General features: G+C 67.6%; 778 protein-coding genes, 6 tRNA genes, 31 pseudogenes and 4 riboswitches (2 of these 819 only partly in view). Of the genes and pseudogenes, 384 read left to right on the top strand and 431 right to left on the bottom strand.

The annotated features are described in order from the left end of the window. On the top strand, nucleotides 1-688 hold the 3' portion of the coding sequence (locus GO592_RS22140; protein ID WP_172650164.1) for a benzoate/H(+) symporter BenE family transporter. Its footprint begins 581 nt before the window's first position; the window shows 688 of its 1,269 coding nt (coding positions 582-1,269); the start codon falls outside the window, past its left edge; it ends in the stop codon at nucleotides 686-688. Nucleotides 689-692: 4 nt separating this feature from the next. Here GO592_RS22140 and GO592_RS22145 read toward each other — a convergent pair whose 3' ends face one another. Together GO592_RS22145 and GO592_RS22155 are read right to left on the bottom strand one after the other, a co-directional pair. Next, nucleotides 693-1,187 carry a J-domain-containing protein gene (locus tag GO592_RS22145; RefSeq protein WP_172650163.1) on the bottom strand — a complete coding sequence of 165 codons (495 nt, stop codon included), beginning with the start codon at nucleotides 1,185-1,187 and terminating at the stop codon, nucleotides 693-695. 235 nt (nucleotides 1,188-1,422) lie between these two features. Beyond that, nucleotides 1,423-1,746: pseudogene (locus GO592_RS22155) on the bottom strand (ArsR/SmtB family transcription factor); the annotation flags it as partial. 150 nt (nucleotides 1,747-1,896) lie between these two features. Here GO592_RS22155 and GO592_RS22160 point away from each other — a divergent pair. From GO592_RS22160 to GO592_RS22175, 4 genes are all read left to right on the top strand, one after another. Further along, nucleotides 1,897-3,444: a flavin-containing monooxygenase gene (locus tag GO592_RS22160; RefSeq protein WP_172650162.1), complete on the top strand. Its 1,548-nt coding sequence runs from the start codon at nucleotides 1,897-1,899 to the stop codon at nucleotides 3,442-3,444. Beyond that, a complete protein-coding gene (locus GO592_RS22165) occupies nucleotides 3,441-3,896 on the top strand; it encodes an SRPBCC family protein (RefSeq protein ID WP_172650161.1) in 456 nt (151 codons plus the stop codon). Before GO592_RS22160 ends, GO592_RS22165 begins: the two co-directional genes overlap by 4 nt. Before the next feature lie 91 nt (nucleotides 3,897-3,987). Continuing rightward, the gene (locus GO592_RS22170) at nucleotides 3,988-4,431 is read left to right on the top strand and encodes a MarR family winged helix-turn-helix transcriptional regulator (protein ID WP_172650160.1); all 444 of its coding nucleotides are present in this window, start codon (nucleotides 3,988-3,990) and stop codon (nucleotides 4,429-4,431) included. A 34-nt stretch (nucleotides 4,432-4,465) separates the two neighbouring features. Further along, entirely contained in the window at nucleotides 4,466-5,734 is a 1,269-nt protein-coding gene (locus tag GO592_RS22175; RefSeq protein ID WP_172650159.1) for an MFS transporter, read from the top strand. Nucleotides 5,735-5,792: 58 nt separating this feature from the next. Here GO592_RS22175 and pyrE read toward each other — a convergent pair whose 3' ends face one another. The 6 genes from pyrE to GO592_RS22205 form a co-directional block, all read right to left on the bottom strand. Beyond that, nucleotides 5,793-6,323 carry an orotate phosphoribosyltransferase gene (gene pyrE, locus GO592_RS22180; protein ID WP_005238397.1) on the bottom strand — a complete coding sequence of 177 codons (531 nt, stop codon included), beginning with the start codon at nucleotides 6,321-6,323 and terminating at the stop codon, nucleotides 5,793-5,795. 20 nt (nucleotides 6,324-6,343) lie between these two features. Further along, entirely contained in the window at nucleotides 6,344-7,138 is a 795-nt protein-coding gene (locus tag GO592_RS22185) for an SDR family NAD(P)-dependent oxidoreductase (protein WP_172650158.1), read from the bottom strand. Between the two features lie 67 nt (nucleotides 7,139-7,205). Next, the gene (locus GO592_RS22190) at nucleotides 7,206-8,057 is read right to left on the bottom strand and encodes a hypothetical protein (protein WP_202715217.1); all 852 of its coding nucleotides are present in this window, start codon (nucleotides 8,055-8,057) and stop codon (nucleotides 7,206-7,208) included. Nucleotides 8,058-8,151: 94 nt separating this feature from the next. Beyond that, entirely contained in the window at nucleotides 8,152-9,102 is a 951-nt protein-coding gene (locus tag GO592_RS22195; RefSeq protein ID WP_007299767.1) for a DUF5666 domain-containing protein, read from the bottom strand. A gap of 144 nt (nucleotides 9,103-9,246) precedes the next feature. Further along, nucleotides 9,247-11,799 (bottom strand): ATP-dependent chaperone ClpB, encoded by a 2,553-nt coding sequence (gene clpB, locus GO592_RS22200; protein ID WP_007299768.1) that lies wholly within the window; start codon nucleotides 11,797-11,799, stop codon nucleotides 9,247-9,249. A 168-nt stretch (nucleotides 11,800-11,967) separates the two neighbouring features. Further along, nucleotides 11,968-13,002, bottom strand: a complete 1,035-nt coding sequence (locus GO592_RS22205) for an alpha/beta hydrolase (protein ID WP_039952529.1) — start codon at nucleotides 13,000-13,002, stop codon at nucleotides 11,968-11,970. A gap of 191 nt (nucleotides 13,003-13,193) precedes the next feature. Here GO592_RS22205 and GO592_RS22210 point away from each other — a divergent pair, with 191 nt between their 5' ends. Both GO592_RS22210 and GO592_RS22215 read left to right on the top strand, forming a co-directional pair. Next, entirely contained in the window at nucleotides 13,194-14,414 is a 1,221-nt protein-coding gene (locus GO592_RS22210) for a globin domain-containing protein (protein WP_050998683.1), read from the top strand. 60 nt (nucleotides 14,415-14,474) lie between these two features. After that, nucleotides 14,475-15,227 (top strand): FAD-binding oxidoreductase, encoded by a 753-nt coding sequence (locus GO592_RS22215; protein ID WP_007299771.1) that lies wholly within the window; start codon nucleotides 14,475-14,477, stop codon nucleotides 15,225-15,227. A gap of 10 nt (nucleotides 15,228-15,237) precedes the next feature. Here the strand turns inward: GO592_RS22215 and GO592_RS22220 are convergent, their stop codons facing one another. After that, nucleotides 15,238-16,404, bottom strand: a complete 1,167-nt coding sequence (locus GO592_RS22220) for an FAD-binding oxidoreductase (protein ID WP_007299772.1) — start codon at nucleotides 16,402-16,404, stop codon at nucleotides 15,238-15,240. Nucleotides 16,405-16,515: 111 nt separating this feature from the next. Further along, entirely contained in the window at nucleotides 16,516-18,093 is a 1,578-nt protein-coding gene (locus GO592_RS22225; RefSeq protein ID WP_007299773.1) for an AMP-binding protein, read from the bottom strand. A 174-nt stretch (nucleotides 18,094-18,267) separates the two neighbouring features. On the opposite strand from GO592_RS22225, the gene GO592_RS22230 reads away from it, so the two are divergent. The 5 genes from GO592_RS22230 (at nucleotide 18,268) to GO592_RS22250 (ending at nucleotide 22,516) form a co-directional block, all read left to right on the top strand. Beyond that, nucleotides 18,268-18,762 (top strand): CinA family protein, encoded by a 495-nt coding sequence (locus GO592_RS22230; protein ID WP_005256797.1) that lies wholly within the window; start codon nucleotides 18,268-18,270, stop codon nucleotides 18,760-18,762. Between the two features lie 57 nt (nucleotides 18,763-18,819). After that, complete coding sequence (locus tag GO592_RS22235; protein ID WP_007299774.1) at nucleotides 18,820-19,227, top strand: ChaB family protein; 408 nt, start codon at nucleotides 18,820-18,822, stop codon at nucleotides 19,225-19,227. Next, nucleotides 19,224-20,405 carry a zinc-dependent alcohol dehydrogenase gene (locus GO592_RS22240; protein ID WP_007299775.1) on the top strand — a complete coding sequence of 394 codons (1,182 nt, stop codon included), beginning with the start codon at nucleotides 19,224-19,226 and terminating at the stop codon, nucleotides 20,403-20,405. Before GO592_RS22235 ends, GO592_RS22240 begins: the two co-directional genes overlap by 4 nt. Then, a complete protein-coding gene (locus GO592_RS22245) occupies nucleotides 20,405-21,883 on the top strand; it encodes an FAD-dependent oxidoreductase (protein ID WP_007299776.1) in 1,479 nt (492 codons plus the stop codon). Before GO592_RS22240 ends, GO592_RS22245 begins: the two co-directional genes overlap by 1 nt. Nucleotides 21,884-21,952: 69 nt before the next feature. Further along, nucleotides 21,953-22,516: a type 1 glutamine amidotransferase domain-containing protein gene (locus GO592_RS22250; RefSeq protein WP_007299777.1), complete on the top strand. Its 564-nt coding sequence runs from the start codon at nucleotides 21,953-21,955 to the stop codon at nucleotides 22,514-22,516. On the opposite strand, the gene GO592_RS22255 is transcribed toward GO592_RS22250, so the two are convergent. The 3 genes from GO592_RS22255 to GO592_RS22265 all read right to left on the bottom strand — a co-directional run bounded on the left by GO592_RS22255 (nucleotide 22,517) and on the right by GO592_RS22265 (nucleotide 24,878). After that, the gene (locus GO592_RS22255; protein WP_007299778.1) at nucleotides 22,517-22,993 is read right to left on the bottom strand and encodes a DUF4383 domain-containing protein; all 477 of its coding nucleotides are present in this window, start codon (nucleotides 22,991-22,993) and stop codon (nucleotides 22,517-22,519) included. 72 nt (nucleotides 22,994-23,065) lie between these two features. Next, the gene (locus tag GO592_RS22260; protein WP_007299779.1) at nucleotides 23,066-24,250 is read right to left on the bottom strand and encodes a sensor histidine kinase; all 1,185 of its coding nucleotides are present in this window, start codon (nucleotides 24,248-24,250) and stop codon (nucleotides 23,066-23,068) included. A 1-nt stretch (nucleotide 24,251) separates the two neighbouring features. Continuing rightward, complete coding sequence (locus tag GO592_RS22265) at nucleotides 24,252-24,878, bottom strand: response regulator (protein WP_025432069.1); 627 nt, start codon at nucleotides 24,876-24,878, stop codon at nucleotides 24,252-24,254. A gap of 272 nt (nucleotides 24,879-25,150) precedes the next feature. Between GO592_RS22265 and GO592_RS22270 the strand changes: the two genes are divergently transcribed. Then, complete coding sequence (locus GO592_RS22270) at nucleotides 25,151-25,627, top strand: hypothetical protein (RefSeq protein ID WP_005256788.1); 477 nt, start codon at nucleotides 25,151-25,153, stop codon at nucleotides 25,625-25,627. A gap of 53 nt (nucleotides 25,628-25,680) precedes the next feature. Further along, entirely contained in the window at nucleotides 25,681-25,821 is a 141-nt protein-coding gene (locus GO592_RS22275; RefSeq protein ID WP_162130654.1) for a hypothetical protein, read from the top strand. Nucleotides 25,822-25,907: 86 nt separating this feature from the next. Here GO592_RS22275 and GO592_RS22280 read toward each other — a convergent pair whose 3' ends face one another. Genes GO592_RS22280 through dnaK form a run of 4 tightly spaced genes read right to left on the bottom strand, consistent with a single transcriptional unit; the run spans nucleotide 25,908 to nucleotide 30,013 of the window. Then, nucleotides 25,908-26,315, bottom strand: a complete 408-nt coding sequence (locus tag GO592_RS22280; protein WP_005238357.1) for a heat shock protein transcriptional repressor HspR — start codon at nucleotides 26,313-26,315, stop codon at nucleotides 25,908-25,910. Continuing rightward, a complete protein-coding gene (gene dnaJ, locus GO592_RS22285) occupies nucleotides 26,315-27,499 on the bottom strand; it encodes a molecular chaperone DnaJ (RefSeq protein ID WP_005238348.1) in 1,185 nt (394 codons plus the stop codon). The genes GO592_RS22280 and dnaJ overlap by 1 nt, the downstream gene beginning before the upstream one ends. 22 nt (nucleotides 27,500-27,521) lie before the next feature. Then, on the bottom strand, nucleotides 27,522-28,172 hold the full coding sequence (gene grpE, locus GO592_RS22290; protein WP_007299780.1) for a nucleotide exchange factor GrpE: 651 nt from the start codon (nucleotides 28,170-28,172) through the stop codon (nucleotides 27,522-27,524). After that, nucleotides 28,169-30,013, bottom strand: coding sequence for a molecular chaperone DnaK (gene dnaK, locus GO592_RS22295; protein WP_005238341.1), 1,845 nt, complete (start codon nucleotides 30,011-30,013; stop codon nucleotides 28,169-28,171). Before dnaK ends, grpE begins: the two co-directional genes overlap by 4 nt. Nucleotides 30,014-30,336: 323 nt before the next feature. Between dnaK and GO592_RS22300 the strand changes: the two genes are divergently transcribed. Further along, nucleotides 30,337-30,903 carry a hypothetical protein gene (locus tag GO592_RS22300; RefSeq protein ID WP_007299782.1) on the top strand — a complete coding sequence of 189 codons (567 nt, stop codon included), beginning with the start codon at nucleotides 30,337-30,339 and terminating at the stop codon, nucleotides 30,901-30,903. Between the two features lie 6 nt (nucleotides 30,904-30,909). Here GO592_RS22300 and GO592_RS22305 read toward each other — a convergent pair whose 3' ends face one another. Further along, on the bottom strand, nucleotides 30,910-31,170 hold the full coding sequence (locus GO592_RS22305) for a hypothetical protein (protein WP_005238337.1): 261 nt from the start codon (nucleotides 31,168-31,170) through the stop codon (nucleotides 30,910-30,912). A 70-nt stretch (nucleotides 31,171-31,240) separates the two neighbouring features. After that, entirely contained in the window at nucleotides 31,241-31,561 is a 321-nt protein-coding gene (locus tag GO592_RS22310; RefSeq protein WP_007299783.1) for a hypothetical protein, read from the bottom strand. Between the two features lie 132 nt (nucleotides 31,562-31,693). Here GO592_RS22310 and GO592_RS22315 point away from each other — a divergent pair, with 132 nt between their 5' ends. Beyond that, nucleotides 31,694-32,236 (top strand): DinB family protein, encoded by a 543-nt coding sequence (locus tag GO592_RS22315; protein WP_007299784.1) that lies wholly within the window; start codon nucleotides 31,694-31,696, stop codon nucleotides 32,234-32,236. Between the two features lie 193 nt (nucleotides 32,237-32,429). Here the strand turns inward: GO592_RS22315 and GO592_RS22320 are convergent, their stop codons facing one another. The 4 genes from GO592_RS22320 to GO592_RS22335 are packed head-to-tail and all read right to left on the bottom strand — an operon-like array spanning nucleotide 32,430 to nucleotide 37,855. Then, the gene (locus GO592_RS22320; protein ID WP_007299785.1) at nucleotides 32,430-34,649 is read right to left on the bottom strand and encodes an alpha-galactosidase; all 2,220 of its coding nucleotides are present in this window, start codon (nucleotides 34,647-34,649) and stop codon (nucleotides 32,430-32,432) included. Continuing rightward, on the bottom strand, nucleotides 34,646-35,581 hold the full coding sequence (locus tag GO592_RS22325; protein ID WP_007299786.1) for a carbohydrate ABC transporter permease: 936 nt from the start codon (nucleotides 35,579-35,581) through the stop codon (nucleotides 34,646-34,648). Before GO592_RS22325 ends, GO592_RS22320 begins: the two co-directional genes overlap by 4 nt. Further along, entirely contained in the window at nucleotides 35,581-36,504 is a 924-nt protein-coding gene (locus tag GO592_RS22330; RefSeq protein ID WP_007299787.1) for a carbohydrate ABC transporter permease, read from the bottom strand. The genes GO592_RS22325 and GO592_RS22330 overlap by 1 nt, the downstream gene beginning before the upstream one ends. Nucleotides 36,505-36,559: 55 nt before the next feature. After that, nucleotides 36,560-37,855 (bottom strand): ABC transporter substrate-binding protein, encoded by a 1,296-nt coding sequence (locus GO592_RS22335; protein ID WP_007299788.1) that lies wholly within the window; start codon nucleotides 37,853-37,855, stop codon nucleotides 36,560-36,562. Between the two features lie 231 nt (nucleotides 37,856-38,086). Between GO592_RS22335 and GO592_RS22340 the strand changes: the two genes are divergently transcribed. The 7 genes from GO592_RS22340 to GO592_RS22370 are packed head-to-tail and all read left to right on the top strand — an operon-like array spanning nucleotide 38,087 to nucleotide 46,811. Beyond that, on the top strand, nucleotides 38,087-40,165 hold the full coding sequence (locus tag GO592_RS22340; protein WP_007299789.1) for a beta-galactosidase: 2,079 nt from the start codon (nucleotides 38,087-38,089) through the stop codon (nucleotides 40,163-40,165). After that, a complete protein-coding gene (locus GO592_RS22345) occupies nucleotides 40,162-40,968 on the top strand; it encodes a DeoR/GlpR family DNA-binding transcription regulator (RefSeq protein WP_082325002.1) in 807 nt (268 codons plus the stop codon). Before GO592_RS22340 ends, GO592_RS22345 begins: the two co-directional genes overlap by 4 nt. Next, nucleotides 40,955-42,121 carry a galactose-1-phosphate uridylyltransferase gene (gene galT / locus GO592_RS22350; protein WP_007299791.1) on the top strand — a complete coding sequence of 389 codons (1,167 nt, stop codon included), beginning with the start codon at nucleotides 40,955-40,957 and terminating at the stop codon, nucleotides 42,119-42,121. Before GO592_RS22345 ends, galT begins: the two co-directional genes overlap by 14 nt. Continuing rightward, the gene (gene galK / locus GO592_RS22355; protein WP_005256762.1) at nucleotides 42,118-43,308 is read left to right on the top strand and encodes a galactokinase; all 1,191 of its coding nucleotides are present in this window, start codon (nucleotides 42,118-42,120) and stop codon (nucleotides 43,306-43,308) included. Before galT ends, galK begins: the two co-directional genes overlap by 4 nt. A 27-nt stretch (nucleotides 43,309-43,335) precedes the next feature. Further along, entirely contained in the window at nucleotides 43,336-44,418 is a 1,083-nt protein-coding gene (locus GO592_RS22360) for an ABC transporter ATP-binding protein (protein WP_007299792.1), read from the top strand. Nucleotides 44,419-44,456: 38 nt separating this feature from the next. Beyond that, nucleotides 44,457-45,449, top strand: a complete 993-nt coding sequence (galE, locus tag GO592_RS22365) for a UDP-glucose 4-epimerase GalE (RefSeq protein ID WP_007299793.1) — start codon at nucleotides 44,457-44,459, stop codon at nucleotides 45,447-45,449. 42 nt (nucleotides 45,450-45,491) lie between these two features. Next, on the top strand, nucleotides 45,492-46,811 hold the full coding sequence (locus GO592_RS22370; protein WP_039952543.1) for a DUF2252 domain-containing protein: 1,320 nt from the start codon (nucleotides 45,492-45,494) through the stop codon (nucleotides 46,809-46,811). 5 nt (nucleotides 46,812-46,816) lie between these two features. Here GO592_RS22370 and GO592_RS22375 read toward each other — a convergent pair whose 3' ends face one another. The 3 genes from GO592_RS22375 to GO592_RS22385 all read right to left on the bottom strand — a co-directional run bounded on the left by GO592_RS22375 (nucleotide 46,817) and on the right by GO592_RS22385 (nucleotide 53,667). Then, nucleotides 46,817-48,313 carry a dynamin family protein gene (locus GO592_RS22375; protein ID WP_007299795.1) on the bottom strand — a complete coding sequence of 499 codons (1,497 nt, stop codon included), beginning with the start codon at nucleotides 48,311-48,313 and terminating at the stop codon, nucleotides 46,817-46,819. Further along, on the bottom strand, nucleotides 48,310-50,154 hold the full coding sequence (locus tag GO592_RS22380) for a dynamin family protein (protein WP_007299796.1): 1,845 nt from the start codon (nucleotides 50,152-50,154) through the stop codon (nucleotides 48,310-48,312). Before GO592_RS22380 ends, GO592_RS22375 begins: the two co-directional genes overlap by 4 nt. Nucleotides 50,155-50,325: 171 nt before the next feature. Continuing rightward, nucleotides 50,326-53,667 (bottom strand): IniB N-terminal domain-containing protein, encoded by a 3,342-nt coding sequence (locus GO592_RS22385; RefSeq protein ID WP_007299797.1) that lies wholly within the window; start codon nucleotides 53,665-53,667, stop codon nucleotides 50,326-50,328. A 357-nt stretch (nucleotides 53,668-54,024) separates the two neighbouring features. Between GO592_RS22385 and GO592_RS22390 the strand changes: the two genes are divergently transcribed. The 7 genes and pseudogenes from GO592_RS22390 (at nucleotide 54,025) to GO592_RS45895 (ending at nucleotide 62,414) form a co-directional block, all read left to right on the top strand. Next, on the top strand, nucleotides 54,025-55,839 hold the full coding sequence (locus tag GO592_RS22390) for an Hsp70 family protein (protein ID WP_007299798.1): 1,815 nt from the start codon (nucleotides 54,025-54,027) through the stop codon (nucleotides 55,837-55,839). Between the two features lie 7 nt (nucleotides 55,840-55,846). After that, a complete protein-coding gene (locus tag GO592_RS22395; RefSeq protein WP_007299799.1) occupies nucleotides 55,847-57,790 on the top strand; it encodes a LuxR C-terminal-related transcriptional regulator in 1,944 nt (647 codons plus the stop codon). Nucleotides 57,791-57,943: 153 nt separating this feature from the next. Next, a complete protein-coding gene (locus tag GO592_RS22400) occupies nucleotides 57,944-59,107 on the top strand; it encodes a hypothetical protein (protein ID WP_007299800.1) in 1,164 nt (387 codons plus the stop codon). Between the two features lie 112 nt (nucleotides 59,108-59,219). Further along, entirely contained in the window at nucleotides 59,220-60,539 is a 1,320-nt protein-coding gene (locus GO592_RS22405; protein WP_005238294.1) for a S1 family peptidase, read from the top strand. 240 nt (nucleotides 60,540-60,779) lie between these two features. Continuing rightward, nucleotides 60,780-62,090, top strand: a complete 1,311-nt coding sequence (locus tag GO592_RS22410) for a S1 family peptidase (RefSeq protein WP_007299801.1) — start codon at nucleotides 60,780-60,782, stop codon at nucleotides 62,088-62,090. A 94-nt stretch (nucleotides 62,091-62,184) separates the two neighbouring features. Then, nucleotides 62,185-62,265, top strand: a pseudogene (locus GO592_RS46585) (hypothetical protein); the annotation flags it as partial. 23 nt (nucleotides 62,266-62,288) lie between these two features. Further along, nucleotides 62,289-62,414, top strand: coding sequence for a hypothetical protein (locus tag GO592_RS45895; RefSeq protein ID WP_272943288.1), 126 nt, complete (start codon nucleotides 62,289-62,291; stop codon nucleotides 62,412-62,414). Here GO592_RS45895 and GO592_RS44575 read toward each other — a convergent pair whose 3' ends face one another. The 3 genes from GO592_RS44575 to GO592_RS22430 all read right to left on the bottom strand — a co-directional run bounded on the left by GO592_RS44575 (nucleotide 62,415) and on the right by GO592_RS22430 (nucleotide 64,604). Beyond that, nucleotides 62,415-62,840 carry a hypothetical protein gene (locus tag GO592_RS44575; protein WP_237720565.1) on the bottom strand — a complete coding sequence of 142 codons (426 nt, stop codon included), beginning with the start codon at nucleotides 62,838-62,840 and terminating at the stop codon, nucleotides 62,415-62,417. A 267-nt stretch (nucleotides 62,841-63,107) separates the two neighbouring features. Further along, on the bottom strand, nucleotides 63,108-63,290 hold the full coding sequence (locus GO592_RS44580; protein WP_007299803.1) for a hypothetical protein: 183 nt from the start codon (nucleotides 63,288-63,290) through the stop codon (nucleotides 63,108-63,110). 651 nt (nucleotides 63,291-63,941) lie between these two features. Further along, on the bottom strand, nucleotides 63,942-64,604 hold the full coding sequence (locus GO592_RS22430; RefSeq protein ID WP_007299804.1) for a hypothetical protein: 663 nt from the start codon (nucleotides 64,602-64,604) through the stop codon (nucleotides 63,942-63,944). A gap of 439 nt (nucleotides 64,605-65,043) precedes the next feature. On the opposite strand from GO592_RS22430, the gene GO592_RS22435 reads away from it, so the two are divergent. Then, on the top strand, nucleotides 65,044-68,262 hold the full coding sequence (locus tag GO592_RS22435; protein ID WP_007299805.1) for a (Fe-S)-binding protein: 3,219 nt from the start codon (nucleotides 65,044-65,046) through the stop codon (nucleotides 68,260-68,262). A gap of 94 nt (nucleotides 68,263-68,356) precedes the next feature. After that, complete coding sequence (locus tag GO592_RS22440) at nucleotides 68,357-68,701, top strand: hypothetical protein (RefSeq protein ID WP_063709744.1); 345 nt, start codon at nucleotides 68,357-68,359, stop codon at nucleotides 68,699-68,701. 229 nt (nucleotides 68,702-68,930) lie between these two features. Here the strand turns inward: GO592_RS22440 and GO592_RS22445 are convergent, their stop codons facing one another. Both GO592_RS22445 and GO592_RS22450 read right to left on the bottom strand, forming a co-directional pair. Further along, nucleotides 68,931-70,877 carry a S9 family peptidase gene (locus GO592_RS22445; RefSeq protein WP_007299807.1) on the bottom strand — a complete coding sequence of 649 codons (1,947 nt, stop codon included), beginning with the start codon at nucleotides 70,875-70,877 and terminating at the stop codon, nucleotides 68,931-68,933. A 24-nt stretch (nucleotides 70,878-70,901) separates the two neighbouring features. Continuing rightward, entirely contained in the window at nucleotides 70,902-72,302 is a 1,401-nt protein-coding gene (locus tag GO592_RS22450; protein ID WP_007299808.1) for a carotenoid oxygenase family protein, read from the bottom strand. Between the two features lie 147 nt (nucleotides 72,303-72,449). On the opposite strand from GO592_RS22450, the gene GO592_RS22455 reads away from it, so the two are divergent. The 3 genes from GO592_RS22455 to GO592_RS22465 are packed head-to-tail and all read left to right on the top strand — an operon-like array spanning nucleotide 72,450 to nucleotide 74,925. Continuing rightward, nucleotides 72,450-73,712: a pyridoxal phosphate-dependent aminotransferase gene (locus tag GO592_RS22455; protein WP_011597655.1), complete on the top strand. Its 1,263-nt coding sequence runs from the start codon at nucleotides 72,450-72,452 to the stop codon at nucleotides 73,710-73,712. A gap of 56 nt (nucleotides 73,713-73,768) precedes the next feature. Beyond that, entirely contained in the window at nucleotides 73,769-74,488 is a 720-nt protein-coding gene (locus tag GO592_RS22460) for a helix-turn-helix domain-containing protein (protein WP_005238256.1), read from the top strand. After that, nucleotides 74,485-74,925, top strand: coding sequence for a hypothetical protein (locus GO592_RS22465; RefSeq protein ID WP_007299810.1), 441 nt, complete (start codon nucleotides 74,485-74,487; stop codon nucleotides 74,923-74,925). Before GO592_RS22460 ends, GO592_RS22465 begins: the two co-directional genes overlap by 4 nt. On the opposite strand, the gene GO592_RS22470 is transcribed toward GO592_RS22465, so the two are convergent. Continuing rightward, nucleotides 74,916-76,085: an MAB_1171c family putative transporter gene (locus GO592_RS22470; RefSeq protein ID WP_007299811.1), complete on the bottom strand. Its 1,170-nt coding sequence runs from the start codon at nucleotides 76,083-76,085 to the stop codon at nucleotides 74,916-74,918. The genes GO592_RS22465 and GO592_RS22470 overlap by 10 nt on opposite strands. A 2-nt stretch (nucleotides 76,086-76,087) precedes the next feature. Further along, nucleotides 76,088-76,546 carry an ImmA/IrrE family metallo-endopeptidase gene (locus GO592_RS22475; protein ID WP_237720568.1) on the bottom strand — a complete coding sequence of 153 codons (459 nt, stop codon included), beginning with the start codon at nucleotides 76,544-76,546 and terminating at the stop codon, nucleotides 76,088-76,090. Between the two features lie 559 nt (nucleotides 76,547-77,105). On the opposite strand from GO592_RS22475, the gene GO592_RS22480 reads away from it, so the two are divergent. Beyond that, nucleotides 77,106-78,401, top strand: coding sequence for a YibE/F family protein (locus GO592_RS22480; RefSeq protein WP_237720569.1), 1,296 nt, complete (start codon nucleotides 77,106-77,108; stop codon nucleotides 78,399-78,401). An 11-nt stretch (nucleotides 78,402-78,412) separates the two neighbouring features. Here GO592_RS22480 and GO592_RS22485 read toward each other — a convergent pair whose 3' ends face one another. The 4 genes from GO592_RS22485 to GO592_RS22500 all read right to left on the bottom strand — a co-directional run bounded on the left by GO592_RS22485 (nucleotide 78,413) and on the right by GO592_RS22500 (nucleotide 82,668). Next, the gene (locus tag GO592_RS22485) at nucleotides 78,413-78,637 is read right to left on the bottom strand and encodes a hypothetical protein (RefSeq protein ID WP_005253475.1); all 225 of its coding nucleotides are present in this window, start codon (nucleotides 78,635-78,637) and stop codon (nucleotides 78,413-78,415) included. 77 nt (nucleotides 78,638-78,714) lie between these two features. Continuing rightward, nucleotides 78,715-80,133 (bottom strand): Hsp70 family protein, encoded by a 1,419-nt coding sequence (locus tag GO592_RS22490; RefSeq protein ID WP_193385500.1) that lies wholly within the window; start codon nucleotides 80,131-80,133, stop codon nucleotides 78,715-78,717. Between the two features lie 115 nt (nucleotides 80,134-80,248). Then, nucleotides 80,249-81,214, bottom strand: a complete 966-nt coding sequence (locus GO592_RS22495; RefSeq protein WP_007299815.1) for an esterase/lipase family protein — start codon at nucleotides 81,212-81,214, stop codon at nucleotides 80,249-80,251. Between the two features lie 131 nt (nucleotides 81,215-81,345). Continuing rightward, nucleotides 81,346-82,668 carry a UDP-glucose dehydrogenase family protein gene (locus GO592_RS22500; protein WP_005238244.1) on the bottom strand — a complete coding sequence of 441 codons (1,323 nt, stop codon included), beginning with the start codon at nucleotides 82,666-82,668 and terminating at the stop codon, nucleotides 81,346-81,348. Nucleotides 82,669-82,773: 105 nt separating this feature from the next. On the opposite strand from GO592_RS22500, the gene GO592_RS22505 reads away from it, so the two are divergent. Further along, on the top strand, nucleotides 82,774-83,292 hold the full coding sequence (locus GO592_RS22505) for an arsenate reductase/protein-tyrosine-phosphatase family protein (protein WP_039952538.1): 519 nt from the start codon (nucleotides 82,774-82,776) through the stop codon (nucleotides 83,290-83,292). Nucleotides 83,293-83,298: 6 nt separating this feature from the next. On the opposite strand, the gene GO592_RS22510 is transcribed toward GO592_RS22505, so the two are convergent. From GO592_RS22510 to GO592_RS22520, 3 genes and pseudogenes are all read right to left on the bottom strand, one after another. Then, nucleotides 83,299-83,541, bottom strand: coding sequence for a hypothetical protein (locus tag GO592_RS22510; protein WP_007299817.1), 243 nt, complete (start codon nucleotides 83,539-83,541; stop codon nucleotides 83,299-83,301). A 16-nt stretch (nucleotides 83,542-83,557) separates the two neighbouring features. Continuing rightward, nucleotides 83,558-84,835 (bottom strand): annotated as a pseudogene (locus GO592_RS22515) (S8 family serine peptidase). A 188-nt stretch (nucleotides 84,836-85,023) separates the two neighbouring features. Then, complete coding sequence (locus GO592_RS22520) at nucleotides 85,024-85,464, bottom strand: hypothetical protein (RefSeq protein ID WP_007299818.1); 441 nt, start codon at nucleotides 85,462-85,464, stop codon at nucleotides 85,024-85,026. 288 nt (nucleotides 85,465-85,752) lie between these two features. Between GO592_RS22520 and GO592_RS22525 the strand changes: the two are divergent. Further along, nucleotides 85,753-88,372, top strand: a pseudogene (locus GO592_RS22525) (LuxR C-terminal-related transcriptional regulator). An 81-nt stretch (nucleotides 88,373-88,453) separates the two neighbouring features. Here the strand turns inward: GO592_RS22525 and GO592_RS22530 are convergent. Next, nucleotides 88,454-89,770, bottom strand: coding sequence for an HNH endonuclease signature motif containing protein (locus GO592_RS22530; protein ID WP_202714975.1), 1,317 nt, complete (start codon nucleotides 89,768-89,770; stop codon nucleotides 88,454-88,456). Nucleotides 89,771-89,959: 189 nt separating this feature from the next. On the opposite strand from GO592_RS22530, the gene GO592_RS22535 reads away from it, so the two are divergent. Together GO592_RS22535 and GO592_RS22540 are read left to right on the top strand one after the other, a co-directional pair. Then, a complete protein-coding gene (locus GO592_RS22535) occupies nucleotides 89,960-91,183 on the top strand; it encodes an ISL3 family transposase (RefSeq protein ID WP_172651615.1) in 1,224 nt (407 codons plus the stop codon). 117 nt (nucleotides 91,184-91,300) lie between these two features. Beyond that, a complete protein-coding gene (locus tag GO592_RS22540; RefSeq protein ID WP_005264047.1) occupies nucleotides 91,301-91,804 on the top strand; it encodes a hypothetical protein in 504 nt (167 codons plus the stop codon). On the opposite strand, the gene GO592_RS22545 is transcribed toward GO592_RS22540, so the two are convergent. Then, nucleotides 91,788-92,186, bottom strand: coding sequence for a hypothetical protein (locus GO592_RS22545; protein ID WP_007300758.1), 399 nt, complete (start codon nucleotides 92,184-92,186; stop codon nucleotides 91,788-91,790). The two genes, GO592_RS22540 and GO592_RS22545, sit on opposite strands and share 17 nt — an antisense overlap. Before the next feature lie 305 nt (nucleotides 92,187-92,491). Here GO592_RS22545 and GO592_RS22550 point away from each other — a divergent pair, with 305 nt between their 5' ends. The 9 genes from GO592_RS22550 (at nucleotide 92,492) to GO592_RS22590 (ending at nucleotide 102,813) form a co-directional block, all read left to right on the top strand. Further along, nucleotides 92,492-92,923, top strand: coding sequence for a nitroreductase/quinone reductase family protein (locus GO592_RS22550; protein ID WP_007300759.1), 432 nt, complete (start codon nucleotides 92,492-92,494; stop codon nucleotides 92,921-92,923). 123 nt (nucleotides 92,924-93,046) lie between these two features. Beyond that, entirely contained in the window at nucleotides 93,047-94,486 is a 1,440-nt protein-coding gene (locus tag GO592_RS22555; protein WP_007300760.1) for a family 43 glycosylhydrolase, read from the top strand. Nucleotides 94,487-94,662: 176 nt separating this feature from the next. Further along, the gene (locus GO592_RS22560; RefSeq protein ID WP_007300761.1) at nucleotides 94,663-96,087 is read left to right on the top strand and encodes an NAD(P)/FAD-dependent oxidoreductase; all 1,425 of its coding nucleotides are present in this window, start codon (nucleotides 94,663-94,665) and stop codon (nucleotides 96,085-96,087) included. Continuing rightward, nucleotides 96,084-96,464, top strand: a complete 381-nt coding sequence (locus tag GO592_RS22565; protein WP_007300762.1) for a cupin domain-containing protein — start codon at nucleotides 96,084-96,086, stop codon at nucleotides 96,462-96,464. Before GO592_RS22560 ends, GO592_RS22565 begins: the two co-directional genes overlap by 4 nt. Before the next feature lie 78 nt (nucleotides 96,465-96,542). Beyond that, nucleotides 96,543-98,078 carry an APC family permease gene (locus tag GO592_RS22570; protein ID WP_039952865.1) on the top strand — a complete coding sequence of 512 codons (1,536 nt, stop codon included), beginning with the start codon at nucleotides 96,543-96,545 and terminating at the stop codon, nucleotides 98,076-98,078. A gap of 86 nt (nucleotides 98,079-98,164) precedes the next feature. Further along, complete coding sequence (locus tag GO592_RS22575) at nucleotides 98,165-98,626, top strand: Lrp/AsnC family transcriptional regulator (protein ID WP_005264039.1); 462 nt, start codon at nucleotides 98,165-98,167, stop codon at nucleotides 98,624-98,626. Next, nucleotides 98,623-100,008, top strand: a complete 1,386-nt coding sequence (locus tag GO592_RS22580) for an aspartate aminotransferase family protein (RefSeq protein ID WP_007300764.1) — start codon at nucleotides 98,623-98,625, stop codon at nucleotides 100,006-100,008. The genes GO592_RS22575 and GO592_RS22580 overlap by 4 nt, the downstream gene beginning before the upstream one ends. Then, nucleotides 100,005-101,498 carry a gamma-aminobutyraldehyde dehydrogenase gene (locus tag GO592_RS22585; RefSeq protein WP_007300765.1) on the top strand — a complete coding sequence of 498 codons (1,494 nt, stop codon included), beginning with the start codon at nucleotides 100,005-100,007 and terminating at the stop codon, nucleotides 101,496-101,498. The genes GO592_RS22580 and GO592_RS22585 overlap by 4 nt, the downstream gene beginning before the upstream one ends. A 124-nt stretch (nucleotides 101,499-101,622) precedes the next feature. Beyond that, entirely contained in the window at nucleotides 101,623-102,813 is a 1,191-nt protein-coding gene (locus GO592_RS22590) for a TerC family protein (protein WP_039952866.1), read from the top strand. A gap of 78 nt (nucleotides 102,814-102,891) precedes the next feature. Here the strand turns inward: GO592_RS22590 and GO592_RS22595 are convergent, their stop codons facing one another. After that, nucleotides 102,892-103,335: an SPW repeat protein gene (locus GO592_RS22595; protein WP_011597573.1), complete on the bottom strand. Its 444-nt coding sequence runs from the start codon at nucleotides 103,333-103,335 to the stop codon at nucleotides 102,892-102,894. Nucleotides 103,336-103,698: 363 nt separating this feature from the next. Here GO592_RS22595 and GO592_RS22600 point away from each other — a divergent pair, with 363 nt between their 5' ends. Beyond that, nucleotides 103,699-104,004 carry a hypothetical protein gene (locus GO592_RS22600; RefSeq protein WP_007300767.1) on the top strand — a complete coding sequence of 102 codons (306 nt, stop codon included), beginning with the start codon at nucleotides 103,699-103,701 and terminating at the stop codon, nucleotides 104,002-104,004. Between the two features lie 23 nt (nucleotides 104,005-104,027). Here GO592_RS22600 and GO592_RS22605 read toward each other — a convergent pair whose 3' ends face one another. Together GO592_RS22605 and GO592_RS22610 are read right to left on the bottom strand one after the other, a co-directional pair. Continuing rightward, the gene (locus GO592_RS22605; protein WP_085990401.1) at nucleotides 104,028-114,839 is read right to left on the bottom strand and encodes a non-ribosomal peptide synthetase; all 10,812 of its coding nucleotides are present in this window, start codon (nucleotides 114,837-114,839) and stop codon (nucleotides 104,028-104,030) included. 174 nt (nucleotides 114,840-115,013) lie between these two features. After that, on the bottom strand, nucleotides 115,014-116,048 hold the full coding sequence (locus GO592_RS22610; RefSeq protein WP_007300769.1) for an alpha/beta hydrolase: 1,035 nt from the start codon (nucleotides 116,046-116,048) through the stop codon (nucleotides 115,014-115,016). 184 nt (nucleotides 116,049-116,232) lie between these two features. Between GO592_RS22610 and GO592_RS22615 the strand changes: the two genes are divergently transcribed. Then, nucleotides 116,233-118,065, top strand: coding sequence for a DUF4012 domain-containing protein (locus GO592_RS22615; RefSeq protein ID WP_007300770.1), 1,833 nt, complete (start codon nucleotides 116,233-116,235; stop codon nucleotides 118,063-118,065). A gap of 19 nt (nucleotides 118,066-118,084) precedes the next feature. On the opposite strand, the gene GO592_RS22620 is transcribed toward GO592_RS22615, so the two are convergent. Further along, on the bottom strand, nucleotides 118,085-120,646 hold the full coding sequence (locus GO592_RS22620; RefSeq protein ID WP_007300771.1) for a glycosyltransferase: 2,562 nt from the start codon (nucleotides 120,644-120,646) through the stop codon (nucleotides 118,085-118,087). 469 nt (nucleotides 120,647-121,115) lie between these two features. Continuing rightward, complete coding sequence (locus GO592_RS22625) at nucleotides 121,116-121,262, bottom strand: hypothetical protein (protein WP_202714976.1); 147 nt, start codon at nucleotides 121,260-121,262, stop codon at nucleotides 121,116-121,118. Nucleotides 121,263-121,298: 36 nt separating this feature from the next. On the opposite strand from GO592_RS22625, the gene GO592_RS22630 reads away from it, so the two are divergent. After that, a complete protein-coding gene (locus GO592_RS22630) occupies nucleotides 121,299-122,279 on the top strand; it encodes a hypothetical protein (RefSeq protein WP_007300772.1) in 981 nt (326 codons plus the stop codon). 318 nt (nucleotides 122,280-122,597) lie between these two features. Here GO592_RS22630 and GO592_RS22635 read toward each other — a convergent pair whose 3' ends face one another. The 4 genes from GO592_RS22635 to GO592_RS22650 all read right to left on the bottom strand — a co-directional run bounded on the left by GO592_RS22635 (nucleotide 122,598) and on the right by GO592_RS22650 (nucleotide 127,874). Continuing rightward, the gene (locus GO592_RS22635; protein WP_157234346.1) at nucleotides 122,598-123,563 is read right to left on the bottom strand and encodes an acyltransferase family protein; all 966 of its coding nucleotides are present in this window, start codon (nucleotides 123,561-123,563) and stop codon (nucleotides 122,598-122,600) included. Nucleotides 123,564-124,444: 881 nt separating this feature from the next. Next, nucleotides 124,445-125,830: a glycosyltransferase family 4 protein gene (locus GO592_RS22640; protein WP_007300774.1), complete on the bottom strand. Its 1,386-nt coding sequence runs from the start codon at nucleotides 125,828-125,830 to the stop codon at nucleotides 124,445-124,447. Continuing rightward, nucleotides 125,827-127,044, bottom strand: a complete 1,218-nt coding sequence (locus GO592_RS22645) for an ABC transporter ATP-binding protein (protein WP_039952868.1) — start codon at nucleotides 127,042-127,044, stop codon at nucleotides 125,827-125,829. The genes GO592_RS22640 and GO592_RS22645 overlap by 4 nt, the downstream gene beginning before the upstream one ends. Continuing rightward, nucleotides 127,041-127,874: an ABC transporter permease gene (locus GO592_RS22650; RefSeq protein ID WP_007300776.1), complete on the bottom strand. Its 834-nt coding sequence runs from the start codon at nucleotides 127,872-127,874 to the stop codon at nucleotides 127,041-127,043. Before GO592_RS22650 ends, GO592_RS22645 begins: the two co-directional genes overlap by 4 nt. A gap of 554 nt (nucleotides 127,875-128,428) precedes the next feature. On the opposite strand from GO592_RS22650, the gene GO592_RS22655 reads away from it, so the two are divergent. Beyond that, nucleotides 128,429-130,258: a glycosyltransferase family 2 protein gene (locus GO592_RS22655; protein ID WP_157234348.1), complete on the top strand. Its 1,830-nt coding sequence runs from the start codon at nucleotides 128,429-128,431 to the stop codon at nucleotides 130,256-130,258. Between the two features lie 428 nt (nucleotides 130,259-130,686). Here the strand turns inward: GO592_RS22655 and GO592_RS22660 are convergent, their stop codons facing one another. Continuing rightward, nucleotides 130,687-132,141, bottom strand: coding sequence for a hypothetical protein (locus tag GO592_RS22660; protein ID WP_157234349.1), 1,455 nt, complete (start codon nucleotides 132,139-132,141; stop codon nucleotides 130,687-130,689). 550 nt (nucleotides 132,142-132,691) lie between these two features. On the opposite strand from GO592_RS22660, the gene GO592_RS22665 reads away from it, so the two are divergent. Continuing rightward, entirely contained in the window at nucleotides 132,692-133,813 is a 1,122-nt protein-coding gene (locus tag GO592_RS22665; protein WP_007300779.1) for a glycosyltransferase, read from the top strand. Here GO592_RS22665 and GO592_RS22670 read toward each other — a convergent pair. From GO592_RS22670 to GO592_RS22695, 6 genes are all read right to left on the bottom strand, one after another. Beyond that, nucleotides 133,769-135,547: a glycosyltransferase gene (locus GO592_RS22670; RefSeq protein WP_007300780.1), complete on the bottom strand. Its 1,779-nt coding sequence runs from the start codon at nucleotides 135,545-135,547 to the stop codon at nucleotides 133,769-133,771. The genes GO592_RS22665 and GO592_RS22670 overlap by 45 nt on opposite strands. Nucleotides 135,548-135,556: 9 nt before the next feature. Beyond that, complete coding sequence (locus GO592_RS22675; RefSeq protein ID WP_082325046.1) at nucleotides 135,557-137,119, bottom strand: sugar transferase; 1,563 nt, start codon at nucleotides 137,117-137,119, stop codon at nucleotides 135,557-135,559. 583 nt (nucleotides 137,120-137,702) lie between these two features. Continuing rightward, nucleotides 137,703-138,581: a glucose-1-phosphate thymidylyltransferase RfbA gene (gene rfbA, locus GO592_RS22680; RefSeq protein ID WP_007300782.1), complete on the bottom strand. Its 879-nt coding sequence runs from the start codon at nucleotides 138,579-138,581 to the stop codon at nucleotides 137,703-137,705. Between the two features lie 48 nt (nucleotides 138,582-138,629). Continuing rightward, a complete protein-coding gene (gene rfbC / locus GO592_RS22685) occupies nucleotides 138,630-139,250 on the bottom strand; it encodes a dTDP-4-dehydrorhamnose 3,5-epimerase (protein WP_007300783.1) in 621 nt (206 codons plus the stop codon). Next, nucleotides 139,247-140,242 carry a dTDP-glucose 4,6-dehydratase gene (gene rfbB / locus GO592_RS22690; protein WP_007300784.1) on the bottom strand — a complete coding sequence of 332 codons (996 nt, stop codon included), beginning with the start codon at nucleotides 140,240-140,242 and terminating at the stop codon, nucleotides 139,247-139,249. Before rfbB ends, rfbC begins: the two co-directional genes overlap by 4 nt. Before the next feature lie 169 nt (nucleotides 140,243-140,411). After that, nucleotides 140,412-140,768 carry a hypothetical protein gene (locus tag GO592_RS22695; protein WP_157234350.1) on the bottom strand — a complete coding sequence of 119 codons (357 nt, stop codon included), beginning with the start codon at nucleotides 140,766-140,768 and terminating at the stop codon, nucleotides 140,412-140,414. Between the two features lie 516 nt (nucleotides 140,769-141,284). Between GO592_RS22695 and GO592_RS22700 the strand changes: the two genes are divergently transcribed. Further along, on the top strand, nucleotides 141,285-141,974 hold the full coding sequence (locus tag GO592_RS22700; protein WP_007300786.1) for a PE-PPE domain-containing protein: 690 nt from the start codon (nucleotides 141,285-141,287) through the stop codon (nucleotides 141,972-141,974). Nucleotides 141,975-142,028: 54 nt separating this feature from the next. On the opposite strand, the gene GO592_RS22705 is transcribed toward GO592_RS22700, so the two are convergent. Together GO592_RS22705 and GO592_RS22710 are read right to left on the bottom strand one after the other, a co-directional pair. Beyond that, complete coding sequence (locus tag GO592_RS22705) at nucleotides 142,029-142,457, bottom strand: hypothetical protein (protein ID WP_007300787.1); 429 nt, start codon at nucleotides 142,455-142,457, stop codon at nucleotides 142,029-142,031. Nucleotides 142,458-142,769: 312 nt separating this feature from the next. Continuing rightward, nucleotides 142,770-143,141, bottom strand: a complete 372-nt coding sequence (locus GO592_RS22710) for a hypothetical protein (RefSeq protein WP_007300788.1) — start codon at nucleotides 143,139-143,141, stop codon at nucleotides 142,770-142,772. A gap of 190 nt (nucleotides 143,142-143,331) precedes the next feature. Here GO592_RS22710 and GO592_RS22715 point away from each other — a divergent pair, with 190 nt between their 5' ends. Further along, a complete protein-coding gene (locus GO592_RS22715) occupies nucleotides 143,332-144,078 on the top strand; it encodes an alpha/beta fold hydrolase (RefSeq protein WP_007300789.1) in 747 nt (248 codons plus the stop codon). Between the two features lie 24 nt (nucleotides 144,079-144,102). Here GO592_RS22715 and GO592_RS22720 read toward each other — a convergent pair whose 3' ends face one another. Together GO592_RS22720 and GO592_RS22725 are read right to left on the bottom strand one after the other, a co-directional pair. After that, on the bottom strand, nucleotides 144,103-144,579 hold the full coding sequence (locus GO592_RS22720; RefSeq protein ID WP_039952871.1) for a hypothetical protein: 477 nt from the start codon (nucleotides 144,577-144,579) through the stop codon (nucleotides 144,103-144,105). 110 nt (nucleotides 144,580-144,689) lie between these two features. Continuing rightward, on the bottom strand, nucleotides 144,690-145,226 hold the full coding sequence (locus GO592_RS22725; RefSeq protein WP_007300791.1) for an ester cyclase: 537 nt from the start codon (nucleotides 145,224-145,226) through the stop codon (nucleotides 144,690-144,692). A gap of 146 nt (nucleotides 145,227-145,372) precedes the next feature. On the opposite strand from GO592_RS22725, the gene GO592_RS22730 reads away from it, so the two are divergent. From GO592_RS22730 to GO592_RS22740, 3 genes are all read left to right on the top strand, one after another. After that, entirely contained in the window at nucleotides 145,373-146,098 is a 726-nt protein-coding gene (locus tag GO592_RS22730) for an HAD family hydrolase (protein ID WP_007300792.1), read from the top strand. A gap of 2 nt (nucleotides 146,099-146,100) precedes the next feature. Further along, on the top strand, nucleotides 146,101-148,440 hold the full coding sequence (locus tag GO592_RS22735; RefSeq protein WP_007300793.1) for a glycoside hydrolase family 65 protein: 2,340 nt from the start codon (nucleotides 146,101-146,103) through the stop codon (nucleotides 148,438-148,440). A 90-nt stretch (nucleotides 148,441-148,530) separates the two neighbouring features. Continuing rightward, a complete protein-coding gene (locus GO592_RS22740; RefSeq protein ID WP_007300794.1) occupies nucleotides 148,531-149,364 on the top strand; it encodes a sulfurtransferase in 834 nt (277 codons plus the stop codon). A gap of 7 nt (nucleotides 149,365-149,371) precedes the next feature. Here GO592_RS22740 and GO592_RS22745 read toward each other — a convergent pair whose 3' ends face one another. Together GO592_RS22745 and GO592_RS22750 are read right to left on the bottom strand one after the other, a co-directional pair. Continuing rightward, entirely contained in the window at nucleotides 149,372-150,397 is a 1,026-nt protein-coding gene (locus GO592_RS22745) for a cation diffusion facilitator family transporter (RefSeq protein WP_007300795.1), read from the bottom strand. Next, a complete protein-coding gene (locus GO592_RS22750; protein ID WP_039952872.1) occupies nucleotides 150,394-150,801 on the bottom strand; it encodes an ArsR/SmtB family transcription factor in 408 nt (135 codons plus the stop codon). The genes GO592_RS22745 and GO592_RS22750 overlap by 4 nt, the downstream gene beginning before the upstream one ends. A 117-nt stretch (nucleotides 150,802-150,918) precedes the next feature. Here GO592_RS22750 and GO592_RS22755 point away from each other — a divergent pair, with 117 nt between their 5' ends. From GO592_RS22755 to GO592_RS22765, 3 genes are read left to right on the top strand one after another with little or no spacing between them, the layout of a single operon-like run. Beyond that, complete coding sequence (locus GO592_RS22755) at nucleotides 150,919-151,428, top strand: MarR family winged helix-turn-helix transcriptional regulator (RefSeq protein ID WP_007300796.1); 510 nt, start codon at nucleotides 150,919-150,921, stop codon at nucleotides 151,426-151,428. Beyond that, entirely contained in the window at nucleotides 151,425-153,368 is a 1,944-nt protein-coding gene (locus GO592_RS22760; protein ID WP_039952873.1) for an MDR family MFS transporter, read from the top strand. The genes GO592_RS22755 and GO592_RS22760 overlap by 4 nt, the downstream gene beginning before the upstream one ends. A 5-nt stretch (nucleotides 153,369-153,373) precedes the next feature. Next, on the top strand, nucleotides 153,374-153,829 hold the full coding sequence (locus GO592_RS22765) for a GtrA family protein (protein ID WP_007300798.1): 456 nt from the start codon (nucleotides 153,374-153,376) through the stop codon (nucleotides 153,827-153,829). Between the two features lie 32 nt (nucleotides 153,830-153,861). Here the strand turns inward: GO592_RS22765 and GO592_RS22770 are convergent, their stop codons facing one another. Both GO592_RS22770 and GO592_RS22775 read right to left on the bottom strand, forming a co-directional pair. Continuing rightward, on the bottom strand, nucleotides 153,862-155,271 hold the full coding sequence (locus GO592_RS22770) for an alkaline phosphatase PhoX (RefSeq protein WP_007300799.1): 1,410 nt from the start codon (nucleotides 155,269-155,271) through the stop codon (nucleotides 153,862-153,864). A 226-nt stretch (nucleotides 155,272-155,497) separates the two neighbouring features. Continuing rightward, nucleotides 155,498-157,129 carry a transposase gene (locus GO592_RS22775; RefSeq protein ID WP_172649761.1) on the bottom strand — a complete coding sequence of 544 codons (1,632 nt, stop codon included), beginning with the start codon at nucleotides 157,127-157,129 and terminating at the stop codon, nucleotides 155,498-155,500. A 135-nt stretch (nucleotides 157,130-157,264) separates the two neighbouring features. Between GO592_RS22775 and GO592_RS22780 the strand changes: the two genes are divergently transcribed. The 3 genes from GO592_RS22780 to GO592_RS22790 all read left to right on the top strand — a co-directional run bounded on the left by GO592_RS22780 (nucleotide 157,265) and on the right by GO592_RS22790 (nucleotide 159,124). After that, nucleotides 157,265-157,582, top strand: a complete 318-nt coding sequence (locus GO592_RS22780) for an ArsR/SmtB family transcription factor (RefSeq protein WP_005257340.1) — start codon at nucleotides 157,265-157,267, stop codon at nucleotides 157,580-157,582. Continuing rightward, nucleotides 157,579-158,079, top strand: coding sequence for an SRPBCC family protein (locus GO592_RS22785; RefSeq protein ID WP_007300653.1), 501 nt, complete (start codon nucleotides 157,579-157,581; stop codon nucleotides 158,077-158,079). Before GO592_RS22780 ends, GO592_RS22785 begins: the two co-directional genes overlap by 4 nt. 61 nt (nucleotides 158,080-158,140) lie before the next feature. After that, entirely contained in the window at nucleotides 158,141-159,124 is a 984-nt protein-coding gene (locus GO592_RS22790) for a sigma-70 family RNA polymerase sigma factor (RefSeq protein WP_007300652.1), read from the top strand. 3 nt (nucleotides 159,125-159,127) lie between these two features. Here GO592_RS22790 and GO592_RS22795 read toward each other — a convergent pair whose 3' ends face one another. Then, complete coding sequence (locus GO592_RS22795) at nucleotides 159,128-159,532, bottom strand: VOC family protein (RefSeq protein WP_007300651.1); 405 nt, start codon at nucleotides 159,530-159,532, stop codon at nucleotides 159,128-159,130. Nucleotides 159,533-159,627: 95 nt separating this feature from the next. Beyond that, nucleotides 159,628-160,299, bottom strand: a complete 672-nt coding sequence (locus GO592_RS22800) for a type 1 glutamine amidotransferase (protein WP_007300650.1) — start codon at nucleotides 160,297-160,299, stop codon at nucleotides 159,628-159,630. A gap of 334 nt (nucleotides 160,300-160,633) precedes the next feature. Here GO592_RS22800 and GO592_RS22805 point away from each other — a divergent pair, with 334 nt between their 5' ends. Then, nucleotides 160,634-162,025, top strand: coding sequence for a WS/DGAT/MGAT family O-acyltransferase (locus GO592_RS22805; RefSeq protein ID WP_005257349.1), 1,392 nt, complete (start codon nucleotides 160,634-160,636; stop codon nucleotides 162,023-162,025). 2 nt (nucleotides 162,026-162,027) lie between these two features. Here GO592_RS22805 and GO592_RS22810 read toward each other — a convergent pair whose 3' ends face one another. Then, nucleotides 162,028-162,324: a SelT/SelW/SelH family protein gene (locus tag GO592_RS22810; protein WP_005238102.1), complete on the bottom strand. Its 297-nt coding sequence runs from the start codon at nucleotides 162,322-162,324 to the stop codon at nucleotides 162,028-162,030. Between the two features lie 138 nt (nucleotides 162,325-162,462). Between GO592_RS22810 and GO592_RS45900 the strand changes: the two genes are divergently transcribed. Continuing rightward, nucleotides 162,463-162,588 carry a hypothetical protein gene (locus GO592_RS45900; protein ID WP_005257351.1) on the top strand — a complete coding sequence of 42 codons (126 nt, stop codon included), beginning with the start codon at nucleotides 162,463-162,465 and terminating at the stop codon, nucleotides 162,586-162,588. 39 nt (nucleotides 162,589-162,627) lie between these two features. Here the strand turns inward: GO592_RS45900 and GO592_RS22815 are convergent, their stop codons facing one another. Further along, nucleotides 162,628-163,401: a serine aminopeptidase domain-containing protein gene (locus GO592_RS22815; RefSeq protein WP_039952842.1), complete on the bottom strand. Its 774-nt coding sequence runs from the start codon at nucleotides 163,399-163,401 to the stop codon at nucleotides 162,628-162,630. Between the two features lie 137 nt (nucleotides 163,402-163,538). Between GO592_RS22815 and GO592_RS22820 the strand changes: the two genes are divergently transcribed. From GO592_RS22820 to GO592_RS22840, 5 genes are read left to right on the top strand one after another with little or no spacing between them, the layout of a single operon-like run. Continuing rightward, the gene (locus GO592_RS22820; RefSeq protein ID WP_007300648.1) at nucleotides 163,539-164,516 is read left to right on the top strand and encodes an ABC transporter permease; all 978 of its coding nucleotides are present in this window, start codon (nucleotides 163,539-163,541) and stop codon (nucleotides 164,514-164,516) included. Beyond that, nucleotides 164,513-165,439, top strand: a complete 927-nt coding sequence (locus GO592_RS22825) for an ABC transporter permease (RefSeq protein ID WP_007300647.1) — start codon at nucleotides 164,513-164,515, stop codon at nucleotides 165,437-165,439. Before GO592_RS22820 ends, GO592_RS22825 begins: the two co-directional genes overlap by 4 nt. Then, nucleotides 165,436-167,292 carry a dipeptide ABC transporter ATP-binding protein gene (locus GO592_RS22830; RefSeq protein WP_007300646.1) on the top strand — a complete coding sequence of 619 codons (1,857 nt, stop codon included), beginning with the start codon at nucleotides 165,436-165,438 and terminating at the stop codon, nucleotides 167,290-167,292. The genes GO592_RS22825 and GO592_RS22830 overlap by 4 nt, the downstream gene beginning before the upstream one ends. A gap of 31 nt (nucleotides 167,293-167,323) precedes the next feature. Then, a complete protein-coding gene (locus tag GO592_RS22835; RefSeq protein WP_007300645.1) occupies nucleotides 167,324-169,009 on the top strand; it encodes an ABC transporter family substrate-binding protein in 1,686 nt (561 codons plus the stop codon). A 49-nt stretch (nucleotides 169,010-169,058) separates the two neighbouring features. Then, nucleotides 169,059-169,664 carry a hypothetical protein gene (locus GO592_RS22840; RefSeq protein WP_007300644.1) on the top strand — a complete coding sequence of 202 codons (606 nt, stop codon included), beginning with the start codon at nucleotides 169,059-169,061 and terminating at the stop codon, nucleotides 169,662-169,664. Between the two features lie 4 nt (nucleotides 169,665-169,668). On the opposite strand, the gene GO592_RS22845 is transcribed toward GO592_RS22840, so the two are convergent. From GO592_RS22845 to GO592_RS22860, 4 genes are all read right to left on the bottom strand, one after another. After that, entirely contained in the window at nucleotides 169,669-170,037 is a 369-nt protein-coding gene (locus GO592_RS22845; RefSeq protein WP_039952841.1) for a hypothetical protein, read from the bottom strand. Between the two features lie 203 nt (nucleotides 170,038-170,240). Continuing rightward, nucleotides 170,241-172,046, bottom strand: a complete 1,806-nt coding sequence (locus GO592_RS22850; protein WP_007300642.1) for a zinc ribbon domain-containing protein — start codon at nucleotides 172,044-172,046, stop codon at nucleotides 170,241-170,243. A 754-nt stretch (nucleotides 172,047-172,800) separates the two neighbouring features. After that, nucleotides 172,801-173,370: a dCTP deaminase gene (dcd, locus tag GO592_RS22855; protein ID WP_005238072.1), complete on the bottom strand. Its 570-nt coding sequence runs from the start codon at nucleotides 173,368-173,370 to the stop codon at nucleotides 172,801-172,803. 9 nt (nucleotides 173,371-173,379) lie between these two features. Beyond that, on the bottom strand, nucleotides 173,380-174,048 hold the full coding sequence (locus GO592_RS22860; protein WP_039952840.1) for a TetR/AcrR family transcriptional regulator: 669 nt from the start codon (nucleotides 174,046-174,048) through the stop codon (nucleotides 173,380-173,382). Nucleotides 174,049-174,134: 86 nt separating this feature from the next. On the opposite strand from GO592_RS22860, the gene GO592_RS22865 reads away from it, so the two are divergent. The 3 genes and pseudogenes from GO592_RS22865 (at nucleotide 174,135) to GO592_RS22875 (ending at nucleotide 176,538) form a co-directional block, all read left to right on the top strand. Continuing rightward, nucleotides 174,135-174,959 (top strand): oxygenase MpaB family protein, encoded by an 825-nt coding sequence (locus tag GO592_RS22865; RefSeq protein WP_007300640.1) that lies wholly within the window; start codon nucleotides 174,135-174,137, stop codon nucleotides 174,957-174,959. Between the two features lie 96 nt (nucleotides 174,960-175,055). Continuing rightward, nucleotides 175,056-175,129: transfer RNA gene (locus GO592_RS22870), tRNA-Gly, on the top strand. 142 nt (nucleotides 175,130-175,271) lie between these two features. Further along, a pseudogene (locus tag GO592_RS22875) lies at nucleotides 175,272-176,538 on the top strand (IS256 family transposase). A 180-nt stretch (nucleotides 176,539-176,718) separates the two neighbouring features. On the opposite strand, the gene GO592_RS22880 reads toward GO592_RS22875, so the two are convergent. The 5 genes from GO592_RS22880 to GO592_RS22900 form a co-directional block, all read right to left on the bottom strand. Beyond that, complete coding sequence (locus GO592_RS22880) at nucleotides 176,719-177,321, bottom strand: TetR/AcrR family transcriptional regulator (protein ID WP_039952602.1); 603 nt, start codon at nucleotides 177,319-177,321, stop codon at nucleotides 176,719-176,721. Then, a complete protein-coding gene (locus GO592_RS22885) occupies nucleotides 177,321-178,184 on the bottom strand; it encodes an ABC transporter ATP-binding protein (RefSeq protein WP_007299920.1) in 864 nt (287 codons plus the stop codon). Before GO592_RS22885 ends, GO592_RS22880 begins: the two co-directional genes overlap by 1 nt. 4 nt (nucleotides 178,185-178,188) lie before the next feature. After that, nucleotides 178,189-178,959 carry an ABC transporter ATP-binding protein gene (locus GO592_RS22890; RefSeq protein ID WP_005561000.1) on the bottom strand — a complete coding sequence of 257 codons (771 nt, stop codon included), beginning with the start codon at nucleotides 178,957-178,959 and terminating at the stop codon, nucleotides 178,189-178,191. Between the two features lie 61 nt (nucleotides 178,960-179,020). Further along, nucleotides 179,021-180,067 carry an ABC transporter permease gene (locus GO592_RS22895; protein WP_007299919.1) on the bottom strand — a complete coding sequence of 349 codons (1,047 nt, stop codon included), beginning with the start codon at nucleotides 180,065-180,067 and terminating at the stop codon, nucleotides 179,021-179,023. A gap of 894 nt (nucleotides 180,068-180,961) precedes the next feature. Next, complete coding sequence (locus GO592_RS22900) at nucleotides 180,962-181,624, bottom strand: ArsR/SmtB family transcription factor (protein ID WP_007299918.1); 663 nt, start codon at nucleotides 181,622-181,624, stop codon at nucleotides 180,962-180,964. 89 nt (nucleotides 181,625-181,713) lie between these two features. Between GO592_RS22900 and GO592_RS22905 the strand changes: the two genes are divergently transcribed. From GO592_RS22905 to GO592_RS22915, 3 genes are all read left to right on the top strand, one after another. Next, on the top strand, nucleotides 181,714-183,075 hold the full coding sequence (locus GO592_RS22905) for an MBL fold metallo-hydrolase (protein ID WP_007299917.1): 1,362 nt from the start codon (nucleotides 181,714-181,716) through the stop codon (nucleotides 183,073-183,075). Then, nucleotides 183,072-184,388, top strand: a complete 1,317-nt coding sequence (locus GO592_RS22910) for an MFS transporter (RefSeq protein ID WP_007299916.1) — start codon at nucleotides 183,072-183,074, stop codon at nucleotides 184,386-184,388. The genes GO592_RS22905 and GO592_RS22910 overlap by 4 nt, the downstream gene beginning before the upstream one ends. 437 nt (nucleotides 184,389-184,825) lie before the next feature. After that, a complete protein-coding gene (locus GO592_RS22915) occupies nucleotides 184,826-185,230 on the top strand; it encodes an FHA domain-containing protein (protein WP_156517401.1) in 405 nt (134 codons plus the stop codon). A 255-nt stretch (nucleotides 185,231-185,485) separates the two neighbouring features. On the opposite strand, the gene GO592_RS22920 is transcribed toward GO592_RS22915, so the two are convergent. The 8 genes and pseudogenes from GO592_RS22920 to GO592_RS22955 form a co-directional block, all read right to left on the bottom strand. Continuing rightward, nucleotides 185,486-186,022, bottom strand: coding sequence for a universal stress protein (locus GO592_RS22920; protein WP_007299913.1), 537 nt, complete (start codon nucleotides 186,020-186,022; stop codon nucleotides 185,486-185,488). Nucleotides 186,023-186,035: 13 nt separating this feature from the next. Continuing rightward, nucleotides 186,036-186,366 (bottom strand): annotated as a pseudogene (locus tag GO592_RS46290) (fluoride efflux transporter FluC). Nucleotides 186,367-186,497: 131 nt separating this feature from the next. After that, nucleotides 186,498-186,791: a hypothetical protein gene (locus GO592_RS22930; RefSeq protein ID WP_237720582.1), complete on the bottom strand. Its 294-nt coding sequence runs from the start codon at nucleotides 186,789-186,791 to the stop codon at nucleotides 186,498-186,500. Between the two features lie 275 nt (nucleotides 186,792-187,066). Beyond that, nucleotides 187,067-188,221, bottom strand: coding sequence for an Mrp/NBP35 family ATP-binding protein (locus GO592_RS22935; RefSeq protein WP_007299910.1), 1,155 nt, complete (start codon nucleotides 188,219-188,221; stop codon nucleotides 187,067-187,069). Further along, a complete protein-coding gene (locus GO592_RS22940; RefSeq protein ID WP_007299909.1) occupies nucleotides 188,218-191,085 on the bottom strand; it encodes a molybdopterin-dependent oxidoreductase in 2,868 nt (955 codons plus the stop codon). The genes GO592_RS22935 and GO592_RS22940 overlap by 4 nt, the downstream gene beginning before the upstream one ends. Nucleotides 191,086-191,113: 28 nt before the next feature. Continuing rightward, on the bottom strand, nucleotides 191,114-192,577 hold the full coding sequence (locus GO592_RS22945) for a 4Fe-4S dicluster domain-containing protein (protein ID WP_237720581.1): 1,464 nt from the start codon (nucleotides 192,575-192,577) through the stop codon (nucleotides 191,114-191,116). Nucleotides 192,578-192,639: 62 nt separating this feature from the next. Then, a complete protein-coding gene (locus tag GO592_RS22950; RefSeq protein WP_005257441.1) occupies nucleotides 192,640-192,873 on the bottom strand; it encodes a sulfurtransferase TusA family protein in 234 nt (77 codons plus the stop codon). Between the two features lie 24 nt (nucleotides 192,874-192,897). Continuing rightward, nucleotides 192,898-193,407, bottom strand: a complete 510-nt coding sequence (locus GO592_RS22955) for a DsrE/DsrF/DrsH-like family protein (protein ID WP_005257442.1) — start codon at nucleotides 193,405-193,407, stop codon at nucleotides 192,898-192,900. A gap of 176 nt (nucleotides 193,408-193,583) precedes the next feature. On the opposite strand from GO592_RS22955, the gene GO592_RS22960 reads away from it, so the two are divergent. The 14 genes and pseudogenes from GO592_RS22960 to GO592_RS44595 all read left to right on the top strand — a co-directional run. After that, on the top strand, nucleotides 193,584-194,729 hold the full coding sequence (locus tag GO592_RS22960; RefSeq protein ID WP_007299907.1) for an MBL fold metallo-hydrolase: 1,146 nt from the start codon (nucleotides 193,584-193,586) through the stop codon (nucleotides 194,727-194,729). After that, nucleotides 194,693-195,115 (top strand): YidH family protein, encoded by a 423-nt coding sequence (locus GO592_RS22965; RefSeq protein WP_007299906.1) that lies wholly within the window; start codon nucleotides 194,693-194,695, stop codon nucleotides 195,113-195,115. Before GO592_RS22960 ends, GO592_RS22965 begins: the two co-directional genes overlap by 37 nt. An 11-nt stretch (nucleotides 195,116-195,126) precedes the next feature. After that, nucleotides 195,127-195,486 carry a DUF202 domain-containing protein gene (locus tag GO592_RS22970; protein WP_007299905.1) on the top strand — a complete coding sequence of 120 codons (360 nt, stop codon included), beginning with the start codon at nucleotides 195,127-195,129 and terminating at the stop codon, nucleotides 195,484-195,486. Nucleotides 195,487-195,545: 59 nt separating this feature from the next. Continuing rightward, nucleotides 195,546-195,881, top strand: a complete 336-nt coding sequence (locus GO592_RS22975; protein WP_005257448.1) for an ArsR/SmtB family transcription factor — start codon at nucleotides 195,546-195,548, stop codon at nucleotides 195,879-195,881. Between the two features lie 400 nt (nucleotides 195,882-196,281). Beyond that, nucleotides 196,282-197,661, top strand: coding sequence for an MBL fold metallo-hydrolase (locus GO592_RS22980; protein ID WP_007299904.1), 1,380 nt, complete (start codon nucleotides 196,282-196,284; stop codon nucleotides 197,659-197,661). A 38-nt stretch (nucleotides 197,662-197,699) separates the two neighbouring features. Continuing rightward, nucleotides 197,700-198,077 (top strand): thioredoxin, encoded by a 378-nt coding sequence (trxA, locus tag GO592_RS22985; protein ID WP_007299903.1) that lies wholly within the window; start codon nucleotides 197,700-197,702, stop codon nucleotides 198,075-198,077. 417 nt (nucleotides 198,078-198,494) lie between these two features. Continuing rightward, a complete protein-coding gene (locus GO592_RS22990; protein WP_007299902.1) occupies nucleotides 198,495-198,872 on the top strand; it encodes a carboxymuconolactone decarboxylase family protein in 378 nt (125 codons plus the stop codon). A gap of 249 nt (nucleotides 198,873-199,121) precedes the next feature. Next, complete coding sequence (locus tag GO592_RS22995; RefSeq protein WP_085990396.1) at nucleotides 199,122-199,292, top strand: hypothetical protein; 171 nt, start codon at nucleotides 199,122-199,124, stop codon at nucleotides 199,290-199,292. 420 nt (nucleotides 199,293-199,712) lie between these two features. Continuing rightward, on the top strand, nucleotides 199,713-200,042 hold the full coding sequence (locus GO592_RS44590) for a rhodanese-like domain-containing protein (RefSeq protein ID WP_007299901.1): 330 nt from the start codon (nucleotides 199,713-199,715) through the stop codon (nucleotides 200,040-200,042). Nucleotides 200,043-200,099: 57 nt separating this feature from the next. Further along, entirely contained in the window at nucleotides 200,100-202,256 is a 2,157-nt protein-coding gene (locus tag GO592_RS23005) for an MMPL family transporter (protein ID WP_007299900.1), read from the top strand. Between the two features lie 105 nt (nucleotides 202,257-202,361). Then, nucleotides 202,362-202,631 (top strand): metal-sensitive transcriptional regulator, encoded by a 270-nt coding sequence (locus GO592_RS23010; protein ID WP_041813759.1) that lies wholly within the window; start codon nucleotides 202,362-202,364, stop codon nucleotides 202,629-202,631. Nucleotides 202,632-202,790: 159 nt separating this feature from the next. Next, entirely contained in the window at nucleotides 202,791-203,195 is a 405-nt protein-coding gene (locus GO592_RS23015) for a DUF302 domain-containing protein (protein ID WP_172652213.1), read from the top strand. A gap of 40 nt (nucleotides 203,196-203,235) precedes the next feature. Further along, complete coding sequence (locus GO592_RS23020; protein WP_202714977.1) at nucleotides 203,236-204,009, top strand: sulfite exporter TauE/SafE family protein; 774 nt, start codon at nucleotides 203,236-203,238, stop codon at nucleotides 204,007-204,009. Between the two features lie 86 nt (nucleotides 204,010-204,095). Next, a pseudogene (locus GO592_RS44595) lies at nucleotides 204,096-204,269 on the top strand (MBL fold metallo-hydrolase); the annotation flags it as partial. Between the two features lie 12 nt (nucleotides 204,270-204,281). On the opposite strand, the gene GO592_RS23025 reads toward GO592_RS44595, so the two are convergent. The 5 genes from GO592_RS23025 to GO592_RS23045 all read right to left on the bottom strand — a co-directional run bounded on the left by GO592_RS23025 (nucleotide 204,282) and on the right by GO592_RS23045 (nucleotide 207,577). Further along, nucleotides 204,282-204,515, bottom strand: coding sequence for a ferredoxin (locus GO592_RS23025; RefSeq protein ID WP_007297726.1), 234 nt, complete (start codon nucleotides 204,513-204,515; stop codon nucleotides 204,282-204,284). Next, the gene (locus GO592_RS23030) at nucleotides 204,512-205,780 is read right to left on the bottom strand and encodes an NADH-ubiquinone oxidoreductase-F iron-sulfur binding region domain-containing protein (protein ID WP_007297727.1); all 1,269 of its coding nucleotides are present in this window, start codon (nucleotides 205,778-205,780) and stop codon (nucleotides 204,512-204,514) included. The genes GO592_RS23025 and GO592_RS23030 overlap by 4 nt, the downstream gene beginning before the upstream one ends. After that, nucleotides 205,777-206,334: a ferric reductase-like transmembrane domain-containing protein gene (locus tag GO592_RS23035; protein WP_039951372.1), complete on the bottom strand. Its 558-nt coding sequence runs from the start codon at nucleotides 206,332-206,334 to the stop codon at nucleotides 205,777-205,779. Before GO592_RS23035 ends, GO592_RS23030 begins: the two co-directional genes overlap by 4 nt. Then, nucleotides 206,334-207,218, bottom strand: coding sequence for an FAD:protein FMN transferase (locus GO592_RS23040; protein WP_007297729.1), 885 nt, complete (start codon nucleotides 207,216-207,218; stop codon nucleotides 206,334-206,336). The genes GO592_RS23035 and GO592_RS23040 overlap by 1 nt, the downstream gene beginning before the upstream one ends. Before the next feature lie 62 nt (nucleotides 207,219-207,280). After that, the gene (locus GO592_RS23045; protein ID WP_007297730.1) at nucleotides 207,281-207,577 is read right to left on the bottom strand and encodes a hypothetical protein; all 297 of its coding nucleotides are present in this window, start codon (nucleotides 207,575-207,577) and stop codon (nucleotides 207,281-207,283) included. Nucleotides 207,578-207,707: 130 nt separating this feature from the next. Here GO592_RS23045 and GO592_RS23050 point away from each other — a divergent pair, with 130 nt between their 5' ends. The 8 genes and pseudogenes from GO592_RS23050 (at nucleotide 207,708) to GO592_RS23085 (ending at nucleotide 217,860) form a co-directional block, all read left to right on the top strand. Beyond that, on the top strand, nucleotides 207,708-208,388 hold the full coding sequence (locus GO592_RS23050) for a response regulator transcription factor (RefSeq protein WP_007297731.1): 681 nt from the start codon (nucleotides 207,708-207,710) through the stop codon (nucleotides 208,386-208,388). A gap of 98 nt (nucleotides 208,389-208,486) precedes the next feature. Next, nucleotides 208,487-209,647 (top strand): sensor histidine kinase, encoded by a 1,161-nt coding sequence (locus tag GO592_RS23055; RefSeq protein WP_007297732.1) that lies wholly within the window; start codon nucleotides 208,487-208,489, stop codon nucleotides 209,645-209,647. Nucleotides 209,648-210,121: 474 nt separating this feature from the next. Then, nucleotides 210,122-210,571, top strand: a complete 450-nt coding sequence (locus GO592_RS23060) for a hypothetical protein (protein ID WP_371737049.1) — start codon at nucleotides 210,122-210,124, stop codon at nucleotides 210,569-210,571. Nucleotides 210,572-210,649: 78 nt separating this feature from the next. After that, nucleotides 210,650-210,808, top strand: a pseudogene (locus tag GO592_RS23065) (metallopeptidase family protein); the annotation flags it as partial. A 496-nt stretch (nucleotides 210,809-211,304) separates the two neighbouring features. After that, nucleotides 211,305-211,952, top strand: a complete 648-nt coding sequence (locus tag GO592_RS23070; RefSeq protein ID WP_039951378.1) for a HemK2/MTQ2 family protein methyltransferase — start codon at nucleotides 211,305-211,307, stop codon at nucleotides 211,950-211,952. A 133-nt stretch (nucleotides 211,953-212,085) separates the two neighbouring features. After that, nucleotides 212,086-216,588, top strand: a complete 4,503-nt coding sequence (locus GO592_RS23075; RefSeq protein WP_007297736.1) for a non-ribosomal peptide synthetase — start codon at nucleotides 212,086-212,088, stop codon at nucleotides 216,586-216,588. A 49-nt stretch (nucleotides 216,589-216,637) separates the two neighbouring features. Beyond that, a complete protein-coding gene (locus tag GO592_RS23080; RefSeq protein WP_039951380.1) occupies nucleotides 216,638-217,114 on the top strand; it encodes a DUF2231 domain-containing protein in 477 nt (158 codons plus the stop codon). 44 nt (nucleotides 217,115-217,158) lie between these two features. After that, nucleotides 217,159-217,860, top strand: a complete 702-nt coding sequence (locus tag GO592_RS23085) for a response regulator transcription factor (protein WP_007297738.1) — start codon at nucleotides 217,159-217,161, stop codon at nucleotides 217,858-217,860. On the opposite strand, the gene GO592_RS23090 is transcribed toward GO592_RS23085, so the two are convergent. Continuing rightward, entirely contained in the window at nucleotides 217,817-219,217 is a 1,401-nt protein-coding gene (locus GO592_RS23090) for a sensor histidine kinase (protein WP_007297739.1), read from the bottom strand. The two genes, GO592_RS23085 and GO592_RS23090, sit on opposite strands and share 44 nt — an antisense overlap. Before the next feature lie 194 nt (nucleotides 219,218-219,411). Here GO592_RS23090 and GO592_RS23095 point away from each other — a divergent pair, with 194 nt between their 5' ends. Continuing rightward, on the top strand, nucleotides 219,412-220,245 hold the full coding sequence (locus tag GO592_RS23095) for an SGNH/GDSL hydrolase family protein (RefSeq protein ID WP_007297740.1): 834 nt from the start codon (nucleotides 219,412-219,414) through the stop codon (nucleotides 220,243-220,245). A gap of 226 nt (nucleotides 220,246-220,471) precedes the next feature. Here GO592_RS23095 and GO592_RS23100 read toward each other — a convergent pair. The 4 genes and pseudogenes from GO592_RS23100 to GO592_RS23110 all read right to left on the bottom strand — a co-directional run bounded on the left by GO592_RS23100 (nucleotide 220,472) and on the right by GO592_RS23110 (nucleotide 222,953). Next, nucleotides 220,472-221,227: pseudogene (locus tag GO592_RS23100) on the bottom strand (hypothetical protein). Nucleotides 221,228-221,337: 110 nt separating this feature from the next. Then, nucleotides 221,338-221,502 (bottom strand): hypothetical protein, encoded by a 165-nt coding sequence (locus GO592_RS44600; protein WP_237720429.1) that lies wholly within the window; start codon nucleotides 221,500-221,502, stop codon nucleotides 221,338-221,340. 39 nt (nucleotides 221,503-221,541) lie between these two features. Continuing rightward, the gene (locus GO592_RS23105) at nucleotides 221,542-222,042 is read right to left on the bottom strand and encodes a DedA family protein (RefSeq protein WP_237720430.1); all 501 of its coding nucleotides are present in this window, start codon (nucleotides 222,040-222,042) and stop codon (nucleotides 221,542-221,544) included. Continuing rightward, complete coding sequence (locus GO592_RS23110) at nucleotides 222,039-222,953, bottom strand: phosphatase PAP2 family protein (protein WP_237720431.1); 915 nt, start codon at nucleotides 222,951-222,953, stop codon at nucleotides 222,039-222,041. The genes GO592_RS23105 and GO592_RS23110 overlap by 4 nt, the downstream gene beginning before the upstream one ends. 340 nt (nucleotides 222,954-223,293) lie before the next feature. Here GO592_RS23110 and GO592_RS23115 point away from each other — a divergent pair, with 340 nt between their 5' ends. The 3 genes and pseudogenes from GO592_RS23115 (at nucleotide 223,294) to GO592_RS23125 (ending at nucleotide 225,482) form a co-directional block, all read left to right on the top strand. Further along, on the top strand, nucleotides 223,294-223,671 hold the full coding sequence (locus GO592_RS23115) for a CD225/dispanin family protein (RefSeq protein WP_007297743.1): 378 nt from the start codon (nucleotides 223,294-223,296) through the stop codon (nucleotides 223,669-223,671). A 167-nt stretch (nucleotides 223,672-223,838) separates the two neighbouring features. Continuing rightward, the gene (locus GO592_RS23120; protein ID WP_193385479.1) at nucleotides 223,839-224,588 is read left to right on the top strand and encodes a hypothetical protein; all 750 of its coding nucleotides are present in this window, start codon (nucleotides 223,839-223,841) and stop codon (nucleotides 224,586-224,588) included. Further along, a pseudogene (locus tag GO592_RS23125) lies at nucleotides 224,585-225,482 on the top strand (VWA domain-containing protein). The gene GO592_RS23120 and the pseudogene GO592_RS23125 overlap by 4 nt, the downstream one beginning before the upstream one ends. Before the next feature lie 119 nt (nucleotides 225,483-225,601). On the opposite strand, the gene GO592_RS23130 reads toward GO592_RS23125, so the two are convergent. Both GO592_RS23130 and GO592_RS23135 read right to left on the bottom strand, forming a co-directional pair. Then, on the bottom strand, nucleotides 225,602-226,303 hold the full coding sequence (locus GO592_RS23130) for a rhomboid-like protein (protein ID WP_085990378.1): 702 nt from the start codon (nucleotides 226,301-226,303) through the stop codon (nucleotides 225,602-225,604). A 367-nt stretch (nucleotides 226,304-226,670) separates the two neighbouring features. Continuing rightward, complete coding sequence (locus GO592_RS23135; RefSeq protein ID WP_157234244.1) at nucleotides 226,671-227,093, bottom strand: hypothetical protein; 423 nt, start codon at nucleotides 227,091-227,093, stop codon at nucleotides 226,671-226,673. Nucleotides 227,094-227,405: 312 nt separating this feature from the next. Here GO592_RS23135 and GO592_RS23140 point away from each other — a divergent pair, with 312 nt between their 5' ends. Beyond that, a complete protein-coding gene (locus tag GO592_RS23140; protein ID WP_007297746.1) occupies nucleotides 227,406-228,701 on the top strand; it encodes an alpha/beta hydrolase in 1,296 nt (431 codons plus the stop codon). Between the two features lie 149 nt (nucleotides 228,702-228,850). On the opposite strand, the pseudogene GO592_RS23145 reads toward GO592_RS23140, so the two are convergent. Beyond that, nucleotides 228,851-229,652, bottom strand: a pseudogene (locus tag GO592_RS23145) (polysaccharide deacetylase family protein). A gap of 540 nt (nucleotides 229,653-230,192) precedes the next feature. On the opposite strand from GO592_RS23145, the gene GO592_RS23150 reads away from it, so the two are divergent. The 3 genes from GO592_RS23150 to GO592_RS45905 all read left to right on the top strand — a co-directional run bounded on the left by GO592_RS23150 (nucleotide 230,193) and on the right by GO592_RS45905 (nucleotide 234,565). Continuing rightward, nucleotides 230,193-230,891: an MspA family porin gene (locus GO592_RS23150; protein WP_039951391.1), complete on the top strand. Its 699-nt coding sequence runs from the start codon at nucleotides 230,193-230,195 to the stop codon at nucleotides 230,889-230,891. 2,183 nt (nucleotides 230,892-233,074) lie between these two features. Continuing rightward, a complete protein-coding gene (locus GO592_RS23155; RefSeq protein ID WP_237720434.1) occupies nucleotides 233,075-233,710 on the top strand; it encodes a hypothetical protein in 636 nt (211 codons plus the stop codon). Nucleotides 233,711-234,433: 723 nt separating this feature from the next. Beyond that, nucleotides 234,434-234,565: a hypothetical protein gene (locus tag GO592_RS45905; protein WP_272943274.1), complete on the top strand. Its 132-nt coding sequence runs from the start codon at nucleotides 234,434-234,436 to the stop codon at nucleotides 234,563-234,565. Between the two features lie 506 nt (nucleotides 234,566-235,071). Here GO592_RS45905 and GO592_RS23160 read toward each other — a convergent pair. Further along, nucleotides 235,072-235,230 carry a hypothetical protein gene (locus tag GO592_RS23160; RefSeq protein ID WP_157234245.1) on the bottom strand — a complete coding sequence of 53 codons (159 nt, stop codon included), beginning with the start codon at nucleotides 235,228-235,230 and terminating at the stop codon, nucleotides 235,072-235,074. A gap of 30 nt (nucleotides 235,231-235,260) precedes the next feature. On the opposite strand from GO592_RS23160, the gene GO592_RS23165 reads away from it, so the two are divergent. After that, nucleotides 235,261-235,422, top strand: coding sequence for a hypothetical protein (locus GO592_RS23165; protein ID WP_157234246.1), 162 nt, complete (start codon nucleotides 235,261-235,263; stop codon nucleotides 235,420-235,422). 1,047 nt (nucleotides 235,423-236,469) lie between these two features. Then, nucleotides 236,470-237,178: pseudogene (locus tag GO592_RS23170) on the top strand (IS6 family transposase). Between the two features lie 144 nt (nucleotides 237,179-237,322). Here the strand turns inward: GO592_RS23170 and GO592_RS23175 are convergent. The 8 genes from GO592_RS23175 to GO592_RS23210 form a co-directional block, all read right to left on the bottom strand. Continuing rightward, a complete protein-coding gene (locus tag GO592_RS23175; RefSeq protein WP_202714978.1) occupies nucleotides 237,323-238,843 on the bottom strand; it encodes a GNAT family N-acetyltransferase in 1,521 nt (506 codons plus the stop codon). Nucleotides 238,844-238,947: 104 nt separating this feature from the next. Beyond that, nucleotides 238,948-239,214 carry a cold-shock protein gene (locus tag GO592_RS23180; RefSeq protein WP_443218441.1) on the bottom strand — a complete coding sequence of 89 codons (267 nt, stop codon included), beginning with the start codon at nucleotides 239,212-239,214 and terminating at the stop codon, nucleotides 238,948-238,950. A gap of 8 nt (nucleotides 239,215-239,222) precedes the next feature. Beyond that, nucleotides 239,223-239,618: an SPW repeat protein gene (locus tag GO592_RS23185; RefSeq protein ID WP_237737153.1), complete on the bottom strand. Its 396-nt coding sequence runs from the start codon at nucleotides 239,616-239,618 to the stop codon at nucleotides 239,223-239,225. Nucleotides 239,619-239,805: 187 nt separating this feature from the next. After that, nucleotides 239,806-240,387 (bottom strand): SOUL family heme-binding protein, encoded by a 582-nt coding sequence (locus GO592_RS23190; protein ID WP_007298982.1) that lies wholly within the window; start codon nucleotides 240,385-240,387, stop codon nucleotides 239,806-239,808. 191 nt (nucleotides 240,388-240,578) lie between these two features. Next, complete coding sequence (locus tag GO592_RS23195) at nucleotides 240,579-242,261, bottom strand: long-chain-fatty-acid--CoA ligase (RefSeq protein WP_007298983.1); 1,683 nt, start codon at nucleotides 242,259-242,261, stop codon at nucleotides 240,579-240,581. 244 nt (nucleotides 242,262-242,505) lie between these two features. Beyond that, complete coding sequence (locus tag GO592_RS23200) at nucleotides 242,506-243,108, bottom strand: Rv1733c family protein (protein ID WP_007298984.1); 603 nt, start codon at nucleotides 243,106-243,108, stop codon at nucleotides 242,506-242,508. A 461-nt stretch (nucleotides 243,109-243,569) separates the two neighbouring features. After that, nucleotides 243,570-243,878 (bottom strand): DUF4193 domain-containing protein, encoded by a 309-nt coding sequence (locus GO592_RS23205; RefSeq protein ID WP_005264214.1) that lies wholly within the window; start codon nucleotides 243,876-243,878, stop codon nucleotides 243,570-243,572. A gap of 229 nt (nucleotides 243,879-244,107) precedes the next feature. Further along, nucleotides 244,108-244,335, bottom strand: coding sequence for a hypothetical protein (locus GO592_RS23210; protein WP_172650047.1), 228 nt, complete (start codon nucleotides 244,333-244,335; stop codon nucleotides 244,108-244,110). 68 nt (nucleotides 244,336-244,403) lie between these two features. On the opposite strand from GO592_RS23210, the gene GO592_RS23215 reads away from it, so the two are divergent. From GO592_RS23215 to GO592_RS23225, 3 genes are read left to right on the top strand one after another with little or no spacing between them, the layout of a single operon-like run. Next, nucleotides 244,404-245,510 (top strand): tyrosine-type recombinase/integrase, encoded by a 1,107-nt coding sequence (locus GO592_RS23215; protein WP_172650046.1) that lies wholly within the window; start codon nucleotides 244,404-244,406, stop codon nucleotides 245,508-245,510. Then, complete coding sequence (locus GO592_RS23220; protein ID WP_095870768.1) at nucleotides 245,507-245,842, top strand: helix-turn-helix domain-containing protein; 336 nt, start codon at nucleotides 245,507-245,509, stop codon at nucleotides 245,840-245,842. The genes GO592_RS23215 and GO592_RS23220 overlap by 4 nt, the downstream gene beginning before the upstream one ends. Beyond that, nucleotides 245,832-247,328, top strand: coding sequence for a recombinase XerD (locus GO592_RS23225; protein ID WP_237737154.1), 1,497 nt, complete (start codon nucleotides 245,832-245,834; stop codon nucleotides 247,326-247,328). The genes GO592_RS23220 and GO592_RS23225 overlap by 11 nt, the downstream gene beginning before the upstream one ends. A gap of 66 nt (nucleotides 247,329-247,394) precedes the next feature. Here GO592_RS23225 and GO592_RS23230 read toward each other — a convergent pair whose 3' ends face one another. Then, entirely contained in the window at nucleotides 247,395-247,565 is a 171-nt protein-coding gene (locus tag GO592_RS23230) for a hypothetical protein (RefSeq protein WP_202714980.1), read from the bottom strand. Between the two features lie 54 nt (nucleotides 247,566-247,619). Between GO592_RS23230 and GO592_RS23235 the strand changes: the two genes are divergently transcribed. Further along, nucleotides 247,620-247,862, top strand: a complete 243-nt coding sequence (locus tag GO592_RS23235) for an MFS transporter (protein ID WP_237737155.1) — start codon at nucleotides 247,620-247,622, stop codon at nucleotides 247,860-247,862. A gap of 189 nt (nucleotides 247,863-248,051) precedes the next feature. Here GO592_RS23235 and GO592_RS23245 read toward each other — a convergent pair whose 3' ends face one another. The 4 genes from GO592_RS23245 to GO592_RS23260 all read right to left on the bottom strand — a co-directional run bounded on the left by GO592_RS23245 (nucleotide 248,052) and on the right by GO592_RS23260 (nucleotide 249,649). After that, nucleotides 248,052-248,246, bottom strand: a complete 195-nt coding sequence (locus tag GO592_RS23245; protein ID WP_202714981.1) for a hypothetical protein — start codon at nucleotides 248,244-248,246, stop codon at nucleotides 248,052-248,054. Between the two features lie 140 nt (nucleotides 248,247-248,386). Continuing rightward, a complete protein-coding gene (locus GO592_RS23250; RefSeq protein ID WP_237737156.1) occupies nucleotides 248,387-248,653 on the bottom strand; it encodes a hypothetical protein in 267 nt (88 codons plus the stop codon). 670 nt (nucleotides 248,654-249,323) lie between these two features. Continuing rightward, nucleotides 249,324-249,464: a hypothetical protein gene (locus tag GO592_RS23255; RefSeq protein ID WP_202714982.1), complete on the bottom strand. Its 141-nt coding sequence runs from the start codon at nucleotides 249,462-249,464 to the stop codon at nucleotides 249,324-249,326. Between the two features lie 8 nt (nucleotides 249,465-249,472). Further along, complete coding sequence (locus GO592_RS23260; protein ID WP_202714983.1) at nucleotides 249,473-249,649, bottom strand: hypothetical protein; 177 nt, start codon at nucleotides 249,647-249,649, stop codon at nucleotides 249,473-249,475. Nucleotides 249,650-249,874: 225 nt separating this feature from the next. Here GO592_RS23260 and GO592_RS23265 point away from each other — a divergent pair, with 225 nt between their 5' ends. From GO592_RS23265 to lipA, 5 genes are all read left to right on the top strand, one after another. Beyond that, nucleotides 249,875-250,840: a thiamine pyrophosphate-dependent dehydrogenase E1 component subunit alpha gene (locus GO592_RS23265; RefSeq protein ID WP_172650043.1), complete on the top strand. Its 966-nt coding sequence runs from the start codon at nucleotides 249,875-249,877 to the stop codon at nucleotides 250,838-250,840. Between the two features lie 14 nt (nucleotides 250,841-250,854). Beyond that, nucleotides 250,855-251,886 (top strand): alpha-ketoacid dehydrogenase subunit beta, encoded by a 1,032-nt coding sequence (locus GO592_RS23270; protein WP_005243580.1) that lies wholly within the window; start codon nucleotides 250,855-250,857, stop codon nucleotides 251,884-251,886. 2 nt (nucleotides 251,887-251,888) lie between these two features. Continuing rightward, on the top strand, nucleotides 251,889-253,424 hold the full coding sequence (locus GO592_RS23275; protein WP_202714984.1) for a 2-oxo acid dehydrogenase subunit E2: 1,536 nt from the start codon (nucleotides 251,889-251,891) through the stop codon (nucleotides 253,422-253,424). Between the two features lie 9 nt (nucleotides 253,425-253,433). Continuing rightward, on the top strand, nucleotides 253,434-254,843 hold the full coding sequence (lpdA, locus tag GO592_RS23280; protein ID WP_202714985.1) for a dihydrolipoyl dehydrogenase: 1,410 nt from the start codon (nucleotides 253,434-253,436) through the stop codon (nucleotides 254,841-254,843). A gap of 68 nt (nucleotides 254,844-254,911) precedes the next feature. Beyond that, entirely contained in the window at nucleotides 254,912-255,928 is a 1,017-nt protein-coding gene (gene lipA, locus GO592_RS23285) for a lipoyl synthase (RefSeq protein WP_202714986.1), read from the top strand. 54 nt (nucleotides 255,929-255,982) lie between these two features. Here the strand turns inward: lipA and GO592_RS23290 are convergent, their stop codons facing one another. After that, nucleotides 255,983-257,239, bottom strand: a complete 1,257-nt coding sequence (locus tag GO592_RS23290; protein ID WP_420228111.1) for a GAF domain-containing protein — start codon at nucleotides 257,237-257,239, stop codon at nucleotides 255,983-255,985. A 127-nt stretch (nucleotides 257,240-257,366) separates the two neighbouring features. Here GO592_RS23290 and GO592_RS23295 point away from each other — a divergent pair, with 127 nt between their 5' ends. The 3 genes from GO592_RS23295 to GO592_RS23305 all read left to right on the top strand — a co-directional run bounded on the left by GO592_RS23295 (nucleotide 257,367) and on the right by GO592_RS23305 (nucleotide 259,288). Beyond that, nucleotides 257,367-258,146, top strand: a complete 780-nt coding sequence (locus tag GO592_RS23295) for an acetoin reductase (RefSeq protein WP_007299132.1) — start codon at nucleotides 257,367-257,369, stop codon at nucleotides 258,144-258,146. A gap of 93 nt (nucleotides 258,147-258,239) precedes the next feature. Further along, nucleotides 258,240-258,473 (top strand): hypothetical protein, encoded by a 234-nt coding sequence (locus GO592_RS23300; protein ID WP_005258415.1) that lies wholly within the window; start codon nucleotides 258,240-258,242, stop codon nucleotides 258,471-258,473. Nucleotides 258,474-258,943: 470 nt separating this feature from the next. Beyond that, on the top strand, nucleotides 258,944-259,288 hold the full coding sequence (locus GO592_RS23305; RefSeq protein WP_050998664.1) for a hypothetical protein: 345 nt from the start codon (nucleotides 258,944-258,946) through the stop codon (nucleotides 259,286-259,288). A gap of 94 nt (nucleotides 259,289-259,382) precedes the next feature. On the opposite strand, the gene katG is transcribed toward GO592_RS23305, so the two are convergent. From katG to GO592_RS44610, 3 genes are read right to left on the bottom strand one after another with little or no spacing between them, the layout of a single operon-like run. Beyond that, nucleotides 259,383-261,611 (bottom strand): catalase/peroxidase HPI, encoded by a 2,229-nt coding sequence (katG, locus tag GO592_RS23310; protein WP_039952162.1) that lies wholly within the window; start codon nucleotides 261,609-261,611, stop codon nucleotides 259,383-259,385. A 36-nt stretch (nucleotides 261,612-261,647) separates the two neighbouring features. Continuing rightward, nucleotides 261,648-262,091: a Fur family transcriptional regulator gene (locus tag GO592_RS23315; RefSeq protein ID WP_005243590.1), complete on the bottom strand. Its 444-nt coding sequence runs from the start codon at nucleotides 262,089-262,091 to the stop codon at nucleotides 261,648-261,650. Between the two features lie 14 nt (nucleotides 262,092-262,105). Further along, the gene (locus tag GO592_RS44610) at nucleotides 262,106-263,086 is read right to left on the bottom strand and encodes a hypothetical protein (RefSeq protein ID WP_007299135.1); all 981 of its coding nucleotides are present in this window, start codon (nucleotides 263,084-263,086) and stop codon (nucleotides 262,106-262,108) included. Between the two features lie 181 nt (nucleotides 263,087-263,267). On the opposite strand from GO592_RS44610, the gene GO592_RS23325 reads away from it, so the two are divergent. After that, complete coding sequence (locus GO592_RS23325) at nucleotides 263,268-263,696, top strand: hypothetical protein (protein WP_007299136.1); 429 nt, start codon at nucleotides 263,268-263,270, stop codon at nucleotides 263,694-263,696. Between the two features lie 28 nt (nucleotides 263,697-263,724). On the opposite strand, the gene GO592_RS23330 is transcribed toward GO592_RS23325, so the two are convergent. Together GO592_RS23330 and GO592_RS23335 are read right to left on the bottom strand one after the other, a co-directional pair. Continuing rightward, nucleotides 263,725-264,507 carry a TIM barrel protein gene (locus tag GO592_RS23330; RefSeq protein ID WP_007299137.1) on the bottom strand — a complete coding sequence of 261 codons (783 nt, stop codon included), beginning with the start codon at nucleotides 264,505-264,507 and terminating at the stop codon, nucleotides 263,725-263,727. A gap of 5 nt (nucleotides 264,508-264,512) precedes the next feature. Beyond that, nucleotides 264,513-265,568: a Gfo/Idh/MocA family oxidoreductase gene (locus GO592_RS23335; protein WP_007299138.1), complete on the bottom strand. Its 1,056-nt coding sequence runs from the start codon at nucleotides 265,566-265,568 to the stop codon at nucleotides 264,513-264,515. Nucleotides 265,569-265,709: 141 nt separating this feature from the next. Here GO592_RS23335 and GO592_RS23340 point away from each other — a divergent pair, with 141 nt between their 5' ends. Continuing rightward, a complete protein-coding gene (locus GO592_RS23340) occupies nucleotides 265,710-266,735 on the top strand; it encodes a LacI family DNA-binding transcriptional regulator (protein ID WP_007299139.1) in 1,026 nt (341 codons plus the stop codon). Between the two features lie 46 nt (nucleotides 266,736-266,781). Here the strand turns inward: GO592_RS23340 and GO592_RS23345 are convergent. The 3 genes and pseudogenes from GO592_RS23345 to GO592_RS23355 all read right to left on the bottom strand — a co-directional run bounded on the left by GO592_RS23345 (nucleotide 266,782) and on the right by GO592_RS23355 (nucleotide 268,538). Continuing rightward, a pseudogene (locus GO592_RS23345) lies at nucleotides 266,782-267,161 on the bottom strand (VOC family protein). 81 nt (nucleotides 267,162-267,242) lie between these two features. After that, the gene (locus GO592_RS23350; protein WP_039952164.1) at nucleotides 267,243-267,608 is read right to left on the bottom strand and encodes a VOC family protein; all 366 of its coding nucleotides are present in this window, start codon (nucleotides 267,606-267,608) and stop codon (nucleotides 267,243-267,245) included. 9 nt (nucleotides 267,609-267,617) lie between these two features. Then, a complete protein-coding gene (locus GO592_RS23355; RefSeq protein WP_005258441.1) occupies nucleotides 267,618-268,538 on the bottom strand; it encodes a LysR family transcriptional regulator in 921 nt (306 codons plus the stop codon). 123 nt (nucleotides 268,539-268,661) lie between these two features. Here GO592_RS23355 and GO592_RS23360 point away from each other — a divergent pair, with 123 nt between their 5' ends. The 3 genes from GO592_RS23360 to GO592_RS23370 all read left to right on the top strand — a co-directional run bounded on the left by GO592_RS23360 (nucleotide 268,662) and on the right by GO592_RS23370 (nucleotide 271,730). Next, on the top strand, nucleotides 268,662-269,972 hold the full coding sequence (locus tag GO592_RS23360) for a CitMHS family transporter (RefSeq protein WP_007299142.1): 1,311 nt from the start codon (nucleotides 268,662-268,664) through the stop codon (nucleotides 269,970-269,972). A 67-nt stretch (nucleotides 269,973-270,039) separates the two neighbouring features. Continuing rightward, a complete protein-coding gene (locus GO592_RS23365) occupies nucleotides 270,040-271,413 on the top strand; it encodes an acyclic terpene utilization AtuA family protein (RefSeq protein ID WP_039952166.1) in 1,374 nt (457 codons plus the stop codon). Next, on the top strand, nucleotides 271,410-271,730 hold the full coding sequence (locus GO592_RS23370; protein ID WP_007299144.1) for an AtuA-related protein: 321 nt from the start codon (nucleotides 271,410-271,412) through the stop codon (nucleotides 271,728-271,730). The genes GO592_RS23365 and GO592_RS23370 overlap by 4 nt, the downstream gene beginning before the upstream one ends. Before the next feature lie 4 nt (nucleotides 271,731-271,734). On the opposite strand, the gene GO592_RS23375 is transcribed toward GO592_RS23370, so the two are convergent. The 7 genes from GO592_RS23375 to GO592_RS23405 are packed head-to-tail and all read right to left on the bottom strand — an operon-like array spanning nucleotide 271,735 to nucleotide 278,156. Continuing rightward, a complete protein-coding gene (locus tag GO592_RS23375) occupies nucleotides 271,735-273,129 on the bottom strand; it encodes an AMP-binding protein (RefSeq protein WP_007299145.1) in 1,395 nt (464 codons plus the stop codon). Then, complete coding sequence (locus GO592_RS23380; protein ID WP_007299146.1) at nucleotides 273,122-273,724, bottom strand: energy-coupling factor transporter transmembrane component T family protein; 603 nt, start codon at nucleotides 273,722-273,724, stop codon at nucleotides 273,122-273,124. The genes GO592_RS23375 and GO592_RS23380 overlap by 8 nt, the downstream gene beginning before the upstream one ends. Beyond that, on the bottom strand, nucleotides 273,721-274,401 hold the full coding sequence (locus tag GO592_RS23385; protein ID WP_005258449.1) for an energy-coupling factor ABC transporter ATP-binding protein: 681 nt from the start codon (nucleotides 274,399-274,401) through the stop codon (nucleotides 273,721-273,723). The genes GO592_RS23380 and GO592_RS23385 overlap by 4 nt, the downstream gene beginning before the upstream one ends. Then, the gene (locus tag GO592_RS23390; protein ID WP_039952168.1) at nucleotides 274,398-275,525 is read right to left on the bottom strand and encodes a thiolase family protein; all 1,128 of its coding nucleotides are present in this window, start codon (nucleotides 275,523-275,525) and stop codon (nucleotides 274,398-274,400) included. The genes GO592_RS23385 and GO592_RS23390 overlap by 4 nt, the downstream gene beginning before the upstream one ends. Then, nucleotides 275,522-276,643 carry a class I adenylate-forming enzyme family protein gene (locus GO592_RS23395; protein WP_007299148.1) on the bottom strand — a complete coding sequence of 374 codons (1,122 nt, stop codon included), beginning with the start codon at nucleotides 276,641-276,643 and terminating at the stop codon, nucleotides 275,522-275,524. Before GO592_RS23395 ends, GO592_RS23390 begins: the two co-directional genes overlap by 4 nt. After that, entirely contained in the window at nucleotides 276,640-277,224 is a 585-nt protein-coding gene (locus GO592_RS23400) for a biotin transporter BioY (protein WP_007299149.1), read from the bottom strand. The genes GO592_RS23395 and GO592_RS23400 overlap by 4 nt, the downstream gene beginning before the upstream one ends. Before the next feature lie 41 nt (nucleotides 277,225-277,265). Then, complete coding sequence (locus tag GO592_RS23405) at nucleotides 277,266-278,156, bottom strand: EamA family transporter (RefSeq protein ID WP_007299150.1); 891 nt, start codon at nucleotides 278,154-278,156, stop codon at nucleotides 277,266-277,268. 83 nt (nucleotides 278,157-278,239) lie between these two features. On the opposite strand from GO592_RS23405, the gene GO592_RS23410 reads away from it, so the two are divergent. Next, complete coding sequence (locus GO592_RS23410) at nucleotides 278,240-279,118, top strand: LysR family transcriptional regulator (protein WP_007299151.1); 879 nt, start codon at nucleotides 278,240-278,242, stop codon at nucleotides 279,116-279,118. Here GO592_RS23410 and GO592_RS23415 read toward each other — a convergent pair. After that, on the bottom strand, nucleotides 279,115-280,116 hold the full coding sequence (locus GO592_RS23415) for a sugar phosphate isomerase/epimerase family protein (RefSeq protein ID WP_007299152.1): 1,002 nt from the start codon (nucleotides 280,114-280,116) through the stop codon (nucleotides 279,115-279,117). The two genes, GO592_RS23410 and GO592_RS23415, sit on opposite strands and share 4 nt — an antisense overlap. A 65-nt stretch (nucleotides 280,117-280,181) precedes the next feature. Then, entirely contained in the window at nucleotides 280,182-281,360 is a 1,179-nt protein-coding gene (locus tag GO592_RS23420; RefSeq protein ID WP_007299153.1) for a Gfo/Idh/MocA family protein, read from the bottom strand. An 832-nt stretch (nucleotides 281,361-282,192) separates the two neighbouring features. Between GO592_RS23420 and GO592_RS44615 the strand changes: the two are divergent. Then, nucleotides 282,193-282,339 (top strand): annotated as a pseudogene (locus GO592_RS44615) (FAD-dependent monooxygenase); the annotation flags it as partial. Nucleotides 282,340-282,401: 62 nt separating this feature from the next. On the opposite strand, the gene GO592_RS23430 reads toward GO592_RS44615, so the two are convergent. Both GO592_RS23430 and GO592_RS23435 read right to left on the bottom strand, forming a co-directional pair. After that, on the bottom strand, nucleotides 282,402-283,466 hold the full coding sequence (locus GO592_RS23430; RefSeq protein WP_172650027.1) for a LacI family DNA-binding transcriptional regulator: 1,065 nt from the start codon (nucleotides 283,464-283,466) through the stop codon (nucleotides 282,402-282,404). 141 nt (nucleotides 283,467-283,607) lie between these two features. Continuing rightward, on the bottom strand, nucleotides 283,608-284,306 hold the full coding sequence (locus GO592_RS23435; protein ID WP_005258472.1) for a GntR family transcriptional regulator: 699 nt from the start codon (nucleotides 284,304-284,306) through the stop codon (nucleotides 283,608-283,610). 93 nt (nucleotides 284,307-284,399) lie between these two features. Between GO592_RS23435 and GO592_RS23440 the strand changes: the two genes are divergently transcribed. Next, nucleotides 284,400-285,518: an AbrB family transcriptional regulator gene (locus tag GO592_RS23440; protein WP_007299156.1), complete on the top strand. Its 1,119-nt coding sequence runs from the start codon at nucleotides 284,400-284,402 to the stop codon at nucleotides 285,516-285,518. Between the two features lie 207 nt (nucleotides 285,519-285,725). On the opposite strand, the gene GO592_RS23445 is transcribed toward GO592_RS23440, so the two are convergent. Next, on the bottom strand, nucleotides 285,726-286,214 hold the full coding sequence (locus GO592_RS23445; RefSeq protein WP_005566258.1) for an FBP domain-containing protein: 489 nt from the start codon (nucleotides 286,212-286,214) through the stop codon (nucleotides 285,726-285,728). Between the two features lie 189 nt (nucleotides 286,215-286,403). On the opposite strand from GO592_RS23445, the gene GO592_RS23450 reads away from it, so the two are divergent. The 3 genes from GO592_RS23450 to ligD all read left to right on the top strand — a co-directional run bounded on the left by GO592_RS23450 (nucleotide 286,404) and on the right by ligD (nucleotide 289,577). Further along, entirely contained in the window at nucleotides 286,404-287,999 is a 1,596-nt protein-coding gene (locus GO592_RS23450) for a serine/threonine-protein kinase (protein ID WP_039952171.1), read from the top strand. Between the two features lie 57 nt (nucleotides 288,000-288,056). Next, entirely contained in the window at nucleotides 288,057-288,491 is a 435-nt protein-coding gene (locus GO592_RS23455; protein ID WP_039952173.1) for a PAS domain-containing protein, read from the top strand. Between the two features lie 114 nt (nucleotides 288,492-288,605). After that, a complete protein-coding gene (gene ligD / locus GO592_RS23460; RefSeq protein WP_007299159.1) occupies nucleotides 288,606-289,577 on the top strand; it encodes a non-homologous end-joining DNA ligase in 972 nt (323 codons plus the stop codon). A gap of 420 nt (nucleotides 289,578-289,997) precedes the next feature. Here ligD and GO592_RS23465 read toward each other — a convergent pair whose 3' ends face one another. The 10 genes from GO592_RS23465 to GO592_RS23510 all read right to left on the bottom strand — a co-directional run bounded on the left by GO592_RS23465 (nucleotide 289,998) and on the right by GO592_RS23510 (nucleotide 301,569). Next, entirely contained in the window at nucleotides 289,998-291,215 is a 1,218-nt protein-coding gene (locus GO592_RS23465; RefSeq protein WP_007299160.1) for a vWA domain-containing protein, read from the bottom strand. Then, nucleotides 291,212-291,853, bottom strand: coding sequence for an SRPBCC family protein (locus tag GO592_RS23470; RefSeq protein WP_007299161.1), 642 nt, complete (start codon nucleotides 291,851-291,853; stop codon nucleotides 291,212-291,214). Before GO592_RS23470 ends, GO592_RS23465 begins: the two co-directional genes overlap by 4 nt. Nucleotides 291,854-291,865: 12 nt before the next feature. Then, nucleotides 291,866-292,753, bottom strand: a complete 888-nt coding sequence (locus tag GO592_RS23475; RefSeq protein WP_005258486.1) for an AAA family ATPase — start codon at nucleotides 292,751-292,753, stop codon at nucleotides 291,866-291,868. Further along, nucleotides 292,750-293,643, bottom strand: a complete 894-nt coding sequence (locus tag GO592_RS23480) for an XdhC family protein (protein WP_007299162.1) — start codon at nucleotides 293,641-293,643, stop codon at nucleotides 292,750-292,752. The genes GO592_RS23475 and GO592_RS23480 overlap by 4 nt, the downstream gene beginning before the upstream one ends. Before the next feature lie 29 nt (nucleotides 293,644-293,672). Beyond that, nucleotides 293,673-296,075, bottom strand: a complete 2,403-nt coding sequence (locus GO592_RS23485; protein WP_007299163.1) for an aerobic carbon-monoxide dehydrogenase large subunit — start codon at nucleotides 296,073-296,075, stop codon at nucleotides 293,673-293,675. Continuing rightward, entirely contained in the window at nucleotides 296,072-296,656 is a 585-nt protein-coding gene (locus GO592_RS23490) for a (2Fe-2S)-binding protein (RefSeq protein WP_007299164.1), read from the bottom strand. Before GO592_RS23490 ends, GO592_RS23485 begins: the two co-directional genes overlap by 4 nt. Before the next feature lie 2 nt (nucleotides 296,657-296,658). Continuing rightward, the gene (locus GO592_RS23495) at nucleotides 296,659-297,564 is read right to left on the bottom strand and encodes an FAD binding domain-containing protein (protein WP_005258493.1); all 906 of its coding nucleotides are present in this window, start codon (nucleotides 297,562-297,564) and stop codon (nucleotides 296,659-296,661) included. 76 nt (nucleotides 297,565-297,640) lie between these two features. Beyond that, nucleotides 297,641-298,783 carry an XdhC family protein gene (locus GO592_RS23500; protein WP_039952200.1) on the bottom strand — a complete coding sequence of 381 codons (1,143 nt, stop codon included), beginning with the start codon at nucleotides 298,781-298,783 and terminating at the stop codon, nucleotides 297,641-297,643. A gap of 51 nt (nucleotides 298,784-298,834) precedes the next feature. After that, nucleotides 298,835-300,646: a DUF4873 domain-containing protein gene (locus GO592_RS23505; RefSeq protein WP_007299166.1), complete on the bottom strand. Its 1,812-nt coding sequence runs from the start codon at nucleotides 300,644-300,646 to the stop codon at nucleotides 298,835-298,837. Then, nucleotides 300,643-301,569: an AurF N-oxygenase family protein gene (locus GO592_RS23510; RefSeq protein WP_082324974.1), complete on the bottom strand. Its 927-nt coding sequence runs from the start codon at nucleotides 301,567-301,569 to the stop codon at nucleotides 300,643-300,645. Before GO592_RS23510 ends, GO592_RS23505 begins: the two co-directional genes overlap by 4 nt. A gap of 125 nt (nucleotides 301,570-301,694) precedes the next feature. On the opposite strand from GO592_RS23510, the gene GO592_RS23515 reads away from it, so the two are divergent. The 4 genes from GO592_RS23515 to GO592_RS23530 are packed head-to-tail and all read left to right on the top strand — an operon-like array spanning nucleotide 301,695 to nucleotide 303,613. Next, complete coding sequence (locus GO592_RS23515) at nucleotides 301,695-302,312, top strand: TetR/AcrR family transcriptional regulator (protein ID WP_007299168.1); 618 nt, start codon at nucleotides 301,695-301,697, stop codon at nucleotides 302,310-302,312. Between the two features lie 32 nt (nucleotides 302,313-302,344). Further along, entirely contained in the window at nucleotides 302,345-302,662 is a 318-nt protein-coding gene (locus GO592_RS23520) for an ArsR/SmtB family transcription factor (protein ID WP_005258499.1), read from the top strand. After that, nucleotides 302,659-303,222: an SRPBCC family protein gene (locus GO592_RS23525; protein WP_007299169.1), complete on the top strand. Its 564-nt coding sequence runs from the start codon at nucleotides 302,659-302,661 to the stop codon at nucleotides 303,220-303,222. The genes GO592_RS23520 and GO592_RS23525 overlap by 4 nt, the downstream gene beginning before the upstream one ends. Nucleotides 303,223-303,262: 40 nt before the next feature. Further along, nucleotides 303,263-303,613, top strand: coding sequence for a VOC family protein (locus GO592_RS23530; protein WP_005574977.1), 351 nt, complete (start codon nucleotides 303,263-303,265; stop codon nucleotides 303,611-303,613). Between the two features lie 6 nt (nucleotides 303,614-303,619). On the opposite strand, the gene GO592_RS23535 is transcribed toward GO592_RS23530, so the two are convergent. The 3 genes from GO592_RS23535 to GO592_RS23545 all read right to left on the bottom strand — a co-directional run bounded on the left by GO592_RS23535 (nucleotide 303,620) and on the right by GO592_RS23545 (nucleotide 305,678). Then, nucleotides 303,620-304,102 (bottom strand): sigma factor-like helix-turn-helix DNA-binding protein, encoded by a 483-nt coding sequence (locus GO592_RS23535; RefSeq protein ID WP_007299170.1) that lies wholly within the window; start codon nucleotides 304,100-304,102, stop codon nucleotides 303,620-303,622. 125 nt (nucleotides 304,103-304,227) lie between these two features. Continuing rightward, nucleotides 304,228-304,689 carry an alternative ribosome rescue aminoacyl-tRNA hydrolase ArfB gene (gene arfB, locus GO592_RS23540; protein ID WP_005258505.1) on the bottom strand — a complete coding sequence of 154 codons (462 nt, stop codon included), beginning with the start codon at nucleotides 304,687-304,689 and terminating at the stop codon, nucleotides 304,228-304,230. Then, nucleotides 304,686-305,678 (bottom strand): alpha/beta hydrolase, encoded by a 993-nt coding sequence (locus tag GO592_RS23545; protein ID WP_007299172.1) that lies wholly within the window; start codon nucleotides 305,676-305,678, stop codon nucleotides 304,686-304,688. The genes arfB and GO592_RS23545 overlap by 4 nt, the downstream gene beginning before the upstream one ends. 172 nt (nucleotides 305,679-305,850) lie before the next feature. On the opposite strand from GO592_RS23545, the gene GO592_RS23550 reads away from it, so the two are divergent. Together GO592_RS23550 and GO592_RS23555 are read left to right on the top strand one after the other, a co-directional pair. Next, nucleotides 305,851-306,951 (top strand): GmrSD restriction endonuclease domain-containing protein, encoded by a 1,101-nt coding sequence (locus tag GO592_RS23550; RefSeq protein WP_039952176.1) that lies wholly within the window; start codon nucleotides 305,851-305,853, stop codon nucleotides 306,949-306,951. Between the two features lie 107 nt (nucleotides 306,952-307,058). Further along, complete coding sequence (locus GO592_RS23555; RefSeq protein ID WP_007299174.1) at nucleotides 307,059-307,355, top strand: response regulator transcription factor; 297 nt, start codon at nucleotides 307,059-307,061, stop codon at nucleotides 307,353-307,355. Between the two features lie 4 nt (nucleotides 307,356-307,359). Here the strand turns inward: GO592_RS23555 and GO592_RS23560 are convergent, their stop codons facing one another. Continuing rightward, a complete protein-coding gene (locus tag GO592_RS23560) occupies nucleotides 307,360-308,646 on the bottom strand; it encodes a lactate 2-monooxygenase (protein WP_007299175.1) in 1,287 nt (428 codons plus the stop codon). Between the two features lie 111 nt (nucleotides 308,647-308,757). On the opposite strand from GO592_RS23560, the gene GO592_RS23565 reads away from it, so the two are divergent. Then, the gene (locus GO592_RS23565) at nucleotides 308,758-309,531 is read left to right on the top strand and encodes a VOC family protein (protein ID WP_007299176.1); all 774 of its coding nucleotides are present in this window, start codon (nucleotides 308,758-308,760) and stop codon (nucleotides 309,529-309,531) included. 33 nt (nucleotides 309,532-309,564) lie between these two features. Here GO592_RS23565 and GO592_RS23570 read toward each other — a convergent pair whose 3' ends face one another. Further along, nucleotides 309,565-310,494, bottom strand: a complete 930-nt coding sequence (locus GO592_RS23570) for an alpha/beta fold hydrolase (RefSeq protein WP_005258512.1) — start codon at nucleotides 310,492-310,494, stop codon at nucleotides 309,565-309,567. A 49-nt stretch (nucleotides 310,495-310,543) separates the two neighbouring features. After that, a complete protein-coding gene (locus GO592_RS23575; protein ID WP_007299177.1) occupies nucleotides 310,544-311,161 on the bottom strand; it encodes a TetR/AcrR family transcriptional regulator in 618 nt (205 codons plus the stop codon). 84 nt (nucleotides 311,162-311,245) lie between these two features. On the opposite strand from GO592_RS23575, the gene GO592_RS23580 reads away from it, so the two are divergent. The 3 genes from GO592_RS23580 to GO592_RS23590 all read left to right on the top strand — a co-directional run bounded on the left by GO592_RS23580 (nucleotide 311,246) and on the right by GO592_RS23590 (nucleotide 314,672). Further along, complete coding sequence (locus tag GO592_RS23580) at nucleotides 311,246-312,604, top strand: cytochrome P450 (protein ID WP_007299178.1); 1,359 nt, start codon at nucleotides 311,246-311,248, stop codon at nucleotides 312,602-312,604. A 72-nt stretch (nucleotides 312,605-312,676) separates the two neighbouring features. Continuing rightward, nucleotides 312,677-313,837, top strand: coding sequence for an alkaline phosphatase family protein (locus GO592_RS23585; RefSeq protein WP_007299179.1), 1,161 nt, complete (start codon nucleotides 312,677-312,679; stop codon nucleotides 313,835-313,837). Nucleotides 313,838-313,910: 73 nt separating this feature from the next. Further along, nucleotides 313,911-314,672 (top strand): HNH endonuclease family protein, encoded by a 762-nt coding sequence (locus GO592_RS23590; protein WP_007299180.1) that lies wholly within the window; start codon nucleotides 313,911-313,913, stop codon nucleotides 314,670-314,672. Here GO592_RS23590 and GO592_RS23595 read toward each other — a convergent pair whose 3' ends face one another. Both GO592_RS23595 and GO592_RS23600 read right to left on the bottom strand, forming a co-directional pair. Then, nucleotides 314,673-315,296, bottom strand: coding sequence for a DUF3060 domain-containing protein (locus GO592_RS23595; protein WP_007299181.1), 624 nt, complete (start codon nucleotides 315,294-315,296; stop codon nucleotides 314,673-314,675). Nucleotides 315,297-315,330: 34 nt separating this feature from the next. Then, nucleotides 315,331-316,350 (bottom strand): beta-ketoacyl-ACP synthase III, encoded by a 1,020-nt coding sequence (locus tag GO592_RS23600; RefSeq protein ID WP_005574998.1) that lies wholly within the window; start codon nucleotides 316,348-316,350, stop codon nucleotides 315,331-315,333. Between the two features lie 285 nt (nucleotides 316,351-316,635). Here GO592_RS23600 and GO592_RS23605 point away from each other — a divergent pair, with 285 nt between their 5' ends. From GO592_RS23605 to GO592_RS44620, 4 genes are all read left to right on the top strand, one after another. Beyond that, nucleotides 316,636-317,751: a DUF4185 domain-containing protein gene (locus tag GO592_RS23605; protein WP_025431974.1), complete on the top strand. Its 1,116-nt coding sequence runs from the start codon at nucleotides 316,636-316,638 to the stop codon at nucleotides 317,749-317,751. Nucleotides 317,752-317,772: 21 nt separating this feature from the next. Next, complete coding sequence (locus tag GO592_RS23610; RefSeq protein ID WP_039952179.1) at nucleotides 317,773-318,396, top strand: class I SAM-dependent methyltransferase; 624 nt, start codon at nucleotides 317,773-317,775, stop codon at nucleotides 318,394-318,396. An 82-nt stretch (nucleotides 318,397-318,478) separates the two neighbouring features. Next, nucleotides 318,479-320,314 (top strand): acyl-CoA dehydrogenase, encoded by a 1,836-nt coding sequence (locus GO592_RS23615; protein ID WP_007299184.1) that lies wholly within the window; start codon nucleotides 318,479-318,481, stop codon nucleotides 320,312-320,314. Nucleotides 320,315-320,543: 229 nt separating this feature from the next. Next, nucleotides 320,544-321,752, top strand: coding sequence for a hypothetical protein (locus tag GO592_RS44620; RefSeq protein ID WP_237737157.1), 1,209 nt, complete (start codon nucleotides 320,544-320,546; stop codon nucleotides 321,750-321,752). A gap of 71 nt (nucleotides 321,753-321,823) precedes the next feature. Here GO592_RS44620 and GO592_RS23625 read toward each other — a convergent pair whose 3' ends face one another. Then, nucleotides 321,824-324,115, bottom strand: a complete 2,292-nt coding sequence (locus GO592_RS23625) for a VanW family protein (protein WP_007299186.1) — start codon at nucleotides 324,113-324,115, stop codon at nucleotides 321,824-321,826. Between the two features lie 330 nt (nucleotides 324,116-324,445). Next, a complete protein-coding gene (locus GO592_RS23630) occupies nucleotides 324,446-325,780 on the bottom strand; it encodes an acetyl-CoA C-acetyltransferase (RefSeq protein WP_007299187.1) in 1,335 nt (444 codons plus the stop codon). 130 nt (nucleotides 325,781-325,910) lie between these two features. Here GO592_RS23630 and GO592_RS23635 point away from each other — a divergent pair, with 130 nt between their 5' ends. Both GO592_RS23635 and GO592_RS23640 read left to right on the top strand, forming a co-directional pair. Next, on the top strand, nucleotides 325,911-327,257 hold the full coding sequence (locus tag GO592_RS23635) for a 3-oxoacyl-ACP reductase (protein WP_007299188.1): 1,347 nt from the start codon (nucleotides 325,911-325,913) through the stop codon (nucleotides 327,255-327,257). Next, a complete protein-coding gene (locus GO592_RS23640) occupies nucleotides 327,257-328,120 on the top strand; it encodes a MaoC/PaaZ C-terminal domain-containing protein (RefSeq protein WP_005258534.1) in 864 nt (287 codons plus the stop codon). The genes GO592_RS23635 and GO592_RS23640 overlap by 1 nt, the downstream gene beginning before the upstream one ends. 47 nt (nucleotides 328,121-328,167) lie before the next feature. On the opposite strand, the gene GO592_RS23645 is transcribed toward GO592_RS23640, so the two are convergent. Both GO592_RS23645 and GO592_RS23650 read right to left on the bottom strand, forming a co-directional pair. Then, complete coding sequence (locus GO592_RS23645; protein WP_005258535.1) at nucleotides 328,168-328,767, bottom strand: TetR/AcrR family transcriptional regulator; 600 nt, start codon at nucleotides 328,765-328,767, stop codon at nucleotides 328,168-328,170. Between the two features lie 102 nt (nucleotides 328,768-328,869). Beyond that, nucleotides 328,870-330,045, bottom strand: coding sequence for a glycoside hydrolase family 3 N-terminal domain-containing protein (locus tag GO592_RS23650; protein ID WP_007299189.1), 1,176 nt, complete (start codon nucleotides 330,043-330,045; stop codon nucleotides 328,870-328,872). A 118-nt stretch (nucleotides 330,046-330,163) separates the two neighbouring features. On the opposite strand from GO592_RS23650, the gene GO592_RS23655 reads away from it, so the two are divergent. From GO592_RS23655 to GO592_RS46295, 4 genes are all read left to right on the top strand, one after another. After that, nucleotides 330,164-330,631: a universal stress protein gene (locus GO592_RS23655; RefSeq protein ID WP_007299190.1), complete on the top strand. Its 468-nt coding sequence runs from the start codon at nucleotides 330,164-330,166 to the stop codon at nucleotides 330,629-330,631. 29 nt (nucleotides 330,632-330,660) lie between these two features. Continuing rightward, entirely contained in the window at nucleotides 330,661-331,752 is a 1,092-nt protein-coding gene (locus GO592_RS23660; protein WP_039952204.1) for an isochorismate synthase, read from the top strand. Between the two features lie 127 nt (nucleotides 331,753-331,879). Continuing rightward, nucleotides 331,880-332,053, top strand: a complete 174-nt coding sequence (locus GO592_RS23665) for a DUF2613 domain-containing protein (protein WP_005258546.1) — start codon at nucleotides 331,880-331,882, stop codon at nucleotides 332,051-332,053. Between the two features lie 46 nt (nucleotides 332,054-332,099). Continuing rightward, nucleotides 332,100-336,413, top strand: coding sequence for an alpha-(1->3)-arabinofuranosyltransferase (locus GO592_RS46295; protein ID WP_039952181.1), 4,314 nt, complete (start codon nucleotides 332,100-332,102; stop codon nucleotides 336,411-336,413). A 71-nt stretch (nucleotides 336,414-336,484) separates the two neighbouring features. On the opposite strand, the pseudogene GO592_RS23675 reads toward GO592_RS46295, so the two are convergent. Next, a pseudogene (locus tag GO592_RS23675) lies at nucleotides 336,485-337,480 on the bottom strand (acyltransferase family protein); the annotation flags it as partial. 220 nt (nucleotides 337,481-337,700) lie between these two features. Here GO592_RS23675 and GO592_RS23680 point away from each other — a divergent pair. Beyond that, on the top strand, nucleotides 337,701-338,855 hold the full coding sequence (locus GO592_RS23680) for a DUF3068 domain-containing protein (protein WP_037204336.1): 1,155 nt from the start codon (nucleotides 337,701-337,703) through the stop codon (nucleotides 338,853-338,855). Nucleotides 338,856-338,993: 138 nt separating this feature from the next. On the opposite strand, the gene GO592_RS23685 is transcribed toward GO592_RS23680, so the two are convergent. Further along, nucleotides 338,994-340,193: a hypothetical protein gene (locus GO592_RS23685; RefSeq protein WP_007299195.1), complete on the bottom strand. Its 1,200-nt coding sequence runs from the start codon at nucleotides 340,191-340,193 to the stop codon at nucleotides 338,994-338,996. A 63-nt stretch (nucleotides 340,194-340,256) separates the two neighbouring features. Between GO592_RS23685 and GO592_RS23690 the strand changes: the two genes are divergently transcribed. Beyond that, complete coding sequence (locus GO592_RS23690) at nucleotides 340,257-341,978, top strand: hypothetical protein (protein ID WP_007299196.1); 1,722 nt, start codon at nucleotides 340,257-340,259, stop codon at nucleotides 341,976-341,978. Here the strand turns inward: GO592_RS23690 and GO592_RS23695 are convergent. Continuing rightward, entirely contained in the window at nucleotides 341,919-343,139 is a 1,221-nt protein-coding gene (locus GO592_RS23695) for a glycosyltransferase family 4 protein (RefSeq protein WP_039952205.1), read from the bottom strand. The genes GO592_RS23690 and GO592_RS23695 overlap by 60 nt on opposite strands. A 174-nt stretch (nucleotides 343,140-343,313) precedes the next feature. On the opposite strand from GO592_RS23695, the gene GO592_RS23700 reads away from it, so the two are divergent. From GO592_RS23700 to GO592_RS23725, 6 genes are all read left to right on the top strand, one after another. Continuing rightward, the gene (locus GO592_RS23700) at nucleotides 343,314-344,069 is read left to right on the top strand and encodes a class I SAM-dependent methyltransferase (RefSeq protein WP_005566981.1); all 756 of its coding nucleotides are present in this window, start codon (nucleotides 343,314-343,316) and stop codon (nucleotides 344,067-344,069) included. A gap of 2 nt (nucleotides 344,070-344,071) precedes the next feature. Continuing rightward, nucleotides 344,072-344,959, top strand: coding sequence for an ROK family protein (locus GO592_RS23705; protein ID WP_007299198.1), 888 nt, complete (start codon nucleotides 344,072-344,074; stop codon nucleotides 344,957-344,959). A gap of 80 nt (nucleotides 344,960-345,039) precedes the next feature. Next, nucleotides 345,040-346,209 (top strand): phosphotransferase family protein, encoded by a 1,170-nt coding sequence (locus GO592_RS23710; protein ID WP_007299199.1) that lies wholly within the window; start codon nucleotides 345,040-345,042, stop codon nucleotides 346,207-346,209. Continuing rightward, nucleotides 346,206-347,351 carry a hypothetical protein gene (locus GO592_RS23715; protein WP_007299200.1) on the top strand — a complete coding sequence of 382 codons (1,146 nt, stop codon included), beginning with the start codon at nucleotides 346,206-346,208 and terminating at the stop codon, nucleotides 347,349-347,351. The genes GO592_RS23710 and GO592_RS23715 overlap by 4 nt, the downstream gene beginning before the upstream one ends. Before the next feature lie 28 nt (nucleotides 347,352-347,379). After that, nucleotides 347,380-348,828 carry an aldehyde dehydrogenase gene (locus GO592_RS23720; protein ID WP_007299201.1) on the top strand — a complete coding sequence of 483 codons (1,449 nt, stop codon included), beginning with the start codon at nucleotides 347,380-347,382 and terminating at the stop codon, nucleotides 348,826-348,828. Nucleotides 348,829-348,899: 71 nt separating this feature from the next. Beyond that, nucleotides 348,900-349,859 (top strand): cation diffusion facilitator family transporter, encoded by a 960-nt coding sequence (locus GO592_RS23725; protein ID WP_007299202.1) that lies wholly within the window; start codon nucleotides 348,900-348,902, stop codon nucleotides 349,857-349,859. Between the two features lie 29 nt (nucleotides 349,860-349,888). Here the strand turns inward: GO592_RS23725 and GO592_RS23730 are convergent, their stop codons facing one another. The 5 genes from GO592_RS23730 to GO592_RS23750 form a co-directional block, all read right to left on the bottom strand. After that, nucleotides 349,889-350,389, bottom strand: a complete 501-nt coding sequence (locus GO592_RS23730; RefSeq protein WP_037204339.1) for a hypothetical protein — start codon at nucleotides 350,387-350,389, stop codon at nucleotides 349,889-349,891. 149 nt (nucleotides 350,390-350,538) lie between these two features. After that, nucleotides 350,539-352,368 carry a phosphoenolpyruvate carboxykinase (GTP) gene (locus GO592_RS23735; RefSeq protein WP_005573539.1) on the bottom strand — a complete coding sequence of 610 codons (1,830 nt, stop codon included), beginning with the start codon at nucleotides 352,366-352,368 and terminating at the stop codon, nucleotides 350,539-350,541. Nucleotides 352,369-352,642: 274 nt separating this feature from the next. Further along, nucleotides 352,643-352,954: a DUF6802 family protein gene (locus GO592_RS23740; RefSeq protein ID WP_005258577.1), complete on the bottom strand. Its 312-nt coding sequence runs from the start codon at nucleotides 352,952-352,954 to the stop codon at nucleotides 352,643-352,645. Between the two features lie 105 nt (nucleotides 352,955-353,059). After that, nucleotides 353,060-354,508, bottom strand: a complete 1,449-nt coding sequence (locus tag GO592_RS23745; protein ID WP_007299203.1) for a hypothetical protein — start codon at nucleotides 354,506-354,508, stop codon at nucleotides 353,060-353,062. Continuing rightward, nucleotides 354,505-355,380: a hypothetical protein gene (locus GO592_RS23750; protein WP_007299204.1), complete on the bottom strand. Its 876-nt coding sequence runs from the start codon at nucleotides 355,378-355,380 to the stop codon at nucleotides 354,505-354,507. Before GO592_RS23750 ends, GO592_RS23745 begins: the two co-directional genes overlap by 4 nt. 122 nt (nucleotides 355,381-355,502) lie before the next feature. Here GO592_RS23750 and trmB point away from each other — a divergent pair, with 122 nt between their 5' ends. The 3 genes from trmB to GO592_RS23765 are packed head-to-tail and all read left to right on the top strand — an operon-like array spanning nucleotide 355,503 to nucleotide 359,981. Continuing rightward, the gene (gene trmB, locus GO592_RS23755) at nucleotides 355,503-356,279 is read left to right on the top strand and encodes a tRNA (guanosine(46)-N7)-methyltransferase TrmB (RefSeq protein WP_169692807.1); all 777 of its coding nucleotides are present in this window, start codon (nucleotides 355,503-355,505) and stop codon (nucleotides 356,277-356,279) included. Continuing rightward, nucleotides 356,276-357,007 carry an NYN domain-containing protein gene (locus GO592_RS23760; protein ID WP_005258582.1) on the top strand — a complete coding sequence of 244 codons (732 nt, stop codon included), beginning with the start codon at nucleotides 356,276-356,278 and terminating at the stop codon, nucleotides 357,005-357,007. The genes trmB and GO592_RS23760 overlap by 4 nt, the downstream gene beginning before the upstream one ends. A 10-nt stretch (nucleotides 357,008-357,017) precedes the next feature. Beyond that, the gene (locus GO592_RS23765; RefSeq protein ID WP_007299205.1) at nucleotides 357,018-359,981 is read left to right on the top strand and encodes an MMPL family transporter; all 2,964 of its coding nucleotides are present in this window, start codon (nucleotides 357,018-357,020) and stop codon (nucleotides 359,979-359,981) included. On the opposite strand, the gene GO592_RS23770 is transcribed toward GO592_RS23765, so the two are convergent. From GO592_RS23770 to GO592_RS23790, 5 genes are all read right to left on the bottom strand, one after another. Beyond that, nucleotides 359,956-361,827: a DUF2339 domain-containing protein gene (locus tag GO592_RS23770; protein WP_007299206.1), complete on the bottom strand. Its 1,872-nt coding sequence runs from the start codon at nucleotides 361,825-361,827 to the stop codon at nucleotides 359,956-359,958. The two genes, GO592_RS23765 and GO592_RS23770, sit on opposite strands and share 26 nt — an antisense overlap. A 66-nt stretch (nucleotides 361,828-361,893) precedes the next feature. Then, nucleotides 361,894-362,544 carry a DUF1707 SHOCT-like domain-containing protein gene (locus tag GO592_RS23775; RefSeq protein ID WP_005574336.1) on the bottom strand — a complete coding sequence of 217 codons (651 nt, stop codon included), beginning with the start codon at nucleotides 362,542-362,544 and terminating at the stop codon, nucleotides 361,894-361,896. A gap of 61 nt (nucleotides 362,545-362,605) precedes the next feature. Next, on the bottom strand, nucleotides 362,606-363,274 hold the full coding sequence (locus tag GO592_RS23780) for a response regulator (RefSeq protein ID WP_007299208.1): 669 nt from the start codon (nucleotides 363,272-363,274) through the stop codon (nucleotides 362,606-362,608). Next, a complete protein-coding gene (gene macS, locus GO592_RS23785) occupies nucleotides 363,267-364,469 on the bottom strand; it encodes a MacS family sensor histidine kinase (protein ID WP_007299209.1) in 1,203 nt (400 codons plus the stop codon). Before macS ends, GO592_RS23780 begins: the two co-directional genes overlap by 8 nt. Continuing rightward, a complete protein-coding gene (locus tag GO592_RS23790) occupies nucleotides 364,453-365,718 on the bottom strand; it encodes an AI-2E family transporter (protein ID WP_005573348.1) in 1,266 nt (421 codons plus the stop codon). Before GO592_RS23790 ends, macS begins: the two co-directional genes overlap by 17 nt. Before the next feature lie 188 nt (nucleotides 365,719-365,906). On the opposite strand from GO592_RS23790, the gene GO592_RS23795 reads away from it, so the two are divergent. Continuing rightward, the gene (locus GO592_RS23795; RefSeq protein ID WP_005258596.1) at nucleotides 365,907-367,364 is read left to right on the top strand and encodes an adenylate/guanylate cyclase domain-containing protein; all 1,458 of its coding nucleotides are present in this window, start codon (nucleotides 365,907-365,909) and stop codon (nucleotides 367,362-367,364) included. Between the two features lie 28 nt (nucleotides 367,365-367,392). Beyond that, entirely contained in the window at nucleotides 367,393-368,526 is a 1,134-nt protein-coding gene (locus tag GO592_RS23800) for a lysylphosphatidylglycerol synthase transmembrane domain-containing protein (RefSeq protein ID WP_007299210.1), read from the top strand. Between the two features lie 32 nt (nucleotides 368,527-368,558). Here the strand turns inward: GO592_RS23800 and GO592_RS23805 are convergent, their stop codons facing one another. Beyond that, nucleotides 368,559-369,221: a FadR/GntR family transcriptional regulator gene (locus GO592_RS23805; protein WP_007299211.1), complete on the bottom strand. Its 663-nt coding sequence runs from the start codon at nucleotides 369,219-369,221 to the stop codon at nucleotides 368,559-368,561. Between the two features lie 168 nt (nucleotides 369,222-369,389). Between GO592_RS23805 and GO592_RS23810 the strand changes: the two are divergent. Further along, nucleotides 369,390-371,092: pseudogene (locus GO592_RS23810) on the top strand (2-isopropylmalate synthase). Nucleotides 371,093-371,113: 21 nt separating this feature from the next. Here the strand turns inward: GO592_RS23810 and GO592_RS23815 are convergent. Continuing rightward, the gene (locus tag GO592_RS23815) at nucleotides 371,114-371,953 is read right to left on the bottom strand and encodes an alpha/beta fold hydrolase (protein ID WP_007299212.1); all 840 of its coding nucleotides are present in this window, start codon (nucleotides 371,951-371,953) and stop codon (nucleotides 371,114-371,116) included. 77 nt (nucleotides 371,954-372,030) lie between these two features. On the opposite strand from GO592_RS23815, the gene GO592_RS23820 reads away from it, so the two are divergent. Together GO592_RS23820 and GO592_RS23825 are read left to right on the top strand one after the other, a co-directional pair. Continuing rightward, the gene (locus GO592_RS23820; protein ID WP_007299213.1) at nucleotides 372,031-372,609 is read left to right on the top strand and encodes a TetR/AcrR family transcriptional regulator; all 579 of its coding nucleotides are present in this window, start codon (nucleotides 372,031-372,033) and stop codon (nucleotides 372,607-372,609) included. Between the two features lie 104 nt (nucleotides 372,610-372,713). Continuing rightward, complete coding sequence (locus GO592_RS23825; RefSeq protein WP_202714987.1) at nucleotides 372,714-373,268, top strand: YceI family protein; 555 nt, start codon at nucleotides 372,714-372,716, stop codon at nucleotides 373,266-373,268. 23 nt (nucleotides 373,269-373,291) lie between these two features. Here the strand turns inward: GO592_RS23825 and GO592_RS23830 are convergent, their stop codons facing one another. Genes GO592_RS23830 through GO592_RS44635 form a run of 3 tightly spaced genes read right to left on the bottom strand, consistent with a single transcriptional unit; the run spans nucleotide 373,292 to nucleotide 374,488 of the window. Then, nucleotides 373,292-373,861, bottom strand: a complete 570-nt coding sequence (locus tag GO592_RS23830) for a hypothetical protein (protein ID WP_237720524.1) — start codon at nucleotides 373,859-373,861, stop codon at nucleotides 373,292-373,294. Continuing rightward, a complete protein-coding gene (locus GO592_RS44630) occupies nucleotides 373,848-374,213 on the bottom strand; it encodes a hypothetical protein (protein WP_007299216.1) in 366 nt (121 codons plus the stop codon). The genes GO592_RS23830 and GO592_RS44630 overlap by 14 nt, the downstream gene beginning before the upstream one ends. After that, nucleotides 374,210-374,488: a TetR/AcrR family transcriptional regulator gene (locus GO592_RS44635; RefSeq protein ID WP_007299217.1), complete on the bottom strand. Its 279-nt coding sequence runs from the start codon at nucleotides 374,486-374,488 to the stop codon at nucleotides 374,210-374,212. The genes GO592_RS44630 and GO592_RS44635 overlap by 4 nt, the downstream gene beginning before the upstream one ends. 89 nt (nucleotides 374,489-374,577) lie before the next feature. Between GO592_RS44635 and GO592_RS23840 the strand changes: the two genes are divergently transcribed. After that, nucleotides 374,578-374,958 carry a DUF3054 domain-containing protein gene (locus GO592_RS23840; RefSeq protein WP_007299218.1) on the top strand — a complete coding sequence of 127 codons (381 nt, stop codon included), beginning with the start codon at nucleotides 374,578-374,580 and terminating at the stop codon, nucleotides 374,956-374,958. 56 nt (nucleotides 374,959-375,014) lie between these two features. Continuing rightward, entirely contained in the window at nucleotides 375,015-376,487 is a 1,473-nt protein-coding gene (locus GO592_RS23845) for a peptide MFS transporter (protein ID WP_005263665.1), read from the top strand. A gap of 8 nt (nucleotides 376,488-376,495) precedes the next feature. On the opposite strand, the gene GO592_RS23850 is transcribed toward GO592_RS23845, so the two are convergent. From GO592_RS23850 to GO592_RS23860, 3 genes are all read right to left on the bottom strand, one after another. Continuing rightward, on the bottom strand, nucleotides 376,496-377,233 hold the full coding sequence (locus tag GO592_RS23850) for a sulfite exporter TauE/SafE family protein (RefSeq protein ID WP_007299219.1): 738 nt from the start codon (nucleotides 377,231-377,233) through the stop codon (nucleotides 376,496-376,498). Between the two features lie 214 nt (nucleotides 377,234-377,447). Continuing rightward, nucleotides 377,448-379,127, bottom strand: coding sequence for an NTF2-like N-terminal transpeptidase domain-containing protein (locus GO592_RS23855; protein WP_007299220.1), 1,680 nt, complete (start codon nucleotides 379,125-379,127; stop codon nucleotides 377,448-377,450). 96 nt (nucleotides 379,128-379,223) lie between these two features. Further along, a complete protein-coding gene (locus GO592_RS23860) occupies nucleotides 379,224-381,032 on the bottom strand; it encodes a penicillin-binding transpeptidase domain-containing protein (protein WP_005263661.1) in 1,809 nt (602 codons plus the stop codon). A 95-nt stretch (nucleotides 381,033-381,127) separates the two neighbouring features. Here GO592_RS23860 and GO592_RS23865 point away from each other — a divergent pair, with 95 nt between their 5' ends. Together GO592_RS23865 and GO592_RS23870 are read left to right on the top strand one after the other, a co-directional pair. Next, a complete protein-coding gene (locus GO592_RS23865) occupies nucleotides 381,128-381,694 on the top strand; it encodes a hypothetical protein (protein ID WP_005243791.1) in 567 nt (188 codons plus the stop codon). Nucleotides 381,695-381,835: 141 nt separating this feature from the next. After that, nucleotides 381,836-383,470 carry an ABC-F family ATP-binding cassette domain-containing protein gene (locus GO592_RS23870; RefSeq protein ID WP_007299221.1) on the top strand — a complete coding sequence of 545 codons (1,635 nt, stop codon included), beginning with the start codon at nucleotides 381,836-381,838 and terminating at the stop codon, nucleotides 383,468-383,470. Here the strand turns inward: GO592_RS23870 and GO592_RS23875 are convergent. Then, a complete protein-coding gene (locus tag GO592_RS23875; RefSeq protein WP_007299222.1) occupies nucleotides 383,467-384,423 on the bottom strand; it encodes an isopenicillin N synthase family dioxygenase in 957 nt (318 codons plus the stop codon). The two genes, GO592_RS23870 and GO592_RS23875, sit on opposite strands and share 4 nt — an antisense overlap. After that, nucleotides 384,420-384,899: a nucleoside deaminase gene (locus tag GO592_RS23880; protein ID WP_050998663.1), complete on the bottom strand. Its 480-nt coding sequence runs from the start codon at nucleotides 384,897-384,899 to the stop codon at nucleotides 384,420-384,422. Before GO592_RS23880 ends, GO592_RS23875 begins: the two co-directional genes overlap by 4 nt. Before the next feature lie 104 nt (nucleotides 384,900-385,003). On the opposite strand from GO592_RS23880, the gene GO592_RS23885 reads away from it, so the two are divergent. After that, nucleotides 385,004-386,533, top strand: a complete 1,530-nt coding sequence (locus GO592_RS23885) for a PucR family transcriptional regulator (RefSeq protein WP_007299224.1) — start codon at nucleotides 385,004-385,006, stop codon at nucleotides 386,531-386,533. On the opposite strand, the gene GO592_RS23890 is transcribed toward GO592_RS23885, so the two are convergent. Next, complete coding sequence (locus GO592_RS23890; RefSeq protein WP_007299225.1) at nucleotides 386,498-387,922, bottom strand: purine-cytosine permease family protein; 1,425 nt, start codon at nucleotides 387,920-387,922, stop codon at nucleotides 386,498-386,500. The two genes, GO592_RS23885 and GO592_RS23890, sit on opposite strands and share 36 nt — an antisense overlap. Before the next feature lie 139 nt (nucleotides 387,923-388,061). Between GO592_RS23890 and GO592_RS23895 the strand changes: the two genes are divergently transcribed. Genes GO592_RS23895 through GO592_RS23905 form a run of 3 tightly spaced genes read left to right on the top strand, consistent with a single transcriptional unit; the run spans nucleotide 388,062 to nucleotide 390,310 of the window. Further along, entirely contained in the window at nucleotides 388,062-388,493 is a 432-nt protein-coding gene (locus GO592_RS23895; protein WP_007299226.1) for a MerR family transcriptional regulator, read from the top strand. Further along, a complete protein-coding gene (locus GO592_RS23900) occupies nucleotides 388,490-389,503 on the top strand; it encodes an aldo/keto reductase (protein ID WP_007299227.1) in 1,014 nt (337 codons plus the stop codon). The genes GO592_RS23895 and GO592_RS23900 overlap by 4 nt, the downstream gene beginning before the upstream one ends. Then, complete coding sequence (locus GO592_RS23905; protein ID WP_082324976.1) at nucleotides 389,504-390,310, top strand: alpha/beta fold hydrolase; 807 nt, start codon at nucleotides 389,504-389,506, stop codon at nucleotides 390,308-390,310. Nucleotides 390,311-390,313: 3 nt separating this feature from the next. Here the strand turns inward: GO592_RS23905 and GO592_RS23910 are convergent, their stop codons facing one another. The 5 genes from GO592_RS23910 to GO592_RS23930 all read right to left on the bottom strand — a co-directional run bounded on the left by GO592_RS23910 (nucleotide 390,314) and on the right by GO592_RS23930 (nucleotide 394,522). Continuing rightward, nucleotides 390,314-390,691, bottom strand: a complete 378-nt coding sequence (locus GO592_RS23910; protein WP_005263638.1) for a VOC family protein — start codon at nucleotides 390,689-390,691, stop codon at nucleotides 390,314-390,316. 71 nt (nucleotides 390,692-390,762) lie between these two features. Beyond that, a complete protein-coding gene (locus GO592_RS23915) occupies nucleotides 390,763-392,001 on the bottom strand; it encodes an acyl-CoA dehydrogenase family protein (protein ID WP_007299229.1) in 1,239 nt (412 codons plus the stop codon). 56 nt (nucleotides 392,002-392,057) lie between these two features. Beyond that, complete coding sequence (locus tag GO592_RS23920) at nucleotides 392,058-392,468, bottom strand: hypothetical protein (RefSeq protein WP_007299230.1); 411 nt, start codon at nucleotides 392,466-392,468, stop codon at nucleotides 392,058-392,060. After that, on the bottom strand, nucleotides 392,465-393,190 hold the full coding sequence (locus tag GO592_RS23925; protein ID WP_007299231.1) for an ABC transporter substrate-binding protein: 726 nt from the start codon (nucleotides 393,188-393,190) through the stop codon (nucleotides 392,465-392,467). The genes GO592_RS23920 and GO592_RS23925 overlap by 4 nt, the downstream gene beginning before the upstream one ends. A 27-nt stretch (nucleotides 393,191-393,217) precedes the next feature. Then, a complete protein-coding gene (locus tag GO592_RS23930) occupies nucleotides 393,218-394,522 on the bottom strand; it encodes an alpha/beta hydrolase (protein ID WP_007299232.1) in 1,305 nt (434 codons plus the stop codon). Nucleotides 394,523-394,589: 67 nt separating this feature from the next. Between GO592_RS23930 and GO592_RS23935 the strand changes: the two genes are divergently transcribed. Then, entirely contained in the window at nucleotides 394,590-395,177 is a 588-nt protein-coding gene (locus tag GO592_RS23935; protein ID WP_007299233.1) for a phosphoribosylanthranilate isomerase, read from the top strand. 1 nt (nucleotide 395,178) lies between these two features. On the opposite strand, the gene GO592_RS23940 is transcribed toward GO592_RS23935, so the two are convergent. Genes GO592_RS23940 through GO592_RS45910 form a run of 3 tightly spaced genes read right to left on the bottom strand, consistent with a single transcriptional unit; the run spans nucleotide 395,179 to nucleotide 396,901 of the window. After that, entirely contained in the window at nucleotides 395,179-396,075 is an 897-nt protein-coding gene (locus GO592_RS23940; RefSeq protein WP_007299234.1) for an alpha/beta fold hydrolase, read from the bottom strand. A 41-nt stretch (nucleotides 396,076-396,116) separates the two neighbouring features. After that, nucleotides 396,117-396,746 (bottom strand): alpha/beta hydrolase family protein, encoded by a 630-nt coding sequence (locus GO592_RS23945; protein ID WP_420228112.1) that lies wholly within the window; start codon nucleotides 396,744-396,746, stop codon nucleotides 396,117-396,119. A 26-nt stretch (nucleotides 396,747-396,772) separates the two neighbouring features. Further along, entirely contained in the window at nucleotides 396,773-396,901 is a 129-nt protein-coding gene (locus GO592_RS45910; RefSeq protein ID WP_007299236.1) for a hypothetical protein, read from the bottom strand. 271 nt (nucleotides 396,902-397,172) lie between these two features. On the opposite strand from GO592_RS45910, the gene GO592_RS23955 reads away from it, so the two are divergent. The 7 genes from GO592_RS23955 (at nucleotide 397,173) to GO592_RS23985 (ending at nucleotide 403,128) form a co-directional block, all read left to right on the top strand. Next, nucleotides 397,173-397,709: a hypothetical protein gene (locus tag GO592_RS23955; RefSeq protein ID WP_007299237.1), complete on the top strand. Its 537-nt coding sequence runs from the start codon at nucleotides 397,173-397,175 to the stop codon at nucleotides 397,707-397,709. 57 nt (nucleotides 397,710-397,766) lie between these two features. Then, entirely contained in the window at nucleotides 397,767-397,973 is a 207-nt protein-coding gene (locus GO592_RS23960) for a hypothetical protein (protein ID WP_007299238.1), read from the top strand. A gap of 40 nt (nucleotides 397,974-398,013) precedes the next feature. Further along, on the top strand, nucleotides 398,014-398,169 hold the full coding sequence (locus GO592_RS23965; RefSeq protein ID WP_007299239.1) for a DUF6131 family protein: 156 nt from the start codon (nucleotides 398,014-398,016) through the stop codon (nucleotides 398,167-398,169). Nucleotides 398,170-398,284: 115 nt separating this feature from the next. After that, nucleotides 398,285-399,451, top strand: a complete 1,167-nt coding sequence (gene couH / locus GO592_RS23970; protein ID WP_007299240.1) for a dihydro-p-hydroxycinnamoy-CoA dehydrogenase — start codon at nucleotides 398,285-398,287, stop codon at nucleotides 399,449-399,451. A gap of 127 nt (nucleotides 399,452-399,578) precedes the next feature. Further along, nucleotides 399,579-400,907 carry a p-hydroxycinnamate MFS transporter gene (gene couT / locus GO592_RS23975; RefSeq protein WP_007299241.1) on the top strand — a complete coding sequence of 443 codons (1,329 nt, stop codon included), beginning with the start codon at nucleotides 399,579-399,581 and terminating at the stop codon, nucleotides 400,905-400,907. 55 nt (nucleotides 400,908-400,962) lie between these two features. After that, nucleotides 400,963-402,498 carry a p-hydroxycinnamoyl-CoA synthetase gene (gene couL, locus GO592_RS23980; RefSeq protein WP_007299242.1) on the top strand — a complete coding sequence of 512 codons (1,536 nt, stop codon included), beginning with the start codon at nucleotides 400,963-400,965 and terminating at the stop codon, nucleotides 402,496-402,498. A 45-nt stretch (nucleotides 402,499-402,543) separates the two neighbouring features. Beyond that, a complete protein-coding gene (locus GO592_RS23985; protein WP_005571416.1) occupies nucleotides 402,544-403,128 on the top strand; it encodes a DJ-1/PfpI family protein in 585 nt (194 codons plus the stop codon). A 43-nt stretch (nucleotides 403,129-403,171) separates the two neighbouring features. Here GO592_RS23985 and GO592_RS23990 read toward each other — a convergent pair whose 3' ends face one another. From GO592_RS23990 to couR, 5 genes are all read right to left on the bottom strand, one after another. After that, nucleotides 403,172-404,941, bottom strand: a complete 1,770-nt coding sequence (locus tag GO592_RS23990; RefSeq protein WP_007299243.1) for a CocE/NonD family hydrolase — start codon at nucleotides 404,939-404,941, stop codon at nucleotides 403,172-403,174. Further along, nucleotides 404,938-406,263 carry an MFS transporter gene (locus GO592_RS23995; protein WP_007299244.1) on the bottom strand — a complete coding sequence of 442 codons (1,326 nt, stop codon included), beginning with the start codon at nucleotides 406,261-406,263 and terminating at the stop codon, nucleotides 404,938-404,940. Before GO592_RS23995 ends, GO592_RS23990 begins: the two co-directional genes overlap by 4 nt. A gap of 172 nt (nucleotides 406,264-406,435) precedes the next feature. Continuing rightward, entirely contained in the window at nucleotides 406,436-407,344 is a 909-nt protein-coding gene (locus tag GO592_RS24000; RefSeq protein ID WP_007299245.1) for a LysR family transcriptional regulator, read from the bottom strand. 6 nt (nucleotides 407,345-407,350) lie between these two features. Then, on the bottom strand, nucleotides 407,351-407,827 hold the full coding sequence (locus GO592_RS24005; protein ID WP_007299246.1) for a DUF3237 domain-containing protein: 477 nt from the start codon (nucleotides 407,825-407,827) through the stop codon (nucleotides 407,351-407,353). Nucleotides 407,828-407,833: 6 nt separating this feature from the next. Then, nucleotides 407,834-408,274, bottom strand: a complete 441-nt coding sequence (couR, locus tag GO592_RS24010; protein WP_007299247.1) for a MarR family transcriptional repressor CouR — start codon at nucleotides 408,272-408,274, stop codon at nucleotides 407,834-407,836. Between the two features lie 114 nt (nucleotides 408,275-408,388). On the opposite strand from couR, the gene couN reads away from it, so the two are divergent. The 3 genes from couN to couM are packed head-to-tail and all read left to right on the top strand — an operon-like array spanning nucleotide 408,389 to nucleotide 410,694. Continuing rightward, nucleotides 408,389-409,300 carry a 4-hydroxyphenyl-beta-hydroxyacyl-CoA dehydrogenase gene (gene couN / locus GO592_RS24015; RefSeq protein ID WP_007299248.1) on the top strand — a complete coding sequence of 304 codons (912 nt, stop codon included), beginning with the start codon at nucleotides 408,389-408,391 and terminating at the stop codon, nucleotides 409,298-409,300. Continuing rightward, nucleotides 409,297-410,187, top strand: coding sequence for a 4-hydroxyphenyl-beta-ketoacyl-CoA hydrolase (gene couO / locus GO592_RS24020; RefSeq protein WP_007299249.1), 891 nt, complete (start codon nucleotides 409,297-409,299; stop codon nucleotides 410,185-410,187). Before couN ends, couO begins: the two co-directional genes overlap by 4 nt. A gap of 33 nt (nucleotides 410,188-410,220) precedes the next feature. After that, on the top strand, nucleotides 410,221-410,694 hold the full coding sequence (gene couM / locus GO592_RS24025) for a p-hydroxycinnamoyl-CoA hydratase (protein ID WP_007299250.1): 474 nt from the start codon (nucleotides 410,221-410,223) through the stop codon (nucleotides 410,692-410,694). A 52-nt stretch (nucleotides 410,695-410,746) separates the two neighbouring features. On the opposite strand, the gene GO592_RS24030 is transcribed toward couM, so the two are convergent. After that, a complete protein-coding gene (locus GO592_RS24030; RefSeq protein WP_005253084.1) occupies nucleotides 410,747-410,926 on the bottom strand; it encodes a hypothetical protein in 180 nt (59 codons plus the stop codon). 345 nt (nucleotides 410,927-411,271) lie between these two features. On the opposite strand from GO592_RS24030, the gene GO592_RS24035 reads away from it, so the two are divergent. The 3 genes and pseudogenes from GO592_RS24035 (at nucleotide 411,272) to GO592_RS24045 (ending at nucleotide 414,388) form a co-directional block, all read left to right on the top strand. Next, nucleotides 411,272-412,036 carry a pirin family protein gene (locus tag GO592_RS24035; protein WP_007299251.1) on the top strand — a complete coding sequence of 255 codons (765 nt, stop codon included), beginning with the start codon at nucleotides 411,272-411,274 and terminating at the stop codon, nucleotides 412,034-412,036. A 10-nt stretch (nucleotides 412,037-412,046) separates the two neighbouring features. Beyond that, nucleotides 412,047-412,391, top strand: a pseudogene (locus GO592_RS24040) (protocatechuate dioxygenase); the annotation flags it as partial. A 47-nt stretch (nucleotides 412,392-412,438) separates the two neighbouring features. Then, nucleotides 412,439-414,388, top strand: coding sequence for a M13 family metallopeptidase (locus GO592_RS24045; protein ID WP_007299253.1), 1,950 nt, complete (start codon nucleotides 412,439-412,441; stop codon nucleotides 414,386-414,388). Between the two features lie 3 nt (nucleotides 414,389-414,391). On the opposite strand, the gene GO592_RS24050 is transcribed toward GO592_RS24045, so the two are convergent. From GO592_RS24050 to GO592_RS24100, 11 genes are all read right to left on the bottom strand, one after another. Beyond that, on the bottom strand, nucleotides 414,392-415,456 hold the full coding sequence (locus tag GO592_RS24050; protein WP_005566792.1) for an ABC transporter ATP-binding protein: 1,065 nt from the start codon (nucleotides 415,454-415,456) through the stop codon (nucleotides 414,392-414,394). A 17-nt stretch (nucleotides 415,457-415,473) separates the two neighbouring features. After that, nucleotides 415,474-416,793 carry an ABC transporter substrate-binding protein gene (locus tag GO592_RS24055; RefSeq protein WP_007299254.1) on the bottom strand — a complete coding sequence of 440 codons (1,320 nt, stop codon included), beginning with the start codon at nucleotides 416,791-416,793 and terminating at the stop codon, nucleotides 415,474-415,476. A gap of 18 nt (nucleotides 416,794-416,811) precedes the next feature. Continuing rightward, a complete protein-coding gene (locus GO592_RS24060; protein WP_007299255.1) occupies nucleotides 416,812-417,711 on the bottom strand; it encodes a carbohydrate ABC transporter permease in 900 nt (299 codons plus the stop codon). After that, nucleotides 417,708-418,640: a carbohydrate ABC transporter permease gene (locus GO592_RS24065; protein WP_039952190.1), complete on the bottom strand. Its 933-nt coding sequence runs from the start codon at nucleotides 418,638-418,640 to the stop codon at nucleotides 417,708-417,710. The genes GO592_RS24060 and GO592_RS24065 overlap by 4 nt, the downstream gene beginning before the upstream one ends. 96 nt (nucleotides 418,641-418,736) lie before the next feature. Further along, nucleotides 418,737-419,657 (bottom strand): L,D-transpeptidase, encoded by a 921-nt coding sequence (locus GO592_RS24070; RefSeq protein ID WP_007299256.1) that lies wholly within the window; start codon nucleotides 419,655-419,657, stop codon nucleotides 418,737-418,739. 169 nt (nucleotides 419,658-419,826) lie between these two features. Next, nucleotides 419,827-421,506 carry an FAD-dependent oxidoreductase gene (locus tag GO592_RS24075; protein ID WP_039952192.1) on the bottom strand — a complete coding sequence of 560 codons (1,680 nt, stop codon included), beginning with the start codon at nucleotides 421,504-421,506 and terminating at the stop codon, nucleotides 419,827-419,829. A 93-nt stretch (nucleotides 421,507-421,599) separates the two neighbouring features. Continuing rightward, nucleotides 421,600-421,821, bottom strand: a complete 222-nt coding sequence (locus tag GO592_RS24080; protein ID WP_005253074.1) for a dodecin — start codon at nucleotides 421,819-421,821, stop codon at nucleotides 421,600-421,602. A gap of 17 nt (nucleotides 421,822-421,838) precedes the next feature. Continuing rightward, nucleotides 421,839-423,044 carry a serine hydrolase domain-containing protein gene (locus GO592_RS24085; protein WP_007299258.1) on the bottom strand — a complete coding sequence of 402 codons (1,206 nt, stop codon included), beginning with the start codon at nucleotides 423,042-423,044 and terminating at the stop codon, nucleotides 421,839-421,841. Between the two features lie 93 nt (nucleotides 423,045-423,137). Then, nucleotides 423,138-423,653, bottom strand: coding sequence for a DUF6764 family protein (locus tag GO592_RS24090; RefSeq protein WP_007299259.1), 516 nt, complete (start codon nucleotides 423,651-423,653; stop codon nucleotides 423,138-423,140). A 53-nt stretch (nucleotides 423,654-423,706) separates the two neighbouring features. Beyond that, the gene (locus tag GO592_RS24095) at nucleotides 423,707-424,735 is read right to left on the bottom strand and encodes a DNA polymerase domain-containing protein (protein WP_005561963.1); all 1,029 of its coding nucleotides are present in this window, start codon (nucleotides 424,733-424,735) and stop codon (nucleotides 423,707-423,709) included. Further along, complete coding sequence (locus tag GO592_RS24100) at nucleotides 424,736-425,779, bottom strand: ATP-dependent DNA ligase (protein ID WP_039952193.1); 1,044 nt, start codon at nucleotides 425,777-425,779, stop codon at nucleotides 424,736-424,738. It lies immediately after the preceding gene. 148 nt (nucleotides 425,780-425,927) lie between these two features. Between GO592_RS24100 and lppU the strand changes: the two genes are divergently transcribed. Further along, nucleotides 425,928-426,524, top strand: coding sequence for an LppU family putative lipoprotein (lppU, locus tag GO592_RS24105; RefSeq protein WP_039952211.1), 597 nt, complete (start codon nucleotides 425,928-425,930; stop codon nucleotides 426,522-426,524). A 46-nt stretch (nucleotides 426,525-426,570) separates the two neighbouring features. Here the strand turns inward: lppU and GO592_RS24110 are convergent, their stop codons facing one another. Beyond that, entirely contained in the window at nucleotides 426,571-427,701 is a 1,131-nt protein-coding gene (locus GO592_RS24110; RefSeq protein WP_005253068.1) for a magnesium and cobalt transport protein CorA, read from the bottom strand. Nucleotides 427,702-428,005: 304 nt separating this feature from the next. Between GO592_RS24110 and GO592_RS24115 the strand changes: the two genes are divergently transcribed. Beyond that, nucleotides 428,006-428,701: a 3'-5' exonuclease gene (locus GO592_RS24115; RefSeq protein ID WP_007299262.1), complete on the top strand. Its 696-nt coding sequence runs from the start codon at nucleotides 428,006-428,008 to the stop codon at nucleotides 428,699-428,701. A 6-nt stretch (nucleotides 428,702-428,707) separates the two neighbouring features. Here GO592_RS24115 and GO592_RS24120 read toward each other — a convergent pair whose 3' ends face one another. Then, nucleotides 428,708-455,275: a non-ribosomal peptide synthase/polyketide synthase gene (locus GO592_RS24120; RefSeq protein ID WP_202714988.1), complete on the bottom strand. Its 26,568-nt coding sequence runs from the start codon at nucleotides 455,273-455,275 to the stop codon at nucleotides 428,708-428,710. Between the two features lie 164 nt (nucleotides 455,276-455,439). Next, the gene (locus tag GO592_RS24125) at nucleotides 455,440-482,142 is read right to left on the bottom strand and encodes a non-ribosomal peptide synthase/polyketide synthase (RefSeq protein ID WP_007297908.1); all 26,703 of its coding nucleotides are present in this window, start codon (nucleotides 482,140-482,142) and stop codon (nucleotides 455,440-455,442) included. Nucleotides 482,143-482,260: 118 nt separating this feature from the next. On the opposite strand from GO592_RS24125, the gene GO592_RS24130 reads away from it, so the two are divergent. The 3 genes from GO592_RS24130 to GO592_RS24140 all read left to right on the top strand — a co-directional run bounded on the left by GO592_RS24130 (nucleotide 482,261) and on the right by GO592_RS24140 (nucleotide 485,215). After that, a complete protein-coding gene (locus GO592_RS24130) occupies nucleotides 482,261-482,971 on the top strand; it encodes a TetR family transcriptional regulator (protein WP_007297909.1) in 711 nt (236 codons plus the stop codon). Nucleotides 482,972-483,131: 160 nt separating this feature from the next. Continuing rightward, nucleotides 483,132-484,292 carry an acyl-CoA dehydrogenase gene (locus GO592_RS24135; RefSeq protein ID WP_005255941.1) on the top strand — a complete coding sequence of 387 codons (1,161 nt, stop codon included), beginning with the start codon at nucleotides 483,132-483,134 and terminating at the stop codon, nucleotides 484,290-484,292. 74 nt (nucleotides 484,293-484,366) lie between these two features. Continuing rightward, the gene (locus GO592_RS24140) at nucleotides 484,367-485,215 is read left to right on the top strand and encodes a 3-hydroxybutyryl-CoA dehydrogenase (RefSeq protein WP_005561875.1); all 849 of its coding nucleotides are present in this window, start codon (nucleotides 484,367-484,369) and stop codon (nucleotides 485,213-485,215) included. Here GO592_RS24140 and ubiG read toward each other — a convergent pair. After that, a complete protein-coding gene (ubiG, locus tag GO592_RS24145) occupies nucleotides 485,212-486,045 on the bottom strand; it encodes a bifunctional 2-polyprenyl-6-hydroxyphenol methylase/3-demethylubiquinol 3-O-methyltransferase UbiG (RefSeq protein WP_007297910.1) in 834 nt (277 codons plus the stop codon). The two genes, GO592_RS24140 and ubiG, sit on opposite strands and share 4 nt — an antisense overlap. Nucleotides 486,046-486,136: 91 nt before the next feature. Here ubiG and GO592_RS24150 point away from each other — a divergent pair, with 91 nt between their 5' ends. The 3 genes from GO592_RS24150 (at nucleotide 486,137) to GO592_RS24155 (ending at nucleotide 488,912) form a co-directional block, all read left to right on the top strand. Beyond that, on the top strand, nucleotides 486,137-486,991 hold the full coding sequence (locus GO592_RS24150) for a hypothetical protein (RefSeq protein WP_237720452.1): 855 nt from the start codon (nucleotides 486,137-486,139) through the stop codon (nucleotides 486,989-486,991). Continuing rightward, entirely contained in the window at nucleotides 486,970-487,380 is a 411-nt protein-coding gene (locus GO592_RS44640) for a hypothetical protein (protein WP_237720453.1), read from the top strand. The genes GO592_RS24150 and GO592_RS44640 overlap by 22 nt, the downstream gene beginning before the upstream one ends. Before the next feature lie 86 nt (nucleotides 487,381-487,466). After that, the gene (locus GO592_RS24155) at nucleotides 487,467-488,912 is read left to right on the top strand and encodes an MFS transporter (protein ID WP_007297911.1); all 1,446 of its coding nucleotides are present in this window, start codon (nucleotides 487,467-487,469) and stop codon (nucleotides 488,910-488,912) included. A 14-nt stretch (nucleotides 488,913-488,926) separates the two neighbouring features. On the opposite strand, the gene GO592_RS24160 is transcribed toward GO592_RS24155, so the two are convergent. Together GO592_RS24160 and GO592_RS24165 are read right to left on the bottom strand one after the other, a co-directional pair. Continuing rightward, on the bottom strand, nucleotides 488,927-489,346 hold the full coding sequence (locus tag GO592_RS24160) for a hypothetical protein (RefSeq protein WP_007297912.1): 420 nt from the start codon (nucleotides 489,344-489,346) through the stop codon (nucleotides 488,927-488,929). 53 nt (nucleotides 489,347-489,399) lie between these two features. Further along, nucleotides 489,400-489,927 (bottom strand): GNAT family N-acetyltransferase, encoded by a 528-nt coding sequence (locus GO592_RS24165; protein WP_082324933.1) that lies wholly within the window; start codon nucleotides 489,925-489,927, stop codon nucleotides 489,400-489,402. A 6-nt stretch (nucleotides 489,928-489,933) separates the two neighbouring features. Here GO592_RS24165 and GO592_RS24170 point away from each other — a divergent pair, with 6 nt between their 5' ends. Both GO592_RS24170 and GO592_RS24175 read left to right on the top strand, forming a co-directional pair. After that, entirely contained in the window at nucleotides 489,934-491,424 is a 1,491-nt protein-coding gene (locus GO592_RS24170) for an MFS transporter (RefSeq protein WP_039951534.1), read from the top strand. A gap of 47 nt (nucleotides 491,425-491,471) precedes the next feature. After that, nucleotides 491,472-491,855: an RNA-binding S4 domain-containing protein gene (locus GO592_RS24175; protein ID WP_007297915.1), complete on the top strand. Its 384-nt coding sequence runs from the start codon at nucleotides 491,472-491,474 to the stop codon at nucleotides 491,853-491,855. 4 nt (nucleotides 491,856-491,859) lie between these two features. Here the strand turns inward: GO592_RS24175 and GO592_RS24180 are convergent, their stop codons facing one another. The 4 genes from GO592_RS24180 to GO592_RS24195 form a co-directional block, all read right to left on the bottom strand. After that, on the bottom strand, nucleotides 491,860-492,774 hold the full coding sequence (locus tag GO592_RS24180; RefSeq protein WP_007297916.1) for a diacylglycerol kinase: 915 nt from the start codon (nucleotides 492,772-492,774) through the stop codon (nucleotides 491,860-491,862). Continuing rightward, nucleotides 492,771-494,351 (bottom strand): FAD-binding oxidoreductase, encoded by a 1,581-nt coding sequence (locus tag GO592_RS24185; RefSeq protein WP_007297917.1) that lies wholly within the window; start codon nucleotides 494,349-494,351, stop codon nucleotides 492,771-492,773. The genes GO592_RS24180 and GO592_RS24185 overlap by 4 nt, the downstream gene beginning before the upstream one ends. A gap of 92 nt (nucleotides 494,352-494,443) precedes the next feature. Next, entirely contained in the window at nucleotides 494,444-495,712 is a 1,269-nt protein-coding gene (locus GO592_RS24190) for an MFS transporter (RefSeq protein ID WP_039951531.1), read from the bottom strand. Between the two features lie 45 nt (nucleotides 495,713-495,757). Continuing rightward, a complete protein-coding gene (locus GO592_RS24195; RefSeq protein ID WP_007297918.1) occupies nucleotides 495,758-496,756 on the bottom strand; it encodes an aldo/keto reductase in 999 nt (332 codons plus the stop codon). Between the two features lie 84 nt (nucleotides 496,757-496,840). Here GO592_RS24195 and GO592_RS24200 point away from each other — a divergent pair, with 84 nt between their 5' ends. Beyond that, nucleotides 496,841-497,407, top strand: coding sequence for a TIGR03086 family metal-binding protein (locus tag GO592_RS24200; RefSeq protein WP_007297919.1), 567 nt, complete (start codon nucleotides 496,841-496,843; stop codon nucleotides 497,405-497,407). A gap of 37 nt (nucleotides 497,408-497,444) precedes the next feature. After that, nucleotides 497,445-499,139: a dihydroxy-acid dehydratase gene (ilvD, locus tag GO592_RS24205; RefSeq protein ID WP_005561902.1), complete on the top strand. Its 1,695-nt coding sequence runs from the start codon at nucleotides 497,445-497,447 to the stop codon at nucleotides 499,137-499,139. 66 nt (nucleotides 499,140-499,205) lie between these two features. Here the strand turns inward: ilvD and GO592_RS24210 are convergent, their stop codons facing one another. Both GO592_RS24210 and GO592_RS24215 read right to left on the bottom strand, forming a co-directional pair. Continuing rightward, on the bottom strand, nucleotides 499,206-499,859 hold the full coding sequence (locus tag GO592_RS24210; protein WP_007297920.1) for a S1 family peptidase: 654 nt from the start codon (nucleotides 499,857-499,859) through the stop codon (nucleotides 499,206-499,208). Nucleotides 499,860-499,980: 121 nt separating this feature from the next. After that, entirely contained in the window at nucleotides 499,981-500,724 is a 744-nt protein-coding gene (locus GO592_RS24215) for a DUF6319 family protein (protein ID WP_172649980.1), read from the bottom strand. A gap of 163 nt (nucleotides 500,725-500,887) precedes the next feature. Here GO592_RS24215 and GO592_RS24220 point away from each other — a divergent pair, with 163 nt between their 5' ends. Beyond that, on the top strand, nucleotides 500,888-501,943 hold the full coding sequence (locus tag GO592_RS24220; RefSeq protein WP_202714989.1) for an adenylate/guanylate cyclase domain-containing protein: 1,056 nt from the start codon (nucleotides 500,888-500,890) through the stop codon (nucleotides 501,941-501,943). 204 nt (nucleotides 501,944-502,147) lie between these two features. On the opposite strand, the gene GO592_RS24225 is transcribed toward GO592_RS24220, so the two are convergent. Further along, nucleotides 502,148-502,819, bottom strand: coding sequence for a TetR/AcrR family transcriptional regulator (locus GO592_RS24225; protein WP_043787452.1), 672 nt, complete (start codon nucleotides 502,817-502,819; stop codon nucleotides 502,148-502,150). Nucleotides 502,820-502,909: 90 nt separating this feature from the next. On the opposite strand from GO592_RS24225, the gene GO592_RS24230 reads away from it, so the two are divergent. Together GO592_RS24230 and GO592_RS24235 are read left to right on the top strand one after the other, a co-directional pair. Then, nucleotides 502,910-504,493 (top strand): MFS transporter, encoded by a 1,584-nt coding sequence (locus tag GO592_RS24230; RefSeq protein ID WP_172649978.1) that lies wholly within the window; start codon nucleotides 502,910-502,912, stop codon nucleotides 504,491-504,493. Between the two features lie 99 nt (nucleotides 504,494-504,592). Then, on the top strand, nucleotides 504,593-505,489 hold the full coding sequence (locus tag GO592_RS24235) for an AurF N-oxygenase family protein (protein WP_005255915.1): 897 nt from the start codon (nucleotides 504,593-504,595) through the stop codon (nucleotides 505,487-505,489). 1 nt (nucleotide 505,490) lies between these two features. On the opposite strand, the gene GO592_RS24240 is transcribed toward GO592_RS24235, so the two are convergent. The 4 genes from GO592_RS24240 to GO592_RS24255 form a co-directional block, all read right to left on the bottom strand. Then, nucleotides 505,491-507,770, bottom strand: a complete 2,280-nt coding sequence (locus tag GO592_RS24240) for a SulP family inorganic anion transporter (protein ID WP_172649977.1) — start codon at nucleotides 507,768-507,770, stop codon at nucleotides 505,491-505,493. Nucleotides 507,771-507,990: 220 nt separating this feature from the next. Further along, complete coding sequence (locus tag GO592_RS24245; protein ID WP_172649976.1) at nucleotides 507,991-509,358, bottom strand: SLC13 family permease; 1,368 nt, start codon at nucleotides 509,356-509,358, stop codon at nucleotides 507,991-507,993. Nucleotides 509,359-509,386: 28 nt separating this feature from the next. Next, on the bottom strand, nucleotides 509,387-510,256 hold the full coding sequence (locus GO592_RS24250; RefSeq protein WP_202714990.1) for a hydroxymethylglutaryl-CoA lyase: 870 nt from the start codon (nucleotides 510,254-510,256) through the stop codon (nucleotides 509,387-509,389). A 16-nt stretch (nucleotides 510,257-510,272) separates the two neighbouring features. Further along, a complete protein-coding gene (locus tag GO592_RS24255; RefSeq protein WP_172649974.1) occupies nucleotides 510,273-511,490 on the bottom strand; it encodes a CaiB/BaiF CoA transferase family protein in 1,218 nt (405 codons plus the stop codon). A 212-nt stretch (nucleotides 511,491-511,702) separates the two neighbouring features. Between GO592_RS24255 and GO592_RS24260 the strand changes: the two genes are divergently transcribed. After that, nucleotides 511,703-512,245, top strand: a complete 543-nt coding sequence (locus tag GO592_RS24260; protein ID WP_202714991.1) for a gamma carbonic anhydrase family protein — start codon at nucleotides 511,703-511,705, stop codon at nucleotides 512,243-512,245. Nucleotides 512,246-512,250: 5 nt separating this feature from the next. Here GO592_RS24260 and GO592_RS24265 read toward each other — a convergent pair whose 3' ends face one another. Next, entirely contained in the window at nucleotides 512,251-512,898 is a 648-nt protein-coding gene (locus tag GO592_RS24265) for an IclR family transcriptional regulator (protein ID WP_202714992.1), read from the bottom strand. Between the two features lie 217 nt (nucleotides 512,899-513,115). On the opposite strand from GO592_RS24265, the gene hppD reads away from it, so the two are divergent. Further along, nucleotides 513,116-514,321, top strand: coding sequence for a 4-hydroxyphenylpyruvate dioxygenase (gene hppD, locus GO592_RS24270; RefSeq protein WP_202714993.1), 1,206 nt, complete (start codon nucleotides 513,116-513,118; stop codon nucleotides 514,319-514,321). Nucleotides 514,322-514,369: 48 nt separating this feature from the next. Here hppD and GO592_RS24275 read toward each other — a convergent pair whose 3' ends face one another. Next, complete coding sequence (locus GO592_RS24275; protein ID WP_007298154.1) at nucleotides 514,370-514,828, bottom strand: carboxymuconolactone decarboxylase family protein; 459 nt, start codon at nucleotides 514,826-514,828, stop codon at nucleotides 514,370-514,372. 49 nt (nucleotides 514,829-514,877) lie between these two features. Between GO592_RS24275 and pdxR the strand changes: the two genes are divergently transcribed. From pdxR to GO592_RS24290, 3 genes are all read left to right on the top strand, one after another. Continuing rightward, nucleotides 514,878-516,287 (top strand): MocR-like pyridoxine biosynthesis transcription factor PdxR, encoded by a 1,410-nt coding sequence (gene pdxR / locus GO592_RS24280; protein WP_007298155.1) that lies wholly within the window; start codon nucleotides 514,878-514,880, stop codon nucleotides 516,285-516,287. A gap of 233 nt (nucleotides 516,288-516,520) precedes the next feature. Next, nucleotides 516,521-517,048 carry an OsmC family protein gene (locus GO592_RS24285; RefSeq protein WP_007298156.1) on the top strand — a complete coding sequence of 176 codons (528 nt, stop codon included), beginning with the start codon at nucleotides 516,521-516,523 and terminating at the stop codon, nucleotides 517,046-517,048. 40 nt (nucleotides 517,049-517,088) lie between these two features. Beyond that, nucleotides 517,089-518,390, top strand: a complete 1,302-nt coding sequence (locus GO592_RS24290) for a bifunctional o-acetylhomoserine/o-acetylserine sulfhydrylase (protein ID WP_007298157.1) — start codon at nucleotides 517,089-517,091, stop codon at nucleotides 518,388-518,390. A gap of 45 nt (nucleotides 518,391-518,435) precedes the next feature. Here the strand turns inward: GO592_RS24290 and GO592_RS24295 are convergent, their stop codons facing one another. Next, nucleotides 518,436-519,614: a hydroxylase gene (locus tag GO592_RS24295; RefSeq protein WP_007298158.1), complete on the bottom strand. Its 1,179-nt coding sequence runs from the start codon at nucleotides 519,612-519,614 to the stop codon at nucleotides 518,436-518,438. A 164-nt stretch (nucleotides 519,615-519,778) separates the two neighbouring features. Between GO592_RS24295 and GO592_RS24300 the strand changes: the two genes are divergently transcribed. Beyond that, nucleotides 519,779-521,041, top strand: coding sequence for an Nramp family divalent metal transporter (locus GO592_RS24300; protein ID WP_007298159.1), 1,263 nt, complete (start codon nucleotides 519,779-519,781; stop codon nucleotides 521,039-521,041). A 215-nt stretch (nucleotides 521,042-521,256) separates the two neighbouring features. Here GO592_RS24300 and GO592_RS24305 read toward each other — a convergent pair. Beyond that, a pseudogene (locus GO592_RS24305) lies at nucleotides 521,257-522,602 on the bottom strand (hypothetical protein); the annotation flags it as partial. 77 nt (nucleotides 522,603-522,679) lie between these two features. Continuing rightward, nucleotides 522,680-523,375 carry a TetR/AcrR family transcriptional regulator gene (locus tag GO592_RS24310; protein ID WP_007298161.1) on the bottom strand — a complete coding sequence of 232 codons (696 nt, stop codon included), beginning with the start codon at nucleotides 523,373-523,375 and terminating at the stop codon, nucleotides 522,680-522,682. Nucleotides 523,376-523,478: 103 nt separating this feature from the next. Here GO592_RS24310 and GO592_RS24315 point away from each other — a divergent pair, with 103 nt between their 5' ends. The 6 genes and pseudogenes from GO592_RS24315 to GO592_RS24340 form a co-directional block, all read left to right on the top strand. Next, nucleotides 523,479-524,663, top strand: a complete 1,185-nt coding sequence (locus GO592_RS24315) for a lipid-transfer protein (RefSeq protein WP_007298162.1) — start codon at nucleotides 523,479-523,481, stop codon at nucleotides 524,661-524,663. Between the two features lie 47 nt (nucleotides 524,664-524,710). Then, nucleotides 524,711-525,142 carry a type II toxin-antitoxin system Rv0910 family toxin gene (locus GO592_RS24320; protein WP_007298163.1) on the top strand — a complete coding sequence of 144 codons (432 nt, stop codon included), beginning with the start codon at nucleotides 524,711-524,713 and terminating at the stop codon, nucleotides 525,140-525,142. 5 nt (nucleotides 525,143-525,147) lie between these two features. Then, a complete protein-coding gene (locus GO592_RS24325) occupies nucleotides 525,148-526,023 on the top strand; it encodes a MaoC/PaaZ C-terminal domain-containing protein (protein WP_007298164.1) in 876 nt (291 codons plus the stop codon). Between the two features lie 10 nt (nucleotides 526,024-526,033). Then, entirely contained in the window at nucleotides 526,034-526,903 is an 870-nt protein-coding gene (locus GO592_RS24330) for an SDR family oxidoreductase (RefSeq protein ID WP_005572132.1), read from the top strand. An 11-nt stretch (nucleotides 526,904-526,914) separates the two neighbouring features. After that, nucleotides 526,915-529,128: an acyl-CoA dehydrogenase gene (locus GO592_RS24335; protein WP_007298165.1), complete on the top strand. Its 2,214-nt coding sequence runs from the start codon at nucleotides 526,915-526,917 to the stop codon at nucleotides 529,126-529,128. Beyond that, nucleotides 529,125-529,586: pseudogene (locus GO592_RS24340) on the top strand (CoA transferase); the annotation flags it as partial. The gene GO592_RS24335 and the pseudogene GO592_RS24340, both read left to right, overlap by 4 nt. A 111-nt stretch (nucleotides 529,587-529,697) precedes the next feature. Here the strand turns inward: GO592_RS24340 and GO592_RS24345 are convergent. Next, nucleotides 529,698-530,895 (bottom strand): annotated as a pseudogene (locus GO592_RS24345) (RNA-guided endonuclease InsQ/TnpB family protein). 168 nt (nucleotides 530,896-531,063) lie between these two features. Here GO592_RS24345 and GO592_RS24350 point away from each other — a divergent pair. After that, entirely contained in the window at nucleotides 531,064-531,231 is a 168-nt protein-coding gene (locus GO592_RS24350; protein WP_007298168.1) for a hypothetical protein, read from the top strand. 11 nt (nucleotides 531,232-531,242) lie between these two features. Here the strand turns inward: GO592_RS24350 and GO592_RS24355 are convergent, their stop codons facing one another. Continuing rightward, nucleotides 531,243-531,704: a PPOX class F420-dependent oxidoreductase gene (locus GO592_RS24355; RefSeq protein WP_007298169.1), complete on the bottom strand. Its 462-nt coding sequence runs from the start codon at nucleotides 531,702-531,704 to the stop codon at nucleotides 531,243-531,245. A gap of 94 nt (nucleotides 531,705-531,798) precedes the next feature. Here GO592_RS24355 and GO592_RS24360 point away from each other — a divergent pair, with 94 nt between their 5' ends. The 5 genes from GO592_RS24360 (at nucleotide 531,799) to GO592_RS24380 (ending at nucleotide 534,637) form a co-directional block, all read left to right on the top strand. Continuing rightward, complete coding sequence (locus GO592_RS24360; RefSeq protein WP_005260511.1) at nucleotides 531,799-532,491, top strand: FadR/GntR family transcriptional regulator; 693 nt, start codon at nucleotides 531,799-531,801, stop codon at nucleotides 532,489-532,491. Beyond that, entirely contained in the window at nucleotides 532,488-533,294 is an 807-nt protein-coding gene (locus tag GO592_RS24365; protein ID WP_007298170.1) for an ABC transporter ATP-binding protein, read from the top strand. The genes GO592_RS24360 and GO592_RS24365 overlap by 4 nt, the downstream gene beginning before the upstream one ends. A 27-nt stretch (nucleotides 533,295-533,321) precedes the next feature. Further along, nucleotides 533,322-533,504 (top strand): hypothetical protein, encoded by a 183-nt coding sequence (locus GO592_RS24370; protein WP_005260513.1) that lies wholly within the window; start codon nucleotides 533,322-533,324, stop codon nucleotides 533,502-533,504. A 299-nt stretch (nucleotides 533,505-533,803) separates the two neighbouring features. Beyond that, nucleotides 533,804-534,349 carry a hypothetical protein gene (locus GO592_RS24375; protein ID WP_007298171.1) on the top strand — a complete coding sequence of 182 codons (546 nt, stop codon included), beginning with the start codon at nucleotides 533,804-533,806 and terminating at the stop codon, nucleotides 534,347-534,349. Nucleotides 534,350-534,370: 21 nt separating this feature from the next. Continuing rightward, nucleotides 534,371-534,637, top strand: a complete 267-nt coding sequence (locus GO592_RS24380; RefSeq protein WP_007298172.1) for a hypothetical protein — start codon at nucleotides 534,371-534,373, stop codon at nucleotides 534,635-534,637. Here the strand turns inward: GO592_RS24380 and GO592_RS24385 are convergent. Both GO592_RS24385 and GO592_RS24390 read right to left on the bottom strand, forming a co-directional pair. Beyond that, nucleotides 534,587-535,183: a hypothetical protein gene (locus GO592_RS24385; protein ID WP_005568464.1), complete on the bottom strand. Its 597-nt coding sequence runs from the start codon at nucleotides 535,181-535,183 to the stop codon at nucleotides 534,587-534,589. The two genes, GO592_RS24380 and GO592_RS24385, sit on opposite strands and share 51 nt — an antisense overlap. Continuing rightward, complete coding sequence (locus GO592_RS24390; RefSeq protein WP_442792404.1) at nucleotides 535,183-537,459, bottom strand: ATP-dependent DNA ligase; 2,277 nt, start codon at nucleotides 537,457-537,459, stop codon at nucleotides 535,183-535,185. Before GO592_RS24390 ends, GO592_RS24385 begins: the two co-directional genes overlap by 1 nt. Nucleotides 537,460-537,580: 121 nt before the next feature. Here GO592_RS24390 and GO592_RS24395 point away from each other — a divergent pair, with 121 nt between their 5' ends. Further along, entirely contained in the window at nucleotides 537,581-538,462 is an 882-nt protein-coding gene (locus GO592_RS24395; protein WP_007298174.1) for an ABC transporter substrate-binding protein, read from the top strand. Here GO592_RS24395 and GO592_RS24400 read toward each other — a convergent pair whose 3' ends face one another. The 14 genes from GO592_RS24400 to GO592_RS24465 form a co-directional block, all read right to left on the bottom strand. Beyond that, on the bottom strand, nucleotides 538,463-538,894 hold the full coding sequence (locus tag GO592_RS24400) for a type II toxin-antitoxin system Rv0910 family toxin (RefSeq protein WP_007298175.1): 432 nt from the start codon (nucleotides 538,892-538,894) through the stop codon (nucleotides 538,463-538,465). Between the two features lie 71 nt (nucleotides 538,895-538,965). Continuing rightward, nucleotides 538,966-540,600, bottom strand: coding sequence for a solute symporter family protein (locus GO592_RS24405; RefSeq protein WP_007298176.1), 1,635 nt, complete (start codon nucleotides 540,598-540,600; stop codon nucleotides 538,966-538,968). Then, the gene (locus tag GO592_RS24410; RefSeq protein WP_005243994.1) at nucleotides 540,597-540,959 is read right to left on the bottom strand and encodes a DUF485 domain-containing protein; all 363 of its coding nucleotides are present in this window, start codon (nucleotides 540,957-540,959) and stop codon (nucleotides 540,597-540,599) included. Before GO592_RS24410 ends, GO592_RS24405 begins: the two co-directional genes overlap by 4 nt. 183 nt (nucleotides 540,960-541,142) lie before the next feature. After that, nucleotides 541,143-542,900 carry a sodium/solute symporter gene (locus GO592_RS24415; protein ID WP_007298177.1) on the bottom strand — a complete coding sequence of 586 codons (1,758 nt, stop codon included), beginning with the start codon at nucleotides 542,898-542,900 and terminating at the stop codon, nucleotides 541,143-541,145. Between the two features lie 7 nt (nucleotides 542,901-542,907). Further along, nucleotides 542,908-543,279 (bottom strand): hypothetical protein, encoded by a 372-nt coding sequence (locus GO592_RS24420; protein WP_007298178.1) that lies wholly within the window; start codon nucleotides 543,277-543,279, stop codon nucleotides 542,908-542,910. Beyond that, nucleotides 543,264-544,058, bottom strand: a complete 795-nt coding sequence (locus tag GO592_RS24425; RefSeq protein WP_005568477.1) for a LytR/AlgR family response regulator transcription factor — start codon at nucleotides 544,056-544,058, stop codon at nucleotides 543,264-543,266. The genes GO592_RS24420 and GO592_RS24425 overlap by 16 nt, the downstream gene beginning before the upstream one ends. A 33-nt stretch (nucleotides 544,059-544,091) precedes the next feature. Continuing rightward, on the bottom strand, nucleotides 544,092-545,300 hold the full coding sequence (locus tag GO592_RS24430; RefSeq protein WP_007298179.1) for a histidine kinase: 1,209 nt from the start codon (nucleotides 545,298-545,300) through the stop codon (nucleotides 544,092-544,094). Next, entirely contained in the window at nucleotides 545,297-545,662 is a 366-nt protein-coding gene (locus tag GO592_RS24435; protein ID WP_007298180.1) for an MmcQ/YjbR family DNA-binding protein, read from the bottom strand. The genes GO592_RS24430 and GO592_RS24435 overlap by 4 nt, the downstream gene beginning before the upstream one ends. Beyond that, nucleotides 545,659-546,906: a lipase family protein gene (locus tag GO592_RS24440; protein WP_007298181.1), complete on the bottom strand. Its 1,248-nt coding sequence runs from the start codon at nucleotides 546,904-546,906 to the stop codon at nucleotides 545,659-545,661. Before GO592_RS24440 ends, GO592_RS24435 begins: the two co-directional genes overlap by 4 nt. After that, the gene (locus GO592_RS24445) at nucleotides 546,903-548,519 is read right to left on the bottom strand and encodes a Na+/H+ antiporter (protein ID WP_007298182.1); all 1,617 of its coding nucleotides are present in this window, start codon (nucleotides 548,517-548,519) and stop codon (nucleotides 546,903-546,905) included. Before GO592_RS24445 ends, GO592_RS24440 begins: the two co-directional genes overlap by 4 nt. 106 nt (nucleotides 548,520-548,625) lie before the next feature. Beyond that, on the bottom strand, nucleotides 548,626-548,817 hold the full coding sequence (locus tag GO592_RS24450; RefSeq protein ID WP_005244012.1) for an antitoxin: 192 nt from the start codon (nucleotides 548,815-548,817) through the stop codon (nucleotides 548,626-548,628). Between the two features lie 124 nt (nucleotides 548,818-548,941). After that, entirely contained in the window at nucleotides 548,942-551,392 is a 2,451-nt protein-coding gene (locus GO592_RS24455) for an HAD-IC family P-type ATPase (protein ID WP_007298183.1), read from the bottom strand. Between the two features lie 50 nt (nucleotides 551,393-551,442). Beyond that, nucleotides 551,443-552,558: an MBL fold metallo-hydrolase gene (locus GO592_RS24460; protein WP_172649967.1), complete on the bottom strand. Its 1,116-nt coding sequence runs from the start codon at nucleotides 552,556-552,558 to the stop codon at nucleotides 551,443-551,445. 44 nt (nucleotides 552,559-552,602) lie between these two features. After that, nucleotides 552,603-553,334, bottom strand: a complete 732-nt coding sequence (locus GO592_RS24465) for an enoyl-CoA hydratase (protein ID WP_039951679.1) — start codon at nucleotides 553,332-553,334, stop codon at nucleotides 552,603-552,605. A gap of 143 nt (nucleotides 553,335-553,477) precedes the next feature. On the opposite strand from GO592_RS24465, the gene GO592_RS24470 reads away from it, so the two are divergent. Then, nucleotides 553,478-554,587: an NAD(P)-binding domain-containing protein gene (locus tag GO592_RS24470; protein ID WP_005260531.1), complete on the top strand. Its 1,110-nt coding sequence runs from the start codon at nucleotides 553,478-553,480 to the stop codon at nucleotides 554,585-554,587. On the opposite strand, the gene GO592_RS24475 is transcribed toward GO592_RS24470, so the two are convergent. Next, nucleotides 554,580-555,701 carry a lipase family protein gene (locus GO592_RS24475; protein WP_237720465.1) on the bottom strand — a complete coding sequence of 374 codons (1,122 nt, stop codon included), beginning with the start codon at nucleotides 555,699-555,701 and terminating at the stop codon, nucleotides 554,580-554,582. The genes GO592_RS24470 and GO592_RS24475 overlap by 8 nt on opposite strands. Nucleotides 555,702-555,795: 94 nt before the next feature. Here GO592_RS24475 and GO592_RS24480 point away from each other — a divergent pair, with 94 nt between their 5' ends. Further along, nucleotides 555,796-557,286 carry a phospholipase D-like domain-containing protein gene (locus GO592_RS24480; protein WP_007298187.1) on the top strand — a complete coding sequence of 497 codons (1,491 nt, stop codon included), beginning with the start codon at nucleotides 555,796-555,798 and terminating at the stop codon, nucleotides 557,284-557,286. On the opposite strand, the gene GO592_RS24485 is transcribed toward GO592_RS24480, so the two are convergent. After that, a complete protein-coding gene (locus tag GO592_RS24485) occupies nucleotides 557,259-557,933 on the bottom strand; it encodes a hemerythrin domain-containing protein (RefSeq protein WP_039951661.1) in 675 nt (224 codons plus the stop codon). The genes GO592_RS24480 and GO592_RS24485 overlap by 28 nt on opposite strands. Nucleotides 557,934-558,000: 67 nt before the next feature. Between GO592_RS24485 and GO592_RS24490 the strand changes: the two genes are divergently transcribed. Both GO592_RS24490 and GO592_RS24495 read left to right on the top strand, forming a co-directional pair. Further along, a complete protein-coding gene (locus tag GO592_RS24490) occupies nucleotides 558,001-561,285 on the top strand; it encodes a BTAD domain-containing putative transcriptional regulator (protein WP_007298189.1) in 3,285 nt (1,094 codons plus the stop codon). A gap of 56 nt (nucleotides 561,286-561,341) precedes the next feature. Then, the gene (locus tag GO592_RS24495) at nucleotides 561,342-563,447 is read left to right on the top strand and encodes an MMPL family transporter (protein ID WP_007298190.1); all 2,106 of its coding nucleotides are present in this window, start codon (nucleotides 561,342-561,344) and stop codon (nucleotides 563,445-563,447) included. On the opposite strand, the gene GO592_RS24500 is transcribed toward GO592_RS24495, so the two are convergent. After that, complete coding sequence (locus tag GO592_RS24500) at nucleotides 563,407-563,778, bottom strand: hypothetical protein (RefSeq protein WP_005260537.1); 372 nt, start codon at nucleotides 563,776-563,778, stop codon at nucleotides 563,407-563,409. The genes GO592_RS24495 and GO592_RS24500 overlap by 41 nt on opposite strands. Nucleotides 563,779-563,782: 4 nt before the next feature. Further along, complete coding sequence (locus GO592_RS45915) at nucleotides 563,783-563,911, bottom strand: hypothetical protein (RefSeq protein WP_009478066.1); 129 nt, start codon at nucleotides 563,909-563,911, stop codon at nucleotides 563,783-563,785. Between the two features lie 152 nt (nucleotides 563,912-564,063). Here GO592_RS45915 and GO592_RS24505 point away from each other — a divergent pair, with 152 nt between their 5' ends. Then, complete coding sequence (locus GO592_RS24505; protein ID WP_007298192.1) at nucleotides 564,064-564,504, top strand: cupin domain-containing protein; 441 nt, start codon at nucleotides 564,064-564,066, stop codon at nucleotides 564,502-564,504. Nucleotides 564,505-564,572: 68 nt separating this feature from the next. Here GO592_RS24505 and GO592_RS24510 read toward each other — a convergent pair whose 3' ends face one another. Beyond that, nucleotides 564,573-565,421, bottom strand: coding sequence for an aldo/keto reductase (locus tag GO592_RS24510; protein ID WP_007298193.1), 849 nt, complete (start codon nucleotides 565,419-565,421; stop codon nucleotides 564,573-564,575). 137 nt (nucleotides 565,422-565,558) lie between these two features. Here GO592_RS24510 and GO592_RS24515 point away from each other — a divergent pair, with 137 nt between their 5' ends. Both GO592_RS24515 and GO592_RS24520 read left to right on the top strand, forming a co-directional pair. Beyond that, complete coding sequence (locus GO592_RS24515) at nucleotides 565,559-566,152, top strand: class I SAM-dependent methyltransferase (protein ID WP_005260540.1); 594 nt, start codon at nucleotides 565,559-565,561, stop codon at nucleotides 566,150-566,152. 15 nt (nucleotides 566,153-566,167) lie between these two features. Next, nucleotides 566,168-567,808, top strand: coding sequence for an ABC-F family ATP-binding cassette domain-containing protein (locus GO592_RS24520; protein WP_007298194.1), 1,641 nt, complete (start codon nucleotides 566,168-566,170; stop codon nucleotides 567,806-567,808). On the opposite strand, the gene fdxA is transcribed toward GO592_RS24520, so the two are convergent. After that, nucleotides 567,809-568,135, bottom strand: coding sequence for a ferredoxin (gene fdxA / locus GO592_RS24525; RefSeq protein ID WP_005244047.1), 327 nt, complete (start codon nucleotides 568,133-568,135; stop codon nucleotides 567,809-567,811). It lies immediately after the preceding gene. Nucleotides 568,136-568,279: 144 nt separating this feature from the next. Between fdxA and GO592_RS24530 the strand changes: the two genes are divergently transcribed. The 5 genes from GO592_RS24530 (at nucleotide 568,280) to GO592_RS24550 (ending at nucleotide 574,505) form a co-directional block, all read left to right on the top strand. Continuing rightward, nucleotides 568,280-568,585, top strand: coding sequence for a helix-turn-helix transcriptional regulator (locus tag GO592_RS24530; RefSeq protein ID WP_037196307.1), 306 nt, complete (start codon nucleotides 568,280-568,282; stop codon nucleotides 568,583-568,585). Next, nucleotides 568,578-569,117: a hypothetical protein gene (locus tag GO592_RS24535; protein ID WP_007298196.1), complete on the top strand. Its 540-nt coding sequence runs from the start codon at nucleotides 568,578-568,580 to the stop codon at nucleotides 569,115-569,117. Before GO592_RS24530 ends, GO592_RS24535 begins: the two co-directional genes overlap by 8 nt. A 31-nt stretch (nucleotides 569,118-569,148) precedes the next feature. Continuing rightward, on the top strand, nucleotides 569,149-570,045 hold the full coding sequence (locus tag GO592_RS24540; protein WP_007298197.1) for an ABC transporter ATP-binding protein: 897 nt from the start codon (nucleotides 569,149-569,151) through the stop codon (nucleotides 570,043-570,045). After that, nucleotides 570,042-571,235, top strand: coding sequence for an ABC transporter permease (locus GO592_RS24545; RefSeq protein ID WP_007298198.1), 1,194 nt, complete (start codon nucleotides 570,042-570,044; stop codon nucleotides 571,233-571,235). The genes GO592_RS24540 and GO592_RS24545 overlap by 4 nt, the downstream gene beginning before the upstream one ends. A gap of 90 nt (nucleotides 571,236-571,325) precedes the next feature. Continuing rightward, a complete protein-coding gene (locus GO592_RS24550) occupies nucleotides 571,326-574,505 on the top strand; it encodes a multicopper oxidase family protein (RefSeq protein ID WP_007298199.1) in 3,180 nt (1,059 codons plus the stop codon). Between the two features lie 10 nt (nucleotides 574,506-574,515). Here GO592_RS24550 and GO592_RS24555 read toward each other — a convergent pair whose 3' ends face one another. From GO592_RS24555 to GO592_RS24570, 4 genes are read right to left on the bottom strand one after another with little or no spacing between them, the layout of a single operon-like run. Next, entirely contained in the window at nucleotides 574,516-574,983 is a 468-nt protein-coding gene (locus tag GO592_RS24555) for an SRPBCC family protein (protein ID WP_007298200.1), read from the bottom strand. A 21-nt stretch (nucleotides 574,984-575,004) separates the two neighbouring features. Further along, nucleotides 575,005-575,988 (bottom strand): antibiotic biosynthesis monooxygenase, encoded by a 984-nt coding sequence (locus tag GO592_RS24560; RefSeq protein WP_007298201.1) that lies wholly within the window; start codon nucleotides 575,986-575,988, stop codon nucleotides 575,005-575,007. A 17-nt stretch (nucleotides 575,989-576,005) separates the two neighbouring features. Beyond that, nucleotides 576,006-578,723 (bottom strand): molybdopterin-dependent oxidoreductase, encoded by a 2,718-nt coding sequence (locus GO592_RS24565; RefSeq protein ID WP_007298202.1) that lies wholly within the window; start codon nucleotides 578,721-578,723, stop codon nucleotides 576,006-576,008. Then, a complete protein-coding gene (locus GO592_RS24570) occupies nucleotides 578,720-579,547 on the bottom strand; it encodes an FAD binding domain-containing protein (RefSeq protein ID WP_007298203.1) in 828 nt (275 codons plus the stop codon). Before GO592_RS24570 ends, GO592_RS24565 begins: the two co-directional genes overlap by 4 nt. A 216-nt stretch (nucleotides 579,548-579,763) precedes the next feature. Between GO592_RS24570 and GO592_RS24575 the strand changes: the two genes are divergently transcribed. Then, nucleotides 579,764-581,260, top strand: a complete 1,497-nt coding sequence (locus GO592_RS24575) for an acetyl-coenzyme A carboxylase carboxyl transferase subunits beta/alpha (RefSeq protein ID WP_005568351.1) — start codon at nucleotides 579,764-579,766, stop codon at nucleotides 581,258-581,260. On the opposite strand, the pseudogene asnB reads toward GO592_RS24575, so the two are convergent. The 3 genes and pseudogenes from asnB to GO592_RS24590 all read right to left on the bottom strand — a co-directional run bounded on the left by asnB (nucleotide 581,257) and on the right by GO592_RS24590 (nucleotide 585,514). Further along, nucleotides 581,257-583,098 (bottom strand): annotated as a pseudogene (gene asnB / locus GO592_RS24580) (asparagine synthase (glutamine-hydrolyzing)). The gene GO592_RS24575 and the pseudogene asnB overlap by 4 nt on opposite strands. Before the next feature lie 173 nt (nucleotides 583,099-583,271). Beyond that, nucleotides 583,272-584,672 (bottom strand): HNH endonuclease signature motif containing protein, encoded by a 1,401-nt coding sequence (locus tag GO592_RS24585; RefSeq protein ID WP_007298204.1) that lies wholly within the window; start codon nucleotides 584,670-584,672, stop codon nucleotides 583,272-583,274. A gap of 167 nt (nucleotides 584,673-584,839) precedes the next feature. Further along, the gene (locus GO592_RS24590) at nucleotides 584,840-585,514 is read right to left on the bottom strand and encodes a GOLPH3/VPS74 family protein (RefSeq protein WP_007298205.1); all 675 of its coding nucleotides are present in this window, start codon (nucleotides 585,512-585,514) and stop codon (nucleotides 584,840-584,842) included. Between the two features lie 145 nt (nucleotides 585,515-585,659). On the opposite strand from GO592_RS24590, the gene GO592_RS24595 reads away from it, so the two are divergent. Continuing rightward, nucleotides 585,660-586,697 (top strand): alpha/beta hydrolase, encoded by a 1,038-nt coding sequence (locus GO592_RS24595; RefSeq protein ID WP_007298206.1) that lies wholly within the window; start codon nucleotides 585,660-585,662, stop codon nucleotides 586,695-586,697. Between the two features lie 68 nt (nucleotides 586,698-586,765). Continuing rightward, nucleotides 586,766-588,700 carry a propionyl-CoA synthetase gene (locus GO592_RS24600; protein ID WP_007298207.1) on the top strand — a complete coding sequence of 645 codons (1,935 nt, stop codon included), beginning with the start codon at nucleotides 586,766-586,768 and terminating at the stop codon, nucleotides 588,698-588,700. 4 nt (nucleotides 588,701-588,704) lie between these two features. On the opposite strand, the gene GO592_RS24605 is transcribed toward GO592_RS24600, so the two are convergent. Continuing rightward, entirely contained in the window at nucleotides 588,705-589,280 is a 576-nt protein-coding gene (locus GO592_RS24605; protein WP_005244080.1) for a TetR/AcrR family transcriptional regulator, read from the bottom strand. A gap of 98 nt (nucleotides 589,281-589,378) precedes the next feature. Here GO592_RS24605 and GO592_RS24610 point away from each other — a divergent pair, with 98 nt between their 5' ends. Beyond that, the gene (locus tag GO592_RS24610; RefSeq protein WP_172649956.1) at nucleotides 589,379-590,602 is read left to right on the top strand and encodes an MFS transporter; all 1,224 of its coding nucleotides are present in this window, start codon (nucleotides 589,379-589,381) and stop codon (nucleotides 590,600-590,602) included. A 21-nt stretch (nucleotides 590,603-590,623) separates the two neighbouring features. On the opposite strand, the gene GO592_RS24615 is transcribed toward GO592_RS24610, so the two are convergent. Further along, complete coding sequence (locus tag GO592_RS24615) at nucleotides 590,624-591,964, bottom strand: cryptochrome/photolyase family protein (protein WP_007298209.1); 1,341 nt, start codon at nucleotides 591,962-591,964, stop codon at nucleotides 590,624-590,626. A gap of 30 nt (nucleotides 591,965-591,994) precedes the next feature. Further along, nucleotides 591,995-592,912 carry a mechanosensitive ion channel family protein gene (locus GO592_RS24620; protein ID WP_039951668.1) on the bottom strand — a complete coding sequence of 306 codons (918 nt, stop codon included), beginning with the start codon at nucleotides 592,910-592,912 and terminating at the stop codon, nucleotides 591,995-591,997. A gap of 82 nt (nucleotides 592,913-592,994) precedes the next feature. Here GO592_RS24620 and GO592_RS24625 point away from each other — a divergent pair, with 82 nt between their 5' ends. Further along, on the top strand, nucleotides 592,995-593,711 hold the full coding sequence (locus GO592_RS24625; protein WP_007298211.1) for a response regulator transcription factor: 717 nt from the start codon (nucleotides 592,995-592,997) through the stop codon (nucleotides 593,709-593,711). After that, complete coding sequence (locus GO592_RS24630; protein WP_039951670.1) at nucleotides 593,708-595,072, top strand: sensor histidine kinase; 1,365 nt, start codon at nucleotides 593,708-593,710, stop codon at nucleotides 595,070-595,072. Before GO592_RS24625 ends, GO592_RS24630 begins: the two co-directional genes overlap by 4 nt. Nucleotides 595,073-595,102: 30 nt before the next feature. Here GO592_RS24630 and GO592_RS24635 read toward each other — a convergent pair whose 3' ends face one another. From GO592_RS24635 to pdxH, 5 genes are all read right to left on the bottom strand, one after another. Further along, the gene (locus tag GO592_RS24635; RefSeq protein WP_005244090.1) at nucleotides 595,103-595,465 is read right to left on the bottom strand and encodes an FKBP-type peptidyl-prolyl cis-trans isomerase; all 363 of its coding nucleotides are present in this window, start codon (nucleotides 595,463-595,465) and stop codon (nucleotides 595,103-595,105) included. Nucleotides 595,466-595,512: 47 nt separating this feature from the next. Continuing rightward, on the bottom strand, nucleotides 595,513-596,808 hold the full coding sequence (locus GO592_RS24640; protein ID WP_005263314.1) for a citrate synthase: 1,296 nt from the start codon (nucleotides 596,806-596,808) through the stop codon (nucleotides 595,513-595,515). Between the two features lie 428 nt (nucleotides 596,809-597,236). Next, nucleotides 597,237-598,196 (bottom strand): aldose 1-epimerase family protein, encoded by a 960-nt coding sequence (locus GO592_RS24645; RefSeq protein WP_007298213.1) that lies wholly within the window; start codon nucleotides 598,194-598,196, stop codon nucleotides 597,237-597,239. Between the two features lie 52 nt (nucleotides 598,197-598,248). Next, nucleotides 598,249-599,535, bottom strand: a complete 1,287-nt coding sequence (locus tag GO592_RS24650; RefSeq protein ID WP_007298214.1) for an MFS transporter — start codon at nucleotides 599,533-599,535, stop codon at nucleotides 598,249-598,251. Between the two features lie 42 nt (nucleotides 599,536-599,577). Then, a complete protein-coding gene (pdxH, locus tag GO592_RS24655) occupies nucleotides 599,578-600,249 on the bottom strand; it encodes a pyridoxamine 5'-phosphate oxidase (RefSeq protein ID WP_007298215.1) in 672 nt (223 codons plus the stop codon). Between the two features lie 270 nt (nucleotides 600,250-600,519). Between pdxH and GO592_RS24660 the strand changes: the two genes are divergently transcribed. Together GO592_RS24660 and serC are read left to right on the top strand one after the other, a co-directional pair. Next, nucleotides 600,520-601,650, top strand: coding sequence for a citrate synthase 2 (locus GO592_RS24660; protein WP_144285339.1), 1,131 nt, complete (start codon nucleotides 600,520-600,522; stop codon nucleotides 601,648-601,650). 41 nt (nucleotides 601,651-601,691) lie between these two features. Beyond that, entirely contained in the window at nucleotides 601,692-602,813 is a 1,122-nt protein-coding gene (gene serC / locus GO592_RS24665; protein ID WP_007298216.1) for a phosphoserine transaminase, read from the top strand. A gap of 64 nt (nucleotides 602,814-602,877) precedes the next feature. Here the strand turns inward: serC and GO592_RS24670 are convergent, their stop codons facing one another. From GO592_RS24670 to GO592_RS24695, 6 genes are read right to left on the bottom strand one after another with little or no spacing between them, the layout of a single operon-like run. Continuing rightward, nucleotides 602,878-603,363 carry a nucleoside deaminase gene (locus GO592_RS24670; protein ID WP_005255312.1) on the bottom strand — a complete coding sequence of 162 codons (486 nt, stop codon included), beginning with the start codon at nucleotides 603,361-603,363 and terminating at the stop codon, nucleotides 602,878-602,880. Then, nucleotides 603,360-604,340: an ornithine cyclodeaminase family protein gene (locus GO592_RS24675; protein ID WP_007298217.1), complete on the bottom strand. Its 981-nt coding sequence runs from the start codon at nucleotides 604,338-604,340 to the stop codon at nucleotides 603,360-603,362. Before GO592_RS24675 ends, GO592_RS24670 begins: the two co-directional genes overlap by 4 nt. Nucleotides 604,341-604,363: 23 nt before the next feature. Then, on the bottom strand, nucleotides 604,364-605,287 hold the full coding sequence (locus tag GO592_RS24680) for an ABC transporter permease (RefSeq protein WP_007298218.1): 924 nt from the start codon (nucleotides 605,285-605,287) through the stop codon (nucleotides 604,364-604,366). Further along, nucleotides 605,284-606,396, bottom strand: coding sequence for an ABC transporter permease (locus tag GO592_RS24685; RefSeq protein WP_007298219.1), 1,113 nt, complete (start codon nucleotides 606,394-606,396; stop codon nucleotides 605,284-605,286). Before GO592_RS24685 ends, GO592_RS24680 begins: the two co-directional genes overlap by 4 nt. After that, nucleotides 606,393-607,940: an ABC transporter ATP-binding protein gene (locus tag GO592_RS24690; RefSeq protein ID WP_007298220.1), complete on the bottom strand. Its 1,548-nt coding sequence runs from the start codon at nucleotides 607,938-607,940 to the stop codon at nucleotides 606,393-606,395. Before GO592_RS24690 ends, GO592_RS24685 begins: the two co-directional genes overlap by 4 nt. Nucleotide 607,941: 1 nt before the next feature. Next, nucleotides 607,942-608,958 carry a BMP family protein gene (locus GO592_RS24695; RefSeq protein WP_007298221.1) on the bottom strand — a complete coding sequence of 339 codons (1,017 nt, stop codon included), beginning with the start codon at nucleotides 608,956-608,958 and terminating at the stop codon, nucleotides 607,942-607,944. A gap of 176 nt (nucleotides 608,959-609,134) precedes the next feature. Between GO592_RS24695 and GO592_RS24700 the strand changes: the two genes are divergently transcribed. The 3 genes from GO592_RS24700 (at nucleotide 609,135) to GO592_RS24710 (ending at nucleotide 611,723) form a co-directional block, all read left to right on the top strand. Next, entirely contained in the window at nucleotides 609,135-609,881 is a 747-nt protein-coding gene (locus GO592_RS24700) for a GntR family transcriptional regulator (RefSeq protein ID WP_007298222.1), read from the top strand. A 117-nt stretch (nucleotides 609,882-609,998) separates the two neighbouring features. After that, on the top strand, nucleotides 609,999-610,856 hold the full coding sequence (gene sepH / locus GO592_RS24705) for a septation protein SepH (RefSeq protein WP_039951674.1): 858 nt from the start codon (nucleotides 609,999-610,001) through the stop codon (nucleotides 610,854-610,856). A gap of 72 nt (nucleotides 610,857-610,928) precedes the next feature. After that, on the top strand, nucleotides 610,929-611,723 hold the full coding sequence (locus GO592_RS24710; protein WP_202714994.1) for a DUF6928 family protein: 795 nt from the start codon (nucleotides 610,929-610,931) through the stop codon (nucleotides 611,721-611,723). Between the two features lie 15 nt (nucleotides 611,724-611,738). Here GO592_RS24710 and GO592_RS24715 read toward each other — a convergent pair whose 3' ends face one another. Further along, the gene (locus GO592_RS24715; protein WP_039952940.1) at nucleotides 611,739-612,029 is read right to left on the bottom strand and encodes a DUF2537 domain-containing protein; all 291 of its coding nucleotides are present in this window, start codon (nucleotides 612,027-612,029) and stop codon (nucleotides 611,739-611,741) included. A gap of 2 nt (nucleotides 612,030-612,031) precedes the next feature. Further along, nucleotides 612,032-612,838 (bottom strand): TrmH family RNA methyltransferase, encoded by an 807-nt coding sequence (locus tag GO592_RS24720; protein WP_007301148.1) that lies wholly within the window; start codon nucleotides 612,836-612,838, stop codon nucleotides 612,032-612,034. 70 nt (nucleotides 612,839-612,908) lie between these two features. On the opposite strand from GO592_RS24720, the gene GO592_RS24725 reads away from it, so the two are divergent. The 6 genes from GO592_RS24725 to GO592_RS24750 all read left to right on the top strand — a co-directional run bounded on the left by GO592_RS24725 (nucleotide 612,909) and on the right by GO592_RS24750 (nucleotide 619,674). Continuing rightward, the gene (locus tag GO592_RS24725; protein WP_005255300.1) at nucleotides 612,909-613,748 is read left to right on the top strand and encodes an SDR family NAD(P)-dependent oxidoreductase; all 840 of its coding nucleotides are present in this window, start codon (nucleotides 612,909-612,911) and stop codon (nucleotides 613,746-613,748) included. 61 nt (nucleotides 613,749-613,809) lie between these two features. Beyond that, complete coding sequence (locus GO592_RS24730) at nucleotides 613,810-614,703, top strand: AAA family ATPase (protein WP_007301147.1); 894 nt, start codon at nucleotides 613,810-613,812, stop codon at nucleotides 614,701-614,703. A 5-nt stretch (nucleotides 614,704-614,708) separates the two neighbouring features. Further along, on the top strand, nucleotides 614,709-615,824 hold the full coding sequence (locus GO592_RS24735; RefSeq protein ID WP_007301146.1) for a vWA domain-containing protein: 1,116 nt from the start codon (nucleotides 614,709-614,711) through the stop codon (nucleotides 615,822-615,824). Between the two features lie 96 nt (nucleotides 615,825-615,920). Beyond that, nucleotides 615,921-616,451, top strand: a complete 531-nt coding sequence (locus GO592_RS24740) for a (2Fe-2S)-binding protein (RefSeq protein WP_007301145.1) — start codon at nucleotides 615,921-615,923, stop codon at nucleotides 616,449-616,451. Then, complete coding sequence (locus tag GO592_RS24745) at nucleotides 616,448-618,823, top strand: xanthine dehydrogenase family protein molybdopterin-binding subunit (protein WP_007301144.1); 2,376 nt, start codon at nucleotides 616,448-616,450, stop codon at nucleotides 618,821-618,823. The genes GO592_RS24740 and GO592_RS24745 overlap by 4 nt, the downstream gene beginning before the upstream one ends. Further along, entirely contained in the window at nucleotides 618,820-619,674 is an 855-nt protein-coding gene (locus tag GO592_RS24750; RefSeq protein WP_007301143.1) for an FAD binding domain-containing protein, read from the top strand. Before GO592_RS24745 ends, GO592_RS24750 begins: the two co-directional genes overlap by 4 nt. Before the next feature lie 16 nt (nucleotides 619,675-619,690). Here GO592_RS24750 and GO592_RS24755 read toward each other — a convergent pair whose 3' ends face one another. The 3 genes from GO592_RS24755 to GO592_RS24765 form a co-directional block, all read right to left on the bottom strand. Continuing rightward, nucleotides 619,691-621,022 (bottom strand): MFS transporter, encoded by a 1,332-nt coding sequence (locus GO592_RS24755; protein ID WP_039952965.1) that lies wholly within the window; start codon nucleotides 621,020-621,022, stop codon nucleotides 619,691-619,693. Between the two features lie 219 nt (nucleotides 621,023-621,241). Next, nucleotides 621,242-621,673: a MarR family winged helix-turn-helix transcriptional regulator gene (locus GO592_RS24760; protein ID WP_005244136.1), complete on the bottom strand. Its 432-nt coding sequence runs from the start codon at nucleotides 621,671-621,673 to the stop codon at nucleotides 621,242-621,244. Between the two features lie 33 nt (nucleotides 621,674-621,706). Next, on the bottom strand, nucleotides 621,707-623,161 hold the full coding sequence (locus GO592_RS24765; RefSeq protein ID WP_005255290.1) for an NCS2 family permease: 1,455 nt from the start codon (nucleotides 623,159-623,161) through the stop codon (nucleotides 621,707-621,709). Between the two features lie 76 nt (nucleotides 623,162-623,237). Here GO592_RS24765 and GO592_RS24770 point away from each other — a divergent pair, with 76 nt between their 5' ends. After that, nucleotides 623,238-623,486, top strand: coding sequence for a DUF2530 domain-containing protein (locus GO592_RS24770; RefSeq protein ID WP_005244138.1), 249 nt, complete (start codon nucleotides 623,238-623,240; stop codon nucleotides 623,484-623,486). Between the two features lie 88 nt (nucleotides 623,487-623,574). On the opposite strand, the gene GO592_RS24775 is transcribed toward GO592_RS24770, so the two are convergent. Genes GO592_RS24775 through GO592_RS24785 form a run of 3 tightly spaced genes read right to left on the bottom strand, consistent with a single transcriptional unit; the run spans nucleotide 623,575 to nucleotide 627,732 of the window. Beyond that, nucleotides 623,575-624,129: a phosphatase PAP2 family protein gene (locus GO592_RS24775; protein WP_007301141.1), complete on the bottom strand. Its 555-nt coding sequence runs from the start codon at nucleotides 624,127-624,129 to the stop codon at nucleotides 623,575-623,577. Continuing rightward, nucleotides 624,119-626,839 carry a sacsin N-terminal ATP-binding-like domain-containing protein gene (locus tag GO592_RS24780; RefSeq protein WP_050998712.1) on the bottom strand — a complete coding sequence of 907 codons (2,721 nt, stop codon included), beginning with the start codon at nucleotides 626,837-626,839 and terminating at the stop codon, nucleotides 624,119-624,121. The genes GO592_RS24775 and GO592_RS24780 overlap by 11 nt, the downstream gene beginning before the upstream one ends. A gap of 23 nt (nucleotides 626,840-626,862) precedes the next feature. Further along, nucleotides 626,863-627,732 carry a DUF3027 domain-containing protein gene (locus tag GO592_RS24785; protein WP_039952938.1) on the bottom strand — a complete coding sequence of 290 codons (870 nt, stop codon included), beginning with the start codon at nucleotides 627,730-627,732 and terminating at the stop codon, nucleotides 626,863-626,865. Between the two features lie 38 nt (nucleotides 627,733-627,770). Between GO592_RS24785 and GO592_RS24790 the strand changes: the two genes are divergently transcribed. The 3 genes from GO592_RS24790 to GO592_RS24800 all read left to right on the top strand — a co-directional run bounded on the left by GO592_RS24790 (nucleotide 627,771) and on the right by GO592_RS24800 (nucleotide 630,799). After that, nucleotides 627,771-628,565 carry a glutaminyl-peptide cyclotransferase gene (locus GO592_RS24790; protein ID WP_007301138.1) on the top strand — a complete coding sequence of 265 codons (795 nt, stop codon included), beginning with the start codon at nucleotides 627,771-627,773 and terminating at the stop codon, nucleotides 628,563-628,565. A 71-nt stretch (nucleotides 628,566-628,636) separates the two neighbouring features. Continuing rightward, nucleotides 628,637-630,307 carry an MFS transporter gene (locus tag GO592_RS24795; protein ID WP_039952937.1) on the top strand — a complete coding sequence of 557 codons (1,671 nt, stop codon included), beginning with the start codon at nucleotides 628,637-628,639 and terminating at the stop codon, nucleotides 630,305-630,307. Between the two features lie 6 nt (nucleotides 630,308-630,313). Then, complete coding sequence (locus GO592_RS24800; protein WP_007301136.1) at nucleotides 630,314-630,799, top strand: DUF2771 domain-containing protein; 486 nt, start codon at nucleotides 630,314-630,316, stop codon at nucleotides 630,797-630,799. 66 nt (nucleotides 630,800-630,865) lie between these two features. Here the strand turns inward: GO592_RS24800 and GO592_RS24805 are convergent, their stop codons facing one another. Continuing rightward, complete coding sequence (locus GO592_RS24805; protein ID WP_005255275.1) at nucleotides 630,866-631,276, bottom strand: cold-shock protein; 411 nt, start codon at nucleotides 631,274-631,276, stop codon at nucleotides 630,866-630,868. 153 nt (nucleotides 631,277-631,429) lie between these two features. Between GO592_RS24805 and GO592_RS24810 the strand changes: the two genes are divergently transcribed. The 3 genes from GO592_RS24810 (at nucleotide 631,430) to GO592_RS24820 (ending at nucleotide 633,115) form a co-directional block, all read left to right on the top strand. Further along, a complete protein-coding gene (locus GO592_RS24810; protein ID WP_005255274.1) occupies nucleotides 631,430-631,669 on the top strand; it encodes a hypothetical protein in 240 nt (79 codons plus the stop codon). A gap of 30 nt (nucleotides 631,670-631,699) precedes the next feature. Further along, the gene (locus tag GO592_RS24815) at nucleotides 631,700-632,077 is read left to right on the top strand and encodes a YccF domain-containing protein (RefSeq protein WP_005244158.1); all 378 of its coding nucleotides are present in this window, start codon (nucleotides 631,700-631,702) and stop codon (nucleotides 632,075-632,077) included. 234 nt (nucleotides 632,078-632,311) lie between these two features. After that, nucleotides 632,312-632,525, top strand: a riboswitch (cyclic di-AMP (ydaO/yuaA leader). Nucleotides 632,526-632,533: 8 nt separating this feature from the next. Further along, a complete protein-coding gene (locus GO592_RS24820; RefSeq protein WP_005570332.1) occupies nucleotides 632,534-633,115 on the top strand; it encodes a transglycosylase family protein in 582 nt (193 codons plus the stop codon). 67 nt (nucleotides 633,116-633,182) lie between these two features. Here the strand turns inward: GO592_RS24820 and GO592_RS24825 are convergent, their stop codons facing one another. After that, the gene (locus GO592_RS24825) at nucleotides 633,183-633,371 is read right to left on the bottom strand and encodes a hypothetical protein (RefSeq protein WP_025431899.1); all 189 of its coding nucleotides are present in this window, start codon (nucleotides 633,369-633,371) and stop codon (nucleotides 633,183-633,185) included. A gap of 60 nt (nucleotides 633,372-633,431) precedes the next feature. Between GO592_RS24825 and GO592_RS24830 the strand changes: the two genes are divergently transcribed. Then, nucleotides 633,432-635,750 carry a helicase-associated domain-containing protein gene (locus GO592_RS24830; protein WP_007301135.1) on the top strand — a complete coding sequence of 773 codons (2,319 nt, stop codon included), beginning with the start codon at nucleotides 633,432-633,434 and terminating at the stop codon, nucleotides 635,748-635,750. Between the two features lie 146 nt (nucleotides 635,751-635,896). Beyond that, nucleotides 635,897-636,880: an alpha/beta hydrolase gene (locus GO592_RS24835; protein WP_272943299.1), complete on the top strand. Its 984-nt coding sequence runs from the start codon at nucleotides 635,897-635,899 to the stop codon at nucleotides 636,878-636,880. Nucleotides 636,881-636,922: 42 nt separating this feature from the next. Here GO592_RS24835 and GO592_RS24840 read toward each other — a convergent pair. The 4 genes and pseudogenes from GO592_RS24840 to GO592_RS44655 form a co-directional block, all read right to left on the bottom strand. Continuing rightward, nucleotides 636,923-637,585: pseudogene (locus GO592_RS24840) on the bottom strand (ABC transporter ATP-binding protein); the annotation flags it as partial. A gap of 398 nt (nucleotides 637,586-637,983) precedes the next feature. Next, nucleotides 637,984-638,391 (bottom strand): annotated as a pseudogene (locus GO592_RS44645) (ABC transporter substrate-binding protein); the annotation flags it as partial. 691 nt (nucleotides 638,392-639,082) lie between these two features. Continuing rightward, nucleotides 639,083-639,532: an ROK family protein gene (locus GO592_RS44650; protein WP_007301131.1), complete on the bottom strand. Its 450-nt coding sequence runs from the start codon at nucleotides 639,530-639,532 to the stop codon at nucleotides 639,083-639,085. Then, nucleotides 639,423-639,677, bottom strand: a complete 255-nt coding sequence (locus tag GO592_RS44655; protein ID WP_237720634.1) for a MarR family transcriptional regulator — start codon at nucleotides 639,675-639,677, stop codon at nucleotides 639,423-639,425. Before GO592_RS44655 ends, GO592_RS44650 begins: the two co-directional genes overlap by 110 nt. Between GO592_RS44655 and GO592_RS44660 the strand changes: the two genes are divergently transcribed. Continuing rightward, entirely contained in the window at nucleotides 639,619-639,777 is a 159-nt protein-coding gene (locus tag GO592_RS44660) for a hypothetical protein (RefSeq protein WP_186301249.1), read from the top strand. The genes GO592_RS44655 and GO592_RS44660 overlap by 59 nt on opposite strands. Nucleotides 639,778-639,888: 111 nt before the next feature. Here GO592_RS44660 and GO592_RS24855 read toward each other — a convergent pair whose 3' ends face one another. After that, nucleotides 639,889-640,650, bottom strand: coding sequence for an LppU/SCO3897 family protein (locus tag GO592_RS24855; RefSeq protein WP_007301129.1), 762 nt, complete (start codon nucleotides 640,648-640,650; stop codon nucleotides 639,889-639,891). A 174-nt stretch (nucleotides 640,651-640,824) separates the two neighbouring features. On the opposite strand from GO592_RS24855, the gene GO592_RS24860 reads away from it, so the two are divergent. Next, nucleotides 640,825-642,504 (top strand): DNA repair helicase XPB, encoded by a 1,680-nt coding sequence (locus GO592_RS24860; protein ID WP_007301128.1) that lies wholly within the window; start codon nucleotides 640,825-640,827, stop codon nucleotides 642,502-642,504. A gap of 37 nt (nucleotides 642,505-642,541) precedes the next feature. Further along, nucleotides 642,542-643,210 (top strand): DUF3239 domain-containing protein, encoded by a 669-nt coding sequence (locus GO592_RS24865; protein WP_005255262.1) that lies wholly within the window; start codon nucleotides 642,542-642,544, stop codon nucleotides 643,208-643,210. Nucleotides 643,211-643,217: 7 nt separating this feature from the next. Here the strand turns inward: GO592_RS24865 and GO592_RS24870 are convergent, their stop codons facing one another. The 8 genes from GO592_RS24870 to GO592_RS24905 are packed head-to-tail and all read right to left on the bottom strand — an operon-like array spanning nucleotide 643,218 to nucleotide 651,311. Then, nucleotides 643,218-643,781: a GNAT family N-acetyltransferase gene (locus GO592_RS24870; protein WP_007301127.1), complete on the bottom strand. Its 564-nt coding sequence runs from the start codon at nucleotides 643,779-643,781 to the stop codon at nucleotides 643,218-643,220. Between the two features lie 36 nt (nucleotides 643,782-643,817). Continuing rightward, the gene (locus tag GO592_RS24875; RefSeq protein ID WP_007301126.1) at nucleotides 643,818-644,807 is read right to left on the bottom strand and encodes an LLM class F420-dependent oxidoreductase; all 990 of its coding nucleotides are present in this window, start codon (nucleotides 644,805-644,807) and stop codon (nucleotides 643,818-643,820) included. Nucleotides 644,808-644,820: 13 nt separating this feature from the next. Next, the gene (locus tag GO592_RS24880) at nucleotides 644,821-646,047 is read right to left on the bottom strand and encodes an MFS transporter (protein WP_007301125.1); all 1,227 of its coding nucleotides are present in this window, start codon (nucleotides 646,045-646,047) and stop codon (nucleotides 644,821-644,823) included. Continuing rightward, the gene (locus tag GO592_RS24885) at nucleotides 646,044-647,387 is read right to left on the bottom strand and encodes an LLM class flavin-dependent oxidoreductase (protein ID WP_007301124.1); all 1,344 of its coding nucleotides are present in this window, start codon (nucleotides 647,385-647,387) and stop codon (nucleotides 646,044-646,046) included. Before GO592_RS24885 ends, GO592_RS24880 begins: the two co-directional genes overlap by 4 nt. Nucleotides 647,388-647,412: 25 nt before the next feature. After that, nucleotides 647,413-648,288, bottom strand: a complete 876-nt coding sequence (locus tag GO592_RS24890) for an ABC transporter permease (protein ID WP_007301123.1) — start codon at nucleotides 648,286-648,288, stop codon at nucleotides 647,413-647,415. Beyond that, nucleotides 648,281-649,117, bottom strand: a complete 837-nt coding sequence (locus GO592_RS24895; protein ID WP_005244194.1) for an ABC transporter ATP-binding protein — start codon at nucleotides 649,115-649,117, stop codon at nucleotides 648,281-648,283. The genes GO592_RS24890 and GO592_RS24895 overlap by 8 nt, the downstream gene beginning before the upstream one ends. Continuing rightward, nucleotides 649,114-650,202, bottom strand: coding sequence for an ABC transporter substrate-binding protein (locus GO592_RS24900; protein ID WP_082325063.1), 1,089 nt, complete (start codon nucleotides 650,200-650,202; stop codon nucleotides 649,114-649,116). The genes GO592_RS24895 and GO592_RS24900 overlap by 4 nt, the downstream gene beginning before the upstream one ends. 38 nt (nucleotides 650,203-650,240) lie before the next feature. Continuing rightward, on the bottom strand, nucleotides 650,241-651,311 hold the full coding sequence (locus tag GO592_RS24905; RefSeq protein WP_007301121.1) for an ABC transporter substrate-binding protein: 1,071 nt from the start codon (nucleotides 651,309-651,311) through the stop codon (nucleotides 650,241-650,243). Between the two features lie 279 nt (nucleotides 651,312-651,590). Between GO592_RS24905 and GO592_RS24910 the strand changes: the two genes are divergently transcribed. Continuing rightward, nucleotides 651,591-652,511 (top strand): sigma-70 family RNA polymerase sigma factor, encoded by a 921-nt coding sequence (locus GO592_RS24910; RefSeq protein ID WP_007301120.1) that lies wholly within the window; start codon nucleotides 651,591-651,593, stop codon nucleotides 652,509-652,511. Here GO592_RS24910 and GO592_RS24915 read toward each other — a convergent pair. Beyond that, on the bottom strand, nucleotides 652,486-653,085 hold the full coding sequence (locus GO592_RS24915) for a carboxymuconolactone decarboxylase family protein (protein WP_005244202.1): 600 nt from the start codon (nucleotides 653,083-653,085) through the stop codon (nucleotides 652,486-652,488). The genes GO592_RS24910 and GO592_RS24915 overlap by 26 nt on opposite strands. 120 nt (nucleotides 653,086-653,205) lie before the next feature. Between GO592_RS24915 and GO592_RS24920 the strand changes: the two genes are divergently transcribed. Continuing rightward, nucleotides 653,206-654,393, top strand: coding sequence for a pyridoxal phosphate-dependent aminotransferase (locus tag GO592_RS24920; RefSeq protein ID WP_007301119.1), 1,188 nt, complete (start codon nucleotides 653,206-653,208; stop codon nucleotides 654,391-654,393). Then, nucleotides 654,390-655,427 (top strand): AraC family transcriptional regulator, encoded by a 1,038-nt coding sequence (locus GO592_RS24925; RefSeq protein ID WP_007301118.1) that lies wholly within the window; start codon nucleotides 654,390-654,392, stop codon nucleotides 655,425-655,427. The genes GO592_RS24920 and GO592_RS24925 overlap by 4 nt, the downstream gene beginning before the upstream one ends. A gap of 7 nt (nucleotides 655,428-655,434) precedes the next feature. Here GO592_RS24925 and GO592_RS24930 read toward each other — a convergent pair whose 3' ends face one another. The 3 genes from GO592_RS24930 to GO592_RS24940 form a co-directional block, all read right to left on the bottom strand. Continuing rightward, nucleotides 655,435-655,860 carry a VOC family protein gene (locus GO592_RS24930; RefSeq protein WP_007301117.1) on the bottom strand — a complete coding sequence of 142 codons (426 nt, stop codon included), beginning with the start codon at nucleotides 655,858-655,860 and terminating at the stop codon, nucleotides 655,435-655,437. 61 nt (nucleotides 655,861-655,921) lie between these two features. Next, complete coding sequence (locus GO592_RS24935; protein ID WP_007301116.1) at nucleotides 655,922-656,965, bottom strand: zinc-binding dehydrogenase; 1,044 nt, start codon at nucleotides 656,963-656,965, stop codon at nucleotides 655,922-655,924. A 79-nt stretch (nucleotides 656,966-657,044) separates the two neighbouring features. After that, on the bottom strand, nucleotides 657,045-657,692 hold the full coding sequence (locus GO592_RS24940) for a LysE family translocator (RefSeq protein WP_005255230.1): 648 nt from the start codon (nucleotides 657,690-657,692) through the stop codon (nucleotides 657,045-657,047). Between the two features lie 145 nt (nucleotides 657,693-657,837). Here GO592_RS24940 and thpD point away from each other — a divergent pair, with 145 nt between their 5' ends. From thpD to GO592_RS24960, 4 genes and pseudogenes are all read left to right on the top strand, one after another. Further along, nucleotides 657,838-658,749 carry an ectoine hydroxylase gene (gene thpD / locus GO592_RS24945; protein ID WP_039952933.1) on the top strand — a complete coding sequence of 304 codons (912 nt, stop codon included), beginning with the start codon at nucleotides 657,838-657,840 and terminating at the stop codon, nucleotides 658,747-658,749. Nucleotides 658,750-658,918: 169 nt separating this feature from the next. Beyond that, nucleotides 658,919-661,068, top strand: a pseudogene (locus GO592_RS46300) (MMPL family transporter). A gap of 125 nt (nucleotides 661,069-661,193) precedes the next feature. Continuing rightward, entirely contained in the window at nucleotides 661,194-661,502 is a 309-nt protein-coding gene (locus tag GO592_RS24955) for a hypothetical protein (RefSeq protein WP_007301114.1), read from the top strand. A gap of 9 nt (nucleotides 661,503-661,511) precedes the next feature. Beyond that, nucleotides 661,512-662,159: an alpha-ketoglutarate-dependent dioxygenase AlkB gene (locus GO592_RS24960; RefSeq protein ID WP_007301113.1), complete on the top strand. Its 648-nt coding sequence runs from the start codon at nucleotides 661,512-661,514 to the stop codon at nucleotides 662,157-662,159. On the opposite strand, the gene GO592_RS24965 is transcribed toward GO592_RS24960, so the two are convergent. Continuing rightward, nucleotides 662,160-663,248 carry a 3-deoxy-7-phosphoheptulonate synthase gene (locus GO592_RS24965; protein WP_007301112.1) on the bottom strand — a complete coding sequence of 363 codons (1,089 nt, stop codon included), beginning with the start codon at nucleotides 663,246-663,248 and terminating at the stop codon, nucleotides 662,160-662,162. It lies immediately after the preceding gene. A gap of 282 nt (nucleotides 663,249-663,530) precedes the next feature. Between GO592_RS24965 and GO592_RS24970 the strand changes: the two genes are divergently transcribed. The 5 genes from GO592_RS24970 (at nucleotide 663,531) to metE (ending at nucleotide 669,715) form a co-directional block, all read left to right on the top strand. Then, the gene (locus GO592_RS24970; RefSeq protein ID WP_007301111.1) at nucleotides 663,531-664,478 is read left to right on the top strand and encodes an ABC transporter ATP-binding protein; all 948 of its coding nucleotides are present in this window, start codon (nucleotides 663,531-663,533) and stop codon (nucleotides 664,476-664,478) included. After that, on the top strand, nucleotides 664,478-665,254 hold the full coding sequence (locus GO592_RS24975; protein WP_007301110.1) for an ABC transporter permease: 777 nt from the start codon (nucleotides 664,478-664,480) through the stop codon (nucleotides 665,252-665,254). The genes GO592_RS24970 and GO592_RS24975 overlap by 1 nt, the downstream gene beginning before the upstream one ends. Before the next feature lie 19 nt (nucleotides 665,255-665,273). Continuing rightward, nucleotides 665,274-666,389: a sensor histidine kinase gene (locus GO592_RS24980; RefSeq protein WP_237720627.1), complete on the top strand. Its 1,116-nt coding sequence runs from the start codon at nucleotides 665,274-665,276 to the stop codon at nucleotides 666,387-666,389. Continuing rightward, complete coding sequence (locus GO592_RS24985; protein ID WP_007301108.1) at nucleotides 666,386-666,994, top strand: response regulator transcription factor; 609 nt, start codon at nucleotides 666,386-666,388, stop codon at nucleotides 666,992-666,994. Before GO592_RS24980 ends, GO592_RS24985 begins: the two co-directional genes overlap by 4 nt. 124 nt (nucleotides 666,995-667,118) lie before the next feature. Further along, nucleotides 667,119-667,326, top strand: a riboswitch (cobalamin riboswitch). A gap of 127 nt (nucleotides 667,327-667,453) precedes the next feature. Next, nucleotides 667,454-669,715: a 5-methyltetrahydropteroyltriglutamate--homocysteine S-methyltransferase gene (gene metE / locus GO592_RS24990; RefSeq protein ID WP_007301107.1), complete on the top strand. Its 2,262-nt coding sequence runs from the start codon at nucleotides 667,454-667,456 to the stop codon at nucleotides 669,713-669,715. A 43-nt stretch (nucleotides 669,716-669,758) separates the two neighbouring features. Here metE and GO592_RS24995 read toward each other — a convergent pair whose 3' ends face one another. Then, nucleotides 669,759-670,766 (bottom strand): helix-turn-helix transcriptional regulator, encoded by a 1,008-nt coding sequence (locus GO592_RS24995; protein WP_172649943.1) that lies wholly within the window; start codon nucleotides 670,764-670,766, stop codon nucleotides 669,759-669,761. A gap of 177 nt (nucleotides 670,767-670,943) precedes the next feature. On the opposite strand from GO592_RS24995, the gene GO592_RS25000 reads away from it, so the two are divergent. The 5 genes from GO592_RS25000 to GO592_RS25020 are packed head-to-tail and all read left to right on the top strand — an operon-like array spanning nucleotide 670,944 to nucleotide 676,578. Further along, a complete protein-coding gene (locus GO592_RS25000; protein ID WP_007301105.1) occupies nucleotides 670,944-672,383 on the top strand; it encodes a GntP family permease in 1,440 nt (479 codons plus the stop codon). Between the two features lie 25 nt (nucleotides 672,384-672,408). Then, entirely contained in the window at nucleotides 672,409-673,662 is a 1,254-nt protein-coding gene (locus tag GO592_RS25005; RefSeq protein WP_007301104.1) for a CaiB/BaiF CoA transferase family protein, read from the top strand. Further along, nucleotides 673,659-674,597, top strand: a complete 939-nt coding sequence (locus GO592_RS25010; RefSeq protein ID WP_005255200.1) for a hydroxymethylglutaryl-CoA lyase — start codon at nucleotides 673,659-673,661, stop codon at nucleotides 674,595-674,597. Before GO592_RS25005 ends, GO592_RS25010 begins: the two co-directional genes overlap by 4 nt. After that, complete coding sequence (locus GO592_RS25015) at nucleotides 674,594-675,589, top strand: 2-hydroxyacid dehydrogenase (protein ID WP_007301103.1); 996 nt, start codon at nucleotides 674,594-674,596, stop codon at nucleotides 675,587-675,589. Before GO592_RS25010 ends, GO592_RS25015 begins: the two co-directional genes overlap by 4 nt. Beyond that, nucleotides 675,586-676,578, top strand: a complete 993-nt coding sequence (locus tag GO592_RS25020) for a glycerate kinase (RefSeq protein WP_007301102.1) — start codon at nucleotides 675,586-675,588, stop codon at nucleotides 676,576-676,578. The genes GO592_RS25015 and GO592_RS25020 overlap by 4 nt, the downstream gene beginning before the upstream one ends. On the opposite strand, the gene GO592_RS25025 is transcribed toward GO592_RS25020, so the two are convergent. Continuing rightward, nucleotides 676,544-677,329, bottom strand: coding sequence for an IclR family transcriptional regulator (locus GO592_RS25025; RefSeq protein ID WP_005571793.1), 786 nt, complete (start codon nucleotides 677,327-677,329; stop codon nucleotides 676,544-676,546). The genes GO592_RS25020 and GO592_RS25025 overlap by 35 nt on opposite strands. Nucleotides 677,330-677,652: 323 nt before the next feature. On the opposite strand from GO592_RS25025, the gene GO592_RS25030 reads away from it, so the two are divergent. Then, complete coding sequence (locus GO592_RS25030) at nucleotides 677,653-678,120, top strand: DIP1984 family protein (RefSeq protein ID WP_007301101.1); 468 nt, start codon at nucleotides 677,653-677,655, stop codon at nucleotides 678,118-678,120. Nucleotides 678,121-678,382: 262 nt separating this feature from the next. On the opposite strand, the gene GO592_RS25035 is transcribed toward GO592_RS25030, so the two are convergent. Together GO592_RS25035 and GO592_RS25040 are read right to left on the bottom strand one after the other, a co-directional pair. Continuing rightward, complete coding sequence (locus GO592_RS25035) at nucleotides 678,383-680,809, bottom strand: ATP-dependent Clp protease ATP-binding subunit (protein WP_007301100.1); 2,427 nt, start codon at nucleotides 680,807-680,809, stop codon at nucleotides 678,383-678,385. 63 nt (nucleotides 680,810-680,872) lie between these two features. After that, nucleotides 680,873-681,553: an arginase family protein gene (locus tag GO592_RS25040; RefSeq protein WP_007301099.1), complete on the bottom strand. Its 681-nt coding sequence runs from the start codon at nucleotides 681,551-681,553 to the stop codon at nucleotides 680,873-680,875. Nucleotides 681,554-681,646: 93 nt separating this feature from the next. Between GO592_RS25040 and GO592_RS25045 the strand changes: the two genes are divergently transcribed. Further along, the gene (locus tag GO592_RS25045; RefSeq protein WP_039952932.1) at nucleotides 681,647-683,671 is read left to right on the top strand and encodes an APC family permease; all 2,025 of its coding nucleotides are present in this window, start codon (nucleotides 681,647-681,649) and stop codon (nucleotides 683,669-683,671) included. Here the strand turns inward: GO592_RS25045 and GO592_RS25050 are convergent. Together GO592_RS25050 and GO592_RS25055 are read right to left on the bottom strand one after the other, a co-directional pair. Next, a complete protein-coding gene (locus tag GO592_RS25050; RefSeq protein ID WP_007301097.1) occupies nucleotides 683,640-685,256 on the bottom strand; it encodes an FAD-dependent monooxygenase in 1,617 nt (538 codons plus the stop codon). The genes GO592_RS25045 and GO592_RS25050 overlap by 32 nt on opposite strands. A 97-nt stretch (nucleotides 685,257-685,353) precedes the next feature. After that, nucleotides 685,354-686,112, bottom strand: coding sequence for an ABC transporter permease (locus GO592_RS25055; RefSeq protein ID WP_007301096.1), 759 nt, complete (start codon nucleotides 686,110-686,112; stop codon nucleotides 685,354-685,356). Nucleotides 686,113-686,248: 136 nt separating this feature from the next. Here GO592_RS25055 and GO592_RS25060 point away from each other — a divergent pair, with 136 nt between their 5' ends. Beyond that, nucleotides 686,249-688,570, top strand: coding sequence for an ATP-binding cassette domain-containing protein (locus GO592_RS25060; RefSeq protein WP_007301095.1), 2,322 nt, complete (start codon nucleotides 686,249-686,251; stop codon nucleotides 688,568-688,570). Here the strand turns inward: GO592_RS25060 and GO592_RS25065 are convergent. Beyond that, complete coding sequence (locus tag GO592_RS25065) at nucleotides 688,531-689,175, bottom strand: carboxymuconolactone decarboxylase family protein (RefSeq protein ID WP_007301094.1); 645 nt, start codon at nucleotides 689,173-689,175, stop codon at nucleotides 688,531-688,533. The two genes, GO592_RS25060 and GO592_RS25065, sit on opposite strands and share 40 nt — an antisense overlap. Before the next feature lie 243 nt (nucleotides 689,176-689,418). Between GO592_RS25065 and GO592_RS25070 the strand changes: the two genes are divergently transcribed. Both GO592_RS25070 and GO592_RS25075 read left to right on the top strand, forming a co-directional pair. Further along, on the top strand, nucleotides 689,419-690,354 hold the full coding sequence (locus GO592_RS25070) for an alpha/beta hydrolase (RefSeq protein ID WP_007301093.1): 936 nt from the start codon (nucleotides 689,419-689,421) through the stop codon (nucleotides 690,352-690,354). A 6-nt stretch (nucleotides 690,355-690,360) separates the two neighbouring features. Then, nucleotides 690,361-691,860 (top strand): FAD-dependent oxidoreductase, encoded by a 1,500-nt coding sequence (locus tag GO592_RS25075; RefSeq protein WP_007301092.1) that lies wholly within the window; start codon nucleotides 690,361-690,363, stop codon nucleotides 691,858-691,860. A gap of 21 nt (nucleotides 691,861-691,881) precedes the next feature. Here GO592_RS25075 and GO592_RS25080 read toward each other — a convergent pair whose 3' ends face one another. Then, on the bottom strand, nucleotides 691,882-692,805 hold the full coding sequence (locus GO592_RS25080) for a LysR family transcriptional regulator (protein WP_007301091.1): 924 nt from the start codon (nucleotides 692,803-692,805) through the stop codon (nucleotides 691,882-691,884). 93 nt (nucleotides 692,806-692,898) lie between these two features. On the opposite strand from GO592_RS25080, the gene GO592_RS25085 reads away from it, so the two are divergent. The 4 genes from GO592_RS25085 to GO592_RS25100 all read left to right on the top strand — a co-directional run bounded on the left by GO592_RS25085 (nucleotide 692,899) and on the right by GO592_RS25100 (nucleotide 697,523). Continuing rightward, nucleotides 692,899-694,263: an amidohydrolase family protein gene (locus GO592_RS25085; RefSeq protein WP_007301090.1), complete on the top strand. Its 1,365-nt coding sequence runs from the start codon at nucleotides 692,899-692,901 to the stop codon at nucleotides 694,261-694,263. Nucleotides 694,264-694,407: 144 nt separating this feature from the next. Continuing rightward, nucleotides 694,408-695,664, top strand: coding sequence for an MFS transporter (locus GO592_RS25090; RefSeq protein ID WP_007301089.1), 1,257 nt, complete (start codon nucleotides 694,408-694,410; stop codon nucleotides 695,662-695,664). Between the two features lie 38 nt (nucleotides 695,665-695,702). Beyond that, a complete protein-coding gene (locus GO592_RS25095; RefSeq protein WP_007301088.1) occupies nucleotides 695,703-696,584 on the top strand; it encodes a fumarylacetoacetate hydrolase family protein in 882 nt (293 codons plus the stop codon). A 12-nt stretch (nucleotides 696,585-696,596) separates the two neighbouring features. Continuing rightward, complete coding sequence (locus tag GO592_RS25100) at nucleotides 696,597-697,523, top strand: VOC family protein (RefSeq protein ID WP_007301087.1); 927 nt, start codon at nucleotides 696,597-696,599, stop codon at nucleotides 697,521-697,523. A gap of 27 nt (nucleotides 697,524-697,550) precedes the next feature. Here the strand turns inward: GO592_RS25100 and GO592_RS25105 are convergent, their stop codons facing one another. Then, nucleotides 697,551-697,772, bottom strand: coding sequence for a hypothetical protein (locus tag GO592_RS25105; RefSeq protein ID WP_007301086.1), 222 nt, complete (start codon nucleotides 697,770-697,772; stop codon nucleotides 697,551-697,553). A 281-nt stretch (nucleotides 697,773-698,053) separates the two neighbouring features. Between GO592_RS25105 and GO592_RS25110 the strand changes: the two genes are divergently transcribed. Continuing rightward, nucleotides 698,054-698,458: a C40 family peptidase gene (locus GO592_RS25110; RefSeq protein ID WP_007301085.1), complete on the top strand. Its 405-nt coding sequence runs from the start codon at nucleotides 698,054-698,056 to the stop codon at nucleotides 698,456-698,458. Between the two features lie 35 nt (nucleotides 698,459-698,493). Here GO592_RS25110 and GO592_RS25115 read toward each other — a convergent pair whose 3' ends face one another. After that, entirely contained in the window at nucleotides 698,494-698,835 is a 342-nt protein-coding gene (locus GO592_RS25115; protein ID WP_007301084.1) for a histone-like nucleoid-structuring protein Lsr2, read from the bottom strand. A gap of 140 nt (nucleotides 698,836-698,975) precedes the next feature. Between GO592_RS25115 and GO592_RS25120 the strand changes: the two genes are divergently transcribed. Beyond that, on the top strand, nucleotides 698,976-699,155 hold the full coding sequence (locus tag GO592_RS25120; protein ID WP_005244285.1) for a hypothetical protein: 180 nt from the start codon (nucleotides 698,976-698,978) through the stop codon (nucleotides 699,153-699,155). 1 nt (nucleotide 699,156) lies between these two features. Here the strand turns inward: GO592_RS25120 and GO592_RS25125 are convergent, their stop codons facing one another. The 3 genes from GO592_RS25125 to GO592_RS25135 form a co-directional block, all read right to left on the bottom strand. Further along, nucleotides 699,157-700,578 carry a CitMHS family transporter gene (locus tag GO592_RS25125; RefSeq protein WP_007301083.1) on the bottom strand — a complete coding sequence of 474 codons (1,422 nt, stop codon included), beginning with the start codon at nucleotides 700,576-700,578 and terminating at the stop codon, nucleotides 699,157-699,159. A gap of 120 nt (nucleotides 700,579-700,698) precedes the next feature. After that, on the bottom strand, nucleotides 700,699-701,994 hold the full coding sequence (locus tag GO592_RS25130) for an LLM class flavin-dependent oxidoreductase (protein ID WP_007301082.1): 1,296 nt from the start codon (nucleotides 701,992-701,994) through the stop codon (nucleotides 700,699-700,701). 1 nt (nucleotide 701,995) lies between these two features. Then, complete coding sequence (locus tag GO592_RS25135; RefSeq protein ID WP_005572716.1) at nucleotides 701,996-702,760, bottom strand: 3-oxoacyl-ACP reductase; 765 nt, start codon at nucleotides 702,758-702,760, stop codon at nucleotides 701,996-701,998. A gap of 48 nt (nucleotides 702,761-702,808) precedes the next feature. Further along, a riboswitch (TPP riboswitch) is annotated at nucleotides 702,809-702,913 on the bottom strand. Nucleotides 702,914-702,985: 72 nt separating this feature from the next. On the opposite strand from GO592_RS25135, the gene GO592_RS25140 reads away from it, so the two are divergent. Next, nucleotides 702,986-703,438, top strand: a complete 453-nt coding sequence (locus GO592_RS25140) for a MarR family winged helix-turn-helix transcriptional regulator (protein ID WP_007301081.1) — start codon at nucleotides 702,986-702,988, stop codon at nucleotides 703,436-703,438. 2 nt (nucleotides 703,439-703,440) lie between these two features. Then, complete coding sequence (locus GO592_RS25145) at nucleotides 703,441-703,863, top strand: organic hydroperoxide resistance protein (protein WP_005255157.1); 423 nt, start codon at nucleotides 703,441-703,443, stop codon at nucleotides 703,861-703,863. A gap of 21 nt (nucleotides 703,864-703,884) precedes the next feature. Here GO592_RS25145 and GO592_RS25150 read toward each other — a convergent pair whose 3' ends face one another. Both GO592_RS25150 and GO592_RS25155 read right to left on the bottom strand, forming a co-directional pair. Beyond that, nucleotides 703,885-704,763, bottom strand: coding sequence for an oxidoreductase (locus GO592_RS25150; protein WP_007301080.1), 879 nt, complete (start codon nucleotides 704,761-704,763; stop codon nucleotides 703,885-703,887). 40 nt (nucleotides 704,764-704,803) lie between these two features. After that, on the bottom strand, nucleotides 704,804-706,846 hold the full coding sequence (locus GO592_RS25155; RefSeq protein ID WP_172652198.1) for a CocE/NonD family hydrolase: 2,043 nt from the start codon (nucleotides 706,844-706,846) through the stop codon (nucleotides 704,804-704,806). An 84-nt stretch (nucleotides 706,847-706,930) separates the two neighbouring features. Between GO592_RS25155 and GO592_RS25160 the strand changes: the two genes are divergently transcribed. Genes GO592_RS25160 through GO592_RS25170 form a run of 3 tightly spaced genes read left to right on the top strand, consistent with a single transcriptional unit; the run spans nucleotide 706,931 to nucleotide 710,401 of the window. Further along, nucleotides 706,931-707,887 (top strand): pseudouridine synthase, encoded by a 957-nt coding sequence (locus tag GO592_RS25160; protein ID WP_007301078.1) that lies wholly within the window; start codon nucleotides 706,931-706,933, stop codon nucleotides 707,885-707,887. Nucleotides 707,888-707,932: 45 nt separating this feature from the next. After that, nucleotides 707,933-709,468: a CYTH and CHAD domain-containing protein gene (locus tag GO592_RS25165; RefSeq protein WP_007301077.1), complete on the top strand. Its 1,536-nt coding sequence runs from the start codon at nucleotides 707,933-707,935 to the stop codon at nucleotides 709,466-709,468. 48 nt (nucleotides 709,469-709,516) lie between these two features. After that, nucleotides 709,517-710,401: a universal stress protein gene (locus GO592_RS25170; RefSeq protein WP_007301076.1), complete on the top strand. Its 885-nt coding sequence runs from the start codon at nucleotides 709,517-709,519 to the stop codon at nucleotides 710,399-710,401. Nucleotides 710,402-710,414: 13 nt separating this feature from the next. Here GO592_RS25170 and GO592_RS25175 read toward each other — a convergent pair whose 3' ends face one another. Then, a complete protein-coding gene (locus tag GO592_RS25175; RefSeq protein WP_005255143.1) occupies nucleotides 710,415-711,152 on the bottom strand; it encodes a VIT1/CCC1 transporter family protein in 738 nt (245 codons plus the stop codon). 139 nt (nucleotides 711,153-711,291) lie between these two features. Here GO592_RS25175 and GO592_RS25180 point away from each other — a divergent pair, with 139 nt between their 5' ends. The 3 genes from GO592_RS25180 (at nucleotide 711,292) to GO592_RS25190 (ending at nucleotide 714,052) form a co-directional block, all read left to right on the top strand. Next, nucleotides 711,292-712,074, top strand: a complete 783-nt coding sequence (locus GO592_RS25180; RefSeq protein ID WP_007301075.1) for an SDR family NAD(P)-dependent oxidoreductase — start codon at nucleotides 711,292-711,294, stop codon at nucleotides 712,072-712,074. 26 nt (nucleotides 712,075-712,100) lie between these two features. Beyond that, entirely contained in the window at nucleotides 712,101-713,162 is a 1,062-nt protein-coding gene (locus GO592_RS25185; protein WP_039952931.1) for a lysylphosphatidylglycerol synthase transmembrane domain-containing protein, read from the top strand. Nucleotides 713,163-713,224: 62 nt separating this feature from the next. After that, nucleotides 713,225-714,052, top strand: coding sequence for an SDR family oxidoreductase (locus GO592_RS25190; protein WP_007301073.1), 828 nt, complete (start codon nucleotides 713,225-713,227; stop codon nucleotides 714,050-714,052). A 9-nt stretch (nucleotides 714,053-714,061) separates the two neighbouring features. On the opposite strand, the gene GO592_RS25195 is transcribed toward GO592_RS25190, so the two are convergent. Next, nucleotides 714,062-714,715: a TetR family transcriptional regulator gene (locus GO592_RS25195; RefSeq protein ID WP_128970053.1), complete on the bottom strand. Its 654-nt coding sequence runs from the start codon at nucleotides 714,713-714,715 to the stop codon at nucleotides 714,062-714,064. Between the two features lie 156 nt (nucleotides 714,716-714,871). On the opposite strand from GO592_RS25195, the gene GO592_RS25200 reads away from it, so the two are divergent. Continuing rightward, nucleotides 714,872-715,723: an alpha/beta fold hydrolase gene (locus GO592_RS25200; protein WP_007301071.1), complete on the top strand. Its 852-nt coding sequence runs from the start codon at nucleotides 714,872-714,874 to the stop codon at nucleotides 715,721-715,723. Here the strand turns inward: GO592_RS25200 and GO592_RS25205 are convergent. Then, the gene (locus GO592_RS25205; protein ID WP_237720626.1) at nucleotides 715,720-716,433 is read right to left on the bottom strand and encodes a TetR/AcrR family transcriptional regulator; all 714 of its coding nucleotides are present in this window, start codon (nucleotides 716,431-716,433) and stop codon (nucleotides 715,720-715,722) included. The genes GO592_RS25200 and GO592_RS25205 overlap by 4 nt on opposite strands. Nucleotides 716,434-716,516: 83 nt before the next feature. On the opposite strand from GO592_RS25205, the gene GO592_RS25210 reads away from it, so the two are divergent. Then, entirely contained in the window at nucleotides 716,517-716,852 is a 336-nt protein-coding gene (locus GO592_RS25210) for a nuclear transport factor 2 family protein (protein ID WP_007301069.1), read from the top strand. Nucleotides 716,853-716,916: 64 nt separating this feature from the next. Here the strand turns inward: GO592_RS25210 and GO592_RS25215 are convergent. The 4 genes from GO592_RS25215 to GO592_RS25230 form a co-directional block, all read right to left on the bottom strand. Beyond that, nucleotides 716,917-716,993, bottom strand: a tRNA-Phe gene (locus GO592_RS25215). Between the two features lie 66 nt (nucleotides 716,994-717,059). After that, a tRNA-Asp gene (locus tag GO592_RS25220) sits at nucleotides 717,060-717,133 on the bottom strand. A 96-nt stretch (nucleotides 717,134-717,229) separates the two neighbouring features. After that, nucleotides 717,230-717,302: transfer RNA gene (locus GO592_RS25225), tRNA-Glu, on the bottom strand. Between the two features lie 98 nt (nucleotides 717,303-717,400). Beyond that, a complete protein-coding gene (locus GO592_RS25230; protein ID WP_005254790.1) occupies nucleotides 717,401-718,057 on the bottom strand; it encodes a TetR/AcrR family transcriptional regulator in 657 nt (218 codons plus the stop codon). Between the two features lie 327 nt (nucleotides 718,058-718,384). Between GO592_RS25230 and GO592_RS25235 the strand changes: the two genes are divergently transcribed. Beyond that, nucleotides 718,385-718,457: transfer RNA gene (locus tag GO592_RS25235), tRNA-Lys, on the top strand. A 44-nt stretch (nucleotides 718,458-718,501) separates the two neighbouring features. Here GO592_RS25235 and GO592_RS25240 read toward each other — a convergent pair. Further along, entirely contained in the window at nucleotides 718,502-719,104 is a 603-nt protein-coding gene (locus tag GO592_RS25240; protein ID WP_007301068.1) for a TetR/AcrR family transcriptional regulator, read from the bottom strand. 111 nt (nucleotides 719,105-719,215) lie between these two features. Between GO592_RS25240 and GO592_RS25245 the strand changes: the two genes are divergently transcribed. Both GO592_RS25245 and GO592_RS25250 read left to right on the top strand, forming a co-directional pair. Further along, nucleotides 719,216-719,689 carry a DUF4334 domain-containing protein gene (locus tag GO592_RS25245; protein WP_007301067.1) on the top strand — a complete coding sequence of 158 codons (474 nt, stop codon included), beginning with the start codon at nucleotides 719,216-719,218 and terminating at the stop codon, nucleotides 719,687-719,689. A 6-nt stretch (nucleotides 719,690-719,695) separates the two neighbouring features. After that, nucleotides 719,696-720,784, top strand: a complete 1,089-nt coding sequence (locus GO592_RS25250) for an NAD(P)-dependent alcohol dehydrogenase (protein ID WP_007301066.1) — start codon at nucleotides 719,696-719,698, stop codon at nucleotides 720,782-720,784. A gap of 6 nt (nucleotides 720,785-720,790) precedes the next feature. Here the strand turns inward: GO592_RS25250 and GO592_RS25255 are convergent, their stop codons facing one another. Continuing rightward, a complete protein-coding gene (locus GO592_RS25255; protein WP_007301065.1) occupies nucleotides 720,791-721,393 on the bottom strand; it encodes a hypothetical protein in 603 nt (200 codons plus the stop codon). Then, nucleotides 721,390-721,830, bottom strand: a complete 441-nt coding sequence (locus GO592_RS25260; RefSeq protein WP_082325054.1) for an MmcQ/YjbR family DNA-binding protein — start codon at nucleotides 721,828-721,830, stop codon at nucleotides 721,390-721,392. Before GO592_RS25260 ends, GO592_RS25255 begins: the two co-directional genes overlap by 4 nt. Before the next feature lie 496 nt (nucleotides 721,831-722,326). Here GO592_RS25260 and GO592_RS25265 point away from each other — a divergent pair, with 496 nt between their 5' ends. The 4 genes from GO592_RS25265 (at nucleotide 722,327) to phoU (ending at nucleotide 727,458) form a co-directional block, all read left to right on the top strand. After that, nucleotides 722,327-723,283 carry an acyl-ACP desaturase gene (locus GO592_RS25265; protein ID WP_007301063.1) on the top strand — a complete coding sequence of 319 codons (957 nt, stop codon included), beginning with the start codon at nucleotides 722,327-722,329 and terminating at the stop codon, nucleotides 723,281-723,283. Between the two features lie 80 nt (nucleotides 723,284-723,363). Beyond that, nucleotides 723,364-724,506, top strand: coding sequence for a tRNA dihydrouridine synthase DusB (dusB, locus tag GO592_RS25270; RefSeq protein WP_005244337.1), 1,143 nt, complete (start codon nucleotides 723,364-723,366; stop codon nucleotides 724,504-724,506). A gap of 119 nt (nucleotides 724,507-724,625) precedes the next feature. Next, nucleotides 724,626-726,677, top strand: a complete 2,052-nt coding sequence (locus GO592_RS25275; RefSeq protein ID WP_007301062.1) for an LCP family protein — start codon at nucleotides 724,626-724,628, stop codon at nucleotides 726,675-726,677. An 82-nt stretch (nucleotides 726,678-726,759) separates the two neighbouring features. Beyond that, nucleotides 726,760-727,458, top strand: a complete 699-nt coding sequence (gene phoU, locus GO592_RS25280; RefSeq protein WP_005254798.1) for a phosphate signaling complex protein PhoU — start codon at nucleotides 726,760-726,762, stop codon at nucleotides 727,456-727,458. A 144-nt stretch (nucleotides 727,459-727,602) separates the two neighbouring features. On the opposite strand, the gene pstB is transcribed toward phoU, so the two are convergent. From pstB to GO592_RS25310, 6 genes are all read right to left on the bottom strand, one after another. Beyond that, complete coding sequence (pstB, locus tag GO592_RS25285; protein ID WP_007301060.1) at nucleotides 727,603-728,379, bottom strand: phosphate ABC transporter ATP-binding protein PstB; 777 nt, start codon at nucleotides 728,377-728,379, stop codon at nucleotides 727,603-727,605. Nucleotides 728,380-728,422: 43 nt separating this feature from the next. Next, nucleotides 728,423-729,331, bottom strand: coding sequence for a phosphate ABC transporter permease PstA (pstA, locus tag GO592_RS25290; protein ID WP_007301059.1), 909 nt, complete (start codon nucleotides 729,329-729,331; stop codon nucleotides 728,423-728,425). Between the two features lie 3 nt (nucleotides 729,332-729,334). Further along, nucleotides 729,335-730,408, bottom strand: a complete 1,074-nt coding sequence (gene pstC, locus GO592_RS25295; RefSeq protein WP_007301058.1) for a phosphate ABC transporter permease subunit PstC — start codon at nucleotides 730,406-730,408, stop codon at nucleotides 729,335-729,337. Between the two features lie 67 nt (nucleotides 730,409-730,475). Next, the gene (gene pstS, locus GO592_RS25300) at nucleotides 730,476-731,594 is read right to left on the bottom strand and encodes a phosphate ABC transporter substrate-binding protein PstS (protein WP_007301057.1); all 1,119 of its coding nucleotides are present in this window, start codon (nucleotides 731,592-731,594) and stop codon (nucleotides 730,476-730,478) included. A 214-nt stretch (nucleotides 731,595-731,808) separates the two neighbouring features. Continuing rightward, nucleotides 731,809-732,726 carry a mycothiol synthase gene (gene mshD, locus GO592_RS25305; RefSeq protein ID WP_007301056.1) on the bottom strand — a complete coding sequence of 306 codons (918 nt, stop codon included), beginning with the start codon at nucleotides 732,724-732,726 and terminating at the stop codon, nucleotides 731,809-731,811. Further along, nucleotides 732,723-733,481 (bottom strand): winged helix-turn-helix transcriptional regulator, encoded by a 759-nt coding sequence (locus GO592_RS25310; protein WP_005254803.1) that lies wholly within the window; start codon nucleotides 733,479-733,481, stop codon nucleotides 732,723-732,725. The genes mshD and GO592_RS25310 overlap by 4 nt, the downstream gene beginning before the upstream one ends. A 207-nt stretch (nucleotides 733,482-733,688) precedes the next feature. On the opposite strand from GO592_RS25310, the gene GO592_RS25315 reads away from it, so the two are divergent. The 5 genes from GO592_RS25315 to GO592_RS25335 all read left to right on the top strand — a co-directional run bounded on the left by GO592_RS25315 (nucleotide 733,689) and on the right by GO592_RS25335 (nucleotide 736,844). After that, nucleotides 733,689-734,468, top strand: coding sequence for an LmeA family phospholipid-binding protein (locus GO592_RS25315; RefSeq protein ID WP_005254804.1), 780 nt, complete (start codon nucleotides 733,689-733,691; stop codon nucleotides 734,466-734,468). Continuing rightward, entirely contained in the window at nucleotides 734,465-734,941 is a 477-nt protein-coding gene (locus GO592_RS25320) for a thioredoxin family protein (RefSeq protein ID WP_005254805.1), read from the top strand. Before GO592_RS25315 ends, GO592_RS25320 begins: the two co-directional genes overlap by 4 nt. Nucleotides 734,942-735,178: 237 nt before the next feature. Beyond that, nucleotides 735,179-735,631: a DUF4395 domain-containing protein gene (locus GO592_RS25325; protein WP_005573169.1), complete on the top strand. Its 453-nt coding sequence runs from the start codon at nucleotides 735,179-735,181 to the stop codon at nucleotides 735,629-735,631. A gap of 67 nt (nucleotides 735,632-735,698) precedes the next feature. After that, entirely contained in the window at nucleotides 735,699-736,535 is an 837-nt protein-coding gene (locus GO592_RS25330) for a sulfurtransferase (RefSeq protein ID WP_005254807.1), read from the top strand. A gap of 3 nt (nucleotides 736,536-736,538) precedes the next feature. After that, nucleotides 736,539-736,844 carry a DUF1416 domain-containing protein gene (locus tag GO592_RS25335; RefSeq protein ID WP_005244353.1) on the top strand — a complete coding sequence of 102 codons (306 nt, stop codon included), beginning with the start codon at nucleotides 736,539-736,541 and terminating at the stop codon, nucleotides 736,842-736,844. Between the two features lie 67 nt (nucleotides 736,845-736,911). Here the strand turns inward: GO592_RS25335 and GO592_RS25340 are convergent, their stop codons facing one another. Next, nucleotides 736,912-738,219: a cutinase family protein gene (locus GO592_RS25340; protein ID WP_007301055.1), complete on the bottom strand. Its 1,308-nt coding sequence runs from the start codon at nucleotides 738,217-738,219 to the stop codon at nucleotides 736,912-736,914. 323 nt (nucleotides 738,220-738,542) lie between these two features. Between GO592_RS25340 and GO592_RS25345 the strand changes: the two genes are divergently transcribed. After that, the gene (locus tag GO592_RS25345) at nucleotides 738,543-739,184 is read left to right on the top strand and encodes an FABP family protein (protein ID WP_005254810.1); all 642 of its coding nucleotides are present in this window, start codon (nucleotides 738,543-738,545) and stop codon (nucleotides 739,182-739,184) included. An 86-nt stretch (nucleotides 739,185-739,270) separates the two neighbouring features. Next, nucleotides 739,271-740,380 carry a type IV toxin-antitoxin system AbiEi family antitoxin domain-containing protein gene (locus tag GO592_RS25350; RefSeq protein ID WP_007301054.1) on the top strand — a complete coding sequence of 370 codons (1,110 nt, stop codon included), beginning with the start codon at nucleotides 739,271-739,273 and terminating at the stop codon, nucleotides 740,378-740,380. A 242-nt stretch (nucleotides 740,381-740,622) separates the two neighbouring features. On the opposite strand, the gene cydC is transcribed toward GO592_RS25350, so the two are convergent. The 5 genes from cydC to GO592_RS25375 form a co-directional block, all read right to left on the bottom strand. Continuing rightward, the gene (cydC, locus tag GO592_RS25355) at nucleotides 740,623-742,302 is read right to left on the bottom strand and encodes a thiol reductant ABC exporter subunit CydC (RefSeq protein ID WP_007301053.1); all 1,680 of its coding nucleotides are present in this window, start codon (nucleotides 742,300-742,302) and stop codon (nucleotides 740,623-740,625) included. Beyond that, nucleotides 742,292-743,995, bottom strand: coding sequence for a thiol reductant ABC exporter subunit CydD (cydD, locus tag GO592_RS25360; protein ID WP_007301052.1), 1,704 nt, complete (start codon nucleotides 743,993-743,995; stop codon nucleotides 742,292-742,294). The genes cydC and cydD overlap by 11 nt, the downstream gene beginning before the upstream one ends. Continuing rightward, a complete protein-coding gene (gene cydB, locus GO592_RS25365; RefSeq protein WP_007301051.1) occupies nucleotides 743,992-745,029 on the bottom strand; it encodes a cytochrome d ubiquinol oxidase subunit II in 1,038 nt (345 codons plus the stop codon). The genes cydD and cydB overlap by 4 nt, the downstream gene beginning before the upstream one ends. An 11-nt stretch (nucleotides 745,030-745,040) precedes the next feature. Further along, the gene (locus GO592_RS25370; RefSeq protein ID WP_007301050.1) at nucleotides 745,041-746,537 is read right to left on the bottom strand and encodes a cytochrome ubiquinol oxidase subunit I; all 1,497 of its coding nucleotides are present in this window, start codon (nucleotides 746,535-746,537) and stop codon (nucleotides 745,041-745,043) included. Nucleotides 746,538-746,670: 133 nt separating this feature from the next. Continuing rightward, the gene (locus tag GO592_RS25375) at nucleotides 746,671-747,543 is read right to left on the bottom strand and encodes an aminodeoxychorismate lyase (RefSeq protein WP_007301049.1); all 873 of its coding nucleotides are present in this window, start codon (nucleotides 747,541-747,543) and stop codon (nucleotides 746,671-746,673) included. Between the two features lie 62 nt (nucleotides 747,544-747,605). Here GO592_RS25375 and ygfZ point away from each other — a divergent pair, with 62 nt between their 5' ends. From ygfZ to GO592_RS25395, 4 genes are all read left to right on the top strand, one after another. Then, nucleotides 747,606-748,727 (top strand): CAF17-like 4Fe-4S cluster assembly/insertion protein YgfZ, encoded by a 1,122-nt coding sequence (gene ygfZ / locus GO592_RS25380; protein ID WP_007301048.1) that lies wholly within the window; start codon nucleotides 747,606-747,608, stop codon nucleotides 748,725-748,727. Further along, nucleotides 748,724-749,392 (top strand): MOSC domain-containing protein, encoded by a 669-nt coding sequence (locus GO592_RS25385; protein ID WP_007301047.1) that lies wholly within the window; start codon nucleotides 748,724-748,726, stop codon nucleotides 749,390-749,392. The genes ygfZ and GO592_RS25385 overlap by 4 nt, the downstream gene beginning before the upstream one ends. After that, a complete protein-coding gene (locus tag GO592_RS25390; protein ID WP_005561133.1) occupies nucleotides 749,389-750,342 on the top strand; it encodes an asparaginase in 954 nt (317 codons plus the stop codon). Before GO592_RS25385 ends, GO592_RS25390 begins: the two co-directional genes overlap by 4 nt. Before the next feature lie 181 nt (nucleotides 750,343-750,523). Further along, a complete protein-coding gene (locus GO592_RS25395) occupies nucleotides 750,524-750,724 on the top strand; it encodes a DUF3073 domain-containing protein (RefSeq protein ID WP_005244376.1) in 201 nt (66 codons plus the stop codon). 111 nt (nucleotides 750,725-750,835) lie between these two features. Here GO592_RS25395 and purM read toward each other — a convergent pair whose 3' ends face one another. Beyond that, entirely contained in the window at nucleotides 750,836-751,915 is a 1,080-nt protein-coding gene (gene purM, locus GO592_RS25400) for a phosphoribosylformylglycinamidine cyclo-ligase (protein ID WP_005244377.1), read from the bottom strand. Between the two features lie 120 nt (nucleotides 751,916-752,035). After that, nucleotides 752,036-753,619 (bottom strand): amidophosphoribosyltransferase, encoded by a 1,584-nt coding sequence (gene purF / locus GO592_RS25405; RefSeq protein ID WP_005254820.1) that lies wholly within the window; start codon nucleotides 753,617-753,619, stop codon nucleotides 752,036-752,038. Between the two features lie 173 nt (nucleotides 753,620-753,792). On the opposite strand from purF, the gene GO592_RS25410 reads away from it, so the two are divergent. Further along, nucleotides 753,793-755,112: a class I SAM-dependent methyltransferase gene (locus tag GO592_RS25410; protein WP_007301046.1), complete on the top strand. Its 1,320-nt coding sequence runs from the start codon at nucleotides 753,793-753,795 to the stop codon at nucleotides 755,110-755,112. On the opposite strand, the gene GO592_RS25415 is transcribed toward GO592_RS25410, so the two are convergent. The 7 genes from GO592_RS25415 to GO592_RS25445 form a co-directional block, all read right to left on the bottom strand. Continuing rightward, on the bottom strand, nucleotides 755,113-755,499 hold the full coding sequence (locus GO592_RS25415) for a sterol carrier family protein (protein ID WP_005244380.1): 387 nt from the start codon (nucleotides 755,497-755,499) through the stop codon (nucleotides 755,113-755,115). 4 nt (nucleotides 755,500-755,503) lie between these two features. Next, complete coding sequence (locus GO592_RS25420; RefSeq protein ID WP_007301045.1) at nucleotides 755,504-756,148, bottom strand: CPBP family intramembrane glutamic endopeptidase; 645 nt, start codon at nucleotides 756,146-756,148, stop codon at nucleotides 755,504-755,506. Next, nucleotides 756,145-757,914 carry an alpha/beta hydrolase gene (locus GO592_RS25425; RefSeq protein ID WP_039952927.1) on the bottom strand — a complete coding sequence of 590 codons (1,770 nt, stop codon included), beginning with the start codon at nucleotides 757,912-757,914 and terminating at the stop codon, nucleotides 756,145-756,147. The genes GO592_RS25420 and GO592_RS25425 overlap by 4 nt, the downstream gene beginning before the upstream one ends. Before the next feature lie 3 nt (nucleotides 757,915-757,917). Then, complete coding sequence (gene purL, locus GO592_RS25430) at nucleotides 757,918-760,239, bottom strand: phosphoribosylformylglycinamidine synthase subunit PurL (RefSeq protein ID WP_007301043.1); 2,322 nt, start codon at nucleotides 760,237-760,239, stop codon at nucleotides 757,918-757,920. Between the two features lie 143 nt (nucleotides 760,240-760,382). Further along, nucleotides 760,383-761,666, bottom strand: coding sequence for a M18 family aminopeptidase (locus GO592_RS25435; RefSeq protein ID WP_007301042.1), 1,284 nt, complete (start codon nucleotides 761,664-761,666; stop codon nucleotides 760,383-760,385). Between the two features lie 25 nt (nucleotides 761,667-761,691). After that, nucleotides 761,692-762,045, bottom strand: coding sequence for a VOC family protein (locus GO592_RS25440; protein ID WP_007301041.1), 354 nt, complete (start codon nucleotides 762,043-762,045; stop codon nucleotides 761,692-761,694). 40 nt (nucleotides 762,046-762,085) lie between these two features. Beyond that, on the bottom strand, nucleotides 762,086-763,291 hold the full coding sequence (locus GO592_RS25445; protein ID WP_039952925.1) for a macrolide family glycosyltransferase: 1,206 nt from the start codon (nucleotides 763,289-763,291) through the stop codon (nucleotides 762,086-762,088). A 93-nt stretch (nucleotides 763,292-763,384) separates the two neighbouring features. Here GO592_RS25445 and GO592_RS25450 point away from each other — a divergent pair, with 93 nt between their 5' ends. Next, a complete protein-coding gene (locus GO592_RS25450; RefSeq protein ID WP_005561120.1) occupies nucleotides 763,385-763,975 on the top strand; it encodes a TetR/AcrR family transcriptional regulator in 591 nt (196 codons plus the stop codon). Between the two features lie 9 nt (nucleotides 763,976-763,984). Here GO592_RS25450 and malQ read toward each other — a convergent pair whose 3' ends face one another. Continuing rightward, entirely contained in the window at nucleotides 763,985-766,090 is a 2,106-nt protein-coding gene (malQ, locus tag GO592_RS25455; protein ID WP_007301039.1) for a 4-alpha-glucanotransferase, read from the bottom strand. A gap of 196 nt (nucleotides 766,091-766,286) precedes the next feature. Here malQ and GO592_RS25460 point away from each other — a divergent pair, with 196 nt between their 5' ends. Beyond that, complete coding sequence (locus GO592_RS25460) at nucleotides 766,287-766,934, top strand: HemK2/MTQ2 family protein methyltransferase (protein WP_007301038.1); 648 nt, start codon at nucleotides 766,287-766,289, stop codon at nucleotides 766,932-766,934. Between the two features lie 58 nt (nucleotides 766,935-766,992). Then, nucleotides 766,993-767,286 (top strand): WhiB family transcriptional regulator, encoded by a 294-nt coding sequence (locus GO592_RS25465; protein WP_007301037.1) that lies wholly within the window; start codon nucleotides 766,993-766,995, stop codon nucleotides 767,284-767,286. A gap of 44 nt (nucleotides 767,287-767,330) precedes the next feature. On the opposite strand, the gene purQ is transcribed toward GO592_RS25465, so the two are convergent. Then, nucleotides 767,331-768,008, bottom strand: a complete 678-nt coding sequence (purQ, locus tag GO592_RS25470; RefSeq protein ID WP_005254831.1) for a phosphoribosylformylglycinamidine synthase subunit PurQ — start codon at nucleotides 768,006-768,008, stop codon at nucleotides 767,331-767,333. Continuing rightward, nucleotides 768,005-768,244 (bottom strand): phosphoribosylformylglycinamidine synthase subunit PurS, encoded by a 240-nt coding sequence (purS, locus tag GO592_RS25475; RefSeq protein WP_005244409.1) that lies wholly within the window; start codon nucleotides 768,242-768,244, stop codon nucleotides 768,005-768,007. The genes purQ and purS overlap by 4 nt, the downstream gene beginning before the upstream one ends. A gap of 131 nt (nucleotides 768,245-768,375) precedes the next feature. Between purS and GO592_RS25480 the strand changes: the two genes are divergently transcribed. Further along, the gene (locus GO592_RS25480; protein WP_005244410.1) at nucleotides 768,376-769,023 is read left to right on the top strand and encodes an MBL fold metallo-hydrolase; all 648 of its coding nucleotides are present in this window, start codon (nucleotides 768,376-768,378) and stop codon (nucleotides 769,021-769,023) included. Between the two features lie 50 nt (nucleotides 769,024-769,073). Here GO592_RS25480 and GO592_RS25485 read toward each other — a convergent pair whose 3' ends face one another. The 3 genes from GO592_RS25485 to GO592_RS25495 all read right to left on the bottom strand — a co-directional run bounded on the left by GO592_RS25485 (nucleotide 769,074) and on the right by GO592_RS25495 (nucleotide 771,836). Further along, the gene (locus GO592_RS25485) at nucleotides 769,074-769,778 is read right to left on the bottom strand and encodes a DUF2334 domain-containing protein (protein WP_005254832.1); all 705 of its coding nucleotides are present in this window, start codon (nucleotides 769,776-769,778) and stop codon (nucleotides 769,074-769,076) included. 95 nt (nucleotides 769,779-769,873) lie between these two features. Beyond that, on the bottom strand, nucleotides 769,874-770,368 hold the full coding sequence (locus GO592_RS25490) for a glutathione peroxidase (RefSeq protein WP_005254833.1): 495 nt from the start codon (nucleotides 770,366-770,368) through the stop codon (nucleotides 769,874-769,876). Between the two features lie 82 nt (nucleotides 770,369-770,450). Beyond that, complete coding sequence (locus GO592_RS25495; RefSeq protein WP_005254834.1) at nucleotides 770,451-771,836, bottom strand: C4-dicarboxylate transporter DctA; 1,386 nt, start codon at nucleotides 771,834-771,836, stop codon at nucleotides 770,451-770,453. Between the two features lie 160 nt (nucleotides 771,837-771,996). On the opposite strand from GO592_RS25495, the gene GO592_RS25500 reads away from it, so the two are divergent. From GO592_RS25500 to GO592_RS25515, 4 genes are all read left to right on the top strand, one after another. After that, nucleotides 771,997-773,562, top strand: coding sequence for a sensor histidine kinase (locus tag GO592_RS25500; protein WP_007301036.1), 1,566 nt, complete (start codon nucleotides 771,997-771,999; stop codon nucleotides 773,560-773,562). Continuing rightward, nucleotides 773,559-774,248: a response regulator gene (locus GO592_RS25505; RefSeq protein WP_005254836.1), complete on the top strand. Its 690-nt coding sequence runs from the start codon at nucleotides 773,559-773,561 to the stop codon at nucleotides 774,246-774,248. Before GO592_RS25500 ends, GO592_RS25505 begins: the two co-directional genes overlap by 4 nt. An 82-nt stretch (nucleotides 774,249-774,330) precedes the next feature. After that, on the top strand, nucleotides 774,331-774,882 hold the full coding sequence (locus tag GO592_RS25510; protein WP_007301035.1) for an LppP/LprE family lipoprotein: 552 nt from the start codon (nucleotides 774,331-774,333) through the stop codon (nucleotides 774,880-774,882). Between the two features lie 162 nt (nucleotides 774,883-775,044). Further along, entirely contained in the window at nucleotides 775,045-775,224 is a 180-nt protein-coding gene (locus GO592_RS25515) for a hypothetical protein (protein ID WP_005244417.1), read from the top strand. 103 nt (nucleotides 775,225-775,327) lie between these two features. Here the strand turns inward: GO592_RS25515 and GO592_RS25520 are convergent, their stop codons facing one another. From GO592_RS25520 to GO592_RS46590, 3 genes and pseudogenes are all read right to left on the bottom strand, one after another. Next, a complete protein-coding gene (locus GO592_RS25520) occupies nucleotides 775,328-777,457 on the bottom strand; it encodes a S9 family peptidase (RefSeq protein ID WP_007301034.1) in 2,130 nt (709 codons plus the stop codon). A 3-nt stretch (nucleotides 777,458-777,460) separates the two neighbouring features. Then, nucleotides 777,461-778,345: a phosphoribosylaminoimidazolesuccinocarboxamide synthase gene (locus GO592_RS25525; RefSeq protein WP_007301033.1), complete on the bottom strand. Its 885-nt coding sequence runs from the start codon at nucleotides 778,343-778,345 to the stop codon at nucleotides 777,461-777,463. 11 nt (nucleotides 778,346-778,356) lie between these two features. Next, nucleotides 778,357-778,541 (bottom strand): annotated as a pseudogene (locus GO592_RS46590) (hypothetical protein); the annotation flags it as partial. 193 nt (nucleotides 778,542-778,734) lie between these two features. Here GO592_RS46590 and GO592_RS25530 point away from each other — a divergent pair. From GO592_RS25530 to GO592_RS25545, 4 genes are read left to right on the top strand one after another with little or no spacing between them, the layout of a single operon-like run. Beyond that, on the top strand, nucleotides 778,735-780,183 hold the full coding sequence (locus tag GO592_RS25530; protein WP_007301032.1) for an MDR family MFS transporter: 1,449 nt from the start codon (nucleotides 778,735-778,737) through the stop codon (nucleotides 780,181-780,183). Nucleotides 780,184-780,187: 4 nt separating this feature from the next. After that, nucleotides 780,188-781,228, top strand: a complete 1,041-nt coding sequence (locus GO592_RS25535; protein ID WP_039952922.1) for a D-2-hydroxyacid dehydrogenase — start codon at nucleotides 780,188-780,190, stop codon at nucleotides 781,226-781,228. Between the two features lie 40 nt (nucleotides 781,229-781,268). Next, nucleotides 781,269-782,012: a hypothetical protein gene (locus GO592_RS25540; RefSeq protein WP_007301030.1), complete on the top strand. Its 744-nt coding sequence runs from the start codon at nucleotides 781,269-781,271 to the stop codon at nucleotides 782,010-782,012. A 22-nt stretch (nucleotides 782,013-782,034) separates the two neighbouring features. Then, nucleotides 782,035-782,634, top strand: coding sequence for a hypothetical protein (locus GO592_RS25545; protein ID WP_007301029.1), 600 nt, complete (start codon nucleotides 782,035-782,037; stop codon nucleotides 782,632-782,634). A 63-nt stretch (nucleotides 782,635-782,697) separates the two neighbouring features. On the opposite strand, the gene GO592_RS25550 is transcribed toward GO592_RS25545, so the two are convergent. The 3 genes from GO592_RS25550 to GO592_RS25560 form a co-directional block, all read right to left on the bottom strand. Next, nucleotides 782,698-784,110 (bottom strand): DUF2252 domain-containing protein, encoded by a 1,413-nt coding sequence (locus tag GO592_RS25550; protein WP_007301028.1) that lies wholly within the window; start codon nucleotides 784,108-784,110, stop codon nucleotides 782,698-782,700. Nucleotides 784,111-784,260: 150 nt separating this feature from the next. Continuing rightward, nucleotides 784,261-784,587 carry an amphi-Trp domain-containing protein gene (locus GO592_RS25555; protein ID WP_007301027.1) on the bottom strand — a complete coding sequence of 109 codons (327 nt, stop codon included), beginning with the start codon at nucleotides 784,585-784,587 and terminating at the stop codon, nucleotides 784,261-784,263. 208 nt (nucleotides 784,588-784,795) lie between these two features. After that, nucleotides 784,796-785,728 carry a LysR family transcriptional regulator gene (locus GO592_RS25560; RefSeq protein ID WP_007301026.1) on the bottom strand — a complete coding sequence of 311 codons (933 nt, stop codon included), beginning with the start codon at nucleotides 785,726-785,728 and terminating at the stop codon, nucleotides 784,796-784,798. A gap of 148 nt (nucleotides 785,729-785,876) precedes the next feature. Between GO592_RS25560 and GO592_RS25565 the strand changes: the two are divergent. From GO592_RS25565 to GO592_RS25580, 4 genes and pseudogenes are all read left to right on the top strand, one after another. Next, nucleotides 785,877-786,110: pseudogene (locus tag GO592_RS25565) on the top strand (isocitrate/isopropylmalate family dehydrogenase); the annotation flags it as partial. 130 nt (nucleotides 786,111-786,240) lie between these two features. Then, nucleotides 786,241-787,703, top strand: a pseudogene (dctA, locus tag GO592_RS25570) (C4-dicarboxylate transporter DctA); the annotation flags it as partial. Between the two features lie 37 nt (nucleotides 787,704-787,740). After that, nucleotides 787,741-788,871 carry a glycerate kinase gene (locus GO592_RS25575; protein WP_082325061.1) on the top strand — a complete coding sequence of 377 codons (1,131 nt, stop codon included), beginning with the start codon at nucleotides 787,741-787,743 and terminating at the stop codon, nucleotides 788,869-788,871. A 62-nt stretch (nucleotides 788,872-788,933) separates the two neighbouring features. Then, nucleotides 788,934-789,734, top strand: a pseudogene (locus GO592_RS25580) (pyruvate kinase); the annotation flags it as partial. Here the strand turns inward: GO592_RS25580 and GO592_RS25585 are convergent. The 4 genes from GO592_RS25585 to GO592_RS25600 form a co-directional block, all read right to left on the bottom strand. Then, the gene (locus GO592_RS25585; RefSeq protein ID WP_007301022.1) at nucleotides 789,721-791,157 is read right to left on the bottom strand and encodes an amidase; all 1,437 of its coding nucleotides are present in this window, start codon (nucleotides 791,155-791,157) and stop codon (nucleotides 789,721-789,723) included. The pseudogene GO592_RS25580 and the gene GO592_RS25585 overlap by 14 nt on opposite strands. Then, on the bottom strand, nucleotides 791,154-792,626 hold the full coding sequence (locus GO592_RS25590) for a sodium:solute symporter family protein (protein WP_007301021.1): 1,473 nt from the start codon (nucleotides 792,624-792,626) through the stop codon (nucleotides 791,154-791,156). The genes GO592_RS25585 and GO592_RS25590 overlap by 4 nt, the downstream gene beginning before the upstream one ends. Then, entirely contained in the window at nucleotides 792,623-792,889 is a 267-nt protein-coding gene (locus GO592_RS25595) for a hypothetical protein (protein WP_007301020.1), read from the bottom strand. Before GO592_RS25595 ends, GO592_RS25590 begins: the two co-directional genes overlap by 4 nt. Nucleotides 792,890-793,040: 151 nt before the next feature. After that, a complete protein-coding gene (locus tag GO592_RS25600) occupies nucleotides 793,041-793,991 on the bottom strand; it encodes an Lrp/AsnC family transcriptional regulator (RefSeq protein ID WP_007301019.1) in 951 nt (316 codons plus the stop codon). A 262-nt stretch (nucleotides 793,992-794,253) separates the two neighbouring features. On the opposite strand from GO592_RS25600, the gene GO592_RS25605 reads away from it, so the two are divergent. The 3 genes from GO592_RS25605 to GO592_RS25615 are packed head-to-tail and all read left to right on the top strand — an operon-like array spanning nucleotide 794,254 to nucleotide 797,852. Next, entirely contained in the window at nucleotides 794,254-795,396 is a 1,143-nt protein-coding gene (locus tag GO592_RS25605) for an isochorismate synthase (protein WP_007301018.1), read from the top strand. After that, a complete protein-coding gene (locus tag GO592_RS25610; RefSeq protein ID WP_007301017.1) occupies nucleotides 795,393-796,163 on the top strand; it encodes a 2,3-dihydro-2,3-dihydroxybenzoate dehydrogenase in 771 nt (256 codons plus the stop codon). The genes GO592_RS25605 and GO592_RS25610 overlap by 4 nt, the downstream gene beginning before the upstream one ends. 36 nt (nucleotides 796,164-796,199) lie before the next feature. Further along, nucleotides 796,200-797,852, top strand: a complete 1,653-nt coding sequence (locus GO592_RS25615; protein WP_202714995.1) for a (2,3-dihydroxybenzoyl)adenylate synthase — start codon at nucleotides 796,200-796,202, stop codon at nucleotides 797,850-797,852. A gap of 10 nt (nucleotides 797,853-797,862) precedes the next feature. Here GO592_RS25615 and GO592_RS25620 read toward each other — a convergent pair whose 3' ends face one another. The 3 genes from GO592_RS25620 to GO592_RS25630 are packed head-to-tail and all read right to left on the bottom strand — an operon-like array spanning nucleotide 797,863 to nucleotide 799,962. Beyond that, nucleotides 797,863-798,681: an ABC transporter permease gene (locus tag GO592_RS25620; protein ID WP_007301015.1), complete on the bottom strand. Its 819-nt coding sequence runs from the start codon at nucleotides 798,679-798,681 to the stop codon at nucleotides 797,863-797,865. After that, nucleotides 798,641-799,486: an ABC transporter ATP-binding protein gene (locus GO592_RS25625; RefSeq protein ID WP_007301014.1), complete on the bottom strand. Its 846-nt coding sequence runs from the start codon at nucleotides 799,484-799,486 to the stop codon at nucleotides 798,641-798,643. Before GO592_RS25625 ends, GO592_RS25620 begins: the two co-directional genes overlap by 41 nt. Continuing rightward, nucleotides 799,483-799,962 (bottom strand): MarR family transcriptional regulator, encoded by a 480-nt coding sequence (locus tag GO592_RS25630; RefSeq protein WP_007301013.1) that lies wholly within the window; start codon nucleotides 799,960-799,962, stop codon nucleotides 799,483-799,485. Before GO592_RS25630 ends, GO592_RS25625 begins: the two co-directional genes overlap by 4 nt. 98 nt (nucleotides 799,963-800,060) lie before the next feature. Between GO592_RS25630 and GO592_RS25635 the strand changes: the two genes are divergently transcribed. After that, nucleotides 800,061-800,825, top strand: a complete 765-nt coding sequence (locus GO592_RS25635) for an NRDE family protein (RefSeq protein ID WP_007301012.1) — start codon at nucleotides 800,061-800,063, stop codon at nucleotides 800,823-800,825. Nucleotides 800,826-800,858: 33 nt separating this feature from the next. On the opposite strand, the gene GO592_RS25640 is transcribed toward GO592_RS25635, so the two are convergent. The 3 genes from GO592_RS25640 to GO592_RS25650 form a co-directional block, all read right to left on the bottom strand. Beyond that, nucleotides 800,859-801,272 carry an HIT family protein gene (locus GO592_RS25640; RefSeq protein ID WP_005566400.1) on the bottom strand — a complete coding sequence of 138 codons (414 nt, stop codon included), beginning with the start codon at nucleotides 801,270-801,272 and terminating at the stop codon, nucleotides 800,859-800,861. Nucleotides 801,273-801,347: 75 nt separating this feature from the next. Next, nucleotides 801,348-802,769, bottom strand: a complete 1,422-nt coding sequence (gene purB / locus GO592_RS25645; protein WP_007301011.1) for an adenylosuccinate lyase — start codon at nucleotides 802,767-802,769, stop codon at nucleotides 801,348-801,350. Nucleotides 802,770-802,791: 22 nt separating this feature from the next. Further along, nucleotides 802,792-803,421 carry a TetR/AcrR family transcriptional regulator gene (locus GO592_RS25650; protein ID WP_007301010.1) on the bottom strand — a complete coding sequence of 210 codons (630 nt, stop codon included), beginning with the start codon at nucleotides 803,419-803,421 and terminating at the stop codon, nucleotides 802,792-802,794. Between the two features lie 99 nt (nucleotides 803,422-803,520). On the opposite strand from GO592_RS25650, the gene GO592_RS25655 reads away from it, so the two are divergent. Then, on the top strand, nucleotides 803,521-804,087 hold the full coding sequence (locus GO592_RS25655; RefSeq protein WP_039952920.1) for a hypothetical protein: 567 nt from the start codon (nucleotides 803,521-803,523) through the stop codon (nucleotides 804,085-804,087). Here the strand turns inward: GO592_RS25655 and GO592_RS25660 are convergent. From GO592_RS25660 to GO592_RS25685, 6 genes are all read right to left on the bottom strand, one after another. After that, the gene (locus GO592_RS25660) at nucleotides 804,074-804,754 is read right to left on the bottom strand and encodes a DUF998 domain-containing protein (RefSeq protein ID WP_007301008.1); all 681 of its coding nucleotides are present in this window, start codon (nucleotides 804,752-804,754) and stop codon (nucleotides 804,074-804,076) included. The genes GO592_RS25655 and GO592_RS25660 overlap by 14 nt on opposite strands. Before the next feature lie 92 nt (nucleotides 804,755-804,846). Next, complete coding sequence (locus GO592_RS25665) at nucleotides 804,847-805,437, bottom strand: PepSY domain-containing protein (RefSeq protein WP_039952918.1); 591 nt, start codon at nucleotides 805,435-805,437, stop codon at nucleotides 804,847-804,849. 107 nt (nucleotides 805,438-805,544) lie between these two features. Beyond that, nucleotides 805,545-805,958, bottom strand: a complete 414-nt coding sequence (locus GO592_RS25670) for a DUF1707 SHOCT-like domain-containing protein (RefSeq protein WP_005254895.1) — start codon at nucleotides 805,956-805,958, stop codon at nucleotides 805,545-805,547. Nucleotides 805,959-806,014: 56 nt separating this feature from the next. Continuing rightward, a complete protein-coding gene (locus tag GO592_RS25675) occupies nucleotides 806,015-806,302 on the bottom strand; it encodes a PLDc N-terminal domain-containing protein (RefSeq protein ID WP_005254896.1) in 288 nt (95 codons plus the stop codon). A 101-nt stretch (nucleotides 806,303-806,403) separates the two neighbouring features. After that, complete coding sequence (locus GO592_RS25680; protein ID WP_007301006.1) at nucleotides 806,404-807,570, bottom strand: pyridoxal phosphate-dependent aminotransferase; 1,167 nt, start codon at nucleotides 807,568-807,570, stop codon at nucleotides 806,404-806,406. A 23-nt stretch (nucleotides 807,571-807,593) separates the two neighbouring features. Further along, complete coding sequence (locus GO592_RS25685) at nucleotides 807,594-808,502, bottom strand: LysR family transcriptional regulator (protein ID WP_007301005.1); 909 nt, start codon at nucleotides 808,500-808,502, stop codon at nucleotides 807,594-807,596. Between the two features lie 131 nt (nucleotides 808,503-808,633). On the opposite strand from GO592_RS25685, the gene GO592_RS25690 reads away from it, so the two are divergent. Together GO592_RS25690 and GO592_RS25695 are read left to right on the top strand one after the other, a co-directional pair. After that, nucleotides 808,634-810,022 (top strand): MFS transporter, encoded by a 1,389-nt coding sequence (locus GO592_RS25690; protein WP_007301004.1) that lies wholly within the window; start codon nucleotides 808,634-808,636, stop codon nucleotides 810,020-810,022. Continuing rightward, nucleotides 810,019-810,771, top strand: a complete 753-nt coding sequence (locus GO592_RS25695) for a 3-hydroxybutyrate dehydrogenase (protein WP_005254902.1) — start codon at nucleotides 810,019-810,021, stop codon at nucleotides 810,769-810,771. The genes GO592_RS25690 and GO592_RS25695 overlap by 4 nt, the downstream gene beginning before the upstream one ends. A gap of 80 nt (nucleotides 810,772-810,851) precedes the next feature. On the opposite strand, the gene purD is transcribed toward GO592_RS25695, so the two are convergent. Continuing rightward, nucleotides 810,852-812,105 (bottom strand): phosphoribosylamine--glycine ligase, encoded by a 1,254-nt coding sequence (gene purD, locus GO592_RS25700; protein ID WP_007301003.1) that lies wholly within the window; start codon nucleotides 812,103-812,105, stop codon nucleotides 810,852-810,854. A gap of 138 nt (nucleotides 812,106-812,243) precedes the next feature. Between purD and GO592_RS25705 the strand changes: the two genes are divergently transcribed. After that, nucleotides 812,244-813,188 (top strand): serine hydrolase, encoded by a 945-nt coding sequence (locus GO592_RS25705; protein WP_007301002.1) that lies wholly within the window; start codon nucleotides 812,244-812,246, stop codon nucleotides 813,186-813,188. Nucleotides 813,189-813,198: 10 nt separating this feature from the next. Then, entirely contained in the window at nucleotides 813,199-813,672 is a 474-nt protein-coding gene (locus GO592_RS25710) for an ArsR/SmtB family transcription factor (protein WP_007301001.1), read from the top strand. Between the two features lie 21 nt (nucleotides 813,673-813,693). Here the strand turns inward: GO592_RS25710 and GO592_RS25715 are convergent, their stop codons facing one another. Continuing rightward, entirely contained in the window at nucleotides 813,694-815,037 is a 1,344-nt protein-coding gene (locus tag GO592_RS25715; RefSeq protein ID WP_007301000.1) for an FAD-dependent oxidoreductase, read from the bottom strand. 245 nt (nucleotides 815,038-815,282) lie between these two features. Here GO592_RS25715 and GO592_RS25720 point away from each other — a divergent pair, with 245 nt between their 5' ends. After that, entirely contained in the window at nucleotides 815,283-816,443 is a 1,161-nt protein-coding gene (locus GO592_RS25720; RefSeq protein ID WP_007300999.1) for an ABC transporter substrate-binding protein, read from the top strand. 78 nt (nucleotides 816,444-816,521) lie between these two features. On the opposite strand, the gene GO592_RS25725 is transcribed toward GO592_RS25720, so the two are convergent. The 4 genes from GO592_RS25725 to GO592_RS25740 all read right to left on the bottom strand — a co-directional run bounded on the left by GO592_RS25725 (nucleotide 816,522) and on the right by GO592_RS25740 (nucleotide 822,853). Beyond that, the gene (locus tag GO592_RS25725; RefSeq protein ID WP_039952917.1) at nucleotides 816,522-817,319 is read right to left on the bottom strand and encodes an SDR family NAD(P)-dependent oxidoreductase; all 798 of its coding nucleotides are present in this window, start codon (nucleotides 817,317-817,319) and stop codon (nucleotides 816,522-816,524) included. 46 nt (nucleotides 817,320-817,365) lie between these two features. Further along, on the bottom strand, nucleotides 817,366-819,930 hold the full coding sequence (locus GO592_RS25730; RefSeq protein WP_039952916.1) for an ATP-binding cassette domain-containing protein: 2,565 nt from the start codon (nucleotides 819,928-819,930) through the stop codon (nucleotides 817,366-817,368). A 4-nt stretch (nucleotides 819,931-819,934) separates the two neighbouring features. Beyond that, a complete protein-coding gene (locus tag GO592_RS25735) occupies nucleotides 819,935-820,804 on the bottom strand; it encodes a branched-chain amino acid ABC transporter permease (protein ID WP_007300996.1) in 870 nt (289 codons plus the stop codon). 114 nt (nucleotides 820,805-820,918) lie between these two features. Continuing rightward, complete coding sequence (locus tag GO592_RS25740; protein WP_007300995.1) at nucleotides 820,919-822,853, bottom strand: oxidoreductase; 1,935 nt, start codon at nucleotides 822,851-822,853, stop codon at nucleotides 820,919-820,921. 109 nt (nucleotides 822,854-822,962) lie between these two features. Here GO592_RS25740 and GO592_RS25745 point away from each other — a divergent pair, with 109 nt between their 5' ends. From GO592_RS25745 to GO592_RS25770, 6 genes are all read left to right on the top strand, one after another. Continuing rightward, the gene (locus GO592_RS25745; protein WP_007300994.1) at nucleotides 822,963-823,658 is read left to right on the top strand and encodes an alpha/beta fold hydrolase; all 696 of its coding nucleotides are present in this window, start codon (nucleotides 822,963-822,965) and stop codon (nucleotides 823,656-823,658) included. Between the two features lie 79 nt (nucleotides 823,659-823,737). Further along, the gene (locus GO592_RS25750; RefSeq protein WP_085990402.1) at nucleotides 823,738-824,775 is read left to right on the top strand and encodes an ABC transporter substrate-binding protein; all 1,038 of its coding nucleotides are present in this window, start codon (nucleotides 823,738-823,740) and stop codon (nucleotides 824,773-824,775) included. Beyond that, nucleotides 824,772-825,551 carry an SDR family NAD(P)-dependent oxidoreductase gene (locus GO592_RS25755; protein WP_007300992.1) on the top strand — a complete coding sequence of 260 codons (780 nt, stop codon included), beginning with the start codon at nucleotides 824,772-824,774 and terminating at the stop codon, nucleotides 825,549-825,551. Before GO592_RS25750 ends, GO592_RS25755 begins: the two co-directional genes overlap by 4 nt. A 67-nt stretch (nucleotides 825,552-825,618) precedes the next feature. Next, nucleotides 825,619-826,782 (top strand): ABC transporter ATP-binding protein, encoded by a 1,164-nt coding sequence (locus GO592_RS25760; protein ID WP_007300991.1) that lies wholly within the window; start codon nucleotides 825,619-825,621, stop codon nucleotides 826,780-826,782. Continuing rightward, entirely contained in the window at nucleotides 826,782-828,482 is a 1,701-nt protein-coding gene (locus GO592_RS25765) for an ABC transporter permease (RefSeq protein WP_039952912.1), read from the top strand. The genes GO592_RS25760 and GO592_RS25765 overlap by 1 nt, the downstream gene beginning before the upstream one ends. Before the next feature lie 46 nt (nucleotides 828,483-828,528). Continuing rightward, nucleotides 828,529-829,293: an SDR family NAD(P)-dependent oxidoreductase gene (locus GO592_RS25770; protein ID WP_007300989.1), complete on the top strand. Its 765-nt coding sequence runs from the start codon at nucleotides 828,529-828,531 to the stop codon at nucleotides 829,291-829,293. Nucleotides 829,294-829,360: 67 nt separating this feature from the next. Here the strand turns inward: GO592_RS25770 and GO592_RS25775 are convergent, their stop codons facing one another. The 15 genes from GO592_RS25775 to GO592_RS25845 all read right to left on the bottom strand — a co-directional run bounded on the left by GO592_RS25775 (nucleotide 829,361) and on the right by GO592_RS25845 (nucleotide 843,783). Further along, a complete protein-coding gene (locus tag GO592_RS25775; protein ID WP_007300988.1) occupies nucleotides 829,361-830,392 on the bottom strand; it encodes an NADP-dependent oxidoreductase in 1,032 nt (343 codons plus the stop codon). A 16-nt stretch (nucleotides 830,393-830,408) separates the two neighbouring features. Beyond that, nucleotides 830,409-831,410, bottom strand: coding sequence for an MBL fold metallo-hydrolase (locus tag GO592_RS25780; RefSeq protein WP_039952911.1), 1,002 nt, complete (start codon nucleotides 831,408-831,410; stop codon nucleotides 830,409-830,411). An 11-nt stretch (nucleotides 831,411-831,421) separates the two neighbouring features. Then, nucleotides 831,422-831,757, bottom strand: a complete 336-nt coding sequence (locus tag GO592_RS25785) for an EthD family reductase (RefSeq protein WP_172652195.1) — start codon at nucleotides 831,755-831,757, stop codon at nucleotides 831,422-831,424. Between the two features lie 74 nt (nucleotides 831,758-831,831). Next, nucleotides 831,832-832,440 (bottom strand): TetR/AcrR family transcriptional regulator, encoded by a 609-nt coding sequence (locus GO592_RS25790; protein WP_007300985.1) that lies wholly within the window; start codon nucleotides 832,438-832,440, stop codon nucleotides 831,832-831,834. A gap of 88 nt (nucleotides 832,441-832,528) precedes the next feature. Then, nucleotides 832,529-834,031: a class I adenylate-forming enzyme family protein gene (locus GO592_RS25795; RefSeq protein ID WP_007300984.1), complete on the bottom strand. Its 1,503-nt coding sequence runs from the start codon at nucleotides 834,029-834,031 to the stop codon at nucleotides 832,529-832,531. A 73-nt stretch (nucleotides 834,032-834,104) separates the two neighbouring features. After that, nucleotides 834,105-835,172 (bottom strand): NAD(P)-dependent alcohol dehydrogenase, encoded by a 1,068-nt coding sequence (locus GO592_RS25800; protein WP_039952954.1) that lies wholly within the window; start codon nucleotides 835,170-835,172, stop codon nucleotides 834,105-834,107. 15 nt (nucleotides 835,173-835,187) lie between these two features. Beyond that, nucleotides 835,188-835,949: an SDR family NAD(P)-dependent oxidoreductase gene (locus GO592_RS25805; protein WP_007300982.1), complete on the bottom strand. Its 762-nt coding sequence runs from the start codon at nucleotides 835,947-835,949 to the stop codon at nucleotides 835,188-835,190. A gap of 37 nt (nucleotides 835,950-835,986) precedes the next feature. Continuing rightward, entirely contained in the window at nucleotides 835,987-836,748 is a 762-nt protein-coding gene (locus GO592_RS25810) for an SDR family NAD(P)-dependent oxidoreductase (RefSeq protein WP_007300981.1), read from the bottom strand. After that, nucleotides 836,745-837,947 (bottom strand): acyl-CoA dehydrogenase family protein, encoded by a 1,203-nt coding sequence (locus GO592_RS25815; protein ID WP_007300980.1) that lies wholly within the window; start codon nucleotides 837,945-837,947, stop codon nucleotides 836,745-836,747. Before GO592_RS25815 ends, GO592_RS25810 begins: the two co-directional genes overlap by 4 nt. A 50-nt stretch (nucleotides 837,948-837,997) precedes the next feature. After that, nucleotides 837,998-838,960 (bottom strand): phosphotransferase family protein, encoded by a 963-nt coding sequence (locus GO592_RS25820; RefSeq protein WP_007300979.1) that lies wholly within the window; start codon nucleotides 838,958-838,960, stop codon nucleotides 837,998-838,000. Further along, nucleotides 838,957-840,162: an acyl-CoA dehydrogenase family protein gene (locus GO592_RS25825; RefSeq protein WP_237720625.1), complete on the bottom strand. Its 1,206-nt coding sequence runs from the start codon at nucleotides 840,160-840,162 to the stop codon at nucleotides 838,957-838,959. Before GO592_RS25825 ends, GO592_RS25820 begins: the two co-directional genes overlap by 4 nt. Nucleotides 840,163-840,171: 9 nt before the next feature. Next, nucleotides 840,172-841,320, bottom strand: coding sequence for a thiolase family protein (locus GO592_RS25830; RefSeq protein ID WP_007300977.1), 1,149 nt, complete (start codon nucleotides 841,318-841,320; stop codon nucleotides 840,172-840,174). Beyond that, on the bottom strand, nucleotides 841,320-841,697 hold the full coding sequence (locus GO592_RS25835; protein WP_007300976.1) for a Zn-ribbon domain-containing OB-fold protein: 378 nt from the start codon (nucleotides 841,695-841,697) through the stop codon (nucleotides 841,320-841,322). The genes GO592_RS25830 and GO592_RS25835 overlap by 1 nt, the downstream gene beginning before the upstream one ends. Nucleotides 841,698-841,733: 36 nt before the next feature. Then, nucleotides 841,734-842,522, bottom strand: a complete 789-nt coding sequence (locus GO592_RS25840; RefSeq protein ID WP_007300975.1) for an enoyl-CoA hydratase/isomerase family protein — start codon at nucleotides 842,520-842,522, stop codon at nucleotides 841,734-841,736. A 121-nt stretch (nucleotides 842,523-842,643) separates the two neighbouring features. After that, complete coding sequence (locus GO592_RS25845; RefSeq protein WP_007300974.1) at nucleotides 842,644-843,783, bottom strand: acyl-CoA dehydrogenase family protein; 1,140 nt, start codon at nucleotides 843,781-843,783, stop codon at nucleotides 842,644-842,646. A 100-nt stretch (nucleotides 843,784-843,883) separates the two neighbouring features. Between GO592_RS25845 and GO592_RS25850 the strand changes: the two genes are divergently transcribed. Then, nucleotides 843,884-844,270 (top strand): nuclear transport factor 2 family protein, encoded by a 387-nt coding sequence (locus GO592_RS25850; RefSeq protein ID WP_007300973.1) that lies wholly within the window; start codon nucleotides 843,884-843,886, stop codon nucleotides 844,268-844,270. Continuing rightward, nucleotides 844,254-844,652: a hypothetical protein gene (locus GO592_RS25855; protein WP_007300972.1), complete on the top strand. Its 399-nt coding sequence runs from the start codon at nucleotides 844,254-844,256 to the stop codon at nucleotides 844,650-844,652. The genes GO592_RS25850 and GO592_RS25855 overlap by 17 nt, the downstream gene beginning before the upstream one ends. A gap of 59 nt (nucleotides 844,653-844,711) precedes the next feature. Here GO592_RS25855 and GO592_RS25860 read toward each other — a convergent pair whose 3' ends face one another. Together GO592_RS25860 and GO592_RS25865 are read right to left on the bottom strand one after the other, a co-directional pair. Next, entirely contained in the window at nucleotides 844,712-846,805 is a 2,094-nt protein-coding gene (locus GO592_RS25860; protein WP_007300971.1) for an ArnT family glycosyltransferase, read from the bottom strand. After that, nucleotides 846,802-848,055 (bottom strand): bifunctional glycosyltransferase family 2/GtrA family protein, encoded by a 1,254-nt coding sequence (locus GO592_RS25865; RefSeq protein WP_007300970.1) that lies wholly within the window; start codon nucleotides 848,053-848,055, stop codon nucleotides 846,802-846,804. Before GO592_RS25865 ends, GO592_RS25860 begins: the two co-directional genes overlap by 4 nt. Before the next feature lie 140 nt (nucleotides 848,056-848,195). Here GO592_RS25865 and GO592_RS25870 point away from each other — a divergent pair, with 140 nt between their 5' ends. Continuing rightward, nucleotides 848,196-848,621: an HIT family protein gene (locus tag GO592_RS25870; protein ID WP_169693431.1), complete on the top strand. Its 426-nt coding sequence runs from the start codon at nucleotides 848,196-848,198 to the stop codon at nucleotides 848,619-848,621. A 3-nt stretch (nucleotides 848,622-848,624) separates the two neighbouring features. Here GO592_RS25870 and GO592_RS25875 read toward each other — a convergent pair whose 3' ends face one another. After that, entirely contained in the window at nucleotides 848,625-850,007 is a 1,383-nt protein-coding gene (locus GO592_RS25875) for a sensor histidine kinase (protein WP_007300968.1), read from the bottom strand. A gap of 80 nt (nucleotides 850,008-850,087) precedes the next feature. Further along, nucleotides 850,088-850,804, bottom strand: coding sequence for a response regulator transcription factor (locus GO592_RS25880; protein ID WP_007300967.1), 717 nt, complete (start codon nucleotides 850,802-850,804; stop codon nucleotides 850,088-850,090). Nucleotides 850,805-851,577: 773 nt separating this feature from the next. Then, nucleotides 851,578-851,639, top strand: a riboswitch (guanidine-III (ykkC-III) riboswitch). A 10-nt stretch (nucleotides 851,640-851,649) separates the two neighbouring features. On the opposite strand from GO592_RS25880, the gene GO592_RS25885 reads away from it, so the two are divergent. From GO592_RS25885 to GO592_RS25905, 5 genes and pseudogenes are all read left to right on the top strand, one after another. Continuing rightward, the gene (locus tag GO592_RS25885) at nucleotides 851,650-851,964 is read left to right on the top strand and encodes a DMT family transporter (RefSeq protein WP_005262845.1); all 315 of its coding nucleotides are present in this window, start codon (nucleotides 851,650-851,652) and stop codon (nucleotides 851,962-851,964) included. A 48-nt stretch (nucleotides 851,965-852,012) separates the two neighbouring features. Next, nucleotides 852,013-852,816: a hypothetical protein gene (locus GO592_RS25890; protein WP_005244499.1), complete on the top strand. Its 804-nt coding sequence runs from the start codon at nucleotides 852,013-852,015 to the stop codon at nucleotides 852,814-852,816. Nucleotides 852,817-852,857: 41 nt separating this feature from the next. Continuing rightward, a complete protein-coding gene (locus GO592_RS25895) occupies nucleotides 852,858-853,685 on the top strand; it encodes an LLM class F420-dependent oxidoreductase (protein WP_007300966.1) in 828 nt (275 codons plus the stop codon). A gap of 49 nt (nucleotides 853,686-853,734) precedes the next feature. Next, a complete protein-coding gene (locus GO592_RS25900; RefSeq protein WP_007300965.1) occupies nucleotides 853,735-854,085 on the top strand; it encodes a hypothetical protein in 351 nt (116 codons plus the stop codon). Between the two features lie 76 nt (nucleotides 854,086-854,161). Continuing rightward, nucleotides 854,162-855,301: pseudogene (locus tag GO592_RS25905) on the top strand (epoxide hydrolase family protein). A 64-nt stretch (nucleotides 855,302-855,365) separates the two neighbouring features. Here the strand turns inward: GO592_RS25905 and GO592_RS25910 are convergent. From GO592_RS25910 to GO592_RS25920, 3 genes are all read right to left on the bottom strand, one after another. Beyond that, the gene (locus GO592_RS25910) at nucleotides 855,366-856,322 is read right to left on the bottom strand and encodes a hypothetical protein (RefSeq protein ID WP_007300962.1); all 957 of its coding nucleotides are present in this window, start codon (nucleotides 856,320-856,322) and stop codon (nucleotides 855,366-855,368) included. A gap of 28 nt (nucleotides 856,323-856,350) precedes the next feature. Beyond that, a complete protein-coding gene (locus GO592_RS25915) occupies nucleotides 856,351-856,578 on the bottom strand; it encodes a hypothetical protein (protein ID WP_007300961.1) in 228 nt (75 codons plus the stop codon). A 448-nt stretch (nucleotides 856,579-857,026) separates the two neighbouring features. After that, a complete protein-coding gene (locus GO592_RS25920; protein WP_007300960.1) occupies nucleotides 857,027-857,335 on the bottom strand; it encodes a MerR family transcriptional regulator in 309 nt (102 codons plus the stop codon). Between the two features lie 240 nt (nucleotides 857,336-857,575). On the opposite strand from GO592_RS25920, the gene GO592_RS25925 reads away from it, so the two are divergent. After that, nucleotides 857,576-857,959 carry a hypothetical protein gene (locus GO592_RS25925; protein WP_007300959.1) on the top strand — a complete coding sequence of 128 codons (384 nt, stop codon included), beginning with the start codon at nucleotides 857,576-857,578 and terminating at the stop codon, nucleotides 857,957-857,959. Between the two features lie 15 nt (nucleotides 857,960-857,974). Here GO592_RS25925 and GO592_RS25930 read toward each other — a convergent pair whose 3' ends face one another. Further along, nucleotides 857,975-858,301, bottom strand: coding sequence for a MerR family transcriptional regulator (locus GO592_RS25930; protein ID WP_039952951.1), 327 nt, complete (start codon nucleotides 858,299-858,301; stop codon nucleotides 857,975-857,977). Between the two features lie 314 nt (nucleotides 858,302-858,615). Here GO592_RS25930 and GO592_RS25935 point away from each other — a divergent pair, with 314 nt between their 5' ends. The 3 genes from GO592_RS25935 to GO592_RS25945 all read left to right on the top strand — a co-directional run bounded on the left by GO592_RS25935 (nucleotide 858,616) and on the right by GO592_RS25945 (nucleotide 859,929). Further along, complete coding sequence (locus GO592_RS25935; RefSeq protein WP_037206481.1) at nucleotides 858,616-858,759, top strand: hypothetical protein; 144 nt, start codon at nucleotides 858,616-858,618, stop codon at nucleotides 858,757-858,759. A 65-nt stretch (nucleotides 858,760-858,824) separates the two neighbouring features. Beyond that, nucleotides 858,825-858,971, top strand: coding sequence for a hypothetical protein (locus tag GO592_RS25940; protein WP_164709551.1), 147 nt, complete (start codon nucleotides 858,825-858,827; stop codon nucleotides 858,969-858,971). Nucleotides 858,972-859,014: 43 nt separating this feature from the next. Next, nucleotides 859,015-859,929: a SigB/SigF/SigG family RNA polymerase sigma factor gene (locus GO592_RS25945; protein ID WP_007300957.1), complete on the top strand. Its 915-nt coding sequence runs from the start codon at nucleotides 859,015-859,017 to the stop codon at nucleotides 859,927-859,929. Here the strand turns inward: GO592_RS25945 and GO592_RS25950 are convergent. After that, nucleotides 859,914-860,678, bottom strand: coding sequence for an SDR family oxidoreductase (locus GO592_RS25950; protein ID WP_007300956.1), 765 nt, complete (start codon nucleotides 860,676-860,678; stop codon nucleotides 859,914-859,916). The genes GO592_RS25945 and GO592_RS25950 overlap by 16 nt on opposite strands. 105 nt (nucleotides 860,679-860,783) lie before the next feature. Here GO592_RS25950 and GO592_RS25955 point away from each other — a divergent pair, with 105 nt between their 5' ends. The 4 genes and pseudogenes from GO592_RS25955 (at nucleotide 860,784) to GO592_RS25970 (ending at nucleotide 865,855) form a co-directional block, all read left to right on the top strand. Beyond that, nucleotides 860,784-861,671, top strand: coding sequence for a sigma-70 family RNA polymerase sigma factor (locus GO592_RS25955; protein WP_007300955.1), 888 nt, complete (start codon nucleotides 860,784-860,786; stop codon nucleotides 861,669-861,671). Between the two features lie 92 nt (nucleotides 861,672-861,763). Next, nucleotides 861,764-863,662, top strand: a pseudogene (locus GO592_RS46595) (glycoside hydrolase family 15 protein). 42 nt (nucleotides 863,663-863,704) lie between these two features. After that, nucleotides 863,705-864,340: a TetR/AcrR family transcriptional regulator gene (locus GO592_RS25965; RefSeq protein ID WP_007300954.1), complete on the top strand. Its 636-nt coding sequence runs from the start codon at nucleotides 863,705-863,707 to the stop codon at nucleotides 864,338-864,340. 102 nt (nucleotides 864,341-864,442) lie between these two features. Further along, nucleotides 864,443-865,855 (top strand): annotated as a pseudogene (locus tag GO592_RS25970) (lipase family protein). 14 nt (nucleotides 865,856-865,869) lie between these two features. Here the strand turns inward: GO592_RS25970 and GO592_RS25975 are convergent. Both GO592_RS25975 and GO592_RS25980 read right to left on the bottom strand, forming a co-directional pair. Beyond that, nucleotides 865,870-866,073 (bottom strand): RNA polymerase sigma factor, encoded by a 204-nt coding sequence (locus GO592_RS25975; protein ID WP_007300952.1) that lies wholly within the window; start codon nucleotides 866,071-866,073, stop codon nucleotides 865,870-865,872. Between the two features lie 143 nt (nucleotides 866,074-866,216). Beyond that, a tRNA-Thr gene (locus tag GO592_RS25980) sits at nucleotides 866,217-866,291 on the bottom strand. Nucleotides 866,292-866,363: 72 nt separating this feature from the next. On the opposite strand from GO592_RS25980, the gene GO592_RS25985 reads away from it, so the two are divergent. Beyond that, nucleotides 866,364-866,744, top strand: a complete 381-nt coding sequence (locus GO592_RS25985; RefSeq protein WP_005262863.1) for a nuclear transport factor 2 family protein — start codon at nucleotides 866,364-866,366, stop codon at nucleotides 866,742-866,744. Between the two features lies 1 nt (nucleotide 866,745). Further along, nucleotides 866,746-868,185, top strand: a complete 1,440-nt coding sequence (locus GO592_RS25990) for a threonine/serine ThrE exporter family protein (protein ID WP_007300951.1) — start codon at nucleotides 866,746-866,748, stop codon at nucleotides 868,183-868,185. 106 nt (nucleotides 868,186-868,291) lie between these two features. Here the strand turns inward: GO592_RS25990 and GO592_RS25995 are convergent, their stop codons facing one another. The 5 genes from GO592_RS25995 to GO592_RS26015 all read right to left on the bottom strand — a co-directional run bounded on the left by GO592_RS25995 (nucleotide 868,292) and on the right by GO592_RS26015 (nucleotide 889,146). Then, nucleotides 868,292-868,543 carry an MbtH family protein gene (locus GO592_RS25995; RefSeq protein WP_005244517.1) on the bottom strand — a complete coding sequence of 84 codons (252 nt, stop codon included), beginning with the start codon at nucleotides 868,541-868,543 and terminating at the stop codon, nucleotides 868,292-868,294. Next, nucleotides 868,540-869,886: a lysine N(6)-hydroxylase/L-ornithine N(5)-oxygenase family protein gene (locus tag GO592_RS26000; RefSeq protein ID WP_007300950.1), complete on the bottom strand. Its 1,347-nt coding sequence runs from the start codon at nucleotides 869,884-869,886 to the stop codon at nucleotides 868,540-868,542. Before GO592_RS26000 ends, GO592_RS25995 begins: the two co-directional genes overlap by 4 nt. Before the next feature lie 162 nt (nucleotides 869,887-870,048). Beyond that, nucleotides 870,049-886,806: a non-ribosomal peptide synthetase gene (locus tag GO592_RS26005; protein WP_039952906.1), complete on the bottom strand. Its 16,758-nt coding sequence runs from the start codon at nucleotides 886,804-886,806 to the stop codon at nucleotides 870,049-870,051. Nucleotides 886,807-887,096: 290 nt separating this feature from the next. After that, nucleotides 887,097-888,296, bottom strand: a complete 1,200-nt coding sequence (locus GO592_RS26010) for a sensor domain-containing diguanylate cyclase (protein ID WP_007300948.1) — start codon at nucleotides 888,294-888,296, stop codon at nucleotides 887,097-887,099. A gap of 46 nt (nucleotides 888,297-888,342) precedes the next feature. Then, nucleotides 888,343-889,146: an alpha/beta fold hydrolase gene (locus GO592_RS26015; RefSeq protein WP_007300947.1), complete on the bottom strand. Its 804-nt coding sequence runs from the start codon at nucleotides 889,144-889,146 to the stop codon at nucleotides 888,343-888,345. A 109-nt stretch (nucleotides 889,147-889,255) separates the two neighbouring features. Between GO592_RS26015 and GO592_RS26020 the strand changes: the two genes are divergently transcribed. Then, nucleotides 889,256-890,191 (top strand): methionyl-tRNA formyltransferase, encoded by a 936-nt coding sequence (locus tag GO592_RS26020; RefSeq protein WP_007300946.1) that lies wholly within the window; start codon nucleotides 889,256-889,258, stop codon nucleotides 890,189-890,191. A gap of 58 nt (nucleotides 890,192-890,249) precedes the next feature. Here GO592_RS26020 and GO592_RS26025 read toward each other — a convergent pair whose 3' ends face one another. Next, on the bottom strand, nucleotides 890,250-891,998 hold the full coding sequence (locus GO592_RS26025; protein WP_007300945.1) for an ABC transporter ATP-binding protein: 1,749 nt from the start codon (nucleotides 891,996-891,998) through the stop codon (nucleotides 890,250-890,252). Further along, nucleotides 891,995-893,698, bottom strand: a complete 1,704-nt coding sequence (locus tag GO592_RS26030) for an ABC transporter ATP-binding protein (protein ID WP_007300944.1) — start codon at nucleotides 893,696-893,698, stop codon at nucleotides 891,995-891,997. Before GO592_RS26030 ends, GO592_RS26025 begins: the two co-directional genes overlap by 4 nt. A 171-nt stretch (nucleotides 893,699-893,869) precedes the next feature. Between GO592_RS26030 and GO592_RS26035 the strand changes: the two genes are divergently transcribed. Next, entirely contained in the window at nucleotides 893,870-894,043 is a 174-nt protein-coding gene (locus tag GO592_RS26035) for a hypothetical protein (RefSeq protein ID WP_005262874.1), read from the top strand. A 33-nt stretch (nucleotides 894,044-894,076) separates the two neighbouring features. Continuing rightward, entirely contained in the window at nucleotides 894,077-895,624 is a 1,548-nt protein-coding gene (locus GO592_RS26040) for an alpha,alpha-trehalose-phosphate synthase (UDP-forming) (protein WP_039952904.1), read from the top strand. On the opposite strand, the gene GO592_RS26045 is transcribed toward GO592_RS26040, so the two are convergent. The 14 genes from GO592_RS26045 to GO592_RS26110 form a co-directional block, all read right to left on the bottom strand. Further along, nucleotides 895,594-896,604: an NAD-dependent epimerase/dehydratase family protein gene (locus GO592_RS26045; protein WP_007300942.1), complete on the bottom strand. Its 1,011-nt coding sequence runs from the start codon at nucleotides 896,602-896,604 to the stop codon at nucleotides 895,594-895,596. The genes GO592_RS26040 and GO592_RS26045 overlap by 31 nt on opposite strands. An 88-nt stretch (nucleotides 896,605-896,692) precedes the next feature. Next, on the bottom strand, nucleotides 896,693-897,517 hold the full coding sequence (locus tag GO592_RS26050; protein WP_007300941.1) for a nuclear transport factor 2 family protein: 825 nt from the start codon (nucleotides 897,515-897,517) through the stop codon (nucleotides 896,693-896,695). A 2-nt stretch (nucleotides 897,518-897,519) separates the two neighbouring features. Next, nucleotides 897,520-898,038, bottom strand: a complete 519-nt coding sequence (locus tag GO592_RS26055) for a hypothetical protein (RefSeq protein ID WP_007300940.1) — start codon at nucleotides 898,036-898,038, stop codon at nucleotides 897,520-897,522. Next, entirely contained in the window at nucleotides 898,035-898,778 is a 744-nt protein-coding gene (locus GO592_RS26060; protein WP_007300939.1) for a hypothetical protein, read from the bottom strand. The genes GO592_RS26055 and GO592_RS26060 overlap by 4 nt, the downstream gene beginning before the upstream one ends. Next, nucleotides 898,775-900,190 carry an MCE family protein gene (locus GO592_RS26065; RefSeq protein ID WP_039952902.1) on the bottom strand — a complete coding sequence of 472 codons (1,416 nt, stop codon included), beginning with the start codon at nucleotides 900,188-900,190 and terminating at the stop codon, nucleotides 898,775-898,777. The genes GO592_RS26060 and GO592_RS26065 overlap by 4 nt, the downstream gene beginning before the upstream one ends. Then, entirely contained in the window at nucleotides 900,187-901,416 is a 1,230-nt protein-coding gene (locus GO592_RS26070; protein ID WP_007300937.1) for an MCE family protein, read from the bottom strand. The genes GO592_RS26065 and GO592_RS26070 overlap by 4 nt, the downstream gene beginning before the upstream one ends. Further along, on the bottom strand, nucleotides 901,413-902,705 hold the full coding sequence (locus GO592_RS26075) for an MCE family protein (protein ID WP_005262885.1): 1,293 nt from the start codon (nucleotides 902,703-902,705) through the stop codon (nucleotides 901,413-901,415). Before GO592_RS26075 ends, GO592_RS26070 begins: the two co-directional genes overlap by 4 nt. Then, complete coding sequence (locus GO592_RS26080; protein ID WP_007300936.1) at nucleotides 902,702-903,757, bottom strand: MCE family protein; 1,056 nt, start codon at nucleotides 903,755-903,757, stop codon at nucleotides 902,702-902,704. Before GO592_RS26080 ends, GO592_RS26075 begins: the two co-directional genes overlap by 4 nt. 2 nt (nucleotides 903,758-903,759) lie before the next feature. Further along, nucleotides 903,760-904,782, bottom strand: a complete 1,023-nt coding sequence (locus tag GO592_RS26085) for an MCE family protein (protein WP_005562660.1) — start codon at nucleotides 904,780-904,782, stop codon at nucleotides 903,760-903,762. Then, nucleotides 904,779-905,954 (bottom strand): MCE family protein, encoded by a 1,176-nt coding sequence (locus tag GO592_RS26090; RefSeq protein ID WP_007300935.1) that lies wholly within the window; start codon nucleotides 905,952-905,954, stop codon nucleotides 904,779-904,781. Before GO592_RS26090 ends, GO592_RS26085 begins: the two co-directional genes overlap by 4 nt. A 12-nt stretch (nucleotides 905,955-905,966) precedes the next feature. After that, nucleotides 905,967-906,818 carry an MlaE family ABC transporter permease gene (locus GO592_RS26095; RefSeq protein WP_005262888.1) on the bottom strand — a complete coding sequence of 284 codons (852 nt, stop codon included), beginning with the start codon at nucleotides 906,816-906,818 and terminating at the stop codon, nucleotides 905,967-905,969. A 20-nt stretch (nucleotides 906,819-906,838) separates the two neighbouring features. Next, nucleotides 906,839-907,603: an MlaE family ABC transporter permease gene (locus GO592_RS26100; RefSeq protein WP_005262890.1), complete on the bottom strand. Its 765-nt coding sequence runs from the start codon at nucleotides 907,601-907,603 to the stop codon at nucleotides 906,839-906,841. 578 nt (nucleotides 907,604-908,181) lie between these two features. After that, nucleotides 908,182-909,099 carry a 3-oxoacyl-ACP reductase gene (locus tag GO592_RS26105; protein WP_039952949.1) on the bottom strand — a complete coding sequence of 306 codons (918 nt, stop codon included), beginning with the start codon at nucleotides 909,097-909,099 and terminating at the stop codon, nucleotides 908,182-908,184. Nucleotides 909,100-909,203: 104 nt separating this feature from the next. Continuing rightward, on the bottom strand, nucleotides 909,204-909,395 hold the full coding sequence (locus tag GO592_RS26110) for a ferredoxin (RefSeq protein WP_005262894.1): 192 nt from the start codon (nucleotides 909,393-909,395) through the stop codon (nucleotides 909,204-909,206). A gap of 247 nt (nucleotides 909,396-909,642) precedes the next feature. On the opposite strand from GO592_RS26110, the gene GO592_RS26115 reads away from it, so the two are divergent. The 3 genes from GO592_RS26115 to GO592_RS26125 are packed head-to-tail and all read left to right on the top strand — an operon-like array spanning nucleotide 909,643 to nucleotide 913,521. After that, nucleotides 909,643-910,824, top strand: a complete 1,182-nt coding sequence (locus GO592_RS26115; RefSeq protein ID WP_007300933.1) for an acyl-CoA dehydrogenase family protein — start codon at nucleotides 909,643-909,645, stop codon at nucleotides 910,822-910,824. Nucleotides 910,825-910,834: 10 nt separating this feature from the next. After that, nucleotides 910,835-911,956 carry an acyl-CoA dehydrogenase family protein gene (locus GO592_RS26120; RefSeq protein WP_007300932.1) on the top strand — a complete coding sequence of 374 codons (1,122 nt, stop codon included), beginning with the start codon at nucleotides 910,835-910,837 and terminating at the stop codon, nucleotides 911,954-911,956. Next, nucleotides 911,953-913,521: a long-chain-fatty-acid--CoA ligase gene (locus tag GO592_RS26125; RefSeq protein WP_007300931.1), complete on the top strand. Its 1,569-nt coding sequence runs from the start codon at nucleotides 911,953-911,955 to the stop codon at nucleotides 913,519-913,521. The genes GO592_RS26120 and GO592_RS26125 overlap by 4 nt, the downstream gene beginning before the upstream one ends. A 41-nt stretch (nucleotides 913,522-913,562) precedes the next feature. Here the strand turns inward: GO592_RS26125 and GO592_RS26130 are convergent, their stop codons facing one another. Continuing rightward, on the bottom strand, nucleotides 913,563-914,678 hold the full coding sequence (locus tag GO592_RS26130) for an NAD(P)H-dependent flavin oxidoreductase (RefSeq protein ID WP_005262901.1): 1,116 nt from the start codon (nucleotides 914,676-914,678) through the stop codon (nucleotides 913,563-913,565). Next, on the bottom strand, nucleotides 914,679-916,331 hold the full coding sequence (locus tag GO592_RS26135) for an acyl-CoA synthetase (protein WP_007300930.1): 1,653 nt from the start codon (nucleotides 916,329-916,331) through the stop codon (nucleotides 914,679-914,681). A gap of 79 nt (nucleotides 916,332-916,410) precedes the next feature. Here GO592_RS26135 and GO592_RS26140 point away from each other — a divergent pair, with 79 nt between their 5' ends. Then, nucleotides 916,411-917,265, top strand: coding sequence for a crotonase/enoyl-CoA hydratase family protein (locus GO592_RS26140; protein ID WP_007300929.1), 855 nt, complete (start codon nucleotides 916,411-916,413; stop codon nucleotides 917,263-917,265). Between the two features lie 173 nt (nucleotides 917,266-917,438). Next, nucleotides 917,439-918,398 carry a hypothetical protein gene (locus tag GO592_RS26145; protein ID WP_039952900.1) on the top strand — a complete coding sequence of 320 codons (960 nt, stop codon included), beginning with the start codon at nucleotides 917,439-917,441 and terminating at the stop codon, nucleotides 918,396-918,398. Between the two features lie 91 nt (nucleotides 918,399-918,489). Here GO592_RS26145 and GO592_RS26150 read toward each other — a convergent pair whose 3' ends face one another. Beyond that, nucleotides 918,490-919,527 carry an LLM class F420-dependent oxidoreductase gene (locus GO592_RS26150; RefSeq protein ID WP_007300927.1) on the bottom strand — a complete coding sequence of 346 codons (1,038 nt, stop codon included), beginning with the start codon at nucleotides 919,525-919,527 and terminating at the stop codon, nucleotides 918,490-918,492. 79 nt (nucleotides 919,528-919,606) lie between these two features. On the opposite strand from GO592_RS26150, the gene GO592_RS26155 reads away from it, so the two are divergent. The 3 genes in view from GO592_RS26155 to GO592_RS26165 are tightly spaced (at most 12 nt apart) and all read left to right on the top strand, a layout consistent with a single transcriptional unit that may run on beyond the window. Beyond that, nucleotides 919,607-920,587 carry a Zn-ribbon domain-containing OB-fold protein gene (locus tag GO592_RS26155; RefSeq protein WP_039952899.1) on the top strand — a complete coding sequence of 327 codons (981 nt, stop codon included), beginning with the start codon at nucleotides 919,607-919,609 and terminating at the stop codon, nucleotides 920,585-920,587. 12 nt (nucleotides 920,588-920,599) lie between these two features. Beyond that, the gene (locus GO592_RS26160; protein WP_007300925.1) at nucleotides 920,600-921,664 is read left to right on the top strand and encodes a thiolase domain-containing protein; all 1,065 of its coding nucleotides are present in this window, start codon (nucleotides 920,600-920,602) and stop codon (nucleotides 921,662-921,664) included. After that, on the top strand, nucleotides 921,664-922,746 hold the 5' portion of the coding sequence (locus tag GO592_RS26165) for a thiolase domain-containing protein (protein ID WP_007300924.1). The gene runs 93 nt beyond the window's last position; 1,083 of the gene's 1,176 nt are visible here — the first part of the coding sequence; the start codon lies at nucleotides 921,664-921,666; its stop codon lies off the right edge, out of view. Before GO592_RS26160 ends, GO592_RS26165 begins: the two co-directional genes overlap by 1 nt.

Consider the following 922,746-nt stretch of genomic DNA (forward strand, 5'->3'; position numbering starts at 1 on the left):
CCGCGCCGCGTTCGGCCGGTGGATGCCGCCGATCCTCGGCGCACTGCTCGTCGGGGCGGCCGCGGTCGCGGTCACCGGCCGCTTCCACCCGACCGGTTCGAGTACACCGTGGATCGCGGCACCGATGTTCCAGGCGCCGCAGTTCACCTGGCAGGCGATCACCGAACTGGTCGTGCCGTTGGCGATTACGGTCATCGTCGTGCAGAACGGTCAGGGCGCGGCCGTGCTGACGTCCACCGGCCACAAGCCGCCGATGAACGTCGGCACCGTGCTGTGCGGGGCCTGGTCCCTCGCCACCTCCGTCGTCGGAGCCGTCTCGACGTGCCTGACGGGCCCGACCAACGCCCTGCTGGTGGCGTCGGGGCAGCGCACCAGGCAGTACACGGCGGCCGTCGTCTGCGGGCTGCTCGCCATGGTCGTCGGCCTGTTCGCGCCGCTGTTCGTTCAGCTGATGCTGGCCACCCCGGTCGCGTTCGTCGCGACGCTCGGCGGACTCGCGATGCTCCGCGCGCTGCAGGGTTCGTTCGTCGCCGCGTTCAGCTCCCGGCACACACTCGGCGCGCTCGTGACCTTCCTCGTGACCGTGTCGAACGTGCAGTTCCTCAACGTCGGGGCTGCGTTCTGGGGGCTGCTCGCCGGACTGCTCGTGTCCCGGGTGATGGAATCGGGTGACTTCCGGAAGGGATGATCCGTCACCGTTTCCGTCGCCACCACCGTCTGCCGGCCGGGGGCGGATCGTCGGGTTCCGGGGTCGCCGTCACCGGCGGCTTCCGCGCCGGCCGGTTCTGCTGCCGCCAGGTCGCGACGACCTCGTTCGCGTCGACCGGACTGACCGGGATCCGTGGGCCGGAGGGTGCCCGCAACCAGGCGACGATCTGCAGGTTGAGCTGGGCCACCACGTCCCGCACCGACTGCTCCGACGGCAGCCCACGGATCGTGTCGGGCAACCGCTCGATCTCCTTCCGCAGCTGCAGCGGCGTCGGGAGCAGCGAATCGGTGGGCAGATTCTCGCGCCGGAGATAGTTCTTCACCCACCACAGTTCGTCGTCGACATCGCCCGCCGGAATCGGTTTACCCGAGCCGGGGAGATCGTCGAAGTCGCCGCGCTCCTGAGCCAGCCGGATCTGTTTGTCGATCCAGCTCTCGAAGCTCACCCCGGGAGGTTTGCGCTCTGTCACGGACGCCATTCTTCCAGGACCCGGTTCAGCCCGCCCCGGTGTCGGCTCCCGTGTAGAACGCGGTCGTGCGAACGCCGGCCGCGGTCGCGGCACCCTCCGGCGTCCCGAACGCGATGCTTGCGTCTCGCCATTTCTCACTGCTCGCCGTGATGAACTCCTTGCCCTCGCCGGTTATCGACCAGGCCTCGCTCGCCTTCGGGTCCATCGACTCCCCGGCCGGATCTCGTCCGTCCTCGCCGGACAGTCGTTTCTCGCGTCGCCCGCGCGCGATCTCGGTGGCCAGCGCGTCGAGCCGCGGCGTCCAGAAACGCCGGAACTGGCCGAGCCATGCGTCGATGTCACGGAGCGGTTCCGCCTTCACCGCGTACAGCCTGCGCGGACCGTCAGTCCGAACGGTGGCGAATCCGTTCTCCCGCAACACCTTCAGGTGCTGAGACACGGCGGGCTGGGAGATGCCGAACTCGGCACGGATGACGTCACTGACGGCGCCGGACGTCTTCTCGTCGGCCGCGATCAGTTCGAGGATCCGACGACGGACCGGATCGCCGAGAACGTCGAAGGCGTGCATGCCGCCACTATTTCAGCGACGGCTTATATAAGTCAAGACGCAAATAAAACGCAATCGCTTGCCAATGTGCATTCTTCGTTTTACTGTGACACTGCGTCTCAGTTAAATGGACCGGCGACGACGGTTCCCCATCCGCGCAGGGAAGAAGCCATGACAGCGACAACCACTCAGCACGCCGCCGCACCCGACGGCAGCGGAGAGGAGCGGCACCTGCGCGTCGTCGTGGTCGGCGCCGGACTGTCCGGGATTGCCGCAGCAGTCAAGCTCGAACGCGCGGGCATCACGGACTTCGTCGTGCTGGAGAAGTCCGATCGCGTGGGGGGCGTGTGGCGCGAGAACACGTACCCCGGGTGCGGCGTCGACATCCCCGCCCCCGTGTACTCGTTCTCCTTCCACCCCAATCCGCGGTGGCGCAGCAACTTCGCCCTGCAACCGGAACTGCTGTCCTACATCGAGGACACCGTCGACACGTTCGGTCTGCAGTCCAGGATCTCGATGCAGACCGAACTCCGCGAAGGCGCCTGGTCCGACGAGCGCCGACGCTGGATCCTCGACACCAGCCGCGGCACGATCGTCGCCCAGCACGTGATCTTCGCGGCGGGCCCTATCACCGAACCAAGCACTCCTGCCGTACCCGGAATCGACGGCTTCGACGGCGACATCTTCCACTCGGCCCGCTGGAACCACGACGTCGACCTCACCGGGAAGAGGGTCGCCGTCGTGGGCACCGGCGCGTCCGCGGTGCAGTTCATCCCCGAGATCCAACCGGACGTCGAGGAGTTGTACGTCTTCCAGCGCACCCCGGCCTGGGTGGTGCCACGCCTGGACTTTCCGTTCCCCCGCATCGCCCAGTGGGTGTTCGCGCGGGTGCCCGCGGTGCAGCGCGCGTTCCGGCGGCTCCTCGACGTCATCCTGCGGACGCTCACTTCGGTGATGCGCCGCGAACGGACCGCCCGGCTCCTCAACCCCATCGGCACCCGTTGGCTGGCCAGGCAGGTACCGGACCCGGCACTTCGCGCGGCCCTGACACCGAACTTCACGCTGGGATGCAAACGCCTCCTGCTGTCCAACACCTATCTCCCGGCGCTGACGAAGAGCAACGTCGAGTTGATTCCGCACGCCCTCGCCGAGGTCGACGGACGCGTGGTCGTCGGAGCCGACGGCACCCGCCGCGAGGTCGACGTCATCATCTTCGGCACCGGCTTCGACGTGAGTCATCCACCGATCGCGAACCGGATCCGCGGACGCGACGGAACACTGCTGTCGGAGAAGTGGTCGAAGAGCCCCGAGGCCTACCTGGCCACCACGACGCCCGGCGCACCGAACGCGTACATCATGCTCGGCCCGAACATCCTGGTGTACAACTCGTTTCTCGGACTGGCCGAGACACAGCTCGACTACGTGATCGACGGACTCACCAAGGCGGAGCGGCAGGGCATCGAAGTGCTCGAGGTACGCGATCAGCCGTTCCGCCGGTTCAACGACGCGGTGCAGAAGGGTCTGGAGCCGACCGTCTTCAACAATGGCGGATGCAGTAGCTACTACCTCGACGCCGACGGCAGGAACTTTGCCGCGTGGCCCTGGTCCACCGGCTCCCTGCGCCGTCGCCTCGCCCGGTTCGACCTCGAGAACTACGCCATCCGGCCGTACCGGACAGCGCAGTCCCCTGCCCTCCACCCCTCAGGAAAGTCACGATGATCGAGATCCATCACACCGCCCTCGCCTGCGCACCGGTCGCGGCTGCGTTCGACTACGTGGACGACTACCGCCACGTCCCGTCCTGGATGTTCGGGATCACGAAGTTCGATCCGATCGGCGACCAGGACCGTGGCCTCGGCGCGGTCTACGACGCCGCGATGAAGGTCGGCCCCAAGACCCTCGACTCCGTGGTGAAGGTCACCGGGTGGGAACGCAATTCGGTGATCGAGCTGGAATCGATCGACGGCTCGTACACCCATTCGCGGTGGCAGTTCGAGGCGGCCGGCGAAACCGAGACCCGCATGACGGTCGACTTCCGCTACGACCTGCCCGGCGGCCTCGCAGGTAAGGCGCTCGGCAAGATCATCGAGCCGTTCGTCGCGCAGGCGATCCGCCACACCGACGCCACCCTGCGGCGCCAGGTCGAGCAGAGCGCGAAGCACTCGTCCTGATCTTCGCGGCCCGCGCCCGTCGGGGCGGATACGGGCCGCGAAGCACTTCGTCGGGTTTACATAGTTAGTTAGCCTATATAATATGTTTGGCATGGACGACGACACGCGGCTCCAGAGCCTGCTCGTCGACTTGGTCACGAATTCTCACCGATTCACCAGGCTCGCGAGCTCCTTCGGATCCGAGGACCACCCCCGGCCGTGGACACGTGCCCTCGCCCTGCTCGACGACCACGGCGAGCTACGCATCAGCGAGTTCGCCCGCATCGACCGCTGCTCCCAACCGTCCGCGACCGCCCTGCTCCAGAAGCTGGCCGATCGCGGATACGTTTCCCGCCGACCCGATCCGGAAGACGCCCGGGCCGTCCGGGTGTCCATCACGGACCTGGGCCGCGAATGGCTGACCGTGTCCCGCAACGAGATCGCGGGTGCACTCGCCCCGCACTTCGCGAACCTCGAGCCCGAGCAACTCGAACGACTGACGCAGGGCCTGTCGGAACTGCGTTCGATCGTCAAGTCGTCGGCCCGCTCATCCTGACAACCCATCCACACCCCGACGTACATCGAAGGAGGTGGCCGTGAGCACCACGACCGCAACCGTCACGAACAGCACATCCAGCGAGGCGCCACCGAGCCTCCTCCACCAGCCGAAATCGGTGTGGGCCGTCGCCTTCGCCAGCGTCATCGCGTTCATGGGCATCGGGCTCGTCGACCCCATCCTCAAGCCGATCGGCGAACAACTGGACGCGACGCCGTCCCAGGTGTCGCTGCTGTTCACCAGCTACATGCTGGTCACCGGTGTCGCGATGCTCATTACCGGCGTGGTGTCGAGCCGGATCGGCGCCAAGAAGACCCTCCTCACCGGCCTCGCCGTCATCGTCGTGTTCGCGGCGCTGGCAGGCAGCTCCGGCACCATCGGCCAGATCGTCGGCTTCCGTGCCGGCTGGGGACTGGGCAACGCCCTGTTCATCGCCACCGCGCTCGCCGCCATCGTCGGCGCGGCCAGCGGCGGCGTCGCGCGGGCCATCATCCTCTACGAGGCCGCGCTGGGCATCGGCATCGCCGTCGGCCCGCTGGTCGGTGGTGTCCTCGGCAACATCAGCTGGCGCGCACCGTTCTTCGGCGTCGCAGCCCTGATGGCCGTCGCGTTCATCCTCATCGTCGTGATGCTGCCGGCCGCACCCAAACCGGAGCACCGCACATCGATCGCCGCGCCGTTCCTCGCGCTGCGCCACCGCGGCCTGCTCACCGTCGCGATCACCGCACTTCTCTACAACTACGGCTTCTTCACCCTGCTCGCGTACACGCCGTTCCCGCTAGACATGGGCACGTACTCGATCGGATTCATCTTCTTCGGATGGGGCCTGGCGCTGGCCGTCGCGTCGGTGTTCCTCGCCCCGCGGCTGCAGCGGCGCTTCGGCACGCTGCCGATGATGATGCTGGCCCTCGCGCTGTTCGCCCTCGACCTCGCCATGATGGCCGCGTTCACCGACAACAAGACCGTGCTCGTCGTCGGTGTCGTGCTCGCCGGACTCTTCCTCGGTGTCAACAACACGCTCATCACCGAGACCGTGATGATCTCCGCGCCCGTCGAGCGATCGACGGCGTCCGCGGCGTACAGCTTCGTCCGCTTCGTCGGCGGCGCCGCCGCACCGTGGGTCGCGGGCAAGCTCGGTGAGAGCAACATCCACATGCCGTTCTGGGTCGGTGCCGTATGCACCGCCGCCGCGATCATCGTGCTCGCGACCGGGCGGAAGGTCCTCGCCCACGTCGACGAGCACGATCCCGAACCGCACAGCGTCGAGGAGGCATTGGCCGTCACGGCCGCCGACGCCGACTGACCACCCCCATGTGAGTGGCGAAGTGTGCCTCCGCACACTTCGCCACTCACATGTGCGGTCAGAGGTTCAGGTCGGGGAGGCCGAGGAGCGAACGGTACTCGAGACCTTCGGCCGCGATCACCTCGTCGGCACCGGTCGCGCGGTCGACGACGGTCGCGACACCGACGACGATCGCCCCGACGTCGCGCAACGCCTTCACCGCGGTGAGCGGAGAGTTGCCCGTGGTGGTGGTGTCCTCGACGACGAGGACACGCTTGCCGACGACGTCCGGTCCCTCGATCTGCCGCTGCATGCCGTGCGCCTTCGCGGCCTTGCGCACCACGAACGAATCGATCGGCCTGCCCGGGGCGTGCATCACGGCCATCGCCACCGGGTCGGCGCCCATCGTCAGTCCGCCGACGGCGTCGAAATCCCAGTCCGCCACCAGCTCACGCAGCAACTTCCCGATGAGCGGGCCCGCCTCGTGATGCAGCGTGGCGCGGCGAAGGTCCACGTAGTAGTCGGCTTCCTTGCCCGAAGACAACGTCACCTTGCCGTGCACAACTGCCAGCTCACGCACCAACGCGGCCAGATCCTCGCGATCGCTCATGCCCGAAACCCTACCCACCTCTACGTGCGGGCACGCCCCCGGCCGAACACGTTGGTCAGCCGCCGGACCAGACTCTTCGGGACGAGGCGACCGGCCGTGGTCAGCACCTTGTACTGAAGGCCGGGAATGCTCACGACCTTGCCGTCCTCGAGATCGGACAGCGACGCCGCGACCACCTGGTCGACGCTCAACCACATCGGCTTCGGAATCGAACTCATCTCGATGCCCGCGCGCTCGTGGAACTCGGTGCGGATGAAGCCCGGGCACAGCGCCTGGATCCGCACACCCGTGCCACCCAGTCCGTTCGCCAGTCCCTCGGAGAACGAGATCACATACGCCTTGCTCGCCGAATAGGTCGATCCGCGCCCGGACAGCAGGCCGGCGACGCTCGCCACGTTGATGACGGTGCCGTTCGCCGACGCGATCATGGTGGGCAACGCCGCGCGGGTCAGCTGCATGACGGCGGTGACGTTCACGTCCAGCTGGGACTGCAACAGCTCCGGCGTCGCCGTCCAGAATTCGCCCGAAGTGCCGAATCCGGCGTTGTTGACCAGCACCTCGACACCCTTCCCGAGGCGCTGCGCCACTTCCTCGCGCCCGGATGCTGTGGCCAGATCGGCCTGCAGGATCTCGGACTCGGTGTCGAACAACGCCTTCATCTCGTCGGCGAGGGCCCGCAAGCGGGTTTCGTCACGCGCGACGAGCACGAGGTCGTAACCGAGAGACGCGAACTTCCTCGCGAAACCGGCACCGAGCCCCGACGTCGGGCCGGTGACGAGGGCAACGGGTCGGGCGGAACTGGAGGGCGTCGACATACCGGTGACGGTAGCAAGGCGCTGCGCGCCTGTGCGCGGTTAGCGAGTCCCAGGACTCGTCACGCACTCACGGGCGCGGAGCGCCGGGGGCCGGCGGGCGCGGAGCGCCGGGGGCCGGCGGGCGCGGAGCGCCGGGGGCCGGCGGGCGCGGAGCGCCGGGGGCCGGCGGGCGCGGAGCGCCGGAGGTCTGCTGCCGGGGAGCGCCGGGAGCCGGCGGTCGGGGAGACGTCGGACGCTCGGGACGCGCCTCGGCGGGAGCGCCTTCGCGTAGTCGCGGGCGGCTCGGGTCGTGGTGGCCGCGGTCGAGTCCGCGCGGTTCCGTGACCGGGGGCAGGACGTGCAGGATGCCGGACAGCCGGGCGACGGCCTCGATGGCCGAATCCCATTCACGGCCGCTGCTGCCGATGGGCAGCGAACCGAGGGTCCACTCGCCCTCGCTCCACAGCATGTTCACATGCGGCGGCACCGACTCGGTGAACGCCACCATGCGCTGATCGCAGACCCTGCGGGCGATTTCGAGGTCGGTGGCGAACACGACTCGCGGCCCGATGGCACCGAGGAGTTCGAGATCCGAATCCTTCGGCGGCGGGGTCGACTTGAGGCGCAGGTCGATGTCGACGTCCGAGCCCACCCGGCGGCGCACGGCGACGATGGTCGCGGTCTCCTCGAGGTCGAAGAGAATGAACGACTCGCCCCGGCGTTCGCCCTTCACCACATCGATGGCGCTGAGGTACTCCTGCTTGGCCAGCGCGGCCCGATGGAACTGGCCGGGCAGCTTCTCTTCGACGTTGTCGTACGTGTAGCCCTGGGCCTTGGCCCAGATCTGCCGCACACGACCCGTCTGATCACGACGCGAGCGATCGAAATAGAGCAGCGCGCACGCGCCTGCGAGTGCGATCAACGCCAGTACGAACCACATTCCCGTCATCGGTGATCAGCCTAGCGAGTCGACGCCGTTACGAGGCGAAGCGGTACCCGGACACCCCGTGTCGGTTTTGCCCGGACCCATCGTCTCAGTTACCGCCGAGCTTCGGCAGCTCGGTGCTGATGATCGTCTCGGCCGTCATCGTGCCGTTCTCGACCTTCGTTCCCTGCACCATCACGGTGAACCCGGGCTTCAGATCGGCGACCGTGGTGCCGTCGAGTGCGATCACATTGGTCTGCGCGTTGGTCTGGACTGTCAACTGGGAACCGCCGAGGGCGTCGAGGGTCAACGTGGAGCCGTCGTTGGCGCTGATCGTTCCGAACGCGGCGCCGGCAGCGCCGATGGCCTCGCCGATTCCGCCGGGGAGTTGATCGAGCGGCGACTCCGACGTGGTGGACGGCGGCGGGGTCGTCGTCTTCGGCGGCGCGGCGGCGGGCGGACGGGACGTGGTGGGGCCCGCCGCCGTGGTGCTCGAGGAATTGTTCGGCGCGGATGTGAAGAGGGCGACACCGAAGCCGATGACGGCGATCAGCAGCAGCGCGGCCGCGGCGGCGGCGATCCACGTGCCGATCCGGCGGGGCTTCTTCTCCTCGGGGCTCTCGGCGACCGGCGCCTGGTACTGCGAGCCCGGGTACTGACCCGGCGGGTACTGGGCGTTCGGGTACTGCCCCGTCGGATACCCGCCCTGGTACTGCTGGGCGTCGTACGTCGGATACGCCTGCGTGGCGTTCGGCGGCGGAGCCTGCGGGTCGTACCGCGGATCGTAGGTCGGGTAGGCCTGCGTCGGATTGGGCTGGTTCCGCCCGTACGCCGCGGTCGGATCGGACGTGTAGAACTGCTCGGTCGGTGTGCCTGCGGGGCCCATGTGCTCGGTGCGCTGCTCGGGCGATCCGAGATGCTCGGTCGGCTGGTCCCGCCGCGACCACGCCTGGGTGGGGTCCTCGTCACCAGCCCTCGACGCGGAATCGTCGGTGGTCCACGACTCCGTTCCGTCGTACGCGCGTTCCTGCGGGGTGCGCGGGTCGTCGGGGTTCGTCATGATCGGCCCCTCCCTCGGGTTCGTCCGGCCGGTGTCCTGCGGCTACGGACGGTCCAGGGTAACGACGAAACTTAAGACGTCGCTGTGAAAACACAGGTGAGTGGCACGGCGTGCGGGAGCACACCGCGCCACTCACCCGAGGGGTCAGCCGAGGACGAGCGCGTCCCCGGTCTCGGACACCTTCACGGGGACGGTGTCACCGTCCTTGACGTCACCGGCGAGGAGCAGCTTCGCGAGCTGGTCGCCGATGGCCTGCTGGATCAGCCGGCGCAGCGGCCTGGCCCCGTACATGGGGTCGTAGCCGCGGACGGCCAGCCAGAAGCGGGCCGACTCGGACACGTCCAGCGTCAGTCGCCGCGCCGCGAGCCGGCGGGACAACTGGGCGAGCTGGATGTCGACGATGGACTCGAGCTGCTCTTCCGTGAGCGACTCGAAGATCACGACGTCGTCGAGCCGGTTGATGAACTCCGGCTTGAACGCGTGCCGGACCGCGTCCATCACCTGCTCCCGTGATCCACCCGCACCGAGATTGGACGTGAGGATCAGGATGGTGTTGCGGAAGTCGACCGTGCGTCCCTGACCGTCCGTCAACCGACCTTCGTCGAGGACGGCGAGCAGGATGTCGAACACGTCGGGGTGCGCCTTCTCCACCTCGTCGAACAGCACGACCGTGTACGGACGCCGCCGCACGGCCTCGGTGAGCTGGCCGCCCGCCTCGTACCCGACGTATCCGGGCGGGGCGCCGACGAGCCGGGCCACCGAATGCTTCTCGCTGTACTCGGACATGTCGATGCGGACCATGGCGCGCTCGTCGTCGAACAGGAAGTCCGCGAGGGACTTCGCGAGCTCCGTCTTACCGACGCCGGTCGGTCCGAGGAACAGGAACGACCCGGTGGGCCGGTTGGGGTCGGCGACTCCGGCGCGGGCGCGGCGAACCGCATCCGAGACGGCGACGACGGCCTCTTCCTGGCCGACGACCCGCTTGCCGAGTTCGGACTCCATCCGCAGCAGCTTGGCGGTCTCGCCCTCCAACATGCGGCCGGCGGGGATGCCGGTCCATGCTGCGACCACGTCTGCGACGTCGTCGGGACCCACTTCCTCCTTGAGCATGACGTCGCCGTCGGCGGCGGCACCGGACTCGCGGGCCGCCTGCTCGAGTTCCTTCTCGAGCTGCGGGATGCGGCCGTACCGCAGCTCCGCCGCCCGGCCGAGGTCGCCGTCGCGTTCGGCGCGTTCCTCCTCGCCGCGCAACGTCTCGAGCTGCTCCTTGACCCCGCGCACGGAGTCGATGGCCTGCTTCTCGTTCTGCCAGCGGGTGGTCAGCTGATTGAGCTTCTCCCGTTCGTCCGCCAGTTCCTGACGCAGCTTCTCGAGCCGGTCCTTCGACGCCGCGTCGGATTCCTTCTGCAGCGCCATCTCCTCGATCTCGAGGCGGCGGACGATGCGTTCGACGGAGTCGATCTCCTCGGGTCGCGAGTCGATCTCCATACGCAGCCGGGACGCGGCCTCGTCCACGAGGTCGATCGCCTTGTCCGGGAGGAACCGGGACGTGATGTACCGGTCGCTGAGCGTGGCGGCGGCGACGAGCGCGGAGTCGGTGATGCGCACGCCATGGTGCACCTCGTACCGCTCCTTGAGCCCGCGCAGGATGCCGACGGTGTCCTCGACGGACGGTTCACCCACCAGCACCTGCTGGAAGCGGCGTTCGAGGGCCGCGTCCTTCTCGATGTACTTGCGGTACTCGTCGAGCGTGGTCGCGCCGACGAGCCGCAGCTCGCCGCGGGCGAGCATCGGCTTGATCATGTTGCCCGCGTCCATCGCGGACTCACCGGTGGCACCCGCACCGACGATGGTGTGGAGCTCGTCGATGAACGTGATGACCTGACCGGCCGAGTTCTTGATGTCGTCGAGGACGGCCTTGAGTCGCTCCTCGAACTCGCCGCGGTACTTGGCGCCCGCGACCATCGATCCGAGGTCCAGGGAGATCACGGACTTGCCGCGCAGCGATTCGGGAACGTCGCCTGCGACGATGCGCTGAGCGAGCCCCTCGACGATGGCGGTCTTGCCGACGCCGGGCTCACCGATCAGCACCGGGTTGTTCTTGGTCCGGCGGCTGAGTACCTGCACGACGCGGCGGATCTCGTTGTCGCGGCCGATCACCGGGTCGAGCTTGCCGTTGCGGGCCGCCGCGGTGAGATCGGTGGAGTACTTCTCGAGCGCCTGGTACGTCCCTTCCGGGTCCGGGCTGGTGACGCGCGCACTGCCGCGGACGGTGGTGAACGCGTCACGCAGCGCCTCGGGGGTGGCGCCGTGCCGCTTCAGCAGTCCGGTCACGTCCGACTCACCCGAGGCGAGTCCGACCATCAGGTGTTCCGTCGACACGTACTCGTCGTCGAGTTCGGTGGCGAGGTGCTGTGCTGCGGTGAGTGCGGCGAGGGCCTCGCGGCCGAGCTGCGGTGTGGTCGTGGCGCCCGTCGTCTTGGGGAGCCGGTCGACGAGATCCTGCGCTTCACGATGGACCACGGTGGGATCGACGCCGATCGCCTTGAGCAGCGGGGCGGCGATGCCGTCGGTCTGGTCGAGCAGGGCCACGAGCAGATGCGCGGGCCTGATGTCGGGATTACCGGCCGACGACGCCGACTGGAGCGCAGCGGTCATCGCGGCCTGGGTCTTGGTGGTCGGATTGAACGAGTCCACTGTTCACCTCTTCTGGCGTTGTAGAGCGGTCCGCCGCCCGGGGCCGAGTGGCACGTGGCGACGCTGTCATCTTCTTAACGCGCGAAGGGTTGAGTCTGTTCCGCTCAACTTTGGAAATTTTCCGCTACACCCATTCTCTCGCCCCGCGACGGTTCGCGGGGCGAGATGTCAGGCCCCGATCGCGGCCGCCATCGTCGGCCAGGATGCGGACAGGTCGTCGCGCCAGTACCCCCACGAGTGTGTGCCGACCGGCCGGAGATCGACCGTGGCCGGAATGTCCAGGGCGCGGAGTTTCTCCGCCAGCCGTATCGTGCAGTCGTTGGTGACGGCCTCGATGACACCACCCACCACGACCTGCGTCGCGAGGTTGCGACGGTCGCCGCCGACGGTCCGGGCGTCGAGGGTGTCGTACGGTCCCGGCAGCCCGCTGCCATTGGAGATGTAGAGGGTGGTCCCCCGGAGCTTCTCCGCGTTGACGTACGGATCGTTCGCGGCCCACAGCGGATCGTTGGCCGCACCCCACATGTTCTCGGGGTTGCCGCCGAAGTCCGACACCGTGATCTCGACGAACCGCCGCGCCACCGGGTCGCTCGTCATCGCGCACCCGCTGTACGCCCCGACGCTCTGATACAGCCCCGGCTTGGAGATCGCGAGGTTGAGGACGCTGGTGGCCGACATGGACAGCCCGGCGATGGCGTTCTTCCCGGTCGTCTCGAGCGCGGAATCGACGATGGGTGACAGTTCCTTCGTCAGGAACGTCTGCCACTTGTTCCGCCCGAGCTCGGGGTCGTCCTGCTTCCAGTCCGCGTAGTAACTGGACTGGCCACCGAACGGGATGACCACGTTGACGTCCTTGTCGGAGAAGAACTTCTCGACGTCCGCCTTCTGCTCCCAGCCGAACTGCTCGGAGTTCCCCTCGACGCCGCCGAGCATGTAGACGGTGGGACGCTTCTCCGACGCGGCCCGGATGACCCGGACGGTGATGTCCTTGTCCATGGCGGTCGAGTGGACGGTGAAGTTCATCTGCGATTCGCCCACCGTGGTGACCTCGACCAACCGCGAACCGTCGGGCGCCTCGTCGGCCGAGACCGACTCGATCGTCGTCCGGGGTTCGGCGGAGACGACGCCTCCGCCGCCGATCGCCGTCAGCGTCACGGCCGCCACGACAGCGGCGGCTCGGCGAACCCGGGCCGAACTGGGCATCCCCGGACGAAACCGACCCCGATCCCGCGCACCGCCAACTCTCATGGGCCCCCCTCGGTAACACTGCCTGTCAACTGGATGCATCGTGCCTTGCCGGTGGTCACAGCTCAATAGCGACCCACCGAAATACCGGGGGCACACGCCGAACCGGCCGTTGCTGTAACCCGGGGTCCGCCCGCGGGACGGCTAGAATGCGGGTGTTCGAATCAGCAGGCACGGAGGCAGGGGACGGCTTGACACGAGATTGCCTCGATCCGCTCGTGATTTCGCGTCTGCGCGCCAGCTTTTCGTCGATCGTGTCCACCGAACACGGACGCAACCGGCTCACCACCACGTTCTACGCCACCCTGTTCGCCGAACACCCCGAATTCCGCGCGCTCTTCCCGCCTGCGCTGGATCAGCAGGGTCACCGCCTGTTCCAGGCACTGCAGTTCGTCATCGACAACCTCGACGACGAGGGCCGGGTCCTCGGTTTCCTCAGCCAGCTCGGCCGCGACCACCGCAAGTACGGCGTCGAGGGCAGGCACTACTTCGCGTCGGGCAATGCGCTGCTGGTCGCCGTGCAGAGTTCCTTCACCCAGGCCATCTGGACGCCCTCGCTGACCGCGGCCTGGACGGAACTGCTCGACCTCCTCCTCCACACGATGGCCGACGCCGCGGACACCGACGACCTGCCCGCCGCGTGGGGCGCCACCGTGGTCGATCACGAACGCCGCCTCGACGACCTCGCGATCGTCCGTCTCGAGACCGACTCCCCCATCCCCTACGGTGCGGGCCAGTACCTCAGCGTCCAGATCCCGCAGCGACCCCGGATGTGGCGGTACCTGTCGGCTGCCATCCCCGCCAACCCGTACGGCCAGCTCGAGTTCCACGTCCGCCGCGTGTCGGGTGGGTGGGTGAGCCCCGCCATCGTGAACGAGACGCAAGTGGGCGACCGCTGGCTGCTCAGCTCCCCGCTGGGCGGTCTCGAGGTCGACCGCGACAGCGGGCAGGACGTCCTGATGATCGGTTCGGGGACCGGCATCGCGCCGCTGCGCGCCCAGGTGATGGAAATGGCGATGCGGTCGAACAATCCGCGGGTCCACATGTTCGTGGGCGGCAAGTATCCGTGCGATCTGTACGACATCGAGACCCTGTGGCACCTGTCGCTGAGCAATCCGTGGCTGACCGTGGTTCCCGTGTCCGAGGAGGACGAGGACCCGTGGTGGCACACGATTCCCGCCCCGGAGGCGCCACCGGGATTGCATCAACGACTCCAGGGGCAGCTCGGCCGCGTCGTCGCCCGGTTCGGGTCGTGGGCGGACCGGCAGATCCAGATCTCCGGTTCTCCGGCGATGATCAAGACCACCGTGTACGCGTTGCAGCGCGGCGGTACACCGCCCGAACTGATCCGGCACGACCCCCTGATCTAGTCGCGCAGCCCGTCCCTGCCCATCCGCTATCCGGTTCGACCGTCGGGAGAGCATCACGCCATGCAAGCCACGCAGACCACCTGGACCAGCACTGTCGTCGAACATCACCGCCTGCGGCACGACCTCGCCGTGGTCCGCCTCGTCGGTGACTACGTCCCGTTCGCGCCGGGGCAATACGTGGACGTGAGCGTGCCCCAGAACCCGCGGCTGCTGCGCAGACTCTCCCCCGCCCTGCCGCCGTCACTGGACGGCAAGCTTGAATTCCACGTCCGGACGGTGCCCGGTGGCTGGGTCAGCGGTGACATCGTCACGGGGACCTCGCCCGGCGACCAGTGGCAGATTCTCGAACCGCGCGGCACGATGTCCGTCGACGAGGACGGGCCGGATGTCATCATGGTCGCCGGCGGCACCGGCCTGGCCCCGTTCCGGTCGATCCTGCTGGACCTGTCGCGCAAGCCGAATCCGCCGCGGGTGTTCCTGTTCACGGGCGATCGGACTCCGCGCGATCTGTATGCGTCCGACATGCTCTACCTGCTGCTGCAGGATCTGCCGTGGCTCACCGTCATTCCGGTGGTGGAGAACGTCGTGAATCCGGACTGGACCGACGAATGGTACGAGCGCACCAGAGTGGACGTGGGGTTCACCGAGGACGACCTCATCGAGGGCTCGCTACCCGACGTCGTGACGTCCTACGGCGCGTTCACCGAGCACCAGGTGCTGGTGTGCGGTTCGGCGGCGATGGTCCGCGCCACCCTCGACCGTCTCCGGGACACCGGGACCCCCACGGAGAACATTCAGTTCGACCCGTACTGAGCCGTTCCGATCAGTAGGACGGGTCGTGCCGGATGTTCTCCGGCGGAGTGCCCGCCGCGTGCAGCCGGAACTTGGTGGTGTTGATCATCGCCTCGGAGCCGACGAGCTGGATGTCGCGCTCGGCCCACGTCCCGAAGTCGGCGACGACCTGCCCGACCTTGCCGGTCAACCGGCGGTGCATGCCGGGCAACGCGGCGCTGCTCGGGCCGGTGTACCACCACGGGTCCTCGTCCTCCTCGGTGACCGGGACGACGGTCAGCCACGGATTCTGCTCCGCGAGTGCCCACAGGGTGCCCAGGTCGTAGAGGTCGCAGGGGTACCGCCCGGCGAAGAAGACGTGGACGCGGCGGTCCTGGCCGCGCTGCGACATCTGCAGGATCTGCGCGCGGAGCGGCGCGATTCCCGTCCCCGATCCGATCATGAGGATGTCGCGACCGTTGTCGTAGCGGACTCCCAGGTCGCCGAGCGGGGACCCGATCACCCACCGCTCGCCCACGAGTGTCTGGCTGACGATGGCGGGGCTGACCCAGCCGCCCGACACCCGTCGGACATGGAACTCGATGATGCCCTGGTCGTTGACGGGGTTCGCCGGCGACAGGTACCGCCACATCCGGGGACGCGACGGCACCTGCACGCTCACGTACTGACCGGCGGTGTAGGTCATCGGCTCGTCGAGTTGCAGGCGGACGATCGACACGTCCTTGCGGACCTGGAGGTGCTCGATCACGGTCGCGCCCCACGCCGGCGGGCCGCTCTCGGCGTTGGCCGCATCCATCATGGTGGCGGCGACGACCGAGAGGACGTCGCGCCACGCCTGCTCGAGTTCGTCGGTCCACGGCTCGGTCGAGGGGAACTGCTCCACCGCGGCGATCAGGGAGTTGCCGACGGCGACGTAGTGCGCGTCCTCGATTCCGTACTTACGGTGGTCGCGGCCGAGCTGGGCGAGGTAGGCGAGGATCTGCCCGGATTCCTCCTCGAGCCGTTCGATCACGTACTGGACGGCGGAGATCAACCGGTCGCGTTGCACGTCCATGGCCGCGGGGAAGAAGTCCCGGGCGTCGGGATACCGCGCGAACAGCAGGGCATAGAAGGACCGCGACAGAGTCTGGGGCCCGTCCGGCACCGCCGCGATAGCCTTGAAACTCGACCGGACCAGCGATATTGCCTGTGAATCCACCGCGCATCCTCGTCACCGACTGAACGCGGCCTCGCCGCGAAGTACTTGGGCAGACTATAGGCGCGGGCGCCACGCCGCAGACCAGGTCCCTTGTTTTCCGCCCTGGTCGTGCTATCCGACCGCTCGGTCTGCACTTTCCCAGTACCGGGAGCGCAGCGCCTTCTTGTCCAGTTTGCCGAGCGGGGTGAGCGGCAGCGTGTCGACGAAGTCGATCGATTTGGGGGCGTGCACCGATCCCTTCGCGGCCCGCACCCGTTCGACGAGTTCGGCGGCGTCGACTGTCTGCCCGGCCCGCAATACCACGCACGCCTTCACGGCCTCGCCCCACTTCTCGTCCGGAACGCCGACTACCGCGACCGAGCCGACGGCCGGATGCGCCGAGATGACGTCCTCGATCTCCCGGGGGAACACGTTGAATCCGCCGGTGACGATCATGTCCTTCTTTCGGTCGACGATCGTCATGAATCCGTCTTTGTCCTTGCGTGCGACGTCGCCTGTGTGCAGCCATCCGCCGCGGAAGGCCTCGGCGGTCTCGGCGGGCTTCTTCCAGTACCCCTTCATGACCAGCGGGCCGCGGACGCAGATCTCACCGAGCTCACCCTGGGGGACCTCGTTCAGGTCGTCGTCGAGCAGGGCGACGTTCAGCCAGGGCACGGGACGCCCGCACGTCGCGAGCCGGCTGGGATCGTCCGCCAGGTGCTCTTCCTTCCGCAGCACCGCGATGGTCATTCCGCATTCGGTCTGGCCGTAGAACTGGAAGAAGATCTGGCCGAACTTCTCGATGCCCTCCTTCAACCGGGCCGGCGACATCGCCGAGGCGCCGTAGAAGAGGGTCTGCAGGCTGGACACGTCCCGCTTCGGCAGATCGGGGTGATCCATCAGCAGGTAGATCATGGTGGGGACGAGCATCGTGGCCGAGATCTTGTGCTTCTCGATCGCCTCGAGGACGGCACCGGGCTCGAACGCGGGCAACACGATCAGCGCGCCGCCACGCAGCAGGGTCGGGATGAAGAAGGCGGCGCCGGCGTGCGACAGCGGCGTGCAGATGAGGAAACGCGGTTCGTCGGGCCACTGCCACTCGGCCATCTGGATCTGGTTGAGTGTCGCGCCGGACTGGTAGGAGCCGACGACACCCTTCGGCTTGCCGGTGGTGCCGCCGGTGTAGACCATGCTGCTGTTGTCGTCGGCGGCCACGTCCGCCGCCCGCAGGCGTTGCGGGGTGAACGTCTCGGCGAGGGCGAGAATGTCGGTACCCACTTCGGACGGCCCCAACGACAACACGTTCTCGATCGACGGCGACTGCGCCACCAGTTCGGCGGCGCGCTCCTCGAAGGCGGTGGGATCGAAGATCAACGTCTGAATCTCGGCGTCGCCGACGATGTACAGATGGTCGTCGAGCGAGCCCATCGGGTTCAGCGCGCTGGCGCGGCATCCGGAGATCATGGTGGCGCCCATGCTGATGAGCACTTCGGGCCTGTTCTTGGACAGCATGGCGGTGCTCGTGCCTTTACCGATTCCGAGTGAAGCCAGTGCCTGCGCAAAGCAACTGATCTGATCGCGCATCTCACCGCCGGTGAGGACGACGTCGCCGAGGTAGAGCGCCGGCTTGTCGGAGTTGCGTTCCAGTGCAGTGATGAGGAGGTCTGCAGCGAAGGCGGGTCGATGCAGATCTGCGAACTCGTCGGTCATCTGTGATCCTTCTACTCCCGCGACGCCGAGGCGCATGGTCCGGCGGCCTGGATTTTCTGTGTCCTGGGTCACCGACACCCTAACCGGAAACCGGAAAAACTGAAACCTGTTCCACCTGGCTCGCGGGTGGCGACGGCAACTCCGGGCCGGAACACGTCCGATATCGTGAGGTCCATGAGTCCGCAGGACCGAATCGCAGAACGGATCTCGACCGCGGCGCAGAGCGCGCACGTCTTCCTCGCCACGGCGGAATCCCTCACCGGCGGGCAGATCTCATGCATTCTCGGCGCCGCGCCCGCGTCCTCCGACTGGTACCGGGGCAGCGTGGTCGCGTATTCCAGCGAAGTGAAACACCGGGTGCTGAAGGTGCCGGACGGTCCCGTCGTCAGTGAGGCCAGTGCCCGCGCGATGGCAAGTGCGGTCGCGGAACTGCTCGGAGCCGACATCGCCGTCGCAGTGACCGGTGCGGGCGGCCCCGACCCCCAGGACGGGCAACCGCCGGGGACCGTCTGGTTCGGACTCTTCACCCACGGCCGCATCGACACCGAGATGCACCGATTCGACGGTGAACCGCAGGACGTCGTGACCGCAACGACCGACCGTGCCCTGGAACTGCTCGAGCAGGCGCTGACCTCCGCGCCCGGTCGAGTTCCTCCCCCGCTCGCATAGATCTCCGAGAGTCGGGTAATCGTCCGTGCGGGCACCTCTACACCGAGGAGGATTTCCGTGCCGAAGACCACCGACAGCGGCAAGCCGAAGAAGCGCGAGCTCCCCGGGACGCTGAAGAAGTCGTCCGAGAAGGCGCAGCGCACGTTCGCCAAGGTGTACGACTCCGCAATGGACCAGTACGGGGACGAGGAACGGGCGCATCGCGTCGCGTACGACACCCTCAAACACAGCTACGAGAAGGTCGGGGACCACTGGGAGGCCAAGGACGAGAAGGGCCCCTCGGACGAGCGCGCGAAGAGCGGCGGCCCGAACGCGTCCGGTGAGACGGCAGAGGGCGTCGACGCCAACGCGAGCAAGGACCACCTCATGCACATCGCGCAGCGACTCGACATACACGGCCGGTCCACCATGACCAAGGACGGACTCGTCGACGCGATCGAGAAGGCGAACCGGAGAGCCCGATGAGAGCCGTGACGTGGCAGGGCAAACGGAAGGTCAGCGTCGACACCGTTCCCGACCCGGTGATCGAACAGAAGACCGACGCTGTCGTCGAGATCACCACCACCAACATCTGCGGCTCCGACCTGCACCTGTACGAACTGCTCGGTGCGTTCATGAACGAGGGCGACATCCTCGGCCACGAACCGATGGGCATCGTCCGCGAGGTGGGGTCCGAGGTGACCGACGTGAAGGTCGGCGACCGGCTGGTCATCCCGTTCCAGATATCCTGCGGCAGCTGCCACATGTGCGATCGGAAGCTGTTCACCCAGTGCGAGATCACCCAGATCCGGGACGAGGGCATGGGCGCAGCGCTGTTCGGCTATTCGAAACTGTACGGGAGCGTTCCCGGCGGCCAGGCCGAGTATCTTCGGGTGCCGCACGTGAAGAACACCCACATCACGGTTCCGGAGGGTCCACCGGATTCGCGCTTCGTGTATCTGTCCGACGTGCTGCCGACGGCATGGCAGGCCGTCGAGTACGCGGAGATACCCGACGGCGGTTCCGTCGTCGTTCTCGGGCTCGGACCGATCGGCGACATGGCGGCACGCATCGCCACGCACAAGGGTTTTCGGGTCATCGGCGTCGATCTCGTGCCCGAGCGGCTCGCCCGAGCGCGGGCGCGGCAGATCGAGACGGTCGACCTGAACAACGCCGAGAGCGAACTCGGCGACGTGATCCGGGAGATGACCGACGGCCGCGGACCCGATTCCGTCATCGACGCCGTCGGCATGGAAGCGCACGGCTCCCCCGGCGCGAAACTCCTGCAGCAGGTCACGTCGTACCTGCCCGATGCCATCGCGGCCCCGTTGATGTCTACGGCGGGAATCGACCGGCTGCACGCGCTGTACTCGGCCATCGACATCGTGCGGCGCGGCGGCACCCTCTCGCTCATCGGGGTGTACGGAGGAATGGCGGACCCGATACCGATGCTCACCCTGTTCGACAAGCAGATTCAGCTGCGGATGGGGCAAGCCAACGTGAAGCGGTGGGTCCCGGACATCCTGCCGTTGCTCACCGACGCCGACCCCCTGGGTGTCGACACGTTCGCCACTCACGAACTGCCACTGGACCACGCGCCGCACGCGTACGAGATCTTCCAGAAGAAGGAAGACGGCGCTGTGAAGATTCTCCTGAAGCCGTGATGTCTTCCCTCTGGCTCGATCACGTCGCCGGTCACCGCGGCGCGGTAACGGGGCGATCGTGGGACGAACGCGGACGGTACGACACCGTGGTGGTGGGCGCGGGGGTGACCGGGCTGATCACCGGGTTACTGCTCGCCCGTGCGGGACAGCACGTCGCCGTCGTCGAAGCGCGAACCATCGGGGCCGTCACGACAGGGAACACCACGGGCAAGGTCAGTGTGCTCCAAGGTACCCGGCTTGCCGAGATCGGCCGACGCCACGCGTCGCACATCCTGCGCTCGTATGTCGAGGGAAACCTGGAAGGCCAGCAGTGGCTGCTCCGGTACTGCCACGACCGCGAGATTCCCGTCGGCACGGCACCGGATTTTACGTTCGCGCAGACCGAGTCCGGCGTCGACGCGGTGCGCGCCCAGTACACGGCCGCGCGATCGGCGGGCCTGCCTGTGCGACTCGTGCCCGAACTCGAGATCCCGGTGCCCCACGTCGACGCCGTCACACTCGACGACCAGGCGTTCCTGGACCCGATGCCCGTTCTCCATGCGGTGGCCCGCGACCTGATCACGCACGGCGGCGACGTGTTCGAGCACCGTCGTGTGACGTCGGTCCGGACGCTGGTGCGATTCCACGTCCTGTCGACGCCGGACGGCGACATCGAAGCCCGCCGCGTGGTTCTCGCGACGGGAACTCCGATCCTCGATCGCGGAGGATTCTTCGCCCGGCTGAAGGCGGAACGATCGTATGCTGCGGCGTTCCGGGTGCCGGGCGGTGCACCCGGGGGCATGTACCTGACCGCCGATCAGCCCACCCGGTCGCTGCGCCCAGCCGAGGCCGGTCGTGTTCTGGTCGTCGGCGGCAACGGTCACGATGTCGGGCGAAGCACGTCGCCGCAGGCCGCGGTCGACGATCTACTGGCCTGGACCGGCCGTCATTTTCCCGGGGCGACGCCGACCCACCGCTGGTCGGCGCAGGACTACTCCTCGCTGAACGCGCTCCCCTACGTCGGCCCACTGGTTCCCGGCAGTGACGGCATTCTCATCGCCACGGGCTACGGCAAGTGGGGTCTCTCGAACGGCGTCGCCGCCGGTCTCGTGCTCGCCGGACGCATTCTGGGTGGCCACATGCGGTGGGGCGAGGCATTCCAGAGCTATTCGCCGACGCAGCTTTTCGACCTTCCGGCGGCGGTGAAGGCGAACGGCGAGGTGGCGGTGGAGATGGTCGCGGGCTGGGGTGACGCGCTCGTGGGGCGGCAACGGGGGCAGGGCCGGGCCCGCATCGTGCGAGAGGGACTGCTGCCCGTCGGCGAATACACCTCGGACGGTCACACCGAGCGTGTCTGCGCCGTCTGCCCGCACCTCGGTGGCGTGCTCCGCTGGAACGATGCGGAGGCTTCGTGGGACTGCCCGCTGCACGGGTCCCGATTCACTGCCGGCGGAACACTTCTCGAGGGCCCCGCAACCACCGATCTCCGAAGACTCTGATTCCCACCCGATTGGCTTCGGGCCGACCGGGTACCCGTCGCTTGTGTTCACCAGAGGAAGGAAGTGCCCATGACATCGGCAGACACACTGCGCGGCCGGAAGGTCGCGATCCTGGCCACCGACGGGGTCGAGGAAGTCGAACTCGTCGAACCACGAAAGGCCGTGGAGGACGCCGGCGCGGAGGTTCGGCTGATCTCGTTGTCCCCCGGCAAGATCCAGGCCATGAACTCGGACGTGAACGCGGCAGGCACCTACGCCGTCGACGCCGTGGTCGGCGACGTGTCGGTCGCCGACTTCGACGCACTGATCCTGCCCGGCGGCACCACGAACCCCGACCACCTTCGGATGGACGAGTCGGCCGTCGCCTTCGTCCGCGACTTCGTCGCTTCGGGCAAACCGGTGGGCGTGATCTGCCACGGACCGTGGACGTTGGTCGAGGCCGACGTCGTCCGCGGCCGCACTCTCACGTCGTATCCGAGCGTGCGCACCGACATCCGCAACGCCGGCGGAACCGTGGTCGACGAGGAAGTGGTGGTCGACAACGGATTGGTGTCGAGCCGCAACCCCGACGACCTGCCCGCGTTCTGCGCGAAGATCGTCGAGGAGTTCGCCGAGGGCCGTCACCCGCAGTGACTAGTCCATCGGCGAGTGTGGTCGGGTCGGGTCCGTTGCGGGCGACGACCCGACCCGCGCCGTGAAGAATCCGAGCGCGACCATTCCGGCGCCGAGTGCGAAGTGCAGCCAATTGTCTGCCGTGTTGACCGGCACGAAGTTCGCCGCACTGGCCTGGTCGATCACCAGTCCGTAGATCCACAGAACGAGATAGACCACACCGCCGACGATCAGGTACAGGCGCGCAGTCCGTACGGTCCTGGCGAATGCGATGCCGGCGACGCCGAAAATCAGGTGAACGAGGTTGTGCAGCACCGAAACCTGGAATATTCCCAGCAGTTTCGCGCCCGAATGGTGCCCGGCGCCGCCGAGCAGGTCGTAGTCGGTCGTGATGCCGGGAACGAAGCCCAGGATCCCGACCAGGAGGAATACCACACCCACGACGAGCGCGGCGATCTGAACCGGCGACTTCGTCCGGGATGACTCGCGCGTACCCATTGCTCTGCCCTTCCTTCGCGATCGACTGTTCCCCGATTACCCGTCAGCGAACACGTCAACCGCCCAGCGCGGTCAGCGCGAGTCCGGCACCGTCACCACCACGCGGGTGCCCGATCCGGGTGAGGACGTGACGTCGAAGGTACCGCCGAGGCTTTCGACCCGCACGATGTGCGACGCCAGCCCGATGTGCCCCTGCGCCACCCGTTCCGGGACGACGGCCGGATCGAAACCGGCGCCGTCGTCGGCGACCGTCAGAGTGGTCCGCCCGTCGGCACGGGTGAGTGCGAATTCGATCGTCGTGGCGCGGGCATGTCTGGTCACGTTGGTGAGCAGTTCCCGCGCCACCCGGTAGAGCAGCTCCTGGCAGTCGGGGTGACCGACGTCGTCGAGGCTCACCGACATCTCGAACCCCCGCCGGGCGTAGAGATCGGTGAGTTCGCGCAGCGCCGCGGTGAGGCCCAGCTGCGCGAGGACCTGCGGATGCAGTGTGGTGACCGTGGACCGCAGTTGCGCCGCGGTCTCGCGGAGGGCGGACTCGGCGGCGACCAGCATGTCGTCCGGGTTTCGCTCCAAGGCCTCCTCCACGTCCAGCCGGGCGGCCAGGACATTCTGCAGGGGCCCGTCGTGAAGGTCTTCGGCCAGTTGCCGTCGCTCGCGTTCCTCGGCGCCCATCGATTCGGCGATCAGCTGCCTGCGCACATCCATCAGCGAGATCACCGTCGCAGAGCGCCGGACCAGCACGTACGACAACGCCGTCGTCGCGGCCGCGAGCCACAACAGGAAGCCGAAGTAGAGGTACACCTCGTCGGGGAAGCCGACTGCGTCGTCGCGCTTGGAGTAGACGATCCACACCACCTGGTACCCGAGGGCGGTACAAACCCCGACGATCGCCGTCAGACGCGGCCGGTACTGGAACGCCACCGAGATCGGCAGCAGGAAGAACACCGGCAGCAGCACCGACGTCGCGCCGCCCGAGGCGATACACAACGCCACCACCGCGGTGACGTCCGCCGCGGTGGACACCCAGCCCGCCCACGGTCCGACGTCCCGCACCAGAACGAAGATCAGCCAGCCGAGCGCCAGAGCCGCATACCCGATCAGCAGCCCGGCGAAGACGTCGGGTTTCCAGTGCACCACGCGGATCACCGGCCCGAGCAGCGCCATCAGCCCGATCAGCGGTAACCGGAGAATGGCGGTCACCCGGACGGCCTCGGTGCTGTAGCGACGGACTACGCGACTCTGGGACGGAAGCGGCACGTCACTCCAGCAAGCCGCGTCGCATCGCCTCGGCCACCGCGGCCGCGCGGTCGCTCACCCCGAGCTTCTCGTACAGGCGCTGGACATGAGTCTTGACCGTCGACGGCGCCAGATACAGCTCTCCGGCGATCGTGGGAATGCTCTGGCCGCGCGCAATGAGCGCCAGCACTTCCTTCTCCCGGCCGCTCAGCGCCGGCCCGACCGGTTCACTGCGACGACGCACCTCGCCGGCCAGTCCGACGGCGAGGGAGGCGGGGAGGACGTCGCGGCCCTGAGCGCAGTCCAGGACGGCTTTCACGATCTCCGCCCGAGTGGACTCCTTGGGCAGGAACCCCGCCGCCCCCTCCTGCAGCGCGTGGTAGACGATCGCGGACTCGTCGTGCGCCGACAGCAGCAGCACCCGCGTGGCCAGTTCGGCTCGCCGGACGGCCGCCGCCACCTGGGAACCGTCCAGCTCCGGCATCCGATAGTCGAGCAGTGCGACGTCGGGGGCGAGTTCGCGGATCAGGGCGAGCGCCGCCGCACCGTCGTCCGCCTCGCCGACCACCTCGATGTCGCCACTCGCCAGGAGCGCACGGACGACACCGTCCCGAAAGATCGGGTGGTCGTCGCCCACCACCACACGCACGGCACTCACGGCGCGGTCCGATGCGAAGCGACTCCGGCGAAGTCCATTGCTCACTTTCTCACGAGAGCAGGCCCGCGCGGAGCACTTCGCGGCGCCGGTGTCCCCCGATCGGTGGACACCGAATTCATCCCGCCCTCGGTCCTGTCGGTGGACAGACGACGGCGCATATTCGCGACATAGTTGGTGCACACCGGAAAACGGGAGATCGGAAACCGAAACCCCCACGGCCCCAGACGTTCCCCCCGAAGTGTCACAACTCAGGAGAAGCCATCATGCGCACCACCGCCCGCCGCCGCGTCGCACTCTTCATCGCACTGCCCGCCACCGCAGTGGCCGTCACCGGATTCGCCATCGCCGCAGCAGGTGTTGCCACCGCGGGCACGATGCCGACATCGGGACCCACGATCGCGATGACGATCAGCAACGACACCGACCTGCCGATGGTCCTCGCGGGCTCGTCGAACCCCTACGGGCAGTGGATTCAGGCGCCGTCGGACTACCTCGCCCCGCACAGCAGCCAGATCGTGAAGGCATTCTCCACCGATCCGAACGGCGTCGAGGTGGACGCCACCTACGCGCTCCCCGGTGGTGCCCAAGCCGTGTTCCGCGCCGACAACTACAGCAACACCACCGACGTGGACGGCACCCGCGTCGACGCCGACTACGGCCACGCCTACGGCATCAGCAGCTGGATCGACTCGGGCTACCCGAACATGAACGCCGGCTACCACCTGTACGGACACCCCTGACAGACGATCCCGACCATCCACCGAACACTCGAAGAAAGCCGGAGAACATGATCATGCACGTCACCGAGACCCCCACCCCCACCGTCTCCCGCACGATGTGGACCACCGAGGAGATCAAGGCACGTCTCGAGGAGATGAACATTCCGCGATCACGCACCCGCCGCGGGCCCCGCTGGGGCAACCGCGACCGATGAGCCGGGGGTTGGGGCCCGATGTCGCACTGGTTCACTCCGACAGGACCAGTGCGACATCGGTTCGGTTCACCCGAGAGATCGCCGGGTCAGCGCTGGTGTCGCGGCTTCCACACGACGAGCGCATTGCTCCGCGGGATCGGCACCAGGTCGCGCCGGTAGCCGGCGTGAATCTTGGCGATCTCCTCGGCCAGCTCGCGAACCCGGTGCTGTAGAGCCTCCACCTGGTTGGTGAGTTCGATGATCCGCTTGATCCCGGCGAGGTTGACACCCTCGTCCTGCGAGAGGCGCTGCACCTCACGGAGCAGCGCCACATCCCGCGGCGAGTACCGTCGCCCGCCACCGGACGTGCGGTGCGGGGTGACGAGACCGAGCCGGTCGTAGTTGCGCAACGTCTGGGCATGCATGCCGGCGAGTTCCGCGGCCACCGAGATCACGAAGATCTGGGCGTCCGGATCAACGGCGGTCTCGCGTGGATCCTGGGTCGTATCGCTCATCAGGCACCTGCCCACCCGGCCCTGGGATCGAATCCGCTGGCCTTCTCTGCTTCCAGATAGGTCTTCAGTGCTTCGGTGGCGGGGTCGTCGAGCTTCTGCGGAACGGCGACCTTGACCGTGACCAGCAGGTCACCGGCGCCACCCGCGCGCTTGGGAACGCCTCGGCCGCGTACCCGCAGAACCCGGCCGTCGGCTGTGCCCGCCGGAATCTTCACACCCACGCGCCCCTCCAACGTGGGGACGGAGACCGTGGTTCCGAGCACGAGCTCACCGTAGCTGACGGGGACGACGAGGGTGAGGTCGTCGCCGTTGCGGCCGAACACCTTGTCGGGACGCACCCGGACCGTGACGAACAGGTCGCCGGACGGCGCGCCGCGCAGGCCCGCCTCCCCCTGGCCTGCCAGCCGGATCTTCTGTCCGTCGCTGACACCCGCGGGAACGCGGACGGTGATGGTGCGGGTCCGGTTTGTGACGCCGTTGCCGTGGCACACCTCGCACGGCGAGTCGATGATCGAGCCGGTACCGCGGCAGTCGTCGCACGGCTCACTGAACCCGAACGCGCCCTGGTTTCGGCTGACGATTCCGGTCCCGTTGCAGCGCGGGCAGACTCGCGGGCTGGTTCCCGGCTTGGCACCGCTGCCGTGGCAGGTGGTGCACGGCGACGGGCTGGTCAGTCGCAGCGGAACCGTGACGCCCAGCGTGGCTTCACGGAATTCGAGGGTCGTCTCCGTCTCGACGTCGCTGCCACGACGGGGACGGTTGGTCGTGCGGGTCGCGCCGCCACCACCGGCGCCGCGATTGAACAGGCCACCGAAGATGTCGCCGAGGCCGCCGTCACCGGCCGCCGCGCCGCCGCCACCGAACAGGTCGTTGATGTCGAATCCGCCCTGGCCGAAACCGCCGGCTCCGGGGTTGAATCCGCCGCCGCCCTGACCGAAACCGCCGCTCGCGAACAGTCGCCGGGCCTCATCGTATTCCTTGCGCTTGGCAGGGTCCGAGAGCACGGCGTGTGCTTCGCTGACGGACTTGAAACGCTCCTCGGCCTTCGTGTCGCCGGGGTTCGCGTCGGGATGAAGGTCGCGGGCGAGTTTGCGGTACGCCTTCTTGATCTCGTCCGCGGATGCGTGGGACGAGACGCCCAGCTCCTTGTAGAAGTCCTTTTCGATCCACTCCCGTTGGCTCACTGGGCGTCTCCTCCTCTCGCTCTTACTCTTGTTCCGACTCGGCGGGCTTCGCCGCCTCGTCGGAGGTGTTCGCGCCGGAATCGCCGGCGCGATCAATCACAGCTACCATCGCATGCCGCAGGACGCGATCACCGAATTTGTAGCCCTTTCGCATCACGGTGCCGAGAACGGGGTCGTGACCCTCGCCCTCGTGCTGCACTGCCTCGTGCAGCGCCGGATCGAATGCGTCGCCCTCGGCACCGAACTCGCTCAGCCCGAGCGAGGTGAGGGTGCCGGTGAGCTTGTCTGCCACACCCTTCAGCGGCCCCGAGTCGAGGTCGCCGTGGCTGCGTGCACGGTCGAGGTCGTCCAGCACCGCGATGAGTTCACCGACGACGGACGCCTTGGCGTTCGCGATGTCGGCCTGCTTGTCGCGCTGGACGCGGCGGCGGTAATTGGCGTACTCCGCCTGCAGTCGCTGCAGGTCAGCGGTGCGCTCCGCCAACTCGTCCGTCTCCGGAGCTGCCGTGTCCGGCAGGTCCCCTTCGTCCACCGAGCCGGGCTGCGGGGCGGCAGCGGTGCCCGCGAGGGGCTCCACTACCGGCTCCGCGTCCCGTGTCCGACCGGTCTCGGGGTCGATCTTCCGCTTGTCCACGAAAGTGACCGGTTCCTGCTCGGTGTTGTCGGACGTCACTTCTTCTCCGACTCGGACGGCTCGTCCACGACCTCGGCATCGACGACGTCGTCGGCACCACTCGCGCCGGAACCGTCGGTGTTGGCGGCTTCCTCGGCGGCACTGGCCTCGTAGATCGCCTGGCCGAGGGCCTGCGACTCGGTGGCCAGCTTCTCGACCGCGGCCTTGACGGCCGCGATGTCGGTGCCTGCGAGAGCGTCGTTGGCTTCCTTGATGGCAGCCTCGACCTTCTCCTTGACGTCGGCGGGCACCTTGTCCTCGTTGTCCTTGATGAACTTCTCGGTCTGGTGCACGAGCGACTCGGCCTGGTTGCGCACCTCGGCCTCCTCGCGGCGGGCCTTGTCTTCCTCGGCGTGCGCCTCGGCGTCCTTGACCATCCGCTCGATCTCTTCCTTGGACAGACCGGAGCCGTCCTGGATCTTGATCGTGTTCTCCTTGCCCGTGCCCTTGTCCTTGGCGGTCACGTGCACGATGCCGTTGGCGTCGATGTCGAAGGTGACCTCGATCTGCGGCACGCCACGCGGGGCGGGCGGCAGGTCGGCCAGCTCGAACGAGCCGAGCAGCTTGTTGTGCGAGGCGATTTCGCGCTCACCCTGGAACACCTGGATCTGCACCGAGGGCTGGTTGTCGTCAGCGGTGGTGAAGGTCTCGGAACGCTTGGTCGGGATGGTGGTGTTGCGCTCGATGAGCTTGGTCATCACGCCACCCTTGGTCTCGATGCCGAGGGACAGCGGGGTGACGTCGAGGAGCAGCACGTCCTTGACCTCGCCCTTGAGGACGCCGGCCTGCAGGGCGGCGCCGACGGCGACGACCTCGTCCGGGTTGACGCCCTTGTTGGGCTCACGGCCACCGGTCAGCTCGCGCACCAGATCGGAGACGGCGGGCATACGGGTGGAACCACCGACGAGCACGACGTGGTCGATGTCCTTGACGGCGATGCCGCTGTCCTTGATCACGGCCTGGAACGGCGCGCGGGTGCGGTCGAGGAGATCGGACGTGATCTTCTGGAACTCGCTGCGGGACAGCTGCTCGTCGAGGAACAGCGGGTTCTTGTCCGCGTCGACGGTGATGTAGGGCAGGTTGATCGACGTGCTCTGCGAGGAGCTCAGTTCGATCTTGGCCTTCTCGGCGGCCTCGCGGAGACGCTGCAGAGCCATCTTGTCCTTGGTCAGATCGATGCCGTTCTGAGCCTTGAACTTGTCGACGAGCCACGTGACGATGCGCTCGTCCCAGTCGTCACCACCGAGGTGGTTGTCGCCGGACGTGGCGCGAACCTCGACGACGCCGTCGCCGATTTCGAGCAGCGAGACGTCGAAGGTGCCGCCACCGAGGTCGAAGACCAGGATGGTCTGTTCCTTGTCGCCCTTGTCCAGGCCGTAGGCCAGGGCGGCCGCGGTGGGCTCGTTGACGATGCGCAGGACGTTGAGACCGGCGATCTGGCCGGCTTCCTTCGTGGCCTGACGCTGGGCGTCCTCGAAGTACGCGGGGACGGTGATCACCGCGTCGGTGATGTCCTCACCCAGGTACGCCTCGGCGTCGCGCTTCAGCTTCATGAGCGTGCGCGCGCTGATCTCCTGGGGCGTGTACTTCTTGCCGTCGATCTCCACGTTCCAGTCGGTGCCGATGTGGCGCTTGACGGAGCGGATGGTGCGGTCGACGTTGGTGACGGCCTGGTTCTTGGCGGGCTGGCCGACCAGCACCTCACCGTTCTTGGCGAAGGCGACGATCGACGGGGTGGTGCGTGAACCTTCGGCGTTGGCGACCACTACGGGCTCGCCGCCTTCCAGCACAGACACGACCGAGTTCGTTGTACCGAGGTCGATACCGACGGCACGAGCCATAGTGTTCCTCACTTTCGTTTTGCAGTCCTGTGGGCAGGTTTTTCATTACTGAACTGCGATGTTGGCGCTTAGTGAGCGCCCTCCGCTCAAGTTTGCACTCCGACACCGTCGAGAGTCAATTCGAACTTGAGTCTTGCACGCTCATGTTGTCGTAAGGCTCAACGGAGGGGTGCGGAGATTTGTTCCCGGGCGCCCACATCTTGTTCGGGCGCCGTGCTTCGGCGCCGTGCTTCGGGGCCGTGTTTCGGGGCCGTGTTTCGGGGCCGCCGACACGGACCCGCGCGTCGGCCCGCCACGGTACGGCAGGTCGATAGGATCGCAGCGTGACGACACCCGAACAGCCGCCACGCCGGCCGGAACCGCCGCGACCCGTACCGCCGCGTCCGGAGTTCGCGGTCACCCCGCTGCGCGCCACCCCCACCGATGCCACCCCGAAGGCGGTCGCGGTGTCGCTGTCCGCCTGGGTGGGATCGTTCGTCGTTCTCGCCGGAATCGCCGGCGCCATCGTGCTCGACCTCGGCGCGGTCCGCGACGCCCTCGAGGCCTCGGTCGCCGCGGACAATCCCGGGGACTCCGCGACAGACATCACCGACACGGTGAACCTGACGCTGATCGGCAGCGGCGCCATCGCCGTCGTCCTGATCCTCCTCGGACTGCTGGGGATACAACTCCTGCGCGCCCGGAAACCGGCGGGCCAGATCACCCTCGCCGTCGTCGGCGTCCTCAGCGCCGCCGGCGGAGTGGGCCTGTGGACCCTGCTGTCCGACGCCGGTGACGCGACCGCCGGTGTGCTGCAATGGGCGCCGCTCGCCTACAGCGCCCTCGTCGCGGTGGGAGTGCTCGCCCTGTTCGCCCCCGGTGTGTCTCAGTGGCTGCGCCGGAACCGCTGACCGGACTCACACCTGGCACGGATCGGTGCTGCCGTGGAACTCCGGGTCGGGGTCGTATTCGCGGTTGGACGTGCCCGAATACTCGGGATCGGGGTCGTACTCGTCGTTGGTCGTCCCTGTGAAGTCGGGGTCCGGGTCGTACTCGTCGTTCGTCGTGCCCTCGTAGGAGGAGTTGCAGGCCGGGTGGGCGGCAGCGGTCTGGGTCACGGACGCGGCGCCGAACACGAGAGCCACGGCTGCCAGTGCGGTCATCGTCGTGCGGATCATGATGATTCCTTTCATCGGTGGGCTGATCATCTGTGGGCTGGGCGGACCCAGAAGAGAGAACCGAGCGGGGTCACCCGTGCGCGGGCTGGTCGGGCATCGCGGGTTCGCCCGCGCCGTTCCGGCTCGACCCGGCGACATCGGGATGGCGCGTCACCGTGGGGGTACCCACATCGGGGCGCGCGGCACCCGGCGCGAGCGGCGGAATCGTCAGGGCTCGCCGGAATTCCATCTGCCCGCCGGTGTCGCTGTCGGCGGCGGTCGAGGCGTACGCGAACGTGCCGACTCCCACCGTGACGGCGACGAGGACGGGCGACACCATGCCCCCGAGAACGCGAAGCCATACGCGTCGGCGGGCGGGCCGGGGTGCCGGTCCCGGAGAGTCGAAGTTCATACCGAGAATCCTTCGCGGCGCGCGCTTTCCACACATCCAGGAAGGCACCCAACTTGGACCCCGAGAAAAACCCTGAGAAAGCCTTCCTAATGAGGACCGTTTCTGACCTCAATCGCTTCTACTCTTTTTCTCATGACCACTTCGCAGAAGTCCCCCGCAACCGGTGAGCGCGCCGACCTCCTCCAGATCCTGCAGGAGCAGCGAGCCACCCTGTTGATCACGGTCCGCGGCATCGACGACGAACAGGCACGACAGCGCTCGACCGTCAGCGACCTGACGCTCGGCGGACTGATCAAGCACGTCTCCCACACGGAAAAGCACTGGGTCGAAACCATTCTCGAACCCGACGAGAACGCGGAGTTCGACATGGAGTGGGCGATGGAGAAGTACTACATGCGGGACGACGAAACCCTCGAGGGACTGCTCGCCGAGTACGCCGAGGTGGCCCGCGCGACGGAGGCCGCCGTGTCCGGCCTCGACGACCTGGACGTGCTCGTCCCACTGCCCACCGCACCCTGGGCACCCGAGCGGCAGTGGTGGACGATCCGCCGCACCCTGCTCCACATCATCCGGGAGACCGGCCACCATTCCGGTCACGCCGACATCATCCGGGAATCCCTCGACGGCGGAAACACCACCATGCAGATGGGCGCCGACGCGGGCATGGAGTTCTGACCCGCCCGGCGGAACAGACGAAAACACCTCACCGGGTTCGGGTTCCGGTGAGGTGTTCTCTTCATGTGGCGTCTTCGAGTGTTGACTTACCTCCTGCGGTTCAACTTTTGCCGACTGGTGAAGACCATGGTGCCGCGCTGCGGGGGCACCGGCTACCTACCCCAGGGTGAATGTTGCCCACCTGGTGCTGCGGCTACGCCTCGGCGGTGACGGAGAGCACGACCACGTCGTCGGGGAAGGACGCGGGTGTCTGCAGACCCACGACCGCGAGGGCCCGGCCCGTCATCGAGACGCCGAGTACCTCGCTCCCCGCGGACAGTTCGTCGGCTCGTCCACCCGGTGGCTGTACGTCGAACCACGCGGGCGGTTTCAGGCCCTCGTCCGGTGCACCGGCGAAGACGGGACGCACCCGATAGCGCCGGTCGGGGTCGAGCCCGGGCAGCGTGAACCTGCCCCGCGGTGACACCTCGGAGCGCCCCACGTACGCGAGGAAGAACAGCGCCTCCGCCCGGTCCGCCGCGACCGCACCGTAGACGAGCAGGGTCGGGTCGATCTCGTCGGCCCGCACCATCGTTCCGGTGTGCAGGAGTTCCCGGTGCCGCTTGTACAGGTCGATCCACACCGCGAGCTGTGCGTTCTCGTCGTCGGTGGCGGTCGCGAGATCCCACTCGATCCCGAGGTGCCCGTACAGCGCCGTCCCCGCCCGGAACGACAGGCGGTGGTACCGGCCCGTCGTATGGGAGATTCCGGACGCGATGTGCGAGCCCAGCAGTTCGGGGGGAAGCAGCTGCATCGTCCACCGGTTCATCTGCTGACGCTCGAGCGGATCGATGCAGTCCGAGACCCAGACGCGGTCGGTGCGCTCGAGGATGCCGAGGTCCACCCGCGCTCCGCCCGACGAGCAGGATTCGATCTCCAGTCCGGGGAAGCGGCGCTTCAGTTCGTCCATCAGCCGGTAGGTCGCGAGGGTCTGGTCGTGGACGCCGGCGCGGCCGTGCGGTGCGGTGCCGGCGTCGATCAGGTCGCGGTTGTGGTCCCACTTGATGTAGGCGATGTCGTACTCGGCGAGAATCGCGGACATTCGCTCGAGGATGTGGTCGTACGCCTCGGGGATCCCCAGATTGAGCACCTGCTGGTTCCGCGACGGCACGGGCGTGCGCCCGCCGGTCGCCATCACCCACTCGGGATGCTCCCGCGCGAGGTCGGAATCGAGGTTGATCATCTCCGGTTCGAACCACAGGCCGAATTCCATGCCGAGGGAACGCACGTGATCGACGAGCGGATGCAGACCGTTCGGCCACACCGTTTCGTCGACGTGCCAGTCCCCGAGGCCCGCCAGATCGTTGCGCCGGTACCTGAACCAGCCGTCGTCGAGCACATAACGCTCGACGCCGAGCTTCGCCGCGCGACCCGCCAGGTCCGTCAACCGGGCCAGGTCGTGGTCGAAGTAGACGGCCTCCCACACGTTGATCGTGACCGGGCGCGCGCGCCGCGGGTGCGTGGGGCGGGACCGGAGGTAGTCGTGGAAGCGATGTGCCTGGTCGTCGAGGCCGTCGCCGTAGGCGCCGTAGACCCAGGGCGTTTCGTAGCTCTCACCGTCCGCGAGCCGTACCTCGCCCGGCAGGAGTAGTTCTCCGCCACCGACCACCTGGAAACCGGTGAAGAGACGTTCGGCGTAGTGCCGGTGGTTGCCGCTGAACGCGACGTGGGTGCCCCACACTTCGCCGCGACCGAACCCGAATCCGGGCACGCCGACGGAGAGCACCGTCGCGGCGTCCGGGCCGGTGCGTCCCTTCCGTCCTTCGCGTTCGTGGATGCCGACGGTGAGTTCACGGCGCTGCGGGATCCGTTCCTTCCCCCATCGGCCGGCGAAGTCGAGGATCTCACGGGCCTGCGGCGGGACCGGGAACGCGAGCTGGAGGTCGTCGAGGACGTAGAAGGAGTCGCCCACGTTCGTGACCTCGGCGCGCGTCCTCAGGAGGCCGCTCGGTAGCAGTTCGATGTCGAGGACCAGACCGAGATCGGCGACCGTGTCGTGTGCGGCGACGCGGACGGCGCCGGCACCGACCGCGACGAGTCCCGACCGGTGCTCGGTTCCGTCGACCGTGAGCGTGGTGGTCGTGAACAGCGGCGACCAGTCGCCGCCGTCCCGGTGCCCCGCGATCCCGGGCTTACCTACCCACCCGGTGTGATGTTCGGGGAGTATCGACAGCCGCACCGGGAGATCGACCACGTTGCCCGCCGGGGGCTCGATGTTCGCCTGCGCCAGGGCTTCGACGTCGGCGAGGGCGAGGTCGCCGAGCGCCGCACCCCAGTGCACGATCGCCGGCAACCGTCCCCCGGTGACGTCCAGCACGACGGACACGCCGCCTGCGGTGAGGTGGACGTACGCGTGCGGTGGAGTTGCACTCACTTGCTGGCTCCCATCGTCAGTCCGGAAACGAAATGCCGCTGCAGCGCCACGAATACGAGCACCGTCGGCAATGCGACGAGCACCGATCCGGCGGCGAGCAGGTTGGTGTCGGTGAAGAAGCTGCCCTGCAGATTCTGCAGCGCGGTGGTGACCGGCAGCTTGTCGCCGCTGACCATCAGCGCCAGTGCCCAGAAGAAGTCGTTGTAGATCCAGGTGATCATGAGCGTCGCGAGCGCGGCCAGGGCCGGACGGCACAGTGGGAGCACCACCTGCCAGTACTGACGGAACAGCCCGGCCCCGTCCACCGTCGCCGCCTCGAGCAGTTCCGGCGGAACCGTCTTCATGTAGTTGCTCAGCACGAACACGCAGAACCCGGTCTGGAACGCGACGTGCACCAGGATCAGTCCCCAGTAGCTGTCGTAGAGCGAGCCCGACGAACTCATCCAGTACGGCAGCGGAATCGCGTTGTACAGACGGAACAACGGGGTCAGCAGTGTCTGCTGCGGCAGCAGATTGCCCGCGATGAACACCGCCAGCATGATCACGTTGAACTTCCACGGGAACCGGGCGAGCACGAATGCCGCCATCGACCCGATGAACAGGATCAGCAGCACCGCCGGGATGGTGATGAGCATCGAGTTGAGGAAGTAGTGCGGGATTCCGCCGACCTCCCACGACTCGGTGTAATTGCTGAGCGTGAATCCGCCGACCGACAGGTAGCCGTGGGTGAGGACGTAGTCGTAGTCGCGGAACGAGTTGTAGAGGGCCCACAGCAACGGGAAGATCCACAGCAACGCCAGGGCGGTGAGAAGGAGGTATATCGCCGCGTGCGCGGTACTCAGCCGGCGCCGGTTGGCCACCGCGGCCGTGTTGCGGGGCCCGGTCCGGTCGACGGGCGCACTGTGGTCGGCGAGGGGTGTCGTCATGGTCATCAGTCGTCGCTCCGCATCACGATCCAGAGATAGAGGGCTATGAACACCAGCGAGATCACGAGCATGATCGTCGCCAGGGCAGAACCGAATCCGACCCGGCCCGCTTCGCCCACGACGTTGGCGGTGACGAGGGCGGAGATGAGTTCGAGTCCGTTGCGGCCCTTGTTGATCACCCACACGAGGTCGAAGGCGCGCAGGGCCTCGATGACGGTGATGACGATGATCAGCAGGTTGGTCGGCTTCATCAGGGGGAACACGATCCGGAAGAACGTGCGGATCGGGCCGGCGCCGTCCATGAGGGCCGCTTCGCGTACCGACGGGTCGATGGCCTTGAGACCGGCCAAGTACAGCAACATGATGTAGCCGGTGTGCCGCCAGCTCGCGGCGACCATGACGGCCCAGATGTTGACGTCGGGGTTGCCGAGCCAGTCGACGTCCGTACCCAGGATGGTGTTCAGCACGCCGCCGTCGGTGGAGTAGATCAGCTGCCACACGAATCCGACCAGTGCCATCGACAACACCACGGGGATGTAGAAGATGCTCTGGTACAGCCGGCTTCCCTTCAGGCCCCGGTCGAGCAGGACGGCGAGGAAGATGCCGAGGATCGTCGGGAAGACGAACAGGAACGCCAGCCAGAGGACGTTGTTGTGGAGGGCCTGCTGGAACGGTGGGTACGCCTGGACGGCGTCGACGTAGTTCTGCGGGCCGATCCACTCGATGGTGGACGTGCCGCCGATGCCGTCCCAGCGTGCGAACGACAGGATCACCGTGAACACGGTGGGAATCCACACCAGCCCGATCACGATCGCGGCGGGCAGCCCGAGCATGACGGCGATGGTCCACCGGTCACCCCGGCTGCGCCGGACCTTCGGCGCCGGGATCCTGGGTTCGGTTCCGGTCTGGGGAGGAACTGTGCTGGTCATGAATTCACCTGACCTGTCGGGACCGTGATGGTGGTCGTTGTCTTCTCGTGCGCTCTCATTGCCCGAACACCGCCGCCTTCTGACGCTCGATGCTGCGGACCAGGCCGTCGACGTCGTTCGGGTTGCCCAGGAACTGCTGCATCGCCGGAATCATCACGACGGACGCGAAGTCGGGGCGGGTGTCCCGGTCGAGGAACTGGGTGATGGACCCCGCACCCTGGACGAGGGCGGCCGACTTCTGCACGAGCGGAGGGAAACTCGACAGATCGGCGTCACGGTGCGCGGGTATCGCCTGAGGGTCCTGCTTCGCGTACGCGACCGCGGCGTCGGCGCTGGTGAGGAAGGAGAGGAACTGCTGCGCGCCACCGAGGTTGCGCGGGTCCTTGCGCATCATGAATCCGTCCATGGGAGCCTCCACCGCCGAAGTGCCGACGGCGGAGTCGAGTTCGGGGAACGCGAAGAAGTCCAGATCCTCGCGGTCTGGCCCCGCGGGGAAGCTCTGTGCGACGAACATGCCGGCCACCAGCATGCCGACCTCCTTGTTGAGGAGTGCCTGCTGCGCCTCGGACATCTTGCGGCCCAGCGGTTGCGGCTGGTGGAACGGCAGGATCTCGCGCCACGTGTCGAACACCGACCGGACGCGGTTGTCGGTCCAGCTCACGTCGCCCGCGAGGAGGGAGCGGTGGAAGTCGACACCGTTGAGGCGCAGGTCGAGGTAGTCGAACGTGCCGAACGGCGGCCAGCCGTCGCGGACGCCGAATCCGATCGGGGTGAGTCCGTCGGCCTGCATGCGCTTGGACAGGGTCACCCATTCGTCGAACGTCTTCGGCGGCGCGTAGCCGCGCTGCTGCCAGAGGCTGGGACGGTAGAACACGGCCCACGGGTAGTAGAAGAACGGGATCAGGTACTGCTGGCCGTCGGTTCCGGTGGACGCCTCGCGGAAACTGTCGCTGAAGCCGCTGCCGTGCGCTTGCCACACCGAGCTGACGCCGTCGACGAGGCCCTTGTCGGCGAAGTACTTCATGCGGTACCCCGACATCCAGGTGAATACGTCGTCCGGGGTGCCCTGCAGGTAGTTGTTGACGTTCTCCTGGAACGAGGTGGAGTCGACGGAGTTGATCCGCACGGCGCCGCCGGTCTGCTGCTGGAACATCCCGACGACGTCCTGGACGCCGAGTTTGGCGTTCTTGTCCGACAGCCGCGATCCGAGGGTGATCACGTGGGGGTCGACACCGCTCGTGCACCCGGACAGCAGGCCCGCCGTCGACAGGGCGCCCGCGGCGCCGAGCGCGGCCTTGAGAAAGGTGCGCCGGGAGGGTTGCCACGGGTGCGGCAGCTCGTTTCGGTTCATGGTGCCCTTTTCGATTGAGTACCGGGGTGGTCGGAGTCGCTCACCACCTGATCGAAAATCGAACAACTTCGATCACTTTCGGGTGCCGTCGCCTCACGTCCTTACGTGATGCAGGTTACAAAATCACGCCGCACCGCGCATTGTCAACCAACCAGAAGTGCTTTCACCTGCGTAAGTGCAGAAATGTTCATTCGTGTTGACTTTTGAACAGGGATCGGACAGATTGTGAGCATGCACACAGCGAGCGATTCCGGCGGGCGGCACCTGCGGTGGCCGCCCCGGGGCATTTCCTTCGGCGGTGACTACAACCCCGAGCAGTGGCCGGAAGAGGTCTGGCAACGCGACGTCGAACTCATGCGCGAGGCTTGTGTCGACTTCGCCACCGTCGGCGTCTTCTCCTGGGCCCGGCTCCAGCCCACTCCGGACACGTGGGATTTCGGCTGGCTCGACCGCGTCCTCGACCTCCTGCACGACGGCGGCGTCCGCGTCGACCTGGCCACCGCGACCGCGTCCCCACCGCCGTGGCTCACGACCGCGCATCCCGAGGTCCGGCCCGTGGACGAGCGTGGCTACCGGTACGAGATCGGCAGCAGGCAGACGTGGAGCCCGAGTTCCCCGATCTACCGCGACCACTCCCTCGTCCTCGTCGAGAAGATGGCCACCCGATACGGCGGCCACCCCGCACTCGCGCTCTGGCACGTGTCGAACGAACTCGGCTGCCACAACTCACGCTGCTACTCCCCCGACAGCGCGCGGGCGTTCCGGCGGTGGCTGCAACGTCGCTACGGCGACCTCACCGAACTCAACCGGGCGTGGGGCACGACGTTCTGGAGCCAGCACTACAGCGACTGGAACGAAGTGGTGCCGCCCGCCGCGAGCACGACGTTCGGCAATCCCACGCATCTGCTGGACTGGCGCCGGTTCTGCTCGGACGCCCTCCTCGACCAGTACCTCGCCGAGCGGGAGGTGCTGCGGCGCATCACCCCCGACATCCCGGTCACCACCAACTTCATGGTGGGCATGGGCTCACCGCAGTCGCTCGCCGGCGACATGAACTACGCGCAGTGGGCACCCGAACAGGACCTGGTGTCCACCGACCACTACCTGGTGGGGCCGGCGACCGGCGACGGCGCCGCCCACCACCGGCTGTCGTTCTCGGCCGACCTGACGCGCGGTATCGCCGGCTCACGGGCGTGGCTGCTGATGGAACATTCGACGAGCGCCGTCAACTGGCAGCCGGTCAACCGGGCGAAGACACCCGGAGAGATGCTGCGCAACTCTCTCGCCCACGTCGCCCGCGGAGCGGACGGCATCGCCTTCTTCCAGTTCCGCGCATCCGACGCAGGTGCGGAGAAGTTCCATTCCGCCCTGGTTCCGCACGCGGGCACCGACTCCGCGCGATGGCGGGAAGTCGTCCAGCTCGGCGCCGTGCTGCGCCGCCTCGAACCGGTGGCCGGCAGCCGCGTCGAGGCCCCGGTGGGTGTGTTGTTCGACTGGGAGTCGCAGTGGGCGTGCGAGCAGGACGGGCACCCGTCCCGGTTGATGCAGCCCATGGCGATCGCCGAACGCGCCCACCACGCCTTCTCCGGCGTGACGTGTGACGTGATCCCCGCGGACGCCGACCTGAGCCGGTACGCCGTGGTGGTCGTTCCGGCCGTGTACCTGTGCAGCGACGACGACGCCGCGCGCATCGAGGCCGCGGCCCGCGCCGGCGCCCAGGTGCTGGTCACCGCATTCTCCGGGATCGCGGACCGTGACGATCACGTCCGGCTCGGCGGCTACCCCGGGGCGTTCCGCGACCTGCTGGGTGTCCGCACCGAGGAGTTCTTCCCGCTCGGCGCGGACGAGACCGTCGCCCTCGACGACGGCACTGCGGCCCGCATCTGGACCGAGTATCTGACGGTGTCCGAGGACGTGGAGGTACTCGCCCGCCACACCGAGGGGCACCTCCAGGGTGTGCCCGCCCTCACCCGGCGTCCGGTCGGCGACGGCGCCGCCTGGTATCTCGCCACCGTCCCCGACACGCAGGGCTGGACGAGGATCGCCGAAGCGATCTGCGCCGCAGCCGGTCTCGACCTCCACGCTGGGCAGCACGCCGACGTGGAGATCGTGCGCAGGCGGGGCGAGAACGGGTCGTGGCTGTTCGTCCTCAACCACACGACCGAGAAGGTGACCGTCGAGGCGTCCGGCACCGACCTCGTCACCGAACGGGTGGTCGACGGACCGCTCACGCTGGAACCCGGCAGCTGTGCTGTGATTCGCGAAGACAGCGCCGACACCGGCGCCCGGACCCGAAAGGCGGACGCATGATGCTCGCTCGTCAGCGCCAGCAGGTGATCCTCGACGAGGTCACCGCGCACGGTGCGGTAAAGGTCGTCGACCTCGGCGCGACACTCGGGGTCTCCGACATGACCATCCGGCGCGACATCAACGAACTCGTCGAGCAGGGTCTCGTCGAGCGGGTGCACGGCGGGGTCACCCTGCCGCGGTCGGCGAGTGTGCACGAACCGGGGTTCTCGGCGAAGTCCGAACTCGACCGCGAGGCCAAGCAGGCCATCGCCCGCGCCGCCGCCCGGCTGGTGCGCCCGGGCACGTCGGTGGGCATCTCCGGCGGCACCACCACGCACGCCCTCGCCCGCGAACTCCTCGACGTCCCCGACATCACCGTCGTCACCAATTCGCTGCCCGTCGCCGACGCGTTCCACGAGGGTGGCCGCGACGACCAGACCATCCTCCTGACCGGTGGTCAGCGCACCCCGTCATTCGCTCTGGTCGGGCCGCTCACGGTCGCCGCGCTGCGCGGTATCCACGTGGACATGCTGTTCCTGGGGACGCACGGGATGGGGATCGACTCGGGACTCACCTGCCCCAATTTGATGGAAGCACAGACCAATCAGGCGCTCGTCGCGTCGTCGCGGCGGGTCGTGGTGCTCGCCGACCACACGAAGTGGGGTGTGACCGCGTTGGCGAACACGATCCAGCTGTCCGACGTCGACATCCTCATCACCGACGCCGGGCTCGAGCGCGCCGCCCAGGAAGCTCTTGCCGACCACGTCGGCGATCTCGTGGTGACACGGGAGAACCGGGAAGGACTCGTCGATGACCGTGCGTGACGAACAGGAGGCGCGGGAGACCGGCACACGGCTCCGGATGCGCAAGACCCGGACGACCCTCGCGGACGGCCGCGAACTGATCTACTTCGACGACTCCGAGCCGTATGTGTCGGGCGGCGCCACCCGCGAACTGGTGGATTCACGGCCGCTGCCGCCGGCGGTGTCGCAGTCGCAGATGCGCTTCGACGTGCTCACCGGGGAGTGGGTGGTCATCGCCGCCCAGCGGATGGACCGCACGTTCCTGCCGCCGCCGGACGCGTCGCCGCTCGCCCCGAGCATGCCGGGCAAGGCGCCCACGGAGATTCCGGCCGACGACTACGACGTGGTGGTGTTCGAGAACCGCTTCCCGTCGCTGGCGACGGGCGCCGCCGAGCAGGACCTTCCGGACTGCGTCGACGGAGAAGCGTTGTGGCCGTTGACACCGGGGGCGGGCAGGTGCGAGGTCGTGTGCTTCACCAGCAACCCGGATGCCGCGTTCTCCACCCTGAGCGTCGACCGGGTCCGCACCGTCGTCGACGTCTGGGCCGACCGCACCGCCGACCTGTCGGCGCTGCCGGGGGTCCGGCAGGTGTTCTGCTTCGAGAACCGGGGCAAGGAAATCGGCGTCACCCTGACCCATCCGCACGGGCAGATCTACGCCTACCCGTACCTGCCGCCCCGCACGGACGCGCTGATCCGGCGCTCCCGCGAGCACTTCGAGAGCACCGGGCGACTACTGCTCGCCGATGTCCTCGACGCCGAAACACGATCCGGCAGGCGCGTGGTCCTGGCCGCCGAGCACTGGACCGCGTACGTTCCCGCCGCCTCGCGCTGGCCGCTGGAGGTGCATCTCGCACCGCACCGCGACGTCCGTGACCTCACCGAACTGTCCGACGACGAGCGCGACGAACTCGCCCACGTCTATCTCGAACTGCTGCGCCGGGTCGACCGGTTCTTCGACGGCGTCGACGCCGTGCCCTACATCGCCGCGTGGCACCAGGCGCCCGTCGGAGAGGACCGTCCGCTCGGACGCCTGCACCTGCAACTGTTCTCGATGATGCGCTCCCCCGGCCGGATGAAGTACCTGGCGGGATCCGAGTCCGGGATGGGGGCGTGGGTCAACGACACCACCCCCGAGCGCATCGCCGACCGGCTGCGGGAGGTGGCGTCGTGAGTGCGCCGCAGTGGGTCACCCCCGTCGACCCCGACGCGGTCGCAGGTACCGCCGAGGCGTTGTTCCGCAGCACGTTCGGCGGCGCCGCGGACGGCGTCTGGACTGCACCAGGCCGGGTCAACCTCATCGGTGAGCACGTCGACTACGCCGGCGGACTGGTACTGCCGTTCGCCCTCCCCTACGTGACCGTCGTCGCCGTCCGAGTGCGCGACGACGGTATCCTGCACGCCGTGTCCACGCACACCGGCGAGTCCTGGCACGGTCCGCTCGACGACGTCGCCCCGGGCCACCCGGCCGGCTGGGCCGCGTACGTCGCCGGGGTGGTGTGGGCACTACGCCGATCCGGACACCTCACGGCGGGAACCGGTTTCGACGTGGCGGTGCATTCGACGGTCCCCGTCGGCTCCGGGCTGTCGAGTTCGGCCGCGCTCGAGTGCGCGTTCGCGCTCGCCGTCGCCGACCTCGCCGGCCTGCCCACGGACGACTCCGGCCGCCGACAACTGATCACCGCGTCCATCCTCGCGGAGAACGAGATCGCCGGCGCGTCCACCGGCGGCATGGACCAGTCGGTCGCGATGCTCGCCCGCCCCGGCCACGCCCTGCTCCTCGACTGCCGCGGCGGCGCGACCCGGCACGTTCCACTCGACTTCGACGCCGCAGGCGCCCGACTGGTCGTCATCGACACCAACGCGCCGCACCGGCTGGTCGACGGCCAGTACGGCAACCGGCGCGCCACCGTCGAGAAGGCCTGCGCCGACCTCGGCGTCGCCACCCTGCGCGACGTCGCCGACGTCGACGCGGCCGTCGCGGCGCTGAGTTCCCCGGCAGCGCAGCGGGTCCGGCACGTGCTCGGCGAGATCCGTCGCGTCCGGGAGGTCGCCGACCTGCTCGACCGCGGCCGGATCACCGACATCGGCGACGCCCTGAACCGCTCGCACGCCTCGTTGCGCGACGACTACGAGGTCAGCTCCGTCGAACTCGACTCCGCCGTCGAGGCCGCCCTCGAGGCCGGCGCCTGGGGTGCGCGGATGACCGGTGGCGGCTTCGGCGGCTCCGCGATCGCCCTCGTTCCGGCCGACCGGATCGACGCCGTCGTCGAGAACGTCGCCCGACGCGCCGACACCGCCGGCCTGCCGGTCCCCCAGTTCCTGCACGCCGAGCCGTCGGGCTCGGCACACCGACTCTGAGATCCCTTCCACGACCAGGAGAACGCCATGGCACGAGTCACGTACGACGCAGCCACCAAGATGTACCCCGGCTCCGATGTGCCGGCCGTCGATTCGCTGAACCTCGACATCGAGGACGGCGAATTCCTCGTACTCGTCGGCCCCTCCGGGTGCGGCAAGTCGACGTCGCTGCGGATGCTGGCCGGTCTCGAGGACGTCGACTACGGTGCCATCCGCATCGGCGAACGCGACGTCACCGCCCTCGCACCGAAGGAACGGGACATCGCGATGGTGTTCCAGAACTACGCGCTGTACCCCCACATGACGGTCGCGAAGAACATGGGCTTCGCCCTCGAGATCGCCGGCATGGACAAGAGCGAGATCGGCCGCCGCGTCGAGGAGGCCGCGAAGATCCTCGATCTCGGCGACTACCTGAACCGCAAGCCGAAGGCACTCTCCGGTGGGCAGCGCCAGCGTGTCGCGATGGGCCGGGCGATCGTCCGCGACCCGCAGGTGTTCCTCATGGACGAACCGCTGTCGAACCTCGACGCGAAACTGCGGGTGCAGACCCGCACCCAGATCTCGCTGTTGCAGCGCCGGCTGGCCACCACCACCGTGTACGTCACCCACGACCAGGTGGAGGCCATGACCATGGGCGACCGTGTGGCCGTCATGAAAGCCGGCATCCTGCAGCAGTGCGCGAGCCCCAAGACGCTGTACGAGAAGCCGGTCAACAGCTTCGTCGCCGGGTTCATCGGGTCACCGGCCATGAACCTGTTCGAGGTCGACGTCGTGAACAGCGCCGCCCGGATCGGTTCGCTGTCGACGCCGATCGAGCGGTCGGTGCTGGGCGCCCTGGACACCGGCCGGGTCGTCGTCGGTGTCCGCCCGGAGGCGTGGACCTTGTCCGACCAGGGCACCACGGTGAAGGTCGATGTGGTCGAGGAACTCGGCGCGGACGCCTACATCTACGGGCGCATCGTCCGCGACGGCGAACTCGGCGGACACGACATCGTCGCGCGCGTCGGCGACTCCGTCTCCCCGGCCAAGGGCGAGGTGATCCGGCTGGCACCGGACCCGGCTCGCCTGCACTACTTCTCGCCGACGACAGGTGCGCGACTCGGCGACTGAGCGAACCGAGCCCCCACCGCCGAACCGAAGGAACAACAGTGAAACTTCTCGTCACCGGCGGCGCCGGTTACGTCGGCAGCGTCTGCGCCCAGCGGCTGCTCGAGTGCGGCCACACGGTCGTGATCGTCGACGACCTGTCGACCGGCAACGCCGACGCGGTGCCGGCAGGAGCGGAGTTCGTCGAGGAGGACGTCGCGAGCGCAGCCGAACGGGTTCTCGGCGGCGCGGAGTTCGATGGCGTGCTGCATTTCGCCGCCCGCTCCCTCGTCGGCGAGTCGGTGGTGACGCCGGAGACGTACTGGAACGCCAACGTCGTCAAGACCCTGACCCTGCTCGAGGCGATGCGCTCGTCCGGTACCGGCCGGCTGGTGTTCTCCTCCACCGCAGCGACGTACGGCTCTCCGGAGTCCGTGCCGATCACCGAGGAGGCACCGACCCGGCCGACCAACCCGTACGGTGCCACCAAACTGGCGATCGACCACGCGATCACGTCGTACGCGGTCGCGCACGGGCTGGCGGCGTGCAGCCTGCGCTACTTCAACGTCGCGGGCGCGTACGCCGGGCTCGGCGAGAACCGTCTCGTGGAAACACACCTGATCCCGCTGGTGCTGCAGGTCGCTGCCGGGCGACGGGACGAGATCTCGGTGTTCGGCACCGACTGGCCCACCCCGGACGGCACCGCCGTCCGCGACTACATCCACATCCGCGACCTGGCAGAGGCGCATATCCTCGCGCTCGAATCGACCCGGCCCGGAACGCACCGCGTGTACAACCTCGGCACCGGCACCGGGTTCAGTGTGCGGGAGGTGATCTCGTCCTGCGAACGCGTGACGGGCCGAACCATCGCCACCCGGGACGCCCCGCGGCGCGCCGGCGATCCGGCGGTGCTCGTCGCGTCCGGCGCACGTGTGCAGGCCGAACTGGGCTGGCGGCCGAGACACCCGGACCTCGATGAGATCGTGGCCGATGCGTGGACGTATCTGCAGTCGCTGGGCGCGCGGGAACGTTACCGTGGTGCAGTGCGGTCGTGACGAGGCGTGTGGCGCCCCGTGGACCGCGAGAAGGAGGCTGGTGTGGACGTCGCCGATTCCACGAGGCAGGGTCGGATCGTGGAGGTCCTCGTCGAGGCCTTCGCTGATCTGATGGAGGCGGACCCGAGCGCGTTTCGCACGAAGTTCCGGAAGATGGCCGCCGATCCGTTCGCCTTCTACCGGGGCAGCGCGTGCCTCTTCTATGACGATCTGCGTGACTTCGACGATCCGTGGGCGGACGAGCGCACCGGCCGGGTGTGGATTCACGGCGATCTGCATCTGGAGAATTTCGGCACGTACATGAATGCGGAGGGCACCCTCGTCTTCGACGTCAACGATTTCGACGAGGCGTACGTGGGGCCGTTCAGCTGGGATCTTCGTCGGTTCGTCGCGAGTCTCGCACTGATGGGCTGGCAGAAGGCCCTCCCCGAGAGCGATGTCCGGGCACTCGCCGACACGTACCTGCGCAGCTATGTCGAGCACGTCCTGCACTACGTGCAGCGGGAAGCGGACGAGGCGTACGCGCTGCGCCTGGACAATTCGCGCGGCGCCATCCAGGACCTGCTGCTGAGCGCGCGCCTCGCCACCCGGGTGGACCTGCTCGAGTCCGTCACGGTGATCGAGGACTACGACCGGCGTTTCCGGCGGGGCCGCGGTGTCCGCGAACTCGACGAGAAGGAACGCACGACCGTGTGCGAGGCGCTGGACACGTACATCGAGAGGGTGCCCCGCAGCAAGCGATCCGCGCGACCGGTGTTCTACCGGATCAAGGACGTGGTCGGGCGGAAGGGTTTCGGGATCGGCAGCGCCGGCCTCCCGGCGTACAACGTGCTCATCGAAGGGGCGACCCAGGCGCTCGAGAACGACATCGTGCTCTCCCTCAAGCAGGGCAATGTCGCCGCACCGAGCCGCATCGTCGACGAACCCCGGGTCCGCGACTACTTCGAGCACGAAGGCCACCGCACAGTGGTGAGTCAGCGCGCGTTACAGGTCCACACTGATCCGCTGCTCGGCTACACGGAGATCGGCGACACCGGTTTCGTGGTCGCCGAACTCTCCCCGTACGAACTGGACCTCGACTGGTCGGATCTCACCGAACCGGAGGAAATCGCGCCGGTGCTCGAGGACCTCGGCCGGGCGACGGCGAAGGTGCATTGCGTCTCCGACGAGGACAGCGACCAGACCCTGGTCACGTTCCAGACCGAGGACGCCATCCAGAACGTCGTCGACGGCAGGCTGGACGAGTTCGTCGGCGAGATCATCGACTTCGGCATCGCGTACGCCGAGGTGAGCCGCAAGGATCACCAGCTGTTCGTGAACGCCTTCCGGGAGGGCGAGATCGCGGGCGTCTCCGCGACGTAGCCGAACTACAGACGGACGGTGTTCAGTTCCTCCAGAACACCTTCCGCGCTGCGGGCCGCGACGGTGCAGGCCCTCGCGGTGAACTGGTCGAGCAACGGGTGGCGCGCCCGTTCGCGCCACTTCCGGACCGCGGCGAGGGCCCGCATCCGCTGCAACTCCACGGAGTCGTCGCCGTCGGTGCCCAATCGTTCGGCGATCTGGATCCCGAATCCGCCGATCAGGCGTTGCAACTCGGCCACGTCGTCGGCGGGCAACCCCACGTCGGTGGACCGCAGCCGCCCGAGCAGCCGCAGTTCCTGGAAACCGTGCACGTCGGAGAGCAGCCGTTCGGCCGACATCAGGATCTCACCCGCACCCGGCACCGGATGCGCCGTGAGCACCCGCTTGAGTGCCACGAGTGCCGAATGGGTCTTCAACTGATCGGCCCGCTGCCCGAACTGGATGTCGATCACCTGACGCAATTCGTCGAGGCCGCTGCGTTCCACCAGTTCCGCCGCCAGCGTCGGCGAGTCCTTGGTGCCCAACCGGATCAGGGTCACCGCCATCCGGATCCCGAAGAGCCCGAAGCGGTCTGCCAACTGAGCCCGCATCCGGGCGTCCACGGGAAGCGGACTGTCCTCACGCGCGAACCGGTCGGCCGACAGCATCGCCAGGTTCAGATCGTCCACCGGAACCTCGGCCAGATGCTGGAACGCGGTGAACTCCGCCTGACGCATCGTGCGCGCGCCGAGCGCCAGCAGACCCGCGACGGGGACGACGGCCTGACACAGCCCGGTGCGCTCGAGCTCGCCCGCGAACCGGGACGCCACCTCCTTCGCGGACATCATGGCGTCCAGGCGTCCCGCCCCCACCTCGTCGGCCCGCGACACGACACCGACCACCCCGAGCGGTCCCGATTCGTCGCCCACGTGGTCGCCAATCTGACCGAGGAACTGGACGTCGGTCGCGTTGAGCGTGCGCAGCAGGTAGACCACGGCGTCGGCGCCGGACGCCTCGTTGTCGGGTGTGAGCATCTCGAGGGTGCGGGCCGAGACGTCACGCGACAGCGAGGACGTGCCCGGGGTGTCGATGATCGTCGTGTGAGCCAGGGCGGACGACGGCCACTCCACGTCGAGGCGGTCCACCCGGTCGGCGGTGAGGTGGCCGAGGTCGAACGTGAGATGTCCGTCCCGGCGCAGCACCGGGACGTTGGCGGAACGCTGGGCGCCGCTACCGTTGTCCGGCTGGTACCAGGCCGTCACGGTGGGCGTCGACCCGCTCCGATACCAGGTGACGACGCGGGTGCACTCGGTCGCGTCGGTGGGCGCGATATCCTGCCCCACCAGGGAATTGAGCAGAGTGGACTTGCCTGCCTTCAGCGAACCGGCCAGGGCCACGCGTAGCGGTTGTTCCAGTCGCCGGGCACATTCGGTCAGCTGATCCCGAATCTCGGGTCTGCCCGCGTACAGCTGCCGGGCGGACGCGATGAGTGCCCGGGCTTCGTGAAGTGGAGCGGCCGTCATGCCGTGACCGCTCCCGCGTCGCCTGCGACGAGTTGCGCGGCTTGCTGTTTCAGTTCGGATGCGACGTGGAGATCCTTTTCGAGCTGCGCGATCCGGCGGGTCCGTTCGGTGGACTCGAGGTTCGCCGCCTCCTGCGCGCCGCGCAGCGAGTCGTTGATCGACCGCAGCGCCTGCTCGGCGATCGCGCTGAAATGATCGCGCAGCAACCGCTGGATCGACCGGAGCCGATCCTTCGACTCCTTGCCCACCTGGAAGCTGGCGTCGTCGGCGAACCGGCGGATCGCGGCCTTCGCCTCCGCACGCCGCTTCAGGATCCGGCTCTCCTTGTCTTCCCGGTACGCCTTCGTGCCGAGGAGGACTCCGGCGCCGATCGAGATCGGATTGACCAGGGCCATCCCCATCATCGTGGTGATCAGACCGAACATGAGGACGCCGCCGTACGATCCGCGCATCCCGACGAGAACCTTCTGCGTGATGCCGATGCGTCCGGCCTCGAGGTCCGCGAGCGAGGCCACCGGTTCGAGAACACCGTCGACGTTCGCGACGTCCAGGTGCGGCAGTTCGACGGCACCCGTCTCGGCGAAGTGCTGCGCCACCACCTCGGCCAGCCACAGCGCGCGGTCGTGGGCCCAGACGAAGTTGTCGCCGATCGCGGTGGCGAATTCCTGCTCGAGCCACTGACCCAGCGCGTCCCAGTCCTTGCCGGGGTCGCCCTCGTCTACGGTCTCCTCTGCCTCGCGGGTGACGCGGCGCAACCGGTCCCGGAGGTCGTGGTCGATGTCCGCGGCCAGGTCGGCTATACCGTCGCCGAGCGTCTGCTGCCACAGCGACGTCTTCTTGTGCAGCTCCTCGGCGGCGGCCTTCGCCTTCTGCAGTTCGGCGACCGCGGCCACGCCCTTCGCCGGATCACGCAGGGCGGCAAGCTCACTGCCGATCCCCAGGGTGAGATGCTCGGCCGCGGAGGACACGTCCAGCGACACGGCCCGCCGTGTGTTCGCCTCCGCCCGCGCCACCACCCGTTCGCGCAGGAACGCGTACAGGTCGACGAAACCGGATTCGGTGTTGAGTTCCTCGTCCTGCAGTCGCAGCGCGTGCGACCGCAGCACCGAGGAGATCGGGATCAGGGGAACGTCGAGACCGGCGCGCGCGAGGTGCCCGCGGTCGGCCTCGACGATCTCGCGCCAGTGCCGGTACAGGTCCGTCTTGCTGATCAGGCACGCCACCGACGGGCACAGGCTCGTGACCTGACGGATGAAACCGAGCTCCGGTTCGGTGAATTCCTGGCTGGCGTCGGAGAGAACGAACACGGCGTCCGACGCCGGAATCAGCCCGAGTGTGCTCGCGGCGTGCGGGTTGCCGGCGCCGCCCACGCCGGGTGTGTCGACCAGGACCAGACCGTCCGCGAGCAGCGGACTCGGGACGTTGACCTCCACCCGCAGCACCTCCCGGCCTTCGGCGCGGGGCGAGGCCGGCGTGATGCCGTTCAGCTCGTCGAGCGGAAGAGGAACCCGGATCGGGTCGGCGCCCGGATCGGCGAGGAGCAGTTCCGCCGACGCCGTCTCGGCGTTCTGGACGACGGTCGGGATCGCGGTGGTCTCGTCGTCACCCACCGAGCACACGGTGAGGTTGAGAAGGGAGTTCACGAACTGGCTCTTGCCCTGCTTGAGCGGTCCGACCACCACGATCCGCATCCGCGGGTCCTGCACCCGGGTCCGGGCCGAGTCCAGGCGCTGCGCCAGATCGCCGCGACCGAACCTCTTCGCCACGTCCAGGGCCTGCTCGAGCAACGCCGTCATCGACTGGGACCCGGCTGGACTCTTCTTGGCGGCTGCACTGTCCATGAGCTTCGTTGACCCGCAATTCTTCCGACCTCTGCGCGGACACCTGTTCGGTGCGCCGACACCCGACTGTGTGAAACAGCCCCGCACGCATAACGCGTCCGGGGCTGATTTCGTTACATCGTACGGCGGTTCCGGCCGCCCCGTCTGGGGGATGCCGGAACCGCCGTCTCATCACGGCTCGAGGTGATCGACCACGTCCGTGACGTCGTGCGTCGTGGCCACCGAGGAGTCGGTGTCGCCGAACAGCGAGCCGTCGGTGTCCGCGTGCAGGCCCGAGTCGGCGCCGAACGCGTTGTCCGCGTCGATCGACGACCAGGTGTCGGCTCCGGTGTCGACGGCACCGCCCAGGGTGGATCCGAGGCCGCCTGCGATCGAACCGGTGGTGTCGGCCACGACCCCGCCGACCGCACCGAGGTCGGCCGAACCGTCCGTGGTCGCGTCCGCGTCGGCGGAACCGCCTGCCGACGCTCCACCCTCGACCGAACCGCCGGCGGACGCTCCACCGTCGACCGCTCCGCCCACTGCGGCTCCACCGTCGACCGCTCCGCCGACCGCACCGTCGAGTGCGCCTCCGACCGAGGTGCCGAGCGATCCGAGGCCACCGACGCCACCGGACAATCCGGCGCCGAGACCGGCGACCGCGTCGGTGGTGGCGTCCAGGCCACCGGTCAGACCGGCAGTGGCGTCGACCGCGCTGTCCAGGCCGCCTTCGACTCCACCGGCCACGTCGCCGCCGATTCCGGCCGCGGCATCCACGGTGCCGCCGAGGCTTCCGCCGACATTCGCAGCCGTGTCCAGAGCGCCACCGACGGTGCCGCCCAGGTTGGCCGCCGTGTCCAGGACGCCACCGAGATTCGCGTCCACGTTCGCACCGGCGTCGGCGACCGCGCCGACCGAGGCGCCGGCCTCACCCACCGCGTCGACGGCACCGCCGACGCTGCCGGTCAGTGCCGAGCCGAGGCCCGCACCGGTTTCGAAGATTCCACCCAGACCACCGGTGAGGCCGCTGGTCAGACCGGCGCCCAGGCCACCCGCCGTGTCCAGTCCGCCGACCAGGTTGGTTCCGAGGCTGCCGCCCAGGTCCGCTCCGGCGTCGGCAACCGCACCGACACCCGCCGCGACACCGGCACCGATGCCGGCCGCGGCGTCCGCGCCGCCCGCGACGCCGCCACCGACCGCGCCGCCCACGTTGCCCGTGACGTCACTGCCCACGTCGAGCAGTCCGCCGAGTGCGCCGTCGATGCCGCCCGTCAGGCCACCCGCGAGATCGGTGCCCGCGTCGAGCGCACCGTCCAGGGCGCCGCCCACGCCGGCTGCGGCGCCGAGTCCGAGGTCGGCGTCCAGAGCGGAGTCGAGATCGAGTCCGCCACCGGCCTCCAGCACCGTCTCCAGTGCGGAACCGAGGGTCGCGCTGAGGTCACCGTCGGCTCCGAGGACGCCGCCGAGAGCGGTGCCCAGCGTGCTGCCGATGCTTCCCTCCGCGCCGAGAACGCTGTCGAGGTCGAGGGCGCCGCCGGTCTCCAGCGCACCGCCGAGCACTCCGCCCAGGGCCGCGCCGAGGTCTGCGCCCGCACCGCCACCGACGCCGAACGCACCGCCGAGCAGCCCGCCCAGGTCGGTCACGCCGCCGAGGTCGACTCCGCCGTCCGCGCCGAGCACGGCATCCAGCGCCGCACCGAGACCGGCGGTGGCGTCACCGTCGACTCCGAGCACCCCGCCGAGCGCGCCGCTGATGGTGGTGCCCAGGTCGGCGCCGGTGTCGAGGACACCGCCCAGCCCGAGGCCGCTCTCCAGGGCGCCGCCCAGGACCGTGCCCAGATTCGCGCCTGCCTCGCCGCCCAGCCCGAGGGCTCCGCTCAGCGCCGTCGTCAGCTCCGACGTCAGTTCTCCGCCGAGACCGAGGTCGGCGCCCAGTCCGCCGTCCAGCAGACCGCCCAGGTCGATGTCCGTCACGCCGCCTGCGCCGAGCACGGCGTCGAGGGTGCTGCCCAGTTCCGCGGCCAGGCCGCCGTCCAGGCCGAGGGCTCCGCCCAGGACCGTGCCGAGTGCGGCGTCCAATCCCAGTCCGCTGTCGAGTGCGCCGGACAGGGCGCCGCCGAGGCCACCCTCCAGATCGAGGGCGCCGCCGAGCAGACCACCCAGGGCTCCACCGAGATCGCCGCTGACGTCACCGCCCGCGCCGAGGACGCCACCGAGGATGCCGCTCAGCGCGCCACCGAGGTCGCCGTCGGCACCGAGAACGGCGCCGAGGTCGAGGCCGCCACCGGCACCGAGAACGGCGTCCAGCGCGGTACCCAGACCGGCCGTGAGGTCGCCGCCTACTCCGAGTTCACCGCCGAGCAGTCCGCTCAGCGCACCGCCGAGGCTGCCGCCCGCACCGAGGATCGCGTCGAGGTCCAGTCCGCCGCCCAGGTCCGCGATCGAACCGAGGGTCGCGCCGAGTGCGCCACCGAGGTCTGCGCTGAGGTCACCGCCCGCACCGAGGACGCCACCGAGAGCGCCACCGAGGATTCCGCCGAGGTCGGTGCCGAGGACTCCGCCGAGCGAGCCGGCAACGTCACCGAGCAGTTCACCGCCGAGCAAGCCTTCGAGGGCGGCGCCCAGTCCGCCACCGGCGCCGATCGCCGCGTCGAGGGCACCGCCCAGCGCGCCGCCGAGACCGGCGTCGACTCCGAGCACGCCGCCGAGGGTCGTTCCGAGCACGCCACCGAGGTCGAGGCCGCCACCGAGTCCGGCGAGGATGTCACCGTCCAGGCTGCCGCCGAGGTCGACGACGCTTCCGAGGGCGGCACCGAGAGCCGCACCCAGCTCGGCGCCCAGGTCGCCGCCGATCGACAGTGCGGGGGCGAGGATCCCGGTGAGACCACCGGCCACGTCGACCACCGGCAGGGCCGTGATCGCCGCGGTGAGGGTGGTGGCAAGCTGTGCGGTCAGGTCGGCGCCCAGTCCGAGGGCACCTCCGAGGGCTCCGCTGATCGCGGCGCCGATGTCGAGGGCACTACCGAGGTCGAGACCACCGGTGAGGGAGAGTGCTGCGTCGAGGGCCGCACCCAGCGCGGCGCCGAGCTGCGCACCGATCTCGCCGCCGATCTCCAGGGCCGCGCCGAGTGCTGCGCTCAGGCCGGCGGCCAGTTCCGCGGCGAAGTCGAAGTCGCCGCCCAGGCCGGCACCGAGACCGAGGCCTGCGCCGGCACCGAGACCGACCGCACCGCCGAGACCGCCGCCGAGACCGAGGCCGGCGCCCAGGCCGCCACCGACACCTGCGCCGATACCGCCCGCGACGTCACCGGCGACGTCGGCACCGGCGTTGACGATCGCGGCCAGGTCGGCCCCGCCGCCTGCGAACAGTCCCGACTCCGCGACCAGGGGAGCGACGGACACGATGTCCGCGTGGCTCACGCCCTGCAGGCCGGCGGCGCACAGCGCCTCGGTCGGGTTTGCGCAGTAGGCAGCCGCAGCCTGCTCGTCGCGAAGAAGGCCGAGGATGAAGTCGAGGACGGCGTTGGTAGCCATGGCAGCTCTCCTGTAGTCGAGGTTCGGGGAGTTCGGGTGGCCACCACAACTGCTGTGACGGCGAGTGAAATACACGTTATGGATCGGCGGGCCCCTTCCCAACGGGGCGGCGCCCCCTACTCGGGGACCCCGGTATCGGGGATCTCCCATCGGGGGCCGGGTCCTCCCCGTTAGGGGATAGGGGGCCATTAGGGGATCGGCCCCGTAACTGCCGTCGACCAGCGGCGTCGCGTAACGAAACGGCCGCCATCCGCGACAATTCGAGTGACCACGACGGCATCGGCCGTTACATACGACGGCGGCACCGTCCGCCTGACGCAGGCGGCGTGACGCCCGCCCGGACCACAGGAGTGGAACATGGCTGCAGCGCTCGGCATCGGTGTCGGATCGGTCAATACGGTGGCCGCCGTCGACACGGACGGGGCGAGCGTGACGGATGCCGCCGACCTCACCGTCCTGTCCCGCGCAAGTGTTCTCCACCTCTCCCCCGACCGCGCACCCGTCCTCGGCGACGACACGAGCGAACCGGACGCGGTAACGGTGTCCGACTTCGCGAACCGGGTGGGCGACCCGGTCGGGATCCTCACCGACGACGGTTCGACCTACTCCGGTGAAGACCTGGTGGCTACCGCCGTGAGCTGCATCGTGCACCAGGCCGCGTCGGGTCGGCACGGCCTCCCGACCACCGTCGTCGCCCACCCGACCGTCTGGCCGCCGTACACCGTCGGTGTCCTCGCCGACGCGCTCGAGCAGGCCGGCGTCACGGGTGCCACCCTGGTGTCGGAGGCGCAGGCGGTGATGACGTGGCTCGAACGGACCCGCGGCACCCTCGGCGACGCGTTGACCGTCATCTACGACCTCGGCGGCACCTCGCTCGACATCACCCTCTTCCGTTCGGACGCACACGGCACGGAGACCGGCGTCCTCGGCAAGCCGGTGCGGTCCGAGGACTTCGGTGGCGCCCACTTCGACCACGCCACCATGCAGTACGTCCTCGGCAACGTCGCCGAGGAGTTCGGCGACATCGACCCGTTCGCCCCCGACACGGTCGCCGCCCTGACCCGGCTGCGGACCCGCTGCACCGCGGCGAAGGAGGCCCTGTCGTCCGACACCGAGGCCACCATCGGCATCGAGCTGCCCGGCATCTCCACCGACGTGCGACTCGTCCGCTCGGAACTCGAAGACCTCATCCGCGAGTCCCTGCAGGAATCGGTGACGCTGGTGCGCGAGAGCATCCACGCCGCCGGCCTCGAATCCAGCGACGTCACCCAGGTGATGCTCACCGGCGGCAGCGCCGCGATCCCGCTGGTCGCCGAACTGCTGTCGGCGGAACTGCGTGTTCCCGTCGTCGCGGCCGAACGTCCGGGCCATACCGCGGCCCTGGGCGCCGCCCTGCTCGCCGCCGACGACGATGCGGGACGCGCCGCCGCCCCGACCGTCGCGCGGATGCCGGTCGTCGTGCCCACCGCGGCACCGGTGACGGCAGCGCCCGCCGCCGCGCCGACCGTCGAGCCGGACGCCGAGACCGTCGTCCTCGCCGCCCGCACCCCCGCACCGACCCTCACCGAGCCCGCCGCCACCGGCATGTCGCGGAAGAAGAAGGCCGGGATCATCACCGCCTCCGCCGCGGCCATCGCCCTGCTCGCCGCGGGTGGGCTGTCGCTCGGCACCGCCCTCGACATCGCACCGTCGTCCGGCTCGGGTTCCACCACCTCGCAGTCGTCGAGCACGTCGGCGGGCGCGGCATCCACGTCCGGTGTTCCTGCCGAGGCCGCCGCGACGGGCGCCACCACTCCCGGCACCGAGGCGGCGGGCATCGCCGCCGCGACCGGTGTCCCCGGCACCGCCGCCGGCGTCGCCACCCCGGTCGCCGCACCCGGCACCGTCCCACCCGGCACCGTGGCACCGGCCGCGGCCGCACCGGTTGCCGCAGCTCCCGGTACTGCACCGGCTCCCGCGGCCGAAGCACCCGCACCTGCCCCTGCTCCCGCCCCGGCCCCCGCTCCGGCCCCGAGCGTTCCCCAGACCGACGGCGGCGCCGCGATCGCCAACACCATCGTCGGCGGAGCCGGCGCGGTGGGTGACACCGTCAACGGAGTGGGCGACACGGTCGGCGGCGTCGTCGGCGGAGTCACCGGCCTGGTGCCCGGCGTCCTCGGCAACGGCGGATAGGGCGCCGGTGTCCACGCTGCCCTCACCGCTTCCTCCCACGGAACTCGCGGAGCTCGACGGCCCCCAACTGTCCGCTCTCGCACTGGTTCTGCTCGGCAGCGACCTCGACGAGATCGTGGTCGCCCGAGTACTCGACATCGAACCCGCTAGTGCCCGTGCCGCCGTGGACGCGCTCCGCGCGGACGGCTGGGTCGACGAACGGGACACGCTGGTTCACGCGGACCGCACGCATCTCACGACGACGCTCGGCGAGAACCGGCTGAACACGCTCGCTCGCCGCCTGCTCACCCATCACGTCGACAGCGGAACGCTCACGCTGCCCGTCGCCCGCGCAGTCGCCGCGACCGGCATACCGAGTGACGAACTGAGCCGATTCCTCTGCGCCCAGGCCGAACTCGCCGAGCCGGCCACCGCCGTCGCACTGTATGCCGAAGCCGGCCGGGCCGGCAGGCTCGGCGACACCGCCGTCGTCGCATACGCCGAGGCCTGCGCCCTGAACGGCGACCTCGACACCGCGGTCGGGCTGGCCGATTCGGTCCTCGAACGGTCCGGCACCGTCGACGATGCGGAACTCGCTGCGGCGGTCAGGATTTCGGCCGCCGGCGCCGCGTTCTGCGGCATGATCGATCGCAGCGCCGAACTGTACGCCTGGCTCGGCGCGGACCGGGCCGGCGCCGACGCCTCCCTCGCCGCCTCCGTCCTGGTGGTCGCGGGGCGACTCGACGACGCCGAAGCCCTCCTCTCGACGAGCGCGGGCGCACCCCCCACCGCCGCCACCGCCGGCGCCGCACTCGTCGCGACCGGACTCGTCCAGTCGGTGACCGCGTCCGCAAACGCGGCACTGAACTCGCTGACGCGTGCGCTGTCCCTGCCCGGTCGCGCGTCCCGGCCACGGGTGCTGCCCGACTCCCCCGCCGCGATCACCGCCCTCGCCGCGCTCCACTGCGGCGAACTCGCCCACGCGGACGCCGTCCTCGCCCGGGCACGGGAAGCCGAACAGCCCGGCAGTGTCACCGCGAACCGGCATCAGCTGCTCACCGCCTGGACGTCCATGGTCCGCGGCGACCTCGCCGCGGCGCAGTCCCGGCTCGACGGCCTCGACGCCGCGTCGATGCGGCAACGTGACCTGCTGTTCGTCCACGGTCTGCGGGTCGGGCTGGCCCGGCGCACCGGCGACAATGCGGCACTGCTCCAGGCCTGGGCGGGCGCGCAGGGGGTGCTCGCCGAGTACTCGGTGGACCTGCTGAGCCTGCTGCCGCTCGGCGAACTGTGGCTGACGTCGATCCGGGTCGGCGAACCCGCGCGGATCACCCACCTCGTCGAGGACGCGCAGTCGTTGCTGCGGACGCTCGGCGAGCCGGCGATGTGGGGATCGGCGCTGCACTGGTACGGCGTGCAGGCCTCGATCCTCGCCGAATGCCCCGCAGACCTGATGCCCCACGCCCGCGCGCTCGGCGAGGCCGCCAAGGTCAGCACGTACGCGTCCGGGCTCGCCACCGCCGGTCGCGCCTGGCTGCGTGTGCTGCAGGGCGACATCGACGCCGCATCCGTCGAGGACGCGGCCCGCACCCTCGACCGGATCGGCCTGCCGTGGGACGGTGCGCGCCTCGCGGGTGAAGCCGCGCTGCGTGCGTCCGACACGCGGGTCGCGACCACTCTGCTCCAGGTCGCGAGGGCCCTGCGACAGCCGACGTCCGCGGGCAACGGCACCGACTCCGCGGTCGTGTCGAGTCCGAGCACGCCGGGATCGCTCACCGACCGTGAGGCCGAGGTGGCCGAATTGCTCGTCCAGGGGCTGACGTACCGGGAGATCGGATCACGCCTCTACATCTCCGCCAAGACGATCGAGCACCATGTGGCCCGGATCCGGCGGCGGCTGGGCGCCGGGTCGCGGTCGGAGCTGCTGTCGATGCTGCGTGCGATGGGCCACGGGTATTCCGCCGACTCCTGACCCGTGAGTACTTATTAACCGCGGGTGGTTGATAAGTACTCACGGGCGCCGAAGGCGCAGCAGCGCCCCGTGTAACCATTCGACTGCGACAGGCGACACACTGTGCATGGTGCGATGACGCACTCCCTCGAACCGTGCCAGTAAGGATCTTTCATGACCACCGGAGTCGGACTCACCGTCGGCGATTCGGATTCCACAGCGGTGGTGACCGCTTCCGGAACCGATGTGAGGACGATCGAACACCCGTCCGTCCTGTTCACGGCCCCGGACGGCACGGTTCAGCTCGGCGACCCCGGCACGGAATCGACCGGCGCCGTCCGCGACTTCCTCGCCCGCGTCGGTGAGCCCGCGGGAATCGAGTACGCGGGTTCGCTGACCCGCGCCGAGGACCTCGTCGCGACGGCGATGTTCTGCCTGTTCCGGGAGGCCGCAGACGGACTGTCGGGGACGGTGAAGGTCACCGCGACCCATCCGTCGGACTGGGCACCGGAGATCGTCACGAAGCTGCGCGAATCCCTCGACTACATGGGTCTGGGCGAGGCGACTCTCATCCCGGAGTCGGTGGCGCTCGCCGCTTCACCGGAATCCCCGGCCCACGGCGCGGCACTGCTGGCGGCCGGGCTGGCACTGACCGACGAGGACACGAGCGCCGACACCGAGTCGATTCCGGTCGTCGAGGCCCCGATGCACACCGCGTACTCCGCCGTGACGGCGGTGCCCGCAGCCGCGGCCACTGCCGCCGACGCGTATCCGCCCGCCGAGACCGAGGCGTCCGCTCCCGCGAGTACACCGACGCCACCCGCCAAGCGCACGAACCGTCGGCCCCTGATCATCGCCGGTGTCGCCGCGGCAGCACTGGTGGTGGCAGGTGGCGCGCTCGCGTTCGCGCTCACCGGCAACGGCAGCACCGCGGTCCCGACGATCCAGGACGCCCAGACCGCGTCGGTGACGACGTCCAGCGCACGACCCACGCAGGCTCCACCCGCGGTCTTCCCGACGGCGAGCACGCAGGAGGTGGCCGTGACGACGGAGGTTGAAGCCTCGGTCCCGGTCGCTCCCCCGCCTGCACCGGTGGAGACGACACCCGTGTTCGTGCCGCCGCTTCCGCCCTCGACGACGCCGGTCATCACCCTCCCCTCGATCACCACGGTCCCGCAGACCACTACGACCACGACCGCCGCGACGACCACGACGACGCCGCCGGAGACGACCACCACCACGACAACAACAACCACGACGACGATGAAGGAACCCGCGGCCGCGATCACCACCACGACCACGCCTGCGAAGCCCGCTGCGAAAAGTCCAGGTCAGTGAGGCTTCGGTCACACCTCCCCGACGGGCCGACCCGTCCGTAGCTTAAGGTGGGGCGCTGATACCCACCCCAGAAGGAATCCTCAGTGAACGGATTCCGTGCAGAAGGGATTTCATGCGTAACGTGCTGGCGCACCGCGCCGCTGTTGTAGGCGCCTCGGCAATGCTTCTTCTCTTTCCGTTTTCCACTGCCGCCCAGGCCGACCCTGTTACGCAGCCCGACACCACTCAGCTGAGCGCCGACAAGTTGCCGGCCGAACTCGTCGAGGCCATCACCCGCGACCTGAAGATCAGCCCGCAGGAGTACCTCGACCGCGCCGCCAAGGCACAGGAGCTGGGCAGTTACGCCGAGGACTTCCGGGAGCAGCATCCCGACGACTTCGCCGGGGCCTGGATCGGCCTCGACGGTCAGCCCGTCGTCGCGGTCACCACGGACGAGGCCGCCGACGCCGCAGCCAAGGCCGGGTACGACACCCGCATTGCGCCCGTGTCCGCGAACGGCCTGGAGAAGACCCTCTCCGACGTGAACGGCTGGATCGCGGGACTGCCGAAGGACGTGGCTTCCCAGGTCAACTCCGCGTCGATCGACGTCCTCGAGAACCGCGTCGTCATCGACGTCGTCAACAGCCCCATCGGCCAGGCGCTGAACCTGCCGACGCTGCTCGCCAACGTCAAGGTCATGCTGAGCCCCGGCGGCGGCGGTCCGGTGGAGCGGGGCCCCCTCGCCGGTGACACCTACATCACCACCGCGGGTGAGCTGCCGAAGACGCCGATCTCGGAGATCTCCGTCTGCTCGCTGGGCTTCAACGCCGTGGACGACAGCGGCCAGGCCGTGAACATCAGCGCCGGACACTGCAACCCCGCCGAGGGTCAGCCGTCGCCGGTGTTCCTCCCCAACCACCAGAACGTCGACGACAGCCAGCAGATCGGCGCGTTCTCGAAGTCGTCGGTGGGCAACCCGGCCGACAAGCTGGACTACTCGGTGATCAAGCTCAACGAGGCAGGCGTCAAGGCCGGTCTGGACCGTCCCGCGGTTCGCGGCGCGAACGGCACCACGCTGGAGATCACCGGCACCGCCCGGCCCGTCGTCGGCGCCCCGATCTGCAAGTCGGGTCAGACGTCGTCGTTCACGTGTGGCGTGGTGGCGGCCGATCACGTCGAGACGCAGCTGTTCGTCGCCGACGGTTCGAGCCGCGTGGTCAACGGTTTCGCCGGCACGGCCTGCACCCTCGCGGGTGACAGCGGCGGCGCCATCGTCACCGGAACCCTCGCGCTGGGTATCACCAGTGGTTCCAACGCCAGTGGCGCCCCCAACTGCACGGAGGCGAACCTGGTGCTGGCACCGGAGGGTGGCACCGCCAGCCTGGGCATCCCGGTCGCGGACATCGTGGACACGATCGGATCCGGGATGCGCGTGCGCACCATCTCCGACTAGTTCTCCACCGCTCCACCCGGTGCCCGGTGTCCGTTGCTCTCGGACACCGGGCACCGGGTGCATTCAGGGGTGGTGTCCGCTTTGTCCTGCTGCGCCGTCCACCGAGAGTGTTACAGGTGGGAATAGACGGGGCGAACCCATATAGTCGACTCCGACTGTGTACGGCCTTACCTGTCGGGGGGTCGTATTCGTATGCGCCCGCGAGGCAACTGCGAACAAACAAACATCAGAAAGGCCCCCATGCGAAGCTCCATCGCACGTCGTGCCGCCGTGTTCGGCTCCGCCGCGCTGCTGCTCCTCGGTCCGGTCGCCGCCTCCGCTCAGGCCGATCCGGTCGAGCCCGGAGTGTCCGACCAGGCCGCCAAGCTTCCCGCGGAACTGATCGACGCTATCCAGCGTGATCTGTCGCTGAGCCCGGACCAGTACCTGGAGCACTCCGAGCTGGGCCAGAAGCTGGCCGAGTTCGCGAAGATCGCCCGCATCCAGTTCCCGGATGCGTTCGCCGGAACGTGGCTCGACAATGCCGGCACCCCGATCGTCGGGCTCGCCGACGGTGCGGACAAGGACGCCGCCGTCGCCGCGGCCGAGAAGGCCGGCTTCCAGGTGAAGAATGTGGCCCAGAGCGAGAGCAGCCTGCAGGCTCAGGTGAAGTCGCTCGACGGGTGGCTGGACACCCAGCCGCCTGCCGTCGCGGATCTCGTTCGCGGCGTGGCAATCGACATCGTGAACAACGATCTCGTGCTCCGTGCGGACAACGTGGGCGGGTTGCAGCTTCCGGACTTCCTGAAGGGCGCACGCGTCGTGCAGTCGCCTGCCACGGCCGCTCCGCTGCCGTCCACCGACCTCACCCCCATCGCCGAACCGCTCCCCGCCGACGCCCTGCTGGGCGGCGACGCGTACGGCTCGCTCGGCGGCGGAGTCGGACTGCGCTGCTCGCTCGGTTTCAACGGCACCGACAGCTCGGGCGGTCCGGTGAACATCACGGCAGGACACTGCGACCCCAACCGGGACGCTGCCGGCACCTCGGAGGCATCGGAGGCGTTCGCCCTGGTCCCGGGTGGCACCGGTCCGAGGATCGGCACCTTCGCCAAGACCAGCCTGGACATCCACGACTACTCGATCATCCGGGCCGACGACAGCGCCGCACACCGGTTCGAGAACAACGGCGTCCGGGTTCCCGGCGCAGCGCCGGTCGCCATCACGGGTACAGCCGACCCGATTGTCGGCGCCCCGGTGTGCAAGTCGGGTCTGACCACCGGTTTCACGTGCGGTGTCGTCACGTCCGTCGCGCAGACCGTCTCGGTCGGTGAACGCACGCTGGCCGACAGCTTCTCGACGAGCATGTGCGCCCTGCAGGGCGACAGCGGCGGCACGATCGTGACCGGCACGCTGGCACTCGGAATTTCGAGCGCCTCCAATGTCGGGCAGTACCCGATCTGCCAGGTCGCGGACGTCGTCACGTTCGTCCTCGGCGAGAGCCCCGAGTTGTTCGCCACCCCGATCAACGAGGTGCTGGCCGAGAACCCGGGTCTGCGCGTGCGCACCTCGTAAGCGCACTCCGCCGACGACCTGTGGCCCGCCTCCGTCGAGAAGGAGGCGGGCCGTTGTCGTCGGTTACGAAGTCAGCCCGCGTAGGGCCGGACCGCGGCGTGTGCAGCGCGTACTGGCGGATGCGTTCGCGCGACTGGACACCGCCGGACTTCTCCGCATCGACGACCCACGCAGGGCCGCATTCCATTCGCCCTCCTGGTGGAGGCGGAAATCTCCGAGCGCACCTTTCACAGGGCGGTTGCCCTCGGCGACGACGAGGTGTCGGCGATCGTCACCGACGGGGTCGAAGCCTGCCTCGACGGCTACCGGTCGCGCGGGACCTGATCAGGACGTCGGGTCAGGTGCGGGCGGCACGAAGGGCGTGTTGATGGTGAGTAGGTACTGGATTCCGAGAATCACCAGTGCGGCGCCGCCCACGAAGATGGTCCCGGCCAGTCCGCCGGCGGCGAATCCCGCCATCAGACCACCGAGGCACCCGACCGGGGTGCCGATCACGATCACGGCGAGCAGCCCGCAGCCGACCGCGAGACCCACGACTCCGAAGATCACACCGAAGATCAGGCCGCCGATCAGTGTCGCGTAGCCGAGATAGCTGTTGAAGTCGGCCAGCGCGACGTCGTCCCGCTCGTCCTGGGTGTCGAACCCCTCCTGCGCCACCGACTTCAGTGACGATGCGACGTCCGCGGGTACGTGCGGGGTGAGCGTCACCGTGCGTCCCGGCGAGGTCGGCGTCGATCGGATGGACGGCATCCCCCAGCCGGATCGTGAGAGGAAGTGCGGCAACCACCTTGCCGCCGTCGTCCACCACCTCGATCGCGTCGCGGGTGTCGGTGATCCGGAAGGCACCGGCGTCGATCGACGTGACCACCGAATCGCCCTCGGCGTGCGCCTCGTAGCCGATCTCGGGCCCACCCTGCGTCACCGGCGCTGTGTGCGCGGTGCCGGCATTGATTCCGAGGGCGACGACGAGGAACGCCGCGCCGGTGAGGGCTCGGAGGTTCCGTGCGTACCGGCCGCTCATGCCGCGGGTGCCGGTGCGACGAACGGGCTGTTGATCGTGTTGAAGTACTGGATGCCCAGAACCACGAGGGCGCCGCCGCCGACCACGATGGTTCCCGCGAGCGCGGCGACGGGGGCGACGATCAGTGCGCCCCCGATGCACCCCGCCACCGGCCCGGCGAGGCCGAGGAACGGAATCACCAGTGCCGCCCGTGTCGGGGATGACGCCGACCGCGCAGCCGATCGCCCCACCGATGATGGCTGCGACGATCGCGGTGATCGCAGTGGTGATTCCCAGTTGCTGCTGGAAGTCGTCGAGTGCGCGATCGTCGCGTACCTCCTTGTCCACCGGTGCGGCGACGTCGTTGAGGGTCAGCCGTTCCGACACGGAGACGGGGGTCGCCGCCGCCGGATCCATCTTCGGGACGAGTCGCAGGACGCGCGCGGATGCGTCGACCGCCACGGCGAAGGGGTGCTGCAGGTCGTCGATCCGGAAGAAGGTGGGGATGGATGCCGGCTCGGCTCCATTTCAGGAGGCAAACCGTCGTCGGTTGACGGTCGGGCAACGTACGGCTGATTCGCTGCGCGTCCTCGCCGATCACGGCCACGCCGTGGATGCGTCCAGCATCGCGGCAACTACCACGCACGAAGTCCCCCACCTCCCAGGAGAACAACGTGAACCAGGGTGACATCGGCATTTCACGACTGTGGTCAATGGCGTTGAGACACACACATCCTCGGCGCGCACCACCCAGTCACAAGGTTTCTGATCCCACTCGGCCCACGACGCGACCCACGCTCCCTCCAGGGAGCGCGGGCCGCGTCGTCGGTTTCAGCGAAGCAAAATGCGAGTTACTTCTTCGCCCACATGGTGGTGCCGGGCGCCGCATTGAGCGTGTTCAGGAAATCGACGCCGGCAACGACCAAGGTCGGGCCGCCGACAACGATGGTACCGAGGATGGCACCGATAGCTGCACCGGTGGGCACCGAGACAAGACCGACCGGTCCTCCGAGAAACCCGAAACCGCCGGCGGCTGCGCCGATGATAGTGCCCGCCAGCCCACCGACCGCCGTCGCCAACCCGAGCTGGGTCGCAAAGTTCGACTGCGCGGCAGAGTTTTCTTCGATCGACGCGACGTCCTGCAAGACCAGGCCGGTGGCCGCGATGGGGGTGGCTTTTGCCGGATCGGTAACCGGCGTGAGAGTGAGTGACTTACCGTCCTCACTGACCTTCTTGTCGAACGGGAACTGAAGATCGCCAAGCTGATAGGCGAGCGGAAGACTTACAACGGCTTCCCCCTTGGCGTCCTGCAACTCAACCGTCTTACCGTCGCCCGAAACCTTGAAGGCGCCAACGTCGATAGTCGTAACGACGGACTTGTCTTCGAGTTTCGCTTCGTAGTTGATGGAGTTCTCAGCAGGCAAGGGCGCGGGTCCCGCGTATGCAGTACCTGCGGATACGCCCAGGGCGCCGATAACCACCGTCGCCAGAGCGGCAAGTTTCCTGAACTTCATGGGTGCGATGTTTCCATTCCGTGATGGGGCGCTAGCTCCCGAAACAACGCGCCCCGAGCTGGCCCTTACGTCCGGAACACCGGCCGGTGTTGATACCCCGCTGATGTGCCGGTTGCGAAAGCATAACGCACGGTTCGGGTGGTACCACGTCGATGTAACGCTTTCGGAGATCCTAATCGCCTCGCGCTGCCGTGGATCGAAGTTAGGGCGACCTTGGGCGAACGCCGGAATTCCGACCCTTTAACGTGACGAACAGAAAGTCCGATTGTGGCATGCACCACATGCCCTATCGGCGCCCGAGCTGCAGAGATCCCGCCGAACACCGGTATGTTACCCACAGGTAGACTAATTGAGTTACTAGCGGGTAACTTAGCAAGCGTTAGGATCACGAGCAGTCCCGAGGTGGCCGCCCTGCCGCCCTGAAACGAAAGGCCGCGACATGAATGCCCTGACGATCACGTTGGGCACCATCGGCGTGCTGCTGAGCCTCGTATGTTGGTTCTCCTTCATCACTGGCGCATTGAAGATGGTCAACGTCGTCCGGATCGGCCAGTCGGCCCCGGACCGATGGCGCCCCTTCTTCCCGCGCTTCAAGCAGATGTGCGTCGAGTTCATCGCGCACACCCGCATGAGCAAGTTCCGCACCGTCGGCTGGGCTCACTGGCTGGTCATGGTCGGCTTCATGCTCGGAGCCATCGTGTGGTTCGAGGCGTACGGGCAGACGTTCGACCCGGCGTTCCACTGGCCGCTGGTCGGCAACACCGCCGTCTACCACTTCATCGACGAGATCCTGGGTCTCGGCACGGTCATCGGTATCACCACACTGATCGTGATCCGCCAGCTCAACCACCCCCGAGTGCCCGCCCGGCTGTCCCGTTTCAGTGGTTCCGACTTCAGGGCCGCGTACTTCGTCGAGGCCGTCGTCCTCATCGAGGGCCTGGGCATGATCTTCGTGAAGGCCGGGAAGATCGCCACCTACGGCCACGCCAACCCGTGGACCGACTTCTTCACGATGAACCTCGCGAAACTGCTGCCCGCGAGCCCGAACATGGTCGCGTTCTTCGCCTTCGTCAAGCTGATGTCGGGCATGATCTGGCTCTACGTCGTCGGCCGCAACATCACCTGGGGTGTCGCCTGGCACCGCTTCGCGGCGTTCGCGAACATCTACTTCAAGCGTGAGGACGACGGCGACGTCGCCCTCGGTGCGGCCAAGCCCATGATGTCGGGTGGCAAGCCCATCAATATGGAGGACGCCGATCCGGATACCGACACGTTCGGCGCCGGCAACATCGAGGACTTCTCCTGGAAGGGCTGGCTGGACTTCACCACCTGCACCGAGTGCGGGCGCTGCCAGTCGCAGTGTCCCGCCTGGAACACCGGCAAGCCGCTGTCGCCGAAGCTGCTGATCACGTCGCTGCGCGACCACGGTTATGCGAAGGCCCCGTATCTGCTGGCCGGTGGCCGCAAGGACATGGGCGGCGACGAGTTAGGGCTGGTGAACGGTGACGGCGCCGTGGACGAGGCCAAGCTGGCCGCGATCCCCGAGGCGGCACGCCGGGAGGCCGAGCGCAAGCTGGTCGGCGAAACCGTCGAAGGCGAAGTGGCTCCGGTCATCGACGCCGAGACGCTGTGGAGCTGCACCAACTGTGGCGCGTGTGTCGAGCAGTGCCCCGTCGACATCGAGCACGTCGACCACATCATCGACATGCGCCGCTACCAGGTGCTGATCGAGTCGGAGTTCCCGTCCGAGCTGGCCGGCCTGTTCAAGAACCTCGAGAACAAGGGCAACCCCTGGGGTCAGAATTCCAAGGACCGTCTCAATTGGATCAAGGAGATGGACTTCGAGATCCCGGTGTTCGGCCAGGATGCAGACAGCTTCGAGGACTACGAGTACCTCTTCTGGGTCGGCTGCGCCGGCGCCTACGAGGACCGCGCCAAGAAGACCACCAAGGCCGTCGCCGAGCTGCTCGCCACCGCCGGCGTGAAGTTCATGGTGCTCGGCGCCGACGAGACGTGCACCGGTGACTCCGCTCGCCGCGCAGGTAACGAATTCCTGTTCCAGCAGCTCGCCATGCAGAACATCGAGTTGCTGAACTCGGTCTTCGACGGTGTCGAGCAGCGCAAGCGCAAGATCGTCGTCACCTGCGCCCACTGCTTCAACGCGCTCGGCAACGAGTACCCGGAGGTCGGCGGCGAGTACGAGGTCGTTCACCACACTCAGCTGCTCAACCGCCTGGTCCGCCAGAAGAAGCTGATTCCGGTCGCGTCCGTCGGTGAGGACGTCACCTACCACGACCCCTGCTTCCTCGGCCGCCACAACAAGGTCTACGACGCACCCCGCGAGCTGATGGAAGCCTCCGGCGTCAAGCTGAAGGAAATGCCCCGTCACGGCGAACGGTCCATGTGCTGTGGTGCCGGTGGTGCCCGCATGTGGATGGAAGAGAACATCGGCAAGCGCATCAACATCGACCGGGTCGACGAGGCGCTGGGCACGGATCCGAAGAAGATCGCGACCGGCTGCCCGTTCTGCCGCGTCATGCTCACCGACGGTGTCACCGCTCGCCAGGAGTCCGGCCAGGGCGAGGGCGTCGAGGTCGTCGACGTCGCCCAGCTGATGCTCTCGTCCATCACGCGTCTCGAGCCCGAGAAGCTGAGCGAGAACATCAAGGTCATCCCCCGCGAGAAGCCGGCCGAGCCGGCAGGATCGCCGGCAGCAGCCGAGGCCACGGCCGAGGTGGTGGAGAAGGAGCGCGTCGAGGAGGTCGAGGAGGCCGCTGCAACGCCGGCCGCCACGGAAGCTCCGGCGGGCAAGGGCCTGGCGATGAAGGGCCTGGCCAAGGCACCCGGCGCCAAGGCACCCGGCAAGGGGCTCGGCATGGCAGGCGGGGCGAAGGCACCCGGCGCCAAGAAGGCTGCTCCTGCTACGGCCGAGGCTGCCGGTACGGAGGCGCCCGCAGCGGAGGCACCCAAGCCCAAGGGTCTCGGACTCGCCGGCGGCGCGAAGGCACCGGGTGGCAAGGGTCTGCAGATGAAGGGTGCCGCCAAGGCTCCCGGCGCGAAGGCCGCCGCTCCGGCTGCCGAAGCACCGGCGACAGAGGCTCCCGCAGCGGAAACCCCTGCTCAGGACGCCCCCGCGGCGAAGCCGAAGGGACTCGGACTCGCGTCCAGCGCCAAGGCACCGGGCAAGGGTCTGCAGATGAAGGGCAAGGCGAAGGCTCCCGGCGCGAAGGCCGCTCCCGCGGACGCTCCCGCCGAGCCGGCAATCGCCGAACCCCAGGCTGCCGAGCCCCAGGCTTCCGAACCGCAGGTCGCCGACACGTCCTCCGCTTCGGAGGCCCCCGCTGCCGAGGCGCCGAAGGCTCCCCCGGTGGCGAAGGCCGGTGGGCTCGGTTTCAAGAGCGGCGCCAAGGCTCCCGGAGCTCGCAAGGCCGCGGCCCCCAAGGCCGCAGCTCCGAAGGCCGAAGCACCCGCGGCCGAGGCTCCCGCAGCTGAAGCACCGAAGGCCGAGGCAACCGAGACCGCGGCTCCGAAGGTCGAGGAGTCGAACGGTGACGGTTCCAACGGCAAGGCATCGGAAACGGTGAAGGCTCCGCCGCCGGCCAAGCCTGGCGGACTCGGTTTCAAGGCAGGTGCGAAGGCACCTGGCCGGAAGAGCTAGCCGACAGCAGTGAACAGCAGCGCCCCCACCGATCACGGTGGGGGCGCTGCTGTTTTCCGTGACGGCCCGCGTTGCGCACGGCGTAACCTCCGACATGATGACTTCGGGCGCCGATCTCACTTTTCGCCGCGCCGCCACGTACACGGTGGCGGTCATGGGCGGTGCAGTGGTCGTTGCGCTCCTCTCGGTCGCGTGGATGTCGATCGGGTCCGGTGACTGCGCCGAGTCGATGATGGAGTGTGCCGGCGGAGAGAAGTACGTCCTCGTCTTCGGCCCACCCGCGTTGCTGCTCCTGGGCGGGGTCGGAGCTTTCGTCCAGACCTACCGGGTGTGGCGGGCCGGTGGCCGGTGGTCGATCTGGCAGGGTGCGGGCTGGATGTTGTTCGTGTTCATGCTCATCTACGCCTCACTGTCGGCCGGCACACTCACCGAGGTCTGACCTCGGCCTCTTCGGTATCCGGTTCGCGGTCAGGTTGATTCGCGCGGGCGCGACCGACGCGCCGGCACTCGCCCGCGAGCTGACGGCGCACCAGCGGTCTTGGCGGTCCCAGGCGGGACGCCCGGCCATCGACACCTCGACAGTTCAGGCGTGCGCGTGCGCGGCGCGTTCCTGCGAGGCTCGGCTCGCGCGATGACGAGGTGCGGCGTTCACCGGGGAGTGGCCGCCGCTATCCCTCGGGTCGCCAGAGTTCGAGTCGCGGAATGTCCGGTGGCTCGAATCCCAATACCTGACCGTAGAAGGACAGTTCGGCGTTGCGGGAACTGATCAGGGTGGCCAGCTTCCGGAATCCGTGCGACTCCCCCTCGTACTCGAGGTAGGCGTGCGGGATGCCCTTCTCCACGAGCGCATCCCGGAACCGTTCCGCCTGCGACGGCGGCACGATCGCATCGTCGAGACCCTGCAGGAGCAGGACCGGGCAGTTCAGTCCGCCAACGTTGTTCAGCGGTGCACGTTCGGCGTAGAGGTCGGCCGCCTCGGGCAGCGGGCCGATCAGGCCGTCGATGTACCGGGACTCGAAGTCGTGCGTCTCCTTCACGAACCCGTCGAGTTCGGCCACCCCGAAGTAGGACGCACCGCACGCGAACACGTCCGACGTGGTCAGCGCCGCGAGCACGGTCCACCCGCCGGCGGATCCGCCCTCGATCGCCAGCCGGCCGGGGTCCGCCATGCCGGCCTCGGCGAGGCCGGTCACCGCCGTCACCACGTCCTCGACGTCGACGACCCCCCACTGTCCCCGCAGCCGGTTGCGATACTCGCGACCGTATCCCGTGGACCCGCCGTAGTTCACGTCGACGACGCCGATTCCGCGGCTGGTGAAGAACGCGAACACGGGATTCAGCGAAGGCGCGACCCGCGACGTCGGTCCGCCGTGCACGAACGCCACATACGGCGGCAACTCCCCGTCCTCGCCCCGATATCGCGGGTGACGCGGCGGGTAGGCGATCACGTGGACTTCGCGTTCGGCGCCCTGGAACGTCAGCTGCCGGGCCTCGGGGAGATATGCCGCCTCGGGAAGTTCCGTCACGGACAGCCGGACGGTGCGGAGCGCACCGGTGTCGAGGTCGAGTTCGCGCAGGCCCGACGGGGTCTGGGCGCCGCCGGTGAGCAGCAGGATACGGTTGCCGTTGCGGTCCCCGAGGCCGATGCTGGTGAGCCCGTCCAGCGGGATGTCCACGAGCGAACCGGTCGCGGGATCGAGGACGGCGAGGGTGTCGGTTCCGAATGTCCGCACGGTCAGGAGCGTGCCATCGTCGCGGCGGGTGTGCCAGCGGCCGCCGAGCATCCACAGCGCGCCGCCGAAGTCGGCGTCCATCGGGCACAACGCGACCGGATCGGGATCGTCGATGCCGACGCGGTAGAGATTCCACCAGCCGCTGCGGTCGCTGATCGTGTACAGGTCGGCGGGACCGTCCCATTCCGGTTGCAGCACCGATTCCTCGGGACCGCCGAGAAGTGTCCGCACTTTCCCGGTCACGCGGCCGCCTTCGACCGCCACGACTCTGAGCTCAGTGCCGTCCCATGGCATCTGCGGGTGGTCCCACGCGATCCAGGCGAGGTGCCTTCGATCCGGGGACAGCCGCGGATTGGCCAGGAAGTCGGAGCCGGCGACGACGGACCGCACCCGGTGCGGGTCGTTCGCCGCCGACCCGTCCAGCGGAATCACGCAGATGTCGCGGGAGACGCCACCGTCGGTGTCGTGCATCTCGCGCACGGCCCACACCTCGCCGTCGATCACCGACAGGTCGCCGTACCGCAGTGAGCAGGGCTGCGGCGGCTCCGGCGTCAGCGGCACCGGTGTCCCGCCTTCGAGCAAATACAGGCGCTGATCGCTGAACTCGGCGAACACCAGGCGACCGGCGTCGGTGACGGTCCAGGCGCCGCCGCCGTACTCGTGGACGCGGGTGCGGGCGTTCCATGGTGCGGGCAGGACGTCTTCCGGTTCGTCGTCCAGACCGAGGCGCCGCACCGCGACCCGCCCGCCTTCGCTGGGCCGCAGTTCCGACCACCACACGTCGTCGCCCACGTACCGGCCGCCCTCGACGGGGTGGCCGCTGGAGGCGAGATCCGCCGCCGCGATCGGAGAGGGCCAGGAACCGTAAGGCGCAGAGGTCATCCGCCGAGGATATTCCGCCGTCCGCTACTCCGCAGGCAGCCACGCGCCGTGCAGGCCCGCCGGAACCCGGATCGGCAGCCGCACCCTCCCGATCGGCCCCGACCCGGGGTCGTCGGCGGGCAGCACGAAGAACCAGGACGACATGTCGCCCCGGTCGGTCCCGATCATTCCCCAGTACTCGTGCTCGGCGCCCGGCATGAAAATCGGCTCACCCACCGACACGCTCCCCGGATCCCAGTGCGCCTCGGTGCCGCGGGCAGTGTCGAAGAACCACAGCGAATCCTGCCGTCCCTGGCTGCGGTCGAGTTTGCCGACGGTCGCCACCGTGCGGTGCCCTCGGGTCAGCTCACGGTCGTCGACTCGCGGGAACTCGACGTCGCGGTCGCACACCACCTCTCGCGTCACCCGTCCGCTGCCGGGGTCGACGACGGCGCGAACCAACGAGCCGAGCGACGGCTCCGGAGCCTTCGCGAACCCACCGGGGTACGTCCACTCCACGTAGTCGACGCTCACCCTCCCGTCGGGCAGATCGAAGGCATTCGCGAAATGCCACACCCAGTACGCGTCGTGCGTCGTCCACCGGACCGGACCGCCGTCGCGGGGCACCAGCGCGATCCGCGTGCCGTCCTCGGGCCGCCAGTCGAGCACGGACCCGCCGGTCAGCACGGCGGCGATGTCGAAGACCAGCGGGCACAGCATCAGAACGATGTAGCGCTCCGTAAGCGCCATGTCGTGGATCATCAGCGGGGTGTCCGCGCCCTCGACCGTCGTCGGTGTCCGCGCCACCGAGCCGTCGGGGTTCACCACCGACCACGTCAAATACGGGGCTTCCAGCATGTAGTTGAACAGCACCATCTGTCCGGTGACCGGGTCGATCTTGGGGTGCGCGGTGCTCCCCACACCCATGGCGCCGTCACAGTTCTCCCGCCCCAGCGTGCTCAGGTCGGCGGGGTCGAGGCGGAACGGCAGCGTGGTCTCGGCCATCGCCAGCAGCCGTCCGCCGTGCCGGACGATGTTGATGTCGGGCAGCTCGCGCGACGTGCCCGCGAGGTCGGGCCCCACTTCGTCCTCCGTCGGCGTGTAGAGATCGGTGACGCCGGGCCAGATAACGTGCCCGGCCTTCTCCTCCGCCTGCACCATCGGGGTTCGGACGAAGCGGTTGGTGTACCGGGCCGCGCCGTCGGCGATTTCGATTCGGTGGACCATGCCGTCGCCGTCGAGCGGATAGACGTACGTCCCGATCGGATCGAACCGAGGGTTGGGCCCGTTGCGCAGATAGGCGCCGTGAAGATCGGCGGGCAGCTCGCCGGTCACCTCGAGACCCCGGACGTCCACCTCCTCCCGTTGCGGCGCGAACACCCCGACGAGATGGCTGTGGTGCGCGATGTCGACGGGTCCGGGGCGACGGGATGCCGGTGCTGACATGTGCGTCATTCCCTCCGGGCGCGGTGAATGCGAGACTGATCAGCCCTCTCGAGGGTACGACGGGCACCTGCGCGGGCGGGGTGTTTCCACGACGCGACGGCGGTCTGATACCCACCAGTAGAAATCTGGTTGCCCGGGAGTGGGAGAATGACGCTCGTGAGCAACCCAGACCACGGCCATCACCGCAAGCCGCACCGCAAGCTGGAGCAGTCCACCAAGCTTCAGAACGTGCTCTACGAGATTCGTGGACCGGTACATGCCCACGCCGCCCGGCTGGAGGCGGAAGGCCACCGGATCCTCAAGCTCAACATCGGCAACCCCGCACCGTTCGGTTTCGACGCGCCGGACGTGATCATGCGCGACATGATCGCCGCGCTCCCGTACGCGCAGGGGTACTCCGAGTCCAAGGGCATCCTGTCGGCGCGGCGCGCGATCGTCACCCGCTACGAGCTGGTCGCCGGGTTCCCCGAACTCGACGTCGACGACATCTATCTGGGCAACGGTGTGTCCGAGCTCATCACGATGACGATGCAGGCGCTCCTCGACAACGGCGACGAGGTGCTGATCCCGGCACCGGACTACCCGCTGTGGACGGCGATGACGAGCCTCGCCGGCGGTACCCCGGTGCACTACCTGTGCGACGAGGGCAACGACTGGAATCCCGACATCGCGGACATCGAGTCGAAGATCACCGACAAGACCAAGGCGCTGCTGGTCATCAACCCGAACAATCCGACGGGTGCGGTGTACTCGATGGAGGTGCTGCAGCAGCTCGTCGACCTGGCGCGCAAGCATCAGCTGCTGCTTCTCGCGGACGAGATCTACGACAAGATCCTCTACGACGACGCCAAGCACATCTCGCTGGCGACGCTGGCCCCGGACTTGCTGTGCCTGACGTTCAACGGCCTGTCGAAGGCGTACCGAGTCGCCGGCTACCGGTCCGGGTGGGTGGCCATCACGGGCCCGAAGGAGCACGCCGCGGGTTTCCTCGAGGGACTCGACCTGCTCGCGTCGACGCGTCTGTGCCCGAATGTGCCCGGTCAGCACGCCATCCAGGTGGCGCTCGGTGGGCACCAGAGCATCGAAGACCTGATCCTGCCGGGTGGTCGACTGCTCGAGCAGCGTGATGTGGCCTGGGAACGCCTCAACATGATTCCCGGTGTCTCCTGCGTGAAGCCGAAGGGCGCGCTGTACGCATTCCCCCGCCTCGACCCGAACGTGTACGAGATCTACGACGACGAGAAGCTGGTCCAGGACCTTCTGCTGCAGGAGAAGATCCTGATGGTGCAGGGCACCGGATTCAATTGGCCGGACCACGACCATCTCCGCATCGTGACGTTGCCGTGGGCGCGTGATCTCGCTGTCGCCATCGAGCGGTTCGGAAATTTCCTCACCAGCTACAAGCAGTAGGATCGAGACACAGCAAGCGACACGCGCGTCGCTTGCGTGTCTCCTGGGGGAAAAGAATGGTCACCAGCACCCGCGCGCGTTTCGGACAATTCGTCCATCGACGACGGCGTTTGCTGAACCTCACACAGGACGAGGTCACGGCTGCGGGTGGCCCGTCCGACGCAGCTCAGACGCGTGCCGAGAACGGGACCGGCCCGGATCCGAGCATCGAGACCCTCCGCAAATTGGACGTCGCGCTCCGCTGGGCTCCGGGCAGCGCGGCTCGCACTCTCGACGGTGGTCATCCGACTCCGCTCGAGGCGCTCGACGGGGAGGACCGGTCACCGACCTCGCGCCCGCTGACGCTCGGGCCGTCGGAGATTCCGCTGGATCTGGACACGATCATCGAGATCCTGGGGCCGCACACCCAGATCACCAAGCTGAGCGCGGCGCACCCCGAGGTTCCGGGGCTGGCCGAAGCGGCGGGCGAACTGAGCCGGGTGGTCTCGAAGATCACCGGCGCGTACGTGACGCGGTTGCTAGAAGTCAACGGAGGCCCGGCCGGGCCGCGCCAGCCGCTGGTCGAATTCGCGTTCGGCCACCTGCTCGAGGAACCGTCCACGGTCACCGACCCACGTGAACTGGAGGAAGCACGGTATCGCCGTTTCCTCTACGGCCGGGGAGACGGCCTCGACGCGGCCACCCGGGAGCGCTTCTGGCGTCGATGGGAGGACGCGGTGAAACTCGTGGCCACCGAGGATCCCGAACGCAGCGGAGATGCGGAGGTGAACGCATGAACGGCGTGCCGCTGTCGGTGCGGGTCAACCGCCTCTTCTCGCTGGCCCACGACCTCGACGGTCCCGAACCGGGCGAAGACACCGTCGCCGCGGGTGTGTCGCGGATACTCGGCCGTGCCGTCGAGCCGTCCGAGATCGAGTCCCTGCGCAGGAACGATCACCACGCGCCCGAGCCCGACGTCCTGCGGGCGGTCGCACAGCACTTCCACGCCCCCGAGCAGTACCTCGCCGCCGACGGATACCACGACTACGACACGCTGGTCCGTTTCAAGATCGCGGTCCGCGAGGCAGGCGTCCGGCACCTGTCGATGCGATCGCTCGATGCGTCCGCGGAGCCGACCACCGCGGAGATGGAATCGCTGATTCCCCTTCTGGAGAATCTGCGGCGGAGTCACGGACCGATGCCGGTCGCGGCCCCGGACCCTCGTCAGACCTGAGCGGGGACGCGCGCTGACGGGTCCGCGGGGCCGCCGAACTGCGGTAGGCGACGCGCCCACAGTTCGGCCGCCACGTGCTCGGCGTCCCGCCAGTGATCGGCCAGCCGGGCCAGCTCCCACGGTTCGCCGCCCGGCTGTGTCGAGCCCGAGTGCGTCCCGGTGACCGGTTGGTGACCGGCCGCGCGAGCGAGGCAGGCGAGGTGAAGTCGGGTGGCCGCGGCTCGGACGGGTGACGCGGCCGGGTCGCCGACGTCGCCGGGCAGATACCGGTCGACGACGAGTATCGCGTCGCGGATCTCGACCTCCATGCGATCCCGGCGTGCACGCGCCGACAGAGCCCGGCGGTCCTCGGGACGTAATTCGAACACGACCTCGGGGACGGCCGCGGTGAGCGTCCGCCACACCGGCAGCAGTCGCCGGGCGGTGAGTCCGGACCGGTACCGCCGCAGAAGCACCCGCAGTACGGGACCGAGCGCGATGACGGCACCGGCGGCGACCACGAGCAGGCGCAGGAACACGCCTGCCTCGGCGTGACTCTCGGTGACGGCGTCGTCGGCGGTGGAGGTTCGCATCACCCCGTCGATCATGACGACGACCATGCTCACCACCTCGAACACCGACAGCGCGATGACCGCAGCGAAGACCCACCGGTCCCGGCTCGACGCCGCGGCGCGGACACTCCTGATCGAGATTCCCGCGATGAGTAGCGCCGCGAGGAGGATCGGGAGCGCATAGGCGATACAGAACGCGGTGTATTGCCATCCGCCCGCCGCTTTCACTCCGACACCCTGCGCGCGTGCGGGGCCGCTGAGCACGATCAGCGCCGCGGCGGGCAGGACGGCGACGGCTAGGGTGACTGCGTGGATCCGTCGGAGCCGGTCGGGACCGAACGCCCAGACCGAGAACAGGCTGATCAGCGATGCCGCGGTGAAGATGATGCACGCGTTGCCGAGCGGGCTCGAGATCCCGGCGCCGAACACCCCGTCCACGATGTCGCGTACCCACTGCCGGCGTAGGGCGACGGACAGGGATGCGAAGACGAGCGCCGCGTTTATCCGCCGCTCGGCAACCGTGGACCGGACGAATACCAGCCGCAGCGCCGTGGTGCCCCAGATCAGGGCAAGGAGCGACCAGCTGACGAATCCCGGTGGCGTGTACACGGTCAGAAGGACCCGAGAATCCGGGAGGCGCGGGGGTCCGTTGTCGCAGCGGACGTGTTGCGACCTCGGCGGGCCATGAGGAGCGTGGCCAGCAACTCGGCCTCGTACTCCTGTGCGCTGGAATAGTTCGATCGTCCGAGAGCAGTGACGACGCTCGAGGGGTCGACCGACGGTGCAGCCTTCGACAGCGCCGTCCCGTCCACCGACCGATCACCGAGCGCGGTGCGGTCGTGGCCGAGCTCCATGTGTGCCAGTTCGTGGCAGATAATGTGGGTGGCGTGCATGTCCGACGTCCCTGCTGCGTACAGGATCACGTCGTCCTCGGCCCGTGCGAGCCAGAGACCGGAATGACCGCCCTGGACGAGGGCGTGCGAGACCGGGACCAGGTGAATCGGGCGCCCGCGCCGGGCCGCGACGCCGTCGACGAGCTGATCCCTGTTCCAGGGCACGGGAATAGCCATCTCCGCCACGATCCGGCGAAGATGGTTGCTGGATCGCGACTGCCGCGAGATTCGCACTGGAACACCTCCGAACGGCCATAATCCTAGGCCGTCGGGGTACGAGGTCACGACATGTGGGCGATTTCACCTACCCGGTTGACGAATACCCCTACCGTGTCGGTAGATTGGCTACCGGCACCTTGAGTGCCTCGAGCACCTGTCGCCCCTCCCCCCCTGTGGGCGCCAGGTTGGTGGCGGGGTCAACCCCCCTGTACCCCGCCACCCAGCTCGGCAAATCTCTCCACGCAGCGGCTCGGCGTCCGCGGAACACACCCCTCGTTCGGAGTTCCGGACCACCTCTGCGTGGAGTTCGGCGTTCGCTGCAGATTAGCTGCTGCGTGCCATGCTTCGATATCTAATCACACCGGCGACATATAAGCGACACGAGAGCAATACGAGCCGGACAGCGTGGCAACACTGGCACCGCACACCACTTCCGTCACAGCGTCGCCGGTCGCCGTCCGACTACCCTGTCGTGCGTGCCGAGACAATCCCCCCAGCAGCCGAAGCGATGCGGCCGATGAGCGAATTCCACGGACACGGACACGGACACGGCCACAGCGACGGACCGGCCCCGATGGGGCCCGTGGCCGCCAAGGTGGTCGTCGGACTCCTCATCGCCATCGGCGTCGCGGTGCTCATCGGCGCCATCGCGTTGTGGCCCGGCAAGCCGAGCGTCGACGTCGAACAGCCCTTCCAGAGCGCCCAGGGCGGTGCGGTCGTCACGGAGTCGGGCACGGTCACGATGCAGAACATCGGCGACTGCGGAAGTCCGTCGGCCGGACGCGTCTTCACCGGCACCCCGTTGCCGCCGCCCGCCGGCGCGTACGAATGCCAGCGCAGCATCGTCGACATCGAGTCCGGTCCCAACACCGGTACCCAGACGCTGCTCGAGATCATTCCCGGCCCCGGGCAGCCCGACCTCCGAGTGGGCGAGAAGATCCGGCTGTCCCGTCAGACGGACGTGAACGGCACCACGGAGTATTCGTTCGAGGACTATGCGCGCGGCCTGCCCGTCACCCTCATTGCCCTCGCGTTCGCCGTCGTCGTGATCGCGGTCGCGCGGTGGCGCGGATTCCGGGCACTAGTCGGCATCGTCGTCTCGTTCGGCGTGCTCGTCCTCTTCACGCTCCCGGCCCTGCTGGACGGACAACCCGCGATCCCGGTGGCCCTCGTCTCCGGCGCCGTGATCCTGTATGCCGTGCTGTATCTCGCGCACGGTGTCTCCCTGCGAACGAGTTCGGCGTTGCTGGGCACTCTAGCCTCGATGCTGGTGGCGGCGATCCTCTCCTACGCCACCATCGAGATGACTCGTCTCACTGGGCTTTCCGAGGAACAGAACACCAACGTCCAGACGTACATACAGCACGTCAGCATCACCGGACTCCTGCTGGCCGGCTTCATCATCGGCTCGCTGGGTGTGCTCAACGATGTCACCATCACGCAGGCGGCGTCCGCGTTCGAACTGGCGTCGCTGGACCCCGACGCCTCCCGGCGTCAGATATTCGGTTCGGCGATGCGCGTCGGTCGCGATCACATCGCCAGCACCGTCTACACTCTCGTCCTCGCGTATGCCGGCGGGGCGTTGCCGCTGCTGTTGCTGTTCAGTGTGGCGGGGCGATCGATCCAGGACGTGCTGCTCAGCGATGCCGTGGCCATCGAGATCGTGCGTTCGGCGGTCGGTGGCATCGCACTGGCACTGTCGGTTCCGCTGACCACCGCGATCGCGGTGATGTTGGCGCGGCCGATCGGCGCGGGTCCTTCCGGCAGCGCGCCCGCGGTCAAGCCGTCACGGGGTGGCCGCCATTCCAAGTAGCGCGGCGACCGCTAGCTGAAAACGCCGAACTCCCGCAGAACGATGAAGATGATGGCGATGACCATCAGCGCGTAGACGGTCAGCATCGTCACTTTGGCCGCATGCTCGCTGGTGGGCGGGAACATCTTCAGGATCGGCTTGGAATATGCGACGAGCCGGCGCGTGTCTGCCGGCGCGGCCGCCGAAGGCCTGGGAACGTTGGGAGTGCTGTGGAACTCCGCTGGATTTGCAGTCACTGCACACATCCTCTCTACGCCGGAACCATTCCCATCGTAGGCCTGGAGAACCCCGTAGGCCTGGAGAACGGCGGCGACTACGTTCCGGGGAACCTGGGAAGTTCGGGCAGTGGGAGTGGCGGCAACTGGATCTGCGGCAGACCGGGGAACAACGGAACGGGCGGTGGGGGCGGCGGTGCTGGCGCCGGCTCGGGAATCCGGATCTGCGACGCCGTCTGGATCGGCGCTTCGACGGCCTCGGACGTCGGAGGTGGCGGGGGCGTCGTCGGCGACGGCGTGGCCACCTCGGTGATGACCGGCGATTCGGTGGTGAGTTGCGTGGTCACCGGCTGAGACGAGCCCTCGGTGCGGGCCAGCAGGTTCTTGCCGTACCCGAGTCCGAGACCGATCACCGCCACCACGGCGAGCGCGCTGCCCGCCAGCGCGGCCCCCCGGATCTGGGGCTGGGCCACCTGCTGACTCGGCGGCGGCGCCGCGGCGCTCAGCCAGGACGGAGTACTCGACGGCGCACCGGTGCGTGCGACGGTCGCGCTCGGCTCCTGGTAGGTGGATACGACTGCGTCCGGTGCGGACTGCGGCGTGTAGGGCGGCGGAAGGACCCTGGCGACCTCGGCTGGTGGCGGCACCACCTGCTGGGCAAGCAGCGCGGCACCCTGTGCCGCAACAAGTTCGGGGTGATCGGGAACGACGACCGGCAACCCGAGCCACGACTGCAGGACCGACCGCACCAGAGGGATGCGTGCACCGCCGCCGATGAGCACCACGGCATCGGGGGTTCGTCCCGACTTCGTGATCACGTCGCGGGCGAGGCGCGCCGAGGATTCGACGGTAACAACGATCAGTGCGTCGAAGACGTCGCGGGACAGCAACAGCAGCCCGCCGTCGCCGGGCACCGCGACGGCGCCGCCGGTGGAGAGCCGCTCTTTCGCCTCACGACAGCGGAGGTCGAGCGCGAGGCCGGCGGCCGCGTCGCCGGGCTCCTCGATCCGCTTGTTCTCCAACTGGTTGTCGCGGATCAGCCGGTCGAAGACGTCTCCGCTCACCGTGTCGGTGCGGACCGTCTCCACCACCTCCCCCGTCGCCCGGTCCACGACGCTCACGGTGAGCCCGGAGCTGCCCAGGTCGTAGAACACGAGCGTCGCATGGTCGTCGAGGGCGCCCGAGGCGTCGAGGAACTTCAGCGCCGCCGAGGCTTCGGTGACGAGCTGGTAGTTGGCGAGTTGCTGCCGGGCCATCGCCGCCTGGACGGCGCCTGCCTGGGCTTCGTCGCGGTAGGCGACCCCGGTGGCGCGGACCTGCCCGGCATCGGGTGTCCCGGCGAGGACGACGCCGATCGATTCGGCAGCGAGTTCCTCCGGCAGGTCCCGTCCCGCGGCGACGACCTGGGCCCGGAAATCGGGGACGTGCCTGCTCCCGGCGTCGTCACGGTTCACGGAGTCGGGTCGTGCCAAGCGCACAGCGCTCGCACCGACCGACACTCCTAGAACCGAACTCATGGGCCGCCTAACTCGACTGTGCACGGGTTCGATCCGGAATCCCCCCACTCCATGGCCCGCAGTCTAGCGAAGCGGTCCGACGTGGCAACCGAGCAACCGTTCGGCGAGGGGCAACTCAGAAGTTGCTCGCGATGATCACTCCCGCGATGCCCGTGCCCAGCGGTACGAACGTGCAGGGCGGCACGATCGTGTGTTCAGGATCGAGCGTGTTGAGTACCAGTTGCTGGGAGAACGGGTCGTAGGGCAGGTTGAAATGTCCGGTCTGATCCAGCGGGCACAGGTCCTGGACGAGGATGTTGGTGGCACCGGGGTCGTGTAGCGCGACGTTGGTGTATGGCTGGATCACCTCGTCGTACCGCGTCCCGATCGTGGTGTATTCGACGCCGGGAACGGTGTCACCGCCGGCGTTGAGGGCGGTGAGGAACGGCGATCCCTGCACCTGCTCGGCGAGGGCCTCAGAACCGATCCCCACTATCAACTCGTTGCCGCCGGGCAGCGTCTGCAGAGCCGTGGCGATCCCGAAGAACGTTCCACCGTAGGACGGGGACGCGAGACCGATCCAGCGGTTCACCTTCGAGGCCCCGCCGAGCCTGTTGATGTAGTACCGGGCCACCGTCGCGCCCTGCGAGTGACCGATCAGGTCGACCTCGTCCGCACCGGTTACGGCCAGGACATCGTCGACGAACACCTCGAGTTCGGCCGCTCCCTCGGTCATCGTCTGCATCCCGAAGTGTTCGGTGCCCGGTTTCCGTCCGTAGTTCAAGGCGAACACGCAGTAGCCGGCGTCCTTCAATTTCGGACTCAACCCGGCCCAGTTCGAATACGCACTGCCGTCGCTGCCGTGGACGAGCACGACCGGACGGGGGTGGGAGGCGTCGGGGTGGCAGGTGAAGTCGTTGACACCCGGAGGGGCGGAATGCGGATGCTGCTTCGCGTACGAGATGGCCGCGCCGGCGTCGGATTGCGCCGGCCCCGGCAGGGTCGGTACTTCCGCCGCCCGAGCGGGGGCGCCCCCGAGCGCACAGATACAGGCAACGGCAGCCAGGAGTGCGAGTCGGGATCCGTGACGTGCCTTCGACATCGCCAGCCCTCCGTTGCGATTGAGGCTGACGCTACCGGTCCGGCAATCGCGGCGGGCGATCTTTCGCAGCTGTTACCGAACCGCGCGGTCCGATCCGTTCGGTGACCCGGTCGCAACCTGCGCGTCGAAGGTCAGCCCCTGCCCAGCCCCCGATAGACCCACCCTGCGGTGCGCCAGTCCGCGGCGTCGAGACAGTTGCGGCCGTCGACCATCACCCGGGCCCGGACCACGTCGTTCAGATCCTCGGGTTTCAGGGCCGCGAACTCCGCCCACTCGGTGAGCAGAAGCACGGCGTCGGCGTTGTCGCACGCCTCGACCGCCGATGTCGCGTAGTTCAGCGTCGGGAACAGTCTGCGTGAGTTGTCCAGGGCTTTCGGGTCGTAGACGCTGACCACTGCCCCGTGCAACTGCATCATTCCCGCGACGTTGAGTGCCGGCGAATCACGGACGTCGTCGGATTCGGGCTTGAATGCCGCGCCGAGCACGGCGACGTTGGCGCCGAGCAGCGAACCTCCGCACACCTGCGCCGCCAACTCCACCATCCGGGTGCGACGCCGCATGTTGATGCTGTCGACCTCCCGGAGGAAGTGCAGTGCCTGGTTCGCGCCCAGCTCACCCGCCCGCGCCATGAATGCGCGGATGTCCTTGGGCAGGCAGCCGCCGCCGAAGCCCAGCCCGGCGTTGAGGAAGCGCCGGCCGATCCGCGCGTCGTATCCGAGGGCGTCGGCGAGTTGGGTGACGTCGGCGCCGGTGGCCTCGCAGACCTCGGAGATGGCATTGATGAAGGAGATCTTGGTGGCGAGGAACGCATTGGCCGACACCTTCACCAGTTCCGCGGTGGCGAGGTCGGTGACCAGGAACGGAATGTCCTCGCCGAGCAGGCGGGCATACAGTTCGCGCAACTCGGTCTCGGCGCGTCCGGGGCGCTGGCGGTCCACTCCCAGCACCATCCGGTCGGGGTGCAGGGTGTCCTCGACGGCGAAGCCCTCCCGCAGGAACTCCGGATTCCACGCCACTTCCACGGCGTCCCCCGCCGGGGCGAGTGCCCGGGCCCGCGCACCCAGATCCGCCGCCGTCCCGACGGGAACGGTCGACTTGCCGACGATGACGGCCGGACGATCGAGCAGCGGCGCGAGTGTGTCGATCACCGAGTGCACGTGCCGCAGGTCCGCGGCATACTCGCCCTTCTTCTGCGGGGTGCCGACACCGAGAAAGTGGAGGTCGGCGAACTCGGCGGCCTCGCTGTACGACGTGGTGAAGTGCAGTCGGCCGGCGTCGATGTTCCGGCGCAGAACCTCCCCCAGCCCGGGCTCGTAGAACGGGACCTCCCCGGAGGAGAGCTTCGCCACTTTTCCGGGATCGATGTCGACGCCCAGGACGTCGTGGCCCAGTTCCGCCATACAGGCGGCGTGGGTGGCTCCCAGGTATCCGGTTCCAAACACGGTGCAGCGCATGCACCCTTGATAACCAGTGCAGGTGAGCGCGATATTTACCCGACTGATGCTCGAAGCCAACAGTGCGTGTACGAACGGTGCGGGGCGAGACCCTATGCTTCGCCCATGCATGTTCTCTTCGTCTGCACCGGAAACGTCTGTCGCTCCCCAACGGCTGAGCGCCTCGCAGTGGCATACGCCGAGGAGCTCGGGATCACCGATCTGACTGCCGAAAGTGCAGGTACCGAGGCCGTGGTCGGCGCGGCGATGGAGCCCACCGCCGCGCAGGTCCTCGAAGGTCTCGGCGGCGACCCCGGCAAGTTCACTGCCCGACTGCTCACCGCCGATCTCGCGGTGGACGCCGATCTGGTGCTGACGATGACCGAGAGCCACCGTGACAAGGTCCTGGCCTTGGCTCCCGAGCAGCTGAAGAAGACATTCACCCTGAAGGAGGCCGCCCGACTGGCCGAGGCGTCGGACGCAAAGACCGTCGCCGACCTGGCGTCGGCCCGTCCTCAGCACAAGTCGGACGGGACGCCGGAGGACATTTCCGATCCGATCGGCAAGGACGAGGAGACATTCCTGAATGTCGGGTCGGAGATCGCAGAACTCCTGGGTGTGATCGCGCGGAGCATCCGCGTCTGACGTCGCCTACCATGGTTCAGGGCCGCTACGGCGGATGTCGACGTGCTGCTCCAGTTCGACGGCCAGGACGCCCGGGACTGCCTCGAGGGCTGCGAGTCGGCTCGCGAGGACGGAACCGGAAATGATTCCGATCGTGCGGTGCACCGCGTCGACACGCATGCCCTCCTCGGCCAGCGCGACGCCGACCACGTCGATGTCCTCGACGTGGTCGGCGTCCACCGTGACACTGATCCCGACCATGCCCGGCACGATACGTCGGGCACTCCTACCCGGATGCCTGGATCAGCCCGGCACCCACATCGAGTGACGGCAACGCGAGCCGCCGGGAATGCTGGGTGAGCAGTGACCACAGATCGCGGCCGGTGCGCCCTGTCTTCTCGCACCACAGGGCAGCGATACCCGCGACGTGCGGAGTGGCCATACTCGTTCCATTCTTCGAGCCGTACCGCACGGGCATCGGCACCGACGAGAACACCCGCACGCCAGGTCCTGCCACATCGATCTGACCGCCGGCGACCGGGTTGCTCGCAGCAGAGAAATTGGCCAGCCCGAGATCGGGGTCGACTGCAGCGACGGCCATGATCGACGGACCGTTGGCGGGTACGCCGACGAGTCCCGGGCGCCCGGCGGCTCTGTTCGCGTTGTTGCCCGCCGCAGCCACGATCAGCACTCCGGCCGCCAGCGCCCGCTGCCCCACCGTCTCGTAGGCGAAGGACACCGACGCAACGTCGGCACCGAGCGACATCGAGACGATTTGACAACCGTTGGCGATGGCCTACTCGATGCCTGCGAGGATCCCACCGTCCACGCCACGCCCCTGATCCGACAGAACCTTCCCGACGAAGATGTCGGCCTCATGAGCCACTCCGTATCGGCGGGTGCCGGTCGCTGCCGCCGGACCGCAGGCCGTTCCGATGCAATGCGTGCCGTGTCCGTGCCCGTCCTGGGGTGCTGCACCCGGAACGAACGACTGGGCCGTGATGGTGCGACCGTGGAAATCCGGGTGGGTGAAATCGAATCCTGTGTCGAGGACGGCGATCCTGACACCGCGCCCACTGCATTCCGACGTCGTGGTGCCCGTCGCCTGCAGTCCCCAGGTGAACTCCGGCGTATCCAGGAAGTGGTCGAGGTCTACTGGCGCGGCTGCGCCGCTCTCAGGCCGTGCGATCTCTACGACGGTCTCTTCACTGTCCAGCGCATGGTGGACCAACTCGGGTTCGACCGAGAGGACCGCGACGCCGGGCGAGGCGGCTGCCGTGCGGAGTGCGGCCAACTGGTCTGGGTCCGCGGTCACCACTGCAATTCCGAGTTCGTCGAACAGAACTGCGTCGGACACTTCCGCCAGTTCGAGATCCATTGCCGAAGAATCGAACTCGCTACTTCTCGTTACGGTCGAGACGCCGGTGAGGGACCATAGGAGTGCTGTGGGACCCGCTCGCCTCCCGTCGTCCGTGAACACCACGACCTGACGGCCCGTCGTCTCGGCCCGCGAATCGGCGACGGGCCCGTCGCCGTCACGGTCGGAATCTTGTGGAAATATCACTGTTTCGTCCTTTTGCTCTGGATCGCGGCGCGCTCGTCGTCGCGTCAATGTGTCTACTTACCTTCAGCTTTCGATCGCCAGTGGCGCTCGTGGGACTCCCCCACTCTCCGGCGTGGGCTCCCGAATTCCGCGAGTGGCGCGCTACCCGAATTTGTGTCGGGCCGGGCTGTCGGGGTGAGTAGTTAGGTTCATGCGACCGCAGAGATCACGTGGTACCAGTCGACGACGACGGACCTCACTCCGATCGATGCGATCATCGTCCGGATCGGACCGTCCAGGCACAGCTGGCTGTCGACGTGCCGAGCATCGGACCAACCGCAGATGCTCTGTGCGGCCCGCAACCCGATCAGGATCTCCGGAGAGGATTCGGTTCGGCTGCCCTCGATGAGTAGCGCCTCCTCGTCGACGCCGCGGACCGCGATGTCATGTCCGTCTGCGACGTCGCCGACGATCAGAGCGAGGTAGTCGATGTCGGTGTCCTCGTCGCGAGTGGCGATCAGTCGTGCCATGCCGGCTCCCACCGGCACGACTTCGTCCAACACCAGAACGGCGGACTCGGATTCACGGAGTTCGTCGAGTTCGACTCGTCTCGCTGTCCAACTGAAGAAGGGCTCCGGCCGCGCGGTCATGACACGCTCCTGTAGTTCGACGCAATAACTTTCCGCGGTACCCATTCAGCGTCGCCGGGATGTCGGCTAATCTCGCGAGTAGCGTCCTACCCGATCGTGCGGACACACCTTCGGTCGATCTCGAAACCGAACTCGTGCCCGTGTCGCACTACTCAATCCATCGACACCTCAGGAGTACTGCAGCATAAAACGGCTCCAAGGTTGTATTGCACTGCTTCGCTGGATAACTCGCGTCCAATTCTCGACTCGGTGCTGTCACCGGTGGCGCGAGAAACTTAGAATCAATGCATGGGTCCGACGTGGCCTTTGATTCAGCGGCAAGTCGAGTTCTTCGCGATCACCGCGTCGCTCACGGCTCGGTCCGGGGGATGCGGTGTCGTCCTCACGGGCGATCCCGGCGTCGGCAAGACCACCCTCGCAAGGTTCGCCACCGAGTCGTTGCCGCGTGACGTGAAATGGGTGGCGGGCACCGAGTCGGCGCGAAGCATCCCGTTGGGTGTGTTCGCTCATCTGGTCGGGGCGTCCACCTCCCGGGATCCGGTCGCCTTTCTGTCGGCGGCGCGGCAGGCGCTCCTCGACGACGGCCACAGTCGCGACGTGGTGATCGGTGTCGACGACGCGCACCTCCTCGATCAGCTCTCGGCGACCTTCCTTCATCAGCTTGCCCTCGACAGGGCGGTGCACATCGTCGCCACCGTTCGCAACAGCGAGACCGTGCCCGACGCGATCACGTCGTTGTGGAAGGACGGTCACCTCCTGCGGCTCGAATTGGCGCCGTTCAGCCGAGAACAGAGCATCGAGTTGATCGAGTCCGTGTTGGACGGCCCCCCCCGAGGGGCTGAGCGCGGACATGATCTGGGAGGCGTCGGGCGGGAACGCGCTGTTCGTCCGGCATCTGGTGGAGGGCGCTCTCGAAGCGGGGACGCTGCGCCGCTCCGGTGGCGTCTGGCAGTTGCGGGGACGTGCCGCCATCACGTCCGAACTGGCGTCCCTGCTGGAGCACCGGATCGATCAGATCCCCCACGACGTGCTGCAGGCGTTGCAGCTCCTCACGTTCTGCGAGCCGCTCGATCTGGACATCCTCGGTCAGCTGGCGGGTGACGACGCGGTGGAGGAGGCCGAGCGACGCGGCCTCGTCAGAATCGTCGAAGACGGACACCGGCTCGACGTTCGTTACACGCATCCGCTGTTCGGCGAGGTGATTCGGCGACGGGTGGGGTGCGCGGCGGGCCGACGGCTCCGGGGACAGCTCGTGGAAGCGCTGAGCAGCCGGGCCGTGGTCGGATCCTCCAATCGAATTCGTCTGGCAGAGTTGGCGCTCGACAGCGACCGGTCGGTCGAACCCGATCTGTTGGTCAACGCCGCCGAGGATGCCATCGGTTTGGCGAATGTTCCGCTGGGGGAACGGCTCGCACGCGCGGCACTCGACCAGACCGGCAGCTTCGAGGCGGTCGACCTCCTGGCCCGTGCTCTGCTGTGGCAGGGGCACGCCACCGAGGCCGAATCGCTGCTGCTGTCTTTTTCACCCGACAGCCTGGACCAGGTGCAACTGGTGCGCTGGGGTACATCGCGGATCGCAAACCTGTTCTGGGCGAGCGGCGAGTCCGAGAAGGCCGACGAGGTCCTTGCGGTACTTCGCGAGAAGGTCACGCATCCCAGTCTCGTCCCGATCATCGAGGGCATCGGCTCGGTGTGCGCGGTGTTCGAGAATCGGCCCGAGGAGGCGGCAGCGGCGGCGAAGGCAATTCTGGCCGCCGACCGAGTGCTGCCATGGGCGATCGAGTGGGCGTTCTTCGGTGGCGGTTTGTCCCTGGCACTCATGGGACGCGGCGGCCAAGTGCCGGAACTGGCGGCGCGTAGCGCTGCGGTGGCCGATCAGATCGACGGGTTGCTGCGGTTCCCGGCCGCGCACGGTGAGATCCTGGCATTGACCCTCACCGGACAGTTCGGCGCGGCGCAGCACCGGGCCGAGGAATACCTCTCGTTGGCGTCCAGTGGCCGATACGTTGCGTGGGGGCTTGCGAACATCCTGGTCGGGACGGTGGAACTTGTCCGCGGCCAGTTCACCGACGCCGCGGGTCGCCTCGAGCAGGCGATCGCCGCCCTCAACGTCGGCGATACGGCCGATGCGATCTCGTGGAGTTTCCCCGCCTACATCGCGCTCGGTCAGGCGTATGCGGAGCTCGGTCGCTTTCACGAGGCGGACGGGATCATCACGGCAGCGCAGGCTCGGAACGGCCGGCACGTGGCCGTGTTCGGGCCCCAACTCATGATGTCGCAGGCGTGGCTCGCCGCCGCACGAGGCGAAACCTCGCGCGCCATCGATCTATCGCGGTCGGCGGCAGAGTGCGCTTGTCAGTCAGGACAATTCGGCATCGAGGCGGTCGCGCTTCACCTTGCCACCCGGTTTGGCGACACGACTACCGCCACGCGTCTCGCCGAGTTGGCCGACATCTGCGACGGCGAACTTGTCGACATCGTTGCCCGGCATGCGGCGGCAGTCGCGGCACGAAACGGATGCGGTGCGGCATCGGCAGCAACCGAGTTCGAGCGAATCGGCGCCCTGCCGGATGCCGCTGACGCTTACGCTAGGGCAGCGATCGCATTTACGCATGCCGGAGACAAGCGGCGTTCGATCGAGTGCGCTGCCGCGGCCGAAGTCCTCTCGGCCCGATGCGACCACATGTCATCTCCCGCGCTGGTGGAGGCGGCCCATCCGCTCCCCCTCACGAGTCGTGAACGGGAAGTGGGGTCGATGGTTGCGGCCGGATTGTCGAACCGCCAGATCGCCGATCGGTTGTTCGTCTCGGTGCGGACGGTGGAGGGTCATATCTACCGTGCGTGTATGAAGCTCGACGTCGCCGATCGCAACGGTCTTGCGCAGGCGATGGGCACGACGGTTCGGTGACACCGACCGGACTCCGGGCACGACGACATGCCGACTCGGCAACAGGAATCATCCTGTTGCAGAGTCGGCATGGTTCCCGGGTCAGGAGGCTCGGGGCCGGGCCCGGTTGTGCGCCGGTATCGGGTTTCGTTCCCAGTCGACCTGCCGGGGTGGGATGAACGTGGGGTGCCGGTCGGCTCCCATCTCTATCTCCCAGTCACTGTGGTGCAGCAGCCGGTGGTGGAATCCGCAGAGCAGCACCAGGTTGCCCATGTCGGACGGCCCGCCTGCGGACCAGTGGATGATGTGGTGACCTTCGCACCAGGACGGCGGCGCACCACACCCGGGGAACGCGCATCCTCGATCCCGCGCCACCAACGCTTTTCGCTGCCTCTTCGTGACTGTCCGGGTGGAGATGCCGAGGTCGAGTGGCGCTCCGTTGTCGTCGAGCACGATCGGCGTGTAGATCGAATCGCAGCTGAGGAGCCGGGCTGCCCTGAGACTCAGTGGCCCCATCCACTCGGTCCACGCCACCCCATCGACGGCGAAGAGCGAGTCGTCGGACGAAGCGGCATCCTGCTGTGCTCGTGCACTGCAGTCGGTGTGGTCGGCGAGATCTTTGGCGTTGACGTGGAGGGAGACGTGTGGTCGTTCGCCGCCTTCTTCGCCCGCGATCCCGGAGTCGAGATAGCGGCGCAGGAGTTCGGTGAACCCGTCGGCCCGCCGCTGCCCGGGAGTGCGGGGGTCCTTGGTTCCGTCCTGCGCGGGCCGTGGCTTGGACAGTCCGGAGAGCGCCGACAGCAGCATCTCACCGGTCACGGCATCCAGGTCGCCTCTGACGGCGACACGGCCGTTGAGTGTCTTGGATGCGTGGAACTCGTTGAGGTCGGTGTCTTCACTGGGCGGCGGATCGTCGGACTCGAAGGCGCGTTCCAGCCTGGCAATGACGGCGCGCACCGCGTCCGTGTTCGCGGTGGGACCGGTTGCGGCGAACAGCAACGCATTTCGGCAGTCATCCAACGCTTCGAGCGGCATGCCCTTGGGTGGCCGTTCGCAGAACTTCACGATCAGCGCTGCGTGCTCCGCCGAAATGTTGGTGTCGAAGTACTCGTCCGCGATCTCCGGTTGGAGACGCAACCCTCGGCCCAACAGCACGATTCGCCCCGCCGCGCCCACCTCGAGCAACGTCTTGGAAGCCAGCCACATCTTGGTGTTCGGAAACCCCAGCACATCGACCTTGCAGCGGTGGTCGACGGCACCGACGAGCTTGACGCGCAAGGCTTCGAGCCGCTGAATCTCGTCCGAGATACGAACGACCGAATCGAGCACCTCCGCCTCGGCCAGACGCCACGCATCACCGACCGCGGTCGCCAGAATCTCGTCCGACAACGCCCCCTGGATATCTCCCCCGAGCCCCATGTTCGAATCTTACTTCGAACGTTTGTGGCGCTCCTCGGGTTTCTGTGGGCGCCATTTCTGCTGTTCAGGGTGGGTTGTGTTGTTGGCCGCACTGTTCGGCGTTTCACCGGTGAGATGAGGGACGCGCACGTGCAGCACCTCTAGGTTTCGGGGTTACCACACCTACCTCAACCCGGAGGCCCGCTACACGTGCGCGTCAGTACTGCATTTAACCGTCTCTTGAAGATCCCCGGTGCATCGGTGTCCGCGGTGTCGATCACAGACAGCGATGTCAAGGTCGAAGTCCGCCTGCGCGCCCGCCGACTCCAGTGTCCCTGCGGGTATATCTCGTCGGCAACATATGACCGGTCCACTCGCCGTTGGCGACACCTTGACCTCGGCACCCACCGCCTGTGGTTGGTCTACGAGATCCGCCGCATCGACTGCCCCGACTGCGGGGTGCGCACCGAACAGGTGCCGTGGGCGCGGCCCACCGCCCGGCACACCCGAGACTTCGAAGACACCATCCTGTGGCTCGCCGCCCGCACCGACCGCACCTCCGTCGCGACGTTGATGCGCTGCGCGTGGGAAACGGTCACCGCAATCATCAACCGCACCGTCGACGAACTGATCGACAGTCGCCGACTCGGGGCGATCTACCGCATCGGCGTCGACGAAATCTGCTACCGACACCCGCACAAGTATTTGACTGTTATCGGCGACCACGACACCAAGACCGTGGTGCATATCGAACCCGGGCGGAGCACCGAATCACTCGCGGCCTTTTATGAGCAGCAACAGGAGTCAGATCTCGACTCGATCGAGTCGGTATCGATGGACGGATCGAAGGCATATCGCGTCGCCACCGAGGAGCACGTACCAAACGCCCGTATCTGTTTCGACCCATTCCATGTCATGCAGTGGGTAAACCGGGCGTTGGACCGAGTGTTCTCCGAGGCTTCCTCGGCCAACCGCCGCAGAATAGAGCTCTCGAGCGGTAGCTGGCGCAAAGTCCGCATCGCGTTGCGAACCGGCGCCGAACGACTCACCGACCAGCGCCGCGCCCTGGTCGACACGCTCACAGGTCAGGATCAGCAGGTCGGGCACGCATGGCGACTGAAAGAGCAAATGCGGGACTTGTTCCGCACCGTCAAACCCTCACGTGCCAAACGACATCTACGCGCATGGATCGACGACGCCGCACACAGCGGAATCCCGGCATTCACAATGCTCGCCCAACAGATCCACAAGCACTACGACGGAATCATCGCAGCAGTAGAACTCGGCATCTCAAACGGCCTCATCGAAGGTATCAACTCAAAGATCAGACTCATCAACGCTCGCGGCTACGGACACCATTCCGCTGAATCGCTGACCTCGATGATCTACCTGACGCTCGGAGGAATTAATCCAAAACTACCCACACAAAGGTGAGGAGCGCCACGTTTGTTCGAGTCAATGGTTTCGTGACAGCCGCGACCTTCGGGAACCCCACCGAAGAAGTCCCGGAACGACATACGAAGTACGCGGACGGGTGGCACGCTTGACGGTGTGACGACCCAGGACCCGGCGACCGAACCCCACCGCAGTCGCTTGCGCCGTCTGCGTGCCGCGTGGCGGAGGAAGCTCGATCCGAGTGAGCAGTCGGCGGTGGTGTCGTGGGGCGCGTTCACGCTGACGTTCGCGGGGGTGCGGGCGTTGACGCACTGGATCAGGCGCGGGCACGGACCGGCCGGCGGTGGGTTGAGTCTCGACGGCCGTCATTTCCACCATTACAACCTCGGCATCGCGGCGCTGGCCGGGGTCGGGGCGGTGGCGGTACGCGGCTCCGAGAAGCAACGCCACCATCCGACGGTGCCGATCTCATACGGCGTCGGCACCGCGCTCATCGTCGACGAGTTGGCGTTGCTGCTGGACTTGCAAGACGTCTACTGGGCGAAGGAGGGGCGGACCAGCGTCGACGCCGCGGTGATCATCATCGGGCTCGGCGGACTGATGACCGCAGGTTTCGAATTCTGGCCCGCAGCCCAACGCGCGCTCACGGAGCCGACGTAGGCGGAAGCGCACCGGGCAACCGGGCCGTCCCCCACGGCTCGATGTCGTAAACGGGGATGCAGTCCAGGCCTCGGGCGCGCACGCGCTGCACGACCGCCGCATCCGCCGACGCACCGGTCCCGTCGGCGACGGCCTCGGTGACGATCGCGCACAGCACGTCACCCTGGAGTTCGCGTACGGGTTTCAGCCCCTGCTCCACCGTCCAGTGCCGCACGGCGGCCCAGTGCGTCACTTCGGTGACGGTGGATGGGTTGCCGATGAACAACACACTCCGCGTGACATTTCGCCCGCCCGCGGCAGCCGATGACTGCACCTGAATCTCCGCCTCGGTGCACCACTCGGACGCCACCTCGGCCAATGTGGTGCTCGCAATCGTCGACATCTACCTCGTCCTGTTCCTGCGTCCGACTCGCATGAGAGTCATCCTGTCGCGAATCGGGCGTCGCGACTGTCCCCCGATCGGGTCTTGAATCGGATGATTCGACTGTCCCCCGATCGGGCCACAGCGCCTGGGGTGCGGGGGGCCGCAGAGGGAGGCGACCGCCGACGAACCGCACGAGTCGGTCGGCGCGGAACTCGCCGGAATCGCGGGCGAGGCCGGAATCGGCCCGAGCGAACTCGTCGACGACAATCCGTCGACAGCGCGAGCAGCCTCCGGCGGGCACCGACACCGTTAGGCTGAAAACCATGCCGTCGGACCGCGCACTCAAGTTCATGAACGCCGCCCACCGCGTCCTCCTGCGCGTCACCGGTGGGCGGGTCGGGAGAAGTTTCGGCAAGATGCCGGCGGTGGAGTTGACCACCGTCGGCCGCAAGACCGGAAAGGTGCACAGCGTCATGCTGACCGTGCCGGTGCAGGAAGGCGACACCCTCGTCGTGGTGGCGTCACGCGGCGGCGACGACCGCAACCCCGCGTGGTTCCTGAACCTGCAGGCCAACCCGGTGGTCCAGCTGTCTCTCCAGGGAAAGCCTGCGCAATCCATGCGCGCCCACGTGGCAACCGCCGAGGAGCGGGCCCGTCTGTGGCCGAAAGTGACCGCCGCCTATAAGGGATACGCCGGCTACCAGAAGAAGACGGACCGCGAGATCCCGCTGGTTCTGCTCGACCCCACGACCTGACCGCGGTCACCGCCGGCAGAACACGGTTCGGTTGCAGTCCGGCGCAGTGAGCCGGTTCCACCCTTAACCTCGACCTCACCCTTATAGATTTGCGGATTCCGGGCGGGCGAGGTTGGGAGTGACGTGGACACTGACGATGCTGCGCTGCACAAGTCCGGCACCCGACACCGTCCGCGGCGTGGGTGGATCGTGACGACGCTGATGCTTCTCGTCTTCATGGGTGCGCCCGCCCCGTCGGCGACGGCCGAAGCGATCGTGCAACCGGTGGCCGCAGACCCGAGCGTCGTCCGCGCGTCCGACGGCATGTTCTACATGTACACGACCGCCGACGACTGGGGCGACGGCCAAGGCATGCACAACATGTCGATCTTCAAGTCCGCCGACCTCATGGACTGGATGTACCTCGGCGACGTCTTCCCCGACCGGCCCGCGTGGCATCCCGACGGCAAGCTCGCGTGGGCACCCAACGTGCTCGAGTCCGACGGCCAGTACAGCCTGTACTACTCGCTCTACGACGAATCGAACCCGTGCATCGGTCTCGCCACCGCCGACAGGCCCACCGGACCGTGGACCGATCTCGGCCGCCCCGTGTTCTGCGCCCACGACGTCGGCGTCGGCGGCACCATCGATCCGTTCGTGTGGGACGACGGCACGACGAAGACCATGTTCGTCGGCAACTTCCAGGGCGTCCACGCCATCCCCCTCAGCCCGGACGGCACCGCGGCGGCCGGCGAGCCCGTACGCGTCGCGGACGAGCGCTTTGAAGGCCCCTACGTCGAATTCCACGACGGCTACTACTACCTGTTCCTCTCCGCCGGCAACTGCTGCAACGGCGCCGACACCGCCTACCGCGTCCTCGTCGGCCGGTCGGAGTCGCTCACCGGGCCGTACCTCGACCGGAAGGGTCAGGACCTGAACGACGGCGGAGGGGCCCTCATCCTCGCCGGCAGCGAACCGTGGGCCGGGCCGGGCCACAACACGGTGGTCTCCGACGACGCGGGCTCGGATTGGATCGTGTACCACGCCATTCCGCGCGACAACCGGGATCTGCCCAGCGGAGCCCGCCGGCGCGAAGGGATGATCGACCGGATCGTGTGGGCGAACGGCTGGCCCGAGGTCGGTGACGGATCGCCCGCGTCGACCGGGCCGGCGAACCCCGACACGGACCTGCCGGTGCGGGTCACGCTGCGCGCCGATTCCGACACCACACTGCCCGCGGGCGGCGGGACCGTCGACACCACCATGCTCGTCGAGGCCCCCGACGATCGTCCCTACGCGGGGCAGGTATGGGTCAGCGCCGTGTCACCCGACAACCGGACCAGCGATCCGTTCTTCGGGCCGATCGACGTCGACCTGCAACCCGGCGAGGTGCTCGAGGAGGCCATCGCCTACACGGTCCCGGGAGATGCGGTCGCCGGCACCTACTACGCCTACGCGTTCGCGGGCACCTACCCCGACGAGACCGTCGAGTTCGGCACCGTTCACGCCGTGAAGTCCGGCGACGAGGCCAGGATCAGCCCGGTCCGCTCGGTGTCGCTGCACCTCGGCACTGTCGCGCGCTGACGAGGGCCGCCGGCAGGGGACAACCGATTCGGTTTCCGATTCTCACTTCGACAACTGAATCCGCAACATTTCTCGCCTATCGCTATTGAAATAGCGGCAGGCGTAGGTCAGGATGGGAGCCACAGTGACGTGCCTCACACGCCACCTTTAGGTCATTCCACCAACAAAGGTGCTCCATGCTGCAGACAGTGTTCGAGAAGAATCAACCGAACGCGAAGGTCGTCGACCATGCGCTCCGGCGCACCCGGTTGGCACCGTTCTGGATCGAGGACGTCGCCGACACACCCACCTACCCGGCCGCCTCGGCCGACGCCGCGTACGACCTGGTGGTCGTCGGCGGCGGATACACCGGACTCTGGAGTGCTCTGCTCGCGAAACAGCGCCACCCCGAACTGTCCGTCGCGCTCGTGGAGGGCGAGACCATCGGTTGGGCCGCATCCGGTCGTAACGGCGGGTTCGTCGAAGCCAGCCTGACCCACGGCAGCGAGAACGGACGACGACGCTGGCCGGGGGAGATCGACGCCCTCGAAGCGCTCGGGCTCGAGAACCTCGACGCCATCGAGAAGACCGTCCACACTCTGGGGTTGGACTGCGATTTCGAACGGAACGGTGCGATCTCGGTCGCGATCGCCGATTACCAGGCGAAGGACGTGTTCGACACGCCGCCGAGCGCTACCACCACGGTGCTCGACGGGCCCGCGATGCGGGCGCAGGTGAACTCGCCCACGTATCTGGCCGGTGTGTGGGACAAGCAGTCCACCGCGCTGGTGCATCCGGCCAAGCTCGCCACCGAACTCGGCCGGGCCTGCGCGGAGCACGGTGTCGAGATGTTCGAGCACACCAAGGTTCTCGATCTCGTCCGCTCCCGATCGTCGTCCCGGGTCGGCGTTCGGACGGCGTCCGCGACCCTGTCGGCCGGACGAGTGATCCTGGCAACCAATGCGTTTCCGTCCCTGCTGAAGAGGTACCGGCTGCATACGGTTCCGGTGTACGACTACGTGCTCATGACCGAACCGCTGTCCGACGCACAGCTCGCGGAGGTCGGATGGTCTGCGCGACAGGGCGTCGCCGACATGTCCAACCAATTCCACTACTACCGGCTCACCCGCGACAACCGAATCCTCTGGGGCGGATACGACGCGATCTACCATTTCGGGCGGGGAATGCACCACGACCTCGAAGACCGTCCCGAGTCCCACACGAGGCTCGCGAGCCACTTCTTCACGACGTTCCCGCAGCTCGAGGGCCTGGAGTTCACCCACAAGTGGGGTGGCGTCATCGACACGTCGACGCGCTTCTGCTCGTTCTTCGGTTCCGCGGCGAAGGGGCGGATCGCGTACGCGGCCGGCTTCACCGGTCTCGGTGTCGGCGCCTCCCGCTTCGCGGCGAACGTCATGCTCGACAAGGTGTCCGGCGAAACGACGGCATTGACGGAGTTGGACTTGGTGAAGTCGATGCCCCTCCCCTTCCCGCCCGAACCGTTGGCGGCGGCCGGCATCAACGCCACTCGGTGGTCCCTCGATCGCGCCGATCATCAGGAAGGCCGGCGGAACGTCTTCCTCAAGGCTCTCGACGCGGTGGGATTGGGGTTCGACTCGTGAGCGGCCCTGCGACCGGGGTCGTCGCCTGGGAATCCGGACCGCATATCGAGGCTCGAACCACCGATCTCGATTACCACCGCCTGCCCGACGAGCAGGTGATCGGCGACAGCGTGCCGATGGTCGGCGAACGAGTGCTCGGCGACTTCGCCGGTGTCACCGTCGGCGTGTGGGAGATCGAGCCCAGCACCTCGTGCGACGTCGAGATCGACGAGGTGTTCGTGGTGCTCAGCGGCGACGCGACAGTGCAGTTCGAGGACGGCACCCCCGATCTCGAGCTCGGTCCCGGAAGTGTCGTCCATGTGCGGTCCGGCCAGAAGACCCGGTGGATCGTGCGTGACACGCTGCGGAAGATCTTCATCGCCGCACCGGCAACATAGCCGCGAAAACCACTGCACCCCTGTACTACACCTGCACGGGCACGTCTGCCCGGACCTGCACACCTCGAGGGAGAATTGATGAGCATTGCCGAACCTCCGCCCTTGAAGACCCAGCCCTCGAAGACCCAGAACCCGCTCGGCACCGCGAAGGGCCTCAACAGCGGCGCACTGGGATTGATCGGCAACACGGTGATCGGGCTGTCGTCGGTCGCGCCCGCCTACAGCCTCGCCGCGACGCTGGGATACGTCGTTCTGGCAGTCGGCGACAAGGCACCGTCGATGTTCCTCGTCGCGTTCATCCCGATGTTGCTCACGGCGTTCGCCTACCGCGAGCTCAATCGGGACACCCCGGACTGCGGCACCTCGTTCACCTGGGGTACCAAGGCGTTCGGTCCGTGGATCGGGTGGATGGCGGGGTGGGGACTCGCCGTGTCCGCAATCATCGTCCTCACCAACACCGCGGAGATTGCGGCGATCTACCTGTTCGAGGTTCTCGGGTTGCACGCGGCAGCCGAGTCGCTCGCCGCGAAGGTTCTGCTGGGGTGTTTCTTCATCGCCGCCATGACCTACGTCAGCTTTCGCGGCATCCTCATCAGCGAACGGCTGCAGAATGTCCTGATCGCCGTCCAGTTCACCGTCCTCATCGGGGTCAGCGTCATCGCACTGTCGAAGGTGTTCGGCGGCACCGCCGGCCCGCAGGCGATCACCCCGAAACTCGACTGGATCATTCCCACCGGCATCTCGATGTCCAGTGCCGCACAGGCCATCATCCTGTGCATCTTCATCTACTGGGGGTGGGATGCCTGCCTGGCGGTCGGTGAGGAAACAAAGGATTCCGAGCGGACCCCCGGCCGCGCCGCGGTCTTGACCACGGTCATTCTCGTCGCCACGTACGTCCTGGTCGGATACGCGGTCCAGTCGTTCGCCGGGTTCGGCGACACCGGCATCGGCCTGAACAATCCCGAAAACGTCGACGACGTCCTGACCACCCTGGGCGGGCCGGTCGCCGGACCGGTGGCAGCGTCGTTATTGCTGCTGACCGTCTCGATCTCCGCGCTCTCCTCGACCCAGACCACCATCCTGCCGACGGCCCGCGGAACGTTGTCGATGGCGGTCTACGAGGCACTGCCGCGAAAATTCTCCACCGTGCACCCCCGGTACATGACCCCCGGCTTCGGAACCCTGGTCATGGGAGCGTCGGCGCTCCTGTTCTACCTTGTCCTGTCGTTCGCGAGCGCCAACGCCCTGCAGGATTCGGTGGCGTCGCTCGGACTCGCGGTCGCCTTCTACTACGGCATCACCGCCTACGCGTGTGTCTGGTACTTCCGTCGGACACTCCTCGACTCGGCACGTAATCTGTTCATGCGCGGCATCTTTCCGTTGCTCGGCGCCCTCTGCATGACGTGGGCTTTCGTCCAGAGCGCCGTCGACATGCTGCGTCCCGACTACGGATTCACCGCGTTCGGCCCGTTCGGGGGCGTGTTCGTTCTCGGCGTCGGAATGCTGGTGGTCGGAATCCCCCTGATGTTGCTGTGTTTCGCGACCGGCTCCCGGGACTTCTTCCGCGGACGCACCCTCACCGCCGACACGGAAGTGAAGGTGCCCGAGTCGTGAGTGCCGACGTCACCGGGAAGAGGCGATAGTTTCCGAAATGTCCGAGCCGATTGTCTTCGATACGACGAGCAAGGGAGGATTCGACCATGTCTGAGCAGCCTGCCTCTCTCGATCCCGTGTCCAAGCAGATCATCGAGCAACTTCAGGAGGATGGACGGCGGTCGTACTCGGCCATCGGCAAGGTCGTCGGATTGTCGGAAGCGGCTGTACGCCAACGCGTGCAGAAGCTGATCGACACCGGCGTCACGCAGATCGTCGCGGTCACCGATCCCGTTCAAGTGGGATTCTCACGTCAGGCCATGGTCGGAATCCGCTGCTCCGGGGATGTCACCGACATCGCCGCCCGGCTCGCCGACGTCGACGCCATCGACTACGTCGTGTTGACGGCAGGCGCGTACGACATTCTGGCCGAGATCGTGTGCGAGAACGACGACCACCTCCTGACCGTGCTCAACAAAGAAATTCGCACTATTCCCGGTGTGCTCGGCACCGAGACGATGGTGTATCTGAAACTTGTCAAACAGCAATATGATTGGGGAACCCGATGACCACGGTTACCACCTCTTCGCCCACGACGCCGCACCTCGAGGCGGCCGCCCGCCGCCACCTGTGGGGGCATTTCTCCCGGCACGGGCAGAACATCACCCCGCCGATCATCACCCGCGGTGAGGGCGCCCGGATCTGGGACGCGGCCGGCAAGAGCTACCTCGACGGGCTGTCCGGGTTGTTCGTCGTCCAGGCCGGGCACGGCCGCACCGAGCTCGCCGAGGCCGCCGCCAAGCAGGCCGAACAGCTCGCGTTCTTCCCGCTCTGGTCCTACGCCACCCCACCGGCGATCGAACTCGCCGAACGCCTCGCCGGCTACGCCCCCGGCGATCTGAACCGGGTCTTCTTCACCACCGGCGGCGGCGAGGCCGTCGAAAGCGCCTGGAAGCTGGCCAAACAGTACTTCAAGAAGGTCGGCAAACCCGGCAAGCACAAGGTGATCTCCCGCTCCATCGCCTACCACGGCACCCCGCAGGGCGCCCTCGCCATCACCGGCATCCCCGCCCTGAAGGCCCCGTTCGAACCGCTGACCCCCGGCGCGTTCCGGGTGCCCAACACCAACATCTACCGGGCCCCCGAACCCCTCGGCTCGGACCCGAAGGCGTTCGGGATCTGGGCCGCCGACCGGATCGCCGAGGCCATCGAATTCGAGGGCCCGGACACCGTCGCCGCCGTCTTCCTCGAACCGGTGCAGAACGCCGGCGGCTGCTTCCCGCCCCCGCCCGGCTACTTCGAGCGGGTTCGGCAGATCTGCGACGAGTACGACGTGCTGCTGGTCTCGGACGAGGTGATCTGCGCGTTCGGCCGGATCGGGTCGATGTTCGCGTGCGACGACTTCGGGTACGTCCCCGACATCATCACCTGCGCCAAGGGCCTGACCTCCGGGTACTCCCCGATCGGGGCGATGATCGCCTCGGACCGGTTGTTCGAACCGTTCGCCGACGGGACGTCGATGTTCGCGCACGGGTACACCTTCGGCGGGCACCCCGTCTCGTCGGCGGTGGCATTGGCGAACCTGGACATCTTCGAACGCGAGGGCCTCAACGCCCACGTCGCCGAGCAGGCGCCGGCTTTCCGGGCCACCCTCGACAAGCTCACCGACCTGCCGATGGTCGGGGACGTGCGCGGAGAGGGCTTCTTCTACGGCATCGAACTGGTCAAGGACAAGACCACGAAGGAGTCGTTCACCGACGACGAGGCCGAACGGATCCTGCACGGGTTCCTCTCCACCGCCCTGTTCGACGCCGGCCTGTACTGCCGGGCCGACGACCGCGGCGACCCGGTCATCCAACTCGCCCCACCCCTGGTCTGCGGTCAGACCGAATTCGACGAAATCGAAAACATCCTCCGCAGCGTTCTCACCGAAGCCTGGACCCTGCTGTGAACCACCAGGACCTTCCCGGGCTGTACGTCGGCGGCCGCTACCTGGACGGCCGGGCGGCCGAACGGTACGAGGTGCTCGATCCGGCCACGGGCGAGGTGATCTCCTCCCGCACCGAAGCATCGGTGGACGACGTCGACGACGCGGTCGCCACCGCGAAGACCGCCTACACGGACTGGTCGACGACGAGCCCGGGCGAGCGTTCCGCCGTCCTGACTCGATGGGCTGCCGAGCTCACGGAGATGTCCGACGACATCGCACGCACCGAAACCCGGCAGACGGGCAAACCGATCAAACTCTCGACCGAGTTCGACGTTCCCGGGTCGATCGACAACGTGTCGTTCTTCGCCGGCGCGGCCCGCAACCTGGAGGGCAAGGCGTCGGGCGAGTACTCCCCCGACCACACGTCCAGCATCCGCCGCGAACCGATCGGGGTGATCGGCTCGATCGCGCCGTGGAACTATCCGCTGCAGATGGCCGCGTGGAAGATCCTGCCCGCGGTCGCCGCGGGCAACACCATCGTGCTCAAACCGGCGGAGATCACTCCCCTGACGTCGCTGCTGTTCGCGGAGGCCGCGTCCCGAGCCGGAATGCCGGACGGCGTCGTCAACGTGATCACCGGCCGCGGCGTGACGACCGGGTCGTCGCTGGTGTCCCATCGGGACGTGAGCATGGTGAGCTTCACCGGATCGACGCCCGTGGGACGGCAGATCGCGGCCGCCGCGGCAGGCAAGCGACTTCATCTGGAACTGGGCGGGAAGGCCCCCTTCGTGGTGTTCGACGACGCCGATCTCGAGGCGGCGATCAACGGAGCCGTCGCCGGTGCCCTCATCAACTCGGGCCAGGACTGCACCGCGGCCACCCGCGCCTACGTGCAGCGCCCGCTGTACGACGACTTCGTCGCCGGGGTGGCCTCACTCATGGACACCGTCCGCCTGGGCGACCCGTCCGATCCCGGTACCGACATGGGGCCGTTGGCGTCGCGGCGACAGCAGCAGCACGTCGCCGGGTTCATCGATCGCGCCCGCGACACCGGGGCGAAGATCGTCCGCGGCGGATCCGTCCCCGGGGGCGACCTCGCATCCGGCTTCTACTACGAGCCGACGCTCGTCGTGGGTGCCGAGCAGTCGAGTGAGATCGTGCAGCGGGAGATCTTCGGCCCGGTTCTCGTCGTCCTGCCGTTCGAACACGATCTGGACGGAATCGCACTCGCCAACGACACCGACTTCGGGCTGGCGGCGTCCGCGTGGACACGGGACCTGTACCGGGCTCAAACCGCCTCCCGCGACATCGCCGCGGGCTGCGTATGGATCAACGACCACATCCCGATCATCAGCGAGATGCCCCACGGCGGGTACAAGGCGTCCGGTTACGGCAAGGACATGTCGACGTACTCGCTCGACGAATACACCAACGTCAAGCACGTCATGTCCGACATCACCGGAACCGCCAGGAAGGACTGGCACCGGACGGTGTTCGGCGACCGACGATGAGCCCGGTCGCCGGGACGGCAGCACGTGTGCCGTCCCGGCGACGGCGGCGGTTCTGCCAAGCCGCACCCCGCGCGCGACTACGCTGACGAACAGGCGCGTTCGCTTCGGCTGAAAGGCAGAGACGATGCATGTGACTCCGTTCGCCTGGATTGTGACGATCGTCGTGATCATCGCTCTGCTCGCGTTCGACTACTTCTTCCACGTCCGCCACGCGCACATCCCGACGCTGAGGGAAGCGGCGATCTGGTCGTCGATCTACGTCGGACTCGCGTTGCTCTTCGGAGTCGCGGTCCTGATCTTCGGTGGCGTCGACATGGGCTCGGAGTACTTCGCGGGCTACGTCACGGAGAAGGCGTTGTCCGTCGACAACCTCTTCGTCTTCCTCATCATCATGTCCAGCTTCCGGGTGCCGCGCGAAGACCAGCAGAAGGTCCTGCTGTTCGGCATCGTGTTCTCGATCTTCGCCCGGACCGCGTTCATCTTCCTCGGCGCCGCGCTGATCAACTCGTTCGCGTGGGTGTTCTACTTCTTCGGCCTGATCCTGCTGATCACCGCCGGCAACATGCTGCGACCCGAGACCGAGGATTCGCACTCGGCCGACAACTTCATCATCCGGATCGCGAAGAAGTTCATGCACACCACCGAGCACTACGACGGCGACAAACTCTTCACCATCGAGAACGGCAAGCGGGCGATGACGCCCATGCTGCTGGTGATGGTTGCGATCGGCGGCACCGACATCCTGTTCGCGCTCGACTCCATTCCCGCGATCTTCGGCCTCACCCAGAACGTCTTCGTCGTCTTCACGGCCACCGTGTTCTCGCTGATGGGTCTGCGGCAGCTGTACTTCCTGCTCGACGGTCTCCTCGACCGCCTCATCTACCTGTCGTACGGACTGTCCGCGATCCTCGCGTTCATCGGGGTCAAGCTGATCCTGCATGCGCTGCACGAGAACAACCTGCCGTTCGTCAACGACGGCGAACCGGTGAACGTCATCGAGATCAGCACGTTCGCGTCGCTGGCCGTCATCATCGGCATCCTTGTCATCACCGTGGTCGCGTCGCTCACCAGCAAGCGGGGCCGGGCACAATCCGCCATCGCCGGTGCGCGGCGGCACGCGATCAACTACCTCGACCTCGACTACACCGCCGACCTGGCAGAGCGCGAACGCATGTATGACAAGTTGCGGGGCGAGGAGGAACAGCTCAAGAAGCTCGACCCGAAGTTCAAGAAGATGGTCCGCGAGGAAACCGCACTCATGGACCTCATCAAGCGCGCCCACCAGGAGCACGACGCGTTTCTCAAACAGAATTAGGCGAACAACGAAGCGCCCACCGAATCGGCGGGCGCTCCTGTGACTCGTGCCCCATCCCCATGAAGGCACGCGCCGCGACTACCTCCTCCTCATCCGCATTCCGCCGTCCGCCATGCCCATGGCGGTGATACCGAGACCCAGCAGACAGACGACGATGCCGCAGATCACGTTCGACCAGATCATTCCCGCCGTGGTGGTTACTCCGACGACCAGCCACGGGCTGACGATCATCCACAGACCCAGCAGCGGCGCGACGAACGCCATGCCGTGCGTGCGTGAGTAGGCCGACGTGAAACCGACGGCGAGCAGAGCCACCGCAACACCCGACAACAGATTGCACATCGCCAGGCCCGACTGGCTCGCGAACCCGACAATCCACGGCGACGCCGCCATGTAGAGGCCCGCCATGAACATCAGGCCCTCGGTGACCTGCGTCATCGGCTGTTCCGAGACTCGGTCGTAGCGAGCCCGCAACTCGGCGATATCAGGGTGTCTCTCGATCGACATACCTGGTGTCGTCATCACCCACCTCCTTGAAAAAGAGAACCAATCCCTACCGAAGGGGGTGCCCCGAACTTGGCAGGGCAAACCAGCGATAACCAGGTAATTTTTGCGAGTTTGTGCTACCGACCAGTCCCCACGGACCGCGGCGCCCTTGGGCAAGCGTCCAGGGGCGGGCATACTCGAATTGTGTGGTGGATTGCCTGGGTCGCGCTCGTGTGGGTAGCACTGTCGGTGCCGCTCGCGATCCTCATCGGGAGAGCGATACGGCAGAAAGACCTGCGCGAACTACCCGCCAGGGAAGACACGACAAGAAAGAACGACCCGCCCGACCGAACGGTTGCGTGACCGCGCATTCCCGGTGCAGCTCGAAAGGATAGGGGGATGGCGCTGCCCTTCTATCCCCTCGCATTCATGAATCTATTGGTTGTGGCGACCACGCTGTGCCTTGCACGCCCTTCCCGTCTCTCCGCCGCCGTCACCGTGGTCGCGGCCGTGCTGTGGATATTCGGCAACGGCCCGATCGAGGGCAAAGTCCTCTGGGAGTTCGACCACACGCACGGCCTGACAGTGTCCGATCTGCTGTCCGTCGCCGCACTCGCGATCGCCGTCTGGACGTTCTCGACGACCGGTGACCGACCGCTTGTGCGACCGTCGCGGCGGCATCGAAAGCTGGACCGGCGGGAGTGACGATCTCGATTGCCGTAGGCCTGTCAAGTCATCGATCTGGACCGTCCCGCTCCTGCCCTACGCAGCGCGGTGCCGACGGCCTCGAGGGCCTTCGGTGACGTCATGTGCCAGTGGGTGCTGTCGATGGCACGGTTTCGGATCACACCGTCCACATGGGGTTCCCAGCTCGTCTTTGCGCGTACGCCGGAGGGATCGTCTTGCGCTGCGGTGAAGAACACCACGTTGCCATGGAACAGTCCCGGTTGATGCGATTCGAGCAACTGGTTGTTGTGGGCAGCACTCGCGATCATCTTTTCGACATGTGCCGGCGTGAGAACTGACAATGGTCCACCCAGAGCCCCCAGAAGGTCCGCCGCAGACTCCGGCGTCATGTGGGCGACGGACGCCGGCAACTCTCCTTCATAACCCATTCCGGCGAGCAGGTCCTCCACGCTGACCGGAAGTTCACCCTCCCCGGTTTCTGGGGGATGCGCATAACTGTCGAGCATGGCGAGGGTTGCTACTTCTTCTCCAGACTGCTGGAGTTGCACTGCCATCGCCTGCGCGAGGACACCGCCCAACGACCAGCCCAGCAGGTCGTAGGGCCCGGCGGGCTGAATACTTCGAATCTCTTCGACGTACCGGTCGGCGAGTTCATCGATCGACGCCGGCAACCGTGTGTCACCCACGATCGCTGGTGACTGTATGCCGTAGATTTGACGGTCCGAATCGATGTGGGATGCCAAACCGGTGTAGCACCAGGCGAGTCCGACGATGGGGTGAATGCAGAAGACCGGTCGGCCGGTGCCGGCCGAACGGATCGGAAACACCACTTGCAGGGCAGGATCCTCGTCGGCCTCAGGGGCATCCATCCGTGCGGCTATCGAGCCGGGCGTCGGGTCCGTCATCAGCGATTGCAGCGGCACCTTCGATCCCGATGCCGCTTCGATCCGGCTCAGAACCCGCACTGCCATCAAGGAGTTCCCGCCGAGCTCGAAGAAGTTGTCGTCGGTACCCACCTGCTCGACACCCAGCAACTCTTGGAACGCGGTCGCGACCACACGTTCCGACTTCGTGGTGGGCGGCCTAAACTCGCGCTGCTCGTACTCGGGTATCGGCAGCGCCCGCCTGTCGACTTTGCCGTTGACGTTCAACGGCAGGGACGCGAGCTCCACGAATGCACCCGGCACCATGTACGACGGAAGACGCTTCGCAACCGTCGATTTCAGCGATCCGACATCGATTGCTCCAGGGGTCGCGGGCACCACGTAGGCGACCAGACGATCGCCGCCGTCTACGTCGCTACGCACGAGGGTAATCGCCTGCGACACGCCGGTATGACTGCGCAGGACCGCCTCGACCTCGGACAGTTCGATCCGGAATCCGCGCAGCTTCACCTGGAAGTCCGTACGTCCGAGGTAGTCGAGCTCACCGTCATCGCCCCAGGCGACAACGTCACCTGTGCGATACAAACGCTCACCCGGCGCACCGTAGGGGTTCGCCACGAACCGTTCGGCCGTGAGGTCCGCACGCGCCACATAGCCACGGGCCAACTGCGCGCCTGCCAAGTACAGCTCACCGGCGACGCCCGGCGGCACCGGATGCAACCGATCGTCGAGCACGTACACGCAGGTGTTCCATTCCGGTCGCCCGATCGGCACCGACGACGTGTCGTGTGGCGTGACCTTGTGCGCTGTCACCGATACAGCTGTTTCGGTGGGGCCGTACAGGTTGAACAGCTGGGCGCGACTGACGTCGCGGAAACTCTCGACCGTCGCCGTCGGCAACGCTTCACCAATTGCGAGCACGCGCCGGAGCGAGGACGGCAGCATGTCGTCGGACGCGACCGACAATGCCTCGAGCATCGATGGCACGGCGTGCAGAGTCGTCACGGCCGAAGTACGCATCAACTCGATCAGATACAACGGGTCCTGGTGGCCCTCCGGGTTTGCGATCACCACCTGCCCGCCCGACACCAGGGCCGACCAGAACTCCCACACAGACAAGTCGAAGGTGACGGCCGTCTTCAGCAGCGCGACGTCGTCGACGTCGAGGCCGAATTCGGCACGCATCCACAACAACTGGTTGACTACCGCGCCGTGAGTGACTGCCACACCCTTCGGCTTGCCGGTCGATCCCGAGGTGAAGATCACGTACGCCGCGTTCGCCGCCCGCAACGGTGAGATCCGCTCCACGTCTCGAACTGGCTCGTCGCAGAACACGGACAGATCTACCGTGTCGACACTCAGCACCGACGTACTTCCCAGCGCGCTGAAGCCGTCACGCGTCGTGGTCAGCACACAGACCGGCGACGCGGTGTCCAGGATGTACGCGACGCGCTCTGCGGGCTGATCCGGATCGAGCGGCAGATAGGCTCCCCCGGCCTTCACGACTGCGTACATTCCCACCATCAAGTCGACCGATCGCCGAATGGCCAATCCCACCAGAGATTCGGGCCCCACCCCCAGCGCTATCAGCTTCCGGGCAAGCTGATTCACCCGAGCGTCGAACTCCGAATACGTCAGCTCCCGACCTTCGTGGACCAGTGCAACAGAATTCGGCGTAGTCGCAACCTGCGAGTCGAAGAGCGACACAAGAGTGCCATCCACATCCACCGGGTGCGTTGTAGCGTTCCAGCTCTCGAGCATCAACTGGCGTTCCGGTGCAGCCAAGACGTCGATATCACCGACGGGGCCGGATGGATCTCGGGTGACCGCCCGTAAGGTACGGAGGAATCGTTCGACGAAGCGCTCGATGGTCGAGGCCTCGAAGAGGTCCTTCGCATAGGTGAGGTAGCCGGTCACGCCGGTGGGTTCGCCGTGACCGTCGTAGTGATCGGTGACGATCAGATGGAGGTCGAATTGCGAGATCTGGCCCTCGTACTCCACACCGGTTACCGTGAGCCCAGGCAGTTCCACACTCAGCGGCGCGAGGTTCTGGAACGACAAGCCGACTTGGAACAGAGGATGCCTCGCGGTGGAGCGCACTGGGTTGAGCACCTCGACCAACCGTTCGAACGGGACGTCGGAATGGCCGAATCCCGCGATGTCCCGCTCACGGTTCTGGGCGAGGAGATCGTCGAAACTGTCGCCGGAGCCCACCGACGTTCGAAAGACCATGGTATTGACGAACATCCCCACAAGATCGTCGAGCGCTGCCTCTCCACGCCCCGCAATCGGAGTGCCGATCGCAATATCGTTCGTTCCGGACATCCGGGCGAGGAGCACGGCCAGAGCGGTGTGCACCACCATGAACAGGGTCGTGTTGGTGGCTCGCGCCAGTTCGACCAAGGCTTTGTGGTCGTCGGCGTCGACGAGCACCTCGGCCCTGCCTCCTGCGTATGACTGAACAGGTGGGCGCGGGTGATCCGTCGGCAATTCCAGCTGATCGGGAAGTCCCGCCAGTGCCGACTTCCAGTAGCCGAGTTGCTGCGAGATCAACGATGCGGGGTCGTCCTCTGAGCCCAGGACCTCTCGCTGCCACAGTGCGAAGTCCGCGTACTGCACCGGCAACGGCGTCCATGCCGGCGTCTCCCCACGGGACAGCGCCGCGTACGCCGTCATCACGTCTCGCGCGAGTGGCGCCATGGAGAAGCCGTCTCCACTGATGTGGTGAACCACCATCGCCAATACGAACTCGCGCTCACCGACCTGAAAGAGCTTCCCTCGGATCGGGACGGAGGCTGTGACGTCGAATCCGCGGGTCACCACGGGCAGAACATGTCGTTCCACCTCCCCCGGTTCGACAGCGATCGGAGTCAGATCGAGTTCCACCTGATCCGCAGGCAACACCACCTGGACGGGCTCGCCGTCGTGTTCGGGGAACACCGTCCGCAGCGATTCGTGCCGGTCGAGCAGAGCGTGAACCGCATTCTGCAGCGCTTCGACATCGAGGTCACCCGACAGGCGGACGACGAGTGGAAGGTTGTACGCGGGTGACTGGGAATCGAAGCGGCTCAGGAACCACATTCGCTGCTGCGCCAACGACAACGGAACGCGCTCCGGCCGGGGCCGTGGTGTGAGTGGCACCCGCCCACCACCGCCGACTTCGGTCGACACCCGCTGGGCCAGCGACTCCACCGTCGATGCCTCGAACAGCAGCCGCACGGGCACGTGCGCATTCAACGCCGCGCCGAGTCGTGCGGCCAATTGCGTCGCGATCAGCGAGTTGCCGCCCATTGCGAAGAAATCATCGTCGAGGCCGACGTGTTCCAGTGTCAGAACCTCGGCGAAAACTCCGGCCACGGTCTGCTCGATGGCTGTGACGGGAGCCCGGAACGCCCGGGTCTCAAAGATTGGCGCGGGCAATGCTTTCACGTCGATCTTCCCGGAGGCGTTGACCGGGAAGCTGTCGAGTACAACGATTGCGGTGGGTACGAGGTACGACGGCAAGGCGTTCTCGAGACGCTTTCGTAGAGTCTCGACATCCAGGGATCCTGGGCGGACGACGTACGACACGAGCATGTCGGTGCCGGAGGTGTTCGGGCGTGCCACGGTGATCGCCCCGTCGACCTCGGATTCCCGCTTGATGGCGGCGTCGACCTCGCCGGGTTCGATACGCACGCCGCGGATCTTGACCTGCCGATCCACACGAGAGATGAAGTGCAGGTTTCCATCCGCACGTCGATGCACCAGATCGCCGGTTCGATACATGCGCGCACCGTGCCGGCCGGCAACGAATCGTCCGGCGGATCGGCGGGGAGAACCGACGTAGCCGCGGGCGAGCGCCGGACCACTCAGATACAGCTCACCGATTCCGCCCACAGGTACAGGCCGTAGACGGTCGTCCAGTACCAGGGCCGTCGTGCCGGCAATCGGCCCGCCGATGGTTACGTGCCCCTCGACTTCCGTGAGCGTGGCGACCACTGTCGACTCCGTCGGGCCGTATGCGTTGAGCATGAGCCGACCCTCGCTCCACACCGCGGCGAGGTCCGCGGGAAGCGCCTCACCACCTACGGCAACCACTTTCACGTGGTCGAGCCCCTCCACGTCGAGAGAGGTCAGCACAGCGGGGGTGGAAAGGTAATGGGTTACCCGGTTTTCCACCAGCACCCGGTGCAGGTCGGGTCCCGCATACACCTCTGCGGGTGCCACCACGAGGCACCCGCCCGAGCCGAAAGCAAGTAGCGTCTCGAGCAGGGCAGCGTCGAACGTCGGGTTGTATCCGTGCAGCACACGAGAGTTCGGTGTCACCTGGTATCGGCGCACGGCTTCGTCGGTCAGCGAGGCCAAGCCTCGGTGAGTGACCATCACACCTTTCGGTGTGCCGGTCGAACCGGACGTATAGATGATGTACGCGACCTCGTCCGGTAGCACCGGCACTCGCACAGGTCCGGTGATATCCGTGGTGGCGCCTATCTGCACCGGAACCCATTCGATGTCCCCGACCCGCGGGGACATCTGCCCGACACCGAGGCGCACGCCGGCCTCGGTGAGCACGCGGTCGAGTCGCTCGGCCGGATGGGTCGGATCCACGGGCAAGAACGCTGCGCCGGTCTTGGTGATGGCCCACAGCGCGATCATGAAGTCGACCGAGCGCGGCAAGCCGAGCGCGACGACCCTGCCCGGCGCTGCCCCCCGGGCGGTCAGTGCGCCGGCCAGTGCGTCCGACAGTCGATCGAGTTCGCGATAGGTCAGCGTCACCTCGCCGTCCGTGAGCGCCGGAGAAAGCGGGTACGCCACTGCCGAAGCAGTCAAGATGTCGGCGAATGTCTTTGCATCCGATGCCGTTCCGCCAGTCAGATCCGCACCGGGATTGAGCGGGATATCGCCCACCTCGGTGTCGGGACGCGCGGTGACGACATCCAGGATGCCGCTGAACAGTTCGGCGAGGGACTGAACGGTGGCCTCGTCGAACAGATCGGGCGAGTAGCTGACGGAGGCGTCGAGTCCTGCGGGGTCGTTGTCGGACCAGCGTTCCGAGTAAGTGAAGCTCAGGTCGAACGATGCGGTGGTGGCGGGCCCGTTCGAGGTGGGCGACAGCGCCAGCGCCACCTGAGGCCGGCGACCGCCGAGGAGGTCGGCAAGCTCCTCGAACGGCACGTGGGCGTGTTCGAACGCGGCCACATCGAAATCCCGGACCTGCCCGAGTACTGCGCGGAACGTCATCGCGGGGGTGACACGCGCCCGCAGTGCGAGTGTGTTCGTCCCTTCGCGCGCATGCCCGGCCTCGCCGCCGATCACCAAGTCCCGGTGAACACCCAACCGGGACAGCAACACCGCCAACGCGGCACGGAGCACGGTGAACAACGTCGCGGATTCGCGACCGGCAAGCAGGACTGCGGCGTGGTGGCTTGCTGCGGAGACCGAGAACCGGTGAGTCGAGTCGGTGACCGGTTCGTCGCCGACCTCCGACCTGTCCGTCGGAAGGGGCGCCGGTGTGCCCACCCCGCGCAACGCATGACGCCAACGTTCGAGATCGGTCCCGAATCCGGAATCGAGCGCGGGCTTCAGCGTCCCGTCGACGTACCGAACCATTTCGCCCGTTCGATACATGCGACGAGCTGAGCAGCAGCCAGTCACTTCATTGAGGAAGGGGTCCGCTACGAATCGGTCTGCGGTTGCTCCTGGCAGACGGTAGTACCCGCGACCGATCTGATGTCCGGCCACGTAGAGCTCGCCCACTGTTCCGGGAGGCACAGGCCGGAGCGACCGATCCAACACATAGGCGCGCATTCCGCTGGTCAACTCGAGCGTTCGGGTCCGCCTGGTCCCGTGCCCGCCGACACCTGCCCGCTCGCCGGCGACGAGCGCAGACCAGATGTCGGTGAACACCACGTCGTGGGCCTTGCCTGATCGAATCCGCGCCAGCAAGTTCGCGTGGGTCAGCATGACCGGCTTCGCTCCGGCGTGACACAGCACGTATGCCGCACTATCAGGGTGAATCGGCTTCGCCGACCCACTCAGCACGTCTTCTACAGGGTCCGCAAGGTTTTCCAGGAGGAGGGGCGCAGATCCCGCAGCCGGAATCCTCTCGACATCCCCCATCCGGCTGACCACCACGGTGGGCATCGCGTCGGCAAGGATGTACCGCAGCCGCTCGGTGGGGTACTCAGGCGGCACCGGGAGACAGGCGGCGCCTGCTCGCAGCACCGCCACATGCGCCACGACGAGCTCCACCGATTCCGAAACAGCAATACCGACAACGCTTTCTGTGGACACACCGGCCGCGAGGAGTTGGCGGGACAACCGTCCGGATCGTCGCGCCAGTTCCTCATACGTGATATCGCCGTTGCCGTCGCTCACCGCGATGGAGTCCGGGTGTTCGGCGACTCGATGGAGGAAAAGTTCAGGCAGCGACGTGCGCGGCGGCATCGGCTCCGACGGGCCGCCGATCGCGGCGGCGCGCTCGTCTTCCGTCAGCAGGTCGATGGAACCCAGTGTTATCCGGGGATCCTCGGCGACCATGGTGAACAGCCGTTGCAGGCGGTCCGCCCATCCCTGCACCGTAGTTTCGCCGAAGTGTCCGGCAGCGTAGGCGAATTGCCCTTCGAGACGGTCTTTGCCCCCGTCGCTTCGCCGGCGAATCGACACCGCCAGGTCGAGGCTTCCGAGTTCAGCAGCTGCGTCGTCGACCGTGAGCGAGACCTGAAACAGTGGGTGACGCCCCGTATTCCGGTCACAACCGACCGTGGACACGACCATGTCGAACGGTACGTCGGAGTGGGACACAGCGGCGCGTTCAGTGCGCCGCGCCTCGGCGACGAGGTCGGCGAACGTTGAGCGTGGGTGTATTCGACTGCGCAGAGCCAGCGGACCACCACGCCGGCCGAGAGGGAACGTGCCACCGTCGTCGAACAAGGCGCCGATCGCAAAATCCTCGGCCCCGCTGACTGTCGACAGAACTACCGCGAGTGCAGCGTGAACCACCGTGAACAAGGTGGATTCCTGCTCGTGCGCCAGCTTCTCGAGCTTCCACCGCAGATGAGAATCCACAGCGAACGACACCGCAGCGCTCTCCGTGTCCAGTGGTTGCCCGGGTTCGTGATCGGTCGGCAGCGGAACAGTGTGCGGCATCCCGCGCAACTGTTCTCGCCAGTAACGCAACTCGCGTTCATGTGGCGCAGGTATCGGCAAGGCGCTGCGATCCACCTTGCCGCTTGGAGTGAGCGGCATCGTGCCGAGCACCGTCACCGTGGCCGGGACCATGTACTCGGGAAGACGCTGAGCCGCATAGGACAAGACTTTCTCGGAGTCCAGCGCCGCACCGAGAACGTAGCCGGCGATGACCAACTCGTCATCCCGAGAGTGCGTCACGGCAATCGCCGAGTCCACACCCGGGCATTGGCCGAGAACCGCGGTCACTTCGCCGAGTTCCACGCGGAAGCCGCGTATCTTCACCTGATCATCGGCTCGGTCCACGAATTCGAGGTGATGCTCTTGCGTCCAGCGAACGAAGTCGCCCGTGCGATACATACGTGCGGATTCGGAGGAGTACGGGTCGGCGACGAAGCGGGCCGCTGTCGCCCCCGGCCGCTCCAGGTAGCCGCGAGCCACACCGGGGCCGGACAGGTAGAGCTCACCGAGCACACCCACCGCGACAGGCTGCAAGGACCTGTCCAGCACGACTGCAGACACACCCTCGATCGGCCGACCGATGGTGACGGGCGAACCGGCGGCCAGCGCCTCGGTGGCGGTCGACCAGATCGTGACCTCGGTCGGCCCGTACAGGTTCAGCATTCTGCGACCGGCACCCCACCGCGCCACCAATTCGGGCGCACACACGTCGCCCGCGACTGCGAGCACCTGCAGTGCGTCCAGACCTGCCGGATCCATGGTGGCGGGCACAGCAGGTGTGGTCGTCCAGTGAGTGATCCGTTCGCGCCGAAGCAATTCCGACAGTTCGGCGCCACCGTGCACTGTCGGCGGAGCTGTCACGAGCGTCGCGCCGGCCGTCGCCGCGACCAGCAGGTCGTGGATGGACGCGTCGTACGAGGGGGAAGCGCACGCCAGAACACGTGATCGGGCATCGGCAGCGTACATCCGCCTCACGGCGGCAGCATGGTTCGCAAGCCCGCGGTGCGTCATGGTGATGCCCCGCGGCGCTCCCACCGAACCGGACGTGTAGATCACGTACGCCGCATTGTCGACGCGGAGCGGGTGGAGTCGGTCATCGTCCGTCACGGGACGGCTGTCGCCCGGCTCGTCCGCCACGTCGATCCAGTCGACACCGGCGGGGACGACTCCCGGACCGGGAGCGATAGCCATCGTGGCACCGGATTCCGCAATCATGTGCGCGATGCGTTCGTTCGGATAGCTGGGATCGACAGGTACGAACGCACCGCCGGTCCGGGCCACTGCCCAGACGGCGACCACGTGTTCGACGGACCGGGGCAGCATCAGCGCCACGCGATCACCGGCGCCCACACCGAGCCTGATCAGCTTGCGAGCAAGCCGGTTGGACCTGTCGTGCAGCTCCTTGTAGGTAACCTCGACTTCGGAGTCGCGAAGTGCCACCGCGTCGGAACCCGCGGTCTCGTCGAGTATCTCGGGCAGCGTCATCGGTGTTCGGGCGGCAGGTCCCGCTGCGGGCGCGAGCGCCGCACGCTCGTCGCCGGTCAGGATCGGGAGGTGACCGACAGGGGTGCTCGTCGCACCCACGATGAACCCGTCCAGGTACCTCATGAAACGAGCGTGGTGGGATCCCAGTTCGTCCCGGTCGTACACGGCGGGATTTCCCTCGAAATCCACCCGAATACTTCGCCCGGCCACCCCCGGGTAGAGGTTGATGGAGAGATCGTCCACGGGCCCGGTGGCCAGAACGTTCAATTCCCCGAGAACGTCGCCCCACCAGGTCTCCTGATGAAACATCATGATGTTGATCATCGGGCCGAAACTGTTGCTCTCCCGCGACGAAGAGCGTGCGTCGTGCAAGATGTCCTCGTAGCGGTACCGCTGATGACGCAGGGCGCCGGTCAGTTCGAGTTGTACGCGACGAACCAGGTCGGCGACACATCCCTGTGGATCGATCTGCACTCGCAGAGGCACGACATTCGCGACGCTACCCCCGGAGCGACGGGCGGCCGCCGTGGTGCGTGCGCTGACCGGAAGGCTGAGCACGATGTCCGTGTTGCCGGTCATTCGCGACAGGAATGCTGCGAATGCGGCCACTACCACCGGAACTGCGGTGGAGTTCCACTCGCGGGCAAGGCTGCCGATCCGCTCGGCCACCTCGGGATCCATGACCTCGCTGGCCAACGCGGACACGGCCGACGGGTACGCCTGGCGGTCGGTCAACCGGGACGGCTCCGGAAGCCCCGGGGTCCGCTCAGCCCAGTATTCGCGGTCGATCTCGAATCTGCGGGATCCGGGGTACGCATCTTCCGCCTCGTACAGCTCACGTACGTGGAGAGCTTTCGAAGGCGGCGCCTCGGTCCTGGCGACCGCGTGGGTATAAAGCTCCGCCACCCGGTTCATCAGCACCATCGCGCCGTAACCGTCGAGAGTCAGGTGGTGGGCGAAGGTGGTGAGGAAGTAGTGGTCTTCACCGATGTGGAGCAGTGTGGCGTTGATCAGCCGGTCGGTGAACACGTGCATCGGGCGGCGGCGCCGCTCGTCCATCCACCGATGTGCCTCGTTGACCGGATCCTCGGACTCCCGGAGATCGACGTAGCCGAGTTCGTCCTCGATCGTCTCGTCGGCCAACTGATACGGCTCACCGTCGAACTCGATCACTCGGATGCCCGGAGATTCGAGATCGAACGAGCCCTGCTCGGACGCCCATCTCAGCGCGCCGACGTCCACGTGGCCGCGGAGCTCGACGTACTGGGCTACGAGGAAGGGGACATCAGGATGCAGCTGCTGGGCGAACCATAAGCCCTTCTGGGCGTGGGAAAGCGGAAATGCTCGGCGGTCCAATTCGGCTACGCCTTCGCTCGGAACACCCGTCCTCACTAGATATCCCCCGATTTACACATCGACAAGCCGCCCACCCGCGGACCGTACGAACAACGGTGTTGCAAGATCGTCACTGCGACCCTACTCGGTGTCCGTCGTTCTTCCAGGTTGTGCGTGAATACCTCGGAGCTGTGATCACAGGTTGAGAGACCGAGCAAGTACAGGCCAAGATGCGTGGAGATCGTCCTGCCAGTAGCCCCACGAGTGGGTACCGGAGTTACGGAAACTGTAGGTAGCAGGAACATCGACGTCAGCCAGGCGGTCAGCGAGGCGGTGCGTGCAATAGTTGGTCACCGCCTCGACCGCTCCTCCGGCGTAAATTTGGCGGGCAAGCACCCCAACGTCGCCGTTGACATGCGGGCCATCAAGCCTCTCGTACGCACCCGGCAATCCATTACCGCTGGAGATGAAGAGTTCAGTACCGCGTAGTTCCGACGCGTGAAAGTAAGGATCGTTGGCTGCCCACGCGGGGTCGTACGAAGGTCCGTACAGGTTCTCGGGGTTGCCTTTTCCGTAGTTACTCATCGTTATCTTGATGAACAGCTGGCCGAGGGGATCACTGGTCGACGCGCAGCCGCTGTAGGCGGCCACACCGCGAAAGAGCCCGGGCGAAGCGATCGCGAGCTGGAGCGCAGCCGTTCCGACCCTCGACATGCCTGCGATCGCGTTCACACCGTTGGTTCCCAGTGCCGAGTCGACGATCGGCGGAAGCTCCTCTGTGATAAAGGTCTTCCATTTGTTGATCCCCATGACAGGGTCAGGGTTCTTCCAGTCTGCCCAGTAGGCGTCCTCCCCGCCTGTGGGACTGATCACATTCACGTTCTTGTCGGCCATGAACTCGACGACGTCCGTCTTCGCACGGCGGATTCCTCCGTCGAGAAAGTAAAGCGACGGACGAGGCCGGCTCGTGTCAGCGGGAAGTTGCACATGCACGGGAACACCGCGCTGCATCGACGCGGAGTACACCGAGAGCGTCAGTTCCCGGTCGTTGATACGCGTAACGTGGTCGAGCCTGGAACCATTGGCGGCACTCTGAGCTGCGAGTTCGGCCCCTGGATCGGTAACCGGAGCGGCCGAGGCTGTCACGCCGCCGACTGCGGCGCACGTGGCGATCAACGACACCACGGCGGTGGTGGCACGCAGGTGCTTACCGCACCATTCCCCGAACATGAACTAGTTACCCCTAAGTATCAAGACGATCAGCTGCCCACCTGCAGCGATCGGTACATCGTTCTCAGGTCGGAAACGTTACTGCGGCCGGTCGACGTCTGCGACTCCGAGTGCGGCTCGATGAGCAACCTACGCACTCTCACAGCTATCCTCACGACCGAGAGAGAACAGGAGCACGATTCACATGGACGCGAACGCGCCGCACGATTCGCACGGGGACGACATCCCTGCCGACGACGCCTCCTCCCCCGCAAAGGGATGGACCACGCGACGAAGAATTGTCGCCGGAGTCGGCCTCGTTGCGGTGGCATCCATCGCCTGGTTCGGCTATTCGGCGTGGGAAGTTCAGCACCACCTGACCGGCGCCCGTGACAACGCTCAACTTGCGAAGGACTCGCTTCTCGCCGGTGATGCCGAGTCCGCGCAGCGAGCGGCTGCCGAGGCGGAAGATCGTGCGTCCCAGGGCCAGGAGAATCTGCACTCGCTGCCATGGAGCGCACTCGCAGCGATACCCGGTGTCGGAACTCCGCTCGAATCAGCGCAGCAGATGTCCGACGTCGTAGTGGGCCTCACCCGTGATGTACTCACACCCGCGGTCGAGACTGGCACCGCTCTCTCACCCAAAGATCTCATCGCCGACGGCGGCAAGGTGAACCTGCAACCACTGCGCGATTCAGCTCCTGCACTCGAGCAGATTTCAGCGGACGCGAAATCCCTAGCTGACCAGGCACATCAGGTTTCCGGTGGTGGCTATCTCAGTCTTGTCGACGATGTGCGCACCCAACTTCAGACGCAGACCGACGATGTCGCGAAGTTGCTGGAAAACACGTCCATCGGCGCGAAGGTGCTTCCAGCGATGCTCGGCGCAGACGGTCCACGCAGCTACTTCATGGCGTTTCAAACCAATGCCGAAGCACGCGGTACGGGCGGCCTGGTAGGCGGATACGGCGTCATCCGGGCAACCGATGGCGCCGTGCAGGTGGACACGCTCGGCAAGAATACGGATGTGTCCTTCGAACATGAACCCCTCGATCTGGGACTCGACTACCAAGCCACGTACGGGATGTACAACCCGTCCACCGATATCCGCAACAGCAACTTCAGCTCGCATTTCCCCTACGCTGCACAGATTTGGCAGTCGATGTGGGAGCAGGAATCGGACGAGAAGATCGACGGAGCCATCGCAACAGATCCCGTCGCGCTCAGCTACATGCTGGGGGCGGTGGGCGCGATTACGATGCCGGACGGCGAGGTAGTCGACGCGAACAACGTCGTAGAACTGACTCAGTCCACCGCGTACACGCGCTTCATCACCGATGAAGCTAACTATCAGGCTGATAACGAAGCTCGCAAGGACTATCTCCAAACCATTGCCGGCAAGGTAGTGGAGAAAATGACCGGCAATATCGAAAACCCACAGCTCCTCCTGGATGCGGTCGGGAAGGCTGTGAGCGAGCGCCGTATTGCTGTCTGGAGTGCCCACCCGGATGAGCAGGCAATCATTGCCGGTACTCCGCTGGGTTACACGGTTCCCCAAGACGCTGCCCCGTACGCGGGTGTCGTGATCAACAACAATGCGGGCAACAAGCTGGACTATTACCTGAACCGCGAGATCGATTACACCGCCCAGACGTGCACCGGTGACACCCGGACGACGACGGTCACGGTCCGCCTCACGAACAACACCCCGCCAGGCGATTTCCCGCGAATCGTGGCAGGCACTTTCAAGGAGAGGCCGCTCCCGTTCGGCACCAACTTCTCGGCGGTCTCGCTGGTTTCGACGCAGGGCGCCAGCTTAAGTAAGGCCACCGTCGACGGCAAGCCTGTGTTCTCTATTCGAGGCAACGAGTTGGGACATCCAGTCTTTACCGTTCCCACCACGATCTTGCAGGGCAAGACGGTCGAATTGCGCTACGAACTCACCGAGCCCGCGGTGCCCGGTGAGGCCCGAGTTCCGGTGCAGCCGTTGGTGGATATCCCGAAGGTCACCGTCAACGTCCCCAATTGCGGGGGGTGATGCGTCGCGCGCTGACGACTCAACGTCCGATGCGTCTGCGGGCGACCACCACAGCCTTGCGGAGCAAGGCGCTCAAACCCTCGGACCGGTAGACGCGGCGCGCAGCCGCGGCTTTGCGGACCACACGGTGATGCCGGACCGTGGCCGGTAGCAGCTGCCTGCCGGTCGGTCGCTGATAGGGCTCGACGTATGCCTCGGCCTTCGAGAAGGGCTCGTCATCCACCACCGGCACCCAGTTCGTCGGCTGGCGAGCCCCTTCGCTGCGCACGTGTTCGGCTGCGGCAATCAGGTTCTCGAGATACACAGGGCCTTGGAGATGCGGGGACCAGCGCAGCAGGGCTTCCCGTCTGGCTTGCGTGCCGACGCGTCGGCGCGCTGCCACGTCGTCGAGCAGCGTCGAAATCGCCTCAGCCCATTCTTCGCTCGTCCCAGCCAGGTAACCAGTCCGGCCATGGTCGATAGCTTCGCGGAACGGCTGAGTCGGCGACGCGACCACTGGGGTTTCGACCAGAGCGGCTTCGAGCCATTTGATCGCTGACTTCGCCTCGTTGAAGAGACTGTCCTCAGTCAATGGCGCAAGACAGACGTCCACGTCACGGAGCAGTTTCGGCAGCTCGTGCCACGGGGCGAAGGGCAGGCGCTTGACGCGGTCTGCGTAGCGGTCGAGCGACGGCGTGGTCCGGAGGTGTCCGCCCAGCCAGAGTTCCACATCAGGGCGTTTGGCCATCACTGCGATGACAGCGGGCTCCACGCTCGCCCAGTCGGCATCGTGTGTTGTTGTCCCCGAGAAGTATCCGATCCGCAGTGGGCCCGGAGTGCGCTCCAGCATAAGCGCCTCGTCGCTAGCCTGCCCGAGCAATGTACCGACACCGTTCGCGAACCGCCTTGATGGCAAGCCCGTGACCGAGCTGGCGTGACGGCACAGCTCATCGGTTGAGCCGATGAACATGTCGGCTGCTTCCATCGTGGTGCGGTAACGGGCCACACCACGCCACCACAGGCTGCGCTCCTCGTCGCTGAGTGCTGCGAGTCCATGGACCTGGTTCTCGAGCTCGGGATCGAAGATGAGATCGTCCACGTCGAAGAGCACAGGTATGCGGCGGTCACGTGCCCGCACGTCGGCAATGAGTTGCTGCACCTGATGGGTTGCGGGCACGCGGTAGAAGACGACGGCGTCGGCTTCGCGGACAAGTGCCGTGAGTTCCGGGTCGCGATAGTGCCGAACCTCGACCGCGACGCCGAGCATCCTCAACGCCTCGGCGGGGAGATGGGCGCGATAGCGCAGAGGCGCGCCTTGGATACCGGTAACGAAGATCACTTTGTTCATGAGCTGGGCTGCAACGAGATTGACGACCTGGTGGTCAGTTTCGGGGTGCCTCGGCGTTGGCAATTCCATCATTTCCTCGTAGACCCGAATGAGGCCGTCCATCTGATCGTCAAGGGCACGGATCGGCGAGGCGGAACCTCGGTCCATCATGTCTCGCGCCACCGCCGGATCCGCAATGAGATGCCGCAGTGACGCTGCGAGTGCGTCGGCGTCCCCCGCCGGTACTACGAAGCCATTACGGCCGTGGTCGACGGCTTCCTCCGGTCCGGGAGCGTCCGAGCACACGACAGCCAGACCGGCAGACAATGCCTCGCGGGTGAGAATCGAGTGGGATTCGCGCGCAATTGAGGGGAGTACCAGTACGTCGTGCCCAGCCAACACCTCTTCCAGAGCCTCGGGCAAAAACGGTGACCGCAGACGGACCTGCGGTGGCAACCCAGCCGCTCCCGTATCCGCAATGCCGTACAAATCGAGCGACCATCCCGTCAGGTCGGCAAGTTGCCGTGCCGCGCATTGGATGACGTGCGAGCCCTTCAATGGATCTGGGCCGCCTGCATACATCAATCGGAGGCTGCCGTCGCCGCTGGAGCCGCTACGACGGGCGGACTTCGTCGAGGTCGCGGACAGCCCGTTTTCGTCCACCCTCAGCTTCGATGCGGGTACTCCGTTGGCTGCGAATACACGCGCTGCGCTGGCCGACGGCGCAAGTACCAGATCAGCGGTCGCAAGGTGTGGAGCCAGAGCCGCATTGCGCTTGGCCAACCATTCGTGATCGACCTGACATTTGCAGGCCCCACAGCTCACAACCAGCGCACAGGGCCGAAGGGCCTGATCAGCAAGGAACTGCCTCGCGCAGAACCACCAGAAGTCGTGCATGGTGACGACGACCTTGGCGCCGGAATCTTTCGCCGCTCGAACGAGCGAGCCGCCCAAGGTCTGCAGCGAATGTAGGTGAACGACATCAGGCCGGACTTCACCGAGCCATTTGCGGAAGTCGGCATCAACGGCGGGGTTGTCGGTGTTGTGCGGATCGGCCCAACCAGTCCACGGGGTTGTGACGATCCATCGGATCGCGACCTCGCCATCCCGGTCGGACCATGCCTTCAGGGCAGGCAACTCTGCGTCGAGATATCCCGCGTAGACGTAACTCTCGTGCCCTGCCTCCGCGACTGCGTGAGCTATGCGTTGCGGGACGAGTGTGCCTCCGCTGACAAAGTTTGGTGGGAAATGTGCCGAGACCTGGGCAACGCGCATTCGTGGAGCTTAACGGTGGACGCAGGGACAGCGCGCAACGCCACTCCAGTTCGTGCATTGACCATCCGTTCACACGATGCCGGAGCGTTGTTCTGCGATTCGGACGGTGCGCCGCACTCCACGCCACGCCCAACCAGGCATCATTCGGCTGATATACACCTCCCCTACTGACTCGCAAGTAACCGGTACTTCCACTTACGATCGACGCGAGCTGGGTGAGGTCACCGTGATGATGTGTGAGCCCTGCCAGCCACTCCCCGGGGCTCGGCGACGCTTTCCACAAGCTTTGGATCGGTGGGTTCCGGCGGCGAAAGTCAGGAATCTGCAATCCGTCACCTGCCCGCACCAACATCAGGAACGACGACACCTATGACATCCACGATCGCCGCGGCTCCCCCCCGTTGCACAGCAGCCATCCACTCACGCGCCTGGCGTTCGTCGCGTACAGGGCGTCATCTGGTCGGTCGCCTCACTCGGCGCGGTCGCATTCGTCATCCGCGGCTTCGACCGCGTTCGGCATGCGGCGCTGTGGGGCGAGGACGGCACGATCTTCCTCGAGGGCGAACACAACATCGGGCCTGCGGCGCTGCTCGACCCGTACGCTGGCTACCTTCACATTCTGCCGAGATTAATCGCCACGATTGCCGGCGTCTTGCCGATCACTGCCAGTCCCACGATCTATGCGGCAGCGGCGGTTGCTGCGTATTTGGTACTCGCATCCCTCGTCCTGTCGGATCGGATGGCGTGGCTGATCCCCAGCCCCGCCGGTCGGGCCTTCGCCTTCGTCCTCCTGTGTTTGATCCCGATCCTCGACGAGGTGTACGGAAACATCGCGAACCTGATTTTCGTCGGTGGGATCGGTCTGGCCATGCTCGTGATGAGCGGAGACCCACGCACACGGGGCGGAACGGTCGCCGAGATCGTGACTGTGCTTGTCCTTGGGTTGAGCGGCCCACTTAGTGTGATGTTCGCGCCATTCTTTATCCACCGCTGGTTCAGAAACGGGCGTACGCGACATTCGCTGCTGGTCCTTGCCACCGCGACAGTGACTGCGATCGTGCAACTCGCGGTGTATTTGAATTCGACCCGGTCGGGCACCGAGGGCAGTGGCTCGATCGGGATACTTGTGCGCACCGCGGGATATCGGGTGGGTGGCGGCTGGCTGTATGGAACCGATGACATCATCGTGGTCGACGGCATGCACCGATGGGTACAGGTAAACACCATGCTGTGGATACTCGCCGTCGGCGTGGTCACGCTTTACGCGCTTCCGAAGGTTGCGGTGGCGGCGTGGACTCTGTTCACTGTCCTCCTCGTAGCGCCAACAATGGCGTACGGTGACGTCTTCTTGTCTGGTGGTCTCATTCTCCAGCGCCATTTGATCACTCCGACGGCGATTGCACTGGTCCTGCTCGTTGCTGTGGCGTTCCAGCCGCACGCCCGCCAATGGATACGATCCATCGCAATCGGCTGCCTGCTGCTCGGCGCTGGGGCGGTCGTGTCAAGCTTCCCGCTGTATGCCCACGAAACGGAGCCGCAAATGGATCGAGTCCAGGCGTGCCTGAACTCGGACGCTCCCCGGTGCACTGTTCCCGGCCACCCCAAGGGCTGGACCACAACACTGAACGGCTGACCCCCGGTCACATGAGCCGCCGGCACGACGTGGGGACATTCGGTGGCTGAGTCCTCGTTACTACAGTCTGCGGGTGAGCCGTCCATCCACGGTGACCTCGCAGCAAAGACCGCGATTGCGACGCGGGAATCCAGCGGCACAACTCGAACGTCCCGTACAACGCGGTCCACAGCCAAGCAGCAAGAATGGTGCTAAGCACACCACCCAACTAAGCGTGAACACATGAAACGAGACGTTCGCGCTTTGGTGAAGTGTCTCGGCGGGCCTTACTCGGGATCGGCTACCTTCGGTGACTCTGCCGATGAAGTGCGGTTCCACCTATGCCAGGTTGGTATGGATGCCTTCCAAGTGAACATCCATTCCAAGACTGGCACCCGGTCGGTGAGAAGGCTTATAGCGGTGGCCCCGGCAAGGATGATTGAACCGACCAGCAAGATTAGGTGCGTCCCCTGTGTCATCGCAAGCTCCTCCGCGAACATCCAAATCGCGACGGTCATGATCGGGAAATGTAGGACGTAGAAGCGGAGCGAGTTCCGGCCTACATAACGAATCGGCGCGAGAAGTCTGGGCAGCGCCCGATCCACGTACATGACAATGACCAGTGCACCCAAATGATGCGGCCGCGACCCAGGGCAGCATCGTTGCCTCGTAGTTGAAAGTCATTTGCAACTTCAAGGCGTGGACCAACATAGCCGCGACGCCGGCCATGCCGATCCATGTCGCTGTCTGGGATGACAAGAACCGTTTGAATGCCTCTCCGTTTTCCCCGCACCACCAACCGAGAAAGAAGAAGCCGACGAGAAACGCTGCCGGATTCGTGAGTCCGGGACTACCTGCAGGGATGCAGAGCAACAAAACGGCCGCGACCGATATGACCGCAACCCTTGGAATCTTCTGCAGGGGCCAGGCAACGATGTAGAACGTCAGTAATAGTGCCAGGAACCAGGCGTAGCCAGGTGAGGCCGTGATCGCCCGCTCGACGCGCCCAGGAATATCTGACTGCCCTTGGAGCTGCGCCGCGATGACTGTATTGAGAGCAGCCCATATGAGGTACGGGTACAGAATAGTCCGCACTTTGCCGGAGAAATAGCGGTGTTCGCCTTTGGCGATCGCCTTGGGCAAGAGAAGGCCGGAGAGGAAGATCAGTAGGGGCATTCGGATTGGCGCCGCGGCCGCGTTCAGATATACGGATTCCACCGGCACGAGAATCCCACGGCCTTTGATCTCGGACACCGTATGAAACGAGATCACCGCCAGGATTGCCAGACCACGCGTTGTGTCCATCCACGTGATCCGTCGATGCGGCGAACTCGCCGTTTCGGGTCGATCCCGTGCGAGTACAGACATCGAGGGCTTCCCTTCCTTACGGCTCGCGGGCGGACCTCGCGACGCAGACGAAACCCCGCCGGCTCCTGAAGAAGTGTGGGCGGGATTTCAGCACCGAACCATCCGGCGCGACCTGATGGTAAGCGGACGAAACGGCTACCGGCGAGTCGGGTGCCGCACTCTACTTCGGCCGGACAACGGATCATGCGGCCGATCGCGGCGTAGCTCGACACTATTCGTCGGGTCCCGACCGCAAGGATCGCAGACTTTCGAGCCCTCCTTCGCTGCTGCAGCTGTGGCCACCGTTGCCGTCTTGACGGTACCGACCGGATCACTCTATGCGTCTGCGCGCAAGCCGAACTAATTTCGTCTTCTCGATGACGACACTCACGCTATCGAGCCACGCCGATGCGCGAATGGCGGACGCGTCCCACGGCGAGCAGTGTGGGTGGGCATCTTCAGTGCAAGGATGCCGTTGCAGTATCGAATTCAGCACAGTAGCGACACCTTAGACAATCAGGGGATACCAATGGACGTCACACTTTCGAAGACGACAAAGCTCGCCACGTTGGATCGAAGTGGCGGGTCTCGACTTTGTGAGTGTCACTGGCGCTGCCTCCTCGCAGCCGAACGGCCCTACACGACGGCTTGGGCGTTCACCAAAGCCTTGCCCTCAACATTATTGATGTTGACTTCTGCATCAAGATGGTCGCCGCATGTCAGAGGTCGAGTGCACACTAATCGCGCGGCTCCAGTCATCACAAATCGAGCCACGGGAAGGCAAGACCACTTCGAAGACAAGTCAATGAGAAATGGACCCCACGAACACCAACCGGCCCCTATCTGCAGGTGCGAGGTCTAGTCTGATGTCGCCCTGCTCTCTGCAGTAGTCGCCGGCGCGCCTCCGCGAACGTTGCCCGCGGCCCCTCCCGCCGGACAAACCGCAACGCCGCGACGACATCCGCCTGTAGGCGGCCAACCCAAGTCGACTCAATCTCCACCACGCTGAAGAGTGGAGACCGATCCGCATCTCTTGCTCGCCGAGGGTCCCGGCAGAACGCCAACAACGGTTCGAGGACCACCGGCCACGTGTACTGCACAGCAACACGTTCCACGTTCGCGCGGACGCGATCTCGCTCGGACTCGTCAGAGAGCAACCGTTCGAACGCATCGGCCAGGGCATCGACGTCCTCGGGTGGAACGGCGGCACCGAGGTCCTCCGACGCCACCAGATCACCAAAGGTATCGCCGGTGGTTGACACAATTGGTAAGGACGCCCACAAGTAGTCGAGTATTCGAGTGCGGAAGCTGAATGCAGTCTCGATGTGCTCGTAGTGGGCGCTGACTCCGATGTCTGCATCGAGAAGGTAATCGGCGCGACGCTCGTAGGCCACCCAATCTTCGTTGAAGAATACGTAGGTCCCGGTCAATCCCAGCTGATCGGAGAGCTCCCTCGTCCTTGTAGCCATTGCCATTTCAGGTACGTCGGGGTTCGGATGTTTCATCCCGAGGAAGTACAACCGTACGTCCGGAGCGCAGTGCCGCACCTGGTCGATCGCGCGAACAACCGTCACCGGGTCAAACCAGTTGTACACGCCCCCGCCCCAAAGAACGACTTTGCTGTCAGGGGAGATGCCCGGAACGACCCCCTTGATAGCGGGACTGTGTCGCTCTGGCCGCGATGGGGATGTGCCGAAGGGAACGACTGTAATCAGACTCCGCAACGATGGGTCCGAATCGTAGGTGTAGGGATTGATCCGACCCGCAGCGGCGAGATGCCCGAGCCAAAGGTCGCGCTGCTTCTCGGAGGCACACAGGAACAGGTCCCCGCGTGCAATTTGGGCCCCGAGTTCCCGAAGGGCGCTATTAAGGGCGGTGCGGCGTTGTTCCGCAGGCGCGTAGCGCTCAACTTCGAGAGATTCGAGATGAAAAGGATCATACAAATCCACAACGATGATCTGCGGGCAAGCCTGCAACCAGGGGAATGTAGCGGCTACAAATCCCTGAATGATAATTATGTCCGCGTTACCTACTTCAGACCGAAAGTCCGTCACTGTGACTTGACTCGTAAAGAAAGTGCCACCAACTCGATCGCACAGGCCAAAAGTAACGAGGCGCACCTCGTGCTCCGCAGCGAGCGCCGTAGAAATCTCCCAGGCGCGGATTGCCGGGCCAGCCATCCGCGCAGCGAGAGTGTCGAGAGTAACGACGAGAATCCGGCTCACGGCCGGCCTTGCGCTGAACCGAGTGGGAAGTGCCATTTCCCACCCATAGTGATGTAACCACCCGATTCAAAGGGACTGCCTCGCCCGACGTGGATACGCGCGGCGTCGCGCACACTATCGTAGACGTGCTGCGTACTCGAGTCCATCACCGAGCCATGCACCAGGAATTCACCCACGGCAAGCGGAATCGCCGGAATCGTTAAATCAACGACACCGGGCCCTTCGATGTATTCAACTGGGAATTCCAGGTCCCGCGTGTTGTTACCCCACATCAGAGTTCCGTCTCCCGCTTCGATCGAAAATCCGAAGACAGGATTATCTATCCGCCGCTCTGAAGAGTAGTAAAGCCGCAGCGTCACGGCCGAACCCGTGGGAACGAGATTCGAATAAGTCCGTCCATCGACATCTAACACTTCGACGCGATCCACCGTGGCCTCACCAGATCCCCAGTGCACCCGACCATCCGCCTCTAGTCGAATATCCGAGCGAGTCGAGTCGAGATACTTCTCCAGGACCGGCTTGGCGGGCCCAACTTCCTTGAGGTCACCGTGCTCGAGCCATGCCGCATGATCAGCCATGTTGCGAAGTTGTGGCATCGAATGCGATACGACAACGACAGTTCGCCCTTCGCGGCGAAACTGAGCGAACTTCTCAGAACACTTCTCCTGAAAACTAGCGTCGCCTACTGCAAGCACCTCGTCCACCAACAGAATCTCCGGGTCTACATTGATAGCAACCGAAAATCCTAACCGCACGTACATTCCCGAGGAATAGTTCTTGACGGGTTGGTCGATGAACTCCTCGACGCCAGAAAAGTCGACAATCTCGTCGAACTTCCGATCAATTTCCGGCCTCTTCATCCCCAGAATCGATCCATTTAGGTAGATGTTGTCCCTACCTGAAAGCTCCGGATGAAATCCAGATCCCACCTCCAACAATGCAGCAAGGCGACCGTTGGCGGTGATGGTCCCCGAATTCGGATACAGAATCTGGGCCATGCATTTCAACAAGGTCGATTTACCCGAACCGTTGTCCCCTACGAGGGCGAATGTCGAACCAGTCGGAATTTCGACCGAAATATCCCTGAGTGCCCAGAAATCTTCGTGCACTGAACGACGCCGGCGCATTACTGCACTTTTGAGGGTTTGATTCCGCTCGTGGTAGATACGGAACTTCTTGGAAACGCGGTCAACAACGACTGCGGGATGATTCATAATGCCTCGGCCAGACCCTTCTCATGGCGCTTGAAGATTGTGTACCCGATCAAGAAGGCGCCCACACTCCAAACCACACAGGCAAATGAAGTCGATAGGGCGGGCCAACGATTGTCATACAGGAGGTTCCGGAAGACCTCCGCAAATTCACCTAACGGGTTGAGCTGATAGAGATCGAAGAGCGTAAGGGAACCTACGAAAGGGCCAAATTTGTCCGACTGCTCGGCAACCATCGACGCCGGGTAGACGATAGGCGTCAAATAGAACCAAACTTGAAAGAGAATGGTGACAAAGTGTTGAGTGTCTCTAAAGTAGACATTTGCAATAGATAGCATCATCGAAACCCCGGTAGCGAACAACCACATCAAGGCCATGAATACCAGCGCGAGTGGCAGCCATGGCAGGACGTTCGCACCTAGAACCAGGAGCGCTACGAGAAGAACCACCATTTCGATCGACCAGGTAAATAGAAGCGAAAAGGAGTTCGCAATGACGAGCGCGATGCGTGGAAAGTGGACCTTCTTGATCAGGTTTTCATTTCCAACCAGCGAGATCATTCCGCCGTTCACAACGTTCGTAAAGAATGTCCAAGGCAGTAGCGCACACAAGAGCCACAGAGCAAAGACATCAAGCCCGCTCGGATCGCCCGGATCAGGCTGAACTCGAATGATGTAGGCGAAAACCACGGTGTAAACGACCATCGCGGTCAGGGGGTTCGCAAGTGACCAGAGCTGGCCGAGGGCCGTCGCTTTGTACTTTCCCTTGACTTCCCGCCGCGTGAGGTTCAGCAGCAACTCACGTGAATCGCGTAGTTCTTCTAGGATGGTCAACTGCCTGCGACTCCCTTGTCCTTCGGCTCGTGGCCCCGACGCACTTCAGGGCTAACCGTCGTCAGGTTACGGCACGGGCGACCGACGAGCTGTCCGAGGATCGCCGAACACAAGCACTGCACGGAGGTACCGGTCCGACAATCTGCAGAGTCATTGGTAGCCTCACCCTCAGGCGGGTGCAAGTTCACCACTCCGAGCACACGCGGCGCATCTGAGTTGGTGGTACCCCGACGAACTCAGAGCAGGCGCTCCACAATCCTGTCGACCTATCCACTGGCAGGATCACGATCGCAGGGACCGAGAAGGGCGACACACATCGTGTACGACGAAGAAATGCGCGCGCTGCGGGCCGACCTGGCACGCGAACGAGCTACGGGCGCGGCTTATCAGGAGCGTTTTCGTACGGCAAGTCGAGAACTCGCGGCGTCCGAGAAGCGGTACCTGGAACAGGTCGCAGAGACGGCGCGAGTGCACCAAATACTCGACGAGGTACTGAGTAGCCGGAGTTGGCGCGCGACCCGTCCGTTGCGGTGGCTGGCGCGAAAGTCCGTCTCATGAAACTTCGGTTGGTTCACGCTGGCAATGCAAACCGATTTATGCGGGACATTCTCGAGGGCATCGCCGCTGAAGCACGCCAACTGGGAGCGGATGCTCAAGTTGTCGACAACGAGTTCTCACGCGATCGAGATACCGCACATGTCGTGATTCCACACGAGTATTTCGCGACTACAGAGCCATCCCGATGGCCAGGACAGGAATCGCTGAGCCGCACAATCGCGCTCGGCGTTGAACATCCAGGGACCGACTCCTTCGAGGTTAGCGCCGCTCAATCACAACGCTGCGGCGCAATCATTGATGTGAATCTCGACTCAATGATGGAACTCAAACGCCGTGGGATCGATGTGCACCCATTTCAACTCGGATATACCGCCGAGTGGGACCGCTGGCAGGGCCAGGACCGAGAACGCAATATCGACGTCGGATACTTGGGATCGACGGACGATCGCCGAGACAAGGCGCTCGCGGGTTTCGCGCCCCTGCTCTGGGACCTAAATAGTCGAATCAGCCTTCCGACCCCTACCCCCAATTCCGGGGATCAAGCAAATTACGTAGTGGGTAAGAGAAAGTTTGAACTGTTAGCTGATACCAAAATCCTGATCAATATGCACCGACTCGCCAGCACTGCATTGGAATGGGTTCGGGTAATCGAATCGATTTCAAACGGCTGCGTTGTCGTCTCTGAACATTCGACCGACTACGAACCACTGGTACCGCAACAACACTTCCTCTCCGGCAACATTGCGAGTCTTGGCGTGCTGGCTGCGGGACTGCTCGACAACCCGGATGCCCTTCAAAGTATGCGCTCCGACGCGTACGAGTTTTTACGAACTGAACTTCCGATGCGCCCGTCTGTGGAACGTCTGCTGGATCTAGCCGTGGACCTCGTACGGTCGCCCCGACGACGTAGAACTACTGCTGAGGTGCCTACACCGAGGACTTATACACCCCCACCCCCCGGCTGGCCCACCAGTCTGTCGCAGGGCGATGTACTCGCTGCCGCTGTCCGACGTATGGAGACACAGCTTACCCAACAGCAGCGAGCGATCTCGCGATTAACTTTCGGACTTTCTCATACCGACGACTCCGACGTGGAGGTGCATCGGACACCCTCCTTCGACCAACTCACTCCGAAGATTTCGGTCACTATCACTTGCCACAACTACGCGACGGAAATCGTCGAAGCCCTCGATTCGGTCGTTGCTTGCGGAAATCTAGACCTGGAGGTTCTCGTCTACGACGATGCATCGTCCGACTCCTCCGTACAAGCGGTTGCAGATTATCTCGATGCCCATCCGGAACTTCCAGCACGCCTTGTACACGGACGCGTAAACAAGGGACTCGCAGCCGCTAGAAACGATTTGATCAAGTGGTCACGCGGCGAATACGTTTTCATCTTGGACGCCGACAACGGCATCTATCCCACCGCACTCGACCGACTCGCACGAGCACTAGACGATGATCCAGAGGCATCCTTTGCCTATTGCATCATCGCAGCGGTACGCGCGGGCCAGCCTGAACGCCTAATAAGCGCTCAGCCATGGAGTCCTGACAGGCTCAGACAAGGTAACTACATCGATGCAATGGCGATGCTTCGTCGGAGCGATGTACTGAAGTTAGGCGGCTACGATTCGCAAATGGCCGAATGGGAGGATTTTCACCTATGGGCCAGGATGGCGGAAGATGGAATGCGTGGCGCGTTTGTTCCCGAAATACTCGCGTGGTATCGGCTAACGCACCACTCGATGTCGATGAGATCAGCAGTCGACAACGCCTCGCTGTGGTCGCGAATCCGTCGAGCAGCCCCGACGGTCATGCACGATTAGCGCAGGGTTCCGTCACGAACTATCAGCGTCTCCGCAGAAGTCCCTAGATGACAATTCTCCGTACAGCGGTCAGACCCAGCGAGTATCCGAGGATATGAAGAGTCTGAATTTAGGAAGTCAAGACCCGGGTGATCCCACGCATGCGATCCGGCGACACCGGGCCAAGGGGACCACAGCATCAATGCACTACCGGACGCTGCGCCGGTACTGAATTGGAAGGTGCGCGGTTAAGCGCCGCCCAGTGGCGCACTGTTACACGGCAATCGGGTGCGCCGGCCTGCGTGCGGTGGAAGAGTGCGTGCCGTGGAAGAGGAGATCGCGAGCTGGATCGGAGACACCGATTCAGCCGTTCAGCCAACCTTGCATCTGGGCGACCGACGATCTTCAAGAGGTGACGCCAAACATGTGGGCTGGTCGCCGGGCGCCCGCTACTTTAGGTTCCTGACTCTGGAGACCGTCCTTCGAATCAGCGCGTTCGCCCGGCGCAGCGGGGAAGTCACTCGCCAACTCAATGAAGCATGAAGGTCGGCTAGAGTGCTCTGCAGATTCGTGTAGGCGCCCGTGGCCTCCTCGAGCTGTGCGTCCCGGTTCGCCAACAGCATCCGCAACTCGCTCAAAGCTTTACCGTCACCACTGCACTTCGGACGCCGAGCCAGTTCACCTTCGAGACGACTCCGTTCCTCCCGGTGACGAATCAGTTCGTCTTCGAGACGAATCAGTTCGTCTCGCCGACGACTCGATTCGGCGCTATGTCGAGCCAGTTCCTTCCGGTGGAGAGCCAAATCGTCATTGTGGCGAGCAAGATCGAGTTTGTGATACTCCAGCGCTCGGTACATCTCTCGGTGGAGCGCATTGAACGCGGCGAGACGACGGCACTGGGCATCAGACAACTGTTTCGTACTGGCGCTGCGTATCTCCGGACTCTGCAATAGAGTGTCGATCTGCGTCGAAAGACGCCATCTATTTATAAACTTCGACCGATTATCTCTCACAAATTGCGCAGCGTCGACGTATCCACCCAACAGTTCGTCGGTGATAAGGTCGCCGCCCACGAAGCGTTTTGTCGACCTGCCGGAAAAATTATAGAAAGCTTCTCGATCAAAAGTCTCCGGGGTCAACCATCCCTCGCCGCCGAAGTGATCGTAAATATAACAAGGGATCCCCATCGATAAGGAATATTGAACAGTCTTGCCAATCGTTAGGACCGCATCGAAGCCCATGAGCGCATCTGGTCTGACGCGCTCCACGCGGGACCGGTCGCCGAGCATCTCAACCACAATTCCCTCGTCGCGGAGGTGGTCACGAGCAGCCAGAACCTCAATGGGTGGATGGTTGCTCACGATAAGGAGCCGCCGAAGCGCGGGGGGTCGACGCGCCGACTCGGCGTCCCCGAAACGATCTGGGCTGGGATTGTCGAATACTCTAATCTGAGATTCCTCAATATTAAACGACTTCACCACTTCGCGAACTTCACCCGAAACAACCGTCGATAAATCTGCGAGCTTTGACTCGATATCTGACAAAATCGGTAATTCTAGAGGCACATGGGAAGACATATGGTGCCAAACCACCGGAGAACCGATGCCATCGTGAAGCATGTGAATAATTGGAGGCGGAAGAACGCAGTGCTGGATCCAGATCAAATCATATGAATAGTCGTACCCGGCATAGGGATCTTCTTCTATTCGAAGCCTATCCTGTCCATCCAACCTCGAGACTTCCGTTGCTATGGGCGGCAGATATAGGTTCGTGTATAAGTCGACGTGCCACCCCAGCGATAGAAAATGCTCGACCAACTCTAACGCAACCAATTCCGATCCTTTAATTTCACAAAATTGGTTGGTCGTAATCAGTATACGTTTTATCGGCAAGTGCGTTGTCATTTCTAAGGTTTCCTCCCCCTGAATTTTCAAACCATTGCACTAGGTGCAGAATCGACCGAGGGCCCTCTTTCAAACCCCGATGCACACTGCCCGAAGCGAGTGCTCGGACTTCCACCACGCCCGACACGTAGACACTCACGATCTGAAGACGACTTGCCCTGTCCGGTCTGCCGGATGAAGAACAGAAGTCTGGCGTTTGTCGTAACGTGCAGCACGAAAGCCACGTTACCGCTGATTACGACCGATGTGTCGTCCGCAATGGATTGGGTGCTCCACCAAAGACGGACAGAGAAGCATCGGCGCAGGTGGTCTGGCGAGTCGCGTTCGCTTCTGGCAACTTCGGGAACCGACTTAGGTCAGGCGGCGGCGCTTGTGACCACTAACGACGCCGTTTCGATGCCAACTGCCGACACTCTCTGACTGGCATCACGACGTGGCACGACACTTACGATGGCGCCCATATCTCCGACACCGGTTAGACTCCGACCTGCTAAGTCGGAATACATGCAACCCGTAGGAACGAGGTCGGGTTCCCATCTGAAAGGTGGCTATGAGCAAGTCGGTCGCCATACTCGGCACCCGGGGTTATCCCAGCTACTATGGCGGTTTCGAGACGCTCGTGCGCGTTCTGGCGCCGTATCTGGTCGACCAGGGGTGGGATGTCACCGTCTACGGGCATGCAGGATCAACGAAGGTGGACGATCCGCACGCCGATCCCCGGGTTCGCACTTTGGTGACTTCAGGGTGGGAATCCAAGTCACTCAGCACTCTCTCCTACGGCCTCACCTCCACAGCGCGTGCAGCTCGGGAGCGTCCTGATGTCGCGTTGATCATGAATGTGGCCAACGGCTACTGGTTGCCATTACTGAAAGCCCGCGGGATTCCGACAGCGCTCAACGTGGACGGCATCGAATGGGAGCGTGCTAAATGGGGGCGACTGGCTAAGAACACGTTCCGGGGAGGTGCACGAATGACAGCGCTGCTCGCGGACCGCCTCATATTCGACTCCTCGGCAATTGCCGGCAGGTGGTCAGCCGACTTCAACCGGGACGGCGACTTCATTCCCTACGGTGGCACGACGCCCGCGACGCTGGCGCCGGTCGAAGGACTCGCCACCGGACCCTACGCACTGATGATTGCCCGATTCGTTCCGGAGAACACCGTCGCAGAGTTCTTTGAAGCTGCCGAGCGACTCAGCGACAAGTGGGACGTGGTTATCGTCGGAAGCACCGGTCATGGTGGCGAATTCGACTCCGCCGCTCGACGCCTCGCCGACAGCTCTCCAAGGATCCACTGGCTCGGGCATATCAGTGATGACAATAAGTTGTTCGCGCTGTGGCAGCACGCAGGCGTGTACTTCCACGGACACAGCGTTGGCGGTACCAACCCGGCGCTCGTCCAAGCGATGGCGTGTGGAGCGCCCATCGTGGCACGAGACACGGTGTACAACCGGGAAGTACTCGGTGATGCTGGGACTTTCGTCGACCCCGACGGGGCAGCGATAGCGAAAGCACTCGACCAAACGCTGTCAGACCCACAGCGCCAAACAGACCTGCGGAACCGCGCATACAGGCGCCAGAAGGCCAACTATACGTGGGAGCAAGTCTGTAACAGCTATGAGCGCTCCCTACTCGACATTGCCCGAGAGGTAAGTCCGCAGCAGTCGGTGTAGCGTCAGTTCCCTTCGGAGTTCCGGGTCGACTGCGCGTCCACGCAGGCACACCGACAAGTCGAACAACTTCCGAGCCGCACGGTACGGCTTAGCAGCACTTTCGCTCAGATGCTGGCCACCAGGCTTGTTCGTTCGTGTGCGCATCCCAACAACCTGAGCGGGATACACCCTGTAATTGATCACAGGACGAACATCGACGTCCAGAGCGCCGAGCGCTGCTGCGGCCAAGGAAAGCCACCGGTCGTGCAGCCATCCCGCTGGGATCGGCAGGCCTTGCGGAACGAGGTTGCGGTCGAGCATCATCGCCGCACCCGTAGCCATCGGCGCCCGGAGAATGGACCGCAGTCGCAATCGATCGCTCGCGGAAGTCCATGTGCCCAACACCGGAAAGCTGTCCCGCAGCGTCAGGCCCGTAGGCGTGCCATCCTCGTCTATCAGGCGACCGTTCCCGACCGTCAACAGTGCGCCGGTCGACAACAATCGGTCGCGTTGGCGCGTGAGACGGTCGGGTTCCCACACGTCATCCTGATCCGACAATGCAATGAACCGGTAATTGGATGCGGCTTCGATCCCGGCGGCGAAGTTTGCGGCGATTCGTGTGAACAGATCGGAACTCGGCGTCCGGTCCGCGTCCTCAACGATCTCGACTCGGGGGCCGCCCCGCTCCGCGACGTACCCGACTACGAATTCCCTCGACCCGTCGGAGGAATGGTCATCAACAACAAAGATGACCTCGGGGCGCATGACCTGCTCGAGCATTGAATCAACCTGCTCTCGCAGGAATGTCATCCCGTTGTGAGTCACCAAGACTACCGCTACCCCGTCGTGAGATTCGTGACTGCCCAGATCACTTGATCGCACAGCGAGCCTCGGACCGAGGCGTCCTCGCACGAAATCCAGAACTCCGCGTCCTGTTGCACGCAGATTGTCGAGGCGATGCTGCTCGATGGTGAGCGAAAGGATCGTCGACACGATCAACCGCCGCAGAGAGATCAGTAGCCAGCGTATTTCCGTGCGCCCGTAGCGGCGAAACATCAGAAGGCGGTTCCGTGTGATGTAGTAGCGCCTCGAGGCAGAGTGGTCCGTCGACGACACCCGTCGACCGAGAATGCGGATCGAGTTTCCGCTCCCGATTGGGTGAGCGATTCGTATTCGCTCGTCAACATAGACACCGAAGCCACCAGCGCGAAGCCGGAGGCAGAGGTCGGTATCGACACAGTCGATGACCAACGACTCGTCCGCCAACCCGACATCACGAAGTGCCCCGGCGCTGAAGACGGCTGCCGACTGAATGATCTCGTACGTTTCACAGAGGTCGGCAGCCACGGAACGGTGGTATCTCATTCCGTTCACCGTCCCTGGGCCGACTGCCCCCCACTTCCCTGGCGCCATGGCGTCGAGTTTGTCGATCGAGCCATTCAACAACGCAATAACACCTTCGTCGACAGTCGTGTCTTGGTCCAGGGTGAGGATGCACTCGGCACCAGCGTCCATCGCGCGCACAAACCCGAGATTCAAGCTGTGCGCTATACCGCTGTTCGAAGCCTTCGTGACGACAGTGACATTGTCACAGTTCGCCAACCGTTCATAGAGTTCGTCCGCGTGCGTCCGACTCGCGTCGTCGACGACGAACACCATTCGAACAGCACGCGACACCGCGATGATGCGGTCGACGACGTCGGACGGCGGGTTGTAGCAGGCGAATACCGCAGCGTCGATCCCCGGACTAATCACGCGCGCGGTTCAGTACGCGCCGTGGCCGGCGAGGACGGCCCGCAATGTCTTGGTGACAATCAGTACATCGCCCACCATGGACCAGTTGTCGACGTACGACAAGTCAAGCCGCACGGTCTCTTCCCACGACAGGTCCGACCTTCCACTCACCTGCCAGAGGCCTGTAATACCCGGTTTCACCAGTAATCGGCGATGAACGTTGCCATCGTAGGAATCGAACTCCGACCGCAAAGGCGGACGGGGCCCGACGACGCTCATCTCACGCCGCAGCACATTGATGAATTGCGGCAACTCGTCGATGCTGTACTTACGCAGGAACTTGCCGACCTTCGTCACGCGCGGGTCATCCCGAAGTTTGAACAGCACACCCGCACCCTCGTTCCGCGAACGCAGCGAAGCTGCCAATCTGTCGGCCCCGTGAACCATGGATCGAAACTTGAGCATCTGGAACGGCTCGCCATCCAGACCCATGCGTTCGGACTTGTAGAAGACAGGACCACTACTGGTCAACTTCACTGCTAGTGCCGCTGCGATCATCAGCGGACTGATGATGATCAATGCGACCGCAGCGAATGCGATGTCGAACGACGTCTTAGCGAAACTCTGGGCTCCGTGGTAACGGGGCTTCTCCACGTGAATCAACGGCAAACCTGCCACCGGACGCATCGAGAGCCGCGGACCGGAGACGTCCATCATGCCCGGTGCGACCACCAGGTCGGCGTCGGACAACTCCAGGTCCCAGGCGAGTTCCCTCATGCCGAGGTGCCCGAGATGTTCGGTTGCCGTCACTGCAACGGTGTCCGCGCCACAGAACTTCAGCGCGTCCACGACGTCGTCTTCGTCGCCGAGCACCGGAATGTCGCGCCCACCCACGGTGATCGTCTCGCCTGGCCGACCGGTGAAGCTCGGAACACATGCTCCGACAACGTAATATCCGTCTGCAGTTCCTTTTTCGAAGGATTCAGCGAGTGCTCGAACGGCGTGACGCGCTCCGACTGCCAGAACCGAGGTTTGACAGGCACCGCGCGCACGCTTGTGATTGATGACCCTGCGCCAAACCCAGCGATTGAGAAGAAGGCCTAGCAAACCCATGGGAAGGGCGATCGCGAGGTACAGGCGGGCAAGATCGAGACGAAAGAGGAGAGCGGTAATCGCGATGACACCGAACAGCCTGATGGTGGCGGAAGCGATCCGTCGATACTCCTCGGGTCCCCCACCGATCACCCGGGGCGATCGGGTGTGGAACACCGACAGCATCCCTAGCCACAAGGCTAGGAGCGCGATGGAGATGAGGCTGTAGCTGACGTTGTCGAGAGTCTTCGATTCAACCAGTGCACTCGCGTCGCCGAAACGGAGAATCTGCGCTGTCATGACGGCGACCCCCACCACAACCGCATCAGTTGCGACGAGTCCCTTGATGTAGGAGGACTGCCAGACCCGTCGCGGGTGTCCACGCGGGGCCGAATCAGTACTCGACCACGAGTCACTCGGGAGAGTCTCCTCATCGAGCGCCGTACTGCGCGCCACCACTGCATTGCCTCCGCTGCCGAGCCTGGATTCACCGGCAGACATCGGAGGGTCAGCCCTCAACCGGTCGTGGACCACAAGCCACGCCCTACTGCCATTGCGATTATCCCCTCTCGCCTCGAAAGCGTTACAGCGATGTGTGATTGTTCACCACAGCGCCGAGATACCTGCGAGTAACGAAAAAATATGCTCCGCCACCCAGTTGGCGAGCGGGCACACCCCTCATCCCGGGACGTTATCAGGGGGTCCGATTTGTGTCTCAGCATCGAACGGCCAACCGGCCCGCATCTAGCGCGTGACCTGCACAAAGTAAGAATCCGAATAACCTTCGGGATTACCGGCCAGAATGACAAGACTGAAGGACTGCCGTTACCTCGAAATCCTCTCGGAAATTCCGAATAACCTGGCCAAAACAAACCCAAAACCCGCTATTGCGAGAATTATATATATGGACGCCTGTTCAACTGGATGATAGGCCTCTCGATAACGAGGGCACAGAAACCGCCTTCCCCTTCGACGCAAATAGACGATTCCGAGAATGGCATCTCAGGGTCATACGCCCGCAGATGACAACGACGTCGGTTCACCCATCGAGGGATCCATCCGCGAAACTGAAGGCGCGAATCATCTAAGGCAGATCGCGTCCCCGCTCGAGAAGCTCGATCAGATACGCCCCGTATCCGGACTTGAGCAGCACCTCTGCCCGAACCCGCAGCTCGTCGTCGGAGATGAAACCCTGCCGCCACGCGACCTCTTCGGGAGCACCGATTTTCAGCCCCTGCCTGTGCTCGATGGTGCGGACGTAGTTCGAGGCTTCGAGCAGTGAATCGAACGTTCCCGTGTCGAGCCAGGCCGTTCCACGCGGCAAGACCTCTACGTTCAACCGGTCCTGTTCGAGGTACACGCGATTGACATCGGTGATTTCGTACTCGCCGCGGTCCGACGGACGGAGGTTCTTGGCAATCTCGACGACGTCATTGTCGTAGAAGTACAAGCCCGGCACCGCGAAGTTCGACTTCGGAGTCGCCGGCTTCTCCTCCAGCGAGAGCGCCCGGCCTCGGTCGTCGAATTCGACGACGCCGTACGCAGAAGGATCGGCCACCCAGTAGGCAAAGATGGAGCCGCCGTCCAGGTGATCGAACCTGCCCAGCTGGTGTCCGAGTCCGGCACCGTAGAAGATGTTGTCGCCGAGGACCAGTGCTGCCGCCTCGCTGCCGATGTGATCGGCACCGAGCACGAACGCCTGCGCGAGCCCGTTTGGCTGCTGCTGCACGCTGTACGTGAGATTCAGGCCGAACTGGGACCCGTCCCCCAGCAGACGGAAGAATTGGTCGGCATCGTGCGGTGTTGTGATCACCAAGATGTCACGGATCCCCGCCAGCATCAGCGTGGTGAGCGGGTAGTAGATCATCGGCTTGTCGTACACCGGCACCAATTGCTTACTGGTTCCGATGGTGATCGGGTGGAGGCGAGTACCGGAACCACCGGCGAGAATGATCCCCTTCATTCTCGCGGCCCAATACGGTTGTTATCGCTGCTCAGGGCATCCCGAACTCTAGTGAAGGCCATCGATCCACGTCCTTACCGTGTCGTAATCGGGGAGTATCCGCGCCGCTGCCGCCTCGGCCAGCGAGGACGCGGCCGTGTCCTTCTCTGAAAGGATCACGTTCAACGGGGATCCAGACCGGTCCTCTGTGGGCCAGTCGATGCCCACCTCCGGATCGAGAGGATTGATCCCGTGCTCGCGGTTCGGGGCGTAACCCGAGGAGCACAGGTACACCACCGCCGAGTCGTCTTCCAGCGAGAGGAAGGCGTGGCCCAGTCCCTCCGAAAGGTAGATCGCCCGTCTATCCGCATCATCGAGCAGCACCGAGTCCCAGGCACCGAAGGTGGGCGAGCCGACGCGGATATCGACAACGACGTCCAGCACGGCGCCCTTCACACACGTCACGTACTTCGCCTGGCCGGGGGGCACGTCGGCGAAGTGAATCCCGCGCAACACCCCGGCGGACGACACGGAGCAATTGGCCTGTTCGAGTTTCAACGGATGCCCTACAGCGTCGGAGAACGAGGGCTCCTTGAACCATTCGAGGAATACACCGCGCTGGTCACCGAACTGCCTCGGCGTGATCTCCCAGGAGCCTGGCACTTTCAACTCACGGAACTCCACGATCATGCTCCCTGTTCTCGGTATCGTGCCTCCACGGCGTTCTTGCCTTCTGCCCACCATGACCTGTTGTCGCGGTACCAATCGATGGTCGCCCGCAATCCCTGCTGGAAGTTTGTGAACCGCGGCTCCCATCCGAGTTCGTCCCGCAGAGTGGACGAATCGATGGCGTATCGCAGATCGTGTCCGGCTCGATCACTGACGTGGTCGAAATCATCTGCGTCCTTGCCCATCAGTTCGAGGATCAACCGCACGACGGTGAGGTTGTCCAGTTCGCCGTCGGCGCCGATCAGGTACGTGCGGCCGATCTCCCCCGACTCGAGGATGCGCCACACCGCTGAGTTGTGATCCTCGACGTGAATCCAGTCGCGCACGTTTTTTCCGGCCCCGTACAGCTTCGGACGCACCCCGGTTAGGACATTGGTGATCTGTCGGGGGATGAACTTCTCGACGTGCTGGAACGGACCATAGTTGTTGGAGCAGTTCGACAAAGTCGCCTTTACCCCGAACGACCGCACCCAGGATCTCACCAGCATGTCCGACGCCGCCTTCGTCGCCGAGTACGGGCTGGACGGGTTGTACGGCGTGTGCTCAGTGAACTTTGCAGGGTCGTCGAGTGCGAGGTCGCCGTAGACCTCGTCGGTCGATACGTGGTGATAGCGGACGCCGTGCTCGCGCACGGCCTCCAACAACGTGAACGTGCCGATGACATTGGTCCGCAGGAACGGCGACGGATCTGACAACGAATTGTCGTTGTGCGACTCTGCCGCGAAATGAACCACGGCATCCGACTGCGACACGAGTTTGTCCACCAACCCGGCGTCGGTGATGTCACCCTCTACGAACTCGACCTTGTCTTCAAAAGTCGCCACCGCCGACCTCGACCCGGCGTACGTCAGTGCATCGAGCACAGTGACGTTCGCGGTCGGGCGATCCGAGACCGTGGACGTCACGAAGTTCGAGCCAATGAAACCGGCACCGCCGGTCACCAAGATCCGCACAGCAACTCCAATAGTTTTCGAGGATGGTCCCCCAGCTGAGCGCGCGGGCGCTACGGGAGCGGCCCGCCGTTGACTCGACAGGCTCAGCGCCCAATGGTCGTGCGGAGACAGCGCAGTGTATCAACCTGGTGATGACGCGCTCTCCACGAGGTCTGAGTGGGATGTTCGACTATGAGCTTCCGAAACCGCCGAAGATCGCCTTCAAGAGCTTCCCCAGGTCGATGCCTGCCGATCCGCTCGACCCCGACTCGGCTGCAGGTTCGTCCGTCACGACGAGTGGCATCGGATCCGTCACGGCGTTCGCCTCGGCGTCCGCAGGGTTCATGCAGACGCCTACGACCTCATACTTGCCTGGGGCCGGCACCGTCACGTCATACTGCTTCGTCTGCTGAGGAAGAGCGGCAAACCCGCCGGCGGCCACAGCGTCGCCGGTCGGCCAGGTCCACACTTCCCGGCCTTCGATCTGTGGCCCCACCAGGGCGGCGATACAAGTAACGCCGCCCGTCGACGGATTCGGGTTGGTCACCGACAAGGTCACCTTCAGCCCGTTCGCAGAGGATTTCACCGTCGGAGGCACCACAGAATCGGCAGCGGACGCTACCGCCGGAACGCCGACCGCGAGTGCCGCCGCAATCGCGGCGGGAATGCCACCGCGTCGCAAAAGAGTCCGCCGCCGAGTCCGGTCCGAAACTGTGGTCATGATGTCCCTTCGCATGAATCGAGCACTGCCAACGGCACCCTAACCGTGTTCGGACCACACCGACACTCGGCGCACTACCCCGAGGCGTCAGCGCTCCGCGCGCAACGATCGATCTCTGGACATTTACTTGTCTGCATCACCGCAAGAGTCCAAAGTCACTACTTCTCCCGCAGTTACTCGCCAGTAGCATCACGGATGTGGGGAACCTGCACGCGCCCTTCCATGTTGAGCAGTCGGGGCCCACCGAACGCGCTGGGCAGCAATCTGTAAGCTAACCGCTGAATAGTGGAGAGTTCAATGATCCACGGGAGCTTCTCGCATTTACCTGGATAGAGGACTTTCATGCACCGGAGCCTTTTCATCGCAGCCGCCGTCGGGTTCGGCTCACTCTTCACAGCAACCGCGTCACATGCCGAACCTGCCGGAACGGTGATCTGCGCGCCCACCGTCATCCTCGCCGTCGACGGAACGAAGGGGCCGGCCACTCCCGACTCGATCGATCCCAATAGCCCCGTCAATGCCTACACCGATCAGTACCGCAACAACTCCGAGTACGTTGTCCGGCATATCCCCTATCCCGGCGGGATGATCCCCGGGGTCAACGGGTGGGACACCGCCATGGACGATTCCGTCGAGATCGGCGCGAACAAGCTCCGAAAAGCGATCGAGGACACCGAGATTGCGTGCGGCAATAGAACCGTGTACGAGTTGTACGGCTATTCGCAGGGGGCGATCGTCGTCCGGAAGGTGGCGACAGAGATCGACACCGCCGAACGCATCCGTGGCGACGGCAGCGACATCCAGGACCGAGTACGGCTTCATTTCATCGCCGATCCGGCCACGGGCGTTCCCGCCCGCTACCCCGGCACCCTCATGCCCGGGGTGACCCTGCCTGAACCGGCCAAGCCGTTCCGGTACCTGCCGGTGACCACCGAATGCCTGACGGGTGACTTGGTCTGCGACCCAAACGGGGATCTTCCCGGATACGCAAGCAAACATTCGACCTACACCCCGGGCGAGGCGGGCCGATAGCGGCGGCCGCACGGTCCCGCGGTTCCAGAGCATGCGGTGGTACCGACGCAGCGGTCACCACGTGGCGTCGTCGACGCCGTTCTGCGGGTCCCAGGACGCAATGCCCGACTGCGGATCGACCGGGCTCAGTTGCCCGACCAGCGCGCGGTCCTCGGCGGAAGGCGAGCTCAGGCGGAGATTGCGACGCCCGTCGAGGTCGTGACCCGACACGTCGAGAACGGGCCATACTGCCTCGATATGGCGCTGCCGATCGACCGCCAGTAGGAGGATCCGCTCGCCCTGCATGAGGCGCCAATTGAGCCCCGCAACCACGTGAGCGGCAAGGACGAGGCTCGCGAACGCCGCGCCGCCGGACGTCCGTGCAACGAGCATGGCATCCACGGGAACCAGGAGCGCCGGGTCGGCTGGTGCGGCGCGCGGCGTCGAGGCGATGACCTTCGACCCGGTCTGCGCTCCGGCGAACTCTGCGGACGCCACTGTCATTGCCTCTCCCCTCCCCTGAGTTGCCAATCATGCGCCGACCGTACGACCACTTGGTGGGATCGGGCGGCTGGATCATCGAATTCGCTGTGTGCACCCCCTCGTCCAGCTTGAACGGGGATGTGCGAAAGATTTGCTGAGCGCTTTATATCAGAGAACCCGCGGTAACAGATAATTAAGTATTTTATGACCTCGAAGTCATGCCAGGATCCCGGATAGAGCGCCCGATCACCTAGACCTTGCACCCCGAACGGACGACAAAGCCCAACCTCGAGTCGCTTTGGCATCGCGGTCCGGCATCGACGCTCTCGCGTTTCACGCCCCGCCACCGTGGGGCCCGGCCGACACACCGACCTGTGGCCGCCCCATCCGCGCCCGAACGCGGGCGGTCACCTGCCAGATCAGGGTGGTGTCGTGGACGCTGATGCACGGCACGCCGAGTGCACGCGCGTGCTGAACGGTGGCCGACTCCTTCTCCGAGCAACGCCCGTCCAGAATGTCCTCGGTGACGATGACACAGAGCACGTCTCCCTCGAATTCGCGGATAGGTTCGAGCCCGTGGAGCGCCACCCATTGCCGGACCATCGCCCACTGCGACACGTCGTTGTAGCGGGTCGGATTGCCGACGAACAACACTCGGCGAGACCGACGGGCTCGGGCGACCTCGATGCTGGAGATGGGTGACATGACAAAGGTTCCTGTCCACGTGAACGGCTGATCCCGGTACGGGACAACTCTCTCCCGGCGCAGCGCCGGCGTCTGTCCCCCGATCAGGCGGTGCATCGGATGAATCTCGACTCCCCCGATCAGGGGACACCCCCGCACGTGAGTGGCACAGTGTGCTCGGGCGCGCATCGGCACTCACATGGGAGGTTGCATGATCACCGTTCTGTGCTGTCGCGGCATCGGTGAGGATCGGGGCGTCAACATGCTCACCAACACCACGCAACTGCTGGATCCCGCACGGTTCGTCGTCAAGCAGGTTCCGTGGGAGGCAAGTTACGGACCGGTGCCCGATCCGGGTGGTTCAGCGTTCGACAAGGCACTGTCCGAAGGACGCACGCTCTTGTTGCGGATGATCGCGGAGGACCCGAATCCCGTTGTTCTGCTCGGCTACTCGGGAGGCGCTGCACTCGCCGGAAACGTGGCGGCCGAGGTGGGACGGGGCCGGCACCCCGCCCTGGACGTGCGTGGGGTCGGACTGATCGCCGACCCGCTGCGGCCGGCGTCGCCGGACCTGCCGGGCTGGGGTATCGCGGGGCAACGCCCGATCACGGGGATGCCCGTGTGGCAGATCACGGACCCGCTGGACGCCATCTGCTGCTGCCCGGGCAACTCGCCGCTGCGCACGTTCGCGGACCAGTCGGCGGCCTTCTCACTCGCCGACCCGAGGGCGTGGGTGTCGGACCTCGTCGATCGGCTCCGCACCCGCCGGTGGCAGGCGGTGATCCTGAACTGGTGGCGACCCTGGACAGTGTGGCAGCAGTACTCCGAGGCCATCGACGACGTGAACGGTTACCTGTTCCGGGGCGACCACACCAGTTACTGGGTGCGGCTCGCCCCAGGCACCGATCGGACGTACTGCGCGCTGCTCGCGGATCGCGTCAACGAACTGACCGAGTGACTGTGCCCGCGCAGGCGGAGTGCATCAGGGATTCTCGGGTGTCTGTTCCTCGTTTCCCGGCGGATCCTCGCCCTCGGCCTCGGGATCTTCTCCCTCGACCGGCGGCTCGGTCTCCTCGACGGGAGGCTCCTCCTCGGCCACCGTCGGTTCCTCCTCGACCACGGGTGGCTGCTCGGATGCGGCGGGCTGCTCGACCACCGGCGGAACCACTGCAGGCGGCGGTACCCCCGGCGGCGGTTGCTGCTGGCCTGCGACCGGAGCCTGCCCGCCCCCGCCGGAACCGCCCTGCCCGGTCCCCGACGAACCGCCGCCGCCTCCGTTCGACTCGGGCGCGACAGCCGGCGGTGCGAGCTCCGACGTCGGCGGAGTGGTCGCGGCGGCGGGTGTCGCCTTGGTAGTCGAGCTGGACGTTTCGGATGTCGGCGTCGGTTCACTGTCGGACCCGCAGGCCGACAGTGTCAGGAGTGCACAACTTGCCGCGATAACCACCGAGCGTTTCAAGGACCTTCTCCTTCGTTCGAGTATCTATCGATCGAACGGAACATACGGTCCGTTTGGTACGTTTTGGCGTTTTTGCGAGGAATCGTCACCCTTCCGACACGAACGGCGAATCAGCTCTGCGCGTTCCTGCGCGCCGCACGCTTGGCCGAGGCATTGCGGACCATCGACAGCGGCGTCGGCGGCACCCAGCCCAGCTGGACCGCCTGACCGAGGTCGTCCCGGGTGGCCCAGTGCTCGATGACGCGGCCGTCTTCGACGCGCAACCAGTGCGACTGCTCGACCGCGAACGATCGCCCCGTGGGCGCGAACACCTGGTCGATCGATCCCTGCTCGTCGTAGACGACGAAGGGTCCGACGTGCCTGCCCTTCATCATCGTGTGGACGACCGCGAGGTCGCCCTCGACCACGACATGCTCGACGTCGAACCGCAGCTCGGTGAAGGCGGAACGCAGCCACCCGGCGGAAGCGTAGAACGCGTCGGGCCCGCGCCCTCGCGTCCGCGGGGGTTCCGTCGCGCTCTCCCGGTTGAATGCGCCCGAGTGGACGACGGAATCGAAATCGGCGCGGCTTCCGTTCGCCATGATCTCCATCGCGCGAACGGCGAGGGATTTCACGTGCTCCGACGGAACCGGTTCCTCGATGCTCACGGTGCACTCCGCAACAATCAATGGGAACTCTCAGTATTCGACCGCCGCCGACTGGAAGTCAACGACCTGATGCCGGTCCGATCGGGTGCGGGATTTGCGCGCGCCTCAGCGAAACCGCCGTCGACGGCGGTACCGTCGGGGAGGTGATGGGACTGCCTGATGCGATCTCGGCCTGCTTGTTCGATCTCGACGGTGTGCTCACGGGAACGGCGGTGCTGCACCGGAAGGCGTGGAAACGCACGTTCGACGAGTTCCTGAAGCATCGCGAGGGCGCGAACTTCCGGCCGTTCACCGACCAGGACTACTACGACTACGTCGACGGACGCCCCCGCGCCGACGGGGTCCGGACCTTTCTCACGTCCCGCAGCATCACGTTGCCGGAGGGGTCGCCGGACGATCCGCCCGGCGCCGAGACCGTGAACGGTGTCGGGAACAGCAAGAACCGGCTGCTGCTGAAAGTCATCGAAGAGGAAGGCGTCAGCCCCTACCCCGGTTCGGTCCGCTACATCAAGGCGGCGTACGACGCCGGCCTGAAGATCGCCGTGGTCACGTCGTCCGCGAACGGCAAGGCCGTCCTCGACGCTGCCGATCTCAGCCGCTACGTCCACGTCCGCATCGACGGGGTCGTGATCAGAGAGCAGGGTCTCCGCGGGAAACCCGCGCCGGATTCGTTCCTCGCAGCCGCCCGCGCCCTCAACGTGCATCCCGATCAGGCGGCCGTGTTCGAGGACGCCCTGTCCGGAGTGGAATCGGGGCGGGCAGGCGAATTCGGTTACGTCGTCGGGGTCAATCGCAACGATCAGGCCGAGGCGCTACGCGAGCACGGCGCCGACGTGGTGGTGAACGACCTGGCCGAGCTTCTGGAAAGGTGAGCATGGACGACACGGGCTACGAGATCTCGCCGTGGCAGCTGCGCTGGCGCGGACTGGATCTGGAGGCACTGCACGCCACCGAATCCACCTTCGCACTGTCCAACGGACACATCGGGATTCGTGGCACGTTCGAGGAGGGTGAACCGCGCGGTCTCCCCGGCACCTACCTCAACGGGTTCTACGAGCAACGTCCCCTGCCCTACGCGGAGGCGGGCTACGGCTACCCCGAGGACGGGCAGACCGTCGTGAACGTGACCGACGGCAGCATCATCCGCCTCCTCGTCGAGGACGAGCCCATGGACATGCGGTACGGGAGCGCACCGGCGCACGAGCGCGTCCTCGACTTCCGCTCGGGCACCCTGCGCCGCACCACCGAGTGGACGTCACCGACCGGACGCCGGGTGCGTATCCACTCGGAACGACTCGTCTCGTTCACCTCGCGCGCGGTCGCCGCCATCCGCTACGAGGTCGAGCCGCTCGACGGCGACATCGAACTCGTCCTGCAGTCGGATCTGCTCGCCAACGAACACATCCCGGCCCGCACGGACGACCCGAGAGTGGCTGCCGCCCTCGAAAGTCCACTTGTCTCCGATTTCGCTGCCGCCCACGACTTCAAGGCGGTGCTGGCCCACCACACGAGGGCTTCGGGACTGCGGATGGCCGCGGGGATGGACCACGAGATCGACTACCCCGCCAACGGGCGGTGCAGTATCGAGACCGAGGAGGATCTGGCCCGGCTCACCGTCGCCGTCGACATCCCGCAGGGCGAACGCCTGAAGGTGACGAAATACCTGGCGTACGGGTGGTCGGCGCGGCGCTCGACTCCGGCCTTGCGCGGCCAGGTGGAGGGGGCGCTGGCCGGCGCACTCGAAACCGGCTGGGAAACCCTGCTGAAACGCCAGCGCGAGTATCTCGACGCATTCTGGGAGACGGCGGACGTCGAGATCGACGGTGACGCGGAACTTCAGCAGGCGGTGCGGTTTGCGCTGTTCCACGTGCTGCAGGCGGGTGCTCGCGGTGAGTCACGCGCGATCCCCGCGAAGGGCCTGACCGGGCCCGGATACGACGGGCATGCGTTCTGGGATACCGAGACGTTCGTCCTCCCGCTGCTCACATACACGGTGCCGGACTCGGCCCGCGACGCGCTGCGCTGGCGGCACTCCACGCTCGACAAGGCGAAGAACCGCGCCGTACAGCTGGGGCAGGCAGGTGCCGTGTTCCCGTGGCGCTCGATCAACGGCGAAGAATGCTCGGGCTATTGGCCCGCGGGAACCGCGGCCTTCCACGTGGGTGCCGACGTCGCCGCGGCAACATCCCGGTATCTGGCAGCGACCGGGGACGAGGAGTTCGAAGCCGAATGCGGCGTCGAACTGCTCGTGGAGACCGCCCGGCTGTGGACGTCGCTCGGCCACCACAATGCGCAAGGCGAGTTCCGAATCGACGGTGTCACCGGGCCGGACGAATACACCGCTGTCGCCGACAACAACGTGTTCACCAATCTCATGGCGCAGAAGAATCTGCACGACGCGGCGGCCGCCTGCGAGAGACGTCCCGGCTTGGCGCGCGAGCTAGGTGTGGACGACGAGGAAGCAGCACTCTGGCGAGATGCCGCCGAGCACATGCGCATTCCGTTCGATGACGCTCTCGGCGTCCACCAGCAATCCGACGCCTTCACGCACCACGCCGAGTGGGACTTCGAAGGCACACCACCCGAGCACTATCCGCTGCTGCTGCACTACCCGTACTTCGATCTCTACCGCAAGCAGGTGGTGAAGCAGGCCGACCTGGTGCTGGCGATGTATCTTCGGGGCGACGCCTTCACCGACGAACAGAAGATCGCCAATTTCGCCTATTACGAGGCACTGACGGTTCGGGACTCGTCCCTGTCGGCGTGCGTGCAGTCCGTGATGGCCGCCGAGGTCGGGCAACTTCAACTCGCCTACGACTACCTCGCCGAGGCCGCTCTGACCGATCTCCACGACCTCCACGCCAACGTGGAGAACGGATTGCACATCGCCTCACTCGCCGGAACATGGATGGCGTGTATCGCGGGATTCGGTGGAATGCGCGATCACGGCGGCAACATCTCCTTCGCACCGCGGATACCACCACAGCTGGTCAATTTGTCGTTCCGGATGACGGTGCGGGGCAGCCAGATCCACGTGGACGTCCGCGCCAAGACCGCAACCTACCGCCTGCTGTCCGGCGAACCGGTTCAGCTCGCACATCACGGCAGCCCGTTCACTCTCGACTCGTTCCCGATCACGCGGCCGATCCCCGAACTGCCGATCACCGCGCCCGTACGACAACCGTACGGGCGCGCTCCCGTGCGTCGAGGCTGATCCGACACCCGACCAGCCCGGACACCGCAGCCGCGAGCAGCAGCGCGGCACACCGAACCTTCGTTGTGCGACAGTGGTGCGATGAGCCCTGTGGTGACGATCGACGAGTTGGCGGAATCGCTGAGCAGCGACGCTCCGCCGGTCCTTCTCGACGTGCGGTGGGCGCTCGGCGACACCGAGGGCAGGCAGCACTATCTCGACGCGCACATTCCCGGTGCCGTGTTCGTCGACCTGGACACCGAACTGGCCGCCCAGGGATCCCCGGAGCTGGGCCGGCATCCGCTGCCGACGGTGACGGACCTCCAGGACGCCGCACGCCGGTGGGGTGTCCGGGCCGGGAGCCCGGTCGTGGTCTACGACGCCACGGGGAACCTCGCCGCCGCGCGGGCGTGGTGGCTGCTGCGCTGGGCCGGAGTTGCCGACGTGACGATGCTCGACGGTGGACTCGGCGCCTGGACGTCGGCGGGCCACTCCGTCCGATCCGGCGACGAGCACCCACGACTGCCCGGTGACGTCGTGCTCACCGCGGGCCACCTGCCGACGCTGACCGCGGACGAGGCCGCCGAACTCGCCGCCCACGGTCGCCTTCTCGATGCCCGTGCCGCCGAGCGGTACTCGGGCGAGACCGAACCCGTCGATCCCCGCGCAGGGCACATTCCCGGTGCCCGCAGCGCCCCGACGTCCGAGAATCTCGGGCCCGACGGACGGTTCGCGCCTGCCGAGGCGCTGCGCGAACGGTTCGCCGCGGTCGGCGCGGAACCCGGACGTCCCGTCGGCGTCTATTGCGGATCGGGTGTGACGGCAGCCCACCAGGTTGCGGCACTCGCGCTCGCCGGCGTCGACGCCGCCCTGTATCCGGGGTCCTGGTCGCAGTGGTCGTCCGATCCCGGCCGCCCGGTCGCCACCGGCCCCGACCCGCGGTGACGGCGAGTCACGCCGACTGACCGGCCGTCTCCACGTCGTGCGCCGGGTAGGCGTGGATGAGGGCGGTACTCAGCTTCGGAACGGCGTACGTGAGTGTGTGTTCGGCGGTGTGCGCCACGCGGTGCGCGTCGCGCAGGCTGGTCGAAGGGTCGACGTCGAGTTCGGCGTCGGCATGCAGGTGGTGCCCGATCCACCGCATCTTCACGCTCCGCACCCCGACCACCCCCGGTTCGGCGGCGAGGGCCCGTTCGGCGGCGTCGACGAGTTCCGGGTCGACGCCGTCCATCAACCGCCGGAACACGTCGCGTGCCGCGGTCCGTAACACGAGCAGGATCGCAGCCGTGATGACCAGGCCCACCACCGGGTCGGCGAGCGGAATCCCGACCGCGACACCGCCGGCGCCCAGCACCACGGCGAGGGAGGTGAATCCGTCGGTCCGTGCGTGCAGCCCGTCGGCGACGAGCGCGGCGGAGCCGATCCGCCGACCGATCCGGATCCGGTACAGCGCCACCCATTCGTTGCCGGCGAAACCGATGACACCAGCGAGGGCCACCCACCCGAGGTGGTGGATCGGCACGGGATCGAGGAGGCGGCGGGTCGCCTCGACACCCGCGACGACCGCGGACAACGCGACCATCACCACGACGAACAACCCGGCGAGGTCTTCGGCCCGGCCGTATCCGTACGTGAATCGCCGGGTGGCCGCCCGCCGTCCGAGGGCGAACGCGATCCACAGCGGAATCGCTGTCAGCGCGTCGGAGAAGTTGTGCACGGTGTCGGCGGCGAGCGCGACGGAACCGGACAACGCGACCAGGATCACCTGAGCCAGGGCGGTGACGCCCAGCACCACCAGGCTGATCTTCACCGCCCGGATCCCGATCTCGCTCGCCTCGAGTGCGTCGTCGACGCTGTCCGCGGAGTCGTGGCTGTGCGGGGCGAAGATCTCGCGGATCACCCCGCGGACGCCACCCGAATGTCCGTGGCCGTGGCCGTGTCCGTGTCCGTGTCCGTGGCCGTGTCCGTGGCCGTTCACGACCCGCCTCCCTCCGCAGCGAGGTCCGCGTCCTCGTGGATTACCTGCAGGTCGCCGGTGGCACGGTGATGTCCCGGGATACCGGGGCCCGCGTGCTCGGCATTGAACACGGCGTCGGTGACCAACTGCTGCACGTGCTCGTTGGCGACGCTGTAGTAGATGGACGTTCCCTCCCTCCGTGTGTGCACGAGCCGCGCCATCCGGAGCTTCGCGAGATGCTGCGAGACGGAGGGCGCCGGCTTTCCCACCCGTTCAGCCAGCTCGTTCACCGACAGCTCGCCTCCCACGAGTTGCCAGAGCACCTGCACCCGGGTCGCGTCGGCGAGCATGCGGAAGACCTCGACCACCAGCCCGACCTGGTCTTCGTCGAGCCGACGCCGGCAAGAGCGCATATCTGCATTCATACGCAGATAATAGTTCACTTCGTTTTGTGATGTATCAGACACTGATTCGACTTACTTGCTTGCGCTAACGATGTATATAGTTGCTTGCATCAAGTAAGTCGTCCTTCAGGGGTTGCCATGTCCGTCTCGTCAGTGCCTACCGTGTCGTCCGTATCTCTCGGCACCACCGAAGCGCTCATCGACGAGGTCTTCCTCTTCGGCCGCGTGCTTCGCGACGCCCTGGTGTCGGAAGGCGACGGTCACATCCCGCGCGCGTTGACGGGGGTCCTCCTCGTTCTCGCGGCTCGGGGGGAATGCCGGCAGAACGAACTCGCCACCGAGTTGTGTGTCAGCCAGTCCTCACTCAGTCGCCAGATCACCGATCTGGTGGACGTCGGCTACGTCACCCGGCACTCGGATCCCGCCGACGGACGCGCATTCCGAATACGCGTGTCGCCGGAGGGATTGGCGTACGCCAAGCACGTGAGAACACAGCGAGCCGCACGAATGCAGAAGTTGATGACCGGATGGAACGAGACCGAGGCAGCGATTGCCCTCGAGTCCATCCGGCACCTGAAGGAAACACTCTTCGATCCAGAACACCGGATCGTCACGAGCTCGAACCCGATTGGAACTCAAAGCGTATGACCGAAACACAGACTCGGCCGCCGGTTGAAGAAACGACGGCCATGACGCACCGCCAAATCCTCGAAGCCCTCACGGGCCTGCTCGCGGCGCTGTTCACCGCGCTGCTGAGCAGCACGATCGTCGCCACCGCCCTCCCGACGATCATCGGTGACCTGAAGGGCACGCAGACCGCGTACGCCTGGGTCATCACCAGCGCGTTGCTCGCCAATGCCGCCTCGACACCCATCTGGGGCAAGCTCGCCGACCTGTTCAACAAGAAGGTTCTCGTCCAGAGCGCGATCGTCATCTTCGTCATCGGTTCGGCGATCGCGGGCTTCGCGCACAACGTGCCGATCCTGCTGGCCGCGCGCGTCATCCAGGGCGTCGGCATGGGTGGCCTGACGGCCCTCGTCGTCGCCATCATCGGCACCATCGTCGCTCCCCGTGAGCGCGGCCGCTACTCCGGTTACATGGGTGCCGTCATGGCCGTGTCGATGTCGGGTGGTCCGATCCTCGGCGGCGTCATCGTCGACAGCCCCCTCGGCTGGCGCTGGTGCTTCTTCGTGTGCGTGCCGCTCGCCGTCATCGCACTGTTCCTGCTGCAGCGCACGCTGCACCTCGCGACCGAGAAGAAGGACGACGTCTCCATCGACTGGCTCGGCGCCCTGCTGCTGACCGCCGGTGTGTCCATCCTGCTGATCTGGGTCTCGTTCGCCGGCAAGGCGGGCTACTACGAGTGGTTCTCCCGTGAGACGGTCATGTACGTCGGATCGGGTGTACTCCTGCTGGCCGCGACGATCCTCGTCGAAGCCAAGGCCAAGTCACCGATCATCCCGCTCAAAATCGTCACGGAGAAGACCACCGGACTCGCCATCATCGCGTCCGTCGCCGTCGGTGTCGGAATGTTCGGTTCCACCACGTTCCTCGGCCAGTACTTCCAGACCTCGCGTGGCTACACCCCGACCATGGCCGGAGTGCTCACCATCCCGATGGTCGCCGGCATGCTCCTCGGCACGGTCGGATCCGGACAGCTCATCACTCGCTTCGGTAAGTGGAAGCCATTCGTCGTCGGCGGCGCAGTCCTGATGATCGTCGGCTTCGGATTGCTCGGCACCATCGATCACGAGACCAGCCTGACCCTGGTCGGCGCGTACATCGCGATCATCGGTCTCGGCATGGGCATGCTGATGCAGAACCTGGTCCTCGCGGTGCAGAACACCGTCAGCGTCCAGAACATCGGTGCGGCATCCAGTTCGGTCGCCTTCTTCCGGACCTTCGGTGGCGCGATCGGCGTCTCGGTTCTCGGTTCGGTGCTGGCCACCCGCGTCGCCGACCTGTCGGCCGACGGTTTCGCGAAGCTCGGCACCCCCGCCGGGTCGAGCAGCGGCGGCGGAAGCCTGGACCTGACGTCCATGCCCGCTCCCGTGCAGGGTGTCATCCGCGCCGCATACGGAGACGCGACCGGCCGGATCTTCCTCATCGCCGCCGCCGTCGCCGTCATCACCCTGATCGCCGTCATCCTGCTGCCCAACCGCCCACTGCGTCGCACCATCGACCTGTCGAGCGAGCAGGAGCCCGTCCAGGAACCCGAGTACGCCCCCGTTCCGGAGTACGCACTCGAGCCCGACACGGCACCGATCCAGTCGTCCGACGTCCGCGGCGGCAGGCACGAGGCCCCCGCCGATCAGCGGCAGCCCTTCGCGGGGTTGAGCGCCGACGCCCGGGACCGTCTCCTGTCCATGCTGCTGCCCCAGCCGGAGCGGACGCTGGAAGCGATCGACGAAGCGGAGAAGATCCGCGACGAGGTCAACCGCCTGCGTAACGATCTCAACGCCAAGCTCGTCGAATTCGACGCGGTCTGGGATCGCCTGCGCGAACTGGGACTGAGCGAAGAGCAAGTGGCCGGCGTCCTCGGCGGCGGCCACGTGACGGACACCGGCAACGGTGCCCTCATCCGCTGAATGAGATGATCGTTCAGTTCCACGACGCCGTCGGCCCGCCCACGTATCCCCCTCTACGTGGGCGGGCCGGCGGTGTGTTCGCTCAATTGACCCGGTTCACGCTGGTGGGCACGTCGAGCAATGTGCTCTACGCTCTCGCGTTCTTCACCCTCGACATGTACGGGTCGTTCGTCGCCAACCTGGTCGGCGTGGTGACCAGTTCGATGTTGGCCAACGAACTCCACCGACGGCTCACCTTCCGCGCCGTGGACCGCGTCCGCTGGTTCGTCGCGCAATGGGAGGGCGGGACCCTCGCGCTGATCGGCCTAGCCGTCAGCTCACTCGCGCTCGCCCTGCTGCACATGCTCTTCCCGGGCGCCGACGGCCCGGTGCAAGTCGCGCTCGTCATCGCCGTCAGCGCCGTCGTCGGCGGGCTGCGGTTCCTCGCGCTCCGCGGGTGGGTCTATGCCTCCGGCCCGTGAGTACTTATTAACCGCGGGCGGTTGACAAGTACTCACAGGGGACGGTGCCACGGACCCGTGATGGCCAGCGTCAGCCCCGGCGACTGGATGTTCGCGAACAGGATCTTCCCGTCCGCACTGAATGCCGGACCGCAGAACTCGCTGTCGTTCAACTCGTTCCGGGCCATCGCGAAGGGCTCACCTTCCGCCGTGACGCCCACCAGGTGGCTGATCCCTTCGCCGTCCTCGGCGAGGATCACGCCGCCGTACGGCGAGACGGTGATGTTGTCGGGCCCGTCGTAGTTTCCCGTGTCCACAGCGGGGTCGGGATTGACACCGAACAGGGTCTTCAGCGTGACGGTTTGCTTCGCCGGGTCGTAGAACCACACCTGGCCGTCGTGCTCGGCGACGCTGCCGTCACTGGTCCGCGCATAGCTCGCGACGAAGTAGGCGCCGCCGTCGCCCCACCACTGTCCCTCCAGCTTGCGGCTCCGGGTGACGACGTCATTCCCGAACTGCTCGCGCACCGACGTACTCGTCGCGTCACGGTCCGGCACACCTACCCATTGCACGGTGTACACGGTGCCCGGCTCGGTGGCCTGCGACAGGTCGGGGACGTGCATTCCGCCCTGGAAGCACGCCATCGCCTGGAGGGCGCCCGCGGTGTCGCCGCCAGGAGACTGCGCGAGTTCACGCAGCGCGTTCGGCCCGCCCCGGAAACCCTGCGGCGGCGTCCACCGGTAGTACAGCCCGTTCGGCCCGGACGCGTCCTCCGTGAGGTAGATGGCACTCGACGCCGGATCCACCGCCACGGCCTCGTGCGCGTACCGGCCCAGGAACTTCAGCGGCACAGGACTTTTACCCTTGTTCGCCTCCTGGCTCGCCGGGTCCACCTCGAAGACGTAACCGTGGTCGAGCAGGAACCCGCCCTCCCCCGCCCGCGCCTCCGTCTCCTCGCAGGTCAACCACGTTCCCCACGGGGTGATGCCGCCCGCGCAGTTGTTCACGGTGCCCGCGACGCTGACGTACTGGCCCTGCCGTGCGCCGTCGGCGCCGACCGCGGTCGTGGTTGTACCGCCACGCGCACCCGTGTCGTACGTCAATCCGTCGAGAGCGGGCACGCCGAACGGTTCGTCGCTGCCGATCTCGTGATTGGTGACGAGTATGGAACCGCCGGGTCGCGCGAACACCCCGATGGCGTCGGGATCGCTCGGCACCGGTACGCCACCGTCCAACTGGGTCTCACCCGAACGGGAGACGACGGTGTACGAAAAACCCACCGGGAGCGAGAGAATGCGGTTCGGGTCGGGTACGAGCGGTCCGTAGCCGATCGCCTGTCCCGGCGCCGCGGACGCGAACGCCGGCCGGACGAGGGCGTCGACGCTTCCGGCGAGTGCCACACCGAGGCCGGTGAGCGCGGTGCGACCGAGGAATCCGCGGCGGTTGAGTGGTGCAGTGGACACTGTCTGAAACCTCCATGGTGACGAACCGGGACCCTCGGACGGTAGGGACCGGACTGCCCTGGTTCGTGGACGCACCGTGGCGGGCGCGTGAACCGGGCGAGAACTTCCCCTGTGAGTACTTGCTAACCCCCCGGGGGCTGTTGCGGAATTGAGTGAGGGCGGTTCGGGTGCGGGTGTCTCGTGCCGAGGTGGGTGCCGGTGCGGGGCGGGGGTGGCCCCCGCCGGGTCAGGGGGTGGCCGGGAGCGGGGTGCCGCCGGTCAGGTGGGTGAGGATCTTGCCGAGGTTGTGCACGGCGGCGTGGAAGGCCCATTCGCTGCGGGCGCGGTCGAGGCCGCGGCTGGTGAAGCGGCGGAATCCGAGGTTGTGTTTGGCGTGCCCGAACACGGTTTCGGCGATGGGTGAGCGTTTGCGGTAGGTGGCGATACCGGCCTCGGTGCGCAGCCGGTGGGTCATGGCCTGGATCGGATCCGCTTGCGGCGGTGGCGGTCCGGTGACCGGATCAGCGGTGGCGGCGGCCTCGAGGTGACGGGATTTGCCAGTGGCGATCAACCGGTCCGGGCCCGGCGCGGTGAGGTTCTCGCGGGAGCAGTAGCCGGCGTCGAAGAGCATCACCCCGATCAGCTCCTCCGGGCTCGTGCCGGTCTGTTCCTTCCCACGTCGGGTGGTGTCGATCAGGTGCGCGGCCGCCCCGGCCTTGTCGACCATCTCGGGGAAATAGTCGTAGTCCGCCGGGCCGGTCCCGACCCCGGTGGCCAGGATCAACCCGTCCTCGCTGGTGAAGGCCTGACAGTTGTAGCCCTGCACCCAGCCGCCGCCGCGCAGCGGCTGCAACCGCGAATCGGGATCGGTGGTGTTGCGGCGCCGCTGCCCGGCGGCGGCGGTGCGCTCACCCTGTTTGCGGAGGGCGGTGTCGAGTTCGGTGCGCCGGCGCCGGACCAGGTGGTGCTCGTCGACCGGCTTCGGTGCGAACCGGGTGCCCCCGGCCCCGGCCGCGGTGCCACCCTGGAACCGCTCGATCACCGCGTGCTGGGCGGCGACCGCCTCGGCCAGACGCCGCTCGGCGGCGGCGACCTCGGCCCCGACCGGCACCCGGCCCATCACCGTCTGGCCCGCGTCGAGCCGGGCCAGATAGTCCTGCGCCTTCCCGTCCCGCTCGCATCGTTCGGCGTCCTTCTCCGCGTCGAGCTGCGCCAACGCCTCGGCGATCCGTGCCGAGCGGGTGCTGGGATCGGCCAACTCCGCGGGCACCTGTCCCGGGCCCGGATCGTCCTCGCCGTAGAGGTCGTCCTCGGTGTCATCGGTGGCGGCGTGCGCGGCCACCGCGGCGGCGGCGATCCGCGCGGCCTCGGCCTCGGCTGCCCGGCGCAGCCCGTCCTCGGTGCGGTTGGCGTCCTTCGATGCGTTCGAGGCGATCTTCACCCCGTCCAACGCGATCGTCTCGAGTCGGCCCAGACCCAACCGGGCGGCCAGGATCAGGACCTGCGTGAACAGGGCCTCGCAGGCGGTGTGGTTGTCCTTGCGGAACCGTGAGATCGTCACGTGATCGGGGGTGTCGCCGGCGCAGATCACCCGGTAGGACACCACCTCCGAGCAGGCCCGCTCGATCTGCCGGGACGACCGCATCCCCCGCGACCACGCCCAGACCAGCAGGGTCACCAGCATGTCCGGGTCGTACCCGGCCCGCCCGGCACCCCCGGTGCGGCGAGAGCCATGAAAGGCGCTGGTGTCGAGATGAGTGTCGACGATCTCGATCACCGTCCACACCGGATGCGTGGGCGGCACCCACTCCCGCATGTCCGGCGGCAACAAAAACTGCTGATCACGATTTACCGGTCGATACCCCTTGGCCACCAACACATTATCCAAGAAACATCAGGTCGGGGCGCCGCGGCACGCGGAGGCCCCGACCCGGAAATTTGAAACAGCCCCCCCGCGGTTAATAAGTACTCACGGGCGTTGACATGTGACTAAATGGTCACCTATTGTCGATTCATGGACGACGATCACGTCTTCAAGGCACTGGCCGATTCGACCCGGCGCCTGATACTCGACCGATTGTTCGCCCAGGATGGTCAGACGCTCACCGAACTCGAGTCGCAGGTCGAGATGACGCGATTCGGGGTCATGAAGCATCTGCGTGTGCTCGAAGACGCGGGGCTCGTCGTCACGCGCCGCTCCGGCCGGGAAAAACTTCACTACCTCAATCCTGTGCCGATACAGCTGATCCACAACCGGTGGATCGACAAATACACCGAGCGTCACACGAGTGCGCTCGCTCAGCTGAAATCCGAACTGGAGGAAGAGAAATGACTACCGCCGACGCATTCCAGATCTACGCGGTCTACATCAAGGCGACGCCGGAGGCCATCTGGGACGCCATCACCAAACCCGAGTGGTCGCAGCAGTACGGTTACGGCGGCCTCGTCGACTACGACCTCCGCGCGGGCGGTGCGTTCCAATCGCGCGCGGACTACGCGATGAAGGAATACCCGGGCGTGCCCGACGTGATCGTCGACGGCGAGGTGATCGAGTCCGATCCGCCGAAGAAGCTGGTGCAGACGTGGCGGATGCTGATGGACGCCGACAACGTGGAGGGATTCACCACGCTCACCTACGAGATCGTGCCGTCGAGCCGGCCCGGAGTCGCGAAACTGACTGTCACACACGACCTCACCAACGCACCCGGCCTGGCCGAGATGGTCGCGGGCAAGCGGGAATCCGAGGGCGCGGGCGGCGGCTGGAACGAGGTGCTGAGCGGAATGAAGACCCTGCTCGAGACGGGGCAGCCGATGGTGAACTGGGGCTGACCGCCGGGTCGGCGGGCGCGAGGGCCCGACATCTGTCGGACGGCCGCAGTAAGCTCCAACCATGACGGCTGCGCAGTCGCTCGACGGGGATTTCCTCGCACTCGCCGACCCTTACCGGCGCGAGTTGCTCGCCCATTGTTATCGCATGATGGGCTCACTTCACGACGCCGAAGACCAGATGCAGGAGACCTTCATCCGGGCCTGGCGGGGGTACGACGGCTACCAGCAGCAGGCGTCGCTGCGGACGTGGCTGTACAAGATCGCCACCAACACGTGCCTGACGGCCCTGCAGAGCAAATCCAAGCGTCCGCTGCCGAGTGGGCTGGGCGCTCCCGACTCCGACCCGACCGCCGACCTCGTCGAACGACACGAGGTGCCATGGCTCGGACCGCTCCCCGACCGCCTCATCGACGACGATGCGAACGATCCCGCCACCGTCGTGACGTCGCGCGAGTCGGTGCGGCTGGCGTTCATCGCCGCCCTTCAGCATCTTCCTGCACGTCAGCGTGCGGTTCTCGTCCTCCGCGACGTGTTGCAGTGGAAGGCGTCGGAGGTCGCGGCGGCTGTCGGTACCACCACGACGGCGGTGAACAGCCTGCTGCAGCGTGCACGTGCGCAACTCGAACTGGCCATGCCGACGGCCGACACTCTCGTGGAACCGGAATCACCTGAGGAACGCGACCTCCTCGACCGCTACGTCGCCGCGTTCGAGGACTACGACATCGACGCGATCGTCGAACTGTTCACCAAGGACGCCGTCTGGGAGATGCCACCGTTCGACGGCTGGTATCGCGGGGGCGCCTCGATCGGCACCCTGATCAGCGGAAACTGTCCAGCCAAGGCTGCGGGCGACATGCGCCTGGTGCCCACGGCGGCCAACGGACAACCGGCGCTCGGCCTGTACATGCGCGGGGAGGACGGCGTCCACCGTCCGTTCCAGCTCCACGTCCTGGACGTCACGGCTGACGGGGTCTCCCATGTCGTCTGCTTCTTCGACGTCGATCTGTTCGAGAAGTTCGGACTACCGGAGACCCCGCCCGCCTGACCCCTACGCCGGCACGGCGGCCGGATCCATCCACATGACCTCCCAGACGTGACCGTCCAGGTCGCGGAACGCGCGACCGTACATGAAGCCTTCGTCCTGGAGCTTGCCCCACGACGTCCCGCCGGAGGCGAGGGCTTTGTCGACGAGGCTGTCGACCTCCTCGCGGCTGTCGGCCGAGATACACATGAGGGCCTCGACGGACTTCGAGGTGTCGCAGATGCCGCCCTCGATGAAGTCCTTGAACCGGGACTCGACGAGGAGCATCACGGACGTGTATTCGTTGATCACCATGGCGGTGCAGGAGTCGTCGCTGAACGTAGTGTTGAACTCGAAGCCGAGTCCGGCGAAGAACGTCTTGGTCGCGTCGAGGTTCTTGATCGGCAGGTTCACGAAGAGCATCCGGGACATGTGATTCTCCTTCTCGGGTTCCGCCCACTGCGGAAGGTCATCGATACAGACCGCAGCGGTGCGCAAAACTCATCGGCGACCGCGCGCCCGATCCCTCAGCTCTCGGCGAGGTCGAGGAACGAGCCGATGATGATCCGCCCGGCCGCTTCCACGTCGGCCATGTGCTCCCCCGACGGCGCGGTGTCCGGCGGCATGTGGGTCTGCATCACCGGCAGCTGCGCGCGGGTCAGTTCGACGTGGAACTGCAACCCGTACGCCCGGCGGCCGATCGCGAACGCCTGATTCTCGTAGAGGTGACTGCTCGCCAGCCCGATCGCGCCGTCGGGGAGGTCGAAGGTGTCGCCGTGCCAGTGGACGACGGGCACCTCGACGCCGGCCGAACCGAACACGGGATCGCGCGTCCCGTCCACGGACACGGTGACCGTTCCGGCGCCGTTCTCCGGGGTCGGCCCCCGGCGGATCGCGCTGCCGAACGAGGCGGCGAGAAGCTGCGCGCCGAGGCAGATTCCCAGCATCGGAAGTCCGGCGTCCACAATTTCTTTGATGAAGTTTCGCTCTCGTGGAAGTTGCGGGTGGGTAACGTCATCGAGTGCGCCCATCGGACCGCCCATCACCACGAGGCCGCCGATGTCGTGAACGGCCGGGAGTTCCGACGCCCGGTACATGGGGTACTCGGTGTACCGAATTCCCCGCTCCGCCAGCAAAGTACCGACGAGCGCCGGTCCCTCGAACGGCACGTGCTTTACAACCGCCCATGGCTTGTTCATGCCACAATCCTTACCGAGTAGGGACTTTCGACCCTATGCAGGCCCGAATTCGCGAATTCCGCACTGAGTGCACAAAATTCGGATGTTCACACGGAGTTCACCTTCGGTGTACTCCACCCGAATGACACCATCCAAACTGGACGCTTGTCTAGTGGCATGGCTCACGCGAAACCTGTAGAAATACGACGTCACGCTTTCGTGACCCGTCCCATATCAATTAGTTATCCGGTGGTGGTCCCTGACAAACGGAACGTCACCATCTCCCGTTACCTCAGACCACAGACGAGCCCTCCCGCGATCCGGGAAGTCGTCTACGGGATGGAAAGGGCCCTAGATGCCGCTCCCCATGTCCCCTCTCGACTCGATGTTCCTTCTCGGCGAGTCCCGTGAGCACCCGATGCATGTCGGCGGCGTAGAGATCTTCCAGCTCCCGGAAGGCGCCGACACGTACGACATGCGCGCGATGCTCGACCGCGCGCTCGCCGACGGCGACGGAATCGTCACCCCCCGGCTCGCCAAGCGAGCCCACCGGTCCTTCTCGACGCTCGGTCAGTGGAGTTGGGAGACCGTCGACGACATCGACCTCGGTCACCACATCCGGCACGACGCGCTGCCCGCCCCCGGGGGCGAGGCCGAGCTGATGGCACTCTGCTCGCGGCTGCACGGATCGCTGCTCGACCGCAGCCGCCCGCTGTGGGAGATGCACCTGATCGAGGGTCTGAGCGACGGACGGTTCGCCGTCTACACCAAGATCCACCACGCGGTCGCCGACGGCGTCACCGCGATGAAGATGCTGCGCAACGCGCTCAGCGAGAACTCGGAAGATCGGGACGTGCCGGCACCGTGGCAGCCGCGGGGCCCGCGGCCGCAGCGGACGCCGTCGAAGGGCTTCAGCCTGTCGGGTCTGGCCGGTTCCACGTTCCGCACCGCCCGCGACACCGTCGGTGAGGTCGCCGGGCTCGTGCCCGCGCTCGCCGGCACCGTGTCCCGCGCCTTCCGCGACCAGGGCGGCCCACTCGCCCTGTCCGCACCGAAGACCCCGTTCAACGTGCCGATCACCGGTGCCCGCCAGTTCGCGGCGCAGTCGTGGCCGCTCGAACGTCTCCGGCTCGTCGCCAAGCTGTCCGACACCACCATCAACGACGTCGTGCTCGCGATGTCCTCGGGAGCACTCCGCAGCTATCTCGAGGATCAGAACGCCCTGCCCGCCGAGCCGCTGATCGCGATGGTGCCGGTGTCGCTGAAGAGTCAGCGCGAGGCGTCGAACGGCAACAACATCGGGGTGCTCATGTGCAACCTCGGCACCCACCTCCCCGACCCGGCGGATCGCCTCGACACCATCCGGACGTCGATGCGCGAGGGCAAGGAGGCGTACGAGACGATGAGTGCGACGCAGATCCTCGCGATGAGCGCTCTCGGCGCGGCACCGATCGGCGCGAGCATGCTGTTCGGGCACAACTCGCGGGTGCGCCCGCCGTTCAACCTCATCATCTCCAATGTTCCGGGCCCCAGCTCGCCGCTGTACTGGAACGGGGCGCGGCTCGACGCGATCTACCCGCTGTCGGTGCCCGTCGACGGCCAGGGCCTGAACATCACCTGCACCAGCAACGACGACATCATCTCGTTCGGGGTCACCGGCTGCCGCAGCGCGGTGCCCGACCTGAAGTCGATCCCCGCCCGGCTGGGGCACGAACTGCGCGCCCTCGAGCGCGCGGTCGGAATCTGATCCTAGGGACTCTTGCGGTCGCTGTGCCCGAGGTGGCGGTCGGGCGCCACCCGGTCCCGGACCAATTGCTTGAGCACGGTGATGTCGGGGAAGCCGCCTTGTTCCTTGCGGTCCCAGATCAGTTCGTCGTCGACGGTGATGCGGAAGATCCCGCCGGTGCCGGGGACGAGCGCGACCTCGCCGAGGTCCTGCCCGAACGTGCCGAGTAATTCCTGCGCCATCCACGCTGCGCGCAACAGCCACTGGCACTGGGTGCAGTAGGTGATCGCGACCCGGCCGTCCGCGCTGCTCGTCGTCATCGTGCCAGGTTAGCCGAAGGTGCTCCCCCGCTTGCTGTTCGAGTTTCACGGAGGACACCTGTTCGTCATGCGGACGTCAGCATCGTGAGGCAGACTGTCGATCGCCATGCTGTGCCCCCTCGACGAAAGGAAGCCGCCATGTCGACCGCGCTCGAAGAATCGCGTCGCCACGCCATCGAGCTGACCAACGAGAAGATCCAGGCCGTCAAGGACTTCTTCACCAACATCTTCCGCCTGGACACCACGCACCGCACCGAGGCCTGAACACGGGGGGAGGCCTTCGCCGAGAAGGCCTCCCCGTGTTCACCGGAACCTCTCGAAGAACTGCACGACCTCCGCGGTGCGGAAGTGGTCTTCCGAGACGTGCGGTCCGCTCACCTCGACGAACTCGACGGCGTCCGAGCCGCGACGGAGCATCTCGACCCACGGTCCCGTGACGCCGGCAATGTTCGCCACCTCGTCCTCCCGCGACGCGTACACCCGAATCGGCACTCCGACATAGTCTCCCGGCTCGTGCCGGACAGCGTCCCAGTGCTCGGTCTTCGGTTCGAGGTCGTGCCCGTCCGCGGACACGCGGAAGGCGTCCCGCACGGTGTCGCGTCCGTGTTCGCCCCGGTCCCACACCGCGCGCAGCGACAGGGACGGAGCGATGAACACCGCGCCGTCCCACGCGACCTCGCGTAGGCGCACGGCGTTGGCGGCGGCGTTGGCGCCCATCGATTCGCCGATGAGGAACCGAACTGTCACCGGCCACCGGCGGGAAACCCACTCGTCCAGTGCGACCACGGCGTCCTGCGCCAGGCGGTTTCCCCATTGGTCGCCGTGCAGGTAGGGGCTGGCGACCAGGTATCCGGCGTCCAGCAGGCCGTCCCGCAGGGCCGCGCGATCGTCGATTGACCTCTCGTCACCCGTACGCCCGTGCAGGTAGCACGCGAACGCCGACGGCGTCACCCCGCGCGGCACCGCGACCAGCGCACGATCGCCGGAGCGCGGGACCGTCACCGCGTGCTCGTCGTACGTCGTGAGGTGTGTCGTGCGCCGCGTCAATGGTTCGACGGACCCGGCACGAAGTATCACCCCGCCACGCTAACAAGCGGGGACGCGACGTGCGTGGCGGGGAATTCGGACCCGGCACCGGTTTCGCCGAGACGAGCTGACGCCCGACGCCACGCTTCTATAATTCGTACCCTGAGCCCTAGTTGCGAGGGGGACGGATGGCCGGCTTCCTGCTACGACGAGCGCTCAACTACGTGGTGCTGTTGCTGCTGGCGTCGTTCCTGACGTTCAGTCTCGCCTCGCTCACGTTCCGTCCGCTCGACAGCCTGGAGCAGCGCAACCCCCGGCCACCCCAATCGGTGATCGACGCGAAGGCCGCCGAACTGCATCTGGACGACCCGATCCCGGTGCGGTACGCGAACTGGCTGGGCGGCGTGGTCCACGGCGACTTCGGCACCACGATCACGGGTCAACCGGTCTCGGACGAGTTGGGACGCCGGATCCTGGTGAGCATGCGATTGCTGATCCTCGGTTCCGTCATCGGAGCGGTACTGGGTGTGCTGATCGGCGCCGCCGGTGCGATCCGGCAGTACAAGTTCAGCGACTATTTCACCACCGTCCTGTCGCTGCTGATCCTCAGCGCGCCCGTGTTCCTCGTCGCGACCCTGCTGAAATACGGTGCTCTCCAGATCAACTCGGCCACCGGAAGCCAGATTTTCCTGTACACCGGCGAATCCTCGGCCAGCACGATCACCGGGTTCTGGCCGCAGTTCGTCGACCGCGTGCAGCATCTCGTGCTGCCGACCATCGCGTTGGCACTGGGCAGCATCGCCGGTTACAGCCGGTACCAGCGCAACGCGATGCTCGACGTTCTGGGCAGCGACTTCATCCGGACCGCCAGGGCGAAGGGACTGACCCGGCGGGCGGCACTGCTCAAGCATGGGCTTCGGACGGCACTGATCCCGATGGCGACACTGTTCGCCTACGGATTCGGGGCGCTGGTCGTCGGCGCCACGTTCACCGAGACGATCTTCGGCTGGCACGGGATCGGCGAGTGGATCGTGATCGGCATCGACAATCAGGACACCAACATCGTCGTGGCGATCACGTCGTTCACCGGGCTGATCGTGCTGTTGTCGGGACTCCTCTCGGACGTGGTGTACGCGGCGCTCGACCCGAGGGTGCGTGTCGGGTGACCGAGATCCAGATCGCGTCCACCGATGCGGCGGTGTCGGCCGTCGGTCGCCGGACCCTGCTGTGGCGGCGGTTTCTCCGGAACAAGCCCGCCATCGCCGGGGTGTGCGTCCTGGTGTTGCTGTTCGTGGGCAGTTTCATCGGACCGTACCTGCTCCCCTACGACTATCAGCAACTCGACTACACCGCGCTGCTGCAGCCGCCCAGCGCCGAACATCCGTTCGGCACCAACCAGATCGGCCAGGACGTTCTGGCCCAGACGTTGCGCGGGCTGCAGAAGTCGCTGATCATCGGGATCTGCGTCGCGATATTCTCCACCGCCATCGCGGCGCTCGTCGGCGCGCTGGCAGGGTATGTCGGCGGCTGGCCCGATCGGGTGATCATGTGGCTGGTCGATCTGCTGCTCGTCGTTCCCAGCTTCATCATCATCGCGGTGTTCACTCCGCGGCTGAAGTCCTCGAGCTCGATCGCCCTGCTGATCCTGCTGCTGGCGGTGTTCGGCTGGATGATCACCGCCCGGATGGTCCGGGGGATGACGCTGAGCCTGCGCGAGCGGGAATTCGTCCAGGCGGCCCGGTACATGGGCGCCCCCACGCACAAGATCATCACCAGCCACATCGTCCCCAACATCGCGTCGATTCTGATCATCGACGCGACCCTGAACGTCGGTGCCGCGATCCTCGCCGAGACCGGGCTCAGTTTCCTCGGGTTCGGCGTCCAGAAGCCGGACATCTCCCTCGGGTCGCTGATTGCCGACGGCACCGAATCCGCGCTCACCTACCCGTGGCTGTTCCTGTTCGCGGGCGGACTGCTGGTGATCACCGTGCTGTCCGCGAACCTGGTGGGCGACGGTCTGCGCGACGCGGTCGACCCCAGCTCGACGCGCGCCCGGTCCCGCAAGCGGAAGAAGAAGGCGAAGCGGTGACCGGGCAACCGCTGCTCGAGATCGAGGACCTGCGGGTCAGCTTTCCCAGCGAGGAGGGCCGGATCGAGGCGGTTCGTGGTGTCAGCTACGGCGTCTCCGACGGCGAGGTGCTGGCCATCGTGGGTGAGTCGGGTTCGGGTAAGTCGGTGGCGTCGCTCGCCGTGATGGGACTGCTGCCCGAGCACGCGCGCGTCACCGGCTCCATCCGGTTGCAGGGCCGCGAGTTGCTGGGCATGGGTGACAAGGAGCTGTCGACGCTGCGCGGGAAGACGGTGAGCATGGTGTTCCAGGACCCGCTGTCCGCGTTGACGCCGGTGTACCGGGTCGGTGACCAGATCGCCGAGGCGCTGCTCGTCCACGGCCGGGCGAGCAGCAAGAAGGATGCCGCGCAGCGGGCTGTCGACCTGCTCGACCTGGTCGGGATACCCGATCCGGCGGTGCGCGCCAAGGCCTTTCCCCACGAGTTCTCCGGCGGCATGCGCCAGCGCGTCGTGATCGCCATCGCCATCGCCAACGACCCCGCGCTGATCATCTGCGACGAGCCGACCACCGCCCTCGACGTGACCGTGCAGGCGCAGATCCTGAACCTGCTGCGCAAGGCCCGCGACCTCACCGGCGCCGGCGTCGTGATGATCACCCACGACATGGGCATCGCCGCGACGCTGGCCGACCGCGTGGTGGTGATGTATGCGGGCCGGGTGGTGGAGTCGGCGTCGGTGCGCGAACTGTTCGCCGAACCCCGGATGCCCTACACCGCAGGCCTACTCGTGTCCGTGCCGCGGATGGACGCTCCGATCCGGAGCCGCCTGGTCTCGATCGCCGGTGCCCCGCCCGCGCTGCATTCGCTGCCACCCGGCTGCACGTTCGCGCCGCGCTGCCCGCTCGCCGTGGACGACTGCCTACTGGCCGAGCCGGAACTCGTCTCGACCGGACGCGGTCATCAGGCGGCGTGCATCCGCGTCGACGAGACGCGCACCCGCGACCTGTTCACGGCGTATCGGCGGGACCAGCCGGCACCCGCCGCCACCGCGGAGACGGCACCCGAGCAGCGCGTGGTGCTGCAGGTGGCCGATCTCGTGAAGACGTATCCGATCACCAGCGGTCTGGTGTTCCGCCGCAAGCGGGGCGAGATCCGGGCGGTCGACGGCATCAGCTTCGACATCAGCGCCGGCCGCACGCTGGCGCTGGTGGGTGAATCCGGCTCGGGCAAATCGACCACGTTGACGCAGATTCTCGACCTGGCCGCACCGGAATCCGGTTCGATCGCGGTGCTGGGCGCCGACGTCGCGGCGCTGAGCCCACACGAGAAGCGCGCGATCCGGCGCAAGATGGCGGTCGTCTTCCAGGATCCGACGGCGTCCCTGGATCCCCGGCTGCCGGTGTTCGACGTTCTCGCCGAGCCGCTCCGGCTGGACGGCCGGAAGCGCGAGGAGGTCGGCCGCCGGGTACCGGAGTTGCTCGACCTCGTCGGGTTGCGCCGCGAGCACGCCGATCGCTATCCGGCGGATTTCTCGGGCGGCCAGAAGCAGCGGATCAGCATCGCCCGCGCGCTCGCCCTCGATCCGGAACTGCTGATCCTGGACGAGCCGGTGTCGTCGCTCGACGTCTCGATCCAGGCCGGGGTGCTCAACCTCCTGCGCGATCTTCAGGAGCAGCGAGGCATGTCGTACCTGTTCGTCTCCCACGACCTGTCGGTGGTCCGCAACATCGCGCACGACGTCGCGGTGATGTACCGGGGCAGGATCGTCGAGTCGGGGACAGCGCAGACGATTTTCGAGGATCCGCAGCACGAGTACACCCGGGCACTCCTCGAGGCAATTCCCGTTCCGGATCCGACGTATTTGGCACACTAAAGCTCAGCGAACTTCGAGGAAGGGCACATCCATGAGGATTCGTTCGGCGCGCACCCGCCTCGCGGTATCGGTCCTGGCCATCGGCCTGATTCTCGGTGGCTGCGGGGGTTCGGACACCGGCGGCGTCGAGGCCGGGTCCGGGTCGATCGGCACCACCAACGACATCAATCCGCACGACCCCAGCGAGCTACGCGACGGCGGAAACCTGCGGTTGGCGTTGTCGGGTTTCCCCCCGAATTTCAACACCCTGTCCAACGACGGCAACGACACCGAGATCGGCGCCATGCTGAAGCCGATGATGCCCCGCGCCTTCAGCACCGACGCCTCGGGAGCGCTGTCGGTGAACCACGACTACTTCACCGACGTCGCGCTCACCGGCACCGACCCCCAGCAGGTCACGTACACGATCGACCCGAAGGCCGTGTGGTCGGACGGCACCCCGATCACGTGGGCGGACATCCAGTCTCAGGCCGCAGCGCTCAGCGGGAAGAACAAGGAATTCCTGATCGCGAACACGTCCGGGTTCGAGCGGGTGGACAAGGTCGAGCGCGGCGTCGACGACCGTCAGGCGGTGATCACATTCGCCGAGCCGTACGCCGAATGGAAGGGCCAGTTCGCGGGCAATTCGATGCTGTACCCGAAGTCGGTCACCGCGACCCCCGAGACGTTCAACGAGAGTCTGCGCGACGGGGTCACACTGACGTCGGGACCGTTCCGGATCGCGTCGATCGACAGGGCGCAGAACCGAATCACGCTGGGCCGCAACCCCGCGTGGTGGGGCAACACTCCGAAACTCGACACCATCACCTACAGCGTGCTCGACGACTCGGCGCGAATTCCCGCTCTGCAGAACAACGAGATCGACGCGTCCGGACTGGGCACCATCGACGAGGTGAAGACCGCGCAGGGTTCGGCAGGCATCGCGATCCGCCGGGCACCGGGAAACCAGTTCTCGCACATCACGTTCAACGGAGCGGAGGGATCGATCCTCGCCGATCCGGAATTGCGGGTGGCGCTGTCCAAGGGCATCGACCGGCAAGGCATCGCGACCGCGATCCAGAATGGTCTGGTCGACGATCCCCAGCCGCTGAACAACCACGTCTACCTCAACGGCCAGGAAGGCTACCAGGACAACAGCGCAGCCGTCTCCTACGACCCCGAGGAGGCCGCGAGGCGGCTCGACGAACTCGGCTGGACACTCAACGGCGAGTTCCGGGAGAAGGACGGGCGCAGGCTCGAGATTCGCGACGTGATGTACCAGTCGACCACCTGGGTTCAGATCGCGCAGATCCTTCAGCAGAACCTCGCGCAGATCGGCGTCAAGCTGAACATCGACACCCGTGGCGGCACCGGGTTCTTCACCGATGTCATCCAGCCCGGCGACTTCGATATCGCCCAATTCTCCTGGGTGGGTGATCCGTTCCCACTCAGCGGCCTGCCGCAGATCTACGCGTACAACCCCGACGACCTGCAGGGAAATTACGGCCGGATCGGTTCGCCCGAACTGAACGCGCTGATCGAGCGGACGATCTCGGAACTCGACCCCCAGAAGGCGATCGAACTGGCCAACGAAGTGGACACCGCGGTGTTCGAAGAGGGATTCTCGCTGCCGCTGGTGCAGGCGCCGGGCAACGTCGCGGTGCGCGACAACCTGGCGAACTTCGGCGCCGCCGGCCTCGCGTCCTACGACTACACCACGATCGGCTTCCTGAATTAGCGGGTTCGCGGCCGTCCGCTACCCCGTTGCCGTCAGCGCGTGCGCGCTGGTGGTGTGCGGCGCGTTCGCCGTGGTCGCCGACGCCGATCAGCTCAGCGCACTGGTCGTGGTGGCGGCGACGGTGCTCGGCGTCACCGGCTACACGTGGTTCGCTGCCACCCGTTCGGGGTCGGAGCCGGGTCGGCCCGCCACGGTGCACCGGGTACGCCAGCAGCATCGGCTGACCAGCAGGTCCTGGATCGAGGTTCGTGAGGAACCGGGTTCACTGTGGATTCCGGTGTTCTTCGATCCCGCGCTGATCACGATGCCGACCCCGACCGCGGCGACGGTGCACGACGCGGGGCGTCGCCGCGTCGTGGTCTGGGAAGGCCGTCGACTCCGCCCGTCCGGGCAAGCGCGTCGTTCGGAGCCGGCCGGGCGGTTGATCGACAACCCGTCGCGCCCGGATCCGGACGGCCCGGTGCGCGCCCGGGCGGCCGCTCGACCGGTCCGCCGGATCGTCCTCGACGCCCAGTTCGCAGTGGCGGCACCGTTCGTCGGGGCACTGTGGGTGTACGTCGCGGGCGGTGGGCTTCCGGCGTACGCGGGCGCGACCTGTGTGGCTGCGGCTGTCGCGGTGTGGTTGGCGGCCGTCCGCGGCTCCGACCCCAGCTGAGGGGTCAGGACATGGTGACGCCCGCGCTGACGAAACACGGCAGCAGTCCGGCGATCTCGCTCAGCACGGGGCCGAATCCCACGGCTGCGGGCACCGGGTCGTTGACGAACGCGACACCCCGGAACCCGGTGGTGAGGTTGGTGAACTGCACCACGGCACCGTTCCACTGCGCGAGCGGCGCAGCGGTGGTGTACCGGATCCGGTCGGGCGCGACCCGCTCCGCGTTGAACGTCAGCCACGCGCCGGGGGCACACGTCGACATCGAGCCGGGAACGAAGGGCGCCGCCGAGGCGGCCGCGGGCACTGCGAACGACAGTGCGCCGGCGGCGGCGATCACTGCTCCCAACCGGCCCACCACTTGTCGAGTAGACATCGGAATTCCTTTCGGGGCGCGCCAATCCGTCTCCCCGATACGGCGGAACCGCGTCACTGAGTGTGAATACCAGGTCAGAGAATTATATCCCCGCAGGTACCTCCCACCGCCAGGGTCAGGAGGCGTCACCCACGTCCAATTCGAGGCGGTCCTCTTCGAGCAGGACCACCCGGACGGCGCAACTACGTCTTTCATGGCAGCGTCTACGTAGATTTCATACTGTCTGCCACTGATGTGGCGGGCGATAGAGATGTACGTGTGTCACGGCTACCCGCATCACCGTGCGGTGGTATGGGTTTGACCGTGTCCCACACCGACGCTTGTGATGCAGGAACATGCTGTTTCGAATTCACCCCCAACCGCCGTGTTGTGGTGGGTAGGCTGCGGCGGACCCGTCGGTGCCGTGGCCTGCTCGGGGTGGGACCGTGCTTGTCGCGGCAGCGGCGTACCGGTGCATGTTCGGCCACCCGGACCGCGGACAATTGCCCACGCCGTCTGGTGGCTTTGTTTCTGCCGAGCAGTGCGCGTTTAGCCAGGTTCACCCCGGCCATATGGTCGCGGTTACCACCGACCCGGCAGCGGGGACACCACGCGTCGTGATAGCCGCCGGGGCGGGCAAGCGGTTCGTCGCAGCCCGGACACAGTGCGGAGGAACCTCGGGCCGGCACCGACACCACCGTGACGCCGACACCTGTGGCGGTGTGCGCGAGGGCGGCGACCGCTTGGCGGCGGGCGGACTGCGCGGCCCGGTTGTTGTTGACTCGTCCGTGTCCGCGGGTCTCGAGGGTGGTGAGATCTTCCACCGCGATCACCTGCGCGCCCGCCGCCTCGGCGTAGTCGGTGACCTGGCGGGCGAAATGGAACGCCAGTTCCCGGTTGATCTTTCCCCGCTTGACGCCCACCGCGGTCCGGTGGTCGTTCAGGACGGCGATCTTCGTCTCCAGCCGGGCGCGGACCTCGGGTGGGGCGGTGGCGGCCAGCCGCGTCAACCGGGCCGCCTTGCGGTGCAGCATCTGCCCCTCGGCTTGCAGGCGTGCCAGTTTGATCCCGAGGCCGCGATCGTCGTAGGTCCAGCCCAGGTAATCAGAGGATAACCCGTCCGGGCCCTCTGCTGCGATGGCGGCGGCACCGAGAGTGGACGGGGACCAATCGACGCCCACCGCCGCCGCGCCGTCCATTAGATCGGCTTCAGGGACGAGCTCGGTAGCGGCGCACCGCCACAACAGACCCCGGCGATCGAGGACCAGGGTCGGCAGATGCCAGTCGGAGACAGCTCTGCCGTGCAGGTGCGCGGGGACGGCGGCGGTCAGCCGGACCCGCCGCCACTGCGCCCGCCCTGCCGGGGTCGGGCAGGTGGGCAACTTCACCGTCAACACCAGCTCGTCACCGGTGACGGCAAGCTGCGCGAGCTGCCGATCGGCGGCCGACAGCCGTGCCATCGCGCTCGTCTGCGGCGGACCCTGCACCTCGGTGATCCGCAACCGGCCGGCCGGTGCCCCGCCGCCGCGGCGAGAGCGGGCGACGAGCTGACGTTGCACGCCCCGAGCGAAGCCCGACGGCACGTCGTCCGCCGACCCGACCGGCGGCGCCACAACCCCGGTGGCCGGGTCGAATCGGGCCGACAGTGCCGTGATCGCGGCGTCCCGGTAGGCCAAGGTCCGCAGGGTCGCCATCACCTGCGCCGTCACCACCCGGGTCACCCGCGACGGCACATAGACCCCGTCCGGAAAGATCGGGTTCCAGCCGAGACGTGCCGCGGCGGCATGACCTTGCACGGGCAAATTACGGTCATGACGGTCACGACCGGCGGCAAGCACATCGAACGTCGCCGGCAGCCACAGCCGCGACACCAACTCGGCGCCGGCCGCGGTGATCAGGTCGAGGAGCCACCCCACCCGGGTATCGACGTCGTCGAGGCCGATCGGCTCACCGGTCGCATCGTCGACTGCCCCGTATGGGCGGGTGGTGAAGGCGAATTGCCGCGGCGCAGTCGTTCCCGGCCCGGTCATGCCGGCCAACCAGGATCCAGGCACAGCCGAACGAACCGAGTCACGTCCAGTTGACGACAGTGGTCGCCGCCGCAGCAACCAAAACCGAATGGTGGGCCGGTGCCGTCGCATCCGCGAGGGTGTAGCGGGCAGGTGCTGTGATCGCCGGGATCAACTCCCGCCGCCCGCCAGACCGCCAGCGCTGCGTCGGACAGAACGTCCGCCCACGGCCCCCTGGCACGATCTTTCATCGCACGGAAAGCGACGCCGCGGACCGTCAGCATCGCTAATTCGGTATAGCGACGGCATCGTCGAGAAGCCAGAGTTGATTCCGTTTCGACCGCAGCCGATCGAACCGGCCGGACAACGATGCCAGCAACCATGACGTCATCCACCAACCCTCCACCAACGATTCATCGGCCTTGTCTCACAAGACCTCGACTGTAACGCCGACCCCCGACAAGCACCGCTCGGTCCACGCCACCTGCGAACCGGGCCAACCGATCTCGCCACACCCCCGGCCACACCGTAAACCGACCCCTTGGTCGCGTCGTCGAGCATCCGGCCGCACCCCGCCCGCCGGTCCCTCGAGACCCGAACCGCGATCCGTATAGACCCAATACACCTCGCCACCAATATTGCGACAACAGTTGGCGGCCTCCGGGATCGAACGCCCAGGAGAGGGCGGCTTCGAATCCCAGTCTTCTCTCACCCGCCGCAATACACACGAGTAGCGGACCACTCGGTTTGCAACTTTTTCGTCGGGCCGCGGGGGTCAGCTCTGCGCGAAGTTGAGGTAGGCCTTCGACGGCGTCGGGCCGCGCTGGCCCTGGTACTTGGAGCCGACGGCGGAGCTGCCGTACGGGTGTTCCGCCGCGCTCGACAGCCGCAGCAGGCACAGCTGGCCGATCTTCATCCCGGGCCACAGGGTGATGGGCAGGTTCGCGACGTTGGAGAGCTCCAGCGTGATGTGCCCGTTGAAGCCGGGGTCGATGAACCCGGCCGTTGAGTGCGTCAACAGCCCGAGGCGGCCGAGCGAGGACTTACCCTCGAGGCGTCCCGCCAGGTCGTCGGGCAGCGAACACACCTCCAGCGTGGAGCCGAGAACGAACTCACCCGGGTGCAGAACGAACGGCTCCCCCTCGGCCGGCTCGACCAGCGTCGTCAGCTCGTCCTGCCGCTGAGCTGGGTCGATGTGCGTGTAGCGGGTGTTGTTGAACACCCGGAACAGGCTGTCGAGGCGCACATCCACGCTCGAGGGCTGGACCATCGAATCGTCGAACGGGTCGATGCCCAGACGTCCAGCGGAAATTTCGGCACGGAGATCGCGATCGGAGAGGAGCACAGGTAGAGGTTAACGGGTGTGGATGGCCATCGAGAGCAGCAGTTCGGTGCAGGTGTCCACGAGCTCCTCCTCGGGGAGGGTCACCGCGCCGTTCAACCACGCCGTCAGGGTCTGCGCCAGGCCACCGACCATGAAGTGCGCGGCCAGGTCGAGGCGCGGGCTCTCGGCCACCTCGTAGTACCCGACCGTCTGCTTCGTGACCAGGCCCGCGAACAGCCGCGAACTGTCGAGGCGGCGCTGCGCCAGCACCGCACTCGACTGCGCCACCGAGAACATCAGACGGCCCTGACGCGGATCCTCGGCGACCTCCCGCACGATGTTGCGGACGCCGGCGCGCACGATGTCGCGTTCACCGGGCCCGGCGTTCGACACGGCATCCAGGGTGCTGGTGGCGATCCGATCCACGACGTGGTCGTAGACGGCGACGGTGAGCGCGTCGCGGTCGGTGAAGCTCTCGTAGAAGTAGCGGGTCGCGAGTCCGGCCTGCTTGCAGACTCCGCGCACGGTCAGGGCGTGGTCGCCCTCCGCGCTGCCCAGCAGGTCGAGTCCGGCCTCGATGAGCTGGCCACGTCGTTCCGATGTGCGCTGGTCGCGCTCCTGGCCGCCGTAGACGCGTCCGCCGTCGCCCGTCGAGTGTCCGACCTTCGCGTTCACCGGTGCGGTAGCCATGCGCACCATCTTCCCACCGGACTCTGGACGGCGAACATATATGTGAGTACGGTCGTGTTCAGATAGCGAATCAGTGGTGGGGAGAGGGAACACAAATGTCGACGTCACTCGAAGTACCGGACCGCCTCGACCAGGTCATGGACGGCGCCGGACTACTGGCAGGCGCAGCGAACATCATCATGCAGCTCGCCCATCCCGGAGTCGGGTACGGCGTATACGAGAGCAAGGTCGAGACCGGCCAGCTGTTCAGGCATCCGATCAAACGGACCCGCACCACGCTGACCTACCTCGTGGTGGCGGCCCGCGGCACCGACGAGGAAAAGGCGGCCTTCCGCAAGGGCGTCAACCGCGCCCACGCCAAGGTGCGCTCCACCCCCGACAGCCCCGTGCAGTACAACGCATTCGATCCCGAACTGCAGCTGTGGGTGGCCGCCTGCATCTACCGGGGCTTCGAGGACGTCAACCGCGCCCTGCACGGCGACCTCTCCCCCGCGGCCGCCGAGTTCTTCTACAAGGAAGGCGCCACGTTCGGCACCACCCTTCAGGTACCCCCGGAGATGTGGCCCGAAGACCGCATCGCGTTCGACGAGTACTGGAACCAAGCCCTCGACAAGGTGTCGATCGACGACACCATCCGCGAACACGTCCTCTCCATCGCACGCCTCGAATTCCTGCCCGCCATCGTCTCCCGCCTGTTCGGCCGGCTCAACATGTTCTTCACCAACGGCTTCCTGCCCCAGCAGTTCCGCGACGAAATGCACCTGACATGGACCGACAAGGATCAGAAGCGCTTCTACCGGACCCTGCGCACCATCGGCGCCGTCAGCAGGCGCATCCCCGTCCGAATCCGGGAGTTCCCCTACAACCTGCTCATGTTCGATCTGCGACGCCGAATGAAGGCCGGCAAGCCCCTCGTATGACACACCGCGTGTGCGCCCGGGTAGTCCGGATCACCATCTGATAATGTTTCCGCCGCAGGGTGTTGGGCCTGCCTACGGGCGCCCAATATCGTGCGCGCCGATGTAGTTCAATGGCAGAACATCAGCTTCCCAAGCTGAATACGCGGGTTCGATTCCCGTCATCGGCTCCACCGCGCCCGCCGCCCGCCGCCGCTGACCCCCTCCCTTCATCCATCCATCCATCCATAGGGTGTTCACCCATGGGACTGTCGGGATAACGGTTGAACTGGATCTGGCCGACACGCCGAGTTCTCTTGGCGAGAAGGCAAGACGATGACCGAAACACTTGATCACATGGATCAGTCGAAGATTGACCACCAGAAGCTGGCCCAACAACTGTTGGCCCAGGCCAAAGCCGAGGGCGTCGAGCTGGTCGGACCGAACGGACTACTCAACCAGCTCACCGCGAACGTCCTCGAAACCGCACTCGAAGCCGAAATGGACGAGCACCTCGGCTACGAGAAACACCACGTCACGGGACGAAACGGAGAAAACTCCCGGAACGGGAGGCGGACGAAGACCGTGCTCACCGAAATCGGACCGGTACAGATCCAGGTGCCACGAGACACCGATGCCTCGTTCGATCCGCAGATCGTCAAGAAACGGCAGCGACGCCTGACCGGGGTCGACGAAATCATTTTGTCCCTCTCGGCGAAAGGCCTGACCACAGGCGAAATCGCGGCACACTTCGACGACGTCTACGGCGCATCGGTCTCGAAGGAGACCATCAGCAAGATCACCGACAAGGTCCTCACGGAGATGGCCGAATGGTCCGTCCGTCCCCTCGACCCGGTGTATCCGGTGCTGTTCATCGATGCCATCCACGTCAAGATCCGCGACGGTCAGGTCGCCAACCGGCCCGTCTACGTCGCCATCGGCGTCACCACCGCCGGGGAACGCGAGATCCTCGGGCTGTGGGCAGGTGACGGCGGGGAGGGGGCCAAGTTCTGGCTCGCCGTCCTGACGGAAATCCTTGGGCCGCGGGGTCGCAGACGTGTGCATCGCCGTCTGCGACGGACTCAAGGGACTGCCCGACGCGATCACTACCGTGTGGCCACTCACGGTGGTGCAGACCTGCCTGATTCACCTCTTGCGTAACACCTTTCGTTACGCATCGCGTCAGTACTGGGACGAGATGTCACGGGACCTGCGGCCGATATACACCGATGTCAACGAGGCCGCGGCCAAGGAGCAGTTCACCGAGTTCGCCGACAAATGGGGGCCGAGGTATCCGGCGATCGTCCGGCTGTGGGAAAGCGCCTGGAGCGAGTTCGTGCCCTTCCTCGACTACGACCCCGAGATCCGCCGGGTCATTTGCTCGACGAACGCGATCGAGTCCCTCAACGCGCGCTACCGGCGGGCGGTGCGGGCGAGGGGCCACTTCCCCAGCGAGCAGGCCGCGCTCAAGTGCCTCTACCTCGCCACCCGGTCGCTGGACCCGACCGGTAAGGGAAGAGCACGATGGGTGACGAGGTGGAAGCCGGCCCTCAACGCGTTTGCTATCACATTCGAAGGCCGAATCACCCCAACCGTGATCTAGATTCATGCGCCAGAACTGGATCCACCGATGTTCTGACAGTCCCGATCTGCGCTGCCTGCAATCGGAAGTCCCGCAACGTCAATCATCTCGATCGCTTGGTTCGCCGAATCCTGGCGGTCAGCCAGGCGGCGAATGTCGACCGCGTCCGCCAGATCCTCGAGCGCGCAGAGAAGGCGCCGTCTAGCGACATAGATCTCCGGTGAGGTACCGCTGCAGATTGGGAGCGATCATGTCGATGATCCGTTCGTGTGAGGCCGAGGCCAGTGGTTCGATGGCGAGCAGATATCGCATCGAAGCGAGACCCATCAGCTGGGTGGCGACGAGATTCGCGCGCCAACGCGCTAATTCGGGGTCGGGCTCCATCGACTCCGCGATCGGTTGCAGCGCTCGTTTGAGTAGGAACTCCCGCAACAGTGCGGCGCTGCGGTCATGTGCCATCGAACTTCGCAGTACAGCCACTGCCGCTGTTCCCGCGGGGGAATCCCAGAGATCGAGTGTGGTCCGCAGCAGCCGCTCGGCGATCCGGTCGCGAGGTCCTTGGAGGACTGAGTCGACGTATTGTCGCGGGTCGAACGGGGCGTCCATCACCGCGAGGAAGAGCTTCTCCTTGGTGCCGAAATAGTAGTGAACCAACGCCGTGTCCACTCCGGCGGATGCGGCAACCGCGCGTACAGTCGCCGCATCGTATCCGGATCTCGCGAACTCTTCTCTTGCAGCGCTGAGGATTTGATCTCTGGTATCGGATGTTCCTGGGCGTCGTCCGCTTCGTGCACCTGCCGCCATCAGGACTCGATTGCTGCCCGGCGGTCGATCAGTACCATCGTCTCCTCCAAGGTGGCGGGCACCTCTGTCACCGCCGCTCCCAGCCCGGCTGAGTCGAGCGCCCTGCGCACATCGGCGGTGCTGACACCCGCTACCCGTACGACCCGTCCGTCGAGTGTCACCGGCAGCTGCGCCCTCATCAGCGCTTCGAACGTCCGTGCCCACTCCGCCGTCTGCACGGCGACCGCCCGTTGCCCTCCGATGATGTCGGCGAGGGTTCCGCGCGCCACCGGGCGTCCGTGGGACATGAGCACCAATCGGGTGCACTGCTGGGCCTCTTGCAGGTAGTGCGTGGTCACCAGTATCCCGCAGCCTGTGTCCGCCTGGTCGTGGATGGTATCCCACAGCCGGGTACGGGCCAGCGGGTCTACGCCCGAGGTCGGCTCGTCCAGAATCACCAGTTCCGGTCGGTGTGACAGTGCGCAGTGGAACGCGAGCCGACGTTGCAGCCCGAGCCCGATCTCCCGGACCGGACGCGCGGCAACCGCCTCGAGCGCCTCCGGTAAAGGTTGCTCGGACAGTCCGAATGCCTCGGCCACGAACTCGACGTTTTGCCGGACCGATAGTTCCTGGTAGAGCCCGAGACTCTGCGGCATGTAGCCGAGTCGGCGGAGGGTGTGCCGCGAGGGCGGTGCACCGAACACATCGATCGCTCCCCGATCGACCGCCTCGAGCCCGAGGATCATCCGGATCAGCGTGGTCTTGCCGGCCCCGTTCGCGCCGATCAAGCCGACGATCTCCCCCGAGCGAACATGCAGTGACATGTCTCGGACTGCTGTGAACGCGCCGAAGTTCCGCCACACACCACGCACGTCGATCGCCACTCGCTCAGACATGCTCGGAGTTCCGCTGCTCGTTCCGTGCCAACATCAGCGCGATCACTGCGTCCTCTAGATCGGTGTGCTCGTCGCAGCGTCCCCGACCTGACGGGCTCCACACACGAAACATGCTTCCTCGCCTCCAGGTTCGGTTCGCAGCTTCACCCAGCGGCCGATTTCGTTCCGTACTGATCGTGCCCGGAATCGAGGCGATCATCTCGTCCGGTGTTCCCAACCCGAGGATCTCGCCGCCGTCGAGAACCAGCACTCGGTGTGCACGCTCGGCCTCGTCCAGGTACGTCGTCGACATCAGCACCGCGGTGCCCGCTGCCGCTGCTTCCGCCACCATCCGCCACAACTCCACCCGACTGACCGGATCCACGCCGGTGCTCGGCTCGTCGAGTAACAGCACCAGAGGACGATGCAGCATCGCCATGCAGAAGCCCAGTTTGTGGCGCATGCCGCCAGAGAGCTGGCCGCCGAGCCGGTCGCCGACGCCGCCCAGACCTGCCGGGCCGAGTAGCCGAGCTTTTCGGTCGCCCAGCAGGTCCGGACTCATTCTGTAGGCGCTGCCCACGAATTCGATGTTCTCGTCCACCGTCAGGTCCCGCCACACCCCGGCGGTGCTCGGCTGAAACCCGATCTCGTCCTTTGCAGGCATCGTGACGGTACCGCTGGCAATCGGGATCCGGCCGGCCAGTGCCCCGAGCAGGCTGGTCTTGCCCGCCCCGTCGCCCCCAACCACCGCGGTGATCTCCCCGCGCGGAATATCGACAGTCACCCTGTCGAGCACGACCCGACCGCCGAGTCGCACTGTCAGCGCAGCCGCACCCCAAGCACGGTCACGTGAGGCCACTGCGTACCACCGCCTTACCCCTCGGTGCAATCGACCGCTTCAGCCGGAACACCGCCGCCCCGAAGATCAACAGTGCCATCGCGGTCAACACAGCAATCGGGATCCACAAGGTGCTCATACCGGCCCCACGCAGCATCACCCCCTGCGAGATCTTCGTGAAGTACGTCAGTGGAAGCAGGTACCCGATCCAGCGGACGCCCGGGGCCATGGCGCTGAGAGGAAAGATCATGCCGGACAGCAGGACCTGAGGCAGCAGCACCATCATCGCTGCCTGGATCGCTTGGCCGGTGGTCTTGGAGATCGTGGAGATGAACACCCCCAGACCGAGTACCGCGAACAAGAAGATCGCCGCCCCGAGCGCGAAGATCAGTGCGTTGCCGTTGAACGGTACCGAGAAGATCCAGATGCCGAGCAGAGTCACCGCCACCATGTCGACTGCGGCCAGCAGAAAATAGGGTGCAATCTTCCCGGAGATCACCGCGGCTGGCGAAAAGGGCATCACGGCAAGCTGTTCCAGTGTGCCCGCCTCACGCTCTTTGACCAGACCGATGCTGGTAATGATGGTGCCGATGAAGGTGAGGATAAGTCCGATGATTGCTGGCACCATCACCCATGATGTTTTCAGGTCGGGGTTGTACAGGACCTCGGAATCGACGGTGGGACCCATTCGCGCGACGACAATCTTGGCCGCTTGTGCGGCGAAGAGATTGGACCCGTCGATATACACGATCGGCTTCCCTGCCCCGGTGACGATCGCTAGGTCGGAAACGTCGTCGCGCAGTGCCGTGCGCGCCGTCGCGTCAGTACCCGCAGAATCGACGGTGTCGATGTGCAGTACCTGCGCCACCTGCGGGTCGGCCGCGAGGCGGTCCGCCACCGTGTTTGCGTTCGGTCCGACGATTGCCGTTTCGAGTGTCGTGATGGTGAAGTTCGCGGCGAATCCGAAGACGACTAGCAACAACAGCGGCAGCGCGACGAGCATGGCGAGGGTGCGTCGGTCTCGCCGTAGCTCACGAAATTCCTTGATGATCATTGCCCGCATGAGCACTCCCGAACCTGAGATACAGGCTTATCCATGAATTCATTGAATAATGAATTCAACGCTATGCCGCCTTGATGAGCACTGTCAATGGGCGCGGCGAAGCCAGGCGTCGCGGCTCCGTACTGGTGAAGATCACGGTCAGAGGGCCCGCGACGCATCACCGGAGTGACCGTCGCCGTCGACAGCTCCGACGCCGCCCTCGCCCGCATTCGACTGCGCCACCTATCCGGTGCTCCGATCTGTGCCGTGCGCTCCGCATCGACTGCTGCGGCCACGAGGCGGTCGGCAACCCGCGGCCGGCCTCGGACCAGACCGGCTGCGAGATTTGGGTGAAGTCTTGTCGGGGGGTTTCCCCTGAACGAGGACATCGTGAGCACTGGGTCGTGAAGCACCCAGAGGAAGAGATGTCGCTAATGGTCATGAAGGCGTACTCGGCGGAGTTCAAGGCCGATGCCGTCGCGCTGCACCTGTCCGACCCGAGCTGCTCGAGTCGGGCGCGGACACCACCGAACATTGTGGCACCGGTCTCGATATGCAGAACCATGTCGACATCGACCCGTCGCTCTGGTCTGCGGCACACCCGCGGACTGCGTGAAGCTGAACCATCAGCCACCGATCAGCGTCCACTGCTCGGCGGGAATCTCCCGAGCGATCTCGGCGGCCTGCGGCCACGGCGGCCCCATCCACCGACCGGTGCCTCCAGCGCCCACTCCGGCCGCGTCTCACCGGATGTCATCGAGCAACTCCCCTGGCACCCGCGCTCCGGCGCTTCGCTCCCGGGTGTCGAGCGAGTCCATCAAATTCACCGCAACAGTCGCCGCAGGAACGTCGTCGTCGTGAAAGACGGATCCGGCGTGAGCTCACACGGGACAGCCGGGTTTGTGGTCAGGTCAGGGAGTCGACGGGCAGGGCCGCCAGCCGCCACTCGAGCATGCCGTCGGTCAGCCGCGCTGCGCGGCGGCCGTGGTCGGTCAGCAGCCGGACCGCGTCGTGGGCGAGCACGCAGTAGGCGCCGCGGCAGTAGGCGACGATCTCCTGATCCGGCGGCAGGTCGGCCAGGTGATCGGCCAACTCGTCCAACGGAATCGACACCGCCCCGGGGATGTGCCCGGCTTGGTATTCCTCGCGGGGGCGCACGTCGAGCACCGTCACCTTCCCCGACCGGGCCCGCTCGAGCAGCTGGTCCTTGCTGACGTGTTCGGTGTCGGCCGGGCCGAGATACGCGGTGCGGGCGGCCTCGACATCGGGCAGGTGTTCGTTGGCGACCGTACGGACCAGTGCGAACAGCTGCGCCACGTCCTCGCCGGCGAGCCGGTAGAACACCTTGGTGCCCTCGCGGCGGGTGGCGACCAGGTTGGCCTGCTTGAGGGTCTGCAGATGCGCGGACGCGGTGGTCAGCCCCAGCTCGCAGGCGCGGGCAAGGGCGTCGACGGTGCGTTCGCCCTGGGCGAGCAGATCCAGCAGTTCGAGCCGCTTGCCGCTGCTGAGCGCCTTGCCGACGCGGGCGAACTGTTCGAACAGTTCGGTCTTCGCGATCCGATCACCCATGGCATTCTCCAATCATCTTTGGAATAGTGTAGAACATGGATCGGGTGTTCCGCCCGGGACGCCCACGGAGCCGAGGCAGGGAGAAGGCCATGGCCGGGATCGATCTGGTGCCGCTCGTCGACGAGGGGCTCGGCAACTCCGCGTATCTGGTGGACCTGGGCGACGGGCGGGCGTTGGTGGTCGACGTCAGCCGAGACCTGCGGGCCGTGCACGCCGCGGCCGCGCGCCGCGGGTTGACCGTCGCGTTCGCCGCCGACACCCACCTGCACGCCGACTTCCTTTCCGGCGCCCACCAGCTCGGCGCCACCGGCGGGACGCGAGTGCTGGCCTCCGCCGCCGGGGACCGGGAGTTTCCCCATACCGGGCTGCGCGACGGCGACGAGGTGGACCTGGGCGGGCTGCGGCTGCGGGCCCTGATGACGCCCGGGCACACCCACGAACACCTCTGTTACCTGCTCCTCGACGGCGAGAAGGAGGTCGGGGTGTTCACCGGCGGCTCGCTGCTGGTCGGCTCTGCCGCCCGTACCGACCTGATCTCTCCGGAGCGCACCGAGGCCCTCACCCGCGCCCAGTACGCCTCCCTGCGCCGTCTCGCCGCGCTACCCGGCGAGGTGGCGGTGTGGCCCACGCACGGGGCGGGCTCGTTCTGCTCGGCCCCGCCCGGCGCCGAACGCACCAGCACCATCGCCCGCGAACGCGCCACCAACCCGTTGCTCGCCGCCCGCGACGAGGACGCGTTCGTCGACCAACTGCTGGGATCGCTGGGCAGCTATCCGTCGTACTTCCGCCGACTCGGGGAGGTCAACCGACTCGGTCCTCCACTCCTCGACCAGGATCCGGTGCTGCCGGCGCTGACCGTCGACACCGTCCGCGCCCAGTTGGCCGGGGGCGCCGCCCTGATCGATGTGCGCGCGCTGGCCCGGTTCGCGGCCGAACACATCCCCGGTGCGGTGTCGATCCCGCTGCGGCCGGTCTTCGCCAGCTGGCTGGGCTGGCTCGCCCCGGCCGACCGGCCCCTGATCATCGTCCGCGACCAAGACCAGGACGTGGACGAGATCGTCTGGCAAGCAATGAAGATCGGGTACGACAATCTGATCGGTGAACTCGACGGCGGCCTCGCCGCCTGGACCGCCGCCGAACTCGCGGTGGCCGCCACGGCGCTGACCGGCCCCGACGGGGTCGGCAATGTCCGGGTCCTCGACATCCGTCAACGCCCCGAATACCTGGCCGGGCACTTGCCCGGCGCCATCCACATCGAACTCGGCGCCCTCCCGGGCCGGGTCGACGACCTGCCCCGCGAGCCCACCGTGGTGATGTGCGGGCACGGCGAACGCGCGATGGGCGCCGCCAGCCTGCTCGAACGCGCAGGCCACCGACAGCTGACGGTGCTCGAGGGCGGTCCCGACGACTGGGCCCACGCGACCGGGCGCACCCTCGAGACCGGCGCATGAGCAGAGACCGTCGCAGGAGCACCACCTCGCCCCGGCCGATCCGACTCGGCCTGGGCCCCAACCTCGCCCAGTTCAGCCTGCTCGTCGCGGTCAACGCCCTTGTCGGTGGCATGGTCGGCCAGCAGCAGACCGTGCTGCCGCTGCTCGCCTCAGGCGAATTCGGGCTGACCAGCTACTCCTTCATCTTCACCTACGTAGCCGCGTTCGGAATCACCAAGGCCGCCGCCAACTACTTCGCCGGAACCTCGGCCGATCGCTTCGGCCGCAAGCCGGTGCTGCTGGTGGGCTGGCTGTTCGCCATCCCCGTCCCGCTGATGCTCATCGCCGCCCCCAACTGGTGGTGGGTCGTGGCCGCCAACGTGCTGCTGGGCATCAACCAGGGCCTGACCTGGTCGACCACCGTGGTGATGAAGATCGACCTGGTCGGCCCCGCCCGCCGCGGCCTGGCGATGGGACTGAACGAGGCCGCCGGCTACGGCGCGGTGGCCGTCAGCTCGCTGATGGCCGGCTACCTCGCCGACCAGTACGGGCTACGACCGGCCCCGTTCCTGCTCGGACTCGCCTACACCGCGCTGGCCCTGCTGCTGTCCGGGGTATTCATCCGCGAAACCCGCGACCACGCGCGGCTGGAAGCCACCCAGCACACCCCGCGTGCGGACGGAATGCACGATCACCTGCACGCGGATCTGACCAACCGGCAAATCGCTGCGGCAACCAGTTTCACCGAACCCGCCCTGTCCTCGGCGAGTCAGGCCGGGCTGGTCAACAACCTCAACTTCGGGCTCTCCTGGGGCCTGTTCCCCCTGCTGTTCGCCACCGCCGACCTGGGCGCCGGGCAGATCGGTGTGCTCTTCGCCCTCTATCCCGGCGTATGGGGCGCCGGACAATTGGTCACCGGCGCCCTTTCGGACCGGATCGGCCGCAAGCACCTGATCACCGCCGGCATGACCCTGCAAGCCGCAGCCCTGGCGCTGATCGCCGCCTCCCACGGCTTCAGCGGGTGGGCGGCCGGCACGGTGCTGCTCGGGGCCGGCACCGCCATGGTCTACCCCACCCTGCTCGCCGTGATCGGCGACGTCGCCCACCCGGCCTGGCGCGGCCGCGCCGTCGGGATCTACCGGGTCTGGCGCGACAGCGGCTACGCCGTCGGCGCGATCCTCGGCGGCATCGTCGCCGACCTGATGGGACTGCACGCCGCGGTGTGGGGTGCCGCCGCCGTCAGTGCCGCTTCGGCCCTGGCCGTCGCGGTCCGCATGTACGAAACCCACCCCCGACCCATCAACACGAGCACGCAGCGTGCGCCGAGGGGTTGATCGCATCCCGGGGGAATGCGCTGCGGCGGCAGCCCATACAAGGACCGGCGCCTGGCCAGCTCCCGAGTGCAGTCGGCATGAGCAGCAGGGTCGCGAGCGCACGGCTCGTCTGCACCGCGGTAATCGAATGCACCAGGTGAGCATGACCGCCCGTCCGTGTGGCGAGGACGTGCGCCGCCTACGTGTGGGTCAAGATCGCGGACCAGATCCTCGAATCGATTGCGCATTACTGCGTTCGAATCAACGATTCGGGACACTAACGGCGCCTCGCTGTGTCACGCCAACCCGGCGCCCCGGGTTGTAGGAAGTCCGGCAGGTTCGGGAAGTGCCTCGTTCATCATCCGGGGAACCCGATTCACCGCCGTCTCGTCCGTCGAGGGTGAGGTGGGCGCCACGGGAATGTCCTAGCACCTATCCCGGTTGATCTATATATACCCATGGGGGTATTTTGGGAGATGTTGATCGAGGTGACGATGATGAAGCTGACCGACGACCTGCCGCGTACGTGTCTTCCGGACGATCGGGGTGGCGGTGCCCCGCAGTTGGTCGTGACCCGGGGCCCTGGGCCGGCAAAGGGTGCATCCCTTGCCGTCGACCGCGACATCACCGTGCTCGGCAGCCATCCCAGGTCGGAGATCGTGCTCGGCCACGGAACCGTCTCGCGTCGGCATGCCGAAATCCGCCGGGACGATGCAACGTTCACCCTGTGTGATGCCGGCTCTCTCAACGGAACTTATCTGAACCGGCAGCCCGTCGATTGCGCCGGACTGGTGGACGGCGACGAGGTTCAGATCGGAGTTTTTCGCATGCTCTTTCGACTACCCGCCGCGTCGTCGATGTGACAGCCGACCGTAACGGCGACGCCCGGGAATCGCCACACCCCGAGCGGCGGGCCGTAGTGCCCGCCGCTGATCATGAAGACCGCTGCAACGGTCAGCGGACCGATCAGGGCACCGATCTGGTCGTGGGCCGTCCGCGAGCAGGCTGAGCGTACCGAACGCGACCACGAACCGCCACGCACCCATCGACGGCAGCGCTTGCGAGATCTGGCGTTCCCCCGGCGGTGCGGAGGTCCCCGGCGGCGGGGTAGTGCGGTGTCACCCCTGCTCCTTGCGGGGGGCGGGGACCAACAGGACGGGTCGGCGGGCGTGGTGGACGAGTTTCGAGGACACCGATTCGCCGAGAAAGCGCTCGAACAGGGACATTGCGCCGCCCCGGGAGGTGCCGATGATGATCATCAGGGCATCGTTCGCTTCGGCGATCGTGGTCAACAGTTGCGCCGGATTCCCTTCCCGCGAGTAGTAGGCCCAGTTGCCGGGCAGCGCGGCCAGCATGGTGCAGGCCTCCCGGCGTTCTTGTTCGACGGTGTCGGCGAACCGCTGTTCCCAGTCGTCCCGGTCGGGTTCGACGGGCATGTCGTCGATGTCGACGATGTGCGCGACGTGCAGAAAAGCATTGAGTCGGCCCGCGAGGTCCATCGCGTGGGTCAGGGCGGCGTGGCTGGCCGGGTGCCGGTCGAAGCCGACCACCAGATGGCACACCACCGGAGTGGAGGTCGCGGGACCGTCGACACGCAGCGGGGTGCGCCAGTCCCGCAGCGTCTCCCGCGTCGGGTGGTTGTCGTTATTGGTCATGGTCGTCTTCTCCTCACACCCCATCAGCCAGGGCGAGACTGGCACTGCCGGCGACGACGGTCACCAGCAGGGTGCCGACCGCGCGACGCCGGGTGGCGTACCGCGGGCTGGGATCAGCCGCACGGTCTCGAAACTGGCGGTGCTGAAGGTCGTGTACCCGCCGCAGAACCCGACACCCACGATCAGCTGAACTTCCGGCAAGACATCGTGAAAAGAGAACCAACCCGGCTACGAACCCGAGGAGCAGCGCCGGTCACGTTGACGATCGCCGTCGCCCACGGAAACTCCGACGTCCGCCGGTGTTTGATCGCCCCATCCACACCGAATCCGGCGATCGCTCCGATCGCTGCCGGCGCACTCGATCCACCACACCATCATCGCGTCGCCTCCTGCGCCGTGACTGAAGGTGCGCGCCGATCGCAATTCCCGCGGTGGTGGCCACCAGACGCGGTCAACCCCGCGCTGCTGGCCAGTCTCAATCCTCGACCGATGTCGGGCAAGGCACAGCCTGCTGGAATGAGGCGTCTGGATCAGTACGACCAGAAGCCTCCCTGCGTCCCTGGTGTGATGCGGATTGGCCAGTCCCGGCCCGCTCTGTCAGCTCTTCGGCTCGGGGGTGCGCAGGTTTGGCGACGTCGGTGACCCGTCCAAGTCGATCGTCGAGCGCACGGTCGAGCACCTCGAGATAGGAATAGGTGAACGCGTAGCCGAAGTCCCCGAGGTGGATCAGGACGTCGGCGTTGCGTTTCGCCGCATGTGCGATGGCCACGACACCGTATGCCGTGTTGGCGTGCCGGTCCCCCGCGATCGCCACCCGCCCAGGGCTGGTGCACAGAAATCGCCCGGTCCCGGGGTTCTCGAGCTGGTGTGGAGCATCTCAAACCACCTCTCTCGCTGCGTTTTCGGCGGGCGCGCCAGTCGCCGGACCGGAGCGCGTGTGCTCGGTCGATGCCAACCAGGTCTTCTGGCTGCGGGACCTTTCCGCCGTGGCGCACAACTGATCGTCCACCGGTTTTCGGGGGGGCGAGATCGTGCACTGGGTCGTCAGTCGGGGTGTCCGCCGGGCGGGACGGTCAACGGGAGGGACCGGCCGACGAGACTTCGCCGCAGGATCGGCAGGGATGTCGCGATCTGCCGGATCTGTGTGACGGAGGCGGCCTGCGGGGCCGCGATCATCGCCGGGACCCCGGCGTCGCCCGCTTCGCGCAGTTCGATGTCGAGTGGCACCTGCCCCAGGAGGGGTGCGGCGATGGCCTCGGCGAGACGCTGACCGCCTCCGGCGCCGAACAGCGCCGTGCTCTCGTGGCACGACGAGCAGATCATCGCGGACATGTTCTCCACGACGCCGGCGACCGGCATCCGTGAGTCGCGGGCGATCCGGCCGACCCGCTGGGCGACGGTCTGGGCCGCCGGCTGCGGTGTGGTGACGACGATGAGTGCTGCGTCGGGCACGAGCTCGAGCAGCGAGAGTGTCACGTCGCCGGTGCCGGGTGGGAGGTCGATGAGCAAGACATCGAGTTCACCCCAGTACACATCGTCCAAGAACTGCTCGATTGCCTTGTGCAGCATCGGGCCACGCCAGACGACCGGCTCGTCGTCCCGGACGAAGAACCCCACCGACATCAACGCGACCCCGAAGGCCTCGACGGGCAGCATCAGTCCCTTCAGCGCGACCGGCGCTCGGCGCACCCCGAACAGGTGCGGGATGGAGTATCCCCAGACGTCGGCGTCGAGAATGCCGACCCGCTTCCCCTGCCGGACCAGGGCCACCGCAAGGTTGGCCGTGATCGTGGACTTACCCACGCCACCCTTGCCGGAGGCCACGGCATACACCTGGGTTGCCGAACCCAGTCCGAACGAGTTGGCGCCCCGTGGCCCGGCGCCGCGAAGGCGTGCGGCGAGCCGCATACGCTCGCCCTCGCCCATCGCCGCGAAGGCGACCTCGACGCCGGAGACGCCGGCGATGGCGCGGACTGCCGCGGTGACGTCGGTGGTGAGGGTCTCCTTCAGTGGGCATGAGGGCGTCGTGAGCCGGACAGTCACCCGCGCGACGCCGGAGCGGTCGACTTCCACCTCGCCGAGCATCCCGGCCTCCTCGAGGGGCAGGTGCAGCTCGGGATCCTCGACGCGTGCCAGTGCGGTGCGCACGTCGGCCGGATCGACCTTCGCGTCGGCACGCCTCCGCGACAACAGGCTCATGCTCGCTCCTCCGCATCGGGCGATCGAAAGGCGCGTCGGCGGGGTTTGACCGGACGCATCATGAACTCTGGACGGCGCAGCCCGGACCGGCTCGGTCCGGGACGGGTGTTGTCCATCCAGGCGCGGTACACCTCACGGGACCGCTGCGTGTCCACCACCACATCGCCGTACCGGTCGTCCGCGTGGGCTCTCTCGACGCGCACCTTCTGGTGCCAGCAGTGCATGCCCGAGACCGGGTCTGGATGCACGGCGAATGCGAGGTTCTGGTGCACGCCGGGGTCGTCCCAGTAGATCCGGTCGCTGTCCGGGTCGTCACTGTGGAACGGCTTCACCCCTTCCTTGTAGCGCAGCCTCCACACCCCGTTGCCGTCGTTGCCGAGGTCGACCAGGCCCATCACCCACCGGGATCCCGCGTTCTCGGACGTGCGCCACCGCCCCATGTGGTGGGAGAGCCCCATGACACCGGGGCGGATCGCCTCGGTGGACCAGACGCGGGCCACGAAGTAGCCGATCTCGGTGTTGACCCGGACCAGATCGCCCGTGCCGACCCCGAAGCGCCCGGCGTCCACGCTGTTCATCCACAGGGGATGGGTGTTGCTGATCTCGTTGAGGTACTTGGCATTACCTGATCGCGTGTGGACCAGGGTCGGGAGCCGGAAGGTCGGCATCAGCACAATCTCGTTGTTGGCCTGGTCGATCGAGCGGTAGCTGACGTGGGACTCGATGTAGCCGGGTGTGGCGTACTCCTCCCACCCGAAGTCGACCATGGTGTCGCTGAACAGCTCGAGTTTGCGCGACGGCGTGAGCCAGCCGGCGGTCCTGCTGCCGTCCGCGTGGACGACTCCCACCGCACCCGCCTCCCCGACCAGCGGCGGGGTCGAATCGAGGGTGACGGGTTTGCGGAGCACACCGTTGCCGTCCGGGGTCGCCCCTTCGATTTCGGCGTCCGACAGTGGCCGCTCGTCGAGTCGATAGGCATCCTTGGTGACCTCGAAGACGCCGTACTTTCGCATGTATTGCAGGGGGGTCAGCCCCTGGCCGGCGGCAGCTTGTGGCAGGCCGGGCACGCTGTTCTCGAAGACCCAGCGGTAGTACTCGTCGACGGCGACCTTCTCGCCCGGCCGGTACGGCGACTCGAAGTACTTCCGGATGCCGAGGCTGCCGTCGGGGTCGATGCGCCAGGACAGCTCGAACCAGAATTCGTTCTCCTCCCACACCTCCCCCGGGTTGGATTCACGGGAGTCGGACACGAGCCGGCCCATCTTCTCCAGGGCCACCCGGGTGACCGGCTGGCGGAATCCGAGCCACTTGCCGGCGTACTGCTCGTAGGACTGGGTGTCGTGCCGTTCGGTGCTGTGCCCCATCGGCAGGACGTAGTCCGCGAACGTCGCCGTCTCCGACCACGTCGGGGTGAGTGCGACGTGGCAGCCGACGAGCTGTTCGTCGGTCAGGGCCTTCAGCCAGCTGAAGCCGTCGGGGTTGGTCCACACCGGGTTGTAGACGCGGGAGAAGTACATCGACAGCTTCCCGCGGCCGTCCTCGAGCAGGTGAGGCAGCAGGATCGACATCTCGTTGGTCGACAGTGGGAACTCCGCCGGCCAGATCATCTCGTTCCACGACTGGTGTCCCTCGGGGACGTTGGGGCCGTGGGCGATGATCTTGTCCCAGCCGTTGGGGCTGGTGCCGCCCTTGGTGCCGACGCTGCCGGTGAGCACGTTGAGGAAGAACAGGGCCCGCGACACCTGCCACCCGCCGAGGTTGCCGGACGCCGCGGCGCGCCAGACGTGTGCCGACAGTGCTCTGCCGGCGGTGGCGACGATCCGGGCTAGCTCGGCAATCTGCTCCTCGGGCACCTGCGCCTCCTGCGCCGCGTATGCGAAGGTGTATCCGGCGTAGTCCTCGGTCAACGCGCGGATGAACTGGTCGAAGTCGTCGGCAGGGTGCTCGGGGTGGCGGCGTGTCATGTACGTCGACCAGTTCACCCAGCGACGGATGAATGCCCGGTCGATCTGGCCGGTTCGGAGCAGGTACGCCGCGACGGCCAGCAGGATCGCGGCCTCGCTTCCTGGCCACGGGGCAATCCAGAGGTCGGCGTGGGAGGCCGTGTTCGACAGCCGCGGATCGAGCACGACGACCGTGGCTCCGCCCTCGATCTTGCCCTCCATGATCCGTTGCGCGTGCGGGTTGAAGTAGTGCCCGGCCTCGAGATGACTCGAAATCAGCAGGATCACCTTCGCGTTCGCATAGTCCGGCGAGGGCCGGTCGTAGCCGCCCCAGAGCGAGTAGCCGAGCCGCGCGCCGGCGGAACAGATGTTCGTGTGGCTGTTGTGCCCGTCTACGCCCCACGCCAGCAGGAACCGTTCGGCGAAGCCGTCCTCGCCGGGCCGCCCGACGTGGTACATGACCTCGTCCCGGCGGTCCTCGACGATGGCGGCCCGGATCCGGGCCGCGATGTCGTCGAGCGCGTCGTCCCAGCTGACCCGATCCCACCGGCCGCTGCCGCGCGTGCCGACGCGCTTGAGCGGGTGCAGGATCCGCTCGGGGTCGTTGACCTGGTTGATCGTCGCGGGACCCTTGGCGCAGTTGCGCCCTCGCGAGCCCGGGTGGGCGGGGTTGCCCTCCACCCTCTTGATGGACATGTCCGACTTGTCCACGTAGGCGAGCAGTCCGCAGGCCGACTCGCAGTTGAAGCACGTGGTGGGCACCAGCATGTACTCGTGTGGCACCTTGCGCGGGTGCGCCTTGGCGTCGTATTCGATGTGGTGGTCCCAGTTCTCGACCGGCGGGAAGTTCCGCAGCCGTTCGTGCGTGCGTTCGCCCGGCATCGCCGGCGATGCCGGTGTGCGGTTCGTCTCGGCAGTCATGGCTGGTCCCTTCGGCGTGGTCGTTCGTTCACGAGAGGGGCGGGTCCTGGCCCGCCCGGACGAAGGCAGTCTCGTAGTCCAGGAGAGCGACCTGGGCCAGCATGCCCGCCAGGACGAGGAACACGGCACTGCCGGACCCGGTCCACGCGGGCGCGGCCAGCGCGGCCGCCAGCACCGCCGGGGCTATGGCTCCCAACCAGAACAGTCGCGCGTAGCGGCCGTGCGTGATGATGTGCGCGGCCACGGACGCCTGGCGGCTGGCGTGCCTGCTGGAGTACTCGATGCCCAGCATCATCAGGTGCAGGCCCGTCGAGAGCACGAACGCGCGCGTGAGGAAAGCGATTGCGCCACTGGCGAGGTCCGCGAACGGGGCCATGACGAGGAGGGCCCCGGTGCCGACCATTCCAGCCTGCACGAGCAGGTGCCAGAACAGCAGCGGCGACTGCCACAGGTCGCGGCCCTCGGCCTGCCCGAAGAGGAAGCCGGTGTAGCCGGCGACGAGCGCGCCGAACGGGATGGCGAGCCAGGCCAGCACGGTCTGGGCCCAGCCGATCTCGAGGAGGGCGGCGAGGATCCACAGGACCGCACCGCCGGCGAAGGCGGCCAGGGCGTAGGCGCCCCAGACGAGCCATGAGGTCCAGTTGGACCTGAGGAAGATGTAAAGGAACCGCTCGGGACGCTTGAGGTCCCAGATCAGCAGGGCCCCGGTGACGGTAGCGCCGAGAAGGGCGACGGCGGGGGCGCCGTAAGCGCCGAGCCAGCCCAGGTCGACGCCGAGGAGGTGGGCCAACCCGGCGATGGCCAGCGCGCCGGCCGCCACGGCCTTGGTCCACAGGTACGTCGTCACCCGCCACCCCCACGGCCGAGGGTGCGCGGTGTTCAGCGTGGTGCGCGCCCGGGTGGTGGGGTCGCCGGGCAGATCGCCCGCGGTCGCGAGGCGCTGCGCGTCCGGCTTCGCCCACAGGTAGGTGTCGGCGACCGGTGCGGCCAGCGGGTCGAGGACGGCGCGGTCGGCGCCGAGGTAGAAGACGTTGGGCCCGGTGTTCTGCTCCGGGGAGCGCACCGCGGTCTCGTGGGTGCTGATCAAGCCGGCGATGCCGCTCGTCGGGTCGTCGAGGTCGCCGACCCAGATCGAGTGGGTGGGGCAGACCACCACGCAGGCGGGCTCCATGTCGTTGTCGATCCGATGCGCGCACAGGTTGCACTTGGCTGCGGTGTGGGTGTTGTCGTCGATGTAGAGGGCGTCGTAGGGACAAGCCTGCATGCAGCTCTTGCAGCCGATGCAGCGCTCGTTGTCGAAGTCGACGATGCCGTCGTCGCGCTTGAACAGTGCCTGAGTGGGGCAGATCTTTACGCACGGGGCGTCGGTGCAGTGGTTGCAGCGCATCACCCCGAAGGAGCGGGTGGTGTCCGGGAACTCGCCGGTGTCGACGTACTTCACCCAGGTGCGGAACTGCCCGACCGGCACCTCGTGCTCGGTCTTACACGCCACCGTGCACGCGTGACAGCCGATGCAGGTGCGTTGGTCAATGGCGAAGCCGTAGCGCACCGACCTCACTTCTTCCGGATGATGTAGCGGTAGACGCCGTCTTCGCTGGTGCGCTCCAACAGTTCGTTCCCGGTGTCCTTCGCCCACGACGGGATGTCGGTCCTCGACCCGCCGTCGGTGGCCTCGACGAGCAAGATCTGCCCGGACGCGAGTTTCCGGGCCGCACGCGAGGCGAGGAGCACCGGCATCGGGCACTTCTGGCCCTTGGCGTCGATAGTGACGTCGATCTGATAATTCACGGCGGGCTCCCTGAATGCGGCGGGTCAGATGAAGAGGTTGATCTGGGACTTACTCATCGCGGACAGCGCGGTGGCGGCACCGACGGGCTCGCCGACACCGTCGATGAGCTGGTCGCGGCGGAGGCCGAGCAACTCCATGCTCATCTCGCACGGCCACAGGTTCACGCCCAGCTCCGTGCACATCTGCACCAGGTCCGTCGGAAGGGCCACATTCTGGCCCCGCGCCAGCTTCTTCAACATCCATGGACCGGCGCCGGCCATGTGAAGTTTGGACAGCTTCATGTGGCTCATCCCCGGCCGGTTCATCCCTGCCAGTGCCTTGGTCATCGCGTTGGTGCCGGTGATCCTGACGTCGTCACGCACCAGCGGGAAGAGCCCCCAGAACGTGAAGAAAATCGTGGTGGACATGCCGTACGCGGCACCGGTCGACCCCAGGATCAGCGTCGGCCACATTTTGTCCAGGTCACCACTCCAGGCCACGATCGTCATGCTCTCCGGGATGACATCGTCATCGTGCTGCGGGCTGTCGGACATGCGCCGGCCCCTTTCTCGGCTGGCTGCCCAGGAGACCTCGTGAGGGCCTTCGCGCAGACATTGCTAACTGTGATCTAAAACACTACATTCGTATATGCGCATACTGCAAGATGCCTCTTCGCGTCGTATCGAATACGTGGAAGACCACCCGACATCCGTGCACCTTGGGAGGACACGTGGCTGACACCATCACCTCGACGGAACTGTTTCGCGAGATCCAGGCCGGCACCGTCACCGAGATCCTCGACGTCCGCAGCACCGACGACTTCCGGGCCGGCAAGGTGGAAGGCCCGCGGCCCGTCCTCACCCGCCACGTCCCGGTGTACCGGGTGATGGAGGAACTCGAGGAGCAGGCCGCCGCCACCCGCGAGGGTGCGGTGATCGTCTGCGGGCAGGGAAACGGCTCCGAACTGGTCGCCGAAGAGTTCGAGGCCCTCGGAGTGCGCACCCGCTCCCTGGCGGGCGGAACCGACGCCTGGAACCGGCTTCTCGTCCCCATCGAGATCACCGGATTGCCCGGGGACGTGCGGGTGTGGCAGTTCCAGCGACCCGCGAAGGCGTGCCTGTCCTACCTCGTCGGAGTTCCCGGCGGCAACGCCGTCATCGTCGACCCCACCCGGTCTCCCGACGCTTACCTGGAGCTCGCACAGGTTAACGACATGGCCGTCACACACGTCGTGGACACCCACGTCCATGCCGACCACATCAGCGGTGGCCCCGCCGTCGCCGCCCGGCTCGGCGCCGAATACCACCTGCCGCCGGAGGACGCCGGTGGCATCGTCCCGTTTCCCAACCGGCCCCTCAAAGACGGCGACCAGCTCGACCTCGGCTCCGCCGTGGTCCGCGCCATGACGATGCACCTGCCGGGACATACCCCCGGCACCACCGCGCTGTTGGTCAGCGAGACCGTACTGCTCGTGGGGGACACCGTCTTCGTTCGCGGGCTCGGACGGCCCGACCTGACCGGTCAGGCCGAGGAACTCGCCCGCGATCTCTTCCGCAGCGTGCACGAGCGACTTCGACCTCTCGATCCACGCACGATCATTGCCCCGGCGCACTGGTCCACAAGCGAAGAGATCAACGCCGACGGACTCGTCACCACCACCATCGAAGAGGTCTTCACCGCCACCTTGCTCAACGAGCGGGCCATCGAACGATTCGTCGAGCAGATCGTGAGCTCCCTACCCGCAGCGCCGCAGGCCTACGACACGATCCGCCGCGTGAACGCCGGACAGATCACCCCCGGGGACGACGAGATCGAGGTCCTCGACGTCGGGCGCAATCAGTGCGCGGCGTCGACCTCACTGACGGGGACATCGTGACCAGCTCTCCCCGCCGGCCGGCCCGCCCCGGGAAAACCCCACTGCACGAGGTCGGCGAGCATCCCGACTACCGGTTCACCCTCGCCAACGAACGCACCTTCCTGGCCTGGGTCCGCACCGCACTGGCCCTGATGGCAGCCGGGGTTGCCGTCGCACAGTTCGTGCCCGGCCCCACGGCGATCCGCCACGGACTGGGCTTCGTGCTGATCAGCCTCGGCGGCGCACTCAGCGCCGTGTCGTACACCCACTGGGAACGCAACGAACGCGCCATGCGGCTCGGCGAACAGCTGCCCTACTCGCCGATGCCGAGGCTGGTGGCCGCGATGCTCGCACTGGGAGCCCTGGCGGCGCTGGTGCTGATCGTCGTCGACCTCGTCGAGACCTGAAGGTCGCAGCGATGACCCTGACCGGTCGGCTGCTGCCGCATCGCCGCAGGAAGGAACCTGCCGTCGACGTCGGCCTGCAGGCCGAGCGGACCGCCATGGCATGGCAGCGGACCGCCCTCGGCGTCGGCGGCGTGTCGGCATTGCTGCTACACCTCGCCGCAGGCAATCTCCCGGCGGCTGTTCCAGGGCTCGCCGGCCTGTCGGCCGCGCTGCTACTGCTCGTGCTGTCGGAACAGCGGTATGTGCGGATCGTGAACAAGGTGGGAGCCGGTGAGCCGCCGCCGGCCCCCGGCCTCGTACGCCTCATCGCAGCCGGTGCCGTCGTCCTCGCGGTGTCCGCGCTTGCGCTGCTGCTCCTCACCGACGCCTGACCGAGCAGGCACGCTGGCCGCACCTATAATCAGCTTCCGAGGCCCGGTTTGGAGGGGTGATGGACCAAGACATCGCGGCACAACTACAAGAACTCCACGCCAGGGTCTGCAAAGCCATTGCCGACCCCAAGCGCCTTCTCATCATCAACGAACTTCGCGACCGTGAACTGAGCGTCGGAGAACTCTGCGAGGCAACCGGCATCAGCCAGTCCAACGCCAGCCAGCATCTGACCATCCTGCGTGAGCGCGGCATCGTGACGACGCGCCGCGTCAAGAACAACGTCTTCTACTCGCTACGCAGCCAAAAGATTGTGCAAGCAGTGGACCTGCTCCGAGAGTTCCTGGCCGAGGATCTGGCCGACCACGCAGCATTGGACGGCGCCATCCGCGGCTGACCCCGCGGGACGTCGGGACAAGCGGCCCAGCCGCACCCGCGCCGCGCCGGTGAGATCGGTGCCCGACCAGGCTGCGGTTCCCCGGATACACGCACACCATCTCCCCCGCCGGCACCTCGGTGAGACCTGGAAGTCACCTCCCCCAGGGGCATCAGCCGCGCACCCGGCACATGGGCCCGCACGGCCCCGTGGCCTTCGCGCACGACCACCACCGGCACGTCGGACGCCCATGCCGGGCGCAGGCATCGACTTCCTTGTCGTGGCCACTGGCCGATTGATACCGGCGGGGCATTTCGTCAAGAGACGACATATACCCCCAGGGGTACTTGCATACCCCATGGGGTATATGGCAGTCTTGTTGACAAGGAGAAAGATCCTGCCAACTTCGGAGGAGACCACAATGATTCTCGAGCAGTACTACATCGAGTGCCTGTCCCACGCCTCGTACCTGATCGGAGACGAATCCACCGGGCGAGCCGTCGTGGTCGACCCACGCCGCGACATCACCGAGTACCTCGACGACGCCCGCACGCACGGGCTCAGCATCGACGGGGTGATCAACACCCACTTCCACGCCGACTTCGTCTCCGGGCACCTCGAATTGGTCGAGGCCACCGGCGCCTGGATCGGCTTCGGCGAAGCCGCCGAAACCGACTACCCGATCCGTCGCCTCGCGCACGGCGAGCACATTTCCCTCGGGCGAGTCGACCTCGAAATCCTCTCCACCCCCGGCCACACCTGGGAATCGATCAGCGTCCTGGTCCGGGAAACCGCGGACGCCACCCCGACCGCGGTCCTGACCGGGGATTCGCTGTTCATCGGCGATGTCGGTCGGCCCGACCTGGTCAACCTCGGCGACGGCTCCACCACGGACCTGGCCCGGGCGATGTACCACACGGTGCACGACACGCTACTGACCCTGCCCGACGGCGTGACGGTGATGCCCGCGCACGGCGCCGGCTCCTCCTGTGGCAAGAACCTGTCCGCGGAGCTGACCTCGACCGTCGGCGAACAACGGCGCACCAACGCGTCGGCTCAGCCGATGAGCGAGGACGCATTCGTCGCGTTGATCACCGACGGCCAGCCCGCGGTACCGGCGTACTTCTCGGTGGACGCGGCCATGAACAAGTCCACCCACCCGGCACTCGACCAGCACCGCCGGATCCCGGAACTGTCCGCCGACCGGGTACGCGCCGAACTCGCCGCCGGCACCCGGGTACTCGATGCCCGCACCGTCGACGACTTCGCCGCCGGACACCTGCGCGGTGCGGTCAACGTCGGCTTCGACGGCCGGTTCGCCGAAACCGGCGGCATGGTCGCCGAGGTCGGCGAGGCGATCGTGCTGATCACCTACCCGGGCGAGGAACAGGACGCGGCGATGCGCCTGGCCCGGATCGGCTCGGACAACGTGATCGGCTACCTGGGCACCCACACCGACGGCATCCTCCCCACCGCACTCGCCGACCTCGTCCAGACGGCGCCGCGCACCACCGTCACCGAACTCGACCGGCTGCGCGCCGACGATGCGATCACCCTGGTCGACATCCGCAACCCCGGCGAACGCGACTTCGGCGTCATCCCCGGTGCAATTCCGGTTCCGTTGGCGCAGTTGCGGTCCCGCGCCGAAGAGCTGCCGACCGGCAAGCCGATCGTGGTGCACTGTGCCGGTGGATGGCGTTCGAGCGTCGCCGCATCGCTGCTCCGCGCCCGCGGTATCGAGCGGGTCAGCGATCTCGTCGGCGGCTACAACGCATGGGCCGCACAGCAGGTGTCGGCCTGACGCTCCCTCGATAAACACCCCCACGGAAAGGATCCCTCATGACCACCAAGAACCTCACCCACACGGACTTCGCATCCACGATCACCGACAACGCCATCGTGCTCGTCGACTTCTGGGCGTCGTGGTGCGGCCCGTGCCGGGCCTTCGCGCCCACCTTCGAACAGTCGTCCCGCAGACACCCCGATATCGTGCACGCCAAGGTCGACACCGAAGCCGAGCAGCAAATCGCCGCGGCCGCGGGAATCCGCTCGATCCCGACGATCATGGCATTCCGCGACGGGGTACTCGTGCACTCACAACCCGGAGCTTTGCCGCCCGCGGCCCTCGAGGAGTTGATCTCCCAGATCAAGGCGCTCGACATGGCCCCTGTGCACGCCACGCTCGCACAACAACCTGCCGCAGCGGGGCAGGCATAGCGGTCTCATTCCCGGGCCCCTCAACAGCACCGACCCGATCAGTGAGGTGAAGTGCCGCCCATACCCGTCCCACACGTCACCGCCGAACTCTCCGGCGAGCAGACCCGATGACGGTGCGCGAACCGACGCGGCGATCTGTTCCCCCGATCGGTGGACGTCGCTGGGAGGAGCCTCCTCCCGGGCGATGTCCCCGGTCGCTCCCGGGGACCAACGGCCCTGGCGCGGTCCGTGGTCCCCTGCCACCCTGACAAGAGCAGGAACCTGGTGTCCCGCCGGAGAAGAGGCACTTCGATGACGACGGCAGATTCGTCCACACCGATTGCACCGTCCCGGTGATGCTTTCGATCCCGTCCCGTGCCGGACCTCGAGCCGATGAGATCGATACCGAACGCAAGCACCAATAATCGGAGGTAGAGCATGGACTACGGCAAGGCCGTCCAACAGGAACTTCGGGGACCCGCCCGGGCACTGCGCCACACGATCCCGCAGGCCTACGCCGGTTACGGGCAACTGCACGAAGCCGCCCTGGCACCCGGGGCCTTGGACGCCAAGACCAAAGAACTGATCGCCCTCGCGATCGCCGTGAGCAAGCAATGCGATGGCTGCATCGCCGCACACGCGCGCGGCGCCGCCGAGCACGGCAGCACACCACAGGAAGCAGCGGAGGCAATCGGCGTCGCGATTCTGATGAACGGTGGGCCCGCCACCGTGTACGGACCCCGCGCATTCGCCGCGTTCAACGAGTTCCACGCCGATCAGGAACCCGGCCACGAGAACAATCCGCCCGGACTGTAGCCGGAGTCACTGCGATTCCCGCCGAGAGCCCACCAGGCGGCTGGGCATCCTGAGGCACTGTGCGCCACCGCGGATCCGACCGGAACCGCCGCGACCCGGATCCAGTGCCGCTCAATGACTGTCGAAGCCGAGGCGGGAAGAAACCGGCACAGTACAGGTGTGGTCATCCGCACATCTCCCGCGAATAGATACCCCTGGGGGTATAATTTGTTTCGTTACGATCAGCGGCATTCCGAGGAGGAACCCACCATGTGTTATCCAGTTACGTGCCCCGGCTGCGGAAAGACGACCTGGGGAGGCTGCGGTGCACACGTCGACGGTGTCATGAAGGCCGTGCCCGAATCCCAGAAGTGCACCTGCGAGGACAATTCCGCTCCCCCGGCGAAATCCGGATTCTTCGGCACACTCTTCGGCCGCTGACCGCACGACCCACCCGCCTCGCCGACAGACCCTCGCCACCTCGACTGCCGGCCACCGGGACTCGAGGGTGCCGTCGACGAGGACGGGACTCGTCGACGGAGCAGGGATTCGGCGCGCACCGAGATCGCCATGCAGGACGGCGCGCCGGCGAAGCTCGGCGAGAGGACGGAACGCAATGCCATCCTCGGCACCTGCAACTCCCCGCCCGCGGATCGAGCGGTCAAGCACAACCGGCAGATCGGGCTGCTGCCGCGCGGCAACCGAGGAGCACGCACTCGCGCCGGCGGTCAGGGAAAGCCGGCATGCGCCAGTGGTGCGCACCAACGTCGCCGGTGCCCGCCACCCGAACGATTGCATGGATACCCCCTGGGTAACGTAGTCAAATATATTCAATACCCCCTAGGGTATGAAAGGTGTGTCATGCGTGAAATCGAGATCGGTGAATTCGCCGACGCGTGGGCGGCCGGAGCGCCCGTCGTCGACGTTCGAGAGCCGTGGGAATACCGGAATGCGCACGTGCCCGGCGCGCAGTTGCTGCCGTTGGGACAGCTTGGCGACCGGGTAACGGAGATCCCGGCCGGCGCGGTGGTGTACGTGATCTGTGCGTCCGGGAACCGGAGCGTGCAAGGGGCACGAATCCTCATGACTGCCGGACGGCCCGCGGTGTCGGTGGCCGGGGGCACCTCTGGGTGGGCCGCGGCGGGCCGGCTCCTCGACACCGGTGATGGCGGCTCATGTGCCCACCGCTGATCGCCCCGCCCCTTTCTCGACCAGATTGTTCCTCTCAGATCGTCAAGGAGACCGCAGATGACGCGCAGTACCACCGTCGACGGCGACCAGCCCACGACCACGACCACCGCCGAGAGTGGGGTGCTGGGCCGAATGGGCGTGGCGATGGCCACCCATACCAAAATGGTGTTCGGGGTGTGGTTGATCGTGCTGGTCGCGCTCGGTGCGGCGGCGCCGTCGGTGTTCGGCTCGCTGGCCGGTGCCGGGTGGCAGGCCAACGGGTCGGAGTCGGTGCAGGTGCGTCAACTCGCCGAGCAGCACTTCGGCGGTAACTCCTCGGCGGCGGTGCAGGTGGTCGTGCACTCGGACTCCCAGACCATCGACAGCCCGCGGGTTCAACAGACCCTCCGCGAGGTCGGCGCCGTCTTCGCAGGCGATGCCCGGTTCGGGGCGGTGATCGCGCCGCAGCCGGGAATGTCGATCAGCCCGGACGGGCACACCGGCATTCTCATTGCGGGCGCGAACGCGAGCACCGACGACATGGTCAAGGCCGTCGACGTACACAAGGCGGAGCTGACGGCACTGTCCGGCGACGGGATCGAGGTGTACCCGACCGGGGCGTCCGCGCTATGGAGCGACTTCAACAAGGCCAACCACGACGCGATGATTCAGGCCGAATTATTCTCCTGGCCGGTGACATTGGCGATCATGGTGCTCGCGTTCGGATCCCTCGCCGCCGCCGGACTGCCGCTGCTGTTGACCCTGGCCGGACTCGTCGCTTCCGCCGGGGGCCTGGTGTTGCTCAACGAGATCACCCCGATCTCGGTGTGGGCGATGAACTTCGCGATGATGTTCGCCCTCGCCCTCGGCATCGACTACGCCCTGTTCGTCGCCTCCCGCTTCCGGGACGCGGTGAAGAACGGTGGTGACCCACGATCGGCGGTGGCCGAGACGATGGACACCGCGGGCAAGGCGGTAGCCCTGTCCGGGCTGACCGTGCTCGTGAGCCTGTCCGCTGTGCTGTTGGTGCCGGCACCGGCGGTGCGCACGATGGCCGTCGGGATCATGCTGGCGGTGTTCTTCGTCCTGCTGGCCACCCTGACGTTGCTGCCCGCCGTGCTGGGCACGCTCGGCGGAAAGGTCAACGCCGGCTCGCTGCCCTGGGCGAAGAGGCAGCAGCACCGCTCGCCGCGGTTCGCCGCTTGGGGCGAGCTGCTGCATCGCCACCCGTGGCCGTTCGCGATCGGTTCGCTGCTCGTGCTCATCGCGCTGTCGGTCCCCGCGCTCGGGCTGAAGGTCGCAATGCCCTCGATCGAGGTGGTGCCCACCGATGCCCCGGTCCGCCAGGGCTACGAACTCGTTCAGGCCCAGATGGGCGAGGGGGCACCGGGGATGTTGCAGATCATCGCCCCCACCGCGGAGCGTACGGAAACCGGGACGACAGCCGCCGCAACCGACGGAATCGCCATGGTGACCCCGCCGCAGCCCGCCCCCGACGGCAGCGACTATGTGATGCTGCAGGCCATGCCCACCGTCGATCCCTCCGACGGGCAGATGGGCACCATCCTCGACACCCTGCGCGCGGATCTGCCCCCAGGCGCGTTGGTCGGCGGGGCGCCCGCGGAGAATCTGGACCTGCAGCAGGCGCTGAACGATTATTTCCCGCTGATCGTGGGCATCATCTTGATCCTGGGGTTCGTGCTGCTGCTGGTGGCGTTGCAGGCCCCGTTGATCGCGATCCTCGGCACGGTGGTCAGTCTGCTCTCCACTGCGGCCGCGTTCGGGGTCGCGAAGCTGATCTTCCAGGACGGTCACGGTGCGAGCCTGCTCGGCTTCACCCCCCAGGGGTTCCTGGATGGGTGGGGGCCGGTGTTCTTCTTCGCGATGATCTTCGCGATTGCCATGGATTACACCGTGTTCCTGCTGGCCACCGCGAAGGAACACTACGAACGTTCCGCGGATCCGAAGGTCGCGCACGTCGACGGTCTGGCGCATTCCGGTCGGGTGATCTTCGCCGCCGCCGCGGTGATGGTCGCCGTGTTCTTCACCTTCGCCCTCGCCGACCCGTTGCCCCCGAAGGAGATGGGCATCATCCTCGGGGTCGCCGTGCTCCTCGACGCGGTGCTGATCCGGCTGATCCTGCTGCCGGTGCTGCTGCGCCTGACCGGGCACGCTGCCTGGTGGTCACCGGCCTGGCTGCGCAAGGTCTTGCCGAAGATCGGCTTCTCCCACTGAACGCCGGGACCGTGGCCGCGGGTGGGGTGGGGCATTGCACAATGCAACCACCGCACCCGTACCCCCGGGGGTATACTGTCATCAGGTCTCAGGAAAGGAACCATGATGGTCGGCGACGAAGACAGCATTGCATTGGTACTCAACCGGCTCCGCCGTGCCCACGGGCAGCTCGCCGGGGTGATCTCGATGATCGAGCAGGGCCGCGACTGCAAGGACGTCGTCACCCAACTCGCCGCGGTCTCCCGCGCCCTGGACAAGGCCGGGTTCAAGATCGTGGCCACCGGGCTACGGGAATGCCTCACCGGTGAGACCGAGGAAGGCAAGGAGCCGATGACCGAAGCCGAACTCGAGAAGCTCTTCCTCGCTCTCGCCTGAGCCTCGCGCACCCCGACCTCCGTTCGCCGTCGACGAAAGGTGACCATGACCGACGCGACCCGTCGGCGCGGCTGAACGATCGAAAGGATCGCGCCGCTGCTCGCCGGAACGGTGGTGCTCGCGGGAATCGGACTGGCACTGGTCTTTCCGTCGCAGTGGCTGCTGCTCACCGGGTTCGCAGGCCGCGAACCCGCTGCTCCACCGCGCACCCGCAAAGCCCTGGCCGACCAAGGCTTCGGGGTCCTCACCGAGATCGACATGAAGGCCACCCTGAAAGCGAAACTCGGTGAAGACATGGAGGACTATTTGATCCTCGGTGCCTGCAATCCGCCGCTCGCGCACCGCGCGGTCACCGTGGACCGCCAGATCGGACTGCTCCTGCCATGCAACGTCGTCGTCCGCGCCGACCCCGCCGATCCGGGCACGGTGCTGATCGACGCGATGAACCCGCAGGTGATGGTGCAGGTCGCCGACCAACCCGGACTCGGAGCGGTCGCCGACGACGCCACCACCGCGTTGCAGGCCGCCATCGACTCCTTGGGCGCGGGGGCATCGACGGGCTGACACCGCACCTGCCCATTCCCGTTGACGGAAAGGAGGATCGGTGACTCTGGCCGTCGCGCTCGCCCTCGGGGCGATCATCGGCGTCCTGCTCGGACTCCTCGGCGGCGGCGGGTCGATCCTGGCCGTCCCCGCCTTGGTCTTCGGCCTCGGCCTCGACCTCGAACAGGCCATTCCGATCTCCCTGCTCGTGATCGGTGTCGCCTCCCTCGCCGGAGCCGTCCCGAAAATTCGCGAGCACCAAGTGAATTGGCGCATGGCCGGGGTATTCGCCGCCTGCGGCATTCCCGCCACCTTCGCCGGCAGCGCGATCGGGCGCCTGCTGCCGCAATCGGTGGTCCTGATCGGTTTCGCCGCCGTGATGGTCGTCGCCGGGATCCGGATGCTGATGGACCGAAGCGACACCGGCACGGCCTGCGAGGTCGGGGACTCGGGGATCGACTGGCGCCGCTGCGCCCCCCGATCGATCCCCGCCGGGATCGCGGTGGGCTTCCTGACCGGCCTCTTCGGTGTCGGCGGCGGATTCTTGATCATCCCCGCCCTGGTGCTGATGCTCGGTCTGGACATGTCGGTCGCGGTCGGCACCTCGCTGGTCATCATCGTCGCGAACTCGGCGGCCGGTCTGGTCTCGCACCTGAGCGGCGCGAGCATCGACTGGGCGATCACCTTCGCGTTCGCGGGCACCGCGATCGCAGGGTCCCTGATCGCCGGTCATTTCGGCACCAAGGTCGACACCGACCGGCTGCAGCGGTGGTTCGCCTATCTCGTCTTCGCCGTCGCCGCCTACGTGCTGATCGACACGATCTTGCTGCGCTGATGCCGCGGGCGGCTTGCATCACACCGTTTCACCTATGCCCTCCCGGGCATGCGAACACCAGAGAACATGTGAGGAAGGTACGAGTCATGGATGTATCGATCATCGAGACCTCCAGTCTGGGCGACCGCAGTTACCTGATCAGCGACGGCGCCGTCGGCGTCGTCGTCGACCCGCAACGCGACATCGACCGGGTCTTAACTCTCGCCCACGACCGCGGCGTGCGGATCACCCACGTCCTCGAGACCCACATCCACAACGACCGGCAACTGTCGTCACGGTGCGGTCATCAAGGTCAAGGCCAGTCGCGGGCAGAGTCTGACTGCGGCGGCGGCCTCTGCTGCGCAGCCGGCCGGGATGTGAGGTTCGTGGGTGTGATCGAGGGGCACGGGGTAGCCCCAATCGTCTCGCCCGAGGATTCCGGGGAGCAGTTCGGTGCAGAGTCCCCGACCATCGCACTGGGTCCAGTTGATGTGCAGGCGCATGTGTGGGGCGGTGCGGGTGGTCATACGCGGGACTCCTTTCGGGAGTCGTGGCCAGTGGCGGTTGTCAGCAGGGCCTCACACTGTCCGTCATTGTGAAGGAGGATGTCGGAGGCGAAGACGTCGAGTGCGCTGCGGACGAAACGGGCGGTGCCGTCTGGGTGCCGGCACGAACCACGCCCATCGACGAGATCAGCTATTCGGCGAATCTCGGTGGCGGCGCCCGTGGCGGTGGCGGTGCCGTAGGCGAGCTCGGTCAGCAACTGAGCCAGCCGGGGCAGGCCATTGATGCACGGCCCGCATTGGCCGGCACTCTGCTCGGCGAGGTAGGTGACGATGTCGGCCGATCGGGCCAGGCCGCAGTCACCGATCGCGAGCGCATGGACGATCCCGGCACCGGGACTCGCCCCCGCGCGTGCCATTGATGGGCGGCAGAGATGGAAGTCACCGAGCGAGGCCGGGGTGAGCCAGGTGCCGTGATAGCCCCCGACGAGCACGGACCGCAGGGTCCGCAGGTCGGTGCCTCCGTCGTGACTGATCAGCTCCGCTATCGAGACATTGGTAGGTACCTCGACGACACCGCCGGCGCGGACGGCGCCCGAGAGGGTGACCAGCATCGTCCCGGGCTCGGACGGATCGCCGACCGACCGGAACCAGCGAGGTCCGTATCGCGCAATCAAGCCGATATGAGCCAGTGTCTCCACGTTCTGCACCAGCGTCGGTCGCCCTCGAACGCCGGAGACCGCGGTGCTGGCGAGCTGATCGCGGGGCAGCGCCGGACCGCCCTCGACACGGCTGACGACCGCCGATTTCTCGCCGGCGACGAACGTATCGGGTGCCTCGATCACATTCACGTGGGGTCGGTGCCAGCGGGCGTCGTGCCGCTCGTCGAGCGCGGCACGAACAGTGGCCAGAGCGCGGGTCGGGACGTATAGGTACAGTTCACGAGCCCCGATCGCCTCGCCGGCCAGGATCAGCCCGTCGAGAACGAGATGGGGGGCGTGTGCGAGCAGGGTTGCGTCCTTGCGGCTCTCAGGTTCACCTTCGGCCCCGTTGCCGATCGCGATCGCGCCGCGTCCGGTCGCCGTGGAGATCTTGCGACCCGTCGGGAACCCGGCGCCGCCACGTCCGACGAGCCCGGCTTCGTCGAGCAGTGCCGCCAGCGCACCCGGCCGCCGGAACTCGGGCAAGGAGCCGAATCGTCCATGGTGCTCGGCGAAGGAAGGCCCGCCGGCGGCGAAGAGCCGACCCTGTTGTGGCCCGGACTCCTCCGGGAAGGCATCGACGGTCATGGCCACTCCTTGATCCGTGCGGTGGCGTATTCGACGAAATCCGCGCGAAGTCTCCAGGTGACGCTCGCGACCACGGTGGAAACACAGACCGTCACGACGACGAGAAACCACACGTGCGACGGGTCGGTTCCATTTCCGAGTGCGTGTGCGAGCGCGATCGGCCACAGAGCGTACGTACCCCAGTGCACTGCCCGGAAAAGTCGCACGCCGATGCGGTGCCGCAGCACGCTTGTCACGACGACGACGAGCAGAACGTCGAAGGCCAGCGTTCCCAGACCGAGCCAGAACGGTTTGTAGGCACCGAGAAACGGTACGAAATTATCGACCAACCGGAGCTGCGCGTACGGATCTGCGAGCAGAGACAGCACGTGAAGTACGACCAGGATTGTTCCGGACAGGGCGGCTGCGCGGTGCACGTCAGCGACCGCAAACCGCGGCAATGACAGCATCGGGCGGCCGGAGCGGGTCGCGATTCCGAGCGCCACCGAAACGGTGAGAAAAACCAATGCTGTGATACCTGTGCCTCGACCCAAGGCCCACATGGCTTGATCCATTACCCCTCCCGACATTCGTCTCGATACGACGACGGCCATGCCCCGACGGTGCGCACCGCGCGATCCCATGTCACGAATCTGGCAGGCAACCCGAGGGTGCGCACCCAGTTCAGGGCGCGGTGCCCGCGAACGATGGCTGCGGTGGCGACGGTGTTCGCATCGACACAGGTGTAGGCCGCGACGGTGACGGTGCGCCAGACCGGGTCCACCGACCTTCCGGTGCGCGGATCGAGGATGTGGTGCACTATTTCTCCCCCGGTGCGCCAGCGGCGGCGGGTGGTGCTCGACGTTGCCAGCGCAGCACCAGATGGCAACGCGATTCGACTCGCGGGGTCGTCCGCGGTGTCGTGGACAAGCACCTGCCAGCCTCCGGCGGGCGCATTGCCAGCGGTGGCGATGTCGCCTCCGAGGTTGACGAGAACGCCGCTGCCGGTCATTGCGGCAACCTGGCGGGCGCACCGGTCGGCGGCAAAGGCCTTGGCAGTGGCTCCGAGATCGAGCAGTACACCGTCGGGGACGGTAACCGTGCGGTCGCTCAGTTCGATCATCGACCACGACGCGGGCGTCGTGATCGTCGCCGATGGTGCCGGCTCGTCACTCAGGACGGCGAAGTCCCGGTTGTAGCCGAGAGCGACCACCGCGGCACCGACCGTCGGGTCGACATCGCCGTCGGTCCGCCACGCAGCCGTCAGCGCCGTCAGGATCAACTCGGCGAGCAAGGGACTCACGTCGGTGGGCACGCCGCCCGACTTGCCGAGCACGCTGACCTCCGAATCGGGTCGAAATCGCGAACACGCCGCCTCGACGAGATCGAGTTCGGCATCGATCTCGTCGCGCGCGAGAGAAAGAGCGGCGGGATCGGTGAGCACGATCTGCATGGTCATGCCCCACCGTGACCATCGCGACGCCACTAACTCACCGGTGGGTCCACGGCCGGTTGTCACTGTCATGACCCGTGCGAACTGGTGTGGTGCACACCGGAACCCGGGGACAGCGACGGTGCCGAACCGAATCCGGGCGTCGTGGCAGTCCCGGTACTCGATGAGGTCGGCACCTGGCCGGGCGCTGTGGGCCCCGCCGTGGTCGCTCCGGGATCCGATGCATCGACCGCGGTCAGCTGAGGATGCGTCGAGGTATCGGCATATGCCAGAGCGGATGCGCCGACGACGCCGACGACGCCGGCCCCGAGCAGCGCCCAAGTCGCCGCGACGACCCGCGCGAAACCGTCCCTCGGTTGTTCCATGCCAGTCCTTCGGTCACATGAACGTCGACGCCGGTTCCCGGTATGCAAGTGCCGCGTCGACAGCTGTCGATACCAATGCTGACCGACGTTTCTGGGAGCATTCGAAGAAATGACCTGGCAGGCTCGACTCATGGCCGACCGCACCGCTGCCCCGAGGCTGCTTCTCGTCGAGGACGATCGTGCGCTCTCATCGATGCTCGTCGACCTGTTCACCGACGAGGGGTACGAGGTCGATGTCGCACACGACGGGCAACAAGGTCTGCACCTCAGCCTGATCGGCCACTACGATGCGATGATCGTCGACCGCGGTCTGCCGGTGATGGACGGCGCCGAACTGGTGGCCGTTCTCCGGTCCCGTGGTGTCGTGACCCCGGTGCTGATCCTCACTGCTCGAGGCGCGGTGACAGACCGGGTCGAGGGCCTCGACGCCGGCGCGCAAGACTATTTGATCAAACCGTTCGACGTGCCCGAGCTGCTTGCACGGGTACGGTCGCTCCTGCGTCGACAACGCGACACCGCCGCCACCCTCACCGCCGGCGCGTGGCGGCTGGACCGGCTGACCCGCACCGTGAGCGATACGACCGGAGAGCGAGCTGACGTCGAGTTGTCCGAACGAGAGTGTGCGCTACTCGCCGTCCTGATGAGCTCACCGCGACAAGTGTTCACCCGAGCCCAACTACTCGAGTCGGTTTTCGATCGCGCCGACACACAAGGCGCCGTCGACACCTATGTGCATTACTTGCGACGCAAGCTCGGACGCGACGTGGTGCGCACCGTCCACGGAACCGGCTATCGGTTCGGTGATCGATGACACCCGCACGTACCACACCTCGCGCCAAACGTAGGCGTGGGCACTCGGCGACATCCAGTGACGTCGCAGTCGTTCGGCGTGCGGGCCAGATAGCGGCGGTGCAGGCCTCGGTCGCGTTGGCCGCGGTACTGTTGGTGGTCGGGGCGGTGGTCTTGTTCGTCGATGTGCGCGTACAGAATCAGCAGATCACACGGCAACTGGTATCGGTCGCCGCCACTGCCGATGACGTCAACGACCCGCCACCGGGAATGACTTTGGCGCTGCGCGACCTATCCGGCAACGTGTCCGTGGGAGCTCACGCCACCGTGACCCTCGGGTTGCTCGCGGGCCCACCAGGTTTCTCCGATGTCGATGTCGACCATCGGCACTATAGGGCACTCGTCGCGGACAACACCCACGGCCGGGTCGTCGCACTGATCGACCTCGAGCCATTTGAGACAGGTCGCAACCGACTGCTGCTCTCCCTCGGGGTGGCCGAACTCGCTGGTATCGCGGCATCGGTCGGTGTGGTGATTCTCTTGACGCGCCGTTCCATCCGACCGTTGACGCAGGCGTTGGACCTGCAGCGACGTTTCGTCGCTGACGCCTCGCACGAGTTGCGGGCGCCCTTGACAGTCCTACAGACGCGTGCGCAGCTACTGGACCGCCGTCTCGATCGACTCCCCCCAGAGGAAATCAAGAAGCAACTCGGCGGATTGGTCGAGGACACCCGGGCACTCGGCGACGTCGTGGAAGACCTACTGGCTTCGGCGTCATTGACCACCGGATCCGCGCCGAAGGAGAAGGTCGATCTCGCCGCCGTGGCCGACAGAGTCCGCGACAGTATGTCTGTGCACGCGAAGTCTCTAGGAGTCACCCTCGAGTTCGAGCGCTTACCTTCCGACGCCGTCACCGAGGCCTTCACCGTCCTCGGCTCCAAAACTGCGCTCCGCCGGGCGGTGACATCCCTTGTCGACAACGCATTGACCCATCAGCGTTCGGGCGGAACAGTCCTAGTTCGGGTGCGGCGAGACGCCGAGCAGGTTGTCGTCGATGTTCGCGACACCGGTGCTGGACTCGACCCCTCGATCACGGGCACGCTGTTCAGTCGTTTCTCACACGGCGACAATCAACCTGGCAGTGGGCGCCGCTACGGAATCGGGCTTGCCCTCGTCCGCGAGATTGCACACGCCCACGGTGGAGAGATCACCGCCGCCGCAAACCCCGACCAGGGCGCGACCTTCACCCTCACGATTCCTGCCGCACCAACCGACCACTAGCTCGAGTTTCCCCCATGAATCACTCCGCCACTTCCTCTGAGCGGCACAGATATGCGTTTCCTCGCACTGGAATTCACACCGAAGTCTCCCGCGGTGTGATGGGCCTGCACCCAACGGGAGTCGCGGTGCCGGCCACTCCACCTCTCGCCCCGGGTGACTACCGACACGCGGCCTCGTAGCGGTTGCCGCGATGGGCGGCGAATAATATTCAGCGCAATCACATTGCGTAACCCGACGCTTACGATTCTCAGCACAATATCAGGCACTCCGCTTCGACAGAGACCGCCGATCGAACCGCCGCGCAATCGGACAAATTTCCTCAGCTAGCTTTCAACAAGTCCAGCGTACTGTGGGAAATCCTGACTGATCAGCGTTCTACCCCTGATCGGTGGCTTCGCGGCATCTACAAATGCCGTTGCAGTGCAGTGTGTAAGAACTGGATATCGATGGACCCGAAACGAAACAGGATTGCTCGTGCGCACCAAATTCACGGAAATTCGATTGACCATGGTGACCCCTCCGTCCGTCTCGGCACGAATCGCTCCGCGTGTTCGTCCAAAAGCGCTAATGTCGCCGATCGCGACGACATTGCGTGACGCGCCGATGGCGTTTTTGCGATTCAATTACCGATTGATGCGTATCCCCTTGCAATTGGTGGAAGATGTCGCGTCCACAGAACTCGATGAGCAGGCACCGACTCGCCTCGCCTACGAACAACTGTTGATTCAGTACGATCGAGTAGCAGGCCACCTCCTCAACGACGAGGACGCCCAGGACCGTGCGGCAGAACTGCACCGGCATACCGTGGCCGTCCGAGCCGCGATCGCCCGCGACCATCAGCGAGTCGACACTGAGAGCGCAGCGCTCTTGGATCTGCAGCGTGCACGGTTTCATCAGCGCCGCACAGGCACCGACCCAGCGTAAACCTCTCCACCACCGTGCCGGGATATGGAGCCCGCGTTCGTGTTCGGACCGGGAAACTGGGGCACACGTGATGTTCTCGGTTTCTTGGCCACCCGGATCACGATCTACCGCCGAGCAATATGCGCCATATGCCGCGGCGACGCCGAGGTTGCGGAGCAGGTACGCCGGACCGTCGTCCACGAGGTCGGACACCACTTCGGCATCGACGACACCCGACTCCACGAACTCGGATGGTGAGCCAACCAACTCGCCCCCCGATACGGCGGCCTAACCCCTCACAGGTGACACGGCGAGAATCGACAGCGAGGGCCCGACGGGTTCCTCACGGCGACGTGATCATTGATACCGGCCACCGCATCGGCCCCGCGGCGCAGATCCAGATTATCCTCCAGGTCGGCGATCGTCGCGATAAGAGCAATGCAGCCGCCGTTGGCCGATCTTCCGACGATGGGAAATTGCTCGAGTTCCGCAAGGGACTACGTCGCGGATTGCGCTCCCACTATGTATCCGAGTCGATGGATACGCCACGTTCGGTTGACCGCAGACACTGGCACAGTCACACCCCCACCCACCTCGACGCGCTGCGTCGACCTGGGAAAATGCCGAGGTCTAAGGGTGTCGACGCTCACGCCGCGGCCGCGGTTGTCCAGCGCATGCCCTGGAGTTTGTATAGTCTCATCGGCGCTCGGAACGACCTCTGGAGCGGAGTCTAAATAGTGACGAGGGGGCTCTGGTGCTGGTGCGACTTCCTGGGGTATACCCCGCGCAGCATGATTCATGGGCGTTGGTCGAAGCTCTGAAACAGGAGGCTCTCGGGCCCGATTCTCGAGTGCTCGATCTGTGCGCCGGTACCGGCATTGTGAGTGTGCGGGCAGCGGAAGCGGGTGCCGGGCAGGTGACGGCGGTTGACCTGTCGCGGCGCGCGCGGGCGACTACGTGGATGAACACCCGACTGCACGGTCGTTCGGTGCGAGTGGTGCGCGGTGACCTCACCGAGCCTGTCCGCGGCGAGCGTTTCAATCTGGTGGTGTCCAATCCCCCCTACGTACCCGCCGAGAATGACCGGGTGCCGGTCAGCGGGATCGCACGATGCTGGGATGCGGGCAAGGACGGTCGCGCGTTGCTCGACCGGATCTGTCTGCAGGTCCCGGACGTTCTCGCGGCCGACGGGGTGCTGCTGCTCGTGCAGTCCTCATTCAGTGGGATCGAGAAGTCCCAGACGATGCTCGAAGAACAGGGTCTGCGCGTCAATATTGTGTCGCGGATCGATATCCCTTTCGGGCCGGTGCTCGCGGCCCGAAGGGACATGCTCGTCCAGCGTGGGGTGATCGATGTGGGGCAGCACTGCGAGGAGCTTGTCGTGCTGCGGGCAGTCAAGTGAGGGGTGGTGCGGGTGCCGTCGCCCCGACTCTGACGCCCCACTCGTCGCGTCGAGTCGAAGACTCGACATCCTCGCCGGCACCGCCCTCTGTGGTTCGACACAGACCAGATGCGACGAGATCCGCGAGGCGAATGTGATCACCGGTAACGACCTGCCCGGGCCGGGGGCGCGCGTGATCCCTCTGACGGCGGCGCAGCGCTCCATATGGTTCGCCCAGCAACTCACCCCCGACGTCCCGTACGTGATCGCCCAGTATGTGGAGCTTCGCGGACCGGTCGACCTCGACCTGCTGGCCGAGGCCAGCGAGCAGGCACGCCGCGAACTGGGCGGAGGATTCATCAAGCTCGTCGACGTCGACGGGCACCCGCACCAGGTCCTGGGCATGACGTCGGCGAAGCCGGTGCCCGTGGTCGACTTCCGTGGCGACTCCGTCGAGGCGGCCCAGGCGTGGATGCGGAACGAGAGCTGCGCGCCGATAGAGATGTACGGCGAGTCGTTGATCGTCTCGCACATCCTGCAACTGGCCGACGAGCACTTCTACTGGTATTCACGCGCCCACCACATCGCGTTGGACGGGTATGCGGCGATGATGTCGATGCGCCGGGCAGCAGAACTGTATGTCGCCGCAATCGACGGCGTCGAAGCCCCGCAGCGCCAGATGATCGACCCGGAACAGATAGTGCAGGAGGACGCGGAATATCGCTCCTCCCCGCGTTTCGGTCGGGATCGTGACTACTGGCACCGTCAGGTGCTCGAGCTTCCCCCCGTGGTCAGCCTCAGTCCGCACACAGCGCCACCCGGCGCAACGGTTCGGGTGGCCAGTGATTCCCTTCCACTGGGTGGCCCTTCGACCCGGAGGCTCGCGCGCAGGAGCGGCCAAAATCCGACGGCGCTGATCGTGGCCGCATTCGCGGCTTACCTCGCCCGGATGACCGGTGTCGACGATGTCGTCCTGTCACTGCCGGTGTCTGCGAGAACATCGGCCCGGCTCAGGGCCGCGGGTGGTTCGGTATCGAACGTTCTTCCGCTGACGCTGAAGGGAATTGGCTCCGCCACGATCACGGAGGCGATCGGGGTGGCCCGAGCTGCGCTGACGACTGCACTGCGCCATCAACGGTATCGCCGCGAGGACATCGGACGTGAGATGGACTCGGCAGGAAAAGGGTTCGCCCATTTCGGCCCAGTCCTCAATCTCATGCTCTTCAAGCAGGAGATCACCCTCGGCGCGGTGACCGGCCGGGTGCGGGTGTTGACCACCGGGCCCACCGCGGACCTGTCGGTCAACATTTACCCCGGAGTCGCCGATTCGCTCCCCCGTGTCGATTTCGAAGGCAATCCGACACTGTACGACGAAGCGGAACTGCGCAGCCATCACCTCCGATTTACTACCTTCCTGAGATCGTTCACCGCGGCGATCGACACGGACCTCCCGGTCGCCGATCTCGACCTCTTCGCCACGGGTGAACGCGAACAGTTCACGCCGGCCATTGGTCTCGCGGACAGCGATCCGATCACGCTCGATCGACTTCTCACGGCCACGGTCGAATCCCACCCGGAGGCCATCGCAATCCGCGACCGCGGACGGGCGGTGTCCTATGCCGAACTCGACTGCCGCGCAATCCAGGTCGCTCGGACCCTGATCGGGCACGGACTCGGACCAGAAGACCTGGTTGCGGTTGCGGTGCCGCGGTCGTACGAGTCGGTCCTGGCACTGTGGTCGGTCGCGAAGACCGGCGCCGGGTATGTGCCCATCGATCCCACTCATCCGGTCGACCGGATCGAGTACACGCTCGGCGACTGCGGTGCGGCGGTCGGGCTCACCGTGTCCACCGAGCTCGAGCGTCTGCCCGATAAACTCCGGTGGCTGACCCTCGACGACGGCCACCTCACCGGCGGTGATGCTGGTCCCGGCTGCGCGACGGTAGCGGACCAGCATCGCGTTCGTTCGCTGCTCGTCGAACACCCCGCTTACGTGATCTACACCTCCGGGTCCACCGGACGTCCCAAGGGTGTGGTTGTCACCCACCAGGGTCTGGCAAACCTCGTTCAGGAGATCCGCGACAACTACTCGGTGTCCGCACGCTCACGCGTGCTGCATTTCGCCTCACCCAGCTTCGACACCGCGCTGGTCGAGGTTCTCGCCGCGTGCATCGCCGGTGCCACGCTGGTCGTAACGCCCCCCGAGGTATATGGAGGACAGGAGCTGGCGTCGCTCGTACGCGACGAACACATCACCCACCTCCTATCGACACCCTCAGCATTGGCATCCGTGGACCCGACGGGGCTCGACGACGTGGAGCTCGCGCTGGTCGGCGGCGAAGTGTGCCCCCCGGAGCTGGTGCGGCGCTGGGCCGGCGGGCGGGCAATGCGCAACGCATATGGGCCCACCGAAGCGACCTGCAGCGTCACCCTGACCGCCCCGATCGCACCAGAGCAGAGAGTGACTATCGGATCCCTCATGCGCGGGGTGAGCGCCGTGGTACTCGACCACCGACTACATCCGCTGCCACCGGGCGCGGCCGGCGAACTCTATCTCGCCTCCGCAGGAGTTGCCCGCGGCTACCACCAGCAGCCAGCGCTGACCGGATCACGGTTCATCGCAAATCCGTTCGGCAAACCCGGATCCCGCCTGTTCCGCACCGGCGACCGGGTTCGCTGGACCGGCGAGCACACCCTCGAATTCTTGGGCCGCACCGACGGACAGGTCAAGATCCGCGGGTTTCGCATCGAGCTCGGCGAGATCAACGCCGCATTGCACCGACACGACGACGTCACCTTCGCCACCACCGTGGTGCATCAGAACCCGGCCGGTGATCCCGTCCTCGTGTCCTACATCATGCTCCGCCCCGAGGCGGCAACCACACCCGGAACTCTGAAAACGGAAGTGGCCCGGTTCCTTCCGGACTACATGGTTCCGGCATCGATCATGTTCCTGGACACGGTTCCGCTGACACCGACCAAGAAGCTCGACCGCAGCGCCCTTCCCGCGCCCGAGTTCGGCTCCGCCCCGGCATCGCGCCGCGACCCTACGACGGCAGCCGAACGCAGCGTCGCCAACGTGTTCACCCGGATACTCGGAGTGCATCCGGTGGGTACGGACGATTCGTTCTTCGACCTCGGCGGAGACTCTCTGTCGGCCACCCGGGTGGTCGCGGCGATCAACGCCGAACAGGGCACCACGCTCGGGGTGCGCGAACTCTTCGATACGCCCACGGTGGCCGCCCTCGCGCAGGTCGTCACCGAAGCCTGTGCTCACCGGGCTGACGACGACAGTGCACCCCGCCCGCAGGTGCGTGCCGTGACGGTGCCCGATCGCGTGCCGTTGTCGCCGTCGCAACAGTTCATCGACCGCACGATCACCACACCCGCGTTGTTCAACATTCCGTTCACCGTCAGGGTGGTCGGCGAACTCGACACCGACGCCCTGCGGCTGGCTACCGCGGACGTCCTCGAGCGGCACCGATCGCTACGAACGGTGTTCCCCGACTCCCCCACCGGACCGCACCAATGTGTCCTCGACGTCGCTGACGCCCTCCCCGATCTCGCCCCCGTGAAGATCCCGGCCCGAGACGCCGACGAACCGATAGCGCGTCTCCTCGAGACCGGGTTCGATGTGCGCGAGCAACCGCCGCTGCGCGCCGGGCTGTTCGCGCTGACGACTCGCGAGCACATCCTGGCGTGCGTCATCCACCACATCGCGGCGGACGGCTGGTCGTTGGCGTTGCTGGCCCGCGATCTCGTCGCCGCGTACACCGCCCGCGCCGCGGGCGCGGCGCCGGAGTGGGCGCCCGCCGAGGTGCAGTACGCGCAGTACAGTGTGTGGCGACGCGAACTCCTCGGCGCCGAGACCGACACCAAGAGCCTCGCATCCCAGCAAATCGCGTACTGGAAAACGGAATTGGCGGGACTTCCCGGCGAACTTTCACTGCCGGCCGACCGCCCGCGACCACGAGAATGGTCATATGGTGCGGGCCGTGAGAGCTTTCAGATCGATCAGCGCACCCATCGCACCCTGTTGACCCTCACCCACCAGCAGCACGCCTCTCTGTTTACCGCGCTGCGTTCGGCCGTGGCCATGCTGCTCGCGCGGTTGAGCGAGGACCGCGACATCGCCATCGGCACCCCGGTCGCGGGCCGCGGGGATCCCGCGCTCGACGACGTGGTCGGCATGTTCGTCAACACGATTGTCCTGCGTACCCACATCGACCCGGGCATGGGCTTTGCCGAGATCGTCGATCAGTCCCGCGACGTGGAACTGCGTGCCCTCGCCCAGTCCGAGGTGCAATTCGAGCGGCTGGTCGAGGTGCTTGATCCACCCCGCTCAGCATCGCTGCATCCGTTCTTCCAGGTCGCACTGTCGCTGAACAACTTCATTCCCGCCACGTTGAATGCCGACGTGTTGCGCTTCGAGATCACCCCTCGGCCCCTCGACATCGCCAAATGCGACCTGCACTTCCATTTCACCGAACGCCACGACACAGCGGGGCAGCCCGCCGGCATCGACGCCGAACTCGTGTACTCGACGGACCTGTTCGACGCCTCCACCGTCCGGTCGTTCATCGACGGCCTGCAGGTCGTCCTCGCAGAGATCGCGCCATCAACCCTGCACCGCCCGGGTCTGCCGGCCAACCGGTAGTTTCCTCCGGCCTCAGCGCTTTCTCAGCGCGACCCGCGATACTGGCGTCATGTCTACTGTCAGCGGCTTGCCCGCCCACGTGCTGCTCGTCCACTTCATCGTGGTCCTGGCTCCCCTGACAGCGATCCTGGTCATCGTGTGCGGTCTGTGGCCCGCCGTCCGACGTCGACTCGTCTGGCCCACCCTCGTCCTCGCCGTCGTGACCACCGTCTTGACCCCGCTGACCACCGACGCCGGCGAATGGCTCGAGAAGCACGTCGCCAGGTCGGCCACCGTGCACACCCACACCGAACTGGGCGACACGATGATCTATTTCTCCGCCGCCCTTCTCGTGGTCGCACTGGCCGTCACCGCGGTCCATCTCCGCGAACGAAAGACGGACCCGTCACGGGCGCTCACACTGGTCGTCGCCGCCCTCGCGCTCGTCGTGGCAACAGCGACCATCGTTCAGGTCTACCGAATCGGCGAATCGGGTTCGCGCGCCGCCTGGAGCGACGTCATCACCACCACCGGCTCCGCCCCGTAAACGCCAGCCGAATAGCAACGGGTGCTAAAGGAAGAGGCAGCCTGATGAGGGTGCTGATCGTCGAGGACGAAGTTCCGCTGGCGAATATGGTTCGCCGCGGCCTCGAACTAGACGGATTCGTAGTGGTCACCGCCACCACCGGAGAGGACGGTCTCTGGCACGCCACCGAGGACAAATTCGATGTGATCGTTCTCGACATCATGCTGCCGGGAATCAACGGATATGAAATTGTCCGCGAACTTCGCGCCAGGCAGATCTGGACCCCGATCTTAATGCTGACCGCCAAGGACGGCGAGTACGACCAGGCCGACGCGTTCGATCTCGGTGCCGATGATTACCTGGTCAAACCGTTCTCTTTCGTGGTGCTTGTCGCCCGCCTGCGCGCGTTGGCGCGCCGCGGCGCACCAGCGCGCCCGGTGTTGCTGATCGCGGGTGATCTGAGCCTTGACCCGGCGCGGCACCGGGTCAGGCGTGGTAACGAAGAGTTGGCACTGACTCCACGCGAATTCGGGGTCCTCGAGTTCCTGTTGCGGCACCCGGACACTGCCCTGACCAAGGGTGAGATTCTGCGCAACGTGTGGGACACGCACTACGACGGCGACGAAAACATCGTCGAGGTGTACGTCGGTTATCTCCGTCGGAAGATCGATACGCCCTTCGGCACGCACACCATCGACACGGTCCGCGGCGTCGGATATAGGCTCACGACAGTTCAGCCGGAGTCACCGGACTCGCCGGAAGGGTGACCACGACCTGCACCCCGCCCTGCACGCTCTCGCCGATCCGTACCGAACCTCGATGGGCGGACACGATTTCCGCGACGATGGCCAAGCCGAGGCCGGAGCCGCCGCGGTCGCGTTCACGGGCGTTCTCGAGTCGCACGAACCGTTCGAAGACCCGGGCCCGATCGGACTGCGGGATGCCCGGCCCGTCGTCTGACACCATGATCTGCGCGGTGGTCCCGCGCCGTGACACCTCCGCGTGAACAGAATGTGCCGCGAACCGGACGGCGTTGTCGATGAGGTTGCGCACTACTCGTTCGAGTTGGGTGACATCGCCGCGGATCCGCACGGGGGTCAACGACGCGGTGACCATCTTCTCGGTCTTGCCGCGAGCGCGGTGGACCTCGGTGTCCAGCACGTCGTCGAGGTCCACGTCGCCGAGTCGGAGGGGCAGACCGCGCTCGTCCGCGCGGGCAAGCAGCAGCAGATCGTCGACCAGCAGGTGCATCCGGGTGACCTCGGGCAGCAAGGTTTCCCGTACGAGTTCGCGGTCGAGTAGTTCTGGGCGGGCATCGGCGAGTTCCAAGGCCATGGTGACGGTGGCCAGTGGGCTGCGCAACTCATGTGATGCGTCGCCCACGAATCTGCGTTGCGCGGTGTGGCCGGCCTCGATGCGGGCGAGCATGTCGTTCATGGTCCGCGCCAGCGCCGCAATCTCGTCCCGGGGTGCGGGCACCGGAATCCGTTCACCGAGTTCGGTACTCGAGATCGTGGCGACCTGGGTGCGGATGTGTTCGACCGACCGCAGGGAGCGCCGTACCAGTTTGTAGGTCACCACTGCGGCAACGAGGGCGATGACCGGACCACCGAAGGCGAGAAGCCCACCAACCGTGGCGAGGGTGACTTCCACCGGTTCCTCACTCGCCGCGACCAGGACGGTGTACTCACCCCCGACGCCGCGGGCGCCCTGCACGGTGATACGCAGATCCGCACCATGCTCGGCCCGCCCGGTCAGCCCCGGAACCGGCGGACCACCGGCAGATGGTCGCACATCGCTCGCCGGGGCGCCGGGGTCGGTGTCCGATGTCCGCACCACCTGCCCGGCGGAGTCGACGACCTGAACGAGCGTGATGCGCTGATTGGTGTCGAATAGCTGACTGTCGAGGTCGGCCGGTTGGTCCGACCGCAGGCTGGTGGTGATGTCCTCGGCTCGAGCGGTCGCGGCGTCGTCGAGTCCCGAGAGCAGGGACCGGTCCAGCACGAACAGCAGCGCCGCCGCCCCGAGCGCCAGGGCGATCGTCACGACCGCACCAGCGACCAGCGCGGATCGGATCGCCAGCCCCCACTGCGACGGCCTGAGCCACTCGGGTACCGATCTCATGGCGCCATCATCCGCCATCCGGTCCTTCCTGGACGCCAACTACAACCACCGCAGCGGCGGACACCAGATGGGTCGGCGCTCCTCTCAGCGTCATCACAGCGGCGCGGGCAGATACTGACGATGTGGGAACGCCGCCACGTCAGGATTGGACACTGATTTTCGAGCGGACCATGCGGACGGCTCTGGTGGGGGGCATGGCCGCGCTCGCCGTCCTCTGGTCCGACCCGGCGATAGCCGACCCGGTGCCGGATGGAACGATCCGCTACGTCGCCATGGGCGATTCCCGCGCCGCGGGTCCCTACCTGGCGCCGATCTCGCTGCACGACGGTTGCTTCCGGTCGGTCGAGGGATATCCGGGGTTTGTGGCCGGGGCGCTGGGCGCCGACTCCTTCACCAACGTGTCCTGTTCGGGAGCGACAACCGAGAATCTCACCACCACGTCCCAGTTCACCGCCACCGGTGCGGTACCACCGCAGATCGATGCCCTGCGACCTGACACCACGCTCGTCACAGTCAGTATCGGCGGCAACGACATCGCGTGGCAGTCCCTGGTGGCACCGTGTTACACCACCGTCCCGGGCACCGACGCGCACTGTCGCACCGACCCGGAGACCATCCGTGGTATGAACTCCGCACTCGCCGCGCTGGAGCCGAAGGTGTCCGCGGCACTGGCCGCCATCGAACAGCGTGCTCCGGCGGCCCAGGTGCTGCTCGTCGGTCACGGCGGTATCTTCGGAGCCCGAAGTTGCTGGCCGAACATCCCCACCAGCGACGCCGACGCAGCCTGGATTTCGGGCTTCTTCGTGAGGATGAATCAGGTTCTCGCCGCCGCGGCCACTGCCACCGGCGCCCGGTTCGTGGACGTTGCGACCGCCGCCATCGGACACGATGCCTGCGCCGGACCCGATCAGCGATGGTTCGAAGGCCTGCTCCCGCAGTCTTTCGCCGAGTCGTTGCACCCCACCACCGCCGGAATGCGGGCGATCGCCGCCCGCGTCCTCACCGCTTGGGGTGCATCCCCCGAGTAGGCAGGCCATTGAGCAGTGGCTTGTGTTGTCACCTTCCATCTCGTGTTGCCGCCTCCCGCTCTCCCGGCGCTCTCCGGTCCGGCTGGGGCACCGAGATCGACCGCCGATCGAGGCGGGTTCTCGGGGGCGGATTCTCATTCCGGCCGGGGTTCTCTGGTGTTTCCCCGTTGAGGGTGAAGTGAAAGACATCGCGGAACCCCTCACACTCGGATGGGCGCTCGGGCGGTCAGGAACGTTGGTGTACCGGTTCCCGCTCGGCTGCGGTCTGCTGGTGACGCAGGTGGGTGTAGACGATCGGGGCCAGCAGGATCGCAGCCAGGACAGCCGACGACCCGACGGTGTCGAGCTCGAGACCACCCTTGTCGTGCGGCTTGCTGAACAGGTCCCCCACAGTGGCCCCTAGCGGGCGGGTGAGTACGAACGCAGCCCAGCACAACACGGTGCCCGAGATCCGGGTGAAGTAGTGCGCCACCAGGATCAGGGCCATCAGCACACCGATCAGTGCGGCCCCGCCGGTGAAGCCGAGACCGGAACTGTCGGCGAGAAAATCCCCGAGCGAGGTACCGAGGGTGTTGGAGAACAAGATCGCGATCGAGCAGCTCACCGCGGAAGGTGGTGATCTGTTCGACGTCGAATGTTTCTCCGCACCGGCTCCAGATCATGAACACACAGGCCAAGCAGGTGATCAGCAGCAGGGCGCCCTTGGCGTAGCCGAGGGCGGCGGACCGGTTGAGGAAGTCGGACATGGTGGTGCCCGCGGTGCTGGTGGAGACGATCACGGTCCAGTAGAGCGCGGGATGGAATTTCTTCGCCTTCATCTGCGTGATCAGGTTGACGAGAAACAGGGCGATGAACAGCACCGAGGAGACGGCGTACCCGACGTCGAGGGTTTGGGCGAGCAGGTCGCCGCCGTCTCGCCCAGGGTGGTGGCGGCAATCTTCATGATCCAGAAGACCACAGTCACCTGGGGCAGCTTCTTCATTGGTATCCAATCCGTGCAGAGCGCACCCGCAGACACTTGCCTCCGGGCAGGCCGAGGACGAGGTCGGTGGGGAACGAGGTGGTCGGGAATGTCGTTGTGGCCGTCGAGGTTCACCGGGTGAACGGTGCGCCGGGACGGGCGCACTGGCCCGGATCGCCGGTGGACGTCGGGATGCTGTCCGGTTGAAGGACCGCACCCTGTCCTCGACACCGGGCCCGCAGCCCGTTGATCACCAGCGGCAGAATCGACACCAGCACGACGGCGATCAGAATCATCTCGATGTGACCGCGGACGAACGCGATTCCGCCGAGCAGTTAGCCCAGCACCGGCACCCCGACTCCCCAGGCAATGCCGCCGATGACGTTGTAAACGGCGAAGGTGCGGTACCGCATCCCGGACGCGCCGGCCATCACCGGTGCGATCGTGCGGGCAACGGGAACGAAGCGGGCCAACAGGATCGTGCGCGGCCCGTAGCGATCGAAGAACCGCCGCGACTGCTCGAGTTGTTTCGGACCGATCCGCTTGGCGCTGGGCCGATGAAACACCGCGTCCCCGGCCCGCCTGCCGATCAGAAACCCGAGTTGGTCACCGACGATCGCCGCGGCCGGGACGGTGAGCAGCAGCAACCACAACGGCGCGAACGGATCCGGCTGGGCGGCGAAGACACCGGCCGTGAACAGCAACGAGTCGCCCGGCAGAAAGAAGCCCACGAGCAGACCGGTTTCGATGACCACGGCACCGAGGACACCGAGCAACCCCAGGGTGCCCAGCAGCGTCGACGCGTCCAGTAACCCAATTCCGAGCGCCACATTCATGCCGCGCGTCCCATCGTCGTCGGGTCGCTGCGACCCGAGTGCGTGTAGTTCTCGTCCGTACTCGCAGCCACCCGGGCGCGGGTCCGGTCCATCCAGATCGTGTAGAGCGCCCCGCCGATTACCGCGGCGAGGCCACCGAGGAGAATCCCGCCGACCACGTCGGCCAGCCAGTGTTCACCGAGGTACAGGCGCGTCACCGACACCACCACGGTCACCCCCGCGGCCGAGATCAGCAACAGGGCACGACGGGTCGGCGGCAGACCGTACCCGAACATGACGGCGGCCATCGTGAACAACACCATCGCCCCGGTCGCATGCCCGGACGGAAACGAATGGTCCGTCTCGAGCAACACCTGGGACACGATCGGGGGGCGAGTGCGCCCGACAACAGATTTCGTCACGGTGGAGGCCAGTGCCGCCGCACCGACGGTCCCGATGAGAATCAGTGCGGGGATCGGTGAGCGGGCCCGCCGAGACAGCACCGCGCCGATCGCGACCGCGGCGATGATGGTGCCCGCCGGTCCGCCGGCGTCGGTCACCGCGATGGCCGGCCCGGTCACCCAGTCCGACCGGTGTCCGGTGAACCAACCCAGAACCGCCGGATCCGCACCGGTCAACCAGCCCCCGGCCCTGACCTGATAGGCCAACGCAACGAACACCGCCGCCAATCCGGTGCTCTGCAGGACGGTCACCGCCGATCCGGCCGGGCGGTGATCTCCCTGCAGGCTCCGCCAGACCGACGCGCTCAGGAACAGCGCCATACCCCCGACCAGTACGGCCACCGCCAGGGTCGTGGCACCGCCCTGATGGATGTCGGCAACCACCTCGTGGGCCCGCCCGAGCAGATTGGAATGAATCGGTGCATCGTGGGCCGTTGCCAATGACACCGGGGGTTGAACTGCTTCTCTCACACCCGCAGTATCAGTGTTCGCCGCTGTGGAGCCGCTGAGAGCGGGACGGCGATCACACCCGGCCAGCCCCGGATGGGGAATTTTCGCACGAGCAAGCGCACGATCCCAGGGACGTTCGTCGGTCGCAACCCGACACCGATGGTGTTGCGGCCGCAGAGAAACCTTCCGTCCCTGCTGGGACGGGCAGGAAGTGTGACTGCGGTCCGTCACCGCCGCGGTCTGCCGCCCGAGGGTGCCGGTACCTCGTTCGCAGCTCTCAGCCAATCCTCAGTGTGAGAGGCTTACCGTCGGAACGGGTTTCCTTGTGGCGGATGCTCTTATGACGGATACGGAGTCACCAATGGTCGATCCAGTCTCCGAACCTGCGCCGGACGAAACGCCCACCCGAAGCGTGCCCGCCACCAGTAGATCCGCGGTCCCGTCGGCCCGGGCGAGACCCGTCAGCAACGCCGGTTGGGCCGTGGCGTCATTGCTGTTCGTCTGGCCGCTGGCGTTCTCGGCCTTCCACCACGCATTCGAGGTCTATCCCCGATGGGCGGAGGGCGATATCGACGGCGCCGAGTACGCCTCCCGCCGGGTGCGCAAGCTCGGGCAACTGTCGCTGTGGATCTTCGGCGGCTTGCTGCTGCTGGCGATCGTCCTCTACGCGATCGCCGTCATTGTTCTGATCGCGCACGGCGGCGAGGGAGGCGACTGGCACCACCGCGTGCGCGACTGACCGCGGGAGAAATGGTCTGCGGTGAGCGATGGACTTTCGTACATTCGTCGAGTCGAGGGAGCGAGGGTGCCCACGCTCCCCCGACGACACCAGAGCAGAACACAGAAGGTCCGTCTGCGCTACCCGCTCTCAGCGTTTCCACAGCACCCGCGCACCAGACTGGAAGGGTGTCCGGCACTCTGCCCCTTGTTCGGGAGATGGTCACCGAGGTCGTGACCGAGACCGCGACGATGGAGATCGCTCTGACGGTCCTCGGAATCGCGCTTGCGGTGTTCGTCGCCGGTATGGTTGTCACCGGGTCCGGGCAGGCGAGCGGGCTGCGCACCGCGGCGTTGGCCCTGGCGTTGGGCATTGTCTGCGTTCACATCCGCGACGGTGGGTGGCTCACCGGTGCCGACCGCTCCATCACCTCCGTGCTGACGGCACACCACAGTGCAGGACTCGATCACGTTGCCACCGTGGGCATCGCGGCGATCGCCCCCGCGGGCGCGATCGCCGCGGCCGCGGTGGCCGAGATCGTGCTGATCCGGCGCCGTTGGCCGGTGCCGGTCGCCTCGATCATGCTGGGTGCAGTGATGGGCGCCGTATTCTCGGCCGCCGCCCTCGACACCGGGAACGCGTTGCCGGCGAACTTCAGCGCGACCGCCACGGTGCTGGGTATGGCGGCGGTGATCGCCGGTATCGGCCGCAGCCGCACCTTCCGGACGCTTCTGGCCGCAGCCGTGGTGATCGCGGTCGTGTCTCTCGCCGGCGCATACCTGTATGTCGGGACGCCCCTGACCGAGGTGGCGGCGGGAGTGCTTGTCGCGGCGATCTGTCTGACCGTGGGGCATACCGTGCTGGCGGCGTTCGCCGCACAGATGCCACATCAGCACTCTCGAAGCGGCTTCTCAGGCTGGGTTCGTGCCGGCTCATGAGGTTCTCCGGTCTCGCGGCGCCGGAGTGGTTGATGTTCGCCGCCGTGGTGGCCGCGCTGTCGATCGGCTACCTGTGGGTACTGCGCCTGCGGCGCAAACACACTCTGCGGTTCACCAATCTGGAACTCTCGAGACCGTCGCACCGACCCGGCCCAGTTGGTCGCGGCACGTACCACCAGCTCTGCTACTGGCGGGACTGCTGCTGCTGACCGTCGCCATGGCCGGACCTCTGGCGCAGACCAGAGTTCCGCGCAACCGTGCCACGGTGATCCTCGCAATCGACGTGTCACTGTCGATGCGCGCAACAGACGTGCCACCCTCGCGGCTGGCCGCAGCCCAGGCCGGCGCAAAAACGTTCGCGGACAACCTCACCCCCGGCATCAACCTCGGACTGGAGGCGTTCGCGGGGACGGCGTCGATGCTGGTCTTACCGATCACCGACCACGCCGCAACCGACAACGCCCTCGACCATCTGCAACTCGCCGAACGGACCGCGACCGGAGAAGCGATCTTCACCGCCCTCCACGCGATCGACACCCTCGCCGGCGTACTCGGCGGAGGCAGCACGCCGCCGCCCGCCTCGCGAAGGAGCACAACGTCCCCATCTCCACCATCTCTTTCGGCACCACTGCCGGCGCGATCGACCTCAACGGAAGCAACATCCCCGTCCCCGTCGACGACGAGTCTCTGCGACGGATCGCGGAGTTGTCCGGCGGTTCGTTCTTCACCGCGACCAGCGCGGACGAGCTTCAGGCCAGCTACCAGAATCTGCAACAGCAGATCGGCTACGAAACCCACCTCGCCGACACCAGCCGACCATGGCTGATCCTCGGATCCATCCTGATCGCGGTGGCGGCCGGCACCGCACTCGTTCTCAACCAACGCCTACCCTGAACACGCGGACCGCTGCGAGCACACGCCCACGGCACCATGGTCGGCGACCGGATACCAGGGCACTCCCGCGTCTAAACGGTCGTCACTCGGGCGCGCGGCGAAGGACGATCCATCCGGATTCAGGAGACCGCCCTCATTCTCCGTACACGGCGGACCGCCTCCACCGGGGACCACGTGCCCCTACGTGAGCGAACCAGCGGATAGCACCCCAGACCGAGAAGTGCCGCGGTGAAGTGCCCGATCGCCGTGAAGTTCAGATCTACGAGAAGCGGGACGGCGAAGAACGCCAGCACCGCTGCGACATAGAGGTAACGCCACGGTGCGCCAATGCGGTAGGTCAGCACCGCGATCACTCCGGCCAGTCCGTAACTGACACCGATATCGAGCGTGTTCACCGCCGACGCGGGGGCGTGGCCATGGCGAATTGCCCAGTACAGCGCCCCCTCGCTGATGTATGTCGCGCCGACGTGCGCGATCACCACCACCCACAACCACCGAAGCGTCCCCAGCCAGCGCTCCGCCGGGACGTGGAAGACGTTGAACGAAATGAAGTAGGTGATCCATCCGCCGCCGGCGAGCCAGAAGGCACTCGAGATCAGTACCCGAACGGGATCCTCGGCAAGATGATGCAAGTTGGTCGATCGATCGCCCAGTACCTGGGCGAGGACATCCGGCGGCAGGTTCCTCATCACCACCGATGTCACCAGCAGTATCGCCAGCCAGATATAGGTCCCGGGTGCCCGCCGAACATACGCCCACGCTGCCCGCGGAAAGGATCGAAGGCGTGAGGAGATGGCGACGTCCATCAACTCAGTGTGCATCGGATCGCCCTCGAGACGCTGAACCGGAGTCATAGCTCTGTGTGCCGGTCACGCGTCAGACGCCTCCGACGCATCGGCCCCACCTCGGGTGTCTTCCCGGTCGATCACCAACTCCGGCATCAGCAGCGCGAACGGGGCGCGATCCCCACCTCGACCAACCCGGTTGGATACCGCCACAGAATCGGCACGGCGACTGCGGATCCGATAATCCACGTGCGATCTGCAGGTGGTCCGTCACGTTTCGGTGAGCCTGGCTGGGGTCGGACAAGGGCGGCGCTTCTCGGACGGTGCAGCTTCTTCACGTCGATACGTTCGCGGCTGCGCGCGTCGCCTCGGACGTGTTGCTCCCGCTACGGTCGAATGAGGCTTATTCAAGAATCAACCGATCAATATCGCCCGATCCGCTCTTGGTCGACCCACTCGCCGCGAAGACATCTATGAACCCCAAAAGAACCTCTCTGACGGTATCTCGGTTCAATGCGGATCGGGCGCAGGGCGGACTGCGACGCCTTCGACCCCGGTCCCATTCTGGCCGCCGCACCGCATGACGACGGTGTAATAGCTCTGCAGGGATGCTGGCGAGCTTCACAGTCTGAGCCCTATTCGGCGCCAGACTGACGACTTTCGAAGCGATCGTCCTTTTCGATTGATCCAGCACGCCGACATCGCACTCTCGCCCGGTGTTGTCGCCCTTGGCGGTCACGGTCACATTGCCCGCTCCGCCGACTGCGCTCATCGTCGCGTCAGCGGCCGCCGCTCCTGCTCCCAGCGCGGCGAGCGAGACGGTCACCACGATCGTTGCGAGGACGTGCCGTGAACCCCTCGTGCTCGTTGTACTCGCGTTCATGATGGTCAGTCCCTATATTCGGTACGGCCATGACGCCGTCGGACAAGGCACCTCTCGACCGTTGTCGTCCTTGGCATATTCGTGACCGTCACGTGGGCCGGGCCTCAACGACGGATCCGAACTCTCAGGAACTCCACAGGTCGACCGTCAGGGCGGGCCCGTCATGCTCGAGCCGCGTGCGGGCCGGGGCGGTGGATCGGTGGCAACGGGTAGAACGGTGGTAGCGAGATTTCAGGACTTCCGCAGGGGCACACGTTGACCGATCTGTCGTTGCTGTCGGGGCCGGTACCACTCGTGGTCGCCGCCACGGGTGCGGCGGGCGGGGTGTGGTTACTGACCGGGCGGGCGGGGTGGTTTCGGCGCCGGGCGATACCGCTGTGCGCCGCCGCGGCGGGAGCACTGACCGGCTGCCTCTGGTTCTGGGTGGAGCGAGTGTGGCGTCCACTTCCCGACCCGATACCCCTCACCGTCTACCTGTGGACGGTTCTCGCCCTGTGGGCGGTGACGTTGCTGGCTCCCCGCATTCTCATCGCGCCCCGCCGTGTGTGGGCGGCTGCAGTGTCGGCCGTTGCCGTCCTCGCCGTGGTCGTGGCCTGCGCCGTACAGATCAACCTGTTCTTCGCTGCCTATCCCACGGTCGGTGCAGCCATGGGGTTCGAGCATGTGACTCGCATCGACTTCCAGGCGGTTCCCCCGCCGACACCGACACCGATCGTGGGCCGACCCCTCGAATCCGTTTGGGCGGCGCCGGCGGACATGCCACGGTCGGGCAAGGTGACCTCGGTGAGCATCCCCGGGGACCGTTCCGGGTTCCACGCTCGGCGCGCCGAAATCTATCTTCCTCCCGCCTATTTCACCGATCCGCGACCGCAGTTGCCGGTTCTCGTCCTGCTGGCCGGTCAACCCGGCCAACCGAAGGACTGGCTCACCGGAGGTAGGCTGGGCACCATCATGGACAACTTCGCTCACCACCACGGCGGGCTCGGACCTGTCGTGGTGGTCGCCGACGCGACCGGGTCGACCTGGGGTAACCCGCTTTGCGTCGATTCGCCACTCGGCCATGCCGCAACCTACCTCGCCGAGGACGTGCCCGCCTGGACCAAGGCTCATCTTCAGGTCGACTCCGATCCCGCTGCGTGGGCGATTGGCGGCTTGTCCTTGGGCGGAACCTGCGCGCTGCAGATGGCCACCAATTACCCCCAGACGTATCCGACGTTCCTGGACCTCTCCGGGGACCCGGTGCCCACCCTCGGCGATCGTCAACGCACCCTGGACGCCGCGTTCGGTGGCAACCAGACCGCGTTCACTCGGGTCAATCCCCTCGATCTGCTCGCCGAACATCGCTATCCTGGCTCGGCCGGTGTCTTCGTGGTCGGTAGCCGCGACGACGAACTCAAACCGTCGATCCGCAAAGCCTGTGACGCCGCCCGGCAGGCCGGGATGGACGCGTCCTACACGGAGGTTCGCGGCGGCCATGACTTCGCCGTGTGGTCCGCCGCACTCGCCACCGAGATGGACTGGCTGGCCACTCGGCTGGGGCTTACGTCCTGACCGTCCCTGGATCGGATGCCGGCGCCGGCCTGACCGGGACTGCAATGCGAAACAGGCGTGGTGGCGGTGAGTTGATGCCTGGCCCGGTGTGAGTAGAGCAGTCCGCACGGTGTCGGGATCCGGGACCGCGGAATGGGCCGATCCCGAGCTTACGGCTTGATGAACACGTCGTTGAGGGTGACGGTGCGGAGGTTCGGTTCCGGATGATCTTGACGAGTTGCGGGTAGACGTGGGGGACTCGGCAGATAGTTGAGATGCCCGAAGACGATTGCCTGCGGGGTGAAGTACTGGTTGCCCTCTGCACGATGTAGTCCTCGGTGATCAGCGAGGAAACGGACAGCGAGCCATACCACAGGTCGGCACGGTGTCGCCGAGGCCGGTGGCCACGTAATCGACGGCGGCATTGTGTTTTCCGTAGGCGGCCGAAAGTAAGGTGCGGCGTCAACGCCGTACGTCGCCTCGAGGAACCTCTGGTTCCTGTTGAGTTCGTCGGCGATCCGACTCTTCGAGACCGTCGTCAGGTCCGGGTGAGACCAGGTGTGGTTGCCCAGCTGGACCTGACCACTGTCGACCAGAGGCCGCAGGAGAGCGGCGTTGTCGGTACACGAGTCGTACTGGCCGTTGACGAAGTAGGTGAGCTTAACTCCGGTGTCCTGGGCGAACCGGGTGTAGAGCCGGACGACGTCGCTGTTCACGCCGTCGTCGAGGAGCGCGAGGAGGTCGCCGTTGCCGGGCAACGCTGCCAAGGTGCCGCCGCCGGGCACCTGTATTCGGGACCCAGCCGGCGGTGGGGGGAGTACCGCCGGTGGTGGGGATGCTGCCGGCGTCGGAGCAACGCCCTGATCAGCGGGATCGGGCACGGCGGTGCCCGGGTTTCGGCGCTGCTGATGCTGCAACCGCCGCGCCGACGACGGTGGCCGCGGCGAGAGTGAGGAATTGGCGTCGATCCACGGCCGCATTGCCGGGGTTTGCGATGAACGTCGATGATGTGCGACGCGGGCTCCACGGGCGGCACTGAGGCCCCACGCGTGTCACCGGATCGGTTGCGGCGGAACGTGCCCGAGTCGAATCTCATCGGGCGCATTTCACACTGAGATGCAATCTCAGCCCAGTCCGATTCTCAGCGTTCTTTCAGGAAGAAAGGCCTAGACTTCCCCAGCGCGCGTGGATACCTACACTGCCGCGCTGCGTCCGCCGTGCCCTCTGACGCAAGCTGATGAGGTGAGCCGGACTCGCGCGCGCCCGGGACATGCGCACTTCACCCTTCCGGGGGAAGTGCGCCGATGCCCGATATCGGGCATTGTTCCGATAGGACCGAATTCCGTTGCCTACCAATGCCATGGACGACCCGCAAGCCCATCGCGGCGCCACCGTCGGACGCAGGAAACTAGGTCGTGAACTTCCGATCAATACCGAGATTCTCTGCGCCCCTGCAGTTACGCTTCGCATACTTCTCCTTTTCTGTTTTGAAGCACTCTGAATGGGGTCGGCATGACGGACATCAGCACACGCTCTGGATACAGATCATTCACCCGCGCAGCCGCAGTCGCAGGAATTGCCGTGCTCGCCATAGTCATGGGCAACGGCACCGCCTCGGCCGGCGTCGACAATTCCAGCTCCGTCGTCGACGCGAGAGGCAATCGGATCGAAGTCCTGCAGGGCGATACTCAGTATCAAGCGGTCCCGCCGTTGGACGGCGTTCCCACCAGCGTCGAGTTCTTCCACAACGGATATGCCGGGGTCGACATCACCGGCCCGAACGCGGCAGAGTTCAAAGGCACCAAGCTCACCGTTGGCTATCAGATCGGTTACCCGATCGCCCTGAGCGGCGCGACCATTGTTCTCAATTCGCCCGGGCTGGGGTTTGTGATCGGCTCGAGCAACGGGATCGACCTGGGACTCGTCCCAGACCTCACCCTGGGACTGAACGCGGGCACCAACATCGGACTCGCCGGCGACATCATCCCGTCGCAAGAACTCGACATCGACCTGGCACCGGGCGGCATCACCACCGTTCCGCTGCTGGAGAACCAGTCATTCGACGGACCGGCGGCGTCAGTGCGGATGCAGGGGGTTCATGGTTCCATCTCCGGTGCGCTCGGTGCGGTCACCATCCGGCCGTACGCCACCGCCGTGACTTCCAGCGGTGACACCGTCACGACGTACGGTATGCCGCAGAAGCTCAATTAGCCCCTCACCGTCCGGAGACCAGCGGCCTGACGATGACACCAGAACAACACAGCAGGCCGACACGACTGATAGTCGCGTCGGCCTGCTGTTGTGTGAGCGGCCTACCCCCGGTGTGAAGTCATAGCGGCCAGGTCGAGTCGCCAGTGTGAGCGCCGATTTCACCGGTTGTTGCCGCGGCGTTGAACTACAGCCGTTCCTCCGAGGGCCGCAATCAAGAGAAGCAACACCGTCAGCACATTGATCATCGATGCCTCCGTTAGCAGGTTGGTTCGACCAGGAAGGTCGGTTTCCCGTCAACCTACACCTCTGCGGCGCTGGAGTATTCGTGTTTCGCTGGGCACCATGATGCCGGTTACACCGACCGCGTGCTCCCCGCTCGACGATATGACGTGAGTGCTGAGAAATCGCTGAGAAGACCGGTCTGTTCGTGGTGCAGCAGGAATGACGACGCATTTCGGCTGTCCGTACGCTGTGCCGGCAACAGGTCATTCAACATCGACGAACGACAGAACCCGGTCTGTTACCTCGCGACACCCCGCGAATACACCGCAGCGACCGGTGCACCACACCCGACCCCGGTGAGGACATCGCACCGGCGGGTCGAGTGGTCTGCGAGGCACTTCCGGCACCTGCCCGGTACGCGTGGGGCGACCGACCCTCCCGCGTCCACCGGCCATGTCCCAGAACAGGAATACCGACAGTCCGGTCGCGGCACGGATGGCGCACCCAGCAATGGCACAAAGGATTGCGATAATGACGGAATTTGTGAGCACCCTCAACCCGAGTTCAGGGTCACCGCAATATAGTGCTGCGGAGTATGACTCCTACCCCGCTGAGAGAATGCTGAGAACTGAGACGTGTCCGAGAAGACCGGATTCGGTCACAGTGCGCCCGTTACATGTGAGTAGAATTCAGCGAGTGCTGTAGTTCGCTGCAACCGATACGGCGGCACGACGGCCCCCGCCCACCGCCTCGCAGATGTGGTGGCGGGGGCCCTTCGCGCTTCGCGCTGGTGTTGGGGCGCACCAACTCCCCGGTGCGGTGGAGAATCCGAATCTGGGGAGTGCCCGATTTGGGCGGCGACGCTGGCCTCATCGACGGGCCGGCCGGTCGGAAATTATCCTTTGGTGCAGGTGCGAACGTCGGCGACTGGTTAGGCTTCTCCACCACCGATCACGGACTCGGCTTGGGTGCCGCCCTGACCAGCGACGGTCTTCCTCATCGCGATCTTTGCCACGGTTCTCTACCTGACGCTCACCCGCAGCGACGTCGCCGAAAGAGAACACGAACGGGCTTCACCGCGACCGTGGCCCCGGGGAGGTGAGCGCGCACTTTCCGGCGGCAAAGGTCGCGAACTTCCGTACCATCACCCAGGACACGCTCGCGAAAGCCGAGGCCGGCAACCAGGCTGACGCAACGGCCCGGATCACGCACCTCGAGACTGAGTGGGACGACGAGGCGAACCTGCACCCCTGGACGAAACCGCCTGGATCGTCGTCGATGGTCGGACCGGCAACGCCCTCGAGGCGTTGCGAGCGAGCACACCCGTCCCAGCGACCGAGACACAGACTCTCACCGCACTATTGACCGACCTTCACTGAGACAACCACCGAGATTCCATGGCATTTCCCTCCCGCCGCCAGTCAACGGAAAGGCGATCCTCGGCATTCGCGAGGAGTCGGTTCCGGTTTCAGCATGCTCACAGGGAACGGTTGCCACACTCATCCCATGCTGTGCACTACCACGGCGTTGGGCGAGGCCACAGAACTCACCCTCCGCTTTGGGTGGGATTGTCAACGAACTGAACCGTCACCGGCGTCGCCCGGACACCGTCCGATCGCACCGCGACGCCCGCCCATCCCGAGTACTTCGACGACCGCACCCGATAGCTGTGGTTCGTGGACCATGTTCGCGAAAGTGTCTGCTGCCCAGGCGCGCTCAGCCCTCACTGCCGCGCGTCACGTGCGTACGCAAAACCGTGCAATACAATCCATTTGTCCCATTCTTTGCGGGAGAATCGGCGCGCGCCGCCAGTAGGGTCAGCTGCCGTTCAGCTGTCGTTCACTTCCAGCTATCAAACAGACTTGTTGCACCCCTAGGGTTCTCGTGCATCCTCGAAGCGGTCGCAGTCGGCGCCGCCCTCCCAGCAAAAGGAACAATCACGCAGGAAGATGACCAAGCTGATGGCTGTCGCGATTATGACCATCGCGTCGATGGGCATCGTGACCGGCACCGCCTACGCCGATCCCGCCCCCGCCTCCGGTGTCGGATGGAACGTCACCAGCAGCGGGAACCAGGTCATCGTCGATACCGCAGCCGGTTCGCTGAGCAACGAGAACAATCACCTCGTAGCACGTGACGCCGCAGGAGTACTCGTCGACTCGGTGCCGTTGGCGATCGCAGTCGACGGTGTCAGCCACCCGGTCGCCGCCCAGATCGACGGACACACCGCAACCCTCACTGCCGACGCCAGCCCCGCCGCCGCCACCCCGGTCAGTCTCCCACTCCAGCAGGTCGACCTGCCTGCCGCCGCCGCAAACGTCAAGGACAACATCACCCTCACCGCGGCGGTCGGCGGATTCCTCGGCGCCGCCAGCGACTTGGTCGGCGGGTGCGTCCTCGGCGCGATCGCCGGTGGTGTCGTTTCCGCACCCGCTGCGCTGCTCTTCGGAGCGGGACGTCGCGGGATGCATCGCGGGGCATTGCTTGTCGGCGCGGGAGCGTCGCTCGCCGGTACCGCAATCGGCGGTCTCGGCGCGATGGCAGCCAACGCACAGCCGTTCACAACCCTGCTGAACCAGCCGCCGGCCGCCAAGTAGTAGTCAGCACAAGCGGTTCCCGAATACGAGAAACTCCTATCCCCGCGAAGCATCGCCGGCCTCAGTCCGAGGACCAGCGATGCACCCTTATCCGGGGTGAACGCACCACCACGAGAGCTCGAAGCACGGCGGAACCCGTCATGCAGGCCTGCGCCCTATCGCGTCGCCGTCATCTCGGCGCACACGCCGCGCCCATGATCACGACACGCCTGGATCGCCGACCTCGAACAGGGGCCTGGACACCGCACCGAGAGACATCCCCAACGTTCAATCTCGCCGAAGCAGCCATGGACCTCAGCCGCGCCGATCGACACCTACTGTCGCGTGTGGGTACCGCTGGCTCTTGCAAAGCAGCCACCTCCTCCGCGCGATCTCGGACACTGAAGAACCGTACCCACCGGTCTCAAGTTCGAGAAATGGATGACGCTTATGGTTGCGGTCGGGTGTATTGCGTCGGGCCCATCTCCAGCCTCTCTCGGCGTTGATACCGAAAGATTGCGGGTGTGCGGTATTCGTCCGGCGACGACCCCAATCGTGGCGGAGGACCCGGCACCGACGCTCACCCGAGCCCTGGACTCACGACCCCGCGGTCACGCTCAGAAACGTCCGTGGACGGCGGGCGCGAATTCGAGAGGCCGGAGAGTGACCCCGCCACCAGACGTTCGAACTCTCGGGAAACGAGAAGGACGATTTCAACGTCGGTACGAGGCCCAGGACATCGCGATGACTACATACGCAAGCAAGATCGCCAACGCTGCCGCGACGCCCAGGACCACGTGGCGCAACGTCACCTTCATCGCCCCTCCCCTCCCCCGACGCGTTCTGTCCTATCCGGTCCGCCCGGGATCCGGATGATGTCGTCGGCGCTGTCCGTGATGATCATCGTTTCCCTACTACGGCGGCGAACCTGGTGGGCGCGGTCCGATGTTCCATTCTCGCCCAGGCTGCCTCGGCGGTAAATGGCCCGAATGTGCAACACGTCCCGTCGTGGCGGTCTACTTCGACCACCCAGTACTCGGTCACATGGAGGGCTGCTACGGCTTCGACGACGGTCTCAGTCATCGGTGCTCCTTTGCAAGAGTGAAGCCTCGCGATTGTGTCAAGATCCATTGTCCGCCGACCCCAGCTTGCAGGACTAGGGACCGGTACCAACACTGCCGACAAAGACCGTGGTGTGCACATCGCCGTGTATCACCGACAGGTCGATCCCGATCCAGGCCGCGCCCCCTCCTCATTGCCGCTCATCGCTCAGAAACCGGAACGGGCCCGCCAATACCGCGCAGCCGAGATCGAGCAGCCGATCGAGCAGTACAGACCCTCCCACCCGCATCGGTCGAGTGGGTAAAGCGGGTCTCAGAGCGTCACTCGACGTGCCCGGACGGTTTGATCTCGGCGGACAGTTCCTCGAGGCGGCGTGTGGCTCTCGCCAACCGACCCTCGAGTTCGAGGATTTCCACCACCAACTCGTCCCGCTCGGCAAGCCGGTAGGCAAGCTCGCGCTGAGGTGATTTGGTCTTCATCAATTCACGATACGCCCAGGTAGCCGGTCGATGTCCGCCCCAAGCGCCCGGGCGCATCGCACAGTTCGGTGCGCGGGCTCGGCACCCCAGGCAGCCCTGCGTGTGGATCAGCTCCGCCAGCGAGATCAGGCGTTCGGCCTCGCCGCCGTCGCGTCCGTCATCGTCGTCCTCAAGGTATTTCTCACACGCTGACCGCCGGCCTACGAGAGCCACATCCGCCGCCCCGCGCGCCCGGTAGTTCGGTCCAGCGATATCAGGAACTGTCCTGACGCCGGCATGGTCGGCACCGGCCCCGAGCCCGCCCGCGGGTAAGTCGCCGATCATCGGACGTTCCCTTCGGAGTCGACCAGTAGTAGTTCGATCCGGGCGACGTGGGGCGTCGTCGTGTCGCGCCACCGGCATCTCGTTGGATCGTCGAAGTGGGGCGACGGCGGGCCTCGGCAAGTTCCGCGCGGAGTTCCTCGATCCGCTCCCGACGGCCTCCGTATTGAGAGCGCGAGGCGGCGAGATCGGCACGGGCGGTGGCGAGATCGTCGCGGATCTCTCCTGCGCGGGTCCCTCGGCCTGAATGGCGGCCCGGGCGTCGTCGAGGTCCGATTCGGGCAGGCCGACCGTGGCCGCGTTGGCCGAGGAAGCGCGGTCCGCTTCCCTGCACAGGCCTGGGTGCTCTCCTCCCGTGATCGGCGGCGGCATCGGCCCGCACCTTGTCCGCGGTCACCAGGGCGCGGCGCAGGTGCACCTCGACGGCGGCCTGGTCCCCAAGCAGGTCCACGGCCCTCGTCATCCGGTCGGCGACCGCGGACAGCCGCGCTACACCCCTTCGGCCGCCTGCCGCAGCAGCGGCAGCGTGGCGCGGCCTCGGCCGTATCCACCGGTGTCTCCGCGGCGGGGTGGTTGTGGGCGAGCTGGGAGTCGACCGGCGCGGTCGTCCCGTCGCGTATCGAGTGCGAATCCCCTTGGGCCACACGAGAGCTCAACAGATTTAATGGGAATGGACTCGCAATCGGGCTGCCTTGGAGCGCCACGCTGAGCGGGCATCCGGGGCAACCGAGGCGATCACGCAACAGCAGCGCGACACGGCACGATGCTGGCTCACGATCCACACGCGAACAGCATCACTCACGGGGTGCCGTATCCGACGGCTTCAATTTCATGACGAAGGAGCACCGACAATGAACACAACCGCGACGGGCATCGTCAACTTGGCTGTGCGGGTGTCCGCTGGGAAGATGGGTGACCGTGACCAGCGCAGATTCGTCGTACACGGGCTTCCGCTATCCGAAGGAGATCATCAGCCACAGCGTGTCGCTGTATCATCGCTTCGCGTTGAGTCTGCGTGACGTGCAGGAACTGATGTTCGAACGCGGCGTCGTGGTCTCGCACGAGACGATCCGGCAGTGGTGCGCGAAGTTCGGCCAGTCCTATACCAATGAGCTGCGCCGCCGCCGGCCCCGCCCGACAAGTGGCACCTCGATGAAGTGTTCATCCCGATCAACGGCGAGTAGAGGTATTTGTGGCGTGCGGTCGACCAGGACGGCGTGGTGCTCGACATTCTCGTCCAGTCGCGTCGAAACGCCAAGGCAGCCAAGCGGTTCTTCCGTAAGCTGCTCAAGGGTCTGTGATACGAGCCGAGGGTGCTCGTGACCGACAAGCTGGCCAGCTACCAAGTGGCGCAACGCGAGATGCTGGCCTCGGCGAGCATCGCCGGTCGAAGTATCTGAATAATCGGGCCGAGAACTCACATCAGCCCACGCGACAACAGGAGCGCCGGATGAAGCGATTGGCCTCACCTGGGCAGGCACAACGGTTCCTATCCGCGTTCTCCGGCATCACGGGGCACTTCCAGCAGCTGCGGCGGCACATGTTGTCGGCATCCGACTGGCGACGCGAGATGACCGCCCGCTTCGCTGTGTGGAACGAAATCACCGCGACCGCCACCGCTGCCTGAACAACACAACCAGACAACAATTTCCGGGCTAAGACGAACCCAAACCTTCTGCACCCCTGCAACTATCACTCAAGTTGACGATGCCGCCTGTGGCTCGGAGAACCAGCATTTGGGAAATACCGCACTGGGGCCCTGCTCTCAGGTTCAGAGGTTGCCTTTCCGGATGACTCGTCCTGGATTTCCGTCCTGCGGCATTTCGGGGATCTGCGGGTGCAACTCCCGGTGTGAGATCAGTTCGAGGTCGAAATGCACCGTTGCTCCGTCGTGGTGCAGTGCGTCGGTCCAGCCCTGTTCGGTGATGATCGCGAGCATGAGGGTGTTCTCCGCGAGGATTTCCGCGGTCAGGTGTGCCACACCGTGAAGGTAGGCGGCCGTTCCCAATTCCCGCACGAGCTGTGTGCCGATGCCGTGCCGCTGTTCGTGGCCGGTGACCGCGAGTGCGATCTCGGCGCCGATGTGTCCGGGGGTGGTGTCGGTGACGACGTAGTTGGCGACGCCGACAAGGTGATCGTCTTCGAACGCGCCGAGGGACAGGTGCGCGTAGTCCTGCCGGCAGATCTGGGAAGCGAACTCGCCGAGGTGTTTCGGCCGCGGCGCGAAGAAGCGCAGATAGGCGTCCTCGTCGGACAGCTGCTCGTGCAGCTGCACCACCGCGTCACAATCGTCTGGGCCGAGCGCGCGGGTGGTGACACCGGGGATCGCGGTGTCCGTCGCCGACGCGGGCACCACCCTGGCTTGCGCGGTCGGCCGGCGCGCCCGGCCGGGTTCATCCGGTGGCGGCCGGGGTGGGCAGACCATCGTCGGGCACCGGCTGTGGTGGAACAGGTACGGGCTCACCGATTCACCGGCCCCAGCCGCAGCTGTGGGTCGTCGCCCGTGGGTTCCGATGACCACCAGCTGCGCGCCCGCTGCGCGTTCGCTCAGCGCCTCCCGCGGCGGGCCGGGCACCACGGACGCGGTGACGGCGACGCCCGGGAACGCCGCCCGTGCCGCGGACAGGATGCCCTCGAGGGTGTCCTGCTCGGCGTGGGTGGTATCCAAACCTGTGGCCTGCTCGGGTGCCGGCGCGGTGGGCTGGGAGTGTACGGCGATCAGTGGGGCGCCGAACAGGTCCGCGTATTCGAACGCCATCAGGGCGGCTTCGGCGCTGTCGGTGTCGGTGTCGACTCCGAGGACCACGGGCCGCTGGTCGGGAAGCTGTCCCGGTTGCCCCCGCCAGATGATGATCGGGCACGAGGTGTGTTCGGTGACGGTGCCGGCCCGCGAGGTCGCCGCCAGCACGTCGGTGCTTCCGGCGTCCGGGTGCCCGAGTACCACCATCCGCGCGCCCTGGCCTGCGGTGGCCAGTGCTCGCATGGTGGACGGGTCGATGCATTTGCTGCTGGCTTCCTCGATCAGCGCACCGCTGACGTCGAGATCGGGGAACCGGCGGTGGACGACCGCGATCGCATCGTCGACGACTGCGGTCGCGCTCGTATACGGTGCCCCGGCGGCCGGGCGGTGAGTGATGTCCGCCCACCTGTGGTCGGCGCCCTGAACGATGTGGACGATGCGCAGCGGGCAGTGCAGGCGTTCGGCCAGGGCGGCGGACCACAGTGCGGCGTCGCGCCCGATGGGTGGTTGGTCCACGGTGACCACGATCGGGGCCTGTTCGTGTGCAAGCATGAGTCTTCCTCACGATTCGGCCGGCTGCGACGTCCCCCGTCATCGTCCCCGCCGCCACGCATGTGCGCGATGGGCGGTGCCGTGCTCGACTCCCACCTCGTTCGTCAAGCAGTGTGGCGGGACTGCGCCTGCGCCCCGAGGGGGTGCACGTTACGGGCTTGGGGCGGTTGGTCGGTGCGGTCGATCTCGTAGACCACCACCTCACCGTCGTGGAGGGTGCCGAAGCCGTCTCCGGCGATCTCCGAGAAGTGCACGAAGACGTCGGCGCCGCCGTCATCGGGGGTGATGAGACCGAACCCCTGCTCACGGTTGAACCAGTGGACGACTCCGTGTTCGCGCGTCGGCTCCTCGTATTGGGAACGGCTGCGCAGGCCGCTGGTCATGATGATCGCCGCAGGAGGTCGGTTCCCACCGCGATGGCGGCCAGGCCCAGTACACACACCACCGCCCCGACCACAACGTTGGACCAGATCATCGCCGTGCCGGTGGTCACACCGGTGACGAGCCAGGGGGATACGACCAACCAGATCCCGAGCACCGGCGCGACGAAGGTCATGCCGTGGGTGCGGCCGTAGGCCGACCCGAACGCGGCCGCCAACAGCGCGACCGCGAGACCGGCGATCAGGTTCGACATGGTGAGCGATGTCTGGTCGGCGAAGCCGATGATCCAGGCGGACAGCACCCGCGGCCCGAAGCCGCCGACCCCGTAGGGGGATCCGGCCGTCGATGCGCACCGACCGCCACCGCAGACCGGAGCACGGTGGCTGCGACCCAACGTTCGTGTTCATACCTTCCATCACACGACGATCGCGCGGACGCGCCCAGGGCCGCCGGTCCTTCACTTGGTTACCAAGGTCCTTTTTCTACCGGGTGTGCTCGAGGCGGTGCCTTCACGCTGCCCTGCAAGCGGCCGCGAAGGTCGTCATCGTTGTCGGCAAGGCTGTCGCCACCTCGCCCGCGGATCAGCGCGCCGCTACCCGGACCACCACCTCATTGCGACGGAGGAATGGGATGGTCCACGGCGGATCGTAGAACCAGGCGACGGGTTCACCGTTCGGGACCCACGCGGTGTCATCCAACGCGCGCAGCAGTTCAGCGGTGCGCGCAGCGACCGCCCCGGGGCCGCGGTCGCCTGTGAAACGCAGCGCCGCGACCGTCTCACCGGGGACCTCCACGACTTCCACGTTCTGGTCCTTGGGAATGGGCAAAGCTTCCATCGTCCATTTCGACGGCATGTAGAACCGGACGACCCACGAGTCGCCCGGACCGCCGGCCTGGGATACCGGCGAGGTCATCGCGATCTTCGACTTACTCACGTTGGCGCCGAAGATGTATCCGGCCAGGCGCCGGAACCCTGCGTTACGGGCACTCTCCTCGTCTCCGGGCACCGTGGTCTCGGCAGCGACACGCGGACCGTACCGGCGGATCTCGAGGCCTCGAATCTTCTCCTGGACGTCGTAGCGAGGCTCTTCGGTGCCGCTGCGAATTCCTACCAGCGACCCAAAACCCTTCGCCACATCGGTCGCGATCGTCACCAACCCCATATCGGCCTCCTTGTCGGATTGCTTCGCCGTGAACTCTTACGGGACACCACCTACCACCAAGGGATCGTTCCTTTGCCTCGGCGATCCTCACGACCCTGCTCGGCGCGGTGCTGGGGGGCTCTGCGTGACTCCGGTCCGCGGGCAGGACCGAGAACGACCACTGATGGCGGACGGCAGTCGCGGAATGAGATCTAGGTCTTCATCAACGACTCGCGCACCACGCGACGCAGAACCTTGCCAATCTGGGAACGCGGTAGATCTTCGACCACCACCACCTTCCGAGGCACCTTGTATGCCGTCAGATGGGTTCGGCAATGCTCCCGCGCCGCCTCGGCGTCGAAGTCGCTTTCCGATGCAACCACCGCCGCGACCACTTCTTCACTGCCGCTCGGTGTCGGCAGGCCCACAACGGCGACGTCGGTCACTCCGGGGAACAGTCGCAGCGCCTCTTCCACCTCGGACGGCATGACGTTGAATCCACCGGTGATGATCAGTTCCTTGATGCGATCCACAACCGTGACGAAGCCGCCAGGATCAACTTGGACAATGTCGCCGGTTCGGAACCAGCCGCCTTCGAGCAGCGCTTCCCGCGTCTTTTCGGGTTTGTTCCAGTACCCGGTGAACACTTGAGGCCCTCGAATCAGCAGCTCGCCGCGTTCCCCTGGCTCCACGTCCTCGATGGGATTGTCGGGACGCACGACCCGAATCTCGGTGCTGGGAAAAGGAACTCCGACGGCACCTGGGCGGCGCGCGAGTCCGATCGGATTTCCGAGCGCGACCGGAGACGTCTCGGTGAGCCCGTAGCCCTCGACGAGCAACCCACCGGTGACCGTTTCCCACAGTTCGAGTGTCGCTGCCGGCAACGGCATCGCCCCGGAGATCGCGTAACGAGCCGACGTCAGGTCCACACCCCGCTCCTGTGCGGCACGCGCGAGTCGCTCGTATATCGGTGGCACCGCGGGGAGAAATGTCGGCGGATGTCTCTTCGCTGCGGCCAGCACCAGGTCGACGTCGAACTTCGGAAACAGCACCAGGCGTGCGCCGATACTCATCGCGAACGTCAGACACAGCGTGAGCCCGTAGGCGTGGAACATTGGCAGAACGGCGTATACAACCTCCTCACCGTCCACAAGCCCTGGAACCCACGCGCGTCCCTGCTCGGCGTTGGCGGCGAGGTTCCGGTGACTGAGCATGGCGCCCTTCGGGGTGCCTGTGGTGCCGCTCGTGTATTGCACCGCCGCCAGATCACCGACGGTGGGTCGGGGATAAGCCGGGTCGATTCGCCCCTTGGTCAGCAGCTCCTTCCACGGAACCGCTGCCGGCGCCGGAGCGGTCAACTCGCTCCGAAGCTTCCGCGCCCTCGCGATGGGCAACGCCAGGCCGATCCGTTTGGTCAGGGGCATCGATTGCGTAATGTTCACCGCAACGACGTGCTGGAGGGCCGTCTCGCCGGAGAACTCGCGGAGCATCGTGCACACTTTGTCCCAGGCGATCGCGACCTTTGCACCGTGGTCCGCAAGTTGGTGCGCCATCTCCCGAGAGGTGTAGAGCGGATTGTGCTCGACCACCACACCGCCGATCCGCAGCACGGCGTAGAACGCGACAACGTGTTCGGGGCAGTTCGGCATGATCAGAGCCACCCGGTCACCGTGGCTGACGCCGAGGCGTCGCAGTCCCTCGGCCGCACGTTGTACGCGGTCATCGAGCTCGGTATAGGTGAGTTCTGCTGCGAAGAACTCGAGCGCCGGCCTGGGCCCGAACCTGGCCACCGAGGCGTCGAACATGTCGACCAGTGACGTCTCCGGGATTTCGATGTCCGCTGGAACCCCTTCTGCGTAGCTGCTGAGCCACACCCGTTCGACACTCTTTCTCATGCGGACCACCTGCCCCTATCGCACCTCGTCGCCCTAGGACTGCCGCGCAGTGCTCCGCGCGGTCGGCTAATGGCATCCCGGCCCCCTCGGGTCGGCGTCATCGCTGGGCTTGCCGCCGAACCTACGACCGTCCGACACGTACTTCTAGAGGCGTTGGACCCCGGCAGGCGGCGACGTCGATGATGATCTGCCCGAGGCCGCGCGACGGATACAACCTCTACACCCCGCCTGCGGCCGGTCTGGGTCAGTTGACCGACCATCCCGGTGCGTGCCCGAGACCCTGCCATTCCCGCTGCAACTGCGAGCGGTGGTGTTTGGCGAGCAGCCAGTGGAATCCGATCAGAAACAGACCACAACCGACCGTTCCGAGCATCAGGAACCCGAGTGCCGCGCCGATTGCCCCGAGTGCGTTGTCGGTGGCGGTGTTCGGGGCGGCCATGTAGTTGCCGTCTTTGTCGACCCAGACGGTCACCGTCTGTCCGGCCCGCGCCCCGGTACCGGTGTCCACGATGCCGGTGTGCTCGGTGCCGTCGACCACCCACCGGGCGCGAACCTGATCCTGCCCGGTCGGGCCCCGGGTCGGCTCTTCCCCCATCGGTGGGCGGGGATTTTCGAGCAGCACTGCCGGCACCTGCTGCCCGTTGGCGGCGGCCTGCTGCGCTTGCTCGGTCAGGCGGGTGTGCGTTGCGGTGCCGACGGCACCGGCAATGGGTACAAGCATCAACACCACACCCACCATGATCAGCACCATCAGTGATTCGATCCGGTCGCTGCGCCGCATGAGCGGGTTACCGCTCCACGGTGCCAGGCGCCACCACCGATCCAGTACAGTTTCGCCGCCGATCATCACAGCCTCCCAGGGTTGTCGTCCCTTCCGTCGAGTGTCGACCCGTCAGTGCCCCCAGCCGTAGGGCCACAGGTCGACACGAAAGGCCCCCGCGCGAGGGACCTTCGTCACCTCCAAGCCCAACGCGGGGGTGACCACCGCCCAGGGACGTGCAAGATCACGGGCCGAGTAGGTGCTCACAGCAACCGGACCGTATTGTCGTCAACTCATTCGGCCCGCGCATCTGCCGAACACGTCGGCGATCGCGCACCACCGAGGAAGCCGTTCGTAGACCACGTTGACACCCCGCCAACCGGTCGCTGGTATTTCAAGATCAGGGCAGAATCCCTACTCGGATCCCCCGGCACGTCGGCCCACTCGACCGCAACCTCGTCCTCGACATCGAACGCATCGCCGGGAACCACTTCACCCTGCCCCGGCCCAACGGCGACCATCGTTAACCAACCGAAGCCAAACCGACTTCAGGTAGCGCAGTCGCGGCACAACTTCATTCCATCCCTCGTCGCCGCCAGCCGGGAACGATGCTGCACCAGAAAACACCCCGAGCACACGAACTCGTCCGCCTGCCGAGGCAGAACCCGCACCCTCAACTCCCCCTCCCCCGACAGGTCTGCCCCCGGCAACTCGAACGCCTCCTCGACCGCGGCGTCGTCGGCATCCTCCTCGATCGCCGGCACCGGGGCGAGCCGACGATCGACCAACTCCTCCGATTCGTCAGTATCGATGTCCTCGACGCGAGTGCGCCGCGGTGCGTCGTAATCAGTGATCATGACAACCTCCTCACATCCCACCGCACCGGCACCCGAGACGGTGACATCGACGCTAGAGCCCCCACCGCGCACCGGCAGGGGCCAAAGGTCACCACCAGCGTCACCACCATCATCCGGTCACCCGCGTAGGGGGTCCCTCAACCCGCAGTACGAGCGACGTTGCTGCCGCGTGCGCGCCCTGCGCAGCCCGAAGCAGGCTCCCCGTCATGTCACTCATTGTCTGGGTGCACTAGGCGACGATAATTTCAGTTATCGCACCGTATGTCGGCATTATTGCATCTGATGCATGATTGTCCTTCGATCGGCCATCGCCATCAGTGACGCCATCTGTTTGCGAGATCTGGGCGTTGACCTGGCCATATACATACCAGCGCACCGGACGACCCGCAGCTAATCGCTCATAAGTGCGCCCGAGTGAGACCGTTAGACGATGGATCGGCGTGTCGATGGCCTGCATGCTTGCCACGTTTTTGCATTTGTTGCATGATTCGGGCATCAGATGCTCGCAGCATTCGGAGGTGCTCCGTGGCGGTGGACAACGTTGGTCGGGTGCTTGAGCTTCCCATGATTTCGTACCTGCATCCCGAGGATCAGGTACTGGCGGAGATGCTGACCGGATGGCGAAATCAGCAGCTCAGCCGCAATCTCCAGCACTCGACGATCGAGCAGCGTGAGCGGCTGGTTCGACGCTTCTTCGAGTACACCAACGAGTATCCGTGGTGCTGGACTCCGGCACATGTCGACGAGTTCTTCGGGGATCTGCGCTCGGAGCGGCGGGCGAAGCAGTCCACGATCCGCAACTACCAGGACGCACTGCGGGCCTTCTGTTCCTACGTGAGCACCCCAGAATATGGCTGGGATAGGTTGTGTGAGAAGTTCTTCGGCACCCACCCGGCGCAGGTGTGCTTCGAGTGGAACACCGCCCGTCATGTTCAGGACGCGGAGTCCGATCCGGGAAAGCGGGCGTTCACCCGCCGTGAGTTACAGGACTTGTTCGATCGCGCGGACGACGAGGTCACCCGCATCGCGGCGTCAGACCGCAAAGGGTGGCTGCCCGCGTTCCGAGACTCGGTGATGTTCAAAGTTGCCTATGGATGGGGCTTGCGCCGCAACGAAGTTCGGCACCTGCAGACGGTGGACTTCGTGCGCAACCCTCATGCCGGTGAGTTCGGCAAGTACGGGGTACTCCACGTGCGGTTCGGCAAGGCGATGCGCGGATCGCCCCCGAAACGCCGCAGCGTGCTGACCGTCTTCGACTGGTCGGCAGAAATTGTCGCCGACTGGCTCGAACGCGGCCACCCGCACCTGGGCGCCGGCCTGGACCTGTTCGTCAGCGAGCGGGGCACCCTCGCGTCCGAAACCGCGCTGCTACGCCGGTTTCGCCGCTACTGCGAGGACCTGAACCTCGCCCCGGGCCTCGATTTCCACTCGCTGCGACGCTCCTACGTCACCCACCTGATCGAAGCCGGCATGGACGCGCTGTTCGTGCAGCAACAGGTGGGCCACGAGCATGCCTCGACCACTGCCCTCTACACCTGCGTGTCGAGCGACTACCGCACTCGCACGCTGCGGCGCGCGCTCGATTCGACACTCAACAACGCTCTCGGGGGTAAGGAAAGTGAGACATCATGACGCGCGACGTGGACTACACCTGGCGGCTGGCGGAGCTCATGGCCAGTCGCGGCTGGCACAACAGCACCGATCTGACCCCACACCTGCGTGAGCGCGGCATCGACCTGTCCGCCTCCCAGGTATACCGGCTGGTGACCCAACGGCCCGAGCGCGTTTCCTTGAAGATGGTGTCCGCCCTGTGTGACATCTTCGCCTGCGGCCCTGAGGATCTCATCACCACTACCGCCGCCGACGCACGCCGCAAGAAGACGGCCGCCGGCCCGACCAACGTGACGGATCTGAACAAGTCGATCCGCCCCAAGAGGGCACGCGTGATCGCCGATGACAATTGACGTCAGGCCAGGTACCGCCACCCGCGGCCGGCCCCGCACCATCGGCGAGGTCACCTGTGATCGATGCGGGCTCCGGGCCACGCGAGCCCAGACCCGCTGGCCCGAGGGCTTGATCTGCGGCATCTGTTACCACCACGCCCTGCGCACCCGAGGTACCTGCCCCCACTGCGGAATTGACCGGCTGCTCCCCGGACGATCCGGCCAGGGCAGCCACCCGATTTGCGTCACCTGCGCCGGCATTCCCGCCGACTTTCATTGCGCGCGCTGCGGCACCGAGGCCGAGCACTACCGCAAAGACATCTGCGCCCGATGCGCCCTCAGGGATGACCTGACCAGCCTCCTGCTCGACGACGCATCCGACCGACAGTCGATGCACCAGCTCACGGAGGCACTCTGCACCGCGGACCGAGCCGAGAGCATCCATACGTGGTTGCGCTCGGCCCAAGTGCGGACACTCCTCGGAAGACTCGCTGCCGGCCATATCTCGCTCAGCCACGCAGGCCTCGATACCGAACCGGCGAACAACCGCACCGAACATCTACGGAGCCTGCTCGTCCATCACGGACTTCTCCCGCATCGTGACCCATCGCTCGCGCTCTTCGAACGATGGCTCGACACCAAGCTCGAACAGATCACCAAAGACGACGTCCGTCGCCCGGTCGAACAATTCGCACGATGGCACCATTTGAGCAGGATCCGCGACCGAGCGCGCTCCGGGCGCCCGACCCGAGGCTCCGTTCTTCACTCCAAACAAGGGATCACCGAAGCCATCAAGTTTCTCACCTGGCTGCACGACACCCACCACCGCGCCATCACCACCTGCAGCCAGGCCGACGTCGACAGCTGGCTCGCTAACGGCCCCACCACCCGACACATCATCCGCGGCTTCATCGTCTGGGCCGGCAAGAGCCGGCTCTGCCAGGACATCGTGGTCGAACGCTATCGGGCGAGAACCGTCCCGCTCCTCACCCAGGACCAACGCCTCGACTGGCTCCGCGAACTCCTGACCGGTAACAGCACAACACTCCCCTATCGCATCGCGGGCATCCTGGTCCTTCTCTACGCTCAGCCCCTCGTCAAAGTCGCCGCGCTACGCACCACCGACGTCACCGACTCCGCGGGCGAGCTCATGCTCACGCTGGGAAAAGAACCCGCACCGGTGCCGAATCCGTTTGCCGCGCTGCTGAAAGAACACCTCGCGAACCGACCGAACCTGCGGACCGGCAACCACGGCCAAAGCCCGTGGCTCTTCCCCAGCTACCGCACCGGCCAACACCTCCACCCCACGACTCTGAGTGACCGGCTGCGATCCCACGGCATAAGCCTGATCGGGGCACGCAATGCTGCGCTCCGCGACCTCGTCAGCGACGCGCCACCCCCAGTCGTCGCCGAACTGCTCGGCTACAGCCACTCCGCCACCCACAGACACGCCACCGCAGCCGCAACTCCATACGCCCGATACACCACCACAGGGCAAGCCGACTAATAGTGCCGAATCGAATATGCGCGGTTACCAGCATCGAAGCCGACCCGCGTCGGGACCAGTTGTCCGTCAGTCACTTTCGGTGCGGTCGAGGATGGCAAGCAGTTCGGCGAGGAGTTTGCCGGCTTCGCCTTCGGTGCCGTCGAGGATGTCGGTGACGGCGGCGAGGTGGATGTGGCCGTTGCGGCGGGCGCCGAGACTGCCGTCGTAGTAGCCCTGGTCGAGTTCGACATAAATCACGTCCGCCGAGATCCTTGGTCGGGGTGCTTCGACAGCGCTGTTACAGAGCAAAATATGTCCTATCCCCCTGCCCTGCCGCTGATCCAGGAGTCGCTCGGCGCAACAGAAGCACCGATCGTGTGGGTGATCACCGGTGTGCTGCTGACAGGCGCTGTGGCTACCCCTCTGATCGGTCGCCTGTCTGACATTCGCGACAAGAAGTCGATTCTTCTTGCAGTGCTAGCGATTGTCGCACCGGGAACGGCCGTCTCGGGTCTCTCGAACTGTGCCTTCGGGATCATTCGCGACACTCGGTAAGTGTTTTGGAAATGGTCACGATGCCCGGGTCGATTGCCATGGGCGGTGTCCCGGTCTCGGTGCGAGTCGTCGTGTCATGAGCCCGATCATGGCCCACTTGATGAACGCCTCCGAGTGTGTTGGGAGGCGCTCATACTCGTGGTCGAGGCGGCGACTGCGCACCAGCAACGACAGCGTCCGTTCGATCACTCAGCGGTGCGGTAGGACTCCAAACCCGCGCTGCCCTTTGAGTTTCCGAGCAGTATCCAGTGCGATGCGGCACTGCGTGTCGACCCGGGCGACCAGCTTGCCTGCGTAGCCTCCGTCGGCCCACACGACGACCATCGACGGCATCACGGTCTTCGCTCGCGCCAGCACTCGACGTCCGCCGTCACGGTCCTGCACACTCCCCGCCTGGCGAGTAGGTTCGGCCGAGAATGAACGCAAGTACGGCCGTTACTTCCCCGCCGCGACGGCAGCGACATCCGCCAGCACCCGCGGGCCCCAGGTCCGCCGCGTTGGAGGCGGCATCGATCCGCACCACGTCAGCCACGCCAGGTTCCTTCCAGGATCGGTTCGCGCACATGCTCGGCGGCCTCCGCTGCATTCGGGCCCGGGCTGGCGAGCACATCGTGCAACGCGATGATCGGATCGACACGCACCGTCGGTTGTGCCGCCGCGGCCGCGGTGTGCCACAGGGTCCGGTCTTGCGGCACCGTCACCACCAGCGTGTACTCCGCATCGGTCGACGGGGTGAAACCGGCCACCGTGAAGTCCAACAACACACTGCTGTACAGCCCGGCAACCGCCACAGCGCATACACATCCGCCGCCACATCCCCGGTCAGCACACCCCACACCCCGCTCAGCGCACCATGGTGCGGCCGCCTCCGTCTGCCGCACCGCAGGATCGAGTCCGTACCAGTACGTCGACACCCCCCCGGACCCGGATACTCCGCAAGCAACCCATCGAGGGCCTCGGCACGCTGCCCAATCACCCACTCACGGTCGGTGCGCGTCGCGAACCGGTGACCCCGCAACACATGCGAAACCGACTGCTGCGTGACCTCCAAAACCGCAGCCAGCTCGACCTGCGTCAACGGCCGCTCGGCCAACTGTATGCCACCGATTCCCCCTCACCTGAGTCGATCCCACCCTGAGACGACGAAGCGTGGAAGGCGATAACGCCCCAATTGACGGCCTGCCACGCTCGGACCCAACCCCGAGGTGTGGGCCAACCTCGGTGAGATTCCTCCACCGCCTCTGCCGTGGCAACGCCGAGGCGGTGGGGAAAGACCCGTCCGCTGGGTTCCGCCTGTGGCTGTGCCCGCCAGTCATGCCTCGAGTAGAGCCACATCCGTGCGGAGGCGACCTCGCTGACGATGTCCGCCTGGACGAATGCCGATCGCACATCCTCCTCCCCGGCACCAGCGAGAAGCTCGACATCCGACAACGAGAAGCTCGACATCCGATTGCCCCGCGGTCAAGAGATGGTTGAGGGCGGCTGGCCGGACCACGCCGCGCGGAGCAGTCGGACGACACCGTCGCGGGTAATGGGCGCCGGGTTCGCATAGGGGTTCGCGACGACCTGTTCCGCGATCGGCTCGATGTCATCCTTCCGCATGCACTTCTCTACACGGACGAGGTGGTCACCTCGAGAAGATCGGCGAGCTCGAACACCCGCTCCTCCGGTGACGCTTCCCGGAGTTCCCTCGCTTCCTCCACGACCTTGGTGTGGAGCGCCGTCAGGTAGTCCGAGTCGTCGACCAGGCGGTGCCAGTGGGGTCTGTCGCCGTCGGCGGTGATCACGTCAGGAATGTTGTCACTGACGAGCTTTCGATGACCCTCGACCGCGTCGTTGTTTCACATCCCTCGATCGAACCATTGCAATCGGCTGCAACGTTTATTGCGCACGTCATATCTCCCTACATTCATGACCCGGGTTACACGAGGCACCAACCGTTCCGACGCCGCAGTGCGATCGGAGGCGGGCCCCGACGTAGCCGGCGACAACGGAGAAACCAAGGGAGTGCAATGGCGCTGAACAAGAACTCGCTACTGAGCGCGTATCGGAGGATGTCCGAGATCCGCGCGTTCGAAGACCGTCTCCACGAAGAGAACGCCACCGGCGACATCCCGGGGTTCATTCACCTGTACTCCGGTCAGGAAGCCATTGCCGTCGGCGTGTGCGAGAACCTGCAGGACACCGATTACATCGGGTCCACCCACCGCGGGCACGGGCACTGCATCGCCAAGGGGTGCGACCTCCACGGGATGATGGCGGAGATCTTCGGCAAGGATGACGGCCTCTGCCACGGCAAGGGCGGTTCCATGCACATCGCCGACCTGTCCGTGGGCATGCTGGGCGCGAACGCCATCGTCGGCGGGGCACCCTCCCTGGCCATCGGTGCAGCGCTCAGCGCGAAGACACTGCGAAACGGCGGCGTCGCGGCCTCGTTCACCGGCGACGGTGGCTCCAACCAGGGAACGGTCTTCGAGGCCATGAACATGGCTGTCGTACTCGACCTTCCCATCATCTTCGTCACCGAGAACAACGGATTCGGCGAGGCCACCGGACGGGACTACGCCGTCGGCGCACCCAGCATCGCCTCCCGCGCGGCATCCTTCGGCATGCCCGCCGTCACCGTCGACGGAACCGACTTCTTCGCTGTGTACGAGGCGACCCGCGAGGCCGTCGAGCGTGCCCGGATGGGAGGCGGGCCCACCTCGATCGAGGCGATCGCGTACCGCTGGCACGGACACTTCGAAGGTGACGCGCAGCTGTACCGCACCGCGGATCAGGTCGCGGAACTGCGCAAGACGAAAGACCCGCTGCTGAATTTCCGCAACCACCCGGACAGCAAGAAGGTGTCGGCGAAGGAACTCGACGCAATCGATTCCGACGCACGAGCCCGCGTGGACGACGCCGTCGCGAAGGCGCGGCAAGCCGAATACCCGCCGTTGGAAAACCTTCTGACCGACGTCTACGTGTCGTACTGAGAGTGAGAACAGAAATGACAACGTCGAAGACGACGTACCGCGAAGCAATCAAGGCCGCGCTCGCCCAGGAGATGGAACGCGATGCGACGGTAGTGCAGATCGGTGAGGATCTGCGTGGTGGTCAGGCGGGGACCAACCCGGAACTCGAGTCCGGGAAGCTCGAGGCGTTCGGTGGTGTGCTGGGGGTGACCAAGGGCTTGTGGACCGAATTCGGTTCCGATCGGGTCATCGACACCCCGATCACCGAGTCCGCGATCATCGGCATGGCGGCCGGCGCCGCGTTGACCGGGCTGCGTCCGGTCGCCGAACTGATGTTCATGGACTTCTTCGGGGTCTGCTACGACGCCCTGTACAACCAGGCCGCGAAATTCCGCTACATGTTCGGCGGGAAGGCCCGCACCCCACTCGTGGTGCGCGGCATGATCGGCGCCGGATTCTCGGCGGCTGCGCAGCATTCGCAGTCTCCGTACAACGTGTTCGCCGCGGTCCCCGGCCTCAAGGTGGTGGCTCCGTCCAACGCGTACGATGCCAAAGGCCTTCTCATCCAATCCATTCGCGATGACGACCCGGTGGTGTTCTGCGAGCACAAGACGCTGTACGACCTCAAGGGCGAGGTGCCCGACGAGCCGTACACCATCCCGTTCGGCGTAGCCAACTACACCCGGGAGGGCACGGACGTCACGATCATCGCGCTCTCGGCCATGGTGAATGCCGCCAACACGGCCGCCGACAAACTTGCCACCGAGGGCATCTCCGTCGAAGTGGTCGACCCGCGGACCGTCTCACCCCTCGACGAGGAGGGCATCCTCGAATCCGTCGCGTCCACCGGGCGGGTGGTGATCGTCGACGAGTCCGCGGCACGATGCGGATTCGGCCACGACGTCGCAGCGCTGATCGCCACCAAGGCGTTCGGTTCGCTGAAGGCACCGATCGAACTGGTCACCCCACCGCACACCCCGGTGCCGTTCTCCCCCGTGCTCGAACAGGCATGGCTTCCCAACGCGGCACGCATCGAGGCCGCGGTACGCAAGGTGGTGACCGCCTGACCATGAGTGACATCAAACTGATCGAAGTTCCCAAATGGGGCCTGTCCATGGACGAGGGCACCGTCACCGAGTGGTTGATCGACGAAGGAACCCCCTTTTCGAAGGGCGATCTGATCTGCGAGATCGAGACCAGCAAGATCACCAACGAGTTGGAGGCGCCGTTCGACGGAGCGCTTCGTCGCATCGTCGCCAGGCCGGGTGCCACGTTGCCGGTGGGTGCGGTTCTGGCCGTGTCGGCTGACGCGGCCGTTTCCGACGCCGAGATCGAGGAATTCCTGACCGGCATCGGAGCGGATTCCGTCCCCGCATCCGAGCCCGAGCGGTCGCCGGGTGGACAACCCACTCCCGCGGAACCGCGCGTGACACCCACCCCGTCGGCGCCGGCGGCACAGGCGTCGGCGAGGACTCCCGGCACAACCGCCGTCCCGGATTCGCTACGGGGACAGACGAAGAGTGACGTGTTCGCGACACCACACTCCCGCCGACTGGCAGACGAATTGTCGATCGACCTGGGCCGTGTGACCGGGACCGGTCGCGAAGGCCGGATCTCCGTCGCGGATGTCCACGACGCGATTCGCTCGGCAGGTGGAACCGTCGCGGAGGCACCGTCTCCGACCCGATCGGGTGTGCCCGGACGCACCTCCGAGGACGACAGCGGAGTCGATGCGACGCCGGTGGCGCGTCGACTCGCGAAATCCCTCGGCATCAATCTGCACGATTGCCGAGCCACCGGTTCGCGGGGACGCGTCTGCGAGGCAGATGTCCGGGAAGCCGAACGGACGTTCCGGCTCGTTCCCGATCCGGTGGCGGCGTCCACGGACGGCGCGGACACCTCGCAACACACGGCACCCGAGTTCGAGACGATCCCGTTCAACTCGATGCGCAAGGCGATCGGTCAGCGTCTGCAGGAATCGAAGCGCAACGCCCCGCACTTCCGGCTCACCGTGGACCTCGAGATCGACAATCTCCTCGCGCTCCGCAAGGAGATCAACGCGACCGTGCCCTCGGTCAAGCTGTCGGTCAACGACTTCGTCGTCAAGGCCTGCGCGGCGGCGCTGCGCAAGGTCCCCGATGTCAACGTCCAGTTCGACGAAGCAGCACAGTCGGTGCTGAGATTCTCCGCCGCCGACATCTCGGTGGCCGTCGCCCTGCCGTCGGGTCTGATCACGCCCATCGTTCGCGGGGCGGAGAGCAAGAGCCTCGCCGAGATCTCCGGTGAGGTCCACGCACTGGTGACGAAGGCCAAGACCGGCAAGCTGACGCCTGCGGAGTTCCAGGGCGGCACGTTCACCATCTCGAACCTCGGGATGTTCGGGGTGCGCGAATTCGACGCGATCATCAACCCACCACAGGGCGCCATCCTCGCCGTCGGAGCCGGACAGCAACGTCCCGTCGTCGTCGACGGTCAGGTCGTGCCTCGCACGGTGCTCACCGTCACCTTGTCCTGCGACCACCGGGTAATTGACGGCGCCCTCGGCGCCACGTTCCTGCAGGAACTGCGGCGCTTCGTCGAGTCACCCGCATTGATGCTGGTCTAGGGAGTATCCATGACTGACAAATACGACGTCCTGGTAATCGGAAGCGGCCCCGGCGGCTACGTCGCCGCCATCCGCGCCGCCCAGCACGGACTCCGCACCGCGGTGATCGAACGGGACCGCCTCGGCGGTATCTGCCTCAACTGGGGTTGCATCCCCACCAAGGCACTCCTTCACGGCGCCGACGTGGCGCATACGCTGGAAAATCTGCGTCCCCTCGGATTCTCCACCAGTGGTGTGGAATTCGATATGGCACAACTGGTCGAATTCAGCCGTGGAGTGTCGGGGCGGTTGTCCGACGGCATCGGATATCTGATGAAGAAGAACGGTATCGACGTGATCACCGGCACCGCACGCCTGACCGGAAAGGGCGTCGTGGGGGTCCGGGAGAGCGCGGACTCGGCGTCGCCGCTCACCGAGTACCTGGCCGACCACATCATCCTGGCCACGGGTGCGCGCCCGCGGTCGGTGCCTGGGGTGACACCGGACGGCGATCGGGTCTGGACCTACTTCGACGCACTGGTTCCCGAGGACCTTCCGAAGTCGTTGCTGGTCATCGGCTCCGGTGCCATCGGCGTCGAGTTCGCCAGCCTCTACCACGATCTGGGCAGCGAGGTCACGCTCGTAGAGCTGGCACCGCAGATCATGCCCGTCGAGGATGCCGCGGTGGCCGGCCACGTGCGCCGGCAGTTCGAGAAGCGCGGGATCGAGATCTACACCGGCGCCTCGGTATCCGAACTCACGGTCGGCGCGGACTCCGTCGCTGTGACGGTGAGATCGGCGGACGGAACCCTCGAGCAGCGTGTCGTGGAGCGGGTTCTCGTCGCAGCCGGCATCCAGGGCAACGTCGAGGATTTGGGACTCGAGGACCTCGGCGTCGAGGTCGACCGCGGCTTCGTCACCACCGACCAGTGGTGCCGCACGACCGCATTCGGGGTCTATGCCATCGGCGACGTCGCCGGCGCCCCGTGCCTCGCTCACAAGGCCGGCCACGAGGGTGTGCTGTGTGTCGACAAGCTGGCGGGTGACCCGCACGTGACACCGCTGGACAAGGACTATGTCCCCGGATGCACGTACGCCCGGCCCCAGGTCGCCAGCCTCGGCCTCACCGAGGACCAAGCGCGGGCGACCGGCCGTTCCCTGCAGATCGGGCAGTTCGATCTGCAGGCCTCCGGCAAGGCGCTCGCCATCGGTGAAGCGGACGGGTTCGTCAAGACCATCTTCGACGCCGACAGCGGGGAGCTACTGGGCGCCCACATGGTCGGTCCCGATGTCACCGAGCAGATCCAGGGCTTCGGCATCGCCCGATCCCTGGAGGCCACCGGTGACGATCTCGCGGAAGTGATCTTCGCGCACCCCACGCTGTCCGAGGCCATGCACGAATCTGTCCTGGCCGCGCTGGGTCGTCCGATCAACATGTAGCAATCCCGCCGAACCGTGGTCACCCTCCGGCACCACGGTTCGGCGGAACCACCCCCAGGAATCGACACGTGACTGCCACTCCAGGACCATCGTCCGACGCCACGCAGGCCCCGCCCGGCCGCAAGCTGCTCCGCCTCGAGATCCGAAATGCGGAGACTCCGATCGAACGCAAACCGAACTGGATCAAGACGAGAGCGAAAATGGGCCCGGAATACTCCGAGCTCAAAAGCCTCGTCAAGCGCGAGGGTTTGCACACCGTCTGCGAAGAAGCCGGCTGCCCCAACATCTACGAATGCTGGGAAGACCGCGAAGCGACCTTCCTCATCGGCGGTGAACAATGCACCCGCCGCTGCGACTTCTGCCAGATCGACACCGGCAAACCCGACGACCTCGACCGCGACGAACCCCGCCGCGTCGCCGAATCCGTCCAGGCGATGGGACTGCGCTACTCCACCATCACCGGCGTCGCCCGCGACGACCTCCCCGACGGCGGCGCCTGGCTCTACGCCGAAACCGTCCGCCTGATCCACCAGCTGGGCCCCGGCACCGGCGTCGAACTGCTCATCCCCGACTTTGGCGCCAAACCCGACCAGCTCGCCGAGGTGTTCTCCACCCACCCCGAGGTGCTCGCCCACAACGTCGAAACCGTCCCCCGCATCTTCAAGCGGATCCGGCCCGCATTCCGCTACCAGCGCAGCCTCGACGTGCTCACCGCCGCCCGCGAAGACAACCTCGTCACCAAGTCCAACCTCATCCTCGGCATGGGCGAAACCCCCGACGAGGTCACCCAGGCGTTGCACGACCTGCACGACGCCGGCTGCGACATCATCACCATCACCCAGTACCTGCGTCCCTCCCCCCGCCACCACCCCGTCGAACGGTGGGTCAAGCCCGAGGAATTCGTCGAGCACTCCACCACCGCCGAGGAGATCGGCTTCGCCGGCGTCATGGCCGGACCCCTCGTCCGCTCCTCCTACCGCGCCGGCCGCCTCTACGCACAGGCGATGGCCCACCACGGCCGCGAACTCGCGGACCCTCTCACTCATCTCGCAGCCGTCGGACCCGACAGGAGTGTCGGCCCGTGATCAACGATTCGGGTCATCGCCGCTGCGTCAGCCACCTCGATTCGGAGCTTCGCGTCAACCGACGACATGCACGTCGACACCGTCCACGAACCGATACGGATGGGTGGACAGAACGGGGCCGAGACTCTTCCGGAGACGGGAGATCTCCGCGCGAACGGCCACCACGTGATCGCGGTCACCGAACAGCGCCACACTCAGTGACGCGGCATCGATTCCAGCGGAACCTGTTTCGGTCAACAGTCGCAGGATCTGCGCGTGGCGGGGTGAGAGCGCTCGGGTCCAGCTCGTGTCGCCTCGCACCGTGGCTCGCGGGGTGTCACCGAGGTCGAGTTCCACTGCGATGGCCGTCGGCCTGCCTCCGCGTCGCACCAGCCAGCCGTCACCGAGCGGTTCCGGCATGCACAGCCCCAACCCGGGCACGAGCAGTGGCGTGCCCGGGCACGGGGGTGACACCCGGTCGGGAACGGTGAGCCCGCGGGCGTCGGCGACCCAGCCGTGCCGGTCGACCACGAGCGCCGGACCGGCGGTCGCCCCGAGCGCCGGTGCCGCACAACCGCGGAGCTTCCCGAGAGTGATCGTGTGTTCCTGCCACAGTGTGGCCTCGGCCAACCGGACCGCCGTCTGCACCAGTGCCACCGTCGTCGGATGAACCGACATCGCCGAGCCACTGATATCGACGACGCCGAGCACCTCGCCGCTGCGCGGATCGTGCACCGGAGACCCGGTACACGACCACCCGCAGTGCGACCGTGCGTAGTGCTCCGCCGAGAACAGCTGCACGGGAGCATCTTCCACCAACGCTGTTCCGATGGAGTTCGTGCCCACCGACCTCTCGGACCACCGGGCGCCTTCCATGAACCCCAGCGCGTCGGCGGCCTTTCGCACGCCGCGTGACCCTTCGCGCCACAGCACCACCCCGTCGGCGTCCGCGATCACCACGATGAAGTTCGCGTCTTCCGCCACCTGGGTCAACGTGTTGCGAAGCTCGGGAAGGACCGATCGCAGGGCAGTTCGCGTCCGCCGGGCCTCGACCTCGGCATAGTCGGCGAGCACCACGTCCTCGCAGCGGTCGGGGCTGACCCCGTCCGATTGTAGCCGCGACCACGATCGGCCGACCACGTCGCGCGGTTGCGCGGGCGGTTGCCGTCCCGACAGCACGGCATCGTGCACTTGACTCAACAACCTCGCGTGCCGGGGCAGATCGACGCCCGAGCCGACGGCGGGAAGGCGGTGCCGAACCGAACCGGTAGTACTCACCCGGCCGAGCCTACCGGGGATGTGAGTGCTCGACCAGAGCCGGGTTCCTACCATTTCGATTGGGGGCGAACGCAATCGACAGCGGTCGGGACCACAGTGCAACCGAGTGCAACCCTTGAATACCCGCCCTCGTGATGCTTGGCTCTCCTGTGAGGACCGTCACAATGGACAGGAGCTAGGGATGAGCATCAAGGGCAAAGTCGCGTTGATCACCGGCGCGGGCCAGGGCATCGGACGAGCGATCGCGTTGCGATTGGCGTCGGACGGCGCCGACATCTCGCTCGTCGACGTCAACGGCGACCGGGTCGATGCAGTAGCCGACGAGGTCCGGGCCGCGGGCGCGAAGGCGATCCCACTGGTCGCCGACGTGACGGACCGCGATCAGGTGCAGTCCGCCGTCGACCGGACCGAGCGCGAACTGGGCGGATTCGACATCATCGTCAACAACACGGGAATCGCCCAGGTCAACCCGATCGCCGACGTCACACCGGAGGAGGTCTCGCGCATCCTCGCCGTGAACGTCGAAGGCGTGCTGTGGGGAATCCAAGTCGGGGCAGCCAAGTTTCGAACACGGGGACATGGCGGAAAGATCATCAACGCGTCGTCGATCGCCGGCCACGAGGGATTCCCGATGCTCGGCGTGTATTCGGCGACCAAGTTCGCGGTCCGCGGACTCACCCAGGCCGCGGCGAAGGAGTACGCGTCCGACGGCATCACCGTCAACGCCTACTGCCCCGGCGTCGTCGGCACCGACATGTGGGTCACCATCGACGAGCGGTTCTCGACCCTCACCGGCGCACCGAAGGGCGCCACGTTCGAGAAGTTCGTCGGTGGCATCGCCCTCGGACGCGCGCAGACACCCGAGGACGTCGCCGCGTACGTCTCGTATCTTGCCGGGCCGGATTCCGACTACATGACCGGGCAGGCGGGACTGATCGATGGCGGCCTGGTGTACCGATAGGCCACCACTCGCAGCGGGGTTTTCACGCCCGGATTCGCGGGTAGACGGACGTAGGGTGATGCGACAGCGCGTCCGGGGATGAAAGGGGCAGCCGTGGACGTCGACGACCTCGTGGAGCGCACCGCTCGGTTGCGGTTCGATCTGCAAGCACTCGAAAACCGCATCAAGGAGTTGACCGACGCGTTCGACACACTCGACCGCACCACCGACGGCGCTTCGAAGGAACAGGTGATCGACAGCCTCAGCGATGCCCGGCTCGACCTGAGCACTGCGGACAGGCACCTCGAGACCGCAGTGCGAAACGCCGAGAGGCTGTCGACCACCTGAACCCTGCGTCGGACGACGGGCTCGTCATGTCGTCGACCCCCGCGCACCCCAGACAACCCGATCCCACCAACTGCTGAGCGGACTGGGGTCCGGCCACCGGATGGGCTCGTCCTCGCGCAGTTCCGTAACGCGACGTTGCGCACTCCGATTCGATGATCCGCCTTCTTCTCGACGCACAGCACTGCACCTCCCGAACTCCTGCGCGCCCGTCACGGCGGCGGGCGCGGCCCACTGTGCATCCGGAATTTAGCACCGCCGCGTCCGAACGACCAGCTTTCCGACGCAGTAACCATTCGATAGCGACCGTCCAGGTTTCAGCGAGCAGCATCAAAATTGGCACTCACGACCGCCGAGTGCTAAATTTCTGCTGCACAGTAGTGGATGCGCTCGCCGAGGTGGCGGGCCATTTTGACGATCACGGGAGGTGTGTTGCTGTGCTGCGTTCCGATCGACTCGCCGAGGCTCGGCCGATGACCCGATCTTTGCTGGAATTCCACAACGGATCGTCGCGACGCAATCCCGACAGCTCCCCGGCACGACTCCCCCGGCTCGCCAGACCACAACACCTGCAGGGCGAACACTGGAGCGACATCTCGGTCATGCTGGGAGCACTGTCGATAGTGATGTTCTGGATGTTCGGATTCGGCATCGTTCTCGGCGTCTGCGCCATCGCTGCCGGCATCGCCGCCAACCGACACCCTGCCGTCGAAGGAAGCGAGTCCAAGTCTCTGGAAGCACTGCTGGGCATTCTCACCGGCGCTTTCGGAATCGCCGCCGGCACAGTCTTTCTCACCGCGGCGCTCCCACACCTCTGACATACGCCGCAAATCTGGCCCGACACCCGGCGAGGATCAACTCGCGGGTGCCGGGCCAGATGACGGTTGATCGGCCGAGGCCGATCAACCATGATCAGTCGAGGTCGAACCGGTCGAGGTTCATCACCTTGTTCCAGGCAGATACGAAGTCCTGCACGAACTTCTGCTGCGCGTCGTCGGCGGCATACACCTCGGCGAGAGCGCGCAGTTGCGAATTCGAACCGAAGACGAGATCGACGGCGGTGGCGGTCCACTTGGCGTCACCCGTGACACGGTCGGTGCCTTCGTAGACGTTCTCCGCCGAGGCCGAGCCCTTCCACTGCGTACCCATGTCGAGGAGGTTGACGAAGAAGTCGTTCGTCAACGCCTCGGGCCGGTCGGTAAAGACGCCGTGCTTCGTTTGACCGAAGTTGGCGTTCAGTGCACGCAGGCCGCCGACGAGAACCGTCATTTCCGGAGCGGTCAGGTTCAACATGTAGGCCCGGTCGACCAGAAGTGCCTCGGCAGGCAACTTCTCCCCCTCTCGGAGGTAGTTGCGGAACCCGTCGGCCCTCGGCTCGAGTACGGCGAACGACTCCACATCGGTCTGCTCCTGTGTGGCGTCGGTACGACCCGGCGTGAACGGGACCGTGATGTCGTGGCCGGCGTTCTTCGCCGCCTTCTCGACCGCCGCGGCGCCGGCCAGCACGATCAGATCCGCGAGCGAGACCTTCACCCCGCCGGACTGCGACGAGTTGAAGTCCTGCTGGATCTGTTCGAGGGTCTGCAGGACCGTGGCCAGCTCGGTGGGGTTGTTGATCTCCCAATCCTTCTGCGGCGCAAGCCGGATTCGCGCCCCGTTGGCGCCGCCGCGCATGTCGGTGCTGCGGTGGGTGGCAGCCGACGCCCAGGCGGTCGACACGAGCTGGGAGATGGACAGACCCGAGTCGAGGATCTTGCCCTTGAGCGCGGCGATCTCGCTGTCACCGATCAGCTGGTGATCGACTGCGGGGACCGGGTCCTGCCACAGCTGCGCCTCCGGAACCCACGGGCCGAGGTAGCGCGTGACGGGCCCCATGTCGCGGTGCAGCAGCTTGTACCACGCCTTGGCGAACTCCTCGGCGAACTCCTCCGGGTGATCGAGCCAACGCCGGGTGATCTTCTCGTAGGCCGGGTCGACGCGCAGGGAGAGGTCCGTGGTCAGCATCGTGGGGGCACGCCCCGCCGACGAATCGAACGGGTCGGGGATCGTGCCCGCGCCTGCGCCGTCCTTGGCGGTCCACTGCCAGGCACCCGCGGGACTCTTGGTCAGCTCCCACTCGTAGCCGTACAGGACTTCGAGGAAGCTGTTGTCCCACTTCGTCGGTGTGGGGGTCCACACGACCTCGAGACCACTGGTGATCGCGTCCTTGCCCACGCCGGTGCCGTAAGCACTCTTCCAGCCCAGGCCCTGCTGCTCGATCGGGGCGCCTTCCGGTTCCGGACCGACCAGGTCGGCGTCGCCTGCGCCGTGGGTCTTGCCGAAGGTGTGGCCGCCTGCGATCAGCGCGGCGGTCTCCACGTCGTTCATCGCCATGCGGCCGAACGTCTCCCGGATGTCGCGGGCGGCCGCCAGCGGATCCGGCTGGCCATTGGGTCCCTCCGGGTTCACGTAGATGAGACCCATCTGCACGGCCCCGAGCGGACCCGAGAGTTCGCGATCGCCGCTGTAGCGCTCGTCGCCCAGCCAGGTGTCCTCGGGACCCCAGTACATCTCCTCGGGCTCCCAGATGTCCTCGCGGCCGAATCCGAACCCGAAGGTCTTGAACCCCATCGACTCCAGGGCACAGTTTCCGGCGAAGACGAGGAGGTCCGCCCAGGAAATCTGCTTGCCGTACTTCTGCTTCACCGGCCAGAGCAGCCGGCGAGCCTTGTCGAGGCTCGCATTGTCGGGCCAGCTGTTGAGGGGGGCGAAACGCTGAGCGCCCTGACCGCCACCGCCGCGACCGTCCGCGATGCGGTAGGTGCCGGCGGCGTGCCAGCTCATCCGGATGAAGAGGCCGCCGTAGTGGCCGTAGTCGGCGGGCCACCAGTCCTGCGAGGTCGTCATCAGATCGATGACGTCGCGCTTGAGTGCCTCCACGTCGAGCTTGGCGAACTCCGCCGCGTAGTCGAAGTCCGCGCCCATCGGGTTCGACTTCGACGTGTGGGCGTGCAGCACCGACAGCTCCGGCTGGTTCGGCCACCAGTCGCGGTTCGTCCTCGGGCGGTTCGCCGCCGGAGTGGGAGACGGGATTACGGGGTTTTCACTTTCACTGGTGCTCTGAGTGTTTCCCTCATGAGCGACCGGGCAGCTATCGGACACAACATTCCTTCCGGGAGAGACCAAACTGGGCTGTGGTCATGGGTTCGATCGAGAAGTCTGTGATGTCGAGCAGTCGGGGCACAGACCCCAGTAGATGACCTCGGCCTCCTCGACGAGGAAACCGTTGTCGTCGGACGCGGTCAGGCAGGGCGCCTCGCCGACGGCACAGTCGACGTCCGCAATGACCCCACACGACCGGCAGATGACGTGGTGGTGATTGTCTCCGACCCGCGACTCGTACCGAGCAACGGAGCCGGGCGGCTGAATCCGCCGCACCAATCCCACAGCGGTCACTGCGTGCAGCACGTCGTACACGGCCTGCCGGGACACCCCTTCCAGAACGGTGCGCACCGCTCCGAAAATCGTCTCCGTATCGGCATGTGGACGCGCGTGCACGGCCTCCAACACCGCGACCCGCGGGCGGGTCACGCGAAGCTCAGCCCCGCGCAGCAGCGCTGCGTAATCCGGCATCGACGGCACCCACCCACTATGACTTACTTTTCTGGACTCAGCCAAGACTTTGCGGAAACATTTTGCCGTGACTTCGAATCACGCATATATGGCCCGGTGGCCGACCGCTGCTCCGGCAGACCCTTCAGGGAAGCTCGAAGGTGACGACGACCGTGGGCACCGAATCCGGCGACGACAGTCCGATCGTGCCGCCCGACGGCACGAGGGAGAGTCCGCCCCGCCGCCGCCCGGTGGCTCGTCCGCCTCGCCGGTGCCACCGATCCGTCCCCCGGCGGCGCCCCCACCACCGCCGTACCAGCCGGCCCCACCTCCACCCCCGGCCCCGATCCCGTCACCGACGGCCGCCGGAAGCGTCGCCCCGGAACTTCCTGCGCTGCCGCCGTATCCGGGACCACCGGCAAGCCCCGCCGGGCTCGACCCGTCGGATCCGAACACCCCTGTCCTCCGCCCTGCGCGAACGAGCCGTCGCCCGACGGTGTCGCGCCGCCGCGCGCACCGCCTCCCGGCGCTCCCGCATCGCCGCGGGGCGACACCATCCCGCTCGCGGTCGACGCTCCGCCGCCTCCTCCGGCCGCGAAGACCAGCGGCAGTTCGATTCGATGCGGAACCAGCATGCTCGACCTTCCGGTATCAAGGACGACGGCCGAAAGATCTCCCCCGTCACCGCCGTTGACGTTCGGCGGAGTGTTGTTTGCCGCGACCTCGGCGATCAGGATCACCAGGATGAGCGGAGCGAAGTCGAAGGCGGTGTCGGGCTGCTGCAGGAGCAGCAGTGCGGCCGCGGCGATGACGACGACGGCCAGGAACGGACGCGGAAGCTCCACCCGCGGTCTGATCATGTCTCCCGCAACGGGGGTCACCGCGGCGACCAGGCCACACAGCAGGACCCACCCCGGCGGCACGAAGCCGTCGCGTTGCGCGACAGCTGCACCGGCGATGGCAACGACGGCGATGTGCGCGAACACCGGCACAGCGAGCGGGTAGTCGTACTCACTCTCCGCCACGCGTCGACGAAAGAATGCCGTCACCTGCACACGACCAGCGTAGGCGAAGACCCACCCGCAGCGCGTCCTCTCCGGAGCGGAGACACCCTCCGCCCACGGTAGGAGACGAGAACGCGACCGTGGCACGGCGAAACCGCTGCCGCGAATCCGTAGCGTTGCCGTCATCAACGGAACTACGGAGGTGGCCGAGATGTCGTGGAACGATTTCCGTGCACGCCGGGCGGTACTGGAAGAGATACTGGCGCGGGCGCACGCCGACCCCGCACTGGCGTTGCGGTTCGACGAAGTGCCCGGCGCAATCGAGCTTTTCGGCTCGGCCGACAACATCCTGCTCTCACTTCAGCACCGGTGGAGCAATCACCTCGCGGCCCGCCTCGACCAGGCGGTCGAGGACGGCACTCCTGTGAATTCGACGTGGAAAGCGCTGGCCGCCGAGCAACCGGCGTTGCGCGCGCTCCTGGACACCGCGGCCGCGTCCTCCCTGCCGTCGCGCGGATCTCAGCGCGCGGAGCAGCGGACGATCGAGGCCCACCACACCGGACGCCTGTCCGGCCACGGGATCGAGCAGCGACCGATCGGCGCGCGAACGCCGACGATGACCCCCGCGTGACAGACGGGCAGCTAGTCTCGGGATTTCGCTAAGGGTGCGCGAAGGCCGCCTCGAACGCGTCGAGCGCGTCGTCCGGATCGTTCTTCGCCCACCCTTCGAGTCCCACGACGCCGGTGTAGCCGATGTCGCGGAGGGCGGCGGCGACAGCCGGGTAGTGGATTTCGCCGGTTCCGGGTTCGCAGCGTCCGGGGACGTCGGCGACCTGGATCTCCCCTATGTAGGGCAACGCCTTTCGGACGAGTTCGATGAGGTTGCCCTCGCCGATCTGGGCGTGATAGAGATCGAGATTCATGCGTAGGTGTGGGCTGTCGATCGCCTGGACGAGAGCGAGGGTGTCGGCCGCGGTCGCGAACGGGGTACCTGGATGATCGACGGCGAGGTTGAGGTTCTCGAGCGTGAACACCCGCCCCGCCTGTTCACCGAGTTCGGCGACCTTCCGCAGAGTGTCGGCGGCGGTGAGCCACATTGCGGGCGTAGCCGTTTCGACCGGCCGGAGGGGCAGGCCCCGGTTGTCGAGTCCGGTTCCGTGCAGGTTCAACCGCGGGCAGTCGAGCCGTTTCGCGACGTCGAGGGACTGCTGCGCCGTGGTGAGCAGCGCCTCGATGCCGTCGGCTTCGGTGAGGTTGCCCTCCAGATAGCCCGTCATCGAGGAGAATTCGGCGCCGACGGCGGCGAGAGCGTCGATGTCCTTGGTGGACCAGTCCCAGATCTCGACCTGGAGTCCGCGTTCGGCGATGCGGTGCACGCGGTCCAGGAACGGCAGGTCGAGGTAGAGCATTTCGGCGCTGGCGGCGAGCGTGTACGTGGCCATCGGTGTCACCCGTCCAGGTCGACGGCGGAGCCGGTCTCGACGCTGCGGATGGCGGCGAGTGCGATCGACAGCGCGGTTCGGGCGTCCCGGCCTGTGACGACGGCCGGTGTGTGGGTGCGGATCGCGTCGACGAAGGCGGTCAGTTCCCCCACGTACGCGGAGTGCAGGAGGTCGGTGTCGCGGCGCGCGGTGTCGGCGTGCAGCCCGTCGGGGCCGTAATAGGTCATGTCGGTGCTGAGCCCGCTGCCAGCGGTGACCATGCCGCCGGAGCCGAATACCTCGCCGCGCACGTCGTATCCGTACAGCGCGCTGAAGCTCGCCTCCGCCGTGGCGATCGCACCGTTGTCGAATTGGACGGTCACCACTGCGGTGTCGAGGTGGCCCGCGCTCTTGGCGTCCGGTCGCACCAGGGCGTCGGCGACCGCGTGCACCCGCACCGGGCGGGCGCCGGGGTTGAGGAAGCAGAGCGTGTCGAAGTCGTGAATGAGCGTTTCGAGGAAGATCGTCCACTGCGGAACGCGTGCCGGATCGGCGGTGTACGGCCCGGGGTCGCGGGTCAGCGAACGCAGCAACTGCGGGGTTCCGACCTTCTGCGCGTCGATCGCGGCGCGCGCGGCGGCGAATCCGGGAGCGAATCGGCGATTGAACCCGACCTGCAGGACGATGCCGGCGTCGGCGGCCGCCGCGATGGCGCGGTCGGCGTCGGCGAGGGTCACTGCCATCGGCTTCTCGACGAACACGTGCTTGCCGGCGGCCGCGGCCGCGACGACCAGGTCCGTATGACTCCGCGCGGGGGCGGTGATCAGCACCGCATCGACCTCGTCGCTGGTGAGGACGTCGTCGACGGTCGTGGTGGCGAACGGCGCCCCCAACGCGGTGGCGAGACGCTGCGCGGACTCGCCGACCGGGTCGCTGACCGCGACGAGCGACGCCCCGGGAACCAGACGGGCCACGATCTCCGCGTGATTCGACCCGATGCGCCCGGCACCGATCAACGCGATGCGTACCGGGTGGGAAGCGGGCGCCGTCGAGTGGACGGTTGCGGCTTCGGTGAGTGACATGGGTGCGCTCCAGTGCAGTGGAAGGGGGAGGTCGAGGCGAACTAGTACGTTCTAGTTCTAGACCGTAGAACTCGTGCGATCATTGGTCAAGAGCAGCTTCGAGCGAAACGGCACGGGGCCCGGAAGACAGGAGCCGTGCACGTGGTCGAACCGGTGGCGGGATCGACCGGTGGCGCTCGTCCGACAATGGGCGACGTCGCGCGCGCAGCAGGAGTCTCCACAGCGCTCGTCTCGATCGTGATGCGCGGCGTTCCCGGCGCCAGCGAGGCCACTCGCAGGCGGGTGCTCGACATCGCCGACGAGATGGGCTACGTGCCGGATCGGCGCGCACAGAAGTTACGCCAGGCCAGTTCCCGGTTGCTCGGCGTCGTCTTCGAACTGCAGCAGCCGTTCCACGGCGACCTCGTCGAACAGATCTACGCCGCGGCCACCCGCCGGGGATACGACGTGATGCTCAGCGCGGTCGCCCCGAGCCGTGCCGAGAAGGTCGCCGTCCAGGCGCTCATGCGGGAGCGCTGCGAGGCCGCGATCCTCCTCGGCACCCGGTTCGACACCGATGCCCTCGGAGCCCTGGCCGATCGCGTGCCCACCCTCGTCGTGGCGCGCGCAAGCGGCCTGCCCGGAGTCGGTGCCGTGCGGGGCGACGACGTCGCCGGAATCACCCTGGCCGTCGACCACCTCACCGAACTCGGGCACCGGAACATCGCCCACATCGACGGCGCCGACGCGCCCGGCGGCGCCGACCGGCGGACCGGTTTCCTGGCCGCGATGCACCAGCACGGACTGTCGGCTTCGGCAACGGTCGTGGCGGGCGGCACGACGGAAACCGAAGGCGCAGAAGGCATGCACAAACTTCTGGAACTGCCCACTCCCCCGACCGCCGTCGTCGCCTTCAACGACCGATGCGCCACCGGCGTGCTCGACCTACTGGTCCGCCGTGGCCGGGACGTGCCCGCGGACATCTCCGTCGTGGGCTACGACGACTCCCGCCTGGCGCGGATTCCGCACGTGCAGATGACGACGATCTCGCAGGACGCCACACACATGGCCGAAGCCGCCGTCGACGGAGCGCTGGCTCAGATCGCCGGCGACAAGGCGGTCGACCTCGTGCTCGCGCCGCACCTCGTTCGCCGCGCGACCACCGGCCCTGTCGCACACCACGACTGAGGTCAGGAGCCTGCGTAAATGATGTCGAGATTGCGACCGATGAGCATCAGAGTGGGCCCAAGCGGGCCCTGAGCAGGCAGAACTCATTGCCTTCGGGGTCGGCCAGGACATGCCACTGCTCCTGCCCTGTCTGGCCGATGTCGGCCGGGCGCGCACCGAGCTTCAGAAGGCGGTCGAGCTCGCGTCCTGATCGCGGTCGGTGGCGTTGACGTCGATGTGCAGCCGGGATTTCCCCTTCTCCGGCTCATCCCTGCGGCTGAGGATGATCGTCGGCTGCGGACCGCCGAACCCTTCACGCGGTCCGATCTCCAGCGAGCCGTCCTCCTCGCGATCGAGCACGACGAAGTCGAGGACCTCGCACCAGAACCGCGCCAGCACCTCAGGGTCGCGGCAACCGAGCACGAGCTCACTGATACGACATGCCATCAGCGACACCTGCTCTCAGCACGGCCGTCGGCCATGCGGTAGGGAAACCGACTTCGAGACACGACACAGATCTGCCGGATACTAGGCCGACGACCAGACACCGAGCTCGTTGCCACTCGGATCGGTGAAGTGGAAGCGGCGCCCGCCGGGAAAGTCGTACGGGCCGTTGACGACGGTGCCGCCGGCCGCCCGCACCGCATCCACCGACGCGTCGAGATCCACCGAGTACAGCAGCACCAGCGGCCCGCCTGCCGGCTTCCGTTCCGGCACCTGCAGCAGGCCGCCGACCTCCTCACCGTCCGCACCGACGATGCCTGCGTACTGCGGGCCGTAGGAGTTGAACTCCCAGCCGAATGCCGAGCGGTAGAACGCTTCCGCGTCCGCGAGGTCCGTGACCGACAACTCCACGTAGTTCAGTCGATGATGATCTGCGGCAGAAGGTGACATGCCGGAACTCTAGCCGGAATCGGCTCCTCGATCAGGAGTTCGGTCGGCGAGAAGCATGTTCACGAAACCGCGGGTGCTCGCCGTCTGGGGTCGGCCGGCGACCTGGACGAGTGAAATGGTGCGTTCGACCGTCGGCTGCAGCGGTATGTGGACGAGACCGGCGAACGAGATCATGGGAAGCACGAGTTCGGGCACCGCGGTGACACCGAGCCCGGCCGCCGCCAATCCCGCTACCGCGCCGATGTTCTGCGCCTGCATGACGGGTCCGAGTTCGATGCGTGCGTCCTCGACGGCCCGGCGGACGGGCGCCGCGATGCTGCTCTCGGGTCCGAACGCGATGAACGGTTGTCCGGCGAGATCCGACCACCGGAGTACCGGCCGATCGGCGAACGGATGTGTCGGCGCGACGGCGCAATAGAAGGAGTCGCTCGTCAGAACGTCCTGTTGCAGGCCGGGCAGAATCCCCGAGGTGGTGACCAGGGCGAGGTCGACCGTGCCCGAGTACACGGCGTCGAGAACCTCCTGCCGCAGTCCGTCCCGTATCTGGAGGCGCACGTCGGGATGCTGCTCGCGGAAGCTCACCACGTACGGGGGAAGGAACGTGGCCGCGAGCGAGGGCAGGCATGCCACCGTCACGATTCCGCGGTCACCGGTGACGAATCGTTCGATCTGTGTGAGCCCGTCGTCGAAGTCGTGGAGCATCCGCCGGGCGTGCTCGATGATCTCGTGCCCGTGCGTGGTCAGCTCGACACGGCGAGTGGTGCGTTCGAACAGCGTGACGTCGAGTCGGCGCTCGGCCTCGGCGACCGAGCGGCTCAGCGAGGACTGAGACACGTCGAGTGCGTGGGCCGCCGAGGTGAAGCTCGCGTAGTCGGCGATGGCGACGATGCTCCTCAGGTGAGAAATCCCGAGATTGATGCTCATGCGCATCAGTATGGCCGGTATTGATGCGCTAGGTATTCATGAGTTCAACTCATGAATCGATCATTCATTGATATTTGACCCGCAATTATGAGGCACGCGACACTGAGACTCCATTTCGAAGGAGGTCACATGGTTGCCGCGCTCGGGTTCGCCACGATCGCTTGTTTCCTGGCGCTGGCGTTCAGCCGTCGGGTCTCGGTGCTGGTCGCACTGATCCTCGTTCCCGTCGCGTTCGCGATCGTGGGCGGATGGGCACCCGACCTCGGGGAGATGGTGGGCGACGGTCTGCTGAAGGTCGCGCCCGTCGCCATCATGATCGCCTTCGCTGTCCTGTATTTCAGTCTGATGGTCGACGTGGGACTGTTCGACCCGGCGATCCGCCGGATCGTCCGGTGGGCAGGCGGCAATCCCACCAAGATCGCCGTCGGAACCGCGGTGCTGACCCTGCTCGTCGCGCTCGACGGCGACGGAACCTCGACCTTCCTGATCACCATCTCGGCGTTGCTGCCCCTCTACCAGAAGCTCGGGATGCGCCCGGTCGTCCTGACCGGCATCGTCTGCCTGGCGGCGGGGCTGATGAACATGATTCCGTGGGGCGGCCCGACCGTCCGCGCCATGGCCGCGCTCGACCTGACCAGCGCCGACATCTTCACGCCGGTCCTGCCCGCGATGGGGGCCGGGGTCCTGTGGGTCCTGTTCGCCGCCTACATGATCGGCCGCGTGGAACGTAAACGGCTCGGTGTCACCGAACTGGCCTCTCCCGGCGGCGGTGGTCCCGGCACGCCGCACGTGTCCGACGCGCCGGTGCGCACCGGTCGCCAGCGGGCGGTGATGGCGTTCAATACCGTGCTCACCCTCGTTCTGATCGTGATCCTGCTGTTCCAGTTCGTGCCGCTGGAGGTGGCATTCGCCATCGCATTCGCACTCGCGCTCGCCGTCAACCGCCCCAAGTGGGACGACCAGCAGGCCCTGTTCGCGAAGCACGGCGGCAACGTCACCATGGTGGTGGCGATGATCCTCGCGGCAGGCGTGCTCACCGGAATCCTCAACGGCACCGGGATGATCACCGCGATGGCGCAGACCTTCGTCTCGTGGATTCCGCAGTCCGCCGGCTCCCTGATCCCCGTCATCACCGCCGTCACGTCGATGCCGCTCAGCCTAGTCTTCACCCCGGACGCCTACTACTTCGGCGTCGTACCGGTGCTCGCGGAAACCACCGCATCGTTCGGAGGCGACCCCGCGGAGATCGGCCGCGCCGCCATCCTCGGCCAGATGACCACCGGATTCCCGCTCAGCCCGCTGACCGCCGCGACGTTCATCCTGATCGGACTGAGCAAGGTAGACCTCGGCAAGCACCAGCGGTTCATCTTCGGCTGGGCCTTCGGAACCACGATCGTGATGACCGTCATGGCGCTGCTCACCGGTGCCATCTCGCTGTAATCGTCCGCGACACCACCGCAGGCCGGCCCACCCACCACACGTCGAACAAGCAAAGGACTTCGAGCCCGTGACACCATCGAGCACCCGCGGCAGCGCTTCGCGGAGCGTGCGACTCGGCGCCGGATCCGGGTTCTCCGGGGATCGCATCGACCCCGCCGAGAAACTCGCCCGGCACGCCGACCTCGACTGCCTGATCTTCGAATGCCTCGGCGAACGCACCGTTGCCGCCGGAAACTCTCGCCGACTCGAGAACCCGGACGAAGGATACGATCCGCTCCTCGGCGCACGCATGCGCGCGGTTCTCCCGCACACGCTCGCGTCCGGGACCACGGTGATCACCAATGCCGGTGCCGCGAACCCTCTCGCCGCTGCCGAATTGGTCTCCGACATCGCGTCCCGGTCCGCCGACCGGCAGGTGCGCGTCGCTGCCGTCACGGGCGACGCGGTGCTCGAGCAGGTGCTGGGGCACGACCCCGTCGTGTGGGAAACCGGGAAACGCCTGTCGGAGCACGACGAGGAACTCGTCTCCGCGAACGCGTACATCGGCGCGGAGGCCGTGATCCCCGCACTCGAACTGGACGCCGACGTCGTCGTCACCGGGCGTCTGGCCGACCCCTCCCTCTACGTCGCCCCACTCGCCCACCACTTCGGATGGGACCTGGCCAACCACGAAACCATCGGCGCCGCAACCGCGATCGGGCACCTGCTCGAATGCGCCGGGCAACTCACGGGCGGGTACTACGCGGATCCCGTCACCAAACCGGTGAAGGGTATGGCCGATCTCGGTTTCCCGTTCGCCGACGTCCTCGCCGACGGATCGGCGACCTTCGGCAAACTCGACGGATCCGGCGGGCTACTCACCGAACGAACCTGCGCCGAGCAACTCCTGTACGAGGTGGGAGATCCCACGTCGTACCTGACCCCGGACGTCACCGCGGACTTCGGCAACGTGTCGTTCACCAGCGTCGGACCCGACCGGGTCGCCATCGCGGGTGCGACGGGGCGCCCCCGACCACAGCAGCTGAAGGTCACCCTCGGGTTCCGTGGCGGCTGGCTCGGTGAGGGGCAGATCAGTTACGCGGGACCGCGCGCCTATCCCCGTGCCCAGCTCGCCGCGGACATCGTCACCGAACGTCTCGCCGACGTGCACGGCTTCGCCGAGGGCGCCGTCTCGGTCGAATACATCGGCGCCGGTGCCGCTTTCCGCGGACTCGATACGGACACCGCTGCCCACGAGGTGCGCGTGCGGGTCACCGCCCGCGCACGCACCCGCGAGGAAGCCGACCTCGTCGGCTGGGAGGTGGAAAGCCTGTACACCAACGGACCGGCCGGTGGCGGCGGCGCCCGGCGGTCGTCGACCGAGGTGCTCGCGATCCGCTCGTGCACCCTCCCCCGCGATCTCGTGTCCACCCGGGTGCATCTGACGGAGGTTTCGACATGACCACGCCCGCAACTGTTCAGAAGATCGATAGCCTTGCCGACGTCCGCGCCGGCGACAAGGGGGACACGCTCATCCTCGCTGTGCTGGCCCGGGACAGCGCCGCCTACCGGCATCTCACGGAGAGACTGACCGAGAACGTCGTCGCCGCCCACTACGGTGAGCTGATCACCGGACCGGCCCGGCGCACCTGCCAGCCGAACCTGATGGCGATGGTGTTCGAGTTGCCCGGCGTCCTCGGCGGCGGCGTGACGGGCTCACCCGCACTCGACGGACACGGCAAGACGCTGGGCTACCACCTGCTGAGCCTCGAAATCTGACGGGCTACGCGGGATTCCGGTTCCGAGAGGCTGCCAGGGTAGCGGCGAGCGCCTGACGATCGAGCTTGCCGCGCGGTGTGCGCGGCAAGCTGTCGACCGCGAGAACCTGAACCGGCATGCTGGGGCTGGGTAACGTGGCGCGCAGGTGCCGCCAGATCTCGGTGGAACTCGGCCCGTCGCCGTCCACCACGATCGCGGCGGCCGGTGCCTCGCCCATCCGGCTGTCCGGTACTCCGATGCACGCAGCCTCCGAGATCCCGGGAAGCGCGGTCAACGCCGCCTCGATGGCGGCGGGTTCCACATTGAGTCCCGCCCGGATCACCGTGTCGCTGTCCCGGCCGAACAACTGCAGGCTGTTGCCCGCCACGCGGCCGCGGTCCCCCACCGTCATCCACCCGTCGGCGGGGCCGTTCACCACGCCGTCCTCGGTGAGGTAGCCGTCGAACAGCATGTCGCTGCGCACGTGGACCAGGCCCTCGCGGATCTCTGCGTCGACGCCGTCGAACAGTTCGCCTACCGCATGCTCGTCGGCGGCGCCGAGACCCCGGTCGAACGACACGAAGCTCAGTTCGGATGCGCCGTAGAAGTGCACGAGCGACGCATTCGGCAACACCTCCTGCAACGCCTGACGTCCCGTCCGCGGCCACCGGGCCGCCGAGGACAGCACCTCGCGGACGCTTCCGACCGGACCGATCTCCGACCGCACCACATCCCACGCGATGGTGGGTACCGAGTACAGATGTGTCGCCGCGTCGCGCAGCGAGTGCGTGACCGGGCGCAGATCCACCGTCGCCCCGCAAGTGAGGCCGTGCAGCGCTCCGTACAGGAAATGCGTGTGGTCGAGCACTCCGGGCACCGCCACGCGATCCCCGCTGCCGATGTCGAACGTCGCGTCCGAGCGGTCGAGGGTCGTGGCCCACGATCGCTGGTTGCGCACGAACAGCTTCGGCTCACCGGTGGTGCCGGACGTGATGCCGACCAGCAGTTCGGTGTCGGGACGCGCCCGGTCCGCGGCGCCGTCGGATTCGAGGCTCTCCGCCGTCTCGACGGTCCCGTCGAATCCCAGTCTCCGCAACCTGGCGTGCTGGTGCGACGCGGCCACCACGGCGCCGGGTTTCGCGAGTTCGAGCACCCGCGTCAGCTGCGCGGGCAGGAGATGCCGATGCAGCAGCACGACGCTGACTCCCGCGTGCATCGCCGCCGTCACCGCGACCAGCGACCCGACATCCGACGTCGGCAGCACCGCCACCCGGTTCATCCCGTCGAGCCCGGCGGCGGTACGAGCGACCTGCGACCAGAACCGGCCGTAGTCGACGGTCTCGCGCGCGGACACGACCGCTGTCGTCTCCGGGTTCTCGGCGGCCCGTCGAGCGACACGCTCGGCGAGCAGCTCAGTCATCGTCCACTCCCCGTGCGACGAGGGCGTCGCCCATCGCATCCGCGGTCCGGAGTGCACGCACCAGAACCGGGGTGGCCAGCGCCGTCATCGACCATTGCAACCCGCGCGCCTTCCGTGCCTGCGCCACCTCCTGCACGATCCCGGTCAGCAGCGGGATACACCGGATCGCCAACGCGAGCAGGAGCCCGATCCGGTCCGGATCGACCCCGAACCTCCGCAGGGGCCCGAGTGCGCGCGACACCGTGTCGAGCATGTCGGTGACCCGGGTGGTGAGCGTGACCAACGCGGCGAGCGCCACCGAGATCAGGAGCACCCCGCACACGACGACCGCCCGCGCGGGCGATGTGATCAGCACCTGGAACACGGCGATGATCAACAACATCCACACCACCGGACGCAACTGCGCCACGGCGACCCGCCACGGAATGGAGGCCACCGCGAACAGCAGGCCCACCACCAGGACGACGACGCCGACCTCGAGCGGGGTGCGCACGAACACCGTAGCCATGACGATCGACGCGATCAACAGCAGCAGTTTCAGCCCGGCGGGCATCCTGTGCAGGAGCGAGTCGCCCGGGCGGTACAGGCCGATCATTCGACCAACTGCCGGTACGCCGGGACGGCGTCGTCCGGGCTGCCGTCGAACGCGACGAGACCGTCGTCGATGACGATGACCCGTTCGAAACTCTCCAGCAGCGCCAGTTGGTGGGTCACGACGATCACCTGCTGGTCCATCGAATCGAGTGCTTCGGAGACGACGCGCGCGTTCCGCAGATCCAGCAGCGTCGTCGGCTCGTCGGCGATGACCACCTCGGGCCTGCGGATGAGGACGGCGCCGATGGCGAGCAGCTGCTTCTGGCCCCCGGACAGCAGGTGCGCGGGGTGATCGGCGTGCCGGTCGAGCCGGAACCGCACCAGGATCTCCTCGACGCGACCGGCGATCTCCTGTTTGCTCAGACCGGACCGGCGCAGCGAGAACGCCAGGTCCTCGGACACCGTGGGCATGACGATCTGGGTGTCGGGGTCGGTGAACACGAACCCGACCTTGCGGCGCACCTGCGCGCCCTTCCTGGCGGCGTCGACACCGTCGACCGTGACGGTGCCGGAGGTGGGCTTCAGCAACCCGTTGATCATGCGCGCCAGGGTCGACTTGCCGGAACCGTTGGAACCGATGATGCCGACGCGGCGCTCGGAGAAACGCAGGTCGACGCCGCGCAGCACCGGGCGGTCCCCGAAGGCGTGCGTCACCGAATCGAAGACGATCTCACTCACGACACACGCTCCACGAGCATCGCGATGCCCTGTCCGCCGCCGATGGCGCAGGCCGCGAGACCGAGCGCGGGTCCGCCCTCGCGCAGCATCTGACTTGCCAAGCGCACCAACAAGATCGCCCCCGACGCGCCCCACGGGTGCCCCATGGCGATGGCGCCGCCCTGCGGGCAGATCACGGATTCGTCCAGGCCGAGTTCGTCCGACACCGCCAGCACCACCGACGCGAAGGCCTCGGTGATCTCGACGACGCCCAGATCCGCCACGTCGTGTCCGGTCCGCTTCAGGAGTGTGCGGATCGCGGGAACCGGTCCGAGTCCGGGCAGCGCCGGGTCCGATCCCGCGACGGCGGAGCCGAGGATCCGTAACGCAGGCAGTCCGGCGGCCAGCGACTCGGTCGTCACCGCCAGCACGGCGGCACCGTCCGAGATGCCGCAGGAGTTCCCCGCCGTGGCCGTTCCGCCGGCACCGAAACTCGGGCGTAGCCGCGCGAGCCTGGCCTCGGTCATGCCTGCGCGAATGCGCTGGTCCCGCTCGATGTCACCGATCGGCACGATTTCCGACGAGAAGTCGGCGGCTGCGGCGAGCGTGTGCGACCGCGCCGCGTACGCATCCTGCCGCTCACGGCTGATGCCGCGCACCCGCGCGAGATCGTCCGCGGCCGCTCCCATGTCGGGGTCGGGGAAGTCTTGCGGCGCAAAGGGAGCGCGGGTGTAGCGCACCGGATCGGCGCCCGGCACCGGCGGCCAGAACCGCCACGGCGCCGTGCTCGCCGATTCGACGCCCCCGGCCAGAATCAGCTCGTCGGCGCCGCTGCGCACACGGAGCGCGGCCTGCATCACCGCGTCGAGTCCGGAACCGCACTGCCGGTCGACGGTGACACCGGGAACCTCCACACCCATTCCCGCCTGCAGGGCCGCGACCCGTGCCGGATCACCGCCCGGCCCGAGGCAGTTGCCGAGGACGACGTCGTCGACCTCGGCATCGATGCCCGCCCCCCGCAGCGACGTCAGAACCTCGCGCAGCACGGGGGCGGCCAGGTCGGTGGTGGTCAGATCGGCGAACCCGTGCCCGGCATTGCCGATCGGCGTGCGGCGCGGCGCCACCAGAACAGGGACAGAGCTCATGCCAGCCAGTCTCTCACTCGGCCTCGGGCGACTTTGCCACTGGCGGTCCGCGGCATCGCCTCGATCGGCACCCAGCGGCGGGGCAGGGCTTCCTTCGTCAGCGTCCGGCGTGCTCGGGAACGCACCTCACCGATCTCCGCGGTGCCGTCGAGCTCCACCACGGCGGTGACGGTCTCGCCGAGCACCGAATGCGGCGATCCGACGACGGCGGCCGCGGCGACACCGTCGAGCGTCTCGAGGATGCGCTCGACGTCCTCGGCGATCACCGTGGTGCCGCCGACATTGATCGCGGATTCTCCCCGGCCGCGCACCGTCAGCTCGCCGTCGTCACCGAGTTCGGCCAGGTCACCGACGCCGAACCACTCCGGGACTCCGATCACGCTGTACGGCGACCGGACGTACAGCAGACCGTCGCGGATGTCGGCGTCGACGCCGTCCAGCAGCCGGAGCGGTTCGGGCACCCGGCGCGCCGCGACGAGGGAGAGTTCCGCGGCGCCGTAGTACTCGACGATCCCGATGCCGTCCGCCACCGCGCGGGCACCGTCGTCCAGGGCGGTGCCGGCGACGATCGCCGTGCGCAGCTTCGGGGCCTTCCCCACCACCTCACGGAGAACGGCGGGAACGGCGTGCACCACCGTCGCCCGGGACGGGTCGTCGGTGACGCACGCACCTCGCCAGAGTGCGTGCACTGCGCCGAACAGGTGCATCGTGGCGTGCAACGGGCCGGTGATCAGCACGTGGTCGGTCGCTTCGATGCCGGTGATCGCGGTGAAGGCGGGGAAGCTGTCGAACCAGGAGGCCGCGGTGCGCGCGAGCGGACGCGGCCTGCCGGTGGAGCCGGACGTCGCGACCAGCAGAAACGTGGACGGTGGAATCACCGCGCGGTCCGGGCGCGCGTCGGGGTTCTCGACGATCACCGCCGTCCCCTGCCGCGCCGCCGCGCACACGCAGATCAGGGCGTCCGGGACCGGCAGCGTCGACGCGTCGTAGGCAGGCGCACCCGGGCCGTGCTCGAGGATCCATCGGTCGATGGCACGGTCGAGTTCGGCGTACGTGTAGGTGCGGTCTTCGAAGTCGAGAGCAGGCTGATCGCCGGAGCCGCCGAGTTCGGAACTCACGTACGGATCAGGCCGGGGTACGCGCGATGCACGCTCTTGGCGACCACGGTCGCGACGACGACCTTGAGCAGGTCGCCGGGGATGAAGGCGAAGTTGGTGGTGATGGCGGCGCCGACACCCAGATCGGTGCGGAGCAGGAGTCCGACGGTGCCGAAGACGTAGATGACGACGATCCCGCCGAGGGCGTTGATCAGCAGACCGAGCGCGATCGGGTACTTCGGCAGGATCCGAGCGGTGAGGAGACCGATGATCAGCGTCGCGGGAATCCAGCCGATGAGGTACCCGGCACTGGGGCCTGCGAGCGCGGTCAGTCCGGTGCGGCCACCGGACAGCAGGGGCAGGCCGATCAGGGTCAGTGCGATGAAGACCGCGACGGCGGCTGTGCCCTTGCGAGCGCCGAGCACCGCGCCGGCGAGGATGACGCCGAGCGTCTGCAGTGTGATCGGCACTCCGCTGAAGCCGACCGTGATGGCGCCGGGCAGACCCAGCGCCGCGATCAGCGCGGCGAACACCGCGATCTGCGCCATGTCCCGCGCTGAAATACCGAGCCTCGACACCCGAGCACTCTCGACACCTGCCATGACGACTCCTCTTGCTTCAAACTTGAACGACGTTCAAGGTATCAGGTCGGCGCGGACAACGGTGCGGCAGACTCCGCGACGTCGCCCTCGTCGGACGTCGTGCGCGCCCCGGCCCGCGCTGCTCCGATCCCCGCCACGACGACGAAACAGATCCCGGCCACGGCCGCGTGGTCCGGAACCTGATGCAACACGACGAGCCCGATGATCAACGCGAACGCCGGTTCGAGGCTCATCAGGGTCCCGAACGCCGCCGTGTTCAGCCGGCGCAGGGCGAGCATCTCCAGCGTGAACGGCACGACCGGCAGCAGTATCGCCAAACCCAGCCCGATGATCAACAGGTCCGGCGTCATCTTTCCGAGCATCGACGGTCCACCCACCGCAGTCGCGACCAGCCCGGCGACGGGCATGGACACCGCGAGCCCGTTGAGACCGGCCACCTCGTCGCCCACGCGCTGGGTGAGCACGATGTAGAGGGCCCAGCATGCGGCCGCGCCCAGTGCGAACAGGATTCCGACCGGGTCGACGCCGCTGGCCCAGGGTTGCGTCAGCAGCAGCACCCCGACGGCCGCCAGCGCCGGCCACTTCAGGCGACCGCGTCCGTGCAGAACAGCGACGCCGAGGGGCCCGAGGAACTCCAGCGCGCTGGCGGTTCCCAGCGGGATCCGGTCCACCGCGGCCATGAACAGCAGGGTGACCGCCGCCGTGACCACTCCGAGCAGGACACACGCGCCGAGGGACGAACGCGTGAACGCCTTCGGACGAGGCCGCACGATCACGGCCAGCAACACCCCCGCCCATGCCAGGCGCAACCAGGCGGCGCCCTCGGCGCCGACGCGTTCGGACACGCCGACGGAGATCGCGAGTCCGCTCTGCACGCACAGCATCGAGGTCAGCGCCATCGTCGCGCCGACGTGGGTCGAGTTCCTCGTCATGTCTGTATTGAAGGCCACCTCGACCGTTCACGTCCACGTGACTTTCATGGACAAACCGTTCGGATATCGCGAACAATGCATGGGTGGATACCCGACGCCTGCATCTCCTGCTCGAGCTCTCCCGCCTCGGCTCCATGCGTGAGGTCGCCGAGACACACCGGCTGACCACCTCGACCGTCTCCCAGCAGATCGCCGCACTCGCGAAGGAGACGGGTGCGCAGCTCGTCGAACCGACCGGCCGCCGGGTGCGGCTCACTCCGGCCGGTCGCCGGCTGGCCGACCACGCCGTCACCATCCTGGCGGCCGTCGACGCCGCCCGGCTCGACCTCGACCCCCACGCCGAGCCGGTCGGCACCCTGCGCGTCGGGGGTTTCGCGACGGGCATCCGGGTGTCGCTGCTCCCGGTCGTCGCCGAACTGGCACGCACCCACTCGCAGGTGGACGTGGTGATCAGCGAATACGAGCCGGTCGAGGCGTTCGCGTTGCTCGCCGACGACGAACTCGATCTCGCCCTGACCTACGACTACAACCTGGCACCGGCGTCCCCGGGCACCGCGCTCGAGGCCGTCCCGCTGTGGTCGACGCCCTGGGGACTCGGCACCCCCACGCCCGCCGAGAACGGACCCGCCGACGTCGCCGCCTATGCCGGTTCGCCCTGGATCGTGAACTCCCGCAACACCGCCGACGAGGACGCCGTCCGCACCCTGGCCTCGCTCGCGGGTTTCACACCGCACATCGCCCACCAGATCGACAGCCTCGACCTCGTCGAGGACCTCATCGCCGCCGGCTACGGGGTGGGCCTGCTGCCGGCCGACCGTCCCACGCGCAAGGAAGTCACGGTCCGCCCGCTCACCAACCCGAAGGTCGTGCTGACGGCCTACGCCGTGACCCGCCGCGGGAGGTCGACCTGGCCGCCGCTGCGTCTGGTCCTCGACCGCCTGGCCGCCGTCACCGGTTTCTAGCGGGAGGCCACCGCGGAAGCCGCGTCCTTCAGGGTGCGGGCCGCGACCTGCAGTCCTTCGAGCTGTCCCAGTTCGACGTCCTCGTGTTCGATGTTGACCGCCATGTCCGGGTCGACCCGCTGCAGGGCGGCGAGGAAACGGGACCAGAAATCGACGTCGTGTCCGCGACCGACGGCGACGAAGTCCCACGCCGAGTCCTCGGGCCACTTGTTGACCACGTGCTTGCCACCGAGTCCGGTGGGGTTCTGGTCGGCCGGGATCCGGGTGAACCGATCGTCGAGGACGCCGTAGATCTTGCAGTTCTCGTTGATCCGGGTGTCCTTCGCCGCGGCGTGGAACACGAGGTCGCCGAGCCAGTCGACCGCGGCGACCGGATCGATGCCCTGCCAGAACAGGTGCGACGGGTCCATCTCGGCGCCGACGTTCGTGGCACCGGTCTTCTCGACCAGGCGCTCGAGGGTCGGCGGGTTGAACACCAGGTTCTGCGGATGCATCTCGATCGCGACCTTGACGCCGTTCTCACGGGCGAGCGCGTCGATCTCCTTCCAGAACGGCACCGCGACCTGATCCCACTGGTAGTCGAGGGAGTCGAGATAGCCACTGTCCCAAGTGTTCACGTGCCATGCCGGCCACTGGCCGCCGGCGTGCGCGGCGGGCAGCCCGGACATCGTGACCACCCGGTCCACACCGAGCAGACCGGCCACCTTGATCGCGTTGCGCAGGTCCTCGGCGTCCTCGGGGCCCACCTCGGGATCCGCGTGCAGCGGGTTGCCGTTGCAGTTCAGGCCGGCGATGGAGACGCCGGTCTCGTCGAAGACCTTCAGGTACTCCTCCGGTGACACCTCACCGGAGAGGAGTTCCTTGACGGGTAGGTGCGGGCTGGGCAGAAATCCGCCCGCGTTGATCTCCGCGCCCTCGAGCCCGAGGGATGCGATGGTCTCCAGCGCCTCGCGCAGGCTGCGGTCGTGCAGGACGGCGGTGTACACACCGAGTTTCATGAGGGTTCCTTGCGTGGTGGGAAGAAGTTGCAGTTCAGGGGTTTTGGGGCTACGGGGTTTGCGGTTCAGCCGATCTTGACGGCTGCTCCGTCGGCGCGGGCGGACTCCGCGACGGCGGTGACGATCTGCATGCCGCGCAGCGCGTGGGCGAAGGACGGCAGCGGGCCGAGGATGTCGATGCCGGCGATCTGGTCGAGGAACGCCCGGGCCTGGTAGGCGAAGAACTCCGCCTTGCCGTGGCCGACGCCGCCGGCATCCATCGGCAGGCCACCCTGGATGTACGGGTGCTGCGGACCGATGATCACCCGCCGCTGACCGTTCACGGTGCGGTCGAGGCCCTCGCTGGACACCGAGAATTCCGCGGCGCGAGCCAGGTCGAACGCTGCAGAGCCGGACGTCCCGAACAACTCGAAACCGAGTCCGTCCGGAAGCTGATGCGCGACACGGGAAGCGGAGAACGTGCCGACTGCGCCGTTCTGGAAGCGCGCCGTGAACGTCGCGAGGTCCTCGTTCTCGACGGGTGCCATCTCACCGGTGGTCTCGGCCTTGGTGTGGCCGTAGGTGACTCCGGCAGGCACGGGACGCTTCGTGATCACCGTGGCGAAGGTCGCGCCGCTGATCTCGACGATCGGACCGCACACGAATTCGGCCATGTCGAGCAGGTGGCTGCCGACGTCCGCGAGCGCGCCCGTTCCGGGACCGCCGCGGTACCGCCAGGTGATCGGCGAGGCGGGGTCGAGGCCGTAGTCGCACCAGTAATGCCCGTTGAAGTGGATGATGTCGCCGAGGCGGCCCGTCGCGAGTTCGTCGCGGATCGCCTGGATGGCCGGCGACCGGCGGTAGGTGTACCCGACCGCGGCGATCGTGTCGGCATCCGCAGCGGCCCCCACCATGGCCTCGGCGTCCGTGATGGACCCGGCCAGGGGCTTCTCGCACAGCACGTGCTTCCCCGCGGCGAGGAGCCCTTCGACGATCTCCCGGTGCAACTGGTTGGCGACGACGACGCTCACGGCGTCGATGTCCGGCGATTCGGCGATGGCCTGCCAGCTGTACTCGGCCCGCTCGTACCCGTACCGCTTCGCGGTGTCGTCGGCGACGGCCTGGTTGGTGTCGGCGATCGCAACCAGACGCACGTCGGGGCGGTCGGTTCCGAACAGCGTCGACGCCATGCGATATCCGGCGGCGTGTGCTCGTCCGGCCATGCCGCCGCCGATGACGGCGACACCGATCGAGTGGGAAGTCATGAGTGGAAGCCTTTCGGTGTGATGGTGACCCGGCGGGAGTGCAGGTCGGCTACCCGCAGACACCTGCACGGATGAGTGAAGACGCCCTCCGGCTAGTTCGGTCTATTTAACCGGTCTAGTACGACTACTATGAGCTGAATCACGACACCCTGTCAAGCCCCGACTCGGCGATCCGGCCAGCGGGCCGCACCCCTTGACGAGCACCCTTGGCGTGCAGATATTGAATGCAATTTCACTGAATACCTCTTCAGTGAATGCGAAGTCGGGAAGACGTACGGAGGTCATCGTCGCAGGCGATCCGGCACCGGGAGGCTGCTGGCGGAAGTTCCGCACGGACGGCTGTCGGGGGATCCGCTGCACAGAACGACGCTGATGCGGGGTTCCCTGGTCCAGGTGCTGCGTGAGTACGCCGCGCAGGCCAGGGTGCGGATCGTCACGGGCCGCCGACTGTAGGGGCCGAGCCCACGGGACACGGTGTCCACGCGCAGTTCGCCGACGGTTCCAGTGCACGCACCGACCTGCTGGTCGGCGCGGATGGTCTCTGGTCGGCTACACCTACGGAGGCCTCTACAGCGTCTCGGGCATCGCCGGCGGCATCCCGGCCGAGACCGGCACGTTCAACATGGTTCTCGCGCGCAGCGGCACCTTTCTCCACATTCCGGCGCCGGACGGAACCGTGTGGTGGTCCGCGCAGGTTGCCGATTCCAGGCCACCGGACCTGACCGGTGTCGGCGACGACTGGTTGCTCGGGCGACTCGCCGAGCTGTACCGGTTCGAGCCGCAGGCGCTCGAGATCATCAGGGCGACCACGCAATTGCACCGTCCGACGCTCATGCACACGCTGGCCGAAGTCCCGGTCTGGCACGACGAGCGCGTCGTCCTCGTCGGCGACGGCGCCCACCCGGCCGGGGCGGGGCAGGGCGCCTCCATGGCCATTGAAGACGCCGTCGTCCTGGCCCGGGCACTCGCTGAGACCGGCTCGACCGGAGAAGGTCTCGCCGAATACGACCGGCTCCGCCGGGCCCTGACGGCCGCCGCAGGTCAGGACACGCCCGACCGGGATCCTTCCATCGACTCGGGCGCGGGCCCGGTGGTACGGCGCGCGACGAGCCGCGGCCGGAGAACGGTCGCGACCGATTCGGTCCTCCCCCGGTCCAGCCGTTGGATGACCGCCTCGACCGCGGTGGCGGCCTGCTCCCGCGGTTGCTGATTGACCGACGTCAGATCGATGTGCGCGAGGTGGGCGAGCACGCTGTCGTCGTATCCGGAGACCGAGACGTCTTCGGGGATCCGCACGCCCCGGCTGCGCAGTTCGCCGATCAGCCCGATGGCACTGCGGTCGTTGGCCGCGATCACCGCGGTGGGAAGCTGCGACCGCCCCAGCAGTGTCTCCGCGGCGACCGTTCCGGCGCTGTCGGTGAAATCGCCCTCGACGACGTCGATGTCGAGTCCGTGACGACGCATGGCACGGGTGTACCCCGACCTCCGGTCGGCCGCAATCGTGCCCGCACCACCGCTGAGGTGCGTGATCCGGCGATGCCCCAGCTCGACGAGATGGTCGACGACGGTGCCGATCCCCTTGCCGTCCGCTGTGCGCACGACGTCGACGGCGCCGTCTCCGACGCGGCGACCGACCACGACCACCGGTACCCGTTCCCCGAGCGTGTCGAGCACGTCGGCGTCGAGTTCGGTGCCGAGCAGGATCAGGGCTTCACAGCGGAAATCGAGCAGCGTTTCGACGACTTTCGGTTCGGGATGCGTGGGAGTCAGCGCACCGAGCACCACCTCGTACCCGTAGTCGTCGGCGGCGGCGACGATGTACTCGACCATCTCGGCGTGGAAGCTGTTGCGAATATCCGCCGTCACCCCCACCAGGTGGGTCCGCCGGAGCGACATCAGTGCAGCGGTACGGTTCGGTCGGTACCCGAGCTCGTCCGCGACGTCGAGGACCCGCTTCCGCGTCTCGGCACTCGGTCCGGGAACCCGACGAAACACCATGGAGACCAACGCCTTCGACACCCCCACGCGGTCGGCGATGTCCTGCATGGTCACGGCCTGCCGGGGCATCGGAGCAGGACCACCGCGCCGGGCGTCGTCGCTTCGCATGTGCAGACCCTTTCGCTCGCCGAGCACGAGGCACACCCAGAGTATCCGACATAGACCGAAGTACTAGACCGGGCTACCTACCCGAACGCAGCCGTGGCAGTCCTCAGCGTCCCCGCCATCCTCGCGCTCTGACCGTGCCGACTACGCGGTGACCAGGTCGATGGCGACGGCCGATCCCTGCGGATCGACGACCGCGTCGAGGATGGTCTTCTGCGTCTGGGTCAGGTGCTCGGTGCAGGCCGCGGCAGCCGCCGGTCCGTCGCCGGCGAGGATCGCCCGGCACATCGCCCGGTGCTCCGCCAGCGAGACGTCCAGACGGTCCGGGTGGGAGTGGGCGATGTTGCGCAGTCTCTCCGTGTGCGGCCGGAGTTCGGCAATCGATCGGGCCAGTTGTGAGTTCCGGGTGTGCGCGATCACCGCCTGGTCGTACGTTTCGGTGAGTTCGTAGAAACGATCCCGCCGGGACTCGGACGGGTCCTCCTCCGAGATCGCCCCGAGTGCGTCCGCTACCTCTTCGAATTGCTGCCGGGCCGCGGTGTCCCGGCCGACGGCCTCGGCGACCATGCGCGCCGCGGCCGCCTCGAGCAGGATGCGTAGCTCGAACAGGTCCCGAACACTCTTGATGGAGATGGGAGCGACCCGTGCCCCCTGCCGGTCGGTGAGCGAGACCAGCCCGTCTGCTTCGAGCCGAAGGAAGGCCTGACGCACCGGGGTGCGAGACGCCGAGAACCGCGTGCCCACGTCGATAGCACTCAGCGACTGCCCGGGAGACAGGGTCCCGTTCAGAATGTCCTGTTTGAGCTGCACGTATACCTGTTCGCTCTTGCTTTCGCGCGCCATGCATACATCGTAACGTTCACCACCGTATGAGCTAAGGTATACGCTAATGCGCACCATAGAACAGGAACAGCATCCCGAAGTAGGCGTCCACACGTGAACGACGTGCAATCCACCGAACGATCCGTGCCGACGCGCGCGTCCGAACTGCACCGTCACGGACTTCGGTGGGCCGCACTGATCGCACTCTCGATCGGCGGCTGGGCGCTCGGCGAGAGCGTCGGACTGACAGCGGCCGGTCTATTCTCGGCTCTGATCGTCGCGGCGACCCTGGCCGTCACCGGCTGGGGCCCGTCCCGCGTGCCCCGCCCGCTGGGGAAGCTTGCCCAGGGAGTGCTGGCGAGCGCCGTCGGACTGATGGTGCACCGGGACACGATCGCCGCCCTGAGCTCGATGTGGGTGCCGGTGGTCTCGATCGCGGCCGCGACTCTCGCGCTCAGCGTGGCGGCCGGCGCCCTCCTCGCGCTGCACCGTGACGTGGACGCGGTGACCGGATCCCTCTCCATGACTGCGGGCGGCGCCACCGGACTCGTCGCGATGGCCCGCGAACTCGGCGGCGACGACCGGGTCGTCGCAGTGGTGCAGTACCTGAGAGTGGCACTCGTCGTCGTGTCGATGCCGATGATCGTCACGTTCGGCTTCCGCGCGGATACCGGTGCAGACACCGTGACAGGCACCGAGGGCGGCGGGTCCGAATGGTATGTGACCCTGCCATTCCTGGCACTGTTCATCGTGGGCGGCACCGCTGTGGCGTCACTCGTGCGACTACCCGCGCCCGCGACATTGGGTCCGCTGGCCGTGAGTGCCGGGTTCGAACTCGGCGGCTGGAGCGACGCGGTCGCGGTCCCGCCGATGCTGATGACCGCCGCGCTGATCCTCATCGGCTGGCAGGCCGGGCTCGCGTTCGACCGGGCGAGCCTGCGGGCGATCGGACGAATCCTGCCGTACGCGGCGCTGATCACCTTGCTGGTCGGGGCGGCCTGCGCCGGGCTGGGCGTCCTACTCTCCCACCTCACCGGCGCGAGCCTGCTCGAGGCCTATCTCGCCACCACGCCCGGTGGCCTGGCGGCGGTGCTGGCCGTCTCGGCATCCACCGCCTCCAACGTCACGTTCGTCGCGGCCGCTCAGGTGTTGCGCCTGGTCATCATGCTCGTCACCACCCCGATCATGGCGAAGGTGTTTGCCCACTTCAGTTCTCGGCGTCAACCAGCGTAGTTCGGGAATCCTCTCCGGACAGGACGGTCCGGCTTGCGTCCGGGCCGTCTCGACCGGAGAGGAGTCCCGAACACCCCGAGTCTCGTTGCAGTGTCTCCGAACTCGGGGTCCACCGGGATGTGGGTTCCTCGAATGTCGGCGCATGGCATCTACCTCCGATTCTTGTCAGCAGCTACCGAGCTGCACGGTGGGTGGGTGTCGGGTCGGTCAGCCGTAAACCCTCGCGATGAAGGCATCGAGGTTGTCGCGGACCCGCGCGATCCTCTCCTCGGGCTCGAGATCCTCGCGGTACTGCCTGCCCAGCGCGGGCGACTTCTTCCGGCGCGCGTAGAGCGAGCAGGCGAGATCGGCGCACATGTAGGTGCCGATCGAATTGCCGCGGCGTCCGGATTCACCCGACTTGCGCGCGGTCATCAGCGAGACGCCGCCGTTGGCGTGCGTCGTCATGCAGACGGTGCACATCTGCGCGCGGCGATAACCGCCCGTTTCGTAGCGCAGCGCGACGCCGACCAGACCACCGTCTCGCGGCACGACGACATAGCAGCGGCCGGGAAACGACGGGTCACTCCAGCCGAGGAAGTCCAGGTCGTCCCAGGGCCGATCGTCCAGATCCCGAGGGACGGGCAGACGCTTGGCGTCGCCTTTGGAGCAGTTGATGAACGACGACCTGATGTCGCGTTCGGTGACGGGTTCCATGTCGAGGTGAACTCCTTCTGTGAACGGGGTTGACAAAGCCACGTGACACTACGGACAGCGGTGAGGTCGAGCAACGGATTTTCCGAACGATCTCTGGCCGCGTCGCGGGTGCGGCGGGTGTCGCGAGCGTCCCAGGACAGCGCGACATCTGCGTGTATCGTGCTGTTTCCGGCTTCGAGGGGAACGGCAATGGCGGCAGGTACACGGGTCGGCTCGCAGTTCGGGCAATACCATCTCAGGGCTCTGCTCGGACGAGGCGGAATGGGTGAGGTGTACGAGGCGCACGACACCACCAAGGATCGCACCGTCGCCCTCAAGATCCTCGACGTCGACCTCGCGAAGGACCCCACCTTTCAGCAGCGGTTCCGACGCGAATCGCATGCCGCGGCCAGGTTGCAGGAGCCGCACGTCATTCCGATTCACGACTGGGGCGAAATCGACGGTGTGCTGTACATCGACATGCGCCTGGTCGTGGGACAGGATCTGCGTTCACTGCTCCGCACACGGGGCCCGATGGGTCCCGCACACGCGGTCGCGATCGTCGACCAGATCGCGGCGGCGCTCGACGCCGCGCACACCGACGGTCTCATCCACCGCGACGTCAAGCCGGAGAACATCCTCGTCACCGCCGGGGAGTTCGCGTACCTCGTCGACTTCGGTATCGCGCACTCGAGTTCCGACCTCCGCCTGACCACGCTCGGCAGTGCCGTCGGTTCCTACGCGTACATGGCGCCCGAGCGGTTCGACAATGCACCGGTCGATGCCCGCGCGGACGTCTACTCGCTGGCGTGTGTCCTCTACGAATGCCTCACGGGGTCCATCCCGTTCCCGTCCAACAGCATCAGCAGCGCGATCCGCGCCCACCTCACGACGCCGGTGCCCAGCCCCAGCTCGATTCGACCCGACGTGCCCGCCGCGTTCGACGAGGTGATCGCCCGAGGCCTGGCGAAGGACCCCCGCGATCGGTACCCGACGGCCGGCGACTTCGCGGCCGCCGCCCGGTCCGCGTTGACCGCTCGCGAGCGGAGGACCGAAACCGACATCGCGACCCGCCCGGAACCCTCGTCGGGGATGCGGTCCGAACCGACGCGCGTCGACGACCGCGGCCGTCCACCGGTCTACCCGCCGACCGCATTCCACGGCGGGCCACCCGCGCAACCCTCGGCGGCGCCGTATTACCCGTCGACTCCCTACGCCCCGCCGGCACGACGGTCGGTGGCCGTGCCGGTGACGGTCACCGTGCTGGTGATTGCGCTGCTGGTCCTCGGCGGGGTGGTCGGATGGCTCGTGCTGGATCGGAACACACCGGACGCATCCACCGTCGCCGCGGCCACCAGCAGTCAGGTGCGCGCCTCGGCCACGGAGGACGTACCCGTCGCGTCCGCGGCGCCGGCGACGGTCCCGCCTGCCGTGACGGCGCCCCGTACGACGACGGCTCCCCCGCCGACGATCGTCGGCGAGGTGTCGGGCGCCGACAGGCAGGGTTTCCTGGCCCCGTCCGACGCACGCTGCAACTACACCAACCCGGCGGTGTTCATCGGTCGCACCACGAAGTCTCTCGTCGTGGTCTGCGAGACCGGTGTGGGCCGCTACTACTACCAGGGCGTACGCATCAGCGACGGCGCCGCCATCTCCGTCGACGATCCGATCTCGAGCGGAACCGGCTTCGTGGCCACCGGCGACGGCGGCACCCAGTACCGGCTGACCCCATCCGCCCTGACCATCGTCAGCGGCGACGGACGGATCCTCGCGACCGAACCGATGGTCGAGTCCGCGCACCGCTGAATCGCCGTCTGCGGCGACAACGGGACGAGCGGTCGGAATCGGTGAGAGTATAGGTCTGTGAGCGCACAGGCAGAGCATGAGGAGAGACGTCGCCCAACTCCGGAAACTCCCTTGGGCTACCTCGAGCAGCTACCCGCCCTCGTCCTGCTCGAACGCCTTCCGGTTCCCGTCCTGGCGGTCGAGAGCGACGGCACCGTCGTCCACGCGAACAGTGCTTTCGAGGAGATGCTGGGTTATCCCGTCGCTTCACTGCGCGGACACCCGGTGTCCGAACTCCTCGCCCTGGACGACGCACCGACAGGTGCCGACGCGGTCGAGCACCTCCGCGAGTCCGCCACCTCACCCGTCGACCTGACACATCAGGACGGGTCCCGAGTCCGTGCACTCGTCAGCCGGCCCATTCTCCGTCGGGAGGACGATCCGGTGACCCTCGTCTGCTTCCACGACGTCACCGAACAACTGTGGAACGGCGGCCGCGCGCCCGGCTTCTGACCCCCGCCCCACAGACGCACGGACATTGGCCGGATTCACGCGCTATTGCCTGGAATCCGGCGAAACCGTCCGCAAACAGCGCGGAAGGGATCGAACGCGGGTTAAGTTGACTGAATGGCGACCGGCAAGAGCAAGGCTCCCGCTGTCGAACTGGAGGTCGGCGACCGGACCGTGCGGATCTCGCACCCGGAGCGCGTCTACTTCCCCGCGACCGGTGCCACGAAGCTCGACCTCGCGAACTACTACCTGAGCGTCGGCGACGGGATCGTGCGCGCCCTGCGCGAACGCCCCTGCATGATGCACCGCTTTCCGGACGGCCTGAGCGGCGAGAAGGTCCACCAGAAGCGGTTGCCGCACGGTGCGCCGGACTGGGTCCAGACGGTGCGGGTGACGTTTCCGCGGTACAACCGTCACGCCGACGAACTGTGCGTGACGCACCCGGCGGATGTGATCTGGGCGGTGCAGATGTCCACGGTCGAGTTCCATCCGTGGAACTCGCGCCGCGCTGACGTCGAACGTCCCGACGAGTGGCGGATCGATCTCGATCCGATGCCCGAGTGCGGGTTCGACACGGTGCAGCGCGTGGCCGGGGTGGTGCACGAGGTGCTCGACGAAGTGGGCGCGGCGGGCTGGCCGAAGACGTCGGGCGGAAGCGGCATGCACGTCTACGTCCGGATCCGGCCCGACTGGGGTTTCGGCGACGTCCGGCGGGCCGCGCTGGCCTTCGCCCGCGAAGTGGAGCGCCGGGCCCCGCAGGACGTCACCACCACCTGGTGGCGGAAGGACCGGGATCCGCGCAAACTGTTCGTCGACTACAACCAGAACGCCCGCGATCACACCATCGCCAGCGCGTACTCGGTGCGAGGTGTGCCCGACGCGACCGTGTCCACACCGGTGACGTGGGACGAAATCGACGACGTGGACCCGCACGAGTTCACCATCGCCACCGTCCCCGACCGCTTCGCGAAACTCGGTGACCTGCATGCAGGAATCGACGACGCCGTGTTCTCGCTCGAACCGCTGCTGGAGTGGGCCGACCGGGACGAGGCCGAAGGCGAGCCGGATCCCGGCGGCGCGGAGGATTAGTCGGGGCACTCGGCCAGCGCTGCCGGCGCGGTTTGCCCACAACGCGACACGCGCCCCGACCGTGCGGCCGAGGCGCGTGTCTGGCATGCCGAACTCTTCCCTACCGTGGCGGCGGGGGCGGTGGCGGCGGAGGCGGTGGGTTGGGATTGCAGAGTTGGCAGCCGTCGACCGGCGGTTTGGGAACCGGCGCGTGACAATCGTTCTGACATGGTCTGGCGCCGGCGAATTCGGCTGTTCCCACCAGTGAAATCGAGAGAGCCGCGAGGATCGCCCCGATGGCGGCCACGATTCTGGCGGAAGTTCTGGTAGTCGACATTGTGGTTCCTCCTGTGAGCTGAAGGGCGGTGTGCACCGTCCATAGAGCTTCGGCGAAGGACGGGCCGGCGACCAGGCACCCTCGGGGTGGTATCGCGCCACCCGCTATGCCATCCCGCCGATCACGTCCAGCACGTCGCGGAGCGCGGACACGGAGTGCGCGGGGAGGAAGGCATCGCAGAACGGCAGCGCAGCCGCCATCGATCCGGCGAGCGGCCGGAAGTCGGGGTCACCGGCGCGGGGGTTGAGCCACACCAGTCGGTGGGCGCGGCGACGGACCCTGGTGAGGGCATGCGCCAGGCGCTTCGGGTCGTCGCTGTCCCAGCCGTCGGACGCGATGACCACGACTGCCCCGCGCAGCGCGTTGCCGTGCGGGGACGCCAGTAGTTCGCTCACGCTGCCCGCGATGTGGGTGCCACCGAATCTGTCGACCACCTTGTCGTTCGCCTTACGGACCGCGGTCTCGGCGCTGCGGTGGGCGAGCACGGGCGTGAGCCTCGTCAGCGACGTGGAGAACGCGAACACCTCCGGCCTGCCCGCGGTCTGGCGTTGCACCGCCGCCCGCATCAGATGGAGATAGATCGCGGCGTACGGCTGCATCGACCGGCTCACGTCGCACAGCATCACGATGCGCCGCGGGCGGTTCCGGGGACGGCTCCGCGCGAGAACCACCGGTTCCCAGCCCGTGGCCCTCGACCGGTTCATGGTGGCGCGCAGATCGATACGCCGGCCGCGGCGATGCACTTCGCGACGCCGGGTGCGGCGGGACGGCCACGCGGCGGTGGCCTGTTCCAGCCAGGATCCGAGGAGCCGGAGGTCGCCGGCGTCGAATCGGGCGAAGGGTTCGTCGGCGCGGGCCACGAGCCTGCTGGGCAGGGTGTCCGGCACGGCGGTGAGCGCGTCGTGAAGGTCGTCCTCGCCGCTGTCGTCGCCGCCGGTCATCATCGGTCGTGTCATCCACGGCACGCCTTCGACGTCCTGCGCCTCACCGGGCCGGTCGCGACCGTCGCGGACACCTGCGAGGGCCTTCTCTCGTCCCGCAGCGGCGCGTCGCGCGTGCGGATCCACGGACAGCACGGCGTCATCGAAGACCGCGGAGAACACCGCGTCGAACGACGCGAGGTCGTCGACGCGGTTGACCAGGGTCAGACGCGCCGACCAGTACAGCCGCGACCGCGAACCCGGCGGTGACAGATGAAGCGCCCGAACGAACACCGCGGGGCCACTTGCCGAGACGACGACGCCACGGGAGCGCAACCGGGCGACGAGTGCCACCGCGAACGCCGCGAGATCGACGCCCCGCAGGATGCCCGACGCGCTCATCGCCTGCGGCGGCCCACCACGAGGACGACCACGATTCCCGCGAGGATGGCAGCGAGAATGGGGGCGTACCGTTTCCACGCACCCGCGCCGGACAGCGCCAGAAGATCCAGCGGCGCCGGTTCGGCGGCAGGCGGGGCCACGGAGAGGTTCGTGGTGCCGGCCGCCTCGGGCTCGGCCGTGGCCTGCTCGGCGGGTCCCCCGGCGAGCTTCGCTTCCAGCGACTCCGCGAACTGCCCCATGAGTTTCTCCGACACCTGCTGGATCATTCCGCTGCCGAACTGCGCGAGTTTGCCGACGATCTTCATGTCGGTGTCCACGGTGACGCGGGTGCGGTCGCCCACCTCGTGCAACTGGGCGGTGATCGTCGCGGACGCGTTGCCGGAACCGCGCGAGTCCCTCCCGCGGGCGTCGATCACGGCGCGGTGCTCCTTCGGATCGCGCACGACGAACGCGGCCTTGCCTTTGAACTCACTGGTCACCGGGCCGACCTTGACCTTCACTTTCCCCAGGTAATCTTCACCCTCCCGCCCGGTCATCTGAGCTCCCGGTAGCAGGGGGGCAACCTCCTCGAGGTCGCTGAGCACCTCCCACGCCTGCTCGATCGGAGCGCTGACGGTGAACTCGTTGGCGATCTTCATGGCAGTTGCCTCTCATCCGGTGGCCAGGCCGTGCGCGTAGTCCGCGAATGCGTCCTGAACTATTGTGCGGTCGTCCGGGGTCTTCGCGAGGGCACTCAGGCTCTGGATCGCGTCGTCGCGAACCAGATCGGCCACCCCCAGCGCCGCGAGGGCGGACACCCAGTCGATCGTCTCGGCAATTCCGGGCGGCTTGTCGAGATCGAGTTCGCGGGCCCGGCCGACGAAGCGGGTGGCGTGCTCGATGAGGGGCGCCGCCGCCGCGGGCACCGTGCGGCGCACGATGGCGGCGGCCCGCACCGGCTCCGGATAGTCGATCCAGTGGTAGAGGCATCGTCGGCGCAGCGCGTCGTGGAGGTCGCGGCTCCGGTTGGACGTCAGCACGACGACGGGGTGATGTTCGGCCGTGAACGTTCCCAGTTCGGGAACGGTGACCGATGCCTCCCCCAGGAATTCGAGGAGGAGTGCCTCGAACTCGTCGTCGGCTCGGTCTATTTCGTCGATCAGAAGTACGGGCGGGGTCGGTCCCCGATATCGCACACAGTGGAGGATGGGACGTTCCAGCAGGAATTCCTCGGTGAACAGGTCGTCCTCGGTCAGGCCGTCGCCCCGCGATTCGGCCAGCCTGATGGTGAGCAACTGCCGCTGATAGTTCCAGTCGTAGAGGGCCTCGTTCGCGGTGAGGCCCTCGTAGCACTGCAACCGGATCAGCGGGGCGCCGAGGACGGTCGCGAGAGCCTTCGCCGCGGTGGTTTTGCCGACTCCGGGTTCGCCTTCGAGCAGGAGCGGGCGGCGCAGGGCTGCCGCGAGATACAGGGCCGACGCGGTTCCGAAGTCCAGAAGGTAGTCCTCGGCATCGAAGCGCCGGACCACATCCCCCACGTCCTCGAACGCCTCCGTCATACCGCTCCCGTCTCCCGCGCGAACGATGTCCGGCAACCCGGGCCGCAGAACCAGCAGTCGGCACCGTCCCGCCGCAGGTGGGCGGTATCCGGCCCCACCACGACTCGCATCCCGCACACCGGATCGACCGCCTCGGTCACCGCCGCCCGCGGAGGCGAATCGCCCTCGGGCGCGCGAAGCCCCGCGGTCCGCAGTTCCTGCACCAACTCGGCCGCGATCGACACCGCGATCTCCGCCGACGTCCGCGCCCCGATGTCGAGACCGACGGGGGTGTGCACCCGCAACCGTTCGGACTCGGTGAGACCCAGGGTGTCGAGGATGGCCCCACCGCGTGTTCGGCTGGCGACGAGCCCGACATACCCGATCCCGGCGTCGAGCGCCGCACGGATGACCTCCCCTTCGGGCCCGCCGTGGCCGGCGAGCACCACCGCCGTGGTGCCGGAGAACTGCTCGAAACCGGCGTCGTCGCGCTCGACGGTGAATCCCAGCAGTTCCGCTATGCCCCCCAACGCCTGCGCGATCGGCGTGGTGCCGAAGATCCGCACCAACGGGGGTGGCAGTTGCGGCTCCAGGAAGATCTCCATGGCACCGCCGGACAGGCACGGATTCACCACGACGGACGCGCCCGGAGTCTCCGGGAACTGCACGGCCCCGTCGGGAAGGACCCGCAACAGCACGCTCTCGTTGGTCGCCAGCGCCCCCAGGGCGGCCGTGCGCACCGAATTCTGCGCGCACTGACCGCCGACGAAACCCTCGATCGTGCCGTCCTGCAGGAGGATCGCCTCGTCGCCGGAATGACTGGACGTGGGCGGCTGCGCCCGCACCACGGTCGCATGGACGAACGGCCTGCGATCGCGCGCCAGTTGCGCCGCACGCTCTTTCAGATCCATCGGGCCTCCTCGCAGCCGACGGGCGACATTCAGATCGGGGGTGTCGCGCGGCCCTGCATGGCCTCCCACACCCGGGACGGGGTGAGCGGCATGTCGGCGTGCCGGACACCGAACGGGGCGAGCGCATCCACGACAGCGTTCACCACGGCCGCGGGCGATCCGACCGTCGCGGACTCGCCGATGCCCTTCGCGCCGATCGGGTGGTGCGGCGACGGGGTCACGGTGAAACCGGTCTCGAGCTTCGGAACCTCGAGCGCGGTGGGGATCAGGTAATCCATCAGTGATCCGCCGAGGCAGTTGCCGTCCTCGTCGAACTCGATGATCTCCATGAGCGCCATACCGATGCCGTCGACGATGCCGCCGTGGACCTGCCCCTCGATGATCATCGGGTTGATGCGGGTGCCGCAGTCGTCGACGGCCAGGAACCGCCGCACCTTCACCACGGCGGTGCCGGGATCGATGTCGACGACGCAGAAGTACGCGCCGTAGGGGTACGTCAGATTCTCGGGGTTGTAACAGATCTGCGCGTCGAGTCCGCCTTCGATGCCCTCCGGCAGGTCGCCGGCGCCGTGTGCCCGCATCGCGATGTCCTGGATGGTCACCTTGGCCGAGGGATCGCCCTTCACATGGAATTCGCCCTTCTCCCATTCCAGATCCGCGACCGAGGCCTCGAGCATGCCCGAGGCGATGATCTTCGCCTTGTCCCGCACCTTGCGGGCCACCAGCGCCGCGGCCGCCCCCGACACCGGTGTCGACCGGCTGCCGTACGTGCCGAGCCCGAACGGCGTGTTGTCGGTGTCGCCGTGCACGACGTCGATGTCGTCCGGTGGGATCCCCAGTTCCTCCGCCACGATCTGCGCGAACGTCGTCTCGTGACCCTGCCCCTGGGTCTGCACCGACAACCGCACGACGGCCTTGCCCGTCGGGTGGACGCGCAGTTCGCAGCCGTCGGCCATGCCCAGGCCCAGGATGTCCATGTCCTTCCGCGGTCCGGCACCGACGGCTTCGGTGAAGAACGACATGCCGATTCCCATCAGCTCGCCGCGTTCGCGGCGTTCCTTCTGCTCCTCGCGCAACTGCTGGTAGCCGATCATGTCCATGGCCTTGCGCATGGTGGTCTCGTAGTTGCCGGAGTCGTACACCCACCCGGTCTTGCTGGTGTACGGGAACTGTTCCGGCCTCAGCAGATTCTTCAGCCGCAGTTCCGCCGGATCCATCTTCAGATCGAACGCCAGGCAGTCGACGAGCCGCTCGACCAGATACACGGCCTCGGTGATGCGGAACGAGCAGGCGTACGCCACCCCGCCGGGCGCCTTGTTCGTGTACACCGCCGTCATCGCGCAGTGCGCGGCCTCGATGTCGTAGCTGCCGGTGAAGACGCCGAAGAAACCGGCCGGATACTTCACCGGGGCCGCCGTGCCGTTGAACGCACCGTGATCGGCCAATACCTTCGTGCGGATCGCGAGGATCTTGCCTTCGCTGGTCGCCGCGATCTCGCCGACCATGATGTAGTCGCGTGCGAAGCCCGTGCTCATCAGGTTCTCGCTGCGATCCTCCATCCACTTCACCGGTTTGCCCGTCACGAGCGACGCCACGATCGCACACACGTATCCCGGGTAGATCGGGACCTTGTTACCGAATCCGCCGCCGATGTCCGGAGACACCACCCGGATCTTGTGCTCCGGGATCCCAGAGACCAAGGCGTAGATCGTCCGGTGTGCGTGCGGGGCCTGCGACGTGGTGTACAGGGTGAGCTTGCCGGACACCCGGTCGACGTCGGCGATCGCACCGCACGTCTCCATCGGCGCCGGATGCACCCTGGGGTAGACGATCTCCTGCTTCACCACCACGTCCGCCCTCGCGAACACGGCCTCGGTCGCGGCGGCATCGCCTGTCTCCCAGTCGAAGCAGTGATTGTCCTTCTTCCCTTCGAGGTCGTCGCGGATCACCGGCGCATCGGGCGAGAGCGCGGCGCGCGCGTCGACGACGGGGTCGAGCATGTCGTATTCGACGTCGATCAGTTCCAGCGCGTCTCGGGCCGAATAGCGGTCCTCGGCGATGACGAACGCCACCTCCTGGCCCTGGAAACGCACCTTGTCGGTGGCCAGCACGGCCTGCACGTCGTTGGACAGCGTCGGCATCCAGGCGAGGTTCTTCGCGGCGAGGTCGGCGCCCGTCACCACTGCCGTCACCTTCGGGTGTTCCTGCGCCGCAGTGGTATCGATGCTCACGATCCGCGCGTGCGCGACCGGCGACCGCAGGATCGCCAGGTGCAGCATGCCGGGGAGGGTGATGTCGTCGACGTAATTTCCGAGCCCCCGGATGAAGCGGGGGTCCTCCTTGCGCAACATGCGACCGTGGCCGCAAGGCTTCTTGTCGTTGTCGACGATGTCGGCGCCGCCCGACGGCGGACGGGATTCGACGGTGGTCATGATGCACTTCCGGTGGGTGCGTGTTCCTCGACTGTCATCGGTGCGCCCTCGGCGCCCCGTGTCTTATCCTCCTGGACCTCCGCGTCGAAGTCGCCGGCCGGTTCCGGCTCGGCGGCCTCGCCCGCCCGATGGTCCGCCGCCCACTGGATCGAGCGCACGATCGTGGTGTACCCGGTGCAGCGGCAGATCTGCCCGGAGATCGCTTCCCGGATCGTGGCCTCGTCCGGGCTCCCCTCCCGGTCGAGCAGTGCCCGCGCCGTCATCATCATGCCGGGGGTGCAGAAACCGCACTGCAGTCCGTGGCACTGCATGAAGCCCTGCTGGACGGGATCGAGTTCGCCGTCGTGTTCGAGGCCCTCGACCGTGCGGACGTCGTGCCCGCTCGCCATCGCGGCGAGCATCGTGCACGACTTCACCGGATCGCCGTCCACGGTGACGACGCACGTGCCGCAGTTGCTGGTGTCGCAGCCCCAATGGGTCCCGGTCAGGCCCAGCTGGTCGCGGAGAAAATGGACCAGCAGCATGCGCGGTTCCACCTCGGCGCTCACTGCCTCGCCGTTGACGGTCATGTTCACCTGCATGGCTATGCCTCTTCTCCGGTCGGCTCGTGCTCCACGTCGCTGCGGAGCACCCGGTCGACCGCTGTACGGAGTGTGCGGATCGTGAGTTCGGATGCGAGATGGCGTTTGTAGTCGACGGTGCCGCGTGCGTCCGCGACGGGCTCGCAGGCCTGCGCGGCCATCCGCCCGGCCTGGGCGAACGCCTCCTCGGACGGGGGACGTCCGGTCAGGTAGTCGGCGACATCCGAGAGTCCGGACGGATCCGGGTGGACCGCGGTCAGGCCGACAGCGGCCCGGGCGATCTCGCCACCCTCCACCGTGACGGCCGCTCCGGCCGCGGTGACCGCCCAATCTCCGGTCCGCCGTTCGACCTTGGCGTACGCACTGGAGCTGTGACCGTGGACCGGTATCACGATCTCGATGAGCATCTCGTTGTGTGCGAGCGCCGTCTCGTACGGTCCGACGAGGAACTCGGACATCGGGATCTCGCGGCGCCCACCGGGCCCGCGCACCACGCAGGTGGCGTCGAGAACAGAGCAGACAGTGGTGAGATCCTCGGCCGGATCCGCCTGGCACAGAGATCCGCCGATGGTCCCGCGGTTGCGGACCACCGGGTCTGCGATCACCTTCTCCGCGTCACGGAAGAGTGGGAACGCCGCCGCGAGCTCGTCCGATTCGAGCAGCCGGCGGTGCCGCGTCATCGCACCGATCCGCAGCCTCGACCGCTCGGTCGTGATGTAGCCGAGTTCGCCCTCGAGGTCGTTGATGTCGATCAGGTACTCGGGATTGGCGAGGCGAAGTTTCATCATGGGGAGCAGGCTGTGGCCGCCTGCGACGAGGCGGGCTTCGTCGCCCAGCCGGTCGAGCAGGGCGATGGCGTCCTCGACGCCCGTGGCACGCTCGTATTCGAAGGATCCTGGTACTTGCATTGTGACCTACCTCACAAACGTGGATGCTCTCAGCCTCCGCAAGAACCGACGGTCCGTCAACCCCGGGTGAACCGCCCTAGTCGACGCAGAAATCGACGGGTTCCTCGTGGTGGATCCGACCGCTCGACTCCGCCAGCGGGCGCCCCGTGCCACCCCACCGGCGGGCGATGATCTCGGCGGCGATGGACACGGCCGTCTCCTCGGGTGTCCGGGCGCCGATGTCCAGGCCGATGGGGCTCGACAGCCGGTCGAGCTCGGTGTCGGTCAGACCGGCCTCGCGGAGGCGTTCGCGCCGGTCCAGGTCCGTTCTGCGTGATCCCATGGCACCGATGTAGGCGACGTCCGGGAGGCGCAGCGCCGTCTCGAGAAGGGGAACGTCGAACTTGGGGTCGTGGGTGAGCACACAGATCACGGTCCGGCCGTCGATCGCCTGGGCCTCGGCCTGGGCAGCGAGATACCGGTGCGGCCAATCCACCACCACCTCGTCGGCCGTCGGGAACCGCGCGTGCGTCGCAAACACCGGACGGGCGTCGCAGACCGTCACCCGGTATCCCATGAAGACGCCCTGCCGGGCCACCGCGGCAGCGAAGTCGATGGCCCCGAACACGAGCATGCGCGGCCTCGGCGCGTAACTGGCGACGAACACCTCCATGCCCTCGCCGCGACGCTGACCGTCGGTTCCGTACGTCAGGACCGTGCTGCCGCCCGCCGCCAGGAGGCCCCGGGCGTCGTCGGTGACCGCGGAATCGGCCCGGTCCGAGCCGAGCGAACCGCTCACGTGCTCGGGCCGGACGACCAGCCGGCGCCCCACCCGAGCCGCATCGGGGTGCGCCACGACGGTGGCCACCGCGACCGGCAGGTGGTTCTCGATGTCCCGGGCGATCTCACCGAGCTCCGGAAAATTGGCCCGCGACACGGGCTCGACGAAGATGTCGATGATTCCACCGCAGGTGAGACCCACCTCGAACGCGTTCTCGTCGCTGATCCCGTACCGCTGCAGCACCGGCGTGCCGGACGTCGTGACCTCGGACGCGAGTTCGTAGACCGCTCCCTCGACGCACCCGCCGGACACCGAACCGGACGCGCTGCCGTCGGGTGCCACGACCATCGACGCCCCCGGCGGTCGCGGCGCGGAGCGGAACGTGCGGACCACCGTCCCGACACCCGCCGTCCCACCCGCGGTCCACACCGCCATCAGGTCCGCCAGCACGTCGCGCATCAGCACCCTTCCCGCTCGAGTCCGACGTGTGATACACGCTCAGCTACAAGCCTATTCCGCCGAGGCGAGTTTGGCCCGGGAGACGGGAACCTCGACTTCGACCGGCGTCAGCGGGAACGGTGGCGTCCCCACCCCGGAGATCCGGTAGTGGCCCCACGGGTCGCGCTCGGCGAGCGCCGCGGGCACTTCCGGACCGTCCCCGATCGTGAGGAACAACGGGGCGCGGTTGCGCCGTTTCGCCGCGTCGACGCCGTCGCCGACGACGCGGCCGTACCAGTGGTAGAGGCCGTCCAGCGGTTCGATGTGACCGCTCAGGAAGACCTCGACGGCCACCGTCAGGTCGCCGGACGTGAGCACACCGGGCCCGCAGTACTGGGTGTCGTCCTCGCGCTCGGCGAGCGAACTCAGCTCGAAGTGCCGATCGTCGGGGTTGCGCATGCGCCGCCAGTAGGATGCGCTCGACCCGGGCCACGCCGCCCGATTGTGGCCGGTGGAATCGAGGTACCAGCTGTCGCAACCACCCGAATTCCACACCGAGCGCGCGAGTTTGCGGTGGACCACCCGGTTGAATTCGCGCTGCGCGCCCGCACGCACCTCGATCCGCGTCGCGTCGCGCCTCTTCATCAGCGCCAGGCATCGGGTGACGTAGTGCGCCTGGGCCTCGATGACGAAGACGATCGACTGATTGCCGCCACCGGAGTTCGGCCCCATCATGAGGAAGAAATTCGGGAACCCCGCGACCGCGACACCGAGGTACGCCTCCATGCCGTCGCGCCACGCCCGCTGGATCGTCAGCCCGCGCCGGCCCACGATGCGCTCGTTCTCGAACCGGTCGCCGACGGCGAAACCGGTGCCGTAGACGATGACGTCCGCCTCGTGCATCGTTCCGTCCTCGGTGCGGATCCCGCGCTCGGTGACCTCCGAGATGCCCGAGGTGACCAGATCGACGTTCCCGCGTTGCAGGGCCGGGTAGAAATTGCTGGACACCAGAATCCGCTTGCAGCCGATGGTGTAGTCGGGGGTCAGGGTGGCGCGCAGTTCGGGATCACGCACCTGCCTGCGCAGCAGACCCCGGGCTGCCGACTCCAGCACCGTCATCAGCCGCGGGTGCAGGAACCCGGCGATCAGCGATTCGTGACTCCAGTAGATCGCACCGCGGTAGGCCTTCTGGACTCCGGGAACGGCATTGAACACCGCCTTCTCCCCGGCCGTGATCGGGCGGTCCAACTTCGGCAGAATCCAGTGCGGAGTCCGCTGGAAGACGTCGACGTGCGCAGCCGTCTTCGCGACCTCGGGAACGAACTGCACGGCACTGGCTCCGGTGCCGACGACCGCCACCCGCTTACCGGTCAGGTCGACCGAGTGATCCCACTCGGCGGAATGGAATGCCGCACCCGAGAAAGACTTCCGCCCGGGAAGATCCGGGACGCTGGGTTTGTGCAGCGGTCCCGGACCGGCGACGACGATCCGCGGCCGATAGACGGAACCTGACCGGGTCTCCACCCGCCACCGGTCCGTTCTCTCGTCGAACTCGTAGGAGATCACCTCGGAGCCGAACCGGATGTGCGGTGCCAGATCGTAGTCGCGGACCACCCGTTCGATGTAGTCGAGAATCTCGGGTTGCCGCGCGTACATTCGCGTCCATTTCCGGTTGGGCGCGAAGGAGAACGAGTACATCAGCGACATCACGTCGCAACCGCACCCGGGATACGTGTTCTCCCGCCACGTCCCGCCCACCCGATCGGCTTTCTCGAGGACGACGAAGTTCTCCTCCCCCGCCTCCTTCAGCTTGATCGCCACACACAATCCGGCGAATCCGGTGCCGACGACGAGGACGTCCGGCTCGGCGACCCCGGGTGTCACAGGAATCCTCCGCGCCGCCACAGCGCGCGGGACGTCGCTCGCATCAGGCCGTTCTCCTCGAGGAACGCGGCCAGCGACTCGAACCCGCGGCGTTGATTCTCGCGAAAGTTCGGATTTGCCAGCGCCTGTCGACGCGCCTCCTTCGGATCCAGTCCGGTCCGCTCGTACATGGCCGGGTTGGTGAACAGCCGCTGGAACAGCGGGCCGCCGATCCCCTGCAGCGTTCCGACCCACAGCCGGTCGATCCGGTGGCCTTCTGCGACGCGGCGACGCACCCCCTCGCGCGCGAATCGGATGTGCCGGGACTCCTCGGTGACGTGGATCCGCATCAGCCGGGAAATCATCGGCTGCAATTGCGGGTCCTCGAGGACTCGCCGCTGCGTGGAGTCGAAGATCTCCTCACCGATCAGCGCGGCCACCCACAGCATGGTCCCGCGAAACGTCTTGGGCAGCAGGTTGACCACGACTGCCTGATGCCACCGGAGCTGGAAGGGCTTGGCGCCCATCTGCTCGATGGCGCGCCCGAACATCGTCATGTGCCTGCACTCGTCGCCCATCTCGGTGAGCATGTACCGGGTGTGCAGCGAGCTCGGGTCGTTGTGCAGCAGCGCGCGCAGGAGCGCCTGGTTGAGAATGTTCTCGAACCAGATTCCGACGCTGAGGATATTCGCCGATTCCTGCCGGGACAGCTCGATGCGCTGCGCCTCGCTCATCCGGTCCCACATCTCGGTTCCCCACAGGGACAGGACCTGCGGCGGCAGGAAGTACTTGCCGTCCTCGAGGGGCGCGTCCCAGTCGATGTCGACGACGGGAGCGTACGAACGCTTGACGGAGCCTGCGAGGAGCCGGCCGGCGACTTCTTCCCGGGCGATCGTGTGTGAACGCTGAGACATCGCTGTTCCCTTCATCGAGCGCGATTCCATCTCGTTGCCGTTTATAGGTAAAACGTAAACCCGGGTGTGACGTAGGTCAATGGTTATCTGTGACTCGAGTTCACATTTGCGGCTTCTGTTTGCACCCACCCCACCCGAACAGCACAATCAGGGCCGTGAGGACGCAGCCGACGACACCGACCCCCGGCGAACTCCGGGAACGGATCCTCGATGCGGCCGAGGAATGCCTGATCGAACTCGGCTACAGCACCCGGCTTCACGCGGTCATCGCCGAGCGGGCAGGACTGTCCCGGCCCACGCTCTACAAATACGTCGGCGATCAGTCCGCCATCCTCGACGCCCTCTTCCAGCGGGAGATCTCGCGATTCTTCGTCGTGCTCGACCCGGTGCTGCGAGGACGGCAGAGCCGACTCCAGGTGCGATTCGTCGACGCCGTCGTGTTCGCCGTCCAGTACGCACGCGAACACCGGTTGCTGCAGAAGGGCTTGCGCGACGACCCCGAGGTGGTACTTCCCTGGTTCACGGTCAAGGCGAAGCCGATGATCGAACTCGGGGCGCAACTGCTGACCCCCCATTTCGAGCGCCTGTTCTCTCCCGACCAACTGTCGGGCGTGAGTCCCATCGCCATCTCCGAGTGGGCGTTCCGCATCATCGGCTCGCTCATCATCACGGAGGGGATCGTGGACACGTCCGACGAGCGGGCTCTGCGCGAGTTCGTCCGGTCCCTGCTGTCGATCGCGTTCATGCCACAACCGGACGTTTATATTCCTTGACGCGTATATACGCGAAGGAGCATACTCATACCATGGCACCGGACGTGTTCACCGTGGTCGCCGAACCGCAGAGGCGCAGAATCCTCGAACAGCTGCGGGCCGGCCACGCCAGTGTCGGCGAACTCGTCGACCAGCTCGCACTGCCCCAGCCGACCGTGTCCAAACACCTGCGGGTGCTGCGACAGGCCGGATTCGTCACCTGCCGCACCGCGGCCCAGCAACGCATCTACAGCCTGCACCGCGAACCGTTCGACGAGTTCGACGCGTGGCTGCAGCCCTACCGCCGGCTGTGGACGCATCACCTCGATGCCCTGGAGCGGCACCTCGATTCGAAGGAGACCCCGTCATGACCGAGCCAGACGCACGACGCGACTACCGCCCCGGCCCACTGCGGCACGTCGAAGCACGACCCGACGGCACCCGATGGGCCCTCACCTTCGTTCGCGAGTTCACCCACTCGCCGTCGGCGCTGTGGACCGCGCTCACCGACCCCGGCGAACTTCCGCTGTGGGCGCCGTACACTGCGGACCGGAACCTCGGAACTGTCGGTCCCGCGACCCTGATCATGGTCGACGGGCAGAATCGCACCGAACTCGACGGCACCGTGACCCGGGCCGACTCACCTCACGTCCTCGAACACGCCTGGGGCGACGACGTCCTGCTCTGGACGATCGACAAAACCTACGCGGGCACGCGACTGACCCTGCGCCACACGGTCGACGACCAGCACACCGCGGCGATGACGGCCGCCGGGTGGCACATGTGCCTGGACGTCGCCGACGCCCTGCTCGACGGCAATCCGATCGGACCGATCGTCGGTGCCGAGGCGATGAACTACGGCTGGCGCGAACTCAACGAGCAGTACTCCGAACGCCTCGGCGTCGAACCGGTCGATCCGACGCTGCAGTGAATCCGTGACGCGCGCCAACCGCTCGCCGTACCGTTGACGCATGGGACTGCAATGGGAAGCCGTGGTGGTCAACGCTCTCGATCCGACAGCCCTGGGACGCTGGTGGGCCGAGGCCCTGGGCTGGGGCGCCGTGACCGACTCCGACGGCGACGTCCACATCCGGCCCCGGGCCGACAGCCACCCGGAAATCCTGTTCGTGGCCGTTCCGGATCGGAAACGAACTCCGAATCGGCTGCATCTCGACTTCCGGCCCGACGATCAACAGGCCGAGGTCGCGCGGCTTCTCGGGCTCGGCGCCCGGCATGCGGATGTCGGTCAGGGCGAGCAGAGTTGGGTGGTGCTAGCCGATCCCGAGGGCAACGAGTTCTGCGTCCTGTCCGGCCGGCGCTGACGCCGGTCAGGCCACCTTCGCCCGAAGTGTCCGCAGCGCCTCGTGCTGCACGACGAGGACCCGGCCCACCGGGAGGCCGAGGAGGCCCGCGGTGTCGTGCACGGACAGCCCGTCGATGACCCGCAGCAGAACGATCTCCCGGGCCGTGGCGTCGAGAGGGTGCAGCAGTCCGACCACTTCCGCCGGAACGTCGGGACTTCCGGCCGAGCCGCCGTGCACATCCGAAACGGTCCGGCTCACGACGCGATACACCTCGCGGACAGGATGGTCACTGCGAGCGAGAGCCGGAAGTCCGCGCGCGACCGCGAGCAGCGCTTCGTGCGCCACCTCGTCCGCCGGCCGCGTGACCTGCGTCGAATTCCCCACGCGGGTACGGCAATAGCGCACTACCTGCGGCCACAGCGTCGTCATCACTCGCTCGACCGCCTCGCGATCCCCCGCCGCGAAGGCCGTCGCTTCCGAATGTAATTCCTCGTCAAGCACACTCATGTTGCCCTCGATCCCCCGACCTCGTCGCCTCCGGTCATCCGTCACGGCGCTTCCGTACTCATCCTCCGGCACACACGGGGTCAACACATCCGGGAGATTCCCCATTTCCCGGTGCGTGAAACCACCTACATGTCCGGCTTCCTCCGCAAGTTCTTGGTCTGGCCGCGTTGCTTCTTGGCGTCGAGTCTTCGTCGGTGCGAACCCTTGGTCGCCTTGGTCGGACGCCGGGTACGGGTTTCGGCGAGGACCGCCGCGCGCAACAACGCTGCCATCCGGGCCCGCGCCGCGCGCCGATTGCGCAGCTGCGAACGGGTTTCGGACGCCGTCACGGTGACCACCCCGTCAATGAGCCTGTGCCCCAGAGCAACCTGCATGCGTTCGAGCTGGGACGGCGACAGCGTCGACAACGTCCATAGGTTCACCCGCAACTCCACCCGCGAGTCCGTGGTGTTGACTCCCTGACCGCCGGGACCGCCGGCGCGGGAAAACCGCCACTGCAACTCGGCGGCCGGAACGACGAGCGACCGCGTGATCTCGAGGTCGTCGGTGACCTCGCCACCGGGAAACACCGGAGGAACGTCGCTCACACTCCCAGCGCCCGGGCCAGCACCGGCCAGGAATCGTGCAGGTCGTCCTGCCAGTATCCCCACGAATGTGTACCCGAGTTACGGAAACTCGCGGTTGCAGGTATTCCCATTTCCCCCAGGCGATCCGTGAATCGATGGGTGCAGTAGTTGGTCACCGCTTCGATGGGACCGCCCGCGTAGATCTGACGCGCGAGCGTAGCGACGTTCCCGTCGATCCCGGGGCCGTCCAGGGTCTCGTGGCGCCCCGGCAGACCGTTGCCGTTGGAGAGGAACAGTTCCGTTCCGCGCAGTTCGGCGGCGTGAACGTAGGGATCGTTCGCCGCCCACGCCGGATCGTCCGCCTCGCCGTACATGTTGGCCGGGTTGCCGTAGCCGTAGTTGTCCATGGTGATCTTGATGAAGAGCTGACCGAGCGGATCACTGGTCAGAGCGCAACCGCTGTAGGCGGCCACGCCACGGAACAGGCCGGGGGCGGCGATCGCCAACTGCAGCGCGGCAGTACCCACCCGTGACATGCCGGCGAGCGCGTTGACTCCGTTGGTTCCGAGGGCCGCATCGACGACCGGCGGAAGTTCCTGAGTCATAAAGGTCTTCCACTTGTTCACCCCCATCACCGGGTCGGGGCTCTTCCAGTCCGTCCAATACGCGTTCTCGCCGCCGGAAGGGCTGACGACGTTCACGTTCTGGCCGGCCAGGAACTCTTCGACATCGGTCTTCTCCCGACGGACCTGACCGTCGAGGAAGTACAGCGTCGGCCTCGGCACGCTCGTGTCGGCGGGGCGCTGCACGTACACCGGAACGACCCGTTGCATCGACGCCGAGAAGACGTGCAACGTCAGGTGTCTCGGATCGATCACGGTGACGTGATCGAGCGTCGACCCGTTCGGCGCCACCGCGGAACCGAGCGCCTGACCGGTGTCGACGATCGGATCGGCGGCCGCCGCGACGGTGCCGCCGAGGCAGAGAGAGACCACGGTCACGGCCGTCACGGCCGCTGTTCGCAATTTCCCCCGAAAGACTTGTCGTGTCACGACCGAGTACCGCCCTCCACCCACACGAATTCCGGTCCCGGGCATGCTAACAGTTCCCGCGATACCGAGTAACGGAAGAGCCCTCCCGCGCGATGAACATTCGACCCCCCACGTTCATTGAAGGACCGGCATGACGTTTCCCCCGCCCTCATCATCTGCCACTCGTAAGAAGTGGCCCTGGATCACCGGCGGGATCGTCGTAGTCGTGGCCGCGGTCTCGTTCCTCAGCCCCGGACGGGACGACCAATCGGCCCAGGCCACAGCGGTATCCGCGTCCGTGACGCCCACGGTCGCCGATTCGACGACCGTGCGTGTCGCGTCGAGTACGTCGACACCGGTGCCGGTTTCGTCTGCGCTCGCCCTCTCACCCGTCGCACCCGCCACACTCGGCGGCGCCGACGCGACCGCCGCGTTGCAGCAACTCGCCGAACTCGAGATCAAGGGGCGCGCACCGAAGACCGGCTACGACCGGGATCTCTTCGGCCAGGCGTGGACCGACGACGTCACGGTCGACGGCGGTCACAACGGGTGCGACACGCGGAACGACATCCTCGGGCGCGACCTCGAACAGATCGTGTTCAAGCCGGGCACCCGCGACTGCGCGGTACAGACCGGAACGCTGCTCGACCCGTACACGGGCAACACCATCTCCTTCGTCCGCGGTGAGGGCACGTCGAATGCCGTACAGATCGATCACGTCGTCGCGCTGTCCGACGCCTGGCAGAAGGGGGCGCAGCAGCTCGACACCGTGACCCGTGTGAATTTCGCCAACGATCCGCGGAACCTGAAAGCCGTCGACGGCCCCACCAACCAGCAGAAGTCGGACGGAGACGCCGCAACCTGGCTGCCCCCGAACAAGAGCTACCGGTGCACCTACGTGGCCGATCAGGTGGAGGTGAAGGCCGCGTACGGGCTGTGGGTGACCCAGGCCGAGCACGATGCGATCGCCCGGGTTCTCCAGGACTGCGGGGCGGCGACGCCTGCCGTCGCGCCCGCCCCGAGCACCGCCACGGTCCCGGAAGCGGTCCCAGCACCAGCACCCGCACCCGTTCCCGCTCCGGCACCCGCGACCGCACCGGTCCCGTTCGTCGACACGGCACCGCCGAGCGACGTCTACTACAAGAACTGTTCGGCGGCCAAGGCGGCCGGTGCCGCGCCGATCCACCTCGGCGAGCCGGGCTACGGCACCCACCTCGATCGCGACGGCGACGGCGTCGGCTGTGAGAGCTGATCCGGGCCTGCCGCGACACACGCCGCCGCCACCAGTTAACCTGAACTGCCTGCAGGGACGTCGGGTACCTGTAGCGCTTTCGTACATGTCAGAAAGATGAGATCGGCATGACCACTGCACCCGACGCACTCGGGCACCCCCCACAGACCGACGAACCGGCAGTCGCCCGCACGTATACGAAGCCGGCGTTGTCGGCGCGCGAAATCGAGGTTCTCCGCCACTGGTTGCGCGGCGACTCCAAGCTCGCCGTCGCCGCCGACCTCCACATCGCGCTCGGAACTGTCAACACGCACCTGACCCGCATCCGCGAGAAGTACGCGCTGGTCGGACGTGACGCGTCCACCAAGACGACGCTGCTGGTGCGGGCCCTCCAGGACGGGATCATCACGATCGCCGAACTCTGACGTGTCACGCCCTGCGCAGGGCGTCCCGGTCGATCTCGGCCACCGACGTCAGGCCACTGAGACCCATCGTGAGGTCGAACTCGGCGATCACGTTGGCGGTGGCGTCCCGCGCACCGGCCTGACCTGCGAGGGCCAGGCCGTACAGGTGGGGCCTGCCGAGCGTCACCGCGTCCGCACCCAGCGCGAGGGCCTTGAAGACATCGGCTCCCGTGCGGATTCCGCTGTCGAGGAGCAGCGTCAGCCTGCCGTCCACGACGGGCGCGATGTCCACGAGCGCGTCCAGCGACGACACGCTGCCGTCCACCTGCCGCCCACCGTGATTCGACACCACGATGCCGTCCACCCCGGCGTCGAGCGCGCGTCTGGCGTCGTCCGGGTGCAGGACGCCCTTGAGGAGGATCGGCAGCGACGTCCTGCTGCGGAGGGTCTCGATATCGGCCCAGCTCAACGACGGCCGGGAGTAGATGTCGAGAAACGTCTCCACGGCGGCCCGCGGTTCCGGCGACCGCAGGTTGTCGAGGAATCGGCCCGGGAAGCGCCGAGTCATCGACACCAGTGACCGGATCGCGCCGAGTGTCACCTCGACGTCCGCCTTGCCGGCGGCAGCCTTGATCCGCTCGTGCACGATCCGGCGGAACACCGGATCGGACGTGTACTGCGCGATCCCCTGGCCCTGCGCGAAGGGCAGCGAGCCGAGGTTGAGGTCTTCCGGGCGCCAGCCGAGCATGGTCGTGTCGAGGGTGACGACGACGGCGTCCGCACGAATGTTCTCGGCGCGCTGGAGCAGGCTGTCGACGAGATCGTCGTCGGTGCTCCAGTACAGCTGGAACCACCGGGGTGCGTCGCCCATCGCCGCGGCGCTCTCCTCCATCGGTGCGCAGCCCTGGTTGGAGAAGATGTACGGCACACCCAGTTCGGCGGCAGCAGCGGCGATCGCCACATCCGCCTCGGGGCTGGCCAGTTCGGCGGCACCCACCGGGGCGAGCAGCACCGGGGCCGGAATCCTGCGCCCGAACAACTCGACCCCGATGTCGCGCTTCGAGACGTCGCGCAGCACCCGGGGAACGATTTGCCACTTGTCGAACGCATCGCGGTTGGCCTGCATCGTGCGACCCAGCCCCGCGCCGCCGTGGACGTACGCCCACCCCTTCGCGCTCATCTTCCTCCGCGCGCGTCGCTCCAGCGTGTCGAAATCGGTGGGAACGGAGGGTGTGCGGCCGAGGACGCCGTCGCGGTAGATCAGATTCTGGCGGGCCCGGCCCGGGCTGTCCTGGTTCTCGCTCGCAGACATGCGCCGAGTCTTCCACAGCGCGTCGCGAACCGACGGCAGGTCGTCGGGACGCGTAGGTTTGTGACCGGCACCACACCGCGCGCTGCCCCGACCATGCCCTAGGAGACCGCGATGCCCGACTGCCCGTCCCTCACCGGCGCTCCCTGCTGGATCGATCTCACCAGTTCCGACCCCCAACAGGTCATTCCGTTCTACACCGGGCTGTTCGGGTGGAGGTCCGACACCAACGAGGATCCGCAGTACGGCGGGTACTCCATCTTCAGCAAGAACGGCAAACCCATTGCGGGCCTTGGTCCGCAACAACAGGGCAACCCGTACGGCAACGTGTGGACCACCTACATCGCGTCCGAGGACGCGGAGGCCACCGCCGCGAAGGCGGCCGAGGCGGGCGGGCAGGTGATGATGCCCGCGATGACCGTGGGCGACCAGGGCGCGATGGCCATCCTCGGCGATCCCGCCGGCGCCGTCATCGGCGTGTGGCAGGCCGATCGACACGGCGGCTTCGGTCTCGTGGACGAACCCGGCGCACCCGTCTGGCACGAAACGCTGTCGCGGAACTACGCGGCGGCGCTCTCCTTCTACGCGGACGTCTTCGGCTGGACCTATCGAGCTCTCGGCGACACGGACGAATTCCGGTACTCGCAGGCCGACCTCGGCGACCGCACGGTGGCCGGAGTCATGGACGCCGACTCGTTCCTGCCCGAAGGCGTCCCCTCGTTCTGGCAGTTCTACATCGGCGTCGACGACACGGACGCGGCGGTCGCGAAGGTGACCGAACTGGGCGGCAGCGTTCGGCGCGAACCGGAGGACACACCGTTCGGGCGGCTCGCGTCCGTCGCCGACCCCCTCGGCGCCACGTTCCAGATCACGACCCTGCAGTCCTGACCCGGCGACGGTGGCGTGCAGACCGCGCCACCGTCACACCGGGCCGAACGGCGCCTGCGCCTCCTTGGCGTCCCAGATGTCGAGGAGCGAGCGGAGAATCTCCTCGGACATGCCCAGGCCCCCGAGATGGCTTTCCCCGTGCATCGTGTGGAACTCGGCGTCGGGAAGAAGCGACACCATGTGCTGCCCGTGCCGGAGCGGAATGATGTGGTCGCAGTCGCCGTGCCACCACCGCACCGGGGTCTTCACCGCATTCACCCGGAATCCCCAGTCCCGCGCGAACAGGACGAGGTCGGCGAACGGTGCACTGAGCTGCTTACGGCCGCCGTTGAGCAGATCGTCGAGGAACATCGCCTTGAACTCCGGCCGCGCGAGCAGACGACGGTCGCCCTCCGGCGACAGCCGCCCGTACAGGTCGATGATCGGCGACGCGAACGGCCTCGCCAGCCTGATCACGGAACTCGCCGCCAACCCGACGGGAACACCGCCCGCCGACAGCACCGGAGCCGCCAGGACGGCGAGATCCATCAGCCCGCTGCGGATCGCGTCGGGACCCTTCGTCGGCGCGACACCCCCGAGGATGCCGGTCGCGACCACGCGGTCGGGCATCGCGTACGCCGCGGCCAGCGTGTAGGGGCCGCCTCCGGACAGGCCAACCACGGCCATCTGATCGATGCCCAGCGTGTCGGCGACCGTACGCAGGTCTTCGGCGAAGTCGATCACGGCGCCGTACCGGTGCGGCGTCGACGACCCGACCCCCGGCCGGTCGATTCCGATCAGCCGGACGTGCTCGCGTTCGGCGAACGCGCGCGCTTCCATCGGCACCTGCCGCCGCGCACCGGGTGTGCCGTGCAGCCAGAACACCGCCCTGCCCTGTGCCGAACCGAACTCCGCGAAGCCGAGCCGACGCCCCTCGCCTACCGCGACCGTGCCCTCCAACTGCGGGCGTGCGATATCCACCATGCCCACAGCTTCGCACGTGACACCCGTCACGTTTCCGCCCGGGACCCGCTCAGCGGTGCGCGGTGGACGTGAACTGGTAGGTCGCGGCATCGACGATCTGCTCGGGAGACACCTCGATCTCGCCGTTCAGCCACGCCGTCATGAGCTCCGCGAGCCCACCCACGAACAGCAGCGCGGTGATCTCATCCTGCGGCGACGACCACGCCCGGTCGCCGTAGAGTTCCTTCGATTCCTCCGCGACCAGCAGGGCGAACGCCCGCAACAATTCACGCCGTCGCGTCCGCAGCGGTTCGGCGCCCGCCGATTCGATGATCGACACCCGCCCTTTCCGCGGGTCCGCCGTCAAGATGTCGACGAACGTCGCGATCGCGGCCCGCGCCCGCACCTCGGGATCGCCGGTCACGGTCTGGAGGGTGACCCGCGTCGCCTCCGCGATCTCCGCGGCAATGCCCTCGATCACCTGCACCAGCAGGTCGTCCCGGCTGTGGAAGCTCTCGTAGAAATAGCGTTCCGTCAGTTTCGCCTCGGCGCAGATCGCGGTCATGGTCGCCTTCTCGCCGCCGACGGTGCCGAACACCTGCAGTCCCGCCTCGAGCAGTCGCGCGCGACGGTCCGCGGCGCGTTCCTCCGAACTTCGACCGCGGTACTGGCGCGCCGGCTGACTCATGACTCGATGTTGACAGACCCGCAGGTGTGACGCACACTACACATCTGACAGAGGGTCCTGTCACATACGCCACGAGGAGGGCCGATGCCCAAAGTTCTCGCTGCTCCCCCACCGCAAAGCACCTTGCAACCCATCTCGGGCAATGCCGGATTCCCCGTCATCGGACACTCGCTGGACTATTTCCGCGACCCGATGGGACTGCTGCAGAGTCGCTGGGATCGCTACGGCCCCGTGTCGTGGCTGAGCATGGCCGGCAAGCGGTGGGTCACCGTGCTCGGACCGGACGGCTGCCAGACGGTGCTGCAGAACAAGGACCGAGCCTTCGTCAACAGCGACGGGTGGAGCGTGCTGATCGGGCCGTTCTTCCACCGCGGGCTGATGCTCCTCGACGGCGACGAACACCTCGCCCACCGGCGAATCATGCAGCAGGCCTTCACCCGGGACCGGCTGTCGCGCTACACCGAGGCACTCCATCCGGCCGTCGAGGAGGGGCTCGACGGCTGGCAGCCCACCCCGGGCTTCGCCGCGTACCCCGCGCTGAAGGAGCTGACACTCGATCTCGCCACGAGCATCTTCATGGGCGGAGCCGAGGGGTCGACGCCCCGGGAGATGGCCGAGATCAACAAGGCGTTCATCGACAGCGTGCAGGCCGCCACGTCGGTGGTGCGGTATCCCCTGCCCGGAACGCGGTGGAAGCGCGGCATCGACGGGCGCGCACGACTCGAGGAGTTCTTCCGCCGTTACCTGCCCGCGCGGCGAGCGGGTGCCGGCGACGACCTGTTCTCCGCGCTGTGCCACATCGAATCCGAAGACGGGCAACGGTTCAGCGACGACGACGTCGTCAACCACATGATCTTCCTGCTGATGGCGGCGCACGACACATCCACCATCACGCTGTCGACGATGATGCAGTACCTCGGTCAGCACCCCGACTGGCAGGAGCGGTGCAGGCGGCAGTCGGCGGCACTGGGCACGTCCACCCCGACCTACGGTCAACTCGACGAACTGACCGACCTCGACCTCGTCATGAAGGAATGCCTGCGCCTCGTTCCGCCGGTCCCGGTGGTCGCCCGCCGCGCGGTCGCGGACACCGAGGTGCTCGGCCACTACATCCCCCGGGGTACGTACATGTCGGTGGTCGTGCACTTCACCCATCACATGCCCGAGTACTGGCCCGATCCGGAGAGGTTCGACCCCGAACGGTTCGCACCCGAACGCCGCGAGGACAAGGTTCACCGGTTCGCGTGGGAGCCGTTCGGCGGCGGCGTGCACAAATGCCTGGGGATGCACTTCGCGGGAGCCGAAATCAAGACGGTCATGCACCACCTGCTGCGGCGGTTCGACTGGCAGGTGAGCCCCAGCTACGTCGCCCCGCTCAACTACACCTCGCTGCCGTTTCCCTCCGACGGCCAGCCCGTCGACCTGTACCACCGTGTCGGCTGAGCCGACTCTCGACATTGCGGGCTGAGCCGATATCCCAAGTGCAGCCTGAGCCGATCCACCATAGTGGAAGTCATGACCGTTACGGCGCCCCCGCTCGACGTCTATTCGCAGCCGACACTGTCTGCCCTGATGCCGTCCGTCCTCGCCGCACTCGGCGTTGCCGGCGAACCCAACCGGCTGCACCTGCCGGACAGCAGGCACACCGTGGTGTTCTTGATCGACGGCCTCGGCTGGACATTGCTGCGTCGCCACCGCGACCACGCCCCGTTCCTCGACAGCCTGACCGGACGGCCGATCCGGGCGGGCTTCCCCACCACGACCGCCACCAGCATCGCGTCGTTCGGCACGGGGTTGCCGTCCGGCGGTCACGGCATCACCGGCTACCAGTCATACGTTCGTGAGGTCCGCGGCACGCTCAACTGGCTGTCGTGGCGCGCGGGCCACAAGGGCGATGAACTCACCCGCCTGGTGCCCGAGGTCGTCCAGCCCGCACCGACCGTGTTCGAACGCGCCGCGGCAGCCGGCATCACGTGCACGACCGTAGTTCCCGCGAAGTTCGACGGGTCCGGGCTCACCCGCGCCGTCCTCCGCGGCGGCACGTTCACAGGAATACACGCGTACGGTGACCTGATCGCGCACGTCGTCACCGCGGCCCGGGGAGGCGAACGGACCCTCACCTACTGCTACCTCAGCGAAATCGACACGCTCGGGCACATTTACGGACCGGGATCCGAATCCTGGCTGCACCAGGTCGCCCTCGTCGACCGGCTCGTCGAGAAGCTCGCCGCGGGACTCGCGGCGGCACAACCCGACACCATGCTGTATGTCACCGCCGACCACGGCATGGTCACCGTCGACGACGCCGACAAAATCGACTTCGATGCCACTCCCGCCCTGTCGGACGACGTGGTGGCGCTCGCCGGCGAACCCCGGTGCAGGCACGTCCACACCCGAGCCGGAGCCGGGCACGACGTCGCCGCCCGGTGGCGGAACGAACTGGGACACCGCATGTGGATCGGCACACGAGACGAGGCCGTCACCGCGGGACTGTTCGGGCCGGCCGTGCGATCCGAGGTCCAGGGCCGCATCGGCGACGTCGTCGCCATCGCCCAGGGCGGCGTCGCGGTGGTCCGGCGCAAGGCGGAGTCGAGGCTGTCCGCCCTCCCCGGGCAACACGGCGCCCTCACCGACGACGAGTTGCTGATTCCCCTGCTGCAGGGCACCGCCACGTAACCCGGGCCGATCACCGGCCCGTGGGGCCATTCCTGATAGAAATGACGAACAGCGTTGATTTCAGGAGAGATTCATGCCCCGCTCTGCGGTACCGAACACCGGCTCCATCATCACGACCATCCGCACCAAGTGGCCCTGGATCCTCGCCGGGCTGCTCGTCGTCGTACTCGTCACGATGCTCTCGCCCGACCCCGACGACACCCTCGCCGCCGGAACCGGACCGGTCGCGCCCTCGGAAGTCACTGACGCACAACAGATACAGATGGCGTTCGCCCAGCTGTCCACCCTCGAGGTGAAGGGCCGGGCACCCAAGACGGGATACGACCGGGAACTGTTCGGTGCCAGCTGGACCGACAACGTGTCGGTCGACCTCGGGCGCAACGGCTGCGACACCCGCAACGACATCCTGCGGCGCGACCTGGTCGACATCACCTCACGGGACCGCACCCGCAACTGCGTTGTGCAGTCGGGCACGTTGCGGGATCTCTACACGGGCACCATCATTGCGTTCACCCGGGGCACGAAGACGTCGGACGCCGTGCAGATCGATCACGTGGTGGCACTGTCGGACGCGTGGCAGAAGGGCGCTCAGCTCCTCGACGCGCAGACGCGGGCGAACCTTGCGAACGATCCGCGCAATCTGCAGGCGGTGGACGGGCCCACCAATCAGCGCAAGAGCGACGCCGACGCGTCGACGTGGCTGCCCCCACTGGCGGCGTACCGCTGCACCTATGTGGCGCGGCAGGTGGAAGTGAAAGTGGCGTACCGGCTCTGGGTGACGCCGCCCGAGCGCGATGCGATGGCCGCGGTGCTCACCGGCTGCGGCGCCCGGTGATCACGCTCCGGGTGGGGTGAGCCGATTCTCCGAGCCCGTGTCGACCGACGGGGTCGTCGCGCCGGAATCCCAGTCGACGGAGTTGTTGGACCCGGTCAGTTCGAGGGAGTCGAGGGACACGGCGCGCACGAAATTGTCGTTGCCACTCACCGTCATCGCACCGGAGTCGTCCACGTTCACGGAGTTCCCGCTTCCGCTGACCGAGATTCGCTCCGCCTGTTTGCCGAGCACGGTCACGGCGTTGCCCTGCAGTTCGATCGACTCGACCACGTCGATGGTGGAGCTGTTGCTGCGCCCCGCGATGGTGAGCGTTCCGGTCTGCCCGCCGACGACGTTGGTGTCCTGACCGCGCACGATGACCGCGTTCGACGTGGCGACGTTCGCCGAGACGCCGTTGGCCTCGATGGTGACGATGCCGCACTCGCCGTCGAGGACGACCCCGGCACCGTCCCGGTTGACGATCACGTCGCGGCCCGCGCAGTCACCGCCCGAATTCAGTTCCACCGCAGAGCCGGACACCGTCGAGGTACTGCCGCCGCCGGTGCTCCCGCCGCCGCAGCCCGCGAGGGCCACGGCGCCGGACATCAGCACGGCGACGGCGATCGACTGCCGGGTGACGCTCATCGACCCCTGCTTTCCTGTCCCCTCCGGGGCCGGGTCAGTCCTTCGCGAGTACCGGCATCGTCACGACCTGGGCCGCGTAGGACAGCCCGGCACCGAAGGCGAGCAGCAGGGCGGTATCGCCGGGCTTGGTGGCGCCGGACTGCAGCATCTCCTCCATGGCGAGCGGCACCGATGCTGCCGACGTGTTGCCGCTCTCGGCGATGTCGTCGGACACGGGCACGTTCTCGGGGAGCTTCATGCTGCGCGCGATCACCTCCGTGATCCGCGAGTTGGCCTGGTGCGGCACGAACGCGTCGAGGTCGTCGACCGACATGCCGGCCTTCTCGACCGCCCGCAGTGCCACCTTGCCCATCTCGAAGGCGGCCCAGCGGAACACCGCGGTACCCGCCATCTTGATGTACGGGCGCGTGGCACCCGGCGTCGTGATGTATTCGTACCAATCGAGATCCTGCACGATGGCGTCGGCCTGGGCGCCGTCCGAACCCCACTCCACCGGTCCGATGCCCGCGACGTCGCTCTTGCCCACGACCACGGCGCCGGCGCCGTCACCGAAGATGAACCGCGTCGAGCGGTCGGTGGGGTCGGTGGTGATGCTCATCTTCTCGACACCCACGACGAGGGCGTAGTCGACGGATCCTCCGCGAACCAGGTCCGACGCCACGGTCAGCGCGGTGCAGAAGCCCGCGCAGCCACCGCCGAGATCGAACGCTCCGGGCCCGTTGGTGCCCAGGGCGTCGGCCACCACCGCCGCGGCGGGCGGCGTCAGCAGGAGGTACGTCGACGTGGCGACGATGACGCAGCCGATCTGCTCGGGATCGATCCCGCTCGCTTCGATCGCCTTACGCCCGGCTTCGATGGACATCGTGACGACGTTCTCGTCCTCCGCCGCGAACCGCCGGTTGCGGATTCCCGAGCGCGACTGGATCCACTCGTCGTTCGAGTCGATCAGTTCACAGATCTCGTCGTTGGTGACGACCCGTTCGGGCCGGTACACGCCGAGCCCGAGAAGGGCGGACTGCCGACCTCCAGCCACGGTGGCAATCTGCTTTCCCATCGATCGATCTCCTCATCAGGTCCCGCGTGGTTACGCGCAGTGTGGACTTGTCGCCAGCACACGTTACGTCGGCGACCGCCCAGCGGGTAGCACCGGTTCCTGTTACTCGTCGGTAATATCGATTCGGTGGGGGCGCCGATGAAACGAACACGGCGGTCAAACCGACACTTTCGGAAGAACAGACTTGTTAGACTTCTGGCGATTTCCAGCAGTTGATCACCGGTAGGGGGAGTGGTCTCTTCGGGCCACGCAGTGCCGCCTGCTGCTAGAGATGGAGTGTCCTTCGTGAAGCGAACCAGAGCTCTTGCAGCAGCGTCACTCGTCGGCGCGGCCGTGACGTTGATCGCATTCGCCGGCCCGGCCGCCGCGAATCCCAACGCCATCAATCCGATCCCTGGCCTCAACGGCACCAACGGGATTCCGCACCTCACCGGACGCACCCAGGCGGTCGCACAGCAGACCGGCATGCTCAGTCCGAACCGAACCCAGGACGCCAACGTCCTCGGCACCGACCTCGGGATCATGTGGGACAACGGCCAGGGCCAGGTCCTCACGGCGTTCGGCGACTCCGCCGGGCTCGGGCTGCCCAACCTGCTGTCGGGCAGTCTGTGGGCCTGGCGCAGCAGCACGCTGTTCCGCAGCTCGGACGGCATCCTCTCCGACGGGATGAACTTCGACAGCTCACCGCGCGACATCTTCGGCCAGTCCAAGGAGCTCGTCCCGAGCCCGAAGATCCCGTTCGTCGAGATCAGCCGAATCCCCACCGCCGGCGTCGCCGTCGGCAACACCCAGGTTCTGAGCATGATGTCGGTGAAGAACTGGGGACCGGCGGGAACGTGGGACACCAACTACTCCGGTCTCGTCTACTCACAGGACAACGGCGAGAACTGGACCGTCGCCCCCGAGACGCAGCGCCCGAACGTCGGCGGCAACGCCAACTTCCAGATGAGCGCGTTCGTCAAGGCCGACGGCTTCGTCTACCAATACGGCACGCCTGCCGGCCGCGGCGGACTCGTCCACATCGCGCGGGTCCCGGAACCCCAGATCATGGACCTCGGCGCGTACGAGTACTTCGACGGCGCCAAGTGGATCAAGGGCAACCCCGACGTCGCCAAGCCGATCATGCCGGGCGGAGTCGGCGAATTGTCCGTCGCGTACAACGAGTACCTCGGCCAATACCTCATGCTGACCACCGACCAGTACAACTCCGTGGTCATGCGCCGATCACCGTCGGTCACCGGACCGTGGGGCCCACCGGAGGTGCTCGTCGACACCCGGGAGCTGCCCACCGCGTACGGCGCCTACATCCACCCGTGGTCGTCGGGGCGCGACCTCTACTTCCTCACGACGGTGCACAACAACTACAACGTGCTCCTCATGCGGACCACACTCACTCCGTAGCCCGCGTACTAGCGTCGGGGCATGGATGCAGCTGCCTGGGACGAACGGTATTCACAGAGCGACCTGGTGTGGGGCGCGCCACCCAACGCCGTCGTGGTCGAGCGGGTCACCTCGCTCCCCCGCGGCCGCGCACTCGACCTCGCATGCGGCGAGGGCCGCAACGCGCACTGGCTCGCCACCCGCGGCTGGGAGGTGACGGGGCTCGACTACTCGGCCGTGGCCGTCGACAAGGCCCGCCGGGTGGCCGCCGAAGCACCCCGCTCGGTCCGCGAACGGCTCGACTACCGCGTCGCCGACGTCACCGATGCAGACCTCGGCGGCGAGTACGACCTCGTGCTCATGATCTACCTCCATCTCGCCGCCGAGGAGCGTCTGCAGGTTGTGAACCGCGCCATATCTGCGCTGAAACCTGATGGAATCCTCATGATTTTGGGGCATGACACCGTTAACTTGTCGCAGGGAGTCGGGGGCCCCCAGGACCCCGGAATCCTTTACACGCCAGATGATTTGGTGGACTCGTTCGACGGGCGGCTCTCCGTCGATGTCGCCGAACGGCGCTTCCGCGAGACGGACGCCGGAACGGCGATCGACGCGCTCGTCGTCGCGCACCGCCCGAGTCTTGGCAGTCAGGTAAATCGGGCGTAATATCGCTGATGTTACCGACGAGTAATAACTTGGGCGGTACTAACGGATAGACCGCACCATCTCACTGGGAGAGACAGAAGACATGGGCCATTACAAGAGCAACGTCCGCGACCTGGAGTTCAACCTCTTCGAGGTACTCGGTCTCGAGCAGCCGCTGAGTGAAGGCGTGTGGGGCGATCTCGACGCCGACACCGTCCGCAACATGCTCAGCGAAGTTGCCCGCCTCGCCGAGGGACCGCTGGGCGAGTCCTTCGCCGACGCCGACCGCAACCCTCCGGTCTTCGACCCCGAGAACCACACCGTCACCCTGCCGGAATCGTTCAAGAAGTCGTTCCGCGCACTGTGGGACGCCGAGTGGTACCGCATGGGACTCTCCGAGGAGATCGGCGGCGTCCCCGTCCCCCGGTCCGTCGTGTGGGCCATCAGTGAGTTGATCCTCGGCGCCCAGCCGGCCGCGCACATGTACCAGGCCGGACCCGCGTTCGCGGACGTGCTGTTCCACAACGGCACCGAAGAGCAGAAGAAGTGGGCCGCCACCTGCGTCGAGCGCGGCTGGGGTGCCACCATGGTCCTCACCGAACCCGACGCCGGTTCCGACGTCGGCGCAGGCCGCACCAAGGCCATCAAGCAGGACGACGGCTCCTGGCACATCGAGGGCGTCAAGCGGTTCATCACCTCCGCCGACTCCGACGACCTGTTCGAGAACATCTTCCACCTGGTCCTGGCCCGCCCCGAGGGCGCAGGCCCCGGCACCAAGGGACTGTCGCTGTTCTTCGTCCCGAAGACGCACTTCAACTTCGAGACCAACGAATTGGGCGAGCGCAATGGCGTCTTCGTCACCAACGTCGAGCACAAGATGGGCCTGAAGGTCTCCGCCACGTGCGAGGTCACCTTCGGCGGCCACGGCATTCCCGCCCAGGGCTGGCTCGTCGGCGAGGTCCACAACGGCATCGCGCAGATGTTCGACGTCATCGAGCACGCCCGGATGATGGTCGGCACCAAGGCCATCGCCACCCTCTCCACCGGCTACCTCAACGCCCTCGACTACGCGAAGGAACGCGTCCAGGGCGCAGACCTCACGCAGATGACGGACAAGGCCGCGCCGCGCGTCACCATCACGCACCACCCCGACGTCCGTCGCGCCCTCGCCATGCAGAAGGCGTACGCGGAGGGCCTGCGCGCCGTGTACCTGTACACCGCGGCGCACCAGGACGAGGCCACCGCCAAGCTGGTGTCCGGTGCCGACAAGGACCTCGCGTTCCGCGTCAACGACCTGCTGCTCCCCATCGTCAAGGGCGTCGGCTCCGAGCGGGCCTACCAGTACCTGACGGAGAGCCTGCAGACCTTCGGTGGCTCCGGCTTCCTGCAGGACTACCCGATCGAGCAGTACATCCGCGACGCCAAGATCGACTCGCTCTACGAGGGCACCACCGCTATCCAGGCGCAGGACTTCTTCTTCCGCAAGATCGCCCGCGACCGCGGTGTGGCACTCGCCCACGTCGCAGGCGAGGTCAAGAAGTTCATCGACAGCGAGGCAGGCAACGGTCGCCTCAAGGCCGAGCGCGCCCTGCTCGCCACCGCCCTCGAGGACGTCCAGACCATGGCCGCCACCCTCACCGGGTACCTCATGGGTGCGCAGGAGCAGCCGTCCGAGCTGTACAAAGTCGGCCTCGGTTCGGTCCGCTTCCTGATGTCCGTCGGCGACCTGCTCATCGGCTGGCAGCTCCTGCGCCAGTCCGAGATCGCGATCAAGGCCCTCGACGAGGGTGCCTCCGACAAGGACAAGGCGTTCTACGAGGGCAAGGTCGCCATCGCGTCCTTCTTCGCGAAGAACGTCCTGCCGGAACTGACCGCCACCCGCAGCATCGTCGCCAACATCGACAACGACATCATGGAGCTCGACGAAGCAGCGTTCTGATCGGGTTCACACGGCCCGGCGGCCGGGGTACTTCCCTGGCCGCCGGGCCTTTTCGTGTCCCGACCGGCCGACCTCCGGCACTCTTTCCCGGTCGACGCACCCCTTTTCAGCCCCCACAGGCAGTGCGCGAGCCGAGAAAGAGTGCGGGAGTTGTCCACAAGCTCCAGCTCATCCACAGCAGGCTCCTTCGGACCGGATTCTTCCGGTGGCTCCGGCGAGAATCGTTCCCATGGAACACGACCCGGGGGCGATGCTACGACGCCAGGAGGCGTTGGGCCGCGACTACAGCGACGACGAGATCCGACGCCTGTACACACGCGGCGAGTGGCGGCGCATCGGGCGCGGCGCGTACCTCTCCGCGTCGATGTACTCGCAGAGCGAGGAGGAACGTCATCGCTTCCTGATCGACTCGACAGTTCACGCCGTGTCGGACGACGTGGTGCTCAGTCACCAATCCGCGGCCGTCGTGTACGGGCTGCCGCTGTGGAAGACGCCCCTCGACGGCGTGCACCTCACCAGAAATCGACGCGGAGGTGGCCGGATCAAGCGGCGGACCACGGTGCACTGCGCCCCGATCGGAGAGCACGTGGCGGTAGTGGACGGCCATTCGCTGACTCTCCCGACGCGGACGGTGGTCGACCTCGCAAGAACCCTGCCGTTCGAGCAGGCCGTCGTGATGGGTGACGCGGCCGTCGTGTACGGGCTGCCGCTGTGGAAGACGCCCCTCGACGGCGTGCACCTCACCAGAAATCGACGCGGAGGTGGCCGGATCAAGCGGCGGACCACGGTGCACTGCGCCCCGATCGGAGAGCACGTGGCGGTAGTGGACGGCCATTCGCTGACTCTCCCGACGCGGACGGTGGTCGACCTCGCAAGAACCCTGCCGTTCGAGCAGGCCGTCGTGATGGGTGACGCGGCCGTCCGCAGATTCGGCGTCGACCGTGAGGACCTCGAGGCCGAACTCGCCCGCGCTGCGCGTCGTCACGGCGTCGATGCGGCACGGAGGGTCGTCCGGTTCCTGAGCGGGCACAGCGAAAGCGTCGGTGAATCGCGAAGCCGGGTGATGTTGTCGCGTGCCGGGCTGCCGCTCCCGTCCCAGCAAGGCGAGGTGTTCGAACCCGGCGGGCGCCGGATCGGGCGGGTCGACTTCCACTTCGACGGCATCGTGCTCGGGGAGTTCGACGGACGCGTCAAGTACGGCCGGCTGCTGAAACCCGGGCAATCCCCCGGCGACGCGGTCTTCGCCGAGAAGCAGCGCGAGGACGCCCTGCGCGACCTCGGCTTCCAGGTGGTGCGGTGGACCTGGGACGACCTCGAGTCCCCGGGGCAGGTGGCGGAGCGTGTCCGCCGCGCGATCGCGCGTGCCGCGACGCCCCGAGGCTGGGTCACGCAGGCCCCGCTCCCGTCCGCCCAGCGGCTCACGGTGCGATCACTGTAGCCGCACCCTTTCTCGGTTCGCGCTCTCCTTTCGGGCTCGAAAAGCGGTGCGCGAACCGAGAAGTAGTGCGGCTACTCGCCGTCGTTCGGCTTCGGCTTCGGGGTGGTGGTTTTCGGGCTTTCCGCCGGGGCGGATGGGGCCGGCGAGGCGGCGGGGGTGCGCTCGTCGGGTTTGGGTGCGGGGGCGGGGGCCTCGCACTTGACGATCGGGACGGGGTCGTACCGGACGGTCCTGGTGTTCCGGGAGATTTCCTTACCGGTGGCGTGGTCGGAGATCACCCGGGTGTCGCTGGCGGTGAATCCCGGTGCGCCGCTGGAGGCGATGCAGTGATCGCCGGCGGGCAGGGTGACCGTGTCGGGCTCCGTCGGCTTGGTCCGGTTGCCGGTGATCGACTCGACGTCGACCGTCTTGGTTCCCCAGAACCGGATGGTCAGATCCGAGGCGCCGCCGATGGCCTGGATCATCACACCCGTCTTGGCGGTGTTGCGGAACTGCAGGTCGATGGCGCCTTCGAAGACGGTGGCCTCACGCGCCTCGGGGTAACGCGAGATGTAGTACGAGTGCTCGGTGTGCGCGACGTCCTCCATACCGGCGAAGTACGCGGCGTTGTAGAGCGTCGTCGCCACCTGGCTCACACCGCCGCCGACCGCGGTGTCCGGGCGACCGTTGTTGATGATGCCCGACTCCACATAGCCCTGGGCCGTGCCGCGCGGGCCGGTGTACCCGTTGAGGGAGAACGTGTCGCCCGGCTTGATCAGCGCCCCGTTGATCTCACTGGCGGCGAGGCGGATGTTGGTACCCGACGCGGCAGAGAAGCCGCCGGTCGTGAACTCACCGATCACTTCCTTCACGCCGAGCGCCTGCGCGGCCTCTGTGGTGAGTGCGGGAGGGACGGGTCCGTACACCGCGGCGGTGGTGTGAGAACCGTTGCCGCGCAACAACTCGGGCAACGTCTCCAACGTCTTGGGCCACTGCACCAGGTCGCCGACGACCGCGGGGACGACCGTGGGTGATCCGCCGTCGAGCGTGATCGTCGCGTCCTTCGGTGCGATCTCCGTCGAGACCAGCTGCGGCGCCAGGATGCCGGTGGCAGCCTCGATGTTGTAGGTGGGCTTCAGCCCGCCGTTGCCGTCCGGTTCGAAGCCGACGATGGCACCGATCTGCTGACGCGCCGCGGTCGCGACCTTGCCGTCGCGTCCGGTCACCACCAGATCGGCGGAGGCAGCGGGCACCGCCACCTCGGCGAGCGCCCGCTGGACGCCTTCCTTCGTCACCGTCACGGGCACGACGTCGACGGGCAGGTCCACCGTCCGGCCGAACGCCCATTCCTCGGTCAACGCCGCCTCGGCGCCCTCGCCGTTCAGGTTCTGCCCGGTCGACGGGTCCACCGGAACCGGGGTCGGGCCCTCGAACACGACGGTCCCCTCACGGGACGCGCGATCGGTCTCACTGCGGAGGCCGTCGACGGCGGACGCCAGCGCGGCCTCGTCGCGGGTCGACACCACACCGATCTCGTCGGTGGTGAAGAACGACGTGAGCCTCGTGAACGGGTTGAGCGGCTGCGAATCGGCCCTGTCGAGGGTGGCCTCCCAGTCGACCCCGAGCCCGGCAGCGGACGGAACGAGTTCCGTCGACACGTCGCCGGCCGTCACCGTCAGCGGTTGGTCGGCGCGCGGGCCGACCTGCGCCTGCAGAATGGCCTCGGCCTCCTCGCGGGACGAACCGCCCACGTCGACGCCTGCCACGGTCACCCCGCGCGGGACCTTCCCGGAGGACACCGTGAGGTCCGCGGCGTAGGCGATGCCGATCAGGGCGATCACACCGCCGGTGACTGCTGCGATCTTCACCCAGGGCGCACGGGCCGGGGTGGTCGGTTCTGCGGAGGGCTCGGCGGGCGCGGAAGGTTCCGGTGCCGGCTGCGGTGGGACCTGCGCCGCGGCGGCGGGCGCCACCACGGTCGGCTGGTCGGCCGGTGTGGTGTACGCCGGCGTCGGCCCGGGAACGGGACGCGGCGGAATCGCGGGGATCACCTGAGTGACGTCCTCGTTCGCCGGCGGCTCCACCCACAACGGCGCATCGGGAGCCTGCTCCTCGGCGCGTTCCCCGAGGTCACCGAGGTCCAGCTGCGTCGTCGGGGCGTCGTCGGCACGCGGCTGTTCCGCCGAATCCTCGGGAGCCGGAGCGTCCTCGGGAGCCGGAGCGTCCTCGGGAGCCGGAGCGTTTTCGGGTTCCGGGACCTCGTCCCGTTCCGGAGCGGCCGGGTGGGCCACATTCTCGGGTTCGACACTCTCGGGCGTCGCGGAAGGGTCCGGCGTCGACCGTTCGGGTGCCGTGCTCCCCTTGTCGCCGTCTTCGTCGTTCACCGTGGCCCTCTCACCGAGTTGTCCTTCGTGCGGGCCTCAGCTTGCCGTCGGTGCTCGTTGCATTTCAAGCGCGATCCGATCCGAGCGAGGCCCGGTCGAGACCCCCACGTCAGCGTACCGGCCGCCGGAAATGCAAGAGCCCCGCGCTGCTGCCAGGTCGGGGGTCAGGCAGCAACACGGGGCTGACAGGGATATCGCCAGCTAATCTCCAGCGTTACACCTGTCGGAAAAGATTTCGGGGATCCGGCCACCCCTCGTTGCCGGATCCCCGCTCGCACTGCGCGCACGCTGGCCTTTCCGGTCTCCCAGCTACCGGAAAGGCCAGTCGGATCACGCCTCTATGATTGCCGTCACACCCTGGCCGCCGGCGGCGCAAATCGAGATCAGGCCGCGGCCCGAGCCCTTCTCCGCCAGCATCTTGGCGAGCGAGGCGACGATGCGGCCGCCGGTCGCGGCGAACGGGTGCCCCGCCGCCAGCGAGGACCCGTTGACGTTCAGCTTGCTGCGGTCGATGGACCCCAGTGCGCCGTCTAGGCCCAGGCGTTCCTTGCAATACTCGTCCGATTCGAACGCCTGCAGCGTCGCCAGCACGACGGACGCGAACGCCTCGTGGATCTCGTAGTAGTCGAAATCCTGCAGGGTGAGACTGTTGCGGGCCAGCAGGCGCGGGATGGCGTACGTCGGCGCCATCAGGAGCCCGTCCTTGCCGTGGATGTAGTCGACGGCCGCGGTCTCGGAGTCGACGAGATGCGCGAGCACCGGAAGCTTGCGCTCGGCGGCCCATTCGTCGGTGGACAGCAGAACTGCGGACGCGCCGTCGGTGAGCGGGGTGGAGTTACCCGCCGTCATCGTGGCATCGCCCGCCTTCACCCCGAAGACCGGCTTCAGCTTGGCCAGCTTCTCGGCGCTGGAGTCGGGCCGCAGGTTGTCGTCGCGGGTGAGCCCGAGGAACGGCGTCACCAGGTCGTCGAAGAATCCGCGGTCGTAGGCGGCGGCCATGTTCTGGTGGCTCGCGGCGGCGAGTGCGTCCTGGTCCTCGCGGCGGACGCCGAATTCCTTGGCAGTGATGGCGGCGTGCTCGCCCATGGACAGCCCGGTGCGGGGCTCGCCGTTGCGGGGGATCTCGATGCCGAGCATGGACGGGCGGACGCTGCCGAGGAGCTTGATGCGGTCGCCGGTGCTCTTCGCCCGGTTCAGCGACAGCAGGAACTCGCGGAGTTCGTCGTTGACGCCGATCGGCGCGTCCGACGTGGTGTCGACGCCGCCGCCGACACCCGCATCGATGCGGCCGGCCGCGATCGCGTCACCGACGGCGACGATCGACTGCAGTCCGGTGCCGCAGGCCTGCTGCAGGTCGAAGGCCGGGGTGTACGGGCTGAGGGCGCTGCCGAGGACGCATTCGCGCATCAGGTTGAAGTCGCGGCTGTGCTTGAGCACGGCGCCGCCCGCGACGAGGCCCAGCTTCTCGCCCTGGAGGTTGAAGCGGCTCACGAGACCGTCGAGGGTGGCGGTGAACATGTCCTGGTTGGACGCCTGCGCGTACTTCCGGTCGGAGCGGGCGAACGGAATGCGGTTTCCGCCGACGATCGCGACGGGACGCTGCTGCTTTCCGCCTGGCTTCGGCGCCGCTGCGGAGTTCGAATTGGTGCGAGCTTTGCTGGTCACTGACGTCTCCAAGGATCTGGTGCGATTACCTGTTGGCTACTATTCTTACTCAGGAGTAAGTTACTTGTCGACACCGCACTTCACTCGGTGCTCGGTGACTGACCGCCAAACGACGACAGAAGGTAGGACCGTGGCAGCCAGCAAGGGAGCTCCCGACCTCTATTCCCAGTTCCTCTCATCCGCACCCGGCGCGTTCATCGCCGCGAAAGCGGGACTGCCGCGACCGGAGAACCTGCGGCGATACAAGCACGGCGAACCGCCGCTCGCCGGTCCGATCCTGATCGGCGGCAAGGGCCGCCTCGTCGAACCGTTGCGCGAACTGCTGTCCGACTACCCCGCCGCGGGAACGGGCGACGACACGTACGGCGCTTTGGTGTTCGACGCCACAGGCATCGGTTCGGTCACCGACCTCGAGCAGCTTTTCGAATTCTTCCAGCCGGTCGTCCGCAACCTCGCGCCGTCCGCGCGCGTCGTCGTCATCGGCACCACCCCCGAGGAGACGTCCAGCGTCGACGAGCACATCGCCCAGCGCGCGCTCGAGGGCTTCACCCGCAGCGTCGGCAAGGAGGTCAAGCGCGGCGCCACGGCTCAGCTCGTCTACGTCTCGCCGAAGGCTTCCGCAGGACTGTCGGGTCTCGAATCCACGCTTCGTTTCCTGCTGTCGGCCAAGTCCGCGTTCGTCAGCGGCCAGGTCATCCGGGTCGGCGCCGAGGATTCCGTCGCACCCGCCGACTGGGACAAGCCGCTCGACGGGAAGGTCGCCATCGTCACCGGTGCGGCCCGCGGCATCGGCGCGACCATCGCCGAGGTCCTCTCCCGCGACGGCGCGCACGTCATCTGCGCCGACATCCCGGCCGCCGGTGAGGCACTGTCGGAGACCGCCAACAAGGTTGGCGGCACCTCCCTCGCCCTGGACGTGACCGCGGACGACGCGGCAGACAAGCTCGCCGAGTTCGTCCTCGAACGGCACGGCGGCGCGGACATCATCGTCCACAACGCCGGCATCACCCGCGACAAGACCCTCGCCAACATGGACGAGGGTCGCTGGAACATGGTGATCGGCGTCAACCTTCTTGCGCCGCAGCGCATCACCGACGTCCTCGTCGCCAAGGGTGCACTGAAGGAAGGCGGCCGCGTCATCGACGTCTCCTCCATCGCCGGCATCGCGGGCAACCGGGGCCAGACCAACTACGGCACCTCCAAGGCCGGTGTGATCGGCCTCGTGCAGGCCTCGGCGCCGGTGCTCGCGACGAAGAAGATCACGATCAACGCCGTTGCACCGGGCTTCATCGAGACGGCGATGACCGCGGCGATCCCGTTCGCCACCCGCGAGGCCGGACGTCGCATGAGCTCCCTGCTGCAGGGCGGCGAGACCGTCGACGTCGCCGAGACCGTCGCCTACTTCGCGAGCCCCGCGTCCAACGCCGTCACCGGACAGATCGTCCGCGTCTGCGGCCAGAGCCTGCTGGGCGCCTGATGTCCGGCAAGGTCGTGCAACTCACGGAGAAGCCGGGCACGCTCGACATCTACGCCCGGGCCGTGCGCAGTGCGCTGCCGGTCATCGGCGCGAGCGGGCACAGTGCCCCGGACACGACGCTGGTCCTGAACGGCGTCCGCGTGGACCCCGACAACCTGGCGGCGTACGACCGGGTGACCGGTCTGCGTTTCGGCGACCACCTGCCGCTCACGTACCCGTTCACGCTGGTGTTCCCGGTCGTGATGAAGCTGATGGTGTCCGAAGGCTTCCCCTTCCCCGCCATCGGTTCCGTGCACGCGGAGAACGTCATCGAACAGTTCCGTCCCATCTCGGTGATCGAGCCCCTGGACGTGTCGGTGCACGCGGAGAATCTGCGTGAGCACCGCAAGGGACTCCTGATCGACGTGATCAGCGAGATCCGGGTCGGACGCGAACTGGTGTGGAAGCAGACGTCGACGTTCCTGCGTCAGCAGAAGACGTCGCTGTCCGGTCAGCCCGGCCCCGAGCCGAAGGCCGAGGAGGAGCCGCCGCGTCCGCTGCGGACGCTGCGGGTCGATCAGAAGACGATCGGCAAATACGCCGCGGTGTCCGGTGACCGGAACCCGATTCACGTGTCGACGTTGGGCGCCAAGGCTTTCGGATTCCCGAAGACCATCGCGCACGGCATGTGGAGTGCGGCCGCCGTCCTCGGGTCGGTGGAGGGCCGGATCCCCGACGCCGTCACGTACAGCGTGCGCTTCGGCAAGCCGATCCTGCTGCCGTCCACGCTGAACGTGTACGCCGATCAGACCGGCGACGGCTGGGATCTGTCGATCAAGCACCCGAAGAAGGGATACCCGCACCTCACCGCGACGCTGCGCTGACGGGACGAACGGGACGTTCGTTCGATCTGATCGAACGAACGTCCCGTTCACTCCGGCTTCTTCTTACCCGCGAGGCCGCGCCACGCCAGGGATTCCAGCAGGTCTGCGGCGGCGTCGACCTCGATCTCGCCGCCGGCGACGCGGTCGGCCACGGCCTCGCCCGCACCGACCAGGGCGATGGCGATCAGTTCGAAATCCTGCCCCGGCTCGGGATCCTTGGTGCTGGACTCGAGCAGGTGCGCGGTCAGCTCGATCAGCCGGTCGCGGCTCGATTGCACCGACCCCACGAACGCCTGCTGCCCCATCGCCTGGCGATACAGCACCATCCACGACTTGCGGTGCTTGCCCACGAACCCGAGAAACCCTTCGAGGGCCCGGCGCAGCTGTTCGCGCGGGCTCAGCCCCGGATCGCCCGCCGGAGCGAGTGCCTCGACGAAGCGCAGACCCTCCCGCTGGATGCATGCCGCGAACAGTTCGTCCTTCGAGCCGTAGTACAGGTACAGCATCGGCTTCGAAATTTCCGCCTTGGACGCGATCGCGTCCATGGACGTTTCGTGAAAACCTCTGTCGGAGAAGACGTCGACAGCAGCGTCGAGCATCTGCTGCTCGCGCACTGCGCGCGGCAGTCGCTTGGTGCCGCCGGCCATTCGTCCTCCATCATCGTCGAACCCGCTATCTTACTCTACGGTAATAAAGCGGGCCCGACCGGCGGACGAGAAGAATACCAGCACCCTGTCGCGGACCGGGCACTAGCAGGCCAGCACGCCCTTGGCGCGCGCCACGGTCAGGACCGCCTCGTCGACACGCTGCTGCGGCAGCTTGCCCGAGGCCACAACGCTTTCGAGGTGATCGAGGACCCGCGGGACGTCGTCGGTGGTGAGCCACAGGGCGACGTCGACACCGGATTCCAGCGCGGTCTCGACGGCGACCGTGATGTCGTAGCGGTCGGTGATCGCCTGCATGCCGCTGAGGTCGTCGGTGAAGATCGGGCCGGTGAACGGCGGCGCGCCGTATCCGTTGCCGCCGCGCAGCAGCGCCACGGCGTCGGGACTGATGCTGGCAGGGACCCCGGGGGCGGTCAGACCCGGCACCTCGAGGTGGCCGAGCATGACGCCGACACCCGTGGACACCAGGTTCCGGAACGGGACGAGGTCCTTCGTCTGCAACTGCTCGAGCGGCGGGGTGGTCACGGCCCCGGTGTGCGAGTCGCCGGACGCCGATCCGTGGCCCGGGAAGTGCTTGATAACGGGCAGGATTCCCGCGTCCCGCATTCCGCGGGCGTACGCGTCGGCGTAGCGGGTGACGACGGCGGGATCGTCGGAGTAGGAGCGGTCACCGATCACGCTGTCGTCGGGCTGGCTGCTCACGTCCACGTCGGGGGCGAAGTTCACGGTGACACCGAGGTCCTTCAGTCCGCGACCGCGCTCGAGCGCCATCTGGTACGTCTGCTCCTCCGTCATCGTGGCTGCGGTCTGCCGGGCGGAGGGATCGGCTCCGAGCAGGTTCTCGACGCGCGACACGCGCCCGCCCTCCTCGTCGATCGTGACCATCAGAGGCAGCGACGACGCCGACGCCACCTGGGGAATCTCACGGTTCGCGAGCATGGCCTCGTCGGTCCAGCTCCCGACGAAGATGCCGCCGACCTGCTCGTCACGGACCACCTGCGCCGCATCGGCGGTGCCGGTCACTCCCACGTTCAGCAGCTGAGCGAGCTTGCGCCGCAACGGCAACGACTGCAGGAACTGACTCTCGCACGACGCCGGGGCGGCGGCGGGCGCTGCGGTGCCGGTGTGCGACGCCGGCTCGACGGAGGACGGCGACGGTGTCGCCGACGACGACTCCGCAATCGTCTCGCCACCACCCGACGAACATCCGGCGACGAGGCCGGTACAGGCAGCGAGCGCGAGTGCATACTTGATCCGCATGGGTTCGACGGTAGCCCAATTCGCCACCGGCACCCCCGTGGTAGGCCCCGAATCGGCGACCGCTGCCGCCCGGCTTGGTAATCTGGACACAGAGGAAGCCCGTACTCAGGAGGTCGTAGTGCCCGGTGGTTTGATGTTGATCGCCTACGACGGATCCGACAACGCCAAGCGTGCGGTGGAGTGCGCAGGTCGTTTCCTCGCCTCCAATCGCGCTGTGCTGGTGACGGTGTGGGAGCCGATGGTCCGCCAGGCCGCGCGTATGTCGGGCCTGTCCGGTGTGATGCAACCCGAGTGGGTGCCCGACGAGGAGACCGAGGACGTCGCGTTCTCCGACGCCAAGGTGACCAACGAAGAGGGCGTCCAACTCGCCGAGGCCGCCGGGCTCGCCACCGAGGGCCGCTGCATCGAGTGCACCAGCACGATCTGGACGGCCATCGTCGAGACGTCCGACGAACTCGCGGTCGACATCATCGTCACCGGCACCCGCGGCACCACCGGTCTGCGGTCGTTGCTACAGAGCAGCGTCGCCGACCACGTGTTGCGCCACAGCCACCGCCCGGTGCTGATCGTGCCTCCCGGACAGTAGTCCGGCCGCCCGACTACTGTCGGGTGACCATGGACGGCTTCCTTCTCTCCCGCGCCGACCGGACGCTGCGCACGTCCGGTTTGCGGCACGGGTACGACACCGCGGCAGCCGCTGTCGCGGCCCTCGCGAACGGTGACACGGAACTGATCGTCGGAGCGCTGCCGTTCGATCCCGATCGTCCCGCCGCGCTGACCGCCCCGGAATCGTGGGAGTTCACGGACGGCCCGTGGCGCCCCGGCACCGTTCCCGACCTTCCCTCCGTACACCTCACCCGGGAGGTCCCCGACCCCGCCGAGCACGTGGCCCGGGTGCGATCACTCGTCGACCGCCTGCGCGAGGGCACCCTCGGCAAGGTGGTGGCCGCACGCAGCGTCACCCTCCGCGCGGACACCCCAATCTCCGCAGAAGCGTTGGCCGCGAGAATGATTCACCAGAATCCCACCGCCAACGGGTTCGCCGTCGACCTCTCCGCGGCCGGCGAGAGCTTCCGCGGACGCAGTCTCGTCGGCGCCAGCCCCGAGGTGCTGCTCAGCCGGCGCGGGCGACGCGTCACCTGCCGTCCCCTCGCCGGAACCGCGCCGCGGCGCACCGATCCGGAGGCCGACGAGAAGGAAGGTCGCGGACTCCTGGAGTCCACGAAGAACCTGGCCGAGCACGCGTTCGTCACGGCCTGGATCAGGGAGGTCCTGTCGCCGCTCTGCACCGAGCTGACCGTCCCGGACTCCCCGGTACTGACGAGCACGCACGAGGTGTGGCACCTCGCGACCCCCATCGAAGGTGTGTTGCGCGACGCGTCGACCAGCGCCCTGAGCCTGGCCACGCGGTTGCACCCGACCCCCGCGGTGTGCGGCACCCCCACCGGCCTCGCTCTCGCGACCATCCGGGACCTCGAGGAGGACCGGCGGTTCTACGGCGGCGCCGTCGGGTGGTGCGACGGCGCCGGTGACGGCGACTGGGTGGTCGCCATCCGCTGCGCCGAGATCGCCGCGGACGGACTCGAGGCACTGGCGTCGGCGGGCGGGGGCATCGTCGCCGAGTCCGACCCGGAGGCCGAACTCGACGAGACCACCACCAAACTGCGCACGCTGCTCCGGGCGCTCGGCGTGCAGCAGGGCCCGTGAACTGCAGAAACGGTGACCCACGAGCACCAATCAGCAGTTCGGCGGCCCGCGGGTGATACCTTGACCCGAGCAATTCGTACGCGGGAGTAGCCGTGTGCGTCGATGGCACGACGGTGGGAGATGTCTTATGGGGAAGTTCCTTGTGCCCGGTGTGGTCAGCGCCGTGGTCGGTGTCGCTCTCGGCACCGTGGCGACGCTCGGCATCACCGCAGCCGCACAGGACAACACGCGTCCCGAAATCGACCGCAGCGGCAACGCGGATTCCTCGCTCCTGAACCAGGTTGAGTACGGCAGCCGCTGAGAGCGCCGGCTCAACACGTTTCCGCACTTCCCCCGAGCCGGCGGCCATGTCGTCCATGGCCCCCTCGGCGGAGCCATTGTCACGGCGGTGGCTGTTCGGCGCCTCTGTCGTAGCGTTTCTTCTCGCGTTTCTCCAAACCCCCGGCCGGCTCGCCGCTGACACCAAGTACGACCTGACCCAGAATCCGATCGGCTTCCTGGAACGGGCCGCGCATCAGTGGAGCAGCCAGGCCCCCATGGGTCAGGTGCAGAACCAGGCCTACGGCTACTTCTTTCCACACGGCGCGTTCTTCGCGCTCGGCGACATCCTGAGTGTCCCGCCGTGGATCACCCAGCGGGTCTGGTGGGCGCTGCTGCTCGTCGCCGGGTTCTGGGGCATCGTTCGTCTCGCCGAGTCACTCGGTGTCGGCAGCCGCTCGTCCCGAATCATCGCCGGGGTCGCGTTCGCGTTCTCCCCCCGTGTCCTCACCACCCTCGGTTCGATCTCGTCGGAAACCCTGCCGATGATGCTGGCGCCGTGGGTCCTTCTGCCCGTGGTCGTCGCCCTCTCCCACGTGAGTGGCAAAGCGTCCCGGGACACGCGATGGCACTCACCTGCACGGTTGGCGGCCCAGTCGGCGCTCGCCGTCGCGTTGATGGGCGCGGTGAACGCCGTCGCGACCGTGGCCGCGTGCCTCGTCGCAGCCCTGTGGTGGATCTCGCACCGGCCCAACCGTCGGTGGTGGGTGTTCACCGCGTGGTGGTTCCCGTTCCTGGCACTGGCCACGTTGTGGTGGATCGTGCCGCTGCTGCTGCTCGGCAAGGTGAGCCCGCCGTTCCTCGACTACATCGAGTCGTCCGGGGTGACCACGCAGTGGACGTCGCTCGCCGAAATCCTCCGCGGCACCGACAGCTGGACGCCGTTCGTCTCCCCCGAGCGCATCGCAGGCGCGGTCCTCGTCACCCAGCCCGCCGCGGTCGCGGCGACCGGCCTGATCGCCGCCGCCGGGCTCGCCGGACTGTGCATGCGGTCGATGCCGGCCCGCGGTCGCCTCACCCTGATCCTGTTCGTCGGTGTCGCCGGACTCGCGGCCGGGTACATCGGCGAACTGGGCTCCCCGTTCGCCGAGCAGGTGCGACTGTTCCTCGACTCCACCGGGGCGCCCCTCCGGAACGTGCACAAACTCGAGCCGCTCGTCCGACTGCCACTCGTGCTCGGGCTGGCGCACCTACTGGCGAAGGTGCCGCTGCCCGGGTCCGTGCCGGTGGCCCGGTGGCGCAGCGCGTTCGCGCACCCCGAGCGCGAACCGATGGTCGCGGTGACGAGCCTGGTGCTGGTCGCCCTCACTCTGGCGACGTCGCTGGCGTGGACGGGCAAGCTCGCACCGCGGGGCACGTATTCCGAGGTCCCCGGCTACTGGCAGCAGGCCGCCTCGTGGCTGGAGGACAACGCCGGGGGCACGAGCCCCGACGGTTCCGATGCGGAGCGGGCTCTCGTGGTGCCTGGTGCACCGTTCGGCAGTCAACTCTGGGGTCTCACTCGCGACGAGCCGATGCAGGCGCTGGCGTCCACGCCGTGGGCGTCCCGCGACGCCGTACCGCTCACCCCGCCCGGCACCATCCGCGCGATGGACTCGATCCAGCGGCTGATCACGGACGGCCGCCCCTCGGACGGCATGGCGCAGACCCTGCTCGGCCAGGGCATCCACTACCTCGTCCTCCGCAACGACCTCGACCCCGAGACGTCGCGGTCGACGCGCCCGCTGCTCGCGCACCAGGCCGTCACCGGCTCGCCCGGATTCACCCAGGTCGCGGAATTCGGTGAGGACATCGGCCCCGGCGACGTCGAAGGTCTGGTGATCGACAGCGACCTGCGGCCCCGATACCCGGCGATCGAGATCTTCGAGGTGTCGATGCCGGACGGTTCGCCGACGACGAGCGGGCCGTACACTGCGAACCTCGACGGCGTCCCCCGGGTGCAGGGCGGTCCGGAATCGCTGCAACGCCTGCGGGAGAACGGCGTCCTGCCCGGAGCCGGACCGGTACTACTGGCCGCGGACGCGAAGCGCGCCGGACTGCCGGTCGACGACGTCACCGTCACGGACACGCCCCGGAACCGGGAAACCGACTACGGCCAGGTCGACAACCACAGTTCGGCACTGCGCACGCCGGACGACGCGCGCCGCACGTTCAATCTCGTCCCCGACTATCCGGTGGCGGACACCCCGCTGGTGGAGGGGCAGTGGGAGGGCGCGACGTTGAGCGTGTCGAGTGCGGCGTCCGACGCCACGCAACTCGGCGGCACCTCCCCCGCCAGCAGCGCCGCCGCGACCGTCGACGGCGACCCGGCGACGGGCTGGTTCAGCAACGGCATCGAGCGGGCGCTGGGCCAGTGGCTCCAGATCGACTTCGACACCCCGCTCACCAGTTCGCTGCTGCACATCACGACGAGCCCGGCCGCGATCGGCGCCCCCGTCCGCTGGATGGAGGTATCGACTCCCAACGGCAGCACGGCCGTGAAGGTGGACGCCCCGGGCAAACCGATCGCCGTGTCCGTCCCCGGCGGCGTCACCCCGTGGGTGCGGATCACCGCGACCCGCACCGAGAATGGTTCCGCGGGAACGCAGTTCGGCATCAGCGAGGTGTCGGTCGAGGACTTCTCCCAGCGTGACGCCCCGGTCACCGTGCCGATCCGGTACCGGACCGTGTTGCCTCCCACCCCCGAGGGCGCGTCCGTCTCGGGTTGGGATCTCAGCCAGGAACTTCCCGGCCGCAACTCGTGCGCCGATTCCCCGGACCGCGTGCGGTGCAGCAACGCCTTCGTCCTGCCGCCCGAGGAGGTCGGCACGTTCGAGAGGACGTTGTCGGTGCCCGAACCCACGGCGGTCACACCGCGGCTCACCCTGCGGGCACGGCACGGCGCGCCGCTGGAGGAGCTTCTCACCAATAGGGATTCGCCGTCCGCTCATGGAACAAGCAACATCACCGACCTTCGTGGGTCGGCGTTCGCCGCCACCGACAACGATCCGCGCACCAGCTGGTCGGCGAAACAGGACACCACCAGCGGCAAGGGCGCGAAACCGACTCTCACGATCGACCTTCCCGAACCCACGCTCGTCACCGGCCTGCAACTGACCCCCAGCCTGGGTGCCGTGCCCGCCGCCCCCGACCGGGTCGCCGTCGACCTCGGGAACGGACCGCAGGTGCGCGACGTGGACGAGGACGACGGGACCGTCACGGTCGAACCCCGGGTGACCGACCGGATCGTGCTCAGCCTCGTGTCCTGGAAGAGCACCCTCGATCAGAACGCGCTGGGTTTCGCGCAGCTGCAGCCGGCCGGACTCGCCGAGGTCGGGGTGCTGGGCGAGGACGGCGTCCTGCTGCCCGGTTCGGGTCCGGCCGACGATGCCGGCGCCCGCCCGGTGACGGTTCCCTGCGAGGAGGGGCCGGTCGTGACGGTCGGCGGGCAGCCGGTTCGCACGAGCGTCACGGCAACTGTCGGGCAATTGCTCTCCGGTGACCCGGTTCCTGCGACCCTCTGTGACACCGCCGGCCCCGTTCCGCTGGGAGCCGGATCCCAGGACGTGACCGTCGACCCCGGGTCGGCGTTCTTCGTCGACAGTCTCCGCCTCGACGCCGGACCGCAGGCCCAGGCCGTTCCGACCGAGCAGGTGTCGACCACCGCGTGGACGGAGAACCACCGGGAACTCACGGTGCCGCGCTCGGACGCCGAGCGCGTCATCGTCGTCCCCGAGAGCACCAACGTCGGCTGGGTGGCCACCGCACCGGACGGCAGCGAACTGACACCGATCGTCGTGGACGGCTGGCAGCAGGGGTGGATCCTGCCCGCGGGAACCGAGGGGACGGTGACCCTCGACTTCCCCACCGACCACTGGTACCGCCTGGGGATCTTCGGCGGCCTGCTGCTGCTGATTCCTCTGATCGCCGCAGCGTTGTGGCCGCGCCGCGCACGCGAGCGCGATCCCGGCCCGGCACCCCGGACCTGGGGCAGCGCGACGGTCGGGTGGCTGGGAATCCTTGCTGCCGCCACGGTGATCGGGGGCCCAGTCGGCGCGGCGACCACGGTCGTGGTGACGCTGCTGGCCGTGGCCCTCGTCCGCCTACGCGGGGCCGCCGTTACCGCGCGCGTGCTGGTGGGGGTTGCCGGAGCGTCGACGATGCTCGGCATGGCGATGCTCTCCACCGGCCCGTGGCGGGCGCCCGGCGGTTACGTGGGGCACTCGTTCCTCGTTCAGTTCCCGCTGCTGTTGGCGCTCGTCGCCACCGGGTTGGCGGTTCTGCCGCTCGGACGGTCGGCGCTCCTGGCGCGCGCCTCCCAGCGCTTGACGGCGCGGCGGGCCGGTTCCTCCACCAACGCGTAACTGGCCGACGCGACTGCGATGCTCATCACGGTCGTGAGGAACAGGATGTAGACGAAGTGGCCGGTGAACGGAACGAGCCCGAATACCGGAAAGACGATCGACAGCACCGCGAGGTGCCAGATGAAGATGCCGTACGACCAGCGGCCCACGGCGAGAGCGAGCGGACTCGCGAGGTAGCGGTGGGTGGACGTGTCGGACAGCACCAGCGGGGCCATCAGCGCGAAGCTGATGACGGCGCCGAGCGCCATCTTGACGGCGTATTGCCACGGTTCGGGACGCACCAGCCCCTCCGGACCGGCGAGGTCGGTCGCCGTGAGGGCGAATGCCACAGCGGCGACGAGAAACACCCGGACGCGATGATGTGCCCAGCGGTGCATCCGCCCGGGCGGACTCACCGCCAGTTCGGCCAGCAACATCCCCGCTCCGAACCAGGGCAGGTACCCCGGCAGCCAGTTGTCGTGATGGATGCCGCCCGGCGTCGACACCGGCACGAATGCCCACGTCAGGCTCACCGCGATCAGCGCGAGAATCGCCGGAACACGCAGCCGCGCAGCCGGACCCCGCAGCCCGACCAGCGCGAACGCCAGCAACGGAAGCACCAGGTAGAAGGCCACCTCCACCGACAGACTCCACATCTGGGTCAGACCGTCGGTGAGCGTGAGGGGCACGAACACCTGCACGAGTCCGAGATTCGCCCACCACGTGCGGTAACTCGCGTTCGCGGTGGGCAGGAACGTCAACACCACCGCCACGGCGACCCAGTACGCGGGCAGGATGCGCGTCGCCCGCGAGATCCAGTACCGGACGATTCCCTGGGCGGGGCCCATCCCTCGCGCCGCGCCGGCATGGCTGCGCCACAACAAGAATCCGGACAGCGCGAAGAAGACCGCCACCGCCAGATCGAATCGTCCCCAGATCCGGCCGAGGACGGGCACGTGCGTGGCACCGGTCTGGAACGCGACGTGCGTCACGAGCACCCCCAGCGCCGCGAGACCGCGCATTCCCTCGAGTGCGGGAATGAAACTGCGCGGGATTGCGGTCGTGCGCGTGGTGGCCGAGGTGCTCATCACCAACAGTGTGCCTGGTTCCGGGGCTGTGACGGAAAACTCCGTCCGAGTCACTTCGATGGCGAACGGCCGATGCGTTTACTATCCGATGGGGCAAATGCGCGTTCGAGACTGTTAGTGTTTTGCCTCACGTGGTGTCGATGTGGGCTCCATGCGATCCGTGCAGCCGTGCTGCCGGTGGGGGAATCTCAATCGACAGAATTGGGTTAGGAGAGAAAGCATGGCGGAGCGCTCAGGGCCGAGCCGGATACTTGCTTGCATTCTGGTGGGCCTCGGTGCCTTCCTCTTGGCCGTCGCAATCCTCATTCCGACCTATGGGATGAGCAAGTTGGCAAAAACGCCTTTGGATCTCGAGGCGACCACGATTGCCAAGGCAAACGGCAGTGTGCTCAACTCGCAGGCACTTCTTGCAGGCAAGGCCGAAGTCAACACGAATGTTCCGTTGGTGTCGCAGCGCTTCGTCACGTCCGAGGATCCTGCGGACGCCGACGTGGTCACCATCCAGAATGGTCAGACGCTCCGGCGCACCGACAAGCAGGGCGACACCGGATTGCTCACCGCGTTCGTGGACCGTGTCACCGTCGACCGCAAGACGGCTATGCCGACGAACGATCCGGTGGGCACGATCCAGACACAAGCGAACCAGCCGGCCGAGGAAGTTCCGCGTGACGGACTTCAGTACCGGTTCCCGTTCAACTCGGAGAAGAAGGCCTACCCGTTCTTCGACGTGACTGCGCGCACCACTAACGACATCAACTTCGTCGAGGAGACGGAGATCAACGGTCTGAAGGTCTACCACTACAACCAGACCATCGAACCCGTCGATCTCTCGAAGGTCGCCAACCTCCCCACCAACAAGCTGACTCTTCCCGCCGACACCTGGGGTGTTCCCGGCGGCACTCTGCCCGTCACCATGACGCGCTGGTACACCAACGTGCGCGACGTGTGGATCGAGCCCCAGACCGGTGTGGCCATCAAGGGTCAGGAGCAGGTTCACCAGTACTACGCCCGGAACAAGGACAAGCCTGAGATCGACGTATTGAAGGCAACCCTGCCGTTCGACGAAGAGACCATCGAGAGCCAGGCCGAACAGGCCCGGGACGGCATTGACCAGCTCAGCCTGATCGGCCGGACCATTCCGATCATCGCAGGCATCCTCGGTGTCATCGCCCTGATCGCAGGAATCGTCCTGGGTCTGCGCGGCGGCAAGGGCAGGCAGCCCGCGCACACCGCCGGCGACGACTACCCGCCGAGCGACGGTGGCCGCCACGTCGACCTGGACAAGTCGGAGGCTCCCACCGAGCAGCACGACTGGACCACGGACAAGACGGAAGAGATTCCCGTGCAAGATCCGCGCCGGTACGACGAGCGATAGAGCAGTACAGCCGGACGCCACGTAGTCCGGTCGCGAAGGGGACCTCGGTAGTGCACCGAGGTCCCCTTCGTCGTGCCGGGGGTGGCCTGTGCACAGCGTCGCCCGATGTCGCCGGCGGCTCGTCGGGTTGAACGGATGTCACATCGGGCGCGGGGCATCGCGCCGCGCGCTGCGCACGGCGAGGACGCCGGCGACCAGTGCCGTGCTCGACGCGACCGTCACGGCGACGGCGATGAACTGCCCGATCGTGGACGCGAGGGTCAGCATGACGGTCATCTCGACGGCAAGACCGATCCAGGCGATCACGGCGAGGTGCGTCCGCTCCCCCGCGATGGCGGACAGCAGGGCGCCCTGCAGGACGGCCAGGCAGGCACCGTGGAGCGCGAACAGCCACAGCAGCGACTGGACGGGCTGGTACGCGTCGCCGACGAGGAGCGGGACGAGGGGGGCGGCCACCGCGACGCCCGCGACGAGTACCGCACCGAGTCCGACGAGGACGGCGAGCGCCGACCGGATCGCCTGCGCGGAGTGCGCGGGATTCGCCATCCGCGGGTAGAGCACCACCCCGACGGCCTGCGGGAGCCAGAATGCGGCCTTGGTCGCGACGGCGCCCAGTGCGTACAGGCCGGCGTCGTCGTTGCTGAGCACGATCCGGGCGATCACGAGGTCCATCGACGACAACGCGATCAGCGCCAACTGCACCTGCGACGCCTTCAGCACGGCCGCGACGCCGATCCGGGTGCTCGACTCCCCGGTGATCCCCGAATCGGCGAACAGTCGCGCGCACAGCGCTACCAGTCCGGTGCCCACCGCACTGGCGGCGAGCGCGAGCCCCGGCCCGGCGCCGACGGCCAGCACCACGACCGCGGGAACGACCTTCGCGACACCCGCTGCCGCGAGAACGACGCTGAGCGGACCGAACCGCGCCGAGCCCTGCAGCAGTCCCTGCTCGGTGGCGAGCAGGACGAGGACGGGCGCCGTGACGAGCGCCGAGAACGTGGCGAGCATGCCGGTGTCGAGCGCCCACGACACGAGGGGGGCGAGCAGCATCGCCGCGACCGCGACGATCACCGCGCAGCGGTATCCCAGCAGCCGGACCGCGTGAGCTCCCTTACCCCGGACCACCTCGCGGGCGACGACGGTCTGCAGTGCGAGAGCGGGGACGGCGAGGACGAGCTGGGCTGCCAGCAGACTCGCGAACTCCCCGTAGCCCGCCGGTCCGAGCCAGCGGCTCGCCGGCAGATGCAGCAGGTAGGACGCGATGTTCGCGATCATCGAGCCCGCCGTCACCATCGTCACCCCGGCGACCGCCGAGCTGGTGAGGGTCTGGCGTGGCATGCGCCCCATGATGCACTACGTGCCGTGCGAGCCGGGTCGATGCACCACGTATCGTGACGGCCCATGACCGCCCGGCGCCGAGCACCGTTCGTCGTGCCGGGTTACAGCCTCCTTCTGGCGTTGCTGATCCTCGGGCCGCTGCTCGGGCCGGGCTATCTGCTGTTGCGGGACGCGGTCAGCACTCCCCGCTCGTATCTGACGGATTCGGCGCTCGGTCTCACGGATGCCGCCGCGCGGGCCGTGCCGCAGGACGCTCTGCTTGCGACGCTGAGCGTCGTCGTCGACGGCGGCCTGGTGGTGAAGGCGATCCTGTTGCTCGCGCTGTGGGCGGCCGGCTGGGGCGCGGCCCGGATGGTCCGCGCCGTGCTGCCGACGGCGGGGCTCGGACCGCGGCTCGTGGCCGCGACGGTGACGGTGTGGAATCCGTACGTCGCCGAGCGACTGCTGCAGGGGCACTGGAGCCTGCTGACGGGGTACGCGGCGCTGCCGTGGACGGTGTGCGCAGCGGTGGCGATTCGACGGGGTCACGGCCGGGGGTGGTTCGCCCTCGCGACCTGTCTCGCGGCGGCCGGGCTGACCCCCACCGGGGTGTTGCTCGCCGCGGTGACGGCGGTGGCCGTCCTCGCACTGCCCGGCGGACGATCGGCCGCGTGGCTCCGGGTAACCGGCGCGCTGGGCCTGTTCGTCGCCGCGAGCGCGCCGTGGCTGGTGGCCACGGCCTTCGCCGGAGGCGGCGGGGACGGCTCCGATCCCACCGGGGTCGCGGCCTTCGCGGCGCGCGCCGAACCGGGGCTGGCGACTCTCGGCAGTCTCGCCGGCCTCGGCGGCGTGTGGAACGAGACCGCCGTCCCGGATACCCGGACCACACTGTTCGCCCTCGTAGGAACGGTCCTGCTGCTCGGCGTCGTGCTGTGCGGACTCCCGGCGCTGTGGCGGCGGCGACGGCATCCCGTGGTGGCCGCACTGACCGCACTCGCACTGGTGGCGGTGCTGCTGCCCGCACTCGGCGCGACCGCGTGGGGACTCGACGTCGGCCGGTGGATGGTGCAGAACGTCCCCGGCGCGGGGTTGCTCCGGGACGCGCAGAAATGGGTGGCGCTCGCGGCGCCGCTGTATGCGCTCGCCGCCGCGGCCGCGGTGCTGCGACGCCCCGGCACGTGGTCCGTCTCGGCCGTCCTGGTCGTGCTGCTCGCCCTCCCCGACCTCGCGTGGGGCGTCGGGGGCGCGCTGCGCCCGGTCCACTATCCGCCGTCGTGGCATCAGGTAGCCGCCGAGGTGGCGCGCGACGCGCACAGCGGGGACGTCGCCGTGCTTCCCACCGGCATGTTCCGCAAGTTCTCCTACAGCGGTGCCGCTCCCGTTCTGGACCCCGCCCCGAGGATGCTGCCGGAGGACGTCCTGCAGACGGGCGAGCTGGTGGTGGCCGGTGGCACGGTGGAGGGCGAGGGGTCCCGGGCGCAGCAGGTGGAACGGGTGCTGCTCACCGGCGGTTCCGCCGCCGATCTCGCGTCGCTGGGCGTCCGGTGGGTCCTGGTCGAGCGCGACACGCCCGGACCGCGCGGCGAATCCGCGACCACCCTGGCCGGTCTGGAGCGACAGTTCTCGGACGAGCATCTGGAGCTGTACCGCGTCGGCGGCGACGTCGCGCGGCACGAGGCGTCCGACCGGGCGCGCGCGACGGTGATCGCGGCCCACGTGCTGTGGGCGCTGCTGCTGGCCGGCGGTCTACTCGGCGCGGGCGTGCTCGAGGCCCAGACGCGCCAGCGCCGGCGACACCAGCCCTGACGTCCGCAGGCCGGCGGCCGTGCCCGCCAGCACCTCGTGGACGCCGTTCCCGGTGTGCTTCCAGGAGAACTCACCCGCGCGGACCCGCGCCTTCTCACCGAGGACCATGCGCGTCTCGGGGTCGAGCAGGAGGGCGTTGACGGCCGCGGTCAGTTCGCCGACGTCGGCCGTCGCCGCTTCCGCGCTGCCGACCAGGACACCGGTGACACCGTCGACGATCGAATCCGTCAGCCCCTTGGAGCTGCGGTAGCCGACGGTCGGGACCCCGTGCTGGGCGGCCTCGATGACGGCCAGACCCCAGCCCTCCTTGCGGGACGGCATCACGTGCACCCAGGACTGCGACAGCAACTGGTGCTTGCGGGTTTCGTCGACGTGCCCGTGGAACGTGACGGCGTCGCCGATGCCCAGTTCGTGTGCGCGGTCGCGGAGATTCTGCTCCCACCAGCCGCCACCGATGACGTCGAGGTGCACGTCGGCGATCGTGGGGCGCAGCGCCGCGACGGCTTCGAGGGCGTCCTCGATCTGCTTGTGCGGCACCAGCCGGGACAGGACGCACACGCTGGGATGCGCGGTCCGGGTGTCGGCGCCGCCGACGTCCACGCCGAGAGGGATGTCGTCGGCGCCGTTGCGCACCACCGCGATCCGTTCGCGCTCGACGCCGAGTTCGACGAGTTCGTCGGCAGACGGCAGCGACACGGTGAGGTACTGGTCGTCCCGATGGGTGCGCGGCGACAACCGGGATTCCACCCACCAGCCGATCTTGCCCATCAATCGGCCCGCTACGGGCCACTGCTCGCGGTGGCAGTGATGCACGAGCAGCGTCACGGGTGCACCGGCGACGACGCGGGAGAAGAACGGGATACCGTTCTGGGTGTCGATGACGGCGTCGGGCCGGATCCCTCGTAGCGGTCCGAACCCGAGCCGGCCCGCCGCGATCGCGGCGAGGGCGCGGGGGTAGACACTGTACCGTCCGCCCGCCCGGCTGATCTCGATGCCGTCGACGGTCTCCTTCTTGGCGGCGCCGCGGTAACCGGCGGTGCGGAGGGTGACCTTGATTCCCCGCGCCGCGAGCTGGGCGCCGACCTCCTCGAGGTACCGCTCACTGCCGCCACCCTGCGGGTGACCGGTGTCGCGCCAGCAGAGCAGCAGAACCTCTCGCACGTTCATATACTCCTGTGGTCGGTGCGGTACATGTGGTCTCGGGGCGGGACGTTCCGCGCTGTAGTCCCCGAACACCCTATCGGTCGCGTTCCACCGGATGTTGCAGCCACCGCGAACGGATTGCGGCCCCGGCGGCGGCACTCGCTAAGGTTCAGTCTCGTGACGACGCCTCCCGTGACCCGGCGATTCGGTCGACGGGCAACCCTGAAGCGGTCGTTCGGCCTGCTCAGCGACTTCCGGCACGAACAGACCGCACCCGACCTGTTCTACGGCGCCCTCGCCCGCGACTCCGTCGAACTGATCGGCGACCTGTACGGCGGTCTCACCGAATCGGATCTCACCGGGACGACGGTCCTGGACGTCGGCGGCGGCCCCGGTTACTTCGCGGACGTGTTCCAGCAGGCCGGCGCCCGGTACGTCCCGGTGGAGCCGGATCCGTCGGAGATGCATGCCGCGGGTCTCGCCGTGGGCGGCGCGGTGCGCGGGTCGGGGTTGGCGCTGCCGTTCCGGACGTCGTCGGTGGACATCTGCTTCTCCTCCAATGTCGCCGAGCACGTCAGCGAACCGTGGGCAATGGCGGACGAGATGGTCCGGGTGACGAAACCCGGCGGCCTGATCGTGCTGTCCTACACGTTGTGGTGGGGCCCGTTCGGCGGCCACGAGACCGGGCCGTGGCATGCACTGGGCGGTGAGTACGCCGCTCGCCGCTACCTGCGCAAGAACGGCCGCGAACCCAAGAACCGGTACGGCGTCTCCCTGTTCAAAGTGGGTGCGGCCGACGGGCTTCGGTGGGCCCGCCGCGCCCCGGACGCGGACTTCCTCGCGGCGTTCCCCCGCTACCACCCGCGCTGGGCGTGGTGGATGGTGCGAATCCCCGGACTGCGGGAGTTCCTGGTGAGCAACCTCGTTCTCGTGATGCGGAAGCACTGACCGTGGTCGCGCTGGCTCTCGACATCGGCGGCACCAAGATGGCCGCCGGGATCGTCGACGCGGACAGCACCGTGCCGCATCCGGCCACCACCCCGACACCGGCGACCGGCGTCGCCGACGCGTGCGCCGCCCTGCTGCGGGAGGTCGCGGGAGCGGCAACGATCACGTCGGTCGGTATCGCGTGCGCGGGACCGGTCGACACGGTCGCCGGCACCGCGTCACCCATCAACATCGACGAGTGGTCGGGCGGCTTCGGCCTGGTCGGCTTGGTGCAGGAACTTTTTCCCGGCGTCCCCGCGAGGCTGGCGATGGACGGCGCCGCCGCCGCTCTCGGTGAGCATCACCACGGTGCCGGGCGCGGTGTCCCCGACCTACTGAGCCTGGTCGTATCCACCGGCATCGGCGGCGGAGTGGTCCTCGGCGGCCGCATCGCCACCGGCCGGACCGGCAACGCGGGACACATCGGTCACCTGGTGGTCCCCGGCGGAACCGAGCCGTGCACGTGCGGCGGGACCGGGTGCCTGGAGACGGTGGCGAGCGGACCGTCGTCCGTGCGCTGGGCCCGCTCCCGGGGATGGCGCGGGACGACGGGCGTCGAATTGGCGAGGGCCGCCGCGGACGGGGACGACGTCGCCGTGGCCGCCCTCGACCGCGCCGGGACCGCACTCGGGCAGGCCATCGCGTCCGCCGCAGCCCTCCTCGACGTCGAGCTCGCGGTGATCGGTGGCGGATTCGCGCAGGCAGGACCGCCGCTGTGGGACCCGATGCGCAGGGCCGCCGCCCGCCACGCCCGGTTGTCCTTCGTCGCGAATCTGCGGGTGGTCCCGGCGGAACTCGGCGCCTCCGGAACCCTCGTCGGGGCGGGAATGCTGGCCGTCGACGAGGGCTGACGCAGCGGGATCTCCTCACCTGTTCCGAAATTCTGTAACGTGTTCTAGTGTTCAGGGTCACACCACGTTCAGGAGAGGAGGTGACCGTGAGCACGAGCACCGCCCGATCCGCCGACGACTCCGATCACTCGTCCGAAGTCGCCCGGCCCACTGACTCCCGTCGCGATCCGGAGGTACTGCGAGACGCGCTGCAACGCTGGCTCGCCGCCCAATTGCCCGCCGACGCCGCACCCGAGGTCACGCACGTCCACCTCCCCGACGCCAACGGCATGTCGAGCGAGACCATCCTGTTCGACGCCACCTGGTCCGGCGAGGTTCACCCACTGGTCGCGCGGGTCGCGCCGGCCGACACGACGATGCCTGTCTTCCCGGAGTACGACCTCGACGGGCAGTTCCAGGTGATGGCGCAGGTCCGGGAGCACTCCGCCGTCCCGGTCCCGGTCGTCTACTGGTCCGAATCCGATCCCGGTCCGCTGGGCGCCCCGTTCTTCGTCATGGCCCGCGTCTCCGGGCAGGTCCCGCCGGACGTGATGCCCTACAACTTCGGGTCGTGGGTGACGGAGGCGACCGAGGAGCAGCGCGCGCTGTTGCAGCACAGTGCGGTGAATGTGCTTGCGCTGCTGCACGACATCGACCGGCCGTGGGAGCGGTTCGCGTCCCTGCAACTGCCCGGCTCGGGTCCCACCGTCACCGAGGCGCTCGCCGCGCACATCCGGCAGCAACGCGACTACTACGAGTGGACGACGCTGTCCGGTCCCCGGTCCCCGCTGATCGAACGCGGCTTCGCGTGGATGGAGGCGAACCTCCCGGACGACCCCTCCCCCGCCGTCTTCTGCTGGGGCGACGCCCGCATCGGCAACATGATGTTCGAGGACTTCCGGCCCGTGGCCGTACTCGACTGGGAGATGGCCGCACTCGGACCCCGCGAACTCGACCTGGGCTGGATGACGTACCTGCACCGGTTCTTCGAGGACATCGCCGCGGCCGCCGGACTGGACGGGATGCCCGACTTCCTGCGACTCGACGACCTCGCCGCGCTGTACGAGGAATTGACGGGTCACACGCCCCGCGATCTCGAGTACTACACCGCCTACGCGGCACTGCGGCAGGCCACCATCATGCTGCGGATCCAGGAGCGCGCCATCCACTTCGGACAGGCCGTCGCTCCGGAGGATCCGGACGACATGATCATGCACCGCGCGTCGCTGGAGGCGATGCTCGACGGCACGTACTGGGAGAAGATCCGATGACCGCCGACTATGCGGGAAATCCGCTGTCCCCGATGGACGACTACCCCATCCATCAGGTGGCCGAACCCATCCGGCGCGTCGCCACGTCCGACCGCAACTTCTACGACCGCTACTACTTCAACTGCTACCCCTCGGCCGAGTCCGACCTCTTCCTCATCATCGGTCTCGGCCAGTACCCCAACCTCGGCGTGACGGACGCGTTCGCGGTGCTCCGCCGCGGCGACGACCACATCGTCGTCCGCGGGTCCGCGGCCCTGGGTCACGACCGCTCCGACAGCACCGTCGGACCGTTCCGCGTCGAGGTCCTCGAGGGTCTGCAACGCTTGCGCGTCGTGCTCGAGCCCGGCGACTACGACCTCACCTTCGACCTCACCTTCGACGGCGCGATCCCCGCGACGCTGGAGCCCCGCCACTTCCGCAGGCAACTCGAGCGCGTCACCTTCGATACGAGCCGATTCGTCCAGACCGGCACCTGGGCAGGCGAACTCACGATCGACGGGCAGAGCCGCCCCGTCACCCCCGACACCTGGCGCGGCAACCGCGACCGGTCGTGGGGGGTGCGCCCCGTCGGCGAGTCCGAGCCGCCCGGACGGCGCGCGGTCGACGGGATCCAGAACTTCTTCTGGATCTACTCGGTGATGCAGTTCGAGGACTACTCCGTCTCAGTCGTCCTGCAGGAGGACGAACTCGGCAGGCGCATCGTCGAGGAAGCCGTCCGCATCTGGCCGGACGCCGACCGCGAACCCGAATGGCTGGGCCGACCCGAACACGAGCTGAAGTTCGAACCGGGGACACGGGACGTCACGTCGGCGTCGCTGAGTTTCCACCGCCCGACCGGCGAGGTCGTCACCGTCACCTGCGACCTGCTGGTTCCCAATTACATCGGTATCGGCACGGGGTACGGCCTCGAAGCCGATTGGCGTCACGGCATGTGGCAGGGCGAACTCATGGTGCAGGGACTGCGCAAACGAGCGTCCGAAATCGAACCGGGACTCCGGATGTTCTGCCCCGTCGACAATCTCACCCGCTTCCGGCTAGAGGACGGCGGCGAGACCGTCGTCGGGACCGGGCTGTTCGAGGTCGCGGCGATCGGCCCACACGCACGGTACGGATTCGACAGTTTCACCGACACCGCCTCCTGACCGGGGGAACGACACGAGGAATGGACTCATGACCGACTACGACAAGCTCTACATCGGCGGCAAGTGGGTGGCCCCGGCCACCGATCAGGTGCTCGAAGTGTTCTCCCCGGCAACCGAGGAACGCGTCGGCAGCTGTCCCGTCGCGTCGCCGGCCGACATCGACGACGCCGTCGCCACTGCCCGGCGGGCATTCGACGAAGGTCCGTGGCCGCAGACCACTGCCGCCGAGCGCGGGGAGATCCTCGCGAAGGCGGCGAAACTGATCGAGGAACGCGGCGACACCCTCAACGCACTGATCTCGTCCGAGATGGGCCAGCCGCCGGCGATGGTCGGGATGATGCAGCAGACGCCGTCGCTCGCGACCCTGAACTTCTATGCCGGTCTCGCGAACGAGTTCGAGTGGGAGCAGACCCGCACCGGCGTGTTCGGACAGACGAAGGTGCTGCGGGAGCCGGTCGGCGTGGTGGCCGCGGTCCTCGCCTGGAACGTGCCACTGTTCCTCGCCGTCAACAAGCTGTCCCCGGCGCTGCTCGCCGGCTGCACCGTCCTGCTCAAGCCCGCACCCGAATCTCCGCTCTCCACACACCTTCTCGCCGAGATCTTCGCCGAGGCGGGTGTCCCCGAGGGTGTCATCTCCGTCCTGCCCGGCGGCGCCGAGACCGGCGAATACCTGGTGTCGCATCCCGGGATCGACAAGATCACGTTCACCGGCAGCAGTCCCGTCGGCCGCAAGATCGGCGCCATCGCCGCACAGAACCTCAAGCGCTGTTCCCTCGAGCTGGGCGGCAAGTCGGCAGCCATCATCCTCGAGGACGCCGACCTCGCGTCCACGATGCCGATGCTGGTGATGTCCGGGCTCATGAACACCGGGCAGGCATGCGTCGCGCAGACCCGGATCCTCGCCCCGCGTTCCCGCTATGACGAGGTTCTGGACGCCCTCGTGGCGGGTGCCGGATTCATGACCGTCGGCGATCCGTCCGACCCGGCCGCGCAACTCGGTCCGCTGATCTCCGAGAAGCAACGCGACCGCGTCGAGGGCTACATCGCCAAGGGCAAGGAACAGGGCGCCCGCGTGGTACTTGGCGGCGGCCGTCCGGAAGGCCTCGACAAGGGCTGGTACGTGGAGCCGACCATCTTCGCGGACGTCGACAACTCGATGACGATCGCCCGCGAGGAGATCTTCGGACCCGTCCTGTCCGTGATTCCCTACGACTCCGAGGACGAGGCGATCAAGATCGCCAACGACTCCGACTACGGACTCGCCGGCTCGGTGTACACCACCGACATCGATCACGGTCTCGCCGTAGCGAAGCAGATCCGCACCGGCACCTACGCCATCAACTGGTACGCGTTCGACCCCGGCTCACCGTTCGGCGGCTACAAGGCCTCCGGCATCGGTCGCGAGAACGGACCGGAGGGGCTCGAAGCGTTCTGCGAGACCAAGTCCGTCCTCATGCCGCCCGGCTACAGCGGATAGGCGCTTCGCGCCCGTGCGCCTTTCTGTTTGCTGCAGCTACCAGAAAGGCGCACAGGCGTTAGCGTGATCGGGTGACCGCATCGATTCCGGACACCACCCACGACGCCGACGGTGAGAGTGCACTCACCGTCGTTCTCGCGTTCGGCGCGAACATTCTGATCGCACTGGCCAAGACCGTCGCCGCGGTGGTCACCGGCTCGGCGTCGATGGTAGCGGAGGCCGCCCACTCGTGGGCCGACTCGGGCAACGAGATCCTGCTCCTGATCGCCAATTCGCGGGCCAAGCGCACGCCGGACCGCATCCATCCGCTCGGGTACGGGCGCGAGGCCTACGTGTGGTCGATGTTCGCGGCGCTCGGGTTGTTCGCGCTGGGCGCGGGGGTGTCCGTCACGCACGGCATCCAGGAGCTCGTGCACGCCGAGCCAGCAACGAACTTCGCCGTCGCATACGTCGTGCTCGGTGTCTCGTTCGTGCTCGAGTCCATCTCCTTCCAGCAGGCGTACCGACAGTTGCGCGCCGAGGCCATCGCCATCGACCGCGACGTCCTGGCCCACGCACTCCGCACGTCCGACCCGACCACCCGGGCCGTGTTCGCGGAGGACGCCGCGGCGCTCATCGGTTTGGTCATCGCGTTCCTGGGCGTTCTGCTGCACCAGATCACGGGATCGGCGATCCCCGACGCAATTGGCTCCATCCTGGTCGGGATCCTGCTCGGCGTCATCGCGCTGATTCTGATCGACCGCAACCGGCGATTCCTGATCGGCGAGGAGGCATCCCCCGCCCTGCGCCAGGCCGGCATCGAGGCGCTCGAGGCGCTGCCCGAGGTCGACCGGGTGACATTTCTGCGCATGGAGTATCTGGGACCACGACAGGCGTACCTGGTGGCGAGCGTCGACCTGGTCGGTGACTACGCGGAGTCCCGTGTCGCCCATACCCTCCGCGACCTCGAGGCCCGGCTCGAACGGAACTCGCACGTGGTCCGCGCGATACTCACCCTGTCGACAGAGGACGAGCCGACCATCACCGTGTGAGATCGCCGGCTCGCCGCTGTTTCTGCGGTCTAGCTACCGAACTGGACCCCGCCCAGCGGGCCGCCGACGAGGACGATCTGCGGCATCGTGGTCTGGGGGTTGGCGACGGTGCTCAGCGACAGGCATTCGCCGATGACCGCGTACGCGCCGTCCGGAAGCTCCGGTGTGGTGAACGTCTTGACCGCGTTGCCTGCGGCGTTCGCGACGACGCGCTCGATCGGGTTGGTGGCCCACGCAACGAATCCCGGTTCGAGGACGACGGTGGGATCGGCGAGGACGGCGGGCAGCTTGGTGGCGTCGAATGCCACTGCACCGCAGGACTGGGCGTCCAGCAGATTCAGGACGTTGGGGTTGGTGACGGTGATGTCGAGGGTGTTTCCGTCGACCGCGGTCACCACGGTGGGAGGCTGGACTTCCGTCGCTGCGGATGCGGTCGCCGGCATGGTGACGGCTACGGTGGCGGCGGCCGCGGCAGCGAGTGCGGCACCTCCGGCGAGTCGTTTCATGCCCCTACTGGTCCCTGTCTGCATCTGCAATCCTTTCGTCGGGTGCGAGCTTCGAGAATCGAGGCTTTACAAACCGAATGGTATGCGTTTACTGCAGAATCCTCCCCTGAAACGACGAATGTCACAGTGGTTCAGTCGGACTGAACCACTGTGACATTCGGTCACCGGGGGGACTAGCTCAGGCGCTGCTTCAGGGCCTCGAACTCGTCACGGATGCCGGAGGGAACCTTCTCGCCGAGGAACTCGAACCATTCCTCGATGAGCGGCAGCTCCTGCTTCCACTCGTCGACGTCGACCTTCAGCGCCTCGTCGACGTCGGCGGCGTCGACGTCCAGGCCGCCGAGCTCCAGATCGGCTGCGGTCGGAACGAAACCGATCGGGGTGGACTCGGCGCCGGCCTTGTGCTCGATACGGTCGACGATCCACTTCAGCACGCGGGAGTTCTCGCCGAAACCGGGCCACAGGAAGCGGCCGTCGTCGCCCCGACGGAACCAGTTGACGTAGAAGATCTTCGGCAGCTTCTCGGAATCCGCGTGCTTGCCGAGGTTGATCCAGTGGTTCAGGTAGTCGCCGGCGTTGTAGCCGATGAACGGGATCATGGCCATCGGGTCGCGGCGGACGGTGCCCACGGCACCCTCGGCGGCAGCGGTCTGCTCGGACGACAGCGTGGCACCGAGGAACGTGCCGTGCTGCCAGTCGAAGGACTCGCTGACCAGCGGAACCGTGGTCTTACGGCGTCCACCGAACAGGATCGCGGAGATCGGCACACCCTGCGGGTCGTCCCACTCCGGCGCGAGGATCGGGCACTGCGACATCGGGGTGCAGTAGCGCGAGTTGGGGTGCGCGGCCTTCTCGCCCGACTCGGGCGTCCACTCGTTGCCCTTCCAGTCGGTGAGGTGCTGCGGGTCGCCCTCGAGCCCCTCCCACCAGACGTCGCCGTCGTCGGTCTGCGCGACGTTCGTGTACAGCGAGTTGCCGGCCTCGAGCGTCTTCATCGCATTCGGGTTCGACCCGTAGTTGGTGCCCGGCGCGACGCCGAAGAATCCGTACTCCGGGTTGACGGCGTACAGGCGGCCGTCCTCACCGAAGCGCATCCACGCGATGTCGTCGCCGAGGGTCTCGGCGCGCCATCCGGGGATGGTCGGCTGGATCATCGCGAGGTTGGTCTTGCCGCAGGCACTCGGGAACGCGGCCGCGATGTAGTACGGCTTGTCCTCCGGGGAGATCAGCTTGAGGATCAGCATGTGCTCGGCCAGCCAGCCCTCGTCGTGAGCCATCGCCGACGCGATGCGCAGCGAGTAGCACTTCTTACCGAGCAGAGCGTTTCCGCCGTAGCCGGAACCGTAGCTCCAGATCTCGCGATCCTCGGGGAAGTGGGTGATGTACTTGGTGTCGTTGCACGGCCACGGGACGTCGGCCTGGCCCTCTTCGAGAGGTGCGCCGACCGAGTGCAGCGCCTTCACGAACGGCTTGTCGGTGCCGAGCTTCTCCATCGCGGCGGAACCCATGCGCGTCATGATGCGCATCGACACGACGACGTACTCGGAGTCGGTGATCTCGACACCCAGCTTCGGGTCGTCCGCACCGAGGGGACCCATGCAGAACGGCACCACGTACATGGTGCGTCCGCGCATGCTGCCGCGGTAGAGGTCGGTCATGAGCGACCGCATCTCGGTCGGGTCCATCCAGTTGTTGGTGGGCCCGGCGTCGATCTCTTCACGCGAGCAGATGTAGGTGCGGGACTCGACGCGTGCGACGTCCGACGGGTCGGAGTTGCCGACGAACGAATTCGGCTTCTTCTCGTCGTTGAGTCGCGTGAACGTACCGGCCTCGACGAGCTGCTCGGTCAGTCGATCCCATTCTGCGTCCGAGCCGTCGGCGAAGACGACGCGATCGGGCTGAGTGAGTTCGGCAACCTCTCGAACCCAGGCGAGCAGCTCACTGTGCTCCGTGGGGGGCGTGCCGTCAGTTCCGTTCAGACCGGGAATGGTCGCTGAGGTCATCAAACTCTCCTGGGGTGAGCCGGAACCGGACCATCTGCCGTCCGCTGAGAGAACCTCGCAGCGAGTGCCAGACGGTCCGATTTCCCCTCTCGGCGGGGTCCAGCCAGGCCGTCCATGCCACATGGAAGACGCGGGCGCCGGGTGTCCTATCCCTAGAGGTTAACGCCGCGAGTCCCATCTCGGGGAATCGGGTGCGGTTGGAATGGTCACAGAAACGATTCAGTAGAGCTACCAGGGGCCTTTCCCGCGTCTGCAGTGCGGATTTCGGTGGTGTTCAGCCATTACCGAGAGTCCCACCATCGGTCTGCTGCCAGTGCACGACGCCGTCGCCGTCGCGGCGAAACTCCCAAGACGCGTACTCGCCGTCCTCGTGGATCATCGTCAGATGGTCTGCGTCGCCGTCCGAGTCGAGGTCGGAGGCGATGACGACGGCGTCGCCCGCGTCGAAGGTCTGGGTGTCGAGGACGCCGTCTCCGTCGATGTCGTGGGTCGGATCGGTGAGCGCGACCGCCCCGGAATCGTGACCGAAAGTGTTCGGATCGACGTCCGGCACGTCCGGGACCAGAAAACTCTCAGTCGTCGCCACCGCGGTCTCCCTTCGCATTTCGGACCAGTTTCCCGCACAAATCAAGATATATCAAGATAATTCAACACGATCCCACACGAAAGCGGGCGAACACCGGTCAGGTACCTATGTATTCAGACGTTCGATGCGGCGATTCGGTTCCCCCGACTGCCTGCGGACCTCCTGCAGCCCCCGGTCGACGGCCCCGAGGTCACGTTCACAGGACGACAGCTGCCCGTTGCGCCTCGCGGCGAGGCGACGCAGTTCACCCTCGATCTGCGCGACCCGCTCGTCGACGTCCCGGGCGCAGACCCGGCTCTCGGCGATGATCGCCTCACTCGCCTGAGCCTCGGCCGCGAGCAACCGAGCGAGGACGAACTGCTCCCACTGGGACCGCACGTGCACCAGCGCCTCGGTGGCCCACTGCCGCACGTGGGCACGCTCGGCGACGTGGCCGCGCGCCCGGGTCAGCCACCACGCCGCGACGGCTCCCAGCGCGAGGGTGAGCGGGATGGTCGCGATGTCCAGCGCGGGCACCATCGACAGCGGCGAGACCACTAGCCTGCCCAGACCGAGCCCGGCGGACGCACCGATCAGGATCGTCATCCGGTCTTCGAGTCCGCGGTGTCGCGGCTCGGGCCCGTCCGGCGCAACCGGCTCCGGCAGCGGAACGGCGGTGTCGGCCGCGGACACGGTGACGCCGACCCGCGACCGCAGGTCGTCGAGGCGCGCGGCGACCGCGGCATCGACCGCACCACTTCGCTCGCGCACCATTTCGGCCAGCCGGTCGGGGTAGCCCTCGAGCGTCCCGCGGCCGGCACGGTCGATCTCGGCGCGCGTGGTCGTTCCGGCCGCGCGAAACTGGGCGGCCACCTCGTGCATCAACTCGACCTTCGCGAGCTGGACCTGACCGCGGAGCTGTGCAACCCGTTCGGTGCGCCTGCCGTCCCGCAGCGTCATCGCGCGAACCCGCTCGGCGCGCAGTTCCGCGCCGGGCTCGGTCTCCCGCACGGACCGGGCAGTGGCCGCGATCATGCGCCGGGTCTGCTCGAGCACGGCCTCGGTGACGGAACGCGGGTCGGGGGCCTGGGCGCGGACGGCACGCAGGAGTGCCGCGAGCAGCGCCTCGGCCCCGGAGCCACCCGCCGCCACCGGGTGGATCTCTGCGTCGGCGAACCGCGCCGCATGCCGGGCGAGGAGGGCCCGGTTGCGTTCGCTCACCCCTGCCCAGTTCCGGTGGACATCGGTCTTGGAGAGCGCGAAGACCACCGGACAGGCCGGTCGCGCGACGACGTCCAGAACGGACAGCTCCTCCCGTCCGAGTGGTGCCGCGGCGTCGAGCACCATCAGGACCACGCGGGCATCGATCGGGTCCTCCACGAACGTGAGCGCGGACGCGTCGAGAGCGCGGAGCCGGCCGACGAGCGTGGTCTTCCCGGAGCGCCGCGGCCCCGCCACGAAGACACCGCGCTGCGGGGCTTCCCCGGACTTCAGGCGGGCGACGCCGTCGGGGTTCCATCGCGTCACCACGTCGACGGTCTCGGCGGGCAGATCCGACAGCTGTTGCGTCGTCACGTTCCGGGGCTGCCGCTCAGCTGCTGCCAGACCCGAATGTAGTGACGCCGGACGTCGACGACCGCCCGGCGCCGGCGGGCCGTCGGTTGCCGGGCGAGTTGCGCCCGCCACCAGTCCGCGCACCGGGCGGCGTCCGCGGCGCTGGACGGCGGCCCTGGCGCCTCGGCGACGCAATCGGCGAGATGAAGCCTGGCCGCGGCGGCCGCGAGCGCGACAGCATGGTCGCCGGCGAGATACCGCTCCAGCACGTCGCGGGATGCCGGGCTGCGCGCCGCCTGCGACCGCAGTGTGTTCAGCAGGGTCTCGGCGCGGCGTGCCCGGGATCGTGTGACCCGGTCGGCGACGGCGGCCGACACCGCGTCGATCCCGGACTCCGGTGCCGGCCCTTCGATCGCGAGCGTTCCGATGAGGGGCAGAGCCGGGAGGCCGCCTTCCTCCGAGCACTCGGCGGCACGCGCGGTCGCCGTCGCCCAGGCGTCGGCTGTCGCGCGCGACGCGCCCAACGTGTCCGACTTGTTGAGGACGAACAGAGCCTGCGCCGGATCCAGCGTCCGCGCGGCGTCCCGGTCGGCGTCGCGCACCGACTCGACGAGGACGTAGACCACGACGTCGCCATCCAGCGTGGGGTCGGGCGCACCGGGCACGTCGACGGCGTCCGCTTCCTCCACGACGGTGTCGGCGATCCCGTTCGCGGTCAGCGCCGAGGCCACGGTCGACCTGCCCACACCCGCTCGACCCGCGGTCTGGACCCGAATCGGCGCCCGAAACGCGGCCACGGCGCCGCGCACACGGTCGCCGGTAACCCCGTCCAGTGCCGCCACTCGTTCGGCGAGATCCGCCAGTTCCCCGCCCCCGGCATCTGCAGTGCCCATGACGCAGTCACCCCCCTTCGTCCCGCGCCGATTCTGTCAGACTCGCCCCGAATCGGCGTGGGCAACCGTGCAGGCTGGGCACCGGATTATCGAAAAAGTCTCAAGGTAAACTTCAGACCCGTATGCCAGAAACGCCCCTCATGCGTGACAATGGTCCGGTGAACCACGCTGATCAGGATGCACCCGCCGTCCCCGAGGAGGGGCAGACGAAGGACTCGAAGGGGTCTCGTCTCCACCCGAGGGTGACCAGTTTCCGCTCGCGCAGGGGCGCTCTGACCGCTGCGCAGCAGGAGTCGTGGGACCGGCAATGGCCCGAGATCGGCGCGGACGTCTCGGACAATCGCCTGGATGCGCCGTCGTGGTTCGGCCGCGACGCGCCTCTGATCCTCGAGATCGGCTCGGGCACCGGTACCGCCACCGCGGCGATGGCGAAGGCCGAACCCCACGTGAACCTCATCGCCGTCGAGGTCTACCGGCCCGGCCTCGCACAGTTGCTTCAACAGATCGAACGGGACGAGATCCCGAACATCCGGGTCCTGCGCGGCGACGCCATGGATGTCCTGGAGAATATGATCGAGCCGGAATCGCTCACCGGAGTCCGTGTCTTCTTCCCGGACCCGTGGCCGAAGGCCCGCCATCACAAGCGGCGCCTGCTGCAGTCCCCCACTTTCGCCCTGATCGCGAGCCGGCTGAAGGCCGGGGGTGTGTTGCATGTCGCAACAGATCACGCCGAGTACGCCGAGGCCATCGCCGAGGCAGGCAACGCGGAACCGCTCCTGACCTCCCTCGACTGGGAATCGCCGATGACGCACGAGCGTCCGGTGACGAAGTTCGAGGACAAGGCCCACCAGGTCGGCAGTGCGATCACCGAGTTGATTTGGGGGAAGATCAGGTCATGAGCGTCAGCGAGCAGTACTCCGACATAGCCGGCGCGGTCCCGGCAGGCACCGCCGTGTCGTCAGGATCTCCCGTGGCGGGTGCACGTGACGGACGCCACCAGAAGCGGGTCCTCCTCGTCTGGGACGCCCCGAACCTCGACATGGGCCTCGGCGCGATCCTCGGCGGCCGGCCCACGGCTGCCTACCGGCCACGATTCGACGCGCTCGGCCGCTGGCTGCTCTCCCGGACCGCGGAACTTTCCGCGTCCGGCACCGACACACTCGAACCCGAGGCGACGGTCTTCACCAACATCGCGGCTGGCAGCGCCGATGTCGTGAGACCGTGGGTCGAAGCCTTGCGTAATGTGGGCTTCGCGGTGTTCGCCAAGCCGAAGATCGATGAGGACAGCGACGTCGATTCCGACATGCTGGACCATATCGCGCTTCGTCACGGCGAGGGGCTGGCCGGTGTCATGGTCGCCTCCGCCGACGGTCAAGCGTTTCGCGAACCGTTGGAGGACATCGCCGCGACCGGCATTCCGGTCCAGATACTCGGGTTCCGCGAGCACGCCAGCTGGGCGGTCGCGTCCGACCTTCTGGACTTCGTCGATCTCGAGGACATCCCCGGCGTGTTCCGGGAGCCACTCCCTCGGGTCAGCCTCGACACACTGCCCGACGAGGGTGCCTGGTTGCAGCCGTTCCGACCGCTTTCCGCCCTGCTCGTCGGGCGGAAGAGTGCTGCCGAGTAGGAGTTGATCAGTGTTCGCGAGCTGGGGAAGCGTCGTCTACCGGGCCCGATTCACCGTCATCGGCATCATGGTTGCCTTGTTGCTCGGTTCGGCCGCGTACGGCCTGGGCCTCGAGAAGCATCTCAGCCAGAGCGGCTGGGACGATCCGGGCTCGGAGTCGGTCGCCGCGGCCAAGCTGGCTGACGGCACCTTCGGTCGCGACACCAACAGCGACGTCGTGGCGCTCTATACGGCGCCCGAGGGCAAGACGATCGAAGACCCCGAGTTCCAGGCGAAGGTCGTCGAAAACCTCGAACGGCTGGCCGCGGAACACCCGGACAAGATCCTCAAGATCAACGGCGGTTACTTCAAGGTCGGCAGCGCACCGCAGCTGGCGTCCGCCGCGGACGCCGACAAGCAGCACGCGATCGAGAGCATCGCGATCGTCGGCGACAACGACACCGAGGTCACGGCCAATTTCCGCGACGTCAAGGACGAGTTCTACATCGACGGCGTCGACGTGCAACTCGCCGGACTCCAGCCCGTGTCGGGTGCGCTCAACGACACGATGGCCAAGGACATCAGGCGAATGGAGATTCTCGCGATCCCGGCCGTCGGCATTCTGCTGTTCTTCGTGTTCGGTGGTGTCGTCGCGGCGGCGCTGCCGCTGATCATCGGCGGCCTGACCGTGGTCGGGGCCAACGGCGTCGTCCGGTTGATCACCAACTTCACCGAGGTCAACTCGTTCGTCGCGCCCGTGGTCTCCCTCGTGGGGTTGGGTCTGGCCATCGACTACGGGTTGTTCATCGTCAGCCGGTTCCGAGAAGAGATGGCGGAGGGGTACGACACCCGCTCCGCCGTCCGCCGCACGGTGATGACCTCGGGCCGCACCGTGGTCTTCTCGGCGACGATGATCGTCGCCAGCCTCGGCGGTCTGCTGCTGTTCCCGCAGGGCTTCCTGAAGTCCGTCGCCTACGGCGCCATCGCGACTGTCGGCCTGGCGGCGCTGACGTCGATCACGATCCTGCCCGCGATCCTCGGCATCCTCGGCAAGCGCATCGACGCCCTCAGCCTCGACCGTTTCCGTCAGACCAAGAACACCGAGGAGATCGAGGCGAGCATCTGGGGCCGGCTCACCCGCTGGGTGATGCGTAACCCGCTCAAGGTCACCATCCCGATCGTCGTCGGTCTGCTCCTGCTGATCGTGCCGCTGACGGGCATCAAGTTCGGTGGCATCAACGAGACCTACCTTCCCCCGGACAGCTCGACCCGCGCCGCGCAGGAACAGTTCGACGAGATCTTCCCGAATCTGCGCACCGAACCGGTCAAGCTCGTCGTGTCCGACGCCGACAACAAGGCGCTCGGCCAGATCATCAAGGAAGCCAGTGGCGCGCCGGGTCTGATCGAGCGATTCACCCCGGAGGGCGCGGCCAAGGACGGTGTGGTCGTCCTCAAGGCAGGCCTCGTCGACCGCAACGAGTCGAAGCCGACCATCGATTATCTGCGCGCCATGGACAGTCCGGACGGCGTGCAGGTACTGGTGGGCGGCACCCCGGCGATCGAGCAGGACAGTATCGCCGCGCTGCTCGACCACCTGCCCACGATGGTGATCTCCGTCCTCGTCCTGACGACGCTGCTGATGTTCCTGACGTTCGGCTCGCTGGTGCTGCCGATCAAGGCGGCGTTGATGAGCGCGCTGGGCCTCGGGTCCACGCTCGGCATCCTGACGTGGATCTTCATCGACGGTCACGGCTCGGAGTGGTTGAACTTCACCCCCGGCCCGATCATGTCGCCGGTGCTGGTGCTGATCATCGCGATCGTCTACGGCCTGTCCACCGACTACGAAGTGTTCCTGCTCTCGCGCATGGTCGAGGCGCGGGCGCAGGGGGCCAGTACGACGGAGTCGATCCGCATCGGCACGGCGCACACGGGCCGCATCATCACCGCGGCGGCTCTCATCCTCATCGTCGTCACGGGCGCGTTCGGGTTCTCGGAACTGGTGATGATGAAGTACATCTCCTACGGCATGATCGCCGCGCTGATCATCGACGCGACCCTCATCCGTATGTTCCTCGTGCCGGCCACGATGAAGCTCCTCGGCGACGACTGCTGGTGGGCGCCGGCGTGGATGAAGCGGATCCAGGAGAAGACGGGTCTCGGCGAACCCATCCTCGACAACGAGCTGATGCCCACCGACGTCCCGGAGCTCACCCCGATCGGTGCCGTCCCGCCGCAGCGCAAGCTCGCGGCGCCGCCCGCACCCCGGAAACCGGAACCGCTCACCGAGCCGATCCCGTTGGTCACCGCGCGGGCGCTGGCCGCGAAGATGTCCGAGGACGACGCGAAGGCGCGCCGGGCGCAGAACGAGGCTCGCCGGTCGGCGACCGGCCGTCCCGCTCGGGCACCGGAGGAGATCGAGGACACGCCGACCGCGGAACCGCAGACCACTGTGCTGCCGCAGCCTGCTCCGCCGCGTCCGTCCCCGACGCAGTCGCGGCCCGCACCGCAGTCGCGTCCTGCTCCGCGGCCCCGTCCGGCGGCCCCCGCCCCGGGTCCGGCCACCGAGTCGCGTCCGATCGAGAGTTGGCTCGCGGACCTCCGGTCCACGTCGGCCGCCGAACCGCGGCCGATCTCCTCACCCGCCGAACCGCGACCCAGTGCGGCGGCGCCGTCACTGCCGACCCGCTCGCCGCGCTCGGTGCCCGCACCGTACGAGCAGGAGACCGCCCAGTCGTCTCCTGCCCGCCCGGTGCCGCCGATTCCGTCGAGGCGTCGTGCCGCCGAGCCTTCGGAACCCGTGAACGGCGGCAGGCGCAGCAACGGCTCGCCCGCGAACGGAACCCCGCCCAACGCCGCCCCGACCAACGGCTCGCGTCGCCGCAGCGTCGAGGAACCGCCCGTCGATCCGGACGACGCCTCGAGCGGCAGGCACCGCGCGGACGACGGCAACGCCGTCAGCGTCAGCGAGCTCATCGCTCGGCAGAACCGGCGCTGACGGAGCCGTTCGGCGTTCCCCGTCCGGCCTCCCGCTCCGCGAACTCACGCGCGTAGCGGGTGCCGGCGAGGAGTAACAGCAGACCGACCACGAGGAACGCGAGGACGCGGAACAGGCCGTCGAGGGTGGCCAGGTCGAACAGGAACAGTTTGGCCAGCGCTGCGGCGGTCAGTCCGAGCCCGACGCCGAGCGCGGTGTGCGCGTAGTCGCGGCGGGCCAGTCCGAACACCAGCGCCGCCGTCGCCGCCGCCATCCACGCGATGGTCGCAGCGCAGTGTCCGGCGATGAATCCTGCGGACGTCCCGGTGAGCGCCGTTCCCGCGGACACCGTCGCGGTGGTGACGGCGTACAGGATCACCAGCCCGGCGAGCACCCACCACGGCTGGGCGGTGTTGTCGCTCAGCAGCTTCAGCGTGTGCGCGTACCAGACGAACAGGAACACGGTTCCCGCCAGCAACAGCGAGGACAGCACCGTGGTCACCCCGAGCGAGTCGAGCGCGCTGTACTCGTCGACGAGGACGAACGGCGGCGCGGTGATCACGAAGGCGAACCCGCCGACGACGGTGAACACTGCGCCGACGGCATACGCGATCCGCGACTCCGCCTGCCCGCCGACGGTGAGGAACAGTGCCGCCACCCCGAGCAGGACGAGCGGCGCGAGGTCTTCGCTCGAACCGATGAGGCAGGCCTCGAGCAGAGCGAGGGCACCCACGCCCGCGAGCGCGATCCGTGCGTGTTCCGGCAACGACCGCGCCGACGCGAACGCGGCGAACATCGCGGTGGCCAATGCCAGCGCGATCAGCGTGGACCCGAGCCGGTCGAAGAGGTGGCCGATCACCAGCGTCGGGACGGCCGTCGTGACGATCATCGCGGTCGCAGTGACGTCACGGGAGTTGCTGCACAACAGGATGATCGACGAGACGAGCCCGAACAGGGCGACCAGGGCGGCGGACGCGAGCAGCCAGAACCTCTCCGGTCGGTCGGACAGTCCGGAACTCGCGATCGCGATCAGCAGCGCGATCACCACCGGGCACGTCCGTGCGATCGCCAGGTACAGCCAGTCGCGACCGAGTTGCGCGGGGAAGCTGGCGACCTGGATGACGAACAGGAATCCGATGAGGGTGAGCGTGATGCCGTCGGTGAGGACGGGTGCGAGCACGGCGGCGCCGGTCACCACGAGCAGCGCGAGGGGTTGCGAACCCCACCTGACCGCCAGTGCGACACCGGCTCCCGCGATCCCGAGTGCCACGACCATGGCGAGCACCGGCAGCAACCAGTGATAGACGACCGCCACGGCCACGACGTCGAGGTAGGCGCCGGCAATACCCGTCGCCGCGAGCGCGATCCCGCCGACCCGGCCGCCGGGCCGTCCGAAGACGCGGGTACCGGTGTAGACGAGACCGGCCGAGAACAACCCGCCCGCCACGACGCGCAGTTCCGGACCGAAGAAGCCGGCCTGCGCCGCCAGCACGAGCAGCATCACGACACCGATCAGGGTGACGGCGACGCCCGCGACGGCCAGCACGCGGCTGATCACCCCGTCGCGCTGCCACCAGGGTTCGCGAGCCACCCGGGGAGGTGGCGGCGGAGCGGGACGGTACGGGACGGCCGGTGCGAGCGGCGGGGGCGGCTGGGCGACCGGGGGTCGGTACATCGGCTGCGACGCCGGCTGGGGTTGCGGCTGGGGTTGGGGTTGCGGCTGGGGTCGCGGGACGCTCGCGAGCTGCGCCTGCAGGATGGCGAGGTTCTCACCCACGTGACGCATCTGCTGCCCGAGCGCCGAGAAGTCACCGGAGAGCTGCGCGACCAGCCGGGGGTCGATCGAAGGAGTACCAGGTGTGGACATGGATCAATCGTCCTGCGGCGACGGCACCCACACATGAGTAGGCCTACTCGAGAGGCCTGCGTCGTGCTACCCGAACATTCGGCGAATCGAGGTGCCGAAAGGGTGTTTGGCCGTCACGTTCCCGAACCTCACCTTGCCTCGCACGACGACGTGCAGCGGGCCGATGGGCGGGCCGGTCCGCACCTTGTTGGTCGCGGAACCACCGACCGTTTCCACGCCGTTGAGGTCGACCGTCGCCTCTTCCGGCACGATCAGCGAGATCGTGCTCGCGTAGTCGTCGATCGTCACGTGCACCACCTGCGTGGTCATGACGGCCCGCGTGAAGTCGAGCGTGACCGTCGACAGCCGGGTGTTCACCTCGAGGGCTGGGGGAACGTTCCACGAGCCGGTGCGGCTGACCGACGACATCCGGCCCCGGATGACCTCGCCCGGCGGTGGCGCGGGCGACCGGTGCGCGACCGGCGGAACCGGCGGCGCCGGTCGAGACACATACGGCTGGTCGGGGTACGGCGGCGGCGTGAAGTCAGAGATCAGCTGGATTCCCGGCAGATCCACCAGCACGACGTTCAGCTCTGCCCGCGTCTTCGCGGCAAGTGCCGTGTCCATCCGTTCGGTGAACTCACCGAGCGAGAGCATCCCCTGGCCCACAGCCCGCTGCAACAATTCGCCGACGTGTTCGCGCTCAGCATCCGATACGCGTAGGTCCCGTGCCTCCATACCGACCAGGCTAGCGCCCGTGAGTACTTGTTAACCGCCCGCGGTTAACAAGTACTCACGGCTACTCGAGGCCTTGCTCGATGGCGTACCTGGTCAGCTCGACGCGGTTGGCCAGCTGCAGCTTGCGGAGCGTGGCCTGGACGTGGTTCTCGACGGTGCGGTGACTCAGCGACAGCTTGGTCGCGATCTGCTTGGCGCTGAGCCCTTTCGCGACGAACCGCAGAACCTCGGTCTCCCGTTCCGTGAGTTGGGGGACGGCGGGACCCTGCTCGTCGGCGGGCGCACTCGACATCCGGCGGTACTCCCCCAGCACGAGTCCGGCAAGCCCCGGCGTGAACACCGCCTGCCCCGACGCGGTGGCCCGCACCGCGTCCAGCAGCTCCTCCACGGACGCGCTCTTCACGAGGTACCCGGACGCACCGGCCTTGACGGCGTCGAGGACGTCGTCACGCTCGGACGAGGCCGACAGCACCAGCACCCGGCTGTCCGGCGACACCTGGAGGACGGCGGCGGTGGCCGCGGCGCCGTTTCCGTCGGGCAATTGCATGTCCATGAGCACGACGCCGGGACGGGTCGCCGCCGCCCGACGTCCCGCCGCGGCGACGCCGTCGGCCGTGGCGACCACGGTGAACCCGGCGCCTTCGAGGTCGCGAGCCACCGCGTCCCGCCACATCGGGTGGTCGTCGACGACCATCACGGAGATCTGCTCGCCGGTCTCCGTCTCACCCATGCGTTTCGTCTCCCTTCGGCACGCGGATCTCCCATTCGGTGCCCTGACCGGGTTCGGTGTCGAGTTCGGCGGTGCCGCCGAGCGCGCCGACGCGGCCCAGAATGGATTTCGATACTCCCATGCGGCCTTCCGCCTCCGCTTCGGCCAGCCGTCCCGGGGCGATTCCGCTGCCGTCGTCGCGGACGCTGACGATCACCTCGTCGCCCAGATCCTCCAGCAGCACGTACGCCAGGGCGCCGGTCCCCGCGTGCAGTGCGACGTTGGACAGTGCCGTGTCGACGATCGCGACGAGTTCCGTCGCCCGATCGCGCTCGATCGTCACCGGATCCGCCGGGGTCGACACGGACACCGTGGTGCTCGTCCGCGTGCCCAGTAACAGTCGCAGATCGATCAAGCTTCCACCCAGATCCGACGCCACACCCGCGCCCTGCTCGGAGATGAGCATGCGCAGCGCCACCTCCTGCTCGCCGGCGAGATCCGCGAGTTCGGCTGCGGGTCCCCCGATCTCGTTGCCGCGGCGGCGGACGAGGGCGAGCACCTGCAGGACGCCGTCGTGCACCTCACGGGCGAGTCGTTCCCGTTCCTCGGTGGCGGCGGCCAACCGCACCGCCTGCTCCAGTTGGGCCTGCGCACGCCTCGCGGTGGTGGTGGCGAGCCCGAGCGCCAGCCCCACCGACACCAGCACCGGCGCCGTCGCGTCCCGCCACAGGTCGAGGTTGACCTGGTCGCGCACCACCGCGCTCACCGTCGCCATCAGCACACCGGACGCCATCCCGAGCCACGGCCCGCCGAAGACGGCGGCGGAGATCACCGCGTTGGTGACCCACAGAGTCGTCGGCAGTGTCTGATGGTGGTTGTACCAATCATGATCGGCGACAAGGCGGGTCGACGCCATCAGCGCGATGACGATCAGCTGGTCGGCGATCACCACCTGGTAGCGCGGGACCTTCCCGTGCGACAGCAGGACGGCCGAGAGTCCCGACCACACCGCCATCAGGGCGACGAGGAACCAGCTCAGCCGCTGATGGGTGTAGTACTGCACCGACACGATCTGGTAGCTGATCGCGTACACCAGCGTGACGAGGCGGAACGCCTGCGCCGCCCGCCACAGCGGTGCGTCCGGCTGGGTGTCGAGCTCGGTCGCGGCCCGCGGCCGGTAGTGCAGGCGGGTACGGTGCTCATTCCGGTCGGTCATGGGTCTGGGCGGTGTCGTCGAAGTGCGGGTCGTCGAAGTGCGGGTCGTCGAGGCGCGGGTGGGCGGGATGCGGCGGGTGCGGGACGTCGGCCTCGGCGGGATAGAGCGGGACTGCCGGGTCGTCGACCTCGAGTGCGTCGTAGGTGGCCTCGGGATCCGCGGACATGAGCGAGCGCACCGCCGTGTTCAGCAGCGCGACGATCGGCACCGCCAGGAGGCCGCCGACGATCCCGGCGAGCACGATGCCGGTGGTGATGGCCAGCACCACCGCCAGCGGGTGCAACCGGACCGCGCGGCCGAGCAGCAGGGGTTGCAGCACGTGGGCCTCGAGTTGCATCACCCCGATGATGATGCCGAGCACGATCAGCGCGGTGAGGAATCCCTTGGTGACGAGGGCAACCAGCACAGCGAGGAACCCGGTGAGGAACGCACCGACGATCGGGATGAACGCACCGATGAACACGAGCGACGCCAGCGGCAGGGCGAGCGGAACCCCCAGAATCGCCAGTCCCGCACCGATTCCGATGGCGTCCGCGGCGGCCACCGCCACCGTCGCCCGGACATACCCGATCAGCGAGCCGAACCCCTGACTCCCCGCCAGCCGGACCCGCCGCCGCGACGCGGTGGGGACGAGGCGGGTGACGAACTCCCAGATCTGAGATCCGCCGTAGAGGAAGAAGATGAGGGTGAACAGCGTCAGCAGGGCTCCGGTGAAGATCTCGCCGACGACAGTGGCGGTGGTCAGTGCCCCACTCGTCAGCTGCTGGCGGTTGTCCTGGATGGACTTCACCACCGAGTCGCCGGCCTGCCGGATCTGATCCTCGCTGAAGTGCAACGGGCCGTCCGTGAGCCACCCCTGGATCTGTGTGACGCTCGCCTCGAATTGTTCGGTCAGGCCGGGAAGACCTTCGATGAACTGCTCGACGACGAACGTCATGATCCCGGCGACGATGCCGATCGAACCGATGAGGACGACCAGGACGGCAGCCGACCGCGGCACGCCCTTGCCCTGCAACCAGTCGACGAGCGGCACCAGCAGCGCCGACGAGAGCAGCGCCAGGCCCACCGGAATGAGGACGGTGTCGAGCCTGGTCACGATGTATCCGAGGGTCAGCAGGCCCGCGAAGATGACGAGGAGCCGCCACGTCCATTCGGCCGCCACCCGCACCACCGGGTGCACGGACGCCGAGGGGTGACCCCCGCCCTGTGTTACCGCGGCAGTGTCCGAGCGTTGCTCGTTCGCGTTCACGTGCGGAGCGTATCGAGGTTCGGACAGTGCCGGGCGATTCGCGTGCGAAACACGCGCGCAGGGCACGCATATGCGCCTCTTAGGGGACGTGTCCTACGCCACCCGGTACACCCCCCGCTAAATTGAACGGCGTGCGGAAATCCTATAGAGCGATCGCGGCGACGGTCCGCAGCAGATGGCCGCTCTATATGGTTTCGATGCTCCTCGCCAATTTCATCGGCGCCATCCTCGTCTTCGCGTTCGTGCGTTACGGCGTGCCCATCCCCGAATCGCAGGAAATCATCGCCGACCGGGTCCGCAACGTCGCGATCTTCGGTGGCTATCTCGCGTTCGCCGCCGTGGTGAGTCTCACGGCCGCGGCGATGATGCTGAGGTCGGTCGTCCGCTGGCAGTTGCGTGGGGGTCCGCCGACGCGCAGCGAGCAGATGTCGGCGCTGCACGCACCGCTGCGACAGGCGATCGTGCACCTGGTGCTGTGGATCCTCGGCGGCATCATCTTCGTGCTGCTCACCATCACCGAGATGCCGGAACTCGCGGTGGCGGTGATCGTCACCGTCTGCATGGCCGCGACCACGACGTTCGGATTCACCTACATGCTCGGCGAACGCATCCTGCGTCCCGTGGCCGCCCGCGCGCTCAGCGAGGGCGAGTTCGACCGGACCATGGCACCCGGCGTCGGTACCCGGATGGCCATGACGTGGGGTCTCGGAACGCTGATGCCGGTCATCGGCATCATCCTGCTGTGTGTGACGCAGATAACCACCGACCTGGTGTTCTCCCCGAACGCGCTCGCGTGGGCGATCATGCTGCTGTCGATCATCGCGATCGCGCAGGCGTTCGCGCTGTCGATGCTGACGGCCAGCCAGATCTCCGACCCGATCAAACAGCTGCGACGGGCCATCGAACGCGTCCAGCGCGGCGCCACCGACGTCCGGGTCGAGGTGTTCGACGGCAGTGAGATCGGGCGACTGCAGGTCGGGTTCAACCGCATGATGCGCGAATCGGACGAACGGCGGCTGCTGCGCGAACTGTTCGGTCAGCACGTCGGTGAGGACGTCGCACGGCGGGCCCTGCAATTCGGTACCGAACTCGGCGGGGAGACGAGGTTCGTCGCGGTGCTGTTCGTCGACATGGTCGGCTCCACCGGCGCCGCCGCGGAGCGTCCCCCGGGCGAGGTCGTGAACCTGCTCAACGAGTTCTTCCGCGTCGTCGTCGACGTGATCGACCGGCACCACGGCTTCGTCAACAAGTTCATGGGTGACGCGGCTCTCGCGATCTTCGGCGCCCCGCTCGACCGCCCCGACGCACCGACGGCGGCGCTGGCGGCGGCCCGGGAGCTGCGGTTCGCGCTGAACGAGATCACCGGCCTCGACGTCGGTATCGGCGTCTCCGCAGGCCTCGCCGTCGCCGGCAACATCGGCGCCGCCGAACGCTTCGAGTACACGGTGATCGGCGACCCCGTCAACGAGGCGTCGCGGCTCACCGAACTCGCCAAGCTCCACCCCAGCCGTGTGCTGGCCTCGACGAGCGCCCTGTATTTCGCGGACGACGACGAACAGGCGCACTGGGAACTCGGCGAACAGGTCCAGTTGCGGGGGCGCCGCCGCAACACCCACCTGGCTTGGCCGGAGGACTATCCGGAGTAATCCGCTACCCGTTGGTTACGCTGGCCAGGTGGCCCAGCCTCGATCCGACCCGCCCACTGCCGAGCCTCCTCGGCAGCGAAGCCGATACTGGTGGATCAAATGGCTACTCGGCGCCGGCCTCCTGGCCCTGCTGACCGTCGAGGGCATCTACCTGTGGCCCACCCTCAGCGACTCGTGGAAAGCACTCACCGAGATCCACTGGGGGTGGGTCGCGGCATGTATCGCAGCCCAAGCCGTCTCCCTGAGCGGGTACGGCGCGGTCCAGCAGCGGCTGCTGCAGGCGGGTGGTGTCGTCGTCAGCCAGCTGAAGTCGGTGTCGGTGATCTACGCGAGCACCGCGATGGCCGTGAGCCTGCCGGCCGGTCAGGTGTTCTCCACCGCCTTCACCTACAAGCAGACCCGCAAGTGGGGTGCCACCCCCATCGTCGCGTCCTGGCAGCTGGCGATCTCCGGAGTGATCGCCGCGGGCAGCCTCGCGCTGCTCGGCGCCGCAGGCGCGTTCGCGGTGGGCACCAAGGTGAGTCCGGTCACGCTGGCACTGTCGCTGGTGGCCGCGTTCGGACTGTTCTACGGACTGCGATACATCTCACGTAACCCCGACTCGATCGAGTCGATCGGACACTGGGTGCTCACCCGGTACAACAAGTTCCGCAAGAATCCCCCCGAGACGGGTGTCGAACGGTGGAAGGAGATCCTGAGCCAGCTCGATTCGGTCGAGCTGAGCCGCAGGGATTCCGTCATCACGTTCGGGTGGTCGGCGGTGCACCGGCTCGCCGACGTCGCGTGCCTCGGCTTCGCCTGCTGGGCGGTGGGCGCGGAACCGTCGTTCGCGGGTCTGCTGATCGCGTTCGCCGCGGCCAAGGCCGTGGGCAGCATTCCACTCGCGCCGGGCGGGCTGGGGTTCGTCGACGGCACCCTGATCGCGACGCTGACGGCGGCGGGAGCCACCGCGTCGCAGGCCCTCGCGGCCGTGTTCGTGTACCGCGTCGTGAGCTACATCCTCGTCGCGATCGTCGGCTGGGTGGTGTTCTTCATCCTGTTCCGGCACAACCAGCACGAGGACCTGGAGATGGACCTCGAGTTCGAGCGCCGGGAGCAATCGTCACAGACCACCAAGCGCACGAAGCACACCGGGAACCCCGAGCCCGACTCCCAGCCGTGAGTACTTCTTAACCGCCGGACGTTGACAAGTACTCACAGGCGGCGAAGCCGCATGATCCGGACGGCCTGCTCGGCGTCGCCGTCCGCGATCGCCTCCACCAGCAGTCGGTGGTCGTCCGCGTCGGGCTCACTGTGCGCGGTCAGGTCCAGCACGTCCATCAGGTCGAGCATCGCTTCGCGCAGCCGCGGGACGAACGTCTCGAACAATTCGGTCAGCACCGGGTTGTGCGCCGCGACCACGACCGCGCGATGCAGGGCGATGTCTGCGTCGACGAACGCGGCAGCCCCGGTTCCGGACGCCGCGGACCGTGCGTCCAGGGCCTGGCGGAGCGCCGCGACATCGTCCTCGTCGCGCCGGGCCGCGGCCAGCCGGGCCGCCTCGATCTCGACGGTGTTACGCACCTCGACGACGTGCCGGATCTCCTCGGTCCGGAGCACCCGGTCCCAGTCCTGCCGTGGCGACGACCTGCGGAGAAAGACGCCGTCCCCTTGCCGCGACTCGAGCATGCCGAGGCCCGCGAGCATCCGGACCGCCTCGCGCACCGTCGACCGTCCCACGCCCAGTTCCGCGGCCAGTGTGGTCTCGCCGGGGAGCTTGGCGCCGACCTCCCATTCACATTCACCGCTCTCGATCCGAGAGCGCAGCAGGTCCGCCGCCTGGTCCATCAGCAGGTGGCGTCGTATCGACGAGGTCACTCAGAACTCCTCAGGTTGTCTGATGAGTGATTTTCTCCTTGTCTAGCGCCGTGGCGTTCCGTGGACTTCTCCTCCACTGCCGCGGCGGGGCCTGAAGGCCGGCACCCTGCCGCGGGGTTTCGCCGCGTCGGTCGTCTCGTGCACCCCCTTTCCGAGGAGAAGACCGTCATGACCAGCACCGTCCCCACCTGGAACACCCAGCAACCCTCGCCGATGCCCTCCGATCGCTACCGCGCGATCTGGGACCGCGTTCCCGTCCCCGACCTCGACCGCACCTGGCCGGCGCGACGCACCACCACCGCCCCGCTGTGGGTTCCCGTCGATCTGCGCGACGGCAACCAGGCCCTCGCCGAGCCGATGGATCCGGAGCGCAAACGCACGTTCTTCGAACTGCTGATCTCGATCGGCTACAAGGAGATCGAGGTCGGATACCCGTCCGCGAGAAAGACCGATTTCGACTTCGTCCGCGACCTCGTGCGTCTGGACCTGGTGCCCGAAGACGTGACGATCGTCGTCTTCACCGCGGCCCGCGACGATCTGATTGCCAGGACGTACGATGCGGTCCAGGGACTGCGGAACGTCGTGGTGCACATGTACACCGCGACGGCGCCGACGTGGCGCTCCGTCGTGCTCGGCAAGGACCGGAAAGCGCTGCACCGGTTGATCTTCGATGCAGCGCAAGAGGTGGCACGCGGCGCCGGCGATCATTCGGGCCGGCGGTTCGAGTTCTCACCCGAGGTGTTCAACCTGACCGAGCCGGACTTCGTGCTCGACGTGTGCAACAGCCTGACCCGACTGTGGGACGCGAGCCCCGACCGTCCCGTGATCCACAATCTGCCTGCCACGGTGGAGGTCTCGACGCCCAACGTGTATGCCGATCAGATCGAGTACGTGCACCGGCATCTGGGGCGGCGGGAGTCGGTCATCCTGTCGGTGCACCCGCACAACGACCGCGGCACCGGGGTCGCCTGCGCCGAACTGGCGGTGCTGGCGGGTGCGCAGCGGGTCGAGGGCTGCCTGTTCGGCAATGGTGAGCGGACCGGCAACGTCGATCTGGTGACGCTGGCCCTGAATCTGCACGCGCAGGGCGTTGACCCGATGATCGACCTCTCGGACATCGACACGGTGCGGCGAACCGTCGAGCACTGCAATCGGATTCCCGTTCACGAGCGGCACCCCTACGGCGGCGACCTCGTGTACACGGCGTTCTCCGGCACCCATCAGGATGCGATCAAGAAGGGATTCGCGGAGCATCGGGCGTCCGCAGCGGCAGCAGGGCTGGATGCGAGGAGCGCACCGTGGGCGGTGCCGTACCTGCCGATCGACCCGGCGGACGTGGGACGCGACTACCAGGCCGTCATCCGCATCAACAGCCAATCCGGCAAGGGGGCATCGCGCACCTGCTGCAGACCGAATACGGTGTCACGCTGCCGCGGCGGCTCCAGATCGACTTCGCCGCGAAGGTGCAGGAGGCGGCGGACACGTCGGGGCTCGAGATCACGGCCGAGGAACTGTGGACACTGTTCTGCGCCGAGCACGGCTATCGGGGCGGCCTCGGCCGCTGGTCCGTCGAGCACGGCGCGGACGGTGACCGGCTGTTCGTCGTGTTCGACGTCGACGGTGTGGAAGTGTCGGGCGAGGCGGTGGCCACCGGCCCCGTCGAGGCGATGACCCATGTCCTCGCGTCGAAGGGCGTGGACGTGGACGTCCTCTCCCTGACCCAGCACTCGCAGAAGTCGGATAGCGACAGCGCGGCGATCACGTTGGCGGAGTGCCGCGTCGGCGATCGGACGGTGTGGGGCATGGGCTCACATCAGTCGGTGACGGCCTCCGCGATCCGGGCGGTGTACCGAGCCGTGAGTACTTCTTAACCGCCGGACGTTAAGAAGTACTCACGGGCGGCGAAGCCGCAAAGCCTCCGCCACCACGTCCGGCCGGTCCTCGGGCATCAACGTGTGACTGTCCTCGACCTCCCGTAATTGGGCGTGTGGGTACAGTTCCGCCAACCGCCGGCCGTGGTCGCGGGGCATCACCTTGTCCTCGACAGCCCCCAGCACGAGGACCGGCCGGTCGAAGCTCCGGTTCGCTTCCGCCCAGTCCAGCAGCGTCGACTTGGGTGGCAGCGACGTCGTGTACTTGCGCAGGTCTCGCCGCACCCGGCGGTCGGTGGTCGCGGGCCGGAACCAGCCGTCCATCACCGGTTTCGGTACCGGTCGCTTGCTCATCCAGCCCCACGCCGCCGGCGCCCGGCGTATCGCCCGGAATCGCAACGCCTGCATGGTCAGGGCGAGCCCACCGGGGATCGCCACCGCGACACCTATCGCGCGACCGGGAATTCCCGGCGGATAGTTGTCGAACGCCTCGCACGGCGTGAGGACGAGCGCCGCGACGCGGCTGGTGTCACCGAGCGCGATGAGCACTTGCGCGTCGCCCCAGTCGTTCTGCACGAGTGTGACGTCCGCGAGGTCGAGTCGCTCGAGGAATTCGCCGATCAGCAGTCCGAGGCCGCGCAACGAGAGGTCGGCGTCCTCGTGCATCGGAATGCGGTGCGCGCCGAGCGGGAGGGTGGGGAGGATGCAGCGGAAGTCCGGAACGAGTCGCTCCACCACGTGTCGCCACACGGTGCCGTCGATCGTCAGCCCGGAGATGAACACGAGGACGGGGCCGTCGCCACCGGTGTCGTGGTACTCGACGGTGCCTGCGGAGAGGTCGACCTGCTTCCTGGCGCTCACTCCATTTGATAGATCGTTCTACTGGAATTCACGTTACGATCAGGGAGGCACCGAGCGCAACGGTCGGAGGCAGGAAAGTGAAGGACACGAAGGCCCGGATCCTCGGCACCAGCGGCGAACTCTTCCGCCGCAACGGATACACCGGGACCGGACTCAAACAGGTCGCGGCGGAGGCGCGCGCCCCGTTCGGATCGATCTACCACTTCTTCCCCGGCGGCAAGCAGCAACTCGGCGAGGAGGTCATCCGCTCGTCAGGCGAGGAGTACGCCCGGCTCGTGTTCTCCATCCTCGACGCGCATCCCGACATCCTCGAGGGGATCGAGGTGGGGTTCCGGTTGGCGGGCGAGACCCTGGTGGCCACCGATTACGCGGACGCATGCCCGATCGCCACGGTCGCACTCGAGGTCGCGAGCACCAACGAGGTGCTCCGCGTAGCCACGGCCGACGTATTCACGAGCTGGATCGACTCGGGCAGCGCCCTGCTGCGCGCCCGCGGATTCGCCGAGACCGATGCGCGGCGTCTGATCCTCGGCTTCGTCACCAGCCTGGAGGGCGCGTTCGTCCTGGCCCGCGCACTCCGCAGCACCGAACCGCTCGATGCCGCCGGCGCCACGGTCCTCGCCGCCGCGCGGGCCTGCCTCCCGTCACGCGAGTGACAGGCGTCACATTCGGGTTGCGGAAGAAATCCACCGGGTTCATAGTTGAAGCTAATAGAAACTTGAACATTCAACTAATTGAGTCGACGATCCAAGGAGTTTTCATGACCACCGCCACCGCCACCCTGCCCCACCTCACCGCCGGAACCTGGGCCATCGACACCGTTCACTCCACCGTCGGCTTCTCCGTCCGCCACCTCATGGTCAGCAAGGTCCGCGGCACGTTCAACGACTTCACCGGCGCGATCACCGTCGCCGAGGACGGCACCGCCGCCGTCACCGCCGAAATCCAGGTCGCATCCATCGACACCAAGAACACCGACCGCGACGCCCACATCAAGTCCGCCGACTTCTTCGACGCCGAGCAGTACCCCACCGCCACCTTCACCTCCACCGCCGTCCGCGCCAAGGGCGACGACTACGTCGTCGACGGCGAGTTCACCCTCCACGGCGTGACCCGCCCCGTCGAGCTCGCCCTCGAGTTCAACGGCGTCAACCCCGGCATGGGCAACGGCCCGGTCGCCGGCTTCGAAGCCACCACCGTCCTCAACCGCAAGGACTTCGGCATCACGATCGACATGCCCCTCGAAGGCGGCGGAGCCGTCGTCGGCGACAAGATCACCATCACCCTCGAGATCGAGGCCGGCCTGCAGGCCTGACCCCACCCGCACCACGCGCCCCGTCATCCACCCGGACGACGGGGCGCGGTCGTGCCGCGGGCGTACCTGGCGGCGAACAGCACTGCCCACCCGATCGCACCGATGAGCGCGAAGCTGATCGGCCGGTACAGCATCACGGCGGCAGTCGCCTCGTCCGTGCCCAGCCCGCCGGCGACGAACGCCACGATCAGGGCGCCGTCGACGACGCCGATCCCGCTGGGAATCAAGGGGATGCTCGCACCCCGCGTGCGCAGTCTCCTGAACGTGAATCCGGCGGACACGAGATGTCCGGCGGGGAGCGTGACGGACAGTGCGTTGGACGCGAAAGTCAGTGCGATCGAACGATGGAGTGCCACCCGGAGACCACCCGCCGCGAGCAGTTGCCGCTGCAGTCGGGCGAACGTCGTCATCGACGCGATCTCGGCGATCACCGCCAGCACGAGCCACCGCCACCGCGGGTGCAGCAACGTGCCCGACGCCCGCGCGATGTACGGACTCGACACCAGAACCTCGACGGCCAGCGCTCCGGCCACGGCGAGCGCCACCGCCGTTCTGGGTACCGAGCGCCCGCGCCCCACGTCAGTGACATTCATGGGACGCGACGCCGACCCGCGACCGGGGTAGGTCGAGGACCCCGGCCTCGATCTCCGCGAACGCCGAATCCAGCAACCCGAGGATCCGCTGCGCGTCGTCGCCGGGCTGCCACTGCAGATACGCCGTGCGCAGGACGGCGCACGCCGGGTTTACGAGCAGCACACTGCAGAGCGGGTCGACCTGATCCGGTTCGACCCGGGCGTCGACCCACTCTTGGACGAACTGCTGGAATAGCTCGCCGGCGGCCTTCGTCGACTGCGCGAGGTGAGGCGCCGCATCCAGAATCCGCCGTTGCACTGTGAGGGTGGCGGCGTTGTGGGCGCGCGGATGATCTCGCGGACCGACACTCACATGGGTTCGCTGGCGGGACGCTCGTCTGCCAGCGCCTGCCACCGCTCACAGTCACCCGGCCCGGGGTCGAAGAGCAGCGCTTCCTTGGACTCGAAGTAGTTGAACAGCGTGCTCTTGGACACGCGCGCCGCGGCTGCGATCTCTTCGACGCTGACGTCGTCGTAACCGCGGGTGTCCACCAGGTCGAGGGCGCACGCATGCAGCGTCCGCCACGTCTCGATCTTCTTCGAGACGCGGAGACCTGATCCGCTGTCCGTCGCTATGAATCGACCCAAGTCCCAACTTGGACCGAGTACATTTTCTCGGTCCACTGTTGGTGTGAGTCCACATCTCGCCGGGAATGCGGCCCCTCTAGGCTGGCCGTGTGAAGAAGTACCTCCCCGCGCTCGTCCTGGACGTCGTCCTCGTGATCGTGTTCTGCGCCATCGGCCGCCGCAGCCACGACGAAGCCAACGCCCTGACAGGTCTGGCCACCACGGCGTGGCCGTTCCTGACCGGCCTGGCGGTCGGCTGGCTCGCCACCGTCGCGCTCTACCGCGACAAGTTCGACGCCTTCCTCATCGTCCCGACCGGCATCGTGGTGTGGCTGTCGACGCTCGTGGTGGGCATGCTGTTGCGCGTCGTCAGCGGCCAGGGAACGGCGTTCAGTTTCGTCCTCGTGGCGGGCACGGTGCTCGCCGTGTTCCTCCTCGGCTGGCGGGCCGTCGCGAAGATCCTGACGAAGTCGCGCGCCACCACCCGATAGCGGCGAATCCGCCCCGACGGCACACGCACACCCGCTCGAGGTGAGACAGTTTTCCCATGAGTGACACCATCGATCCGGCCCGGGACGAGAAGCGGTCCGACCGCAGCTTCTTCGGCCAGCCGTTCGCCCTCGCGAACCTGTTCGGCGTCGAGATGTGGGAGCGGTTCTCCTTCTACGGGATGCAAGGCATCCTGATCTACTACCTCTACTATTCCGCCGCCGACGGTGGCCTCGGAATCGCCGAGTCGTCCGCGACCAGCATCGTCGGCGCCTACGGCGGCACGGTGTATCTGTCCACCATCCTCGGCGCGTGGATCGCCGACCGGCTCCTCGGCTCCGAACGGACCCTGTTCTACAGCGCCATCCTCGTCATGCTCGGCCACATCGCCCTGGCCGTGTTCCCGGGGCTGTGGGGTGTGGGCATCGGCCTGGTCTGCGTCGCATTCGGTAGTGGCGGGCTCAAGGCCAACGCCACATCTCTCGTCGGTGATCTCTACGACGAGGACGACGACCGCCGGGACGCCGGATTCTCCATTTTCTACATGGGTATCAACCTCGGCGCCCTCGTCGGCCCGTTGCTGACGGGCTGGGCGCAGGACTCCATCGGATTCCACGCCGGCTTCGCGCTCGCCGCGATCGGCATGGCCCTCGGACTGATCCAGTACACGCTCGGCCGCAAGCACCTCCGCGGCATCGGTGCGGAACCGCCCAATCCCCTCCCCCGCGCTCAGCGGCCCAAGTGGATCGCGATCGGCGCCGCCGCGGTTGTGGTGATCGCGGCCCTGTCCCTGACCGGGGTGATCACCGCGGCCAACATGTCGGACATCGTGGTCGGCCTCACCATCGTCGCGGCGATCGGCTACTTCGCGATCATGTTGTCGAGCCGCCGCATCACCGCCGTCGAACGCAGCCGCGTCTACGCGTTCATCCCGATGTTCATCGCCAGCGCGGTGTTCTGGTCGCTGTTCCAGCAGCAGTTCACCACCGTCGCGGTGTACTCCGACAAGCGACTCGACCGCAACCTGTTCGGCTGGGATTTCCCGCCGTCGTGGGTGCAGTCCATCAACCCGGTCTTCATCATCATCTTCGCCGGCGTCTTCGCGGCCGCGTGGACGAAGCTCGGACCCCGTCAGCCGTCGTCGCCGATCAAGTTCGCGGCGGGCACCGTCATCATGGGTATCGCGTTCCTGGCGTTCATCCCGATGTCGGGTGGCGGCGCGAACAGCGCACCGCTGCTGGGTCTGGCCGGAATCCTGTTGCTGTTCACGTTCGCCGAACTGCTGCTGTCCCCGGTCGGGCTGTCGCTGTCGACCAAGCTGGCGCCCGAGGCCTTCCACACCCAGATGGTGGCGTTGTTCTTCCTGTCCGTCGCCCTGGGCACCGCCATGGCGGGCACACTGGCCGGCTACTACGACGAGAACAACGAAGTTCCGTACTTCACCGCGGTCGGGCTGGGCTCGATCGCCGTCGGTGTGCTCCTCGCCATCGGGTCACCGTGGATCCGGCGTCTGATGAAAGGTGTGCACTGAGCGTCGTCTCAGCGCACCCACAACCACGCGGCCAACCCGAATCCCGCAATCGCGATGACGATGCGGAGGACGGACGGTGGTATCCGCCTGACGACGGGCGGGCCGCACCAGCCACCGGCCAGGGCGCCGATCGCCATCGCGGCGGCGGCGCCCCAGTGGACGGGGCCGAAGATCGCGAACCCGATCGCCGCCACCAGGTTCGCGACGCCGAGGAGAAAGCTCTTCAGGATGGTCGCGCGCCAGATCTTCTCCGAGGTAAGGATCAGCGCGATCGCCAGGAAGATCACGCCGGCGCCCGCGCCGAAGTACCCGCCGTAGATGGCGACGACGAACAGCGACACCGAGTACGCGCGTGGCATGTCCCGCTCGCCCGCCAGCGCGCGGAGCCGGGGCTGCAACAGCAGCGCCAGCGCGGCGAACGCCACCATGAACGGAACGATCGCCTCGAACGACCCCGCCGGGGCCACCAAGAGGATTCCCGCGCCGACCAGGCCGCCCGCAGCCGAGTACAGCGCCCAGCGCCACAGCTTGGGGCCGGTGTCGGCGACCTCCCGCGTCGAGTTGGACAGGGCGCCGACGCCGACCGCCACCATCGCGACCGTGTTGGTGACGTTCGCGGTCACCGGCGGAAGACCGACCGCGAGAAGTGCGGGATACGACACGATGGACGCCAGGCCGGTGACGAAGCCGACCAGTCCCGCGAAGAACCCCGCTACGACGAGAAGACCGATATCAAGCAGGGACACAAAGAAGAAACTTACCCTTGCTCACTTACTTCATCAGCGCGGACGGCCCCGCCATTCCCTCAGTTCGCCGGCTTCGCCATCACCGTGTCCTCAGTTCGCCGGCTTCGCCATCACCGTGTCCTCAGTTCGCCGGCTTCGCCATCACCGTGTCCTCAGTTCGCCGGCTTCGCCATCACCGTGTCCTCAGTTCGCCGGCTTCGCCATCACCGTGTCCTCAGTTCGCTGGCTTCGCCATCTCACGGAACAGCATGTCGGTCATCTTCACCGCGCGGTCCCCACCGTCGGCGTCGGCGACGAAGACCGCGAAGGCCAGGTCGCCGCGTGAGCCGTAGAACCAGCGGTCGTCGCCGCTCGCACCGTTCATGCCCATGAGGTCCGGGTAGCCGTTGAGGAACGACGCCCCGCCCCGCACCACGTTGTCGCGCATCATGCCGCGGAGCTGGTCGTTGACGTTCGCCGGAAGCGGCTGAGCGGCCACATCCGTGGTGCCCGGCTGCCCCTGGACGATCATCGGTGTCGGCGCGCTGCCCCGCGCGATCGACGCGGCCAGCATGGCCATCCCGAACGGCGTCACGGCGGGCAGGTCGCTGTCCTGACGGTTCATCACCTGGTTCATGCCCGACTGGTCGGCGGTGAAGACGGCGGTCTGATGGTCGAGGCCCGGGATCTTGTAGTTCATGCCCAGCCCCAGCTGATTGCCTGCCTTCTCGATGTCCTCGATCGATACCGACGACGGGTCGACGCCCTTCTGCAGTCCGGCGGCCTTCTTCACCAGGTCGAGGTTCGATCCGGCCGGGTAAAGCCCCTGGAACGCGATCGGCCCCTGCTCCATCGCCTGGTTGTTCTGCGCGGCGGCCAGCACGGCGCCGGAGGACGGCTGGATCGCGACGATCGTCGCGGGGGTGCCGACACTGACCACGGCTTCCTCGGCTGCCAGCTGCAGGCGGGAGTCCATGGTCGCGACGATGTCCGGTCCGGGCGGGCCCTGGAAACCTGCCTGCGGAATCAGCGTGCCGTCGGGGTCCACGAGGTGGACGGCCCAGCCGGCCGTGGCATCCCGGTTGGCCTGCCACACCTTGCGCAGCGGATCCAGCAGCGGTGTCGTGATGCGCCGATCCGCCGTGATCAGCTTCGGCGTCTTGATGGTGATGACGCCGGGGATCGCAAGATCCTGCTCGAGGAACTCCCAGTCCTGGTCGCGCAGCAGCACGGCGGTGACCTGCTGGCCGGGCTTCTCGGCCATCTCCGCCATCATCGTGTCGGACGTCACGAGGGGTGCCACCGGCTCGAGGACCTCCGCGAGACGCCGGGTGGTCGCGACGGGATCGGGCATCGTGGCGGGATCGAGGGTGACCGAGTTGATGGTCTGCTCGTTCATGAGCAACCCGCCGAACGCGTCGAAGACCCGCGGCGGAGCGGCGTCCGTCCGGTCGTAGCGGACGATACGCCCGTTGCCCAGGTCGGGCGCGAGGATCGACGGATCCCAGGAGATGCGCCAGCCGACGGACAGGTTCCGCACACCACCCTGAACCTGGTAGGTCCAATCCTTGCCCTCACCGAAATGCCAAGCGGCACCAACGGTGAAGAAGCCGGAGTCGGAGCCGAGATCCATGAACTGGGTCAGGTCGAACTTGGCGTCCTCGGGTTTGAGACCGTCGAACATCTGCTGAATCGCCGTCTCCGCGGCGTTGGGATACGAGGTCTGCGCTGCCGCGGCAGCGGCGTCACCCTCGTTCAGCGCGTTGACGAAGTCGTCGACGACCGACTGAGCGGTCGCCTCCTCTTTCGACAGCACACACGACGCCAGAATCACCGCCAAAATGACTGCCGACGTCAGGGCGATCACGTATCTGTTGCGGCGGCCAAGCGATCGTCCATTCCCCATGTCCACCATCTTGCTTTCAGTCACATGCGTAACAAGCACCATTTGCCTACGAAGGAGTTACGGTTGAGCCACAACTTATCCCCGAACAGCAACGCGCGAACGGGTTTATCGAAGAAAACGCCCCGCAGCCTGCACAGCAGGGGCCGAACTGTCACCTGTTGCTATAAAAACGGCAAATGCTAGGTCGTCCTTGATTCCGACGAACCAGCCGTGTGCGGGACCATTTCCCGACTCGGCCGTGCCCGTTTTGCCGAGCAGTCCCGGAATGTCCTGCAGCGCAGTAGCGGTACCGCCCGTCACAGTTTCGCGCATCATCGTCCGGAGGTCGGAAGTGACGTTCGCAGGCACGGTGGGCGCCGTCTTGTCGGCGGTTCCCGGTTGGCCTTGCACGATCATAGGCGACGGCGTCGAACCGTTCGCGATGGAGGCGGCCACCATGGCCATTCCGAACGGCGTCGCGGTCACCTGCCCCTGCCCGATCCCGGACTCGACACGGGCCGCCGGACTGTCTGCGACGGGCACGTTGCCGGTCACGGTCGTCAGCCCGGGCGTCACGTAGTCGACGCCCAGCCCGAACTGCAGCGCGGCTTGCTGCAGGGCGTCGGGCGGCAACCCGACCGCCAGCCGTCCCATGGTGGTGTTGCACGAACGGGCGAACGCGGTGTGCAGCGGGACCGCGCCCAGGTCGAATTCGTCGTCGTTGGGGATCTGCCTGCCCTCGATGTTCTCGGTGCCGGGGCAGGGCAGAACGGTGTCCGGTGTGGCGGCACCGGCCTGCAGGGCCGCGGACGTGGTCACCGTCTTGAACGTGGATCCCGGCGGGTAGAGGCCGGTCAGCGCGATCGGGCCGAGTGCATCGGCCGGAGCGTTCTGCGCCACCGCCAGCACCTCGCCCGTGGAGGGTCGCAGGGCGACGATGGCGGCCTGCTGCGGGACGTCGGCGAGCGCCCGCTCGGCAGCCATCTGCATCGGGAGATCGAGGGTCGTCGCGATGTCGGGGGCGTCGGGCCCCTGTTCACCGGCGATGCTCTTGGCCGCGCCGTCCTGACCGACCAACTGCACCGCCCAGCCGGCGGAGGCGTCCTGCCCCTCCTGCCACAGGTCACCGAGGCCCGCCAGGGTGGGTGAGGCCAACGCTTTGTCGGTGCTGAGCAGCCTGGTCTGCGGCGCCAGCGTCACGCCGGCGAGTTGCCGCAGCTGCGGTTCGATCGGCGCCAGGTCCTCGGCGCGCAACGAGATGGCCGTGACCGGCTTGCCCTGGGCGCCGGCCAGATCCTGCTGGAGCGAGGCCGCGGTGATCGTCGGCGCGATGGGTGACAGCAACGCCGCCACCGCCGCGGTGTCGGCCCCCTGTTCGAGGTTGACCAGCGTCACGACCTGTTGCTCGAGGATCGGTGCCCCACCCGCGGCGAGGACCTTCGGTGGCGTCCCGGTCGTGGTGGTGTACCGGACGGTGGTGTCGTCGGTGAGACCGGGTGCGAGCACGGCCGGGTCCCAGACGATCTTCCAGTCGTCGCCTTCCTTGGTGGCGTTGCCGGTGGTGCTGTACTTCCACTCCTGCCCCGGGGCGAACGGCCACGACACGTCCATCGTGAACGTGCCGCCGTCGTCGCCGGACTCCTGCACGTCGGTGCGGGTGAACGTCCCGTCCTTGTTTCCGAGCCCGTCGTACATCGCCGTGATCGCGGCGGTGGCGGCGGCCGGATCGGTGGTGAGTTCGGCGGCGGCCTGCACGTCGTCGCTGTTCAGGGCGTCGGCGAACTGCTGCGAGACGGTGTCGGGCTGGTCCGGTCCGAAGAGTCCGCAGGCGGAGAGCACCGTCGCGAGGACGGCGATTCCGGCCGCTGCCTTCCGGGTGGGGGTGGGACGGATGGGGCTGTGACGAACGGTTGAGGTGCGCACGGACTCGATCATGCCTGACGTGGTGGCGCGCTTCGAATAATCGGTGTAATCATGTAATCAGTGCTGCATCGCAGTGATCGCGGCACCAGGGTCCCCAGGAGGACGCCATGAGAAACACACAAGGTCCGGGCCCGCGCCGCTTCGGCCGGCCCGGTGGATGGCAGCAGGCGGATGTCCCCGATGCGAGCGACGCGGCCGAATGGTTCGCCGGCCGTCTTCCCGACGACTGGTTCACCGGCCCCGCGACCGTCGAGGTCGACCGCGAGGAGATCGTGGTGGTCGGCGAATTGCCGCCCGTCGAGTCCGCCGACTCCGGTTCCGAGGCGGCGATCGACGGACGCATCTCCCGATTCCGCGAAACGACCCGGGGCGATCGGATGCGCATCGCCGACGAGGCCGAGAGACGATACGGGCGCAAGGTCGCGTGGGGCGTCAGCCTCGACGGCCACAAGACGCTGTTCACTCACCTCGCCGTTCCGGTGATGACCCGGCTCCGCCAACCCGAACGCAAGGTTCTCGACACGCTCGTCGACGCCGGTGTGGCGCGGTCGCGATCGGACGCCCTGATGTGGACGGTGCGCCTGGCGGGCCAGCACAGCGAACAGTGGCTCGCCGAACTCCGCGACGCTATGGCGAAGGTGGACGAACTCAGGGCCGACGGCCCCCAGATTTAATTCGATTGCGCGGGCATCGGCGCCGTCCTATCGTGAACGGCACCGATGCGCACCGGGCGCGTCTGACAGAGGGGAACGGTCCATTGCTCCTGACGAGGTAGTCACGCGAGTCTTCATCCGCACACACCTCGGGAGTCCCCTATGGCCCAGTCATATCTGTCCCTGTCCGACCTCACGTTCACCTGGCCCGACGGCGAGCCGGTCTTCGACAGCCTCGACGCCGTCTTCGGCCCCGGACGCACCGGGGTGGTCGGTCACAACGGTTCCGGTAAATCCACCCTGCTCCGGCTGATCGCCGGGCGCCTGCACGCCGACCGCGGGTCGGTGACGGCGCAGGGCGAGGTGGCGTATCTGCCGCAGGACATCACGCTCGATCCCGCACTGAAGGTCGACCGGATCCTGGGCATCGCCGACCTCCGGGCGGCGTTGCACCGCATCGAGTCCGGCGACGGCACACCCGAGGATTTCGATGCAGCGACCGGCCGCTGGGACATCGAGGAGCGGGCGGTGTCGACCCTGCACCGGCTCGGGCTCGAACGCGTGCTCGGCAGCACGTCCGATCTGGATCGCACCGTCGGCACCCTGTCCGGCGGTGAGACCGTGCTGCTCGGCCTCACCGCGCAGCTGTTGAAGGAACCGGAGGTGCTGCTCCTCGACGAGCCCACCAACAACCTCGACAGCGCGTCCCGCAGCAAGCTCTACGAGGTGGTGCAACAGTTTCCGGGCACCCTGCTGGTGGTCAGCCACGACCGTGACCTGCTCGATCTCATGAATTCCGTCGCGGAGCTGCGCGGTGGAGAGATCCGCATGTTCGGCGGGAACTTCAGTGCCTACCAGGAGATCGTCGAGGCGGAGCAGGAGGCCGCGCGGGCTGCGGTGCGCGATGCCCGCAGCGACGTGCAGAAGCAGAAGCGGGAGCTCGTCGAGGCCCGCATCAAGATCGACCGTCGTAAGCGGTACGGGCAGAAGATGTTCGAGAACAAGCGCGAGCCGAAGATCGTGATGGGACTGCGGAAGCGCCAGGCGCAGGAATCCGCGGGGAAGCTGCGAAACAACCACATCGCGAAGGTCGACGAGGCGCGGGAGTCGTTGACGGAAGCGGAGAGTGCCCTGCGGGACGACCGCGAGGTGCGCATCGACCTCCCGGCCACGGAGGTGCACTCGGGCCAGGAGGTGGTCTCCGTCCGGGACGTGAGCCTGCTCAGCGGACAGGAGGTGTCGCTGGACGTCGTCGGTCCCGAGCGGATCGCCCTCGTCGGACGCAACGGCGTCGGGAAGACGACCCTGCTCGACGCCGTCGTGGCCGCGGGACCGCGGGTTCCGTTCAAGGCCCTGCCGCAGCGACTCGACGTGTTCGACGAGTCGCTGACGGTCGCCGAGAACGTGGCGGCGGCGGCGCCCCACGCGTCGCAGGAACAGATCCGCGCGCAGCTGGCCCGGTTCCTGTTCCGGGGCAACGATTCCGACATGCTCGCATCGGCGTTGTCGGGCGGGGAACGGTTGCGGGCGGCGCTGGCGACCATCTTGCTGGCCGAACCCGCCCCGCGGCTGCTGCTGCTGGACGAGCCGACGAACAACCTCGACCTGCCGAGTCTCGCCCACCTCACGCAGGCGCTCCGCAGCTACCGCGGCGCGCTGATCGTGGTCAGCCACGACCGGCAGTTCCTCCACGACATCGGCGTCACCCGGTGGCTGGAACTGACCGACGAGGCCCTTCGGACTTGTGCGCCTTTTCGGTGGCCCCGGCTACCAGAAAGGCGCACGGGCGGAGCCTAAAGCGTGATCGCGTCGAGCCGGGTCTTGATGAAGTCGGCCGACGTGACGGGCCCGAGCCCAGCCACGGTTCCGATCGGCGGTTCCAGAGGTGTCACCTGCGCGTCGTGGTTGAGTTCGTAGAAGTAGATGAGCGACACCAGGTCTTCTTCGGGGGCGTCGGCCTGCGGCGGCAGCACGCGGTGCCGGCCCGACGGCCAGCGCTTGCCGCTCCAGTACTCGAGAAGGTCACCGATGTTGACGGTGACAGCGTCGGGGTCGTAGGGCGCGTCCTCCCAGCCGCCTTCGTCGGTGTACACCTGGAGTCCGCCTGCGCCGGGTTGCCGATCCAGGACGGTGACGGTGCCGAAGTCGGTGTGCGGCCCGATGCGGAACTGGCCCGGCTCAGGCTCGCCCACCGACGACATCGGCGGGTAGTGGTTGATGTTGCACGTCCACGTCGGGCGGTCCGCGAGCCCGTCGAAGGGGTTGACGGGCAGTGCGAGTGCCGCCGAGAACAGGGCGAGGAGGTCATCCGAGAGCCGGCGCATCGCCTCGGTGTAGGTGGTGAGAAGGGCGCGCAGTTCCACCACTTCGGTGGGCCACACGTTGGGCTTGAACCACACGTCGTCGACGAGGGGATCCCCGGTGCGCGTCTCGGCCCCGATGGCGAACGTCTCCTTGAGGTCCGGGGGCGTCTCGGTGCCCTCGGCATAGCCGTTGGCCTCCATCCCGGGCCCGATCCAGCCGCGTTCGCCCACGATCGCCGAGTACCGCGCCTTCACCTCTTCGGGAAGTGCGAAGAACCGGCGCGCTGCAGTCCGGACGTCCGCGGCCAGTTCGCGCGTCACCCCGTGGCCGCGGACGAGGAGGAAACCGGCGCGCTGCAGTCCCTCGTCGACGTCCCGGGCGACGGCCGCGGCGGAGGGTCCGCCCGCCCGCCAGAGTGCGAGGTCGACGGTGGCGATCGGGGTCATTCGGCTACTCCAATGTCTTCGTTCCAGAGTTCGGGCTGGTTCTCGATGAATTCGGTCATGAGGTCGATGCAGTGTTGATCGCGCAGGACGGTCACGTCCACGCCGTTCTCGCGGAGCCATTCGTGGCCGCCGGTGAACGTGACGCTCTCCCCCACGACGATCGCGCCGATGTTGAACTGCCGGACCAGACCGCTGCAGTACCAGCACGGTGACAAGGTCGTCACCATGATCGTCGAGCGGTAGTCGCGCTGGCGCCCGGCGGCCCGGAACGCGTCCGTCTCACCGTGGACGGACGGATCGGCGTGCTGGACCCGTCGGTTGCGGCCGCTGCCCAGCAGGTTTCCGTCGCCGCCGAAGAGCGCGGCCCCGATCGGTATCCCGCCCTCGCGTTTGCCGAGTTCGGCTTCGGCGATCGCCACGGTCAGCAGTTCCTCGGGGTCGAGGGCCATCCGCGCAGAGTTCACAGAGATCGACATGCCTCTACCTTGCGTCTCGGACGCCGCGACCACAACGGACACACTGTGGTAACGAACGGGCCTTAACCTGTACAAACTGTCCGCCTCCCGAGGAGGGTTCGACGATGTCGTTGACCGTGCGCGAGTTGCTCCGGAACCAGTTCTTCAGCGCGAACCCGCAGGTTCTGGCCGGGAAGTCGCAGCTCGGCCGCACGGTGCGCTGGGTACATTCCAGTGAAATCTACGAGATCAGCCCGCTGCTGTCCGGGGACGAGTTGCTGCTGACCACCGGGCTGGGTCTGTCCGGTGTGGATCCCGGCACCCGCAGGCACTATCTCCGCGAGGTCGGGGAACGCAATGTGGCGGCCGTGGCGATCGAGTTGGGCCGGACGTTCGACGCCGTTCCGGGCGACATGATCGAGGAGGCGGCCGCCCTGGACCTGCCGCTGATCGCGCTACGGACAGTGGTCCCGTTCATCGAACTCTGCCAGAACGCCAATACGGAGATCATCTCCCGGGAGGTGTCGGCCCTGCGGACCCAGAACGAACTGTCCCGCGTCCTGGAGGCCGAACTGATGGCAGGCAACGGGGTGGCCCGGTTGCTCGAGCGCATCAGCGAGGCGAGCGGCTGCCCGCTGATCGTCACCAGCGGCAGCGGGGCGCTGGTCGCGGCACACGGCGTCGACGACGACCGCGCGGCCTGGGCAGCAGCCGACGCCGGAACCGTCACGGCCACAATCCATTCGCGGGACGGCGCGTGGGGGACGTTGACGGCCGGGCCGGGTTCCACGATGGACTCGCCCGTGTTGCGTGCGCTACTCGAACGGTCGACGGCGTCGCTCGGGCTTGCACTCACCTACTCGGGCAGCCTCGCGGGACGTCCGCAGCGCGCCGCAGCCGCGCTGGTGTCGGACTTGCTGGACCGCAACGACGTTCGGCAGATCGACCTCACGGTGCGGTCCGCCGCGGCGGGGTTCCATCCCGCGCCGGGCAACCGGGTGGTCGCGGTCGCCATCGATTCGCCGGGTTCGCGCATCGCGACCCGGTTGCTGGATTCGGCCGCCAAACTGCTCGGGCAGCCGTGCCTGCGTGCGGAGGTGCACGCGAGCACGTTCGGCCTGATCGCGGTCCCCGCACCCGTGGTCGACCCGGTGGGGACTGCCGTCGACTGCTTTCAGGAATCTTTGGCGTCCAACATCATCGACGGGGTGACGGTGGTGGTCGGCGATCCGTGCGACTTCGCTCCCGGAGACGTCGGCACCGCGCTGCACACCGCCCGCTCGGGACTGCGCCTCGCGATGTCTGCCCGGCGGTCGTGGCTGTCGGGCCGGGTAGTGACGACGACGCGGGAACTCGCCCCGGAACTCGCGCTCGATCGGCTGCCTCCCGACGTCAGGGAGCGGATGGTCGCGACAACCGTTGCGCCGCTGGTGGAGTGGGATCGAACCCATTCGAGCGACCTGGTCCGTACCCTGGAGGTGCACCTTCGGCACGGGTGCAGCGCCACCAGTTCGGCGTCGGCGCTGCATCTCGGCCGGCAATCGCTGTACCAGCGACTCGAGCGTATCCGGGCCCTGCTCGGATACGACCCGGCTTCGCCGTCGATGTACGGTTCGCTGCTACTTGCCCTGTGCGCCAACAGGTTGGCCACGTGAGATCTTCGCACCGTTGATCGCGAGGTAGAGCGCTCCGGCCAGCACGAAGCCGACGAAGAACGTGATGTCGCCGAGTTCGGGTACCGCGCGCACCACGTAGCCGACGAACTTCTCCTGATTGGAGAACAACAGAACAGAGCCGACGAGGGCGATCACGAACGCGGTCAGACCACCCCAGTTGCTACACTCGCGGTTGTACAGGAGGTTGTCGATCCGCTGTCCGCGGCGCAGATACTGGTCGGCGAACATGATGCCCAGCCACGGTCCGATCCAGTAGGCGACGATGAGCAGGAAGGCCTCGTAGCTCGCGGCGGCGTCGGCGAGCGCCCACCACGCCACGAGGAATCCGACGACTCCGAACATCATGGTGACCACCGCCCGCTGCGTCTTCAGCGGCAACCTCAGCCCGATGGTCACGAAGGCCATCGACCCGGAATACACGTTGAGAGCATTGGCGGCGACCGCCCCGAGTGCAATGGCGAGCAGCGTCAGGTTCGCCAGTGCCGAGGGCAGATTCGCGGTGAACGCGTCGGTCGGGTTGTCGGAGGACGGTGCGCCGATCGTCACGGAGGCGGCGCCGACGACCGACAGTGTGACACACGAGACGAACAGCCCGGCCGAGGCGAACAGCCCGGTGCGGACCCTCGACACGGTGGCCGGCAGATACCGGGTGTAGTCGGCGGCGTACGGCGTCCACCCGGCCGCGTAGCCGAACGCCGTTCCGACGGTGAGGAGGAACCCGCCCATTCCGCCGACACCACCCTCGACCGCGGGCGCGCCCGGGTTCGACTTCGCGAGTATTACCACTGCGGTGATCGCGAAGATCACGGCCAGCACGGGGAACGCGTAACGCTCGAACGCCTGGACCAGGTTGTGCCCGAAGAACGCGAACACGGTCTGGACGACGACGATCACGAGCAGTGAGGGCAGGGGCGCCAGACCGGTCAGCGTGTTGAGTGCGAACGCGCCGCTGACGCTGTTGGTGGCGAACCAGCCGACGCCGCACATGATCGACATGAACGCCGACGGAAGGGCGTTGCCCCAATACCCGAAGCCGAGGCGTCCGAGCACCATCTGCGGAACGCCGTGCAGGGGACCGCGCGCGGACAGAACGTAATGCGCGGCAGCCCCGAGACCCGTCCCGAGGACGAGCCCGAGCGTCGCCTGCCAGAACGTCATCCCGAACACCGACACGGACAGGACGCCGATGAAGATCGTGGCGAACTCGAGGTTCGGCGACATCCACGTCCAGAAGAGTTGGCGTGGAGTTCCGTGGCGGACCTCGTGCGGAATGAACTCGTTTCCGCCCGGTTCGACGGCCAGGACGCGGTCGCCGTACTCGCGTTCGGCAGCGGTCGCATCGCTGGCGGTGCCCTCGGTAATTGCCATAGAAGCACTGTGTTCGCCCAGGCCGGCGCCGACAACCGACAATGTGTCCGTCAAACGTGCGCTCGGGGCGGACAGATCGACGGGACGCGGTCGCCCCGGGTCTTGCGTTGGAGTGCACTCCAGGTCGTACTGTTCAGTCATGACCACCCAGTTGGAGCAGTCGACCGGAATGTTCGCGAGTATCTCGGAGGTCGCGGCGATCACGGGCCTCACGCAGGACACCCTGCGCTGGTACGAGCGCGAGGGGATGATCCCGACGATCGCGCGGGGTTCGGACCGTCGCCGCCGTTACAGCGAGCGGGACGTGCGGCTGATCGAACTGCTGGTGAAGCTGCGGACCACGGGCATGCCGACCAGTGACATGCAGCGTTTCGCGGTGCTGCTGGCCGGGGGCGCCGAGACCCACGAGCGGCGGTTGGCGCTGCTGCTCGCGCATCGCGAACGCATCCTCGCCCAGCAGGCGAGGCTCGACGACGCCCTGGCGGCACTCGACACCAAGGTGGATCACTACCGTGCCCTCATCGCAGGGACCGACGAAGACCCTGCCCGACAACGACGAGGAGAAGCATGACCGACATCGGTACGACAACCCTGGGTGACGCGCTCACCGTCTCCGACATGGGTTTCGGAGGAATGGCTCTCACACCCGTCTACGGCGGGGTGGAACCGGGGAAGGCGCTCTCGACACTGCATCACGCGGTGGATCTCGGAGTGAGTTTCCTCGACACCGCCGACGTGTACGGGGCCGGCGACAACGAGCGGTTGATCGCGCAGTTACTGAGGGACCGGCGCGAGGAAGTCACGCTGGCAACCAAGTTCGGGATTGTGGGGGATCCGAGGAAGCGGAGCGAGGGCGGCGCCTCGACCCGCGGCGACCGCGCCTACGTCCACGAGGCGGTGGACGCCAGCCTGCGCCGACTCGGCATCGACACGATCGACCTCTACTACCTGCACCGCCCCGACCCGTCGGTTCCGATCGAGGACACCGTCGGTGCGATGGCCGAACTGGTGGCGGCGGGCAAGGTGCGACACCTCGGACTGTCGGAGGTGACGGCCGGGGAGCTGGCGTCCGCGCACGCGGTGCATCCCATCACGGCAGTCCAGTCGGAATGGAGCATCTGGAGCCGCGACGTCGAGGCGCGGGTCGTGCCGGCGGCGGCCGCACTGGGTGTCGGGTTCGTCCCCTACTCGCCGCTCGGCCGGGGGTTCCTCACCGGGACCGTCATCGGCGTCGACACCTTGGCGCCCAACGACTTCCGCCGGACTCTCCCCCGGTTCGCGGCGGGCACGCTGCAGCGGAACCTCGGCGTGGTGGACGCGGTGAATTCGGTCGCAGGCGACCTGGGTGCCACGCCCGCACAGGTTGCGCTGGCGTGGCTCTACGCGCAAGGCCGCGCGTTCGGACTTCCGGTCGTACCCATCCCCGGAACCCGCAGTGCGGAACGGGTGACGGAGAACGCCGGTGCTCTCGGTATCGAACTCGATGCGGCGCAGCTGGCGGTGCTGAACTCGGCCGGGGAGCACGTGGAGGGTGCGCGTTCGGAGGATCTGCAGTGGGTGTCGGAGGGCCGCGACTTCTGAGTGATGCAGACTGGGCGGGTGCAGCACGCTACCAATCCCGTCGACGGTGTCCGGATCGCGTACAAGACCGTCGGCGAGGGAGAGCCACTCGTTCTCATCCACGGCACGGCGCTCTCCCACGCGATCTGGCGCGGATTCGGCTACGTCGCCGCGCTGCGTGACCGGTACCGGCTGATCCTTGTCGATCTGCGGGGCCACGGGCGCAGCGACAAGCCGCACGACGAGAGCGCATACGCCATGGAGCTGGTCAGCGGCGACGTTCTGGCGGTCCTCGACCACCTGGATCTTCCGAGCGCGCACGTGCTGGGGTATTCGCTCGGCGGCCGGGTCGCGCTGGCCTTGGCGGTCGGGGCGCCCGAACGGCTGGAGAGCCTGATCGTCGGCGGTGGCAGCAGCCGACCGCAGGCCGGCGCGTTCGACCGCCTGTTCTTCCCGGGCTGCATCGACGTCCTCGAGCGGGACGGCATGGATGCGTTCCTTGGGCAGTGGAATGCCCGGCGCGCGTGGCCGATCGACGCCGGCACCCGGGCGGCGTTCATGGCGAACGACGCGAAGGCACTCGCCGCGTACATGCGGCGTTCCGGTGTGGAGCCGGGGGTGGACGACGACGTCCTGCGCGGGATCGCCGTCCCCACCCTGCTGTTCGTCGGTTCGAACGACGCCGAGCGGATCGGCGACACCCAGCGGGCGGCGGCACTGATTCCCGGTGCGTCGCTGACGATCCTGCCCGGGTTCGACCACTCGACGACGGTGGCCGCGAGCACCGAGGTGCTCGCGGCCGTCGAGCCGTTCCTCGCTTCGGTGTGACCCCTACATCCATTCGACCAGTTGGATGATCACCCCGTTGGGGTCGCTCATCTGGAAGTAGCGTTCGCCCCAGGGCTCGGTTTCGATGGGCGTCACGATCGGGACGCCCTCCGCCTGCAGTCGCTCGTATTCGCCGTCGATACCGTCGACGACGAGCGCGATCAGCAACCCCTGGCCGGCGTCACCGGCGATCCGCGCTGGCTTGAAGGTTTCCAGTCCGGTCTTCAGGAAGACCAGATTGAAGCCCACGTCCGCACGCTTCAGTGACACGAAGCCCTCGGCTGCCATCTCCTCGACGAAGCCCAGGTGGGACTTGGCGAACTCGGCCGACGCACTGGGGTCTGCGACGTTCAGCGACAGTGCGCTCGCGGTAACCTTCACGGTGGTGTCCTTTCGTTGACGACACCCCACTAACGTACGCCGTACGACATTTGGTTCCCGAGGGCCCGGCATCACATCGCCAGCAAACCCTTCGCGATGTGCGTCACCTGGATCTCGTTGCTGCCTGCGTAGATCATCAGCGACTTCGCATCGCGCGCGAGTTGCTCGACCCGGTACTCGGCCATGTAGCCGTTGCCGCCGAACAACTGCACCGCCTCCATCGCCACCTCCGTAGCCGCCCGCGAGGAGTAGAGCTTCATCGCCGACGCCTCCGCGAGGCTCACCTGATCGCCCGCCGCGGTGCGCTCGATGGCGTTGAAGACCATGTTCTGCACGTTGATGCGGGCGATTTCCATCTCCGCGAGCTTGAGCTGGATGAGCTGGAACTGGGCGATCTCCTTACCCCACAACTTTCGGGACTTGGCGTAGTCGACGCACAGCCGGTGACACTCGTTGATGATCCCGAGCGACAGCGACGCGATGCCGATCCGTTCGGCCGCGAAACTCTCCTTCGCGCTGGATTTGCCGTCGGACTTGCCGCCGTCCTCGGTCTCGCCGAGCAGGCGGTCGCGGGTGAGGCGCACGTTGTCGAAGAACAGTTCTCCCGTGGGTGAGGAGTTCATGCCCATCTTCTTGAACGGCGCCCCCTGGGTGAGCCCATCCATGCCCGCGTCGAGGACGAAGGCGAGAACCTTCCGGTCGCGGCGATCGACGGACGAATCCCCCTCGTCGAGCTTCGCGTAGACGATGATGACGTCGGCGTAGGGACCGTTGGTGATGAACGTCTTCTGCCCGTTGAGGATGTAGTCGTCGCCGTCGCGGCGCACGTACGACTTCATGCCGCCGAACGCGTCCGAGCCGGAGTCGGGCTCGGTGATGGCCCAGGCTCCGACCTTCTCGAACGTGACCAGTCCGGGTAGCCAGCGCTCCTTCTGCGCCAGCGTCCCGCGACTGCGGATGGTGCCCGCCGCCAGCCCGAGGCTGACCCCGAGCGAGGCGACGAGTCCGAGGCTGACACCGGCCAGTTCGGCGTTCATGATGACGCCCATGCTGCCCGCACCGCCGAGGCCGCCGGACTTCTCCTCCTTCGCGCCGGACGCGGCGTCCCCACTTCGCTCGCGGTCCAGCGACTTCGTCAGCGCGTCCCGGGCCATCTCGTCCAGGCCGAAGGTGGCGAAGAGTTTGCGGATGATGTCGAACGGAGGCAGCTCGCCGGTCTCCAACTTGTCGACGTGCGGTCGAATCTCCTTGTCGATGAAGCCGCGGATCGCGTCGCGGAACATCAGGTCGGTATCTGACCACTCATACATGCCGGGCACTCCAGTCACTGAGAGACAAACGGTTGCCGCAAATATAGAACACGTTCCTATTCTTGGACAGGTGTGCCGGCCGGCGCACCCGTTCGGAACGGCACCGGAGCCCCTTCGGCCAGCACCACGTACGCGCGACGCCACGGGTCCGTCCCGACGAGCGTCCACTCGTGCCCGCTCCCGGCGGTGTCCTCGGCCAGCAGGACGTCGCCCTCACGGAGGCGGAACTGCTCACCGTTGCGGGTCCGGAAGTCGAGGGTGCCGCTGAGGGTCAGCACGAGTTGCCGCACCGGCGCGGTGTGCCAGTCGAAGGATCCGCGCGAAGTCGTCTCCTCGAAGCTGACGTGGGTCACGTCTACACCCGCGGTGCAGAGATCGCCGTTCCGCCCCGGGTTCATGGCGAGGAAACCCAACTCGACGTGGGACGCATCGTCCGCCCCGGTCCACAGCCGCACACATCGAATCATGCCGAGCCACCTTTCGTTTCACCGATCCCGAGCCACTTCGACCTCAGCCGGTCGAGGGTGCCGTCCGCGGCCAGAGTGCGCTGCGCCGACTCGATGCCTTCGCGCAGCGCGTGATCACCCGTGCGGACTCCGACGGCGATCTCCTCGCGGGAGATTCCCCGTTCGACCACCTCCACGTGCGGGCGATCCCGGACGAGCCAGGTGAGAACCGGCGCGAGTTTCATGACCGCGTCGCACCCGCCCGAGGACAGGTCGTCGAGGGCTTGGCCGATCCGGTCATAGGCGTACACGCGGATCGCGCCCGCGCGGCCCTCCGCGACCAGCCTCTCCACGATCGGCTGACTGGTGTTGCCGTGCTGGACACCGACGGTCAGACCAGCCAGATCGTCCACCCCGCGCACTCCGGGATGCCGCGACGTGTCGACGGCGAGGGACTGACCCGACACGAGGTACGGAGCGCAGAAATCCGCGCGCGCCCGCCGCTCCGGCGTCACGGTGGTTCCCGAGGCGATGCAGTCGAATTCACCGTCCGTCAGCGCGTCGAAAATGCCGTTGAAGTCGGTGCCCCGGTACGGGACGAGCGACCATTCGACGCCGAGCACGTGCGCGACCGCCCGCGTCAACTCGACATCGAAACCCGCCGGAGCCCCACCGTCCCGGAATTCGAACGGCGGGTCGGGCAACGCCGAACCCACCCGCAGTACCCGCGCTGCCGCCGTCATGCCATCCCTCTCCGCCGTCACGAGTACCTACGAGCCGATCAGCCCCAACCGCTGTGCCAGCCAGGGCAATTCCTTCTCCAGTCCCGCAGACCACACCGCGAAGCTGTGCCCGCCCGGCACTTCCACGTACTGCACGTCCATGCCCGCGTTCTTCGCGGCCTGATAGACCTTCTGGGCACCCGGCTTGTAGGCGTCGTCGTCGCTGCCGATCACGAAGACCCCGGCCGAATCCGGGTACTGCTTCGACGCCATCAGATCGAGCGGGTTGACCCGCTTGAACGCCGCCTCGTCACCGCCGAATCCGTCGTCGAGGGTGCGCTGGTGGTCGCCGAGCGTGGGTTCTTCCTGACCCGAGATGTCGAGGAACGTCGGGTACACGTCGGGATAATTGGTGGCCATCTGGAGCGAACAGGTGCCGCCGTAGGAGAGGCCGCCGATGGCCCACGCCTTGGGGTCCGGGTTGACCTGCAGATTCGACTTCACCCAGGACGGAACGTCCTTCGCCAGGTACGTGGCCACGTTGCCCAGCTTCGAATCGACACACAGGGGGTTCGCGATCTGCGAGCCGGTGCCGTCCGCCACCACCACGATCGGGGCCAGTCCCCCGTGCTTCGCAGCGAACTCGTTCATCGTGGTGGCGAGCTTGCCTCCGGCGAACCAGTCCTCCGGCGAACCGGGCTGACCGGCCAGCATCACGAGCACAGGCAACAGGGGGCGTGGGTTGGCGAAGTAGGCGGGCGGGAGGTAGATCTCGGCGTCGCGGGCGGCGAAACCCGACGCCGTCCCGGGAACGCCCGCCGTCAGGACCCGCCCCTCGCTCGGCATTCCGGGCGGAGCGGTCCACGACGCGTCGAGAGGCGTTCCCGTCACCACGGTCTCGGTGGTGCTGCCGAGGTCGTTCATCTGAACCCGGTCGAACGGCTCCGCCCCGAATGCCGTGCCCACAGTGGGATAGGCATCGAACACCAGGTTGATCTGCGTCGCGGACGCGAGAAGGACGGCGAATACCGCGAGAACCGACACGACGGCGGCTTTCACCGTCCGGCCGGCGCGGATCCTCGGCACGAGCAGGACGATCGCGAAGAGCCCCAGACCGATCCACACGTAGATGGAAATCTCGATGGGATCGGGGAACGGCCGGAGCACCTTCTCGACCATCACGTACAGGACGACGGTGACCACCACCGACACGGCCAGGCAGATCGGAATCGCTTTCCTGGGGTACCAGGGTGCGCGGGCGGCGAGCAGCCACACGCCGCCGAGCACACCGATCACCGTGAGGATCCAGGGCAGAGGCCCTGAGATCACGCTGAGGTCGCTGAGCCATTCCACGTCACGAAGCCTAGAGCGCGAACCCGCACTGCGTCGGCGACTCGGAACGACCGGTAAAATTGCGCGGGTGACATTCATCAAAGTGTGCGGTCTGCGAGACGAGGCCTCCGTCGATCTGGCCGTGCGACTCGGCGTCGACGCCGTGGGGTTCGTGTTCGCCGACAGCGTCCGCCGGATCTCCCCCGAGGACGCCGCGCCGCTTGTCCGCCGGGTCACCGGTCACACCGTCGCGGTGGGCGTGTTCAAGGGGAGTCCCGTGTCGGAGGTGATCGACGTCGCCGCCACCGCAGGTCTCGGAACCGTTCAGATGCACGACCTGAAGTCCGCCGACGACGTGGCCCGGTTGCGGGAGGCGGGGCTCGGCGTGATCCGTGCGGTGGTCGCCGGTGACACGACGGGCGATTTCGGCGCCGACCGCATCCTGGTCGACGGAGCGACCGCCGGGGCAGGCGTGCCCTGGGACTGGGCGAACCAGAGCCGACCCGACGGCGAGTGGATCCTGGCCGGCGGACTTCATCCGGGCAACGTGCGGGCCGCCGTCGACGCGACCGGCGCGTGGGGTGTCGACGTGTCGAGCGGCGTCGAATCCTCGCGTGGTGTGAAGGATGCGGCGCTGATCGAGCAGTTCGTCGCCGCCGTCCGATCCGGCGACTGAGTCAGCCCGGCATCCCGGCCACTGAATCTTCGACGTCCCACGACGCGAGCACCGTCCGGATACCCACGACCAGCGCGAGCGGCTGGTCGATCATCACGTGGTGTCCGGCGTCGGGGATCTCGACCACCACCGCAGTGGGCCCGAACCGGCGGCGCATGCCGTCCATCATGGTGTCGGTGACGATGCCGTTCTCGGCGCGGAAGTAGGCGATCCGGCAGCGTGGGTCGGATCCGCCCAGGTGATCGCTGCCGTGACGCGCGAAGAACGCGGAGTCGAACTTCCACGCCCAGCCGCCGTCCACCTCCTCCATCGAGTTCTCGGCGACGTGCCGCAGGACCGCGGGCACCGCGGTGTCCTGCGGCGGGACGAACCGGAACCGCTCGAGCGCCTCTGCCCTGGACGGGTAGACCTTCTTCGGACCGAAGGCACGCTGCTTCCGCGCTTCTTCCTCCTCCGGTGTGCGGGCGAGGACGGGCGAATCGATCAGCGCGACACCCGCCAGATCCTCGCCGAACAACTGCGCGGCCACGTAGGACACCATGCCGCCCATGCTGTGCCCGACGAACACCGGCGCCCCCGAGATACCCGCCGGCTTCGCCACCGCCAGGGCTTCTTCCGCCCACTGTTCCAGGCCGTACTCCGCGCGCCGGTCGCTGTCGCCGTGCCCGGTGAGGTCGAGGGCGACGACGCGACGGCCCGTGGCCAGCATGGGCGCCACATGGTCCCACCACCGGCTGTGGGCGGCGCCGCCGTGCACGAGCACGATTCCCGGTGATCCCGACGGCCCCCACGCACGGTAGTGGACCTGTGCACCGGCGACGTCGACCCGGCCGGTGTCGACCGGCGACGCCAACGCCGTGGTGAACCAGCGGGGCGCTTCCGTCTGCACGTTGCTCATTCACCGAACATACCGACCACGTGCGGCCGTCCCCGACCGCCCTACACAAGGTCGAGCATGGCTGTGACCGCGCGTTCGACCACCGGGAACCGGTCCGGAGCCAGATCGTGGCGGGCTCCCTCGAGTTCGACGAGCGTCGTCGGTGCGGGGATCAGTTCGACCGCCGACCGCATCTCGTCGGTGCTCGCGAACGGGTCCTTCGAACCGTGCACGACCACGGACGGGGTGCGGAGACCGGGCAGGTGCTCGGTGCGGAGCTTCTCCGGCTTGGCCGGCGGATGCAGCGGGTACGACAGCAACAACAGGGCGTCGACGAGACCCGGTCGCTCCGAAGCGAACATGGACGCCTGCCGCCCGCCGTACGAGTGCCCGCCTGCCCACACCGGCGCCGACACCAGCTCCCGCATCACGGCCACCGCGGCCGCGACGCCGTCCCGATCCTCGGCCGCCTTCGACGGATGCGGCGGACCCGACGCGCGGCGCCGACGGAACGGGAGATCGAACCGCAGGACGACGACGCCCCGCTCCACGAACCCGTCGGCCACGGCACGCAACAGCTTTGTGTCGCAGTCACTTCCCGCTCCATGCGTCAGGACCAGCCCCGCCACTGCGTCACCCGCGGGGCGGTGGAGATGTCCGCGCACACCGTCACGTTCCAGCAACTCGCTCATGCGGTTCACGGTAGTGGAATGTCGAGCTACTCCGGGGCGAGCAACTCCGCGAGTTCTTCGCACAGCTGGTTCGCGAGGTCGTTGGCGCGTGGCACGACGCCCATGCTCCAGTACCCGTGCAGCATGCCCGGCGAGATCCCGAGTCGCACCGGCACGCCGGCGGCCTCCAGCGCAGCGGCGTACGCGGGGGATCACATCCGGCCCCGCATACGATGGCGGGTGCCACTGCCGTCAGGTCGCCCTCGATCGGTGAGACGCGGGGGTCGAGGGACAGGCTGCGGTCTGGGAGGTAGCCGGCCCCCATCTCCTCATTCGCCCGCACCCTCTGCCGTGCCGAAATTCGATGGTTGATTGCGATTGGCTCTCGGTCTGTTTGCCGGGTTTCGGTGCGGGGTACCTTAACAACACGACTGCTGGGAGTAGCCAATGGACACCATGACCATCATCTGGATCATCGTCGCGATCGTCGTCGTTCTCGCCCTGATCGCGCTGGCCGTTGCGGCATCGCGCAAGCGGAACCAGCGCCACCGTCAGCAGGCCGACAGCATCCGCGCAAACGCGCAGGAGCAGACGTCCGTCGTCGAGAAGCGCGAGGCGATCGCGGAGGAAACTGCAGCCAACGCCAGAAGGGCTCAAGCAGAAGCCGAGGCCAAGGCGGCAGAGGCCAAGAGACTGCAGGTCGATGCGCAGACGCACCAGAATACGGCGACCACGTCCCGTGACGACCTGAAGCACGAGTGGCAGCGCGCCGACGAGCTCGATCCCGACGTCAAGAAGACGGACACTGCGACGAACGACGCCAGGGCCACCGACGCTCGAACCACGGGAGCGGGGCCCACGAACACTCGGGCCACCGACGCTCGAACCACGGGCGCAGGGCCTGCCAACGGTCGCCCCAACGGCACGGACTCCACGAATACTCATGGAGCACACGCGAAGCCGACCGACACGTCGTCGACATAGCGTTCGAGTACGACACGTGCACCGGCCCGGCGCCGGTGCCCACACGGGAGGTCGGAAATGCGTATCGGACGGCTCGTGACGCTGATCGTGATCATCTGGCTGATCATCGGCGCCGTTGCCGTGTGGCAGCGCGGTTACTTCAAGGACACGACGGCCAATTGCGCCAGCGCCGGAACGATCGCGGTCACCGTGATCGCCGGCCCACTCAACTATGCGGGCGTGAACCCGAAGATCGATTGTGAAGTGCCGCAACCGAGTCAGTAGTTCCAGAAGTTCCAGACCGTCAACCGAAAGAGGGAAGACCGTGATCGTTCTCGGGATCATCCTGCTCGTCATCGGCCTCGTCGCGGGGATTTCCATCCTCACGACGATCGGAATCATCCTTCTCGTCATCGGCCTCGTGCTGCTGGTGCTGGGCACGACGGGCCGCGCGGTCGGCGGGCGGAAGTACTGGTATTGACGCCGGCGCCCATCCATCAGACATATCAATCATTGACATTATCAATGATTGATAGATAGGTTCCTTTCGAGTATGCATGCGTGCACCGCACGCATGCCGTCGAAAGGAACCTCGCATGTCTTCGGTTGCACTGGAACGAACAATCTTCGACGCCGATCACGATGCGTTCCGGGAAACGGTGCGCCGGTTCGCCGAACGTGACGTGGCCCCGCATCTTCGTGACTGGGCCGAGGCGGGACAGGTGGACCGGGACCTCTACCGCCAGGCCGGCAAGCTCGGGCTCCTCGGGATCAATGTCGAGGAACGATTCGCCGGCGGCGGAATCGACGACTTCCGTTTCAACGCCATCGTCATCGAGGAGCTCTGCCGTGTCGGGGCCCCCGCCGTGGTGATGGGCCTGGCGGGCATCAACGACCTCGTCACCCCCTACCTCGTCTCGCTGGCGAACGAGGAGCAGAAGCATCGGTTCCTGACCCCCTTGTGCACCGGCGAGAAGATCGGCGCCATCGCCATGACCGAGCCGGGTGCGGGTAGCGACCTGGCCGCGATCTCCACGACCGCCCTCCCCGACGGCGACGATCTGGTCCTCAACGGCACCAAGATCTTCATCAGCAACGGAATGCTCGCCGACTTCGTGATCGTCGTGGCCAAGACGGATCCGGTGGCGGGCAAGAAGGGCGTGAGCCTGCTGGTGGTCGAAGACGGGATGGCCGGCTTCACCCGCAACGGCCCGCTGCACAAGGTCGGCCTGACCGCACAGGACACCGCCGAGCTGGTGTTCGACGACGTCCGCGTCCCCCGCGAGAACGTCCTGGGCGAGCTGAACGTCGGCTTCGGCTACTTGCGCCACAACCTGCCCCAGGAACGCCTCAGCGTGGCCGTCACGTCCATGGCGTCGATGCGACGCACATTCGACCAGGCCCTGACGTACAGCCGCGACCGCACGGCGTTCGGCCGGCGGGTGGCCGACTTCCAGGCCAACCGCTTCTACCTCGCGGAACTCGCCACCGAGATCGAAATCGCGCAGTGCTTCACCGACCGCTGCATCCTCGACGCCGCCAACGGCACGCTCGACGAGGTGACCGCGGCGATGGCCAAATGGTGGATCACCGAGCTGCAGCAACGGGTCGTCCAGCGCGCGGTCCAACTCCACGGCGGCTACGGATACATGCGCGAGTACGACGTCGCCCAGGACTACCTCGACTGCCGCGGCGGGCCGATCTACGCCGGGACCACCGAGATCATGAAGGAAATCATCGGGCGCAAGCTCACGCGTGCCTGACGGGTGCGGTTACCACAGAAGCGTTGGCGATCTCTTCCATTGACAAGTTCAATGATTAATGTTTAATTGTGATCCGCGCTACACGCGCGATCCGCTCTGTTGTCCCACGCTCGGCCAAGGAGTATCGATGACGGTCACCGCCACCGCCGGCACCATGTCGGCCACCCAACGCAAGAAGGAAGTTCGCAGGGTGATCCTGTCGAGCTACCTGGGCAGCACCATCGAGTTCTACGACTTCCTGCTCTACGCCACCGCAGCGTCCCTCGTCTTCGGTCCGGTGTTCTTCGCCGATCTGGATCCTCTGGCCGCGAGCATCGCATCGATGGGAACGTTCGCCGCCGGCTACGTCGCGCGCCCCCTGGGCGGAATCGTCTTCGGTCACTTCGGGGACACCGTCGGCCGCAAGGCCATGCTGCTGATCTCGATGACCGTCATGGGCATCGCGTCGTTCGCGATCGGGCTCATTCCGCCGCCGGAGATGATCGGGTCCTGGGCCGCGGTGATCCTCGTACTGCTCCGCGTCTGCCAGGGACTCGCCGTCGGCGGCGAATGGGGTGGCGCAGCGCTGATGTCGCTCGAGCACGCCGAATCCGGCAAGCGCGGATTCGCAGCGGCGTTCACCAACGCGGGCGCCCCCACCGGCGCGCTCCTCGGCACGCTCGCGCTGGCGGCCGTGTCGCTACTCCCCGACGAGCAGTTCCTGACGTGGGGCTGGCGCATCCCGTTCCTGATCTCGGCATTCATGCTGGCCCTCGGCCTGTTCATCCGGTCCAAGGTGTCGGAGAGCCCGCTGTTCACGGCGGCGCTGAAGGAATCCGCGAAGAAGGAGACCACCCCGCCCATCGTCACCATCCTGAAGCGGCCCCGCGCGGTCGTCGTGGCGTCGATGAGCTGCATCGCGAGCTTCGGAATGCAGACCGCATTCACCACGTTCGCCATCACCTACGCCGTGTCGAGCGGCGCCCCGCGGTCCGACGCGCTGCTGGCGTTCTCCTTCTGCCAGTTCTGTGCGATCTTCCTGGTCCTCGGATCTGCGCGACTGTCCGACCGGATCGGCCGCCGCCCAGTCATGCTCGCGGGACTCGGCGCGATGATCCTCAGCGTCTACCCACTGTTCCTGCTGCTCAGCACGGGACAGTTCCCGTTCGTCGCGCTCGCCTTCGTCGGCTACACCCTCTGCCACTCGGCCACCTACGGTCCGATGGCCGCGTTCATCTCCGAGCAGTTCGGCACCCGGGCGCGCTACACCGGAGCGTCGCTCGGATACCAGCTCGCCACCCTCATCGGCGCGGGATTCACCCCCGTCATCCTGGCGTCGCTGTTCGCCTCGTCCGGCAAGTCGATCCTCCCGGTCGGGTTGTTCATCATCGCACTGTGCGTGGTCAGCGCCGTCTTCCTCGTCGCGACGAAGGAGAGCAAGGACAACGACCTGAGCGCCGAGACTCCGTCGGCCTGACACCCCCATCCCGCCACAAGCTCGAGAGTAGCTTCGAAGAGAACGAGGAGTCACCATGGACAACGAAGGCATCGGCTCGTGGCTCGAGCGCCGCATCAAAATGACGCCGAAGAACGAGGCGCTCGTCTTCGACGGACGGGCCGTCACGTACGAAGAGATGGCCCTGCGGACCCGCCGACTCGCCCACGGCCTACGCGCCCTCGGCGTCGAGAAGGGTGACTGCGTCGGCTTCTTCGGTTTCAACGACCCCGCGGCGCTCGAGGTGATGTTCGCGGCCGGGCTGCTCGGTGCCACGTATCTCCCGCTCAACGCACGCCTCACCGCCGAGGAAGCGCGTTACGTGCTCGGCGATTCACGCTGCACCACAGTGGTCTTCGGTGATCAGCAGGCCGACGTCGCGCAGGAGCTGGCTCAGTCGGACACCCCGGTCACCACCTGGATCGGCCTATCCGACTCGTGGTCCACCCACACGTACGAGGGCGTGCGCGCCGGGCAGCCGGACACCCGCATCGACGAGCAGGTGGGCCTCGACGACCTGTCCGTGCTGATGTACTCGTCGGGCACCACCGGAGCACCGAAGGGTGTGATGCTCAGCCACGGCAACATGCTGTGGAACGCGCTGAATCAGCTCCTCGCCCAGGACATGACGTCGAAGGAACGCACACTGTCGGTGGCGCCGCTGTTCCACATCGGCGGGATCGGCGGCGCCGTCACACCGGCGCTGCTCAACGGCGGCACCGTGGTGCTGCTGCGCAAGTTCGATGCCGGCGTCGTGCTCGACACGATCGAGAAGGAACGCATCACCACGTTCTTCGCGGTCCCCACGATGATCCAGGAACTGTGGCACCATCCCCGGTTCGCGGACGCCGACCTGTCCAGTCTGCGGGCCATCTGCGTTGCGGGGGCTCCCCTGCCCGAAGCGTTGATCTCCCCGTGGCAGGACCGTGACGTCGCGATCACGCAGGCGTACGGCCTGACGGAAACCGCGCCCTCGGTGACCATGCTGTCGAGCGCGGACGTACGCACCAAGATCGGGTCCGCCGGCAAACGGACGTTCTTCACCGACGTCGACGTCGTGCGTCCGGACGGGTCGAGCGCCGAACCGCACGAGATCGGCGAGATCGTCGCCAAGGGCCCGAACGTGATGCTCGGCTACCTGAATCAGCCCGAGGCCACCGCCCGCACGATCGTCGACGGCTGGCTGCACACCGGCGACGCCGGCTACTTCGACGACGAAGGTTTCCTCTTCATCTGCGACCGCTACAAGGACATGTACATCTCGGGCGGCGAGAACGTCTACCCCGCCGAGGTCGAGGCGGCACTGCTGAGACTGGAGGGCATCCGGGAGGCGGCGGTGATCGGCGTCCCCCACGAGAAGTGGGGTGAGACCGGTATGGCCTTCGTCGTCGCCGCCGACGGCACGACACTCGACGAGGAGACGGTGCGCGTCCGGCTGCGAGAAAAGCTCGCGGGCTTCAAGATTCCCACGTTCATCCAGATCGCGGAGGCACTCCCCCGCACCGCCACCGGCAAGATCCGCAAACCTGACCTGCGCAAGCTTGCCGCTTCGCAGCCTGTGAGTACTTCTTAACCGCGGGCGGTTAACAAGTACTCACCAGCGTGCTTGCATTATGGAATGAAGCACATCGGGATCGTGTTGTTTGACGGCGTCGAGGAGTTGGACGCCGTCGGGCCGTGGGAGGTGCTGTCCGCGTGGACGCGCATGTACCCGGACGACGGATACACCGTGTCCTGCCTCTCCGCGTCGGGCGGGAGTGTGCAGTGCGCCAAGGGCCTCGTCCTGGGCGCTCATCATTCCCACGCCGACGCGCCGCCCCTCGACGTGCTGCTCCATCCCGGCGGTCAGGGCACGCGGCCACAACTGCTCGACGACGCCCATCTCGACTGGGTGCGCCGCCAGCGCGCCGTCGTTCCGTTGATGACCAGCGTGTGCACGGGTTCCCTGGTCTACGCGAAAGCCGGCCTGCTGAAAGACAGGCCGGCTACGACGCATTGGGCGTCGTTGGCGTTGCTGGCGGAGATCGATCCGACCATCGACGTGCGCCCGGACGATCGATTCGTCGACGACGGCGACGTGATCACGTCGGCCGGTGTCTCCGCGGGTATCGACATGGCACTGCACCTCGTCGCCCGCTTCGCCGGAGCGGAGCGGGCGCGCGAGGTGCGCCGCTATATCCAGTACGACCCTCGCCCCCTGTGAGTACTTGTTAACCTCCGGCGGTTAATAAGTACTCACGGGCGCGTCAGCGCACAACGGAGAGCGACACGCGGCTGGGGTAACGCTCCCCCGTGTGCACGGACTGGTGGGCGACCACGAATTCCGAGGATTCGTAGGCAGATTCGCCGGTGTTCAGGTTGCGGTCCCAGCGGGGATGGTTGCTGGACGTCACGTGGACCCGGATCCGCTCGCCGGGCTGGAAGGTGACGGCCGTGGACCACAGGTCGATCGCGTACTCGTACACCTCCCCGGGCACGAGCGGGCTCGGTTCGGCGGACGTGTACGTCCCGGGCGTCCGGTAGGAGTCACGGTAGCGGGCCCGCACCATGCCGTCGGTGAGCGTGATCGACGTGCCGTCCGCGGTCACCCGGCACAGTCGCACGACGAAATCGGTGTCGACCGCACTGGACGACGCGAACAGTGTCGCGGACACCCGGCCGACCACCGTCAACGGCTCGGTGAGTGCCTCACCGGTGAACACGAGGACGTCGTCGCGGGATTCGACGCGGCTCTGTTCCAGTGCGCCGGGCGCGAACGTTCCCGGCATCATCGTCGCCCCACCGACCGTCGGCACCGGATCCGCCGGGTCGTAGTCGTAGTCGACGCACCCGTCGGTACGCTCCGCTTCCGCGACGAGGGTTCCGCCGGGAGCCAGGAAGAATTCGGCGGTGCGCGCGGGTTCCGGGAAGCGGTCGTACGTCCGCCACCGGTTCTCGCCCATCACGAAGATCCGGACCCGGGGCATGGCGGGTTCCTCGTCGCCGAGCACCGACGCGTACCACTGCGCGTGAACCGACGACAGGTCCTGCCCCGAGTCGAGCACCGCCTGGTTCGCGGGACTGCCGAACACCACCGAGCCACCGAGCCCGGAGAAGTTGGTGTGACTCCACGGGCCCACGATCAGGTACGGCGCGGGGGCCGCACCGGAATCACTGTGCGCCAGTTGGCCGAAGTACTGGTCGAGGGTACTGTTCACGAAGATGTCGTACCACCCTCCGATGTGCAGCGAGGGGAGGTCGACCGCCCGGTCGCTCGCGCTGTCCCACAGGTCGCGGGTGGGGTGATCGATCGGGAATCCCAGCGATTCGACGATCGGCGACGCGAAGAACGCCGGGGCGTCCACGGCCATGTCGCGGACGGGCAGGATGTCCAAGAACGTGTCGCCGGACATCGCCCGGTCGATCCGCGCCCACGACGCCCACTCACGTTCCGCGCGGACGGGATCGGTCCGGGACAGTTTCGCGATCTCGGCCGGTCCGGCCGAGTAATGCCCCCACCCGAGCCGGGCACCGAATTCCACCGCGCCGCCGCGCACGAGTCCACCGGACCGCGCGTTGCCGCCTGCGGAGATGCCCGGGGCGATGCCGCGCAGGGCCGGCGGCTTCTCCTGGGCTGCACGCCACTGGGTTTCGGCGAAGTACGACCGCCCCCACATGCCCACGGCGCCGGTCGAATACGGCAGTTCGGCGGCCCACTGCACCGTGTCGTAACCGTCCGGACCTTCGTTCTCGGACGGCACGAACTCGCCGTCCGAGCCGAATCTGCCGCGGACGTCCTGCATGATGACGACGAATCCGGTGGCCGCGACGGTAACGGGGTTGAGGTAGCCCGAGTTCACGGACAGGTCGCGGCCGTACGGGGTGCGGGTGAGCAGAACCGGGAAGCGTCCGGATCCGTTCGGGCGGTACACGGTCGAGCGCAGAACCACCCCGTCCCGCATCGTCGCCTCGACGTCGTTCTCGATCAGTACATCGTGTTTCACAGGTTCGGTCACTTTCGACGGGAGTGCGGTCATTTGCCGAGGTCGGTGGTGCTGGTCCGGTAGGTTTCCCGGACCGTGAGCGTGGTGAGCGCGCTGACCAGGCAGCAGCACGCGGTGAACACGGCCACCGGAATCCAGCCGCTCGGTCCGGGCCGGACGAGCGCCGCGGCGATGGTGGGGGCGAATCCGGTGGCCACCAACGCCAGCTGCCCGGAGATCGCCATGCCCGAATACCGTATGCGCGTCTCGAACATCTCGGCGTACAGGGCGGGACCGACGGCGTTGACGAGCGAGTAGCCGGCCACCATCACGACGCATGCGGTGATCAGGATCAGGGCCGTCGAACGCTGGCTGACCGCCCAGAAGAATCCGGAGATGGCGACGGCGCAGACGAGATTGCCGGTGATGAAAATCGGCTTGCGTCCGATCCGGTCGGCGAGGATCCCCGCGGCGGGCTGGGCCACGAGCGCGAGTGCGGCGGTGAGCACGGTCGCGCCGACCATGACGGTCCGGGACACACCGGCCTCGTGGGTGCCCCACGACAGGGCGAAGGCGCTGAAGATGGTGGAGACCACCGCGAACAGGCCGCAACCCACGACCCGCAGCACGCTCGGCCAGTGGTCGCGGAAGATCACCTTCGCCGGCATTTCCTTGGGTTCGTCGGTCGACACGGCCTCCTCGAACACCTCGCTCTCCGGCAGCATCCGGCGGATGACGAGCCCGGCGAGTGCGACGAAGATGCTGAGCAGGAACGGGATACGCCATCCCCAGCTGAGGAAGGCGTCCTCGGGCAGTCCGGAGAACACGAGGACGACCAGCGATGCCAGCAGCATTCCCGCGGCGGCACCGGTGTTCACCCAGCTCGCCGCAAGCGCCCGGCGATCTGCGGGTGCGTGTTCGAGCGCCAGGGACGCGGCTCCCGCCGACTCGCCCGCCGCCGACGCACCCTGGACGGCCCGGAGCAGCACCAGCAGGATCGGCGCCGCGACGCCGATCGCTCCGTACGTCGGCAGGCAGCCGATGAGCGACGTGGCCACGCCCATCATCACGAGCGTCACCACCAGCATCCGCTTACGGCCGAGGGTGTCCCCGAAGTGGCCGAAGACGAGGGCTGCGAGAGGCCGGACGACGTACCCGATCCCGATGGTCGCCATCGACACGATGGTCCCCCAGAATGAACCGAGATCCGGGAAGAACAGGGAGTTGAACGCCAGCGCGGAGAAGGAGGCGTAGATGAAGAAGTCGTAGTACTCGAGTGTGCTGCCCACGAAGGAGGCCAGGGCTGCCCGGCGCGCGTGGGGCGACCGGACGCTCGTGTCGGCGCGTACGTCGCGGCCGTCGAATGTGGAAGTCATGTGGTTCCTACCTGAATGTGAAGGGCATCCGGGAGTTCGGAGAGGCCTCGAGGCGGGTGCGGCGCCGGGGATCGGAGTTGTCCAGGTCACATCCGATGCCGCCGAGGGAGACTCTGCCAAAGAAACCGATCACCGTCCAAGAGCAGTATCGGCACCGATTGATAAGCGATCGTTATTGCTCGTCGGGGGCGGCGTCCGACGACGGCAGCACGTCGGCGGCGAGGTCGAGAACCGTCTGCACGACGGGCGATACGGGACGGTCCGACCAGGCCAGCGCGGCCCGGACTTCGTATCGGCCGGCGTCGAGGGGAACGAGCACCACCCGATTGGGATACGTCTGAACGTCACCCGGCACGAGCGCCACACCGACCCCGGCCGCGACGAGGGCGGTCAGCACGATGCCGTCGGTGGTCTCCTGCACGATGTTCGGCGTGAACCCGACATCCCGGCACGCGGCGAGCAGATCGCGGCGGAGCGTGGATCCGGTGGCGGCGGGATTTGCGACGAACGTTTCGTCGCGCAGTTCGGCGAGGTCGATCGACTCCCGTGCGGCGAGTGGGTGATCGCTCGGGAGCAGCGCACTGAGGTACTCCACCGAGATCCGCCGCGTGAGCACATGGGGGTGGGACACCGCGTCCGAGACGATCCCGAGGTCGAGTTGCCCCTCCCAGATTTCGTCGAGGATCTGCCCACTGACCGTCGCCCCCTCGAGGACGAGATCGATCAGCGGGTACCGACGGCGCACCGACCGTGCCAGAGAAGACAATTCGGTCTGCCCGTAGGCGCCGCTGAACCCGACCCGGACGCGACCCTCGACCGCCGGATCCGCGATCACCGCGGCATCGACGGCGCGGTCGATTCCGGCGAGCGCGTCCTTGCACGGCTGCAGGAAGCGCTCCCCCGCCGCGGTGAGCCGGACCGATCGCGTGGTGCGGTCGAACAGTTTCACGCCGAGGCGCTTCTCGAGTTGCTGCACTTGCTGACTCACGGCCGGTTGCGCGATGTGCAGCACCTCGGCCGCCCGGCCGTAGTTGAGTTCCTCGGCGACCGCGACGAACGACTTCATCCAGCGGATCTCCACGACCGGTCAGTCCACCACGAACACCGTGAGACGCACCTCGCCGGGAAGGCGCTCGCCGGTGCCGACGAGGATCCGCGAGCGCAGCCACGACCACCGGCCCTCGGCGGCGGTGAGCCGCGGCGTGCAGCGGAAGTAGATGCGCTCGGGCGGCACGGCATCGCCGTCGACCAGTCGGGCAATGTCTTCGGCGGTACCCGAGCGCAGCCCGAAGTTGGTGACGTAGATACGGTCGCCGTCGTCGGTCTCGATGGCGTACTTGGCCTCGAGTTCGGTGAGCGTGGACGAGCTGAGCAGCTGGAAGTCCGCCCCGACCGGCAGCACGGTGCCCCGCAGCTCGGGGCCCTCGACCCGGCCACCGAGGATGGGGATGATGCGACGTGTTCCCTCGGGCGTGGATCCGATCTCCACCGGCTCGGCAACCTCCACGACGAACGTGGCGAGGAACGACATCCCGGGCGGGGCCGGGGCGAGGAGCTCGGTCATCGCGCCCTACTCGACGAAGGCGGGAAAGGCGATGCTCTGCAACGTGTCCCGCATCTGGTTCACCACCGTCTCGGGGATGCCCTCGAAGTAGCGTCCGTGGGCCGCGTCGACACGTGCCTTGGCGTCGTCGCGGAGCCGGCGTCCCTCGTCGGTGGCCGCGATCAGTTTGTTGCGGCGATCCGAGGGGTCGAGGGTGCGCACGACGAGTCCGCGTTCCTCGAGTTCGTCGACCAGGCCCACGATCTGACTGGGGTCGAGACCCATGGTGGCGGCCACCCCGCGCTGGTTGACGCCCTCGGCCTGCTCACACGCGAGGACCAGGACCGAGTAGGAACGCACCCGCAGCCCGGTGGGAACGAGGGCCTTGTTGACCGCGCCCAGCACCATTCCGCCGACGCGCGAGAGCAGGAACCCGATGTCATCCGATAACGCCTGCGACTCTGCCATGCGACGACCCCCTTCTGATGATTGTCGGTAGAGTAGCAGATCTTAATCATTGACATTCTCAATCATCAATGATTACGTGTGATCCAGCGAACACGACCTTAGGAGAATCACGACATGGACCTCAGCAACAAAGTCGCCGTAGTCACCGGCAGCGGACAGGGCCTCGGACTGGCCTACGCCAAGGACCTGGTGCGGCACGGCGCCGCGGTCGTGATCAACGACGTCAACCAGGCCACCGCCGACGCCGCCGTCGCCGAGATCACCGCCGCGGGCGGCCGGGCCGTCGCCGTCGTCGCCCCGGTCGGCAGCACCGAAACCGCCCAGAAGCTGGTCGCCGGCGCGGTCGACGCATTCGGACGCCTCGACGTCATGGTCACCAACGCGGGCATCCTCCGCGACAAGGTGCTGTGGAAGATGACCGACGACGACTTCGACGCCGTCATCAATGTGCACCTGCGCGGCACGTTCACCTGCGTCCGCGAAGCCGTCCTGAAGTTCCGCGAGCAGGGCGACGGTGGTCGCATCATCTGCATCGGCTCCCCCGCCGGCCAGCGCGGCAACTTCGGGCAGACCAACTACTCCGGCGCCAAGTCCGGCATCGTCGGCATGGTCCGCACCTGGGCGATGGAACTACAGCGCGCGGGCATCACCGCCAACGCCGTCTGCCCCGTCGCCGCGACCGCGATGACCGAGACCATCCCGTTCCTCGCCCCCTACATCGAAGGCATGAAGAACGGCGAGCCGCTCCCCGACATCATCCGCCGCGAGGTCGGGATGGGCACCCCCGAAGACGCCGCAGGCATCATCTCGTTCCTCGCGTCCGACGCGGCAGCCGAGATCACCGGCCAGGCCTTCGCCGTCGGCGGCGACCGCCTCGCACTGTGGTCGCACCCCGACCTGACCGCGGTCGAGTACCACGACGGTGGCTGGTCGGCCGACGACCTCGCTGCCCAGTGGGCCGGCACGTTCGGTGACGCGGTCCAGTCCGTCGGCGAGGAGTTCCCCGAGGAGCTGATGGCGAAATGAGCCGCTACGAGTACGGCATCGACTTCGACAAGATCGACGCCATCGACATCCACACCCACGTCGAGATCGACGGCTGCGGGCACCGGTCCCTCGACGACGAACTGATGGCCGCCTCGGAGAAGTACTTCAAGTCCGGCGAGGAACGCACCCCGTCCATCGACGCGATCGCCGACCACTACCGCTCCCGCAACATAGCCGCGGTCGTGTTCACCGTCGACGCGGCCTCGGCCAGCGGACACGCCGCCAACTCGGTCGAGGAGATCGCCGAGGGCGCGGCCCGCCACAACGACGTCCTGATCCCGTTCGGATCCGTCGACCCCTGGCAGGGCAAGGCCGCCGTTCGGCGCGTGCACCGGCTCGTCGACGAATACGGTGTGAAGGGGTTCAAGTTCCACCCCAGCATGCAGGGATTCGAACCGAACGACCGGCAGTTCTACCCGCTCTACGAGGCCATCACCGAGGCCGGGGTCCCCGCCCTGTTCCACACCGGTCAGACCGGGATCGGCGCCGGGCTGCCCGGCGGCCACGGCATCAAACTGCGCTACTCCGACCCGATGCTGCTCGACGACGTCGCCGCCGACTTCCCCGACCTCACCGTGATCATGGCCCACCCGTCGGTGCCGTGGGTCGACTCGCAGATCTCCATCGCCACCCACAAGGCCAACGTCTTCATCGACCTGTCCGGGTGGTCACCGAAGTACTTCCCGCCGCAGCTGGTCAAGGCCGCCAACAGCATGCTTCGCGGCAAGGTGCTGTTCGGCTCCGACTTCCCCGTCATCCAGGTCGACCGCTGGATGAAGGACTTCGAGAACCTCGACATCAAACCCGAGGTCGCGCCGCTGATCTTCAAGCAGAACGCGCTGCGCGTCCTCGGCATCAAACACTGAACCCGGCCTCACCGAACCACCAGGAGACTTATCGTGACCACCGCAACCACCACCCGCGTCGCCACCCTGGCCGACCTCGCCGCACTCGAGGGCCAGCCGCTGGGCACCAGCTCGTGGATCGACATCCCCCAGCAGCGGATCAACACGTTCGCCGACGCCACCGACGATCACCAGTGGATTCACGTCGACCCCGACCGCGCCACGGCGGAGAGCCCGTTCGGCGGGCCCATCGCCCACGGCTACCTCACGTTGTCGCTGATCATCCCCATGTGGGACGAGGTACTGACCGTCGACAGCGTCACCATGGCCGTCAATTACGGTCTCAACAAGGTCCGATTCACCAACCCCGTGCCCGCGGAAGGACGCGTCCGCCTCAACGCGACGCTGCAGTCCGTCGAGGCACTGCCCAAGGGCGGCGTCCAGGTGACCGTCGCCGGGCAGATCGAACTCGAGGGCAGCGAGCGTCCCGCGGTAGTCGTCGAGGCCGTGTACCGCTTCTTCGAGTGACCCACCCGTGAGTACTTGTCAACCGCCCGCGGTTGACAAGTACTCACAGGCGTTACTCGGGAGCCTGATCGTCGGGCTCGAGCTGTTCCGCCTGCTTCCGCTCGGACGCGTTTCCCGCGATTCCCTTCGCCTCACGCTCGGCCACCAGCCGGTCTTCCATGTCGTCGACGAGGTCTGCGATCCGCTGGTGCTCGGGGAGGTGCTGATCGTGTCGATCCGAATTCGCCTTCATCACGCTCCTTCCGCTGTGTGCGAACGTGCCGCAAATCCTGCGACTTCCGGACGCACAATTCGAACTGTACGCCGCGGGCCCGGCCGAAGCGGGCATTCGCGGCGGCACGAACTGGACGCCCGTCTTTCACGCTCTTCTCGCCGTCGGCGAAAGCTGTTGCCGAACACCGCCTTACGAGCGCTCAGTACTCCAATGTCGCACTGCGCAACCTCATTTCGCCTTCGATGCGGGCCCTCCACCGCTGCCGGCAGGCGATGAATTCGATGCACAATCGACACCGTCTTGCGAGTACCTGCAGCCGGCACCTCGTACTCTGGACCGGGTACCACCCGAAGGAGGACCGATATGCCAGCAGTCACCACACCTCACGTCTATGTTCATCGTGCCGGCGATCGGCTGAAAACCAAGATTTCCTGGTTGGATTCGAAACATTCGTTCTCCTTCGGCCAGCACTACGACCCCGACAACACGCACCACGGGCTGCTCCTCGTGAACAACGACGACACCGTGCTCCCCGGTCAGGGATTCGACACGCATCCGCACAAGGACATGGAGATCGTCACGTGGGTGCTGCGCGGCTCGCTCGTGCATCAGGATTCGATCGGCCACTCCGGCATCATCTATCCCGGCCTTGCGCAACGCATGAGCGCAGGCAAGGGCATCATGCATTCAGAAAAGAACGACAGCTGGCGCCTCGAGGGTGAGCAGCACCACGAGCCGGTGCACTTCGTCCAGATGTGGGTGGTACCCGACGAAGCCGGCCTCACTCCGAGTTACGAACAACTCGAGATCGAGGACGAGATCCTCGAGGGCGGGCTGGTGCCTGTTGCGTCCGGAATGCCGGAATACAGGGACAATTCGGCGATCCGGATCAACAACAAGCACGCGGCCCTGCATGTCGCGCGACTCTTCCCCGGCGCACCGGTGACACTTCCCGAAGCGCCGTTCCTCCACGTCTTCGTCGCCCGGGGCACCGCCGAGATGGAGGGCGTCGGCACCCTGTACGAGGGCGACGCCGTCCGGCTGAGCGCCTCCGGTGGCCAGCAGGTCTCCTCGCACTCCGGCGCCGAGGTCCTCGTCTGGGAGATGCACGCCCGCCTCGGCGGCTGAGTTCCCGGCAAGTTCACAGTCCTACAGCGTCGGCGCCAGCGAGGCCACCACCACGGACGACGGCACCTACCTGCGCGGCGCCCAGACCACGGACGCGAACGGCATCGCCCAGTTCACCACGGTCTTCCCCGGCTGGTACATCAGCCGGACCACCCACATCCACCTCGAGGTGCACATCGACAAGAAGACGGTGCTCACCACCCAGCTGTTCTTCGACGAGTCCCTACTCGACGACGTGTACGCGACCGCGCCGTACTCCGATCACACCGGACGCGAGAACAACGTGAACAACTCCACCGACAGCATCTACGACGACGGCCTGCTGACCGTCGCCGAGCAGTTTGTTTCGCCCTGAGCGCAGTGGTGGACCTCCCGGCGCGGAACGGTGTAAGGATGGAACGCATGACCACGGCTCAGCGCTCCGGCATCGACCTCACTCACCTCGACAACGACACCCGCGCCCAGGACGACCTGTTCGTCCACGTGAACGGCAAGTGGATCGACGACTACGAGATTCCCGCGGACCGGGCGATCGACGGCGCGTTCCGCACGCTGTACGACAAGGCCGAGGTCGACGTCCAGACCATCATCGAGGAGGCGGCGGACTCCGGCGCGGCGCCGGGGACCGACGCGCAGCGCATCGGCGACCTGTACGGCAGCTTCATGGACGCGGACGTCGTCGAGGCCGCGGGGCTCGCACCGATCGCCGGTGAGCTCGCCGACGTGGCCTCGGCCGCCGACCTCTCCGCGCTCGCCGCCGTCATCGGCCGCCAGCAGCGCACCGGGGTCGGCGGAGCCGTCGGCCACTATGTCGACACGGACGCCAAGAATTCCGAGCGTTACCTCGTCCACTTCAGCCAGTCGGGCATCGGCCTGCCCGACGAGTCGTACTACCGCCAGGACGACCACGCGGAGATCCGCGCGGCGTATGTGAAGCACATCGCCAAGATGTTCGTCCTCGCCGGCGTCGACTACGACGCGCAGCGCGTGTTCGACCTGGAAACCAAGATCGCGGCCGGTCATTGGGACGTCGTGAAGCGTCGCGACGCCGAGCTGAGCTACAACCTGCTCACCCTCGACCAGCTCCCCGCCGGATTGGACTGGTCGGCGTGGATCGGCGCACTCGGCGGCACGTCCGAGCAGTTCGCCGAGATCGTGGTCCGCCAGCCCGACTTCCTCACCACCCTGACCGAGCTGTGGACGTCCGAGGACCTCGACGACTGGAAGGCGTGGGCGACGTGGAACGTCATCCGCTCCCGCGCCCCGTACCTCACGCAGGCCCTGGTCGACGAGAACTTCGCGTTCTACGGAAAGACGCTGACCGGCGCCGAGGAGATCCGTGAGCGCTGGAAGCGCGGCGTGTCCCTGGTGCAGGATCTGCTGGGCGAGGCCGTCGGCAAGCTCTACGTCGAACGCCACTTCCCGGCCGACGCGAAGGCCCGCATGCAGGAACTGGTCGCCAACCTGCAGGAGGCGTACCGGCGCAACATCTCCGACCTGGACTGGATGAGCCCCGAAACGCGGCAGGCGGCTCTGCGCAAGCTGGAGAAGTTCACGCCCAAGATCGGCTACCCCGACAAGTGGCGGGACTACTCGGCCGTCACCATCTCCCGCGACGACCTGGTCGGCAACTACCGCAGCGGCTACGCGGCGGAGTACGACCGCGACCTCGCGAAGCTCGGTGGCCCCGTCGACCGCGACGAGTGGTTCATGACACCGCAGACGGTCAACGCCTACTACAACCCGGGCATGAACGAAATCGTCTTTCCCGCAGCCATTCTGCAGCCGCCGTTCTTCGACGCCGCAGCCGACGACGCCGCCAACTACGGCGGAATCGGTGCCGTCATCGGTCACGAGATCGGCCACGGCTTCGACGATCAGGGCGCCAAGTACGACGGCGACGGCAACATGGTCGACTGGTGGACCGACGACGACCGGACCGAGTTCGGCAAGCGCACGAAGGCGTTGATCGAGCAGTACAACGAGTTCGAGCCGAAGGCGCTGCCCGGCCACACCGTGAACGGTGAGTTCACCATCGGTGAGAACATCGGCGACCTCGGTGGCCTGTCCATCGCCATCGCGGCGTACCGGATCGCCACGGAAGGGTCCGAGCCCGAGGTTCTCGACGGCCTCACCGGTCTCCAGCGGGTGTTCTTCGGCTGGGCGCAGGTGTGGCGCACCAAGGCCCGGGACGCCGAGGCGCTCCGCCGGCTGGCCGTCGACCCGCACTCGCCGCCGGAGTTCCGCTGCAACGGCGTGGTCCGCAACCTCGACACGTTCCACGACGCGTTCGACGTCCAGCCGGGTGACGCCCTGTATCTGGATCCGGAGGAGCGCGTCAAGATCTGGTAGCGACTACCGCAGACGGTCACCCGTCGCCGCGGAGAAGAAGTACACCTCGCCGGGTTTCGGCTGCAGGTGCACCCTCTCCCCCGCGGCGACGGTGCGCGTGCGGTCCACCCGCACCACCACCTTCCCGGATGTGCCGGACGCGTACACGAAGGACTCCGCCCCGAGTTCCTCGAGCTGGTCGGTTTCGACCGTGTACGAGTCCTTGCGCCACGACCCCACCAGTGTCCACGACTCCGGGCGCACCCCGACGATCACGGAACCGTCCCCGATCGCCGAGCGCGGCACGGGAATACGCAGGTCGCCCAGTTCGGCGACGCCGTCGCGGATCGGGGTGTCCATGAGGTTCATCCCGGGTGAGCCGATGAACCCCGCGACGAACGTGTTGACCGGGTTGTCGTAGAGATCGCGGGGCCGGGCGACCTGCTGGAGGCGCCCGCCCTGCATCACCGCAACCCGGTCGCCCATCGTCATGGCCTCCACCTGGTCGTGGGTGACGTACACGGTGGTCGTACCGAGCCTGCGCTGCAGGCCCGCGATCTGCGAGCGGGTGCTCACCCGCAGCTTGGCGTCGAGGTTGCTCAGCGGTTCGTCCATGCAGAACACCTTCGGGTGCCGCACGATCGCCCGGCCCATCGCGACCCGTTGACGTTGCCCGCCGGACAGTTTCGCCGGTTTGCGATCCAGCAGCGGTTCGAGTTCGAGCATCCGCGCCGCTTCCAGCACCCGGGCGGTGCGTTCCACCTTCCCGACGCCGGCGTTGCGGAGCGCGAAACCCATGTTGTCGGCGACGGTCATGTTCGGGTAGAGCGCGTAACTCTGGAACACCATGGCCACGTCCCGCGCCCGGGGTGGCAGCGCGGTGACGTCGGTGCCACCGATCTCGATGCGGCCCGCCTCGACGGCTTCGAGGCCGGCCAGCATCCGCAGGCTGGTCGACTTACCGCACCCGGACGGACCCACCAGGACGAGGAACTCGCCGTCCGCGATGTCGAGGTCCAGCCGATCGACCGCGGGTCGATCGGCTCCGGAATAGCGGTGGGTGACGCCTGCGAACTGCACGTGGGCCATGGATGTTCCTTCTCCTCCTACTGGGGCAGCTTGGGTGTGATCTGGCGGTCGATGATCTGCTGGAGTTGCGTCCCGACGCCGGCGAACGTCGTCGCCACGTCCGCGTTCTGCAGCGCGATCTGTTCGAGTCCGGTGCCGATGATCTGGTCGCCGCCGGGCACGAACACACGGGCGTAGTCCTGCGACCGGGTCTTCGCGAGCTGGTCGACGGCGGTGCGCGCGTTGGGGTTCGCGTCGAGGTACGCCTTCATGCTCGGGTCCTCGACAGCGGACTTGCGGACGGGCATGTACCCGACGTTCCGGGAGAAGTAGGCGGTGTTCTCACCGTTCGTCACGAAGTCGATGAACGTCAGCGCGTTCTTCTTGCGCTCGTCGGAGATCCGCGCCGGAATCGCGAGGCCCGCGCCGCCGGTCGGGCAGCCCGGGGCGCCCGACGCGGGGAGGAACGCGGTGCCGAAGTCGAACGCGGCCGACTTGGTGATTCCCGACAGGTCACCGGTCGAGGCGATGGTCGACGCGAGTATGCCCGCACCGAACTCGTTGGCGATGTCGCTCGACACCGCCGCGTACTTCTTCGTGTGGATCATGTCCTTCAGGAACGTCCCCGCGGCGAGCGTTGTCTCGTCGCCGAACTTCAGGTCCCACTGGTCCGAGTACGCCCCGCCGAACGTCCAGACCGGTCCCTCGAACGTCCAGCCCAGGTAGTTCTTGGCGTCACCCCAGCCGTGGGCCAGCTTGCCGCCGCCCATCACCCGCTGCAGTTCGGGACCCCACTCGTCGAACTCCTGCCAGGTGGCGGGCCCGCGATCGGGCAGGCCGGCCTGCGCCCACACCTGCTTGTTGTAGTAGAACAGCGGCGTCGACCGCGCATACGGGAGGGCGTAGTGCGTGCCCTCGAACAGGTAGTCGGCGAGCAGCGAGTCGACGTAGTCGGAGGAGTCGACGCCGACCTCGCCGAACAGTCCGTCGAGCGGTTCGATGGCACCGGTCAGCGCGTAGTTGAACCACCAGACGTCCGACAGGACCAGGACGTCGGGCAGTTCGCCGCCCGACAGGGCCGCGTTGAACTTCTGCGACACCTCCTCGTAGTTCTTTCCGCCGTCGACGAGGTTCACGGTGAGGTCGGGGTGTTTCGCCTGGAACCGGTTGATCAGTTCACGTTCGACGTCCTGGGATTTGCCGGGGTGGTTGGACCAGAACGTGATGGTGTTCGCGTCGCCCGCCGCACCGGACGTCGCCGACGAGCCCGACCCCGACCCGGCGCACGCCGTCAGCGCGGCACCGGCGGCCACCGTGCCCGCCAGCCCGAGGAATCCTCGACGGTTCATCCGATTCATGTCTCTCCTCGTTCTCCGTTATCCCTTGACCGCACCCGATGTGAGGCCCTTGATCATGTGCCGTTGCAGCACAAGGAAAACCGCGAGAATCGGCAGCATCGTGAGTACCGTTCCCGCCATGACCGGGCCCCAGTTGGTGAGCCCGTCGTTGTTCTGGAGTTGGGTCAGCCCGATCGGCAGCGGCGCGACGGAGGCGTCGTCGGCCATCAGGAACGGCCACAGGTATTCGTTCCACTCGGTGACGACGGTGATGATCGCGAACGCCACCATGGTGGGGCCCGACACCGGCAGGACCACCCGCCACAGCAGCCGGAAGTGGCCTGCGCCGTCCATCCGGGCGGCCTCGATGATCTCGGTGGGTATCGACAGGAAGTGGTTGCGCATGAGGAACGTTCCGAACGCGACTCCGGCGAGCGGAACGATGATGCCGTGAAAGCTGTTCCGCCAGCCCCATTCGGCGACGAGTGCGTAGTTGGAGATGACCGTGATCTGGTTGGGCACCATCAACGCGGCGATGATGCCGAGGAACACGAGGTTCTTGCCCGGGAACCGCAGGAACACCAGCCCGTAGGCGCTGAACACGCCGAGCGCGAACTTCACGACGGCCAGCACCCCGGTGATGATCACCGAGTTCCGCAGGAACGTCCAGAACGGCACCGAGGTGGTGGCCTCGGAGTAGTTCTCGGGATGAAAGGTGCCGGGCCACCAGGTCACCGGCAGGGTGTAAACGTCCGGACGATCCTTGAAGGACGTCATCACGATCCAGTACAGCGGCAGGGCCACCATGACCAGCACCGCCACCATCGCGGCGTACCCCAGGGCCGTCACAAGGGCCTCCCGGCGTCGATGGTCACGGGCCGCGTCTGCCGTCACCGGCACTTCCGTGCTGCGCTGATCGCGCACGGTGTCCGCGGTCACCGGACCTCACCTCGATCCATGATCCGCACCTGGTAGACGGTGATCCCGAGCAGGACCAGGAACATGATCGTGGCCACGGTGGCGCCGTAGCCGGCACGGAAGTTGCGGAACGACTCGTTGTAGACCTGGTAGACCATCGTGGTGGTTCCGGTACCGAGTGGACCGCCCCGGGTCATCACGTTGATGATGTCGAACACCTGAAGGGAGCCCAGCATCACCGTGATCGAGAGGAAGTAGGTGGTTGGACGCAACTGCGGGAGGACGACCCGTCGGAACGTCGTCCACCGGCCCGCCCCGTCGATCTCCGCGGCCTCGGTCAACTCGCGCCGCGTACCCTGCAGTGCCGCAAGGTAGATCACGAACGTGTAGCCGAGGTTCTTCCACATGTAGGTGACCGTCACCATGAACAGCGCCCAGTGCGGATCCTGATAGAAGTCGGGGACGGAGTCGACTCCGGCACGGTGCAGGAGATCCTGGATCAGCCCGAAACGGGGATCGAACACGAACTGGAACGCCACGCCGATCGCGGCACCCGAGATGACGAACGGCGCGAAGATCGCCGAGCGGACGAGGTTGCGGCCGTGCAGGTTACGGTCCAGCAGCACGGCAAGCGCGAGTCCGGCGACCATCGATCCGACCACGGTCGCGACAGTGAACACGACGGTGTTCCCGACGATCTGCCAGGTGTCGGGCCGGCTCCACCATTCGCGGTAGTTGTCCCAGCCGACGAACGTGGCGACGGGGTCGGCGATGTTCCAGTCGAAGAACGACAGCCGGATGTTGTCGACCAGTGGCCGGTAGGTGAACAGAACGAGCAGAACCAGATTGGGACCCACCAGCGCTGCGAACAGCGCGTAGTCCCGCCACGGACGCCCGAGCAATCCCTGCTTTCCCGACGACGGCAGGGCACGTTGCGGACTCGATCTCACTGCGGCAGTCTGACGACCGTGTACGAATAGCCGGTAAATTGCCGTAGCCCGCACATTGAACTGTGCGGGCTACGGGGAGAACTGGTCAGATCAGGGTCAGCGGTTCCAGTCGCCGAGACCGTCGGAGCCGCTCAGCACGCCGCCTGCGGTGTTCTGCACGACCACGGCATCGCCCTTCTTCGAGTTCTCGTAGAACCACTTGGCGTCGTCGGTGCTCACGTTGAGGCAGCCGTGGCTGACGTTGGTGTTGCCCTGGGCGTCCACCGACCACGGTGCGGCGTGGACGAAGATGCCGCTGTACGACATGCGGGTGGCGTACTCGACGTACGTGCGGTACCCCTCGGCCGAGTCGACCGGGACACCGTACGTGGACGAGTCCATGTACATGTCACGGAACTTGTCGCCGATGATGTAGGTGCCGTTCGGCGTCTCGTGATCGGTCTTACCCATCGACGTCGGCATGGTCTTGACCACTTCGCCGTTCCGGGTGACGGTGATCTGCTTGGTGTTGTCGTCCGCGGTCGCCACCAGCGCGTCGCCGATGGTGAACGTGGAGTGCGAATCGCCGGCGTCCACGGTGACCTCGGTGTTCGCGGGCCAGAACTCGGTGGGCTTCCACCGCACCTGGCTGTCGTTGATCCAGTAGAAACCGCCCTCGACCGGCTGGCTGGTGGTGACCTTGATGGCACGCTCGGCGGCGGCGCGGTCGCCGATCGCCTCGTTGAAGCGGATGATCACCGGTTGCGCGACACCCACGACCTCGCCCGCACCCGGGTTGAGGGACGGGGCCGAGAAGTTCGCGGGCGCGGGTGCCGGTTCGGGAAGCGGCAGCTGCGGCGCGCCGGGCAGACCGGGCAGGGTGGGAAGACTCGGAATCTCCGGTCCACCGGGAAAGAGCGGTGCGGCCTGTGCGGCCCCGACCAGCGCAGTTCCGGACACGACGGCCCCGGTCAGTGCGACAGCGACGCGCGCAGACCAGTGCTTGTTCCTGGAAAAACCGATTCCTGACTTGCCCATATGACCACTCTCGTTCGACGACGTGTGCAACGCGCGTCCCCGACGGACCTACCAATCGCGCACTGCCATTAACACACATCATCCGGCCGCGAGCAATTTGCCCGCAATCGTTGCCGCTCCGCGGCCTGCGGGCGGGTGGTGTCACCTAGTGGTCAAGAAGCGCTCACGATCAGGTATCGGCGCGGGCGGCGGCGAGCATGCTCTCGATGGTGATCAGCTTGGTGCGCGTCCGACCGGCAGCCTTGCCCCCGGCACGTTCGGTCTTGTCGATGCGCTGCCAGCCCTGGTAGTCGACGGCGTCGGGCGCACGCTCGGCGATCAGGCGGTCGAGAGCCTCACGTTCGGTGGGCGCGTCGAGGCGACCGGCGGAGAAATCGTCGATCAGCATCTTGACCGTCTCCGCGGAGCAGTACTTGTTGGTGCCGATCACGCCCGTCGGCCCGCGCTTGATCCAGCCCGCCACGTACACGCCGGGCACGGGTGTGCCGGTCTCCGGATCGATCACCCGGCCGTTCTCGTTGGGGATGACACCGCGCCGGTCGTCGAAGGGGATGCCGGCCACGGGTTGACCGCGGTAACCGATCGAGCGCAGCACCAGGCCCGTGTCCAGCGTCGAGGTGACGTCGGACGGTTTGGCGCTGAGCCGTCCGGACGCGTCCGCGACCATCTCGTTCTTCGCGATGCGCACCGATTCGACGGCGTCGGTGCCGAGAATCTCCACGGGCGACGTCAGGAACCGCAATACGATCCGCTTCTTCGCCGGATCGGCGGTGCGCCGGGCGAACTCCTCGACCTGCCGCACCTTGTGGCGCTGCGACGGCTCGGCCTCGTCGCCGTCGACGAACGCGCGGCTTGCCGGGTCGAGCACCGCTTCGTCCGGGTCGACCACGATGTCCACGTCCGGCATCAGCCCGAGCGCGAGGAGCTCGGGGTTGGTGTAGGCGGCCTGAACGGGGCCGCGGCGGCCGAGAATGACGACCTCGCGGATGTTGCTCGCCCGCAGCGCCTCGAGGGCGTGGTCCGCGAGGTCCGTCTTGGCCAGGATCTCCGGATCGGTGACGAGGATGCGGGCCACGTCGAGTGCCACGTTGCCGTTGCCGACGATGACGGCCCGCTCCCCCGACAGGTCGAACGTGTGGTCGGCGTAGTCGGGGTGACCGTTGTACCAGGCCACGAACTCGGTGGCGGCGTGGCTGCCGACGAGATCCTCGCCGGGAATGCCCAGCGTGCGGTCGCCTGCCGCGCCGACCGCGTAGATGACGGCGTGGTGGTGCGCGAGCAGTTCCTCGTGGCTCACGTCCCGGCCCACTTCCACGTTGAAGTGGCAGTGCACCGTGCGCTTGCCGACGACCGAACGGAACTGGTCCGTGACACCCTTGGTGCCCGGATGGTCCGGCGCGACCCCGGCGCGCACCAGCCCGTACGGGGTAGGAAGCCGGTCGAAGATGTCGACCTCGACGCGCGGTTTCGCGGTCAGTTCCATCGCGGCGTAGCAGGCGGCCGGACCCGACCCGACGATCGCGACGTGGAGCGTGCCGAGGGCTGCGTCGATCTGCGGCAGCGCGAGCGGCTCGGGCCAGTCGGGGCCGATGGGGTGCTTGGTGTAGTACTGCGCGTTGATGTCGAGGTACGGCTCGTCGACCTCGTCGAGGTCGTTCTCCGCGTAGATGGCCTCCACCGGGCACTCCTCGACGCAGGCCCCGCAGTCGATGCAGGTGTCCGGGTCGATGTACAGCATTTCCGTGGTAGCGAACGGCTTCTCGTCCGGTGTGGGATGGATGCAGTTGACCGGACAGACATCGACGCACGAGGCGTCGTTGCAGCACGGCTGCGTGATCACATAAGTCACGGTTCTCCCCTACCTGAGTACGCGCAGTCCGACGTCGGGACGTGACACCAGACTATAACGTGTTCCAATTTTGCGCGAGAACCGTCCGCTGTGTCAGACCGCGTCGCCCGGCTCCACACGGAATCCGACCTTGACCGTGACCTGGTAGTGCGCGATCGCGCCGTTCTCGACGTGGCCCCGGGTCTCGACGACCTCGAACCACTCGACGTTGCGCACGGTCTCGTTGGTCCGAGCGATGGCGTTCTCGATGGCCGCGTCGGTGCTGTCGCTCGACGAACCGACGACCTCGACAACTCGGTACACGTGATCACTCATCAGGATTCCTTTCGTGGTTACTTGCCGTTCCGGACGATCGCCTGCGCCTCGACACCGAGCCTGGCCAGACGAAGATCACCGAGAGCCGTGAGGGAACTGCCGAGCCGGTTGGTGACGAAGCCGAGGGACAGTCCGCTGTCGAGGTCCGCGTAGGCGCCGGACCCGCCGACGCCGTAGTGCCCGATCGCGTTCCGTGGTTGTTCCCGGGACGCGAGGATCGGCCGGTGGTAGCCGAGGGACCACTGCGGCCGGATACCGAGGACGTAGTCCCGGTCGTGGGTCTGCACCTGTGACATCTGCGCGATGGTGGACTTGCGCAGGAACCGGCGTCCGTCCAGCCTGCCGCCGTTGGCGATGGCGCCGTACATGCGCGCGAGCGCCCGCGCGCTGAACACGCCGTTCCAGCCGGGCATCACCGCGTCGTGCACCGCGGGGTTCCGGACCAGCACGTCGAATCCCCGGGGCATCGCCGCCTCGGCGAGTCCGCGGGTGGGGCCGACGAGCGAGAGCACGTTCGACGTGAGCTCCCAGTTGAGTCCGGCCGGGTTGATGTGCGGAAACAGCTTCGCGATCCGCGGACGGTGCTGTCCGGGAACCTGATACCAGAAGTCGTCGACGCCGAGCGGGCCTGCGATTTCGTCCTGCACGACCTGGACGAACGGCTTTCCTGTGACGCGGGCGATCAGTTCGGCCACCAGCCACCCGTAGGTGACGGCGTGATACCCGGGGCCGCGCAGCCTGCGCGGATCCGCCGGGCCGGCCGCGAGGGCCCCGACGACGGCGTCGTAGTCGAGGAGATCGAGCGGGCTCCGCATCAGACCCCGGACCTTGTGCAGTCCGGCCCGGTGGGTGAGGAGTTCGCGGACCGTGATGTCGCCCTTGCCTGCCGCGCCGAACTCGGGCCAGTAGCGCGCGACGGGCGCGTCGTAGTCGATCAGCCGGCGTTCGGCGAGCCGGTGGACGACCGTGCTGGCCACGCCCTTTCCCGTGGAGAACGACAGGGCGACGGTGTCGCGGTCCCAGCGGCGATCGCGGTCGGCCCAGCCCGCCCAGATGTCGAGGACTTTCTCACCCCGGAAGTACGCGGTGAGCGCCCCGCCGCCGTGCTGAGGTTGCCGGTACATCGCGAAGAACCGGTCGGCGAGCGGCAGGAACCGCGGATCGACGTGCAGCTCCGTCCGTGGCACGGACGCGGGCCGGGGAACTCGAACGCTGGTCGTCATCGACCACCTCCGATCTCGCTGCCGTATCTCCTACGGCAGTTGCGTCAGCCCATTGTGACTACCGTCACCATACGACGCGGACCGGGGTGCCGTTCAGGGAAGCCGCCACACTGTTGTGCCGTCACTCAGACACGCTTGACCTGCAAGGAAATTGATCGCGAGCGACGGTCCAGCGGCGCACACCACGCCCTTCGCCGGATCCGCGACCAGCGCCTGCCCGCCCGGACCGCTCAGCACCAGGGCGGGACCGGCACTGTCGACCGTTCCGATGGCGACGCTCGCGGGCCCGACCGCCACGGCGGCGACGGCGCCACGACGTGCCTCGGCCGCACCCACACCACCGCCCAGCCCCGCGCCGAGCGCCGCGCCCGCGTGGGCTGCGTCGGCGAAACCGACACCGTCCGTGCCGAACGCCGCCGAATTGCTGCTCGTATCGGCATTGGCACCGCACGCGGTCCGGTCGACGATCGTGGTGTCACCCCGGCCGGGTGGTGACACACAGGAGAGGGAGACGGCCGACGCGGTGGCCGGCGCGATCATCAGGGCCCCGAGTGCCGTCGCGACGACACCGAGGGCGAGTCCGGCAGTACCGACTGTCGTACGTTCCATGGCGACCTCACATTGTTCCCGACCCGACCGTCCCGAGCCTACGTGAGCGCCGGCTATTTGCGGTCTCGGTCCCGACTCGGTTGTACCCGCTTGGGTTCCCCCGGCATCTTGGGGTAATTGGGTGGGTACGGCAGATCGCCGAGACCGTTCGCTGCGTCCCGTTCGGCCATCTCCAGCAGCACGTCCAGCGATTGCGCCACGTCGCCCATGGTCGCCATGGGATCGCCGCGCTTCTCGAGCAGCGCGGGCACGGTCGCGATGGTGAAGTCGTCGGGGTCGACGTCGACGAGTTCCTCCCAGGTGACCGGCGTCGACACGGTCGCGATCGGCGTCTTGCGGGCCGAGTAGGCGGACGCGATGGTCTTGTCTCTGGCGTTCTGGTTGAAGTCGAGGAAGATGCGTTCGCCGCGTTCCTCCTTCCACCAGGACGTGGTGGCCCGGTCGCCGCTGCGCCGCTCGATCTCCCGTGCGAGGGCGATGCCCGCGCGCCGCACCTCGATGAAATCCCAGCGCGGCTCGATGCGGAGATACACGTGCAGCCCGCGGCCGCCCGACGTCTTGGGGTAGCCGACGAGACCGAGTTCGTCGAGCAGCGGCCGGAGCACGTCCAGCGCGACCGCCCGGGCGTCGTCGAATCCGGTCCCCGGCTGCGGGTCCAGGTCGATGCGCAGTTCGTCGGGGTGATCGACGTCGGGGCACCGGACCGCCCACGGGTGGAACGTGATGTTGCCGAGGTTCGCCGCCCACACGATGTTCGCGGCGCTGCGCACGCAGAGCACGTCGGCCTTGCGGCCGGAGGGGAACGTGACCTCGCACGAGTCGACGTGATCGGGGCGCTTCGCGGGAACCCGCTTCTGGTAGATCTCCTCGCCCTCGATCCCGTCCGGGAACCGTTGCAGATGCGTCGGCCGATCGAACAGGGCGGTCAGCAGCGCACCGTTCAGCGCCACGGTCCGGTAGTACTCCACCAGGTGCCGTTTCGTGCCGCCCTCGGCACCGAGTTTCGGGTAGTAGATCTTGTCGGGATTCGACAGCCGCACGGCGATGCCGTCGACGTCGAGTTCTTCGGCAGGACTCGCCATCTAGGAACCTCCGGCCAGGACGTCGGCAAGGTCGTATCGCACCGGGACCTCCAATTGTTGGAACGTGCACTCGTCGGGCGTCCGGTCCGGGCGCCAGCGCAGGAACCGCGCGGCGTGCCGGAACCGGGCACCCTCCATTTGGTCGTACGCCACCTCGACGACGCGTTCGGGGCGCAGCGGCACCCAGGTTCGGTCGTTACCCGACTGCCACCGCGTCGGCGCCCCGTCCGCGACGACGTCGTCTCCGACGCGCAGCTCGTCGAGTTCGGCGAGCAGTTCGATCCGCCGCGCCGCCGTGAACGCCGACGCGCCGCCGACCATCGCCATCTGGTCGCCGTCGTACAGTCCGAGCAGCATCGACCCGATCCCCGGCTGACTCTTGTGCGGCCGGTAGCCGATGACGACGCAGTCGGCGGTGCGGGCGTGCTTCACCTTCACCATTTCCCGCTTGTTCGGCAGGTACGGGCCCACCAGCTTCTTCGCCACCACCCCGTCGAGGCCGGCCCCCTCGAACGCCTCGAACCACTCGATGGCCGTCGCACTGGATTCGGTGGCCGCGGTGACGTGGCAGCTGGGTCCACCGCCGATGGTGTCGACGAGCTGCGCACGACGTACGGAGAAGTCCTCCCGGCTGAGGTCGCGGTCGCCCAGCGCGAGCAGATCGAACGCGACGAACTGGGCCGGCGTCTTCTCCGACAGCATCGTGACCCGGCTCTCGGCCGGATGAATGCGCTCCGACAACGACTCCCAGTCGAGCCGGGTGCGGCCGTCGATGCTGCGCGGGACGACGAGTTCGCCATCCACCACGCACCGCTCGGGCAGTTCGTCCTTCACCGCCCGGACGAGTTCGGGAAAGTACCTGGCCAGATCCTTTCCGCCGCGGGACCCGAGCACCACCTCGTCGCCGTCGCGGAAGACGAGGGTGCGGAAACCGTCCCATTTCGGTTCGTAGGACCAGGCGAGCCCGGACTCCGGTTGCGCCGGAACGGACGACGCAGCCTTCGCGAGCATCGGCTGTAACGGAGGCATCACGGGGAGATCCACCCGTCCATACTGTCACCACGATTGGCAAATCGGACAGCGATGTAATCAAATAATGCGCGACACGGCAATCGCGGTGGACACGATCGAGGTGGCAACGGTCATCTCGGAGGAACGGGTGGCGGACGGTCACCTGACGGAGGGGTCAGACATGACAGGGTTAGTTCGGCGGGTGTGTACCGCAGTCGTCGCATTGTCGGCGACGGCAGTTCTGGTGGCCGGGTGCGGTTCGGACACGACGCCCACCGCGGTGCCGGAGTCGGGTGCCTCCGCGGCCACCTCGTCCAGCGAATCGACCACCGTGATCGACGGGCAGGAACGCGAGGACGCCGGCGGCGACGTCGACTTCGAGGTCGCGATCGGTGAGTGCGTGAAGCTCGGCGGCACCGTCTCCGACGCCGAGATCGACAAGGCGGTGTGCGGCAGCGCCGATTCGAACTACAAGGTGATCGCCAAGGCCGCGAAGAACAGCCAGTGCATCAGCGACGCCGACTCGTACTACTACGAAACCCTCGGCGGCATCGAGCAGGGCGCGATCTGCCTCGACGTGGACTGGGTCGTCGGCGGTTGCATGGACGTCGGCGGCGAGGATCCCGCGCGCATCGACTGCGGCGACACCGCGGCCGTCGACGGCGTGAAGGTGACGGAGATCGTGCAGGGCGCAACGTCCGTGGACTCGTGCGGCACGTCGTCCAACGGATACGAATACCCCGAGCGCAAGTTCGTCGTCTGCGTCGACGAACTCTGACAGCAGGCGCCGGCCGGCTGCGGGCACTGCCCGCAGCCGGCCTCGCTCACAACCAGCCGCGGCGTTTGAAGATCGTGTACAGCCCGGCGCAGGTGAGCATCATCAGCGACAGGGCGAACGGATACCCACCGACCCAGTGCAGTTCGGGCATGTGGTCAAAGTTCATGCCGTAGACCGTCCCGATCAGGGTGGGCGCGAACAGGATCGCCGCCCACGCCGACACCTTCTTGATCTCCTCGTTCTGTGCATAGCTGGCCTGGGTCAGGTTGCGCATCTCCTCGTTCTGCTCCTGCGACACCAGGGTGGCGTTGACGGTGAGGATGTTCCCGAGCAGCTGACGGAAGCCGTCGGCCCGCTCCACGACGACCGTCGCGTGGTCGGTGACGTCACGCAGATAACGCTGCAGTTCCTCGTCGGTGTTGTACTTCTCGAATCCCGCCGACAACCCGCGCAGCATCCCGAGCAGCGGCCTTGTGGCCCTCTGAAATTCGATGACCTCGCGGGTGAGTTCGTAGATGCGCCGCGACACGCCCGGCGCTCCGCTGAACACCTCGGTCTCGATCTCGTCGATGTCGTTCTGCAGTCCGGCGACCACCGGCGCGTACCCGTCGACCACGGCGTCGAGGATGGCGTAGAGAACCGCCTCGGGTCCGAGCCGGAGCAGGTCCGGGTTGCTTTCCATCCGCCGGCGGACCGCCGACAGGTCGGGGGATTCGCTGTGCCGGACCGTGAGCACGAACGTCGGACCGCAGAAGACGTGCAGCTCACCGAATTCGACGCGCTCGGTTTCGTCGCAGTAGCGCGCGGCGCGCAGGACCACGAACAGCGTCTTGCCGTACCGCTCCAGCTTGGGCCGCTGGTGGGCGACGATCGCGTCTTCGACAGCCAGCTCGTGCAGGTCGAATTGCTTTGCTGCCGCGTACAACTGGGCGTCGTTCGGCCGGTACATCCCGATCCACGCCATCGACGACGCGTCGGGCAGGCTCGCGAGTGCCTCCGACAGCGTGGCCGGGGTGGCCGTCTTCCGGCCGTCGCGGTAGACGGCGCTGTTGACCACCGTTTCCTCCGCAGGCGTCGGTTCGACGGGCCGGCGGGTCACCGCGTGACCGGCGTCGGCGTCGGACAGACCGGCGGAGCGGCTGGGGAGGAGGGAACGGATCGGACGCAGCTGAGGCATGACACGGGGCTTTCGAGGGAAAGTGGGCAGCGCGGAACGGCGCTGAGGAACACGGACCGTGAAACCGCGCACCTACCGGTGGAACGGTTTCAGTTGGTACTCGGAGGTTGGCTTCTCATCGGATGCCACACCTCCTTGCTCTCTCGAAAAGGCAGTTCACGACCTCGGCGAACTGCAGACCGGAGGACACGATACCCCCGCCGACCGGCCACGACAACCTGGGACCCCCGCCGTGTCGGTCCCGGATCCGGCGCCTGCCGCGGCGGATACTGGGCGGGCAACGAATCACCACCGAGAGGCCCTCATGACCAGCTGGTCGGACAGACCGATCTGCGCGTTCGACCTGGAGACGACGGGACCCGACCCCACCGACGCCCGCATCGTCTCCGCGTGCATCGCCGTCGTCGACGCTCACCACTTCGAGTCGCGGACCTGGCTGCTCGACCCGGAGGTTCCCATCCCGCAGGGCGCCTCGGACGTGCACGGAATCTCCACGGAGTACGCCCGGGCTCACGGACAGGACTACGCCACCGGGTACGGCGAGATCCGCGAGGCTCTGCACGACGCGTGGACCCGCGACCATGCCGTCGTCGCGTTCAACGCCTCCTACGACCTGACCGTCATGCACACCGAGGGCCTGCGCCTCGGGCTGACCGAACTCGTCACCGGCATCGTGGTCGACCCCTACGTCATCGACCGCGAAATGGACCGATACCGGAAGGGCAGGCGCACTCTCGGCGCGGTGTGCGAGCACTACGGCATCGCGCTGGAGGACGCCCACGAGGCCGAGGCCGACGCGATCGCCGCCGCGCACCTCGCCCGGACGCTCGCGCAGGAGTATCCGAATCTGCGGGCCCTGGACATCATGAGCCATCAGGCCGGCTGGCACGCGGAACGGCAACGCGACTTCGCCGACTACCTCGCCCGGCAGGGCCGCGACGCATCGGACGTCAACGGCGAGTGGCCGATTCGCGGTCTCGCACAGTTCCGCATCGCCTGATCCGATTCACGGCCGTTCGGCGAGCGCGCGCGAGAGCACGGGCCCGATGACGCCGAGGGACTGCGGCTCGATCATCTCGTTGTGCCCGCAGTCCACGGGCCGCTCGTCGATCCGGCCGGTCACGAGCGGCCGCCACTCGTCCGCCGACCGCGCACGGGTCGCGCCGTCCCCGTCGCGCGTGGCGGGGAAGATGAGCAGGTCCCCGTCGTAGACCCGCGGCACGAAGTGGTGGGCGAGCCACCGCGAATTCTCGTATCCCGCGGTGATCCGTTCGAGGTCGTGCCCGCGCACTCCGGTCTCGGTCCCGAACGACTCGTCGATCAACCGGGCCGCGTGCTCGTAGGTCATCTCACCGTCGCCCTCGGTCTGGAGTCCCAGCCCGCGCAGGAGGTCCCGGATCTCCAGCCTGCCGACCAGCGGGTCCTCGCCGCCCACGGGGTAGCTGTCCATGACGGCGAGTGTCGCGACCTCTTCGCCGGCCCTCTGCAGTTCGACGGCCATGGCGTGCGCGATGACCCCGCCGAGGGACCAGCCGAGCAGGTCGTACGGGCCGGTGGGCTGGATGGCCTGCATCTCCTCGACGTATCGGTGGGCCAGTTGCTCGATCGTCCGGTAGTCGCCGTCACCGCTGATCGTGGGCAGCTGCAGTCCGTATGCCGGCCGGTCGGGAGGGAGATACTGCACCAGACCTGCGTATCCCCAGGACAGGCCGATGCCCGGATGCACGCAGAACAGCGGTCGCCCGCTTCCCTGCGCGCGCAGCGGAATCACCACGGCGAGTGCCTCTTCCATACCGGCGCTCCGGTGTGGAAGGTCGAGGCGGCGGGCGATTCCCGCCGGTGTCGGGTCGAGGAACATCCATTGCAGCGGGACCCTCCGGTCCAACGCTGCCTGCAGGGCGCTGACGATCCTGGTGGCGAGGAGCGAATTTCCACCGAGATCGAAGAAGCTGTCCGCGGTGCCCACCCGGTCCACTCCGAGTACCTCCGCGAAGGCGTCCACGACGATGCGCTCGTTGTCCGTGGCCGGTGCCCGGAATGCCGCACCGGTCGAGCCGAATTCCGGGGCGGGCAACGCCTTCCGGTCGAGCTTGCCCACCGGGGTCATCGGAATCCGATCCAGAACGACCACCGCGGACGGCACCATGTGGGTGGGCAGGCGCTCGGACGCGTAGGTGCGCAGCCCCGCAGACTCCACCTCCTGCCCGTCCTGAACCCGCACGTACGATGCGAGCACGGTGTCACCGGACGGGCCGGTGTGGCCGATGGTGGCGGCGAACGCAACCGCCGGGTGCCGGGCGAGCACGGCGTCGATCTCCCCGAGTTCGATGCGGAAACCACGGACCTTGACCTGGAAGTCGCTGCGGCCGATGTACTCGAGTGCGCTTGCCGTCTTCCGCCAGCGCACCACGTCGCCGGTCCGGTACATCCGGGTGCCCGGTTCCCCGAAATTGCAGGCGACGAATCGTTCCGCGGTGAGCGCCGTCCGGTTGTGGTACCCGCGTGCCAGTCCGGGTCCGGTGATGTACAACTCGCCCGGCACGCCGACCGGGACCGGCTGCAGCCGCTCGTCGAGGACCAGGAACGCGAAACCCCGTGCGGGAGCCCCGATGTTCACGCCCTCACCGGGTCGCATCGCGGCGCTGACGCTCGCCTGAATCGTGGTCTCCGTGGGCCCGTACCCGCTGTGCAGGCTCCGCCCCGGCGCCCACCGCGCCACCACTTCCGGCGGGCACGCCTCGCCCACCAGATCCAGGACCCGGAGCGAATCGAGTCCGTCGTTGTCGAGGGCCGCCAGCGCGGTCGGCGTGATGGTCGCATGGGTCACCTGCTCACGACGGAACAGATCCGCCAGCTCGCTGCCCCCGACGACGGCAGGCGGCACGATCACGACGCGCGCCGACGCACTGAACGCCATCATCAGCTCGAACACCGACGCGTCGAAGCTCGGGGACGCCAACTGCGAGACCCGGGACTCGTGCGTGACCTGGAACCGTTCGTGCGTCTCCGCGGTGAAATCGGCCATGCCCCGGTGGGTGACGGTCACGCCCTTCGGTCTTCCGGTCGACCCCGACGTGTAGATGAGATAGGCCGGGTGGGCGAGGTGCAACGGACTCGTCCGATCCTCGTCGGTGATCGGTGCCGACGACACGTCCGCCACCTGCGCGGCGAAGTCCTCGTCGTCGAGGACCAGCCACGGAACGGTGTCGGGCAGGGCGCTCCGGCGAGTCCTCACGGTGAGGCCGAGCGCAGCCCGGCAATCGGTGAGCATGTACTCGATACGGTCGCGCGGGTAGGTGGGGTCGACGGGCACGAACGCCGCGCCCGCCTTGGTGATCGACCAGATCGAGATCACCGACTCGATCGACCGGGGCATGCCGACAGCCACGAACGTCTCCGGTCCCACCCCGCGGCCGCGCAGAACCCGGGCCACCCGGTTGGACCACTCGTCGAGTTGGCGGTAGGTCACGCGCCGGTCCTCGAGGGACAGGGCCACCGAGTCCGGGTCGAGCGCGGCGGCGGCCGTCAGCAGGTCGGGCCACAGCTCGGGGCGCACCTCCGGCGCGCCGCGGGCAGGGACCATCGCCCGCAACTCCGCCTCGTCGAGGAGGGGAAGGTCGCCGGTCGGCCGGTCGGGGTTCACGGTGACGGCATCGAGGATCCGCACGAAACGGTCGGCGAAGCCACGGACCGTGTCGGGGTCGAAGAGATCGGCGGCGAAGTCGACGGCGCCGTTCATCCCCGCGGGCGCACCGTTCGCGTCGAACTCCTCCGCCAGGAGGAATTCGAGATCCACCTTGACGACGGCGAGCCCGGGATCGATTCCACGGACTTCCATTCCCGGCAGAGTCAGGACCGGCCGCTCGTTGTTCTGGAATTCCAGCGAGACCTGGACGAGCGGCGCATACGCCGTCGATCGGGTCGGCCCGACCGCCTCCACCACCCGCTCGAACGGAACGTCGGCATGCGCGAAGGCGCCGAGGTCGACGTCACGACAGTGCGCGGCCAGGGCGGTGAACGACTCGGCCGCATCCACCTGCGTGCGCAGGGCGAGCGTGCCCACGAACATGCCCACCAGATCGTCGAGTGCGGGCTCTCCCCGGCCGGCGATCGGGGTGCCGACGGCGACGTCCGGGGTTCCACCGAGGCGGCTGAGCAACACCGCCAGGGCGGCGTGCACGGTCATGGATTCGGTGGAGCCGAGACGACGCGACAACTCCCGGATGCGACGGTGAAGGTCGCTGTCGACGGAGAAGTGGATGCGCTCGCCGCGGAAGGACTGCTGGGACGGCCGATCCCGATCGGTGGGGAGTTCCAGGAGATCGGGGGCGCCGGCCAGCGCGGTCGTCCAGTAGTCGAGTTGCCGCGAAATCAGCGACTGGGGGTCGTCGTCCGAACCCAGCGACTCCCGTTGCCACAGGGCGTAATCGGCGTACTGCACCGGCAGGGGCGCCCAGTCGGGCGCGCCGCCCGAGACGCGGGCGCCGTACGCCGTCATCACGTCGCGCACCAGCGGGACCATCGAGAACCCGTCTGCCGAGATGTGATGCACCACCACGGCGAGTACGTGCTCGGTGGCGCTCAGTGAATACAGCCCGACCCGCAGCGGAAGCCCTACGGTGACATCGAAACCTGCCGAGACCAGCCGGGTCACTTCCCCCCGCAGCTGCTCGTCCGAGACGGTGACGGGGATCAGCGCGGGCACCGCACCCGCGGCGGGCAGGATCTGCTGAACCGGCCAGTCGCCGCGGACCGGGAACATCGTGCGCAGCGACTCGTGCCGGGCGACGACATCGGTGAGCGCCGAATTCAGTGCTCCCACATCGAGGTCCCCGCTGAGTGTCACCACGATCGGGATGTTGTAGGCGGCCGAGGTGGTGTCGAGCTGGTTGACGAACCACATCCGCTGCTGCGCGAACGACAGCGGAATGTCCTCGGGCCGGGTGCGGGCCGCGAGCACCGGTCGTCCGGACGGCTCCGCACCGGCGTGCTCGATCCGTGCCGCCAGCGCGGCGACCGTGGGCGCCTCGAACAGATCACGCACCCCGCACTCGGTGCCGAGTAACGCTCGCAGCCGCGCCATCACCCGGGTGGCGCTCAGGGAGTTGCCGCCGATGTCGAAGAAACCGGCGTCGGCGCCGACACGCCCCAGCCCGAGTACGTCCGCGAAGACTCCGGCCACGGTTTCCTCGATCGGACCGATCGGCACCCGGTCGTGCCCCGTCCCGGAGAGCAGGTCGGGCTCGGGCAGTGCCGTGCGGTCCAGCTTGCCGACCGCCGTCAGTGGAATGCGATCCAGAACGGTGATCGAGATGGGCACCATGTGGGACGGCAGGCGGTCCGCCAGGTGCCGGGTGAGTACCCCCGTGTCGAGGGAGCGACCCGACGTCGGAACGACGTACGACACCAGCAGAGTGTCTCCCGCAGGACCGCGATGCGCGAGAGTGGCGGCGAATCCGACGTCCGGTTCCGACATGAGGGTGGAGTCGATCTCGCCGAGTTCGATGCGGAAACCGCGCACCTTCACCTGGAAGTCGGTGCGGCCCACGTACTCGATGCTGTGGTCTGCCGTCCACTGCACGATGTCGCCGGTGCGATACATCCTCTCCCCGGGACGGACGGGGTCGGCAACGAACCGCTCGGCGGTGAGTGCCGGTCGGCGGTGGTAGCCGCGGGCCAGGCCGGCCCCGGCGAGATACAACTCGCCCGGAACCCCCACGGGGACCGGTTGCAGCCGGGAGTCGAGCACCAGTTCCGTCACCCCGCGGATCGGCCCGCCGATGGTGATCGGGTGCCCGGAGACCATCGGCTCGCTGATGTTGGACATGATCGTCGTCTCGGTCGGTCCGTACGCGTTGTACAGCCGGCGGCCCGGCGCCCAGCGGGTGACGAGTTCGGGCGGGCAGGCCTCGCCGCCGAACACCAGGTCCGTGAGCTGCGCCAGCCCGGCCGGATCGAGTGACGCCAACGCAGCGGTGGTGATGAAGGCGTGGGTCACGCTCCGGTCGGCCAGAAGCCGCGCGAGTTCGTCGCCGCCGAACACGGTGGGCGGCGCGATCACCATCGTCGCGCCGGCACCGAAGGCCTGCAGGTACTCGAACACCGACCCGTCGAAACTCGGTGTGGAGAAGTGCAGAGTCCGGGACTGCGGTGCCGCACCGAAACGTTCGAGCTGGTCGAGAGCGAAGTTGTCCAGTCCGCGATGGGTGACCACCACACCCTTGGGCACACCCGTGGACCCCGACGTGTACACGGCGTACACGGCGGTGTCCAGCGTGATCGGACCGCTCCGGTCGACATCGGTCACGGCTGCCGCCGGGCGCTCGGCGCACTCGGTCGCGAAGCCGGGTTCGTCCAGGGCCAGCCAGTGTGCGGTGCCCGGGAGCCGGTCTCGGTGTTCGGTCGTGGTCACGCCGAGAGTGACTCCGGAATCGACGAGCATGTGAGTGATGCGCTCGTCGGGGTAGTTCGGATCGATCGGCACGAACGCCGCACCGGTCTTCGCCACCGCCCACACCGACAGCACCGAATCGAGGGACCGCGGTACCCCGATGGCCACGAACGTCTCCGGGCCCGCCCCCCGCGCGATGAGTGCGCGCGCCAGACGATTCGACCGCTCGTCCAGGTCGCCGTAGCTCACGTCGCCGTCCTCGGAGGACAGTGCGATCGCCCCCGGATCGAGCGCGGCCCCCTCTTCGAGGATTTGCGGCAGCGTGCGGGTCGACCCGCCCGGACCGCCGCGGACCGGCACCAGATCGGCGCGCTCCCGGTCGGTCAGCAGCGACAGCGCGGCCAGCGGCTGGTCCGGACGAGCGCACGCGTCGAGTACACGCAGCACGCGTCCGGCGATGTCGTCGATGGTGTCCGTGTCGAAGACGTCCGGGAGGTACTCGAACTTCAGGCGCAGACGAGCGTCGACGGATGCCACGAGACTCAGCGGATAGTGGGCCGCATCTCGCGCGTCCACTCCGGCGACGCGCATTCCGGCGATGTCGGTCTCGGTGGAGAGCCCGGCGCGGTCGACGGGGTACGACTCGAACACCGTCAACGTGTCGAATCCGACCTCCGGTCCGGCGGCACTCTGGATTTCGGCCAGCCCGAGGTAGTGGTGATCCAGCAACGCCGCCTGCTCGGCCTGCACCCGCTCCAGCAGGGCGCCCACCGTGTCGTCGGGGCGCAGCCTCACCCGGACGGGCAGTGTGTTGATGAACAGTCCGACCATCGTCTCGATGCCGGCCAGTTCGGGGGGCCGCCCCGAGACGGTGGCGCCGAACAGCACGTCGTCACGGGCGGTCAACGTACCCAGCACAATCCCCCACGAGACCTGAACGATCGTGTTGACGGTCAGTCCCCGCGAACGCGCGACGTCGCGCAGGCGGGTGGTGTGGTCTTCGTCCAGGTCGAAGACGAACTCGTCGGACATCGTGGACAGCCGCCGTCCCCGGTCCGAGCGGGCAAGCAACGTCGGTCCGTCCACCCCGGCGAGGGCCCGAGCCCACACCTCACGGGAGGCGCCTTGATCTCGGCGGCTCATCCACCCCAGGTAGTCGCGGTACCCGCGGACGCGGGGCAGCGGCGACGGGTCCGCGTCGGTGGCGTACAGCGTCAGCAACTCCCGGACCAGCAGCGGCATCGACCAGCCGTCGAGGAGGATGTGGTGGTTCGTCGACACCAGTCGGTAGCGGTTCGGCGCGGTCGCGATCAGCAGGAACCGGATCAGCGGGGCACGCGTCAGGTCGAACGGGCGACCCCGATCCTCGGCCAGTAGTCGCGCGACCTCGGACGCCGCAGCGTCCTCGTCGAGAGCCGTGAGATCGACCTCGCGCCAGGGCGCCTCCACCCTTCGACGGATCACCTGAACGGCGTTGCCGTCGGCGTCGTGCCGGAAGCAGGCGCGCAGATTCGCGTGCCGGTCCAGCAGGGCGTCGGCCGCGCGGCGCAGTCGATGCGGATCCACGGCGCCCTCGAGTTCGAGGCTCACCTGCACCAGGTAGGCGTCGAGGGAGTCGTCGGCGAGTTCGGAGTGGAAGAGCATGCCGGACTGCAGGGGCGACAGCGGCCACACGTCCGTCAGGTCCGGACAGATGTGTTCGAGGTCCTCGATCGCATCCTGTCGAAGCTCGACGAGATCGAGATCCGACGGCGTGAACCCGCCGCCACCCGACTCCGCATGCGTGCCGAGAGCAGCGAGCGCCTGCAGCCACAGCTGCGCGAGTTCCTCGACCCCCTCGTGGGTGAGGACGCCCGGAGGGTAGGTCCACGTGGAGTTCAGCTGGGGGCCGTCGCCCGAGTCGACGGTCATCGCGTTGACGTCGACGACGGCCGCGACGGGCACCGCCGACTTCTCGCGCAGTCCGGGTTCCTCGACCGGCACCCACCCCTCGTCGGTCTCCATGGCGGTCCGGCCCATTCTGCCGAGATAGTTGAAGCTGACCTGGGGCATCGCCAGCGGCGAAAGAACCTGCGCCGTCTCGTCGTTCAGGTACCGGAGTAGTCCGAAACCGATGCCGTGGTCGGGAACGGCGAGGAGTTGCTCCTTCACGGTCTTGAGCGCGACCCCCGCGGACGGGCCCGCGGCGAACGCGTCGTCGAGGTCCACCCCGCTCAGATCGAGTCGCACCGGGAAGAGGGTGGTGAACCAGCCGATCGTGCGCGCGAGATCCGCGCCCGGCACCACCTGCTCCTCGCGACCGTGTCCCTCGAGACCCACCAGCGCGCCGGGGAGTTCGATCCCGCGGCGGCGCCGCCAACTCGTCAGCGCCATGGTCAGTGCCGTCAGCAGCGCATCTCCCACGCCGGCGTGGAAGGCCCGCGGCACGGTTGTCAGGAGGGTCTCGGTCAACGGGGCAGGAACGCGTACCGCGAAGTACGCGGCGGTCGCAGCGGTGTCCGACACGGTTACCGGGCGCGACCCCAGCAGCGGGTCGGGCGCGTTCAGCATTCCCCGCCACAGTTCGACCTCGGCGGTGCGCTGGGGTTCACGCGCGGCGTCGGCGAGTGCATGTGCCCACCGGCGCATCGACGTTCCCGGTGGCTCGAGCGCCGGTGCCGCGCCGGACTGCAGTTGCGCGCACACCGCCGCGAGGTCGGGGATCAGGATCCGCCAGGACACACCGTCCATCGCCAGATGATGGACGACGATCAGCACGCGCCCCGGATGGTCGCCGCCGTCCAGCCAGACCGCCTGCATCATCACGCCCGACTCCGGGTCGAGCCGATCGAGGGCACTGTCGAGTTCGGCGCCGACATCGTCCCCCCGGCCCCGGCGGAGAACGCTCGCCGCCCGCACCGATCCTTCGGCCTGCACTTCCATCGACCAGCCCTCTTCGGTGCGGGACGTGCGGTACAGCCGGGCCCGCAACAGGTCGTGCCGATCCAGCACGGCCTGCAGAGCCGCCGTCAGGGTGTCGTCGTCCACCGTGGCGGGCAGCGTGAACAGTGCGGACTGCGAGTAGCGGCGGAAATCCCCGCCCCGGGCGAGCATCCACCGCACGATCGGGGTCAGCGGAATCTCGCCGATCCCGGCCCCGGGCAGCTCGTCGAGAACCACCGTCCCGTCATCCGTTCCGGCCGCCGCGGCCAGCCCGGCAACGGTCTTGCGCTCGAACACCTCGCGCGGCGAGATCAGTATCCCGGCGGCCTTGGCGCGGGTGACCAGCTGGATGGACATGATCGAATCCCCGCCGAGGGTGAAGAACGAGTCGTCCACCCCCACCGAGTCGAGGCCGAGGACCTCCGCGAACAGCTCCACGAGGGTCCGTTCCGTCTCGGTGACCGGACCGCGGCCCACGGTCACTCGCAGTCCGAAGTCCGGTTCGGGCAGAGCTTTCCGATCGAGTTTGCCGTTCACCGTCCGCGGCATCTCGTCGAGAACCACCACGACGGCCGGCACCATATGCGACGCCAATCGCTCGGCGGCCGTATCGATGATCGCCGCCGGGTCGATCGCGACACCGGTCTCCGGCACCACGTACCCCACCAACCGGTCCGCGCGTGCCGTCACCGCAGACTGCGCCACTCCCTCGCACGCGAGCAGCGCCGACTCCACCTCACCGAGTTCGATCCGGTAGCCCTTCACCTGCACCTGGAGGTCGTTGCGGCCGAGGTACTCCAGCTGTCCGTGCCCGTTCCACCTGCCCAGGTCGCCGGACCGGTACATGCGGGCCCCGGGAGTGAAGGGGTCGGCGACGAATCGGCCGGACGTGAGGGCGGCCCGGCCCAGGTAGCCGCGCGAAACCTGCGCACCCGAGACGTACATCTCGCCGACCACGCCCGACGGCACCGGATGGAGTCGTCCGTCGAGCACGTACACGCGCAGTCCGGGCAGTCCCCGGCCGATCACCGATGCGGACTCCTCCTCGACGAGGTCCCGGTGGATCGGCAGGTGGCTGACGTGCACGGTCGTTTCCGTGATGCCGTACATGTTGACCAGGACCGGTGCGGCGTCGCCGCGGCGTGCGTACCAGCGCCGCAACTGGCCGAATTCGAGGGCCTCCCCGCCGAAGATCACGTATCGCAGCGACAGGCCGGGACCACCGGCGAGGCGATCGGCCTCCGCCAATTGGTAGAAGGCGGTGGGGGTTTGATTCACGACCGTGACTGCTTCGTCGCGCAGGAGTTCGAGGAACCTTGCGGGTGAGCGCGCCGTGAAGTAGTCCACCAGCACCAGCCGGCCGCCGTGCGCGAGCGCTCCCCACATTTCCCACACCGAGAAGTCGAACGCGGCGGAATGGAACATGGTCCACACGTCGGCCGGTCCGAATCCGAACAGTGTCTGGGTGTTCGCCAGCAACGTGATCACGTTGCGGTGCGAGACCTGCACGCCCTTCGGCTGCCCGGTGGAACCGGACGTGTAGATCACGTACGCCACCGAGTCCAGGTGGAGCGGAGCACGGCGGTCGGTGTCGGTGACCGGCAGCGACGACAGCTTCTGCAGCGCAGTCACTGTCTCGGGATCGTCCACCACAACCACCGGAACCCCGGCGCCGCGGAAGGTCTCGGCGTCCGCGGTCGTGGTGAGCACACACTTCGGCCGGGCGTCGCCGAGCAGGAAGGCCAACCGCTCGGCAGGAGAAGCGACGTCCACCGGAAGGTACCCGGCTCCCGACTTCACCACCGCCAGCAGTGCCACGACGAGGTCGATCGACCGCGTCATCCCCACCGCTACCAGGGTTTCCGCGGCTGCCCCCTGTTTCACCAGCAGTCTCGCGAGCCGGTTGGCCCGGTCGTCGAGCTCGCGGTACGTCACCGACGCGTCGTCGCAGCGCACCGCGACGGCATCGCCCGCGGATGCCACCATGCGATCGAACGCATCCACGAGCGACAGCGGTGGGACATCGGTCCCCGGCCGATGCGCGGCGGTGAGCAGGAGCTCGCGTTCGGGGGCGTGGAGGATGTCGACGTCCCCGACGGGTGCGGTCGGGTCGGTGGTCACGGCCTCGATCACCCGCACGAAGCGCTCCGCGACACTCTCCACCGACGCGCGATCGAACACATCGGTCGCGTAGCGGAGGCCGGCGCTGATCCCGGCCGGCACGCCCTGCTCGTCGACCCGCTCCACCAGGCTCAGCTGCAGATCGAACTTCGCGACGTCCAGATCGACGTCGAGCGACCGGGCGGTCAACCCGGGCAGTTCGAGGTGGGTGCGGGTGGCGTTCTGGAATTCGAGCAACACCTGGAACAGGGGCGAGTGCGCGGTCGACCGCTCGGGTGCGAGTTCGTCCACCAGCCGCTCGAAGGGAAGGTCTGCGTGCTCGAACGCGCGGAGGTCCACCGACCGCACGGCGGTGAGCACGTCGGCGAACGACGATCCCGGCGCCACCGGTGTGCGGAGCACCAGCGTGTTGACGAACATCCCCACGACGTCGTCGAGTGCCGCGTGGCCCCGGCCCGCGACCGCGGTTCCCACCACCACGTCGTCCGATCCCGACACCCTCTCCAGCAGCACGGCCAGCGTGGCGTGCACCACCATGAACAGCGTCGAATTGTGCTGTCGTGCAAGCTCGGCCAGAGCTTCGTGGACGGATGGCGGGATGTCGAACGGGACGACGGCCCCGAGGAAGGACCGATGGACGGGTCGGGGCCGGTCCAGGGGCAGTGGCAGCACGTCCGGGATGCCCGACAATGTCCGGACCCAGTACCCGAGCTGACCGGACATCACCGAATCGGGCTGGTCTTCGGTGCCCAGTACCTGTTGCTGCCACAGGCTGTAGTCGGCGTACTGCACGGGCAGCGGCGCCCAGCCGGGTGCCTGCTGCTGTGCGCGGGCGGTGTAGGCGAGCATCAGGTCGCGCGCCAGGGGCGCCATCGAGAAGCCGTCGGCCGCGATGTGGTGCGCGACGAGGGCGAGGACGTGCCGCTCGGGAGTGAGTGTCCACAGCCTCACCCGGATCGGAAGGTCCTCGGTGACGTCGAATCCCACGCCGAAGAATGCGGTGAGCGAGTCGTGAAGGGCTCCTTCGGCAACGGGGACCGGTTCGAGGTCGGGGGTCGCGAGCGTGGAGTCGACGATCACCTGCCGGGGGCCGTCGGCGGAACCGGGAAACACGGTCCGCAGCGACTCGTGGCGTTCCATGACGTCGCCGAGTGCCGCTTGTAGCGCAGCCAGGTCCACCACGCCGTCCAACTGCAGGGCGACCGGGATGTTGTAGGCCGGTGAGGAGGTGTCGAACTGGTTGACGAACCACATCCGCTGTTGCGCGACGGAAAGGGGAATCCGCTCGGGCCGCGCCGTCGCGGTGAGTGCCGGGGAGCCGGAACTCGTCCTCACGTCCGAGTCGATCCGGACGGCCAGATCGGACACCACGGGTGCGTCGAACAGCGCCGCGACACCCAGAGTCGTGTCCAGTGCGCTGTTGATGCGTCCCACCACCCGGGTGGCACTGAGCGAATCTCCCCCGAGGTCGAAGAAGCTGTCGTCGGCCCCGACGCGATCGACCCCGAGGACGGCGGCGAAGGCCGTGGCGATCGCTTCCTCCACGGGTGTGGTGAGGGCGCGGTATCCGACGGTGCGCGTGCCGAATTCCGGTGTCGGCAGCGCTTTCCGGTCGAGTTTGCCGTTCACCGTCACCGGCAACTCCGCCAGCACCACCACCACCGACGGCACCATAAACCCCGGCAACGCCACCGCAGCCCACTCCCGCACCACCCGCTCGTCCACCACCGCCCCGGCCACCGGCACCACATACCCCGCCAGATACTCCCCCGACGACCCATCCCCGCGCAGCACCACCACCGCCTGCGCCACATCCTCCCGGCGCAACAACACCGCCTCGATCTCCCCCAACTCGACCCGCTGACCCCGCAACTTCACCTGAAAATCCGTACGCCCCAAATACTCCAACTCCCCACCCGGCAACCACCGAACCCGATCCCCCGTCCGATACAACCGCGAACCCGCACCGAACGGATTCGCCACGAACCGATCCGCCGTCAAATCCGGCCGCCCCCGATACCCCCGCGCCAACTGCACGCCCCCGAGATACAACTCCCCCGCCACCCCCACCGGCACCGGCCGCAACCGCCCGTCCAGCACCAACGTCTGCGTATTCCACACCGGCGCCCCGATCGGCACCACCCTCCGATCCGCCTCCGTCACCTCGTGGAACGTGACATCCACCGACGCCTCCGTCGGACCGTACAGATTGTGCAGCTCCACCGCGCTCACCCCGCGCAGACGTGCCGCCGTTGCCGACGGCAACGCCTCACCGCTGGCGAACACCCGGCGCAGCGCACCGCACCCCTCCACGTTCGCCCCCGCCAGAAACACCTCGAGCATCGACGGCACGAAATGCACCGTGGTGACCGCTTCCTCGCGGATCACCCGTTCGAGGTACGCCGGGTCGCGGTGCCCGTCCGGCTCCGCGATCACCAACCGCGCCCCGACGATCAACGGCCAGAACAACTCCCACACCGACACATCGAACGTCACCGGCGTCTTCTGCAGGATCACATCCTCCGACGTCAGCGGGTACCGATCCTGCATCCACAACAACCGGTTCACCACACCCTCGTGCGGAACCGCCACCCCCTTCGGCCGACCCGTCGACCCCGACGTGAACATCACATACGCCGGATGAGCAGGACGCAACCGCGACAACCGCTCCCCATCCCCCACCACACCGGCCGAAAACCCCGACACATCCAGGGTGTCGAGTTCCACCACCCGCACACCCGCAGGCACCACCACCCCATCCCCAGATGTGGTCAGCACCAACACCGGATCCGCCGTCGCCACCACAAACCCCACCCGCTCGGCAGGCTGATCCGGATCTATCGGCACATACGCCCCACCCGCCTTCACCACCGCGTACATCCCCACCAGCATCTCCACCGAACGACGCACCGCCACACCCACCGACGACTCCGGACCCACCCCCGCCCCGATCAGGAACCGCGCCAGCCGATTCACCCGCGCATCGAACTCCCCATACGACAACACCACATCCCCACACACCACCGCCGCAGCACCAGGAGTCCGCCCCACCTGCGCGTCGAGCAGGTCGGCGAGGGTGGTGTGCGGCACCGGGTGACCCGTCGCATTCCACGAACCCACCACCAACGCCCGCTCACCCGGCCCCAGAACCTCCACATCACCGACCGCGGTGTCCACATCGCCGGCGATCGTCACGAGAATCCGGACGAGGCGGTCGGCGAGCGCTCCGGCATCGTCCCGGTCGACGGCTCCGGGTTGGTAGCGCAGACTCAATCGCAGCCGTGGTTCGAGGATCGACAGCAGCGTGAGCGGATAGTGCGTGGCGTCGCGGGCATCGAGACCGGTCACCCGCATGCCCCCGATGTCGGTGTTCTCGTCCAGCCCGGACGTGTCGATCGGGAACGACTCGAACACCGACAGCGTGTCGAACAGATTGCCCACACCCACCCGCGACTGAATCTCGCCGAGGCCGAGATGATGGTGGTCGAGTAGGGACGTCTGCTCGTCCTGCAGGCGGGCGAGCAGTCGCGCGACGCTCTCGTCCGGGTCCACCCGCACTCGCACGGGCACCGTGTTGATGAACAGTCCCAGCATGTTCTCGACACCGGGCAGCTGCGGTGGACGACCGGACACGGTGGCACCGAAGACCACGTCGTCGCGGGAAAGTAACCGGGACAGCAGCATCCCCCACGCCGCCTGAATCACCGTGTTCACGGTGACGCCGGCGCGCTCCGCCGCCGCCGCGAGTCCGCCCCGCACCGGGGCGGGCAGTTCGACGTCGAGTTCGTGGGGCACACCGTAGAGCGCCGGGGACGCGTGGGGCGCCACCAGCGTCGGCTCCTCGACACCGTCGAGCGCTCGTTCCCAGGCCCGCACCGACGCCTCCGCGTCCCGGGTTGCTACCCAGTCCAGATACGTGCGGTACGAGGGCGGCTCCGGCAGCCCGGCCGGGTCGCCGTCGGCGGCATAGCGAACCAGCAGTTCCCGCACCAGCAGCGGCATCGACCAGCCGTCGAGGATGATGTGATGATTCGTGACCGCCAGCACGAAGCGCTCCGGTGCGGTGTGGAACAGGGTCAGCCGGAGCAGCGGCGGCCGGGTGAGGTCGAATCGGGCACTGCGGTCCTCGTCGAGCAGGCGCGCGAGTTCCGTGTCGGGGGCCGGCCCGTCGAGCGTGAGATCCACCTCCCGCCACGGCACGTCGACCGTGTCGACCACCAGTTGTGCGGGCACCCCGTCGTCGTAGACGAACGCGGTCCGCAGGCTGGAATGCCGGGCCAGCAGCCCTGCCGCGGCGGCGCGCAGACGTTCGGCGTCGACCGCACCCTCGAGGTCGATGCGCAGTTGGGCGGTGTAGACGTCCATCGACTCCGCGGCCAGGGAAGCATGGAACAGCAACCCGGACTGCAGCGGAGACAACGACCACACGTCCCGCAGTGCCGGGAAACGCTCCTCCCAGCGCTCGATCTGCTGCTGGTTCGCCGACACGAGCGGAACGTCGGACGGTGTCAGCCCGCCCGCATCCGGTCGTGACGCGTGCGCGGCAAGTCCGGCGAGGGCGCGGCGCCACAGATCCGCGAACGCCGCGACCTCGGCCTCGCGGAGGACCCCGGTCGGAAATGCGAACGACGCCATCAGACGGGGTCCGTCTGGACTGTCGGAGACGACGGCGTTGACGTCGATCACGGATGCGACGGGCATGTCGGGATTCCGGGTGCCGCCGAGCGTGCTCTCCACCGGCAGCCAGTCCTCGGCTCCGTCCGTGGTGGTCACTCGACCGAGATAGTTGAAACTCACTTGCGGAGCCGGGAATCGGCTGAGGGACTGCGCCGTCTCGTCGCCCCGGTAGCGCAGTAGTCCGAAGCCGATCCCGTGATCCGGGATCGCGAGCAACTGCTCCTTGACAGCCTTGACCGCCTGCCCTGCCGCGACACCACCTGCCATCGCGTCGTCGACGTCGATTCCGGTGAGATCCAACCGCGCCGGATACACGGTGGTGAACCAGCCGACGGTACGCGACAGGTCCGCGCCGGAGACGACCTGCTCTTCGCGGCCGTGCCCCTCGAGGGTGATCAGCGCGTCCGAGACGGGGGCGTCCCGTTCCCGTCGCCAGGCGATCAGTGCCAGCGTGACCGCGGCGAGCAACCCGTCGCCCACGCTCCCGTGGAACGCGTCCGGAAGCGTGGTGAGCAGGGCGCCGGTCACCGACGACGACACGTCGACCCTGACGGTGCCGACGGTCACGTCGACGTCGATCGCGGGATCCATTGGGCGCGAACCGATCAGCGGGTCCGGGCCGTCGAGGATCTTCTCCCACGAGGCCAGTTCGCCGGTCCGGTGCCGCGCCGCTTCGGACAGGCCGTGCGACCACCGCCGCATCGACGTTCCGACTGCCGGCAGGTCCGGGGTGAGACCGGCCTGGAGTCGGATGCACGCCGACGCGAGATCCGCGACGAGGATGCGCCAGGAGACGCCGTCGACCACGAGGTGGTGTACCACCACGAGCAGTCGCCCGACGTCGCCTGGGACGTCGAACCAGACCACGCGCACCATGCTGGCCGCGGCGGGGTCCAGGTGGTCGGCCGCAGCATCGAGTTCCGTGGTCGCGAGCGCGGTGAAGTCGTCTCCCGTCACCGTGTCGACCGGCACCCGACGGACCAGTGCGTCCGCAGGCACCGAGCCCGGCGGCAGCACGTCCATCTCGTCCGCGGACACACGCGCGCGGAGCAGGTCGTGCCGGTCCAGTACCGCCTCGACGGCGCGGACGAGAACCTCGTGGGTGAGACCGGCGGGGGCGGCCAGCAACAGCGCCTGCGAGAACCTGTCGAGCCGCCCGCCGCTGCGCTCGAACGTCCAGCGCGCGACGGGTGTCAGCGGCAGGGTGCCGACACCACCGCCCGGCAGCTCGTCGAGAGCCACTGTGCCGTCGCTGTCGAATCGCGCCGCCGCGGCGAGACCGGCGACCGTTCGGTGGTCGAACACGTCTCGGGGAGAGAGGATCACACCGGCGGACCGTGCGCGGGCCACCAGCTGTATCGACATGATGCTGTCACCGCCGAGGGCGAAGAACGAGTCGTCCACGCCCACCGAGTCCAGTCCGAGCACCTCCTCGAACAGTCCGGCGAGAAGCTCCTCGGTCTCGGTGTGCGGCGGCCGACTCCCGGAACCCGCGAAGTCCGGGGCCGGAAGCGCTGTGCGGTCGAGCTTTCCGTGCACCGTCAGGGGAAGCGATTCGAGTGTCACCAGCGCCGCCGGCACCATGTACGACGCCAACCTGCCCCCGACGAAGTCGAGGACAGCCCTCGTATCGACCGTCGCATCCGGTGCGGGCACCAGGTACCCGATCAGCCGATCGCCGCCGCCGTCCCCGTTCCACACGCTCGCGACCGCGTGGGCCACGGAGTCGTGCGCGAGCAGCGCCGACTCGACCTCACCGAGTTCGATGCGGAAGCCCCGGATCTTCACCTGGGCATCGGTGCGCCCGAGGTACTCCAACTGACCGTCGGAAAGCCAGCGTGCCCGGTCGCCGGTGCGATACATCCGGCTTCCGGGCGGGCCGAAGGGGTCGGCGACGAAGCGTTCGGCGGTCAGTGGGTACCGCCGGCGGTACCCGCGTGCGAGGGCGGGACCTGCGAGATACAACTCTCCTGCCACACCGGCCGGCACCGGGTGCAGTCGCGAGTCCAGTACGACCTCGGCGAAACCACGCGTGGGCATGCCGATCGTGACCGGAGCCCCCGGTACCAGTTCGTCGCTGATGCTCGACACGACGGTCGACTCGGTCGGACCGTACGCGTCGAACATGCGACGGCCCGGCGCCCACCGCGCGACCAGTTCGGGCGGACACGCCTCGCCGCCCGTCACCACACACTCGAGGGCGGTGAGACCGTCGGGGTCGACCGACGCCAGCGCCGCCGGAGTGACGAAGCAGTGCGTGACCCGCTCGGATTCCAGCAACTGCGCCAATTCGGCACCGCCGTAGACGGACGGCGGTGCGATCACCATCGTGGCTGCCGCGCCGACCGCCAGCAGCAGTTCGAGGACGGACGCGTCGAAGCTCGGCGATGCGAAGTGCAGCGTTCTGGATTCGGGTGTCGTACCGAATGTCTCCCTCTCCTGGGCGGCGAAGGCGGCGAGACCGCGGTGCGTGGTGACCACACCTTTGGGCCTGCCGGTCGACCCCGAGGTGTAGATGAGGTAGGCGGGATTGTCGATCCGAATCGTCGACGTCCGCTCGTCATCGGTGACCGGCGACGACGGATAGTGCGACAGCCTGTCCTCGAGACCCGGGTCGCCCAGCACCAGCCACGGCACCGCGTCCGGAAGTGCGCCGCGTTGCGCCGAGCCCGTCACACCCCACACGGCGCCGGAGTCGGTGAGCATGAATTCGATCCGTGCGGCCGGATGGTCCGGATCCACCGGAAGGAAGGCGGCCCCCGACTTGGCCACCGCCCAGACGGCCAGGACGGATTCGACGGACCGCGGCACACACAGGGCGACGACGGATTCCGGGCCGACGCCGCGCTCGATCAACATGCGGGCCAACTGGTTCGATCGCCTGTCGAGGTCCCCGTAGCGCACGACACGCCCGTCGTAGACCAACGCGGGGGCCTCCGGATCGTTCGTGGCCGCCTCGGCCATCAGATCCGGCAGCGTCCGTGCCGCTACCGCCGCACCGCCCGTCACCGGGGACAGTACGGCACGCTCCAGCGGTCCGAGTATGTCGATGTCTCCGACCCGGGCGCCGGGGTCGGCCGTGACCGCCTCGAGAATGCGCACGAGTCGTTCCGCGAAGCCGAGCACCGTATCCTCGTCGAAGAGATCGGTCGCGTAGCCCAGTCCCGCGGCAATGCCGGTCGGGTTGCCGTCGGCATCGACGTTCTCGGCCAGCGTCAACTGCAGATCGAAGTTGACGGTGTCGATCTCGAGTTCGATGTTCCGAACCTGTAGATCCGGCAATTCCAGAGTGGGACGCTCGATGTCCTGGAACTCCAGCATCACTTGGAAGAGCGGCGCGTACGCCGTCACCCGGGAAGGACTCAGGACTTCCACCACCCGCTCGAACGGGACGTCCGCATGGGTGAAGGCGCCCAGATCGGCTTCCCGAACGCCGGCCAGGAACTCGGAGAAGGTGGCGCCGCCGTCGACGTGGGTGCGCAGGACGAGGGTGTTGACGAACATGCCCACCACGTCGTCGAGTTCGCGCTCGCCGCGACCGGCGATCGGCGTCCCGACTGCGATGTCGTCCGCACCGCTCACGCGTGCCAGCATGATCGCCAACGCGGCATGCAACGTCATGAACACCGTCGTGGAGTGTTGCCGCGCCAGCCTGACCACACCGGCATGAACCTCGGGTCCGATCACGAACTCGACGTGGCCGCCGCGAAGTGACCGGACGGTGGGACGGGGACGATCCGTGGGCAACTCCAGCACTTCGGGCAGATCCGACAGCGTGGTGGTCCAATACGTCAGCTGTCGGGAAATGGGCGAATTCTCATCGGATTCCGATCCCAGCCACTCGCGCTGCCACAGCGCATAGTCGGCGTACTGCACCTCGAGCGGAGCCCACTCCGGTGCCGACCCGTTCACCCGGGACACGTACGCGTCCATGACGTCGCGGGCCAACGGTGCCATCGAGAAGCCGTCGGCCGCGATGTGATGCACCACCACCGCGAGCACGTGCACGTCCGCGTCGAGGCTGAACAGTCGTGCGCGCAACGGCACCTGCGTCGTCACGTCGAATCCTGCGGACAGCACTCTCCGCGAATGTTCGCGGAACTCGGCTTCCCCCGACACCGCGATCGGTTCGAGGTCGGGCACCGCGCTCGCCGCGGGCAGGATCACCTGGCGCGGTCCGTCGTCGGTGAGCGGGAAGATCGTGCGCACGGCCTCGTGCCGTTCGATGACGTCGGCAACCGCCGCCCGGAGCGCACGCACGTCGAGCCGCCCCTCGAGCCTCAACGCGAACGCGACGTTGTATGCGGACGAGGTGGTGTCGAACTGGTTGATGAACCACATCCGCTGCTGGGCGGGCGACACGGGGACTTCCGCGGTACCTTCCCTGGGCTTCAGCGGTGGTCTGGCCTCCAGCCCGTCGTGCGCCTCGGCCAGCGCCGCCAGACCGGCCACGGTGGGGGCGTCGAACACGTCGCGAATACCGATCCGGTCCCCGACGGCCGCATTGATCCGCGCGACCAACCTGGTGGCGATCAGAGAGTTTCCGCCGAGGGCGAAGAAGTCGTCGTTCACGCCTACCCTCGGGACACCGAGCAGGTCGGCGCACACGGCGGCCACTATTCCCTCGATCGGGGTTCGGGGAGCGACGAAACCCACAGTAGCGCTGCCGAAATCTGGTTCGGGCAGGGCCTTGCGGTCGAGTTTGCCGTTCACCGTCACCGGCAACTCCGCCAGCACCACCACCACCGACGGCACCATGAACCCCGGCAACGCCACCGCAGCCCACTCCCGCACCACCCGCTCGTCCACCACCGCCCCGGCCACCGGCACCACATACCCCGCCAGATACTCCCCCGACGACCCATCCCCGCGCAGCACCACCACCGCGTGCGCCACATCCTCCCGGCGCAACAACACCGCCTCGATCTCCCCCAACTCGACCCGCTGACCCCGCAACTTCACCTGAAAATCCGTACGCCCCAAATACTCCAACTCCCCACCCGGCAACCACCGAACCCGATCCCCCGTCCGATACAACCGCGAACCCGCACCGAACGGATTCGCCACGAACCGATCCGCCGTCAAATCCGGCCGCCCCCGATACCCCCGCGCCAACTGCACGCCCCCGAGATACAACTCCCCCGCCACCCCCACCGGCACCGGCCGCAACCGCCCGTCCAGCACCAACGTCTGCGTATTCCACACCGGCGCCCCGATCGGCACCACCCTCCGATCCGCCTCCGTCACCTCGTGGAACGTGACATCCACCGACGCCTCCGTCGGACCGTACAAGTTGTGGAGCCGGGCACCGGGTACCAGTGTCCGCATCCTCGACGCCGTCCGCGCGGGCAACGCCTCACCCGAGGCGAACACACGCCGCAGGCTCGTGCATCGCGTCACTGCCGGTTCCGCGGTGAATACGGCCAACATCGAGGGGACGAAATGTGCTGTCGTGACGTCATTCTCGGTTATCACGTTCACAAGATAGGCCGGGTCGCGGTGCCCGTCCGGCTCCGCGATCACCAACCGCGCCCCGACGATCAACGGCCAGAACAACTCCCACACCGACACATCGAACGTCACCGGCGTCTTCTGCAGGATCACATCCTCCGACGTCAGCGGGTACCGATCCTGCATCCACAACAACCGGTTCACCACACCCTCGTGCGGAACCGCCACCCCCTTCGGCCGACCCGTCGACCCCGACGTGAACATCACATACGCCGGATGAGCAGGACGCAACCGCGACAACCGCTCCCCATCCCCCACCACACCGGCCGAAAACCCCGACACATCCAGGGTGTCGAGTTCCACCACCCGCACACCCGCAGGCACCACCACCCCATCCCCAGATGTGGTCAGCACCAACACCGGATCCGCCGTCGCCACCACAAACCCCACCCGCTCGGCAGGCTGATCCGGATCTATCGGCACATACGCCCCACCCGCCTTCACCACCGCGTACATCCCCACCAGCATCTCCACCGAACGACGCACCGCCACACCCACCGACGACTCCGGACCCACCCCCGCCCCGATCAGGAACCGCGCCAGCCGATTCACCCGCGCACCGAACTCCCCATACGACAACACCGTCCCGCCACACACCACCGCCGCAGCATCCGGGGTCCGACCCACCTGCGCATCGAGCAGATCGGCGAGGGTGGTGTGCGGCACCGGGTGACCCGTCGCATTCCACGAACCCACCACCAACGCCCGCTCACCCGGCCCCAGAACCTCCACATCACCTACTGGCGCATCCGGATCCGCAATCACTCCCGCCAGAATCCGGAGGAACCGCTCCCCGAATCCCACGACCGTGTCCGGATCGAACACATCCGACGCGAACGTGAACGACGCCTCGATGCCCGCTGCCATCCCGGACGCGTCGTAACGCTCCGCGAGGGTCAACTGCAGATCGAACTTGGACACACCGGAGTCGACGTCGAGGATCTCCACCGTCAGTCCCGGCAGGTCGAGGTGCGCCGGGGCGGTGTTCTGGAACTCCAGCAGAACCTGGAACAGCGGTGAATAGGCGGTCGAGCGGGTCGGTGCGACCGCGTCCACCACGCTCTCGAAGGGAACCTCGGCATGACCGAACGCCGCCAGATCCGCTTCCCGCGCCCGGGACAGCACCTCGCCGAACGTTGCGGCAGGCTCGACGGTCGTCCGCAGGACCAGGGTATTGACGAGCATCCCCACCACGTCGTCGAGTGCTTCCTCGCCCCGCCCGGCGATCGGCGTCCCGATCGCGATGTCGCCGGAACCGCTCAGCCGCGCCGCCAACACCGCCAGCACCGCATGCATCACCATGAACATCGTGGAATTGTGTTGCCGCGCGAGGAGGAGAAGCTCCCGATGATCTTCCGCCGACACCGAGAACCGGACGATCCCACCCCGGAGCGCTCTTTCCGCGGGCCTCGGCCGGTCCAATGGAAGATCCATCGCGTCGGGGAGCCCGGACAGCGTCTGCTTCCAGTACTCCAACTGCGCCGACATCATGCTGCCGGGATTCTCGTCGCTGCCGAGGGCCGCCCGCTGCCACAGGCTGTAGTCGGCGTACTGCACCGGGAGTGGCCGCCAGTCGGGAGCCTGCTGCTGCAGCCGCGCCGAGTACGCCACCATCAGGTCGTGGGCGAGCGGGGCCAGCGACGCTCCGTCCGCCGAAATGTGGTGCACCACCAGCATGAGGACGTGCTCGTCGTGACCGGTCCGGAACAGGGCACCACGCACGGGCACCTCGGTGCTCACGTCGAAGCCCTGAGCAGTCGACTCGGCGATCCGCGCGCCCACTGCGTCCTCGTCTTCGCAGACCGTCGGCTCTAGATCCGGAATTACCTCCCCCGGTGACAGGATCACTTGATGCGGTCCGTCCACCGACGCCGGATACACCGTGCGGAGCGATTCGTGTCGTTCGAGGACATCCGCCACCGTCGCCCGGAGCGCCTCCACGTCGAGAGTTCCGGACAGTCGCAGCGCCATCGGAATGTTGTAGGCGGGCGACGAGGTGTCGTACTGATTGACGAACCACATACGTTGCTGGGCAAGCGACAGCGGGATCCGGTCGGGGCGTGTCCGCGCCACCAGGTCCGGGCGGTCGGGGCGCCTCGCGTGGGCACCCTCGATCCATCCCGCCAATGCCTCCACCGTCGGCGCCTCGAACAGGGTCCGCACCACGAGGTCGGCGCCGAGTGCGGCGTTGACCCGCGCGACCACTTTCGTCGCGACCAGTGAATTTCCGCCGAGGTCGAAGAAGCTGTCGTCGAGGCCGATTCGTTCCACACCCAGCACGTCGGCGAACACTCGCGCGACGGCCCGTTCCACCGGAGTGACGGGCGCACGGAACTCGGTGGCCGTGGAGAGGAATTCCGGCGCCGGCAATGCGGCACGATCGAGCTTCCCCACCGGTGTCATCGGGATCTCGTCCAGTGCCACGATCGCTGCCGGCACCATGTACGTCGGCAATTGCTCTGCGGCATAGTCGATCAACTCGGCAGTCGCCAGCTGTTGCCCTGCTGCCGGCAGCACGTACGACACGAGCACCGTGTCGCCGGACGGTGCCGTTCGCGGCATCGTCACTGCGGTCCGCACCCGCGGATGGGTATGGAGGACGGTGTCGATCTCACCGAGCTCGATGCGGAAGCCGTGTACCTTCACCTGGAAATCGCTGCGGCCCTGGTATTCCAGCGTGCGGTCGGTTCGCCACCGCACCACGTCCCCGGTGCGATACATCCGGTCGCTGGGGCCGCCGAAGGGGTTGGCCACGAACCGTTCCGCCGTCAACGCTGATTTACCGTGATATCCGCGAGCGAGGGCGTCGCCCGAGACGTACAGCTCCCCGGCCACGCCTACCGGCACCGGGTTCAACCGCGCATCGAGGACGACCTCGTGGAATCCGCGGAGCGGACCGCCCAGCGTGATGGCTCCGTCCGGTGACAACGGTGCACTGATGTTCGACATGACGGTCGCCTCGCTGGGCCCGTACGCGTTGCACAATCTGCGACCGGGCGCCCACCGCTTCACCAGTTCCGGCGGGCACGCCTCGCCACCGAACACCACGTCCCGGAAGTCGGCGAGTCCGTCCGGCTCGACCGTTCCGAGCGCGGCAGTGGTGACGAATCCGTGGGTGACCCGTTCCGACGTCAGGAGGCGGGACAACTCGGCGCCGCCGTAGATCGTGGGCGGAACGATCACCATGGTGGCGGCGGCGGCGAACACGTGCAGGTACTCGGATACGGACGCGTCGAAACTCGGTGTGGAGAAGTGCAGAATCCGGGACGTCTGTGTGGCCCCGGATCGTGAGCGCTGCTCGGCCGCGAAGTCGTCCAGGCCACCGTGTGTGACCACGACGCCTTTGGGCCGGCCCGTGGAACCGGACGTGTAGATCACGTACGACGGATTCTCCACGCGGAGAGGCCGCGTCCGCTCCGCGTCGGTCACGGCGGATTCCGGCTGCGTCGCACAGAGCGACCGGAATTCTTCGTCGTCGAGCACCAGCCACGGAATGGCGTCCGGTAGCCGGGAACGCACGGCGGACACCGTCACCCCCAGCGCAGCGCCCGAATCGTCGAGCATGTGCTCGATGCGTTCGGCCGGGTAGTTCGGGTCCACCGGCACGTAGGCCGCACCAGACTTGGCCACCGCCAGCATCGACAGAACCGACTCGATCGAGCGAGTCAAGCCCAGTGCCACGAAGTTCTCCGGCCCGATGCCGCGTTCGGCGAGGACGCGTGCCAATTGGTTCGAGCGCTCGTCCAATTCTCGGTAGGTCACCTCGACACCGCGATACGAGAGCGCGACACCGGTGGGATTGGTTCGTGCTGCCGCTGAGAACAATTCGGAAAGCGTGCGACCCGGACGTCCCGGCACGCCGGAGACCGGAACGAGGGTCGCGTGTTCGGTATCGGACAGGATGTCGATGTCGCCGACGGCGAGCGCCGGGTCGCCGGTGACCGTCTGCAGGATTCGGCGGAACCGTTCGCCGAGGCCATGTACCGTCCCGGGGTCGAACAGATCGGTGGCGAAACCGAGTGTCGCCGTGATCCCGGACGGGGTGCCGTCGGCGTCGACGGCCTCGGTCGCGGTCACCTGTAGGTCGAATCGGCCGAGCCCGGAGGTCTCCGCCCCCTCGCGGCACTCGAACAGGACTTGGACGATCGGCGAGTATGCGGGCGAATCGCTGAGCGCGAGTGTCCGGACCACCTGTTCGAAAGGGACGTCGCGGTGCTCGAACGCCTCCTGATCGACGTCGCGGACGTGGCCGAGGAGATGTGTGAAGGAGGTGTCCGGTTCGACGCGGTTGCGGAGCACCACGAGGTTCCGGCCGTCGTGCATCGCGGTCGTCGTTCCGATCGCCACATCCGAGGCACCCGACAGCCGGCTCAGCAGAACGGTGAAGGCCGCGTGCAGCACCGAGAACGTGGTGGTCTCGTGTTCCCGCGCCAGGGCCACCACTCCGGCATGTGCCTCTGCACCGATCGCAACGTCGACGCGGCCTTCCCCTCGGGTTTGCGCGGCGGGGCGAGGCCGATCGGACGGCAGATTCAGCACCTCGGGCATCCCCGACAGCCGATCCTTCCAGTACTCGAGTTGGTGCGCCGCGAGGCGTCGTCGCGCACCGTCGAGGGCCGTGGCCTCGTGAATCGTCGCGACGCGGGCCCGCGGGTCTGCCGAGATGAACTCTTCCAGCAGTGCGACGAAGTGCCGGTGATGCAGGCGCAGTGCCGAGTCCTCGTATCGGTTCGGGTTGGCCCGGAAATCGACGAAGATCTCGGCCGGCGTCCCGCTCGGGTACACGTTGACCAGCAGATCTTCCACCGGACCCGACGTGACGATGTGGTATTCGCCGACCAGCGGGCCCAGCTGGACGTTCTGATGGAACAGCATGACGTTGACCATGGGGCCGTGGAGTTCGGCGCCAGTGCCCGTGCCCACGTCGCGGCGGATGTCCTCGATACTGCACCGCTGATGCCGCAACGCGCCCATCAGTTCTCGCCTGACCCGCGACACGAGGTCCGCGACCGTCTCGTCCTCGTCGACCGTGATCGGCAGCGGTGCGACGTTGACCATCATGCCGCCGGAGTTGCGCAGCACCGACGTGGTCCGGCCGGACATCGGAACATTCACGAGAACATCGGTTTTCGCCGTGATCCGCGACAGGTAGCAGGCGAAGGCGGCGATGATCGTGACTGCCGCGGTGGCGTTTGCCTGACTGTCGGCGTTGTGGATTCCGGAAACGGCCGCCTCGGACAGCAGGGCACTCTCGACCTTGCTCCTGGCGAGTGCGGGCGCGGTCGCGTCGGCCAGGGTCGATCCTTCGACTGCCTCGACTCGTTTCGCCCAGTACTCCCGATCGGCCACGAAGCGGTCGGAGGACCGGTAGCGGGCGTCGACGTCGTACAGCTCGTGCAGGGTCGCGGCCCGATTCGGATCCGGTTCGCTCCCGGACATCGAGGCCGAGTACCGGTGCGCGATGCGGTTGATCAGTGTCATGGCGCCGTAACCGTCGAGCGCGACGTGGTGAATGCGGCTGTACCACAGGTAGTGCGACTCTCCCACGCAGAGGATCGAGGTCTCGAACAGTCGATCCGTGTCGAGATCGAGTGGGGCCTGGTAGTCCCGGTCCATCCATTCGTGCGCTGCGGCGACCGGATCGTCCTCACCGCGAAAGTCGATGACGGCGATGGACGTGTCGGTGGTGTGGTCCACGTACTGCATCGGCCGGCCGTCGACCTCGACGACCTTGAGGAACGGCGACTGGAACTCGCGGGCCACCGCGATGGTCTCCCGTCGCAACAGGTCGATGTCGAGGTCGCCGTGCAGTTCCACGTAGTGCGCTACCGAGATCGGCACCGCGGGGTCGAGTTGCTGCGCGAACCAGGTGGCACGCTGCGCCGCAGACAGCGGGAAGGGCACCGCGCCCGAATCGTGTGTAGCCGGCTTTCGCGTGTCGACGGGCTTCACGGCGGTTCCTCCCCATAAGGTATCCCCGACCGCTCACAGCGTGACCGCGTCCTGATCCTGGCTCGCGAAGGCGGGAGGCGGTAGCTTTTCCCCGCCCCCCAGAAAATTCGTTCGCCGTCAACAGGGCGCACAGACCCCATCGTCGCACAGCGGCGCGGCTCCGTTCAGCGGATTCGGTTCTCGCGGCGACGGGTGCGACCGGCCTCGAGATACCTCGACAGCACCGGCCCGATGACGGCGAGGGACTGCGGCTCGATCATGTCGTTGTGCCCGCAGTCCACCGGATGCTCCACGATTCGACCCGTCACGAGCGGTCGCCACTCGTCCGCCGACCGGGCGCGCGTGGTGCCGTCGTCGTCGCCGGTCGCAGGGAAGATCAGCAGCTCGCCATCGTAGACCTGTGGCTCGAACCGGTGGACGAGGTTTCGCGAATTCTCGTATCCGGCGTTGATCCGCTCGAGGTGTTCGCCGCGCAGCCCGGAGTCGCTGCCCCACGATTCGTTCAGCAGTTGCGCCGCGCGTTCGTACGTGAGGTCGCCGTCGGTGGCGACGACGAGCCCCAGTCCGCGGAGCAGATCCCGCATGTCGAGCTTCCCGAACAGCGGATCCTCGCCGTTGTCGGGATAGCTGTCCATGACCGTGAGGGTGGCGACCTCCTCGCCTGCCCTCTGCAGTTCGACGGCCATCGCGTGCGCGATGACCCCGCCCAGCGACCAGCCGAGCAGGTCGTACGGTCCCTCCGGCTGGATGACCCTCATCTCTTCGATGTACCGGTGCGCAAGTTGTTCGATCGACTGGTAGTCGCCGTCCCCGCTGATCGTGGGCAACTGCAGTCCGTACGCGCGCCGGTCGGCGGGCAGATACCGGACGAGACCCGCATACCCCCAGGAGAGCCCGATTCCCGGGTGGACGCAGAACAGCGGTCGTCCGGCGCCCTCGGTGCGCAGCGGAATCACGACCCCCAGCGCCTCCGTCACACCGCCCTCCGCCGACGGCAGGGCGATCCTGCGGGCGAGGCCGGCCGGGGTGGGGTCGAGGAACATCCATTGCAGCGGGATCTTCCGATCGAGTCTCTCCTGCAGGGCGGCGATCACCTTCGTGGCGAGCAGGGAGTTGCCGCTCCTCTCGAAGAAGTTGTCCTCGGCGCCCACCCGGTCGAGTCCGAGCACCTCGGCGAAGACGTCCACGACTGCCGCCTCGAGGTCGTTCGCGGGCACCCGGAAGCGAGCGCCCGACAGGAACTCGGGTGCGGGCAGTGCGGCGCGATCCAGCTTGCCCACCGGGGTCAGCGGAATCTGGTCGATTACGACGATCGCGGCGGGCACCATGTGGGCGGGCAGACGCTCCCCGACGAGACGGGTGAGTTCCGCGGTGTCGAGGTCCGCGCCGCCGATCGGACGGACATAGGACACGAGCAGCGGTTCCCCGGCAGGTCCGGCACGGCCGATCGTGACGGCGAACCCGACGTCGGGATGATCGGTGAGTGCCGCGTCGATCTCGCCGGGTTCGATGCGGAACCCGCGGATCTTCACCTGGAAGTCGCTGCGCCCGACGTACTCGAGAGTGCCGTCCCGGCGCCACCGCACCACGTCTCCCGTGCGGTACATCCGCTTGCCCGGCGCACCCCAGGGGGCGGCCACGAAACGGGACGCCGTCAGTCCGGGCCGACGGTGATACCCGGACGCCAGGGCGCGTCCCGACACGTACAGCTCACCGACCACACCGACCGGCACCGGGCGCAGCCGCGAATCCAGCACCACCTCGGAGACGCCGCGGGTGGGTGCGCCGAGCGTGATCGGGTCGCCCGGCACCAGCGGCTCGCTGATGTTCGACATGATCGTCGTCTCGGTCGGCCCGTAGGCGTTGAACATCCTGCGGCCGGGCGCCCACCGGGCGACGAGTTCGGGTGGACAGGCTTCACCGGCCACGACCAGCGTCTGCAGCGACTCGAAGCCGAGGGGGTCCATCGACGCCAGTGCGGTCGGGGTGACGAATCCGTGGGACACCCGCTCGTCGCTCAGCAGTCCGGCCAGTTCGGTGCCGCCGTAGATCGTCGGCGGGGCGATCACCAGCGTCGCGCCCGCGCAGAATGCCATGACCAGTTCGAACACGGAGGCGTCGAAACTCGGCGACGCGAAGTGCAGCACCCGGGCGCCGGGTGTGACGGCGAGACGGTCGCGCTCCTCCGCGGCGAGGTTCGCCAGGCCGCGGTGCGTGACGGCCACTCCCTTGGGGACACCCGTGGATCCGGACGTGTAGATGAGGTACGCGGGATGTGATTCGTGCAGCGGCGCCGTCCGGTCCGCATCGGTGACGGGGGCAGGCGACTGCACCCGGATCCGCTCCTCGGCTTCGGCGTCGTCGAGAACGATCCAGTTCACGGTGCCGGGCAGCCGATCTCGGTGTGCCCGAAGGGTCACCCCGGACACCGCCCCGGAATCGGTGAGCATGTGCTCGATGCGGTCGAGTGGATACCCGGGGTCGACCGGCAGGAACGCCGCGCCCGTTCGAGCGACCGCCCACACCGACAGCACCGATTCGATCGAGCGCGGCAGGCTCAGAGCGACGGTCGTTCCCGGACCCGCACCGTCCTCGATCAGGCGGCGCGCCAACCGGTTGGAGGATTCGTCGAGTTCGCGGTAACTGATCGTCCGGCCCCGGTACGACACCGCGTCGGCACTCCGGTCTCGTTCGACCGCGGCCGAGAGCAGTTCCGGCAGCAGGACATTCGGGGCGTCGGGCGCACCGCGCGCCGGGGTGAGCGCCGCGACTTCGTCGGTGCCGAGGATCTCGATGTCGCCGACCGGAACACCGGGTTCGGCGGTGACGGTGTCGAGGATGCGCACGAACCGTTCCGCGAACCCCCGCACCGTGTCGGCGTCGAACAGGTCGGTCGCGTAGTCGATCGCACCCACCATGCCCGCAGCGCTGCCATCCGCGGCGAACCGCTCGTCGAGGATCACCTCGAGGTCCACCTTCACGACGGCGAGGTCGGGATCGACCCCCTCGACGGTCAGCCCCGGCAACCGCAAGGCGGGATTCTCGGTGTTCTGGAATTCGAGGGACACCTGGAAGAGCGGCGAGTGGGCGGTCGACCGCACCGGTCCGACTGCGTCCACCACCCGTTCGAAGGGCAGGTCGGCGTGCGCGAAGGCACCGAGGTCGGCGTCGCGGACCCGAGCGAGCAGGTCACGGAACGGCTGTCCCGCCGCTACCGGGGTGCGCAGCGCCAGCGTGCCGACGAACATGCCGACGAGGTCGTCGAGCGCCGCCTCGCCGCGGCCGGCGATCGGGGTGCCGATCGCCACGTCCCCGGTGCCGCCGAGCCGGCCGAGCAGAACGGCGAGTGCGGCGTGCACGATCATGAATTCGGTGGACCGGTACTCTCGCGCCGCCGTCCGGATCCGCTCGTGCAGGCCGGGGTCGATCGCGAAGCGCACCCGGTCGCCCCGGAACGACTGCTGTGCGGGACGCCGACGGTCGGCAGGCAGTTCGAGGAGTTCGGGCAGCCCCGCGAGCGCCGACTCCCAGTAGGCCAGTTGCCGCGAGATCAGCGATCCGGGATCGTCCTCGGACCCCAGCAGCCTGCGTTGCCACAGTGTGTAGTCGGCGTACTGCACGGGCAGCGGCGTCCAGGCGGGAGCGCGACCGTGGACGCGGGACTCGTACGCGATCATCACATCCCGCACCAGCGGTGCCATGGAGAAGCCGTCGGCCGAGATGTGGTGGACCACCACGGCGAGCACATGATCCGTCGGGTCGAGGGAGAACAGGGCGACGCGCAGCGGGACGGCGGCGGCGACGTCGAAGCCGGCCGACACCAGCCGGGTGAGCTCCTCCCGGAGGAGGCTTTCGTCCGCGACCGCGGTCGGGGCGTGCATCGGCGCTGTAGGCGACAGGATCTCCTGGACGGGTTCGCCGTCGCGGAGCGGGAAGCGGGTGCGCAACGACTCGTGCCGGGTCACGACGTCCGTGACGGCGGCGGTCAGCGCATCCACGTCGAGGTCGCCGGTGAGCCGCACCACCATCGGGATGTTGTAGGCGGGCGAACTCGTGTCGAACTGGTTGATGAACCACATGCGTTGCTGAGCGAAGGACAGCGGGATGCGGTCGGGACGGTCCCCGGCGGTGAGGGCGGGACGGCCGGACGGACCCGCTCCCGCGTGCTCGATGCGCGCGGCGAACGCCTCGACGGTGGGCGCCTCGAACAACGCGCGCACGCCGATGTCGGTGTCGAGTGCGGCGCGCAGACGGGCCACCGCGCGGGTCGCGCTCAGTGAATTGCCGCCGAGGTCGAAGAATCCCGCATCCGCGCTCACCCGGGCGAGTCCGAGGACCTCCGCGAAGACCTCGGCTACCGTCTCCTCGACCGGATCGGCGGGTGCCCGGTATTCGCGCGTGCCGACGTCGAATTCGGGTGCGGGCAGGGCTTTGCGGTCGAACTTGCCGACGGCGTTCAGCGGGATCTCGTCCAGCACGGTGATCGAGGACGGAACCATGTGGGCGGGCAGTCTGCCCGCGAGCCGGCGGGTGACCGTCTCGGTATCGAGGACACGTTCGGGCGCCGGTACCACATAGGACGCGAGGAGTGTGTCCCCGGCCGGTCCGCGGTAGGCGACGGTGACCGCGAACCGGACGTCGGGGTCCGCCGCGAGGGTGGTGTCGATCTCGCCGAGTTCGATGCGGAACCCGCGGACCTTCACCTGGAAGTCGCTGCGGCCGAGGTATTCGATGGTGTGCTCGGCGGTCCAGCGCACGATGTCGCCGGTGCGGTACATCCGTTCCCCGTGCTCGGCGGGATCGGCGACGAACCGTTCCGCCGTCACCCCGGGGCGCCGGTGGTAGCCGCGCGCCAGTCCCGCACCGGCGAGGTACAACTCCCCAGGAACCCCGACCGGAACTGGCTGCAACCGGGAATCCAGCACCAACTCCGTGACACCGCGGATCGGTCCACCGATGGTGATGCGCTCCCCCGGCGTCAGCGGATCGCTGATGTTGGACATGACCGTGGTCTCGGTCGGTCCGTATCCGTTGTACAACCGGCGTCCCGGCGCCCATCGGTTCACGAGTTCTGGTGGGCAGGCCTCGCCGCCGACGACGACGTCGGTGAAATGCTCCAGCCCCGCCGGGTCGAGGGACGCGAGCGCCGCCGTGGTGACGAATGCGTGGGTGACGTGCCGCTCGCGGATCAGTTGGGCGAGTTCGTCGCCGCCGAATACGGTGGTCGGCGCGATCACCATCGTCGCTGCCGCGCCGAACGCCTGCAGGTACTCGAATACGGATCCGTCGAAGCTCGGTGTGGAGAAGTGCAGCGTCCGGGACTGGGGGTCCGCCCCGAAGCGGGCGAGTTGGTCGCGCGCGAAATTGTCGAGACCGCGGTGCGTCACGGTCACGCCCTTCGGCCTGCCGGTGGAGCCCGACGTGTAGACGAGGTATGCGGCCGTGTCGAGGGTGACCGGTGCCGTGCGGTCGCGGTCGTGGACCGGTTCCGCGGATGCGGCCGCGCACCCGTCGGCGAACGCGGGGTCGTCGAGAACCAGCCAGTCGGTGGTCTCGGGCAGGCGGGCTCGATGCTCGGATGTCGTCAGCCCGAGTGTGCACTCCGAATCGGTGAGCATGTGCGTGATGCGCTCGTCGGGATAGTTCGGGTCGACGGGTACGAACACGGCCCCGGTCTTGGCGACCGCCCAGAGGCACAGCACCGACTCGATCGAGCGTGGGATACCTACGGCCACCGACGTTTCCGGGCCGAGTCCGCGGTCGATCAGAGCACGGGCGAGCCGGGTGGACCGCTCGTCCAGCTCCCGGTACGACACCTCGACGTCGCCGGACGACAGGGCGACCGCATCCGGGTCGACGGCGGCCGCGTCCGTGAAGATCTGCGGGAGCGTGCGGACGGAGCCGGCAGGACCACCGCGGACCGGTACCAGTTCCGCCCGTTCGCGCTCGGTGAGCAGCGACAGCCGGGCGAGCGGCACGTCGGGTCCGGTGCAGGCGTCGAGCACCCGCACCACCCGCTCGGCGATGTCCTCGATCGCGCCGGGGGCGAACAGGTCGGGCACGTACTCGAACTTCAGGTGCAGGCTCGCCGCCGCCGACGCGACGAGGCTCAGCGGGTAGTGGGCGGCGTCGCGGGCATCCACGCCGGTCACGCGGAGCCCGGCGATGTCGGTGTCTTCCGACAGCCCGGCCCGGTCCACCGGGTACGACTCGAACACGGTGAGCGTGTCGAACCCGACGCCGGGACCCGCGGCGTCCTGGATCTCGGCGAGACCCGTGTAGTGGTGATCGAGCATCGCCGCCTGCTCGGCCTGCACCCGCTCCAGCAACGCGCCGAGTGTCTCCTCCGGACGCAGCGTGACGCGCACCGGAACGGTGTTGATGAACAGCCCGATCATCGTCTCGATGCCGGAGAGTTCCGGCGGCCGGCCGGAGACGGTGGCTCCGAACACGACGTCGTCGCGTCCGGTGAGAATCGCCAGCACGATGCCCCATGCCGTCTGCAGAATGCTGTTGAGGGTGAGCCCGCGAGCACGCGCGGATTCGCGCAGCCGGTCGGTCCGGTCCTCGTCGAGGTCGAACACCCACTCCCGCGACACGGTCGACAGTTGCCGAGCCCGGTCGGCGGGCACCAGCAGCGTGGGTTCCTCCACCCCCGCGAGTGCGTCCGCCCAGGCCCGCGCGGACAGGCCGGTGTCGCGCCTGTTCATCCACGCCAGGTAGTCGCGGTAGTCCCGCACCCGGGGAAGCGGCGCCAGGTCGGCATTCGTGGCGTACAGCGTGAGCAGTTCCCGGATCATCAGCGGCATCGACCAGCCGTCGAGCAGGATGTGGTGGTTCGTCGACACCAGCCGGCAGCGGCCGGCGGCCGTCCGCACCAGCAGGAACCGGATCAGCGGTGCGGTGGTCATGTCGAACGGGGTGGTCCGGTCGGCGGCCAGCAGTCGCTCGACCTCGGCGGTCGCCGCGTCCTCGTCCAGTCCGCTCAGGTCGATCTCCCGCCAGGGCACGGCAACCCGGCCCGCAACCACCTGCACGGCCCCGCCTTCGGTGTCGTGACAGAACGCGCTGCGCAGGTTCGGGTGACGGTCGAGGAGGGCGCCGGCGGCCCGGCGCAGTCGTTCCGCATCGACGTCGCCGCCGAGGTCGAGGATCAGCTGGACGAGGTAGGCGTCCACCGATTCGTCGGCCAGTTCGGCATGGAACAGCATGCCCGCCTGCAGCGGCGACAGCGGCCAGACGTCGGTCATCGCCGGGTAGCGGCGCTCGAGGTCGTCGATCGCGCTCTGGCCGAGCCGGACGAGGCTCAGGTCGGACGGGGTGAAGCCGCCGCCACCGGACCGGGCGTGCGCGGTGAGGGCCTCGAGCGCGCCGACCCACAGCCCCGCGAGTTCGCCGACGTCGTCGGCGGCGATCACCCCGACGGGGAACGACCACGTGGCGGTGAGGGCAGGACCGGCGGCGGTGTCGGTGGTCCTGGCGTTCACGTCGACGACGGCCGCCGCGGGTAGCCCGGACTGCGCGGCGGCGGCGAGCCCCGCGTCGGAGACCGGCGTCCAGTCGCCGTCCGCCGCGGAACCCGAACCGAGCCTGCCGAGGTAGTTGAAACTCACCTGCGCGCTCGGCAGGGCCGCGAGCTCCGGCGCCGTCTCGGCGTCGAGGTAACGGAGCAGCCCGAACCCGATGCCGTGGTCGGGGATCGACTGCAACCGCTCCTTCACGGCCTTGACCGCAGCACCGGCGGCGGAGCCGGCCGAGAACGCGTCGTCGACGTCCACGCCGCTCAGGTCGAGGCCAACCGGGAAGATCGTGGTGAACCAGCCGACGGTGCGGGCGAGATCGGCGCCCGGCACAACCTGCTCCTCACGACCGTGCCCCTCGAGATTCACCAGCGCGCCGGACGACTCGATGCCGCGCGCCCGGCGCCAGCGGACGAGCGCCAACGCCAGCGCCGTCAGCAGTCCGTCGCCGACGCTCCCGTGGAAGGCCTGGGGAAGCGTCGTCAGCAGCGCCTCCGTCACCTCGACGGGAACCCGGACCTCGACGTCGGAAGTCTGAATGTCGGTTGCGGTGAGGGGCCGCGACCCGAGCGGCGGGTCCGGGGTGTCGAGCATCCGCCGCCAGAGGTCGAGTTCGGCTGTGCGAGAGGGTTCCTGCGCCACATCCGTGAGGGCGTGTGCCCACCGGCGCATCGACGTGCCGATGCCGGGCAGGGTAGGCGGCTCACCCGACAGCACCTGAGCGCAGGCGAGGGCGAGGTCGGGGACGAGGATGCGCCACGACACCCCGTCGACCACCACGTGATGGGCGACGATCAGCAGCCGTCCCGCGGCGGCCGGTGTCGCGCTGCTCGCGAACCACACCGCCTGTACCATCACACCCGACTCCGGGTCGAGCCGGCCCGCGGCGGCGTCCAGTTCGCGGGACGCGGCCTCGGTGAACGAGTCCGCGGCGTCGAGCGACACCGTGCGCACCACCGCGGTCGCCCGCACCCAGCCGGGCGGCGCGACCACCATCGCCGCACCGCGCTCGGCCCGGTCGCTGCGGTACAGCCGGGCGCGCAGCATGTCGTGCCGGTCCAGGACGGCCTGCATCGCCGCCGTCAGCGTGTCTTCGTCCAGTGCGGCGGGGGTGGTGAACAGCGCAGCCTGGGAGTACCGGCGGAAATCGCCGTCCCTGCCCAGCATCCAGTGCACGATCGGGGTCAGTGGCAACTCGCCGACGCCGCCGCCGGGCAACTCCTCCAGCGTGACGGTCTCCTCCCCCGCGGTCGCGACCTCCGCGAGTGCGGCAACCGTCTTGCGTTCGAACACGTCCCGCGGGGTGATCACCACCCCGGACGCCTTCGCCCGGGTGACGAGCTGAATCGACATGATGGAGTCGCCGCCCACCGCGAAGAACGAATCGTCGACACCCACCGATTCGAGGCCGAGGACCTCGGCGAACAGTGCGGCCAGGATCCGCTCCGTCTCCGTGGCAGGGGCACGACCGAGCGACACCTGCCGTCCGAAGTCCGGTTCGGGCAGCGCTCGGCGGTCGAGTTTGCCGTTCACCGTGAGGGGCAGGGCGTCGAGCACCACCACGGTCGCGGGCACCATGTGCGCCGCCAGCCTGTCGGCGACCGCGTCGACGATTCCGGCCGGGTCCAGCACCCGGCCCGCCTCGGGCACCACGTAGCCCACCAGTCGTTCGCGCCGCGCCAGCACCACCGACTGCGCCACACCGTCGCAGTCGAGGAGCGCCGACTCCACCTCACCGAGCTCGATGCGGAAACCCTTGACCTGCACCTGGAAGTCGTTGCGGCCCAAATATTCCAGCTGGCCGTCCGTGTTCCACCGGCCGAGGTCGCCGGACCGGTACATCCGCGATCCGGGTGTGTGCGGGTCGGCCACGAACCGGGTCGACGTGAGCGCGAACCGGCCCAGATAACCCCGGGACACCTGCGCGCCCGACACGTAGAGTTCCCCGACCACTCCCGGCGGCGCCGGGTGCAGGCGGGAGTCGAGGACGTAGACGCGCAGGCCGGGCAGTGCCCGGCCGATCACAGACGCCGAGGCGGACGCGGCGAGTTCCTCGTCCAGGGGCAGGTGACTGACGTGCACGGTGGTTTCCGTGATGCCGTACATGTTCACCGATGCCGGGGCGGTGTCGTCGTGTCGCGCATACCAACGGGTGAGCTGCCCCAGATCGAGGGCTTCGCCGCCGAACACCACGACTCGGAGGGCGAGTTCGGCGGCGCCGGCCACCCGGTCCGCCTCGGCGAGTTGGTAGAAGGCGGTGGGGGTCTGATTCAGGACGGTGACGTTCTCGTCCCGCAGCAGTCGCAGGAACATCTCGGGTGAGCGGGTCGTGAAGTAGTCGACCACCACCAGCCGGCCGCCGTGGAGCAGCGCACCCCACAGTTCCCACACGGAGAAGTCGAACGCCGCCGAGTGGAACATGGTCCACACGTCGGAGGCGTCGAACCGGAACAGCGGCTGCGTGTTCGCGAACAGGGTGACGACGTTGCGGTGCGCCACCTGAACGCCTTTCGGCCGGCCCGTCGAGCCGGAGGTGTAGATGACATACGCCACCGAGTCCGGGTGCAGCGGTCCGGTCCGGTCGCCGTCGGTCACCGGCAGCGGCGACGTACGGTCGAGTTCGGCCACCGTCTCCGCGCTGTCCACGAGGAGGAGCGGGACCCCGCTCGCCCGGACAGCGCCGGATTCGGCCTCGGTGGTCAGCACACACACGGGCCGGGCGTCGGCGAACACGAACGCGATCCGCTCCGCCGGGTACGTGACGTCCACGGGCACATAGCCGGCGCCCGACTTCACCACCGCGAGCAGCGCCACCACCAGATCCACCGACCGCGCGGCGGCGACGGCCACCAGGGTCTCGGGGCCGGCGCCCCGCGCGATCAGCAACCGCGCCAGACGATTCGCCCGGCTGTCCAGCTCGTCGTAGGTGAGCGAGACGCCTTCGCACACGACGGCCGTCGCGTGGCGGGATCGCTGCGCGGCCCGCTCGAACAGTTCCGCCAGGGTCGCGTCCGGCGCGGCGGGCTCGGCGAGCGCCGGCAGCACCAGATCCCGCTCCACCCTGTCCAGGATCTCGATGTCGCCCACCGGGAGCCCCTCGGCAGCGGCGACCGATTCGAGCACCCGCAGGAACCGGTCCCCGAACCGCGCCACGGTGCCGCGATCGAGCACGTCCGTCGCGAACCGCAGTCCGGCAGTGAGTCCGGCCGGTGCGCCGTCCGTGTCGATCTGTTCGGCGACGCTCAGTTCCAGGTCGAACTTCGCGACGCCGAGGTCCACGTCGAGCGAGTCGACGGTGAGTCCGGGCAGTTCGAGGTGGGTGCCCTCCGCGTTCCGGAACTCGATGAGCACCTGGAACAGTGGGGTGTGCGACGTGGATCGTTCGGGGGCGAGATGGTCGACAAGCCGCTCGAACGGGATGTCCGCATGCTCGAACGCACCGAGGTCCGCGGCCCGGACCGCGGTCAGTACCTCACCGAACGACGCCCGCGGATCCACCACCGTTCGCAGCACGAGCGTGTTGACGAACATGCCCACCACGTCGTCGAGCACCGCCTGCCCGCGACCGGCGACGGGCGTTCCCATCGTGACGTCGTCCGTGCCCGACAACCGGGACAGCAGGACGGCGAACGCCGCGTGGACCGCCATGAACAGCGTCGAATTATGTTGGGCCGCGATCGTGTTCAACGCCCGGTGCAGCCGGGCCGGCACCTCGAACTCGACGACGTCCCCGCGGTACGACCGCTGGGCGGGGCGCGGCCGGTCGACCGGGATCTGCAGCACCTCGGGCGCACCGGACAGGGTGTCCGTCCAGTAGCCCAGCTGCCTCGACAGCACCGAGTCCGGGTCGTCGACCGCGCCGAGGAAGTTCCGCTGCCACACGCTGTAGTCGGCGTACTGCACCGTCAGCGGAGTCCAGCCGGGGGTGTCCCCCACGGTCCGGGCGGTGTACGCGAGCATGACGTCGCGGGCGAGCGGCATCATGGAGAACCCGTCGGCGGCGATGTGGTGCACCACGATGGCCAGGACGTGCTGCTCAGGCTCCAGCTCGAACAGACTTGCGCGGAAAGGGATCTCGTCGCTCACGTCGAAACCGGCGCCGACCAGGGCTGCGAGGGCGTCCCGCAGTGCACGGTCACCGGCGACGGCCACCGGATCGAGGCGGGGGGTGGCCCGCCCGGGATCGACGATCACCTGGTGCGGTCCGTCCACAGACCCGGGAAACACGGTGCGCAGCGATTCGTGCCGTTCGACGACGTCGCCGACCGCCGCGAGCAGGGCGGCGTGATCGAGGACTCCGGTCAGTCGCAGAGCGATCGGGATGTTGTAGGCGGGGGAAGACGTGTCGAACTGGTTGACGAACCACATGCGTTGCTGCGCCAGCGACAACGGGATCCGGTCGGGGCGCGGTCGTGCGGCGAGTGCCACCGACGGGGTGGTCGCCGTCGCCGCCGAGTCGATCCGGACCGCCAGATCGGCCACGACGGGCGCGTCGAACAGCGCGGCCACGCCGATCCCGGCGTCGAGGGCGGAGTTGATGCGCGCCACCGCCCGGGTGGCGCTGAGCGAGTCGCCGCCGAGTTCGAAGAAGCTGTCGTCCGCACCGACACGCGAGGCACCGAGCACGTCGGCGAACACCTGCGCGACGGCCTCCTCGACCGGAGTGGTGGGCGCCCGGTACCCGATGGTCGCCGACGTGAATTCCGGTGCGGGCAGCGCCTTCCGGTCGAGCTTGCCGACGGGGGTCAGTGGAATCTCGTCGAGGACGACCACCGCGGCGGGCACCATGTACTTGGGCAGGATCCGGCCCGCGAACGCGAGCACGTCCGGCGGCGCCACCTCCTCGCCGTCGTGCGGCAGCACGTACGACACCAGCGCCGTGTCCCCCAGCGGGCCCGGCCTGCCGAGGGTCGCGGCGAAGTCGACGTGCGGGTGGGTGGTGAGAACGGAATCGATCTCCCCCAGTTCGACGCGCTGACCGCGGATCTTCACCTGGAAGTCGCTGCGCCCGAGGTATTCGAGGGTGTGGTCGCGACGCCACCGCACGACGTCGCCCGTGCGGTACATCCGGCCGCCGCCGTAGGGGTCGGCGACGAACCGCTCCGCGGTGAGCGCAGGCCGGCGGTGGTATCCGCGGGCCAGCGCCGGTCCCGCGATGTACAGCTCGCCGGGCACCCCGGCCGGAACGGGCTGCAGCCGCGCGTCGAGGACCGACAGCGCGATGCCCCGGACGGGGCTCCCGATGGTGACCGGCTCGCCCGGTCTCATCGGCCGGCTGAACGTGGTGAGGATGGTGGCCTCGGTGGGGCCGTACCCGTTGAACATCGCCCGATCCGCACCCCACGCGGCGACCAGTTCGTCACCGACGGCGTCGCCGGCCACGACGAGCGCCTCGAGGTGCTCGATGCGATCGCGCTCCACGGTGGACAGGACGGCCGGGGTGATGCAGGCGTGGGTGACGCGTTCGCGCCGCAGCAGCGCGGCCAGTTCCGCCCCGCCGTAGACGTCGGGGGGAGCGACGACGAGCGTCGCCCCGGCGGCACACGACTGGACGAGTTCGAGTATCGCCACGTCGAAGCTGGGTGAACAGATGTGCAGGCACCGGGCGTCGGGCGACACGGTGTAGTGCTCGGTCTGTTCGGTGAGCAGGTTCGCCAGACCGCGGTGGGTGACGACGACGCCCTTCGGCCTGCCGGTGGACCCGGATGTGTAGATGGCGTACGCGGCGTGGTCGACGTCGAGCACCGACCGGCGGTCCAGGTCGGTGACGTGGACCGGCGATGCGGCGGCCCACGTGCGGTCGAAGGCCGGATCGTCCAGCACCAGCCACGGCACGGAACCGGGCAATCGGTGCCGGTGTGCCGACGTCGTCACACCCAGTGCCGCACCGGAATCGGCCAGCATGTGCTCGATGCGGTCGGCGGGATAGTTCGGGTCGACGGGCACGAACGCCGCGCCCGCCTTCGCGACCGCCCACACGGCCAGCACCGATTCCCGTGATCGGGGTAGCCCGAGCGCCACGAACGTCTCCGGCCCGGCACCGCGTTCGATGAGGATGCGGGCCAGCGCGCTCGACCGCTCGTCGAGTTCGCGGTAGCTCGTCTCGCGTCCGTCGAAGACGAGCGCGGGCGCTTCCCGCCGGTTCCCGGCCGAGGCGGTGAGGATCTCGGGCAGGGTCTTCGGCGGGCCGGCGGGGGCCCCGGACACCGCGGTGTACTCCCGGAGTTCGGCCTCCGACAGCAGGGTGAGGTGGGCGATGGGTGTATCGACATCCGACAGCAGGATCTGCACGACGCGTGCGACGCGGGCCGCCACCGACTCCGCGAACTCGCTCTGGAAGACGTTCGGCTGGTACCGCAGTCGCAGGTGCAGTCCGGTGTCGACGTGCGCCATCAGGGTGAACGGGTAGTGGGTGGAGTCGATCCCCTCGATCCCGGCGACGTGCATGCCGTCGATGTCGGTGTCTTCCGACAACCCCATGCGGTCCACCGGATACGACTCGAACACGGTCAGCGTGTCGAACACGGCGCCCTCGCCCACGGCGCGCTGGATCTCGGTGAGTCCCACGTAGTGGTGATCGAGGAGGGCGGACTGTTCACGCTGGAAACGCTGCAGCAGTTCGGCGAGTGTCTCCTCGCGGCGCAGGCGCAACCGGACGGGCACCGTGTTGATGAACAGCCCCACCATCGACTCGATGCCTGCTACTCCCGGTGGGCGGCCGGACACCGTGGCTCCGAAAACCACGTCCTCGCGGGTGCCGAGCGTGGTCAGCACGAGCCCCCACGCCACCTGGACGAGGGTGTTCATCGTCAGCCCGTGCTCCCGCGCGAGGGTCTCGAGCGCTCGGGTCTTCTCCTCGCCCACGTCGAGGCGCACGTCCTCGGGTTCGGCGAAGCTCTGCTCGCCGCGCGCCGCGGGCGCCACGAACGTCGGCTCGTCCGAGCCGGCGAGGGCGGATACCCAGGCAGCCGTAGACCGTTCGTGGTCCTGCCTGCCGATCCACTGCAGGTAGTCGCGGTAGGACGTGACGCGGGGAAGGGCCGTCGTGTCGCCGTCCGTGGCGTAGAGGACGAGCAGGTCCTTGATCACCAGCGGCGTCGACCATCCGTCGAGGAGGATGTGGTGATGGGTCACGACCAGCCGGTACCGGTCGGGGGCGGTGCGCAGCAACGTGAATCGGAGCAGCGGCGCCTCGGACATCTCGAACGGGACGGCGCGCTCGGCCGCGACGAGTGCCGCCGCCTCCGTCGCGATCCGGGTGTCGTCGAGATCCGACAGGTCGACGTCGGTCCACGGCGCGGTCGCCCTCGCGAGTACCACCTGGACCGGTCCGCCACCGGTGTCGGCGAACGCCACCCGGAGGTTCGCGTGCCGGTCGAGCAGGCCCTGTGCGGCGCGGCGGAGTCTGGCGGAGTCGACGGTGCCGCGCAGGTCGAGGACCAGCTGCACCTGATACGCGTCGAGGCGATGCTCGGACAGCTGCGCGTGGAACAGCAGACCGGCCTGCAGCGGTGACAACGGCCAGATGTCGGCGACGTCCGGGTAGGTGCTCTCGAACCGGTCGATGTCTGTCTGCCCGACCGACACCAGATCGAGATCGGACGGTGTCAGCCCGCCGGCGCCCGGACGGCTCGCGTGCTCGGCCAGGGCGGTGAGTGCCCGAACCCACAGTGCGGACAGCTCTTCCACGTCCTCGGCGGCCAGCACACCCGTGGGGTACGACCACGTCGCGGTGAGTACCGGGGCGCCGTCCCGGACGGTGGTGGCGGCGTTGACGTCCACGACCCAGGCGGCGGGCATGTCGTAGTTCTGGGTTCCGCCGAGGTCCCCGCTGCCGGCGACGGGCAGCCAGGGCACGTCGCCGCCGCTCGTCGCCACCCGGCCGAGATAGTTGAAACTCACCTGCGGTGGCCGGAATCGGCGCAGTGCCTCCGAGCCGACCGGATCCAGGTACCGCAGCATCCCGTAGCCGATGCCGTGATCGGGGATGGCGAGGAGTTGTTCCTTGATCGCCCTGATCGCGGACCCGGCCGCGTCGTCGCCGGCTAGGGCGGCGTCGACGCCGATGCCGGTGAGGTCGAGTCGCGCCGGGAACAGTGTGGTGAACCACCCGACGGTGCGGGACAGGTCGGCGCCGGGCACGACGTGGTCTTCGCGTCCGTGACCCTCGAGGTTGATCAGCACGTCGGCCGACTCGACCCCACGACGGCGCCGCCACCGAATCATCGCCAGCGTGAGCGCGGTGAGGAGGCCGTCGCCGACGGTGCCGTGGAAGGCGGCGGGCAGCGTGGTGAGGAGTGCCTCGGTGACGTGTGCGGGTACTTCCACGGTGACGCGGCCCGTCGTGGCATCGACGTCGACGGCCGGATCCAACGACCGGAAGCCGAGGAGCGGGTCGGGGCCGTCCAGGATCGACTGCCACAGGCCCGCTTCCGCGCGTCGGGACCCCACGGCATCGGTGAGTCCGTGCGACCACCGCCGCATCGACGTCCCCACGGCAGCCAGCGCGGCAGGCAGACCCTCGGCGACGCGGGTGTGGGCCGCCGCCAGATCCGAGATCAGGATCCGCCACGACACGCCGTCGACCACGAGATGATGCGCGACCAGCAGCAACCGCCCCTGCCCGCCGGGACCGTCGAACCAGAGCACCTGCACCATGCTGGCCGAGGCCGGGTCCAGGCGGTCCGCCGCCGCGTTCAGTTCCGCTCTCGCCACCGCATCGAAATCACCAGGGTCGAACGACGTCACGGGCACGTGATGGATCAGCGCGTCGGCAGGCACCGATCCGGCCGGCAGCACCGTCATGGTCCACTGCCCCGCCTCGTCGACGGCGAGCCGCGCGCGGAGCATGTCGTGGCGGTCCAGCACCGCGTCGACGGCGGCGGCGAGATCGTCACGGGTGAGCCGGGGCGGCGCGGTGACCAGCACGGCCTGGGAGAATCGGTCCAACCGGCCGCCGCTGCGCCCCAGCATCCACGCGACGACGGGTGTCAGCGGAACCGGGCCGACGCCGGCTCCGGGAAGTTCCTCCAGCACCACGGCGTCCGCGCGCTCGTAGTGGGCCACCTCGGCGAGACCGGCGACGGTCCTGCGCTCGAACACGTCCCGCGGGGAGAGGATCAGGCCGGCTGCCTTCGCGCGGGCCACCAGCTGGATCGACATGATGCTGTCGCCGCCCAGCGCGAAGAACGAATCGTCCACACCCACCCACTCGAGTCCCAGCACGTCCCGGAACAGACCGGCGAGCAGCGCCTCCGTCTCGGTGCGCGGCGGACGACTGTCGGTGACGGCGACACCGAAGTCCGGTTCCGGCAGCGCCTTCCGGTCGAGCTTGCCGTGGACCGTCACCGGGAGCGCCGCGATCACCACGACGGCGGCGGGCACCATGTACGCCGCGAGCCGCGTGCCCGCGAACTGCAGCACCTCGCCCGGATCGATGTCCGCTCCGGGTTCGGGGACCACGTACCCGATCAGCCGGTCGCCGGACCGTTCGTCCCGGCGCACGTCGGCGACCGCCGTCGCCACGTCGCCGTGCGCGAGCAGCGCCGATTCGACCTCGCCGAGTTCGATCCGGAATCCGCGGATCTTCACCTGGAAGTCGGTGCGCCCCAGGTAGTCGAGTTGCCCGTCCGTCGTCCAGCGCACGAGGTCGCCGGTCCGGTACATCCGGCTGCCCGCCGGCCCGAAGGGGTTGGCCACGAAGCGTTCCGCAGTCAGCGGGTGTCGCCCGTGGTAGCCGCGTGCGAGCGCGGGCCCTGCGAGGTACAGCTCCCCCGCGACCCCCGCCGGTACGGGATGCAGCCGCGCGTCGAGGACCGCCTCGGTGAACCCGAGGGTCGGCGCGCCGATCGTGACCGGTTCGCCCGGCGCCAGCGGGGTGCTGATGCTCGACACGACGGTCGTCTCGGTCGGACCGTACGCGTCGAACATGGCCCGGCCCGGCGCCCAGCGGGCCACCAGTTCCGGTGGGCAGGCCTCGCCGCCGGTCACCACGCATCGCACGCTCTCGAGGCCGGCGGGATCGACCGAGGCGAGCGCTGCCGGGGTGACGAAGCAGTGCGTGACCCGCTCGCGCAGCAGCAGATCCGCGAGCTCGTCGCCGCCGTAGACGGACGGGGACGCGATCACCATCGTCGCGCCCGGCCCGACCGCCAGCATCAGCTCCAGCACGGAGGCGTCGAAGCTCGGCGACGCGAAGTGCAGGGTGCGGGACGCCGCGGTCGTGTCGAACGTGTTCTGCTCCGTCGCAGCGAAATTCGCCAGGCCGCGGTGCGTGGTCACCACGCCCTTCGGCCTGCCCGTCGATCCCGACGTGTAGATGACGTACGCGGGGTGGTCCACGTGCAACGCCGACGTGCGGTCGGTGTCGGTCACCGCCGCCGCCGGGAGCAGCGCCAGTTCGGCCTCGGTTCCGGGGTCGCCCGGCACCAGCCACGGGATCGACGCGGGAAGGGCCGACTGCAACGCGGCCGTGGTGAGACCGGCGACGGCGCCCGAGTCACCGAGCATGTACTCGATGCGCTCGGCCGGATGATTCGGGTCGACCGGCAGGAACGCGGCCCCGGTCTTGGCCACCGACCAGACGGCCAGCACGGATTCGATCGACCGCGGCAGCGCCAGAGCCACCACCTGTTCCGGGCCGACGCCGCGCTCGATCAGGAGCCGGGCGAGCCTGTTCGACCATTCGTCGAGTTCCCGGTAGGACACCTGACGTCCTTCGAAGGACAGCGCCGCGGCGTCCGGGTCCGTGGCCGTGGCGGCCGTCAGCAACTGCGGCAGCGTCCGAGCGGCCACGCCGGGGCCACCGCTCGCGGACGTCAGTGCGACCCGCTCGCCGGCGCCGAGGACGTCGACGTCGCCGACCGGGGCGTCCGGGGACTCGGTGACGGCGCTCAGGATCCGGACCAGGCGCTCGGCGAACGCGGTCACCGTGTCCGCGTCGAAGATGTCGGTGGCGTACCCGAGTGCCGCACTGATGCCCGCGGGATGTCCTTCGGCGTCGACGTTCTCCCGCAGGGTCAGCTGGAGGTCGAAATTGATCGTGTCGAACGCGAGGTCGAGGGGTTCGACGTGGAGGCCCGGCAGCTCCAGCTCGGGGCGCTCGGTGTTCTGGAATTCGAGCATCACCTGGAACAGCGGCGAGTACGCCGTCGAGCGGGAGGGACGCAGGCTTTCCACGACGCGTTCGAACGGGACGTCCGCGTGCGTGAACGCCCCGAGATCGGCCTCGCGGACCTGCGCGAGCAGCTCGGCGAACGTGCGGGCACCGTCGACGGGGGTCCGGAGCACGAGGGTGTTCACGAACATCCCGACCAGGTCGTCGAGCTCGGCCTCGCCGCGGCCCGCGATGGGGGTGCCCACGGCGACGTCGTCCGACGCGCTCAGCCGCGACAGCAGGACGGCCAGCGCGGAGTGCAGGGCCATGAACACGGTCGACCCGTGCCTGCGTGCGAGCTGCACGACGCTCCGGTGGAGGTCCGGGTCGATCTCGAACTCGACGCGGCCCGCACCCAGGGTGCGGGCGGCCGGGCGGGGCCGGTCCGTCGGCAATTCCAGCACATCCGGGAGATCGGCCAGTGTCGCGGTCCAGTAGTCGAGTTGGCGGGCGAGCGGCGAACCGTCTTGGTCTTCGTCGCCGAGCCAGTCTCGTTGCCACAGTGTGTAGTCGGCGTACTGCACAGGAAGCGGGGTCCAGTCCGGCGCGGCGCCGCGGCGCCGCGCGGTGTACGCCGACAGGACGTCGCGGGCGAGCGGAACCATCGAGAAGCCGTCCGCCGCGATGTGATGCACGACCACGGCCAGCACGTGCTCGTGCTCGTGCTCGTTCACCCCGAACAGCCGGGCCCGCACCGGTGCCTCCGTCGTCACGTCGAACCCTGCGGAGAGCAGGCGGTGGAGTTCCGCGTGGAGGCCCGCCGACTCGACGGCGTGCGGTGTGAGAGCGGGCGCCACCTTCTCCGCCGGGAGGATCACCTGCCGCGGACCGCTGTCGGTGAGGGGGAAGACGGTGCGGAGGGATTCGTGGCGCTCGACGACGTCGGCGACGGCCGCCTCCAGCGCCTGCGTGTCGAGCGTGCCGGTGAGGCGGAGCGCGATCGCGACGTTGTACGCGGCACTGGCCGTGTCGAACTGGTTGATGAACCACATCCGCTGTTGTGCGAGCGAGACGGGGACCTCCCGCGACGGATCCCGCGGGGTCGGCGCCGGCCGGGATTCCAGGTTGGTTTCCCCGGCCTCGGCGCGGGCGGCCAACCCGGCGACGGTCGGGGCGTCGAACACGTCCCGCACGCCCAGCCGGTCGCCGACCGCGGCGTTGAGGCGGGCGACGAGCCGGGTCGCGGTCAGCGAGTTCCCGCCGAGCGCGAAGAAGTTGTCGTTCGCTCCCACCCGGACGATGCCGAGCAGGTCGGCGAACACGGCGGCGACGATCTCCTCCACCGGATTGCGCGGGGCGGCGAACCCCACCGTCGACGTGCCGAAGTCCGCTTCGGGCAGCGCTTTCCGGTCGAGTTTGCCGTTGACCGTCAGGGGCAGGGCGTCGATCACCACCACCGCGGCCGGCACCATGTACGACGGAACGCTCGCCCCGACCGCGTCGAGAACCGCCGCCGCATCGACATCCGCACCCGTCTCCGGGACCACGTAGCCCACCAGCCGGTCGCCGTCCCGGTCGTCGCCGCGCACCACGACCACCGACTGCGCCACCCCGGCGCACGCGGCCAGAGCCGCCTCCACTTCGCCGAGTTCCACCCGGAACCCGCGCAGCTGCACCTGGAAGTCGCTGCGCCCCATGTACTCGAGCCGGCCGCCCGCACCCCACTTCACGACGTCGCCCGACCGGTACATGCGCGCGCCCGCCCGGTGGTGGCCGAACGGGTCGGCGACGAAACGCGTCGCGGTCAAACCCTGCCTGCCGATGTAGCCGCGGGTCACCTGGTCGCCGGACACGTACAGCTCACCCACCACCCCGGGCGGCACCGGATGCAGCCGGCCGTCGAGGACGTAGACACGCAGACCGGGAAGTCCGCCGCCGATCACCGAGCCCGGCACGGACGCCGCCAGCGCACGATCGAGGGCGAGGAAGCTGACGTGCACCGTGGTCTCGGTGATGCCGTACATGTTCACCAGCACGGGGTCCCGGTCGTCGTGCCGGGTGTACCACCGCTCCAGTTGCCCGACGTCGAGGGCTTCGCCGCCGAAGATCACGTGCCGCAACGACAGTGGCGCCTGGTCGGTGTCCTCGACGGCGTTCGCCGCACGATCGGCCTCCGTCAGCTGGTAGAACGCCGTCGGGGTCTGGTTCAGCACCGTCACCCGTTCCCGGCGCAGCAGTTCGAGGAACGCGTCCGGCGATCGTGCGGTGAAGTAGTCGACCAGCACCAGCCGGCCACCGTGGACGAGCGCACCCCACAGTTCCCAGACGGAGAAGTCGAACGCGTACGAGTGGAACAGCGTCCACACGTCGGACGAGTCGAACCCGAACAGCTCCCGGGTGTTGGCGAGCAGCGTGACAACGCACCGATGTGATACCTGGACGCCCTTCGGCCGCCCGGTCGACCCCGACGTGAAGATGACGTACGCGACGGTGTCGGCCCGCAGCGGCCGCAACCGGTCCGAGTCGGTGACCGGCAGCCCGGACAGTTCGGCCACCGCACGCGCCGTCGCCGGATCGTCGATCGCCACCACCGGAATCCCGGTCGGCGTCAGCGACGCGAATTCCGCGCTCACGACGGCGCAGACGGGTCGCGCGTCCTCGAACATCGCTGCCACCCGCTCGGCGGGATAGCTGGTGTCGACCGGGACGTACCCGCCGCCGGCGGCGAGCACCGCCAGCAACGTCACCACGAGGGCAGGCGTGCGCTCCACCATCACCGCGACCAGCGACTCGGTTCCCACCCCCTCGGCGATCAGCAACCGTGCCAACCGGTTCGCCTGCTCGTCCAGTTCGCCGTAGGTCAGCGTCTCGTCACCGCACACGACAGCAGTGGCGTCCGGGGTCGACGCGGTCACCCGCGCGAGCAACTCGACCACGGTCTGTGCGTCGGCCGGGACACCCGCACGGTTCCACCGGTCCAGCACCAGGTCGCGCTCGACCGCACCGAGAACCGGGATGTCCCCCACCACCGCCGCCGGGTCGTCGACCACCGCCCGCAGCACCCGGACGAAGCGTTCCCCGAACCCCTCCACCGACGTCCGGTCGAACACGTCCGTCGCGTACAGGAATGCGGCGGCCATACCTGCGGCGGTGCCCTTCTCGTCGTGGTATTCGGCGAGCGACAGCTGCAGGTCGAATTTGGCGACCCCCGGGTCGACGTCGACCGCCTCGACGGTCAGGCCCGGCAGTTCGAGGTGGGCGCGCACGGTGTTCTGGAATTCGAGCAGCACCTGGAACAGCGGCGAGTGGGACGTCGACCGGCCAGGCGCCAGCTCGTCGACGACGCTCTCGAAGGGAACGTCCGTGTGCCCGAACGCGCCCAGATCCGTGTCGCGGGCCCGGGCCAGCACGTCGGTGAACACCTCACCGGGCTCCACCGGAGTCCGCAGCACCAGCGTGTTCACGAACATCCCCACGAGGTCGTCCAGCGCCGCCTCGCCACGACCCGCGATCGGGGTGCCGATGGCGACGTCGCCCGATCCGGACATCCTCGACAGCAGCACGGCCAGCGCCGCGTGCATCACCATGAACAGGGTTGCGTGGTGCTCGCGCGCGAGGAGGAGCAGTTGCCGGTGCAGGCCCGCCTCGATCGCGAACGCCGCGGTCGCACCCGCGAGCGAGCGGGTCACCGGCCTGTTCCGGTCCAGCGGCAGGGCGCTGACCTCCGGGAGTTCGGCCAGCACACCGCGCCAGTACTGCAACTGCCGGGACATGAGGCTGTCCGCGTCGTCGGCACTGCCGAGGAGGCGACGCTGCCACACGCTGAAGTCGGCGTACTGCACGGGCAGCGGCTCCCAGCTCGGCGGTGTCCCGGACCGGCGTGCCGAGTATGCGACCATCAGGTCGCGGGCCAGCGGCGCCAGCGACGCCCCGTCGGCGGCGATGTGATGCACCACGATCACCAGCACGTGTTCGTCGGGGCCGGTCCACAACAGCGCCGCGCGCAGCGGGACCTTCGCGCTCACGTCGAATCCGCCCGCGAGGAGGGTGGCGATCCTCTCGTGCAGCGACTCGTCGCCGTCGACGTGCGGGGTGAGGTCGGGGACGACGTCCGCGGTGTCGACCACCACCTGGTAGGGCCCGTCCGTCGAGGCGGGGTACACGGTGCGCAACGACTCGTGCCGCTCGATGACGTCGCCGACCGCCGCCCGCAGCGTGTCGGCGTCCAGCGGTCCGGTGAGGCGCACGGCCATCGGGATGTTGTACGCCACCGACGACGTGTCGAACTGGTTGAGGAACCACATCCGTTGCTGCGCCAGCGACAACGGGATCCGTTCGGGCCGCTCCCCGACGGCCAGGGGCGGTCGGTCCACGAGTTCCGTACCGGAACGGCGAACGTACGCGGCCAGCAGTTCGACGGTGGGCGCCTCGAACAACGCTCGCACACCCACGTCCGATCCGAGTGCCGCGTTGACGCGCGCGATCACCCGCGTCGCCACGAGAGAATTGCCGCCGAGGTCGAAGAAGCTGTCGTCGACACTGATCGGTTCGACGCCGAGGACCTCGGTGAAGACCTCGGCGATCGATTCCTCGACCGGGTCGGTAGGCGCCTTGAATTCGGCGGCCGCGGACAGGAACCGCGGTTCCGGCAGTGCCGCGCGGTCCAGCTTGCCGACCGGGGTCAACGGGATCTCGTCCAGCACCACGACGACCGAGGGAACCATGTACGCCGGCAACCGGTTCCGCACCTGTCGCAGCAGTTCCGTCGTCTCGATCGGCCTGCCTGGGGCCGGGACGACGTACGAGACCAGGACCGTGTCCCCGGACGGCCCCGGCCTGCCGATGGTGACCGCCAGCCGCACGTCCGGATGTGTCTGCAGAATCGCGTCGATCTCGCCGAGCTCGATGCGGAAACCCCGCACCTTCACCTGGAAATCGCTGCGCCGCAGGTACTCGAGCGTGTGGTCGGGCCGCCACCGCACCACGTCACCCGTGCGGTACATCCGGCCGCGGCCGTAGGGGTCGGCGACGAAGCGCGCCGCGGTGAGACCGGGACGGCGGTGATAGCCCCGCGCCACACCGGCACCGGCGATGTACAGCTCACCGGGTACCCCGACGGGTACCGGATGGAGCCGGGCATCGAGTACCACTTCCTCGGCACCTCTGATCGGCCCGCCGAGTGTGATGGGGTCACCGGGGGTCATCGGTGCGCTGATGTTCGCCATGACGGTCGTTTCGGTGGGACCGTACGCGTTGTGCAGCCTGCGGTCCGGCGCCCACCGGGCCACCAGTTCGGGCGGGCAGACCTCACCGCCCACGGCCACGTCGAGGAAGTCGCCCAGCGCATCCGGCGGGATCGTGCCCAGCGCGGCCGTGGTGACGAAACCGTGCGTGACACGTTCCGACCGTAGGAGGTCGGCCAGTTCCGGGCCACCGTACGCGGATGGCGGCACGACCACCATCGTGGCGCCCACCCCGAACGCCTGCAGGTACTCGAAGACGGACGCGTCGAAACTCGGCGTCGAGAAGTGCAGCGTCCGGGACGATCTCGTGGCGCCGAAACGTTCCTGCTGGTCGGCCGCGAAGTTGTCGAGCCCGCGGTGCGTGACGGTGACGCCCTTCGGCTGCCCCGTCGAGCCGGACGTGTAGATCAGGTACGCGGAATTGTCGAGATGCAGGGGCCGGATGCGGTCGGAGTCGGTCACCGGATTGTCGGACCGGGCCGCGCAGGCGGCCTGGAAGTCCGGGTCGTCGAGCACGCACCAGGGAATAGAATCGTGGAGGCGTCCCCGCAGCGACTCCTCCGTCAGGCCCAGCACCGCACCGGAATCGGCGAGCATGTAGTCGATCCGATCGGGCGGGTAGTTCGGGTCCACCGGAACGAATGCCGCCCCCGTCTTCGCAACGGCCCACACGGACGCCACCGAGCGGAACGAGCGCGGCAGTGCCAGCGCGACGAACGATTCCGGCCCCACCCCGCGGTCGATCAGCATTCGCGCGACCTGCGTCGACCACCGGTCCAGCTCGCGGTACGACAATTCCTCGCCCTGCCGCGACAGGGCCGTCGCCACCGGATCCAGCGCGGCGGCGTCCGCGAAGAGGTCGGGCAGGGTGCGCTCGGACCGGCCCGGGCGTCCTCGTACCGGTGTCAGCGCGGAACGTTCGCCCGCGGAGAGGATCTCGATGTCTCCGACCGGAACCTCGGGGTCGGCCGCCATCGCGCCGAGTATGCGGAGGTACCGCTCGGCGGCCACCCGGATCGTGTGGGCGTCGAACAGGTCTGCGGCGAAACCGAATTCGACGGTCGAACCCGCCGGAGCCCCCGACTCGTCGACCGCTTCGGTCACGGTCACGCACAGGTCGAGGCCGGAGACGGTGCAACCCGGGGAGCCGGGCGCGCGGGTGTCGAGCAGCACCTGGACGATCGGTGCGTACGCGTCCGACACCGACACGTCGAGCTCCCGCACCAGCCGGTCGAACGGAACAGCGGTGTGCGCCACCGCCTCGGTGGCGACGTCCCGGACGTGCGACAGATAGTCGTGACACGACACCTCGCTCGCGTACCGCGACCGCACCACCACGGTGTCCGTGCGATCTCCCACGTCCACGGCGATTCCGACGGCGATGTCGCTGCTTCCGGTCACCCTGCCCAGCAGGATCGACAGGGCCGTCAGGAACACCGTGCGGCCGGTGGTGCCGGCGGCGTCGGCCAGTGCGGCCACGCGGCGGTGCAACTCCCCCGGCACCACGACGGTGACCCGGTCGCTCGCCGGTGACAACCTCGCCGGCCGGCGGCGGTCGGTGGGCAACGGCAGGAAGTCGGGCAACCCGTCCAGCTGCCGGCGCCAATACTCGATTTCCTCGGCCTCGCGCAGAAGTCGTTCGCCGGTGCGGGCACTGGTCTCGTGAATGCTGCCCACCCGGGACGCCGGATCTGCGGTGGCCAGTTCCTCGAGCAACTCGACGAACTGCCGATGGTGCTCCCGCAGTTCCGCCTCCTCGTAGCGGCTGGGATTCGCGCGGAAGTCCACGAAGATCCTGGTGGGGGTGCCGCTCTGATACACGTTGATCAGCAGGTCCTCGACCGGGCCCGACGTGACGATGTGGAAATCGCCGAGAAGCGAACCCAGCGCGACCTCCTGGCGGAACAACATGACGTTCACCATCGGCCCGTACAGTGCCGTCGTCGCGGTGTCGCCGGCGTCGCGACGGATGTCGTCGAGGCTGCACCGCTGGTGTCGCAGTGCGGCGACCAGCTCACGCTGGACCTTCTCGATCAGTTCCGCGACGGTGTCGTCGGCCCGGACGCTGACGGGCATCGGGGCCACGTTGACGAGCATGCCACCGGAATTGCGCAGCACCGCCGTGGTGCGCGCCGACACCGGAATCGTCACCAGTACATCGGTTCTGCCGGTACGTCGCGCCAGGTAGCACGCCGCGGCCGCGATGATGGTCGCCGCAGACAGGCTGTCGCGGGAATCGAGAACCGCCACGACGTCGTCCGAGAGGACGGCACTCTCCACCGTGCTGGTGGCCGACACCTGCCCCGCCGTCCGCGCCAGCGTGGTGCCCTCGAGCCCGGCGACCCGCGCGGCCCAGTACTCTCGATCGGTTGCGAAACGCTCGGAGGCGCGGTACCGGCTGTCGATGTCGTACAACTGCCGCAGGCTCACCGCCCGGTTCGGATCCGGTTCGCGGCCCGCGATTTTCGCGGAATAGCGGTGTGCGATGCGGCGCAGCATCGTCATGGCGCCGTAACCGTCGAGCGCGACGTGGTGAATCCTGCTATACCACAGGAAGTGTGTGTCACCGGTTTGCAGGATCGACGTCTCGACCAGCCGGTCGGCGCTCAGGTCGAGCGGCGTGACGTAATCGCGTTCCATCCATTCGTGTGCCGCCGCCACCGGGTCGTCTTCCGCACGGAAGTCGACGTACGCGATCGACGTGTCCGTCCGATGGTCCACGTACTGCAGCGGCCGGCCCTCGACGTCGTACACCTTGAGGAAGGGTGATTCGAACTCACGGGCCGCTTCCACCGTCTCCTGCCGGAGCAGGTCGATGTCGAGCACACCGTGGAACTCCACGTACTGGGCGATGGAGATCGGGACCTGCGGTTCGAGTTGCTGCGCGAACCACGTGGCCCGCTGCGCCGCCGAGAGCGGAATCGGTTCGCCGCCCGGAACACGGAGGTCCGCGGGGCGGCGCGTTTCTCCCGCCCCCGGAACGGGTCCTTCACCTTGTCCTGGGCACACTCGAACTCGACCTCGCCCCGCCCTACCAGGACGGACGCACTGTTTCGAGTATCCGCCCCTCGGACGCGCCGGGTCCAGGGCACTGCGGGACAAAAGCCGCCAATGGATACTGGGCCCCATGACCGAGCGCGTCGACACACCCGGCATCGATCCCGCGGACTTCCGCGTCCACGTGGTGGCGCAGGCCATCCGGCTGTTCTCCGAGAACGGGTACGAAGCGACGACCGTCGAGCAGATCGCATCCGCCGCGGGCGTGTCCCGGCGGACGTTCTTCCGCCAGTTCCGCTCCAAGGAGGACGTGATCTTCGCCGATCACGAATCGCTGTTGCAGCAGGCAGGCGATTATCTGTCCACGGATTCCGACGACCCGTGGGCGGCGGTCTGCAGGACGGCGGGCCTGGTCTTCGACAGGTTTCGCGAGAACCGGGAGCTGTCGGCTCGCCGGTACCAGGTGGTCCAGCGGGTTCCCGCCCTGCGCGACCGGGAGATCGTCACCGGCTTCCGCTACGAGCGGTTGTTCGTCGACTACCTGCGCGGGGTCGTACCCACCGAGCCGGTCCTGAAGGTCATCGGATTCGCGGCCGCCGTCACCGCGTGCCACAACTTCCTGCTCCGGAACATGATCAAGGGCGACCCCGACGCCACCGCCGAGGAACTCGAGCGGGCCCTCCTCGACGTGCGCCGGACGTTCGGCGTCGCTCCGGGGTCATCGACGCAGGAACAGGACGCGGTGCTGGTGGTGTCGTACCCGCCGGGAACGCCGGTGGAGGAGATCACGGGGCGTATCCAGGCCCAGCTGTCCCGGCGCCGGGGCTCAGTGGCCGGGTGACGACAACCACCCTTGACTGGCACTCAGTGCCGTGGTTGACTGCACTGTAGTGGCAGTAGTTTGCCGACCACGAACGTTGCGGCCCACCTGAACGACAAAGTCCTTGGCACGGAGTGCCTATTCAGACTCGGTGCCGTCGAGACTCAGCAAGGAGCGCCCCATGGCCGGAAATCCGGACTTCGATCTGTTCAAGCTCGGTGAAGAGCACGACGAACTGCGGTCCGCGATCCGCGCGCTCTCCGAGAAGGAGATCGCACCCTACGCGAAGGAAGTCGACGAGGACGCACGCTTCCCCGAGGAGGCCCGCGTCGCCCTCGTGAACTCCGGGTTCAACGCCATCCACGTCCCCGAGGAATACGACGGCCAGGGCGCCGACTCCGTCGCCACCTGCATCGTCATCGAAGAGGTCGCCCGCGTCTGCGGCTCCTCGTCCCTGATCCCCGCCGTCAACAAGCTCGGCACCATGGGCCTCATCCTCAACGGGTCCGAAGAACTCAAGCAGCAGGTCCTGCCGCAGCTCGCGTCCGGCGAGGCCATGGCGTCCTACGCGCTGTCCGAGCGTGAGGCCGGTTCGGACGCGGCCGGCATGCGCACCCGTGCCAAGGCCGACGGCGACGACTGGATCCTCAACGGCTCCAAGTGCTGGATCACCAACGGCGGCAAGTCCAGCTGGTACACCGTCATGGCCGTCACCGACGCCGACAAGGGCGCCAACGGCATCTCCGCGTTCATGGTCCACGAGAACGACGAGGGTTTCGTCGTCGGACCGAAGGAGAAGAAGCTCGGCATCAAAGGCTCGCCCACCGCGGAGCTCTACTTCGAGAACTGCAAGGTCCCCGGCGACCGCATCATCGGCGAGCCCGGCACCGGATTCAAGACGGCGCTGCAGACCCTCGACCACACCCGTCCCACCATCGGCGCGCAGGCAGTCGGCCTCGCACAGGGCGCCCTCGACGCCGCTCTCGCCTACACCAAGGACCGCAAGCAGTTCGGCAAGTCGATCAGCGACTTCCAGGCCGTGCAGTTCATGCTCGCCGACATGGCGATGAAGGTCGAGGCCGCACGCCTCATGGTCTACACCTCCGCGGCCCGTGCCGAGCGCGGCGAGAAGAACCTCGGTTTCATCTCCGCGGCCGCCAAGTGCTTCGCCTCCGACGTCGCAATGGAGGTCACCACCGACGCCGTCCAGCTGTTCGGTGGCGCCGGCTACACCACCGACTTCCCTGTCGAGCGGATGATGCGTGATGCGAAGATCACTCAGATCTACGAAGGCACCAACCAGATCCAGCGCGTCGTGATGTCGCGTGCACTGTTGAAGTAGGCGGCTACGCCGCCCGTGCGCCTTTTTGGTAGCTCCCGCTACCAAAAAGGCGCACGGCTACGTGAGGAGAATTTGTGGAACTAGTAGGCGTGATCGGCGGCGGCACCATGGGTGCCGGCATCGCCGAGGTATGCATCAAGGCCGGTAGCTCGGTTCTCATCCTCGAGACCAAGCCGGAATTCGCCGAGGCCGCGCAGGCCCGCATCGAGAAGTCCCTGGCTCGCGGGGTCAAGGCGGGCAAGCTCGACCAGGACGCCGCGGATGCCGCGCTCGCCCGCGTGCGGGTCACCCTCGACATCGAGGAGTTCGCGGACCGCGACCTCGTGATCGAGGCGGCGCCGGAGATCGAGTCGCTCAAGGTCGACATCTTCCAGAAGCTCGACAAGATCGTGAAGCCGTCGGGCATCCTGGCGTCCAACACGTCGTCCATCCCGCTGATCAAGATGGCCAACGCCACGCAGCGCCCCGGGCAGGTCGTGGGTGTCCACTTCTTCAACCCGGTGCCGGTAATGCCGCTGGTGGAGATCGTGGTCAGCTTGGTCACATCGGAGGAGACCGTCCTCGCGGTCACCGACTACGCGAAGAACACGCTGCGCAAGAAGACGGTGCGGGCCGGGGACCGTGCGGGTTTCATCGTGAACGCGCTGCTCATCCCGTACCTCACGTCGGCGGTCCGGATGCTCGAGTCGGGTTACGCCACCGCCGAGGACATCGACGAGGCCATGAAGGGCGGCTGCGGTTACCCGATGGGCCCGCTGACGCTGATCGACACCGTCGGTCTCGACATCACCCTCGCCGCGGCGGAGTCGCTGTACGCGGAGTTCGCCGAGCCGCACTACGCTCCCCCGACGCTGCTCAAGCGCAAGGTGGACGCCGGACAGCTCGGCAAGAAGAGCGGTAAGGGCTTCTACGACTACAGCTAGTCACGCCTCTCTGGAAGCCCGTCGCGTCGTCGCGGCGGGCTTTCGCCGTTCTTGACCGCAAATCCCATGTAGGAGATGGCCGTGCTCCGGATCTGCCCGAAGTCGAGCCGGCGGCTCAACTCCCCGTAACTGAGCCGTGTTCCGCCGGCCCGGGCGAGGTCGAGGAGCCGGAGCGGATTCTTCGACCGCGGCCCGAGCCCGACGACCTCGCCGAGCCGCAGTCCGTGCCGCGCCATGATCGGCTCCAGCTCCGCGGGGCGGATACACATCGACCAGTCGTGGATGGGAGTGTCGAACATCCGGGTCATCCGCCACTCCTGCATGATCTTGATCGCGACGAGCTTGCTGGCGAATGTGCGGTTGATGGTGTCGAACAGGTACAGGCCGCCGGGTTTCAGCGCCCGGGACGTCTCGGCGATCACGCCGTCGAGATCCGACACGTGCTCGAGGACGTCGCAGCAGTAGATGACGTCGAACGCGGCATCCGGTACCGGCAGCTGTTCGCCCGACCCGATGCGGTACTCGATGTCGAGGGCCGAACCGGCTGCGTGACGCCGTGCGGTGTCGACCGACACGGGGGACGGATCGATGCCCGTCACCCGGAAACCGATGCGGGTGAACTCTTCCGCGAGGAACCCACCGCCCGACCCGACGTCGAGGGCGCGGAGCCCGTGATGGTCACGACCGACCGTCTCGCCGAGCACCTTACGGAAGTAGGCGAATCGTCCCGGCGTGAGGCTTCCGTGCAGCAGGTTGAGTGGGTTGTCTTCCTCCCACCACGACTCCCCCACACGGTTGTACACGTCGTTGTCGATGACCAAGCGGACCACCCCTTCTCTGCCGACGGCACAGCGACGACCTCCAGCCTTCTCCTGAGCGTCGGTCACTTCAAGGCCGGTGCCCTTACGCGATGCTCAGGGGATGACATTCAGGGTCTCGCATGTGTGCCTGCTGCTGGGCGGGTTCGTCGCGGGAATTGCGTTGACGTCCACCACGTCCAGGGAGTTCGCGTTCGTGGTCGGCGGCGACCGCCTGGACGCGTTGTATGCCGGGCCGTCCGCCGGAGCCTTCCTGGCTGCGGTCGTCGCCGTCCTGGTGGCAGCGCTGGTTCGTGCCCGCCGGATCCTGTCGACGCTGTCGTTCGCCGGTCTCGCGCTGCTGGGTGTCGCTCCGTCGACGGGGCCGTGGGATTTCGAGGTGTACCTCGGCGGAGTCGGTGCGGGCCTGCTGCTCGGCGGCCTCGTCGGACTGTGCGCCACCGCCGACCGGGCATGGTTGCAGACCGCACTCGCGGCGGGGGTTCTCGCCGGACTCCTCCTCGCCGGACCGATCGACCACTTCCGGACGTCTTTTCCCCGGCGCTACGCCGATTACCTTCCGGAACCCGCAGTCGATCCGGTGGCGCTGACCGTCCTCGCGCTCACGTGCGTCGTTCTGGCCGTCACGCTGGCGTCCGGCGACTTCGGTGAGCGGACGGACGTCGCGGTGAGCGCGCGCGCTCTCGTCGTCGGGATCGTCCTGCCGCTGATCGGGCTGGTGCTGTACTGGTGGTTCGTTCGACGTGTCTGGAACGTGGGCACCTACGGTGCGATGCACGGCAGGTGGATGTTCGGACTCGTCCTGGTCGTGGCGGTGATCGCCGCCTCGCTGTGGCTGGAGAGCCGCACCGGGATCGTGTTGCTCGCCGCGATGGCGTTCGTCGCCGCGGGGGACATCGGTGTGGCGCGTTCCCGGATTCCTGGCCGTGGCTGCTGGTGCCCGCGGCGCTCGTGCTGACGGGTGCCGTGCTCGGCCGGCGCTTCCCGCAGCCGGTGCTCGGCATCGCGGCGCTCGCAGTCGTGGCCGCGTCGGCGTTGTTCGAGCACCCGCCGTGGGACAACCTGCACGTCGGGGCGACGTGGCTCCTCCTTCCGCTCGCGGCCTCGTACACGGTCGCGTCGAGTCTGCCGTCGAGCGAGCCGGTCACCGCGACATCACTGGCGGTGCCTGCCGCGCTGGCCGTCCCGCTGATCGCCGACTACGGGTGGACGGCGTATGCGCCGCTCGTCGAATCCGAGAGCACGCTGGGGCCGGACTCGTGGGCGTGGACATCGACCGGACTGTCCGTGGCTGCCGTGGTCGCGTGCGGTCTCGCTGCCGCTCACCTCGGAAAACGCCCCACCTGAGCTCATTGCACGATACATACGTTGTGCATCATGCATACGCTGTGTATGGTGCACAAATTGTGTTTCGCAGAGTTGAGGAGATTCGTGTGGACAGTCCGACGCCCGCCGTCCGGCCAGGCGGCCTCATCGCCGTGCTGGCATTCACCGGCATCGTCGCCGCGCTCATGCAGACCCTCGTGGTGCCGCTGATCGGCGACCTCCCCCGACTGCTCGACACGACCGCCTCCAACGCATCGTGGGTGATCACCGCGACGCTGCTCGCCGGCGCCGTGGCGACACCGGTCACCGGACGTCTCGGCGACCTGTACGGCAAGCGGCGAATGATGCTGATCTGCACGGTGCCGCTCGTCCTCGGCTCGGTGGTCTGCGCACTCGCGACGTCCCTGGCCCCGATGGTGATCGGCCGAGGATTGCAGGGCATCGGTGTGGGCATGATTCCGCTCGGAATCAGCGCACTGCGGGACCTGCTGCCGCCCGAGCGCCTGCACTCCTCCATCGCCTTGATGAGCTCGTCCATGGGCATCGGCGGCGCCCTCGGTCTGCCGCTCGCCGCAACGGTCGCGGAGAATGCGAGCTGGCGCGTGCTGTTCTGGGGCGCCGCCGGGCTCAGCGCGCTGATCGCCGTGCTGCTCTGGTTCTTCGTGCCCGCCACGCCCGTCCACGGTCCCAAGGCCCGCTTCGATCCCATCGGGGCAGTCGGACTGGGCGTCGGACTGGTGTCGCTGCTGCTGGCTGTGTCCAAGGGCGCCGACTGGGGCTGGGCGAGCAGCAACACCCTCGGTTTGTTCGCGACCACGGCCGTCGCGTTGACGGCCTGGGGCTGGTGGGAACTCCGCACTCCCGAACCACTGGTCGACCTGCGGGTGATCGCCGGCCGTCAGGTACTGCTGACCAACGCCGCGTCCGTCGTAGTCGGCTTCGCCATGTACGCCCAGTCCCTGATCGTTCCGCAGCTCCTGCAGTTGCCGGCGTCGACGGGGTACGGCCTGGGACAGTCGATGCTGGCCATGGGCCTGTGGATGGCCCCCTCGGGCCTGATGATGATGGCGGTCTCCCCCTTCGGGGCACGCTTGTCGTCCACCCGTGGACCGAAGGTCACCCTGCTCGTCGGCAGCCTCGTCATCGCGCTCGGCTACGGGTCGTCGATGTTCCTGATGGGGTCGACGTGGGGCCTGGTCGTGGTGACCTGCATCTGCGGCTCGGGCGTCGGCCTCGCCTACGGCGCGATGCCCGCTCTGGTGATGAGCGCCGTGCCGCAGTCCGCGACCGCCTCCGCCAACAGTGTCAACTCCCTGATGCGCTCAGTCGGCACCGCGGTGTCCGCGGCCGTCGTCGGAGTGGTCCTCGCCCAGATGAGCGTCCAGGTCGCCGGCCACACCCTGCCGACGGAGGGCGGCTTCCGAACCGGCCTGTTGATCGGTTGCGGTGTCGCACTCGTCGCCGCGGCGATCACGCTGGCCATTCCCACCCGTCGCGCCACCCTCGCGGCGCCGAACTCGATTCCCGAACCGCTCGCGCCGTCGAAGGTGTAGCCCCTTGCCGGTTGCTACTTGTGGAGGGCGTACCCCGCCACCGGGTTGCCGTTGATGTAGACGGTGCCCTCGTAGGTCCCGTCGGGCCTCGGCGTGATCCGGTCGGTCAGGAAGGGAAGCCCGGAGGGGCTGTAGTCGGTGACGAGGGAGCCGCTCGCTTCCGGAGTGGTCATGCCGAAGATGTACGGGAAGAACAGCCCGAAGTTGTCCATGACCCACCCGGGTCCGAACGTCTTGCCCTTCCAGATCAGGTCGCCACCGAGAACGTTGGTGGTGCCGACGTACGTCCCGGCAGGCAGCGGGACCGGCATGGGCGCGGGTAGCGGCGGCGGCATGGGCGCCGGCACCGGGTCCGCTGCGGCCGTCCCCGCGGCGACGAGACACAGGCCGGCCACCGCGACGGCCCCGACTGCGACCTTGCGCTTGATGTCCATGAGTACTCCGTATATCGAGGTGCGTGGCGGAAAGTGTCGCACGGACAGGGCCGTCACAGGGAGAGTGTGAAGAAGATGCTGTTCGGATCGTTGCCGTAGTCCCCGAACGGGGGACATTCGGTGAAGCCGTGCTCGGTGTACAGGCGCCGGGCCGGGGCGAAGAAATCCTCGATGCCGGTCTCGAGGCTGAGCCGGACGTACCCCCGTGCCCGCGCCGCGTCGACCAGGTGCGCGAGAAGCCGGGTGGCCACGCCCCGCCCGCGCGCCTCCGTGGCCGTCCGCATCGACTTGATCTCGCCTTCGGCAGGCGAGAGCTCACGCAAGGCCACGGTTCCCAGCACCGTCTCCTCGTCCCACAGCGTCCACACCGTGACCGACGGGTCCCGCAGGCCGGGCAGATCGAGGGCGTGAACACTGTCGGGCGGCGACGTCGCACGCATGTCCGCCAGGTGCTCTGCCAGCAGACCGTGCACGGCCTCGCGGGACAGGTCGTCGACTTCGATGTACACGCGCTCGAGTATGCCGAAGCCGGCGCGAGAAATCGCAACGAGCACCCCACTGCCTGGACCGCGGCGCACCATGGGGAGATGACCGAGACCGTGCTGCGCCTGAGCACCCGCCAGGGACGGTGGGTGGTCACCGCCACCGTTCTCGGCTCCAGCCTCGCGCTACTGGACGGGACGGTGGTGAACATCGCCCTGCCGCACATCGGCGAGGACCTCGGGTCGGATGTCGCGGGAATGCAGTGGGTACTGAGCGGCTACACCCTCGCCCTCGCGTCGCTGATCCTGTTGGGCGGGGCGCTCGGGGATCGCTGGGGCAGGCGCCGCGTCTTCGTCTGGGGGACGGTCTGGTTCGCGGTGGCGTCACTCCTGTGCGGCATCGCACCCGACATCACGATGCTCGTGATCGCACGGATTCTCCAGGGTGTCGGGGCAGCGATGCTGACCCCCGGCAGCCTCGCTCTGATCTCGGCGTCGATCCACGAGGACGATCGGGGCGCCGCGATCGGACTGTGGTCGGGGCTCGGCGGGGTGGCCGGGGCGATCGGACCTCTACTGGGCGGCTGGCTGGTGGAGGTGGCCGGCTGGCGGTCGGTGTTCCTGCTCAATCTTCCGCTCGCCGTCGTCGTCGTGTGGGCATCGATGCGGCACGTCCCCGAGAGCCGCGACCCGCATCCGCCCGATCATCTCGACGTGCTCGGGTCGGTGTGCGCGGTGGTCGGTCTCGGCGCGCTCACCTACGGTCTGATCGAGATGAACCTGGTCGCCGGGGTGGTCGGCGCCGTCGCGCTGATCGTGTTCGTCGCGGTGGAACGGCGCTCACCGAACGCGCTGGTGCCGCCGAGCCTGTTCGCGTCGCGCATGTTCATGGTGGCGAACCTGGTGACGCTCGCCGTGTACGCCGCACTCGGTGGCGTCTTCTTCCTGCTGGTCCTGCAGTTGCAGTTGGTGGCCGGATACTCGCCGATCGAAGCCGGGGTCGCCACCATCCCGATCACGCTGGCGATGCTGGCGTTCTCCTCCCGCGCCGGCAGCTACGCCCAGACCCACGGTCCCCGACTGCCGATGACCGTCGGGCCGGCACTCGCGGCGGTCGGCCTGCTGTTGATGACCCGGATCGGGCCGGATGCGAACTACTGGACGGTCGTGCTCCCCGGCGTCGTCTTCTTCGGCCTCGGACTGTCCGCCATGGTCGCACCGCTGACCGCCGCCGTGCTCGGGTCCGTCCCGGTAGACCAGTCCGGCATCGCCTCCGGGGTGAACAACGCCGTCGCACGCACCAGCCAGCTGCTGGCGGTGGCCGCACTCCCCGGGATCGCCGGGATCGACGCCGAGAGCGTGCTCGACCCCGAGAGCTTCTCGCACGGCTTCCGTGTCGCGATGTTCATCTGCATCGCACTGCTCCTCGTCGGGGCGACCATCGCCGCAGCCCTGATCCGGGCGCCCGCCCCGCCGGCTCCCACCCCGCTTGGTCCCGTCCCGGATTCGGTTGCATGCAAACCACATTGCGACGTCACCGGCCCGGCAGTGCAACCGACCCTCACCCGGTCGAACCGTACTCCGCCGAACGGGTGACGCGCCCGCAGGCCACACCGTCACGCGCGCTTTCGTATCCTGGTCGGGTGGCGATTTCCGGTACCGATCCCGCGAGCGTCCGGGTCGACAGCTGGACCTGGGCGATCCGGCTGTTCAAGACGCGCTCCGCGGCGGCGGCCGCCTGCAGGTCGGGGCACGTGCGGGTCAACGGCACCACCGCCAAACCCGCGCAGCCGGTCAAGGCCGGTGACGAGGTCCGCATTCGCGCGGCGGGTGTCGAACGCATCGTCGAGGTCGTCCGGCCCATCACCAAACGGGTCGGTGCGGTGGTGGCGGTCGAGTGCTACACCGACAACACACCACCGCCCCCACCGCGCGAAGTCCTCGCGTCGATACCGCAACGCGACCGCGGTGCAGGCCGGCCAACCAAACGCGAACGCCGCGAGATGGACCGGTTGCGCGGGTTGTGACCGCTCAGGCCGGGGTGTGGCTGAGGATGCGCAGGGCGGCCGGCACCGCCTCGATGGTGATCGGCAGCGGACCGACCCGGTCGCCGTCCGCGTACGCCGTGATGCCGTCGCACTGCAATCGCACCCTCCGCGAACGGTAGGTCTGCACGTCAGGGAGATCCACGTGAGTGCCCTTGTAGACGCGGGGGAACAACCGGACCAGCCTCGCCCGGCGACCGTAGTCGACGACCGTGACGTCGAGCAGGCCGTCGGTCTTGTCCGCGCCCGGGCAGATCTGCATGCCGCCGCCGTACGAGCGTCCGTTGCCCACCGCCACGAGGGTGGCGTCCACCTGGAACGTCTCCTCGTCCAGTTCGATGGTGTAGTGCAGCGGGCGGAGCTGCGTCAGCTCGGCGAACATCGCGAGGTTGTACCGCATCGGGCCTTTGGGCCACGACATCCGATTGGCGCGGTCCGTGACGAGCGAGTCGAATCCGCTCGCGACGATGGTGCCCGCCCACACCACCGCGCCGCCCGCGAGCGTGATGCGGGCGAGGTCGGATTCCTGCACCTCCCCGTCGGCGATCACGTCGGCCGCGGCGACGGGATCGCCGACGGGGATACCGAATTCGCGCGCATGGTCGTTGCCGGTGCCGGCCGGGATCAGCCCGACCGGTGTCCCGGATTGCGCGGCCGCCTGCAGCCCGATGCTGATGGCGCCGTCCCCGCCGACGACGACGAGCGCGTCGGTGCCGTCGTCGATCGCCCGGCGCGCCAGCATGCGCGCGTGATCGGCATCCGTGCCGATGATTTCGGTGACGGCGACCCCGCGCTCCCGCAGGCGCGCCACCCCCTTGCGGCCGGCGACGGGTGCGTGACCGTGTCCGGCGAGGGGGTTGACGAGGACGGTGACCTTCTCGATCACCTGCTGCGTGCTCACGGAATCAACTTGCCGGGGTTGAGGATTCCCGCAGGATCGACCGCGTCCTTGACCGCCCGCAGAATCGCGACGCCCAGGTCGCCGATCTCGTCCCGCATCCACGGACGGTGGTCGACTCCGACCGCGTGGTGATGGGTGATGGTTCCGCCGGCGGCGATGATCGCATCACCGGCGGCGGTTTTGGCCTTCCGCCACTGTTCGATCGGGTCTTCCGCTTGCGCGGACACGACGGTGAAGTACAGCGAGGCGCCGGTCGGGTACGTGTGCGAGATGTGGCACAGGACGAGCGGCGGGGTGCCCTGCCCGGCCAGCGACTCCGTCAGCGCAGTGGTCACGGCGGTGCGGAGCGCAGCGAGGTTGCCCCAGGTGGTCGCGGTTTCCAGCGTCTCGCACAGCGCTCCCGCGTCGAGCAGCGAGTCGCGCAGGTACGGTGCATCGAAACGGCCGTGCTCCCAGCCGTTTCCAGGCTCCTCGCCCAGGGACGTGCCGCTGTGCGCCACCAGCACGGCGCGAGCCTCCGCCGTCCGCTCCGCGGTGTGCTCGGCGGTGCCCTCGAACGTCGTGATCGCCAGGCAGCCGCCGGTGACGGTCTCCTCACCGATCTTGTCGGTGGTCGCGAGGTTCACCGCCGTCTCCGCCTCGTCGGACAGTCGCAGCACGGTCGGGACCGCACCTTCCTGCCGCAACGCCCGCAGAGCCGCCGCGCCCGTCTCGAAGTCGGGGAAACTCCACCCTTCCCGGACGGTCGTGTCGGGGACCGCGTGCACCCGCACCCGCACCCGGGTGATGACGCCGAGCGTTCCCTCCGACCCGACGAACAGTTCGCCGAGGTCCGGACCCGCCGCGGAGGCCGGGGCGCGCCCCGTGTCGAGGGTCCCGGTGGGGGTCACCACCCGCAGTCCCTGCACCATGTCCTCGAACCGCCCGTACCCCGCGGACGCCTGCCCCGACGACCGGGTTGCTGCGAAGCCGCCGATGGTCGCGAACATGAAGCTCTGCGGGAAGTGCCCGAGCGAGAAGCCGTGCGCGCCGAGCAGTTCCTCGGCGAGCGGACCCGTCACACCCGCTCCCAGCGTCGCGATGCCGGAGTCGGCGTCGAGGTCGATGAGCGCGTCGAACCGGCGCAGGTCCAACGAGACGACGGCGTCGAATCGGTCGCGCACGGGGTCGAGCCCGCCGACCACGCTCGTTCCGCCACCGAACGGCACCACGGCGATGCCGTGGTCGGCGCAGTATCGGAGCACGTCGGCGACCTCATCGTCCGTACCGGGGGTGACGACGGCGTCGGGCGCGTTCTGCGGTTCGGTGCTGCGGCGGCGCAACAGGTCGAGCGTGCTCTTGCCGCCGGAACGCAGCAGCCGGTCGGAGTGCGCGGTGCTGCAGAACTGTTCTCCGACGATGCCCGCGAGAGCGGCGACCTGCTGGTCGGACAGTGCGCTCGGAGCCAGGACGACGTCGTCGGCCGCCCGGTCGGAGGGCTCCCTGATCGTGACGCCGAGGGCCTGTTGCAGCAGCCCCTTGATGCCGTCCGAGAGGATCTTGTGCTTCTCCGGCGCGCCCCAGGCGTCCCACTGCATCGGGGGTGCCGTCAGGACGGCGTGATCTTCCGATCGCTCATTGCTCATGCGTTATAGTGTTACACATCATGTAAGAGTGTAACTAGCCCTCTTCAGCGACCGCCCCGCTCCCGCCACACCTGCCGGATGGGCCGCAGCACCAATCCCATCTGTTTCCGTGTCTTCCCACGCGTCACCAGAACACCCGTGATCGCCACGATCCAAACCGGGTACTGCACGAGCCAGGCCACTCGGAACGCGTCGAACGAGTACCCGCCCATCGCATCGAGGATGAGACCCATCGCCTGGATGACCAGCAACGACGCCAGGAAGCCGCCGATGTTGACCATTCCTTGCGCCGTTCCCATGCTGGTGCTGGGGTTGAACATGCGGGCGTAGTCGAAACCGATCATCGAACCGGGGCCGCCCACCGAGATCACCATCACGAGCACGATCAGCAACCAGATCGGCGCCGGACCCGGCAGCGACAGGACAACGGTCCAGATCGCCGCATTGCTGATCATGATCGCCAGCACCAGATAGGAGCGGCGCATCGGGAAACGGCCGCTGAGGATGCCGATGATCGGGCCGGCCACGATCGCCGAGATCACCGACAGGGTCAGCAGCGAACCGGCCTCCGCCGGCGACAATCCCTGCGCCGACCTCAGGTACGGCACACCCCACAGCAGGGCGAACGTGGTCATCGAGAACTGCGTGCCCATGTGGGTGAAGAACCCGAGCCGGGTGCCTGGACGCCCCCACACGGTGCGGATCTGCCTGCCCACCTCTCGCAGTCCGGCGGGCGCGGCCACCACCTCCAGACCGGGAGGCGCATTGCGGATGACGGAGACGGCCAGCACGAACGACAGCAAACCGAGCGACGCGGCGCTGCCGTACGCGAAACTCCAGCCCGGCCCGTTCAGCAACAGCATCAACGGCAGCGCCGACAGGATCTGACCGATCTGACCAAAGATGCCGGTGAGCTGCGACACGAGCGGGACCCGCCGCGGCGCGAACCACTGCGGCACCAGGCGCAGCACGGAGATGAACGTCATCGCGTCGCCGACGCCGACGAGAACGCGCGCGGCGACCGCCAGCGGCAGCGATTCGGTGAGCGCGAGCAGCATCTGCGCCGACGCCATGATGAGGGCGCCCGCGGAAATCATGACTCGCGATCCGTACCGGTCGAGGAGCACACCGGCGGGGATCTGCATCCCCGCGTACACCACGATCTGGAGTACGACGAAACCCGACAACACACTCGGACTGATCGAAAATCGTTCCGTCGCCGCGAGGCCCGACACACCGAACGAGGTTCGATGCAGGACGGCGACGATATAAGCGACAACCCCGACGCCCCACACCAACCACACTCTGCTCATCGCAGATCAAACTACCCCCCAGCAGGTATTACCCGCCGGTCGAAGTCACTCGCGGCCCAGCGACACCCAGGTCGGATCGGCTGTGCGCTCGCCGACGGTGAGATCCGCGAGCAGGTCCAGACGCGCGATCTGCCCTTCGGTCAGCGTGAGCGCGAGCGCGCCGGCGTTCTCCGTGACACGGGCCGCGAACCGCGTACCGGGAATCGACACGGACGGCAACCCGAACTCGCGGGCTTTCGCGTCCAGCCACGCCAGCGACACCTGGGCGGGCGTCGCGTCGAGTTCGGCAGCGACCTCGCGGACGACGTCGAGCACCTTCAGGTTCGCCGGCAGCGCATCGTCGCCGAAACGCGGGAACCGGCGACGCAGATCCTTGTCGCCCAGCGTGGCCGGGTCGTACGTTCCGGTGAGGAATCCCCGGCCCACCGGCGAGTACGGCACGAAGCCGATGCCGAGTTCCGCCGCCGCGGGAACCACGTGCTTCTCGACGTCGCGACTCCAGATGCTCCACTCGCTCTGGATCGCGGCGATGGGGTGCACGCGCGAGGCGCGACGCAACTCGTCGCCGGTCGCCTCCGACAGCCCGATGTTGCGGACCTTCCCGGCCTTCACCTGTTCCGCGATCGCACCGACGGTGTCCTCGATGGGCACCTCGGGGTCGACGCGGTGCAGGTAGTACAGATCGACGGTGTCGACGCCGAGCCGGGACAGGGATTCGTCGAGGGCCTGCGCCACGTATTCGGGCTTGCCGTTGATGCTGCGCCGGCCGTTCGCGATGTTGCCGACGAGACCGAACTTGGTGGCCAGCTGCACCTCGTCGCGGCGTTCCTTCAGCACCGTGCCCACCGCGATCTCACTCGCGCCATCGCCGTACACGTTGGCCGTGTCGATGAAGGTCACTCCGATGTCGATGGCGTGGTGGAGGGTCGCGAGCGCCTCCGCGGCATCGACGGGGCCGTACACGGGGGCGACGGACATGGCGCCGTAGCCCTGCGCGCTGACGGTGAAGCCTTCGGACAACTGCACGGTGGGGATGTTGGTCATGCGCCCCATCCTTCCCGAGCACCCCGACAGGTGCATCGTTTGGAATCGCGCTGATCGTGACCCGGCTGCCTCTACCCTGAAGGCATGGCATTCGACTGGTTCGAACTCGCCCGCATCGCCCACCGCGAGTTCGGTGCACGGGTCGCCGCGATCACCGACTGGTCGGCACCGACACCGGACCGCGAATGGGACGTCACCCAGCTGGTGCGGCACGTCATCGAGGAACAGCAGTGGGTTCCCCCGCTGCTCGCCGGGAAGACGGTCGGCGAAGCGACCCCGGACATCGAGCCCCTGCACGGCGACATGCGGTCGGAATGGCAGCGGTACTCGGACGCGGCCATCCACGCGTGGTCGTCGACCGACCCGCGGACGCAGGTGCACCTGTCCTACGGCACGGTGCCGCTCGAGCCGTATCTGCGGCAGCAGATCGCCGACGTCACCATCCACGCATGGGACCTCGCCAAGGCCACCGGATCCGACGACACCCTCGACCCGCAACTCGTCGCCGGCGTCTGGTCGGATCTCGACGGCCAACGCGAGATGCTCTCCGAGAGCGGGCTGTTCGCCGACCCCGTCGACCTTCCCGACGACGCGCCGCTCCAGGATCGCCTGATCGCCCTGACCGGTCGCGATCCCCGGCAACGCATTTAACCAACCGCCGCCGAGGGTCCCGCCTACGCTGGGAGACATGAGTACCCCGGATCCCAAACCCCGCAGCCGCGACGTCACCGACGGATTGGAGAAGACCGCAGCGCGCGGAATGCTCCGTGCGGTGGGCATGGGCGACGACGACTGGGGAAAGTCCCAGATCGGCGTGGCGTCGTCGTGGAACGAGATCACCCCCTGCAACCTGTCGCTCGACCGGCTCGCGAAGGCCGTCAAGGACGGCGTCCACGCCGCGGGCGGGTATCCCCTCGAGTTCGGCACCATCTCCGTGTCCGACGGCATCTCGATGGGACACGAGGGCATGCACTTCTCCCTCGTCTCCCGTGAGGTGATCGCCGACAGTGTGGAAACGGTGATGCAGGCCGAACGCCTCGACGGATCGGTGCTGCTCGCCGGTTGCGACAAGTCGCTGCCCGGCATGCTGATGGCCGCGGCCCGCCTCGACCTCGCGAGCGTGTTCCTCTACGCCGGTTCGATCCTGCCGGGTGTCGCGAAAATGTCGGACGGCACCGAACGCGACGTCACCATCATCGACGCGTTCGAGGCGGTCGGCGCCTGCTCGCGCGGACTGATGAGCCGTGAGGACGTCGACGCCATCGAACGAGCCATCTGTCCCGGCGAGGGCGCGTGCGGCGGAATGTACACCGCGAACACGATGGCCAGTGCCGCCGAGGCACTCGGCATGTCGCTGCCCGGCAGCGCCTCCCCGCCGGCCACCGACCGTCGTCGCGACGGATTCGCGAGGCGCAGCGGTGAAGCCGTCGTCGAACTGCTCCGCCGCGGCATCACCGCCAGGGACATCCTCACCAAGGAGGCGTTCGAGAATGCCATCGCCGTGGTCATGGCGTTCGGCGGCTCCACCAACGCCGTCCTGCACCTGCTGGCGATCGCGAGCGAAGCGGATGTGGAACTGACCCTCGACGATTTCTCCCGCGTCGGCGCCCGCGTCCCGCACCTCGCGGACGTCAAACCGTTCGGCAAGCACGTGATGAAGGACGTCGACCACATCGGCGGCGTCCCCGTCATCATGAAGGCCCTGCTCGACGCCGGGATGCTGCACGGCGACTGCCTCACCGTCACCGGCAGGACCATGGCCGAGAACCTGTCGGCCATCGCTCCTCCCGACCCGGACGGCAAGGTGCTCCGCGCGATGAGCTCGCCCATCCACCCGACCGGCGGAATCACGATCCTCAAGGGTTCCCTCGCCCCGGGCGGCGCGGTGGTGAAGTCGGCCGGGTTCGACTCCGACGTCTTCACCGGCACCGCCCGCGTCTTCGAACGGGAACGCGCCGCGATGGACGCCCTCGAGGACGGCACCATCACGAACGGCGACGTCGTGGTCATCCGCTACGAGGGTCCCAAGGGCGGACCCGGCATGCGCGAGATGCTCGCGATCACCGGCGCGATCAAGGGTGCCGGACTGGGCAAGGACGTCCTCCTGCTCACGGACGGCCGATTCTCTGGCGGCACCACCGGCCTGTGCGTCGGCCATGTGGCACCGGAGGCCGTCGACGGCGGTCCCATCGCGTTCGTCCGCGACGGCGACCAGATCCGACTGGACGTCGGGACGGGCACCCTCGAACTGCTCGTCGACGAGGAGGAACTCGCCGGCCGTAAGAACGGGTGGGAGCCTCTGCCCCCGCGCTACACCCGCGGGGTCCTGGCCAAGTACACGAAGCTCGTCGGCTCCGCCTCGGGCGGCGCCGTCTGCGGGTAGGCGCTTCGCGCCCGTGCGCCTTTCTGGTTGTCCTGGCTACCAAAAAGGCGCACGAGCCCGAAGGGCCTAGATGGGCCGGAACCCGGCGCCGGGACCGCCGCTCGCGTTCATGTCGGCGATGATCGAGTTGAGGTTGGTGCCGATCTCCGGGCCGATGCACGGTGCCGCGAGGTAGGCGTTGACCATGGCCACCAGGGTGGTGCCGACGACCATCGGTGCGCCCGAGTCACCCTCGATCACGCAGGCCTGGGTCCACGTCTCCCCCGTCTGCATGAGGTCGCCGTAGACGATGCCGCAGGTGTTGCCCGTGGTGCGGCCTTCCTTGCACGCCACCTGCGGGAAGGCTGCCGGTGCGCCGATCTGCGTGATGGTGACGCCGCCGACCCTGTTGACCGGGACGACCTTCGCCGGGTCGAACTGGATCACCGCGTAGTCGAGAACGGGGTTGGAGACGACGAACGTTCCGACGATGCCGCTGTCCTGGCTGGCCTCGGGCACCACGTAGGAACCCGATTCACCGCAGTGGCCCGCTGTCAGGCCGACGAGCCGGCCCGCGTTGTCGTGTCCGATGGTGGTGAGTGAGCAGACGAGTTCGTCGTTCACCACGATCCCCGAACCGCCCCCCAAGACGGCGGCCGGAGCTGCTGTCGCGGACCCCGCCGCAACGAATCCCAGAATTCCCGCTGTCGCCGCAACAACCGCCGCGAATCGTTTCAACATTTTTCGAACCTTCCCGGATGAGCCCCGACGGCCGCGTGTCTCCCCATAAGAATCCCACCCCGCACAAGACCTGCGTGGGGGAATGCCGATGTAGAGACCGCGACCGTTGCCGACCCGGGCGCTACTCGACGGCGCCGAGCGCCTCCAGTGCTTTGCGGGCGTCCTCGAGTTGCCGGCTCAGCTCGTCCACCCGGGCCGCCGCGAGGTTGCGTGCCGCCACGATGATCGACTCGACGGCCTCGATCGCCGTCTCCTCCCCGAGTTCCCGGACGGCGCGCTCGACGGCGTCCGGCGAGACGGGGACGGCCTTGCCCGGACGCTTGGCTCCGTGCGCGACGGTGACGCTCCAGTCGTTGTCGGCGCCGGCGTGGATGGTGACGCTGACTCCCGCGGGCACCTTCTTGCTGGTGCGTTTGGCCGGTACCGCGGCGGGTTTCGGGACCGCGGTGGCGGCGGGCGCAGGCGTCGCGACGGTCTTGGCGGCCGGGGTCTTGGGGGCGGGAGTCTTGGGGGCGGGAGTCTTGGGGGCGGGGGGCGGACCGGGTTCGATCTCCTGGTGCACGACCGGCGTCGCGGGAGCGGCGGGCGCGGGCGCAGGCTTGGCGGCCGGAGTTCGTCTCATCAGAAGCTCCTCCGCTTCGAAGGGGAGCTCGTCGTCGACGCCTTTGGGGCGGATCAAGAGCGTATTGCCTTGCACGGAGATAACTTTCGCCGAGGCTCCGGCCTCGAGCCCGAGGCTGGGCATCGCCTCGCGCAGATACACGGTGGCCCGCTTACCTTCCGCGATCGCGGCAGCGAGGGTCTCGAGATTCTCCGCGGTCAGGTGATCCGGTGCGGCGGCACCGGAACGTCTACGGGGCGGCATGCGCTGTCCTCTCTGGTCTGTCTCCTGGTTACGCTCGTGAGCACCGCAACTCTCGCACACCCCACCGACGGTTCCGCATCGGACGGGCTCGCACAGTGGCAGATTGAGAGGAATGGACGCACCGCGACCATGCGTGCGCATCGACCGTATCGAGAGGAACGACGTGACCTCGGAAGCACCGGAGAACGGCGACGAGACCGCAACGACGACGGAGATCTCACCGACCCTGCTCCGCGACGTCCAGGCCGATCTCGAGGAGTCGCTTCTGGGCGGGCCCCGCCGCTACACGCGGACCGAGATCGCCGACTTCGCGGGGGTATCCCTCGAACGGGCGGACCGCCTGTGGGTGTCGATGGGTTTCGCGGTCGACACCGATCCGGACGGCGTCATGTTCACCGAGGGGGACGCCGCCGCGTTGCGCACCATCGCGTCGCTCGTCGACCAGGGGATCATCTCACCGGAACGCGAAGTGGCGGCAGCTCGTGCTCTCGGCCAGTCGATGTCGCGGCTCGCCGAATGGCAGGTGTCATTGATCAGCACCCACATCGTCGATCAACTCGCCGGGTCCGCGGGCAGCGACGAGCAGGCCATCCGGGAGCAGGTGCGCGAACTCACCGCCGAGATCCTTCCGGCGGTCGAGTCGTTGCAGGCGTACGTGTGGCGCAGGCACATCGCCTCGACCACCGGTCGCAACGTCGGGAATCCCGGCGAGGAGGTCGCGAGCCGGAAACTGGTGGTCGGCTTCGCGGACATCGTCGGGTACACGTCGTTGACCCGTCAGCTCGGCGCGCGGGAACTGAGCGACCTTCTGGAACGTTTCGAGTCAGCGTCGACGTCGGTCATCGGCCGCCATCAGGGGTGGGTGGTGAAGACGGTCGGCGACGAGGTGATGTTCGCCGTCGAGTCGCCGTCCGATGCGGCGGAGATCGCCCTGCAGCTGCAGGAGCAGGTTCTGCCGGACGAGGCGGACCCCGAACTGCGGGTAGGACTCGCGATGGGTCCGGTGCTCGTCCGGTTCGGCGACCTCTACGGCTCCGTCGTCAACACCGCGGCGCGACTCACCGGTTCGGCGCGTCCCGGCACGGTGCTGATCGACGAGGCGCTCGCCCACGAACTCGCCGACGCTCCCGGTTACTACCTCAAGGAGCTACGTCCACGACGTGTTCGAGGGATTCGACGACTCGAACAGTTCGTGCTGCGCCGAGACCGGGACGCCTAGCGACCGTCAGCTTCCGAAGGGAAGGGTTCCGGGCGGGATGGAGTATCCGCTGCTGCCGGCGGCGACGCCGCCCCAAGCACCGAGGAGCCAGTTGAGTGCATCAGTGATCATCGAGAAACCTTCCCACACCATTCATTCGATACGCGCGGCATCCGGTGCCGCGCGCACGTGCCACGGTAATGACGACGCGCGGAGCTGTCGACGTCACAATGCCTGAGCAGGCGGTATCTCGAGGAGCGTCGGCTTCGCGGGACCGGCGGCGACCTGGGCGGCGCGTGCGGCGAGGAAGTCGTCGACGATCTGCTCACACGCGGTCCGTCCCAGCGGGGTCAGGGTCGCGAGCCGGGTGAAGACGAGTGGTCCGATGAGTTGGGCGAGAGCGAGGTCGTAGTCGAATTCGCCGAGGCGTTCGGCCGCCTCGGGTGTGCCGAAGACCTGGTCGAACGCCGCCCGGTACTGCTCGACGATGGTCTGCCTCAGCGTCCGCAGTTCCGGTTTGTCCGACTCGACAGCGGCCGCGCTCGAGTAGTCGTCCAACGCGGGGCCCATGCCGAGCCAGCACATGGCCGTCACGTTCATGGGCGCACTCTCGATGAGTTTCGCCTGACTGACCATCAGCTCGACCAGCCGGTCGCGGAGGTCGCCGTCGGCGGGCACGGTCGGCGCGGGTGGGAGCAACCGCCCGAACGCCGCGGCGACCAGTTCGGTGCCGTTGCCGAAATGCCGGTAGAGCGTGGCCCGAGCCACGTTCGCCAGCTTGGTGACGGCGTCGATCGTCACGGCGTCGGTGCCACCCTTCGCGAGAAGAGTTGTCGCGGCGTCGAGAAGTCTCGCGCGAGAGCGCTGCCTGCGGGGATCCTGCTCGGTCATCTGCACCGCCCGTTCCTGCCACTGCCGCACCTCTTGTGAACTACCAGTCTACCAACGATACTGACAGTCTCGTTACTTCCACGGAGGGATTACATCGTGCGCTCTCGGGACTCCGCACCACCGCAGGACACCGAACAGAGCAACACCACCGGCTGGACCCTTCGGCAGATCTGGATGCTGACCGTCGCGTGCTGCGCGGTCGCACTCGTCGTTGCGGCGATGGCCGCACTGAACACCGCCCTGCCCGACCTCGCCCGCGACACCGGTGCCAGCCAGAGCCAGCTCACCTGGATCGTCGACGGCTACACCCTCACCCTCGCCGCACTCCTGCTTCCCGCCGGCGCACTCGGCGACCGCTACGGCCGCCGCGGCCTCCTCATGTTCGGACTGCTGATCTTCGGCCTGGGTGCCGCCATTCCGATCCTGAACGACAGCCCGGAGTGGATCATCGGGTCCCGCGCGGTCGCCGGCATCGGCGCGGCCTTCGTGATGCCGGCGACGCTGTCGCTGCTCACCGCCGGTTTTCCACTGTCCCAGCGCGGCCGGGCCGTCGGCATCTGGTCGGGTGTCGCCGGGTCGGGCGCGATCGCCGGACTGCTGGTCTCGGGACTGCTGCTCGAACAGTGGTCGTGGAAGGCGATCTTCGTGAGCCTCGCCGTGGTGTCCGGCGTCCTCTTCCTCACCGGATTCACCATCACCTCCTCACGCCAGACCGACCAGGCGCCGCTCGACCTTCCCGGCACCGTGACGATCGCGGCGGCGGTGGGCCTGTTCGTGCTCGGCACGATCGAGGCGCCGCACCGCGGCTGGCTGGACCCTGCCGTCGTCGGACTCATGGCGGGTGGCGTCGCCGCCGCGGTGGCGTTCGCGCTCGTCGAGTTGCGCCGCGAGCATCCGCTCCTCGACGTCAGGCTCTTCGCCAACCGCGCCTTCGGGTCGGGGTCGATGTCGTTGCTGATGCAGTTCCTCGCCATCCTCGGGCTCTTCTTCTTCGCGGTGCAGTACCTGCAACTGGTGCTGAGCTACTCGCCGCTGGAGTCGGCGCTCGCGCTCGCCCCCATCGCGGTACCCGTGATGATGCTGTCCGCGGGGATGCCGTTCGTCCTTCCCTATGTCGGCCTCCGCCCGTTGCTGTCCGTCGGCGCCGCGATTCTCGGTGTCGGAATCCTGCTGATGGTCCGGCTCGACGAGTACTCGAGTTACCCCCAGGTGGCTCTGCCTCTGGTCGTGGCCGCGTTCGGCATCGGCCTGTGCACGGCACCCGCCACCACCGCAATCGTGCAGAACACTCCCGATGAGAAACAGGGAGTGGCGTCCGCGGTCAACGACACGGCACGCGAGATCGGGGCGGCGATCGGCGTCGCACTGGCAGGCAGCATCCTGGCCGCGGGGTACGGCAGGCACGTCCAGCCGGCCGTCGACGCCGTCCCCGACGTCGCGAAGGAGCCCGTGTCGAGTTCCCTGGCGGCCGCGCTGCACATCGCCCAGTCGGCGGGACCGCAGGGCGAGCAGCTCGCGAGCTTCGCCCGGAAAGCGTTCCTCGAGGGAATGGACGAGGCGTCCATCGCCCTGGCCTGCGTGTGCTTCGCGTCCGCGGTGGTGCTCGCGGTGTGGGCGCCGGGCCGGAAAGGGTCGTCTCCGGCGCCGCGGAAGGACGAGGAACTGGCCGACGTCGACTGAGCCGACGTTGCCCTTGTGACCGCCGTCATTGTATCGTTCAGTATCAGTTACTGAATGTCACAGTTAGTTGACCGCCTAGTCACAGAACAAGGGGTAGTGATGACCGCATCGATCGTCGTCTCCGACCGCGAAGAGACCGCACAGCGCTTGCTGGCGTCGTCGGCACGCAAGTCCTACGACCCGATGGTCGAGGTCGACTGGGAAGCACCGATCCCCGACGACAAGTTCGGTCTCACCCCCGAGTGGAGCACGCTCTACGGCACGGCCCTCTGGGACGAGATGACCGAAGAGCAGAAGATCGAGCTCACCAAGCACGAGGCCGCCAGCGTCTCCAGCGTCGGACTGTGGTTCGAGATCCTGCTCATGCAGATGCTCCTGCGCGACGTGTACGGCCGGGACAAGCACTCCCGCCACGTCCAGTTCGCGCTCACCGAGGTGGCCGACGAATGCCGCCACTCGGTGATGTTCGCCCGCGCCGGTGAACGCCTCAACATGCCGAGCTACGGACCGCACCCCGCGATCCACAAGCTCGGACGCATCTGGGGTGGCTTCTTCCGGGGCGCGAACGCGTACGCCAGCGTGATGGCCGCCGAGGAGATCCTCGACATGATGCAGCGCGACTTCATGAAGGACGAGCGCGTGCAGCCCGTCACCCGCACGGTCAGCAAGATCCACGTCCTCGAAGAGGCCCGTCACATCCGCTTCGCCCGCGAAGAGGTCGGCCGCCGCATCGAGGGCGCCAGCTGGGCTCGGCTGCAGTTCGAGCGGCTCAACACCGCGGTGGTCGTGTACTTCGTGATGAAGAGCATGATCCGCAAGGACGTGTATGCGAATGCCGGACTCGACCCGGAGCGGGCCGCCGCCGAGGCCAAGAACAACCAGCACTACAAGGACACCGTACGCACGTCCGGTTCCAAGTTGATGCAGTTCCTCGATGGCGTCGGCCTCGTCGGCGGCCCGTCCAAGCGCCTCTACAAGAGGGTCCATCTCCTCTGACTCATGTGGGGACGTGGTCCAGGTAGGACACGCCGGTCGAGGTGATCTCGAGTACGCGGGCGGACGGGATGTCGAAGAACATTCCCGCGACGCGTACTCGACCCTCGGCCGCTGCCGCGCCGACGAGGGGATGGCGTCCGAGGGTTTGCACCTGGACCGCCACGTTCACCATGCCCAGCTGGTCGACCTCGTCGAATCCGAGTTCGGCCGCTGCCCGTGCCACCGGATGACCGCTGAGGAACGCGTTCCGGCTCGGCTGCGCGAACGTCAGCCACTGTTCGACGGCGTCGCGATCGGACCCGTCGGTCTCGGTCGGTGCACTCGCGAGCACGGCCTTCATCGCGCCGCAGCCGGAGTGGCCGCACACGATCACCGAGCTGACCTCGAGTTCGTCGAGGGCGAAGGCCAGTCCCGCCTCGACCGACACGTCCTGTTTCCCGGTCGGGACGAGGTTGCCCACGTTGCGCACCGTGAACAGGTCCCCCGGACCGCTGCTGGTGATCACGTTCGGCACGATGCGTGAATCGGAGCAGGTGAGGAACAACGAGTCGGGGCGCTGTCCGTCCCGCAGTTCGTCGAGGTGCGGGAGCAGCTGAGCCGCGTTCCGCCGGTGATACTCCGAGACTCCCGCGAGGACCGGCCGGAGTGCCGCCGGTGTGGTGGTGGAGTCCTCGGTGTCGGTATGCCGCGGCTGCCAGCTCTTCCACGGGGCGAACCCGCGGGGGCTCACCACGCCGATGCCGCGCCGGGGCGGCGACGCGCCGACGGCGTCCATGTCGACGGGACCGAGCGCGTCGATCACGACCGTTCCGCCGTTCCGCTCGTGGTGACGCTTCCAGTCGTCGATCGCCTCGAACATGGCGTGGTCGAGGAAGTCGACCGCCAGTTCCACGGTGACGTGCGCGCCCTCGGGCACCTTCGCGAGGATCCCCGTCAACGCCGGCATGGACAGGAAGCTGCACGACCCCTCGACGGTCACGCGCCACCGCCCGGAATCCTCGGAGCCGACAGGTTCGGCCCGCATCTTGGGGTGGATGACCCGCCACAACAGCAGGACCACCGCGAGTGCGAGGCCGATGATCACACCCTCGAGCAGGTTCAGGAAGACCACGCCGGCCACGGTCACGCCGTACACCCACAGGTCGCCGGTGCGCCGGGCCGTCCGCAGATGAGCCATTTTGACGAGTTGGATGCCGATCACGATGAGGAGGCCGGCCAGCGCTGCCATCGGGATCTGCTCGACGAGCCCGGTGAGCAGCGCGGCGAAGACGAGGATCCACACGCCGTGCAGCACGGCGGACGCCCGGGTGCGCGCCCCGGCGGCCACGTTGGTGGAACTGCGCACTATCACACCGGTGACCGGCAGGCCGCCAATGAGACCCGAGAGCATGTTGGCCGAACCCTGACCGACGAGTTCACGGTTGAACTCCGAACGCGTGCCGCCGTGCATCTTGTCGACGGAGACCGCGGACAACAGGCTCTCGACGCTCGCGATCAACGCGACCGTGAGTACGCCGGTGGCCACTGCGAGCCACGGGCCGTCCGGCATCGAAGGCAGTGCCACGGCGTCGAACAGGGAGCCGTCCAACGTGATTCGATCGACGTCGAGTGGGAGGACAAGGGACAGAACGGTGGCGGCGACGACGGCGACCAGCGGGCCGGGGAGCACCTGCAGCTTGCCGGGGATCTTCTTCCAGAACAACAGGACGGCGATGACCACCGATCCCACGAGGACGTCGCCGTAGCGGGCGGACGTCAGCTGGCCGGGGAGCTGAGTGATGTTCTCGACGGTCGAGCTGTGCGAGCTGCCACCGAGTAGGACGTGAATCTGCTGGAGGGCGATCGTGATTCCGATACCGGCCAGCATGGCGTGGACCACGACCGGCGCGATGGCCAGGGCCGCACGGGCAATTCTACTGAGCCCGAAGATGATTTGAAGGAATCCGGCTGCGACGGTGATCGCGCACGTGGCCTTCCAGCCGAATGTGGCGACCAATTCTGCTACCACCACGGTCAATCCGGCGGCAGGACCGCTGACCTGGAGTGGTGAGCCACCGATGGAACCCGCCACCACACCGCCGACGATCGCCGCGATGAGCCCCGCCATGATCGGGGCGTCGGACGCGATCGCGATACCGAGCGACAGCGGCAGTGCGACGAGGAAGACGACGAGCGACGCGGGCAGGTCGTATCGCGCGTTATCTCGCAACCTTTCGCCGAGGGTCGGTCCGGGGGCGGGTGCACCGGATGGGGGTGCTTTCTCGTTCTCGAGGATCGACATGTCGTCACCTTACGGGCGGAGAACGACGAAACGCCCGAAACGGACGTGATCTTGTGGCATGTGTCACTGTGGCAGCACTTTTCGCCCAGGTGAATCGAAACCTAGTGGACAACAGTCCATTACATGAAACCTAAAGTACACAAAGTTCACCACATCCATCCTCGCACCGTGAGACGTGCCGGTCACCGAGGAAAACGGTGACCGGCACGGCCGGTCGGACCTAGACGGACGTGGGCACGACGACCAGTGCCCAGACGAACATGGGGGCCGACAACACGATCAGACCGCAGTATGCGAGCATCTTGCGCTGGAAGCGGCCCTTGTCCTCGACCTGTGCGTTGGCGAGCACCATCACGCCGTTCGTCGAGAACGGGCTGACGTCGACCACCGTCGCGGAGAATGCCAGGGCCGCGACGAATCCCACGGCCCCCACCTCACCCATCGCGAGCATCGGCGCGGCGAGGGGCAACGCGATGCCGAGTGTACCGATCGACGATCCGAACGCGGAGATGATCGCGACCGCGTAGCAGAGGATCAACGCGGTCAGCAACGGCGATCCGAGCGCCGACGCCGCATCGCCGAGGAAGTCGAGCGTGCCGTTCTGCGTCATGACCGCCATGTAGGTGAGCATCCCGCACACGAGCACCACGGCAGGCCACGCCACGTTGTCGATGACCTTGGGGTGCGACTTGGGCGCCATCAGCAGCAGCACCGCGCTGATGCAGATCGAGCTGACACCGACGTCGATTCCGAACGCGACCGACCCGACGACGAGGAACCCGATGCCGGCGAGCGTCGCGAACCGGTACCGGTTCATCGCCACCGGCTTCACGCCTTCGTGGATCAGCGCTTCCTCGATGACCTCGCGATCGGTGAGAGTCGCGGTGTTCCCGCCCGGGCCGTTGCCCGACGCCACTCCCCCGGACGGCCGGCGCGAGGAACCGCCGAATCCTCCGCCGTCGGGTGTCTCCTCGACGGGGCGGGGAGTGCGGTGACCGATCAGGTCGAGGCCGTAGATCAGGAACAGCACGATCGCGATGGCCAGGTTGAGGACGAACGGCAGAGCGAACAGGACCAGGGGATTCGCTCCGACGCCGGTCGAGTCCATCAGCCCGTTGATGAACGCGCCGTAGAGATTGATGGGCGAGAACGCGCAGGCCAGGGCGCCGTGGCTGATGACCATACCCATCAGGAACGGGTTGATCTTGTTCTTGGCCGCGAGGGGCATCGCGATGGGGGCGAGCATCCCGACGGCGAGGACGGACCCGAGGGCCATCAGCAGTCCGGACAGCAGGAACATCATCCACAGGATCGCCCACCGCCTGCCGCGCACGAGTCGGAGCGAGGCTTCGATGACGAGGTCGATGGTCCCGTTCGTCTTGGCTATGGCGAACAGCAGCGTGATGCCGCCGACGATGATGAACGTGCTGCCGGGGAAGGCGTCGATGATGTCCTCGACCGGGATCCCGGACACCCAGCCGCCGATGACGAACGCTCCGGCGAACGCGAGGATGCCCATGTTGATCGGGGTGAGTGTCGCCACTGTGAAGATCGCGATCAGAGCGACGATGGAGATTGCGTAGACCATGGTCGGCCTTTCGGGGTGAGTTCGCAGATCACACTGCGGTGAGGGGCCGAGCTTGTGCCAGAGCGTGTTTCACGGTGGCGACGGCGAGGCCGAGGGCCTGCTGATCGATTCCCGTGTCGATGTCGTGCGCGTGCAGGTGCGCGACCAGTTCCTCGGTGGCGAGGTTGCCGTGGGCGCCGGGCGCGAACGGGCAGCCGCCGTACCCGCCGATGGCGCTGTCGAAGTGCCTGATGCCGAGCTGCCGGTGCGCGGCGATCACGGTGCCCAGGGCCTGACCGTGCGCATTGTGGAGGTGCAGGCTCAGTTCGATGTCGGGGAGGGCGTCGCGTACCGCCCCGGCCGATGCGAGCACCTGCTCGGTGGTGGCCGTTCCGAGCGTGTCGGCCAGCCCGAGCCGGCGCACACCCATCGCGGCCATCGCGCTCGCCACCCGTACCAGCGTGGCGGGGGCGATGATGCCCTCGAACGGACAGACGAACGCGGTCGACACACCTCCGAGGAAACTCCGGTCCGGGTACTTCTGCAATGCCTCGGCGAGTCCGTGCAGCGCCTCGTCCGGGTTCCGGCCCGTGTTCGCCGTGCTGTGCCCGGCACTGGCGGACGTCACGACCTGGATCTCGTCGATGCCGGTCGCGATCGCACGGTGTACTCCGCGCGGGTTGAGTGCCAGAGCGCTGTACGTGACGGCCGGGTCGGTGCGGGGCAGCCGGGCGATGACGTCGTCGGCGTCCGCCATCTGCGGGACACGCGTGGGCGAGACGAACGATGCCGCTTCGATGTGCTTCACACCGGCGGCGGCGAGGGCGTCCGCGACGGCGATCTTGCGGTCGGTGGAGACGACGACATCCTCGTCCTGCAGTCCGTCTCGTAGCACGACATCGGTTATGGTGACTGACATTTCATTCTCCTCCGATTCAGATGACGTTGCGATAGCGGTAGTCGTCGAGCTGATCACCCGACAGATTCAGCAATCCGCCGAGGATCTCGTCGGTGTGCTCACCCAGTTCGGGGCCGGCCCAGCGGATCTGCGTGGGTTCGCCGTCGAGCTGCGGGACCACTCCTGGGAAGCGCACCTCTTCGGGTTCTCCGTCGACGGACACTTTCAGGCTCTGCAGCATGCCGCGAGCGTTGTAGTGCTCGTCGTCGGCGATCTGCACTGCGTCGTAGACCTCGCCGACGGGCACACCGGCGGCGCCGAGTTCGGCGACGACGTCGCGGGGGTGACGCACCGACGTCCACGACGAGATGGCCTCGTCGAGTTCGGCTTCACGACGGAATCGCTGATCACCGTCGGCCAGTTCCGGGTCGTCAGCGAGATCGCCACGACCCACGGCCTGCATCAACCGGCCGAACACACCACTCGAGTTGCCGGCGATCATGACGGAGCCACCGTCGCACGGATAGACGCCACTGGGCACCACGCCGGGCAGATTGCCCGCGGTCCGTTCTCGGACCATGCCGTACGCGTCGTAGTCGGGAACGAGGGATTCCATCGCCATGAACACCGACTCGTACAGGGCCACGTCCGCGACGCGCGGGGTCGAGTGATCGCCCTGCCTCGCCTTGGCCAGCAACATCATCAGGGCGCCGATCGCGCCGTGCAGTCCGGCGAGCGTGTCGGCGATGGGGGCGGCGGCCCGGACCGATTGACGGTCCGGATAGCCGGTGACGTGCCGCAATCCGCCGAAGGCCTCGGCGACGCCCCCGAATCCGGTGCGCTCCCGGTACGGGCCGGTCTGCCCGTAGCCGGAGATCCGGACGAGCACGATGTCGGGGTTGGCGGCCGTCAGCTGGTCGGGCCCGATCCCCCACCGCTCGAGCGTCCCGGGACGGAAGTTCTCGATGACGAGATCCGACTTCCGGGCGAGGTCGAGAATGATCGCGCGACCCTCGTCGGTCCGGAGGTCGAGAGTGACCGACCGCTTGTTGCGCGCGATGGTGCGGAACATCATCGACGTCGCGCCGCGGCGGCGTCGCCAGCCCCGCAGTTCGTCGCCGACGCCCGGGCGCTCGATCTTGACGACCTCTGCGCCGAAGTCGGCGAAGATGCGGCTCGCCATGGGGGCTGCGATGAAGTTGCCGAGCTCCAGCACACGGATGCCGTGCAGTGGGCCGTTCTCTGGGACCTGCATGTGAGAGTTCTCCCTCGTCGATCTGTACTGGATGACGCCTGGGCTCCTACCTGCAATTCTCATTATTTGGCAGTTAGATTCCCGTCTGATAAGAATGACGGTAGTGGTAGCAGTCACAATTGGCAATGCCCGGAGTCCGCGCCACACGACAATGGACGACGGGACGCTGCGGAATGCAGCAGGAATCCGCTGCTCGACAGGAGGAGAACACGGTGAGAGAACCACACGTCGTTGCGATCGATGGACGTTCGCCGCGCGCGGAGAAGACCACGTGGGTCGCGCCGACCGCCGCGGTGATCGGCGCCGCAACACTCGGCGCGGAGACCAGCGTCTGGTACGGCGCGGTGCTGCGTGCCGATTGCGATTCCATCACCCTCGGCGAGGGCAGCAACATTCAGGACGGAGTGGCCGTTCACGTCGATCCGGGTTTCCCCGTCGTCGTCGGCCGGGACGTCAGTGTGGGGCACAACGCCGTCCTGCACGGCTGCACCGTGGGGGACGGCGCCCTCGTGGGCATGGGAGCCACCGTCCTCAACGGAGCGGTGATCGGCGAGCAGTCGCTGGTCGCCGCCGGCGCGCTGGTACTCGAGGGCACGCGAATTCCGCCGCGCTCACTCGTCGCCGGCGTGCCCGCCAAGGTGCGTCGCGAACTGACCGCCGACGAGGTGGCCCACAACGCCGCCAACGCCACGGTCTATCGTCAACTGGCGCAGCAACATCGGTCGGCGGACGTCACCACGTTCGACATCGCCTGAGCGAGTCAGTCGCCCGGAACGGATTTCTCGATCTGCCGCGCGGCAGCGACGACTGCGCGGCCCATCGACGCACCCAGGTTCTTCCCCATCCGCCCCTCGGGACCCGACACGCACACGGCAGCCACGATCTCGCCGTGCCTGCGAACCGGCGCACTGATGGACGCGGATCCCGGTGTTCGTTCCGAAACCGACACCCACCAACCCGATTTCACAGCTTCGGGGTCGGCCTCCCAGTCGCCGGACAGCACGTGTCCGCTCGACCCCTGCGGTAGCGGTACCAACGTTCCGACGGGCAACGCCACCCGCAGTTCGTGCTGGGAATCGACGCTCGCGGCGCAGAGACGGGATTCACCCCGGCGAACCCACAACTGCGCGGATTCCCCTGTCGCCTCACTCAATTCCCGCAGCGCCGGAATCGCCAGGTCGCTCAACGCCGTGGTGACGAATCGCTGACCCAGGTAGAAGCGGCCTTCCTCATCCTTGCGCAGGAGGCCGTGCTTGACCATGTCGGTCGCCAGCCGGTACGTGGTCGACAGGGACAGGTCGAGTTCACGGGCGAGGTCGCTCGCGCCCATCGGGCTCGACTCGACGACGTCGAGGATCGCCACCGCGCGGGCGAGCACTCCGACGCCGGTCTCACTCCGCGCAACCATCACAGTCCATTTCTATTGCCCCAATAAAGTATTCAGATTGTATAGGAAAGCGGCGCGTGACCGTCCGCATCCCGTCGATGCGGCTAGTTGCCCGGGTGCCGGTTGACGACCGGATCGGGGGCCGGTTACCTCTGTGACAGGCATTCGCCACTCCCCCGGTGCGCAGTCGCACTCACCTCCCGGGCATCCGAAAACCGTTGCAAGGAAAGGCACCATCATGACGATCGAGCAGACTCTCACCGACAAGGAACGCCTGGCAGGTCTCGACCTCGGCCAGCTCGAGCAGCTGGTCGGGCTCGTCGAATACGACGGCACCCGCGACCCGTTCCCGGTCAGCGGCTGGGACGCCGTCGTCTGGGTGGTCGGCAACGCCACCCAGACCGCCCACTACTTCCAGTCCGCGTTCGGGATGACCCTGGTCGCCTACTCCGGACCCACCACCGGCAACCGCGACCACCACAGTTTCGTCCTCGAATCCGGGGCCGTCCGCTTCGTCATCCAGGGCGCCGTCGACCCCCACAGTCCGCTGATCGAGCACCACCGCACCCACGGCGACGGCGTCGTCGACATCGCCCTCGCCGTCCCCGACGTCGACAAATGCATCGCCCACGCCCGCGCCCAGGGCGCCACCGTCCTCGACGAACCCCACGAGGTGACCGACGAGCACGGCACCGTCCGCCTCGCCGCGATCGCCACCTACGGCGACACCCGCCACACCCTCGTCGACCGCAGCAACTACACCGGCCCCTACCTGCCCGGCTACATCGCCCGCACGTCCTCGCACACCAAACGCGACGGCGCCCCCACACGCCTGTTCCAGGCCCTCGACCACGTCGTCGGCAACGTCGAACTCGGCAAGATGGACCACTGGGTCGACTTCTACAACCGGGTCATGGGCTTTACCAACATGGCCGAATTCGTCGGCGAGGACATCGCCACCGACTACTCCGCGCTGATGAGCAAGGTCGTCTCCAACGGCAACCACCGGGTCAAGTTCCCGCTCAACGAACCCGCCATCGCCAAGAAGCGCTCGCAGATCGACGAATACCTCGACTTCTACCGCGGCCCCGGCGCCCAGCACCTGGCGCTGGCCACCAATGACATCCTCACCGCCGTCGACCAGCTCACCGCCGAGGGCGTCGAATTCCTGGCCACCCCCGACTCCTACTACGAGGACCCCGAACTGCGGGCCCGGATCGGCAACGTCCGCGCCCCGATCGCCGAACTGCAGAAACGCGGCATCCTCGTCGACCGCGACGAAGACGGCTACCTGCTGCAGATCTTCACCAAACCCCTCGTCGACCGCCCCACCGTGTTCTTCGAACTCATCGAACGCCACGGCTCCCTCGGCTTCGGCATCGGCAACTTCAAAGCCCTCTTCGAAGCCATCGAACGCGAACAAGCCGCCCGCGGAAACTTCTGAGCGGGCGGCGGTGCAGCGGGCGAGAGGTGGCAGGTCCGTTACCCGGGGTCAGCGCACCCGCGGGGTCTTCCGCGTGCTCACGGCGATGCGATTCCACGCGTTGATCGTGAGCACCAGCGAGATGAGCTGCGCCAGTTCCGTCTCCTCGAAGTACTCCTCCGCCTCCTCGTACACCGAGTCGGGGACGAAGCCGTCGGTCAGCACGGTGATCGCCTCGGCGAGCGCGAACGCGGCACGCTCCTTGTCGGTGTACAGCCCGTGCGCCTCCTCCCACGCGCCCAGCAGGTACAGCTTCTGTTCGCTGATGCCGATCTTGCGGGCATCGGCGGTGTGCATGTCGATGCACCACGCACAGTGATTGATCTGGGAGCAACGGGTGAGCACCAGCTCGACCAGCTCCGGGTCGAGGCCCTGCCGTGCCGCGGCGTCGAGGGCGATCATCGCCTTGTAGACGGCGGGGGCCTTGCGGGCGAGGTCGACGCGGGTCTTTCGCTCTGTTGTGGTCATACGAGAACAGTAAGCGCGAAATAGCCCATCTTCATGGTTCAATTCGTGCATGGAAACTTGGGCCAATTCGGGTCTGGGCCGCGACCTCCATCTCGACCTCACCGCGTCCGGCGGCGGACGGGCGCCGGGGGTGCGCGCGAACCTGGTTTCCGCTCTGCGCGAGTCGATTCGATCGGGACGGCTCGTCGCCGGCACCACCCTCCCGCCGTCCCGCACCCTGGCCCTCGACCTCGGCATCGCCCGCAACACCGTCGCCGAGGCGTACTCCGAACTCGTGGCCGAGGGCTGGCTCACCGCCCGGCAGGGGTCGGGGACCCGGGTCGCCGATCGGGCAGGCGAGCCGGCCCGGCGTCCGCACACCCGGTCCACGGCCGCGCCCCGACCGGCGTTGAGCCTGATGCCCGGTTCGCCCGACGTCGGGGAATTTCCGCGTGCCGCCTGGATGGCGTCGGCCCGCCGGGCGCTCACCGCGGCACCCAACGACGCGTTCGGACCGGGTGATCCGCGGGGACGCCCCGAACTCCGTCACGCCCTCGCCGAATATCTCTCTCGCGCACGAGGAGTGCGCACCGCTCCCGACCACATCGTGGTCAGTGCGAGCTCGGGCCACGGACTGTGGTTGCTCGCCCGCGCCGTGCAGGGACCGATCGCCGTCGAGGGGTACGGGCTGCATCTGCATCGCGAACTTCTCGGCGACATCGGCGTCTCCACCATTCCCCTGCAGCTCGACGCCCGCGGACCGCAGCCCCCGGATACGACGGGCAGGCAACTGTCGGCGGCGTTGCTCACACCGGCTCATCAATTCCCCACCGGTGGGCCGCTCCATCCCGGCAGGAGAACAGCTTTCGTGGAATGGGCACGTGCGACGGGGGCGATCGTGATCGAGGACGATTACGACGGGGAGTTCCGGTACGACCGCCAACCCGTCGGCGCCCTGCAGGGTCTGGCCCCGGACGAGGTGGCCTACCTGGGCACCGTGAGCAAGACCCTCTCCCCCGCGATCCGCGTGGGATGGATGGTGCTGCCGGAACGCCTGATCGACCACGTCCTGGCAGTCAAGGGCGGATACGAGAGATGGGTCAGCGCGACGGACCAGCTGACCCTGGCCGACTTCATCGAGAGGGGCGCATTCGACCGGCACGTCCGCAGGATGCGCACCCTCTACCGCCGCCGGCGCGACACTCTCGTCGAAACCCTCGCCGCCCGTGCACCACACGTGCACGTCACCGGCATCGCGGCCGGTTTGCACGCCGTCCTCGAACTTCCCGACGGGACCGAGGCGGCCACCGTCGGCCGGGCCGCGGCCCTCGGTCTCGCAGTGGAGGGTCTGCGCACGTTCCGTCATCCGGACGGTCCCGCGAACCGGCCCGACGGACTCGTCGTCGGCTACAGCACGCCGTCGTCCACGCGTTTCTCGGCCACTCTCGACGCCCTGTGCCGCGCGCTGCCCACTCCGTGAGCAGAATTTCCCACGGGACTGGTCGGAATGCGTGTCGTGCGGTTACAGTCTGATCCGTGACCGAATCCGGCGTGATCGACTCAGGTGAGCTGCTGACGCGGCGTCGCCACGTCGATTTCGCACTGGTGTGTACCTCGGGGTGTCCGATCTCCTGATCGGACCCGCCCCGGCGTGACGTTTCTCCACGCCGGGTTCTTCCTGCACACCCTCGTTTTCGAAGGATTCGCACTGTCATGACCACTGCATCCGTTTCGCACCTCACGTCCGTCATCGGCGCCACCCGCGACGCCGTTTCCCAGGATTCCGCGAACGCTCACGTCGTCTTCCGCGCCTCCGCGCAGGCGCGGGACGCCGTCGCGAGCACCGTCACGCTCGGCAAGTACAGCGTCGAGGTGGACGAGCCTCCGGCGCTCGGCGGCGACGACTCGGCCGCAAATCCCGTGGAGTACTACCTCGCCTCACTGCTCTCCTGCCAGGTGGTGACGTACCGCTTCTGGGCCGAGAAGCTCGGTGTCCGCGTCGACGACATCTCGGCGCGCGCGGAGGGCGACCTCGACGTGCGCGGGTTCTTCGGCTTCGACGACGCCGTCCGTGCCGGGTTCGGCGAAGTGCGCGTCGTCGTGACGCTGACCGGACCGGAATCGCGGGAGCGCTACCTCGAACTGCAGGAGGCGGTGGATGCGCACTGCCCCGTCCTCGACCTGACCCGCAATCAGACCCCGGTCCACACCGTCGTCGAAACACACAGCAACGACAACTGATTCACCACATCCACCTCACCGAATCTGGAGTACCCCACTCGTGACCGAGAGCATCGATCCCACTGTCAACTGGTCGTTCGAGACCAAGCAGATCCACGCCGGGCAGACGTCCGACGCGACCACCAAGGCGCGGGCGCTGCCGATCTACCAGACCACCTCGTACACGTTCGACAGCACCGATCACGCTGCCGCGCTGTTCGGTCTGGCCGAGCCGGGCAACATCTACACCCGCATCATGAACCCCACGCAGGACGCGGTCGAGCAGCGCATCGCCGCCCTCGAAGGCGGCGTCGCTGCCCTGCTGCTGTCCTCCGGGCAGGCCGCGGAAACCTTTGCGGTGCTGAACCTCGCGGAGGCAGGCGACCACATCGTCTCCAGCCCGTACCTGTACGGCGGCACCTACAACCTCTTCCACTACACGCTGCCCAAGCTCGGCATCGAGGTCTCGTTCGTCGAGGACCCGGACGACCTCGAGCAGTGGCGCAGCGCCGTCCGCCCGAACACCAAGGCGTTCTACGGCGAGACGATCGCCAACCCGAAGAACCACATCCTGGACATCCCGGGAATCTCGAAGGTCGGCCACGACAACGGGATCCCGCTGATCGTCGACAACACGGTAGCCACGCCGTACCTGCTGCAACCGTTGAAGCACGGCGCGGACATCGTGGTGCACTCGGCCACCAAGTACCTCGGCGGTCACGGCACGGCGATCGCCGGTGTCATCGTCGACGGCGGCACGTTCGACTGGACCCAGGGCCGCCACGTCAACTTCACCACCCCGGACCCGAGCTACCACGGTGTCGTCTTCGCGGACCTCGGCGCCCCGGCCTACGCGCTGAAGGCGCGCGTGCAGTTGCTCCGCGACCTCGGTTCCGCGGTCGCCCCGTTCAACGCATTCCTCATCGCGCAGGGCATCGAGACCCTCAGCCTGCGCGTGGAGCGGCACGTCGCCAACGCCCAGAAGGTGGCGGAGTTCCTCGAGGCCCGCCCGGAGGTCACGTCCGTGGCGTACGCGGGCCTGCCGTCGTCGCAGTGGCACGAGCGCGCACGGCAGCTCACCCCGAAGGGTCCGGGCGCGATCGTGACGTTCGAACTGGCCGGCGGCATCGACGCGGGCAAGAAGTTCGTCAACGCGCTCACCCTGCACAGCCACGTCGCGAACATCGGCGACGTGCGCTCGCTGGTGATCCACCCGGCGTCCACCACGCACTCGCAGCTGACCCCGGAGGAGCAGCTCGCCGCCGGTGTGACTCCCGGACTGGTCCGGCTCGCCGTCGGCATCGAGGGTATCGACGACATCCTCGCCGACCTCGAGACCGGATTCGCCGCAGCCGCACTCTGATCCGATGCCGGGAGGCCGGGGCGCGAGCCTCGGCCTCCCGGTGCTTCAGATCATTGCGCGCATCATCCCCTGCGGTTCGCCGCCGAGCTGGGTGAGCGCGCTCGCGTGGTTGGTGGGTCCGGGCACGTGGACCGCGTGCGCCAGACCGGCGTGCGCGTCGCGCCAGAACCGTTGCATCGGTGTCTTGTAGTGCAACGCGCCACCGCCGGCGCGCGCGAAGATCTCGTCCACGGCACGCACCGCACGCCAGGCCGCGGCGATCTGGGTGCGGCGTCCGATCGCACGCTCCTCGAACGTGATCACCTTTCCCGCGTCGACCTTGTCGTAGAACCGGTCCGCGGTCTCGATGAGGGAGACCCGCGACGCATTGATCTCGGCGGCGGACTCTCCTATCGCACTGAGCACGTAGGGATCCTCCTTGATCTTCTGGCCCGTGATGGCGACGCGGTCCTTTTGCACCGCGATGTGACAGGCCAGCGCGCCCTCGGTGATACCGATGACTGCGGCGGTGATGCCGAGCGGGAACATGCACGAGTACGGCATGTTGAACAGCGGCTCCGGCCTGCCCGCCTCCTTCTGCGCACGTCCGTCCATCACCTTCGACGCGTTCAACGTCCGATAGCCCGGGACGAAGGCACCGTCGACGATCAGGTCCTTGCTTCCCGTTCCGCGCAGTCCGATGACATCCCACGTGTCCTCGACGATCTGATAGTCGGTGCGCGGCAGAATCACGTGCAGCGACGAGGGCGGCATCGCGATGCCACCTTCGCCGTCGCCGACCATTGCCCCGAGGAAGGCCCACTGACAGTGGTCGGTGCCGGACGAGAACGACCACCGTCCCTTCAGGACGTATCCGCCGTCGACCGGTGTCGCGACCCCCATCGGCGCATACGGCGACGCCATCCACGTGTCGTTGTCCTCGCCCCAGATCTCCTCCTGCACCTGCGGGTCGGCGAACGCCAGTTCCCACGGGTGCACGCCGACGATCCCGGTGACCCATCCGCTCGCACCGTCGAGTGCGGCGACTCCCATGACGGTCTCGGCGAACTCGCGGGGGTGGACCTCGTAGCCGCCGTAGAGCTTGGGCTGCAGCAACCGGATCGCGCCGGAGTCTCGCAGGAGGGCTGCGGCGGTGTCGGTGAGCCGGCAATCCGCCTCCGACTGGACGGCCTGCCCGCGAATCTCCTCAGCGACGACGTCGATTCTGTCGAGAACCTGTCCCATCGGGACTCCCTTCCACCGCGAATAGAACACGTTCTAGTCAATATAGCGCCGAGGTGACAGTTCCGAGCCGATCCGGCCCCGCGCTTGTAAGTTCGCTATCCCTAAATCTATAGTGCGGAGAGACGAATCAGCAGGTAGATCCGCAGACCACGACCAGGAGCTCCGTGAGCATCGAGGCATCCCGCCCTCTCCTCCCGCGCCGCTCGCCCCGCAAGGGCAGCATCCGAACTGTCGCGCTCCTCGGGCCCGCGTTCGTGGCTGCCATCGCGTACGTCGACCCCGGAAACGTTGCCGCCAACCTCACCGCGGGCGCGAAGTACGGGTACCTGCTCGTCTGGGTGCTCGTGCTCGCCAATGCCATGGCGGTGCTGGTGCAGTACCTGTCCGCGAAACTCGGGCTGGTCACCGGCAAATCACTGCCCGAGATGCTGGGGACCCGCCTGCGGACCGGGAACCGCCGCGCGTTCTGGCTGCAGGCCGAGGCGATGGCGATCGCCACCGACCTCGCCGAGGTGATCGGCGGCGCGATCGCACTCCATCTCCTGTTCGGCGTTCCCCTCTTCGTCGGAGGCCTGATCACAGGCGTCGTGTCGATGGGCATCCTGTCGATCCAGAGCCGCCGCGGACAGCGGACGTTCGAGTTCGTCGTGATGGGACTCCTGACGATCATCACCGTCGGGTTCCTCACCGGGCTCGCGTTCACCGACGTGTCGGGTACGGACGCGCTTGCCGGACTCGTGCCGCGTTTCGAGGGCACCGAGACGGTCCTGCTCGCCGCGAGCATGCTCGGCGCCACCGTGATGCCGCATGCGATCTACCTCCATTCCGCCCTCGCCCGCGACCGGCACGGGAACGACCTGGAAGGCCCCCGCCTCGCGCGACTGCTGCGGGTGACGAAGTGGGACGTGGTCGGTGCGCTGATCGTGGCGGGCGCGGTCAACATCGGCATGCTGCTGCTCGCCGCCTCGGCCCTGCGCGGCATTCCGGGCACCGATTCGATCGACGGCGCGCACGCCGCCATCCAGAGTTCGCTCGGCCCCACCGTCGCCGTCGTCTTCGCCGTCGGACTGCTGGCGTCCGGCCTGGCGTCCACGTCGATCGGCTGCGCCGCCGGCTCCGAGATCATGTACGGCCTGCTGTCGATGCGCATCCCGCTGTTGCTGCGCCGGGTGGTCACCTTGATTCCGGCACTGGTCGTGCTGGCGATCGGCGTCGATCCCACGTTCGCGCTCGTCCTCAGTCAGGTGGTTCTCAGCCTGTGCATCCCGTTCGCGGTGATTCCACTCGTGCGGATGACGTCGAGCCGCGACCTGATGGGCGTCCACCGCAACGCGACGGCCACCACGGTCGCCGCCTGGGTGGCGGCGTCGTTGATCGTCGTGCTCAATGTCTCGCTGCTGTGGCTGACGTTCAGGGGTTCGGCCTGATCACTCGTGCCGCGGCGCACCGGACACGACGCGCTCCAGCGGTCCTCGGACAGCATCCGGAACATCCAGTAGGCCGCCACGAACGCGATGACGCTGCCGACGCACAGGACGCGGAGCGCGACGATCACCCGGGGCAGGTCCTCCGGGGGAATGAACGTGGCTCCCGCGATCCCGAGCAGCGGCACGGCGGCGGCCGCGGCGAGGAAGAACGTGCTGCGGCGCCCCAACCGCTTCAACATCCGGGCGTCGGACGCACTGATCTCGCCGTGCCGCAGAAACACCGGGTAGAGGCAGCGGACGGCGTAGAAATTCACGAAGAAGAACGGGTAGACCACCGCGATCGCTCCGCACACGAGCTGAGATGCAGTGAAGTGGACGATCGTGTTCCACGGAACCTGACTGCCACTCACCTCCAACGTGATCGGCACGACGAGGCCGCTGACGATCCACAGCCCGAGGCAGAGCAGTGCACACCGCTGGCCGAGCAGCAGGTGTCTCGGCGCGCCCGGGCGAGCTGGGCGCCGGTGTAGACCCTCCCCCGGCGCAGGCCGCCGGCCACCATCGTCAGGTAGATCACCATCGACACCGTGCCCACGGCTCCGATGAGGAACGCGACCGTGTAGTCGATCCGGGTGATCCGCTCGAAGTTCTCCTGCGCGGCGGGCGGCAGCTTGCTGATGATCAGGGTAGCCACCTGCCGAGCCAGGCGACCGTCTCGGGCCAGGTCAGCGCCGCGATCTCCCGGCGCACCCCGGATTCGCTGGGCCGGATCTCGCCTCGACCGACCAGGGCCCGGTCGATCGCGTCCAGCAGCACGGCGCCGCTGCGCGAATCCGGTGGCTTCTCACGAACCCGGGCGACCACGTCGAGCAGGGTGCCGCCGGGGACCTACTGCATGTACAGCAGTCTCAGGTCGCGGCCCGAGGAGGCGTTGATCGAAGACCCGGACGATGTAGTCGTGGTCGAACTGGGCCAGAGTCTGCGGCTCGGTGCCGTGGTCCAGGGAAATCTTGACGGCGACCATCCGTTGCAGCGACCGCTGCCGGGCCAGGAACACCCGCGCGAAAGCGCCCCTGCCGAGACCGGTCACGAGATCGAAATCGTCGATCCGCTGGCCCACCTCCAGATCGTCGAGCGTTCCGCCGCTCCCCGGAAACACCGACAGCGTCGTCTCCCCGCGATGGAGCGCCGTGCTGTGGTACTCCCCGGTGCCGAACAGTTCGTCGAGCTCACCGGCCTGACCCGGAAAATTCTGCGTGTACTCGCTCGCCTCGACCGACTCCCCGCTGCGCCGCCGGATGTGGAACTCCTCGTACAGCAGATCCGCCGGCAACGGCCACCGCCGCAGTTCCGGCAGCTCCTCACAGTATTGGCCGAGCCGCTTCGGGTGGTCGCCGCGCAGCCAGCGGTTCTCCAGGTCGACCTTGACGAGTTCGATGAGCGTGACCCGGCGGAGCGCGGGAGACGCGGGCAGGTAGGCGACCAGATCGGGCGCGGACGACGAGGATTCCCAGGCACTGGCGAAGCGCGCGACGGCGTCACCGACCGCCGTGTCCGACACCCAGGCCTGCTCGGAAGCGGCCGGTGAACCTCGCCGGGAGGGCATGAAAGCCATGGTAGCTGGCCATACCCGGCCGACTACTGCAGTTCCGACACGGGGGTCGACGGGTTGATGGTGACGCCGATCCGCGCCAGATTGCCGTGCAGCACTTGCCAGATCGACACCTCGAGGAACTCGGCCAGCTCGTCGCTGCCGAGCGCCGACTGCGGGTTGCTCAGCCATCGATTGACGCTGGCATCCACGAGTCCCACCAACCCGAAGGCCAGCGCCTCGGCCAGGTCAGAGTTGCCGGCCACCGTGTCGAGGACAGTCGCGAGCAGACCCGACAGCTGGAGCGCGATCGCGGTCTTCGTTCCGGTGACCACACGTGAGCCGGTCGTCCGCCTGCCCGGCGATCCGGTGCCGAGGAATTGGTGGAGCCGTGGATATTCCACGATCCACCGCAGGTACGTCTCGACGGCGCGGGCGATTGCCTCGCCCACGGTCCCCTCCGGTGTCAACGTGGGCGCGAGGTCCGCCATCAGTCGTTCGATGATGCGCCCGCGCAGCTGCTCGTCGAGGTCACCGCGATCGGTGAAGATCCGGTAGACCACCGATCGCGGGACGTCGGCGCGGTTCGCGATCTGCTGGACGCCCACGTCGGGACCGTCCTCGTTGATGGCGTCCATCGCGGCTTCGAGAATCCGGCTGCGGCGTTCCGCCTTGTGGTCCTCCCAGCGCGTGGCGCGGCCGTCCCCCTGGGGCGACGCGGCGGTTTCCACTTTGTCCGGCATCACGCATACGTTACCCACCCGACTGTTGACTGGACACCTTGTCTCACATACTTTGATGAAACAGGGTGTCACACACACATTTCTCCGGACTCAGGGAGCCGCAATGGGTAACAGAGTGTTCGTCGTCGGCGTCGGGATGACGAAGTTCGAGAAGCCGGGTGCACGCGAGTGGGACTACCCCGGCATGGCGCGTGAGGCCGGTGGCAGGGCACTCGAGGACGCCGGGATCGAGTACCGGCTCGTGGAGCAGGCGTACGTCGGATACGTGTACGGCGAGTCGACGTCGGGACAGCGGGCCGTCTACGAACTCGGCCTCACCGGCATTCCCATCGTGAACGTCAACAACAACTGTTCGACGGGGTCGACCGCGCTCTTCCTCGCCACGCAGGCGGTCCGGAGCGGGCAGGTGGACTGCGCACTCGCGCTGGGCTTCGAGAAGATGCAGGCCGGTTCGCTCGGGTCCACGTACGACGACCGGGAACAGCCGATGATGCGCCACCTCCTCGCGCTCGCCGAACTTCAGGAGTTCGCGATGCCGCCGGCCCCCTACATGTTCGGCGCCGCCGGCAAGGAACACATGGAACGGTTCGGGACCACGGCGGAACAGTTCGCCGAGATCGGCGTGAAGAACCACCGCCACTCACAGAACAACCCGTACGCCCAGTTCCAGGTCGAGTACACGCTCGACGAGATCCTCGGCTCGAAGCCGATCTACGGGCCCCTCACCAAACTGCAGTGCTCCCCCACCTCGGACGGCTCCGGTGCCGTCGTCGTCGTGAGCGAGGAGTTCGTCGACAAGCGCGACCTCGCCGGGCAGGCCGTGGAGATCGTCGGCCAGTCCATGGTCACCGACCTCCCGAGCACGTTCGAGGACCGGAGTGCGATCAGTCTGGTCGGCGCGGACATGACCCGCACGGCCGCGGCCCGCGTGTACGAACAGGCAGGCATCGGGCCGGACGACATCGACGTCATCGAACTCCACGACTGCTTCTCCACCAACGAACTGCTGACCTACGAGGCGCTCGGCCTGTGCGGCGAGGGCGAGGGCGGCAAACTCGTCGACAACGACGACACCACGTACGGCGGGCGCTGGGTGGTCAACCCGTCCGGCGGTCTCATCTCCAAGGGGCATCCCCTCGGCGCCACCGGCCTCGCCCAGTGCAGCGAACTCACCTGGCAACTCCGCGGCACGGCCGACAAGCGCCAGGTCGACGGCGCCGCGGTCGCCCTCCAGCACAACATCGGCCTCGGTGGTGCCGTCGTCGTCACCGCCTACCGCGCACTCTGATTCTTCTCTCTCACAGTTCCTTTCACCCCGAACACCAGGAGTACATCATGGCTTCCGTTTCCGTCGCAGCGTCCCTGCCCGCCTCCCCCGACAAGGCGTGGGACGCGCTCTCCAACCTGTCCCGCTGGGAGGAGTGGCTCACCATCCACCAGTCGTGGAAGAGCGAGATTCCCGCCGAGGTGTCACTCGGATCGAAGTTCACCGAGGTCGTCTCCGTGATGGGCATGGCCAACAAGATCGAGTGGACCGTCACCGAGGTGCAGGTGCCCGAGAGGGTGAAGATCTCCGGCACCGGCATGGCGGGGGTGACCGTCGAATTCACGCTGAAGGTCGAGCCGGACGGCGCCGGATCCACGGCGATCATCGACGCGAGCTTCACCGGCACGATGATCGTCGGCCCCATCGGCAAGGCCGTCGCCAAGAACGCCAAGGCGGATCTGGAGGCGTCCTTGGCCGGGTTCGCCGACATGGTGGGCTGATCCGCATGACTACCCCCACAGTCGAATTCGACACGAGCGGCCTCGGCGAGTGGACCGATCCGCAACGGTTCGAGGTCACCGCCGAGCGCATCGCCGAATACGCCGCGGCCACCAACGATCCCATCGAACGCCATCTCGCCGGCGACGTCGCGCCACCGGTGTTCGCCGTGGTCCCCGCGTTCACGTCGATGGCACCGGCGGCACTGTCCGTCGCCCCGGTCGAACTGCTCATGAAACTCGTGCACGGGGAGCAGGATTTCCACTTCCACCGTCCGATCCGTCCCGGCGACAACCTCGTGGTCCGTGCTAAACCGATCGGATTCGAGGGTCGGGAGAACGGTTCCACCGTCGTCGTCTACGTCGAAACCACCACGGACGACGGTGAACTGGTCAACGAGCAGTGGATGACCGCGTTCTTCCGGAAGGTCGATGCGGGAGCCGGACTCGGCGAGCAGGCACCCGCGCACCGGTTCGACGAGTCCCTGCGCGGACAGGCCCCGGTCGCGTCGATCACCCAGCACATCGACGAGGACCAGACGTTTCGGTACTCGCCCGCCTCCGGTGATCCGATGCCGATCCACCTGGACGACGAGATCGCCCGGATGTCCGGACTTCCCGGAATCATCAACCACGGCCTGTGCACCATGGCGTTCACGTCGTGGGCGGCGCTCACCGAACTCGCCGACGGCCGGGTCGAACGCCTCCGCAGGCTCGCGGTGCGGTTCGCGAAACCCGTCCTGCCCGGCCAGGACATCGCCACGCAGTTCCGGCAGGTCGCCGAGTCCCCGGGCGGGACAACGTCGTATGCCTACGAGACCACCGTCGGCGACGAACTCGTCATCAAGGACGGCCTCGCCGTCATCGCGGACACAGAAACCTAGGAGTACGCACATGGGAACACTCGACGGACGGGTGGCCATCGTCACCGGCGCCGGACGCGGAATCGGCCGGGAGCACGCACTGCTCTTCGCCCGTGAGGGCGCTGCCGTGGTCGTCAACGACCTCGGCGGTGCGAACGACGGCACCGGCGAGGACGCGGGCCCGGCGCAGCAGGTCGTCGACGAGATCGTCGCCGCGGGCGGCAGGGCAGTCGCGAACACCGACAACGTCGCGTCCTGGGACGGCGCCGAAGGACTCGTCGATCAAGCGGTCAGGGAGTTCGGCCGACTCGACGTCCTCGTCAACAACGCGGGCATCCTGCGGGACGCCTTCATCGCGGGTATGACCGAAAGCCAGTGGGACGCCGTCATCGCCGTGCATCTCAAGGGCCACGCCGCCACCCTGCACCACGCGGCGGCGTACTGGAAGGCGCAGACCAAGGCGGGCGAAACCGTGAACGCGTCCGTGATCAACACCGCGTCGGCGTCGGGCACGTTCATGCCCAACGCGGGCCAGGCCAACTACGGCGCCGCGAAGGCGGGCATCGCCGCACTCACCCTGGTCGCCGCGGACGAGCTCGAGCGCTACGGCGTCCGGGTCAACGCGATCGCGCCGATCGCCCGCACCCGGCTCACGCTGGCCACCCCGGGTATGGGAGCGCTGTTCGCCGAGGAGGTGCCGGAGGGCGAGTTCGACGCGTTCAGCCCCGCCAACATCTCTCCGCTCGTCGCGCGTCTCGCCGACGCGAACTGCAAGATCACCGGCAAGGTGTTCGCCGTGCAGGGCGGGGCCATCTCCGAGCTCGCCGGCTGGCACGACGTCACGACCATCGAGAGCGACGGCCCGTGGACCGTCGCCGACCTCGCCGACCGGCTCGGCTGAAGGGCCCCGACATGGCCAAGAACACGTACGAGCTCGGGCTCGGACTCACCGAGGAACACCGGGCCCTCGCCGACTCGGTCCGCGCATTCGCCGAACGCACCATCACCTCCGATCATGTCCGGTCCGCGATCGAGTCCACGAGCGAGGACAAGTTCCCGCCGTTCTGGGATGCACTCGTCGGTCAGGACCTGCTGGGACTGCACATCCCCGAGGACAAGGGCGGCCACGGTGCCGGGCTCCTCACGTTGGCGGTGGCTCTCGAAGCGCTGGGGCGGACCGCCGCTCCGGGCCCGTTCGTCCCGACCGCGCTGTCCGCCGCCCTCGTGGCGGCCGCCGATTCCAAGGTCGGCATCGAGCTGATGCCGGGACTCCTCGACGGATCACACACCGCCGCGGTCGCGTTGGGCCGCCCACTCGATGCCTCTGCGCACGAGGGCGGATACCGCGTCACCGGGGTCGCGGACGCCGTCCTCGGCGGCGAACACGCCGACACCGTGCTTCTCCCGATCACCGTCGGCGACGACGTCCGCTGGGCCGTCGTCGATTCCGCGGACGTCACCGTCACAGTGCAGGACAGCATCGACGTGGTCCGCGGCTCCGCACGGATCACCGCCGACGCCGTTCGGGTGGGCGCCGACCGGATCCTCGACGGGCTGAGCGCGCGGCGCGTCCGGTCCGTCGCCACCGTCGTTCTCGGTGCGGAGGTGATCGGCGTGATGTCCTGGTGCGTGTCCACCGCATCCGAGTACGCGAAGACGCGGGTGCAGTTCGGGCGTCCGATCGGCCAGTTCCAGGGCGTCAAGCACAAGTGCGCCCACATGGGCATCGCGCTGGAGAAGGCGCGCGCGGTGCTGTGGGATGCCGCCTCGGCCCTCGACAACGGTGACGACACCGCCGATTTCGCCGCGGACATCGCCGCCGTCGTCGTTCCCGACGCCGCGGTGCAGTGCGCACAGGACTGCATCCAGGTCCACGGCGGCATCGGATTCACCTGGGAGCACGACGCGCACCTGTACTACCGCCGGGCGCTGGCCATCCGGGGGCTCCTCGGCACCCGCGAGGAGCGGGCCACTCGGGTGGCCGACCAGTCCCTCGCAGGCACCGCCCGCACGTCCGAACTGGAACTGCCGGACGAAGCCCAATCGATCCGCACCGAGGTGCGGGCGGAACTCGCCCCGCTGGTTGGCCTCGACGAGGACGACCAGTTGATCGCGCTCGGCGACGGCGGCTGGGTACAGCCGCACCTGCCGAAACCGTACGGGCGCAGCGCGTCCCCGCTCGAACAGATCGTCATCGCCCAGGAGATCACGGCAGCCGGAATCCCGATGCCGCAGCTGCTCATGGGCGGCTGGGCGGTGCAGGCCGTCGTCGCCCACGGCACGGACGCGCAGAAGCGGGATCTTGCCGTCCCCACCCTGCGCGGAGATCTGGTGTGGTGCCAGCTGTTCAGCGAACCGGGGGCCGGTTCCGACCTGGCGTCGCTGACCACCAAGGCCGAGAAGGTCGACGGCGGTTGGACGGTGACCGGGCAGAAGATCTGGACCACGGTGGCACAGTTCTCCGACTGGGCGATGCTGATCGCCCGCACCGACCCGGCCAAACCGAAACACGAGGGCATCACGTACTTCGTGCTGGACATGTCGACACCGGGCGTCACCGTCCGGCCGCTGCGCGAGATGACCGGGTCTGCCCTGTTCAACGAGGTCTTCCTCGACGACGTGTTCATCCCGGACGAGAACGTGGTCGGGAACGTGAACGACGGCTGGAACGTGGCCCGCACGACCCTCGCGGGCGAGCGGGTGGCGCTGAGCCAGAAGATGGAGGCCTACGCCACCGACAAGGATCTGCTGCAGTTCGCCCGCGGCCGCGATCTCGGCCCGCTGGCACGCTTCCGCGTCGGCGAACTGGTGGCCGAGAGCCAGGCGATCGATCTGATCGGTTCACGGATCGTGCTGAAGCAGCTGTCGGGTGCGGACGTGAGCATCACGTCCAGCGTCGGGAAGCTGCTGGGCATGGGGCTCGGACAGTCGATCGCCGAATTCGTCGTCGCCGAACTGGGGGCGGCGGGCGCCGTGAGCATTCCCGGGGAGCCGAGCGACAAGGCGATGGAGCAGTTGATCGCCGGCCGCGCCACCACCATCTACGGCGGCACCACCGAGGTGCAGCTGAACGTGATCGGGGAACGCATGCTCGGGCTGCCCCGCGACGCGCAGGGGGTGTCGTGACCGGCGAGCCGCTGAGCGGGCTGACCGTCGTCGAGCTCGCGAGCCTCGCGCCCGCCCCGTTCGGCTGCATGATCCTCGCCGACCTCGGCGCGGACGTGATCCGCGTCGAGCGGGCAGGTGACGGCGGCAGCGGGCTGATGGCGCCGTCGGGTGTGCTCGACCGCGGACGACGGTCGATCGCCGTGAACCTGCGGACTCCGGAGGGGCTGGAGGCCGTTCGGACGCTCGTCGAACGCGCCGACATCCTCGTCGAGGGTTTCCGTCCCGGCGTCGCGGAACGCCTGGGCATCGGCCCCGACGACTGCCTGTCCCGCAATCCCGGTCTGATCTACGGGCGCATGACCGGCTGGGGCCAGGACGGTCACCTCGCACCTCGGGCCGGGCACGACATCAACTACATCGCGCTCGCAGGCGCGCTCGAACCCATCGGGCGTGCCGGGGAGCGGCCGGTGCCGCCGCGTTCTACGACACGTACGAGTGCGCGGACGCCTGCACTGGCCGTCGGGGTCGAACCGCACTTCTACGATCAACTACCCGGTCCTGAGGGACGCGGGTTTGCTGCTCACGTTCTAACTGGCTGTTAGAGGGGTGGCTGCTTTAGGCACGGCTGATTGGGCGGCCCGGTAGTTGTTGTGTCCGAGTGCGGCAATGTTGGCGGCGGCGTTATGGTCGGCGTGGCCGGTCCATCCGCAGCCGCGGCACCGGAAAAGTGCTTGACTGTGCCTGTTCGCGGTGTCGCAGTGCCCGCAATGGTGGCAAGTCTTACTGGTATTGCGGGTTGATCACCTGCACCGGCACTCCTGCGGCTTGCGCCTTGTAGGTGATCTGGTCGCGCAGTTGCGCGTATGCCCACGAGTGCAGTTGTTGCCGTTGTTTACGTGCGAGCCGTACCCGGTCCCGGATTCCCGATAGGTCTTCTACCGCGATTCCTTGACCGGTGCGTTGTGCTTGGGCAACAATCGTTTTCGAGAGTTGGTGGTTGATGTCGGTGGCGTACCGCGTCTCCTTCCTACGCCGTCTCTTCAGTTTCCGTTTCGCGGACTTGGTCCCCACCTTCTGCAGCGCGGACCGCATGGTTCCGTTCTTTTTCCGGCGGGCGGTGACCGCACCACCGGACCACCGGACGTCGAGTTCGGCCGGGTCGTCCGCGGTGGTCACCGCCAGGTTCACGATCCCCAAGTCCACGCCCAGCCACCCGGTGGGGTCGTCGGCGGGGACCAACTGATCCGGTGCGTCGGTGTCGACGGTTGCATGCAGGTAGAAAGATCCATCGCGGAAAATCAGATCTGACTCGCCTTTGCGGTCGGCGAGCATTTTCAGCTGCCACGGCGCGCACACGAATCCGACGTTGCGCATCCGGCCTTCGGTCGTCCAGATCGACACCGTCGATCGATCGATCCGCCACGATAAGCACCGATCGTCGAACGGTTGGCCCGCGTCCTCGCGGAACACGATCGCCTTACCTGCAACCTTCGCATACCGTTTCGATTCCGGTGTGCCGTAATTCCCGTTAAGCAGGTTCGCTCTCCGGGTCGCGTAGGCATCCGCGACTTTCTTGATGACCCGGATCGCCGGTTGCGCCGACAACCCGCGCGCTTTGAGCTGGGCATAGACCTGTTTCTGCAGCGCGAACGGGCGTCGATCAGTGGCGGTATGCGCGAACTGCGAAACCATGTTCGCCCCCGCATTACACAATTCCAGTGTCGATTTCAGCGCCACATACTGCGCCGGGGTGGGAGCCAGCTTCACAACAACGATCCGCTTCACACCCTGCGCCTTTCCCTGTCGATACCCTTTGGTCTTCGTCACGAAGTAACGTCGCGGTACGTTCACCGAACCGATGCGGCACATCATCGCAGAGGTGTGTGACAAGTCCGGCGCAACGGTGACCGAGTTCAACGGAGAAACCGACCACGTCCACCTACGTTCGTCGAGGTGGGTGGCATCCGCCAGCCCGCTCCGGCACCGCGCTTCGGCCGCACCCCGGCGCCCGTTCCCCGGCCGGCTCCGCGGCCCGGGCAGGACACCGATGCGATCCTCGCGCAGGCCGGGTACGACGCGGCGGGCATCGAGCAGCTGCGCTCGGCGGGTGCCGTCGAGTAGGTGACGGGGACCTATCCGCGATCGGTGTCCGGCGGGAAGCCACCGGTCGCGATGGGTCCCCACTCGTCGATGGTGATCCGGATCAGGCTCTTGTTCTGCTTCCGCATGGCGTCCCGGTACTCGTCCCAGTCGGGATGTTCACCGGAGATGCCGCGGAAGTACTCCACCAGCGGCTCGAGTGCGTCGGGCAGGTCCAGTACCTCGGCGGTGCCGTCGATCTGCACGTAGGCGCCGTTGAACTCGTCGGAGAGCACGCACACGCTCACGGCGGGGTCGTGTCGCACATTCGCGGCCTTGGCGCGCTGCGGGTACGTGGCGACGACGATCCTGCCTTCCGAGTCGAGTCCCGACGTGACCGGGGAGATCTGCAGGCCGCCGGAGCGCTTCCGAGTGATCAGCACGCTGCGATGGCGCGGACGGACGAAGTCGAGCAACTCTTCCCGTGTGACACGGTCTGCGGTGGCGATGGCCATGGTGCACCTCTTCTCTGCTGCGGTGGTTCTCTCCGGTTCACCATAGGCTCCGCCACAGTCCTCAGACGTCTGAGGACTGTGCTAGCGTCGCCGAATGGCCGGACGTCACACCCTCCGCAGCGGACCGCTGGTTCCCCAGCTCGAGGAACTCCTCACCGCCTGGATCCGCGACGGCAAGTGGACACTCGGCAGTCGCATCCCCAGCGAGGCCGAACTGGCCACCGAACTCGGCGTCGGCCGTTCCTCCGTCCGCGAGGCAGTCCGGCTGCTCGCCCGCGACGGCCTGCTCGACGTGCGGCACGGCGTCGGCACGTTCGTCGCGAAACCACCCACGGGCGGTGCGGGACTCGAGAAGCTGCTGCGCCGCGCCCGCCTGCTCGAGGTGTACGAGGTGCGGCGCGCCCTCGAGATCGAGGCCGCCCGGCTCGCCGCGGAACGCGCACGCCCCGAGGATCTTCGGCGACTGCGAGAGCAGCTGTCGGCCCGGCACGACAGCACCACCGCGTCGACCGCCGTCTTCGTCGCGGCCGACCTCGACTTCCACGCCGCGATCCTGGAGATCGCAGGGAACTCGATCCTGTCCGCCCTGTTCGATTCGATCCGGCCGCTCCTCGTCGACGCGCTCGCCGAACTCGTCGACCACGAACCGGGCCGACCCGACACGAGCTGCGCACACGACGACCTGGTTCGCGCGCTGGAAGCAGGCGATGCCGAGGCGGCCGTCGCCGCCACCGCCGCCAATCTCGATCCGACCATGTCGATTCTGCGGAAAGGCGAACATCAGTGACCACCCCGAATTCGGTCGTCAGCACCGACCACGTCGACCTCGTGCGGAGCGGGCGGTATCTGCTCAGCGACATCACCCTCCACATCGAACGCGGACAGCACTGGGTGCTGCTCGGCGCGAACGGTGCGGGCAAGAGCACGCTGCTGAGCATGCTCGGCGCCTTCGCGCACCCCACCCACGGCACCGTCCACGTCCTCGGCCATCAGCTCGGCCGGGTCGACATGCGGGAGTTGCGCGCCCACATCGGGCACGTGAACCCGCGATACCGGATCGGCGCGCCACTGACGGTGCGCGACGTCGTGCTCACCGGTCTCACCAACACACCCGAGTTCGTGCCGAGGTGGTCACCGACCGCCGGCCAGGTCGCCCGAGCCGACGAACTCATCGCGTCCCTCGGCATGCAGAAGCACTCGGATGCCCTGTGGCCCAACCTGTCCCAGGGCGAACGCGGACGGGCTCTGATCGCGCGAGCCCTCATGGCCGAGCCGCAACTCCTCCTGCTGGACGAGCCCGCCACCGGCCTGGATCTGGCTGCGCGAGAACAACTTCTCACCGCACTGGACGAACTGCGCGACACGTACCCGAGCCTCGCCAGCATCCTCGTCACCCACCACCTCGAGGAAATCCCGACCACCACCACCCACGCCGTCCTCATCCGCGACGGCCGGGTGATCGCGCAGGGCCCCGTCGCGGACGTCCTCACCACGGACAACATCAGCGAATGCTTCGACCACCCGATCGAGATCACCCGGCAACGCGGCCGGTGGGTCGCGCAGACGCGGGTGCCCGAGGCGGTCGGATAGCCACCGACGCGGGGCACACTGGTGGTTATGGCACGAGGCGACCACCCTCAGCGCACCCCGTTCTACGGTGTGGTGCTCATCGTCGTCGCACTGGCGGCGGCGATGATCGTGAACCGCACCGCACCCGTCTGGGTGCAGGTGCCGGTCTACGTCCTGGCCGTGCTCGCCGCCATGGCCGGCTTCGTCATGACGTTCCGCGACCTGTCGTGAGTGGGTAGCGCTCGCCGCACCACAGCCGCAGGGACATTGGCCGGATTCCTACGCAATTGCCTGTGATTCCGGCACATCCGTCGGCAAACAGCGCGGGAGCGGCTGTGACCGCGGTTCCGCCGAGGGGTGGGGGATGCGCACCCCGGGGTGCCTGTCGAAAGGCTCGCGTCCGGCGCAAGCTTGGTCTGACAGCCCAGCTAGACCACCCAATCCACCGGAGGCACCCCATCGTCCACACCGCAACTCGCATCGCGATCGGCGCAACCGCCGCCCTCACGTTCTCCCTCGCAGGAGCCGCAGTGATCGTTCTTGCCGGTGGACATACCGAGGGGGCTCCGACCCCGAGCTCGGAGGGGGCCATCTCGCAGCAGCAGCCCGCTCCGGCGATCGCGCCGGCCCCGAGTCGAATCGTCGTCGCAGACCCCGGCTACTCGGTGAATCCCGAGTATTCGGCGCCAGGCTATTCGGCCGACGCCGAAACGGTGGCGCCGGGACCGGGTGTCGTTCCGCCCATCGTGGCAGCACCGCCCATCGTCCGAGCACCGATCGCCCAGCCGCCGATTGTCCAGGAGCCCATCGCCCAGCCGCCGGTTGCGCAACCGCCCATCGCCCAGCCGCCCGTCGTGGTTGACCCACCCGTCGTCGTCGATCCGCCCGTCGTCGTCGACCCCGTTCACCCCCCGAAGGGTCCATTCGAAGGACCGGGCCAGGTCGAGCCGGGCGTTCTCGAACCCGAAACCAATCCCTTCCCCGTCGGCGGCGGCCCGAAGCCTGCCCCGCCCGCAACCCCGCAGACGCCCGGCGGAGTCGGCCCCGTCGACGGCGGAACCGTCGTCGGTCCCTGATCACCGGAGGAAATCCACACCATGTCCCACACCAAGACCCGCATCGCGATCGGCGGGGGCGCGGCCTTCGTCCTCTCGGTCGTCGGCGCCGCCGGGATCGCCGTCGCCAGCGGCACGGCGTCACCGAACGCAGACGTGAGTGTCTCCGAGCAGCACCAGGACGAGGACCCGACGTCCGCACCCCTGCCGGTCTTCACACCCCCGGCGCTGCGCACCCCGACACAGGAACCGCCCGGATCATTCGACACGGCGTCGGCCGGCCCATTCGAACCAGCCCCCTGGCGGTAATTCGAGCGCCGGCGGCTGCTGTCGACCGTCCGATGCCTCGACGAGTGCGTGAACCGGTTCCGGCCACAATGTCTCCACCCGCTCCGCGGCTTCGGCGAACACGGCGGAATCGAGGTCGGTCCGAGACTCCGGGACACCGAAGTAGGGCCACGCTGTGATCATCGACCAGCGTTTCGGCGGCGGGAGCGGCTGCAGAAAGTACGTCTTGTCACCGGTGAGGGGCCCGCCGCGCCCCGCTCCGCCGTGCAGGCCGTCGGTCATGCGGGCGCCGGGAAGGTTGGTGAACACACTGCCGTCCGCGTACTCGACGCCGAACAGAAACGGCCCGCTGCTGTTCGACGACGCGGGTTTGCCGAAGCCGAACATGTCGAGCAGCACCGTGGACTCGGGTCTGCGTGCCTGGATCGTGAATTCGACACCACAGCTGTACACGTGAACGTCGGTCAGCCACAGCACCAGCGACTCGGTGCGGGCCAGCACAGTATCGACCGGCACGGAGACGGGGATCTCGTTCTCCGGAGTCGATTGAAATCGGATACCGGTCATCACGAGACCTCCACTTCGACGTCCTCGGGTGTCTTGTCGTCCCTGAGCCCACGCCAGCTGGGGTGCCGCAGTCTCTTCGAACCGGTCCAATCCATGAATCGCACCTCCGCGACCAACGTGGGGGTCACCCACACGGCGCCCTTGCGGTCGGCGGTGGGCAGGTCTTCGACGAACGGGCTGGTGTCGGTTTCGAGCGGCCCCAGGGTGGACGCGAGTTCCTGCAGATCCCGTTCGGTGAAGCCGGTTCCGACGCGCCCGATGTAGCGCAGCCCACCGTCCTCGGGGACGCCGAGCAGGACCGACCCGATTCCCGTGGACCGCCCGCCCTGACCCCGGCGCCACCCGCCGATCACCGCTTCCTGTGTGCGCCAGTTCTTCACCTTGATCCAGCTCGACCCCCGCTTGCCCGGCAAGTACACGGACTCGCGGCGTTTGGCCACGACACCTTCCCAGCCCTTGCCGCGGCTCTCGTCCAGAGCGTCCTGCGCGGACCCGTGCAGTTGCGGCGGAACGACCAGGTCGTCCACCTTGGCCGCCAGTGCCTCGAGGACGCGGCGCCGGTCGGTGTACTTCTTGCGTAACAACGACACTCCGTCGAGATACAGCACGTCGAACGCCAGGAAGTGCGGCTCGTTGCCCTGCTGCAGGAGGCCGAAGTTCGCGACACCCCGCTCGTCGAACGCGACCACTTCACCGTCTAGGACCACCTCATGGTCGCCGAGAGCGTCTGCCAGCCAACCCAATCGGGCGTAGTCGCGGGTCTTGTCGTTGCCTGCCCGGCTCGTCAGCTTCAGCTCGCCGCCACTGATCTCGGCGATCACCCTGATCCCGTCCCACTTCCCTTCGAACGCCCACTCGTCGGCGTCCAGTCCGTCGAGGGTGCCGGGGCTCGCGAGCATCGGTGACAGTCCCCGCGGCAGTTCGGACGTGTGCGATCCACCCGGCGACTGATCCTTCATCAGATGCATCAGCCACTGGTCGCCCTTCGTGCGGATCAGCGCGAACCGGCCGTCCACCTGCCCGCCGTGCAACTGGACGATCACCTCGTCGTCGCGCCACTTCTCGGTGTCGTAGGTGCCCGTGTCCCAGATGGTCATCTCGCCGCCGCCGTATTCGCCCTTCGGGATGGTCCCGGAGAACGTGAGGTATTCGAGCGGGTGATCCTCGGTGTGCACGGCGAGCCGGTTCTCCCCCGTCGTCGTCGGCACGTTCTTCGGCACCGCCCACGACACGAGCACCCCGTCGCGTTCGAGCCGCAGGTCGTAGTGGAGGCGCCGTGCGTGGTGTTCCTGGATGACGAAACTGTTCCCCTCCCCCGGCCGCACAGTGTCCGGCATCGGCTCGGGTGTCCGTCCGGGATCACGCTTGCGGCGGTACTCGGCGAGGGCGGCGTCGTCCTCGATCGGTGGGTCGAGTCCGGCGAGCAGGTCGCCGTCCGACTCCCACCGTTCGAGCACTTCCTCGAACCGCAGCTGCCGTAGATCGGGGTCGTCGAGTTCGTCCCAGCTTCGCGGCGCCGCGACATACGGCTGGGAGCGTCCCCGCAACGAATACGGTGCGATGGTGGTCTTGGACGGATTGTTCTGGCTCCAGTCGACGAACACCTTTCCCGTGCGCACCGCCTTGGCCATGGTGGCGGTGACGAGTTCGGGCCGCAGCTTCTCGAGACCCGTCGCCACTTGTTTCGCGACGGTCGACGCGCCCGAACCGTCCAGCTTCCGGTCGAGCGGCACGTACAGGTGAATACCCTTGCTGCCGCTGGTGACCGGGTACGCGGTCCAGCCGAGGTTCGCGACCAGGTCGCGCACGGCCCGTGCCACCTCCGCGCATTCGGTCAGGCCCACACCGGGACCGGGGTCGAGGTCGAAGACGATCCGGGTGGCGGGCCCCCGATGCGGGCCGTCGAACCGCCACTGCGGCACGTGCAGTTCGAGTGCGGCCTGCTGTCCCGCCCACGCAAGCGCCGCGACCGAGTTCAGGAGCGGATAGTGCACCGACCGATCCGAATGCTCGAGTGAACGACGCTCCAACCACGCCGGTGCGGAGGCCGCGAGGTTCTTCTCGAAGAACGGCTCGCTGTCCACGCCGTTGGGCCAGCGTTTGCGGGTGGCGGGACGGTCGACGACGTGCGGGAGCATGGCGGGCGCGATCCGCGTGTAGTAGTCGATGACCTCGCCCTTCGTCGTTTCCGATTCCGGGTAGAGGACCTTGCCGAGATTGGTCAGGGACAGGCGATGTCCGTCGACCGTCAGTTGCCGAGTTCCCGCCGTGGCCACGCGCACCTCCCTCCGCCAATACATACATATTGTGCGCCGCGCGCCCGCTTCGCTGGCCGGATCGCTACCCGCCAGGCAAGATGGCGGGGTGCACCGAGGACCCAAGACAGCCGTCGCCGCCATGTCCGCTGCACTGACATTGCTCGCCGGATCCTGCTCCACCGACACAGCGTCGGAGGTCGACGCCCGGGCCGAAGCCTCGACGATTCCCGAAGCGTTCACCAAACTTCCGTCCACCCGCGCGGTCGGCGACTGCGCCCCCGGCAGCGGCGTCACCGCGCAGGACGGCGTGGTCACCATCGCCACCGACAGTCCGTCGTACCAGCCGTGGTTCGTCGACGGTGACCCGTCCAACGGCAAGGGCTACGAGGGCGCCGTCGCCCGGGAAGTAGTCGGGAAGCTGGGATACGGTCCGGACCAGGTGCAATTCGAGACCGTCGCATTCAACGACGCGCTGGCACCCGGCGAGAAGAACTTCGATTTCGCCATCGACCAGTTCACGATCGTCGACACCCGGCGCGAGACGGTCGATTTCAGTTCGCCCTACTACGCCGTCACGCAGTCGGTTCTGGCGCTGAAGAACTCGCCAGCGGCGAGAGCCAAATCGCTCGCCGACCTCGCGCCGTTCCGCCTCGGGGCGCAGGTGGGGTCCACCAGTTTCGACGCCATCACCCAGACCGTGCAGCCCCGCCAGGCACCGGTCAGTTTCACCACCACCGACGACGCCAAGGCCGCCCTGGCCGCGGGCGACATCGACGCGCTGGTGGTCGACATCCCGACCGGATTTCAGATCACCGCCAACGAGGTGAAGGACAGCGTCCTCGTCGGGCAGTTCCCGCGCCCGAACGCCGTCACCGAATTCTTCGGCCTCGTGCTGGAGAAGAACAGTCCGCTCACCGCGTGCGTCTCGGCGGCCGTCGATTCGCTCTACGCCGACGGGACGCTGGACGCCCTTGCCGCCGAGTGGATCACCGACACCGGCGGCGCGCACGTCCTCGATTGATCAGCCATACAGCTCGACGAACGTCGTCAGGGACTTCTCGATGTCGCCCTTCAGTGCCTTCGCGACACCCGAGCCGATGGGCCCGAACAGCGGTGCGCCACCGAGTTCGATGGTGAACGCCACCTCGGACGCGTCGCCCTTCGCCTGGACGTCGAGCACCATTCCGAGCTTCACGCCACCCTTGCCGTCACCCTTGAGGACGATGCGGTTCGGGGCGTCGTACTCCTTGATCGTCCACTTCACGCGATTGCGGAGTCCCTTGACCGTCACGACGGAACTGATCTCGGTTCCGGCCGTGAGGGTCTCGGGAAGTTCGCCGCGCCAGCCGTCGTGGACGACGAACCACTTGTCGAAGTCCTGCAGATTCGAGGCCTTCTCCCAGGTGTCCTGGGGGCTGAGGGGAACATCGGTCTTGACCGTGAGTTTCGCCATTGGTGCAGCCTAACGGCCTGTGAGTACTTATTAACCGCGGGCGGTTAATAAGTACTCACAGGCCGAAGGCATTAGTGGGAGACGGCCTTCTCCACACCGACACCGGTGAGAGAGCGGACCTCCATCTCGGCCTGCTTGGCGGGATCTTCCGCCTTGCCGCGGCCGATGTAGGTGCCGACGACGCCGAGCACGAACGCCAGCGGGATGGAGACGATGCCCGGGTTGGCGAGCGGGAAGTAGTCGAAGTCGGCGTTGGGGAACATCGACGACGGCTTACCGGACACGGCCGGGGAGAACGCGATCAGCAGGAGGCAGCTGACCAAGCCGCCGTAGATGCTGAACAGGGCACCGGTCGTGTTGAACTTCTTCCAGAACAGCGAATACAGCAGCGTCGGCAGGTTGGCCGAGGCGGCCACCGCGAAGGCGAGCGCCACCAGGAACGCGATGTTCTGGCCCATGGCCATGATGCCCAGGACGATCGACACGAGACCGATCACGACGACCGTGATCCGGGAAACCCGCACCTGGGACTCTTCCGACGCGTGTCCGCGCTTGATGACGCTGGCGTAGATGTCGTGGGCGAACGACGCGGACGCCGTGATCGCCAGCCCTGCCACGACCGCGAGGATCGTTGCGAACGCGACCGCGGAGATGATCGCCAGGAAGATGGTGCCGCCCAGTTCGAACGCGAGCAGCGGCGCCGCCGCGTTCTCCTTGCCGGGCGCTGCGAGGATGACGTCGGGGCCGACCATCTTGGCGGCACCGTAGCCGAGGACGAGCGTGAACAGGTAGAACGCGCCGATCAGTCCGATCGCCCAGGTGACCGAGCGGCGGGCTTCCTTGGCGGTGGGGACGGTGTAGAACCGCATCAGCACGTGCGGCAGGCCCGCGGTGCCGAGGACCAGGGCAATGCCGAGCGAGATGAAGTCGAGCTTGCTCATCGAGCTGATGCCGTACTTGGCGCCGGGAGCGAGGATGTCGCGGCCCGCGATCGCCTCGTTCGTCGAACCGGCGACCGTCGCCTGGGCGTCGGCGAGCAGTTGGGAGAAGTTGCCGCGCACCGCGAACAGCACGAGGAAGAACATGATGCCCGCACCGGCGACCAGCAGCACCGCCTTGACCATCTGGACGTAGGTGGTGCCCTTCATGCCGCCGACGAGCACGTACACGATCATCAGCACACCGACGACCGCGACGACGACGCCCTGACCGACCTTGCCGTCGATGTTCAGCAGCAGCGCGACGAGTCCGCCGGCGCCCGCCATCTGCGCGAGCAGGTAGAACAGCGAGACCACCAGCGTGGACAGCGCCGCGGCCATCCGCACGGGACGCTGCTTGAGCCGGAAGCTCAGCACGTCCGCCATCGTGAACCGGCCGGTGTTGCGTAGCAGTTCCGCGACCAGCAGCAGGGCCACCAGCCAGGCGACGAGGAAGCCGACCGAGTACAGGAAGCCGTCGTAGCCGTACACCGCGATGGCGCCGGCGATGCCGAGGAACGACGCCGCCGACAGGTAGTCGCCGGCGATGGCGAAGCCGTTCTGCGGTCCGGAGAACTGACCGCCGCCGGTGTAGAAGTCCGAGGCCTTCTTGGTGGTACGGCTAGCACGGATCACGATGGTCATCGTGATCACGACGAACGCCACGAAGATGGCGATGTTGAGGATCGGGTTGCCGACGTCGGTGCCTGCGGCGAGTGTGGTGATCACTTGAGCGGTCCTTCCAGCTCGTCGCGGATCGCGGCGGAGCGGGGATCGAGTTCCCGGTTGGCGAACTTCACGTACAGCGCGGTGATCACGAACGTGGTCACGAACTGGCCGAGACCGAGGATGATGCCCAGGTTGATGTTGCCGATCACCTTGGTGGCCATGAACTCGGGCGCGTACGTGGCCAGTAGGACGTACGCCGCGTACCAGGCGAGGAAGAACGCCGTCATCGGGAAGACGAAACTACGCAGGCGGTGTCGCAACTCCTGGAACTCCGGGCTCGCCTGCATGTCTACGAAGGCTTGCGCATCAGGGGCGTGCCGCTTCTGCGGTGCGCCCTCACTGAGATCGGCTGTGGTCACTGCAGACTCCTTGGTCGTGTGAAGTGAACTGGTAACCGACGTTAGTGAGAGTTGAGTCACAGAAATAGGTTGTGGTGCCTGTCACACGACGAGCTGCCGGACTGTGCGTCGAACGGTCACCCGACCGCGACAAGCGGCTCCGCCGCCCGTGCGCCTTTCTGTTGCGGGAGCTACCAAAAAGGCTCACGGGGAGCGGAGCTCCCTCTCGCGGTCGGAGCCCACCCCGAGCCGCTCGGGGGCGTGCATGCGGGTGAAGATCCGGCTGAGGTCGGCGGGAATCTGACGCTTCGTCACCTTGCTGACCAGCACCATCGTGACGAAGGCCAGCGGAACGCTGACGGCGGCCGGGTACGCGACCATCGCCGCGGGCCAGCCGTTCCAGACGTCGACGGTGAAACCGCCGAGCACCGAGATCCCGGCGGCGCAGCCGGCGACGAGCCCGCCTGCGACCATCCCGGCACCCGCCCCGGCGGCGGTCAGTCCACGCCACCAGATGCCGAGCACGAGCAGCGGACAGAGCGTCGACGCCGCGACCGCGAACACCAACCCGACCGTGCGCGACAGATCCAGCGACGTCACCGCCAGCGACAGCGCCAGCGGCACCGCCCCGGCCAGGACGGCGGCGATCCGGAAGTCCCGGATCCGCCCGCGCAGGACGTCGGTGCTGAGCACCCCGGCGATGCTGACGAGCAGTCCGGACGACGTGGACAGGAACGCCGCGATGGCCCCGGATGCCACCAGTGCGGCGAGGAGTTGCCCGGCCCACCCGGAGATCACGGAGCCGGGCAGCAGCAGGACCGCGGCGTCGGACGTGCCGGTGATGAGCAGCTGCGGCACGTACAGCCGCGCGAACACCCCGAGCAGCGTCGGGAACAGGTAGAACACTCCGAGCAGCCCGACCACGGCCAGCGACGTCAGCCGCGCGGCCCGCCCGTCGGGGTTGGTGTAGAACCGGACGAGCACGTGTGGCAGCCCGAGCGTGCCGAGGAACGTGGCGAGGATCAGCGAGTACACCTGGTACATCGGGTGGTCGCCGCCGAATCCCCAGCCGGGGGCGATCCAGTCGGAGTTGTCGGCGGGAGCGCCCGCGACCACGGGCACCGGGGCGCCCGCCTCGAGGGTCATCGACGTGCCCTCGCCGAGGTGGTGCTCGCCCGGCTCGAGGAGAACGTCACCGCTCGCCGGGGCCCCGTCGATCGTCCCCGACCCGCCGACGGTCACCGGTTCGGACACCTGCACGACGACGTCGGTGGTGATGTCGACCGTGGTCTGCTCGCTCACGGTGGGTGGTGCGGCGGCGCCCAGCTCGTGGTGGTCGCCGAAGAAGTACACCGACAGCACCAGCGCCGGGATCGCGACCGCGGTGAGTTTCAGCCAGTATTGGAAGGCCTGGACGAATGTGATGGACCGCATGCCGCCGCCCACCACGTTGCCGATGACGATGAGCCCGACGACGACGGCCCCGACCCAGGTCGGCACCCCGAGCAAAATGTTCAGAGTCAGCCCTGCGCCCTGGAGTTGCGGGACGAGGTACAGCGCGCAGACGGCGGCGACGACGAGCATCGCGAGGGTGCGGAGCCGGCGGGAGGCGAGCCGGAACTCGGCGAAGTCGGGCACCGTGTACGCGCCGGAGCGTCGCAGCGGTGCGGCGACGAACAGCAGCAGCCCGAGGTAGCCGGCCGTGAACCCGATCGGGTACCAGAGGGCGTCGGCACCGTATTTCGCGATCAGGCCGGCGACACCGAGAAAGGATGCGGCCGAGAGGTACTCGCCGGAGATGGCGGCGGCGTTCCACCGCGGCCCGACGCTGCGGGACGCGACGAGGAAGTCGGAGGTGGTGCGCGCCAACCGCACTCCGTAGATGCCGATGGCCACCGTCGCGACCGCGGCCGCGGCGAGACCGGCCAGGGTCAGCCAGGGAATGGGTTGGTCGGGGGTCACGGGATGCTCAGTCGTCCACCAGGTCGGCGAATTCCTGTTCGTTGCGCTCGGCCTGCCGCACGTAGATCCAGCCGGTGGTCAGGAGCACCGGGTACACGAGCGCCCCGAGCACCACCCACGGCAACCGGATCCCCAGCACCGCCACGTCGGACAACGCCGGGAACAGGAACATCACGAGCGGCACCGCGCACAGCAGGCACGCTGCGAGGAGCGCGAGCCGGACGGCCAGCACGAGCTGGGTGCGCACCAGCCCCCGGATCATCGCGTCCCCGACCGCGGTCTGTTCCTGCACCTCGACCCGGGTGCGGACGATGCGCGCACCGCGGCGCTGGGCGAGCACGACCCGAACCCGCTCCGGCGAACTCATCGCGCGGTCCATGTTTGTTTCGGCGCCCGGACCAGCCGGTCCTTGAGCATCCGGGTGTGTCTGCGGCTGACCGGCAGTTCGACGGGCTGGTGGTCGCCGTGCGCGCGGAGGCACACGACGAGACCGTTGCCGACGGTCCGGATTCCGGTGACCCGCGGCAACGCGACGAGATACGAGCGGTGGACCCGCAGGAACCCGGCGTCCGCCCAGCGTGTCTCCAGTGCCGAGATAGGGATGCGAACGAGGTGGGAGCCGTCCGCGGTGTGCAGTCGGGCGTAGTCGCCGTCCGCTTCGACCCACTCGACGGAGGACCGGTGCACGAGCGTGGTGATGCCGCCGAGTTCGACCGGGATCACCTCGTCGGTGGGGGCGGCCGGTCCCGCGTCGACCCGCCTGCGGCGCCCCTCGACGATGCGGCGCACGGACTCCGCCAGCCGCTCCTCGCGCAGGGGTTTGAGGAGATAGTCGACGGCTCCGAGGTCGAATGCGGCGACGGCCCGGTCGTCGTGGGCGGTCACGAACACCACCTGCGGTGGGGACGCGAAGTTCGCGAGGATCCCGGCCAGCTCGAGACCGTCGAGTCCGGGCATGTTGATGTCGAGAAAGACGGCGTCGATCTCGCCGTCGCGGAGTATGCGCAGCGCCGTGGTGGCATCTCCCGCGGTCCGGATGTCCCCGACCGCGTCCTGGGCACGCAGCAGGAACGCCAGCTCGTCGAGGGCGGGTTTCTCGTCGTCGACGGCCAGCACGGTCAGGGGTGCGTCCGGAGACTTGTCGTCAGTGTGGTTCACAACGACAGCAATCGTCGCACGGACTCTTCCCGTTCACGTCGAGATCCCCCGCCGGAACTTCGGGACGCGCATGCTCACCTTGGTGCCCGCACCGGGCGCGGTCTCCACCACGAGTCCGTAGTCGTTGCCGAACGCGGCGCGCAGGCGGTCGTCGACGTTGGCGAGCCCGACGTGCGCCGCCTCCTTCACCCCCGACGTCTCGGCCACCGAGTCCAGCGACCCCGACCGCAGCAGTTCGGGATCCATGCCGACCCCGTCGTCCTCGACGCTGATCACGCAGTCGGTGCCCTCGTCGGCGGCGACGATGCTGATGGTGCCACCGTCCGGTTTGGCGGCGATTCCGTGCCGCACCGCGTTCTCGACCAGCGGTTGCAGCGCGAGGAACGGCAGCACCACGTTCAGCACCTCCGGCGCCACCTGCAATTTCACCGCGAGCGCGTCGCCGAACCGGGCGCGCTCGAGGGTGAGGTACCGGTCGATGTTGCGCAGTTCGTCGGCCAGCAGGGTGAACTCCCCCGCCGTACGGAACGAGTACCGCGTGAAGTCGGCGAACTCGAGAATCAGTTCCCGGGCGCGATCGGGATCGGTGCGGACGAACGACGCCACCGTGTTCAGCGCGTTGTAGATGAAATGCGGGCTGATCTGCGCGCGCAGCGCCCGGACCTCGGCGCGGTCGAGTCGGGCGCGGGACGCGTCGAGGTCGGCGAGTTCGATCTGGCTGCACGCGTACCGGGCGACCTCCGTGACGGCGCCGAGCATGCCCGGACCAGGGTCTTCCGTGGTGACGATGCCGAGCACCCCGACCACGCCGGTGGCCTCGATGAGCAGGGGCTGGGCGATCAACGCCCGCACCGCGTTGTCGCCCGCGCCCCGGACGAGGCCACCGTAGGCGACGAGCACCCGGCGCTCCCCGTCGACGGCGCGGGCGGCCGCGTCGTGCAGTTGTTCGGTCATGGCTTCGTGCGGTCCGCTCCATGCGAGCAGGTCACCGGCGGCGTCGAAGACGCCCAGCGCCTGCGCGCCGGTCAGCTGGCGCAGGTGCGGCGCGGCCTCCTCCGCCGACGTCTCGTCGAGTCCCCGCCGCAACGGGCGCGCCGCCAGCGACGCCGTGTGCAGGGTGGTGTGAACGGCCCGTTCGGTGGGGGTCGTCAGCTCGCGCCGGGCGCGCAGCCACACCGCGGTGAACGCGACGACGGGAATGAGGACGAGCAACGCGACGACGGCGACGACGGTTCCCGTCATTCGCCGGCGTCCAGTCGGGCGATCAGGGTCTTCGGGGCGACGGTGCGGTAGGCGTCCTCGACGATGTCGGCGACGTCGTCCCAATCCTGCGGGACGTCGAGATAGACGCCGATCCACCCGCGTCCCCCGACGTACGGCGGGACGAAGAACCTGCCGGGATCACGCTGCACCCAATCCTGCTGCGCTCCCGGCGGAGCCGCCGCCCAGAACGACACCCGGTCGTCGTGGTGACGGTCGGCGAGTGAGGCGAACTGCGGTGCCTTGCGGACGAACCACGCCGGTTCTCCGTGACTGACCCGTTCCGTCGCCTCGGGCAGGGCGAGGCACAGCGCCCGCAGCCGTTCGAGATCGCCGTTTTTCACGGTGTTCCTCCCTCGGGACACGTGTCGGGTGCGGGCACGTCGGCGAAGCGGTCGGCGATCCACTGCATCGCGCCGGGAACGGAGCGCCCGTCGGCGTGCCCTTCGCCGGGCCGGGAGTCGAACTCGACGACGTCACCGAGTGCGCACGCGTGGTCGACGGCCTGCGAAGTCCATTGCGGCAGAATGAGGTTGTCCCTCTCCCCCACGACGACGAGCATCGGCCCGCCCGCCCCGTTCTTCGGCAGGGCGATGTCCTCGAGCCACCCTCGCATGCGCTCGGCGTCGGCCTCCGTCCGCGGACCCGTGTCGGCCGGGGTGAGTTGGGTTGCCACCGTCCACTTCTCGGGGAGTTTCGCGGCGACGCACGACAGCGTGACGTCGGGAGTGGCGGCGAGCGCGCCGCGCATGTAGTCGTCCGGATTCAGTTCGGGGTGCACCACCTTCAGCCCCTCGAGGAGGTAGGGAAGGAACATCTTCTGCGGCCACGACAGTGGTTCGACGGTCCCGTCGGCGACGATCCCCGACAGATCGGCCGCGGGTGACAGATTCGCCGAGCCGACGAACTCGAGCCCGTCGCCGTAGTCGTCGGCGTGCTCGGCTGCGGACCACGACGCCTGACCGCCCTGCGAGACCCCGATCGCCGCCCAGCGCGTCGACGCGTCCGGCACCACGTTGCGCGCCGCCCGGACCGCGTCGATCAGGTCGTAGGCGGCGGTGTCGGGTTCGAGGTAGGGATGCGGGCCGTCGGTGCCGAGTCCTTGGTAGTCGGTGACGGTCACGACGTACCCCCGCTGCAGCAGCGGGCGGACGAGGTTCGTCGTGCCCAGCAGGGTCGGCGACGACGAGGGGGCGCAGTCGTCGGTGACGCCGGTGGTGCCGTGCCCGACCGTGACGACGGGCCGGCCGCCGTCCGGTGCGGGGCCTGCGGGAGTGAAGACCGTGCCCACGACCTCCGAGCCGCCGCCGTCGACACCGGACGTCGACCGGTAGACGACCCGGGTTGCCGTAGCGCCGAGTGCAGCGATCGCCGGATCGATGTCGGGCACCGGCTCCTGGCTCATCAGAGCGCCACGCTGATCCCCTGTCGGCGCCTGCGGAACGGAAGGGGCGGAGGGCGCGGCCAGCGAGGTGGTGGGAGACGGGCCCGGGGACGCCTCGTCCGTGGCGCAGGCGGTCAGCGCCACGACACCGGCAAGGGCGACCACGGCGGTTCGCACCGGACGCACACCCACCTCGCACCTCATTCGCGCCGTCTCCGCACCCGCTCCTCGGCTGCTGCCTCCTCCACATCGAGGCCTTCCAACACGCTACGCATCACCTCGTCGTCGAGCGTGCCCGCGTCGCGGGCGGCGATGATCGCCTCGCGTTGCGCGCGCAGGGCCGCGCGACGGTAGTGGTCGAACAGTGCGCCGGCCCGCTGCTTCTCCGCGGCGTCTTCCGCTTCCTCGGCCTGGAGTCGCGCCCGCATCGACCGCCGCACCCGGTCGAGGATGTCGGTCAGGTCGGCTCGGTCGATTCCCTCCGGCGGGTGTGCGGCGAACTCGACGAGGGCCCGTTCGCCTGCGTCGCGGGAGATCGCGCGGGCCAGCTTCACCTGTTCCTCCTCGCGCTCGCGTTCGCCGGGATCCGCCAGATCGAGTCTCCGGATCAGCAGCGGCATGGTGGCGCCCTGGATCAGCAGCGTGCCGACGGCCACGACGAACGCGATCGCCTGGATCACCTCGCGCCCCGGGAACGGCTGCCCGCTCGCGATGACCACGGGCACACCGGACGCGGCGGCGAGCGTGACGACCCCGCGCATTCCCGCCCAGGACACGACGAGGCTCTCCCGCCATCCGAGTTCCACCGAGCCGCCCGGCGCCTCGATCGCCAGCCCGACCCGGCGGCGGAGCCAGTGCAGCAGGATCCACGCCGGCCGTATCGCCATGACCACGAAGAGGACCGCGAAGCCGTAGAAGAAGACGTGGTGCACCGGTAGGCCCTGGTCTCGGACGTCGTCGATGACGAACTTCAGTTGCAGTCCCATGTAGGCGAACACGAACATCTCGAGCAGGAGGTCGACGCTCTCCCACAGCGACCGCTCCTGGATGCGGGTGGCCACGGAGGCGTCGGTGGCCTTGTGCCCCATCAGGAACCCCGCGGCGACCACCGACAGCACACCAGAGGCGTGCACCTCCTCGGCGGCGAGGTATGCGGCGAACGGGAGCATCAGCCCCAGCACCGTTTCCAGCGGGGAGTCGTACATGCGGTGACGCACCCACTCGACGATCTTGGCGAGCACCAGTCCGATCAGGACCCCGCCGACCACCTCGTAGCCGAAGAACACCACCGGATGAACCGGGATCTTCGCCCCGACGACGGCGGAGACGGCGACGGTGAACAGGGTCAGCGCGGTGGCATCGTTGACGAGTCCCTCACCGGTGAGGATCGCGATCACGCGGTTCGGCAGGCCGAGCCTGCGGCCGACCGCGACGGCACTGACCGCGTCCGTCGGCGCCACCACGGCGCCGAGGACCAGGGCAGCGCCGAGCGTGAATTCGGGGACCAGCCAGTTGGAGAAGAAGGCCACCCCGACGGCGGTCGCCAGGACGGTGAAGATCCCCAGCCGGAGAATCGGCGCGAGGTGGCGCCGGAACGTGGCCACCGAGAACTTGAGCGCCGCGGAGTACAGCAGCGGCGGCAGCACCACACCGAGGATGGCCTCCGGGTCCAGTTCGAGGCGCGGCATCCCGGGGATGAACGACGCCGCCGACCCGATCGTCACGAGCACCAGCGGCGCCTGCAGGTCCCGGCGCTTCGCGAAACTCGTCACGGCGATGGCCGCGATGATGACGAGGAGCACGAGGACGCCGTTCACGACACCGATTCTGCCGCGCCTGCCCGCCGGGCGCGGGTCATCTCCGAAGACGCGCGTGGGCCCCGGTCCGAGAACCGGGGCCCACGCGCGTCTGTGTGAGAAGTGTTCACTCCTTCGGAGGAACAGCCTTCTTCGCCGCGTCGGCGGCCTTGTCGATCTTGTCGCTGTACTTGCCGCCGGTCTTGCTGTCCGCGACGTCGGCGGCCTTGTCGATGGCGCCGTGAACCTTGTCCGCGTTCTGCGAAGCGGCTTCCCTCCCCTTGCCCAGCAGGCCCTTCAGTGTGTCGACGAAACTCATCGTTCTTCCTCCTCCGGTGCATGCGCACGCATTCCGACCGAGTTCGATCACTCGCCGTGCACCCAGTCTCACAGCATTGACTCGGCGACGCCAACCGTTCGAATCGTCGCGAGCGGTAATCGCGTCAGTGCACGCCCGGCAGGTCTTCCGGCACCGCGAACAGGCGGCGATGCTCACCGTGCAGGCGGCCCGTCACCCACCATCCGATTTCGACGAAAACCACTCCCACGAGCCCGCACACGAGAGCGGAGGTCGTGGCGCCGACGTTCGTCGGATCGAGTTTGAAGAACTCCCGCGTGAACGGCAACGCGAACAGGATGAGATATCCCGCTACGGATCCGAAGATCAGCACCAGCTTCCACCACACGTACGGCCGCGCGACCACGGCCAGCACCCACAGCGCGATCATGATGAGGGTGATCAGTGCCGACGTGCCCGCCTGGATCTTCTGCGTCTCCGTCTGATCCGGGCCGGCGTAGACGAGGAGATACGAAATGAACGTCGTGACACCGATGATCACCCCCGACGGCACGGCGAGACGCATCACGCGCGGCACGAAGCCGGAGCGCGCCCGCTCGTTGTTGGGAGCCAGCGACAAGATGAACGCAGGAATGCCGATGGTGAACCAGGCAGCGATCGTCACGTGCCGCGGCAGGAACGGATACGGCACGGGCTCGAAATGGAAGATCTGCGACAGCACACCGGTAATGCCGATGAGGAACGCCAGAAGCACCGAGTACACGGTCTTGGTGAGGAACAGGTTCGAGACGCGTTCGATGTTGCCGATCACCCGGCGGCCCTCACCCACCACGTAGGGCAGGGTGGCGAACTTGTTGTCCAGCAACACGATCTGCGCCACCGCGCGGGTGGCGGGGCTGCCCGAGCCCATCGACACCCCGATGTCGGCGTCCTTGAGGGCCAGCACGTCGTTGACACCGTCGCCGGTCATCGCGACGGTGTGACCGCGAGACTGCAGGGCCCCCACCATCTCCCGCTTCTGATCGGGGCGCACACGGCCGAACGTGGTGGACGTTTCCAGGGTCTCGGCGAGGGCGTCGCGGTCGTCGGGCAGTTCACGGGCGTCGACGGGACGGTCGCCGCCGGGCAGTCCGAGCGATCCGGCCACCGCGCCGACCGACACGGCGTTGTCACCCGAGATGACCTTCACCGTGACGTTCTGGCTCGCGAAGTACTCGAGGGTGCCGCGGGCGTCGGGACGCACCCGCTGCTCCAGGATCACCAGCGCCCGGGGCGTGATCGCACCCGGCGCCGCGGGGTGGTCGACCGGAACGTCGCAACTGCCGAGCAGGAGCACCCGCAGTCCCGAAGACCCCACTTCCTCGGCCTGCCTGGCCATGTCGCTGCCAGGGTCGAGCAGGACGTCCGGCGCACCGAGGACCCAGTTGCCGTGGGTGCCGTACGACTGTCCGCTCCACTTCTCGGCAGAGGAGAACGGCGCCTCCGCGGTGGCGTCACCCCACCCGGGGTCGTCGGGGAACGCCTCCTTGATCGCGAGGACGCTGGCGTTCGGCCGCGGGTCGGACGCCGCCATCGCGGCGAGTGCCGCACGGGACGGTTCGGTGTCGGCGGTTTCGGCGCAACGCAATTCGGACAGCCGCATGCCGTTCTCGGTGAGCGTTCCGGTCTTGTCTGCGCACACTACGTCGACGCGCGCGAGACCTTCGATGGCGGGCAACTCCTGCACGAGGCACTGCCGCCGACCGAGCCGGACCACCCCGACTGCGAACGCGATCGACGTCATCAGCACCAGTCCCTCCGGCACCATCGGGACCAGCGCGGCCACCATCCCGCTCAGCGCCGGCCGGATCGACTCGCCGCTGGAGAACAATTGGTTGTAGATGATCAGCAGACCGGCCGGAATCATCAGATACGTGATGAACTTCAGGATCTTGTCGATGCCGCTGCGCAACTCCGAGTGCACGAGCGTGAACTTGCTGGCCTCGTCCGCGAGTTTGGCGGCGTACGCGTCGCTTCCGACCTTCGTGGCGCGGTAACAGCCACTGCCGGACGCGACGAAGCTTCCCGACAGCACCTGCTGGCCGGCGTCCTTGTGCACGGGGTCGGCCTCACCGGTGAGGAGGGATTCGTCGATGTCGAGGGACATCGCCTCCACCACGACACCGTCGACGACGATCTGGTCGCCGGCGCCGAGCTCGATGATGTCGTCGAGCACGACCTCCCGGGGTGCCATCGCGACGGCGGCACCGTCGCGGCGCACCACCGGTTTGGTCTGGCTGACGATCGCGAGCTTGTCGAGGGTCCGCTTGGCCCGCACTTCCTGGATGATGCCGATCCCGCTGTTGGCGATGATCAGCAGGCCGAACATGCCGTCGATGATCGAACCGGAGGCCAGCACCATGATCAGGAGGACACCGAGGATCGCGTTGATCCGGGTGAACACGTTGGCGCGGACGATGTCGCGTACCGATCGGCTGGCCCGATCGGGCACGTCGTTGGTCTTGCCTGCCGCCACCCGCTCCGCCACCTGGGCGGCCGTCAACCCCTCCACTGCGACGACTGCAACGCTGTCGGTGCCCGTCTCGTCGTATGCCATGGTCAAAGGCTACGCACACACGCTTCGCTCGGAGGGGATGCGCGCCGGACTCAGCCGAGCGCGGACCACCACGGTGTCTGGGCCGCCGGCTTCAACGCGTCGATGCGCTGTCCGGGCATCGGCACGATCACCGGGGTGCCCTTCTCCTGCGCGGCCTCGAGCAGCCGGACGATCGGCTCGGACCACGAGTGGAACGCGAGGTTGAACGTGGCCCAGTGCACCGGCACCAGCAGACCGCGGGTGCCGTCGCCGCCGTTGAGGTCGGCGTGGGTCTGCACCGCCTCCTCCGGGTTCATGTGGATGTCGGCCCATCGCGTGTCGTAGGCGCCGACGGGCAGCAGCGTGAGATCGAACGGCCCGTACCGGCGGCCCAGGTCGGCGAACCGCGGCGTGTATCCGCTGTCGCCGCCGAAGAACACCTTTCGGTTCGGTCCGGCGAGCACCCACGACGCCCACTGGGTGGTGTTGCGTACCAGCCCGCGCCCGGAGAAGTGCCGGGCCTCGGTGCACGTGAGCGTGAGTGCGCCGAACGTGGTCGACTCGTCCCAGTCGAGTTCCACGATCCGCTCCTCCGGCACCCGCCACTGCCGCAGGTGCGCACCGAGCCCGACCGGAACGACGAAGGGCGCCTTCTGAGTGGCGGCGAGTTGCTGCACGGTGGCCATGTCGAGGTGGTCGTAGTGATCGTGCGAGATGACGATCGCGTCCAGAACGGGCAGGTCGGCGAGCGGGACCGGGGTCGGGTGCATGCGGGACGGACCGAGAATCGCGGACGGCGACACCCGATGACTCCACACCGGGTCGGCCAGCACCCGGAACCCGTCGACCTCGACGAGCACGCTCGAATGGCCGTACCAGGTGACCGCTGCGTCGGCGGCCTCGACGGGCGCGAGGGGTGTCGCGAGCGGGATCGGCCTCCGCGGGCGTCCCGCGCTGCCCCGCGTGATCAGTGCCTTGACGATCCCGGTCTCCGATCCGGGCAGCATCATGCTGCTCGGATCGGTGTTGTGGAATTGCCGGTCGCGGTACCGCGGCGACGTCGCGGCGTACGGGCGCACCTTGGCACGCGACGCACCGATCTGAGACGGAAGCCCCCACGCAGCCCGCGTCAGCCACCCGAGGGCGGCGGTGGCCAGAACAGTCGTCACAGCGTTCTTCGCTTTCACCCCGACAACTGTAACCACGCGTGCGGGAAAGTTGCGGCGAGCGGCTACTGACCCCGGAAGACCGGCGGACGCTTCTCGGCGCGTGCCGCGCGCGCTTCCTGCGCGTCGTAGCTCTTCCACGCCGCATGCAACGCCGCGAGCTGCTCGGGCGGCGGCGGGCTCTGGGTGCCGTCGTCGTTGAGCACCATCTTGAGGTGCTGCAGCGACAGCGGCGCCAGGCGCGCGATCGAGTGCGCCCACTGCTGTGCGACGGCGAGGTCGCCGCGCTTGTTGGCGAGGCCGTGCGCGAGTGCCTCGTCCGCACCGACCTCCTCCGCACCGAGCAGGATCGTTCGTGCCGGTCCGCCGCCGATCAGGGCGGCCAGACGGTGCACCGTCCACCGGTCCACGGAGATCCCGAGCTTGGCGGCCGGGATGGCGAAGCGCGCCTCGGGAGCGACCACACGCAGGTCCGCGGCGAGCGCCAGCTGGCTGCCCGCGCCGATCGCGGGGCCGTTGATCGCGGCGATGATGGGGACGGGCACCGAGTCGATGGTGTGCAGCATCTCGAGCAGGGTGTCCGTGAATCCGTCGGCGTACACGTCGCCCGACAGGTCGGCGCCGGCACAGAACGCGCTGCCCTGCCCTGTGAGGACGATCACCCGCGCGCCGTCGGTGACGGACTTCTCCGTCTCCTCCCGCAGGAGTTCGCAGATCTCGGTGTTCAACGCATTGCGACGGTCGGGGCGTTGCAGTTCGAGGGTGAAGACGTCGCCGTCACGACTCGTCCCGATCATGTCCACTCGCTTTCTTCGTGATTGCTGTCCACTGACGAATTCTCCGCTGCCCACCCGACTGGACACTGTCAGCCAACCACAGCCGAATCGGCCGGAACACACGAGGCTCTCCGGTAGTTGTGAGGGTGGAGGTGAGGACCGACATGAACAGCGATGTGGACGTTGCCGTGATCGGCGCGGGGCAGGCGGGGCTGTCTGCCGCCTACTATCTGCGCAGGTTCGGGGTGGAACCGGAGTCCGGTTTCGTGGTGCTCGATCACGCCCCGGGGCCCGGCGGCGCGTGGCAGTTCCGGTGGCCGTCATTGACGCTGAGCACCGTCAACGGTGTTCACGACCTTCCCGGGCTCGGCTTCGCCGACACGATCGGCGTGGACCCGAACGACCCGGAGGCCGCGCTGGTGCATGCGGCGGCCGCGGTTCCCCAGTACTTCGCTACATACGAGAAACAGTTCGAGTTGCCGGTGCACCGTCCCGTCCACACGCGGGTGGTGTGTGCGCGCGGCGAGCGTCTGCGGATCGAGACCGACCGCGGCGTCGTGTCGGCCCGCGGTCTCATCAACGCGACGGGTACGTGGGAACGCCCGTTCATACCCCGTTACCCCGGTGCCGAGTCGTTCACCGGCCGCCAGGTGCACACCAAGGACTACGCCTCGGCGCAGGACTTCGCGGGACAGCACGTGCTCGTCGTGGGCGGTGGCATCTCGGCGGTGCAGTTGCTGGACGAGATCTCCCGCGTCACGACCACCACGTGGGTGACGCGCCGCCCACCGGAGTTCCGGGACGAGCCGTTCACGCCCGAGATCGGCCGTGCCGCCGTCGCTCTCGTCGAGGACCGGGTCCGGCGCGGGCTGCCACCGGGTTCGGTGGTGTCGGTGACGGGACTGCCCGTGACGCCTGCGATCCGCGCCGCCCGCGAACGCGGGGTGCTGGCGCGGCAACCGATGTTCAGTGAGATCACCGCGGACGGGGTCCGGTGGTCCGACGGCCGCGAGCTGAAGGTCGATGTGATCCTGTGGTGCACCGGTTTTCGCAGTTCCCTCGATCACCTCGCGCCGCTGCGGTTGCGCGGGCCGGGCGGCGGGATCACGATGACGGGGCGCCTGGCCACCCAAGTAGCGTCGGATCCGCGGATTCACCTCGTGGGCTACGGCCCGTCGTCGTCGACGATCGGTGCGAACCGGGCGGGGCAGGCCGCGGCCCGCGAACTCACCCGGCACCTCGGCGTGCCGGCCGGATCCGAACGCCCTACCTGATCAGCGAGGCGACGAACGCCGTCTGGTCGGGGCCGGCCTGGTACATGCTGCCGAAGTGACCGCCCGAATACACCCGGTAGTCGAGAACCGTTCCAGCACTGTGCATCTCGGCGACAAGCTTCTCCGTCAGCGGGATCGGCACCGACGCGTCGGTGACCCCCTGGACGAGCAGCAGCGGACGGTCGTAACCCGCGACCGGGACCTCGAGGTATTCGCGCAACGCGTCCTGCAGCGCCGGGACGTCGAGTGCCCGCGACAGCATCTGCGCCACCGACACGTTGCGGGTCATGGCCGCGAACTGCCGGAACGGCACTTCGGGAGCGGCGTCCACGAACTGCTTCCCGACCGGGGTCAGGTAGCTGTCGACGTCCAGTTCGGGATACGCGTCACGGACCCCGGCGATCAGGTACGAGATGTACACGGTGAGACCGGCGAGGCCCTGCGGCGGAAACGACGGACCACTCCAGTTCGCCACCATCTCGATGTTCGACGGCACCCCGTTCGCGACTGCCCCGCGGTAGTCGAGTTCCGGCGCGTACGTCGTGGCAGCGTGTGCGGCGAACACCGCGGCCTGCCCGCCCTGGGACAGTCCGACCGCCATCCACGTGGCGGAGAGATCGGCGTCGATCGCCCCGGCGGCGCGCACGGAGTCCACGACGCTGCGCCCGGCGACCTTCCCGTCGAGGTAGGGCGGCACCCCGGGGGTGCCCAGGCCCACGTAGTCAGTGGCGGCCACGGCGTAACCGAGTTGCAGCCAGCTGCTCACGTAGTCGGAGGATTCCCTGTCGACCCCGGTCACGGACGGTGCGTCGGAGTCGGAGTCCCCAACCGTTCCGTGCGCCCACGCGATGACGGGCCAGCCCCCGGCGGGCGGTGAACCGGGCGGCACGAACACCATCCCGGTGCACGGAGTGATGCCGTGCCGGTCGGTGGTCAGGTATGTCATCCGGTAGGCACTGCCGGTTCCGCGGAGCCAGAGTTCCGCCGGCAATTCGGACGAGGCGACGACCGTGCCGGGGCTCGAACCGGCCCGCAACGGAACCGCACCGACAGTTGGTGCCCACAGCACGCTGACCAGTGCGAGCAACGCCACGATGCGCCACCACCTCCGCACCTCTCAACGGTAGCTGCGCGGGGGTGGCGCAGTACTGTGAATCGTCCACCCGCAGGGGACGGGTGGACAACGAGACCGGGAGAGCGGAAAACACATGAGCGACGACGGCACGATCCTGACTCCCGGTGACACGTGCTGGCAGGTTGCCCACGCCGATCGTCTCGCGTGCATCGTCGATGCGGCGGACTACTTCCGCCATGCCAAGTCCGCGATGCTGCAGGCTCGCAGGCGCATCATCCTCATCGGCTGGGACTTCGACACGAGGATCAAGTTCGAGCCGGACGAGAAGACGCTCGACGGCCCCAACCAGCTCGGCCGGTTCCTGGCCTGGCTGACGCGGGAACGCCCCGATCTCGACATCTACCTGCTCAAATGGAACATCGGGGCCTTTACCGCGATCGGGCGCGGCATGACGCCGATCTTCGTGGTCAACTGGGTGACCGACCGCCGCCTGCACTTCGAACTCGACGCCGCCCACCCCGTCGGCTCGGCGCACCACCAGAAGATCGTCGTCATCGACGACGCGCTCGCGTTCTGCGGCGGCATCGACATGACCGTGGACCGGTGGGACACCCCGGAACATCGGGACCGCAACCATTACCGGACGCAGCCGAACGGCAAGCGGTACGGGCCGTGGCACGACGCGACGACCGCCGTCGACGGGGACGCGGCGAAGGCCATCGGCGAGCTCGCCCGCACCCGGTGGAAGGCGGCAACGGGGCAGGATCTGGCGCCCGTCGACGAGATCGCGGGGAGGACGCCGTGGCCGGAGGGGCTGAAGCCGGCGATGCGCTCCGTCGACGTGGGCATCGCGCGCACGCTGCCGGAGCTCGCCGATCGGGACGAGGTCCGGGAGATCGAGGCCCTGTATCTGGCTGCGATCGCGGGCGCCGAGCGGACGCTGTACATCGAGAGTCAGTACCTGGCCTCCCGCACCCTCGCCGAGGCGATCGCCGCGCGACTACAGGAACCGGACGGACCGGAGATCGTGCTGGTGCTGCCGCGCAATGCCGACGGCTGGCTCGAGCAGAAGGCCATGGACGGCGCCCGCCGCCGGTTGCTGCACCTGCTCTGGCAGGCCGATACCGGGAACCGGCTGGGCGTCTACTACCCCGTCACGGCGGGCGGTGAGCCGATCTACGTCCACGCCAAGGTGCTGGTGATGGACGACCGGCTCCTGCGCGTGGGTTCGTCGAACCTCAACAACCGGTCGATGGGGTTCGACACCGAGTGTGATCTGGCGGTCGAGGTCACCGCGGACACAGCGAACGGTGCGGAGCTGCGGCAGACCATTCTCGGAATTCGCCGTCAGCTCGTCTGCGAGCACCTCGGTGTCCCGGCCGGGCTGTTCGAGGACACGCTGACCGAGACGTCGTTCCTGGGCACCGTGGAGGCACTGCGCGGCGGCGGCCGGACCCTCGAGAAGTTCGAGCCGGAGACGGTCGAGGACGAAGACAGTCCGCTGGCCGAGAACGAACTGATGGATCCCGAGCGCACACCGCCCAGCCTCTGGGAGCGCACCAGCCGGGGCCGGCTGCGGCGCAGGGTGATCCGGCGTCAGAAGGCGGCCGGTTCGGTGCCGTAGATCCGCCGGTAGTCCTTGCGGAATGCCCGACGCCCCAGGATCGACCACGCCATCCTGGCCGCGAAGGGCATCTCCGACAGGAACATTCGACGCTCCTCGGGGGTCGCCCCATGAAGGATGAAGCCGAGGAACACCAGCAGCCGGTCCTTGGGGATCGACGCGCGGCCACGATCGCCCATCTCCTGCCATTCGGCGAGTGTCATGAACTGCTCCGCCATCGGGAGGATCCGCTGCTCCTCCTCGCCGAGGTGCTCGTCGAGCGCGGCGGACAGCGCGGTCAGCGTCTTCGCCAGCGGCTCGCCGTCCACCGCGTCCGCCGTGAACGCGGCACCCTGCGACTGCGCCCGCGACAGCAGCTCGGAGATGCGTTCGTGCTGTTCTTCCATCCGCAGCACCAGCGCCGCGTCGGTGGGCGCGCGGTCGAGCAGCTTCGGCCACAGCAGGTCGTCCTCGCTCGTGTGATGGTGGTGCAGGGCGGTGGCGAGTTCCGCGAAGAACGTCACCACCTCCCCGGCCCGGGCGGTGTCGCCGGCGGGAACACCCCGGACGAGTGCGGGCAGCGCGGCGAACTGGCGACGGAAGCAGTCGTGGACCACCACCATCTCGCGGGTGTCGGGACGGACTGTGTGAGCAGTTGACGTAGTCATGCACTCAGGGTCGGTTCGGCGTCTTGGAGAGGACTTGGAGGCCACTAGTGCTTACGCTGGCTGAACGATGCTGCGTATTCGAGTACTCGGAACGCTCGAGGCGGAGGACGAATCGGGGACGGTGGACCTCGGCGGCCCCCGCCAGCGCGCCGTGCTCGCGCTACTGCTCGTCGCGCACGGCGAGGTGGTGCCGGTGGATCGGCTCATCGACGATCTCTGGCACGGCGCTCCCCCACCGCGAGCGGTCGGCGCACTTCAGGCATACATTTCGAATCTGCGGCGCGCGCTGGAGCCGCACCGCGCGCCCCGGGCGGACTCCACCGTCCTGGTGAGCCGGGCCCCGGGTTACGCGCTCATCCTGCCCCCGTCCGGTGTGGACGCGTGGGAATTCGAGACCCTGATCCGGTCGGCCGCCGATACCGGGCGCGCAGATCTCGAACACGCGCTGAGCCTGTGGCGGGGGCCGGCGTTCGCCGAGGTGGCCGGTGAGCACTGGGCTCTCGCCGAGATCGCCCGGCTCGAGGAACTGCGGGTGGTCGCGCGCGAACGTCTGGTGGCGGCGGCCGTCGCGAGCGGGGATGCGGCCGGCGCCGTGCTCGACGCGCAGGCCCTCACCCGGGACCACCCGCTCCGGGAAGAGGGGTGGCGATTGCTCGCCCTGGCCTTGCACCGCAGTGGGAGACAGGCCGACGCCCTGGCCGCGTTGCGCGAGGCCCGCGGCCGGCTGGCGAACGAACTCGGCCTCGACCCCGGTGCCGCCCTGACCGAACTCGAACGACAGATCCTCACCGGCACGGTCCCGTCTCCACCCGCACCCGCCCCCGCAGCCGGGCGGGTCGACACGACGCCGGAAACCTGGTTCCTCGGCCGCACCGAGGAATTGGCGAGCCTGACCGACCTGATGACCGACGCCGGCACCCCCGTCGTCCTCCTCGGGGGCGACGCCGGATCGGGGAAGTCGTCCCTGCTGCGCCGGTTCCGTCGAACACTGCACGCCGCGGGGTGGCAGGTGGCGGTGGGTCGCTGCCCCGAAGTGGACGGCGCCCCACCCGCCTGGGCGTGGGTGGAGATCCTGCGCGCGCTGCGCGAGACGGTCGACCCCGGCGCCGAGACCGACGCGCTGGCACCCCTGCTCTCCGACGACCGTTCGCGCGCGGCGCGGCCGGACGATCCGAGCGGACGGTTCCTGCTGCACCGCGCCGTCGCCGACTACATCGGGACTGTCCGCGATCACGGCCCTCTCGCCGTCGTCCTCGACGACGTCCACCGCGCCGACGAGGACACCCTGTCGATCCTCGTGCGGCTCGCGCAGCAGCGGCACCCGATCCTGCTGCTCCTCGCATTCCGCCCGGACGAGGTGGACCCGAACCTGGAGAGCTGCTTCGCCGATCTCGCATCGCTACAACCGACCCGCATCCGCCTCGGCGGACTCGGCCCCGACGATTCGGCTGAGCTGATCCGGCATGTGGCGGGACGCGACCCCGATCCCGGCACCCTCCGCGCGCTCGCCGACCGGACCGGTGGAAACCCGTTCTACCTGCAGGAGAGCGCCCGACTCCTGGCCAGTGAGGGCGAGCTGGTGGCCACGTCGGAGGTGCCCGAGGGGGTCCGGGACGTCCTGCGCAGGCGGATCGCCCGTCTCCCCGAACTCGCCGTGTCCGTCCTGCGGCTGGCCGCGGTCGTGGGCCGCGAATCCGACATCGACGTCCTCACCCGCGCCGCCGAGGTCGACGAGGACACCGTGTTCGACGCCCTCGAGTCGGGCGTGATCGCCGGTCTTCTCGGCGAGCCGCGCGCCGGGACGGTCCGGTTCACGCACGCCCTCGTCCGCGACACGCTCTACTCCGACCTCACCCGGCTGCGCAGGAGCCGCTGGCATGCCCGGGTCGGGACGGCACTCGAGGAGTTGCGGCCGCACGATGTCGCGGCCCTCGCCCACCATTTCACCGAGGCGCTGTCGGCCGCCACCGCACGGCAGGCCCTCGACCACAATGTCGCGGCCGCGGCGCAGGCCGCCGACCGCTACGCCCATGACGCGGAGATCGGCTTCCTCGACAACGCCCTTCGAGCGGCCGACCGGTTGCCGCCGGACGCAGCGGCGTCCGTGGACGAGCGCGTCGAACTCCTCACCGAACTGAGCCGCACGCAACTCGCCGCCGGCAGCGGACTGGCGGGATCCCGTTCGCGGAGGCGGGCTCTCGCGCACGCCCGGGACGCGGGCCGCACCGACCTGGCGATCCGGGTGCTCGCGTTCGTCGACACCCCGACGCCCTGGATCAATCGGCGATACGGCGAAGTGGACACGGCCGTCGTCGATCAGATCGAGGCGTTGCTGCGGCACGAGCAACTGGAACCGGCGGTGCGGTGCCGGCTGCTGGTGACACTCGTCCACGAGATCGGGGCGGAGGACCACGAGCGCACCGATTCCGCGGTCCGGGAGGCCGAGACTCTCGCCCGCGACCTGGACGATCCGGTGCTGCTCGGGCTGGTGCTCTGCGCCGTCCACGCCGGCACCGGGTCCCCGACCAGCACGCTCGGCGACCACGTCATCGGCGACGAGCTGCTCCGGATCGGCGACCGGACGCAGCTTCCCGTGTTCACCATGCTGGGCCACCACCTGCTGGCCGAGATCGCCTCCGGCAACGGGGACATTCCGGCGATCGAACACCACATGGGCATCCAGTCGGAGCTGGCGGACCGGTATCAGTTCCAGCAGGCGCAGGCGACCCGGGAGATGAGCCGCGCGATGGTCGCTCACCTCACCGGCGATCTGGCCGCGGCGGAACGACACTACGGGCGCGGCCACGAGTTGATGACCCGGGCGGGTCTCGACGCCGACAGCGTCTTCGCCCTCGCACAGTTCACGCTCCGGCTCACCGAGGGACGCGCCGGAGAACTCGAGGCGGTGATCGAGACCGTCGACAGTGCGGCGATGGACGTGATCGCCGATCTGCACGCCCTCGCACTCCTCGGCAACGGCAAACCGGACCGGGCGCGGGAGGTCCGGCGTCACCTCCGCCCGGTCCGCCGCGACTTCTTCCATTCCCTGATGATGTCGCTGCGGGGCATCGTCGTCGCGGGTCTGGGTGAGCGGGACGAGGCGCCTTCGGTGCACGCGGAGCTGAGCCCGTACAGCGGCCAGATCGGCGGCGGCGACACGGCGGCGTTCGCGGTCGGCCCCGTCGACACCATTCTCGGCGACCTCGAGATGCTCCTCCGCCGCCCCGACGACGCCCGCAGGCACTACGCGGCGGCACTCGAACTGGCCGAACGCTGCGGTTGCCCGGCGTGGGTGGAGGCCGCGCGCACCCGGGTGACGACCCGCCCAAGCGAGTTCCAAGTGGGCCACTAGCCGCCGGGCGCAGAGTCGGAGGCGACAGAACCAACCGGCTTTCCTGGAGGCTCCCCATGAGTTCCCTGCTCGCGCGCCTCGGCTCGGCTGCCGCCACCCGTCCCTGGCGGGTGATCGCCACGTGGCTGACGCTGCTCGTCCTGGTGCTCGCCGCCGCGTCCGCGTTCGGCGGAACCAACCACGACGACTACAACGTGCCCGGTCTACCGTCGCAGCAGGGGACGAATCTGCTGACCGAGCGATTCCCGGAGATGTCGGGAGCGGACGCGCGGGTGGTCGTGCACTCGGACAGCGGCCCGCTCGCCCCCGCGGTCCTCACCGATCTCGGCACCAGTCTGGCGGAGGTGGACGGCGTGAGTTCCGTGTCGCCGCCCCGCCTGTCCCAGGATTCCGACACCGCGGTGATCAGCCTCAACTACCGCATCCCGGTCACCGACTTCCACGGCAGCGAAGGGGTCGACGCCCTCGACGCCGCGGTCGCCGACACCCAGGCGCAGGGACTGCAGGTGGAATTGGGCGGGCAGGTCCCGGAGAACATCTCCACACCGTCGGGCACCGCCGAGGCGGTCGGCATGGTCCTGGCGTTGATCATCCTGGTGTTCGCGTTCGGATCCGTGGTGGCCGCCGGACTGCCCCTGGCCGTCGCGCTCGTCGGCGTCGGCATCGGGTCGGGCCTCATCACGATCATGGCCGGGTTCACCAGCATCAGCACCATCGCCCCGACCATCGCCACGATGGTCGGCATCGGCGTCGGCATCGACTACGCGTTGCTGCTCGTCACCCGGTACACCGAGGGCCTGCGATCCGGGATGTCGGTCCGGGACGCCGTCGCCGCGGCCAACTCCACGGCCGGGACGTCGGTGATCTTCGCCGGAACCACCGTCCTCGTCTCCCTGTTCGGACTGCGGCTGTCCGGGCTGCCGATGTACGCGTCGTTCGGCTACGCCACGTTCGCGATGGTCGGCATCGTCATGCTCACCTCGGTCACGCTGGTGCCCGCACTGTGCGGACTGGCGGGCACGCGGGTGCTCGGCAAGCGGTCCCGTGCCCGGGCCGAACGTCGCACGACGTCGCCGCTGACGGAACGGTGGGCGATCAGGGTGAGCCGTCGCCCGTGGCTGTGGGCCCTGACGGCGCTCGGGGTGCTGCTGCTCCTGGCCGCGCCGGTTCTGGGCATGCGGACGTGGCCGCAGGACGCGGGCAGCGCGCCGGCCGCCAACACGGTCCGTCAGGCGTACGACCTGATCGACTCCGAGTTCGGGCCCGGCGCCAACGGACCCCTGATGGTGGCAGTCGACCTGAACAAGGTTCCGGCAGCAGAGCTTCCGGCCCTCTCGCGTGAACTGGCAGCCGAACCCGGGGTGGCTTCGGTGACGCCCGTACTGATGAACGCCGACTCGACGGCCGCGCTGATCTCGGTGCAGCCGACCACCGGCCCGAGCGACCCCCGCAGCACCGAACTGCTGGAGCGGATCCGGTCCGACGCGGCCGACGGCGTCCACGTCACCGGACTCACCGCGACGTTCGCCGACATCTCCGCCCGCCTCGCCGAACGGCTGTGGCTGGTGATCGCGTTCGTCGTCGCACTGTCGGTGGTGCTGCTCACGTTCGTGTTCCGCGCGCCGGTGGTCGCGGTGAAGGCGGCCGTGATGAACCTGCTGTCGGTGGCCGCCGCCTACGGCGTGATGGTGATGGTGTTCCAATGGGGTTGGGGCGCGCAGCTACTCGGACTTCCGCACGCGCTTCCCGTGTCGAGTTGGGTGCCGATCCTGATGTTCACCATCCTGTTCGGACTGTCGATGGACTACGAGGTGTTCCTGCTCTCCCGGATACGTGAGCGCTGGCTCGACACGGGCGACTCACATCGGAGCGTCGTCGAGGGACTGGCGTCGACGGGCCGGGTGATCACGAGCGCCGCGGCAATCATGGTGGCGGTGTTCGCCGGGTTCGCGCTCGACGGGGACGTGACCGTGAAGATGATGGGCGTCGGCCTCGCGACCGCGGTCCTCATCGACGCGACGATCGTGCGGATGGTGCTGGTGCCTGCCACGATGTACCTGCTGGGCAACGCCAACTGGTGGCGGCCGGGCGGTCGCCGGGACGCAAAACCGGACTCGGACGCTACCTCCGCAGGCGTTCCACTTCCGCTTCGAGCGCGATGACGCGCCGGTACAGGGCCTGGATGCTCGCCATGCACACCCCGTTCGCGTCGACCATCGCGATGCGGCGGTCGTTGGAACCGAGACCGAATGCGGTGGCGAAATCCTGTGCCATCGGGCCCAGGTGCCGCACCGATTCGTGATCGAAACCGTAGGTCCAGACGCTGAGCGGCATGTCGACGAGACGTTCGAGCACCTCACCGGCACTGGCGGGCGGCGTCTGGACGGCAACACCGCGTTTGCGGGTCAGGATCGAGTGAAACCACGCCAGCGGGTGGCGGGTACGGGCCGCTGTTCGCGCCCGGACCCGCCCCCGACGGGTGTCGACCCACATGGAGTCAGTCGGGGAGTTCGCCGACATCGTGCTTGATCGTCGCGTCACTGAGAAGGAGTCCGACCCCGAGGGCCATGACGCCGATTCCGAGTCCGATTGCGGCTCCGCCGAGTCCGAGCATGATTCCGAGCATGGTGTCTCCTGTTCGTCGCTGGTGTGCGGGATTTCGTGCCCCCGCTTTCTGAACACCTACGACTCTCGCGGCTCCGGCCGTCCGAGATAAGACACCCCAGGGGTGGTGCGAGCACACCCCAGGGCGCGGTGCCGGGCGGCAGAATGGCGGCCATGACGGAATTACCGGAATGGGCCCGAACCCTCGACCTCGCCCCGCACCCCGAAGGCGGCTGGTACCGCGAGACGTGGCGCAGCGACGTCACGATCCCGGAGGAAAGCCTGCCCGGCGACTACCCCGGGCCGAGGGCAGCCGGTACCGCAATCCTGTTCCTCCTCATGCCCGGACAGCAGTCGGAATGGCACAGCGTGCGCAGCGCCGAGATCTGGCTGTACCACCGGGGCAGCCCCCTGCGGCTCGAACTCGGCGGGGACGGGAGCGAACCCGCGGCTCCGGACGCGCAGATCCTCGGCGCAGACGTCGCGGCGGGCCAGCAACCACAGCTGCTGGTCCCGCCGCGACATTGGCAGCGAGCGAAGCCCGAGGGCGACGAACCGACTCTCGTCAGTTGCGTCGTCACCCCGGGCTTCGACTTCGCGGACTTCCGGCTCTAGGCCCTCCGGGCCCGTGCGCCTTTTTGGTAGCTGCAGCAACCAGAAAGGCGCACGGGCGGCGGAGCCGCCTACGCGCCGAGCGTTGCCGGGTCGGGGCCGATGCGCCCGTCGGCCCGGGTCAGCGAACCGACGGTGTTGATCTCGTCGGGGGTCAATTCGAAGTCGAAGACGTCGAAGTTGGCGGCGATGCGCTCCGGCGTCACCGACTTGGGGATGACCACGTTGCCGATCTGCAGGTGCCAGCGGATGATCACCTGCGCGGTCGTCTTACCGTGCGCTGCAGCGATCTTCGCGATGGACTCGTCCTCGAGGACGGTGCCCTGCCCGAGCGGGCTCCATGCCTCGGTCGCGATGCCCTTGCCGGTGTGGAAGGCGCGCAGGTCGGCCTGGTTGAACCGCGGGTGCAGCTCGACCTGGTTGATCGCGGGCACCTCGCCCGTCTCGGCGATCAGACGGTCGAGGGTCTCCGGGGTGAAGTTGGAGACACCGATCGACCGCGCACGCCCGTCGGCCTTGATCTTCTGGAAGGCCTTGAACGTGTCCACGTAGCGGTCCGCGGACGGGACCGGCCAGTGGATGAGGTAGAGGTCGACGTAGTCGAGCCCGAGGCGGTTCAGGCTGTCGTCGAACGCGCGGAGCGTGGAGTCGTACCCCTGGTCGTCGTTCCACAGCTTGGTGGTGACGAACAGCTCGTCACGGGCAATTCCGGAGTCCGCGAGCGCGCGGCCCACTCCGGTTTCGTTCTCGTAGATCTTGGCGGTGTCGATGCTGCGGTACCCGGCCTTCAGCGCTTCGGTGACCGCGGCGTGGCTCTCGTCGTCCGGCACCTGCCACACGCCGAAGCCGAGGGCAGGAATGCTGTTCCCGTCGTTGAGCGTGACCGTAGGTACAGGACTCTGTGCATTGTTGAAACCCATGGGACTGTCCAACCGGGCTCCCGGACCAGATGTTCCCGCCGTCTCAGAATGTGGACTTTCGCGTGTCGTTTCGGTACGACCGGGTAATCCGACGGCATCGGCGTCAGGTGGTGACGCGCCCGGTGGAAGGGGCGGACATGGGCCTCGGATACACATTGGCCTATCGGTTCAAGATCACGCCCTGGGTGAAAGCGGGCCGCGTCTTCGGAAGCCAGATCGAGACGTTGCTCGATCCCTTCGACGCACCACCGGGAGAGGTCCTCGACATCGGATGCGGCACCGGTGACCATGCCATCGAGATGGCCCGGCGGGGGTGGCAGGTGACGGGGATCGACACCGTCCAGCTGGCCCTCGACAAGGCGCGGTCCAAGGCGCGGAAGGCGGGCGTCGACGTGCGTTTCATGCACGCGGACGCCACCGACCTCGAGCACGCCGTCGGCCGGGGGTATCACCTGATCCTGGATGTGGGGTGCTACCACGGGCTCAGCGACCACGACCGGGTCGCCTATGCCGAGAACGTCACGACCGTGAGCGAACCGCACGCCACCCTGCTGATGTTCGCGTTCGGGCCGGGGCATCGCGGCCCGCTGCCGCGTGGGGTCTCCCGCTCCGACGTGGAGCGGACGTTCGAGAAGTGGAAACTCGTGTCGGACGTCGACGCGGACACGACCGGTATGCCGGGACCGCTCAAGAAGGCCGACCCCCGCTGGTTCCGCCTCGTCAAGCGCTGAGTGGATAATCGCCGGGTGACTGCAACACTGCGCATCAGCGGACTGTCGGCTTCGCGCGGTGAGCGCACCCTCTTCTCCGGCCTCGACCTGACCGTCGCCCCGGGTGACGTGACCGGACTCGTGGGGGCGAACGGTGCCGGCAAGTCGACGCTGCTGACGGCCCTGGCCGGGGTCGGCTCGGCGGACGTCGAGGGCAGTATCGTGCTGAGCCCACCCGACGCCGCCGTCGGCTACCTCGCCCAGGAACCCGACCGCATCGTCGGCGAGACGGTGCTCGACTTCCTCGGCCGCAGGACCGGCGTCACCGAGGCCGAGCACACCATGAACGCGGCCGCCGAAACGCTCGGCGAGTCGGAGGAGGATCTCTACTCCCCCGCCCTCGAACGGTGGCTGGCGCTGGGCGGCGCCGACCTCGCCGAGCGCGCGGAGAAGGTCGTGAGCGAACTCGGGCTGGGAGTGTCGCTCGACGCGCACATGACGTCGCTGTCCGGCGGACAGGCCGCGCGTGCCGGATTGGCGTCGCTGCTGCTGTCCCGGTACGACGTACTGCTGCTCGACGAGCCGACCAACGACCTCGACCTCGTGGGGCTCGAGCAGCTCGAACGTTTCGTCGCCGAGAGCCGGGCGGCCGTGGTGGTGGTGAGTCACGATCGAGAATTCTTGGCGCGCACCGTGACCGGCATCGTGGAACTCGACCTCGTACAGCAGCAGATCGCGGTCTACGACGGCAGCTACGACTCGTATCTCGCCGAACGGGAGATCGCGCGCAGGCACGCCCGGGAGGCGTACGAGGAGTACGCCGGGACCCGTTCGGACCTCGAGGACCGCGCACAGATGCAGCGGAACTGGATGGAGCACGGTGTCCGGAACGCGCGTCGCAAGGCGAAGGACAACGACAAGATCGGCAAGGGTCTGCGCACCGAGTCCACCGAGAAGCAGGCCGCGAAGGCCCGGCAGACGCAACGCCGGATCGAGCGGCTCGAGGTGGTCGAGGAACCGCGGAAGGAGTGGGAACTGCGGATGGAGATCGCCGCCGCCCCCCGCAGCGGATCGGTCGTGGCGACGGCGAACGGCGCCACCGTCGCGTGGGGCGGGGACCGCGAGTTCACGTTCGGTCCGGTCACCACTCAGGTGGACTGGGGTGACCGGATCCTCATCACCGGCGCCAACGGTTCCGGCAAGACGACCCTGCTGAAGGTGCTGCTGGGCAAGATCGCCCTGGACGCGGGCAAGGCGTCACTCGGTTCGGGTGTGGCGATCGGCGAGATCGATCAGGCCCGCGGCCTGTTCGAGGGCGGCGAGAAGGTGGCCGACGCGTTCGCGGCGCAGATCCCGGACTGGCCGGACGCCGACGTGCGGACACTGCTCGCGAAGTTCGGGCTCAAGGGACACCACGTGCTGCGGCCGGCGGCGTCGCTGTCCCCCGGCGAACGCACCCGCGCCGCCCTCGCCCTGCTGCAGGCGCGGGGGGTCAACCTGCTGGTGCTCGACGAGCCCACCAACCACCTGGACCTCCCCGCGATCGAACAGCTCGAGCAGGCCATGGAGAACTTCGACGGCACGCTGCTGCTGGTCACCCACGACCGGCGGATGCTGGATTCGACGCGCAGCACCCGCCGGTGGCGAATGGACGGCGGCCGGCTGTCCGAGGAGTAGTCAGTCGCCCTCGGCCATGGGCGGCAACGCCTTGACGAACGGCGGGTCGTAGTCGACCTTGCCCAGCTTCGCCGCGCCGCCGGGGGAACCGAGGTCGTCGAAGAAGTCGGCGTTCGCCTTGGTGTACTCCACCCATTGGTCCGGGACGTCGTCCTCGTAGAAGATCGCCTCGACGGGGCAGACCGGCTCACAGGCGCCGCAGTCGACGCATTCGTCGGGGTGGATGTAGAGCATCCGACCGCCCTCGTAAATGCAGTCGACGGGACATTCTTCGATGCATGCCTTGTCCAGAACGTCGACACAGGGCTCTGCGATGGTATAGGTCACGTCAGTAATCCTGTCCTTTCCTGCCGTCCCGCGCGAATCGCCTCCACTCTGCCACGCAATTTCCCTGGGTCAACCTGTCATTTTGACGCCCGTTGCCGTTGTACACCATTGACAAACTGTTGGGTTTTCACAACACTTTGTTGCATGAGCCCAGTACGGCGTGGGGACGCCCTCCCCATCTACAACCGCATCGGCGTCCTTCGCGCCGAACGCGGGATGAGCCGGGCTCAGCTGGCGGGACTCATCGACGTCAATCCCCAGACCGTCGGCGCGCTCGAACGGGGCGACCACTACCCCAGCCTCGACCTGGCGTTCCGTATCTCGTGGGTGTTCGAACTGCCCGTGGAGGCCATCTTCTCCCGCACCGAGTTCGGACCCCTGTCCACCGAGCTGTACCGCACCGACCGACCGCCGTCCACGACAGGAAACGGGGAGAGTTCCGATGCCTGAGACCAATCTGATCGAGCGGTACCAGGGGTTCCGGACGCGCAGATTCCTCCAGAACGAACGCCGGTACCGGACGTGGCTACCGGCGTGGCGGACGCGCAGCCGCAGACGATTCCTGGTGATCGCCCTCGCGGTGACGTTCGTGTTCATGACCGCCGTCGGCATCGTGTGCCATTTCGACATGGTCGTCGGGCCGCTGCTGTGGTTGCCCGCGTGCCTGCTGTTCTTCCCGCTGTGGACGATGCTCCAGATCGTGTCCGGGCGGCAGGGCGACGCTCCGCGCGACGCCCTCGACGAGTGGGAGATCCAGCAGCGCAACAGTGCCCGGTCGATCGGACTCACGGTCACCCAGCTACTGACGCTCGTTCCCGCGCTGTACCTGATCTTCGTCGGCGCGCTGGACGGCGATCACGGCAACGTGCCGTACGCCGCGGGACTGCTCGTCGTCACCGCGCTGATGGTCGGGGGGTGCACGCCCGCCATGATCCTCGGCTGGACGCAACCCGATCCCGACCCCGACGACCTCGCTTCGTAGGAACACCCGCACTCGAGAACGGGAAGGACCCATGTCTCACACCCTCACGATCGACGGCATCTCCAAACGGTACGGCGAGGTCGTCGCGCTCGACGACCTGTCCTTCGAGGTCCGCCCCGGTGAGATCTTCGGTTTCGTCGGCAGCAACGGTGCCGGCAAGACCACCACCATGCGCATCGCGCTGGGCGTCCTGTCCGCCGATTCCGGCGAGGTCCGGCTCGGCGGCAAGCCGGTGGACCTGGATGTGCGGCGCACCATCGGGTACATGCCGGAGGAACGCGGGCTGTACCCGAAGATGAAGGTGGGCAAGCAACTCGAATACCTCGCCGAGCTGCACGGCATTTCCCGCTCGGCGGCGCGGGAGGCGGTCGCCCGCTGGACCGAACGCCTCGGCATCGCGGACCGTGTCGGCGACACCGTCGACGCACTCTCGCTCGGCAATCAGCAACGCGTCCAGCTGGCCGCTGCGCTCGTCCACGATCCGGCGGTGCTGGTTCTCGACGAACCCTTCTCCGGACTCGACCCCGTCGCGGTGGACGTCATGAGCGCCGTGCTGGTGGAGAAGGCGAACACCGGAGTGCCGGTGATCTTCTCGAGCCATCAGCTCGAACTCGTCCAGCGCCTGTGCCACCGCGTCGGCATCATCAGCCACGGCCGGATGCGTGCCGTCGGCACCGTCGACGAACTGCGCGGCCGCGGCAACACCCAACTCGAAGTCCACGCGCCGGAAGCGCCGGTCGGCTGGGCGCACCATCTCGAGGGCGTCACCACGATCAGTCACCTCGACGGCCGGACCCTGCTGTCGCTCGACACCGGGGTGGACGACCAGCTCATACTGCACACCGCCCTGAAGACCGGGCCGGTGCACGAATTCTCGCTGCACCGGCCCACCCTGACCGATCTGTTCCGAGAGGTGGTCACGGCATGAGTGCCCCACTGAGCCCCGCCCGCGCGATCGGCCTCGTGGCCCGCCGCGAATTCCTGACACAGGTGGCGAAGAAGAGCTTCGTCATCAGCAACGTGATCATCCTGCTGGCCATCGTGGGCGGCATCGTCGCGTACTCGCTGTTCTCGGGCGGTGACGACGAACGCGCCACCATCGGACTCGTCGGCGACCAGTCGCTCGCGCCGGCTCTCGTCTCCACCGGTGACGCGGTCGGGACGCCGGTCGACGTCGTCCCGGCCACGGACGAACAGGCCGCGCGCGACGAGGTGGGGAACGGTGACCTCGACGTCGCCCTGATTCCCGGCACCGACGGATCCGTCACGGCCGTCACCGAATCCGAGATCGGCTCCGGGCTTCGCACCGTGATCGACGCCGCCGTGGTGCAGCAGGCTCAGGCCGGCGCACTCGCCGCACAGGGCGTGGACCCCGCGCAACTTGCCGAAGCGACCGGCCGGGCAGTCGTCACCGTCGACGCACTCGATCCGCCCGACCCGGAGAAGGGCCAGCGCGTGGCCCTTTCCATCGCCGTGGTCGTCCTGCTGTACATGCAGATCATTATGTTCGGCATGTACGTGGCGATGGGTGTGGTCGAGGAGAAGTCGAGCCGCGTCGTGGAACTGCTCCTGTCGACCCTCCGTCCACTGCAGCTGCTCTGGGGCAAGGTGATCGGCATCGGCGCGGTCGGTCTCGTCCAGTTGACCGCCTACGGTGTGGTGGGTGTCGCCGCCGGACTCGCGACGGGCGTGCTCACCGTGACGGGGACGGCGATCGGGGTGCTGGCCGGAACGCTCGGCTGGTTCGTGCTCGGATTCGCGTTCTTCGCGGTCCTCTACGCCGCGGCCGGGTCGATGGTGTCGCGGCAGGAGGACGTCAACGCCACCGCGTCACCGCTGATGGTGCTGATCGTCATCATGTTCTTCAGCGCCTTCTCCTCGGTGAGCAACCCGGACGGCACCCTCAGCAATGTCCTCAGCTGGATTCCGCCGTTCTCGGCGATCCTGATGCCGCTGCGCATCGCCGCCGGCGTGGCGTCCCCGGTCCAGGTGGTCGTCACGGTCGCTCTGATGCTCGCGGTGACCGCCGCACTCAGCATGCTGGCCGCGAAGATCTACCAGCGCTCGATCCTGCGGATCGGCAAGGTCGTGTCGTGGAAGGAGGCGCTCGGCAGGTAGCGAATTCCCAGCGCACGGCCAAGTTCCCTGTGTAGTCTTCGAATCGTCGATCGATGCTGCTCAGCTGCCGTCGTGGAACGGGGAACACCCATGGTCGTCCGTCGCGGGAAGCCGATCGTCGCCCTCGCCGTCGCAGTGGTCGCGTCCATGACGTTGATGCTGACGGCATGCACGTCCGACGAGCCGACCACTGCGGGCGGTGGCAACGCCGGCCCCGACGGCACCCCGGTCGCCTACCAGGAGCCGGTCAAGCTGTCGAGCGAGAACGGGGTGCTCGAGGTTCGACTGTCGGCCCATCAGGGCACGGTCGACCTCGACACCGTCTCGGAACCGGTGTCGGGCTTCCTGGTCTTCGGTTACGAGGTTCTGCAGGGCACGAGTTCGGACGGCTCGACCACGGGCGACGACGTCTACCCGGCACCGACGTTGCGCGTCGATCCGGGTGAGCGCCTGATCATCCACTACGACAACGATCTCCGGAACCTGACGATCGAGGACTTCTACGACCCCGCGTTCACGCCCGCGGGCGGGGAGGTCCCGATCTATCCCCCGGCCCTCGAATCGGCGCCGCTGAACCTGCACACCCACGGTGTGCACGTGAGCCCGGACGGCAACGCCGACAACGTGCTGCTCGACATTCCCGCCGGAATGGGCAACGTCTACGACTACGCGGTACCGAAGGACATGCCGAACGGCCTGTACTGGTACCACAGCCACCGTCACACGATGACCGCGCAGCAGACGTACGCGGGGCTCGCGGGACTGCTGGAGATCGGCAGGCCCGACGGCAACCTTCCCCTGGTGACGCAGAACGACGTACCCATCCGCGACATGGCCCTGCAGTACAACTTCGTCTTCGACCGTAAAGGCAACGGCCACCACCTGAACGACCCGAACTGGCCACAGTTCGTGAGCACACTGACGCCGCCGGAGGGGACCCAGCTCGCCGACGGAACGTACCAGCCGAGTCTGGCGCCCGTGAATTTCTCGGAGACCACGGAGGGCTCCCAGTACGTCACCAACTGGTATTCCGGGCCGCTGTCGCCGGCGAATCATCGCGGGCAGAACCAGTTCGTGCCGGGCAATCTCCAGAGCTTCAGCAGTGATTCGACGAAGATTCCCGCCGACCCGTCGCTGCCGGACAACGAACGCGACGTGCAGTACACCGTCAACGGGCAGTTCCAGCCGGAGCTGAAACTGAAGCCGGGCCAGACGGAGATCTGGTCGCTGGCGAACATCAGCGATTTCGCCTACATGCCGCTCAGACTCACCGAGACCGCGACGGGCAACCACCCGACGTTCTCCGTCGTCGGCCAGGACGGAAACCCCTTCACCCAGGTGCAGTTGCCCGTCGGTGGTGACGGCACCCGGCTCGTCATCCCGCCGGGGTCGCGGTACGCGATCGCCGTGACGATGCCGGACACCGGCGATCTGGTGCTCGACATGCCACCGCTGGAAGGGGCGAAACCCGTCACCAATCCCGGCGTGCTCTACACCGACAACGGCACCGACAATCCGCCGGCCGAGCTGGGCACGGTGACGGTCGACCCGTCGGTGATCAGTTACGCCGACGGCTTCTTCACCTTCCCCACCCAGACCCTCCTCCACGTCACACCCGACAGCGGTGAAGGGCGGACCACGCCGTTCGAGCCCGGCCAGAACCTCGACGCGTACACGTCTTTCGTGGACACGTCGGTGATGACACCCGACGTGAAGCGCACCCTCACGGTCTCGGGCGGATTCGGCAACGAGAAGGCCAGCAACAGCGACCCGAAGGCCTTCACCTACGAGTTCGACGACAACACGTTCCCGAACATCCCGCTGATCCAGCCGCGCCTCAATTCGGTCGAGGAATGGCTGATCACGAACCTCAACAACGACGAACATCCGATGCACATCCACGTCAACGACTTCCAGGTGATGGAGATCGTCGACCCGATCGCGGGCACCCGGACCGGGGTGCAACCGTGGGGTGAGGACAACGTGAACGTGCCGGCGCCCGTCACCGACGCGAACGAGAACCCGCTCGTGCCCGCATCGGTGACGCTGCGCACGAAATTCACGGAGTACACGGGCACTTTCGTGATCCACTGCCATCGCCTCAACCACGAGGACAACGGACTGATGGCCACCGTCAACGTGATTCCCGAGGTGTCGACGTACGCGGTGGCGGTGCCGGGTTCTGCGGGCACCCCCGCGACCGTGCAGGTCCACGACGGCAACGGCGACAAGGTGATCGCCGCGGTCACACCGTTCCCGTCGTTCGAGGGCACCCCGACGGTGGCGATGGCCGACGTCAACGGCGACATGATCCTCGACCTCGTCGCCGGGACCGGTGCGGGCGTGGCACCGGAGGTCGTCGCGTACGACGGCAACGATGTCGGCTCCGGCCCGTTCACCGCCGAGCTGACCCGGTTCGCCCCGTTCGCCGACGGCTTCCGCGGAGGCGTGACCGTCGCGGGTGCGGACATCGACGGAAACGCGCTGGCCGACAACATCATCGCCGGCACGGGCCCCGGCACCGAATCGCAGGTGAAGGTGTTCTCGTCCAGCCTGCCCACGGAGAAGGGCACAGCACCCGAGGTCTTCTCGAGTTTCACCCCCTACCCCGGGTCGCAGTCCGGGGTCACGGTCGCGACGGGCCTGGTCGACGCCGCCTCGGGCCGGGCAAGCATCGTCACCGCCCCGGGGCCGGGAGAAGCGCCTCGTGTGAAGACGTTCCGCTACGACCTGTTCGAGCCGACCGCCGCCGCGACTGCCGACGGCACCGCGGACGAGCACGCCGGCCACACCGACGGACCGAGGACGACGTCGGAGTTCCTGGCCTTCGACGAGAGCTACCTCGGCGGTGTCTCACTCTCGACGGGGTGGGTGGCCGGCGCCGAAGGCGGAGCGAAGAGCATCGTCACCGGCATGCTGGGCGGCGACGGCACTGTTCGCGTGTGGTCGAGTGGGTCACGCCTCGACGGTGAGCCGAGGATGTATCTCGAGAGCCCGAACCACCACTCCGCCGACGTCGTGTTCACTCAGATCGCGTCGTTCGCACCGTTCGCCGGCGGCCCTGCCGGCAGCGGGGTTCAGGTGGCCACCACCAGCACCACCACCGGCGCCGACCTGCTCGTCAGCGGTCCGGGGCCGGGCGGCACGGAGGTGCGCAAGTTCGGGCTCGGCCGCGCCGAACCCCGATCGACCACACTGGTGCCGCTGCCGTTGGGCACGCTCCCCGCGCTCCCCTCAGCGCAAGGGTCCGTGCCACTCGGTGGCAGATAGGTGCAGGGGGTCAGCCGGCCCGCTTCTCGGCGGCGTCGGCGATGTCGTCGAGATCGCGCCGGATCGCCTTGGTGGTGGCCTTCAGTGCGAAGGAACCGAACACTTTCATCATGAACCTCGACACTGCGCCGAGCCCACTTGCTTCCGCTGAGAAGTGGAAGGTCAGGGTGGTGCCGTCACCGGCAGGCTCCAGGGTGAACACCGTCGTGTAGTCCGCGCCGTGGGACGACGCCTTCACCACGGTGCGCTTCTCCGGGTCGATCTCCGTGACCCACATTTCCTCGGTCGACGATTTGCCGAACAGCACCCGGGTCTCGCGCCACCGCGTGCCGACTTCGTACTCCGTCGAGTCCAGCCTCTCGAGCTTCTCCACACCGCTCAGCACCGATTCTGCGTTGTCCAGGTCGGTGATGACCGCCCAGACCGCGCCGACGGGCGCATCGATCGTTCGGCTCACACGGATCTCCGAGGCTGACATGAGGCACCCTTTTCTTCCTTCTCAGGGCAGTGTCCAGAACTGGCGGGTCACCAGGTAGAAGACGATGACCCAGAACACCATGACCCCCACGACGATCGCGATCCCTCGACGGTTCGTTGTCGCTTCCGGAACGTCGGAGGGCGGCCGCAGCCAGCGCCCCAGCACCCGGTTCACGTAGTACGGCATCGTCACGAAGCTCATGATGAAGCTGGACAGCAGGTTTCCGACGAGCAGTCCGAGCCACAGCGGCATCTTCAGCGGCGACAACGCGAGGGTGAGAACCACGACGGTGGGATACAGACCGACCCACACCGCGATCGACGTCTTGGTTTCGGACGGCGGCGGCGCCTCGTTGCCGTTCTCGTCGAACGCGAACCAACTCCCGAAGGAGTTGTCGATGGTGCGCAATTCGAAGTCGTGGAACTTCTCCCCCTCCGCGAGAAGCTCCTGACGCTTCGCCGAGGTGAGCCACCTGTCCAGGTCGGCGGCGTTGTCGTAGCGGTACAGCGCGGTCCACTCGTCCTGAACTCCCTCGATGGGCCGGAAGAGTTCGCTCCCGCGGAATCCGTCGAACTTGCTCTCTTCCAATCGCAGTCGATCCTGCCACGCGAGGAAATCGTCGACGTGCTCCGGGCCGACACGGTGCGTCACGACGACCGTCACGAGCGGATCCGACTCGCGCGTGCCCCCGCTGATGACTTGCTGGGTGGCGGGGCCGTCGAAGTACTGCTGCCCCTCGTCCAGCCGGTGCTGCCGGGTGGCGCTGTTGATCCAGGCCTGCACGTGGGCCACGGAATCGAAGCGGTAGACCACGACCCAGTCGGGTTGCACGGCGGTGGGTGCCGAGATCTCGGCGCCCAGGAACCCCGGGTAGTGGGACGCGGCGCTGTTCATGTCCTGCTGCCAGGCTTCGAAGGCCTCCTCGGATCCGGCACGCACCTTCTGGCCGATGATGACCGTCGCGGCGTTGCCGGTGGACTTCTCGGTGGGCTTCTCGGTGTCCATCGCCCTCTCCTCACGGCTCAGGTCGTCGGAACCGATCGGTTCTCGCCGATTCGGTGGTAGATCCGCTCGGGGGTGAACGGCAACTCACGAAAACGCACACCCGTCGCGTTCTCCAGCGCGTTGGCCAGCGCAGGTGCCACCGGGTTGATGCAGCACTCCGCCATTCCCTTCGCACGCATCGGTCCGACGGAATCCGTCGAATCGACCAGCAGCACTTCGGTACGGGGAATGTCGGCGTAGGTGGGGATGCGGTAGTTGCGCAGGTTGGGGTTGATCATCACACCGTTGTCGTCGACGTGAAAGTTCTCGGTCAGCGCGAATCCGATGCCCTGGGCGACGCCGCCTTCGATCTGGCCGCGGACCTGCACCGGGTTGATGATTACCCCGGCGTCCGTGGCGTGGACGCTGTAGAGGATGCGGATCTCGCCCGTCACGCGGTGGACGGCGATGCGGAAGCCGTGGGTGTTGGAGACGACGCTGCGCGGCGACCCGTACGCCTTGCGCGCCTCGGTGAACCGGATGCCGCGCCGACGGGCGGCGTCGAGGAGTTCGGTCAGCGGCACGCGCGTGCCGTCGCAGAGCACCCCGTCGTCGTCCATCGAGCAGGACGCGACGTCGACCCCGGTGTGCGCGGCGGCGAACGCCAGGATGCGGTCGCGCAGGGCCTCCGACGCCCGCGACACGGCGTTGCCCGCGACGAAGAGGCCGGCGCTGGCGAACGCCCCCGTGTCGAATCCCGTCCGGTCGGTGTCGGATTGCACGAGACGCACCCGCGACGGGGTGGTGCCGAGGTGGGTGGCCGCGATCTGCACGTGCGCGGTCGACGTTCCCTCACCGAATTCGACGGTGCCGACGGCGAGTTCGTACACGCCGTCGTCGCCGAGCGTCGCCCACGCCTCGGAGATGTGTTCGGTCGGGGGCGCCGTCTCGTGCAGCGAGCTCGCGGTGCCCTCGCCGACGAGCCAGTCGTCGCCCAGCACCTGCCCGTTCCCGGTCCGCCTCAGTGCGGCGTCGACGAGATCGATGCACTGCCCGAGCCCGTCCTCCGCGAACACGACGTCGTCGGGACCGTCGTCGATCGCGACGAGCGAGTCACCGGGGCGGACGATGTTGCGGCGCCGCAACTCGAGCGGGTCGATGTCGAGCGCGACCGCCAGCTCGTGCATGGCGGACTCCACCGCAAAGGCGGGCTGGGTCATGCCGTACCCGCGCAGCGCTCCGCTGGGCACGCTGTTCGTGTAGACGGAGTACCCATCGAATTTCTTGTTGGGACACCGGTACGCCGAGATGGCGGCACCGGCGGCGAACAACGTCTCGCCGCCGTGGTTGCCGTACGCGCCCGTGTTCGACACGTTGCGCACCTGGAACGCCGTGAGTGTGCCGTCGGCCCGGGCGCCGAGCGTGATCGTCAGCTTCATCGGGTGCCGCGGCGACGCCGTCGTGAACTCTTCCTCCCGAGTGAACTCGAAGCAGACGGGCCGGCCCGTGTCGAGGGTGGCGAGCGCGACCAGATCCTCCGAGATCACCTCCTGTTTGCCGCCGAAACCGCCCCCGACGCGCATACAGAACACGCGCAACTGGTCGGGGCGCAGGTCGAACAGGTGAGCCAGCTTGACCTTCGCGATCGACGGCGACTGCGAACTCGTGCGCACGTGCAGGCGGCCGCCCTCCATCCAGGCGATCGACCCGTGCGTCTCGAGATGCGCGTGCTGCACGCGCGGGGTGAAGTAGGTGCCCTCGTGGATCACGTCGGCCTCGGCGAACCCCGCCTCGACGTCGCCCACCTCCCCGTGGAGCTCGAGCAGGACGTTGTGCACGGGATCCCGCACGAACGGGTCGTCCGATCCGTGCAACTGCGGTGCACCGTCGGCCATCGCCTCCTCCGGGTCGAACACCGCGGGCAGCACGTCGTATTCGACGACCACCTCGCGACACCCCTCCTCCGCGGCGCCGACCGTGTCGGCCAGCACCGCGACCACCCGCTGACCGGCGAAGCGGACCGTGTCGTCGAGGATGTACGTGTCGTCGGGGTCGACGAGGTGATCGGTGTGGATCGCGGTCGTGAACAGCTTCCGGGGCACGTCCTTCCACGTGTACACGCGGTGCACACCGGGGACGGCGAGCGCCGCCGTCGTGTCGATCGAGACGATGCGGGCGTGGGCGTGCGGGGAATGCAGCGTCACGAGGTGCAGCATGCCCTCGATCTCGGTGTCCATGGTGAACTCGGCACGGCCGGTGACCACATCGGTGGCCGCGGGTGCCCCGACGCTGGTGCCGACCGCGCGACCCGGCTCGGCGACCTCCACCGCGGCGACACCGTTGACGGCGTCCTCGATCGCCCGATAGCCGGTGCAGCGGCAGAGATTACCCTTCAGCGCGCGTGGCAGGTCTTCCTTCTGCGCGTCCGTGAACGTCGCCGACGTCATGATCATGCCCGCGGTGCAGAATCCGCACTGGAACCCGGGGGCGTCACGGAACTGCCGCTGCAGCGGATGCAGGTCGTCCGGCGAACCGAGGCCCTCGATGGTGGTCACCTCCCGCCCCTCCGCACGGAACGCCGGCGTGATGCAACTGTGCACGGGATCGCCGTCGAGCCACACCGTGCAGGCTCCGCAATCGCCTGCGTCGCAACCCTTCTTGACGCCGTGATGACCGAGCGACCGCACGAACGTGCGCAGACACTGCCCGGGATTCGGTTCCTCGTCGAACGTCCTGCCGTTCACGGTGTACGTCATTGCCGGTCTCCTGCGGTGAACTCGGTCCGGATCTCCTCGGCGAAGTGCTTCGTCAGGTGGCGACGGTGGTCAGGGGTGCCGTTGGGATCGTCGAACCACACGTCGTCGGGTATCGCGTCGATGCTCTGCCGGAGCGAGTCGGCGTCAGGTACGGCGTCGAAGGCCAGACGGATCGGACGGGTGGTGCCCGCCGTGATCGTGAGCAGCAGGTCGTCGCCGCCGGGCGCCTGGGTGCCGATCATGAACACCGTCGAACGGCCGAGGCGTGTGAGGGTGAAGCGGCGATGCGTGTGACGCTTGCGGAGGGCACGGACCGGGATGTCGATGCGGCGCAGGATCTCACCCTGTGTGAGCACGTTCTCGCGGTTGCCCGTCACGAAGTCGGCGGCGTCGACGGCGCGCTCGGACCCGTCGGTGGACCACAGCGTGTACGTCGCCTCGAGCGCGACCGCCATCGTGATCATCGGACCCGCGGGAAGCGACATGCAGATATTGCCGCCCACCGTCGCCGAATTCCAGACCTTGAACGATGCCAGAAAGGCCTCGCAACTCGTCCCGAACAGCGAAGCGGCTCTCCAGTCGTCCGGCGGCGCAAGCGCATACAGCTCACGGATCGTGCACGTCGCTCCGATCTCGAGGCCCGCGTCGCTCGGCACGAGGGTGTCCCAGCCGAGCGTCGTGAGATCGACGAGACGGCGCAGGTCGGGCTGCTGCTCGGAGAACAGCCACGTTCCGCCGGCCAGCCACGCGTCGCCTTCCCGCCACGCCGCACCCGGCCGGTCGGGTGGACGCCGAACGACATCGGTGATGGTGTTGAGGTCCATATGACTGCTCCACTCGGGAAATATGTCGTCGTTCTCGTACCCGGCCTGCGTCAACCCATCTGACTTTAGACACCGCGACGGCGGTCTCGGTGTTAATTGCCGGGTTCCACCCGGGCGCTGTTTGCCATGTTCCGGCCGCACGGGCGACCGTGTGGGCGCCCGTCACCCGCCGTAGCAGACATTCACCGCCCCGGACCGACCGCTACTCTCAGGGCCATGGCCGCCAAGATCTCCGCCCACGACGTGCTCGAGCTGGTACTGGACGCAGGCAGCTTCGTCTCCTGGGACACCGCGCCCGTGGATGCGCGGCCGAACGAGAAGTACCGCGCCGACCTGCGGAAGGCCGCCGAGAAGTCGGGTGTCGACGAATCGGTGATCACCGGCGTCGGCACCGTCCGCGGTCGCCCGGTCGCGGTGATCGCGTGCGAGTTCGCTTTCCTGGCCGGTTCGATCGGTGTTGCCGCGGCCGAGCGGATCGTCTCCGCCATCGAACGCGCCACCCGTGAGGGTCTCCCCCTGCTCGCTTCGCCCACGTCGGGGGGCACACGCATGCAGGAGGGCACCGTCGCCTTCGTGCAGATGGTGAAGATCGCGGCGGCCGTCGCCACCCACAAGGCCGCCCATCTCCCCTACCTGGTGTATCTGCGGAACCCGACCACCGGCGGCGTGTTCGCGTCCTGGGGTTCGCTCGGGCACATCACGGTGGCCGAACCCGGTGCACTCGTCGGGTTCCTCGGGCCCCGCGTCTACGAGGCGCTGTACGGCGAGAAATTCCCCGAGGGCGTGCAGACATCCGAGAACCTGTACCGCAACGGCGTCATCGACGGCGTCGTCCCTGCCACGCGCCTGCGCCGGCTCGTCCATCGGGCGTTGCGGGTGCTGATCGATCCGCCGACGTCGACCGCCCTCACCGAACCGGCGCCGCCGGCCGTCGACATCCCCGACGTACCCGCGTGGCAGTCGGTGATGTTGTCGCGGCGCGCCGACCGGCCCGGAATCCGCCACCTCCTGCGGCACGCAGCAACCGAGCAGGTGCCCCTCAGCGGCACCGGCCAGGGTGAAACCGAGGGGACGGTGCTGCTGTCGCTGGCACGTTTCCGCGGCGCACCGTGCGTGTTGCTGGGCCAGGACCGCGCCGGACAGTCGGCGCTGAACACGATGGGTCCCGCCGCCCTCCGCGAGGCACGCCGCGGCATGCGGTTGGCCGAGGAGTTGCAGATCCCCCTGGTCCTGGTGATCGACACCCTCGGTGCAGCGCTGTCTCAGGAGGCGGAGGAACGCGGCCTGGCCCCGGAGATCGCACGTTGCATCTCCGACCTCGTGACGTTGAAGACGCCGACCGTGTCCGTACTGCTCGGTCAGGGCACGGGCGGCGGCGCGCTCGCCTTCCTCCCCGCCGACCGCGTGCTCGCCGCGCAGAACGGGTGGCTCGCCCCGCTTCCTCCCGAAGGCGCCAGCGCCATCGTCCACCGCGACACCTCGCACGCCCCCGAGATGGCGGCCGCGCAGGGCATCCGTTCGCTCGACCTGCTGCGCGACGGCGTCATCGACGCCATCATCCCCGAGCATCCGGACGCCGCCGACGAGGCCGTCGATTTCTCCAAGCGGGTCGGCGAGGCCATCTCCCGGGAACTCCGTGCCCTGACCGGGGTTCCCGAGAGCGAGCGCTTCGCGGCCCGGCTCGCCCGCTACCGGAACCTCGGCCTGAGCTAAGACAGTTTGATCGTCGGGTTGTACATGTCCATCCACAGCGCGAGGTCGAGCGTGCGCTCGAGTCCGCGACGCGACACCTGACTGATCTGCGGGGTGTCGACGGACACCGCCCGGGACAACCAGTCCGCGCTGACCAGGCCGAACACCGGGTGCGAGGGGTCGCCGAGCAGGTCCTTGCCGTGCTCCTGCAACGCCACCGCGTACTTCGGGTCCTGGGTGGACGGGTACGGCGACTTGACCCGGTCGATCACCGACTGCGGCAGCACATCCCTGGTCGCCGCCCGCAGCAACGATTTCTCCTTGCCGTCGAACGTCTTCAGCGACCACGGCGTGTTGTAGACGTACTCGACCAGCCGGTGATCGCAGAACGGCACCCGGACCTCGAGTCCGACGGCCATGCTCGCGCGGTCCTTGCGGTCGAGCAGGACGCGGACGAACCGCGTCAGATGCAGGTAGCAGATCTTCCGCATCCGCCATTCGAAGTCGGATTCGCCGTCCAGCCGATCGATCCCGGACACCGCTGCGTCGTAGGAGTCCTGCACGTAGTCGTCCATGTTCAGCCCCGCCGTCACCTCCGGGGTGAAGATGTTGCTCTCGTCGCCGAAGTGCTCGGCGAACTGCCCGAGCCACGGGAAGGTGTTCGCCTGCTGCGCCTTCGGGTCGAAGAACTGCTTGTACCCGCCGAACACCTCGTCGGCCGACTCACCGGACAGCGCCACCGTGGAGTGCTGACGGATCGCCTTGAACAGCAGATACAGCGACGCGTCCATGTCGCCGAGGCCCATGGGAATGTCCCGGGCCCGGATGACCTTCGCGCGCACGGCGGGGTCGGCCAGTGCGTCGGAGTCGAGGACGATGTCCTGGTGCGCGGTCCCGGATCGCCGGGCCACGTCGTGCACGTACGGAGTATCCGGGGTGCCCCGCAGTTCGTCCGCGACGAAATGTTCGGTCTGACCAACGAAGTCGACGGCGAACGTCCGGACCGTCTCGCCCACCTCGGCGAGCTGCTCGGCGGCGATACCGGTCATCGCGGACGAGTCGAGACCACCGGACAGCAGGGTGCAGCGCGGCACTCGGCGACCAGTTGCCTGCGCACGATGTCGTCGAGGAGTTCGCGGACATGGGTGACGGAGGTGTCTCGGTCATCGGTGTGCGGACGGGTCTGCAGGGTCCAGTACCGGTGCGTCCGCAGTCCGGTGCGCGAGACGGTGACCACCGTTCCCGGCTCCACCTCACGCATGCCGTCCCACACCGCGTGTCCCGGTGTCTTGACGAACGCGCACAACTCCCGGATTCCGTCCATCGTGACAGTCGACTCGGCGAATCGAATTGGCAAGGATCGCTTTAGGTTCCGAACCGAACAGGACGCCGTCCCGGGTCTCGTAGTAGTAGAACGGCTTGATGCCCATCCGGTCGCGGATCATCACGAGTGCGTCGATCCGCGAATCCCAGATGGCGAACGCGTACATGCCGTTGAGCCGCTCCGCGACGGCCTCTCCCCACTCCAGATATCCGTGGAGCACCACCTCGGTGTCGGAGTCCGTGGCGAACCGGTCACCGCGCCCGTACAGCTCCGCGCGCAGTTCACCGAAGTTGTACACCTCGCCGGAGTAGACCATCGCAACGGTCCCGCCGGGGGTGCCCACGCTCATCGGCTGGTGCCCACCCGGCAGATCGATGATCGCGAGCCTACGATGCCCGAGCGCGGCGTGTTCGACGACCCACGTACCGCGATCGTCCGGCCCCCGGCAGTTCATCGTCTCGGCCATGGCATCCACGGTGGACTGCTCGACGCGTAGATCGCGTTCGAACGAGATCCATCCGGCGATTCCGCACATGTGCTCCTCCGGCTGTCGCTGGCGCTCTTCCTTCAGCGCGTGGTCAGTTGCGAGGCGGCGAACCGAGTCCGAACCGAAGCAATCACATTGACAGTTCTTTACTCTTGCTAACCACCTATATTCCACGGTAACCCTTTTCGGCGCGCAGGCGGTGGGCCAGGGAAAGCCGCCTGTCAGAACGGCGAGGGTTCGTCGGCCGCGCAGGCGCCGGACGCTTGCGCGCCGGGCGACCGGCGCCGCACTGCATCCAGGTGCGCCCGCCGTCGACGGCGCTCCGCCCGGATCCGCGCCTCGGTGTTCTGCGCACGGGTGCGGCGACGGACCGCGGCCGCGGCGTGGTCGCGGTCGCGGTCGGCATCGTGGTCACGTCCGCCAGCATCGCTCCGTCCGGCACCCAGGAGCCCCGACGACCGCGTTCGGTATCGGTGACCGGTGGGCGCGACCAACTCGATATCACCGTCAGCGGTCACCTTCCAGTGACCGGAATGCTTGAGCCGGTGGTGATTTCGACAGTAGGCGGTCATGTTCCCGGCCACCGTCGGACCTCCGGCCGCGGGATCGGAATGGTCGAACGGCCGATGATGATCGAGGTCCGTGTTCCAGGCCGCCACATCGCAGTGCAACCACTCGCAGCCGCCGGCCAGCACCCGCATCCAGGTGTCGAGCACGGCGCCGGGACGGTACGTGGTCGGGACGACAGAACTCGGCGCCGGCACCGGTTCGACATCCGCGTCGGCGGCGATCTCGCGTGCGTGCGCCGCGTCGACGATTCCGTAGCCGTCGAGGTAGGCCGGTTCGTCGCCGCCCGCGAGTGTGGCGTCGAGCATGATGAGGTGCACGAGAGGCTTGCGCGCGGTCGTCGCGATGCGGGAGCGCTGGCCGCAATCGACCCGCCCGCATTCACACTGCACGAACCCGGCCCCGTCGACGAGCGCGGACAATCCGTCGGCCCGCCTCTGTTCGTATGTTCGAAGGTCTTTCGCACACACGGTGTTTGCCAGTTCGCGCAATCGCGCGTCGAATGCACGGCCCTGCGCCGCGGGAACGGAACCGAGGATTCGGCACATGCCGTCCTCTGCAGCACAGACTCCGACGAACCTGTCCGCCTGAGCCTTCTCCCGCTTGGCGCGCACCCCTGCCGGGTCGAGCCTCGCGATGATGCGGTTGGCGGCGTTCGTGAGCCTGCGGCCAGTCAACCCGGTTCCACCGGAGCGCGGCGGGGCCAGAACCTGTTCGAGGAGTTGATGTTCGACCTCGCCGATCCAGTCGTCGCTCACGTTTGCCGTCGCGTCCTCGATCAGCCGAACCCGGTACATGTCGAGATCACCACGTGCCATGGCCTCGCGCGTGGCGTGCAACCGGGTACGCAGCGACATGCCCAGACCGATCAGCCGACCCGCCGCCGCTCGCCCCATGGTGAGCGCGGCACCGATCTCGGCCTCGACCACTTCGTGCGCGGTCGACGTCCACGCCCCGTCGGACTCGACCTCGGCAGTGCGGCGCAGAAAGAGCTCGGCGATCACCGCCAGCTTCCGTTCGGCCACCACCGACTCACTGCGATGGAGGTCGGTCATCAACTCGACCAGACCCACATCGGATTCCCCGTCGACGAGACAGCAGACCGTCTCCCGAATCCCCCGATCGAATACCCCCGTATCGAACACGCGTTCTACAGGTAGCGAAAGCTGTTGCGCTCCAAAAGACCCCAAAACCCGCTACGCCGCGCAGAACCGCTCGCCGCCTAGCCACTCCCCGCGACGATGGCGGGCACGGTGGCGGCGACGACGATCGCGGCGTTGACGGCCTCGACGGATGTGCGCACGGCCTTGCCCGCCCAGTCGCCTTCGGCGATCTCCTTCGCCCGTTTCTTCACGGCGCGACGATCGGCGTCCGGGAACAGCTTCGGCGCCGCGTCGACCGCGGACAGGAGCGAGACGAGCGCGGCGGTGCGCGGAGTGGGGGTGACCCCGTCGAGGAGCGCGGCGCTCAGCTCGGACCGTAGCGCGCGTTCGTGGCTGCCGTCGACCTCCGGCCACCGCGTGGTCGGGAAGATGCCCAGCACCTTGCCCTTCTCCTCGCGGACCCAGCCCGCACCGACGATGCGCTTCGCGAGCTCGTCGCGCAGGTTCTTGGCGAGCTTCTCGATGGCCGCTTCCGGTTTCATCGGCTTGGACGTACCGATGAGGTCGACGGCCCGCGCGAGCAGCGGATCCTGCGGTCGCGCCCCGTCCCGGACGACCAGACGCCCCTTCTTCACGTCTTCGCCCGGTTCGGCCGGGGTGACGACGTCACCCAGGGCCAGTTCCAGAAGAACGGCGCCGGCGAGGACGCGCGGCATCCGGGTCCCGTCGACGACGGGCTTCCCCGATGCGTCGTCGAGCAGCAGCAACAGCAGATCTTCGGCGAGCAGCGTCATACTTCCACGATAGGGCGACGTCGCGGCGAAGTCCGGTGTCCGTTCAGCCGCCCCGGGGAATGTTTGCCGGTTACCGTGAAGGGGCAATGTTCTGAGTATTCACCAGACGGTTGTCGGGCACCGCAGTCAAGCACGAGGAGCGGCTATGAGCGCGATCGGACACTGTCGGGCACTCCTGGCGGTCGCCGTCGTTGCGTCGTCGGCCATGTTCGGTCAGGTGGCAGCGGCGTCGGCGGACGAGTGGCGAGCACTTCCCGCCGACAAACCGGCTTCGGCAGACGGATCCGTCCTCGACCGCATCGAGGAGATCGACGACCGTCAACTGAACATGTACGTCTACTCGGCGGCGATGGAGAAGGTGATTCTCCTCGAGGTGATCCGCCCCGCCGATACGAGCGTGCCCCGGCCGACCCTGTACCTGCTCAACGGCGCCGGTGGCGGCGAGGATTCGGCAACCTGGCAGGCGAGGACCGACGTCGTCGACTTCTTCGCCGACAAGAACGTCAACGTCGTCACTCCCGTCGGCGGGGCGTACAGCTACTACACCGACTGGGAAAAGCCCGATCCCGTCCTCGGCGTGAACAAGTGGACCACCTTCCTCACCGAGGAACTTCCCCCGATCGTCGACGCCACACTCGGAACAGACGGTGCGAATGCCATCGCGGGTCTGTCGATGTCGGGCACATCCGTCCTCAGCCTGGCCGAGGCGGCCCCGTCGCTGTATCGCGCCGTCGGCGCGTACAGCGGATGCGCCGAGACGAGCACCAAACCGGGCCGGGACTACGTCACCTTCGTCGTCAGCTTCCGAGGCGGCGACGTCGAGAACATGTGGGGACCGCCTGACGACCCCGCGTGGGTGGCCAACGACCCCGTCGTCAACGCCGAGAAGCTGCGTGGCATCGACTTGTACATCAGCAATGCCACCGGGCTGCCCGGCGTCCACGAGAACCTCAACGGCCCGGATATCAACGGAGATGTAGGCACGCTGGCCAACCAGGTGATCGTCGGCGGCATCATCGAGGCGGGAACCAACGAGTGCACCCATCGGCTGGCCGACCGGCTGAACGCCCTGGGGATCCCGGCCACGTACGACTTCCGGCCCGCCGGCACCCACTCGTGGGGTTACTGGCAGGACGACCTGCACAACTCCTGGCCGATGATCGCCGGTTCCCTCGGCCTCTGACCGCATCATCACGCGCCGACGTCGCATAGGGTGTTGCGGGTCACACGACGACGAGAGGACGTGCATCGATGAGCTCCCCGGGGACTCCGCCTCCGAGCGACAACCATGGCCAGAGCTACGCCGAGGTGTACTTACGGAGCACCGACAGTCCCGAGGACTTCTGGCTCGCCGCCGCCGAGGCCGTGGAGTGGGTGACGCCGCCGACGCAGGCGCTCGACGATTCCGCCGCCCCGATGTACCGCTGGTTCCCGGATGCGTCGCTGAACACCTGCTTCAACGCTCTCGACCGGCACGTGCGGGACGGCAACGGGGATCGGGCGGCGTTGATCTACGACTCGGCGATGGCCCCCGCTGCATCCCGCACCTACACCTACGCAGAACTTCTCGACGAGGTGTCCCGGTTCGCCGGCGTCCTGAAGGACCAGGGTGTGGTGGCCGGTGACCGGGTGATCGTCTACATGCCGATGATCCCCGAAGCGGCGATCGCGATGCTGGCCTGCGCCCGCATCGGTGCCGTGCACTCGGTGGTGTTCGGCGGCTTCGCCGCGAAGGAACTCGCGACCCGCATCGACGACGCCGGACCGGTGGTGCTGGTGACGGCGTCGGGTGGCCTCGAGCCGGGACGCACCGTCGACTACCTGCCGATGGTGGCGAAGGCGCTGGAGCTGTCCGGAACCCCGCCGCACACGGTGATCGTCAAGGACCGGGAGCAGATCCCCGGTTCGGCCGCCGACTACCAGGGCGCCGGGGCGGCGTGGTTCGACTGGGATGCGCTGATGGCGGATGCGGCACCCGCGGAGCCGGTTCCGGTGGTCGCGACGGACCCGCTGTACATCCTCTACACGTCCGGCACCACCGGGAAGCCGAAGGGCGTGATCCGCGACAACGGTGGGCACGCCGTCGCGCTCACGTGGTCGATGCGCAACATCTACGACATCGGCCCGGGCGACGTGTGGTGGACTGCGTCCGACGTGGGCTGGGTGGTCGGGCACTCGTACATCGTCTACGGGCCGCTCCTGGCCGGTGCCACGTCCGTGCTCTACGAGGGCAAGCCCGTCGGGACCCCGGATGCGGGCGCATTCTGGCGGGTGATCTCCGATCACGGTGTGTCGGCACTGTTCACCGCCCCGACCGCGATCCGCGCCGTCCGCAAGGCCGATCCCGACGCGAAGGAGATCGAGAAGTACGACATCTCCTCCCTGAAGACGCTGTTCGCGGCGGGCGAGCGCCTCGACCCCGACACGTACGCGTGGGCGACCCGCGTCCTCGGCCGTCCCGTCGTCGACCACTGGTGGCAGACCGAGACCGGCTGGGCGATCTGCGCCAACCTGCGCGGGCTCGAACCGATGCCGCTGAAGGCGGGCTCCCCCACTGTTCCGGTGCCCGGGTACCGGGTCGAGGTGGTCGACGCCGAAGGGAACACGGTTCCCGCCGGGGCCGAGGGCAACATCGTGATCGGGCTGCCGCTGCCTCCGGGCACCCTGGCCGGGTTGTGGCGCGACCCGGAGCGGTACGTGCGGTCGTACCTCGCCACGTTCGAGGGCTACTACCTGACCGGCGACTCCGGTTACATCGACGAGGACGGGTACGTATACGTCCTGGGCCGCAGCGACGACGTCATCAACGTTGCCGGACATCGGCTTTCGACGGGCAGCATGGAGGCGGTGGTCGCGGGACACCCCGCGGTGGCCGAGTGCGCGGTGGTCGGCATCCGCGACGAACTCAAGGGCCAGAAGCCCAGCGGCTACGTCGTGCTCAAGGCCGGGGTCGAGATCGACCCGGAGACCCTCCGCAACGAACTGGTCGCGATGGTGCGCGAGCAGATCGGCGCCGTCGCCACGTTCCGTGACGTGACGGTCGTGCAGGCGCTGCCCAAGACCCGCTCGGGCAAGATCCTGCGTAAGACGATGCGGCAGATCGCCGACCACGAGGAGTACACGGTGCCCTCCACCATCGAGGACGTCGCCGTCCTCGACGCGCTGAAGAATCAGCTGGGCGGCTGACCTCTCAGACCCGGACGGCCGCGTCGAGTGCGTGATCCACCAGTTCCCCGACGCGGTCCGCTTCGAGAGGGTCGAGGTCGAACAGGATGCGGTAGATGATCGGCGCCACGACGTGGTCGATCACGTGCTCGACCACGCCCTGCACGGGTTCGCCCCGTCCGAGGATCGTTTCGATCTGGGTGCGGCAGAACGTCGCGCACCTGAACTGATTGGTGCCGTCCTCCGACCTGACGGTATCGGCACTCATCACGACGTCGCGCAGTGCCGCCCGCCCCACCGGTGAGGACATCTCCTCGAGGTAGTCCTGCGCCCAGGCAACGAGGTCGCCTCGCACACTGCCGGTTTCACGCGGGGGCGCGTCGGGATGCAGACGCTCGAGCGCGACGTCCGCGAACAATTCGGTGATGTCCCCCCAGCGCCGGTAGATGGTCGACGGGGTGACCCCGGCGTCGGCGGCGATCATGGGGACGGTGATGTCCGCTCGATCGCGCTCGTCGAGAAGTTTGCGCGTGGACGCGTGCACCGCCTGCTGGATGCGGGCGCTGCGACCACCGGGGCGCGGGCCTGGAGCCGGACTCATGCCCCCATGCTAACGCAAAGACGTTGCATTAAGAACGGTGGCGGCGTAGCGTCCATTAACGCAAACCCTTTGCATTAATGTTCTCCGGGGAGTACGCCATGACGACGCTTGCCGCGCCCGAAGCACCACCGACGTCTCGACCCGCCCTGCGCCGAGGAGCCGCCTTCACGCTCGTCGCGGTCGTGATCGCCACCCTGCTCGGCGCGTCTGCCGCACCCACACCGCTGTACGAGGTGTACCAGTCGAACTGGGGCTTCTCGTCGCTGCAATCGACGCTGATCTTCGGCATCTACGCCGTGAGCCTGCTGCTGGCGCTGCTCACCGTCGGGTCGCTCTCGGACTACGTCGGCCGCCGGCCCGTGCTGATCACGGCACTCGTGTTCGAAGCCGCCTCGATGATCATGTTCGCGACAGCCGAGGGCATCGGCCTCCTGCTGATCGCCCGAGTCGTGCAGGGTTTCGCCACCGGCGCCGCGATCAGCGCGCTCGGTTCCACACTCCTCGACCTCGAACGCACACCCGGACGCGGCGCCACCGTCAACAGCATCGCGCCCACCGTCGGCCTCGCACTGGGCGCCATCGGATCGAGCCTGATCAGCGAGCACCTTCCCCGGCCCACCAGCACCGTGTTCCTGGTGTTCTTCGCGCTGTTCCTCCTCGAAATCCTCGGCATCTGGGCGGCACCCGAGACGGCGGTCCGGCAGAAGGGGGCTCTGGCCTCGATGCGTCCGACACTCGCGGTCCCGCCCACCGCACTGGGAATGCTCGTCCTCACCGGACCCTGCCTGGTGGCAGTGTGGGCGCTGGGCGGCTTCTACCTGTCCCTCGGACCTTCGCTCGCCCGTAACGCGCTCGACGTCCACACGTCGCTGATCGGCGCCATCATGGTCGCGACGCTCACCGGGACCGGCGCATTCGCGGTGTTCCTGCTGCGCAACGTGGCAGCCCGACGCATCCTGTACGTCGGAGCGTCCGCCCTCGTCGTCGGAGTCGCCATCACCCTGGTCGGCGCCGAAACGTCGTCGGCGCTGTGGATTCTCGCAGGAACCGCGGTGGCGGGCATCGGGTTCGGCGCCGGCTTCCAGGGCACCTTCCGCACCGTCATGCCGCTCGCCGAACCGCACGAGCGCGCGGGACTGCTGTCGAGCATCTACGTGATCGCCTACCTCGCCAACAGCGTTCCCGCGCTGATCGCCGGATACCTCGTCGGAAAGGTCGGGCTCGTCGACACCACCCGCATCTACGGCGGACTCGTCATCGTCCTCGCCGCGGCGGCGTTCCTCGGGCTCCTCATGCGCAAAGCGCCCGTGAGTACTTCTTAACCGCCCGCGGTTAATAAGTACTCACAGGGCCTTGATCTCGCCGTAGCGGGCGAGTGCCTCCTGCCGCTCGTGGGCATGGTCGACGATCGGCGGCGGATAGTCCTCGGGGCGACCGTCTTTCAAAGCATGAACAGCCTTGCCGGCGATGCCACGCAGTTCAGGCACCCACCGCCGCACGTACTCGCCGTCGGGGTCGAACTTCTCCCCCTGCGTCGTCGGGTTGAACACCCGGAAGTACGGCGACGCGTCCGTCCCCGATCCCGCGGTCCACTGCCAGCCGTGCTGATTGTTCGCCAGATCCCCGTCGACGAGCTGGTTCATGAAGTAGCGGGCACCCCACCACCACGGCAGGTGCAGATCCTTGACGAAGAACGACGCGACGATCATCCGCACCCGATTATGCATCCAGGCTTCGGCTTTCAGCTGACGCATCCCGGCGTCGACGATCGGGAACCCCGTCCGGCCCTCGCACCACGCCGAGTACGCCTCCTCGGCGTCAGGCCCGCTGTCGTAGCGGATGCGGTCGAAGCGACGGTCGTAGTTTTCCCGCGCACTGTCGGGACGCTGGAAGAGGATGTCGGCGTAGAAGTCCCGCCACGCGAGCTGCCGCCGGTACTGTTCGGCGCTCTTGCTGCGGCGGCGCGCGAGATCGCGGAGCATCGTCCGCGGATGAATGTTGCCGTATTTCAGGTACACCGACATCCGGCTGGTCGCGTCGAGACCGGGACGATCCCGCGCGTCCTCGTACCCGGCGAGGGCGCCCTCGCAGAACTCCGCCCACCGCTGCAACGCCGCCGCCTCGCCGGCGGGGCACCCGTCGGATTCCGGTTCGGGGATCTGCACCCGCCGCGCCTTCACGTCCTCCGGGTCCAGCCACTCCACCGTCGCACGCCCGGTATCGATCGGCGCGCGCCACCCGTGTTCGAGCCACTGCCGGAAATACGGGGTGAACACCCGGTACGGCTCCCCGTCCGTCTTCGTCACCCGGCCGGGCGCCACAGCGTACGGCGAACCGGTGGCCACCAGATCGACGTGCTCGGCGACGGCGGCATCACGCTCGCGACCGTACGGCCCGTAATCGGCGCTCACGTGGACTTCTTCGGCCGATACCTTCTTCGCGACCCTCGGAACCACGTCGACGGGATCGCCCTTCACCACCAGCAACCGGCCGTCGAGTTGGTCGTCCAGTGCGGCGAGACTGCGGAACAGGAAGTCCCGGCGAGCACCGCCCGATGTTTTCAGCAGCCGATCGTCGAGGACGAACAGCCCGAGTGCACGCGCCCCCGACTCCGCCACCGTGTGGAGCGTCGGCAGATCACCGAGCCGGAGGTCGCGCCGGAACCAGACGAGTGCGGTGTCCATACCTGCCACGGTAACGAAGCGCGGGGCCGATCAGTTGGTGGAGCGAGCTGACGACAGCACCGACAGGTACGGCGCGTCGATGTCGTAGTGCTCGAACGCCGACAGCGCCGCGCGGGCGAACGTCCGCTGCACCGCCCACTGCCTGCCCGGCTTGGTCCGCGCGGTGATCCGCAGCGTGACCGATTCCGCGGTCACCGAGTTGACGCCCAGCAGTTCCGGGGGTTCGAGTACGTCGACCGCGATCGCGTCGCTCTTGGCCGCCTCGGTGACTGCCTCAAGTGCCACCTCGCACGCCCGTTGCACGTTGGCGGCGTGCGCGATCGGCAGATCGACCACCGCGACCGCGTAACCCTGGCTCATGTTGCCGACACGGACGATCTCACCGTTGCGGCAGTACCAGAGGGTGCCGTTGACGTCGCGGATCGTGGTGACCCGCAGACCCACCGTCTCGACCGTTCCCACGGCCTCGCCGAGGTCCACGACGTCCCCGACGCCGTACTGATCCTCGAGCAGCATGAAGATGCCCGACAGGAAGTCCCGGACGAGGTTCTGCGCACCGAAACCGAGTGCGACACCGATCACACCGGCCGACGCGATGAACGGCGCCACATTGACGCCGAGGACCGCGAGAACCTGGAGCACCACCCAGATGAGCACCACGATCGACACCGTCGATTTGAGCACCGACCCGATCGTCCGGGCGCGTTGCGCGCGACGCTCGTTGACCATCGCCTCCTTGACGCCCCGCGGGGCGCGTTCCCGGAGGGGACGGAGCATGGCCGGTTTGTCGGAAGGCTCCCGGGGCCGCGTCATCCGGTCGATCATGCGGTGCAACGCGAAACGCAGCACGAGCGCCAGGACGAGGTAGGTCGCGATCTCGGCCGGGCGGTGAATCAGCCAGTCACGGTTGGTTTCGGTCAGTTCGAATGCCTGCAGCGAAGAAAACATCTCCAACGAGTGTACGGACGAGACACGCTCCCACAACTGCCATCCGCACGCTCAGTGGTCGCGCCCACGGCACAATGCAGGAGTGACCGTCACCGACTCAGCCAGTGTCCTCGTGGTCGACGACGACGAGGACGTGCGGACGTCCCTCGAACGCGGCCTGCGCCTGTCCGGATTCACCGTCCTCACGGCCGTCGACGGCGCCGACGCGCTCCGGGTGGTCAGCGAACGACGTCCGGACGCGATGGTGCTCGACATGAACATGCCGGTCATCGACGGCACCGGCGTCGTGACCGCGCTCCGCGCGATGAACAACGACATCCCGATCTGCGTGCTCAGCGCCCGCGACACCGTCGACGACCGCATCTCCGGCCTCGAGTCGGGCGCCGACGACTACCTGGTCAAGCCGTTCGTCCTCGCCGAACTGATCGCCCGGATCCGGGCGATGCTGCGGCGGCACGGAACGACGGCCGCCGCGCCCGCCGACTCGCCCGCGACCCCACCGATCCGCGTCGGTGCGCTGGAGATCCGAACGTCCGCACGCAGGGTCTTCATGGCGGGCGAGGAGGTCACGCTGACCAAACGGGAATTCGAACTCCTCGAGGTGCTCGCCCGAAACGTCGGCATCGTCCTGAGCCGTGAGCGGCTCCTCGAACTGGTGTGGGGGTACGACTTCGTCGCCGACACCAACGTGGTGGACGTGTTCGTCGGCTACCTGCGTCGCAAGTTCGAGGTCGGTGGTCAGCCGCGCCTCCTGCACACGGTGCGCGGAGTCGGATTCGTGCTCCGGGAACCGTCGTGAAAAGGTCGTTCTCCCTCCGAACCCGCGTGGCCGCCGCGACCGCGCTGGGGGCGACGATCATCGTTGTGGCGCTCGGCATCCTGGTGTCACTGGCGATCAACCGGAACAACCTGTCGCAACTCGACCGGCGGCTGGAGACGGCGTCGGACGTTCTGGTTCCCAACGCGGCCACCGCCGGTCTGTTCCTCGGGGCGCTCGGCGACAAGGGTGCGTTCGCCATCACGATCCGTTCGGCCGACGGCGACACCGTGCTCGTCAGTACCCCCACCCGGCTGCCCGAACTCGACCCGGGCCAGCAGACCGTCGAGGTGGGTGACACGAAGTACCGGGCGTACACCGCGACCGTGCCGCTCCTCGGCACCCGGATCTCCCTGGCCGTGCCGTACGCCGAAGCCCAGGACGTGACGTCGGAGCAGCAACGTCAGGTGGCCCTCGTCGGAGTGCTCGCCATCGCCGCGGCCAGCGGTCTCGGCTGGTTGTTCGGCGGTCGTGCCGTGCGCCCGCTGGTCGACTTGACCGGCCGCATCGTGCGCCGCGAACCGAAGTTGACGCCCACGACATCCGGTGTCCGGGAGGCGGACGAACTGGCGTCCGCCGCGGAGTCGATGCTGCGCGACGTCGCGGAGGCGCAGGACGCGACCACCGCCGCGCTCGCCACCGCACGCGACTTCGCCGCAGTCTCGGCACACGAACTCCGGACCCCGCTCACCGCGATGCGCACGGACCTCGAGGTCCTCACCACTCTCGACCTGACGCCGGAACAGCAGCACGAGATCCTCCGCGACGTCGCCCGCTCACAGGACCGGGTGGAATCGACGCTGTCCGACCTCGAGCGGCTCGCCCGCGGCGAACTGTCCACCGACAAGGACTTCGTGGACTGCGACCTCGTCGACATCAGCGACCTCGCCGCCGAGGAGGCGATGCGCCACAATCCGGGGCTGCAGGTGACCGTCGACGCAACCCCGGTGACGGTCCGGGGCATGCCCGGTGGACTGCGCCTCACTTTGGACAACGCCATCAAGAACGCGGTCCGGCACGGCGGCGCGACCGCGGTGACGATCACGCTGAGAGCGGCCGACGGCATCACCACCGTCGTCGTCGACGACAACGGCTCGGGGGTGCCCGAGGCCGAACGGGCGGTGGTCTTCGAACGGTTCCACCGCGGGTCCAACGCGACGAAGAGCGGGTCGGGCCTCGGCCTCGCGCTCGTCGCGCAGCAGGCGGCACTGCACAACGGCAGCGCACGTTTCGAGGTCAGCCCGCTCGGCGGCGCACGGCTCGTCGTCGAACTCCACACGGACACGACACACGAGCCACCGAGACCGGAGACACGGAGAGCAGAAAGCCCCGCCTCACCTTGAGGTGATGCGGGGCTTCTCGTGCTGCGGAGACTATTCCTTCACGTCCAGCAGGTCGATCATGAAGACCAGCGTCTTGCCGGACAGCTGGTGTCCGGCGCCGGCGGGACCGTAGGCCAGCTCCGGCGGGATCGTGAGCTGACGACGTCCGCCCACCTTCATGCCGGGGATGCCGTCCTGCCAGCCCTTGATGAGACCGCGCAGCGGGAACTGGATGGACTCGCCGCGGCTCCAGGAGGAGTCGAACTCCTCGCCGGACTCGAACTCGACGCCGACGTAGTGCACCTCGACGGTGCCCCCGGGGACGGCCTCTGCGCCGTCTCCGACCACCACGTCCTTGATGACCAGGTCGGTCGGGGCGGGTCCGTCTTGGAACTCGATCTCGGGCTTGGTCATATGTCCTCCTCGGTGAGGGCTCTATGGTTCGGCACAGGTATTCGCGATCAGCGACCTGTGACGTCCTTGTAGTCACGCTCGGTGTAACCGGTGTAGATCTGGCGCGGACGGCCGATCTTCGTAGCGGGATCTTCGTGCATCTCGCGCCAGTGTGCAATCCACCCGGGCAAGCGGCCCATGGCGAACAGAACGGTGAACATGCGCGTGGGGAAGCCCATCGCGCGGTAGATCAGACCCGTGTAGAAGTCGACGTTCGGGTACAGCTTGCGCTCGACGAAGTAGTCGTCGGTGAGCGCCGCCTCCTCGAGCGCCATCGCGATGTCGAGCAGCTCGTCGTCGCCGCCGAGCTTCTCGAGGATGGTGTGCGCCGTCTTCTTGACGATCGCCGCGCGCGGGTCGTAGTTGCGGTAGACGCGGTGCCCGAAGCCCATGAGCTTCACACCGTCTTCCTTGTTCTTGACCTTGCGGACGAAGTCGTCCGCGTTGCTGCCGCTGGCCTTGATCTCGTCAAGCATCTCCAGCACGGCCTGGTTGGCGCCGCCGTGCAGCGGGCCCCAGAGTGCGTTGATGCCACCGGAGATCGAGGTGAACAGGTTGGCGTCGGACGAGCCGACCAGCCGCACCGTCGACGTCGAGCAGTTCTGCTCGTGGTCGGCGTGCAGGATCAGCAGCATGTCGAGAGCCTTGGCGATCTCGGGATCGATCTCGTAGGGCTCCGCGGGGAAGCCGAACGTCATCCGGAGGAAGTTCTCGACCAGGTTCAGGGAGTTGTCCGGGTACAGGAACGGCTGCCCGACGGACTTCTTGTACGCGTAGGCCGCGATGGTCGGCAGCTTCGCGAGAAGGCGGATGGTCGACAGCTCGACCTGTTCCGGGTCGGCCGGGTCCAGGGAGTCCTGGTAGTACGCGGACAGCGCGTTGACTGCGCTGGACAGGACCGGCATCGGGTGTGCGTTCCGCGGGAATCCGTCGAAGAACCTCTTGAGGTCCTCGTGCAGCAGCGTGTGGCGCCGGATCCGGTCGGTGAACGACTCGAGCTGCGCCGTGGTGGGCAGCTCACCGTAGATCAGCAGATAGCTGACCTCGATGAAAGTCGACTTCTCGGCCAGCTGTTCGATCGGGTACCCGCGGTAGCGGAGAATCCCGTGCTCACCGTCGATGTAGGTGATCGCGGAGCTGGTGGAGGCGGTATTGACGAAACCCGGGTCCAGGGTGGTGTACCCGGTGCTGGCGAGCAGCTTGCCCAGTTCGATACCGTCATTGCCCTCGGTTGCCCTGGCAATGGACATCGTGTGCTCACCACCAGGGTAGGTAAGCGTGGGCTTTGTGTCATTGTCAGGCACGAAGCATCCCTCTCAAGCTCAAACCAATGAGTAACAACTTCATTCAGGTAGAAACTAGTCCCACTCTGGCCTGCGTGCCGAAGGCGGGTCCGCTCAGAGCCCGTGATCCGGGTCCGCCGCGGGATGCGCGGCGACCACCGAGAAGGGTCGTCGAACGGGATCGGCGAGTGTCCGATTTGCCCGAACGGCACGGGAGTGGAATCGGTGAGGGCCAGTTACCCGAGACTGGACTGGCCGCGTTACCTGCACAGATGCCGAAGACGGCGGAGAACGCACACCTCGATGCCCGACGCGGTGAGGGAAGGACAGAGCGTGACACAAAGCGCCGCAGCCGCGACAGAAGAACCCCCGCCCGACGTATCGGCCGGACCGCGACCGGTGTTACACCGTCTCACCAAGTGGGCACTCGATGCTCGAAAGTTGAACCGCTACGCCACCGCGGACATGCCCCACACACCCGTCCACTGCTGCCCCGGAGCGAGCACCAACTGATCGATCCCGGAGTTGAACGCGTCCGGCGGGCACGTCATCGGTTCGAGCGCCAGCGCCCGCCCGCGTCCCGGATACGACTTCCCGGCCTCGGGATCCGCGACGAACGCCTGCAGCCAGCCGAACTCACGAGCCGCCCACAGGATCGTTCCGGTGCCGTCCGGCGCCCGCAATTCGTGCCGCGACCTGCCGTCTGCGTCGACGTCCAGTGCGCTGAACGGGGTGTCGAGCGCGACGCCCGCCAGCATGCGCGGGCTGGTGAAGTCGTATTCGGTGCCTGCCACGGGCCGCGAACCCCCACTCGGCAGCATGCGCTCGTCGAGAGGCAGCCGGGTGCCGGCGGACAGTCGCAGCGTGCACTCGTCGAGTGGGAAGTCGCCGGCGCGGACGTAGGAGTGGAAGCCCATCCCGAACGGTGCCGGGATAGCTCCCGTGTTGGTGGCGGTGTGCGTCACGGTCAGGCCGTCGTCGTCCACGACGTAGGCGACGGTGAGCCGCAGCGGGTACGGCCACCCCTTGTGGAGGCCGACGTCGATCGACAACTCGATGCGGTCGTCGGCGTGATTCAGGACACGCCAGTCCCGGCGGCGGACGAATCCGTGACTGGCATTGCCGAATGTCGGCTCTGTGATCTCGAGTTGATGGTCGATGCCGTCGAAGACGAACTGGCCGTCGCGGATCCGGTTGGGCCACGGCGCGAGGATCAACCCCGCCGACAACGGTGGCCGGGTTCCGATGTCCCACGTCTCGGTGAGCGCCATCGGCCCGTCCGGACCGTCCCATTCGAGTAGCCGTAGTCCGGCGCCGGTAGCCGCGATGCCGGCCCGGTAGCCGCCTCCCCGGATCTCGAATCCGGCCGTGGCAGGCCTGTCCGTCTTCGAAGACTGCGGTTCACCCATGCACTTCAGTGTGCCCGAGATGGGCGCGAGATATGTGATGGCGCACAGGAACCTAGCGGGTGACCTTGTAACGCACCAGTGCCGGGAACACGAGCGCGGCGATCACTACACCGACGACGACGAGGACGCCACCGCCCGCGGCCGCCACGCTCGTCCCGACCGCCGCGGCGGCCGCGCCGTGCACGACGTCACCGATCCGCGGGCCCCCGGCCACGACGACGATGAAGACGCCCTGGAGTCGTCCGCGCATCTCGTCCGTGGCGACCTGCTGGAGCATGGTGCTGCGGAACGCGGCAGAGACCATGTCGACGGCGCCGCCGAATGCGAGGAACGCGAGAGCAATCCACAACAGGACCGGACTGTCGCCGGGTGAGGCGATCCCCACCACCACGCCGAAGCCCACCATCGCAAGACCCCACAACACGATGCACACGATCACGGCGAGGCCCTGGCGCCGGACCCTCGGCAGCCAACCGGAGAACACCCCACCGGCCACCGCGCCGAAGGACATCGCCGCGAACAGCAGTCCGAGCGCCACACCGCCCGATGCCGGGTCGCCGAACGTGTCGTGCGCGATCTGCGGGAACAACGCCCGCGGCATGCCGAACACCATGGCGATGATGTCGACGACGAACGACGCGAGCAGCACCTTCTGCGTCGCGAGGTAGGCAAACCCGTCGAACACCTCGCGCAGCCCGGCCCGGCGCGACTCCCCCGTCGGCGGGATGGCGGGCAGCCGGAGCACCGCCCACAGTGTGGCCAGGAGGGCGATCGAATCGACGAGATACAGCGTCGACAGCCCGACCGTCGGAATCATCACGCCGGCGAGCAGCGGTCCGGCGATGGCGCCGAACTGCATGACCGTCATGTTGAGCGAGTTGGCGGCGGCCAGCTGTTCCGCGGGGATGAGCCGCGGGATGATCGCGCTGCGGGTGGGCTGGTTGACCGCGAAGAACGCCTGTTGCAACCCCAGCAGTCCGAGTACCAGCCACACGTTGTCCAGTCCCAGCGCCGCCTGCACCCAGAACAACACCGACGTCATACCGAGTCCGACGGTGGTGATCGTCAGCAGTTTCCGCCGGTCCATGACGTCGGCCAGCGCGCCGCCCCACAAACCGAACACGATCAGCGGTACCAGCGCGAAAACACCGGTCAGACCCACGTACGCCGAGCTGCGGGTGATCTCGTACACCTGCTGCGGCACGGCGACGACACTGAGCTGCCCGCCGATCACCGTCACGATCCCGGCCGCCCACAGGCGGCGGTAGTCCCGGTTCTGCAGCGGCGCCGTGTCGGCGAGCAGCCGCCGCTTCTTCTTCTCGGTGACGGTGTCGGTCATTCTTCCCTTAGCTCGTTTCCCATGCTCACTATTCCCCGGCCGTCACGGCTGCAGTCGCTCCACCGTCCACGAGCCGTCGACCAGCGACGTCCGGATTCGGTTGTGCATCCGGTTGGCGCGGCCCTGCCAGAACTCCACGACCGCGGGGCGGACCAGGATTCCGCCCCAGTCCGGCCGCACCGGGATGTCGACGTCGACGGGGAAGCGCTCCGCCGCGTGCAGCAGCGCGGCGTCCAGTTCGGCCCGCGAACCGATCGGCTTCGACTGTTCGGACGCCCACGCCCCCAGCCGGGATCCGCGGGGCCTGCTGTGCCAATACTCGTCCGTGACCTCGGCACTCACGCGCTCGACGGGACCGCGGACGGTGATCTGCCGGGCGACGGGCACCCAGGTGAACGTCACCGACGCGTAGGGCACCGCCTCCAGCTGGCGGCCCTTGTCCGAGTCGTAATTGGTGAAGAACAGCACACCGTCGGCACTCAGTCCCTTGCAGAGGACGGTGCGGGTGCACGGATGTCCGTGCTCGTCGACGGTTCCGAGTGTCATCGCGTTGGGTTCGGGAACCCCGGCCTCCACGGCGTCCTCGAGCCACAGGCGCATCAGGGGAAGCCAGCCGTCGCTCAGCTGGTCGGCGTCCAGATCGGAGTCGACGTACCGTCCGTCAGCGCCCTGGTGTGCGTAACCGACGCGCATGGCCGCGAGGTCCTTGTTCACCGGTTTCGGCTGTTCTGCATCTGGAGACACAGCCGAGAACGCTACTCCCGGGTATGCACTGATCAACTCTCCGGTGACACCGGCTAAAGTTTTGGGGACCGAACCCGTCCCCTCGGATTGCAGCCGCGATCGTGCGATGCCCGGGGAAGGGAAGTCGATTGCGCGGACGAGGGTGCCTGCCCATCCCGCATGCACGCCCAGCGCAATTGTCGAACGCCGAGACAGTGCCGCTCTGACCGGGGGCACTCGAACGAGGAGAGTCCACGAGCTATGTCAGCTAGCGCGGCAATACCGGACGATTTCGTCAGCGGACTGGAAGGCGTGGTCGCGTTCACCAGCGACATCGCCGAACCCGACAAGGACGGCGGCGCCCTGCGCTACCGCGGCGTCGACATCGAAGAACTCGTCTCCAAGCACGTCACGTTCGGCAACGTGTGGGCCCTGCTCGTCGACGGCCGCTTCGGCCCCGGGCTACCCCCGGCCGAACCGTTCCCCCTGCCCGTGCACACCGGCGACGTCCGCGTCGACGTCCAGGCCGGCCTCGCCATGCTCGCCCCCATCTGGGGATACCAGCCCCTCCTCGACATCGACGACGACACCGCCCGCGAACAACTCGCCCGCGCCTCCGTCATGGCCCTGTCCTACGTCGCCCAGTCCGCCCGCGGCATCTACCAGCCCGCCGTCCCGCAGAGACGCATCGACGAAGCCGCAACCGTCACCGAACGGTTCATGGTCCGCTGGAAGGGCGACCCCGACCCCGCCCACGTCGCCGCCATCGACGCCTACTGGGTCTCGGCCGCCGAACACGGCATGAACGCCTCCACCTTCACCGCCCGCGTCATCGCCTCCACCGGCGCCGACGTCGCCGCCTCCCTGTCCGGGGCGATCGGCGCGATGTCCGGCCCGCTGCACGGCGGCGCCCCCGCCCGCGTCCTGCCGATGATCGAGGACACCGAGAAGTCCGGCGACGCCCGCGCCCTGGTCAAGGGCATCCTCGACCGCAAGGAAAAGCTGATGGGCTTCGGGCACCGCGTCTACCGCGCCGAAGACCCCCGCGCCCGGGTGCTGCGCGCCACCGCGAAACGGCTGAACGCCCCCCGCTACGAGGCGGCCGCCGCACTCGAGCAGGCCGCCCTCGCCGAACTGCGTGAACGCCGCCCCGACCGGGCCATCGAGACGAACGTCGAATTCTGGGCCGCGGTCATCCTCGACTTCGCCGAGGTCCCCGCGCACATGATGCCCGCGATGTTCACCTGCGGCCGCACCGCCGGCTGGTGCGCCCACATCCTCGAGCAGAAACGGCTCGGCAAACTCGTCCGCCCCGCCGCCATCTACACCGGGCCCGCACCCCGCACCCCCGAATCCGTCGAGGGCTGGGACCAGATCGCCCACACCAGCTGACCCTCTCCCCCGCCAGAACCAGTAAGGAACAGAAAGTAGCGATGACCTCCACACCGATCATCCCCGCAGACCTCCTGCCCGCCGATGGACGTTTCGGCTGCGGACCCTCCAAGGTTCGCCCCGAACAGCTGCAGTCGCTGGTCGAGGTGGGCTCCTCGGTGTTCGGCACCAGCCACCGCCAGAAGCCTGTCAAGGACGTCGTCGCCAGCGTGCGGTCCGGCCTCGCCGATCTGTTCTCCCTGCCCGAGGGCTACGAGGTGGTGCTCGGCAACGGTGGCACCACCGCGTTCTGGGATGCGGCCGCGTTCGGCCTGATCCGGGAGAAGTCGCTGCACCTCACGAACGGTGAGTTCAGCTCCAAGTTCGCGTCGGTCGCCAAAAACAACCCGTTCATCGGCGACCCGATCGTCGTCTCCGCCGACCCGGGCAGTGCTCCCGAGCCGGTCTCGGATCCGTCCGTCGACCTCATCGGCTGGGCGCACAACGAGACGTCCACCGGTGTCGCGATTCCCGTCTCGCGTCCCGCGGGCTCGGAGAATGCGCTCATCGCCATCGACGCCACGTCCGGCGCCGGCGGCCTGCCGGTGAACGTCGCCGACGCCGACGTGTACTACTTCGCCCCGCAGAAGTGCTTCGCCGCCGACGGCGGACTGTGGATCGCGCTGATGAGCCCGAAGGCGCTCGAGCGCGTCGCGGAGATCAAGGAGTCGGGTCGCTGGACCCCCGACTTCCTGTCGCTGCCCATCGCCGTGGACAACAGCTCCAAGGACCAGACGTACAACACCCCGGCGGTCGCGACGCTGCTGCTGCTCGCCAACCAGATCGACTGGCTGAACGGCAAGGGTGGCCTCGACTGGGCCACCTCGCGTACCGCCGATTCGTCCTCGCGCCTGTACCAGTGGGCCGAGGCCAGTGAATACGCCACCCCGTTCGTCACCGATCCCGCTCACCGCTCGCAGGTGGTCGGCACCATCGACTTCGACGACAAGATCGACGCGGCTCAGGTGGCGAAGATCCTGCGCGCCAACGGCGTCGTCGACACGGAGCCGTACCGCAAGCTGGGCCGCAACCAGCTGCGTGTCGGCATGTTCCCGGCGATCGATCCCGAGGACGTCTCGCAGCTCACGAAGAGCATCGACTGGGTCGTCTCGCAGCTCGGCTGAGTCCCGGCACCCACGTCCGTCAGCCCTCGGCACCTCGGTGCCGGGGGCTGACGGCGTTCGGGGGTCAGTCCGTGTCGAGGAAACGGTGGAACGGTGCGAGCGCCTCGTCGCCGAGATGCGGTCCGCTGACCTCGATCTCGACGCTCGCGGACTCGAGCACGTCGGAGCAGCCCAGCGTGAACCGGGGGCCGTCCGGGAGAATCCGGGAGAAGTCCGCGGACGACGCCGCGTAGACAACCCGCGTGATGCCGGCCCACACCATCGCCGCACTGCACATCGGGCACGGCTCACCGCTGGCATACATGGTGGCGCCGACGAGGTCGCCGGTGCGTCCCTCACCGCAGGCGGTGGTGATCGCGTCGAGTTCCGCGTGCTCGGTGACATCGGCGGACGTCGCGACGGAGTTGGCGCCCTCGCTGATCACATGACCGTCCGCCCCCACCGCCACCGCACCGAACGGTCTGTTGCCCGCGTCGCCCGTCTCGTCGGCGAGTTCGATGGCTCGCCGCAGGTGCGCAAGGTCCACGTCGTCGACATCGCTCTGGCTCATCGACTCAGATCCACTTCTGTTCCGACGCCCCGTTCCCGGGCTCTGTCGATCAGTATGCGCGCCGCGGCGAGGTCCTGGAGGCCGATCCCGACGGAGTTGTACAGCGTGATGTCCCGATCGGAGGTGCGGGCGACGGTGCGGCCCACGATCACGTCGCCCAACTCCACGGCGACGTCGCCCTCGCTGATCGCTCCCTCGGCGAGGGCCAGCAGCGTCTCTCCCGATTTGGTCATGGTGGTGGCCACCGAGTCGACGACCACCCGGGCCCGTCGCATTCCCTCGCCGTCGATCTCCCGGTGGTCCGCGCGCGGGGGCGCACCGACGGCGTTGACGTGCAAGCCTTCGCCGAACCAGGCGCCCCGCACGATCGGGTCCCTCGACGGCGTGAGCGTGCAGAGGACGTCGGAAGACCGGGTGACCGCCTCGGGCGAGTCCATCGGCTTGACCGAGATGCCGAGATCCTCTGTTCGGCTGCGGAATTCCTCGACCGTCGCGTCCGAGCGCGACCACACCAGCACCGTCTCGACGTCCGACACCCGGGTGATCGCCCGGGCGTGTTCGACGGCGAGGGTCCCGGCGCCCACCAGCCCCAGCACCCGGCTGCCTCGGTGGGCGAGGTGTTTCGTGGCCACGGCGCTGGCGGCGGCGGTGCGCACGGCAGTGACCAGGCGGCCGTCGAGCAGGGCCTCGCACTCACCGGTGTCCGCGGACGCGACCAGTACGGCCGAGCGTTGGACGGGCAGACCGCGGGAGGCGTTGCCGGGAAGATCGACCAGCATCTTCACCGCGGCCGCGCCGGCCGACTGAGCCGCCGCGACCATCGGGACGAAGGCCGCGGACTGCAGGGGCATGGCGGGTGGGGCGGGTGCGGATGCCGTCCCGGCGGCCAGGTCGGCGTGCGCCCGTTCCACCGCGGCGAACACCTCGGCGCGGTCGATGAGGTCGGCCACGTCGGAATGGGAAAGGATCAGTGTCACAAGAGTTTCCTCGCTGAGATCGATCAGGACGCGCGCGCGAACGCGACGGTCAGGTTTGCGGGTGAGCGGCTGTTGCGGATGAATCCACTGACCGCGACGATCGCGATCACGTAGGGCAGCATGACGAGCAGGGCGAACGGGACGCTGACACCGAGCGCGGGCAACGCGAACTGGAGCGCCTGCGCGATCCCGAAGAACACGGACGCCCAGATCACGCCGAGCGCGCGCCACCTGCCCGCGATCACCGCCACGACGGCGAGGTACCCGATTCCGGCGGTCATGTTGTCGCTGAACGAGCGCACCTCGGACAGCGCGAGCTGCGCGCCGGCCAGTCCCGCCGTCAGTCCCGCGACGAGCACGCACAGGTAACGGATCTTCCGCACCGGCAGTCCGCTCCAGTCTGCCGCCTTCGCGTCCTCCCCGACCGCGTCGACGACGAGACCTGCCCAGGTCCGGCGGGACAGGGTGACGGCCAGCAGCCCGACCACCGCGAAGCAGAAGTAGCCGAGGGCCGTCTGCGAGAAGAGTGCCGGTCCGAGGATCGGGATCCGGTGCAGCAGCGGGATCTCGACGACCGCGAAACCCGGGGCATTCTGCCCCTTGCCGCCCGCGAGGAGCAGCCGGGCGCCGTAGGTGGTGGCGCCGAGGGCGAGGGCGTTGCTCGCGATGCCCACCACGATCTGGTCGGCGCGCAGCGTGACGCTCAGCAGTGCCTGCAGCAGTCCGAACAGCACCCCGGCCGCCAATCCGGCCGCGAGGCCGCCCACCGCGGATCCGGTGGTGACGGCGCCGAGCACGCTGGCGAATGCCCCGGTCAGCATCATGCCCTCGAGGCTGAGGTTCAGTACGCCCGCCCGCTCGCTCACCAGTTCCCCGCTCGCGGCCACCAGGATCGGGAGTGCGAATCCCACGCCGCTGACGGCGATGTCCGACACCGTGTTCATCATTGCTTCGCTCCAGCCAGGTCGGGGACGTCGTGGGTCTTCGCCGTCGTCGCGGCCGCGGATCTCGATCTCCGGCCGGTCGCGGTCCACAGCACCGCTCCCGCGATCAGGATGATCATGAGCGATTCCACGATCGACACGGTCGATGCCGGAACACCGGCTGCGAGTTGAAGATTGATTCCGCCGGACACGAGGAAGCCGAGCAGCAGCGACACGGCGCCGACGGCGAGCATGGAACCGCGCGCCAGGAGTCCGACGACCAGCCCGGAGAACCCATAGCCGGAGGAGAATCCTTCGACAAGCACGAACGGTGCCGTCGCGACGAGGATCCCGCCCGCGAGCCCGGAAAACGCGCCGGCGCAGGACAGACTGAGAAATCGCAGCCGTCCGACCGGTAGTCCCAGCCGCGCCGACGCGTCCGGGTTCAGACCGACGGAGCGGAGTCGCACGCCGACCGCCGTCCGGCGCAGGACCACGCCCACGATCAGCGCCGCGACCACGGCGATCCACAGCGCGATCGTTCCCGGCGAACGCTCGATCCCCAGCAACGGCAGGTGCGCGGACTCGATCAGCGGCGCGGACTGCGGCAGTGTCTCCGAGGACGTGACGGGCTGGCGAAGGAGGCTGGGCTCGTGCACCATCAGCAGCACCAGCGCGAGGCCGACGAAGTTCAGCAGCAGCGTCGTGATGATCTCGCTCGTGCCCCGGCGGACCCTCAGGTACGCGGCGATCGCGGCCCATGCCCACCCGGCACCGGCCGCGGCGAGGAGAACCGCGGTGACGGCGATCGGCGCGGGGGTGCCCTCCCCCAGAGAGGTGCCGACCGCGGTCGCGGCGATGCCGCCGACACACAGCTGGCCCTCGCCACCGACGTTCACCAGTCCGGCCCGGTGTGCGACGGTGAACCCGGCCGCGACGAGAGCCAGCACCGCGGCTGTGTTGAGCGAGACTCCGATCGCGTAGCTGCTGCCGAACATCCCCTCGGACAGAGCCTCGACGGTCTCGGGCACGGTGGCACCCGCGGCCGCGGCGAGGAGCAGTCCGACGAGTCCCGCGATCGCGGCGACCGCCACGGGAAGTGGGTGGTGCACGCGGATTCGAAGTCGAGTCATGCCGCCGTTCCCGTCATCAGTTCACCGATGCGCTGCCCCGCAGTGGCCGCCGACGTGTCGACGGGCCCGAGCAGGGCCCCGCGGTAGCTGACGAAGATGCGGTCGCAGAGCGCGAGCAGTTCGGGGATCTCGCTGGACACGACCAGGACTGCGTTTCCCGAGGAGGCGCAGCCGCGGAGTTGGTTCAGAACGAATTCGACCGCCCCGACGTCGAGTCCGCGGGTGGGCTGCGCCGCGACCAGACACTGCAGGTTCTCCGTCGACAGTTCGCGGGCCAGGACGACCTTCTGCTGATTGCCGCCCGACAGCGAACCCATGGATGTTCCCGGCCCGGGTGTCCGCACAGAGAACTGCTCGATCAGGTCCCCGGCCGCGGCGTCCATCCGGCGGCGGTCGAGCAGACCCATCCTGCGGAAGCGGTGCAGGCGGCCGAGGAAGAGGTTCTCCGACAGGGACAGTTCCGCCACCATCGCCTCTCGGTGGCGGTCCTCCGGCACCACCCCGAGACCGAGCCGGGTGCGTTGGGCCGGGGACGCCGACGTGATGTCGGCGTCCCCGAGCGTGACCGTGCCGGACTCGGGTCGGGTCGCCCCGGACAGCACGGCCACCAGTTCGCTCTGCCCGTTCCCCTCGACGCCCGCGATCCCGACGATCTCACCGGCCCGCACCTCGAGCCCCACGCCGGACAGGGCGACACTGCCGTCCGCCCGGGTGGCGCGGACGCCGCGGATCCCGAGGACGACGGGGCCGGTCGCCCACCGTTCGGGCGTCGCGCCGACATCGCTCTCCGCGCCGACTCCCGCCGCGAGCACCGGACTGAGTTCCGACACCGGTCTTCCGACCATCGCCGTCGTCAGCTGGGGGATCGTCAACTCCGACATGCGGCCCCCGCCTGCCACCTCGCCTCCCCGCAATACGGTCGCGGCGTCCGCGACGCGGGCCACCTCGCCGAGTTTGTGGGTGACGAGGACGACCGCCTTGCCCGCCGCCGCGACGGCCTGGCACGTCTCGATCAGGGCGTCGATCTCGCCGGGGTCGAGTACCCCGGTCGGCTCGTCCAGCAGGATCAGCGCGGGGTCGGCGAGCAGGGCCTTCACGATCTCGACCTTCTGCCGCGCACCGATCGGCATGGCGGAGACCAGCGCGTCCGGATCGATCCGCAGGTGATAGTCGTCGGCGAGCCGGTCGAGGCGGGTCCGCAGTTCCGCGCGGCGCAGTCGCAGTCCCCGTCCGGTGAGCAGCAGGTTCTCGGCGACGGTCATCGTGCCGACGAGACTGAAGTGCTGGTGCACCATCGCCACGCCGTCCGCCATCGCGGCCGCGGGCGAACCGGGCGCGTATCGGCGACCGGCGAGGGTCATCGTTCCGGTGTCCGGCCGCAGACCGCCGTAGACGACGTTGCAGAGCGTCGATTTCCCGGCCCCGTTCTCCCCGAGGATGCAGTGCACCGTGCCGGGTTGCACCGACAGGTCGACATCGCGGAGGGCCAGGACGTCGCCGAAGCTCTTCCCGACTCCGGTGAGTTGCAGTGCTGGTGTGCTCATGTCAGCCCGCTCGGTAGGGCTCGACGGCACCGGTGGCCAGGGCGGTCTTCGCCTTGCCGAGTGCGTCGGCGACGGCGGGGTCGGTGCTGCAGAGCACGAAGTCGGTGCCGTCGTTCGGTGACGTCAGGCCGAACGCCACGTTCTCGGCCTTCCACGTTCCGTCCAGGGTGGACCGGACGGCGTACTCCACTTCCTTGCCGATGTCGGTGTGCACGTATCCGATGTAGGCGGGGTTCGAGCAGTCGCCGGGAATCGGGCCGCCCACCATCAGGGCGCCCGACTGTGTGGCGGCCTGTTCCAGACCGGACTTGCCGAGGTTCACGATCTGCCCCACCGCGCCCGCGCCGGCGCCGTAGTTGGCGAGCGCGGCCTGCTTCGCCTTGGCCGGGTCGTTGAAGTCGCCCAAGTACTGCGGGGTGAGCACCTGGGTGCCGGGCCGCGCGAACTCGGCGCCGTTGCCGAAGGCCTTCGCGGCGTTCACGATGGCGGGCAGTTCGACACCGCCGACGAACGACACGGACGGGGTCTCGGACGCCGTCGCCGCGACCGCTCCGCTGAGGAACTCCGCCTCCGCCTGCTGCGGGTCGTAATAGGCGAGATTCGGCAGCGGGGACGCGTCGGCGGGTCCGCCGATCTCGACGAACTTCACGTCGGGGAACTGGGGTGCGACCTTGCGGACGTCGGCGTCCGTCTGGCCGCCGAGCGAGACGACGAGGTCGTTCGCGGTCGCGAACCGTACCAGGGCCTGCTGATAGTCGGCGGCGGCGACCTGCTCGACGTAACTCAGCTCCAGCCGGTCACCGAGGGTTTCCTCGAGGCGCTGGTAGCCGAGATACCCCGATTCCATGAAGCCCGTGTCGGAGACGGAGCCGGGGAAGAACACCCCGACGCGGAGGGTGTCGCCGGAGGCGGTGCCTGCGTCCGTCGACCCGCAGGCCGTCAGGGTCGCCGCGAGAGTCGCGGCCGCGCAGAGCGCGGGGACGAGGGTTCGGGCTCGGGCGGAGAGGGTCGTGTTCACTCGCTGGACTCCTTGACTCAGGAACCGCCACAGTTAGCGGTATACCGTTATTTGAATCTTGGGGGCGCGGCATTTCCGCCGTGTTACACAGACGTAAGGACCCGCATCCACCCGAGGGCCGCGCGCGGGTGCGCTTTACGGTGGCTGACGTGGCCACCACGACGACAGGAGACCGGGTGAACGGTGCAACCGACACGTCGGCGCCGAAGTCACTGCGCGAGACCGCGTATGAAGAACTGCGCAGGCGCATCGTCAACCTGCAGCTCGCGCCGGGCCAGCGCCTGATCGAACGCGACCTCGCCGCAGAACTGCAGGTGTCCCGGATCCCGCTGCGCGAGGCCCTGCAACAGCTCCAGACCGACGGGCTCGTCGTGATCGTCCCGCGACGCGGAGCGATCGTCGCCCCTTTCGGCGTCGACGAGGTCCGCGACCTCTTCGACGTCCGCGAAAGCCTCGAGGTGCTCGCGGCCCGGCTCGCCGCGCAGCGAGCGGACGACTCCCACCTCACGGCACTGCGCGACCAACTCACCGCGGCGCGTTCGGCCACAGCGCGCGACGACAAGCCCGCCATCGCCGCCGCGAACGCCGCATTCCACGCCGTCATCGTGGAGATGTCCGGCAGTCCGCTGCTGCAGTCGATGCTGCAACCTCTCGCGACGCGCGTCCAGTGGTTGTTCCACCTCACCAAGGAACGCGATCCCGGACAGCAATGCGACGAGCACGCCGAGTTGTACGAGGCCATTGCTGCTGGCGACACCGACCGCGCCGCCGAGATCGCGTACCGGCACGTCGCGTCGGGCCGCGAACCCAGCCTCGAGCTGGCCGAACACTGGTCCGCACCGGCGATCGACCCGGTCGAAGCCACCCGCACAAGGCAGCGCACACCCCGCAGGAAGGACCGATCACGAAACGAGGAAGCGTAACGCGCACGCGACGCCGGGACGGGATTTACCCGCGCGTGTCCTGCCGCGCGGGCTGTCACGAATGAATTACAGTTGCCCAGGTGCAAAGTCGCGAGCCGGCGCGATAAGGAGGTCAACGTGCGAGAGCTTCGAGTGATCGGTCTCGAGCCTGATGGATCGCACGTCGTGTGCGCAGATGCCAGTACCGGCGAAAAATTCCGGCTTCCCGCCGATGACAAACTCCGCGCCGCATCCCGCGGGGACATCGCTCGACTCGGCCAGATTGAGATCGAAATGGACAGTCAGCTCAGGCCCCGCGAAATCCAGGCCCGCATCCGTGCCGGCGCCTCCGTCGAACAGGTGGCCGACGAGGCCGGTATCCCCCTGGCGAAGGTGGAGCGGTTCGCGTATCCGGTCCTGCTCGAACGTTCCCGTGCGGCCGAGATGGCGCAGGGCGGACACCCGGTCCGCGACAACGGCCCCGCCGTTCCCACTCTCGCCGAGATCGTCACGCAGGCGTTCCGCGCGCGGGGGCACAACATCGACGACGCCACGTGGGATGCGTGGCGCGACGAGGACAATCACTGGGTCGCCCAGCTGCAGTGGCAGGCCGGTCGGACCACCAACGCGGCGCACTGGCGGTATCAGCCGGACGCGCACGGTGGCACCATCGTCGCGCTCGACGACACCGCGTTCGACCTGATCGATCCCGACTTCGGCCGTCCGCTCCGCGGATTGGCGCCGGTGGCGTCCGACGAGCCGGAGCAGCTCGAACTCGCCGAGTTCCCCACCGAGGTGGAGGTGCCGACGATCGAGCCCGAGGAGATCATCGAGGCCGATGTCACCGAGGAGCTCGCGGACGAGCCCGCCCCGTCCGAGGAACCCGCCGCACCCAAGATCGCCCCGCACCAGACGAACAACAAGGACAAGCGCGGCAAACCCGCCCTCCCGTCCTGGGACGACGTCCTGCTCGGTGTCCGCAGCAGCGGACGCTGACCGTCTGCGCGGTGATCAGGCCGGGAACACGGTCGGGGTCGTACTCTTTCAGGAAGACACCGGAAGAGAGGGATGACCGTGGGGGCCAAGGTATCAACGATCTGGTACGTCGACGTCCCCGACCCTGCGGCTGTGCTGCGCGGCCACCCGGATCCTGATCCGGGCGCGGCGCAGCAGCTCGCCTCCCGCCTCTATCCCGATCTGGTGGCCACCCCCACCGGTCCGGTTCCGCTGGTCGAGGCCGCGCGGCTCGATGCCGCCGGGACCGTGCACATCGGTTCCTACCCCGGTGTCACCGTCGTGTGCGGGCCCGACCTGGCCGTCCCCCGACCGTCGACTCTGCCCGAAACACGCATCCGGCCCACCGAATTCGCGAAGACGTATTACGTGGCGTCCAAGCCCGACATCGCGTGGGGCTCGTTCGCGATGTGGGAGGACGGGCACCTGACGCGGTCGTTCAGCGCGACACCGGTCCACATCCACGAGGACCTCGGTATCCCCCTGGTGTGGGAGAGGCCGTTCTGGGCGGGCGACTTTCCGCTGAAACATCCGGCGGGTGTCCTGCCCGACCCGCAGTCGCTGCCGTTCCACCCGCAGCAGTTCGCCGAGGGCGCCAACCGGGAATGGCTGGGCTTCCGGTACACGGGCGCCCCCGAGGGCACCGAGATCGACCCGAAGACGCTCACCGTGCTCGGTTTCACCGTTCACCCGCCCGGCGAGGGGCCCGAGATCGAGCCTGCCGTCGAGGCGGAACAACCCGCCCCCGCCCCCGCCCCCGCCCCCGGCCCCGGCCCCGGCCCGGTGCCGGCACCCGCTCCGCCGCCGGCTCGCAAGGGCGGACTCCTCCGCCGTTACTTCGGTTTCTGACGACTCCGGCCGGAGTCAGGCGGCGCCGACGAGCAGCGCCGTCCAGCCGGCGACAACCCCGGCCGCGGCCCCGTACACCAGCCACCGCCAGACCGATGCCCGGCGTAGTCGCCACACCGACGGTGCGACCCCGGCCACCACGACGAGTTCGAGGATCACCGCCAGGGCGGGGTTGATCCGCGCGAGCTGCGAGCCGAAGGCCATGACCGCGACCGCCACCACGACCGCGGCGAAGCCCGCCACGAGGAGTCCGGTCGACCACGGTGTCCCCGTCGGCGGCGGAGACGGGGAATGAGGGTGCAGCATTGTCACCGGCCCGTGCGGACGCGCTCGTAGAACGCCATCGCCGCCGCCGTCGCGACATTGAGCGAGTCCGTGCCGGGTGCCATCGGAATGCGGGCACGAATGTCCGTGGCCCGCATGGCGTGTTCGGTGAGGCCGGGGCCTTCCGCGCCGAGCAGCAACGCCACCTTCTCCCCCGTCATCGCCTCGGCCAACGTCACCGCCTCGGGGTTCGGGGTCAACGAGATAAGCTGGAAACCCCGCTCCCGCAACGCGTCCAGGTCGTGCGGCCACTTCGTCACGTGCGCGAACGGAACCCGGAGAACGTGCCCCATCGACACCCGGACCGCCCGGCGGTACAGCGGGTCGGCGCAGCCCTTGCCGAACACCACGGCGTCGACGCCGAGCCCTGCCGCGTTACGGAACATCGAGCCCAGGTTCTCGTGATCGTTGACGCCCTCGAGCACCGCGACCGTCCGGGCGTGCTCGAGCACGTCCGGCAGTTCGAGCGGCGCGGGGCGGCGCGCCGCCGCGAGCACACCCCGGTTGAGGTGGAACCCGACGACCTCGGCCATCACATCCGCCGTCGTCCGGTAGAACGGCACGTCCACGTCCGCGAGGTCGTCCGTGAGTTCCTCCAGCCGCCGATCGACGCCGAGCAGCGCGATCGGGTCGAACCGGGACGTGAGCAGGCGCTGCGCCACCAGCACGCCTTCCGCGATCACCAGACCCTTGCCCTCGGGGAGGTCGGGACGGCGGTCCGAGGAATTGAGATCGCGGAAGTCGTCCAGCCTGGTGTCGGCCGGATCCGTTATGTCGATGACGTGAACCACCGGTCCATCGTGCCGTATGCGGGGCGTCACAGCGTTGACTCCCCTCCACCGAGCGCGAAAGCTCGGAGGAATGAAGCAACTGCAGGGACGCACGGCTCTGGTGACCGGCGCCTCCGGCGGTCTCGGCCGCGTCGTCGCCCGGGCCCTCGCGAGGGAGGGCGTTGCCGTCGCGGTGTCCGGCCGGCGTGCGGACCGCCTCGCGGACATCGTCGGAGAACTGCGTGCGCTGGGTGTGCGTGCCGAGGCCGTGCCCGCGGACCTGGACCGGCTCGGTCAGCTCGATTCGCTGATCGACCGCGCCGAGGCGGCGGTCGGCCCCCTCGACCTGCTGGTGAACAACGCCGGCGTGGAGAACGTCTCGGCCTTCACCCGACTCGACCCCGGCGAGCTCACCGCCATGGTCGACGTGAATCTCACCGCGCCACTACTTCTCACGCGCCGTGTGGTGCCCGGGATGCTGGGCCGCGGTCGCGGTCACGTGGTGTTCATCTCGTCGCTGGCCGCGAAGATCGGTCCGGCGTACTGCGCGCCGTACGCCGCGACGAAGGCCGGATTGATCGGTCTCACCCAGTCGCTGCGCGCGGAGTACGCGGGCTCGCCCGTCGGTTTCTCCGTCGTGTGCCCCGGCTTCATCGCCGGCGACGGCATGTACCAGCGGATGACGGAACGCGGAATCAGGGCCGGCCGGATCACGGGCGAGACCAGCACCGACAAGGTCGCCGCCGCCGTGATCCGGTCGATTCGGCGTGACCGGCCCGAGATCGTCGAGAGCGGAGCGCCGATCCGCCCGCTGCTCGCCCTGTCACAGATCGCGCCGGGACTGGTCGAACGGGCGGCCGCGAGGTTCGGCGCCACCGCGATGTTCCGGCGGTTGAGCGAGGACCGCGGCAGGGTGGAGCCGGACGGTTGACCGCCGGCGGGGTTGTCCGAGTCGCGTATCCGGGGGCCGGCACTCACCTAGGCTCGCGGGCGTGAGTGATTCCACGCCGACGATCGGTTCGCCAGCGGAACTGGCGCGGGCGCTCGACGCCACCGGCTACCTCGCCGACGACGGCGTCGCGATGGCCGCGTTCCTCGCCATCCGTATGGGACGTCCGCTCTTCTGCGAGGGCGAACCCGGCACCGGCAAGACGTCGCTCGCGGCCGCGTTGTCGGAGGCGTTCGGTCTGCCGCTGATCCGCCTGCAATGCCATGAGGGCATCGACGCCGCGCAGGCGCTCTACGACTGGGACTTCCCGCGGCAGTTGCTGCACCTGCGGACGCTGGAGGCGGCGAGCGACGGCATGCTCGAGGCCGACACGGTCGAACGCTCGCTGTACACCGAGCGGTTCCTGCTGGCGCGCCCGTTGCTGCGGGCCCTCACCGAAGCGCCGTGCGTGCTGCTCGTCGACGAGATCGACCGCGCCGACGACGAGTTCGAGGCATTCCTGCTGCAGGTGCTCGACGAGAATGCCGTCACCATCCCCGAACTGGGCGAGGTGCGGGCGGCGACACCACCGCTGGTGGTGCTCACCTCCAACCGCACCCGCGAGGTGCACGACGCCCTCAAACGCCGCTGCCTCTACCACTGGCTCGAACACCCCGATCTGGCGCGGGAGGTCGCGATCCTGCGCCGCCGCATCCCCGGCATCGGGGCCGAACTGGCCGGCCAGGTCGCCCGGGCCGTCCACTCCCTGCGCGAGATGGAACTGCTCAAGCCGCCGGGGGTGGCCGAGTCGCTGGACTGGGCGCGGGCACTGCGGGAACTCGATCGGGACGTGCTGGACGCGGAGACCGCCGCCGCGACGCTCGGCGCGGTCCTCAAGTACCGCGAGGACCTCGAACGGGTGGCCCGGGTTGGACTGGACCGGCTCCTGGCGGGGTGAGAGGCGTGTCCACGACCCCGGACAGCGGCGACCCGCTGGTGGGCATCGCCGGGTTCGCGCACGCCCTCGCGGCGGCGGGACTGTCGGTCGCGTCGGACGCCGTCGCCGCGTTCACGCGAGCCCTCCGCCAGGTGGATGTGGGCGATCCGAGCCAGGTGTACTGGGCGGGTCGCGCGACGCTGTGCCGCGGTCCCGACGACATCCCGCGGTACGACTCGGCGTTCTCGGCCTGGTTCGGCGGTACCGTCCCGGCTCGCACGCCGCGGTCCGGGGAGCAGCCTCGCCGCGCCAATACCGCGGCTCTGACCACGACGGAGGGCGGCGACACCGGTGGCGACGCGCCGCATCTGCGGGTAGCCGCGGACGACACCGAGGTGTTGCGCCACCGCGACATCGCCGACCTCACCGCGGCCGAGCGCGCGCACCTCGCCGAGCTGATCGCCGCCCTGCGCCCGCGGCCCCCGACCCGCCCGGCCATCCGGATGCGCCCGGCCCGCCGGGGCACCGTGGACCCGCGGCGCACCGTGCGGGGCATGCTCGCGGCGGGCGGCGAACCGGTGCGGCCGAGCCACCACCGCAAGGCAACCCGGCCACGCCGGATGGTGCTGCTGATCGACGTGTCCGGATCGATGAGCCCGTACGCCGATGCGCTGCTGCGCTTCGCGCACGTCGTCGCCCGCGGCAACCCCGCAGGAACCGAGGTGTTCTCGCTGGGCACTCGGCTGACGCGGCTCTCGCGGGCACTGCGGGTCCGCGACCCGGAAGTGGCGCTCGCCGCCGCGGGCCGGGCCGTGCCCGACTGGGCGGGCGGCACCCGTCTCGGCGAGACGCTGCGCGCGTTCCTGGACCGCTGGGGCAGGCGGGGCGTGGCGCGCGGCGCCGTCGTGGTGATCTTCTCCGACGGCTGGGAGCGCGGTGACCCGACCCTGCTCGCGGAGCAGATGGCTCAACTGAGCCGGCTCGCCCGCACCGTGCTGTGGGTGAATCCGCACGCCGGCGCGGACGGGTACGAGCCGGTGCAGTCCGGGATCGCGGCCGCGCTGCCGTACGTCGATCGTCTGCTCGCCGGCCACAGTCTCGCGACATTGCAGGAACTGCTCGAGGTCGCGCGCCGAACGTGACCGATCCGGAACCGGTTCCACGATTTCGGGTGTTGGTCGCCCTCCGTCGGCGCAGAGTAGGACGTATCACCTGAGGCTCCCGGCTTTGGAGGCGCGATGCGCATCACTGTCACCGTCGACGGAACTACATACACGGACGAGGTGGAACCGCGACTACTCCTCGTCCACTATCTACGGGATCGGCTCGGCAAGGTCGGCACCGTCATCGGCTGCGACACCGGAAACTGCGGGGCGTGCACCGTTCATCTGAACGGTCACAGCATCAAGTCCTGCTCGGTGCTCGCCGTGCAGGCCGACGGCGGCGACGTCCTCACCGTCGAAGGCCTGTCCCGGAACGGGACGTTGCACCCCGTGCAGCAGGCGTTCCGCGACAATCATGCCCTGCAGTGCGGCTACTGCACCCCCGGCATGATCATGCAGACCCTCGACCTGCTCGCCGAGGAACCCGACCCGGACGAGCGGACGGTGCGGCTGGGGTTGGAAGGCAACCTGTGCCGCTGCACCGGGTATCAGAACATCGTCAGCGCGGTGCAGGATGCGGCGCAGCGGTTGCGCGGCGGCGGCACCACCGAAGCACCGACGGCGGATGCACCGAAGACCGACACCGCGCAGGGAGGTGTGCGATGACCGCCACCGCGGAACCGGAGATCGGGAAGGCCCGCACACGCAAGGAAGACGAACATCTGGTCACGGGCCGCACCCGCTGGACCGACAACCTCGTCCTGCCCGGCATGCAGCACCTGGCGATTCTGCGCAGCCCGTTCGCGCACGCCCGCATCACCGGTGTCGACGCCTCCGCCGCCCGCGAGATGCCCGGGGTCGTCGCGGTCCTCACCGGCGCCGATCTCGCCGACGAGCAGGGCAGCCTGCCGTGTGCCTGGCCGATCACACCGGACATGAAGTCGCCGCCCGCCCCGTCCCTCGCGGTCGACGGCGTCAACTTCGCCGGCGAGGCCGTCGCGGTCGTGGTGGCGCGCAGCGCGTACGAGGCGCACGACGCACTCGAGGTGATCGACGTCGAGTACGACGAACTGCCGGTCGTGCTCGATCTCGCGGGCGCGGCCGCCGACGGCGCCGACCTCGTGCACCCGGATCTCGGGACGAACGTCAGCGCCACCTGGACCTTCGACTCCGCGGAGGCCGGCACGGGCGGCGACGTCGAGCAGGCCATCCGCGACGCGGAGGTACTCGTCGAGCGCACGTTCCGGCAGCAGCGGCTGATCCCGGCGTTCATGGAACCCCGCTCGGTGGTGGTCGACCCGACCGGCGCCCAGATCACCATGTGGTCGGCCACGCAGATTCCCCACATCCTGCGGCTGATGCTGGCGATGACGCTCGACATACCGGAGCACAAACTGCGCGTCGTCGCCCCGGACGTCGGCGGCGGTTTCGGCGGCAAGCTTCAGGTGACGCCGGAGGAAGTCATCGCGCTGCTCGTCGCGCGGCGACTCGGCAAGCCCGTCAAATACACCGAGTCGCGTAGCGAATCGATGGTCGCGGCGCATCACGGGCGCGACCAGATCCAGAAACTGACACTGGCCGCCCGCCGCGACGGCACCGTCACCGGAATGAAGGTCGAACTGCTCGCCGACATGGGCGGGTACCTGCGCCTGGTCACCTCAGGGGTGCCGATCCTGGGCGCGTTCATGTTCAACGGCATCTACAAGTTCCCGGCGTATCACTTCACGTGCACCAACGTCTTCACCAACAAGGTGCCCACCGACGCGTACCGCGGGGCGGGCCGCCCGGAGGCGACGTTCGCGATCGAGCGGATGATGGACGAACTCGCGACCGAGTTGTCGATGGATCCGCTGGAATTGCGGGCGAAGAACTGGATCACCCACGAGGAGTTCCCGTTCGACACCGTCGCGGGCCTGACGTACGACTCCGGTAACTACGAGGCCGCCACCGCGCACGCGCGGGAGTTGTTCGACTACGACGGGCTCCGGCGCGAACAGGCTGAGCGCCGCGAGCGGAAGGATCCGGTGCAACTCGGCATCGGGGTGTCCACGTTCACCGAAATGTGCGGGCTGGCACCGTCGCGCACCCTCGGCGCGCTGGCCTACGGGGCCGGCGGGTGGGAGCACGCGGCGATCCGGATGCTGCCCACCGGCAAGGTCGAGGTGGTCACCGGTTCGTCGGCGCACGGCCAGGGTCACGAGACCGCGTGGAGCCAGGTGGTCGCGGATCAGCTGGGGGTTCCGTTCGAGGACGTCGAGGTGCTGCACGGCGACACCCAGACCTCGCCGCGTGGCATGGACACGTACGGTTCCCGGTCTTTGGCGGTCGGCGCGATCGCCGTCGTGAAGGCCGCCGAGAAGGTGATCGCGAAGGCCAGGCCCATCGCGGCGCACCTGATGGAGTGCGCCGAGGACGATCTCGAGTTCACCGAGGGCCGGTTCCGGGTGAAGGGCACCGAGAAAGCTGTCGGCATCGCCGATGTCGCGCTCGCTGTGTTCGCCGCGCACGACCTGCCCGAGGGTGTGGAACCGAATCTGGACTCCGAGGCCGCGTACGACCCGGAGAACTTCTCGTTCCCGCACGGCACGCACCTGTGCGCGGTGGAGGTGGACACCGAGACCGGGAAGGTCGGCATCCGCTCCTACGTGTGCGTCGACGACATCGGGCACGTGGTCAACCCGCTGATCGTGGAGGGTCAGGTGCACGGCGGACTCGCCCAGGGCATCGCGCAGGCTCTGTACGAGGAGGCGGTGTACGACGAGTCCGGCACCCTCCTGTCGGGTTCGTTCGCCGAATATCACGTGCCGTCGGCGGCGGATCTGCCGACGTTCACCACGGGCCGCACCGAGACACCCGCCACCGGTAATCCGCTCGGCGTCAAGGGGGTCGGTGAAGCGGGGACGATCGCGTCCACCCCGGCCGTCGTCAATGCCGTCCTCGACGCCGTCCGCCAGTTCGGGGTGCGCGACGTCGAGATGCCATGTACGCCGATGCGGGTCTGGAACGCCATCCACACCGCTCAGGGAGGTGCCCGATGATTCCGTCAAGCTTCGACTACGTGTCCCCGACCTCCGTCGAACAGGCGGTGGCCGCGCTCGCCGAGGCCGGGGAGGACGCCAAGATACTCGCGGGCGGCCAGAGCCTGCTACCGGTGCTGCGGCTGCGGTTGTCTTCGCCGAGCACCCTCGTCGACCTGGGCCGAATCGGTGAGTTGCGCGGCGTCCGCGACGACGGAGACAGCCTCGTGATCGGTGCGATGACCACGTACTACGACCTGATCCGCGACCCGCTCGTTCACGAGCACGCGCTGCTGCTCGTCGAGGCCACCCGCACCGTCGCCGATCCGCAGATCCGGCATCGCGGCACGCTGGGTGGCGCTCTGGCGCATGCCGATCCGGCGGGCGACCTCTGCGCCCCCGCACTGGCACTCGACGCCACCCTGACCGCCGTGGGTACCGCGGGCAGGCGGAGAATCCCGGTCGCGGACTTCTTCGAGGGCTACTACACCACCACGCTGCGACCGGACGAGATCCTCGTGGACGTGCGGGTTCCCAAGCACACCGGCTGGGAGGCGCGGTACGAGAAGTTCAACACGGTCGCGGAGGCCTGGTCGATCGTGGCGGTGGCCGCGACGATCCAGGTCGACGGCGGCACGATCCGGCAGGCCCGGGTGGCGCTGACCAACATGGGGGCAGTGCCGGTGCGGGCTCGCGGTGTCGAGGACGCGCTCGTCGGCAATGCCGCCGATCCGGAACTGATCCGGGCGGCGGCCGAACACGCCGCCGAGGGCACCGACCCGATCACCGACGGCAACGCCGACGCCGAGTACCGCAGCCACCTCGCGAGAGTGCTGACCCGGAGGGCGGTGGCGACGGCGGTCGGCGTCTGAACGGTTGCGGCAGCCGTCATGACCGCGGGTCGCGGCTCGCTTCCACGGCCTGCTCGGTGGCGTCGCAGACCACCACGGGGTGTGGTTCGAGAACGTTGTGCAGTTCGAACACCGGAAGGTAGCGGCCCGCATCCGGTCTGCGTACTTTCAGTCGCACTCGTTGGTGCCGCATCAGGTAGAGCGCTGCGCCGATGCCGCTCACCAGGGAGATCGCACCTCCGATCACGAGCGGGGCGCGGGGGTCGAGGACGTCGGCCAGCCATCCCAGAACGGGACTGCCCAGCGGGGTGCCGCCGAGGAAGCAGAGCATGTAGATGCCCATCACCCGGCCGCGCATCTCGGACGGCACGGACATCTGCAGGATGTTCATCGCCGCCGTCGTGAACGTCAGCGTCAGCGCGCCGGTCGGGACGAGCATGATCGCGACCAGCACGTAAGTGGGCATGAGTCCCACCAGGATCTCGAACGCCCCGAACGCGGCCGCGGCGCCGAGGAACGTGCGCAGGCGCGGCGGGGTCTTGCGTTTCGCGGCGATCGTGGCGCCGGCGAGCGTGCCCACGGCGAGGGTGGTCGACAGCAGTCCGTAGGCGTCCGCGCCGCGCTCGAACGTGTTGCGGGCGAGAACGGCGAGACTGATCGGGAAGTTCAGCCCGAACGTCGACACCATGAACACCGCCACCATCAGCACCCGCAGGTCGGTGCGACCCCACACGTAACGGAAACCCTCGCGGACCTGCCCTTTCCCGCGTTCCGCCTGGGGTGCCGTGAACAGTTCGCGGGCGTTCATCATCAGCAGGGCGATCAGCACACCGGTGAACGTGCCCACGTTGAGCAGGAACACCCACCCCGTGCCGATGAGGGTGATCAGCACACCGGAGATCGCCGGGCCGATGATGCGAGCGGTGTTGAACGTCATCGAGTTCAGGGCGATGGCATTGGGCAGCGACTCCTTGCCGACCATCTCGATCGTGAACGACTGCCGCGCCGGCGCGTCGACCGCCGACGCGCAACCCAGCAGAAACGCGATTAGGTAGACGTGCCACAGGGCCACCAGCCCGCCGACGTCCAGCAACCCGAGCACCAGTGCGCACAACGCCATCGACACCTGCGTCGCGATCAGGATGCGCCGCTTGTCGTACCGGTCGGCGAGCACGCCGCCCCACACGGACAGGAACAGGGTCGGACCGAACTGCAGTGCCATCACGATGCCGACCGCGAGTGCATTGCCGTTCGACAACGTCAGGACGAGCCAGTCCTGCGCCACCCGCTGCATCCAGGTTCCGACGAGGGAGACGATCTGCCCCGACGCCCACAGCCGGTAGTTCCGGGTGCGGAGAGCGACGAACATGCCGGTCTTCGGCTGGGCTGAGGCGGTGGACTCGGATTCGCGCGGCACACATCCATCTTGCTCCCGGGCCCCGCGCGCCATCGACCGGCCCTGGGGGACATCGGCGGCCGGATCACTCCGGATGCCGGCTCCGTTCTCCGGCAAGGGGTTTCCCCGTGCCGCGGGGTTCGGGCAGGCGAATGCCGTTGTACGGGTGGGGACTGCAGGCGGCCGTTCGGACTACTCCGAGTCGGCGACGATGGACGTGATGATGCCGACGGCGTCGCGGAGGGTCTTCAGTTGAGCCTCGTCGAGCCCGGACAGCCGCTCGTTCATCCATGCCTCGCGGGCGTGGGTCTCGTCGGCGATCAGCGCGTGACCGGCATCCGACAGCGTGACGATGATCTGCCGTCCGTCGGTGGGATGCGGTGCCCGCTCGACCAGCCCCAGTTCGACCAGCGACGCGATGACCCGGGTCATCGACGGCGGCTGCACCTTCTCACGAGCCGCGAGATTGCCCGGCGTCATGGCGCCGTCGCGGGCAAGGGTGGCCAGAGCCGACAGCTGGGTCAGCGATACCTGGGCGTCGACGCGGCGCCCACGCAGGTGACGCGTGAGGCGCACGACAGCCAGGGAGAGGTCGCTGGCGAGTGCTCGCGTATCCGTGGTCACGGGAATGACAATACGGGACCGATCGGCCGCCGTTTACGTTACTGCGTCGGTGATCGGACCGACCGCGAAGTAGGCCACGAAGAGAAGCGCCACCACCCACATCAACGGGTGAATCTTCTTGATACCACCGCTCGCTGCATTGAGCACGACCCACGACACGAATCCGACGCCGATGCCGTTGGCGATCGAGTACGTGAACGGCATGACGGCGATGGTGAGGAACGCGGGCAACGCGATCGAGAACTGGGTGAAATCGATGTCGCGGACCTGACCGATCATCATCGCGCCCACCACGACCAGTGCCGGCGCGGCGGCCTCGATCGGCACCACCGAATACAGCGGGGTCAGGAACATCGCGGCCAGGAACAGCAGTCCCGTCACCACATTCGCGAGTCCGGTGCGGGCGCCCTCGGCAATTCCCGAGGCGGATTCCACGAACACGGTGTTGGACGACGCCGACGCGCCGCCACCGACGATGGCGCCGGTGCCCTCGACGACCAGGGCCCGTCCGATGTTGGGCAGGTTGCCGTCCTCGTCGGTGAGGCCCGCCTCCTTGCCGAGCCCGGTCATCGTGCCCATGGCGTCGAAGAAGTTGGCGAGCACGAGCGTGAACACCAGCAGGCTGGCCGCGAGTACGCCGATGCGGGTGAACGCGCCGAAGATGCTGACGTCTCCGACGAGGCTGAGATCCGGAAGTTCCGCCAGCACATCGGGTGCGGCCGGGACACTGAGGTTCCAGCCGTAAGGGTTCACGCCCAGCGACGGTCCGACACCGGCGACGGCCTCGATGATCGCGGCCAGCACGGTGGTGACGACGATGCCGATCAGCAGACCGCCGCGCACCTTGCGCACCACCAGGACACCCATCAGCAGCACACCGAACACGAACGTCACGGTCGGCCAGGAGGAGATCGATCCGTTGATGCCCAGGCCGACGGGGACGGTGGTGCCGGCGGCGTCCGGGATGCGCCGAACGAACCCGGCGTCGACGAGACCGATGAACGCGATGAACATGCCGATACCGGCGGCGATGGCGGATTTGAGCTCGGCCGGAATGGCATTGAAGACGGCCGTCCGGAATCCTGTGAGCGCCAACACGACGATGATGACCCCGTCGATCACCACGAGGCCCATCGCCTCGGGCCAGGTGACCTGCGGTGCGATGGTGACGGCGAGAAGACTGTTGATGCCGAGGCCCGCCGCGATCGCGAAGGGATAGTTCGCGACGACCCCGAACACGATGCTCATCAGTCCCGCCACCAGGGCCGTGACCGCGGCCACCTGGTTGACGGGGAGGATGTTGCCGAGGACGTCGGTCTTCGCGACGGCGTCGTCGGCCGAGAAACTACCGAGGATGAGCGGGTTCAGCACCACGATGTATGCCATCGCGACGAACGTCACCACTCCGCCGCGGACCTCCGCGCCTACCGTCGAACCACGCTCGGTGATCTTGAAGTAGTTGTCGAGCAGTTTCGGAGCAGCACCCATTGTTCAGTCCCCATCGCCAGAAGTCGCGCGTCGCCCTTGGAGATTAGGGCACCACGGCGAGGGTAGCGTTCATTCGGTGAACGAATCCGCAGATCGCCCACCCCTCACTCAGCGCCTCGCCGACCCGCGACCTGCGCTGATACTGGGAACGCTGGCGTGGGCGGTCGCGGCCGTCGTGGTGATCGTCACGGGCGACCGGTGGTCGGATGCGCTTCCGACGTGTATAGCGGGGGTCGTCGTCGGATTCCTCGGCTACGGATTGTTCGCGTTGCAGCGGCGGGCGGCCCGGCGCGGCAGCCGCGGGGCACAGCAGGGACTGCTCTAGTGACACAGCAGGGACTGCTCTAGTGACACAGCAGGGACTGCTCTAGTGACACAGCAGGGACTGCTCTAGTGACACAGCAGGGACTGCTCTAGATCTCGCTCGAGGTCAGGGTTCGGCGGGGCCGGGTGCGGGTCAGCAGGATCCAGAAGGCCGCCCACAACGCGCCGAACGCCCACCCGGCGAGGACGTCGGTCATCCAGTGCGCGGCGAGGTAGACGCGCGACAGCCCCACCGCCAGCGTGTACAGCACCAGCAGCACGACCAGCGCGATTCGGACGTACCCCACCAGCACCACCCGGAGGGTCACGGCGACGAGAACGCTCGCGAGGATCGCGGTCATCATCGCGTGCCCGGACGGGAACGAGAACGTCGAGATCTCCACCAGCCGGTCCGGCAGTGGCGGGCGGTGCCGCTCGAACAGGTTCTTGAGCGTGGTCATCACGGCCAGGCCCGACAGCATCGCGCCGGCCACGAGGACGGCTTCGCGCCGACGGTCCCGGAGCAGGAGGGCGATCGTCAGGACGGTGGACACGATCCAGGCCGCGACCGTTCCGCCGCTGTGCGTGACGACGGTGACGACGTCGATCAACCACGGTGCGCGGTCTTCGACGGCACTGTCGAGCACGCTCTGGTCAAACGGCACCGGCGGCGCCCCACGTGCCTTCGGCCCACGACTCGGAGCAGTGGGGGGTTCCCTGCTCGTCCACCCACCACGGGACCGCGATCTCGGTGTCGACGGCGCCCGTGAGCTTCACCGTGAGCCGGGGATGGACGACGACGGGACCGTGCGGCAGGTCGCGGCCGAGTGCGGCGAAGGCGAGCACGGCGGCGGGTTCGCGGTCCCATGAGGATTCACGGCCGGAACCGGTGACGGTGCCGCGGATGGCCGCGGACGCGAGGGGGAGGTCCAGCAGATCGGCGAGAGCCTCGGCGGTGTCCAGGCTTCCCACCACCAGGCGCTCGCGCGGCACCGCGGCGGCCAGCCACGGTGCGTCCAGCACCAGGGCGTCGCCGGGGTCGACGAGTGCGCCCGTCAGGCCGCGCACGTGTTCGGGCAGGTGAAGTTCCTCGAGGTCGAGAAGATGGGCGGCCGCGGCGGCCGCGAGCAGGCTGTGCGCCCGCGCGATCACCGCCGGGCTCGGTTCGCGGTCCGGATCGGCCAGTCGATCCAGGAGGAGCTGCGCGAGTTCGGGAGAGTCGACCGTCGACGGCGCCAGGGCCGCCGTGAACACGGCGGATTCCGGGTGCTCGACGGGGTCGAACAGTCCGGCGAACGTCTCGTCGGCGGGATCGCGGAGCAGACCGAGCACCTGACGGTCCAACTCGGCGTTGTGACGCAGCCACCAGGCCGTGTACCCGGCGCGGTCGGCGAGCAGCGGACGCGTCGACGGGTCCCGGGCGAGCATCGTCAGCGCCTGCGGCCAGCGGTCCTCGTCCACCAGGTCCAGGTCGCGCACCGCCCCGATCTCGTCGGGGTCGTCGTCGAGCGTGTCCCACCAGCGGTCCTCGTCGTCGAGGTCGTGATCGGGGCCAGTGGGGAGTTCGGTGCGCAGCACGGTGAAACCCCAGCCGACACCCACGGCGCGGAGGGCGTCCTCCCCGACCCGCTCGGCGAACGCGGCGTCGACGCACGTGAACGGTGAGTCGTCCACCAGGACGTCGGCGAGAGGCGCACCGGGCAACAGCAATTCGTCCGCCCCGCGCAACTCCCCGTCGGCATCCGGGAGGGGCAGCTGGCCGAGCCACGACGGCAGGGTGCCGGGGTCGACGCGCCCGGCGAGTGCGAGCACCGCGGTCGACAGTTCTTCTGCCGCCGCCGCGTCGTCGGGGTCGAGGTCCTCGATCTCGGCCCGCAACGCCGGATCCGAGAGCAGGTCGACGGCCGTGGCGGTCTTCGCGCCGAGCCGCGACAGCAGCGGGTGCGCGGCATCCGGGTGGACGAGCCGCGTCCAGTCGACCCCCAGGACTCCGTCGATGTCGTGCCCCAGCAACACCGTTCGCGGACCGGTCACCGTGCGGCCGTCGGACAGCGGAACCGGGATCGACGCCAGTTCCTCCGCCGCGAGGGCGTCGACGGCCAGCGGTTCGAGCGCCGCGTACAGGCGCTGCCACCAGGATGGTGTCCGCTCGATGCCACTGAGAAGTTCGGTGAGGCGCGCCAGGCCGAGGCGGTGGGCGTCGACGGCGGCCAGCGCGGGCGCCCAGCGCGGCCCGGACAGATCCGGGACGACGAGCCCGTCGACGATCTCGGTGAGGAGTTCGGCGAGTTCCTCGGTGAGCCCGGGGACCACGGAAGCCCGAACCGGGGCCTTGTTCGTACCGCCGACAGTCGGCAGCCAGGGCTGCTCCCGCAGTTCGGTGACGAGATGGTCCCGCAACGCCGAGTCCACCTCGCTGCGTGCGAACGCGGGAACGGGAACCAGCGACAGTCGCTGCTCGGGCGGCACCGCGGCCACGAACTGGGCGTATCCGGACGCCAACTCGGCGGTCGACGCGCCGGGCAGGATGCGCCTGCGGTCGGGTTGCATGGCGATGTCCGCGACGAGGATCGCGGGTATCGACAGTTCCTCGTCCGACCGTGTGGGGGCGCGCAGGACGTCCTCCGTCACGGGTGAGACGACGCCGTCGCGCACCGGGACGAGCCAGCGTGCCCGCCCGGACTCGTACTGCCACCAGCGGTCGTCGCCGATCGCGACCTCGGTCAACCCGGAATCGAGTGGTCGTTCGCGTCGACGGAACTGCTTGTCGCCCACGGTGATCGAGACGAGTGCCGGGAGTTCGAGCAGGAGGTCGGGTGCCTCGCGGGCCATGTAGGCGAGCAGCAACTCACCGTCCACGTCCTCGCGCAACGTCAATACGACTTCCGATGCCGCACCTGCGGCCGGGCGGTTCTCCGTCGGCCACGCCAGCCGCAGGGCGGGCACGTCCGCTCCCGGGTCCGCACCGTCGAGTTCCCGGAGTTCCGACCTCGTCCGTTCCCCGGAGAACAGCACCGAACCGGACGTCGACCGCAGTTCGACCTCGTCGCTGACCGACAGCACCGCCGTGAAGCCGACGCCGTAGCGGCCGACGGTCGTCCCGGACTTGTTCGACGCCCGCAACGCGACGAGCGCCTGGACTCCGGGCTCGTCCAGCGGGGTGCCCGTGTTGGACACGCTCAGGACGCGGCCGTCGAGTTGCACGGACAGCTCACCGGGTACTTCGGCGCGGGCGGCGGCGTCGGCGGCGTTCTGCGCGAGCTCGGTGAGGAGCCGGTCGCGGTAGCCGGCGCGCGCCAGATCGGATTCGGCTGCCGCGTCCTCCCGCAGACGGGTCGGGGACGTTCGCCACGCCAGAAGCGTCGAATCCCTCAGGGCGGCGGTGCCGAAAGGATCGGCTAGCTGGTCGATGCGGATTCCTCGGCCTCGGTGACCTCGGCAACGGCTTCGGGCTCGGGCCGCGACTCGGATTCGGCCTCGGTGTCCGTCTCGGCGACGGCTCGCTCGACGACCTCGACGGCGCCGTCGTCGTAGGCGTCGAATTGCGGCGAACCGGCACCCGAAGGCAGCAGGGTGTCGGAGTGGGCACCGCAACCGTAGGTCGCGTCGACCACGTGCCCGTCGGCGGCCATCTCGTTGCCGCACACCCCGAACGACGCGTGCAGCGAACCGGCGAGCGGGAGGTAGAAGCCGCACAGCCCGCACGTCGACGGCGCGGCCTTGGCCATCTCGGAATCGGGGCCGTAGTCGCCGTCGTGCCAGCGTTCGGCAGCGTCGACGCGACCTTCGAGGCTCATCACCTGCTTGCGGCCCAGGCCGAGTTCGAGGGCGGTCTCGTCGATCTCGGGGTCACCCGTCGCCATATAGCCCGGGACCAGGCGGGGGTCACCGGCCGGCGGTGCCAGCAGATCGCCCGCGGACAGGTCGCCGGGGCGGATGCGCTGGTCCCACGGGATCCATTCGGGTGCGACCAGCGCATCGGGTCCGGGGAGGAGGGCGAGTTCGCTGACGGTGGCATGGTCCGCTTCGGGATCGGCAGCCACCACCACCGCCCACTGCCAGCCCCGGTAGCCCGGAAGGTCCGCAACGAAACGGTGAGTCGCGGCGCACGCGTCCTCGGACGTGACGCCCAGGTAGTCGCCGACTCCCCCTTCCTGCAGTTCGACCAAGGCGGTTCGGGCGAGCTCGACGGCGTCGGTCAGTACGGGACGCGCCACTGCGCGCTCGTCGGAAGAAGCAACACTCACACCACCAGTTTGCCGCACCACCGCAAGTGCGTGCCCACCTGGGCTGTCATGCTGGTCCGATGACCGGCCGGAGGCACCTCGTCCCAGCCCTGCTCGCGGTGGCGTGGATGGTCACCGCGTGCTCCCCGGAGAGTCCCGTGGCGGCGGGCGCGTCCGACGCGGACCTTCACGTGGAGATCGTCCGCACCCTCGACCACGACCCGAATGCGTTCACCCAGGGACTCGAGATCGACGGCACCGAGTTGCTCGAGGGCACCGGCCGGCCCGGCGAGTCCTGGGTGCAGGCCACCGACCTCGACAGCGGCACCGTCCGGATGCGTACCGAATTGCCGTCTCCCCTGTTCGGCGAGGGCATCACGGTGAGCGGCGACACGATCTGGCAGCTGACGTGGCGTGACGGGGTGGCCGTCGCCCGGGATCGCGCGACACTCGCCGAACAGCGGAGGGTCCCGTTCGACGGCGAAGGGTGGGGCATCTGCGCAGTGCCCGACGCGCTCGTCACCAGTGACGGCTCACCCACCGTCACGTTCCGCGACCCGGTCACGTTCGAACCCCGGCGCACCGTGCAGGCGGTGCAGGACGGAAGCCCGCTGGCCGGCCTCAACGAACTCGAATGCGCGGACGACGGTGCGATCTACGCGAACGTCTGGACCACCGACACCCTCGTCCGCATCGATCCCTCGGACGGGCGGGTCACCGCGGAGATCGACGCCTCCGCCGTCCGCGACGCCCTTCCGCCCGGCCCGCGGGACGTCGACGTCCTCAACGGCATCGCCCAGATCCCGGGAACGGACCGTTTCCTCATCACCGGAAAGTACTGGCCGCGCATGTTCGAGGTGCGGTTCGTTCCCTGACAGGCCGATCTGACCAGCATTGGCCGGGGTTGCTGTGGTCGCATGTCTCCCGACTAGGACAGAATTAGGGAGTGACCGGACCGCGCGAACCCTACGAGCCTGACGGCGGTCGGGCTCCTGACGAGAATTCCGGGCCCCCCGTTCATCCCGGCTACGACAAATACCCGCCCGCCTCACGTTCGGGAGGTCGACGCACACCGCTCCCACCCCTCCATCCGGTCGGCGGCGGGCAGCGTCCCCGTTCCGACGAGGAGCGGGCCGACGCCCCCAAGGCGCCGCCGATGCCGCGCAAACTCACCGTCACCCGGGTCGCGGCGATGCGCAGCCGGGAACTCACCAACAAGGGCATCGCGACGTTCCATCGCGCGGCCAAGGCGGACGGTGCGGACAAGTCGGGGCTCACCGCGCTCACCTACGCGGTGATGGCCAACAACGCGACCGACGCGGCCATTGCCGTCGCCCTGGCGAACACACTGTTCTTCTCGGCCGCGACGGGCGAGGACAAGACGAAGGTCGCGCTGTACCTTCTGATCACCATCGCCCCGTTCGCCGTCATCGCTCCGCTGATCGGTCCGATGCTCGACCGGCTTCAGCACGGCCGTCGCGTCGCACTGGCCACGTCGTTCGGTCTCCGGACGATCCTGGCGATCGTCCTCGTCTTCAACTTCGACAGCTGGGTGCTGTATCCGGCCGCGCTCGGAATGATGGTGCTCAGCAAGTCCTTCTCGGTGCTCAAGAGCGCGGTCACACCACGTGTGCTGCCACCGGAGATCGACCTGGTGCGAGTCAACTCCCGGCTCACCGTATTCGGACTGCTCGGCGGAACCATCGGTGCCGGCGCCCTCGCGGGTGGTCTCGCCATGGCCACCGGATCCGTCGGCGCGCTGTGGCTGGCGGCGGTCATCACCGCCCTCGGCGCGTACCTCAGCATGCGGATCCCGTCGTGGGTGGAGGTCACCGAGGGCGAGGTCCCCGCCACCCTCACGTACCACGGCGACGAGCACCCCACCGAGGTGCTGGGACGCACCCGCGTGCCGCAACCCGAGGCCGCGGCCACGGCGAAATCCGGTAAACGCAGGCAACCGCTGGGCCGCGCGGTCATCACCGGGTTGTGGGGCAACAGCACCATCCGCGTGCTCACCGGGTTCCTCACGCTGTACATCGCGTTCGTCGCGAAGTCGAGGACCGACCACGAGCCGCTGGTGCAGGCCGCGATGCTCGGTCTGGTCGGCGCCGCCGCCGGCATCGGCAACTTCACCGGCAACGCCGCGGGCGCCCGGATCAAGCTCGGCCGTCCCGCCCTCATCGTGCTGCGCTGCACGGGTGCCGTGTGGGTCATCGCCGTCCTCGCCGCGATCACCGATAACCTGCTGACCGCCGCCCTGGCCACCCTCGTCGCGTCGGCGGCCAGCGCCCTGGCCAAGGTGTCGCTGGACGCGTCGTTGCAGCACGACCTGCCCGAGGAATCGATCGCGTCCGGATTCGGTAGATCGGAGACGGTTCTACAGCTGAGCTGGGTCGTGGGTGGCGCGCTGGGCGTCCTGCTGCCCACTGAATACTGGATCGGGTTCTCCGTCGTCTCTGCCGTCATGACCATCGGGATCGTCCAGACCGTCCTCACGTACCGCGGGAGCACCCTCCTGCCCGGGCTCGGTGGAAAACGTCCCGACCTGGCCGAACAAGAAGTGTCCGAGCCCCACTCGACCCACCGGGCCGACCGATCGACAGGAAATGTGAAGTAAGTGAGAATGCAGGCGCGAACCAAGAAGATCCTGGCACTGATTGCGGTGGGCCTGATGGTGGTCCTGGTGGCCTTCGTCGGAGTCCTGTACGCGCTCATCCGCAATTCCTCGCCCCGCCTGCCCGAGATCACCGCCTTCGCGCACAACCGGGCCGAGCAGATCCCCCCGCTGGCGTACTGCAACCTGTATCTCGAGGACTGCACGACCGGCGACCTCGCCGAACTCGACGTGCCCCCCGGCTCCTCGCTGCAGCTGTCGCTGCCGCAGGAGATCGTCGATGCACCGTGGCGCATGCTCGTCGTGTACCAGGACGCATCGGGGCAGGTCGTCGTCCAGCAACAGGCCCACCGTGCCGGTGAGACCCGCGCCGTGACCGTGCCCTCCTCGGAGGACCTGCAGCTGGCCGGCGTCGAGATCCAGCTCCCGTCCGCCGTCACCGACGAGCAGGGGCTCACGCAGGCCCGGGCCGCCTGGTCGATCAAGACCGCCTAGAACGACCCGCTCACGACGAGAAGGCCCCCGCGCCGAAGCGCAGGGGCCTTCTCGTCGTTCGTCGAATCAGCTGTCGAGCTCGCGCGCGACGGCGCGGACCACCTCGGAGATGCGCTGGGCGGTCTTGCGGTCCGGGTACTTGCCCTTGCGCAGGTCGGGCTGGACCTTCGCCTCGAGCAGCGTGATCATGTCCTCGACCATGCCGTGGAGTTCGTCCGGCGTGTGCTTCTTGGCGGACGGCTCCTTGCGCGCGGCGTTCTGACGCAGCGACGGCGCCGGGTCGAGCACCTTCAGGCTCAGAGCCTGGGGGCCGCGTCGACCGGCGGCCATGCCGAACTCGACACGCTGGCCGGCCTTGAGGCCCTCGACGCCCTCGGGAAGAGCGGACGAACGCACATAGACGTCCTCCCCTTCTTCCTGCGACAGAAAGCCGAAGCCCTTTTCGACGTCGTACCACTTCACCTTGCCGGTCGGCACCGCGTTCACCCGCTCATCACTTGGAGTGCAGTTGGTTGCACTTGGTATGCAAAACAGCGCGCCCCACCTCTGGTGCGGGACGCGCAGTGCCCACAGTCTACCTTGGACAGACCCCCTCCGGCATCCGGGTTTCCAGGCACTATCGTTGCTGGTGTGGCCCACGAACCGACTCCTTCGAGCACTCCTCAGACACCCCGGAGGGGCGACGGACTCCTGCGCGTCGCACTCGCCCTCTTCGCGATCGGCTTCGTCGCGATCGTGGCGATCTTCCTGACCCCGGTGCTCTCCGATTCCGAACCGGGCCTCGTTCTCTATCTCATCGCCTTGGCGTGCCCGATCGGCTTCCTTCTCGGAATCGTCGCGGCACTGAGGCAGGGCCGACGCTCGCGCTGACACATCCGACCACCGACCGATGGGACGATCATGAGAATTCTGCTCAACATCATCTGGCTGATCTTCGGCGGTCTGTGGCTGGCGCTGGGGTACTTCGTCGCCGGAATCCTCTGCTGCATCCTGATCATTACGATCCCGTTCGGCATCGCGTCGTTCCGGGTCGGCGTCTACGCACTGTGGCCGTTCGGCAAGACGGTGGTCGACAAGCCGACGGCCGGTGTGGCCTCGCTGATCGGCAACGTCATCTGGTTCGTCATCGCTGGTCTGTGGCTCGCGATCGGGCACGTCGTGACGGCGATCGCCATGGCGATCACGATCATCGGCATCCCGCTCGCGGTCGCAAATCTCAAGATGATCCCCATCTCGCTCATGCCCCTCGGCAAGGACATCGTCGACGCTCCCCAGTGATGTGAGCTTCCTCACATAACGGCTCGGTAACGGAAGGGCAACGGCTCGGCGATACGGACGTCTTGTCGCCACTAGCTGGGAAGAGTCCCTGCGCGCCCAATGAGGCCCCGCAACAGGCGAAGACACTCCGCGTTATCAAATGGTGACACTGCGGCCTCGGACCGTTACCGTCGTCACCGGCCGAGGAAACATCGGCCACATCCGGCCCGCCGCGCCAAACCTCGTCCCGCGGGTACCGGAGTCCCGACGAAGCATTCCAGGGACGAGGACGGGGGACCCACAGTCCTCCAGGGAACGCAAGTTCTCAGACGGACACCGGCCCGAATGTGCCTCGCACACTCGGATCTTGGGGTGAAGCCAGACCCTCTCCAGCCAGGAGAGGCGAGGCCGGGCGACCTCTCAGCCCGAACCCGACAGCTGACCTCGCAGGCGCGTGTGGAGAGGATCTCGACCACTATGAGCGGACGCCATCGCAAGCCCACCACCACCGGCCGCACCGTCGCCAAGGTCGCCGTCACCGGCGCCATCATGGGCGTCGCCGGAGCAGCCTTCTCGGGCACCGCGAACGCGGCACCCGACTCCGACTGGGACCGCCTCGCGCAGTGCGAGTCCGGCGGAAACTGGGGAATCAACACCGGAAACGGCTTCCAGGGCGGACTCCAGTTCTCCCCGAGCACCTGGAACGCACACGGTGGAACCCAGTACGCGGCCACCGCCAACCAGGCCTCGCGTGAAGAGCAGATCGTCGTCGCCGAGAAGGTCCTCGACTCCCAGGGCTGGGGCGCTTGGCCGTCCTGCTCCTCGAGCCTCGGCCTGAGCAGCGCACCCACCCAGCGCACCGCCCCCGCAACCGTGCCCGAGGCCCCCGCGGCGCCGGCACTCCCCGACCTCACGGGCGGCGTCCCCAGCACCAACGGCACTTCGCAGTACGCCGGTGCCGTCGACAGCGCGATCGAGGCCGTCAAGGCTCAGGGCATCGCGATCGATCCCCAGATCCTGCAGCTCATCGACGCGAACAAGGGACTGCTCCCGCAGTAATCCCCCGCAATTCATAGAAGAGGGGCCCTGCACCGATCCGGTGCAGGGCCCCTCTTCTGTCGTCGGGTCAGCGGTTGATCACGGTGTGCGGATGCGCGTACGGCAGTGAGTCCGCCGGCAGCGGGAACTCGGTATCCTCGCCGAACGGGGACAATCCGCCCGCACGGCTCGACGACAGTTCGGTCACGGCGCTATCTCCATCGGCGGTTTCGGGCCACCCTGGATCCACGTACTGCTTCTTCGAATTGTTAGCCACGGTGCCATTTTGACAGGAGCATTCGGCGACGTACAGCCCAGGTCTCTAATCTGATAGTCGATGACCGACACCGACGACACCACCGCGAGCACCAACGGCACCGCAGCCTCGTCCCGCGGCGCCGCGACCCTCGCGGACTGGCTGGCCGCGCGCAGCGACGCCGAACTGACGGATCTGCTTCGCAAACGCCCCGACCTGGCGGTTCCACCGCCGGCCACGATCGTCGTCCTCGCCGGCCGCGCCGAACAGCGGGCATCGGTGGCCCGCGCGGCCGACAACCTGACGTCCCTGGACTTCGGCATCCTCGAGCTCCTGGCGCTCGAACGGGCCGACGAAGTCGCCGTGCCGCGGGCCACCCTGCAGGACGCGGTGGGCTCGCGGGCGACGAAGAAGACCGTCGACGCGACGCTGGACGGCCTGCGGTCCGTGGGGATCGTCTGGGGGGACAAGACGTCGCTGCGTATCGTTCCCGCCGTCGTGGCCACCATCCCGTGGCGGGTCGGGCGCAGCGCCGAGCCTGTCGAGACGCTCGACGAACCCGGGATCACGGCCGCGCTGGCCGGACTGCAGAGCGTCGAGCGGGACATCCTCGAGACCCTGTCGAAGTCGAGTTCGATCGGACGGACGCGTGACGCGGCTCCCGGAACACCCCCCGACCGTCCCGTGCAGCGGCTCCTCACCGCCGGACTGCTGCGGTGGATCGACGACGAAACCGTCGAACTGCCCTACCAGGTGCGGCAGGTCCTGCGCGGGGAGGCCGTCTTCGACCCCACGTCGCTGGCAGCGCCCACCGTGACCGGCCGCAAGCACAAGCCGGCCGATATCAATGCCGCCGCGGCAGGTGAGGCGCTCGAACTGGTTCGTCACTGCGAGGACGTCGTCAAGGCTCTCGGCGAGGTGCCGGCGCCTGCACTGCGGGCAGGTGGTCTCGGTGTCCGCGAACTGCGGCGGATCGCCAAGACGTCCGGCATCGACGAGAACCGGCTGAGCCTACTCGTCGAGCTGCTCTCGGCCGCGGGACTGATCGCGAGCGGCACCCCGGACCCGGCCCCGACGTCCGACAGCGGGGAGAACTACTGGGCTCCGACCACCGCGGTCGACAACTGGCTCACTGCGCCGGTCGCCCGGCGGTGGCACGCCCTGGCCGCCGCGTGGCTGGAACTGCCGCGCATGGCGTGGTTCATCGGCATGCGCGATGCCAACGACAAACCGGTCGCCGCCCTGTCCGAGGAAGTGCGCGCGCCGTCCGCGCCGCGCGACCGGCAGGCGATCCTCGGGCTGCTGGCGGAGTTGGGCAGCGGCCACTCGGCGGATCCCGCGGAGGTCAGCCGGCTGCTGGCGTGGCGTCGCCCCCGCTGGGGTGCCCGGCTGCGGGTCCACGCGGTGGAACGCACCCTCGACGAGGCCGCGACGCTCGGACTCGTCGCCCGCGGCGCGCTCAGTTCCCCCGGACGCGCACTGCTCCACGGCGGCGACGCCGAGGCCGAGATGCATTCGTCGCTGCCCGAACCCGTCGACCACGTCCTCGTCCAGGCCGACCTGACGGTCGTCGCCCCCGGCCCGCTGACCCCCGATCTTCTGGAGCAGATCACCCTGGTCGCGGACATCGAGTCCGCCGGGGCGGCGTCGATGTACCGGATCAGCGAAGACAGCGTCCGCCGTGCCCTCGACGTAGGGATGACAGCAGCCGAACTGCACAGCCTCTTCGCGACCCGGTCACGCACACCCGTCCCGCAGTCGCTGTCGTATCTGATCGACGACGTCGCGAGACGGCACGGCCAGCTCCGGGCGGGCGTCGCGGCGTCGTTCGTCCGCTGCGAGGACCCCACGCTGCTCGCGGAGGTCCTGGCGTCGCCGGTGGCTTCATCTCTGGCCCTGCGCGCGTTGGCACCGACGGTGGCGGTGTCGCAGGCACCGCTGCGGGAAGTGCTGGGCGAACTGCGGGCGGCCGGTTTCGCGCCCGCAGGCGAGGACTCGTCCGGCGCCCTGGTCGACCTGCGCCCCCGCGGCGCCCGGGTCCTGACCCGGCGCAAGGCTCCCGCGGGCCGCACCCCGGCTGTCGCCACGGACGCCCAGCTCGACGCGGTCGTCCGGACCCTCCGCGCCGGTGACCTGGCGGCGTCGGCCAAGGGGTCCGGCAGCGTCCGGTCCGACGGGTCGCGGGCCAGCAGCGCCGCGACCATCGCCCTGCTCAACGCCGCGGCGCGGGAACGCACGAGCGTAACGATCGGTTACGTCGACGCGCAGGGCGTGGCGACGCACCGCATCGTCGATCCCGTGAGTGTCGGCGGCGGTCAGCTTGACGCGTTCGATCCGGCGAGCGGCGCGGTCCGGCGATTCACCCTCCACCGCATCACGTCCGTCGCCCGCGTCGTCTGACCCCTGAGTACTTGTCAACCACGGGCGGTTAACAAGTACTCACGGGTCAGATAACGATTCTGCGCAAACGCCCAGGAATTCCGGGGCGCGCAATACCGTGATGCTGGTATATACCTGGCCGGGGACGACTACCAGGAGGCAAAACCGTGATTTGCACAGCAACGAAGCCGTCACATGGCTGGTTACGAGGCGTCGTCCGGCTCATGGTTGCCGTGGTGATCCTGCCGCTGGCGTTCGTCCTCGTCGGCGGCGGAACGGCCTCCGCCGAACCGTACAGCCGTCTGCGCGAGCACTGGGTCGACGCCCCCGGCGGGGTCGGGCAGATCAAGGTGCGGATGTGGCTCGCGAACAACGGCAGCAACAAGGCCCTCTATTTGCTCGACGGCCTCCGCGCGACCAACGACGTCAGCGGGTGGGAACACGAGACCAACGCCGCGTGGCTGTCCGACCACGGGATCACGGTCGTCGAGCCGGTCGGCGGACAGTCCAGCTTCTACACGGACTGGTACGCGCCCAGCAACACCAACGGTCAGCCGTACACGTACAAGTGGGAGTCGTTCCTCACGCAGAACCTGCCCGACTTCCTGGCGAACAATTACGGCATCAGCCGCACCAGCAACGCGATCGCCGGACTGTCGATGGGCGGCAACGCGGCGTTGATCCTCGCCGCCTACCACCGCGACCAGTTCACGTTCGCGGGCTCGATGTCGGGGTATCTGAACCTGTCGGCGCCGGGCATGCGTGAGGCGATCCGGTTGGCGATGCTCGACTCCGGTGGCTACAACTCCGACTGCATGTGGGGTCCGCCGTGGGATCCGGCGTGGCTCCGCAACGATCCGTTCGTCGCCGCCCCGCTGCTCCGCGGGCTTCCGATGTGGATCTCGGCAGGTGCCGGCCTCCCCGGACCGCACGATCAGCCTCAATCCGCCATCGACGTGTTCAACGTCGGCACCGGCATGGGCCTCGAGGCGATCGCGCTGGCCCAGAACCGTGCCTTCCAGGTGCGGCTCGACACCCTCGGCATCGGCGCGCACTACGACTTTCCGGCGACGGGAACCCACAGCTGGGGCTACTGGCAGGACCAGCTGTGGGCCATGCTGCCGATGATGAAGGCGTCGATCGGCGCCTGAGCGTGGCCTCCGGCCCCGTGAGTACTTGTTGACGTCCGGCGGTTAATAGGTACTCACGGGCGGCGAAGCCGCATAGGCGTCCCAGAGTTCCCGGTAGACGCCGCCCCGGTCGAGTAGCTCGTCGTGTGTTCCGACTTCCGCTACCCGTCCGCCGTCGAGGACCACTACCCGGTCGGCTCGCGCCGCGGTGCTCAACCGGTGCGCCACGACGACGGTGGTGCGCCGCCGGGACAGGTTCTCGGTTGCGAGCCGGACGCGGTCCTCCGTGGCCAGGTCCAGTGATGCCGTGGCCTCGTCCAGCAGCAGGATGTCGGGGTCCACCAATTCGGCGCGGGCGAGGGCCAGCAGCTGACGTTGCCCGGCCGACAGGTTGCGCCCGTGCTCCCCGATCGGCTGCAGGTAGCCGAGGGCGAGCCCGGACACCATCTCGTGGGCCCCGACCGCTCGGCTGGCGGCCTCGACCTCCGCGTCGGTCGCGTCCGGGCGCCCGTAGGCGACGGCGTCGCGGACGGTGGCGCCGAACAGGTGCGGCTCCTGCGGAACGACACCGAGTCGCTGCCGGAACGACGCGAGGTCCAGTGACCGGGTGTCGATACCGTCGACCCGCACCGCGCCGTCGGTGGGGTCGTAGAACCGGGCGAGCAACTTGAGCACCGTCGACTTGCCCGCGCCGGTCTGGCCGACGAGGGCTGCACACCGCCCCGGTACTCGGCCGGAACAGCGTCAGCGGCAATGGTTTCGAATCTGCGGTCGAACAACTCGTCGGCGTCGAACCCGCTCAAATAGCCTGCATCCGAAAGCAATTGGACGGTGTCCTGCGTCCACTCGACGGCGGCGTCCCAGTTGGCCGGGTAGACCGGACGCTGCCCGACGGAGTCGACGATGCGCTTGCCGTCCTCGGCCGAGACCTGTTCGCTCTCCACGTAGTACTTCTGGATCCAGGCGTCCTGGTTCTCCCACGCCCAGACCTCCCCGCGGGCCCAGAACGGAATGAACGCCTTGATCGCCGCGGCCTTGGCCGGGTCCTGGAGGACCTCCACCGGCGCCCAGAGCACGGTGAGCGCGTCCACGGCGTCGGTGGCCAACGCCGTGGCTCCGTCGGGCCCGTACTGGTTCAGGTACTTCGTCACCGTCGGCTCCGACAGCGGCGCGATGTCCACCTGCTTCGACTGCAGCGCGGTGAGGAACTGCGGGCTGGGGAGCTCGACGAGCTGGACGTCGTCCGTCGTCAGGCCCTGCGCCTTCAGGGTTCGCAGGATCACCACGCCCTGGGCCTGCCCGGGCGAGAACGCGATCTTCTTTCCCCGCAGGTCCGGCAGCTCCGTGATGTCCGAGCCGGGCGCGGTGGCCAGCCGATACTGCGGCTGTTCCTCCTCCCGGACCGCGACGATCTTCGCGTCGAGCCCGGTGGCGTGCGCCTGGATTGGCGGGATCGCGGCGTTGGTGGCCAGATCGACCGCATTGCCCGGAAGGCCTGGATCACGTCGGGACCGGCACTGACGTCCGGCCAGTCCGACACGGTGAAGGGGAGTTCCGCGAGCTGATCGGTCGCCTCGAGCTGAAGCCGGGTGGTCTTGGTCGACACGCTGAGCGAGGTTCCCTCCGGAACCTGATCGGGCACAGCGTCATCGAGAGCCAGCCCGCCGGAGGAACCGGAGGTGCAGGACGCGAGCCCGAGCGCCACGACGCCGGCGAAGGCGGTGCGTGTGAGGCGGCGATACCCGGCGGAAGACACGAGTGAACTGGACATGAATGATCCTTCGAAGGATGTGATCTCCGGTCGGGCACACCGGACGTGGTCGGTCGAGTGCCACAATGGAGCGAGAAAGGAAGAACGGAAAGGTATTTCGAGCGTCCGCCGAGGTCAGCGCGGAGACGTCAGATGCGACCCGGTCGCGGTGCGGGGACAACAGGACTCGGAGCGACACGAGGATGTACGCACGCTGTCCGCCATGGTGGTGTTCACACCAATATCTCTGCGATCCAGTGCAATCGACGTCAACATTGCTTCCCACCGAATTAACTCCGGACCTGTGATACACGTCACGATATGCCGGCCAACGGCCGCACGAAGCTGGTGAGAGGCGCCGCGACCACCCCCACGCCGTGCGCCCGTTCCTCGAACAGTGCCAGTGCCGCCGGCTGCCGACGTCGACCCGCGTCGAGAAGGTCGCCGAAGATCGGCCGCTCGATGATGCCGAGTTACATCGCCCTGCCCACCAGCACCCGATCCGACAGGGTGGCCTGCACGCATCCGGTACGTCCGCAGGTGCACTCCTCGACACTGTTCTCGACGAGCACGTGCGCCACCGCGCCTGCCGCCGCGCGAGGACCGTGGTGGACCACGCCTCCGGTCGCGAATGCGGCGTCCACCACGTTCCCGACGAAGAGCTGCACCACGCTGTCCCGCGCCCGCGGCTCCCCGAACAACACCTCCGCGTCGATGAGGGCGCGCACGTGCGAATCCATCCGGACGTCCAGACCGGTGCGGTGCTCGAGATCCGCCCTGACCGGGTACCCGTTCCATCCCGGAATCGGATGCTCACGCACCACACCCGATTCCCAGTCGATCCAGCCGCCGGCCGCGAAACCGACGCCGATCGGGACGGATACGTCGCCGTGTCGGGCGGCCAGCGCCTCGAGGGTCGTCACCGCGTTCCGCAGGATCTCGGCCCCGCAGTAGACCGCGTTCGACGAGCTGTGCGCTGGCGGTGGTCACCGTCGCGGGGGAGAGCCCGGTGACCCGTGCGATCGTGCTGCGCGCGATCGGCCCACGGTCGAGGACGGTGCGCAGCACCGTGCCCGCGCTGGCGCCGGAACGGCCGGCACCACGCCGGGTGTCGGGCTGGGTTCGCGCCATCGTTCCCACCTTCCCCGTGCGAAGTGATCTCGGTTGATCTCGAACGCTAACGAAGGGGAACGTGCAGTTCAACGGACTCGATTCCCGTGAATTTAACTCCCTGTGAGTACTTACTAACGTCCCGCGGTTAACAAGTACTCACGCGGCGCTAGCCACCCAGATTGACCTCGATGCAGTACGTGCGCTCGGGTTCGGAGAACGCGATGGGGAATGCGGTGTCGAACTCGTTGCACAGGGTTTCGTCGTTCTCACCGTCCGCGCGTCTGACGACCTTCACGGTCTGCGCGTCGGCGCAGTCGGACGGCACGATCCGGCCGTCGTCCTCGAGCAGGTAGCAGGACCCCTCGATCATGTTCGGAACGAGGCAGAGTGTGGTCTGCACGTCCTTGTCCTCACCCACGAGGGTGTAGGAGAAGTAGTCCTCCGCGCACTGGACGTCGCCGTCGTTCTTCTGCGCCACCTCGTACGTGGCCTCGCTGTCGGAGCAGTCTCGCTTCTCGTGTGAGGTGTCGGCGGCGGTCGTCGACGCGGACTCGAAGAAGAGGCAGTCGCCGACGTCGAGCGCGTTCTCGTCGGCGCTCTTCACGGCGAACACAGCGAACGCGGCGACAGCGGCGAGGATCACGACGGCGACGACGCCGAGGGCGATGAACAGGCCTTTCCGCGATTTCTTCGGCGGCGGCGGATACTGGCCGGGCGGGTACTGACCGGGCTGCTGCCCGTATCGGCCCGGCGGATACTGACCGGGCTGCTGCCCGTACTGCCCCTGCGGGTACGGCTGCTGCGGGTACTGCCCCTGCTGGTAGGGCTGCTGCGGCCCACCTTGCGGGTACGGTTGCTGCGGGTTGTTCGGCGATTCGCCGGGGACGTTCGGATCGGGACGGTTGGGGTCGTCGGGGGGCTGGGTCATCGCGAGCCTCGTCTCTGGGTCGATCCATCCGGCTGCACCTCAATTTAGGCCCCGACCGCCGCGGATGTGCAGGTATCGGGCCGCGTCGGAGGCTGCGACGTGGCGCGGTGTCGCTCAGATCAGGACAATGGACAGGCTGGCTACATCCGGCACCGCATTTTCGAGGAGGCTTCCGTGACCGACGGACCGTTGATCGTCCAATCCGACAAGACCCTGCTGTTGGAGGTCGATCACGAACGCGCGAACGACGCCCGCCAGGCGATCGCGCCGTTCGCGGAACTCGAGCGCGCGCCCGAACACGTCCACACCTACCGGATCACCCCGCTGGCCTTGTGGAACGCGCGCGCCGCCGGACACGACGCCGAGCAGGTGGTCGATGCGCTGGTCAACTTCTCCCGGTACGCGGTGCCCCAGCCGCTGCTGGTCGACATCGTCGACACGATGGCCCGGTACGGGCGGCTGCAGCTGGTGAAGAACCCGGCCCACGGTCTGACGCTGGTCAGCCTGGACCGCGCGGTCCTCACCGAGGTGACCCGGCACAAGAAGATCGCCCCGATGCTTGGTGCCCGGGTCGACGACGACACGGTCGTGGTCCACCCGAGCGAGCGCGGCCGTCTCAAGCAGTTGCTTCTCAAGGTCGGCTGGCCGGCGGAGGATCTTGCCGGGTACGTCGACGGCGAGGCGCACGCCATCGACCTGGACTTCGACGGCACGTCCCCCGGGTCCGCGGACGGCCAGTGGCACCTGCGCGACTATCAGGAGATGGCCGCCGACTCGTTCTGGGCGGGCGGGTCCGGCGTCGTCGTCCTGCCCTGTGGCGCGGGTAAGACGATGGTCGGTGCGGCGGCGATGGCCAAGGCGAAGGCCACCACGTTGATCCTGGTGACGAACACGGTCGCGGGACGGCAGTGGAAGCGCGAGCTGATCGCGCGCACGTCGCTCACCGAGGAGGAGATCGGCGAGTACTCGGGCGAGCGCAAGGAGATCCGCCCGGTCACGATCGCCACGTACCAGGTGATCACCCGGCGCACCAAGGGCGAATACAAGCATCTGGAACTCTTCGATTCCCGCGACTGGGGTCTCGTGATCTACGACGAGGTGCACCTCCTGCCCGCACCGGTGTTCCGCATGACCGCCGACCTGCAGTCCCGTCGACGCCTCGGCCTCACCGCCACCCTGGTGCGCGAGGATGGCCGTGAGGGCGACGTGTTCTCGCTGATCGGACCCAAGCGGTACGACGCGCCGTGGAAGGACATCGAGGCGCAGGGGTGGATCGCGCCCGCCGACTGCGTCGAGGTGCGGGTGACCCTGACGGACGCCGAACGGATGTCCTACGCCGTCGCCGAACCCGACGAACGGTACAAGCTGTGTTCCACCGCGCACACCAAGATCGCGGTGGTGAAGTCGATCCTGGAACGGCACACCGACGCACCGACGTTGATCATCGGCGCGTACCTCGACCAGCTCGACGAACTGGGTGAGGCGTTGAACGCCCCGGTTATCAAGGGGTCGACCAAGAACAAGGAGCGGGAGGAACTGTTCGACCGTTTTCGGGCGGGTGAGATCCAGAAGCTGGTCGTCAGCAAGGTCGCGAACTTCTCTATCGATCTGCCGGAAGCGTCTGTCGCCGTCCAGGTTTCGGGTACGTTCGGCTCCCGCCAGGAGGAGGCTCAGCGGCTGGGCCGGCTGCTGCGACCCAAGCACGACGGCGGCCAGGCCCACTTCTACTCGGTGGTGGCCCGCGACACGCTCGACGCCGAGTACGCCGCACACCGGCAGCGCTTCCTCGCCGAGCAGGGGTACGCGTACCGGATCACCGACGCCGACGACCTGCTGGGCCCGGCCATCGGGTAACCGCCGGTCCCCGGACCGGGGGCTCTAAGCTGGGGCCGTGCGACATTTCGAGTTCACCGTCGACCGGCCCTACGCGAAGTCTGTCAACCAGACGTTCGCCGACATGCGACGCCTGCAGGTGTCGGCGATCGTGGTGGCGCTGCTGTTCGCGGCCGCCGCTGTCGGTCTGATCCTGCTCGCCCACCCCTGGTCGATCATCCTCGGTGTCGTCGTGGCGATCGCCGCACTGACGTCCGTGTGGGTGGCGTTCTGGGTGCCGAAGAAGGTCGGCAGCATCGAGGAGCTGTACGCGAAGAGCCCGCTGGTGCCTGCCGTCGTCTCGGAGGTCCATCCCCGCGCGGTCACCCTGCTGTCGCTGATCGATGTCGCGAAGCCCTCCGCGGGCCGGGCGTCGTACGCCCTCGTGACCCGCAACGTTCCGATCCGGACCGGTCAGAAGCAGAGAGTCGGCGACCGGGTGCCGTCCGTCGCCCTGCTGAACGACCGCAGCACCCACAGCGACGCCGCCACGTGGGAGATGGTCAGCCCGATGCCGATCGCGTGGGGCACCCGCGACGCGGCGGTGCGTTCCCGCGCGGAGGACGCCATCGATCAGGTCGAATGGGATTTCCTGCAGAGCCGGATCCCCGAGTCCGAGCAGATCCGGACCAGCCCCGAGCAGCGAGTCGCGGTGTCCGAGCACGACCTTCCCGAGGGCCTGCGCTGATCGACCGCTAGTCGGGCCAGCCTTCGGCCGGTTGCCGCGGGTCGCCTGCGAGCAGGGCGGCCACCCACGAATCGCGCCGGACGCCGCGCTGCACGAGCCCGGCGCGCTGGATGCCCTCGAACCGGAAGCCCACCCGGCGGGCGACCGCCGCCGAGTCGAGATTGCCGACGAACGCGCGCCATTCGATGCGTTCGAGCCCCAGGCTGTCCGGCCGGAACGCGAAATCGCACACCAGGTTCACCGCGGTCGTCATGAGACCCCGCGACCGTGCCGCCGGCGACAGCCAGTATCCGATCTCCGCCGCCGTCACGTCCCGAGCCATCAGTCCGATCATCCCCAGCACGGGACCGTCCTCGCGTTCGCGCAGCGCCCAGGTGGGACTGCGGTCGGCCCAGCCGGACGGCACCGTCTGCCGCACGAACTGCTCGGCGTCCGAGCGGCCGTACGGCGCGGGCATCGTCGTCCACTCGGCCATCGACGCGTCGCTGCACGCCGCGCAGATCTCGTCGATGTCGGTGACGACCGGCGGGCTCAGCCACACGTTGTCGGCAGCGAGGGTGACGACGAACATGCCCGCCACTCTATGCCCGGTGACGCGGTCTGCCGATCAACGCAGCGCGGGCAGCACTTCGTTCTCGAACAGTTCGATGCCCGAGGTGTCGTACGCGGCTTCGGGGAAGTAGAAAATGCCGTAGGACATGCCCTGCTCCTTCAGCACCGACAGCTTCTCGACGATCTGCTCCGGCGTTCCCACGCCGGGCATTCCGCGGAAGGCTCCCAGCGCACCCTCGGCGGCCTCGGCGCCGACGTGGGGGGTGAGCCGGTCCTTCAGGGTGAGCAACCGCTGCTCGACCTCCGCCTCGGTGGTGCCGATCGCGACGTTGTAGTTGGCCGAGCGGGTGATGGCGCCGAAGTCGGTGCCGACGGTGTCGCAGTGCTTCCGCAGGATCTCGGATTTCTGCGCGAAGCCCTCGGGTGTGCCGTCGAAGTTGGTGTACTGCGCGTACTTTGCCGCGATCTTCAACGTCACCTTCTCGCCGCCGCCGGCGATCCACAGTGGAATGCCGCCTTCCTGCAACGGAAGTGGGCGGACGATGGCTCCGTCGACCTGGTAGTGCTTGCCTTCGAGGGTCGCGGTGCCGTTGGTCCAGGCCTGACGCATGATCTGCACGCCCTCGTCGAGTCGGCCGAGACGCACACCGGCGGAGGGGAATCCGTATCCGTACGCTTTCCACTCGTGCTCGTACCAGCCGCCGCCGATGCCCATCTCGACGCGTCCGCCCGAGATGAGGTCGGTGGTGGCGGCGACCTTCGCGAGGTAGGCGGGGTTGCGGTAGCTCATCGCCGTACACATCTGGCCGAGACGCACCCGCGAGGTGACCGCCGCGAACGCGGACATGAGGGTCCACGCCTCGTGCGTGGCCTCCTCCGTCGGTGCCGGGACGGTATGGAAGTGGTCGTAGACCCACAGCGAATCCCAGGACGAACCCTGATCGGCGCGCAGCGCGAAGTCGCGCATCGCCGACCACTGATCCGAGGGATCGATTCCGACGAGATCCAGTCGCCAACCTTGAGGAACGAACAATCCGAAGCGCATGAAACGAATGTACCTATGCTTCCTGTTTTTCGAGCGGTGAGGAACCGGGCTCCGACGCGGTCTGCGGTGGCCACGGGGAATAGACCGGGATGAACCGGAACAGGAGTCCGGCGCCGACCAGCGCCGCTCCCCCGATCGCGGCGACGGCAGCCCCGAGCGGAACGACCGCGGCGAGCGTGCCGACGCCGAAGGGTCCGGCGAACATGCCGGTGTCGTGGGTGAGCCGCCAGGCGGCGAGGAATTCGGCGCGCGTCGCCGGTGGGGCGATGTCGGCGCCGAGCGTCATGATCACGCCGTTGCCGAGCCCGTTGCCGATTCCCATCAGGACGGCGACGACACCGATCGACAGGAGGTCGTGCGAAAACGGCAACGCCAGGTAGGACGCCCCGATCACCAGAAGCGACGGCACCGCGATGAACCGGCGGCCGTACCGGTCCATGAAGTGTCCGGCCGGATACGAGCACAGCAGATCGACGGCCGCTCCGACTCCGAAGACGAGACTGACCTGGGCGGCATCGAGTCCGAGATGGGCAGCCCACAGTGGCAGCACCGCCTCCCGCGAGGCGCGGGCCGCCCCCATCAGGAGCGACCCGGCGCCGAGTGTGGCCAGCAACTTCCGGTGCCGGCGCACAATCGACGGCAGCGTCGCGTGGGTACCGGCGGTGCCTGCGGGGCACCTCGGCGGGTCGGGGACTCTCGACATCAGCCATCCGGACAGCACGACGCCGACGAACTGCACCATGAATCCGCCCCGGGCGCCGACCACCAGGATCACGGCGGCACCGAGCAGCGGTCCCACGAAGAAGCCGAGCCGCCACATCGCCGCGAACGACGACATCGCCCGGGCGCGCAGCCCGATCGGCACGGCGTCGGCCAGGTAGCTCTGGCGGGCCAGCCCCCACACGGCGTTGGCGAGCCCGGTCAGCAGTGCGCCCACACCCAGCATCCAGGGTGTCTGCGCGAGCAGGCAGACCAGCACTCCGGCGGCGCCGACGGTACTGCCGCCGATGATGGACCGCCGCTCCCCGAACCTGGCGACGATCCGGCCTGCGGGCAGGTCGCCCAGGACGGCGCCGAGCCCGACGACCGCGACGATCAGCCCGGACACGGCCACGGACGCACCCAGTTCGCGGGCCGTCAGTGCCATGACCGGGGCGGCGGCCCCCTGGCCGATGCCGAAGATCGCAGCGGGGACGAAGACGGTGGTGACGAGAGGTTTCAGACCGGTCTCGCCGCTCATGCGCTCGCTTCGTCGACCGCGCCCGCGAACCGGTTACCGACGTCCGTGAGACCGTAGTGACCGCGCAGTGTGGTCGCCGTGTACTCCGTCCGGAACAGTCCGCGCTGCTGCAGGATCGGGACGACACGGTCGACGAAGTCGTCCAGTCCGCCGGGCAGGTAGGGCGGCATGATGTTGAAACCGTCGGCCGCGCCCTGCTCGAACCACGTCTGCAGTTCGTCGGCCACCTGTTCGGGCGTGCCGGCGAACGTGCGGTGCCCGCGTCCGCCACCGAGCAGCCCGATCAGCTGCCGGACGGTGAGCGAACCGTCCGCGGCGAGATCCTTCACCAGCTGGTAGCGGCTCTTGTTGCCCTGGATCTCGTCCAGCGGCGGAAGCGGCGGAAGCGGGGCGTCGAGGGAATGCTTCGTGAGGTCGACACCGAGCATCGTGGACAGCTGCCGCAGCGAATACTCGGGCGAGATCAGGTCGGTGAACGACTGCTCGAGCTCCTTCGCCTCCTCCTCGGTGTCCGCGATGAACGGCACGATGCCGGGGAGCACCTTCAGGTCGCCGGCATTGCGGCCGTGCTTGACGACACGCGCCTCGAGGTCGCGGTAGAACTCCTGACCCTGCTCCAGGGTGCGCTGTGCGGTGAAGACGGCCTCGGCGTACCGCGCGGCGAACTCCTTGCCGCTCTCGGACGAGCCGGCCTGCACCAGCAGCGGCCGCCCCTGGGCGGACCTCGGCGAGTTGAGCGGCCCCTTGACCCGGAACCGCGGCCCGTCGTGGTCGATGGTGTGGACCTTGCCGGGGTCGGCGAACACGCCGGTCTCCGGGTCGAGCACCACCGCGCCGTCCTCCCAGCTGTCCCACAGGGCGAGCGTGACGTCGACGAATTCCTCTGCGCGCTCGTACCGTCCGCTGTGCGCGGGGATGCCGTCGACGCCGAAGTTCGCCGCCTCGTCCGCACCGGCCGAGGTCACGATGTTCCACCCTGCCCGGCCGCCGCTGATGTGGTCGAGCGACGTGAACTTGCGTGCCAGGTTGTACGGGTCGGAGTAGCTCGTGGAGGCCGTGGCGATCAGTCCCACGTGTTCGGTGGCGACGGCGATCGCCGACAGCAACGTGACGGGCTCGAAGATCGCCTGCGTGTTGTGCTTGATCCGCGGTCCGACGGCGAGACCGTCCGCGAAGAACACGGAATCGAGCTTGCCCCGCTCCGCGATCCGGCCGAGTTCCTGGAAGTGTGCGACGTCCAGAACGCGGTGCGCCTCGGTGCGGGGATGGCGCCACGCGGCCTCGTGATGTCCCACACCCATGAGAAAGGCGTTGAGGTGGAACTGGGAATCCTGTGACATGTGGAGTTTCTTTTCCGGTAAGTGACTAGACCCGCCAGCGGGACAGCCTGCGTTCGATCAGTACGAGAACGGCGTTGAGCGTCAGCCCGAGAACCGAGATGGCGACGATGCCCGCATACATGTTGGGGATCTGGAAGTTGAACTGGGAGGCGGTGATCAGGTAGCCGAGGCCTGCCTTGGCCCCGACCATCTCGGCGGCGATCAGCACGAGGATCGACGACGCCGCCGCCATGCGGATTCCGGTGAAGATGGTGGGAACGGCGGCGGGCAGCACGACCTTCTGGAAAAGGCGCACGGGCGACAGTCCCAGCGAGGACGCCGACTTGATCAGCAACGGGTCGACGGTGCGCACACCGGAGATCGTGTTCAGCAGGATCGGGAAGGTGCACGCGTAGATCACCAGGGCGATCTTGGACTCCTCACCGATGCCGAGGATCAGGATGAAGACTGGGAGCAACGCCAGCGCCGCCGTGTTGCGGAACAGCTCCAGGATCGGGTTCAGGAAGTCCGACACCGGGCGGTACCAGGCGATCGCGATGCCCAGCGGGATCGCGATCACGACCGCCACGAAGAATCCGATCAGGGCGCGGGAGAGGCTGGCGGACACGTGCTGCCACAGCTCACCGCTCTTGACCAGATCGAAGAATGCCTCGACCACCGTGGTGAACGGGGGAAGGAACACCTCGTCGACGAAACCGACCCGCGGAGCGATCTCCCACAGTGCCAGGAAGGCGACGATCGCGACGGACGGCTTGAGGATCCGCCAGACGATCGGACGCAGTGCCGCACCAGCACGCTGAACGGCACCCGGCTGCGGCGGGGTGGAAGCGGGCGACGGAGCCGACGTCCCGGGCCGATCGATTGCGACGGGAGCTTCCGGTGACGCGAGGGCGCTAGACATGTGCTTCCTCCTTCTCGATTACCTGTGCACGCTCCACTTCGCCGTGCAGCAGCGTCCAGATGCGGTGGCGGTAGTGCCGGAACTGCTCGTTGGACCGGACGTCCTCGCCGCTGCGGTCGATGTCGATGTCGACGAACGTCTTCACCCGGCCGGGCCGCGACGTCAGGACGGCGACCCGCTGCCCGAGGTAGATGGCCTCGTCGATGCCGTGCGTGATGAACAGGATGGTCTTGCCGGTGGCCTTCCAGATGCGCAGCAGTTCGTCCTGCAGCGACTCACGGGTCTGCGCGTCGAGCGCCGCGAACGGCTCGTCCATCAGCAGCACCTCGGGATCGAACGCGAGGCTGCGGGCGATCGCGACGCGCTGCTTCATGCCGCCCGACAGCTCGTGCGGGTACCGGTCGCCGAAGCCCTTCAGACCGACGAGCTCGAGGTAGTGCTCGGCGAGTTCGCGCCGTTCCTTCTTGGGCAGTCCCTTGGCCTCGAGCCCGAACTCGATGTTGTGCCGGGCCGTCCGCCACGGCAGGAGTGCGTACTGCTGGAAGACGATTCCGCGGTCGAGACCCGGCCCGGTCACCGGCTGCCCGTCGAGCAGGATCCGGCCCGACGTGGGGGTGCTGAGTCCGCCGAGCAGGTCGAGCAGCGTGGACTTCCCGCAACCACTCGGCCCGACGAGGACGAGGAATTCGCCGTCCGCGAGATCGATGTCGATGTCCTCGATCGCGGTGAACTTGTCCTTGGACCCTCGCACGTCGAACTGTTTGGTGACGTGCTCGAGGCGGAGCTTGGGCGTCTGAACCCGATCGGGGTTCGAGGCGGTGGTGCTCATTTCTGTCCTTCCAGTACTTCTCCGTCGGGCCCGCTCTCGGGCTGGAACGTGCCGTTGGCGTACGGGTTGAATTCGTTGGTGTAGAGGTCGGTTGCGGTCAACTTGCCCTCGTCGAGCTCACCGTTGCGGACGAGCCAGTCGATCCAGGTCTGCAGCTCCTTCTCCTGGATCACGGCCCCGGCCACGGGAATCCCGGAGCTGCGCCAGTAGTCGATGGCCTCGTCGCTCTCGTTGCGGCCACGCTTGCCGATGATGCTCTTGAACCGTGCGACGACCTCCTCACGCGGAGTCACCTGGGTCCATCGGATGGCCCGGGCCGTGCCCTGCACGAAGTCCGCAACGGCGTCCTTGTTCTTCGCCAGGAAGTCGTCACGCACCACGTAGGTTCCGTAGCTGAATGCGCCGAACAGATCCCGGTCCGTGAACAGCGGCCGGATACCCCCACGCTCCTGGGCTGTTTCGCGGAAGATCCCGTTGATGGCGGCCACGTCGATCTGACCTTCGCGCAGGGCCGCTTCGTTGTTCACCGGCGGGACGACGGTCAGCTCCACCTGCTTGATCTCGTCCTGGGTCAACCCCTGCTGGGCCAGCCACTCCCGGACCAGGAACTCGTGGTGCGCACCGAGCGTGTTCATCCCGACCTTCTTGCCGATCAGGTCGCGCGCCGAGCGAATGGGGCTGCCGTCCAGCACGAAGTATCCCGTGTACTCGCCGGCATCCGCACCGTAGGAACTCAGTACCGACGTGATCGGTGCCCCTGCGGCGTTGAGCTTGACGACGGCGCCGTTGAATGCCGAGCCGAACTCGATGTCACCGGTGGCCGCCGACTGGATGTCCTGCGGGCCGCTGGTGGTGTCGCCGACCCATTCGAGCGTGATCTTGTCGTAATACCCCAGGTCCTCGGCGAGTTCGTGGAATCCCACGTCCCCGGCCCACCCCTGGTAGCGCAGCACTGTCTTTCCGTCCTCGGTGGTGGCGGTGTCCGACGAGCCGGCGCACCCCGCCACTCCCGAGGCCAACGTGAACAGTGCTGCGGTCGCCGCGAGGGCGCGCACGGCGCCGCGCCGGAACCGGGAGTGGGACATCGACGTCACTTTCTTCTCGTGGGGATCCGGGGTGGAGTTCACTTGGCGGCCAGCGCTTGTCCGTCGGGGCCGCTGTCGGCGGGGTACGTGCCGTTGGCGTACGGGTTGTACTCGTTGGTGTAGACGTCGGCGGGCGTGAGCTTGCCGTCCTCGAGTTCCCCGTTGCGGACCAGCCAGTCGATCCAGGTCTGGATCTCCTTGTCGGTGATCACGCCGCCGGGACCAGCCACACCCGGCGACTTCCAGTAGCCGACGAGGTCGGTGGTCTCGTTGCGGCCGCGCTTGGTGATGATGTCCTTGTACTTCGCGATCACGTCGTCGCGCGGAGTCGTCTGGGTCCAGCGGATCGCGCGTGCCGTGCCCTGCACGAAGTCCGCGACGGCGTCCTTGTTCTTCGCGATGAAGTCGTCGCGGAACAGCAGCGAACCGTAGGTGAAGGAACCGAAGATGGATTCGTCGGTGAACAGCGGGCGGATGCCGCCGCGTTCGACCGCCTTGTCGCGGAACACGCTTCCGAGCGTGCCGACGTCGATCTGACCCTGCCGCAGCGCCTGTTCGGTGTTCACCGGCGGAACCACGGTCAACTCGACCTGCTTGATCTCGTCGGGGGTCAGCCCCTCCCGTGCCAGCCACTCACGCACGAGGAACTCGTGGTGTGCGCCGAGCGTGTTCATGCCGACCTTCTTGCCGATCAGGTCACGTGCCGACGTGATCGGGCTTCCGTCGAGCACGTAGTACCCGTTGAACGTCTCCTTGTCGGAGCCGTAGTAGCCGATGACGGACGTGATCGGCGAATCGGCCGCGGCCAGCTTCAACACCGCACCGTTGAACGCGCCACCGAAGTCGGTCTGCCCCGTGGCGGCATTCTGGATGCTCTGCGGCCCACTGGTGGTGTCGCCGATCCAGTTCAGTTCGACCTTCTGGTAGTAGCCCAGGTCGGCCGCGAGTTCCGGGAACGAGACCTGTCCCGTGGTCCCCTCGTAGCGCAACACCGTCTTTCCGTCGGCTGTCGTGGTGGTCTCGGAACCGGAGCACGCGACAGCGAGGCTGGTGAACGTGAGAAGGGCGGCCGCTGCGGCCAGAGTCCGCGCGAAACGTGGACGAATCATCGAAGGTCTTCCTAGTGTGTGATGCCCGCACACGACGAAGCGGCGGGTCGTGCGAGCGCACTCCCGAACCCGCCCGGCGGACGCAGGACGGGTGAGCAGGATGTGCAGAAGAAAAAGGGGTGCGAAAAAGCCAGGTCAGCTACGACAGCCGAAACACTGGAACATGGCAGACTCCCTGGACGTGGTGTGGTCGCCACACCATACGTCCGGACCCACCACCAGGGTCAACGGTTACGCACACGACGGATTTTATGTCTGGACCGCACGTAGGATATCGGCATGCCCACTGCGACGCTGGTAGACGAATTCGAGTCCCACCGGCCGCATCTGCTCTCCGTAGCGTACCGGCTGACGGGAAGCGTCAGCGACGCGGAGGACGCCGTGCAGGAGTCGTGGTTACGACTCGACGACGCGGACGCCGCGAACATCCGCGACCTCCGGCCGTGGCTCACGACGGTGGTCGGGCGGATCTGCCTCGACCGGTTGCGGTCGGCCGCGGTGCGGAGGGAACAGTATGTCGGCCAATGGCTTCCGGAACCCATCGTCACCGGACTGTCGCCGTCGGCTGAGCCGGACCCGCTGGAAGCGGTCGTCAGGGACGAGGACAACCGCCTCGCCGCGCTGATCGTGCTCGACACGCTCACCCCTGCGCAACGGGTCGCGTTCGTGCTGCACGACGGTTTCGGGGTGCCGTTCGACGAGGTAGCCGGGATTCTCGGAATCGAGACGCCCGCGGCGCGTCAGCTCGCCTCGCGGGCCCGCAAGGCCGCTGCCGCAACCACACCCGCCGTTCCCGACGAGGAGCATGCGCTCGCCGTGCAGCGACTGCTCGAGGCACTCGCCGCCGGCGACCTCGACGCGGTGATCGCGGCGCTGCACCCGGACGCCCTCGTCATCGGCGACGCCAACGGCACCACGAGCACCGCCGTCAACGTCATCCGCGGCGCGGACAAGTTCGCCCGCTTCTTCCTCGGTCTCATCGAACGATACGGGCCGGCGGTGTTCACCGTCATGCAGCCGGCCCTGGTCAACGGCCAGCTGGGCTTCTTCAGTGCCGCACTGACCGGCGACGAGGCCCACCGCAGCTCGCCGCCGCGAGTGGGTGGGTTCACCGTCCGGGACGGACTCGTCTACGCGGCGTACGACATCGCCAATCCGGAGAAGTTCGGCGGGATCAGGCTCCCGGACCCTCCTTCGTGACCGCGGCGTCGTCGGCCCACGGCACCCGGCACGAATCGGTGCCGAAACCCTGCTCCGTGATGCCCAGCGCCGAGTACATCCGGGCGCGCATGTTCTCGATGCCGATCTGGTAGGACAGTTCGACGACACCGGCCCGGCCGAACCGGCGCTCGAGGTCTGCGACCTGTTCGTCGGTGACCGTGGTGGGCGTCGCCGTCATCGCGTCGGCGTATGCGATGGCCGCGCGCTCGTCCTCGCTGTACGCGGGCGAGTCGGCGTAATCGGCGATGTGCTGGAGCCGCTCCACGTCGAGGCCGTCGAGGCGTTGCAGCATCGTGCCGAAGTCCACGCACCACGAGCAGCCGATCGTCCACGCCACGCGGTAGACGGCGATCTCCCGCACATTCGCGGGAAGCACGGTCGACGCCTTCTGCACCGCCAGCTCGTGCCGGGCCGAGGCGACGAACAGCTTGCGGTGATGGGCGAGCACGGTGAACGGCTCGGGCACCTCGTCGAACTTGTGGGCAGCATATTTGTAGGCGACCTTCACCAGCGGGCTCGCGTCCGCCGGGGCCACTGCGGGAATGCGGGGCATTGCGTCCTCCATCGTCACCGGGCGCCCTTCGCGCGCCGTCTACAGAGGAGACGAGACAGCCCCGCAGAACGTGACGCGGCCCTGTGCAACCCTCGCCGCCACACCGACTACGCTGCAGTAATGCCCGCAACGCCGCGCAACCGCACCGTCCAGCGCTTGCAGCCGTTCGCGTCCACCATCTTTGCCGAGATGACGGCGCTCGCCGTGCGCCACGACGCCATCAACCTCGGTCAGGGTTTCCCCGACACCGACGGTCCCGCGTCCATGCTCGACACCGCGCGCCGAGCCATCGCGGACGGGCTCAACCAATACCCACCCGGCCCCGGCATGCCCGTGCTCCGACACGCTGTCGCGGCCGACCGCCTGGCCCGGTACGGGCTCGACCACGACCCCGACTCGGAGGTGCTGGTCACCGTCGGCGCCACCGAGGCCATCAGCGCCGCCATTCTGGGGCTGGTCGAACCGGGTGAAGAAGTGGTGCTGATCGAGCCGTACTACGACTCCTACGCGGCGTCGGTCGCGCTGGCGGGAGCGGTGCGACGCAGCGTGCCGCTCGCCCGCTCCGGCACGAAGTTCATCGTCGACCTCGACGCTCTGCGAGCCGCGATCACACCGAAGACCCGGATGTTGGTGATCAACACCCCGCACAATCCGACCGGCACCGTGTTCACCCCGGAGGAGATCGCCGCCGTCGCGGAGCTGGCCTGCGAGCACGACCTGCTGGTTCTCAGCGACGAGGTGTACGAACACCTGGTCTTCGACGGCCGAACGCACACCGCCCTGGCCACTCTGCCGGGAATGTACGAACGGACCGTCTCGGTGTCGAGCGCCGCCAAGACGTTCAACGTCACCGGGTGGAAGATCGGCTGGGCGTGCGGTCCGGCGGAACTGATCGACGCCGTCCGGACCGCGAAGCAGTACATGTCCTTCGTCGGCGGCGGACCGTTCCAACCCGCGGTGGCGCATGCGCTGAGCCACGAGCAGCAGTGGGTGAAAGAGCTGCGGGACAGTCTGCAGGCCAAGCGGGACGTACTGTACGACGCGCTCGTCGCGTCCGGTCTGGAGGTCCATTCGGGCGGCGGCACGTACTACCTGTGCGCCGACATCACCGCGATCGGCGAACGCGACGGCATCGATTTCTGCCGCAGGCTCCCGGAGCGCATCGGCGTGGCCGCGGTGCCGGTCAGTGTTTTCACCGACCATCCGCAGCCGTGGAACCCGCTGGTGCGGTTCGCGTTCTGCAAGCAGGACCACGTGCTCGAGGAGGCGGCGCGGCGGCTCCGGACCCTCGGGGAGCCCGGATCGTGACTGCCCGCACCATCCCCGCCGACTTCGTCCGGCGATCGCTCGAGCTGTCGGCGCGCAGTGGGGTCGATCTCTCCCCCGCGCTGTCGGCGGCGGGAATCACGACGGCGTCGCTGGAGGATCCGCTGGCCCGGTTGACGCCGACCCAGGTCACCGCGTTCACCCAGGCGGTCTGGCAGATCACGGGCGACGAATTGTTCGGCCTCGGGCCGGCCCCGGTCCCCCGCGGCACGTTTCGGCTCGTCTGCCTCGCACTGATCCACACCGCGGATCTGTCCGCCGCCCTCGAGCGGATGGCCGACATCCTGCGCGCCCTACCGTCGCTGCCCGCGCTGCACATCGGTCCCGGTGTGAACGGCGGAACCCGGATGACCATCGACATCCGCCCGGCCGCGGCCGAACGGTCCACCGAGGACGTGCAGTCGTCGCTCGAGGCGACGCGGGTGACCACCGATTTCCTGCTGATCCTGCTTCATCGTTTCGCGGCGTGGCTCGTGGGCAAGAGGGTCCGGTTGCTGGCAGTGGAACTGCCGTATCCGGCGCCGCTGCCGCACCTCGCCGAGAACTACGATCACATCTTCGGTGTCCCCGTGACATTCGATTCCGACATTCCCGCAGTCGAATTCGACAGCGCCGTCATGCGGGCGCCCATCATCCAGACCGAGGAGACGCTCGAGGACTACCTCCGAGAGTCACCGACGCTGCTGATGTCGGAGCGTGATTACGACAGCACGGCGTCGGCGCAGGTGCGCCGGGTCCTCGAGCTGGGCATGAAAGGCCGGACGTCGACGGCCGAGGACATCGCGGAGATGCTGTCGATCAGCGTCCCCCACCTGCGCCGCCTGCTCCGGCAGGAGGGGACGTCGCTGAATCAGCTGCGCGAGGAAGTGCTCCGCGACGCCGCCGTGGCCGGGCTCCGACGAGGCGAGACTGTGGAGGACCTGTCGGCGCGACTCGGCTTCTCCGAGCCCAGCGCGTTCCGTCGCGCATTCAAACGCTGGACCGGCAGCACCCCGAGTTCCTACCGCGGAGCGTGACAGCGCGTCAGCTGACGCAGAACTCGTTGCCCTCGGGGTCTGCCATCGTGACCCACTCGCTCGGTCCCTGGCGGCCGCGGTGCAGCACGGTGGCGCCGGACTGCTCCAGCTTCTCGGCGACCTCGTAGCGGACGTCGCCGACCCTGATGTCCAGGTGGAGCCGGTTCTTCACCGTCTTCCGTTCGGGAACCAGCTGGAACAGCACGCGCGGGCGCTCCGGGTGCTCCGGATCGCGGATGGCCTGGCCCTCCCGCCAGACCAGGACACCCTCGAACTCCATGGTGTCGGACTCCTGCGCGTGGCCGGCCTGGACGAGCCCGCGGATGAACTCCTCGTTGCTCGGCTCCACCTCCCAGCCGAGCGTCTGCGCCCACCATTTGGCCAGGGTATGCGGGTTCTCCGAGTCCACTGTGACTTGAAATTCATATCCCATGGCCCGACGGTACAGCGGGGCACCGACAGGTCCCGGTGAGCCGCGTCCGGGACCTGCCGGGTCAGGGTTTGACGAGGATCCGGATGGGGTCTCCCTCGTGGTTCGCGAGCTTCTCGATGCCCTTTGCGACGTCTTCGAGCGGGATGATCTCGCTGATCGACCGTGACAGGTCGAGGCGGCCACGGGACACCAGTTCGGCGAGGGTTTCGATGTCCACGTTCTTGTAGCCGAGGTGGCCGAGTACCTGCTTCTGGGACAGTCCGAACTGCGCGGTGGTGCCCACCGAGGCCTCCTGGGCGCTCAGCCCGACCGCGACGAGTCGGCCACCGACCGTCAGGCAGTCGAGTGCCTGCTCGAACGTCACTGTCAGTCCGGCCGCGTCGAACGCGACGTCGAGCATCCGGCCGGCCGTCGCGTCGGCGACCTTCTCCTTCAGGTTCTCGTCCCGGGAGTCGAACGCGTAATCGGCGCCGAGTTCCAGGGCACGTTCCCGCACAGCGGGATTGATGTCGAACGCGATCACGGGGACAGCTCCGACCAGGCGCGCCGGCTGCACGATGTGGGTGCCGACTCCACCCACGCCCCACACGCCGACGGTCTCCCCGACCACCACCTTGCCGGTGCGCACGACCGCGCCGAACGGCGTCGACACCGCGTCGGCGAGGATGGCCGCCTGCTCGAACGGAACGTTGTCCGGGATGCGGGTCAGTCCCCCCGCCTGCGCCACCGTGTATTCGGCCCACGCGCCGTCGTAGGCGAACGCCATCAGCTGGATGCTCAGACAGTTCGTGAGGTCCCCGCGGCGGCAGTTGCGGCACGCAAAGCAGGGCCTGCCCGCGGACGGCACGACGCGGTCTCCCTCGGACCAGCCGGTTACTCCGGCACCGAGTTTCGCGATGGTGCCCGACGCCTCATGGCCCTGCGTCACCTCGGGCAGCAGCGCGGGGAACGTGCCGTCGATCAGGCTCAGGTCGGAATGACAGATGCCGCAGAACTCCACTTTGACGAGCACTTCACCGGGTCCGGGTTCCGGAATCGGAACATATTCGACCGCAATGCTATTCGTGTCGGCATGGAATCGCTGCGCCCGCATGGTTTCGGCCATCTCTCACCCTTCGTCGTCGTCGCTTCCGACGGCACCCGCGAAACATGCTCATGCGTGCATAATTCAGGCCACTGCCGGTTCAGACCGTCGCGGGCCGCGTCCGGTCGAGAGCGAGGTGAACGGCGAGGCCGCCGAGGACGCTTCCCATCACGAACTTCTGCGCACGCAGCCACACCGGGCGTCCGGACAGGAACGCCGCGACAGTTCCTGCGACGCAGACGATCAGCGCGTTCACGGTGAGCGCGACCACGATCTGCACGGTGCCCAGCAGCAGGCTCTGCAACCACACCGGCCCAGCGCCGGGGTGGACGAACTGCGGGATCAGCGCCAGGTACATCACCGCGATCTTCGGATTGAGCAGGTTGGTCGTGAGCCCCATCAGGAACAGCCGGGCGGACGAATCCCGGGGCAGCCCGCGGGCAGGCGCGAACGGCGCGTGCCCGCCGGGCCGCAACGCCTGCCACGCCAGCCAGCCCAGGTAGCACGCGCCCGCCAGCTTCAGCGCGGTGTACGCCTGCGGGACGGCGGAGAACACCGCCGAAATGCCCAGTGTCGCAGCAGCCAGATAGCACAGGAATCCGAGAGCGACCCCGGCCAGCGAGACCAGCCCCGCCGCCCTGCCCTGAGTGATGCTGCGCGAGACCAGATACACCATGTTCGGTCCCGGTGTGAGAACCATGCCGAGGGCGATCGCCGCCACTCCGAGTACCGCCGCAGAATCGATCATGCCCGTGACGATCCCACCGCGGCGACGCGCCGTCGCGGTCCAGTCCGGCCTCGGTGGACCTGTGTCCGGGTTGCATTCGTCGACGACCAGTGGGAACGTCGGAAGAGTAAAGCGTTGTCCAATCCGAAAGGGTGAAACACGAGTTATGCGTACGGCCGTAGCCGACAACTACCCCACGAGGGACCGCAACGAGTGCACGATGACCGTCCGCCAGGACCCGGTCACCTGGTCGGACCAGAAACGGGGTGATTCCCGCTCCGGTCCGCTCACCGCGAATCAGATTGCCGTCTACGACAAACGCGGATATCACTCCGCCGAGTCGATCATCCCACCACGCGACGTGTTCAACCTGGTCGACGAGATGACCCGCCTCGCCGAGACCGATACGCTGCGCGGCGACGACCGGGTCGTGCGGGAGAACGGGGACGGTGCCGTCCGTTCCGTGTTCGACGTCCACCGTCTCAGCGACGTCGTCGACGAGATCATCCGCCGCCCCGAGGTGGTGGGTATCGCCCGGCAGATCCTCGGTTCGGACGTCTACGTCCACCAGTCGCGACTCAATTTCAAGCCCGGTTTCTCCGGCGGCCCGTTCTACTGGCACTCCGACTTCGAGACCTGGCACGCCGAGGACGGCATGCCCACTCCTCGCGCAGCGAGTATCTCGATCGCGCTCACCGAGAACTACGGGCACAACGGCGGGCTGATGATCATGCCCGGATCTCACCGCGCGTTCGTGTCGTGCGCCGGCGAGACCCCCGAGGACTACTACAAGGAATCGCTGGTCAGCTACGTTCCACCCACGGGGTCGCCCGACCAGCCGACGCTCACCCGGATGGCGAACGAGTACGGCATCGACATGATGACCGGACCGGCCGGCTCCGCCACCGTGTTCGATTCCAACTGCATGCACGGTTCGAACGGCAACATCACGCCGTTCGCGCGTTCCAACCTCTTCATCGTGTTCAACAGTGTCGAGAACACGCTGACGGATCCGTTCTCGGCGCCCGCACCGCGCCCCGACTACCTCGGTAGCCGGGATTTCACCCCCTTGCGGTAACGAGCACCATGACGTACCGCGGCCCCGCTCCCTGACGGCGGAGCGGGGCCGCGGTCTGTCGATGCCGCGAAACCCGTAGCCTTCGCGCCGTCCTGCATGCGACGATGACTGGGCAGGGTTCGACCGCCCCGCCGGGCGCCGGCCGAACCTTCATCTCCCGGAACGGGGAATGATGTTTGCCTCCATCGCGCGCACCGTCGTCGCACACCCGTGGCACGTCATCGCGACCTGGGTGGTCGCGGCAATAGCCGTCATCCTGTTCGCACCGAGTCTCGACGACTACACCACCGGCAACCAGCAGACGTTCCTGCCCAGTTCATTCGAGTCCTCCGAGGCGCAGGCCGTCGGAAACGAATACTTCCCGAGCCTGTCGGGCGCCACCGGCAGCCTGGTGGTGGTCCGCGCCGACGCCGCCCCGCTGTCACCCGCCGACCAGCAGGCGGCACTGAATCTCGCGACCACGCTGCAGAATTCGGCGATCCCGGGAGTCGTGAGTGTGCAGGGGTCGCCTGCGTCGCTGTCCGCCGACGGGAAGGCCGCCGCACTGCAGGTGGTGTTCGACGGACAACCCGGCGACGACCAGGTCAACGACGCCGTGCCGGTCATCCGGGGCGACGCCGAGCAGCAACTGAACGGCACCGGCCTGGTGAGCGGGCTGACCGGGAACGCGGCCATTCAGGTCGACACCACCGCCGCCTACGACAACGCCGACAAGGTCATCACGATCGCCACAGTGATCGTCATCCTCACCCTGCTCGGCCTGATCTTCCGCAGCCCCGTCATCGCCGTGCTGCCGGTTGTCGTGATCGGTGCGGTGCTGTCGGTGGTCACCGGACTGACCGCCGTGCTCGCCGATCTGTTCGACTTCCAGGTCAGCACGTCGCTGCAATCCATACTCGTGGTCGTCCTCTTCGGTGTCGGCACCGACTACATCGTCTTCCTGCTGTTCCGCTATCGCGAACGTCTCCGGCAGCAGGCCGCGGCAGGGTCCACCACCGACACCCATCGAGAAGCCCTCGTGTTCTCCACCGACGTCGTCGGGCGCGTCGTCGCGTCGTCGGCGCTCACGGTCATCGTCGCGTTCGCCGCCCTGCTACTGGCGAAACTCGGCTCGCTCACCACGCTCGCGCCGGGACTCATCGTCGCCGTGGCCGTCATGCTGGTGACGGCGTTGACGCTCATCCCCGCCGTGTTCACCGTGCTGGGCCGCCACCTGTTCTGGCCGCTCGGACCGGGGCACGACAGCCCCCACACCCCGTTCGCCTCGATCGGCGCCGCGATCGGGCGCCGGCCAGCCGTGTTCGCCGTCGCGATCGGCGTCGTGCTGATCGCGCTCGCCTCCTTCGCGTCCGGCTACAAGTCGACGTACAACACGCTGGGGAACTGCCCTCCGACACGCCGTCACAGCAGGCCTTCGACACCCTCGATCAATCCTTTCCCGCGGGTGCGCTGAGCCCGACCCAGGTGTACGTCGTGGCTCCCGGACCGCTGGATCCCGCGTCGCTGACCCCGCTCGTCACCGCTCTCACGCAGGTGCCGGGAGTGTCCTCGGTCGCCCCGCCGCGACCCAGTCAGGACGGTCGAGCCGCGCTCGTCAACGTCGTACTCGCCGACGACCCCTACTCGAACGCGTCCCTCGACCTCGTCGAGGGACCGATCCGCGACGCCGCCCATGGAGCGGTCCCCGGCTCGGAAGTCGTTGCGGGAGGGCAGACATCCACGTTCGTCGACGTCCGCGCGCAACTCGCGGCGGATACGCGCCTCGTGTTCCCCGTCGCCGCAGTCGCCATCGCGCTCATTCTCGCCCTGCTTCTGCTCGCCGTGCTGGCCCCGCTCAACCTGCTGGTGTGCGTCGCACTCACGTTCGTCGCCACGCTCGGCGCCGTGGTGCTCCTGTTCCTGCACGGCCTCGGCTACGACGGGATCGACTTCTCGATTCCGATCGTGCTGTACCTGTTCGTCGTCGCGATCGGCACCGACTACAACATCCTGCTGGCCTCGCGACTGCGCGAGGAATTCCGCAACGGGTACACCCCGCGTGAGTCCGCGCGGATCGCCGTCTCCAACGACGCCCCCACCGTGGCCGCCGCCGGTCTGATCCTGGCGCTGACCTTCGCTTCCCTGACCCTCACCGGACTGGCCAACCTCGCCGAACTCGGCTTCGGTGTCGCGATCGGTGTCGCCATCGCCGCCTTCGCGATGGCCCCGATGCTGGTACCGAGCCTGGCGGCACTCGAACGTCGCGCCTTCTGGTGGCCGAGCAGGCAGAAGGCGACCGTCGACACCGGCGACGACCGCGAGCCTGCCGTGCCGCGGTAACTTCTGTCGTCAAACGCGTACTTGCACAGACGCACCCTTCTTCGCAGCCGCACTTCTAGGGCCCGAAAAGTAGTGCGGCTGCAGAGATCGGGTGCATCTGGGCGGCGATCACTACGCTCGGTTCCATGAGCGCATTCGCCGAAGCCGGCCTCAGCGAATGCGCGCGGGAGAACATGGACTGCATGCCGGGCTTCGGCACGTTCCTCGTCCTCTTCCTGCTCACGCTCTTCACCATCGGAATGGCGTTCGCGATCTCGATGTCGGCAACCCTCTCGATAGTCCTGGCGAGACCAGGCGTCCTCCGCGGCGCACTCTGGTTCGTCGCCGTCTGGACCGTCCCGCTCCTGGGCGCGGCCGCGTGGTTTCTCTCCGAGCGACGGCGTACTTCCCGAACGCCCGACAACGATGGGAACATACGTTCGAATATCAGGTAGCATGGCGGCATGACTTCCGCGGATGCGCGGTATGCGCACCAGGCCTCACTGTTCGACGACGCGTCGTTCGGTGTCGAACTGGGCGCGCTCGGGTCGACGGTGCAGCGTCGCATGCTCACGGCGGGAGCGTGGGTCGACGTGCGGCCGGGGTGGCTGACCGGTTCCGACGAGCTGTTCACCACGCTCGCGGAGACGGTGCCGTGGAAGGCGGAGCGGCGCCAGATGTACGACCGGGTGGTCGACGTCCCACGCCTCGTCCGGTTCTACCCGGAGGGTGAGCCGCTCCCCGACCCGCTGCTGGTCGCGGCACGCGACGCCCTGAGCACGCATTACCTGCCCGAACTGGGCGAGAAGTTCGCCACTTCCGGACTCTGCTTCTACCGTGACGGCTCCGACAGCGTCGCCTGGCACGGCGACGACACCGGCCGGAGCCGCACCGAAGACACCATGGTCGCCATCCTCTCGCTCGGCGCCGCGCGTCCGCTGCTGCTGCGTCCGCGCGGCGGCGGGCACTCGATCCGGTACTCGCTCGGCCACGGTGACCTGCTGGTGATGGGTGGTTCCTGCCAGCGCACCTGGGAGCATTGCGTACCGAAGAGCACCCGCCCGCTCGGACCGCGGATCAGCGTGCAGTTCCGCACGAGAGGCGTGCGGTGATCACTTCCGACGTGCGGCCACTGCCTGCGCGAGACGGTCCAGCTGCGCCGCCGTCGTGTTCCAGTCGATGCACGCGTCGGTGATGGACTGGCCGTACGTGAGGTCCTCGGCCTTCCCGAGCGTGAGGTCCTGACGACCGGCTTCGATGAAGCTCTCCACCATCACACCGACGATCCCCTGCTCGCCTTCCTCGAGCCGCACCGCGATGTCGTTCAGCACGTCGACCTGCTTCTCGTGGTTCTTGCTGCTGTTGCCGTGGCTGGCATCGATGACGACCCGCTCCGGCAGACCGCCCTTGCGCAGCCGGGCGAGCGTGTCGGCCACCGTCTCCGCGTCGTAGTTCGGTCCGTCGCTGCCCCCGCGGAGGATGACGTGGCAGTCGGGGTTGCCGACCGTGCGGATCAGCGCGGCCTGCCCGTCGAGGTCGGTGCCGGGGAACACGTGGCTCGCCGCGGCGGCGCGGGTGCCGTCGACCGCCACCTGCACGTCCCCCTCCGTCGAGTTCTTGATCCCGACCGGCATCGACAGCGCGCTGCACAGCTGGCGGTGCACCTGGCTGGCGGCGGTGCGGGCACCGATCGCGCCGTACGTGACGAGGTCCGCGATGTACTGCGGCATGATCGGGTCGAGGAACTCGCAGCCGACCGGCAGGCCGAGCGAGGACACGTCGAGCAGCAGCTTGCGGCCCATGCGGATCCCGGTGTCGATGTCGAACGTGCCGTCCAGGTGCGGGTCGTTGAGCAGACCCTTCCAGCCGAGGGTGGTGCGCGGCTTCTCGAAGTAGACCCGCATCACGATGTGCAGGTCGTCGCGCAATTCCTCGGCCTTCGCGGCGAGTCTGCGGGCGTAGTCCATGGCGGCGTCCGGGTCGTGCACCGAGCACGGGCCCACCACGACGAGCAGTCGATCATCGTCGCCGTTCAGCACGTTCACCGTGTCGGCGCGGCCGGAGCGCACGGTCGCGGACGCGACGTCGTCAGGGGCGTGTTCGCGGCGCACGACCGACGGGGCCACCAGCGGGCTGATGCTCGCGGTGCGCTGGTCGTCCAGCCGATCAGTGCTGGTAGTGGTGTCGAGAGTGACAGTCATGGGTTCGGGTTCCTGTTCTCAGGCCGGCCCTCGAAGACTGTGGAGATTCCCGCGAGCCGGTCTGTAATCCGGCTCTGGGGTGGAAGAAGTCAGCGCGTGGTTACGCCGACCGGCCCACCCGGGGCCGGCCTGCTAAACCAGAAATATGCGCGCTGCATGGCGCCCACAGTAACGGCTGCCCCCGATCGGCGCCACACCTACCCCTGGCCCCTGACATTTGTCACGGTGAGGTCGTGACGGACGTGTGGGGGTCGGCGGCCGTCGGAATCGCACGCTGATTGCATGACATCGACAGCGCTCCACACCTCCACGAAGGCCTCCGCGTCGCCGGCTCCGGCAGTCAGCCTGCGCGGCGTCCACAAGAACTTCGGTGACGTTCACGCCGTCCGGGGCCTGGACCTCGAGATCCGGCCCGGCGAGATCGTCGCGTTCCTCGGTCCCAACGGCGCCGGCAAGACCACCACCGTCGACATGGTCCTCGGATTGTCCCGCCCCACAGCCGGTGAGGTGTCCGTCTTCGGCACCGATCCGCGCACCGCGATCGCGCATGGTCTGGTCTCGGCGGTCATGCAGACGGGCGGCCTGCTGAAGGAACTGACCGTCGAGGAGACCGTCCGGCTCACCGCGAGTCTGTTCGCCGACACGCGGCCGGTCGACGAGGTCCTCACCCGGGCCGGCATCGCCGATCTCGCAAACCGGTTGGTGGGCAAGTGTTCCGGAGGTCAGCAGCAGCGACTGCGGTTCGCGATGGCACTGCTCTCCGATCCCGAGCTGCTGATACTCGACGAGCCGACCACGGGCATGGACGTCGAGGGCAGGCGGGACTTCTGGTCGGCGATCCGCGCCGACGCGGACAGCGGCCGGACCGTCGTCTTCGCGACGCACTATCTCGAGGAGGCCGACGCCCACGCCGACCGGATCGTGCTGGTGCGCAAGGGAAAAGTGGTGGCCGACGGCACCGCTGCCGAGGTGAAGGCATTGGCCACGGGACGCACGGTGCGCGCCCACTTCCCGGGCGCTGACAGGGAACAGCTGTTCGCGATTCCCGGCGCCGACAGCATCGAGGTGCGCGGTGACAGCGTCCTCGTCCACTCGACGGACACCGACGCCGTGGCCCGCCACCTCCTCACGCAGACGCTTGCCTGCGACCTCGAAATCGTCTCCCGAGGACTCGAAGACGCGTTCATCGCGCTCACCTCCGACGACTCCGCCACGGAAGGATCGAACTGATGACCACCCTCGCCGTACCCCGCCGCGTTCCCCCGCTCGGCGGCCTCAACGCCACCCTCCTCGGACTCGAACTGCGCCGGCTGCTGCGCAATCGGCGCACGATGATCATCACTCTCGTCATGCCGGTCGTCTTCTTCCTCATCTTCGGCCTGAACCCCAGCTACTCGGGTGAGAGCGCGGGCAACGGGAACGTCTCGGCGTACGTGATGATCAGCATGGCGCTGTACGGCGCGATGATCGCGACGACGAGCGGCGGCGCGATGGTGTCGGTGGAACGGGCGTCGGGATGGAGCCGGCAGTTGCGGCTCACCCCCTTGTCCCCCGGGGTCTACATCTTCGTCAAGGTGCTCGTCGCGATGATGCTCGGGCTCGGGGCCGTCGGCGTCGTCTACCTAGTGGGCGCGTTCACGTCCGTCCGGATGGACACGTCCCTGTGGTTCGCGACGGCCCTGATCACCTGGCTCGGATCCGCAGTGTTCGCCGCGTTCGGCCTGTTCATGGGGTACCTGCTGCCGAGCGAGAACGTCATGCAGATCCTCGGCCCCGGGCTCGCCGTGCTCGGCTTCGCGGGCGGGCTGTTCATGCCGCTTCAGGACGGTTCGGTGTGGGCGTCGATCGCGCAGTTCATGCCCACGTACGGGCTGAGTCAGCTGGTGCACGCACCGCTCACCGGTGACGCGATGCAGTGGACGTGGCTCCTCAACGTCGCGGTGTGGCTGGCGATCTTCGTCGGCGGTGCGGCGTGGCGTTTCCAGCGCGACACCGAGCGAGTGTGACGGCGGTATCGTGACTGCCGTGACCACCCCCGACGGCCCCGTCGTGACCAGGCGATGGGGCCGTTTCGGATTCATTTTCGCCGCCGCGTGGACGGTCTTCCTGTTCCAGCCGTTCCTCGACGGGTGGGCCGCCCGCGATCAGGTCCGGGGCTGGATCGGGATGATCGCCACGCTGGCATTCGCGGTGACGTACCTTGCGATGTTCCGGTGGTCGCATACCCGGCACGCGCACAACGAGTTTCGGCCACCGCTGAACCAGGCGGTACCGCTCGTGGTGGCGTTGTTCGGGCTCGCAGCCGTCATGGTGGTCGCCGTCGGGTCGTCGGGGCTGTCCGCCGGCGTCTTCCTCGCCGTCTCCGCGGTCATGCTGTTCCCCGCGTGGCTCGGCGGGCTCACCGCGCTGACCGTCGCAGTTCTCGTGGAAGTGATCTCCACGGTGATGGACTGGGGGTCGGGCACCGGGCTCTCGCTGGGCGTGTGCGCGGCAGCATTCGCGATGTTCGGGGTGACCAAGCTGATCAACCGCAACATCGAATTGGTCCGGGAACGGGAAGCGAGCGAACGACTCGCGGTGCAGGAGGAACGCACCCGGATGGCCCGCGACCTCCACGACATCCTGGGGCACTCCCTCACCGTCATCACCGTCAAGGCCGAACTCGTGGGCCGGCTCCTCGACATCGACATCGACCGGGCCCGCACGGAAGTGGCAGACCTGGAACGCCTTTCCCGCGACGCGCTCGCGGACGTCCGGCAGGCCGTGCAGGGAATCCGGGGGCTGTCGCTTCCGGTGGAGATCGCCCGGGCCGGGGAAGCGTTGCGGTCGGCCGGAATCGAGGCCGAGCTGCCCAACAGCACCGAGTCGGTGCCCACCGGCCTGCGCGAGTTGTTCGCGTGGACGGTCCGCGAGGGTGTCACCAACGTGGTCCGGCACAGCGGCGCGACGCACTGCTCGGTCACGGTGGGCGAACGCGAGGTTACCGTCGTCGACGACGGCGCCGGCTGCGCCGAATCCGTGCACGGGAACGGGCTGGTGGGCCTGCGGGAGCGCGCCGCGGCCGCCGGAGCCCGGGTCGTCATCACCCATCCGCAACCCGGCGGGTTCTCGTTGCACGTGCTGAAGGAAGAGGTCCCGTGACGATCCGGCTGCTGCTCGCCGACGATCAGGCACTCGTCCGCGGTGCCCTCGCCGCCCTGCTCGACCTGGAGGCGGACCTGACGGTCGTCGCGGAGGTCGGGCGCGGCGACGAGGTCGTCGCGGCGGCGCGCGAGCACTCCCCCGACGTCGCGCTCCTCGACGTCGAAATGCCCGGCCTGGACGGGATCGCCGCGGCCACGGCACTGCGGATCGAGATGCCGCAGACCCGCGTCCTGATCGTGACGACGTTCGGTCGTCCCGGGTACCTGCGCAAGGCACTGCAGGCCGGTGCGTCGGGGTTCGTCGTGAAGGACACCCCGGCCCGGCAGCTCGCCGACGCCGTCCGGCGCGTCCATGCCGGACTGCGCGTCGTCGACCCGGCTCTCGCCGCTGACAGTCTCGTCAGCGGGGAATCACCGCTCACCGACCGGGAGACCGACGTGCTGCGGGCGGCGCGGGACGGTGCGCCGGTCGCCTCGATCGCTGCCGCACTGTTCCTGTCGGCAGGTACCGTGCGCAATCACCTGTCCTCGGCGATCGGCAAGACCGGCGCCAGCACCCGCGCCGAGGCCGTCCGCGCCGCGGAGTCGAACGGCTGGCTGTAGGCCCTCCGGGCTCGTGCGCCCTTTTGGTAGTTGGGGCTACCAAAAAGGCGCACGGGCCGAAGGCCTATGCTGGCCGGTGCAGCTGGTTCGCCCGGCACGGTCGTGAGGAGCCCCGAAGACCGCACCTGGCGTCGAAGCACGTCAGCCTCCCCGGAGTCCGCGTGTGAGAGGGAACCCGGTGAGAATCCGGGACTGTCCCGCAGCGGTGAGCAGGAACGACCGCCGTCACCATGCACTGGGCAACCGCCTGGGAAGCGACGGCCACTAGGTCCGGTGTGATGTCACACCGGCTGCCTGCAAGTCCGAAGACCTGCCGACTGTGTCGGGCACGCCGTGCCCGACGGTTACCGCCTCGTGGATTGGGCGTGTAGACCTTCTCGCGCTGCAGCACGTCCCTGGGCTCGAGAGGTGTACCCGTTTGCCGGCGGTAGCCGTACCGCGTACGCAACTGGAGATACCGTGACACTTTCTTTCACCGCGACCGTGCTGGGCTCACCTCGCATCGGTCCGAATCGCGAACTGAAGAAGGCCGTCGAGTCGTACTGGGCCGGCCGCCTCGACGCCGAAGGGCTCGACGCGCTCGCCCAGGATCTGCGACGCCGGACCTGGACGAGATTGCGCGACATCGGGCTCGACTCCGTTCCCGTCAACACGTTCTCGTACTACGACCATGTACTGGACACCGCGGCGATGCTCGGCGCCCTGCCCGACCGTGTCGCCGGCATCGAGAGCGACCTCGACCGCTACTTCGCCGCCGCCCGCGGCAACCACACGATCGCCCCGCTCGAGATGACCAAGTGGTTCGACACCAACTACCACTACCTGGTGCCCGAGATCTCCCCGTCGACGACGTTCGCCCTCGACCCGTCGAAGGTGCTCCGCGAACTCGAAGAGGCACGCGCCCTGGACATTCCGGCCCGCCCGGTGGTGGTGGGTCCGGTGACGTTCCTGCTGCTGTCGAAGGCCGTCGGCTCGGACGTACCCCTCCTCGACCGCCTCGACGAACTGGTCCCGCTGTACGCGGACCTGCTCGGTCGGCTCGCCGACGCCGGCGCCGAGTGGGTGCAGATCGACGAACCCGCGCTGGTCGCCGACCGCACACCGGAAGAGATCGCGGCGGCCAAGCGTGCCTACGACCGGTTGTCCGCGGCACCGTCGCGGCCGGCGATCCTCCTCGCGTCCTACTTCGGCAGCCTCGGTGACGCACTCCCCGCCATCGCCTCGACCGGTGTCGAGGGAATTGCGATCGATCTGGTCGCCGGATCCGACACTCTCGCCACCGTTCCCGATCTGACCCGCAAGCACGTCGTCGCCGGCGTCGTCGACGGACGCAACATCTGGCGCACCGACCTGGACGCGGCACTGACGTCGCTCGGCACCCTGCTGGGCAGCACCGGTTCGCTCGCCGTCTCGACGTCGTGCTCGCTGCTGCACGTCCCGTACACGCTCGACGCGGAGACCGGACTCGACAAGGCGCTGCGGTCGTGGCTGGCGTTCGGTACCGAGAAGGTCCGCGAGGTCGTCACCCTCGGCACCGCACTGACCAGCGGTCGTGAATCCGTCGAGGACGAGTTCGCGCTCGCCCGCGCGGCGGCGTCCACCCGCAGCACCGACAGGCGTCTGCACGACGCCACGGTCCGTGCCCGGCTGGACGCGCTCACCGCGTCCGATCCGGGGCGCAGTCCCGCCGCGGAACGTCGGGAAGCCCAGTCGGCGCTGTCGCTTCCGGTGCTGCCGACCACCACCATCGGCTCCTACCCGCAGACGACGCAGATCCGGGTCGCGCGCGCGGCGCGGCGCAAGGGTGAGATCGACGAGTCCGAGTACCTGAACCGGATGCGCGCCGAGGTCGCCGATGTGGTTGCGCTGCAGGAGAAGCTGGACCTCGACGTGCTGGTGCACGGCGAACCGGAACGCAACGACATGGTGCAGTACTTCGCCGAACAGTTGGACGGGTTCTTCGCGACGGACAACGGCTGGGTGCAGTCGTACGGCAGCCGCTGCGTCCGCCCGCCGATCCTGTACGGCGACGTGCGCCGCAGCCACCCGATGACCGTCGAATGGATCACGTACGCGCAGTCACTCACTCAGCGTCCGGTGAAGGGCATGCTCACCGGTCCGGTGACGATCCTGGCGTGGTCGTTCGTGCGCGACGACCAGCCGCTGGCCGACTCGGCCAACCAGGTGGCGCTGGCCATCCGCGACGAAACGGTGGACCTGCAGGGCGCGGGCATCCGGATCGTCCAGGTGGACGAGCCCGCGCTGCGCGAACTGCTGCCCCTGCGGGCCGCGGATCAGCCGGCGTACCTCGACTGGTCGGTCGGGGCGTTCCGTCTCGCGACGTCCGGGGTCTCGGACTCGACGCAGATCCACACCCACCTCTGCTATTCGGAGTTCGGTGAGGTCATCGAGGCCATCGCGAGGCTCGACGCCGACGTCACCTCCATCGAGGCCGCGCGCTCGCACATGGAGGTCCTCGACGACCTCAACGCCGTCGGCTTCGATCTCGGCGTCGGCCCGGGCGTGTACGACATCCACTCGCCGCGGGTGCCCGGTGTCGAGGAGATCGCGGCGTCGCTGCGGGAGGCGCTGAAGGCGGTGCCGGTGGAACGGCTGTGGGTCAACCCCGACTGCGGTCTGAAGACCCGTGGTCCCGCCGAGGTCGAGGCGTCGCTGCGCAACCTCGTCGACGCGGCGAAGCTGGTCCGCGCGGAGCTGTAGGCGGCTCCGCCGCCCGTGAGTGGTTGAGGAGTCTCTGGACTCGTCAACCACTCACGGGGCCGAAGGCCCTGCTCTGCGACGGATTCTCACCGAACCGGCGACGGTAGGCGGCCGCGAAGAGGCCGAGGTTGACGTATCCCCACGCGCCGGCGATCGAGGCGACGGTCTCGCCCGGCGATGCGGTGAGCAGTTCCTCCCGGATGCCCTGGAGGCGCTGCTCACGCACGTACTCGGCCGGGGTGGTGTTCAGGTATTTCCGGAACGACCCGGACAGGGTGCGGACGCTGACACCCACCGCGTCGGCGATGTCGGAAGCGGTCGGCAGTTCGCGGGCGTACTCGCGGATGTATTGGACGGCGTGCCGCACATAGCCGGGCGCCGCCGGGCCGGTGGACCTGTCCGGGTCCACTCCGGCACGAGCCGCCCATTCGGTGAGCAGGTGCCCGACCAGCAACTCCTGCAGGTTGAGTCCGATGCGCCCCTCGGTGGCGTGCCCCGGTAGCTCTTCCGTCGTCCGCATCGCGTAAGCGAGCAGCGCCTGCCAGCCGGATCCACCGCCGCCGATGGCGCATTTGCGTTGCCAGAGAAGATCTCCGGGGTCGAATCCCCACCAGCGCACAGCCGTGTCCGTGAGCAACGCATGGGGAACGGTGAGATTGAGCTGGACGTGGTCGGGCGAGAACTCGACGAGGTAGTCGACGCGACTGCAGTCGGCGACGAACGTGTCACCTGCCGGTGTGTCCGCGGTGGCGTCGTGGTCGAGGTGGTGCCGGGCGTTGCCCCGGATGGTCGTGAGAACGAGCGCGTTTCCTGCGTCGGACGAGAAGTCGCCGACCGAGACGGGGATTCCGTAGGAGAACCGGGTGACGGTGATGTCGCCGATCTTCGTGGAGTACATGCTCGACCGGGGCGACAGCCCGACACCGAGCGGACGCACTACATAGGGCATGTACACGCGGTCGGACCAGAGTTGGATCTCGCTCCAGTCCTCCGACGCTCTGCGCTCGGCGGCCGTCGGCCGTCGCACCGCAAACGGATCCAGCACGACCATGCGTCGAGTATTCCACCCGCACGAGGCTGAAGGTCCCGTGCGCCTTTCTGGTTGCCGGAACAACCGGAAAGGCGCACGAGGCCGAAGGCCCATTGCTTATATAGTGAGTGTGTGCTCATAATATGGGTGTACCTGTGACACCAGTCACTACCCCGCCTCCTCGATAAGGACGCGCACATGTCAGACGTAGCAATCCTGATCAACACCACGGTCGCCGTCGCGGCGGTCGTTCTGATGATCGTGCGTTTCAAGTTCAACCCAGTGGTGTCACTGGTCGTCGGATCCGCCTACCTCGGACTCACGACGGGACTCGGCACAGCCGAAACGGTGGAAGTCATCAGCACCGGTTTCGGCGACATCATGGCCGAAGTGGGACTTCTGATCGCCTTCGGCGTCCTGATGGGCGCCATGTTGAAAGAAATGGGCGCGATCCAGCGCCTGGTCGGAACACTTCTGCGGGTGTTCGGGCCGAAACGAATGCCCTATGCGATGTCGCTGACGATCGCGACGTTGCTGCAGTCCATCTTCCTCGACGTCCTGCTCGTCATCTCCGCCCCGCTCGCCCGCAACCTCGCACCGAAGGTCGGCCGGGTCGGGACCGCACGCATGGCCACCGCCCTCGCCATCGGCCTGGAGTGCGGCATCGTGCTCATGGTTCCCGGTGTCGGCGCCCTCGCCCTCGCCGGACTTCTCGGTGTACCGCTCGGCAAGATGCTGATCTTCGGGTTGATCCTGGTGATCCCGACCGTGGCGATCTCCGTCGCGATCATGTCGTTCCTGTTCACCCGCGGTTGGTGGAACCCGGAGAAGGACGAGGAGCACTTCCATCAGACGGTCGTCGACGACGAAGAGGACCAGTGGACCGACGGCGGCAGCGGCGGGACCACCCCTCGGCCCGATGCCGGCGGACGCGTCGCCCAGGCGCAACGCACCGCGACCGTCACCGAGGTCACGGCCGAGCGCGCGGCGCACGACCGCCCCCTGATCCTGCTCCTCGCTCCGCTGCTCGTCTCCCTCCTGCTCATCGCGACCGGCGCGATCCTGGGCATCGCCGAGATCAGCAATCCCGTCGTGTCGTTCGTGTCCGAGCCGCTCATCGCGCTGCTGATCGGACTGATCGGCACCAGCTTCGTCGGACGGCTCAGCATCGGCCAGCACCGCGTCCAGAAGGCGATCGCCAGCGGTTTCAGCGAGAGCGGCCAGATCCTCATCCTCACCGGCGTCGGCGGGTCCCTCGCCGCGACCATCGCCGCGGCCGGTCTCGGCGACATCCTCGGCAAGTACTTCACCGCCAATCACGCCGCTCCGCTGCTGATGGTGTGGGTGATCGCCGCCGTCCTGCACGTCGCCGTCGGCTCGGTGACCATCTCCGCCATCACCGCCGCGGGCGTCCTCGCCCCCATCGCACCGACCCTCGGCCTCGACCCCGTCCTCATCGCCCTCGCCGCCGGCGCCGGCTCCCTGTTCGCGGTGCATGTCACCAGCAACACGTTCTGGCTGCTGCAGTCCTTGATGGGTCAGACCACACGAGGCACGCTGAAGACGTGTTCGGTGGGAGTATCGGTGGCATCGGTCGTCGCAATACTGCTCGTCCTGCCCATGAGCCTCGTTCTCTGAGCGTCACTATCAGTTAAGGATCACCATGTTCTCCGACAACACCATTCGGCCCCTCGACGGGGTTCGGGTACTCGAGCTGGGCAACTACATCGCCGCCCCGACCGCGGGCCGGATGCTTGCCGACTTCGGGGCCGAGGTCATCAAAGTGGAGCGCCCGAAGACCGGCGACGAACTGCGCAACTGGCGGCTCTACTCCGGCGACACCTCGATGCTGTACCGCACGATCAACCGCAACAAGAAGTCGATCGTGCTGGACCTGCGCACCGAGGAAGGCAGGCAGCTCGTCCTGGACCTCGCCGCCAAGTGCGACATCCTGCTGGAGAACTTCCGGCCCGGCACCCTGGAGAAGTGGGGCATCGGACCGGACGCGTTGAACGCGGCCAATCCGGACCTGGTGATCACCCGCATCTCGGCGTTCGGGCAGACCGGGCCGATGTCGCAGCGCCCCGGGTTCGCCGCGGTCGCGGAGGCCGCGGGCGGATTCCGTGAACTCGTCGGCGACCCGGACCGGCCACCGGTGCGGGTGGGGGTATCGATCGGTGACTCGATCGCCGGCCTCTACGCGGCGTTCGGGTCGGTGATGGCCCTGTTCCAGCGTGAGGCCGCGAAGGTCGCCGGAACCCAGGGTCCGTCCCTGCCGCATCGGATCATCGACGTCGCACTCAACGAATCGATCCTGTCGATGATGGAATCGCTGATTCCCGACTACCTCGCGTACGGCATCAAACGCGAACGCGTCGGCGGCCGGATGGAGGGTATAGCCCCGTCGAACGCGTACATCTGCAGCGACGGCGACAGCATCATCATCGCCGGCAACAGTGACGCCATCTTCCAGCGCTACATGGACACCATCGGCCGCCCCGACCTCGGCGCCGACCCGGATCTGTCCACCAACGCCGGACGGTGGGCGCGCCGCGACGAACTGGACGCGGCGATCGGTGAGTGGACGATCCAGCACTCGCGCGAGGAGGCGCTGAAGGTCCTCGATGCGGCGGGGGTGCCGTCGGGTCCGATCAACACCGCCGCCGACATCTGCAGCGACGAGCAGTACGCGGCCCGCAACATGATTCAGCAATTCACCGTCGACACCGGTGAGGCCGAGCCGAAGCAGGTCGGATTCCCCGGCATCGTCCCGGTGATCGGCGGCAAGTCACTGCCCATCCGCAGTGTCGGACCGGACCTCGGCGAGCACACCCGCGAGGTCCTCGGAACATTGCTCGGCAAGACCCCGGAACAGATCGACTCCATCGTCAACGACACAGTAGGTGGCCTCTCATGACGCAGTCCTTCGAATCACGCGCCCTGCTCCGCGACGTCACCCTGCGCGACGGATTGCAGTTGACGGGCAAGATGCTGTCCACCGCCCGGAAGCTCGAGATCGCCCGGCGGCTCCTCGAACTCGGCGTGCCCGCGCTCGAGATCGGGTCGATGGCCCGTCCCGACCTCGTCCCGCCGATGGCGAACACCGTCGAGGTGATCTCGGAGCTGACCGCGGAGGAACTGGACCACTGCTGGGTGTGGGTGGCGACGCCCCGGCACGTGGAGAAGGCCGCCGCCGCCGGCGCACGCCATTTCCAGTACTGCTTCTCCGCCTCCGATTCCCACAACCAGGCGAACATCGGACGTTCCACCGAGGACAGCCTCGCCGCGATGCCCGCCGCGATCGAACTCGCGCAGGAGGTCGGCGGCAGCATCCAGCTGTGCATCGCGACGTCGTTCACCTGCCCGTTCGAGGGCCGGGTGCCGGAGCAGCGGGTGATCGACATCGCCAACGATCCGCGCGCCCACGGCGCCGTCGACGTCGTCGTCTGCGACACCCTCGGCCAGGCCGTTCCCGCCGAGGTGTACTCGCTCGTCTCCCGGGTACGGCTCGAAACCCCGCAGCGGGGCATCGTCTTCCACGGCCACGACACCTGGGGGCTGGGGGTCGCGAACAGTCTCGCCGCGGTCGCGGCCGGCGCCATGACCGTCGACGGCGCCCTCGGCGGACTCGGCGGCTGCCCGTTCGCACCCGGCGCCAGCGGCAACACCGCCAGCGAGGATCTGCTGTTCGCCACCCGCCCGGACTGGCTGAACCCCACCACATTCGGATCGCTCGTGGAACTGTCCGAGAAGACGCTCGCCGAACTCGGCGAAGCCAACCGGTCCAAGGCCGCGCAGGGCGCACGCTCCAATGCCACCGCGTTCGAGTGGGTCATCGGCGGCGGCCGATGAGCGGCGCCCGGTTCTACATCACCACTCCGATCCCCGAACCCGCTCTCACGCTGCTGCGCGCCGCGGGCAGCGTCGATGTCCCCGACGAGCTTCCGGACGCCGCCCGGCTGCGGGAGGTCTGCGTGTCCGGCGACTACGACGTGGTGGTGTCCCAGCTTCGCGACACGTTCGACGCCGACCTCCTGGCCGTCGCGAAGATCCGCGGAATCTCCAACTACGCGGTCGGGTTCAACAACGTCGACATCGGGGCGGCCACCGCGAACTCGATACTCGTCGGCAACACACCCGGTGTGCTCACCGACGCCACCGCCGACGTCGCGATGCTGCTGATCATGGCCACTGCCCGCCGCGCCGTGGAGGCCGACACGTTCGTTCGCGCCGGGCGGTTCACCGGATGGGAACCGAACCTGCTCCTCGGCCACGATGTTTCGGGACGCACGCTCGGTCTCGCCGGGTTCGGGCGGATCGCGCGGGCAACCGCGAAACGGGCACTGGCCTTCGGCATGCAGGTGCAGTTCTGCCCCCGGCCTCCCGGCGACCGGCCGGTGACGGACGAGGAGCTCGGGGAGTTTGCCGGACTCGTCACCCACACCGACTGGAACTCCCTCGTCGCCACCAGCGACTACCTGTCGCTGCACGTGCCCCTCAACGCGCAGACCCGCCACCTGGTCGATGCGGGCGTGCTGACGGCGATGAAACCCTCCGCGATCCTGATCAACACGGCCCGCGGTCCCGTCGTCGACGAAACCGCCCTCGTCGCCGCCCTGAAGTCCGGGGAGATCGCCGGGGCCGGACTCGACGTCTACGAGGACGAACCCGCGCTCGCCCCGGGACTCGCGGAACTGTCGAACACGGTGCTGCTCCCCCACCTCGGCAGTGCCACGGTGTCGGTGCGCGCCGAGATGGCGAGGCTGTGCGCCGAGAACGCTGTGGCCATGGCGCAGAACCGGATTCCCCCGCATCCGGTCAACCCGGAAGCGTGGAGCTCATGACGGTTCTGATCGCCCCCGACAGTTTCAAGGGCACCTACACCGCAGGCGAGGTCGCCGACGCCGTCGCCGGCGGGGTCGAGTCGTCCGGCGGTGCCCCGATCAGGCTGCCGGTCGCCGACGGCGGCGAGGGCACCCTCGACGTTCTCACCGTCCCCCTCGGACTGCGTCCGGTCACCACCCGCGCCCGCAACCCCTGGGGCAGCCCGTGCCGGCCGACGTACGGACTGTCCGACGACGGGACCGCGGTCATCGAGATCGCCGCAGCCTCCGGGATCACCACGCCGCACGACGGCCCCCGCGACCCGATCACCGCCACCACCTACGGCACCGGGATGCTCGTCGCCGATGCCGCCCGGCGCGGTGCCCGGCACATCGTCGTCGCGGCCGGCGGGTCCGCCACCACGGACGGCGGCACCGGGGCCATCGCCGCCATCGAGGCGGGCGGCGGACTCCGGGGCGCCGCCGTCACCGTGCTGACCGACGTCACCACCCGGTACGTCGACGCCGCCCGAGTGTTCGGACCGCAGAAGGGCGCCGACGCGGGCGCCGTGCCGGTCCTCACGCGGCAACTCGAGGCGAAGGCGCGGGCTCTGCCCCGCGACCCGTCGAGTGTCGACGGGACCGGTGCGGCAGGCGGGTTCTCCGGCGGGATGTGGGCGCGGTACGGCGCCGAACTACGCTCGGGCGCCGAGTACATCCTCGACGTGATCGGCTTCGACACCCTGGCCGCGGACGCGTCGGCGATCGTCGTCGGCGAGGGCAGGCTCGACGGACAGACGAAGGCGGGGAAGATCATCTCCGCGATCCTCGCCCGCGCGGGCACCACCCCGGTGTACGCCGTCGTCGGCTCCGTCGGCGACGATCTCGGCGCCTACCGGTCCCGGTTCACCGGCGTCCTCGTCGCCACGGACGCCGTGGCCATGCACGAAGCCGGCCGCGCGATCTCGGCGCAGCTCATGACGGGTAGCGGCCACCCAGCGTCCGGGTGACCTGCTCGGCGCTGCCGACGAGCAGATCCACCCATTTCTCGCACTGTTCGCGTGGCATGCGCAGTGTCGGCCCGCTGATCGCCAAGGCACCGATCACGTCGGCGGACGAATCGAACACAGGCGCAGCCAATCCCGAGGCGCTGTCCTCCCGCTCCCCCGCGGTGATGGCGTACCCGTCGGCCTTGGCCTGGTGGATCAGTTCGCGCAGCACCGCGGTGTCGGTGACGGTACCCTCGGTCATCGGCTCGATGGGGCCGGCGAGGACCTGTTCGGTGAGGTCCGGGTTCCAGGCGAGCAACACCCGGCCCGCCGAACCCGCGGGCAGGGGGACGATCTTCCCGACGTACATGTTCCGGCGCAGCGCGTGCTCGGTCTCCGCGATGGCCACACACACGCGGTAGCCCTGCTCGACCCGGAAGAAGCTGGCGGTCTCACCGGTGGCGTCGCGGATCTCCTTCAGCACCGGCGTCACGACAGTCAGCACGTCGAGTCCCTTGGTGGCCGTCGCGGCCCAGAACGCCATCTTCACGCCGATCCGGATCTGGTCGCCGGTCCGGTCGAGGAATTCCTGCGCCACCAGGTTGCTGACCAGCCGTTGGACCGTCGACGTCGGCAGACCCGTCGCCTGATGGATCTCGCCCAGCGTCATCGACGGCCGCGACAGGCTGAACGCATCGAGGATCTCCGTGATCTTGCTCAGCACCAGCAACGGTTGGTGCTTGGAGGTCAATTCGCCGTCTTCCGCTCGCATGCCCTCGACGATAGTCGCCCTCACCAGCACGTGAGTGCCAACGAACGGCGGAACACACTTCGGCACTCACCTGGGGCGAATTGACTGTCGCCACACGGGCGGGGATGTGGTACCTATTGAAGATGCTCGAATTCGACTCGACGAAAGGCGCATGAGCGCCCACCGAGACATCTCTCCGGCACAACGGTTCGGGGAATTCACCCGCGCGTTCGACGCGCCTCGCTCGGCATCCCGGCGGTGCCGCGACCCCTCCATCCCCGGACGGGCACTTCGTAGGCCCCTATTTGTGATGCCCTACAACGACTTCGAGAAAGGAGGTAACCGTGAAGTTGGCTGAGGCACTGGCCGAACGTGGCGATCTGACACGTCGGGTGGAGCACCTGAAGTCGCGCATCCTCACCAATGCGCGTCATCAGGAGGGCGAGTCGCCGGCGGAGGACGCCGCGGCGCTCCTCGTCGAACTCGAGGAGGTCCTGGACCGCCTGGAGGTCCTCGTCCGAAGAATCAATCGAACGAATACCGCTGCGCCACTGGGCGACGCGAGCATCACGGACGCACTGGCCCGCCGGGACATGCTGCGCATCCGGCACCGGGTGGTGTCCGCCGCCGCGGATGCCGCCTCCGGTCGTGAGCAGGATCGATACGGTAGGCAACTCCGCTCCGAACTCGTCTTCGTCGCGGCATTGCCCGTCCGGGATCTGCGGCGGACGGCAGACGAACTCGCCCGGCAGATCCGGGAAATCGATCTGCAAGTGCAGAAGGAGAATTGGGAAGTCGAGTTGCTCGACTGAACAGGCTGGGTAGTAGGTAACCGTCTCGGAAGCGAGCACACACCGCGAGTCGACGGTAATTCGGCTCTTCTCCGGCGTGGAGGGCAACGCTCCGGGCACACACCCGGATCACACTGCAGCCCTGCACACCGCACAGGTGACAGTGCACGACGCACAGCTCATCACCGGGTGCTGATCCGAGACGGCGAGGGCGGGCAAGGGGCTACCCACACACGTGAGTGGCAGAGCGTGCCGAAGCACACTCTGCCACTCACGTCAGGGATCAGCCGACTACGAGATCCAACTCGTCGTCGGACACTCCGACCGCGATGCTGCCACCCTCGACGAGGACGTCGTCGAGCAGCAGATCGGCGATCCGGTCGTCGACAGCCCGTTGGATCGACCGGCGCAACGGTCGCGCCCCGAACTCGGGCTGGTGTCCGTGCTCGGCAATCCAGTCGACCGCGTCCTCGCTGAACGAGATCTCGATGCCCTTGGACTGCAGCCGCTTCCGGCTGTCGTCCAGCAGCAGGTCGGTGATCCGGTGCAGCTGCTCGGTGTCGAGCTTGCGGAAGATCACGATCTCGTCGATCCGGTTCAGGAACTCCGGACGCATCGACTCGCGCAGCCGGCCCATCACCCGATCCCGCAGCGGCTTCTCCGAAGCCTCGGCGTCACCGGTACTGAAGCCCAGCGCACCCGACTTGCTGGAGATGATGTCGGATCCCAGGTTGCTGGTCATGATCAGAACGGTGTTCTTGAAATCCACCGTCCGGCCCTGACCGTCCGTGAGCCGACCGTCGTCGAGCACCTGCAGCAGCGTGTTGAACACGTCGGGGTGTGCCTTCTCGATCTCGTCGAGCAGGATCACCGAGTACGGGTTCCGGCGGACCTGCTCGGTGAGCTGTCCCGCCTCCCCATATCCGACGTAGCCGGGAGGGGCACCGACGAGCCGGCTGACCGTGTGACGTTCACCGAACTCGCTCATGTCGAGTCGAAGCATCTTGTTCTCGTCACCGAACAGCGTGGCGGCCAGCGCCTTCGCCAGTTCGGTCTTGCCGACACCGGTCGGTCCGAGGAACAGGAAGCTACCCACAGGACGATCCGGATCGTTCATGCCGGTGCGGCTGCGGCGCACCGCCCGGGCGATGGCCCGCACGGCGTCGTCCTGGCCGATGACACGACGATGCAGTTCGTCCTCGAGCCGGCGGAGGCGTTCCTTCTCCTCCTCGGTCATCTGGCTGGCCGGGATTCCGGTGGCCCGCGACACGACATCGGCGATCTGCTCGGCGGTCACCTCGGGCGTCACGTCGGTCGTGCCGACCGCCTTCCCCTCGATCCGGGCCTGGACCTCCATCGCCTCGTCCCGCAGTCGCGAAGCCTTCTCGTACTGCTCGTCGGCGACGGCCTGCTCCTTGGCCTGCTCGAGTTCCGCAAACTTCGCCCGCAGAGCCTCGACATCGACGCTCGGCATCCGCAGCCGCAACCGGGCTCCGGCCTGATCGATCAGGTCGATCGCCTTGTCCGGCAGGAAGCGGTCACCGATGTAGCGGGCCGACAGCTCGACGGCCGCCGTGATCGCCTCGTCCGTGTAGCGGACGCCGTGATGCTCCTCGTACCGGTCACGCAGACCGGACAGGATCGCCACCGCATCGTCGACACTCGGCTCCGCCACCGTCACCGGCTGGAAACGACGTTCGAGCGCCGGGTCCTTCTCGATGTGCTTGCGGTACTCGTCGAGCGTCGTCGCACCGACGATGTGCAGCTCACCGCGGGCGAGCTTCGGCTTGAGGATGTTGCCCGCATCCATCGCGCCGTCGGCGCCGCCACCGGCACCGGCGATGGAGTGGACCTCGTCGATGAAGACGATCAGCTCGTCCGAGTGGGCCGAGATCTCGTCGATCACCTTGTTAAGGCGCTCCTCGAAGTCGCCGCGGTACCGGGTGCCCGACACCATGCTCGACAGGTCGAGCTGCACGATGCGCTTACTCGTCAGGCGGTCGGGTACGTCGCCGTCGACGATGCGCTGGGCCAGGCCCTCGACGACCGCCGTCTTGCCGACGCCGGCCTCACCGACCAGCACGGGGTTGTTCTTGGTGCGGCGCGACAGGATTTCGATGGTCTGCTCGATCTCGTCGGCGCGCCCGATCACCGGGTCGACTCCGCCGCCGCGTGCGCGTTCGGTGAGGTCGAAGCCGTACTTGTCGAGCGTGGGGGTCCCCGAGTTCGAGGACTCCTCCTCCACCGATCCACCCTGCACGGCGGTCTGCAGGCGCTCCGGGGTGATTCCCTCGGACGCGAGCAGGCGTCCGGCGGCGTGGTCCTGATCCGCGGCGAGCGCCAGGAAGAGGTGCTCGGGATCGATGTAGGTGGACCCGAGGGCGCGCGCGAGTTGGTGCGCCTCGAGCAGCGCCGTCTTCAGCGCGCCGCTCAGTGCGGGTGCTGCAAAGCCTGACGTGTCACGGCTCTGGGGCAGACGCAGTTCGACGGCATCGGCGACGGCCGACGTGTCGGCGCCTGCGCGGCGCATCAGAGAAGTGACGGGTTCGTGTTCTGTCATGACGCGCAGAACGTGGAGTGCATCGAGTTCCGCATCGCCACGACCTGCGGCGAAACGGGCAGCAGCAGCCATGAGCTCCTGGGTGGAGCGACTCATGAGCCGACTGATGTCGATGCGACCTGGGCCCTCCGGCCCGAAGAATGCTGGCATTCCTCAGCCTCCTATAAGTTTAAGTTGAGCGTTACTCACTCAACTAACGTGCCAACCCTGCGATCAATTCCCAAGAGGGATGGATGTGAGCTCGATCACGAAGGTTTCGTGCCGGTGCCGACCCAGTCCAACGACGACAGGAACCCGGATCTTCCCGCTCACGGCAGGGTGCGTCCGAGAAAGTCGAGCACTCAGTTCGGCGGCGGACGCCGCGTCCAGGCCCTCGGTGCGATGACCGATCAGAACGGTGTCGCTCGCCCCCACCATCGGGGGCGTCCCGGCCAGCGTGATCAATGCCTCGGCGCCGACTCCGGTGAGCACCGCAAGCTCCATGTCCGCCGTCTCGCCCGTGTCCGAGGAGAGTCCGTCGAGATAATCCGGATGCCCATCGACGAACCACAGTCCCGCCGAACCCAGATGCCCGCGCAGCGCGGGAAAGATCCCGAGCAGAATGCTGCAGTCGCCGCCGACCACCAGCGGTCGCCGGCCCGGCAGGTCCGTCATCGCGACCGCCAGATCGTCCACCAACGCGTGAGCGGCCCGCACCGTCTCGTACAGTGCGATCACGCCCGTCCGTTCGTCCCGGTCGGTGCGGTCGATCACGGTCGCGGCGTCGCCGACATCCCGGCCGACCATCGCGGACAGGCCAGCCTCCCGAAACGCGTGCGGCGCTGCCTGTTCGCCACGAGCCGAGCCGGAGCAATCCCACGGTGCACCCAGCATGAACCAGCCGGCAGCGTCCATTCCGCCAGGCGCTCCGCGCCCGTGCGCCTTTTCGGTAGCGGGAACAACCGGAAAGGCGCACGGGCGCGAAGCGCCTGGTTCTACGCTGAACTGGTGGTGGCTCTCGTTCGAGCGGTCCGGCGGCTGGCTCTGGGACGCCCGCTGCGCAGCGACGACCTCGGCGAGCAGTTGCTGACCAAGCGACTGGCGCTGCCGATCTTCGCCTCCGACCCTCTGTCGTCCGTGGCGTACGCGACGCAGGAGATCCTGCTGATCCTGTCCCTGGGCGGTCTCGCGTACTTCTACCTGACGCCGTATCTGGCGATCGGGGTCGTCGTACTTCTCGCCGTGGTCGCCCTGTCGTACCGCCAGGTGGTGTACGCCTATCCCAGTGGGGGCGGCTCGTACGAGGTGGCCACCAAGAACCTCGGTCCGTCCGCGGGGCTGACGGTGGCATCGGCACTGCTCATCGACTACGTCATGACGGTGGCGGTGTCGGTGGCGGCCGGCGTCGACAATCTCATCTCCGCCGTGCCCGCGCTGAACACGCACCGGGTGGCGCTGGCCGTGGCGTTCGTCGTGCTGCTGACTGTGATGAACCTGCGCGGGATCCGCGAATCCGGGACGGCGTTCGCCTTCCCGACGTACGGGTTCATCGCCGGGGTGATGATCCTGATCGTGACGGGATTCGTCCGCGTCGCGGCCGGCTCGACACCCGTCGCCGAAAGTGCCGGGTACACCATCGAACCGGAACTGTCCGGGCTGACCGGTCTGGCCCTCGTGTTCTTCGCGCTGCGCGCGTTCTCGTCCGGATGTACCGCGCTGACGGGTGTCGAGGCGATCTCCAACGGGGTGCCTGCGTTCCGTAAACCCAAGAGCGCCAACGCCGCGAAGACACTCATGGCGATGGCGGCGACGGCCATCGTGATGTTCGCGGGAATCACGGCGCTGGCCATGGTCACCAAGGTGCACGTCGCGGTGAACCCCTGCGATCTGATCGGGTTCGCCGGAAACTGCGAGACCGATCCGCAGCGCACCGTCATCGCCCAGATCGCGGCGGCCGTGTTCGGCGGCACCACCAACATCGGCTTCTTCTATGTCCAGGCCACGACCGTGCTGATCCTCGTCCTCGCCGCGAACACCGCCTACAACGGTTTCCCGCTGCTCGCGTCGGTGCTCGGCCGCGACCGCTACCTCCCGGTCCAGCTGAACACACGCGGCGACCGGCTGGCGTTCAGCAACGGCATCGTGCTTCTCGCCGTGACGGCGGGTGGATTGATCGTCCTGTTCGACGCGTCCGTCACCCACCTCATCCAGCTATACATCCTCGGCGTGTTCACGTCCTTCACTCTCAGCCAGGCGGGCATGGTCCGGCACTGGAACAGTGTGCTGGCAACCGAATCCGACGCCCGCGAACGTCGTCGCATCCACGGCCGGCGGGCCCTCAACGGCACCGGCGCCGTCCTCACCGGCACCGTTCTGATCATCGTCACGATCACGAAGTTCACCCAGGGTGCCTATCTCGTAGTCATCGCCATGCCGATCCTGTTCTTCCTGATGCGCGGGGTGCGGCGGCACTACGACCGGATCGCGGCGCTTCTGGTCGTCGACGAGGACAGCTTCACCCTGCCCTCCCAGGTGCACACCATCGTGCTGGTGTCGGTTCTCAACAAACCCACCGCGCGGGCCCTGGCCTACGCCCGCGCCACCCATCCGACGACGCTCGAGGCGGTCACTGTGCTCAGCGCCAACACCGGAGAACTGCAGCGGGACTGGGAGAAGTACGAGGTTCCGGTGCCGCTGAAAGTCCTCGAATCGCCCTACCGTGAAGTCACCACCCCCATCGTGGGGTACGTGAAATCCGTCCGGAAGCGGATCCCGGACGGCGTGGTCACCATCTTCATCCCCGAGTACGTGGTGGGCCACTGGTGGGAACACCTGCTGCACAACCAGAGTGCGTTGCGTCTCAAGGGGAGGTTGCTGTTCACGTCCGGGGTGATGGTCACGAGCGTGCCGTGGCTGCTGGATTCGGCCACCCGGGCCGGATCGCCGCTCGGCAAGCCGGCGCCGGGCGACATCCGGCGTGGGCTCCCGCCCGCCGCCGAGCTCAGCGGAAAGTCGACTTCAGGTACTCCGTGAGACCGTCTACCGCGACCGGACTCTGCCGGAATCCCAGATAGCCGTCCGGACGGACGACGAACGCGGCGGAACCCTCCGCGCCGTACGCGTGCGCGAACTCGCCGTCGCGGTCCCGGACGAGGGGAAGCACCGTTTCCCCGACATCGGCGGACGGCGACGCGACGAGGTACGTGTCGACGAGTCCCTGGGTCGCCGCCTCCACGGACGTCGCCGCGGCCTCGAGCAGTTCCAGCCCGCGCGCGTCGACCGATTCGTCGGCGTACAGCAGCAACGTGTGGTTCCGTCCTGCGAGGAGAGTGAACAGCCGGAGGGGAAACGCGACCGCGGCACGGGTCAGCCCACGGGCGTCCGGTGCCCGGCTGCCGGGGGTGAGCGCCGCATTCGACTCCGGTTGGGCGACGATCGGACTGTCCGCGTAGCTGATGAGGAGTTGAGCCTCGCGTCGGATCACGTAGTCGGGATCCGACGACCCCGCCCCGATTCCCTCCCGCGCGCTGCGCACGGTGCGTCCCACCACCTCCTCGCCGACGGGCCGCCGTTCGGCGTCGTAACTGTCCAGCAGATCGGAGGCCGCGGCACCGGACACGGCCAGCGCGACCTTCCACGCCAGGTTGTGGGCGTCCTGGATGCCGGTGTTCATGCCCTGCGCGCCGGTCGGCGGATGAATGTGGGCGGCGTCGCCCGCGACGAACACCCGTCCGCGCCCGTACGAGTCGACGATGCGGTGGCTGATCCGGAAGACGGAGGACCAGCGGAGGTTCGACGCCCGCGTCGGTTCGGGCGACAGGCGGTCGAGCACGGCCTGGATGTGACTCAGCTCCGGTTTGGGTCCCGCTTCGAATCCGTGCGCGATCTTGTCGGCCACCGGGGTTCCGGTGCCCGCGAGGTCGCTGGGCACCAGCATCGACATCCGGTAGCGGCGGCGCCCGGGTAGCGGAATGCACACGAGCAGATCGTCGGTCTCGCCGTCCGTCTGATGCATCGACCGGATTCCGTAGCCACGTGGCATGGACCAGTCGACCTCGACGTCGCCGAGCATGTACTGCTCGACGAACGCACCGCCTTCGAAGGTGAGGCCGAGGCCCTTGCGGACGACGCTGTGGGCGCCGTCGCAGCCGAGAAGATACTGGGTTCGGACGGTATCGTCGCCGTCCGCGCCGGTGACCGTGGCGACGACGCCGTCGTCGTCCTGCTCGAACGCCGTCAGTTTCGTACCTCGTTCGATCGTGGTTCCGAACGTGGCCAGGTATTCGGTGAGGATGCGTTCGGTCTCGTACTGGGGCAGACCGATGAATTCGAACGGGACGTCGGCCGGTAACGCCAACTCCAGACGGGCGACCTCGTCGCCGTTGACGTACACGATCTGCCCGCGCATCTGGATCGCCGCGTCCAGGATGTGCCGCAACAGGCCCATGCTCTCGAACACCTCGAGGCTGCGCGGTTGGATCCCCACCGCCTTCGCGTACTGCGGTGGTTCGAGCAGGGGATCGATGATGCGGCAGGCGACACCTCGCCTGCGCAGTTCGATCGCCGCCGTCAGACCGACCGGACCAGCTCCGACCACCAATACCTCGGGATGCACCACAAGACACCGCCTCGTCAGCAGGGACCGACCACCGACCAGTATGCGGGACCGACGATGTAGTTGACCGGCGTTCGGGCCAGACCCGGATCCTTCACGTTCACGCGGTGTGGAGTCTCGGCCGGTGAACGGCTTCCCGGGCCACCAGTTCGATCGTCACGGCCACCGCACACGTCTGCGCGAGCAGCAGCCCTACGAGGACGAGGATCTGGACCGCCCCGGCCTGGACGGCGGAACCGCTCGCGAGAAGCACCCCGACGAACGCCCCCGGCAAGGTGACCAGCCCGACGGTTCGGGTCTGATCGAGTCCCGGGAGCAACGCGTCCGAGGCCGCGGACCGGATCACTTCCATGCGGGCATCGCGGACGCCGAGTCCGAGACTGAGCCCCGCCTCCACCTCACCCCACCGTTGTTCGACCGCATCGAGCGCGCGTCGCGCGGCGAGGGAGGTGGCCGTCATCGCACCGCCGAGCACGATTCCGCCGACGGGAACGATTGCGACACCTTCGAGCGGAACCACCCGGCTGACCAGCATCAACGGCACGACGATACCCACACCCGCAGCGAGGGACAGCGCCAGCCACGCGGCCGACCGCCCGGCTCTCGCGCGCCGAGCGGACGTTCCCACCGCCGCCGCGAACATCACGGCCAACACGAGGATCGAGGACCACAGATGCGCGAGAGCCGCGGCCAGGATGAGAGACACCGCGGCGAGCTGGGCAGCGCCGCGAATCGCCGCGGCCGGCACGACGAGTGGGCTGCCGAGGTTAGTGACGCGGTAGACCACCGCCGCGCACACGACCATCACGGTGCACAGCACAGCCAGTCCGACACCGGGATTCGCCAAGGACGTACTCACCCGGCTCAGTGTTCCTCACTTCCTGGCCGCGGGAATACCGAGAGTGACCGTTATGCCGACGAATCCCGGGCCGTGCATGCGACCATGGATGGAGTCGACGCTCTACGCCCGATGACGCTGACCGGAGGCCGTGGCGATGGACGACCGGGCGAACACAGCGCACCCGCGGGTCGTGGTCGAGACCGAACACGGCCGGACGAGCTACGGCGCGGGCAAGGCCGTCCGCATCGGCCGGGATCCGCAGCTGGAGATCACGATCGTCGATCCGGTGGTGTCGCGCGAGCATGCGCGGCTCACCTGGGACGAGGGATGGCAGCTGGTCGACTCCGGCAGCAAGAACGGAATCTACGTCGACGGTGCGCGTCGAGAAAAGATCTCCGTCACGAACCCCGTCGTCGTCCGCCTGGGTGACGCGGCCGAGGGGCCGGTCGTGCGGATCTCGGTCGAGGACCCGGATGCCACGCGACAGGACGTGGGCGCTCGATGGGACGAATCGACGATCGGCGTAGGCGCCCCGAGCGCTCCGCCCCCGACCCCGCACGAGGCGGTCCCGAAAGGATCCCTCACGGTGGGACGGTCGCCCGACAACGACATCGTCGTCCGGGACGTGCTGGCCTCACGCCATCACGCCATCGTCCACAACGTGCCGTCCGGCCTCGAGATCGACGACCTGGGGAGCGTCAACGGAACGTTCGTCGGAGGCATCCGGGTGTCGCGCGCGCAGCTGACCGACGGCGACGTCGTCACGATCGGCAACACCGATTTCAGCGTGCAGGAAGGCAGGCTCGTTCCACGGCAGGTGGTGGCTCCGACCGCAGGCGGGCTGCGGGTGGACGGCGTCGGACTCACCATCGAAGGCGGGCGTCGGCTGCTCGAGGACGTCACGTTCACTGCCCAGCCCGGCAGTCTCACCGCGGTGATCGGCCCCTCCGGCGCGGGAAAGACCACGGTGGCCACCATCATCTCCGGTTCGGAACGCCCCACGGAAGGTGTGGTCGAGTTCGAGGGCCGCAGCGTGCACGCCGAATACCAGGTGCTGCGCTCCCGCATCGGAATGGTCCCCCAGGACGACGTCGTGCACCGGCAGTTGACGATCCGGCAGGCGCTCGGCTACGCCGCGGAGCTGAGGCTGCCGCCGGACACCAGCCGGACCGACCGCGAGGAGGTGATAGAGACCGTGCTCGACGAGCTGCAGCTGTCCGAACACGCCGACACAAGGGTCGATCGGCTGTCCGGCGGACAGCGCAAACGCGCGTCCGTCGCGATGGAGTTGCTCACCGGCCCGTCCCTGCTCATCCTCGACGAACCGACGTCGGGCCTCGACCCTGCGCTCGACCGGCAAATCATGGCGACGTTGCGCCGCCTCGCCGATTCGGGCCGCGTCGTCGTCATCGTCACGCATTCGCTGTCGTACCTCGAGATGTGCGATCAGGTCCTGCTCCTCGCACCGGGCGGCAAGACCGCCTACGTGGGACCGCCGGACAAGGTCGGGGCCGCGCTGGGCAGCACCGATTGGGCCGACATCTTCGCCCGCGTCGCGGCCGACCCCGACGGGGTGTTCGCCGAGTACCGCGCCACCCGCCCCGCCGTAGAGGTGCCACCACCGAGCCCGCCCGGACCTCTCGGCAGTCCCGCGCACACGTCGCGGCGCAAGCAGCTGAGTACCGTCGTCCGCCGGCAGGCGCGGCTGATCCGCGCCGACCAGGGGTACCTGATCTTCCTGTCCCTTCTCCCGTTCGTTCTCGGCGGCCTGGCCGTGCTCGTGCCCGGCGACACCGGATTCGGTCCGTCGGGCCTCGACGAATCCGGTGAACTCACCCAGATCCTGGTCGTGCTGATCCTCGGCGCCGCCTTCATGGGTTGCTCACTGACCATCCGCGATCTGGTCGGTGAGCGCATGATCTATCACCGCGAACGCGCCGCCGGGCTTCTGCCGTCCGCCTACCTGACGGCGAAGATCGTCGTCTTCTGCGCCGCCGCGATCGTGCAGTCGGTGATCATGGTGATGATCGTGTTCGTGGGCAAGGGCTTTCCGGGCCGGGGCAGCGTGATCCCCTCCGGTTCCGTCGAATTGATCGTGGACATCGCCGTCACCACCTGCTCCTGCGTCCTCGTCGGATTGGCGTTGTCGTCGGTGGCACGCTCGAACGAGCAGGTGATGCCGATGCTGGTGGTCACGATCATGGTGCAGTTGGTGATGTGCGGAGGATTGATCACGATCACCGGACGCGCCGTGCTCGAACAGGTGTCGTGGCTCTTCCCGTCCCGCTGGGGGTTCGCGGCCGCCGCCTCGACGGTGGACCTGCGCACGAACGCCACGGGCACCGAACCCGACACGCTCTGGCAGCACACCGCATCGTGGTGGCTGCTCAACATCGCCATGCTGGTGCTCATCAGTTGCGTGCTCGCGGTCGTCACCTACAGCCGGCTCCGGCTGCGCCGTCCCCGCCAGCGCTGAAACAGATGCTGCGGTGTTCTACTCGTCTTCGAGACCGCCGGTGCGCCGACGCCGAACACATTCATCATCTGAGACAGGGTCCGGTAATAGCCGACCAGGACCACGAGTTCGAGCAATGCCGAGTGACCGAGGCCGGCTTCGAATCGACGAAAGTCCTCGTCTCCGAGGGTGCCGGCGCCCGCGAGCAGACGACGGCACACTTCGTACGCAGCCTGTTCGGTGGTGTCTTCGGAACGGAACTCGCCGCTCCGAAGTGCCGTCGTCTCTTCGGCGCTCAACCCGACGGCGTGTCCGACCCGTTCGTGGGCATAGCGTTCGAATTCGCTCTCCGTTGCGGCAGCGACCGTGAGTATCGCGATTTCTCTGATCCGGGCGGTCATCGCCGTCCGATATCGCACCGCACTCCCGAGTTCCTGCAGCGCAGAACCGAGTCCGGGCACGTGCAACATCAACCCGAAGGGGCCGTTGAGCCTGCCCTCGTCATCCTGAAGCGCGAACAGCTGGGGCCCCTGTGCGCGCGGACCCGTCACGATGCTGTCGTACAACGCCTTCTGCTCGACGTCCAACTCGGCCGGTCTCAGGGTTTTGATCCGTGAATCTGCCATGGAATTACCATCTTTCAAGAAGAGTAGGCCTGGGAGGGGCGATGATGAGACAGAGTATCCCCGCGCCGGGGGCCCCGTAGTTCTCCGCCGCCCCCGAATCACACCCCGAACTGACGCTATTCGTCCGATGGATTTCCCCCATACAGAACTGCCGATTCCCGAATACTGCCTGATCCGCCACCCTTGAGCCACGGGCCACCCCGATGAGTGGATCCCGCGACCAGACGAAGAGGTGACGGCAACGTGACAACCCCGGTCGGGCAGTCCGCCCGATACGAGATCCAATCCTGTCCCGACATCGAGTTCGGGCGTCCCGACGGGCACGTCCTCCGGCTCGATCTGTCTCTGCCGATCGGCGTTGCCGCCCCCGCCGTCGTCCTCTACCTGCACGGCGGTGGTTGGATGATCGGATCTCGCAAGAGTCATGCCGCACGGGCGGAGCGGCTCGCGCGGCACGGATTTGCTGTCGCGAGCATCGACTACCGCCCCTCCACTGTGGCTCCCTTCCCCGCCCAGATCCTCGACATCGTGACCGCGATCGAGTGGCTGAAAGGTCCCGGACAAGCCTTCGGTGTCGACGCGAATCGTGTCGCGCTCTGGGGCGCATCGGCAGGTGCCCACCTCGCGCTTCTGGCCACCGCCGCTCCGGCGATTCGGCGGGCACCGCACGATGTGCCGGGTCCACCCGTGCAGGCCGCTGTCGGCTACTTCGGATGTTACGACCTCACCTCCCGCGGCGACCTCGACCGCCCGGACACCGGTTCGCCGATACCTCGGGAGATCCTCGAGCAGGACTGGCCGTCAGGGGTCCCCGCACCGCCGTCATCTCGCTACCTGAGAGCCCGATTACTGGGTGGCGACGAGTCGGCGGTGAGCGATCGCGAACTCGCCGCCATCAGCCCGTTCGCGAAGGCGCACGATATCCACGTGCCGGTCTTCCTGCTCCACGGAACACGTGACTCGGTCACGTCGATGGAGCAGAGCCTGCGGATGGCACAGGAACTTCGACACCGCGGGGAGACGGTGCGTCTGCGCCTTCTCGAGGGCGCCAACCACGAGGACTCCGCGTTCGACACGGACGCCACGATCGCCGACGTCGCCGCGTTCCTGCACGAACACCTGGGCCGGCCCTGCCACACACCCCCGCTTCCCCACAATGCCGTACAACAAGGAGATTGATTCGAAATGACCGCTCGAGTAATAGTCGTCGGCGGCGGACCGTCGGGTCTGACGGTCGCGACCGAACTGGCCCGGGCCGGAGTCGAAGTCGTCGTCCTCGAACGTCGAACGCAGCCGGTGCAGTCGCGGGCCGGAACCGTTCTGCCGAGGGTTCTCGAGCTTCTCGATTCTCGGGGCCTGGCGCAGAAGTTCATCGACCGGGCCGCGACCATTCGGTCCAATCCGCTGATTCCCGTGCATATCTGGGCGGGAATGCAACCCGTGGAATGGCGTCACCTCGAATCGAGGTTCGGGTTTCGGCTGGTTCTGCCCCAGAACCACACCGAGGAACTATTGCTCGAGGAAGCGCTCCGTCTCGGTGTCGTGGTCAGGCACGGGGTGACTGTCGAATCCGTCGTCCAGCAGTCGACCGCCGTGACCGTGACCGCGGCGGCCGAGGGCGGACCCGTGAGGCTGTCAGCCGATTATCTGGTCGGCGCGGACGGCGGGCGGAGTATCGTGCGGTCGCAGCTCGGTCTCGGTTTCGAGGGCCACGGGCCGACATTCACCGGAATCGTGGCAGACCTGAGGATGGATCGGCCCTGGCCCGAAGCGCGGCGGATGATCGACAACGACAAGGGCTGGGTCACCTCGTTTCCGTTCGGTGAGAACGAGTCCATCACCCGGTTCAACATCGTGCACGCCGAGCGCAGGCACGCTCCTGCGTCGGAGCCGGTCACGGCCGACGAGGTTCGCCGATGCCTCACCGATGTTCTGGAGAAGGACCTGCCGTTCGACGATCTGGTGTGGGCGTCCCGCTTCACCGATTCGCTCAGAATCGCAACGAAATTCCAGCAGGGTCGAGTGTTCCTCGTCGGCGAATCGGCGCGCATCCACTATCCCGCCAGCGGCGTCGGGATGAACTTCTGCATCCAGGATGCGTTCAACCTCGGGTGGAAGCTTGCCGCGGTCATCAATGAACACGCAGGACCGGCGCTCTTGGAAACCTACGAGGCCGAACGCCGCCCGGTGGGGGAAGCACTGTTGCGCAGTGTCGCGGCGCAGTGTTCGGTCCAGTTCGACTTCACACCGGAGGGCGTGGCGTTCAAGCGGATGTTCGAACGCGACCTGTTGCCCATTCCGGAGGTCAATCGCCGAATCGGACTCGAACTCAACGGATTGTCGTTCCCCTACGCTGCTGAGTCGCACCAACACCCGATGGTCGGATACCGCTGTCCCGAACTGGATCTCGTCACCGCGACCGGTCCGATGAGGATGGGTGACATGCTGCGCGATTCCGCTCTCGTCCTCGTCGACGCCACCGGGGCGGGCACCTACGCGGACCTTGATCTGCAGGGCGCGCCGGTTCGCGCACACACCGGACACATCGTGCTGGCACCCACCGGGCTGGGCGACGTCAAGAGCCTGCTGGTCAGGCCGGACGGATACATTGCCTGGGCCAGCGCCGACGCGCCCGCACGCGAGGACGCACAGCTAGCGATCAAGCGGTGCCTCGCCGTCGAATGACCTGCCGGGAGGGCCCGGCACTCACTCGAGTGACTTCACGAGTTGCGTTCTGAGCCAGCGATGTTCGGGATCCGCGTTGTACATCGGGTGCCACCACAGCGCATGGTTCAGTGGGGCGAGATTCAACGGGAAGTCGACCGACCGAATTCCCATTCCGCCGCTCATTCGGGCCGCCAATCGCTCCGGCAGAAGGGCGATACGATCGGTGTGGGCGACGAAATATGGCAGAGCCAGGTAGTTCTCGCCGACAACCTGCACGTACGGTTCGACTCCCTGAGCCCTGACCTGATGCAGCGGTGTCGTCGCGGCGTGGGGATGCGTCTGAAACACAGCCCACGGGTATTCGGTGAGCTGGTCCAGCCGTATTGCGTCCCCGACGTGCTCGTTGTCCTCGGCCACCACGCAGACCCACCGGTCGGAGAAGAGGTCGACCGAGGGCAGGTCGCTGACGAAGCCACGGGGTACGACCAGGGCATCGGCGGTACGGAGACTGTCCGATGCGCGGTCGACGATCTCCGGTCGCAACTGGACGAAGTTGATGCGCAGGTGCGGAGCCTGCGCCAGCAGATCGCGGGTGATGGTGTCGCCGACGGCGGCGAGCATGTAGTCGGACATGATCAGGGTGAACTCGCGGCTGGACCGTTCGATCTCGATGCCCGGCTCGGCGTCGAGCACTCGATCGACTGCGGAGATCGCCACCGTCGTGCGCTCGACCAGGCTGCGGGCGAGCGGCGTGAGTTGATACGAGTTGCCGACCCGCGCCAGTAGCGGATCCCCGAAGTACCTCCGAAGCCGTGCGAGCGCCGCACTCATTGCCGGCTGGCTCAGGCCGACCTCGATCGCAGCGCGGCTCACACTCCGCTCGCGCAGGAGCGCGTCCAAAGACACGATGAGGTTGAGGTCCAGCTTGGCGCGATGGCCGGAGATCCGCTGTATCGAGCTCATGGATACAAACTATAGGCAACCCGGCGTTCCCAAATAACCGCGGGAAAATGAGACTGAGGACAGTCAATCTGCCTCTCTCCGAACAGGACACTCATGGACCCGAGTCATGCCCGCCCACGCCGCACACTCCTCCGGGGAGCAACGGTCGTCAGCGTCGATCCGGCCATCGGAAACGTCGACCGAGCCGACATCCTGATCAGCGACGATCTGATCGCCGGAATCGACGGGAGGATCGACGTCGAACCGGGCGTCGAGGTCGTCGACGTCGACGGCATGATCGCGCTTCCCGGCTTCGTCGACACTCACCGCCACACCTGGCAGAGCGTCATGCGGCACGGGTACGCCGAACTCGATCCCCTCCAGTACTTCGACGAAATGCTCAGGGGAATCGGGGCGGCGTACGAGCCCGAGGACGTCAGGGTCGGTAACCTCCTCGGCGCGGTCTCGGCGCTGAGTGCAGGCACGACCACCCTCTTCGACTGGTCCCACATCCAGAACTCGCCCGAGCATTCCGACGCTGCCGTCGCCGGTCTGCGCGAGTCGGGTATCCGTGCCGTCTTCGGCCACGGATGGCCCCTGCAGGGCGACGGCCGGTGGACCGAGAACAGCACGCTCACCCACCCGGCCGACATCGAACGGCTGCAGAAGGAGCACTTCGCCGACCCCGGCGGACTCGTGACGTTGGCGATGGCGGCCAGAGGCCCCGAGATGGCGGCGCCCGGGGTATGGCAGGCCGACCTCGCCCTCGCGCGCGACCTGGGCATCCGCACATCGGTGCATGCCGGTGCGTACGCGCACAACGAACCGGTCCACGCCGTAGCGCAGTACGACAACGCGGGCCTTCTCGCCGACGACCTGACGTTCGTGCACTGCTGCCGCTCCTCCGACGCCGAACTCGCGATGATCGCCGACGCCGGTGCCACCGTGTCGATCGGCGTGCACTGCGAGCTCAACTCACAAGGCATCGGCGACATCCCCCTCGACCGCATGCTCGCTGCCGGTGTACGACCGAGCCTCAGCGGGGATACCGAAACCAAATGCAGCGGAGACATGTTCACGCAGATGCGAATGCTCTTCGGCTACCACCGTTCGTGGATGGGCGGTGGGCACAGCTCCGTCACGGCCGATCGGGTGCAGCTGTTCCTGCACGATGTGCTGGCATTCGCCACCATCGAGGGGGCGAGAGCGGTCGGGCAGGGCGATCGCATCGGCTCGCTCACTCCCGGCAAGCAGGCCGACATCATCCTGGTGCGTGCAACCGACCTGAACCTGGTGCCCGTACTCGATCCGGCGGCGTCCGTGGTCCTCGCCGCTCATGAGGGCAATGTCGAGTCGGTGCTCATCGGCGGGCGATTCGTCAAGCGCGGCGGAGTCGTGCTCGGGTGTGATCCGTCCGCTCTCGTGAGCGCGGCGGAGGCATCGCAACGACGGATCCTGGGAAGACGCGCCGGCCGCTAGCACTCGTGTGCGCGTGACCCCCGTCCGAACAGGGTGTATTCACCGCACGAATTCCCTCCATCAGGTGTTGCCGCTTCCCGGATAACCCGAGAACAGGAACAGTGATGGTCATCACCACCGCAACAAAGGAGCAAGGCATTGACCATGTCACGCGGGGACGAATTCCGGCGCGGGTGGCCGACTCTGTCAGCGGCCGCCGTGGGTGTCGGCACCGGGGTATCCGGGCTCGCCATCTACTCGGCGGGTCTATTCACCGGCGATCTCGGTAGGGAGATCGGCCTCAGCGCCGCAATGTACGGGCTGTCCATCACCTTGCTGGCCTTCGGGATGGCACTCGCCGCTCCCGTCGTCGGCTACGCCGTCGACAAGTTCGGAGTCAAGGCCCCGACGATTGCCGGAGCACTGTGCCTGGCAACCGGATTCGCCGCACTGGGAACGGTCGTGCACTCGGTGCCGGCCTACATGACAGCGATGGCGTTGATCGGATTCTTCGGTGCAAGTTCCGGACCGATTGCCTTCACTCGGGCGGTGAGCAGCTGGTTCGACCGCGCCAGGGGCCTCGCGCTCGGCATCACGATGATGGGAATGGGACTCTCCGGCGCCATCATTCCGGTCGCCATCGGACGCGTCATCGAACTCGAAGGATGGCGGCTCGGCTACCTCACGTTGGCCTGCATTGCGCTCGCCGGGACCCTTCCCACCGTCTTCCTCCTGAAGGTCGCACCCCGAAGCGTAAGTACGCAGGGCACGGCCGGACGGTCGGCCGACGACGGTGACGACTTCGCCACCATCCGTCGGAACCCGCTCTACTGGCGGCTGATTCTCACATTCGGCCTGATGTCGGTCGCCTTCACCGGCCTCGTCCCCTACCTGGTCCCCATGCTTCGGCAGTACGGGATGAGCGTCGGCGGTGCGGCATCGATCGCATCGATCATGGGACTCGCGGTCATCCTGAGCCGACTGGTGATCGGACTGCTCATCGACATCCTCCGGCCTACCGCGGTCGCGGCCTCGCTCTGCCTGCTGTGCGCCACCGGCGTCGTGCTGTTCGCAGTCGGCGGAGTCGGATTCGCCCCCGTCCTGGCCTTTACGCTGGGGTGCATGCTCGGCGCCGAGCTGGACATGGTGGGCTACTTCACGTCGCGGTACTTCGGACTCGCCGCCTTCGGAAAGGCCTATGCAGGCCCCTATATGGCGTTCGTCCTCGGCGGCGGTATCGCGCCCCTGTGGGTCGGTGCCGTGGTGGACCGAACAGGAAGCTACACCGCAGTCCTCTACGCCGTCGCCGCGCTGACGGTGCTGTGCGCCGTCGCCTTCCTGGCCCTGCCGTCCCCGCGGCGGGTCACCCCCGCCCCTTCCGATACGAGGCCGACACCCGCCTCCGTCAGCGCAGATCTCTGACCACACATAACAGACACCGCTCCAGGAGAAACACTTTCATGCGTATCGCCAACATCGACGACCGTGCCGCCCTCGTCATCGGAGCCGAGGGGGCCGAGCGGGGCGTCGACCTCGCTCACGCCTCCCGTGGCCGGTTCGGCCCCGACCTGCCCGCCGTCTATCAGGCTTGGGACGATGTCACCGCGTGGGCCACCGACCAGGACCTCTCGGCCCTGGCCGACGACAGCTTCCCGATCGACCGGTCCCTGCTGGGTGCACCGTCACCGGCTCCCCGGCAGGTGTTCGCGGTCGGGCTGAACTACCACGCGCACGCCGCCGAATCCGGTTTCGAATCCCCCACCCATTTGCCGCCGGTGTTCACCAAGTACTCCTCCAGCTTCACCGGCCCCGACACCGACGTCGTGATTCCCGCCGGCGGCAACGTCGACTGGGAGATCGAACTCGTCGCCGTCATCGGCCGCGACACCACCAACATCGACGAGGCCGACGCCTGGTCCCACGTCGCAGGCCTCACCGCCGGACAGGACATCTCCGAACGGATAACCCAGACCCGTGGTCCCGCACCGCAATTCGGGCTCGGAAAATCGTTCGCCGGTTTCTCCCCGCAAGGTCCGTGGCTGGTCACCCCGGACGAGTTCACCGACCCCGACGACCTCGAACTCGGCTGCACCATCGACGGTGAACAAGTGCAGAAGGGCCGCACCCGCGACCTGATCTTCCCGGTCTCGAAGCTGATCGCCACCCTCTCCCGCACGGTGACCCTCTATCCGGGCGATGTCATCTTCACCGGCACCCCCGCCGGCGTCGGCGTCGGCCGCGACCCGCAACGGTTCCTGCAGGCCGGCGAGAAACTCGACAGCTGGATCGACGGCATCGGCACACTTCATCAGCGTTTCGTCGCCGACCCCGACGCGAAGTAGAGGACACCGATCATGGCACTGCACGGACTGGGCAAGGTCACCGTCGGCGTCCCCAACGTTCACGACACCATCGCCTACTACATCGATTTCGGCCTCGAGCACCGCGGGAACGGGGTGCTCGCCACCCGCAACGGCGGCGAACAACTCCACATCGTGCACGCCCCGACCCGGCGGCTGGTCGAATTGACCGTCGCCGCCGACGACCCGGACGACATCGCCGCGATCACCCGGCGTGTGCACCGACTCGGTGTGGCACTCGACGAGGACGGCACGTCCGTCCGCACCGTCGAACCGATCACCGGCACGATCGTCAGGGTGGCGGTCCGGCCCCGCATCGTCATCGAGCCCGCGGTGTTGCCGACGCCGTACAACGGGCCTGGGCGCATCGACCGCTGGGGGCGGGCCCCGTTTCTCACCCGCACCGAGCCGGTGCGCCCCCGCAAACTCGGCCACGCGGTGATCGGGTCCACCGACCTCAAGACCACGATGAAATTCTTCACCGACGGTCTCGGCTTCAAGGTCAGCGATTACATGGGCGACAAGGCCGCATTCCTGCGCTGCTCCGTCGAGCACCACAACGTCCTCGTCATGGCCGCACCGGTGAACTTCATGCACCACACCAGCTGGCAGGTCGACGACATCGACGAGGTCGGCCGCGGCGCCCACACGATGCTCGAGAACAACCCCGAACGCCACATCTGGGGACTCGGACGGCACTATGCCGGCACGAACTTCTTCTGGTACCTCAAGGACCCGGCGGGGAACTTCTCCGAGTACTACTCCGACATGGACACCGTCCCCGAGGACGAACTCTGGTCACCGGAAGTGCTCCACGGCCTGCAAGGTCTGTACGCCTGGGGGCCACCGCCGCCCCCGTCGTTCCTCGAACCGGACGACCTCGCCGCCCTGATGACCGGAGCACACTCCGGCACGGGGTGACGAGCGGGTCGAGGGATTCGGTGCCGGCTAGATCAGTTCGACGACGGTCCCCAGGTCGTGCACATGCTCGCTGTCCGCCGGCCCGGCGGCCGGCGTGATGTCACCACGTGCCGTGAGTGCCATCGATCTCGCCTCGCCCGCGGCGAAGGCGACCGGTACTGCCACGGCAACGGACAGGAGGGCTGCTCCTGCGTCGAATGCCAAGCGTGCGACACCGAAAGCGCAGTTTGCTGTCTGTCGGATCGTCATCGTCCGCCTTCCTTCACCGAGCCCACAGGACGTAGCGGACCACTCCCCTTTGCAAGATCATTACCCGTTCGACGTTACGAGGGGCCCGCACTACTCGCGAGTATCAAACCGACCAGATCGAATGGTTTACTCGGCGGCCGTCGAATCCGGCGACGGAGGCAGAGAAGACAGGCACGTATCCGGGTAATTCGGCCGATGCGCCCGGATCGCACCGGGAACACCCTGTAATCGGACGTCCCGACGACGCGACACCACACCGAGCGCACTGGAGTAACGACGGCATGAACCCACACACCGGGAATCACGGATATCACCTGGTTCACACGCTCCGCCGGCCTCCGGTGCGGCCGGGACGCCACGCACTGCACGCCGCTGCGTCCAGAATCGGAATCCCGTGCACCCGTGGCGCCGGCGACCACCGCGCCTTCGACAGCTCCGGCCTCGTTCAATGGGCATACAAACAGGCCGGCATATCGGTTCCGCGCACCACCTACGAGCAACTCCGTCACGGGACCGCCGTGGACGAGAGCGACCTGCAGCCCGGCGACGTCGTCCTCTTCTACGGGGGCGGCCACGCGGGGATCTATGCAGGGAACGATACAGTCGTCCACGCACCCGCTCCGGGACGGCCGGTCACGCGAGTAGCGATGAGCTCCATGTCATTCCATGCAGCGCGCCGGTATTGACAGCCGACCAGCCGACCACCCGCGGCATCGTGAACTCAGTGAGCGGCGTTGTATGCTTCCTCGATCTCGGCAGGAATACGTCCACGCGCGGACAACTCATACCCCTGCGACGTCGCCCATTCTCGAATTTCCTTTGCCTGGCTCCGCCCCTGCGACGGTGCCACTGCAGGAGTCGACCGACGCTTTCTTCCACCGACCCGAGTTGCATGCTCGATGTAGTAGTCGAGAGTCTTGTGGAATTCCCTGGCGTTCTTGACCTTCAGATCGATCTCGTAGTCGACGCCGTCGACAGAGAACGGAATTGTCTCCCCCTTACCGTTCTTGATCGGAGTTCCGTCGATGTCGTCGATGCGTTCGACAACAACTTTGCGCGCCACAGTTCCACTCCTTCATCGTCGATAACCCGGGGAACACTACGTCGAAGTATTGTTCACCTGCCAATCCCCGACGGAGTTTTCGAATTGCAGACCCAGGTCCGTCTGATTGGAGAACCCTGCCGGCGGGGTATTCGTCGGACATGACACCGAAGGACGCATCCGGACCGAAGACCACGACCACCGACAGCGGCGCCCCGGGCGCGGACAAGGACGTGATGTCCGATCCGGCCGAGGACGACAAGAGTTCGGGCGCCGACTGGAGCGGCGAAGGTGGCGCGACCCCTGAGGGCCCCGCCACCGACACCGACACCGAGGACTAGGTCACCAGGGGATCTGGCCGAGGACCACACCGATCACCAGCATCGACAGCGACACCAGCGCCGCGCGCCACAGCACCTTCTTGTGATGGTCCGCCAGCGGGACACCCGCCAGGGTCACGAGCAGGAGGATGGCCGGGACGAGGGGGCTCTGCATGTGGAACGTCTGGCCGGTGATGGATGCGCGGGCCATCTCGACCGGCTCGATGCCGTACGTGGCCGCCGTCTCGGCGAGCACGGGCATGATGCCGAAGTAGAAGGCGTCGTTGCTCATGAAGAACGTGAACGGCAGGCTCAGGATGCCCGTGATGACGGCCAGGTGCGGTCCGAGCGAGGCCGGGATGATTTCGAGCAGCCACTGCGCCATGGCCTCGACCATTCCGGTGCCCTGGAATACGCCGGTGAGCACGGCGGCGGCGAACACCATCGCGACCACGGAGACGATGCTCGACGAGTGGCGGGTGATCGCTTCCTGCTGTTCCTTGACCCGCGGGAAGTTCACCGTCAGCGCGATCGATGCGGCCACCATGAACAGGACCGGAATCGGCAGTACGTCCATCACGAGCACGACGAGGAGTGCCACCGTCACGAGCGCGTTGAACCACAGCAGCTTCGGCCGCAGCGTGGGCCGCTGGGGGTCGAGACCGTCGACGAAGCCCTGGCCGTCGTCCGATCCGGCGTCGCCGGAGCCGCCACCCGTTCGGGGTGCGTCACCATTGCCCCCGGATCCGGATCCGGATCCGGATCCGGTCACGGACCGCCGGAGGCCGGAGCCTGCGGAGACGAGGAGGCGCTCGTCGGTGAGTTCGAGCGTTCCGATGCGGCGGCGTTCGCTGTAGCCCAGCTGCACGGCGAACAGCAGCACGACGAGCAGTCCGACCACCAGCGACGGGATCATCGGCACGAACACGTCCGACGGTGAGATTCCCAGCGCCGCGGCTGCCCGGACAGTCGGTCCACCCCACGGGACGATGTTCATCGCGCCGTTCGCGAGGCCGGCGACCACCGTCAGAACCACGGGGCTGACCTTCAGCTTCATGTACAGCGGCAGCAGTGCGGACGTCACGATGATGAACGTCGTGGATCCGTCACCGTCCAGCGACACCACCATCGCGAGCACCGCGGTGCCGACGACGAGCCGCATCGGGTCGTTGCGGACGAGCCGGAGGATGAGTTTCACCAGCGGGTCGAACAAGCCGACGTCGATCATGATCCCGAAGAAGATGATCGCGAAGAACAGCAACGCGGCCGTCGGTGCCAGCGCCTTGATCCCGTCGGTGATCATGTCGCCGATGCCGAGGCCGGCCCCGGCCGCGATCCCGAATGCGACCGGGACGGCGATCAACCCGACCACGGGAGTGGCCCGTTTGGACATGATCAAGAACATGAACACGGCCACCATCAGAAAGCCGAGTGCTACCAGCATTGCCACTCCTCGTCCGAACTCGCGTCGTGGTGTGATCGCGATAACAGCCAGTGTCGGGGGGAGGGACGCTCACAGTCACTGTTGCGTACTTAGAGAAGGTTGTGTTCTTTGTGGTGGCAACTACGGGCGCCCCCGGAGATGGTCGCGCAGAGTCTCTGTCTCATACTCCGCGCGGAACAGTCCACGCTTCTGCAGGACGGGGATCACCTCGTCGACGAAGTCGGCGAGGCCGTTCGGGTAGAGCGGCGGCATCAGGTTGAAGCCGTCGGCCCCGCCGCGGCGGAACCACACCTCGATCTCGTCGGCGATCGATTCCGGGGTTCCGATCATGGTGCAGTGGCCGCCGCCGGCCGCCAACGTGCCCAGCAGCGACCGCACGGTGGGACGGTCCTTGTCGATGATCCGCAGGATCGTGTCGTACCGGCCCTGCGGCCCGGTGAACTCCGACAGCGGCGGCAACGCGGGAACCGGTGCGTCCAATTCCCAGGCACTGCAGTCCTGCTGGACGAACATCGACAACTGCGCCAGCGACTGTTCGACGGGCAGAAGCGCGTCGAGTTCCGCCTTCTTCCGCCGGGCCTCCGCACCGGTCGAACCGACATAGGTCACGAGACCGGGCATCACGACCACCGCGTCGGCGTCGCGGCCCGCCGCACGGATGCGCCGCTTCACGTCGCCGTAGTAGCTCTGCGCGGCCGTGAGATCGTAGGCGACGGCGTAGATGCCCTCGGCGCACCGGGCGGCCAGGTCGCGGCCCTGATCGGACGCGCCGGCCTGGAACAGCACGGGACGACCCTGCGGCGAATGCGGCACGTTCAGCGGACCGTCCACGAGGAAATGCTTTCCTCGATGCTCGACCGGCTTCACCTTGGCCGGGTCCGCGAAGATGCCGTCCCGGTCGAGCACGAGCGCGTCGGGCTCCCACGAATCCCACAGGGCGAGTGCCACGTCGACGAATTCCGCGGCGCGCGAATAGCGCTCGTCGTGCGGCGGCATCTCCTCGAGTCCGTGGTTGCGTGCTTCGGCGTCGAACATGGACGTCACCACGTTCCAGCCGACACGGCCGCCGCTGATGTGGTCGAGCGACGCCAGCATCCGCGCGGCGTGGAACGGTGTGTAGAACGTGGTGGACACCGTCGTCACGAGTCCGACCCGCTCCGTCGCCCGCGCCATCGCGGACAGCGCGGTGAGCGGTTCGAGGAACCACATGCCTCCGGATGCGGGGTCGCGCACCGAATGCCCGTCCGCGAAGAACACCGCGTCGAGGCAGCCGCGCTCCGCGGTCTGCGCCAACTCCTCGTAGTAGGCGATGTCGCAGAGTCGCTCCACCTGGGACGAGGGGTGCCGCCACGCGGCGCCGTGGTGCCCGCAGCTGTAGAGGAACGCGTTGAAGTGCAGTTGCCGGGCGTCGCTCATGTCAGTCCTTGACCAGTCCGCCGTCGACGACGAGGTTCTGGCCGGTCACCGCACGCGACCACGGGGACGCGAAGAACAGCACCGCGTCGGCGAACTCGTCCGGCGTGGTGACCCGCTGCAGCGGGGTGCTCGCCGCGATGAGGTCGAACACCTCGTCGGGAGTGGCGGCGCTCGCGTCGGTGGTGCGGAGCAGCCCGCCCGACACCATGTTGACGGTGATGCCGTCGGGACCGAGGTCGGCCGCGAGCGTGCGGGTCAACGACAGCGCCGCGGCCTTGGCGGCCGTGTAGTCGTGGTACGGGACGACGGGGTTCTGGAACAGGTTGGTTCCGATGTTCACGATCCGGCCGAACCCGAGCGAACGCATGCCCGGCAGCGCGGCCTGCGTCGTGTGCAGGGTCGCCTTCACGCTGCCACGCAGCTGCGAGTCGAAGGCATCCCACGTGATGACGTCCGCCTTGTCGCGTGCGTCGCCGTTGAAGGAGAAGTCGGCGAGCGCGTTGTTGATCACCGTGGTCACCGGTGAGCCGAAGTGTTCCTCCGCCGCGGAGAACAGCGCCGCCACCTGTCCGGCGTCCGTGACGTCGGCCCGGAGCGCGACCGCACGGTCCGCGCCCAGGGAGGTCGCGAGTTCTTCGGCCGCCTCCCGGCTGTTCCGGTAGTTCACGATCACCCGCGCGTTCTGCGCCGCGAACGACCGCACGATGGCGGCGCCGAGGCCCCGCCCGCCGCCGGTCACCAGGACGATCTGCTTGTCGAGCTGCATGCTGTCACCTTCCGTTCGGTCGGCGACGAGACATCGGATGAGCGCATACGGCCGTCTCCGCGACATCCCTTCGCCGGCATTACCCAGTTCAGGTTCGACGGGTCTGTTCTCAGCCGTCCGGCTCGTCGCCGGGCAGCACCCCGTGTCACTGGCCAACATTGTAAGCGCAATCACCGATTCCAGTTCTTGGTTGTGCACAACCTAGTTGTGTGCAACTATTCAGGGGTGACCGACAACCTCACCCTCGACCGCCAGGTGTGCTTCGCCCTGTACTCGGCTTCCCGGGCCATGACGGCGAGATACCGGTCGATGCTCGACTCGTTGGGAGTGACCTACCCGCAGTACCTCGTGCTGTTGGTGCTCTGGGAACGGGACGGCCGCGGAGTACGTGAGATCTGCGACGCCCTCGACCTCGACACCGGCACGCTGTCGCCACTGCTCAAGCGGCTCGAAACCCTGGGCCTGGTCGAACGCCGGCGCTCCTCGGCCGACGAGCGCCGGGTCGGAATCCACCTCACCGAGAAGGGTGCGGCCCTCCGCGCCGCCGCGGAGGGCATCCCCGCCGAACTCGCCGACTCGACGGGAATGGAGATCGACGAACTCGTCGCCCTCCGGGACACACTGTCGCGTCTCACCGAATCACTCCACAGCTTCACCACCCCTACAGGAGAGAAGTAACCATGAAGATCGTCTACACCGCCGAAGCCCTCGCGACCGGAGAAGGCCGCAACGGCCACGCCCGCACGTCCGACGGCAAGCTCGACCTGAACCTCGCGATCCCCACCGAGATGGGCGGGTCCGGCGACGGCACCAACCCCGAGCAGCTGTTCGCCGCCGGATACGCGGCATGCTTCCACTCCGCGCTCCAGCTGGTCGGCCGTCAGGCGAAGGCGAACGTCGCCGACTCGGCCGTCGGCGCCCGCGTCGGCATCGGCCCGACGGACAGCGGCGGATTCGGTCTCGCCGTCACCCTCGAGGTTTCCCTGCCCCACCTGCCGCGCGCCGAGGCGCTCGAGCTGACCGAGAAGGCACACCAGGTGTGCCCCTACTCCAACGCCACCCGCGGCAACATCGACGTCACCCTCGAGGTCACCGAAGACTGAGCAACCCTGACGGGCGTCGCGTCACCCGAACTTGAACTCGACGCCCGTCAGGTCCTCCGACAGCGCCCACAGCGCCCGCGCGGTGTGCTCGTCCCGCGACTTCTTGCTGGAGCCCACCACCTTCGGATGGCCACGCTGCTCGAACAGGCCGTCCGGCCCGATGTAGCTGCCACCGATCACATCGGGTGCCGTTGCCGCGTACAGCATCGGCAGCGCCCCCATCTCCGCCGACTGCGCGAAGATCCGGTTGCCGACGGCCATCAGCTTGTCCTGCACCGACTCGGTGTGGGCCTGCAGATTGGTCGACGCGTAACCGGGGTGCGCGGCCACCGCTTTCACGGGTGACCCCGCCGCCGACAGCCTGCGCTGCAACTCGTACGTGAACAGCAGATTCGCAAGTTTCGACTGCCCGTACGCGCTCCAGCGGTTGTACTTGCGGCGTTCCCAGTTGAGGTCGTCGAGATGAATCGTTCCCGCCTGATGTGCCGCACTCGACATCGTGGCGACCCGATCGGTGATCTTGTCGAGCAGCAGGCCGGTCAATGCGAAGTGCCCGAGATGATTTGTGCCGATCTGCATTTCGAATCCGTCGGCGGTCTTGCGCTGCGGAACCGCCATCACGCCCGCGTTGTTCACGAGAACGTCGACGGACTCGACGCCGGCGGCGAACTCGCGCACCGAGGCGAGGTCGGACAGGTCGAGGCGGCGCACCTCGGCGTTGTCACCGATCGACCGTGCGACGACCTCCCCCTTGTGGGTGTTGCGGCAGGCCAGCACGACGTGCGCCCCCGCCTTGCCCAGGGCCCGTGCGGCCACCTCCCCGAGACCACTGTTGGCGCCCGTGACGACGAACGTGCGGCCGCTCTGATCGACGATGTCCGAAGCTGTCCACTTGGTCATGGCGTCAACCCTACGGATCTCGGGACGTGGCGTGCACCTTTCACCACGCCTGCGCTCCGACCAGCGGCAGATTGACGAAACTCGGCCGATCCGGGGACAACGCGACGTGCTGCGGCTTCAGTTGACTGTCGGCCAGAATCGGTCCGAGCGGCAGGTACCGGGGGACGCTGCCCGCGTACACGTCGACGCGCAGCCGGTGCCCCGGCGCGAGGACGGCGTCGGTGGGCACGAAGTTGATGTCCACCGGTGTCACTTCACCCGGCACCAGCGGCTGACGTGCGTCCACCGTCAGATAGTGGTGCGGTTCGGTGTAGTCGCCGTTCGCCGACTTGGTGCTCTTCGAATCGTCCACCGCCCGCATGGAAGCGGTGAGCGCACCATTGGTGAGCGGGGTCGTCGTGCCGTCCGGTGCGACGTCGTTCAGTGTCACCGCCCAGAATCCGTCCGGGGCGTCGAGCACGGTTTCGAGGTGCAGATTGACCGGACCCGACAGCTCGGTCGGCTGCGCGACGGGGGCGCTGGTGAACGTCAGCCCCTCGGCCTCGGCGAACCGGGAGTCCTTGCTGCACACCGATCCGAAGACGACGGCCGCTCCTGCGGTGCCCTGTGCGCCGTCGCGGGAACAGAGCCCGCGGAGGCCGGGTGCGACGGTGAGTCGTGCTGCGTCGCCGGGTTTCGCCGACACCAGGCTGCCGTCGTGGGCGGCGTGCCCGGCGGTGCCACTGGGGGCACCCGACAGGTACATCCGCTGGTAGTCGACACCGGCCCGCGGGAACTGATCGGTGGTGGTCCAGCCGTTGCCCTGCTGGTACAGCGTGACCGGGCCGTACTCGTCGATGCCGTTGTCGATGCCCTTCAGCCACTTGTCGAACCAGGCGCGTTCGAGGACGTCGAGTCGTGGCGGCGCACCCTGTTCGCCGAAGCCGCCACCGAACGAGATGTGGTAGGCGTCGCTCATGATCAGCTGCTTCTCACCGGCAGGCAGCGGGATGTCGTTGTAGACCCGCGGCTCACTGTTCGCGAAGATGTCGTGCCACGCGCCGTAGAGCATCGTCGGCACCTCGATGTTCGCGGTCTGCGCCTTCCGCTCCTCGTAGAACTGGCCGTCCTGCGCCACCCGCAGCGTGCCGGGGTCGAGACCGTTGATGTCCGGCGCGGTCATGGCCTCGATCAGTGCGGGGAACAGCGTCAGCGGATCCCGCAACCGATCCTGCAGCCACCGCTGGTCGAAGCGCCCCTGCGCAAGGGCCTGGATGTCGGGAACGAACTTGAGACCGTTGACCAGTGACAGCCACAGCGGCATGAATCCCACGCCGAGACCACCGCCCGTTCCGACGATGTCGCGGAGCAGATCGTTGCCCGGTTCGGTCGGGAAGATCGCCTTCAACGCCGGCGGCTGATGCCCCGCGGCCTGCAGCGAATTGATTCCCGAGTACGACACCCCCGCCATGCCGACCTTGCCGTCGGACCATCCCTGCTTGCTCATCCAGTCGATGATCTCGACGGAGTCCTGCTGCTCGAGCGGACCGAGTGCCTGCCATTCCCCTTGAGAGAAGCCGGTGCCCCGCGCATCGACGACCACCTGGGTGTACCCGTTCCGGACGAGGTCGCGGTTGATGCCGAAGACGCGCATGCCGCCACCGGTGAGCACCTTGGCCGCTTCCCCGACGCCGTCGAACGGTGTTCCGGCGAGATCGAAGGAGTTCACCAGGTCGACGACGGTGTCCTCGAGCCCCGGCACCGCCAACACGGAATCGACGAGGTTGCCGACCAGCTTCGTGTACGGCGTGACGTTGAGGACCGACGGCATCCTGGTGTCGATCGGGTTGCCGGAGGCGTCCGCGGGGCGATAGACGTTGGCCTTCAGCACCGTTCCGTCGCTCATGGTGATGGGGACGTCCCAGTCGATCGCGATCACCGGGTACTCGGGCGGCGCGTCGACTGCGGCGTTCCACGCGGCCCCCGCCGCCCCGCCCGTCGGATCCGCCGACGCCGTCACCGTGGGCACCACCGCGAGCCCCACCCCCACCGCCAGAGCGACTGCCGCCACACCCGGTCGAAACGCCCATCGACGCACGATCACCACGAACCCCCGTGAAATCCTCCGATGACGCGCCTCAGCGACCAGTCAGGGTGGCCCGCGTCACAAACTTACCGGATAGTAACCATGAGTCCCCCCGCGGTCAACGGCGGATTTCCGCAGCCTGTCGTCTACCGTGACGGGGTGCCCGACGCCCCACTTCCCGTCCGCGACGGCCTCAACCCGACACGGCTGAGGATGCCGGACGACGGCTCGTGGCCCACCGTGCTCGAGTACCTGGTCGCGCGTTTCCCGCACGACGAGACGCGCCTCCGCGAGAAGGTGGCCACCGCGGAAGTCGTCGACGAGCGCGGGCAGCCGATCACCGACTCCACCCCGTTCGCACCCCGAAGATTCGTGTACCTGTACCGGGATCCGCCAGTCGAGACACGGGTGCCGTTCGAGATCGAGATCCTCCACCGCGACGAGAACCTCCTCGTCGTGGACAAACCCCACTTCCTGGCCAGCACCCCACGCGGCGCGTACATCGCCGAGTCGGCGCTGGTCCGGTTGCGCAGAGACCTCGACCTCCCGGAACTGACACCCGCGCACCGGCTCGACCGGTTGACCGCCGGGGTGCTGATCTTCACGGTGCGGCGTGAGGTCCGGCGCGACTACCAGTCGCTGTTCGACCAGCGCCGGGTGGTCAAGGAGTACGAGGCGGTCGCGCGTTACGACCCCGATCTCCAGCTGCCCGCCACCGTCCGCAGTCGAATCGTCAAGGAGCGAGGCGTCCTGAAGGCGTACGAGGTGGACGGTCCCGCCAACAGCGAGAGCCGCATCGAACTCCTCGAGGTCCACGGCGACGCGGCCCGGTACCGGCTGCTGCCGCACACCGGCAAGACGCATCAGTTGCGGCTGCACATGAGTTCGCTGGGCATCCCGATCCACGGCGACAACTTCTATCCCGACTTCTACGACGTTGCCGCCGACGACTATTCGACGCCGCTGCGGCTGCTGGCCCGGTCCGTCGAATTCGTCGACCCCTACTCCGGCGTCACGCGACGCTTCGCGAGCGTCCGGAGCCTCGACTGGCCGAAGTGACCTCGGCTTCTTTCCCCCGGGCCGGTCAGACGGAAGGATGGGGACATGAGTACCGCGACGTCCGTCTCCGAAGTGGAACGCAAGTACGAGGCCGGTTCGGAGCAGCAGATACCCAGCCTCTCGGGATTGCCCGGTGTGGACGGTGAACCGCGGCGCGACACCGTTCAGCTGTCCGCCCTGTACTACGACACGGGCGAACTTCTGCTGCTGCGCGCCGGAATCACCCTCCGCCGCCGGGAAGGCGGCGACGACGCCGGCTGGCACCTGAAGATCCCGGCAGGCACGGACGAGCGAACCGAGTTGCAGTTGGCTCCCGACGCCGAGCTCCCAGAGACGGAAGTGCCCCGGGAATTCGCGGAACTGCTCACTGCCGTCACCCGCGGCGCCGCCCTGAACCCGGTCGCGCTCATCAGCACCGATCGCGAACGGCAGCGGCTCGTGGACGCGGCGGGGACGACGCTCGCCGAGGTCGTCTCGGACGTCGTGATCGCCGCCGTCCCCGAGAAGGGCACCGGATCCGACGAGCGGGTGTGGCGCGAGATCGAAGTGGAGCTCGCGGCCGGAGACCGAAACCTGTTCGACGCCATCGACTCCCGGCTGACGGACGCCGGGATAGCTCGGTCGGACGCGCCGTCGAAGTTGCGGCGGGCGCTCGGCGACGCGGTGACCGGCACCCCGCGCCCCGTGCGCAGGACGAAGGGGTCCACTCCCCGGACACTGCTGCTGGAGTATCTGGCGGCGCAGAAAGATTCTCTCGTGACGGCCGACCTCGGCGTGCGGCGCGACCTCGAGGAGTCCGTCCATGACCTCCGGGTCTCGGCCCGGCGCATCCGGAGTGTCCTCCAGGTGTACGGGTCCAGCCTGCGCGATCAGGAAACCGTCGACGACTTGATCGTCGAACTCCGCTGGGTCGGTCAGGCCCTCGGCTCGGCGCGGGACACCGAGGTGCAGTGGAGCCGGCTCGTGGACCGGCTGGGTGGCGCCGAGGAAATACCCGACCGCGAGGTCGTGCGTGCGCGCCTCGACGAGTACTTCTCGGGACTCGCCGCGACGGCCCGGCCCGCAGCACTGGCCGCCCTGAACTCCCGGCGCTACCTCGACCTGCTCGCCGGACTCGATACGTTCCTGGTCGCCGTCGAGGCGTCCGGGGACGGTGGCCCGTCGAAGAAGGCCGTGGCGAAATCCCTGCGCACCTTGTCGAAGTCCGTCCACAAGCGCGTGCGGAAGGCGGCGTCCGCGACCACCCGGGCCGAGCGCGACGCACGGACACACCGGGCGCGCAAGCGCGCCAAGCGAATGCGCTATGCGATCGAGGCGACGCGGTCGCTGACACCGAAGGCGTCCGACCGCGCTCAGACGAAATTCAAGGGCTTTCAGGACGTGCTCGGCGAGTACCAGGACGCCGTCGTCGCACGGGACCACATCCTCGCGATGGTCGCGGAGGATCAGCACTCCGCCGAGTCGAGCCTGGGCCTCGGAATGCTCTTGCAGCGTGAGCTCGATCGCGGCGATACCCTGACGCCGCTCGTGAAACCCGAGTGGAAGACCGCGAGGAAGGCGGCCCGAAAAGTCTGGAAGTAGGGCACAGTCGGGGAGTACCCCCAACAGCGTGAGCGAAGGGAGCCAGACGTGAGCACACCCGCCAGTCATTCCGTCGTCGTCGGCCTGGACGGATCCGACGCCTCCACCGCCGCCGCCCTGTGGGGCGCCGCAGTCGCGTCGAAGTGGGGTGCCACGCTGTCGCTCGTGCACGCACTGCCGCAGGACGGCCCGCTGTACAGCCCCGCTGCGATCATGCTGGAGTCGCAGTTCCTCAGTCAGCTGCGCGAGGACGGCGAGGCCATCATCGGGACGGCGAAGCGGCTACTGGGACCGAAGTTCCCCGGTCTGGAGATCGAGACGACCATCAGTCCCGGTCCCGCGGGCACCGCACTGCTCGAGGCCGCCGACTGGGCGCGGTTGATCGTGCTCGGATCCACGGGAACGGGAGCGATCCGTTCGGTGCTGCTCGGCTCGACGGCGCTGCACGTCGTCAACCGCGCACCCTGCCCGGTGACCGTTCTCCGGGGTGAAGTCACCACACCCGACCAGCGTCCGGTGGTGGTCGGGGTCGACGGAAGCGACCTCAGCCGCGACGCCGTGGCCCACGCATTCGAATTCGCGTCGTTCTTCGAGGCGCCGCTGACCGCCGTCCACACGTGGCAGGGCTCCCCCACGCTCGGCGCGGGCGGCACCGGCATGCTCGTCGACTGGGACGCCGTGAAGCAGGAAGAGGAGGCGCTGCTGTCCGAGGGCCTCGCGGGCGAGTCGGAACGATACCCGGACGTGTCCGTGACGAGGGTGGCCGAGCAGGGCGCCGCAGCCGACGTCATCCTGCGGCATGCAGGGGACGCCCAGCTCATCGTCGTCGGCAGCCACGGCCGAGGCCCGCTGCTCGGCGCGCTGATGGGCTCGACGAGCCAGAATCTGCTCCACCACGCGAAGTGTCCGGTCATGATCTGCCGGAGCGAGTGACTGTCGCCCGAAGCTAGGCGATGCCCGTTCCCACCAGCTGGCCGATGCCGTACGTGACGATCATCGCGAGTGCCCCGCCCAGCACGACGCGGAGCACTGCCCGGGTGCGCTGTGCGCCGCCGAGAGCCGCGCTGACGGTGCCCGTGAGGGCCAGCGCGACCAGCACGGCGACGAACGCCACCGGAATGCGCAGGTGCACAGGCGGTACGAGGATCGCCAGCAGCGGGACGAGGGCGCCGAGCGTGAAGGACAGCGCCGAGGATCCCGCAGCCTGCCAGGGGTTGGTCAGGTCGTCCGGGTCGATGCCCAGTTCGATGTCCACGTGGGCGGCGAACGCATCGTGATCGGTGAGTTCGCGGGCGACCGTCCGGGCGGTGTCGCCACTCAGCCCCTTGGCCTCGTACATCGCGACGAGTTCCTCGAACTCGACGTCGGGGGTTTCGGTGAGTTCGCGGCGTTCCTTCGAAAGGAGAGCGCGTTCGGTGTCGCGCTGGGTGCTCACCGAGACGTACTCGCCCAGGGCCATCGACACCGCCCCGGCCGCGAGACCCGCGAATCCGGCGGTGAAGATCGCCGATCGTTCGGTGGTGGCCGCGGCCACCCCGACCACCAGGCCGGCAGTCGACACGATGCCGTCGTTGGCGCCGAGGACACCGGCCCGCAACCAGTTGAGGCGGCTCGCCAGACTCGGTGCGTGCGGCTCGTCGGGATGCCGCGAGGGCTCGGCCCGCTCGGCGTTCTCTGCTGACATGCGTTCAGGCTAAGACGAAAAGGCCTGGTCGGATAGCCAGGCTAGGCTGCGCTCGGCCAGGGTGAACCGTTCCCCACACACCGAAACCAAGCAGTTGCTAGGTTAGGGGCGCTCGTTCCTCACACGCTTGGAGTTCCTCATGGCGACACCCGCCACCAGCACCCCCCGACGTCGCTGCGCCGCACTGGTCACGGGCGGCACCGGCGGCATCGGCTCGGCCATCGCACGGCAACTCGCGACCCTCGGCCACGACGTGGCCATCACCTACCGATCCAACGCCGACGTCGCCGCGGACCTCGTCGGCGAACTGGAAAGCCGCGGCGTCGGAGCGCAGGCGTTCTCCGCCGACCTCACCGACCAGCCCCGCGTCGCGAGTGTCGTGAAACAGACCCTCGAACACTTCGGCGGCCTCGGCGTCCTCGTGCACGCCGCGGGACCGCACATTCCGATGATCCACCTGTCCGAGATCGCTCCCCGGGACTACGCCGAGCACCTCGAACAGGAAGCGGTGGCCTTCTTCACCGTCGTGAAGGCCGCCCTCCCCGCGCTGCGGGAAGCGTCCGGTTCCGTCGTCGCGGTCACGACCGCGGCCACCAGCCGATATCCGGTGCGCGACGGACTGTCGCCGGGCACAAAGGGTGCGATCGAACAGCTGGTCAAGGGATTCGCCGCCGAGGAGGGCCGCTACGGCGTCCGCTTCAATTCGGTGGGCCCGGGAATGCTCACCGACGGCATGGCCGAGCGGCTGATCAACTCCGAAGAACTCGATCAGCGCGCACTCGACGCCGCCATGAGCCGGATACCGCTACGCCGGTTCGGCACCGCCGCCGACGCCGCCGAGGCGGTCTGCTTCCTCGCGAGCGACCGGGCGGGTTTCGTCACCGGACAGAAACTCGACGTCGACGGCGGATACACGGTGTGATCACCGGCCATGTGTAATGGACGCGTATGACTGACGCCCAAGACACCCGCCCGACGCCCCGCAGGCGTCGAGTCGAATGGGTGATCGGCGGCCTGCTCGTCGTCGTGCTCGCGGTGGAAATCGTCCTCATCTGGCCGGACCTCTCCGAGAGCGTCCAGAACCTCGGCGACCTCCAATGGGGATGGGTGGCCGCGGCCGTCGTGGCCTCGCTGGCGTCGATGTCGAGCTTCGCCCGGGTCCAGCGCTGCCTGCTGGGGGTCGCGGACGTGCACATCAGACAGCGGCAGTCCCTCGCGGTGACGTTCGCCTCCAATTCGATGAGCGTGACGCTGCCGGGCGGCCCGGTTCTGGCAACGACGTTCAGGTACCGGCAGACACGCCTCTGGGGTGCCTCACCGGTGGTCGCGACGTGGCAACTGGTGATGGCCGGCGCCCTCCAGGCCATCGGCCTGGCGCTCGTCGGACTGGCGGGCGCACTGCTCGTCGGGGCCGAGACCAACCCGTTCTCGCTGATCTTCACGTTCGGCGGCCTGTGCGCCTTCCTGGTGGTGGCTCAGTACGCCGCCTCGCGGCCCGACGCCCTCGAAGGTGTCGGCATCACCGCGCTGCGCGGATTCAACGCGCTTCGAAAGAAGCCTCCGCTGACCGGTGTTCGCCGATGGAAGCACATCGTGAACCAGATGAGCGCCGTCCGGATGGATCGCCGCGACACCGCCCGCGCGTTCGGGTGGTCGCTGTTCAACTGGATCGCCGACGCCGCATGTCTCGCGTTCGCGTGCTACGCGGTCGGCGCGCATCCCGGGTTCGCCGGACTCGCCGTCGCGTACGCGGCGGGCAACGCCGCCCGTTCGGCCATCCCACTCCTGCCCGCAGGGCTCGGTGTCATGGATGCCGTGCTCGTCCCCGCACTGACCGCCAGCGGAATGACCGGCGCCGAGGCGGTGTCCGCGATCGTCGTCTACCGCCTGGTCAGCTTCCTGCTCATGGCCGCCATCGGCTGGATCGTCTTCGCGGCACGCTTCCGGGGTGCGCAGCAGCAGGGCGAGGAGGGTCCGGACCTCGAACCACCGTGGCGTCCCGGCACGTGAATATGTCCCGCTGAGAGAGAAACCCGGGCCGAGGCGGCCGACGACGGTCCTACGGTCGAGCCGTGACGGAACCGGAAACACAGGAAAAGCAGGTTGTCGTCGTCACCGGCGCGGCCTCGGGAATCGGGGCGGGGATAGCCCGGCACGCGCACGCCCGCGGTATGGCCGTGCTCCTCGCCGACATCGATACGGCCGCACTGGACCGTCTGGCCGCAGATCTGGGCGGAGCCGCCCTCACGTGCGCAACCGATGTCGCGGACTCCGGGTCCGTCCACGCCCTCGCCGATCTCGCGTACGACTCGTTCGGCCGGGTGGACCTGCTCTTCAACAACGCCGGAATCATGCGGGCCGGATTCCTCTGGCAACTCGGCGAATCCGACTGGGACGCCGCCCTCGGTGTCAACGTCACGGGTGTCGTCAACGGGATCCGGGCATTCGTTCCGCGCATGATCGACCAGGGCGGCGGCGGACGCGTCGTCAACACCGCATCGGTCGGTGGATTCGCGCCCGGTCCGATGATGTCGCCGTACAGCGCATCGAAGTTCGCGGTCGTCGCGATCACCGAGTGCCTGCAGATGGAGTTGACCATGGTGGGCGCCCCGGTGTCCGCGAGCGTGCTCGCGCCGGGGCCCGTCATCACGTCCGTCTTCGACAACCCGTTCGGGGCGTTCTCCCATCCGGCCGTCGATCGGATGGTCGCGCAGATGCGCGACCTGCTCGGCACCCACGGTCTCGACGCAGACACGTTCGCGGAATTGGTCTTCGCAGGCATCGACCGGGGCGACTTCTGGCTCGCACCGCAGGGTGAGCACCTCGACAGCATGGTGCGCCAGCACACCGCCACCATCCTCGAGCGCCGAGAACCGGTGATCCGGCAGTCGTTTCGCTGAGCGCGCGAACTAGCCGCCGAGGCGCCGGAACACGAGACGGACCGCGAGCCCGAGGTGAGCCATCACCTCGTCCACCGAGATGCGGCCGGCCACCCAGGACACCAGGCTCGACATCCAGACGTCGCCGATCACGCGGATGGCGTTCAACTGGTCGTCGGAGATCTGCTCGACACCGATGGTCTTGGCGAACATTTCGGTCATCAGCGCGCCGAACGCATCCAGTTCGGCCGAGGCCGACGCGTCCGCGAACATGAACGCGCGCACCAGGGCCTCGTAGCGCGGCCGGTCCTTCTCGAGGACTTCCGTGTTCTTCCGGAGGACGAACAGGATCCGCTCCGACGGCGTGTCCCCCGGGATCGCGACGTCCTCGAACCGGGACCGCATCCCCTCGAACACCATCAACAAGCCCATCACCAGCATGTGGTTCTTCGACGGGAAGTAGCGGTACACGGTGCCCAGCGCGACGCCCGCCCGATCGGCGATGGCCCGCATCTGCACGGCGTCGTACCCGCCCTCCGAGGCGAGTTCCATCGCTGCGGCGACGATCCGCTGGTAACGCTCCCGCTGGGGGGCTTTGGCCCCACGCGAGGGCAGCTGCCCGTTGCGAAGCAACGACAGTAGCCCGTCGCGGCCCGCCGTCAGCGGCTCTTCAGCACTGCTCATGGACGTCAGCCTAGCGACAGTCACCTCGGTGCCGTCCGGCGACGGCACCGGTTCCGGTCGTCACGATGTCCGGATTGCGTGGGCCTCACCCGGATAGACTCGCCTCGACCGCCGGAGGTTCCCGTGCCCAGAGTTCATGTCGGACCCGAGGATCGTGTGATCCGGCTGCGCGACGGACGCCTGATGGGTTTCGCGGAGTACGGCGACCCCCGCGGATTCACCGTCGTGAACGCCCACGGCGGGCTCGCCGGCCGCCTCGACGTCGCGGCCGCCGACCGGAGTGCTCGCGACGCGGGCATCCGGCTCCTGTCCCCCGACCGTCCGGGGATCGGACTGTCGGATCCGCAGCCGGGCCGGACGGTCCTCGACTGGGCCCGGGACGTCGAAGACCTCGTGAATCACCTCGGCGTCGGCCGTTTCGGTGTCCTGGGGTGGTCGATGGGCGGGCAGTACGCGTTCGCGGTGGGCTCCGGCGTGGCGTCGCGTGTGACGAGTGTCGCGGTGATCGCCGGGGCCCTGCCCCTCACCGAACCCGGGGTGTTCGCCCAGCTTCCCGCCGGGGACCGCGTGTTCACCCGGCTGTCCCAGCACGCCCCGCTGGTGGCGCGGATCTGCTTTCGCGTCATGGGCGCCGTCGCGCTGCGTGCTCCGCGCCTGTTCCGGCGACTCGGCGCCCGCGACCTCGGCGCCGCGGACGCAGCCGTTCTCCGCTCCGAACCCGTCCGGAACTTCTCGCTCATGTCCGGTGAGGCTCTCCGGACGGCGCCCGGGATGGTGGAGGACTACCGCGCGTGGATGCGGCCGTGGGGGTTCGCGCCGGAGGATCTGACCGTGCCGGTCGACGTCTGGGGTGGAACCGAGGACGAACTCGTGCCCACGACCTGGCCGCCCGAGCTCGCCCGCCGGATTCCCGGCGCCACGCTGAACATCCGCACCGGTGGTCATTTCATGGCTCACCTGCACTACCGCGAGATCTTCGACACCCTGCGGCGGCGCTCGGAGTCCTAGGTCGCTGCTGTTAGTTTGTCGAGCCACTCCCGCATCACGAGGAGTTCGCCGACACTCAACCCGGCCCGCCCCGCGTCGGCGTCGAGGGCGCGCGCGAGCGCGTCCGCCTTCTCGACCACCTCCCTCGAGGTCTCCGACCGCACAGTGGGCGCCGGCCGGATCAGCCCGGCGATCACGTTGTCGCGCAGTTCCCGTGACAGGGAGAGGTCGACGCGGCCCTCCGGCTGCGCGATGAGGTGCAGGGTCATGCCGACGTTCGCCGCCACGAATTGCCCGGCGGCGGCCGCAGGCGTCACGCGCAGGCGTCCCTGCTGCGCGATCTCGGTCAGCAACTGGAGGAGCCTCGTCTCGGCGACGGAGGTCACCGCACACGGCTTGCCCGGGGCGACCTGCCCGTACAGCAGGACGTAGAACGAGGGATTGTCGAGCCCGTAGCGGACGTGATCGTCCCAGCCGTGCCGCAGGTCGTCGACCGGGTCGTCCCCGCGCCGATTCGTGGCCCGGACGTACTGGCCGAAACCGTACTCCACGACCGCGTCGAACAGGCCATGCTTGCTGCCGAAGTGGTGGTACAGCGTCGGGGCCTGCACGCCGGCGAGGTCGCAGACGGCGCGGGTGGACACGGGCTTGCCCTTGGCCTCGTCGAGTAGTTGGGCCGCCGCCTTCAGCAGACGGTCGCGGGCGTCACCGGCCACACTCTTCTTTGTCACACCGCTATGCTACTTCTATAGCGTTGCTATAAGCACGGACTGCCGCGCCGGCAGGGACAACGCACAGGGACAGGGAGATCACCATGAGCACCACCACGACACCCGAGATCGTCACGCGCTACTTTCGGGCAGCCGACGCAGGAGACCTCGATGCACTCACAGCATGCTTCACCGACAACGCGGCCGTGACCGACGAAGGCCGGACCGTCCGCGGGCGCGACGGCATCCGGCAATGGCGCAGGGACCTCGAATCGAAATACATCTACACGGTCGAGGTGATTGGAGCGGAAACCGTTACCGACGACACTTACGTGATCACCACCACGGTGAAAGGAAATTTCCCCGGGAGCCCGGTGGAACTGAAGTACGAGTTCGTTCTCAGCGACGGCCTCGTCGACACACTGCGGATCGCGCCCTAGCGACACAGACAACGAAAAAAAACTCCGCTGTCGACGTTCTCGACAACGGAGCTTCGGTGAATCGTGGTGGCCAGGGCCGGGATCGAACCGGCGACCTTCCGCTTTTCAGGCGGACGCTCGTACCAACTGAGCTACCTGGCCGGACGGCACCCGAACCGAATGCCTATCGCATTGTGTTGCCGATACTCGGTATCGGCAACACACTTGCGACCCTGACGGGACTCGAACCCGCGACCTCCGCCGTGACAGGGCGGCGCGCTAACCAACTGCGCCACAGGGCCTTGCTTGTCCTGCTGTTGCTTTACCAGTGTAAAGCGTTACTGCGTGTCACTTTTATTGCCGTCGAACCATACCGCATGCTCGACACCGGTCAAACGTACCCCCTACGGGATTCGAACCCGCGCTACCGCCTTGAAAGGGCGGCGTCCTAGGCCGCTAGACGAAGGGGGCCCGCCGGATTTCTCCGAACCAGTACCTCAACGGCGTTCCGTTGGGAGCTTGGATAGCTTAGGACACGGATCGAGAATTTCCCAAATCGCCAGGTCAGACTACGAATCGGGCAGTTCCGAACCGGAATCCGGCCAGCCTTCCCGCGCAAACTTCTCCAACCATTCGGGTGAAGCCATCGCTTCGAGGATCACTTCGAGCGATTCCGCGAACCGCTCGCCGAGGTCACCCTCCAGCGCCGTCATGTCGGACATGTACCGCTGGCCGGCGAGGGACGCCGCCAGGACCCTGGTGAACTTCTCGGGATCGGCGTCGGCGCGCAGCAGTCCGTCGCGCTGAGCGCGGATCGCGAACTCGTGCGCGGCGCGCCCCCACACCTGCGAGCCGCCGGACTGCACGTCCGGATAGAACTCGGGTTCGACGATCAACCGGAACTCGGCCCGCACGATGACGCTCGAATGGAACAGCTTCGCCAGATCGATCACGAAACCGTGGAGAGCTTCGAACGGCCCGATGTCCGTGCGACTCGTCCACCTGTCGGTCAGCGCGGTGAATTGCTCGACTCCGGACTGAAGAACGGCACGGGCAAGTTCTTCCTTCGACTGAAAGTGGAAGTACATCGCCCCCTTGGTGGCGTTCGAGCCCTCGAGGATCGTGTTGACGGACGCCGCCGCATAGCCGCGCTTGGCGAACTCGATGGCGGCCGACTCCACCAGCGCAGCGCGAGTGCGTCGCGCACGTTCCTGTTGACGTGCCATGACGGTAAATCCCTCTCCGAGATGCAGTAGCCCCTCTTTCCGCCCTACCGGGACGAGCATGGAGCCATACATAACAGTATCCCCGTTTTGAAATAACCGACAGAGCAGTCTGTAGATCATGGAAAATTCCCAGAAACCAACCCAAAGACCTTTATGGAGTTGAAACCGGACTGCTGCCGAAAACACACCAAGTGGTATAATTTGGGTCGGCTCGGGTGCGCTGCAGGGGGTGCGCACCCGAGCCGACCCTTTTCACCCCCCGCGCGGCGCGCCGTGCCGGGGGTCCTGTTTTCTCGGTCACTGTCTCGCACTAGACTCTGGCCCCGCGCCCCTATAGCTCAGTTGGTAGAGCTACGGACTTTTAATCCGCAGGTCGTAGGTTCGAGCCCTACTGGGGGCACTCTCCCCTTACTCGGCACCATGCCGGGTAAGGGGCACGAGCACTCATTCGCGGCCCGGCGCTTCCGCCGCCGCAGGCGTCCCGATCAGACGACGAACCGCCTCGACAGTGGCCTGCCGCCGCTGCGCCACCGTGCGCTCCCCCGACTCTGCCCCCGCTTGCTTGCGGCCGCCGCGGGCGGTGGCCAGTGACAAGGCGATGTCGGTGATCACGAGCAGCAGCTCGCCCGCGTTCCACGACGGATCGACGAACCCCTCCTGCTGCCCACGCCGAATCTCGGCGATCTTGGGGCGCAGCGTGAGGATCCGCGCATCGTCGGCGATCTGCTCGCGCACCTCCAGGTCGGCCCACTTCTGCAGCCTCGCGTTCTCGGGGTGCGCCACGTAGTCGTCGAACAACCGGCCCGCGTAGCCCGGCAGATCGTCGCCCCGCAACGCCGTCTGTTCCGTCGTCTCGGCGATCCATTGCGTGATGACGGCGTCGAACAGCGTTTCCTTGCTGTCGAAGTACGCGTACAGGCGGTCCTTGCTTGCCCGGGCCGCCTCCGCGATGCGGTTGATCCGGGCTCCGGCGACTCCGTGGCGGGCGAACTCCGCCTTGGCCGCGGCGAGGATCCGTTCTCGCGTGGCTTCTCCCGCTGTTCGCATTCCGACATCCTAAATTGCCCGTTGCCGAACCATCCGGTTCGGCGTAGCGTGCGCAGTTGACGAACAGTTTGGTTCGTAAACCTCGCGCCCCTCACCCCAAGGACCGTTTTCATGGACATCGATCAGGCCCGCAGCACGTTCCACGAGCTCCGGGGGCGCGAGAGCGGCGTCTCCCCCGACGAACTCGACGCCGTGTGGGCGGCGCTCGACACCGTCAGGGCCGAAGACATCCTCGGCAGCTGGAAGGGCGACGACTTCGCCACCGGACACCGCCTCCACGAGAAGCTGTTCGCGAGCCGCTGGCACGGAAAGACGTTCAACTCCCTCGAGGACGCGAAGCCGTTGATCTGCCGGGACGTGGACGGCAACCTCTATTCCGACATCAAGGGCGGCAACGGCGAAGCCAGCCTGTGGAACATCGAGTTCCGGGGTGAGGTCACCGCGACCATGGTGTACGACGACGCACCCATCTTCGACCACTTCAAGAAGGTGGACGACTCCACCCTCATGGGCATCATGAACGGCAAGTCCGCACTGATCCTCGACGACGGTCGGCACTACTACTTCCTGCTCGAAAGAGACTGAGCTCCAGTGCAGGTCACAGCAGCGGTCTCACGCGGACCCGATTCTCCGTTCACGCTGGAGACGGTCGAACTCGACGAGCCCCGCGCGGACGAGGTACTGGTGCGCATCGTCGCCACCGGCCTGTGCCACACGGACCTCTTCACCAAGGCGGCCCTCCCCCGCGCCGCCGGCCCCGCCGTCCTCGGGCACGAAGGTGCCGGGATCGTCGTCGACGTCGGGTCACGCGTGAGCGGGGTGGCGCCCGGTGATCACGTGATTCTCAGTTACCGCCACTGCGGCGATTGCAACCAGTGCCGAAGCGCGGGTCCGGCGTACTGCGTCGACGCGCACCGGCTGAACAGTGCGGGCCGACGCGCGGACGGTTCGGCCACCGTCACCCAGAACGGCGAGTCCGTGCGCGCCGCGTTCTTCGGCCAGTCCAGTTTCGCCGAGCACGTCCTCGCAACCGCCGACAACGTCGTCGTCGTCGACAAGTCCGTCGACCTGGCCGCCGCGGCGCCGCTCGGCTGCGGGTTCCAGACGGGTGCCGGTGCGGTACTGAACGTGCTCCGGCCGGGCCGCGATTCGAGTGTGGTCGTCTTCGGCGCGGGCACTGTCGGGTTCGCCGCGCTGCTCGCGGCCCGATCAGCCGGCGTCGCAACGCTTCTCGCCGTCGATCCGGTACCCGCGCGACGTGCGCTCGCGGAGGAGTTCGGCGCGGTCGCGCTCGATCCCGGGTCACAGGACGCGGTCGCATCGATCCGTTCGGCGACGGGCGGCGGCGCCACCCACGCCCTGGACACGACGGGGATCCCCGCCGTCATCGGCCAGGCATTGTCGTGCCTGCGCGCGCGGGGCAGCGCGGTGGTCGTCGGCCTCGGCGCACCCGAAGTGGTGGTGAACATTCAGGATCTGATGCTGAGCGGCAAGACCCTCCGCGGCTGCGTCGAGGGCGATTCTTCGGTACAGCAGTTCATTCCGCAGTTGCTGGCGCTGCACGCGGACGGGAAATTCCCGTTCGACCGTCTCGTCACCGGGTATCGATTCGACGACATCAACCGCGCCGTCGCCGATCAGGCCGCGGGCACGGTGATCAAGCCCGTGCTCGTGTGGTGAATTCGCTCAGGGCGTGGCAGGTGACGGTCCGGCCGGCGGCCCGTCGCCCACCTGTTCGTCCTTCGCTTTCGTTTCTCTTCGCATCTCGGCGAGATCCTCGCCGCGCTTGCGGTACGTGAAGCTGACTCCGGCGACGCCGAGGAACAGCACCACTCCGATGATGGCGCCGGCGAGCGACGCGCCGCGGAATCCGGGCGCGTCGACGTCCATGATCCGTTCGCCCGCGTGCGCTGCGCTGTTGCCGCCGAGCACCACACTGAGCGTCAGCAGGTTGGGCAGCACGACCAGGACACCGAGGATCAGCAACACGATCTGCACCGGCTTGAACCGGCGCCGGCGGAACAGCCGCCACGCTCCGCGGACCAGCAGCAGCGGCAGGAGGGTGCACAGGGTGCCGAACAACAGTCCCCACAGGATGCCGCCGCCGAAGCTGCCGTTCGCCAGTCCACCCACGTTCTGGGCCCACGCCCGCGGGAGGTAGGCCGCGAGGATGAAGTAGGCGATGACCAGTACCACCAGCAGGACTGCGATGCCGATGGCCTTCTTGGCCCACGCAGGCAGGCCCGATTTCGCCGGTGTGGAAGTGGATGCGCTGTCCTCGGTCGTCATGACTGGTCTCCCTGCGTCGGCAACGGTTCTTCGTCCAGCACCTGCTCGGCCAGTCGCTTCGGGGCGACGAGCGTGTACGACGTCCTGATCCACTCACGCAGCTGCTCCCACCGAGGCTCGTCCGCGTCCGCGACGTCCAGTGCGATCCAGCCGTGTCTACCGAGACCGTAACCCGCGGGCTCGGCCCCTGGTTCCGTTGCGACGACCGCTTCGGCCTCGCCGACGGTGAGCTTCACCGTCAACCGGGTGGCCTCCACGTCACTGAACACGAAGTTCTTCCCCCGCACCCGGAACGTCGGATGTCCGTCCCATTGGGCGACGTCCACGCGCACGGCTTCGGGCAACTCGGCGACGACTTGTTCCAGGCGGCTCATGTTGTTGCCCATGTGACGATTGTCGGCAGCGCCCAGACCGACCGCAACCGGCATAACGGACATACGCGGGATTTCCCGCCGCCGAGACCGCGGTGAAGTCGGCGCTGCCGACGCTCGTCGGCGGGCTCGACGGGGTCCTGGGGGGCCTGCTCGGAAAGGGTGGGGGCGGCGGACTGGGCCCCGGGTGGCGATATTCACACCTGGGGTGGATCGAATTCCCAGGAGACCGACAACCCGGACGAACGGGTTTCCGCGCAACCGCCGACACGGCTCGAGTTACGGCAGGGAATCTGTGGAGACCGACAAATATGTAATCGCCCACAACTGTCCGCGCGTCGCTGTGATGATCTCTCCCTGCGATGATTACGCTGGTCACCGCACACGCACGCTCATCAGTACACTGTCATGTAACGGTTCGCCGCGTGGCGGCGACACATCCCGGAAGATCCATTACGGATCGGTAACTTGGACGGTTCCCGGGCCGCCGACGGCGTTTACCAACCTACTTACGGTGCCGTAGGCTGAACAAAGTCAAATTGAGCTACTGGAGGCATTACACATGGCGAGGGATCTGACCCAACTCGAACTGCTGCAGGAGTTGTCGCCGGTTGCAGAAGAGAACGTCAACCGCCACATCTCCATGGCCAAGGAATGGCATCCCCACGACTACGTTCCGTGGGACGAAGGACGCAACTTCGCCGCGATGGGCGGCATCGACTGGGATCCCGAGCAGTCGCAGCTCGACGAGGTCGCCAAGGCTGCGATGATCACGAACCTCCTCACCGAGGACAACCTGCCGTCGTACCACCGCGAGATCGCCGAGAACTTCTCGCAGGACGGCGCGTGGGGAACGTGGGTCGGTCGCTGGACCGCCGAGGAGAACCGTCACGGCATCGTGATGCGCGATTACCTCGTCGTGACCCGCGCCGTCGACCCCGTCCAGCTCGAGCGTTTCCGCATGGAGCACATGACGAACGGCTTCGCCTCCCCCGCCGACGTCGACGCCGGCTTCCTCCACTCCGTCGCCTACGTGACGTTCCAGGAACTCGCCACCCGCGTCAGCCACCGCAACACCGGTAAGGCGTGCAAGGACCCGATCGCCGACAAGATGCTGCAGCGCATCGCCGCCGACGAGAACCTGCACATGATCTTCTACCGCAACATGTGCGGTGCTGCCCTCGACCTCGCGCCCGATCAGGCGCTCGAGGCCATCAACATGATCGTCCAGAACTTCCAGATGCCGGGCGCCGGCATGCCGAACTTCCGGCGCAACGGTGTGCTCATGGCCAAGCACGGCATCTACGACCTGCGTCAGCACCTCGAAGAGGTCGTGATGCCCGTCCTGCGCAAGTGGAACATCTTCGAGCGGACCGATTTCACCGCCCGCGGCGAAGAGGTCCGCGAGAGCCTCGGCAAGTTCCTCGAGAACCTCGAGGGCCAGGCCACCAAGTTCGAGGAGCAGCGCGACCGCATGCTGGCCCGCGAGGCAAAGAAGCGCGAGCAGAAGGCTTCGTGACGTAAACAGTTATCCTGTGCCCGGTACCGGATTCGGTACCGGGCACAGTTTTTGTTCCAGCACTTTCCCAGAGGTCGTCAATGTCATCCCTTCGTATCGGATCGCTCGAGCTGCGCAGTCCGGTGGTTCTGGCCCCCATGGCCGGGATCACCAACGTCGCGTTCCGCACGCTGTGTCGTGAGCTCGAGACGGAGCGCGCGGGCAGCACGTCCGGCCTGTACGTCTGTGAGATGGTGACCGCGCGTGCGCTGGTGGAACGACAGCCCGCGACCCTACACATGACGACGTTCGGCCCGACCGAGACCCCGCGGTCGCTGCAGCTGTACACCGTCGACCCCGACACCACGTACGCCGCGGCCAAGATGATCGTGGACGAGAACATGGCCGACCACATCGACATGAACTTCGGCTGCCCGGTTCCCAAGGTGACCCGCAAGGGTGGTGGCGCGGCGCTGCCGTACAAGCGCACCCTGTTCGGCCGGATCGTCGCGGCGGCCGTGAAGGCGACCGAGGGGACCGATGTCCCGGTGACCGTCAAGTTCCGCGTCGGCATCGACGCCGAGCACCACACGCATCTCGACGCCGGCCGGATCGCCGCCGGCGAAGGCGCCGCCGCGGTCGCACTGCACGCGCGTACCGCCTCGCAGCGGTACTCCGGCACGGCCGATTGGAACGAGATCGCCCGGCTCAAGGAACACGTCACGGACGTGCCCGTACTCGGGAACGGCGACATCTTCGCCGCCGAGGACGCGGCCCGCATGATGGAACAGACAGGGTGCGACGGCGTCGTCGTCGGGCGCGGATGCCTCGGGCGCCCATGGCTGTTCGCGGAGCTGAGCGCCGCACTGAACGGAAACCCGCAGCCCACTCCGCCCAATCTCGGCGAGGTGGCCACGATCATCCGCCGGCACGCGGAGCTCCTTGCCGATCACCACGGCGAGGACAAGGGCCTCCGTGAACTGCGCAAGCACGTGTCCTGGTACCTGCGGGGCTTCCCCGCCGGGTCCGAACTGCGGGTCGCGATGGCCCTCGTGAGCACCCTCACCGAACTCGACGACCTCTTGGTTCAGCTCGATCCGACCATCCCGTTCCCCAAGGACGCCGAGGGACCACGGGGACGTCAGGGGTCACCCGGGACGGTCGCGCTCCCCGAGGGATGGCTCGACGACCCCGACGACTGCCTGGTACCCGCCGGCGCCGACCTCATGCATTCTGGTGGTTAGCAGCACGAACGCGCGTCACCTCGCTACATGTGTGGAGCCCCGACGTTCGATAAGTACTATGGCTGGAATCCGTCGAGGCCGACGGAGGTCGGAGTCGGCGGAGAGGTCAGGTTGCATCGGTGGGTGATGATCACAGCTCGGACTCACCGACTCCCGAATCCCGCGCCCCCTGGGAGCGTCCTCTCGCGGATCCCAGCTACCGAGAAGCCCAGTCGGGACGGCCGCGGCGACTCCCGCCGCGGCAGCCACCGCCCGAGCGGACCGCGCCACCCGAACGGACCGCGCCACCCGAACGGACCGCGCCACCCGAGCGCCGTGCGCAGGTAGAGCGCACCGAACCGTCCCGCCACGACAGTGGCCGGATCGGCCGCCGGGCCGCGGGTGGACCCACCGAAGCGCTCTCCGTCGCAGACCTGGTGAAGAAGGTTTCCGGGGAAGAACCGAGCGAGCCGGACGATCCGGACAAGACGGAGATCATTCCCCCGATCGACGAGCGGCAGCCGCCGCCTCCCGGGATTCCGCCGCGGGAGACCCCTGCCGCGCCTCCGCCGCCGGAGCCGGAACCCCCGCAGAGCACGCCCGAACCCGAATGGGTCGCAGATTCCGCCGAGACCACTGCGGTACCGCAGGTGGTCGGCAACCCGGGCACCACCCGCCTGGCCCTCAACAAGACCCGTAAACGCAAGCGTCTGCGTGCAGCAGGACGGGCCGTCGTCGCGCTCGTGGCGGTGGTCGCACTCGCCGGAACCGGCATCGTCTGGGGTTACCTCCGCTCCACCGAAGGCAAGTTCGACCAGATCGCGGCACTCGACACGGAGTCGACCGACATCGTCGACGCCGTCGGGCAGACCGGTGACGAGACCTATCTCATCGTCGGCAGCGACACCCGCGCCGGCGCGAGCGGCGAAGTGGGTGCCGGAACCATCGACGACGCCGAGGGATCCCGCGCCGACACGGTGATGCTCGTCAACATCCCCGCCGACCGAAGCCGGGTGGTCGCGGTGTCGTTCCCCCGCGACCTCGACGTCGAGCGGCCCGTCTGCCAGGGCTGGGACAACGCCAGCGGCACCTACACCGAGGAGACCTTCCCCGCCGCCGACGGCGACAAACTCAACGCCACCTACGCGCTCGGCGGACCGAAGTGCCTGGTGAAGGTGATCCAGAAGATGTCGGGTCTGAAGATCGGCCACTTCGTCGGCATGGACTTCGCCGGCTTCGAGTCGATGGTCAACGAGATCGGTGGGGTCAAGGTCTGTACCACCCAGCCGCTCGAGGACGGCGTCCTCGGCACCGTTCTGCCGGAGGCGGGCACTCAGATGCTCGACGGCAAGACCGCACTGAACTTCGTCCGCGCCAGACATGTCGAGGCGGAGGGCAACGGCGACTACGGCCGCATCAACCGTCAGCAGAGATTCCTGTCCGCCCTGCTGCGGGGCGCCCTGTCCAGTCAGGTGCTGCTCAATCCCGGCAAACTGAATGGCTTCATCAACGCGTTCACCCGCGACACGTTCGTCGAGAACATCGACACGAAGTCGCTGGTCACGCTCGGACGCTCACTGCAGAACGTCGATGCGGGCGCGGTCACATTCCTGACGGTGCCCACCGCAGGCACCACCGAGTGGGGTAACGAGATTCCCCGCACCGACGACATCAAGGCCATCTTCCGCGCCATCATCGACGACGAGGCGCTGCCCGGCGAGAAGCGGGCGGAACCCCTGCCCTCCGCCCCCGAACCGCAGGCCGCGCCGGCGCCGCTGTCGGTCCAGGCCGTCGACCCGTCCAGCGTGACCGTGCAGGTGTCGAACGCATCGGGTGAGTCGGGACTGGCCGCGACCGTGGCCGACTCGCTGGCCGCCGAGGGGTTCCAGATCTACAACGTCGGCAACTACACGGGAACCAGCGGCGAGACCGTCGTCCGGTTCTCGCCGGGCCACGAAGCCGAGGCGGCGACCCTGGCGTCGTCGTTCCCGGGTGCGGTGCTCGAGTCGACCACCGGACTGGGGACGGTCGTCGAGGTCGCGCTCGGTTCGAACTTCTCCGGGACCGTCCAGACACCGAGCCCGATCGACACACCGCTCAGTATGTCGGACGTGCGAATCGGCCAGCCCGAGGACGTGGAAATCCCCGCGGACCTTGCGGTTGTGAACGCAGGCGACACGTCCTGCGAATGAGCGCCCGCCGGGTTGCGTCGTTCACCCCGCGTTCACCGTGTGATCGTGACTTGGTTTCCCGTGCACCGTAGGCTGTGACCTCATGCGCGTGGCTTACAACGAACAGATGACCGAGCTTGCCGACTTGCTCGGTGAGATGGCGGGGCTTGCGGGGGTCGCCATGGAGCGCGCCACCCAGTCGCTGCTCCAGGCAGATCTTTCCCTCGCCGAGCAGGTGATCGGCGAGCACGACAAGATCACCGAGCTCAGCACCATCTGCGAGGAGCGGGCGTTCGCCCTCCTCGCCCTGCAGGCACCGGTCGCCGGCGACCTCCGCTCGGTCGTCAGCGGGATCCAGATCGTCGCCGACATCGACCGCATGGGTGCGTTGGCTCTCCACGTCGCCAAGATCGCGCGCCGCCGACATCCCAACCACGTGCTTCCCGAAGAGGTCAACGGTTACTTCGCCGAGATGGGACGCATCGCCGTCTCCATCGGCGCCGCTGCCCGCGAGGTTCTCGAGACGCGTGACCCCGAGAGGGCCGCCCGCTTGCGTGAAGAGGACGAGGCGATGGACGACCTCCACCGTCACCTGTTCACCGTGCTCATGGACCGCGAGTGGAAGCACGGTGTGGCCGCCGCGGTCGACGTCACCCTGCTCGGCCGCTTCTACGAGCGTTTCGCCGACCACGCAGTCGAGGTGGGCCGCCGGGTGATCTTCCTCGTCACCGGCAAGCTGCCCGACGACACCGAGACCGCCGTAGCCGACGCCGACAGCCTCACCTCGTACCCGGAACTGTAGAACTCCGCCAACACTTTTCGCGCGAACGGGACGCTCGTACGGTCTGACCGTACGAGCGTCCCGTTCGTTCGTCCGATGCCGCCGTCCCCGGACACGAGAACGCCCCGGCCGGATCTCCGGTCGGGGCGTTCTCGTGTGCGCGGCCTATCCGAAGCGGCCCGAGATGTAGTCCTCGGTGGCCTTCTGCGTCGGATTGGAGAAGATCTTCTCGGTGTCGTCGATCTCGACGAGGCGCCCCGGCTTGCCGGTGGCCTCGAGGTTGAAGAACGCGGTCTGGTCACTCACACGCGCCGCCTGCTGCATATTGTGGGTGACGATCACGATCGTGAAGTCCTTCTTCAGCTCCGTGATCAGGTCCTCGATCGCGAGGGTCGAGATGGGGTCGAGCGCCGAGCAGGGCTCGTCCATCAGCAGGACGTCGGGCGAGACCGCGATGGCCCGGGCGATGCACAGACGCTGCTGCTGACCGCCGGACAGTCCGCCGCCCGGCTTGTCCAGACGGTCCTTGACCTCGGTCCACAGGTTGGCACCGCGCAGCGACCGCTCGGCCACCTCGTCGAGACGCTTCTTGCTGCGCTCGCCCTGCAGCTTCAGCCCGGCCACCACGTTGTCCTTGATGGACATCGTCGGGAACGGGTTGGGACGCTGGAACACCATGCCGATCGTCTTGCGGACGCCGACCGGGTCGATGCCGGAACCGTAGATGTCCTCACCGTCGAGCAGGATCGAACCCTCCACGCGCGCACCGGGAGTCACCTCGTGCATGCGGTTCAGCGAACGCAGCACCGTCGACTTGCCGCAACCGGAGGGGCCGATGAAGGCGGTCACGTTCCGCGGGGGGACGGACAGCCCGACATCGGCGACGGCGTGGAATTTGCCGTAGTAGATGTTGACGTCCTTGAGATCCAGACGCTTGGCCATTACCGGCTCCCTACTGATTGGTGTTCGAAATCGAGTGTATGTGTCACTTGCTGCGGACCTGCGAGAAGTGGCCGATGACCTTGGCCAGGATGTTGAGGACGGCGATGAGGAGAATCAACGTCAGCGCCGCACCCCAGATGCGGTTGGTACCGGCATCGGTCGGGTTGTTCATCTCGGCGACCATGACGCCGGGCAGCGTGCCCATCTCGCCACCGAACAGGTTGAAGTTGATGAAGGGTGCGTACCCCACGAGGATCAGCAGCGGCGCAGTCTCACCCATCACCCGGGCCAGCGCCAGCATGACGCCGGTGATGATGCCGGGCAGTGCGGTGGGCAGCACGATCTTGGCGATCGTCTTCCACTTCGGAACGCCCAGCGCGTACGACGCCTCCCGCAGGTCCTGTGGAACGATGCGGAGCATCTCCTCCGTGCTGCGGACGACAACGGGGACCATCAGCAGCACCAGAGCGAGTGCTACCGCGAAGCCGGACTTGGGGAAACCGAACGTCGCGATCCACAGGGCGTAGATGAACAGGGCGGCCACGATCGACGGGACACCGCTGAGGATGTCGACCATGAACGTGGTCAGCTTCGCCAGCCGCGACTTCCGGTCGGCGTACTCGACGAGATAGATCGCGACGAACAGTCCGAGAGGAATGGACAGCACCGCGCAGACGAGTCCCTGCAGAATCGTGCCGATCAGCGCGTGATAGATACCGCCGCCCGCCGCCGAGGACGTCAGTCCGCTGAGCGAGTGGGTGAACCAGGTGGCCGACGTCAGGGCAGGGATTCCCTTGATGACGGCGGTGATCAGGACCCACACCAGCGGGACCAGCGCCACGAGCACTGCCAGCGTCACGAGGACGGTGGCGGTCAGGTCGACGATGCGTCGGCGGACACCGACCCCCTGGAAGGTGGGGGCCTTGACCGGCTTGTCGAGTGTCGCGGTCATGGGTCAGTCCTTCTTTCCTGCGATCACGGCGCGGGCCGCGGCGTTCACGACGAAGGTGAGAACGAAGAGCACCAGACCTGCGGCGATGTAGGCGCCGGCCTGAATGTTGTTGTTGAACTCCGCGTAGCCGAGAGCGATCTTCGAGGCGATGGTGGCGCCGCCGTCGAACAGCGACCACCCGAAGGGCTGCGATGTGGTGCGCAGGATCAGGTAGAGCGCCATGGTCTCGCCGAGGGCGCGACCCAGGCCGAGCATTGATCCGCTGATGTAACCGGACTTGCCGAACGGAATGATCGTGGTTCGCACCACTTCCCACCGGGTGGCGCCCAGTGCGAGCGCAGCCTCGATGTGGGACGTCGGTGTCTGCACGAACACCTCGCGGGTGACCGCGGTGATGACGGGAAGGATCATGACGGCGAGGACGATGCCTGCGGTGAAGATGGTGCCACCGCCGGTGATGGAACCGCTTCCGGTTGCGAACAGTGGGAACCAGCCGAGTTTTTCGTTGAGCCACACGGCGAGTGGCTTGATCGCGGGAGCGAACACGAGCAGACCCCACAGGCCGTAGACGATCGACGGCACGGCGGCCAGCAGGTCGATCACGTACGCCAGTGGCCGTTTGAGCCAGTTCGGCGAGTACTCGGTGAGGAAGATCGCGATGCCGAGGGCGACGGGCATCGCGAGGATCAGAGCGAACAGCGAGACGAGGACGGTCACCTGGAAGAGGTCGAGGACACCGAACGCCATGGCGTTGATGTTCTGGGTGACCCACTCGCGGCTGGTGAGGAAGTTGACCTGATTCCGGCTCAGTGCGGGAACTGCGCGCCAGATCAGGAAGATGCCGATCGCGGCGATCAGGATGGAGATGAAGATGGCGGAGGTGGTCGCGAGCGACTTGAAGATCCGGTCCCCCGGCCTGGCGGCGGCCTTGCCGCGGGGTGCACCTGTCGGAGTCGGGATTTCGGCCTTGGTGGTACTCAACTCGGCCTCCGGGGTGCCGTTCGGACCGCCCACCCCGACTCCGCCGGAAGCGGAGCCGGAGGCGCGAGGTGCTGATTCGATGTGCGCTTCACTCATCTGCGCTCGCAATCTTTCCTGGTCAGAATATCGAGTCATGGGCGGGTCCGAACGATTAATGGTGCTATCAGCCGATTGCGGCGACCGATGCGTTCAGCTTCTCCTTCATGGAGTCCGGCAGCGGCACGTAACCCTGCTCTGCCAGGTTGCCCTGCCCCTCGTTGGCAGCGCTGGTCAGGAACGACTTGACCGCGGCCGACGTGTCGGCGTCGTAACCCTTCGAGCACACGATCTCGTAGGTGGCGAGCACCAGCGGGTACGCGCCCGCTTCCTTGGTACCGAAGATCGAGCCGAGGTCGAGGGTCAGATCGCCCACACCCTGACCCTTGAACTGCGCACCCTCGATGGCCTTCGATGCCGACTCGTCGGACAGCGCGACGGGGCCGGAGCCGGTGTCGATCTGTGCGCTAGCAAGCTTGTTCTGGTCGGCGTAGGACTTCTCGACGTAGGTGATCGAGCCCGGGGCGGAGGCCACTGCCTGAGCGACACCGGCCGAACCCTTGGCGCCCTCACCGATTCCGCCGGTGAAGTCGGAACCGGCACCGGTGGTCCAGGCGCCGTTGGAGGACGCCGTCAGGTACTGCTGGAAGTTGTCGGTGGTTCCCGACGAATCCGAGCGGATGATGGCGGTGACGTCCTGGTCCGGGAGGGTGGCGCCGGGGTTGAGCGCGGCGATGGCCGGGTCGTTCCACTTCTTGATGGTGCCGTTGAAGATCTTGGCGGTCACCTCGCCGTTCAGCACCAGGTCCTCGACGCCGTCGAGGTTGTAGGCGATCGCAACGGGTCCGAAGACCAGCGGCAGGTTCCAGGCCTCGCCGCCGACGCACCGGGCCTTGGCCTGCTCGGCCTGCTCGGCCTTGATCGCCGAGTCGGAGCCGGCGAAGTCGATCTGGCCCGCGATGAACTGGGTCCGTCCGTCGCCGGAACCGCTGGGGTTGTACGCCAGGTTGACGGTCTTACCCTTTTCCTGGCAGACGGAGATGTAGGTGGAGACGAACTGGTCCATGGCGTTCTTCTGGGCCGAGGAACCGGCCGCGGAGAGGTTGGCCTTGCCCTCGCACGTCGCGTTGGACGACGATGCGTCGACGCCGCTCGACGCCGCGTTGTTGTCGCTGCCACACGCGGCCAAGGTCATGGCACCCAGGGCCACTGCACCGAGCAGGGCGCCACTGCGCTTGAGATTCACCTAGTCCTCCGGAAATACCGTCTCGCCCGCGATCGGGCGGCGACATGAGGTGCGCTTCGTTGAAATCTGCACCAGGCAACACGGCGCTGCCCACGGAGAAACCTAGGGGTAGCTAATGTCCAGTTGGACCACGATCGGTGAACGGAAGGTGAACAGACCGAGCATTTGTCCACATTTCCGAGACGAACAACCGGTGCGGAAGTAGAGGAGCACCTCAGGCGCGTGCATACGCGACGTCGGTGTGAAACCGCTCGAACCCGAGCCGATCGTAGGTGTGCAGCGCCGACGCGTTGTCGCCTTCGACGTAGAGCAGCACCGCACCGAGCCCGCGGTCACGCAGGTAGTGCAGTCCGGCGAGCGTCAGCAACCGGCCGAGACCACGCCCCTGGGCGTCGGAGCCGATCGCCACCACGTAGACCTCTCCGATGGCCGGCTCGTCGCCCTGCTTCGGGTGCACCTTGGTCCAGTGGAATCCGAGCAGTCTCTGCTCGTCCGAAGCGGCGAACGCCATGAACAGTCCGGACGGATCGAACCAGGCCTCCGAACGACGCTCGGCCAATTCACGTTCGGTCCACGACCCTTGCTCGGGATGCCAGGCGAAGGCAGCGGCATTGACCCGCAGCACCTCGGGATCGTCCTCGACGCCGCGGTACTCGCGGAGTGAAATATCTTCCGGCACAACAAGTTCTGGGAGTTCCACATCGGCGAGCGGACGCCGGAGCTGCAGAAGTTCGCGCGCACCGGTCAATCCGAGGCGCTGCGCTACCGCCTGCGCCGCAGGCAGGTTTCCGTGCGCCCACACCCGGGCGTCCGGACCACCCTCGGACAGGACCTCGGTGACCAGCCGGCCACCGATCCCCCGGCCACGCGCCTCGGGGTCGACGGCGAGTTCAGCCATCGCGGGATGATCCCCGTGCCCCGGCTGCAGCTGCGCGTACCCGACGATCCGATCGGCGTCGGTCTCCACCAGATGACGGACACCGGCGCTACCGGCGCCGGACGCGGCGTGCACGCCCTGCTCCGACACCGGCGCGGTTCCGTCCGCTGCAGCCGCGCGTTCGAGCAGAGCGGATACGTCCGCGGCCTGCTTGCCGTCGAGTCGATCAGTCCAGGACTGCACCGGATCACTCACTGGATCGCCGGCCCTTCCGCGGATTCGAAGTCCGCATCGTCGGCGTCGAGGTCGTCGACGGGCGGCACCGGCGCACCCGACTTGCTGCGGGTGGGACGGACGGCCTTGTAGCCGACATTGCGGACTGTACCGATCAAGGATTCGTACTCGCTGCCCAGCTTGGCGCGCAGACGACGCACGTGAACGTCGACGGTGCGGGTACCACCGAAGAAGTCGTATCCCCAGACCTCCTGCAGCAACTGCGCGCGGGTGAAGACGCGACCCGCGTGCTGTGCCAGGTATTTGAGGAGTTCGAACTCCTTGTAGGTGAGGTCGAGTGGGCGTCCGCGCAGACGCGCCGTGTACGTGCCCTCGTCGATGACCAGTTCGCCCAGCGTGATCTTGCCGGAGGCCTCCGGACTGGCGACCCCGCCGGAGCGTCCGACCAGCAGTCGGAGACGGGCGTCCACCTCGGCCGGGCCGGTGCCCGGGAGCAGGATGTCGTCGAGGCCCCAGTCGGAATTGACCGCCACCAGGCCGCCCTCGGTGAGGACCGCCACCACGGGAACCGCGGAACCCGTGCTGCCCAGCAGCCGGCAGAGGCCGCGAGCCGCCGCGAGATCGGTGCGCGCATCCACCAGGGCGATGTCGGCGGAGCTCGCTTCCAGGAGAGAGGACACCTCCGTTGGGGCAGGCCGCACCGAATGCGCCAGCAGGGCGAGGGCAGGCAGCACTGCCTCGGGGTTGGGGTCGGAGGTAAGAAGCAGTAGCTCCACACAGCCTCCCATCTCGTCGCCGTCGTACCCGGCCGGCCGACGGATGGTTCATCCGCCGGTCCAGGTAGATCGACACTGAAGGTATCGACACTTTTGTCGGTGACAGAGTAGCGCGCCGTCGTCGGCGTTCGTTGCACCGAACCCCCCGGCAACGGGCGCGGAGGTCGCACCGACACTCCCCCGACCGGCGTCCGTCACAATGGGGCCGTGCGGAAACTCATCATCGGAATCGTCGTCCTCGTGGCTCTCGGTCTCGTCGTCGACTTCGGTTCGGCGGCCTACGCGGAGTACCGGGTGTCGCGGGAACTGCGGGCAGGCGCGTCGCTCACAGCGGATCCCGAGGTGACGGTTCACGGTTTTCCGTTCCTCACCCAGGCGTGGGACGGAAAGTACGAGAACATCGAGATCCGCGCCCAGGGAGTACAGAGTGACGTCGTGGGCGAGGTGACGATCGAGTCCACCCTCCTGGGCGTCTCCGCGCCGCTGTCCGACCTCGTCGACGGCTCCGTGAAGACCCTCCCGGTCGATCACCTCTCCGGCCGCATGCTCATCGACGCCACCGACCTGGGTCGCTTCCTCGACATCCCCGACCTGCAGGTTTCGGCCCCGCCCGCCAGCAAGTCGGACGGCACCGGCGGCTCCGGCGGCTCGGGGATGCCGACCGCGGGCGGCGTCGTCCTCACCGGCACCGTCCCCGTCGGGCCCATCGAGACCACCGTCAGCGTGCAGGCCGACCTGGTACTCGACGGCGGTCAGGTGAAGATCGTCGCCAGCGACTTCTACTTCGGGCCCGAAGGCCACGCCGACTTCACCATCCCCGAGCCCCTCGCCCCCGCGATCCTCGGCCTCTTCACCCGGACGATCGACCCCCGGGAACTCCCGTTCGGCGTCCAGCCGACGGAGGTCTACGCGGAAGGCTCGCAGATCGTCATCGAGGGCGTCGGCAACAACGTCACGATCGACCTGAACGAACTGCAGAGCCGATGACCGGAATCACACTGTTACTGATCGCACTGTTCGCCGCCGTCGTGTTCGGGCTCGTCTGGCAACGCCGCCAGGGGACGGTCCGGAGCACCGGCGAGGCGTCCGCGGTCGTGACCGACCAACGACGGCTACTTCTCGAGGCGGCGGGCGTCGGGCCGGGGTCGCCGGAGCATCCTCGACGGGCCACCGTTCTCCACTTCTCCGCCGACTGGTGCGGACCCTGCGCTGCGGTGCGCAGGGTGGTGGGACAGGTCGTCGAGGACCTCGCCGGCGAGCCGGAACCGCCCGTCGAAGTGGAGGTCGACATCGACGAGTATCCCTCTCTCGCCAAGGAACTCGGCGTTCTGTCGCTGCCGACGACCTTCATTCTCGACGCCGACCTGCAGCAACGCTTCCGGGTGTCCGGAGTGCCCGCCGCGACCGACCTGCGGGCCGCGCTGGGACCCCTCACCCGGCCCCCGGCTTCAAATTCCTGAAGAACCGGGTAAACTCGTCGTCGTGCAATCCAGCCACGAGCTCATGCTCACCCGTCGCCGCACAGTAGACCTGTGCCGCCTCGGGGCTTGTTGCTGTACCTGTTGCTGATCACCAGGGCTGTCGCTTTCTGCTGACACCGCGGATTCCGCGCACGTGATCGAACCCCCGATGACGACGTCTTCCGTCGCCGTTCGGCGCCAGGCAAGCATTCAGGACTCAACGCAGGAGCACTTCTCATGTCCACAACACTCGAGCTCGAGCAGGTCGACGTTCGTGGCCCCCGGTTCGCCGCCTGGGTCACCACCGCAGTCCTCGTCGCCGTGCTCGTCGTGTCGACGTTCTCGCTGGTCGCAGCAGGAATTCTGCTGGCGCTGCAAGCGGTCGTCTTCGCGGCAGGCGCAGCCACCGGACCGCGACGCAGCCCGTACGGCCGGATCTTCGGCACCCTCGTCGCGCCGCGACTCGCTCCGGGGAGTGAACGCGAACCGGTCGCACCGCTCCGCTTCGCGCAGCTCGTCGGCTTCGTCTTCGCCGCCGTCGGCACCGTCGGCTTCTTCGCCGGCTCCGGCGTCATCGGGGCCGTGGCCACCGCATTCGCCCTGTTCGCGGCGTTTCTCAACGCTGCGTTCGGTATCTGCCTCGGCTGCCAGATCTATCCACTCGTCGTACGCTTCCGCACCGCGGCCTGAAAATTTCACACCGAGAACCACTGCACGATCCACCCGACACAAGTAAGTACACACCGAAAGGAACACCATGGCTCGCTCCGATGTCCTAGTCTCCGCCGACTGGGCTGAGCAGAACCTCAACGCCCCCAAGACCGTTTTCGTCGAGGTGGATGAGGACACCAGCGCATACGACGGCGGCCACATCGAAGGCGCCATCCGCCTCGACTGGCGCAAGGACCTGCAGGACGGCGTCCGTCGTGACTTCCTGAACCAGCAGCAGTTCTCCGATCTTCTGTCCGCCAAGGGCGTCGCCAATGACGACACCATCGTTCTCTACGGCGGCAACAACAACTGGTTCGCGGCGTACGCGTACTGGTACTTCAAGCTCTACGGCCACCAGGACGTCAAGCTGATCGACGGCGGCCGCAAGAAGTGGGAGCTCGACGGGCGTCCCCTCTCCAAGGAGACCGTCACCCGCGAGGCCACCCAGTACAAGGCCGAGGCCCCCGACCTGTCGATCCGCGCGTTCCGCGACGAGGTCATCGACGCCATCGGCAGCAAGAACCTCGTCGACGTGCGTTCGCCCGACGAGTTCTCCGGCAAGATCCTCGCTCCCGCTCACCTGCCGCAGGAGCAGGCGCAGCAGCGTGGACACGTCCCCACGGCCATCAACATCCCGTGGAGCACCACCGCAAACGAGGACGGCACGTTCAAGTCGGACGACGACCTGGAGAAGCTGTACTCGGAGAAGGGCTACGACGAGTCCAAGCCCACCATCGCGTACTGCCGAATCGGCGAGCGCTCCAGCCACACCTGGTTCGTGCTCAAGGAGATCCTCGGCAAGTCCGACGTCAAGAACTACGACGGCAGCTGGGTCGAATACGGCTCACTCGTCGGCGCACCCATCGAGTTGGAGGTTCACTGAGCCATGTGTGGAGCACCTGTACAGACCCAGACCCTGCCCGCGGGCGTCGACGTCGAGAAGGAAACGGTCATCACCGGCCGCGTTCTCGCCGCTGACGGACAGCCGATCGGTGGAGCGTTCGTGCGTCTCCTCGACGGCGGCGGCGAATTCACCGCCGAGGTCGTCGCCTCGGGCACCGGAGACTTCCGCTTCTTCGCCGCTCCCGGCGAGTGGACCGTGCGTGCACTGTCCAGCTCCGGCAACGGCACCTCGACGGTGAGCCCGTCGAGCGCAGGCGTGCACAACGTCGACGTCACGGTCGGCGAGTAGTCACCAGCCGACGACACCAGAAGGGCCCCGCTCCGATCCGGAGCGGGGCCCTTCTGTCGTGCCGGATCTACTTGCCCGGCGCGGCTGGAATGGTCTCGCCGTCCTTCTCCGACTGCGCGAGCGCGGTGATCCAGTCGACGACCTTCTCGCTCTCCCAGTACCAGGGGTCGTTCGGATTGTTGTTCCAGTAGAACAGGTGCTGGATGAAGCCCAGGAAGATGTACGGCTTGATCACCAGTTCGAACACGTCCCTGTTGTCCTCGACGAACCCCGGGCCCTCGTCCGCGAGCTTCGCCTTCACGACCTCCGAACCGGGACCCATCGCCCAGTTGAGCGCCTCGACGATCTGCTCCTGAGACACCTGCATGTTCCGGTCCGGGCCGTCGGGGTCGTAGGTCCGGTCGGCGACCTTGCGGAGAACGTCCAGGAAGGACTCGTCGGAGGCAAACCAGTCTTCGTGGGTGACGATGTGCACGATCGACCGCGCCGCCATGTTCGTCACCGCATTCGCGAAGTCGGAGACCGTCTGGCCCGGGTTCAGCAGGGTGAAGTGCATCTGTCCCAGCACCCCGAGCGCCAGTTCGAGGACGGCGATCTCCTGCGGCGCGTCGCACGCGATGTCGTAGGGGCGGCAGGCGTAGGTGATCTTGCCGTCGAGAGCGCCGTAATCGGCCGGCTCCGACGACATGAATCCGCCTCCGGGCGGGCCGGGTTCGCCCATCGAGGGGGTGCCCGCGGGACGGTACGGGTCGCCGATCAACGCGACGCCGGCGATGTCGTCGGCGGTAACCAGAGCATTGCTGTCGCGGTGGCCGAGTTCGCGCGACACCCTTTCGACCACCTCGGCGCCGACGCTGTATCCGAGCAGCACGTACTTGGTGGCGTCGCCGCACTTCGCCTTGTTCTCGTCGAGGATCCTGTTCGTCGACGCGACACCCGCCGCCATCGAATCCTGGTATGTCGGAACGGGTTGCAGCAGACCCAGGCCGTACGTGGACGGGTAGGGCACGTACATCCACCCCACCGTCCCCGGATCGTCCTTGTTGGCCTCGCCGGTCGGCACCGTCACGTTGCCCACCCAGTTCGACCAGAGCTGACGGTTCTCGTCTGCCAGAGGGTTGCGGTCCTCCGTCGAGTCGGTGGCGCCGGACACGGCGACGATCATCACGTCGGGGCAGTCGGCGGCGTAGTTGTTCGGATCGACACGGTCCGTGTCGGCACTCCCCGAATCGGCACTTCCCGAGCCCGCGCTCCCGGTGTCGGGCGCGGCGACGGCAAAGACGGGAGCACCGAACGCGGTGGCGGTCAGCAGCAGCACCGTCGCCGCGAGCGCGGCCCGCACCGGACCGGTGACGGCAGTACTCGATCGAAGCATGGGACCTCCGGGAGGGACGGGAGACGAGACGACCGCATGAGAATGTTCGGAACCGACCGGGTGGTCGCCTTCGAGAAACCGTAGCCGCAGTGACGGTAAGCCGCCTCCCGTTTCGACCGTTCGACGGGTTCGGTTTAGGATGTCCCCGTGGTTATCTTCTTCGAGGTACTTCTTGTCCTTGCCGCCGTGTTGATCACGTGGTTCTCGCTCTACACGATCTACCGCCTGGTCACCGACGAGTCGTGAGTCAGAACCCGGACGCAGGCGCAGATCCGCCTTCCGAGCACCCGACTACGAGCGCGCCCGCTGGGGACACCCCCACCGTGCGTCGTGGTAGCGGTGACGCAGCTGTCGCGGACGCCATCGAGCGTTCCAAGACGACGGCGTCGCGGAACATCCCGCAGCTTCCGGACCTTCCGCTGCCCGAGGACACCGCAAATCTGCGGCTCGGCCCGGATTTGAACAACGAACTCCTCGCAGTACTGCCCCTCGTGGGTGTGTGGCGCGGTGAAGGGGAAGGCCACGACCCCGACACAGGCGACTACCCCTTCGGGCAGCAGATCATCGTCTCCCACAACGGTGGCAACTACCTCAAGTGGGAATCCCAGACCTGGGTTCTCGACGCCGACGGCGAATACGTGCGCCCCGACCTCCACGAGACCGGCTTCTGGCGGATCAGCGGAGACGGCATTCCCGGCAGCACCGACGAGGAAGTCGTCGAACTCCTCCTCGCCCACAGCTCCGGCATCGTCGAACTGTTCTACGGCCAGGCCCTCACCCAGTCGTCGTGGGAACTCGCGACCGACGTCGTGATCCGCAGCACCTCCGGTGTTCTCGTCGGCGGCGCCAAGCGTCTCTACGGCATCGTCGAGGGCGGCGACCTCGCCTACGTCGAGGAACGCATCATCGCCGACGGTGAGCTGCGTCCCCACCTCTCCGCGCGGCTGTCCCGCTACGTTGGCTAGCGCCCGTGAGTACTTATTAACCACGGGCGGTTAACAAGTACTCACGGCTCGGGTTATCCACAACCTGAGGTTCATCCACAGGGCAGTTGAGATCGGCCTGTTTCTGCCGAATCCTGTCGGTCGGCTTCCGCACCGTCGCGTCCATGACGACTGCGACGATCGACTTCCGGCCCGAATTCCAACGCGTCCTCGACTATCAGCACGGCCTCGTCACGGCCCGGCAACTTCGCGGACTGGGTATCTCGACCCGGCAGATTCAGCACATGGTGGAGTCCGGCCAGTGGTCGGCGGTTCTGCACGGTGTCTACGCCGTCACGAACGGTCCGCTCGACCGGCCGATGAGGCTGTGGGCGGCGCTGCTGTTCGGCGGTCCCCGAGCGATCCTCAGTCATCGGACTGCGGCCGAGGAGTGGGGGCTGATGCCCGTCGACCCTGACGGGCCGATTCACGTCACCGTGCCCTACGGATTGTCTGCGGAGCCGCAGGAACCGACGTATCGGAAGGTCGGCCGGCGATCCGACCGTCCCGTTCCCCGCGAGGGCGATCTCCTCCACCCCGGGGTCGTGGTGCACCGGTCCCGGGCGCACGCCCACATCCTCGTCCCGACGCTTCCGCCTCGAACGTCCCGGGCCGACACCGTCGTCGATCTCGCCGTCGCGGAGCCGTCGGCGGTGGCGGCCGCACGGGTCCTGGTCTCAGCGGTCACCGGCAGCGACATTCCGGTCCCCGAGTTGCTCCGACGGATCGAGCAGCGTCCACCGCGCAGATACCGCAAGGCTCTCACCGACGCGCTGACGTTCGTCTCCGGCGGTGTCCAGTCGATTCTCGAGCACCGGTACGCCGTCGACGTCGAACTCGCGCACGGACTACCGGCCGCCCGACGACAGTCGCCTGTCTTCGTCGACGGAAGAACCCTCTACGAGGACGTGGACTACTCGGACAGCGGCGTTCCGCTCTTCGTGCGACTGGACGGACTGCGGTACCACTCGTCGCGGTCGGTGGCGCTGCGCGACCGTCGTCGCGGCAACGCGGCGGAACTCGCCGGCAAGGCGACGCTGGTCTACGGCTGGGACGAGGTGACGCGGCGCTCGTGCGAGGTCGCGGCCGAGGTGCGGACGGTGCTCGAGCGGGGCGGTTGGAGTGGGCCGAACCCGTGCCCGCGCTGCCGTGAGTACTTGTTAACGTCGGGCGGTTGATAAGTACTCACGGGCGCGGAGCGCACAACGGCCCCCGAGCCTTCCGGTGCGTGTGCACCGGGTCCGATCTGGACCAGACCGGGGGCTCGGGGGCCGGGTAGCTGCCTGGGATTCGCTCGCCGCTCGCGCGGTCAGTGAATTCCGTCAGCGGTAGCGGCTAGCTGGCAGCCACCTCACGTGTCCGTCTGTCATTCAATTTCAGACCACCTCCTTCCTCGTGTACTGAAGAAAGTACGCCGCACTCACGGAGTCGGCAACGCATTTTCGCTCTCAGCTTTCTCCACCCGTATCACCAGGTCAGCGCTGGTATCCTCCGGAAGCTGGTGAGTGATCACCACGACGGTGCGCTGCGCAGACACCAGTCCGCCGTCGCGCGCGAGCAGTCGCCGGAGCAGGTCGGCGCCCGCGTCGGCGTCGAGGTGTTCGGTCGGTTCGTCCAGCAACAGCACCCGGGCGGACGACAGCAGCGCCCGGGCGAGGAGCAGGCGGCGACGCTGCCCACCGGACACCGCCCTGGCACCGCCGGCGAGGGTCGTGTGCACGCCCTCCGGCAGCCCCGACACCCATCCGCCGAGCCCGACGGACTCCAGGACGGTCAGCGCCTCCGTGTCCTGGATTTCGCCGCGCGCCACCCGCAGATTCTCGAGGACGGACGTGTCGAAGAGGTGTGCGTCCTCCGCGAAGAATCCGACGTTCCGGCGGAGAGCCTCGGACCTGATGCTGTGCAGGTCGAGTCCGTCGACCCGCACCGACCCCGATACCGGCGGGAGCAACCCAGCCAGGGTCATCAGGGTGGTCGTCTTCCCGGACCCGCTGCCGCCGACGATCGCGACCCGGAAGCCGGGCCGCAGGTCGAGGTCGAGCGGGGCGGTGACCTGCCCTCCGGGCCAGCCGCACCGCAGGTCCTTCGCGACGACCTCGGCGGGCCCGTCCAGTTCCCGGTCGCCGGGGTGCGGATCCGCGACGGCGGCGTCGAGCACGGCGAGTATGCGGCGCGACGCGATCCGGGCCCGGGTCAGCGCGACGGCCGCGGCGGGCAGCGCGACCGTGGCCTCGAACGCGGACAGCGGCAGGAGCACGAGGATGCCGAGCGCCATCGGGCTCATGGTCCCCGACGAGTACAGGCCCATCCCGATGAGCAGTGACGCGATCACACTCACGCCCACCGCGAGTGGTGTGGCGGCGTCCGCGAACGCGCTGGGTGCGGCGGCGCGGTCGGTGGCCGCGACCGCGGCGTGTTCGGAGCGGACCGCCCGCGACACGGTCCGGTCGAGGCGACCCGCGACGCGGAGTTCCGCGGCGTGATCGAGAGCCGTGACGGCGTCCTCGCTGAACCGGGCCCGCGCGTCGGCGCCGGACGTCTCGGCCAGGCGGGCGGCCCGCGCGGACAACCAGGGCGCCGCGACCCCCGACACCGCGAGCGCCACCGCGAGCACGAGCGCCGACGCGGGCGAGATCACCGCGAGGATGCCGACGGCGGCCACGGCCAGGACGACGGACACGGCGATGGGGACGAGCGCGCGGACGACGACGTCACCGAGGGTGTCGACGTCGGCCCCGGTGCGGGCGAGCAGTTCGCCGCGGCGCAGGCCGGCAGCGGCCGCGGGGTCTCCGTCGGCCAGCCGCTGGTACAGCTGGGTGCGGGCGGACGTGGTCCCGCGCAGCGCGGTGTCGTGGGTGGCCAGCCGCTCGAGGTAGCGGAAGACGCCGCGGGAGATGCCCAGCGCCCGCACCGCCACGACGGCGACGCTGAGGTCGAGGACGGGCGGCATCTGCCACGCCCTCGTGATCAACCACGCCGACAGCGCCGCGAGCGCGAGCGCACTGCCCAGCGTGGCGACGCCGGCGGCGACGGCCCGCACTACCCGTCCCGGTTGCAGGTCGAGGAGCGGCAATACGCGGATCAGCGGGTCACGCGACATCGGCGCTCACCTCGATCACCCGGTCGGCGGCCGCGAGCACGGTCGGCCGGTGGCCCACCACGACGACCGTCCGGCCGGCGGCAGCCAGGCTCCGCAGTGAATCGAGCACGGTCCGCTCCGACGCGCCGTCGAGGTGGGCGGTGGGTTCGTCGAGCACCAGGACGGGACGCCGGGTGGCCAGCACGCGAGTGAGTGCGAGTCGCTGCCGCTGGCCGAGCGACAGTCCCGTTCCGCCGGATCCGACGCGCGTGGTCCAGCCGTCCGGGAGTTCGGCGAGAACCTCGTCGAAACCCGTCGCGGCACAGGCCTGTTCGAGGTCGACGACGTCGCCGATGAGCCGAAGGTTCTCGTCCAGGGTGCCGGGAACGAGAACGGGGTGCTGCGGAAGCCACGCCACCTGCGCCCACCACGCGGACCGGTCGAGCGCACTCACGGCGGCGCCCGCCACCCGCACCTCCCCGCACTCGGGTTCGACGAGGCCGAGAAGTGCCTGCACCGCAGTCGATTTTCCGGAACCGTTGGGTCCGGTCAGCACGGTCACCGCACCGGGTTCGAGGATCCCGGTCAGTCCGTGCGGTGCCAGGCCGCGCCGGGACCGGACGTCGACGCCCTCGAATTCGATTCGGGCCCCGGCCGCGTCGACGACGACCGAACCTCCGGCGTCGTCGGGACGATCGGTGTCGATGACGGCGAAGGCCCGACTCGCCGCGGCCATCCCGTCCTCGGCGGCGTGGAACTGGGTTCCGACCATCCGCAGCGGGAGGTACACCTCGGGCGCGAGGATCAGTGCCACGATTCCCGCTTCGAGTTCCATCTCCCCGTACACCAGCCGCAGTCCGATGCTCACGGCGACGAGCGCGACGCAGAGCGTGGCCAGCAATTCCAGCACCATCGACGACAGGAATGCCACCCGCAACGCCGACATCGTGGTGTGGCGGTGGGCGTCCCCGAGTTCACGCACCCGCGTCGCCGGCCCCTGTTCGCGGCCCAGCGCGCGGAGTGTGGGCAGGCCGGCCAGGAGGTCGAGCAGCTGGGAGGACAGCGTCGTCATGGCGGTCAGCGTCTTCGCGGCCTTACCTTTGGTGAGCAGGCCGATGAGGATCATGAAGATCGGGATGAGCGGCAGCGTGACGAAGATGATCGCCGCCGACGTCAGATCCTGAAACGTGATGACCACGAGCGTCGCCGGGGTGAGCGTCGCCGCGAGGACCAGTGCCGGGAGATATCCGGTGAGGTACGGCACCAGACCGTCGAGTCCGCGGGTGAGCACGGTGGCGATCTCGTCCCGCCGCGGATCGAGTTCGCGCGGTCGCAGGCGGGTGGCGGTGCCGAGGACCTCCCGCTTCAGTTCCGCCACCACCCGGGTGGCGGACCGGTGCGCGAACCGGGACTGCAGCCAGGTGGCGAGCACCCGCACTCCCACCGCGGCCGCGAGGACCGCCAGTTCGGTGGACCACCGCCCGGCGTCGGTGGCGTCGTCGACGATGACGCCGCCGAGCACGCGGCCGATCATCAGCGCGGACACGATGACCATTGCGACGTTGACGATCGACAGCGCGACCGTGAGGACGAGGTACCCGCGCGCCGCAGCGGAACAGCGCCACAGGCGGGGATCGACGGGGCGCCGAGAACCTCGCGCCCCGCCCGGGCGTTCGTCGGCCGGGCGGGGTGCGTCGCCTACCGCTGTGCTCATCTGCGCTCGAGCGGGAGACCGATCGACGGCGGGATGTGCTTGGTCGAGATCCGTTGGCGGAACACCCAGTACGTCCAGCCCTGGTAGATCAGCACCACCGGGGTGAGGAACGCGGCGGCCCACGTCATCACCTTCAGCGTGTACGGACTCGACGACGCGTTGTCGATGGTCAGGTTGTACGCGGCGTCCAGAGTGGACGGCATGACGTTGGGGAACAGCGAGCCGAACAGCAGGGCCACCGTGGCGATGACCGCGATCGACGTGAGCAGGAATGCCCAGCCTTCCCGCTCGGCACGGGTGAACGCGACCACCCCGAGGAGTGCGGCGGCGGCGATCGCCACGAGGATCCACGTCCAGCCCTTGCCGTGCGCCAACTGTGTCCACAGTACGAACGCGCCCGCCACCGGGACGGCCGGAACGGCAAGCCGGGACGCGAGTTCGACGGCGTCCGTGCGTACTTCGTCGGCCGTCTTCAGGGCGAGGAACACCGCGCCGTGCAGGGCGAACACGAGTGCGGTCGTCAGACCACCGAGCAACGCATAGGGATTGAGCAGATCGAAGAGGCTCGAGGTGACCTGCTTGTCGGCGTCGATGTCGACGCCCCGCACGATGTTCGCGAACGCGACACCCCACAGCACGGCAGGCACCCAGGACCCGAAGACGATGCCCCAGTCGCACCGCCTGCGCCAGGTGTCGTCGTCGATCTTGCCGCGGTACTCGATGGCGCAGATCCGGACGATGAGCGCGACGAGAATGATCAGCAGCGGCAGGTAGAAGCCGGAGAACAAGGTGGCGTACCACTCCGGGAACGCGGCGAACAACGCGCCGCCACCGGTGATGAGCCACACCTCGTTGCCGTCCCACACGGGTCCGATGGTGTTGAGCACCACCCGCCGCCGCGTGTCCCCGTTCGGGTCCTTGCGCCTGCCCAGCACCGGCATCAGCATGCCGACACCGAAATCGAATCCCTCGAGGACGAAGTACCCGATGAAGAGCACCGCGATCAGGATGAACCACACTTCTTGAAGTCCCATGACCGTCTCCCCTAGTACGCGAACGAGAGTTGCTCGGGCTTGCCCGGTTCTTCGGGCTCGTCGTGGTCGTCACCCGGTGGATGGGCGTCGTGTTCGAGTGGTCCCTCGACCGTGTAGCGGCGGATCAGCGTGAACCACACGACGGCCAGCGCCCCGTAGACCACCGTGAACGTGATGAGCGAGACCCAGACGGTCCACGGGGAGTGATTCGAGACGCCCTGGTCGACAGTCAGTCTGATCATGTCTACGCCGGTCGGGTTGGGTGCCACGACCCACGGTTGGCGGCCCATCTCGGTGAAGACCCAGCCCGCACTGTTCCCGAGGAACGGTGTCGGGATGACGGCGATCGACAGCCAGCCGAACCACTTCTTGTCCGGGACGCGCCCGCCGCGGGTCATCCACAGACCGACCACGGCGAGCAGCGCCGACCCGGCGGCCCAGCCGATCATCGCGCGGAACGTCCAGTAGGTGACGAACAGGTTGGGCTTGTAGTTTCCGGGTCCGTACATCTCCTCGTAGCGGGCCTGGATCTCGGTGACGCCCTCGACGGTGGAGTCGAACGTGCCGTCCGCCAGGAACGAGGTGAGCCCGGGGATCTTGATGAGCTGGGTGATGCTCTCGCAGTTGTTCTGGGTGCCGACGGTGAGGATCGAGAAGTCGGCACCGGTTTCGGTGTGGCACAGTGATTCGGCCGATGCCATCTTCATGGGTTGCTGTTCGAACATCAGCTTGCCCTGGATGTCGCCGGTGATCGCGAGTCCGATGCCCGCCGCGACCATCACCCACAGCGCGAGGACGGTGACCGGACGGAACATCGTCCGGGCGGTCTCCTCGTGCTTCTTCGCCACTTCGGGTTCGGTGGCTTCCTTCGATTTGCGCATGCTGCGCACCATCCACCAGCCGCCAACGCCGGCCACGAACGTGCCTGCCGTGAGGGACGCTCCGGCCACGACGTGCGGGAAGGCCGCGAGCGCTGTGTTGTTGGTGAGCAGTTCCCAGATGCTGGTGAGTTCCGCGCGCCCGGTCTCGGGGTTGTACACGGCCCCGACCGGGTGCTGCATGAACGAGTTGGCGGTGATGATGAAGTACGCGGACGCGTTCACACCGATCGCGACGAGCCAGATGGTGGCGAGGTGGACGAGCTTGGGCAGCCGTCCCCAGCCGAAGATCCAGAGGCCCAGGAACGTCGACTCGAGGAAGAAGGCGACCAGTCCCTCGAGGGCGAGCGGTGCGCCGAACACGTCACCGACGAAGCGTGAGTACTCGCTCCAGTTCATCCCGAACTGGAATTCCTGCACGATGCCGGTGGCGACGCCGAGCGCGAAGTTGATCAGGAAGAGCTTCCCGAAGAACTTGGTGAGCCGGTACCAGTGGTCCTTTCCGGTGACCACCCACATCGTCTGCATGACGGCGATCAGCGGGGCGAGCCCGATCGTCAGCGGAACGAGGATGAAGTGATAGACGGTGGTTATGCCGAACTGCCACCGGGAGACATCCAAGGCATCCATGGCTACTCCGAAACTGGGCCCGTAGGACAGGCTTCAGGGCCGGAGCGTGGGCTTCCGCCCGACCCTTGAAAACAACGTACTGCGAGGTCGTTTCCCCCGCAGGACTTTGCTACTACGAAATGTAGTAGACCTGTCAAGCCTCCGCGGACTCGGCACCCGCCGTCTCGACCGCGAGGTCGACCAGCTCCACGATCTCGTCGGCGAGCGGTGCGTCGGGCAAGGCAAGGCCGTCGATCTTGCGCACGCGCGCGGCCATGGTGACGCTGGAGATGAGCCAAACACCTTCCGCCGTAATGAGATCCGCCGGACGCAGCGCCGCGTACTCACAGCGGAACCCCTTGCCGGACGCCACCTCGTACAGCGCCTGCTGCGTCGTTCCGGGCAGAATTCCGTGCTCCGGCGGCGGCGTGAGGAGGTGCCTGTCGCGGGCGATGACCACCGTGGAACGTGGCCCTTCCAACACATTGCCCTCACTGCTGACGAAGATCACATCGTCGGCGCCGAGTGTCGCCGCATACCGCAGCGCCGCCATGTTCGTCGCATACGACAAGGTCTTCGCCCCGAGCAGCTGCCACGGCGCACTCGCCGACAGATCCACCGAATAGCCGCGGGCCAGTGTGAGTACCGACACCCCGTCGCGTCGTGCCGCCCGAATCCGCTCGGACACCGGCCCGACGGTGACGAAGGCGGTCGCGTCGCCACCGGACTCCCGGCCGCGGCTGAGCACGAGTCGCATCGCGCCCTCCCGCTCGGACCCCCACTCCTCGACGGCCAGCTCGAGGGCCAGGCGCCACTCGTCCAGGTCCTGAATGGGCAATCCGAGGGCGCGCGCCGACGCGACGAGACGGGCGAGGTGGGGCTCGACCTTCAGGGCGCGACCGCCGCGCACCAACAGGGTCTCGAAGACACCGTCGCCGCGCACCACCGCCAGATCGTCCGCGTGCAGCAGCGGGGCATCCGCGTCCCGCACCTCGTGGTCCAGTGTCACCAGCACTCGATCAGACATGACACCCAGCCTATCGACCCTGCTGACCACCACCTGTGGTTCATGGTCCCTAGACTGGGTTCGTGGTCGACAAACTGCCCGTCTCACCCAGTCCACTCCTCACGGCCCCGGGCGCGGTCCCTGCGCCCGAAGGCTCTCCCGACGCCGGCGTCGCCTGGCATCACGGCGATCCACTCGGCGAACAACGCGATGCCGAACGTTCCGCGGTGGTCGTCGACCGTTCCCACCGGTTCGTCATCGCGATCAGCGGACCCGAACGACTCACCTGGCTGCACACCATCTCGAGCCAGCACGTCGCCGCGCTCCCCGACGGCGCGAGCGCCGAGAACCTCAGCCTCGACGTCAACGGCCGCGTCGAGCACCACTTCGTCCAGACCGATCTGGACGGCGTCACCTGGATCGACACCGAGGCCGACCGCGGACCCGACCTCCTGTCGTTCCTCACCAAGATGGTGTTCTGGTCCAAGGCCGAGCCCCGCGAGGGCAACGAGCTCGCGGTCCTCAGCGTGATCGGCCCCGACGCCGTGACGGTCCTCGACGCAGCCGGTGTCGTGGCACCCACCGAGCCCTATGCCGCCGCCGCGGTGCCCGGGGGCGGGTTCGTCCGCCGCATGCCGTGGCCGACCGCCGAGTCCTTCGACCTGCTGATCCCGCGGGAAGGACTCGCGACGTGGTGGGGCCGGCTCACCGCCGCCGGCGCCGCTCCCGCGGGAACGTGGGCGTTCGAGGCACTCCGGGTGGCCGCCGCACGGCCCCGGATCGGACTCGACACCGACGACCGCACCATCCCGCACGAGGTCCGCTGGATCGGCGGTCCCGCCGAGCACGGCGCCGTCCACCTGGAGAAGGGCTGCTACCGCGGCCAGGAGACGGTGGCCCGCGTCCACAATCTCGGCAAACCGCCCCGTCACCTCGTCCTGCTGCACCTCGACGGCAGCGCCGAGGGCAGGCCCGAACCGGGCGACCCGGTGACGGCGGGAGGCCGTGCGGTCGGACGGATCGGCACCGTGATCGACCATCACGAGCTCGGACCCATCGCGCTGGCCCTCGTCAAACGGTCCATCCCCACCGACACCGAATTGGTGGTCGGCTCGTGCGCCGCGTCGATCGACCCCGACTCCGTGCCCGCGGACGACACGGTCCAGGCGGGCCGCGCCGCCGTCGACCGGCTCCGGGGCCGATGAGCGAGGCGACCGCGACGGCAGGCGAGGTGCTGGCCGTCTGCGTGCTGCACACCGAGCGGGACAGCGGCACCCGGCGGGTCACCCGGACGGCGATCGACAAGCGGCCGGTCGACGGCCCCGTGCGCGTCACGACCGCCGGACTGGTCGGCGACCACGTCTGCGACACCGAGTACCACGGCGGCCCGTTCAAGGCCGTCTACGCCTACCAGGAGGACGAGGCGCAGCGCTGGGCGTCGGAGCTCGGCCGCGAACTGCCCCCGGGATGGTTCGGCGAGAACCTCCGTCTCGACGGGATCGCCGCGACCGACGCCGTGATCGGCGAGCGGTGGCGGATCGGCACCACCGAACTGGAGGTGACCAGCCCGCGGACGCCGTGCGGCACGTTCGGCGTCTGGGCCGCCGAGCCCCGGTGGGTCAAGCGGTTCTCCGAACGCGCCGACACGGGCGCGTACCTGCGGGTGGTGACGGAGGGGTCGGTCGCCGCCGGCGACACCGTCCAGCGCATCCACGTGCCCGGCCACGGCGTCACCGTGCGCGATCTGTTCACCGGCCGCGACCCGGAACGGTTCGTGGCGCTGCTCGAACAGCAGGAGAACCTCTCTCCGACCGTCGCGGACAAGGCCCGCCGACGGATCGCCGGACTGGAAGTGCAGGTCACGTATTGAGCATCGAACTGGTCGAGGTCGTACGTTCCGGATTCCGTGAGTGCGTCCACCGCGGTTCCGCGGTGATCCTCCGCGCGGACGGCGAGATCGCGCTCACCCTCGGTGAGGTGCACACGCCGATCTATCCGAGGTCGTCGAACAAGCCGTGGCAGGCCGTGACGATGCTGCGGAACGGCTTCGAACCGTCCAGTTCCGAAGAGCTCGCGATCGCGACCGCTTCCCACGAGGGCGAGTCGGACCACATCGAACTCGTCGAGCGGCTGCTCGCCCGGTACGGCCTCGACGAGGACCAGCTCCGCTGTCCCGCCGATCTGCCCTCCAACGAACTCGCCCGGGCCGAACTGCTGGCCGCCGGTGAGCTCCCCCGCCCGGTGTACATGAACTGCTCCGGCAAGCACGCCGCGATGCTCGCCACGTGCCTGGCCAACGACTGGCCGTTGGACAGTTACCTCGAGCCGACGCATCCGCTGCAACTCGCGGTCGTCGAGACGCTCGGGTCGATCAGCGGCGACGTCGACGCCGAGCTCGGCATCGACGGATGCGGGCTGCCGATCGTCCCGTTGTCGCTGACGCATCTGGCTCGGGCGTTCGCCCGGCTCGTCACCGCCGAGCCCGACTCCCCCGAGCTCGCCGTCGCCGACGCCGTCCGCGAGCACCCCTACCTCGTCTCGGGCACCGGCAAGGACGACGCGCGCCTGATGCCGGTCGTGCCCGGGCTGATGACGAAGGCCGGAGCCGACGGTGTCTACGCCGGCGCGCTTCCCGACGGCTCGGCGTTCGCGCTGAAGATCGACGACGGCCACGAACGGGCCCGGTTACCCCTCGCCGCAGCACTTCTCCACCGGATGGGCGCCGAGTGGACCGAGGATCTGGCGGCCCTCGCATCGCAGCCCGTGCTCGGCGGCGGCGTCCGAGTGGGGACGGTCCGGGCAATTCCGGGAGTCTTCTGAAGGCGAAATACCGGCATCGGGGCAGCTCGCGAGCCCGGTGAGACTAAACCGACACCGCTTCGGGGTGTGGATGGAAGCGCGAGGGACTTTTCCACGCTAGAGTGTGGGGCAGGAACTTACACACTCAAACGGGGCCGCCAAATTCCCCAGGCCGCCCCGCGAAAGCGCGAGGGGGTCAGCCATGGGCCGCGGCCGGGCTAAGGCAAAGCAGACCAAGGTTGCACGCGAGCTGAAGTACAGCGTACCGACCACGGATTTTGACAGCCTGCAACGAGAGCTCTCAGGTGGGTCGTCCAACTCGCATCGGGACGAGGTCTTCGCTGACCAGCGTGCCGACAGGGAGGGTCACTCCCGGGAGGACGACGACGACTGGCGGCGCTGAGATCTGAAGACAACGAAATGAGGGGGAGCCGACACCGGCTCCCCCTCATTTCCACATCTTCAGCCGGTCGGGGCCACTAGCTCGCCCCGTTCCGACAGACGGCGACCGACCCTAGAACCTCGGGTGATCGCCGGCGAGAATTGCGCGCTCGGCCGACACGTCGTGCGACTTCTTGATGCTGCCCAGCGTCCAGCAGTCGATGTGGCGCGCCGTCAGGACGGCCAGCGCACGATCGACGTCCTCGGGCGCCACGATCGCGACCATGCCGACGCCCATGTTGAACGTCTGCTCCATCTCGGCCCGCTCCACGCGTCCGCGCTGCGCGATCATCGCGAAGATCGGAGCCGGGCTCCAGGTACCGCGGTCGAGTTCGGCGACCAGGCCCTTCGGCATGACCCGGGCGAGGTTGTTGGCCAGTCCACCGCCGGTGACGTGGCAGAACGTGCGCACGTCCGTCTCGGCGGCGAGGGCCAGGCAGTCCTTGGCGTAGATCTTCGTGGGCTCGAGCATCTCCTCGCCCAAGGTGCGGCCGAACTCGTCGACGTGCGCCGTCAGGCTCATGTGGTCGATCTCGAGCAGGACCTTGCGGGCCAGCGAGTAACCGTTGGAATGTAGTCCGGACGAACCCATGGCGATCACGACGTCGCCGGGACGGACCCGGTCGGGCCCCAGCACCTGGTCGGCCTCGACCACACCGACGCCGGTCGCGGACAAGTCGTAGTCGCCGTCCGCCATCACACCGGGGTGCTCCGCCGTCTCGCCACCGAGCAGTGCGCACCCGGCCTGGATGCAGCCTTCGGCGATACCGCTGACGAGTTCGGCGACACGCTCCGGGACGACTCGCCCGACGGCTATGTAGTCCTGCAGGAACAGTGGCTCGGCACCGCAGACGACGAGGTCGTCGACGACCATCGCGACCAGGTCGAGGCCTACGGTGTCATGCTTGTCGAGTGCCTGAGCGACGGCGAGCTTGGTGCCCACACCGTCCGTGGACGCCGCGAGCAGCGGTTCCTTGTAGTCACCCTTGAGCGAGAACAGACCCGCGAATCCACCGAGACCACCGAGAACCTCGGGACGGCTGGCGCGCTTGGCCAAGGGAGCGAAGAGTTCCACCGCCCGATCGCCTGCGGCGATGTCCACTCCTGCGGCGGCGTAGGACGCGCCAGGGCGACTTGTCGGATCCTCGGTCATGTGGTTGTTACTCCAGCCTTCTGTTGCTCGTCAAAATCGTGTCGGTCGGGCAATCGAGTGCTGTGATTGCGTCCTTACGGTACCGGAGTACGTTCTCCGGCCGGATCCCGATGTACCGGCCTACGGCCGACTGAGGGCGTTCGCGTTGTCGTTCTCCCGCGTCGCGGGACCGCCTGCCGCGCTCTCGAGCATTCCCTCGAGAACGTTCTTTCCGATCGACGTCTCCGTGGGGAGCGCGATGGGGTACGTGCCGTCGAAGCAGGCCGCGCACAGTCGCGTCGCAGGCTGCTCGGTGGCGGCGATCATGCCTTCGGTGGAGATGTAGCCGAGGGTGTCGGCGCCGATGGAACGGCGCACCCCTTCGAGCATCTCGTCGAAGCTGCCGGGCTCGCCACCGCCGCCCGCACCGTTGGCGATCAGCTCGGCCGGCGAGGCGAAGTCGATGCCGTAGAAGCAGGGCCACTTGACCGGCGGCGACGCGATGCGGACATGGATCTCCAGTGCGCCGGCCTCGCGGAGCATCCGGATGAGCGCGCGCTGGGTGTTGCCGCGGACGATCGAATCGTCCACCACCACGAGGCGCTTGCCGCGGATGACTTCCTTGAGCGGGTTGAGCTTGAGGCGGATACCGAGCTGGCGGATCGTCTGCGACGGCTGGATGAAGGTGCGGCCCACGTAGGCGTTCTTCATCAGACCCTGGCCGTACGGAATGCCCGACCCCTGCGCGTAACCGACCGCGGCCGGAGTGCCCGATTCGGGGACCGGGATGACGAGGTCGCCCTCGGCGGGGTGCTCGGTGGCGAGGCGGCGGCCGATCTCGACGCGGGTGGAGTGCACCGAACGTCCGGCGATGACACTGTCCGGACGAGCCAGGTACACGTACTCGAACACGCAGCCCTTGGGCTCGGGGTTCGCGAAGCGGGAGGAGCGGACGCCGTCGGCGTCGATGGCGAGCAGTTCGCCGGGCTCGATGTCGCGGACGAAGGACGCGCCGACGATGTCGAGAGCGGCCGTCTCGCTGGCGACGACCCAGCCGCGGTCCAGGCGTCCGAGGCACAGCGGGCGGATGCCGTGCGGGTCGCGGGCCGCGTAGAGCGTGTGCTCGTCCATGAAGGTGAGGCAGAACGCGCCGCGCAGTGTCGGCAGGAGCTTCATGGCCGCCTGCTCGATGGTGCTGTCGGCGGCGGCGTGCGCGAGGAGGGCGCCGACGACGTCCGAGTCGGACGTGGCGCCGCCGGGGCGCTTGTCGTTGACCAGTCCGGCTTCACGGGCGCGCTGCGCCAGCTCCGCCGTGTTGACGAGGTTGCCGTTGTGCCCGAGGGCGATGCCGCTGCCCGCGGCGGTGGTCCGGAAGATCGGCTGCGCGTTCTCCCACGTGGTCGATCCCGTGGTGGAGTAGCGACAGTGGCCGACGGCGACGTGGCCCGGCATCGCTGCCAGGGTCTGCTCGTCGAACACCTGGCTGACCAACCCGAGATCCTTGAAGACCAGCACCTGCGAACCGTCGGCGACGGCGATGCCCGCCGCTTCCTGCCCACGGTGTTGCAGAGCATAAAGTCCGTAGTAGGTGAGTTTCGCCACATCCTCTCCCGGCGCCCAGACGCCGAAGACTCCGCATTCCTCGCGGGGCTCGTTCTCGTCCTCGTCGGACGGGTTCGAAGAGAGAAGATTAGGACTGTGGACCGACAGATCGGCTCTGGTCACCGGGGTGCTCCCTGGGGATGGGCGTGTGAGGGGCAAGGTCAGTCTACGTGCCCTGCGCCGTCGCTTCCCCCACGGTGCCGATCGAACCGGCCCGACTCCCGGACGGACGGCCGAAAATAGGTTAGTTTCGGTATCGATCAGCATCCTCGAACCACAGAGCGGGGGCTTTTCCGATGGACGTCCGCAGCACGGCCCCGACCGCCGCAGAACGCCTGCTGAGCGCGTTCGAAGGTGCGATGGGCATCCCCATTCCCGTGCACGTTCGCTGCTGGGACGGCTCGGAGGCCGGCCCCGACTCGGACGTCACCATCGTCTTCCGCAACCGCCGGGCCATCCGGCGGGTGCTGTGGTCGCCGAACGAACTCGGTCTCGTCCGCGCCTACGTGTCCGGAGACCTCGAGATCGAGGGCGACGTCTTCCGGCTGCTGACGCTTCCGGATCTCGTCGACCGGCTGGGGTCACTCGGCGTCCGCGGATCCGACCGCGGCACCATCCTGAAGTCGCTGTCGACGTTCGTCCGGCTCGGGGGCCTCGGTCTCCGTCCGGCACCGCCGTCGGTGGAGGTGGCCCGGCGCCGCGGTCCGAAGCACAGCAAGGCGCGCGACGCGTCCTCGGTCTCACATCACTACGACGTCGGCAACGATTTCTACCGCCTGTTCCTCGGGCCGACAATGGTCTACTCCTGCGGGTACTGGGACCAGCGATCCGGCGACCCCGGTGCGATCGGCACGCTCGAAGAAGCGCAGAACGACAAGCTGGACCTGGTCTGCCGCAAACTCGGACTCCAGCCGGGCATGCGACTGCTGGACGTGGGGTGCGGCTGGGGTTCGATGGCGATCCACGCCGCCGAGAAGTACGACGTGTCCGTCGTCGGCGTCACCCTCAGCCACGAACAGGCCGAGCTGGCGCGGGCGAGGGTCTCCGAGGCCGGGCTGTCGGATCTGATCGAGATCCGGGTGCAGGACTACCGCGACGTCGTCGACGGTCCGTTCGACGCGATCTCCAGCATCGGCATGTCCGAACACGTCGGCGACTCCGCGCTGCCCGGGTACGCGCAGCATCTGCTCGACCTTCTGCGTCCCGAAGGGCGGCTGCTCAACCACGCCATCGCCTCGGTCCGGTCGCTGACCGGCACCGGCAACTCGTCGGGGTTGATCGAGAACTACATCTTCCCGGACGGCGAGGTGCTGCCGCTGAGCAGAACGATCGACGCCTTCGAGCGCGCCGGACTCGAGGTGCGCGACGTCGAGGCCCTCCGGGAGCACTACGCACTCACGCTGCGGGCGTGGGTGGGCAGACTGCGCGACTCCTGGGACGACGCGATCCGGCTCGCCGGCGCGGAGCGGACCCGCACCTGGTTGCTGTACCTCGCGGCCAGCGCCCTGGGGTTCGAGGAGAAGGGCCGGCTGACGATCCATCAGGTACTGGCCGTGCGCCCGTCCGACGACGGGTCGAGCGGCCTGCCGCGCACCCGCTCGTTGTGGCTGGGCTAGCTATACGCGTAGCAGCGGCAGCCAATGGGCGATCTCGCCGGCGCGACTTCCCGACACCGACACTCCGCCGTCGGCGGTCGCGCTGTCGAACTCCAGCAATCCCGTCACCAGCAGCAGCCACGTCCGGGGGTCGGTCTCCACGACGTTGGGCGGGGTGCCGCGGGTATGCCGCGGGCCCTCGATGCACTGGACCGCGACGAACGGCGGAACCCGCACCTCCACGCTCGAACCGGGCGCGACCTGCTCGAGCGTCCGCGCGCTGAGCCGGACCGCCGCGGCCAGCTGGGTGCGGGACGGTTTCTCCTCCGAATCGCCGCGCAGCCACGGACCGACCTCGAGTACGGCGGCCCTCAGTTCGGCGGGATCTACGGCTCGGCGCGACGGCATACGCTCAATCTACTGTGCGGGCCCGCGCGACCTCGGCGGCCACCGCCCCACCGACATTGACCGAAAGGTGCAGCAGTGCAGGGGCTACGACGCTGCCGCTGCGTCGACGCAACCACTCGAACAGCCACGCGGCGGACCCGGTGAGCAGAACGCTCGCGGTGACGCCGTCACCGGCGATCCGGGCAGCGCGCACGTGCCACAGCCCGAACGTGGCGGCGTGCAGAACGTAGGCCGTCGGGGGCGGCCAGGCCCGTCGCAGCATCGCAGACAGGACGCTGCGGAACAGCAGTTCCTCGTGCGCCACGGTCCCCACCGGGATCCGGAACCCCACCCAGCCGGCGAAATCGGTGACCCCGTCGCCCGCCGGCACACGCCTGCGCAGTGCGGGCACGCTCAGCGTGATCGTGTATCCGGCGAGCGGGACCACCGACGCCAGGGCGCCGTATCGCAGCCCGGACCGGGCCTTCGACGCGGACAGGCCGAGTTCGTCGACGCCGTACCCCGTGGCGCGCGCTGCTCCCACGACCGACAGTCCGAGCGCACCTCCCGCGACGGCCCGCCCGTACGGGCCGAGCCCCGAACCGGGCAACACCACGTTGTTCCACAGCACGGCCGCCGCCGCACCGGCAACGGAGGCGAGCCTGCTCACTTCTCCGGACCCTCTGTCCCGGCAAGGGATTCGAGAGTGGACCGGACGCGTTCGGTGTCGACGGGCGTCCACCCCTCGGGCTGGGCGACCGTGATCCAGCCGTCGAGGACGAGTGTCCCGTAATTGTGGCCGTGCCCGTCCGGCACGCCGGCAGCGTTGGTGAGGTCGGCGGACACCTGCCAGAACGTCACGAACGGAAACCACTTCATGGACGGCGAACGATCCTCGCCCGGTGGTTCCTTCAACCAGTCTGGCCGGGTGAACGCGAGGTCGGGCGACCACCACACGACAGGATCCGACGGGTGCTGGACGTACAGGATGCGCGGCGACAACCACTCGCCGGTGTCGTCGACCATGTCGGCGGAGTCGTCGGCGAACCGCACCACCAGACCTGCCGAGTACTCGGGGTCGACCTCGGGAGTGCCGGGATCGCGACGCTGGATCAACTGCCCCCACAGGCGGTTCGAGTTGGGCGGTCCGACCCACAACACGCCGTCGACGGTCTGCCGGATGTCGCTCAGCGTGTCGAAGGCGCCCTCCCCCGCCTGGGTGCCGAGACTTTCGCCGTAGACGAGCAGCTTGGGTCGCGTCGCCTCGGGTTCCTGCAACCACCGCTCGTGCACGCGGTCGATCAGTTTCTTCCCCGCCTCCGCGGCCTTCTCACGGTCGGCGAGGAACGAGATCCAACTCGGCAGGAACGAGTACTGGCTGGCGACCAATGCCGTGTCACCGTTGTGGACCAACTCGATCGCTTGCGCCGCAGTCGGATTGACCCAACCGGTGCCGGTGGTGGGGATGACGACGAGGACCTTTCGCTGGAACGCGCCGGTCCGCTCGAGTTCGTCGATGACGACGTCCATGCGCGCGTCCGGGTCCTCGGCGGTCTCGAGTCCGGCGTAGACCCGGATGGGGTCCTTGGCCGGTGTGCCGTTGGCCGCCGTGAGTTCGTCGGCGTCGAGCCCTCGGGACACGAAGTTCCGGCCCTCGTACCCGAGGGTGTCCCAGGGTGCCAGCGACTCGGGGCTGCCCGACTTCTCCGGGTCGAGTGGTTGCTCGACGCTGTCGCGGGTGGTCGAATTCTGCAGGCTGAACGCCGCATTCGTGGCGGCGTAGACGCCGCGCATCAGAACACCGTCGACGAGCAGGAAGAACAGCACCGTCACGATGAGGATGCCGACGGTGGTGGCGGTCGGGATCGCGAGGTGCCACCGCCGGATGAGTCGTGCCGCGATCCACCGCACCAGTTCGCGCAGCAGCCGCCACACCGAGATGATCGCGGCGCCCACGAGCAGACTCAGACCGCCCGTGCGGATGTAGCCGGTGGTGGTGGTGCCCTCCGCCCCCATCAGCGCGGCGAGCTCACGCTGCCATGCCGCGGAGTACGCGAGCATCACGAGGCTCACGACCACGCACGTCACCGTCACGACGACGCGCAGGCCGGTGGACCAGGGTTCCGGCAACGGCCACCACGACCGATGCCGCAGGAAGTAGCGACGCACCAGCCAGCCGATCGCCGTTCCCACCGTGTAACCGATCGCGGCGTTGATGCCGCCGATCAGCCCCTGGAACAGCCAGTCGCGGGGCAGCAGCGACGGCGTCAGGGACCAGCAGAAGAACAGCGTCGCGAACGCGATGCCGGTGAAGTCGAGCCGAAGGAAACGCCAGGTCCGGTCGAGTCGGGGACCGTGGAGGAGTGCAGGATCAACCAGCCGCGAGAGTTCCCGCGGCCCCCTGTCAACCCTCTCCAATGCCCCCGATTCGACCATTCATCACCCGAACAATGCCGGCAGAGTTCCCTCGAACGTCGTGCGCAGCTCGGCCAGCGAGACCGAGAACTGGCCCTGGACCTCGACGGAATCGGACCCCTCGTCCACCACACCGATGCGCACCCACGGGAGATTACGGGCCGTGCACATACCGGTGAAGCGAGTTTCCTCGGTGCGCGGGACCGCGACGAGCACGCGGCCCGACGACTCGGAGAACAGGGTGACGAACGGGTCGGCGTCGTCGGGAAGCAGGATGCGGCAGCCCGTCTCGCCGGCCAGCGCGGCCTCGACGACGGTCTGCGCGAGACCACCTTCGGACAGGTCGTGCGCCGCGGACACCAGTCCGTCGCGGGACGCCGCGAGGAGGATGTCGGCGAGCAACTGCTCCCGTTCGAGGTCGACCTTCGGCGGCACACCGCCGAGGTGACCGTGCTCGACCTGCGACCAGATGGACCCGTCGAACTCGTCGCGGGTGTCGCCGAGCAGGATCAGCGTTTCGCCCGGTTCCAGTCCGAGACCGGTGGGGATGCGACGGTGCACGTCGTCGATGACGCCGAGCACGGCCACCACCGGGGTGGGCAGGATCGGGGTCGAGCCGGTCTGGTTGTAGAAGCTGACGTTGCCGCCGGTGACGGGGATGCCGAGCTTCGCGCAGCCGTCCGCCAGGCCGCGGACGGCCTGCTGGAACTGCCACATGACGCCGGGATCCTCGGGGGACCCGAAGTTCAGGCAGTTGCTGACGGCCTTGGGGGTGGCGCCGGTGACGGCGACGTTGCGGAAGGCCTCGGCGAGCGCGAGCTGCGCGCCGGCGTACGGGTCGAGCGCGGTGTAGCGGCCGGACGCGTCGGTGGCGAGCGCGATGCCGCGTCCCGTCTTCTCGTCGACTCGGATCACGCCCGAGTCGGCGTTCTCGGCCAGGACCGTGTTGCCGCGCACGTAGCGGTCGTACTGCTCGGTGATCCACTTGCGGCTGCACAGCGCCGGGGACGCGAGCATCTTCAGCAGGGTGTCCTTCAGTTCGTCGGCCGACTCGGGACGCTTCAGTCCGGCGGTGGTGTTCGCGACGAGGGCGTCCTGGCTCGCGGGACGCTGCACGGGGCGCTCGTACACCGGGCCCTCGTGGGCGACGGTGCGCGGCGGCACGTCGACTACGGTCTCGCCGTGCCAGGAGATGGTGAGCCGCTCGCCGTCGGTGACCTCACCGATGACGGTGGCGAGGACGTCCCACTTCTTGCAGACCTCCATGAACGCGTCGACGTTGTCGGGGGTGACGACGGCGCACATGCGTTCCTGGGACTCGCTGGACAGCACCTCGGCCGCGGTCATGCCGGTGGCCCGCATCGGGACCTGCTCGAGGTTGATGTGCATGCCGCCGTCGCCTGCCGCGGCGAGCTCGGACGTGGCGCAGGACAGGCCGGCGCCGCCGAGGTCCTGGATACCGACCACGAGCTTCGCGGCGTACAGCTCGAGACAGCACTCGATGAGCACCTTCTCGGTGAACGGGTCACCCACCTGCACCGCCGGGAGCTTCTTCCGGCTTTTCGATGCTCCAGCTCCGCCTTCGGCTTCGTGTTCGTCCCCGCTCTCGTCGCCGTCGAACGTCTCCGACGCGAGCACGGACACGCCGCCGATGCCGTCGAGGCCGGTGCGCGCACCGAACAGGATGATCTTGTTGCCGGCACCGGAGGCGAACGCGAGGTGCAGGTCCTCGACGCGCATCGCGCCGGCGCACAGGGCGTTGACCAGGGGGTTACCGGCGTACGACGCGTCGAACACGGTCTCGCCGCCGACGTTGGGGAGGCCGAGCGAGTTGCCGTAGCCGCCAACTCCGCGCACCACACCGTCGACGACGCGTCGGGTGTCGGGGGCGTCCGCCGCACCGAAGCGCAGCTGGTCCATGACCGCGATGGGCCGTGCACCCATGGCCATGATGTCGCGGACGATGCCGCCGACGCCGGTGGCCGCACCCTGGTAGGGCTCGACGTAGGAGGGATGGTTGTGGCTCTCGACCTTGAACGTGACGGCCCAGCCGTCGCCGATGTCGACGACGCCGGCGTTCTCGCCGATGCCCGCGAGCATCGAGGAACGCATCTCGTCGGTCGTGGTCTCACCGAAGTACTTCAGGTGCACCTTGGACGACTTGTAGGAGCAGTGCTCGCTCCACATCACCGAGTACATCGCGAGCTCGGCCTCGGTGGGGCGGCGGCCCAGGATCTCCTTGATGCGGGCGTACTCGTCGTCCTTCAGCCCCAGTTCCTTGAAGGGCTGTGCGACGTCGGGGGTCGCGGTGGCGGCGGTGACGGTGTCGACCGGGTGTGCTGACACTGGAGGTGGGGTCCCTTCCCTACGGGAGTCAAGAGAGGCAAGCCGGGAGTCACGGCCGGCGCAAGCCGGGTGGCGACGAGCCGTACGTCAGTCTATCCGGCGGCTCCTTCCGGTACCGACCTGGCGCTCCTCGCCCCGCTTCCTCACGCCGTCGGTGTGAGGAAGGCCGCAAGGGCGTCGGAGTAGGCCCGCACGTCACGGGCGCCCATCAGCTCCCGCGACGAATGCATCCCGAGCTGCGCGGCGCCCACGTCGACGGTGCTCAGCCCGGTCCTGGACGCGGTGATCGGGCCGATGGTCGAACCGCACGGCAGATCGGCCCGGTGCACGTACCGCTGCAGCGGCACGCCGGCCTGGTCGCAGGCGAGGGCGAACGCCCCGGCTCCGGCCGCGTCGGTGGCGTAGCGCAGGTTCTGGTTGACCTTGAGCACCGGTCCCCCATTGACGGCGATGTGATGGGCGGGCTCGTGCCGCTCCGGGTAGTTGGGGTGCGTCGCGTGCGCCATGTCTCCGGACGCGCAGATCGATCCGGCCATCGTCTGCAGGAATTCTTCGCGACCGCCGCCGCGGCCGAGGACGATGCGCTCGAGCACGGTGCTCAGGAGATCGGAGAACGCGCCCCGATCGGACATGCTCCCCACCTCCTCGTGGTCGAACAGCGCGAGCACCGACACCCGGTCCCCGGGGTTCTCGGCCGCCGCCAGCAACGCCTGGGTGCCCGCGTAGCAGGTGCCCTGGTTGTCGAGCCGCGGCGCACTGACGAGGTCCTGTTCGGTTCCGACGAGGGCGCTGGGCGCGAGATCGTGGGTCATCAGTTCCCATCCGAGCACCGCGTCGGCAGGCACCTCCGCCCGGTCGGCCACGAAGTCGATGAACGAGCGGCGTTCGGATCCCACACCCCACACCCCGTTGAGGTGGCGCTGCGGATCGAGGTGGACGCCCTTGCGGTCCTCGGACAGGTGGATCGCCAGCTGCGGGACGCGCAGGATCGGTTCGTCGACGCGGACGAGCCTCTCCTCGACCGTGTTGCCGGCCCGCACACTCAGCCGCCCGGAGATGCCCAGGTCGCGGTCGAGCCACGAGTTGAGCCACGCACCGCCGTACGGTTCGAGACCCACCAGCTGCCACCCTGCCGACGACAGGTCGGGGTGCTGTTTGACGCGCAGGTTCGGGCTGTCGGTGTGCCCGCCGACGATGCGGAACGGCGCCGTCCGGCCCAGCCCTTCGGTACTCCACGCGATGAGGGATCCGCCGCGCACCAGGAAGTACCGGCCGGGCTCGCCGGGCCACGAGTCGGCCTCGTGCAACTCGGTGAAACCGTTGCCGGTCAGCAACATCGACACCGTCGCGCACACATGGAACGGCGACGGTGATGCATCGACGAAGGTGCAGAGTCCCTGGGCGTCGGCCCACGTAGTGGAAGGCATGGGGTCAATCATGCAGGACCCGCTGTCAGGTGTGGGGACCCGAGACGCAGAACTGGTTGCCGTCGGGATCGGCGAGCGTGACCCACCGGAGGTCGCCCATCTCGTGCTGCGCGACCTCCGTGGCGCCCTCGGCACTGAGCCTGCCCACCTCGCCGTCGAGGTCGTCGGACGCCAGGTCGAGGTGGATGCGGTTCTTCCCCGGAGTGGGGTCGCCGACCTTCTGGAACGCCAGCTTCTGCGCGGAATCCGGGAGGGCGACGACGTAGAACCAGCCGTCGTTCTCCTGCTCGATCGTTCCCGCCGTCTGCTTCGCCCACCACTTCGCGAGCGGCCCCGGGTCCGTGGTGTCGAACGTGATCATGCCGAGTGTGAGTGCCATGCCCGCAGAGTAGACGGGACCACCGACACGTTTCGCGGCTTCACAGGAACTCCTCGATCACCCGGACTGCGGCGTCCACTCCACCCGCAGAACGTAACTCGGCGGCGAGCTCCGCGCTGCGGCGCCGGACCGGCTCGGCGTCGACGTGCGCGAGCGCGTCCCGCAACTCGGCTGCCGACACCTCCGAACTGTCCACTCGCACCGCGACTCCCGCGGCGACGAGCGCGTCGGCGTTCTCGAACTGGTCGGTGGCCTGCGGCGCGGCGATCATCGGCGTTCCCGTGAACATTCCCTCACTGGACCCGCCCATGCCGGCATGGGTGAGGAACGCGTCGGCCTGCCCGAGGATGTCGAACTGAGGCACCCACCGGTGGACCTCGACGTTGCCGGGCACGGTTCCGAGTTCGGCGACGTCGACGTGCTGCCCGATCTGCAGAACGACGTGCCAGCCGTCGAGGTCGCCGAATGCGTCGATGCAGCGCCGGTAGAAGTCGGCGTGATCGATGAACGCGGTGCCGAGCGAGATGAGCAGCACCTTTCCCGCGTCTGCCGGACGCTGCCACCGGCCGTCGGCGGGCCGCCGGGTGGTCAGTGCCGGTCCGACGAACGTGTAGACGTCCTCGTCGACGCGGTCGGCGTTGGGCTGCATCGATTTCGCGATCAGCACGACCGCCCGGGCCGGGTGCCCGTAGAACTCGTCCGGGTCCGTCTCGACACCGTTGTCCCGCAGCAGCTTCCCTTGCCGCTCGTACAGCGCGGCGCCGCGCGGGTCCGCCCGCATCGTGTCCACGAACGACTTCATGTCGTCTTCGTAGCCTTCCCACGCCACGTACGTCGGCGACAACTGCACGATCGGGACGCCCCATTCCTCGGCGAGGACGCGTGCGGGACCTCCCGCGATGTCGTAGAGAAACAGGTCGGGGCGGTCGTCCTCGTACAGCGCCCGCAGTTGGGGCAGCATCGACTCGTACTCGGCCTGAAAAAGCGTGAGCTGATCGATGGTGTCGCCCTCCCAGGACTTCTCGGACTCCTCCGTCGCACCTGCGGTGTTCACGCGCGGCAACGTCGAGGCGTATTCCTTGAATTCCGCTCCGGTGCTCTCGACGACGTCCTTCACGGCGGCGTCGTTGGCGTACGTCACGCGGTGCCCGCGCGTGACGAGTTCGCGGAGAATCTGCAGGCTCGGGTTGACATGCCCGGGCGCTGGAATGCTGACCATGGCGATGTGTGAGCGGGTCATCTTCATCCTTCCGATACGGAACGGTCCGTCTCGTTTCAGAGTGACACGTGCGAACAGCCGAGTCAAGACGATACGTCTCGTCTGGTCTACGATCCGTTCATGCCGTCCGCCGACAATCCCCGCCGTTCCGAACGGTCCCGCGCCGCGATACTGCAGGCCACGCAGGAACTGATCCGCGAACAGCCCTACGCGAAGATCAGCATCGAAGGCATCGCCGCGCGCGCCAAGGTCGGGAAACAGACCATCTACCGATGGTGGCGATCGAAGGGCGCGCTCGTCGTGGACGCCCTGCACGAACAGAACGCGGCCGGCGCCCAGCAGACCATGGCACTGCCGGACACCGGCAACCTCGCCGCCGACATGCGGCTGGTCCTGCGGGCCACGGTCGACGAGTTCACCTCACCCGATTTCGAACCGCTGTTCCGGGCGCTGGCCATCGAATCCCTGCAGGATCCCGCACTGCAGGAACAGATCGTCGAGCGGATCTACCGGCCGCAGTTCGAGTTCGTCGCGGCGCGGTTCCGCTCCGCGCAGGAAGCGGGGCAGGTGCGGCCCGACGTCGACCTCGCCCTCGCGTTCGAGTTGTTCATGGCGCCGTTGTTCTACCGCTGGCAGAGCGGAGCGCATCCCCTCACCCACGACCACGCGGACGCCGTCGTCGACCTGGCGATGCGCGCCCTCGCACCCTGACGGCCGGGATCAGCGGGCGTCGTCGACGAATCCGAAATCGCCGTCCGCCAGGTCTTCGAGGTGGACGGCACGCCCCGACGCGTCGGCGAGGGGAATCTTCCAGTTCGAGTACTGGGTCTCGTCGGTGCCCGGCTGATTCTGCACGCGGTACTCCCCCACCAGGTCGGCGAGCGCGACACCCGTCAGCAACGACGGGCTCCGGTCGATCAGCCGGTACAACGCCTTCACGGTGTCGGGTATCGACGCGTCGGCGGCCAGCAGTCCGCGGTCGCGCGCCAATTGCAGCACGGCCTCGCGCTGCCGGGCGTCGTGTTCCTTCTCGAGTTCGAGGTCGCGTTCGAGGAGCCCGAGCCGCGAGCGCAATTCGATGTGTTCGCCGGCCAGGTATCCGGCGGTCGGCGGAAGATCGTGCGTGGTAACGGATGTCAGGCACAGAGTCCGGTACTGCTCCGGTGGTGTCGGCCGCTCGCCGTCGTGCTCGAACCACAGGATCGACGTCCCCAGGATCCCGCGCTCGGCGAGGTAGTCCTGGACCGCGGGTTCGAAAACCCCGAGGTCCTCGCCGATCACCACGGCGCCTGCCCGCTCGGCCTCGAGCGCGAGGATCCCGACGAGAGCCTCGTGGTCGTAGGAGACGTACGTTCCGTCCGCAGGCGACTCCGCGTCGGCGGGGATCCACCACAGCCGGAACAGCCCCAGGATGTGATCGACCCGCAGCCCACCCGCGTGCTTCAGCACGGTGCGCAGCATGTCGCGGTACGGGGCGTACCCCAGTTCGGCCAGCCGATCAGGACGCCACGGCGGCTGATTCCATTGCTGACCCTGCTGATTGAAGTCGTCGGGAGGAGCGCCGACGGTAATGCCCTCAGCCAGAGCCGTTCCCAGCGACCACGCGTCCGCACCCCCGCGCTGGACCCCGACCGCGAGATCGTGCACGATCCCGATGTCCATGCCTGCCGCGCGCGCCGCGTCCTGTGCGTCGGAAAGCTGCTCGTCGCATACCCATTGCAGCCACGAGTAGAACTCGATTCGCGGCGCGAGCTTGCGCCGCTGCGCCTGCACCCAGTCGCTGTCGGGCGCACCGGCCTTCGTGGTCCATCGCGGGTCGTCCGGCGACAGTTTCTCGGTGAGCACACACCAGGTCGCGAAGTCCCGCAGTCCGTCCCCCTCGTCGCGGCAGAACTGCTCGAACGCGTGCTGCCTGCTCGGGCTGCGCTCGATCCGGAAAACCCGTTCGAGCACTCGGAGTTTGGCCCGGTACGACGGGTTGCGGTCGATCCGGTCGGACCGGTCGTTCGCCCGCTCGAATCGCGCTGCGGCGTCGCGCATCCGCGCATGACGTCGCGTCGAGAGGTACGCCGTCTCCGGGATGTTCTCGACACGGATGTACATCGGGTTGACGTAGCGGCGGGTGGTCGGCAGGTACGGCGACGCCTCGATCGGTGGGCGGGGCTGCGCGGCGTGCAGTGGGTTGACCAGCACGTAGTCGGCGCCGTGGACGGAACCGAAGATCGATGCGAGATCCGCGAGGTCGCCGAAGTCCCCGACACCCCAGGAACGACGTGACCGGATCGAGTACAACTGCGTGAGCACACCCCAGCGCCGGCGGTCGCGCAGCGCGTCGGACGTCGACAATCGTGCCGGTGTCACGACGAGCGTGCACGACGAGGACGTGTGCGAGGTGGACGCCCGCACCGTGTGCCACCCGCAGGGGACGTCGGCGGGGACGACGAACGTCGCCCGGCCGACCAGGGCGCCGTCGACCTGCCGCGGATCGACCCACACCTGGAGCTGGCGTGCCGGAACCGTTCCGCCCGACTCCGTGTCGATCGTGACGTCCACCGCCTCACCGTGTGGAACGTGGACCGCGAAACGGGTCTCGAACCCTTCCCTGCCGACGACGACGGGCGGCAGCATTCGTCGCCACGGTGCTACGTCGCATTCGGAGAGGGCGTGTCGCACCTCGTCCCCAGTTCCGGCGGGAATGTCCAGGGCCGAGAGGACGCTGCGGAGCGTGTCGTCACGCACGTCGTGGCGCTGCTGATCCCAACCCCGGTACGACGTCGCGACCCCGTGCCGGGCCGCGAGGTCACGCAACTGCTCGGTGTACGTCACCCCACCGATCGTGCCAGGTCACCTCGGAATCTGCGCGGCTAACGGCCGGTGCCACGGCGGTCGGTGCGTCACGGCGTGATTGGCCCTGCGCCCGGCTGGGTAACTGTGGAGTAATCAGACGCACGGCGTCCACGGTGAGCTCGCGAGGGAATGCCGTGGACGCACCACGATGCGACCGGCGACCGAGGAGTCTTCGATGCTGCTACGTCTTCCCGGAGTCTATCGCCCGCAACATGATACGCAGTTGCTGGCCGACGTCTTGGCGGCGGAGCACCTCGGTCCCGAATCCCGGGTGCTCGATCTCTGTGCGGGGACCGGCGCGCTGAGCATGCGCGCCGCCGCCGCAGGTGCAGGCCGGGTGACCGCGGTGGACGTGTCGAGGCGAGCGGCGATCAGCGTCAGACTCAATGCCCTTGTCGGAGGGCACCGGATCCGGGTGATCCACGGGGATCTCATCGAGCAGGTTCGCGAGGAACGGTTCGACGTCGTCGTATCCAACCCGCCGTACGTTCCGGCACTGGTCGACTCCGTACCCGACCGCGGTCCGGCGCGGGCCTGGGACGCGGGGAAGAACGGTCGCGCGCTTCTCGATCGGATCTGCTGCCAGGCCCCCGACGTTCTCGTCGCCGGTGGGGTTCTGCTGCTGGCGCAGTCCAGCCTGAGCGGAGTCGAGAAGACACTGACGACGCTCGAGGAACAGAACATGCGGGTCGACATCGCCGCGACCGCCGAGATCCCCTTCGGACCGGTCCTCGTCGAACGCAGAGGCATGCTCGAGCGGAGAGGGCTCATCGAGGTCGGTCAGACCCACGAAGAGATCGTGGTGGTCCGCGCCGTCAAGTAGACATCGAGTTCTGTGCCACAACACTTTTCAGTGCCGACGAGACTCCGAGGGAGCCGACATGCCGTCATCCACTCGCCTTCCCAGCCCCAATACCGAGGCCTGGGACTGGCAGATCCACGCCCTGTGCCGGGGCATCGAATCGTCCGTGTTCTTTCATCCCGACGGCGAACGGGGTAACGCCCGCAGCAACCGCGAACGTCGCGCGAAAGCGATCTGCCGGCGCTGCCCCGTTCTCGTCGAATGCCGGGACCACGCCCTGAGCGTGACCGAACCGTTCGGAATCTGGGGCGGGCTCACCGCGTCCGAACGCCGCGGCATCGCGCAGCAAAGCGAGGGAACCGTCGCCGTCTGACCCGGCACCGTGCAGGCCCTCGGCCACACACGGTGCCGATCGGCTCAGGCGGAGATGACGCTGTCGAGGACGGAGTAGAACATGCCGAGTCCGTCGTCGCTGGGGCCGGTGAGGGCCTCGGTGGCGTGCTCGGGGTGCGGCATGAGGCCCACGACGCGGCCGTTGGCCGAGGAGATGCCTGCGATGCCGCGCTGCGAACCGTTCGGGTTGTCGCCGACGTAGCGGAACACGACGCGGCCCTCACCCTCGAGTTCGTCGAGGACGTTCTGCGACGCCTGGTAGCGGCCCTCGCCGGACTTGAGCGGGACGAGGATCTCGGCGCCCGACTCGTAGCGCGACGTCCACGCCGTCGACGTGGCCTCGACCTTCAGCCACTCGTCGCGGCAGATGAAGTGCAGGCCCTCGTTCCGGGTGAGCGCGCCGGGCAGGAGCCCCGCTTCACACAGAACCTGGAAGCCGTTGCAGATACCGAGGACGGGCATGCCACCCTGCGCTGCCTGCACGACCTTGCCCATGACGGGCGCGAACCGTGCGATGGCGCCGCACCGCAGGTAGTCGCCGTAGGAGAAGCCACCGGGGACGATGACGGCGTCGACACCCTTGAGGTCGGCGTCGCCGTGCCACAGGCTCACGGCCTCGCCGCCGGCGAGGGTCACCGCGCGGGCGGCGTCGACGTCGTCGAGGGTGCCGGGGAAAGTGATGACTCCGACGCGGGCGCTCATGCTTCGACGCGCCTCACGGTCCAGTCCTCGATCACCGTGTTGGCCAGCAGGGCCTCGGCGATCTTCTCGAGCTGAGCGTCGTCGACACTGCCGTCGACCTCGAGCTCGAACCGCTTGCCCTGACGGACATCGGAAACTCCAGCGAAGCCGAGCCGCGGCAGCGCTCCGACAATGGCCTGCCCCTGGGGGTCGAGAATCTCGGCCTTGGGCATGACTTCGACGACGACACGGGCCACGTGCTGCTCCTTGTAGTAGTGCGCGAGCCCAGAGTGGAACACCGGGCACCCGGAAGTTTACCGGGCTACCTGCCTGCGGTTCGCATCGGACGAACGGGACGAGCCATGCGTGCAGGCGCATACTCGAATTCATGCGACTGACTCACTTCGGCCACAGCTGCGTCCTCGTCGAGTTGAACGGTTCCACCATCCTCTTCGATCCGGGCAACTTCTCCCACGGCTTCGAGGGCATCACCGGACTGGACGCGATCCTGGTGACCCATCAGCACCCCGACCACGTCGACCAGCAACGACTGCCCGCCCTCGTCGAGGCGAACCCCGGCGCGGCCCTGTACTCGGACCCGCAGACCGCGGCCCAGCTCGGCGGCGCGTGGACGGGGGTGCACGCCGGCGACGAATTCGACATCGGCGACGTGCACGTCACCGGCACCGGCGGCAGGCACGCGGTGATCCACCCCGACATCCCGGTGATCGACAACACGGCGTTCCTGCTCGGCGATGCCGGCAACCCCGCCCGGCTGATGCACCCGGGCGACTCATTGTTCGTTCCGGAGCAGAAGGTCGACGTGCTGGCGCTGCCTGCCGCGGCGCCGTGGCTGAAGATCTCCGAGGCCATCGACTACCTGCGCGCAGTCGCACCGCGGGTCGCGGTGCCGATCCACCAGGCGATCATCGCGAACGAGGCCACCGGCATCTTCTACGGCCGCTACTCGGACATGGCTCCCGAGGGCACCGAGTTCCGCACGATGCCGAGCGAGTCGAGCGTCGAGGTGGCCTGACGGCCCCGTGAGTACTTGTCAACCGCCCGCGGTTGACAAGTACTCACGGGTCAGGCGGCACCGATCTGCGGGATCCGCGGCTCCCAGCGGTACACCTGCGGCCGCGCGTGGTGGTAGAGCGCGAGGTCGACGGCGTCGAGCATCGCCTGCCGAGGTCCCGACGTGCCCAACTGTTTCGCGGTGACGGCGAGGCGCACCACACCCCCACGCCTGGCGGTCCGTCCGGAGCCGAGGACGAGCGCCCGGCACCACCACGGTTCGGCACGGAAACCCTCACCGATCCCGAGCACCCGCGACCGCACCGACGTCTCGCGTTCGAGGTCGTGGACGGCGGTCATCACGGCCAGCAGCCGGAAGCCGGCGGACGGCAGAGCCGCGACGGCACCCTGCGACGCCAGCCAGCGGGGAGGAGCGAATAATCTGGTGCGCAATCCGGTCTGCTCCATCACCCGGTCCGCCGCGAGCAGCCGCAACCGCGCCTCGTGCTCGGGAAGCGAGGCGAACTCGGCCCGGCGACGCTTGGTCGCGGCCTGGTCGTATCCGTGCAGGACGACGGCGTCGCCGCGGGATCGGCGCGCGCGGACCCAGTCCTGCGTCGCGGGGTCGTTGACCAGTCGATACTTGTCTTTCAGGCGCGGGGCGACGAGCAGTGACAGCGGTACGCCGCGCGCATCCATCTCCTCGGCGAACGCGGCCGCGAAGTCGCGCGTCTCGTCCTTGATTCCTGACACCGACACGATCAGCTGTCCGGTCATGGCCCCAGCGTGACAGGTGAACGTGAACAGCGAGCAAAGCTCGTGCGCCTTTCCGGTAGTGGGAGCTACCGAAAAGGCGCACGAGCGCGGAGCGCCTACTTGGGCAGGGCTGCCTCGATCGCCTCGACGACCTCGGGGGCGTCGGGTTCGGTGCGGGGACGGAACCGGTTCACGACGGTGCCGTCGGGTGCGACGAGGAACTTCTCGAAGTTCCACTGGATGTCGCCCGCAGTGCCCTCGGCGTCGGCGGCCTTGGTCAGTTCTTCGTAGAGCGGGTGCCGGTTCTCACCGTTCACCTCGATCTTCTCCAGCAACGGGAACGTGACGCCGTAGGTGGTGGAGCAGAAGGTCTCGATCTCTTCGGCGGTGCCGGGCTCTTGACCCATGAACTGGTTGCACGGGACGCCGATCACGGTCAGTCCGCGGTCGGCGTAGTCGGTGGCGAGCTTCTCGAGGCCCTTGTACTGCGGGGTCAGTCCACACTTCGAGGCGACGTTCACCACGAGGACGGCGCGACCGTCGTATTCGCCGAGTGAGGTCGGCGTGCCGCCGAGTGTGTTGATGCCGATGTTCTGAACAGGTGTCGTCATGCGAACCAACGTAGCCAACAAACCTCTGTGCGCCCAGGCTTCGAATCGCCCGGGCGCACAGAGGTTTACTTCGGAGTGGGTGTCAGCTCTTCACGAGAACCCGCGGCTCGTCGGCGGCAGGGGTCTCGGTGACCTGCTCTTCAACGACCTCGCCGTGGCCGTCGTCGACCATCGTCGACTCGTCGAACGGGAGCTTGCCGTCGAGGACGGTGCGGACGCGATCGTTGTCGATCGTGTTGGTCCAGGAACCGACGAGCAGGGTGGCGACAGCGTTGCCGGAGAAGTTCGTGACCGCGCGGGCCTCGGACATGAACCGGTCGATACCGACGATGAGGCCGACGCCGTCGAGCAGTTCGGGACGGTGGCTCTGCAGGCCGCCCGCGAGGGTGGCGAGCCCGGCGCCGCTGACTCCGGCAGCACCCTTGGACGCGATGATCATGAACACCAGCAGCGACAGCTGCTCGGGGAAGGACAGCGGCTGGCCCATTGCGTCGGCGATGAAGATCGACGCCATGGTCAGGTAGATGGCAGTGCCGTCGAGGTTGAACGAGTAGCCGGTGGGGACGACGACACCGACGGTGGTGCGCTCGACGCCGACGTGTTCCATCTTCGCGATCAGGCGGGGCAGTGCGGACTCGGACGAGGACGTGGCGAAGATCAGCAGGTACTCACGGGCCAGGTACCGGACCAGCTTGAAGATGGAGACGCCTGCGACGACGCGGAGCACGGATCCGAGGACACCGAACACGAAGATCAGGCAGGTCAGGTAGAAGCCGAGCATGAGCGTGGCGAGCTGGACGACGGCGCCGAGGCCGGTCTGGCCGACGACATTCGCGATGGCACCGAAGGCACCGATCGGTGCGAGCCACAGGATCATCGACAGGATCTTGAAGACGAGCTTCTGCACGGAGCCGACAGCGCGCAGGATCGGCTCACCCTGCTTGCCCAGGGCCTGCAGTCCGAAGCCGACGAGCAGCGCGACGAACAGGGTCTGCAGCACGCTTCCCTCGGTCAACGCCGACATCAGCGACGTGGGGATGATCGACTGGAGGAAGTCCATGGTGCCGCCGGCGCCGTGGGCCTTCTCGGCGAGCGCCGCTCCGGTTCCCGCGGTGTCGGCGCTGATGTTCAGGCCGGATCCCGGGTTGAGCAGGTTGCCCACCAGCAGGCCGATGCCGAGCGCGACCGTCGACATGCCGATGAAGTAGGTGAGGGCGAGTCCGCCGACCTTGCCGACCTTGGCGGCGGCCTTCACCGATCCGATGCCGAGGACGATCGTGCAGAAGATGACCGGGCTGATCATCATCTTGATGAGGTCGACGAACATCGTGCCGAGCACGCCGAGCGACTTGCCGACTCCCGGAGCCAGCCATCCGACGAGGACGCCCGCGACGACGGCGACGATGACCCCCATGTACAACCAGTGTGTCCGGTCGCGCTTCTTGGTCTTCCCTGTCGCAGTACTCATGGGATTGTCCTCCAATTCGAGTGGCAAGCTGATCGGTGAGGCCGGTTAGTGACCGCGATCACGTCTTGGAAGAATCTTCTAAGCGATCGCTTGGCTGGAGAAGTTTGTGTTCATTACGTTCAGGAGAAATGCATTGCCGCACCATCCGCCGAGACGGCCCATGAGCGTCGCGAGGCAGCTCTTCCTCCTGCAGCTCGTCGTGTTGGTGCTGGTCATCGGGGCCGGGACCGCACTGGCCATCGTCGACCAGCGTCGCGACAGCGACGAGACCACCCGACGCGCCGTCACGGCCGTCGCCACCACGCTCGCGATGTCGGACGGCACCGTCGAGGCATTGCGGTCCCCCGACCCGACGGCGGTTCTCCAGCCCCAGACCGAGCAGATCCGTGCCGCGACCGGCACCGATTTCATCGTCGTGATGACGCCCGCCGGCATCCGCTTCACCCACACCAACCCGGAACTGATCGGTGGTGTGTTCTCCGGGAACATCGACCGCGCCCTCCGCGGGGAGACGTTCACGGAGACGTATGCCGGTTCGCTCGGACCGTCGATCCGGGCCGTGGCCCCGGTGTACGACGGCGACCGGATCGCGGGTCTCGTGTCCGTCGGCGTCACACGCGAGAAGATCGGCGACCAGTTCGCCGCGAGCCTTCCGACCATCTTCGCGGTCGCCGCGATCGGTCTGGCGGTGTCGGCGGCCGGATCGTTCCTGCTGAGCCGGCGCCTGCGCCGTCAGACGCTGGGGATGGCACCGGACGAGCTGCGGCAGATGTACGAGCATCACGACGCCGTCCTGCACTCGATCGGCGAGGGCCTGGTGGTGCTCGGCCGCGACAGCGGTGACACCGCGAGGGCCGAAGTGGTGAACGACGAAGCGCGCCGCCTCCTCGATCTCCCGGAGGGCCCCGTCCCGGTGGCCGCGCTGCCGGAGTCGTTGCGGCAGTCGCAGGACGACGATTCCCGGGACGAGGTGCACGTGACCCCCGACCGCGTGCTGCTCGTCAGCCGGGAGCCCGTGACGTGGGAGGGACGGCGTCTCGGGACGGTGCTGACCCTGCGCGATCGCACCGAATTGCAAAGCGTCATGGGCGAACTCGACTCCGTGCGCGGATTCGCGGAATCGCTGCGGTCGCAGGCCCACGAATCGGCGAACCGTCTGCACACGATCATCACGATGGTCGAATTGGGCCGCTACGACGACGCGATCGCGTTCGCCACCGAGGATCTACGGTTGTCGCAGGAATTGATCGACCGCCTGATGACGGCGGTGCACGAACCCGCCCTGGCCGCACTGCTGCTCGGCAAGGTGGGTGTGGCCGCCGAACGGGGAGTCGACCTGACCGTCACCGAAGACACCGCCCTCGGACCCGTCGCGCCGCTCAGTGCGCGTGAGCTCGTCACGCTGGTGGGTAATCTCGTGGACAACGCGATCGACGCCGCCCGCGGTGCGACGGATTCCCCGGGAGAGGATGCGTGGGTGGAAGTGACCGTCCGTCAGGAGAATTCGATGATGGTGGTGCGGGTGGCCGACAGCGGCCCCGGTATTCCCGCCGACGAACTCGACAAGGCGGTCACGCGCGGCTATTCCACCAAGTCGGGTCAGCGCGGGCTCGGGCTGGCGTTGGTGGCCCAGGTGGTGGCGCGGCACGGCGGGACGATCCACACGGAGCCGTCGCTCGGATCGATGATCGTCGTCGAGATCCCGATCGAGGGGGCCGCCCCGTGATCCGCGTGATGATCGTCGAGGACGAACCACTCATCGCCGAGGCGCATCGCGCGTACGTGGAACGCATTCCGGGTTTTTCGGTCCACACCGTCGTTCACGACGGCAGCAGCGCCATGCGCGCGGTCGCCGCCGCGAACGGCAGCGACGACCCCATCGACCTCGTCCTCCTCGACATCGGCCTGCCGGATGCCAGCGGACTCGACGTGGCGGCGGCACTGAGCGGCGTGCGACCGAGTCCCGACGTGATCGCGGTGACCTCGGCCCGCGACCTCGAGATGGTCCGCACCGCCGTGGCGCGCGGTATCGCGTTGTATCTGCTGAAGCCGTTCACGTTCGCGGCGTTCCGCGACAAACTCGAGCGGTACCGGGAATTCCGCGACGCCCTGCCCGCCGGAAGCAACGCGCTGAGTCAGCACGACATCGATCGGGCGATGTCCGCGCTGCGCACCTCCGACGAGCGTGCGGCGTCCCCGAAAGGCGTTGCACCTCAGACACTCGACCACGTCTCCGCGTGCATCCGTGACGCTGCCGGACCGCTGACGGCGGCCGAGGTGGCAGCCGACATCGGTGTCTCCCGGGTCACGGCCTGGCGGTATCTCGAACGCCTCGCCGACGACGGGGTGCTCACCCGGCACACCGAGTACGGCCGGGCGGGGCGCCCGCAGATTCGGTACGCGCTGCGCTGACCCCCGTAACGAACCGGCGGCGCCACGCGAGACAGTGAGTGAGGCGAAGTAATTCCTGTCGGGGACGATGCAGGGAGAACACATGAAGGCTCACGTGGCGGCATTTCTGACCGTTGCGGCTGCGACCGCACTCACTGGGTGCACTGGAAGCGACAACGCGGCAGAATCCGCCGCCTCCCCGGTCCCACAGGCCGCTGCTGCCGCAGAAGTACACAGCGGGCCGTGTCTCGACCTCGATTCCGCACTGGTCAGCGACGCGTTCGCGACGCTCGGCAATGCACCGGGTGGCGATCCGTGGGTACCCGGAACCGCGTCCGATGCCGCCGGCGAGGACTGCCCCACGCTGCTGTGGGCCACGGCGGAGACACCCATGGGAACGGTGAGTTCGCCGACCCAGGTGCTGTTCTTCCACGACGGCACGTATCTGGGCACCGCGACAGCCGAATCGTTTGCCGACACCGACGTGGTCGGATCCACCGACACCTCCGACTCGGTGCAGTACAGGTGGCTCGGCGAGCAGGACGCCAATTGCTGCCCGTCGGGCGGACCTGCGGTCGTCACCTACTCCTGGGACGGATCCAGGGTCGTCATGGAGCAGCCGTTACCGCAGGAGATGCTCGACTCGTACAAGTGACATCCGACTATCACTGCGGCGCAACAGTATTGACATGGCACGGGAGGGACTACCGGAGAGGGTCGAGAAAAGCTCCGCCAGAGGTTGTGGCCTGCATCACATCGGTGGACGATTGGAGAGGAGTCACCTCCGGCTCGCAGTAACTCAGTCAAGGACCTTCACATGTCTAGCAGAATTGCCACCACACTCGCCGCAATCGCAATGACCCTGTCACTCGGCGCTCTCGCCGCCCCCGCAGCTGTCGCCGCACCGCTCGCTCCCGCACCGACCCCGGCAGTCGGTTCGATCGCCGTCTGCCTCAACTTGCCACTGGGGTCGGCCAGCATCAGCTTCTGCATCTGAGCCTGAGAGGCGGAAAGCCCCCTCACACTCCGATTTCCGCCTCGCCCGCCGATGCTTTTCACACGCCGAGATATCGCATCCTCGGCGCGGGTGCCGCCCGTACCTACTCGCCGATCGTGTCGAGCACCCACGCGAATTCGAACGCTACTTCTTTCCACTTCTCGTAGCGTCCGCTGACACCGCCGTGCCCGGCGCTCATCTCCGTCTTGAGGAGGAGCGGCGAGTCGCCGGTCTTGGTGGCGCGCAGTTTGGCGACCCACTTCGCCGGTTCGACGTAGAGCACCCTGGTGTCGTTGATGCTGGTGATCGCGAGGATCGCCGGGTAGTCCTTGGCCTCCACGTTCTCGTACGGGCTGTACGAGCGCATGTATTCGTAGACCTCGGGGTTCTCGAGCGGGTTGCCCCACTCGTCCCATTCGATGACGGTCAGCGGCAGCGAGGGGTCGAGGATCGACGTCAGCGGGTCCACGAAGGGCACGTTGGCGAGGATTCCGGCGAACAGTTCGGGTGCCAGGTTGGCCACCGCACCCATCAGCAGGCCGCCTGCGCTGCCGCCGTCGGCGATCATCTGCTGCGGCGTGGTGCGTCCGGTGTCGATCAAATGCTGTGCGCTCGAGACGAAGTCGGTGAAGGTGTTCTTCTTCGTAAGCGTCTTGCCGGTCTCGTACCAGTGCCGGCCCATCTCGCCGCCGCCACGCACGTGCGCGACCACGAACACCACTCCGCGGTCGAGCAGGGACAGCCGTGCGACGGAGAACGCGGGATCCATGCTGGCCTCGTACGATCCGTACCCGTAGAGGAGGGTCGGGGCGGGGTCGTCGACGCCGTTCGTCTTGCGCCGGACGATCGAGAGCGGGATGCGCGTCCCGTCCTCGGCGACGGCCCAGTCGCGTTGCTGCTCGTAGTTTCCGGCATCGAATTCGCCGAGCACGGGTTGCGACTTACGCAGGGCGAGTTCACCCGTCGACAGCACGTAGTCGTAGACCTGGCCGGGCGTGATGAACGACGTGAACGCCATCCGCAGTGTCGGCTGCCGCCATTCCGGGTTGGCGCCGAGCCCGACGCTGAAGAGTTCCTCGTCGAATTCGATCTCCGTGAACTCGCCGTAGCCGTCCTCACCGAGCGGCCAGATAGCCAGCCGGGTCAACGCTTCGCGGCGGTAGCCGAGCACGAGGTGGTCGGCGAACGCGTCGACCTCCTCCAACCGCACGTCGGAGCGGTGCGGAATGAGGATGGTCTGCGACGTCGGGTCGGACACCGGCGCGTCGGCGAGCACGAAGTTCTCGGCCTTCTCACCGTCGACGACGTCGTTGTGCATGATCAGGAAGCGGTCTTCCCCCGCGACGACCGCGTGCTCGACGCCGTACTCGACGCCCTCGCGTCGCGGCAGCACCACCCGGAACTCGCCCTCGGGGTTCTCCGATTCGAGCACCCAGCCTTCGCTGGTGATCTTCGACCCCACCCAGATCATGAGGTACTTCTCGCTCCGGGTGGACCCGACCGACACCCAGAACCGCTCGTCCGGCTCGTGGAACACGGGGACGTCCTGCGCACGGTCGGTGCCGAGCTTGTGCCGCCACACCGTGTCGGGACGCCAGGAGTCGTCGACGGTGAGATAGAAGACGTGACTGTGGTCGATGGCCCAGGTGGCGCCGGGCGCGGTCTCGGGGATTTCGTCGGGCAGCAGTTCGCCGGTCACGAGGTTCTTGAAGCGCAGCGTGTACCGCTCGTCGCCGACCACGTCGACCGAGTACGCGAGGAGCGTGCCGTCGTGGCTGAGGGAGAAGGCGCCGATGGAGAAGAAGTCGTGACCCTCGGCCTCGGCGTTGCCGTCGAGTAGCACCTGCTCACCGGGGAGTTCGACACCCGGAGCCAGTTCCGGCGGGGTCCAGTCGTCGGGGCCGTCGATCGGTGCCCGGCACTGGACGCCGTACTGCTTGCCCTCGATGGTGCGGGCGTAGTACCACCAGTCGCCCATGCGGGTGGGAACCGACATATCGGTTTCCTGCGTACGGGACTTGATCTCCTGGAAGATCTGGTCCCGCAGCGGCGCGAGATGCGCGGTCTGCTGCTCGGTGTACGCGTTCTCGGCCTCGAGGTACGCGACGACTTCGGCGTCTTCCTTGTCGCGCAGCCACTCGTACTCGTCGACGAACGTGTGACCGTGGTGGACGCGTTCGGTGGGAACCTTCTTCGCGACCGGCGGGGTGAGTTTCGCGCCTTCGGAGGTCATGTCTCAGCCCACCCAGTCCGCGAACGACAGACCCGAGATCCGCTCGTACGCTTCGATGTACCGCTCGCGGGTCGCCTCGACGATCTCCGCGGGCAGCGGCGGCGGCGGAGTGTCGGACGCGCGGTCCCAGCCGGATTCGGGGCCGGTGAGCCAGTTGCGGACGAACTGCTTGTCGAAGCTCGGCTGCACCTTCCCGGCCTCGTACCCGTCGGCCGGCCAGTACCGGGACGAGTCGGGGGTGAGGACCTCGTCGGCGAGAATCAGGTTGCCCTGCGGGTCCAGTCCGAACTCGAGCTTGGTGTCGGCGAGGATGATGCCCCGGTCCGCGGCGAAGTTGGACGCCCGGCCGTAGATGTCGAGGGTGTCGTCGCGCAGCTTCACGGCCAGGTCCTGGCCCACCTTCTCGACCACGGCCTCGAAACTGATGTTCTCGTCGTGCTCGCCCAGCTCGGCCTTGCTGGCGGGCGTGAAGATCGGGTCGGGAAGCTGGCTCGCCTCCACCAGCCCCTCGGGCAGTGCGACGCCGCACACCGCGCCGGTCTCGTTGTAGTCGATCAGCCCCGACCCCGTGAGGTAGCCGCGGGCCACGCACTCGACGGGGACCATGTCGAGCTTCCGGACCACCAGCGCGCGGCCGAGAACCTCTTCGGGGATCCGGCTGTCGTCGGGTTCACCGGCCAGATGGTTGTTGCCACCGAGGACGCCGAAGAAGAAGACGCTCATCGCGGTGAGCACCCGCCCCTTGTCCGGGATCGGGGTGCTGAGGACGTGGTCGTAGGCGGAGATCCGGTCGCTCGCGACCAACAGAAGGTGCTCGTCGTCGATCGTGTAGAGGTCGCGGACCTTGCCACCGGCCAGATGGGCGTATGAATCGAGTGAGGGGCGCACGGTGACCCAGCCTATCGGTCGGGCACCGACCGGCGGCCGCTGACCTTCGAGCTGGGGAGACGTCCCGCCGTCGACTTCCCCGTCATCTCGTCGCGCTCGACGAGGACATCGAACTGCAAGTGGAGGCGCAGCGGCTTGGTGATGGACTGCGCCAGGTGAGCCGGTTCCCGTCGAGCGCCGGGTCGGTGAGCGGGACTTACTCAGCGGCCCCACGACACCGGTTCAAGCGCGTCGTCGGGACCAGCCCCCACTCCTACCGCGCGGCGTTCCGCGGATCCTCGGCGACCGCGTAGCGGCGTCGCGGGCACAGCCGCGGAACACTTCGTCTCCCGTTGTCGTTACCGTTGGTCAGGAACTCTTGTGAGCGCGGTAACCGGAGAAGGTGGGTAATGGCGACGGACACTACCCCGGTCGACGTCGGGTTCCGTTCGGAACGCGGACCGATTCTCGTGTCACTGATGCTCACGACGTCGCTCGTCGCGCTCGATGCGACCATCATCTCCACCGCCGTCTTCACCATCGTCGGGGACCTCGGCGGCTTCTCCCAGTTCCCGTGGCTGTTCTCGATCTACCTGCTCACCCAGGCCGTGTCGGTGCCGATCTACGGCAAGCTGGCCGACATCTTCGGCCGGAGGCCGGTGATGCTCCTGGGCATCGCACTGTTCGGCGTCGGCTCGGTGCTGTGCGGGATCGCGTGGAGCATGCCCGCTCTCATCGCGTTCCGCGCGGTGCAGGGTCTCGGCGCCGGGGCCGTCCAGCCGATGAGCATGACCATCGCCGGAGACATCTACACTCTCGCCGAACGTGCCAAGGCCCAGGGCTATCTGGCCAGCGTGTGGGGCATGTCTGCGGTGATCGGCCCGACCCTCGGCGGGGTGTTCTCCGAGTACCTGTCGTGGCGGTGGATCTTCTTCGTCAACATTCCTCTCTGCCTGCTCGCGGCGGTGATGCTGATCCGCAACTTCGACGAGAAGCGGGCGCGCACCCAGCGGTCCATCGACTACGCCGGCGCCGGAATCCTGGCAGTCGGGGCGACATTGCTCATCCTGGGACTCCTCGAAGGCGGGCAGGCCTGGGCGTGGAGTTCCCCGATCAGCCTCGGCATCTTCGCGGCGGGTGTCGTGTTCCTCATCGTCTTCGTCCTCGTGGAACGGCGCGCCCCCGAACCGGTGCTGCCGCTGTGGGTGTTCACCCGGAGGGTTCTCGCGGCGAGCAGTCTCGTCTCACTGCTGGTCGGGGCCATCGTCCTGGGCCTGACCACGTACGTGCCGACCTTCACCCAGGGCGTTCTCGGGACGGGCGCACTGGTGGCCGGGTTCGCGCTGGCCACCCTGACCATCGGCTGGCCGATCGCCGCGTCGCATTCCGGGCGCGTGTACCTGCGCTTCGGCTTCCGGGTCACGGCCACCGCGGGCAGCCTGCTGGTCGTGGCGGGCACCGCTCTCACGTTGAGCCTGTCCATCGACTCGGCGGTGTGGCAGGTGGCGATCTGCTGCTTCGTCATCGGCGGCGGCATGGGTCTCGTCGCGAGCCCCACCCTCATCGCGGCGCAGTCGAGCGTCGACTGGTCGGAGCGCGGCGTCGTCACCTCCACCAACATGTTCGCCCGGTCCATCGGCAGCGCCGTGGGGGTCGCCCTGTTCGGCGCCCTCGTCAACGCCCGACTGGGCGGCGCCGACAACCCCGCCCCCGCCGACCTGGCCGGCGCCCTGCATCTGGTGTTCGTCGCCGCCCTCGGCGCGGCCGTCGTACTCGTCGTCGCCGCGGCGGCGATGCCGAAGTCTGCCGCCGCGTCGGAGGTCGAGCCGAGCGCACCGACGTCCGACCGCCGGCTGTGAAGGAGTGACCGTGCCCGACCCGTGCGTCGACGTGCTCGTCGCGTCGTATCTCGAGCAGGACCTGGTCGACAGGATCGCTGACTGCGACCCTCGGGTCCGGGTGTCGTACACACCCGACCTGCTCCCCCGGCCTCGATGGCACAGCGATCACGTCGGGGTGCCGCGTGATCTGACGGCCGTCGAGCACGACCGGTGGTCGTCGATGTTGCGGACCGCCGACGTGATGTTCGACTTCGACTGGCGGCACCCCGAACGCACCCTCGAACAGTCGCCGAATCTGCGATGGATTCAGGCGACGTCCGCGGGCGCCGGACAACTGATCGAGAAATTCGGGCTGTCGCGCGCTCCGCTGACGGTGACGACCGCCGCGGGAGTCCACGCCGAACCGCTGGCGGAGTTCGCACTCGCCGGCATTCTGCATTTCGCGCGCGGCCTCCCCCGGCTGATCGCCGACCGGCAGACCCGGACCTGGCGCAAACAGGAAACGACCGAGCTCGCGGGACGCCACGCGCTGATCGTGGGCGCCGGCAAGATCGGCTCGCGCACAGCGGAACTCCTCCGGTGCTTCGCCGTCACCGCAAGCGGGGTCGCCCGCACCCCGCGCCCCGCAGGCGCACCTTTCGACAGCATGACCACCACGGACCGGATCGCCGAGTACCTGCCCGCCGCGGACATCCTCGTGATCTCCTGCGCCCTCACCGACGACACTCGCGGACTGATCGGACGCCGGGAACTCGCCGCCCTCCCCGACGGCGCACTGGTCGTCAATCTCGGACGGGGACCGATCATCGACGAAGACGCTCTCGCAGAAGCACTGTCGACGGGACGGCTGGGCGGGGCGGTCCTGGACGTCACCACCACCGAACCCCTCCGAGACGATTCGCCGTTGTGGACGGCCGACAACGTCATCCTCAGCCCGCACAGCGCCGCCAACGTGCCGTCCGAGAACGCGAAGATCGTCGATCTGTTCGTCGAGAACCTCGGACGCTACCTGTCGGGTGACGCCACGCTGATCAACGAGTTCGACTTCGACGCGGGATACTGACCGCACAGAGCGGCCGCAGCCGCTACCGTGGGTATCCACCATGACCGACCGTGACCTCGTCGACCGGATCGACCGGCTCGTACACGACCAACTCGCGAACCACGACCACCGATCCGGGCACGACTCGAACGTGAACCAGGACCCGTGCCCGCACTGCGGACGCGAATGGCACGGGCTCGCGATCACCGAGCGCGTGCAGCAGATGCGGCACGCCCGGGCTCTCGACCCGAAGTACAGCCACGCCCACGACCACAGCCGGGTGCTGTGCGCGGGTTCCCCGTTCATCGGCCCGATGCCCGAAGAGGTGCTGATGCTCGGGGGTTTCGACGTGCACGCCGCCTGGCGGGACATGGTTGCAGCGGCACGGCAGGCGCCCGATCGGATCGAGCAGCCCGACCCGTTCGACGCGTATCGCACCGTCGGTCCGCCCGGAGACGAACCACCGGCCGTCGGCCTCGCCGGCGGATGCGACCGCGCGTCGTGGCACTGCCCGCAGTGCGGCGACCGAGCGCATTTCCTCGACGCCGGCCGCGAACCCAACGCCTTCGCGGTCGCGCTGCGCGCCTACGCCGCGCACATCGCTTCGGCGCACGACCCATCCGTGGACGACGGGGACGACGCGTCCGCGTTCCCCAACCGGTGGGCCCTCCCCACCCGCGGGGTGCTCTGGGACAGCCGGCACACCGTGATCGGACGATTCGGGCCCGGCGGCAGCGCTTTCGAACCCGGCACAACCGCCCGCGACCTCCGCGGCTTCGGCGGTCCACCGCCCGCGCGGGACTGAGCACGACGGCGAACCGGGGCAGATGACGGACGGCCGCGACGCACAGTCGACGCAACGCACTGCGCGCCGCCGGACGGACACGCCGCGGTGGTGGCGGTCGGCGACCGGAATCGTCCTCACCGCCCTCGTCGCGTTCGCCTGCGCTGCGACGCTGGTGATCACGATTCCGATCGACCCGGTCTTCCCGTACGTCGTGCTGGCTGGTTTCGCCCTGCTCATTCTCGGTGCCGTGTGGCTGATCCTCGCCGGCGTGCAGCTGGGACGGTACCGGTGGGATCGACGCATCTGCCTTGCGCCGGCCATGGTGGCTCTGACTGCGACCCTCGTATTCTTCGGTGTGCCTTCCGACCTCGGGTGGCGGCTGTCGGTGGGCGAACTGACCGCATACGCGCAGGCGTGCACACCGTCGTCCGACGACCAGCGGATCGGCCTGTACGACACCTGGCGCGTCGAGCCGCTCGACACCGGGTGCCACTTCTACCTCGAAGGCGGCCTGGTCAATCTTGTCGGAGTCGCTCATCTGCCGGGCGGCACCGACAAGATCGGCCTACCCGAGCGTGACGGTGAGATCGGATATCAGCACATCGAATCCGACTGGTACCGCTTCGTCCAAATCTTCTGAACCGTGCCGGTCCACCGGTCGTGTGGGCGGGCGTACGACCGGACGGTCCCGGGACGTCGCTGTTCAGAATCCGGTAGCCGCGACGATGCGGGCCCCCGTGATGGCCTCGAGGAGGGCAGCATGGTCTCGGGTGTTCTGCTCTGCGTACGTTTCGGCGAATTCCGCTATCGCATGATCGAATTCGGTGTCGTCCCCGAGGTAGGCGGCGATCGCGACCCGGTCGCCGGCCCGCGCGTGCGCATAGGCGAGGACCCGTGCACACAATCGCCCGTACAGCATCATGACGGTGGGTGTCTGGGATTCGACCACCGCTGAACCCTTGCCGTCCCGCAGTTGGCGCACGTAGAAGTCCCGCTCGACGCCGTCGGGGCCCGCGCCACGTTCCCAGCCCAGGAAGATGTCGCTCGCGGCCTGCATCAGCCGCTGTCCGCTGACCACTCGCTCGCCCTCGGCAGCGAAGGACGGGCCGTCGACGTAACTCGACAGCACGGACGGACCCGCCTCCTTCACCTGCAAAAACAGCGGATCGTCTTCGTCAGCGCCCAGCATCAGAATGATCCAGGTGCGGGTGCCCACACTGCCGACCCCGACCACCTTGCGGGCAATTTGAATCATCCGGAACTGGTCGTAGAGGACGCGGTGGTCCCACCGCAGAGACTGCACATACACGTTCAGGCGATGCCGTAGGTCTCGGTACAACGATTCGAGGTCTTCGCCCGCGTACAACTCCTCGACCGGCACCAGCAGAGGCGGGTTGCTGATGATCCGCCTCTCCCCGTCGACGACGGCGGTCAGCTTGGAGAGCGCTTGGACGCTGTCCCGGCGGCGCGCCTTCTCCAGAGCTGTGCGAGCGCGTTTCCTCTGCGACTTGTCCAGCTCGTCTCGAAGCCCCACGAGTTCCGCTGTGGGCTCGATGTGGGAGTACCAGACGCCCAGGTTTCCCAGTTGCGCCTGACTGGCCATCGTTTCGCGGTATTCGGCGGCGCAGGCACGGGTGATGTTCCTGGTCTTCTTGCTGCTGAAGCCGTTCTCCTGCGCCGCGATCGCGAGGCTCGCGACCAGGCGTTTGACGTCCCATTCGAAAGGACCGGGATGTGTCTCGTCGAAGTCGTTGATGTCGAATGCCAGCCGACGTTCCGGGGTGGCGAAGATTCCGAAGTTACTCAGGTGCGCGTCGCCGCAGAGCTGCGTGCGCAGGCCCGTGGTAGGCGAGTGGGACAGATCGTCGGCCATGATCGCGGCGGCGCCGCGGTAGAAGGCGAAGGCCGTCGCCGCCATGCGCCCGTACCGGATCGGAACGAGTTCCGCGACTCTCTCCGTCGCCTGCTTCTCGAGGAGGCCCACAGGGTCGCGCCGATCGGCTACACGGTGTTCCGCGAGCGCAGCCGGCGGGGTGTCTCGGCGGGCGTCCGCCCCTCGTTGTGCGCGCTCGGTCCGGCTCGGATGTGCCACCGGTTCGTCGTGTTCCGCGGACATGGTTGACTGCCTTCCTCGAGTGACGCGATATGGCCTGGTTACCGCCAATTTTCCTCCGGCCGGAGGGTATTGGCAGCACAGCGTTTCGGCAGTGGAGTCCAAATGCAGCGCAGGTCCGCCGGGTGACGATTCAGACGCGCTACGTGCGGATCACTTGGCGGCGCTCTTGCGGGGCCGCCCACGACGCGCGGTCTTGACCGGTGGCGGACTCGCCGTTTCCGGTTCCGCGTCGGCTGTCGACTCTTCGGACGGATCGTCCCGCCAACTGATTTCGATTTCGATCTCGGTCTCGTCGCCGTCGACCTCTATCTCGAGCTCCCACCGGACCCGGTCTGCGACGACGATTTCGATCGAGTCGCCACTCGAGCCCAGCTCCACCTCGGAGCCACTCGCGAGGGCCTGCCCGAGCGCGATGAGCCGGTCGGACACCTCTTTCCGGGAGAGCTCGGACTTCCTCTTGATCTCCAGCTTGGGCACGGCGACTCCTGACCTCGGGGCAGTGTCTCATCACCGTAACTGCCGCGCGACCGGTTGCCGGATCGAACCGAGAACAAACCACCCGGTGGCCGAAATACGGGGCTCCGTCCCCGGATCGGCAATTGCACAAGCATCCGCCGGGGCGATCGAAGAACGGCGGAGTGTCTCGATCCTCGATCCATCACGGAGTATGGGCACGACTGTCGGTTCAGGAGTTGTGCGGGCTCTCCGCTGCGGGCTCATCCCAGGCTGCCGGTGTGCGTTCTGCGTACTTTCGTGCCTCGTCCATGAGCGTCCGCGCGGGTGGCGTGAGATGGGTTCGCCGGCAGACGGCGGCGATGTGCAAGTAGGACTCGGGGACGATGCGGTGCACGGTGGCGCCGGACTGCCGGGCCGACGGCGCCCACGACGACGGCATGACAGCCTGCCCGAATCCGCTGAGGACCATCGGCAGGATCGAGGTTCGGTGGGCGACCTCGGCGACGATGGTGGCTGCGACGCCGCTGGCGAGGACCTCGTCGACGAGGGTTCGCATCAACGATCCGCGCTGCGAGACGATGAGTCGAAATCCGGACAGTTCCGATCTCCGAATCTCCGGGCGGCTCGGCGTCTCGGCGCCCGGCCCGGAGATGAGGATCAGCGGCTGGCTTTCGAGTGCGACGACGTCGAGTTCGGGGGCACGCACCGCAGCGGGTGAACCCAGGATCCCGATCTCGCAGACGCCGGTGCGCACGGCATGGAGCACCTCTTCGGGGGTGAACGCCGCCTCGGCATTGACGGTGACCGAAGGATAGGTGCGGCTGAAGCTGGTGAGGATCGTGGTGAGGGGTTCGATCCCGGGTGACGGCATCGTAATCAGGTCCACGCGACCGGCGCGGAGCCCTTTCAGCGCATCGACGGATGCCTTCGCATCCTCGAGATCGCGCAACACCACGCGGGCCGGACCGACGAGCGTTTCGCCGGCGTCGCTAAGCACCAGTCTGCGTCCGACGCGGTGAAAGAGCGGTACCCCGAGTTCACGCTCGAGCGCGGATATCGACTGGGAGAGCGAGGGCTGCGCGATCAGCAGTGTTTCCGCTGCGCGGTTGATGCCTCCCTGGTCGACCACAGCCAGGAAGTACCGCAACCGACGCGCGTCCATCCGAACCCCTCATTCCCGTCGATGTGCGGCCGAACCCTCGAGCGGTGCTCTCGACGACCGCCGCGTGGACACTCACCCTACCTGCGAAAACACGACTCGATTAGGTGAAACCTATAAGCCGGATCGACTCTTGGTCATGGACGCTGCGTCCGCACCCGACATCGCGGGCCAGGGCATCAGCAACCCGATCGGCGCGATCGCCAGCGCCGCCCTGATGCTCGACCACTTCGGGCTGCACGACGAGGCCCGCCGCGTCGAAGCCGCCATCGAGGCCGCCACCGCGAGCGGAGCACTGACCCGCGACATCGGCGGCACGTCGGACACCGACGCCGTCACCGAGGCGATCGTGCACGCGCTGCAGACCGCGCTGACCCCGGCCTGACCGCCATCCACAGTTCACAGCCGGCCCGACTCGGCAAAATCTGCCGGGTCGGGCCCCCACCCCTCGAACGGTCGGTAACTCTCGGCCACCCCGTCTTCACACCTGAACACTCCCACCCGAGGTGGATTTCATGGAGACACCAAGCAGCGCAGCGAGTTACCAACCGGCGACTGTGAAGAAACCTTGGTACAGGCAACTGTACTTCTGGGTTCTCATCGCGATCGTGCTCGGCATCCTGGTCGGGTGGCTCTGGCCGGACACCGGCGAGGCGATGGAGCCGATCGGCACCACCTTCATCACCGCGATGAAGATGCTGATCTGCCCGATCGTGTTCCTGACGATCGTCGGCGGCATCGCGAGTGTCGCGGATCTGAAGAAGGTCGGGCTGACGGGAATCAAGGCGCTGACCTACTTCCATGTCGGAACGATCCTCGCGCTGCTCACCGGTCTCGTCGCGATCAACCTCTTCCGCCTCGGCGACGGGGTGAATGCCGACGCCGCCTCGCTGGAAACGACCGACTCCGCCAACAAACTGATTCAGACCGGTGAAGAGAAACAGTGGTGGGAGTTCATCACCCACCTGGTCCCGGACAGCGTGTTCGGCCCGTTCGTCGAGGGCGACATCCTCCAGGTCATCTTCCTCGCCGTCATCTTCGGTGTCGCCATCAACGCGGTGGGCCAGATCGCCGCACCGATCCGGGAGGCCGTCGAACGCCTCACCGCGGTGGTCTTCAAGGTCCTGAGCTTCATCATGAAGCTCGCACCCCTCGGTGCGTTCGGCGCCATGGCCTTCGCCATCGGCAAGTACGGTGTCTCCACCCTCACCAGCCTCGGCAGCCTGATCCTGCTGTTCTACGTCACGTCCGCGTTCTTCGTCTTCGTGGTCCTCGGATCGGTCATGGCGTACCTGCGGCTCAACATCTTCCGGATGCTCGGCTTCTTCAAGGAAGAACTCCTGCTCATTCTCGGAACCTCCACTGCCGAGCCCGCGCTGCCCGGTCTGATGCGCAAGCTGGAGTACGCCGGCGTCAAGAAGACCACCGTCGGTCTCGTCGTGCCCACCGGTTACAGTTTCAACCTCGACGGGGCAGCCATCTACCTCTCGCTCGCCGCGCTGTACATCGCGCAGGCCACCAACACCGACCTGACGATTCCGCAGCAGCTCGGCCTCCTCGGCGTCATGCTCCTCACCTCCAAGGGGGCCGCAGGTGTCGCGGGAGGCGGATTCATCGCGCTGACAGCAACATTGAGCACTCTTGGCACCATCCCCGCGGCCGGCATCATGCTCATCTTCGGCATCGACAAGTTCATGTCCGAATGCCGCGTCCTGGTGAACTTCATCGGCAACGCCGTCGCCACCCTGTTCGTCGCCACATGGAACCACGAACTCGACGTCGACCGCGCCCGCCGCGTCTTCTCCGGCGAAGTCCTTCCCCCACCCGACGGTGACGTCGAGAACGACTTCGACATGGAGATCCTGGAACAGAAACCACGAGACAAGCACCACCACATGATCAAGGAACCGGACGCGTCCACATCGACCACGAACGGCTCGACCCCGCGGCGACGACGCCCGCGCACTCCACACAGCGATTACCGCATCCGCACTGCACACGAGAGAGGAAGGCCCATGAGGGTTCTGGTTGCCCCGGACAAGTTCAAGGGCTCGCTCTCCGCAGCAGCTGTCGCCGAACATCTCTCGGCCGGCCTCCCTTCGGCGGGAATCGACAGCAGGCGACTTCCTCTCGCCGACGGAGGCGACGGCAGCGTCGACGCGGCGGTGGCGGTCGGATTCACTCCGCACCCCGTCACGGTCGCCGGCGCAAGGGGAACACCCCAGCGCGGACGCGTCGCCGTCAACGGCACCACCGCGGTGGTCGAAGTCGCCAACACTTGCGGACTGGCCACCCTCCCCAGCGGGCGCACCGCTCCCCTCGACGCCTCCAGCCTCGGATTCGGCCAGGCCATCGGGCACGCCCGCCGCCACCACCCGCGCCGCCTCGTCCTCGCCCTCGGCGGCAGCGCCGGTACCGACGGCGGAACGGGGATGCTCGCCGCCCTCGGGTTTACCTTCTCCGACTCCACGGGACGACCCCTGCGGGCGTGCGGGCGAACCCTTCCCGAGGTCGCGACGATCGATTCCTCCCGCGCGGTGAACCTGTCCGGAATCGAGATCGTGATCGCCGGCGACGTCACCAACCCGCTGACCGGACCGCACGGCGCCGCCGCCGTGTACGGCCCACAGAAGGGCGCCACCGAAGCTGACGTGCGCTACCTCGACTCCGGCCTCGACAACCTCGTCGAGGTGTTCACCCGCAGCGGCTACCCTCAGGCGCGTGCGGTGGCCGACTCCCCCGGCGCCGGCAGTGCCGGTGGGATCGGATTCGCCGCCATGCTGCTCGGCGCGCGCATGGTCTCCGGCGCCGAATACTTCCTCGACCTACTCGATTTCGACGGCTGTCTCGCAGGAATGAACCTGGTGATCACCGGCGAGGGCAGCATCGACGAGCAGACCGAACACGGCAAACTGCTCGCGGTCCTGGCCCGCCGCGCCCATCCGGTCCCGGTGATCGCCGTCGCCGGCCGTAGCACTCTGTCCCGGAAGCATTGGGCTCCTGCCGGTTTCGAGTACATCCATTCCCTCGGCGACTACACCGACCGGAACACCGCCGCCGACCCGGAGCTGACCGGCGAACTCCTCACCCGCATCGGGCGTGACATCGGCCGGGGCTCGCTTCTGCACAACGAAGGACCACGATGACTCTCACCGACATCCACTCGCCACTCGCTGCCGATGTCGACTCGGCGTCGCTGCTGTCGCCTCGTCGCCGGGTCCCGGTGATCGCAAAGATCGAAAAAACCGAAGCCGTCGACGACATCGAGGCGATCGTGCGGGCCTTCGACGCGGTCATGGTCGCGCGCGGCGACCTCGGCGTCGAAGTCCCCCTCGAGCAGGTGCCGCTGGTACAGAAACGCATCGTGCAGATCGCCCGGGAGAACGCCCGACCGGTGATCGTCGCCACCCAGACGCTCGAATCGATGATCGACAACTCCCGGCCCACCCGGGCCGAAGCATCGGACGTGGCCAACGCGATCCTCGACGGCGCCGACGCGGTAATGCTGTCCGGTGAAACCTCCGTCGGTGCCTACCCGACCGAGACGGCCGCGACGATGGCGCGGATCCTCTCCGCCGTCGAACACCAATCCACCACCGTCCCCGCCCTGACCCACACTCCCCGCACCCACGGCGGGGTTCTCTCGTTCGCCGCCCGCGACATCGGCGAACGCCTGAACGCCACCGCGCTGGTCGCGTTCACCCAGTCCGGGGACACCGTGCGACGACTCGCCCGGCTCCACACCCCGCTGCCACTGCTGGCATTCACCCCGCTACCCCAGGTGCGCAACGAACTCGCCCTCACCTGGGGCACCGAAACCTTCCTCGTCGACCCGGTGGAATCGACCGACGAGATGATCCGCCAGGTCGACACCGCCCTGCTCCGGCTGGGCCGCTACCGGCACGGCGACCTCGTCGTCATCGTCGCCGGCTCACCCCCGCACACCGTCGGATCCACCAACCTGATCCACGTCCACCGGGTCGGCGAGGACGACTTCACGAAGAGCTAGACGCTGCCGCCCTCTCGAGGAGGTGCGGGCGTGTGGCTCCGACGGGGTTCAGCTGCTCGTAGGCTCGTGCCACGTCGAGCAGGAACAGGTCGTTGCCCGGGGCCGCGACGATCTGCACGCCGACCGGCAGACCGTCGGCGCTGAATCCGGCGGGAACGGAGATCGCGGGGCAACCCAGCACCGTCACGGTCAACGCCGACGTCATCCAGTCGAGGTAGTCGTCGCAGCGACGGCCGTCGACCGCTGCCGGGTACTCGAGTTCGGCGTCGAACGGGAGCACCTGCGACACGGGCATCACCAGGATGTCGTGGTGGGTGAAGAATTCGACGGCGCGATGCTGGATCTCCGCCTGCGCCACCATGGCTTTCGCGACGTCGTCGGCGGAGAGCCGGTCTGCCTGCCGGATGTTGTCGAGCAGCGACGGCTTCAGCAGTTCGGGGGTAGCGTCGGCGCGGTCACCGAGGTCGATCTTGAACCGCCACGCCCGCAGGGTGCGGAACACCCACTCGGCGTCGGGAATCGACGGTGCGTCCTCGGCCACCACCGCACCCGCGGCGGCGAAGATCGAGGACTGCCGGTCGTGGATCTCGCGGACCGGCGCATCCACGGGGAAGATGCCGTTCAGATCCGCGGACACCGCGACGCGCAGACCCTGCAGGCCGCCGACGCCGAGACGCGGCGCGAGGGCATCGGCGCTGAGCGAACTGCGGATGCGCGCGTCGGGTCCGGAGATCACCGACAGCAGCAGTTCCAGGTCGTCGACGTTCCGGGCCATCGGTCCCTGCGTCACGAGTGCGTCCCAGGGTGCGCTGTTCGGCCAGCACGGCACACGGCCCGGAGTGGGGCGCAATCCGACGACGTTGCAGAACGACGCCGGGTTGCGCAGCGAACCGCCCATGTCGCTGCCGTCGGCGAGCGCGACGAGTCCCGCGCCGAGCGCGGACGCGGCGCCGCCGCTCGAGCCACCCGCACTCTTGGTGGGGTCGTACGGGTTGGTGGTGGTCCCGAAGACGGGGTTGAACGTGTGCGAGCCGGCGGCGAACTCGGGGACGTTGGACTTGCCGATCGTGACGGCGCCGGCCGCGATGACGCGTTCGGCGATCAGCTCACTGGTCTCGGGAACGTTGTCGACGAGGAGCGGCGAGCCGGCGACGGTGGGGAAACCGGCGACGTCGTGAGTGTCCTTGAACGCGAAAGGCAGTCCGTGCAGCGGCCCCACCGGGGTTCCGGCGGCCGTCTGTGCGTCGGCGGCGGCAGCGGTGGAGTGCGCGCGGTCCAGGTCGAGGCTGACGAGCGCGTTGACCGTCGGATTCACCCGCGCGATCCGGTCCGTGTGCAGGTCGAGCAGCTCGCGGGCCGAGATGTCCTTGCGACGGAGTGCGGCGAGCATCTCTCGCGCGGTCGAGTAGTGATCGATGGTCATTTCGAGGTCTCCAGGATCGGGGTGGTTGCGGGAAGGTCTTCCGACGACGCGGGGGCCGGGGTGCGGGGACGGGTGGCGCGGACGACGGCCTCCACGACGGCGATCACCGCGAGGTTGAGGACCAGGCCGCAGATGCCGGCGTCGATGTTGGCGAGGTTCAGTTCGAAGACGGTCATCACGATGACGGTGAGCATTCCCACGACGAGACCGGCGAACACGGATTGCGTGGCGAGCAACGGCTTCTCGGGCAGAGCCAGCGCCAGACCGGGGGCGAGCTGGCTGAGACCACCGAACGTGAGCAGCAACAGGTTGGCCAGCAGATCGGGGCGCGTCAGGCCGAGCACGAGGGCCATGGTGGCAGCGGCGATCACGACCAGGTGGTTGAACCGGAGCTTCGTGCGCTCGCTTTCGATCTTCACCAGGTTGTGCGACGCCAGCGTCGAGATGCCGATGCAGATGGCGCCGGCGGGCAGCATCGCGGCGGAGGCCGCGGCGATCGCGATCAGTCCGAGCGCCCAGTTCGGCAGCGCTCCCCCGGCCAGCGTGAGCAGGACGGCGTTGCTGCTGGTGTTGGGATTCAGTGCGAGGATCCCGACGAAGCCCAGCATGATCGGAAGAATCATGACCACCTGGTACATCGGCAGAAAAGTGTTGTTGGAGCGGATCACTCGACCGTTCTTTGCGGCCAGCAGCGGCGGCCAGAGGTGCGGGGTGGTGAGGAACCCGCAGCCGATCGCGGAGATCAGCAGGCTCGTGGTCCACCAGACCTTGTCGTAGTCACCGGGGTTCACGGTCACCATCTCGCTGTGGGTCTGGGCGATCTGGCCGAACACGTCGCCGATGCCACCGGCGAAGTGCAACGGGATCACGATGGACAGCACCACGACGGCGAGCAGGATCAGGACGTCTTTGACATAGGCGGTGCGCGCGAGGCCGTGAATGCCGGCCCACAGCACGAATCCGACGACGAGGACGGTCGCGACGATCATGCTCAGAGTGCCCGAACTCGCGCTGCCCGTGACGAGACGGACGATCAGGCCGAGGCCGGTGATCTGCAACTGCAGGTACGGCAGCAGGAAGATGATGCCGCACAGGGCGACCAGCCGGCCGAGGAGCGGGCTGCCGTACCGGTCCGCGAAGAAGTCGGCCTGGGTGATGTATCCGCGGTCCTTGCTGAGTTTCCAGATTCGCGGTCCGATGAAATACAGGGCCACGTAGCCGAGCGGGATGTACGGGATGGCGTAGGTGGCGCCGATGCCCGCGGTGAACGCGATACCGGCGACACCGAGGAACGTGAACGTGGTGAACGATTCACCGGCCTGCAGGAAGAAACTGGTGACCACACCGAAGTTCCGTTTGCCGACCGTCCACTCGCTCAGGTTCTGAGCGCGTTTCCGGCGTCCACCGACCGCGATCACGGCCAATCCGATCATGCCGGCCAGCGTGATCCACAGAGCTGAGTTCGTCATAGCGTCGTCTCCTCGAGCTGGAGGTCGTCCTCGTGCGGCCGGACGAAGCCGAACTCCACCGCCGCCAGCGCGGGCAGCAGCAGGAGCACCCAGGCCGAGCACCAGACGAGCAGCCGGGGCATCCCCAACCACAGATCGGCCGTGTTCACAAACGGCAGCCACACGGCGGTGACGAGTGCGAGCACCGGGGCGACCGGGACGAGCAGCAGCCAGCGGCGCTGCGGCGAATCCTCGATCGCCCCGAGAATGGCGTCTCGTTGCATGCTGTTCCTTCTTCCATCCGGGGAGTAGAGGAAGCATGCGTGGTGCGGATCACAGCACTCAACCGCTGTACGAGGTTCGGCGAAATCGGCCACCAGCCTGTCGGAGATCGCAATCAGGCGCGCCGGAGGGGCCGTCCGATGTCGAAATCCGTCACATTGTCCGTCCGCTGCGTTTGACCGCCTGCACCACCATGTTGGTTTCCAGGGCCGCCGCGTCCGCCACCCACGGCGCGGTCGTGATGTAGTCGTAGAGCACCGACTCGTCCGGCGCGGCGATATTCGCGACCACCTGGTACTCGCCCGCCGTGCCGGCGGCGTACCGCACGTACGGCATCTCGAGCATCCCCCGCACGAGCGGTTCGATCCGGTTGCGCTGGGTCTTGATGAACAGCATCGCCTCGGCGCGCAGCCCGAACAGGGCCGGATCCACCACCACCCGGAGGCTGATCGCACCCTCGGTGAGCAGCGCCTGGACACGTCGCCGGGCCGTCGCCTCGGAGACACCCGCGGTCCGGGCGAGCGCCGTGGTGCCCACCCGCCCGTTCTGCATCATCTCGCGGATGATCGTCCGGTCGACGGGATCCCGGGTGCCGCGTTCCAGGTCCGTGAGGAAGGTCGCCGGAGGCGACACCCCGCCGATCGCGTCCTTCTCGGCGGAGGTCAGCACCCCGGCCTCCCATTCGCGGACCGTGCGGAAGTACCGCAGCACCGGGTCGGTCCAGCTTCGGACGACGCCCATCGTCGCGGGGAGTTCGTCCATGACGAGCTTCGGGAGGCGATCCCGGGACACGTGGATCTCGGCCACACAGTCGGCGGTGCCGGTGAGGATGTACACGAAGATGCAGTCGCTGCGCTGAGCGAGGGCGCTCGCCGCCACCCGCACCGTTCCCGGGGAGCACTGGAGGCGCACGATCGCTGTGCCGCCGCTGTTCGCGACGGCGGTGACCGCCACCCGCCCGGACTCGAGGAGCGCGATGCCGTGCCGGGTCACGTTCCGCTCGGGTTCGCCGAGCGCCTGGGCAATTCGGCTCCAGGAACATCGCCCGTCGACCTGGAGGGCCGCGACGATCCGCTGATCGAGCGAGAACCTGCGTTCGGTCATTGAAGCCGCCTGCCCTCCATGCAACGTGTGCATGCGATGTTAGGCCAGTCGGTGGTGGCGAGAATCCAGACCTGTTTCGCAGGTGATATCGGGCCGCGCGTCGTGACTCGAAACTGCTGGTCTGCAACGGAATACGCCTCGCACCAGAACCGCAGGCGGACACGCTGAACCACCAAAGGTTAGGCTAACCGTATATGGTCTGAACGTGACGGTGCGCATCGCCACGCGCACCGCAGTTGTCCGCTACGAAAGGTGATCGCATATGCAGTCGACGGCCGTTGCCGAGTCCGCAGAGACTTCGGTGGACCTCCCGCCGGGCGCGCCGTTCGTTCTCTCCCGCCCGCACGGCACCGTGATCGCCGACGGCATCCGCACCGGTTACGACTCCGCCCGCGACGCCGCCGCGGCCCTGCGGAGCGGCACCGCGACGTCGGTGGTCGGCGCGCTCGCCTTCGACCCGTCACATCCCGCCGCGCTGATCGCACCACAGACGCTGCGTCATCACCCGCAAAGCTGGTCCCCTCGTCGGCAGGCCCTTCCACACATACGCGCCGGCGAGTCGATTCCCCCGGAGGACGAGCACGTCGCCCGGGTCACCGCCGCCATTCACCTGCTGCGAGAGCCCGAGGCCGCACTGCACAAGGTGGTGCTCGCCCGATCGGTCGTCCTGCACGCCGACGAACCGCTGCATCCGCACGCACTGCTCGCGCAACTTGTCGCGAACGACCTCGGCGGCAACGGCTTCAGCGTCGATCTGAGCGCCGCGGGCACCGGCTGGTCGGGACGGCACCTCGTCGGCTCGAGTCCCGAGGTGCTCATCCGTCGCCGCGGCGACACCGTGACCTGCCATCCGCTCGCCGGATCCGCTCCCCGGCACACCGATCCCGAGATCGACAGGCTGACCGCGGAGAACCTCGCGGCGTCGGAGAAGAATCTGCGCGAACACGCCCTCGTCGTCGAGGCTCTGCGCGCGAGCCTCGAACCGTTCTGCACCGAACTCGACATCCCCGACCGGCCCACCCTCACCAGCACACCGCAACTGTGGCATCTCGGCACACCCGTGTCGGGACGACTGCGGGACCGCTCGGTGACCGCACTGGACCTCGCCGTCGCCGTGCACCCGACCCCGGCCGTGTGCGGCACCCCCACCGACGCCGCGCGTGCACTGATCGGCGAACTCGAGGGCGACCGCGGCTTCTACGCCGGCGCCGTGGGCTGGGCCGACGCCGACGGTGACGGCGAATGGATGGTCACCATCCGGTGCGCGCAGATCGACGCCGACCGCACCACCGTCACGGCGTACGCCGGCGGCGGCATCGTCGCCGCCTCCGAACCGGACGACGAACTCGCCGAGACCACAACCAAACTGGGCACCGTCCTCGCCGCACTGGGACTCACCCGATGAGCGGCACGACACTGGTCGTCGGGGCGGCCCAGGGCATCGGACGGGCCACGGCCGTCACGCTGTCGCGGTCCCGCCACCGCCTGGTACTGCTCGATCGTGATGCCGACGGCCTCGCCGCCACCGCCGCACTGCTCGACACTCCGCCGCTCGGCACCGCCGTCACCGACATCCGCGACACCGCCGCCGTCACCGACACCGTCCGCCGGATCGAGGACGAGCACGGACCCATCACCGCACTCGCGCACGTGGCGGGTGTCCTCGAGACCGGCTCCGTTCTCGACGCCGACCCCGAGAGCTGGCAGCGCGTGTTCGACGTCAACGTCACCGGCCTCGTCAACGTGCTGCGGGCGGTCGGCACCGGAATGCGCGAGCGTGCAGCCGGTTCCATCGTCGTGGTCGGTTCCAACGCCGCTGGCGTCCCCCGCACCGGAATGGGCGCGTACGGCGCGTCTAAGGCCGCCGTCTCGATGATCGTCCGGGTACTCGGCCTCGAACTCGCCGAACATGGGATCCGCGCCAACATCGTCGCCCCCGGCTCGACGGACACCGCGATGCAGCGGTCGCTGTGGTCGGATCCCGCCGACGACGCCGGAGCACGCGGAGCGATCGACGGAGACCTGGGCTCGTTCAAGGTCGGTATCCCGCTGGGCCGCATCGCCGACGCCGCCGACATCGCCGACTCCGTCGAGTTCCTCCTGTCGGATCGGGCACGTCACATCACCATGCAGGCGCTCTACGTCGACGGCGGCGCTACCCTCCGAGCCTGACAACCCCGAACAGCCATGCCCGTAAAAGGACTTTCGATGACCACGAGCGTTCGCGCTCCCCTGGAGACCACCGTCGGCTACCCCGCCGACCTCGCCGCACGCTACCGTGACGCCGGGTACTGGACGGACGAGACGTTCCAGCAGTTCCTGGACGCCCGCGCCGAGCAATTCGGGGACGCGATCGCCGTGACCGGACCGGACGCGTCCGGGGCGGACTGCGCCCTCAGCTACCGGGAACTGTCCGACCGCGCCGACCGGCTCGCAGCCGGGCTGCAGTCGTCGGGGGTGCAGCCCGGCGACCGGGTCGTGGTGCAGTTGCCGAACATCGTCGAGTACGTCGAGGTGATCTTCGCGGTCTTCCGGCTCGGTGCACTGCCGGTGTTCGCGCTGCCCGCGCACCGCGTCCAGGAGATCTCCTACTTCTGCAGCTTCACCGACGCCGCGGCCTACGTCGTCACCGATACGCACGCCGGATTCGACTACCGCACACTTGCCCGCGACGTGGTGGCCTCGGCCGAGAATCCGCCCAGGATCATCGTGGCCGGGGACGCGGAGGAGTTCACGTCACTCGACGAACTGCGGGCGGCGGAACCGATCTCGGACGGGCCGGCGGTGGGTCCGGAATCCGTGGCGTTCCTGCAGCTCTCGGGCGGGACCACCGGGGTGTCGAAGCTGATCCCGCGCACCCACACCGACTACCTGTACTCGGTGCGCGAGTCGGACCGCATCTGCGGCGTCGACGAGAGCACCCGCATGCTCGTCGTTCTGCCTGCGGCGCACAACTTTCCGATGAGCTCACCGGGCATCCTCGGCGTGCTGCACGCCGGTGGTCGCGTGGTGCTCGCACCGGATCCGAGCCCCGACACCGCGTTCGCGCTCATCGAGAAGGAGGGCGTCACGATTGCGTCTCTGGTACCGCCGCTCGCGTTGGCCTGGCTGGCCGCCAGTGGTCGCACCGAACGGGACCTCTCGAGCCTCGAGGTGCTGCAGGTGGGCGGCGCCAAGTTCAGCGCCGAGGCCGCGAAGCGGGTGCGTCCCGAACTCGGGTGCACGCTGCAGCAGGTCTTCGGGATGGCGGAGGGACTCGTCAACTACACGCGGCTCGACGACCCGGAAGACACGATCGTCACCACCCAGGGCAGACCGATCAGCCCCGACGACGAGGTCCGGGTCGTCGACGACCGGGGCGAACCCGTCCCGAACGGCACGTCCGGTCATCTGCTCACCCGCGGTCCGTACACCATTCGTGGGTATTACCGGGCTCCCGAACACAATTCGACGGCCTTCACCGAGGACGGCTTCTACCGCACCGGCGACATCGTCCGGCTCACGGACGACGGCTACCTCGTCGTCGAGGGCCGCGCGAAGGATCAGATCAACCGCGGCGGCGAGAAGGTGGCCGCGGAAGAGGTCGAGAACCATCTGCTCGCACACTCCGCCGTCGCCGATGTCGCGGTGGTGTCGATGCCCGACCCGTATCTCGGCGAACGGAGTTGCGCGTTCGTCGTGGTGCAAGGTGGGCAGCCGAAGGCCGTCGAACTCAAGAAGTTCGTCCGCGGCCGCGGACTCGCCGACTACAAGGTGCCGGACAAGGTGGTGTTCGTCGACGAGTTCCCGGTCACCGGGGTCGGCAAGATCAGCAAGTCCGATCTGCGGCGGGCACTGGAGAAGACGTTCGTGGCCTCGTGACCCGACCCGGCTATCGGGACAGTCGCCCCAACAGCGCGGACGCGATGGCGATCCCGAGCACCGCGGCTGCCACGAGCACCCCGAAGTCCAGCCAGTAGTTCGTGGGCTGACCGATCAGCAGCCCCCTGAGTGCGGACACCTCGTAACTCAGGGGGTTCACGCGGCTGATCGCCTGGACCCACCCCGGCATGAGTTCCACCGGGTACAGCGCGTTCGACGCGAAGAACAGCGGCATCGTGATCGCCTGGCCGATCCCCATCAGCCGGTCACGTTTGAGCACCACCCCGGCGATGGCCACCGACAGGCACGAGAAGAACGCCGCGCCCAGCACCACGACCGCGACGACACCCAGAAGACGAACCGGATTCCACGTCATCCCGACCCCGAGCAGCGCAGCCACGACCACGACGACCACGGCCTGGGTGACCGCGCGGACGCCGGCCGCGAACGCCTTGCCCGTCACGAGAGCCGCCCGCGGCGTGGGTGTCACGAGCAGCTTGGTCAAGACCCCGGCGTCGCGTTCCCAGATGATCTGGATGCCGTAGAAGATCGCGACGAAGAGCGCCGACTGGGCGATGATGCCCGGTGCCAGGTAGTCCAGGTAGGGGACGTCGCCGGTCGGGATCGCGCGGATGCGGCTGAACGTCTCCCCGAAGATGACCAGCCACAGGATCGGCTGGATCGCCCGGGTCACCAACTCGGTGCGGTCGTGGCGGAGTTTCTGCAGCTCGACCAGACAGAACGTGACGATCCGCGACAACAACCGGAGCACACCCCGGGTCGGCGGTTCAGCCCAGACGGCGGGCAGTGCGGCGGGCGCTACGGACATCCCGGAGCCCTCCCTTCTCGTCGGCGGTGAGACTGTCACCGGTGAAGTGGCGGAAGACGTCGTCGAGTGTCGCGTCGGGCCCCAGTTCGGCGACGAGCCCCGACGGGGAACCGACCGCCCGCAGTTCGCCGCGGTGCATCAACGCGACCCGATCACACAGTGCCTCGGCCTCTTCCATGTAGTGGGTGGTGAGCAGGACCGTCATCCCGTACTGCTTCTGCATCTCGGTGACGCGGGCCCACACCGAATCCCGCGCCACCGGATCGAGCCCGACCGTCGGTTCGTCGAGCACCAGCAACGACGGCCGGTTGACCAACGCCTGCGCGAGTTCGAGGCGCCGGACCATGCCGCCCGAGAAACTCGACGCCACCCGGTCGGCGACGTCGGCGAGGTCCACCATCTCCAGTACCTCGTCCACCCGGCGCCGCCGTTCGGACCGGGGTACGTCGTAGAGGCGGGCGAACCAGGACACGTTCTCACGGGCGGTGAGCGCGCCTTCGATCGACAACTGTTGCGGCACATACCCGAGCAGCCGTCGAACGGCCATCGCCTGGGTGCGCACGTCGTACCCGAAGATGCTCACGTCGCCGTCCTGCAGCGGAAGAAGCGTGTTGAGCAGTCGGATCGTGGTGGTCTTCCCCGCCCCGTTGGGGCCGAGGAGGCCGAAGCACTCCCCCGCCTCGATCACGAGGCTCAGGTCCTTCACCGCGGTGTAGTCCCCGAACGAGTAGGTCACGTGCGACAGTTCCAGCGCGCCGTGGGACGGCCGCTGTCGTGCGGCGGTCTGCGCCCTGCGAAACATCATCGGACGACCTCCTGATCGCTCGGCCCGGCCTGATCCGGGTGAAGCGCTCCGGCGAGGCGGGTGATGGCGGGTACGGCGGATTCGATGGCGTGCCTGTCCTCGGCACTCAGTCCGTCGAATGCGGCGGCGACCTCGATGTTGCGGCGGTCGCGCCAGCGTTCGACCTGGGCCCGCGCGTCGTCGGTGAGCGCCAGGCGGGCGACGCGGCGGTCGGACTCGTCCCGCACCCGTTCGACCAGCCCGGCGTCGGTGAGTTGCCGCACGAGGGTGGAGACGGTGTTCGCCGCGAGGCCCAGGGCCGCCGCGGCTTCCGCCACGGACGTGCCGGGCCTGCGGCGGAGCAGCCGCACCAACTCCACCTGCGACCCCGTCAACGGTGTCTCCGGCCACGGCCGCCCGACCCGACGGCGCGTGTGCCGGCGCAGCAATCCGATTGCGGCGAAGAGCTGTTCGGCAGGCGCCTCGTTCTGTGCCATGGATTCAATATAGCTCTGTTTCAGAGGTATTTCGAGGGCGGCTACGCTCGGGCATGCACACCGAGTTCGGATGATCGAGGTGACGAGGAGACGTCTGCATGTGCCTGGTCCTGTTCGCCTGGCATACCCGCCCCGACCTCCCCCTCGTCGTCACGGCCAACCGCGACGAGTTCTACGCCCGCCCCACCGAACCGCTGAGCAGGTGGGACGACGGGTTCCTCGCGGGCCGCGATCTGCTCGCCGGCGGCACCTGGATGGGAATCGCCGACTCCCTGCGATTCGCGGCCGTCACCAACGTCCGCGACGGCGCACCCTCGACCGGGGCACGGTCCCGTGGGGCCCTGCCCGTCGACTACCTCCGCGGTCGGCTGTCCCCCGCCGACTACGCCGCACAGGTGGCCGCGACGGGCGCCGAGTACGGCAGCTTCAACCTGCTCGTCGGCGACCCCGCGGAACTGTGGTGGGCCACCAACCGGCCCCACGGTCGGCGGCAGCGGGTGGAACCCGGCGTCCACGGCCTGTCCAACGCCGAACTCGACACGCCCTGGCCGAAGGTGACCGGCGGCAAGCAGGCGTTCGCCGCTGCACTCGCCGCCGACGACGGCAACCCCGATGCGGATCCGGGGGCATACTTCGACGTGCTCGCCGACAGCGACCCCGCACCGTGGGAGGCGCTGCCCGACACGGGCATCGAACCCGAACTCGAACGCGCCCTGTCGTCCCGGTTCATTCACTACGGCGACTACGGGACGCGGGCGTCGACACTGCTGCGGGTCCGGGCGGACGGCACCTTCGACATCACCGAACGACGGTTCGACGAGAACGGCCGCACCGGCGAGGTCCGCTACCCCGCACGTGAGTGACAAAGTGTGCTCCCGCACGCTTTGCCACTCACGTCAGGTGAGGGAGGAACGGATGACGCCCGCCGTCTGATCGAGCGCGATCCGGCTCGGCGACTTCGGCATTCCGCGCAGCCCGAACCCGTCACCGGCCGTGCGGGGAACGACGTGCAGGTGGACGTGGAAGACCTCCTGGCCGGCGGCGATCCCGTCGGCCAGGAACAGGTTGACACCCTGGGCCCGCATCGGCCCGTGGCGCAGTGCGGTCGCGATGCGCTGCCCCACCGCGAACACCGCCGCGCCGTCACCCGGGTCGAGGTCGGCGAGCCCGGTCGCGTGCCGCTTCGGGACCACCAGCAGGTGTCCGGACGTCCACGGCCGGATGTCCATGAACGCCATCACGTCGTCATCCTCGTGCACGACGCTGGCGTCGGATCGGCCCGACACGATCTCGCAGAAAATGCAGTTCACGGGGTAGGCACCTCCGGTGCTTGTGCGCCTTTTCGGTAGCCCCCGCTACCAAAAAGGCGCACGGGCGCTACGCGCCTACAGGATCGGGGACGGCTGGTAGGCGGCCGCCTCGGGGTTGGCGTCGACGAGCTTCTGCACCTGCGCGACGACCGTGGCGACCTGGGACTCTGCGGCACCGATGAACGCCTTCTTGTCGGCGAGGGCCTCGTCGAGGGCGGCCCGGTCGAGGGGCAAGCGGTCGTCGGCGGCCAGGCGGTCGAGGAGGTCGGGTTCCTTGCCTTCCTCGCGCATCGCCAGCGCGACGGCGACGGCGTGTTCCTTGATGACCTCGTGCGCCGTCTCCCGGCCCACTCCGGCCCGCACCAGGGCCATCAGGACCTTGGTCGTGGCGAGGAACGGCAGGTACCGGGCGAGTTCCTTCTCGATGACGGCGGGGTAGGCGCCGAATTCGGCGAGCACCGTCAGGAACGTCTCGATCAGTCCGTCGATCGCGAAGAACGCGTCCGGCAGCGCGACGCGGCGCACCACCGAGCAAAACACGTCGCCCTCGTTCCACTGCGCGCCCGCGAGCTCGGCGGCCATGGACGCGTACCCGCGCAGCACGACCTGCAATCCGTTGACGCGCTCGCAGGAACGGGTGTTCATCTTGTGCGGCATCGCGGACGACCCGACCTGGCCGGGCTGGAAGCCCTCGGTGACCAGTTCGTGGCCGGCCATCAGGCGGATGGTGTGCGCGAACGACGACGGCCCGGCCGCCACCTGAACCAGCGCGGACAGCACGTCGTGGTCCAGCGACCGCGGGTACACCTGGCCGACGCTCGTGAACACGTGGGAGAAGCCGAGGTGCTCGGCGACCTTCTGCTCGAGCGCCTCCAGCTTGGACGCGTCGCCGTCGAGGAGGTCGAGCATGTCCTGCGCTGTGCCCATGGGGCCCTTGATGCCGCGCAGCGGGTAGCGGTCGATCAGCTCGCGCAGCCGGGTGAGCGCGACGAGCAGTTCGTCGGCCGCCGACGCGAACCGCTTGCCCAGTGTGGTGGCCTGCGCCGCGACGTTGTGCGACCGGCCGGCCATGACGAGGCTGCCGTACTCGGCGGCCCGCTCGGCCAGCCGGGCGGCGACCGCGACGCCGTGCGCGTGCACGTGCTCGAGCGACCGCAGGATCTGCAGCTGCTCGACGTTCTCGGTGAGGTCGCGGCTGGTCAGACCCTTGTGAACCTGCTCGTGCCCGGCGAGGGCGTTGAACTCCTCGATGCGGGCCTTCACGTCGTGGCGCGTGACGCGCTCACGGTCGGCGATGGAGTCGAGGTCCACCTGCTCGAGCACCCGCTCGTAGTCGGCGAGCGCCTCGGCCGGCACGTCGATCCCGAGTTCCGCCTGGGCACGCAGCACGGCGAGCCACAGCTGACGCTCGAGGACGATCTTGTGCTCGGGCGACCACAACTCGACGAGTTCGGGGCTGGCGTAACGGTTGGCAAGGACGTTCGGGATGCGGCTCACGAGTCCTCAGTTTACGGCGGTGCTACAGCTCGACGTGGTCCGGCCGGTCCAGGGCGGGCGCGACGACGTCGACGACGTCGAGCAGCATGGCCCGGGCTAGGGCCCGCAGGTCGGGGTCGTGTTCGCCGAGCGCGGTCACCAGAGCTCCGTCGACGACGGCGACGAGCCGCCGGAGTTGCTCCTGCCGGACGTCGCGGTCGGAGCGTCGCAGGGCCTCGGTGAGTATGTCGTCGAGTTGCGCGCGCAACCGCAACTGCACCTCGCGCAGTTCGGGGCGACGCGCGCAGGCCGTGAACCGCTCGTACCGGGAGATCAGCCTCTCGCGGCAGTCCTCACTGATCAGAGCCGGTCCGACGAGTAGGTCGAGGAGGAGGTCGACGGTGGATTCGCGACCGCGGCGCCGGTGCGTGACGTCGTCGACGCGGCCGCGCATGACCGCGAGATCACGGTTGCCGTTGCATTCGACGGCCTTCGCGATCAGGTCGTCCAGCGACTCGAAATAGTAGGTGGTCGACGCGAGCGGAAGGTCGGCCCGGGTGGCCACCGAGCGGTGCCGGACCGCGTCGAATCCGCCCTCGAGCAACAGATCGGCGGCAGCCTCGACCAGCGCCTGTCGGCGCCGTTCGCCCTTCGGAGTTGCCGCAGATGACACCAATTCATCCTGCCAGCCGCGGGTGCCGCACCAGGGCAAATTGGACGACAGACCGCGAAGTATGTGGGCTGCGGAGGCCACCCGCGTAGCGTCGGGACCATGCGGGTGTCCGTGCGGATGCTGGCCCTGGGATGTGCGGTGATCGCGCCGATTGGCCTGGTATCGGCGTGCGGATCCCGGGGTGGCTCCGCACCGGATCCGGACCCCTCGTCCGCGGCCACGTACACCGCCGCGGCGTGCCCGTCCCCGAACGTCGCCGGGGTGCCGCAACTCGATCTCGGACCCGGCTTCAGCTGTGGCACCCTGACCGTGCCGGAGGACCGATCGCGTCCGGACGGACGACGGATCGACCTAGCCGTGACGCGACTCGTTGCCACGTCTCCGACCCCGCGACCCGACCCGCTCGTCTATCTGACGGGAGGTCCGGGCGGGCCCGCGCTCGCCGGCGCTGCCCAGATCGCGACGCTCGGGCTGAACCGCGACCGCGACGTCCTGTTCCTCGCCCAGCGCGGCACCATGCACTCCGACCCGTTCCTGCCGTGCCTCGAGATCGACGAGTTCCAGTCGGCGCAGACGGGTCACGGTCGGCTTCCTCGAGAAACCGGTCGGCGGCTACGACACGAGTTGCCTCGGCGAGTACAGATGCCGGTCTTCACGACCGGATGAGATCCGGGGGCCGGCAGGCGAGGCGACGAAGTCGCAGGGCGATCGTCACCAGCGCGGGGAACGTCACGGCGAGAAGGGTGAACCGCTGGAGAAGTCCGGCGACATCGTGCAGTGGGGCACCCTCCGGCATCGCGAACCGGCCCAGCATCACGAAGCATCCCAGTCCGAGCACCCCGGCGACCGCGACGTACCGCGCCAGGCCGCGCCACCGCGAATCGGCGGCGAACCGGCGCGACAGCATCACCAGGGCCAGGGCACTGCAGGAGAAGAACGTGATCCCCGAGATCACATGGCGGCCAGGGTCGTAGGGCTCCCCGGCCGGATCCTCACGCAACGGGAACACGGCGGCGAGGGTCAGCCCCACCGCTGCCACGCCGAGCAGGGCCGGCCCCACCCAGCCGAAGCGCGTCGCCGCGATGCCGCGATGCAGTCCGGCCGCGAAGATCAGCAGTAGCGCGGCGAAAGCCAGGAAGTTCAGCTGCTGGATCCACCCGCTCGGGTCCGCCTCGAGAGCGCTGACCGGGTCGGCGATCGGGCTGTAGTCGTCCCGGAGGAATGCCTCCTGGGCGACGAACCCCGCGGTGAACAGCAGCGGTCCCGCTGCGCCCGCACGGGCGGCCCACCGCTGGAAGTCGGAGTGTGACACGAGAACTGACGTGGTGACCATGCCATCGACGCTAGAGCGACGTCATCACCTGGGCATCGGAAAATTCACCCATCTCGCCCCGGGCGGAACATGGGTCGTTCTACCCACTGCGGTCAGTTGTCGGGAAGGACGACTCCGGTCGCCGCGTCGACATCCACGTCGTAGTCCCAGCCCTTGGCGTCGCGGAGGTGAATGTGCCACACCGCCGTACCATCCCGCTGCTGCTGCTCGGCGTTCGCCACCGTGCCGCCCGGCACTGTCGCGACAGCGATCTGCTCCGCCTGCTGCTGGGTGACCGCTCCACCGGCGGGGGGAGCGGGTGCGGGTGTCGCGGTGGTCTCCCTGTTCTGACTGTCGGGCACCACCGCGCCGGTCGCCGCATCGACATTCACGTCGTAGTCGTAACCCCGCGCATCGCGGATGTGGACGTGCCACACCGTCTTACCGTCCCGCTGCTGTTCCTCGGAGTTCGCGACCGTGCCACCCGGGACCGTCGCGACAGCGATCTGCTCCGCCTGCTGCTGGGTGACCGCCGACGCCACCGCCGTGCCCGTAGTCGTCGGCGCCGCAGTCGTGGCCGACGCCGTGGCACTGGCAGATGTCGACGAGGTGTCACTGCTGTCGGAACCGCATCCACCCAGCAGCAGCGCGGACGCCGCGACAACCGGGATCAGGCTCGCACATCGCACAATTCTGGTGGTCATCGTGGCTCCTCGATCGCTCGACGGCGTGGACCTGCCTGTCAGAGTACGGGAGCGACAACCGACCTCGCGGTAGTTTTCCGCAGTTCTCGCCGGTCCGAGTCAGCGCGTCACCACGCCCGGCACGACCGCCTGCCGAAGCCCCGACGGGCCAGCACAAGCCAGACGATGGGCAGGAAGACGAGTGGAGGGACGCGCACCAGGGCGACCCACAGGATCGCGGCGAGCACGGCCACCACGAACACCAGCGTCCGCAACGCCGCGGCCTCCCGTCCCGGATCGCGGCGCACGCGATCGGGTTCGGGCGCGAAGCGCTGTTCGTCTGGGAGGTCCGCGAAGAGCGGCGTGAGGTCGGCGGCGGTCTTGGCGAGGTACGCCTGGCGCACCCTCGCGTCGAACTCGTCGGTCTCGAGCCGTCCGGCTGCGAAATGTTCGGCGAGTGCCGCCGCGGCTTGCTCCCGTTCCACGGTCCCGATGCGGACTCCGCCGGGAACGGGTGGCTGTGGATGACTGATGTCGCTCATGTCGTCGCCTCAGGGCCGGTGTGTAACAGTGTAATCCTAGCCACAGTGTAGGCCTTCTACTCCTGGTCGTGCCCGTGGAAACCTTCCCGGCGCTGCTCCTCCGCCCGTTCCCGGCACCGCCGCACGAACTCGGCTTCCTCCGGGTCGGCGGGCAGCCGATCGCCCGGGTCCTTCGGCGGCCGTCCGACGACGAGCCACAACACCGAGCCGACGAGCGGAAGCAGCAGCACGATCACCAGCCAGCCCTCCTTCGAGAGGTTCCGGAACTGGTCGTCGTCGGTGGTGATGGCGTCGGCGAAGCACAGGACCCACAACACGAATGCGAACAACGCGATGTACAGCATCGCCGTTCTCCTTGCCTGGCACGCCCGAACACGCAGTGCGCCCAAGTCCATCGAACAACTGCTGCGGCGCCGCCGCAAGAGCCGTGCCTGAGTAACTCCGCCTATAGCCAGCGACCCAGTCGCACCAGCGATTCCCGGACCTCGGCTGTGGACCCGGCGAACGACAGCCGGACCGTCCGGTCGCCGTGAACGGTGTCGAAATCGATGCCCGGGGCCAGCGCCAGACCGGTGTCCTGCAGCAGTCGCGAGCACCATTCCGTCGACGTCGCGCCGTGGGATCCGCCGAGCAGGTGCCCGATGTCGGCGTACACGTAGAACGCGCCGTCGGCAGGCGCCAGGTCGGTGATACCCACTTCCGGAAGCCCGGTGAGCAGAAGCTCCCGGTTGACGGCGTAGCGCTGGACGTGGCCGTCGAGCTCGGCCCTCGATTCCTCGGTGAACGCGGCGATCGCCGCGTACTGGGAGATGGCCGGCGGGCACACCGTCATGTTCGAGGCCAGGCGCTGCAACGGTCGGCGCAGCCCCTCGGGGACCAGCATCCAGCCCAGCCGCCAGCCCGTCATCGAGAAGTACTTGGATACCGATCCGACGACGACGGATTCGCGCGACGTCTCCCACGAGCTGGTCATCGCCTGCTCGCCGTATCCGATGCCGTGGTAGATCTCGTCGGAGATCAGCAGCGTCCCGTGGTCGTCGCACCAGCGGGCGAGGGCGGCCAGTTCGCCGGGGTCGATGACGGTGCCCGTGGGGTTGGCGGGGCTGGCGACGATCAGTCCGGCCGGCGGCTCGGGCAGGGCGTCGAGCATCGCGACCGTCGGCTGGAACCGGGTGTCCGCTCCGCAGTCGAGCTCGATGACGTTGCAGCCGAGCGCGGCAAGCGTGTTCCGGTAGGCCGGGTAGCCGGGGCGGGCCACCACGACGGTGTCGCCGACGTCGAAGGCGGCGAGGAACAGCAGCGTGAACGCGCCGGAGGATCCGGTGGTCACGACGACGTCCTCGGCGTCGACGTCGATACCGGATTTGGCGGAGTGGTAGCCGGCGATCGCCTCCCGCAGTGGCAGGATCCCGAACGTCTCCGTGTAGCCGAGCAGGTGTCCGTCGAGCACTTCCCGCGTCGCGCGGAGAACCGGCTGCGGAGCGGGAGTGGACGGCTGCCCCGCTGCGAGCGTCAGCACGTCACCGTGGGTGCGCTGACGTTCGGTGGCGGCCTTCCACACGTCCATCACGTGGAAGGTCTGGATGTTGGACCGCTGGGATTCTGAACGCACCCCTTGACGCTAGCGTGACGTGCTCACTGCCCCGCCAACGCGTCCCGCTGCGACTCCACCGTCTCCCGGATCGCGCCCACCACCGCCGCGACCTCCGGTCGGCGCAACGACTCGGGTCTTGCCACGAGCCAGTACGCCAGCGTGGCCTCGACCTGTCCGGGCAGGACCCGCACCAGGTCGTCGTGGCGGTCGGCCATGAAGCACGGAAGCAACCCGATACCTGCCGACGCCCGGGTGGCCTCGACGTGCACGAACACGTTGGTGGACGTCACCGATTCGCGCATCGAGACGGTGAGGCGGCGTGCGAGGTCGAGTTCGTCGACCTGCAGCATCGAGTCGATGAAGTAGACGAGTGAATGATCGGCCAGATCACCCACCTGCCTCGGGGTGCCGTGTGTGGACAGATACGACTTCGCGCCGTACAGGCCGAGGGTGTAGTCGGCCAGCCACAGCGCCTCCGCCCGGTGCACCTGCGGCTTGCCCACGACGATCTCGATGTCGAGCCCCGAGCGATGCTGTGAGGCCCGACGGGTGATCGCGACGATCTCCACGGACACCTCGGGGTGCCTGCTGCGGATCAGCGCGCCGGCGGGTGCCGCGATGTAGGCGCTGAACCCGTCGGTCGCCGATACCCGGACCACGCCCTTCAGGTGGTCGGCGCGGCCGGGTTCGGCGACGAGTCCGTGGACGGCGGCCTCCACGCGTTCGGCCGCGGTCAGCGCCTGCCGCCCGAGGTCGGTGAGTTCCCACCCGCCGGCGGCCTTCACGAGTACCCGGCCGCCGAGGCTCTTCTCCAGACTCGCGATCCGCCGCGAGATGGTCGTGTGGTTGACGCCCAGGTCGTCGGCGGCGGTGTTGAAGCGGCCGGTCCGCCCCACTGCCAGCAGTACGAGCAGGTCGTCGGCGCTGGGCATGGCCGTTCCGGAGGTCATTTCTGCATATTTGCACATGCCGACTGCAGGTTGCGTCATTGTGTGCGCACAAATATGCATCAATACTCGGCAGGACCAACGAACTGTGTCCCCAGTCACAACGGGGTACGGAGTGTAACGAGGAGCGACAGATGAGCGTCGACGAAACAGCGCACGCGAAAGAAGCCCCGCCGTCCGGGCTGAAGAAGGTGGTCGGCGCATCCATGGCCGGCACCGTCGTCGAATGGTACGAGTTCTTCCTCTACGGGACCGCGGCGACGCTCGTGTTCAGCAAGGTGTTCTTCGCCGCCGGCGGCAACGAACTCGACGCGATCATCGCGGCGTTTGTGACCTACGCCGTCGGCTTCATCGCCCGGCCTCTCGGCGGCATCGTCTTCGGTCACTTCGGCGACAAGTTCGGCCGCAAACAACTGCTCCAGTTCAGCCTTCTCCTCGTCGGCGCGGCCACGTTCCTCATGGGCTGCCTGCCCACGTACAACCAGATCGGGTACTGGGCCCCGGCCCTGCTCGTCACCCTCCGTTTCATCCAGGGATTCGCCGTCGGCGGCGAATGGGGTGGCGCGGTGCTGCTGGTGGCCGAGCACAGCCCGAACAAGTCCCGCGGCTTCTGGTCGTCGTGGCCGCAGGCCGGCGTGCCTGCGGGCAACCTCGTCGCGACCGTCGTCCTGCTGATCCTGACGACGACGCTGTCCGATGCGGCGTTCCTCAGCTGGGGCTGGCGCGTGGCGTTCTGGCTGTCGGCCGTGATCGTCCTCGTCGGGTACTACATCCGCACGAAGGTCACGGACGCTCCGATCTTCATCCAGGCACAGAAGGAAGCGGAGCACATCAAGGAGACGTCGTTCAGCGTCTTCGAGGTGCTCAAGCGTTACCCCCGCGGCGTGTTGACGGCGATGGGCCTGCGTTTCGGTGAGAACGTCATGTACTACCTGGTGGTCACGTTCTCGATCACCTATCTCAAGGTGGTCGTCCACACCGATACCGCGCAGATCCTGTGGTGGATGCTGATCGCGCACGCCGTGCACTTCGCGGTGATCCCGCTCGTCGGGCGGCTCTCCGACACCATCGGCCGGCGCCCCGTCTACATGATCGGCGCGCTGACCGCCGGCACGTGGGGCTTCTTCGCCTTCCCGATGATGAACAGCGGGCACAACGCCGTCATCCTCGGAGCGATCATCATCGGCCTGGTGTTCCACGCCTTCATGTACGCCGGCCAGCCGGCGATCATGACCGAGATGTTCCCGACGCGTATGCGGTACTCGGGTGTCTCCCTCGGCTACCAGGTGACGTCGATCGTGGCCGGTTCGCTGGCGCCGATCATCGCGGCCAGCCTGCTCAGCAAGTACGACTCGTCCGTTCCGATTGCGATCTACCTGGCGATCGCGTGCCTTGTCACCGTCGTCGCCGTCATCGTCGCCCGGGAGACCAAGGGCATCTCGCTCGAATCGATCGACGCGGCGGACGCCCAGATCCTGGCCGACGAGAAGGCTGCCGGCGCGAAGGACGGGGTCCCCGCATGACCGAGCAGAACCTGACCGGACGCACCGCGCTCGTCACCGGCGGCGCCAGCGGGATCGGCGCGGCCTGCGCCCGAACACTCGCCGCGCGCGGAGCCCACGTCACGGTCGCGGACCTCGACGACGTGGCCGCCAAGAGCCTCGCCGACGAGATCGACGGAACCGCGTGGCACGTCGACCTCCTCGACACCGATCCGCTCACCGAGCTGCGGCTCGAGACCGACATCCTCGTCAACAACGCCGGTATCCAGACCATCAGCCCCATCGAGGAATTCCGCCCCGAGGACTTCCGGCGCATCCAGACGCTGATGGTCGAGGCACCGTTCCTGCTGATCCGTGCCGCCTTGCCGCACATGTACTCCACGGGATTCGGGCGCATCGTCAACGTCTCGTCCGTGCACGGGCTCCGCGCATCAGCGTTCAAGTCCGCGTACGTCACCGCCAAGCACGGACTCGAGGGACTGTCGAAGGTGACGGCGCTCGAGGGCGGCCCGCACGGCGTGACCAGCAACTGCGTCAACCCCGGCTACGTGCTGACACCGTTGGTGCAGAAGCAGATCGCGGATCAGGCACAGGTGCACGGCATCAGCGAGGCCGACGTGATCGAGAAGGTGATGCTCACCGAGAGCGCGATCAAGCGACTGGTGGAACCGTCGGAGGTGGCGTCCCTCGTCGCGTGGCTGGCATCCGCCGACGCAGGCATGGTCACCGGCGCCTCCTACACGATGGACGGAGGATGGACCGCCCGGTGACGTGACGAAAAGGCGTGCACCCCCGGATGTCCCGGGGGTGCACGCCTGTCGGCCGTTTCCGCCGCTGGAGCGCTTCGACCTCAGGGGATGGCGATGCGGCCCTCGACCGCGGCCAGTCCGATGTCCTTGCGGTAGTGGCTTCCCGGCAGCTTGATCGCGGAGATCTTGGAGTACGCATCCGCGCGCGCCGCGTCGAGGTCGGCTCCGACTCCGACCACGCTGAGCACGCGCCCGCCGGCGGAGACCACCTGATCATCGACGAGCTTGGTGCCTGCGTGCAGGACGCCGTCACCGTCGGCGCCGGTGATCACGTCGCCGGTGCGCGGGGTGGCCGGGTAGTGCTCGGCCGCGACCACGACGGTCACCGCCGAGCCGTCCTGCCATTCGAGCGGCGCGACCTGATCGAGCGTTCCGGTGGCGGCCGCGTTCAGCAGTTCGCCGAGCGGGCTCTTCAGCAGGGCGAGGACCGCCTGCGTCTCGGGGTCGCCGAAGCGGCAGTTGAACTCGACCACGGCGGGGCCGTCCTTGCCGATCGCCAGCCCGGCGTACAGCAGGCCACTGAAGGCGCTGCCCCGGGCGACGAGCTCGGCCGCGACCGGCTTCACGACGTCGTCGACGATCTGGGTCACGGTCTGCTCGGGCAGCCACGGCAGCGGCGTGTACGCGCCCATGCCGCCGGTGTTGGGTCCGGTGTCGCCGTCGCCGACGCGCTTGTGGTCCTGGGCCGGCAGCAGCGGCACGACGGTCTCGCCGTCGACGACGCAGAACAGCGACACCTCGGGACCGTCGAGGAAGGACTCGAGGAGAACGGGGTGACCGTTCTCGAGCAGTTCGGCAGCGTGATCGCGGGCCGCGTCCCGATCCGTGGTGACCACGACGCCCTTGCCTGCCGCGAGGCCGTCGTCCTTGACCACCCAGTTGGGACCGAAGCGGTCGAGTGCCTCGTCCAGCTTGGCGGGCGAGTCGACGATCTCGCTGTGCGCGGTCTTCACACCGGCGGCGGCCATGACGTCCTTGGCGAACGCCTTGGAACCTTCGATGCGGGCGGCGTCGGCCGACGGTCCGAAGCAGGCGATGCCTGCCGCGCGGACGGCGTCCGCGACACCCAGCACCAGCGGGACCTCGGGGCCGACCACGACGAGGTCGGCGTCGAGCTTCTTCGCGAGTGCCGCCACGGCCTCCCCGGACGCGATGTCGACGGGGTGCTGCTCGGCGATCTTGCCGATCCCGGCGTTGCCGGGCGCGCACATCAGGGCACTGACCCCTGGATCGCGAGCAAGAGCGAGAAGGAGGGCATGTTCACGGGCTCCGGAGCCGATAACGAGTACGCGCACGGGTGTCAGCCTACGGGCCGCGCCGGACGGGACGTTCGGAGCGTGCGGTCTCGACAGTCCCGCCGGTACGGGCTACCGTTCTTCTAGAATTCCGCAATTCCGGATTATCGAATTTCCGCAGGTGAGGGGATCTTCTCGATGAGCAGGAAGCTGGGCACGGTCGCGGCAGCAGTCGCGGTCGCGGTGAGCCTGGGCGCGTGCAGCACCGACGGCACCGCCACCTCCCCGGACGAGCAGGCAGCGCCGGCCGTATGCGCACCGCTGCCACCCGCCGACATCACGACCGCCGCCGGATGGATCGGGTACGCCGGCTCCCACCCCGACGACATCGCCTTCGTCGTCGACGACGGTCGCGGCCGAACGGTCGAGCGCCGCGCCGGCGACACCGTTCCGCTGGCGTCCGCGATCAAGGTGGTGCACCTGGCCGCCTACGCCCGGGCCGTCGCGTCGGGTGAACTCGACCCGGCCGAGCCGGTGCCGCTGCCCGAGTGGGAACGCTGGTACCTCCCGAACACCGACGGCGGCGCCCACCCGAAGGCCCTGCAGCGGCTCGGCGTCACCGAACCCGGCTCCACGGTCCCGCTCGAGCAGATGGTGATCGCGATGATCCAGGAGAGCGACAACGCCGTCCCCGACTACCTGCGCGACCGACTCGGCGACGCCGCCCTCGCCGACGCCGCCGCGCAGGGCGGCTGGGACGACCTGGAGGTGCCGCCCCTGCTGGGCTCGACCATCGCCCTCCTCGATCCGGCGATGTCGCGGGATGCCCGGTGGGACGCCGCCCAGCGCTACGCACACGACGACGCCTACCGCGAACAGGTCGCGCGGATGTCGCCCGGCGACGACTTCCCGGCGGTCACGGCCCGGGTCCAGGAGTCCGGGGTGACGGGTTCGGCCGCGGGCCTGGCGTCGCTGCACCGCGCGATCGCGAGCGGCGACTTCGGTCCCGGCTCCGATGTCGCGCGCCGAACACTCGAATGGCAGCCCGCCCCACCCGGACTGGACGGGCTGGGTTTCAAAGGCGGCAACCTCCCCGGCGTGGTCACCGAGGCGATGACGATCCCGACACGACGTCGCAGCTAAGTTGTGCCGTGTGAACGACGAGTACGACACCCGGCTCGCCGACCTCGAGGCCCGCGTCCACGCCCTCGAATCGGCCCGGCCCGCCGAAACCCCGACAGCCGACGTCGGCGAGAGCATCGGGCAGATCGGATATCAGGGCACCGTCGACCTGGACGGCGAGATCCAGTGGACGATCCGCTACGACGCCGGCGCAACCCTCGACCTGTCCCCCACGGCCGTATCGAATGTCCTCGCCGCCCTGGGACATCCGACCCGCCTCGCGATCGTCCGCACACTGCTGCGCGGTCCCGCCGGCGCGGCCGAACTGCAGACCGCGCTCGGGCTGTCCTCGCCCGGTCAGCTCTACCACCACCTGCGTGCCCTCGGCGGGGCACGCATCGTCGAGCAGGAGTCGAGGAACCACTACCGCATCGCGGCGGCGAAGGTGGTGCCGTTGCTGGTCATCATCCTCGCCGCCGCGGATGTCGGGGAACACCCCCTGTGAGTACTTGTTAACCGCCCGCGGTTAACAAGTACTCACAGGTGCGGTGAGGTCGGCCACCGCGCGATCCGCGGCGGCCAGGCCGAACACCAGCGCAGGTGCAATACCGCCGGTGTACGCGCGGTTGTAGAGGCCGCCGGTGTCCGACCCAGCCGCGAACAGTCCGCTTATCGTTCCGCCCGTCGCATCCAGGACGCGGCCGTGCTCGTCGATGCGGATGCCATGGAAAGGGAATGTCAGTGCCGGGCATGCCTCGACGAGGTAGTACGGCCCCTCATCAAGAGGCTTCAAGTCGTAGCGGCGCGGCGGGTGAGCGTCCGGACCGGCCGCATTGAGTGCCCGGATCTGATCCGCAATCGCGGCACCGTTGTAGCCCCACTCCTCGGGAAGATAGGCGAACTCGTCGAGGCTCTCGGCGATTCCGCACCGCCCACCCCGGCGCTGCGCGAGGTCGAACTTGTCGATCGCGGCGGCGCCCTCGACGTAGCTGCCGGTGATCCACTCGCGGTACACCCGTGCGTCGGCGACGAGCAACCCGCGCGACTCCGGCTGCTCCAGCAGGTCCATCGTGGTCAGATGGTCACCGACGGTCTCGTCGGTGAAACGCCGGTTGTCGAGATTGAACAACAGCGCATGCTCACTGTAGTAGAGCGACAGCGCGACGAAGTCCGCCGCGTCGCGGAAACGCACCCCGGCCGGGATGAGATGGCCGTAGAAGCCGGACCTGTCCGTGCCGGAGGCCGCGCCGACGGCCTCGGCAAGACGTAGTCCGTCACCTGCACTCGTAGGATTCGAACGCAGCTGCATCTCGGTCGCGGCGGGATGGATGTGCTCACCGGACAGTTCAGGATTCGCCTGGAATCCCCCGGTGGCGAGAATCGTCGCGTGGGAACGTATTTCACATTCCTCTCCGGTCGAAAGGCGCACACGGGCACCGACGACTTCGCCGCCTCGTGTGAGCAAGGACAGGGTCTCGGCGCTCGTGTGCAACTCGCCGCCGTGACCGCGAATTCGCCGACGACACTCGTCGATGTATCGGTTGGTGTCGAACTGGTGTCCCGTGCCGTAGCGGAGAACTGTCACCGCATCAGCGCACTCGATACCGAGTGATCGGATCCAAGAAATTCCGTCCGAAAATCGGTCGACGAGCGCCCGACGTAATGCGGGGTCGCCGTTCGGATTGACCTCGTCCATGACCTCGTGTGAGGGCGCAGTCCACGCGTATCCCGCGAACTGGGCGGACCCACCAATCGTTGCAGACTTTTCGACGACGACAACCGACCGTCCTCCGGCCACCGCCCGAGCCGCCGCGGTCAGCCCGGCCATGCCGGCGCCGATGACGAGTAGATCGGTGTCGATTCGTGGCATCTGGTGCTCCTCATCCTGCGAACAGTTGCATTCTCACCCACCACCGTAGTTCCTCAACTGAAGTCAGTTCAAGCATTCGGTGGATTCACGACGAATAGTTCACCCTCAGCCCCCGTGGCCTCGCACACCATGCCCTCACGACTTCGACCGCCTGCAGGAATCCGCACTCGGTCCGCGAATGTGATTGCCGACACAGCATTTCCTCTATAGCATTATTTGAACTGAACTCGATTCAAGGAGTGGATGTGCGGAAAATTCTTCTCACGGTCGGTGTAGTCCTCGCCACGGCGTTGACGGCGTGCGGAACGCAAGCCGGCGACGGCGATGCGGGCGGGCCGATCAAAATCGGCGCATGGCTTCCCCTTTCGGGGCCACAGGCTTCGGGGGGTCTTCCCCAGGAAGCCGGCACCCAAGCGTTCTTCGATCAGCTCAACGAGGCAGGAGGAATCCACGGTCGCCCCGTTGAGTGGACCCCGGTCGACAACGCTTTCGACCCGCAGCAGACGATTCAGGTGGCTCGACAGTTGGTCTCTCGCGACCGGGTTGTCGCGATCGTCAACGCAAACGGCACGGCAACCACGGAGGCGACGTTTCCATTCGTGCTCGAACAGAACGACATACCCATCTTCGGAACCTACGGCGGCTCCACCGCCTGGTACGACCCGCCGCGTGACGCTTTGTTCGGCAGCCAGACGCTCTACGAGAACCAGGCGCGCGCCGCCGCGCAGTGGGCGCTCGACGAGGGTGCCGAGAAGGTCACGATCATCCGCAACGATCCGGCAGCGTTCGTGAATGTAGGCGCGGTCGCCACGACTGAACTCGAGAAGGCAGGAGCGAAGGTCTCGACGGTGGAGGTCAAGCTCGGTACCACGGACTACAGCCCGTTCGTGTCCCAGATCCGTTCGGCTGCACCCGATGCAGTCCTGACGATCCTACCGATCCAGGAGGCCGCTGCGTATCTCAACGAGATGGCCCTGCAGGGTGTCAAGATCCCCAGTTACGGCTACTCCCCCACGGTCGGTAACAGTCTGCTCGACCTCGCAGGTGCGAACGCCGAAGGGTTCCGCGCCGTGTCACTGACGCTGCCGCCCACCGCCGACAACCCTGAGGTCGAGGAGTACCGACAAGCGCTTGCCAAGTACAAGCCGGGCGAGAAGCCCGATTTCTACTCGCTGGCAACCTATGGCTCGGCGAAAGCATTTGCTCAGGTCCTCGCGAGCATCGACGGCGAAATCACGTCCAAGTCCATCACCGACGCGATAATCACGAGCGGCACCGTCGACACCGGCGTGATGCCTCCACTCACATTCAGTGCGGATGAGCATCTCGGCACCGACAGCGTGGTCCGAGTCCAGGTCGAAGACGGCAAGTTCGTTCCCATCGGAGAATTCGTGTCACCGCAGTAACACCTCGAGCGCATCCAGGTTGGCAACCTGGATGCGCTCGTATCGAATACCGTGTTCCGGTTCCGCTCGGATGACCAGTCAGACGGTGAATCGTCCACGGTTGCTGAGTAGCACCGCACCCACTACGTTTCTGGCCTGCTCCGAAGCGAGAAACAGCACATTGTCCGCGATCTCGTCCACTGTCGCGTACGGCACCGGTGTGTTGTTGACCCACTGCACTTTGAATTCTTCTGGTGTGCGAGCGGCCATGCCGGTGTCCGTCGGGCCGGGCGCGACAAGGTTGAGTCGGATACCGAACGCCACCGCCTCCTTGGCGACGGCTTGGCAGAAGGCATGGACAGCAGCTTTCGATGCGGCGTAGTGCGGGTATCCCGTCAAGGTGTCGAATGCTGAGGACGAGCCGATCACGACGATCGCGCCACCTTTCGGCTTCATCGCCCGTACGGCCGCGCGAACCACGTGGAATGTCCCGTCCAGATTGACCGACATCACTCGGCGCCACTGCGCATCAGTGAGATTCGCCGTCAGGTCGATCGGTGCGCCAGCGGCGGTCGCTTCCGTGATGATCTTCTTGGACTCCGGGTCGTCCACGCCGGCGGCGTGCACGACGACGTCGAGCCGCCCCTCGGCGTCGAGGACCTCCGCCATGGCGGCATCGACGGCCTCCGGGTCCGAGACGTCGACCCCTCGTGCAATCGTCGTGGGGTCGTCACCGTACCGTCGGCGCACATTCTCGACCACGATATCGGCCACGTAGACGCGGGCCGCTCCCTCACCGACGAGTTGCGCGACGACGGCCGCTCCGATTCCTGATCCGCCTCCAGTCACCAGAGCAACCGCGCCCTCGAATCTGCCATGTCCTGCTGTTCTGTCCATGTTCGTCCGTAGTCCCTTCGTCAGAGTCTGATCGAGCGCACTGCAGTCACCTGTGAACCTCGCCGACACCCGCAGGGACGGCTGTACCGAAGTAGGCAGCCTCGGCGATCTGATCGAATCCCGGCATGCCACTGTTGCCGCGCGCGACGGCCTCACCTTCACGCAGAACGACGACCTCGCTGCAGGCTTCGAGCGCGCGGGCGAGTGACTGGTCGAGCAGGATGGTCGTAATGCCCCGGCGCGCCATGTCGTTCACCTGTGAATACACCTCCTCGACCATCGCCGGGGACAGACCCAGCGCCGGTTCGTCGAGGATCAGAACTTCGGGGTCGGCCATCATCGCCCGCGCGATGGCGACAAGCTGTTGTTCGCCGCCGGACAGTGAGCCTGCCGGTATGTCCATGCGGGTGCGGACCCGTTCGGGGAGCCCTTGCTGCAACTCTTCGAGCCGAGTGCGCAGCCTGCGGCCGGAGATTCCGGCGGCGTACGCCGCGACCTCCAGGTTCTCGCGCACCGACAGGGTGCGGAACAAGGCGCGCCCCTCGGGAACCAGGCTGAGGCGTAATACGTTGGTGCCATTGAATGTCCGGGTGCCGCCGGTCGACTGCAGATCGCCGTGCAGGATCCGCCCCAGAGTGCTCTTGCCGGCGCCGTTCGCGCCCACGATACCGAGGATTCCGCCTACATGGACGTCGAGATCGATGCCGGACAATGCCTGCACACCCTCGTAGTGGTGCTCGATCCCCCGCAGGGAGATCAATGGCGCCGCCGATCGGTCGATGTCGGGTGCGATCAGTGCTGTGTCGATTTTTCCCAGATACGAGTCGCGGACCTGTTGGTTCTGCAGGACGGTGTCCGGGGTCCCATCGGCGATCAGCTCGCCGAAGTCGAACGCCACCACCCGATCTGCGACGGCGAACAAGTCGTCGAGGACGTGGTCGATGATGACCACGGAGGTACCGGAACGCGAGAGCCGGCGAATGTGGCCTGCAAGGGTGTGACGTTCATCGGCGTCGAGGCCGCCGAACGGTTCGTCGAGCACGATCAGTCGTGGGTTGTCTGCCAGCGCCGCGATCGCACGGGCCAGATCGACCCGCTTCTGCAGCCCGAACGGCAGTTCTGTGGGGAACCGGTGCACGTGATCGGCCAACCCGACGCTTGCGAGGACCTGCAACGCCGTGTCGCGATCGGCACGGCGCCCCCAACGGTTGACGACACTGACATTTTCGAGAACGGTCAGTTCCGCGAAAAGTTCAGCATGCTGAAAAGTCCGGCCGAGGCCGAGCGAGCGCCGACGAGTCGCCCACACCCCGTGCAAAGGCCTGCCACCGAGTTCCATTGTCCCCACGAGCTCACCGCCACCGATCAGGCCACACAGGGCGTTGACGAAGGTGGTCTTGCCGGCGCCGTTCGGCCCGATGATCGCGAGCACCTCACCTGCATCGACGCGGAGATCGATGTTGTGCACCGCCTGAAGGCCACCGAATCGAACACCGAGTGCCTCCGTCTTCAGCACCGTCGCCGCGGCGGTATCGGCCCGCGTGTCCGCACCTGATTCCGCAGTATCCAGAAGGCGGGGTTGAGGGGCGGGCAGCGTCGGACGGCCGAGTGCACGCGTCAGCGGGACGAATCGGTGCAGCAGCCTCCCAGCCGTCGGGACTGTTCCATCGGCGAGAAGCAGCAGGGTGAGAATCAGGACACCCCCGATCAGATAAGGCTGGTCGATCGACAGCGACGACGCCAGCGTCGGCGCGGATGCGAGGAACGCACCTCCGAGAACGGCGCCGACCACGCTGCCGGTCCCGCCGAGGACGGTCGCGGCAATCAGGTTGACTGCGAAGACCATCGAGAATCCCTCCGGGCTGATGAAGCCCGACAACAAGGCGAGTAGCACACCCGAAAGACCTGCGACACCCGCGCTGATCGCGAAACCGAGGCTCGACTGCAGTTCGGGCGCGATACCGATCGACCTGCCCGCCAGTGGGTGTGTCTTGGCCGCAACCATGCGCATACGTATGGTCGTGCGGCGCAGGAATACCGACACTGCTACAGCGAGACCGAGGACTCCGACGGCCAGGTAGGTGACTGCGTCGGATGACGGAACGAGTTCGCCGAACGCCGTTTCGAATGTGTCGACCGGCACTCCTTGGTCACCACCGGTCACGCTCTTCCACGCACCGATGATTTCGAGGGTCACCAAGGTAAAGGCCAACGTGAGAAGAGCGACGTACAGCACGGAGAAGCGAGAGCCGGCGAACCCCAGGAACCCTCCCAGTAATGCGCACAAAACAACGGCGACAACGGAAGTGAAGTCCAGCCCCCAACCGCTACTGCTGCCGTAGGCGGTCACATACGCGCCGATTGCGACCATCGCAGGATGCCCGATCGACCAGATTCCCGTCCACCCGGCCAGTAGCGAGATGGACAAGACGATCAGTCCGTACACCGCCGCAAGTCCGACCGTGTAAATCTGGTAGCCCGGCACGAGTCCGGCAGACAGCACCATTATTGTCAGGATCGCCGCGACCGGTCCGCCGAGAAGCTGACCGGCGCTGTACAGCCGCTGGGCAGAGCGCCCGGCGCGCTGCGCCGAGCCATCTATTGTGACCATGGAATCAGACCCTCTCGAAGGTTTGGCGGCCGAAGATGCCCTGGGGGCGGATGAGGAGCACGAGCACCGCCACGCAGAAGACGAACGTGTCGCGGAAGCTGGCGGAGATATAGGCTGCAGCGAGGTTGTCCAGGACACCGATGATGAGCCCACCGATGACCGCGCCGTACATGCTTGTAAGACCACCGAGCAGGATGCCTGCGAAGGCACGGAACAACACCGGGGCGAGGATCACCGGCGAAACCCCGGTTTTCGGGGCATAAAGGAAGACTCCCAGTACCGCCAGCGCCATGCCGAGTGCCCAGGCGATCCGCGCGACCTTGTGCGCGTTGATGCCCAGGATCTCCGCGGTCTCAGCAGATTCGGCGACCGCGCGCATCGCGGATCCGACCGGCGTACGCGTGAACAGATACGCAATAGCCGACACGGCCACCGCAGCGAGGAGAATCGTGGCGATGTCCTGCAGCATCAGGTTCGAGTTGCCGATCGAGATCGTGCCGTCGACGAGCTGCGGGAATCGACGCGGCTGCTCACCCCAGTAGTGGCCGATCAGATGCTCGACAATGATCGACAGCCCCATCGTGACGACGAGCGCAGCGAAGAGCTTCCCTTGCCCGAGCGGACGAATCAGTGCTTCCCGCACCACGACTCCACTGAGAGCTCCGAAGACCACTGCGACCACCAGTGCGACAGCAATGCCCACGCCGGCCCCGTACGCGCTGAGGGCAACGTAGATGGCGAGGGTCGACAATGACGCCATTGCGAAATTCATGACGTCGGTGGATCGGAAGATGATGACCAATCCGAGTCCGATGAGACCGTACACGGCACCGTTGGCGATGCCGGTGGTCAAAGTGATGAACAACTGGTCCACGATGCCTCCGAGGGGCGGCCGGATAGAGAAATCGAATTGAGTTGACTTCAGTTCAAGTAACTTAAATGACCTTGGGTGTGAGCGCAACCACACTTGCGTACCCGTGAGTACTTGTTAACCGCCCGCGGTTAACAAGTACTCACGGGCGACAGCACGGCCTTCGGAGATGGCGTGCGCGACCTTTCGCGGTACGAGAGCGTCGCCGATGACGTGCACGCGTGCGCCTTCCGGTGCGAGTTGCGACCAGTCGCGCGGGCGCCGCTCACCGGCCACAACCACCCGGTCGACGTCGAGGCGCGTCCTTTCCCCTGACAGCGTGTTCTCGAACTCGACCGACCCGTCGGAGACCGCGACGAGCGACGACAGCACGCGCACGTCGACCGGTTCGCCCGACAGCCGACGCAGGTACTGCACGCGGCCCTCCGCGGGAAGACCCGACGCGAAGGCCGCGGCGGGTGTCAGAACCGTGACGCGGTCGGCACCCGCGGCAAGCGCCGCTTCGACCGCGCTCGCTGTTGGCCAGAGCCCGAATCCGTCGTCGACCACCACGACGTGGCCCGCGCCGCGAAGGGCTCCTCCCTCATTGAGAAGCGCCTGAGAGGTGAGCACGGACGACGTTCCCGCCAATTCCTGGGGAAGTTCTTCCACGGCACCGACCGCCAGGACTATGTCGTCGAAGTCCTCCAGGTCGTTGGTGTTCACGTTGTGCGCCAGACGGATTGCCACCTTCGGCATGTTGTCGGCGTAGTAGTCGAGGAGGCGACGCCAGCCGCTGCGATGCGGCGCGTCGGCCGCTGTCGCAAGCTGGCCTCCGATTCGCTCTCGTTGTTCGAAGAGTGTGACGTCGTGGTCGGGTCCGAGCCGCATCGCGCACTCGAGCCCGGCGGGGCCTGCACCGACGACGACGATCCGTCTCCGCACTCTCGACCCGCGCGTGGGCCCCAGCGTCAGCGGGTACGCGGGACGTGCGGAATGACCCGGCGGTGCGAGGTCGGGATTGACCGAGCACAGTAGGACGGGGTCGAACGCCCGGCAGTCCTCGTTGCAGGACACGCACGGGCGGATCGACGCCTCGCGGCCGGCCAGTATCTTCCGCGGGAAGTTCGGGTCGGCGATCAGCGGTCGTGCCACACCGACGAGGTCGGCTCCCGATCGCAGTGCACTGTCGATGGACGCACCGGTCCGGAACGACTGTGACACGAGCAGCGGGGTCACTGCGGCGGCGCGCAGGTGTCCGACCGAATCGAGCAGCGGCGGGTCGGTTACGGCCATGTCCCGGACGTACGTGGTGCGTACGCCGACCGTGACGTTGACGTAGTCGAAATCGGAGAGGTGCGGTAGTACGTCGCAGAGACCGTCCATGCTCAGGCCGGCCTCGTCGCTACCGTCGGAAGAGACGCGGACTCCGAGTACGACACCGGGGCAGGCGTCGCGGACCGCTGAGGCGATGCGGTCGAGGATCCGCACACGCTGCGCACCCGTCGCAGCATCTCGTCCGAGGTTCGTGTTCGGTGAGAGAAACTGCGCAAGTAGATATCCGTGGGCTGCATGCAGTTCGACGACCGGGAAGCCTGCCGACCACGCGTGGATCGCGGATGTGCGGAATGCGTCGACGACCGCGTCGACGTCGGCGCCCGCGAGGGCGCGCGGTCGCGTCGGTTCGCGGGGTGAGCGGACAGCGGACGGCGCGACGGGGTGACTCCACATCTCGGCGCCCAGAGTTTCGCGTCCGAGGTGCACCAACTGGCAGGCCGCGATGGCCCCTTCCTCGGTGATCGCCCGCGCCCGAGCCTCCAGGCCGGCGAGGACTTCGGGACGCCACGCCTCGGTGATGTTGCCGCTGCGATTGGCGGAACCGGGCGATACCACCGTGCCGCCGACGATGAGCATCGCGGCACCGCCGGCCGCGCAGCGCCGCCAGTAGTCGTCGTCGCCGCGTGAGGGGAGGCCGCCGGCGACGGCACCCGACGCGTGCGGCGTACCGACGAGCCGGTTTGCCAACCGAAGCGAACCGAGCTGCAGCGACCGCGCTGCACGTGGAGTCGTCACACGGACCTCCTAAGTGAACTGGATTCACTTCACGTTATCAGGTGATTGACATCACACGGCGATTTCCATAGATTCAAACTGATATCAGTTCAATTTAGCGAGGAGCAACATGTCGTTCGTTCTCGTCCACGGCGCAGGAATGGGCGCCTCCTGCTGGGCGCCTCTCCTCCCCTTGCTCGAAGGTGACACTCTCGCAATCGATCTCCCGGGACGGGGACGACGGCTCTCCGTCGACCCGCGGTCCGTCACCCTCGACGACTGCGCCGCCGCCGTCATCGACGACGTCGAGGCGGCGAACTTCGAGGACGTCGTTCTCGTCGCACACTCTTTCGCGGGAGTGACGGCCCCTCGGGTCATGCAGGCGCTCGCACACCGACTACGGCACGTCGTCTTCCTCTCCGCCGTCGTCCCACCCGACGGGACGCGAGTGCTCGACCAGATCGACCCGGGCGTCCGCGCCGCGGTGGAAGCCTCGATAGAGGATGGTGTGTATCGCCAGGATCCGATGGGCGCCGCCGCGATGCTCTGCAACGACATGGACGCGGAGCAGAGCGACTGGATGATCGACCAGTTGGTCGACGATTGCGGCGCGCTACTCACAGAGCGCGTCGACCTGTCCGGTCTCCGCACCGATATCCCCCGTACATACGTACGTTTGACCAAGGACACCTGCTATCCGCCCGAACTCCAGGAAAGGTCGGCGGCCCTCGTCGGCGGCGACACCACATTCCTCGAATCCGGCCACATGGCCATGGTCACGATTCCGGATTGCGTTGCCGCGCTGCTCAACGCTGTCGCGCCGTAGGCCTCGATCGACTCCTCCATCCGTCACCGAACACACGGGTTCGCATTCGTCGAACCGATACCGGAAGGGCTTTCATGCCATGAGAAGTATGCCGATAAAACTGATGGCCGTCGCAGCCGTCGCCGCTTTCGCCTCCGCCGCTTGCGGATCCGGCGGTTCAGATTTTACGGGCCCCGTGTCCGGCACGTGGGACGACGTCGTCGCCGCAGCCAAGGGCGAAGGCAGTGTCCTGCTGTACTCGAGCCAGAACCCCGCCAATCTCGAAGCTCTCAAAGTGGCGTTCGAGCAGGAGTATCCCGAGATCTCCCTCGAATATGTCCGGGGTACCGACGCCGACATCAACCCGAAGGTCGAGGTCGAGAATCAGACGAAGCGCGGAACGGCAGATGTGCACATGCTGACCGACGCCGCCTGGATCGAGACTGCCGCCGCGTCGGGCACCTACTCGACAGACCTCGTCGGCCCGGCATTCGATGCGCCGGAGTACGAACCGCAGAAAAGCATCGTTTCCGACAAGTTCTTCCTGACCAGCGCGGCGGTGTTCGCACTCGGCTGGAACACGACAGCGCTTCCGGGAGGTCTTCAGAAGCCGGCCGACCTCCTCGACCCGGCGTTGAAGGGCAAGATCGGAATCGTCAACCCGTCCGGCATCGCCTCGTACGTCGACTTCTACCGGTTCTTCGAGAAGAACTTCGGAGCCGACTATCTCCAGAAACTCGCCGAACTGAAACCGCGCATCTACCCGAGTGCACTGGGTGTCGCGCAGGCCTTGACCTCGGGCGAGATCGTCGCAACCCCTGTGGTGCAACCGCTTGTGCGAGAGAAGGAATCGGGAGCACCGGTGGACTGGGCACTGCCCTCGCCCCCGTGGGGAACCCCGTGGTTCACACACGCACTGTCCGCGGCGCCGCACCCGAATGCCGCACAGGTGCTGGCGAACTTCATGGTCACCCCCGCCGGCCAGAAGGCGTTGTCACTCGGTTACGCGAGCGCACTCCCCGGCATCGAAGGAAGCGTCGCACAGGCCCAGGACATCGCGCTGCCCAACCCGTCCGACCTGACACCCGAATCGCTCACCGAATACCAGTCCGATTGGGAAAAGAGATTCATCCAGTGACGACCGACGACGGGCGACTGCGTGACACCTGCGCTCTCGTCACCGGTGCTGCACGAGGGATAGGTGCCGCGACCGCAGAACTCTTCCACGCTCACGGGGCCACGGTCTACCTCGGCGACGTCGACGACGAGCTGGGCGAAAGTGTCGCGGCGAAAATGGGTGCGCGAGCCCACTACCGACACCTCGACGTCACCGACGAAGCTCAGTGGACGCGCGTCACCACCGAAATGGCGGATCGCGGGCATCCGATGCGTGTTCTCGTCAACTCCGCAGGCGCCGCGTCCAAAGCGCCCATCATGCAGACGTCGCTCGCCGACCTACGCCGCATGATCGACCTCAACCTGGTGGGCACCTTCCTCGGCCTGCAGGCCGCAGGCGCCGCGATGACCACCGGCGGGTCCGTCGTCAACTTGTCCTCGCTGCGTGGTGTCCTCGCGACTGCCGAACTCGGTGCATACGGCGCATCGAAGTTCGGTGTTCGTGCCTTGACACGCGTTGCGGCGTTGGAGTTCGCGGAATCGAATATCCGGGTCAACGCTGTGTGCCCGGGCAGCATCGAGACGGCAATCACCGCCGGCGCCGACTTCGCCGACGACGACATGGACGCGTATGTGAAAAGCATTCCGCTGCAACGCCGGGGTCTACCGCGCGAGGTAGCGAAGGCCATTCTGTTCCTCGCGTGCGACGACAGCAGCTACATCACCGGCTCCGATCTCATGATCGACGGCGGAACCTCCGCGGGTGCCAGGACTCCGAAGCGCCCGACACAATCCTAATGCACACTGAATTCACTTTTTTTACTCCTTTCCCCGACAAACCCCTCGCAACCAAGCAGGTGCCAAGGTGACATCGCAATTCAGGGTTTCCAACCTGACCAAGACCTTCGGGTCCAACACCATCGTCGATCAACTCGACCTCGACATTCAGGACGGTGAATTTCTCGTCCTGCTCGGTCCCAGCGGTTGCGGGAAAACGACCACGTTACGATGCATCGCCGGTCTCGAGACACCCGAGGGCGGGTCCATCACGTTCAAGGACCACACCGTCTTCGACGCGTCGGCCCGCATCAACGTTCCGGCCTACAAGCGCAACATCGGCATGGTCTTCCAGTCCTACGCGCTGTGGCCCAACATGACAGTGCGAGAGAACATCCGGTACCCCTTGAAGGTTCGACGGATGAAGAGCGCCATCGCCGCCGGACAGGTTGAGACCGCAGCAGACATGGTGGACTGCGGTGCCCTGCTCGACCGGTATCCGTCCCAGCTCAGCGGTGGACAGCAACAGCGAGTCGCCGTGGCCCGCGGCTTGGTCGCCCAACCCGACCTGGTGCTGTTCGACGAGCCCCTGAGCAATCTCGACGCACGGCTGCGCGATCAGGTGCGGTCCCAGATTCATCAACTACACCAACGACTGGGCTTCACTGCCGTATTCGTCACCCACGATCAGGCCGAGGCATTTGCGCTCGGTGACCGACTCGCCATCATGAAGGCGGGCAAGATCGAACAGTACGACACACCGGAGCGGGTCTACCAGGCCCCCTCCTCCGACTATGTCGCCGCGTTCATCGGGATGGCGAACCGGCTCGAACTCGTCCGCAGGCACGAGGGGTGGACCATGAGAGCGGGCGCTCCCGTCGATCTCGATGCGGCCGGCGTCCAGGGCGACTACATCAGCGGCGATACGGCTCTGGGACGACTCCGACCCGAAGACCTCACACTTCATCATTCACTCGACGAGGTCCGCGCGGGTGACGTCGGATTCGTCGGCGAACTCATCACCTCGGAGTACGGAGGCCGCTATTTCGACGTGACGGTCGATGCCGGAGGCGAGCAGTTGTACGTCCGCGCAGACGCGGAACTACACGGACGCCGGTTGCGTGGTGCCGCCGTCGGATCTCCTCTGGTGGTCAGCTTCTCGCCCACCAAGCTGCGGGTGTTTCCGCACCCGGACGGTCACGCGGATCTCCAGGTTCCCGTGCTCGCCCAGGCCGCCCGATCGGAGGCGTGATGGCTACGGTTGCAGTGAGTCGCGGCGCACGTCCGTTCGTCGTGAGTACGGTGTGGCGTACCCGACTCGGGTACGGCGCATTGCTGGCGGTTCTGGCGTATCTCGTCGTGCTCCCGCTCTTCCGCTTGCAGTCGCTGGCGTTCGAGGACGGCGGTCGCGGATATCAAGCCCAGTACGGCCGATACGACATCGGCCAGACCATCCGGACCACCATCGCCCTCGCTGTCTCGTCACTCGCCATCGCGATGGTTCTCGGAACGATCCTTGCGTTCGCGGCGACCAGGCTGCCACGGCGGCTGAGCTTTCTCAGGATCGTCCCCATCCTGCCCATCGTGATGCCCGCGGTGGCCAACGTGGTCGGGTGGGCGTTCCTGCTCTCGCCCGGGCCTGGGTACCTGAACGCACTCCTCCGAAAACTCCCCTGGTGGAACCACGTCGACTCCGGCCCGATCGATGTCTACAGCACACCGTGGATCATCATTCTCACCGGTTTCGGACTCACATCCTTCGTCTATCTCTTCGTCAGCGCGGGAATGCAGAACATCGGTTCCGAGCACCTCGAGGCAGCACAGATCAGCGGTTCGTCGACGCTCGGGGTGTTCTTTCGTGTAGTCCTCCCGCTTCTTCGCCCCTCCCTGGTGTACGGCGGTGGCATTGCGCTGCTTCTCGGTCTGGGCCAGTTCACCGGACCGCTCCTGCTGGGACAGAACTCCGGCGTGAAGGTCCTCACCACCGAAATGTATCGGCGGGTGTCCGAGTCGCCGGCAGACTTCGCCGCTGCCGCCGCGGCAGGCTCGCCGCTCGTCATCTTCGGCGTCGTCGTCGTACTGGCGCAGAAGATGCTTCTCGGTAATCAGTCACGCTTCGTCACTCACGGAGGGAAAGCGTTCGCACCGAACACCGGTCGCTCGGCCTGGGCCGCCCTGTGCATCTCGGTATATGCGATGTTCGCACTCGTCGTTCCGCTGATCGGACTCGCCATCGTGGCCGTGTCGCCCTATTGGTCGGAAACACTGTCCTGGAATCTCTTCACACTCGACAACTTCCGGGCGCTTTTCCGGACGGCGAGCATCGTCGACTCGGTGTACACGAGTCTCCTCACCTCCGTGGCGGCGGTCGCAGTCTGCGTGCCGATCGGCTACCTCACCGCCACCCTGCTCGTGCGAGGCCGCAAACACAGAGTGCTGGGAACCATCGGTGACGTCATCACGGCCCTCCCCCTGGGTATTCCAGCGGTGATCTTCGGCGTCGGTTTCCTGCTCACGTACACCCAGCCTCCGCTGATCCTCTACGGGACCAAAGCGGTCATCATCCTCGTCTACATCGTGCTGATGGTGCCCTTCTCCACCCGGATGCAAATGACGGCGATGCTCTCGCTCGGGGAAACCTATGCCGAGGCGTCGGCTACGAGCGGTGCGAGCCCGTTCGTCACCAATGTGCGGGTGATTCTGCCGCTGATGAGGCCGACCGTGCTCAGTTCCGTCGCATTGATGTTCATCCTGCTGACCCACGAGTTCGCCGCCTCGCTGCTCGTCCGTGCCGCCACGACACAGGTGATGGGGACGCTGCTGTTCGACCTGTGGGAGAACGGCTCCTACCCGCTGGTGGCCGCGATGGCCCTTCTCATGACGGCCGTGACCAGCATCGGTGTCGTGATCGCGATGCTCGTCGGTGGCCGAAACGTATTGAGCAATCTCTGATGTCGACCTTCCCCTCCCCGAACCGAACGAGTGACAAGGAGTCCAGATGACTGTCGGTCCTGACCGACTTCGCGACAAGGTCGTCCTACTGTCGGGCGCGACCGGTGGTATCGGCGCGGAGATCGTCCGCAGGCTCGCCGAAGAGGGCGCTCACGTCGTCCTGACTGATCTCGAGAAATCGGCCTGTCAGGCCTTGCTCGATACCCTCACCCAGCCCGAGCGACATGCGGCACTCGCCCTCGACGTCTCCTCCGAGGAACAGTGGGAAGACGTCGTGGCCGCGACCGAGAACACGTTCGGCGCCCTGCACGCCTTGGTCAACAACGCCGCCATCGGCAGCGTCGCGACGGTCGACGAGGAAACCCGATCACAGTGGGATCGAGTGATCGGGGTCGGGCAGACCGGCACGTGGCTGGGTATGAAACACGCCGGGCCGCTGATCGAGCGGAGCGGCGGCGGTTCCATCGTGAACATGTGCTCGATACTGGGAACCGTGGGCGGCCTGGGCAACAGCGTTGCCTATTCAGCCGCCAAAGGCGCAGTCCGCACGATGACCAAGAACGCCGCCCTGCACTGGGCGGAAGCGGGAGTGCGCGTCAACTCGCTGCACCCGGGATTCATCGGTACGCCGCCACTGCTCGAGCGCTGGGAGGGTACCGAGCGTCACCGCGAGATGGTGGCCGGCACCCCGATGGGGCGTCTCGGGCGCGGTGAGGAGATCGCGGCCGTCGTCGCCTTCCTGGCCGGCGACGACTCCACCTTCGTCACCGGGTCGGAGATCTACGCCGACGGCGGGTGGACGGCGGCCTGAGCGAAGCAGCAGAACATGGCCCCCGCGTGATGCGGGGGCCATGTTCTGCTGTGTAGCCGCTGGAGCATCAGCGTAGGCGGCACAGCGTCTTTCCGACGGTGCGGCCGTGCAGCATCGCGACGATGGCGTCCGGCGCCGACCCGAGGCCGTCGAACACCGTCTCCTCGACAACGAGGCGACCGTCGCGGAGGTAGCTCCCGACCTCGGCCCGCATGTCGCCGAGCAGGTGGTCGTACGCTCCGGCCCGGAAACCCCGCACCGTCAGGTTCTTCGCGACGATCTGAAAGAGATTACCCGGACTCGGTGCCGCCGTGTCCGCGTCATAGGAGGCGACGGCGCCCGCCATGGCCACCCGGCCGCCTGGCCGGAGGTGATACAGGGCGGCCTCGAGATGCGTTCCACCCACGTTGTCGAAATACAGGTCGATGCCGTCGGGTGCCGCGCTTGCGAGCGCTCCGGCCAGGTCCGGGCTGTGGTAGTCGAACGCGGCATCGAGTTTCAGTTCGTCCAGCAGGAACCTGACCTTCTCGCCGGAACCGGTGCTGCCGACCACGTAGTGACCTCGGAGCTTCGCAATCTGCGCGGCGAGGCTGCCGACCGCACCCGCGGCCGACGAGATCCACACGACGTCTCCGCTCGTGAGTCCACCGATGCACTGCAATCCCACGTACGCCGTGAGCCCGGAACTGCCCAGCGCTCCGAGATAGGATTGCGGCGGGTGCACGCTCGTGTCGAGGCGTGTCACGCCGCCGGCCCCGGCCAAGGTTTCGCTGCCCTGCCGGACCACCGCGAACTCGCGAAAACCCTTGATGTGCAGAACGATGTCGCCCTTCTCGAAGCCGGGGTCACGGGACTCGAGTATCTCGCCGACAGCCAACCCGGTCAGTGTCTCCCCGATGCGGAACGGTGGGAGGTAGCCCGCGGGGCCCGTGGGGCCGAGACGCATCCTGACCGACGGGTCGATCGACGACCACGAGTTGCGCACGAGAATGTCGCCGGGCGCCAGTTCGTCGGGAACCGTCACCGCGTCGAGGTGGAAGTCCGACGGCCGTACCTTGCCCTGGGGATGGCGCGCCAGTTTCAGCTCATGACTCTGCACTGGAATCCTTTCGCACTCAGACGACGGAGAAGACGTCGCGGTTGTCGCGTCTTCGGACTGTGAGCCGGCCGCGATCGACCAAGGTGTCGAGGTGGGCGAGGGTCTCACAGGTGGCAATCATCTGATTGAACGGGTCGAGAGTGGAGAACGGCCTTTCGCGGCGGGTCCACGTGACCGCGTCTGCGACGGCAATCGCGGTCGACGGCCCGAGCGAGGCCAGCGCGTCGCGCATGGTTATGAATCGCCGGTCATGATGCGCAAGAAGTTCTTCGACGCGCAGGTGCACGCTCGGTGTCGGATCTCCGTGCGCCGGCAGCAGTTGCGAGTCGGGTCGTTCGAGCAGACGGGTCAACGACTCGAGGTAGCGCCCCAGAGGCAGATCCCACTCGCCTAGCTCGAAGCCGATCGACGGTGTGATCGTGGGCAGGACGTGGTCGCCACTGAAGAGCAACCTGTTCTGTTCGTCGTGAAAGACCATGTGCCCCTTCGTGTGGCCTGGCGTGTGCACGACGTCGAGCGTGTGCCGGCCGATCCGGAGCGAACCCTCGGTGAGCCAGTGATCCGGCTCTTCCCAATCCGAGGGATGGAACGGCTCGGCGGCGGTCAGCACCTCGACAGTGTCTGCCAGGAGGGGGGCACCGGCGCGGCGGAGTTCGTGTAGGGAATCCGTCGGAACGTTGCTGCCGAGTGCACTCACGGCCGCCAAACCGTCGGCCTCGGCCACGCCGAGGTGGACGCGGGAACCGTGACGACGGCGGAGTTCGATCGCGAACGTGTAGTGATCGCGGTGCACGTGGGTGACATAGATGTCGTGGATCTGCCTGGTGCTGTGCCCGATCCGAAGCAGTGCGTGCTCCATCTCGTCGAAAGTCGTGTCGACTCGCCAGCCACCGTCGATGAGGGTCAGCCCGTCCTCGGTCTCGAGGGCGTAGACGTTCACTGCTCCGAGGCCGTCGTCAGGCATCTGGAGGGGCACTCGATGCACACCGGGCGCCACCTCATAGCAGCCCGGTTCCATCCAGTGCGCCCTCATGATTTGCCGCTGTCCACTTCGACCATCGTCTTCTCTTCACCCATGACGAGGATGCGCTTTCCACGCATCTGGCCGACGTTGTCCACTGCGGCTTGCCATTCCGGGCTGGCGAGCGCCGCATCGAGGTCCTCGCGGGAGTCGAAGCTCAGAATCGAGACGCCGTCCCATTCCCGGGACCGGTCGTCCATGGCGTCGAGCACCTCGGTGTGCTGCCAGCGCCGCAGGCCCGGCAGCGGGTAGGTCACGTCGGCATGTTCACCGCGCCACCACTGGATGAACTGCTCATGGCTCCAGTCGTGCGGACGCGCGGCCAAGACGATCAGGTTGTACATCATCACTCCATAACTGACCTGAATTTGGTTCAATTCTTGAGGGTAAGAAAAACGCTTCTCTCCACCTGCCCGCGTCACGCGCGGACGATGCGCAGGGTGGCGGCGCGAACGTGCTCGTTGAGTTGGTCGAGGGTCATGTCCCCTCCGGGTCGATACCACCGCCACACACTGACGACGAGTCCGAGAATCAGCCGGGCCATCAAGCGCGGATCGCTGTCGGCGAATACTCCGGCGCCCATCCCCCGCGCAATGAGAAGAGACCACTCTTCTTCGATCGAGTTCACCAGCACGCGTGAGGTCTGGCGCTCGGCTTCTTCTTTTTCTGATTGGCGGGGAGTGGCGAGCAGATCCATGTGGCTCTGGAGGATGCGCCGCTGGAGGGCGTCCCGCGGGCTCGCTTCCAGAGCGCTGGTGACGGCGGCACTCAACGCCTCGACCGGGTCCTCGACGCCCTCGATCGCGGAAGTGAATCGCTCGAGTGACTGCGCCAGTTCGAGACGCATGATGGTCAGCAGGCAGTGACCCTTCGACTCGAAATAGTGATAGAGCGCCGTCTGGCCGATGCCGACCTCGTCGGCAATCGACGCCCACTTCGTGTGCTCGAAGCCGACCTCCCCGAAGCGTTCGATCGCGGCCGTCAGGATGAGCCCACGCTTCGAACGCGGACCATCGCGGAGCGTCATGGCTTCTACGGACACGGATACCCCATCCATCTGTTGTTCGGGCCGGTACCTGAAAGACTACCTGAACTGAGGTGAAGTCGGGTCAATATCAGCGGCTGTCGGTACCGGCGAGCAGGCGTGTTGCAAGATCCACGGCGTCGGGTCGAGACAGCTTCCCCACCCGGTTCTGCGGCAAATCGTCGATCGTGAAGACGAACTCCGGCCACTTGAACTTCGGGAACTCGATGTCTCCGAGGTGCGTGACGACCTCGTCGAGGGTAATCGGATTGCCGGTACTCACGACCAGGGCTGCGGCACGTTCACCGAGTAGCTCGTCCGGCACCGGGACCACGCACACCTGGGACACGGTCGGGATCCGTGCGATCGCTGCCTCGACCTCGTTGATGTCGATGTTGCGGCCCCCGCGAATGATGATCTGCTTCTGGCGCCCCATGACCCGGATGCTGCCGTCTTCTGCGACTTCGACGAGGTCGCCGGTGGGCAGGAATCCGTCCGCGGTGAGTTCCGGGGGCGCAGGGACACCTGCCCGTGCATAGCCGACGAAGAGGGAGGGCCCCTTGACCTGGGCATCGCCCACCCGGCCCGGTGGCAGAGGAGCGCCGTGTGCGTCGACCGCCCGGACGACGGTCCCGGGGAAGGGACGACCATCCCGCCCCAGCCGGACGTCCGGTTCGTCCGCGGGCAGCGGGGACGTATGCCCGAGACACTCGGACATCCCGAACACACGCAGGAACGTGGTGCCGAGGGTCTGTTCGGCGCGACCGAGCGCGCCGGCATCCATCGGACCACCGCCGACGGTCATTGCGCGCAGCGACGTGAGCGCTCCCGCAGCGTTCGGCGCGACGGCCAGCTGAAGAGCCATGGTCGGGACGAGCATCGTCCACGCGACCCGGTGTTCCCGGACGATCTGGAGGGCGGTCGCGGGCTTCCAGCCGTCCATGCAGACCATCGGCGCGGCCAGCATGGCAGGGAGATAGAGCCCGAAGCAGAATGCCGCTACCGACGAGAGTGGTACGAACGCCGCGACAGGGTCTCCGGGTTCGAGGCCGACCGCGTCGATCGTGCAACGGCAGGCGTACCGGATTGCGGCTTCCGACTGCACCACGCACTTGGGATGTCCGGTCGACCCGGACGTCATCGCGATCGCGATCCCGCCGTTCCACCGCTCGACGTCACTGACCGGCGATCGCGACCAGCGCATCACCCAGCCTGCCGGCGCGGCCGCTTCCTCGCAGAACCGGTTCTCCGGCACACCCCAGTGCGCGAGCGACTGCCGGTCGGCGATCACCACGTCGGGTGCGATGTCGTCCAAGGCCACAGCGAACTCCGACGGGGTGGCGTGTCGACTGAACACCGCGATCAGACCGCCGCGCAGTCCGACGGCGATTGCCGCGGCGAGTGTGCGCCACGTGTTGTCAGCCTGCACCAGCACCGTCGGCGAGCCACCCGTCGCGGCGTCCAGCTGGGCGGCGAGCCCGGTTGCCGCCGCGACAACCTCCGCCATCGTGTGCTCCCCCGTTGCATCGACGACTGCGATGTCATCCGGAGAATTCGCTGCGCGAGCAACGAAATCGCGTGCCAGCTCCCACATTCCGCCGACCTTCCATTGAAGTGAACTAGTTTCATTATTGACTATGACACGCACCGTACCCAGCTTTCGTCCGTCACGGAATCACGACAGCCCTCCCGGTGATCTCGCCGCGCCGCAACCTCGAATACACGTCGAGCACGTCGTCCAACGGGTACGCGGTCGCCTCGACGGCCAACAGACCTCGGTTTGCGAGGTCGACCACCGCCTCGAGGTCAGCGCGCGTTCCCCAGAACGGCGCAGTCACCTGCCAACCCGTCGCGAGTCCGACGTCTTTGCCCACCGTGAGCCGACCACCGGCGCTGCCGACGGTGATCAGTCGGCCCCCGGGTGCGAGCAACTGCGCCGCCGATTCCATCGTGTCCGGCGCCCCCACGAAATCGAAGACCAGATCGGCGCAGTGACGCCTGACGGCGCCGGGCCGAGATGTCGCAACCTCCGCGATGTCCGACACCGCCACGTCCGCCCCCAGTCGACGTGCAAGATCGCGCGAGCTCTCCCGCGGATCGACCGCAACGATCGTGCCTGCGCCGAGTGCGCGAAGAACCTGGACCGCGATGTGGCCCAGTCCCCCGACACCGACCACCACGGAAACGGAGTCGGCGTCGACGAGATCCCGGTTGGTACGGATTGCGTGATACGCCGTCAGGGCGGCATCGGCCAGTGGGGCGGCACTCTCGGGGGCGAGCCCGTGGGTGCGTACCAGGCACCGCCCCGATGGAACGATCATGGTGTCGGCCAGACCACCGTCATAGCCGATGCCGTTGCCGATCGCGGCGAGGCGACCGTCTTCGCGTGGGCACAATTCGAAGCAGTAGTTCTCGCGGCCTCGGCGGCAGTTGCGGCATTGCCCGCACGACCAGACACCGTGGACGACGACGGACTCGCCGATCCAGGACTTGTCGGCCTCGGGGCCCGCACCGACGACGGTTCCCGCCACCTCGTGCCCGAGCGTGAACGGGAGGGGATAGTCGAATACTCCCGCGGGTGCGTCCATCACGTGCAGATCGGATCTGCACAGCCCGGCTGCCTCGACCCGGAGAAGCAGCTGATGCCCCTGCGGTTCGGGAACCGGGATGCGCACAACCCGTGCACCGTCACCCCAGCCGGTCAGACGTACTGCGCGCATTGTCGGAACTGCCATGAGTGTCACCTTTGCCTACCGGGCGGTCCAGCCGCCATCGACCACCAGAGTCTGGCCTGTGACGTAGGACGACGCGTCCGACGCCAGAAAGAGCACGGCGCCGTCCACTTCGCCGGGGAGTCCGCCGCGGGCGAGCATCGTGTTGCGGCGCACCCAGTCCGCCGAGCGCTGGTTGCTGAACAATCCATCGGTCATTTCCGTGTCGAACCAGCCCGGTACGATGGCGTTCACGCGGATCCCACGTCTGCCCCACTGCCCGGCCAGCTCACGGGTCAGCCCGAGCACGCCGGCTTTCGACGCCGCATAGCTCGCCCCGCCGATAGGTGCCGTCGACACGAGCCCGACGACCGAAGAGATATTGATGATCGACGCGGCCTCACCTGCCGGTGTGGCCGAGGCGACGGACGCGGCGAGATGAAATCCCGCGGCCAGGTTCACGTCGAGAATTGAGGAGAATTCCTCCGGGCTCTCGTCCTCGGCGTTCGGCCTGCCGGGTCTGCCCGCGTTGTTGACGAGGACGTCGATCCGCCCGGCCTGCGCGAGTGCCCGATCCACGAGCGAGCGCCGGTCCGCGTCCACGGTGATGTCGCACTCGACGGGGACGACCCCGTCGACCTCGCCGGCCAGCGCCGCGAGACGTTCGACACGGCGGGCGGCCGCGAAGACCGTCGCGCCCGCCGACGCCAGTGTCCGCGCGAATCCCATTCCCAGGCCGGACGACGCACCCGTGACGACGGCGACACGACCGCTCAGCTGGAACAGCTCGGGTACCTGCATGTGGTTGGCTCCTACTCGTGTTCGTGGCACGCGCGCGTCAGTAGACGGCGGTGCGCCCGCCGTCGACCGGGATGACGGCACCCGTGGTGTAACCGGCTCGGTCGCCCGCCAGATGCACGACGAGACCGGCGATTTCGTCCGGGTGCCCCAGGCGCCCGGCAGGGAGTCGGTCGATGATCTTGCCGACGAACTCATCGTCCCAGTCCGCCGCCATGTCGGTCGCGAATCCGCCCGGCATGATGCAGTTCACCCGCACCCGGGGCGCGTATTCCTGAGCGAAGGCCATCGTCAGCGCGTTGAGGCCGTTCTTCGATGCCGCATACATCGCCTCCGGCGGGCTGGGCCGCAGTGCGCCGATGCTCGAGATGTTGATGATCGAACCGCCTCCGGCCGCGCTCATCCTGGCGCCGGCCACCGCCATGAGCCGGAACGGGCCCTTGAGGTTGACCTCGATCGTCTTGTCGAAGAGCGACTCGGAGACCGACTCGAGGTTCGGCGACAGGGGCGCGATACCGGCGTTGTTGACGACGATGTCGAGGCTTCCGAACTGCGTGAGAATGTGGTCGACGGCGAGTTCGATCGCGTCCCACTTCCCGACGTGCAGTGCGAGCGGTTCGGCGATGCCACCGGTGTCCCTCGTGATCGCGAGGGCCGCGGAGATGCATGCGTCCTCCTTGCGGCTCGACACGATCACGGTGGCCCCCGCGGCGGCCAGCCCGCTGGCGATGGCGTATCCGAGGCCTCGGGTGGCCCCCGTGACGAGTGCGACCTTGCCTGTCAGTTCTCGCTGTGCGTTCATGCGTACTTCTTCAGTTCGAGGCGCGCGATGGTGCGCAGATGGACTTCGTTCGGACCGTCGGCGATCTGCAGCGCCCGGGTGATCGCATACAGCCGGGCCAGGATCGTGTCGTCACTCACCCCTGCTGCGCCGTAGGTCTGGACGGCATGGTCGACCACCCGATGAGCGACCTCCATGGCCGCGACCTTGATCGCGGCCACTTCCGAGCGGGCCGCGGCGTTGCCCCGGGTGTCCATCAGCCACGACGACTGGAGAACCAGCAGCCGGATCTGGTCGATCTCCATCCGGCTGCGCGCGATCCACTCTCGTACCACACCGCGGTCGGCGAGCGGCGCACCGAAGGCATTGCGCTGCAGAGCTCGTCGGCACATCAGCTCGAGGGCGCGCTCGGCCATGCCGATCGCGCGCATCGCGTAGTGCATGCGCCCCGGCCCCAGCCTGCCCTGCGCTATCGCGAAACCGTCGCCCTCGGCGCCGAGCATGTGATCGGCAGGCACCCGGACGTCCGTGAACTGGACCTCGCCGTGACCGAGCCGGTCGCGGTACCCGAACATGGGCAGATCGCGAAGGACCTCGATACCGGGAGAATCCGCGGGCACCAGGATCATGCTCTGCTGCCGGTAGGTCGGAGCGTCGGGATCGGACTTGCCCATGAAGATGACGAGCTTGCAATCGGGGTCGAGAATCCCTGAGGTGTACCATTTCCGGCCGTTCAGGACGTACTCGTCGCCGTCCCGGCGGATGGTCGACGTGATGTTCGTGGCGTCCGAGCTCGCCACATCCGGTTCAGTCATGGCGAATGCCGATCGGATCGTGCAGTCGAGAAGCGGCGCGAGCCACCGTGACTGCTGTTGCTCGGTGCCGTACATGGCGAGGATTTCCATATTGCCGGTGTCGGGTGCCGAACAGTTGACGGCTTCGTTGCCGATCACCGAGCGTCCGACCAGCTCGGCGAGCGGGGCGTACTCGAGGTTGGTGAGACCGGCCCCCCACTCCCCGTGCGTCATGAAGAGATTCCACAATCCGAGCTCGCGCGCCTTCGCCTGCAGGTCCAGCATGACTTTGGGCTGCTCGTGTGGGTTGTCGTTCGATTTGATCTGCTCGTCGTACACGGCCTCGGCCGGATAGACGTGCTCTTCCATGAAGTTCCGCAGCTGCTCGAGCAGTCGCTCGGTGCGCGCGGAGTATTCGAAGTCCACGTGAGGTCCTCTCTGTTCCTTCATCGCTTCACGCGGTGAACGGAGGTTGATCAGGCAAGGAGCGCAGTCCCGCTGCGAATGAGCTGCGAAATGGTGTCGGGCAGCCGTTCCTGGTCGGGGTCGTGGTGGCGGCCCTCGCGGTGCCGGCGCAGGTTGTGGCCCATGATCGCCGCCATCTTCAGACGGCCGAGCGCGTTGAACCAGTTCATGTCCGGCAGCGCCGGGTGGTCCCCGGTGTAGAGGCCGATCAGTTCGTCCTCGGAGGGCAGGTCCGGCACCGCGCGCCCAACGCCGGGAAAGTTCGCACCATCGGCGAACACGAGGAACCAGCCCAATTCGACCCGCGGATCGCCCAGGCTCCAGATCTCCCAGTCGATCAACGCCGCCGGCTCGGTGTCACGGGCAATGATGTTGCCGAGCCGGTAGTCACCGTGCACCAACGTAGGTGGCAGCGCCTCGGGGAGATCGGCGGCGAGGAGGCGCAGGAGTTCGTCACCGCCGCTGACGAGGTCGGGGGGAACGGCGTCCAGCGTTCGTTTCCACCGCGCCAGCTCCGCACCGGGTGACAACGGATCCCCGGCCGCCGGGATCGTGTCGAGCGGCACCGCGTGCAGCAGTGGCAGTACCGCCGCGGCGCGGCGCATCCGCGCCGCCGCGACGGCCGGTTCCACCGGAGGGGAATCGAGCACCGGCTCGACTGATTCCCCGGGCACGCACTCCATCGCGAACCACGCCGGCCCGTCCTCGTCGACGGCGACGATCCGGGGCACGGGAACCTCTGTCGCACCGAGTGTTTCCATGATCCGCGCCTGGCGCACCATGTCGTGCCGCCCGATGGGGCGTTGCCCCTCGGGAACCGCCTTGATCACGAGGTCGCCGTCGCTGGTCGGCACTTTGTACGTCAACCCGGAATGCCCGCCGAGGAGCGGCTCGAGTGGGCCGACGTCGAGGCCGGGGCTCTGCTCGCGCAGGCGCTGGGCGACCCGGTCGCCGAGCGTGCTGTTCGTGGTCATCGGCGTGGCTCCCTCGGCAGACCGAGAACACGCTCGGCGAGGATGTTGCGCTGGATCTCGTCGGTGCCGCCCGCGATCCGGTACCCGGGTGCGCCGAGCACATGCTCCGTCCACGCGAACGTTCCCCATTCGCCCGAGTCGGCAATCAGATCGCGCCCCAGCAACAGCCGGACCACCTCCGACGTACGCGCCATGGTGTCCGTGGCGAGCAACTTGCCCACCGATGCCTCGGGGCCGGGGTCCTTGTCGGCGACCACTGCCGCGGCCACCCGCATACCGGTCACGCGCTGGACGTAGCTGCGGGTCACGAGATCCGCGACCTTGTCACGCTCGATCTCGGTCAGCTGCCGGTCGAGGTGACGGGCGAGTTCGACGGCGTGATCGGCGTTGGCCAGACCCAGGTTTCCTGCGTCGAGTCGCTCGGCTGCCAGCACCGTCAAGGCGACCGGCCACCCCTCCCCCACCGGCCCCAGCCGGTAGTCGTCCGACAGTTCGACGCCGTCGAGATAGACCTCGTTGAAGGAACTGCCCCCAGTCATCTGGCGGATGGGCCGGACGGTGACTCCGGGAGCATCCATCGGGACCAGGAACACCGTGAGGCCCGCGTGTTTGGGCGCCTCGGGGTCGGTGCGGCACACCGCGACCCCGACGTCGGCGACCCGGGCGCCGGACGTCCACACCTTGTGCCCGGTGATCGTCCACCGGCCATTCCGTTCGACTGCCCTCGTCCGGACGGCGGCCAGGTCGGATCCGGCTTCGGTTTCCGAAAACAGCTGACAGGCGATGATATCGGTCCGAAGCATCGCACGCACATATCGCTCGCACTGCTCCGGCGTGCCCCACTGGGCGATCGCCGGAGCGACCAGTTGCTGAGTCACCGAAAACATTTCGGTCCGGCGCGGCACGTCGAACGCGTTCTCCTCGCGCCGGAACGCCAGCACATAGGACATCGGCAGACCACGGCCACCGTACTCGGCCGGCCAGTTCATCGAGCCCCAGCCGGCGTCGAACTTCGTCTGTTCGTACGCACGGATATGGTCGGTCTCGTCGCGCTCCTGCTCTGCAGTCCAATTCTCGAAGACGGCGACCGAGTCGGATCCCACTCCCCATTTGATCTGGGTGCGCGGTTCGGCGACAGTTCTCAGCCACGCCCGCGCTTCATCCACGAACTGGTCCAGGTCGGGCATCGTTGCTTGATTCATGGCTCTTCCTCAGACGGACAGGACGGTGCAGGCGCTGATTCCGGGCGCACCGTAGACATGGGTGAATCCGATGCGCGGGTGTCCGGGGACCTGTCGGGCACCGGCCTCCCCGCGCAACTGCGTGACGATCTCGTGTATCTGCCGGAGGCCGGAGGCGCCGATCGGTTCCCCGTTGGCGATGCATCCGCCGTCGGTGTTGACCGGGATCCGGCCGCCGATCTCCGTCTCGCCGGCCGCGATCAGTTTCTCCTGCTCGCCGTGATCACAGAATCCGCACTCGGCCATGTGCATGATCTCGGCACCGCTCTCCGTGTCCTGGAGTTGCGCGACATCCACATCCGAGGGACCGAGTCCGGCCTGCTCGAATGCGGCGGCGGCGGTCGACGTGCTCACGCTGGGCGGGGTTCCCCGGCCCTGTATCGACGGACCGAATACCTCGAAGGAGCCGAACCGGCGGGTGCCCGCCGAGATTCCGCGCAATTGCACAGGCCTTCCGCCGAGGCGCCGGGCGGCGGCCTCACTCGCCACGACGACGGCGGCACCGCCCTCGCCGGGAGAGCAGAACATGTATCGCGTCAACGGGTCGTTGACCATGTCGGCTGTGGCGATTGCCTCAGCGGAAATCGGTTCGCGGCGCCAGGCGTTCGGGTTCAGCGAGCCGTTGCGATACGCCTTTTCCGCCACGGCGGCCAGAGTCGGTGCGCTGATCGCGTGTTCGCGCATGTACCGCGCGATCTTGATGCCGAAGAACTGGGTGGTGACCATCAGACCCGCCTCTCCGTAGCCGACGGGCAGACCCCAATCCTCCGGTGCCGGGTCGAAGGCGCCGCGCGGGTGTTTGTCGAATCCGACCGCCAGTGCGATCTCGGCGGCGCCCGAGCGAATCGCGTTGACGGCAGACACCAGCGCGCTACCGCCGGTCGCGCAGCCGTTCTTGACGTTGGTGAAAGGTATTCCGGTGAGCCCGAGTTCGGAGACCAGGGTGTCGGCGAGCCCGGACCCGTCGCTGCCGCCGAACGCGACCTGAACATCGGTCCACGCGATGCCGGCGTCCGTCAACGCGGACGCGATCGCATCCAGCGCCAGCTGTCGACCGCTCTTGCCCGGCTGACGTCCGAACTTCGAGAGTCCGGCCCCGACGATCGACACGGTGGACATCAGCGGATCTCCTTCAGGTAGGCATCGGTGGCGAAGCGGGGCACCGGCGCCGTGGCGATCAAGGTCACCGGCGCCCCGTCCTCCAGCTCGTCGAAGTCGTGGCATTCGAGCACGGCTTCGATCTTGATTCCCTCGGGGAGTTCGACGTATCCGACGGCGAACGGCGTGAAACCGTTCGGCGGCGGGACATACGGCGGGGATTTCGGGGCGAACCGCTGAACCGTGTACGCCCACACCGTTCCGCGTGTGCTCAGCACAAACGGCGACATCGCCGGCCGTGAGCACTGCGAACACAGGCCGGTGGCCGGGAACGCGACAGTCGAGCAGTGGGAGCACCGGCTCGCGCCGAGCGCAGGCGCGGTATGTGTCTCGCCCATCTCATTCTCTCCTCGGGGTTCGTGGTCGGTATCGGATCAGCGACCGACCCAGACCGGCTCACGCTTTTCGAGGAAGGCGTTCACGCCTTCTCGGGCGTCCTCGGACTGCAGCGCATTGCCGACGGCGAGGTGCTCCATCACCATCAGCGACTGGATGTCCGCGTCGAGACCGCGGTCGATGCACATCTTGGTGAGCTTCATCATGAACGGGCTCTTGTCGACGATCGGGGCGATGAACTCGGCGAGGAGCTTGTCGAGGTCTTCGGCCGGCGCCGAGGCGTTGATCAGGTCGAAGGCCTCCGCCTCCTTGCCGGTCAGGAGTTTGCCGGTCAGCATGAGCTCCTTGGTCTTCCGAATGCCGATCATCCGCGGAAGCCGGTAGATCGGGCCTGCCCCACCGAACAGCGCGCGGCGGATGTGGAAGTCGCCGATACGGGCGTCCTCGGCGGCGATGGCGAAGTCGCAGGAGATCATGAGCTCGAAACCGCCTGCGGTGACGAAGCCTTCGAGCACCGCGACGGACGGTGTATTCATCGAGTACAGGCGGTCGCACACCTTGGCGGACAGCACGGCGACGTCCATCGCGGTGGTGGAGCCGACGTACTTCTCCCGCAGCTCGTCGAGATCGAAGCCCGAGCAGAAGGTGCCGTCACGTCCACGCAGGACGAGCACCTTGAGGTTGGGGTCGTTGTCGACCTCCACGATGATCTCGTCGAGGCGATGCAGCAGCTCGACGGTGACCGCGTTCTTCTTGTGCGGGCGGTTGAGCCACACGCGGGCGACGTCGCCGTCCTTCTCGAGCACGATGTGGTCGGTGTCCACCATGTCGGTGTCCTTTCGAGGAATGAAACTGAACTGGATTCACTTCAGTTCTACTGGGTGGAAGATGGTCCGTCAATAGCGCGGAGCAAGAGGTTTCGATTCAGCCGAGGGCAGACGCCCCGATTCAGAGCCCGACGAGATCCGCAACGCGACTGCGGTGTGCCCGCGAATCCCCCAGAAGCGGTTCGTCACCGAGCGCGCGGCGAACGTAGGAATGCGTCGCGTGTTCCCAGGTGAAGCCGACACCGCCATGCAATTGCACGGCCTCGAGGGCGGTGGCGATCGCGGCCTCGGTGCAGATCGCCCCCGCAACCGCGGCCGGGAGCGCCGCGGAGTCGGGGTCTTCCGAGAACACGGCGGCCGCATACCGCGCCGCCGATCGAGCCTTCTCCAACTCGACCAAAGTGTTGGCCAGTCGATGCTTGACGGCCTGGAAGGAGCCGATCGCTCGCCCGAACTGGTGGCGCTGCATCGTGTATTCCGTTGTGCTTTCGAGTAAACGATCGACGATTCCCACATGTTCGCACGCCAGCCCGATCACTCCGAGGCTCCGCAGCGATGCGGCCGTCCGCAGTGCATCGCCGGGTCCGACGAGACGCACCGCGGCCGCGTCGTCGAAGAGCAGATTCGCCTGCCGCCGACTGGGATCGATGACCGGAAGCTCCGTGCGCCGCACCGGGGCGGTACGCAGATCGACCGCGTACAGGCCGGGCCCCTCGTCACCGCGCCCGAGTAGCACGACGATATCGGCCGCGCCGCCCTGCACGACATTGGTCGCGCGGCCGGACACCGACCAGCGGTCTCCGGTTCGGGTGGCGTCGACGAAATCGGTCTCCGCGCTGAGAGCTGTCACGGTTGCGACGAGTTCGCCCTGGACGACTCGCCCCAGCAGGTCGTCGCCCTGCGGGCACCTGTCGGCTGCGAGCAGGGCGTGCACTCCCAGCGTCGCGGACGTGAGTACGGGTTCGCCGACCAGCGCGCGCCCGCATTCTTCGAGAACGATCCCGAGTTCGACCACGCCGTAACCCAGACCGCCGCGATCCTCCGGCACCGTCAGGGCGGCGACGTTCATCTCCTTGACGAGAAGCGACCACAACTCGGGTGAATAGCCGATTTCCGACTTGGCGGCGAGTCGGCCGGCCTCGAGCGTCGAATGCCGATCCAGCAATTGGCGGACCACCGCCCGGATATCGTCGTGCTCGGCGACAGGCGTCATCGCCGGGGGTTCGGTCTCGGGCCAGGGATGGGAATGGGGGGTCGGCATGGAACTCTCCTCAAATTGACGTGAGTTCAGTTTAGTTTCGCCGAAGCTGTCACGGCAAGGACTCTCGACAAGCAGCGCCGGGTTGAACTAAGTTCATTTCATGACCGATGCACTCGCAATCGAGCGGTACTACGCGATCCTCGACAGCGGCCGGATCGACGACGCAGTTGCCCTGCTCGACGAATCGATCGAGTTCGCCATAGTCCTCCCGGGTACCGTCCGCAGGGGGTACAGCCGCGCCGACATGCGCGACTACCTGAGGGGACGGCCCCCGGTCGATCGACGACACGTGCTGCTCCGAACGAGCAGCGCCGGCGACGTCCAGTTCGCCTACGGTTCCGTCGTCGAGAACGAAGTGAAGACGACCGGCTACTTCCTCGCCGCCATGCACCTCGACAGCGACGGAACCATCGATGCGTACGAGGTGTCCTTCGACACGGAATTCAGCATTCTCACAAAGGAGTTGACCCATGGGAAGCGCGACTGACCTCAACGAGACGACTTCTGCGACTCCCGTACTGGTCGCGTGGTTCGCGATCATGGATTCGGACGATCCCGACCGCGTCCTGAACATGATCACCGACGACTTCCGGATGTCGGTTCAATTCTCCACCGGCGGTGGGAATGCCGCCGAATTCGTCGGGGATCGCGGCGGTCTCGTCGAGTACCTGCAGCAACGCGAGAAGAGTGTGCTCGTACACGAGGTCCTCGCGGGAGCTCGTGTGGGAGAGGTCGAGCTGGCACTGGGACGCACCACACGGAACGGTGATTTCGAGGCCTCGTTCAACACCTCGGCACAGCTCGACGGTTCGGGACGCGTACGGAGGTTGCTGATCTGCCGCACACCCGAGATCTCGTTCCCCCTCTGAAACAGCTGTGAGTACTTGTTAACCGCGGGCGGTTAACAAGTACTCACAGCCGGTTTCGGTCAGGACATGAGGTCGTACAGGGTCACGCCGTCGACGGTGACGGCGGTGAAGTTCTCCTGCACCCAGGTGGAGATCTCCGATGCCGTTCCGTCTCCACCCATTCCGCCGCCTCGGCCGCCGGAGATGAAGTAGTGGATCTTGCCGTCCGCCACGTACTGCTGGAACTGCTCCAGCGTGGGTGACGGATCGCTGCCGTTGAATCCGCCGATCGGCATGACCGGATCCTCGGTGGCCAGCTGGTAGCCGGATGCACTGTTCGATCCGATGGCCGCTGCCACCCAGGTGTAGTTGCCGGAATCCTGTTCGAGCAACGCCACCAGCTCGGCGCCCGGCTCGCTGCCGGAGAGCAGTCCCCCGACGGCGCCGCCCATGGCACCCATACCGCCCATGCCGTCGGTGGCTCCTGCCGCCGCGCCGTCCGTTGCGCCGGCAACGGCACCGCCCGGCAAGGTGGGCGCCGCGGCACCGTCGGTGCGTCCGGCACCGCCCATGCCGCCAGGGCCACCCATGCCGCCGGGGCCACCCATCCCGCCGGGGCCTCCGTGGGCGCCTTCGACGTTGGGTCCGGCCGAGACGATCGAACCGGTGTGCGGCGTCGCGATGGTGTCGACGGCGTAGGCCGTCGGACCGGCGAGGCCGGTGAACAGCGCGGCCAGCGTGACCACGGCAGCGATCCGGCCTCGGGTCAGCGCCGGGACGAGCACGGCAACCGCAGCGACGACGCCAACGACGACCACGGCCCACTTCAGCCACGGCACGAACGACGCGCTGCGTCCGAGCAGAACCCAGGACATGGCAGCGGTGGCCAGCAGTGTCGCGGCGAGAACCGCCCGCACCCACAGCGTGTCCCGTCGACGCCACAGCGTCGCCGAACCGATCGCCACCAGCGCGGCCACGGCCGGTGCGAGTGCGACGGTGTAGTACGCGTGGAAGATGCCCGCCATGAAGCTGAAGGTCAGTCCGGTCACGAGCAGCCACAGACCCCACACGAGAAACGACGCACGCTGGGTGTCGACGCGAGGTGCCCTGCCGCGCAGTGCGAGACCGGCGACCAGCAGGATCAGTGCGGCCGGGATCAGCCAGGCGATCTGACCGCCCTGAGCCGACTCGAACATCCGCGTGATGCCGGTGCTACCCCACATACCGCCACCGCCGGGGGCGCCTCCTCCGGGGAAGCGGCCGCCCGCCATGGCCTCGCCGGCACCGCCCATGGCCGCTGCCAGCTCCCCTCGACCGCCGCCGGGCATGACACTGCCGGTCTCCTCACCGTTCAACCGGCCGAGACCGTTGTAGCCCAGCGTGAGTTCGAGGATCGAATTGTTCTGCGAACCGCCGATCCAGGGCCGCGACGACGCCGGCCACAGTTCGACGATCAGCAACCACCAGCCCGCGGAGACGATCATCGCGCCGAGCGCCGCGAAGCACTGGGCGAGGCGCTTGCCGAACTTCGGCGGTCCCGCGACGAGATAGGTCAGAGCGAGCGGCGGGACGACGAGCATCACCTGAAGCTGCTTGGTCAGGAACCCCAAACCGACGAACACGCCGGTCAGCACCATCCACCGGGTGCGTCCGTCCTCCACGGCCCGCAGCATCGCCCACACGGAGGCGATCATTAGCAGCACCAGCAGGGCGTCGGGGTTGTTGAACCGGAACATCAGCACCGCGATCGGCGTCAGCGCCAGCACGAGACCCGCGAGCAGACCCGCCGGGGCGCCGAACCACCGCTTCACCGTGGCGTACAGCAGGGCGACGGAACCGACCCCGAGCAGTGCTTGCGGTACCAGCATCGCCCACGAGCTGAGCCCGAAGACCCGGACCGACAGCGACATCAGCCACAGCGACATCGGGGGCTTGTCGACGGTGATGGAGTTGGCGGCATCGGAGGATCCGAAGTAGAACGCCTTCCACGACTCCGAACCCGCCTGGACCGCGGCGGCGTAGAACGAGTTGGCCCAGCCGGAGGCGCCGAGCCCCCAGATGTACGCGACCGCGGTCCCGACCAGGAGTGCGGCGAGCGCCCACGGCTCCCACCGCCTGCGGGCGGGAGGTGGTTCGGCCGCTTCGACCTTCGGTTGTTCGAGGGTCGTCGTCATGCGTGAGCTCCTTCGGGGCGTGCGTTCCGGAACACCCAGCGAAGGGCTATGAAACGACTGATGGTGGCAACGAGATTGGCGAGGACGAGGACGGCGAGTTCGACGTGCTTGGACACGTCCGGGGCCGCCGAGTGGAGGACGTACAGCGAACCGCTGGTGAGCAGCAGTCCGAAGGCGAACACGAGCAGCCCCTGCATCTGATGCCGGGCGGCGCCCTCGGATCCGCGGACACCGAACGTGAACGCGCGGTTCGCGGCCGTGTTGAGCACGGCCGTGACGAGCAGTGAGACGGCGTTGGCCCACTGCGCGCCCACGATCGGATGCAGGATCAGGTAGAGCAGCGCGTACGCGACGGTCGACGCGGCGCCGATCACGGCGAACCGGGCCAGCTGCCCGACCATGCCACGCGGAACTCCGGGCACCAGCGGCTCGCGGCCGAAACTGTCGCGGAGGCTGCCGATGGGCAGCGATCCGGTGGACAGTGCCCGGCCCACCCGCCACACGCCCTTGAGGTCGGCGACGGCAGTCGCGACGATGTCGACGCGACTGTCCGGGTCGTCGACCCAGTCGACCGGGACCTCGTGGATGCGCAGGCCGGCGCGTTCCGCGAGCACCAGCAGCTCGGTGTCGAAGAACCATCCGGTGTCCTCGACCAGCGGCAGCAGGCGCTGCGCGACGTCCGCCCGCATCGCCTTGAACCCGCACTGCGCGTCGGAGAACCGCGCGTGCAACGCGCTGCGGAGGATGAGGTTGTAGCTGCGGGAGATGAACTCGCGCTTCGGTCCCCGGACCACCCGCGACGAGCGGGCGAGGCGGGAGCCGATCGCGACGTCCGAATGCCCCGACAGCAGGGGCGCAACGAGCGGCATCAGGGCGTTGAGGTCCGTCGACAGGTCGACGTCCATGTACGCCACCACCTCGGCGTCGGAGCCGCTCCACACTGCACGCAGAGCGCGGCCGCGCCCTTTCTCGTCGAGGTGCACGACACGGACGCTGTCGATCTCGGCGGCCAGTCGGTGCGCCACTGCGAGGGTGGCGTCGACGCTGGCATTGTCGGCGATGGTGATCCGGGCGGAGTAGGGAACGTTCTCGTCGAGGTGCCGCCGCAGCCGGCGCACGCAACGTTCGAGTCCGGCTTCCTCGTTGTAGACCGGCACGACAACGTCGAGCACGGGCGCGGTCTCGGAGGTTTCGGGGGTCTCGAGTCGTCCCATGGCGCCCGGTGCGCGGGAGAGGGAATTCGTCGTCATGCGTCCAAGATTCGTCCCGTACGCTCCGATGACTCTGGACGGAGGCTGGGAGTTTCCTGTGCGCTTCGCTCTTGTGAGTACTTGTTAACCGCGGGAGGTTAATAAGTACTCACGGGGGGCGAAGCCGCATAATGGCGGCCATGGGATCTGTATTCAGCGCCATCATCAACGGAGATCTGCCCGGACGTTTCGTGTGGGAGGACGAGGACGTCGTCGCGTTCCTCACGATCGCCCCCGTCACGCAGGGCCATGCGCTCGTCGTACCCCGCAAGGAGGTGGACCAGTGGCAGGACGTCGACGGTGAGATCTGGACGAAGGTCATGGACGTCGCCCGCACGATCGGACAGGCCGTCCGCCCCGCTTTCGACGCACCGCGGGCGGGTCTGCTCATCGCCGGTCTCGAGGTGCCGCACCTGCACGTACACGTCTTCCCGGCCTACGACCTCGGCGATTTCAACATCAGCAACGCCGAGCAGAATCCGTCCCAGGAATCGCTCGACGAGGCGCAGTCGAAGCTCAAGGCGGCGCTGCGCGATCTCGGCCACGGCGGCAACGTCCCCGACTGACGGTCAGCTCGACCGCGGCAGTTCCACCCGGAACGTGGCACCCTCACCGGGCCGGCTGTCCACGGTCACCGACCCGCGGTGGGCGGCGACCAGGGCCGCCACGATCGACAGGCCCAGCCCGCTGCCGCCGCTCTCCCGGGTGCGGGAGGCGTCGGTGCGGTAGAACCTCTCGAACACCCGGGCCGCGTCCTCCTCGCTGAGTCCGGGTCCGGTGTCGGCCACCTCGAGCACGACGCTGTGTTCGGTGGTGCTCAGCCGCACCGTCACGTCCGCGGTGGCGGGGGTGTGTTTGACGGCGTTGGCGAGCAGGTTGCCGAGGACCTGCCGCAGCCGGGCCTCGTCACCGATCACCTCCGGTGTCCCGGGTCCGGGGCGGACGTCGAGCGCGATGGACCGATCGGGGGCGAGAGCGCGTGCCCCGTGCACGGCGTCCGAGGCCACCGACAGCAGGTCGACGGGCCGGGTCTCGAGGGGGCGCTGGGCATCGAGCCGGGCGAGCATCAGGAGATCCTCCACGAGGAGTCCCATCCGCGACGCCTCCCCTTCGATGCGGCTCATCAGGGTTTCGGTGTCGGTCATCGCGCCTTGTCGATACAGTTCGGCGAAGCCGCGGATCGTGGTGAGCGGGGTGCGCAGCTCGTGGCTCGCGTCGGCGACGAATCGCCGCATCTTCTCCTCGGAGCGCCGCGCCGATTCCTCCGACGCCTCGGTGGCGGCGAACGCGTGCTGGATCTGAGCGAGCATTCCGTTGAGCGCCACGGACAGTCGTCCGATCTCGGTACGGTCGTCCCGTTCCGGAACACGCCGGTGCAAGTCACCCGACGCGATCGCCGCTGCGGTCTCCTCCACTTCGACGAGGGGTCGCAGACTGCGCCGGACCACGAAGTACGCGACCACTCCCAGCGCGATCAGCACCACCACACCGATGATGAGTTGCAGGACGATCAAACGGTTCACCGTTTCGTCGTTCTCGGTGAGTGTCATCGCGACGGTGGTCTCGGTTCCGTCCGGCGCGGTCGTCGTCAGCACCCGCCACCGCACGTCGGAGTCGTCGGTCGAGCCGACCGTGTCGGGCCCGGCCGCCGGGTTCTCGGGCAGCGCGGGGGAGACGGATTCGTCGTTGATCTCGCGCAGGACCGTTCCGTTCGGCAGCGTCGTGCGGACGTAGAACGGGCTCGGTGGGCGGCCGAGGTTCGGTTCGACCGGCGGCGGCAGCGGGCGCGATTTGCCGGGCTTCGCCCACCCCTGAGCCGCATCGTGCAGTTGGTGATCGACGCGGTTGGTCAGCGAATTTTCGAGCGCCGACGTCACTGCGACACCGGATGCGAGGAGCCCGAGCGCAGCGAGCAGGAGCACGGCACCGACGAGGGTGATGCGCAGCGGCATCGAGCGAATCCACCGTCGCGCAGGCCTGTTCGGGACAGCGGCGACCGCCTCGGCCGACTCCCGCGGAGCCGCAGGCGCGGTCATCGCCGCGGTTCTCGCATCACGTAGCCGACTCCGCGGAGGGTGTGGATCAGCGGCGTCTCACCCGTGTCGACCTTCCGGCGAAGGTAGGACACGTACGACTCGACCACCCCGACCTCACCGCCGAAGTCGTAGTTCCAGACATGGTCGAGGATCCGCGGCTTGCTCAGCACGGTGCCGGCGTTGACCATGAAGTACCGCAGCAGCGTGAACTCCGTCGGCGACAGCGACACCAGGTCGCCCGCCTTCCAGACCTCCCGCGTGTCGTCGTCGAGTTCGATGTCGGCGAACTTGACGCGGGCGGACTGTTCCTCCACCGACACCTTGCCTGCCCGCCGCAGGATGACGCGCAGCCGGGTCACCACTTCTTCGAGGCTGAACGGCTTGGTGACGTAGTCGTCCGCGCCGAGCGTGAGTCCGCTGATCTTGTCCTCCACCGCGTCCTTCGCGGTGAGGAACAGCACCGGAGCGTACACACCGTCGGCGCGCAGCCGCTTGAGCAGGCCGAACCCATCCATTCCCGGCATCATGACGTCGAGGATGACGGCGTCCGGGCGGAACGTGCGGGCCGTGTCGAGTCCCTCGGCCCCGGTCGACGCCGTCGCCACCTCGAATCCCTGAAACCGCAGACTCACGGACAGCAACTCGAGGATGTTCGGCTCGTCGTCGACGACGAGGACGCGGGCTTCGACAGGCTTCTCATTCACGCAACCCATCATCACTCGCGCCGCTGGATCGTCGCTGTAGGTTTCCTGGGAGATTCCTGGGAGCCGGTACCGTCGGCCCGTGCGGTCGGTTTCCGGTCGTCAGTTCACCACGATGTTGAGGTTGAGTACTACCCCGCCGAACGTCAGGATCGTGTTGGCCAATCCGAGTGTGACACCGCTGTTGAGTGCCCCGAGCAGTCCGAGCATCATGACCTCCATCGTTGCCCCTGGGAAGGGGTGGTTGCGCGCTGTCCGTGCGCGTTGCGGATGACACTAGGTCAACTCCGAAGAATTCGCGGCGACACACGCACGCGAATTCCCCGAATAAAATCACCCATTCTTCTTAACCGAAAAAGGGGGAAATTCTCGGCGCATGAGCAAGGATGGGAAAGTTGCGCTCCGCGTGCCGTCGCCTCCGGTCGTCGAACGCACGAGACAACCCCGCCGTCTATCCGACAGCGGGGTTGCGGGAGCGGAGTTGCCTTGACAGGCAGGAAGTTCAGGCTACGACGTTCAGGTTGAGTACCACTCCACCGAACGTCCCGATCGTGTTGGCGAGTCCGAGGGTGAATGCGCTGTTGATGGCCGCGAGCAGTCCGAGCATCATGATGTGCCTCGTTATCTTCCGTGGTATATGCACAGAATTCACTGTTTCGCTCGACAATAAATGAGGCGACCTCGATCTGCGAGATAATCGGCGCATTCGCAACCCGTGCGCGTCCGAGGAGTGCGTGTACTCGCTCACCACTCACAGGCGCGGAGCGCCCCGTTGGGTACCGTGGAAATCGTCGACACGACATCCGGACGAGCGCACCGTACCCGGCCAGCGACAAGACGGTGCCCGGAGGTTTGTCATGGCGTGGATCGTGCTTGTGCTGTCGGGAGTCCTGGAGGCCGTCTGGGCCACCGCCCTCGGCCGATCGGACGGGTTCAGCAAACTCGGACCCAGTGTCGTGTTCGGCGTCGCGTTGATTCTCAGCATGGCGGGTCTGGCGTTCGCGATGCGCAGTCTCCCCATCGGAACGTCGTACGCGGTCTGGGTCGGCATCGGCGCAGCCCTCACGGTCGGGTTCGCGATGGTGACCGGCGCCGAGAGTTCCTCGCTGGTGAAGATCCTCCTGATCCTGGGCATCGTGGGATGCGTCGTCGGACTGAAGGTTCTGCACTGACCGGATCGCGACACTCGATGCTTGTGTGTCGCGGGTTACAGTAATTCCATGAACCTGGTGTCGTTGATGACCCTCCCGGTGCGTGTCGGTCTCGCGGCGGCCGATGTCGGTCTCGGAATCGCCGAAGCGAGCCTGGTGACCGTCCGGACGGCGGTCGCCGGAACCGGTGTGGTCACGGGGATGAGCACCCAGGGCAGCCCGCTGCAGGTGATCAGCCAGCTGTCGTCGCTCGCGGCCAACGACCGGCCGCTCGGGCAGGCCCTCCAGCCGGGTGGTCCGCTCGACCGCCTGCTCGCTCCGGGTGGTCCCGTCGACCGACTCACCTCGGAGGGCGGCACCCTCGAACGGTTGCTCGAGCCGGGCGGCCCGCTCGAGCGGGTTCTCGCCAAGGACGGCCCGCTCGACCGGGTGCTCGCCGAGGACGGAACCCTGGAACGGCTTCTCGCGAAGGACGGCCTGCTCGACCGTCTCACCGCCGAACAGGGACCGCTCGAACGGCTGACCGCGCAGGACGGTGCGGTCGAGCGGCTCACGGCGCCGGGTGGACTCGTGGACCGGGCGCTCGCCGAGAACGGCATCCTCGAGACCCTGCTGTCGGAGGGTGGCGCGTTCGAACGTCTCATCGCCGAGGGCGGCCCGCTCGACCAGATCGTCGCGCTGTCCGAGACCTTGACGGCGCTGGCGCCCAATCTCGAGCGGATGAGCGCCAGCATCGACCTGCTGCAGGAAACGGTGGGGATTCTCAGCGCCGCGGTCGGGCCGCTCGGCGACCTCGCCGGCAAGTTGCCGGGACGCTGGCTCAAGGGCAAGGGCGACCGCCCGGGCGTCGACTACACACTCGGGCCCGCCTGACGCCTTGACCTGAACGTGACTCGAGGTTTTACGGTCGGGTCATGACTCGCATCGAAGGCCTCGGACCCGTCGGCATCTCCCTGAACATCTCACCGGACGAGACGTACCTCGACGAGGCGGCCCGACTGGAGTCCCTCGGCTATTCGGCGATTTGGCTGCGGGGCGGTCAGATCGACAGCCTGGACCGGATCTCGGCTGTCGTCCGGGCGACGGACTCGATCCCGGTCGCGACCGGCATCATCCCGATCGGCGTGTACGACTCGGGCGCCGTCGCACAGCTTCATGCGGATCTGCAGATCACGGCGCCGGACCGGTTCGTCGTCGGACTGGGTGGCCCGCAGGTCCCCCGGCCGCTCCGGGCGTTGAACGAGTATCTCGACAGGCTCGACCGGTTCGGTCCGCCGGTGCCTGCGAAGCGACGGATTCTGGCCGCGCTGGGCCCGCGCAAGCTGGAACTCGCGCGGGACAGGGCCGCGGGGGCCGTCTTGCTCCTCGTCACCCCCGACTACACCGCCGAGGCGCGGCGCATCCTCGGTCCGGACGCCACGCTCGTCGTCTCGCTGATGACGGTGCTCGGCACCGACGCCGCGCAGGCCCGCGACACGGCCCGCGTTCCGCTCCGCTTCCTGTCCGGGGTGGGCGGCTACGCCACCAACTTCGTACGGATGGGTTTCGGCGCCGACGACATCGCGGGGTTGAGCGACCGGCTCGTCGACGACCTGGTCGCCTGGGGCGATGCGGACGCGATCGTCGCGCGGGTCCACAGCCACCTCGCGGCCGGTGCCGATCATGTCGTCGTCAACGAACTGGGTGAGCGGCCGGACGAGGCGGCCCGGCAGCTCGCGAGACTGCTGCCGCTTCGTGCATAGGACCGACCGGCCGACAGCAGCCGACCCGTGCCTCTGGTATGTATTTCGCATGACACGAACCATCGTTGCGCTGTTGATCCCTGCCGCCCTGCTGCTCGGGGCATGCAGTTCCGAATCGACCACCACCGAGGCCGAGTCCCCGGCGAGCGCAACGATCGAGGCCACCGAGGCATCCTCCGCAGACCTGCCCGCCGTCGTGGACCTGTGCAAAGGCCTGCTCCAGTACGCGAACGGCGCGGAGGCTCGCGCGCAGCAGAGCGGCGAGACGTTCGACCGCACGAAGGCCCTCGACGACCTCTTCACCCAGTCGGCCGAGACGCCGGAGTGGAAGGACGCCCCGCAGGAGCGCAAGGACCAGATGATCCAGGCCTACGACGCCGCCAAGACCGGGGCCTGCTGACCCGGATCGCAATCGAGGACCGGAACTGTCCTCAATCCTTCGTAGCGTGCCCGGTATGACCGACACGACGAAGACCATCCGTCCGTTTCGCATCGACATCGCGCAGGAGCAACTCGACGATCTCGCCGATCGCCTCGCGCGCACCCGGTTCGGCACACCCCTCCCGGGTGACGACTGGGTGAGCGGTGTGCCCACGTCCTACCTGGTCGAACTCGTCACGTACTGGCGCGACGAGTTCGACTGGCGGGCGCAGGAGAAGTCGCTCGACACCATCCCGCAGTTCGTCACCGAGATCGACGGTCAGAACATCCACTTCCTCCATGTGCGCTCACCCGAACCGGACGCATTGGCCCTCGTCCTCACCCACGGCTGGCCGGGTTCGTTCGTCGAGTTCCTCGACGTGATCGGGCCCCTCACCGACCCCGCAGCGCACGGGGGCAACCCCGCCGACGCGTTCCACGTGGTCGTGCCGTCGCTGCCAGGATTCGGGTTCTCCGGACCGGTCCGCGAGTCGGGCTGGGACACTACCCGTATCGCCACGGCGTGGGCTGAGCTGATGAGCCGGCTCGGCTACCACCGCTACGGTGTACAGGGCGGCGACATCGGTGCGGACGTCACCCGAGGTCGCCCGCATCGCCCGGGACGCGGTGATCGGGGTGCATCTCAACGGCAACGTCGGGGTTCCGCTCCACGAGCTGGACGAGGCGGAGCGGGCGAGTCTGTCACCGCTGGAGCGGGATCGCCTGAACCGGGTGCCCCGGTTCATGTCCGAGGAGTTCGGCTACATCTCCATCCAGTCCACGAGACCCGCGACTCTCGGTGCCGCGCTGGCTGATTCGCCGGTGGGCCAGCTCGCCTGGATCGTCGACAAGTTCCGCGAGTGGACGCATCCCCGCGAGGCGCTCCCCCACGACGTCGTCGGCATCGACCGGCTGCTCACCAACGTCATGCTGTACTGGCTTACCGACACCGCGTCTTCGTCCGCGTACGTCGGCTACATGCAGGAATCATCCTGGGGCGCCGCCAAATCCGCGTCCGGGACCCCGACCGCGGTCATCGTCTTCGCCCACGACGTCGGCATCCGTCGCTACGCCGAACCGGAACACGCGGTCACGCGATGGACCGACGTCAGGACCGTGGCGGTCACTTCGCCGCACTCGAAGAGCCCGAGACCTTGACCGCGGACATCCGGGAGTTCTTCGCCGGACTCCGCTGAGCGGGACACGACGAACTCGCCGGCCCCGGGCATCGGGACCGGCGAGTTCGTCGACGGTGTTGCGTCAGTTGCCGATACCGGCAACCTCCTTGGCAATGCCGGCCAGTCGCGTCTGGGCCGCGGAGACCACGCCCTGACGGTCCTTGTGGGCTTCCTCGTAGGCGACGACGGTGCGCACGTCGGAGGGATCGGTCAGTTCCTTGACCGCGGCGACGGCCTGGGACACGTTGAGGTCGTCGTAGTCGGCGATCGGGAGTTCATCCGCCTCCAGGACGCCACCGGCGGCGCGTGCGGAATGAATCGCGTCGGCGACTCCATCAGCGCCTTCGTTGCGAGTGACCTGCTCGGCCGTTTCGAGGGCGGCATCACGCGATGCCGCGAGCGTCTTCACCGCGACGTCGCCCGCGTGGGCGCCTCGCCCGAGCAACGCGCTCAGCATCGGCGGGGTGGTGCGGGCCGTGTCGAGAGCACGGTCGATGCCGCGCGCGGACCACGAGACGGGGACGTTGATCAGCCGGATCGTGGCGCCGGTCGCCGCCTGGAACGGGGTGCGTCGCAGTGCCGCCGGTCCGCCGAGCGCCTCCTCCGCGAGCACCGTGGTCAACCAGTCGACGGTCGCGGCGTGCGCGGTGACCAGCCGATCGGCCAACCGGACGACGTCCTGCTTCCCAGCCGCGGTCGCGAGGGCCTTCACGTACCGCGCCCGGTCGAGCAGCTGGTGCTCGAGGGCGAGGTCGCCGAGCAGGGCCTCGTCGAACGGCTGTGCCTGCTCCGCCATCGCCTTCAGCGCCGCTGCCACCCGGCCGAGCAGGGGGCCGACGATCTCCGGCACTCCCCCGAGATCGCGGATGGCGCGTGAGATCGCCTCCGCGCGGAGGCGTCCGTTTTCGGCGTTCTCGGTCAGTTCTCGGCGCACGGCCTCCGTGCGCGCCTGCGTGACGCGCGTTTCGGCAACCTGGATTTCGGTATTGGTGAGATCGAGGACGGCGTGCAGCTGGGTGATCAGTGTGGGGACGGTCATGGTGTGTCCTTCCAGTACGTGGGTGCGGTCAGATCAGGCTGGAGATGAGATATGCCGCGAGTAGGACGCCGATCAGAACGGACGCACCGGTGACGGCCGCGAGGACCGCCGATCCGGTCACGGACACCGCGGGCACGGCGGCAACGAGCGCAGCGATGAGAGCGGTCCCGAGCGAGAAACGACGGTCGGGCTCGTCCTGCTGATTCTTCGCGTGCCGGGGAGGGCGCGTGCGGAGTGCATAGTGGGCAAGGGTCATGGTTCGATTTCCCGTCTGAAGTCTCGAATGCGGACCAGAGTCGGGACTACACGAGAGGACGTTCGCCGGACGACGCTGTCGGCGCCTTCGTGCAGTGCCCGGGCTTCGCGATGTACAGCGGTAGCGCGCTGACGACATCGACTGGACGGGCAGTGTCTCGTTCGGCCATTGCTTGTTCTCTCCCTGCCGCAACGTCACATGCTCGTATGCGTGCGGCTCGTTCAGGTCGTCAACTTATCTGCTCTGGCTGATACAGATTTCATCATAACTACTCATCAGTAAAGTTCAACCCTTGCGATCAAGAGAATCGAACGACGCGAGGATCACCGCTCTGAAAACCACCAGGACCAGCACGGATGACACATCCGCAGATGCGCGCGCTCTCGAAGACCGGAGACGGAGACCGACGTCGATCCGGGAATTCGTCGATCCCCGGTGGCCGTACGGATCACTCTCCGGCCGAGTCGCCCCCCGAGCCTTCCAACCGGGACGCCAGATCCGCATTCTCGGATTCGAGCGCGAGGATCCTCCGAATACCCGGGACGTTCACCCCGTCCTCCATGAGCTGCGCTATGCGCGCCAGCCTGACCAGATCGTCTTCGCTGTATCTACGGGTGCCGCCGCTGGTCCGGGCAGGGGTCAGCAATCCGCGACGTTCGTACAGCCGCAGGGTCTGCGGGCCGATTCCCGTCAACTCCGACGTCACCGCAATTCCGTAGACCCCGCGACACGAGCGGGGTAGGGCATCGATGGTCACAACAGGCTCCCTTCTGCTTAAGGAACACCTGATGTTAACAAACGAATGAAACGAATCTGCAATTGGAGATATAGATTTTGCATATTGCAGTCAGCACGCGCCCTCGGCTGCGGCGAGGATCAGGACCGGGTGACGTAATCTCGGATCCGAACCGAACACGAACCGAGGCCGTCCAGGCAGGGTTCGTGGAGGTGTCGTGGCCGCGAGTGCCACGGCCTCTGCCCCAGAGACGAGAAGACGGTGCCCCGCACTCAGGAACACGCAGACCGCTATCGCGACGCTCTCACCGCGCTCGCCGCGGCAACTCAGCGACCGGCAAATGTGGTCAACACCGGTGCGGGCTATGCGATCCGGGTCGATTTCGAGTACAACCGCTACCTTCTCGCATCCAACGCCGCCGACGGACTGACCGACACGGTCGAGGACACGTCCGAATGGCGGGTCAGCCTCTACCAGGGCGTCACCGACGGAACGTCCGACGAACTTCTGGCCGCCGCCGAGCACGCATGGCTGGTGGACGCGTTCGACCTCGCGTTCGCCGATATCCGGGCGAAGGGCAAATGGCAGTCTGCCGACGCGTCGTTCGACGAGTTCACCCCCACCAACGACCAGTCTGCGAGCTGAGCCGGTAGGCGCGGCTCAGGCGCGGTCCGGAATCTCGGACTGCACGAGCCGCTCGAGTTCGGCGTTGCGCGCCGCGAGGATCGCGTTCTCGGCTTCGAGCTGAAGGATCTGACCGATTCCGATCAGATTGACACCGGCCGCGACGAGTTCGGTGATCTTCTGGAGGCGCGCGACATCGTCCTCGCTGTACCGGCGTGTTCCACCGCCCGTGCGAGTCGGTGTGATCAACCCTCGCCGCTCGTACAAGCGCAGCGTCTGCGGCCCGATACCCGTCAACTCCGACGTTACCGAGATCCCGTACACACCCCGCTGCGAACGAAGCGGCACATGAGAGGACGTCACCGGATCTCCCTTCTTCTCAGGGCGCATCAATCCTACCAAGGTTCGGTAGACACAATGTGCCGCAGGGGGTGCAGGTTCGCTCCGCCCTGCGCGTACCGCGCTGTCCCCACTCCTGCATCGCAGTTCTCGGCAGCCGGAGGGCCACCCGGCCTCATCTGATCTCTTCCCGGTCCGGTTCTCCGGCCCGGCGATCACCGTCTCGAGCAGCTATCTTGCCGATTCCGCTTGAACTTCCTGCGCTATGACTGTAGAACAAATCTATATCCCTCAACGCAGATAAGTTCTCACCATGAGTTGGGCACCAAGGAGAAGCGATGACCACACACAACCCGCAGAACGCTCCCCACGACGGCGAAGTCCTCGTTCTCGGCGCACGCAGTGGTGGAGCGATCGCCGGCGGCCTGATCGCCACGCTGGCCCTCAGCGCACTCACCCTCCTCTCCTCCCTGCCGACCTGACGGCCGGCCCGGCCACCGCTCTCCGTTTCAAACCGACCCTTCACACCCGACAGGACACATCGCTCATGCCCGCCAGTTCCACATCCCACGCTTCCGCCACCACTACTGCCTCGCGAGGCGGAGCAACGATGAGCACCGAGGAAATCAAGGCCCGGATCGAGGCGATGTTCGCCGACGAGGCCGCCGACACCTCACCCGCACTCGTCGAATAGCGACGCCATTGTCGATGCCGGCCGGTCAGAGAAGGGCAGAGCCATGAATGTGTCCACCCAGCTCCTAGCACCATCCTGCGAGATCCGTCGCATCCCCCCGAGGACGACGCCGACGCGTCGCACGAAGCCTGCGGCGGAGGTCGCAACAGACGACCGACGACTGGAACGCCCGCAGGCCGCGCGCGGCGAGCGCGACCAGTACCGTGACGTGCCCGCACAGTGCGAGGCCATCGGCCGGCTCGCCGCCTCCGACCCCCGCCGCGAAGTGTTGCGACAGCGACTGATCGAACGTTGCCTGCCGCTCGCCGAACACATCGCCCGGCGTTTCCACGGTCGCGGCGAACCACTCGACGACCTGATCCAGGTCGCCCGCCTCGGTCTGGTCAAGGCCGTCGACCGCTTCGACGCCCGCTGCGGAGGGAACTTCGTGTCCTACGCCGTCCCGACCATCACCGGCGAGGTGCGCAGGCACTTCCGCGACACGGGCTGGGCCATGCGCGTCCCGCGCAGCATGCAGGAACTGCACCTCTCCCTCACCAACGCGACAACCGACCTGACCACCACGCTCGGACGCGCTCCGACGGCGAGCGAACTGGCCGAGGCCCTCGGGATCGACAAGGACGAAGTAGTCCAGGGGCTCCGGGTCGCCGACGCGTACAGCACCCTGTCCGTCGATTTTCCGCTCGGTGAGAACGAACGCCCGCTGTCGGAGACGATCGGCGACGTCGACCCTGCCCTCGCGCACGTCGAGGACCACGTGGTCCTCGCACCTCTGCTGGAATCACTTCCCGATCTCGAACGCACTGTGCTGGTCCTGCGCTTCTTCGGCAACATGACCCAGTCGCAGATCGCAGCGCGGGTCGGTGTCTCGCAGATGCAGGTGTCTCGGCTCCTGACCAAGACCCTGGCGGATCTGCGCGGGAAACTCGCCGACGTCGGCGGTCAGATGCTCTCGTAGTCGGCCAGGAAATCCTCCCACGTCCGCTTGCCCGTCGCTGCGACGTCGAGTGACAGGTTCGCGCCCTCCTGGTACGCGCGGCCGGCCTTTCCCGGCATCCGGACCGGCATCATCAGCCGATGCCTTCCGGTCGCCTTCAGGTATCCGCGCATCAGATCGGCCATGCCGTACACGGTCGGCCCGGGCAGGTCGGGTACGAGGCCGGCCGGTGCCGCGAGCGTCAGTTCCACCAGTCGCGCCGCGACCTCCCCCGAATCGACCGGCTGGAAGCGCAGTCCGCCCGGCACCGGGATCACCGGCAGTTTCACCATCTTCTGCAGCATGGTCAGCACCAGGTCGTGGAACTGGGCCGCGCGCAGCGTCGTCCACGGCACACCCGAGTCGGCCACCGCTCGTTCCGCTGCCAGCTTGGATCCGAACCAGCCGAGCGGAACGCCGTCGGCGCCGATCACCGAGATGTACGCGAGGTGCTGCACCCCGGCGCGCGAGGCGGCCTCCACCAGGTTCCGCGTCGCGACCTCGTCACCCTTGGGTCCGCCCGCCAAGTGCAGAACGATCTCGACCCCCTCCAGCGCAGGCTCTATTCCCTTGCCCTCGAACAAGTCACCGGCCAGGTACTCGACGCCGTCGCCGGGCTCGCGGCCGTGCCTGCTGAGAACCCGCACGTCCCGACCCGCTGCCCGCAGCAGTGGGACGACCTGACGTCCGAGCGTGCCCGTACCGCCGGTGATCAGAATGGGTGATGTCATGATCTCTCCAGATTCGTTGGATGCGGGACTCGGTTTCCCGGTCTCGGCAGCTGGTTTTCGGTGGATCTACAGCTAAGACACGCGGCGAGGAAGGAATGTGACACGGTGGACGACCGCGATCGGCTGACGGGGCGTTTCGAGGAACACCGGCCCCGGCTGCGGGCCGTCGCGTACCGGATGCTGGGCTCGGTGACCGAAGCCGACGACGCCGTCCAGGAGGCGTGGCTGCGCATGAACCGCGCCGACACCGGCGACGTGGACAATCTCGAGGCGTGGCTGATCACCGTGGTGTCGCGGGTGTGCCTGAACGTGCTGCGATCACGCGAGCAGCGGCGCGAGGAACCTCTCGACGTGCAGGCGCACGACCCGGTCGTCGGTCACGAGGACGGTGGCGACCCCGAACACGAAGCGGTGCTAGCCGACTCGGTCGGGCTGGCACTGCTCGTGGTGCTCGACACGCTGACCCCGGCCGAGCGGCTCGCGTTCGTGCTGCACGACATGTTCGACGTGCCCTTCGACGACGTCGCCCCCATCGTGGGCCGCTCCTCCCCGGCGGTTCGGCAGCTCGCCAGCCGCGCCCGCCGACGGGTGAAAGGAGTCTCGCCGGCGCCGGACACGGCGGATCTGGAACGCCAGCGCCGCGTCGTCGACGCCTATCTGGCCGCTACCCGCGGCGGCGAATTCGACGCGCTGGTCGCCCTGCTCGATCCGGATGTGGTGCTCCGCGCCGATCCGGCTGTCGGCCCCACCCCGGCGCCTCTCGTGATCCGGGGTGCTCGCATCGTGGCCAGGGGCGCTCTCGCCTCCTCGGAACGGGCCCGGTTCACCCAGGTCGCCCTGGTGAACGGGACGGTCGGGCTCGTGATGGCTCTCCACGGGCGGTTGCACCTGGTGTTGGCGTTCACGATCGCGGACGGCAGCATCACCGAGATCGACGTCATCGCGGAACCCGATCGCGTCCGCCGACTCGATCTCGCGGTTCTCGGTGACTGACGGGACCCCGGTCACCCGTACAGGGTGATGACCCTGCGCGCCCCGACCCGCAGCATGGAGGTGGCCGACACTGCCGGGAGAGGGGCGCGAACGTGACTACTGCCTCGGACGACGACGCCCCACCCCAGAGCGCAGCCGCGCCGTCGCCGTCGCCGTTCCCGCCCATCGCCGACTACGCCTTCCTCTCGAACTGTCACACCGGGGCGCTGATCGCGCCGGACGGTTCCGTCGACTGGCTGTGCGTGCCCCGGTTCGACTCGCCCAGCGTGTTCGGGTCCCTCCTCGACCGTGAGGCCGGGATGTTCCGGATCGGCCCGTTCGGGCTCAACGTTCCGGCATCCCGGCAGTACGAGCCGGGAAGCAACACCATTTCGGCGGTGTGGAACACACCGACCGGCTGGGTGACCGTGCGCAGTGCACTGACGATGGGGCCGAGCCGCGGAGAGGACACGATCACTCCCCACACGCGGCCGCCTGCCGACGAGGATGCCGATCACATGCTGGTCCGCACGGTCACCTGCCTCGACGGCAGTGTGGAGGTGGAATTGGTGTGCGAGCCCGTGTTCGACTACGGGCGCACACCGGCGGAGTGGGTTCTCGTGGACGGCGACCGGCACACCGCCGACGCGAGCGGCGCGGGACGGACCCTGCGCCTGCGGACGGACATGGCGCTCGGCATCGAGGGTGGGCGGGTGCGCGCCCGGCACGTACTGGAGAAGGGTGAAACCCTCTATTGCGCGCTGTCGTGGGCGGCGGAACTCGCCGCACCGGAAACTGCGGAAGAGGCTGTCGCGCAACTCGATGCAACCTCGGGGCTCTGGCGGCGCTGGTTCAGCCACGCACGTTTTCCCGACCACCGGTGGCGGGAGGCGATTCAGCGGTCCGCCCTCACAATCAAGGGGACTCACGTACATGCCGACGGGCGCCACCGTCGCGGCCCTCACCACGTCCCTACCGGAAACTCCAGGTGGCGAACGTAATTGGGACTACCGGTACACGTGGATGCGGGACTCCACGTTCACACTGCAGGCTCTGCACTATCTGAACCTGGACTGGGAGGCCGACGAGTTCATGCAGTTCATCGCCGACCTCGAGTCGAACGGCGATGGCGCACTACAGATCATGTACGGGATCGACGGCACCCGCGACCTGACGGAGTCGACCCGCGACGACCTGTCCGGCTACGCGGGCGCGCGTCCGGTGCGCATCGGCAACGGCGCGTTCGACCAGCGGCAGAACGACGTGTTCGGCGCCGTCCTCGACTCGATCCTGTTGCACACGGTGCGCAGCAAGCGCCTCCCCCGCCGGCTGTGGCCGCTCGTGCAGCAGCAGGCGACGTGCGCGTCCGCGGTGTGGCGCAACCCCGATCAGGGGATCTGGGAGGCTCGCGGCGCACCGCAGCACTACGTGTCGTCGAAGCTGATGTGCTGGGTGGCACTCGACCGGGCGTCGAAGATCGCGGGCATCCGCGGCGATCGCTCGGCCGAGGAAACCTGGCGCGCCACAGCCGAAGAGATCCGCGTGGACATCCTCGAGCACGGGGGTGAAGAACGGGATTCTGCGCCAGCACTACGACACCGAGGCGCTGGACGCGTCGACCCTGCTCGCCGCGATCTTCGGCTTCCTTCCCCGCGGGGACGCCCGCCTGCGCGCCACCGTCGACGCCATCGCGAACGATCTCACCGAAGACGGATTCGTCCTGCGCTACCGCACCGGCGAAACCGACGACGGGTTGTCGGGCAAGGAAGGCAGTTTCCTGATCTGCTCGTTCTGGCTGGTGTCAGCACTGACCGTGGTCGAACAGGTGCAGGAGGCAACCGATTTGATGGCGGTTGGTCAGCGTGTCCTCTCCCCTCGGGCTGTACGCCGAGGAGTTCGACACGAGCACCGGCCGTCATCTCGGCAATTTTCCGCAGGCGTTCTCCCACCTCGCGCTGATCGAGGCCGCGGGGCGCATCATCCTGCACGAACGGATGCGGGAACTGATGTGAGCCGAGGCGGACCTCGACGTCCCGTCACCGTAGGCTGAGATCGTGTCCCGAGCAGAGTCGAATCGGACGTACAGCGGCCAACCGGTTGCGGAACGTCGCGTAGCCCGCCGGGCACGGTTCCTCGACTCCGCCCTGTCGGTCTTCGCGGAGAAGACGTACGCCCACAGTTCGATCAGTGACATCTGCGCCCACGCCGGACTGTCGCGTCGCCAGTTCTACGAGGAGTTCGGCAGCCGCGAGGACATCCTCCTCGCGCTCTACGACACGATTCAGGACGAGGCCCGGGACGCGGTGCTCGCCGCGAACGACCGGGCGCCCTCGCGCGATCCCCGGACCGTCGCCGGCAGCGTAATGACGGCCTACATCGAATCGGTCGGCACGGACGAGCGGCGGGCCAGGATCATCTTCGTGGAGGTGGTCGGGGCGGGCCCCCGAGTGGAGCAGTACCGCCTCGCGCGCCGCACGCAGTGGGCCGAACTCTTCGAAGTGGTCACCCGCACGATCGACGGTGGCGTCGTCGACCCGCCCGAGCGGTTCGCGATGGTGTCGATCGCCTTCATCGGGGCGGTCAACGATCTCGCCCATCACTGGAGCACCGCCTCCCCCCGACCGTCCGCGTCGGTCCTGGTGGACGTTCTGAGCACGATGCTCATCGCGCTGGTCACCGACCAGACCTGAGCCGAACTTACTCGCGAGTATTGCGATACCCGTCACACCTGATCCAGGGTCTGCTCTCAAAGTGAGACATAGACGTCTCACTTATGCCCGGGGGAGGACCACATGATCGGAACGACAGCGCTACGACGTCGAATGCTGCTGGTGGGAGCGATGATGGTGGGCGCACAACTCGCCGTCGTCACGCCGTCGGTCGGGGCTCCCACCGACGGCGGAACGTCGGTGGACGTGCAGCCCGCCCCTACCGTTCCCGCCCTGGCCCGAGGCCGACCGGGGTTTCTACGAACCGCCTGCGGACGTGGTCGCGGCGGCCGAGCCGGGAGTGATCATCGCCGCCCGCGAAGTGCACCTGGCGAACCTGTCGGCGCTTCCGGTGAACGTCGACGCGTGGCAGCTGTCGTATCGCTCCAACAATTCGCGGGACGAGCCGATCCCGGCGGTCGCGACGGTCGTCAAGCCCGGGGCACGATCGACGGCGTCCGCAATCTGCTCTCGCTCCAGCCGGCGGAGGACTCCCTCGGCAAGTACTGCGCCGCCTCGTACGCACTGCAGCAGTGGTCCGTTCCCGCGCCGCTGACCGGTCAGATCGTCGCGCCGCTGCAGTTCCTCGAGGCGCAGGCCGCCCTCGCCCAGGGATGGGCCGTCGTGATGCCGGATCACCAGGGCCCGAACGCCGCGTATGCGGCCGGGCACCTCGCGGGCCGCATCACCCTGGACGGGATCCGCGCGGCGGAGAACTTCGACCCACTGGGCCTGACGGGCCGGCAGACTCCGGTCGGGTTGATGGGCTACTCCGGAGGCGCGATCGCGACGGGTCACGCCGCCGAACTCCACGCGAGCTACGCACCGGACCTGAACATCGTCGGCGCGGCCGAAGGCGGCATTCCCGCCGATCTCGGCGCCCTCGTCGATCTCGCCGACAACAATCTGGGCGCGGGAATCGTGCTGGGCGGCGTGTTCGGGGTGAGCCGTGACTATCCCGAGCTCGCGGAGTATCTCGACACGCACCTGAACCCACTTGGCAAGCAGCTCCTTGCCGCCAAGAGCAACCTCTGCGTCAGCTACCAGTCGGCGCTGCTGCCGTTCGTGAACCTGAGTGGCCTGTTCGACAGCCCGAGCGGCGACCCGCTTCGCGATCCGGTGGTCGAATCGGTACTCGACCGGACCGAGATGGGTCACCGGGTCCCGGACGTGCCGATGTTCATGTACCAGGCGAATCCGGACTGGCTGGTGCCGGTCGGGCCCGTCGACACACTCGTCGACACCTACTGCCAGGACCCGAACGCCCGGGTGACGTACACCCGCGACCACGCCAGTGAGCATCTGTCCCTCGAACCGGTCGCGGCCGCGAGCGCCCTGATGTGGCTGCGGGACCGGTTCGACGGGGTGCCCGCCGACGCCGGGTGCACCACCCGCGACGTGGGATCGATGGCCCTCGACCAGGCGACGTGGCCGGTGTGGTCGTCGATCGTCGGCGACACGATCGCGAGCCTGCTCGGTCAGCCGATCGGCACGTGAGGGCGCGGTCCCGATCAGAGGTCGCCGACACCGGCGAGCAGTCTGCGCGCCCCCTCGTGAAGGCGGTCCCGGACGGTGGCGACGCTGATCTGCATCGTGTCCGCCACCTCGTCGCAGGACATTCCCCGGTAATACACGAGGGCCAGTGTCTCCCGCTCGAGGGCGGGCAGCGATTCCACCGCGTCCAGTACCACCGACCTGCACGAATTCACTTGCATGCACTCATCGTCAATGACCGGCGGGGTCGGAGACAGGGACCCCAGGGTGACGAACTGCCCACCCAGGGGTGAGCGTGCGGGAAACACAGAGGGCCACCTTCCCGGGAGAAGGTGGCCCTCTGTGTGCGGAAGCAATTCCGCGGTGGAGCCTCCTGTCAGGATTGAACTGACGACCGCTCGCTTACAAGGCGAGTGCTCTACCACTGAGCTAAGGAGGCGGACACGCGCGCCCATCATATCCATTGCAGGAACGACGGCTACTTCCGCCCACATTGGATAGCGTTGGAGCCATGAGTACCTCGGAGATCGCCACCGTCCTCGCTTGGCACGACGCCCTCAACTCCGGCGACATCGACACTCTGCTGTCGCTGTCGAGCGACGACATCGAGATGGGTGGGCCGAAAGGCGCCACCCAGGGCCTGGCGGCGCTGCGGGAATGGGCGTCTACCGCGGGCATCACGCTGATTCCGCAGCGAATGTATTACTACGACGGGGTGCTGGTGGTCGAACAGCAGGCCACGTGGGCAACGGACCCCGAGGAGACGCGTATCCTGGCCTCTGCATTCCGTGTCGTCCACGATCAGGTCATCTCCACGTTCCGCCACGAGACACTCGAGTCTGCACTCTCCGCCACCGATTTGACCGAGAAAGATCTTGTCTCCGACACGTAGTATGGCCAAGCTCACAGAATCCCTCCAACGTCTCACAGGCGACCGTCGCGCAACGGTCGATGCGGTCACCGCTGCACCCACACCGCTGCAGCCGATCGACCTCACCGACGACGCGGTGGTCGCCGAAGTACTCGACCTCGCCGTGCGAGTCGGTGAAGTGCTCCTCGCATCCGGCACCGGTGCGATGGACACCGCCGAGCAGGTGCAGTTCATCGCCGCCACGTACGGCCTCGCCCAGTGCGATGTGGATGTCACGTACAACTCCATCGTGCTGTCCGCGTACCGTGGGCCGACCCTCCCGCCGGCGAGCACGATGCGGATAGTGCACTACCGCTCGATGGACTTCACCCGCCTCGCGGCGGTGGACCGGCTCACGCGGCGGATCCGCCGGGAGGCCGTCACCCCCAGCGAGGCGCACGAGGCCCTGACAGCGGTCACCACCGCGCCGCACCCGTACAACCGCTGGATCGCGACGCTCGCCTGGGCGTCCATGGCAGCGTCGGTCTCCGTGTTGATGGGTGGTGGGGTGCTGGTCGCATCGGTCGCCTTCCTGACGACGATGGTGATCTACCGGGTCAACCGCGTCCTCAACCGAATCGGTCTGCCGTTCTTCTTCCAGCAGGTGGCGGGCGGTCTGGTGGCGGCGACCCCGGCGGCGACGCTCTATACGTTCCAGGATCAGCTGGGTGTCGAGATCAGACCCTCACAGATCATTTCGGCCGGTGTGGTGGTGCTGCTGTCCGGGTTGTCGCTGGTCGGTTCCGTGCAGGATGCCATCACCGGAGCACCGATCACCGCGGCGGCGCGATTCTTCGAAGTGGTCATGATGACCGGCGGCATCATCGCCGGTGTGGCCATCTCGTTGCGTCTGACCGGCGTGCTGGGTTCGACCCTGCCACCCGTCAACGTCGAGATCACGGAACTCGTGCAGCTACCCGTCCTGGTGATGTCGGGCGCTTTCGCGTCGATGTTCTATGCATTGGCCTGCTACGCCGAGCAGCGCGCCCTCACGGCCGCGTGGTTCGGTGGCGCGGCCGGCGCCCTGGTCTACATGGTGGCGCACCAGTTCGGCATCGGCCCCATCATCGGTTCGGCACTCGCGGCCACGGTGGTCGGTTTCGCCGGTGGTCTGATGGCCCGCCGCGCGCTCACGCCGCCGCTGGTCGTCGTGGTGGCGGGTATCACGCCACTGCTGCCGGGTCTGTCTCTGTACCGGGGCCTCTACGCCCTGCTCAACAACGAGGTGGTGATCGGACTCAGCTCGCTGCTGGCGGCGTTCGGTATCGGCTGCGCGCTCGCGGCGGGCGTCACGCTCGGCGAGTGGATCGCCCGGACCCTGCGGAGGCCGCGCATCCTGCGTCGCACAGACGACATCCGCCGCCCCGTCTTCAAGACGAGGCGGCGGAAGCCGGTCGAAGCACACACACAAAAGGCGGCCTGAGGCACTTTCAGGTGACGGCCTCTCGGCCGTCTGCCGGGTACGACCGCCGGTGTCTCACCGGACGGTCGTCCCGGCACATCGTCGCCGAAACGCGGCGCCGGGGAGGTCAGCTCTTGTCGACGCTGTGCCGTCCGCCCGACTTCTCGTCGGCCTCCATGGCCTCACGCAGGCTCTTCGGCCGCATGTCGGTCCAGTTCTTCTCCACGTACTCGAGGCACGCGGCCCGGCTTTCCTCGCCGAAAACTACGCGCCAGCCTGCCGGCACCTCAGAGAACGTGGGCCACAGTGAGTGCTGGTCCTCATCGTTCACCAGCACGTAGAAGCGGCCTTCTTCGTCATCGAATGGATTGGTGCTCATCTCGCCTCGCTTGTCGCATACGTGTCCTGTGCGTTCACACTAGCAAGCGTGCCGTTGCGGCCACGCCTTGTTACGACAGATGTAACGATCTCTCCCGCCCGCACGGCAACGTTCGACAGGAGCGACGACGTGATTCCGTGCGTTTTCTCCGTGCCGCCCTGCAGATAGATTCCCGCTGTGACGTCCGGTGAAACCGCCAATCTGTAATCTCGGCCCACTTCGCGCGGCGGGTGGGTTTTCGGCGCGAGATCGCCGAGTAGAGGCTCGAGGGGTGCGGGGGTGAAACCGGTGGCCAGAATCAGTGCGTCGCAAGCGAGAGTGTCGGTGAGGCCGTCCACACCGCTGCGGACAGCCACCTCGATTCCGTCCGAAGTCTCGTCGACGGCAATGATCTCCGACGCGCGACGCATGAACAGGCGGCGACGCCCACGAACGCGTTCCTGGTATTCGGTCGCGTAGAGCTCGTTGATGAGCTCGATGTCGACCACCGAATAGTTAGTACTCCTATGGACATCCAGCAATCGCAGACGCTCCGCCTCCGGGGCACCGTGCAGATCGTCCACCGCCTCCGGATCGAAGATGCGGTTGGCGTACGGACTGTCGTCGGCCGGGCTGTACCCGTACCGCGAGAAGACGCTGTGGACTTCGGCTTCGGGGTAGTTTCCGTGCAGGTACTGCACGATCTCGGCGGCACTCTGACCCGCTCCGAGGACGACGAACCGATGGTGGACCGGGGCCGGCATCTCACCGAGCCGGAACAGGAACTGGTGGTTGTGGAAGCATCGCGCAGAGGGGTTGGCCCACTCCGGGATTCGCTCCCGCAGACCGGCACCTATCACGACGTTGCGCGCGATCACCGCGCTGCCGTCGGCGGCGCGGACCTCGAAACGGTCGATCACCCCGTCGTCGCCGCGGATTCCGCGCACGGCCTCCACTGCGGTGCCGTATCGCACGTCGGCGTCCACTCGGCGTGCCGCCCACTGCAGGTAGTCGTGAAACTCGTGACGAGTCGGGAAGAAGGTCTGGTGATTGACGAAGTCGACGAGGCGACCCTGATCGAAAAGGTAATTGAAGAAGGTGAACGCGCTACGCGGATTCCGGAACGTCACCAGGTCCTTCGGAAACGCGATCTGCATCGTCGCGCCGTCGAGAAGCATCCCGGGATGCCAGCCGAATCGATCCTGCTTCTCGAAGAACTGCGCGCTGATCCGCTCGCGCGGGGGGCACTCCGCATTGTGTTCCTCGATGGCAATGGCCAGGGCGAGGTTAGCGGGACCGAATCCGACACCCACGACATCTCGCACCGGGAGATCTGTACCGACCGTTTCCGGCGATTCACTCATAGCTCGTTGTCCGTCCTCGACGCCGCGCCGCACCCGACCCAGCCGCCGTCTGCCTTCCGAGTAGATAGTGAAGCCTATCCTTATTTCCAGAACAGTACCAAGTACTTCCGGCCCTCGCGGCGGCGAACTCCGCCCCGGAACTGCGATCTGGATCACTCTTGATCATCGGGATCCTTCCGCCCACACGGTGACCAGCGACGACAACTCCGACGCCCAACCACGAACCGTCTCGGCGTCCAGCACATCCGAGGAGAACGAGAAACACGCGTGGACGGGTCCGTCGCCGATCGGCTCGTAGAAACTCAGCGTCAGGTCCGAATCCGGAACACCCACCGGCACCGGCATCAACCCACCCAGCGCGTCGAGATGACCGAGCCTGGCCTGCTCGTGATGAACGAGCATGACCTGCGGACGCAGCACCGCGGTCTCACCGACCGCCTCCACGACGTCGGCGAACGCCACATCCTGGTTGTCCAGCGCGTCGAGATTCGAGGTACGGACACGCCGCAGCAACTCCACGGGATCGGGATCACCGCTCGTATCCGTTCGCAACAGAACGATATTGAAGAAACAGCCGACCAGCGCGTCCAGCGCCTCCTCCGTGCGTCCCGCGACGAGAGACCCGAGCGGAATGTCCGTGCCCGCGCCGTGCCGTGTCAGCACGGTGGCGAGTGCGGCCTGCAACACCATGAACAGGCTGGTGCCCGTGTCGCTCGCGAACTTCCGGGCCGCGCTGTGGAGTTCCGCGTCGATCTCGACCGGCACGATCTCCGCCGTCCGCGGTCCGCGAACGGCCGGGGCGGGCAGGTCGAGCCGGGACGGCATGCCGTCCAGCGTCTCCCGCCAATAGTCGAGCTGACGCGACCGACGGCTGTCCGGGTCCTCGGGATCGCCGACGAGCGCCTGCGACCACACGACGTAGTCGGCGTATCCGACGGGCAGCGGTTCCCACGCAGGTTCCTCGCCGTGCGAGCGCGCGGCGTATGCTCCCATCAGATCACCGAGCAACGGCACCACGGACCACTCGTCGACGGCGATGTAGTGCATCGCGAGGAGCAACACCTGGGTGCCGTCGGCGCCGGTCACGAGATGCACCCGGAGCGGTGCGTGCTCGGTGAGATCGAGGGGTTCCTGCGCCAATTCGAAGACGGTGCGGTGCACGTCTCCGTCCCCGACGTCGACGAGTTCGAGGGCGGGCCGCACCGCTTCCTGCGCGACGACGGTGTCCCCGGCCTCTACGTACACGGTCCGCAGCGGTTCGTGCCGGGACGTGACGTCGTCGAGAGCCTGCGCCAGGATCTCGACATCGACGGTGTCGCGAAGCTGCAGCGACAGTGCGTGACTGGCCCGCGCCTCGGCGCCGGCCGCCCGGAACTGCTTCCAGAACCGGCGTTGCGGCCCGGACAACGGCAGCGCCTCCGGTCTCGGGTCCGCCGCCGTCAGCACCGGCCTGCCGGTGGACGAGGCCCCCGCGACGAGTGCGGCGAGTTCGGCCACCGTGGAATTGTCGAACACGTCCCGGATACCGATGTCGACGGCGAACCGCCCGCGGATCCGTCCCACCAACCGCATCGACGCCATGGAGTTGCCGCCGAGGTCGAAGAAGTTGTCGTGGATGCCCACCGACGGCAGATGCAGGATGTCGGCGAACACTGCGGCGATCTCCTTCTGCTCCGACGTCTGCGGGGCGCCGTCCCCGGTCAGGGCCGACCAGTCCGGCAGCGGAAGCGCCTTGCGGTCGAGTTTGCCGTTGGGTGTCAACGGGAGATCGCCGTCCAGCACGACCACGAGAGTCGGCACCATGTAGTCGGGCAACCGCGCGGCGGCGTGTTCCCGCACCGCCTGCGGATCGATCTGCCCGGCTCCGTGGCCGTCGGCCGGTGTCACATAGCCCACGAGCCGGACGATGTCGCCGGATCGGTCCGCGACGACCGCCGACTGCTTCACCACCGGATGGCTTCCGAGGGCCGCGATGATCTCGCCGAGTTCGATGCGGAATCCGCGGATCTTCACCTGGTCGTCGACGCGTCCGAGGAAGTCGATGTTGCCGTCGGCCCGCCAGCGCGCCCGGTCACCGGTCCGGTACATCCGGGTGCCCGCGTCGCCGAAGGGGCTGGGCACGAACCGTACCGACGTGAGGTCGGGCCGGCCGAGGTAGCCGCGGGCCAGTCCGCGTCCGGCGATGTACAACTCGCCCGCCACTCCCGGCGGTACCGGCTGCAGGCGGTCGTCGAGGACGTACGCCTGCTCGTTGGGATCGGGGATGCCGATCGGCACGGCCGAGTTCCATCCGGGTTGCGCCTGCCACAGCGTGTTGTTGACGGTGGCCTCGGTGAGGCCGTACGCGGCCAGCAGGTTGAGCCGTTCCGCCCAGCGTCCGATCAGTTCCGGCGGCACGGTCTCGGTGCCCACCAGCACGGTGCAGCCCTCGGGGACGTCACATCCCGACGGCAACGCCGCCAGCAGTGACGGCGGAATGATCGCGTGCGTCACGGCGTGTGCGGCCATGAAGTCGGTGAGTTCCGGTCCGGCGACGCGGGACTCGTCGGGCACGATCACCAGGCGGGATCCCGTGCACAGTGCCATCGACAACTCGAAGACTGCGACGTCGAATCCGATCGACGCGAACTGCATCACCACCGAACCGGGGACGAGCTTCATCCGCTGTTCGGCGGTCGCGACGAGGCTGGGGATCCCGTCGTGAGTGAGGATCGCGCCCTTGGGTTTACCGGTGGAGCCCGACGTGTAGATGACGTACGCGGCGTGGTCCAGGCCCTGCGGGGGCTGCGGCACCTGCGGGGCGGGGCCGGTCTCGAGTTCCGCGACGACGGACGCGTCGTCGAGGAGAACGCGAGCGAGGCTGCCGACGTCCGCGATGCGCGGGCTCTCCCCCACCGTGGTCACCAGCACCCGCGCGGCGGAGTCGGCGAGCATGTAGGAGATGCGGTCGGACGGGTGGTTCAGGTCGAGCGGAAGGTACGCGGCCCCGAGTTTCAGCACCCCGAGCACGACCGAGACCATCTGCGCCGACCTCGGGACCGCGAGTCCCACAACATCTTCGGCGCAGACGCCGCGGCGATGCAGCAGTGCGGCGATTCGGTCGGCGCGAACACTCAGTTCCGCGTAGGTAACCTCGCCGTCGCCGTCGACGACGGCCACGGCGTCCGGGGTCGCGGCCACGTGGCGGGCGAATGCCTCGTAGAACGTCTCCTCCGCCACCGGCTGTGCGGTGTCGTTGAACCCGCGCACCACGAGTTCGCGTTCGTCGCCGAGGAACACGTCGAGGTCGCCGATCGTGCGACCCGAGTCCGACGCGAGGGCGTCCAGCACCACCACCTGCCTGCGCGCGATCTTCTCCGCGGTGGCCCGGTCGAACAGGTCGGAGCCGTATTCGAGGCGCAGCTCGACCCGGTCGTCGTCGAGGTACTCGGTGAAGTTGAACACCAGGTCGAACTTGGCGGTGCGTTCCTCGAACGCCACCGGGGCGAGGGCCAGTCCGGGTGCGAACGCCGAATCGGACGTCCGGCTGTGGTAGCCGACCATCACCTGGAACAGCGGGTTCCGGGCCAGGGTCCGCGCCGGATTCACCTTCTCCACGACGGTTTCGAAAGGGACGTCCGCATGCGAGAACGCCGCCAGGTCGGTGTCGCGGACCCGTGCCAGCAGCTGGTCGAACGTGGGGTTGCCGGACACGTCCGTCCGCAGCACCACGGTGTTGACGAAGAATCCGATCAGGTCGTCGAGACCCTGTTCGCTGCGACCGGCGACCGGCGCGCCGATCGGCAGGTCGTCGCCCGCACCGAGACGGTGCAGCAACGCCGCCGACGCCGCGTGCAGCACCATGAACATGCTGGTTCCCGACGTCCGCGCGAGCGCACGCAGCGCCCGTGTCGTCGCGGCGTCGAGCGTCGTCTCGATCGCGCCACCGGCGAAGCTGGGCCGCGCGGGCCGGGTGCGGTCGGTGGGGAGCACCAACTCCTCCGGCGCACCGTCGAGAGTCGTCGCCCAGTAGTCGAGTTGACGGCTGACGAGGCTGGACGGGTCCTGCGGATCACCCAGAACGTCGCGCTGCCACAGCGTGTAGTCGGCGTACTGCACGCCGAGCGGCTCCCACGCCGGCGCCGAACCCTGCGCGCGAGCGGCGTACGCCGTCATCAGGTCCCGCAGGAACGGGCGGTCCGACCATTCGTCGGTGGCGATGTGGTGCAGCACGATGGCCAGCACTTGTTCGTCCGCGACCCGGATGAGGCTCGCGCGAACCGGGATCTCCGTGGCCAGGTCGAACGGGCGGCCGATGGTCTCGGTGACGAGCCGGACCAGGTCGGCCTCGGTGCCGTCCACCACCGCGACGTCGGGGCGGGCGTCGTCCAGGATCACCTGCACCGGTTCACCGTCGTGCTCCCCGAAGACTGTTCGCAGCGATTCGTGCCGCGACACGACGTCGGTCAGCGCCTGCTCGAACAACCCGGGGTCCAGTGCAGCCTGCAGTCGCAGGACGATCGGGAAGTTGTACGCGACGGCGGGGCCCGCCCCATCCCGAACCGACGCGCCTTCCATCTGCTGGAGGAGCCACAGTCGTTGCTGCGCAGCGGAGAGCGGCAGGCGCTCGGGCCGTGGCCGGGCCACCAGCACCGGACGTGTCGAACCGGTGTCGTCGCCGATCCGGGCGGCGAGTTCGGCGACCGTCGGTGCCTCGAACAGGTCGCGCATGGTGAGGTCGGTGTCGAGTGCGGCCCGTGCCCGGCTGATCAGCCTGGTGGCCAGCAACGAGTGACCGCCGAGGTCGAAGAAGTCGTCGTCGACCCCGGGGGCGGGGACGCCGAGGACCTCCCCGAACAAGGCGGACAGCACCCGTTCGGTGTCGGTGCGCGGTTCCGTGCGCGCGCCGCCGCTGCGGCCGAGCACGTCGTCCGCCGACGGCAGAGCCTTGACGTCGAGCTTGCCGTTGACCGTCATCGGCAGGCTGTCGACCTCGATGACCGCGGCGGGCACCATGTAGTCCGGCAACGTTGCGCGCAGCGCCTGTGAGTACTTGTCAACGTCCCGCGGTTGACAAGTACTCACGACGGCGTAGCCGACGAGCCGCTTGAAGCCACCCGGGCCCGAATCGACGACGACGGCGGCCTGCCGCACGTCGTCCAGAGCTTCGAGCGCGGACGCGATTTCGCCGAGTTCCACCCGGTGGCCGCGGATCTTCACCTGGTCGTCCGTGCGGCCGAGGAAGTCGAGATTCCCGTCCTCGCGTCTCCGGACGAGATCGCCCGTCCGATACATACGTACGGATTCTCGGAACGGGTCGGCGACGAACCGCTCCGCCGTCAGCGCGAACCGGTCGAGGTAGCCGCGCGCCAACCCGACCCCGGAGATGTACAGCTCACCGGGAACGCCGTCCGGGACCGGACGCAACCAGGCGTCCAGCACGTAGGCGGACGTGTTCCAGATCGGGGTGCCGACGGTGGGTGTCGCGCTGTCGGCGGTGCCGGCGCCGAGGGTGTTGATCGTGTACTCGGTGGGACCGTACAGGTTGTACCCGACCGTTCCGTCCGTGTCGCGCAACCGGTTCCACACCGAATCCGGTACTGCCTCGCCGCCGAGGAGCACCAGCGGCGGCCGGTGCCGCCCCGGACCGTCGTCGAGCAGACCCTCCTCGACGAGGTGCTGGGCGTACGTCGGCGTCACGTTGACGACGTCGATCGCGTGGGTGTCGCAGTAGGCCACGAGCGCCTCGGCGTCACGCCGCAGATTCTCGTCGCAGATGTGGACCTCGTGACCTTCGACCAGCCACAGCAGTTCCTCCCACGACATGTCGAACGCGAACGACACGGTGTGCGCGATGCGCAGTCGCCGGCCGCCCGCAGCGGCCACGACGGGTTCGAAGATCGCCTCACGATGGTTGAACTGCATATTGGTCAGGCCGCGGTACGGGGTGACGACGCCCTTCGGCTTGCCCGTGGACCCGGACGTGTAGATGACATACGCCGGATGGTCCAGGCGCCCGGGGGTTCCGGGCGCGAATCCGCCGAGTTCGGCCTCCGACAGCGGTCCGGACGCGACCGCGCCGACGTCCAGGGTGTCGACGGCCAGCGTGTCGACCGTCGCAGCGGCGAGCGTTCCGGCGACGTCCGACGTGGTGACCAGGACCGTCGGACGCGCGTCGTCGAGCATCGCGACGAGGCGCTCGGCGGGGTGGTCCAGTTCGAGCGGCAGATACGCGGATCCGGTGCGCAGCACGGCGAACAGCGCGACCACCATCTCCACCGACCGCGGCAGCGCGAGTGCGACGATCCGCTCCGGGCCCGCGCCGCGGCCCAGCAGGAGCCGGGCCATCCGGTTCACGTCGGCGTCGAGTTCGGCGTAACTCACGGTGCGGTCCCCGAACACCAGGGCCGTCTCGTCCGGTCGGAGTCGGGCCGCGTCGGCGAACAGATCGGCGATGGTTCTGTCGGGCAGAGTCTTCCGTTCGAACGGCGCGGGCGTTGCGGCACCGGCGATTCCGCCGACCACACCCGACAGGTCGGTGGACCACTCCGCGAGCACGGTCAGGTACCGCGACAGCATGCGTTCGACCCGCGACTCCGAGATCTTCTCGGGGTGGAACTCGAACTTCACCTTCACGCTCGCGCCCGGCGTCACGACGACCGTGACCGGGTAGTGCGTGTGATCGATGCTGTCGCCGCCGCTGATGTCGTGCGCCGCATCGAGCGCCGCCACCTGCTTCTCGTCGACGAAGTTCTGCAGCACGTACAGCACGTCGAACAGCTGCCGGTGCTCGGACACCCGCTGGATGGAGGCGAGCCCGAGGTAGTCGTACGGGGTCAGCGCCAACCTCTCGGACTGGATTCGCCGGAGCAGGTCGGCGACGGTCTCGCCGGCGCGCAGCGTCGTCCGGACGGGGACGGTGTTGAGGAACATTCCCGCCACCGCGTCGATGCCCGGGACCTCCGGTGGGCGTCCGGCCACGGTGGTGCCGAACACCAGGTCCCGGCGTCCGGTCTCGATTCCGAGCACGACGGCCAGCGCGGCATTGAGCACCGCGTTGAACGTGACACCGGCGCCGCGGGCACCGGCACGGAGCCGTTCGCTCAGTTCCTCGGACAGCACCGCCTCGCGTCGCTGGGGTGGCTGCGGCTCCCCCGCGACGGTCGCGGCCAGCAGCGTCGGTTCGTCGAGCCCGCCGAGCGCGTCGGTCCACGCCGACCGCGCGGCACCGGAGTCCCGGGTGGCCAGCCACTGCAGGTAGTCCTCGAAAGATCCTTCCGGAGCGGCGAACCCGGAGTCGTCGCCACCCGATTCGTAGAGGGCGAGCAGCTGACTGACGACGAGGCCGTTGGACCATCCGTCCCACAGCAGGAACTGCCGGTTGATCACCAGTCGGTCGTGGGAGTCGCCGAGCCGCAGCACCATTGCCCGCCACAGCGGCGGGGAGGTGAGGTCGAACGGTGTCAGCCGGTCCTGTGCGGTCAGCTGTTCGGCGTAGGACGCGCGTCCGGGCTCGGCGAGTTCCCGGAGGTCGAACTCGGCGATGGGCACGTCCAGGCCGGCGCCGAAGAACTGCACCGGCGCGGGCAGTCCTGCGCTGACGAATCCTGCTCGCAGCGTCGGGTTGCGTCGCTGCAGGGTGCGCAGCGCGGCGGCGAGCCTGTCGGTGTCGAGGCGGTGCGCGAAGTCGAGTGAGAATTGTGCCGTGTAGATGTCGGCGCCGGAGTCGAACCCGGCCTGGAAGTAGAGGCCCTCCTGCAGCGGCGACAGCGGCAGCACCGTGTCGACCCCGCTCGGGCTCGCCTCGACGATCCGGTCGATCTCCTCCTGCGTCAGCTCCACGAGGGGAAGGTCGGACGGTGTGAGCATCGCCGGTCCGTCGTGTTCTCCTGCGGCGTCGGCCAGTTCACGAAGTGCCGACACCCAGCCGTCGCTCAACGCGACGACGTCGGCCTCGCTCAGGTCTGCGTCCGACCAGGCGAAGACGGCCTGCAGTTCGGTGCCCCGCTCGGACTCCTCGCACAGGGCGTTGATCACCAGCCGGTAAGGGCCACCGAGATCGGCATCGGGATCGGTTGCCAGCGAGTCGGATTCGACCGCGGGCGTCCAGGGTCCGGGCACCGCGTGCGGCATGCGGCCCAGGTAGTTGAACAGCACCTGCGATTCCGCCCGTGCCGCCAACAGGCTTGCGGTGCGGGCATTGACGTACCGCAGCATGCCGTAGCCGATGCCGCCGTCGGGGGCGCCGCGCAGCTGTTCCTTGACGTCCTGGAGCGTCTCGAGTGCGCCCGTCCGGCTGCGCAGGCGGACGGGGGTGACGTTGGTGATCCAGCCGACGGTCCGGGAGAGATCCACGCCCTCGGTGAGTTCTTCGCGGCCGTGCCGCTCGAGGTCCACCAGCAGGTCGTTCTCGCGTCCACGGCCGGCGAACCACCGGTCGGCCGACAGTCGTAGCGCCGCGAGCAGCACATCGGTGACGTCGGCGCCGACCACGGCGGGAACGGTGGTCAGCAGCGCCGTCGTGAGTTGCGGGTCCAGGAGGACCGTCCGCCGTGCGCCGCTGCTCACGACCGCGTGCCCGTCGGTGTCGGCCACCAGGTCTGCACCGGGTTCGGTGACGCGCAGCCAGTGGTCGAGTTCGGCGAGCCGGGCGGGGTCCTGCGCCTGCTCGGTGACGATGCGGGCGAATCGGCGCAGCGACGTGGGCACCGGGTCGAGCGCGGCGTCCTGGCCGCTGTCGGCCGCCACCCACGCCATGGCGAGGTCCTCGATCAGCGTCCGCCACGACACCCCGTCGATCACCAGATGGTGTGCGACGAGGAGGAGCCTGCCCAGCTCCTGCGGGCCGGCGTCGAACCACACCGCCGACAGCATGGTGCCGTCGTCGGGGTCGAGCCGGTCGGTCGCGGCGTCGGATTCTGCCGCCACGGTTTCGCGCAGCGCGGCGGCGTCGAGTCCGGTGACGTCGACACGACGCAGTTCCAGGTCTGCGGATTCGCTGATCTCGAGCGACCACACACCCGGCGCGTGCCGGGTGAGCTTCTGCCGCAGGCCGTCGTGGTGACCGATCACCGAGTGCAGGGCGGCCGTCAGGACGGTGGCGCTGGTGCCCGCCGGGGTGTGGAGCAGAACGGCCTGGTTGAACCGGTTCTTTCCGCCACTCCATTCGGACAGCCGATGGACCACCGGCAGGGGCGGCAGGACACCGGTGCCCGACTCATCCACGCTCGGGGCCGGCGCGACGACGGTGGCCGCGACCAGCCGCGCGAGCGCGGCCGGCGTCCGCTGTTCGAAGATCTGCCGCGGGGTGACGGTGATTCCCTCCCGGCGAGCGAGATTCACCAGGCGGATGGCGAGGATGCTGTCGCCGCCGAGCGCGAAGAAGTCGTCGTCCACCCCGACGGTCCCGAGACCGAGAACCTCGGCGTAGTGGGCGGCCAGCACCCCCGCCGGTCCGCTGTCCACGACCGGCGCGGACGTCGCCTGTGCGGAGAAGTCCGGTGCGGGGAGGGCTTTACGGTTCAGCTTGCCGCTGGGGCCGAGCGGAAACTCGTCCAGCGTCACGAACGCGACGGGCACCATGAATTCCGGCAGCGCCGTGGCCAACTGCGCACGGACGTCGTCGGGGTCGGCGTCGCCGACGACGTATCCGACCAGCTGCTGCTGACCGGGCCGGTCCGAGCGCACGACGGCGGCAGCCTGCCGCACTCCGGGGCAGGCGGCCATCTGGGCTTCGATCTCGCCCAGTTCGATGCGGAAGCCGCGCAACTTCACCTGATCGTCGACCCGGCCGAGGTATTCGACCGCACCGTCGGCGTCGACCCGGGCGACGTCACCGGTGCGGTACATGCGGGACCCGGTGCGGGAGAACGGGTCGGCGACGAAGCGCTCGGCGCTCAGCCCGGGCCTGCCCAGGTAGCCGCGGGCCAGCTGTGGCCCCGACAGGTACAGCTCACCGGCCGCACCCGCGGGCACCGGCTGCAGATACCGATCGAGCACATAGAGACCGGTGTTGGACGTGGGCAGGCCGATCGGCACGGACGGCGCGGCCGCGGCGATTCCCTGCACCGACGCGGCGTAACTGACGTCCACCGACGCCTCGGTCGGACCGTAGAGGTTGTCGAGTTCCACTCCCGGCAGGAGTTCGGCGACGCGCCGCGCGGATGCCACGGGAAGCGCCTCACCACTGCACGAGATGATCCGCAGCCCGGTGCACCGGGCTGCAGCGGGCTCGGCAAGGAACACCTCGAGCATCGAGGGCACGAAATGCACACGCGTGATCGACTGCCGGACGATGACGTCGGCGAGGTACGCCGGGTCCTTGTGGCCGTCCGGCCGCGCCAGCACGAGGGTCGCCCCGGCGAGGAGCGGTCCGAAGAACTCCAGCACCGACACGTCGAAGCTGGACGGCGTCTTCTGGAACACGTTGTCCGTAGCGGTGATCGGACGGAACCGCTGAACCCACAACAGACGGTTGACGATGCCGGCGTGCGGCACGACGACCCCCTTGGGCCGTCCCGTCGAGCCCGACGTGTAGATCACGTAGGCGGGGTGCTGGGGCACGAGCGCGACACCGGTCAGCGGCTCGGGCGAGTACCGGTCGGCGCCCGACACCCGGACCTGCGGAACACCGGACCCGGAGAACGGCACGGTGCCGTCGGTGAGGACGCACACCGGTTCCGCGTCCTCCAGCATGAACGCCAGCCGGTCGGCGGGGTAACCGGTGTCGAGTGGAACGTAGGCGCCGCCCGCCTTCCCGACCGCGAGGAGCGCGACCATCAGTTCCAGCGAACGGGGCAGTGCCACCGCCACCTTCGACTCGGGTGTCACCCCGCGGTCGACGAGCAGCCGGGCGAGGCGGTTCGCGCGCGCGTGCAGTTCGGCGTAGGTGAGGTGTTCGTCCTCGAACACGACGGCCACCGCGTCGGGTGTTCGCGCGGCCTGCTCCTCGAGCAGCGCCGTCACCGTCGTCTCGGGGAACTCCGCCTCGACGTCGCGCAGTGCCGCGTCGATCGGCTCACGCGACGCCAGCGCGACGGAAGACACGTTCTGGTCGACGTCCCGCGTCAGCTCCGCGAGATACGCCACCGTCGACTCCGCGAATCGGGTCGCGGTCGCCGCATCGATGCGGGCGGCGTCGTATTTCAGCTCGAGTGTCAGCGCGTCACCGGGCACGACGATCAGCGTCATCGGGTACGGCGGGTGCTCGTCGAACCGGATGCCGGTCAAGTGCACCGCACCGGTGGGATCCGCCACCGCGCCGTCGCCGAGCGGATAGTTCTCGAACACGACGAGCGTCTCGAACAGGTCCTGCAGTCCCGCTTCCCGGCGCAGCTCGGGCAGGCCCAGGTACTGGTGGTCGAGCAGCGTCGACTGCTCCTGCTGCCACCGGGCGAGGGTCTCGGCCACCGTGTCGGTCGGCCGGTACCGCAGCCGGGTGGGGACGGTGTTGATGAACAGGCCCACCATGGTCTCGATACCGGGCAGGTCGCCGCCGCGGCCCGACACCGTCGAACCGAACACCACGTCCTCCCAGCCGGTGAGGCGACCGAGGACCAGACCCCACGTGCCGTGCACGAGCGTGCTGAGCGTCAATCCGCGGGCCCGGCCCACCGCGGACAGCGCGACGGTGGCCTCCGACGGCAGTGTCGCCCGGACACTGTGTATCCCGGACTCTCCCTTCGACGACGGCTTCGGAAGTTCCACGGGCTCGGGGGCATCGGCGAGCGCCTCCCGCCACACGGCGAGCGACGCCCGACGGTCGCGCGCCCCCAGCCATTCGAGGTAGCTCCGGTACGGCGTGGGCGTCGGCAGCGCCAGCGGCTTCCCCTCGACGCTGTAGAGGGCCATCAATTCCCGCAGCATCACCGGCACCGACCACCCGTCGGCGACGATGTGGTGAATCGACTGCAGCAGAAGAAACTTTTGGTGTTTCACCTGCGCGAGCGTGTAGCGCAGCAGGGGGCCGCGATCGAAGTCGAAGCCCCGGGCCCGATCCGCCGCCAGCACCTGTTCCACGCGCTGCTCCGGATCCGCGACACCGGTGAGATCGAGCACCTCCATCGGCACCTGGACGTTGTCGCCGACCACCTGCACGACCCTGCCGTCCGAGACCGCCCGCACTCCGACGCGGAGGGCAGCGTGCCGGTCGACGACCGCCTGCAGCCCACGGTGCAACGCCGCCGCGTCGACGGGCCCGGTCAGTTCGATCACCTGCTGCACCACGTACGGGTCCGTGCCCGTGTCCTCGAATGCCGACTGGAAGTAGATGCCCTCCTGCAGCGGTGTCAACGGAAGCACATCGGCCGCCCCCGCCAGCGCGTCCACGTCCGGCTGTGTCAGCGACACCAGTGGGAAGTCCGACGGCGTGTGACCGCCGAGACGGTCGACTCCGGCCAGCACCCGCAGCACCGCGGTCCACTCGTCGGCGAGCGCCAGGACGGCGTCACGGGTGAGCACACCGGGCGCCCACGTCAATGTCGTGCGCAGGACGGGGCCGTCGGCGCCGTCCTCGGCGATCACGTCGAACGCCAAGGCGTGTCCGAGCGGCATCCGCGGATCGTCCGCGCCGCCCATCGCTCGGGGCAGCCAGTCGACGCCCTCCGCGGACGTCACCCGACCGAGATAGTTGAACAGCACCTGCGGGGTCGGCGCGTCCGCGAGTTCCGGCTTCGGGACACCGAGGTAGCGCAGCGCGCCGTAGCCGAACCCGGAACCCGGGATGCGGCGCAGCTGGTCCTTCACCGCCTTCAGCGCGTCGGCGATTCCCGCCTCGTCCGCCGCTGCGCCGGGGTCGAGCACCACCGGGTAGACGGTGGTGAACCAGCCGACGGTCCGGGAGAGGTCGAGGGCGGGTCCGTCGCTGCGGCGCACGAGGTCTTCCTCGCGTCCGTGCCCCTCGAGATCGAGGAGCACGGGGCCCGGCTCTCCGTCTCGCCACCTCTGCAGCGCCACCGCGGCACCGGTGAGGAGCGCGTCGTTGACGTGGCCGTGGAACGCTGCGGGCACGGTGGAGAGCAGCGGCCGGGTGAACTCCGGAGGCAATGTCACCGTGAGGGTTTCGGCGTCGCCGGCGAGGTCGAGGGCGGGATCGAACGCACGCGACCCGAGGAGCGGGTCTTCCGTGGTCGCCGCGTCCGCCCAGAAGGACAGTTCGTGGTCGAAGGCACCCGACCGCGTCTGCTCGTCGAGCAGCTCGGACCAGCGGCGCAGCGACGTTCCGACCGGAGCGAGTTCGGGAACGCCGCCCGCCGCCGCCGCTGATCCCGCGCGGGCGAGGTCTTCGAGGATGATGCGCCAGGACACCCCGTCGACCACCAGGTGGTGTCCGATCAGCAGCAACCGGCCGGGACCGTCGGACGCGACGAAGAGGACGGCCTGCACCATCGTGCCCGCATCCGGGTCGAGCCTTCCGACGGCCGCCCGTGTCTCGATGTCGAGTTGGTCCGCGCTGCCGTCGAATTCGACCACCCGCAGGATTCCGTCGACCGCCGCCGGGGACGGTTCCGGCACGGACAGCGTCCAGCGGTCACCCCCGCGGCGGAGGCCGCTTCCGTTACCACGGACGAGGGTCGCGCGCAGGGCGTCGTGCCGCGCGAGCACCGCGGCGAGCGCCGCCGTCGCGGCGTGCTCGTCGAGGGCGGCGGGAGTCTGCACGAGCACCGACTGGTGGAACGCGGTGATCTCGCCGCCCCGCTCCGCGGTGCGGGCGACGATCGGGGTGCTGCGGACGTCACCGATTGCGACGTCGTCGGAGTCCACGGCGGCCACGGTCCGGCCGTCCTGGACCCGGGCGAGCGCCTCGGCGGTACGGAGCTGGAAGATCTCCCGCGGGCTGATCGAAAGACCTTCCCGCCGAGCGTGGTTGACCAGCTGGATCGCGACGATGCTGTCGCCACCCAACGCGAAGAAGTCGTCGGTGACACCCACCGACTCCACCCCGAGAACACCCGCCATCAGCGCACACAGGGTTTCCTCGGCGGCGGTGCGGGGCGCGACGTTCTCGCCGGCCGCGCCGAGGTCCGGCTCGGGTAGTGCACGCCGGTCCAATTTTCCGTTGGGGGTGAGCGGGAACCGATCGAGGACGACGAACGCCGACGGCGCCATGTACTCCGGCAGCTTCGACGACGCCCAGACCCGCAGTTCGGCGACGTCCGGTACTTTATCCTGCTTCGGCACCACGTAGGCCGCGAGATACTTTGCCCCCGAGGGCGTCTCCCGCACGACGACGGCACTGTGCCGGACGTCGGGATGGGACACGATGCCCACCTCGACGTCCTCGAGTTCGAGTCGCATGCCCCGGATCTTCACCTGATTGTCCGCGCGGCCGAGGAAGTCGAGGGACCCGTCCGGCGCCCACCGCGCGAGGTCACCTGTTCGATACAACCGGGAGCCGTCGTTCGCGAACGGGTTGGCGACGAAGCGGGACGCCGTGAGCCCCGGAGCGTCCACGTAACCGCGGCCGAGAAGGAATCCGCCGGCGTACAGCTCACCGCCGGTGCCGAGCGGCACCGGGTTCAGGTGTTCGTCCAGCACATACAGCTGCGTGTTGGGGTTCGGGCGGCCGATCGACGTCGCGATCCGCTCGGAGTCCTCCCGATAGATCACGTGCGACACCCCGATCGTCGCCTCCGCGGGGCCGTAGCCGTGGTACAGCGTGATGGCGAGCTGCGATCGGAACCTCTCGAACAGGCGCGGAGTGAGAACCTCACCGCCGCACCACACATGCTTCAGCGCCGCCAGCCGATCCGTACCCCGTGACAAATCGAGTAGCACGTCCAGCATCGACGACACGAGATAGACGAACGTCACCGACTCGCCGGCGATCAGGTCCAGCAGATACCGCGGGTCCCGTTCCCCACCGGGTTCGGCCACCACCAGCCGGCCACCCGCCACCAGGGGCAGCAGGATCTCGTTCACGGAGATGTCGAACGACAGTGGCGCCTTGAACAGCGACGCGTCCGAGGGTCCGAAGCCCAGGATCTGGTCGCGTTGCCACAGCAGCCGCGCGCAGACGGCCTCGTGACGGATCATGGCGCCCTTGGGCCTGCCCGTCGAACCCGACGTGAAGATGACATACGCCAGCCGCGAACCCTGCACGGTCACTGCAGGCGGTTCGGTGGACTGGTCGGCGTACGCCCACGCCGCGAGGTCGACCGGCACGGCCTGCTCCCCCGCGTCGGTGACCCCGCCGGGTCCGGTGAGAACGAGCGCCGCCCCGGCGTCCGCGAGGACCGAGGTCCGGCGGTCCTCCGGCCACGACGGGTCGAGGGGCACGAACGCCCCACCCGAGCACATGACGGCGAGCAGCCCGATCACCATCTCTGCCGACCTCGGAAGACCTACCGCCACCACTGTTTCCGCCTCGACACCGCGGGCGCGCAGGTGGTGGGACAGCTGCGCCACGCGTTCCCCGAGTTCCCGGTAGGTGAGCCGGATGTCGCCGGCGATCAGGGCCTCGGCATCCGGTGTCCGCGACACCTGAGCATGGAACAGGTCGGGAACAGTCACCGATTCCTGCGGGGACGCCGTGTCGTTGAACTCCACCAGCAACTGCCTGCGCTCGGCCTCGGTCATCGGATCGAGCGACGCGATGGGCTGCGACGGGTCGGCGACGAACTGCCCGACGAAGTGCTCGAGCCGGCGGCGATGCTCCTCGAGCTCGGCGCCGAGACCGGCCGGGGCCCGGAGGTCGATCTGGATGGGCTCCGAATCCTGCCCACCGCGGATGGAGAAATCGAGGTCACGGACCGGTCCGGTGGCCGAACCCCGCACCCACGCCGGGAAACCGCCGAACGTCAGCGAGTGCTCGAACATCATGGAATTGATTCCGGGACCGAAGATCTGACGGTCCGGATCGATCGACCGCAGATCGCGGGCGAGGTCCTCGCCGCGATAGCGCCCGTGCCGCAGCACCGAGATCAGCGTCGTGTCGATGCGGGTGGCGAGTTCGCCCACGGTCATCTCGGGATCCACCTGCACCCGGAGCGGCAGGATCGTCGAGCACATACCCGGGATGCGGCGCAGCTCGCGTCCGACCCGCGCCGTCATCGGCAGCGACAAGGTGAGGTCGCGGCGGCCGGTGAACCGGTGGATGTACGCCACGACCGCGGCGAGCGGCAGCCGGGTGCGCCTGATCCCGGCGTCGGAGGCGAAGGTGTAGATCGCGTCGGCGTCGTCCCCGTCGATCTCGACGAGAGCGGAGATCGGCGACCCGGAGTGGTCGACGACCTGCGGGAGCAGCCGAGGCGGCTCCGGGGCGTCGATCACCTGCTGGATCCAGAAGTCGCGGTCGGACTCGAAGCGCGCCGACGCACGGTAGTCACGGTCGGACGTCACGAGAGTGTCGAGGGGCCACGGCGCCGTGGACGTCTCGAGTTCCGGGTGCTCGTATCGATCGACGACGTCGGCCACGAGCAGGGTGATGCCGTATCCGTCGATGAGGCTGTGGTGGTAGCGCTGATACCAGATCACCGACTCGTCCCCGGTGCGCAGCAAGGCGTGCCGGAACAACGGTTCGCCGCAGTCGATGTCGACCACGGTCTCCATGTCGCGATCCATCCACGCGCGCGCACTCGCTTCGGGATCCTCGTCGCCGCGCAGGTCCACGACATCGAGGGTCCACTGGCCCGGAGCCGTCGGCACCTGCAGCAGTTCGGTGTCGGCGCCTCGCTCGAAACGCACGTGCAGGGCTTCGGCTCGTTCGACGGTCTTCCGGATCGCCGCGGAGGTACGGTCCAGGTCGATCCGGCCCGCGACCTCGACGACGAGCGAGAGGTTGTAGACCGAGCTGCCCGGGTTCAACTGCTGCCCGACCCACACCTCGGACTGCGCGGCCGTCACCGGCAACGCGACAGACGTCGAACTGACGCGAGCCGAGTGAGAAGTGCCCTCAGCCGAAGTGCGCTGTGGGCGAGCAGCCGCCGAGTGGTCCGGAGACATGGGTGATCCGATCGTCCGTCGAGAGCGCCCGTCCAACGACGGGCACCCGAAGGAGTTTAGGTTAGGCTACCCACTAGCAACAAGCCGGTTGCCGGCAAGTTCACAGGCGCGGGTTATCACAGTGGTAATTCGTGTTCAATCACCACGAGCGCGTGTCCCTCGCACCGCCGGCAGCTTTTACCGCACCGAAGCGGTCCCGGCGTCGAGTTCGGCCGTGTAAACATACCGCTCGTTCGCGGCGTTGGCACACGAGCGGCGGCGTCGACACCCAGGGGCAGCCGCCCAGCAACCTACTGGTGCCAGACCGCGGTGTTCCCACCTCGACGCTTGGCTGCGTAGAGGGCGGTGTCCGCATGATGGAGCAGTTCGTCGACCGTGAGAGCCGACGTGCTGCGCGCCATCCCCACGCTGATCGTCACGACGAGGAGTTCGTCGCCGACGTCGATCGGCGTCGTGATCGACGCGAGCATCCGGGTGACCACGTCGTCGACGTCGAGTTCGTCGATGTCGGGCAGGATGGCGACGAACTCGTCGCCGCCGAGCCTGCCGACCGCGGACGGAGCGCGCATCGCGTGGCGCAAATGCTCGGACACCCCCTGCAGGATGCGATCACCGACGCGATGCCCCCGGGTGTCGTTGACGTCCTTGAACCCGTCGACGTCGAGGAACAACGCGACCGCAGGCCCCGCACCGGGCTCGAACAGGCGCTGCAGATGCTCGGTGATGGCGGCGCGATTGAGAAGTCCGGTGAGACTGTCGTGCGTGGCCTCGTGCAGAAGAAGGGCGTGTGCCTCCGCCGCCTGCTGCTGGGCGGTGACTTCCGCGGTGACGTTCCGGAAATGCACGACCAGTGCACCGGAATCGGCTGCCGCGGTCACCTCGATCGTCATCCCGGGCGAATACAGCGAGTCCACCCGCGTCTGCTGCTCCCGGCCGGTGGCGAGAACCTTGCGGCACAGTGCGTCGAAGTAGCTGCCGCGCGTTTCCGGAAGAACCTCGGTGACGACACGGCCGAGCAGTTCGTCCCGCGACCGCCGCACGTGCCGCAGGCAGCCGGAGTTGACGTAGATGATCCGAAGGTCCCCGTCGAGCGCCATGAACCCCAGGGCCACCCGATCGAGCAACGACGCGAGCTGCGCGTCCCGGCCGGCCACGTGCCCGAGTTCGATGACCACTCCCGTCAGCTCCACAGGGGCGCCGGACGCATCGGTGGTGACGTCGATGCTGCGGGTGAGGATGTACCGGGTCGACCGATCTGCCAGCACGATACGGAACACACACTCCGCGCCGACGGATCCGGCGGTGTTACCGAACATGCGACGCACCGCACCGATGTCTTCGGAATGGACCCGCTCCCGCCACCATTCGAGCGGTGGGCGGGAACCGTCGTCCTCGAAGATGGCGGCGGCCTTTTCATCCCACCACAACGCCCCGTTCACGATGTCGTACCGGACGATGCCCACCCCGAGGCGCGGAATACCCAACGCCATCAGAATCTCGCCGTCACCGTGATCGCCCCCCAGCCGCTCGGAACTGTCAGTTGGCGAGGAACTCGAGCAGCACCTTGTTCACCACGTCAGGCTGTTCGAGGTAGCCGTAGTGCCCCACGTCGGGGATCTCGTAGTACCGAGCCGACGGGATGGCCTCGGCCACCTCACGCGACAGATACGGCGGAATCATCCTGTCGTCGGCGAAACCGATGGACAGGCACGGTGTCGTGATCGCCCGGTAGGCCTGCCTACGATCGAAGCTGCGGTCCATCTCCATCTGCGCGCGCACGCCGTCCGACGTCCGGCCACCGCTGAACTCGAACAGGTCGAGCCAGTCGCGGGCCGTGTGCGGGTCGACGAGCGAGGCGGGCGACAGATTCATCACGGCAGTCACCGCGGCCCGGTACTTCGCCGGGAGTTCGACCCCACTGTCGTGCAGGGCACGCTCGCCCTCGGTGAGGGTCTGCTGGAAGTAGTCCATGCGGGCGTGACCGGCGAGGAACGCCGCCTTGTGCACGAGGTCGGGCCGGGTCAGGGCCAGTTCCTGCGCGACACGGGCACCCATCGAGGTGCCGACGACACGCGCCGGTCCGCCGCCGAGGTGCTCGATCAGTCCCGCGGTGTCGGCGACGAGATCGTCCATGGTGATCCCGCCGAGGCTCTCACCGGACGGCGCGATGCCCCGGTTGTCGAACGTGCAGACACGGTAGCCGGCGTCGATGAGCGCAGGGGTCTGATGCAGATCCCACACCCGTCCCGGGCTTCCGGTTCCCATGATGAGCACCACTAAATCGCCGGATCCCTTGACCTGGTAATTCAGGGGGATCCCGTTGATCGTGGCGATCGTCATGTTGCCTTCCTTCCATGGGCGGTCTCACCGATTAGGTTGGATAGCCTAAGCTGGCTTCGCTGCCGCTCGCATGCGGCGCTGACCGACAAGCTCGTCCAGGAGGACCGCGTTGAGAGTCGCCACACTCGGATATCAAACCTGGGGTCACCGTACCCTGCAGGCCCTGCTCCAGTCCGACCATGAGGTCGTCCTCGCGATCACCCACCCCAAGAGCGACCACGTCTACGAACAGATGTGGGCGGACTCCGTAGCCGACCTGGCCACCGAGCACGGGGTGCCCGTGCACATCGCCACCAAGCCGGACGAAAACTTCAAAGCCGCGCTGAAGCAGGCCGACCCCGACATCGTCGTCGCCAACAACTGGCGCACCTGGCTGCCACGGGACGTCTTCGACTCTCCCCGCTACGGCACCCTCAACATTCACGACTCGCTCCTGCCCAAGTACACAGGATTCTCCCCGCTCATCTGGGCGCTCATCAACGGTGAAGAAGAAGTAGGCCTCACCGCGCACCTGATGGACGAGGAACTCGACGCCGGCGACATCGTTTTGCAGCGGTCGACGCCCGTCGGGCCGACGGACACCGTCACCGATCTGTTCCACCGCACCGTCGACATGATCGGCCCGATCACCCTCGACGCACTCGAGCTGATCGCGTCCGGTCGCACGGACTGGACGCCGCAGGACCGCTCGCAGGCCACGTTCTTCCACAAGCGTGCCCCCGAGGACAGCCTCATCGACTGGACGTGGCCCGCCGACGCGATCGAACGGCTCGTCCGCGCGCAGTCCGACCCGTACCCGAACGCCTTCACCCATTACAAGGGACAGCGTGTCCGGGTTCTGAAGGCCGCCGTATCCGAAGGAAATTACGGTGGAACGCCCGGGCGTGTCTTCATCCACGAAGGCGACGGAATGGTCATCGTCGCCGGACCCGACGCTCGCACGGGCCGGAACAAAGGCCTCAAGATCCAGCGCGTCCGGCTCGACGACGGCACCGAACTCGCCGGAACCGACTTCTTCCCCCACGGCGGCGGCTACCTCAGCTGACGCCCGTGCGCCTTTCTGGTAGCGGGGGCTACCAAAAAGGCGCACGGGGCGGAACGCCCTACCGACCCTCCCACGCCGACCAGAGTTCGGCGTAGCGTCCGCCGGCAGCGACGAGATCGGCATGTGGACCCTGCTCGACGATCCGGCCGTGTTCGAGGACGACGACCCGATCGGCGGCGGCCGCCTGCGTCAACCGGTGGGCCACCACCAGCGTCGTGCGACCACGGGTCGCCGCCTCGGCCGACGCCTCGAGTTCCCGCGCACCCGCGCTGCCTGCTTCGGCCGTCGCCTCGTCCAGGATCGCGACCGCCGGGTTCGCGAGGACGAGTCGCGCCAGAGCCAATTGCTGCGCCTGGGCGGCGGTCAGCTCGTGGCCGCCCTCCCCGACCACGGTCTGGACGCCGTCGTCCAATGCGTTCACCCAGCCGTCGGCGCCGACGGCTTTCAGTGCCATCGCCGCGTCCTCCTCGGAGGCGTCGGGTGCGGCGAGCCGAAGGTCGTCGATCAGCGGTCCGGCGAACACGTGGACTTCCTGGCTGACGATGGCGACCCGGCGGCGGAGACCACCCGGCTCCAGGTCCGGCAGCGCGGCGCCGCCGATGCGCACCGACCCGGACGTCGGGACGATCGAGCCGGCCGCGATCGCCGCGACCGTCGTCTTGCCCGCTCCGGTGGACCCGACGAGGGCGACACGTTCCCCGGACTGCACGTGCAGGCTGATGCCGTGCACCACCTCGTGGCTGCCGTCGTAGGTGTGCCGGACGTCGGTGAGTTCGAGCGTCGAATCCGCGGACTCCCGGGCGGTGGCGGTTCCGGTGCCCGACTCGTCGTCGAGGTCGACGACGCCGACGAGCCGTGCCAGGCTCGCTCCCGCCGACTGCACCTCGTCGAACGTGTACATCAGCATGCCGATCGGATTGAACAACCGGTGGAAGAGCAGTGCCGCGGTGGTGGTCTGCCCGACGGTGACGATGTCCGCGTTCACCAGTGCGAATCCGGCGGCGAGGATGGTGGCGAGCCCCACGAACTCGGCCCGGTTGCCGCGCCCCGCGAACCGGGTGAACAGTGCGAAGACGCCGACGGACAGGTCGCGGGCCTTCTCCGACGCACCGTTGATCTGCGCCAGATGGCTGTCTTCCAGACCGTACGCGCGCACCGTCCGGGCGCCCTGCATGCTGCTGATCAAGGCCTGCGAACGCTCTCCCACCGCGACACGCTCGGCGGCGTACACCGGCGCGGACCGCGGCAGGTACCAGCGCATCGCCAGCGCGTACATCGGCAGCGCCACCATGCCTGCGAGCCCGAGCCGCCAGTCGATACCGAGCATCGTGACCATGCTGAGCACCACCAGCAGGATCGCCGTGACGAGGTTGGGGACCACGTCGGTGACGGCCTTGCCGATCACCGCGACGTCGTCGCCGACCCGCGACAGCAGGTCGCCCTTGCCGACGCGTTCGACCGTCTGGATCGGCAGCCGGAGCGCCCGGTCGACGGTGCGTTCGCGCAGATCCGCCAGGATTCCCTCGCCGAGGCTGCGGATCAGGAACGACGCGAACCCGGCACACACGCCGCCGATCACCGCGGCGGACGCGATCACCGCGACCACCCACCCGATGGTGGACGGCAGCGCACCGTCCTGCACCCGGTCGACGAGGACGCCGAAGACGTAGACGGGAACCAGCGCCATGCCCGCCGCGACGGCGGCGACCAGCATGGTGACGACGCTCCGGCCGCGGCGGTGTCCCAGTTCGGACTTCAGCCACGCCCACGTGTCGCGGGCGTTCGCGATGGGCAGCAGTTCACTCATCGCACGACCGCCTGACGGTAGTTCGCGTTCTCGGTGGCCAATTGCGAGTGCGTGCCCTCGCCGACCACCGTTCCGTCGTCGAGGACGACGACGCGGTCGGTCACGGACAGCAGCGCGGGGCTGCTCGTGATGAGGATAGTCGTCTGGCTGCCGGCGGAGGCGCGATGCCGCAGGTCCGCGATGCCGCCCGCGATCGTGTGTTCGGTGACCGCGTCCACGGCGGTCGTCGGATCGTGCAGCACCATCACCGGCGACTGCGCCACCAGTGCACGTGCGAGGGCGACCCGCTGCCGCTGACCACCGGACAGCGAGGACCCGCGGTCGGCGACCTCGTGCTCGAGACCCTCGGGGTGTGCTTCGACGACGTCCACCGCCGCGGACGCGGTCAGCGCCGCCTGCACCTCGGACGCCGCCGCGCCGGGCCTGCCTGCGGTCACGTTCGACGCGACGGTTCCGGAGAACAGGTCGCCGTTGTGCGGTTCGACGAGCAGCGCCCGGCGGGCCTGCGCGAGATCCGCGTCCGACAGCCGCACTCCGCCCACCGTCAGTTCGCCGTCGTACCGGTCGGGCGGAACCTGCCCGGACAGCAGCGCGGCCAGCGCCTCCGCGTCCTGCGGGCGGTACGCGACGATGCCGAGCAGTTCGCCGGGAGTGACCCGGAGGTCCACCGCGTTCAGGGACCGGTAGGACACCCCGGTCAGGCTGAGCTCGCTGCCGTCGAATGTCCGGCCCGACCCGGCGGGCACCAGAGGTTCCGCATCGAGGACCAGGGCGAGGCGGTCCGCCGACGCGCGGGCGAGGGCGAGGAACCCGGGCAGACCGGCCAGGACGCCGAGCGGTTCGATGAAGAACTGGGACAGTCCGACGACGGTGATCAGCTCGCCGATGGTGATGCGCCCCTCGAGGGCGAACCAGCCTGCGACACCCGCGACACCGACGGCGAGGAGGGCGCTGACGGTCATCGACACCCCGGCGAACACGGCGGAACTCTTCGCCGTGTGCAGGGTGGCGCCGAGCGCCTCGCGGCTGGCCGTCCGGTATCGCCGCGACGCCGACACCTCGGCGCCGATCCCGCGCAGGGGGCGGAGCCCGCTGACGAGGTCGGTGGCCATGGCGGACGCCCGCGCGACGGCGGCCTGCTGATCGGTGGCCCGGCGGGTGATCAGCGGCGCGGCGAGCTGGAGGAGACCGAGGATGACGGGGGTGCCGATCAGAACGGCGAGTCCGAGCGGCACGTCGATCAGCAGGAGGGCGACGGCGGATCCGATCGCCGCGGTGAGGGCCGCCGCGGCCCGCGGTGTGATGTCCGCGATCCAGGCCGCACGGTCGGCGTCCGACGTCGACACGGACAGCAGCTCACCGGCACGCAGGTCGGTGCGCACTCCCCGCGGGTCGAGGATGCGGTGCGCCACCTCCATCCGCAGCTGGTGCGCCTCGTTCTGCATCGCCACGACGATGAACCGGGCACCGAAACGCCACGCCGCGGTGAGCACCAGGAACAGCAGCGCCAGGGCGCACAGCCACACCGCGAGAGCGAACACGTCCCCGGTCGCGACGGCCCGGTCGACGATCACGCCGATCGAGATCGGGACCAGCGTCTCCGCCACCTGATGCAGGCAGACGAGTACGGTGCCGATCCCCAGCCGAACACGATTCCGTACCAGCGTGCGACGCAGAATCGCGGTGCCACCAGTCTTCACGCGCGTAACTCCCAACGCCGACGCTTCCCCACCCACCCACCAACCAAGTAAGCAGACCCTAACTAGATGAACCCTAATCGATGGGCAACTAGCGTTGACATGCCCGGTTCTCATAGAGTCGCCGATACGAACTACTGCGCGTGACGCAGCAGCAAGCCCGAGAGGACAAAGATGGCCGCGAAGACGACCGCCGAAAACGACATCGCGGACGAGGATCTCGAACCCCTAGCCGACGAGACCGCCCGCCAGGCGCAGCGCGTTGTCGCTGCATACGCCGAAGATGCCGACGAGTGCAGGATGCTGCTCTCCATGCTCGGAATCGGACCCACCAGCAAGCTCGACTGAGAATTTCATCCACTTCGACTGCGAAGGAAGCCCGTGGCTGCCAGTTCGGAATCGTCAGCATCGTCATCACGCTCGACTTCTGATCCTGTGTCCGGGCAAGCCGACTTCGTCGTCGTCGCGAACCGACTCCCCGTCGACCTCGAACGCCTTCCGGACGGCACCACGCGCTGGAAGCGCAGCCCCGGTGGCCTCGTCACCGCGCTCGAGCCGATCCTGCGCCGCAACAAGGGCGCATGGGTCGGCTGGGCGGGGGTCGCGGACGCCGAGCTCGATCCCGTCGTCGAGGACGACCTCGAGCTCTACCCCGTTCCGCTGAGCGCTGCGGAGATCGCCGACTACTACGAGGGCTTCTCCAACGCCACCCTCTGGCCGCTCTACCACGACGTCATCGTCAAGCCCGAGTACAACCGCGACTGGTGGAACGCGTACGTCGAGGTCAACCGGCGCTTCGCGGAGGCCACGTCGAAGGCGGCCGCACACGGCGCCACGGTGTGGATCCAGGACTATCAGCTGCAGCTCGTTCCGAAGATGCTGCGCATGCTCCGCCCCGACCTCACCATCGGGTTCTTCCTGCACATTCCGTTCCCGCCGGTGGAACTGTTCATGCAGATGCCGTGGCGCACCGAGATCATCGAGGGCCTGCTCGGCGCCGACCTGATCGGGTTCCACCTCCCGGGCGGTGCCCAGAACTTCCTGTACCTGGCCCGCAAACTCGCCGGTCAGCAGACGTCCCGCGGCAACGTGGGCGTCCGCTCCAAGCTGGGCGTCGTGCAGGTGGGGTTCCGCACGGTGCGCGTCGGCGCGTTTCCGATCTCCATCGATTCGGGCCAGCTGGACGAACAGTCCCGGTCCAAGTCGATCCGGGACCGCGCCAAGAAGATCCGCAAGGAACTGGGCAATCCCAAGCACATCATGCTCGGCGTCGACCGCCTCGATTACACGAAGGGCATCGACGTCCGCCTCGCCGCGCTGCACGAACTGCTCGACGAGCAGCGCATCGATCCCGCCGACACGGTGATGGTGCAGCTGGCCACGCCGAGCCGCGAGCGGGTCGACAGCTACGTGCAGATGCGCGACGACATCGAACGCAAGGTGTCGCGGATCAACGGCGAGTACAGCGAGGTCGGCCGGCCGGTGGTGCACTACCTGCACCGGCCGATCCCCCGCGAGGAGCTGATCGCCTTCTTCGTCGCCGCCGACGTGATGCTGGTGACTCCGCTGCGTGACGGCATGAACCTCGTCGCCAAGGAGTACGTGGCGTGCCGCAGTGATCTCGGCGGTGCGCTGCTGCTCAGCGAGTTCACCGGCGCGGCCGCCGAACTCCGTCAGGCGTTCCTGTGCAATCCGCACGATCTCGACAGCGTCAAGGACGCGATGGAGCAGGCCCTGAACCAGCCGAAGGAGGACGGCCGACGCCACATGCGGGCCCTGCGCAGGCAGGTCCTCGCACACGACGTCGACCGGTGGGCCAGGTCCTTCCTCGACGCCCTCGCTCACGGCGGCGCCGCCGGCCCGGCACTGATCGCTCCCGCCGAGGCTTCCGAGTCCGACTACAACGAGGACGCGACCGAGGAGAACTGACCGTCCCGGCTCAGCTGACCGGACGTCACCAGGAAGGCGACGAAGTCGCGGATCGTCTCGTCGGCGGGACGCGGAACGTAGCCGAGTTCGGACCGCGCCTTGGTGCCGTCGATGACGGGCGCCGCGAGCAGCGCCGCCATCGCCGACCGCGACAGCACGTCGGAGCCGAACCGGGTCCCGATCGGTTCGGCGATCGGCAGCACGCGTTCGATGACACTGAGTGGGAACGAGTACAGCGGCCCCCGACGACCCGCCGCACGCGCAGCCCTCCTCACGGCATCGTGCATGCCGAGCATGTGCCCCGAGATCAGATAGTTCTCACCGGTCCGGCCCTTCTCCCCGGCTGCGATCAGTCCGGCGGCGACGTCGCGGACGTCGACGAAGTCGAACCCGCCCTGCACCGCCGCGGGAACGCGGCCGCGAGCGGCGTTGCGCAGCAACGCGTTCACCCGCGACAGTCCGTAGTCGACGGGCCCGTACACCCCGGTGGGATTGCAGATCACCGCGTCGAGCCCGGCCTCGACCACCTCGCGGAGTTCGATCTCGCCCGCCCATTTGGACCTGTCGTACACCGGGATCGACGCGTCGACGGACCGGGGCGAGTTCTCGTCGAGCGTTCCGCCGCAACTGCTCTGATCGAAGGAGTGCACGGAACTGCAATGCACCATCCGCCGAACACCCACTGCGAGAGCGGCTTCGGCGACGGTCCGGACGCCCTTGGTGTTGACGGTCCAGGCCAGGTCGTCCTTCTGAGCGAGGGTGATCATCGCGACCAGGTGGTAGACCACCTCGGCGCCGTCCAGCGCCCGCTTCATGGATTCGACGTCGAGCACGTCGGCGTTCACCCACGTGACCCCGTATTCGGGTGCGTACCGGGAACGCACGCGGTCGATTGCGGTCACCTCGTGCCCCGCCTCGACCAACAGATTCAGCAGATTGTTGCCCACGAATCCCGCTGCGCCGGTTACTGCAACCTTCATCGACGACTCCCCGTTCGGTTGTGGCCCCGCCACGCAACGTCGTGCGTCGGCAATCGGCCAGGAGACCCCGACAGTACTAGAACTTGTTTCATTTTGCGAAGGGGGTGACCGCCTCGACGAACATCCGCACTCGTGAGATCTCATGGGAGCGGTGCGCGAACTCCAGGAGAGCCACACCCTCCCACGCGGCCGCGCGCACGGATGCCGTCACGGTGCGCCCCGCCACGATCATCTTGCTCCACTGCAGTTCACGGAGACTTCCCGCGAACTGAGCGCGAGAGAGCGGGGTACCCGGCGACAGCTCGAGAACCGCACCGGGAGCGAGCCTCTCCGACATCGCGGCCGTGTCCTGACTGCGGACGGCCGCCAGAAATCCGGTGGCGGCGTTCCTACCCGGACGTCCGACGGTTCGCAGCCCTCGCATGAAACCCGTTACACCGAGTACGCCCTGATTCGAGAGAAGTTGCGGCGCCAGCTTCACCGACGCCGCCCCGCCCCGCCACCCTGCCCTGGCCAGTTGGGCGATCATCACGGGCAGTTCCCAGTGCGCATACAACCCGTCGACGGCCACGACACCCGACTCCACCACGAGGTCGTAGCGCAGGTGCATCGGCACCGTCAGCACCACTCCCGTCGACATCCGGGTCTCCAGGTCGAGGTCTCGGACCACCGACATCCCGCACACCACGTCCCGCGTCACATGGAACGTGATCGAATTGGGGGCGATGAACGTGTCGTAGAACCGTTCGATCGCTGCCGTGCCGACGTGTGGCCGCGAGCCCACCGGGTCGTTGACCCGGGCGCCGTCCGAGAACAGCCCGACCCACGCGGCTCGGTCGTGCGCCGCGACCGCGGACGGTGAACGCCCAACGGCATCAAGCAGTTCCGCTACGGTCGGCGTGGGGTCCGGCACCGCTACACCGGGGTCAACTGATCGACGAGCCAGCGGTCGTCGACCTTCTGCAGCGACACCCGCACGCGGCTGCCCGACGTTCGGGCGTCGGGAGCGTCGGCGCTCGTCGTCGTCTGGTTGAGGTACAGCAGGACCACCGCCTCGTCGGGTGTGGTCGACACGGGCGCGGCGGCCTGCACCGACACCTGCACGGTGAGTTGTTTCTCCTTCGCGCCCGGCGCGATGGTTTCCTGCACGAGTGTGGTGTAGTCGTCCCGGAACGAGCCGGTGAGTCCGTCTGCGGCAGCAGCCAACTGGTTGTCGACGTCGGCGAAGTCGTACGCCAGCATCGCGACCGCCTGCTTGCCCGCGGCGTCGACGGCGTCGATGCGCGCCTGCTCCGAGAGTTGATCCTGCCGGTGGCCGTACCAGAGGAAGCCCACTCCGACGGCGAGCACAACCACCACGACCGCGGCCGCGATCTTCAGCGCTGCCTGCTTGGTGACGGCGAACTTTCGCTTGTCTTCGTTGTTGTCGCTCATGGGACGAACTCCACCTTCGATGCGGTCAACTTGCCGTCGACGTCGCTGACCGTCACTCGCATCCGGAAGTCGCGCGGTGAGGGTTCCGGTTGCTCCTTGCTGCTCACCATCGTCCGGGCGGCCACCAGGACGTTCGCCGAGATCGACGTCTCGCTCCCGTTCTCGACGCCGGCCTCGATGACCTGGCCCTCGGTGGTCACATTCGCGTCCTGCACGACGCCGACGAACGGATCCTCACGGCCCTGGAACTCTTCGAGGAACTGACCCGACGCGCCGGCGATGATCCGGTCGACGTCTTCCTTCGCGGTCTCGGGATGGATGGTCGTCAGGTTGAGCACCGTCTGCCGGGCCGTGTCGACGAAGGCCTGACGGCGATCGTCCCGTTCCCGTGCGGACTGTCGGTCGAGCAGCAGCATCACCGCCGCGACGACCAGTGTGACGACGACGACCGCGGTAACGCCCCACGCGAGCAACGACTTCAGGGGACGACGCTGCTTCGGTGCGTCGAGCGCCGGAGCGTCCTGGGAAGCCGTCTTCGTCGTCGGGACCTTCTCCGACTCGGGCTCGGCTTTCGAGTCTGCCTGCTTGGCGAGGACCACCGGCTTCGGCGCCGCGGTCTCCCCCACCGGCGGGCCGGCGTGCCGGACTGCCCTTCGCCTGCTCCGGTCCTTCGCCGCGGCTGTCTGCTCGGTCGCCTGCTCCGCGGAGTCGGTTGCGCGCTCGTCTGTGCTGGAACTCAAATCTGCTGACCTGTCATCATCGTCTGCCACGTCGAGTCCTTTCCCTGCACCGCCAGATCCGGTTGGGTGTACGTCTTTCCATCCGAACCAATGAAGCTACCGGTGGCCGGGTCGTAGGGCACGGCCGCGACCGGTGCACCCGCGACGCCTTCGTAGGAACTCGGAACGGCTGTGTACGAGGGTACATCCGGCGGCATGATCGGCCCGTACGGCGGGTTGTTGCCCGACGCCTCCCAGCCCTCGCGGCACGCCTCGACCGTCGGCGCGCGACGTCCCGGGAACTCCATGCACGGCAGGTTCCGCGCGCCACGCACCACGGCCGGGTCGTCCGGAGCGGCCTTGCAGTACAGGTCGTTCGGTGTCGCGATCGGGTCGGTCTGATCTCCCGACCGGCGTTGCTCCGGGGGCAGGAATCCCGTCGTGCAGGCCGGCGGGTCGTGCAGTTGCAGCGCGAAGTCGACGATCGCGCCGTCCTCCACCGGCCCGCCTGTCGCCGCCGTCACGAGCGCCGCGGTCAGGGGCGGGTAGATGACCAGAACCTGCTCGATGCTCTTGTTGTAGATCACCCCGACCTGGCCGACGCTCACCAGGTTCCGCAGCAGAATCGGCAGTGTCGGCTGCAGGTCCTGGAACAGCTGGGTGGCCTCCTGCGCCGTTCCCGGGCCCTTTTCCAGCACCGACCGCAGGCTCGGGTCGCTCGCCCGCAACTGGTCGGTGAACGTCACCAGGTCCTGGGTCCACGACCGGATGGCGTCGCTGCTGACCGTCTGGGTGTCGAGCAGTGGGCCGACCTGGTCGATCAGGGCCTTCGTCGCGTCGCTGTTCGCGTCGGCTTCCTCCACGAACAACCGGGCCGAGTCGATGAGCCGCTGCAGGTCGGGGCCCGACCCGTTGAACGCCGTGAACGCCTCGTCGATCACCGTCTGCAACCTGGTGTCCGAAATACTCGCGAGCAGTTCGTCCGCCTGGTCGAGCATCTCGCCGACGTCCTGCGGAATGGTGGCACGATCCAACGGGATCACGTCGCCGTTCGCGAGGTACGGGCCGTCGGCCTCGGCGGCGCCGTCCCGGGGGATCAGATCGACGTACTGCTCGCCGACCGCCGACACGCTCTTGACTACCGCGTCGACGTCGGCCGGAATCTTGTAGTCGCTGTCGAGCGACATCTTCGCTTCCACACCGTCGCCGGTGAGCGTCACGTTCTCGACGACACCGATGTTGGTGCCGCGATAGGCGACATTGGCGTGCGAGTAGAGCCCACCGGTGGACGGCAGTCGGACACTCACCTCGTAGCGCCCGACGCCGAACAGCACCGGCACCTTCACGTACTGGATCGACATCACAACGAGCCCGATGACGGTGAGAATCGAGAAGATGATCAGCTGAATGCGAACGAATCTCGTCATTCTCATGGTGTCGGCGCCCCTCCCAGTTGCGGGGGAAGGCCCGGTATCTGCGGCAGTCCGGGTATCTGCGGAAGCCCCGGAATCACCGGCGGTGCGGGTGCCGGTTTCGGAGCCGGCTGCAGGGGTGCCTGCAGCGGATCGCCCGACTGCCCGGCCACCCCGGCGAGCGATCCCACGGCGCCCTCGACGCCGCCGAGCGATCCGCCGAGTCCGGTGCCGGTCAGGAAGTTGCTGTCGACGCGTTCGTTGGTCATGTCGATCGTCATCATGAGGTTCGCGTAGTCACCCTGAATCGCCTTGTCCATCGTCTTCATCGGGAAGGGGTACGTGAGCATCAGGGTCAGCACCTCGGTCAGCGCGCTACCCGAGTTGGCGAGTTCACGCAGCACCGGTGTCAGGTTTGCCAGGTTCGCTTTCAGTTCCTCGCCGCTGTTCTCCACGAGACGGGAAGCGGTGTCGCTGAGCTTGCCCACCTCGACCAGCGCGGTGGTGAGGTTCTGCCGTTGGGTGACGAGCACTTCCAGCGCGGGCGGGATGCCGTCCAGCGCCGCGTCCAGGGTGGCCTTCTGCTCGTTGACGGTGCCCGCCAGCCGGTCGAGCCCCTCCATCGCGCCGATGATGTCTCCGCGCTGCTGATCCAGGCTCGTGACGAGCTGGTCGAGCTGCGGGAGAAGATCCCGGATCGAGTCCTCCCGGCCACCCAGTGCGGCGTTGAGTTCCTGGGTGATGTCGTGGATCTGGGCGATGCCGCCACCGTTGAGTACCACCGACAGCGACGACAACGTCTGCTCGGTGGTCGGGTAGGCGCCCGCCCGCTCGATGGGGATCACGTCACCGTCCTCGAGCCTGCCCTCGGGCTCGGTGTCGGTCGGCGGAGCCAGTTCGAGGTGCTGCGAGCCGAGGAGGCTGGTCTGGCCGATCTTGGCGGTCGCGTTGGCAGGCAGTTGGACGTCGCCGTTGATCGAGACGGTGACCAGTGCGTGCCAGTCCTGCACGTCGATGCCCGTCACCGAACCCACCGTCACGTCGTTCACGCGGACCGGCGAGTTCTGCGACAGCGTCGTGACATTGGGCATCTGGATCTCGACCGTGTAGGCGTCGTCGCCCTGCCCCTCGGTGCCCGGCAGCGGAAGCGAGTTCAGCCCTTCCCACTCGCACCCGGTCAGGGTGAGGGACAACGTGATCGCCACGGCCGCGACGGCGCCGCGACGCACCCGTGTGTGCTTCGTCATCGCCCACCTCCCGGCTGCAGCAGATCGTTCAGGTCCTTGGGCACGGCGACGGTCGGCATCCCGGCGAGGGTCCCGGTCATCGGCGGCGCGGACCGCGGGGGTACGGAGGCCTCGAGACTCGGCGGGGTGAATTCGATCTGGTCGGGGAAGGCGTTCACACCCGTCGTCGGGTTGGTGAGTATGGGCAGGTAGTTCGCCGTCAGCGAGTTCAGGACCGGCGACAGGTACTGGGTGCACAGGTCCGCGCTCCGGTTCGCCTCGTTGGCCTGCAGGCTCTGGATGGCACCGCACATGAAGTTAACAGGGTTCCCGAAGTTCGCCATTGCGACCGCACCGACCAGTGAACCCTGCGCCGGCTTGTAGATGTTGCTGAAGTTGGCCAGCGCCGTGGGCGCGACGTGGAGCACCTGCTCGATCTGCGGCCTCTTGTCGGCGAGCACCTGGGTGGCGTCGGCCAGGCGGCCGACCTGTTCGCTGAGACTTGCCCGGTTCTCCACGACGAACCGGTTGACGTCGCCGAGTGCGAGGTCGAGATCGTTCAGGGCGGTTCCGAGTTCGTCGGAGTTGGTGGCAAGCATGTTCGACACGGACGCGAGCCTGCCCTCGAACTGGACGATCTGTTCGTTGCTCGACGAGAGAGCCGCCACGAACGTCTGCAGGTTGCGGATGGTGGAGAACAGGTCGGTCCGGCCGTCGGACAGGGTCCGCATGGTCTCCGACAGTTCCCGCAGCGTGTTCCGCAACGACTCTCCGTTGCCGTCGAGGTTATCGGCCGCGGTGTCGATGAACGTGCCGAGCGAGCCTTGCGGGTCGGCGCCCTGCGGTCCGAGCGCCTCCGACAGCTTGTTCAGCTCGGTCTTGATCTCGTCCCACTCCACCGGGACGGCGGTGCGCTCCACGGGGATGCTCGCACCGTCGCCCATCGTCGGCCCACCCGCGTACACGGGTGTGAGCTGGACGAACCGTCCCGACACCAGGCTGGGTGCGACGATGACGGCCTTCGCGTCGGCGGGAATCTCGACGCTCTTCTTCACGTTCATCGTGACCCGCGCGAAGTCGGCGCCGGGCTCGATCGAATCGATCGTCCCCACCTTCACACCGAGGACGCGGACGTCGTCGCCCGAATACAGCCCGGTGGTCGCCGGGAAGTACGCGGTGATCGTGTTCTGGAAGAGTTTGGGCACGAACATCACTGCGGCGCCGACGATCAGCACCACCACGACCGCCGCGACGCCGCCGCGGATCAGCCACTTCTTCCGCGTGTTGGTGATTTCCGGGTTCGTCGTCATCGCGGCGGTTCCCTCAGCTCGATGGACGGACCTGTCTGCAGGTAGGCCTGGAGGTCGTTGGGGAGATGCTCCGGCCACGTCACCGCGTCGCTGAGCCCCTGGAACAGGTTGCCGATGCCGATGTTGTAGACGTACGCCATGAAGAACGGGCCGCTACCGACCGACTCGCCGAGCTGAGTGGCGTACGGCGCGAGGCCGTCGAGAGCCTGCGAGATGTTGTCCTTGTTCCGCTGCAGGACGTCGACCACCGAGTTCAGCTTGTCGAGCGTCGGTTTCATCTGCTCCTCGTTGTCCTGGACCAGTCCCGTGAGCTGCCGGGACACCGCGGAGATGTTCACGATCAGCTGGCTGATCGCCGTGCGGCGACGGTCGAGCTCGCCGAACAGCTGGTTCCCGTCGACGATCAGCGAGTTGATCTGCCCGCTGCGCTCGGCGAGGATTCCCGTCACGTTCTCGGCACGCGAGAGCAGCTGTCGCAGCGTCTCGTCCCGCGAATTGATGCTCTCCGACAGGCGGGACAGGCCGTCCAGTGCGGTGCGCAACTCGGGCGGTGTGTTCTCGAGAGCGCCGGACATCGCGTTCAACGCGTTGTTGACCTCGTCGGTGTCGAGTTCGGAGACGGTGTTCGACAGATCGCCGAGCGCGTCGTTGAGAGAGTACGGAGAGTTGGTGCGCTCCAACGGAATCGTCGAGCCCACCGGCATCGTGTCGTACCCGAGCGGGGTGACGGCCAGAGACTTGCGTCCGAGAACGGTGTTCGTCTTGATGTTCGCTTCGGTGGCGTCGCCGAGGGCGACGCCGTCCTGGATCGTGAACGTGACGAGCACGTGCTGACCGTCGAGTTCGACCTCGGCGACCTTCCCCACGTCGACGCCGGCGAGCGTCACCGTGTCGCCGGTCATCAGCCCACCCGCGTCCTCGAAGTAGGCGGAGTACTGCGTTCCGCCCGAAAGGAATTGCAGCTGATCATATTGCAGGGTGGCGATCACGATCATGCTCGCGATGGCGACACCGATGATTCCCACCTGTACGGGATTACGCTCGCGCTTCATGGCTACGGTGCACACCTCCCTGCCGTCTGACCGCCCGGCATGTTGAGGAGCAGATCCGATCCGTCCGGGCCGGAGAACTTGAACTTGACCGTGCAGACGTACATCTGGAAGAAGCTGCCGTACGTGCCGATGCGGATGAGCCGCCGGTAGGCGTCGGGCAGATTCTGGAGCACCCAGTCGAGGTCGTCCTCCCCCGCCTGGAGCTGAGTTGCGGTGCGATTGGCCTCGGCGATCGTGCTCTGCAACGGTGGCCGCACACCTTCGAGCAGATTCGCGAGATCCCCCGTCGCCCCGGCGATGCGGGGAATGGCGTCACCGATCTGATCGCGGTCCTGGGACAGCCCGCTGACCAACTGCTGCAACTGGTCGAGCGTCGACCGGAACTGATCGCCGCGGTCGTTGATGGTGCCGAGGACCTGGTTGAGGTTCGTGATCACCTCGCCGATCAACTGGTCCCGGTCGGCCAGGGTGTTCGTGAACGAACTCGTGCTCCCGAGGAGCGAGACGAGCGTTCCGCCCTGCCCCTGGAACACCTGGACGAGGGCCTGGGACAGGTCGTTGACCTGCTGCGGGTCCAATGCCCGCAGCAACGGTTTGAACCCACCCAGCAGAAGGTCGAGATCGAGTGCGGGAGAGGTGTTCTCGACCGGGATGGATCCACCGTCCGGCAGGGGTTCCACCGATCCGGCACCTTCGAGAAGTTCCATGTACCGGTCGCCGACGAGGTTCTCGTACCGCACCGTGGCCTTGGTCCCGTCGAACAGCGAGTACTTGGTGTCGACGGTGAAATCGACGTCGGCGAGGTTGTCGTCGTCGATGCTCACCTTCTCGACGGCGCCGACGGGGACGCCGGCGATGCGCACCTTGTCGCCGGGCTTGAGCCCGGACACGTCGGTGAACGTGGCGTGGTAGCCGTCGGAACTGCTGAACCGGTACTGGCTGAACACCAGGGCGAGTCCGGCGAAGATCACCGACATCACCGTCGCGAAGATCAGCAGTTTGACCGTGGTCGCTCGCACAGTCACTGCCCACCCTGCCCGGGGTACACGCCCGCGAACAGCAACTGGAACACCTTGGGCAGGTGCACCTGGACTTGTGTCGACGGCACGAACGGCACCGTTCCGGTGTCGGCCACGACGAAGTTCGCATGCTTGCTGAGATCGGGGTTGGGAAGACCGTGGCAGTTCGGCCCACCTGTCGCGTTCACTTTCGGCAGGTCCTTCGGATAGGTGTACGGCTCCTGCCCGTACATGAAGCTGGCGCTCAGCGCGATACCCGGCTGATTGCCGCCGATGAGCTGTTCGGCGAGGGGGATCACGTTGTTCAGGCCGACGATGAAGCAGGAGATCTCGGGCGAGTACTCGGCCAGCAGATCCGTCGTCGGGAGCAGCAGGTCGAGGGAGGAGTTCAGGTTCTGCTCGTTCTCGGTCAGCACGGTGTTCGCCGTGTCGGCCAGCCCCGTGACGTTGAGCAGGACGGCATCCAGGTTGTCCTGTTCGTCGACGACGGTGGCGCTGGTGGCCGTCGCGTTGTCGAGTACCCGCAGCAGATCCGGTGCGGTGTCGGCGTACACGTCGGTGACCTGCGCGGCCTTCGCCAGATCTTCCTGCAGCTGAGGCAGACTCGGATTCATCTTCGCCAGGTAACTGTCGCTCTGCTCGAGCAGGGCGCCGAGTTCTTCGCCGCGTCCGCGCAACGCCGAGGAGATGGCCCCGAGCGTGGCGTTCAGCTTCTCCGGCTGCACCTGGGTCAGTACGTCCGACAGGTGCTGGAAGACCGTGTTGAACTCGACGGTGACGTTGTCGGACGCGATGACGGCCCCCGGCTGGAGATGGGTGGACGCCGGGTTCTCCGGCATCACGAAGTTGACGTACTTGGCGCCGAACACGGTGGTGGACTTGATCTCCACGGTGGCGTTGGAGGGTATCAGCGACATCATGTCGGGATACATCGCCAGTTTCAGCTCGGCGCCGTCCGTCACGTGCTCGATGGAGCCGACGCGGCCGACCTCGACGCCGAGGAGCTTGACCTTGGCGTCGGGTTCCATCACCAGCCCGGAGCGATCCGACGTGACGGTGACGGGCGTGGACTCGCTGAAGGTTCCGTTGAACATGGCCAGTGACACACCGATGATCGCGAGAAGACTCACGACGAGGACGAGTGCCGCGAGCTTCTTCTTCCCACCCGAATCAGTCATCTACCGGCACTCCTATCCCGAAAGGTTGAAGTTGCCGGACCCGCCGTAGATGGCGAGCGAGATGAGCAGGGTGACGGTGACGACGGCGATCAGCGAGGAGCGCACCGCGTTGCCGACGGCCACACCGACACCGACCGGACCGCCCGAGGCGTTGAAACCGTAGTAGGTGTGGATGAGCATGATCGCGATCGCCATGACGATGGCCTGGGCGAACGACCACAGGATGTCCGTGGGTATCAGGAACGTCGAGAAGTAGTGGTCGTACACGCCGGACGACTGGTCGTACAGCACCACCGTCGCGAACCGGCTGGCCATGAACGACGCGATCACCGCCAGGGCGTACAGCGGGATGATGGCGATCATGCCCGCCATGACACGTGTGCTGACCAGGTACGGGATCGACGGGATCGCCATCGTCTCGAGCGCGTCGATCTCCTCCGAGACGCGCATGGCGCCGAGCTGGGCGGTGGAGCCGGCGCCGATGGTGGCCGCCAGCCCGATGCCCGCGATGACCGGTGCCGCGATACGCACATTGATGAAGGCCGCGAAGAAGCCGGTGAGGGCTTCGACGCCGATGTTGCCGAGCGAGCTGTAGCCCTGCACCGCGATGGTGCCGCCGGTGAACAGGGTCAGGAAGCCGACGATGACGACGGTTCCGCCGATCACGGCGAGAGCACCCGTGCCCATGCTGATCTCGGCGATGAGCCGCAGCGTCTCCTTCGGGTAGTGCATCAGGGCGCGGGGCGCCCATCCGATGGCACGCGCGAAGAACAGCGCCTGCTCACCGAGCCGGTCGATCGAGCGGGACGCCGACGCGAACCGTCTGCGAGTTCGGGGAAAGCGCCCGGCCGCCGCTAGTGCCATCTACTCCACCACCATGTCGATCATCCTGCCGTCAGCTTGATGCCGACGGCGGTGACGAGAACGTTGACCACGAAAAGGGCCATGAACGAGAACACGACGGTCTGGTTGACGGCGTCACCGACGCTCTTCGCGCCACCCCTGACGTTCAGGCCGAGGTAGGCGGCGACGAGGCCGGCGATCATGCCGAACAGACCGGCTTTGACTTCCGAGATCACGAGCTCCCCGAATCCGGTGAGCAGGGTGATGCCGTTGACGAACGCACCCGGGTTGACGTCCTGGATGTAGACCGAGAAGACGAAGCCGCCGAGGATGCCGATCGTGCAGACCAGCCCGTTGAGCAGGAGCGCCACGACGGTCGACGCCAGCACACGTGGCACGACCAGGCGGTGGATCGGATTGATGCCCAGCACCCGCATCGCGTCGATCTCTTCGCGGATGGTGCGGGCGGAGAGGTCTGCGCAGATGGCGGTGGCGCCTGCACCAGCGACGATGAGCACGGTGACGATTGGACCGACCTGGGTCACGGTGCCGAGAGCGGCGCCGGCGCCGCTGAGGTCGGCGGCGCCGATCTCACGGAGGAGGATGTTGATCGTGAAGCTCACCAGCACCGTGAACGGGATGGCCACCAGCACGGTGGGCACCATCGAGACCCGGGCGACGAACCACGCCTGGTCGACGAACTCGCGACGCTGGAAGGGCCTCGAAAAGACTGCCCTCAACGTTTCGCCCGACATCGAGAAGAACCCGCCGACCGCACGCAACGGCACCTCGAGGAGGTCTACCATCCGTCCTCCTCGTCCATGATCTCGCCCAGCACCGACTGTCAGTTCGAGCCCAGCCCCCCGGCGGTCTGTGACTCAGGTCATATTAACTAGAACGTGTTCACCTGTCAAAGGTGGTCACTCATCAGCATGAATCGTCCCACATTCAGCACGCCCCGAGGGCCGAATTCGACCGAAACGCCGGGCGTGTCTCCGTCCGATCAGACTTGACAATTCGCGCCGTGCGGAAATCCGAGTAGCGGACCTAAGATGTTATAGCACAAGACCTTTGAACGAACGCGACCACGCTCCGACGAACTCCGGAATCGTTCCCTGCCCCAGCTCTCGGCGACCGCACACGGAGGCCGGAACCGGGAGCTCCCGGGCCGGATGGGCAGGCTCGATCGAACTGCTCGACGACAGCAGAACTAGAACACGATCTAGTCATATCCGGCACACCTCTCGAACACCCCACCACGGTCACCCGGCCCCCGTTCCGCCGCTCTTCAGTTGCCTTCAGTATCGCCCATCGCGGGCGCATTACCTGCGGAAACGACATGGAATCAACCTTCGTGTCGGTTCTTCGGCCCCGGAGACGCGGATCAGCCCAGTTCGCGTAGCGCCGCGGAGGCCGAGAACATGGTGGCAGGATCCCGATCCCCGAAGTAGTTCCCGAGTTCCGCCGCGAGCGCACCGGGTGTCCACCGACCGTCCACGGCATCGAAGCGCCGCTCCACGACCGGTGCCGCCATCAACGCCACCATCGGGCCGTAGACGACGAAGACCTGACCGTTCACGGAGTCGGCGGCGGGCGATGCGAGGTAGGCGACCAGCGCGGCCACATGCTCGGGCGACAACGGGTCGACCCCCTCGGCCGGCGCCTCTCCGAAGACGTTCTCCGTCATCGACGTGCGGGCGCGGGGGCAGATCGCGTTGGCTCGGACGCCGTACCGGGACAGCCCACGGGCCGCCGACAGCGTGAGCGCCGTGATGCCTGCTTTGGCGGCGCCGTAGTTCGCTTGCCCCTCGGGGCCGAGCAGTCCTGCCTCGGACGAGGTGTTGACGATGCGCCCGTATACCGGCGCGCCGGCCTCCTTGGACTTGCCCCGCCAGTACGACGCGGCTGCGCGGCACAGCAGGAAGTGGCCGCGCAGGTGAACCTTCAGCACCAGATCCCAGTCCTCGTCGGACATGTTGAACAGCATGCGATCCCGCGTGATGCCCGCATTGTTCACCAGGATGTCGAGGCTGCCGAGCCGGCTCTGCGCCGCCTCCATGATCGCGTCGGCGGTGGACCGTTCCCCGATGTCGCCGGCCACCAACTCGACCTTCGCGCCCAGGCCCCGGATCTCCTCGAGCGTGGCCTCCACGGCGTCGTTCGCGACCAGGTCGTTGACGACGACGGACGCACCCGCGCGGGCCAATGCGATCGCCTCGTACTTCCCGAGGCCGGATCCGGCGCCGGTCACGACGGCGACCTTGCCGTCCACGTTCACATCGCGGTCAGCCACAGCATTCATGAACACGCTCTCCTGGTTCTGTGCACTCGCCGCAGGTCGCGAACCACGACACGGCGGTAGGTCGACGTCACTGTAGAACGTGTTCTCATTCCGGGCAACAATCCTCAGGGGTGCTCGGTGAGTGCGGCCCTCGGACACTGGGCGATCGCCGTACGCACGTCTTCCTCCCGGTCAGCGGGAGGAACGGCACTCGAAATGTGCAGCTGATCGTCGTCGTCGAGCTCGAAGATGTCGGGTGCGATCCCCACGCACACACCATTGGCCTCGCAACGGTCGAAATCGACTCTGACCTCCATGGCAACCCTCACTTCTCCTCGTCTCGTCACTCGCGGATCCGGGTGCCGCCGGGCTGCGGCGCACTCCGTTCCTGCGATAACACTAGAACCTGTTCCAGTCGTGTGCAATGATTCGTTCCACGACTGCGAGCACGCCTACCGGGCACGCTCCGGGGCCGGCCGGGGCCGACTCCGCGAATGCACCGCAGAGACTGGAACCTGTGCCAGATTTCAGCTGATTCCGCTCTCGGACTGGAGAGGTATTTCGATGCACATCACCTACACACCGCAGCAGCAGCAGCTGCGGGAAGAGCTGCGCGCGTACTTCGCGAAGCTGATGACGCCGGAGCGTCGAGAGGCACTGGCCGCCACCACCGGCGAATACGGCGAGGGCAACGTCTACCGCGACGTCGTCGCCCAGATGGGCAGGGACGGCTGGCTGACGCTCGGGTGGCCCAAGGAGTACGGCGGCCAGGAACGGTCGGCCATGGAGCAGCTGATCTTCACGGACGAGGCCGCCATCGCCGGCGCCCCGGTCCCCTTCCTCACCATCAACTCGGTGGCGCCGACGATCATGCACTTCGGCACCCCCGAGCAGAAGGCGTTCTTCCTGCCCAAGATCTCGGCCGGCGAACTGCACTTCTCCATCGGCTACTCCGAGCCCGAAGCGGGCACCGACCTCGCCAGCCTCCGGACCACCGCTGTCAAGGACGGCGACGATTACGTCATCAACGGCCAGAAGATGTGGACGAGCCTGATCGCGTACGCCGATTACGTGTGGCTGGCGTGCCGCACCGATCCCGAAGCCAAGAAGCACAAGGGCATCAGCATGCTGATCGTCCCGACCACCGCCGAAGGCTTCTCGTACACCCCGGTCCACACGATGGCGGGTCCGGACACGAGCGCCACCTACTACCAGGACGTGCGGGTTCCGTCGTCCGCGCTGGTCGGCACCGAACACGGCGGCTGGGCACTGATCACCAATCAGCTCAACCACGAGCGCGTCGCCCTGACATCCGCCGGGCCGGTCCTCACCGCCCAGCGTGAAGTGCGCGAATGGGCGCAGAACACCAAGTTGCCGGACGGGCGCCGCGTCATCGACCAGGAATGGGTGCAGATCAATCTGGCTCGGGTCCACGCCAAGGCCGAGTACCTCAAGTTGATGAACTGGGAGATCGCCTCGTCTACCGACCACGCGCCGGGCCCGGAAGCGGCGTCGGCCAACAAGGTCTACGGCACGGAGTTCGCCACGGAGGCGTACCGGCTGCTGATGGAGATCCTCGGACCTTCGGCCACGCTGCGGCAGAACTCCCCCGGGGTCCTGCTGCGCGGGCGACTCGAACGGATGCACCGGTCGTCGCTGATCCTCACGTTCGGCGGCGGAACCAACGAGGTGCAGCGCGACATCATCGCCATGACCGCCCTCGGCCTGCCCCCAGCGAAGCGTTAGGACTACGACAATGGACTTCACCCCCACCGAGGCCCAGCAGGACCTGGCCGGCCTCACCCGAGGAATCGTCTCGGACCTCGTCACCAACGACCGGCTGCGCGAACTCGACAACGCGGAGGACCGCATCGATCGTCGGCTGTGGTCCGCGCTCGCGTCGTCCGGCGTTTTGAGCGCCGCGCTGCCGGAGTCGGTGGGCGGCGACGGTTTCGGCATTCTCGAGCAGTGCAGCATCCTCGTCGAACTGGGCCGCGCCGTCGCGCCGGTGCCCTATCTGTCGTCGATCGTGATGGCGGCAGGGGCGATCGCGAAGTTCGGAACCGAACGGCAGCGTTCCGACTGGGGCACTCCGGCCGCGCGTGGCGAGAAGATCCTCACCGTCGCCCTCGACGAGGAACTCAACGACACCCCGGGGGCGCCCGTCACGCGGGCCGAACGCGGCGCGAGCGGCTGGACCCTCGACGGCACCAAGATCGTGGTCGACGCGGCGCCGTCCGCCGACCTCTTCCTGGTCCCGGCGACCACCCCGGACGGTGTCGCCGTCTTCCTCGTCCGCCCCGACGACGCCGGAGTGACCGTCACCCGCCAGCAGACCGTCGATCTGGCCAGCACCGGTGAGGTGACCCTCCGCGGAGTGTCGCTGACCGAGGACCGCGTGCTCGGTGCCGTCGACCAGGGCGGCGAGATCGTGGACTGGCTCGTCGAGCGCGGCTCGCTCGGCGCCTGCGCGTACCAGTACGGCGTCCTCGACGAAGCCCTGAAACTCACTGCGGCCTACGCCCGCGAGCGGGTGCAGTTCGGTCGACCCATCGGCAGTTTCCAGGCCGTGGCCCAGCGACTCGCCGACGGTTACATCGACGTGAAGGGCGTCCGGCTCACGCTGTGGCAGGCGGCGTGGCGGCTCAGCGAGGGCCTGCCCAGCGAAGGCGACATCCAGACCGCCAACTTCTGGGCGTCCGACGCCGGACACCGGGTGGCCCATACCCTCGTCCACGTCCACGGTGGCGTCGGACTCGACGAGGACCACCCCGTGCATCGGTACTTCCTCGCGGCCAAGGCACTCGAATTCCGGCTCGGTTCGGCCACGCAGCAGTTGCGGATCCTCGGCGCCGAACTGGCCACCGTCCCGGCATGACCGCCACGCTCGCGCGCACGGTATCGGATCTGCTCCTGGGCGTCGCAGAATCGGACGCCCAGGGGCTGTACTTCGAGGACCGGTTCCTGTCGTGGTCCGAACACGTGCGGGCGAGCCTGCGGCGCGCCACGATCCTCGACGACCTGCTCGATGCACAGCGTCCCCGGCACTTCGGTGTCCTGATGGACAACGCCCCCGAGTTCTCGCTCCTCGCCGGGGCGGCGGCGCTGTCCGGCGCCGTCCTCGTGGGGCTCAACACCACTCGACGCGGGGCGGCACTGGCCCGCGACATCGCGCTGGCCGACTGCCAGGTGGTCTTCACCGAATCCGGGCGGTCCGCGCTGCTGGACGGTCTCGACCCCTGTGTTCCCGTCGTCGACGTGGATTCACCGAACTGGTCCGCGCTGCTCGCCGCAGAGCGCCCCTTCACGCCGAGGGCCGCCGCGGCCGACGACCTGTTCATGCTCATCTTCACGTCCGGCACGAGCGGCGATCCGAAGGCGGTGCGCTGCACCCACGCGAAGATCACCGGACCCGGCATCATGCTCGCCGAACGCTTCGGGCTGACCCCGGACGACGTCGTCTACATGTCGATGCCCATGTTCCATTCCAACGCCATGATGGCGGCATGGTCCGTGGCGCTCGCGGGACACAGCTCGATTGCGCTGCGGCGCAAGTTCTCCGCGTCCCACTTCCTGTCCGACGTGCGGAAGTTCGGCGTCACGTACGCCAACTACGTCGGAAAGCCGCTGTCGTATGTGCTGGCTACCCCGGAGATGCCCGACGACGCCGACAACACACTTCGGGTGATGTACGGCAACGAGGGGTCCGCGCCCGCTGTCGCGGCGTTCTCGCGCCGCTTCAACACCGCGGTGGTCGACGGATTCGGCTCCACCGAGGGTGGTGTCGCCATCTCCGCCGGCCCCGGGACGCCGGCAGGCTCCCTCGGCAAGCTCCCCGAAGGCATCGCGATCCTCGACCCCGAGACCGGCGATCCCTGTCCCCCAGCCGAATTCGATTCCGCCGGCCGAGTGGCCAACACCGAGGCCGCGACCGGTGAACTCGTCAACGTCGCGGGGTCGGGTGCGTTCGCGGGCTATTACAACAATCCCGAGGCCGACGCCGAGCGGATCCGCGACGGCAAGTACTGGAGCGGCGACCTCGCCTACCAGGACGCCGACGGATTCGTGTACTTCGCGGGACGCAGTTCCGGATGGTTGCGCGTCGACGGCGAGAACATCGGTTCGGCACCCATCGAACGCATCCTGATGCGGTACGACGGCTTCGCCCAGGTGTCGGTGTACGCGGTGCCCGATCCCGACGTCGGGGACCGGGTGATGGCGGCCGTCGTCCCGACGCGTGACTTCGATCCCGTGGCCTTCACGAGCTTCCTCGACGCGCAGTCCGATCTGGGTCCGAAGCAGCGCCCGAGTCTGATCCGGGTGTGTGCCGAGTTCCCGCGGACCGCCACGTTCAAGGTCCTCACCCGCGTGTTGAGCGGCGAGGGCGCCAATTGCACCGATCCGGTGTGGATCCGGGGCGGAACCGGCTACTCCCGCAGGTGAGTGGCAAAGTGTGCTGACGCATACTTTGCCACTCACATCGGCTAGCGGAAGCTGTCGAGGCGGGACACCGCCGAGTCGAAGCCCTTGACGAGTTCGTCCATCACCTCGGCCACCGGACGGATCTCGTTCATCCGGCCGACGATCTGTCCCACCGGCATCGCGACGACATCCGGGTTCTCCGACGCGGCGATCCGCTGATGCGCCTCGCTGACCAGCAGATTCTGCAGCGGCATCGGTAGCGGTGCCGGCGCGTCCGGCTTCGACCAGGCGTCGGTCCACTTGGTCTTGAGCAGGCGCGCGGGCTTACCCGAGTAGATCCGGGACCGCACCGTGTCGGCGGACGTCGCACCGAGCAGGGCGCGCTGGATCGCGGACGGCCCCTCGGACGACGCGCTGCCGAGTTTGTACTCGGAGGTGGTGAGCCAGTACGACCCCATCCACACCCCCGCCGCCCCCAGCGACAGCGCAGCCGCGACCTGACGTCCGCTGCCGATACCACCGGCCGCGAGGACCGCGGCGGAATCACCGATGGCATCGACGATCTCGGGAACCAGCACCATCGACGCGATCTCACCGGTGTGCCCACCGGCCTCGTACCCCTGCGCGATGACGATGTCGACACCGTTCGCGACGTGCCTGCGCGCGTGCTCGACGGCGCCGGCCAGCGCGGCCACTGGAACGCCCTTCTCGTGGGCCTGGTCGATGACATCCTTCGGCGGCGAACCGAGGGCGTTGGCGATCAACGCAATTCGATGATTCAAGGCGACGTCCACGTGCGAGCGCGCCACCGAGTGCAGCCAGCCGAGCACACCGGTCGCGTGTTCGGCGCCCGAATCCAACGGCGGCACCCCCAGCTCGGCCAGGGTCCGGTCGACGAACGCGCGGTGTTCCGCGGGGATCAGCGACTCGAGGTCCACCGACGTGCCCTCGGTGGGAACCTTGGCGGGCATCACGATGTCGACGCCGTACGGCTTGCCGTCGGTGTTCTCGTCCATCCACGACAGGACGGCCTCGAGTTCCTCGGGGTCGTTGAACCGGACGCAGCCGAGTACACCCAGACCGCCGGCCCGGGAGATCGCCGCGGCGACGTGTTCGGAGGGAGTGAACCCGAAGACCGGGTACTCGATGCCGAACTTCTCGCTCAAACTCGTGTGCATTTACGCGCCTTTGCTTTCGGGCGAACCGTTGCCGTTGTGGTCATCGGCCGGACGGGTCTCGGTCTGTTCCTTGGCCCAGCGGTAGTCGGGCTTACCCGCCGGTGAGCGCTTGATCTCGTCGACGAACCAGAGGCTGCGCGGAACCTTGTATCCGGCAATCTCCTTGCGTGCCGCGTCGGCGATCTCGTGCAGGCTCGGGCGCGCCCCGCCTCGGGCCTGGATGACGGCGGCGACCCGCTGGCCGAAGCGTTCGTCGGGGATGCCGACCACGATGGCGTCGAAAACGTCGGGATGCGACTTGAGCGCGCCCTCGACCTCCTCGGGGAAGATCTTCTCGCCGCCGCTGTTGATGGACACCGAGCCGCGGCCGAGCATCGTCACCGTGCCGTCCGCCTCCACCTGCGCGAAGTCGCCGGGGATCGAGTAGCGGATGCCGTTGATCTCCTTGAACGTGGCTTTGGTCTTCTGGTCGTCCTTGTAGTAGCCGATGGGGATGTGCCCCTTGCGCGCCAGGATCCCGATCACGCCGGAGCCGGGTTCGACCGGGTTGCCGTCCTCACCGAGAACGGACGTGGACGCGTCGATCTTCACCGTCGGGCCGCCGCCGTGCGAGTCGCCCTTCGCGACCACGCTGAGGCCGCCGAAACCGGTCTCGGACGACCCGATCGAATCGGTGATCATCCGGTTGGGCAGCAGCTCGAGGTACTTCTCCTTGATGCTGGGCGAGAACAGCGCCGCCGAACTCGCCATCAGGAACAGCGACGACAGGTCGTAGGGTTCGCCGCTCGCCTTGTCGCCCTCCACCAGCGCGTCGAGCATCGGTCGCGCCATCGCGTCGCCGGTGATGAAGATGAGGTTGACCTTGTGCTGATCGACGATCCGCCACACGTCGTGGCCGTCGAATTCGGGGTGCATCACGCACTTTCCGCCGCCGAACAGACTCTGGAACACCGCCCACTGGCTGCCGCCGTGGATCATCGGCGGGATCGGGAAACGGGTCATGCCGGGGCTCTCGGCGCCCAGCTTCGCGAGGTCCCACTCGTCCTCGACGTATTCCCCGGTCATGAAGTTGATGCCGCCACCGAGAACCCGCCAGACGTCCTCGTGACGCCACATGACGCCCTTGGGTTTGCCGGTGGTGCCACCGGTGTAGAGCATGTACAGGTCGTCGTTGCTGCGCTCGCCGAAGTCGCGGTCGGGGGAACCCTGCGCCAGAGCGGCCTCGTATTCGATGCCTTCGTAGTCGAGATCGGTGCCGTCCTCGACCACGACGGTGGTCTTCAGGAGCGGCGTCTCGGGGAGCACGTTCGCCACCTTGTCGGAGTAGCGGCGCTCGTGAACGAGCGCGACCATGTCCGAATTGTCGAAGATGTATTGCAACTCGTTCTCGATGTACCGGTAGTTGACGTTCACCATCACGGCACGGATCTTGAAGACCGCCACCATCGCCTCGATGGCCTCGATGGTGTTCCGGCAGTAGATGCCCACCTTGTCGCCGGGCTGGACACCCTGTTCGCGCAGGTAGTGGCCGAGGCGATTGGCCCTCTCCTCCATCTGCGCGTACGTCACTTCCCGGTCGTCGGACACCAACGCGACGCGGTCCGGAACGAGGTCGATTGCGTGCTCTACGAGGTCTGCGATATTAAGGGCCACGTCAACAAAGTAGAACGTGTTACCGTTTCTGGCAAGACCCAATTTGAGAGCCAGCTCACACACCCTTCGGGAGACTTCAGTGTCCTCTACAACGACCGAGAAATCCGACATTTCGGCACAGTCGCCGCACTGCCTCGTGGAGAAGCGCGGGCACGTCCTGATCGTGACGATGAACCGCCCCGAGGCGAAGAACGCGCTGTCCGGCGAAATGATGGCGATCATGCGGGACGCGTGGGATCGGGTCGACTCCGACCCGGACATCCGGGTCGCCATCCTCACCGGCGCAGGCGGCGCATTCTGCGCGGGCGCCGACCTCAAGGCGATGACGTCGCAGCACCCCGGCGACTCGTTCTCGGGCGCGGGCGAGCGGAGCGAGGGCAAGAATTCGTCGGGCTGGGACCTGTCGAAGATAGAGGCGCTCCTGAAGGGACGGCGCCTCACCAAGCCGCTCATCGCCGCAGTCGAGGGTCCCGCCATCGCCGGCGGCACCGAGATCCTGCAGGGCACCGACATCCGAGTCGCCGGAGAGAGCGCCAAATTCGGTGTCTCCGAAGCCAAATGGGGACTCTTCCCCCTCGGAGGCTCCGCCGTGCGCCTCGTCCGGCAGATTCCGTACACCGTCGCCGCCGACATCCTGCTGACCGGACGTCACATCAAGGCCCCCGAGGCCAAGGAAATCGGCCTCATCGGGCACGTCGTCCCCGACGGTCAGGCCCTCGACAAGGCCCTCGAACTCGCCGACCTCATCTCCGCCAACGGCCCCCTCGCCGTCCAGGCGATCCTGAAGACCATCCGCGACACCGAAGGCATGCACGAGGAAGAGGCATTCCAGATCGACGCCGCCCTCGGCATCGAGGTCTTCAAGAGCGCCGACGCGAAGGAAGGCCCCCGAGCCTTCTCCGAAAAGCGCGCGCCGAAATTCGAGGGCCGCTGACCCCGGGTGCACTAATCCCGGGCGAATGTACCTTTCGGCGCATCTGAGGCGGCGAGAGGTACATTCGGCCAGGATGCGAGGGTTATCCACAGCCCCCTACTTATCCACAGACCTCACCAAATCGCCTGGTGACCAGACCTCCCGCCGACACCCGGTGGGCCATCATCGACTCCATGCGACGGGGAGAGTGGGGGCATCGCCTCGAAGACCTGTACGGAGTGAGCCGGTCCGGAATCATCCGCACCGCCGAGTTGAGGCAATGGGGCGTATCGAATTCGGCGATCGACGCTCGATGCCGTCCGGGCGGGCCGTGGCAACGCATCCTTCCGGGTGTCGTGATGCTCGGCAACGGCCACCCGACCGCGCGTCAGCGTGCCGTGGCCGCGATCGTGCTCAGCGGCCAGAACGCAGTCCTCACCGGGCGAGCAGCGCTGCACGAATACGGCTACGGAACGTCGTACTCCGGCGACGCCCATGTTCTGATCGCCCCGCACCGGCGCGTGCAGTCCACGGGCTTCGTCCTCGTCGAACGTACGACGCGGTTGCCCGTGCCGGTGCCACGCAACAGGCTTCCCTGCGCACCGCTTCCACGCGCGTTGCTCGACGCAGCACGACGGTGCCGCACCCTGGACAGCACTCGATCCCTCATCGCCGAGGTGATCCAGCGAGGCGAGGTGAGCGTTGCCGAGCTGATCGCGGAGTTGGACTCGGGTAGTGGCCGGGGTGCAGCACTCCCCCGGACAGTGCTGCGCGAAGTGAGTGCCGACGTCCACTCGGTGTCCGAGGCCGAAGCCCGCAGACTATGGCTGCGCAGCGGACTGCCCCGAATGGTTTTCAACCGCAAGATCGTCGACGCCGACGGACAGTTCATCGCCATGCCGGACGGATGGATCGACGACGTCGCATTCGCCTGGGACATCGACTCACTCGACTGGCATCTGGCACCGGAGGCGTACAAATCGACCGTCGAGCGCCGCACCCGGATGCAGAACCACGGCATCATCGTGCTGCCGACGCTACCGAGCGCCGTCCGTGACAACCCCGACCGCGTGATCGCCGACCTCCGGTCGCACTACCAGCTGGCGTCGTCCCGCCCCCGGCCGGAGGTCCGGATGCTCAGAGCGCCCGGGTGAATGCGCCGTTCAACGCCTCAGGTGCGCCGAAAGGTACATTCGCCCGGCGGGGAGGGGGGACGGGAGCGGGGGGAGCCGGCGGCGGGGGAGGTCAGCCGAGGACCGCCGCGGACAGTTCGCGGACGTGGTCGGCGTCGCGGCAGGAGACGAGGAGCATGGTGACGCCGGCGTCGGCCCAGCGTTTGACGTCGGCGCGGACTTCGTCGACGTTGCCGATGATCATGGTCTCGGTGACCATCTCGTCGGGGACGACGGCGGCGGCTTCGTCCTTGCGGCCTGCGCGGAAGAGGCGTCCTATTTCCTCGACCTGCTCGCCGTAGCCCATGCGGGTGTAGACCTGGGCGTGGAAGTTGAGTTCGGGGGCGCCCATGCCGCCGACGTACAGCGCGGTGATCGGTTTGAGGCCGGCGATGGCGGCGGCGCGGTCGTCGGTGACGATCACCTGACAGGTGGCCGCGACTTCGAAGTCTTCGCGGCTGCGCCGGGCGCCGGGGCGGGCGAAACCCTCGTCGAGCCATTCGTTGTACATGGGTGCGAGGCGGGGCGAGTAGTAGATGGCGAGCCAGCCGTCGGCGATCTCGGCGGTGAGCGCGACGTTCTTCGGACCTTCGGCGCCGAGCCAGATGGGGATGTCGGCGCGCAGGGGGTGGGTGATCGGCTTGAGTGGTTTCCCGAGGCCGGTGCTGCCGGGTCCGGTGTACGGCAGCGGGAAGTGCGGGCCGTCGCTGGTGACGGGTTCCTCCCGCGACAGGACTTTCCGGATGATGGAGACGTATTCGCGGGTGCGGGCGAGCGGTTTCGTGAACGGCTGCCCGTACCACCCTTCGACGACCTGCGGCCCGGACACGCCGAGCCCGAGAATCGCCCGGCCGCCGCTGAGGTGATCGAGGGTGAGTGCGTGCATGGCGGTGCTGGTGGGTGTGCGCGCGGAAATCTGGACGACGGACGTGCCCAGCCGGACGCGTTCGGTGCTCGAACCCCACCAGGCGAGGGGGGTGAAGGCGTCGGAACCCCAGGATTCGGCGGCGAAGACGGCGTCGAATCCCTCGGCTTCGGCCGCGGCGATCAACTCCGGGACATTCGCCGGCGGCTGTGCGCCCCAGTATCCCAGCTGCAACCCGAGCTTCATCGTGTGCCTCCGCATCGACCGTCGTCAGAAGTGACCCTTGCCACAAACACTAGAACCTGTTCTACTCGAAGTTGTGAGCATGGGAAAGAGCGCGGTGGCCGAAAAATTCTCGAACGAACCGTTGAGCGCCCCGCTGAAACTTCAATTCGACTACACCCGATCGGTGGGTCCGACCATCGGAGCCTTCGTGACCGCGCTGCGCGACCGCAAGGTCATCGGCGCCCGCGGCTCGGACGGACGCGTCTACGTCCCGCCGCCCGAATTCGACCCGAACACCGCCGAACCTCTCACCGACTTCGTCGGGGTTTCCGACGCCGGGACCGTGGTGAGCTGGACGTGGATGCCGGAACCGATTGCCGGACAGCCACTCACCACCCCCTTCGCGTGGGCGCTGATCACGCTGGACGGCGCCGACACGTCCCTGGTGCACGCCGTGGACGTCGACTCCCCAGCAGGAATGAGCACCGGTATGCGGGTCCGGGCACGGTGGGCGCAGGAGCGGGTCGGGCGCATCCAGGACATCGTGTGCTTCGAACCCGGGGAGTCGACCGGCGAACCCGGCCCGTCCGCGGAGTCCGAACCGGTCACGATGGTCACGACGGCGATCGATCTCGACTACATGCACTCCGCCTCCGCCGAGGAGAGCTATTACCTCCGAGGGTTGAAGGCGGGCAAGCTGATCGGTGGCCGCACCGGACCGGACGGCAAGGTGTACATCCCGCCGCGCAGCGCCAACCCCACCGACGGCATCCCGACGAAGGAGCAGGTGGAACTGCCGGACAGGGGCATCGTCACCACGTTCTGCATCGTGAACGTCCCCTTCCTCGGACAGCGGATCAAGCCGCCGTACGTCGCCGCCTACGTGCTGCTCGACGGCGCGGACATCGCGTTCCTGCACCTGATCCTCGACTGCGACGCCGCCGACGTGCGGATGGGCATGCGCGTGGAGGCCAAATGGAAGCCGCGCGAGGAGTGGGGCTACACCCTCGAGAACATCGAGTACTTCAGGCCGACGGGCGAGCCCGACGCCGAGTACGACACCTACAAACACCACCTGTAAGGGCGCGGCACAATGACAGATATCGCAGTCGTCGGGTTCGCGCACGCACCACACGTGCGCGAGACCACCGGCACCACCAACGGCGTCGAGATGCTGGTTCCCTGCTTCCAGCAGCTGTACGAGGAGCTCGGAATCACCAAGTCCGACATCGACTTCTGGTGTTCCGGGTCTTCGGACTACCTGGCCGGCCGTTCGTTCTCCTTCATCTCCGCCGTCGACTCGATCGGTGCGGTTCCGCCGATCAACGAGTCGCACGTCGAGATGGATGCGGCGTGGGCGTTCTACGAGGCCTGGATCAAGATCATGACCGGCGAGGTCGACACCGCCCTCGTCTACGGCTTCGGGAAGTCGTCGGCGGGCAACCTCCGCAAGATCCTGTCGATGCAACTCGACCCCTACCTGGTCACCCCGCTCGCCCTCGACTCCGTGTCGCTCGCCGGACTGCAGGCCCGCCTCGGACTCGACGCCGGAAAGTGGACGGCCGAGGAGATGGCGGCCGTGGCCGCGCGCAGCCGGGCCGCGGCGGAGAGCAATCCGAACACCCAGCTGTCGGGGCACGTCGACATCAACGCGCTGCTCGCCAGCCCGTTCGTCGCGGACCCGTTGCGCGCCCACGACTGCGCACCGATCACGGACGGCGCCGCCGCTGTCGTGCTCGCCGCGGGCGATCGTGCCCGTGAGCTGTGCGAGCGGCCTGCGTGGATCACCGGGATCGAGCATCGGATCGATTCCCCGAACTTCGGCGCCCGCGACCTGACGGTCTCACCGTCGACGACGGCGTCCGCCCGCGCCGCCACCGGAGGGGACGTCGGCGGAATCGACGTAGCCGAACTCCACGGACCGTTCACCCATCAGGAACTGATCCTCCGCGAGGCCATCGGACTGTCCGATGCGACGGCGATCAACCCGTCGGGCGGCCCGCTGAGCGGGAACCCGATGTTCTCGGCGGGTCTGGAACGCATAGGTTACGCAGCGAAGGCCATCATGGACGGCAACGCCGGGCGCACGCTGGCGCACGCTACGAGTGGTGCTGTGCTGCAACAGAATCTGGTCGCAGTCTTGGAGGGACGCAACTGATGGCGAATCAATTGGCCGCGGTGCTCGGCACCGGTCAGACGCATTACGTCGCGAAGCGGCACGACGTGTCCATGGCGGGGCTGGTTCGCGAGGCGATCGACCGCGCGATGGAAGACGCCCGGGTGGGCTGGGACGACATCGACGCGGTCGTGATCGGGAAGGCCCCCGACCTCTTCGAGGGGTCGATGATGCCGGAGCTTGCGATGTCGGACGCGCTGGGCGCCAACGGCAAACCACTCCTGCGTGTGCACACCGCAGGCTCGGTCGGCGGTTCGACCGCGGTGGTGGCGTCGAGCCTCGTGAAGTCGGGGGTGCACAAGCGGGTACTGACGGTGGCGTGGGAGAAGCAGTCCGAGTCGAACGCCATGTGGGCGCTGTCCACCCCCATTCCGTTCCACATGCCGGTCGGTGCGGGCGCGGGCGGCTACTTCGCCCCGCACGTCCGCTCGTACATCCGGCGGTCGGGCGCACCCGATCACATCGGCGCGATGGTGGCGGTGAAGGACCGGCTGAACGGCAGCCTCAACCCGTACGCCCACCTCAAGCAACCCGACATCACGCTCGAATCCGTGCAGGCCTCGCAGATGTTGTGGGATCCCATCCGCTACGACGAGACGTGTCCGTCCTCGGACGGCGCCTGCGCGATGGTGATCGGCAACGAGGAGGCGGCCGAGCAGGTCACGGCGGACGGTCGCGAGGTGGCCTGGATCCACGCCACCGCGATGCGCACCGAGCCCACCACGTTCGCGGGGCGCGACCAGGTGAATCCCCAGGCCGGCCGGGACGCCGCGGCCGCGCTGTGGCAGGCCGCGGGCATCAAGGATCCGCTCGACGAGATCGACGTGGCCGAAATCTACGTCCCCTTCTCCTGGTTCGAACCGATGTGGCTCGAGAATCTGGGGTTCGTCTCCGAGGGCGAGGGCTGGAAACTCACCGAGGCCGGCGAGACCGCCATCGGAGGCCGGCTTCCGCTCAACGCGTCCGGCGGTGTCCTGTCGTCCAACCCCATCGGCGCCTCGGGCATGATCCGGTTCGCCGAGTCGGCGATGCAGGTGATGCACCGCGCCGGCGACCATCAGGTG

It is taken from the genome of Rhodococcus sp. 21391, from assembly GCF_016772255.1.
In the GTDB taxonomy this organism is placed as follows: domain Bacteria; phylum Actinomycetota; class Actinomycetes; order Mycobacteriales; family Mycobacteriaceae; genus Rhodococcus_F; species Rhodococcus_F opacus.

Coding starts and splice junctions, on each gene's coding strand:
- GO592_RS22590 (WP_039952866.1), top strand. CDS start 101,623: ATGCATGTGACTCCGTTCGCCTGGATTGTGACGATCGTCGTGATCATC.
- GO592_RS23235 (WP_237737155.1), top strand. CDS start 247,620: ATGTCCTATCCCCCTGCCCTGCCGCTGATCCAGGAGTCGCTCGGCGCA.
- GO592_RS24030 (WP_005253084.1), bottom strand. CDS start 410,926: ATGAAGGCGAATTCGGATCGACACGATCAGCACCTCCCCGAGCACCAG.
- GO592_RS25885 (WP_005262845.1), top strand. CDS start 851,650: ATGGCGTGGATCGTGCTTGTGCTGTCGGGAGTCCTGGAGGCCGTCTGG.
- GO592_RS24255 (WP_172649974.1), bottom strand. CDS start 511,490: ATGCAGGTCCCAGAGAACGGCCCACTGCACGGCATCCGTGTGCTGGAG.
- GO592_RS24080 (WP_005253074.1), bottom strand. CDS start 421,821: ATGAGTGATCACGTGTACCGAGTTGTCGAGGTCGTCGGTTCGTCGAGC.
- GO592_RS23495 (WP_005258493.1), bottom strand. CDS start 297,564: ATGCAAGTACCAGGATCCTTCGAATACGAGCGTGCCACGGGCGTCGAG.
- GO592_RS24275 (WP_007298154.1), bottom strand. CDS start 514,828: ATGACCACAACAGAGCGAAAGACCCGCGTCGACCTCGCCCGCAAGGCC.
- GO592_RS25805 (WP_007300982.1), bottom strand. CDS start 835,949: ATGCAGGTACCCGAGCTGTTCCAGCTGAGCGGTCGTGTCGCCGTCGTC.
- GO592_RS25015 (WP_007301103.1), top strand. CDS start 674,594: ATGAGCGGCGCCCGGTTCTACATCACCACTCCGATCCCCGAACCCGCT.
- GO592_RS24360 (WP_005260511.1), top strand. CDS start 531,799: ATGGCCGGACGTCACACCCTCCGCAGCGGACCGCTGGTTCCCCAGCTC.
- pstB (WP_007301060.1), bottom strand. CDS start 728,379: ATGGCCAAGCGTCTGGATCTCAAGGACGTCAACATCTACTACGGCAAA.
- GO592_RS23615 (WP_007299184.1), top strand. CDS start 318,479: ATGGGCCATTACAAGAGCAACGTCCGCGACCTGGAGTTCAACCTCTTC.
- GO592_RS23590 (WP_007299180.1), top strand. CDS start 313,911: ATGCCCCGCTCTGCGGTACCGAACACCGGCTCCATCATCACGACCATC.
- GO592_RS25040 (WP_007301099.1), bottom strand. CDS start 681,553: ATGGACGCTGCCGGCTGGTTCATGCTGGGTGCACCGTGGGATTGCTCC.
- GO592_RS25265 (WP_007301063.1), top strand. CDS start 722,327: ATGGCGAGGGATCTGACCCAACTCGAACTGCTGCAGGAGTTGTCGCCG.
- GO592_RS25340 (WP_007301055.1), bottom strand. CDS start 738,219: ATGCTTCGATCGAGTACTGCCGTCACCGGTCCGGTGCGGGCCGCGCTC.
- GO592_RS23335 (WP_007299138.1), bottom strand. CDS start 265,568: ATGTCACTCACCGAAGCCGCAACCGTCCACTCGACGGCGCCCGCTTCC.
- GO592_RS25635 (WP_007301012.1), top strand. CDS start 800,061: ATGTGCCTGGTCCTGTTCGCCTGGCATACCCGCCCCGACCTCCCCCTC.
- GO592_RS24510 (WP_007298193.1), bottom strand. CDS start 565,421: ATGGGTTTCAACAATGCACAGAGTCCTGTACCTACGGTCACGCTCAAC.
- GO592_RS24150 (WP_237720452.1), top strand. CDS start 486,137: ATGACATTCAGGGTCTCGCATGTGTGCCTGCTGCTGGGCGGGTTCGTC.
- GO592_RS22340 (WP_007299789.1), top strand. CDS start 38,087: ATGCACACAGCGAGCGATTCCGGCGGGCGGCACCTGCGGTGGCCGCCC.
- GO592_RS24710 (WP_202714994.1), top strand. CDS start 610,929: ATGACCGTGGGGGCCAAGGTATCAACGATCTGGTACGTCGACGTCCCC.
- GO592_RS25875 (WP_007300968.1), bottom strand. CDS start 850,007: ATGCCGCTGCGCATCACCCTCGTCGGTGCCGTGCTCCTGCTCGCTGCG.
- GO592_RS22780 (WP_005257340.1), top strand. CDS start 157,265: ATGGACGACGATCACGTCTTCAAGGCACTGGCCGATTCGACCCGGCGC.
- GO592_RS24570 (WP_007298203.1), bottom strand. CDS start 579,547: ATGGACCTCAACACCATCACCGATGTCGTTCGGCGTCCACCCGACCGG.
- GO592_RS24565 (WP_007298202.1), bottom strand. CDS start 578,723: ATGACGTACACCGTGAACGGCAGGACGTTCGACGAGGAACCGAATCCC.
- GO592_RS23190 (WP_007298982.1), bottom strand. CDS start 240,387: ATGGGGTTGGTGACGATCGCGACCGATGTGGCGAAGGGTTTTGGGTCG.
- GO592_RS24830 (WP_007301135.1), top strand. CDS start 633,432: ATGACCGACACCGACGACACCACCGCGAGCACCAACGGCACCGCAGCC.
- macS (WP_007299209.1), bottom strand. CDS start 364,469: ATGACCGACCGGAATGAGCACCGTACCCGCCTGCACTACCGGCCGCGG.
- GO592_RS24235 (WP_005255915.1), top strand. CDS start 504,593: ATGACCGCATCGATCGTCGTCTCCGACCGCGAAGAGACCGCACAGCGC.
- GO592_RS25335 (WP_005244353.1), top strand. CDS start 736,539: ATGTGTGGAGCACCTGTACAGACCCAGACCCTGCCCGCGGGCGTCGAC.
- GO592_RS23890 (WP_007299225.1), bottom strand. CDS start 387,922: ATGGCAATTACCGAGGGCACCGCCAGCGATGCGACCGCTGCCGAACGC.
- GO592_RS25130 (WP_007301082.1), bottom strand. CDS start 701,994: ATGAGCGACGCCCGGCAACTGCACTTCAACGCGTTCCTCTACAGCTGC.
- GO592_RS24545 (WP_007298198.1), top strand. CDS start 570,042: ATGAGTGCCCCACTGAGCCCCGCCCGCGCGATCGGCCTCGTGGCCCGC.
- GO592_RS23420 (WP_007299153.1), bottom strand. CDS start 281,360: ATGACTTCCCACTCGATCGGTGTCGCCGTCATCGGCGGCGGCATGGCC.
- GO592_RS24920 (WP_007301119.1), top strand. CDS start 653,206: ATGCCCGCAACGCCGCGCAACCGCACCGTCCAGCGCTTGCAGCCGTTC.
- GO592_RS25595 (WP_007301020.1), bottom strand. CDS start 792,889: ATGCAACGAGACGCCATTCTCGGGGCGATCGAGGATTCGCCGCAGCGC.
- GO592_RS23520 (WP_005258499.1), top strand. CDS start 302,345: ATGGCACCGGACGTGTTCACCGTGGTCGCCGAACCGCAGAGGCGCAGA.
- GO592_RS22735 (WP_007300793.1), top strand. CDS start 146,101: ATGGACGACACGGGCTACGAGATCTCGCCGTGGCAGCTGCGCTGGCGC.
- GO592_RS23405 (WP_007299150.1), bottom strand. CDS start 278,156: ATGACGAGGAACTCGACCCACGTCGGCGCGACGATGGCGCTGACCTCG.
- GO592_RS22280 (WP_005238357.1), bottom strand. CDS start 26,315: ATGAGCGATACGACCCAGGATCCACGCGAGACCGCCGTTGATCCGGAC.
- GO592_RS22490 (WP_193385500.1), bottom strand. CDS start 80,133: ATGAGTTCGGTTCTAGGAGTGTCGGTCGGTGCGAGCGCTGTGCGCTTG.
- GO592_RS24890 (WP_007301123.1), bottom strand. CDS start 648,288: ATGTCTAGCGCCCTCGCGTCACCGGAAGCTCCCGTCGCAATCGATCGG.
- GO592_RS23090 (WP_007297739.1), bottom strand. CDS start 219,217: ATGAGATCGGTACCCGAGTGGCTCAGGCCGTCGCAGTGGGGGCTGGCG.
- GO592_RS24135 (WP_005255941.1), top strand. CDS start 483,132: ATGGCCGGAAATCCGGACTTCGATCTGTTCAAGCTCGGTGAAGAGCAC.
- GO592_RS25010 (WP_005255200.1), top strand. CDS start 673,659: ATGACGCAGTCCTTCGAATCACGCGCCCTGCTCCGCGACGTCACCCTG.
- GO592_RS22225 (WP_007299773.1), bottom strand. CDS start 18,093: ATGACCGACGAGTTCGCAGATCTGCATCGACCCGCCTTCGCTGCAGAC.
- GO592_RS26100 (WP_005262890.1), bottom strand. CDS start 907,603: ATGGTAGACCTCCTCGAGGTGCCGTTGCGTGCGGTCGGCGGGTTCTTC.
- GO592_RS23255 (WP_202714982.1), bottom strand. CDS start 249,464: ATGCGGAAGGATGACATCGAGCCGATCGCGGAACAGGTCGTCGCGAAC.
- GO592_RS23025 (WP_007297726.1), bottom strand. CDS start 204,515: ATGACCACCCGCACCGCCCCACACATGCGCCTGCACATCAACTGGACC.
- GO592_RS24035 (WP_007299251.1), top strand. CDS start 411,272: ATGCCAGCAGTCACCACACCTCACGTCTATGTTCATCGTGCCGGCGAT.
- GO592_RS22665 (WP_007300779.1), top strand. CDS start 132,692: ATGAGCAAGTCGGTCGCCATACTCGGCACCCGGGGTTATCCCAGCTAC.
- GO592_RS22185 (WP_172650158.1), bottom strand. CDS start 7,138: ATGTCGACGCCCTCCAGTTCCGCCCGACCCGTTGCCCTCGTCACCGGC.
- GO592_RS24325 (WP_007298164.1), top strand. CDS start 525,148: ATGACTACCCCCACAGTCGAATTCGACACGAGCGGCCTCGGCGAGTGG.
- GO592_RS22205 (WP_039952529.1), bottom strand. CDS start 13,002: ATGCCCAGTTCGGCCCGGGTTCGCCGAGCCGCCGCTGTCGTGGCGGCC.
- GO592_RS26150 (WP_007300927.1), bottom strand. CDS start 919,527: ATGAAGCTCGGGTTGCAGCTGGGATACTGGGGCGCACAGCCGCCGGCG.
- GO592_RS23415 (WP_007299152.1), bottom strand. CDS start 280,116: ATGAAACTCGGTGTGTACACCGCCGTCCTGCACGACCGCAGCCTGCGC.
- GO592_RS22970 (WP_007299905.1), top strand. CDS start 195,127: ATGACCCTGACCGGTCGGCTGCTGCCGCATCGCCGCAGGAAGGAACCT.
- GO592_RS23035 (WP_039951372.1), bottom strand. CDS start 206,334: ATGGATCAAGCCATGTGGGCCTTGGGTCGAGGCACAGGTATCACAGCA.
- GO592_RS22560 (WP_007300761.1), top strand. CDS start 94,663: ATGCTGCAGACAGTGTTCGAGAAGAATCAACCGAACGCGAAGGTCGTC.
- GO592_RS25520 (WP_007301034.1), bottom strand. CDS start 777,457: ATGACCTCCGAAGGCGCGAAACTCACCCCGCCGGTCGCGAAGAAGGTT.
- GO592_RS24245 (WP_172649976.1), bottom strand. CDS start 509,358: ATGGTCTACGCAATCTCCATCGTCGCTCTGATCGCGATCTTCACAGTG.
- GO592_RS24535 (WP_007298196.1), top strand. CDS start 568,578: ATGCCTGAGACCAATCTGATCGAGCGGTACCAGGGGTTCCGGACGCGC.
- GO592_RS23205 (WP_005264214.1), bottom strand. CDS start 243,878: ATGATCACTGATTACGACGCACCGCGGCGCACTCGCGTCGAGGACATC.
- GO592_RS25240 (WP_007301068.1), bottom strand. CDS start 719,104: ATGCGAACAGCGGGAGAAGCCACGCGAGAACGGATCCTCGCCGCGGCC.
- GO592_RS25460 (WP_007301038.1), top strand. CDS start 766,287: ATGCTGCTACGTCTTCCCGGAGTCTATCGCCCGCAACATGATACGCAG.
- GO592_RS24160 (WP_007297912.1), bottom strand. CDS start 489,346: ATGGACATCAAGCGCAAGGTCGCAGTCGGGGCCGTCGCGGTGGCCGGC.
- GO592_RS22335 (WP_007299788.1), bottom strand. CDS start 37,855: ATGAACCGAAACGAGCTGCCGCACCCGTGGCAACCCTCCCGGCGCACC.
- GO592_RS23200 (WP_007298984.1), bottom strand. CDS start 243,108: ATGATCGGCGGCGAAACTGTACTGGATCGGTGGTGGCGCCTGGCACCG.
- GO592_RS22250 (WP_007299777.1), top strand. CDS start 21,953: ATGACATCGGCAGACACACTGCGCGGCCGGAAGGTCGCGATCCTGGCC.
- dusB (WP_005244337.1), top strand. CDS start 723,364: ATGTCATCCCTTCGTATCGGATCGCTCGAGCTGCGCAGTCCGGTGGTT.
- GO592_RS23955 (WP_007299237.1), top strand. CDS start 397,173: ATGGACACCATGACCATCATCTGGATCATCGTCGCGATCGTCGTCGTT.
- GO592_RS23595 (WP_007299181.1), bottom strand. CDS start 315,296: ATGAGCGTCACCCGGCAGTCGATCGCCGTCGCCGTGCTGATGTCCGGC.
- GO592_RS23600 (WP_005574998.1), bottom strand. CDS start 316,350: ATGGGAAAGCAGATTGCCACCGTGGCTGGAGGTCGGCAGTCCGCCCTT.
- GO592_RS25995 (WP_005244517.1), bottom strand. CDS start 868,543: ATGAGCACCAATCCATTCGATGACGAAGAAGGCCGCTTCTACGTGCTG.
- galT (WP_007299791.1), top strand. CDS start 40,955: ATGACCGTGCGTGACGAACAGGAGGCGCGGGAGACCGGCACACGGCTC.
- GO592_RS22990 (WP_007299902.1), top strand. CDS start 198,495: ATGGACTACGGCAAGGCCGTCCAACAGGAACTTCGGGGACCCGCCCGG.
- GO592_RS25100 (WP_007301087.1), top strand. CDS start 696,597: ATGGCACTGCACGGACTGGGCAAGGTCACCGTCGGCGTCCCCAACGTT.
- rfbC (WP_007300783.1), bottom strand. CDS start 139,250: ATGATCGTGGAGTTCCGTGAGTTGAAAGTGCCAGGCTCCTGGGAGATC.
- GO592_RS23350 (WP_039952164.1), bottom strand. CDS start 267,608: ATGTCACCTTCTGCCGCAGATCATCATCGACTGAACTACGTGGAGTTG.
- GO592_RS26025 (WP_007300945.1), bottom strand. CDS start 891,998: ATGAGTGAACTGCTGCCCATCGCGAACGCCCGCGACACGTGGGCGTGG.
- GO592_RS25085 (WP_007301090.1), top strand. CDS start 692,899: ATGGACCCGAGTCATGCCCGCCCACGCCGCACACTCCTCCGGGGAGCA.
- GO592_RS22330 (WP_007299787.1), bottom strand. CDS start 36,504: ATGACCAGCACAGTTCCTCCCCAGACCGGAACCGAACCCAGGATCCCG.
- GO592_RS25175 (WP_005255143.1), bottom strand. CDS start 711,152: ATGTCAGCAGAGAACGCCGAGCGGGCCGAGCCCTCGCGGCATCCCGAC.
- cydB (WP_007301051.1), bottom strand. CDS start 745,029: ATGGGACTTCAAGAAGTGTGGTTCATCCTGATCGCGGTGCTCTTCATC.
- GO592_RS25415 (WP_005244380.1), bottom strand. CDS start 755,499: ATGCCGTCGCGCCGAGCCGTAGATCCCGCCGAACTGAGGGCCGCCGTA.
- GO592_RS23610 (WP_039952179.1), top strand. CDS start 317,773: ATGGATGCAGCTGCCTGGGACGAACGGTATTCACAGAGCGACCTGGTG.
- GO592_RS25855 (WP_007300972.1), top strand. CDS start 844,254: ATGGGAAGCGCGACTGACCTCAACGAGACGACTTCTGCGACTCCCGTA.
- cydD (WP_007301052.1), bottom strand. CDS start 743,995: ATGAGCACAGCGGTAGGCGACGCACCCCGCCCGGCCGACGAACGCCCG.
- GO592_RS23530 (WP_005574977.1), top strand. CDS start 303,263: ATGGGACTGCAATGGGAAGCCGTGGTGGTCAACGCTCTCGATCCGACA.
- GO592_RS22375 (WP_007299795.1), bottom strand. CDS start 48,313: ATGACGGCCGCTCCACTTCACGAAGCCCGGGCACTCATCGCGTCCGCC.
- GO592_RS26115 (WP_007300933.1), top strand. CDS start 909,643: ATGCACATCACCTACACACCGCAGCAGCAGCAGCTGCGGGAAGAGCTG.
- GO592_RS24455 (WP_007298183.1), bottom strand. CDS start 551,392: ATGGCATACGACGAGACGGGCACCGACAGCGTTGCAGTCGTCGCAGTG.
- GO592_RS23290 (WP_420228111.1), bottom strand. CDS start 257,239: ATGGTAGGAACCCGGCTCTGGTCGAGCACTCACATCCCCGGTAGGCTC.
- GO592_RS25185 (WP_039952931.1), top strand. CDS start 712,101: ATGACTGACGCCCAAGACACCCGCCCGACGCCCCGCAGGCGTCGAGTC.
- GO592_RS25550 (WP_007301028.1), bottom strand. CDS start 784,110: ATGTCCGCGGAACACGACGAACCGGTGGCACATCCGAGCCGGACCGAG.
- GO592_RS26110 (WP_005262894.1), bottom strand. CDS start 909,395: ATGGAGGTCAGAGTCGATTTCGACCGTTGCGAGGCCAATGGTGTGTGC.
- GO592_RS23830 (WP_237720524.1), bottom strand. CDS start 373,861: ATGAATGTCACTGACGTGGGGCGCGGGCGCTCGGTACCCAGAACGGCG.
- GO592_RS22675 (WP_082325046.1), bottom strand. CDS start 137,119: ATGTCTGCCGGTGAATCCAGGCTCGGCAGCGGAGGCAATGCAGTGGTG.
- GO592_RS25005 (WP_007301104.1), top strand. CDS start 672,409: ATGTTCTCCGACAACACCATTCGGCCCCTCGACGGGGTTCGGGTACTC.
- GO592_RS25025 (WP_005571793.1), bottom strand. CDS start 677,329: ATGCGAGCGGAAGACGGCGAATTGACCTCCAAGCACCAACCGTTGCTG.
- GO592_RS25445 (WP_039952925.1), bottom strand. CDS start 763,291: ATGAAGATGACCCGCTCACACATCGCCATGGTCAGCATTCCAGCGCCC.
- GO592_RS22325 (WP_007299786.1), bottom strand. CDS start 35,581: ATGACCATGACGACACCCCTCGCCGACCACAGTGCGCCCGTCGACCGG.
- GO592_RS23640 (WP_005258534.1), top strand. CDS start 327,257: ATGTCCGGCAAGGTCGTGCAACTCACGGAGAAGCCGGGCACGCTCGAC.
- GO592_RS23680 (WP_037204336.1), top strand. CDS start 337,701: ATGGCGGAGCGCTCAGGGCCGAGCCGGATACTTGCTTGCATTCTGGTG.
- GO592_RS25880 (WP_007300967.1), bottom strand. CDS start 850,804: ATGGGTTGCGTGAATGAGAAGCCTGTCGAAGCCCGCGTCCTCGTCGTC.
- GO592_RS23370 (WP_007299144.1), top strand. CDS start 271,410: ATGACCACGCCCGCAACTGTTCAGAAGATCGATAGCCTTGCCGACGTC.
- GO592_RS24090 (WP_007299259.1), bottom strand. CDS start 423,653: ATGGAACGTACGACAGTCGGTACTGCCGGACTCGCCCTCGGTGTCGTC.
- GO592_RS24935 (WP_007301116.1), bottom strand. CDS start 656,965: ATGGCCGAAACCATGCGGGCGCAGCGATTCCATGCCGACACGAATAGC.
- GO592_RS25590 (WP_007301021.1), bottom strand. CDS start 792,626: ATGACGAACTCAGCTCTGTGGATCACGCTGGCCGGCATGATCGGATTG.
- GO592_RS25020 (WP_007301102.1), top strand. CDS start 675,586: ATGACGGTTCTGATCGCCCCCGACAGTTTCAAGGGCACCTACACCGCA.
- GO592_RS25410 (WP_007301046.1), top strand. CDS start 753,793: ATGGACGTCCGCAGCACGGCCCCGACCGCCGCAGAACGCCTGCTGAGC.
- GO592_RS23860 (WP_005263661.1), bottom strand. CDS start 381,032: ATGATCGAGTCCGTGCGCACCTCAACCGTTCGTCACAGCCCCATCCGT.
- GO592_RS22845 (WP_039952841.1), bottom strand. CDS start 170,037: ATGTCTACTCGACAAGTGGTGGGCCGGTTGGGAGCAGTGATCGCCGCC.
- GO592_RS23435 (WP_005258472.1), bottom strand. CDS start 284,306: ATGGCGCGCGAAAGCAAGAGCGAACAGGTATACGTGCAGCTCAAACAG.
- GO592_RS22620 (WP_007300771.1), bottom strand. CDS start 120,646: ATGCGCGTTGCCCAGGTCTCGGCACATTTCCCACCAAACTTTGTCAGC.
- GO592_RS22750 (WP_039952872.1), bottom strand. CDS start 150,801: ATGAATGCAGATATGCGCTCTTGCCGGCGTCGGCTCGACGAAGACCAG.
- GO592_RS22255 (WP_007299778.1), bottom strand. CDS start 22,993: ATGGGTACGCGCGAGTCATCCCGGACGAAGTCGCCGGTTCAGATCGCC.
- GO592_RS22195 (WP_007299767.1), bottom strand. CDS start 9,102: ATGACGAACCCCGACGACCCGCGCACCCCGCAGGAACGCGCGTACGAC.
- GO592_RS22460 (WP_005238256.1), top strand. CDS start 73,769: ATGGTCACCAGCACCCGCGCGCGTTTCGGACAATTCGTCCATCGACGA.
- GO592_RS24185 (WP_007297917.1), bottom strand. CDS start 494,351: ATGCAGTGGGACGCCTGGGGCGCGCCGGAGAAGCACAAGATCCTCTCG.
- GO592_RS26005 (WP_039952906.1), bottom strand. CDS start 886,806: ATGTCTCCGGACCACTCGGCGGCTGCTCGCCCACAGCGCACTTCGGCT.
- GO592_RS25450 (WP_005561120.1), top strand. CDS start 763,385: ATGCCGTCCGCCGACAATCCCCGCCGTTCCGAACGGTCCCGCGCCGCG.
- GO592_RS25985 (WP_005262863.1), top strand. CDS start 866,364: ATGAGTACCTCGGAGATCGCCACCGTCCTCGCTTGGCACGACGCCCTC.
- GO592_RS25945 (WP_007300957.1), top strand. CDS start 859,015: ATGAATGTGTCCACCCAGCTCCTAGCACCATCCTGCGAGATCCGTCGC.
- GO592_RS22895 (WP_007299919.1), bottom strand. CDS start 180,067: ATGATCATCAAGGAATTTCGTGAGCTACGGCGAGACCGACGCACCCTC.
- GO592_RS44590 (WP_007299901.1), top strand. CDS start 199,713: ATGCGTGAAATCGAGATCGGTGAATTCGCCGACGCGTGGGCGGCCGGA.
- GO592_RS24430 (WP_007298179.1), bottom strand. CDS start 545,300: ATGACGGGAACCGTCGTCGCCGTCGTCGCGTTGCTCGTCCTCATTCCC.
- GO592_RS23105 (WP_237720430.1), bottom strand. CDS start 222,042: ATGAATGTGGCGCTCGGAATTGGGTTACTGGACGCGTCGACGCTGCTG.
- GO592_RS22345 (WP_082325002.1), top strand. CDS start 40,162: ATGATGCTCGCTCGTCAGCGCCAGCAGGTGATCCTCGACGAGGTCACC.
- GO592_RS26000 (WP_007300950.1), bottom strand. CDS start 869,886: ATGAGTGAATCGCCGGAAACGGTCGGTACAGATCTCCCGGTGCGAGAT.
- GO592_RS22545 (WP_007300758.1), bottom strand. CDS start 92,186: ATGTCGACGATTGCGAGCACCACATTGGCCGAGGTGGCGTCCGAGTGG.
- GO592_RS25695 (WP_005254902.1), top strand. CDS start 810,019: ATGACCGAGCAGAACCTGACCGGACGCACCGCGCTCGTCACCGGCGGC.
- GO592_RS24115 (WP_007299262.1), top strand. CDS start 428,006: ATGACCAGCTGGTCGGACAGACCGATCTGCGCGTTCGACCTGGAGACG.
- GO592_RS44575 (WP_237720565.1), bottom strand. CDS start 62,840: ATGCCGTCCATCCGATCGACGCCGACCTCGCCGGGACGCACGGTGACG.
- GO592_RS23580 (WP_007299178.1), top strand. CDS start 311,246: ATGCCCAAAGTTCTCGCTGCTCCCCCACCGCAAAGCACCTTGCAACCC.
- GO592_RS25530 (WP_007301032.1), top strand. CDS start 778,735: ATGGCGACGGACACTACCCCGGTCGACGTCGGGTTCCGTTCGGAACGC.
- thpD (WP_039952933.1), top strand. CDS start 657,838: ATGCGTACGGCCGTAGCCGACAACTACCCCACGAGGGACCGCAACGAG.
- GO592_RS23225 (WP_237737154.1), top strand. CDS start 245,832: ATGACAATTGACGTCAGGCCAGGTACCGCCACCCGCGGCCGGCCCCGC.
- GO592_RS23865 (WP_005243791.1), top strand. CDS start 381,128: ATGAGAAACACACAAGGTCCGGGCCCGCGCCGCTTCGGCCGGCCCGGT.
- GO592_RS25145 (WP_005255157.1), top strand. CDS start 703,441: ATGAAGATCGTCTACACCGCCGAAGCCCTCGCGACCGGAGAAGGCCGC.
- GO592_RS24910 (WP_007301120.1), top strand. CDS start 651,591: ATGCCCACTGCGACGCTGGTAGACGAATTCGAGTCCCACCGGCCGCAT.
- GO592_RS23360 (WP_007299142.1), top strand. CDS start 268,662: ATGGTTGCCGCGCTCGGGTTCGCCACGATCGCTTGTTTCCTGGCGCTG.
- GO592_RS22170 (WP_172650160.1), top strand. CDS start 3,988: ATGGACGACGACACGCGGCTCCAGAGCCTGCTCGTCGACTTGGTCACG.
- GO592_RS24465 (WP_039951679.1), bottom strand. CDS start 553,334: ATGATCGGGACGAGTCGTGACGGCGACGTCTTCACCCTCGAACTGCAA.
- GO592_RS24200 (WP_007297919.1), top strand. CDS start 496,841: ATGGCATTCGACTGGTTCGAACTCGCCCGCATCGCCCACCGCGAGTTC.
- GO592_RS25255 (WP_007301065.1), bottom strand. CDS start 721,393: ATGACGACCGAGGACAGCGCATCCACTTCCACACCGGCGAAATCGGGC.
- GO592_RS25675 (WP_005254896.1), bottom strand. CDS start 806,302: ATGCTGTACATCGCGTTGTTCGCATTCGTGTTGTGGGTCCTGTGCTTC.
- GO592_RS22310 (WP_007299783.1), bottom strand. CDS start 31,561: ATGAACTTCGACTCTCCGGGACCGGCACCCCGGCCCGCCCGCCGACGC.
- GO592_RS24480 (WP_007298187.1), top strand. CDS start 555,796: ATGAGCGACGACGGCACGATCCTGACTCCCGGTGACACGTGCTGGCAG.
- GO592_RS24170 (WP_039951534.1), top strand. CDS start 489,934: ATGACCGAGACCGTGCTGCGCCTGAGCACCCGCCAGGGACGGTGGGTG.
- GO592_RS24190 (WP_039951531.1), bottom strand. CDS start 495,712: ATGAGCAGAGTGTGGTTGGTGTGGGGCGTCGGGGTTGTCGCTTATATC.
- GO592_RS22145 (WP_172650163.1), bottom strand. CDS start 1,187: ATGGCGTCCGTGACAGAGCGCAAACCTCCCGGGGTGAGCTTCGAGAGC.
- GO592_RS22475 (WP_237720568.1), bottom strand. CDS start 76,546: ATGGCTATTCCCGTGCCCTGGAACAGGGATCAGCTCGTCGACGGCGTC.
- GO592_RS25425 (WP_039952927.1), bottom strand. CDS start 757,914: ATGGTCGAATCGGGGGCATTGGAGAGGGTTGACAGGGGGCCGCGGGAA.
- GO592_RS25395 (WP_005244376.1), top strand. CDS start 750,524: ATGGGCCGCGGCCGGGCTAAGGCAAAGCAGACCAAGGTTGCACGCGAG.
- GO592_RS23720 (WP_007299201.1), top strand. CDS start 347,380: ATGACCGACTACGACAAGCTCTACATCGGCGGCAAGTGGGTGGCCCCG.
- lppU (WP_039952211.1), top strand. CDS start 425,928: ATGACAGGGTTAGTTCGGCGGGTGTGTACCGCAGTCGTCGCATTGTCG.
- GO592_RS22570 (WP_039952865.1), top strand. CDS start 96,543: ATGAGCATTGCCGAACCTCCGCCCTTGAAGACCCAGCCCTCGAAGACC.
- GO592_RS22440 (WP_063709744.1), top strand. CDS start 68,357: ATGATGACTTCGGGCGCCGATCTCACTTTTCGCCGCGCCGCCACGTAC.
- GO592_RS25110 (WP_007301085.1), top strand. CDS start 698,054: ATGAACCCACACACCGGGAATCACGGATATCACCTGGTTCACACGCTC.
- GO592_RS25320 (WP_005254805.1), top strand. CDS start 734,465: ATGACCGGAATCACACTGTTACTGATCGCACTGTTCGCCGCCGTCGTG.
- GO592_RS25095 (WP_007301088.1), top strand. CDS start 695,703: ATGCGTATCGCCAACATCGACGACCGTGCCGCCCTCGTCATCGGAGCC.
- GO592_RS25120 (WP_005244285.1), top strand. CDS start 698,976: ATGACACCGAAGGACGCATCCGGACCGAAGACCACGACCACCGACAGC.
- purQ (WP_005254831.1), bottom strand. CDS start 768,008: ATGAGCGCCCGCGTCGGAGTCATCACTTTCCCCGGCACCCTCGACGAC.
- GO592_RS25790 (WP_007300985.1), bottom strand. CDS start 832,440: ATGACGCTCCGCGATGGTCCGCGTTCGAAGCGTGGGCTCATCCTGACG.
- GO592_RS22455 (WP_011597655.1), top strand. CDS start 72,450: ATGACGCTCGTGAGCAACCCAGACCACGGCCATCACCGCAAGCCGCAC.
- GO592_RS25750 (WP_085990402.1), top strand. CDS start 823,738: ATGAGAAGTATGCCGATAAAACTGATGGCCGTCGCAGCCGTCGCCGCT.
- GO592_RS24895 (WP_005244194.1), bottom strand. CDS start 649,117: ATGAGCACCACCGCCTCGAACCCCGATCGGGTTCAGACGCCCAAGCTC.
- GO592_RS22275 (WP_162130654.1), top strand. CDS start 25,681: ATGCACGTCACCGAGACCCCCACCCCCACCGTCTCCCGCACGATGTGG.
- GO592_RS23220 (WP_095870768.1), top strand. CDS start 245,507: ATGACGCGCGACGTGGACTACACCTGGCGGCTGGCGGAGCTCATGGCC.
- GO592_RS23665 (WP_005258546.1), top strand. CDS start 331,880: ATGGGGAAGTTCCTTGTGCCCGGTGTGGTCAGCGCCGTGGTCGGTGTC.
- GO592_RS25840 (WP_007300975.1), bottom strand. CDS start 842,522: ATGGTGGACACCGACCACATCGTGCTCGAGAAGGACGGCGACGTCGCC.
- GO592_RS26075 (WP_005262885.1), bottom strand. CDS start 902,705: ATGACGACGAACCCGGAAATCACCAACACGCGGAAGAAGTGGCTGATC.
- GO592_RS24095 (WP_005561963.1), bottom strand. CDS start 424,735: ATGGCGAGTCCTGCCGAAGAACTCGACGTCGACGGCATCGCCGTGCGG.
- GO592_RS22430 (WP_007299804.1), bottom strand. CDS start 64,604: ATGAAGTTCAGGAAACTTGCCGCTCTGGCGACGGTGGTTATCGGCGCC.
- GO592_RS22850 (WP_007300642.1), bottom strand. CDS start 172,046: ATGACCGGGCCGGGAACGACTGCGCCGCGGCAATTCGCCTTCACCACC.
- couT (WP_007299241.1), top strand. CDS start 399,579: ATGACGGTCACCGCCACCGCCGGCACCATGTCGGCCACCCAACGCAAG.
- GO592_RS22505 (WP_039952538.1), top strand. CDS start 82,774: ATGCATGTTCTCTTCGTCTGCACCGGAAACGTCTGTCGCTCCCCAACG.
- GO592_RS26080 (WP_007300936.1), bottom strand. CDS start 903,757: ATGAAGCGCGAGCGTAATCCCGTACAGGTGGGAATCATCGGTGTCGCC.
- GO592_RS24320 (WP_007298163.1), top strand. CDS start 524,711: ATGGCTTCCGTTTCCGTCGCAGCGTCCCTGCCCGCCTCCCCCGACAAG.
- GO592_RS24930 (WP_007301117.1), bottom strand. CDS start 655,860: ATGGGATATGAATTTCAAGTCACAGTGGACTCGGAGAACCCGCATACC.
- GO592_RS25575 (WP_082325061.1), top strand. CDS start 787,741: ATGAGGGTTCTGGTTGCCCCGGACAAGTTCAAGGGCTCGCTCTCCGCA.
- GO592_RS24970 (WP_007301111.1), top strand. CDS start 663,531: ATGACATCGACAGCGCTCCACACCTCCACGAAGGCCTCCGCGTCGCCG.
- trmB (WP_169692807.1), top strand. CDS start 355,503: ATGCCAGAAACGCCCCTCATGCGTGACAATGGTCCGGTGAACCACGCT.
- GO592_RS22245 (WP_007299776.1), top strand. CDS start 20,405: ATGTCTTCCCTCTGGCTCGATCACGTCGCCGGTCACCGCGGCGCGGTA.
- GO592_RS25245 (WP_007301067.1), top strand. CDS start 719,216: ATGGACATCGATCAGGCCCGCAGCACGTTCCACGAGCTCCGGGGGCGC.
- GO592_RS23685 (WP_007299195.1), bottom strand. CDS start 340,193: ATGCCACGCCAGACCCTCACCAGCTCGGCGGTCGCCGGGGTGACGATG.
- hppD (WP_202714993.1), top strand. CDS start 513,116: ATGACGATCGAGCAGACTCTCACCGACAAGGAACGCCTGGCAGGTCTC.
- GO592_RS24680 (WP_007298218.1), bottom strand. CDS start 605,287: ATGATGAACACGGTGTCGGACATCGCCGTCAGCGGCGTGGGATTCGCA.
- lpdA (WP_202714985.1), top strand. CDS start 253,434: ATGACTGACAAATACGACGTCCTGGTAATCGGAAGCGGCCCCGGCGGC.
- GO592_RS24635 (WP_005244090.1), bottom strand. CDS start 595,465: ATGACCAAGCCCGAGATCGAGTTCCAAGACGGACCCGCCCCGACCGAC.
- GO592_RS25895 (WP_007300966.1), top strand. CDS start 852,858: ATGACTCGCATCGAAGGCCTCGGACCCGTCGGCATCTCCCTGAACATC.
- GO592_RS22610 (WP_007300769.1), bottom strand. CDS start 116,048: ATGTTCGGGGAATGGTGCGGTAAGCACCTGCGTGCCACCACCGCCGTG.
- GO592_RS23770 (WP_007299206.1), bottom strand. CDS start 361,827: ATGTCCACACCTGGTACTCCTTCGATCGACCCCCGGCTGGTCGCGCAG.
- GO592_RS25160 (WP_007301078.1), top strand. CDS start 706,931: ATGAGTCCCCCCGCGGTCAACGGCGGATTTCCGCAGCCTGTCGTCTAC.
- GO592_RS24955 (WP_007301114.1), top strand. CDS start 661,194: ATGAGCGCATTCGCCGAAGCCGGCCTCAGCGAATGCGCGCGGGAGAAC.
- pdxR (WP_007298155.1), top strand. CDS start 514,878: ATGGAAACTTGGGCCAATTCGGGTCTGGGCCGCGACCTCCATCTCGAC.
- GO592_RS24610 (WP_172649956.1), top strand. CDS start 589,379: ATGACGACGCTTGCCGCGCCCGAAGCACCACCGACGTCTCGACCCGCC.
- GO592_RS26015 (WP_007300947.1), bottom strand. CDS start 889,146: ATGACGATCGCCACGATCAACGGGATCCCCCTGAATTACCAGGTCAAG.
- GO592_RS23995 (WP_007299244.1), bottom strand. CDS start 406,263: ATGACTTCCACATTCGACGGCCGCGACGTACGCGCCGACACGAGCGTC.
- GO592_RS23750 (WP_007299204.1), bottom strand. CDS start 355,380: ATGGGCACTGCAGATGCCGGGGGCGGGGAACTGGCGGATCTCGCCGAA.
- GO592_RS23160 (WP_157234245.1), bottom strand. CDS start 235,230: ATGAAGACCAAATCACCTCAGCGCGAGCTTGCCTACCGGCTTGCCGAG.
- GO592_RS22380 (WP_007299796.1), bottom strand. CDS start 50,154: ATGGACAGTGCAGCCGCCAAGAAGAGTCCAGCCGGGTCCCAGTCGATG.
- GO592_RS25325 (WP_005573169.1), top strand. CDS start 735,179: ATGTCCACAACACTCGAGCTCGAGCAGGTCGACGTTCGTGGCCCCCGG.
- GO592_RS22820 (WP_007300648.1), top strand. CDS start 163,539: ATGGCCGGCTTCCTGCTACGACGAGCGCTCAACTACGTGGTGCTGTTG.
- GO592_RS24215 (WP_172649980.1), bottom strand. CDS start 500,724: ATGCCGCCCCGTAGACGTTCCGGTGCCGCCGCACCGGATCACCTGACC.
- GO592_RS23040 (WP_007297729.1), bottom strand. CDS start 207,218: ATGACCATGCAGATCGTGCTCACCGATCCCGCCGCTCTTTCTCTCGCG.
- GO592_RS22705 (WP_007300787.1), bottom strand. CDS start 142,457: ATGACAGTGGCGTCCGCAGAGTTCGCCGGAGCGCAGACCGGGTCGAAG.
- GO592_RS24660 (WP_144285339.1), top strand. CDS start 600,520: ATGTCAGCTAGCGCGGCAATACCGGACGATTTCGTCAGCGGACTGGAA.
- GO592_RS25670 (WP_005254895.1), bottom strand. CDS start 805,958: ATGAGCGACATCAGTCATCCACAGCCACCCGTTCCCGGCGGAGTCCGC.
- GO592_RS23400 (WP_007299149.1), bottom strand. CDS start 277,224: ATGGCAGGTGTCGAGAGTGCTCGGGTGTCGAGGCTCGGTATTTCAGCG.
- GO592_RS24870 (WP_007301127.1), bottom strand. CDS start 643,781: ATGTTCGTCGTCACCCTCGCTGCCGACAACGTGTGGCTGAGCCCGCCG.
- pyrE (WP_005238397.1), bottom strand. CDS start 6,323: ATGAGCGATCGCGAGGATCTGGCCGCGTTGGTGCGTGAGCTGGCAGTT.
- GO592_RS46295 (WP_039952181.1), top strand. CDS start 332,100: ATGTCGTCCATGGCCCCCTCGGCGGAGCCATTGTCACGGCGGTGGCTG.
- GO592_RS22165 (WP_172650161.1), top strand. CDS start 3,441: ATGATCGAGATCCATCACACCGCCCTCGCCTGCGCACCGGTCGCGGCT.
- GO592_RS23570 (WP_005258512.1), bottom strand. CDS start 310,494: ATGGTGGATATCGCACGCCCGCAGTTGGAGGGCACGGTCGCGGTAGGC.
- GO592_RS23195 (WP_007298983.1), bottom strand. CDS start 242,261: ATGAGAAAGAGTGTCGAACGGGTGTGGCTCAGCAGCTACGCAGAAGGG.
- GO592_RS23925 (WP_007299231.1), bottom strand. CDS start 393,190: ATGACGGCGGCAGCGCGGGTACTGCGGGTGGGTTCGGCGTTGCCCGAC.
- GO592_RS22230 (WP_005256797.1), top strand. CDS start 18,268: ATGAGTCCGCAGGACCGAATCGCAGAACGGATCTCGACCGCGGCGCAG.
- GO592_RS22785 (WP_007300653.1), top strand. CDS start 157,579: ATGACTACCGCCGACGCATTCCAGATCTACGCGGTCTACATCAAGGCG.
- GO592_RS24355 (WP_007298169.1), bottom strand. CDS start 531,704: ATGGCCATCGCCACCGCAGACCGTGTCACACGGGAAGAGTTGCTCGAC.
- GO592_RS22795 (WP_007300651.1), bottom strand. CDS start 159,532: ATGTCCCGGATGCTCTTCGTGAACCTGCCGATCAAGAACCTCGACGCG.
- GO592_RS23305 (WP_050998664.1), top strand. CDS start 258,944: ATGACCCGATCTTTGCTGGAATTCCACAACGGATCGTCGCGACGCAAT.
- GO592_RS22240 (WP_007299775.1), top strand. CDS start 19,224: ATGAGAGCCGTGACGTGGCAGGGCAAACGGAAGGTCAGCGTCGACACC.
- GO592_RS23430 (WP_172650027.1), bottom strand. CDS start 283,466: ATGCGAAGCGACGACGCCCGGCGCGGTGGTCCTGCTCCGATGCCCCGG.
- GO592_RS25625 (WP_007301014.1), bottom strand. CDS start 799,486: ATGATGTTTCGCAGGGCGCAGACCGCCGCACGACAGCGGCCGTCCCAC.
- GO592_RS24560 (WP_007298201.1), bottom strand. CDS start 575,988: ATGGACACCGAGAAGCCCACCGAGAAGTCCACCGGCAACGCCGCGACG.
- GO592_RS24670 (WP_005255312.1), bottom strand. CDS start 603,363: ATGAGCCAGAGCGATGTCGACGACGTGGACCTTGCGCACCTGCGGCGA.
- GO592_RS24855 (WP_007301129.1), bottom strand. CDS start 640,650: ATGACCCAGCCCCCCGACGACCCCAACCGTCCCGATCCGAACGTCCCC.
- GO592_RS25135 (WP_005572716.1), bottom strand. CDS start 702,760: ATGCAGCTCGACAAGCAGATCGTCCTGGTGACCGGCGGCGGGCGGGGC.
- couH (WP_007299240.1), top strand. CDS start 398,285: ATGTCTTCGGTTGCACTGGAACGAACAATCTTCGACGCCGATCACGAT.
- purM (WP_005244377.1), bottom strand. CDS start 751,915: ATGACCGAGGATCCGACAAGTCGCCCTGGCGCGTCCTACGCCGCCGCA.
- GO592_RS25485 (WP_005254832.1), bottom strand. CDS start 769,778: ATGACCGGACAGCTGATCGTGTCGGTGTCAGGAATCAAGGACGAGACG.
- GO592_RS24380 (WP_007298172.1), top strand. CDS start 534,371: ATGTCCCACACCAAGACCCGCATCGCGATCGGCGGGGGCGCGGCCTTC.
- GO592_RS24555 (WP_007298200.1), bottom strand. CDS start 574,983: ATGTCAGCCTCGGAGATCCGTGTGAGCCGAACGATCGATGCGCCCGTC.
- GO592_RS24690 (WP_007298220.1), bottom strand. CDS start 607,940: ATGAGCACACCAGCACTGCAACTCACCGGAGTCGGGAAGAGCTTCGGC.
- GO592_RS22935 (WP_007299910.1), bottom strand. CDS start 188,221: ATGAGCCTGTTGTCGCGGAGGCGTGCCGACGCGAAGGTCGATCCGGCC.
- GO592_RS22760 (WP_039952873.1), top strand. CDS start 151,425: ATGACCGAAACACAGACTCGGCCGCCGGTTGAAGAAACGACGGCCATG.
- dnaK (WP_005238341.1), bottom strand. CDS start 30,013: ATGGCTCGTGCCGTCGGTATCGACCTCGGTACAACGAACTCGGTCGTG.
- GO592_RS22715 (WP_007300789.1), top strand. CDS start 143,332: ATGATCACCGTTCTGTGCTGTCGCGGCATCGGTGAGGATCGGGGCGTC.
- GO592_RS24975 (WP_007301110.1), top strand. CDS start 664,478: ATGACCACCCTCGCCGTACCCCGCCGCGTTCCCCCGCTCGGCGGCCTC.
- GO592_RS22955 (WP_005257442.1), bottom strand. CDS start 193,407: ATGTCCGACAGCCCGCAGCACGATGACGATGTCATCCCGGAGAGCATG.
- GO592_RS26045 (WP_007300942.1), bottom strand. CDS start 896,604: ATGAAGGTTGCAGTAACCGGCGCAGCGGGATTCGTGGGCAACAATCTG.
- GO592_RS25725 (WP_039952917.1), bottom strand. CDS start 817,319: ATGGACAGAACAGCAGGACATGGCAGATTCGAGGGCGCGGTTGCTCTG.
- GO592_RS25515 (WP_005244417.1), top strand. CDS start 775,045: ATGTCTAGCAGAATTGCCACCACACTCGCCGCAATCGCAATGACCCTG.
- GO592_RS25075 (WP_007301092.1), top strand. CDS start 690,361: ATGACCGCTCGAGTAATAGTCGTCGGCGGCGGACCGTCGGGTCTGACG.
- GO592_RS25975 (WP_007300952.1), bottom strand. CDS start 866,073: ATGCAAGTGAATTCGTGCAGGTCGGTGGTACTGGACGCGGTGGAATCG.
- GO592_RS25490 (WP_005254833.1), bottom strand. CDS start 770,368: ATGACGACACCTGTTCAGAACATCGGCATCAACACACTCGGCGGCACG.
- rfbA (WP_007300782.1), bottom strand. CDS start 138,581: ATGAAGGGGATCATTCTCGCCGGTGGTTCCGGTACTCGCCTCCACCCG.
- GO592_RS23390 (WP_039952168.1), bottom strand. CDS start 275,525: ATGAGCTCTGTCCCTGTTCTGGTGGCGCCGCGCCGCACGCCGATCGGC.
- GO592_RS24715 (WP_039952940.1), bottom strand. CDS start 612,029: ATGCTGCACCCTCATTCCCCGTCTCCGCCGCCGACGGGGACACCGTGG.
- GO592_RS24575 (WP_005568351.1), top strand. CDS start 579,764: ATGGCCGCCAAGATCTCCGCCCACGACGTGCTCGAGCTGGTACTGGAC.
- GO592_RS26055 (WP_007300940.1), bottom strand. CDS start 898,038: ATGAGCGACAACAACGAAGACAAGCGAAAGTTCGCCGTCACCAAGCAG.
- cydC (WP_007301053.1), bottom strand. CDS start 742,302: ATGTCGCGTGACCCGCTGATCCGCGTATTGCCGCTCCTCGACCTGCAA.
- GO592_RS23155 (WP_237720434.1), top strand. CDS start 233,075: ATGGCTGTCGCGATTATGACCATCGCGTCGATGGGCATCGTGACCGGC.
- GO592_RS45905 (WP_272943274.1), top strand. CDS start 234,434: ATGACTACATACGCAAGCAAGATCGCCAACGCTGCCGCGACGCCCAGG.
- GO592_RS25655 (WP_039952920.1), top strand. CDS start 803,521: ATGCGGGTGTCCGTGCGGATGCTGGCCCTGGGATGTGCGGTGATCGCG.
- GO592_RS25165 (WP_007301077.1), top strand. CDS start 707,933: ATGAGTACCGCGACGTCCGTCTCCGAAGTGGAACGCAAGTACGAGGCC.
- GO592_RS26160 (WP_007300925.1), top strand. CDS start 920,600: ATGACAGATATCGCAGTCGTCGGGTTCGCGCACGCACCACACGTGCGC.
- GO592_RS25480 (WP_005244410.1), top strand. CDS start 768,376: ATGCGACTGACTCACTTCGGCCACAGCTGCGTCCTCGTCGAGTTGAAC.
- GO592_RS23880 (WP_050998663.1), bottom strand. CDS start 384,899: ATGTCGATCTCTGTGAACTCTGCGCGGATGGCCCTCGACCCCGAGGAA.
- GO592_RS24050 (WP_005566792.1), bottom strand. CDS start 415,456: ATGGCCCACGTGCAGTTCGCAGGCGTCACCCACCGCTATTCCGGAGCC.
- GO592_RS26145 (WP_039952900.1), top strand. CDS start 917,439: ATGCGACGGGGAGAGTGGGGGCATCGCCTCGAAGACCTGTACGGAGTG.
- serC (WP_007298216.1), top strand. CDS start 601,692: ATGACCTCCACACCGATCATCCCCGCAGACCTCCTGCCCGCCGATGGA.
- GO592_RS24590 (WP_007298205.1), bottom strand. CDS start 585,514: ATGACGCTGCTCGCCGAAGATCTGCTGTTGCTGCTGCTCGACGACGCA.
- GO592_RS23030 (WP_007297727.1), bottom strand. CDS start 205,780: ATGACCGTCGATGCCTTCCCGGAGGAGTCCGGGCCACAACAGGGTCGG.
- GO592_RS25850 (WP_007300973.1), top strand. CDS start 843,884: ATGACCGATGCACTCGCAATCGAGCGGTACTACGCGATCCTCGACAGC.
- couL (WP_007299242.1), top strand. CDS start 400,963: ATGGACAACGAAGGCATCGGCTCGTGGCTCGAGCGCCGCATCAAAATG.
- GO592_RS24740 (WP_007301145.1), top strand. CDS start 615,921: ATGCGCATCACTGTCACCGTCGACGGAACTACATACACGGACGAGGTG.
- GO592_RS22920 (WP_007299913.1), bottom strand. CDS start 186,022: ATGACCAATAACGACAACCACCCGACGCGGGAGACGCTGCGGGACTGG.
- GO592_RS25495 (WP_005254834.1), bottom strand. CDS start 771,836: ATGAGTACTGCGACAGGGAAGACCAAGAAGCGCGACCGGACACACTGG.
- GO592_RS25465 (WP_007301037.1), top strand. CDS start 766,993: ATGCCGTCATCCACTCGCCTTCCCAGCCCCAATACCGAGGCCTGGGAC.
- GO592_RS24765 (WP_005255290.1), bottom strand. CDS start 623,161: ATGGGTGCTGCTCCGAAACTGCTCGACAACTACTTCAAGATCACCGAG.
- GO592_RS24725 (WP_005255300.1), top strand. CDS start 612,909: ATGAAGCAACTGCAGGGACGCACGGCTCTGGTGACCGGCGCCTCCGGC.
- GO592_RS25560 (WP_007301026.1), bottom strand. CDS start 785,728: ATGGACGCGCGTCGGTTGCGGTACTTCCTGGCTGTGGTCGACCAGGGA.
- GO592_RS22860 (WP_039952840.1), bottom strand. CDS start 174,048: ATGGTGCGCATGGCTACCGCACCGGTGAACGCGAAGGTCGGACACTCG.
- GO592_RS24650 (WP_007298214.1), bottom strand. CDS start 599,535: ATGACCGACACCGTCACCGAGAAGAAGAAGCGGCGGCTGCTCGCCGAC.
- GO592_RS25540 (WP_007301030.1), top strand. CDS start 781,269: ATGACCGACCGTGACCTCGTCGACCGGATCGACCGGCTCGTACACGAC.
- GO592_RS22410 (WP_007299801.1), top strand. CDS start 60,780: ATGCGAAGCTCCATCGCACGTCGTGCCGCCGTGTTCGGCTCCGCCGCG.
- GO592_RS22915 (WP_156517401.1), top strand. CDS start 184,826: ATGGGGGTATTTTGGGAGATGTTGATCGAGGTGACGATGATGAAGCTG.
- GO592_RS24595 (WP_007298206.1), top strand. CDS start 585,660: ATGAGCGCGATCGGACACTGTCGGGCACTCCTGGCGGTCGCCGTCGTT.
- GO592_RS23465 (WP_007299160.1), bottom strand. CDS start 291,215: ATGAGCGCGTCGGGCATCCTGCGGGGCGTCGATCTCGCGGCGTTCGCG.
- phoU (WP_005254798.1), top strand. CDS start 726,760: ATGCGCGTGGCTTACAACGAACAGATGACCGAGCTTGCCGACTTGCTC.
- GO592_RS24055 (WP_007299254.1), bottom strand. CDS start 416,793: ATGAATCGGATGAACCGTCGAGGATTCCTCGGGCTGGCGGGCACGGTG.
- GO592_RS24470 (WP_005260531.1), top strand. CDS start 553,478: ATGAACAGCGATGTGGACGTTGCCGTGATCGGCGCGGGGCAGGCGGGG.
- GO592_RS26070 (WP_007300937.1), bottom strand. CDS start 901,416: ATGACGAAGCACACACGGGTGCGTCGCGGCGCCGTCGCGGCCGTGGCG.
- GO592_RS25385 (WP_007301047.1), top strand. CDS start 748,724: ATGAGCGAGGCGACCGCGACGGCAGGCGAGGTGCTGGCCGTCTGCGTG.
- GO592_RS23080 (WP_039951380.1), top strand. CDS start 216,638: ATGTCTACTGTCAGCGGCTTGCCCGCCCACGTGCTGCTCGTCCACTTC.
- GO592_RS25035 (WP_007301100.1), bottom strand. CDS start 680,809: ATGCCAGCATTCTTCGGGCCGGAGGGCCCAGGTCGCATCGACATCAGT.
- GO592_RS22765 (WP_007300798.1), top strand. CDS start 153,374: ATGATCGTTCAGTTCCACGACGCCGTCGGCCCGCCCACGTATCCCCCT.
- GO592_RS26010 (WP_007300948.1), bottom strand. CDS start 888,296: ATGGCGTTGGGTATTCCGCGCCTCGGGGTGGGCATCGTCCGGTACGAC.
- GO592_RS25935 (WP_037206481.1), top strand. CDS start 858,616: ATGACCACACACAACCCGCAGAACGCTCCCCACGACGGCGAAGTCCTC.
- GO592_RS24530 (WP_037196307.1), top strand. CDS start 568,280: ATGAGCCCAGTACGGCGTGGGGACGCCCTCCCCATCTACAACCGCATC.
- GO592_RS23735 (WP_005573539.1), bottom strand. CDS start 352,368: ATGACCTCAGCGACCATTCCCGGTCTGAACGGAACTGACGGCACGCCC.
- GO592_RS24820 (WP_005570332.1), top strand. CDS start 632,534: ATGAGCGGACGCCATCGCAAGCCCACCACCACCGGCCGCACCGTCGCC.
- GO592_RS22530 (WP_202714975.1), bottom strand. CDS start 89,770: ATGGGGCTCGGGGGAGATATCCAGGGGGCGTTGTCGGACGAGATTCTG.
- GO592_RS26105 (WP_039952949.1), bottom strand. CDS start 909,099: ATGAATGCTGTGGCTGACCGCGATGTGAACGTGGACGGCAAGGTCGCC.
- GO592_RS25195 (WP_128970053.1), bottom strand. CDS start 714,715: ATGAGCAGTGCTGAAGAGCCGCTGACGGCGGGCCGCGACGGGCTACTG.
- GO592_RS23005 (WP_007299900.1), top strand. CDS start 200,100: ATGACGCGCAGTACCACCGTCGACGGCGACCAGCCCACGACCACGACC.
- GO592_RS25065 (WP_007301094.1), bottom strand. CDS start 689,175: ATGGCAGATTCACGGATCAAAACCCTGAGACCGGCCGAGTTGGACGTC.
- GO592_RS25060 (WP_007301095.1), top strand. CDS start 686,249: ATGGACGACCGGGCGAACACAGCGCACCCGCGGGTCGTGGTCGAGACC.
- GO592_RS25510 (WP_007301035.1), top strand. CDS start 774,331: ATGAAGGCTCACGTGGCGGCATTTCTGACCGTTGCGGCTGCGACCGCA.
- GO592_RS22190 (WP_202715217.1), bottom strand. CDS start 8,057: ATGTGGTTCGTACTGGCGTTGATCGCACTCGCAGGCGCGTGCGCGCTG.
- GO592_RS24250 (WP_202714990.1), bottom strand. CDS start 510,256: ATGTCAGTCACCATAACCGATGTCGTGCTACGAGACGGACTGCAGGAC.
- GO592_RS22710 (WP_007300788.1), bottom strand. CDS start 143,141: ATGTCACCCATCTCCAGCATCGAGGTCGCCCGAGCCCGTCGGTCTCGC.
- GO592_RS25150 (WP_007301080.1), bottom strand. CDS start 704,763: ATGACCAAGTGGACAGCTTCGGACATCGTCGATCAGAGCGGCCGCACG.
- GO592_RS23960 (WP_007299238.1), top strand. CDS start 397,767: ATGCGTATCGGACGGCTCGTGACGCTGATCGTGATCATCTGGCTGATC.
- GO592_RS22905 (WP_007299917.1), top strand. CDS start 181,714: ATGGCCGGGATCGATCTGGTGCCGCTCGTCGACGAGGGGCTCGGCAAC.
- GO592_RS25810 (WP_007300981.1), bottom strand. CDS start 836,748: ATGAACGCACAGCGAGAACTGACAGGCAAGGTCGCACTCGTCACGGGG.
- GO592_RS23990 (WP_007299243.1), bottom strand. CDS start 404,941: ATGACCGCACTCCCGTCGAAAGTGACCGAACCTGTGAAACACGATGTA.
- couN (WP_007299248.1), top strand. CDS start 408,389: ATGGACCTCAGCAACAAAGTCGCCGTAGTCACCGGCAGCGGACAGGGC.
- GO592_RS24645 (WP_007298213.1), bottom strand. CDS start 598,196: ATGGGTGAACCGCAGTCTTCGAAGACGGACAGGCCTGCCACGGCCGGA.
- GO592_RS22755 (WP_007300796.1), top strand. CDS start 150,919: ATGTCCGTCTCGTCAGTGCCTACCGTGTCGTCCGTATCTCTCGGCACC.
- GO592_RS25730 (WP_039952916.1), bottom strand. CDS start 819,930: ATGGTCACAATAGATGGCTCGGCGCAGCGCGCCGGGCGCTCTGCCCAG.
- GO592_RS22790 (WP_007300652.1), top strand. CDS start 158,141: ATGACGGCTGCGCAGTCGCTCGACGGGGATTTCCTCGCACTCGCCGAC.
- GO592_RS25620 (WP_007301015.1), bottom strand. CDS start 798,681: ATGTCCGTAGCGCCCGCCGCACTGCCCGCCGTCTGGGCTGAACCGCCG.
- GO592_RS25080 (WP_007301091.1), bottom strand. CDS start 692,805: ATGAGCTCGATACAGCGGATCTCCGGCCATCGCGCCAAGCTGGACCTC.
- GO592_RS22500 (WP_005238244.1), bottom strand. CDS start 82,668: ATGCGCTGCACCGTGTTTGGAACCGGATACCTGGGAGCCACCCACGCC.
- GO592_RS25785 (WP_172652195.1), bottom strand. CDS start 831,757: ATGTACAACCTGATCGTCTTGGCCGCGCGTCCGCACGACTGGAGCCAT.
- GO592_RS22595 (WP_011597573.1), bottom strand. CDS start 103,335: ATGACGACACCAGGTATGTCGATCGAGAGACACCCTGATATCGCCGAG.
- GO592_RS22550 (WP_007300759.1), top strand. CDS start 92,492: ATGCCGTCGGACCGCGCACTCAAGTTCATGAACGCCGCCCACCGCGTC.
- GO592_RS23775 (WP_005574336.1), bottom strand. CDS start 362,544: ATGGAGGCACGGGACCTACGCGTATCGGATGCTGAGCGCGAACACGTC.
- GO592_RS25765 (WP_039952912.1), top strand. CDS start 826,782: ATGGCTACGGTTGCAGTGAGTCGCGGCGCACGTCCGTTCGTCGTGAGT.
- GO592_RS25610 (WP_007301017.1), top strand. CDS start 795,393: ATGAGCGGCACGACACTGGTCGTCGGGGCGGCCCAGGGCATCGGACGG.
- GO592_RS24615 (WP_007298209.1), bottom strand. CDS start 591,964: ATGGACACCGCACTCGTCTGGTTCCGGCGCGACCTCCGGCTCGGTGAT.
- GO592_RS23525 (WP_007299169.1), top strand. CDS start 302,659: ATGACCGAGCCAGACGCACGACGCGACTACCGCCCCGGCCCACTGCGG.
- GO592_RS25770 (WP_007300989.1), top strand. CDS start 828,529: ATGACTGTCGGTCCTGACCGACTTCGCGACAAGGTCGTCCTACTGTCG.
- GO592_RS24880 (WP_007301125.1), bottom strand. CDS start 646,047: ATGAGCGGCGAGACCGGTCTGAAACCTCTCGTCACCACCGTCTTCGTC.
- GO592_RS25685 (WP_007301005.1), bottom strand. CDS start 808,502: ATGACCTCCGGAACGGCCATGCCCAGCGCCGACGACCTGCTCGTACTG.
- GO592_RS23535 (WP_007299170.1), bottom strand. CDS start 304,102: ATGAGTGTGCTTGACGAGGAATTACATTCGGAAGCGACGGCCTTCGCG.
- pstA (WP_007301059.1), bottom strand. CDS start 729,331: ATGACCGCGACACTCGACAAGCCGGTCAAGGCCCCCACCTTCCAGGGG.
- GO592_RS23475 (WP_005258486.1), bottom strand. CDS start 292,753: ATGACGGAGGCGTTCGAGGACGTGGGGGATGTGGTCCGGCGCTTCGAT.
- GO592_RS24210 (WP_007297920.1), bottom strand. CDS start 499,859: ATGTTGAAACGATTCGCGGCGGTTGTTGCGGCGACAGCGGGAATTCTG.
- GO592_RS22600 (WP_007300767.1), top strand. CDS start 103,699: ATGGCGCTGCCCTTCTATCCCCTCGCATTCATGAATCTATTGGTTGTG.
- GO592_RS22270 (WP_005256788.1), top strand. CDS start 25,151: ATGCGCACCACCGCCCGCCGCCGCGTCGCACTCTTCATCGCACTGCCC.
- GO592_RS22360 (WP_007299792.1), top strand. CDS start 43,336: ATGGCACGAGTCACGTACGACGCAGCCACCAAGATGTACCCCGGCTCC.
- GO592_RS25665 (WP_039952918.1), bottom strand. CDS start 805,437: ATGACCACCAGAATTGTGCGATGTGCGAGCCTGATCCCGGTTGTCGCG.
- GO592_RS26120 (WP_007300932.1), top strand. CDS start 910,835: ATGGACTTCACCCCCACCGAGGCCCAGCAGGACCTGGCCGGCCTCACC.
- GO592_RS23550 (WP_039952176.1), top strand. CDS start 305,851: ATGACGTTTCCCCCGCCCTCATCATCTGCCACTCGTAAGAAGTGGCCC.
- pstC (WP_007301058.1), bottom strand. CDS start 730,408: ATGAGTGAAGCGCACATCGAATCAGCACCTCGCGCCTCCGGCTCCGCT.
- GO592_RS24800 (WP_007301136.1), top strand. CDS start 630,314: ATGCAGGCGCGAACCAAGAAGATCCTGGCACTGATTGCGGTGGGCCTG.
- GO592_RS22580 (WP_007300764.1), top strand. CDS start 98,623: ATGACCACGGTTACCACCTCTTCGCCCACGACGCCGCACCTCGAGGCG.
- GO592_RS23940 (WP_007299234.1), bottom strand. CDS start 396,075: ATGAGCAACGTGCAGACGGAAGCGCCCCGCTGGTTCACCACGGCGTTG.
- GO592_RS24960 (WP_007301113.1), top strand. CDS start 661,512: ATGACTTCCGCGGATGCGCGGTATGCGCACCAGGCCTCACTGTTCGAC.
- GO592_RS23915 (WP_007299229.1), bottom strand. CDS start 392,001: ATGTATGAGTGGTCAGATACCGACCTGATGTTCCGCGACGCGATCCGC.
- ligD (WP_007299159.1), top strand. CDS start 288,606: ATGGCGACCGGCAAGAGCAAGGCTCCCGCTGTCGAACTGGAGGTCGGC.
- GO592_RS24310 (WP_007298161.1), bottom strand. CDS start 523,375: ATGCCGGACAAAGTGGAAACCGCCGCGTCGCCCCAGGGGGACGGCCGC.
- GO592_RS22635 (WP_157234346.1), bottom strand. CDS start 123,563: ATGGACACAACGCGTGGTCTGGCAATCCTGGCGGTGATCTCGTTTCAT.
- GO592_RS24070 (WP_007299256.1), bottom strand. CDS start 419,657: ATGGGCAAGTCAGGAATCGGTTTTTCCAGGAACAAGCACTGGTCTGCG.
- GO592_RS24905 (WP_007301121.1), bottom strand. CDS start 651,311: ATGATTCGTCCACGTTTCGCGCGGACTCTGGCCGCAGCGGCCGCCCTT.
- GO592_RS24790 (WP_007301138.1), top strand. CDS start 627,771: ATGACCGGCCGGAGGCACCTCGTCCCAGCCCTGCTCGCGGTGGCGTGG.
- GO592_RS23270 (WP_005243580.1), top strand. CDS start 250,855: ATGACAACGTCGAAGACGACGTACCGCGAAGCAATCAAGGCCGCGCTC.
- GO592_RS24490 (WP_007298189.1), top strand. CDS start 558,001: ATGCTGCGTATTCGAGTACTCGGAACGCTCGAGGCGGAGGACGAATCG.
- GO592_RS23045 (WP_007297730.1), bottom strand. CDS start 207,577: ATGGAACAACCGAGGGACGGTTTCGCGCGGGTCGTCGCGGCGACTTGG.
- GO592_RS23490 (WP_007299164.1), bottom strand. CDS start 296,656: ATGCAGGTGAACATGACCGTCAACGGCGAGGCAGTGAGCGCCGAGGTG.
- GO592_RS23130 (WP_085990378.1), bottom strand. CDS start 226,303: ATGCACACTGAGTTGATGGACGTCGCCATCTCCTCACGCCTTCGATCC.
- GO592_RS22975 (WP_005257448.1), top strand. CDS start 195,546: ATGGACCAAGACATCGCGGCACAACTACAAGAACTCCACGCCAGGGTC.
- GO592_RS24750 (WP_007301143.1), top strand. CDS start 618,820: ATGATTCCGTCAAGCTTCGACTACGTGTCCCCGACCTCCGTCGAACAG.
- GO592_RS25690 (WP_007301004.1), top strand. CDS start 808,634: ATGAGCGTCGACGAAACAGCGCACGCGAAAGAAGCCCCGCCGTCCGGG.
- GO592_RS22615 (WP_007300770.1), top strand. CDS start 116,233: ATGGACGCGAACGCGCCGCACGATTCGCACGGGGACGACATCCCTGCC.
- GO592_RS24285 (WP_007298156.1), top strand. CDS start 516,521: ATGACCACTGCATCCGTTTCGCACCTCACGTCCGTCATCGGCGCCACC.
- GO592_RS24240 (WP_172649977.1), bottom strand. CDS start 507,770: ATGTCGATCCTCGAGAACGAGAAAGCACCCCCATCCGGTGCACCCGCC.
- GO592_RS26155 (WP_039952899.1), top strand. CDS start 919,607: ATGGGAAAGAGCGCGGTGGCCGAAAAATTCTCGAACGAACCGTTGAGC.
- GO592_RS25950 (WP_007300956.1), bottom strand. CDS start 860,678: ATGACATCACCCATTCTGATCACCGGCGGTACGGGCACGCTCGGACGT.
- GO592_RS25440 (WP_007301041.1), bottom strand. CDS start 762,045: ATGGCACTCACACTCGGCATGATCACGTTCGACACCACGGACCCGGGG.
- GO592_RS23355 (WP_005258441.1), bottom strand. CDS start 268,538: ATGCGCATGAGCATCAATCTCGGGATTTCTCACCTGAGGAGCATCGTC.
- GO592_RS25915 (WP_007300961.1), bottom strand. CDS start 856,578: ATGACCCTTGCCCACTATGCACTCCGCACGCGCCCTCCCCGGCACGCG.
- GO592_RS24915 (WP_005244202.1), bottom strand. CDS start 653,085: ATGCCCCGCATTCCCGCAGTGGCCCCGGCGGACGCGAGCCCGCTGGTG.
- GO592_RS23295 (WP_007299132.1), top strand. CDS start 257,367: ATGAGCATCAAGGGCAAAGTCGCGTTGATCACCGGCGCGGGCCAGGGC.
- GO592_RS23585 (WP_007299179.1), top strand. CDS start 312,677: ATGACCGTTACGGCGCCCCCGCTCGACGTCTATTCGCAGCCGACACTG.
- GO592_RS25545 (WP_007301029.1), top strand. CDS start 782,035: ATGACGGACGGCCGCGACGCACAGTCGACGCAACGCACTGCGCGCCGC.
- GO592_RS25715 (WP_007301000.1), bottom strand. CDS start 815,037: ATGCCACGAATCGACACCGATCTACTCGTCATCGGCGCCGGCATGGCC.
- GO592_RS25230 (WP_005254790.1), bottom strand. CDS start 718,057: ATGGCACGTCAACAGGAACGTGCGCGACGCACTCGCGCTGCGCTGGTG.
- GO592_RS25660 (WP_007301008.1), bottom strand. CDS start 804,754: ATGGTCACCACGTCAGTTCTCGTGTCACACTCCGACTTCCAGCGGTGG.
- GO592_RS24315 (WP_007298162.1), top strand. CDS start 523,479: ATGGGTAACAGAGTGTTCGTCGTCGGCGTCGGGATGACGAAGTTCGAG.
- GO592_RS22480 (WP_237720569.1), top strand. CDS start 77,106: ATGAGCGAATTCCACGGACACGGACACGGACACGGCCACAGCGACGGA.
- GO592_RS24330 (WP_005572132.1), top strand. CDS start 526,034: ATGGGAACACTCGACGGACGGGTGGCCATCGTCACCGGCGCCGGACGC.
- GO592_RS23900 (WP_007299227.1), top strand. CDS start 388,490: ATGACCGACATCGGTACGACAACCCTGGGTGACGCGCTCACCGTCTCC.
- GO592_RS24165 (WP_082324933.1), bottom strand. CDS start 489,927: ATGGTGCGCCGCGGTCCAGGCAGTGGGGTGCTCGTTGCGATTTCTCGC.
- GO592_RS25180 (WP_007301075.1), top strand. CDS start 711,292: ATGGCGACACCCGCCACCAGCACCCCCCGACGTCGCTGCGCCGCACTG.
- GO592_RS26095 (WP_005262888.1), bottom strand. CDS start 906,818: ATGGCACTAGCGGCGGCCGGGCGCTTTCCCCGAACTCGCAGACGGTTC.
- trxA (WP_007299903.1), top strand. CDS start 197,700: ATGACCACCAAGAACCTCACCCACACGGACTTCGCATCCACGATCACC.
- GO592_RS44600 (WP_237720429.1), bottom strand. CDS start 221,502: ATGATTCTGATCGCCGTCGTGCTGGTGTCGATTCTGCCGCTGGTGATC.
- GO592_RS25260 (WP_082325054.1), bottom strand. CDS start 721,830: ATGTCCGTTATGCCGGTTGCGGTCGGTCTGGGCGCTGCCGACAATCGT.
- GO592_RS25780 (WP_039952911.1), bottom strand. CDS start 831,410: ATGGAACCGGGCTGCTATGAGGTGGCGCCCGGTGTGCATCGAGTGCCC.
- GO592_RS23445 (WP_005566258.1), bottom strand. CDS start 286,214: ATGGAACCCGTCACCGAACGCGACATCAGGTCGTCGTTCATCAACTGC.
- GO592_RS24940 (WP_005255230.1), bottom strand. CDS start 657,692: ATGATCGATTCTGCGGCGGTACTCGGAGTGGCGGCGATCGCCCTCGGC.
- GO592_RS26125 (WP_007300931.1), top strand. CDS start 911,953: ATGACCGCCACGCTCGCGCGCACGGTATCGGATCTGCTCCTGGGCGTC.
- GO592_RS23985 (WP_005571416.1), top strand. CDS start 402,544: ATGAAGCACATCGGGATCGTGTTGTTTGACGGCGTCGAGGAGTTGGAC.
- GO592_RS22435 (WP_007299805.1), top strand. CDS start 65,044: ATGAATGCCCTGACGATCACGTTGGGCACCATCGGCGTGCTGCTGAGC.
- GO592_RS23555 (WP_007299174.1), top strand. CDS start 307,059: ATGACCACTGCACCCGACGCACTCGGGCACCCCCCACAGACCGACGAA.
- GO592_RS25865 (WP_007300970.1), bottom strand. CDS start 848,055: ATGACGACGAATTCCCTCTCCCGCGCACCGGGCGCCATGGGACGACTC.
- GO592_RS22495 (WP_007299815.1), bottom strand. CDS start 81,214: ATGTCGAAGGCACGTCACGGATCCCGACTCGCACTCCTGGCTGCCGTT.
- GO592_RS22940 (WP_007299909.1), bottom strand. CDS start 191,085: ATGACTGCCGAGACGAACCGCACACCGGCATCGCCGGCGATGCCGGGC.
- GO592_RS25940 (WP_164709551.1), top strand. CDS start 858,825: ATGCCCGCCAGTTCCACATCCCACGCTTCCGCCACCACTACTGCCTCG.
- GO592_RS22660 (WP_157234349.1), bottom strand. CDS start 132,141: ATGACAACGCACTTGCCGATAAAACGTATACTGATTACGACCAACCAA.
- GO592_RS22520 (WP_007299818.1), bottom strand. CDS start 85,464: ATGACCGCGCGGCCGGAGCCCTTCTTCAGTTGGACAGCGAGACGAGTC.
- GO592_RS23875 (WP_007299222.1), bottom strand. CDS start 384,423: ATGACCCCGATCGCCACCGTCGACCTCGCACTCTGGCGGGCGGGCGGA.
- GO592_RS23480 (WP_007299162.1), bottom strand. CDS start 293,643: ATGGATCTGAAAGAGCGTGCGGCGCAACTGGCGCGCGATCGCAGGCCG.
- GO592_RS23380 (WP_007299146.1), bottom strand. CDS start 273,724: ATGATCGGCCTGTACCGCCCGGGCGACTCGCTCCTGCACAGGATGCCC.
- GO592_RS23760 (WP_005258582.1), top strand. CDS start 356,276: ATGAGCGTCAGCGAGCAGTACTCCGACATAGCCGGCGCGGTCCCGGCA.
- GO592_RS24440 (WP_007298181.1), bottom strand. CDS start 546,906: ATGAGGTGCGAGGTGGGTGTGCGTCCGGTGCGAACCGCCGTGGTCGCC.
- GO592_RS25745 (WP_007300994.1), top strand. CDS start 822,963: ATGTCGTTCGTTCTCGTCCACGGCGCAGGAATGGGCGCCTCCTGCTGG.
- GO592_RS24875 (WP_007301126.1), bottom strand. CDS start 644,807: ATGCGCTTCGGATTGTTCGTTCCTCAAGGTTGGCGACTGGATCTCGTC.
- GO592_RS25890 (WP_005244499.1), top strand. CDS start 852,013: ATGAACCTGGTGTCGTTGATGACCCTCCCGGTGCGTGTCGGTCTCGCG.
- GO592_RS25615 (WP_202714995.1), top strand. CDS start 796,200: ATGACCACGAGCGTTCGCGCTCCCCTGGAGACCACCGTCGGCTACCCC.
- GO592_RS23645 (WP_005258535.1), bottom strand. CDS start 328,767: ATGGCCGGCGGCACCAAGCGACTGCCGCGCGCAGTGCGCGAGCAGCAG.
- ilvD (WP_005561902.1), top strand. CDS start 497,445: ATGAGTACCCCGGATCCCAAACCCCGCAGCCGCGACGTCACCGACGGA.
- GO592_RS23885 (WP_007299224.1), top strand. CDS start 385,004: ATGTCGTTGACCGTGCGCGAGTTGCTCCGGAACCAGTTCTTCAGCGCG.
- GO592_RS44620 (WP_237737157.1), top strand. CDS start 320,544: ATGGAACACGACCCGGGGGCGATGCTACGACGCCAGGAGGCGTTGGGC.
- GO592_RS23095 (WP_007297740.1), top strand. CDS start 219,412: ATGGCCGCGCTCGCCGTCCTCTGGTCCGACCCGGCGATAGCCGACCCG.
- GO592_RS22900 (WP_007299918.1), bottom strand. CDS start 181,624: ATGGGTGATCGGATCGCGAAGACCGAACTGTTCGAACAGTTCGCCCGC.
- GO592_RS26065 (WP_039952902.1), bottom strand. CDS start 900,190: ATGAGAATGACGAGATTCGTTCGCATTCAGCTGATCATCTTCTCGATT.
- GO592_RS23660 (WP_039952204.1), top strand. CDS start 330,661: ATGGACGGCTTCCTTCTCTCCCGCGCCGACCGGACGCTGCGCACGTCC.
- couO (WP_007299249.1), top strand. CDS start 409,297: ATGAGCCGCTACGAGTACGGCATCGACTTCGACAAGATCGACGCCATC.
- GO592_RS24110 (WP_005253068.1), bottom strand. CDS start 427,701: ATGCCTCAGCTGCGTCCGATCCGTTCCCTCCTCCCCAGCCGCTCCGCC.
- GO592_RS24540 (WP_007298197.1), top strand. CDS start 569,149: ATGTCTCACACCCTCACGATCGACGGCATCTCCAAACGGTACGGCGAG.
- GO592_RS23175 (WP_202714978.1), bottom strand. CDS start 238,843: ATGCTTGCACACGAACAGGCCCCGATCGTGGTCACCGTGGACCAACCA.
- GO592_RS23115 (WP_007297743.1), top strand. CDS start 223,294: ATGGTCGATCCAGTCTCCGAACCTGCGCCGGACGAAACGCCCACCCGA.
- couR (WP_007299247.1), bottom strand. CDS start 408,274: ATGGCAGAGTCGCAGGCGTTATCGGATGACATCGGGTTCCTGCTCTCG.
- GO592_RS23650 (WP_007299189.1), bottom strand. CDS start 330,045: ATGCGGATCAAGTATGCACTCGCGCTCGCTGCCTGTACCGGCCTCGTC.
- GO592_RS24085 (WP_007299258.1), bottom strand. CDS start 423,044: ATGACGACCAGCGTTCGAGTTCCCCGGCCCGCGTCCGTGCCACGGACG.
- GO592_RS45915 (WP_009478066.1), bottom strand. CDS start 563,911: ATGCTCGGAATCATGCTCGGACTCGGCGGAGCCGCAATCGGACTCGGA.
- GO592_RS26130 (WP_005262901.1), bottom strand. CDS start 914,678: ATGCACACGAGTTTGAGCGAGAAGTTCGGCATCGAGTACCCGGTCTTC.
- GO592_RS23050 (WP_007297731.1), top strand. CDS start 207,708: ATGGCCGACCGCACCGCTGCCCCGAGGCTGCTTCTCGTCGAGGACGAT.
- GO592_RS23275 (WP_202714984.1), top strand. CDS start 251,889: ATGAGTGACATCAAACTGATCGAAGTTCCCAAATGGGGCCTGTCCATG.
- GO592_RS22700 (WP_007300786.1), top strand. CDS start 141,285: ATGCACCGGAGCCTTTTCATCGCAGCCGCCGTCGGGTTCGGCTCACTC.
- GO592_RS22465 (WP_007299810.1), top strand. CDS start 74,485: ATGAACGGCGTGCCGCTGTCGGTGCGGGTCAACCGCCTCTTCTCGCTG.
- GO592_RS22655 (WP_157234348.1), top strand. CDS start 128,429: ATGAAACTTCGGTTGGTTCACGCTGGCAATGCAAACCGATTTATGCGG.
- GO592_RS23375 (WP_007299145.1), bottom strand. CDS start 273,129: ATGACTGAGCTGCTCGCCGAGCGTGTCGCTCGACGGGCCGCCGAGAAC.
- GO592_RS24335 (WP_007298165.1), top strand. CDS start 526,915: ATGGCCAAGAACACGTACGAGCTCGGGCTCGGACTCACCGAGGAACAC.
- GO592_RS24685 (WP_007298219.1), bottom strand. CDS start 606,396: ATGACTCGACTTCGAATCCGCGTGCACCACCCACTTCCCGTGGCGGTC.
- GO592_RS22995 (WP_085990396.1), top strand. CDS start 199,122: ATGTGTTATCCAGTTACGTGCCCCGGCTGCGGAAAGACGACCTGGGGA.
- GO592_RS24495 (WP_007298190.1), top strand. CDS start 561,342: ATGAGTTCCCTGCTCGCGCGCCTCGGCTCGGCTGCCGCCACCCGTCCC.
- GO592_RS25585 (WP_007301022.1), bottom strand. CDS start 791,157: ATGACCATCGATCACTACTCGACCGCGCGAGAGATGCTCGCCGCACTC.
- GO592_RS24605 (WP_005244080.1), bottom strand. CDS start 589,280: ATGAGTCCGGCTCCAGGCCCGCGCCCCGGTGGTCGCAGCGCCCGCATC.
- GO592_RS24815 (WP_005244158.1), top strand. CDS start 631,700: ATGAGAATTCTGCTCAACATCATCTGGCTGATCTTCGGCGGTCTGTGG.
- GO592_RS22980 (WP_007299904.1), top strand. CDS start 196,282: ATGATTCTCGAGCAGTACTACATCGAGTGCCTGTCCCACGCCTCGTAC.
- GO592_RS23945 (WP_420228112.1), bottom strand. CDS start 396,746: ATGAGCGAGTTGCTGGAACGTGACGGTGTGCGCGGACATCTCCACCGC.
- GO592_RS23780 (WP_007299208.1), bottom strand. CDS start 363,274: ATGGGTGAGACGGAGACCGGCGAGCAGATCTCCGTGATGGTCGTCGAC.
- GO592_RS23845 (WP_005263665.1), top strand. CDS start 375,015: ATGAGTGACACCATCGATCCGGCCCGGGACGAGAAGCGGTCCGACCGC.
- GO592_RS45900 (WP_005257351.1), top strand. CDS start 162,463: ATGTCGACCGCGCTCGAAGAATCGCGTCGCCACGCCATCGAGCTGACC.
- GO592_RS25435 (WP_007301042.1), bottom strand. CDS start 761,666: ATGCCTTCCACTACGTGGGCCGACGCCCAGGGACTCTGCACCTTCGTC.
- GO592_RS24265 (WP_202714992.1), bottom strand. CDS start 512,898: ATGGTTGCGCGGAGTGAGACCGGCGTCGGAGTGCTCGCCCGCGCGGTG.
- GO592_RS23575 (WP_007299177.1), bottom strand. CDS start 311,161: ATGAGTCAGCCGGCGCGCCAGTACCGCGGTCGAAGTTCGGAGGAACGC.
- GO592_RS24515 (WP_005260540.1), top strand. CDS start 565,559: ATGGGCCTCGGATACACATTGGCCTATCGGTTCAAGATCACGCCCTGG.
- GO592_RS22865 (WP_007300640.1), top strand. CDS start 174,135: ATGTCGACGTCACTCGAAGTACCGGACCGCCTCGACCAGGTCATGGAC.
- GO592_RS23450 (WP_039952171.1), top strand. CDS start 286,404: ATGGCGGCAGGTACACGGGTCGGCTCGCAGTTCGGGCAATACCATCTC.
- GO592_RS23795 (WP_005258596.1), top strand. CDS start 365,907: ATGGTTTCGATGCTCCTCGCCAATTTCATCGGCGCCATCCTCGTCTTC.
- GO592_RS24395 (WP_007298174.1), top strand. CDS start 537,581: ATGTCCGCTGCACTGACATTGCTCGCCGGATCCTGCTCCACCGACACA.
- GO592_RS25500 (WP_007301036.1), top strand. CDS start 771,997: ATGAGCGTCGCGAGGCAGCTCTTCCTCCTGCAGCTCGTCGTGTTGGTG.
- GO592_RS24755 (WP_039952965.1), bottom strand. CDS start 621,022: ATGTTCGTCGCTCTCCGCACCCGGAACTACCGGCTGTGGGCGTCGGGG.
- GO592_RS23510 (WP_082324974.1), bottom strand. CDS start 301,569: ATGGAATCGCGCTCGATGAAGGGAACAGCGATGTCTCAGCGTTCACAC.
- GO592_RS24195 (WP_007297918.1), bottom strand. CDS start 496,756: ATGACCAACATCCCCACCGTGCAGTTGTCCGAAGGCTTCACCGTCAGC.
- GO592_RS24585 (WP_007298204.1), bottom strand. CDS start 584,672: ATGACCGACCTCCATCGCAGTGAGTCGGTGGTGGCCGAACGGAAGCTG.
- GO592_RS23010 (WP_041813759.1), top strand. CDS start 202,362: ATGGTCGGCGACGAAGACAGCATTGCATTGGTACTCAACCGGCTCCGC.
- GO592_RS23715 (WP_007299200.1), top strand. CDS start 346,206: ATGACCGCCGACTATGCGGGAAATCCGCTGTCCCCGATGGACGACTAC.
- GO592_RS24005 (WP_007299246.1), bottom strand. CDS start 407,827: ATGACCGAGCTCCTCGCCCCGGCCCCGCCCGGGATGTCGTTCCTCGCC.
- GO592_RS24550 (WP_007298199.1), top strand. CDS start 571,326: ATGGTCGTCCGTCGCGGGAAGCCGATCGTCGCCCTCGCCGTCGCAGTG.
- GO592_RS22305 (WP_005238337.1), bottom strand. CDS start 31,170: ATGATCCGCACGACGATGACCGCACTGGCAGCCGTGGCTCTCGTGTTC.
- GO592_RS22800 (WP_007300650.1), bottom strand. CDS start 160,299: ATGAACAAGCCATGGGCGGTTGTAAAGCACGTGCCGTTCGAGGGACCG.
- GO592_RS22390 (WP_007299798.1), top strand. CDS start 54,025: ATGGCTGCAGCGCTCGGCATCGGTGTCGGATCGGTCAATACGGTGGCC.
- GO592_RS23870 (WP_007299221.1), top strand. CDS start 381,836: ATGGCCCAGTCATATCTGTCCCTGTCCGACCTCACGTTCACCTGGCCC.
- GO592_RS26090 (WP_007300935.1), bottom strand. CDS start 905,954: ATGACTGATTCGGGTGGGAAGAAGAAGCTCGCGGCACTCGTCCTCGTC.
- GO592_RS23085 (WP_007297738.1), top strand. CDS start 217,159: ATGAGGGTGCTGATCGTCGAGGACGAAGTTCCGCTGGCGAATATGGTT.
- GO592_RS24400 (WP_007298175.1), bottom strand. CDS start 538,894: ATGGCGAAACTCACGGTCAAGACCGATGTTCCCCTCAGCCCCCAGGAC.
- GO592_RS23565 (WP_007299176.1), top strand. CDS start 308,758: ATGCCCGACTGCCCGTCCCTCACCGGCGCTCCCTGCTGGATCGATCTC.
- GO592_RS24295 (WP_007298158.1), bottom strand. CDS start 519,614: ATGGGACAGGTTCTCGACAGAATCGACGTCGTCGCTGAGGAGATTCGC.
- GO592_RS25210 (WP_007301069.1), top strand. CDS start 716,517: ATGAGCACCACCACGACACCCGAGATCGTCACGCGCTACTTTCGGGCA.
- GO592_RS23560 (WP_007299175.1), bottom strand. CDS start 308,646: ATGTCTGCGAGCGAGAACCAGGACAGCCCGGGCCGGGCCCGCCAGAAT.
- GO592_RS25630 (WP_007301013.1), bottom strand. CDS start 799,962: ATGGCACAGAACGAGGCGCCTGCCGAACAGCTCTTCGCCGCAATCGGA.
- GO592_RS22400 (WP_007299800.1), top strand. CDS start 57,944: ATGACCACCGGAGTCGGACTCACCGTCGGCGATTCGGATTCCACAGCG.
- GO592_RS22805 (WP_005257349.1), top strand. CDS start 160,634: ATGCCGCTCCCCATGTCCCCTCTCGACTCGATGTTCCTTCTCGGCGAG.
- GO592_RS24885 (WP_007301124.1), bottom strand. CDS start 647,387: ATGTCACAGGATTCCCAGTTCCACCTCAACGCCTTTCTCATGGGTGTG.
- GO592_RS23470 (WP_007299161.1), bottom strand. CDS start 291,853: ATGAAGATCGCCAACGAGTTCACCGTCAGCGCTCCGATCGAGCAGGCG.
- GO592_RS22880 (WP_039952602.1), bottom strand. CDS start 177,321: ATGGCGGCAGGTGCACGAAGCGGACGACGCCCAGGAACATCCGATACC.
- GO592_RS22315 (WP_007299784.1), top strand. CDS start 31,694: ATGACCACTTCGCAGAAGTCCCCCGCAACCGGTGAGCGCGCCGACCTC.
- GO592_RS25705 (WP_007301002.1), top strand. CDS start 812,244: ATGAGCAGGAAGCTGGGCACGGTCGCGGCAGCAGTCGCGGTCGCGGTG.
- GO592_RS24420 (WP_007298178.1), bottom strand. CDS start 543,279: ATGGACCGCGCGATGAGTTCGCCGGAGCGGGTTCGGGTCGTGCTCGCC.
- GO592_RS24965 (WP_007301112.1), bottom strand. CDS start 663,248: ATGACTGTCACTCTCGACACCACTACCAGCACTGATCGGCTGGACGAC.
- GO592_RS24505 (WP_007298192.1), top strand. CDS start 564,064: ATGACGGAATTACCGGAATGGGCCCGAACCCTCGACCTCGCCCCGCAC.
- GO592_RS25870 (WP_169693431.1), top strand. CDS start 848,196: ATGGGATCTGTATTCAGCGCCATCATCAACGGAGATCTGCCCGGACGT.
- GO592_RS26035 (WP_005262874.1), top strand. CDS start 893,870: ATGGCCGCGAAGACGACCGCCGAAAACGACATCGCGGACGAGGATCTC.
- GO592_RS23825 (WP_202714987.1), top strand. CDS start 372,714: ATGACCACCGCCACCGCCACCCTGCCCCACCTCACCGCCGGAACCTGG.
- GO592_RS23330 (WP_007299137.1), bottom strand. CDS start 264,507: ATGGCCACGTACACGCTCGCCGCCAGCGCCGAAATGCTCTACCTCGAC.
- GO592_RS24485 (WP_039951661.1), bottom strand. CDS start 557,933: ATGACTACGTCAACTGCTCACACAGTCCGTCCCGACACCCGCGAGATG.
- GO592_RS25800 (WP_039952954.1), bottom strand. CDS start 835,172: ATGGCAGTTCCGACAATGCGCGCAGTACGTCTGACCGGCTGGGGTGAC.
- GO592_RS24620 (WP_039951668.1), bottom strand. CDS start 592,912: ATGTTTTCTTCGCTGCAGGCATTCGAACTGACCGAAACCAACCGTGAC.
- GO592_RS25830 (WP_007300977.1), bottom strand. CDS start 841,320: ATGTCCACCGTGTCGATCGTCGGGGCCGGACTCTCGAAGTTCGGACGT.
- GO592_RS25330 (WP_005254807.1), top strand. CDS start 735,699: ATGGCTCGCTCCGATGTCCTAGTCTCCGCCGACTGGGCTGAGCAGAAC.
- GO592_RS22160 (WP_172650162.1), top strand. CDS start 1,897: ATGACAGCGACAACCACTCAGCACGCCGCCGCACCCGACGGCAGCGGA.
- GO592_RS25795 (WP_007300984.1), bottom strand. CDS start 834,031: ATGTGGGAGCTGGCACGCGATTTCGTTGCTCGCGCAGCGAATTCTCCG.
- GO592_RS24450 (WP_005244012.1), bottom strand. CDS start 548,817: ATGAGTTTCGTCGACACACTGAAGGGCCTGCTGGGCAAGGGGAGGGAA.
- GO592_RS25860 (WP_007300971.1), bottom strand. CDS start 846,805: ATGACGACGACCCTCGAACAACCGAAGGTCGAAGCGGCCGAACCACCT.
- GO592_RS24045 (WP_007299253.1), top strand. CDS start 412,439: ATGACCACGGCTCAGCGCTCCGGCATCGACCTCACTCACCTCGACAAC.
- GO592_RS22210 (WP_050998683.1), top strand. CDS start 13,194: ATGCGGGTGTTCGAATCAGCAGGCACGGAGGCAGGGGACGGCTTGACA.
- GO592_RS23920 (WP_007299230.1), bottom strand. CDS start 392,468: ATGATTCGATGTGTGCGGCTGTGGACCGGGGCGGACGATGCGTCCCAC.
- GO592_RS24370 (WP_005260513.1), top strand. CDS start 533,322: ATGGCACGAGGCGACCACCCTCAGCGCACCCCGTTCTACGGTGTGGTG.
- GO592_RS25900 (WP_007300965.1), top strand. CDS start 853,735: ATGACACGAACCATCGTTGCGCTGTTGATCCCTGCCGCCCTGCTGCTC.
- GO592_RS25000 (WP_007301105.1), top strand. CDS start 670,944: ATGTCAGACGTAGCAATCCTGATCAACACCACGGTCGCCGTCGCGGCG.
- GO592_RS22910 (WP_007299916.1), top strand. CDS start 183,072: ATGAGCAGAGACCGTCGCAGGAGCACCACCTCGCCCCGGCCGATCCGA.
- GO592_RS23165 (WP_157234246.1), top strand. CDS start 235,261: ATGTCCGCCCCAAGCGCCCGGGCGCATCGCACAGTTCGGTGCGCGGGC.
- GO592_RS22575 (WP_005264039.1), top strand. CDS start 98,165: ATGTCTGAGCAGCCTGCCTCTCTCGATCCCGTGTCCAAGCAGATCATC.
- GO592_RS22730 (WP_007300792.1), top strand. CDS start 145,373: ATGGGACTGCCTGATGCGATCTCGGCCTGCTTGTTCGATCTCGACGGT.
- GO592_RS25370 (WP_007301050.1), bottom strand. CDS start 746,537: ATGGATGCCTTGGATGTCTCCCGGTGGCAGTTCGGCATAACCACCGTC.
- GO592_RS22385 (WP_007299797.1), bottom strand. CDS start 53,667: ATGGCTACCAACGCCGTCCTCGACTTCATCCTCGGCCTTCTTCGCGAC.
- GO592_RS25105 (WP_007301086.1), bottom strand. CDS start 697,772: ATGACGATCCGACAGACAGCAAACTGCGCTTTCGGTGTCGCACGCTTG.
- GO592_RS24385 (WP_005568464.1), bottom strand. CDS start 535,183: ATGACCGGTATCCGATTTCAATCGACTCCGGAGAACGAGATCCCCGTC.
- GO592_RS22645 (WP_039952868.1), bottom strand. CDS start 127,044: ATGAATCATCCCGCAGTCGTTGTTGACCGCGTTTCCAAGAAGTTCCGT.
- GO592_RS23485 (WP_007299163.1), bottom strand. CDS start 296,075: ATGACCACCGTCGAATCCCGTCCGCCGTCGGGCGGCGCCGACATCGTC.
- GO592_RS25990 (WP_007300951.1), top strand. CDS start 866,746: ATGGCCAAGCTCACAGAATCCCTCCAACGTCTCACAGGCGACCGTCGC.
- GO592_RS25090 (WP_007301089.1), top strand. CDS start 694,408: ATGTCACGCGGGGACGAATTCCGGCGCGGGTGGCCGACTCTGTCAGCG.
- GO592_RS22215 (WP_007299771.1), top strand. CDS start 14,475: ATGCAAGCCACGCAGACCACCTGGACCAGCACTGTCGTCGAACATCAC.
- GO592_RS25375 (WP_007301049.1), bottom strand. CDS start 747,543: ATGTCTGATCGAGTGCTGGTGACACTGGACCACGAGGTGCGGGACGCG.
- GO592_RS23855 (WP_007299220.1), bottom strand. CDS start 379,127: ATGGTGGACATGGGGAATGGACGATCGCTTGGCCGCCGCAACAGATAC.
- GO592_RS22445 (WP_007299807.1), bottom strand. CDS start 70,877: ATGACCTCTGCGCCTTACGGTTCCTGGCCCTCTCCGATCGCGGCGGCG.
- GO592_RS24900 (WP_082325063.1), bottom strand. CDS start 650,202: ATGTCCCACTCCCGGTTCCGGCGCGGCGCCGTGCGCGCCCTCGCGGCG.
- GO592_RS25835 (WP_007300976.1), bottom strand. CDS start 841,697: ATGGGCGAGACACATACCGCGCCTGCGCTCGGCGCGAGCCGGTGCTCC.
- GO592_RS24130 (WP_007297909.1), top strand. CDS start 482,261: ATGACCGAGCGCGTCGACACACCCGGCATCGATCCCGCGGACTTCCGC.
- GO592_RS25820 (WP_007300979.1), bottom strand. CDS start 838,960: ATGACCACGAACAGCACGCTCGGCGACCGGGTCGCCCAGCGCCTGCGC.
- GO592_RS23730 (WP_037204339.1), bottom strand. CDS start 350,389: ATGCAGACAGGGACCAGTAGGGGCATGAAACGACTCGCCGGAGGTGCC.
- GO592_RS23500 (WP_039952200.1), bottom strand. CDS start 298,783: ATGCGCGACGTGCTGGCGGACCTGATGGCGGTGTGGACCGCGGGTGGG.
- GO592_RS24600 (WP_007298207.1), top strand. CDS start 586,766: ATGAGCTCCCCGGGGACTCCGCCTCCGAGCGACAACCATGGCCAGAGC.
- GO592_RS23895 (WP_007299226.1), top strand. CDS start 388,062: ATGACCACCCAGTTGGAGCAGTCGACCGGAATGTTCGCGAGTATCTCG.
- GO592_RS25845 (WP_007300974.1), bottom strand. CDS start 843,783: ATGCCGACCCCCCATTCCCATCCCTGGCCCGAGACCGAACCCCCGGCG.
- GO592_RS25605 (WP_007301018.1), top strand. CDS start 794,254: ATGCAGTCGACGGCCGTTGCCGAGTCCGCAGAGACTTCGGTGGACCTC.
- GO592_RS22835 (WP_007300645.1), top strand. CDS start 167,324: ATGAGGATTCGTTCGGCGCGCACCCGCCTCGCGGTATCGGTCCTGGCC.
- GO592_RS25125 (WP_007301083.1), bottom strand. CDS start 700,578: ATGCTGGTAGCACTCGGCTTTCTGATGGTGGCCGTGTTCATGTTCTTG.
- GO592_RS25825 (WP_237720625.1), bottom strand. CDS start 840,162: ATGAATCAAGCAACGATGCCCGACCTGGACCAGTTCGTGGATGAAGCG.
- GO592_RS23690 (WP_007299196.1), top strand. CDS start 340,257: ATGACCGCCCGGCGCCGAGCACCGTTCGTCGTGCCGGGTTACAGCCTC.
- GO592_RS24745 (WP_007301144.1), top strand. CDS start 616,448: ATGACCGCCACCGCGGAACCGGAGATCGGGAAGGCCCGCACACGCAAG.
- GO592_RS23150 (WP_039951391.1), top strand. CDS start 230,193: ATGACGGACATCAGCACACGCTCTGGATACAGATCATTCACCCGCGCA.
- GO592_RS24995 (WP_172649943.1), bottom strand. CDS start 670,766: ATGGTCGTGCTGGATCCGTTTGCGGTGCGACGGCCGACGGCCGCCGAG.
- GO592_RS23265 (WP_172650043.1), top strand. CDS start 249,875: ATGGCGCTGAACAAGAACTCGCTACTGAGCGCGTATCGGAGGATGTCC.
- GO592_RS25910 (WP_007300962.1), bottom strand. CDS start 856,322: ATGACCGTCCCCACACTGATCACCCAGCTGCACGCCGTCCTCGATCTC.
- GO592_RS24500 (WP_005260537.1), bottom strand. CDS start 563,778: ATGTGGGTCGACACCCGTCGGGGGCGGGTCCGGGCGCGAACAGCGGCC.
- GO592_RS25600 (WP_007301019.1), bottom strand. CDS start 793,991: ATGACCGAACGCAGGTTCTCGCTCGATCAGCGGATCGTCGCGGCCCTC.
- GO592_RS22450 (WP_007299808.1), bottom strand. CDS start 72,302: ATGTCAGCACCGGCATCCCGTCGCCCCGGACCCGTCGACATCGCGCAC.
- GO592_RS22810 (WP_005238102.1), bottom strand. CDS start 162,324: ATGACGACGAGCAGCGCGGACGGCCGGGTCGCGATCACCTACTGCACC.
- GO592_RS22405 (WP_005238294.1), top strand. CDS start 59,220: ATGCGTAACGTGCTGGCGCACCGCGCCGCTGTTGTAGGCGCCTCGGCA.
- GO592_RS23210 (WP_172650047.1), bottom strand. CDS start 244,335: ATGCAGGCCATCGACACGCCGATCCATCGTCTAACGGTCTCACTCGGG.